This window comes from Kitasatospora sp. NBC_00374 (genome assembly GCF_041434935.1).
GTDB lineage: Bacteria > Actinomycetota > Actinomycetes > Streptomycetales > Streptomycetaceae > Kitasatospora.
The window spans coordinates 1546460-2469205 of sequence record NZ_CP107964.1 but is presented as its reverse complement, the minus strand read 5'-3'; the positions used below and the strand labels follow the sequence as shown (position 1 = coordinate 2469205).

Annotated in this window: 771 protein-coding genes, 4 tRNA genes, 6 rRNA genes, 20 pseudogenes and 3 riboswitches (2 of these 804 only partly in view); of the genes and pseudogenes, 430 read left to right on the top strand and 371 right to left on the bottom strand. The window is 73.7% G+C overall.

Annotated elements, in window-relative coordinates:
* The 3 genes from OG871_RS11005 to OG871_RS10995 form a co-directional block, all read left to right on the top strand.
* Positions 1-175 carry the end of a glutamate synthase subunit beta gene (locus tag OG871_RS11005; RefSeq protein WP_371496387.1) on the top strand. 1286 nt of this gene lie to the left of the window's left edge, so only the last 175 of its 1461 coding nucleotides appear in the window; its start codon lies off the left edge, out of view; the stop codon is at positions 173-175.
* Between the two features lie 248 nt (positions 176-423).
* Positions 424-1293: a helix-turn-helix domain-containing protein gene (locus OG871_RS11000; RefSeq protein ID WP_371496385.1), complete on the top strand. Its 870-nt coding sequence runs from the start codon at positions 424-426 to the stop codon at positions 1291-1293.
* 67 nt (positions 1294-1360) lie between these two features.
* The gene (locus tag OG871_RS10995; RefSeq protein ID WP_371496383.1) at positions 1361-2818 is read left to right on the top strand and encodes an aldehyde dehydrogenase family protein; all 1458 of its coding nucleotides are present in this window, start codon (positions 1361-1363) and stop codon (positions 2816-2818) included.
* A gap of 55 nt (positions 2819-2873) precedes the next feature.
* On the opposite strand, the gene OG871_RS10990 is transcribed toward OG871_RS10995, so the two are convergent.
* Complete coding sequence (locus tag OG871_RS10990; protein WP_371496381.1) at positions 2874-3863, bottom strand: ArsR family transcriptional regulator; 990 nt, start codon at positions 3861-3863, stop codon at positions 2874-2876.
* A gap of 70 nt (positions 3864-3933) precedes the next feature.
* Here OG871_RS10990 and OG871_RS10985 point away from each other — a divergent pair, with 70 nt between their 5' ends.
* Positions 3934-5178, top strand: a complete 1245-nt coding sequence (locus OG871_RS10985) for an MFS transporter (protein ID WP_371496379.1) — start codon at positions 3934-3936, stop codon at positions 5176-5178.
* Positions 5179-5349: 171 nt separating this feature from the next.
* Here the strand turns inward: OG871_RS10985 and OG871_RS10980 are convergent, their stop codons facing one another.
* Positions 5350-7167 (bottom strand): bifunctional UDP-sugar hydrolase/5'-nucleotidase, encoded by a 1818-nt coding sequence (locus OG871_RS10980; protein WP_371496378.1) that lies wholly within the window; start codon positions 7165-7167, stop codon positions 5350-5352.
* Positions 7168-7606: 439 nt separating this feature from the next.
* Between OG871_RS10980 and pyk the strand changes: the two genes are divergently transcribed.
* Both pyk and OG871_RS10970 read left to right on the top strand, forming a co-directional pair.
* The gene (pyk, locus tag OG871_RS10975; RefSeq protein ID WP_371496376.1) at positions 7607-9034 is read left to right on the top strand and encodes a pyruvate kinase; all 1428 of its coding nucleotides are present in this window, start codon (positions 7607-7609) and stop codon (positions 9032-9034) included.
* A gap of 190 nt (positions 9035-9224) precedes the next feature.
* Positions 9225-10205: a hypothetical protein gene (locus tag OG871_RS10970; protein WP_371496374.1), complete on the top strand. Its 981-nt coding sequence runs from the start codon at positions 9225-9227 to the stop codon at positions 10203-10205.
* Between the two features lie 55 nt (positions 10206-10260).
* Here the strand turns inward: OG871_RS10970 and OG871_RS10965 are convergent, their stop codons facing one another.
* Entirely contained in the window at positions 10261-11046 is a 786-nt protein-coding gene (locus OG871_RS10965) for a helix-turn-helix domain-containing protein (RefSeq protein WP_371496372.1), read from the bottom strand.
* Positions 11047-11160: 114 nt separating this feature from the next.
* Positions 11161-11243 (bottom strand) — tRNA-Leu (locus tag OG871_RS10960).
* Between the two features lie 92 nt (positions 11244-11335).
* Between OG871_RS10960 and OG871_RS10955 the strand changes: the two genes are divergently transcribed.
* From OG871_RS10955 to OG871_RS10945, 3 genes are all read left to right on the top strand, one after another.
* Positions 11336-11986, top strand: a complete 651-nt coding sequence (locus OG871_RS10955; RefSeq protein WP_033820212.1) for an ANTAR domain-containing response regulator — start codon at positions 11336-11338, stop codon at positions 11984-11986.
* 205 nt (positions 11987-12191) lie between these two features.
* Positions 12192-12701, top strand: coding sequence for a SigE family RNA polymerase sigma factor (locus OG871_RS10950; protein ID WP_371496370.1), 510 nt, complete (start codon positions 12192-12194; stop codon positions 12699-12701).
* Positions 12702-12797: 96 nt separating this feature from the next.
* On the top strand, positions 12798-13709 hold the full coding sequence (locus OG871_RS10945; RefSeq protein ID WP_371496368.1) for a hypothetical protein: 912 nt from the start codon (positions 12798-12800) through the stop codon (positions 13707-13709).
* 76 nt (positions 13710-13785) lie between these two features.
* Here OG871_RS10945 and OG871_RS10940 read toward each other — a convergent pair whose 3' ends face one another.
* The 7 genes from OG871_RS10940 to OG871_RS10910 form a co-directional block, all read right to left on the bottom strand.
* Complete coding sequence (locus OG871_RS10940; RefSeq protein WP_371496366.1) at positions 13786-14502, bottom strand: ABC transporter ATP-binding protein; 717 nt, start codon at positions 14500-14502, stop codon at positions 13786-13788.
* Positions 14499-15365, bottom strand: coding sequence for an ABC transporter ATP-binding protein (locus tag OG871_RS10935; RefSeq protein ID WP_371503274.1), 867 nt, complete (start codon positions 15363-15365; stop codon positions 14499-14501). The genes OG871_RS10940 and OG871_RS10935 overlap by 4 nt, the downstream gene beginning before the upstream one ends.
* A gap of 8 nt (positions 15366-15373) precedes the next feature.
* Positions 15374-17170, bottom strand: coding sequence for a branched-chain amino acid ABC transporter permease (locus tag OG871_RS10930; protein ID WP_371496364.1), 1797 nt, complete (start codon positions 17168-17170; stop codon positions 15374-15376).
* Between the two features lie 20 nt (positions 17171-17190).
* Positions 17191-18120, bottom strand: a complete 930-nt coding sequence (locus OG871_RS10925) for a branched-chain amino acid ABC transporter permease (RefSeq protein WP_371496362.1) — start codon at positions 18118-18120, stop codon at positions 17191-17193.
* A gap of 196 nt (positions 18121-18316) precedes the next feature.
* Positions 18317-19543, bottom strand: coding sequence for a branched-chain amino acid ABC transporter substrate-binding protein (locus OG871_RS10920; RefSeq protein ID WP_371496360.1), 1227 nt, complete (start codon positions 19541-19543; stop codon positions 18317-18319).
* 290 nt (positions 19544-19833) lie between these two features.
* Entirely contained in the window at positions 19834-20523 is a 690-nt protein-coding gene (locus OG871_RS10915) for a Tat pathway signal sequence domain protein (protein ID WP_371496358.1), read from the bottom strand.
* 96 nt (positions 20524-20619) lie between these two features.
* Positions 20620-21072, bottom strand: coding sequence for a PaaI family thioesterase (locus tag OG871_RS10910; RefSeq protein WP_371496356.1), 453 nt, complete (start codon positions 21070-21072; stop codon positions 20620-20622).
* A gap of 226 nt (positions 21073-21298) precedes the next feature.
* On the opposite strand from OG871_RS10910, the gene polA reads away from it, so the two are divergent.
* From polA to OG871_RS10895, 3 genes are all read left to right on the top strand, one after another.
* The gene (polA, locus tag OG871_RS10905) at positions 21299-23977 is read left to right on the top strand and encodes a DNA polymerase I (RefSeq protein ID WP_371503273.1); all 2679 of its coding nucleotides are present in this window, start codon (positions 21299-21301) and stop codon (positions 23975-23977) included.
* Between the two features lie 54 nt (positions 23978-24031).
* On the top strand, positions 24032-24766 hold the full coding sequence (locus OG871_RS10900) for a hypothetical protein (RefSeq protein WP_371496354.1): 735 nt from the start codon (positions 24032-24034) through the stop codon (positions 24764-24766).
* A gap of 92 nt (positions 24767-24858) precedes the next feature.
* Positions 24859-25410, top strand: coding sequence for a hypothetical protein (locus tag OG871_RS10895; protein ID WP_371496352.1), 552 nt, complete (start codon positions 24859-24861; stop codon positions 25408-25410).
* A 103-nt stretch (positions 25411-25513) separates the two neighbouring features.
* Here the strand turns inward: OG871_RS10895 and hrpB are convergent, their stop codons facing one another.
* A complete protein-coding gene (gene hrpB / locus OG871_RS10890) occupies positions 25514-28027 on the bottom strand; it encodes an ATP-dependent helicase HrpB (protein ID WP_371496350.1) in 2514 nt (837 codons plus the stop codon).
* 3 nt (positions 28028-28030) lie between these two features.
* Positions 28031-28870, bottom strand: coding sequence for a class I SAM-dependent methyltransferase (locus OG871_RS10885; protein ID WP_371503272.1), 840 nt, complete (start codon positions 28868-28870; stop codon positions 28031-28033).
* 482 nt (positions 28871-29352) lie between these two features.
* Between OG871_RS10885 and rpsA the strand changes: the two genes are divergently transcribed.
* Positions 29353-30843, top strand: coding sequence for a 30S ribosomal protein S1 (gene rpsA / locus OG871_RS10880; protein WP_371496348.1), 1491 nt, complete (start codon positions 29353-29355; stop codon positions 30841-30843).
* A 189-nt stretch (positions 30844-31032) separates the two neighbouring features.
* Complete coding sequence (locus tag OG871_RS10875; RefSeq protein WP_371496347.1) at positions 31033-33246, top strand: MMPL family transporter; 2214 nt, start codon at positions 31033-31035, stop codon at positions 33244-33246.
* On the opposite strand, the gene OG871_RS10870 is transcribed toward OG871_RS10875, so the two are convergent.
* Together OG871_RS10870 and OG871_RS10865 are read right to left on the bottom strand one after the other, a co-directional pair.
* Complete coding sequence (locus tag OG871_RS10870) at positions 33236-33385, bottom strand: hypothetical protein (protein WP_371496345.1); 150 nt, start codon at positions 33383-33385, stop codon at positions 33236-33238. The two genes, OG871_RS10875 and OG871_RS10870, sit on opposite strands and share 11 nt — an antisense overlap.
* A gap of 86 nt (positions 33386-33471) precedes the next feature.
* Positions 33472-33888, bottom strand: a complete 417-nt coding sequence (locus OG871_RS10865; protein WP_371496343.1) for a MarR family winged helix-turn-helix transcriptional regulator — start codon at positions 33886-33888, stop codon at positions 33472-33474.
* 62 nt (positions 33889-33950) lie between these two features.
* Here OG871_RS10865 and OG871_RS10860 point away from each other — a divergent pair, with 62 nt between their 5' ends.
* Entirely contained in the window at positions 33951-34595 is a 645-nt protein-coding gene (locus OG871_RS10860; protein WP_371496341.1) for an MBL fold metallo-hydrolase, read from the top strand.
* Between the two features lie 110 nt (positions 34596-34705).
* On the opposite strand, the gene OG871_RS10855 is transcribed toward OG871_RS10860, so the two are convergent.
* On the bottom strand, positions 34706-35593 hold the full coding sequence (locus OG871_RS10855) for an alkaline phosphatase family protein (RefSeq protein WP_371496339.1): 888 nt from the start codon (positions 35591-35593) through the stop codon (positions 34706-34708).
* 179 nt (positions 35594-35772) lie between these two features.
* Here OG871_RS10855 and coaE point away from each other — a divergent pair, with 179 nt between their 5' ends.
* A complete protein-coding gene (gene coaE, locus OG871_RS10850) occupies positions 35773-36372 on the top strand; it encodes a dephospho-CoA kinase (protein ID WP_371496337.1) in 600 nt (199 codons plus the stop codon).
* Here coaE and OG871_RS10845 read toward each other — a convergent pair.
* A complete protein-coding gene (locus tag OG871_RS10845; RefSeq protein ID WP_371496335.1) occupies positions 36360-37082 on the bottom strand; it encodes a hypothetical protein in 723 nt (240 codons plus the stop codon). The genes coaE and OG871_RS10845 overlap by 13 nt on opposite strands.
* A gap of 70 nt (positions 37083-37152) precedes the next feature.
* Between OG871_RS10845 and OG871_RS10840 the strand changes: the two genes are divergently transcribed.
* A complete protein-coding gene (locus tag OG871_RS10840; protein ID WP_371496334.1) occupies positions 37153-38055 on the top strand; it encodes a LysR family transcriptional regulator in 903 nt (300 codons plus the stop codon).
* Between the two features lie 31 nt (positions 38056-38086).
* Here OG871_RS10840 and OG871_RS10835 read toward each other — a convergent pair whose 3' ends face one another.
* From OG871_RS10835 to soxR, 3 genes are all read right to left on the bottom strand, one after another.
* Entirely contained in the window at positions 38087-38476 is a 390-nt protein-coding gene (locus tag OG871_RS10835) for a VOC family protein (protein ID WP_371496332.1), read from the bottom strand.
* 37 nt (positions 38477-38513) lie between these two features.
* Positions 38514-39332: an SAM-dependent methyltransferase gene (locus OG871_RS10830; RefSeq protein ID WP_371503271.1), complete on the bottom strand. Its 819-nt coding sequence runs from the start codon at positions 39330-39332 to the stop codon at positions 38514-38516.
* Between the two features lie 128 nt (positions 39333-39460).
* Entirely contained in the window at positions 39461-39949 is a 489-nt protein-coding gene (soxR, locus tag OG871_RS10825; RefSeq protein ID WP_371496330.1) for a redox-sensitive transcriptional activator SoxR, read from the bottom strand.
* Positions 39950-40012: 63 nt separating this feature from the next.
* Between soxR and OG871_RS10820 the strand changes: the two genes are divergently transcribed.
* Complete coding sequence (locus tag OG871_RS10820; protein WP_371496328.1) at positions 40013-40732, top strand: transketolase; 720 nt, start codon at positions 40013-40015, stop codon at positions 40730-40732.
* 28 nt (positions 40733-40760) lie between these two features.
* Positions 40761-41654, top strand: coding sequence for a transketolase family protein (locus OG871_RS10815; RefSeq protein ID WP_371496326.1), 894 nt, complete (start codon positions 40761-40763; stop codon positions 41652-41654).
* On the opposite strand, the gene treZ is transcribed toward OG871_RS10815, so the two are convergent.
* The 3 genes from treZ to glgX form a co-directional block, all read right to left on the bottom strand.
* Positions 41635-43410, bottom strand: a complete 1776-nt coding sequence (gene treZ / locus OG871_RS10810; RefSeq protein ID WP_371496324.1) for a malto-oligosyltrehalose trehalohydrolase — start codon at positions 43408-43410, stop codon at positions 41635-41637. The two genes, OG871_RS10815 and treZ, sit on opposite strands and share 20 nt — an antisense overlap.
* On the bottom strand, positions 43407-45812 hold the full coding sequence (treY, locus tag OG871_RS10805) for a malto-oligosyltrehalose synthase (protein WP_371496322.1): 2406 nt from the start codon (positions 45810-45812) through the stop codon (positions 43407-43409). Before treY ends, treZ begins: the two co-directional genes overlap by 4 nt.
* Before the next feature lie 77 nt (positions 45813-45889).
* Complete coding sequence (gene glgX, locus OG871_RS10800; RefSeq protein WP_371496320.1) at positions 45890-48007, bottom strand: glycogen debranching protein GlgX; 2118 nt, start codon at positions 48005-48007, stop codon at positions 45890-45892.
* A 415-nt stretch (positions 48008-48422) separates the two neighbouring features.
* On the opposite strand from glgX, the gene OG871_RS10795 reads away from it, so the two are divergent.
* Positions 48423-49682 carry an SAV2148 family HEPN domain-containing protein gene (locus OG871_RS10795; protein WP_371496318.1) on the top strand — a complete coding sequence of 420 codons (1260 nt, stop codon included), beginning with the start codon at positions 48423-48425 and terminating at the stop codon, positions 49680-49682.
* 140 nt (positions 49683-49822) lie between these two features.
* Entirely contained in the window at positions 49823-50998 is a 1176-nt protein-coding gene (locus OG871_RS10790) for a Dyp-type peroxidase (RefSeq protein WP_371496317.1), read from the top strand.
* Positions 50999-51055: 57 nt separating this feature from the next.
* On the opposite strand, the gene OG871_RS10785 is transcribed toward OG871_RS10790, so the two are convergent.
* A complete protein-coding gene (locus tag OG871_RS10785) occupies positions 51056-51979 on the bottom strand; it encodes a S1 family peptidase (RefSeq protein WP_371496315.1) in 924 nt (307 codons plus the stop codon).
* A 265-nt stretch (positions 51980-52244) separates the two neighbouring features.
* Between OG871_RS10785 and OG871_RS10780 the strand changes: the two genes are divergently transcribed.
* Positions 52245-52946: an exonuclease domain-containing protein gene (locus OG871_RS10780; RefSeq protein ID WP_371496314.1), complete on the top strand. Its 702-nt coding sequence runs from the start codon at positions 52245-52247 to the stop codon at positions 52944-52946.
* A 42-nt stretch (positions 52947-52988) separates the two neighbouring features.
* Here OG871_RS10780 and OG871_RS10775 read toward each other — a convergent pair whose 3' ends face one another.
* The 3 genes from OG871_RS10775 to OG871_RS10765 form a co-directional block, all read right to left on the bottom strand.
* Entirely contained in the window at positions 52989-53981 is a 993-nt protein-coding gene (locus OG871_RS10775) for a polysaccharide deacetylase family protein (protein WP_371496312.1), read from the bottom strand.
* A 166-nt stretch (positions 53982-54147) separates the two neighbouring features.
* Positions 54148-55041, bottom strand: a complete 894-nt coding sequence (locus OG871_RS10770) for a phosphotransferase enzyme family protein (protein WP_371496310.1) — start codon at positions 55039-55041, stop codon at positions 54148-54150.
* 185 nt (positions 55042-55226) lie between these two features.
* Positions 55227-57431 (bottom strand): MMPL family transporter, encoded by a 2205-nt coding sequence (locus OG871_RS10765; RefSeq protein WP_371503270.1) that lies wholly within the window; start codon positions 57429-57431, stop codon positions 55227-55229.
* Positions 57432-57955: 524 nt separating this feature from the next.
* Between OG871_RS10765 and OG871_RS10760 the strand changes: the two genes are divergently transcribed.
* The 3 genes from OG871_RS10760 to OG871_RS10750 all read left to right on the top strand — a co-directional run bounded on the left by OG871_RS10760 (position 57956) and on the right by OG871_RS10750 (position 62621).
* Positions 57956-60256 (top strand): MMPL family transporter, encoded by a 2301-nt coding sequence (locus OG871_RS10760; protein ID WP_371496309.1) that lies wholly within the window; start codon positions 57956-57958, stop codon positions 60254-60256.
* A 306-nt stretch (positions 60257-60562) separates the two neighbouring features.
* Entirely contained in the window at positions 60563-60766 is a 204-nt protein-coding gene (locus OG871_RS10755) for a cold-shock protein (protein WP_371496308.1), read from the top strand.
* Positions 60767-60977: 211 nt separating this feature from the next.
* Positions 60978-62621 carry a DEAD/DEAH box helicase gene (locus OG871_RS10750; protein WP_371496306.1) on the top strand — a complete coding sequence of 548 codons (1644 nt, stop codon included), beginning with the start codon at positions 60978-60980 and terminating at the stop codon, positions 62619-62621.
* Positions 62622-62703: 82 nt separating this feature from the next.
* Here OG871_RS10750 and OG871_RS10745 read toward each other — a convergent pair whose 3' ends face one another.
* Positions 62704-63159, bottom strand: a complete 456-nt coding sequence (locus OG871_RS10745; RefSeq protein ID WP_371496304.1) for an RICIN domain-containing protein — start codon at positions 63157-63159, stop codon at positions 62704-62706.
* 162 nt (positions 63160-63321) lie between these two features.
* On the opposite strand from OG871_RS10745, the gene OG871_RS10740 reads away from it, so the two are divergent.
* Positions 63322-63831: a hypothetical protein gene (locus OG871_RS10740; RefSeq protein WP_371496302.1), complete on the top strand. Its 510-nt coding sequence runs from the start codon at positions 63322-63324 to the stop codon at positions 63829-63831.
* 49 nt (positions 63832-63880) lie between these two features.
* On the opposite strand, the gene OG871_RS10735 is transcribed toward OG871_RS10740, so the two are convergent.
* From OG871_RS10735 to OG871_RS10685, 11 genes are all read right to left on the bottom strand, one after another.
* Positions 63881-64684, bottom strand: a complete 804-nt coding sequence (locus OG871_RS10735; protein WP_371496300.1) for a sirohydrochlorin chelatase — start codon at positions 64682-64684, stop codon at positions 63881-63883.
* A gap of 18 nt (positions 64685-64702) precedes the next feature.
* A complete protein-coding gene (locus OG871_RS10730) occupies positions 64703-65596 on the bottom strand; it encodes an ABC transporter permease (RefSeq protein WP_371496299.1) in 894 nt (297 codons plus the stop codon).
* On the bottom strand, positions 65583-66386 hold the full coding sequence (locus OG871_RS10725; protein ID WP_371496297.1) for an ABC transporter ATP-binding protein: 804 nt from the start codon (positions 66384-66386) through the stop codon (positions 65583-65585). Before OG871_RS10725 ends, OG871_RS10730 begins: the two co-directional genes overlap by 14 nt.
* Before the next feature lie 138 nt (positions 66387-66524).
* A complete protein-coding gene (locus tag OG871_RS10720) occupies positions 66525-67679 on the bottom strand; it encodes an aliphatic sulfonate ABC transporter substrate-binding protein (RefSeq protein ID WP_371496296.1) in 1155 nt (384 codons plus the stop codon).
* A 226-nt stretch (positions 67680-67905) separates the two neighbouring features.
* Entirely contained in the window at positions 67906-69270 is a 1365-nt protein-coding gene (locus OG871_RS10715) for a sulfate adenylyltransferase subunit 1 (protein ID WP_371496294.1), read from the bottom strand.
* A gap of 2 nt (positions 69271-69272) precedes the next feature.
* The gene (gene cysD, locus OG871_RS10710; RefSeq protein WP_371496292.1) at positions 69273-70211 is read right to left on the bottom strand and encodes a sulfate adenylyltransferase subunit CysD; all 939 of its coding nucleotides are present in this window, start codon (positions 70209-70211) and stop codon (positions 69273-69275) included.
* The gene (gene cysC, locus OG871_RS10705) at positions 70208-70807 is read right to left on the bottom strand and encodes an adenylyl-sulfate kinase (RefSeq protein WP_371496290.1); all 600 of its coding nucleotides are present in this window, start codon (positions 70805-70807) and stop codon (positions 70208-70210) included. Before cysC ends, cysD begins: the two co-directional genes overlap by 4 nt.
* Positions 70808-70847: 40 nt before the next feature.
* The gene (locus OG871_RS10700) at positions 70848-71546 is read right to left on the bottom strand and encodes a phosphoadenylyl-sulfate reductase (RefSeq protein ID WP_371496289.1); all 699 of its coding nucleotides are present in this window, start codon (positions 71544-71546) and stop codon (positions 70848-70850) included.
* Complete coding sequence (locus tag OG871_RS10695) at positions 71530-71706, bottom strand: hypothetical protein (RefSeq protein ID WP_371496287.1); 177 nt, start codon at positions 71704-71706, stop codon at positions 71530-71532. Before OG871_RS10695 ends, OG871_RS10700 begins: the two co-directional genes overlap by 17 nt.
* Positions 71703-73427, bottom strand: coding sequence for a nitrite/sulfite reductase (locus tag OG871_RS10690; RefSeq protein ID WP_371496286.1), 1725 nt, complete (start codon positions 73425-73427; stop codon positions 71703-71705). Before OG871_RS10690 ends, OG871_RS10695 begins: the two co-directional genes overlap by 4 nt.
* A gap of 193 nt (positions 73428-73620) precedes the next feature.
* Entirely contained in the window at positions 73621-73704 is an 84-nt protein-coding gene (locus tag OG871_RS10685; protein WP_317634116.1) for a putative leader peptide, read from the bottom strand.
* 211 nt (positions 73705-73915) lie between these two features.
* On the opposite strand from OG871_RS10685, the gene OG871_RS10680 reads away from it, so the two are divergent.
* Complete coding sequence (locus OG871_RS10680) at positions 73916-75205, top strand: YihY/virulence factor BrkB family protein (RefSeq protein WP_371496285.1); 1290 nt, start codon at positions 73916-73918, stop codon at positions 75203-75205.
* Positions 75206-75226: 21 nt separating this feature from the next.
* Here the strand turns inward: OG871_RS10680 and OG871_RS10675 are convergent, their stop codons facing one another.
* The gene (locus OG871_RS10675) at positions 75227-75802 is read right to left on the bottom strand and encodes a CGNR zinc finger domain-containing protein (RefSeq protein ID WP_371496284.1); all 576 of its coding nucleotides are present in this window, start codon (positions 75800-75802) and stop codon (positions 75227-75229) included.
* 117 nt (positions 75803-75919) lie between these two features.
* On the opposite strand from OG871_RS10675, the gene OG871_RS10670 reads away from it, so the two are divergent.
* The 10 genes from OG871_RS10670 (at position 75920) to rsgA (ending at position 89671) form a co-directional block, all read left to right on the top strand.
* Positions 75920-76936 carry a DMT family transporter gene (locus OG871_RS10670; RefSeq protein ID WP_371496283.1) on the top strand — a complete coding sequence of 339 codons (1017 nt, stop codon included), beginning with the start codon at positions 75920-75922 and terminating at the stop codon, positions 76934-76936.
* Positions 76937-77012: 76 nt separating this feature from the next.
* The gene (locus OG871_RS10665) at positions 77013-80078 is read left to right on the top strand and encodes a BTAD domain-containing putative transcriptional regulator (RefSeq protein WP_371496282.1); all 3066 of its coding nucleotides are present in this window, start codon (positions 77013-77015) and stop codon (positions 80076-80078) included.
* On the top strand, positions 80075-81076 hold the full coding sequence (locus OG871_RS10660; RefSeq protein WP_371496280.1) for a hypothetical protein: 1002 nt from the start codon (positions 80075-80077) through the stop codon (positions 81074-81076). The genes OG871_RS10665 and OG871_RS10660 overlap by 4 nt, the downstream gene beginning before the upstream one ends.
* A 107-nt stretch (positions 81077-81183) precedes the next feature.
* On the top strand, positions 81184-82704 hold the full coding sequence (locus OG871_RS10655) for an aspartate aminotransferase family protein (RefSeq protein WP_371496278.1): 1521 nt from the start codon (positions 81184-81186) through the stop codon (positions 82702-82704).
* 54 nt (positions 82705-82758) lie between these two features.
* The gene (locus OG871_RS10650; RefSeq protein ID WP_371496276.1) at positions 82759-83979 is read left to right on the top strand and encodes a fatty acid desaturase; all 1221 of its coding nucleotides are present in this window, start codon (positions 82759-82761) and stop codon (positions 83977-83979) included.
* A 105-nt stretch (positions 83980-84084) separates the two neighbouring features.
* Positions 84085-84513 (top strand): cobalamin-dependent protein, encoded by a 429-nt coding sequence (locus tag OG871_RS10645; protein WP_371496274.1) that lies wholly within the window; start codon positions 84085-84087, stop codon positions 84511-84513.
* 13 nt (positions 84514-84526) lie between these two features.
* Positions 84527-85888: a methylaspartate mutase gene (locus tag OG871_RS10640; RefSeq protein ID WP_371496272.1), complete on the top strand. Its 1362-nt coding sequence runs from the start codon at positions 84527-84529 to the stop codon at positions 85886-85888.
* 5 nt (positions 85889-85893) lie between these two features.
* Positions 85894-87303, top strand: coding sequence for an aspartate aminotransferase family protein (locus OG871_RS10635; RefSeq protein WP_371496270.1), 1410 nt, complete (start codon positions 85894-85896; stop codon positions 87301-87303).
* A gap of 32 nt (positions 87304-87335) precedes the next feature.
* A complete protein-coding gene (locus OG871_RS10630) occupies positions 87336-88301 on the top strand; it encodes a quinone oxidoreductase (protein ID WP_371496268.1) in 966 nt (321 codons plus the stop codon).
* Between the two features lie 278 nt (positions 88302-88579).
* Positions 88580-89671, top strand: coding sequence for a ribosome small subunit-dependent GTPase A (gene rsgA, locus OG871_RS10625; RefSeq protein ID WP_371496266.1), 1092 nt, complete (start codon positions 88580-88582; stop codon positions 89669-89671).
* 100 nt (positions 89672-89771) lie between these two features.
* On the opposite strand, the gene OG871_RS10620 is transcribed toward rsgA, so the two are convergent.
* From OG871_RS10620 to OG871_RS10605, 4 genes are all read right to left on the bottom strand, one after another.
* Positions 89772-91196, bottom strand: a complete 1425-nt coding sequence (locus OG871_RS10620; protein ID WP_371496264.1) for a GH1 family beta-glucosidase — start codon at positions 91194-91196, stop codon at positions 89772-89774.
* A 29-nt stretch (positions 91197-91225) separates the two neighbouring features.
* Positions 91226-92062 (bottom strand): carbohydrate ABC transporter permease, encoded by an 837-nt coding sequence (locus OG871_RS10615; RefSeq protein ID WP_371503269.1) that lies wholly within the window; start codon positions 92060-92062, stop codon positions 91226-91228.
* Positions 92063-92067: 5 nt separating this feature from the next.
* Complete coding sequence (locus OG871_RS10610; RefSeq protein WP_371496262.1) at positions 92068-93006, bottom strand: carbohydrate ABC transporter permease; 939 nt, start codon at positions 93004-93006, stop codon at positions 92068-92070.
* 77 nt (positions 93007-93083) lie between these two features.
* A complete protein-coding gene (locus OG871_RS10605; protein ID WP_371496260.1) occupies positions 93084-94391 on the bottom strand; it encodes an extracellular solute-binding protein in 1308 nt (435 codons plus the stop codon).
* Between the two features lie 288 nt (positions 94392-94679).
* Here OG871_RS10605 and OG871_RS10600 point away from each other — a divergent pair, with 288 nt between their 5' ends.
* Positions 94680-97580 (top strand): glycosyl hydrolase, encoded by a 2901-nt coding sequence (locus tag OG871_RS10600; RefSeq protein WP_371496259.1) that lies wholly within the window; start codon positions 94680-94682, stop codon positions 97578-97580.
* A 37-nt stretch (positions 97581-97617) separates the two neighbouring features.
* On the opposite strand, the gene OG871_RS10595 is transcribed toward OG871_RS10600, so the two are convergent.
* Positions 97618-98040, bottom strand: coding sequence for an ASCH domain-containing protein (locus tag OG871_RS10595; RefSeq protein ID WP_371496258.1), 423 nt, complete (start codon positions 98038-98040; stop codon positions 97618-97620).
* Positions 98041-98307: 267 nt separating this feature from the next.
* On the bottom strand, positions 98308-99393 hold the full coding sequence (locus tag OG871_RS10590; protein ID WP_371496256.1) for a LacI family DNA-binding transcriptional regulator: 1086 nt from the start codon (positions 99391-99393) through the stop codon (positions 98308-98310).
* A gap of 231 nt (positions 99394-99624) precedes the next feature.
* On the opposite strand from OG871_RS10590, the gene OG871_RS10585 reads away from it, so the two are divergent.
* Both OG871_RS10585 and OG871_RS10580 read left to right on the top strand, forming a co-directional pair.
* On the top strand, positions 99625-101247 hold the full coding sequence (locus tag OG871_RS10585) for a DNA-3-methyladenine glycosylase 2 family protein (protein WP_371496255.1): 1623 nt from the start codon (positions 99625-99627) through the stop codon (positions 101245-101247).
* Positions 101244-101750, top strand: a complete 507-nt coding sequence (locus tag OG871_RS10580; RefSeq protein WP_371496253.1) for a methylated-DNA--[protein]-cysteine S-methyltransferase — start codon at positions 101244-101246, stop codon at positions 101748-101750. Before OG871_RS10585 ends, OG871_RS10580 begins: the two co-directional genes overlap by 4 nt.
* Positions 101751-101775: 25 nt before the next feature.
* Here OG871_RS10580 and OG871_RS10575 read toward each other — a convergent pair whose 3' ends face one another.
* Complete coding sequence (locus tag OG871_RS10575) at positions 101776-102339, bottom strand: MarR family winged helix-turn-helix transcriptional regulator (RefSeq protein WP_371496251.1); 564 nt, start codon at positions 102337-102339, stop codon at positions 101776-101778.
* Positions 102340-102725: 386 nt separating this feature from the next.
* On the opposite strand from OG871_RS10575, the gene OG871_RS10570 reads away from it, so the two are divergent.
* Entirely contained in the window at positions 102726-104162 is a 1437-nt protein-coding gene (locus OG871_RS10570) for an MFS transporter (RefSeq protein WP_371496249.1), read from the top strand.
* 261 nt (positions 104163-104423) lie between these two features.
* On the opposite strand, the gene OG871_RS10565 is transcribed toward OG871_RS10570, so the two are convergent.
* The 3 genes from OG871_RS10565 to OG871_RS10555 form a co-directional block, all read right to left on the bottom strand.
* On the bottom strand, positions 104424-105125 hold the full coding sequence (locus tag OG871_RS10565) for a DUF305 domain-containing protein (protein WP_371496247.1): 702 nt from the start codon (positions 105123-105125) through the stop codon (positions 104424-104426).
* Positions 105122-105847: a DUF3105 domain-containing protein gene (locus OG871_RS10560; protein ID WP_371496245.1), complete on the bottom strand. Its 726-nt coding sequence runs from the start codon at positions 105845-105847 to the stop codon at positions 105122-105124. Before OG871_RS10560 ends, OG871_RS10565 begins: the two co-directional genes overlap by 4 nt.
* Before the next feature lie 112 nt (positions 105848-105959).
* Positions 105960-106382, bottom strand: a complete 423-nt coding sequence (locus tag OG871_RS10555; RefSeq protein ID WP_371496244.1) for a hypothetical protein — start codon at positions 106380-106382, stop codon at positions 105960-105962.
* Positions 106383-106722: 340 nt separating this feature from the next.
* Here OG871_RS10555 and OG871_RS10550 point away from each other — a divergent pair, with 340 nt between their 5' ends.
* Entirely contained in the window at positions 106723-108102 is a 1380-nt protein-coding gene (locus OG871_RS10550; RefSeq protein ID WP_371496242.1) for a protein phosphatase 2C domain-containing protein, read from the top strand.
* Between the two features lie 55 nt (positions 108103-108157).
* Here the strand turns inward: OG871_RS10550 and OG871_RS10545 are convergent, their stop codons facing one another.
* The 4 genes from OG871_RS10545 to OG871_RS10530 all read right to left on the bottom strand — a co-directional run bounded on the left by OG871_RS10545 (position 108158) and on the right by OG871_RS10530 (position 111240).
* Positions 108158-108829 (bottom strand): TetR/AcrR family transcriptional regulator, encoded by a 672-nt coding sequence (locus OG871_RS10545; protein ID WP_371503268.1) that lies wholly within the window; start codon positions 108827-108829, stop codon positions 108158-108160.
* A gap of 191 nt (positions 108830-109020) precedes the next feature.
* Complete coding sequence (locus OG871_RS10540; RefSeq protein ID WP_371496240.1) at positions 109021-109911, bottom strand: spherulation-specific family 4 protein; 891 nt, start codon at positions 109909-109911, stop codon at positions 109021-109023.
* A gap of 82 nt (positions 109912-109993) precedes the next feature.
* Positions 109994-110632 carry an HAD family hydrolase gene (locus OG871_RS10535; protein ID WP_371496237.1) on the bottom strand — a complete coding sequence of 213 codons (639 nt, stop codon included), beginning with the start codon at positions 110630-110632 and terminating at the stop codon, positions 109994-109996.
* 56 nt (positions 110633-110688) lie between these two features.
* Positions 110689-111240: a nuclear transport factor 2 family protein gene (locus OG871_RS10530; protein ID WP_371496235.1), complete on the bottom strand. Its 552-nt coding sequence runs from the start codon at positions 111238-111240 to the stop codon at positions 110689-110691.
* A 302-nt stretch (positions 111241-111542) separates the two neighbouring features.
* Here OG871_RS10530 and OG871_RS10525 point away from each other — a divergent pair, with 302 nt between their 5' ends.
* The gene (locus OG871_RS10525) at positions 111543-112739 is read left to right on the top strand and encodes a helix-turn-helix domain-containing protein (protein ID WP_371496233.1); all 1197 of its coding nucleotides are present in this window, start codon (positions 111543-111545) and stop codon (positions 112737-112739) included.
* Between the two features lie 23 nt (positions 112740-112762).
* Here OG871_RS10525 and OG871_RS10520 read toward each other — a convergent pair whose 3' ends face one another.
* From OG871_RS10520 to OG871_RS10510, 3 genes are all read right to left on the bottom strand, one after another.
* Positions 112763-113212 carry an FxLYD domain-containing protein gene (locus OG871_RS10520; RefSeq protein WP_371496232.1) on the bottom strand — a complete coding sequence of 150 codons (450 nt, stop codon included), beginning with the start codon at positions 113210-113212 and terminating at the stop codon, positions 112763-112765.
* A 201-nt stretch (positions 113213-113413) separates the two neighbouring features.
* A complete protein-coding gene (locus OG871_RS10515) occupies positions 113414-113959 on the bottom strand; it encodes an NUDIX hydrolase (protein WP_371496229.1) in 546 nt (181 codons plus the stop codon).
* Between the two features lie 421 nt (positions 113960-114380).
* Positions 114381-115358 carry a helix-turn-helix domain-containing protein gene (locus tag OG871_RS10510; protein ID WP_371496227.1) on the bottom strand — a complete coding sequence of 326 codons (978 nt, stop codon included), beginning with the start codon at positions 115356-115358 and terminating at the stop codon, positions 114381-114383.
* 83 nt (positions 115359-115441) lie between these two features.
* Between OG871_RS10510 and OG871_RS10505 the strand changes: the two genes are divergently transcribed.
* Both OG871_RS10505 and OG871_RS10500 read left to right on the top strand, forming a co-directional pair.
* Positions 115442-115642, top strand: coding sequence for a hypothetical protein (locus OG871_RS10505; RefSeq protein WP_371496225.1), 201 nt, complete (start codon positions 115442-115444; stop codon positions 115640-115642).
* Positions 115639-115830 carry a hypothetical protein gene (locus OG871_RS10500; RefSeq protein WP_371496223.1) on the top strand — a complete coding sequence of 64 codons (192 nt, stop codon included), beginning with the start codon at positions 115639-115641 and terminating at the stop codon, positions 115828-115830. Before OG871_RS10505 ends, OG871_RS10500 begins: the two co-directional genes overlap by 4 nt.
* A 201-nt stretch (positions 115831-116031) precedes the next feature.
* On the opposite strand, the gene OG871_RS10495 is transcribed toward OG871_RS10500, so the two are convergent.
* The 3 genes from OG871_RS10495 to OG871_RS10485 are packed head-to-tail and all read right to left on the bottom strand — an operon-like array spanning position 116032 to position 119582.
* Complete coding sequence (locus OG871_RS10495) at positions 116032-117069, bottom strand: agmatine/peptidylarginine deiminase (RefSeq protein ID WP_371496221.1); 1038 nt, start codon at positions 117067-117069, stop codon at positions 116032-116034.
* A 31-nt stretch (positions 117070-117100) separates the two neighbouring features.
* Complete coding sequence (locus tag OG871_RS10490) at positions 117101-118819, bottom strand: urease subunit alpha (protein WP_371496219.1); 1719 nt, start codon at positions 118817-118819, stop codon at positions 117101-117103.
* A gap of 52 nt (positions 118820-118871) precedes the next feature.
* A complete protein-coding gene (locus tag OG871_RS10485) occupies positions 118872-119582 on the bottom strand; it encodes an urease subunit gamma (protein WP_371496216.1) in 711 nt (236 codons plus the stop codon).
* A gap of 1064 nt (positions 119583-120646) precedes the next feature.
* On the opposite strand from OG871_RS10485, the gene OG871_RS10480 reads away from it, so the two are divergent.
* Together OG871_RS10480 and OG871_RS10475 are read left to right on the top strand one after the other, a co-directional pair.
* The gene (locus tag OG871_RS10480) at positions 120647-121099 is read left to right on the top strand and encodes an ATP-binding protein (protein WP_371496214.1); all 453 of its coding nucleotides are present in this window, start codon (positions 120647-120649) and stop codon (positions 121097-121099) included.
* A 313-nt stretch (positions 121100-121412) separates the two neighbouring features.
* A complete protein-coding gene (locus tag OG871_RS10475) occupies positions 121413-123641 on the top strand; it encodes a SpoIIE family protein phosphatase (RefSeq protein ID WP_371496212.1) in 2229 nt (742 codons plus the stop codon).
* Positions 123642-123731: 90 nt separating this feature from the next.
* On the opposite strand, the gene OG871_RS10470 is transcribed toward OG871_RS10475, so the two are convergent.
* The 4 genes from OG871_RS10470 to OG871_RS10455 form a co-directional block, all read right to left on the bottom strand.
* Positions 123732-124790, bottom strand: coding sequence for a DUF2637 domain-containing protein (locus tag OG871_RS10470; protein WP_371496210.1), 1059 nt, complete (start codon positions 124788-124790; stop codon positions 123732-123734).
* Between the two features lie 249 nt (positions 124791-125039).
* Complete coding sequence (locus OG871_RS10465; protein WP_371496208.1) at positions 125040-125903, bottom strand: hypothetical protein; 864 nt, start codon at positions 125901-125903, stop codon at positions 125040-125042.
* Positions 125904-126056: 153 nt separating this feature from the next.
* Positions 126057-126920: a hypothetical protein gene (locus OG871_RS10460; protein WP_371496206.1), complete on the bottom strand. Its 864-nt coding sequence runs from the start codon at positions 126918-126920 to the stop codon at positions 126057-126059.
* A gap of 196 nt (positions 126921-127116) precedes the next feature.
* Positions 127117-127737, bottom strand: a complete 621-nt coding sequence (locus OG871_RS10455; RefSeq protein ID WP_371496204.1) for an NTP transferase domain-containing protein — start codon at positions 127735-127737, stop codon at positions 127117-127119.
* 130 nt (positions 127738-127867) lie between these two features.
* Here OG871_RS10455 and moaA point away from each other — a divergent pair, with 130 nt between their 5' ends.
* The gene (gene moaA, locus OG871_RS10450; protein WP_371496202.1) at positions 127868-128884 is read left to right on the top strand and encodes a GTP 3',8-cyclase MoaA; all 1017 of its coding nucleotides are present in this window, start codon (positions 127868-127870) and stop codon (positions 128882-128884) included.
* A gap of 138 nt (positions 128885-129022) precedes the next feature.
* Positions 129023-129772: an HNH endonuclease family protein gene (locus tag OG871_RS10445; protein WP_371496200.1), complete on the top strand. Its 750-nt coding sequence runs from the start codon at positions 129023-129025 to the stop codon at positions 129770-129772.
* A 15-nt stretch (positions 129773-129787) separates the two neighbouring features.
* On the opposite strand, the gene OG871_RS10440 is transcribed toward OG871_RS10445, so the two are convergent.
* Positions 129788-130774 carry a zinc-binding alcohol dehydrogenase family protein gene (locus tag OG871_RS10440; protein WP_371496198.1) on the bottom strand — a complete coding sequence of 329 codons (987 nt, stop codon included), beginning with the start codon at positions 130772-130774 and terminating at the stop codon, positions 129788-129790.
* Between the two features lie 93 nt (positions 130775-130867).
* Here OG871_RS10440 and OG871_RS10435 point away from each other — a divergent pair, with 93 nt between their 5' ends.
* The 4 genes and pseudogenes from OG871_RS10435 to OG871_RS10420 all read left to right on the top strand — a co-directional run.
* Positions 130868-131200: an ArsR/SmtB family transcription factor gene (locus OG871_RS10435; protein ID WP_371496196.1), complete on the top strand. Its 333-nt coding sequence runs from the start codon at positions 130868-130870 to the stop codon at positions 131198-131200.
* A gap of 98 nt (positions 131201-131298) precedes the next feature.
* Positions 131299-132414 (top strand): AI-2E family transporter, encoded by a 1116-nt coding sequence (locus OG871_RS10430; protein ID WP_371496194.1) that lies wholly within the window; start codon positions 131299-131301, stop codon positions 132412-132414.
* 619 nt (positions 132415-133033) lie between these two features.
* A complete protein-coding gene (locus tag OG871_RS10425) occupies positions 133034-133903 on the top strand; it encodes a hypothetical protein (protein WP_371496191.1) in 870 nt (289 codons plus the stop codon).
* Between the two features lie 27 nt (positions 133904-133930).
* A pseudogene (locus OG871_RS10420) lies at positions 133931-134032 on the top strand (alpha/beta hydrolase); the annotation flags it as partial.
* A gap of 25 nt (positions 134033-134057) precedes the next feature.
* On the opposite strand, the gene OG871_RS10415 reads toward OG871_RS10420, so the two are convergent.
* Positions 134058-134822, bottom strand: coding sequence for an alpha/beta fold hydrolase (locus tag OG871_RS10415; RefSeq protein WP_371496190.1), 765 nt, complete (start codon positions 134820-134822; stop codon positions 134058-134060).
* Between the two features lie 66 nt (positions 134823-134888).
* On the opposite strand from OG871_RS10415, the gene OG871_RS10410 reads away from it, so the two are divergent.
* A complete protein-coding gene (locus tag OG871_RS10410; RefSeq protein ID WP_371496188.1) occupies positions 134889-135539 on the top strand; it encodes a class I SAM-dependent methyltransferase in 651 nt (216 codons plus the stop codon).
* On the opposite strand, the gene OG871_RS10405 is transcribed toward OG871_RS10410, so the two are convergent.
* The 7 genes from OG871_RS10405 to OG871_RS10375 all read right to left on the bottom strand — a co-directional run bounded on the left by OG871_RS10405 (position 135499) and on the right by OG871_RS10375 (position 142938).
* Positions 135499-135636, bottom strand: a complete 138-nt coding sequence (locus OG871_RS10405; RefSeq protein WP_371496186.1) for a DUF397 domain-containing protein — start codon at positions 135634-135636, stop codon at positions 135499-135501. The genes OG871_RS10410 and OG871_RS10405 overlap by 41 nt on opposite strands.
* A complete protein-coding gene (locus tag OG871_RS10400) occupies positions 135599-136555 on the bottom strand; it encodes a Scr1 family TA system antitoxin-like transcriptional regulator (RefSeq protein ID WP_371496184.1) in 957 nt (318 codons plus the stop codon). Before OG871_RS10400 ends, OG871_RS10405 begins: the two co-directional genes overlap by 38 nt.
* 81 nt (positions 136556-136636) lie before the next feature.
* Positions 136637-137641, bottom strand: coding sequence for a hypothetical protein (locus tag OG871_RS10395; protein ID WP_371496181.1), 1005 nt, complete (start codon positions 137639-137641; stop codon positions 136637-136639).
* 24 nt (positions 137642-137665) lie between these two features.
* Positions 137666-138259 (bottom strand): helix-turn-helix transcriptional regulator, encoded by a 594-nt coding sequence (locus tag OG871_RS10390; RefSeq protein WP_371496179.1) that lies wholly within the window; start codon positions 138257-138259, stop codon positions 137666-137668.
* A 39-nt stretch (positions 138260-138298) separates the two neighbouring features.
* Positions 138299-139141: a hypothetical protein gene (locus OG871_RS10385; RefSeq protein WP_371496177.1), complete on the bottom strand. Its 843-nt coding sequence runs from the start codon at positions 139139-139141 to the stop codon at positions 138299-138301.
* Between the two features lie 204 nt (positions 139142-139345).
* On the bottom strand, positions 139346-141613 hold the full coding sequence (locus tag OG871_RS10380) for a glycosyltransferase family 39 protein (protein ID WP_371496175.1): 2268 nt from the start codon (positions 141611-141613) through the stop codon (positions 139346-139348).
* 185 nt (positions 141614-141798) lie between these two features.
* Positions 141799-142938: an alpha/beta hydrolase gene (locus OG871_RS10375; protein WP_371496173.1), complete on the bottom strand. Its 1140-nt coding sequence runs from the start codon at positions 142936-142938 to the stop codon at positions 141799-141801.
* Between the two features lie 450 nt (positions 142939-143388).
* On the opposite strand from OG871_RS10375, the gene OG871_RS10370 reads away from it, so the two are divergent.
* The 4 genes from OG871_RS10370 to OG871_RS10355 all read left to right on the top strand — a co-directional run bounded on the left by OG871_RS10370 (position 143389) and on the right by OG871_RS10355 (position 148445).
* Complete coding sequence (locus OG871_RS10370) at positions 143389-145179, top strand: acyl-CoA dehydrogenase family protein (RefSeq protein WP_371496171.1); 1791 nt, start codon at positions 143389-143391, stop codon at positions 145177-145179.
* Positions 145176-146813, top strand: a complete 1638-nt coding sequence (locus tag OG871_RS10365) for an acyl-CoA dehydrogenase (protein ID WP_371496169.1) — start codon at positions 145176-145178, stop codon at positions 146811-146813. The genes OG871_RS10370 and OG871_RS10365 overlap by 4 nt, the downstream gene beginning before the upstream one ends.
* Before the next feature lie 256 nt (positions 146814-147069).
* A complete protein-coding gene (locus OG871_RS10360; RefSeq protein ID WP_371496167.1) occupies positions 147070-147672 on the top strand; it encodes a dihydrofolate reductase family protein in 603 nt (200 codons plus the stop codon).
* Between the two features lie 38 nt (positions 147673-147710).
* A complete protein-coding gene (locus OG871_RS10355) occupies positions 147711-148445 on the top strand; it encodes a HEAT repeat domain-containing protein (protein ID WP_371496165.1) in 735 nt (244 codons plus the stop codon).
* A 1-nt stretch (position 148446) separates the two neighbouring features.
* On the opposite strand, the gene OG871_RS10350 is transcribed toward OG871_RS10355, so the two are convergent.
* From OG871_RS10350 to OG871_RS10340, 3 genes are all read right to left on the bottom strand, one after another.
* A complete protein-coding gene (locus OG871_RS10350; RefSeq protein ID WP_371496163.1) occupies positions 148447-149490 on the bottom strand; it encodes a LacI family DNA-binding transcriptional regulator in 1044 nt (347 codons plus the stop codon).
* A gap of 126 nt (positions 149491-149616) precedes the next feature.
* The gene (locus OG871_RS10345; protein ID WP_371503267.1) at positions 149617-152145 is read right to left on the bottom strand and encodes a discoidin domain-containing protein; all 2529 of its coding nucleotides are present in this window, start codon (positions 152143-152145) and stop codon (positions 149617-149619) included.
* A 372-nt stretch (positions 152146-152517) separates the two neighbouring features.
* Positions 152518-153762, bottom strand: coding sequence for an ROK family protein (locus OG871_RS10340; RefSeq protein WP_371496162.1), 1245 nt, complete (start codon positions 153760-153762; stop codon positions 152518-152520).
* 144 nt (positions 153763-153906) lie between these two features.
* Between OG871_RS10340 and OG871_RS10335 the strand changes: the two genes are divergently transcribed.
* From OG871_RS10335 to OG871_RS10320, 4 genes are read left to right on the top strand one after another with little or no spacing between them, the layout of a single operon-like run.
* Positions 153907-155223, top strand: a complete 1317-nt coding sequence (locus OG871_RS10335) for an ABC transporter substrate-binding protein (RefSeq protein ID WP_371496161.1) — start codon at positions 153907-153909, stop codon at positions 155221-155223.
* A gap of 1 nt (position 155224) precedes the next feature.
* Complete coding sequence (locus OG871_RS10330) at positions 155225-156154, top strand: carbohydrate ABC transporter permease (protein ID WP_371496159.1); 930 nt, start codon at positions 155225-155227, stop codon at positions 156152-156154.
* Positions 156147-156989, top strand: coding sequence for a carbohydrate ABC transporter permease (locus tag OG871_RS10325; RefSeq protein ID WP_371496157.1), 843 nt, complete (start codon positions 156147-156149; stop codon positions 156987-156989). The genes OG871_RS10330 and OG871_RS10325 overlap by 8 nt, the downstream gene beginning before the upstream one ends.
* A gap of 20 nt (positions 156990-157009) precedes the next feature.
* The gene (locus OG871_RS10320; protein WP_371496154.1) at positions 157010-158350 is read left to right on the top strand and encodes a GH1 family beta-glucosidase; all 1341 of its coding nucleotides are present in this window, start codon (positions 157010-157012) and stop codon (positions 158348-158350) included.
* Between the two features lie 59 nt (positions 158351-158409).
* Here OG871_RS10320 and OG871_RS10315 read toward each other — a convergent pair whose 3' ends face one another.
* Positions 158410-160437, bottom strand: coding sequence for a CocE/NonD family hydrolase (locus OG871_RS10315; RefSeq protein ID WP_371496152.1), 2028 nt, complete (start codon positions 160435-160437; stop codon positions 158410-158412).
* Between the two features lie 209 nt (positions 160438-160646).
* A pseudogene (locus OG871_RS10310) lies at positions 160647-161600 on the bottom strand (hydrolase); the annotation flags it as partial.
* A 265-nt stretch (positions 161601-161865) separates the two neighbouring features.
* On the opposite strand from OG871_RS10310, the gene OG871_RS10305 reads away from it, so the two are divergent.
* Complete coding sequence (locus tag OG871_RS10305) at positions 161866-162969, top strand: HoxN/HupN/NixA family nickel/cobalt transporter (protein ID WP_371496150.1); 1104 nt, start codon at positions 161866-161868, stop codon at positions 162967-162969.
* A 99-nt stretch (positions 162970-163068) separates the two neighbouring features.
* Here OG871_RS10305 and OG871_RS10300 read toward each other — a convergent pair whose 3' ends face one another.
* On the bottom strand, positions 163069-165192 hold the full coding sequence (locus OG871_RS10300) for an NPCBM/NEW2 domain-containing protein (protein ID WP_371503266.1): 2124 nt from the start codon (positions 165190-165192) through the stop codon (positions 163069-163071).
* A 474-nt stretch (positions 165193-165666) separates the two neighbouring features.
* Here OG871_RS10300 and OG871_RS10295 point away from each other — a divergent pair, with 474 nt between their 5' ends.
* A complete protein-coding gene (locus OG871_RS10295; protein WP_371496148.1) occupies positions 165667-168096 on the top strand; it encodes an endonuclease/exonuclease/phosphatase family protein in 2430 nt (809 codons plus the stop codon).
* A gap of 104 nt (positions 168097-168200) precedes the next feature.
* Here the strand turns inward: OG871_RS10295 and OG871_RS10290 are convergent, their stop codons facing one another.
* Together OG871_RS10290 and OG871_RS10285 are read right to left on the bottom strand one after the other, a co-directional pair.
* Positions 168201-170906 carry a PKD domain-containing protein gene (locus OG871_RS10290; protein WP_371496146.1) on the bottom strand — a complete coding sequence of 902 codons (2706 nt, stop codon included), beginning with the start codon at positions 170904-170906 and terminating at the stop codon, positions 168201-168203.
* Between the two features lie 189 nt (positions 170907-171095).
* Entirely contained in the window at positions 171096-172028 is a 933-nt protein-coding gene (locus OG871_RS10285; RefSeq protein WP_371496144.1) for an SGNH/GDSL hydrolase family protein, read from the bottom strand.
* Positions 172029-172413: 385 nt separating this feature from the next.
* Between OG871_RS10285 and OG871_RS10280 the strand changes: the two genes are divergently transcribed.
* The 5 genes from OG871_RS10280 (at position 172414) to OG871_RS10260 (ending at position 178615) form a co-directional block, all read left to right on the top strand.
* Positions 172414-174474: an RICIN domain-containing protein gene (locus OG871_RS10280; RefSeq protein ID WP_371496142.1), complete on the top strand. Its 2061-nt coding sequence runs from the start codon at positions 172414-172416 to the stop codon at positions 174472-174474.
* 71 nt (positions 174475-174545) lie between these two features.
* The gene (locus tag OG871_RS10275) at positions 174546-175136 is read left to right on the top strand and encodes a hypothetical protein (protein ID WP_371496140.1); all 591 of its coding nucleotides are present in this window, start codon (positions 174546-174548) and stop codon (positions 175134-175136) included.
* 197 nt (positions 175137-175333) lie between these two features.
* On the top strand, positions 175334-177004 hold the full coding sequence (locus OG871_RS10270; RefSeq protein WP_371496138.1) for an FAD-binding dehydrogenase: 1671 nt from the start codon (positions 175334-175336) through the stop codon (positions 177002-177004).
* A 161-nt stretch (positions 177005-177165) separates the two neighbouring features.
* Positions 177166-177579 carry a (2Fe-2S) ferredoxin domain-containing protein gene (locus OG871_RS10265; protein ID WP_371496136.1) on the top strand — a complete coding sequence of 138 codons (414 nt, stop codon included), beginning with the start codon at positions 177166-177168 and terminating at the stop codon, positions 177577-177579.
* 139 nt (positions 177580-177718) lie between these two features.
* Positions 177719-178615 carry a prohibitin family protein gene (locus OG871_RS10260; RefSeq protein ID WP_371496134.1) on the top strand — a complete coding sequence of 299 codons (897 nt, stop codon included), beginning with the start codon at positions 177719-177721 and terminating at the stop codon, positions 178613-178615.
* A gap of 46 nt (positions 178616-178661) precedes the next feature.
* On the opposite strand, the gene OG871_RS10255 is transcribed toward OG871_RS10260, so the two are convergent.
* Positions 178662-179174, bottom strand: a complete 513-nt coding sequence (locus tag OG871_RS10255; RefSeq protein WP_371496132.1) for a hypothetical protein — start codon at positions 179172-179174, stop codon at positions 178662-178664.
* A gap of 107 nt (positions 179175-179281) precedes the next feature.
* Positions 179282-180307 (bottom strand): LuxR C-terminal-related transcriptional regulator, encoded by a 1026-nt coding sequence (locus OG871_RS10250; protein ID WP_371496130.1) that lies wholly within the window; start codon positions 180305-180307, stop codon positions 179282-179284.
* A gap of 393 nt (positions 180308-180700) precedes the next feature.
* On the opposite strand from OG871_RS10250, the gene OG871_RS10245 reads away from it, so the two are divergent.
* The 15 genes from OG871_RS10245 to OG871_RS10175 all read left to right on the top strand — a co-directional run bounded on the left by OG871_RS10245 (position 180701) and on the right by OG871_RS10175 (position 199065).
* Positions 180701-181627 carry a hypothetical protein gene (locus OG871_RS10245; protein WP_371496128.1) on the top strand — a complete coding sequence of 309 codons (927 nt, stop codon included), beginning with the start codon at positions 180701-180703 and terminating at the stop codon, positions 181625-181627.
* A 5-nt stretch (positions 181628-181632) separates the two neighbouring features.
* A complete protein-coding gene (locus tag OG871_RS10240) occupies positions 181633-183012 on the top strand; it encodes a radical SAM protein (protein WP_371503265.1) in 1380 nt (459 codons plus the stop codon).
* Positions 183009-183866 carry a S8 family serine peptidase gene (locus OG871_RS10235; protein WP_371496126.1) on the top strand — a complete coding sequence of 286 codons (858 nt, stop codon included), beginning with the start codon at positions 183009-183011 and terminating at the stop codon, positions 183864-183866. The genes OG871_RS10240 and OG871_RS10235 overlap by 4 nt, the downstream gene beginning before the upstream one ends.
* Positions 183863-184453 (top strand): GAF domain-containing protein, encoded by a 591-nt coding sequence (locus OG871_RS10230; RefSeq protein ID WP_371496124.1) that lies wholly within the window; start codon positions 183863-183865, stop codon positions 184451-184453. Before OG871_RS10235 ends, OG871_RS10230 begins: the two co-directional genes overlap by 4 nt.
* Before the next feature lie 14 nt (positions 184454-184467).
* The gene (locus OG871_RS10225) at positions 184468-185541 is read left to right on the top strand and encodes a radical SAM protein (RefSeq protein WP_371496122.1); all 1074 of its coding nucleotides are present in this window, start codon (positions 184468-184470) and stop codon (positions 185539-185541) included.
* Positions 185538-186557, top strand: a complete 1020-nt coding sequence (locus tag OG871_RS10220; protein WP_371496120.1) for a hypothetical protein — start codon at positions 185538-185540, stop codon at positions 186555-186557. The genes OG871_RS10225 and OG871_RS10220 overlap by 4 nt, the downstream gene beginning before the upstream one ends.
* A complete protein-coding gene (locus OG871_RS10215; protein WP_371496118.1) occupies positions 186539-187324 on the top strand; it encodes an iron-containing redox enzyme family protein in 786 nt (261 codons plus the stop codon). The genes OG871_RS10220 and OG871_RS10215 overlap by 19 nt, the downstream gene beginning before the upstream one ends.
* On the top strand, positions 187240-187428 hold the full coding sequence (locus tag OG871_RS10210) for an aroma-sacti cluster domain-containing protein (RefSeq protein ID WP_371496116.1): 189 nt from the start codon (positions 187240-187242) through the stop codon (positions 187426-187428). Before OG871_RS10215 ends, OG871_RS10210 begins: the two co-directional genes overlap by 85 nt.
* Positions 187425-190496, top strand: a complete 3072-nt coding sequence (locus OG871_RS10205; RefSeq protein ID WP_371496114.1) for an AAA family ATPase — start codon at positions 187425-187427, stop codon at positions 190494-190496. Before OG871_RS10210 ends, OG871_RS10205 begins: the two co-directional genes overlap by 4 nt.
* Positions 190497-190678: 182 nt before the next feature.
* On the top strand, positions 190679-190831 hold the full coding sequence (locus OG871_RS10200; protein ID WP_371496112.1) for a hypothetical protein: 153 nt from the start codon (positions 190679-190681) through the stop codon (positions 190829-190831).
* A gap of 152 nt (positions 190832-190983) precedes the next feature.
* Positions 190984-193968, top strand: a complete 2985-nt coding sequence (locus tag OG871_RS10195; protein WP_371496111.1) for a thiopeptide-type bacteriocin biosynthesis protein — start codon at positions 190984-190986, stop codon at positions 193966-193968.
* A complete protein-coding gene (locus OG871_RS10190; protein ID WP_371496110.1) occupies positions 193965-195026 on the top strand; it encodes a hypothetical protein in 1062 nt (353 codons plus the stop codon). The genes OG871_RS10195 and OG871_RS10190 overlap by 4 nt, the downstream gene beginning before the upstream one ends.
* Before the next feature lie 5 nt (positions 195027-195031).
* Positions 195032-196012 carry a JmjC domain-containing protein gene (locus OG871_RS10185; RefSeq protein ID WP_371496108.1) on the top strand — a complete coding sequence of 327 codons (981 nt, stop codon included), beginning with the start codon at positions 195032-195034 and terminating at the stop codon, positions 196010-196012.
* Entirely contained in the window at positions 196009-197331 is a 1323-nt protein-coding gene (locus OG871_RS10180; protein WP_371496106.1) for an MFS transporter, read from the top strand. Before OG871_RS10185 ends, OG871_RS10180 begins: the two co-directional genes overlap by 4 nt.
* Positions 197332-197445: 114 nt before the next feature.
* Positions 197446-199065: a purple acid phosphatase family protein gene (locus OG871_RS10175; RefSeq protein ID WP_371496104.1), complete on the top strand. Its 1620-nt coding sequence runs from the start codon at positions 197446-197448 to the stop codon at positions 199063-199065.
* 52 nt (positions 199066-199117) lie between these two features.
* On the opposite strand, the gene metG is transcribed toward OG871_RS10175, so the two are convergent.
* Complete coding sequence (gene metG / locus OG871_RS10170; protein ID WP_371496102.1) at positions 199118-200638, bottom strand: methionine--tRNA ligase; 1521 nt, start codon at positions 200636-200638, stop codon at positions 199118-199120.
* Positions 200639-200903: 265 nt separating this feature from the next.
* Here metG and OG871_RS10165 point away from each other — a divergent pair, with 265 nt between their 5' ends.
* Complete coding sequence (locus OG871_RS10165; RefSeq protein WP_371496101.1) at positions 200904-201806, top strand: helix-turn-helix transcriptional regulator; 903 nt, start codon at positions 200904-200906, stop codon at positions 201804-201806.
* A 20-nt stretch (positions 201807-201826) separates the two neighbouring features.
* Here the strand turns inward: OG871_RS10165 and OG871_RS10160 are convergent, their stop codons facing one another.
* Positions 201827-202306, bottom strand: a complete 480-nt coding sequence (locus OG871_RS10160; protein ID WP_371496100.1) for a peroxiredoxin — start codon at positions 202304-202306, stop codon at positions 201827-201829.
* Between the two features lie 132 nt (positions 202307-202438).
* Here OG871_RS10160 and OG871_RS10155 point away from each other — a divergent pair, with 132 nt between their 5' ends.
* A complete protein-coding gene (locus OG871_RS10155; RefSeq protein WP_371496098.1) occupies positions 202439-203377 on the top strand; it encodes an AraC family transcriptional regulator in 939 nt (312 codons plus the stop codon).
* Positions 203378-203433: 56 nt separating this feature from the next.
* Positions 203434-204303, top strand: coding sequence for a carbohydrate-binding protein (locus OG871_RS10150; protein ID WP_371496095.1), 870 nt, complete (start codon positions 203434-203436; stop codon positions 204301-204303).
* A 79-nt stretch (positions 204304-204382) separates the two neighbouring features.
* On the opposite strand, the gene OG871_RS10145 is transcribed toward OG871_RS10150, so the two are convergent.
* A complete protein-coding gene (locus OG871_RS10145; RefSeq protein WP_371496093.1) occupies positions 204383-205594 on the bottom strand; it encodes a pyridoxal phosphate-dependent aminotransferase in 1212 nt (403 codons plus the stop codon).
* A 97-nt stretch (positions 205595-205691) separates the two neighbouring features.
* On the opposite strand from OG871_RS10145, the pseudogene OG871_RS10140 reads away from it, so the two are divergent.
* Positions 205692-206045, top strand: a pseudogene (locus tag OG871_RS10140) (winged helix-turn-helix transcriptional regulator); the annotation flags it as partial.
* Here OG871_RS10140 and OG871_RS10135 read toward each other — a convergent pair.
* Positions 206044-206952 (bottom strand): MerR family transcriptional regulator, encoded by a 909-nt coding sequence (locus OG871_RS10135; protein ID WP_371496091.1) that lies wholly within the window; start codon positions 206950-206952, stop codon positions 206044-206046. The pseudogene OG871_RS10140 and the gene OG871_RS10135 overlap by 2 nt on opposite strands.
* Before the next feature lie 133 nt (positions 206953-207085).
* Here OG871_RS10135 and OG871_RS10130 point away from each other — a divergent pair, with 133 nt between their 5' ends.
* Positions 207086-207868 carry an alpha/beta fold hydrolase gene (locus OG871_RS10130; RefSeq protein ID WP_371496089.1) on the top strand — a complete coding sequence of 261 codons (783 nt, stop codon included), beginning with the start codon at positions 207086-207088 and terminating at the stop codon, positions 207866-207868.
* Between the two features lie 45 nt (positions 207869-207913).
* Positions 207914-208717 carry an SGNH/GDSL hydrolase family protein gene (locus OG871_RS10125; protein ID WP_371496087.1) on the top strand — a complete coding sequence of 268 codons (804 nt, stop codon included), beginning with the start codon at positions 207914-207916 and terminating at the stop codon, positions 208715-208717.
* Positions 208718-208759: 42 nt separating this feature from the next.
* Here the strand turns inward: OG871_RS10125 and OG871_RS10120 are convergent, their stop codons facing one another.
* Together OG871_RS10120 and OG871_RS10115 are read right to left on the bottom strand one after the other, a co-directional pair.
* On the bottom strand, positions 208760-209260 hold the full coding sequence (locus OG871_RS10120; protein WP_371496085.1) for an NUDIX domain-containing protein: 501 nt from the start codon (positions 209258-209260) through the stop codon (positions 208760-208762).
* A 27-nt stretch (positions 209261-209287) separates the two neighbouring features.
* Positions 209288-210640, bottom strand: a complete 1353-nt coding sequence (locus tag OG871_RS10115; protein ID WP_371496083.1) for a tetratricopeptide repeat protein — start codon at positions 210638-210640, stop codon at positions 209288-209290.
* 212 nt (positions 210641-210852) lie between these two features.
* On the opposite strand from OG871_RS10115, the gene OG871_RS10110 reads away from it, so the two are divergent.
* From OG871_RS10110 to OG871_RS10090, 5 genes are all read left to right on the top strand, one after another.
* Entirely contained in the window at positions 210853-211317 is a 465-nt protein-coding gene (locus OG871_RS10110) for an ATP-binding protein (RefSeq protein WP_371496082.1), read from the top strand.
* A 252-nt stretch (positions 211318-211569) separates the two neighbouring features.
* On the top strand, positions 211570-211710 hold the full coding sequence (locus tag OG871_RS10105) for a hypothetical protein (protein WP_371496080.1): 141 nt from the start codon (positions 211570-211572) through the stop codon (positions 211708-211710).
* 11 nt (positions 211711-211721) lie between these two features.
* Complete coding sequence (locus OG871_RS10100; RefSeq protein ID WP_371496078.1) at positions 211722-212909, top strand: cupin domain-containing protein; 1188 nt, start codon at positions 211722-211724, stop codon at positions 212907-212909.
* Positions 212906-213802, top strand: a complete 897-nt coding sequence (locus tag OG871_RS10095; RefSeq protein ID WP_371496076.1) for an aldo/keto reductase — start codon at positions 212906-212908, stop codon at positions 213800-213802. Before OG871_RS10100 ends, OG871_RS10095 begins: the two co-directional genes overlap by 4 nt.
* A complete protein-coding gene (locus tag OG871_RS10090; protein ID WP_371496075.1) occupies positions 213786-214619 on the top strand; it encodes a hypothetical protein in 834 nt (277 codons plus the stop codon). The genes OG871_RS10095 and OG871_RS10090 overlap by 17 nt, the downstream gene beginning before the upstream one ends.
* 56 nt (positions 214620-214675) lie before the next feature.
* On the opposite strand, the gene OG871_RS10085 is transcribed toward OG871_RS10090, so the two are convergent.
* Positions 214676-215047: a cupin domain-containing protein gene (locus OG871_RS10085; protein WP_371496073.1), complete on the bottom strand. Its 372-nt coding sequence runs from the start codon at positions 215045-215047 to the stop codon at positions 214676-214678.
* Positions 215048-215149: 102 nt separating this feature from the next.
* Between OG871_RS10085 and OG871_RS10080 the strand changes: the two genes are divergently transcribed.
* Positions 215150-215596: a MarR family winged helix-turn-helix transcriptional regulator gene (locus tag OG871_RS10080; protein ID WP_371496071.1), complete on the top strand. Its 447-nt coding sequence runs from the start codon at positions 215150-215152 to the stop codon at positions 215594-215596.
* A 25-nt stretch (positions 215597-215621) separates the two neighbouring features.
* Here OG871_RS10080 and OG871_RS10075 read toward each other — a convergent pair whose 3' ends face one another.
* The 3 genes from OG871_RS10075 to OG871_RS10065 form a co-directional block, all read right to left on the bottom strand.
* Positions 215622-216344, bottom strand: a complete 723-nt coding sequence (locus OG871_RS10075) for a maleylpyruvate isomerase family mycothiol-dependent enzyme (protein WP_371496069.1) — start codon at positions 216342-216344, stop codon at positions 215622-215624.
* A 112-nt stretch (positions 216345-216456) separates the two neighbouring features.
* Positions 216457-216954: a sigma-70 family RNA polymerase sigma factor gene (locus OG871_RS10070; RefSeq protein ID WP_371496067.1), complete on the bottom strand. Its 498-nt coding sequence runs from the start codon at positions 216952-216954 to the stop codon at positions 216457-216459.
* An 89-nt stretch (positions 216955-217043) separates the two neighbouring features.
* On the bottom strand, positions 217044-217907 hold the full coding sequence (locus tag OG871_RS10065; protein WP_371496065.1) for a hypothetical protein: 864 nt from the start codon (positions 217905-217907) through the stop codon (positions 217044-217046).
* A gap of 317 nt (positions 217908-218224) precedes the next feature.
* On the opposite strand from OG871_RS10065, the gene OG871_RS10060 reads away from it, so the two are divergent.
* The 3 genes from OG871_RS10060 (at position 218225) to OG871_RS10050 (ending at position 221925) form a co-directional block, all read left to right on the top strand.
* Complete coding sequence (locus OG871_RS10060) at positions 218225-220567, top strand: Tex family protein (protein ID WP_371503264.1); 2343 nt, start codon at positions 218225-218227, stop codon at positions 220565-220567.
* 270 nt (positions 220568-220837) lie between these two features.
* Positions 220838-221419 (top strand): thioredoxin family protein, encoded by a 582-nt coding sequence (locus tag OG871_RS10055; RefSeq protein WP_371496063.1) that lies wholly within the window; start codon positions 220838-220840, stop codon positions 221417-221419.
* On the top strand, positions 221416-221925 hold the full coding sequence (locus OG871_RS10050) for a hypothetical protein (RefSeq protein ID WP_371496062.1): 510 nt from the start codon (positions 221416-221418) through the stop codon (positions 221923-221925). The genes OG871_RS10055 and OG871_RS10050 overlap by 4 nt, the downstream gene beginning before the upstream one ends.
* 326 nt (positions 221926-222251) lie before the next feature.
* On the opposite strand, the gene OG871_RS10045 is transcribed toward OG871_RS10050, so the two are convergent.
* Positions 222252-222821, bottom strand: a complete 570-nt coding sequence (locus tag OG871_RS10045; protein WP_371496060.1) for an NUDIX hydrolase — start codon at positions 222819-222821, stop codon at positions 222252-222254.
* Between the two features lie 467 nt (positions 222822-223288).
* Between OG871_RS10045 and OG871_RS10040 the strand changes: the two genes are divergently transcribed.
* Complete coding sequence (locus tag OG871_RS10040) at positions 223289-223990, top strand: hypothetical protein (RefSeq protein WP_371496059.1); 702 nt, start codon at positions 223289-223291, stop codon at positions 223988-223990.
* 19 nt (positions 223991-224009) lie between these two features.
* On the opposite strand, the gene OG871_RS10035 is transcribed toward OG871_RS10040, so the two are convergent.
* The 3 genes from OG871_RS10035 to OG871_RS10025 all read right to left on the bottom strand — a co-directional run bounded on the left by OG871_RS10035 (position 224010) and on the right by OG871_RS10025 (position 225661).
* Positions 224010-224081: transfer RNA gene (locus OG871_RS10035), tRNA-Trp, on the bottom strand.
* A gap of 23 nt (positions 224082-224104) precedes the next feature.
* A complete protein-coding gene (locus OG871_RS10030; RefSeq protein WP_371496057.1) occupies positions 224105-225478 on the bottom strand; it encodes an SDR family NAD(P)-dependent oxidoreductase in 1374 nt (457 codons plus the stop codon).
* A 107-nt stretch (positions 225479-225585) separates the two neighbouring features.
* Positions 225586-225661: transfer RNA gene (locus tag OG871_RS10025), tRNA-Ala, on the bottom strand.
* A gap of 121 nt (positions 225662-225782) precedes the next feature.
* Between OG871_RS10025 and OG871_RS10020 the strand changes: the two genes are divergently transcribed.
* Positions 225783-226406: a LysE family translocator gene (locus OG871_RS10020; RefSeq protein ID WP_371503263.1), complete on the top strand. Its 624-nt coding sequence runs from the start codon at positions 225783-225785 to the stop codon at positions 226404-226406.
* Between the two features lie 59 nt (positions 226407-226465).
* Here OG871_RS10020 and OG871_RS10015 read toward each other — a convergent pair whose 3' ends face one another.
* Positions 226466-226633: a hypothetical protein gene (locus tag OG871_RS10015; RefSeq protein ID WP_371496055.1), complete on the bottom strand. Its 168-nt coding sequence runs from the start codon at positions 226631-226633 to the stop codon at positions 226466-226468.
* Positions 226634-226657: 24 nt separating this feature from the next.
* Entirely contained in the window at positions 226658-228166 is a 1509-nt protein-coding gene (locus OG871_RS10010; RefSeq protein WP_371496053.1) for a carbohydrate binding domain-containing protein, read from the bottom strand.
* Positions 228167-228474: 308 nt separating this feature from the next.
* Between OG871_RS10010 and OG871_RS10005 the strand changes: the two genes are divergently transcribed.
* A complete protein-coding gene (locus tag OG871_RS10005; RefSeq protein ID WP_371496051.1) occupies positions 228475-229038 on the top strand; it encodes a dihydrofolate reductase family protein in 564 nt (187 codons plus the stop codon).
* A 542-nt stretch (positions 229039-229580) separates the two neighbouring features.
* Here OG871_RS10005 and OG871_RS10000 read toward each other — a convergent pair.
* Positions 229581-230318, bottom strand: coding sequence for a VOC family protein (locus OG871_RS10000; RefSeq protein WP_371496050.1), 738 nt, complete (start codon positions 230316-230318; stop codon positions 229581-229583).
* Positions 230319-230674: 356 nt separating this feature from the next.
* Here OG871_RS10000 and OG871_RS09995 point away from each other — a divergent pair, with 356 nt between their 5' ends.
* The gene (locus OG871_RS09995) at positions 230675-231631 is read left to right on the top strand and encodes an aldo/keto reductase (RefSeq protein WP_371496049.1); all 957 of its coding nucleotides are present in this window, start codon (positions 230675-230677) and stop codon (positions 231629-231631) included.
* A gap of 57 nt (positions 231632-231688) precedes the next feature.
* On the opposite strand, the gene OG871_RS09990 is transcribed toward OG871_RS09995, so the two are convergent.
* The 3 genes from OG871_RS09990 to OG871_RS09980 all read right to left on the bottom strand — a co-directional run bounded on the left by OG871_RS09990 (position 231689) and on the right by OG871_RS09980 (position 234706).
* A complete protein-coding gene (locus tag OG871_RS09990; RefSeq protein WP_371496048.1) occupies positions 231689-232252 on the bottom strand; it encodes a GNAT family N-acetyltransferase in 564 nt (187 codons plus the stop codon).
* A gap of 94 nt (positions 232253-232346) precedes the next feature.
* On the bottom strand, positions 232347-233018 hold the full coding sequence (locus OG871_RS09985) for a nitroreductase family protein (protein WP_371496047.1): 672 nt from the start codon (positions 233016-233018) through the stop codon (positions 232347-232349).
* A 50-nt stretch (positions 233019-233068) separates the two neighbouring features.
* The gene (locus tag OG871_RS09980; RefSeq protein WP_371496044.1) at positions 233069-234706 is read right to left on the bottom strand and encodes an ABC-F family ATP-binding cassette domain-containing protein; all 1638 of its coding nucleotides are present in this window, start codon (positions 234704-234706) and stop codon (positions 233069-233071) included.
* A gap of 385 nt (positions 234707-235091) precedes the next feature.
* Here OG871_RS09980 and OG871_RS09975 point away from each other — a divergent pair, with 385 nt between their 5' ends.
* The 4 genes from OG871_RS09975 (at position 235092) to OG871_RS09960 (ending at position 238502) form a co-directional block, all read left to right on the top strand.
* Positions 235092-236699, top strand: a complete 1608-nt coding sequence (locus tag OG871_RS09975) for an ABC-F family ATP-binding cassette domain-containing protein (protein WP_371496042.1) — start codon at positions 235092-235094, stop codon at positions 236697-236699.
* A gap of 221 nt (positions 236700-236920) precedes the next feature.
* Complete coding sequence (locus OG871_RS09970) at positions 236921-237364, top strand: hypothetical protein (protein ID WP_371496040.1); 444 nt, start codon at positions 236921-236923, stop codon at positions 237362-237364.
* Positions 237365-237429: 65 nt separating this feature from the next.
* Positions 237430-238155 carry a DeoR family transcriptional regulator gene (locus OG871_RS09965; protein WP_371496038.1) on the top strand — a complete coding sequence of 242 codons (726 nt, stop codon included), beginning with the start codon at positions 237430-237432 and terminating at the stop codon, positions 238153-238155.
* Positions 238098-238502 (top strand): substrate-binding domain-containing protein, encoded by a 405-nt coding sequence (locus tag OG871_RS09960; RefSeq protein WP_371503262.1) that lies wholly within the window; start codon positions 238098-238100, stop codon positions 238500-238502. The genes OG871_RS09965 and OG871_RS09960 overlap by 58 nt, the downstream gene beginning before the upstream one ends.
* A gap of 85 nt (positions 238503-238587) precedes the next feature.
* On the opposite strand, the gene OG871_RS09955 is transcribed toward OG871_RS09960, so the two are convergent.
* Positions 238588-239373 carry a hypothetical protein gene (locus OG871_RS09955; protein ID WP_371496037.1) on the bottom strand — a complete coding sequence of 262 codons (786 nt, stop codon included), beginning with the start codon at positions 239371-239373 and terminating at the stop codon, positions 238588-238590.
* A 32-nt stretch (positions 239374-239405) separates the two neighbouring features.
* Positions 239406-239906 carry a SigE family RNA polymerase sigma factor gene (locus tag OG871_RS09950; protein ID WP_371496035.1) on the bottom strand — a complete coding sequence of 167 codons (501 nt, stop codon included), beginning with the start codon at positions 239904-239906 and terminating at the stop codon, positions 239406-239408.
* Positions 239907-240196: 290 nt separating this feature from the next.
* On the opposite strand from OG871_RS09950, the gene aroA reads away from it, so the two are divergent.
* Complete coding sequence (gene aroA / locus OG871_RS09945) at positions 240197-241426, top strand: 3-phosphoshikimate 1-carboxyvinyltransferase (RefSeq protein WP_371496033.1); 1230 nt, start codon at positions 240197-240199, stop codon at positions 241424-241426.
* A 163-nt stretch (positions 241427-241589) separates the two neighbouring features.
* Here the strand turns inward: aroA and OG871_RS09940 are convergent, their stop codons facing one another.
* From OG871_RS09940 to OG871_RS09925, 4 genes are all read right to left on the bottom strand, one after another.
* The gene (locus OG871_RS09940) at positions 241590-242303 is read right to left on the bottom strand and encodes a Pr6Pr family membrane protein (RefSeq protein ID WP_371496031.1); all 714 of its coding nucleotides are present in this window, start codon (positions 242301-242303) and stop codon (positions 241590-241592) included.
* A gap of 104 nt (positions 242304-242407) precedes the next feature.
* On the bottom strand, positions 242408-243121 hold the full coding sequence (locus OG871_RS09935) for a response regulator (protein WP_371496029.1): 714 nt from the start codon (positions 243119-243121) through the stop codon (positions 242408-242410).
* On the bottom strand, positions 243118-244326 hold the full coding sequence (locus OG871_RS09930; RefSeq protein ID WP_371496027.1) for a sensor histidine kinase: 1209 nt from the start codon (positions 244324-244326) through the stop codon (positions 243118-243120). Before OG871_RS09930 ends, OG871_RS09935 begins: the two co-directional genes overlap by 4 nt.
* Before the next feature lie 145 nt (positions 244327-244471).
* The gene (locus OG871_RS09925; protein WP_371496026.1) at positions 244472-244735 is read right to left on the bottom strand and encodes a DUF1876 domain-containing protein; all 264 of its coding nucleotides are present in this window, start codon (positions 244733-244735) and stop codon (positions 244472-244474) included.
* Positions 244736-245004: 269 nt separating this feature from the next.
* Between OG871_RS09925 and OG871_RS09920 the strand changes: the two genes are divergently transcribed.
* From OG871_RS09920 to OG871_RS09905, 4 genes are read left to right on the top strand one after another with little or no spacing between them, the layout of a single operon-like run.
* On the top strand, positions 245005-246054 hold the full coding sequence (locus OG871_RS09920) for a CaiB/BaiF CoA transferase family protein (RefSeq protein ID WP_371503261.1): 1050 nt from the start codon (positions 245005-245007) through the stop codon (positions 246052-246054).
* 14 nt (positions 246055-246068) lie between these two features.
* Positions 246069-247211: an acyl-CoA dehydrogenase family protein gene (locus OG871_RS09915; protein WP_371496025.1), complete on the top strand. Its 1143-nt coding sequence runs from the start codon at positions 246069-246071 to the stop codon at positions 247209-247211.
* A gap of 24 nt (positions 247212-247235) precedes the next feature.
* Positions 247236-248450 (top strand): acetyl-CoA C-acetyltransferase, encoded by a 1215-nt coding sequence (locus OG871_RS09910; RefSeq protein ID WP_371496023.1) that lies wholly within the window; start codon positions 247236-247238, stop codon positions 248448-248450.
* Positions 248451-248469: 19 nt separating this feature from the next.
* Complete coding sequence (locus OG871_RS09905; RefSeq protein WP_371496022.1) at positions 248470-250635, top strand: 3-hydroxyacyl-CoA dehydrogenase NAD-binding domain-containing protein; 2166 nt, start codon at positions 248470-248472, stop codon at positions 250633-250635.
* A gap of 57 nt (positions 250636-250692) precedes the next feature.
* On the opposite strand, the gene OG871_RS09900 is transcribed toward OG871_RS09905, so the two are convergent.
* On the bottom strand, positions 250693-251421 hold the full coding sequence (locus tag OG871_RS09900; RefSeq protein WP_371496020.1) for a MerR family transcriptional regulator: 729 nt from the start codon (positions 251419-251421) through the stop codon (positions 250693-250695).
* Between the two features lie 129 nt (positions 251422-251550).
* Between OG871_RS09900 and OG871_RS09895 the strand changes: the two genes are divergently transcribed.
* The 3 genes from OG871_RS09895 to OG871_RS09885 all read left to right on the top strand — a co-directional run bounded on the left by OG871_RS09895 (position 251551) and on the right by OG871_RS09885 (position 255523).
* A complete protein-coding gene (locus OG871_RS09895; RefSeq protein WP_371496018.1) occupies positions 251551-251964 on the top strand; it encodes a hypothetical protein in 414 nt (137 codons plus the stop codon).
* 154 nt (positions 251965-252118) lie between these two features.
* Positions 252119-255007 carry an AAA family ATPase gene (locus OG871_RS09890; RefSeq protein WP_371496017.1) on the top strand — a complete coding sequence of 963 codons (2889 nt, stop codon included), beginning with the start codon at positions 252119-252121 and terminating at the stop codon, positions 255005-255007.
* A 141-nt stretch (positions 255008-255148) separates the two neighbouring features.
* The gene (locus OG871_RS09885; RefSeq protein WP_371496015.1) at positions 255149-255523 is read left to right on the top strand and encodes a hypothetical protein; all 375 of its coding nucleotides are present in this window, start codon (positions 255149-255151) and stop codon (positions 255521-255523) included.
* A 156-nt stretch (positions 255524-255679) separates the two neighbouring features.
* Here the strand turns inward: OG871_RS09885 and OG871_RS09880 are convergent, their stop codons facing one another.
* From OG871_RS09880 to OG871_RS09865, 4 genes are all read right to left on the bottom strand, one after another.
* Entirely contained in the window at positions 255680-256705 is a 1026-nt protein-coding gene (locus tag OG871_RS09880) for an isopenicillin N synthase family dioxygenase (RefSeq protein ID WP_371496013.1), read from the bottom strand.
* 278 nt (positions 256706-256983) lie between these two features.
* Positions 256984-258606, bottom strand: a complete 1623-nt coding sequence (locus tag OG871_RS09875; protein WP_371496011.1) for an AMP-binding protein — start codon at positions 258604-258606, stop codon at positions 256984-256986.
* Positions 258607-258669: 63 nt separating this feature from the next.
* A complete protein-coding gene (locus tag OG871_RS09870; protein WP_371496009.1) occupies positions 258670-258990 on the bottom strand; it encodes a GYD domain-containing protein in 321 nt (106 codons plus the stop codon).
* A gap of 162 nt (positions 258991-259152) precedes the next feature.
* A complete protein-coding gene (locus OG871_RS09865; RefSeq protein WP_371496007.1) occupies positions 259153-260649 on the bottom strand; it encodes an MFS transporter in 1497 nt (498 codons plus the stop codon).
* A gap of 88 nt (positions 260650-260737) precedes the next feature.
* Between OG871_RS09865 and OG871_RS09860 the strand changes: the two genes are divergently transcribed.
* Entirely contained in the window at positions 260738-261478 is a 741-nt protein-coding gene (locus OG871_RS09860) for a TetR/AcrR family transcriptional regulator (RefSeq protein WP_371496006.1), read from the top strand.
* A gap of 58 nt (positions 261479-261536) precedes the next feature.
* On the opposite strand, the gene OG871_RS09855 is transcribed toward OG871_RS09860, so the two are convergent.
* Both OG871_RS09855 and OG871_RS09850 read right to left on the bottom strand, forming a co-directional pair.
* Positions 261537-262085 carry a DinB family protein gene (locus OG871_RS09855; RefSeq protein WP_371496004.1) on the bottom strand — a complete coding sequence of 183 codons (549 nt, stop codon included), beginning with the start codon at positions 262083-262085 and terminating at the stop codon, positions 261537-261539.
* A 53-nt stretch (positions 262086-262138) separates the two neighbouring features.
* Positions 262139-262510 (bottom strand): hypothetical protein, encoded by a 372-nt coding sequence (locus tag OG871_RS09850; protein ID WP_371496002.1) that lies wholly within the window; start codon positions 262508-262510, stop codon positions 262139-262141.
* 211 nt (positions 262511-262721) lie between these two features.
* On the opposite strand from OG871_RS09850, the gene OG871_RS09845 reads away from it, so the two are divergent.
* A complete protein-coding gene (locus tag OG871_RS09845) occupies positions 262722-264011 on the top strand; it encodes a transcriptional regulator (protein ID WP_371496000.1) in 1290 nt (429 codons plus the stop codon).
* On the opposite strand, the gene OG871_RS09840 is transcribed toward OG871_RS09845, so the two are convergent.
* Together OG871_RS09840 and OG871_RS09835 are read right to left on the bottom strand one after the other, a co-directional pair.
* Positions 263992-264651, bottom strand: coding sequence for an HAD family hydrolase (locus tag OG871_RS09840; RefSeq protein ID WP_371495999.1), 660 nt, complete (start codon positions 264649-264651; stop codon positions 263992-263994). The two genes, OG871_RS09845 and OG871_RS09840, sit on opposite strands and share 20 nt — an antisense overlap.
* Before the next feature lie 36 nt (positions 264652-264687).
* On the bottom strand, positions 264688-265242 hold the full coding sequence (locus tag OG871_RS09835; protein ID WP_371495997.1) for a precorrin-3B C(17)-methyltransferase: 555 nt from the start codon (positions 265240-265242) through the stop codon (positions 264688-264690).
* Positions 265243-265393: 151 nt separating this feature from the next.
* Here OG871_RS09835 and OG871_RS09830 point away from each other — a divergent pair, with 151 nt between their 5' ends.
* From OG871_RS09830 to OG871_RS09795, 8 genes and pseudogenes are all read left to right on the top strand, one after another.
* Positions 265394-266146, top strand: a complete 753-nt coding sequence (locus tag OG871_RS09830) for a hypothetical protein (RefSeq protein WP_371495996.1) — start codon at positions 265394-265396, stop codon at positions 266144-266146.
* Positions 266147-266494: 348 nt separating this feature from the next.
* The gene (locus OG871_RS09825; protein WP_371495994.1) at positions 266495-267208 is read left to right on the top strand and encodes a hypothetical protein; all 714 of its coding nucleotides are present in this window, start codon (positions 266495-266497) and stop codon (positions 267206-267208) included.
* A 1-nt stretch (position 267209) separates the two neighbouring features.
* Positions 267210-268988, top strand: a complete 1779-nt coding sequence (locus tag OG871_RS09820; RefSeq protein WP_371495993.1) for a hypothetical protein — start codon at positions 267210-267212, stop codon at positions 268986-268988.
* An 86-nt stretch (positions 268989-269074) separates the two neighbouring features.
* On the top strand, positions 269075-272296 hold the full coding sequence (locus tag OG871_RS09815; protein WP_371495991.1) for an error-prone DNA polymerase: 3222 nt from the start codon (positions 269075-269077) through the stop codon (positions 272294-272296).
* A gap of 11 nt (positions 272297-272307) precedes the next feature.
* Positions 272308-272514, top strand: coding sequence for a hypothetical protein (locus OG871_RS09810; protein WP_371495989.1), 207 nt, complete (start codon positions 272308-272310; stop codon positions 272512-272514).
* 156 nt (positions 272515-272670) lie between these two features.
* A pseudogene (locus OG871_RS09805) lies at positions 272671-273288 on the top strand (serine protease); the annotation flags it as partial.
* Positions 273289-273477: 189 nt separating this feature from the next.
* Positions 273478-274224: pseudogene (locus OG871_RS09800) on the top strand (putative Ig domain-containing protein); the annotation flags it as partial.
* 117 nt (positions 274225-274341) lie between these two features.
* The gene (locus OG871_RS09795; RefSeq protein ID WP_371495988.1) at positions 274342-274683 is read left to right on the top strand and encodes a hypothetical protein; all 342 of its coding nucleotides are present in this window, start codon (positions 274342-274344) and stop codon (positions 274681-274683) included.
* On the opposite strand, the gene OG871_RS09790 is transcribed toward OG871_RS09795, so the two are convergent.
* The 3 genes from OG871_RS09790 to OG871_RS09780 all read right to left on the bottom strand — a co-directional run bounded on the left by OG871_RS09790 (position 274676) and on the right by OG871_RS09780 (position 276122).
* Positions 274676-274867: a hypothetical protein gene (locus tag OG871_RS09790; RefSeq protein ID WP_371495986.1), complete on the bottom strand. Its 192-nt coding sequence runs from the start codon at positions 274865-274867 to the stop codon at positions 274676-274678. The genes OG871_RS09795 and OG871_RS09790 overlap by 8 nt on opposite strands.
* 263 nt (positions 274868-275130) lie before the next feature.
* A complete protein-coding gene (locus OG871_RS09785; protein WP_371495984.1) occupies positions 275131-275334 on the bottom strand; it encodes a 4-oxalocrotonate tautomerase family protein in 204 nt (67 codons plus the stop codon).
* Between the two features lie 32 nt (positions 275335-275366).
* Entirely contained in the window at positions 275367-276122 is a 756-nt protein-coding gene (locus tag OG871_RS09780) for an SDR family NAD(P)-dependent oxidoreductase (RefSeq protein WP_371495983.1), read from the bottom strand.
* Between the two features lie 104 nt (positions 276123-276226).
* Between OG871_RS09780 and OG871_RS09775 the strand changes: the two genes are divergently transcribed.
* On the top strand, positions 276227-277141 hold the full coding sequence (locus OG871_RS09775; RefSeq protein ID WP_371495981.1) for a LysR family transcriptional regulator: 915 nt from the start codon (positions 276227-276229) through the stop codon (positions 277139-277141).
* Here OG871_RS09775 and OG871_RS09770 read toward each other — a convergent pair.
* From OG871_RS09770 to OG871_RS09755, 4 genes and pseudogenes are all read right to left on the bottom strand, one after another.
* Positions 277131-277823, bottom strand: a complete 693-nt coding sequence (locus tag OG871_RS09770; protein ID WP_371495980.1) for an aspartate/glutamate racemase family protein — start codon at positions 277821-277823, stop codon at positions 277131-277133. The two genes, OG871_RS09775 and OG871_RS09770, sit on opposite strands and share 11 nt — an antisense overlap.
* 4 nt (positions 277824-277827) lie before the next feature.
* Complete coding sequence (locus tag OG871_RS09765; protein ID WP_371495978.1) at positions 277828-277956, bottom strand: hypothetical protein; 129 nt, start codon at positions 277954-277956, stop codon at positions 277828-277830.
* Positions 277957-278031: 75 nt separating this feature from the next.
* Positions 278032-278279, bottom strand: a pseudogene (locus tag OG871_RS09760) (hypothetical protein); the annotation flags it as partial.
* 82 nt (positions 278280-278361) lie between these two features.
* Positions 278362-279144 (bottom strand): TIGR03084 family metal-binding protein, encoded by a 783-nt coding sequence (locus OG871_RS09755; RefSeq protein ID WP_371495977.1) that lies wholly within the window; start codon positions 279142-279144, stop codon positions 278362-278364.
* Between the two features lie 72 nt (positions 279145-279216).
* Between OG871_RS09755 and OG871_RS09750 the strand changes: the two genes are divergently transcribed.
* Positions 279217-279951: a LuxR C-terminal-related transcriptional regulator gene (locus tag OG871_RS09750; RefSeq protein ID WP_371495975.1), complete on the top strand. Its 735-nt coding sequence runs from the start codon at positions 279217-279219 to the stop codon at positions 279949-279951.
* A 5-nt stretch (positions 279952-279956) separates the two neighbouring features.
* On the opposite strand, the pseudogene OG871_RS09745 reads toward OG871_RS09750, so the two are convergent.
* From OG871_RS09745 to OG871_RS09735, 3 genes and pseudogenes are all read right to left on the bottom strand, one after another.
* Positions 279957-281489, bottom strand: a pseudogene (locus OG871_RS09745) (AMP-binding protein).
* Between the two features lie 125 nt (positions 281490-281614).
* Complete coding sequence (locus OG871_RS09740) at positions 281615-282157, bottom strand: Uma2 family endonuclease (RefSeq protein WP_371495973.1); 543 nt, start codon at positions 282155-282157, stop codon at positions 281615-281617.
* Between the two features lie 98 nt (positions 282158-282255).
* The gene (locus tag OG871_RS09735) at positions 282256-282849 is read right to left on the bottom strand and encodes a TetR/AcrR family transcriptional regulator (protein ID WP_371495971.1); all 594 of its coding nucleotides are present in this window, start codon (positions 282847-282849) and stop codon (positions 282256-282258) included.
* 106 nt (positions 282850-282955) lie between these two features.
* On the opposite strand from OG871_RS09735, the gene OG871_RS09730 reads away from it, so the two are divergent.
* Entirely contained in the window at positions 282956-283369 is a 414-nt protein-coding gene (locus tag OG871_RS09730; RefSeq protein ID WP_371495969.1) for a DUF4267 domain-containing protein, read from the top strand.
* A gap of 48 nt (positions 283370-283417) precedes the next feature.
* Positions 283418-283816: a VOC family protein gene (locus OG871_RS09725; RefSeq protein WP_371495968.1), complete on the top strand. Its 399-nt coding sequence runs from the start codon at positions 283418-283420 to the stop codon at positions 283814-283816.
* A gap of 112 nt (positions 283817-283928) precedes the next feature.
* Here the strand turns inward: OG871_RS09725 and OG871_RS09720 are convergent, their stop codons facing one another.
* Positions 283929-284711, bottom strand: a complete 783-nt coding sequence (locus tag OG871_RS09720) for a dioxygenase (protein WP_371503259.1) — start codon at positions 284709-284711, stop codon at positions 283929-283931.
* Positions 284712-284840: 129 nt separating this feature from the next.
* On the opposite strand from OG871_RS09720, the gene OG871_RS09715 reads away from it, so the two are divergent.
* Positions 284841-285305 (top strand): MarR family winged helix-turn-helix transcriptional regulator, encoded by a 465-nt coding sequence (locus OG871_RS09715; protein ID WP_371495967.1) that lies wholly within the window; start codon positions 284841-284843, stop codon positions 285303-285305.
* 113 nt (positions 285306-285418) lie between these two features.
* A complete protein-coding gene (locus OG871_RS09710) occupies positions 285419-285931 on the top strand; it encodes a protein phosphatase (protein WP_371495965.1) in 513 nt (170 codons plus the stop codon).
* Positions 285932-285969: 38 nt separating this feature from the next.
* Here the strand turns inward: OG871_RS09710 and OG871_RS09705 are convergent, their stop codons facing one another.
* The gene (locus OG871_RS09705; RefSeq protein WP_371495963.1) at positions 285970-287454 is read right to left on the bottom strand and encodes a PucR family transcriptional regulator; all 1485 of its coding nucleotides are present in this window, start codon (positions 287452-287454) and stop codon (positions 285970-285972) included.
* Between the two features lie 349 nt (positions 287455-287803).
* On the opposite strand from OG871_RS09705, the gene OG871_RS09700 reads away from it, so the two are divergent.
* The 6 genes from OG871_RS09700 (at position 287804) to OG871_RS09675 (ending at position 292876) form a co-directional block, all read left to right on the top strand.
* Positions 287804-288310 carry a molybdopterin-dependent oxidoreductase gene (locus OG871_RS09700; RefSeq protein WP_371495961.1) on the top strand — a complete coding sequence of 169 codons (507 nt, stop codon included), beginning with the start codon at positions 287804-287806 and terminating at the stop codon, positions 288308-288310.
* Positions 288311-288676: 366 nt separating this feature from the next.
* Entirely contained in the window at positions 288677-289768 is a 1092-nt protein-coding gene (locus OG871_RS09695; RefSeq protein WP_371495959.1) for a hypothetical protein, read from the top strand.
* Positions 289765-290442 carry a hypothetical protein gene (locus tag OG871_RS09690; protein ID WP_371495957.1) on the top strand — a complete coding sequence of 226 codons (678 nt, stop codon included), beginning with the start codon at positions 289765-289767 and terminating at the stop codon, positions 290440-290442. The genes OG871_RS09695 and OG871_RS09690 overlap by 4 nt, the downstream gene beginning before the upstream one ends.
* Before the next feature lie 54 nt (positions 290443-290496).
* On the top strand, positions 290497-291360 hold the full coding sequence (locus tag OG871_RS09685; protein ID WP_371495955.1) for a leishmanolysin-related zinc metalloendopeptidase: 864 nt from the start codon (positions 290497-290499) through the stop codon (positions 291358-291360).
* A 130-nt stretch (positions 291361-291490) separates the two neighbouring features.
* Positions 291491-292015 carry a GNAT family N-acetyltransferase gene (locus tag OG871_RS09680; RefSeq protein ID WP_371495953.1) on the top strand — a complete coding sequence of 175 codons (525 nt, stop codon included), beginning with the start codon at positions 291491-291493 and terminating at the stop codon, positions 292013-292015.
* Between the two features lie 87 nt (positions 292016-292102).
* A complete protein-coding gene (locus tag OG871_RS09675) occupies positions 292103-292876 on the top strand; it encodes a trans-aconitate 2-methyltransferase (RefSeq protein ID WP_371495952.1) in 774 nt (257 codons plus the stop codon).
* A 3-nt stretch (positions 292877-292879) separates the two neighbouring features.
* Here the strand turns inward: OG871_RS09675 and OG871_RS09670 are convergent, their stop codons facing one another.
* Entirely contained in the window at positions 292880-293920 is a 1041-nt protein-coding gene (locus tag OG871_RS09670) for a Scr1 family TA system antitoxin-like transcriptional regulator (protein WP_371495950.1), read from the bottom strand.
* Between the two features lie 458 nt (positions 293921-294378).
* Between OG871_RS09670 and OG871_RS09665 the strand changes: the two genes are divergently transcribed.
* The gene (locus tag OG871_RS09665; protein ID WP_371495948.1) at positions 294379-294612 is read left to right on the top strand and encodes a hypothetical protein; all 234 of its coding nucleotides are present in this window, start codon (positions 294379-294381) and stop codon (positions 294610-294612) included.
* A gap of 32 nt (positions 294613-294644) precedes the next feature.
* Here OG871_RS09665 and OG871_RS09660 read toward each other — a convergent pair whose 3' ends face one another.
* On the bottom strand, positions 294645-295064 hold the full coding sequence (locus tag OG871_RS09660; protein WP_371495946.1) for a molybdopterin-binding protein: 420 nt from the start codon (positions 295062-295064) through the stop codon (positions 294645-294647).
* Between the two features lie 142 nt (positions 295065-295206).
* The gene (locus tag OG871_RS09655) at positions 295207-296295 is read right to left on the bottom strand and encodes a WD40/YVTN/BNR-like repeat-containing protein (protein WP_371495944.1); all 1089 of its coding nucleotides are present in this window, start codon (positions 296293-296295) and stop codon (positions 295207-295209) included.
* A gap of 161 nt (positions 296296-296456) precedes the next feature.
* On the opposite strand from OG871_RS09655, the gene OG871_RS09650 reads away from it, so the two are divergent.
* Positions 296457-297218 (top strand): pirin family protein, encoded by a 762-nt coding sequence (locus OG871_RS09650; RefSeq protein ID WP_371495943.1) that lies wholly within the window; start codon positions 296457-296459, stop codon positions 297216-297218.
* Positions 297219-297233: 15 nt separating this feature from the next.
* Here OG871_RS09650 and OG871_RS09645 read toward each other — a convergent pair whose 3' ends face one another.
* Together OG871_RS09645 and OG871_RS09640 are read right to left on the bottom strand one after the other, a co-directional pair.
* Positions 297234-298652, bottom strand: a complete 1419-nt coding sequence (locus OG871_RS09645) for an NAD(P)/FAD-dependent oxidoreductase (protein WP_371495941.1) — start codon at positions 298650-298652, stop codon at positions 297234-297236.
* Positions 298653-298766: 114 nt separating this feature from the next.
* Positions 298767-300287: an APC family permease gene (locus OG871_RS09640; RefSeq protein WP_371495940.1), complete on the bottom strand. Its 1521-nt coding sequence runs from the start codon at positions 300285-300287 to the stop codon at positions 298767-298769.
* 136 nt (positions 300288-300423) lie between these two features.
* Here OG871_RS09640 and OG871_RS09635 point away from each other — a divergent pair, with 136 nt between their 5' ends.
* Positions 300424-301053 (top strand): TetR/AcrR family transcriptional regulator, encoded by a 630-nt coding sequence (locus OG871_RS09635; protein ID WP_371495939.1) that lies wholly within the window; start codon positions 300424-300426, stop codon positions 301051-301053.
* Between the two features lie 115 nt (positions 301054-301168).
* On the opposite strand, the gene trxA is transcribed toward OG871_RS09635, so the two are convergent.
* Entirely contained in the window at positions 301169-301555 is a 387-nt protein-coding gene (gene trxA / locus OG871_RS09630; RefSeq protein WP_371495937.1) for a thioredoxin, read from the bottom strand.
* Between the two features lie 200 nt (positions 301556-301755).
* Here trxA and OG871_RS09625 point away from each other — a divergent pair, with 200 nt between their 5' ends.
* The 3 genes from OG871_RS09625 (at position 301756) to OG871_RS09615 (ending at position 303740) form a co-directional block, all read left to right on the top strand.
* Positions 301756-302319, top strand: a complete 564-nt coding sequence (locus tag OG871_RS09625; protein WP_371495935.1) for a hypothetical protein — start codon at positions 301756-301758, stop codon at positions 302317-302319.
* A gap of 168 nt (positions 302320-302487) precedes the next feature.
* Positions 302488-303072: a sigma-70 family RNA polymerase sigma factor gene (locus OG871_RS09620; protein ID WP_371495933.1), complete on the top strand. Its 585-nt coding sequence runs from the start codon at positions 302488-302490 to the stop codon at positions 303070-303072.
* Positions 303069-303740, top strand: a complete 672-nt coding sequence (locus tag OG871_RS09615) for an anti-sigma factor (protein ID WP_371495932.1) — start codon at positions 303069-303071, stop codon at positions 303738-303740. The genes OG871_RS09620 and OG871_RS09615 overlap by 4 nt, the downstream gene beginning before the upstream one ends.
* Before the next feature lie 86 nt (positions 303741-303826).
* On the opposite strand, the gene OG871_RS09610 is transcribed toward OG871_RS09615, so the two are convergent.
* The 3 genes from OG871_RS09610 to OG871_RS09600 form a co-directional block, all read right to left on the bottom strand.
* Complete coding sequence (locus OG871_RS09610) at positions 303827-304444, bottom strand: class I SAM-dependent methyltransferase (protein ID WP_371495931.1); 618 nt, start codon at positions 304442-304444, stop codon at positions 303827-303829.
* Between the two features lie 92 nt (positions 304445-304536).
* Positions 304537-305055, bottom strand: a complete 519-nt coding sequence (locus OG871_RS09605; RefSeq protein WP_371495929.1) for a DUF1990 family protein — start codon at positions 305053-305055, stop codon at positions 304537-304539.
* Positions 305052-305870 (bottom strand): YndJ family protein, encoded by an 819-nt coding sequence (locus OG871_RS09600; protein WP_371495927.1) that lies wholly within the window; start codon positions 305868-305870, stop codon positions 305052-305054. The genes OG871_RS09605 and OG871_RS09600 overlap by 4 nt, the downstream gene beginning before the upstream one ends.
* A 362-nt stretch (positions 305871-306232) precedes the next feature.
* Here OG871_RS09600 and OG871_RS09595 point away from each other — a divergent pair, with 362 nt between their 5' ends.
* Complete coding sequence (locus OG871_RS09595) at positions 306233-306505, top strand: DUF1876 domain-containing protein (RefSeq protein WP_371495925.1); 273 nt, start codon at positions 306233-306235, stop codon at positions 306503-306505.
* A gap of 248 nt (positions 306506-306753) precedes the next feature.
* On the opposite strand, the gene OG871_RS09590 is transcribed toward OG871_RS09595, so the two are convergent.
* Complete coding sequence (locus tag OG871_RS09590) at positions 306754-307470, bottom strand: ABC transporter ATP-binding protein (protein ID WP_371495923.1); 717 nt, start codon at positions 307468-307470, stop codon at positions 306754-306756.
* 149 nt (positions 307471-307619) lie between these two features.
* Between OG871_RS09590 and OG871_RS09585 the strand changes: the two genes are divergently transcribed.
* The 3 genes from OG871_RS09585 to OG871_RS09575 are packed head-to-tail and all read left to right on the top strand — an operon-like array spanning position 307620 to position 314703.
* On the top strand, positions 307620-310943 hold the full coding sequence (locus tag OG871_RS09585; RefSeq protein WP_371495922.1) for an FtsX-like permease family protein: 3324 nt from the start codon (positions 307620-307622) through the stop codon (positions 310941-310943).
* Positions 310940-313717 carry a hypothetical protein gene (locus tag OG871_RS09580; protein WP_371495920.1) on the top strand — a complete coding sequence of 926 codons (2778 nt, stop codon included), beginning with the start codon at positions 310940-310942 and terminating at the stop codon, positions 313715-313717. The genes OG871_RS09585 and OG871_RS09580 overlap by 4 nt, the downstream gene beginning before the upstream one ends.
* Positions 313714-314703: an ABC transporter ATP-binding protein gene (locus OG871_RS09575; protein WP_371495918.1), complete on the top strand. Its 990-nt coding sequence runs from the start codon at positions 313714-313716 to the stop codon at positions 314701-314703. The genes OG871_RS09580 and OG871_RS09575 overlap by 4 nt, the downstream gene beginning before the upstream one ends.
* A 22-nt stretch (positions 314704-314725) precedes the next feature.
* Here the strand turns inward: OG871_RS09575 and OG871_RS09570 are convergent, their stop codons facing one another.
* A complete protein-coding gene (locus tag OG871_RS09570; RefSeq protein WP_371495916.1) occupies positions 314726-315940 on the bottom strand; it encodes an NAD(P)/FAD-dependent oxidoreductase in 1215 nt (404 codons plus the stop codon).
* 167 nt (positions 315941-316107) lie between these two features.
* On the opposite strand from OG871_RS09570, the gene OG871_RS09565 reads away from it, so the two are divergent.
* A complete protein-coding gene (locus OG871_RS09565; RefSeq protein WP_371495914.1) occupies positions 316108-316908 on the top strand; it encodes a VOC family protein in 801 nt (266 codons plus the stop codon).
* A 55-nt stretch (positions 316909-316963) separates the two neighbouring features.
* On the opposite strand, the gene OG871_RS09560 is transcribed toward OG871_RS09565, so the two are convergent.
* The 3 genes from OG871_RS09560 to OG871_RS09550 form a co-directional block, all read right to left on the bottom strand.
* Positions 316964-317785 carry a hypothetical protein gene (locus OG871_RS09560; RefSeq protein ID WP_371495912.1) on the bottom strand — a complete coding sequence of 274 codons (822 nt, stop codon included), beginning with the start codon at positions 317783-317785 and terminating at the stop codon, positions 316964-316966.
* A 115-nt stretch (positions 317786-317900) separates the two neighbouring features.
* Entirely contained in the window at positions 317901-318458 is a 558-nt protein-coding gene (locus tag OG871_RS09555; RefSeq protein WP_371495910.1) for a GNAT family N-acetyltransferase, read from the bottom strand.
* Between the two features lie 46 nt (positions 318459-318504).
* Positions 318505-319116, bottom strand: a complete 612-nt coding sequence (locus tag OG871_RS09550; RefSeq protein WP_371495908.1) for a TetR/AcrR family transcriptional regulator — start codon at positions 319114-319116, stop codon at positions 318505-318507.
* A 111-nt stretch (positions 319117-319227) separates the two neighbouring features.
* Here OG871_RS09550 and OG871_RS09545 point away from each other — a divergent pair, with 111 nt between their 5' ends.
* From OG871_RS09545 to OG871_RS09535, 3 genes are read left to right on the top strand one after another with little or no spacing between them, the layout of a single operon-like run.
* Positions 319228-319983 carry an SDR family oxidoreductase gene (locus OG871_RS09545; protein WP_371495906.1) on the top strand — a complete coding sequence of 252 codons (756 nt, stop codon included), beginning with the start codon at positions 319228-319230 and terminating at the stop codon, positions 319981-319983.
* Positions 319980-320768 carry an SDR family oxidoreductase gene (locus tag OG871_RS09540; protein WP_371495904.1) on the top strand — a complete coding sequence of 263 codons (789 nt, stop codon included), beginning with the start codon at positions 319980-319982 and terminating at the stop codon, positions 320766-320768. The genes OG871_RS09545 and OG871_RS09540 overlap by 4 nt, the downstream gene beginning before the upstream one ends.
* Positions 320769-320782: 14 nt before the next feature.
* On the top strand, positions 320783-321754 hold the full coding sequence (locus OG871_RS09535; protein WP_371503258.1) for an NADPH:quinone oxidoreductase family protein: 972 nt from the start codon (positions 320783-320785) through the stop codon (positions 321752-321754).
* Positions 321755-321866: 112 nt separating this feature from the next.
* On the opposite strand, the gene OG871_RS09530 is transcribed toward OG871_RS09535, so the two are convergent.
* The 12 genes from OG871_RS09530 to OG871_RS09475 all read right to left on the bottom strand — a co-directional run bounded on the left by OG871_RS09530 (position 321867) and on the right by OG871_RS09475 (position 337305).
* Complete coding sequence (locus tag OG871_RS09530; RefSeq protein WP_371495902.1) at positions 321867-322988, bottom strand: acyl-CoA dehydrogenase family protein; 1122 nt, start codon at positions 322986-322988, stop codon at positions 321867-321869.
* Positions 322985-324160: an acyl-CoA dehydrogenase family protein gene (locus OG871_RS09525; RefSeq protein WP_371495900.1), complete on the bottom strand. Its 1176-nt coding sequence runs from the start codon at positions 324158-324160 to the stop codon at positions 322985-322987. Before OG871_RS09525 ends, OG871_RS09530 begins: the two co-directional genes overlap by 4 nt.
* A 1-nt stretch (position 324161) precedes the next feature.
* Complete coding sequence (locus OG871_RS09520) at positions 324162-325394, bottom strand: acyl-CoA dehydrogenase family protein (protein WP_371495898.1); 1233 nt, start codon at positions 325392-325394, stop codon at positions 324162-324164.
* A gap of 2 nt (positions 325395-325396) precedes the next feature.
* Positions 325397-326476, bottom strand: a complete 1080-nt coding sequence (locus OG871_RS09515; RefSeq protein WP_371495896.1) for a phosphotransferase family protein — start codon at positions 326474-326476, stop codon at positions 325397-325399.
* A gap of 156 nt (positions 326477-326632) precedes the next feature.
* Positions 326633-328090, bottom strand: coding sequence for a catalase (locus OG871_RS09510; protein WP_371495895.1), 1458 nt, complete (start codon positions 328088-328090; stop codon positions 326633-326635).
* Between the two features lie 156 nt (positions 328091-328246).
* Positions 328247-329905 (bottom strand): APC family permease, encoded by a 1659-nt coding sequence (locus tag OG871_RS09505; RefSeq protein WP_371495893.1) that lies wholly within the window; start codon positions 329903-329905, stop codon positions 328247-328249.
* Positions 329906-330276: 371 nt separating this feature from the next.
* On the bottom strand, positions 330277-331032 hold the full coding sequence (locus OG871_RS09500; RefSeq protein WP_371495891.1) for a hypothetical protein: 756 nt from the start codon (positions 331030-331032) through the stop codon (positions 330277-330279).
* A gap of 302 nt (positions 331033-331334) precedes the next feature.
* A complete protein-coding gene (locus OG871_RS09495; protein WP_371495889.1) occupies positions 331335-331748 on the bottom strand; it encodes a hypothetical protein in 414 nt (137 codons plus the stop codon).
* 302 nt (positions 331749-332050) lie between these two features.
* Entirely contained in the window at positions 332051-332689 is a 639-nt protein-coding gene (locus OG871_RS09490; RefSeq protein WP_371495887.1) for a DJ-1/PfpI family protein, read from the bottom strand.
* 202 nt (positions 332690-332891) lie between these two features.
* The gene (locus OG871_RS09485; RefSeq protein ID WP_371495885.1) at positions 332892-333878 is read right to left on the bottom strand and encodes a GlxA family transcriptional regulator; all 987 of its coding nucleotides are present in this window, start codon (positions 333876-333878) and stop codon (positions 332892-332894) included.
* Positions 333879-334121: 243 nt separating this feature from the next.
* The gene (locus tag OG871_RS09480) at positions 334122-335564 is read right to left on the bottom strand and encodes a family 16 glycosylhydrolase (protein ID WP_371495883.1); all 1443 of its coding nucleotides are present in this window, start codon (positions 335562-335564) and stop codon (positions 334122-334124) included.
* 328 nt (positions 335565-335892) lie between these two features.
* Positions 335893-337305 (bottom strand): cation:dicarboxylate symporter family transporter, encoded by a 1413-nt coding sequence (locus OG871_RS09475; protein ID WP_371495881.1) that lies wholly within the window; start codon positions 337303-337305, stop codon positions 335893-335895.
* 152 nt (positions 337306-337457) lie between these two features.
* On the opposite strand from OG871_RS09475, the gene OG871_RS09470 reads away from it, so the two are divergent.
* Both OG871_RS09470 and OG871_RS09465 read left to right on the top strand, forming a co-directional pair.
* Positions 337458-339149: an ATP-binding protein gene (locus OG871_RS09470; RefSeq protein ID WP_371495879.1), complete on the top strand. Its 1692-nt coding sequence runs from the start codon at positions 337458-337460 to the stop codon at positions 339147-339149.
* The gene (locus OG871_RS09465; protein ID WP_371495877.1) at positions 339146-339844 is read left to right on the top strand and encodes a response regulator; all 699 of its coding nucleotides are present in this window, start codon (positions 339146-339148) and stop codon (positions 339842-339844) included. Before OG871_RS09470 ends, OG871_RS09465 begins: the two co-directional genes overlap by 4 nt.
* Here the strand turns inward: OG871_RS09465 and OG871_RS09460 are convergent.
* Positions 339817-339978, bottom strand: a complete 162-nt coding sequence (locus OG871_RS09460; protein ID WP_371495875.1) for a hypothetical protein — start codon at positions 339976-339978, stop codon at positions 339817-339819. The genes OG871_RS09465 and OG871_RS09460 overlap by 28 nt on opposite strands.
* A gap of 225 nt (positions 339979-340203) precedes the next feature.
* On the opposite strand from OG871_RS09460, the gene OG871_RS09455 reads away from it, so the two are divergent.
* Both OG871_RS09455 and OG871_RS09450 read left to right on the top strand, forming a co-directional pair.
* Positions 340204-340407 carry a ferredoxin gene (locus OG871_RS09455; protein WP_371495873.1) on the top strand — a complete coding sequence of 68 codons (204 nt, stop codon included), beginning with the start codon at positions 340204-340206 and terminating at the stop codon, positions 340405-340407.
* A 45-nt stretch (positions 340408-340452) separates the two neighbouring features.
* Complete coding sequence (locus tag OG871_RS09450) at positions 340453-341676, top strand: cytochrome P450 (protein ID WP_371495871.1); 1224 nt, start codon at positions 340453-340455, stop codon at positions 341674-341676.
* Between the two features lie 296 nt (positions 341677-341972).
* Here OG871_RS09450 and OG871_RS09445 read toward each other — a convergent pair whose 3' ends face one another.
* The 3 genes from OG871_RS09445 to OG871_RS09435 are packed head-to-tail and all read right to left on the bottom strand — an operon-like array spanning position 341973 to position 344689.
* Positions 341973-343001: an NAD(P)/FAD-dependent oxidoreductase gene (locus OG871_RS09445; protein WP_371495869.1), complete on the bottom strand. Its 1029-nt coding sequence runs from the start codon at positions 342999-343001 to the stop codon at positions 341973-341975.
* Complete coding sequence (locus OG871_RS09440; RefSeq protein ID WP_371495867.1) at positions 342998-343579, bottom strand: isoprenylcysteine carboxyl methyltransferase family protein; 582 nt, start codon at positions 343577-343579, stop codon at positions 342998-343000. The genes OG871_RS09445 and OG871_RS09440 overlap by 4 nt, the downstream gene beginning before the upstream one ends.
* A gap of 6 nt (positions 343580-343585) precedes the next feature.
* Positions 343586-344689 carry a type III polyketide synthase gene (locus tag OG871_RS09435; protein WP_371495865.1) on the bottom strand — a complete coding sequence of 368 codons (1104 nt, stop codon included), beginning with the start codon at positions 344687-344689 and terminating at the stop codon, positions 343586-343588.
* 77 nt (positions 344690-344766) lie between these two features.
* Here OG871_RS09435 and OG871_RS09430 point away from each other — a divergent pair, with 77 nt between their 5' ends.
* Positions 344767-345609, top strand: coding sequence for a UbiA family prenyltransferase (locus tag OG871_RS09430; protein ID WP_371495863.1), 843 nt, complete (start codon positions 344767-344769; stop codon positions 345607-345609).
* Between the two features lie 52 nt (positions 345610-345661).
* On the opposite strand, the gene OG871_RS09425 is transcribed toward OG871_RS09430, so the two are convergent.
* The 3 genes from OG871_RS09425 to OG871_RS09415 all read right to left on the bottom strand — a co-directional run bounded on the left by OG871_RS09425 (position 345662) and on the right by OG871_RS09415 (position 349639).
* The gene (locus OG871_RS09425) at positions 345662-346321 is read right to left on the bottom strand and encodes a fasciclin domain-containing protein (protein WP_371495861.1); all 660 of its coding nucleotides are present in this window, start codon (positions 346319-346321) and stop codon (positions 345662-345664) included.
* A gap of 84 nt (positions 346322-346405) precedes the next feature.
* Positions 346406-348010, bottom strand: coding sequence for a molybdopterin-dependent oxidoreductase (locus tag OG871_RS09420; RefSeq protein ID WP_371503257.1), 1605 nt, complete (start codon positions 348008-348010; stop codon positions 346406-346408).
* A gap of 135 nt (positions 348011-348145) precedes the next feature.
* Positions 348146-349639, bottom strand: coding sequence for an SDR family oxidoreductase (locus OG871_RS09415; RefSeq protein ID WP_371495859.1), 1494 nt, complete (start codon positions 349637-349639; stop codon positions 348146-348148).
* Positions 349640-350168: 529 nt separating this feature from the next.
* On the opposite strand from OG871_RS09415, the gene OG871_RS09410 reads away from it, so the two are divergent.
* The 7 genes from OG871_RS09410 (at position 350169) to OG871_RS09380 (ending at position 356110) form a co-directional block, all read left to right on the top strand.
* Positions 350169-350753, top strand: coding sequence for a sigma-70 family RNA polymerase sigma factor (locus OG871_RS09410; protein ID WP_371495857.1), 585 nt, complete (start codon positions 350169-350171; stop codon positions 350751-350753).
* Positions 350750-351502, top strand: a complete 753-nt coding sequence (locus OG871_RS09405) for an anti-sigma factor domain-containing protein (RefSeq protein ID WP_371495855.1) — start codon at positions 350750-350752, stop codon at positions 351500-351502. Before OG871_RS09410 ends, OG871_RS09405 begins: the two co-directional genes overlap by 4 nt.
* Before the next feature lie 133 nt (positions 351503-351635).
* Entirely contained in the window at positions 351636-352973 is a 1338-nt protein-coding gene (locus OG871_RS09400; RefSeq protein WP_371503256.1) for an NAD(P)/FAD-dependent oxidoreductase, read from the top strand.
* Positions 352970-353734, top strand: a complete 765-nt coding sequence (locus tag OG871_RS09395; RefSeq protein WP_371495853.1) for a DUF1365 domain-containing protein — start codon at positions 352970-352972, stop codon at positions 353732-353734. Before OG871_RS09400 ends, OG871_RS09395 begins: the two co-directional genes overlap by 4 nt.
* Entirely contained in the window at positions 353731-355020 is a 1290-nt protein-coding gene (locus tag OG871_RS09390) for a class I SAM-dependent methyltransferase (RefSeq protein ID WP_371495851.1), read from the top strand. Before OG871_RS09395 ends, OG871_RS09390 begins: the two co-directional genes overlap by 4 nt.
* Positions 355017-355301, top strand: a complete 285-nt coding sequence (locus OG871_RS09385) for a class I SAM-dependent methyltransferase (protein ID WP_371495850.1) — start codon at positions 355017-355019, stop codon at positions 355299-355301. The genes OG871_RS09390 and OG871_RS09385 overlap by 4 nt, the downstream gene beginning before the upstream one ends.
* A gap of 56 nt (positions 355302-355357) precedes the next feature.
* Positions 355358-356110, top strand: coding sequence for a DUF1295 domain-containing protein (locus tag OG871_RS09380; RefSeq protein WP_371503255.1), 753 nt, complete (start codon positions 355358-355360; stop codon positions 356108-356110).
* Between the two features lie 146 nt (positions 356111-356256).
* On the opposite strand, the gene OG871_RS09375 is transcribed toward OG871_RS09380, so the two are convergent.
* Together OG871_RS09375 and OG871_RS09370 are read right to left on the bottom strand one after the other, a co-directional pair.
* Positions 356257-358929: a PKD domain-containing protein gene (locus tag OG871_RS09375; RefSeq protein ID WP_371495849.1), complete on the bottom strand. Its 2673-nt coding sequence runs from the start codon at positions 358927-358929 to the stop codon at positions 356257-356259.
* 260 nt (positions 358930-359189) lie between these two features.
* Complete coding sequence (locus OG871_RS09370) at positions 359190-359516, bottom strand: rhodanese-like domain-containing protein (RefSeq protein ID WP_371495847.1); 327 nt, start codon at positions 359514-359516, stop codon at positions 359190-359192.
* Between the two features lie 37 nt (positions 359517-359553).
* On the opposite strand from OG871_RS09370, the gene OG871_RS09365 reads away from it, so the two are divergent.
* Entirely contained in the window at positions 359554-360168 is a 615-nt protein-coding gene (locus tag OG871_RS09365) for a TetR/AcrR family transcriptional regulator (protein WP_371495845.1), read from the top strand.
* 173 nt (positions 360169-360341) lie between these two features.
* Here OG871_RS09365 and OG871_RS09360 read toward each other — a convergent pair whose 3' ends face one another.
* From OG871_RS09360 to OG871_RS09300, 13 genes are all read right to left on the bottom strand, one after another.
* Positions 360342-360815: a hypothetical protein gene (locus tag OG871_RS09360; protein ID WP_371495843.1), complete on the bottom strand. Its 474-nt coding sequence runs from the start codon at positions 360813-360815 to the stop codon at positions 360342-360344.
* Between the two features lie 69 nt (positions 360816-360884).
* On the bottom strand, positions 360885-362459 hold the full coding sequence (locus OG871_RS09355) for an alpha-amylase family glycosyl hydrolase (protein WP_371495842.1): 1575 nt from the start codon (positions 362457-362459) through the stop codon (positions 360885-360887).
* 376 nt (positions 362460-362835) lie between these two features.
* The gene (meaB, locus tag OG871_RS09350; protein ID WP_371495841.1) at positions 362836-363846 is read right to left on the bottom strand and encodes a methylmalonyl Co-A mutase-associated GTPase MeaB; all 1011 of its coding nucleotides are present in this window, start codon (positions 363844-363846) and stop codon (positions 362836-362838) included.
* Positions 363847-363858: 12 nt separating this feature from the next.
* Positions 363859-366063: a methylmalonyl-CoA mutase gene (gene scpA, locus OG871_RS09345; protein ID WP_371495839.1), complete on the bottom strand. Its 2205-nt coding sequence runs from the start codon at positions 366061-366063 to the stop codon at positions 363859-363861.
* A complete protein-coding gene (gene mutA / locus OG871_RS09340) occupies positions 366060-367946 on the bottom strand; it encodes a methylmalonyl-CoA mutase small subunit (RefSeq protein ID WP_371495837.1) in 1887 nt (628 codons plus the stop codon). The genes scpA and mutA overlap by 4 nt, the downstream gene beginning before the upstream one ends.
* The gene (locus OG871_RS09335) at positions 367943-368914 is read right to left on the bottom strand and encodes an SGNH/GDSL hydrolase family protein (RefSeq protein WP_371495835.1); all 972 of its coding nucleotides are present in this window, start codon (positions 368912-368914) and stop codon (positions 367943-367945) included. The genes mutA and OG871_RS09335 overlap by 4 nt, the downstream gene beginning before the upstream one ends.
* Positions 368911-370077, bottom strand: a complete 1167-nt coding sequence (locus OG871_RS09330) for a glycosyltransferase (RefSeq protein WP_371495833.1) — start codon at positions 370075-370077, stop codon at positions 368911-368913. The genes OG871_RS09335 and OG871_RS09330 overlap by 4 nt, the downstream gene beginning before the upstream one ends.
* A complete protein-coding gene (locus tag OG871_RS09325; RefSeq protein WP_371495831.1) occupies positions 370074-371330 on the bottom strand; it encodes a glycosyltransferase family 4 protein in 1257 nt (418 codons plus the stop codon). Before OG871_RS09325 ends, OG871_RS09330 begins: the two co-directional genes overlap by 4 nt.
* 89 nt (positions 371331-371419) lie before the next feature.
* Positions 371420-372664 (bottom strand): saccharopine dehydrogenase family protein, encoded by a 1245-nt coding sequence (locus tag OG871_RS09320; RefSeq protein ID WP_371495829.1) that lies wholly within the window; start codon positions 372662-372664, stop codon positions 371420-371422.
* Between the two features lie 7 nt (positions 372665-372671).
* On the bottom strand, positions 372672-374195 hold the full coding sequence (locus OG871_RS09315) for an APC family permease (protein ID WP_371495827.1): 1524 nt from the start codon (positions 374193-374195) through the stop codon (positions 372672-372674).
* A 408-nt stretch (positions 374196-374603) separates the two neighbouring features.
* Complete coding sequence (locus OG871_RS09310; protein ID WP_371495825.1) at positions 374604-375953, bottom strand: M14 family metallopeptidase; 1350 nt, start codon at positions 375951-375953, stop codon at positions 374604-374606.
* Positions 375954-376090: 137 nt separating this feature from the next.
* Positions 376091-377020, bottom strand: coding sequence for an AEC family transporter (locus OG871_RS09305; RefSeq protein WP_371495823.1), 930 nt, complete (start codon positions 377018-377020; stop codon positions 376091-376093).
* Positions 377021-377191: 171 nt separating this feature from the next.
* Positions 377192-378208, bottom strand: a complete 1017-nt coding sequence (locus tag OG871_RS09300) for a transglycosylase family protein (RefSeq protein ID WP_371495821.1) — start codon at positions 378206-378208, stop codon at positions 377192-377194.
* Positions 378209-378212: 4 nt separating this feature from the next.
* Positions 378213-378365: riboswitch (cyclic di-AMP (ydaO/yuaA leader) on the bottom strand.
* Positions 378366-378753: 388 nt separating this feature from the next.
* On the opposite strand from OG871_RS09300, the gene OG871_RS09295 reads away from it, so the two are divergent.
* Positions 378754-379314, top strand: a complete 561-nt coding sequence (locus OG871_RS09295) for a WhiB family transcriptional regulator (protein WP_371495819.1) — start codon at positions 378754-378756, stop codon at positions 379312-379314.
* 53 nt (positions 379315-379367) lie between these two features.
* On the opposite strand, the gene OG871_RS09290 is transcribed toward OG871_RS09295, so the two are convergent.
* Positions 379368-380180, bottom strand: a complete 813-nt coding sequence (locus OG871_RS09290; RefSeq protein WP_371495817.1) for a maleylpyruvate isomerase family mycothiol-dependent enzyme — start codon at positions 380178-380180, stop codon at positions 379368-379370.
* Positions 380181-380410: 230 nt separating this feature from the next.
* A tRNA-Leu gene (locus tag OG871_RS09285) sits at positions 380411-380495 on the bottom strand.
* 489 nt (positions 380496-380984) lie between these two features.
* Here OG871_RS09285 and OG871_RS09280 point away from each other — a divergent pair.
* The gene (locus tag OG871_RS09280) at positions 380985-381620 is read left to right on the top strand and encodes an ATP-binding protein (RefSeq protein ID WP_371495815.1); all 636 of its coding nucleotides are present in this window, start codon (positions 380985-380987) and stop codon (positions 381618-381620) included.
* A gap of 42 nt (positions 381621-381662) precedes the next feature.
* On the opposite strand, the gene idi is transcribed toward OG871_RS09280, so the two are convergent.
* Complete coding sequence (gene idi / locus OG871_RS09275; RefSeq protein ID WP_371495813.1) at positions 381663-382277, bottom strand: isopentenyl-diphosphate Delta-isomerase; 615 nt, start codon at positions 382275-382277, stop codon at positions 381663-381665.
* A 372-nt stretch (positions 382278-382649) separates the two neighbouring features.
* On the opposite strand from idi, the pseudogene OG871_RS09270 reads away from it, so the two are divergent.
* The 16 genes and pseudogenes from OG871_RS09270 to OG871_RS09195 all read left to right on the top strand — a co-directional run.
* Positions 382650-382829: pseudogene (locus tag OG871_RS09270) on the top strand (DUF5941 domain-containing protein); the annotation flags it as partial.
* A gap of 151 nt (positions 382830-382980) precedes the next feature.
* Positions 382981-383736 (top strand): sugar phosphate nucleotidyltransferase, encoded by a 756-nt coding sequence (locus OG871_RS09265; protein WP_371495811.1) that lies wholly within the window; start codon positions 382981-382983, stop codon positions 383734-383736.
* Positions 383724-384785 carry an iron-containing alcohol dehydrogenase family protein gene (locus tag OG871_RS09260; protein ID WP_371503254.1) on the top strand — a complete coding sequence of 354 codons (1062 nt, stop codon included), beginning with the start codon at positions 383724-383726 and terminating at the stop codon, positions 384783-384785. Before OG871_RS09265 ends, OG871_RS09260 begins: the two co-directional genes overlap by 13 nt.
* Positions 384786-384879: 94 nt before the next feature.
* Entirely contained in the window at positions 384880-385617 is a 738-nt protein-coding gene (locus OG871_RS09255; protein ID WP_371503253.1) for a CDP-alcohol phosphatidyltransferase family protein, read from the top strand.
* Positions 385614-386504, top strand: coding sequence for a glycosyltransferase family 2 protein (locus OG871_RS09250; RefSeq protein ID WP_371495809.1), 891 nt, complete (start codon positions 385614-385616; stop codon positions 386502-386504). Before OG871_RS09255 ends, OG871_RS09250 begins: the two co-directional genes overlap by 4 nt.
* 115 nt (positions 386505-386619) lie before the next feature.
* Entirely contained in the window at positions 386620-387597 is a 978-nt protein-coding gene (locus OG871_RS09245) for an ABC transporter permease (protein ID WP_371495807.1), read from the top strand.
* Positions 387590-388399: an ABC transporter ATP-binding protein gene (locus tag OG871_RS09240; protein WP_371495805.1), complete on the top strand. Its 810-nt coding sequence runs from the start codon at positions 387590-387592 to the stop codon at positions 388397-388399. Before OG871_RS09245 ends, OG871_RS09240 begins: the two co-directional genes overlap by 8 nt.
* Before the next feature lie 241 nt (positions 388400-388640).
* Positions 388641-389540, top strand: a complete 900-nt coding sequence (gene hpnC / locus OG871_RS09235; protein WP_371495804.1) for a squalene synthase HpnC — start codon at positions 388641-388643, stop codon at positions 389538-389540.
* Between the two features lie 41 nt (positions 389541-389581).
* Complete coding sequence (gene hpnD / locus OG871_RS09230) at positions 389582-390439, top strand: presqualene diphosphate synthase HpnD (RefSeq protein ID WP_371495802.1); 858 nt, start codon at positions 389582-389584, stop codon at positions 390437-390439.
* Positions 390440-390548: 109 nt separating this feature from the next.
* Positions 390549-391961, top strand: a complete 1413-nt coding sequence (gene hpnE / locus OG871_RS09225) for a hydroxysqualene dehydroxylase HpnE (RefSeq protein ID WP_371495800.1) — start codon at positions 390549-390551, stop codon at positions 391959-391961.
* An 80-nt stretch (positions 391962-392041) separates the two neighbouring features.
* On the top strand, positions 392042-393139 hold the full coding sequence (locus OG871_RS09220) for a polyprenyl synthetase family protein (RefSeq protein ID WP_371495798.1): 1098 nt from the start codon (positions 392042-392044) through the stop codon (positions 393137-393139).
* Between the two features lie 109 nt (positions 393140-393248).
* Complete coding sequence (gene shc / locus OG871_RS09215; RefSeq protein WP_371503252.1) at positions 393249-395165, top strand: squalene--hopene cyclase; 1917 nt, start codon at positions 393249-393251, stop codon at positions 395163-395165.
* A complete protein-coding gene (locus tag OG871_RS09210) occupies positions 395162-395845 on the top strand; it encodes a 1-hydroxy-2-methyl-2-butenyl 4-diphosphate reductase (protein WP_371495796.1) in 684 nt (227 codons plus the stop codon). Before shc ends, OG871_RS09210 begins: the two co-directional genes overlap by 4 nt.
* Before the next feature lie 2 nt (positions 395846-395847).
* Positions 395848-396873, top strand: a complete 1026-nt coding sequence (gene hpnH, locus OG871_RS09205) for an adenosyl-hopene transferase HpnH (protein ID WP_371495795.1) — start codon at positions 395848-395850, stop codon at positions 396871-396873.
* Between the two features lie 123 nt (positions 396874-396996).
* Positions 396997-398907 (top strand): 1-deoxy-D-xylulose-5-phosphate synthase, encoded by a 1911-nt coding sequence (gene dxs / locus OG871_RS09200; RefSeq protein ID WP_371495794.1) that lies wholly within the window; start codon positions 396997-396999, stop codon positions 398905-398907.
* Positions 398897-400297, top strand: a complete 1401-nt coding sequence (locus OG871_RS09195; protein WP_371495793.1) for an aspartate aminotransferase family protein — start codon at positions 398897-398899, stop codon at positions 400295-400297. Before dxs ends, OG871_RS09195 begins: the two co-directional genes overlap by 11 nt.
* A gap of 62 nt (positions 400298-400359) precedes the next feature.
* Here the strand turns inward: OG871_RS09195 and OG871_RS09190 are convergent, their stop codons facing one another.
* From OG871_RS09190 to fabG, 6 genes are all read right to left on the bottom strand, one after another.
* Entirely contained in the window at positions 400360-400863 is a 504-nt protein-coding gene (locus tag OG871_RS09190; protein ID WP_371495791.1) for a hypothetical protein, read from the bottom strand.
* 86 nt (positions 400864-400949) lie between these two features.
* Positions 400950-401225, bottom strand: a complete 276-nt coding sequence (locus OG871_RS09185) for a DUF6343 family protein (RefSeq protein ID WP_371495789.1) — start codon at positions 401223-401225, stop codon at positions 400950-400952.
* Between the two features lie 66 nt (positions 401226-401291).
* Positions 401292-401924 (bottom strand): phosphatase PAP2 family protein, encoded by a 633-nt coding sequence (locus tag OG871_RS09180; protein WP_371495787.1) that lies wholly within the window; start codon positions 401922-401924, stop codon positions 401292-401294.
* Between the two features lie 361 nt (positions 401925-402285).
* Positions 402286-405030 carry an NPCBM/NEW2 domain-containing protein gene (locus OG871_RS09175; protein WP_371495785.1) on the bottom strand — a complete coding sequence of 915 codons (2745 nt, stop codon included), beginning with the start codon at positions 405028-405030 and terminating at the stop codon, positions 402286-402288.
* A gap of 173 nt (positions 405031-405203) precedes the next feature.
* Entirely contained in the window at positions 405204-405395 is a 192-nt protein-coding gene (locus OG871_RS09170; protein ID WP_371495784.1) for a hypothetical protein, read from the bottom strand.
* A gap of 137 nt (positions 405396-405532) precedes the next feature.
* Positions 405533-406297 carry a 3-oxoacyl-ACP reductase FabG gene (fabG, locus tag OG871_RS09165; protein WP_371495782.1) on the bottom strand — a complete coding sequence of 255 codons (765 nt, stop codon included), beginning with the start codon at positions 406295-406297 and terminating at the stop codon, positions 405533-405535.
* Positions 406298-406862: 565 nt separating this feature from the next.
* On the opposite strand from fabG, the gene OG871_RS09160 reads away from it, so the two are divergent.
* Positions 406863-407663 carry a MarR family winged helix-turn-helix transcriptional regulator gene (locus OG871_RS09160; RefSeq protein WP_371495780.1) on the top strand — a complete coding sequence of 267 codons (801 nt, stop codon included), beginning with the start codon at positions 406863-406865 and terminating at the stop codon, positions 407661-407663.
* Positions 407664-407770: 107 nt separating this feature from the next.
* Here OG871_RS09160 and OG871_RS09155 read toward each other — a convergent pair whose 3' ends face one another.
* The gene (locus OG871_RS09155) at positions 407771-408625 is read right to left on the bottom strand and encodes an aldo/keto reductase (RefSeq protein ID WP_371495778.1); all 855 of its coding nucleotides are present in this window, start codon (positions 408623-408625) and stop codon (positions 407771-407773) included.
* 332 nt (positions 408626-408957) lie between these two features.
* Here OG871_RS09155 and OG871_RS09150 point away from each other — a divergent pair, with 332 nt between their 5' ends.
* The 11 genes and pseudogenes from OG871_RS09150 to OG871_RS09100 all read left to right on the top strand — a co-directional run bounded on the left by OG871_RS09150 (position 408958) and on the right by OG871_RS09100 (position 418063).
* Positions 408958-410751: an ABC transporter transmembrane domain-containing protein gene (locus tag OG871_RS09150; protein WP_371495776.1), complete on the top strand. Its 1794-nt coding sequence runs from the start codon at positions 408958-408960 to the stop codon at positions 410749-410751.
* Complete coding sequence (locus tag OG871_RS09145; RefSeq protein ID WP_371495775.1) at positions 410748-412520, top strand: ABC transporter ATP-binding protein; 1773 nt, start codon at positions 410748-410750, stop codon at positions 412518-412520. The genes OG871_RS09150 and OG871_RS09145 overlap by 4 nt, the downstream gene beginning before the upstream one ends.
* Positions 412521-412644: 124 nt before the next feature.
* Positions 412645-412893, top strand: coding sequence for a lipopolysaccharide assembly protein LapA domain-containing protein (locus tag OG871_RS09140; protein WP_371495773.1), 249 nt, complete (start codon positions 412645-412647; stop codon positions 412891-412893).
* Between the two features lie 77 nt (positions 412894-412970).
* A pseudogene (locus OG871_RS09135) lies at positions 412971-413126 on the top strand (amino acid ABC transporter ATP-binding protein); the annotation flags it as partial.
* Between the two features lie 31 nt (positions 413127-413157).
* Positions 413158-414036: a glutamate ABC transporter substrate-binding protein gene (locus OG871_RS09130; RefSeq protein ID WP_371495772.1), complete on the top strand. Its 879-nt coding sequence runs from the start codon at positions 413158-413160 to the stop codon at positions 414034-414036.
* A 39-nt stretch (positions 414037-414075) separates the two neighbouring features.
* Positions 414076-414243, top strand: a pseudogene (locus OG871_RS09125) (amino acid ABC transporter permease); the annotation flags it as partial.
* Positions 414244-414245: 2 nt separating this feature from the next.
* Positions 414246-414596 (top strand): annotated as a pseudogene (locus OG871_RS09120) (ABC transporter permease subunit); the annotation flags it as partial.
* A 66-nt stretch (positions 414597-414662) separates the two neighbouring features.
* Positions 414663-415568, top strand: a complete 906-nt coding sequence (locus tag OG871_RS09115) for a LysR family transcriptional regulator (RefSeq protein ID WP_371495770.1) — start codon at positions 414663-414665, stop codon at positions 415566-415568.
* Between the two features lie 88 nt (positions 415569-415656).
* Entirely contained in the window at positions 415657-416223 is a 567-nt protein-coding gene (locus OG871_RS09110; protein WP_371495768.1) for a cysteine dioxygenase, read from the top strand.
* A 13-nt stretch (positions 416224-416236) separates the two neighbouring features.
* Positions 416237-417265: a YeiH family protein gene (locus OG871_RS09105; protein WP_371503251.1), complete on the top strand. Its 1029-nt coding sequence runs from the start codon at positions 416237-416239 to the stop codon at positions 417263-417265.
* Between the two features lie 111 nt (positions 417266-417376).
* A complete protein-coding gene (locus OG871_RS09100) occupies positions 417377-418063 on the top strand; it encodes a spermidine synthase (RefSeq protein ID WP_371495766.1) in 687 nt (228 codons plus the stop codon).
* A gap of 15 nt (positions 418064-418078) precedes the next feature.
* Here OG871_RS09100 and OG871_RS09095 read toward each other — a convergent pair whose 3' ends face one another.
* The 3 genes from OG871_RS09095 to OG871_RS09085 all read right to left on the bottom strand — a co-directional run bounded on the left by OG871_RS09095 (position 418079) and on the right by OG871_RS09085 (position 423314).
* Positions 418079-420337: a glycosyl hydrolase family 18 protein gene (locus OG871_RS09095; protein WP_371495764.1), complete on the bottom strand. Its 2259-nt coding sequence runs from the start codon at positions 420335-420337 to the stop codon at positions 418079-418081.
* Positions 420289-422412, bottom strand: coding sequence for a hypothetical protein (locus OG871_RS09090; RefSeq protein WP_371495761.1), 2124 nt, complete (start codon positions 422410-422412; stop codon positions 420289-420291). Before OG871_RS09090 ends, OG871_RS09095 begins: the two co-directional genes overlap by 49 nt.
* Positions 422413-422534: 122 nt before the next feature.
* The gene (locus OG871_RS09085) at positions 422535-423314 is read right to left on the bottom strand and encodes a TetR/AcrR family transcriptional regulator (protein WP_371495759.1); all 780 of its coding nucleotides are present in this window, start codon (positions 423312-423314) and stop codon (positions 422535-422537) included.
* Between the two features lie 201 nt (positions 423315-423515).
* On the opposite strand from OG871_RS09085, the gene OG871_RS09080 reads away from it, so the two are divergent.
* Together OG871_RS09080 and OG871_RS09075 are read left to right on the top strand one after the other, a co-directional pair.
* Entirely contained in the window at positions 423516-424169 is a 654-nt protein-coding gene (locus tag OG871_RS09080; RefSeq protein WP_371503250.1) for a molybdopterin-dependent oxidoreductase, read from the top strand.
* Positions 424153-424827: a cytochrome b/b6 domain-containing protein gene (locus OG871_RS09075; RefSeq protein WP_371495757.1), complete on the top strand. Its 675-nt coding sequence runs from the start codon at positions 424153-424155 to the stop codon at positions 424825-424827. Before OG871_RS09080 ends, OG871_RS09075 begins: the two co-directional genes overlap by 17 nt.
* Here OG871_RS09075 and OG871_RS09070 read toward each other — a convergent pair.
* A complete protein-coding gene (locus OG871_RS09070) occupies positions 424797-425315 on the bottom strand; it encodes an NUDIX hydrolase (RefSeq protein WP_371495755.1) in 519 nt (172 codons plus the stop codon). The two genes, OG871_RS09075 and OG871_RS09070, sit on opposite strands and share 31 nt — an antisense overlap.
* Before the next feature lie 94 nt (positions 425316-425409).
* On the opposite strand from OG871_RS09070, the gene OG871_RS09065 reads away from it, so the two are divergent.
* On the top strand, positions 425410-426627 hold the full coding sequence (locus tag OG871_RS09065) for a serine hydrolase domain-containing protein (RefSeq protein WP_371503249.1): 1218 nt from the start codon (positions 425410-425412) through the stop codon (positions 426625-426627).
* A 7-nt stretch (positions 426628-426634) separates the two neighbouring features.
* Here the strand turns inward: OG871_RS09065 and OG871_RS09060 are convergent, their stop codons facing one another.
* Complete coding sequence (locus OG871_RS09060) at positions 426635-427612, bottom strand: acetylxylan esterase (RefSeq protein ID WP_371495754.1); 978 nt, start codon at positions 427610-427612, stop codon at positions 426635-426637.
* Between the two features lie 72 nt (positions 427613-427684).
* Positions 427685-428008, bottom strand: a complete 324-nt coding sequence (locus OG871_RS09055) for a nuclear transport factor 2 family protein (protein WP_371495752.1) — start codon at positions 428006-428008, stop codon at positions 427685-427687.
* Between the two features lie 204 nt (positions 428009-428212).
* Here OG871_RS09055 and OG871_RS09050 point away from each other — a divergent pair, with 204 nt between their 5' ends.
* Both OG871_RS09050 and OG871_RS09045 read left to right on the top strand, forming a co-directional pair.
* Positions 428213-428641: a DUF6325 family protein gene (locus tag OG871_RS09050; protein ID WP_371495751.1), complete on the top strand. Its 429-nt coding sequence runs from the start codon at positions 428213-428215 to the stop codon at positions 428639-428641.
* A gap of 7 nt (positions 428642-428648) precedes the next feature.
* Positions 428649-428897, top strand: a complete 249-nt coding sequence (locus OG871_RS09045; protein WP_371495748.1) for a hypothetical protein — start codon at positions 428649-428651, stop codon at positions 428895-428897.
* A 29-nt stretch (positions 428898-428926) separates the two neighbouring features.
* Here OG871_RS09045 and OG871_RS09040 read toward each other — a convergent pair whose 3' ends face one another.
* The 3 genes from OG871_RS09040 to OG871_RS09030 form a co-directional block, all read right to left on the bottom strand.
* On the bottom strand, positions 428927-429310 hold the full coding sequence (locus OG871_RS09040) for a DUF779 domain-containing protein (protein ID WP_371495747.1): 384 nt from the start codon (positions 429308-429310) through the stop codon (positions 428927-428929).
* A gap of 1 nt (position 429311) precedes the next feature.
* Positions 429312-430835 carry an aldehyde dehydrogenase family protein gene (locus OG871_RS09035; protein ID WP_371495745.1) on the bottom strand — a complete coding sequence of 508 codons (1524 nt, stop codon included), beginning with the start codon at positions 430833-430835 and terminating at the stop codon, positions 429312-429314.
* A gap of 173 nt (positions 430836-431008) precedes the next feature.
* Positions 431009-431959, bottom strand: a complete 951-nt coding sequence (locus OG871_RS09030) for a hypothetical protein (RefSeq protein ID WP_371495744.1) — start codon at positions 431957-431959, stop codon at positions 431009-431011.
* Positions 431960-432368: 409 nt separating this feature from the next.
* On the opposite strand from OG871_RS09030, the gene OG871_RS09025 reads away from it, so the two are divergent.
* From OG871_RS09025 to OG871_RS09015, 3 genes are all read left to right on the top strand, one after another.
* A complete protein-coding gene (locus tag OG871_RS09025) occupies positions 432369-435179 on the top strand; it encodes an AAA family ATPase (RefSeq protein ID WP_371503248.1) in 2811 nt (936 codons plus the stop codon).
* A 159-nt stretch (positions 435180-435338) separates the two neighbouring features.
* Positions 435339-436400 (top strand): aldose epimerase family protein, encoded by a 1062-nt coding sequence (locus OG871_RS09020; RefSeq protein ID WP_371495742.1) that lies wholly within the window; start codon positions 435339-435341, stop codon positions 436398-436400.
* 39 nt (positions 436401-436439) lie between these two features.
* Complete coding sequence (locus tag OG871_RS09015) at positions 436440-437084, top strand: helix-turn-helix transcriptional regulator (protein WP_371495740.1); 645 nt, start codon at positions 436440-436442, stop codon at positions 437082-437084.
* 7 nt (positions 437085-437091) lie between these two features.
* Here the strand turns inward: OG871_RS09015 and OG871_RS09010 are convergent, their stop codons facing one another.
* Entirely contained in the window at positions 437092-438288 is a 1197-nt protein-coding gene (locus OG871_RS09010; RefSeq protein WP_371495738.1) for a globin domain-containing protein, read from the bottom strand.
* 371 nt (positions 438289-438659) lie between these two features.
* On the opposite strand from OG871_RS09010, the gene OG871_RS09005 reads away from it, so the two are divergent.
* The 5 genes from OG871_RS09005 (at position 438660) to OG871_RS08985 (ending at position 444853) form a co-directional block, all read left to right on the top strand.
* Positions 438660-439940 carry an extracellular solute-binding protein gene (locus tag OG871_RS09005; RefSeq protein WP_371495736.1) on the top strand — a complete coding sequence of 427 codons (1281 nt, stop codon included), beginning with the start codon at positions 438660-438662 and terminating at the stop codon, positions 439938-439940.
* 105 nt (positions 439941-440045) lie between these two features.
* On the top strand, positions 440046-441047 hold the full coding sequence (locus OG871_RS09000; RefSeq protein ID WP_371495735.1) for a carbohydrate ABC transporter permease: 1002 nt from the start codon (positions 440046-440048) through the stop codon (positions 441045-441047).
* On the top strand, positions 441044-441997 hold the full coding sequence (locus OG871_RS08995) for a sugar ABC transporter permease (RefSeq protein WP_371495734.1): 954 nt from the start codon (positions 441044-441046) through the stop codon (positions 441995-441997). The genes OG871_RS09000 and OG871_RS08995 overlap by 4 nt, the downstream gene beginning before the upstream one ends.
* Positions 441998-442098: 101 nt before the next feature.
* Entirely contained in the window at positions 442099-443802 is a 1704-nt protein-coding gene (locus OG871_RS08990; protein WP_371495733.1) for a glycoside hydrolase family 13 protein, read from the top strand.
* A gap of 25 nt (positions 443803-443827) precedes the next feature.
* Positions 443828-444853 carry a LacI family DNA-binding transcriptional regulator gene (locus OG871_RS08985; protein WP_371495731.1) on the top strand — a complete coding sequence of 342 codons (1026 nt, stop codon included), beginning with the start codon at positions 443828-443830 and terminating at the stop codon, positions 444851-444853.
* Between the two features lie 90 nt (positions 444854-444943).
* On the opposite strand, the gene OG871_RS08980 is transcribed toward OG871_RS08985, so the two are convergent.
* Together OG871_RS08980 and OG871_RS08975 are read right to left on the bottom strand one after the other, a co-directional pair.
* Positions 444944-445144 carry a hypothetical protein gene (locus OG871_RS08980; protein ID WP_371495729.1) on the bottom strand — a complete coding sequence of 67 codons (201 nt, stop codon included), beginning with the start codon at positions 445142-445144 and terminating at the stop codon, positions 444944-444946.
* Between the two features lie 95 nt (positions 445145-445239).
* A complete protein-coding gene (locus OG871_RS08975) occupies positions 445240-446403 on the bottom strand; it encodes a transglycosylase family protein (protein WP_371495727.1) in 1164 nt (387 codons plus the stop codon).
* Between the two features lie 5 nt (positions 446404-446408).
* Positions 446409-446570, bottom strand: a riboswitch (cyclic di-AMP (ydaO/yuaA leader).
* Positions 446571-446840: 270 nt separating this feature from the next.
* On the opposite strand from OG871_RS08975, the gene OG871_RS08970 reads away from it, so the two are divergent.
* Positions 446841-449012 carry a hypothetical protein gene (locus tag OG871_RS08970; protein ID WP_371495726.1) on the top strand — a complete coding sequence of 724 codons (2172 nt, stop codon included), beginning with the start codon at positions 446841-446843 and terminating at the stop codon, positions 449010-449012.
* Positions 449013-449104: 92 nt separating this feature from the next.
* Here the strand turns inward: OG871_RS08970 and OG871_RS08965 are convergent, their stop codons facing one another.
* Positions 449105-449980, bottom strand: coding sequence for a hypothetical protein (locus OG871_RS08965; RefSeq protein WP_371495724.1), 876 nt, complete (start codon positions 449978-449980; stop codon positions 449105-449107).
* 419 nt (positions 449981-450399) lie between these two features.
* Between OG871_RS08965 and OG871_RS08960 the strand changes: the two genes are divergently transcribed.
* On the top strand, positions 450400-450645 hold the full coding sequence (locus OG871_RS08960; RefSeq protein ID WP_371495722.1) for a DUF397 domain-containing protein: 246 nt from the start codon (positions 450400-450402) through the stop codon (positions 450643-450645).
* Between the two features lie 212 nt (positions 450646-450857).
* On the opposite strand, the gene OG871_RS08955 is transcribed toward OG871_RS08960, so the two are convergent.
* Positions 450858-451364 (bottom strand): ATP-binding protein, encoded by a 507-nt coding sequence (locus OG871_RS08955; protein ID WP_371495720.1) that lies wholly within the window; start codon positions 451362-451364, stop codon positions 450858-450860.
* Between the two features lie 418 nt (positions 451365-451782).
* Here OG871_RS08955 and OG871_RS08950 point away from each other — a divergent pair, with 418 nt between their 5' ends.
* Positions 451783-452649, top strand: coding sequence for a helix-turn-helix domain-containing protein (locus OG871_RS08950; protein WP_371495718.1), 867 nt, complete (start codon positions 451783-451785; stop codon positions 452647-452649).
* 30 nt (positions 452650-452679) lie between these two features.
* On the opposite strand, the gene OG871_RS08945 is transcribed toward OG871_RS08950, so the two are convergent.
* Positions 452680-453285 (bottom strand): TetR/AcrR family transcriptional regulator, encoded by a 606-nt coding sequence (locus tag OG871_RS08945; protein ID WP_371495716.1) that lies wholly within the window; start codon positions 453283-453285, stop codon positions 452680-452682.
* 206 nt (positions 453286-453491) lie between these two features.
* Entirely contained in the window at positions 453492-455024 is a 1533-nt protein-coding gene (locus OG871_RS08940; protein WP_371495715.1) for an MFS transporter, read from the bottom strand.
* Positions 455025-455110: 86 nt separating this feature from the next.
* On the opposite strand from OG871_RS08940, the gene OG871_RS08935 reads away from it, so the two are divergent.
* The gene (locus tag OG871_RS08935) at positions 455111-455530 is read left to right on the top strand and encodes a MarR family transcriptional regulator (protein WP_371495713.1); all 420 of its coding nucleotides are present in this window, start codon (positions 455111-455113) and stop codon (positions 455528-455530) included.
* Between the two features lie 37 nt (positions 455531-455567).
* Here the strand turns inward: OG871_RS08935 and OG871_RS08930 are convergent, their stop codons facing one another.
* From OG871_RS08930 to OG871_RS08920, 3 genes are all read right to left on the bottom strand, one after another.
* Positions 455568-456518 (bottom strand): M56 family metallopeptidase, encoded by a 951-nt coding sequence (locus OG871_RS08930; protein WP_371495711.1) that lies wholly within the window; start codon positions 456516-456518, stop codon positions 455568-455570.
* A gap of 165 nt (positions 456519-456683) precedes the next feature.
* Complete coding sequence (locus OG871_RS08925) at positions 456684-456962, bottom strand: hypothetical protein (protein WP_371495710.1); 279 nt, start codon at positions 456960-456962, stop codon at positions 456684-456686.
* 103 nt (positions 456963-457065) lie between these two features.
* On the bottom strand, positions 457066-457647 hold the full coding sequence (locus tag OG871_RS08920) for a DUF5134 domain-containing protein (RefSeq protein WP_371495708.1): 582 nt from the start codon (positions 457645-457647) through the stop codon (positions 457066-457068).
* Between the two features lie 161 nt (positions 457648-457808).
* Between OG871_RS08920 and OG871_RS08915 the strand changes: the two genes are divergently transcribed.
* Positions 457809-458054 (top strand): hypothetical protein, encoded by a 246-nt coding sequence (locus tag OG871_RS08915; protein WP_371495706.1) that lies wholly within the window; start codon positions 457809-457811, stop codon positions 458052-458054.
* 104 nt (positions 458055-458158) lie between these two features.
* Here OG871_RS08915 and nadE read toward each other — a convergent pair whose 3' ends face one another.
* From nadE to OG871_RS08895, 4 genes are all read right to left on the bottom strand, one after another.
* On the bottom strand, positions 458159-458989 hold the full coding sequence (gene nadE / locus OG871_RS08910) for an ammonia-dependent NAD(+) synthetase (RefSeq protein ID WP_371495704.1): 831 nt from the start codon (positions 458987-458989) through the stop codon (positions 458159-458161).
* Positions 458990-459075: 86 nt separating this feature from the next.
* Positions 459076-459882 (bottom strand): amino acid ABC transporter ATP-binding protein, encoded by an 807-nt coding sequence (locus OG871_RS08905; protein ID WP_371495703.1) that lies wholly within the window; start codon positions 459880-459882, stop codon positions 459076-459078.
* The gene (locus tag OG871_RS08900) at positions 459879-460763 is read right to left on the bottom strand and encodes an amino acid ABC transporter permease (RefSeq protein ID WP_371495701.1); all 885 of its coding nucleotides are present in this window, start codon (positions 460761-460763) and stop codon (positions 459879-459881) included. Before OG871_RS08900 ends, OG871_RS08905 begins: the two co-directional genes overlap by 4 nt.
* Positions 460760-461650, bottom strand: a complete 891-nt coding sequence (locus OG871_RS08895) for an ABC transporter substrate-binding protein (protein WP_371495699.1) — start codon at positions 461648-461650, stop codon at positions 460760-460762. Before OG871_RS08895 ends, OG871_RS08900 begins: the two co-directional genes overlap by 4 nt.
* A gap of 469 nt (positions 461651-462119) precedes the next feature.
* Here OG871_RS08895 and OG871_RS08890 point away from each other — a divergent pair, with 469 nt between their 5' ends.
* The 6 genes from OG871_RS08890 (at position 462120) to rrf (OG871_RS08865) (ending at position 470930) form a co-directional block, all read left to right on the top strand.
* On the top strand, positions 462120-463520 hold the full coding sequence (locus OG871_RS08890; RefSeq protein WP_371495698.1) for a DUF6421 family protein: 1401 nt from the start codon (positions 462120-462122) through the stop codon (positions 463518-463520).
* On the top strand, positions 463517-464266 hold the full coding sequence (locus OG871_RS08885) for an SDR family NAD(P)-dependent oxidoreductase (RefSeq protein ID WP_371495696.1): 750 nt from the start codon (positions 463517-463519) through the stop codon (positions 464264-464266). Before OG871_RS08890 ends, OG871_RS08885 begins: the two co-directional genes overlap by 4 nt.
* On the top strand, positions 464263-465336 hold the full coding sequence (locus OG871_RS08880) for a low specificity L-threonine aldolase (RefSeq protein ID WP_371495694.1): 1074 nt from the start codon (positions 464263-464265) through the stop codon (positions 465334-465336). The genes OG871_RS08885 and OG871_RS08880 overlap by 4 nt, the downstream gene beginning before the upstream one ends.
* A gap of 464 nt (positions 465337-465800) precedes the next feature.
* Positions 465801-467323: ribosomal RNA gene (locus tag OG871_RS08875) — 16S ribosomal RNA — on the top strand.
* Positions 467324-467604: 281 nt separating this feature from the next.
* Positions 467605-470725: ribosomal RNA gene (locus OG871_RS08870) — 23S ribosomal RNA — on the top strand.
* A gap of 88 nt (positions 470726-470813) precedes the next feature.
* Positions 470814-470930, top strand: a 5S ribosomal RNA gene (rrf, locus tag OG871_RS08865).
* Together the 16S, 23S and 5S rRNA genes form the textbook arrangement of a ribosomal RNA operon.
* A gap of 87 nt (positions 470931-471017) precedes the next feature.
* Here rrf (OG871_RS08865) and OG871_RS08860 read toward each other — a convergent pair.
* The 5 genes from OG871_RS08860 to OG871_RS08840 form a co-directional block, all read right to left on the bottom strand.
* Positions 471018-471398, bottom strand: coding sequence for a hypothetical protein (locus tag OG871_RS08860; RefSeq protein ID WP_371495693.1), 381 nt, complete (start codon positions 471396-471398; stop codon positions 471018-471020).
* An 87-nt stretch (positions 471399-471485) separates the two neighbouring features.
* Positions 471486-472403 (bottom strand): hypothetical protein, encoded by a 918-nt coding sequence (locus OG871_RS08855; protein WP_371495691.1) that lies wholly within the window; start codon positions 472401-472403, stop codon positions 471486-471488.
* Positions 472404-472518: 115 nt separating this feature from the next.
* Positions 472519-473481 (bottom strand): alpha/beta fold hydrolase, encoded by a 963-nt coding sequence (locus OG871_RS08850; protein WP_371495690.1) that lies wholly within the window; start codon positions 473479-473481, stop codon positions 472519-472521.
* A gap of 151 nt (positions 473482-473632) precedes the next feature.
* Complete coding sequence (locus tag OG871_RS08845; RefSeq protein WP_371495688.1) at positions 473633-474400, bottom strand: lysophospholipid acyltransferase family protein; 768 nt, start codon at positions 474398-474400, stop codon at positions 473633-473635.
* Between the two features lie 184 nt (positions 474401-474584).
* The gene (locus tag OG871_RS08840; protein ID WP_371495687.1) at positions 474585-475022 is read right to left on the bottom strand and encodes a DUF4395 domain-containing protein; all 438 of its coding nucleotides are present in this window, start codon (positions 475020-475022) and stop codon (positions 474585-474587) included.
* A gap of 200 nt (positions 475023-475222) precedes the next feature.
* Between OG871_RS08840 and OG871_RS08835 the strand changes: the two genes are divergently transcribed.
* The 7 genes from OG871_RS08835 (at position 475223) to OG871_RS08805 (ending at position 481296) form a co-directional block, all read left to right on the top strand.
* Entirely contained in the window at positions 475223-475636 is a 414-nt protein-coding gene (locus OG871_RS08835) for a thioredoxin family protein (RefSeq protein ID WP_371495685.1), read from the top strand.
* 403 nt (positions 475637-476039) lie between these two features.
* The gene (locus OG871_RS08830) at positions 476040-476825 is read left to right on the top strand and encodes an electron transfer flavoprotein subunit beta (protein WP_371495684.1); all 786 of its coding nucleotides are present in this window, start codon (positions 476040-476042) and stop codon (positions 476823-476825) included.
* A gap of 69 nt (positions 476826-476894) precedes the next feature.
* Positions 476895-477857 carry an electron transfer flavoprotein subunit alpha/FixB family protein gene (locus tag OG871_RS08825; protein WP_371495683.1) on the top strand — a complete coding sequence of 321 codons (963 nt, stop codon included), beginning with the start codon at positions 476895-476897 and terminating at the stop codon, positions 477855-477857.
* Between the two features lie 144 nt (positions 477858-478001).
* The gene (locus OG871_RS08820; protein ID WP_371495681.1) at positions 478002-478406 is read left to right on the top strand and encodes a DUF4259 domain-containing protein; all 405 of its coding nucleotides are present in this window, start codon (positions 478002-478004) and stop codon (positions 478404-478406) included.
* On the top strand, positions 478403-478606 hold the full coding sequence (locus OG871_RS08815) for a hypothetical protein (RefSeq protein ID WP_371495680.1): 204 nt from the start codon (positions 478403-478405) through the stop codon (positions 478604-478606). Before OG871_RS08820 ends, OG871_RS08815 begins: the two co-directional genes overlap by 4 nt.
* Positions 478607-478646: 40 nt before the next feature.
* Complete coding sequence (locus OG871_RS08810; protein ID WP_371495678.1) at positions 478647-480062, top strand: acyl-CoA synthetase; 1416 nt, start codon at positions 478647-478649, stop codon at positions 480060-480062.
* A gap of 178 nt (positions 480063-480240) precedes the next feature.
* A complete protein-coding gene (locus tag OG871_RS08805) occupies positions 480241-481296 on the top strand; it encodes an NUDIX domain-containing protein (protein ID WP_371495676.1) in 1056 nt (351 codons plus the stop codon).
* A 79-nt stretch (positions 481297-481375) separates the two neighbouring features.
* Here the strand turns inward: OG871_RS08805 and OG871_RS08800 are convergent, their stop codons facing one another.
* A complete protein-coding gene (locus OG871_RS08800) occupies positions 481376-482119 on the bottom strand; it encodes a hypothetical protein (RefSeq protein WP_371495674.1) in 744 nt (247 codons plus the stop codon).
* 67 nt (positions 482120-482186) lie between these two features.
* Between OG871_RS08800 and OG871_RS08795 the strand changes: the two genes are divergently transcribed.
* Positions 482187-482981, top strand: coding sequence for a DUF4184 family protein (locus tag OG871_RS08795; RefSeq protein WP_371495672.1), 795 nt, complete (start codon positions 482187-482189; stop codon positions 482979-482981).
* 133 nt (positions 482982-483114) lie between these two features.
* Complete coding sequence (locus OG871_RS08790; RefSeq protein WP_371495670.1) at positions 483115-484329, top strand: geranylgeranyl reductase family protein; 1215 nt, start codon at positions 483115-483117, stop codon at positions 484327-484329.
* Positions 484330-484387: 58 nt separating this feature from the next.
* Here the strand turns inward: OG871_RS08790 and OG871_RS08785 are convergent, their stop codons facing one another.
* Positions 484388-486670, bottom strand: coding sequence for a glycosyl hydrolase family 18 protein (locus OG871_RS08785; protein ID WP_371495668.1), 2283 nt, complete (start codon positions 486668-486670; stop codon positions 484388-484390).
* 133 nt (positions 486671-486803) lie between these two features.
* On the bottom strand, positions 486804-487784 hold the full coding sequence (locus OG871_RS08780) for an ArsR/SmtB family transcription factor (protein WP_371495666.1): 981 nt from the start codon (positions 487782-487784) through the stop codon (positions 486804-486806).
* 71 nt (positions 487785-487855) lie between these two features.
* Here OG871_RS08780 and OG871_RS08775 point away from each other — a divergent pair, with 71 nt between their 5' ends.
* The gene (locus OG871_RS08775; protein ID WP_371495664.1) at positions 487856-489133 is read left to right on the top strand and encodes an MFS transporter; all 1278 of its coding nucleotides are present in this window, start codon (positions 487856-487858) and stop codon (positions 489131-489133) included.
* A gap of 155 nt (positions 489134-489288) precedes the next feature.
* Here the strand turns inward: OG871_RS08775 and OG871_RS08770 are convergent, their stop codons facing one another.
* Positions 489289-490080 (bottom strand): ATP-grasp domain-containing protein, encoded by a 792-nt coding sequence (locus OG871_RS08770; protein WP_371495663.1) that lies wholly within the window; start codon positions 490078-490080, stop codon positions 489289-489291.
* A 129-nt stretch (positions 490081-490209) separates the two neighbouring features.
* On the opposite strand from OG871_RS08770, the gene OG871_RS08765 reads away from it, so the two are divergent.
* Positions 490210-490974 carry an enoyl-CoA hydratase family protein gene (locus OG871_RS08765; RefSeq protein WP_371495661.1) on the top strand — a complete coding sequence of 255 codons (765 nt, stop codon included), beginning with the start codon at positions 490210-490212 and terminating at the stop codon, positions 490972-490974.
* A 13-nt stretch (positions 490975-490987) separates the two neighbouring features.
* On the opposite strand, the gene OG871_RS08760 is transcribed toward OG871_RS08765, so the two are convergent.
* Positions 490988-491758: a maleylpyruvate isomerase family mycothiol-dependent enzyme gene (locus OG871_RS08760; RefSeq protein WP_371495659.1), complete on the bottom strand. Its 771-nt coding sequence runs from the start codon at positions 491756-491758 to the stop codon at positions 490988-490990.
* An 82-nt stretch (positions 491759-491840) separates the two neighbouring features.
* Between OG871_RS08760 and OG871_RS08755 the strand changes: the two genes are divergently transcribed.
* The gene (locus OG871_RS08755; protein WP_371495658.1) at positions 491841-492593 is read left to right on the top strand and encodes a DapH/DapD/GlmU-related protein; all 753 of its coding nucleotides are present in this window, start codon (positions 491841-491843) and stop codon (positions 492591-492593) included.
* A gap of 22 nt (positions 492594-492615) precedes the next feature.
* Here the strand turns inward: OG871_RS08755 and OG871_RS08750 are convergent, their stop codons facing one another.
* The 5 genes from OG871_RS08750 to OG871_RS08730 form a co-directional block, all read right to left on the bottom strand.
* Complete coding sequence (locus OG871_RS08750; protein ID WP_371495656.1) at positions 492616-493071, bottom strand: group II truncated hemoglobin; 456 nt, start codon at positions 493069-493071, stop codon at positions 492616-492618.
* A gap of 84 nt (positions 493072-493155) precedes the next feature.
* Positions 493156-494055, bottom strand: coding sequence for an NAD-dependent epimerase/dehydratase family protein (locus OG871_RS08745; RefSeq protein WP_371495654.1), 900 nt, complete (start codon positions 494053-494055; stop codon positions 493156-493158).
* 136 nt (positions 494056-494191) lie between these two features.
* Positions 494192-494761: a HutD family protein gene (locus tag OG871_RS08740; protein WP_371495652.1), complete on the bottom strand. Its 570-nt coding sequence runs from the start codon at positions 494759-494761 to the stop codon at positions 494192-494194.
* Between the two features lie 137 nt (positions 494762-494898).
* Complete coding sequence (locus OG871_RS08735; RefSeq protein ID WP_371495651.1) at positions 494899-495105, bottom strand: cold-shock protein; 207 nt, start codon at positions 495103-495105, stop codon at positions 494899-494901.
* Positions 495106-495221: 116 nt separating this feature from the next.
* Positions 495222-496544: an MFS transporter gene (locus OG871_RS08730; protein ID WP_371495650.1), complete on the bottom strand. Its 1323-nt coding sequence runs from the start codon at positions 496542-496544 to the stop codon at positions 495222-495224.
* A gap of 17 nt (positions 496545-496561) precedes the next feature.
* Between OG871_RS08730 and OG871_RS08725 the strand changes: the two genes are divergently transcribed.
* Both OG871_RS08725 and OG871_RS08720 read left to right on the top strand, forming a co-directional pair.
* Entirely contained in the window at positions 496562-497815 is a 1254-nt protein-coding gene (locus tag OG871_RS08725) for an ROK family protein (RefSeq protein WP_371495648.1), read from the top strand.
* Between the two features lie 74 nt (positions 497816-497889).
* Complete coding sequence (locus OG871_RS08720; protein WP_371495646.1) at positions 497890-498312, top strand: VOC family protein; 423 nt, start codon at positions 497890-497892, stop codon at positions 498310-498312.
* Here OG871_RS08720 and OG871_RS08715 read toward each other — a convergent pair.
* Complete coding sequence (locus OG871_RS08715) at positions 498284-498907, bottom strand: TetR/AcrR family transcriptional regulator (RefSeq protein WP_371503247.1); 624 nt, start codon at positions 498905-498907, stop codon at positions 498284-498286. The two genes, OG871_RS08720 and OG871_RS08715, sit on opposite strands and share 29 nt — an antisense overlap.
* An 89-nt stretch (positions 498908-498996) precedes the next feature.
* On the opposite strand from OG871_RS08715, the gene OG871_RS08710 reads away from it, so the two are divergent.
* Positions 498997-500577: an MFS transporter gene (locus tag OG871_RS08710; RefSeq protein WP_371495644.1), complete on the top strand. Its 1581-nt coding sequence runs from the start codon at positions 498997-498999 to the stop codon at positions 500575-500577.
* Between the two features lie 71 nt (positions 500578-500648).
* A complete protein-coding gene (locus OG871_RS08705) occupies positions 500649-501518 on the top strand; it encodes a PhzF family phenazine biosynthesis protein (protein ID WP_371495642.1) in 870 nt (289 codons plus the stop codon).
* Between the two features lie 34 nt (positions 501519-501552).
* Here OG871_RS08705 and OG871_RS08700 read toward each other — a convergent pair whose 3' ends face one another.
* Positions 501553-501774 carry a hypothetical protein gene (locus OG871_RS08700; protein WP_371495641.1) on the bottom strand — a complete coding sequence of 74 codons (222 nt, stop codon included), beginning with the start codon at positions 501772-501774 and terminating at the stop codon, positions 501553-501555.
* Positions 501775-501952: 178 nt separating this feature from the next.
* Between OG871_RS08700 and OG871_RS08695 the strand changes: the two genes are divergently transcribed.
* From OG871_RS08695 to OG871_RS08665, 7 genes are all read left to right on the top strand, one after another.
* Positions 501953-503155 carry a sensor histidine kinase gene (locus OG871_RS08695; RefSeq protein ID WP_371495639.1) on the top strand — a complete coding sequence of 401 codons (1203 nt, stop codon included), beginning with the start codon at positions 501953-501955 and terminating at the stop codon, positions 503153-503155.
* A complete protein-coding gene (locus tag OG871_RS08690; RefSeq protein ID WP_371495637.1) occupies positions 503152-503823 on the top strand; it encodes a response regulator in 672 nt (223 codons plus the stop codon). The genes OG871_RS08695 and OG871_RS08690 overlap by 4 nt, the downstream gene beginning before the upstream one ends.
* Positions 503824-503944: 121 nt before the next feature.
* Positions 503945-504502 (top strand): MepB family protein, encoded by a 558-nt coding sequence (locus OG871_RS08685; protein WP_371495636.1) that lies wholly within the window; start codon positions 503945-503947, stop codon positions 504500-504502.
* A 366-nt stretch (positions 504503-504868) separates the two neighbouring features.
* Positions 504869-505117, top strand: coding sequence for an SHOCT domain-containing protein (locus OG871_RS08680; RefSeq protein WP_371495634.1), 249 nt, complete (start codon positions 504869-504871; stop codon positions 505115-505117).
* Complete coding sequence (locus tag OG871_RS08675; RefSeq protein WP_371495632.1) at positions 505114-505869, top strand: ABC transporter ATP-binding protein; 756 nt, start codon at positions 505114-505116, stop codon at positions 505867-505869. The genes OG871_RS08680 and OG871_RS08675 overlap by 4 nt, the downstream gene beginning before the upstream one ends.
* Positions 505866-508466, top strand: coding sequence for an ABC transporter permease (locus OG871_RS08670; protein WP_371495630.1), 2601 nt, complete (start codon positions 505866-505868; stop codon positions 508464-508466). The genes OG871_RS08675 and OG871_RS08670 overlap by 4 nt, the downstream gene beginning before the upstream one ends.
* 151 nt (positions 508467-508617) lie before the next feature.
* Positions 508618-509724 (top strand): PLP-dependent cysteine synthase family protein, encoded by a 1107-nt coding sequence (locus tag OG871_RS08665; RefSeq protein ID WP_371495629.1) that lies wholly within the window; start codon positions 508618-508620, stop codon positions 509722-509724.
* Positions 509725-509779: 55 nt separating this feature from the next.
* On the opposite strand, the gene OG871_RS08660 is transcribed toward OG871_RS08665, so the two are convergent.
* The 11 genes from OG871_RS08660 to OG871_RS08610 form a co-directional block, all read right to left on the bottom strand.
* A complete protein-coding gene (locus OG871_RS08660) occupies positions 509780-510622 on the bottom strand; it encodes a DeoR/GlpR family DNA-binding transcription regulator (protein WP_371495628.1) in 843 nt (280 codons plus the stop codon).
* A gap of 64 nt (positions 510623-510686) precedes the next feature.
* Positions 510687-513083 (bottom strand): right-handed parallel beta-helix repeat-containing protein, encoded by a 2397-nt coding sequence (locus tag OG871_RS08655; protein ID WP_371495627.1) that lies wholly within the window; start codon positions 513081-513083, stop codon positions 510687-510689.
* A 123-nt stretch (positions 513084-513206) separates the two neighbouring features.
* Entirely contained in the window at positions 513207-514118 is a 912-nt protein-coding gene (locus tag OG871_RS08650) for an MOSC domain-containing protein (protein WP_371495625.1), read from the bottom strand.
* Between the two features lie 198 nt (positions 514119-514316).
* Positions 514317-514988, bottom strand: coding sequence for a DUF6643 family protein (locus tag OG871_RS08645; RefSeq protein ID WP_371495623.1), 672 nt, complete (start codon positions 514986-514988; stop codon positions 514317-514319).
* 286 nt (positions 514989-515274) lie between these two features.
* Positions 515275-515727, bottom strand: a complete 453-nt coding sequence (mscL, locus tag OG871_RS08640; RefSeq protein ID WP_371503246.1) for a large conductance mechanosensitive channel protein MscL — start codon at positions 515725-515727, stop codon at positions 515275-515277.
* A 206-nt stretch (positions 515728-515933) separates the two neighbouring features.
* Complete coding sequence (locus OG871_RS08635; protein WP_371495621.1) at positions 515934-517133, bottom strand: DegT/DnrJ/EryC1/StrS family aminotransferase; 1200 nt, start codon at positions 517131-517133, stop codon at positions 515934-515936.
* Positions 517130-518662, bottom strand: a complete 1533-nt coding sequence (locus OG871_RS08630; protein WP_371495619.1) for a hypothetical protein — start codon at positions 518660-518662, stop codon at positions 517130-517132. The genes OG871_RS08635 and OG871_RS08630 overlap by 4 nt, the downstream gene beginning before the upstream one ends.
* Complete coding sequence (locus tag OG871_RS08625) at positions 518662-519723, bottom strand: GNAT family N-acetyltransferase (protein WP_371495617.1); 1062 nt, start codon at positions 519721-519723, stop codon at positions 518662-518664. The genes OG871_RS08630 and OG871_RS08625 overlap by 1 nt, the downstream gene beginning before the upstream one ends.
* Positions 519724-519757: 34 nt before the next feature.
* The gene (locus tag OG871_RS08620; RefSeq protein WP_371495615.1) at positions 519758-520861 is read right to left on the bottom strand and encodes a glycosyltransferase; all 1104 of its coding nucleotides are present in this window, start codon (positions 520859-520861) and stop codon (positions 519758-519760) included.
* The gene (locus OG871_RS08615; RefSeq protein ID WP_371495613.1) at positions 520858-522612 is read right to left on the bottom strand and encodes an AAA family ATPase; all 1755 of its coding nucleotides are present in this window, start codon (positions 522610-522612) and stop codon (positions 520858-520860) included. The genes OG871_RS08620 and OG871_RS08615 overlap by 4 nt, the downstream gene beginning before the upstream one ends.
* Before the next feature lie 492 nt (positions 522613-523104).
* Positions 523105-524256, bottom strand: a complete 1152-nt coding sequence (locus OG871_RS08610) for a glycosyltransferase family 4 protein (protein WP_371495611.1) — start codon at positions 524254-524256, stop codon at positions 523105-523107.
* Positions 524257-524500: 244 nt separating this feature from the next.
* Here OG871_RS08610 and OG871_RS08605 point away from each other — a divergent pair, with 244 nt between their 5' ends.
* From OG871_RS08605 to OG871_RS08580, 6 genes are all read left to right on the top strand, one after another.
* The gene (locus tag OG871_RS08605; RefSeq protein WP_371495609.1) at positions 524501-525589 is read left to right on the top strand and encodes a glycosyltransferase; all 1089 of its coding nucleotides are present in this window, start codon (positions 524501-524503) and stop codon (positions 525587-525589) included.
* Positions 525590-525696: 107 nt separating this feature from the next.
* On the top strand, positions 525697-526344 hold the full coding sequence (locus tag OG871_RS08600) for a thiol:disulfide interchange protein DsbA/DsbL (protein WP_371495607.1): 648 nt from the start codon (positions 525697-525699) through the stop codon (positions 526342-526344).
* Between the two features lie 249 nt (positions 526345-526593).
* A complete protein-coding gene (locus OG871_RS08595; RefSeq protein ID WP_371495605.1) occupies positions 526594-527370 on the top strand; it encodes an ABC transporter permease in 777 nt (258 codons plus the stop codon).
* A complete protein-coding gene (locus tag OG871_RS08590) occupies positions 527360-528553 on the top strand; it encodes an ABC transporter ATP-binding protein (RefSeq protein ID WP_371495603.1) in 1194 nt (397 codons plus the stop codon). Before OG871_RS08595 ends, OG871_RS08590 begins: the two co-directional genes overlap by 11 nt.
* A gap of 17 nt (positions 528554-528570) precedes the next feature.
* The gene (locus OG871_RS08585; RefSeq protein ID WP_371495601.1) at positions 528571-529755 is read left to right on the top strand and encodes a glycosyltransferase family 4 protein; all 1185 of its coding nucleotides are present in this window, start codon (positions 528571-528573) and stop codon (positions 529753-529755) included.
* Positions 529756-529840: 85 nt separating this feature from the next.
* Positions 529841-530716 carry an alpha/beta fold hydrolase gene (locus tag OG871_RS08580; RefSeq protein ID WP_371495599.1) on the top strand — a complete coding sequence of 292 codons (876 nt, stop codon included), beginning with the start codon at positions 529841-529843 and terminating at the stop codon, positions 530714-530716.
* Positions 530717-530728: 12 nt separating this feature from the next.
* Here OG871_RS08580 and OG871_RS08575 read toward each other — a convergent pair whose 3' ends face one another.
* Together OG871_RS08575 and OG871_RS08570 are read right to left on the bottom strand one after the other, a co-directional pair.
* Positions 530729-531469 (bottom strand): cyclopropane-fatty-acyl-phospholipid synthase family protein, encoded by a 741-nt coding sequence (locus OG871_RS08575; RefSeq protein ID WP_371495598.1) that lies wholly within the window; start codon positions 531467-531469, stop codon positions 530729-530731.
* A gap of 54 nt (positions 531470-531523) precedes the next feature.
* The gene (locus tag OG871_RS08570; protein WP_371495596.1) at positions 531524-532693 is read right to left on the bottom strand and encodes a glycosyltransferase; all 1170 of its coding nucleotides are present in this window, start codon (positions 532691-532693) and stop codon (positions 531524-531526) included.
* A 56-nt stretch (positions 532694-532749) separates the two neighbouring features.
* Between OG871_RS08570 and OG871_RS08565 the strand changes: the two genes are divergently transcribed.
* Entirely contained in the window at positions 532750-533529 is a 780-nt protein-coding gene (locus OG871_RS08565; RefSeq protein ID WP_371495594.1) for a glutamate racemase, read from the top strand.
* Positions 533530-533555: 26 nt separating this feature from the next.
* Complete coding sequence (locus OG871_RS08560; RefSeq protein ID WP_371495592.1) at positions 533556-534287, top strand: tyrosine-protein phosphatase; 732 nt, start codon at positions 533556-533558, stop codon at positions 534285-534287.
* A 60-nt stretch (positions 534288-534347) separates the two neighbouring features.
* Here OG871_RS08560 and OG871_RS08555 read toward each other — a convergent pair whose 3' ends face one another.
* On the bottom strand, positions 534348-535328 hold the full coding sequence (locus OG871_RS08555; RefSeq protein WP_371495590.1) for a polysaccharide deacetylase family protein: 981 nt from the start codon (positions 535326-535328) through the stop codon (positions 534348-534350).
* Between the two features lie 306 nt (positions 535329-535634).
* On the opposite strand from OG871_RS08555, the gene OG871_RS08550 reads away from it, so the two are divergent.
* The 6 genes from OG871_RS08550 (at position 535635) to OG871_RS08525 (ending at position 540049) form a co-directional block, all read left to right on the top strand.
* Positions 535635-535883 (top strand): hypothetical protein, encoded by a 249-nt coding sequence (locus tag OG871_RS08550; protein WP_371495589.1) that lies wholly within the window; start codon positions 535635-535637, stop codon positions 535881-535883.
* Between the two features lie 212 nt (positions 535884-536095).
* Positions 536096-536929, top strand: a complete 834-nt coding sequence (locus OG871_RS08545) for a polysaccharide deacetylase family protein (RefSeq protein ID WP_371495588.1) — start codon at positions 536096-536098, stop codon at positions 536927-536929.
* The gene (locus OG871_RS08540; RefSeq protein WP_371495586.1) at positions 536922-538091 is read left to right on the top strand and encodes a glycosyltransferase family 4 protein; all 1170 of its coding nucleotides are present in this window, start codon (positions 536922-536924) and stop codon (positions 538089-538091) included. The genes OG871_RS08545 and OG871_RS08540 overlap by 8 nt, the downstream gene beginning before the upstream one ends.
* A gap of 64 nt (positions 538092-538155) precedes the next feature.
* Positions 538156-538815, top strand: coding sequence for a sugar transferase (locus OG871_RS08535; protein WP_371495584.1), 660 nt, complete (start codon positions 538156-538158; stop codon positions 538813-538815).
* Positions 538816-538899: 84 nt separating this feature from the next.
* A complete protein-coding gene (locus OG871_RS08530; RefSeq protein WP_371495583.1) occupies positions 538900-539535 on the top strand; it encodes a NeuD/PglB/VioB family sugar acetyltransferase in 636 nt (211 codons plus the stop codon).
* A gap of 28 nt (positions 539536-539563) precedes the next feature.
* Positions 539564-540049 (top strand): NUDIX domain-containing protein, encoded by a 486-nt coding sequence (locus OG871_RS08525; RefSeq protein ID WP_371495581.1) that lies wholly within the window; start codon positions 539564-539566, stop codon positions 540047-540049.
* Between the two features lie 28 nt (positions 540050-540077).
* On the opposite strand, the gene OG871_RS08520 is transcribed toward OG871_RS08525, so the two are convergent.
* Positions 540078-541007 (bottom strand): NAD-dependent epimerase/dehydratase family protein, encoded by a 930-nt coding sequence (locus OG871_RS08520; protein ID WP_371495579.1) that lies wholly within the window; start codon positions 541005-541007, stop codon positions 540078-540080.
* A gap of 114 nt (positions 541008-541121) precedes the next feature.
* Positions 541122-541640 carry a PTS-dependent dihydroxyacetone kinase phosphotransferase subunit DhaM gene (locus OG871_RS08515; RefSeq protein WP_371495578.1) on the bottom strand — a complete coding sequence of 173 codons (519 nt, stop codon included), beginning with the start codon at positions 541638-541640 and terminating at the stop codon, positions 541122-541124.
* A 280-nt stretch (positions 541641-541920) separates the two neighbouring features.
* On the opposite strand from OG871_RS08515, the gene OG871_RS08510 reads away from it, so the two are divergent.
* The 4 genes from OG871_RS08510 (at position 541921) to OG871_RS08495 (ending at position 544924) form a co-directional block, all read left to right on the top strand.
* Positions 541921-542178 carry a DUF397 domain-containing protein gene (locus OG871_RS08510; RefSeq protein WP_371495577.1) on the top strand — a complete coding sequence of 86 codons (258 nt, stop codon included), beginning with the start codon at positions 541921-541923 and terminating at the stop codon, positions 542176-542178.
* Positions 542179-542929: 751 nt separating this feature from the next.
* The gene (locus tag OG871_RS08505) at positions 542930-543424 is read left to right on the top strand and encodes a hypothetical protein (protein WP_371495575.1); all 495 of its coding nucleotides are present in this window, start codon (positions 542930-542932) and stop codon (positions 543422-543424) included.
* A 68-nt stretch (positions 543425-543492) separates the two neighbouring features.
* On the top strand, positions 543493-543576 hold the full coding sequence (locus OG871_RS08500) for a putative leader peptide (RefSeq protein WP_371503245.1): 84 nt from the start codon (positions 543493-543495) through the stop codon (positions 543574-543576).
* A 157-nt stretch (positions 543577-543733) separates the two neighbouring features.
* Positions 543734-544924, top strand: coding sequence for an acyl-CoA dehydrogenase family protein (locus OG871_RS08495; RefSeq protein ID WP_371495573.1), 1191 nt, complete (start codon positions 543734-543736; stop codon positions 544922-544924).
* 14 nt (positions 544925-544938) lie between these two features.
* Here the strand turns inward: OG871_RS08495 and OG871_RS08490 are convergent, their stop codons facing one another.
* Complete coding sequence (locus OG871_RS08490; protein WP_371495572.1) at positions 544939-546126, bottom strand: aminoglycoside phosphotransferase family protein; 1188 nt, start codon at positions 546124-546126, stop codon at positions 544939-544941.
* 423 nt (positions 546127-546549) lie between these two features.
* On the opposite strand from OG871_RS08490, the gene OG871_RS08485 reads away from it, so the two are divergent.
* The 3 genes from OG871_RS08485 (at position 546550) to OG871_RS08475 (ending at position 550663) form a co-directional block, all read left to right on the top strand.
* On the top strand, positions 546550-548025 hold the full coding sequence (locus OG871_RS08485) for a hypothetical protein (RefSeq protein WP_371495570.1): 1476 nt from the start codon (positions 546550-546552) through the stop codon (positions 548023-548025).
* A gap of 356 nt (positions 548026-548381) precedes the next feature.
* Positions 548382-549818 (top strand): HEAT repeat domain-containing protein, encoded by a 1437-nt coding sequence (locus tag OG871_RS08480; protein WP_371495568.1) that lies wholly within the window; start codon positions 548382-548384, stop codon positions 549816-549818.
* A gap of 119 nt (positions 549819-549937) precedes the next feature.
* Positions 549938-550663, top strand: coding sequence for a DUF1775 domain-containing protein (locus tag OG871_RS08475; protein ID WP_371495566.1), 726 nt, complete (start codon positions 549938-549940; stop codon positions 550661-550663).
* 69 nt (positions 550664-550732) lie between these two features.
* On the opposite strand, the gene OG871_RS08470 is transcribed toward OG871_RS08475, so the two are convergent.
* On the bottom strand, positions 550733-551575 hold the full coding sequence (locus OG871_RS08470; protein WP_371503244.1) for an undecaprenyl-diphosphate phosphatase: 843 nt from the start codon (positions 551573-551575) through the stop codon (positions 550733-550735).
* 229 nt (positions 551576-551804) lie between these two features.
* Here OG871_RS08470 and OG871_RS08465 point away from each other — a divergent pair, with 229 nt between their 5' ends.
* The 3 genes from OG871_RS08465 (at position 551805) to OG871_RS08455 (ending at position 553482) form a co-directional block, all read left to right on the top strand.
* Positions 551805-552179 carry a hypothetical protein gene (locus tag OG871_RS08465; protein ID WP_371495564.1) on the top strand — a complete coding sequence of 125 codons (375 nt, stop codon included), beginning with the start codon at positions 551805-551807 and terminating at the stop codon, positions 552177-552179.
* A gap of 163 nt (positions 552180-552342) precedes the next feature.
* A complete protein-coding gene (locus OG871_RS08460; RefSeq protein WP_371495562.1) occupies positions 552343-553125 on the top strand; it encodes an SDR family NAD(P)-dependent oxidoreductase in 783 nt (260 codons plus the stop codon).
* A 213-nt stretch (positions 553126-553338) separates the two neighbouring features.
* Positions 553339-553482, top strand: a complete 144-nt coding sequence (locus OG871_RS08455; RefSeq protein ID WP_371495560.1) for a hypothetical protein — start codon at positions 553339-553341, stop codon at positions 553480-553482.
* Positions 553483-553494: 12 nt separating this feature from the next.
* On the opposite strand, the gene OG871_RS08450 is transcribed toward OG871_RS08455, so the two are convergent.
* Both OG871_RS08450 and OG871_RS08445 read right to left on the bottom strand, forming a co-directional pair.
* The gene (locus tag OG871_RS08450) at positions 553495-554883 is read right to left on the bottom strand and encodes an ATP-binding protein (protein ID WP_371495558.1); all 1389 of its coding nucleotides are present in this window, start codon (positions 554881-554883) and stop codon (positions 553495-553497) included.
* Entirely contained in the window at positions 554880-555569 is a 690-nt protein-coding gene (locus tag OG871_RS08445) for a response regulator transcription factor (RefSeq protein ID WP_371495556.1), read from the bottom strand. Before OG871_RS08445 ends, OG871_RS08450 begins: the two co-directional genes overlap by 4 nt.
* Positions 555570-555708: 139 nt before the next feature.
* On the opposite strand from OG871_RS08445, the gene OG871_RS08440 reads away from it, so the two are divergent.
* Positions 555709-557907, top strand: a complete 2199-nt coding sequence (locus tag OG871_RS08440) for an MMPL family transporter (RefSeq protein ID WP_371495554.1) — start codon at positions 555709-555711, stop codon at positions 557905-557907.
* A complete protein-coding gene (locus OG871_RS08435) occupies positions 557904-558626 on the top strand; it encodes an LmeA family phospholipid-binding protein (protein WP_371495552.1) in 723 nt (240 codons plus the stop codon). The genes OG871_RS08440 and OG871_RS08435 overlap by 4 nt, the downstream gene beginning before the upstream one ends.
* A gap of 48 nt (positions 558627-558674) precedes the next feature.
* Here OG871_RS08435 and OG871_RS08430 read toward each other — a convergent pair whose 3' ends face one another.
* The 4 genes from OG871_RS08430 to OG871_RS08415 form a co-directional block, all read right to left on the bottom strand.
* A complete protein-coding gene (locus tag OG871_RS08430; protein WP_371495550.1) occupies positions 558675-559535 on the bottom strand; it encodes a biotin-dependent carboxyltransferase family protein in 861 nt (286 codons plus the stop codon).
* Positions 559528-560193: a 5-oxoprolinase subunit PxpB gene (pxpB, locus tag OG871_RS08425; protein ID WP_371495548.1), complete on the bottom strand. Its 666-nt coding sequence runs from the start codon at positions 560191-560193 to the stop codon at positions 559528-559530. Before pxpB ends, OG871_RS08430 begins: the two co-directional genes overlap by 8 nt.
* Positions 560193-560969 (bottom strand): LamB/YcsF family protein, encoded by a 777-nt coding sequence (locus tag OG871_RS08420; protein ID WP_371495546.1) that lies wholly within the window; start codon positions 560967-560969, stop codon positions 560193-560195. Before OG871_RS08420 ends, pxpB begins: the two co-directional genes overlap by 1 nt.
* 123 nt (positions 560970-561092) lie before the next feature.
* Positions 561093-561623, bottom strand: a complete 531-nt coding sequence (locus OG871_RS08415; RefSeq protein ID WP_371495545.1) for a hypothetical protein — start codon at positions 561621-561623, stop codon at positions 561093-561095.
* A 168-nt stretch (positions 561624-561791) separates the two neighbouring features.
* Here OG871_RS08415 and OG871_RS08410 point away from each other — a divergent pair, with 168 nt between their 5' ends.
* The 3 genes from OG871_RS08410 to OG871_RS08400 all read left to right on the top strand — a co-directional run bounded on the left by OG871_RS08410 (position 561792) and on the right by OG871_RS08400 (position 568920).
* Positions 561792-563324 carry a hypothetical protein gene (locus OG871_RS08410; protein WP_371495543.1) on the top strand — a complete coding sequence of 511 codons (1533 nt, stop codon included), beginning with the start codon at positions 561792-561794 and terminating at the stop codon, positions 563322-563324.
* A gap of 100 nt (positions 563325-563424) precedes the next feature.
* Entirely contained in the window at positions 563425-564300 is an 876-nt protein-coding gene (locus tag OG871_RS08405) for a hypothetical protein (RefSeq protein ID WP_371495542.1), read from the top strand.
* A gap of 42 nt (positions 564301-564342) precedes the next feature.
* Entirely contained in the window at positions 564343-568920 is a 4578-nt protein-coding gene (locus OG871_RS08400; protein WP_371495540.1) for a hypothetical protein, read from the top strand.
* Positions 568921-568953: 33 nt separating this feature from the next.
* Here the strand turns inward: OG871_RS08400 and OG871_RS08395 are convergent, their stop codons facing one another.
* The 5 genes from OG871_RS08395 to OG871_RS08375 all read right to left on the bottom strand — a co-directional run bounded on the left by OG871_RS08395 (position 568954) and on the right by OG871_RS08375 (position 572930).
* The gene (locus OG871_RS08395) at positions 568954-569718 is read right to left on the bottom strand and encodes a hypothetical protein (protein WP_371495538.1); all 765 of its coding nucleotides are present in this window, start codon (positions 569716-569718) and stop codon (positions 568954-568956) included.
* Positions 569719-569800: 82 nt separating this feature from the next.
* The gene (locus OG871_RS08390) at positions 569801-570331 is read right to left on the bottom strand and encodes a hypothetical protein (protein WP_371495536.1); all 531 of its coding nucleotides are present in this window, start codon (positions 570329-570331) and stop codon (positions 569801-569803) included.
* A complete protein-coding gene (locus tag OG871_RS08385) occupies positions 570328-571407 on the bottom strand; it encodes a beta-ketoacyl synthase (RefSeq protein ID WP_371495534.1) in 1080 nt (359 codons plus the stop codon). The genes OG871_RS08390 and OG871_RS08385 overlap by 4 nt, the downstream gene beginning before the upstream one ends.
* Before the next feature lie 179 nt (positions 571408-571586).
* Entirely contained in the window at positions 571587-572114 is a 528-nt protein-coding gene (locus OG871_RS08380) for a hypothetical protein (protein ID WP_371495532.1), read from the bottom strand.
* A 573-nt stretch (positions 572115-572687) separates the two neighbouring features.
* A complete protein-coding gene (locus tag OG871_RS08375) occupies positions 572688-572930 on the bottom strand; it encodes a hypothetical protein (RefSeq protein WP_371495530.1) in 243 nt (80 codons plus the stop codon).
* Between the two features lie 146 nt (positions 572931-573076).
* Between OG871_RS08375 and OG871_RS08370 the strand changes: the two genes are divergently transcribed.
* From OG871_RS08370 to OG871_RS08350, 5 genes are all read left to right on the top strand, one after another.
* A complete protein-coding gene (locus tag OG871_RS08370) occupies positions 573077-573916 on the top strand; it encodes a helix-turn-helix transcriptional regulator (RefSeq protein ID WP_371495528.1) in 840 nt (279 codons plus the stop codon).
* Positions 573900-574109: a DUF397 domain-containing protein gene (locus OG871_RS08365; RefSeq protein ID WP_371495526.1), complete on the top strand. Its 210-nt coding sequence runs from the start codon at positions 573900-573902 to the stop codon at positions 574107-574109. Before OG871_RS08370 ends, OG871_RS08365 begins: the two co-directional genes overlap by 17 nt.
* Positions 574110-574191: 82 nt before the next feature.
* Positions 574192-574758, top strand: a complete 567-nt coding sequence (locus OG871_RS08360) for an NUDIX domain-containing protein (protein ID WP_371495524.1) — start codon at positions 574192-574194, stop codon at positions 574756-574758.
* Between the two features lie 163 nt (positions 574759-574921).
* Entirely contained in the window at positions 574922-575491 is a 570-nt protein-coding gene (locus tag OG871_RS08355) for a hypothetical protein (RefSeq protein ID WP_371495522.1), read from the top strand.
* A 1-nt stretch (position 575492) separates the two neighbouring features.
* A complete protein-coding gene (locus OG871_RS08350; protein WP_371495520.1) occupies positions 575493-578354 on the top strand; it encodes a M48 family metalloprotease in 2862 nt (953 codons plus the stop codon).
* A gap of 86 nt (positions 578355-578440) precedes the next feature.
* Here OG871_RS08350 and OG871_RS08345 read toward each other — a convergent pair whose 3' ends face one another.
* Positions 578441-581359, bottom strand: a complete 2919-nt coding sequence (locus OG871_RS08345; RefSeq protein ID WP_371495518.1) for an SGNH hydrolase domain-containing protein — start codon at positions 581357-581359, stop codon at positions 578441-578443.
* A 15-nt stretch (positions 581360-581374) separates the two neighbouring features.
* On the bottom strand, positions 581375-583036 hold the full coding sequence (locus tag OG871_RS08340) for a glycosyltransferase family 2 protein (protein WP_371495517.1): 1662 nt from the start codon (positions 583034-583036) through the stop codon (positions 581375-581377).
* 283 nt (positions 583037-583319) lie between these two features.
* Between OG871_RS08340 and OG871_RS08335 the strand changes: the two genes are divergently transcribed.
* A complete protein-coding gene (locus tag OG871_RS08335) occupies positions 583320-583508 on the top strand; it encodes a hypothetical protein (RefSeq protein WP_371495516.1) in 189 nt (62 codons plus the stop codon).
* 4 nt (positions 583509-583512) lie between these two features.
* Here OG871_RS08335 and OG871_RS08330 read toward each other — a convergent pair whose 3' ends face one another.
* Entirely contained in the window at positions 583513-583836 is a 324-nt protein-coding gene (locus OG871_RS08330; RefSeq protein WP_371503243.1) for an ArsR/SmtB family transcription factor, read from the bottom strand.
* Positions 583837-584032: 196 nt separating this feature from the next.
* On the opposite strand from OG871_RS08330, the gene OG871_RS08325 reads away from it, so the two are divergent.
* Positions 584033-585124, top strand: a complete 1092-nt coding sequence (locus tag OG871_RS08325; RefSeq protein ID WP_371495514.1) for an NADH:flavin oxidoreductase/NADH oxidase — start codon at positions 584033-584035, stop codon at positions 585122-585124.
* A gap of 15 nt (positions 585125-585139) precedes the next feature.
* On the opposite strand, the gene OG871_RS08320 is transcribed toward OG871_RS08325, so the two are convergent.
* The gene (locus tag OG871_RS08320) at positions 585140-585460 is read right to left on the bottom strand and encodes a hypothetical protein (RefSeq protein ID WP_371495512.1); all 321 of its coding nucleotides are present in this window, start codon (positions 585458-585460) and stop codon (positions 585140-585142) included.
* A gap of 120 nt (positions 585461-585580) precedes the next feature.
* The gene (locus tag OG871_RS08315) at positions 585581-586276 is read right to left on the bottom strand and encodes a FadR/GntR family transcriptional regulator (RefSeq protein WP_371495510.1); all 696 of its coding nucleotides are present in this window, start codon (positions 586274-586276) and stop codon (positions 585581-585583) included.
* 112 nt (positions 586277-586388) lie between these two features.
* Here OG871_RS08315 and OG871_RS08310 point away from each other — a divergent pair, with 112 nt between their 5' ends.
* Both OG871_RS08310 and OG871_RS08305 read left to right on the top strand, forming a co-directional pair.
* Positions 586389-586919 carry a gluconokinase gene (locus OG871_RS08310; protein ID WP_371495508.1) on the top strand — a complete coding sequence of 177 codons (531 nt, stop codon included), beginning with the start codon at positions 586389-586391 and terminating at the stop codon, positions 586917-586919.
* Positions 586920-587033: 114 nt separating this feature from the next.
* A complete protein-coding gene (locus tag OG871_RS08305; protein WP_371503242.1) occupies positions 587034-588410 on the top strand; it encodes a gluconate:H+ symporter in 1377 nt (458 codons plus the stop codon).
* Positions 588411-588468: 58 nt separating this feature from the next.
* Here OG871_RS08305 and OG871_RS08300 read toward each other — a convergent pair whose 3' ends face one another.
* Positions 588469-588924 (bottom strand): carboxymuconolactone decarboxylase family protein, encoded by a 456-nt coding sequence (locus OG871_RS08300; RefSeq protein ID WP_371495506.1) that lies wholly within the window; start codon positions 588922-588924, stop codon positions 588469-588471.
* 66 nt (positions 588925-588990) lie between these two features.
* Positions 588991-589641 carry a TetR/AcrR family transcriptional regulator gene (locus OG871_RS08295; protein WP_371495504.1) on the bottom strand — a complete coding sequence of 217 codons (651 nt, stop codon included), beginning with the start codon at positions 589639-589641 and terminating at the stop codon, positions 588991-588993.
* 88 nt (positions 589642-589729) lie between these two features.
* Between OG871_RS08295 and OG871_RS08290 the strand changes: the two genes are divergently transcribed.
* On the top strand, positions 589730-591289 hold the full coding sequence (locus OG871_RS08290) for a DHA2 family efflux MFS transporter permease subunit (RefSeq protein WP_371495502.1): 1560 nt from the start codon (positions 589730-589732) through the stop codon (positions 591287-591289).
* A 33-nt stretch (positions 591290-591322) separates the two neighbouring features.
* Here the strand turns inward: OG871_RS08290 and OG871_RS08285 are convergent, their stop codons facing one another.
* The 6 genes from OG871_RS08285 to mmuM all read right to left on the bottom strand — a co-directional run bounded on the left by OG871_RS08285 (position 591323) and on the right by mmuM (position 598035).
* The gene (locus OG871_RS08285; RefSeq protein ID WP_371495500.1) at positions 591323-591703 is read right to left on the bottom strand and encodes a hypothetical protein; all 381 of its coding nucleotides are present in this window, start codon (positions 591701-591703) and stop codon (positions 591323-591325) included.
* Between the two features lie 87 nt (positions 591704-591790).
* Entirely contained in the window at positions 591791-593386 is a 1596-nt protein-coding gene (locus tag OG871_RS08280; RefSeq protein WP_371495498.1) for a glycerol-3-phosphate dehydrogenase/oxidase, read from the bottom strand.
* A 153-nt stretch (positions 593387-593539) separates the two neighbouring features.
* Complete coding sequence (gene glpK / locus OG871_RS08275; RefSeq protein WP_371495496.1) at positions 593540-595072, bottom strand: glycerol kinase GlpK; 1533 nt, start codon at positions 595070-595072, stop codon at positions 593540-593542.
* Positions 595073-595173: 101 nt separating this feature from the next.
* Positions 595174-595893 (bottom strand): MIP/aquaporin family protein, encoded by a 720-nt coding sequence (locus tag OG871_RS08270; RefSeq protein ID WP_371495494.1) that lies wholly within the window; start codon positions 595891-595893, stop codon positions 595174-595176.
* Positions 595894-596238: 345 nt separating this feature from the next.
* Positions 596239-597003, bottom strand: coding sequence for an IclR family transcriptional regulator (locus tag OG871_RS08265; protein WP_371495492.1), 765 nt, complete (start codon positions 597001-597003; stop codon positions 596239-596241).
* Between the two features lie 96 nt (positions 597004-597099).
* Positions 597100-598035, bottom strand: coding sequence for a homocysteine S-methyltransferase (mmuM, locus tag OG871_RS08260; protein WP_371495490.1), 936 nt, complete (start codon positions 598033-598035; stop codon positions 597100-597102).
* Positions 598036-598119: 84 nt separating this feature from the next.
* On the opposite strand from mmuM, the gene OG871_RS08255 reads away from it, so the two are divergent.
* From OG871_RS08255 to OG871_RS08245, 3 genes are all read left to right on the top strand, one after another.
* A complete protein-coding gene (locus OG871_RS08255; protein WP_371495488.1) occupies positions 598120-598953 on the top strand; it encodes an NUDIX domain-containing protein in 834 nt (277 codons plus the stop codon).
* A 33-nt stretch (positions 598954-598986) separates the two neighbouring features.
* Positions 598987-599538, top strand: a complete 552-nt coding sequence (locus tag OG871_RS08250; RefSeq protein WP_371495486.1) for an NUDIX domain-containing protein — start codon at positions 598987-598989, stop codon at positions 599536-599538.
* A gap of 135 nt (positions 599539-599673) precedes the next feature.
* The gene (locus OG871_RS08245; protein WP_371495484.1) at positions 599674-601692 is read left to right on the top strand and encodes an acetoacetate--CoA ligase; all 2019 of its coding nucleotides are present in this window, start codon (positions 599674-599676) and stop codon (positions 601690-601692) included.
* A 66-nt stretch (positions 601693-601758) separates the two neighbouring features.
* On the opposite strand, the gene ptsP is transcribed toward OG871_RS08245, so the two are convergent.
* Positions 601759-603429 carry a phosphoenolpyruvate--protein phosphotransferase gene (gene ptsP, locus OG871_RS08240; RefSeq protein WP_371495482.1) on the bottom strand — a complete coding sequence of 557 codons (1671 nt, stop codon included), beginning with the start codon at positions 603427-603429 and terminating at the stop codon, positions 601759-601761.
* A gap of 23 nt (positions 603430-603452) precedes the next feature.
* Positions 603453-603902, bottom strand: coding sequence for a PTS glucose transporter subunit IIA (locus OG871_RS08235; RefSeq protein ID WP_371495480.1), 450 nt, complete (start codon positions 603900-603902; stop codon positions 603453-603455).
* 694 nt (positions 603903-604596) lie between these two features.
* Here OG871_RS08235 and OG871_RS08230 point away from each other — a divergent pair.
* From OG871_RS08230 to OG871_RS08165, 14 genes are all read left to right on the top strand, one after another.
* Positions 604597-606119, top strand: a 16S ribosomal RNA gene (locus tag OG871_RS08230).
* Between the two features lie 283 nt (positions 606120-606402).
* A 23S ribosomal RNA gene (locus tag OG871_RS08225) occupies positions 606403-609525 on the top strand.
* Positions 609526-609613: 88 nt separating this feature from the next.
* Positions 609614-609730 (top strand): 5S ribosomal RNA (rrf, locus tag OG871_RS08220).
* A gap of 97 nt (positions 609731-609827) precedes the next feature.
* A complete protein-coding gene (locus tag OG871_RS08215; protein WP_371495477.1) occupies positions 609828-610439 on the top strand; it encodes a CDP-alcohol phosphatidyltransferase family protein in 612 nt (203 codons plus the stop codon).
* A 131-nt stretch (positions 610440-610570) separates the two neighbouring features.
* Positions 610571-613066, top strand: coding sequence for a sugar phosphate nucleotidyltransferase (locus tag OG871_RS08210; RefSeq protein ID WP_371495476.1), 2496 nt, complete (start codon positions 610571-610573; stop codon positions 613064-613066).
* A gap of 153 nt (positions 613067-613219) precedes the next feature.
* On the top strand, positions 613220-614287 hold the full coding sequence (locus OG871_RS08205; RefSeq protein WP_371495474.1) for a DUF881 domain-containing protein: 1068 nt from the start codon (positions 613220-613222) through the stop codon (positions 614285-614287).
* On the top strand, positions 614284-614616 hold the full coding sequence (locus OG871_RS08200) for a small basic family protein (RefSeq protein WP_033825430.1): 333 nt from the start codon (positions 614284-614286) through the stop codon (positions 614614-614616). Before OG871_RS08205 ends, OG871_RS08200 begins: the two co-directional genes overlap by 4 nt.
* Positions 614617-614628: 12 nt before the next feature.
* Positions 614629-615663, top strand: a complete 1035-nt coding sequence (locus tag OG871_RS08195; RefSeq protein ID WP_371495472.1) for a DUF881 domain-containing protein — start codon at positions 614629-614631, stop codon at positions 615661-615663.
* 181 nt (positions 615664-615844) lie between these two features.
* Positions 615845-616738, top strand: a complete 894-nt coding sequence (locus OG871_RS08190) for an FHA domain-containing protein (RefSeq protein WP_371495470.1) — start codon at positions 615845-615847, stop codon at positions 616736-616738.
* Between the two features lie 62 nt (positions 616739-616800).
* A complete protein-coding gene (locus OG871_RS08185; RefSeq protein ID WP_371503241.1) occupies positions 616801-617541 on the top strand; it encodes a MerR family transcriptional regulator in 741 nt (246 codons plus the stop codon).
* 95 nt (positions 617542-617636) lie between these two features.
* On the top strand, positions 617637-618107 hold the full coding sequence (locus OG871_RS08180) for a bifunctional nuclease family protein (RefSeq protein ID WP_371495469.1): 471 nt from the start codon (positions 617637-617639) through the stop codon (positions 618105-618107).
* A gap of 278 nt (positions 618108-618385) precedes the next feature.
* Positions 618386-619072, top strand: a complete 687-nt coding sequence (locus tag OG871_RS08175) for a MerR family transcriptional regulator (protein ID WP_371495467.1) — start codon at positions 618386-618388, stop codon at positions 619070-619072.
* A 157-nt stretch (positions 619073-619229) separates the two neighbouring features.
* Entirely contained in the window at positions 619230-619928 is a 699-nt protein-coding gene (locus OG871_RS08170) for a vancomycin high temperature exclusion protein (protein WP_371495465.1), read from the top strand.
* 72 nt (positions 619929-620000) lie between these two features.
* Positions 620001-621368 (top strand): DNA polymerase IV, encoded by a 1368-nt coding sequence (locus tag OG871_RS08165; RefSeq protein WP_371495463.1) that lies wholly within the window; start codon positions 620001-620003, stop codon positions 621366-621368.
* A 147-nt stretch (positions 621369-621515) separates the two neighbouring features.
* On the opposite strand, the gene OG871_RS08160 is transcribed toward OG871_RS08165, so the two are convergent.
* The 3 genes and pseudogenes from OG871_RS08160 to OG871_RS08150 form a co-directional block, all read right to left on the bottom strand.
* The gene (locus tag OG871_RS08160) at positions 621516-622994 is read right to left on the bottom strand and encodes an MFS transporter (protein WP_371495461.1); all 1479 of its coding nucleotides are present in this window, start codon (positions 622992-622994) and stop codon (positions 621516-621518) included.
* A 185-nt stretch (positions 622995-623179) separates the two neighbouring features.
* Positions 623180-623947: a DUF2382 domain-containing protein gene (locus tag OG871_RS08155; protein ID WP_371503240.1), complete on the bottom strand. Its 768-nt coding sequence runs from the start codon at positions 623945-623947 to the stop codon at positions 623180-623182.
* Positions 623948-623986: 39 nt separating this feature from the next.
* A pseudogene (locus OG871_RS08150) lies at positions 623987-624352 on the bottom strand (PRC-barrel domain-containing protein); the annotation flags it as partial.
* 185 nt (positions 624353-624537) lie between these two features.
* Positions 624538-624643, top strand: a riboswitch (glycine riboswitch).
* A gap of 238 nt (positions 624644-624881) precedes the next feature.
* Between OG871_RS08150 and gcvP the strand changes: the two are divergent.
* On the top strand, positions 624882-627779 hold the full coding sequence (gcvP, locus tag OG871_RS08145; RefSeq protein WP_371495459.1) for an aminomethyl-transferring glycine dehydrogenase: 2898 nt from the start codon (positions 624882-624884) through the stop codon (positions 627777-627779).
* Between the two features lie 85 nt (positions 627780-627864).
* Here gcvP and OG871_RS08140 read toward each other — a convergent pair whose 3' ends face one another.
* Positions 627865-628056 carry a DUF5999 family protein gene (locus tag OG871_RS08140; protein WP_033825438.1) on the bottom strand — a complete coding sequence of 64 codons (192 nt, stop codon included), beginning with the start codon at positions 628054-628056 and terminating at the stop codon, positions 627865-627867.
* Positions 628057-628369: 313 nt separating this feature from the next.
* On the bottom strand, positions 628370-628939 hold the full coding sequence (locus OG871_RS08135) for a hypothetical protein (RefSeq protein WP_371495457.1): 570 nt from the start codon (positions 628937-628939) through the stop codon (positions 628370-628372).
* Between the two features lie 366 nt (positions 628940-629305).
* On the opposite strand from OG871_RS08135, the gene OG871_RS08130 reads away from it, so the two are divergent.
* Positions 629306-630805, top strand: a complete 1500-nt coding sequence (locus OG871_RS08130) for a glutamate-cysteine ligase family protein (protein ID WP_371495456.1) — start codon at positions 629306-629308, stop codon at positions 630803-630805.
* Positions 630806-630960: 155 nt separating this feature from the next.
* The gene (locus tag OG871_RS08125; protein WP_371495454.1) at positions 630961-631761 is read left to right on the top strand and encodes a CPBP family intramembrane glutamic endopeptidase; all 801 of its coding nucleotides are present in this window, start codon (positions 630961-630963) and stop codon (positions 631759-631761) included.
* A 70-nt stretch (positions 631762-631831) separates the two neighbouring features.
* Here the strand turns inward: OG871_RS08125 and OG871_RS08120 are convergent, their stop codons facing one another.
* From OG871_RS08120 to OG871_RS08090, 7 genes are all read right to left on the bottom strand, one after another.
* Positions 631832-632659, bottom strand: a complete 828-nt coding sequence (locus tag OG871_RS08120; RefSeq protein WP_371495452.1) for a PhzF family phenazine biosynthesis protein — start codon at positions 632657-632659, stop codon at positions 631832-631834.
* Positions 632660-632703: 44 nt separating this feature from the next.
* Positions 632704-633240: an HAD domain-containing protein gene (locus OG871_RS08115; RefSeq protein WP_371495451.1), complete on the bottom strand. Its 537-nt coding sequence runs from the start codon at positions 633238-633240 to the stop codon at positions 632704-632706.
* 119 nt (positions 633241-633359) lie between these two features.
* Positions 633360-634625, bottom strand: a complete 1266-nt coding sequence (locus tag OG871_RS08110; RefSeq protein WP_371495449.1) for an MFS transporter — start codon at positions 634623-634625, stop codon at positions 633360-633362.
* A gap of 95 nt (positions 634626-634720) precedes the next feature.
* Positions 634721-635413: a dienelactone hydrolase family protein gene (locus OG871_RS08105; protein WP_371495448.1), complete on the bottom strand. Its 693-nt coding sequence runs from the start codon at positions 635411-635413 to the stop codon at positions 634721-634723.
* Between the two features lie 125 nt (positions 635414-635538).
* Positions 635539-636900 (bottom strand): sugar porter family MFS transporter, encoded by a 1362-nt coding sequence (locus OG871_RS08100; protein WP_371495446.1) that lies wholly within the window; start codon positions 636898-636900, stop codon positions 635539-635541.
* Between the two features lie 252 nt (positions 636901-637152).
* Positions 637153-637806 (bottom strand): FMN-binding negative transcriptional regulator, encoded by a 654-nt coding sequence (locus OG871_RS08095; RefSeq protein WP_371495445.1) that lies wholly within the window; start codon positions 637804-637806, stop codon positions 637153-637155.
* Positions 637800-638477 (bottom strand): pyridoxamine 5'-phosphate oxidase family protein, encoded by a 678-nt coding sequence (locus tag OG871_RS08090; RefSeq protein WP_371495443.1) that lies wholly within the window; start codon positions 638475-638477, stop codon positions 637800-637802. The genes OG871_RS08095 and OG871_RS08090 overlap by 7 nt, the downstream gene beginning before the upstream one ends.
* A gap of 34 nt (positions 638478-638511) precedes the next feature.
* Here OG871_RS08090 and OG871_RS08085 point away from each other — a divergent pair, with 34 nt between their 5' ends.
* Positions 638512-639864, top strand: a complete 1353-nt coding sequence (locus OG871_RS08085) for an aminotransferase class I/II-fold pyridoxal phosphate-dependent enzyme (protein ID WP_371495441.1) — start codon at positions 638512-638514, stop codon at positions 639862-639864.
* Positions 639865-640014: 150 nt separating this feature from the next.
* Positions 640015-641187: a GDSL-type esterase/lipase family protein gene (locus tag OG871_RS08080; protein ID WP_371495439.1), complete on the top strand. Its 1173-nt coding sequence runs from the start codon at positions 640015-640017 to the stop codon at positions 641185-641187.
* A 146-nt stretch (positions 641188-641333) separates the two neighbouring features.
* On the opposite strand, the gene OG871_RS08075 is transcribed toward OG871_RS08080, so the two are convergent.
* Complete coding sequence (locus tag OG871_RS08075) at positions 641334-642692, bottom strand: NAD(P)/FAD-dependent oxidoreductase (RefSeq protein ID WP_371495437.1); 1359 nt, start codon at positions 642690-642692, stop codon at positions 641334-641336.
* 125 nt (positions 642693-642817) lie between these two features.
* Here OG871_RS08075 and OG871_RS08070 point away from each other — a divergent pair, with 125 nt between their 5' ends.
* The 5 genes from OG871_RS08070 to purB all read left to right on the top strand — a co-directional run bounded on the left by OG871_RS08070 (position 642818) and on the right by purB (position 647131).
* The gene (locus OG871_RS08070) at positions 642818-643573 is read left to right on the top strand and encodes a HipA family kinase (protein WP_371495435.1); all 756 of its coding nucleotides are present in this window, start codon (positions 642818-642820) and stop codon (positions 643571-643573) included.
* Positions 643573-644007, top strand: coding sequence for a DUF3037 domain-containing protein (locus OG871_RS08065; RefSeq protein WP_371495433.1), 435 nt, complete (start codon positions 643573-643575; stop codon positions 644005-644007). The genes OG871_RS08070 and OG871_RS08065 overlap by 1 nt, the downstream gene beginning before the upstream one ends.
* A gap of 119 nt (positions 644008-644126) precedes the next feature.
* Positions 644127-644567, top strand: a complete 441-nt coding sequence (locus OG871_RS08060) for a MarR family winged helix-turn-helix transcriptional regulator (protein ID WP_371495431.1) — start codon at positions 644127-644129, stop codon at positions 644565-644567.
* 84 nt (positions 644568-644651) lie between these two features.
* Complete coding sequence (locus OG871_RS08055) at positions 644652-645569, top strand: DUF2797 domain-containing protein (protein WP_371495429.1); 918 nt, start codon at positions 644652-644654, stop codon at positions 645567-645569.
* A 131-nt stretch (positions 645570-645700) separates the two neighbouring features.
* A complete protein-coding gene (gene purB, locus OG871_RS08050) occupies positions 645701-647131 on the top strand; it encodes an adenylosuccinate lyase (RefSeq protein ID WP_371495427.1) in 1431 nt (476 codons plus the stop codon).
* A 46-nt stretch (positions 647132-647177) separates the two neighbouring features.
* Here the strand turns inward: purB and OG871_RS08045 are convergent, their stop codons facing one another.
* Positions 647178-648689, bottom strand: coding sequence for an MFS transporter (locus OG871_RS08045; RefSeq protein WP_371495425.1), 1512 nt, complete (start codon positions 648687-648689; stop codon positions 647178-647180).
* 271 nt (positions 648690-648960) lie between these two features.
* Here OG871_RS08045 and OG871_RS08040 point away from each other — a divergent pair, with 271 nt between their 5' ends.
* A complete protein-coding gene (locus tag OG871_RS08040) occupies positions 648961-649761 on the top strand; it encodes a VIT1/CCC1 transporter family protein (protein WP_371495423.1) in 801 nt (266 codons plus the stop codon).
* A gap of 18 nt (positions 649762-649779) precedes the next feature.
* On the opposite strand, the gene OG871_RS08035 is transcribed toward OG871_RS08040, so the two are convergent.
* Positions 649780-650694 (bottom strand): diiron oxygenase, encoded by a 915-nt coding sequence (locus OG871_RS08035; RefSeq protein ID WP_371495421.1) that lies wholly within the window; start codon positions 650692-650694, stop codon positions 649780-649782.
* Between the two features lie 169 nt (positions 650695-650863).
* Between OG871_RS08035 and OG871_RS08030 the strand changes: the two genes are divergently transcribed.
* Together OG871_RS08030 and OG871_RS08025 are read left to right on the top strand one after the other, a co-directional pair.
* Positions 650864-651862 (top strand): PHP domain-containing protein, encoded by a 999-nt coding sequence (locus OG871_RS08030; RefSeq protein ID WP_371495419.1) that lies wholly within the window; start codon positions 650864-650866, stop codon positions 651860-651862.
* A 153-nt stretch (positions 651863-652015) separates the two neighbouring features.
* Positions 652016-652582 carry a DJ-1/PfpI family protein gene (locus tag OG871_RS08025; protein ID WP_371495417.1) on the top strand — a complete coding sequence of 189 codons (567 nt, stop codon included), beginning with the start codon at positions 652016-652018 and terminating at the stop codon, positions 652580-652582.
* Between the two features lie 169 nt (positions 652583-652751).
* On the opposite strand, the gene OG871_RS08020 is transcribed toward OG871_RS08025, so the two are convergent.
* Positions 652752-653696, bottom strand: coding sequence for a carbohydrate kinase (locus tag OG871_RS08020; RefSeq protein ID WP_371495416.1), 945 nt, complete (start codon positions 653694-653696; stop codon positions 652752-652754).
* 105 nt (positions 653697-653801) lie between these two features.
* Between OG871_RS08020 and OG871_RS08015 the strand changes: the two genes are divergently transcribed.
* Entirely contained in the window at positions 653802-654410 is a 609-nt protein-coding gene (locus OG871_RS08015; RefSeq protein WP_371495414.1) for a TIGR03086 family metal-binding protein, read from the top strand.
* A 16-nt stretch (positions 654411-654426) separates the two neighbouring features.
* Here OG871_RS08015 and OG871_RS08010 read toward each other — a convergent pair whose 3' ends face one another.
* The gene (locus OG871_RS08010) at positions 654427-654816 is read right to left on the bottom strand and encodes an SCO5389 family protein (protein WP_371495412.1); all 390 of its coding nucleotides are present in this window, start codon (positions 654814-654816) and stop codon (positions 654427-654429) included.
* 165 nt (positions 654817-654981) lie between these two features.
* Between OG871_RS08010 and OG871_RS08005 the strand changes: the two genes are divergently transcribed.
* Positions 654982-655254 (top strand): DUF2630 family protein, encoded by a 273-nt coding sequence (locus OG871_RS08005; protein WP_371495410.1) that lies wholly within the window; start codon positions 654982-654984, stop codon positions 655252-655254.
* Positions 655255-655338: 84 nt separating this feature from the next.
* Here OG871_RS08005 and OG871_RS08000 read toward each other — a convergent pair whose 3' ends face one another.
* A complete protein-coding gene (locus OG871_RS08000; protein WP_371495408.1) occupies positions 655339-655809 on the bottom strand; it encodes a MarR family winged helix-turn-helix transcriptional regulator in 471 nt (156 codons plus the stop codon).
* Between the two features lie 120 nt (positions 655810-655929).
* Between OG871_RS08000 and OG871_RS07995 the strand changes: the two genes are divergently transcribed.
* The gene (locus OG871_RS07995; protein WP_371495406.1) at positions 655930-656340 is read left to right on the top strand and encodes an organic hydroperoxide resistance protein; all 411 of its coding nucleotides are present in this window, start codon (positions 655930-655932) and stop codon (positions 656338-656340) included.
* A gap of 112 nt (positions 656341-656452) precedes the next feature.
* Here OG871_RS07995 and OG871_RS07990 read toward each other — a convergent pair whose 3' ends face one another.
* The gene (locus tag OG871_RS07990; protein ID WP_371495404.1) at positions 656453-657235 is read right to left on the bottom strand and encodes an SGNH/GDSL hydrolase family protein; all 783 of its coding nucleotides are present in this window, start codon (positions 657233-657235) and stop codon (positions 656453-656455) included.
* Between the two features lie 178 nt (positions 657236-657413).
* On the opposite strand from OG871_RS07990, the gene OG871_RS07985 reads away from it, so the two are divergent.
* Positions 657414-657557 (top strand): DUF6126 family protein, encoded by a 144-nt coding sequence (locus OG871_RS07985; RefSeq protein WP_371495402.1) that lies wholly within the window; start codon positions 657414-657416, stop codon positions 657555-657557.
* A 30-nt stretch (positions 657558-657587) separates the two neighbouring features.
* Here the strand turns inward: OG871_RS07985 and OG871_RS07980 are convergent, their stop codons facing one another.
* From OG871_RS07980 to OG871_RS07970, 3 genes are all read right to left on the bottom strand, one after another.
* On the bottom strand, positions 657588-658130 hold the full coding sequence (locus OG871_RS07980) for a hypothetical protein (protein ID WP_371495399.1): 543 nt from the start codon (positions 658128-658130) through the stop codon (positions 657588-657590).
* Positions 658131-658485: 355 nt separating this feature from the next.
* Positions 658486-659442 carry a M56 family metallopeptidase gene (locus OG871_RS07975; protein ID WP_371495396.1) on the bottom strand — a complete coding sequence of 319 codons (957 nt, stop codon included), beginning with the start codon at positions 659440-659442 and terminating at the stop codon, positions 658486-658488.
* A gap of 3 nt (positions 659443-659445) precedes the next feature.
* Positions 659446-659922 carry a BlaI/MecI/CopY family transcriptional regulator gene (locus tag OG871_RS07970; RefSeq protein ID WP_371495394.1) on the bottom strand — a complete coding sequence of 159 codons (477 nt, stop codon included), beginning with the start codon at positions 659920-659922 and terminating at the stop codon, positions 659446-659448.
* Between the two features lie 239 nt (positions 659923-660161).
* On the opposite strand from OG871_RS07970, the gene OG871_RS07965 reads away from it, so the two are divergent.
* The 3 genes from OG871_RS07965 to OG871_RS07955 all read left to right on the top strand — a co-directional run bounded on the left by OG871_RS07965 (position 660162) and on the right by OG871_RS07955 (position 662899).
* Positions 660162-661550 carry an LCP family protein gene (locus OG871_RS07965; RefSeq protein WP_371495392.1) on the top strand — a complete coding sequence of 463 codons (1389 nt, stop codon included), beginning with the start codon at positions 660162-660164 and terminating at the stop codon, positions 661548-661550.
* A gap of 127 nt (positions 661551-661677) precedes the next feature.
* Positions 661678-662253, top strand: coding sequence for a TerD family protein (locus OG871_RS07960; RefSeq protein ID WP_371495390.1), 576 nt, complete (start codon positions 661678-661680; stop codon positions 662251-662253).
* Between the two features lie 187 nt (positions 662254-662440).
* A complete protein-coding gene (locus tag OG871_RS07955; RefSeq protein WP_371503239.1) occupies positions 662441-662899 on the top strand; it encodes a DinB family protein in 459 nt (152 codons plus the stop codon).
* Here the strand turns inward: OG871_RS07955 and OG871_RS07950 are convergent.
* Together OG871_RS07950 and OG871_RS07945 are read right to left on the bottom strand one after the other, a co-directional pair.
* Positions 662837-663402 (bottom strand): annotated as a pseudogene (locus OG871_RS07950) (BRCT domain-containing protein); the annotation flags it as partial. The gene OG871_RS07955 and the pseudogene OG871_RS07950 overlap by 63 nt on opposite strands.
* A gap of 47 nt (positions 663403-663449) precedes the next feature.
* Positions 663450-664175 carry a TetR/AcrR family transcriptional regulator gene (locus tag OG871_RS07945; RefSeq protein WP_371495388.1) on the bottom strand — a complete coding sequence of 242 codons (726 nt, stop codon included), beginning with the start codon at positions 664173-664175 and terminating at the stop codon, positions 663450-663452.
* Positions 664176-664346: 171 nt separating this feature from the next.
* On the opposite strand from OG871_RS07945, the gene OG871_RS07940 reads away from it, so the two are divergent.
* The 8 genes from OG871_RS07940 to OG871_RS07905 all read left to right on the top strand — a co-directional run bounded on the left by OG871_RS07940 (position 664347) and on the right by OG871_RS07905 (position 675678).
* A complete protein-coding gene (locus OG871_RS07940) occupies positions 664347-665867 on the top strand; it encodes an APC family permease (protein ID WP_371503238.1) in 1521 nt (506 codons plus the stop codon).
* Positions 665868-665977: 110 nt separating this feature from the next.
* Positions 665978-667615 carry an amidohydrolase gene (locus tag OG871_RS07935; RefSeq protein WP_371495386.1) on the top strand — a complete coding sequence of 546 codons (1638 nt, stop codon included), beginning with the start codon at positions 665978-665980 and terminating at the stop codon, positions 667613-667615.
* 120 nt (positions 667616-667735) lie between these two features.
* Positions 667736-668509: a 2,3-dihydro-2,3-dihydroxybenzoate dehydrogenase gene (locus tag OG871_RS07930; RefSeq protein WP_371495384.1), complete on the top strand. Its 774-nt coding sequence runs from the start codon at positions 667736-667738 to the stop codon at positions 668507-668509.
* Positions 668510-668873: 364 nt separating this feature from the next.
* Positions 668874-669758 carry a phospholipid scramblase-related protein gene (locus OG871_RS07925; protein WP_371495382.1) on the top strand — a complete coding sequence of 295 codons (885 nt, stop codon included), beginning with the start codon at positions 668874-668876 and terminating at the stop codon, positions 669756-669758.
* 585 nt (positions 669759-670343) lie between these two features.
* Positions 670344-671678, top strand: a complete 1335-nt coding sequence (locus OG871_RS07920) for a hypothetical protein (protein ID WP_371495380.1) — start codon at positions 670344-670346, stop codon at positions 671676-671678.
* On the top strand, positions 671675-673573 hold the full coding sequence (locus OG871_RS07915) for a GMC family oxidoreductase N-terminal domain-containing protein (protein ID WP_371495378.1): 1899 nt from the start codon (positions 671675-671677) through the stop codon (positions 673571-673573). Before OG871_RS07920 ends, OG871_RS07915 begins: the two co-directional genes overlap by 4 nt.
* An 86-nt stretch (positions 673574-673659) precedes the next feature.
* Entirely contained in the window at positions 673660-674817 is a 1158-nt protein-coding gene (locus OG871_RS07910) for a DUF3103 family protein (RefSeq protein ID WP_371495376.1), read from the top strand.
* Between the two features lie 156 nt (positions 674818-674973).
* Positions 674974-675678 (top strand): FadR/GntR family transcriptional regulator, encoded by a 705-nt coding sequence (locus OG871_RS07905; protein ID WP_371495374.1) that lies wholly within the window; start codon positions 674974-674976, stop codon positions 675676-675678.
* 62 nt (positions 675679-675740) lie between these two features.
* Here the strand turns inward: OG871_RS07905 and OG871_RS07900 are convergent, their stop codons facing one another.
* The gene (locus OG871_RS07900) at positions 675741-676133 is read right to left on the bottom strand and encodes a transglycosylase family protein (protein ID WP_371494071.1); all 393 of its coding nucleotides are present in this window, start codon (positions 676131-676133) and stop codon (positions 675741-675743) included.
* Positions 676134-676572: 439 nt separating this feature from the next.
* On the opposite strand from OG871_RS07900, the gene OG871_RS07895 reads away from it, so the two are divergent.
* The 5 genes from OG871_RS07895 to OG871_RS07875 all read left to right on the top strand — a co-directional run bounded on the left by OG871_RS07895 (position 676573) and on the right by OG871_RS07875 (position 685793).
* Entirely contained in the window at positions 676573-677526 is a 954-nt protein-coding gene (locus OG871_RS07895; protein WP_371495372.1) for a hypothetical protein, read from the top strand.
* Positions 677527-677696: 170 nt separating this feature from the next.
* Entirely contained in the window at positions 677697-679067 is a 1371-nt protein-coding gene (locus OG871_RS07890; RefSeq protein ID WP_371495370.1) for a dipeptidase, read from the top strand.
* Positions 679068-679123: 56 nt separating this feature from the next.
* Positions 679124-680257 (top strand): M24 family metallopeptidase, encoded by a 1134-nt coding sequence (locus OG871_RS07885; protein ID WP_371495368.1) that lies wholly within the window; start codon positions 679124-679126, stop codon positions 680255-680257.
* 254 nt (positions 680258-680511) lie between these two features.
* Positions 680512-684402, top strand: coding sequence for a Pls/PosA family non-ribosomal peptide synthetase (locus OG871_RS07880; protein ID WP_371495366.1), 3891 nt, complete (start codon positions 680512-680514; stop codon positions 684400-684402).
* 53 nt (positions 684403-684455) lie between these two features.
* Positions 684456-685793 (top strand): M1 family metallopeptidase, encoded by a 1338-nt coding sequence (locus OG871_RS07875; protein WP_371495364.1) that lies wholly within the window; start codon positions 684456-684458, stop codon positions 685791-685793.
* 12 nt (positions 685794-685805) lie between these two features.
* Here OG871_RS07875 and OG871_RS07870 read toward each other — a convergent pair whose 3' ends face one another.
* Entirely contained in the window at positions 685806-687521 is a 1716-nt protein-coding gene (locus tag OG871_RS07870) for a serine/threonine-protein kinase (RefSeq protein ID WP_371495363.1), read from the bottom strand.
* Positions 687522-687786: 265 nt separating this feature from the next.
* On the opposite strand from OG871_RS07870, the gene hemA reads away from it, so the two are divergent.
* From hemA to OG871_RS07855, 3 genes are read left to right on the top strand one after another with little or no spacing between them, the layout of a single operon-like run.
* A complete protein-coding gene (gene hemA / locus OG871_RS07865) occupies positions 687787-689025 on the top strand; it encodes a 5-aminolevulinate synthase (RefSeq protein WP_371495361.1) in 1239 nt (412 codons plus the stop codon).
* 10 nt (positions 689026-689035) lie between these two features.
* Entirely contained in the window at positions 689036-690304 is a 1269-nt protein-coding gene (locus OG871_RS07860) for an MFS transporter (protein WP_371495359.1), read from the top strand.
* Complete coding sequence (locus OG871_RS07855) at positions 690289-690687, top strand: hypothetical protein (RefSeq protein WP_371495357.1); 399 nt, start codon at positions 690289-690291, stop codon at positions 690685-690687. Before OG871_RS07860 ends, OG871_RS07855 begins: the two co-directional genes overlap by 16 nt.
* Positions 690688-690745: 58 nt before the next feature.
* On the opposite strand, the gene OG871_RS07850 is transcribed toward OG871_RS07855, so the two are convergent.
* From OG871_RS07850 to OG871_RS07840, 3 genes are all read right to left on the bottom strand, one after another.
* Entirely contained in the window at positions 690746-691798 is a 1053-nt protein-coding gene (locus OG871_RS07850; protein ID WP_371495355.1) for a ferritin-like protein, read from the bottom strand.
* Between the two features lie 193 nt (positions 691799-691991).
* A complete protein-coding gene (locus OG871_RS07845; RefSeq protein ID WP_371495353.1) occupies positions 691992-692741 on the bottom strand; it encodes a (2Fe-2S)-binding protein in 750 nt (249 codons plus the stop codon).
* A gap of 88 nt (positions 692742-692829) precedes the next feature.
* The gene (locus OG871_RS07840; RefSeq protein ID WP_371495351.1) at positions 692830-694002 is read right to left on the bottom strand and encodes a hypothetical protein; all 1173 of its coding nucleotides are present in this window, start codon (positions 694000-694002) and stop codon (positions 692830-692832) included.
* A gap of 234 nt (positions 694003-694236) precedes the next feature.
* On the opposite strand from OG871_RS07840, the gene OG871_RS07835 reads away from it, so the two are divergent.
* The 8 genes from OG871_RS07835 (at position 694237) to OG871_RS07800 (ending at position 704139) form a co-directional block, all read left to right on the top strand.
* Positions 694237-694932, top strand: coding sequence for a hypothetical protein (locus tag OG871_RS07835; protein ID WP_371495349.1), 696 nt, complete (start codon positions 694237-694239; stop codon positions 694930-694932).
* 213 nt (positions 694933-695145) lie between these two features.
* The gene (locus tag OG871_RS07830) at positions 695146-695445 is read left to right on the top strand and encodes a hypothetical protein (RefSeq protein ID WP_371495347.1); all 300 of its coding nucleotides are present in this window, start codon (positions 695146-695148) and stop codon (positions 695443-695445) included.
* Positions 695442-697724, top strand: a complete 2283-nt coding sequence (locus OG871_RS07825; RefSeq protein WP_371495345.1) for a heavy metal translocating P-type ATPase — start codon at positions 695442-695444, stop codon at positions 697722-697724. Before OG871_RS07830 ends, OG871_RS07825 begins: the two co-directional genes overlap by 4 nt.
* Complete coding sequence (locus OG871_RS07820) at positions 697721-698269, top strand: copper chaperone PCu(A)C (RefSeq protein WP_371495343.1); 549 nt, start codon at positions 697721-697723, stop codon at positions 698267-698269. The genes OG871_RS07825 and OG871_RS07820 overlap by 4 nt, the downstream gene beginning before the upstream one ends.
* Positions 698270-698484: 215 nt before the next feature.
* On the top strand, positions 698485-699873 hold the full coding sequence (locus OG871_RS07815; protein ID WP_371495341.1) for an MFS transporter: 1389 nt from the start codon (positions 698485-698487) through the stop codon (positions 699871-699873).
* 76 nt (positions 699874-699949) lie between these two features.
* Entirely contained in the window at positions 699950-701788 is a 1839-nt protein-coding gene (gene asnB, locus OG871_RS07810; RefSeq protein ID WP_371495339.1) for an asparagine synthase (glutamine-hydrolyzing), read from the top strand.
* Between the two features lie 22 nt (positions 701789-701810).
* On the top strand, positions 701811-703097 hold the full coding sequence (locus tag OG871_RS07805) for a cytochrome P450 (RefSeq protein WP_371495337.1): 1287 nt from the start codon (positions 701811-701813) through the stop codon (positions 703095-703097).
* An 85-nt stretch (positions 703098-703182) separates the two neighbouring features.
* The gene (locus tag OG871_RS07800; protein WP_371495335.1) at positions 703183-704139 is read left to right on the top strand and encodes an L-tyrosine/L-tryptophan isonitrile synthase family protein; all 957 of its coding nucleotides are present in this window, start codon (positions 703183-703185) and stop codon (positions 704137-704139) included.
* A gap of 79 nt (positions 704140-704218) precedes the next feature.
* Here OG871_RS07800 and OG871_RS07795 read toward each other — a convergent pair whose 3' ends face one another.
* The 6 genes from OG871_RS07795 to OG871_RS07770 all read right to left on the bottom strand — a co-directional run bounded on the left by OG871_RS07795 (position 704219) and on the right by OG871_RS07770 (position 711516).
* On the bottom strand, positions 704219-705043 hold the full coding sequence (locus OG871_RS07795; protein WP_371495334.1) for an ABC transporter ATP-binding protein: 825 nt from the start codon (positions 705041-705043) through the stop codon (positions 704219-704221).
* Positions 705040-706131: a FecCD family ABC transporter permease gene (locus OG871_RS07790; RefSeq protein WP_371495332.1), complete on the bottom strand. Its 1092-nt coding sequence runs from the start codon at positions 706129-706131 to the stop codon at positions 705040-705042. The genes OG871_RS07795 and OG871_RS07790 overlap by 4 nt, the downstream gene beginning before the upstream one ends.
* Positions 706132-707211, bottom strand: a complete 1080-nt coding sequence (locus OG871_RS07785; RefSeq protein WP_371495330.1) for an ABC transporter substrate-binding protein — start codon at positions 707209-707211, stop codon at positions 706132-706134. It lies immediately after the preceding gene.
* Between the two features lie 159 nt (positions 707212-707370).
* Positions 707371-708285 (bottom strand): lytic polysaccharide monooxygenase, encoded by a 915-nt coding sequence (locus OG871_RS07780; RefSeq protein ID WP_371495329.1) that lies wholly within the window; start codon positions 708283-708285, stop codon positions 707371-707373.
* Between the two features lie 302 nt (positions 708286-708587).
* Positions 708588-709814, bottom strand: coding sequence for an IS110 family transposase (locus tag OG871_RS07775; RefSeq protein WP_371495327.1), 1227 nt, complete (start codon positions 709812-709814; stop codon positions 708588-708590).
* Between the two features lie 238 nt (positions 709815-710052).
* On the bottom strand, positions 710053-711516 hold the full coding sequence (locus OG871_RS07770; RefSeq protein ID WP_371495325.1) for an MFS transporter: 1464 nt from the start codon (positions 711514-711516) through the stop codon (positions 710053-710055).
* 205 nt (positions 711517-711721) lie between these two features.
* Here OG871_RS07770 and OG871_RS07765 point away from each other — a divergent pair, with 205 nt between their 5' ends.
* A complete protein-coding gene (locus OG871_RS07765; RefSeq protein WP_371495323.1) occupies positions 711722-712423 on the top strand; it encodes a TetR/AcrR family transcriptional regulator in 702 nt (233 codons plus the stop codon).
* A gap of 145 nt (positions 712424-712568) precedes the next feature.
* On the opposite strand, the gene OG871_RS07760 is transcribed toward OG871_RS07765, so the two are convergent.
* The 3 genes from OG871_RS07760 to OG871_RS07750 all read right to left on the bottom strand — a co-directional run bounded on the left by OG871_RS07760 (position 712569) and on the right by OG871_RS07750 (position 716046).
* Positions 712569-713636 carry a polysaccharide deacetylase family protein gene (locus OG871_RS07760; protein ID WP_371495321.1) on the bottom strand — a complete coding sequence of 356 codons (1068 nt, stop codon included), beginning with the start codon at positions 713634-713636 and terminating at the stop codon, positions 712569-712571.
* 461 nt (positions 713637-714097) lie between these two features.
* Positions 714098-714997 (bottom strand): hypothetical protein, encoded by a 900-nt coding sequence (locus OG871_RS07755; RefSeq protein ID WP_371495319.1) that lies wholly within the window; start codon positions 714995-714997, stop codon positions 714098-714100.
* Complete coding sequence (locus tag OG871_RS07750) at positions 714994-716046, bottom strand: SPFH domain-containing protein (RefSeq protein ID WP_371495317.1); 1053 nt, start codon at positions 716044-716046, stop codon at positions 714994-714996. Before OG871_RS07750 ends, OG871_RS07755 begins: the two co-directional genes overlap by 4 nt.
* Positions 716047-716185: 139 nt before the next feature.
* Between OG871_RS07750 and OG871_RS07745 the strand changes: the two genes are divergently transcribed.
* Both OG871_RS07745 and OG871_RS07740 read left to right on the top strand, forming a co-directional pair.
* Positions 716186-716968, top strand: coding sequence for a crotonase/enoyl-CoA hydratase family protein (locus OG871_RS07745; RefSeq protein ID WP_371495314.1), 783 nt, complete (start codon positions 716186-716188; stop codon positions 716966-716968).
* 101 nt (positions 716969-717069) lie between these two features.
* Positions 717070-717561, top strand: a complete 492-nt coding sequence (locus OG871_RS07740) for an NUDIX hydrolase (protein ID WP_371495311.1) — start codon at positions 717070-717072, stop codon at positions 717559-717561.
* A 15-nt stretch (positions 717562-717576) separates the two neighbouring features.
* On the opposite strand, the gene OG871_RS07735 is transcribed toward OG871_RS07740, so the two are convergent.
* Genes OG871_RS07735 through OG871_RS07725 form a run of 3 tightly spaced genes read right to left on the bottom strand, consistent with a single transcriptional unit; the run spans position 717577 to position 720151 of the window.
* Positions 717577-718227, bottom strand: a complete 651-nt coding sequence (locus tag OG871_RS07735; RefSeq protein ID WP_371495310.1) for a response regulator — start codon at positions 718225-718227, stop codon at positions 717577-717579.
* A gap of 27 nt (positions 718228-718254) precedes the next feature.
* Positions 718255-719538: a sensor histidine kinase gene (locus OG871_RS07730; protein ID WP_371495308.1), complete on the bottom strand. Its 1284-nt coding sequence runs from the start codon at positions 719536-719538 to the stop codon at positions 718255-718257.
* A 10-nt stretch (positions 719539-719548) separates the two neighbouring features.
* Positions 719549-720151, bottom strand: a complete 603-nt coding sequence (locus OG871_RS07725; RefSeq protein ID WP_371495306.1) for a hypothetical protein — start codon at positions 720149-720151, stop codon at positions 719549-719551.
* Between the two features lie 310 nt (positions 720152-720461).
* Here OG871_RS07725 and OG871_RS07720 point away from each other — a divergent pair, with 310 nt between their 5' ends.
* Both OG871_RS07720 and OG871_RS07715 read left to right on the top strand, forming a co-directional pair.
* Positions 720462-721211 (top strand): ABC transporter ATP-binding protein, encoded by a 750-nt coding sequence (locus OG871_RS07720; RefSeq protein WP_371503237.1) that lies wholly within the window; start codon positions 720462-720464, stop codon positions 721209-721211.
* Between the two features lie 44 nt (positions 721212-721255).
* Entirely contained in the window at positions 721256-723811 is a 2556-nt protein-coding gene (locus tag OG871_RS07715) for an ABC transporter permease (protein WP_371495304.1), read from the top strand.
* A 66-nt stretch (positions 723812-723877) separates the two neighbouring features.
* Here OG871_RS07715 and OG871_RS07710 read toward each other — a convergent pair whose 3' ends face one another.
* The 3 genes from OG871_RS07710 to OG871_RS07700 are packed head-to-tail and all read right to left on the bottom strand — an operon-like array spanning position 723878 to position 726981.
* Positions 723878-725146 carry a sugar ABC transporter permease gene (locus OG871_RS07710; protein ID WP_371503236.1) on the bottom strand — a complete coding sequence of 423 codons (1269 nt, stop codon included), beginning with the start codon at positions 725144-725146 and terminating at the stop codon, positions 723878-723880.
* 50 nt (positions 725147-725196) lie between these two features.
* The gene (locus tag OG871_RS07705; protein ID WP_371495302.1) at positions 725197-725976 is read right to left on the bottom strand and encodes an ATP-binding cassette domain-containing protein; all 780 of its coding nucleotides are present in this window, start codon (positions 725974-725976) and stop codon (positions 725197-725199) included.
* A 30-nt stretch (positions 725977-726006) separates the two neighbouring features.
* Entirely contained in the window at positions 726007-726981 is a 975-nt protein-coding gene (locus OG871_RS07700) for a substrate-binding domain-containing protein (RefSeq protein WP_371495300.1), read from the bottom strand.
* A gap of 406 nt (positions 726982-727387) precedes the next feature.
* Between OG871_RS07700 and OG871_RS07695 the strand changes: the two genes are divergently transcribed.
* The 3 genes and pseudogenes from OG871_RS07695 to OG871_RS07685 all read left to right on the top strand — a co-directional run bounded on the left by OG871_RS07695 (position 727388) and on the right by OG871_RS07685 (position 730263).
* Complete coding sequence (locus tag OG871_RS07695) at positions 727388-727597, top strand: DUF5133 domain-containing protein (RefSeq protein ID WP_371495298.1); 210 nt, start codon at positions 727388-727390, stop codon at positions 727595-727597.
* Positions 727598-727746: 149 nt separating this feature from the next.
* A pseudogene (locus tag OG871_RS07690) lies at positions 727747-728885 on the top strand (ROK family protein).
* Positions 728886-728937: 52 nt separating this feature from the next.
* A complete protein-coding gene (locus OG871_RS07685) occupies positions 728938-730263 on the top strand; it encodes an MFS transporter (protein WP_371495296.1) in 1326 nt (441 codons plus the stop codon).
* A gap of 97 nt (positions 730264-730360) precedes the next feature.
* Here OG871_RS07685 and OG871_RS07680 read toward each other — a convergent pair whose 3' ends face one another.
* The 4 genes from OG871_RS07680 to OG871_RS07665 form a co-directional block, all read right to left on the bottom strand.
* Positions 730361-731773 (bottom strand): APC family permease, encoded by a 1413-nt coding sequence (locus OG871_RS07680; RefSeq protein ID WP_371495294.1) that lies wholly within the window; start codon positions 731771-731773, stop codon positions 730361-730363.
* Positions 731774-732073: 300 nt separating this feature from the next.
* Positions 732074-732436, bottom strand: a complete 363-nt coding sequence (locus OG871_RS07675) for an MmcQ/YjbR family DNA-binding protein (protein ID WP_371495292.1) — start codon at positions 732434-732436, stop codon at positions 732074-732076.
* 6 nt (positions 732437-732442) lie between these two features.
* Positions 732443-732871, bottom strand: a complete 429-nt coding sequence (locus OG871_RS07670; RefSeq protein WP_371495291.1) for a VOC family protein — start codon at positions 732869-732871, stop codon at positions 732443-732445.
* A gap of 76 nt (positions 732872-732947) precedes the next feature.
* Positions 732948-733793, bottom strand: a complete 846-nt coding sequence (locus OG871_RS07665) for a helix-turn-helix domain-containing protein (RefSeq protein WP_371495289.1) — start codon at positions 733791-733793, stop codon at positions 732948-732950.
* A 176-nt stretch (positions 733794-733969) separates the two neighbouring features.
* Between OG871_RS07665 and argB the strand changes: the two genes are divergently transcribed.
* The 13 genes and pseudogenes from argB to OG871_RS07600 all read left to right on the top strand — a co-directional run.
* Positions 733970-734905: an acetylglutamate kinase gene (argB, locus tag OG871_RS07660; protein WP_371495287.1), complete on the top strand. Its 936-nt coding sequence runs from the start codon at positions 733970-733972 to the stop codon at positions 734903-734905.
* A gap of 181 nt (positions 734906-735086) precedes the next feature.
* Complete coding sequence (locus tag OG871_RS07655; protein ID WP_371495286.1) at positions 735087-736460, top strand: lysine N(6)-hydroxylase/L-ornithine N(5)-oxygenase family protein; 1374 nt, start codon at positions 735087-735089, stop codon at positions 736458-736460.
* Between the two features lie 49 nt (positions 736461-736509).
* Positions 736510-736752: a phosphopantetheine-binding protein gene (locus OG871_RS07650; RefSeq protein ID WP_371495285.1), complete on the top strand. Its 243-nt coding sequence runs from the start codon at positions 736510-736512 to the stop codon at positions 736750-736752.
* Between the two features lie 77 nt (positions 736753-736829).
* On the top strand, positions 736830-737849 hold the full coding sequence (locus OG871_RS07645; RefSeq protein ID WP_371495284.1) for an ABC transporter substrate-binding protein: 1020 nt from the start codon (positions 736830-736832) through the stop codon (positions 737847-737849).
* Between the two features lie 140 nt (positions 737850-737989).
* Entirely contained in the window at positions 737990-750361 is a 12372-nt protein-coding gene (locus OG871_RS07640; RefSeq protein ID WP_371495283.1) for an amino acid adenylation domain-containing protein, read from the top strand.
* On the top strand, positions 750358-760086 hold the full coding sequence (locus OG871_RS07635) for an amino acid adenylation domain-containing protein (protein WP_371495281.1): 9729 nt from the start codon (positions 750358-750360) through the stop codon (positions 760084-760086). Before OG871_RS07640 ends, OG871_RS07635 begins: the two co-directional genes overlap by 4 nt.
* A 41-nt stretch (positions 760087-760127) precedes the next feature.
* On the top strand, positions 760128-760352 hold the full coding sequence (locus OG871_RS07630) for an MbtH family protein (protein ID WP_371495279.1): 225 nt from the start codon (positions 760128-760130) through the stop codon (positions 760350-760352).
* Positions 760353-760437: 85 nt separating this feature from the next.
* Entirely contained in the window at positions 760438-762255 is a 1818-nt protein-coding gene (locus OG871_RS07625; protein WP_371495278.1) for an ABC transporter ATP-binding protein, read from the top strand.
* Positions 762248-763960 carry an ABC transporter ATP-binding protein gene (locus OG871_RS07620; RefSeq protein ID WP_371495276.1) on the top strand — a complete coding sequence of 571 codons (1713 nt, stop codon included), beginning with the start codon at positions 762248-762250 and terminating at the stop codon, positions 763958-763960. Before OG871_RS07625 ends, OG871_RS07620 begins: the two co-directional genes overlap by 8 nt.
* 110 nt (positions 763961-764070) lie before the next feature.
* A complete protein-coding gene (locus OG871_RS07615) occupies positions 764071-764901 on the top strand; it encodes a siderophore-interacting protein (RefSeq protein WP_371495274.1) in 831 nt (276 codons plus the stop codon).
* Positions 764898-765929, top strand: a complete 1032-nt coding sequence (locus tag OG871_RS07610; protein WP_371495273.1) for a FecCD family ABC transporter permease — start codon at positions 764898-764900, stop codon at positions 765927-765929. The genes OG871_RS07615 and OG871_RS07610 overlap by 4 nt, the downstream gene beginning before the upstream one ends.
* The gene (locus OG871_RS07605) at positions 765926-767023 is read left to right on the top strand and encodes a FecCD family ABC transporter permease (RefSeq protein ID WP_371495271.1); all 1098 of its coding nucleotides are present in this window, start codon (positions 765926-765928) and stop codon (positions 767021-767023) included. Before OG871_RS07610 ends, OG871_RS07605 begins: the two co-directional genes overlap by 4 nt.
* 116 nt (positions 767024-767139) lie before the next feature.
* A pseudogene (locus OG871_RS07600) lies at positions 767140-767292 on the top strand (hydrolase); the annotation flags it as partial.
* A 75-nt stretch (positions 767293-767367) separates the two neighbouring features.
* On the opposite strand, the gene OG871_RS07595 reads toward OG871_RS07600, so the two are convergent.
* Positions 767368-768132, bottom strand: coding sequence for a GntR family transcriptional regulator (locus OG871_RS07595; protein WP_371495270.1), 765 nt, complete (start codon positions 768130-768132; stop codon positions 767368-767370).
* 196 nt (positions 768133-768328) lie between these two features.
* Between OG871_RS07595 and OG871_RS07590 the strand changes: the two genes are divergently transcribed.
* Positions 768329-769846 (top strand): alkaline phosphatase family protein, encoded by a 1518-nt coding sequence (locus tag OG871_RS07590; RefSeq protein WP_371495268.1) that lies wholly within the window; start codon positions 768329-768331, stop codon positions 769844-769846.
* A 55-nt stretch (positions 769847-769901) separates the two neighbouring features.
* Here OG871_RS07590 and OG871_RS07585 read toward each other — a convergent pair whose 3' ends face one another.
* The 4 genes from OG871_RS07585 to OG871_RS07570 form a co-directional block, all read right to left on the bottom strand.
* Positions 769902-770957, bottom strand: coding sequence for a protein kinase family protein (locus tag OG871_RS07585; RefSeq protein ID WP_371495266.1), 1056 nt, complete (start codon positions 770955-770957; stop codon positions 769902-769904).
* A gap of 111 nt (positions 770958-771068) precedes the next feature.
* Entirely contained in the window at positions 771069-771548 is a 480-nt protein-coding gene (locus OG871_RS07580) for an SRPBCC family protein (protein ID WP_371495264.1), read from the bottom strand.
* Positions 771538-771918, bottom strand: a complete 381-nt coding sequence (locus OG871_RS07575; RefSeq protein ID WP_371495263.1) for an ArsR/SmtB family transcription factor — start codon at positions 771916-771918, stop codon at positions 771538-771540. The genes OG871_RS07580 and OG871_RS07575 overlap by 11 nt, the downstream gene beginning before the upstream one ends.
* A gap of 76 nt (positions 771919-771994) precedes the next feature.
* Positions 771995-772579, bottom strand: coding sequence for a helix-turn-helix domain-containing protein (locus OG871_RS07570; RefSeq protein ID WP_371495262.1), 585 nt, complete (start codon positions 772577-772579; stop codon positions 771995-771997).
* 140 nt (positions 772580-772719) lie between these two features.
* Between OG871_RS07570 and OG871_RS07565 the strand changes: the two genes are divergently transcribed.
* On the top strand, positions 772720-773559 hold the full coding sequence (locus OG871_RS07565) for an EamA family transporter (RefSeq protein ID WP_371495260.1): 840 nt from the start codon (positions 772720-772722) through the stop codon (positions 773557-773559).
* A 57-nt stretch (positions 773560-773616) separates the two neighbouring features.
* Here the strand turns inward: OG871_RS07565 and OG871_RS07560 are convergent, their stop codons facing one another.
* Genes OG871_RS07560 through OG871_RS07540 form a run of 5 tightly spaced genes read right to left on the bottom strand, consistent with a single transcriptional unit; the run spans position 773617 to position 778419 of the window.
* Positions 773617-774126 (bottom strand): GNAT family N-acetyltransferase, encoded by a 510-nt coding sequence (locus OG871_RS07560; protein ID WP_371495258.1) that lies wholly within the window; start codon positions 774124-774126, stop codon positions 773617-773619.
* Positions 774123-774944, bottom strand: a complete 822-nt coding sequence (locus tag OG871_RS07555; RefSeq protein ID WP_371495256.1) for an ABC transporter ATP-binding protein — start codon at positions 774942-774944, stop codon at positions 774123-774125. Before OG871_RS07555 ends, OG871_RS07560 begins: the two co-directional genes overlap by 4 nt.
* Positions 774941-775573, bottom strand: a complete 633-nt coding sequence (locus OG871_RS07550; protein ID WP_371495254.1) for an isochorismatase family protein — start codon at positions 775571-775573, stop codon at positions 774941-774943. Before OG871_RS07550 ends, OG871_RS07555 begins: the two co-directional genes overlap by 4 nt.
* 15 nt (positions 775574-775588) lie before the next feature.
* Complete coding sequence (locus OG871_RS07545; protein ID WP_371495252.1) at positions 775589-777238, bottom strand: (2,3-dihydroxybenzoyl)adenylate synthase; 1650 nt, start codon at positions 777236-777238, stop codon at positions 775589-775591.
* Positions 777235-778419 (bottom strand): isochorismate synthase, encoded by a 1185-nt coding sequence (locus OG871_RS07540; RefSeq protein WP_371495250.1) that lies wholly within the window; start codon positions 778417-778419, stop codon positions 777235-777237. Before OG871_RS07540 ends, OG871_RS07545 begins: the two co-directional genes overlap by 4 nt.
* A 617-nt stretch (positions 778420-779036) precedes the next feature.
* Here OG871_RS07540 and OG871_RS07535 point away from each other — a divergent pair.
* The 6 genes from OG871_RS07535 to OG871_RS07510 all read left to right on the top strand — a co-directional run bounded on the left by OG871_RS07535 (position 779037) and on the right by OG871_RS07510 (position 783995).
* Positions 779037-779777, top strand: coding sequence for a thioesterase II family protein (locus OG871_RS07535; RefSeq protein ID WP_371495248.1), 741 nt, complete (start codon positions 779037-779039; stop codon positions 779775-779777).
* Positions 779774-780610, top strand: coding sequence for a metallophosphoesterase (locus tag OG871_RS07530; protein ID WP_371495247.1), 837 nt, complete (start codon positions 779774-779776; stop codon positions 780608-780610). Before OG871_RS07535 ends, OG871_RS07530 begins: the two co-directional genes overlap by 4 nt.
* Positions 780607-781251 (top strand): 4'-phosphopantetheinyl transferase, encoded by a 645-nt coding sequence (locus OG871_RS07525; RefSeq protein WP_371495245.1) that lies wholly within the window; start codon positions 780607-780609, stop codon positions 781249-781251. Before OG871_RS07530 ends, OG871_RS07525 begins: the two co-directional genes overlap by 4 nt.
* Positions 781252-781346: 95 nt before the next feature.
* Positions 781347-781904, top strand: coding sequence for an exonuclease domain-containing protein (locus tag OG871_RS07520; protein ID WP_371495243.1), 558 nt, complete (start codon positions 781347-781349; stop codon positions 781902-781904).
* Positions 781895-782110: a hypothetical protein gene (locus OG871_RS07515; protein ID WP_371495241.1), complete on the top strand. Its 216-nt coding sequence runs from the start codon at positions 781895-781897 to the stop codon at positions 782108-782110. Before OG871_RS07520 ends, OG871_RS07515 begins: the two co-directional genes overlap by 10 nt.
* 604 nt (positions 782111-782714) lie before the next feature.
* Positions 782715-783995 (top strand): helix-turn-helix domain-containing protein, encoded by a 1281-nt coding sequence (locus OG871_RS07510; RefSeq protein WP_371495240.1) that lies wholly within the window; start codon positions 782715-782717, stop codon positions 783993-783995.
* An 84-nt stretch (positions 783996-784079) separates the two neighbouring features.
* Here OG871_RS07510 and OG871_RS07505 read toward each other — a convergent pair whose 3' ends face one another.
* Positions 784080-785012 carry a TauD/TfdA family dioxygenase gene (locus tag OG871_RS07505; RefSeq protein ID WP_371495239.1) on the bottom strand — a complete coding sequence of 311 codons (933 nt, stop codon included), beginning with the start codon at positions 785010-785012 and terminating at the stop codon, positions 784080-784082.
* A gap of 663 nt (positions 785013-785675) precedes the next feature.
* On the opposite strand from OG871_RS07505, the gene OG871_RS07500 reads away from it, so the two are divergent.
* From OG871_RS07500 to OG871_RS07435, 14 genes are all read left to right on the top strand, one after another.
* A complete protein-coding gene (locus OG871_RS07500) occupies positions 785676-785897 on the top strand; it encodes an MbtH family protein (RefSeq protein ID WP_371495237.1) in 222 nt (73 codons plus the stop codon).
* A gap of 64 nt (positions 785898-785961) precedes the next feature.
* Positions 785962-789537 (top strand): amino acid adenylation domain-containing protein, encoded by a 3576-nt coding sequence (locus OG871_RS07495; protein WP_371495235.1) that lies wholly within the window; start codon positions 785962-785964, stop codon positions 789535-789537.
* Positions 789534-799256, top strand: a complete 9723-nt coding sequence (locus OG871_RS07490) for an amino acid adenylation domain-containing protein (protein WP_371495233.1) — start codon at positions 789534-789536, stop codon at positions 799254-799256. The genes OG871_RS07495 and OG871_RS07490 overlap by 4 nt, the downstream gene beginning before the upstream one ends.
* Positions 799253-815866 carry a non-ribosomal peptide synthase/polyketide synthase gene (locus OG871_RS07485; RefSeq protein WP_371495232.1) on the top strand — a complete coding sequence of 5538 codons (16614 nt, stop codon included), beginning with the start codon at positions 799253-799255 and terminating at the stop codon, positions 815864-815866. The genes OG871_RS07490 and OG871_RS07485 overlap by 4 nt, the downstream gene beginning before the upstream one ends.
* Before the next feature lie 73 nt (positions 815867-815939).
* Positions 815940-816929: an ornithine carbamoyltransferase gene (locus tag OG871_RS07480; protein WP_371495230.1), complete on the top strand. Its 990-nt coding sequence runs from the start codon at positions 815940-815942 to the stop codon at positions 816927-816929.
* Positions 816926-818248 (top strand): MFS transporter, encoded by a 1323-nt coding sequence (locus OG871_RS07475; protein WP_371495228.1) that lies wholly within the window; start codon positions 816926-816928, stop codon positions 818246-818248. Before OG871_RS07480 ends, OG871_RS07475 begins: the two co-directional genes overlap by 4 nt.
* 8 nt (positions 818249-818256) lie before the next feature.
* Positions 818257-820017 (top strand): fatty acyl-AMP ligase, encoded by a 1761-nt coding sequence (locus tag OG871_RS07470; RefSeq protein WP_371495226.1) that lies wholly within the window; start codon positions 818257-818259, stop codon positions 820015-820017.
* Positions 820014-821744 (top strand): acyl-CoA dehydrogenase family protein, encoded by a 1731-nt coding sequence (locus tag OG871_RS07465; RefSeq protein WP_371495225.1) that lies wholly within the window; start codon positions 820014-820016, stop codon positions 821742-821744. Before OG871_RS07470 ends, OG871_RS07465 begins: the two co-directional genes overlap by 4 nt.
* On the top strand, positions 821741-823282 hold the full coding sequence (locus tag OG871_RS07460) for a hypothetical protein (protein WP_371495223.1): 1542 nt from the start codon (positions 821741-821743) through the stop codon (positions 823280-823282). Before OG871_RS07465 ends, OG871_RS07460 begins: the two co-directional genes overlap by 4 nt.
* Positions 823283-823319: 37 nt before the next feature.
* The gene (locus OG871_RS07455) at positions 823320-823586 is read left to right on the top strand and encodes an acyl carrier protein (RefSeq protein ID WP_371495221.1); all 267 of its coding nucleotides are present in this window, start codon (positions 823320-823322) and stop codon (positions 823584-823586) included.
* Positions 823583-825007 (top strand): condensation domain-containing protein, encoded by a 1425-nt coding sequence (locus tag OG871_RS07450; protein ID WP_371495219.1) that lies wholly within the window; start codon positions 823583-823585, stop codon positions 825005-825007. The genes OG871_RS07455 and OG871_RS07450 overlap by 4 nt, the downstream gene beginning before the upstream one ends.
* 210 nt (positions 825008-825217) lie before the next feature.
* On the top strand, positions 825218-826315 hold the full coding sequence (gene sbnA, locus OG871_RS07445) for a 2,3-diaminopropionate biosynthesis protein SbnA (protein ID WP_371503235.1): 1098 nt from the start codon (positions 825218-825220) through the stop codon (positions 826313-826315).
* A gap of 56 nt (positions 826316-826371) precedes the next feature.
* The gene (gene sbnB / locus OG871_RS07440) at positions 826372-827406 is read left to right on the top strand and encodes a 2,3-diaminopropionate biosynthesis protein SbnB (protein ID WP_371495217.1); all 1035 of its coding nucleotides are present in this window, start codon (positions 826372-826374) and stop codon (positions 827404-827406) included.
* Positions 827407-827437: 31 nt separating this feature from the next.
* Complete coding sequence (locus OG871_RS07435; protein WP_371495215.1) at positions 827438-827899, top strand: DUF5990 family protein; 462 nt, start codon at positions 827438-827440, stop codon at positions 827897-827899.
* Between the two features lie 9 nt (positions 827900-827908).
* Here the strand turns inward: OG871_RS07435 and OG871_RS07430 are convergent, their stop codons facing one another.
* Entirely contained in the window at positions 827909-828538 is a 630-nt protein-coding gene (locus tag OG871_RS07430) for an alpha-ketoglutarate-dependent dioxygenase AlkB (protein WP_371495213.1), read from the bottom strand.
* 158 nt (positions 828539-828696) lie between these two features.
* Positions 828697-829149 carry an iron chaperone gene (locus OG871_RS07425; RefSeq protein ID WP_371495211.1) on the bottom strand — a complete coding sequence of 151 codons (453 nt, stop codon included), beginning with the start codon at positions 829147-829149 and terminating at the stop codon, positions 828697-828699.
* A gap of 947 nt (positions 829150-830096) precedes the next feature.
* Between OG871_RS07425 and OG871_RS07420 the strand changes: the two genes are divergently transcribed.
* Entirely contained in the window at positions 830097-830405 is a 309-nt protein-coding gene (locus tag OG871_RS07420; protein WP_371495209.1) for a hypothetical protein, read from the top strand.
* A 51-nt stretch (positions 830406-830456) separates the two neighbouring features.
* On the opposite strand, the gene OG871_RS07415 is transcribed toward OG871_RS07420, so the two are convergent.
* Entirely contained in the window at positions 830457-830957 is a 501-nt protein-coding gene (locus OG871_RS07415) for an NUDIX domain-containing protein (protein ID WP_371495207.1), read from the bottom strand.
* Positions 830958-831122: 165 nt separating this feature from the next.
* Positions 831123-831713: a sigma-70 family RNA polymerase sigma factor gene (locus OG871_RS07410; protein WP_371495206.1), complete on the bottom strand. Its 591-nt coding sequence runs from the start codon at positions 831711-831713 to the stop codon at positions 831123-831125.
* Between the two features lie 65 nt (positions 831714-831778).
* On the opposite strand from OG871_RS07410, the gene OG871_RS07405 reads away from it, so the two are divergent.
* Positions 831779-831976, top strand: coding sequence for a hypothetical protein (locus OG871_RS07405; protein ID WP_371495205.1), 198 nt, complete (start codon positions 831779-831781; stop codon positions 831974-831976).
* A 382-nt stretch (positions 831977-832358) separates the two neighbouring features.
* Here the strand turns inward: OG871_RS07405 and OG871_RS07400 are convergent, their stop codons facing one another.
* A complete protein-coding gene (locus tag OG871_RS07400) occupies positions 832359-833099 on the bottom strand; it encodes a hypothetical protein (protein WP_371495203.1) in 741 nt (246 codons plus the stop codon).
* A 470-nt stretch (positions 833100-833569) separates the two neighbouring features.
* On the opposite strand from OG871_RS07400, the gene OG871_RS07395 reads away from it, so the two are divergent.
* The 3 genes from OG871_RS07395 to OG871_RS07385 are packed head-to-tail and all read left to right on the top strand — an operon-like array spanning position 833570 to position 836020.
* Complete coding sequence (locus OG871_RS07395) at positions 833570-834241, top strand: DUF4097 family beta strand repeat-containing protein (RefSeq protein WP_371495201.1); 672 nt, start codon at positions 833570-833572, stop codon at positions 834239-834241.
* A 13-nt stretch (positions 834242-834254) separates the two neighbouring features.
* Positions 834255-835232: an ATP-binding cassette domain-containing protein gene (locus OG871_RS07390; protein ID WP_371495199.1), complete on the top strand. Its 978-nt coding sequence runs from the start codon at positions 834255-834257 to the stop codon at positions 835230-835232.
* Positions 835229-836020, top strand: a complete 792-nt coding sequence (locus OG871_RS07385; RefSeq protein ID WP_371494985.1) for an ABC transporter permease — start codon at positions 835229-835231, stop codon at positions 836018-836020. The genes OG871_RS07390 and OG871_RS07385 overlap by 4 nt, the downstream gene beginning before the upstream one ends.
* Before the next feature lie 274 nt (positions 836021-836294).
* Here the strand turns inward: OG871_RS07385 and OG871_RS07380 are convergent.
* A pseudogene (locus OG871_RS07380) lies at positions 836295-836531 on the bottom strand (hypothetical protein); the annotation flags it as partial.
* A 21-nt stretch (positions 836532-836552) separates the two neighbouring features.
* Here OG871_RS07380 and OG871_RS07375 point away from each other — a divergent pair.
* Positions 836553-836852 carry a glycerate kinase gene (locus tag OG871_RS07375; protein WP_371495197.1) on the top strand — a complete coding sequence of 100 codons (300 nt, stop codon included), beginning with the start codon at positions 836553-836555 and terminating at the stop codon, positions 836850-836852.
* Between the two features lie 109 nt (positions 836853-836961).
* Here the strand turns inward: OG871_RS07375 and hypE are convergent, their stop codons facing one another.
* From hypE to OG871_RS07305, 14 genes are all read right to left on the bottom strand, one after another.
* Positions 836962-838047, bottom strand: coding sequence for a hydrogenase expression/formation protein HypE (gene hypE / locus OG871_RS07370; protein ID WP_371495195.1), 1086 nt, complete (start codon positions 838045-838047; stop codon positions 836962-836964).
* Entirely contained in the window at positions 838040-839173 is a 1134-nt protein-coding gene (gene hypD, locus OG871_RS07365) for a hydrogenase formation protein HypD (protein ID WP_371495193.1), read from the bottom strand. The genes hypE and hypD overlap by 8 nt, the downstream gene beginning before the upstream one ends.
* Positions 839170-839460, bottom strand: coding sequence for a HypC/HybG/HupF family hydrogenase formation chaperone (locus tag OG871_RS07360; RefSeq protein WP_371495192.1), 291 nt, complete (start codon positions 839458-839460; stop codon positions 839170-839172). The genes hypD and OG871_RS07360 overlap by 4 nt, the downstream gene beginning before the upstream one ends.
* 51 nt (positions 839461-839511) lie before the next feature.
* Positions 839512-841839 (bottom strand): carbamoyltransferase HypF, encoded by a 2328-nt coding sequence (gene hypF, locus OG871_RS07355; protein WP_371495190.1) that lies wholly within the window; start codon positions 841837-841839, stop codon positions 839512-839514.
* Positions 841836-842636 (bottom strand): hydrogenase nickel incorporation protein HypB, encoded by an 801-nt coding sequence (hypB, locus tag OG871_RS07350; RefSeq protein WP_371495188.1) that lies wholly within the window; start codon positions 842634-842636, stop codon positions 841836-841838. Before hypB ends, hypF begins: the two co-directional genes overlap by 4 nt.
* A 4-nt stretch (positions 842637-842640) precedes the next feature.
* Positions 842641-843018 (bottom strand): hydrogenase maturation nickel metallochaperone HypA, encoded by a 378-nt coding sequence (locus tag OG871_RS07345; protein WP_371495186.1) that lies wholly within the window; start codon positions 843016-843018, stop codon positions 842641-842643.
* A gap of 157 nt (positions 843019-843175) precedes the next feature.
* Positions 843176-843280, bottom strand: coding sequence for a hypothetical protein (locus tag OG871_RS07340; protein WP_371495184.1), 105 nt, complete (start codon positions 843278-843280; stop codon positions 843176-843178).
* A 58-nt stretch (positions 843281-843338) separates the two neighbouring features.
* Positions 843339-843866: a hydrogenase maturation protease gene (locus OG871_RS07335; protein ID WP_371495182.1), complete on the bottom strand. Its 528-nt coding sequence runs from the start codon at positions 843864-843866 to the stop codon at positions 843339-843341.
* Complete coding sequence (locus OG871_RS07330; protein ID WP_371495181.1) at positions 843863-845257, bottom strand: hypothetical protein; 1395 nt, start codon at positions 845255-845257, stop codon at positions 843863-843865. The genes OG871_RS07335 and OG871_RS07330 overlap by 4 nt, the downstream gene beginning before the upstream one ends.
* Entirely contained in the window at positions 845254-845907 is a 654-nt protein-coding gene (locus OG871_RS07325) for a DUF6084 family protein (RefSeq protein WP_371495179.1), read from the bottom strand. The genes OG871_RS07330 and OG871_RS07325 overlap by 4 nt, the downstream gene beginning before the upstream one ends.
* Complete coding sequence (locus OG871_RS07320) at positions 845904-846533, bottom strand: DUF5947 family protein (RefSeq protein WP_371495177.1); 630 nt, start codon at positions 846531-846533, stop codon at positions 845904-845906. The genes OG871_RS07325 and OG871_RS07320 overlap by 4 nt, the downstream gene beginning before the upstream one ends.
* The gene (locus OG871_RS07315; RefSeq protein WP_371495175.1) at positions 846530-847075 is read right to left on the bottom strand and encodes a hypothetical protein; all 546 of its coding nucleotides are present in this window, start codon (positions 847073-847075) and stop codon (positions 846530-846532) included. The genes OG871_RS07320 and OG871_RS07315 overlap by 4 nt, the downstream gene beginning before the upstream one ends.
* Entirely contained in the window at positions 847072-848856 is a 1785-nt protein-coding gene (locus tag OG871_RS07310; protein ID WP_371495174.1) for a nickel-dependent hydrogenase large subunit, read from the bottom strand. The genes OG871_RS07315 and OG871_RS07310 overlap by 4 nt, the downstream gene beginning before the upstream one ends.
* Before the next feature lie 108 nt (positions 848857-848964).
* Positions 848965-850056 carry a hydrogenase expression protein HypE gene (locus OG871_RS07305; RefSeq protein ID WP_371495172.1) on the bottom strand — a complete coding sequence of 364 codons (1092 nt, stop codon included), beginning with the start codon at positions 850054-850056 and terminating at the stop codon, positions 848965-848967.
* A gap of 234 nt (positions 850057-850290) precedes the next feature.
* Between OG871_RS07305 and OG871_RS07300 the strand changes: the two genes are divergently transcribed.
* From OG871_RS07300 to OG871_RS07290, 3 genes are all read left to right on the top strand, one after another.
* Positions 850291-851415 carry a PP2C family protein-serine/threonine phosphatase gene (locus tag OG871_RS07300; RefSeq protein ID WP_371495170.1) on the top strand — a complete coding sequence of 375 codons (1125 nt, stop codon included), beginning with the start codon at positions 850291-850293 and terminating at the stop codon, positions 851413-851415.
* 99 nt (positions 851416-851514) lie between these two features.
* Positions 851515-852054 carry a DM13 domain-containing protein gene (locus tag OG871_RS07295; RefSeq protein ID WP_371495168.1) on the top strand — a complete coding sequence of 180 codons (540 nt, stop codon included), beginning with the start codon at positions 851515-851517 and terminating at the stop codon, positions 852052-852054.
* A gap of 112 nt (positions 852055-852166) precedes the next feature.
* Positions 852167-853075: a polysaccharide deacetylase family protein gene (locus tag OG871_RS07290; protein ID WP_371495166.1), complete on the top strand. Its 909-nt coding sequence runs from the start codon at positions 852167-852169 to the stop codon at positions 853073-853075.
* A gap of 55 nt (positions 853076-853130) precedes the next feature.
* Here the strand turns inward: OG871_RS07290 and OG871_RS07285 are convergent, their stop codons facing one another.
* Both OG871_RS07285 and OG871_RS07280 read right to left on the bottom strand, forming a co-directional pair.
* On the bottom strand, positions 853131-853643 hold the full coding sequence (locus OG871_RS07285; RefSeq protein ID WP_371495164.1) for a histidine kinase: 513 nt from the start codon (positions 853641-853643) through the stop codon (positions 853131-853133).
* A gap of 170 nt (positions 853644-853813) precedes the next feature.
* A complete protein-coding gene (locus OG871_RS07280; RefSeq protein WP_371495162.1) occupies positions 853814-854449 on the bottom strand; it encodes a hypothetical protein in 636 nt (211 codons plus the stop codon).
* 131 nt (positions 854450-854580) lie between these two features.
* Between OG871_RS07280 and OG871_RS07275 the strand changes: the two are divergent.
* Together OG871_RS07275 and OG871_RS07270 are read left to right on the top strand one after the other, a co-directional pair.
* Positions 854581-854898, top strand: a pseudogene (locus tag OG871_RS07275) (MarR family winged helix-turn-helix transcriptional regulator); the annotation flags it as partial.
* A 366-nt stretch (positions 854899-855264) separates the two neighbouring features.
* Positions 855265-858639, top strand: a complete 3375-nt coding sequence (locus tag OG871_RS07270) for a pyruvate carboxylase (protein ID WP_371495160.1) — start codon at positions 855265-855267, stop codon at positions 858637-858639.
* A 44-nt stretch (positions 858640-858683) separates the two neighbouring features.
* Here OG871_RS07270 and OG871_RS07265 read toward each other — a convergent pair whose 3' ends face one another.
* Both OG871_RS07265 and OG871_RS07260 read right to left on the bottom strand, forming a co-directional pair.
* A complete protein-coding gene (locus OG871_RS07265) occupies positions 858684-861125 on the bottom strand; it encodes a SpoIIE family protein phosphatase (protein ID WP_371495159.1) in 2442 nt (813 codons plus the stop codon).
* A gap of 200 nt (positions 861126-861325) precedes the next feature.
* Positions 861326-862375, bottom strand: a complete 1050-nt coding sequence (locus OG871_RS07260) for an NAD(P)-dependent alcohol dehydrogenase (RefSeq protein WP_371495157.1) — start codon at positions 862373-862375, stop codon at positions 861326-861328.
* A 100-nt stretch (positions 862376-862475) separates the two neighbouring features.
* Here OG871_RS07260 and OG871_RS07255 point away from each other — a divergent pair, with 100 nt between their 5' ends.
* Complete coding sequence (locus tag OG871_RS07255; protein ID WP_371495155.1) at positions 862476-863345, top strand: helix-turn-helix domain-containing protein; 870 nt, start codon at positions 862476-862478, stop codon at positions 863343-863345.
* 9 nt (positions 863346-863354) lie between these two features.
* On the opposite strand, the gene OG871_RS07250 is transcribed toward OG871_RS07255, so the two are convergent.
* Positions 863355-863786 (bottom strand): hypothetical protein, encoded by a 432-nt coding sequence (locus OG871_RS07250; protein ID WP_371495153.1) that lies wholly within the window; start codon positions 863784-863786, stop codon positions 863355-863357.
* Between the two features lie 145 nt (positions 863787-863931).
* A complete protein-coding gene (locus OG871_RS07245) occupies positions 863932-864387 on the bottom strand; it encodes a hypothetical protein (protein ID WP_371495152.1) in 456 nt (151 codons plus the stop codon).
* Positions 864388-864719: 332 nt separating this feature from the next.
* On the opposite strand from OG871_RS07245, the pseudogene OG871_RS07240 reads away from it, so the two are divergent.
* Positions 864720-865226, top strand: a pseudogene (locus tag OG871_RS07240) (TetR/AcrR family transcriptional regulator); the annotation flags it as partial.
* Between the two features lie 115 nt (positions 865227-865341).
* Positions 865342-865467: pseudogene (locus OG871_RS07235) on the top strand (NAD(P)-binding protein); the annotation flags it as partial.
* A gap of 971 nt (positions 865468-866438) precedes the next feature.
* On the opposite strand, the gene OG871_RS07230 reads toward OG871_RS07235, so the two are convergent.
* From OG871_RS07230 to OG871_RS07220, 3 genes are all read right to left on the bottom strand, one after another.
* Positions 866439-866894 (bottom strand): N-acetyltransferase family protein, encoded by a 456-nt coding sequence (locus OG871_RS07230; protein ID WP_371495150.1) that lies wholly within the window; start codon positions 866892-866894, stop codon positions 866439-866441.
* Between the two features lie 63 nt (positions 866895-866957).
* Entirely contained in the window at positions 866958-868193 is a 1236-nt protein-coding gene (locus OG871_RS07225) for a helix-turn-helix domain-containing protein (RefSeq protein ID WP_371495148.1), read from the bottom strand.
* Positions 868194-868408: 215 nt separating this feature from the next.
* Positions 868409-868576 carry a hypothetical protein gene (locus tag OG871_RS07220; protein WP_371495146.1) on the bottom strand — a complete coding sequence of 56 codons (168 nt, stop codon included), beginning with the start codon at positions 868574-868576 and terminating at the stop codon, positions 868409-868411.
* 201 nt (positions 868577-868777) lie between these two features.
* Here OG871_RS07220 and OG871_RS07215 point away from each other — a divergent pair, with 201 nt between their 5' ends.
* The 19 genes from OG871_RS07215 (at position 868778) to OG871_RS07125 (ending at position 904032) form a co-directional block, all read left to right on the top strand.
* Entirely contained in the window at positions 868778-869125 is a 348-nt protein-coding gene (locus OG871_RS07215; RefSeq protein WP_371495144.1) for a LuxR C-terminal-related transcriptional regulator, read from the top strand.
* A 313-nt stretch (positions 869126-869438) separates the two neighbouring features.
* A complete protein-coding gene (locus tag OG871_RS07210; RefSeq protein WP_371495142.1) occupies positions 869439-870878 on the top strand; it encodes a tryptophan 7-halogenase in 1440 nt (479 codons plus the stop codon).
* Positions 870879-870889: 11 nt separating this feature from the next.
* Positions 870890-871828 carry a cation:proton antiporter gene (locus OG871_RS07205; RefSeq protein WP_371495140.1) on the top strand — a complete coding sequence of 313 codons (939 nt, stop codon included), beginning with the start codon at positions 870890-870892 and terminating at the stop codon, positions 871826-871828.
* A 14-nt stretch (positions 871829-871842) separates the two neighbouring features.
* Positions 871843-872169 carry a cation:proton antiporter gene (locus tag OG871_RS07200; protein WP_371495138.1) on the top strand — a complete coding sequence of 109 codons (327 nt, stop codon included), beginning with the start codon at positions 871843-871845 and terminating at the stop codon, positions 872167-872169.
* A gap of 6 nt (positions 872170-872175) precedes the next feature.
* Complete coding sequence (hutH, locus tag OG871_RS07195; protein ID WP_371495135.1) at positions 872176-873723, top strand: histidine ammonia-lyase; 1548 nt, start codon at positions 872176-872178, stop codon at positions 873721-873723.
* A 69-nt stretch (positions 873724-873792) separates the two neighbouring features.
* Positions 873793-876345: a penicillin acylase family protein gene (locus OG871_RS07190; RefSeq protein ID WP_371495133.1), complete on the top strand. Its 2553-nt coding sequence runs from the start codon at positions 873793-873795 to the stop codon at positions 876343-876345.
* Between the two features lie 7 nt (positions 876346-876352).
* On the top strand, positions 876353-876853 hold the full coding sequence (locus OG871_RS07185; RefSeq protein WP_371495131.1) for a hypothetical protein: 501 nt from the start codon (positions 876353-876355) through the stop codon (positions 876851-876853).
* 64 nt (positions 876854-876917) lie between these two features.
* Complete coding sequence (locus OG871_RS07180) at positions 876918-883304, top strand: amino acid adenylation domain-containing protein (RefSeq protein WP_371495129.1); 6387 nt, start codon at positions 876918-876920, stop codon at positions 883302-883304.
* Positions 883305-883340: 36 nt separating this feature from the next.
* The gene (locus tag OG871_RS07175; RefSeq protein ID WP_371495128.1) at positions 883341-884078 is read left to right on the top strand and encodes an aspartyl/asparaginyl beta-hydroxylase domain-containing protein; all 738 of its coding nucleotides are present in this window, start codon (positions 883341-883343) and stop codon (positions 884076-884078) included.
* A gap of 63 nt (positions 884079-884141) precedes the next feature.
* Positions 884142-888629 carry an SDR family NAD(P)-dependent oxidoreductase gene (locus tag OG871_RS07170; RefSeq protein WP_371495126.1) on the top strand — a complete coding sequence of 1496 codons (4488 nt, stop codon included), beginning with the start codon at positions 884142-884144 and terminating at the stop codon, positions 888627-888629.
* A complete protein-coding gene (locus OG871_RS07165; protein WP_371495124.1) occupies positions 888626-896089 on the top strand; it encodes an amino acid adenylation domain-containing protein in 7464 nt (2487 codons plus the stop codon). Before OG871_RS07170 ends, OG871_RS07165 begins: the two co-directional genes overlap by 4 nt.
* Entirely contained in the window at positions 896086-897243 is a 1158-nt protein-coding gene (locus tag OG871_RS07160; RefSeq protein WP_371495122.1) for a phosphopantetheine-binding protein, read from the top strand. The genes OG871_RS07165 and OG871_RS07160 overlap by 4 nt, the downstream gene beginning before the upstream one ends.
* Positions 897244-897360: 117 nt before the next feature.
* Positions 897361-898698 (top strand): PLP-dependent aminotransferase family protein, encoded by a 1338-nt coding sequence (locus tag OG871_RS07155; RefSeq protein ID WP_371495121.1) that lies wholly within the window; start codon positions 897361-897363, stop codon positions 898696-898698.
* Complete coding sequence (gene dpgA, locus OG871_RS07150; RefSeq protein ID WP_371495119.1) at positions 898695-899765, top strand: 3,5-dihydroxyphenylacetyl-CoA synthase DpgA; 1071 nt, start codon at positions 898695-898697, stop codon at positions 899763-899765. Before OG871_RS07155 ends, dpgA begins: the two co-directional genes overlap by 4 nt.
* A 5-nt stretch (positions 899766-899770) precedes the next feature.
* Positions 899771-900511: an enoyl-CoA-hydratase DpgB gene (gene dpgB / locus OG871_RS07145; RefSeq protein ID WP_371495118.1), complete on the top strand. Its 741-nt coding sequence runs from the start codon at positions 899771-899773 to the stop codon at positions 900509-900511.
* Positions 900508-901854, top strand: a complete 1347-nt coding sequence (dpgC, locus tag OG871_RS07140; protein WP_371495116.1) for a (3,5-dihydroxyphenyl)acetyl-CoA 1,2-dioxygenase DpgC — start codon at positions 900508-900510, stop codon at positions 901852-901854. The genes dpgB and dpgC overlap by 4 nt, the downstream gene beginning before the upstream one ends.
* Entirely contained in the window at positions 901851-902675 is an 825-nt protein-coding gene (dpgD, locus tag OG871_RS07135) for an enoyl-CoA-hydratase DpgD (protein ID WP_371495114.1), read from the top strand. The genes dpgC and dpgD overlap by 4 nt, the downstream gene beginning before the upstream one ends.
* Positions 902672-903859, top strand: a complete 1188-nt coding sequence (locus tag OG871_RS07130; RefSeq protein ID WP_371495113.1) for an MFS transporter — start codon at positions 902672-902674, stop codon at positions 903857-903859. The genes dpgD and OG871_RS07130 overlap by 4 nt, the downstream gene beginning before the upstream one ends.
* Positions 903856-904032 (top strand): MbtH family protein, encoded by a 177-nt coding sequence (locus tag OG871_RS07125; RefSeq protein WP_371495111.1) that lies wholly within the window; start codon positions 903856-903858, stop codon positions 904030-904032. The genes OG871_RS07130 and OG871_RS07125 overlap by 4 nt, the downstream gene beginning before the upstream one ends.
* An 86-nt stretch (positions 904033-904118) precedes the next feature.
* Here OG871_RS07125 and OG871_RS07120 read toward each other — a convergent pair whose 3' ends face one another.
* Positions 904119-904325, bottom strand: a complete 207-nt coding sequence (locus tag OG871_RS07120) for an alpha/beta fold hydrolase (protein ID WP_371495109.1) — start codon at positions 904323-904325, stop codon at positions 904119-904121.
* A 120-nt stretch (positions 904326-904445) separates the two neighbouring features.
* On the opposite strand from OG871_RS07120, the gene OG871_RS07115 reads away from it, so the two are divergent.
* Positions 904446-904586, top strand: a complete 141-nt coding sequence (locus OG871_RS07115) for a hypothetical protein (RefSeq protein WP_371495107.1) — start codon at positions 904446-904448, stop codon at positions 904584-904586.
* Positions 904587-904598: 12 nt separating this feature from the next.
* Here OG871_RS07115 and OG871_RS07110 read toward each other — a convergent pair whose 3' ends face one another.
* Positions 904599-905045 carry a PGPGW domain-containing protein gene (locus OG871_RS07110; protein ID WP_371495105.1) on the bottom strand — a complete coding sequence of 149 codons (447 nt, stop codon included), beginning with the start codon at positions 905043-905045 and terminating at the stop codon, positions 904599-904601.
* Positions 905046-905092: 47 nt separating this feature from the next.
* A complete protein-coding gene (locus tag OG871_RS07105; protein ID WP_371495103.1) occupies positions 905093-905662 on the bottom strand; it encodes a dihydrofolate reductase family protein in 570 nt (189 codons plus the stop codon).
* A 249-nt stretch (positions 905663-905911) separates the two neighbouring features.
* On the opposite strand from OG871_RS07105, the gene OG871_RS07100 reads away from it, so the two are divergent.
* Entirely contained in the window at positions 905912-906394 is a 483-nt protein-coding gene (locus OG871_RS07100) for a hypothetical protein (protein ID WP_371495101.1), read from the top strand.
* 101 nt (positions 906395-906495) lie between these two features.
* On the top strand, positions 906496-906792 hold the full coding sequence (locus OG871_RS07095) for a YciI family protein (protein WP_371495099.1): 297 nt from the start codon (positions 906496-906498) through the stop codon (positions 906790-906792).
* A 58-nt stretch (positions 906793-906850) separates the two neighbouring features.
* On the opposite strand, the gene OG871_RS07090 is transcribed toward OG871_RS07095, so the two are convergent.
* Positions 906851-907702: a class II glutamine amidotransferase gene (locus OG871_RS07090; protein WP_371495097.1), complete on the bottom strand. Its 852-nt coding sequence runs from the start codon at positions 907700-907702 to the stop codon at positions 906851-906853.
* Positions 907703-907944: 242 nt separating this feature from the next.
* Here OG871_RS07090 and OG871_RS07085 point away from each other — a divergent pair.
* Positions 907945-908313, top strand: a pseudogene (locus tag OG871_RS07085) (TetR-like C-terminal domain-containing protein); the annotation flags it as partial.
* Between the two features lie 467 nt (positions 908314-908780).
* On the top strand, positions 908781-909122 hold the full coding sequence (locus OG871_RS07080) for a hypothetical protein (protein WP_371495095.1): 342 nt from the start codon (positions 908781-908783) through the stop codon (positions 909120-909122).
* A gap of 42 nt (positions 909123-909164) precedes the next feature.
* On the opposite strand, the gene OG871_RS07075 is transcribed toward OG871_RS07080, so the two are convergent.
* Positions 909165-909656 (bottom strand): GNAT family N-acetyltransferase, encoded by a 492-nt coding sequence (locus OG871_RS07075; RefSeq protein ID WP_371495093.1) that lies wholly within the window; start codon positions 909654-909656, stop codon positions 909165-909167.
* A gap of 55 nt (positions 909657-909711) precedes the next feature.
* Positions 909712-910533: a serine hydrolase gene (locus OG871_RS07070; protein WP_371495091.1), complete on the bottom strand. Its 822-nt coding sequence runs from the start codon at positions 910531-910533 to the stop codon at positions 909712-909714.
* Between the two features lie 352 nt (positions 910534-910885).
* On the opposite strand from OG871_RS07070, the gene OG871_RS07065 reads away from it, so the two are divergent.
* The gene (locus tag OG871_RS07065; RefSeq protein WP_371495089.1) at positions 910886-911293 is read left to right on the top strand and encodes a hypothetical protein; all 408 of its coding nucleotides are present in this window, start codon (positions 910886-910888) and stop codon (positions 911291-911293) included.
* A 135-nt stretch (positions 911294-911428) separates the two neighbouring features.
* Complete coding sequence (locus tag OG871_RS07060) at positions 911429-912352, top strand: MurR/RpiR family transcriptional regulator (RefSeq protein WP_371503234.1); 924 nt, start codon at positions 911429-911431, stop codon at positions 912350-912352.
* Between the two features lie 190 nt (positions 912353-912542).
* Here the strand turns inward: OG871_RS07060 and OG871_RS07055 are convergent, their stop codons facing one another.
* Positions 912543-912968: a MarR family winged helix-turn-helix transcriptional regulator gene (locus tag OG871_RS07055; protein WP_371495087.1), complete on the bottom strand. Its 426-nt coding sequence runs from the start codon at positions 912966-912968 to the stop codon at positions 912543-912545.
* A 64-nt stretch (positions 912969-913032) separates the two neighbouring features.
* Between OG871_RS07055 and OG871_RS07050 the strand changes: the two genes are divergently transcribed.
* Complete coding sequence (locus OG871_RS07050) at positions 913033-913857, top strand: alpha/beta fold hydrolase (protein ID WP_371495085.1); 825 nt, start codon at positions 913033-913035, stop codon at positions 913855-913857.
* Between the two features lie 60 nt (positions 913858-913917).
* Positions 913918-914625: a ribonuclease H gene (locus OG871_RS07045; protein ID WP_371495083.1), complete on the top strand. Its 708-nt coding sequence runs from the start codon at positions 913918-913920 to the stop codon at positions 914623-914625.
* An 87-nt stretch (positions 914626-914712) separates the two neighbouring features.
* Here OG871_RS07045 and OG871_RS07040 read toward each other — a convergent pair whose 3' ends face one another.
* Both OG871_RS07040 and OG871_RS07035 read right to left on the bottom strand, forming a co-directional pair.
* Positions 914713-916824 carry an alpha-galactosidase gene (locus tag OG871_RS07040; RefSeq protein WP_371495081.1) on the bottom strand — a complete coding sequence of 704 codons (2112 nt, stop codon included), beginning with the start codon at positions 916822-916824 and terminating at the stop codon, positions 914713-914715.
* 230 nt (positions 916825-917054) lie between these two features.
* A complete protein-coding gene (locus OG871_RS07035) occupies positions 917055-917765 on the bottom strand; it encodes a response regulator (RefSeq protein ID WP_371495079.1) in 711 nt (236 codons plus the stop codon).
* A gap of 61 nt (positions 917766-917826) precedes the next feature.
* Between OG871_RS07035 and OG871_RS07030 the strand changes: the two genes are divergently transcribed.
* Positions 917827-918240, top strand: coding sequence for an MMPL family transporter (locus OG871_RS07030; protein WP_371495078.1), 414 nt, complete (start codon positions 917827-917829; stop codon positions 918238-918240).
* Here OG871_RS07030 and OG871_RS07025 read toward each other — a convergent pair.
* Positions 918227-920182, bottom strand: coding sequence for a PAS domain S-box protein (locus tag OG871_RS07025; protein ID WP_371495076.1), 1956 nt, complete (start codon positions 920180-920182; stop codon positions 918227-918229). The two genes, OG871_RS07030 and OG871_RS07025, sit on opposite strands and share 14 nt — an antisense overlap.
* 537 nt (positions 920183-920719) lie before the next feature.
* Here OG871_RS07025 and OG871_RS07020 point away from each other — a divergent pair.
* Genes OG871_RS07020 through OG871_RS07010 form a run of 3 tightly spaced genes read left to right on the top strand, consistent with a single transcriptional unit; the run spans position 920720 to position 921728 of the window.
* The gene (locus OG871_RS07020) at positions 920720-921067 is read left to right on the top strand and encodes a hypothetical protein (RefSeq protein ID WP_371495074.1); all 348 of its coding nucleotides are present in this window, start codon (positions 920720-920722) and stop codon (positions 921065-921067) included.
* 35 nt (positions 921068-921102) lie between these two features.
* The gene (locus tag OG871_RS07015) at positions 921103-921366 is read left to right on the top strand and encodes a hypothetical protein (RefSeq protein WP_371495072.1); all 264 of its coding nucleotides are present in this window, start codon (positions 921103-921105) and stop codon (positions 921364-921366) included.
* Positions 921363-921728 carry a hypothetical protein gene (locus tag OG871_RS07010; protein ID WP_371495071.1) on the top strand — a complete coding sequence of 122 codons (366 nt, stop codon included), beginning with the start codon at positions 921363-921365 and terminating at the stop codon, positions 921726-921728. Before OG871_RS07015 ends, OG871_RS07010 begins: the two co-directional genes overlap by 4 nt.
* A 62-nt stretch (positions 921729-921790) precedes the next feature.
* Here the strand turns inward: OG871_RS07010 and OG871_RS07005 are convergent, their stop codons facing one another.
* A protein-coding gene (locus tag OG871_RS07005; RefSeq protein WP_371495069.1) for an alpha/beta hydrolase crosses the window boundary here: on the bottom strand, positions 921791-922746 show its 3' portion. Its footprint extends 202 nt past the window's final position; 956 of the gene's 1158 nt are visible here — the last part of the coding sequence; its start codon lies off the right edge, out of view — the gene reads right to left on this strand; the stop codon is at positions 921791-921793.

Genomic DNA, 922746 nt, shown 5'->3' with positions numbered 1-922746 from the left:
CGGCACCAACGTCGACGGCGTCTACGTGTGCGGTGACGCCGGCCGAGGCCAGTCCCTGATCGTCTGGGCCATCGCCGAAGGCCGCTCCGCGGCCGCCGCGGTGGACAAGTACCTGGGTGGCAAGACCCCGCTGCCCGCCCCGATCCGCCCGACGGACCGCCCCCTGGTGGTCTGACGGGTTCGCCCAACCCTCAACCCGAACCGCCGGGCGCACCATGGCCCGGCTGCACCACCCGTGACCCGTCAGAGCCGCCGGGCCCGGTCATGCGGCGCCTGCCCATTCCCCGACCAGGTATGGGGCAGGCGCCGTTCCGCTTTTCGCTGATGGCAGCCGGTTTGGCCCTTTCCTGGTCGCACCGCCGCCGGGAGTGAAAGGATGCCGCGGGTGGAGAACGCGGGTTCGACCGGCGGAGGGGATCCGGCATGAACGGCCAACAGGCGGCGGGCACCGGCACGACCGCACGGCGCATGGTGCTCGGCTCCCGACTGCGCAGGCTCCGCGAGGCCAGCGGCGTCACCCGCGAAGAGGCCGGCTACTCGATCCGCGCCTCCGAATCGAAGATCAGCCGGATGGAACTCGGCCGGGTCGGCTTCAAGACCCGCGACGTCGCCGACCTGCTCACCCTCTACGGCGTCCACGAGGAGGCCGGCCGCGCAGCCGTCCTCGACCTGCTCCAGGAGGCCAACGCGCCCGCCTGGTGGCAGGGCTACGGCGACGTCGTACCCGGCTGGTTCCAGGCCTACCTCGGACTGGAGGAGGCCGCCGCCGCCATCACCGCCTACGAGCTCCAGTTCGTCCCCGGCCTGCTGCAGACCGAGGAGTACGCCCGCGCCGTCGTCCGGCTCGGCAACCCCGCCGCCCCCGACACCGAGATCGACCGCCGGGTCACCGTCCGGCTGCGCCGCCAGCGGCTGCTCACCTCCCGGCCCGCACCCGAACTCGTGATCATCGTCGACGAGGCCGCCCTGCGCCGGCCCTGCGGCGGCCCCGAGGTGATGCGGCGCCAGCTGCTGCGACTGGTCGAGCTGGCCGCCCTCCCGCAGCTGACCCTCCAGGTGATGCCGCTCGGCGGCGGCGGACTGGCCGCCGAGAGCGGCTCCTTCACCATCCTCAGCTTCCCCGAGCGCGACCTGCCCGACCTGGTCTACCTGGAACAGTTCACCGGCGCCCTCTACCTGGACCGGCCCGCCGAGGTCGCCGAGTACGCCGCCGCCGTGCGGCGGCTGCGCGCCGAGGGGCTCTCGCCCGAGCGGACCCTGGCCCTTCTGCACTCCATCCTCCAAGAGAACTGACACATCAGTACGATGATGTCTCGTCAGGTGGACACCGGGCGCGCCATGCCCCAGTGAAAGGGATCAGATGTCCTACATCGAGGAACTGTCGCTGCAGTACATCGACGGCCAGTGGCGAGCCGGCAGCGGCTCCTGGGACATCGTCGACCTCAACCCCTACACCGGTGAGAAGCTCGCCGCCATCACGGTCGCCACCGTCGACGAGCTCGACCAGGCCTACCGCGCGGCCGAGCGGGCCCAGAAGGAGTGGGGCAAGCTCAACCCGTACACCAGGCGACTGGTCTTCGAACGCGCACTGCGGCTCCTGGAGGAGCGCGAGCAGGAGATCACCCAGACGATCATCGCCGAACTCGGCGGCACCCGGCTCAAGGCCGGCTTCGAACTCTCGCTCTGCAAGGACATGCTGCGCGAGGCCATGCAGCTCTCGCTGCGCGCCGAGGGCAGGATCCTGCCCTCGCCGGTGGACGGCAAGGAGAACCGCGTCTACCGGCTGCCGGTCGGCGTGGTCGGCGTGATCAGCCCGTTCAACTTCCCGCTCTTCCTCTCCCTCAAGGCCGTCGCCCCGGCGCTCGCCCTCGGCAACGGCGTGGTGCTCAAGCCGCACCAGGACGCCCCGATCACCGGCGGCACCCTGATCGCCAAGCTCTTCGAGGACGCCGGCCTGCCCGCCGGCCTGCTCAACGTGGTGCTCACCGACATCGCCGAGATCGGCGACGCCTTCCTGGAGCACCCGGTGCCCAAGGTCATCGCCTTCACCGGCTCGGACAAGGTCGGCCGGCACGTCGCCCAGGTCGCCGCCGGCCACTTCAAGCGCACCGTGCTCGAACTCGGCGGCAACAGCGCCCTGATCGTGCTCGACGACGCCGACCTCGACTACGCCGTGGACGCCGCCGTCTTCAGCCGCTTCGCCCACCAGGGCCAGGTCTGCATGGCCGCCAACCGCGTCCTGGTCGACCGCAGCGTGGCCGAGGAGTTCACCGAGCGGTTCGTCCGCAAGATCGCCACCCTCAAGGTCGGCGACCCGCTCGACCCGGCCACCCAGATCGGCCCGCTGATCAACTCCGCCCAGGCCGACTCGGTCACCGCCCAGGTCGACCAGGCCGTCGCCGAGGGCGCCACCGTCCTGCTGCGCGGCGCCACCGTCGGCACCCTGATGGACCCGGTGGTGCTCACCGACATCCCCGCCGACGCGCCGATCCTGCACCACGAACTGTTCGGCCCGGTCGTCGTCGTGCTCCCCTTCGACGGCGAGGACGAGGCCGTCCGAATCGCCAACGACACCCCGTTCGGCCTCAGCGGCGCCGTCCACACCGGCAGCGTCGAGCGCGGCGTCAGGCTCGCGCAGCGGATCGAGACCGGCATGATCCACATCAACGACGGCACCATCCACGACGAGCCGATCGTCCCCTTCGGCGGCGAGAAGAGCTCCGGCCTCGGCCGCCTCAACGGCGACGCCACCGTGGAGGCGTTCACCACCCTCAAGTGGATATCCATCCAGCACGAGCGCAGCCGCTTCCCGTTCTAGGCCCTCCGGGGCGGCCCCACCCCGGACCGGGGAAGGGCCGCCCCACAGCCGCCCCTCACCCCGCACCGCCGTCCGGACCACCGGCCGCCAGCAACGACTCCGCCACCGCCGTCCGCAGATACAGCACCGAACGCCCCGTCCGGTGCCGCGCCACCAGACCCGCCCCCCGCAGCGCCGTCAGATGGTGCGACACGTTCGGCGCCGACAGCCCCGTACGCTCCGCCAGCTCCGTGGTCGAGGCCGGCGCGCCCAACTCCGCCAACAGCAGCGCCCGGGCCCGCCCCAGCACCCCCGCCAGACCGTCCGGCACCGGCACCGACCGCTCCCAGAGCGTCGCCACCCCGCGCGGCGGATACACCAGACCCGGCTGCCACGGCGGATTCGACTGCGAGTACACCCCCGGCCAGGCGAACACCGACGGCACCAGCACCAGCCCGCGCTCCCCGTCCAGCACCCGGTCCGCCGCGAACCAGCGATGCTCCACCCGCAACGTGCCCGCCCCCCACGACACCCGCGGATGCAGATCCTCGAACAGCGCCGCCGGCCCGCCCACCGACATCTGCCGCGCCCGGCGCAGCACCTCGCCCTCCACCAACCGCACGATCCGCGGCCAGTACGGCTCCACCGCCACCGCCCAGTACGCCCGCACCTCCCCGGCCAGCCGCGCCAGGCCCGCCACCGGATCCGCCCGCAACCACGCCACCAACGGCGGCAACGGCCCCTCGAACCGGTCCAGATCCACCCGGACCTGCTCCGGCTCCGTCGCCACCAGCCGCGCCAACTCCTCCTCCAGCGACGGCGCCCAGACCTGCGGCACCGGGGTCAGGAAGTCCGGCGTGTACACCGTCGGCACCGGCACCAGCTGACCCAGCAGCTCGAACCCCACCTCCGCCAGCCGCCCCCGCACCTGCCGCACCCACGGCAGATGCACCGCGTGCTCGCCCGGCTCCTTCAGCACCTGCACGCTGTTGGCCACCTCCCACAGCGGCGAACACGCGAACCGGGTCAGCGCCACGTCCTGCGCCGAGAACGCCAGCGTCAGCATCCACCCCTCCGAGGATTCCACCCACACGAAATCACTGGGCGCCCCCGACCGGCCGCCGGAGGATCGCCGCATGACCAGCACGATCATGCCGCCACCCCGCACCCGCCCGCTCACCACCCGCGGGCGGGGACTCCTCGGCGCCCACCTCATCGACAGCCTCGGCAGCGGACTCCTGCTCGCCTTCACCGTCGTCTACTTCGCCCGCACCACCACCCTCGGCCTGCCCGCCATCGGCGCCGCCATCAGCCTCGCCCGCCTCCTCGCCCTCCCCACCGCCCTCCTCACCGGCCCCCTCATCGACCGCTACGGCGCCCGCCGCGTCGCCGCCACCGCCAACCTGCTCTCCGCCGTCGCCCACACCGCCTTCCTCGCCGCCCACCAGACCTGGCAGATCGTCACCGTCGTCTTCCTCGCCCAGATCGGCACCGCCGCCTACTGGACCGCCAGCACCGGCCTGGTCGTCCTCGCCTCCCACCCCGAGGACCGCCCCCGCTGGTTCGCCCTCGTCGGCGCCCTGCGCAACGGCGGCCTCGCCCTGGGCGGCGCCCTCGGTGCCCTGCTGCTCGCCCTCGGCGGCACCGACGGACTGCGCGCCACCGTCCTCGGCAACGCCGCCAGCTTCGCCCTCGCCGCCCTCCTGCTCGCCACCTGGCGCCCCCTCAACGCCCCCGCCCCCGCCCCCGACGACGACCTCGGCAGCTACCGCACCGTCCTGCGCGACCGCCGCTACCTGCTGCTCGTCGCCGTCAACCTCAGCTTCGTCTTCGCCTCGCTCGTCCTCAGCCTGCTGCTCGCCCTCTACCTCACCGAAGGCCTGCACCAGCAGGCCTGGCTGGCCGGCTCCCTGCTGGTCCTCAACAGCGCGCAGATCGTCCTCACCCAGACCGCGGTCGCCCGCCGCCTGGCGCCCTTCCGCCCCACCCGGGTGATCGCCGCCGGATCACTCCTCAACGTCCTCGCCTTCGCCCTCTTCGCCCTGCTCTCCGCCGCCCCCGGCTGGGCTGCGGTGGCCGGCGCACACCTCGCGATGCTGGTCTACAACCTCGCCGAGAGCGTCGCCTCCCCGTACTCCGAGGAACTCAGCGTCCGCCTCGCCGACCCCCGGCTGCGCGGCCGCTACCTCGCCGTCTACCAACTCTCCTGGACGGTGGGCCAGACCGCCGCCCCCTGGCTGCTCACCCTGCTGCTCGCCCGCGGCCCCGCCTGGCCCTGGGTCCTGCTCGGCGGTCTCAGCCTCGCGGCCGTCCCCGCTCTGCTGCTGATCGAACGCCTCGGGGAGCCCGCCGCGGACCCCGGCACACCGGGCACGGGCTGACCGGGCCGCCCGGCAGTCCGGGTGGAGTGCCGGCCCACCTCCACCTCCCCGCCGCCCGGATCGGCACCAGCAGCACGGCGCCCACCCGTGTACGGCCCGCGAACGGGAACGGCGGGGGCGGACCGGCTGCCCGGTCCGCCCCCGCCGCCCATGGCCGGATGACGCGTACGGCTAGAACAGCGGGACACCCGCGCGCACCAGGCGCCACGTCCCGCCGCTGATCTCCGCCGGGTCGATCACACCCTTCGCCTTCACCCAGGCGATCATGGTGTTGCGGATCTCGTCCGAGTCCGACCAGACCTTGGTGGCCGCCGCGACGTGCGGGAAGTTGCCGCCGCCGTTGGCCCGGTAGTTGTTGACCGCCAGCACGAACTGCGCCGCCGGGTCGACCGGGCTGCCCTCGTACGACAGACCGGTGATCCGGGAACCGACCGGCCGGGTGAGATCGATGTCGTACGAGACGCCGTACACCGAGTCGTAGTTGTAGTCCGGGGTGTTCTGCTGGTTGGTCAGGGTGTCCGGGTCGATCGGGTCGCCGGGCGCCCGCTGGGCGAAGTACTTGGCGGAGTACTCCAGGTAGTCCTTGATCTGGGCGCCGGTCAGCAGCCGGGCCTCCAGGGTGTTCTCGTAGATGTACAGCCCGGCGGCGTCCCGCAGCTTCACCTGGCCGGCGGGGATCAGCGCCGTCCGGTTGAACGGCGCGGCCTGCGCCAGCACCGGCAGGCCCGCGTACGAGGTCGAGGCGAGCGCCGTGCGGACGGCGTCCGCCTGCACCCGGCCGATCAGGTCGATGATCGGGACGTCCCTGAACCGGGCCTCGGCGATGGAGAGTTCGGTTTTGCTGGTGCCGATCACCTGGTTGACGTAGGCGACCACCTTCCGGTGCTGGGCGCCGATCAGCTGCACGATCGCCGGGTCTTCCGGCACGGTGTTGGAGTTGAGCACCCGCGAGCTGACCGAGCTGACCGTCCACGCGCCGCGGTGGTACTCGACCTCGAAGTCGAAGCAGGTCAGCCGCTCGCCCCAGCACAGCGGCTCGGAGAGCACCACGGTCTTCCCGGTGGTCCTGTTGACCACCAGCCGCTGCGGGATCTCCTTGTGCGCGTGGCCGACCAGCACCGCGTCCACGCCCGGCACGGTCTCGGCCAGCTGCACCGAGGCGTTCTCCGGCCAGGGCAGCTGGTCGCCGTAGGAGGAGACCTCGTCCATGCCCGAGTGCGAGGCCACCACCACGACGTCCGCGCCCGCCGCCCGCAGCCGCGGCACGTACTTCTTCGCCATCTCCATGATGCCGGGGAAGACCAGCTGCCCGGCGACGTTGGCCTTGTCCCAGATCGCGATGCCCGGGTTGGTCAGGCCGAGGATGCCGACCCGCAGCGACCGCCCGTGGCCCAGGTGCAGCTCCTTGATCACGTACGGCGGGAAGGCGGGCCGCTCGCTCTTCGCGTCCTGCGCGTTGGCGCCCAGCAGCGGGAAGTCGAGCTGCTTCTCGTACGCGCGCAGCACCGGGATGCCGTAGTTGAACTCGTGGTTGCCGAGCGCGGCCGCGTCGTAGCCGATCGCGTTCATTGCGGCGGCCATCGGGTGCTTCGGCCCGCGCTTGCCGGTGATCGGCTCGACCCGCGCGAAGTAGTACGAGAGCTGGGTGCCCTGGATGGTGTCGCCGGCGTCGATCAGCAGGGTGCGGTGACAGCCCTTCTCCTCCCGGACCTGCTTCACCAGGGTGGAGATCTTCGCCAGGCCGACGTCGTTCCTCGCCTTGTCGTCGTACTCGGAGTCGGTGAAGTACTCCCAGTTGAGCACGTGGCCGTGCAGGTCGGTGGTGCCCATCACGGTGAAGGACTCCTTGACCGGCGCCCTGCGCGCCGCCTCGTCCGCGCCCTGGGCGGCCGCCGGGGTGGCGGCGGCGACGGGGACGGCGCCGACCAGTGCGGCGCCGGCCGCCGTCGCGGCGGAGCGGGTCACGAAGTCTCGGCGGTTCAGCGGCATGGACGACTCCCACGGGGGCGGACGGACCGTCAGCAAGGCTGACGGGGGCATGTTGTGACGCGCGTAGAAGTCTGCCCGGCGAAGCGCCCGGGGGCCAGACCCCCGACGTTTCGGGCAGGTGAGTTCTTGGCGACCCCGGCGTGACACCACGGCCCCGGCCACGGCCCCGCCCGCGGCCCGGGTATCGGTCCGGGTGCCGGTCCGGCCGTACGCCCGTGCGTCAATCGGCCCGCCGATGTCTCACCCGAAGCACGGCCCGCACGCCGCCGGAGCGGGCGTCTGCGCAGCTCGCGGCAGTCTGTCCATCGGCGGTAACTCCAGCTCACCGCACGCCAGGTCACGATGTGTCAGTTTGTTAATCAAAACTTTCTGCAACCGCCACCGGTCGGGCGGTCGGAACTTCGTTGTTACGCACCGGTAATGCCTACGCTCTAGAGGTATGCGCCGAGCAAAAATCGTCTGTACCCTCGGGCCGGCCGCCGACTCGTACGACCAGATCAAAGCCCTGGTCGACGCCGGAATGGACGTCGCCCGATTCAACCTCAGCCACGGTTCCCAACTGGAGCACGAGGAACGCTACCGCCGGGTCCGCAAGGCCTCCGACGAGGCCGGCCGCAGCGTCGGCATCCTCGTCGATCTCCAGGGCCCGAAGATCCGGCTCGACACCTTCGCCGACGGGCCTGTACTTCTTGAACGCGGCGACGAGTTCACCATCACCGTCGAGGACGTCCCGGGCGACCGCGACATCTGCGGCACCACCTACAAGGGCCTCGCCGCCGACGTCTCCCGCGGCGAGCGCATCCTGATCGACGACGGCCGGGTCTGCCTCGAAGTCACCCACGTCGAGGGCCCGCGGGTGCACTGCATCGTCATCGAGGGCGGCCTGATCTCCGACCACAAGGGTCTCAACCTCCCCGGCGTCGCCGTCTCGGTGCCCGCGCTCAGCGACAAGGACGTCGCCGACCTGCGCTGGGCCCTGCGGACCGGCGCCGACCTGATCGCCCTCTCCTTCGTGCGCAGCGCCAAGGACATCGACGAGGTGCACCGGATCATGGCCGAGGAGGGCCGGACCCTCCCCTGCATCGCCAAGATCGAGAAGCCGCAGGCCGTCGAGAACCTCGAATCCATCGTCGACGCCTTCGACGGCATCATGGTCGCCCGCGGCGACCTCGGCGTCGAACTCCCGCTGGAACAGGTGCCGATCGTCCAGAAGCGCGCCGTCAAGCTGGCCAAGCGCAACGCCAAACCGGTCATCGTCGCCACCCAGATGCTCGACTCGATGATCAACGCCTCCCGGCCCACCCGCGCCGAGGCCTCCGACGTCGCCAACGCCGTCCTGGACGGCACCGACGCCGTGATGCTCTCCGGCGAGACCTCCGTCGGCAAGTACCCGGTCGAGACCGTCAAGACCATGAGCCGCATCATCGAGGCGGCCGAGGCCGACATCCTCGCCGCCGGCCTCCCCCCGCTGACCGAGCGCAACAAGCCCCGCACCCAGGGCGGCGCCGTCGCCAGGGCCGCCGCCGAGATCGGCGACTTCCTGGAGGCCAAGTACCTCATCGCCTTCACCCAGAGCGGCGACACCGCCCGCCGGCTCACCCGCTACCGCTCGCCCATCCCGGTGCTCGCCTTCACCTACGAACCCGCCGTCCGCAGCCAACTCGCCCTCACCTGGGGCGTGGAGACCTTCCTCGGCCCGTTCGTCCCCACCACCGACGAGATGGTCGCCCAGGTCGACGCCCAACTGCTGAGCCTCGGCCGCTGCCAGAAGGGCGACATCGTCATCATCACCGCCGGTTCGCCGCCCGGCCTGGCCGGCTCCACCAACCTCGTCCGCGTCCACCACGTCGGCGAACTCCACAACTGAACCGCACCAACACCGCTGAGACGCCGCCCCTTTGGGAGGGGGCGGCGTTTCACGTTTCCGCACCGATCACGGCCACCGCGCACCGGTACCGTCCCCATCCCGTCACAGCCCGCCCCGCACCCCGGCCACCCGGGTACGTTCCCCTCGACCGGCCCGGCAGCAGGGCCGCCCACAAGGGGACCAACCCGCCATGAGCAGCAGCAGACCGCGCAGATCCACCACCCTCGCCCTCGCCGCAGCCCTCATCACCGCAGGCCTCGCCACCGCCTGCGGGCCCGACGACGGCGCCGGCCCCGCAGCGGCCCCGGCCGTCACCACCCCGGGCGCCGCCGCCACCACCACCGGCACGCCCGCGGCCGCGAAGACCGGCACCGTCACCATCGGCAGGACCGCGTACTGGGGCGGCCTGCGCTTCGACATCAAGAGCGCCACCCGCACCCCCGACCCCGACGGCGAACGCTTCAAGATCACCCTCGACACCACCGTCACCAACACCTTCAGGACCGCCGCCGTCCGCGACTGGCCCGACATCGCCATCGACCTCAGCGGCACCCCCCTCACCGGCGACCACGGCACCGCCGTCCCGCCCACCCCCGGCGCCACCAACCCGCTGCAGATCACCTTCACCGGCACCGGCCCCTTCGGCTTCGACGGCGCCTCCCTCGTCCTCGGCGACTCCGGCCAGGCCCAGGCCGTCGTCCCCCTCGGCTCGGGCGGCCGACCCGCCGTCACCCTCGCCCCCATCGACCTCAAGCTCCCCGCCAAACCTGCCCTCACCTCCGGACGGCTCACCCTCACCCTCAAGTCCGCCCAGCTCCGCGCCGACGTCGGCGGCGGCAACGGCAGCGGCGCCCTCACCCTCGGCCAGCGCGGCCTGCTCCTCGTCTTCGACCTGAGCGGCCAGGTCGGACCCGCCGGCATGGCCGTCGACGGCGGCAGCCTGCGCCTCAAACTCCCCAACGGCCAGGAGGTCGGCCCCACCGTCGCCCCCATCGAGGCCATCTACCCCGACCGCCCCACCCGACAGGACCAGGTCGCCTGGTTCGTCTTCCCCGGCGCCACCGACGGCGACTACACCCTCACCGTCACCGACCCCGACCAGAACACCGCCGCCCCCGCCACCGCCGCCCTCCCCGCCACCGCCGTCAGGGCCAGCGGCCCCGTCGACTGACCCGGCCCCCGCCCACCGACCGACGGCGCAGCCCTCCGGGGGGAGGGCTGCGCCGTCACCACTTCGCGCCGACGTGCTCGTCCAGCAACGCCACGGACGCCCGCCGGGCGACGGAGACGTTGACCTGTCCCCGGGGGCGGGGCAGGGAGGCCTTCCACTCGACGCCCAGGGCATCGAGGGTGTCGGTGAAGATCCGCCTGATGTCGCCCGAGGTGTTGGTGAAGAAGTACCGCGGGTACCCGTGGCGGCGCGTCACGCCGTTGACGGTCCGGGTGGCCCAGTTGGTGATCCGGCAGCCGTCGGAGTGGATCAGCCCCCGGACGAGGCCCCAGGGGTGAGCGTCGACCAACTGCTGTTGCCAGGGTTCGAGGGCGATGGCCCGCTCGTGCTTCTTTCCGGGGCCGTGTTGGGGGAAGTAGCAGGGAAGGTGCTTCGAGTAGACCTTCACGTCGTGGCAGCCGGTTCGCCGCACCCGGCACGGTGTGTTGTTCGGCAGTACCTGGCGCATAGCCTGTTCGGCGGCGTCCTGGAGGCCGGGCCAGCTGTCGTCGCACGTGATCGCGAGATTGGGCGCGCGGTGCTGTCTGGGTTGGATGATGTGCCCGTCACCCAGGTACAGGCCGAGCAGATAGGTGTAGGCGGCGCCGTCCAGCGGATCGCCGTAGCAGTGCGGGCAGGTGGAGCGCTTCCGCCCCGGCAGTGCGTTCCGCTCGGCCAGGTCCCGGTGCTTCCACCAGCCGATGGTGCCGACCGGGACTCCGAGCCGACGGGCGACCTCCGCGTTGCGGCACCCCTTGCGCAGAAGCGCGAGGGCTTCCTCGCGATTCGAGTGTTCGACCATACGGATCAGGGTCGAACAGGGCTTGGGCCGGTAAAGGCGGACGGTGGGAGAATCACTCATGGTGATGAGAAATGGCTATTTGCCTGCAGTATTGGATCCGAAGGCAAAATCGTGTGCCGGGTGCGGGATTCGAACCCGCAAGCCCTCTCAGGCAGATGTGTTTGAGACATCCGTGTATGCCATTCCACCAACCCGGCGAGGTTGAGCGTCAGAAGGATACCCTGTGCGCGCAGCCGTGCGCAGCTAGGTAGGCTCGTGCATGCAGCACCCCGCCGGAACGAGGAGCCCCGTGAGCACCGCCGACGAGCAGCCCCAGCCGCTTGAGCCCGACCTGCCCCAGATCACCCGAATTGTCATCGCCGAGGACGAGGCGCTGATCCGCCTCGACCTCAAGGAGATGCTGGAGGAGGAGGGCTACACCGTCGTCGGTGAGGCGGGGGACGGCGCGACCGCGGTGAGGCTGGTCGAGGAGCTCAAGCCCGACCTGGCGATCCTGGACGTGAAGATGCCCGTCCTGGACGGCCTCTCGGCGGCCGAGCAGATCCACGAGGCCCACCTCGCCCCCGTCCTCATGCTGACCGCCTTCTCCCAGCGCGAGCTGGTCGACCGCGCCCGGGACGCCGGGGCGATGGCGTACATCGTGAAGCCGTTCAGCAAGAGCGACCTGGTGCCGGCGATCGAGATGGCGGTCTCCCGGTACACGGAGATGCGGACGCTGGAGGAGGAGATCGCGGATCTCACCCAGCGGCTGGAGACCCGCAAGCTGGTGGACCGCGCGAAGAGCGTGCTGCAGACCAAGTTCGGGCTGACCGAGCCGGCCGCGTTCCGCTGGATCCAGAAGACCTCGATGGACCGCCGGATGACCATGGCCGCCGTCGCGCAGGCCGTGATCGAGGAGGGCGACGCGCAGGACCGGAAGAAGGCCGAGTCCGAGGCCTGACCACGCGTCACCGACGTGTTCGCTCCGCCCCGCCGGGTGTCACCCGGCGGGGCGCGCTGCTGTCCGGGGCCGGTCGCGTCTGCCGGTGGGATCTCCGGTGAGACCTCGGGCCGGGGCCGGGGCGTTCTGTACGGGTGACGGCAGGACGGCAGTAGTCACCGCCGTGGTCACGGCCGTGGCCACGGCGGAAGTCACGGGGGATCAGATGCACGAGGGGCTCGACTTCGACGCGTTCGCGACCAGCAGGTCGCGAAGGCTCTTCCAGGTCGCGTACTTGATGTGCGGGGACTGGCACCAGGCACAGGACCTGGTGCAGATCACCCTGTCGAAGCTGTATCCGGTCTGGGGCCGGCTGCAGCGCGGTTCCTCGGACGCGGGGCTGGACGCGTACGCGCGCAAGGTGCTGCTGCGGAGCTATCTGTCGCACCGGCGGCTGAAGCGGTCCGGCGAGGTGGCGGTGGCCGAGTTCCCCGAGACGGCGGCCGCCGTCGGGGTGGCGCCGGAGCTGCGGATGACGCTGCTGGACGCGCTGCGGCGGCTGCCGCCGCGCAACCGGGCGGTGGTGGTGCTGCGGTACCTGGAGGACTACAGCATCGAGTCGGTGGCCGAGATGCTCGGCACCAGCATCGGTGCGGTGAAGAGCCTGAACACCCGGTCGCTGGCCCGGCTTCGGGAGCTGCTGGGTGAGGACCGCGAGCTGCTGTTCCGGAACTGACCGGCCTGCCCGGCGCGCGCGACCGGACCGCCGGACCCGACCGGTGCCGTCCGCCGTGTGCGCACTTCCGTGACCCGAGGGACGAGGGATCTCGCGATGGACCTTGAACAGAGACTGAACGGCATGCTGGAGCAGACCGTGGACGGCCTGCAGCCGCCGGTGCCGGCGATGGTGGGGGAGGGCACCCGGCTCGGCCGCCGGCGGCGGCTGCGGCGGCGCTTGCAGCTGGCCGGTGCGGTGGTGGCGGTGGCCGCGCTGGCGGGTGCGGGGACGCTGGCGGGGCTGGACCGGCGTGCCGGTGGCCCGGGGCCGGAGGCGGCCGCGCCGGTCCCGGTCTCCGTCTCCCCGTCCGCGGTGGCCTCCCCGGCGCCCGCGACGGGTGCCGAGCCGACGACGGACCTGTCCTGGCAGGCGATGCTCAAGATCCTCTCCGACGAGCTGCCGCCCGGGGCGAGGTTCGGGAACCTGGACGCCTACTACATGAAGGCGTCCTCCCCGGGGGCCCACGAGCTCACGCTGGAGTACGACGACGGCCACGGCCCGGTGACGCTCGGTGTCACGCTGCGCCCGGCCGTGCGGGCGGACCAGCATCCGCTGACCTGTGCGACCTGGGGCGGCGGTTCGGACGAGGGCCCGCGGCCGGCCGGGGCGGAGCCGGTGAGCTGCGCCCAGCGGGTGCTGGCGGACGGCAGCTCGATCTTCAGTTACGTCACGGGTGCCGACTTCGCGGGCCTGTACGACGAGGGGGTGCAGATCACCCGTCCGGACGGTTGGGTCCTGCAGATCGTCGCGGCGAACGGGACGCTGAACGCCTGGTCCGCCGCCGAGCACATCACGGTGACCAGGCCGCGCCCCCCGGTCGGGATCGCGGGCTGGGAGCGGGTGGCGCAGAGCCCCGGGTGGCAGACCAAGGTGCCGCAGTCGACGGCCGACGCGGGGGTGCTGCTGGCGCGGGGGGTCTCGCGGCTGGAGTGCCCGGTCGCCGACAAGGCCCAGTGCGAGATCTGACGCGCCGTCCGGGGACGGCGAAGGGCCCCCGCCGGACGGTTGTCCGGCGGGGGCCCTTCGCGCGTGCGGGTGCTGCTCAGTCCTCGCCGAGGTACGCCTTGCGCACCGACTCGTCGTGGAGCAGGTCGGCGCCGGTGCCGGTGAGCACGACGCGGCCGGTCTCCATGACGTAGCCCTGGTCGGAGAGGGACAGGGCAGCCTGGGCGTTCTGCTCGACGAGCAGGATGGTGGTGCCGGCGGCCTTGAGCTCGACGATGGTCGCCATGATCTTCTGCATCATCAGCGGGGACAGGCCCATGGAGGGCTCGTCCAGCATGAGGAGCTTCGGACGGGACATCAGGGCGCGTCCCATGGCGAGCATCTGCTGCTCGCCGCCGGACAGGGTGCCGGCGGCCTGCTTGCGGCGCTCGCCGAGGATCGGGAAGAGCGTGTAGGCGCGCTCGACGTCCTCGGTGATGCCGGCGGCGTCCTTGCGGAGGAAGGCGCCGAGGAGGAGGTTCTCCTCGATGCTCATCCGGGGGAAGATGTGCCGCCCCTCGGGGGAGTGGGCCAGCCCGAGCGAGACGATCTTGTGGGCGGGGACCGCGGTGAGCGGCTTGCCCTCGAAGGTGATCTTGCCGGAGGTGGGGCGGAGCAGCCCGGAGAGGGTGCGCAAGGTGGTGGTCTTGCCGGCGCCGTTGGTGCCGATCAGGGTGGTGACCTCGCCCTGGTTGACGGTGAAGCTGATGCCCTTGACGGCTTCGATCTTGCCGTACGAGACGCGGAGGTCCTCGACCTCAAGGAGCGCGGTCACTGGTCTGCCTCCGTGCTGGTGTCCGTGCTTGCGGCCGAGGTCTCGGTGGCCCCTTCGAGCGGCGCACCGAGGTAGGCGGTGATGACGCGCTCGTCGCCCTGGACGGTCTCGCGGTCACCCTCGACGATCTTCTGGCCCTGGACGAGGACGGCGGTGCGGTCGCACAGGTTGAAGATGAACCGCATGTCGTGCTCGATGACCAGGATCGCGATGCCCTTGTCGCGGATCGCGAAGACCAGCTCCTCGGCGGCGCGGGTCTCCTGCGGGTTCATGCCGGCGGTGGGCTCGTCGAGGAGCAGCAGGCCGGGGTCGCTGGCCAGGGCCCGGGCGATCTCCAGCTTGCGCTGCTCGCCGTAGGGGAGGTTGCGGGCCAGGTGCTCGGCCTTGTGGGCGAGGCCGCAGAACTCCAGGAGTTCCATGGCCTTCTCGCGGCTCTCGGCCTCGGCGCGGCGGTAGCCGGGGCCGCGCAGGATGGCGGAGAAGAGGCCTTCCTTGGTCCGGGTGTGCCGGCCGACGAGGACGTTCTCCAGGACGGTCATGTTGGCGAACAGCCGGATGTTCTGGAAGGTGCGGGCGATGCCGGCCTGGGTGACGAGGTGGGGCTTGGGCGGCAGGACGGTGCCCTTGTACCGGACGGTGCCCTCGGTGGGGACGTACAGGCCGGTGAGGCAGTTGAAGAAGGTGGTCTTGCCGGCGCCGTTGGGGCCGATCAGGCCGACGATCTCGCCGCTGTTGACGGTGAGGCTGACGTCGTTGACGGCGGTGAGGCCGCCGAAGCGCATGATGACGCCGGTGGCTTCGAGGATCGGGGTGGGGTCCGCGTTGTCGGCGGGGCGCGGGGCGGGGACGGTGCTGGTGGTCATGGTGCGGGTCACGCCCCTGCCTTGGTGAGTGCGGGCTCGCCGGCCGTTGCGGGGGGCGGCGAGTCGGCGGCGTCCTCGTGGAACTCGAGCTGGGCGCGGCGGTTGGCGATGAGGCCTTCCGGGCGGACGCGCATGAGCAGGACGAGGGCGATGCCGAAGACGAGCAGCTGGTAGTTCTTGAGGAAGACCAGCTTCTCCGGGATCAGGTAGAGCAGGGTGGCGCCGACCAGGGGTCCGCTGATGGTGCCCATGCCGCCGAGGACGACGGCCGCGACCAGGAAGGCGCTGTTGGGCGGTACCGGTCCGGCGAACTGGTAGGGGTCGGGGACCACGCTGTAGCTGACGTGGGCCATGACGGTGCCGGCGAGGCCGGCGAGGGCGGCGCCGAGGGCGAAGGCGAGCAGCTTGAGCTTGAAGCCGTTGATGCCCATGGCCTGGGCGGCGGTCTCGTCCTCGCGGATGGCGACCCAGGCGCGGCCGATCCGGGAGTCGTTGGCCCGGCTGAAGATGATCACGACGAATGCGGTGACCAGGAGCATCAGCAGGAAGTAGTTGGCGAACCGGCCGAGGGTGAAGGACCCGAAGGTGTGCTCCGCGCCGAAGTCGAATCCGAGGATGTCGAGGTCGGGGATGTTGCGGATGCCGTTGGGGCCGTTGGTGACCTTGGGGCCGGAGATGCCGTCGAGGCTGTTGACGGCGATGCGGAAGATCTCACCGAAGCCGAGGGTGACGATGGCGAGGTAGTCGCCGCGCAGCCGCAGGGTCGGTGCGCCGATGACGACGCCGAACACCAGGGCGGCGCCCATGCCGGTGAGGGCGGCGGCCCAGAACGGGAAGTGCAGGCCGACCGGGGAGGAGCTGGAGCCGGAGACCAGGGCGGCGGCGTAGGCGCCGACACCGAGGAAGGCGACGTAGCCGAGGTCGAGCAGACCGGCGAGGCCGACGACGACGTTGAGGCCGAGGGCGACGGTGGCGAAGATCAGGATGTTCACGCCGACGGTGGCGAAGTGGTCGTCGGTCTGGGTGAACGGGAACGCGGCGGCCGCGGCGAACGCGGCGGCGGTGGTGGTGCCGCGGTGCCGGGCGGTGATCGCGGTGAGCTGACCGAGCAGGCCGCCGCGCATCAGGGCCCAGGTGCCGAGGGCGGTGAGGATCAGGAAGCCGATGAACAGCTCGCCGTACTCGGTGGTGATGCCGTAGGTGAACACGGTGAGGCCGACGGCGGCCGCGCCGATGATGATCAGTACCTCGACCCAGCGGTTCTGCGGCGGTGCGGGCCGCAGGTCCGGGCGGGGGCCGATCAGGCGGCCGAGGGAGCCGAGCAGGTGGCGGGCGGTGACCAGGGGGTTCCTGGTCTCCGGCGCCGGGGTGTCGCTGCTCTGCTGCGGCAGGCCGAGGGCGCCGATCAGCGGGATCAGCGAGGCCAGCGCGGCGATGGCGCCGCCGGGTTCGAGGTTGGCGATGCCGCCGAGCTCGACGCTGATGGCGAGCACGGTGAACCAGGTGGTGGCGAAGCCGGCGACGGCGAGGATCAGCGCGGCGGCCTCGGGGCCGGCGGGGCTGAGCCAGCGGGTGCCCTTGACCCCGTACAGCGGGAGGGCGAACGCGGCGGTGAGCAGGCCCGCGACCAGGGTGAGGATCTGCAGGCCGCCGGGGTAGCCGTCGACGGTGAGGTCACCGGGGAACTCGGTGGTGTAGGTCCAGTGGATCAGGGTGCTGGCCGCGGTGGCCAGACCGCCGGCGGCGATCAGGGCCTTGGCTGCGACCGGGGGCATCGGGATGGCACGGCGCGTGATGGTGCTCATGGTGTGGGTCTCCCGCTTCCTCAGGCTCGGTCCGCGACGCGTTCCCCGAGCAGACCCTGTGGTCTGACGAGGAGGACGACGATGAGCAGGACGAAGGCCCAGACGTTGGCCCAGGAGCCGCCGCCGAGCTGCTGCATGCCGGGGACTTCCTGGATGTACGCGGTGGCCATGGCCTCCGCGACGCCGAGCACGAGGCCGCCGAGCATGGCGCCGTAGATGTTGCCGATGCCGCCGAGGACGGCCGCGGTGAAGGCCTTGAGGCCGGCGAGGAAGCCCATCGCGGGGGAGACCTGGCCGTAGCGCAGGCCCCAGCCGATGGAGGCGACGGCGGCGAAGGCGGCACCGAGGGCGAACGCGATCACGATGATGCGGTCGGTGTTGATGCCCATGAGCTTGGCGGTGTCGGGGTCCTGCGCGGTGGCCTGCATGCCGCGGCCGGTGCGGGTCTTGCCGACGAAGGCGGCGAGCGCGCCCATGCAGAGCGGGGCGGCGATGAAGAGGTAGAAGTCGGCGGGCTGCAGCGTGATCGGCCCGAAGACGTAGGGGCCGCCCGGGAGCTGCGGGAAGCTGCGGCCGGACTTGGCGCCGGGGTAGAACTGCTCGACGACCTGCTGGAGGGCGATCGACAGACCGATCGCGGTGATCAGCGGTGCGAGCTTGGGAGCCCCGCGCAGCGGCCGGTAGGCGAAGCGCTCGGCGGCGACGGCGATCAGGACGGCGACGATGACGCCGCCGACCAGCATCAGGGGCAGGGCCAGCCACAGACTGGTGCCGGACGGGAGGATGAGGTAGGTGGTGAGGGCGCCGAACCCACCTGTCATGAAGATCTCGCCGTGGGCGAAGTTGATGAGCTGGACAATGCCGTAGACCATTGTGTAGCCGATCGCGATCAGCCCGTAAAGGGCGCCGAGAATCAGGCCGTTGGCCAGCTGCTGCGGCAGTTCGTGCACCGCTGGGCCTCCGAGGGGGTTCGGTGGGTGGGGTTCGCTGTGGGGGTCGGCTCGAACCGTGGCGTACAGAGGATGTACAGCGGGGGGCGCTGGTTCGCAGCGCCCCCCGCCTGGTGGTTCGTTGTGTGGTGCCGGTACTTGGTGGTGCGGTTCTGCGGTGCCGTGCTGTTACCGCGGGGGGGGGTCCGGGTCCGGGTCAGCCGGAGTAGGTGCCGGACTTGGCGACCGTCCAGGTGCCGCCCTTGACGACGTAGACGGTGAGCTGCTTGTTGACGGCGTCGCCGTACTCGTCGAAGGCGACCTTGCCGGTCACGCCGTCGAAGCTGACCTTGCTGAGGGCCTCGACGACCTTGCCGCGGGCACCGTCGGGCAGCTTGCCGCCGTTGGCGGCGGCGACGGCCTTGACGCCCTGGACGATGGACCAGGCGGCGTCGTAGGAGTAGCCGCCGTAGGCGGCGTACGGGTCGGCGTACTTCGCGGCCGCGTAGTCGGCGACGAACTTCTTGGCCGAGTCGAGGGTCTCGACCGGGGCGCCGACCGAGGTGGCGAGGTCACCCTCGGCGTTCTTGTTGGCCTTGTTGATGTACTCGGGGTCGTACATGCCGTCGCCGCCCATGACCGGGACGGTGACGCCGGCCTTCTTCAGCTGGTCGCTGAGCGGGCCGGACTGCGGGTACTCGCCGCCGTAGTAGATGATGTCGGCGCCGGCGGCCTTGGCCTTGGTGACGACGGCGGAGAAGTCCAGGTTGTTCTCGTCGATGTGGTCGCTGCCCGCGACGGCACCGCCGAGCTTGGTGAACTCCTTCTGGAAGGCGGCGACCAGGCCGACGCCGTAGGTCTTCTTGTCGTCGATCAGGTACGCCTTCTTCTTGCTCAGGTCGTTGTAGGCGTACTGAGCGGCGAAGGGGCCCTGGATGGCGTCGGTGGTGGCGGTCCGGAAGTAGCTCTTGAACTGACGCTTCTTCTCGGTCTCGAACTTCTCGCCCTGGGTGAGCGCGGGGTTGGTGTTCGCCGGGGAGACCTCGGCCAGGTTGGCGGTCTCGAAGATCTGCTGCATCGACTGGGCGACACCGGAGTTGAGCGGGCCGACGACGCCGAGCACGGTCTTGTCGGCGACCAGGGCGGTGGCGTTGGACTGGCCTTCCTGCGGCGACTTCTTGTCGTCGAGGGCCTTGACCTTGAACGTGACGCCGGGAACTTCCTTGGTGTCGTTCGCGATCTTCGCGGCGAGCTCCGCGGAGTGCTGGATGCCGAGGCCGAGGGGCGCGAGCGGGCCGGTGAGCGGCGCGTCGACACCGATGGTCACGACGGTGCTGCCGCTGGCGTCGTCGCCGGCCTTCTTCTCACCACGCGAGCCGCACGCGGAGAGGGTGAGAGCTCCGGTGACGGCAATGCTCACGACAAGCAGTGAACTCTTACGCACGAGGGTCCCCTTCTGGATCAGGAAGGCGCGGCGCCAGAGATGGCGGCGGCCGGGTCGCGCGCTGGGCCTGGGGCCCAATCGGTTGGCGCGGTGACTGGCCGTGACTCTAGAACGGGTTTGGCGCCTCCGGCAGAGGTCCGGACATGCTGTGATTCTCTTGTTATGAGTACCCCCGGCAAAAATCTCACATGCTGAGCCGTTCGCCGTTTAGAGCCTCCGAATAGCGCTCCTCGTCTCGTCCTGTGGAAGGCTGTCGGGCTGGATTCCCTGCTCATCCAAGGAATGTCCGGTTATCGGACGCCGGTGTCCGGGGAGGGTGGAACGGGCACCCGTGTTCGGATATCGGAATCCGGGCAGGCGATATGGAGGTTTCGCGAGAGATCTCCCGCGTAGGCGTCGCCGAGGATCTGGCTCAGGGTCTGGATTGCACGCGTGTTACGCAGCGTTACATCCAGGAAGGGCATCCCCGCATCCGGTGGCGCCTGGGCGCAGTCGGTCACCCGGTAGGCCACCTCCACCACGACGGGGACCCCCGGATCCAGCCGGCGCGGCAGGGCGCCCACGGGCGCCGCCTGAAGGCCCCGGTAGCTCTGCCGGAGGCCGACCAGCTCGACCGGCCCGGGCCCGTCGCTGCGGACGGCCATCCGCAGCACGAAGCCGTCGCCGCCGGCGACCGCGGCCGAGCCGGTCCCGGCGTAGCGGAAGTGGGTGATCTGGGCCGGGTACGGGGGCGGGGAGTTGGCCGCCTGCTCGGGGCGGCTGCCGGCGTGCCGGGTGGCCGGCAGGGTGGCCGCGGCCAGCAGCAGTACTGCCGCGGCGTACTTCTGACGCCGGGTCAGGCCGGCGGGGCGCAGACGGCGGCCGGGCGGGCGGGGCCCGGCCGGCCGGGTCGCGGTGGTGCCCTCGGCGGCCTCCACCGGACCGAGGAAGCCGTGGCCGGCGGGCGGCCCCCCGCCGCGCTCGTGCCCTGTGCCGGACATGCCACCGCCCCCTCGTCTGGCCATGGCCTGCCCCGGCAGGGCGGGGATCAAACCGGCGTTCGAACGAGGGGGTGGGGCAGGGGTGTTGGCCTGCGGCTACAGATCCCGCAGCATGCAGGTCAGCCGGCAGCTGGTGATCCGGCGGCCGGTGTCGTCGGTGATCGCGATCTCGTAGGTGGCGGCCGTGCGCCCCTTGAAGACCGCGCTCGCCACCCCGGTCACCAGCCCGGAGGTGGCCGACCGGTGGTGGGTGGCGTTCAGGTCCACCCCGACCGCGTACCGGCCCGGCCCGGCGTGCAGCATCGCCCCGATCGAGCCGAGCGTCTCGGCCAGCGCCGCCGAGGCGCCGCCGTGCAGCAGTCCGTACGGCTGCTGGTTGCCGTCCACCGGCATGGTGCCCACCACCCGGTCCGGCGAGGCCTCCACGACCTTGAGGCCGAGCTTGTCGCCGAGGTGGCCGCCGGAGAAGGTCTCGGGGCTGACGCCGAGCTTGGCGAAGTGGTCGAGCACGTCCTGGGGCACGTTGAGTACGGGGGCCTCGTCGGTCATGGCGCTCCTGCCGCTGTGTGAGGGATCGCATGGTGGTGCTGCCTGCGATCGTACGACCGGCGCGACCGGGCCCCCGGGGCGCGGTGGTCTGCGTCCTTACGTCCGTTGTCGGCGGCGGGCCATAGGATCTGTTGCTGGCAGTGGAACCGGCAGGACGGACGTGGACGTGGCTACGCAGAGTGCAGGCAAGGGCGCGGGCGAGGGTGCGGGTGGCCGGCCCCGGCTGATGCTGCTCGACGGGCATTCGATGGCCTACCGGGCGTTCTACGCCCTGCCCGTGGAGAACTTCAACACCACCACCGGCCAGCCGACCAACGCCGTGTACGGCTTCGCCTCGATGCTGGCCAACACCGTGCGGGACGAGCGGCCCACCCACCTCGCGGTGGCCTTCGACGTCTCGCGGCAGACGTTCCGCTCGGCCGAGTTCCCCGACTACAAGGCCAACCGCGCCAAGACGCCGGACGAGTTCCGCAGCCAGATCGGCCTGATCCACGAGCTGCTCGACGCGATGAGCATCCGGCGGCTGTCCGTCGACGGCTTCGAGGCCGACGACGTGATCGCCACCCTGGTCACCGCCGCCGAGGCCGAGGGCTTCGAGGTCCTGATCGTCACCGGCGACCGCGACTCGCTGCAGCTGGTCACCGAGCACACCACCGTGCTCTACCCGACCAAGGGCGTCTCCGAGCTCACCCGCTACACCCCGGACAAGGTCGCCGAGAAGTACGGCGTGACCCCCGCCCAGTACCCCGGCCTCGCCGCCCTTCGCGGCGACCCGTCGGACAACCTGCCCGGCATCCCCGGCGTCGGCGAGAAGACCGCCGCGAAGTGGGTCAACCAGTTCGGCTCCTTCGAGCAGCTGGTCGAGCGGGCCGACGAGGTCAAGGGCAAGGTCGGCGAGAAGCTCCGCGAGCACCTCGACTCCGTCAGGCGCAACCGCCTCCTCACCGAGCTGGTCCGGGACGTCGAGCTGCCGCTCGGCGTCGCCGACCTCGGCCGCGAGCCCTTCGACAAGGAGGCCGTCGGCCGGCTCATGGAGAGCCTGGAGTTCCGCAACCCCAACTTCCGCGACCGCGTCCAGGGCATCGACCCGGCCGGCGCCGAACCCGAGACCGCCGCCGAGGCCTCCCCGGGCCTCGCCGTCGACGGCGAGCTGCTCACCGAGCCCGGCGCCCTGGCCGGCTGGCTCGACCAGCACGGCAAGGGCCTGGTCGCGCTCGCCTCCGTCTACCGGTGGGCGCTCGGCTCCGGCGAGGTCCAGGAGATCGCGCTCGCCGCCGGCGACACCGCGGCCTGGTTCGACCCGGCGCAGCTCGCCGAGGCCGACGACCGGGCGTTCACCGACTGGCTGGCCGACGCCTCCCGCCCGAAGGCCCTGCACATCGCCAAGCACGTGATGCGCGCCTTCGCCGAGCAGGGCTGGCAGATCGCCGGCGTCGCCGCCGACACCGCGCTCGCCGCGTACCTGGAGAAGCCCGGCCGGCGCACCTTCACCCTGGACGTGCTGGCCGAGGAGTACCTGGCCCGGTCGCTGGCCCCCGCGGCCGCCGCCGAGACCGGGCAGCTCTCCTTCGACGCGGAGGAGGAGGACGGCACCGCCGCCGCCCAGGCCCTGATGGTGCAGGCCCGGGCGATCCTCGACCTGGCCGCCCTGTTCGAGACCCGGCTGGCCGAGGTCGGCGCGGTCGAGCTGTTCCACGACATGGAGCTGCCGATCGCGGCCCTGCTGGCCCGGATGGAGCGCTACGGCATCGCCGCCGACCGGGAGTGGCTGACCGGCCTGGAGACGCAGTTCTCCGCCGAGATCCAGCGCTGCGTCGAGGAGGCGCACGCCGCCGCCGGTCACCCCTTCAACCTCGGCTCGCCCAAGCAGCTCCAGGAGATCCTGTTCGGCGAGCTGGCGCTGCCCAAGACCAAGAAGATCAAGACCGGCTACACCACCGACGCCGACGCGCTGACCTGGCTGGCCGGCCAGACCACCAACGAGCTGCCGGTCATCCTGCTGCGCCACCGGGACCAGGCCAAGCTGCGCACCACCGTCGAGGGCCTGCTCAAGACGGTCTCGCCGCAGGGCCGGATCCACACCACCTTCAACCAGATGGTCGCCGCCACCGGCCGGCTGTCCTCCCAGGACCCGAACCTGCAGAACATCCCGGTCCGCACCGAGGAGGGCCGGGCGATCCGCCGCGCCTTCGTGGTCGGCGAGGGGTACGAGGCGCTGCTGACCGCCGACTACTCCCAGATCGAGCTGCGGATCATGGCGCACCTGTCCGAGGACGCGGCGCTGATCGAGGCCTTCGAGAGCGGTGAGGACCTGCACACCACGGTCGCCTCGCAGGTCTTCGAGGTCGCACCGGAAGCGGTCGACGCCGAGATGCGCCGCAAGATCAAGGCGATGTCCTACGGCCTGGCCTACGGCCTGTCCGCGTACGGGCTCTCGCAGCAGCTCGGCATCAAGCCGGCCGAGGCGCAGGGCCTGATGGACACCTACTTCCTGCGCTTCGGCGGGGTGCGCGAGTACCTGCAGCGGGTGGTCGAGGAGGCCCGCGCGGTGGGCTACACCGAGACCCTGCTGGGCCGCCGCCGCTACCTGCCCGACCTCACCAGCGACAACCGCCAGCGCCGCGAGATGGCCGAGCGGATGGCGCTGAACGCCCCGATCCAGGGGTCGGCGGCCGACATCGTCAAGATCGCCATGCTGCGGGTCGACGAGGAGCTCACCAAGGCCTCGCTGGCCTCCCGGATGCTGCTCCAGGTGCACGACGAAATCGTGCTGGAGCTGGCGCCCGGCGAGCGTGAGCAGGTCGAGGCCCTGGTGCGCGCGCAGATGGCCGGGGCGTACCCGCTGCGGGCCCCGCTGGACGTCTCGGTGGGTGTCGGCGCGAACTGGGAGGCGGCGGCGCACTGACCCGGGCTACCGTCGACAGGGGCGGGCCGCCCCTGCCGACGGGGGGAGCAGCGGATGTTCGGTGGAGCGAGATGTCCGGTCGGGCCACGGGAGCAGGCCTGGGTCGAGGAGTCGACGGCCTGGCTGCTGGCGGAGTTCGGGCCCGAGGTGCTGCGGCGGCCGCCGGTGCTGCCGACCGCCGACCACTTCCCGGGGCCGTTCGACGGTTCCGCGGAGCAGATCGGTGAGCTGGTGGTCCGGCTCTGCGGTCACTTCGGGGTGGACCCGGGCGGGCTGCTGGTCGAGGTCGGGCCCTACGATCCGCAGGCCGATCTGATGGCGGCCGAGCTGGGGCTGACCGTGAGCTCCAGCGGGGCGGCGGGCCACTTCCGGATCGAGCGGGGGCGTCCGGTGGTCGCCGTGGAGCAGGAGCTGGCCGCCCGCCCGGTCGCCCTGGTCGCCACCGTCGCCCACGAGCTCGGGCACGTCCGGCTGCTCGCCGGGAACCGGATCGACCCCGACCGCACCGACGGCGAGCCGCTGACCGATCTGCTCACCGTCTTCTTCGGCTTCGGCGTCTTCAACGCCAACGCGGCCTTCACCCGGGTCGACCGGGGCGGCCGGGTCAGCCGCCACCGACTCGGCTACCTGACCCAGGAGGCGTACGGGTACGCGCTGGCCTGCTACGCACACCTGCGCGGTGAGGACCGCCCGGGATGGGCCGTCCACCTGGACGCCAACCCGCGGGGCTACCTCCGGCAGGGCCTGCGATTCCTGCGGCGGCACCCGCTCGGATTCGCCGCCCGCTGACCGCCCGCCGCCCGCGCGTCGGCCGTTCCGGTGGGTGGGCTAGGATCCCGCGGAGCCCGGACTGATGATCAGTCCGGCCGGGGAGGGAAACCATGATCGAGGGCGACGTCGAGCAGCCGGCACCGGCCCGGCGCGGGTGGCTGCGGCCCGCCGCGCTGGTCGCGGTCGGGGTGCTGGGGGCGGCGGGCCTGGCCGGCTGGGCGCTCACCGGGTCCGACCCGGCGCCCGCCCGGACCCCGGCCGTCGCTCCGGCGACCCCGGGCCTGTCCGCCGGACCGTCGGCCTCCCCGTCGCCCTCCCCGTCGGCCGCGGCCGCCACCGGGCCGAGCGACCAGCCGAGCACCGGGCCGAGCGCCGAACCGAGCACCCCGGCGAACTCCGGGCCGACCGCCGTGCCGAGTGCCAGGCCGGCCACCAAGGCCGCCGCGCCCACCCGGCGGGCCACCGCGACGCCGCGCAGCGAGATCAGCCCCCGCACCGACGACTGCGGCTGCGACCACCGCCCCGCCCCGGTCAACCCCGACTGCCAACGGGACCCGGCCGGCAACGTGATGACCTGCGGCCCGGTGCTGACGCCCACCCCGCCGCCCAACCCGGCGGCCTCGCCCAAGCAGTACACCGGCCCGCCCGCACCCCCGAACTGACGGCCCGTCGCACGGGCAGTCGTCCCTCCTGGGATCGACCAACGGCGGGGCGGAGTCGGCGGTTCGCCTCGGCCTGTCCGGGGCCTGGGCCCTCGGGCGGGCGTCACTTGCGCGGGTTGGCCCGTCGGGTCGGCTGCGCCGTCGCCGGGTCCTCCGGCCACGGGTGGCGGGGGTAGCGCCCGCGCAGCTCCGCACGGACGGCCTTGTAGCCCTCGCGCCAGAAACCGGCCAGGTCGCCGGTGACGGCGGCGGGACGCCCGGCCGGGGAGAGCAGGTGGATGGTCAGCGGGACGCGCCCGCCGGCCAGCTTCGGCGCGGCCTGCCAGCCGAACAGCTCCTGCAGCTTGACCGCCAGCACCGGCCGGTCGCCGCTGTAGTCCACCCGGATCCGTGAGCCGGTCGGTACGGCGATCCGCTCCGGCGCCAGCTCGTCCAGCCGTCCGGCCTGCCCGCTCGCCCAGGGCAGCAGGCGCTGCAGCGCGGCGGTGGTGTCGATCCGGGCGAGGTCGGAGCGCCGCCGGGCCCGGCCGAGTTCGGGTTCCAGCCACCGGTCGGCGGCGGCGAGCAGGGCCCGGTCGCTCACGTCGGGCCACGGGTCGCCGAGCGTGCGGTGCAGGAAGGCCAGCCGCTCGCGCAGTCCGGCCGCGCCCGGCGGCCAGGGGAGCAGTGAGCCGACACCCTCCCGGGCCAGTCCTTCCAGCAGTGCGGCCCGGACCAGTGCCCGGTCGGGGGTCCTCAGCGGTTCGGCGGCCAGTTCGATCGCGCCCAGCGCCTCGACCCGACGGGCCGTCAACTCGGATTCCCGGGCCGACCATTCGACCTCCTGCCGGTCGGTCAGCAGGGCCGCCCCGGCCTGCCGGGCGGTCTCCTCGTCCAGCGCCACGGCACGCTGGATCCGCGCCGACGGCGATCCCGCCGGCCGGTCGGCGACGGCGACCACCAGCCAGGGCGCACCCGACAGCCGAGACCCGGCGGCGAGGGTGCCGGCCGTGCCGGAGGCCATCAGGTACGGCCCTTCGGTGCTGCGGGCGCGGGCGATCCGCTCGGGGTACGCCAGGGCGACCACCAGCCCGGCCGCGGCCGCGTCGGACAGCCCGGTCCGCGGGGCGTCCACCGAGCGCTGCAGCCGCCGGACCTCCTCGCGCCAGCGGCGGGTATAGGGGTCGCCGCCGTCGCGCACCGCGCGCCAGACCCGGGCGAGGTCGTCGCCGAGCGCCCGGGGTGGTTCCTCCGACAGCAGGGCGACCAGTTCGGCCGCCCGGTGGGCGCCGACCCGCTCCGCGCCGTCGAGCAGGGCGCGGGCCAGGCGCGGGTGCAGCCCGGTGCGGGCGATCCGGTGGCCGCGCTCGGTGGCCCGGCCGTCGGGGTCCACCGCGCCGAGCGCGGTCAGGGTCTGCCGGGCGGCGGCCATCGCCCCGGTCGGCGGCCGGTCCGGGAGGGCCAGTGCGGCGGCGTCGGGATCGCCCCAGCAGGCGGCCTGCAGGGCGAAGGAGGTGAGGTCCGCCAGGGCGATCTCGGGGGTGGGGAAGCGCGGGGCCAGCGCGTCGGAGGCCTCCGCCCAGCAGCGGTAGACCGTCCCCGGGGCCTCGCGTCCGGCCCGGCCGGCCCGCTGCCGCCCGGCGGCCAGCGAGGCCCGGACGGTCACCAGGCCGGCGAGGCCGCGGGCGTGGTCGGTGCGCGGTTCGCGGGCCAGCCCGGAGTCGACCACGACCCGGACGCCGGGCACCGTCAGCGAGGATTCGGCGACGGAGGTGGACAGCACCACCCGGCGCCGTTCGCCGGCGGTCAGCGCCGCGTCCTGGACGGTCTGCGGGGCCTGGCCGTGCAGTTGCAGCACCTCGGCCGGCAGGTCGGCCAGTTGTCCGGCGACCCGGGCGATCTCGCCGACCCCGGGCAGGAAGCAGAGCACGTCGCCGTCCCGCTCGGCCATCGCCCGCCGGACGGTGGCCGCGACGTGCTCCAGCAGCGCGAAGTCGACCCGGGTGCCCTGCGGGGGCTTCACGGCGCGCGGCGGGGGAGCCCAGACCACGTCGACGGGGTGGGAGACGCCGTGTGCCTCGACCACCGGCGCCGGTCCGTCCTCGCCGCCCAGCAGTTCGGCCCAGGCGCCGGTGTCGGAGGTCGCGGAGGCGCAGACCAGCTGCAGTTCCGGACGGAGCGCGGCCCGGACGTCGAGCAGGAAGGCGAGCGCGGTGTCGGCGTCCAGGTGCCGTTCGTGGCACTCGTCCAGCACCACGACGTCCACCCCGGCCAGCTCCGGGTCGCGCTGCAGCCGCTGCAGCAGGACCCCGGTGGTGACCACCTCGACGACCGTCGCCGGGCCGACCCGCCGTTCGCCGCGCACGGTGTGCCCGACGGTCCCGCCCACCGCCGAGCCCAGCAGCCAGGCCATCCGCCGCGCGGCCGCCCGGACCGCGAGCCGGCGCGGCTCGGCGACCAGCACCCGCCGGGCCGGTCCGTCCAGGCCGGGTACCAGCCCGGCCAGCGCCAGCGGCACCAGCGTGGTCTTGCCGGTGCCGGGCGGCGCGGCCAGCACCGCGACCCCGCGCTCGGCCAGGGCCCGGTGCAGCGCCGGTACGGCGGTGCGGACGGGCAGTTCCACCCCCACGGGACGCACCGCTCAGCCCCGCTCCGCCACGAAGATCGCGGTGCCGGGGATCAGCCGGCCGCGCAGCGGGCTCCAGCCGCCCCACTCCTGCTGGTGGCCGTCCGGCCACTCCGGTTCGACCAGGTCCAGCAGCCGGAAGCCGGCGCCGGTGAGCTCCCGCACCCGGTCGCCGAGCGTGCGGTGGTGCTCCACGTAGGTGGCCCGGCCCTGCTCGTCCTGCTCCACGTAGGGGGTGCGGTCGAAGTAGGAGGCGGCGGCCGTGAGCCCCTCGGGGCCGGGCTCGTCGGGGAAGGCCCAGCGGATCGGGTGGGTCACCGAGAAGACCCAGCGTCCGCCGGGCCGCAGCACCCGGTGCACCTCGCGCATCAGGGCGGCGGTGTCGGCGCTGAACGGCACCGCCCCGTACGCCGAGCAGGCCAGGTCGAACGCGCCGTCCGCGAACGGCAGCACGGCCGCGTCGGCCTGCACCACGGCCACCGGCGCGCCGCCCCGGCCGAGGTCGATCCGGCGGGCGTGCTGGAGCTGGCGGAAGGAGATGTCCAGGGCGACCGGCCGGGCACCCTGCGCCGCGAGCCAGCGCGCGCACTGCGCGGCGCCGGCGCCGATCTCCAGCACGTCCCGGCCCTTGAGCGAGTCGGCGTCGCCGAGCAGCCGGGCCTCGGCCTCGTCCAGGCCCTCCGGGCACCACACGAAGCGGTCGTCGCCGAGGAACTCGCCGTGCTCGTCCTGGTACTCGTCGGCGTTGCGGTCCCACCAGTGCCGGCTGGCGCGGCTGCTCTCGTGCTCGCCCGCGGTACGGCGGACGGCGTCGCCGTCGTCCTCGTCGCCGACGGCGAGGTGCTCGGGCGGCAGGTCGTCGAGATCGTCGGGCTGGAAGTCGGGGGTGGTGGCCAAGGTGGTAGTGCCCGTCGCGTAGGGTATGGACTGCGGAAGCGCTGCTGTCGCGACCGGGCCCCTGGCAAGGGATCGGGATCGGACAGTGGCATCCGGGGTGGGCCCCTGCGGCTGCCTGTCTCACACCCAGGTGTGAGGTGCGCAATCGGAGGATATGGCCTGATCGATCCCGGCCTCTACCGGTCCCGCCTCCTTCGGCGTTGACCGTGCCCGGCTGTCCCCGTATGCTACAAGTTGCGCTGCGGGCCTGCGCGCCTCGGACGGAGCAGGTCGCGCTCGCATCTGTCGAAGACCCCACGGTCGCAAGACGGACACCATTTCTCGTTGTACGGGACCGCGGTGTGCCGTGTTCTTGGCTGTCCGGCTTTCGGTGGGAGCGATACGGGCCCTCCGCGTGGCATTACCTACGACTTCATGTCCGTACCGGAGCCCTTTTCCTAATGACGAGCCCCACCGACACCTCTGTCAGCACCACCCCGCAGGTTGCGGTCAACGACATCGGCGACGCGGAAGCCTTCCTCGCGGCGATCGACGAGACCATCAAGTACTTCAACGATGGCGACATCGTTGAGGGCGTCATCGTGAAGGTCGACCGTGACGAGGTGCTCCTCGACATCGGTTACAAGACCGAGGGTGTCATCCCGTCTCGCGAGCTCTCGATCAAGCACGACGTCGACCCCCACGAGGTTGTCAAGGTTGGTGACAACATCGAGGCCCTGGTTCTCCAGAAGGAGGACAAGGAGGGTCGTCTGATCCTGTCCAAGAAGCGCGCTCAGTACGAGCGTGCCTGGGGCACGATCGAGAAGATCAAGGAAGAGGACGGCATCGTCACCGGTACCGTCATCGAGGTCGTCAAGGGTGGTCTCATCCTCGACATCGGCCTCCGTGGCTTCCTCCCGGCCTCGCTGGTCGAGATGCGCCGCGTCCGCGACCTCCAGCCGTACGTCGGCAAGGAGCTCGAGGCCAAGATCATCGAGCTGGACAAGAACCGCAACAACGTGGTCCTGTCCCGCCGTGCCTGGCTGGAGCAGACCCAGAGCGAGGTCCGCCAGACCTTCCTCACCACCCTGCAGAAGGGCCAGGTGCGCTCCGGCGTCGTCTCCTCGATCGTCAACTTCGGTGCCTTCGTGGACCTGGGTGGCGTCGACGGTCTCGTCCACGTCTCCGAGCTGTCCTGGAAGCACATCGACCACCCGTCCGAGGTTGTCGAGGTCGGCCAGGAGGTCACCGTCGAGGTTCTCGACGTCGACATGGACCGCGAGCGCGTCTCCCTGTCGCTGAAGGCGACCCAGGAGGACCCGTGGCAGCAGTTCGCCCGGACCCACCAGATCGGCCAGGTCGTCCCGGGTAAGGTCACCAAGCTGGTTCCGTTCGGTGCGTTCGTCCGCGTGGACGAGGGCATCGAGGGCCTGGTCCACATCTCCGAGCTGGCCGAGCGCCACGTGGAGATCCCGGAGCAGGTCGTCCAGGTCGGCGACGAGATCTTCGTCAAGGTCATCGACATCGACCTCGAGCGCCGCCGCATCAGCCTCTCGCTGAAGCAGGCCAACGAGTCCCTCGGTGCCGACCCGGCGTCGGTCGAGTTCGACCCGACCCTGTACGGCATGGCTGCCTCGTACGACGACGCCGGCAACTACATCTACCCGGAGGGCTTCGACCCCGAGGCGAACGACTGGCTGGCCGGCTTCGAGAAGCAGCGTGAGGAGTGGGAGCGCCAGTACGCCGAGGCGCAGTCCCGCTTCGAGCAGCACCAGGCCCAGGTCATCAAGAGCCGCGAGGCCGACGCCGCCGCTGCCGCCGAGGCCGGCGAGGAGGCCCCGGTCTCCGGTGGTGGCTCGTACTCCTCCAGCAGCGACGAGGGCTCCGGCGCTCTCGCTTCGGACGAGGCGCTCGCCGCGCTCCGCGAGAAGCTGGCCGGCGGCCAGAGCTGATCGCTGACGGTCCGTCCCTGACGGTCTGTAGCTGAGGAAGCCCCCACCCGGGAGACCGGGTGGGGGCTTCTTGCTGCTTAGGTGGTCTTTATGTGAAGGAAATTGTGATATGAGGCTCATGGTCCGCCTATAGGCTGAAGATGAGCTTGCGCATACGTTTGGGGCAACTGTCCGAAAGGCCTCCTGCATATGCGCCACTCGCACACCGCTGCACCGCACGCGCCCGCCGACCCCAAGGTCGGTGGGCGGCTCGCAGCCCTCGGTCGGGCCTGCTACCGGCATCGCCGCTGGGTCCTCGGCTTCTGGGTGGTGGTGCTCGCCCTCGGTGTGCTGATCGGAGGCCGGGTCTTCGAGGGCACCGTGGCCTCGACCGGCGCCGGTGGCTCCGAGTCGGCCCGGGGCGAAGCGGTGGTCCAGGCGGCCGACCCGGTCCAGGGCACCGTCACGGCCGTGGTCGACGGCGCGGCCGCGACCGATCCGGCCGTACGCGCCGCCGTCACGGCGGCCACCGCCGAGATCGCCGGCCTGCCCGGGGTCGCCTCGGTCGCCGACACCTACGGCGCGGGCGGCTCGCTCACCTCCGCCGACGGGAACGCCAGCCTGGTCTCCGTACGGATGGCCGACGCCGGCACCCCCGCCCAGCTGGACGCCGTCACCCACCGGCTGGCCGACATCGGCGCGCCGGGGGCGCACGTGACCATCGGCGGCGACCTGGTGCTCCAGCAGGAGGTCAAGGACCAGACCGAGAAGGACACCCGGTTCGGTGAGATCGTCACCCTGCCGTTGACGCTGCTGGTGATGGTGCTGGTCTTCGGCGGCCTCGCCGCGGCCGGACTGCCCGGGATCGGCGCGATCGCCTCGGTGGGCGGGGCCCTGCTGGCGATGTTCGGGTTCAGCCGGATGATGGACATCGACACCAGCGTGCTGCCGATCGCCACCGTGCTCGGCCTCGGACTCTCCATCGACTACGCGCTGCTGATGGTCAACCGCTTCCGTGAGGAGCGCGGCAACGGCGCCACCATCGCCCAGGCCGTCGAACGGACCTCCGCCACCGCGGGCCGCACCGTCGCCTTCTCCGGACTGACCGTGGCGGTCGCCCTCTCCGGGCTCTTCGTCTTCACCAGCCCGGTCTTCCGGGCGGTGGCGGTGGCCGGGGTGTCCGTGGTGGTCATCGCCGTCGCCGTCGCGCTGACCCTGATCCCGGCGCTGCTCGGCTTCGTCGGCCGCCGGATCAGGACCCCCGTCGCCCCCGTGTCCGACGAGGGCTTCTTCTCCCGGACGGTCCGGCTGGTGCAGAAGCGCGCCGTCCCGGTGATGCTGGTCTGCGTCGCGCTGCTGCTGGCCGCCGGCGCGCCGTTCCTGGGCTCGCAGTGGCGCAACTCCGGTGCCGACGTCCTGCCGAAGTCGTTCGCGGCCCGCCAGGTGGCACAGACCGTCGAGGAGCGCTTCCCGCAGCAGGCGCCGGCCCCGGTCACCGTCGTGGTCGAGGCCGACGCGGCCAGGGCGCAGGCGTACGCCGACGACGTGGTGGCCAAGCTGCCCGGGGTGGACGGGGTGCGGGCCGTGTCCCCGGTGGGCGACCGGCTGAGCACCGTGGAGGTGCTGGTGCACGGCGATCCGCAGGGCGCGCAGGCGAAGTCCGTGGTCGACGAGCTGCGGGCGGAGCGGGGCGGGCTGCAGACGTACGTCACCGGTGACGCCGCCTCGGTGGTCGACTTCCAGCACGAGATCTCCAGCCGGGGCCCGTGGGCGCTCGCCCTGGTCGGGGCCGGCACGCTGATCCTGCTGTTCATGATGACCGGCTCGGTGGTGATGCCGATCAAGGCCCTGCTGATGAACGTGCTCTCGCTGGGCGCCTCACTCGGTGCGCTCACCCTGGTCTTCCAGCACGGCTACTTCAGCGGACTGCTCGGTTTCACCCCGACCGGCGGGCTGGAGACGTTCATCCCGGTCCTGGTCTTCGCGTTCGCCTTCGGCCTCTCGATGGACTACGAGGTCTTCCTGCTCTCCCGGATCAAGGAGCTGCACGACCAGGGGTACGACTGCGCCAAGGCCGTGCAGCTCGGGTTGCAGCGCAGCGGTCGGATCATCACCTCGGCGGCCCTGCTGATGGTGATCGTCTTCGCCGGCTTCGCGGCCGGGCAGATGCTCATGGTCAAGCAGATGGGCATCGCGCTCGCGGTGGCCGTGGCGGTGGACGCCACACTGGTGCGCTGCCTGCTGGTGCCGGCCACCATGTCGCTGTTCGGCAAGCTCAACTGGTGGGCGCCGGCGCCGCTGCGCAGGCTGCACCGGATGATCGGGCTGAGCGAGCACATCAAGCTGCCGCCGCTCAACCTCCCGGCGCGGCTGCCCGCGCCGCGGCTGCCGGTGGTCGGGCCGGTCGCCCGGCTCAGCGATTGACGCAGCCGTTGCCGTAGCTCGGGGCCAGCGCGGTCGCGGCGTCCAGTACTCCGCAGGCGGAGGCCGAGCCGGCGCCGCCGGCCAGCAGCCCGAACAGGGCGGCGGCGATGATCAGGGCGGAGCGGGCGGTGCTGCTCATGGTGGGGTGCTGCCTCTCTCGATGACGGTCGCCCTGCACAACGCGCGGGCGACCGTCAGGGCATGTCCCGTTCACCCGGACGGCCCTCAGGCCAGCCGGCGCAGCAGGGCCACGCTCTGCCGCAGCACCCGCTGCTCCTCGGGGCTGAGCCGCTCGGTGATGGCGGCGGCGAGCTCCCCTTCGCGGCGGGCCCGCTGGGCGTGCAGGGCGGCGGTGCCGCGGGCGGTGGCGGCGAGCAGGACCTTGCGGCCGTCATGGGGGTGCGGCCGCTGCTCGACCAGCCCGGCCTCGGTGAGCAGCGCGACGGTGCGGGCCATCGACTGGTGGCGCACCCGCTGCAGTTCGGCCAGTTCGCTGGTGGTGCGCGGCCCCTCGCGGACCAGTCGGCCCAGGACGGCGGCCTGGTTCTGCGGCAGCTCGTCGCCGACCCGCAGCCCGCGGACCAGGGTGCCGATGGTCAGGCGCAGCTCGGCGGCGAGTTCCAGGGGGTCGACGTTCTCCATGAGGTCAGCCTAGCGTGTCGATGTACAGCAAAACTGTTCAGTCTTGCTGTAGGGTTTTTCCCATGCGACTGACCAAGCTTGGCCATGCCTGTGTCCGGATCGAGCGGGGCGGCACCACCGTGGTGATCGACCCCGGGATGTTCACCGAGGCCGACGCCGTGCGCGGCGCCGACGCGGTGCTGATCACCCACGAACACCTGGACCACTTCGCCGAGGACCGGCTGCGGGCCGCCGTCGCCGACCAGCCGGGCCTGCGGATCTGGACCAACCGCGCGGTGGCCGACCGGCTCGACGGGATCGGCGCCAACGTCTCCGTGGTCGGCGAGGGCGACGCCTTCGAGATCGACGGCCTCGACGTGAGCGTGCACGGCGAGTGGCACGCGGTGATCCACCCCGACATCCCCCGGGTCGGCAACATCGGGTTCCTGCTCGGCGGCACGCTCTTCCACCCCGGGGACGCGCTCACCCTCCCGCCGCACCCGGTGGAGACGCTGCTGCTGCCGATCGCCGGCCCGTGGACGAAGGTCTCCGAGCTGATCGACTACGTCAGGGAGGCCGGCCCCTCGCGCGCACTGGCCATCCACGAGGCGGTGCTCAGTGACGTCGGCCGGACGGTGCATGGCCGGCTGCTCGGCGAGGGCGGCCCCGGGACGGGCGCCGAGTTCGCCCAGCTCGCCGTCGGCGAGGGCGTCGACCTGCCCGGCTGACCACCGGGAACCGGGCCGTGGTGGGCTCCCCGTGGCCCGGGGCGGCCCGGTCGCGGCGGTTGTGCCGCTCGCCCCGAGGGGCCGCACCCGGGTTCTGCGCGGATGGCCGCTCAGCCGGCCGGAGCGGGCTCCTCGGCCGGGGTGAACGGGCGGCCGTCCAGGGTCCAGTGCGGGTCCGGGGTGATCTCCAGTGCCGCGTAGACGTGCGCCGCGACATCGGTGTGGTGCAGCGGCAGGACGGGGACGCCGGGGGTGATGCCGGGGCCCTGGGCGGCGATCCAGGCGGTGCGCTCCAGCTCGCTGCGGCCGCCGTGGCCGCCCTGGTCGACGTGGCCGTGGTCGGTGACCACGATGACCGTCCACTCCTCGTCGGCCCGGCCCGGGCGGCTGTCGACGGCGGCCAGCAGCCGGCCGAGCCGGCGGTCGGCGGCTTCCGCGGAGTGTCGGTACTCCTCGCCGCAGCCCAGGAAGTGGGCGGTCTCGTCGACCGCGCCGAGGTAGACGAAGGAGGCCTGCGGGTCGTCGTCGCTGCGGCCGAGCACGTACTCGGCCTCGGCGGTGACCCGCTCGTCGCAGACCTCCCAGGCCTGCGGGGTGTCCTCCAGCGGCGCGATGTAGGCGAGCCGGCCGGGTGCGGCGAACAGCGGGCCGCCGCTGCGGGCCAGGAACAGCGGCTCCCAGCCGCCGGCCGCGAAGGTGCGGCGGCGGTGGGTGGCGGCCAGCCGGGTGGTGAAGTCCGGGAAGACGTCCAGCCGGTTGCCGCCGAGGTGGTTGCCCAGCACCCCGTGCTTGGCCACCCCGACACCGGTGGTGATGGTCGCCCAGCACGGCCCCGACATGGTCGGGGTCGCGTCGTCGACGAGCACCGGGGCCAGGAAGCCGGCCTTCGCCACCGCGTCCAGGTGCGGGGTGTGCAGCTCGGGCAGCAGGTCGAGCCGGACGCCGTCGATGCCGACGACCAGGACCCGGCGCGGGCCGGTGGGCCAGAGGCTGGACATGGGGGTTGCTCCGTCCGTTCGAGTGTCTGTCCGGCACCCTAACCGGGCTGACGGGCCGTCGGCGCGGCCCGGCCCCCGGACTGCGGGGCGGACGGCCGAAGTGTTCGCCCGATGTTCGGCCGGTGTTCTCCGTACGGGCCGCCCGGGGCGGGGCTGTGGCGCACCGGTAGCCTGACGCCATGCTGAGGATCGGACTGACGGGCGGGATCGGCGCGGGCAAGAGTGAGGTGTCGCGACAGCTCGCGGAGCTGGGCGCGGTGATCGTCGACTCCGACCTGATCGCCCGCGAGGTGGTGGCCCCCGGCACCGGGGGCCTGAAGGCCGTGGAGGCCGAGTTCGGCCCGGAGGTGCTGCTGGCGGACGGCTCGCTGGACCGCCCGGCGCTCGGCCGGATCGTCTTCGGCGACCCGGCCCGGCTGGCGGCGCTGAACGGGATCGTCCATCCGCTGGTCAGGGCCCGCTCCGCCGAGCTGGAGGCGGCCGCCGGGCCGGACGACCTGGTGGTGCACGACGTGCCGCTGCTCGCCGAGAACGGGCTCGCGCCGCTCTACGACCTGGTGGTGGTGATCGACGTCCCGGACGAGATCCGCCTGGACCGCCTGGTGCGGTTGCGGGGGATGCCCGAGGAGGAGGCCCGTTCCCGGATGGCGGCGCAGGCCGACCGGCAGGCCCGGCTGGCCGTCGCCGACCTGGTGATCGACAACAGCGGCCCGCTGACCGACCTCGCGCCCCGGGTGCGCGAGGTCTGGCAGCGACTGAAGGACCGTCAGGCCGGCTGAGACGCGGCCGCCCGGGCCACGGCGGCCGCCGCCAGCCCGCGGACCAGCGGGTGGACGCTGCCGCCGTCGCCCGCCAGTTCCGGCTGGAACAGCGTGGCCAGGTAGAACGGATGCCCCGGCAGCTCGGCGATCCGCACCTCGCCCGCCTCGTCCCGTCCGCTGAACCGCAGGCCGTGCCCGGCCAGTACGGTCAGCCCCGGGCCGCTGGGCCCGTACGAGCAGTGGTAGCGCTCGACGGTCCGCTCGGCTCCCAGCAGCCGCGCGGCCAGTGACCCCGCCTCGACCGCCACGACGCCTTCGTGGCCGACCAGCGAGCAGGCCAGCGGGGCGATCAGCGGGTCGGCGGCGCCCGGGTCGTTCTCGGCGTGCGCGGCCCCGGCCAGCCCGCAGACCGTCCGGGCGAACTCCAGCATCGCGTGCTGGAACCCGCCGCAGGTGCCCAGGAACGGAATGCCCAGCTCACGGGCGGTACGGGCGGCCGCGACGGCGCCGGCCTCGCTGCGGTACGGGCTTCCCGGCACCAGCCAGACCGCGTCGAACCCGGCCACCGCGCCGTCGGCGACGGCGTCCTCGGTGGGGATCCAGTAGGCATCCAGCACCAGCTGCTCGCGGCGCGCGAGCGCGTCGAGCAGACCGGGGATGCGGGCGTGCGAACGGACACTGGGGGAGCGGTCGCCGACCAGGGCGAGCCGTGCGGTGCGGTAGGTCATGCGTCCATCCTGGGGGCCGCCCGGCCATCAGCGCCAACGATGATCCGTGACCTGTCCATCAGGAGAGCTGATGGACAATACCGGCATGGACCCCGTCTTCCTGCGTACCTTCACCGCCGTCGCCCGGCTCGGCTCCTTCTCGGCCGCCGCCCGGGAGCTCGGCTACACCCAGTCGGCCGTCTCGCAGCAGGTCGCGGCACTGGAGTCGGACCTGGGAGCCCCGCTGCTCGAACGGCGCCCGGTCCGGCCGACCGAGGCCGGCCGGCGGCTGCTGGAACACGCCGGGCCGCTGCTGCTGCGGCTGGACGCGGCCCGCGCGGACGTCCGGCGGCTGGTGGGCGCGCGACCGGCCCGGCTGGTGGTCGGCGTGTCGGCCCCGGCCGTCACCGACCGGCTGGCCCGGGCCCTGACCGGGGTCAGGGCCGCCCACCCCGGACTCGACCTGACCCTGCGGCAGCTGCCGCGCGCGGCCGTTGCCGCCGAGGTCGCCACCGGCACCGTCGACCTCGGACTGGTCGACGGCGTGGCCGCCCCCAGCGACCCGCTCGGCCTGCCGGACGTCGGACCGCTGCTCACCGTCGCGGTCGCCGAGGAACCGCTCGCCCTGGCACTGCCGGTCGGACACCCGCTGGCCGCACGCCCCGCGGTGGCCCTGGCCGACCTCGCCGACGCCCGGTGGCTGGACGCGCCCGAGGTGGCCATGGCCCTGGACCGGCTGCGTGCCGCGGCCGGCTCGGACGGCTTCCGGCCCGCCACCCGCTACGAGGGCACCGAGCTGAACGGCCTGCTGGCCCTGGTCGCCGCCGGGCACGGGCTCGCCCTGCTCCCGGCCGCCGCCGTGCACCGGGCGCCGGGCGTCGCGGCCGTCCCGCTGCGGACGCCCCGGCTGGTCCACCGGGTCGAGCTGGTGCACGGCAGTCTGCCGCCGGGCCCGGCGGACCGCCTCGTGCGGCTGCTCGCCGCCGCGTCCTGAGCCCTGGGGCGGTCCGGGCGGTCCGGGCGGGTCAGCCGGCCGGCTGGAGCAGGTCCCAGCGGTTGCCGTAGAGGTCCTGGAACACCGCGACGGTGCCGTACGGCTCGTGCCGGGGCTCCTCCAGGAAGACCACGCCGGCGGCGGTCATCCGGCGGTGGTCGGCGGCGAAGTCCTCGGTGGTGAGGAAGTGGCCGACCCGGCCGCCGGTCTGGTCGCCGATCCGGGCCCGCTGCTCGGCCTTGGTGGCCCGGGCGAGCAGCAGGCCCGACTCGGTGGCGCCGCGCGGGGCGACCACCACCCAGCGGTTGCCGTCGCCGCGCGGGGTGTCCTCGCGCAGCTCGAAGCCGAGGGCGTCGACGTAGAAGGCGATGGCCTCGTCGTAGTCGCGGACCAGCAGGGCGGTGAGGGAGATGTACGCCATGCCCCGATCCTGCCAGCAGCCGCGGGCCGGCGGGCCGTCAGGGCTTGCGTGCCACCCCGGCCCAGATCGCGACCTCGCGGTCGGTGTCCTGCGGCTCCTGGTCGGGCCGCCACAGCGGCGCCGTGACCAGGCCGGGCTCGGCCAGCTCCAGACCCTCGAAGAACCGGGCCACCTGCTCCCGGCTGCGCATGCTGAGCTGCGCGGTCGCGGCCCGGTAGACGGCGGGCCCCTTGGCGGCCTGCTCGGGGGTGGTGAAGTCGCCGGTGGCGTGCGACAGGGCGATCCGGCTGCCGGCGGGCAGCGCGTCCAGCAGGGTGCGCACGATGCCGTACGGGTCGTCGGCGTCGTCGATGAAGTGCAGGACGGCGAAGAGCAGCAGGCCGACCGGCCGGTCGAAGTCGATCACGGCGCGGACGGCCGGGTCGGCCAGCACGGACTTGGGGTCGCGCAGGTCGCCCTGGACGACGGTGACGTGGCCGGCGCCCGACCCGGCGAGCAGGGCCCGGCCGTGCACCAGCACGATCGGGTCGTTGTCCACGTAGGCGACCCGGGCGTCCGGGACGATCCGCTGGGCGACCTCGTGGGTGTTCCCGGCGGCGGGTATGCCGGTGCCGATGTCCAGGAACTGGGTGATGCCCTCCTCGGCCAGGTGCCGGACGGCACGCTGGAGGAAGGCCCGGTTGGCGCGGGCACTGATCCGCACCAGCGGGCCGAGCGAGACGACCTGCTCGGCGGCGGCCCGGTCGGCCGGGAAGTTGTCCTTGCCGCCGAGGTAGTAGTCGTACATCCGGGCCGGGTGCGGCACGTCCGGGCGCAGGTCCACCGGGACGTGGGTCTCGTCCCCCTCGTCCGACATCCAGTCCAGCGAGACGTCCTGATGGTCGGTCATCGAATGCTCCCCCGTTGCGCGTGGTCTCGCTGGCAGCATAGACGGGCCCGTCCGGCTTGCCGGGGGGAACCGGCAACTGGGCCCGGCGGCCGCTCTCAGGTCGCGGCGGGCAGCGGCTCCGGCCCGGCCGTGGGGTCGCCGGTGCGCAGATAGCGGGCGCCGGCTCCGGCCCGGCCGGCGCGGTCGTCCGCGTTGTAGAGCCCGCAGCGGGTGAGCGAGAGGCAGCCGCAGCCGATACAGCCGGTCAACTTCCGCTTCATCAGCTCCAGTTCCTCGATCTGCCGCTCGATCCTGGTCTGCCAGGTGCGGGCGACGCCGTTCCACTCCTCGTGGCTGGGCGCCCGGTCGACCGGCAGCCGGTCCAGTGCGGCGCGTACCTCGTCGAGGGAGAGTCCGACCTGCTGGGCGGCCCGGACGAAGGCGACCCGGCGCAGCGTGGAGCGGGCGAACCGGCGCTGGTTGCCGGTGGTCCGCTCGGAGTGGATCAGACCCATCCGCTCGTAGTAGCGCAGCGCCGAGGTGGCCAGGCCGCTGCGTTCGGCGAGCTGGCCGATGGTCAGGAGGTCGTGCCGGCTGAGTCCCATGGCGCAGAGGATAGCGCCGGCGCGGCTTGACTTGAAGTCGACTTCAGGTTGCACGATCCTCCCATGACCACCGCGACACACACCGAGCGGCGGTCCGGGGCCCAGTACGGCTTCTCGGACCTGCCCGACCTGCTGTCCCTGATGACCGGCGCAGAGAAGCACGGGCCGGCCGCCACCTCCACCCTGGACGTCCTGTGGGTGCTCTACGACCGGGTCCTGCGGGTCTCCCCGGAGACGGTCGGGGCCGCCGACCGGGACCGCTTCCTGCTCTCCAAGGGCCACGGCCCGATGGCGTACTACGCGGTGCTCGCCGCCAAGGGCTTCCTGGCCCCCGAGCTGCTGGCGAGCTTCGGCGGCTACGACTCCCCGCTCGGCCACCACCCGGACCGGCTGCTCGTGCCGGGCGCCGAGATCGGCTCCGGCTCGCTCGGACACGGCCTGCCACTGGCCGTCGGCACCGCGCTCGGCCTGCGGGCCCAGGCCCTGCCCGACCCGGCGGTGTGGGTGCTGATCGGCGACGCCGAGTTCGACGAGGGCAGCAACCACGAGGCGGTGGCCTTCGCCGGGGCCGCCGGGCTGGAGCGGCTGCACGTGGTGGCGATCGACAACTCCTCGGCCACGCACGGCTGGCGCGGCGGCATCGCGGCCCGGTTCGAGGCGGAGGGCTGGTCGACCGAGACGGTCGACGGCCGCGACCACGAGGCGCTGTACCGCGCCTTCACCGCGCCGCACCCCGGCCGCCCGCACGCCGTGGTCGCCCGCGTCGAGCCCAAGAACTCCTGAACCGCCCTTCCCCGTAGAGGAACCCCCGATGGAAACCATGCGCGACCGCTTCATCGACGTCACCGGCGAGCTGCTGGACTCCGACCCCCGGCTGGCGGTGGTGCTGGCCGACATCAGCGCGGCGGGTTTCGTGGCCGCCGCGGAGCGTCACCCGGACCGGGTGGTCAACGTCGGCATCCGCGAGCAGCTGCTGATCGGCGCGGCCGGCGGGCTGGCCCTGACGGGGATGCGGCCGATCGCCCACACCTTCGCCAGCTTCCTGATCGAGCGCCCCTTCGAGCAGGTCAAGCTGGACCTCGGCCACCAGGGCGTGGGCGCGGTCCTGGTGAGTGCCTCCGGCTCGTACGACTGGCCGGCCGGCGGCCGCACCCACATGGCGCCGGGCGATGTCGCGCTGCTCGACACCCTGCCGGGCTGGTCGGTGCACGTGCCCGGCCACCCCGACGAGGCCGAGACGCTGCTGCGGCACGCCGCCGCCGACGGCGACAGCCTGCAGTACGTCCGGCTCTCCGTGCACGGCAACGGGACGGCCCGACCGGTACGGCCGGGCCGCTTCCTGACCGTCCGGCGCGGCAGCGGGGCGGTGGTGCTGGCGGTCGGCCCGATGCTGGACGCGGTGCTCGCCGCCACCGAGGGCCTGGACGTCACCGTGCTCTACGCCGCCACCGTGCGCCCCTTCGACGCGGCCGGCCTGCGGGCCGCCCTCGGCGGCCGGGCCGACGTGGTCCTGGTCGAGCCCTACCTGGCCGGCACCTCCGCCAACGAGGCCCACGCGGCCCTGGCCGACCTGCCGCACCGGGTGCTGGGGCTCGGCGTCCCGCGCGAGGAGCACCGCCACTACGGCTCCATCCCCGAGCACCTGGCCGCCTACGGCCTCGACGAGGCCGGTCTGCGGGCCCGGATCACCGGCTTCCTGGGCTGACCGCCGAGGCACGGTCGGCGCGGCCGACCCGGACGACCGCCACCGAGTCCGGGCCGAGGACCAGGGAGCCGTCGCCGCCGGGGCGGGCGTCGCCGAAGGCCGCGAGGGTGCCCGCGTACGGGGCGTCGAGGTCGACCGCCACGGGCTCGGTGCCGCCGATCCGGACCGCCACCCGGTACGGGCCGCGGTGCACCAGCAGCCAGCCCCGCGCCCGGTCGTACCGGACCCGCACGGCCGACAGGTCCGGGTCCATCAGCTCGGGGGCGGAGCGCCGCAGGCGGATCAGCCGCCGGTACCAGTCGAGCAGCGCGCTGTGCCGCGCCTGCGCGGGCTCGGTCCAGTCCAGGGTGGAACCGAGCACCGTCGAACGGGCCTGCGGGTCGGGGACGTCCTCGGCGGCCCAGCCGTGTTCGGCGAACTCCCGCCGCCGGCCCTGCCGGACGGCCTCGGCCAGCTGCGGGTCGGTGTGGTCGGTGAAGTACTGCCAGGGGGTGCTCGCGCCCCACTCCTCGCCCATGAAGAGCATCGGCGTGAACGGCGAGGTCAGCACCAGCGCCGCCCCGGCGGCCAGCCGGCCGGGCGCGAGCGAGGACGAGAGCCGGTCCCCGGTGGCCCGGTTGCCGACCTGGTCGTGGGTCTGCAGGTAGCCGAGCAGCCGGTGCCCGTACGCCGTCGGGAACGGCCGCCCGTGCCGGCGGCCGCGGAACGAGGACCGGCTGCCGTCGTGGAACCAGCCCCGGGTCAGCGCCTTGGCCACCGCCGCGAACGGGTCCTCGGCGAAGTCCCCGTAGTAGCCCTGGGATTCGCCGGTGAGCAGGGTGTGCAGCCCGTGGTGGAAGTCGTCGCTCCACTGGGCCGCCAGCCCGAGGCCGCCCGCCTGCCGGGGGCTGGTGGTGCGCGGGTCGTTCAGGTCGGACTCGCCGACCAGGAACAGCGGCCGGCCGGTCGCCGCGCCCAACCGGTCGACCTCGGCGGCGAGTTCCTCCAGGAACGGCAGGGCCCGGTCGTCCGCGAGGGCGTGTACGGCGTCCAGCCGCAGGCCGTCGATCCGGTAGTCCCGCAGCCAGGCCAGCGCGCTGCCGATCAGGTACGCCCTGACCTCGTCCGAGCCGGCCGCGTCCAGGTTGACGGCGGCGCCCCAGGGGGTGTGGTGCCGCTCGGTGAAGTACGGCCCGAAGGCGGGCAGGTAGTTGCCGGACGGCCCGAGGTGGTTGTGCACCACGTCCAGCACCACGCCCAGCCCCTTGCGGTGCGCGGCGTCGACGAACCGCTTCAGGCCGTCCGGGCCGCCGTACGGCTCGTGCACCGCCCAGAGCGACACCCCGTCGTAGCCCCAGCCGTACCGGCCGGGGAACGGGCAGACCGGCATCAGCTCGACGAAGTCCACCCCCAACTCGACCAGGTGGTCGAGCCGTTCGGCGGCGGCGTCGAACGTCCCGGCGGGGGTGAAGGTCCCCACGTGCAGCTCGTACAGCACCGCCCCGGGCAGCGCCCGGCCCGACCAGGGGGTGTCGGACCAGGCGAAGGCGGTGTGGTCCACCGGGCGGCTGAGCCCGTCCGGCCCGTCCGGCTGGCGGGGCGAGCGCGGGTCGGGCAGGACCCGCCCGCCGTCGAGCCGGAAGCCGTAGTCCCCGGCGGGGGCCTCGCCCCGCCACCAGCCGGTCCGGCCGGTGTCCGGCCGCATCGGATGGACACCGCCGCCCACCTCGACCTCGACCCGCTCGGCGGCGGGTGCCCAGACCCGGTACTCCGTCACAGCCGGCGCCCGGTCGTCAGCAGGGCCACCGGCGCGTGCTCCAGCAGATCGGACACCTTCGACTCCCCACCGGCGAAGTGCCGTTCGGTCAGCTCGTCGGTCCACCGCCCGGGCGGCAGGGCCACGGTGGCGTCCGCCCAGCCGCCGCGCCGCCGCAGCCCGTACGGGAGTCTGGTGGCCAGGGCCAGCACCCCGTCCCCGCGGGCGAAGGCGACCAGGTGCTCGGCGGCCGGACCGGTGGCGGCCAGCGGGCGGTAGGGGCCGAACGGGTGGGTGCGGCGCAGGTGCAGCGCGGTGGTGGTCAGGTGCAGTTTCTCCCGGGCGAGGTCGCCGGGCCGCCCGGCGGGGGAGTCGGTCAGCCGGACGGCCAGCGCGGACAGGTCGACCGGGGCCCGGTTGTCCGGGTCGACCAGGGTGGTCAGCGGCTCCTCGCTGCCCTGGTAGAGGTCCGGCACCCCGGGCACGGTCAGGTGCAGCAGCGCCGCCGAGAGGGAGTTGCTGCGCGCGAACGGCGCCAGCAGCCCGACCATGCCCTCGATCCGGGGGCACAGGCCCGGGTGGCCCAGCACCCCCTTGGCGTACTCGGTCAGCCGCCGCTCGTAGCGCTCGTCGGGGGCCGTCCAGGAGGTGTGCACCTTGGCCTCCCGGGCGGACTTGAGCACCACCCCCACCAGCCGCTCGGCCGGCAGCGGCCAGGCGGCGACCAGGGTCTGCCAGAGCAGCCAGGCGCTCGGCCGGTCCGGGCAGGGCCCGGCGGCGGCCGTCCAGGCGGCGCACTCGGCGGCCCACATCTCCGGCAGCTCGGTCAGCACGGCCAGCCGGGCCCGGGCGTCCGCGCTGCGCTTGGTGTCGTGGGTGGACAGCGCCGTCATCGAGTGCGGCCACTGCCGCTCCAGGTCCGCGCACCAGCGGTGGAACTCCGCCGGGCGGACCCCCGGCCGGCCCGGGTCGCCGCCGACCTCGTTCAGGCCCAGCAGGGCCGTCCAGCGGTAGAAGGCGGTGTCCTCGACCCCCTTGGCGGCGACCGCCGAGGCGGTCTGCCCGAAGCGGGCGCAGAACTCGTCCTTCTCGCGGCTGCGGCCGAGCCGGCCGAGCGCCAGGTCGCGGACCAGCTCCGCGGTCGGGCCGGGCTCGCCGCCGGCCTCGTGCAGGGCCTCGAACACCGCGGCGAACTCCGCCACCGCCTGCGCCGGGGCCGGCTCGCCCGGCACCACGTACGGGCGGTAGACCGGGTAGTCGGTCAGCAGGGCCCGCAGGGCCTGCCGGAGCTCGCCCGCACCGTGGTCGGCCAGGGCGGGCTCGGCGCCGCAGATCCGGCCGGCCAGCCGGACCAGCCGCTCCACCTCGGCGGCCAGTTCGCCGTCCGGCGCGGTCAGCTCCGCGCGGGCCCGCAGCCCGGCCTCGGCGGCACTCGTCCGGTCGGCGACGTCCCGCTGGTACGAGGTGGTCAGCCGCTCGGCCCCGGCGTGGTCGGTGAGCACGCCGTCGATCCGGCGCAGCGCGTCGTACCCGGTGGTGCCCGCGCAGGGCCAGTCGGCGGGCAGCCGCTCCTCGTCGGTGAGGATCTTCTCCACCACGGTGTACGCCCCGCCGGTGGCCGCCGTGAGCTGCCGCAGGTAGCCGCGCGGGTCGGCCAGCCCGTCCGGGTGGTCGATCCGGAAGCCCTCCAGGACGCCCTCGGCGTGCAGCCGCAGCAGGGTGCGGTGGGTGGCCTCGAAGACCTCCGGCACCTCGATCCGCACGGCGATCAGCTCGTTGACGGTGAAGAAACGGCGGTAGTTCAGCTCCTCCGAGGACAGCCGCCACCAGGCCAGCCGGTACCACTGGCGGGCCAGCAGCTCGTCCAGCGGCAGCCGCTCGGTGCCCGGGCGCAGGGGGAAGGCGTGGTCGTGGTAGCGCAGCACGTCGCCGTCGACGGTCAGCTGGTCGAGGACGGCGCCGAGCCGGTCGCCGAGCAGCGGCAGCAGCAGGCGTCCGCGTCCGGGGGCGTCGGAGGGGCCGGGCTGGGCCGCCCAGTCGATGTCGAACCAGGGGGCGTACGGCGAGTCGGGACCGTCCCGGAGCACCTGCCACAGCGGTTGGTTGAGCTGCTCGGGGACGGGCAGCGCCATGTGGTTGGGCACCACGTCGGCGATCAGGCCGAGGCCGTGCCGGCGGGCCTCGGCGGCCAGGTCGCGCAGGGCGCTCTCACCGCCGAGCTGCTCGCTGATCCGGGTGTGGTCGACGGTGTCGTAGCCGTGCGTGGAGCCGGGTACGGCCTCCAGCAGCGGCGACAGGTGCAGGTGCGAGACGCCGAGCGCGGCCAGGTAGGGCACCGCCCGCTCGGCGTCGTGCAGGGTGAAGCCGGGCTGGAGCTGGAGCCGGTAGCTGGCCGTCGGCGGTCGGGCGGCGGCTGAGGTCATGGGGTCATGCCTACCCGCGCCGGGGGCGGCCTACCTCCGTCCTGGTACGAATGGCGCAGCGCCCGGCGCGGTGGTGCTCAGGCCGGCCGCTGCAGCACCAGCAGCGAGCGGTCGGTGAGCCAGAGGGTGTCGCCCGCCTTCACCCGGGTGCCGGTGCCGGGCGCGGGCAGCACCGGCAGGGTGGTGTCGACCACGACCACCCAGGCGTCGCCGTGGTCGGCGGGGACGGTGAATTCCAGCTGCGCCGAGCTGGCGTTGAACAGCAGCAGGAAGGAGTCGTCGACGATCTTCCCGCCGCGCCGGTCGGGCTCGGAGATGGCGTTGCCGTTGAGGAACACGGTGAGGGACTTGGCGTAGCTGGTGGACCAGTCCTGCTTGGTCATCTCCTCGCCCGAGGGGGTGAACCAGGCGATGTCGGTCAGGTCGTCGTGGGTGCCGGAGACCGGGCGGCCGTGGAAGAAGCGGCGGCGGCGGAAGACCGGGTGGTCGCGGCGGAGCCAGATCATGCCCTGGGTGAACTCCAGCAGCTCGGCCTGCGGACCGCGGGCCTTCGGCCAGTGCACCCAGGTCAGCTCGTTGTCCTGGCAGTAGGCGTTGTTGTTGCCGAGCTGGGTGCGGCCGAGCTCGTCGCCGTGGGAGAGCATCGGCACGCCCTGGGAGAGCATCAGCGTGGCGATGAAGTTGCGCTGCTGGCGGGCTCTGAGGTCCAGCACGGCGCGGTCCTCGGTCTCGCCCTCGGCGCCGCAGTTCCAGGAGCGGTTGAAGGACTCGCCGTCGCGGCTGTCCTCGTGGTTGGCCTCGTTGTGCTTCTCGTTGTAGGAGACCAGGTCGCGCAGGGTGAAGCCGTCGTGGCAGGTGACGAAGTTGATCGAGGCGATCGGGCGGCGGCCGTCGTCCTGGTAGAGGTCGGAGGAGCCGGTGAGCCGGGAGCCGAACTCGGCCAGGGTCGCCGTCTCGCCGCGCCACAGGTCGCGGACGGTGTCCCGGTACATGCCGTTCCACTCGGTCCACAGCGGGGGGAAGTTGCCGACCTGGTAGCCGCCCTCGCCCAGGTCCCAGGGCTCGGCGATCAGCTTGGCCTGGGAGACCACCGGGTCCTGCTGGACCAGGTCGAAGAACGAGGACAGCCGGTCGACCTCGTGGAACTGGCGGGCGAGGGTGGCCGCGAGGTCGAAGCGGAAGCCGTCCACGTGCATCTCGGTGACCCAGTAGCGCAGCGAATCCATGATCATCTGGAGCACGTGCGGGCTGCGCATCAGCAGGCTGTTGCCGGTGCCGGTGGTGTCCTCGTAGAACCGCTGGTCCTTGGCGAGCCGGTAGTACGAGACGTTGTCCAGGCCGCGGAAGGAGAGCGTCGGGCCGAGGTGGTTGCCCTCCGCGGTGTGGTTGTAGACGACGTCGAGGATCACCTCGATCCCGGCCGCGTGCAGCGCCTTCACCATCGACTTGAACTCCTGCACCTGCTGCCCGCGGTCCCCGGTGGAGGAGTACGAGGAGTGCGGGGCGAAGAAGCCGATGGTGTTGTAGCCCCAGTAGTTGGACAGGCCCAGGTCGCGCAGCCGGTGGTCGCGGACGAACTGGTGCACCGGCATCAGCTCGATCGCGGTGACGCCCAGCTTGGCCAGGTGCTCGATCACGGCCGGGTGCGCCAGCGCCGCGTAGCTGCCGCGGATCTCCTCGGGGATGCCGGGGTGCAGCTTGGTCAGGCCCTTCACATGGGCCTCGTACAGCACGGTGCGGTGGTAGTCGGTGCGCGGCGGGCGGTCGGTGCCCCAGTCGAAGTACGGGTTGATCACCACCGAGTGCATGGTGTGCGGCGCGGAGTCCAGGTCGTTGCGCCGCTCGGGGGCGCCGAAGTGGTACCCGTACACCGACTCGTCCCAGTCGATGTGGCCGCTCATCGCCTTGGCGTACGGGTCCAGCAGCAGCTTGGCACTGTTGTGCCGCTGGCCGAGGCCCGGATTGTGCGGGCCGTGCACCCGGAAGCCGTAGCGCTGGCCCGGTTGGACTCCGGGCAGGTAGGCGTGCCGGACGAAGGCGTCCGTCTCGCGCAGCTCGATGGCGGTCTCCGAGCCGTCCTCCGCGATCAGGCACAGCTCGATCCGGTCGGCGCTCTCGGAGAACACCGCGAAGTTGGTGCCGGCTCCGTCATAGGTGGCGCCGAGCGGGTACGGCTGCCCTGGCCAGACCTGCATATGTCCTCAACTTCCGTGTAGCGAACGGGACTGGCACCCACAGCGGTGTTCCCGGCGGAGCGCCGCGGCATGTACCACCCGTCCGTACCGTGACGCACGGCACATGTCGCATACTCCCCAACGGCCGCCCGAAGACCGAACCCATTCACCACTTGTTCGCCCGAACGGGTGTCCGTTGGCCGAAACTGACGAGGTCTCGGCTGTTTCGCGCGGGCCGACTGTCCGATCGTCTGTCCGATCGCGGTGCCGTCAACGGGCTGCGCCCCGGACGGCCGGGGCAGTACTCTTGATCGTCCGGCATGCCCACCGGACCGCGTGCCGGCCCAGGCTCTGCCGGGGCCGCCACGGTTGAGTCCGTGTCAGTGGACGGCCCGTCACTCCCGGTGAGCGGATGGCCGAGAGGTGAGGTGGCGCAATGGGGTTCCCCGCCGACGGCCAGGGCGGGCCCGAGCTGGGCCCCCGGCGCAGCGAGGCCCCGACCCTGGTGATGCGGCCCTCCGGTGCCGGGCGCGGCACCGTGCCGGGCCAGGCCGGCCCGGTCGAGGGCCCGCTGATGGCCTGGACGGCGGCCGAGTGGGAGACCGCCTACCGCCGGGTCCGGCTGGCCGGGCGGGCCTATGTCTGGCTCAACCTGGTCGAGCAGAAGATGCGCTCACTGGTCGACGAGGTGCTCCGGCCGCTCTACGCGCCCGCACACGGCGAGGACTGGGTGACGGCGGCCGCCGGCCCGGCCGGCGAGGAGTGGGTGCACCGGGCCTCCGCCGTCCGCGAGGTCAGCCGCCGCAAGGGCTACCTGCTCGACCCGGCCGACGACGACCCGCTGGTCTTCCTCACCCTGCCCCAGCTGCGCGAGCTGATGGTGCAGCACTGGCCCTGCTTCGAGCCGTACCTGGTGGAGCGCCGGGAGGTGGAGCTGGCCCTGGACGAGCTGGAGGTCGCCCGGCACGTGGTCTCCCGCAACCGGAGCCTGTCGCAGACCGTGCTGGACCAGACCGAGCGGGCCGCCGCCCGCCTGCTCGCCCTGCTCGACGGCGGCCACGGCGGGGTGCCCTCCGACGTGGTCGAGGAGCTGGTCGGCGGGCGTTTCGCGGACGTGGTCGCGGTGCACGCCGACCGGGTCCGGCTGCAGCGCGAGCTGCCGGTCGAGGACCTGCTGGACGGCGCCCGGCGGCTGGACGCGGTCGGCATCGGGCTCGGGATGCTCTGCCAGAACTACACCGGCAAGCGGCTGGTGCGGCTCGCCACCGAGGGCTGCCGGGTCCGGCTGCTCTTCCTCAACCCGGCCTCCAGCGCGGTGCGCCGGCGCGAGCGCGAGCTGGGCATCGGACGCGGTGAGCTGTCCCGGTCGATCGAGATGAACATCATGCACGTGCGCCGGGTCCGGGCCCGGCTGCGCGACCAGGGCGGCTTCGAGATCAGGGTCTTCGACGAGATGCCCCGGTTCACCGCGTACCTGGTGGAGGGGCCGCGGACGGCCGGCCCGGGCGGGCGGCGCCGCTCGACCGACCTCGGGGTGGTCCAGCCGTACCTGCGCCGGGCCCGGGGCATCGAGTCGCCCGCGCTGGTGCTGCGCGGCGGGGCGGGGCAGGAGCCGGGCGGCACCGAGCCGGGCCTGCTGGAGGTCTACCGCGAGGAGTTCGAGGGGGTCTGGGCCGACTCCCGGGCGGTCTCCTGACGGGCGCTCACCCCTCGGCCAGGCGGCCCAGCTCCGGTTGCCGGTGCCGGGCGGCGCGGATACCAAACAGGTGAGCGGTTCGTCCTCCCCTTCCCGCGCGGACCGCCCCGCCCTGAAACCCAGACCCGGGAGCCCGTCCGATGACCAGTCAGCCCCCCGACGTCGACGGCGGCCCGGCCCGCCGCAGCCTGCTCAAGACCGCCGCGCTCGCCACCGGCGCCCTGGCCCTGCCCGTCGCCGCCGCCCCGGCCCGGGCCGACGAGCCCACCGAGCTCGGCCGGATCCCGTTCCTCGGCCCCCACCAGTCCGGTGTGACCACCCCGCCGCAGGCCTTCGCCGCCTTCGCCGCCTGCAACGTCCAGGCCCCCGACCGGGCCGCCCTCGAACGGCTGCTGCGCACCCTCACCGGGCGGATCGCCTTCCTCACCACCGGCGGCGCCCCGCCCGACCCGGACGGCGACAACGGGATGCTCGGTCCCCTCGTCCCGGCCGACAACCTCACCGTCACGGTCGGCGTCGGCGCCTCGCTCTTCGACGACCGCTACGGCCTGGCCGCGGCGAAGCCCGTCCGGCTGACCGCGATGCGCGCCTTCCCCGAGGACCGGATGGAACCCGGCGACGCCCACGGCGACCTCTCGCTGCAGATCTGCGCCGACAGCCGGGACACCGTGCTGCACGCGCTGCGCGACCTGCTCGCGCACAGCGACGGCGGCCTGCAGCTGCGCTGGCGGGTGGACGGCTTCCAGAACCGGCCCCGGCCGGCCGGCGCCCAGCGCAACCTGATGGGCTTCAAGGACGGCATCGTCAACCCCGACACCGACTCCGAACGGGAGATGGACCGGCTGGTCTGGGTCTCCGAGGCGGGCGGCGAACCCGCCTGGGCGGCCGGCGGCAGCTACCAGGTGGTCCGGGTGATCCAGATGCTCAGCGAGGCCTGGGACCGGGTGCCGGCCGCCGACCAGGAGCGGGTCGTCGGCCGCCGCAAGGACAGCGGCGCACCGCTCGACGAGATCCCCGACCGCGCGCACATCCGGCTGGCCGACCCGAAGACCCCGCAGACCGCCGACAGCCGGATCCTGCGCCGCGGCTACAACTTCGACCGGGGCGTCGACGCGAGCGGCCGGCTCGACCTCGGCCTGCTGTTCTGCTGCTACCAGCAGGACGTGGCCCGCCAGTTCGAGGCCGTTCAGCGCCGGCTGGCCGGGGAACCGCTGGCCGACTTCACGGTGCCGGTCGGCGGCGGGTACTTCTTCGTGCTGCCCGGGGTGCGGGACGAGGACGACTGGCTGGGCCGGAGCCTGCTGGCCGCCGGCTGACCCGCCGCCGGCGGTGCGGCCGCCCCGACCGGGCGGCCGCACCGCCGGCCCGCGAGGTCAGAAGGTCAGCGGCTGGAAGAAGGTGGGGCTGCCGCTCGACGCGCCGCCGCTGATCAGGCCGAGCCCGGTGCCGCCGTCGTAGACCGGCCCGCCCGAGTCGCCCTCGCCGCCGCTCTGGCTGCTCCTGACCAGGCCCTTCACCAGCCCGTCCGGGTAGTTGACGGTGACGTTCACCGCCGTGACCGAGCCGCACCGGGTGCCGCTGGTGGCGCCCCGGCCGCAGACCGCCTCGCCCAGGGACGCCTTGCCGAACCGGGCGACCGGCACCGTCGAGCCCAGCACGTCGTTCGGCAGGCTCCAGCCCGCGACCGGGGTGATCACCGCCCAGTCCGTGCCCGGGTAGCGCCAGTCGGTGACCGCGCCGATCCGGTTGCCCCGGGCGTCGTACCAGGTCGTCGCGGCGTCGGCGCAGTGGCCCGCGGTGGTCGTGGTACCCGGGCGGTAGTTGTTGAGGCCGCTGGTGCACTCGTAGACCAGCCCGGAGGTCCCGCTGTAGATCGCGCTGCCGCCGTGCAGCGTCCCGGCGGCCCGCGCGCCCCGCTGCGCGGGGGCGGGCACCCGGGCGATCCGGCGGTCGACCGGCTCGTCCACCTCGGTCAGCGAGGTCGGCGCGGGCAGCGCGGACGCGGCCAGCGCGGCGCCGACGAAGCCCTCGGTGTGCGCGTCCTCGGCGCCGCGCAGCACCGCGACGCTCAGCCGGCAGGCCCGCGGGTCGACGTACCAGTACTGGGCCCGGCCGGCCTCGCCCGCGGCGGCCTTGGCGTCCAGGTCGGCCTGCAGACCGTCCAGCCGCTCCAGCTCCGCCGGGCCGCAGAGCGGCGCGTCGATCGGCAGCGGGACGGCCGCCGCGGCCGGGCCGACCGCGGCCGTCCAGACGAGTGCGGCTGCGGGCAGCAGCGTGCGCAGGACCCTACGTGTCATCAGAGGTGCTCCGTTCGTCGGCCGCCCGTCTGCCCGCACGGGGACTCGTGCGCCGGAACGGCCCTGAGCGGCCACCGTACGAAGGCGAACCACCGGCGCCGCCCAGCGCGCCCGCAGGCTCACCTGATCAGCGCAGACCGGCGCCGCGCGGCGGGCCGGCACCGGCCGGCCGGCCGCCCGCAGCGCCGGTCCCGGCGGCCGGGCTGTCACAGGTGCCCGCCATGATGGAGCACGTCACGGCAGCACAGACGGAAGGACGTGCCACATGAGCTGGTGGAAGGGGCCACTGGTCGGCTTCGACCTGGAGACCACGGGCACCGATCCGGCGGAGTCCCGGATCGTCAGCGCGGCCCTGGTGGACACGCTGGGCGGCCGCACCGAGGCCGCCGCCGGCTGGCTGCTCGACCCGGGCGTCCCGGTGCCGGCCGAGGCCACCGCCGTCCACGGCATAGCCGACGAGTACGCCCGCACCCACGGCAGCCCCGCCGCCGAGGGCGTGGAGGAGATAGCCCGGGCGCTCTGCTCCCGGCTGCTGGCCGGCCGTCCGGTGGTCGTCTTCAACGCGCCGTTCGACCTCTCGCTGCTCGACGCGGAGCTGCGCCGGTACGGGCTGCCCAGCCTGGCCGACCGGCTCGGCGGCCGGGTCGGGCCGGTGCTGGACGCGCTGGTGATCGACCGCACGGTCGACAAGTACCGCAAGGGCTCGCGCACCCTGCAGCGGGTCTGCGAGGTGTACGGGGTGGAGCTGGCCGACGCGCACGAGGCCGGCAGTGACGCGCTGGCCGCCGTCCGGGTCGCGGTGGCGCTCGGCGAGCGGTACCCGGCCCAGGCCGGCGAGCTGACCCCCGAGCAACTGCACGACCGTCAGGTCGACTGGTACCGCGCCTGGGCCGAGGGCCTGCAGAGCTGGCTGCGCCAGGGCAAGGAGCCCGCGGCCGTGGTGGACGGGCGCTGGCCGCTGCGCTGACCTCCGGCGGGCCGGCAGGTGGGGGTGGTCAGGAGGGGGTGGTCAGGAGGCCGGGAGGTCGAAGCAGTACCCCTGCGCGGTCAGCCACGGCAGCAGCTGCCTGAGCGCCGCGACGGTCTGGCTGCGGTCGCCGCCGCCGTCGTGCAGCAGCACCACCCCGCCCGGCCGCAGACCGCGCTGGACGGCGGACACGATCGCCGCCGTGCCGGGGCGGGACCAGTCGCGCGGGTCGACCGACCAGCTCAGCGAGCGCATCCCGGCCTGGGCGGCGATCTGCTCGTTCTCGGCGGTGAAGTCCCCGCCCGGCGCGCGGAACCAGCTCACCGGGGTGCCCGGGCCCGCGGCGTTGACGATCATGTCCTTGGCGGCGGCTATCTCCTGCACCTGCCGGTCGTGGGGGAGCGCGTGCAGGGGCTGCGGGTGGTGCACGGTGTGGTCGCACAGCCGGTGCCCCTCGGCGACGATCCGCCGCACCGCGGCCGGGTTGGCGGCGGCGTCCGTCCCGATCAGGCAGAAGGTCGCGCGGACGTGGTACTGGGCGAGCAGGTCGAGGATCTGGCCGGTCGCCGGGCCGGGGCCGTCGTCGAAGGTCAGGGCGACACTCCGGCCGCCGGAGGCGGTGGAGCGCACCAGCGAGACGGCCGGTTTCGGTGGCGGCGCCGGCGGGGTGCTCGTCGCCGTCCGGCCGGTGGTGGGCTTCGTGGCGGCCGGTGTGCTCGGCCTCGGGACGGCCGGCTTCGTGGTGGCGGGGGCGGTCGGCGTGGCCGGACGGCCGGTGGTGGGAGCCGGGCTGCCCGGTGTGCTCGGCCCGCCCGAGGTGCCGGTCCCGTCGGTGGTACCGGGCGCCGGTGCGGCGGACGGCGAGGCGCCCGACGGTGCGGTGCCCGTCGACACGGAGGCGGCCGGGGTGCCGGCCGCCCGCGTCGTGTGGCCCTCGGCGCGCCCGCAGCCCGCGAGCAGGGCGGGGAGCAGCAGCGCGGTGACCGCCCCGCCCATGGCGCGGCGGTGCGGGGACAGGTGACGGGGAGGCAGCATGGTGGCGACTCCTGGTGTCGTACCGGCCGGCTCGGGGCGGGCCGTGTGCTGCCATGGACGCGGGGCCGTGCGGGCCGGTTCCGCTGCCGCGTACGAGCGGTGCCGATGACCGGAACCGGCCGGGGCGGTGGCCGGATTAGGGGGATCCCCCGGCTGCCGGACGTCCTCAGAACGCGTACCAGCGCACCCGGGGGTCGTCGGCCCGCAGCGAGTCCACCCGGCGGCGGAACTCGGCCAGGGCCGCCGGGGCGGTCGCCGCCTGCTGGGCCACCCAGGCGGCGCTGGCGGTCTCCCGCGCACCGCGCAGCACCGCGAAGCCGGGCCACGCGCGGACGTCCCAGCCGTACGCCTCGGTGAAGGCGAGGTAGTCCTCGGTGGGGACGCCGTACCGGTCGTGGCTGAGGGCGAGCACCACCAGGTCGTGCTCCCGCAGGTCCTGGGCGACGTTCTCCAGATCGAGCAGGACGGGCCCGTCCGGCCCGACGTGGACGTTGCGCGGCAGCGCGTCCCCGTGGATCGTGCCCGGCGGCAGGTGGGGGGTCAGCTCGGCCGCGGCCGCGGTGAACCGCTCCTTGCGTTCGCGCAGGAAGCGGGCGTCGGCCGGGTCGATCCGCCCGTCGGCGGCGGCCAGCCAGCGGTCGACCGGGGCCAGCAGGTCGCGGGGCCGCAGTGGGAACGGCGGCGGGGCCAGCCGGTGCAGCGCCCGCAGCAGCGGGGCCAGGTCCGCGGGCCGGGCGGCGCGGACGGCCGCCGGCAGCCGGTGCCAGAAGGTGACGGGGTGCCCGTCCGGGACCACCGGCCCCGGCAGGTACGGGCGGACCACCGGTACGCCCTGGCCGTCCAGCCACTGAGCCGTGGTCAGCTCGCGGTCGGCCCGTTCGGCGGTGGCCGGGCTGCGGCCGACCTTGGCCACCACGGCCGGGCCGCCCAGGTCGAAGACCGCGTTCTCGCCGAGCGCCAGCAGTTCGGCCGCGTCGGGCCGGGGCAGGCCGGCCGTGGTGCAGGCGGCGGCGAGCAGGGCGCGGGCGCGGGGCTCGTCGAAGGGGGCTTCGGTGGTCATCGTGGCGGCTCCGTTCTGCCTGGTGCCGGTCAATCCTGCCGCAAGCGTCGGACACGAACGGCGCGCGGTCGGCGCGTCCGGGTGCCCGGCCCGTCCGCCCGGACGGCACAACCCCCACCGGCCGTCCCCTGTGCGGTCGGTGGGGGTTGTGCCGCCTGGAGCGGTCAGCGGTCAGCGCACGGCGGTCAGTGCGCGGCGGGCTCGCGCTCGGCGGCGTGCCGGGCCGGGGCCGCGGCGGCCGGCGGCGTGGGCTCGCCGTGTTCGAGCTTCGGCAGCCAGGACAGCCAGTTCGGCAGGTACCAGTTGCGCTCGCCCAGCAGGCTCATCGCGGCGGGCAGCAGGACCGCCCGGATCACGGTGGCGTCGATCAGCACCGCCACCGCGAGGCCGACGCCCATCTGCTTCATCGACTGCATCGACAGGGTGCCGAACACCGCGAACACGCCGACCATGATCACGGCCGCGCTGGTCACCACGCCGGCCGTGCTGCGGATGCCGTACGAGATGGCGGCCTGGGTGGACAGGCCGCGGTCGTGCGCCTCCTTGATCCGGGAGACCACGAACACGTGGTAGTCCATGCTCAGCCCGAAGAGGATCACGAAGAGGAAGAGCGGCACCCAGGACTCCACCGCGCCCACCCCGGCGGTACCGAGCAGGGACGCCCCGACGCCGTGCTGGAAGACCAGCGACAGCACCCCGTACGCCGCGCCGACCGACAGCAGGTTGAGCACCACGGCGGTGACGGCGATGCCCAGGGAGCGGAAGGAGGTGAGCATCAGCAGGAAGGCGAAGGCCACCACGAAGCCGAAGACCGGGAGCATCGAGTCCGACATCTGCCGGTTGAAGTCGTGCGAGCCCGCGGTCTGGCCGGTCACCGGGGCCTCGGTGCCGGGCACCTTGAGCAGGGTGTCGGCGACCACCGTGCCGCGCAGCGCGTCGAGGGCGTCGTTGCTGGTGGCGTCGTTGCCGCTGCCGAGCAGGGGGACGTCGATGGTGGCGACGTTCTGCGCCTGGTGGACGGTGACCTGGATCGGGCCGTGCATGCCCTTGGTGGTGAGCGCCCTGGCCTGGAAGTCGGCGATCGCCCTGGTCATCTCCGGGGAGTCGATGTCCCTGGCCTTGACCACGACGGTGGCCGGTGACGGGCTGCCGGGGAAGGCCGCCTCGATCCGGGCCGAGGTGGCCACCAGCGCGTTGCCCTTGGGCAGTTGCTGCTGGAAGGTCAGGTTGGCGGTGTGCATGGTGAGCATCGGGGCGGCCAGGCCCAGCAGCAGGCCGCCGGCCAGGACGGTCGCGGCCAGCGGGCGGCGCAGCACCGGGGTGAGCACGGCGTTCCAGACCCGGCCGCCGGCGGCGTCGCTCCGGCGGAGCCGGTGCAGGAACGGCACCCGGCCCTTGTCCACCCGGTCGCCGAGCATGGAGAGCAGCGCGGGCAGGACGGTCAGCGAACCGAGGACGGCGGTGACCACCACGATGATGGTGGCCAGTGACATGGCCTGGAAGTCGGCGATGCCGGTGAGGAACATGCCGGCCATCGCGACCACGACGGTGACACCGGAGACCAGGACGGCCCGGCCCGAGGTGGCGGCGGCGATCTGCAGGGCGGTCGCGGCGTCCCGTCCGGCGGCCCGCTCCTCGCGCTCGCGGCGCAGGTAGAAGAGGCAGTAGTCGACCCCGACCGCGAGGCCGACCAGCAGCATCACCGAGCTGGCGTCGTCGCTGGTGTGCAGCAGTCCGCTGCTCAGCGCGACCAGGCCGCCGGCCGCGATGAACGCGGTGAGGGCGAGCAGCACCGGCAGGACGGCGGCCACCAGCGCGCCGAAGGCGATCAGCAGGATGCCCAGCGCGAGCGGGACGGCCGTCCACTCGGCGCGGCTGAAGTCGTTCTTGAACTGGTCCTGGAACCACTTCCCGGCGCTGGCCTCGCCGAACTCCTCGACGGTGAGGTCCCGGTGGGCCGCCTGGACCTTGCCGACGGCGGCCAGCACGGCGGGGACGTCCTCCACCGCCTTCTCGTCCTGGCCCGCCAGGGTGAACTGCAGCAGGGCGGAGTGCCGGTCGGCCGATATCGCCCCGCTGTCGTACGGGCTGTGCAGGTCGGCGGTCCTGCCGGTGCCGGTGACGGCGCCCGCGACCTCGTCCACCACGCGCCGGAAGGCCGGGTCGTCGGCGGTCAGGGCGGAGCTCTGGACCAGGACGGTCTCGCCCGCCGGGCGCTTGATCCCGGCCTCGTCGAGGATCTTGGCGGCCCGGGCCACCTGGCCGGGCATCGACTCCGACTGCTCGACCTTGGTGCTGCCGTGCACGCCGCCGAGGTAGGCGGCGAGCACCACGAACAGCAGCCAGCCGAAGACGGCCGTCTTTCTGTGCCGGGCGCTCCAGGCGCCCATCGTCGCGGCGAGTCCAGGTTTCACGGGTGTTCGTCCCCCCAGGGAGTGCGGCGGCCGGATGCCGCCGGAAGCGGTCGCCGGCTGCGGTCCGGCGCGCTGTGGAAGCTGCATGAGGAAGGCTAGGAAAACGCGGCCTGACGCAACATCGGGCTGGCGGGGGAGTCTTCCCTGGGCCTTCCCTCACCCCGGGGGTGGGGTTTCCCCTACTCGGGCCCCCGAGATCTCCTCCTTGACGGGGAGGACCGGAGTCCACCCTGAGGGGGAGGCGTCTCCACCCGGAGCACGAGGTGTCGGGTGCCGTCCGCAGGTCAGGATGGTCCGGGGGCGGCACGGGGCCACCCCTAGGGGGCGGTCCGCGGGAAATCCACTTGCCGGGCGGCAAGTAAATTCCCGTAGGATGCTGACCGTACTTACCTGCCGACCGGCTAAGAGCAGGCGCTGCCGCTCGCCGCCCGGTCCTGCCGTCGCCCGGCGTCCCGTCCCCCCAGGGCTGCGGTGAACCATGCCCAGGAGGCACTACGAGCATGTTCCACCGAATAGGACACTTCGTCGTCAGGCGGGCCTGGTGGGTGATCGTCGGCTGGCTGGTCGCCGCTGTCGCGATCATCGCCACCGCCCCGACGCTGACCGCGCAGACCGACGAGAGCGCGTTCCTGCCCAAGCACTACGAGTCCATCCAGGCCGCGCAGGTGCAGGAGAAGGCCTTCCCGGCCAACTTCACCCCGGCCGCGATGGTGCTCTTCGAGCGGACCGACGGCGGCAAGCTGGACGGCGCCGACACGGCGGCCATGGGCAAGGTCGTCCAGGGCCTCACCGACAAGCACGTCAAGATGGTCGAGACCATTCTGCCGGTGAGTGAGCAGTCCACCTCCAAGGACGGCCGCTACGCGCTGTCCATGGTCGGCATGGAGAAGAACTCGGCGCACAAGCCCGAGGCCGCCGACTCGGCCAAGGAGCTGCGCGACGAGGCCAAGAAGCTGGCCGAGGGCACCAACCTCAAGGTGCAGCTGGGCGGTCAGGCCGCACAGAACCTGGACCAGAAGGACTCCTCGGAACTGGCCAACGCCCTGATCGGCATCGGCACGATCGTGATCATCCTGCTCACGCTCTGGCTGATCTTCCGCAGCCCGATCATCGCGCTGCTGCCGATCGTGTCGATCTTCGTCTACTCGATGGTCGCCAACGGCCTGATCGCCGACGCCAGCAAGGCCTTCGGGCTCAAGGCCGACAGCTCGGTGTCGGCCATCCTGATCATCGTGCTGTTCGGTGTCGGGACGGACTACTTCCTCTTCCTGATGTTCCGCTACCGCGAGCGGATGCGGGCCGGCGAGGACCGTAAGACGGCTGTGGTCAACGCCGTCGGCCGGGTCGGCGAAGCCATCTCCTCGGCGGCCGGCGCGGTCATCGTGGCCTTCAGCGTCCTGCTGCTGTCCAGCCTCGGCATGTTCAAGGCGCTCGGCCCCTCGCTGGCGATCGCCGTCGCGGTCACCGCGCTCGCCTCCGTCACCCTGGTGCCCGCCGTGCTCTCGGTGATCCCCGAGCGGGTGCTGTTCCGCCGCATGGTCCAGTGGTTCCGCTGGGACTGGCGCCACCTGAAGTGGCTCGTGTTGCTCCCGCGGACCAAGCCCTGGGCCGCGCCCGGTGCGGTCGGGACCTTCCTGCCCACGCTGCGCTCGCGCCCCCGCTGCAACTTCCCCGAGGCCTGGCGGATCGAGCCCGAGAACGCCCGCTTCGCCGCGCTCGGCCGGACCGTCGAGCGCCGCCCGCTGCTGGTCACCCTGGTCTCCGGCGCGATGCTGGTGGTGCTCTCCTTCGCCGCCTTCGGCTACAAGGGCACCTTCGACCTGGCCTCCGGCTCGATGCCGAAGACCAAGGAGTCGATGGTCGTCCAGGACACCCTGATGACGGCCTTCTCGGCCGGCGCCGCCGACCCCAGCCACATCTACCTGACCAGCACCAAGGAGGGCGCCAAGCTCGACGCCTCCGCGCTGACCGGGTACGTCGCGGAGCTCGGCAAGGTCCCCGGCGTGGCCCAGGTCGTGCCGCAGCCCCACCTGAGCCAGGACGGCGCCACCGCCGACATCACCGTGATGCTCAAGGACGCCCCGGCGACGAACCGGGCCATCGACACCATCGACGGCCTGCGCAAGGTCGCGCACGGCTCCGCCCCGCAGGGCACCGAGGCCTACGTCGGCGGTATCACCTCGGTGTACAAGGACATCAACACCGCGATGGCCCGCGACTACTCGCTGGTCTTCCCGGTCGCCGCACTGCTCATCATGCTGATCCTGGCGCTGCTGCTGCGCAGCATCGTCGCCCCCTGGTACCTGATGGCGGCGGTCGGCCTCGGCTTCGGTGCCACCGTCGGCGCCACCAGCCTGGTCTTCCAGCGGTTCCAGGGTGAGCCCGGCCTGATGTTCATGCTGCCGATGTTCATCTACCTGTTCGTGGTGGCGATCGGCACCGACTACAACATCCTGATGATCGCCCGCCTGCGCGAGGAGGCGGCCGAGGGCCACAGCCCGCGCAAGGCGGCCGGACTGGCCATGCGCCACGGCGGCCCCACGGTCGCGGCGGCGGGCAGCATCCTGGCCCTGACCTTCGCCACCATGCTGCTGGCCGGCAACTCGCTGTTCAGCCAGATCGGCTTCTCGGTGGCCTTCGGCATCGCCGTCTCGGCCTTCGTGATGGCGATGTTCTTCACCCCGGCCCTCACCGCGCTGCTCGGCCGCGCGGCCTGGTGGCCCGGTCACTCCCGGATCCCCGGCCACGCCGGGGACACCCCGGTGGCCGCCGACGAGCTGGAGCCCGCCGGCCGGCGCTGAGCCCACGGCGTTCACCGCGTTCACTGCTTGAAGGCGAGGGGGCGTGCGGAGCTGATCCGCGTGCCCCCTCGCTGCGTCGGCCAAACGTGGTGTGACCAGGGGAACTTTCCGATCACCACACCGATCGGCCGTGCTACAGTCGAGGCAGTTGCAGTATTGGTTCCCATGAACGTGTGTGTGCGCCTGCTGGTATCAACCAACAGGCGCATTTGTTTTGTCCGGTGTTTTGTCTCCGGATGGGGATCGCGGCTACTTGGGGTTCACGAGGTGTGGACCCTGACGCCCCAGTGAAATATGGAGACGGTTATGGCTACCGGCACCGTGAAGTGGTTCAACAGCGAAAAGGGCTTCGGCTTCATCGAGCAGGATGGTGGCGGCGCTGACGTGTTCGCCCACTACTCGAACATCCAGTCCAACGGCTTCCGCGAGCTCATCGAGGGCCAGCAGGTCGAGTTCGACGTCACGCAGGGCCAGAAGGGCCCGCAGGCCGAGAACATCCGCACCATCTGAGACCCGGCTTCCAGCCGACTCAAAAGTGCTGCGCGAGGGCCCGTACCGCAGGGTGCGGGCCCTCGCCCATGCCGCCGAACGGCCGGGGCGGCGCACTCCCACTCCTGTAACGGCCGACCTTCCCCCAGCCCACCGGCCGGGGGTTGCCCCCAAGGTCCCACCGCCCGCGGCACCAACCCGCAGCGGTCGGCCGAGCAGGATTTGGAGCACCATGACCGACCCCGCACGCACCCAGCGCACCCGCACCGGCGGCGGCCGCCCGCCGCGCAAGAGCGCCGGCGCCTCCGCCCGCCCGCGCACCGCGGCCCCGCGCCCGGCCGAGGAGTTCACCGTCGTCCAGGGCACCCCGGCGCGTCCGCCGGCGGCGAGCTTCGCCGAGCTGGACATGCCGAAGGCGCTGCTCACCGCGCTCGGCCGGGAAGGCGTCACCGAGCCCTTCCCGATCCAGGCCGCCACCCTGCCGGACGCCCTCGCCGGACGCGACGTGCTCGGCCGCGGCCGTACCGGCTCCGGCAAGACGCTGGCCTTCGGCCTGCCGCTGCTGGCCCGCACGGCCGGCCAGCGCGCCGACTCCCGCTACCCGCTGGCCCTGGTCCTGGTGCCCACCCGCGAGCTGGCCCAGCAGGTCACCGAGGCGCTGAGCCCGTACGCGATCGGCCTCAACCTGCGGATCACCACCGTGGTCGGCGGCATGTCGATCACCCGCCAGTCCAACCAGGTGCGCCGCGGCACCGAGGTCCTGGTCGCCACCCCCGGCCGACTGGACGACCTGATCAACCGCGGTGACGTCCGGCTCGACCACGTGAAGATCACCGTGCTGGACGAGGCCGACCAGATGGCCGACATGGGCTTCCTGCCCCAGGTCGCCAAGCTGCTGGAGCAGGTCGCCCCCGGCGGGCAGCGGATGCTCTTCTCCGCCACCCTCGACCGTAACGTCGACCGCCTGGTGACCCGCTTCCTGACCGACCCGGTGACCCACTCGGTGGACCCGTCGGCCGGCGCCGTCACCACCATGGACCACCACGTCATCCAGCTGGAGCCGGCCGACAAGGCCGAGGCGACCGCCCGGATCGCCGCCCGCGACGGCCGCGTGATCATGTTCGTGCACACCAAGCACGGCGCCGACCGGCTCGCCAAGCAGCTGCGCGCCGCCGGTGTGCAGGCCGCCGCGCTGCACGGCGGCAAGTCCCAGCCGCAGCGCAACCGCACCCTGGACCAGTTCCGTGAAGGCCAGGTCAGCGCGCTCATCGCGACCAACGTCGCGGCCCGCGGCATCCACATCGACGGCCTCGACCTGGTCGTCAACGTCGACCCGCCGATCGACCACAAGGACTACCTGCACCGCGGCGGCCGCACCGCCCGGGCCGGCGAGTCCGGCACCGTGGTCACCCTCGTCCTGCCCGAGCAGCGCCGCGAGGTCTCGCGGCTGATGACCACCGCCGGCATCCGGCCGACCGTCACCAAGGTCCGCCCCGGCGACGGCGAGCTGAACCGGATCACCGGCGCCCGCACCCCCAGCGGCGTCGCGGTCCTGCCGCTGCTCGCCCCCGCCCAGGTGGCGCAGGCGGCCCAGGCCGCGGCCAAGGCCGAGAGCGGCGCCGACGGCCAGCCCCGCCGCCGTCCGCAGTCCAAGCGGTCCGCGCTCCCCAAGGACGTCGACCTCAACGGCAACCCCCGCCGGCCGCGCCCCAAGCAGCGCCTCGGCGCGGCGACCGGCGGCACCCGCGCGGCGGCCGGCGGCAGCAGGCAGGCCGCCGGGTTCATCGGCAAGACCTCGGGCCGGGCCCAGCCCGGCTCGGGCACCAAGAGCGGCTCCAACTACGGCACCGGCCGCCAGCGCCGCAAGTCCGACTGACCCGTCCGCACGCCTGTGGGGCGCCCGACCGTGACCCGGTCCGGCGCCCTTCGGCGTACCGGGCGGCGGTGTCCGCCCGCTCTCAGGCCTGCTCCAGGCGCCACCACTGCGCCGGGGTGTCGGTGTCCTCCCACTGCCGGACCGTGCCGTCGTCCGCAGCCTCCATCACCTTGCCGCTCACGAACGCCGTCACGGTGAAGGTGCCGGGCGCGTCCACATGCCGCTCGAACAGCCACTCCTGGGCACCGAACGCGTTCGCCGACCACTGCTGCAGCGGCACCCCGTCGTCGGTACGGGCACCCGTCACGTCGAGCCGCTTGCCGCTGGCGGCGTTCTCCAGGTGGTACAGGCCCGCCCCCTCGTGCACGGCCGACACCCGCCACACCTGGGCCGCACTGTCGTCGTCGCGCCCGTGCCGGACCTTGGCCCCGTGCCGGGTACTGCCCCCGGCGACCTCCAGCAGCAGCCCGCTCCCGACGTTCCGCAGCCGGTACCGCCCCTGCGCCACCGGTCCGCGCCCCTGCGCCGCCCGTCCCATCGCCCGACCCCCAGGATGCTCGCGTGCCCGTCCGCGACCACGGTACGCCGGGGCCCGGACGGCGGCCGGGGCTCCCGCCCTGCGGATGCTGCCAGAGCGGGTCGGGGCACGCGACCGGGGCCGCGTAGGGTGGGCGACCGACCGGGAGCGGAGGAGGACGGGATGGAACTCGGGGAGCGGCTCGCCGCACAGGAACGCGGCCTCGACGGGCTGCTGGCCGGGCTCGGGCTGGTCTGCGAGGAACCGTTCGACGAGCGGGTGGCGCGGCTGGCCGAGCATCAGCCGCTCTATCCGCAGTACCACCGGATCGGGCACAAGCGGCAGACGGTCTGCCGCGCCCTGGAGGCCGACCGTGCGGCGGCCGCGCACCACTACGACCGGGCGCTCGCCGTCCTGCTGTACGACGACGACCCCAGCTCGCCGCGCTGGCTCACCGCCGTCCTGGTCGCGGCGGTCGGCCGCCGGCGAGTGCTGGCGGACCTGCTGCGCGCGGCCGAACACGGCACCCCGGACGAGCGCCGCTGCGCCGCGCACGCCTGGCGCTGGGCCGAGCCGCCGCTGCGGTACGCGAGCGAGCAGGCCCGCCGGGAGGACCGCCCGACGGCGACCAGCCGCGCGGAGCGGGAGGCGCTGGCGGACCTGTCGGCCCGCTTCGCGGCCGCGACCGGCTGATCGCGCTCGCGCTGGACGTGCCCTGCCTCCGGACGCCCCCGCCGGAGCGTCAGGCGCTGAGCGCGCGGGCGGCCGGGGCGGCGTGCCGGGCGTGCTCGTAGCGGTGCAGCAGGAGGGCGGCGATTTCGGGGGCCGCGCCGAGGGTGTCCGCGACCAGGTCCGCGCCGGCGGCGGTGGCGGCCGTGGTGATCCGGTCCGGGAGCAGGCCGGGGGCCAGCAGGTACGGCGCGACGGCCACCCGTGCGACGCCGGGGGCCGCGCGCAGGGCCGCGATGGCGTCCGGGACGTGCGGGGGGACGGCGGAGGCGTGGGCGGTCCCGACGGCGGCCCAGCCCCGGGTGCGCTGCCACTCGGCGGCGAGTGCGCGGGTGGCGGCGTTGGCGGCCGGGTCGGAGGAGCCCGCCGAGGCGAGCAGGACGCCGGTCCGGCGGCGGACGGCGGCGGAGCCGAGGTCGAGGCCGGCCTCGGCGAGGCGGCGGTCGAGGGCGTCCAGCAGCAGCGGGGAGGGACCGAGCACGTCGGCGACCGGCAGGTCGGCGCCGGTGGCGCGCAGGGCGGCCGGGATGTCGCTCTTCGCGTGGAAGGCCCGGCCGAGCAGCAGCGGTACGGCCACCGCGGCCCGGCCGTCGAGGCGGTCGACCACCTGGGGGATCCGGGGCGCGCAGTGGTCCAGGTACGCGGTGGCGACCTCGACGGACGGGCGCGCCCGGCGCACCAGCCCGACCAGGGCGTCCACGGTGGCGGCGTGCCGAGGGTCCCGGCTGCCGTGGGCGATCAGGAGCAGCACGGGGCTGCCCGCCGCCGGGCCGGCGGGGAGCGGGCAGGGGAGGGCGGACAGCCGGCCGTTGCTCATGGGCGGTACCTCAGCGGCTCAGCGGGTGGTGACGAGCAGGCCGCGGCTGCGCAGCACCCGGCGCTCGACGGGGGAGAAGATCAGCAGGTCGATGGCGACGCCGACGACCAGGATCAGGATGATGCCGAGCAGCACGCCGGACATGTCGGAGAACTCGCGCTGGTTCTCCAGGTACCGGCCGAGGCCGACGCCCAGGTCGGGGGAGGCGGCGATGAGTTCGGCGGCCATCAGCGAACGCCAGGAGAACGCCCAGCCCTGCTTGAGGCCGGCCAGGTAGCCCGGGAGGGCGGCGGGCAGCAGCACGTGCCGGGCGCCGGCCAGGCCGGTGGCGCCGAGGGTGCGGCCGGCCCGCAGGTAGATCGGCGGCACCTGGTCGATGCCGGAGATCAGGCCGTTGGCGATGGAGGGGACGGCGCCGAGCAGGATCACGGCGTACATCGCCGAGTTGTTGATGCCGAGCCAGATGACGGCGGCGGGCACCCAGGCGACCGACGGCAGCGACTGCAGGCCGGAGAGCACCGGGCCGAGCGCCGCCCGTACCGGCTTGACCCGGGCGACGACCAGGCCGATCGGGGTGCCGATGACCACGGCGGCGAGGAAGCCGGACAGGCCGCGCCAGAGGCTGGTCCAGATGATCTCGAACAGGGTGCCCGCGTACCAGAGCTTGGTGAGCGACTGCCAGACCTCGCCGGGGCTGGGCAGCTTGTCGGTGGTGGTCAGCTCCAGGGTGACGGCGAGCTGCCAGACACCCAGCACCAGCAGGACGCCGAGCACCGGCGGCAGCACCTTCTGGCGCAGCACCTGGGTGACGGGGGTGCGCTGGACCTGGACGGTCTCCAGCGCGTCGAGGCCGGCCTCGACGCTGGCGGAGTCGGTCGGCTCCTTGGCGAGCGTGGTGTCAGTGCTGGACATGGCGGCGGATCTCCCCACGCAGTTCTTCGGTGATCTCGATGGACAGATCGGCGACACCGGCGGACTCGATCCGGCGCGGCTGCGGCAGGTCGATCCGCCACTCGCGGGCGATCCGGCCGGGGCGGGAGGAGAGCAGGACGACGCGCTGGGCCAGCCGGACGGCCTCGCGCACGTTGTGGGTCACGAACAGGACGGTCAGCTGCCGCTCGGCCCAGATCCGGGTGATCTCGTCGTGCAGCACGTCGCGGGTGATGGCGTCGAGCGCGGCGAACGGCTCGTCCATCAGCAGCACGTTGCCGCCCTGGGCGAGCGAGCGGGCCAGGGCGACGCGCTGGCGCATGCCGCCGGACAGCTCGTGCACCCGCTTCCGGTACGAGCCGCCGAGCCGGACCAGTTCCAGCAGCCGTTCGGCCTCGGGGCGGCGCTCCTCGCGCGGCACGCCGGCCAGTCGCAGGGCCAGCTCGATGTTGCGGCCGGCGGTGAGCCAGGGGAAGAGCGCGTGGTCCTGGAACATCAGGGCCGGGCGGCCGCCGGGCACCTCGATGGTGCCGGAGGTGGGCCGGTCGAGTCCGGCGACCAGGTTGAGCAGGGTGGACTTGCCGCAGCCGGAGGCGCCGAGCAGGGTGACGAACTCGCCGGGGGCCACGTCCAGGGAGATGTCCTCCAGGACGGGGGCGGCGGTGCCGGGGCGGCCGAAGGTCTTGTGCACGTGCGAGAGCCGGACGGCGGGGCGGCCGGTCGGCAGCTCGACGCCGGGAGCGTCTTGCGAGGTGGTCAGTGCCGGGGTCATCCGGGCACCTCCTGTCCTGCGTGATGGGTCTGGCATGGGCCTGCGGCGCGGGGCCGGGGCCCGGCCCCGCGCCCGTCCTGTGATTGGGCATCGACCGGACGGGAGCGGGGCGCGGGCCGCGGAGTCACGGGGTGAGGGTCACTTGACCCCGAGGCCGGCGTCCGCGACGGCCGGCCGGCCCTTCTCCTTGAGCACCTTGTTGAGCAGGGTCAGGTCGTAGATGCCGGTCAGGGCCGGCTTCTCCAGCAGGCCCGCCGTGACCGCGTGGTCGGCCTCCGCCTGGAAGGTGCTGGCCAGCGGGTCGTCGAGGAACTCGATGTCCTTCCACGCCGGGTCGAGGACCGCCGGCTCCAGGGCGTTGCCCGCGGCGGCCTTGATGGCCTCGTTGGCGTCGGCCTTGGCCTTGTCCGGGTCGGCCTTGATGAAGGCGTTGGTGTTCACCGAGCCGCGCAGCACGGCCTCCACCACGTCCGGGTGCTCCTTGAGGAACTTCTGCGAGACGATGATGTTGGTGATCACGAACTTGCCGTCCGGCCAGACCTGCTTCTCGTTGAGCAGCTCCTTGGCGCCCAGCGAGACCAGCTTGGACGCGGTCGGCTCCGGCACCCAGGCGCCGTCGATGGAGCCCGACTTGTAGGCGTCCGGGGTGACCTTGTTGTCCGAGCGGACCACCGAGACGTCACCGGCGCCGGACTGCGCGTCGACCTTGTAGCCCTTCTCGGCCAGGTAGTTGAGCAGCGCCACGTCCTGGGTGTTGCCGAGCTGCGGGGTGGCGATCTTCTTGCCCTTGAGGTCGTCCAGGGTCTTGATCTTGTCCGGGTTGACCACCAGCTTCACACCGCCGGAGGCGGAGCCGCCGATGACCCGCAGCGAGGCGCCCTTGGACTTGGTGAAGCCGTTGATCGCCGGGGAGGGGCCGATCCAGCCGATGTCGATCGAACCGGCGTTCAGCGCCTCGATCTCGGCCGGGCCGGCGTTGAAGATCTGGGTCTTGACCTGGGTGGCGCCGAGCTCCTTCTGGATCAGGCCCTCCTGCAGGCCGACCAGCGGGGTGCCGTGGGTCAGGTTGGCGAAGTAGCCGATCTTCACGGTGTCGGCGGAGAGCTTCTGGCCGGAGGCGCCGGACGCGGCGACCGGGGCGGCCGAGGTCTTGTCGGTGCTCTTCGAGCCGTAGCTGCAGGCGCTGAGCAGGCCCGCGACGGTGACCGCGGCGACGACGGCGACGGCGGACCGTCTGATCCGGCCGGCGTTCGGGCGGGCCGGGGTATGCGTGAGGGAGGTGCTGGGTGCCATGAGAGTCGTCCCTGTTCCATGGAAGGTGAAGGTGCGGTGGTGCTGTCGGCATCGGGATGCCGGGCAGGCCCGGCCGGCCCTGCTGTGGGAAGGGCCGGCCCGGTGACAGGGGATCAGTGCCCCTGTCCGCCCCCACATCGCGTCAGTCCGCCCTGGCCGCTGCCGAGGACGCCGCTGCCGATGCGGCCGCCTTCCTTGTCCATGCCCGAGAACGCCTCGCTGGGCATCAGACCCAGTCCTCCTCGTCGCCCGAAACGGTGTCGTCCGTGGTGATGCGGACGGTGTCGAACGCCTCGCCCGCCATGCCGGCGGTGAGGGTGGTGCCGTCGGACGGGTCGATCAGCAGAAACGATCCGGTCCGGCGGTTGGCGCTGTAGTCGTCGAGGGCCAGCGGCTCGGCGGTGCGCAGCACCACGTGGCCGAGGTCGTTGACGTCCAGGCCCTCGGCGCCGCTGCGCTGTTCGAGCGTGGTGATGTCGATCCGGTACGAGATCTCCTTCACCAGCGCCCGCACGGTGCGGGTGGTGTGCTTGAGCAGCACCTTGTCGCCGGCGCGCAGCGGGCGCTCGTTGAGGTGGGCGACGGTGGCCACGATGTCCTTGGTGGGCACCGGGGCCTGGCCGGCCGCGATCAGGTCGCCGCGCGAGATGTCGATGTCGTCGGCGAGGCGGACGGTGACCGACTGGGGAGCCCAGGCGATGTCGGTCGGCCGGCCGAGGGCGTCGATGCCCGCGACGGTGCTGGTGTGGCCCGAGGGCAGCACGGTGACCGGGTCGCCGACCCGCAGCACGCCGGAGGCCAGCTGCCCGGCGTAGCCGCGGTAGTCGCGGTGCTCCTCGCTCTGCGGGCGGATCACGTACTGGACCGGGAACCGGGCCGGCTCCTCGCTGGGGTCGGTGCCGACCGGCACGGTCTCCAGGTGCTCCAGCAGGGTCGGGCCGCCGTACCAGTCCATGTGCGCGGAGGGGACGACGACGTTGTCCCCGGCCAGCGCCGAGATCGGCACGGCCACCACGTCGCGCACGCCCAGCGAGGCCGCGTAGGCGGTGAACTCCTCGGCGATCGCGGCGAAGACGGGCTCGGCGTACTCGACCAGGTCCATCTTGTTGACCGCGAGCACCACGTGCGGCACCCGCAGCAGGGCGGCCACCGCGGCGTGCCGGCGGGTCTGCTCGACGACGCCGTTGCGGGCGTCGACCAGCACGACGGCCAGCTCGGCGGTGGAGGCGCCGGTCACCATGTTGCGGGTGTACTGCACGTGCCCGGGAGTGTCGGCGAGGATGAACCGCCGCCGGGGGGTGGCGAAGTAGCGGTAGGCCACGTCGATGGTGATGCCCTGCTCGCGCTCGGCACGCAGGCCGTCGGTGAGCAGCGCCAGGTCGGGCGCCTCCTGGCCGCGGCTGCGGGAGGCGTGCTCGACGGCCTCCAGCTGGTCCGCCAGCACCGACTTGGAGTCGTGCAGCAGGCGGCCGACCAGGGTCGACTTGCCGTCGTCCACGGAGCCGGCGGTGGCGAAGCGCAGCAGCGCGGTGGCGGAGGCCTCGCCGAAGGGGTTCTCGGCCGTCGAATCGGCCTGCAGGTCGGTCGGCATGTCTAGAAGTACCCCTCGCGCTTACGGTCTTCCATGGCGGCCTCGGAGAGCTTGTCGTCGGCCCGGGTGGCGCCGCGCTCGGTGAGGCGGCTGGCGGCGATCTCGGCGATCACGTCGGCGATGGTCGCCGCGTGCGAGTCGACCGCTCCGGTGCAGGACATGTCGCCCACCGTCCGGTAGCGGATCAGCCGCCGCTGGACGGGCTCGCTCTCCTTGGGGCCGCCCCACTCGCCGGCGGTCAGCCACATGCCGTCGCGGGCGAAGACGTCCCGCTCGTGGGCGTAGTAGATCTCCGGGAGCTCGATCCTCTCGCGCTCGATGTACTGCCAGACGTCCAGCTCGGTCCAGTTGGAGAGCGGGAAGACCCGGACGTGCTCGCCGACCGCGTGCCGGCCGTTGTACAGGCTCCACAGCTCGGGGCGCTGACGGCGCGGGTCCCAGGCACCGAACTCGTCGCGCAGGGAGAACACGCGCTCCTTGGCGCGGGCCTTCTCCTCGTCCCGGCGGCCGCCGCCGAAGACGGCGTCGAACTTGTTGGACTCGATGGCGTCCAGCAGCGGGACGGTCTGCAGCGGGTTGCGGGTGCCGTCGGGCCGCTCGCGCAGCCGGCCGTCGTCGATGAAGTCCTGGACGTGCGCCACGTGCAGGCGCAGGCCGTACTGGGCCACCACGCGGTCGCGGTAGGCGATGACCTCGGGGAAGTTGTGGCCGGTGTCCACGTGCAGCAGGGCGAACGGCACCGGGGCGGGCCAGAAGGCCTTGAGCGCCAGGTGCAGCATGACGATGGAGTCCTTGCCGCCGGAGAACAGGATCACCGGGCGCTCGAACTCGCCGGCCACCTCGCGGAAGATGTGCACCGACTCCGCCTCCAGGGCGTCGAGGTGCGACAGCGCGAACGGGCTCTCGTGGGTGTCGAGCAGGCGGTGGGTCGCGGTCGTCATGCCAGGCCCCTCTGGGTCAGGAAGGCGTGCAGCTCGGCGGCCGAGTCGGCCACCTCGCGGCCCTGCGTCTGAATACGCAGCTCCGGGTCGACCGGAGCCTCGTACGGGTCGTCGACCCCGGTCAGGCCGGAGATCTCGCCAGCGGCCTGCTTGGCGTACAGGCCCTTGACGTCGCGCTCGGCGCAGAGCTCGACCGGGGTCGCGACGTGGATCTCCAGGAAGTCGGTGCCCCTGGCGGCGTGCAGCTCGCGCACGGCCGCGCGGGAGTCGGCGTACGGAGCGATCACCGGCGCCAGCACCTTCACGCCGTGCGCGGCCAGCTTCTCGGCGACGAAGCCGATCCGGGTCACGTTGGTGTGCCGGTCCTCCTTGGTGAAGCCGAGGCCCTTGGAGAGGAACTCCCGGATCTCGTCACCGTCCAGGACCTCGACCTTGTGGCCCTCGGCGCGCAGCCGGTCGGCCAGGGCGAAGGCGAGCGTGGTCTTGCCCGCGCTGGGCAGCCCGGTCAGCCACACGGTGGCGCCGCGCTCGCAGGTGGCGGCCGGGGGGGCCGCCTCTGCGGTGGCCCCGGCGGCCGAGGTGTCGGCTGTCGTCACGGTGAGATCTCCTGATGGTGCGTAGGGGGTTGGTGCGGGGTCAGAGGTGGATGCCGCACTCGGTCTTGCCGGAGCCCGCCCAGCGGCCGGCCCGGCCCTGCTCGCCCTCGCCGGGCTTGGCGGTGCAGGACAGCGGCGAGCAGCCGATCGAGGTGTAGCCCTCCCACAGCAGTGGGTTGAGCAGCACGCCGTTGGCGGCGACGTAGGCGTCCACGTCCTCCTGGGTCCAGCGGGCGATCGGGGCGATCTTCACCTTGCGGCGCTTCGGGTCCCAGGAGACCACCGGGGTGTTCGCCCGGCTGGGGGACTCGTCGCGGCGCAGACCGGTCGCCCAGGCGTCGTAGCCGCCGAGGCCGCGGTTCAGCGGTTCGACCTTGCGCAGCGAGCAGCACAGGTCCGGGTCGCGGTCGTGCAGCTGCGGCCCGTACTCGGCGTCCTGCTCGGCCACGGTGAGCTTCGGGGTGAGGGTGATGACGTTGACCGGCATCACCGCCGCCACCGCGTCCCGGGTGCCGATGGTCTCGGCGAAGTGGTAGCCGGTGTCCAGGAACACCACGTCCACACCCGGGAAGACCGAGGAGGCGAGGTGGGCGACCACCGCGTCCTCCATCGAGGAGGTGACGCAGAACCGCTTGCCGAAGTTGTCGGCGGCCCAGCGCAGGACCTCCTGCGCGGAGGCCTCCTCCAGGTCGCGGCCGGCCGCGGTGGCCAGCGCCTCCAGGTCAGTCGCCGTGCTCATCCGAACTCCCCCCGTTGGTGGGTGACAGCAGGCCGAGGAACTTCAGCTGGAAGGCCCGGCGGCAGCTGTGGCACTCCCAGGCGCCGTGCCCGGCCTCGGACGGGCGCAGGTCCTCGTCGCCGCAGTACGGGCAGAAGAACGGCGCGGCGCGTTCGCTCACGACAGTGCCTCCTCACTCGCGCGGGCGGTCCACTGGGCGAACCGCTCGCCCTCGGCGCGCTCCGCCTGGAAGCGGGTCAGCACGCGCTCGACGTAGTCCGGCAGGCCGTCCTTGGTGACCTTGAGCCCGCGGACCTTGCGGCCGAAGCCGGCCTCCAGGCCCAGCGCGCCACCGAGGTGCACCTGGTAGCCCTCGACCTGGTCGCCGTTCTCGTCGGTCACCAGCTGGCCCTTGAGACCGATGTCCGCGACCTGGATCCGGGCGCAGGCGTTCGGGCAGCCGTTGATGTTGATGGTGAGCGGCTCGCCGAACTCCGGCAGGCGCTTCTCCAGCTCGTCGATGAGCGTGCGGCCGCGCTCCTTGGTCTCGACGATGGCGAGCTTGCAGTACTCGATGCCGGTGCAGGCCATGGTGCCGCGGCGGAACGGGGACGGGGTGACCCGCAGGTCCAGCGCCTCCAGCCCGGCCACCAGGGACTCGACCCGGTCCTCCGCGACGTCCAGGACCAGCATCTTCTGCTCGGCGGTGGTGCGCAGGCGGTCGCTGCCGTGGGCGGCGGCCAGGTCGGCCACCTGCCCGAGCAGCTCGCCGTTGACCCGGCCGACCCGCGGCGCGAAGCCGACGTAGAACTTCCCGTCCTTCTGCCGGTGGACGCCGACGTGGTCGCGCCAGGTGCCGCTGGGCTCCTCGGGCGCGGGCCCGTCGACCAGGTCGTACTTCAGGTACTCGTCCTGCAGCACCTGGCGGAACTTCTCCACACCCCAGTCGGCGACCAGGAACTTCAGCCGGGCGCGGTTGCGCAGCCGGCGGTAGCCGTAGTCGCGGAAGATGCCGATGACGCCGCCGTAGACGTCCGCGACCTCCTCCAGCGGAACCCAGGCGCCCAGCCGGACGCCGAGCTTGGGGTTGGTGGACAGGCCGCCGCCGACCCAGAGGTCGAAGCCGGGGCCGTGCTCGGGGTGGACCACGCCGACGAAGGCGATGTCGTTGATCTCGTGGGCCACGTCCAGCAGCGGCGAACCGGAGACCGCCGACTTGAACTTGCGCGGCAGGTTGGAGAACTCGGGGTTGCCGATGAAACGGCGCTGGATCTCGTCGATGGCGGGGGTGCCGTCGATGATCTCGTCCTCGGCGATGCCGGCGACCGGGGAGCCGAGGATGACCCGCGGGGTGTCGCCGCAGGCCTCGGTGGTGGACAGGCCGACGCCTTCCAGCTTCTGCCAGATCGCGGGCATGTCCTCGATCCGGATCCAGTGGTACTGGACGTTCTGCCGGTCGGTCAGGTCGGCGGTGCCCCGGCCGTACTGCTCGGAGACCTCGGCGATCGCCTTCAGCTGGGCCACCGTCAGGCGGCCGCCGTCGATCCGGACCCGCAGCATGAAGTACTCGGCGTCCAGCTCGTGCGGGTCCAGGATCGCGGTCTTGCCGCCGTCGATGCCCTCCTTGCGCTGGGTGTACAGACCCCACCAGCGCATCCGGCCGCGCAGGTCGGCCGGGTCGATCGAGTCGAAGCCGCGGTGCGCGTAGATCGTCTCAATGCGTGTCCGCACGTTGAGACCGTCGTCGTCCTTCTTGAACTGCTCGTTGGGGTTGAGCGGGGTGAAGTGCCCCATGCCCCACTGGCCCTCGCCGCGGTGGCGGGTCACCTTGCGGGCGGCGGCGGGACGGCGCGCGGGGGCGCTGTCGACCTGGGGCTCGACCGGTTCGGGAGTGGGGGCCATGGTGTCGTCCTCAATCGGCTGGCGTGGTTCGGGGCACTACGTCCCGGGCACGTCCTGCTCCGACCTGCGCGTTCTTGGCGAAGTGCGGCAGGGAGTCGATGAGCAGTGACCTGTTGCCCGGGGGGCTCGCGCATCCGCTGGAGCGGCGACGGCGGTGGTGGCGCCGGGTGCGGTGGTGGCGGCGGGGGTGGGCTCAGGTCACCGGACAGATGGCGCTGGACACGCGAAGGAGATCGACGTGCAGTCGACCTACTAGGGTGGCTCCGGCGCTTGGCATGGCAAGAGATTCGCACGGCGGGCGACCCCCGGTCCACCAACGTCCGCATGGTGGACGCAATGGTTTCGCACTGTGAGATGGCCGTCGAATCGCGGAGCTCCGGGCCGCTCGGACCCGTACCGGGCCCGTCACCGTACCCGGGGCGTTCCCGGCGCGGGCCTCGCGCGTGCGTGCGCGCGGATCGGGTGGCGTGGGCCGATACCGTAGAGGCGTGCAAGCAGCCGGCAGTACTTCGCAGGACACCCAGGGCCAGGCCGTCGAGCGTCCCGTCCGCCGACGGGGCGGCCGTCGGCGCGCGGCGAAGCAGAACACCTGGCGCCGGACACTGTGGGGCCTGCTCAAGGACACCACCAACACCTGCGTCGAGTACCGGGTGACCGGCCTGGCCGCGGAGGCGGCGTTCTTCACGCTGCTGTCCATCCCGCCGCTGCTGCTCTGCCTGGCGGGCACCCTCGGCTACCTGGACGACATCCTCGGCGCCGGCACCATCGACAAGCTGAAGCAGGACATCGTCTCGGCATCCGGGACGGTGCTCTCACCGAGCTCGGTCGAGCAGATCGTGCAACCGCTGCTGAAGGGCGTCTTCGACGCCGGCCGGCCGGACCTGATCTCGATCGGCTTCCTGCTCTCGCTGTGGTCCGGTTCCCGGGCGCTCTACATCTTCATCGACACCATCACCGTGATGTACGGCCTCGACGGCAAGCGGGGCATCGTCAAGACCCGGCTGATGTCGCTCGGCCTCTACCTCGGTGCGCTGGCGATCGGCTCGCTGGTGATGCCCCTGCTGGTGGCCGGCCCCGGACTGGTGGTGCACACCCTGCCGGACTCGGCCGGGCTGGTCAGCGCGCTGTACTGGCCAGCCGCGATCCTGCTGCTGGTGGTCTTCCTGACCACGCTCTACCACGTGGCGGTGCCCGTCAGCACGCCCTGGCGCGAGGACATCCCGGGCGCCCTGGTGGCCCTGGTGGTGCTGGTGGTCTGCAGCGTGCTGCTGCGGCTCTACCTGGTCAGCTCGGTGGAGGGCCCGTCGGTGTACGGCTCGCTCGCGGCGCCCGTCGCCGTCCTGCTGTGGATCGGCGTGGTGGCGCTCGCGGTGCTCATCGGCGCGGCCATGAACGCCGCCATAGACCGGCGCTGGCCGACCGTCGAGACCGCCGACGCCCGCGCCGAGAACGAGCGCGCCAGCGAGGAGGCGGCCGCGACGCTGGTCCGCGAGGTGGCCGCGCGGCGCGCCGTCCAGCGGGCGGTGCGGGCCCGGGAGCTCGGCCTGGGCGACGGGGCCGAGGAGGAGCCGGACGAGGACGACGACGACGGCATGCCGCCCTCCGAGTACCCCGAGCGCTGGGCCGAGGTGCTGCCACCGCACAACGTCCGCGGCCGGCTCGGCGGCGGTGGCACCCCCCGTCGCCGCCAGCCCCCGCCGCCGCCGGACAGCGACCGCCCGGACTGGCCGCCGACGCCGCCGTCCTACCCCGTGCCCGGTTCCTGGGACGGCCGGTAGGCCGGCCTCCGGGGGGGCGGTTCAGCTCGTGGCCGCCGGGTCGCCGCGGCGGGTGCGGAAGGCGCGGGCCTTGGCGCGGTTGCCGCACTCGGCCATCTGGCACCAGGTGCCGGAGCGGTTCTTGGAGTGGTCGTAGAACGCCCACCGGCAGTCCGGCGCGGGGCAGACCTTCAGCCGTCGCCAGGTGCCGTCGAAGGCCGCCCGGCCGGTGACGGCGAGCAGCAGCCCGAGCGCGCCCGTGACGTCCCGGGCCGCCGCCGTGCCGCAGTCCGGCGCGACGTCCGGGCTGCCGTCCGGGCCGAAGCGCAGCCGGACGGTGGCCGCGCCGGCGAGCTCGTCCAGGGCCCGGACGGCCGTCGGGTCCGCCGCGGCGCCCGAGTTGGCGCCGGCCAGTGCGCGCAGCGCCTCCCGGATCTCGACCGCGCGCAGCCGCAGCACCTCGTCGACCTGCGCGGACGGGCGCAGCAGCCGCCGGTCGGCCAGCCAGGCCTGTGCCCGGGCGGGGGTCGACAGCTCGTCGGTCCCCTTCTCCAGGTCGTGCGTGTTGATGAACCCGCGGACCAGTTCCAGCGGACCCGGGGCTTCCTGGCGCTTCATCGGTGGTTCACCAGCCATCTTGACTAACCGGCTAAATGGTTTGTAGGTTACTTGATGCTGCGCTGTGGATCAACCGCTCGGGTGCCCACGGGCCCCGTCAATCCTCGGAGTCCGGCCATGCCACGCATCCACGCACACCAGCTCGCCGCCGCGGTGGCCCGGCACGGCGGGCTGGCGGCCGTGATCGCCGCCGCGACGCTCTGGGGGCTCGGCGGCACCCTCGCGAGCAAGCTCTTCGGCCAGGGCGCGGACCCGCTGGAGGTGGTCGCGTTCCGGACCTGGATCGCGCTCGCCGGACTGGCCGTGCTGTCGGCCCTCGCCCGCCGCCGGGCGGCCGGAGCGGACCAGCGGACCGGCCCGGCCCGGCCGAAGGCCCCGGTCCCCTGGCTCTGGGTGATCGGCTTCGGGGTGTCCGTCTCGGTCGCCAACGCGGGGCTGTTCCTGGCCATCCAGCGGCTGCCGGTGGCGGTCGCGCTGGTCCTGCAGAACCTCGCCCCCGCCTTCGTGATGGCCTGGACCCTGGCGGCCACCCGCCGGGCGCCCTCCCTGCGGATGCTGGCCGGCCTGGCCGCCGCCCTGGTCGGGGTGGCCCTCGTGGTGGAGCTGCCGACCACCCCGCTCGACGGCCTCGACCTGCCCGGCATCGGCTTCGGCCTGCTCACCGCGGCCGGTGTGGCCTGCTTCTCGGCCTTCGGCGGGCACGCGGCCCGGGTCTGCGGCGCGCTCACCGCCAACACCTGGGCGTTCGGGGTGGCCGGCGCGCTCTGGCTGGCCTTCCAGGCCGCCCACGGCGTACCGGAGCTGTTCCACCACCCGAGGCTGCTGCTCGGCGCCGCCGTGATCGGCGTGTTCGGCACCCTGCTGCCGTTCCTGCTCTACTCCTGGGGCACCGCCCGGGTGGGCGCGCAGGCCGGGGCGGTCAACATCTCCCTGGAACCGCTCGCGGGCGCCGTCCTGGCCTGGGCCTGGCTCGGACAGGCCCTGAACGCCCTCCAGCTCGTCGGCACCGCCGTGCTGCTGGGCGGCATCGTCCACCTCCAGCGGGCCGAGCGGCGCGAGCCCTTGGCGCGGCCCGTACCGGCGGCCGACAGCCCGCGCCCGCTCCCCGGCGACCGGCCGAAGGCCCGGCTCTGACCCACCCCGGCACCACCCGCTCAGCCTCGAACCTCGCACGTGGACACCCCCGTAGACCGAGGAGCAAAGGCCACAGATGGACTTTCGGATACTCGGCCCGATCGAGGTCGAGGTCGACGGCCGGCCGGTGGGCCTCGGCGGCGTGCGGCAGCAGATCATCCTGGCCGTCCTCGCCCTGGAGGCCGAGCGGGTCGTCTCGGTGGAGCGCCTGATCGACGCCGTCTGGAACGACAGCCCGCCGCCGACGGCGCGCGACCAGATCCGGATCTGCGTCTCCGCGCTGCGCCGCAGGTTCGCCGCCGCCGGCCACCGCACCCTCATCCACACCCGCGCACCCGGCTACCTGCTGGCCCTGCCCGAGGGCAGCCTGGACGTCCACACCTACGAGGACCTGGTGGCCCGGGCCCGCGCCGCCGTCCAGCGCGACCACCTCGCCCAGGCCGCCGACCTGCTGCAGGCCGCGCTGGCCGTCTGGCGCGGCGCCGCCCTCGCCGGGATCCCCAGCCGGCTCGTCCAGGAGAAGGCCGTCCGGCTGGAGGAGGCCAGGCGCGGGGCGCTGAACGAGCGGCTGCGGCTCGACCTCGCGCTCGGCCGGCACGACGACCTGCTGGGCGAACTGACCGCACTGGCCTCGGCCAACCCGTTCTGGGAGAAGCTCCAGGGCTACCTGATGCTCGCGCTCTACCGCTCGGGCCGTCAGGCCGACGCCCTCGACGTCTACCTGCGCACCCACCGCGCCCTCGCCGAGGAGCTCGGCGTCTCGCCCGGCCCCGAGCTGCGGCGCCTGCACCGCGACATCCTGGCCCGCCGGCCCGCACTCGACCTCGGCCCCGGCGGCCGCGAGCGGAGCTCCGGGCGGGGCCGTCGCGAGCGCGGCCGACAGCGCGGCGACGGCACCGGCCGGCTCGCCGTCCCGCGTCAGCTCCCGCCCGGCCTGGTGGACTTCGTCGGACGGCAGGACGACGCCCGGCGGATCCGCGACCACCTGCTGGCCGAGCCCGGCACGCCCTGCCGGGCCGCCCCCCGGGTGGTGGCGATCAGCGGCACCGCGGGCGTGGGCAAGACCAGCCTGGCCGTCGGCGTCGCCCACCAGGTCAGGGACGCCTTCCCGGGCGGCCAGCTGTTCGCCAACCTGGACGGCCACCGCGACGCCGGCGGCGCCCAGCACGTCATGGTCCGCTTCCTCAAGGCGCTCGGCGTCAGCGAACGCGCCATCCCCGACGACCCCGCCGAGCGCACCGAGATGTACCGCGACACCCTTGCCGAGGCCAGGGTGCTGATCGTGCTCGACAACGTCCTGTCGGCGGAGCCGGTGTGGCCGCTGCTGCCCGGCAGCGGCGGCTGCGCGGTGATCACCACCAGCCGGCACCGGATGACCGGCCTGCCGGGGGTGCTGCCGGTCGACGTCGGCGTCCTCGGCCCCGCCGACGCGGTGGAGCTGCTCGGCCGGGTCGCCGGTCGCGAGCGGATCGACGCCGACCGCGACGCGACCGCGCAGCTCGTCCAGCAGTGCGGCGGGCTGCCCGTGGCACTGCGGATCGCGGGCGCGCGGCTCGCCTCGCGACCGCACTGGCCGGTCGGCAAGCTGGTCGCCCGGCTGCGCAGCCGGGAGGGCGCGCTGGGCGAACTGGTGCACGACGGGCTGGCCGTGCGCAGCTGCTTCCAGGAGACCTACGACGCGCTGTCCGCCGGGGCCCGCCGGCTGTTCCGCCGGCTGGCCGTACTGGACGTCCCCGAGTTCCCCGGCTGGGTCGCGGCGCCGCTGTGCGAGCTCGACCCCGGCCGGGCCGAGGACCTGCTGGAGATCCTGGTGGACGTCCGGCTGGTCGAGGTCGCCTCCTCGGGCGGCGGCAGCCGCCCGGTCCGCTACCGGCTGCACAACCTGATCCGCTCCTTCGCCCGCGAGCGGCTGGACGCCGAGGAGCGGGACATCGCCCAGGAGGCCGCGCTGCGCCGGGCACTCGGCGCCTGGCTCGCGCTGACCGAGGAGGCACACCGCCGGGAGTACGGCGCAGGCCTGCCCAGCCCGTCCGGCGACACCGACCGCTGGCCGCTGCCGCAGCCGTTCACCCGGGAACTGCTGCGCCGACCGACGGCCTGGCTGGAGAGCGAGCAACAGGCGCTGGTCGCGGCCGTCCGGCAGGCGGCCGAGCACGGACTCGCCGGCCTGTGCTGGGGCCTGGCGCTGGCCGCCGCCGACTTCCTGGCGACCGGCGGCCACCTGGCCGACTGGCGCCGCACCGCGCAGGCGGCGGTCGCGGTGACCGGCGGCCCGGCGGGCGACGCCCGCGGCCACGCGGCCGCGCTGTACTCGCTCGGCGCGGTCGACGCGGCCCAGGGCCGGCTGACGGACGCCCGGGAGCGGCTGGAGCGGGCCCGGGCGCTGTTCGCGGAGCTCGGTGACCGGCACGGCCTCGGGCTGGTGCTGCGCGCCCTCGGCGGGGTCAGCCAGCTGCTCGGCGACGGCCCGGCGGCGCAGCGCCAGTGGGCGCAGGCGCTGGCCGGTCTGGACGCCGCGGGCGACACCGCCGGGCAGGCCCACGTGCTGTGCGACCTGGCCGGGGCCGGCCTGGAGTCCGGCCACCACCGGCCGGCCGGGAAGCTGCTGGAACGCGCCCTGGAGCTCGGTGTCCGCTCCGGCAACGGCCGGGTCCAGGCCCGGGTCCGGCACTGCGTGAGCGAGCTGCAACTGCTCACCGGGCACAGCGGGGCGGCCGAGTGCGGCTTCCACCAGACCCTGCGGACGGCCCGGGACACCCGGGACCGGATCGGCGAGGCGCACGCCCTGCACGGCCTCGGCCGGGTCCGGCTGCGCCAGGGCCGGCCGGACGAGGCCGGGCCGGCCCTCCAGCACGCGCTGCGGATCGCGCTGCACGCCGGCGACCGGCTGCTGTACGGCCGGGTGATGCACACCCTCGGGGACACCAGCCTCGCGCAGGGCCGTACCAGCGCCGCCCAGGTCCAACTGCGGGACGCGCTGGAGGTGTTCGTGGAGCTGGGGCATCCGCGGGGGCAGTCCGCCGTGCGGGACTCGCTGCGCCGGTGGCACTGGGCGACCGGCGCGGCCGACGGCCACCCGCAGCGCCGCGCACCGGGCGTCGGCCGGGACCCGCGCGGCGGGCTGCGGGCGGTGGGGGAGTGAAGCGTCCGTCCGACCCCGCGCACCTGGCGGCCCGCCAGGACCGGGGCGGCCGGTGCGACGGGGACGGCCCGGTCCTGCGGCTGAGCGACGAGGAGGCCGAGGCGACCTTCCGGGCCCTGGACCCGCTGGCGGTGGTGCGCGAGGCGCTGGCCCGGCCGGCCGGTGGCGGGGGCTCCTCGCACGCGGTGCTGCGGGTGTGCGCGGACACGGACGAGGTCCGGCTCTACGACGGCCTGTTGAAGCGGGAGTGGGCGCTGTCGGCGTCCTGCGCGCTGCGGCTGTGGACGGCCTGCCTGAGCACCGCCGCGATGTGCGCCCTCGCCCCCGGCGGGGTGGTCACCGCCGGGGTGGTCGGGGCGGGCGCGCTGGCCGAGGCGCAGCTGGTTCAACTGGCGGTACGGCTACCCGGGTTGACCCATGTGGCGCTGCACGACCGGGACCCGGCCCGGACGGCTCGGCTGTGGTGGCGGCTGGCCCGCGCGCTGCGCGAGCGGGGCGTCGGGCTGACCTTCGCCGCCGACGTCCGCGAGACCCTGCTCGGCGCCGACCTGGTGCTGCTGACCGGCGAGGCCGAGCAACCGCGCCCGGACTGGACCGCCCCGGGCGCGGTGCTGGTCAACGCCACCGGCGCGGACCTCCCGGAGGAGATGTACGTGTTCGCCGACCACCTGGTGGTGGACGACTGGCGGTTCCTCGGGCCGGCCGAGGACGGCCGCCGGCTGTTCACCCGGCGCAGCGAGGCCTGCCGGGCGCTCGAACTCACCGGCGGTCGACGGCCGGTTGAGTCGAGACTCGGCGCGGTGATCGCCGACGGCACCGCCCGCTGGCGCGACGCCGACGAGAGCGTCCTGGTCGAGCTGCTCGGCACCGGCGCGTACGACGCGACCTTCCTGACCCGGCTCTGCCACGCCGCGATCCGCCGCACCGGGCACATCCCCCCACGGTCCCGCACGGTGGCGCCCGGCGCGCGCTCGGCGCGGGCCGAGGAGCGGCAATAGGCGGTCGATACCGATTCGATATCCCCTCCGCGTGCAATCGGTCGAGCACCTGCTGACCAGCACCTGTCACAGGTGACGTACCGGACGCACGCCAGGAGGGCTTCACCATGGTCAAGATCGAGCATGCGAGCACGTCCGTGTTCCGGCCGGCCGGAACGGTCGAAGGGCTGGAGGAGCTGCGCTCCCTGGTCAACACCGCGATCGACGTGCTGGCCGCCGCGCACACCGTCCGCGGCGGCCCGGTCCGCGAGGGCGGTCCGGCCGCCGCCGCCGAGGCCGCCCGCCGCGCGCTGGCCGGGCCGCTGCTGCCCGCCGAGCCCGCCGAACCCGCGACGGCGTTCCGCGAACTGATCGAGGCCTACGCCGAGTTCTCGGTCGACGTGACCCACCCGGCGGCGGTCGCCCGGATGCAGTGCCCGCCGACCACGGTCGCCGCCGCGGCCGAGCTGGTCACCGCGACCCTCAACCAGTCACTGCACGCCTGGGAGAGCGGCCCGTTCGCGCTGGAGCTGGAGAAGTACGTGGTCGGCGAGCTGACCCGGCTGGCCGGTTACGGCCCCGGCTCGGGCGGCACGCTCACCGCGGGCGGCTCGCTCTCGAACCTGATGGCGCTGCTCGCCGCCCGCGACAACACCGCCGCCCGCCGCGGCGCCGGCCGCCCCTTCCAGGACGGCATCGCCGCCCTGGAACGCCGCCCGGTCGTGCTCTGCTCCCCGGCCACCCACTTCTCGATCGGCCGCGCCGCCGGCATCGTCGGCATCGGCGAGGACGCCATCCTGCGGGTCCCCACCGACCTGGTCGGCCGGATCCTCCCCGCGGAGACCGACCGGATGCTCGCCGAACTCGGCGACGACGTCCTGCCGATCGCCCTGATCGCCTGCGCCGGCTCCACCGACGAGGGCTGGGTCGACCCGCTCCCCGAGCTGGCCGAGATCGCCCGGCGGCACAACGTCTGGCTGCACGCGGACGCCGCCTACGGCGGCGGCGCGCTGTTCTCGCCCCGGCTGCGCGGCATGCTGGACGGCCTGGCCGAGGCCGACTCCATCACCATGGACCTGCACAAGTTCGGCTGGACCCCGGCCTCCTCCGGCATCTTCCTGGTCAAGGACGCCGACTCGTTCGGCCCGCTCGCCCAGCAGACCACGACCCTGAACGCCGGCGACGACAAGGAAGCCGGGTACTTCGGGCTCTACGGCACCTCGATCCAGGCCACCCGGCGCTCCGACGCCCTGAAGATCGCTGTCACCCTGCGCACCCTGGGCCGGGACGGGCTCGCCGCGATGGTCGACCGCTGCCACGACCAGGCCCGGCACGCCGCCGCCCGGATCGCCGCCGAACCGCGGCTGGAACTGGCCGCCGAACCCGCCTTCAGCACCGTGCTGTTCCGCTACCTGCCGGCCGACGACCGGATCGACGCGGACGCCTTCAACGGCGCCCTGCGCCGCCGGCTGATGGCCGAGGGCACCGCCCTGCTCGCCCGGACCAGGGTCCCGCGGGCGGACGGCTCCCAGCCGGTCTTCCTGAAGCTGATGATGCTCAACCCCGCGACGGCCGACGCCGACCTCGACCTGGTGATCGACTCGGTGCTCGACACCGCCGCCAAGGCCCTGGCCGAGCAGCAGAGCTGACGGCACGTCACCTCTAGGCGAACCTCGGACCTCGACACGAGAAGGGCACGACACGTGGTACTCCTCGACCGGGGCTACGAGCCGGGAGCCGGCCGCGGCGCCGACGCGGCCGGGATCCGGGACTCGATGCACACCCTCCCGGGTGTGCTCGCCCTGCCACTGACCTTCCTGACCGGCAAACCCCACACCGACCAGCGCCCCGTGCGGCTGTCACCCACCGCCCACCTGCTGAACGCGCTGATCTCGATCGGCTGCGGCCTCGCCGTCACCGGCGCCGCCCTGACCCTGGCCGGCGGGTGGCTCGCGCTGCTGCCCGTCGGCTGGGCCATGACCCTGCACGGCATGCGCAACCTACGAATGATGATCTTCCACCAGTGCGCCCACCAGAACATGTGGGCCCGACCGCGCCCGGACCGCGTGCTCGGCCGGATCATCGCCGCCACCCTGATGATCCAGCACTTCGAGCGGTACCGGACCGAACACGTCGCCGACCACCACGCCCTGCACCACATGACCCTGCGCGACCCGACCGTGCAGGCCTTCCTGGTCAGCCTGGAACTGCGTCCCGGCATGACCCGACGCCAGATGTGGCGCAAGGTGCTGCTCGGCAAACTGGCCTCGCCGTCCTTCCACGCCCGCTTCCTGGTCGCCCGCGCCCGCTCGTACTGGTCGACCGCCTCCCGTACCGAACGCACGCTCACCCTCACCGGGTACGCGGCGGCGGCCGCCCTGGCCGGCTGGCTGCACGGCTGGACCTTCCTGCTGGTCGCCTGGGTCCTGCCGCTCACCTTCTTCTACCAGCTCAGCAACACCCTGCGGCTGTGCGTGAAGCACACCTTCCCGTCCGCCGACACCACCGAGCGCCGCGGCAAGGCCTACTTCGGCAGCCTCACCAACGCGATCTTCCTCGGCGAGCGCGCCCCGGCGCCGGGACTGCCGCTCCCGCGCCGCCTGCTCGGCTGGACCCGCTGGTGGGCCAGGATGCTGCTGGTCCACTTCCCGGCCCGCTACCTGGTCCTCACCGGGGACACCGTGTGCCACGACTTCCACCACCGCCACCCGATGAGCCGCCGCTGGGCCGGGTACATCTTCGAGCGCGCCGCGGACGACCGCACACCCGGGCGCGGCTGGCCGCCCTACCGGGAGGTCTGGGGACTGGTCCCCGCCGTCAACCTGGTCTTCGACTCGCTGGCGGCGGCCGACCCGGCCGAGTACGACCCGGCCCGGCTCGCCGAGGTCAGCGGACGCGAGCTGTTCGCCGCCTTCGACGACTGAGACCCGGCCGCGGCAGGCCGGCGCCGACCACGGCCGACCGGCGCCGACCACGGCCTGCCACGGCCGGCCCGGCCGAGAACCACCGTCCGCCCCTGAGAGGAACCCATGAGCGAGGACCGACTGGTCATCCTCGGCGTGGCCGAGAGTGACGCCCACGCCGTCGCCAACCACCTGATCGCGATGCAACTGCGCCTGCACGGACTCCAGGTGCTCAACCTCGGCGTGTGCACCCCGCTCGCCGACTTCGCCGAGGCCCACGCCGCCCACCCGCACGCCGAGGCCGTCGTCATCGGCAGCCTCAACGGCCACGCCCACCAGGACCTGCGCACCCTGCCCGAGCTGCGCGCCCGCGGCCTGCTGCACTGCCCGGTGGTGGTCGGCGGCAACCTCTCCGTCGGCAGCCGCAAGAACGGCGACGAGGAGGAACGCCTGCGCTCCCTCGGCGTCGACCACCTGCTCGCCGACGCCACCCAGCTGCCCGTCCTGCTCGACCTCATCAGCGCCGCCCGGGCGACCCAGCTCGCCGGCGCCTGACCGGGGGAGTGCCGTGTCCGCGTTCGACGAACTGGAGCTGCACCCCGAGGTGGCGGCGTCCCTGCCGCCCGCCGCAGAGGCCGTCGGCTACCTCCGGGACTGCGGAAAGCCCCTGGCCGTCGACGTCCTGCGGGAGGCCGACCGGACCGGGCGGCCGGTCGTCCAGCCCCGCTGCGGGGTCGGCGGCCACGAGCAGATGACCACCCTGCTGCGCACCCTGGAACGGGCCGGGCCCGGCATCCTGACCCTCACCATCGACTCGTACACCCGGCTGAAGCAGTTCGCCACCGCCCGGCGGCTGCTCCTGGAGAGCCCCGGCGACCTCAACGGCTACCCGCTGGTCGCCCACGGCTGGCAGCGCGGGCGCGAGCTCAACGAGGCGGTCGCCGTCCCGCTGGAGGTCCGGCACGGATCGCCCGACGCCCGCGACCTGTTCGCCGTCACGGTGGCCTCCGGGATCAGCTCCTTCGAGGGGGGCGGCGTGACCTACAACCTCCCCTACTCGAAGGACGTCCCGCTGGAGCGCTCGCTGCGCGCCTGGCAGCAGGTGGACGCGGCCTGCGGGCGGCTGGCCGAGCAGGGCGTGGTGGTGGACCGCGAACTGTTCGGCACCCTGACCGCCGTCCTGGTACCGCCGTCCATCAGCCTCGCCCTCACCCTGCTGGAGGCCGTACTGGCGGCCCGGGCCGGCGTGCGGTGCCTGTCGATCGCCTACCCGCAGGGCGGCGAGGCGCACCAGGACATCGCCGCCCTGCGGTCGGTGCGCACCCTGGCCCGCCGCTACCTGCCGGACTCGGTCGAGGTCTTCCCGGTGCTGCACCAGTTCATGGGCGTCTTCCCGCACTCCGAGCGGGCCGCCGACGAGCTGATCCTCTACGGCGGGCTGGTCGCCCGGCTGGGCCGCGCCACCAAGGTGATCAACAAGACCAACCAGGAGGCGCACGGCATCCCCGACGCCGCCGCCAACGCCCACGGCATCCGCACCACCTCGCTCGCCCTCTCCGGACTGCTGGACTTCGTCCGGCTCGACGAGGAGCGGATCGCCGAGGAGGAGCACTGGATCCGGCGTGAGGTCGAGGAACTGGTCGAGCCCGTCCTGCAGGACGGCGCCGACGACCTGGCCGGCGCCGTCGCCCGGGCCTTCGCGGCAGGCCGGCTCGACATCCCGTTCAGCGCCAGCCGACACGCCCGCTCGGAGGTCATCCCCGGCCGGGACCCCTCCGGGGCCGTCCGCTACCTCCACCACGCCGGGCTGCCGTTCTCCGCCCGGACCCGGCACTTCCACGAGAGCCGGCTCGGAGCCAGGGCGGACCCCGACCGGATCATCGAGAGCGTCACCGCGGACATCAACTACTTCCTTGAGCCCACGAGGTGAACACCATGACCGTCGACGACATCGACACCCCCGCCGCCACCACCGCCCTCGACCGGGCCGTCACCCGGGACCGTGACCCCGCACTCGCCCAGGAGATCCGGGCCGCCGACCGGGCGCACGTCTTCCACTCCTGGTCGGCGCAGGGGCAGATCAGCCCGGTGCCGGTGGCCGGCGCGGCCGGCTCCTACTTCTGGGACTACGAGGGCAACCGCTACCTCGACTTCTCGTCCCAGTTCGTCAACCTCAACATCGGCCACGCCCACCCCAAGGTCGTCCAGGCGATCCAGGAGCAGGCCGCCCGCCTGTGCACCATCGCCCCGCACTTCGCCAACGACCGGCGCAGCGAGGCGGCGGGGCTGGTCGCCGCGCACGCACCCGGCGACCTGGACAAGGTCTTCTTCACCAACGGCGGCACCGAGGCCAACGAACACGCCGTCCGGATGGCCCGGCTGACCACCGGCCGCCCCAAGGTCCTGTCCGCGTACCGCTCGTACCACGGCTCCACCGCCACCTCGATGCACCTCACCGGTGACCCCCGGCGCTGGGCCACCGACACCGGCGCGGCCGGCGTCGCCCACTTCTTCGGCCCCTACCTCTACCGCTCGCCGTTCAACTCCACCACCGAGCAGGAGGAGTGCGAGCGCGCCCTCGCCCACCTCGACCTGGTGATCAGGATGGAGGGCCCGTCGACGATCGCCGCCGTCCTGCTCGAACCGGTGATCGGCACCGGCGGCGTGCTGGTGCCCCCGGCGGGCTACCTGGCGGGCGTCCGGCAGCTCTGCGACGAGTACGGCGTCCTGCTGATCACCGACGAGGTGATGGTCGGCTTCGGACGCACCGGCCGGTGGTTCGCGGTCGACAACTGGGACGTGGTGCCGGACCTGATGACCTTCGCCAAGGGCGTCAACTCCGGCTACGTCCCGCTCGGCGGGGTGCTGATCTCCGAACGGGTCGCCGCCGAGTTCGAACACCGGGTCTACCCGGGCGGGTTGACCTACTCCGGGCACCCGCTCGCCTGCGCCGCCGCCGTCGCCACCATCCGGGCCATGGAGGACGAGGGCATCGTGGAGAACGCCGCCCGGCTCGGCGAGCACGTCCTCGGCCCCGGCCTGCGGGAGATCGCCGAGCGCCACCCCTCGGTCGGCGAGGTCCGCGGCCTCGGCGTGATGTGGGCCCTGGAGCTGGTCCGCGACCGCGAGAGCCGGGAGATGCTCGTCCCGTACGCCGCCACCCCGGCCGAGGCGGAGCCCGTCAACCAGGTGATGGCGGCCTGCCGCAAGCGCGGCGTGTGGCCCTTCGCCAACTACAACCGCCTGCACATCCTGCCGCCCTGCACCACCAGCGAGGAGGAGGCCCGCGAGGGCCTGGCCGTCGTCGACGAGGCGCTCACGGTCGCGGACTCCTATCTGACGTAACATCAACACAGCTGCTGACGAAAGGAATTGCCATGCGCGCGACCCTGGTGGAGCAACCCGGCGGGCCCGAGGTCCTGGTCGCACGCGAGGTGGCGACGCCCGCGCCCGGGCCGGGCGAGATCCTCGTCCGGCACGAGGCCGTCGGCGTCAACTTCATCGACGTCTACTACCGCGACGGCACCTACCCCGCCCCCCTCCCGCTGGTCCCCGGCCAGGAGGCCGCCGGGACGGTCGTCGAGGCCGGCCCCGGCGCCGGATTCGCCACCGGCGACCGGGTGGCCTACGCGACGGCGCTCGGCGCCTACGCCGAGTACGCCGTCCTGCCCGCCGCCAAGGCCGTACCGGTGCCGCCCGAGGTCTCCTCCCGGGCCGCCGCCGCGGTCCTGCTGCAGGGGCTCGCCGCCCACTACCTCAGCCACACCACCCACCCGATCGGCGCCGGGGACACCGTCCTGGTGCACGCCGGCGCGGGCGGGCTCGGCGGGCTGCTGGTCCAGTTCGCGGCGGCCCGCGGCGCCACCGTGCTCGCCACCGCCTCCACCGAGGCCAAACGGGAGACCGCCCGCGAACACGGCGCCGACTTCGTCCTGCCCTACCTGGAACCCGAGCGCATGCGCCGCCAGATCGAGGAACTGACCGGCGGCGGCGCCACCGTCGTCTACGACTCGGTCGGTGCCGACACCTTCGAGTCCAGCCTGCACGCCCTGGCCCCGCGCGGACTGCTCGTCCTGTGCGGACTCTCCAGCGGCAAGGTCCCGCCGTTCGACCTGGAGCGGCTGCGCGCCCTCGGCTCGCTCAAGGTCACCCGGCCCAGCCTGGCCGACCACGTCCGCGACCGGCAGGCACTCACCGACTCCGCCGCCGCCGTCCTCGCCCACCTGGCGGACGGCCGGCTGCGCCCCAGGATCCACGCCGAACTCCCGCTCGACGAGGCCGCCAAGGCGCACGAACTGCTGGAGTCCCGCGCCACCACCGGAAAGCTGCTGCTTCTTTCCTGACCGCGCGGTAAATCGGTGGCGGCCCACCGCCCGGCCGGGCTACGGTTCCCGTGTTCGGACCGGCCCGCGGTGGGCCGCGCCCGTCAGCTTGGAATGAATCAGGAGGTGAGGACCGTGATGGCCGTCGTTACGGTGAGTGCTGCGAGCGCTCAGAAGCCCACTGTTCTTATCTCCGTGGTCTCCGGCTGACTCCAACCGCTGTTCCACCACGCACCGTCGGTGCGTGCCGCGCCGTGCGCGCACACAGCCGGGGCCACACCCTCCGAAGGGTCACCCCGTTGAACTCCGTTTCCGCTGCCCACCCGCTCTCCGGCCACGGCTGGGACCAGAGCAGGGCCGCCGAATTCGCCCCCCTCGCCGAGGCGGGTCTCACCCCCGCGCGGATCGCCCGGGTCGACCGCGGACGCTGCGACGTCCTGCTGGCCGACCCCGAAACCGGCGAACTGCGCACCGTCCGCGCCGACTCCCGGCCGGTCGGCAGCTCCGACCCGGTGCACGGCCCGTGCACCGGCGACTGGGCCGCCGTCGACCTGGCCGCCGCCCCACTGCCCACCGTCAGCGCCCTGCTGCCGCGCTCCACCGCCATCGTCCGCAAGGCCTCCGGCGGTCGCTCGGACGGCCAGGTGCTGGCCGCCAACATCGACACCGTCCTGATCGCCGTCTCGCTCGCCCTCGATCCCGACCTCGGCCGGATCGAACGCTTCCTCGCCCTGGCCTGGGAGTCCGGCGCCGAACCGGTCGTCGTCCTCACCAAGGCCGACCTGGTGGACGACGCCGACCACATCCGGGCCGACGTCGAGCACATCGCGCCCGGCGTGACCGTGCTCGCGGTCAGCGCCGAGACCGGCGAGGGCATCGACGTGCTGCGTGCCTGCGCACCCGGCTCCAGCGCCCTGATCGGGCAGTCCGGAGCCGGCAAGTCCACCCTGACCAACGCGCTCGCCGGACGGGAGGTGATGACCGTCCAGCAGACCCGCGACAGTGACGGCAAGGGCCGGCACACCACCACCACCCGCGAGCTCATCGCGCTGCCCGGCGGCGGCCTGGTGATCGACACCCCCGGTCTGCGGGAGGTCGGCCTCTACGGCGGCGAGGGCCTCGGCCAGGCCTTCTCCGAGATTGAGGAGCTCGCCGAGCAGTGCCGCTTCGACGACTGCGGGCACCAGAGCGAGCCGGGCTGCGCCGTGCTGGCCGCGCTGGAGGACGGCATCCTGCCGTACCGGCGGATGGAGAGCTACCGCAAGCTCCAGCGGGAGGGTGCCTGGATCGCCTCGCGCACCGACGCCCGGCTGCGCAAGGAGCAGTTGCAGAAGTGGAAGACGATCACCAAGTCGATGCGCGGGCCGAACAGCCCGACCCGGCACCGCTGACACCGCTCACACCACCCGCAGCGCTCACCGTGCGTGCCGCGAGGCCGCCCCGGCCGTCAGGTCTCGGGGCGGCCTCGCGGCCGTCGGGGGGTCGGCCCGGTCACTGCGGCAGGTCACCGGTCCGGATCACCCGGGCGTACCAGCGCGCGCTGTCCTTGGGCGTGCGACGCTGGCTGGCGAAGTCCACGTGCACGATCCCGAACCGCTTGCTGTACCCGTACGCCCACTCGAAGTTGTCCAGCAGCGACCACAGGAAGTACCCGCGCACCGGGGCGCCGTCGGCCATCGCCCGGCGCACCGCCGACAGGTGTCCGTGCAGGTACGCGACCCGCTCCGGATCGTGCACCGCACCCGAGGGGTCGGTGTAGTCCTCGTACGCGGCGCCGTTCTCGGTGACCAGCAGCGGCAGGCCCGGCAGGTCGTCGCGCAGCCGGGTGAGCAGCTCGTACAGGCCGTCGGCGTCCACCGGCCAGCCCATCGCGGTGCGGCTGCCCTCGGCCGGCAGGAACCGCACGCCCCGGTCGGCGGGCCACGGGGAGAGCTCGCCGGCGTGGCCGTCCTGGCGGGGGGCCGGCGCCGCCGGGTCGTCGGCCGCGACCACCGTCGGGGTGTAGTAGTTGATCCCCAGCGAGTCGATCGGGCGGGAGATCTCGGCCAGGTCGCCGTCCCGGACGAAGGCCCAGTCGGTCAGCTGCGCGGTGTCGGCGAGCACGTCGGCGGGGTAGCGGCCGTGGAAGACCGGGTCCAGGAAGATCCGGTTGGCCAGGCCGTCGATCCGGCGGGCCGCGTCGAGATCCCCGGGGTCGGTCGAGAGCGGGCGCACCGCGGCCAGGTTGAGGGTGAGCGAGACCTGCGCACCGGCGGGCAGCGCGGACCGCAGCGCGGCGGTGCCCAGGCCGTGCGCCAGCAGCAGGTGGTGGTGGGCGGTCAGGGCCGCCACCGGGTCGGTGCGCCCGGGTGCGTGCACGCCGTTGCCGTAGCCGAGGAAGGCGCTGCACCAGGGCTCGTTGAGGGTGGTCCAGGTGGGGACCCGGTCGCCGAGCGCCTCGGCGGCGATCGCGGCGTACTCGGCGAAGCGGTACGCGGTGTCCCGGTCGGTCCAGCCGCCTTCGTCCTCCAGCTCCTGCGGCAGGTCCCAGTGGTAGAGGGTGGCGACGGGGGTGACGCCGTTGGCCAGCAGCTCGTCCACCAGGCGGTCGTAGAAGTCCAGCCCGGCCCGGTTGGCGGGCCCCTGTCCGCCCGGCCGCACCCGTGGCCAGGACAGCGAGAACCGGTAGGCGCCCAGGCCGAGTTCGGACATCAGGGCGATGTCCTCGCGGTATCGGTGGTAGTGGTCCGCGGCGATGTCGCCGGTGTCCCCGTTGCGGACCTTGCCGGGGGTGTGGCTGAAGGTGTCCCAGATGGACGGCGTGCGGCCGTCCAGCGCCGCCGCGCCCTCGATCTGGTACGCGGCGGTGGCCGCGCCCCAGACGAAGTCGGCGGGGAAGCCGGTGCGGACCGGGGAGGGCAGGGCTTCGACTGTCATCTCGCCTTCCAAGATCGTGAGTTGAGTGTTCATCCCTTGACCGCGCCCTGCATGATGCCGCCGACGATCTGGCGGCCGAGCAGGGCGAAGACCACCAGCACGGGCAGGGTCCCGAGCAGGGTGCCCGCCATGACGATGGACTGGTCGGGCACGTAGCCCTGGCCGAGGGACTTGAGCGCCACCTGTACCGTGGGGTTCTGCGAGCTGAGCGCGACGATCGGCCAGAAGAAGTCGTTCCAGGTGGCCATGAAGGTCAGCATGCCGAGCACGGCCATCCCCGGGCGGGCCACCGGCAGCACGATCGACCGGAAGATCCGCAGCAGCGAGGCGCCGTCGACCCGGCCGGCCTCGATCAGCTCGTCGGGCAGCGCCTGGAGCAGGAACTGCCGCATGAAGAACACCCCGAAGGCCGACACCAGCGAGGGCAGCACGACGGCCGGCAGCTTGTTCTGCAGGTCCAGCTTGACGATCACCATGAACAGCGGGATCACGCCGAGCTGCGGCGGGATCATCATCGTGCCGACGGTGACGGCGAGCAGCAGCCCGCGGCCGCGGAACCGCAGCTTGGCGAAGGCGAACCCGGCCAGGGTGGAGGAGAGCACCACGCCCGCCGTCACGACGGACGAGACCAGCAGCGAGTTGAGCAGCGCGGTGCCGATGGCGGCCTGCTGCAGCGCCTCGCCGAGGTTGTGGAACAGGTTGGGCCCCGGGGTCAGCGCCGGAGTCGCCGCGCTGAGCTCGGAGTTGGACCGGCTGGCGGCCACCAGGGTCCAGTAGAACGGGAACACGGCCAGCAGGGTGGCGACGCCCAGCACCGCGTAGGCGAGCGGGCCGCCCTGCAGGGGGGAGCGCTTGGCGGGCTTCATCTCGATCACCGGTCCGTACGGTTGCGACGGGCGGCGACGGCCGCGTTGACCAGGGCCAGCACCACGATCAGCAGGAACATCACCCAGGCCACGGCGGCCGCCCGGCCCAGGTGGAAGAAGGACCAGCCCTGCTCGTACATGTAGAGGCCGAGGGTCTGGTACTGGTGCGAGATGCCGCCGCCCGAGTTGCCCTCGTACAGCAGCGGTTCGCCGAACAGCTGGGTGGCGCCGATGGTGGACACCACCACGGTGAAGACGATGGTCGGCCGCAGGCCCGGCACGGTGATGTGGCGGAACTGCTGCCAGCGGGAGGCGCCGTCCACGGCCGCGGACTCGTACAGGTCGGCCGGGATGGCCTGCATGCCGGCCAGGTAGATCAGCGCGTTGTAGCCGGTCCAGCGCCAGGTGACGATGGCCGAGACGCCGAACTGCGAGGCCCAGGTGTCGGCCTGCCAGTCCACCGGGTCCAGTCCGACGCTGCCGAGCGCCCAGTTGATCAGGCCGTAGTCCCGGCCGAAGAGCTGCGCGAACACCAGGGTCGCGGCGGCCACCGAGGTCGCGTACGGCATCAGCATCGCGACCCGGAAGAACGTCCGGCCGCGCAGCCGGTAGTTGAGCAGATGGGCCAGGCCCAGCGCCATCAGCAGCTGCGGGACGGTGGAGAGCACCCCGATGGTGAAGGTGTTGCGCAGCGCGTTCCAGAAGAACGGGTCCTCGAGGAGGCGGGTGTAGTTCTGCAGCCCGAGCCAGTCCATCCGGTCCGCCGTCTGCAGCTCGACCCGGTGCAGTGAGACGTACGCGGTGTAGAGCAGCGGGAACAGGCCGAAGGCCGCGAACAGGACGAAGAAGGGGGCGACGAAGCCGTACGGGGCGAGCCGGCCGGCCCGCCGGGGCCGGGGCCCGGCGGATGCCACGGCGGGCAGCCGGGCGGAGGAGATGGCCATGGAGGAGTCCTTCGACGGGGCTCCCGGCCCGGGCCGGCGACGGCCGGCCGGGCCGGGAGCGGGTGGCTGCCGGCGGGTCAGTTGCCGTTGGCCTTCCTGATGTTGTCCATGGCGTGCTGCCAGGCGGTGTCCGGAGCGGTGGCGGTGCGCTCCACCTCGCCCAGGGCGTCGGTGAAGGCCTTGCCGATCACGCCGTCCTCGGTGCCGAGCACCTGGGCGGGCATGTTGGCGGCCGACTCGCTGAAGATCTGGCCGATCGGGGCGTTGTTGAAGTACGGGTCCGTGGTGGCCTTGATCTCGGCCTGCGCCCCGGTGCTGGACGGGAAGGAGCCCTGCTTGGTGAAGAGCTTGGCCTGCTGCTCCTTGGCGGTGAGCCACTTGACCAGCTCGGCGGCCTCCTTCGGGTGCTTGGCGGTACGCGGGATCGTCAGGTACGAGCCGCCCCAGTTGCCGGTCTTGCCGGGGCCGGGGGCGATGTCCCACTTGCCCGTGCCGGCGTCACCGGCCTGGCCCTTGATGTAGCCGATCATCCAGGCGGGGCAGCTGAGGGTGGCGAACTTGCCGGTGGTGAAGGCCTTGTTCCACTCCGGGGTCCACTGCGGCAGCTTGGCGGACAGGCCGTCGGCCACCAGCCGGTTGGCGTCCGTCCAGGCGGTCCTGACGGCCGCGCTGGTGTCGAAGACGGGCTTCCCGCTCTCGTCGGCGTACCGGACCTTCTGCTGGCCGACCTCGGCGGTGAACATGCCGGCCGCGCTGTCGGTCCAGGCGTTGCCGGGCTCGGCCTTGCCGGCGTACGTCTTGCCGAGGTCCAGGTAGCCCTGCCAGGTGGACCACTTGGCGGCCAGCTCGGTGCGGTCGGTGGGCAGGCCGGCGGCCTTGAAGAGGTCGGTGCGGTAGCAGATCGCCTCCGGGCCGATGTCGGTGCCGGCGCCCAGCACCCGGCCGTCGGCGGTCTTGACGGCGGCACCCTTCCACGGCACCAGCTCGTCGTTGACCCCGCCGAGGCCGAGGGTCTTCAGGTCGGTGAACTTGTCCGCCTGCTTCTGCACCACGCTCGCCGCCCGGCCGACCTCCAGGCCCTGGACGTCGGCGAGGCCGCCGCCGCCCGCGAGCTTGGTCTGCAGCGCCTGCCAGTACTGGGCCTCGTCCTGGGTGTCGGTCTGCTTGATGGTGACGTTGGGGTGGAGCTTGGAGTACTCGTCGTAGAGGCCGCTCTCCTTGAAACCGAAGGTGCCGAAGAGGTCCACCGTGAGGGTGACCTTGGCGTCGGCGGCGGTGTCCTTGGAGGCCGGGCCGCCGGATCCGCAGCCGGTGAGCAGCAGGGCGGCGGCGAGTGCGGTGGATCCGAGAGCGGCGGCGGTGGTGCGGCTTCTGAACGGGCGCATGGGGGTGCCTCCTGGCGCAGCAGGTCGGTGGGTGGCGGCGTAGGTGCCGGGAAGTTCTGAGAGCGCTCTCAATGCGATGTCAGGAGAGTGCCCGGTGGCGTTCACGCTCGTCAAGGGCCCGAAACCCGAACGTAATCTTCGGGGTTGGCGCCGAACCGCGTTCAGAGGGTGAAGGCGGGGATTGTGTCCGGAGCGTTGACAGTGGCTTTCGGTGGCTCTAGCGTCCCAACGCTGAGAGCGCTCTCATGCGGTGCTCGCACCCACCGTCCCCCCACCCGAGGTGGATCCATGAAGCTCAGATCCGTGCGCCGCCCGGCAGCCGCCGTCACGGCGCTGGCGCTCGCCGCCGCGGCCGCGCTGGCCGCGACCGTCGGCGCGGGCAGCGCCGCCGCCGCGACCGTCCCCGTCGGCCTCGGCGGCTACAGCGACAGCCGCCCCGCCGGCACGGTCGGCCCGAGCAACTCCGACGGCGCGCCCGTCGCGCCCAAGGTCACCCCGCGGATGGCCGGCAAGGCCGTGCCGACCAACGACTGGTGGTCCTCCCTGGTCTTCCAGCGCTACGCGGGCAACCCGTACTCGGAGAACATGTACGGCCACCCGCTCACCTTCAAGGCGGTCGCCGGCGGACTGGAGGTCGGCTACCCCACCACCCCGACCATCACCCCGGACGGGCGCCAGTACGACTACACCCACACCCGGGACCTCACCCTCGGCGTGGCCGGTCTCAACTCCCCGGACACCAAGGTCGACGGCTGGACCGACTGGACCGTCACCCCGTACTGGGCCGACGGCGCACACACCTTCAGCGCCACCGTCGGACACGGCCTGCCCTACGTCTACGCCCACGCCACCGGCGGCGCGGCCCAGATCACCACGGCCGCCGCCCCCACCGTCTTCGCCAATCAGGGCAACGTCCTCGGCATCACCGTGGGTGGCCACAACTACGGCCTGTTCGCCCCCACCGGCACCAGCTGGAACGTCAACGGCACCACCCTGAGCGCCGCGCTCGGCGCCAAGGACTACTACTCCGTCGCCGTCCTGCCCGCCCAGTCCGACCTGGCGCTCTTCCGCACCTACGCGTACAGCTTCGTCACCGACACCAGGGCCGACTGGAGCTACCAGCCCGCGGCGGGCACCCTCACCACCACGTACACCGCCACCACCACCGCCCAGGAGGGCACCCAGAGCGGCACCCTGCTCGCGCTCTACCCGCACCAGTGGCGGGCCACCGCCGACCCGTTGACCGCGCTCACCTACGTGTCGCCGCGCGGGCAGATGAAGGTCCGCCAGGGCGGCGGCTTCACCACCGTGCAGAGCGTCGGCGGCGTCCTGCCCTCGCTGCCGGACGTCGGCGGCCACGACCGGGCGGCCCTCGGCGCGCTGGTCCGCCAGGAGGCCGACGCCGCCGACCCGTTCGCGGGCGCCACCGACACCTACTGGACCGGCAAGGCCCTCGGCCGGCTCGCCCAACTCGTCCCCGTCGCCGACCAGCTGGGCGACGCCGCGACCAGGGACAAGCTGCTCGGCCTGATCAAGGGGAAGCTGCAGACCTGGTTCAAGGGCACCGGCTCACCCGGCTTCGCCTACGACACGGTGTGGAAGACCCTGATCGGCTACCCCGCCTCCTACGGCACCGACGGCGAACTCAACGACCACCACTTCCACTACGGGTACTTCATCCAGGCCGCCGCCACCGTCGCCCGCTACGACAGCGCCTGGGCCGCCGACTCCGCCTGGGGCGGCATGGTCAGGATGCTCGCCAAGGACGCCGCCAACGCCGACCGCGCCGACACCCGCTTCCCGCTGCTGCGCAACTTCGACGTCTACGCCGGCCACGGCTGGGCCGCCGGCCACGCGGCCTTCGCCGCGGGCAACAACCAGGAGTCCTCCTCCGAGTCGCTCAACTTCAGCGCCGGGCTGATCCTCTACGGCTCCGCCACCGGCGACACCACCCTGCGCGACCTCGGCGTCTACCTCTACACCACCGAGGCGAACGCGGTCGAGCAGTACTGGTTCGACGCCGACCACGCCAACTTCCCGGCCGCCTTCGGCCACGACACCGTCGGGATGGTCTGGGGCAGCGGCGCCGCCTACTCCACCTGGTGGACCGCGGCACCCGGCATGATCCACGGCATCAACGTGCTGCCCGTCACCGGAGGTTCGCTCTACCTGGCCCGCCGCCAGGACGAGATCCGGGCCAACCTGGCCGAACTCAAGGCGAACAACGGCGGGGTCCTCACCGACTGGCGCGACCTGCTCTGGGAGTTCCAGGCCCTCGCCGACCCGGCCGCCGCCAAGGCCGCCTGGGACAGCGGCAACGGCGGCTACACGCCGGAGGAGGGCGAGTCCAGGGCACACACCTACCACTGGATCTACGCCCTCGCCGCGCTCGGCACCCTCGACCCCGCCACCACCGCCGACACCCCGACGGCCGCCGTCTTCGCCAACGGCGCCACCCGCACCCACGTGGCCCACAACTACACCACGGCCACCCGGACCGTCCGCTTCTCCGACGGCTACACGCTGACCGTGCCGGCCCGCTCGGCGGCCAGCGAGCGCGGCGCCTTCCAGGACGGCGGCACGGGCGGGCCGACCGACCCGCCGTCGCCTTCTCCGTCCCCGTCTCCCTCGTCCTCGCCGTCGGGCTCGTCGTCGCCGTCGCCGTCACCGTCACCGTCGGTGCCGGCCGGCAGCGGGAACACCTTCTACCTCCAGCCCGCCGGCACCCTCACCACCGCCTACGGCAGCGCCGCCGCGACGGACACCGTGCCCTCGGCCGGCGGTGGCAACCACGACGGCACGCCGTACCAGGCCAAGGTCTACGAGATCCGCAACCTCAGCGGCACCCTCAAGCCCGGTGCGAGCACCGACTTCGACCTCTACCTGGACGCCGGCTCCGCGGTCGGCCTCGGGCAGCAGGTCCGGGTCTCCTACGACCTCACCGGCGACGGCGCCTTCGACCGGGTCGAGACCTACCGCTACTTCGCGACCGACCCGGTGGCCGGCTGGGAACGCTACTCGGGCGCAGGCGCGGGCCTGGCCAACGCGACCGGCACGCTCGGCACCCTCACCCACGGGACCGTCCGGGTGGAGGTCTGGTCGGCGATCGGCAACGTCCCGTCCCAGCTGCGGGTCGGCGCGACCCAGGCCCAGGGCAGCGCCTCGGTCCTGCGGATCCCCTTCAACTGACGTCCGCCGGTGGCCGGGTGGCCCGGTGGCCGCCCGGCTACCGGACCACCCGGAACCGCTCCAGCACCACCTCGGTGGCGTCGTCCACGGTGAACTCCGGCTCCGCCAGCTCCGCCAGCATCTCCGGGCTGCGCCAGTACTTCTCGTGCACGGCCCGCCACTCGGCCACCGTCCGCAGTCCCTCGCCCTCGTCGAGGGCGTGCTGCAGGTCGACCTCACCGAGCGGGACCACCCGCACCTCGGTCACCTCGATCACCGCCACCGGAAGGTCGTCCGAGTCCACCACCACCTGCCGGCCGCCGGGGGCCGGCAGTGACTCGCCCAGTGCGCGGTACTCGGCCATCAGGCCGGTGGTACTGGTCTTCTCGCCGCTGAGGATCGCGGCCACCAACTGGTCCCGCAGCGGCCCGGGGAAGGCGAACTCGGCCTTCGGCAGGCCGGCGTATCGGTCATCGCTCATGAGGCCGACCGTATGACGCCGGGCACGGGCGTGCCCGGGATTTTCCGGCCGTCAGTGCCTCGTCGTCCGCGCGCAGGGCGGAGTCACCGAGCAGCAGGGGGCCGGCGGGCGGCCTCGTGCGGGGACGGCAAGTGCGGGTCGGACCGTCGGGCGTGCCGCTCCGGGGTGGCCGCGTGCCGGTCGGGCGATCCGGCGGAAGGCGGCGGCGGTGCGGTGGGCGCGGGCCCGGGGGCGTCCAGGGGCGTGGACGGAACCGGCTCTGGCAGGTCAGGCCGACTCCCGCCGGACCAGACGGGTCGGGATGATCACCGACGTCGGCGCCGCGCCGCGGCCGACCGCCTGCTCCGGCTCACCGGAGAGGTGCCGCAGCAGCATCCGGGCCATCAGCCGCCCCATCTCCTCGATGTCCTGCCGGACGGTGGTCAGGGGTGGCTCGGTCCAGGCGGCCACCGACTCGACGTCGTCGAAGCCGACCACCGCGACGTCCTCGGGCACCCGGCGCCCGGCCGCGCGCAGGACCCGCAGCGCGCCGGAGGCCATCGAGTCCGAGGCGGCGAAGACCGCGTCCAGATCCGGCCGGCGGGCCAGCAGTTCGGCCATCGCCCGGCCGCCGCCGTCCGGGGTGAAGTCGCCCTCGGCGATCAGCGCCGGGTCGCCGTCGGGCAGCAGGTCGCGGTAGCCGTCCAGGCGGTCGACCGAGGAGGTCTGGTCGAGCGGGCCGGTGATGGTGGCGATCCGGGCGCGCCCGAGCTCCCGCAGGTGCTGGACGGCCTGGCGGGCACCGCCCCGGTTGTCGCTGTCCACGTACACCAGCTCGTGGTCGGACTCGGCGCCCGGCCAGCCGGGCCGGCCGCCGACCACGAACGGCAGGCCGACCCGCCGGGCGATCTGCGGCAGCGGGTCCGAGCGGTGCAGCGAGAACAGCAGGACGCCGTCCACGTGGCCGCCGGCCAGGTAGCGGCCCACCCGGTCGTAGTCGCGCTGCTCCTCGATCATCAGCAGCACCATCTGGTTGTCGGCCGCCGAGAGTTCGCGGCTGATGCCGCGCAGGTGCTGGGCGAAGAACGGGTCGGAGAAGATCCGGCTCTCCGGTTCGGCGACCACCACGGCGACCGCCTGGTTGCGTCGGGTGACCAGGGTGCGGGCGGCCAGGTTGGGGACGTACCCGAGCTCGTCCACCGCACGGCGGACCTTCTCCTGGAGGGCCTCGCGCACGCCCGCCCCGCCGTTCACCACCCGGGAGGCGGTCGCCCGGGAGACGCCCGCCAGCTCGGCGACCGACTCCAGGGTGGGCCGCGCGGCGGCGCCTCCGACGATCCCGGCCGACTGCTGCTGCCCCGACGGTTCGGTCACCGTGCGCTCCTCTCCACGACTGTCCACCACTCTCTGTGACGCTCTGCGACCCGCCGCGCGGCGCTCGCGGCCGTCCGGTATCGCGCGTTGCCGTCCGCGACCGTTCACTGCTGAGCCTAGCGGGTCGAGGTAGGCCTTGAGAGCGCTCCCAAGGGATGTCCGGCCCAGCGCCTGACCACCGTGTCCGATTCCCGCCAGTCGAGCCCTCCGGGATGACGCAGACTGGACAGCGTGATCGACGACGAGACCAGGTACCGGGCGGTGGACAGCCGTGACTCCCGCTTCGACGGGGTGTTCTTCACGGCCGTCCGGACCACCGGTATCTACTGCCGGCCGAGCTGCCCGGCGGTGACCCCGAAGCGGGTGAACTGCAGCTTCTACCCGACCGCCGCCGCCGCCCAGGGCGCCGGCTACCGCGCCTGCCGGCGCTGCCGCCCGGACTCCGTCCCCGGCTCGCCCGAGTGGAACCACCGGGCCGATCTGGTCGGCCGCGCCATGCGGCTGATCGGCGACGGCATCGTCGACCGCGAGGGTGTGGCCGGCCTCGCCGGCCGGCTCGGCTACAGCGCCCGCCAGCTCCAGCGCCAGCTCACCGCCGAGCTCGGTGCCGGCCCGCTCGCCCTCGCCCGCGCCCAGCGCGCCCAGGCGGCCCGTCTGCTCCTGCAGACCACCGAACTCCCGGTCACCGAAGTCGCGTTCGCGGCCGGCTTCGCCTCGGTCCGCCAGTTCAACGACACCGTGCGCGAGGTCTACGACCGCACCCCGAGCGGACTGCGCACCGAGGTCGCGGCCGGCCGCCGGGGCGGCGGGACGCCCGGCACCATCAGCCTCCGGCTCGCCTACCGCGGCGCGCTGGACAGCGACCACCTGATCGACTTCCTGGCCCTGCGCGCGGTGCCCGGCGTGGAGGAGGTCGTCCCCGGCACACCTCCCGGGGTTCGCACCTACCGCCGCACCCTCGCCCTCCCGTACGGCCACGCCATCGCCGAGGTGGACGGGCTCGGCCCCGCCGACCCGCCGACCCGGGGCTGGCTGGACTGCCGGCTGGTCCTCACCGACCTGCGCGACCTCACCACCGCCGTGCACCGGCTACGCGCCCTCTTCGACCTCGACGCCGACCCGGACACCGTGGACGGTCAGCTCGGCGCCGACCCGGCGTTCGCCCCGCTGGTCGTGGCCCGCCCCGGCATCCGCTCGCCCGGGCACGTCGACCCGCACGAACTCGCCGTCCGCGCCGTGCTCGGCCAGCAGATCACCGTCACGGCCGCCCGGACGCTGGCCGGCCGGCTCGCCGAGCAGTACGGCGTGCCGCTGCCCGAGCCGAGCGGCGGCCTGCGGCTGCTCTTCCCCGACGCGGCGGCGCTGGCGCAGGCGGCCCCGGAGCACCTCGCGATGCCCGAGTCGCGGCGCCGGGCGCTGCGCGGACTGTGCGCGGCCCTCGCCGAGGGCGCCGTCCGGCTGGACGGCGGGGTCGACCGGGAGCAGGCCGCCGCCGAACTGCTCGCCCTGCCCGGCATCGGCCCGTGGACGGTCGGCTACCTGCGGATGCGGGCCCTGGCCGACCCGGACGTCTTCCTGCCGACCGACGCGGGCGTGCGGCACGGCCTGCAACGCCTGGGCCTGCCCGGTGACCCGAAGTCCGCCGAGCGGGCCGCACCCGCCTGGGCACCCTGGCGCTCGTACGCCGTGCACCGGCTCTGGGTGGCGGCTGCGCCGCCCGGCGGGGCCGCGGACGGTGCGGTGCCCGTGCCGGTGCCGGTGCCGGTGCCCGTGCCGGGCGGACGGGCCGTGGGCGGCGGGGTGCCGGGCGGACGGACATCGAACGTGGACAGCACGATGGAGGAGAAGGCATGACAACGGCGTTCACGACCATGGACAGCCCGCTCGGGCGTCTGCTGCTGAGCGGCGTCTACCAGGACGGCGGGCCACTCGCGCTGACAGCCGTCACCGCTCCCGGCCAGAAGGGCGCGCTGAGCGAACCCGCCGACGGCTGGGTGCCGGACGCGGACGCCCTGGCCCCCGCCGTGGAGCAGCTGACCGGCTACTTCGCGGGCGAGCTGACCACGTTCGACCTGCCGCTGGCGCCGGTCGGCACCGAGTTCCGGCAGTCCGTCTGGGCCGCCCTCGACGACATCCCGTACGGCGCCACCGTCACCTACGGCGAACTCGCCGAGGCCGCCGGACACTCGCCGCGCGCGGTCCGGGCGGTGGGCGGCGCGGTCGGGGCCAACCCGCTGCTGGTGATCCGCCCCTGCCACCGGGTGATCGGCGCCAACGGGACGCTCACCGGGTTCGCCGCGGGGACGGACAGCAAGCGGCTCCTGCTGGAACTGGAGCGCGGCGCGGCCCTGTTCTGACGGGCCCGGGCCTGACGGGCCCGGTTCAGACGCTCCGGCTGTCGGCGGCGGAGGCGGTGCCGACACCAGGGTTGACCGGGCTGCCGCTGCCGCTGCCGCCGGCCAGGGAGCGTGCGAGCTGCTCCAGGCCGGGGAGGGCGCGCATCACTGCGTCGCGATCCGTGGGGGAGAGGCTCTCCAGGGCGTCCGCCAGCCGGCGCTCGTGTGCCTGCCGCCAGTCCCGCAGCTGCTGGTGGCCGGCCTCGGTCAGGGCGATCCGGGCGGTCCGGCGGTCGCCGGGGTCGGCCTGGCGGTCCACGAATCCGGCGTCCAGCAGCTTGCCGATCAGCCCGCTGACGGTGTTGGGCGCGAGCCGCTGGCGGTCCGCCAGCTCGCCGACCCGCAGGGGCGCCGCCGCCAGCGTCTGCAGCAGCTCGACCTGGGCCATGGGCAACGATTCCCAGGGGTAGTCGGTGCGGATGCTGCTGCGCAGCGCGCGACGGAGCCGGGTGATCACATCGGTGAGCCGCTGGGCGCGGGCCAGCCGTGCCGTCTCCTCCAGTGCGGAGGACTCGGGCTGCGACGGGGTGGGAACGGGCTGCGGCGGCATGGGCGACAGCGTATCGGTTCGCCGTGGCCACCTCGGTCGCCGACCAGCTCGGCGACCGAACAGCTCGCTCGCCGACCGACCGTCCCGGTGGCCGACCGTCTCGGAGGCCGCGTGGCTCTGCAGGCGAATGCCGGACCGGCCGAGCACCTCCACGGCCGAGCACCTCCACGTCCGAGTGTCGCTGCGTCCGAGTGTCCCTGCGTCCGAACACCTCCGCGTCCGAGTGCTGCTTGGTCCGAGCACCTCCGTGTCCGACTGTCCTCATGCCGACCTTCTTCGTCGACCGAATGGGTCGGCGGCCGGATGACTCGCGGGTCGATCAGATCGAACACCGAGAGGCTCTGTGCAGGAGTGTGTCGGAAGCAGATATATTCTCCTGCGTGCCGATGCCCGCCCGATCCCGCCTGTTCGACCGGTCGCTGTTCGCCGAGCGGCCCCGCCCCCGGGCCATCGCCGCCTGGCCGCACGCGCACTGGCTCGCGGTCGGCACGGTCTGCGTCGGCGCCTTCCTCGGCCAGCTCACCGCGAGCGTCACGGCGCTCGTCTTCCCGGCACTCCAGGACCGGTTCCATGCCGGGCTCGCCGCCGTCGAGTGGGTCGCACTCGCCTACCTCGTGGTCCTGGTCGCCCTGCTGGCCCCGGTCGGCAGGCTGTCGGATCTGGTCGGACGCAAGACCGTCTATCTCGGCGGCTTCGCCGTCTTCGGGCTGGCCTCGCTCGGGGCCGGCCTGTCGGGAAGCCTTGGCCTGCTGGTCGCCTGCCGGGCGCTCCAGGCGGTCGGCGGCGCGATGATGCAGGCCAACAGCGTCGCCCTGGTCGCCCGCGGGGTGCCGGAGCGGGCCATGCGCGCCGCGCTCGGTGTCCAGGCGGCCGCACAGGCCCTCGGCCTCGCGCTGGGCCCGACCCTGGGCGGTCTGCTGGTGGCCCAGGCCTCCTGGCGCTGGGCGTTCTGGATCAACGTGCCGATCGGCGTGCTGGGCATCCTGGCCGGCTGGTTCCTGCTGCCCCGTACGCACCCGGCCGGGCGCCCCGCCCGTCCTGCGGGCCAGGACGAGGGCCGGTTCGACCTGGCCGGAATGCTGCTGCTGGCCGGTGCCTCCGCCGCGCTGCTGCTGGCGCTGTCCGCGGCCTCCGGCCTGCCGTTGCCGGGCTGGGCGGTGCTCGTGCTGCTCGCGGCCTCGGCCGCGTTCTCGGTCTGCCTGGTCCGTCAGGAGCGGCGGGCCGACCGGCCGATCATCGCCCCGGGCCTGGTCAACACCCCGGGGATCAGGGTGGGCCTGCTGCTCGCGCTGGTCGGCTACCTGCTGCTGTTCTGCCCGCTGGTGCTGGGCCCGGTGATGCTGTCCGGTGCCGGTGTTCCGGTCGCCACCGCAGGCCTGGTGATCACCGCGCTGCCCGGTGCCTTCGCGCTCGCCGCGACGCTCGGCGGCAGCCTGCTGCCGGCCGGTTGGACGGACGCCGTGCGCTGCCGCCTGGGCGCGCTCGGGGCGGCGGCCGGTCTGCTCGCGTCGGCCCTGCTGCCGGTCGGCCCGGCCACCGCGGTGCCGGCGCTGCTCGTGGTGGGCCTCGGGCTGGGGCTGCTGTTGCCCGCCAACAACGCCCTGGTGATGCGGGCCGTCCCGGCCGAGAGCTCGGCGGTCGGCGGCGGCATGCTGAACACCGTCCGCAGCCTCGGTACGGCCCTGGGCACCGCGCTCCCGGTACTGGCCGTCCACCTGGCGGGCCGGGGAGCGGGCGGTCGCGGTCTGTTGGTGCTGCTCGCGCTGGTCGCGCTGGCGGCCGGGCTGCTCGCCACCGCGACCGCGCGCCCCGGCCGACGCTGACCGCCTCTCACCGGCGTGGACCGCGCAGGGCGATCCGCCCGCGCGGCACTCCCCGCGGTCCGGCCCCCACCGTCCGGCCCGCCCCCCTGCCACCGGCCTTACCGGCCACACCGTCCGGCCCGCCCCCCTGCCACCGGCCTTACCGGCCACACCGTCCGGCCCGTCCCCTGGGAATGGGTCAGGGGCCAGTGGGACCGGCAACGCGACCGGGGTGGGCCCGACCGGATCGGTCGGGCCCACCCCGGTCACGACGCCGCCGCCTCACTTGAGCGGCTTGGCACCCCGCTCCGCGAGCATGCCGGTGATCAGGTCGATCTCGGCCTGCTGCCCGTTGATCATGGTCTGGGCCAGTCGCTTCTCGGCCTGGTTGCTGCTCGCGTCCACGTAGGCCCGGGCCATTTCGAGCCCGCCCTTGTGGTGCTCGATCATCAGCTGCAGGTACCAGACCTCGGCGTCCTGGCCGTTCAGGCCGCGGAGCCGGTCCAGCTCGGTGTTGGTCGCCATACCCGGCATCAGCGAGCCGTCGTGCGCCTCGTAGGTGTGGCCCATCCACGCCATCGGCCTGGCCGGGGAGTTCTGCGTGAGCCCCCACTGGTCGAGCCAGCCCATCAGCATGCCGCGCTGGTTGGCCTGCGTGTTGATGATGTCGAAGGCCAGGGTCCGCACGGCAGGGTCGGCGGTGCGGTCCCGGACGATGAACGACATGTCCACGGCCTGCTGGTGATGGGCCGCCATGTCCCGGGCGAAGCCGGCCTCCGGCGAGTCGGTCGCCGGTGTGGAGGCCGCGGCGACCGTCCCGGCGGCGCTCGGCCCGCCCGCCAGCAGCGCCGGCACGCCGAGTCCGAGCGCGACCACCGCGGCCAGCGCCGCGGGCCACCAGAGCCGACGGCGCGCCGGCGCGGCCGGACCGCGCAGTTCCTCGGCGCCGGACTCCTCGGCGCCGGGCCCCTCGGCCGGGGTCACTGCATGGCCCCGTTGCTGCAGGAGGCGCCGGGCTCCTGGGTCTGCGGGCCCTGCACGTACTTGGTGAAGAACTGCTCGACCCGCGGGTCGGTGGCGCTGTCCACGGAGAGCTGGATGCCCCAGGCGTTCAGGGTGATGGTGCCCTGCTCCTCCGGGTAGGGGCTCATGAGGGAGTACGGGGTGGTGCTCACCTTGGTGGAGAGCGCCTTGATGTCGTCCGGGGTGGCCTTGGCGTTGTAGGTGACCCAGACCGCGCCGTGCTCCAGCGAGTGAACGGCGTTCTCGTTCTTCACCGGCTTGTCGTAGACGGTGCCCATGCAGGTCAGCCAGGCCGGGTTGTGGTCGCCGCCGACCGGCGGGGTCTGCGCGTAGGTGACCGGCGTGGTGACGTGGTTCCGGCCGAGCTTGTCGAACGTCTGGACGCCGTCGATCGGCACGTTGGCGGCGTCCTGGCGGGCCTTCTCGGCGGCGGCCGCTGCGGCCTTCTTGTCGTCCTGCTTCTGCTTGGCTTCGAGGGCGATCCAGCCGCCGGCGGCCACCATGCCGCCGATCACGACGGTGGCCACGCTGATCGCGACGATCTTGTTGCGGCGGTCGCGGCGCGCCTCGGCCGCGCGCAGCTCGGCGATCCGGGCCTTGCGGTCGGCGGCCTGGTCGCCGCGGCCGCCGGGGCGACCGGGCTTGTTCGAGGCCGGCTTGGACTGCTTGGAGGCGGAACCCATGGAGATGTCCTTGTCCCCGCCGTGCGTTGGTGCACAGCGGTGTGCGGGGGTGGTGGGGTTGGCGGAGCCGCCGGGCCGACCGGGTCGGCTGCGGGCCGGCGGTGGGTTCCGCTCAGGACCGGTGGACTTGCAGGGCGTGCAGGTCGGGCGAGTGGTCGGGGCCGGACAGGACACCGATCTGCGTTCCGCAGGGCAGCGCCCGGACCGTGATCAACCGGGCCGGCACGACGGCGGTCGGCTGCGGGGGCGCGTTCGGGAGTTGCGCCTCGGGGGCGCAGAACGGGTGGTTGGAACACCCGCTGCCCGGCGAGGGGCGCTCGTCGTCGGCGGTGCACAGGGCCAGCGGTGTCCGGTCCCGTTCGGCCGCCGTGACCCGGCCGAGCGGCCGGCTGTGGTGGTGGAGCACCGAGCCGTCCGCGACCGGACCGGTGGCGGCGGCCACCGGGGGAGCCGGGTCCGCGGTGACCGCTCCGGCCCGGTCGGCGCAGGGCAGCAGCGCCATCAGGCCGATCAGAATCAGGGACCAAAGCACCACGGCCGGACGGGAAACCGCGAGTGCGGCTCTCCCCGGCGGGGCTACGGTCGGTCCTGGCGCGGTCATGCGCACATATTAATCAGCCGAACGAGTGATGTGATGCCCCTCTTCGGCCTTCGTTCCCCGGCCGGGCGCAGGCTGGTTGCCGCTTCATCGCCCCTGCTTGGGGCACTTCCGACAAGCACGGACGGAACGGCACCCGCCGTGGCCGGAACACCCCTCCCATCGGGTGGTGGGTTGTCCCCGAATCCCGGACACCGTCGTTCTTCTTGGGGAGAATGACGTCGAGTCCGGCACGAGGCCGCTCGACAGATGGCACACACGGACGAGGAGCGGCCAGTTGAGCGACCAGGGCGCACCCCCGCAGCGGCGGCCGGAGGACGGCTGGTGGCACGCGGTCTACGAGGGACCCGCCGGCACTCTCCCGGACACCCCGGACGCTGCGACGGGCCCGGGCACGGTGGACGACTGGTTCGACTCGGCGGCCGGCATGATCGGCGCCCAGCGCACGGCGGAGCCCGCCGCACCGCCGCCCGCCCCGGCAGCTGCCCCGGCCCCCGCTCCCGTACCGACGCCGGCCGCGCCGGCTGTACCGACCCCGACCCCGGCCGCGGAGCGCGCGCCCCTGGTGCCCGGACAGACCGCCGTTGGTGCACCTGCGCCCCCGGCACCCGCGCCGCCCGCCCCGGCACCCGCGCCGCCCGCCCCGGCACCCGCTGCGCCACCCGCCGCGGAGCTTCCCAAGGCCGCTGCCGAGCCCCCGCAGGCCGTTAAGCCGTTGCGTCGTCCCCGGCCGGAGCCCGTCGTCCCGCACGTCGGCGACCGACCGCCCACCTACGGCCCGGAGCCCACCGCCCTGCCCGCCGCCGAGCCGGAGACGCTCGCCGGATTGGTGCCGGACACCGCTCTCGACGGTGCGCAGTACGGCACGGCGACGCTGCGCGCGGTCTCCGTCCGCGGCGACTCCGCCCGCTACCGGGGCGAGTCCCGCCGGGACGCCCTGCTGGTCACCCGCTTCGGCCAGGGGGAGGACGGCCTGCTGCTCGCGGTCCTCGCGTCGCCCGGCCGGCGCGAGTCTGCGGCGGCCGCCGCCGGTTCGGCCGCCGAGGCCGCCCGCCGGCTCGCCGCCGCGATCGGCCGCAACCGGACGGAGCTCGCCTCGGACCTCCGGGCGGGGGCCCGTGACCGGCTGCGGTACGGCCTGCAGCGGCTCACCGTGCTGGCCGCCGGCCCGCTGGCCACCGCAGTCGACCCCGACCCCGTAGGCGCGGATCGCGCGTCCACCCCCGAGGCGAACCCGGAGGCGGACCTCGGCTCGCTGCACTGCCTGCTGGTCTCCCTGGACGAGGCGGCCACCCACCGAGCCGCCTTCGGCACCGGCCCCGGCGCGCTGTACCTGCTCCGCTCCGGGCACTGGATCGACGCCTACGCGGCGCGCCTGCTGCACCACCCCGACGGCCAACCGCTGCCGGCCGCTCCGGCGGCGCCGCCGCGTCCCTTCAGGTTCCGGCTGGTCCCGGCCACCCCCGGGGACATCCTGCTGCTCTGCACCCCCGGCCTGGCCGAGCCCATCGAGCAGGAGCCGGCCGTCGCGCACTTCCTGTCCAACCACTGGGCGCACCCGCACCCGCCGGGCACGGTCGACTTCCTGCGTCAGGTCCAGGTCCGCGCCAAGGGCTACGCCGACGACCGCACCGCGGCCGCGCTCTGGACGGAGTGACGACGCGGACGGGACACAGTGACAACGGCGGCGTGCGGGGAATCCGGCCGAGCGCTCAGCGGTGCCCCAGCAGGGCCGCGGCGGCGGAGGCGACCTGACCGAGCGCGTCCTCGCGCCGCGCGCCGGGCAGACCGATCGCGATCGGCACCGCGAAGCCGTCCAGGAGCGCCCTGATCTGGGTCGCGAGATCGGCCGCCGTCCCGTGACCCGCCGCCGTCCCGTGACCCGCCACCGTGCCGAGGTCCGCCGCAGTCCCGTGCTCCGCCGCGCGCGGCGTGAACTCGCCGGTGGCGGCCCCGGACTCGATCAGGCCCACCAGGTCCGCCTGCCAGGGGATCTCGATGGCCAGCTGACCCTGCCGGAGTTCGGCGCTGGCGGGCGAGCGACCCCACACCTCGACCCAGAGGATCCAGCGCGGGTCCCCGGGGCCCTCCGGGAGGTACAGCTCGACGTACGAGGCCAGGCGTTCGCGGGCCGTGGCGTCCGGCCGGGTGAGCGCCGCCCGGCGGCGTTCGCCGAGCTGCTCCTCGCTCCACCGCAGGGTCTCCAGCAGCAGCTGGTCCTTGCTGCCGAAGTAGTAGAGCAGGTGGCCGGCGCTCATCTGGAGGTCCTTGCCGAGCCCGGCCATGGTCAGCTTGGCCAGCCCGTACTCGGCGATCGCCGCCCGGGCGGCCGCGAAGACCTCCTCGCGGGGCCGCGCGGCCCGGCGCGCCCGTGGCTGGGCCATCTGCTGTTCCTCCCGGCTGCTCGGCACGACCCTCACGATACGTCGTGCCGCCGCCCGGTCGGCGCTGTACGGGCGGCAGGTCCGCAGGTCGGCGCCCCGGACACCGGCGCGCGGCGGGTCTCGGGGCGGCCGGTCCGGAGGCTCGGCCGGTGCCGGGCGGCGATCGGGGATCGCCGCCCGGCGGTGCGGTGTCAGCCCAGTGTGGCGGCGTGCGAGGTCTCCGTCTGGAAGCCCCAACTCGGGGCGGCGTCCCACGGGTTGTCCATCACGTCGTCGGTGACGTATGCGTAGCCCGCGCCCCGGGTGAAGGCGGTGTCGAGTGCGGTGTTCGAGGCCGCGGCGTTCGGGGCGGTGTGCACGAGGTGCCAGAAGGAGGTGCCGCTCGGGTCGAGCGCGGCGCCGGAGTAGTAGCCGACGTTGTAGTTGAAGACGTTGCCGCCGAGCCAGCCGCCGCCGGTGTAGCCGGCGTAGGTGCCCTCGAAGGTGACGAAGGTGTCGGCGGTGCGGTGGCCGGGCTCCAGGTAGCAGTCGGCGACCGCGGTGCCCGGGTTGTCCACCACCAGCTCCTCGGCCTCCGGGTCGAGCGCGTACACGGCGTTCTGCACGTAGGCGCGCAGCTCGGCGTAGTAGTCGCGGGTGACGTTGTCGGTGCCGCAGTCCCGGCCGGACTGGTCGAAGAAGATGCCGTCCACGTGGAGCTTGTGGTCGCTGGTCTTGAGGTAGTTGTCGACCGTGGCCTTGACGTCGGCGATCGGCCGCAGGGTGCGGTTGGTGTCGACGTACCCGAGCACCTTGGTGTGCCCGCCGGTCGCGGTGGTGGCGGTGCGCAGCGAGTCGGCCTGCGCCTGCCAGGCGGCGTTGAACGGGTCGTAGCCGTTGTTGGGGTTCAGGATCACGATCGACGGCGCCGGGTGGGTGGCCTGGATGCCGGTCAGCATCGCCTCGCCCGGGTGGACGTACGCCGGGACGGCGATCTCCAGGCCCCGGGTGCTGCCGGCCGCGGCCGCTCCGGAGGCGCCGGTCCCCACCGCCAGCGCCGCACCGATCAGTAGCACCGGAAGGCCCTTGGTCAACATGCGCATGTAAGAAGATCCCCCATGGTTGATCGAATGTGATCGCATTCTTGCACCCGGCGGTGGCCCGCCCGGGTGGCTTGACGCAATCTCAGACGAGCGGCCCGAGAAGGAGATCCGCCGCCGCCGGAACGTCCGGGACGGTGTGGTCCGGAGCGGGCTGCTCCGACTGCCAGGGGAGGGCGGGGGAGATCCAGATCGACCCCACCCCGGCGGCCTGGGCCCCCAGGATGTCGGTCGCCGGGTTGTTGCCGACCATCCAGGCCCCGGCCGCCAGATCGAGGCCCGAGCGCCGGGCCGCCACCCGGAAGATCTCCGGGTCGGGCTTGCGGGCGCCGGCCTCCTCGGACACGCAGACACCGTCGACCGCGTTCAGCAGGCCCGTTCTGGCGAGCTTCGCGCGCTGGACCGCGCTGTACCCGTTGGTCAGGACGACGACCGTCCAGCCGGCTGCGCGCAGCCGCCCGACCGCGTCCACCGCACCCGGCAGGCAGTAGACCCGCTCCGCCAGGCCGTCCACGTACTCCGCCCACATGGCTTCCCCGGCCCCGGCGCGCCCTTGGCGCCGCGTGAGCCCGGCGAAGGTCTCCGCGGTCGTGGCCGCCAGGATCGCCTGCACGGCGTCCGACGGCAGCTCCCTGGCGGCGCAGAACTCGGCCGTCCACTCGGGTACCGGACACCGACGCTCGATCAGGGTGTGGTCCAGGTCGACGAGTACGAGCCGCTGCATGCCGTCACCGTACCGACGGGTCGGCCGCCGGCCGTGGAGCCGGGCGCCCGGATGCGCTACGCGTCGCCGGTCAGGTCCTTCACCGTCGCCTCGCCCTTCGGCGGCAGTCCCAGTGGCGGCCGGCCGGTGAACCACACCGGCCGGACCGCCAGCCGCCGGAACCGCCAGCCCTCGGCCGTGCGCACCACCTCGCCGTCGAAGGTGCCACCCACGTCGAAGTGCCCACCGGGCTCCTCGCCGCGCTCCTGCTGTGTGGACGCCAGGTGGACGTGCGTCATGATCACGTTCCAGCGGACGGTGGCGCGGTCGCCGTCGAGGTCGATCAGGTGGTTGGCGCCCAGGTGCTGGGTCCGGGCGAACCGCGACAGTGCCGTCTGCTGCGACTCGGCCAGGCCCCCGATCCCCACGTGATCGCCCACAGGCGTCTCGACCCGCACGTCCTCGGTGAAGTTCCGGCGCGCCCAGGCCTCGTCCAGCGTGACGCCGGCCGCGTGGTCGGCGTCCAGGCTGATCATGTGACGGTCGATGAGGTTGGTGATGTCGGCACGGTCCACCAGGACCTGGACCCGCGCCTCAAGGGCGGCGAACTCTGCGATGGAGACGGTCATGACTGGTACTCCGGATACTGGTGGGCCCCGTCGGCCGGGACCGGCCGCTCACGAAGCACCCTAGAAGTTCAAGCCGACTTGAGGTCAACAGCCGTCGGCGACCGAGCAGATGAGAGAGGCCGGTACGCGTCCGGAACCGGTTTCCCGCCTGCTCGTCGTGGCCGGCCACGCCCGTCGGGGCCACCTGGCGGCAGGCCCCGAGCATCTGAACCGCCGCCCGGGCGCCCGGCACCGCGCGCTGATCCGACGCGAACCGTCGGACAAGCCCTACCGTGGAGGACCACCGACGACGGAGGATCCTGTTGGCAGCTCGGCGTTCCATCGGGCAGCGGGTGGCACGGTACCGGGAGGCATCCGGCCTGTCCCGGGCGCAACTCGCCGAGGAGGTCGGCCGGAACGCCGACTGGCTCAGATCGGTCGAGAGCGGACGCCTGCCGCTGGACCGCTACACCATGGTCCACGCGATCGCCGCGGCGCTCGACGCCGACCCGGTCGACCTGCTGGGCCGGCCGACCCCGGTCGGTGACCCGCGGACCCGGCCCGCCCACCGGACGGTCCCCGCCCTGCGGCGGGCCCTGCTCCGCGCCGGCCTGCCGCTGACCGTCCAGGAGGAGCCCCCGCCCCTCGACGTCCTGCGCCGACGGGTCGACGAGACCGACCGGCTGCGCCGCCACGCCCACTACGGCGAACTGGGCCTCCTGCTACCGCAGTTGCTGGACGACCTCCGGGCGGCGGCCGACACGTCCGCCGGGGTCGACCGGGACATCGCGCACCACCTGCTCACCGAGGCCCGGCACAACGCCGCGATGCTGACCAAGAAGCTCGGCCACCCGGACCTGGCCACCGCCGCGGCGGCCCAGGCCCGGCAGGCCGCGGCCGTGCCCGGGGACCCGCTGCTGGCCACCGCGGCGCAGTGGCTCCAGGCCGAGGTCTGCCTGACGGTCGGCGCCACCGCCGAGGCGCAGGCCCTGATCGACGGCGGACTCGCCCGCCTGGACGGACTGCTCACCGACACCGCACCGGGCGCCTGGAGCCTGTGGGGCACCCTGCACCTGGTCGGCGCCGTCCTCGAAGCCCAGCTGGGCCGGCAGGCGGAGTCCGCCGGACACCTGACGGAGGCGGCCACGGCGGCCGACCGGGTCGGCGAACACCCCGGCCACCAGACGGAGTTCTCGGCCGGCGAGCTGGCGATCCACCTCGTGCACGCCGCCCTCGAACTCGGCGCCGACCCCGACGTCCTGGACCGCATCACGGAGGTCGATCTCAGTCGCCTCCCCCGGGAACGCCGCGCCCGACACGGCATCGACCGGGCCCGCCTGTTCGCCCGCGCGGGCGACGACGCCACCGCCGTACGGGAGTTGCTCGCCGCCGACCGCATCGCCCCCGAGGCCGTCCGCGCCCACCCCCTGGTCCCCGAACTGGTCCTGACCGCCGCCCACCGCTCCCGCACCCCCGGCCCGGCGACGGACGCCGCACGGCGCCTCGCCATTCCGCTCTGAGGACGGCGCCGGTCCCATCCCGATCAGGGGGCGGCGTAGCGGGTCACGTCGATGACCTTGCAGGAGGTCTTGCCCCTGCTCTCGGTGGCACCCTGCGCCTTCTGCACGGAGGCCTGCCCGGGGGCGAGGCCGTTGGTGGCGGCCATGCCCTCGCCGATGCGTGTGCCCGCCTCGTCCAGGAACTCCACCTGGACCATGTAGTTGGAGCTCTTGCTGCTGTGGTTCGTGATCTTCAGCTCGGCGGACGGCCACTTCAGCGTCGCGTCGACCGTGCACTTGGTGATCTCGACATCCATCAGCTTGTCGCCGTCGCCGGCCGCGACCGCCGCGGGTGCGGCGCCGCCCGCCTCCGTGGCGGCCGGCACCGCAGCAGCGGTACTGGTGCTCGTGGAAGTGGCGGCGGGGTCGCAGGCGGCGAGGCCGAGAACGGCAGTGGTGGCGGCGACGGTCAGGATGATGGCACGCGTGCGCATGGTCCCCCCTCGGGACGTTGGATGTGGTGAGGAGCGCGACGCTACGTGGAGGCGGACCGGTGCATGCCGCATGTGACCGCTTCGTGACTGACGGGTGGTGGAATCGGTGATGCCGCCCGGGATTTCCTCGCCCACATGATCGAACATCGGTCATTCGGACGACGTGGTCGTGGGCGGCCTTCGGTGGAACGCCGACGCCCGCTACCGTCGGCCGGCCAGCCGATGCGGCCCGAGGTAGTAGGAGAGGGCGGCCAGCGACGGACCGTCGGAGACCTCCCCCTTGGTCAGGAGCTTTACGACGTCCGCTTCCTCGATCCACTCGACCCGGGTGGACTCGCTCCGATCTTCGGGGTCTCCGATCTGGGTGCAGCCGGTCACGTGTAACGAGCGGAAGTGCATGGTGCTGATGCCTGCCAGGGCGTCGTACTCGACGAGCGGCTCGACCCTGCCGGGCCGCCAGCCGGTCTCTTCCTCGACCTCGCGGGCGATCGCCGCCGCGGGGTCCTCGCCGGGCTCGGCCCAGCCGGCCGGGACCTCCCAGCCCCAGCGACCGGTGATGAAGCGGTGCCGGTAGAGCAGCAGGAACCGACCCTGCGCGTCGGTGACGACCGAGGTGACCGAGGGCTTCGGCATGGTGATGACGTGGTGGTCGATACGGCCGATGCCGGGGATGTCGACGTCGTCAAGCCACACCTCGACGTAGGGGCTGGTGTAGACGCGGCGCCGGCCGTAGCTCTTCCACTCCACCGGGCTGTGCCTCCTCAGACGCGTACGAGCTGCTGCTCCGAATTTCTCACGCGGGCGGTGAGCTCTCGCACGGGCCCAGTCGCCTGCCACGGTGCGAGGCTCCGTTGAAACGCCCGGGCGCGCAGGACGAGGGGCTGCACGACGGCGCCTTCGGCCATCTCCATCGCGGCGTGCGCGAGGTCGCAGGCCGCGCGGATGTCGCCTTGGCCGATGCGGCACTCGGCGAGGTCGAACGTGAGGACGGCGCGCCCTTGATGTCGGCGCGGTCGCGGAGCTCCAGGGATGCGGACACCAGGCTCGCTGCGGCGTCGTGGTTGCCGAGGAGGGCGTGGGTGGTGCCGGCGCGAACTGCAGTGTCACGCACAGCGCCCCCCTGCCTGGTCCTCGCGGCCCGGGCGGGGGTGCTTCGTCGCGCCCGGGGTCAGCCTGCCTGGTACTCCCAGACCCTGATGCCCTTGGAGCTCCACGGCTCGGGGATCTCCTCGGCGTCGCCAAGCCGCTGCACCCACTCCAGCTGCCCGGCGAAGTACTCCCAGTAGGGGGTGCCGCCGTCGGGCCCCTTCTCGAAGGTGAGAATCGGCCCGTCGGTGCCGCGCTTGCCGTGGCCGTAGAGCATGACCCGGATCGAGTCGTCGATCCGCTCCATCGCGAAGCTGCAGGGGAAGTCGTACAGGTAGACCTTGAGGTCGCCACCGCTGCGGGCCACGGCCTGCGCGAGCGGCCGAAGCACCTCCCGCTCGTACCGGGCGGGGTCCTCCATCGCCGCCTCGGCCGGCTCCAGACGGTACCGGTCGCGCCGGGACTCGCAGTACGGGTCCATGATGAAGATCCGGATCGGCACCTCATGGCTCTTCGCGGTGAAGAGCGGCAGCATGTCGTCGCTGCTGTAGAAGTTGCGGGTCAGGCCGAACATGGTGATGCCCTCGCGGGCGGACCTCAGGCGGCTGACCAGGTCTGACTTGGACTCGATGTTGGTGAGCGGGAAGGCGTCGACGATACCGGCCTGCTCCAGGTGTCCCAGCATGACACCACTGTAGTCACGGCCGAACCCCAGGCGGTCCGGGCGAGTTCCGTAGACGCGGCACAGGTAGTCGATGCGCTCGTCCGAGGGGCGGCGCTGCCCGTGCTCCCACCGGCAGATCTCCGGGTCGGAGATGCCAGGCGCCATCAGGCCGTCCTGCTGGTACGCGATGTCGATGCGGGCGGACAGCTCGCCGCGGCCCCAGCCGTGCGCCCAGCGATGCACTTCCAGGGGGTGGATGTGGTCGAGGGCGGCGAGGATCCTGTCGGTGGTCTCCGCGACGGTGGCCCCGTCGCGCAGGCCGTGGAGCCGGAGGTCGCGTGCGGTCCGCTCGGCGGCGCGGCGGGCCCCGCGGTCGAGACGGGTTGACGTCGTCACAGCTTCCATCTTGACGCATGGCGTCAATCGTCTTGACGCGTTTGCACATATGGATCATCGTGCGCGCGGCCGATGCTGATGACATGGCAGACACTGCGCCACCCTCACCGCGTGCCGACGACCTGACCGACGAGCAGCGCCGCGGCCGGGCCTGCTGGCGCTGCGGCAACGCGACCGGCCCGCTCCGGTCGGACGGCCACGCCTACATGGCGACCGGCGGGACCGGCGCCCCGCTGGGCTTCGCGATCGTCGCCTGCACCTCCGCCGAGGAGGCGGCCCGATGACCACTCGCACCCGCCCCTCGCCGCCGCCCCGTCCGGTTGAGGGCTTCGGCGTCCGCTGGGACCCCGAGCTTCACCGCTGGTACGTCCTGGAGCCGAGCGGCCGAGCGGCGACCGACGGTCTCGGCCGGCGGCTGGTGTGGGAGACGTTCAGCGCCGCGTGGGGGAACCGGCGGATCGGCCGTGGCTGAGCCGGAGTTGTGCCACGGCTACTGCGTGGTGTGCGGGCTGTACGGCGTCGGTACGTTCGCGCACGTCATCAGCGAGTACTCGGACGCGGTCCGGGACCACCGGCGGTGTCCGGAGCGTGGCCGGGACGGCCGGAGCCGAGTCGGTCCGGGCGCCCTCCAGGCGCTCGACGACCCGGCTCCGGCTACCTCATGACCGACGTGTCAGGCCTTCGGCTGCTGCTGGGTGATGCAGTGGATGCCGCCGCCGTTGGCGAAGATCTCGCGGGCGTCGACCAGTTCGACGACGCGGCCCGGGTAGGCCTTGCCGAGGATGGCGGCGGCTTGCTGGTCGCGGGGGTCGTCGAAAGCGCACAGGACGACCACGCCGTTGCCGACGTAGTGGTTGATGTAGGAGTAGTCGACCGGCTCGTCGTCCTCGTCGGTCAGGACGGTCGGGGCGGGGAGTTCGATGACCTCCAGGGTGCGGCCCCGGGCGTCGGTGGCGGCGCGCAGGCCGGCGACGATCTCCTGGCAGACCTCGTGGTCGGGGTGGGCCGGGTCGGGCTGGACGTGGGCGACGACCACGCCCGGACGGACGAAGGAGGCGACGATGTCGATGTGGCCGCGGGTGCCGAATTCGTCGTAGTCGCGGGTGAGTCCACGCGGGACCCAGATCGCCTTGGTGGTCCCGAGGTGGGCGTGCAGCTCGGCCTCGACCTCCTCGCGGGTCCAGTCGGAGTTGCGGCCCTCGCCGAGCTGGACGGTGTCGGTGACGAGGACGGTGCCCTCGCCGTCGACGTGGATGCCGCCGCCCTCGTTGATCAGGCGGGAGGCGAAGCGCCGGACGCCGGTCAGCTCGGTGATGTGCTCGGCGACGTGCTGGTCGTTGTCCCAGCGGGCCCAGGACTGGGCGCCCCAGCCGTTGAAGATCCAGTCGGCGGCGGCGAGCGAGCCCTTGCCGTCGATCAGGAAGGTCGGGCCGATGTCCCGCATCCAGGCGTCGTCCAGCGGCTTCTCGACGATCTCGACCTCGGCGGCGACGTACTCCCGGGCCGCCGCGCTCTCACCGAGGTTGACGATCAGCGTCACCGGTTCGTAGCGGACGATGGTGTTGGCGACCTCGGCCCAGGCCTGCCGGGCGGCGTGCAGGTGGTCGGGGTTGTCGAAGGTCTGGTTGTCGGTCGGGAACGCCATCCAGGTGCGGTCGTGCGGGTGCCATTCGGCGGGCATCCGGTAGCCGAGCGAGGCGGGAGTGGTCATGTGAGGCAAGTCCTAAGCGGTGGGGGAGGGTTCAGAGGAAGTACAGGCGGCTGAGCGAGACGCTGTCGGCCGGTTCCGAGCGCAGCGGGGAGCCGTCCAGCGAGACCAGGCCGGTGTCGGCCTCGACCTGGACCTGGCCGATCCGGGCGTTGCGGACCATGTCGCGCGGCCCGATGCCGCGAGTGTTGCGCACGCCCACCCGCCGCCTGCGGGTGGGCAGTTGGTCGGCCGCGACGTCCAGGTACGAGCCGTCGGCGGCGGCCTGGGCGACGAAGGCGACGGAGATGTCCGCGGCGGTGGCGCCGTGGGCGCCGAACTGCGGGCCGAGGACGAGGGGTTCGCAGCGGTCGGTGGAGGCGTTGGGGTCGCCGACCACGCCGTAGGCGGGGAATCCGGCCTTGAGGATCAGCTGGGGTTTGGCGCCGAAGTGGTCGGCCCGCCAGAGCACGATGTCGGCGAGTTTGCCGGGTTCGATGGAGCCGACCTCGTGGGCGAGGCCGTGGGCGATGGCGGGGTTGATGGTGAGTTTGGCGATGTAGCGCAGGACGCGTTCGTTGTCGTCACCGCTCTCCGCGGTGCCGAAGCCACCGTCGAGGGGGCCGAGTTCGGCCTTCATCTTGCCGGCCATGGCGAAGGTGCGGCGGACGGTCTCGCCGGCGCGGCCCATGCCCTGGGCGTCGGAGGAGGTGATGCCGATGACGCCGAGGTCGTGCAGGACGTCCTCGGCGCCCATGGTGCCGGCGCGGATGCGGTCGCGGGCCATGGCGGCGTCGCCGGGCAGGTCGACCTTGAGGTCGTGGGCGGAGACGATCATGCCGAAGTGTTCGCCGAGGGCGTCCCGGCCGAAGGGCAGGGTGGGGTTGGTGGAGGAGCCGATGACGTTCTCGACGCCGGCCATCTTGAGCACGTTGGGGACGTGTCCGCCGCCGCAGCCCTCGATGTGGAAGGCGTGGATGGTGCGGCCTTCCAGGACGCGCAGGGTGTCCTCGACGGAGAGGCACTCGTTGAGGCCGTCGGTGTGCAGGGCGACCTGGACGTCGTACTCCTCGGCGACCCGCAGGGCGGTGTCGAGGGCGCGGGTGTGGGCGCCCATGTCCTCGTGCACCTTGAAGCCGGAGGCGCCGCCCTCGACGAGGGCCTCGATCAGCGGGGCCGGGTCGGAGGAGGAGCCGCGGCCGAGGAAGCCGATGTTGACCGGCCAGGCGTCGAAGGCGTTGAAGGCGTGCCGCAGCGCCCAGGGGGAGTTGACGCCGACACCCCAGACCGGGCCGAACTCCTGGCCGATGATGGTGGTGACGCCGGAGGCCAGCGAGGCCTCCATGATCCGCGGGGACAGCAGGTGGACGTGGGTGTCGATGGCACCGGCGGTGGCGATCATGCCCTCGCCGGAGACGATCGTGGTGCCGGTGGAGACGACCACGTCGACGCCGTCCATGGTGTCCGGGTTGCCGGCTCGGCCGACGGAGACGATCCGGCCGTCCCGGATGCCGATCGAGGTCTTCCGGATGCCCAGGACCGCGTCGATCACGACCACGTTGCTGATCACGACGTCGCAGGTGTCGCGGACGGCGGTGGCCTTGAGGTGCAGGCCGTCGCGGGCGGTCTTGCCGAAGCCCGCGAGGAACTCGTTGCCCGGCTCCTGGGAGTCGGACTCCACCCGGATGATCAGCCCGGAGTCGCCGAGCCGGATCCGGTCCCCGGTGCGGGCGCCGTGGACGGCGATGTAGTCGTGGGGGGTGATGGCACTCATGCGCCGACCTCCGGGGTGTGGGACGCGGGGCTGACGGGGGCGGAGCGGTGGGTCACGACTCCACCTCCGCGTCGTCGAAGCTCGTGAGGTAGCCGGTCGCGCGGGCCTTCTCCAGGGCGGCCTGCCTGGCGCCGGGGGCGTCCAGCGGGCCGTCCACCAGCCCGGCGAAGCCGATCGCGACCCGTTCGCCTCCGATCGGGACCAGTCCGACCTCCACCGTGGCGCCCGGGTCGAAGCGGACCGAGGATCCGGCGGGGACGGCGAGGTGGGTGCCGTAGGCGGCCTCCCGGTCGAAGGCCAGGCGTGGGTTGACCTCGAAGAAGTGGAAGTGCGAGGTGACCGAGATCGGCACGTCGGAGGTGTTGTGGACCGGGAGCACCACGGTCTCCTCGACCGGGTCGTAGCCCGCGCCGGAGCCGATCAGGGCGGCGCCGGGGGCCTCGTCGCCGAGCGAGCCGCGCCCCTGGAAGGGATCGTTGATCACGGCGAGCCGGGTGCCGTCGTCGAACACGGCCTCGACCTGGATCACGGTGACCACGTCCGGCACGCCGGGCAGCACGTCCTCGGCGGTCAGCACGGAGCGGCCGGCCTCGATGGCCTCGGCCAGTCGGCGCCCGTCGCGGGCGGCCTCGCAGACGGTGTCGGCGATCAGCGCGGTGGCTTCGGGCACGTTCAGCTTCACGCCGCGGGCGCGGCGGGCGCGGGCCAGTTCGGCCGCTGTGAAGATCAGCAGCCGGTCCCGTTCGGTGGGGGTCAGTCGCACGGTTCCTCGCTCGCGGGTGCCGGTGGATGAGTCTGGTTAGAACGGCGTTCAAACATCTGCGGCCCATTGAACCCGGGCCTGGGCGTCATGTCCAGCGTTGCCCCTGTCGGACCGCTGCGCTTGCCGGGCGCGCCGCCGGCGTGTCATCTCGCCCGATTGCCCGGAGTGCGGCCCCGGTCGGGGCAGGTCCGCGGCCCGCAGGGGTCGGCTGACGGGGACCTGACAGTCGGCCCGTCGCCCGGCGCGCCGCCGGGACCCGGCAAGCCCGCACAGCCCGCAGCCCGCAGCACGCACAGCCCGCTCAGCCCCGCGCGGCCGAAGTCGCTCGACCGGTCGGCCCGAAGCCCCCCGTACCATCCTCCAGCGTTCAACTCCGTGGCCCGGAAGGCGAGTCGAAGCCGGGCGGGAGCCGGCCGCGGTGACCCGTCGTCACCTGACGGCCGCTGGTGACCGGCAGCCCGGAGTGCGGCCGCCTCGCCGTGGTCGGCGCGCACCACTCGCCGGACACCGGCGCGGTCGCCTTCTCCGCCTCACGGCGCGCGGGCGGCGCACGGGGACGTGCAAAGGGCGTACAGGAGAGACATACGAGGGCCGGCGCACGAGGGCCGGCGCGCGCCGAGCACGCGCGGGCCCGAACTGGTCATCGGAGTCCGCAAACCTCGACGCCCCGATCAGATGGATCACTTGACCCCCCATGAGCCCCGCTTCACCCCAGGTGGCCGGGGATGCACTGTTGCAATGCGCCGACACTGGGAAGGAGGATGGTCGACAAGCGGACGTCGCCGGTGGGGGACTCGGCGCGACCGTCGGGAGAAGGACGGGGGCGTACGGTGATGGATGGACAGGCAAGGTTTCCGCGACAGCGCTCGGCCTCGGGCAGCGGTCCGGCCTCCCAGAACGGCAGGCCCGCCCATCGCGGCAGCCCCGCCCGGAGTGGTGGCCCCTCCCACGGCGGCCCGGCCCCCGACCCCGAGCCGGGCTCCGCGTCCGACCTCCCCGACCACGGGCCCGACCGGCCCCAAGGCCTTGACATCGGCCTCGACCCCGACCGTGGCCTCGATCACGTGCCGGAGCCCGGCCGCCACGGGCACAGCCGCGGCCGTGCCGCCGACCGCGAGTACGAGCCGGGCTGCGCGCTGCACCGCCGGCTGCACGCGGCGTTCGCCCCGGCCGACCTGGTCGCGGTCGGCGAGATCAGGCACCGGCTGCGGGCCGCGCTGAGCCGCTGGGGGGTTCCGGAGCTGGCCGACACCGCCGAGCTGCTCACCTCGGAGCTGGTCACCAACGCGCTGCTGCACACCGGCGAGGGTGCCGTGCTAGAGGCGGTGCTCACCCCGGAGCAGCGGCTGCGGATCGAGGTGCAGGACGGCACCACCCGGCTGCCCGGCCGCCGGGCCCCGGCCGAGTGGGCCACCTCGGGGCGCGGTCTGCTGCTGGTCGAGTCGCTCGCCGACGACTGGGGTGTGCACCTGCGCGGTGACGGCAAGGTCACCTGGTTCGAGCTCGGAGCGGCCTGAGTCGGGCAGCGGGTCGGCGGAGGGCGGCAGCCGGCGGCGGGCAGACAACCGGCCCCGACAGGCGCCGCCGCGCCGGGTGATCACTCGGATCGTTCACGATTGTCCCCCGGATGGTTCGTCGGCATTGCCGCATTGCCGAACATACGAGAGGCTAGTGAGAATGTGTGCCCGGGACGGCGGGGAGAATGGTGCCTCGACCGGCCACCCATGACACACCAGTCACACAATGTCCCACCAAGTCCCACTGAACCCACTGAACCCACGGCTAACGCAGTCCGACCGGACCGCATGCCCCGGCAGCGGCAGGAGAAGCATGGCCACAGAGCCCGAGCCGCCTGGGCCCGTCCGCCACATCCCGCCGGCCCAGGCCACCAGGAGCATCGCCGCGGCCCAGCCGCTGCGCGCCGCCTCCGGGGCGGCCGTCGGCCGGATCGGGACGGCGGTCTCCCGAGGCCTGCCCACCCGTACCGGTGATTCCACCCCGGACTGGCTCGAACCGGCGATGGCCGCCAACGGCATCGGCTCGTTCGACTGGGACATCCGGCACGACGTGCTGGAGGCCGACCCGCGGGCCTGCGCCATCCTCGGCCTCGCACTCGACCGGTACGACCGCAGCTCCGCGGCCTTCCTGGCGATGCTGCACCCGGAGGACGCGCCGGTGGTCCGCCGCCGGGTCGAGCGGGCCGTCACCGAGCTCGGCCAGTGCGGCGCCTACTACCGCACGGTATTCCCCAGCGGTGAGCTGCACGCCGTCCGGTTCCGCGGCCGGGTGCTCGCGGACGCCTTCGGCCGCCCCTCCCGGATGGTCGGCTTCGTCTGGGACGCCACCGTCGAGCTGCACAAGCGTGAGCGGGCCGGCGAGCTGGCCGCGCTGCGCGAGGAGCGCTCCCGCTTCATCAAGGAGGCTGCCCGGGCGCTCGCCGAGGCGGTCACCGTCCGTGACGTCGCCCGGGTCTTCACCGAGCTCCCACTGCCCGGCCTGCCGCCGGACGGCCTGGTACTGGCCTCGATGGAGGCCGGCCGGCTCGCCATCCTCGGCGCCAGCGGCTACCGGGACGAGGACGTCGCCTTCTACGACCGCTCCCCGCTGGCTCCCGCGCACCCGCTCGCCGAGGCCGTCCGCAACCGCACGCCGGTCTTCATCGCCAGCGGCGCCGAGTACCAGGAGCGGTACCCGGAGGCCTGGGACTGGGCCCGCGGCACCGGCCGCAGCGCCTGGGCCTTCCTGCCGCTGGTGGCCAGCGGCCGGGCGATCGGCGTCTGCGTGGTCAGCTTCGACGACGACCGCGAGCTGGACACCGACGAGCGCACCCTGCTCTCCACCCTGGGCGGCCTGGTCGCCCAGTCGCTGGCCCGGGCCCGGCTGCACGACGCCGAGCACGAGCTCGCGGCCGGTCTGCAGCGGGTCATGCTGCCCCGCACGGTGCCCGCCGTCCCCGGGGTCACCACCGCCGTCCGCTACCTGGCGGCCGGCTCCGGCCTGCAGATCGGCGGCGACTGGTACGACGTCGTCCCGCTGCCCGGCGGCCACGTCGGCCTGGTGATCGGCGACGTGCAGGGCCACGACGTGCACGCGGCCGGCATCATGGGCCAGCTGCGGATCGCGCTGCGCGCCTACGCGGCCGAGGGCCACCCGCCCGCCGCCGTGATGGCCCGCGCCTCGCGGTTCCTCGCCGACCTGGACACCGACCACTTCGCCACCTGCACCTACGCCGAGGTCAACGTCGACTACGGCGTGGTCTACGCCGTCCGGGCCGGCCACCTCGACCCGGTGGTCCGCCGCGCCGACGGGTCGGCCGCCCTGGTCCCGGTGGCCGGAGGCCTGCCGCTCGGCATCTCGCCGGACGAGGAGTACCGGGTGACCAGGTTCAGCCTGGACCCGGGCGAGACCGTGGTGCTCTGCACGGACGGGCTGGTGGAGGCCCGCGGCATGGACCTCGACACCGGCTTCGAACGGCTCTGCCGGGCGATCTCCGGCCGGCTGCCCGGTGTCGACGAGGCGGCCCGCGAGCCGCTGGAGGACCTGGCCGACCGGATCGCCTCCCAGGCGGCCGACTCCAACGAGCGCGAGGACGACATAGCGCTGCTGCTGCTGCGCTGGGACGGACCGGCCGGCGGCCTCGCCGCCCAGCAGCTGCGCCGCCGGATCGGCCAGGCCGACCTGGCCCGGATCGCCGAACTGCGCGGCGAGCTGCGGGACGCGCTGCGCCGCTGGGGCGTGCCCGACCTGATCGACACCGCCGAACTGCTCTCCTCCGAGCTGGTGACCAACGCGATCCGGCACACCGACCGGGATGCGATGTTCACCGCCCGGCTCTACCGGGAGCCCGACAGCGGTGCCCGGCTGCGGGTCGAGGTGGAGGACGAGTCCGACCTCTGGCCGACCCGCCGCACCCCGGGGGAGCAGGCCTCCTCGGGTCGTGGCCTGATGCTGGTGGAGGCGCTGGCCGACGGCTGGGGCGTGGAGCCGCGCGGTTCGGGCAAGCGGATGTGGTTCGAGCTGTCGGTCGACGCCCAGGTCGTCGGCGGGCCGTCGGCCTGACCGACGGCCACGGCCGGGCCCGGGTCGTCCAGCAGGCCGGTGCCGCCGGGAGTTCATCCCGGCGGCACCGGCCTGTCGGCGGTCACCGGCTCAACCGAACTGCTGCTCCAGGTCCTTGAGCTTCTGCTCCAGCGAGTCCAGCCGCGGGATGGCCAGGGTGTCCTCCTCCGGCGTGAGGTCCACGCTGCGGCGGGCGGGCCGGGCCGGCAGCCCGGCCTGGCCGAGCCGCCCCTCGACGGCGGCCCCGGCCGAGGCGTGGCCGGCCGGGTCGGCGAGCTCGGCTATGGCAGGCTCCGAGCCGGCCTCCAACTGGTGCTCCAGCTGGCGCTCCAGTTGGCGCGGCGCGGCGCGCTGCCGCCAGACACCGCCGTTGGTCCGGCCGATGGCCCGGATCTCGGCGCGCTCGCGCCGCTGGGCCATCCGCCGCTGCTCGCGGTTGACGGAGGCCTGGCGCTTGTCGTCCCGGACCTCCTCGACCGCCTCGTCCAGCGTCCGCACGCCTTCGAGGAGCATCAACGACCAGGCGGCGTACGTCTCCAGCGGCGCGCGTAGCCAGCGCACGATCCGGATCTGCGGCAGCGGACGGGGCACCAGGCCCTGCTCGCGCAGGGCCGCCACCCGGGTCTGCTTCAGGGCCCGGTCGAAGAGCACGGCGGCCGAGAGCGACATGCCGGCGAAGAACTGCGGCGCCCCGGCGTGCCCGAACCCGCGGGGGGCGTGGACCCAGTTGAACCACGCCGACGCGCCGGCGAACAGCCAGACCAGCAGCCGCGAGCCGAGTGCCGCGTCACCGTGGCTGGCCTCGCGGACCGCGAGCACGGAGCAGAACATCGCCGCGCCGTCCAGACCGAACGGGACGAGGTACTCCCAGCCGCCGGAGAGGTTGAGGTTCTGCACCCCGAAACCGACCAGTCCGTGGAAGGACAGCGCCGCGGCGACGGCCGCGCAGCAGAACAGCAGGACGTACGAGGCGCCCCCGTACATGGATTCCTTGCGTCGTCGGCGCTCCTCGCTGCGCTCCCAGGAATCCGAGCTGCTCGCTGCGGCGGCCGCGGCCCGGGTGCGGGCGACGACCACCAGCGTGGCGACGACCACCAGGGCGGCCACCCCTGCGACGGCCCAGCCCAGCGGTATGTCCGACAGTCTCATGACCTGAACCAGCCTCGCTTTCCTGCCTAGATGAGCGGGGACCATCATGGCGGAGAAATGCAAGAGGAATGGGCTGGTTTGACGTCAATACACCGGGGAGAGGGAATTCCGAACGCAAGCTCGAAATATCGTCAGATTCAGCCCGGGGTGGGAATTCCCGGTGCGGGCGGGCCCGCGCGGCGGTCCGGGAACGGCCGGTCGGCCGCCCCGGTCCGGGCTGTTGCCCGCCGCGACGGGGCGCGGTCCGACTCAGCCGGTCTCGTCCGCCACCGGCCACCCGACCCGGCGCTCGGCCGGTAGCTCCACGCGTCCGTCCGACGAGGCGCCCGGAGCTGACAGCGCACGCAACCGGCGTGCGAGCCACACCGGCACTCCGCCCAGCGCCTGCACCAGCCGGGACGCCTCGGCGCGCAGCCTGGCCGCCTCCACCGGCTCCGACACGTCGGCCAGCGCCGCCAGGGCCGGTGCCACCCCGACCGTGAAGCCGAGCTCCTCGCGCAGCCGCAGCGAGGCCCGGAAGCCCTCCCGTGCCCGCTCGCGGTCCCCGGTGGCCAGTGCGAGCGTGGCCAGGTGCTGCCAGGTGTACGAGCGCAGCAGCTCGTCCCCGTGCTCGGCCGCGCCGTCGTGCGCCCGGCGGTAGGCGATCCAGGCGGCGCCCGGGTCGTGCTGCAGGTTCTCCGCGACGAGACCGCGCCGGAAGTCGAGCAGTGGCCGGCCGCGCGAGGCCGGCGGCAGCAGGGCGGACGTCCGGCCGAGCGCGGCCTGGGCCTCGTCCAGCCGGTCGCGCGGGCCCAGCACGCTCGCCACGTAGGCGAGGAAGCCGCGGGCGCAGGAGGCCGCGGCGCGCTGCTCCGTCCCGGACACCCGGGCCTCGGCCAGGCGCAGCGCGTCCTCCGCCGGCTCCCAGTGGTCACCGGTGAACAGGGCCTGCTCGATGAGGAGTTCGGCGCGGTTCAGGGCCGCGACGGGGTCGTGTGCGGCGCTCGGCCGGAGCAGCTCGGCGGCCTCCCGCCAACAGCCGCGCGACCGTAGCCGCCACACCGCGTCCGCCGTCCCCCCCAGGGCCGTTCCGTGCTCCGACAACGCCACCTCCTTGTGTGCGCCATCCGGCATGCGGGACTGCTGTGGCCGCAATTCAACACGGGGGTGAGCTTGTGCACCAGATCACGAGCGCGACTGATTCCGGAACCTGGCGGTCCGTCGGCGGCCCGTCAGCAGTCCGTCAGCGGTCCGTCAGTAGCCCCGGCGGGGTGTCGGGGCGCGGCCTCACGAGGTCCAGCCGGTCTCCATCAGCGACTCGGCCGCGCCGTTGGCCGCCTGCGGGATGCCGGCGGCGTCCAGGGTGAACAGCGCCACCAGCAGCTGCTCGCCGCGGACCGTCGCCTGCCGGGAGTACCCGGCGGTGGTGAACATCGCCGCGGCCACCTGCTCCGCGTGCAGCGTCTCCAGCCACAGGCACTCGACGGCCTTCACGTCGGCCGGCTCGGCGAAGGTGTCCACCCGGGCGACCATGTGGCCGCCCAACAGGGTGACCGCGTCACGATCCTGACTCTCCGTCAGCTCCAGGTCGTCGAAGCCCAGCCACTGCAGGTAGCGCGCCGCCGTCAGCACGGCGTCCTGCGAGGTGTGCACCGGCTGCGGCCGGAACGGCGGGCGCAGCAGCCGGGGCCCGTGCCCACTGGGCGGCCCGGTCGGATCGACCGGGTCGGAGGGCACGGCCGTGGTGTACGGGCGGGCGCCGGCCGGGCGGCTGCCGGGCGGGCCGGCGGCGGCCGGGGCGCCGGGCAGGCCGGTGCTCTGCAGCCGGGGCGCCCGGTCGACCGGCAGCCGGACCGTCGCGCCGCAGTTGCAGGTGAACTCGGGCTGCGGCCACTGGTCGCTGCGTCCGCAGTGCGGGCACCGCATGCTCAGCCAGGAGTCCTCCCAGGAGCGGAACCGCACCTGGACCGGCACTCCGCCGCGCAGCAGCGGCACCCGCAGCTGGGCACCGCACGGGCACGGCAGGCTCGGGGGCTCGTAGAGGTGCTCGCGGCGGCAGGCGGGGCAGCGGATCGCGCTCGCCCCCGAGGGCGGGTTCGCTCCGAATCGGGCCGGCTCGCTGAAGTCGTCGGGCAGCGGCACTGCGGCCATGGCTGGCACCCCGTTCCGTAGCTGGGCAGTACGCCCTCCATCCTCGCCCATTCGCGCAGGTGATGGCGCGGAATGCGGCAATCCTCCGGGACAGTTCAGGGGCGGGATCCCGCCACGGTCGGAGGGCGGACCGCTGTCGCCCGCCCGCCCGGGGGAGGCACTGCGAGCCCGGCCGCCCCGGGGTGCTGACGCCGGCTCAGCCCGCCGCCGGACCCGTCCAGCGGGCGAGGTCCTCCGGGGTGTCCAGATCCTCGGGGGTGGCGACATCGCCGCACTCGACCAGCCTCAGGTCCTCCGGGTGCGCCGCCAGCAGGGCCCGCGCGCCCGCGTCGCCGACCGCGGTGGACACCGTCTCGGCGAAGTACCGGGCGCCGATCAGGACGGGGTGGCCGCGGCGCCCGTCGTATCCGGCGGCGGCCAGTTCGGCCCCGGCGGCGTGCGCCGCCAGCAGCCGGGCCACGGCGGCGGGGGTGACGCCCGGGGTGTCCACCAGCAGCACCAGTGCCGCCGAGGCGCCGGGAGCGACGGCGGCCAGGCCGGCCCGCAGGGAGGAGCCCATGCCGGTCGCCCAGTCGGGGTTGTCGACGGTCAGGCAGTCGCCGAGCGCCGCGGTGGCCCGGACCTCCTCGCGGGCCGCGCCGAGCACCGCCACCGTCGAGGTGCAGCCGCCGGCCCGGGCGACCGCCAGGGCGTGCTCGACCAGCGGCCGGCCCCGGTACCGGATCAGCGCCTTGGGCCGCCCGCCGAGGCGTCGGCCGCCGCCGGCGGCCAGGACCAGCGCGGTGACGCGGGCGGGAGCAGGGGCCGGGTTCTCCATGTCCCCAGTCTGTCGTCCCTGGTCAGCGGGGCACAGTTGGATGATCGTACGGCGCAGTGCTGCAGGTCGGGGGTGTGCCCCGGCGCTTCTGCCGCTGGATCTTCCGCTCCCGTGCCCCTGTACTGGGTCGATGGCACCACGTACAGAGCACGGGCACGGCGCGCCGTCCCCGCTGGTCGACCGCTTCGGGCGGGTCCACACCGACCTGCGGGTCTCCCTCACGGACCGCTGTAACCTCCGCTGCACCTACTGCATGCCGGCCGAGGGCCTCGACTGGCTGCCGAAGGCCGAGGTCCTCACCGACGACGAGATCGTCCGGCTGGTCCGGATCGCGGTCGACCGGCTCGGCATCCGCACCGTCCGGCTCACCGGCGGCGAACCGCTGTTGCGCCGCGGCCTGCCCGGCCTGATCGCCCGGCTCACCGCGCTCGGCCCCGAACTCTCCCTGACCACCAACGGCATCGGGCTGGCCCGCACGGCCGCCGAGCTCAGGGCGGCCGGTCTGCAGCGGGTCAACGTCAGCCTGGACACCCTGCGGCCCGAGCGGTACGCCGAGATCACCCGCCGGGACCGGATCGCCGACGTGTTCGCGGGCATGGCCGCGGCGAAGGCCGCCGGGCTGGCCCCCGTCAAGATCAACGCCGTTCCGGTGCGCGGCGTCAACGACGACGAGATCCTCGACCTGGTCGAGTTCGCCGCCGAGCACGGCTACCGGATGCGCTTCATCGAGTCGATGCCGCTGGACGCCCAGGGCGCCTGGAACCGCGACGCCATGGTGACCGCCGACGAGCTGCTGGAGATCCTCGGCCGGCGCTGGGAGCTCGTCCCGGTCGGCCGGCACGGCAACGCGCCCGCCGAGGAGTGGCGGATCGACGGCACCCGCACGGTGGTCGGCGTGATCGCCTCGGTCACCCGCCCGTTCTGCGGCGGCTGCGACCGGGTCCGGCTGACCGCCGACGGCCAGCTGCGCAACTGTCTGTTCGCCACCGAGGAGTCGGACCTGCGGGCCCTGCTGCGCGGCGGCGCCGACGACGCGGCCGTGGAGTCGGCCTGGCGCAACACCGTCGCCCGCAAGGGCCCGGGGCACTCCATCAACTCCGCCGACTTCGTCCGGCCCGAGCGGCCGATGTCCGCCATCGGCGGCTGAGCGGGCGCCCGCGGCGGGCGCCCGCGCGAAGGAGCGGGCCCCGGGTGCCCCCGGTGCGCGGCCCGTACGACTTGACCCGGTGTGAGCCGCACTGGTGTTCTGGGGCGCCGTCAACCGCATCCACCGGGGGAGAACTCCGTGCGCGCCCGCCGTACCGCCCTGTCCGCCGCCGCGCTGCTGATACCCGCGCTGGCGCTCACCGCCTGTACCGGCGGTTCCTCGCCCTCCTCCGGCGACCCCGCGTCGGCCCGGGCCCGCGGCACCAGCCCGCTGCAGAACCCGGACGGGACCAAGCCGGGCCTCGCCCCGGTCACCTCGGACCAGGACCGCAAGGCGGGCCGCGACCTGATAGCCCAGGTGAAGACCGCCGAGCCGGGCCCGAAGACCGGCTACGACCGGGACCAGTTCGGCCCGGCCTGGACGGACAACGTCGACGGCGTCCCGCTCGGCCACAACAACTGCTCCACCCGGGACGACCTGCTCAGCCGGGACGGCACCAAGGTCGAGCACAAGGACGGCTCCGCCTGCGTGGTCACCGGGATGACCATCTACGACCCCTACACCGGCAAGCTGGTGCAGTTCAGCAAGCAGCAGGCGAGCCGGATCCAGATCGACCACGTGATGCCGCTGTCCTACGACTGGCAGCAGGGCGCGGCCAAGTGGGACAAGGCCAAGCGCGTCCAGATCGCCAACGACCCGCTCAACCTGATCCCCGCCGACGGCTCGCAGAACGCCTCCAAGGGCGACTCCGGCCCGGCCTCCTGGCTGCCCGCCAACCTGCAGATCCGCTGCGCGTACGCGGTCCGGTTCGCCCAGGTGTCGCTCAAGTACCAGCTGCCGGTGACCGCGGCGGACAAGAAGGCCATGCTGGAGCAGTGCGGCGGCTGACCGCCTCGCCCGCCGTCAACCCCGCACCGCCACCACGTACTTGCCGGCGCCACGGCCCGCCAGCAGCAGGTCGTGGGCGGCCGGGACGGCCTCCAGCGACGGCAGTTCGGTGACGGGTGCGCCGAGCGTGCCGTCCGCGAGGTGGCCGAGCACCCGGCGCAGTGCCCCGGCGACCTGCTCGGGGGCGTCGGCGAGCAGGCCCCGGTGGCTGAAGCCGGTGACGGTGAGGTTGCCGGCGAGCAGCCGGCCGGCCGGCGGCAGGGCGTCCAGCCGCCCACCGCCCGCGTTGCCGAACAGCACGATCCGCCCGCCCGGTGCGGACACCGCCAGGTCCACCTCCAGGGCCGTGGTGCCGAGCGGGTCGAGCACCAGGTCCACGCCGCGCCCGCCGGTGGCGGCCAGTACGGCGGTGGCGAGCCCCTCGCCGCGCGGGACGGCCGCGTGGTAGCCCGCCGCCTCGACGGCCGGGGCCTTGTCCGGGCGGCCGACCGTGCCGATCAGCCGCCCGCCGCCCAGCAGCGGCACCAGCACCGCGACGGCCCGCCCGATCCCGCCGCCGGCCGAGTGCACCAGCACGGTGTCGCCGGGGGTGAAACGGCCGGCCCCGGTCAGCAGGAGCAGCGCGGTCGCCAGTCCGAGCGGGGCGGCGGCGGCCTGCGGCAGCGGAACGGCGTCCGGCACCGGAACGGTGAGCACGGCCGGCGCGACCACCACCTCGGCGAGCCCGCCGCCCGTGGTCGCCGCGGCCACCCGGTCGCCGACCGCGAGGCCGGTCACCCCGGGGCCGAGCGCCCGGACGGTGCCCGCCACCTCCCTGCCCGGCCGGTACGGCCAGGACGCGACGTACCCGGCGTCGCCGCGCCGGGCCATCACGTCGACGAAGTTCAGCCCGGCCCGGGCGACGTCCACGGCCACCTCGCCCGGGCCGGGGCGGGGCTCGTCCACCTCCCGTACGTGTGAGTACTCCGAACCGCCGGGTGCGGTCATCACCAGGGCACGCATGTCGGGCTCCAGTCCGCCAGCTACGATGTTCTACGAACAACGAATTAGTACCACCGTTATTCGATGGATGTCGAACATGGAGGTGCCCGGACCATGCCCGGACCCAGCAGACGCCGTGCGCCGCTCGCCCACCCGGAGACCGAGGAGATCGACCTGCTCGACGTCCTGCACGCGCTCGCCGACCCGACCCGGATGACCATCGTGCGGACCCTCGACGCCACCCCCGAACGCGCCTGCGGCACCTTCCCGGTCGACGTCGCCCCCTCCACCCTCAGCCACCACTTCAAGGTGCTCCGCGAGGCCGGTGTGATCCGCCAGCGCGAGGAGGCCAACCGCCGCCTCACCGCACTGCGCCGCGACGACCTCGACGCCCGCTTCCCCGGCCTGGTCGCCACCGTCCTCGCCGCCTACGGCGATCCCGCCTGAGCCGGTCGGGCCGGAGCGCCTGAGCCGGTCGGGCCCACCCGGCGTACTCCTCGGCGCGGGAGCCGCCCGCCCCGGCGGCGGGCCGGTATGCAGGACTGATGTCCTACCAGCACCCGGCCCGGGCCGGCCGAGGCCACCGACCGCCGGCGCAACAGCGAGCCGTCGCCGACCGGGGAACGGGCCCGCGCGCCGCGGCGGCCCTGCGGCACCTCTCCGACTACGCCTGGCGCCTGCTCGTGGTCGCCGCGGCCGGATACCTGGTGCTGATGGTCCTCGGCAAGTTCCACCTTGTCACCCTGGCCTTCTTCCTGGCCCTGGTGATCACCTCGGTGCTGCGCCCGCCGGTCGACCTGCTCGCCCGTCGGATGCCCCGCTCCCTGGCGGTCGCCGTCGGCCTGCTCGGAGCCGTGCTGGCGATCGCCGGTCTGCTGGCCCTGATCGGGGAGACCGTCGCCCTGGAGGCGTCCAGCCTCAGTGACGAGTTCACCGGGGGCATCGACCGGCTCGAACGCTTCCTGACGGGCAACCCGTTCCACGTCGACCCCAAGGCCTTCGACGACCTGCGCGGCAAGGTCACCACCTACCTCTCCGAGCACCGGTCCACCCTGATCAGCGGCGCCGTCAGCGGTGCGGGCCGGGTGGCCGAGGTCGCGACCGGAGCCGCCCTGGCCGTCTTCACCACCGTCTTCCTGCTCCACTCCGGCGACCGGATGTGGCTGTGGACCAGAGGACAGCTCCCGGCCAACGCCCGCGACCCCTACCACCGGGCCGGCCGCACCGCCTGGCGCACCTTCGCCGGCTACACCCGAGGCATCGTCATCGTGGCCGGCACCAACGCCATCCTGGTCGGCATCGCCCTCTTCCTGCTCGGTGTCCCGCTCGCCCTGCCGCTGACCCTGCTGGAGTTCTTCGCGTCCTTCGTCCCGCTGGTCGGCTCACCGATCGCGATGGCCGTCGCCTCGATCGTCGCCCTCGCCTCCCGCGGGCCGGTGATCGCCCTCGTGGTGCTGCTGCTCATCGTCGTGATCGGCCAGATCGAGGGCCACCTGCTGCACCCGCTGGTGATGAGCTGGGCCGTCAACCTCCACCCGGTCGTGGTCGCCGCCTCGGTGCTGTGCGGCAGCATCGCGGCCGGCGTGATCGGGGCGGTGGTGGCCGTCCCGGCCGTGTCGGTGGTGTGGGCCGTCGGCAAGGAACTGCGGGACGAGGGCTGACGGGAACTCCGGCGACAGCTACCAGCGGAGCCCGGAATGATACCTACGTGACGACCTGTCGAATGGCCGGTGCCGCGTAGACGGGCCCGCGCGCTGCGCGCCGGACACCCGGTTCCCCGGGTCTGGGGATCCGCTCCGCGCGCCCGTTGGAGTGCGACTCGCGGTCGGCAGAGTGACCGTCGGGTGAGCCTGTCCCGCTTCCTTCGTGTACGCCGTTATGGTCTGCAGAAACGGCCAGAGGGGTGCGCATGCGGATGGAATCGGGTCGTGTCTGGCGGATCGGGGCGGTGTCGGCGGCTCTCTGCCTGGCGCTCGCCGGGTGTGGGACGGCTGACGGGGGCCCAGGGGACGGGCCGTCCTCGTCATCCTCAAGTCCGACGCCGACCGCTGCCGGGGGAGGCACTGGGGGTGCGGGCGGCACCGGCGGCACGGGGGGAGGGGCCTCGTTCGCCGAACTGCCGAAACCTTCCAAACGCACCAGCAGCCCCAACCCGGACAGCGGTGTGGTTCCATCGCGGCCGGCTACATCCTCGCCCTCCTGCCCGCCCGGATCCTCGCCCACCCCCGGGCAGAGGACCTGTCCGCCAGTGTCCGAGCCGAGCCCGTCCACTGGCAGCTCGTGACGCGTGACGCCGAGCCCCCGCGAGCACCGAACGGTGCCGATCCCGCGACTCCCGCGGAGCTGCTCAAGTCGGTCATCGCCCAGGCGTCCTTCCTCGCCGCGCTGATGTTCTACACCGGCGTCCTCTACACCAGTGCGTACTACGGCTACTTCCACCTCTCGCCGCTCTCGATCGGGTTCACCTTCTCCGAGCTGGTGGTCCGGAGCCTGCGCCTGGTGACCGTTCCGGTCCCGGTCGCCGTCGCGAGCCTGCTCCTGCTGTCACGCGTCCCAGACCTGCTCAGCCGCCTTCCGGCGCCGGCAGCCAAGGTCGTACAGGGCGCCGGCGCGGTGGTGGCCCGCTGGTACCTCCTGGTCCTGCTGGCCGGGTTGCTCATGCTCCTAGAGTGGCGACCGATCCAGCTGCGCGGCTGGGGATGGCTCGCCCCGGTGACACTCGCGGCAGGACTCCTGCTCGGCCAGAGCAGGGCCGCGAACGGGGGATGCCGGCCGGCGGGTGTGCTGGATCACGTGGTGCCGGTCTTCGCCGCCGGGGTCTTCCTGCTCTGGGCGGTCGCCCTGATCGCAAGTCAGCTCGGTCGGCAGGACGCCGAAAGCGACGCCGGGCATGTTGTGGACCGACCCGCCGTGGTGGTCTTCAACGCCGAGAACCTGATGCTGAGCCGGAGCGCGGAGGTGCACGAGGAGTGTCTCGATCCCCAGGCAGGTGCCGCCTTCCGGTGCCGGTACACCGGGCTGAGGCTACTGGTCGAGCGTGGCGGCCGTTACCACCTGCTGCCGGTGGGGTGGCAGCGGGACACCGACCCCGTCTATGTCATCAACGAAAGCGAGGCGATCCGGGTCGAGCTGGTGGCCGGCAGCAGATAGCTCAGGCGCGTCGTCGGTGAGGGCCACCGTGCCCTGCGCCGGGAAGCGAGATGCGTCGACGTCGCCGTCAACGCCTTCCTGACGGACGGTACGGTCCCGGCCGCCGGGACCCGCTGCGGCGGCAACTGACGGCACCGGCGGCCACCGGGGCGGCTCAGCCGGCCGGGAACGTCTCGCTCAGGAAGCCGACCAGCACCGGGTTCACCGCGTCCGGGCGCTCCAGGCTGGGCAGGTGACCCGCCCAGGCGAGTTCGAGGTGCCGGGTGGTGGAGAGCCGGTCCGACAGGTGGGCGGCGATCTGCCGGAAGTCCGGCAGGTCGTGTGCGCCGGAGACGAGCAGGGTGGGGGCGGTGACGGCCGAGAGGTCGAACTCGGGTTTGAGGGAGGGGAATTCCTCGACGGCGGCCAGCTGCACCTCGAAGGCGTGGCGCTGCATCCGACTCACGTGCTCCCGGGTCGCCTCGTCGGCCTCGGGGCCCAGCCAGGTGGCCACGTTGAGCTCGGTCGCCCCGGCGATGTCACCGGCCTCGATCAGCGCGTCCTCGCGCTCGCCGAACGCCCTGAGCTCGGCACTCGGCTCGTGTCCGGCCAGGGCTGTGCACAGCAGCGCCAGCGACACCACCCGGTCCGGCCAGCGCGCCGCGATCTCCAGCGCGATCCGGCCACCGCCGGACGACCCGACCAGCGCCGCGCGCTCGGCGCCGAGCAGGTCCAGCAGATCGACGACGTCCTGGGCGTTGCCGTACGGCCCGTCCGGCACGGGGGTCTGCCCGAAGCCTCGCAGGTCGCACCGCACCACCCGGTAGCCGGCCTCGGCCAGGACCGGCACCTGCGGGTCCCACATCCGTCGGTCGCAGACGGTGGAGTGCAGCAGAAGCACGGTAGGGCCGGTTCCGGCCACGTCATGAGAAAGGATCACCGGGTCACTGTAGAGATCCGGGGTGCGATGCGCATACGAGTTTCGGCCAGTCGCTACTGTGTGCGAATGATCGATCCGAAGACGCCTGCCGGCACCGCCGGTTACGGCGAAGCCGCCGAGGCCATCGCCGAGCAGTACGAGAGCGTGTCCTTCGCCGAGGTCCACCGCGAGGTCCTGCACCTGTTCCCCTCGGAGCCCGGCCTGGTGGTGGACGTCGGCGCGGGCAGCGGCCGGGACGCCGCCGCACTGGCGGCGCTGGGCCACCGGGTCGTCGCCGTCGAACCCACCGCCGAACTCCGGGCGCTGGGGCGGCGGATCCACGCCGGGCACGAGATCGAGTGGCTCGACGACTCGCTGCCGGAACTGTCAGTGCTTCGCGGCCGGGCGCGCCGCTTCGACCTGATCCTGCTGACCGCCGTCTGGATGCACCTGGACGAGCAGGAACGGTCCGCCGGAATGGCGGCCCTCGCCGAGCTGCTCGCCCCCGAGGGGCAGTTGTTTCTCACCCTCCGGCACGGGCCGGTGCCGGAGGGGCGGCGGATGTTCGACGTGTCCGCGGCCGAGACCGTCGAGCTGGCGCGAGGGTGCGGCCTGGACGTGGTGCACCTCGGCGAGCGCGCGGACCTGCACGGCCGGCAGGACGTGCACTGGAGCCACCTGGCCCTGCGGCGTCCGGTCAGTGCGGGGTGGGGAAGTCGCCCGCCCGTACGCCGGTGATGAACGACTGCCAGGCGGTGGAGGGGAATTGGAGGACCGGGCCGTCGGGGTTCTTGGAGTCACGTACCGGTACGAGGCCGGGGAATCCGGGGGCCACCTCGATGCAGTCGCCGCCGTTGGCGCCGCTGTGACTGCTCTTTCGCCAGGCTGTCGTGTTGAGGTTCGGGTCGGCCATTCCTGTCGAATCCTTCCATCACGCTGGTGATCAGGGCGTTCGACTGACGGACAGACAACGCGTTCGCCCTTACCAGATCATAGGTGCGGGCGTGCAGGGCAAGGGCGTCCGGGTGATTGCTGAAGTGGCCCCGGTCGAGACACTCCGAGTAGGCCCACTCGCTGCGGTCGGGCAATCTGACCAGTGTCATGGAGGTGTCCGGTCCGATCACCTCGTGGTGGCCGAAGGGAGCGACTTGCAGGGCGATGTTCGGTTGCTCGGCGACGGCGAGGAGGTGCGCGAGCTGCTCTGCCATCACGGACGCGCTGCCGACCACGCGGTGGATCACGCCCTCGTCGAGGATCACCACCAGTAGAGGACCGCGAGGGTCGAGGAAGCGGTGTTGTCTGCTCAGCCTGGCCGCAACCCGTTCCTCGACGGATCTGTCGTCTCTGGTGTCTGCCCCGCGTGTGAAGAGTGCTCGTGCGTACCGCTCGGTCTGGAGAAGACCCGGCACCACCTGGAGCTGGAACTTGCGCAACTCCACTGCATCGGCTTCGAGTTCGACGAACCGTCGGAACCAGTCCGGGTGCTCGACCTCGGCGGACCAGTCGACGCGCGACCAGATCCGCGCCAACAGGCCCTGAGTGCCCAGGACTTCATCGCACTGGTCGACGCAGCCCCGCCGCGGCACCCGCTGGCCCGACTCGATGCGGGCGATCAGCGAGCGGTCGCAGTGGACGAGTCTGGCCAGGTCGCTCTGGCTGAATCCGGCTGCCTCCCGGGCGTGTCTGAGCTCTGCTCCGAACAGCATGGCGGTACTTCCGGTCGTCCCCGGTGCGGGCAGGGTGCGACGACTCACGGGCAGCCCCCTTGTGTCGACTGACTGTTCGCCACGCTACCGGTCCACGGGCGCGTGAGGTGGCCGAACGGAGTCGATCGACTACTTTGGGTATCCGGCGGCGCTCAACTCCTCGACCAGGCCGCGCAGTACGTCGAAGGCGGGCTTGGGCGTGTAGTCGTCGGTGGTGAGCCCGAACCGGTGGAACAGGCCGGGCTGCGCGCTGTCGGCGTCCCGCAGGGCGAAGTGGGTGTAGCCGCTCAGCCGGAGCTCCGCCGCGTGGTGGGCGACGGCCCGGACGGCGGTGCCGACGACCTGGGCCTGGCGGTCGGGCGAGCGGCCGGGGCCGGTGGGCCAGCCGTGTTCGGTGATGTGCAGGGGCAGGTGGCCCAGCCCGGCCGGGGCGAGGACCGACGCGCGGTGGTGGCGCAGCAGGCCCGCGACGGACGGCGCGAGCTCGGCGGCGTCGATGGGGCGGAAGACGTCGGGGAAGAAGTCGAGGCCCACGTAGTCCAGGTCGCGGAGGAAGTCGGGCCCGCCCCGGGTGGTCAGTCCGGTGACGAAGGAGGCGGCCGGCCCGAACAGCGGGGTGGTGTTGAAGCCGACCTTCAGGTGGGTGTGCCCGAGTTCCCGGGCCCGGGCCTTGGCGGCGGCGACGCCTCGGACGATCGCCTCGGTCACTGCGGGGTAGTAGCCGTCCAGCGTGGGGTTGGAGGTGATGTTCGGCTCCTCCGTGACCTGAAGTGTCGCGGTGGCGTCGCCGTACTGCTCGACCAGGTCGCGCAGGAATTCGCAGTAGCCGTCGACGTCTCCGGCGGCGGACCGGTACTGCGCGACCAGGTCCAGTCGGCGGCCGCGTGCGGCGTACCGGGTCGCGTCGGCCGGGGTGGCCGTCGGGTGCGGTGATCCGGTCCTGGTGGTGTCGTCGAAGGCGGTGTAGGCGCGGACGAGGAAGGGGCGGCCCGGTCGGCCCTGGAGCAGGTCGAGGGCGGCGGAGACGGCGGCGGGGTCGTCGGGCGGGCCGGCGGCCAGGCCGCCGGCGTCGTCGCCGGTGACCGAGCCGGGGTAGATCCCGAAGAGCAGTCCGTCCGGTGGTGTGGTCGGCATGGTGGGTCCGGTTCCTCTCGGTGGTCAGGGTTCGAGGGGGGCCGCCGTCGCGCCCGGCCAGGTGAGTGCGCCGGTGTGGATGTCGTCGATGACCGCGTCGATCCAGGTCAGTTCGGCGTCGGCGAGGCTGAGCGCGTACTCGGCTTCGATGACGTGCAGTCGGGGGACGCCGGCGGCGAGCGCCTCGGCGAGGCGTTGCTGATCCGCTGCCGTGCGTTCGCGCAGGCGTGTGCCGCGTTCGGTCAGGGCCTCGGTGGCGCCGTCGGGGCCGAGTGCGCCGAGGTAGCTGACGGCGCCCAGGAAGCGGGAGAACTCCCGTTCGGGGGTGCGGATCTGGGAGTCCAGTCGGCGGACGAGCTCCCGGTGTCCGGCGGGGGTGAGGGCGTAGACGGTCCGCTCCGGGCGGTTGCCCTCACGCTGCTGGCCCTGCGCGGTGGCCCAGCCCGCTTCGTCCAGGGCGTCGACGATGTTGTACAGCGAGCCCCGGTTGATCGCCGCGGCGTGGTTCTCGCTGCGTTTCCGCAGCTCGGCGAGCATCTGGTACGGGTGGGCGGGCTGTTCGAGGAGGAGGCCGAGGACGGCGAGGACGAGCGGGTTGTCGAGCGCGCGGCGAGGCATGGTCGAAATCTATCAGTCGAAATAGACTATTGCGAGGAGTTACCCGGCAGCGCCCGCCACCGCCCTGGCGCCCCGCATCGCGGCCCGCGCCTGTGCGGCGCCCGTCCGGGTGGCCGCCGCGCCGCCGCCGACCGCCACGGCGGGGCCGCCCAGCCCGGCGCAGGCGCGGCAGATGCCGGGGCGGGGGACGGGGTCGTGGCACCTGCCGCACTCCGTGTGACGCGCCTCGCGGGCCGTCGGGGGTGCGGGGACTGGCGGCATCTTGCGTTCCAGACGGCTGCGCAGGACGCCGACCGGTGAGTGCACGATCGCGGGCAGCCCGGACAGCAGGGCCTGCGCCAGGTCGCCGACCGTGCTGCCGCGCTCCAGCCAGCAGGCCACCAGGGGGGCCAGCGCCAGCGCCTCCGACTCCCCCAGCCGCAGGCGCGGTTCGGGCCTGATCACCCGGAACAGGGTGGCCACCGCCTCGCGGACCCATCGGTCCGCGGCGGGGAGGGTGGGTGCTTTCTCCCGGTCCTTTACGGGAGGGGTGTCAGCGCCGCCGGTGTCTGATCCACCGGGGACCGGGTGGGGGACAGGCGGTGCCGCTCGCTGTGGGGTGTCGAAGACGTGGGCCTCCGAGCGGACGGTGCCGTCCGCCCGGCGCACCTTGTCGACCCGGTAGAACCCGGCCTCGGTCAGCTCCTTGAGCGCCCGGCGGATCGCGCCCCGGCCCTGCGGGCTGGAGTCGGCCATCTGGCGGCCGTCCTCGCGCCAGCCGTCCGGGCGGGAGAGGAGGTCGTGGAGCAGGCCGCGGGCGGTGTAGCTCAGCCGCCGGTCCTGCAGGACGCTGTTGGGCAGTACGGTGAAATTGCGCTCGGGCGCGCTACGATGGACACGCATCAGGGTCGCTCCTGTTGCCGGACCCCGGGGTGTTCCAGCACCGCCGGGGTCAATCATGCTCGGTTGGAACACGAGCCATGTTAGGCCTCAGAGAACGCATATGACGCCACGTCACACCATCGAGTGATGCGATGCGAACGCGGGAGCGAGCCCGGCCCGCCGGGGAGTTCCGACGGGCCGGGCTGCTGATACGACTGGCAGGGTCTACTTCTCCGTCAGGTCGTAGACGGTGGTGCCGCCCACCGTCTTCGCCGTGAAGGTGGCCGCGACCCAGGTGGCGATCTTCGAGGAGTCGTTGCCGGAGGCGCCGCCGCCCATGCCACCGCCACCGCCCATGCCGCCACCGCCGATGAAGTAGTGGATCCGGCCCTCCGCGACGTACTGCTGGAAGGCCGCGAGGCTCAGCGACGGGTCGGTCCCGTTGAAGCCGCCCAGCGCCATCACCGGCTTGCCCGTGGCGAGTTGGTAGCTGGCCTGGTTCTGCGAACCGACCGCCGCCGCCACCCAGGTGTACGCGTCGGAGTCCTGCTTCAGCAGGGCGGACATCTCGCTGCTGACCTGGGCACCGTTCAGCAGGCCGCCCATACCGCCCCCGCCCATGCCGCCGCGCTGGCCGTCGCCGCGGGTGGTGCCGCCGCCGGGGAGACCGGGCATGCCGTTCTGGCCCTGACCGTTCTGACCCTGGCCCGGAGCCGTGCCGCCCGGGAAGGCCGGCATCGCGTTCCGGCCGGTCCCACCGTTCTGGCCCTGCCCCGCGCCGGGAGGCATCATCCGGCCGCCGCCCTGCCCGCCCCCGCCGGGACCGCCGCCGGGGCCGCCGAAACCGTTCGATCCCTGCACCCGCGGACCGGCCGTGACGATCGAGCCGGAGTGCCCGGTCGAGACCGTGTCCAGCGCGTAGGCCGCGGGGCCGCCCAACGCGGCCGCCAGCGCCACCAGTCCGGCCACCGCCGCGACCCGGGCGCCGAGTCCGCCGGAGAGCCGGCCGGCGACCAGCAGCACGACCGCCGCGGCCAGGCCGCCGACCAGCACCGCCCACCGCAGCCACGGCAGGAACTCACTGCTGCGCCCGAGCAGGACGTACGCCCACCAGGCGGTCACCGCGAGCGTGCCGCTCAGCACCGCCGCGTACGGCATCCGCTCGCGGGCCCGCCACAGGCCGTCCACGCCCATGCCGACCAGGGCGGCGACCGCCGGGGCGAGGGCCACCGTGTAGTACTGGTGGAAGATGCCCGACATGAAGCTGAAGGTCAGGCCGGTGGCCAGCAGCCAGCTGCCCCAGACCAGGAACGCGGTGCGGGCGCCGTCCGTCCGCCCGTAGCGGCGGGTGGCCCACAGCCCGGCCGCGAGCAGGATCAGCGCGGCGGGCAGCAGCCAGGCGATCTGGCCGCCGATGTCACCGTCGAGCAGCCGGGTGATGCCGGTGCTGCCCCACTGGCCGCCGCCCTGCCCGCCCCGGCCGCCACCACCACCGCCGACGCTGCCGGTCTCGTCGCCGGTGAGCCGGCCGAAGCCGTTGTAGCCGAAGGTGACCGAGAGGAAGTCGTTGTCCTGCGAGCCGCCGATGTACGGCCGGGCCGAGGCCGGCACCAGCTCGACGATCGCCACCCACCAGCCGCCGGCCACCACCATCGCCAGCCCGGCCAGCAGCAGCTGACGGACCCGGCGCCACAGCAAGGTCGGGGCGACCACCAGGTAGACCAGGGCGAAGCCCGGCAGCACCAGGAAGGCCTGGAGGGTCTTGGTGAGGAACCCGAAGCCGAACATCGCACCGGTGAACAGCAGCCACCGGGTGCTCGCGGTCTCGGTGGCCCGGACCAGGCCGTACGCGGCCAGGGTCAGCAGCAGGACCAGCAGCGCGTCCGGGTTGTTGAAGCGGAACATCAGCGCCGCGACCGGGGTGAGCGCCAGCGCCGCGCCCGCCACCAGGCCGCCGAGCGGGGAGAACCGGCGGCGCACCGTCGCGTACACCGTGCCGACCGTGGCGACGGCCATCAGCACCTGCGGGGCGAGGATGCTCCACGAGCTGAGGCCGAAGATCCGGACCGAGAGCGCCATCGGCCACAGGGCCATCGGCGCCTTGTCGACGGTGATGAAGTTCGCCGCGTCGGAGGAGCCGTAGAAGAAGGCCTTCCAGCTCTCGCTGCCCGCCTGCACGGCGGCGGAGTAGAAGGCGTTGGCCCAGCCGGAGGAGCTGAGGTTCCAGAAGTACAGCGCCGCGGTGGCGGCCAGCAGGCCGAGCAGCGCGGGTCTGGCCCAGCGGGGGTCGTCGGGCCGGCCGCGCCAGGCGCGGGCCGGCAGCGTACGCAGCCGTCCGGCCCAGGACTGCGGGCCCTTCGGGCCGGGCTCGGGGAGGGCGACGGGCGGGAACGGGGCGACGACCGCGGCCCGGGCCGGCGGCGCCGGCGGCGGGTAGTTCGCAGCCTCGGGCCACGGGTCGCTGGTCGGAGGAACGGAACTGGTCGTGGTCATGGGCGATACGCTCGCGGCCGTTCCTGAGAGAGGCGTGAACACTCTCTGTGAGCGTGGTGGGATCTGCGCGGGCCGGGGCCGGCCGCCGGGCCCCGGTGGAACGGACCCGGCGGCCGACCCCGGCGTGGGGCACCGGGGGACGGTGCGTCAGCCGGGGGCTTGCCGTGCGACCGCCTGGCGGAGCGTCAGGCGGGGTGGGCGCCCGGAACCGGAGGAGCGATCCGCCGGCCGAGCCACTCCATCGCGGGCGGGATCTCCCGGGTCCAGGTGTGGAAGTTGTGCCCGCCGGTGTCCAGCGTGATGGTCGACAGCTGGGTCGGAGCCTTGAACGAGGCGACCATCTTCTGGGTCTCCTTGTAGTTCTCCTCGTCCAGGCTGGTCGCGAGCAGCAGCGAGACCGGTGCGGGCGGGGTGTTCTCCAGTCGCCACGTCAGGTCGTTCTCGCGCTTCAGATCCGCACTGCCGCCGAACAGGTCACCGGTGGTCGGATCGGTCGGCGCCTCGTAGTAGCCGGACAGCGAGACCGCCGCGCGGTACGAGTCGGGCTTGCGCAGCGCGAACTTCAGCGCACAGTAGCCGCCGGTGGAGTCGCCCAGCACCGCCCGCGCCTCGGGCCGGTCGGAGACCCGGTAGCCGGCGGCCATCGCCTTCGGCACGTCGGTCGTGAAGAAGGTCTCCACCTGCGGGCCGTTCGGGATGTCCATGCACTCGGTGTCCCGGTTCCCGACCCCCGACGGCGTCGGACGCATCATCACCAGGACGGTCGGCGGCAGCTGCTTGGCCTCGATCGCGTGCAGCGCCGACTCCGGGTACTTCAGCAGCGTGATCAGCTTCTCCGCCGAACCGGGGTAGCCGGACAGCACCAGCGCCATCGGGAACCGGCTGCCGGCGTACTCGGGCTGGAAGTACTGCGGCGGCAGGTAGACGAACGCGTCGCCGCTCAGCCCGGAGGCCTCGCCGGTGATGTCCACCTTCTCGATCTTTCCGGCGCGCTCCGTGGTGGACCCCTGCGAGGAGTACATCTTCTGTTCGCCGGTCACTTTGACGGCCTTGCCGCCCGGCTGGTGGTCCACCACCTGGCCGGGGGCGCCGTCCAGGCCGAGCAGGTCGCTCCAGGTGGTGTAGAAGCCGAAGTACGCGTTGGCCACCAGGCCCAGCGCCACCAGGACGGCGACCTGCGTCCCGAAGAACGCCCCGAGCCGCCCGAGCCACGCCTTCCAGCCGCTCCCGCCGAGTCTGGGCCAGAGCCACATGGTCGCGGCGAAGGCGGCGACCGCCAGCAGGGCGGCGATGATCTGAAGCGGAAGTCCGGTGAGGCTTGGCACCCGTTGATCGTAATTGACCGCCGGGGTCACTCTGGGAGCGGGCTGGGTGCGGCCTGAGACCTCACTTAAAAGACAGGGCCCGGCACCATTTCGGCTGCACTCGGTGAGGCGGTGGGGACATACCGTGGCGAGGCCTTCCCGGCGGGAACTTCGTCCCCGTTCCGTCCGATCCAAAACCTTATTCCCGCAAGTGAGTTGGTCATCACTCGGACCGAGTTGTGCCGGGACAGGACGGCGGGGGATGTGGCAGTCTCGACAGCGGTCCGCGCAGGATCGGCACGCCGGGGGGCAAACGCAGGACCGGCGCCCCCTGACCTGGCCCGTTCGCTCCGAGGAGCACGGGGACTGCGCGGTGACCGCCTTCCTCGCATCCGCGAACGCCCCGCTGCCGGACCGCCCCGGCAGGCGAGGGGGGATACCGCTCGACATGGCATCAGGGGGAATTTCGTCATGCACACCGCGTACGACCTGGCCTTACGTTTCGACCGCAGGATGGGCGATCCCGACGACGGGGGGCGCCTGTTCTCCTACGCCCGCTGTGCGGAGTTGGACGCCCGCGAGGAGTTCCCGGCGGAGATCTGCCGGGAGCTGGACGCCCTCGGCCTGCCCCGGCACTACGTCCCCGCCGCCCACGGCGGCGACCTGCACAGCTTCGAACCGGCCCTGCAACTCGTCCGCGCCATCGCCCGCCGCGACCTGACCGTCGCCATCGCGCACGGCAAGACCTTCCTCGGGGCCGTCTCCGTCTGGGTCGGCGGCACCGCCGACCAGGCCCGGGCCCTGGCCGACCGGGTGATCGAAGGCGCCCCGGTCTCCTGGGGGTTGACCGAGCGCGAGCACGGCAGCGACCTGCTCGCCGGCGAGGTCACCGCCCGGCCCGTTGACGGGGGCTACCTGGTCACCGGCGAGAAATGGCTGATCAACAACGCCACCCGGGGCCGGCTGGTCTGCCTCCTCACCCGCACCGGCGGCGCCGGCGGCCCGCTCGGATTCTCGCTGCTGATGATCGACAAGCACAGCCTGGACCCCACCCACTACCGGCCGCTGCCCGGCGTACCCCTGCACGGCATCCGGGGCGCCGACATCAGCGGGATCGCCTTCACCGACGCGCCCGTCCCCGCGAGCGCGGTGGTCGGCTCCGAGGGCCGCGGGATGGAGATCGTCCTCAAGAGCCTCCAGCTGACCCGGACGCTGTGTGCCTCGCTCTCCCTGGGCGCCGCGGACAACGCCCTCGCCCTGTCCCTCCGGTCCGCGCTCGGCTCCCCGGCCCCCGACCGCCCCGCCTCCGACCGCCCCGCCCTCGACCGCCCCCGCGCCCGGCAGCTCCTCGCGCAGTCCTACGCGGACCTCCTGCTCGCCGAGGCGACGACCCTGGTGGCGAGCCGCAGCATCCACGGCCTCACCAACGAACTGTCCGTCACCTCCGCCGTCACCAAGTACTTCGTACCGACCCTCGTCGACGGACTGATCGCCGGGCTCGGTCCGGTGCTCGGCGCGCAGGCCCAGCTGACCGGCGGTGACGCGGCGATCGATCGCGACCGGTCGGCCGGCGGTCACGGGCAGCACGGCCGCTACCAGAAGGTGCTGCGCGACCACCAGATCGTCGGGATCTTCGACGGCAACACACTGGTCAACCTGCACTCGCTGATCACGCAGTTCCCGCTGCTGTCGCGGCAGTTGGCGGCCGGAACGGTCGACGACGGCGGCCTGGCGGATGCCACCACGCTCACCCGGACGCTGCCCGGGTTCGACCGCACCCGGCTCTCCCTGCTCTCGCGCGGCGGCTCCAGTGTGGTCCAGGGCCTGGGCGCGGCGGTGCAGGAACTGAGCGCGCTCGCGGCCGCCGGAGCCGTCCCGGCCTCCCTGGACAGGCGGGCGCAGGAACTCCGCGCCGAGGCCGAGCGGCTCGCCGCCGACCTCGCCGCCCACCGGCCGACCCCGGTCGACGTCCCCGCCCCCGCGTTCGGGCTCGCCGAACGGTACGCCCGCTGCTTCGCCGGGTCGGCGGCCCTGCACCTGTGGCTGCGCAACCGGGACCGCCACGCGGGCCACGACGGCCTCTGGCACCGGGGACTGTGGCTGGAGGCCGTCCTGGTCAGGCTCCTGGCCCAGCTGCGGCCCGGCCGACCCGCTCCGCCCGACGAGGTGTTCGAACGTCTGCTGCCCGTCCTCCTCGACCAGTACGACTCCGGAGACCTGCCCTCCCTGCTGAGCTACCCCTTGGTGAAGGATCCCGCATGAGCACCCTCGACACGGCGGCGGAGGAACGCCGTCACCCCGGCCCCGAGGACCTCGCACCGCTGGAGAACCTGCTGGGTGATCCCAACGACCAGGACAACCCGCTCGGGTTCGCCGCCTTCCTCCGCGCCGACGACCGCGGCACCCCGCTCCCGGCGGGTGAACGCCTGCTCGACGCCTACGGGCTGGGTGCCGAGCTCGTCCCCGTCGAACTCGGCGGCCGCCTCGACCGGGCCGACCGGCTGGCCGCACTGCTGCGTCCGCTGTTCCGGCGCGACGCCGCCCTCGCGCTCGGACACGGCGCGGGCAGTCCGGCCGGGGCGCTCGCCGTCTGGTCGGCCGGCAGCCCCGAACAGCGGGCCCGGGCTGCGGCGGTGCTGCTGAGCGGCGGCCGGATCGCCGCACCCGGGCTCGCGGGCGAGGACGTCCTCGCCTCCCGGCTCGGCACGGAGTCCGTCCTGAACGGGCGTCAGACCATGGTCAACAACCTCGCCCGGGCCGAGCTGGCCGTGCTGCCGGTCCGGCGCGACGACCGGCCAAAGACGCTGCTGCTGGACCTGGACACCGTGCCGCGTGCGGGGCTGCGCTTCCTGCCCCGCCACCGGACCGTCGGCCTGCGGACCGCGTACCTCGGCGGCGTGGAGTTCCGGAACTGCCGAGTCCCCGCCACCGCCCTGCTCGGCGGCCCGGCAGGCCCCGGCCCGGCCGCGGGGGTCGCGGGGGCGGTGCTGGCCGGCGCCACCGTCGGGACCCTCGACCAGCAACTGCGCACGGTCACGGAGTTCGCCGTCGGGCGGCGGCTCTACCAGCGCACGGTGTCCGACCTGCCGCACGCCCGGGCCGCCCTCACCGGCGTCTACCTGGACCTGCTGACCGTCGACTCGCTGGCCGGCGCGGTCTGCCGGGCCCTGCACCTGCTGCCCCGCCGCAGCGGCGCGTACACGGCGGCCGCCCGCTCGCTGCTGCCGCGGCTGACCCAGGAGGCCGCGGGCGCACTGACCGTCCTGCTGGGTGCGCGGTCCTTCCTCCGGGAGGGCCCGCACGGCATCTTCCAGAAGCACCTGCGGGACCTGTCCGCCCTCCGACTGCTGCAGAGCGGTGGCGCCAGGCCCGCGGAGCCGCTGTCCCTGACCCTTCCCGCGGACCCGTCCGTCGGACTCTTCGTCCCGGACGGCGTCCTGCCCGGCCTCGACTTCGCCCAGCTCGCCGGAGCCGACCCGGCCGACCCGCTCCTGGCGACCCTGCCGGCAGCCGCCGCGGACCTGCGGGCGGAGCCGGTCCTCGGCGCACTCTGCGCCCAACTGGCCGACGAGCTGCGCGAGCTGGAGCGGGACCTCGCCGAGACCTCGCCGGGCGGGGACCCGGACACCCCGGCCGCCCACGCCCTCGCCGAGCGCTACGCGATCCTGCTCGCCGCAGCCGCCTGCCTGGGCACCTGGCAGTACCACAGCAGCACCGGCACCCCGTTCCTCGGCGATCCGGCCTGGCTCACCGGCGCCCTGGCCCGGCTGACCGCCCGCCTCGGCTGCCAGCCGGTGCCGGGCGCGGAGGCGGGGCACCCCCGGGTGTTCGCCGAGCTGACGGCCCGCCAGGAGTCCGGCATGGCCTTCGGCCTCGCCGGGGGCCGACTGGCCTGAGCGCGGGAGGGACCCGGCCCGGCCCGAAGTGAGGGGTGCTGTCAGCGCGGCAGCACCCCTCAGTCCACCCGGTGGGGTCGGCCGGCCCGGCAACGGAGGCCTCTCCGGGCCCGCGGCGACTCTTCGTGCACGGGCATTGCTCCCCGGCGGCCGATCGGTGATCATGGAGGTACCGGGGGGTCGGCAGGGCCGCGTGCGAACGACACGTGCGCCACAAGTCGTGCACCCCCGCCGACCGATCTTCGAAGGGCCTCCGTTGCGCAAGCTCGTGTACTTCATCGCCTCCTCCCTCGACGGATTCATCGCCGGTCCGGACGGTGCCGACCCCACCGGGCCGGACGGCTTCTGGCCGATCACCGAGTCCTACGTGCAGCACCTGGTCACCGAGTACCCGGAGACCCTGCCCGCCCCGGCCCGGGCCGCGCTGGGCGTGACGGCCGAGGGCACCCACTTCGACACCGTCCTCGAAGGGCGCCGCACCTACGAGATCGGCCTGAAGGTCGGCCTCGCCAACGCCTATCCGCACCTGCGTCACCTGGTCTTCTCCCGCACCCTCGCCGAGAGCCCGGACCCGGGCGTCGAGCTGGTCGCCGGGGACCCGGTGGAGACGGTGCGTGAGCTGAAGCAGCAGGACGGCAAGGACATCTGGCTGGTCGGCGGCGGAGAACTGGCCGCGGCACTGTTCGGCGAGATCGACCGGCTGGTCGTCAAGCTCAGCCCGCTGACGATCGGCAACGGCATCCCGCTCTTCTCCCGGGGGGCCGCCTTCGACCCGACCGGCTGGCACCTCAGCGAGCACACCGTGCTCGAGAACGGCCCGCTGTTCCTCACCTACGACCGCGGCACCCCCACCGCGTAGGCTCTGGCGCCGGACGTACGGACGAGAGGGGCGGGGTGGTGCACGACCCGGGTGCCGTGACCGCGGACGAGCTGTTCGCCGGGGCGCTGGCCGGGCAGGAGAACGAGGACGACGCCCCCGTGCCCTTCCTGGTGGCCCTGCACAGGCGGCCGACCCGCGAGGTCTTCGACCGGGCGGCCCGCCTGCTGTCCTGTGCGGAGCCCGTGCAGCGGCGGCTGGGCGTCCTGGTCCTGCGCGAGCTCGGCCCGCAGGACCAGGACGGCCGGCGTCCGTTCACCACCGAGACGGTCCGGCTCCTGCGGCGCGCGATGCGGGACGAACCGGACCCGCAGGTCCTGCGATGGACGATCTCGACCTTCGGCTACCACTGCGCCCACGAGACGCTCGACACCGTGCTCGGGTACGCCGGCCACGAGGACTGGCCGGTCAGGTTCGGGGTCGCGGCCGCGCTCCCGTCCGTGGCGGACCCGGACCGGACCGAGGAGCGGGTCGTCGACGCCCTCCTGCGGCTGAGCGGGGACGACGACGAGGACGTCCGCTGGTACGCGCTGTACGCGCTGTTCAACGAGACGTCCGGGGTGCCGGACGAGCGGAAGCGGGCCTGGGCCGCCGCGCTGGCGGCCGACGCCGACGCCGAGCGGTGCGCGGAGCTGCGCCACATCGGTACCACCCTGGACGAGGACGCCGACCAGGTCCTGCGCCAACTCCTGCTGTCGGCGGGAGGGGCAGACGGGGCGGGAGGGACGGGAGGGGCGGCCGGGGCCACCGGCTGACTCAGGCGGACTCCCGTACCACCAGCCGTGGTTCGAACAGCACCGAGGTCGGCCGCTCACCGGGCTGCTCGATCCGGTCGAGCAGCAGGGTGGTCATCCGCTCGGCCATCTCCTCGACCGGCTGGCGGACGGTGGTGAGCCGGGGGTGGGCGGAGGTGGCGGCGCTGCTGTCGTCGAAGCCGACCACGGCGACGTCCCCGGGCACCCGGCGGCCGTGTTCGCGCAGGACGGCCAGCGCGCCCTGGGCCATCAGGTCGTTGGCGGCGAACACGCCGTCCAGGTCGGGGTGTTCGGCGAGCAGCCGGGTCATCGCCTCGGTGCCGCCGTGCAGGGTGAAGTCGCCGGACACGGCGGGTGCCCAGGGCTGTCCGTGCCGGGCCATCGCCTCCCGGAAGCCGGCCAGCCGGTCCTGTCCGGCGGGCAGCGAGTGGGGGCCGGCGACGGTGACGACGCGTCGGCAGCCGCGGGCGGCGAGGTGGTCGGCGGCCAGCCGGGCACCGTCGTGGTTGGCCAGGTCGACGTAGCTGAGCGGCAGCGGGCCGGTGGGCCGGCCGAACAGGACGGCGGGCAGGCCGGCCTCGGCGAGCAGGGCGGGCAGCGGGTCGCCGGCGTGGGTGGACACCAGCAGGGCGCCGTCCGCGCTGCCGCGCCGCAGGTAGGCGACGGCCTGCTCGCGGGAGGTGTCGTCGTCGGCGAGCATCAGCACGGGATGCATGCCGAGGGGTCGCAGCCCGCCGAGCACGCCGCTGACGATCCGGCCGAAGAAGGGGTCGGTGAACAGCATTCCGTCGCCGCCGGTCGCACCGGCGCCGGAGACGATCAGTGCCACGGTGTCCGCGCGCCGGGTGACCAGCGAGCGGGCGGCGCTGTTGGGCACGTATCCGGTGGCGGCGACGGCCTGCCGGACGGTCTCCTGGATGGCGGGGTCGACGTTGCGGACGCCGTTGACGACCCGGGAGACGGTGGACCGGGAGACGCCGGCGACGCGCGCGACGTCCTCCAGGGTGGCCGGGCGGGTTGCCGTGGGCTGGAGGGCGTCAGTCATACGGGTTGTTATAGCACCTCGGCGGCGGCCCGTCAGGGCATGCCTGGAGAGCGCTCCACCCGCGGCCTGTGGGGCCGGTCCTCGCGGGTGGAGCGCTCGTTCAGGTGGTGGGCAGGCCGGGGCGGGTCACGGGTAGGAGACCACGTTGGACGGGGTGGTGGAGGTGCCCGAGGTGGCCGCCCCGACGTTGTTGATCACGTGGTCGAACTGGCCGTTGCCGCCGAGCGAGTTGACCAGGATGTCGTGGAACCTCACGTTCGGCCGGTCGGGGGCCTCGAAGCCGTGGTCCATCCGGATGGTCGGGTCCACGTTGAAGTAGCAGTAGGAGCCCAGGCCCCAGCCCTCGTGGACGTTGACGTTGTCGTCGACCTTGTAGGCGGCGTAGCCCTTGGTGGCACCGTTCTGGACGGCGGCCTGGTTGGGGGCGTCGTAGGCGATCTCGTTCTGGTAGAAGATCGTCCGGCCGCGCTCGCCGGCCCACTCCACGTCGTACTTCTTGAAGTGCTCGACGAACAGGCCGGTGGCCAGCACGTCGTTGCCGCGCACGACCATGCCGTAGTCGGACGGGTTGGCCGTCCAGCCGACGCCGGCGCCGTGGTCGGCCCGCCAGAGCCAGGTGTGGTCCACGACGGTGCTGTTGCTGTTGACCACCATGGCGGTGGTGGCCGAGCCGGGGCCCGCGCCGCCGATCCGGGCGAACACGTCCTGGACGGTGGTCGGGTCCGCCGCGTGGTCGGCGCCTGCGCCGTCCGGGCCGATCTGGAGCAGCGCGGGGGAGTTGACCGTGCCGGCGTCGAACAGCAGGCCGGCCAGCCGGATGCCGTCCACGTCGGCGGTCCTCATCGCGATCACGCCGTTGTCCGGGACGACGGTGGCGAGGCCGAGCCCGAGCACCACGGTGCCGGGCCGGGTGACGTCGATGGTCCGGTCGACGTGGTAGACGCCCGGGGTGAACAGCAGGTTCAGGCCCTGGGCCAGCGCCTGGTTGATGGTGGCCGCGGTGGCGCCGGGCTTGACCACGTAGAACTGGTTCAGCGCCAGCGAGCTGCCGGCGCCGGGGCCGTTCGCCCAGGAGATGCCGCTGGCGTCGGTGCGCTTGCTCGGCACGAACACCTTGTAGTCGTTGCCGTCCAGGTAGAGGAACGGCTTCTCGCGGGAGACCGGGGTGGTGGCGAGCGTGGTGTACGGCGGGTCGGGGAAGCCCTGGGCGGGGGCGCCCTGGACGCCGGAGAAGGTCTGGTTCCACACGCCGTTGGTGAAGCCGCCGATGGCGCTGTCGCGGGTGTACCACTGCTGCTGCGAGTAGTTGCCGACGGTGCCGTCGATCCTGGAGTCGGCGATGTAGCCGCCGCTGGCCCAGCCGTAGCCGTTCGGCGCCAGGTTGAGGCCGCCCTCGACGTGCATCCGGCGGAACGGCGCGGCCTGCGAGACCGCCCAGCGGTCGGTGCCGCTGACCGGCTTGAGGTGCAGGTTCTCCGCCGAGCGCCAGAAGTTCTGGGTGGCGTTGCCGCCCATCCAGCCCGCGTCCACGGTGACGTCGCCGTTGAAGGTGGTGTCGTCGGGGCTCAGGCCGAGGCCCGCGATCGAGGTGTAGAAGCCGATCTGGGCGTTGATGTTGTTGTACGTGCCGGGCTTGAACAGCAGCGCGTACCGGTCGGCGCCGAACTGGTTCGACTCCTGCTTGGCGAAGACCTCGTCGACCTTGGCCTGGATCCCGGGCGTGGACGGGTCGAAGACCAGCACGTTCGGGCCGAGGTCGCCGCCGCCCTGGACCGGGGGCACGGTCGGGCCGCCGCCGGTGTGCACGCCGAGCTCCCAGAGCGAGTAGCCGTAGCCGGTGCCCCGGGCGGTGCCGTTCATCCGCAGGTAGCGCCCGCTGCCGGAGACGTTCAGGGTCTCGGTGCCGCCGCGGCCGGTGGTGGTGGAGTAGACCGTGGTCCAGCCGGTCCCGTTGTCGGAGGTCTGGATCTGGTACGACTTCCCGTACGCGGCCTCCCAGTTGAGCACGACCTGGCAGATCTGCCGGGTCGAGCCGAGGTCGACCTGGAGCCACTGGGGGTCGCTCGCGGCGGAGGACCAGCGGGTGCCGTTGTCGCCGTCCACGGCGAGGGCGGCCAAGGTGCCGCCGTTCTCGGTGGAGGAGGCGGTGGCGGGGCGGCCCCGGGCGGCGTTGTCGGTGCCGCAGGTGCCCGGGTCGGTGCCGCCGGGGGAGCCGAAGACCTGGAACTCCCAGAGCGAGTAGCCGTAGCCGGTGCCCCGGGTGATGCCGTTCATCCGGACGTAGCGGCCGGTGCCGGAGACGTTCAGGGTCTCGGTGCCGCCGGCGCCGGTGGTGGTGGAGTGGACCGTGGTCCAGGTGGCGCCGTCGGCGGAGGTCTGGATCTGGTACGCCTTGCCGTACGCGGCTTCCCAGTTGAGCACCACCTTGCTGATGGTGGCGGTGGCGCCGAGGTCGACCTGGAGCCACTGCTGGTCGCTGGCGGCGGAGGACCAGCGGGTGCCGCTGTCGCCGTCCACGGCGAGGGCGGCGGTGGTGCCGCCGTTCTCGGTGGAGGAGGCGGTGACGGCTTTGCCCTGCGAGATCAGGGTGTCGGCGGCCTGGGCGACGGTGCTCGGGAGCGCCAGGACGGCGCCCGAGAGCAGGGCCAGGCCCAGCAGGCCGGCGGAACCGCGGCGACCGATGGCGGCTCTGCCGTCGGGGCGTGCTGAAGTGAGCCTCACGGGCTTCTCCTGCGATGGGTGGGGTGGGGGGTGGGGCGCGGACGAGGGGACGTCCACGGGAGACCGGCGGATGGCCCGGTCGGCGCGGCGCGGGGGCGCCGGGGGCGGGGACGATGGGTCGCCGGTCGTTGCGACGGGGGCTCGGAGAGCGCTCCCCGGCAGGAGTCTCGGGGCCGCCGAGAGCGGGTGTCAACCCCCTGGTCGCGAGTTCCGGTACGGAGCATCTCCCCTGCGGGAGAAGCCGGTTGACCGGCCGTCGGGCCTGCCCCCGCGCCATCGCCGCTGGTCGGGGCAGGTGACGGCCGGTCAGCTCGCGGTCGTCGCCCGGGTGGCGATCCGGGTCGGAAGCTCCCCGCCCGAGTCGAGAAACTGCGACAGCGGCAGGGTGGCCGCGCCGACCGTGACGGCGTCCGGGCCCAGCCGGCCGAGCTCGATCGAGGTCTGGGCGCGCGGGAAGCGCAGCGCGTAGGCCGTCGCCGCCTCCCGTACGGCGGGCAGCAGCCGCGGGCCCAGCATCAGCCCGGCCCAGCCGCCGATCACGATCCGCTCGGGATTGAACAGGTTGATCAGGTCGGCGATGGCCGCGCCGAAGTACTCGGCGGCCTCCGCCAGCAGCTCGACGGCGGCCGGCTCCCCGGCCTCGGCGGCGGCCAGCAGCGCGGCCAGCCCGGCCTTCTCGCTGGAGCCGGCGGGTGCGGCGCCCCACCGCTCGACCAGCGCCTCGGCGCCGACGTACGCCTCTAGGCAGCCGCGCGAGCCGCAGCGGCAGAGCCGTCCGCCGACGTGCACCTTGGTGTGCCCCCACTCGCCCGCGCTGCTGGTGGCGCCGCGGAACCGGGCGCCGTCGGCGATCACGCAGGCGCCGACGCCCGAGCCGAACAGCGCGATCACGGCGTGCCGGGTGCCCCGGCCCGCGCCGAACCACATCTCGGCCTGGCCGAGCGTCTTGGCGCCGTTGTCGACGTACAGCGGCAGGTCGGTGCCGGCCCGCAGCAGCCGGCCCAGCGGCACCGCGTCCCAGTCGACGGTCTGGCTGTGCACGACGATGCCCTGGCCGTGCTCGGCCGCCTCGCCCTGCTCGACGATGCCGGGGACGCCGACGCCGACACCGAGCACGGTGTCCGGGTCGACCCCGGTCGTGGCCAGCACCTCGGCCAGCCCGGTGAGGATCAACTCGACCACGTGGTCGACGTCGTGGCCCTTGTCGGAGAGCGGATGGTCGCTGGCGGCCAGTTCGGTCAGGGTCAGGTCGAACAGCGCGACCCGGACCTGGGTCTCGCCGACGTCCACACCGACCAGGTGGGCCCGGCCGGGCGGCACCTGGAGCAGGATCCGCGGCCGTCCGCCGTCCGACTCGACCGAGCCGCACTCCTCCACCAGTCCGTCGGCGAGCAGCTCGCCGATCACGTTGCTGATCGATCCGGCGCTCAGTCCGCTGATCCGGCCGAGCTCCTGCCGGCTCAGCGGCCCGTCGAAGTACAGCCTGCGCAACAGGGTCGATCTGCTGCCCCGTCGCAGGTCACGCACGGTCTGCTTGCCTCGAAGTGTCATGGACTCTCCCTCCTGCGCTGAATCTACGCTGCACAAAGTCTTGACGCCAGCTTTTCTCACACGTTAAATCACGGCGTGAAGTAAGCCGCTGCACAGTGCACTTCACCCCCCGCCACGCCACCCCGCCCGAGAGGGGCACCGGTCATGCGCATCAACCGCCTCGCCGCCGCCACCGCACTTGTCTCCACACTCGCCCTGACCGCCACCGCCTGCGGCGGAGGCTCCGGCAGCTCCGGCAGCGGTGACGACAGCAGCCCCAAGACTCTCACGTACTGGGCCTCCAACCAGGGCACCAGCCTCGAGAACGACAAGGAGGTCCTGGAGCCCGAACTGAGAAAGTTCGAGGCCCAGACCGGCATCAAGGTGAAGCTGGAGGTCGTGCCCTGGTCCGACCTGCTGAACCGGATCCTCGCCGCCACCGCCTCCGGCCAGGGCCCCGACGTCCTGAACATCGGCAACACCTGGTCCGCCTCGCTCCAGGCCACCGGCGCGCTGCTGCCGTTCGACGAGGCCACCTTCGCCAAGATCGGCGGCAAGGACCGCTTCCTGCCCGCCACCATTGCCTCGGCCGGGGCGGCGGGCAAGGACCCGGCCGCGGTGCCGCTGTACTCCATGGCCTACGGGCTCTACTACAACGTCAAGGCCTTCCGCGACGCCGGCATCGAGCGCCCGCCGGCCACCTGGGAGGAGCTGGTCGCCGATGGCCAGAAGCTCACCAAGGACGGCAAGTACGGCCTGGCGATCGAGGGCGGCAACGTCTCCGAGAACGTCCACCACGCGTTCGCCCTCGGCCTGCAGCACGGCACCGGCTGGTTCGACGGCGCCGGCAAGCCCACCTTCGACAGCCCCGAGGCCGTCGGCGCGATCAAGCAGTACGTCGACTTCATCGCCAAGGACAAGATCGCCGCACCCGGCAACGCCGAGTACGCCAACAACCAGTCCGTCACCGACTTCGCCACCGGCAAGGCCGCCATGCTGATGTGGCAGTCCGCCGGCGCCAACCTCAAGTCCCACGGCATGAACCCCGAGGACTTCGGCGTCGTCCCGATCCCCGTCCCGGCCGGCGCCTCCGGCACCAGGGCCACCACCTCGATGGTGGCCGGGATCAACCTCGCCGTCTTCAAGAACACCAGGAACAAGGACGGCGCGCTCCAGTTCGTGAAGTTCATGACCGGCGACGAGGAGCAGAAGCAGCTCAACAAGACCTACGGCTCCATCCCGCCGGTCAAGGCCGCCCAGGCCGACGCCGCCTTCGCCACCCCCGAGCTGCAGGCCCTCGCCAACGTGCTCGGCAGCAGCTCCCGGCCGCTGCCGCAGGTCGCCGACGAGAGCCAGTTCGAGACCCTGATCGGCACCGCCGTCAAGAACCTGCTCGCCTCCGCCGCCGCCGGCAAGCCGGTCACCGAGGACACCGTCAAGGCCGAGCTCACCAAGGCCCAGCAGCAGATGCCGGCCTCCTGACGTGCGAGCGCGACTGAGCCGATCCCGCCTGGGCCGTCCGGGCCTGCCCTACCTGCTCCTGCTCCCCGCCCTCGCGCTGGAGCTGCTGATCCACCTCGTTCCCATGGTGGTCGGCATCGTGATGAGCTTCAAACAGCTCACCCAGTTCTTCATCCGGGACTGGTCGGCCGCACCCTGGTCCGGCCTGGGGAACTACCGCATGGCGGTGGACTTCAGCGCCCCGGTCGGCCGGTCGCTGCTGCACTCGTTCTGGGTCACCTGCGCCTTCACCGTGCTGTCGGTCGGCCTCTCCTGGCTGATCGGCACCGCGGCGGCGATCTTCATGCAGGACACCTTCAAGGGCCGGGGGCTGCTCCGCGCCGCCTTCCTGCTCCCCTACGCCCTCCCGGTGTACGCCGCCGTCATCACCTGGTCCTTCATGTTCCAGCGCGACACCGGCCTGATCAACCACGTGCTGCACGACCAGCTCCACCTCACCTCGGACCGGCCGTTCTGGCTGATCGGGGACAACAGCTTCGCCGCGCTCCTCACCGTCTCCGTCTGGAAGTCCTGGCCGTTCGCCTTCCTCACCCTGACGGCCGGCCTGCAGAACATCCCGCGCGAGCTCTACGAGGCCGCCGCGATGGACGGCGCCGGCGTGTGGCAGCAGATCCGCCGGATCACCCTGCCCTCACTGCGCCCGGTCAACCTGGTGCTGATCCTGGTGCTCTTCCTGTGGACCTTCAACGACTTCAACACGCCGTACGTGCTGTTCGGCCGCTCGGCCCCGGAAGCGGCGGACCTGATCTCCGTGCACATCTACCAGTCCTCCTTCGTCACCTGGAACTTCGGCTCCGGCTCGGCCATGTCCGTGCTGCTGCTGCTCTTCCTGCTGCTGGTGACGGCCGCCTACCTGTTCGCCACCTCGCGTCGGAAGGGCGCCGATGATTAATCCGCTCGCCTCCTACCGGTGGACCCGCCGGATCGCCCTCGCCGTGCTGCTGGTCTTCACCCTCACCCCGGTGCTGGTGATGCTCAGCTCCTCGCTGAAGCCGCTGCAGGACGTCCAGGGGCCGTTCCGCTGGATCCCCAGCACCCTGACCTTCCGGCCCTACCTGGACATCTGGAAGACCGTCCCGCTCGGCAGGTACTTCGTGAACTCGCTGATCGTCGCCGGCGGTGCCACCCTCTGCTCGGTGCTGATCGCGATCCTCGCCGGGTACGCCGTGAGCCGTTACCGCTTCCGCGGACGCAGGCTCTTCACCGTCACCGTGCTGTCCACCCAGATGTTCCCCGGGATCCTCTTCCTGCTGCCGCTGTTCCTGCTCTTCGTCAACATCGGCAACTCCACCGGCCTCGCCCTGTACGGCAGCCGGGGCGGGCTGATCCTCACCTACCTGACCTTCTCGCTCCCCTTCTCCATCTGGATGCTGGTCGGCTACTTCGACTCCATCCCGCGCGACCTCGACGAGGCCGCCGCCGTCGACGGCTGCGGACCGCTGCGCACCCTGGTGCGGATCGTCATCCCGGCCGCCGTGCCAGGCATCGTCGCGGTCGCCGTCTACGCCTTCATGACCGCCTGGGGCGAGGTCCTCTTCGCCTCCGTCATGACCAACGACGAGACCCGCACCCTCGCCGTGGGCCTCCAGGGCTACGCCACCCAGACCGACGTGTACTGGAACCAGGTGATGGCCGCCTCCCTGGTGGTCAGCGTGCCCGTGGTCGCCGGCTTCCTCCTCCTGCAGCGCTACCTGGTCGCCGGCCTGACCGCCGGGGCCGTCAAGTGACCCTCCGTGAAAGGTTTGCCGTGAACGACCTCAGTGCTCTCCCGGACGGTTTCGTCTGGGGCGCGGCCACCGCCGCGTACCAGGTCGAGGGGTCCGTGGACGCCGACGGCCGCGCACCCTCCATCTGGGACACCTTCTCCCACACCCCGGGGAAGGTCGCCGGCGGCGACACCGGTGACACCGCCTGCGACCACTACCGCCGCTGGCCCGAGGACCTCGGCCTGATGAAGCGACTCGGCCTGGACGCCTACCGGTTCTCCGTCGCCTGGCCCCGCGTGGTGCCGCAGGCCGACGGCCGGGTCAACGCGGCCGGCCTGGCCTTCTACGACCGCCTGGTCGACGCCCTGCTCGAAGCCGGCATCACCCCCTTCCCCACCCTGTACCACTGGGACCTCCCGCAGGCCCAGCAGGACCGCGGCGGATGGCCCGAGCGCTCCACCGCGGAACGCTTCGGCGAGTACGCGGCCGTCGTCGCCGAACGGCTCGGCGACCGGGTCACCCACTGGGCCACCCTCAACGAGCCGCTCTGCTCGGCCTGGATCGGCCACCTCGACGGCGACATGGCCCCCGGCCTGACCGACCTGACCGCCGCCGTCCGCGCCTCCTTCCACCTGCACCTCGGCCACGGCCTGGCCGTCCAGGCCCTGCGGGCGCACGTCCCCGGCGCGCAGATCGGCATCGTCAACAACCTGTCCACCGTCCAGCCCGGCAGCGACCGCCCGGCCGACCTCGCGGCGGCCGTCCGCGCCGACGGCCACATCAACCGCTGGTGGCTCGACCCGGTGCTCGGCCGCGGCTACCCACAGGACATGGTCGACGTCTACGGTGTCGAACTCCCGGTCCGCGACGGCGACATGGAGCTGATCTCGGCCCCGCTCGACTGGCTCGGCCTGAACTACTACTTCCGCCAGATCGTCGCCGACGACCCCACCGGCCCGGCGCCGTACTTCCGCCAGCTGCCCGGCCCCGGCCCCGAACACACCGCGATGCCCTGGGAGGTGCACGCCCCTGGCATCGAGGAGCTCCTGCTGCGGCTCACCAAGGAGTACAACGCCCCGAAGCTGTACGTCACCGAGAACGGCGCCGCCTACCCGGACACCGTCGCCCCGGACGGCAGCGTCCACGACCCGGAGCGCACCGCCTACCTGGAGCGGCACCTGGCCGCCTGCGCCTCCGCCGCCGCCCAGGGCGCCCCGCTGGCCGGGTACTTCGCCTGGTCGCTGCTCGACAACTTCGAGTGGGCGTACGGCTACGACAAGCGCTTCGGCCTGATCCGGGTCGACTACGAGACCCAGCAGCGCACCGTCAAGACCAGCGGTCACCGCTACGCGGAGCTGATCCGTCGGCACCGCGCCCGCTGAGCGGCGCCGGGTCGACGGGGCACCGCCCGGCGACGTCGACCGGTGCGGCACCGGCAGGCTCAGGACGCCGTGCGCGGGATCCGCCGCTCCCAGTGCCGGTCGAACAGCACGCCGCCGCCCTCCAGCGCCCGCAGGTGGTCGCGGGTGATGAAGTGCGTGGCGTCGCAGCTGATCTCGGAGCGGCTCTGGACGGTGGCGTCCCATCCGATGTCGGGGCGCTCCAGCCGGATCGTCCAGTCGGACCGGGTCTGTGCGCCGAGCGGGTCGTCGGAGTGGATCCGGTACGCCTCCACGGCGTGCTCCTGGTGGACGAGGCCGTCCGGGTGGATATGGGAGGCGCCGGCGCCGGGGGAGACCTCCAGTCGCCACTCGCCGGCGGCGATGTCGTGGACGGCCAGCCGGTCGGGGCGGGCGGTGAGCGGCTCGGCGGTGGCGACGTCGAGCGGGGCGGCCTGCTCGGGCGCCTCGAAGGTGATCGGCGGGCCGCCGACGTCCGCGGCCAGATGGCGTACCGGCAGGGTGAGGGTGCTGTGGCCGGGGTCGATCTCGAAGCCGGCGGCCTCGGGCTGCGGCCACACCCAGGGCCAGTACGCGCAGGACAGCGCGAGCCGCAGCCGGTGGCCGGCCGGGAAGGAGTGGGCGACGGCCGTCAGGTCGAGGTCGACCTCCTCGACGGCGCCCGGCTCCCAGTCGACCGTGCGGACCGTGCCCTGCCGGGCGGTCAGGTTGAGCACGCCCCGGGTGACCAGGGTGGAGGCGCCGTCCGGCGCGACGTCGCACAGCCGGGCGGCCACCTGGCCGCGCCGGGCGTCGCAGCGCACCCGCAGCCGTACCCCGGGGCGGCCGAGGATCTCGACCGGCTCGGGCATCGGGGTGGAGTCGAAGCAGATCGAGCGGCCGTCCTCCTCGCGTTGGTCGGGCGGGAGGTCGGCGGGGCCGCCGACCGGGCGCGGGCGTCCGGCGTCGATACCGGTGTGCTGGGGGGAGCGGACCCGGACGAAGCGGTCCTCGGAGGCGGTGCCGGCGGTGCGCAGCGCGGTGTCCAGGCCGTAGTGGATCTCCCGGACGTCGGGGGAGGGCCAGGACTCGTCGCCGACCCAGCGGCCGGGCCGGTTGGCGTAGGCGGTGGCCGGCGGTACCGATTCGTTCATCCAGCTGCGCAGGACGGGCTCGGCCATCACCCCGGTGTCCCGGTCCTTGAGCCAGTGGTCCCACCAGCGCAGGGTCTCCTGCAGGAAGCCGATCGCCGGGCCGGGGGGAAGCCCCTGGTCGGGGTACTGGTGCGGCCAGGGGCCGATGATGCCGCGCACCGGCGCGTCCAGGTGCTCGACCAGGCGCAGCACGGTGTCCGCGTGCGGATCGGCCCAGCCGCCGACGGCGAGGACGGCGGCGGTGATCGTGCCGTAGTCCTCGCGGAGGCTGCCGCGCCGCCAGTAGTCGTCGCGGTGCTGGTGGGTGAGCCAGGGGTGGATGGCGGGGGTCAGGGCGTCCAGCCGTTCGGTCCACACCCGGCGCCAGCCGTCGCCGACGTAGCGCGGGTCCGGCGGGAGGGCGGCGAGGGCCAGGGCGGTGGCGGAGTGGGTGTGCATGCCGCTGGCCAGCAGCGAGCCGCCCAGGTAGTGCGCGTCGTCGTACCGGTCGTCGGCGGCGCAGACGGCGACGACGGCCCGGAGCGGTTCGGGGGCGAGCGCGGCGATCCGCAGGCCGAGGGTGCCGCCGGCGGCGAGGCCGAACAGGCCGACCGTACCGCTGGACCAGGGCCGGCCGGCGAGCCATTCGACCACCGCGGCGCCGTCGGCCTCCTGCTGTCCGGTGTCCTCGTCGGCGGGCAGGCCCTCGGAGTTCCCGTGTCCTCGGGCGTCGACCCGGACGGAGGCGTAGCCGTGGCCGGCGTACCAGGGGTGCCGTTCGGCGTCGCGCCGTGCCGTCCGGTCGGTGAGCCGGGAGGCCAGGTACTCCAGCAGGACCGGTACGGGCTCGGGGGTGACGGGCCGCCAGATCCGGGCGTACAGCTGGTCGCCGTCGGGCAGCGGGATGCGGACGTCCTCGCGGGTGATCGGGTAGGGGTACGAGGTGGGGTGCCGCATGGTGGCTGCTCCCTGCGCGTGGGCGGTCCTGCGGGCCGGTGGCCGCCGGGGCCGGGCGCGCGGGGAGCAGTGGGATGTCCCGGCGCGGCCCGGCCGGACGGTCGCCGAATCAGACAATAGTGGACATTGTGCCCGGCCTCCTGGTCGGCTGCCGCTGCGAGTCGCCGGTGCGCGAGGGGCTGCCGACCAGGAGGGGAGTGCGGGACTCAGGCCTTGCTGAGCCAGGCGGTGGCGTTCAGGGCGAGTGCCGCGTTGGTGCCCGCCGGGTCGTCCCAGCCGTTGTAGAGGGTGTTGCCGGACTGGCCGGTGCCGTCGTCGGCGGGGGAGCTGTCGCCCCAGGCGGCGACCCGGCCGTTGCCGAAGGTGCTGGTGACGAAGAACGCGCCGGTGTTGCCGCTGTACCCGGTGCGGTAGACCAGGCCCTTGACGGCGGCGTTGTCCGCGGGCTTGAGGGTGAAGGTGGTGCCGCTGCGCAGGATGGAGCCGGTGACGGTGCCGAACGGGCCGTGCAGCACCGGGTCGCTCGGGAGGGCGGTGGCGCGCGGGTTGTCGGTGGAGATGTTCGCGAGGTCGACCGAGAAGCCGAAGGGGTCGGTGTTGTCGACGCCGTTGCTGGTGAACAGATCGTTGATGATCTTCGGGGAGTCCCAGCCGTCGTTGTTGCGGTCGCTGTTGAGGTGGTCGGAGATCAGGAACAGGCCGCCGCCGTTCTGCACGAACCGCATGACGGCGGTCTTCTCGGCCGTGCTGAATCTGGTGTTCGGCTCGGCGACCACGAAGGTGTCGAAGTTGGCGAGGTCCAGCGCACCGCCGCCGCCGTAGCTGATGGTGTTGCCGGCGGGCAGCGTCTTCAGGCTGTACTGGCCGGTCTTCTGCAGGGCGACGCCCCAGGCGGAGAGGGCGCCGGTCCAGCTCTTCTCGGTGCTGGGGCTGGCGTTCTGGGCCAGCGGGTCGGGCTGGGCGGTGCTGATGATCCAGTCGGCGTTGCCGGCCGTCTCGGCCTTGGTGTTGTCGAACAGCACCCGGTGCGGGACGGCGGTGGCGGTGGCGGTGGCGGCGGCGTGCGCGGGGGCGGCCGGGGCGGCGAGGCCGGTGAGGGCGGCCGCCAGGACGGCCAGGGTGGTCGCGGCGGCCTTGCCGCGGGTGTGCCGGAAGGTGGTCATCTGCCGTTCCTCCGTGGGGATGTGGGGGTTGTCCGGGCCGGGTCGGCCGCGTGGACGGCACCGAGTATCCGCGCGTAGACGGGGCGGGCGTAAGTATCGGTGAGTTACCGAATCGTGTACGGGGTGTGACATCTCCCCGGGATTCGCCGCTCCGGTATGCGAGACGGAGGCAGACGATTCGAAGTCGCTGTTGCGCATGATTTGCACATGGGTACAACAGGGAGGAAAACTGGCCCGGCTCGACCCCTGCCCCGAGAGGACCTCCATGTCAGCGACTGGCCGACTGCGCGACCGGCTCACCCGGGACGAGTGGATCCGTCTCGCGGGGATGGGCGGTTTCATCCTCGCCCTGCACGTCATCGGATGGTTCACCCTGCTGGCGGTCATCGCCCCCCAGCACTACGACGTCGGCGGCCAGGTCTTCGGCGCCGGCATGGGCCTGACGGCCTACACGCTGGGGATGAGACACGCCTTCGACGCCGACCACATCGCGGCCATCGACAACACCACCCGCAAGCTGATGGGGCAGGGCAAGCGGCCGCTCTCGGTGGGCTTCTGGTTCTCGCTGGGCCACTCGTCCATCGTCTTCGGCCTGTGCGCGCTGCTCGCCTTCGGCATCCAGTCACTGGCCGGCCAGGTCGAGTCGGACGACTCCTCGCTGCACGACGCCACCGGCCTGATCGGCGTCTCGGTCTCCGGCACCTTCCTGGTGCTGATCGGCCTGATCAACCTCGGCGCCTTCAACGGCATCCTCAAGGTGTTCCGCAAGATGCGCGAGGGCGAGTACGACGAGGCGGAGTTGGAGCGGCAGCTGGACAAGCGCGGCTTCATGAACCGGATCCTCGGCCGGGTCACCCGGGCGGTCACCAAGCCCTGGCACATGTACCCGGTCGGCCTGCTCTTCGGACTCGGTTTCGACACCGCGACCGAGGTCTCGCTGCTGGTACTGGCGGGCGGCGCGGCGGCCTTCTCGCTGCCCTGGTACGCCCTGCTGGTGCTGCCGGTGCTGTTCGCGGCGGGCATGAGCCTGCTGGACACCATCGACGGCTCGTTCATGAACTTCGCCTACGAGTGGGCCTTCTCCAAGCCGGTCCGCAAGATCTACTACAACCTCACCGTGACCGGCCTCTCGGTGCTGGTGGCCCTGGTGATCGGCGTGATCGAGCTGGTCGGGCTGCTCGGCGAGAAGCTGGAGATCACCTCGGGCCCGGTCGGCTGGATCGCCGGGCTCGACCTCAACATGGTGGGCTACGTCATCGTCGGCCTGTTCGTGCTGACCTGGATCGGCGCGGTCGCGTACTGGAAGTTCGGCCGGGTCGAGCAGAAGTGGTCGGCGACCGTCCGCGAGCCCGCCCCCGTCCAGGACTGACCCGCGCGTCGAGGGCCCGCCGGCCCGGAGCTGACTCCGGGCCGGCGGGCTTCGTGCTGTCCGGACGGACCGGCGGACCGGCCCTGACCCGGCCGCGGCTCAGCAGGTCAGCTGCGGCGCCGCCCAGTCGGCGTGGTCCGAGGAGGCCCCGTCGCCGCCGTCGGTGACCACCAGGCGCAGTTCCAGCGCACCGGTCAGATCGGCCGTCAGGTGCCTGGCCGCGTCCTGGTAGGTGAGCAGACCGCTGTCGGCGGCCAAGGTGGCGTCCTTCCAGATCTGGAAGACCACCGAACCCTTGACGGCGGACTCGTCGTCCACGCCCACGTCGGTGCTGAGCGAGGTGCAGTCGCCGCCCAGGTAGTAGGTGACCTCGCTGTAGGCGTGGGTGCCCAGACCCTTGGCGTAGGTCGCGCCCTGGACGGTCAGGGGGTGGCCGTCGCCGGCCGGGGCCTCGTTGTTGCTGCGGTCCCGCTCGACCGGGCCCCAGCCGTTGACCGCGGCGGACCAGGGCAGGTCGCTCAGCGGACGGGTGCCGGCCGCCGGGCCGCCGCCGCAGGCCAGCTTGGGGTCGGCCCAGTCGGCGTGGTCGTACCGCAGCCCGTCGCCGGCGTCGGTGACCACCAGGCGCAGGTCGGCGGCGCCGGTGAGGTCCGCACTGAGCCGCCTGACCGCGTCGCGACCGGTCAGCGTCCCGCTGTCGGCGGCCTTGGCGCCGTCCTTCCAGATCTGGAAGACCACCGAACCGTTGCCGTACGCCTCGTCGTCCACCCCCACGTCCACGGTGAGGTTCCGGCAGGTTCCGCCGAGGTGGTAGGTGATGTCGCTGCCGGCGTGCACGCCCAAGCCCCGGCTGTACGCGGCGCCGCGCAGGGCCAGGGTGCGCCCGTCGCCGGCGCCGGCCTCACCGTTGCTGCGGTCCCGCTCGGCCGGGCCCCAGCCGTTGACCGCCGAGGTCCAGGACAGGTCGCTGAGCCGGTTCATCCCGGCCGGCGGCGGCACCGGGCTGCCGGGGGTGACCCGGAGCATCACCGTGCCGTGCGCCGGCACCGAGGCGCTGATCGCACCGGTGGTGCTGCTGCTCTGCTTGCTCCACAGGTCCTTGACGGCGTACGAGGTGGCGCCGCCGATGCCGACCGCCTGGACGGTGGTGGAGACGGTGGCGGCGGACGTGCCCTCGTTGGTCAGGGTCACCGAACGGCTGCCGTCCGCCAGCGGCTTGGACATCACGACCTTGCCGGCGGAGGAGGACACCACGGTGCCCTGGCGGCCGAGCGGGTCCTGGTCGACGGCTATGACGTCCTTGTTGGTCAGGATGTCGAAGGTCGCCGCGTCGGCCTTCCGCAGGTCGGTGCCGATCAGCAGCGGGGCGGCCATCTGGGCCCAGAGGCTGAAGTGGGTGCGGTACTCCGTCCCGGTCATCCCGCCGTTGCCGACCTCCAGCATGTCCGGGTCGTTCCAGGCACCCGGGCGGGCGTACGGGGCGAGCTGCTGGTTCTGGTGCGCGATGGTGATCATGCTGGACCAGGAGTCGCTGATGTCACCGGTGGTGCGCCAGGAGTTGCCGACCGGCTGCGCCCAGTTCCACGGCTGGTTGGCGCCCCACTCGCAGATGCTCAGCAGGATCGGTCGGCCGGTGGCCTTGAGCGCGTCCCGCATGGTCGTGTACCGGAGCTTGGCGTCCACGCCCTGGTTGTTGCAGTTGTCGTACTTGAGGTAGTCCACACCCCAGGAGGCCCACAGGTTGGCGTCCTGCTGTTCGTGGCCCAGTCCGCCGGGGAAGCCCTTGACGTCACAGGTCCTGCTTCCGGCGCTGGAGTAGATGCCGAACTTGAGGCCCTTGGCGTGCACGTAGTCGGCGACGGCCTTGATGCCGTTCGGGAAACGCACCGGGTCGGGCACCAGGTTGCCGGAGGCGTCGCGGTCGGGCAGTGCCCAGCAGTCGTCCAGGTTGACGTACTGGTAGCCGGCCGTCTTGAGGCCCTTGCTGACGAAGAGGTCGGCGATGCCCTTGACCATCGCCTCGTTGAAGTCGGCACCGCACCAGGTGGAGTTCCAGTTGTTGAAACCCATCTGCGGGGTGAGGGCGAGGCCGTTGTCCAGTGCCAGTGCGGGAGGGGCGCTCGCCAGCTGGACGGTCGCGGTGAGAGCGGCGCCACCGGTCAGCAGCGCGAGTGAGGTGAGCGTCGAGAGCGCTCGGCGGCGCCAGGAGGTTCTGCGGGACAGCACGGGTGGGCTCCTGCAGGGTGAGGGGGAGTCGGATCGGAAGGCAACCAAAGCCAACGCGTTCCAACGGAATGTCACACATGACAGCGGTGTTTCCCGGGCCCGTCAAGAGTGCTGACACAGCTTCAGATCAGGCGGTTGGCCGGAACTGGCGGTAGGTCGACCCAAATCAACAGCCTTTCGGTCGACTGTTGGTAAATGTTGATCTATGCGCTGAATCTGTCCACGGATCGGACGCTCCCGTGCCGGTGGGCGACCGTGTCCGCGCCAAGAGTTAACGCGTCAGCCCTTGTCGCGCCATTTTCTACGCGCGTATCTTTGGCAGGTCGAAGTGCCCGCGAGGCTTCGGATCTACGCGAGTAGTAAGCGCTCTGACATACCCTCAACCGCCCGGAGACCCACGTCGACCGGGCAGCCGCCCTGCCCGGAACGGACCGCCGTGGCGGCTCGGGCAGATTAAGGAGTCCTGTACCGGTGTCCAAGCCCACCGCCCGCCCCCGCTCCCGCAGGGCGCTGCTGCGCGCCACCATCCTCCCGGCCGGCGTCGCGGCCTCGCTCGTGCTCGTCCCGCTGCCGGGTGCCGCCGCCGCGCCGTCCGCCGACGCGGTGATCGCCGAGGTCTACGGCGGTGGCGGCAACTCCGGTGCCACGCTGAAGAACGACTTCATCGAGCTCGCCAACAAGGGCGGTGCCGCGTTCGGTCTGGCCGACTTCAGTGTGCAGTACATCTCGGCCAGCCCCGGCCCGACCTCGGCCTGGAGCGTCACCCCGCTCACCGGCTCGATAGCCCCCGGCGGCCGCTACCTGGTGGCCGGCGCGGCCGGTGCCGGCGGCACCGTCGACCTGCCGACCGCCGACGCCACCGGCACCCTCGCGCTGTCCGGCACCGCCGGTACCGTCGCCCTGGTCCAGGGCGCCGCCCCGCTCACCTGCAAGACCGCCGCCGACTGCGCCGCCGACCCGCGGGTGCGCGACCTGGTCGGGTTCGGCACCGCGGTGGTCCGCGAGGGCAGCGGCCCCGCTGCCGGCGCGAGCAACACCGCCTCGGTGGCCCGCGCCGCGAACCTCGCCGACACCGACGACAACGCGGCCGACCTCAAGGCCGGTGACCCCACGCCCACCAACAGCAAGGGCGAGAGCACCGGCGGCGGCCCGACCACCCCGCCGAACCCGACCGAGCCCGGCACCGTCCGGATCCACGACATCCAGGGCACCACCCGGCTGTCGCCGAAGGCCGGCCAGACCGTCCCCGGCATCCCCGGCGTGGTCACCGGCGTGCGCACCTACGGCTCCAAGGGCTTCTGGATCCAGGACACCGCCCCGGACGCCGACCCGGCCACCAGCGAGGGCGTGTTCGTCTACACCGGCAGCGCCGCCCCGACCGTCAAGGTCGGCGACTCGGTGCTGGTCACCGCCAAGGTGACCGAGTACTACCCGAACCAGGCCGGCGGCAGCCAGTCCGTCACCGAGCTGACCAATCCGCTGGTCACCGTGGTGTCCTCCGGCAACCCGGTGCCCGCACCGGTCGTGCTGAACGACGACTCCATCCCCGCGGAGTACAGCGCGCAGGCCGCCGGCGGCTCGATCGAGGCCCTCCCGCTGAAGCCCGGTACCTACGCGCTGGACCTGTTCGAGTCCCTGGAGGGGATGAACGTCCAGGTCAAGAACGTCCGCGTGGTGCAGGCCACCGACCAGTACCACGAGCTGTGGGTCGAGGCCCGGCGGGAGGACGAGAAGTCCAAGCGCGGCGGCGCGGTCTACCTGGGCTACGACAAGCCCAACTCCGGTCGTCTGATGGTCCAGGCACTCACCCCGGAGGCCGAGAAGCCGTTCCCGCTGGCCAACGTCGGTGACCAGCTCAAGGGCCTGACCACCGGCCCGCTGGACTACAACCAGTTCGGCGGCTACACCCTGGCGGCCGCCACCCTGGGTACCCTGCAGGACAACGGCCTGGAGCGCGAGGTCACCAGGCCGGCGGCGGCCGGTGAACTCTCCATCGCCACCTACAACGTGGAGAACCTCGACCCGAGCGACCCGGACTCCAAGTTCGGCGAGCTCGCCAAGGGCGTGGTGACCAACCTGCGCTCGCCCGACATCGTGACCCTGGAGGAGATCCAGGACAACAACGGCGCCACCAACGACGGCACCGTGGACGCGAGCGCCACCGTGGCCAAGTTCGTCGCCGCGATCCAGGCGGCCGGCGGCCCGGCCTACGACTGGCGCTCCATCAACCCCGAGAACAACAAGGACGGCGGCGAGCCCGGCGGAAACATCCGCCAGGTCTTCCTGTTCAACCCGCAGCGGGTCTCCTTCACCGACATCGCGGGCGGCTCGGCCACCGCCGCCGTCGACGTCGCGGGCCAGGGGAAGACCACCGCGCTGACCGCCTCACCGGGCCGGATCGACCCCGGCAACGAGGCCTGGAACTCCAGCCGCAAGCCGCTGGTCGGCCAGTTCTCGTTCAAGGGCAAGAAGGTCTTCGTCATCGCCAACCACTTCAACAGCAAGGGCGGCGACCAGGGCATCGACAGCCGCTTCCAGGCTCCGACCCGCTCCTCCGAGGTGCAGCGGGTCAAGCAGGCCGGCATCGAGCAGGCCTTCGTCGCCAAGCTGCTGGCCGCCGACCCGCAGGCCAAGGTGGTCTCGCTCGGCGACTTCAACGACTACCAGTTCTCGCCGGCGCTGACCGCGCTCACCAAGGACTGCGTCCTGCGCGACCTGGTCGACGAGCTTCCGGAGAAGCAGCGCTACTCCTACGTCTACCAGGGCAACTCGCAGGTGCTCGACCACATCCTGGTCAGCCCCGGTCTGACCCACGCCAAGTACGACGTGGTGCACATCAACAGCGAGTTCGCCTCGCAGGCCAGCGACCACGACCCGCAGGTGGTCCGCGTCAAGCCGTGACGCCCGGGCCGTGACCCGTAGCGCACGAAGCCCCCGGACCGGTCGGTCCGGGGGCTTCGTGGTGCCGCGAGGTCGGGGCTACAGCAACGTGCCGCGAGGCCGGGCTACAGCAACGCGGCCGACAGCAGCGTCACCGGGGCGGTGGCGCCGCCCGCGCCGGGCGCGGTGACGTCGGCCCAGGTGGACCAGCGGCCGGCGGTGTAGTCGCCGTTGGCGTTGAACACGTGGCCGTTGCTGACGGCGTAGAGGCGCAGCGTGTTGTAGCTGCCGCCGTAGGTGGTGGCGCTGAGCTGGGTGATGGCGCCGGGCAGTCCGGTGACGGCGGAGACGTCGGCCCAGGTGGTCCAGGTGCCGGCGCTGTAGTCGCCGGTGGCCTGGTGGACGTTGCCGCCGGCCAGCGCGAGGACGTGGAACTTGGAGCCGATGGCGGTGGCGGACAGTTCGGTGATGCCGGCGGGGTTGCCGATGGCGGCGCTGAGGTCGCCGCTGCTCCAGCGGCCGGCGGTGTAGTCGCCGTCGGCGATCCGGACCCGGCCGTCGCTGCCGAGGGCGGCGACGTGCAGGGCGTTGCCGATGGTCGCCACGGCGATGCGGCTGGTGCCGGCGGGCAGGCGGGCCTCGCCGGTGATGTCGCCCCAGGCGCTCCACCGGTCGGCGGCACGGTCGTGGGAGGCCTCGTACACCCGGCCGTTGGAGACGGCGACCAGGTGGGTCGTGGTCCCGATCACGGCGCCGGCCACCTGGGTCACGTTCGGAAGCGCTCCGGCGCCCGAGGCGCCGGTGATCTCGGACCAGCTGGACCACTGGCCCAGGTCCACGGCCCCGCCCGCCTCGAAGTGGAACGGTGCCATGCTGCGGTCCGCGCCGTAGATCCGGCCGCCCGCGACCACGAAGGTCCGCAGCCGGTCCCAGCGGGCGTTGACGGTGGTCAACGCGGTGACCTGGTCGGGGGAGAAGGCCGCCCCGGTGGCCCCGACCGGGGCGAACGGCGCCCAGAGGTCCCGGTTGAGGTTGTTCCCGGCGTCGACGAGCCCGGCGGAGGTCCGGGCGACCACCTGGACCCGCAGGACCGGCAGCAGGACCTCGTAGGCGGGGTCGGCCTTGACCACGACCTGCTTGGTCCTGGAGGCCGTGCGGCCGGCGTCGTCGGTCACCGTGACCTTGACGTTGTAGGTGCCGGACTGCCAGTAGGTGTGCTGGTTGTACTGGTCGTTGTTGAGGACGGTGCCGTCGCCGAAGTCGACCTGGGTGGAGGTGACCGCGTAGGGCGAGGTCGAGGCCGGGACGACGTGCAGGTTGAGCTTGGTGTCGACCTCGGTGGTGAAGTCCGTGACGAGGTCGGCCGGCTCGGACACCTTGACCGGGAAGCTGGTCGCGACGACCCGCTCGCCGCGGGCGTCGGTGAGGGTGGCCGTCACGTAGTAGCTGCCGGGCCGGTCGTAGGTGTGGCCGACCTCGGCGTCCGAGGTGCTCACGACCGGGTCGGTGCCGTCCCCGAAGTCGTACGAGTAGGAGACGAGGGGGGAGTTCCACTCGCTCTGGGCCTGGGCCTTCGCCTTGACCGCGAAGGGCGCGGCTCCCTTGGGGTACCGGACCTGGTCGCCCCGGAGGGTGACACTGCCACTGCGCAGGCCGGTGCGCTCGATGGCGCCGCGGTCGCGGGTGGTCCCGCCGGGCCCGGTGTTCCCGACGGTCGGGTGGTCGACCGGGCCGGCGCCGAGCAGGTCGGTGCCGACGCCGGGCGCGTCGGGGTCACCCGAGTCGATGGCCGCCGTGGCGCTGTCCGGGAGCCGGTTAAAGGGCCAGTTCAGACTCGGGTCGAAAGCGGTGTCGAGATCGGTGTCGTGCTGGCCCTGTCCGGTCGCCGTCCGGAACGCGGCGACCGTCGGGTAGCCGGTGCCGGCCCAGTCGTAGGACGTCGCGCCCGGCCAGGGGTGGACGGTGTTGTAGTCCACCTTGGCGCTTGCCGCCGCGCCTGCGGAGACCGTGACCGGCGGCAGTTTGCTCGGGCACTTGCGGTCGTCGAACCGGGAGTTGTCCGCGTTGTGCCTGGTGATGACGTTGTTCTCGACCACGCCGCCGGTGGCGGCGCCGCCGAGCACCACACCGGCGCCGCACGGGAAGGCGATGGTGTTGTTGGTGATCGCGGTGTCGGGGGCGTCGGTGACGGCGATCGCGGTCGGCATGACCGAGTTGAAGTCGTTGGCCGTGACCAGGGTGGCGCGCGCGCCCTCGACGACGACTCCGGCGGAGCCGAGGAAGAGGTTGCGGCTGACCGTCACCCGGTCGCTCGCGCCCGACACCCGGACGGTGGCGGAGCCGGAGTCGGCGTCGAACACGTTCTGGTCGACGACCACCCCGGTGGAGTCGGAGACCGTCACCGCGTCCGTGGCCTCGCCGTCCTGGAAGCCCCGGACCACGACGTCGTGGACGTTCGAGATGACGAAGGCCTTCTCGCTCGCCGCCTTGTGGCGGATCGTCGGCTGGGCGGAGCTGTCGTGCGAGATCGGCCCGCCGAGGAAGGTGATCGGCCTGTCCGCCGTGCCGGACCGGGTGATGTGCACCTCCTCCTGGTAGCCGGAGGTGCTCGGCAGGACCCGGACCGTCTGGCCCGGTTCGGCGACCTTGGCCGCGGCGGAGATGGTGCAGTACGGCTGGGCGATGGTGCCGCCGCCGGTGTCGGAGCAGTGCGCGGTGTCGTTGTTGTTCACGATCAGGACGCCGACGGCTGCCGTCGCGGCGGGGATCGGTAGTCCGAGGACGGTGGTGACCGCTGCCGCGGTCAGCCCGGTCGCATGTCTCAGACGCATGTGGGGCTACTCCTGGTGTCAGGTCGGAGCCCGCTCCGCCGCCCTGACGAACCATTCGAATGCCGGGCGGAGAAGCGGTGAAGATCCGCACAGCCTGCCACCCGGACGACCCGGGCGTCGAACCGGATTCGGGGCGCCGCGGACGACCCTCGGCGGGCCGTCCGCGGCGCACACCGCGCCGGCGCTCCGTCAGCGACCGAGCGCCTTCAGCACGGCCCGGGACATCACCTGCTCGCCGGTCGCGTTCGGGTGGAACGGGACGGCGAGGGAGTGCGGGATGGTGCCCTCGATCCAGCGGTCGGCCGAGCAGATGTCATGGCCCCTGGTGGGGCCGGCGGTGTCGACGTAGGTGGCGCCGTTGGCCGCGGCGGTCGAGGCGAGCATGGAGTTCAGGCTGCCGAGGACGCCGCGCAGGTAGGCCACGTCGCCGACGGTCACGGGCTGGCGTCCGACGCAGTCCCACTCGTCGTCGGGCAGCACGGAGGGGTAGCCGACCAGCAGGACCTTGGCCTTCGGGGCCTTGGCGTGGATCCGCTGCAGGGCGTCGGCCAGCTGCGGGCGGGCGGCCGCGATCCGGCGCTGCAGGGTGTCCTCGCCCCACTGCCAGCGCCAGCTGCTCCAGTCCCAGTGGCCGTCGGCGTAGTGGTCCTTGCAGGGGGTGCCGAGCGGGTTGATCACCGCGCCGCCGATGCAGGTGGCGATCACGTCGGCGATGCCCAGGTCGGAGGTGCCCAGGTCGTTGCCGCCGATGCCGATGGTGATCAGCTCGGTGTCGGCGGTGACGGAGTCGAGCTGAGGGTCGTTCACCCGGATGAAGGCGTCGTACTGGGCCGAGGTGATGGCCTTGATCTTGGCGGCCGAGCAGGTGGTGTCGGTGTACGAGCTGCTGTGCAGTGCGGCCGCCACCAGGTGTCCGTAGTTGCGGTCCGAGCGCAGGCACAGTCCGGCGTACTGGCCGGGCACGCCCGCGCCGGCGGCGTAGGAGTCGCCGAGGGCCACGTACTTGCCGGTGCCGGCGGCGGCCTGGGCCGGTGCGCCGAGGGCGGTCAGGGCGGTGAGGGCGGCGGCCATGAGCACGCCGCCCGCCAGGACGGACTTTCGTTTCGGGGCAGGGCCGAGCACGGTTCCTCCTGGGGGAGAGAAACGATGGGTGGGTGGGGGTGCGTGTGAGCCAAGCCACAGCGGCTACTGATTGGTAAGTTACTGGCACGTTAACGGGGTGTCCAGGCCTCAGTCGCCATCAATTCAGCCTGAATGCCGGTCAGTTCCCTTTGGAATTACGCTCCATGGTGGAGCGCAACCATGCCTTCCACGGGTGCCCTCGGACGATCGCCAATCCGTCCGAAAAAAGTCTGTGCGATTTCTGTTATCCCCATCCGCCCCACCCGTCTCCTAGGTGTCGGCACCCACACCGACACCTGCCGATGAGGGAGAGACGCGCATGGGACACAGGGGAGCGGTATCACGCCGCCGAAATCGCCGCGGTCGGCTGCTGGTTGCAGCCACCGTGACAGCCGGCCTCATCGCGGGGGCCGTCACCATCGGCACCGCGATGGGCGGCGACCGCCCGGTGGTGTCCGCCGACGCCGCGCTCACGCAGGAGATCGGCCCGGCGGCCGGCCCGCTGCACAACGAGGCACCCACACCGGTGGCCTCGGTGCCGGAGAGCGATATAGGCAAGGGCATGGTCTACACCGGGCTGGTGGCCGCGGGCACCGGCGACAAGTGTGTCGGCGTGTTCAAGGTCTCCGACGCGGGGCTGTGTACGCACGGCCCGGACGAGCCGCCGAAGGGCGTCGACATCCACCAGGACACCAAGCCCGCCGCGGCCGCCGCCGTCGAGCCGGCCGCGCTCGCCGTGAGCCAGGACGCGCCGCCCTCCGCGGCCGACCTGCTGAAGGACAGCCAGCCGGTCTTCGACGTGCAGTCCGGCGCCGCGCTGGCCTCCGACGCCCCGGCCGGCGGGACGCCCGCCGCCGCGGCCGCAGCCGCCGCGGGCACCGCGGTGGTCTGTGACGGCGACGGCAGCACCGGGAACCGCGTGCAGGTGCTGTACGTGCACGGGCCCGGCAAGGACCGTTTCGGCCAGTACCTGCCCTCGTTCAAGAAGTGGGCCGCCGACGCCGACGTCATCTACAACGCCAGCGCCCAGGAGACCGGCGGCACCCGCCACATCCGCTACGTCACCGAGTCCGACTGCTCGGCCGCGGTGCTGAACGTGGAGCTGCCGGACGCCACGCTGCAGGAGTTCGGCGCCACCAACAACGCGCTGGCCAAGCAGGGCTTCAACCGCAAGGATCGCAAGTACATGATCTTCGCGGAGGCCCAGGTCTACTGCGGCATCGGCACCTTCGCCGGTGACGAGCGTCCGGGCAAGGACAACCAGAGCAACTTCGGCCCCTCCTACGGCCGCACCGACGGCGGCTGCTGGGGCGGCTCGACCGCCGCGCACGAGCTCGGCCACAACCTCGGCGCCGTGAACAACAGCGCGCCGAACAGCAGCAAGGCCGGCCACTGCGTCGACGAGTGGGACCTCATGTGCTACTCGGACGCGCCGTACTACCCCAAGATGATCACCAAGTGCCCCAACCGCGCCAGTGACGAGCGGCTGGACTGCAACCACGACGACTACTACAACACCAACCCGGCGTCGGGCAGCTACCTCACCACCCACTGGAACGTGGCCAACAACCAGTTCCTGATCTCCGGCGGCGGCACCGGGCCCAACCCGACGCCGACCCCGACCCCCACGCCGAGCCCGACCAAGACCGGCACCGGCACCCCGACCCCGAACCCCTCGCCGAGCCCCACCAAGACCTCGACGACCCCCACTCCCAACCCGAGCCCGAGCCCGACCTCGACCGGCGGTCCGGTCTCGCCCGAGGTGGCGATCGGCCAGCTCACCCAGAACTCGGTCATGCTGAGCTGGGGTCAGGTCGCGAACGCGGCCGGCTACGACCTCGTGCTCGACGGCCGGACCCTCGGCACCGTCCGCTCCACCGTCGTCAGCCTGGTCAACCTGCGCCCCGACACCGCCTACAAGGTGGCCGTCGCCGTGCGCGACCAGTCCGGCAAGGTCACCAAGCCCGGCCGTGAGACCTCCTTCCGCACCCCGAAGGCCGCGGGCCCGGACGGCCCGACCAAGCCCGGCACCAAGTACACGATGACCAACAGCCTGACCGGCCAGGCCGCCGACATGTGGGGTGGCTCGACCCGTGACGGCGCCGTGCTGATCGGCTACCAGCGCACCGGCTACGCCAACCAGCAGTGGACGTTCGAGGACCAGGGCGACGGCAACCTGCGGGTCCGCTCCGTCCGCTCGGACAAGTGCCTGCAGATCGGCGGCTCGCCGGTGGCCGGCCAGTACGTCATGCAGCAGCCGTGCAGCTCCGCGGACACCCAGCAGTGGAAGATCACCGCGAGCGGCAGCGGTAACACGCTGACCGCGAAGGGCTCCTCGCTGGTGCTCGGCGCCAGCAAGCGCTGGTACTACGGTGGCTGGCTGCTCGAACTGCAGCAGCCGAACAACCAGACGTACCAGAACTGGACCATCCAGCCGGTCTCCTGAGGCCGACCCAAGCCGGTGGGGCGGGAACCGACCCCCTCCCGCCCCACCGCTCGTACGAGGAGTCACCGCAGATGCGCATCCGTACCCTCGCCGCCGCCGCGGTGCTCGCCGGTGCCGCCCTCGTGGGCGGGGCCGGCCAGGCCGGCGCCCACGGCGACACCATCGTCTTCAAGGTCACCGCACTGGGGGACGGGCACACCCGGGCGGCCGCTCTCTGGGCGAACGACAACGACCCGGTCACCGAGAAGGTGGCCGCCACGCTCAGCGCCGTCGCGGACGACGGACGGTCGGTCGGCCCGTGGAAGCTGGAGCCGGTGGCCGACGCCCCCGGCACCTTCACCACGGCGCTCGCCCTGCCGCCCGGCCACTGGGCCGTGACCGTCGAGTCCGGCTTCCCGGCCCTCGGCCGGGGCCAGGCGGACCTGACCGTCACCGCGGTACCGGGGACGTCCCCGAGCCAGGGCACCGTCGTCGAACCGGTCGCGCCGTCCGCGGCGCCGTCCACCCCGCCCCCGTCGGTGAACGACCCGGTCGCCGCACCGGCCGCCTCCTCGTCCGATTCGGGCCCCAGTTGGATCATCGCCGTGACGGCGACCGTCGTCGCGATCGCCGCGGTGATGGTCGCCACCGCGCTGCTGCGCCGCCGCCGCGCGGCCGGCTGACCCGCACCACCCCGCCCGGCCGTCGGCCCGGGACGCCGCACCGTCGGTGTCCCGGGCCGATGCGCGTCGGCCGCCGGGCCGGGGCTGCCGGCGGCGGGCGGTGCGGTGCGGTGCGGGCGGTGGTTACCGGCCGGTTGACCGACCGGCCCGCAGGCCGCAGTATCGGGGCACCCACCGAGCCCTGGAGGACCGTTCGCATGGCACTGGACGCCGACGTCATCGTGATCGGAGCCGGCCTCGCGGGCCTGGTCGCCACCGCCGAACTCGCCGACGCGGGACGGAAGGTGATCCTGCTCGACCAGGAGCCCGCGGCCAACCTCGGTGGCCAGGCACACTGGTCCTTCGGCGGCCTCTTCCTGGTGGACTCGCCCGAGCAGCGCCGGATGCGGATCCGCGACTCCCACGACCTCGCCTGGCAGGACTGGCTCGGCACGGCGGGCTTCGACCGCCCCGAGGACGCGTGGCCCCGCCGGTGGGCCGAGGCGTACGTGGACTTCGCGGCCGGTGAGAAGCGCGCCTGGCTGCACGGCCAGGGCGTCCGGTTCTTCCCGGTGGTCGGCTGGGCCGAGCGCGGCGGCCTGCTCGCCACCGGCCCCGGGAACTCGGTGCCGCGCTTCCACATCACCTGGGGTACCGGCCCCGGCCTGGTCGAGCCGTTCGCCCGCCGGGTCATGGCGGCGGTCGCCGCCGGACGGGTGGAGCTGAGGTTCCGGCACCGGGTCACCTCGCTGGGCGCCACCGCGGGCGCGGTGGACACCGTCGCCGGCGAGGTGCTGGTGCCCAGCACCGTCGGGCGTGGGGAGCCCAGTTCGCGCGAGGTCGCCGACACCTTCGAGCTGCGGGCGCAGGCGGTGATCGTCTCCTCCGGCGGCATCGGCGGCAACCACGAACTGGTCCGCAAGGCCTGGCCGGCCCGCCTCGGCACCCCGCCGGAGCGGCTGCTGTCCGGGGTGCCGGCCCACGTCGACGGGCTGATGCTGGGCATCGCCGGCGCGGCCGGCGGCCACCTGATCAACGGCGACCGGATGTGGCACTACACCGAGGGCATCGAGAACTGGGACCCGATCTGGCCCCGGCACGGCATCCGCATCCTGCCCGGCCCGTCCTCGCTCTGGCTGGACGCCCGCGGCAACCGGCTGCCCGTCCCGCTGTTCCCCGGCTTCGACACGCTCGGGACCCTCGAACACATCATGACCACCGGGTACGACCACACCTGGTTCGTCCTCACCCAGAAGATCATCGAGAAGGAGTTCGCCCTCTCCGGCTCCGAGCAGAACCCCGACCTGACCGGGAAGTCCGTCAGGGGCGTGCTCGGCCGGGCGCTGCCGGGCGCCACCGAACCGGTCGAGGCGTTCAAGCGGCACGGCGCGGACTTCGTGGTCGCCGACTCGCTCACCGAACTGGTCCGCGGGATGAACGCGCTGGGAGGCCGGACGGCGAGCACCGAGACGCTGATCGACGAGGCCGCGCTGCGCCGCGAGATCGAGGCCAGGGACCGCGAGATGGCCAACCCGTTCAGCAAGGACCTCCAGGTCACCGCCGTCCACGGCGCCCGTCGCTACCTCGGCGACCGGCTGATCCGCACCGCGACGCCGCACCGCCTGCTCGACCCCAAGGCCGGTCCGCTGATCGCGGTGCGGCTCAACATCCTCACCCGCAAGTCGCTCGGCGGGCTGCAGACCGACCTGTCCTCGCGGGTGCTGCGGGCCGACGGCTCCGTCCTGGACGGCCTCTACGCGGCCGGCGAGGCGGCCGGCTTCGGCGGCGGCGGCGTCCACGGCTACCGCTCACTGGAAGGCACCTTCCTCGGCGGCTGCCTCTTCTCCGGCCGGGCCGCCGGACGGGCGGCGGCCGCGGCGACGGCCTGACGCCGGGTCGGGCCGGGTCCGGCGCCGCGGGAGACACAAGGCGGAGGGAGGCCAGGGCAGGGGGAGGCCGGGTGTGGACCGGGGAGGCGCGTGGGGCAGAATCCTGGAGGCCGTGGTGGTGATCATCGCGACGGCCTCCCGAGGTCCGTGGAAGGAAGCCGATGCCCCGCTCGCCCCGTAAGGAATCCGCCGCCCCGGCCGCGCCGGTGACGGTGACGGTCTGCCGGGGGTGCTGCTGCGGAGACGCCGCGAAGTACCCGGGGGTGGACCACCGGGGCCAGTTGGACAAGCTGAACGCCGGGATCGGGGCGGCCGGGAAGGTGCGCGTGGTGGACTGCCTGGACGTCTGCGACCACGCCAACGTCGTCGTGGTCAGCCCCTCGGCGGAGGGCCGCCGGGCGGGCGGCCGGCCGGTCTGGCTGGGCTGGGTCTTCCAGGACGACATGCTGGACGACATCACCGCCTGGGTGCGGGACGGCGGCCCGGGCGTCGTCGAACCCCCGGGCACCCTCGACCTCCAGGCCTTCGCGGTGTCCCGCCGGGTCCGCGCGGGACTGCCGGAGCAGACCGGCTGATCCGAAGCCGCGGACACCGGGCCCGCGCGACATCACGATTCATACCAGTTGACGTCGGCCTTGCCGATTCAGCTGTCGATCGGGTGTCAACCTCCTTACGCTGCAGAGGTCATGACGTCTGCCCGCAGGAGATGCGACGATGTTCCTCCTCTCGATCCTGCTGCTCGCCCTCGGTGTCGCGCTGGTCGTCCTCAGGCGCCGGGCCGTCGTCGAGTTCCGTTTCGCGACGCTCGCCGGCCTGCTGGTCGCCGTCGTCGGACTGCTGCTCGGGCTGAGCACCTTCACCCACGTGGTCGAGCCGTACGAGGTCGCGGTACCGACCTCGCTCGGCTCCGTGGGCAGCACCTGGAAGCCCGGGTTGCACCTGAAGTCCCCGCTGACCGAGGTCACCACGTTCTCGACCCGGCCCACCGACCTCAACCTCACCGGGAACGACACCGTCGAGGTGCGTTCGTCCGAGGGCGGGGTGCTCTACGTCGACCTGACCGTGAAGTGGTCGATCGACCCGGAGCACACCCTCGCGCTCTACCGGCTGTCCGGCAGCTCCGAGAACGTCCAGCAGCGGCTGGTGTATCCGGACGCCCGCGAGATCGTCCGCAACGTCTTCGCCAAGCACACCAGCGTCGAGGGCTACGCGAGCCAGCGCGAGGTCATCAACGCCGAGATGGGCCGGCTGATCACCGAGCGGATGGCCCCCCGCGGGATCATCGTGAACGGCGTGAACCTGCGCAACGTCAAGCCGAGCGAGGTCCTGCAGAAGGCGATCGACCAGAAGATCCAGCAGGACCAGGCCACCGAGCAGGCCGCGGCGGCCGTGCTGACCGCCAAGGCGCAGGCCGAGCAGCGCAGGATCGAGGCCGAGAGCACGGCCCAGGCCAACTCGCTGATCGCCAGCTCGCTCACCGACAGGATCCTGATGAGCCAGTGCATCGAGGCGTTCAAGGCCGCCGCCGAGAAGAACCCGGTCTACGCCAGCCCGTGTGGCGGTTCGGCCGCCGGCGGCGCACCGCTGATCGTGGACGGCACCAAGCGGTAGGACCGCACCGGGCGGTGGCGGGCGGCGGTGCCCCGGGCGCGTCGGGTCAGGGTGCCCCGCCCGGGGCGCGCCGCGGCGCGGCGCCGCGCTGCGAGCCCGCCGGCCAGACCACCTCGACGGGGACGCCGGCCCGCCGCGCGGCGGCGACCATGTGGGCCGTGCCGCCGCGTCCGTTGCCGGGCAGACCGTCCCAGACCGCGACCAACAGCTCGGCGCGGCACAGCAGTTCGGCGTTGGCCGCTTCGTAGGCCGCGGCGCCGGGGACGGCGAACGGCAGCACGACCACCTCGGCGGCGGCCTCCCGCAGCCGGTCGAACTCCGGTGCGTAGTCCTCGCCGACCGACGCCCGGTAGGCCGGTGAGGGGATCACCGCCACCAGCCGCCCGCCGGCCTCCAGCACCGCTTCGGCGAACAGCGCGTCGGCTCCCCGGGCCAGGCAGGAGACGCCGGTCAGTCCGGCGGCCGGGTGGTGGGCCAGCAGGCGGCGCAGGGCGGTGCGGACCAGGCGGACGGTGGGTCCGCTGAGATCCAGGTGCCCGGTCACCGCGATCACCGTCATGACGTCCCCTCGGCTCGGCTCACCGGATGCTACCGGCCGGGTCGGGGCCGTGGTGGGGACAGTGTGGATTCGCCGCCTCGGCAGGCCCGTTGGTGCTAGAGGGGGCCCTACGGCGGCCCCCCGGTGGTGAGTCCGGTGCGCTCGGCCAGGACGCCGGCCTGGAAGCGGCTGTCGGCCCGCAGGCTCTCCAGGATGTCGGCGATGTGGCGGCGGCAGGTGCGCAGGGAGACCCCGAGCCGGCGGGCGATCACCTCGTCCTTGGCGCCCTCGGCCAGCATCCGGACCACCGCCCGGTGCACCCCGCTGCCGGCCGGGTCGCGGGGGGCGGTGCGGTGCTGGGCCCGGCAGGGGGTGGCGGTGGCCCAGAGCAGGTCGAGCGCCTGGCAGAGGTAGGCCACCGCGCCGTGGTCGCGGAGCAGGACCGTGCTCGCGCTGCCGTCCGGTTCGCGCCGGGTGAGGAAGGCGGTGCTGCGGTCGATCACCGTGGCGGGCTCGGGGAGTTCGGGCAGGGCGCGGTAGTCGGCGCCGGCGGCGATCAGCCGGTTGATCTGTTCGCGCCGCGGACCCGGCGTCGCGGGTGCGGCCCGGCACAGGGTGCGCAGCCGGGCGCCGCGGGCGAGTGCGGCGAGGCCGGTGCCGGTGGCGTCCGCGGGGCCGTCCTGCGGGAGCCCGCCCGGCGCCACCGTGAACAGCTCCTCCCGGCAGTGCCCGGCCTCCTCGGCGAAGAGCGCGGCGGCCACCACCGGGTCGGTCAGCAGTTCGACCGGATCCCGCCGGGCGGAGCCGTGCCGGGCGGAGCGGTACCGGGGCATCAGCGCCCCGAACTCCTCACGGATCGCCCGCACCTGCTCCGCCGCCCGGGCGATCCCCTCCTCCAGCGGAGCGGTCACCCCGGCCGCGGCCAGCTCCGGACTCATCGGGACGAGTTGGTCCGGCAGCTGGGGGACCGGGCGGAGCAGCCGCAGCCGCAGCAGCACCTCGCAGGCCCGGTCGAACTGCTCGCGGTCCAGCTCGGGCGCCTCCAGGCCGTGCCGCGAGCGGTCGATCCGGCCCCTGGCCAGCGCGAGGTCGAAGAGCCGGACGGCGGCGGGGTCCAGCCGCGGTACGGGATCGGGAGCCGTGACGTCCGGCAACGAGGTACCCCCCGGTCATGGTCGCTGCACGTTGGGGACATGCAGGTTGCTGCCAGATCCGCGTGCTGGACGGTCGGTGGCCCGGCCGGGAGACTGTCATGTGCGCTGATCTTCAAGAGAGTTGACAGTCCGTCACAGCAGCTGACCGTAGGCCGGGCCCGGCTCCGTGGGGAGAGCGGGCCTGCGCAGAACCTGCCACATGGTGAGGTGCCCGGCCAGAGGGCCGGTCGTGCGACCGCCGTTTTCCGGACACCCGACCGGCCGGTCGGCCGGTCCGCCGCTCGGAGTCCGGGAGCGACCGGAGCGCCGAGGAGCCCTGCACCACCGGGACCGACCCACCCCGGCCGATCCGCGCCCGCGGACGGCGCCACCGACCTCGCGAAGGCTGCCCGTATGCCCTCTGCCCAGATCCTGGCACCCGACCCCGCCGAGCGGCTCGCCGTGCGGTCCGCGCTCTTCGACCGGCTGCGGCTCGCCGCCGGAGACCGGCTGGCCGTCGTCCTCGACCGCGGCCGGGCGCCCGAGGCGGCCTGGCTGGCGGCCACCGCCAGGGCCGGCGGGGTCGCGGTCCGGCTGCTGGCCGCGGACGGGTGGAGCCCGGTGCGCACCGGCCGGCAGGTGCTCGCCGCGCTGGCCGGGCTGCGGGGCGACGGGCCGGCGGCGCGTGAGGCCGCCTTCTTCCTGTGCGCCGAACCGCTCGACCACGCCGTGCTCCGGCTGCCGGCCTCCCTGGTGGCGGTCCAACTCCCCGTCCCCGACTGGGAGGAGCCCACGCTGCGGGCCGCCCGGCTGGCCGGCCTGTGCGCCCGCACCACGGCCGCGGCGGCCGTCCGGGTGGGCACCGGCGACGGCGCCGAGCTGCTGCTGCGGCCGTGCGCCGACCGGCCCCCGCGGGTCGAGGACGGCCCGGCCGAGCCCGGCCGGGTCCGCCAGCTGCCCGGCGGCCACCTGCACTGCCCGGTCGGGGCGGCCGACGGGGAGTTCCGCGCGGACGGCCTGATCCGGATCAACCGGCCCACCCGGCTGGGCGGTTCACTGCGGGAGCGGCCCGTCACGGTGGAGCTCTCGGCCGGCCGGGTGACCCGGGTGCGCTGCGCCGACCCCGTCCTGCTGGGCCTGCTGGAACGTGCCGTCACCGTGCACCGGCTGGACCGGCTGACGGCGGTGCGCTGCCGCCCGGTGGGCGGACCGCCGCAGGTCACCCTGCGGCTGTCGGTCGACCCCGGGCACCCGTACTCGACGGCCTCGGCCGGCCTGCGCATCTCCCTGGGCGCGGCCGCGTCCTGGACGACGGAACCCGAGCACCGGGAGGCACCGTGAGCGCCATGACCGCCCTGGTCCCCAGCCGCTACCTGCTGATCGGGGAGCGGCCCTACCGGGACGCCGACGGCGGCGAGGCCTGGTTCGGCTACGCGACCCGCTCGGCCGCACTGATCCGGCTGGACCGTGCGACGGCGGCGGCGCTGCGCTCCGGCGACCCGGACGCGCTGGCCGGCCTCGACCCCGCCGAGCACCGGCGGCTGGCCCGGCTCCGGGCGCTGGTCGGCCGGGGCGAGGACGAACTCGCCGCGGTGACCGGCGGACTGCGGGAGGGGTCTGCCCGCACGTCGTCCCGGTCGGTGACCATCATGCCCACCTCGTACTGCAACATGGCGTGCAGCTACTGCGGCCAGGAGCACGTCAAGGCCGCGCACGACCGGGTGCGGGCCGACCGGACCGCCCGCCGGGTCGAGGCGATGCTGGCCGACCCCGGGGTCGACACGGTGTCCGTCACCTGGTTCGGCGGCGAGCCGCTGCTGGCCCTGCGGGTGATCCGCGAGCTGAGCGCCCGCTTCACCGCCGCCGCCGCCCGGCACGGCAAGACGTACCGCGCCCGGATGGCCACCAACGGCAGCCTGCTCACCGTCCGCACCCTCGCCGAACTCCACCGGGACTGCGCGCTCGACGAGATGGAGCTGACCGTCGACGGCCCCGAGGAGGTGCACGACCGCCGCCGGCTCAGGCGCAACGGCCGCGGCAGCTTCCACCGGACCGTCACCGTGCTCGCCGAGACCCTGGCCCGGGGCGCCGCTCCCGGCCTGCGGATCGGCATCCGGGTCAACATCGACCGCGACAACGAGGACTCCGTCACCGACCTGCTCAACGACCTGGCCTGCCTCGGCCTGGCCCACCCGCAGGTCACCCTGCACCTGATCGCCGTCCACTCCTGGGGCAACGACGTGTCCGAGGTGGAACTGGCGGCCCGCGCCTACGCGCTGCGGGAGGCCGGCTGGCTGCGCACCGCCGAGGCGCTCGGCCTGCACTTCGCGCCGCTGCCCGCCGCGACCGTCCGCACCACCTGCACCGCCACCACCCGCTCCGGCGAGATCGTCGACACCGAGGGCCGGGTCTACTCCTGCTCCGAGCACCCGCTCGTCCCCGGCGCCCGGGACACCGGCGTGGTCGCCCGGGTCGCCGACCTGGCCGGCTCCGCCCGGCGGCCCGCCGGCGCCTTCGACGACTGGTACGACCAGGTGGGCGACGGCGGCGCGCAGTGCTCGCGCTGTCCGATCCTGCCGGTCTGCGGCGGCTCCTGCCCCAAACTCTGGCGGGAGGGCCATCTGCCCTGCCCCAGCGTGAAGTTCAACTGGGCCGAGCGCCTGGACCTGGCCGTCCGGCGGCGCGGCTTCACCCCGTTCGACGCGGACGGCGGCGGCGCCCGGTGAGCGGCGCCGCACCGGCCCGCCGGACCATCCGCTTCGCGCACACCTCGGCCGGCGAGCTGTGCGACCCGGCCGAGCTGGCCGCCCCGGCGCCGGTCAGCCGGTCCTGGGCCTGGGGCGGGGCCACCGGACGCGGCGTACGGGTCTGCGTCGTGGACAGCGGGGTCACCGCCGGACACCCGCAGATCGGCGGCGACGTACGGCAGTTGGCCGCCGTCCGGGCGGCCGAGCCGGCCCCCGACGGCACCCGCCCCTGGTCGGTGGCCGAGGACACCGGCGGCGACGTGGCCGGCCACGGCACCGCGTGTGCGGGGATCGTCCGCTCGCTCGCCCCGGACTGCGAGCTCACCAGCGTCCGCGTCCTCGGCGGGAACCTCCAGGGCAACGGGGACGCCCTGCTGACCGCCCTGGAGTGGGCCGTGGCCGAGCGCTTCGCCCTGATCAACGTCAGTCTCTCCACCCGGCGCGAGCACTTCAAGGAACGGCTGCACGACCTCGCCGACGAGGCCTGGTTCGCCGGCGTGACCCTGATCTCCGCCGCCCACAACAGCCCCGTCGACAGCTACCCGTGGCGCTTCCCCTCGGTCATCTCGGTCGGCGCGCACGCCGTCGCCGACCCCGAGCGGGTGGAGTCCAACCCCCGCCCGCCGGTGGACTTCTTCGCCCTCGGCGTCGACGTGCCCGCGCCCTGGCTCGGCGGCGCCACCCGGCGGGTCTCCGGCAACAGCTTCGCCGCCCCGCACATCACCGGGCTCTGCGCACGCATCCTGCAACGCCACCCGGGCTTCCGCACCCCGCAGCTGCGGCACGTCCTGACGGCCACCGCCGACAACATCGCCCCGAGGAGACCGGAGTGACGTCCGACCAGCTCGACGAGATCCTGCGCTCCACCGTGCGGCTGGCCCGGCTGTCCTTCGCCGCGGCCGCGGCCTCCGTCTTCGTCCGCGACGAGGAGAACGGCACCCTGGTCTTCGAGGCCTCCTCCGGCGTGGGCGAGGACCGGCTGGTCGGCGTGGCCATCCCCGGCGACCACGGCATCGCCGGCTGGGTGGCCAACACCGGCGAGCCGATGGTGGTGCGCGGCGTCGCCGAGGACGCCCGCTTCGACAAGGGCTTCGCCGAGAGCACCGGACTGGTACCCGAAGTGATCATGGCCGTCCCGATGGAGCACCGCGGCGAGATCCTCGGCGTGCTGGAGGTGCTCGACCCGAAGGTCGAGGGCATCGGCGACCTGGACGCGATGGACCTGCTCACCGAACTGGCCAACCAGAGCGCCGCGGTGCTCGCCCTCACCCTCGCCGAACGCCACCGCCCGCCCGGCCGGGCCGACGGCGACCCGCTCGCCCGGATCGCGGCCGCCGCCCGCGAGGCCGGGGGGCCACGCGGCGAAGCCGTCCGGGCGCTGCTGGCGGCCGTCGCCGACCTGCTCCGCACGGACCGGTAGACGGGAGCGGCGGCGTGCACCTGGCGGACCTCCTCACCCTCGGCGCCCGGCCGGCCGCCGGGCTGCTGCTCGCGCTCACCGACCGCTGCCCGCTCGCCTGCGCCCACTGCTCCACCGCCTCCACGATGGCCGCCGCCCAGTCGCCCGGCGAGCCGTTCCGGCGGCTGGTCGACTCCTTCGAGCCCGACTGCCGGCCCGAGCTGATCCTGATGTCCGGCGGCGAACCGCTGCTGCGCCCCGGGCTGGTCGCCGAGCTGACGGCCTCGGCGGCCCGGGTCGGCACCGGCGCAGCGCTGCTGTCCGGGATGTTCTTCGCCCGCGGCGGCGCCGGCCTGCCCCCGGCGGTCCGGCGGGCCGTGGCCGGCCTCGCGCACTTCGCGGCCAGCCTGGACGCCCAGCACGAACGCGAGGTCGGCCGGGCGGAGGTGTTCGGCGCGCTCGCCGCCGTCCTGGACCTCGTCCCCGCGGTCAGCCTGCACATCACCGCGCTGCCCGGCGCCGGGCCCGACCCGTACGTCGACGGCCTGGTGGCCGAGGTCCGGCGGCGGTTCGGCGCGCGGGTGCCGATGCTGGTCAGCGCCGTCCGGCCGACCGGCCGGGCCCGCGGCCTGCTGCCCGCGCCGACGCCCGGCGGGGGAGACCCGGGGCCGTGCGAGTTCGCCCACTGGCCACTGGTCGACCAGGACGGCACCGTCCTCGCCTGCACCCGGCAGAGCCTGCTGCGCGGCGGCGGCCCGGCCCACCTGGTGCTCGGCCATGCCGCCCGCGACCCCTGGCGGACGCTCAGCGGACGCACCCTCGGCGACCCGCTGCTGCGGTCCGTCCGGACCCTCGGCCCGATCGGCACCCGCCGCCGGCACGGCCCGCCCGCCGAACCCGGCTGCGCCCCGGACGCCTGCCGCAACTGCCTCGCACTCACCCCCGCCACCGCCGCGCGCGCCGCCGAGGGCCTCGGCACCCCCGAGGGCCGGCGGATGGAACGGGCCGTCCTGGCACTGACCGCCGCCCGGGCGCCCCGACGGCTCGCGGTCGCCCGCGGCGCGCTCCCCGGCTACGCGGACCTGGTCGAACTGGGGTGGGCCGGATGAGACTCGACCAGGTTCTCGCGCTGCGCCGGACCCCCGGCGCGAGCGTGCTGCTCTACCTGACCGACCGCTGCCCGGTCGGCTGCGCCCACTGCTCCGTCTCCGCCCGCCCCGACAGCCCCGGCCCGGCGGACCTGACGCTGCTCGGCGAGCTCCTGGACGCGCTGGCCGACCGCCCCGGGCTGCGGGCGGTCGCCGTCTCCGGCGGCGAACCCTTCGCCGAGCGACGGGCGTTGACGCTCGCCGTCGACCGGCTGCACGGCGCCGGCCGGGCCGTGGTGCTGTTCACCGCCGGCCACTGGGCCGGGCCCCGGACCCCGCGCTGGATCACCGGCGTGCTGGCGAAGGCCGACACCGTCTTCCTCGGCGTCGACGGCTACCACCTGGCCCGGCTCGGCCAGGTCCGGCTGCGGCGCGCGATCGCCGCCGTGCTCGGGGCCGGCGGCCACCCGGTGCTCCAGGTCATCGACCAGCCCGGACGGCTCGACGCGGCCCGCCGGCTGCTGACCGAGGAACTCGGCCCCGACTGGTCCGCGCGCGCCGAGCTGTACCCGACCCGGCCGCTGGCCGCCGGCCGCGGCGCCGGACTGTTCCCGGCGCCCGAGCCCCGCCCGCTGGGCGAGTTCGGCCCCTGCCTGCCCGCCCGGGCGCCGACCGTCCGCTACGACGGGACGGTCACCGGCTGCTGCAACGAGACGGTCATCACCGGCGGCGGCCCCCGCGCACTGCGCCGCCGGGCCGTCGACGCCGCCGGGCTCGCCGCCGCCCTGGACGGTTACGCCCACGACCCGCTGCTGCGGATCCTCGCCACTGCCGGACCGGCCGCCCTGGCCCCGCTGCCCGGCTTCGCCCACCTCGCCGGCACCGGCCACCGCACCGTGTGCGACGCCTGCTGGGCCGCCCACCGGACGGTCGAGGCCGAGCCCCGGACGGCGGCCCTGCTCGGCCTGCTGGCCCCCGGCGAGCGTCCTGCTGCCGCCGACGGCGAGGAGGTGGCCCGATGCCGGCCGAAACCCTGACCCCCGTACCGGCCGGACTGCGGCTGCGGCTGCTGCTGGACCGGCTGGCGCCCGCCCTCGCGGCGGTCGCGGCCGGGCTCTGGGACGAGGGCTGCCAGGTGGACCGGTACCGGGCCTGGCTGCGCACCAGCCACCAGGTGGTCCGCGCCACCACACCGCTGCTCGCCGAGGCCGTCCAGGAGTGCCTGCGCCGCGAGGACCCGCTCTCGGCCGAACTGGCCCCGTACTTCGCCGTCCAGCTGACCGAGGAGCACGGCCACGACCGCTGGCTGCTCGACGACTACGCGGCCACCGGCGCCGACCCCGCCGAGCTGCTGGCCGCTCCGCCGACCCCGGCCGTGGCCCGGTTCGCCGGGGCGCCCGGGTACTGGATCCGGCACGTCCATCCGCTCGCCCTGCTCGGCCACATCGCCCTGCTGGAGTGGTACCCGCCCCCGGCCGGGGTCGCCGACCGGCTGGCCGCCCGCACCGGGCTGCCCGCCGCGGCGTTCCGCACGCTGGCCGCGCACGCCGCCCTGGACACCGGCCACGGCGGTGCGCTGCGGGCCTTCCTCGACTCGCTCGTGCTCACCGGGGCGCAGCACCGGCTGCTGCTCACCGCCGCCGCGACCAGTGCGGACGGCCTGGTCGACGTCCTCGCCCCGCTGGTCCGACCCGCCCGCCGACACCCCACGGAGGAATCATGGCCGACCCGCACCGGCTCACCGAGCTCGGCTTCGACCTCGACTACGCCAGCGACGAGCAGCTGGCCGTCCTCGACGCCCTGACCGACGAGGAGATCCAACTGCTGCTGGACGTCAAGCGGCGGCTGGACGCGGCCGGCGCGGACGTCGAGGGCCACGGGATCGAGGGGGGTGCCCTGCTGTGGTGAGCGTCCCCGAACCGGTCCCGCCGCCCGGCGGCGACTGTCCCGGCTGCGGCGCCGGCAATCCGCCGGCGGCCCGGTTCTGCATGGCCTGCGGCAGCCCCGTCGGCCGGCCGGCCGCCGCCGGACCGGCCGGCCTGCGGTTCGTCACGGTGACCTTCTGCGACATCTCCGGCTCCACCCGGCTGGCGACCCGTCTCAGCCCCGAGCTCTGGCACCGGGTGCTGGAGCGGTACTTCGGGGCGCTGCGCGGCGCCGTCGAGGCGCACGGCGGCCGGGTGGAGAAGTTCATCGGGGACGCCGTGGTCGGTGTGTTCGGCGCCGACCGTCCGGCCGACGACGACGCGGTACGGGCGGTGCGGGCCGCGCACGAGTCCATGCGGCGGCTCGCCCGGGAGACGGACGCGGACTCGATCGCCCTGGCCGTCAGGTTCGGCATCGCCTCCGGCCAGGTCGTGCTGGCCGACCGGGACTCCTCGTTCGCGATCGGCGCGGTGATGAACCGGGCCGCCCGGCTGCAGGGTGCGGCCCCGCAGGACGGTGCGCTGGCGGACGTCCGGACCTGGCTGCTGGTCCGCGACCAGGTGCGCTGCACCCCGGTCGAGCCGGTGGTGGCCAAGGGCTTCGACACCGCGCTGCAGGCCTGGACGGTCGAACCGGGCGGGCGTCCCGCAGCCGTGCCGCCGCCGTTCGTCAACCAGCGCCGGCTGCTGGACGAGCTGACCGCCGAGCTGGCCGTCCGGCTCGGCCGGCCCGGTGGCTCGGTGCTCGCGGTGGACGGCGAGGTCGGCAGCGGGAAGACCGCCCTGCTGAGGCAGTTGGCGCACTCGGCGCCGGCCGCCGGCGCGCGGGTGGTCCGGCTGGACTGCACCCGCGACGACCGCGCACAGGGGCCCGGCCGGCTGCTGCGCCTGGACGCCGAACTCACCGCGGCCGCCGCGGGACCGCCCGCCCCCGCACCGCCTGGCCCCGCACCGACCGCGCCCGCACCGACCGCAACCCCCGGGGCGATCGCGCCGTCCACCGCCGAACTGCGCTGGCGGATCGGCCGGCGGCTGGCCGGGCTGAGCGCGGACCGGCCACTGCTGCTCCTGGTCGACAACGTCCAGTGGGCGCCCGACGACCTGCTCCAGGTGATCGACGAGGTGCCGCCCGGCTGCGGCCCGGTGCTCTTCGTACTCGCCGGCCGGGAGGTGCCGTCCGGCCTCGTCCGGGCGCCCGCCGCCTTCTCGGTGCCCGCGCTGTCCGCCGAACACAGCCACCGGCTGCTCCACCTGCTGCGCCCGGGCGCCGCCGCTGGCGGCGATCTGGAGCTGCACTGGGCCGGCGCCGGCGCGCTCGTCGCGCGCAGCGGCGGCAACCCGCTCTTCCTCGAACAGCTGGCGGCGCTCGCCGCGGACGGGATCGAGGACCTGGTGGCCCCCTCGGCCAGCGCGGCCCTGGGTGCCCGGATCGAGCGGCTCGGCCGCCCGGCCCGCCGGGTACTCGGCTGCGTCGGGGCCTGGGGTGCGCCGGTGGACACCCGGGAGCTGGCCGCCACCGTCGGCCTGGAGGCGTCCGAACTCGCTGACGGCCTGGCCGAGTTGGAGCTGCGCGGGCTGGCCGCCGGACAGCCGGGCGAGGACGGGCGACTGCGCCTCGACTGCCGCAGCCCGGCCCAGGTGGCGTACGCGCACCTGACGCTGGCGGACCGGGCCGAGCTGCACACGGCGGTGGCCGGGGAGCTGCGCCGGCGGGCCGCCCGTGGGCCCGGGGCGCTGGAGCAGGCCGCCGTCCAGGCCGAACGGGCGCTGGAGTGCGTCCGGGAGCTGCGCCCCGGCTCGCGGCAGGAGGCCGAGGCGGCCGCCCTGGCGGCGGGCTGCCTGGCGGCGGCGGCCCGCCGTGCGGTGAGCCGCTCCGACGTCCGGACGGCCGTCGAACTCGCAACCAGGGCACGAGAGTTGGCCGAGCAGGTGGCAGACGTCGGACTCGGGCTGGAGGCCGCCTCGATCGAGAGCTACGCGCTGGCGGCCTGCGGGCACACCGCACAGGCCCTCGCCCTGATCGACCGGACGGCCGGCCTCGGGCCGGCCTCGGCCAACCCGGCGGCGGCCTTCCAGCTCAGGGCCAACGAGCTGGCCCTGCGCCCGGCGGGACCGGAGGCCGTCCGGGCGGCGCGTCGGCTGGCCGAGCGGTCCGGTGACGGACCGGCACGGGCCCGGCTGCTGCTGCTAGAAGCGCTCGACGCGATCGGCTCCGGCGACTACCGGCAGGGCGAGCGGCTGCTGGCGGACGCGTACGGCGGGGTGGCCGCGAACGGCGCGGTGGCAGGGTACGACGGGGTGGCCGGGTCCGGCAGGGCGGTCGCGGCGGACGTCGGGCTCGGCACCGCGGAGATCTACGCCAACCTGTCGCTCTGCCTGGCGTTCGGGGACAGTCCGGTCCGGGTCGCGCTGGCCCGCTGCGCCGAGCTCCGGGAGAGCGCGGCGGGGGCGCCGGTGCTGCACGCGCTGGTCGGCTGCTCGGCCGCGCTGCTGCACGCCTTCGCCGGCGAGCCCGGCCCGGCCCGCGACCAGCTCGACCAGGCCCGTGAGGTGTTCGCCGGGGTCGGGCACCGGGCCGCCCTGGCGGGGCTGTACCAGTTCCGCAGTGCGGTCGAGGAGTGGGCCGGCGACCCGGTGGGTGCCGCGCACTGGCAGCGTGCCGCGGCCGCGTGCTTCACCGAGGCCGGGGCCGGACCGGCGGCCGACCGCTGCCTCGCCTCGGCCTGGCTGCTGGACCGGCGCGACCCGGCCCCGGCCGAGGGCCCGCCGCCGCCCGGAGCGGGCTGGGAGGCGCGGGTGCTGCACCACCAGGTCGAGGCCGTCCGGTCGGCGGCCCGGGGCGATCCCGGGGCCCGTGCGCAGCTCGGCCGGTCGCTGGCGGTGCTCGACACCGTCCGTGGTGCGGGCGCGCTGCTGCTGCCGCTGACGGCCGCCGCCCGGATCGCCCGGGCGGTGCCCGACGGCGCGGACCTCGCCGGGCGTGCCGACCGCGCCCTGCGGGCCGCACGCGAGGCGAAGGGCGCGGGCCCGGGCCCGCTTCGACATTCGTGAGCGGGAATTCCTCAGTCGGTTTCACCGTGTGTCCGGAGGGCTGTTTCCGCCTGCCATTTTCGGGACGCCGGAATTAATTCCCGGTATTGCCGCGACTGTTGACGCCGGTCCGGCCGGTGAGAACAATTCGAACGGGCCGCAGAAGCGGGCCGAGGTACCGTCAAGGACCCCTGGGAGGGCTCATGTCCAACGAATTCGACCGGAACGAGGCCGAGGAGCTGGCCGCCGCCGCCCGCGAGGCCGAACTCGCCGAGAGCGACGTCGAGGGCCACGCGGCGGACGTCGAGGACGAGGCCGGCTTCACCAACATCAACTTCGGCTGCTCGGCCAACTGACACCGGCCGACCGCTGACCCCCCTTGCCGACGGTCCGTCAGGTGCCGCCGGCAAGGCGTGGGCCGCGCGGCGCGGAAAGCCCGTGCTATTCCGGTGCCCGCGCGCCGAATGGCCGACAGTCGAATGTCAGACCGAGGGGTGGGAAAGGGCGCATGGTCGACCGGAAACACCCCGATGCCCCCCGCTACCGGGCCGCCGAGGTGGCCGTGCTGCGCATTCCGGCACTGCCCGCGGACCGGTATTCCGACCTGCTCGCCGCCTGCCCGGCGGACGACCCGCACTGGCCCGTCACGCACCGCGCCCTGCTGGCCGAGGCCTGGCGGACCTCCCTGGTGGCCACCGCCGTCGAGCACGCGGCACCGGCCCTGGCCCAGGCGCTCACCGGCCCCGGCGGGCCGGCCGATCCGCGGACGGCCCTCGCGCTGGACCGCTGCCTCAACCGGCTCAGCACCCGCCCCACCCCCTTCGGGCTGGCCGCCGCCGTCACCGCCGCGCCCTTCGGGCCCCGCCCCCGGCTGCACCTGGCCGGCCCCGCCCGCCCGGTGGCGCGCCCGGACGCCGCCCTGCGCCGACCCCGGCCCGGCGGCGCCGAGCCCGACGGCCGGACCCTGGTCCAGGTCTCCGACCTGGTACACGCCCCCGACGGACATCCCTGGCGGGAGCCCGCCGGGCCGGGCGCCGCCCACTGGCTGCGCGGCAGCGGGCCGGCCCTGGCGGTGCTGCGCGCCGCCGCCCGCCCCGTCCCGCTCGCCGAGCTCGTCGCCGGACTGGGCCGCCGCTACGGCACCTCCGATCCCGGGCCGGCCCACCGCCTGGTCCGCGAACTGCTCCGCCGGGGCTTCCTGCGCACCGCGGGGCCCGAACCCGCCGCCCCCGGGCCGCTGCTGGGCCTGTGCGAGCGGCTCAACACCGCCGACCCCGCCGAGGCCCTCGACCGGCTCCGGACGGCCCTGCGCACCCGCCCCCGGCCCGCCCTGCACCTGGACGCCGTCGCCCGCCCGGCCGGGCCGCTCGCCCTCGACCGGGCGGTGGCCCGCTACGCCGAACAGGCCGCCGCCGTGCTCGTCCTGATCGGCCGCGGCAGCCGCTACCCGGCGTACCTCGCCCGGGCGGCGGCCGCCTTCGCCGAGCACTACGGTGACCATGCCCGGGTGCCGGCGCTCGAAGCCGTCCACACCCTCACCGACCTGCGGGCCCTGGACGCCGGCGGGCCGGTCGCGCCCGACCACCGCGAGACCCTGCTCGCCACCCTGGTCGTCGAGGCCCTCGCCCACCGCCGGCCGGTCCGCGAACTCGACGACGACCTGCTCGCCCGCCTCGGCGCCGAGCGCCCGATCGACCTGCGGCGTCCGGCCCTGCCCGGCGCCGACATCTGCCTGCGGATCGCCCGCACGCCTGGCGGCGGGATCCGGGCCGCACTCGCCGGACCGGGCGCCGTCCCCGCCGGGGTCGCCTACGGCAGGGCGACCGACCTGCTGGACGAGCCCGCCCGGGCCGCCCTGCGGGCCGCCTTCACGGCGGAGGAGGGCGCCGCCCCCGGACACCGCTTCGTCGAACTGCGCTACCGGCCCGAGGAGGCCGCGGCGGCGAACGTGGCCGCCCGGGAGGTCTGGCGCGCCCGGCAGCTCGCGGTCGACCTGCCGCCCGCGGGCAAGGCGCCGCAACTCGCCCTCGCCGAGGTCCTGGTCGCCGTGAGCGACGGCCGCTTCGAGCTGCGCGAGGCCGCCACCGGTCACCTGCTGCACCTCACCCAGGCCAGCGGGCTGGACCTGCGGCTGGCCCCGCCGGTCTGCCGCTTCCTGCTGGACGCCTCCGCCAACCAGTTCCGCCACCCGGCGCCGTTCGACTGGGGGGCGGCCGGGCGCGGGCCGTTCCAGCCCCGGCTCGAACACCGCGGCCTGGTGGTCTCCCCGGCCCGCTGGCGTCCCGACCGCCGCGAGCTGGGAGACTGCTCGGCCCGGCAGGTCCGGGCCTGGGCCGACCGCTGGCTGGCCCCTCGCCACCTCCACCTGGTGCGCACGGGACGGCAGTTGCTGCTGGACCTGGACAGCGCCGTCTCGCTCGCCCACCTGCGGCACGCCCTGGACCGCGCCGGCGACGCCCGGCTGCTGCTGGAGGAAGCCGTCCCCGCCCCCGGCGGCGAACCCGTCACCGGCGCCGACGGCGGGCGCCACGCCCTCGAAGCGGTGGTCCCCGTGACCCTGCTGCCCGCCGCCGTGACTGCCGCCGCAACCGCACCCGCACCCGCCGCCGCGCCGTCCGTCCGGCCCGGCCGGCCCGCGCCGGACTGGCTCTCCCTCCACCTCCACCTCCGCGCACCCTGGCAGGACGCCCTGCTGGCCGACCTGACGGCCCGCCTGCCCCGGTCGCACCTGTTCTTCGTCCGCTACGCCGACCCGGTCGAGCACCTGCGGGTCAGGGTCCGCCGAGAGCCCGGCCGGCTGGACGAACTGCTCGACTGGGCCCGGGAGTGCGCCCACCGGCTGCCTCTGCACGAGGTCGTCGTCCGCGGCTACCGGCCGGAGACCGACCGCTACGGCGGCCCCGAACTGATCGGCGCCGCCGAGCGGTTGTTCTGCGCCGACTCCGCGGCCGTCGCCGCCCTGCTCACCACCGAGCCGGCCCGCCGGCCCCCGCCCGGCCTGCCGCCGGCCGCGCTCGCGGCCCTCACCCTCGACCGGATCGCCGCCCTGCTCCTGCCCGACCTCCGCGAGCGGCGGGCCCTCGCGGCCGCCGTGGCCGACACCCGCGACGGCTCCCACGAGCACCGCGCCCACGGCCGGGACCTGTGGCGGCTGCGCGCCGGGGGCAGCCCCGGGCCGGACCTGGTCGCCGCCCACTGGGCGCCGCCCGCGGCCGAGTACCGGCGCCTGCTGGCCGAGCACTGGCCGGGCCCGGAGGGTGCGCAGCGCCGCCGACACGCCGTGGCCTCCCTGCTCCACCTGCACGCCAACCGGCTGGGCCTGGACCGGGCCCGTGAGCGCACCGCCCTCGGCCTGTGGCGCCGCCTGCTCGACCGCCAGAGCGCCACCACGGCCACCACCCGCACGACTGCCACCACCCGCACGACTGCCACCGCCCGAACCGGCACGACCCTCGACCGCCCGTCAGGAACCCCGAAGGAGGCCGCGCTGTGACAGCACCGGCACCGAACTGGCTCGGCTTCCTCTCCGACGAGGAACGAGTCCCCCAGAACGAGTCCGCCGCCGTCGACCGGGCCCTCGGGCTGCTGTCCCGGCCCGCCGACGACGACCCCGAACCGCTCTTCGTGGCGGCCAACCTGATCGCCCTGGTGCACTTCCGGCTCGGCCGTCCCGAACACGCCCGGGCCCTGTGCCGGGCGGAGACCGCGTACGCGCGCAGCCGCGTCCACGACGGCCGCGGCCCGCACACCGCCAAGGTCGCCGCGCTCGCCCTTCAGCCGCAGGTCAACCTGGTCCGGATCGAGGGGTACGCCGGCGGGCTCGACCGGGCGCTGGCCGGGCTGGCCGCCCTGGAGCGGATCGCCGACGGCCAGCGGGTGCAGACCCAGGACATCGACTGGTGGCCCGAGGACCTCGCGGACGACCCGGCCCTGGCCCGCCGGATCAGGGCGCTGGCCCGCAACATCCGGGTCAGCGACACCTGCCGGATCCTGCACCGCCGGGCCCGGCCCGACCTGTTGGCGCCCGCCGCCGCCCGGTTCGCCGAACGCTGGCCCACCCTGGTCGCGCACGGCATCCAGCACGCCGCCGAGACCCCCTGGCTGCTCGGCGCCGAGACCGCCGGGCCCCCCGGGCCGGCCGCCCTCACCGACCCGGACCCGATGGCCCGCCGCCTCGCGGTGGTCCGCACCCTGCACCTGGCCGCGCACGCGGCCGAGCACGGCCGGCCGCAGCAGGCGGCCGAACTCGCCGAGTCCCTGGTCGAACCGGTCGGCAGCCTGCCCGGCCCCTGGGCCTCCCCGCTGACGGTGCCGCGCTGGTGGGCCGTCCTCGGCGCCACCCTGCAGCGGGCCGGCCGGGAGCGGCAGGGCCGGATCCTGCTGCGCGCCGCGCTCGCCGAGGCCCGGGGCGACGCGCCGCTGGTCCGCGGTGTCCTGCTCCGGCTCGGCGAACCGGCCCCGCCCCGCCCGGGGGAGCCCGCGCGGCTGGCCGAGGTCACCCATCGGCTGCACGCCGCGCTGGCCTCCAGCCGCAGCCGGGCGGGGGTGTGAGGACGGTGGCCGGCAGCGTGGCCCGCCTGGTCGGCGACCCCGACCGGCTCAGGGAGCACTGGGAGGACGAACCGTTCGTCGCCGTGGCCCTGGGCTCCTTCTCCGACGTCTTCGACGCCCGCACCGCCGAGCGGCTGATCCACACCACCGGTCTGCCGGTGCCGTCGGTCCGGCTCTTCCGGGACGGCGAGGAGGTGCCCGCCGCCCGGGTCGGCCGCGGCCGGGAACGGTCCGCCGGCCGCCGCGAGCTGCTGGTGGACGGCCGCGCGGTGGAGCGCGAGGTCGCCGCCGGTGCCACGCTCGTCCTGGAGGAGTTGCAGACCTACTGCCCCCAGGTCGCCGCGTTCTGCCGGGAGTTGACGGACGAGACCGGCTTCGCCACCTACTGCGCGGCCTTCCTCACCCCGGCCGGTGCGCGCGGCGTCGCCCCGCACTACGACACGGCCGGCGTGCTGGTGCGCCAGGTGCACGGTTCCAAACGCTGGCGGGTCTCCCGGCCGCCGGAGCGCTGGCCGGTCCGCGAGTGGTCGGCGGCCCGGCCCGGCCCGGAGCCCGATCCACTGCTGGACGTGGTCCTGCGGGCGGGCGAGTGCCTGTACATCCCGCGCGGCTTCGTCCACGTCGGGGACGCCACCGAGGAGGCGTCCGTCCATCTGTCGGTGGCGCTGCGCCCGGTCACCTGGGGCGCGGTGCTGCGCCCGCTGGTGGACCGGGTGCTGGCCGCCGAGGCGTTCCGCGAGTGCCTGCCGTACGGCTTCCACCGGCTCGAACCAGAGGAGTTCGAGCGGCAGTTGACCGAGCGGGCGGCCGAGCTCAGGAGACGGCTGGCGGCGGCGCCGGCCGCGGCCGACGCCAAGGAGACGGCCGACCGGATCCGGCCGGCCCGGCCGCGGTCCGTCCCCACCGGCGGCGGCTCCCTGCTGCGCGCCCTCACCCACTCGGGGCCGCCCCGCCCGGCCCCGCACCGCCCGAGGGAGGCGAGATGACCGACACCGTGCCGGCCCAGGCTCCACCGAAGCAGGCCGACGGCCTGCGGCACAACCGCAACTGGCATCGGCTCTGGCTCGGCCAGGCGGTCTCGGTGGTCGGCGACTTCGTCTTCGACACCACTGTCGTGCTCTGGGTCGGCACGGTGCTCGCCAAGGGGCAGAGCTGGGCGCCGGCGGCGGTCAGCGGTGTGCTGCTGGCGGCGGCCGTGCCGACCCTGCTGGTCGGGCCGGTGGCCGGGGTGTTCGTGGACCGGTGGGACCGGCGGCGGCTGATGCTCGCCACCGACGCGCTGCGGGCCACCGTGATCCTGGCCCTGCTGCTGGTGCCGCTCGCGGGCGACCGGCTGCCCACCGGAGTCGCCCTCGCCCTGGTCTACGCCGCGGTCGCGGTCTGCGCGGGCGCCGGGCAGTTCTTCAACCCGGCCCGGCTGGCGGTGATCGGCGCGACCGTCCCCAAGGCGGACCGCACCCGGGCGTTCAGCCTCACCTCCGCGACCGGCAGCGCGGCGGGCATCATCGGCCCGCCGCTGGCGGCGCCGCTGCTGTTCACCGCCGGAGTGCAGTGGGCCCTGGTGGCCAACGCCTGCTCGTTCGTGCTGTCCTTCCTGCTGATCAGGTCGCTGGTGGTGGCGCCCACCGAGCGCCCGGCGGACCGGGGGCCGTCCACCTTCCGGGCCGACTTCCGGGAGGGCATCAGCTTCTTCGTGCACAACCGCGTCCTGATGGCCCTGCTCGGCTCGGTGTGCGTGTACACCCTCGGTGTCGGCGCGCTCAATGTGCTGGACGTCTTCTTCGTCACCGACAACCTGCACTCCGCGGCCTCCTGGCTGGGCACCCTGGGCGCCGGGTTCGCGGTCGGGACGCTGCTCGGCGGGCTGCTGGCGGGCGCGGTCTCCGGCAAGCTGAGCGACCACCGGATCTACTGGCTCTGCCTGGTGCTGACCGGCGCCGGGGTCGTCCTCTACTCCCGGCTCACCGCACTGCCGCTCGCCCTGGTGGTGCTCGCCCTGATCGGCCTGCCGGTGGGCGCGGTGAACGTGGTGGTGGGCCCGTTGCTGCTGGGCGTCACCCCGCAGCACCTGCTCGGCCGGGTGGTCACGGTGATCGGCCCGGTGCAGCAGCTCGCCGCGATCTCCACGATGGCGCTGGCGGGATTCCTGGCCAGTACCGCGCTGCGCGGGCTGGACACCGAGGTCGCGGGGGTGCACTTCGGCCGGATCGACACGGTCCTCGCGGTCGGCGGTCTGTTCATGATCGCCGGCGGGGTCTGGGCGGCCCGCCGCCTGCGGCCGGCCGAACCCGTCGAGGAGTCGTAGGTGCCGCACTTTGCGAACCCATGGCGCAATCTTGCGCACCGGCAGACTCGCCGTCAGTCGCTCGTTCACCGAACGTCCGTGCACGCGCCACCGCGCGGTGCGAATCTCTCCGCCATGGATATCCCCCGCATGGGCGTGCCCGAGAAGCTCGCCGACCGGATGAGCATGGCCGAGCAGCACGAGTACCTGCGCAGCACGCTCTCCCGCCGCAAGCTGCTGCGTTCCAGCGCCGTCACGGTCGGCGTGCTCGCCGTCGGCGGTGCGCTCGGCTCCGGCACGGCGTACGCCGATCCGGCCGCGCCGGTCCGCAGCACCACCGACGGCATCGACGGCGCCCTGGTGGCGCCGATCGGCCGTCACCTCGCCTTCGGCGCCGAGCCGGACCGCCAGTTCCGGATCTCCTGGCAGGTCCCGGCCCCGGTGAAGAAGCCGTTCCTGCGGTACGGCCGGCACCCGTGGGACCTCGGGCACAAGGTCGAGGCCGAGGTGCGGGCGCTGCACACCCCCGCCCTCACCCCGACCGGCACGCCCGTCGACCAGTACTACCTGCACGTCGAGCTGGACCACCTGGACGCCGACACCACCTACTACTACGGCGTCGGCCACCAGGGCTTCGACCCGGCCTCGCACCAGGCCGTCTCGACCCTGAGCACCTTCCGCACCGCCCCGGCCCGGTCCTGGCGGCGCGGCCGCCCGTTCGCGCCGTTCACCTTCACCGCCTTCGGCGACCAGGGCGTCAGCGCCCACGCGGCCGGCAACGACCACATCATCCTGGCCCAGAAGCCGGCCTTCCACCTGCACGCCGGCGACATCTGCTACGCCGACCCGGCCGGTTCCGGCCAGGACTCCGACAAGGCCGTCTACGACGCCACCACCTGGGACCGCTTCCTGGCCCAGACCGAGACGGTCGCCGCCAAGGTCCCGTGGATGGTCTCGTACGGCAACCACGACATGGAGGCCTGGTACTCGCCCAACGGCTACGGCGGCGAGTCCTCCCGCTTCCTCCTCCCGCGCAACGGCCCGGACCCGCGTACCGCCCCCGGCGTCTACTCCTTCACGTACGGCAACGTCGGCGTCATCTCGCTGGACGCCAACGACGTCTCGTACGAGATCCCCGCCAACCTCGGCATCACCGCGGGCCGGCAGACCGCCTGGCTGGACCGCAGACTGCACGAGCTGCGCCAGGACGACACCGTCGACTTCGTCGTGGTCTTCTTCCACCACTGCGCCTTCTCCACCACCCACCAGCACGCCTCCGAGGGCGGTGTCCGGGAGGCCTGGGTACCGCTGTTCGAGAAGTACCGGGTGGACCTGGTGATCAACGGTCACAACCACGTCTACGAGCGGACCGACGCGATCCTCGGCAACAAGGTCTCCAAGGCGGTGCCCAGCGGCGCCACCGTCGAGCCCGCCAAGGACGGCGTGGTCTACGTGACGGCCGGCGCGGCCGGCCGCAGCCTGTACTTCTTCGACGCGCCCGACAGCTACGAGGGCCACGAGAAGCGGGTCGACTCGATCGCCACGTACCACTTCGCCAAGGGCGGCACCAAGGTCGCCGAGACCGTCGAGTGGTCCCGGGTCCGCTACACCGGCTACTCCTTCATCAAGGTGGACGTGGTGCCCGCCCACCCGGGCCGCACCGCGACCATGAAGGTCACCGCGCTGGCCGAGGACGGCACCCAGGTCGACCACTACACCATCGCCCGCCGGGCGGGGGAGTGCGGCGGCCACTGACCCGGCCCGCCGGCGGTCCGCGCCCCGCCGCCACGGGGCGCGGGCCGGGTGGTCAGTCGCCCGCGATCCGGGGGAACAGCGGCCCGGGGGCGGGCAGCAGGCCGTCCACCGCGGTGCAGCGCCCGGCGATCAGGGCGGCGGCGTCCGGCAGGAACGGCGCCAGCTCCCGGCCCAGCGTCCGGCAGGCGTGCAGCAGTTCGCCGAGGGCGGTGTCCAGCCGCGCGCCGGCCGCCGGGTCACCGGCCCGTTCGGCCCGGGCGAGTTCCCAGGGCCGGGTCTCGTCGATGGTCCGGTTGGCCTCCTCGACCACCGTCCACACCGCGGCGGCGGCCCGGCGGAAGTCGTGCCCGGCCAGGGCGGCGTCGACCAGCCCGGGCGCGCGCCGGCACACCTCGGACAGCCGCCCGCCGGCCGTGGCGCCGCCCGCACCGCCGGCCGGCTCCCGCCCGTCCCGGAAGCGGTGGACCATCGTCACCACCCGGTTGACCAGGTTGCCGAAGCCGCCCGCCAGGTCGGCGTCGGCCCGGGCGACCAGCCGGTCGGCGGTGAAGTCCGCGTCGCCGACCCGGGGCACCTCGCGCAGCAGCCACCAGCGCACCGCGTCGGTGCCGTACGCGGCGACCAGCCCGGTCGGGTCGACGGTGGTGCCCGCCGACTTGCTGATCTTGCGGCCGTCCACGGTCAGGTAGTCGTGCACCAGCACATCGGTCGGCAGCGGGAGCCCGGCGGACAGCAGCATGGCCGGCCAGTACACCGCGTGGAAGCGCAGCACGCCCTTGCCCACCAGGTGCACCCGCTGCCCGTCGCCGCCCCACCAGCGCTCGAACTCCGGTGCGCCCGAGCCGAGTCCGAGGCTGGTGACGTAGTTGCCCAGGGCGTCCCACCAGACGTAGACCACCTGCTCCGGATCGCCCGGGACGGGGATGCCCCAGCCGCGGGCCCGGGTGTGCGAGCGGGAGATCGAGAAGTCGTGCAGACCGCCGTCGATCAGGCCGAGCACCTCGTTGCGCCGGGCGGCCGGTTCGATCCGCAGCCGGCCGTCGGCGATCAGTTCGCGCAGCGTGTCGGCGTACCGGGACAGCCGGAAGAACCAGTTCTCCTCCGCGACGGCCCGGGGCTCGGTGCCGTGCTCGGCGCACCGGCCGTCGACCAGTTCGGCAGGCGTGTAGAACTGCTCGCAGCCGACGCAGTACAGGCCCTCGTAGTGCTTGCGGTAGAGGTCGCCGGAGGCCTCGCAGCGGCGCCAGAGCTCCTCCACCCCGGCCCGGTGCCGGGGGTCGCGGCTGGTGCGGACGAAGTCGTCGAAGGAGAGCGCCAGCGGCTCGCGCAGCGCGGCGAAGGCGTCCGCGTTGCGGTCCACGAAGCTCTGGACGTCCGTTCCCTCGGCCTCGGCGGCCAGCACGTTCTTGAGCGAGTTGTCGTCCGTCCCACTGAGGAAGCGGACCTCGTCGCCGCGGCCGCGGCGGTGCCGTGCCAGCACGTCCGCCTGCACCAGCTCCAGCGCGAAGCCGAGATGGGGACGGGCGTTGACGTACGGGATGGTGGTGGTGACGTAGTAGCGCGGGCGGGTCATCGGAAACCTCCTGCCGTGCGGCGGGGCTCCGGTCACGAACGCGGACGAGGCCCCGACTCGGGGCCTCGGAAACGTGGGTACGTCCGGTGTCAGCAGCCCCTGTCGCGGGGCATCATGGGGAACCGGTACGTGGTCATGGGGTGATGTTAGCCCACGGGTGGGGCGGCGGCCGTGCGATTTCCGTCCGCCGGGCGGGCCGGTGCGGTGCGGTGCCTGGTCCTGGCAGGGCCAGGCACCGCACCGGCGGATCGGCGAGAATCGGGCCATGACCGCCACCACCGCGCTGAGCGACTTCCTGCGTTCCCGCCGCGCCCGGCTCCTGCCCCAGGACCTGGGCCTGCCCGTCGTCGGCCGGCGCAGGGTGGCGGGCCTGCGTCGCGAGGAGATCGCCGAACTCGCCGGCGTCAGCGTCGACTACTACACGCGGATGGAACAGGGCCGCGTCCGCAACGCCTCGCCCGCGGTGCTCGGCGCACTCGCCCGCGCGCTGCGCCTGGACGAGGACGAGACCCGGCATCTGCACCGGATCGCCCGCCCCGCCGGCACCCCCCGCGGGCCGCGGCCGGGCGCGGAACGCCCGCAGCGCGTGCGGCCGATGCTCCGGACCCTTCTGCGGTCGCTCCCGGACCTGCCCTCGCTGGTGATGGGACGGCGGATGGAGGTGCTGGCCTGGAACCGGGCGGCGAGCGCCCTGCTCGGCGACTTCGACGCGATGGACCCGGCGGCGCGCAACATCGCCAGGATCACCTTCCTGCGCCCCGAATCCCGCTCCCTGTACGCCGACTGGGGGACCTGCGCACGGGAGAACGTCGCCTACCTGAGCCTGGAGGCCGGCCGCCACCCCGACGATCCCGGGCTGCGCGAGCTGATCGGCGAACTCGTCGTGAAGAGCCGGGAGTTCCGCAGCTGGTGGGCCGAACACCCGGTGCAGGACAAGACCTCCGGGCTGAAGCGGTTCCACCACCCGGTGGTCGGCGGCCTCGAACTGACCTACGAGACCCTGCGGGCCGCCGACGACCCGACCCAGGCACTGATCACCTACGCCGCCGAGCCCGGCAGCCCCTCCGAGGACGCCCTGCGGCTGCTGCTCGCCTGGACGGCGGCCCCGGAGGCCTCGCCCGGGCGCACCGTCCGCACCGCCGCCCGGCTGCCGGAGGACCGCGTCTGAGCCGCCGGCCGGGGGCCCGGTCAGCCCAGCGCGGCGAGCTGCTCGGCGAGGGTGTCGCTGTTCTGGAAGGTCAGCCCCATCAGGGCCACGTGCTTCCAGCGCACGGAGCCGTCCCCGTCCAGGATGAAGACGGAACGGCGCAGGCCGAGCCCCGGCACCGCGATGCCGAACGCGGTGGCGACGGTGCGCTCGGTGTCGGCCAGCAGCGGGAAGGCCAGCCGGTGCTTGCGGGCGAACGCCTCGTGGCTGTCCAGGCCCTGCGGGCTGATGCCCCAGACGGTGGCGCCCAGACCCTTGAAGCGGTCGAGGTCCGAGGTGTACGAGCAGAGCTGCTTGGTGCACACGGCGGTGTCGTCGCCCGGGTAGAAGACCAGCACCAGCGGGCTGCCCTTGGCCTCGCCGAGGCGGTAGTCGCGGCGCTCGGCCACGTCCCCGTCGAGCAGCAGTCCGGGCAGGGTGAACTCGGGTGCGGCGGAACCGATCTCGGGCTGCTTGGCCATCGGAGGTCCTTCGTCGTGGGGGGCGGGGGAGCTGCGTCCGTCGGCGATGTTACCCGTCCGTAGTCGGAGCGGAAGGGCGTCCCGGCCGGGGCCGCTCTGGACGGCGCCCGGCCGCCGGGTGAGACTGGCGCGGTGACCGACCTGAGGACCCTTCGGCAGCCCAGGAGCCAGGTGCCGCTGCACAACCTGGAGGTCCCCGCGCCAGGTGTGCTGCCCTTCGCCCTGGGCTCCTTCGACACCATCGGCCCACTCTCCCGGGCGGGCTTTGCGCACCGCCACTCCTTCTACGAGCTGGTCTACGTGACCGGGGGCCGCGGCTCGCACGTCCTCGACCTGGTCGAGTGGCCGCTGGACCCGCCGCACCTGTGGGTGCTGCTGCCCGGCCAGGTGCACCACTGGGCGGACGTCTCCGGGCTGAGCGGCTGGGTGCTGCTCTTCAACGAGGACTTCCTGCTCAGGCACCCCGAGGACGTCGACCTGCTGCGGCTGCTGGCCGCCCGGCCGTGGCTGCGCCCCGACCGGGCGCAGGACCGGGCGCTCACCGGGCTGCTCGGCGAGATGCAGCGCGAGCACCGGGCAGGCGAGGCCGGCTTCCCCGGCGTGCTGCAGGCCTACCTGCACGTGCTGCTGGTCCGGGCCCTGCGGGCCTCCGCCCCGGGGCCGTCGGGGCGCCCGGCGCCGCCGCGGGCGGCGGAGCTGGCCACCCGGTTCGGCCGGCTGATCACGGACCCGGGCCGGGCCGACCGCACCGTCGGGTCCTTCGCCCGCGAGCTCGGCGTCTCGACCGGGCGGCTGCACGAGCTGGTCAAGGAGGCGACCGGCCGGACCCCGGCGCTGCTGATCCGCCAGCAGCAGACGCTGGAGGCCAAACGGCTGCTGGTGGCAACCGAGTTGACGGTCCGCCAGGTCGCGGCGCAGGCGGGTTTCCCGGACCCGTCCTACTTCTGCCGGTTCTTCCGTCGTGAAGTGGGTGTGACGCCGGGGGAGTTCCGTGCCAGGGCCGGAGGAAATCACCACGATCCCGGGGTCAGGTCCATCGACGGGTGTCCGGCCGGGCCCGTACCTTCGTAGCCGACCCCCCCCACAACGCCGCCCTGCCGGGCCCCCACCATGGCTCTCCATATGTCATGACCCTGGCAGGGCGGTCCGGCCCGTACCGAAGGAGAGCATCGACCGTGAACGCCTCGACCCCCCACGACCCGTCGGCCGACCGCCAGTTGAGCCGCAAGACGCTGCTCAGGGCGGCCGTGCTGGCCGGCGCCGCACCACTGCTGATCGGCGGCGGTGTCGCCCTCGCCCGGGACGGCGGAGCCAACCCGCCCGCCCTCACCCCCACCTGCGACGACGGCGACCACCCCACCATCGAGCAGACCGAGGGCCCGTACTTCAAGCCCGACTCCCCGCTGCGCAGCTCACTGGTGACCGCGAGCACCCCCGGCACCCGGCTGACCGTCACCGGGTACGTCTTCGGGCGGGCCTGCCGGCCGATCCCCGGTGTGCTGCTTGACTTCTGGCAGGCGGACACCAACGGCGCCTACGACAACGCCGGCTTCGCCTTCCGTGGCCACCAGTTCACCGACGCCCAGGGCGCGTTCAGCCTGACCACCATCGTGCCCGGCCTCTACCCGGGCCGCACCCGGCACATCCACGTCAAGGCCCAGGCCCCCGGACGCCCGGTGCTCACCACCCAGCTCTACTTCCCGGGCGAGCCGCGCAACAGCACGGACGGCATCTACGACCCGGCGCTGCTGATGAACGTCCGCCAGGTCGGCCCGGCCAAGGAGGGCAGCTTCGACTTCGTCCTCGACGTCGCCCAGACCCCCTCGCCTTCGCCGACCCCCACCGGCCCCGCCGGCGGCACCTGGCGGGCGGGCACCACGTACCGGGCCGGTGACCAGGTCACCTACGGCGGCGCCGCCTACCGCTGCCTCCAGGGGCACACCGCGTTCACCGGCTGGGAGCCGCCGAACGTCCCGGCCCTGTGGCAGCGGCTGTGACCCGGCCGGACGCCGGCTGAGTCGTCCGGCCGGTCCGAAGCCTGCGGGGGCCCGGGCCGGCCGGGCCCCGCAGGTAGCCCTACTGGCGGTAGGTGGCCAGGAAGCGGCCGATCCGGCTGATCGCCGTCTCCAGGTCGTCCGCGCGGGGCAGCGTGACGAAGCGGAAGTGGTCCGGGCGGGGCCAGTTGAAGCCGGTGCCCTGCACGATGTGGATCTTCTCGCGGAGCAGCAGGTCCAGCACGAACCGCTCGTCGTCGACGATCCGGTGGACCGCCGGGTCCAGCTTGGCGAAGGCGTACAGCGCCCCCTTGGGCTTGACGCAGCTGACACCGGGCAGTTCGTTGAGGGCGCGCCAGGTGACGTCCCGCTGCTCGGTGAGGCGGCCGTTCGGCAGGGTGAGGTCGTGGATCGACTGGTGGCCGCCGAGGGCGGCCTGGACGGCGTACTGGGCCGGCACGTTGGGGCACAGCCGCATGCCGGCCAGCATGGTGAGGCCCTCCAGGTAGTCCCTGGCGTGCTGCTTGGGCCCGGACACCACCAGCCAGCCGCTGCGGAACCCGGCCACCCGGTAGGCCTTGGACAGGCCGTTGAAGGTCAGGGTGACCACGTCGTCGGCGAGCGCGGCCAGGCAGTGGTGCTCGACGCCGTCGTAGAGGATCTTGTCGTAGATCTCGTCGGCCAGCACCATCAGGTTGTGCCGGCGGGCCAGTTCGAGGATGCCCTCCAGGAGCTCCTTCGGATAGACCGCGCCGGTCGGGTTGTTCGGGTTGATGACCACGATGGCCTTGGTGCGGTGGTTGATCTTCGAGGCGATGTCGGCGAGGTCCGGGTACCACTCCGCCTCCTCGTCGCACAGGTAGTGCACCGCCTTGCCGCCGGCCAGCCGGACCACCGCCGTCCAGAGCGGGAAGTCCGGTGCGGGGACCAGGACTTCGTCGCCGTCGTCGACCAGCGCCTGGACCGCCATCTGGATCAGCTCGGAGGCGCCGTTGCCGAGGTAGACGTCGTCCACCGTCACCCCGGCGACCCCGCGCTGCTGGTAGTACTGCACCACCGCGCGGCGGGCCGGCAGGATGCCCCGCGAGTCGCTGTAGCCGTGCGCGCTCCGCAGGTTGCGGACGATGTCCTGGATGATCTCCTCGGGCGCCTCGAAGCCGAACGGCGCCGGGTTGCCGGTGTTCAGCCGCAGCACCGTGTGCCCGGCCTCCTCCAGTGCGTTGGCGTGGTCGACGACCGGGCCACGGATCTCGTAGCACACGTCCTTCAGCTTGCTGGACTGGCGAAACTCCATCAGCGGCCTCCCGAACCGTCACCGCCGCGCCGGCGGCATGCTTTGTTCTACCAAGTAAGCACTTGGAAAGTCCAACCTATTGGCTATGCTGATCCACATGTCACGCCGAAGCTACGACCAGTACTGCGCCGTCGCCCGCGCCCTGGATGCGGTGGGCGAGCGCTGGAGTCTCCTGATCGTCCGCGAGCTCCTCGGCGGCCCGCGCCGCTACACGGACCTGCACGCCGACCTGCCCGGCGTCTCCACCGACATCCTGGCCGCCCGCCTCAAGCAGCTGGAGAGCGAGGGCCTGGCGGTCCGGCGCAAGCTGGAACGGCCCGCCAACGCGACGGTCTACCAGCTCACCGAACGCGGCCTGGCGCTGCGCCAGGTGGTCGAGTCACTCGCCGCCTGGGGCCTGCCGGAGCTCGGCGAACGCCGCCCCACCGACGCCGTCCGCGGCCACTGGTTCACCGGGGAGCCGGCCGAGTCCCACTGACCGTCGCCGCCGCGTGGACGGACCGGACCAGCTCCGCCGTCAGCACCGCGTGGGTGGTGCCCATGTCCGGGGCGGGATCAGCGCGCAGCGCACCCGAGTGGGTCCAGTACGCCGCCATGTGCGGGTTGGGCCGGGTCAGACGGGTGACCAGCGCCCGGCGGAAGGCGGGGGAGTCGGCGGCGCGCCCGGCGCGGGCGTGGGCGCCGACGAAGCAGTCCAGCGCGTCCGGGGCGCCGAGCCGCGCCAACTCGTAGGCCTCGCCCAGCCCTTCGTACAGCAGATGGGCGTCGTCGCAGCTACCGCCGTCGGCCGTCCGGATCGCCGCGGCGGCCGCACGGTCGGTGGCCACCGCGTGCAGCCGGGCGTACGCGAGCGCCTGCGCCGGGGTCGGCGACCCGGGCAGGTCCGGCACCGCCGCGTCGATGATCGCCGCCACCAGCCGGGGCGGCAGCCGCAGCGGCAGGACCCGGCGCCAGAACGCGGCCAGCGCGTCGGTGGCCGGCGGCGTCCGCAGCGCGTCACCGACCAGGTCGAGCGCGCCCGGCTGCTCGGCGACGGCCTCCAGCGCGGCCTGCCGCCAGCGCAGGTCGGTCAGTTGCCGCTCCACCTCGGCCCGGTGCACGGCCAGCGCCGCAGCCGCCTCCGCGTCCCCGCGCAGCACCTCGGCGACGGCGGGCAGCGGGAGACCCAGCGCCCGCAGCCGCCGTACCGTCCGCAGCCGCTCCAGCGCCGACGCGCCGTACCGGCGGTGCCCGCCCGGACTGCGCCCGGACTCCGGCAGCAGCCCCGAGTCGGAGTAGAAGCGCACCGTCTTCACACTGACCCCGGCCGCCTCGGCCAGCTCGCCGATGCCGTAGCCCCGGCCGTCCTCGTCCACCATCCGCGCACCCCCTTGCCTCCCCCAGCCTAGGACGTGCCCGGGGTGGCCGGCCCGGACTGGAACCTCCCCCCGCGGGAGGTTCTACGGTGCGTGCGGCGCCGACCGCGGCGCACGATCGGAAGGTGGTTCGACGATGACGACGTTCGTACTGGTGCCGGGCGGCTGGGGCGGGGCCTGGGTGTGGGAGGAGGTGGCCGCGGAGCTGGCGGCACGGGGGCACCGGGCGGTACCGGTCACGCTGCCGGGCCTGGCCGAGCGGGCCGGCGAGGACGGCGGGGTGGACCTCGACGCGCACACCGCGGACCTCTCGGCGGTGCTCGCCGCCGAGGGCCCGGAGGTGGTGCTGGTCGCGCACAGCTACGGGATCTTCCCGGCGATCGGCGCGGTCGACGCCGCTCCCGGCCGGGTGGCGCGGCTGGTCTTCCTCGACACGGGCATCCCCGAGGACGGGGAGTCGCTGGCCACCACCTTCCCCGACGAGGACTACCGGGCCGCGCTGGCCGGCCTCGACCCGGACGGCCGCTGCCCGGTACCGGACCGCGACCGGCTGATGCGGCCCGGCTGGGGCTCGATCGCCACGCTGACCGAACCGCAGATCGAGCGCTACCTGCGGCTGGCCACCCCGCACCCGGTCGCCGCCTTCACCGGCCGGGTCCGACTCACCGGGGCCTGGCGGACCGTGCCCACCACCGGGATCTTCTGCCTCCGCAACGGCCTCAGCCTCGACGTGGCCCGGATGCTGCACGGCACCGGCGACCCGCGCTTCGCCAAGCTCGCCGAGCCCGACACCACCTTCTTCGAGCTCGCCACCGGCCACTACCCGATGCTGGAGGACCCGACCGCCCTGACCGACGCCCTGACCGAGGCCGCCACGGGCGGCGGCGCCCGCCTCCACCCCGCCGCTACCGACCGGTAGGCCGCCTGCGGGGGCGGCCGGGCGTGCGCGTAGCATCGACGGGCCATGGAGAACTACGCCACCGCCACCGTGTACCGCAGCTACGTCGCCGTCGGGGACTCCTTCACCGAAGGCATGTGCGACGAGCTGCTCCCCGACGGCCACTTCCGGGGCTGGGCCGACCGGGTCGCCGACGCCCTGGCCGCAGAACGGCCGGACGAGGAGTTCCACTACGCCAACCTCGCCGTCCGGGGCAAGCTGATCGGCCAGATCTGCGCCGACCAGATCGGCCCGGCCGCCGCGGCCGGCGCCGACCTGGTCACCCTGGCCGGCGGACTGAACGACGTGCTGCGCCCCGGCTGCGACATCGCCGAGGTCGAACGGCAGCTCGGCCGGGCGGCCCGCGAACTGCTGGCCGGGGGCGGCACGGTGGTGATGTTCACCAGCACCGACCCGGTCCGCCGGCTGGCGGGCGGCGCCCGGCTGCTCCCGGCGATCCTGCGGATGAAGGCCTTCGTCGAGTCGATCGCGGCCGAGCACCCGGGCCGGGTCGCCGTGGTGGACCTCTTCTCCGCCCCCTGCTTCGACGACCGCCGGCTCTGGGACGAGGACCGCCTCCACCTCTCCCCGGAGGGCCACCGCCGGGTCGCCACCGCCGTCCTGGAAGCCCTCGGCCGCCCCGCCGACCACGACTGGCGCTCCCCCCTGCCCCCGGCCGCCCCGCGCGGCCGCACCGAGAAGCTCCGCACCGACCTGCGCTGGCTGCGCCTGCACCTGGGCCCGTGGATCGGCCGCCGCCTCACCGGCCGCTCCTCCGGCGACGGCCGCGCCCCGAAGCGGCCCGAACTGCTGCCCTACCGGGGCCGGTAGAGCCGCTCTCCCGCCCGCCGGGGGCTGTGGCGGGCCGGTGAACTATGCCCAGGAGTCCAGTGACACGTCAGGACCGCCTGCAAGATAACGGGAGAGCGCGCTCGCAGTCGTGGGGACGAAGTCTTCGGGGACGGCATCGGTGGAGACCCACCTGACCTGGGCGTGTTTCTCCGGCTCGGCGTTGACAGGGTCACCCGACCAGGTGTGGGCGGCGAAGACGACCGTCAAGAATCCGTTCGGGGCCTCCACACCTCGTGCGCCGTGGATGACGTGAGCCAGTCGGAGGGCTTCAGGGGCGACGGTCAGGCCGGTCTCCTCCTTGAGCTCTCGGACTGCGGTCTCTGTGATGGGCTCTCCGGGCTCGTTCTTGCCGACGGGGAGATCCCACATGCCTTGGGCGAACTTGGCCTGCGGACCACGCTGCAGGAGGACGACGCGGTTCGTCTCGCGGTCGTGCAGGATCACTGCCGCGACCAGGAGGGTCATCGCGTCGGTAGCGGGTTCGGGGGCTTCGGTTGCGTCGACGGTCTCCGGCTCTGCCATGGCAGTCCCTTCATGGACGAGGTGATGTCAGATCAGGGCGTCTCGGGCTCGACGTTCCAGCTCGGCCGCCCCTGGAACTCCGCGTCCACGGTAGATCGCCAGGCTGGGTCTGATGGAGGAGACGGCCTTTCTGGTGCGGTCCGAGGACATACCTTCCATGAGGTCCATGGCCTGGCTCCAGGTCGCAATGGCCTCGTCGGCGCGCGTCTGCGCAGCGAGGCTGTCTCCGAGGTCGGCGTACGTGAGCACGTGGACGCGTCGGTATTTCTCGGCGTCCCAGCGGACGAGAGCGGCCCGGTGTTGTTGCTCGGTGCCGACGTGATCGGAGAGGTCCGTGAGGGTCCTGGCGGTGTGGCTGGCGACGGTACCGGCGGCGGGTCCGCTGACCAGGGAGAAGCTGGGCTGCGGTTCGGTGTGCCTCGTCAGGGCATCTTCGGCGGCAAGGAGGGCTTTCGCGGCGGCTGTCTTTTCTCCGGTGGCTGCGTACGCGCGAGCGTGGGTGATGTGCAGCAGGGCTTCGGTCTGGCCGTCGACGTGGCCGAGGCTCCGGCCGAGTGCGTTTTCGATGAGATCGACGCAGTGGTGAGGCTGCTTCAGGCTCAGGGCTTGGTGGGCAAGTGCCCGCATCATCCAGCCGGCATGGCCCTTCGGATCCGCCTCGCAAGCGAGCTGGTAACCCACCTGGTAGTAGTGCTGGGCAGCGCCTTCCTGGCCTAGGTCGTGGTGTTTCCAACCTGCGAGGTAGGCGAGTTCGGCGACCGCGCCGAAGGCTTGTCGCCGGACCTTCTCACTCGGAAAGCGCCCGCTGAGCATCGGCGCGGCGGTGTCGGCAAGATAAGCAGTCACGGTGGTGAGACCGTGGCCGCCCCCAAGGCGTTCGTCTGCCGCGCTGAAGACGGCGGTGATCTGACGGACAACCTCGACCTCTGCCTCACCCGCCAGGCTCACACCTGCGCGCGCTCGCAGGAGGCGGGAGACGGCTTCGTGGTCGTAGCTCAGGGGCATCGCAACCCCGGCGGCGGTGAACGCCGCGACGGCGAGGAAGCGCCGGCGGTCGACGTCGGCGCGGCCCAGGTTTGTGGCGGCGAGCACTGGGTCGGCGCTGGCGGCAAGGGACTCCTCGGCTGCCGCGAGGCCGATCTCGACGAGGGTGACCGATCGTCCCGCCCGGCGGGACAGGGCTTCAGCAAGGTATTGGCCGACCTGGCCTGAGGGGCGGGCTCCGTCGATCCAGTGGGCGACGGCCGACTTGTTGGTACGCAGAGTCTCGCCGTTCTCGGCAGCTACCCGGCGGACGGCGGACGCGAGGGCCTCGTAGGTCCAGTTGGTTGCTGAGATCGCATCCCGAAGCCTGTCATTGGGTTCCTTCTGCGCGGCCACGATCCCCCGATCCGGGCTGTAAACCTCGTATACCACTCTGTGTGGTCACCACCGTACCGTTGGTGAGCGCTTCGCGGTTGACTAATCATCAGTCGCCCAAGCGCCGGGACAACTCGGCTGCAGATGCCTCTTCCTGCGCCTGGGTGGCTTCAGATCCGGGGCTCAGCTTCCTGTGCGTCACGGAACCACACCCACACGCCGAGGAGACCGCTATGCCTGCCGCATGGTTCGTTGTTCCCGCCAGTCCCTCGATCGTCGCTCCCCTACGCCGCAGGGTGTTGGCCGCCCTCCGTGCTTGGGGGATACGGCTCGACGAGGAGACGGCGGGCGATGTCGCGGTAGTGGTCTCCGAGTTGGTAACGAACTCGGTGATCCACGCTGGTGGGGATCTCGTGACCATCGCGGTTCACGCCAGCCGCGACCGTCTGCTCATCGAGGTGTACGACGCCAGTCCTCAAGTCCCGGCACCTGGTGTCGCCGACAGGGAGGACACCAGCGGGCGCGGTCTCTTCCTGGTGGAGGCGCTCGCCCGATGCCATGGCAGCAGCCCCACCCCGCGCGGCAAGAAGGCCTGGGCCGAGCTGAACATCAGCCCGCGGCCGGCGCCGAGCGGCGGGCCGTCTGAGCCTGCGCTCACGGCCGAACATCGCCGCGCCGGTCTGGCCCGCACGATCTGATCGGGCAATCCAACCGAACAAAACGTCCCTCCCGCCCGACCGAGGCCGGGGAGGGATCGACGCCGCTGGCTCCGACGAGACTGGCCCGTGGTGTCGGGGACCCCTGCAGCACAGCTCACGCCGATCTCCAGACGAGCGGCGCAGGCACCTGCAGGCGCGGTGATGGCGCCCGTTCCCACTGGGCAACTCGTGCCGCAAATACCACCGGAGCCCGGCAACCGGCCAGGCTCCACGTACCCGAAGGAGGGCGCAATGCCCGAGAACCTCAGCACCAGCACCGAGCTGGAGGGCGACGGCCTGCTCGTCTCCCGCACCAAGGTCGCCGCGGCCCGCTCGCGCGGCGAGCAGCCCTCGGACGGCGGCTCCACCGGCCGTACCGACACCAACGACTGACGGCTGCCCCAATGACCGCCGAGCAGTTCTCGGTGGTTGAGCGTCTGGGCGGGGATGACTTCCTCGCCCGGACGCTCGGCCGCAGCTTCAAGGTCGCACGCGGCGATGCCGTGTCACTCACCGAACTGATGAACTGGGATGACCTCAACGCCATCCTGACCCATCACCGGTTCGAACCCCCTCGCTTCCGACTCGCCGCCGGTGGGGAGCAGGTGCCGGCGCACATGTACTCGCGCCCCATCGTCACCCGGCGAAGCACAGTCTGGAACCAGCTCCAGCCCGCCGAGCTGCACAAGCGGCTCGCCGAAGGAGCCACGCTGGTCCTGGACGCCGTCGACGAACTCCACCCCGGAATCGGCGCTCTGGCCGGTCAACTGGAGCGCTGGCTGCGAACCGGCGTGCAGGTCAACCTGTACGCCTCCTGGACCAGTACCGAGGGATTCGGCGTCCACTGGGACGATCACGACGTGGTGGTCGTCCAGCTCGACGGCGCGAAGCGCTGGCGCATCTATGGACCGACCCGTACCGCGCCCATGCACCGCGATGTCGACATGCCCGCGCCGCCGCAGGAGAAGCCCGTCGCCGACCTGGTGCTGACCGCCGGCGACGTGCTCTACCTGCCTCGGGGCTGGTGGCACGCCGTCGCTGCCTCGGAGGGCCAGCACTCGCTGCACGTCACGTGCGGACTGCAGAGCACCACGGGTGCCGACCTGGTCACCTGGCTGTCGGAGATCCTGCGCGCTCACGAGGCCGTCCGGGCGGACATCCCGCGCTTCGGCACCGCCGAGGAGCAGCGGGCCTTCCTCGACACCATCGGCAAACTCGTCGCCGCCGAGTTGGAGAGCGCGGACCTGATCACACGGTTCTCCTCAGCCCGCGACGCCACTGAGCGGGCCAGGCTCGTTCCGTCTCTGCCGCACATCACGGCGGCTCCGCCAGAAGCGGACCTGCGGGTGCGTCTCGTCACCACGCGGCCCTCGCTCGCGGCTGGACCAGAGGGCGCCGTCCGGTTGACCGCCGGCGGCGAGCAGTGGACGTTCGCGGCCAAGGCCGAGCCACTCCTCGCGCTCCTCGCCGACGGGAGAAGCCACCGGCTCGCCGATCTCGCGCAGGCCGCAGACATCACCCTCGCGCAGGTGGCCGGCCTCGTAACGGAGCTGGTCGACGGCCAGGTCGCCGCGATCGGGGGTTGGCAATGACCGCTCGGCTTGCTCTCGGCACCTACCGCTGTCTCGACGTGGCCGAGGCCGCATTGATGGCCGCCTCCAACGGCGCCGACTGGGTGGACACAGCACCCAACTACGAGAGCGGCCGGGCTGAGACGTCGCTCGCCCCCGTCCTGGCCGCCTACCAGTACCTACGGGTCTCCACCAAGGTCGGTTTCGTCCCGCCCAGCGCCAAGCGCACCGGCGTGCGTGCCAGGGCACTGTCCGCCGATGATGCCGAGCGCGGACACTGCCTCGCTCCGGACTACATCTCCTGGCAGGTCGCGCGCAGCAAGCGCATGCTCGACCGCACACCCGATCTGGTGTTCCTGCACAACCCGGAACACGGCTGCCACGAGAGCGAGATCGCCGACCGGCTCTACACCGCCTTCCTGGCCCTCGAGGAGGCGTGCAACCAACGCGCCGTCAGGGCCTACGGGGTGGCGACCTGGCGGGGCTTCAGCAGTCGTCTCTTCGACGTGCCAGCCCTGCTCGAACTCGCGACCAAGGCCGGCGGCCGGCAGCACCACCTGCGAGCCGTCCAGCTCCCCGTTTCCCTCGTCCACCTCGCACCGGTCGCCCAAGCCCTCAACGGGCACGGCGTGCTGACCGAGGCCCCGCAAGCAGGACTGGAGGTGTTCGCCTCCGCCCCACTGCACGGGGGCGAGCTCCCCGGAATGGTCAGCCGCGAGCTGTCCGACCTGATCAGCCCTGGCATCACACCCGCACAGGCAGCCCTGGCCGTCGTCGCCTCAGCCCCCGGGGTCAAGCGCGTACTCCTGTCGACGGGAAACCCGGAACACTGGAGGCAGGCCGCCGCCGCCCTCGCTCGGCCCCCATTGTCTCCGGACGCGCTGCAAAGGATCACGGATGTACTCGGAACCTGAGCCGGAGATTGCCGGGCGGATGCGCGGGATGCACATCTTCGCGGCAGTGGCGCTCGACGCGACGCCGATCGGCTCGCGTGAAGCATGGGGCTGGCGCGGACGTACGCTCGGCCGCCCGGTTGCCACGTCGTCCGGTGACGGCTGGCTCCGGGTGGTGTCCGCCCCGGCTCACAGGGCCGGCGGCAGGCTCTGGACCGGACCGCAGGAGGCCGAGCGCTCGATGCCTTCTGCGGTGCCCCGCCCACGCCTTCGGGGGCGGCGGACCTGGACCGAGGGCGAGTACGGCTACCTGGCGGAGCTGTACGACAAGGCCACCCACCCCACCGTCACCAGTCACGAGCCCGTCCTGCAGGCGGCGCCGGACCTGGACGACGCCTGGTGGGACGGCCTCAGCACCGCACTCGACGCCATCGCCGCCGTGCCCAGTGACCGGGTGGCCGTCCGCCAGGCATACCTGGACAGAGCCATGCCGAAGTACCTGGGCATCGCCGTCGACACCGCCGCCCCCGCCTGGTCCACCGCCCACGGTGACCTGCACTGGGCCAACCTCACCCGTCCCCGGCTCGCCATCCTCGACTGGGAAGGCTGGGGCGCCGCACCCGCCGGCTACGACGCCGCCCTCCTGTACGCCTACAGCCTCCTCGTCCCCGAAACCGCCGCCCGGATCCGCGAGCGTCTCGGGTACCTCCTCGACAGCCGCAGCGGACGGTTCGCCGAGCTGGTTGTCATCACCGAGCTGCTGCAGTCCACCACCCGGGGCGACAACCTCGAACTGGAGGGAGCCCTGCGGACCCGGCTCGGAGAACTCGCCGGATGAGCCTGCCGCCCAGGTCGGGCCGGAGGCCGGAGCGACGACACCCCGGGCGGTGGGTGTCAGGAGGCCCACGGTGGGGCGATCACCGAGCCGTCGGGCAGGGTGGCCGTCAGGCCGGTGCTGGTGGTGACCCAGAGGGTGGCGGGGTGGTCGGTGGTGTGGATGCACAGCCGGGTGCCCGCGGGGGCGACGGCGGTGTCGCCGGGGGTGAGGACGGCCTGCGCGCCGTCGAGGGCGAGGACCGGTGCGCCGGTGAGGACGAGGAACACCTCCTCCCGGGAGACGGTGTGCTCCACCCCGGTGGTTCCGGCGTCCAGTTCCACGCGCCAGGCGCTGAGTTCGGTGCTCCCGGTGGCGGTGGACGCGTACGAGACGAAGCGGGCCCCGTGGGTCTCGTGGATGGTGGGCTCGGTGGATCGGATGATCGGCACGGCGGTCTCCTCGCGACATGAAAGACAAGTAACTTGACTATATGGTCAAGCGGATTGACGAATATGTCAACCCGGTGGAATCCCGACTGGCAGACTTCTGCCATGGACCAGACCGTCGCCCTCAGCCTTCCGCCGCTGCTCCTGGGCCTCGCGGCCGACCTCGTGCGCAGCATCGACGAGGGCGTCCGGGCCCGTGGCTTCGAGGACCTGCGGCCCGCGCACGGCTACGCCTTCGCCCGGCTCGCCCCGGCCGGGGCGAGCGTCGGCGAGCTGGCCGAGCACCTGGGCGTGACCAAGCAGGCGGCCAGCCAGATGGTGGAGGAACTGGTCCGCAAGGGGTACGTGGAACGGCGGCCGCATCCGGACGACGCCCGGGCCCGGCTCGTCGTGCTGACCGAGCGCGGCCGGGCCTGCACCCGCGCGGCCGAAGAGGCCTCGGCCGAGGCCGTCCGGCCGTGGGCCGGTGTGCTCGGCGAGCAGCGCCTGCGCGAGCTGCGCGACGACCTGCTGAGGCTGGCGCCGTCCGGGCGGCTGCGGCCGGTCTGGTAGCCGCCCGGCCGCGGCGGGCGGGGGATCAGCCGCGGACGTACCCGGAGCGGAACAGCGCCAGCACCTCGGCGTCGCCGAAGACTTCCAGGCTCTCCTGGCCGCGCCGGTTCCACAGCCACAGCAGCAGGTCGGAGGCGGTGCCGCGGACGGCGGCTGCGCCCTTGCCGTGCTCCGCCACCACCTGCCAGGCGCCGTCGTCGGCCGGGCGGACCGTCCACTCGCCGTCCCCGTCCGTGGCGTGCAGGTGCACCCCGGCCGCCGGCAGCCCGGCGGGGACGGTCCGCGCGCCGAACAGCGTGAGGAACTCGTCGATGCCGTCCACCGCCAGGGCCCGGTCGACCGGCTCGGTCCGCCCCGCCGCGAGCAGCGCGTCCTGGCAGTGCACGGCCGTCTCCTGGGCCATCCGGCGCTGGATGAAGCCGGCGTCCCGGCGCGGTGCCCAGCTCCAGCGCGGCTCGGTCGGCTCCAGCTGTTCCAGGACGGCCGCGAGCTGCTCCAGCCGTTCGCCGAACCAGGACTCCAGCCGGTCGTCGGCGGGCCGCGCGGGCTCCTCGTACTTCTCCGGGTCGGTCAGCTCGCCGGAGGCGATCAGGGACCAGAACGCGTACACCTCGCCGGTGTGGACGAGCAGGTCGGCGACGTTCCAGCCCGGGCAGCTGGGCACGGGCCGGGCGAGCGAGCCGGCCGCGGCCGAGGCCAGCCGGGCGCCCTCGGAACGGAGGGCGGACACGTAGTCGGATCGGTTCATGCGCCCGACCGTAGTCCGCCGGGGTGGGTACGGACGAGGGGAATTCCGGGACCGGACTCCGGCGCCGTGGGACCGGGGCGCCACGCGCTCCGGGAAGCTGCACGGCGGACCCTCAGCCGAAGAGCAACTCCCGGTCCTCGCCGAGGTGTTCCCGGAGTGTGGCGAGCGCGCGCATGCTCTGGGACTTCACCACCGAGGGCTTGACGCCGAGGATCTCCGCGGTGACCGCCACGCTGTGGTCCTCCCAGTAGCGCAGCAGGACGATCGCACGGCTGCGGCGGGGCAGCAGGGCGAGCGCGCCGAGCAGCGTCAGCCGGACGTCGGTCGGGTCCGCCGCCCGGGCGGCCTCGGGCAGCTGGTCGGCCGTCAGTTCGCTGCTGCTGCGCCGGCGCCGGTGGTCGATCAGTGCGTTGAGCAGGATCTTGCGGGCGTAGATGAACGGGTCGCCGTCCCCGCGGTTGACCCGGTTCCAGGCGACGTACATCTTGGTGAGCGTGGTCTGCGTCAGGTCCTGGGCGAGGTGCCAGTCGCGGCACATCAGGTAGGCGATCTGGCGCAGGCGCAGCGCGGCTGCCTCGGCGAATGCGGTGAACTCGGCGTCGTCGCGCACCGTTCGGTCCCCCCGGTCGGGTGTTGGTTCCTGAGATCTGGTGCCGCGGTCCGCGCGCGGCGCGGGGCGGCGGTGGCCGTGGCGGTGCGTCAGCGGAAGGACGGCAGCGCGGGGAAGCGCTTGTCGGCCACCTGGACGAAGTCCGGGTCCATCCGGGCGCCGATCGACGGGTCGCCGGCCAGTTCCACCGCCTGGTCGACGGTCAGCGCCGGGACGCCGGGCGGGTTGGCGGTGCCGTCCCAGGCGAGGCAGGTGCCGAGGACGACGTGGACGGTCGTGCCGTCCTCACGCGCGCTGATCACCGAGGTGCTGGAGAGGCAGTTGCCCTCGACGTCGGTGTCCACGATCGTCGACTGGCCGCGGCGGTCGGCGAAGCAGGTGCGCCGCTCGGCGGAGCCCGGCTTGGACGGGCTGCCGCAGGCCGAGAGGTCGGCGGGCGAGGTGCCGACGAAGACCCGGATCAGACCGGCGCCGCGGCCGGTGTTCAGATAGACCTGGGCGCCCAGGACCGGAGGGTTCACCGCGTAGTGGTCGGTCTTCCCGACCGGCAGCGCGTCGAGGACGGCGGCGAGTACGGCGGTGGCGGTGACGTTCACCGGCTGGACGACGGGCTCCTCGGTCGGCGGGCCGCCGGACGCGTCGGCGTCCGGTCCGGCTGCCGCTCCGGTCGGAGGGGCGGTCGCGGGGGCGGTCGGCGGTGCAACCGTCGGGCCGGTGGACGTCCCGCCGGCCGCGACCGGCGGGGTGTGCACCCGCCCCGCTCCCAGCGGGCCGAGCAGCAGGGCGGTGACGGCGGCGACGGCGACGACCGACCCGGCGGCCGCACCGACCACTCTGTTCCGGCGGACCCTGCTGCGGCCGCGGCGCGCGGCCGTACCCACCAGGTCTCCCAGCGGCGGTTCGGCGAGCCCGGACAGCTCCTCGTTCAGGCTGTCGCGGAAGTCCTCGATCACAGCTGCTTCCTCCGGTGTCCCCGCGCGGCTCTCGTGCACGGTCCTGGCGCGACCCGCTTCGGTACGGGTCCCGCCCACTCCATACGGGACGGGCGGCCGGTCCGGTCGCATCGTCCGACCGTATTTTTTCCGCCGAGAGCCCGGAGGCGGCCCGTCCGCAGCCGCCGAACCCGCGCGCCACGCACCCGCGACCGGGCCCGGACGGGCCTGATTCCGGGCGCGCACCTGCCAGAATGCAGGGCGAACAGAACGCAGGGCGAAACCCGCGAGGGAACTCCCGCGAGGGAACTCAGGAGAAGGTGACCGGCTTCGTGACCATGCCAGTCGAACGCAAGATCGCCGAAGAGCTGGGCGTCCGCGAGGGGCAGGTGAAGGCGGCCGTCGACCTGCTCGACGGCGGCTCGACCGTGCCCTTCATCGCCCGCTACCGCAAGGAGGCGACCGGGGCACTGGACGACGCCCAGCTGCGCACCCTGGAGGAGCGGCTGCGCTACCTGCGCGAGCTGGAGGAGCGCCGCACGGCCGTCCTGGAGTCCGTCGAGGCCCAGGGCAAGCTGGACGACACCCTGCGCGCCCAGATCCTGGCCGCCGACTCCAAGGCCCGGCTGGAGGACATCTACCTCCCGTTCAAGCCCAAGCGGCGCACCAAGGCGCAGATCGCCCGCGAGGCCGGCCTGGAACCGCTCGCCGACGCCCTGCTCGCCGACCCGTCCCGGGACCCGCAGCAGCTCGCCGCCGGCTACCTGAACGAGTCGGTGGCCGACACCGCCGCCGCGCTGGACGGCGCCCGGTCCATCCTGGTCGAGCGCTTCGGCGAGGACGCCGACCTGGTCGGCTCGCTGCGTGAGCGGATGTGGACCCGCGGCCGCCTGGTCGCCAAGGTCCGCGACGGCAAGGAGCAGGACGGCGCCAAGTTCGCCGACTACTTCGCGTTCGCCGAGCCCTACACCAAGCTCCCCTCGCACCGCATCCTGGCCATGCTGCGCGGCGAGAAGGAGGAGATCCTCGACCTGGAGCTGTCGCCCTCCGACGGCGAGGACGGCGACCTGCCCGGCGAGAACGACTACGAGCAGCGGATCGCCGCCCGCTTCGCCATCGCCGACCGCGGCCGCCCGGGCGACAAGTGGCTCACCGACACCGTCCGCTGGGCCTGGCGCACCCGCATCCTGGTCCGGCTCGGCATCGACCTGCGCACCCGGCTGCGCCAGGAGGCCGAGGACGAGGCCGTCCGCGTCTTCGCCGCCAACCTGCGCGACCTGCTGCTCGCCGCCCCGGCCGGCACCCGCGCCACCATGGGCCTGGATCCGGGTTTCCGCACCGGCGTCAAGGTCGCGATCGTGGACGCCACCGGCAAGGTCGTCGCATACGACACGATCTACCCGCACCAGCCCGCCAACAAGTGGGACGCGGCGGTCGCCACCCTGGCCGCCCTCGCCAGGAAGCACCGGGTCGACCTGGTCGCGATCGGCAACGGCACCGCCTCCCGCGAGACCGACAAGCTCGCCGCCGACCTGATCACCCGCCACCCGGACCTGGGCCTGACCAAGGTGATGGTCTCCGAGGCCGGTGCGTCGGTCTACTCCGCCTCGGCCTTCGCCTCCCAGGAACTGCCCGAGCTGGACGTCTCCATCCGCGGCGCGGTCTCCATCGCCCGCCGGCTGCAGGACCCGCTGGCCGAACTGGTCAAGATCGACCCCAAGTCGATCGGCGTCGGCCAGTACCAGCACGACCTCAGCGAACTCAAGCTCTCCCGCTCGCTGGACGCGGTGGTCGAGGACTGCGTCAACGCGGTCGGCGTGGACGTCAACACCGCCTCCGCGCCACTGCTCACCCGGGTCTCCGGCATCACCGGGACGCTCGCCGACAACATCGTGGCGCACCGCGACACCAACGGCCCGTTCCGGACCCGCAAGGCGCTCAAGGACGTGGCCCGGCTCGGCCCCAAGGCGTTCGAACAGTGCGCGGGCTTCCTGCGGATCCCCGACGGCGACGACCCGTTGGACGCCTCGGCCGTGCACCCGGAGGCCTACCCGGTGGTCCGCCGGATCCTCACCGCCACCGGCGGCGACCTGCGGTCGCTGATCGGCAACGGCGCCGCGCTGCGGGCGCTGCGCCCGTCGGACTTCGCGGACGACACCTTCGGCGTGCCGACCGTCACGGACATCCTCGGCGAGCTCGACAAGCCCGGCCGCGATCCGCGTCCGGCCTTCCAGACCGCCGTCTTCAAGGAGGGTGTCGACAAGATCGGCGACCTGGAGGTCGGCATGATCCTGGAGGGCGTGGTCACCAACGTCGCCGCCTTCGGCGCCTTCGTCGACGTCGGCGTCCACCAGGACGGCCTGGTGCACGTCTCCGCGCTGTCCAAGAACTTCGTCAAGGACCCGCGCGAGGTGGTCAAGCCCGGCGACATCGTGCGGGTCCGGGTCACCACGGTCGACGTTCCGCGCAAGCGGATCGGCCTGACCCTGCGCCTCGACGACGAGGTCGGCCGCCCCGGCGGCGAGGGCGGCGGCCGACGCGACCGCGGCGACCGGGGTGACCGCGGCGGCGACCGCGGCCCCCGGCCTCCCCGCCAGGACCGCCGCTCCGGCGGCAACCAGCCCCCGGCCGCCAACAGCGCGATGGCCGACGCGCTGCGCCGCGCCGGTCTGACGAAGTAGCGAACACCTCCGGGCCGCGGGGGGGGCAACGCACCTGTTGCTCCCACCGCGGCCCGCAGGCGTGTCCGGACGGCCTGCCCGGCCCGCTCGCCCGGTCCCCGACGGCTCTGGGGCAGCCGTACGGGGCGTCGGTGGTCCCGGCGGCCCTCCGTTCCCGCGCGGGCGAAAAGCACCCCGGCCGCTGCGGGCCCGCGCCGCGGGGGTGCCCGAAGCACCACCGCTGACCTGGGCTATCCTCCGTTGATCAAGTCGCTCCCGGGGAGGAACCACATGCGGCGCAGCCGTGCCCTGTTCACCACGACGCTCATCGGCGCCCTGCTGACTGCGGGGTGCGCCTCGACCGGTGGCGTCGACGCGTCGAGCGGGACGGCCACGGCGTCCCCGGCCGCCTCCGGGCCCGCCGCGTCCGCGCCCGCAGCGGCTCCGTCCGCGTCCGGTACCCCGACCGGTCCGGCGCTCCCCGCCGGCTACGACCCGAGCCGTGACGCGGCGGCCGACATCAAGGCAGCGCTCGCACTGTCCGCCGGGGACCACCGCCGGGTGCTCGTCGACTTCGGCGCGGACTGGTGCCCCGACTGCAAGGTGCTGGAGAGGCTGTTCCGCTCGCCCGAGGTGGAGCCGGTGCTGCGGGAGAAGTACCGCGTCGTCGCCGTCGACCTCGGGAAGTTCGACCACAACCTCGAACTCGCCCGCCAGTACGTCGATCTGCAGACCAGCGGCATCCCCGCCCTGGTGGTGCTCGATCCGGACGGAACGGTCCTGACCGCCACCGACGACGGGGCGTTCGCCAACGCGCGGACGATGAAGCCGCCCGCCGTCGCCCAGTTCCTGAACCGCTGGGCCGCCAAGTGACCCACCGGCCGCGGCGGGCCGCCGGCGCGGTGGCCCTGCTGCTGGTCGCCGCGGCCGGCTGCGCGGGGCAGGGCGACGTCGGGGCCCCGCCCGCCGCCGAGTTCGAGGGCAACGGTGTCAGCGTCGCGGTCCGGCTGGACCGGGACACCGGCGGAGCGGAGCGACTGCGCGTCACCTTCCGCCCGCAGGAGTCCGGTTTCCACCTCTACAGCGTCGACCTGCCGGCCGGCGGCGTCTCGGGGCTCGGCATCCCGACCCGGCTCGCCGTCCGCGGCGGACTGGCCGCGGACGGGGCGCCGACGGCCGACCGGCCGCTGCGCACCGTCAGCCCGGCCGGGCTCGACGTCGAACTGCCGGTCTACCCCGACGGCCCGGTGACGCTCACCCTGCCCGTGCACCGGACCGGCGAGGCCCGGGCCGAGGCGGTGGTCAGCTACGGCGCCTGCAGCGAGGGGCGCTGCCTGATCCCGGTCTTCGACCGGGCGCTCGGCTTCGCACTCCCGTAGATCGGTTCGTCCGGCGGCGCTCCGGCCCCCCTGGGCCCGTTCCGGAGCCGGCCGTTGGACCATGGCGGGAGGTACGCCCGGCCCGGGACGGCGCCGCAGGCTTCCGGGCGGGCAGGCTCGCAGTGTGGGCCGGCCGGGGGCCCCGGGGCTCGGGTCGCGCCGTCCGGCAGATCGGGGGATGACCGCGTACCGGATGAGCGGAGGGGGCCCGGATCTCTCGATGCGTCAGGCGCGGGCCCCGGGACCGCAGGACCTTCTCCGGCTCCTTCGGGGCGTTCCTTCGCTGCCGGCCCGGGGCGCCCCGTCCGGACCGGCCCCGGAGCGGTTCAGGCGGCCCGGGTGCGGGACTCCACGGCCAGGTCGACCAGTTCGCCCCACCACGCCTCCCGGCCGTGCTCCAGCAGCAGCCGCGCCTCGGCCGGCGGCACCGCCCGGACCTCGACGACCTGCTCGCCGTCGTCCGGGTTGGTCGGGGAGGAGTCCACCTCCACCTCGGCCCAGCCCCACAGCCAGGCCTTCTCCGGGTGCGGCTGCCACGGGCGGTACGGCTCCGGGGTGTCCGTGACGGCCCGGTGCGCACCGATCCACACCGGCGGTCCGACCAGCCGCGCGCCCGCCTCCTCGCGCAACTCGCGGACCAGGCAGCACTCGATGCTCTCGGCTGCCTCCCGGGTACCGCCGGGCAGGAACCAGTGGCCGCGCACGTCGCGGCAGAGCACCACCCCGCCGTCGGCGAAGCCCACCAGGTGGATGTTGGTGATCAACTGATCGGGCGGCAGCTCCGCCGAGAACTGGGCGTCGATCCCGCCCCAGGCCCAGCGCTGGGGCGCGTGCAGGTTCGGGAACCGGGCCGCGAGGTCCGCGAGTTCCCCTGCTCTGTCGGTTGTGTCCGTCATCGATTGATCGTAATCCTCCCGTGCGCGTTCCACGGTGGAATTCATGCCCACGGATGTGTGCGACTCATTCCGCCGAGGGCCGGTGAGCCCGCGGCCGGCCGGCCCCGATAATCGTCCGGCCGACCCGGGACGACCTGGCATCATGTGCCGCAGCGACAGGGGTGGGGCGGATCATGGCACTGGACGAGGCGACCGCCGAGGCGGTCCGGTTCCTGCTGCGCCGGACGGGACCGGGGGCCCGGGAGCGGGTCTGCGCGCGGCTGGGGATCGACCCGCGGGCGGCCCGGTCGGACCGTGGCCGCCCAGCACACCGGACGGCCGCTTCCGGCAGGCCGTCCGGGAGGCCCCGGCGTCCGTCCGGTACTGGCTGCTCCAGGCCGACGACCCCGAGGTCAACCGGATCCTGTACGGGATGGCGGAGCTGCTGGCCGGACTGAAGTGGGACGTGGCGGAGGGCCTGCGGTTCGGTGGCCCCGCCGACCGGAGGGTGCGGCGCGCCCTCACCGGTCCGTCGCCGGAGCGGGTGCGCAGCCTGCCCGGGCGGCCGTCGCCTCCAGAATCCGCCCTACCACCTCGGCCGCAAGCTCCAGGTCGCCCGCAACAACATCGCCCAGGCCACCCGGTTCACCGTCTCCCTCCGGATCGACCCGGCCGACATCCCGGCCAACGAGTGGCTGATCGCCCGCTACGGCACCGTCGCGGAGACCGTCCTGGAGTGGTGGAAGAACGACCTCGACGAGGACGGCCGGGCCTGGATCAGCAAGCGCACCATGGAACGCCTCATCAAACTCCACGGGCGCGGCCTGCCCCTGGAGATGGGCACGGTCTACCTCGGCGACGGGGAGTACGCCCCGGTGCCGCTCACCGCCCAGCTCGACCGCCTCGCCGGCCGCCGGGCCACCGGTCTGCGGGAGATCGCCCGGGAACTTCCCGCCTGGGAGGCCCGGCTGCGGAGCGCGGCCGAGCAGTCCACCGAGGGGGCCAACGACACCGACCTGGTCCACCAGGCCATCGCCAACGCCGAACTCTCCCAGCTGCGCAGGCACCGGGCGGCGGTCACCCGGCTGGTGGCACTGCTTCCGCCCAAGCTCCGCTCCACCTACCTGGTCGGGGCCTCGGAGGACCACCAGCGGTACTGGATGGAGGTCTTCGCCGCCTCCCGCCGGTGAGCGGGCCCGGAGCCGGAGGCGGGGCCGACCGGATTCGAACCGGCGTTCGCGGTTCTGGAGACCGCTGCGCCTGCCTCTGCGCTACGGCCCCGCCCGGAGGGCGACTCTACCGGGTCACCAGGCGGCTTCCCGGTAGTCCTTCAGGAAGACGCCGGAGACGGGGGATCCGGCCTCGCCGCGGACGATCGGGTCGTAGACCCGGGCCGCGCCGTCGACGATGTCGAGCGGGGTGCGGAAGCCGGTGCCGGCGATCCGGGACTTCTTCGGGGCCGGGTTCTCGTCGGTCACCCAGCCGGTGTCGACCGCGCACATGTGCACGCCCTGACGGGCCAGTTCGGTGGCGCTGGTGCGGGTCAGCATGTTCAGCGCGGCCTTGGCCATGTTGGTGTGCGGGTGGCCCGCGGTCTTGTTGCGGACGGCGAACCGCCCCTCCACGGCGGTGACGTTGACGATGTAGCGGGCGGCGTGCGGCGAGGCCAGCAGCAGCGGCAGCAGACGGTCGCAGAGCAGCGCCGGGGCGAGCGCGTTGACCAGCTGGGTCTCCAGCACCTCGGCCGGGTCGAGGCCGCCGAGCGTGGCGGACCAGGAGTTGTCGGCGGCGGTGTCGGGCAGCAGCCCGGCCTCGTCGGCCAGCGCCAGCACCTCGCCGGACGGCAGGGTCGGGGCCAGCCCGGTGACCGGCCAGGCGGCGGTGAGGGCCGGCATCGGCCGGAAGCCCGGGGCATGCGCGACCGTGCAGCCGCGCGGGAGTTCCCCGTGCTCGCCGGCCGCCAGCAGGGCGTACGACTCGGGTGGGCGGCGCAGGGTCTGGGCGGCGTTGTTGACCAGGATGTCCAGCGGCCGGCCGTCGGCGCGCAGCCGTTCGCACAGGCCGAGCACCTGCCGCGGGTCGCGCAGGTCGATGCCGACCACGGTGAGCCGGTCCAGCCAGCGCTCGCTGCCGAGGGTGGCCCGGAACCGGCGCACGGTGTCGTGCGGGAAACGGCTGGTGACGATCAGTTCGGCGCCGTCCCGGAGCATCATCAGGGCGAGCTGGAAGCCGATCTTGACCCGGCCGCCGGTGACCAGGGCCCGCCGGCCCCGCAGATCGGTGGCCAGCCCCCGCCGGGCGGTGTTGTCGGCCGAGCAGCCGGGGCAGAGCATGTGGTAGAAACCGTCCACCTGACGGTATGTCGACTTGCAGACATAGCAGCGACGGGCCCGGCTGAGTTCGCCGAGCGGTGCCGCCCGCGCGGGCCGGACGAGCGGGGCGTCCTCGCGCCGGTCGATCGCGCCGGTCGCGGTGGCGGCGAGCAGTTCGGCATCGCCCCGGGTGCGGGCGTCACGGCCGGTCTGACGGCGGCTGCGGCGGCCCTCCCGGACGAAGGACTCGGCGATCTTCTCGGCGTGCAGCCGCACGGGGTGGTCCGCGGCAAGCCGGCGCAGCCGCCCCACCGTCTCGGCGTACGCCTCGAGTTCCGCCTCGTCCGGCGCCGGGTACTGCGGCACAACCCCTCCGACCGTCGTCCTGGTGCGGGCCCGGCCGGAGTCCAGCCGGCGTGTCCCGCCCGTGCGGGGCGGTGCGCCTGCCGCTGTGCTACGAGGCCCATGGTGCCTCCCGGGGGCCGGATTCGAACCGGCGTGCTCCGCGATGCCGTCGCGGCGGCGTCTGCCTCTGCGCCCACGCCCGGGGGCTGACAGGGATGCTAACGCCCTGATCGCGAGGCCGGGAAGCGGATAATCGCGGCCCTTCCCGATGCCGGGTGCTACCGTCTGGGCGTTGCGTGGGCGAATGATCAGGAACGGGGCGGGTGTGCTGGATCCGGCGGCGATAGCGGGTATGGCGGCGGTGGCGACCGGCATGGTGCTCACCCCCGGACCGAACATGATCTACCTGGTGTCCCGCTCGGTGTCCCAGGGCCGCCGGGCCGGGCTGATCTCGCTCTGCGGGGTCGGAGCCGGCTTCCTGTTCTACCTGCTGGCGGCCACCGCCGGGATCTCCGCCGTGTTCGCGCTGGTGCCCGAGCTGTACGTCGCGCTCAAGGTCGCGGGCGCCGGCTACCTGCTCTGGCTGGCCTGGAAGGCTGTGCGGCCGTCCGGCCGGTCCGTGTTCGCGACCCGGGAGCTGGCGCCCGACCGGCCGCGCAGGCTGTTCCTGATGGGCCTGCTCACCTGCCTGCTCAATCCCAAGCTCGCGATCCTCTACGTGTCGTTGCTGCCGCAGTTCGTCGACCCGCAGCGCGGCCATGTCGCGCTGCAGAGCCTGGTGCTGGGGCTGACCCAGATCGTGGTCGGCCTGCTCGGCAACGCCTTCTTCGTGGTGACCGCCGCCTCGGTGTCGGGCTTCTTCGACCGCCGCCCGCTCTGGCAGCGCCTGCACCGGTACGCGATGGGCACGGCGCTGGCCGGCTTCGCGGTCCGGATCGCCGCGGACTGAGGGGGCTCCGGACCGAGGCGGCTGCGGCCGCCGGAGCCGGCCGAGGCCGCGGCCGGGGATCAGCCGGGCGCGTACTCGGTGTGCAGCCGGCCGACCAGGGCGCGGAACAGCGCGAGGTTGGGGAAGTCGTCGGTCCTGCTGGTGAACCACTGCTTGCCGCGGACGTCCTTTAGGGCGATCCGGGCTCCGGCGGGGGAGGGTCCGTCCGGTGGAGCGTGGGGATCCACCGGACGGGGGTCTGCGGGGCGGCGTCAGCCGGTGTAGCCGGCGAAGATCTTCGAGAACTCGTACGGCGTCTGGGCGATGTTGGTGCACTTGTAGAGCGGGCCGGTGCAGGCGGCGGCGTCCCGGGTCATCTCCCAGAAGCCCAGCATGCCCAGGTGGTGCTGTTTGGCGAAGGCCACCAACTGCTGGGCGTCGCCCTGGTTGTAGACGCCGTGGTCGTCGTTCTCGCCGAGCATCGGGGTGACGGCGGTCATCGCCCACAGCTGGGCGTCGGTCCTGGCCGGGTAGAGCGCCTTCAGCTGGTCGTGGGTGCTCTGCGCGGCCTGGACGGCGTCGTCCCCGTAGTCGGTGGACGGCCGGTTGTAGTCCATCGCCATCACATTGACCACGTCCACGGCCACCCCGGCGTCCCGGGCGGAGCGCACCACGGCCACGCCGTCGGCGGTCAGGCCCTCCGGGAGGACCGGCAGGGTCAGCGAGACCTTCAGGCCGGGGTGGGCCTTCTGCAGCTTGGCCAGGGCGGCCGAACGGCGGTCGTTGGCGGCGGTGTCGACCACGGCCGCGCCCTCGATGTCGAAGTCGACGTAGCCGAGGTTGTAGGCCCTGACCACGGCGTCGTACTCGTTGAAGAGCGAGTCCACCGTCGTGCAGGCCTGGGCGAGCTCGGTGCCGGACGCACCGCCGAAGGAGAGCTTGACGTCGCCGCCGGCGGCCCGGATCGCGTCGATCTGATCCTTGCCCCAACCGGCCTTCGGGTCGTAGGCGTTGAACCAGCTCGCCTTGCAGCCGACCGAGGTGACGAAGGCCAGCGTGAAGGACTTGAGCCGGCCGGCCGCCGCCATGTCGGTGAGCACCGGCGTGGGCCAGGCGCCGAGGTCCACGTACGGCGCGACGGGCACCGCGACGCCGGGTGGCGGTGTGCTCTGGGTCGGGCTCGTGGTGGGTGTGGGCGTGGGTGTGGCTGTGGCTGTGGGCGTCGGGGTCGGGGTCGGGGTCGGGGTGCCGCCGGGGCCGCTGAGCGCCACGTCGTCGGCCAGATAGGCGCCCAGCCCGTACCAGCCGTGCAGGTAGACGGTCACGCTGGTGGTGGCCGCGCCGGTGGTGAAGCTGGTGGAGAGCTGCTGCCAGCTGCTGCCGCCGGGGGTCCAGACCGCCGGGTCGGTGACCCCGCTGCCGGTCGCGCCGAGGTAGACGTACTGGCCCTGGACCCAGGCGCTCAGTGCGTACCTGGTGTTGGGCCTGACGGCGACGGTCTGGCTGCACTGCGCGGTGGTGCTGTTGCCGGGCGTGCCGCGCAGGGCGTGCGAGCCGCTGTGCACCGGCGAGTCGACCACCGCTGCGGTGCCGCCGGTGCAGGTCCAGGCGCCCAGTGCGCCGCTCTCCAGGCCGGGGTCGGCCAGCAGGTTGGTGTCGGCGGCGTCGGCGCCGCCGGCGAGGCCGGCCACGGCGCCGCCCGCGAGGGCGGCGGCACACAGCAGGGGGACGAGTCTGGACCGCCGGCCGGCGGCGTGGCGGGGGAGCGCGGCGCGTGGCATGGGGGTGCCTTTCGGGACGGTGCCAGGGCGCCCGCGCCGGTCGTGGGGAGGCGCGGGTGCGCTGGCGGCGTGGGGGTCCTGAACCACCCGCCGTGGGGCGGCGGGTGCGGTGTGCGCGGAGCCGGGTCGGGCGGTGCCGTCCTGAGGAAATGTGGACTAGACCATGTGGGCACGTCAAGAACCCGGGGAGCGTTTACGCCCGTTTTAAGGTCGCCGTGCCGACTCGGCCCAGGGGGTCCCGCGAGCCGCGATGGGTCTGCGGCGTCCGGCGGTCGTACCGTGGAACTCGTTACCGAGGAGGACTTCTGATGCGCAGCGTGACCTATTCGATGGGCGTCTCACTTGACGGCTACATCGTCGGGCCGGACGGCGGCTTCGACTGGACGGTGCCAGACGAGGAGGTCTTTCGCTTCTGGATCGACGAGATTCGAGAGGTCGGCGTCCACCTGTTGGGACGACGGCTGTACGAGACGATGCTGTACTGGGAGACCGCCGACCAGGATCCATCGCTTGACGACTCAATGCTCGAGTGGGCCGCGCTCTGGAAGCCGCTCCCGAAGGTGGTGTTCTCGACCACGCTGTCGGCGGTGCAGGGCCATGCCCGCCTGGCCTCCGGCGGCCTGGCGGAGGAGATCGAGCGGTTGCGAGCCGAGCCGGGGGAGGGCGACATCGCGATCGGCGGCGCGACTCTCGCCGCCGAGGCGGCCGCGTTGGGTCTGATCGACGAGTACCGGGCCATGGTCCACCCGGTGCTGGTCGGCGGTGGCATTCCGTTCTTTCCCCAACGCGAGCGCCGGGTGGATCTCGAACTCGTCGAGACCCGCACCTTCAGCTCGAGAGTCGTCTACCTCCGCTACCGCGTGGCGCGTTAGCCGGCTCGTCCGCCGAGCCCTCCGAAGAACGGGCCGGCCAGTGACGTTCTCTCAGGGAAATGATCTGCGCGAGGCGGTGTGAACTACCGCCTGGCGAAGGCGAGTCGGACGGACCACACCCGACCGCAGACGCACGTGAAGCCCCTCGTAGGACAGGATCGGCACCCCGCGCGGCAGCCGGGCACTCGGCCCGTTCCGCCGGGCGGTCCTGGTCCTGCGCTGGTTCCGCGAACCCGGCTGCGTGCACTGCCTGGCGCGCGACTACCTGCGACCGGGCGCCACAAGGGCGGCCACCATGGACAGCCAGTTCCAGGGGCGGGGCTGACTGTCCATGGTGGCCGAGGGCCGGCGCGCAGCGCCGCCGTAGGCGCCGGGGCCGTACCGGCACCGGCGACGACTACGGCCCGATCCTGGCCTTTCTGCAGCCCGATGACGCGCGCTGGATCACCGGGACACCATCCCCGTCCCCGGCGCCACGCACTGACGCCACCTGGTCTGCGCCGCCGACCCGAAACCGGCTCGGCCGGAGCGATTGCCCAAGGTCAGCGAGGGGCCAGGAGGCAGAACTCGTTGCCTTCCGGGTCGGCCAGAACCGTCCAGGAGATTGCGGACTGGTCGATACCGGGGTCGGTGGCGCCCAGGGCGCGCAGTCGGGCTTCCTCTGCTGCCAGGTCGTCACCGGGGTAGGGGCGGACGTCGAGGTGGACGCGGTTCCACACGCTCTTGGTGTCGGGGGTGCGGACGAACTCCAGGTAGGGGCCGACGCCTACGGCGGAACGCATGGTCGCGTGGTCGTCGGTGACCTCGTGCAGCGTCCAGTCCATCGCCTCGTCCCAGAACCGGGCCATCCCTCGTGGGTCGGTGCAGTCGACCACCACCGCGGCGATCGGTCCGGTGTCCTGGTAGATCGGACGGGGCTCCAGGACGCAGAACTCGTTGCCCTCCGGGTCGGCCATGACCGTCCAGGGGACGTCGCCCTGACCCACGTCGGCGAGCGTCGCGCCGAGATCCTTCAGGCGCGCGACCAACTCCGCCTGATGGGCGGTCGAGGTGGTGGCCAGATCAAGGTGCACCCGGTTCTTCACCGTCTTGAGTTCCGGGCGGGCGATGATGTCGATGCAGACGGCCACGGGGTCGGGGTAGGCGAAGCCCACGGGTTCGAGGTTGGTCACGCCGGGTCCCTCGCTGTCGACACCCCAGCCCAGTGCCTCCGCCCAGAACCGGCCGAGCACCGAGTCGTCCTGGGCCTTCATATTGATCTGCACGAGTCTTGTTGCCATGCCACAGATCCTAGAAGCTGCCGCCGACCCGGGCCGCCGCGATCAGACATCTGCTCGACCCGGTACTGGCCATGGTCGCCCTCGTCGAGACTGTGCGAGTCCTTGTGAACGAAGGCGAGGCCCGACCACGCCACCTGCATCCGACCGGCCAATGGCACGGAGCCCGAACTCCGACGGCTCGCTGACGCCACTGGCCGATCGGATGCTGCTCAAGCCCCGCGCCCCTGACCGGCCGGCTCGGCCCGCACAGTCCACGGGCGGGTGGCCCCGGCCGACGACGCCGGGCTTGACCTCGAGTGCACTCCAAGGGGCAGGCTGGGAACCGCACTGACGACCCGTCCGAAGGAGTTCCAGCGATGCGCACCACGACACTCGGCAGCGACGGCCCGCAGATCGGCGCGATCGGCCTCGGCTGCATGGGAATGACCTGGGCGTACGACCCGAGCGGGCGCGACGACGCGACCTCGGTCGAGGTGATCCGCTCGGCGCTCGACCTCGGGGTCACCCTGATCGACACGGCCGACATCTACGGGCCGTACGACAACGAGGAACTGGTCGGAAAGGCACTGGCCGGCGAGTACCGCGAGCGGGCCGTGCTGGCCACCAAGGTCGGCCTGGTGCCCGGCACCGGGGACGTCAGGGTCGGGCGCGACGGGCGGCCCGAGCACGTCCGGCAGGCGATCGACGCGAGCCTGCGCCGGCTGGGCACCGACCACGTCGACCTGTACCAGCTGCACCGGGTCGACCCCGAGGTGCCGATCGAGGAGACCTGGGGCGCCCTCGCCGAGGCCGTCGCCGCCGGCAAGGCCCGGGCGATCGGGCTCTCCGAGGTGACGGTGGAGGAGATCAGGCGCGCCCAGGCGGTCCACCCGGTGGCGTCCGTACAGTCCGAACTCTCGCTGTGGACCAGGGACGCGCTCGCCGAGGTGCTGCCGTACACCGAGGAGCAGGGCATCGCCTTCCTGCCGTTCTCCCCGCTCGGCCGCGGTTTCCTGGCCGGCCGCTTCGGCTCCGCCGCCGACCTGCCGGCCGACGACTGGCGCGCCACCCTGCCGCGCTTCCAGCCCGAGGCGCTGGCGGCCAACCTGGCGCTGGTGGAGAAGGTCCGGGAGATCGCCGAGCGGCTCGGCGCGACCCCGGCGCAGGTCGCGCTGGCGTGGGTGCTGGCCCGGGGCCGGTACGTGGTCCCGATCCCCGGCACCAAGACACCGCGGTACCTGGCCGACAACGCGGCCGCCGCGGACCTGGTGCTCGGCGCCGAGGACCTGGCGGCGCTCGACGCCCTCCCGGCCCCGGTCGGCGACCGGTACTGACCGCGGGCCGTACCGGCGGCAGGGCTGCCCGGCCTACCGGGCAGCCCTGCCGTGCGGTCAGCGATCCATGACCCAGACCAGGTTGTGGCCGGTCTCCGCCGGAGCGGTGATCTCGGCGTCCTGGACGCGGTCCAGCCGGTAGCCGAGCTTGCGCGGGATGGCGGCGCTGGCGGCGTTGGACCGGTCGCAGTGGATCTCGACCCGGTCGACGCCGGGAAGGGCCAGGGCGGCCGTGGTCAGGGCGCGCGCCGCGGCGGTGGCCAGACCCCGGCCGACGTGGTCCACGTGGACCCAGTAGCCGATCTCCAGGGCGCCCGGGCCGATCCGCCCGTGCAGGCCGAAGGCGCCGACCACACTCCCGGGTCGGTCGTCCAGACCGGCGACGAACATGAAGTCGGTGCCCTGGTCCCAGACCTCCTCGCCGGCGCGGCACATCTCGTTGCTGTGCTGGAGGGTCGGTGCCTCGTTCGCCCAGGGCATCCACGGGCGCAGGTGCGCCAGGTTGGTGCGGACGGCCGCGTTCAGCCCGGGCCCGTCCGCCTCGCGCCGGCGGCGCAGCGAGACACCGCCGGGGAGCGGGATCAGCTCGGGCGGACGGCCGTCCGTGATGGGTGTGGGCAACGGTGAAGGTGTGTCGGCGGTACGGCTCATGGCCGGATTATCTCCTGGCCGCACCTGCTCCGACCAGCGCATTTAATCAGAGCGCCCGACGGCTTCAGAGCCTCACCAGCACCTCGCCGAGGTCCTTGCGACGGAGGTCGGGCACCCGGGCGTCGTCCGCCGGATAGCCGACCGGGATGACGTACGCGGCGCGTTCCTCGGCGGGCCGGTCGCAGACCTCGTTGAGGAAGCGCATCGGGCTCGGGGTGTGGGTGAGGGTGGCCAGCCCGGCCTGGTGCAGGGTGGCGAGCAGCAGGCCGACGGCGATGCCGACCGACTCCTTGGTGTAGTAGGGCCGCGGCGAGCCGGGGCCCTTGTGCACCTCGAAGACCACGATCACGGCCGGCGCGTCCGCCAGGAAGGGCTTGCGCCAGTCGGTGCCGATCGGCGCCAGGGCCGCCAGCCACTCCTCGGAGGCACGGTGGGCGTAGAACTCGCGTTCCTCCGCCTCGGCGGCCTCGCGCAGCCGCCGCTTGCGATCCGGATCGGTGATCACGACGAACCGCCAGGGCTGCACATGGGCGCCGCTCGGGGCGGTGGAGGCGGTCCGGACCGCCCACTCCACCACCCCGTCCGGAATCGGTCGGGTCGAGTAGTCGCGGACGGTCCGGCGCTGTGCCATCACGTCGTGGAAGGACCTGGCGCGGGCCTCGGCCTCGTGGGCCGGCACCGTCATGGGCCGGAGCTCGACGGTCGGGTATGCCGTCGGCGATGCACTGTCAACCATGGGAGCCAGCACAGCACATGACGGTGCGTTGATGAAAGGGTCCAGTCCAATCAGGCTTCGCGGACCAGACCACTCTCCACCGTCAGCCGCCGGTTCACCGTCACCGTCTCCAGCATCCGCCGGTCGTGGGTGACCAGCAGCAGGGTGCCGGTGTACGAGGCGAGCGCCGACTCCAACTGCTCGATCGCGGGCAGGTCCAGGTGGTTGGTCGGCTCGTCCAGCACCAGCAGGTTGACCCCGCGGCCCTGCAGTAGGGCGAGCGCCGCCCTGGTCCGCTCACCGGGGGACAGGGTCGCGGCCGGGCGCATCACATGGGCGGCCTTGAGTCCGAACTTGGCCAGCAGGGTACGGACCTCCTCCGGGGCGGTGTCCGGCACGGCGGCGGCGAACGCCTCCAGCAGCGGCTCCTCGCCGAGGAACAGCCCACGCGCCTGGTCGACCTCGCCGACCACCACGCCCGAGCCCAGCACGCTGCTGCCGCCGTCCAGGTCGAGCCGGCCGAGCAGCGCCGCCAGCAGGGTGGACTTGCCCGCGCCGTTGGCACCGGTGATCGCGACCCGGTCCGCCCAGTCGATCTGCAGGTCCACCGGACCGAGCGCGAACTCCCCGCGCCGCACCGACGCGCCCCGCAGGGTGGCCACCACCGAACCGGAGCGCGGCGCGGAAGCGATCTCCATCCGCAGCTCCCACTCCTTGCGCGGCTCCTCGACCACGTCCAGACGCTCGATCATCCGCTGGGTCTGCCGCGCCTTGGAGGCCTGCTTCTCGGTCGACTCCTGCCGCTGCGCCCGGCCGATCTTGTCGTTGTCCGGGCCCTTGCGGCGGGCGTTGCGGACGCCGTGCTCCATCCAGTTGCGCTGCATCCGGCCGCGGGCCTCCAGCGAGGCCTTGGTGTCGGCGTACTCGTCGTACTCCTCGCGGGCGTGCCGACGGGCGATGTCCCGCTCCTCCAGGTACGCCTCGTAGCCGCCGCCGTACACGTTGACCTTCTGCTGGTGCAGGTCCAGCTCGACCACCCGGGTCACCGTACGGGCCAGGAACTCGCGGTCGTGGCTGATCAGTACGGTGCCCGCGCGCAGGCCCTTGACGAAGGACTCCAACCGCTCCAGGCCGTCCAGGTCCAGGTCGTTGGTCGGCTCGTCCAGGAGGAAGACGTCGTAGCGCGACAGCAGCAGCGAGGCCAGGCCCGCGCGGGCGGCCTGGCCGCCGGACAGCGCGGTCATCGGCAGGTCCAGGCCGACCTTGAGGCCGAGCGTGGCGGCCACCTCCTCGGCCCGCTCGTCGAGGTCGGCGCCGCCGAGCTCCAGCCAGCGGTCCAGGCTCTCCGCGTACGCGTCGTCGGCGCCCGCCCGGCCCTCGACCAGGCCCTCGGTCGCCTCGTCCAGCGCGGCCTGCGCCGCCGCGACGCCCGTGCGGCGGGCCAGGAAGTCGCGGACCGACTCACCCTCCCGGCGCTCCGGCTCCTGCGGCAGGTGCCCGACGTTGGCGCTCGCCGGGCTGAGCCGCAGCGAGCCGCCCTCGGGCGTGTCCAGGCCGGCCATCAGCCGCAGCAGGGTGGACTTGCCGGCACCGTTGACCCCGACCAGACCGATCACCTCGCCCGGGGCGACCACCAGGTCCAGCCCGGAGAAGAGGGTGCGGTCGCCGTGGCCGGCGCTGAGATCCTTGACGACGAGAGTGGCACTCATGATGGCCCGATCCTAGTCGGCGCCACGGCCGGCCCAGGTCGGGGCGGTCCAGGTCCGGGCGGTCCGGCTCCGGGCGGCCCGGGGCCGCCACGGGTCGGCGGGTCGCGGATTAATCCGTTGCGGCGCTCCGAGCCCCCGGCCTACCGTGGAACCGCCGGGCGGAGGTCCGCCCGGTTCCGCCCCACACGTCTGGAGAAGGCCCTTGCTCGTCTGAGGTCACGAGACACCGCCCCCCGCGCCTGAAGACCCCGGCGTGCGGCGTGAGCGTGCGACCTCGGCTGAGCCGGCCCCGGATCCGCGGGCCCCTCCCCTCTGTGCCGTCGTGCCGCACCAGCGGTGTCTCCCGTGTTGCTCCGATCACCCACGGCAACCGCAGGAGGCCTGCATGTCACATCCCCTTTCCTCCGTCCTGTGCACCGACCTCTCCTTCGAGTGGCCCGACGGCACCACCGTGCTGGACGGCTTCCACCTCGCGGTGGGCCCCGGCCGTACCGGCCTGATCGGCCTCAACGGGGCCGGCAAGTCCACCCTGCTCCGGCTGATCGCCGGTGAGCTCACCCCGACCGCCGGCGCCGTCCGGCTCGGCGGCGAACTCGGCTACCTGCCGCAGGACATCACCACCCGGTCCGACCAGGGCGTGGACGAGGCGCTCGGCATCCGGGCCGCCCGCCGGGCCCTGCACGCCATCGAGTCCGGCGACACCGACGAGCGGCACTTCGCCGCCCTCGGCGACGACTGGGACGTCGAGGAGCGCGCCCGCGCCACCCTCGACCGGCTCGGCCTGCACCTGGACCTCGACCGCACCGTCGGCGACCTCTCCGGCGGCCAGGCCGTCCTGCTCCACCTGGCCGCCCTGCTGCTGCGCCGCCCGGACGTGCTGCTGCTGGACGAACCCACCAACAACCTCGACCGGGCCGCCCGGGCTCGGCTGTACGAGGCGGTGGCCGCCTGGCAGGGCGTCATGCTGATCGTCAGCCACGACCGCGAACTGCTGGAGCACGTGGACCGGATCGCCGACCTCCGGGACGGCGAAGTCACCTGGTACGGAGGCAACTTCAGTGACTACCAGGCGGCCCTGGCGGCCGAGCAGGAGAGCGCCGAGCGGCTGGTCCGCAACGCCGAGGCCGACGTCCGGCGCCAGCAGCGCGACCTCGTCGAGGCCCGTACCCGGCTGGAGCGCAGCGCCAGCTACGGCAAGAAGCGCTCGGTCACCCGGAACGACCCGAAGATCTTCTCCGGCAAGCTCAAGCGGCAGGGCCAGGAGACCGCCGGACGGCTGCGCGGCATGCACACCGAACGGCTCACCGAGGCGAAGGAGCGCCTGGTGTCCGCCGAGGAGGCGGTCCGCGACGACGCCGAGATCCGGATCGACCTGCCGCACACCGCCGTCCCCGCCGGTCGCACGGTGCTCACCCTGGACCGGGTCCGGCTCGCCCACGGCGCCAGGATCCAGCTGGAGCTGCGCGGGCCGGAGCGGATCGCCCTGGTCGGCCGCAACGGCTCCGGCAAGTCCACCCTGCTGCGCACCGTCGCGGGCGAGCTCGCCCCACTGGAGGGCGAGATCGGCACTCCGGTGCCGCTGCGGTACCTCCCGCAGCGGCTCGACCTGCTCGACGACGCGCTGACCGTGGTCGGCAACGTCCGGACGTTCGCGCCCCGCGCCGGGGACAACGCGATCCGGGCCCGGCTGGCCCGCTTCCTGTTCCGGGGTGCCCGGGCCGACCAGCTCGCGGGCACCCTCTCCGGCGGCGAGCGGTTCCGTGCCGCGCTGGCCGCGCTGCTGCTCGCCGAGCCGCCGCCGCAGCTCCTGCTGCTCGACGAGCCGACCAACAACCTGGACCTGGCGAGCGTCCGCCAGCTCACCCAGGCGCTGTCCGGGTACCAGGGCGCGCTGGTCGTGGCCGGTCACGACGTGCCGTTCCTGCGCGGCCTCGGCATCACGCGGTGGCTGGAGTTCGAGGACGGCGAACTGCGCCGGATCGACCCGCTCTGAGCGGGCCGTACGCGCCGGTCCGGCGGGGCGCCCCGCGTACGCGGGGACCCCCGCCGGACCGGTCGGCGATACGACAGATCCGTTCAACCGCGCCCCAGATGACGCACCATCACCGTATTCACCGACCCGCGATGGTGCCGGGTCGCTCGGATGCGTAGCATCGTGCAGCCGAGCGCATCCGCGGCCGGCGGATCCGACCTCCGAGCGACCTGGGACGTGCCTTGATCGAGGATCTGCTGGCCGGGCTGCTGGGCGCGCTGCTGCCGGTGCCCGGCATCGGGGGGCGCCGCCGCCGACGGCAGTGGCGCGATTTCGAGGCCGGCCGGGTGGTCACCTTCGAGGCCTGCGCGCTCGGCGCCAGGCCTTACTGCCGGCCGGACGTCGGTGTGCTCAGCCTCTCCCGGACGGAGCTGCTGGCGGCCTCGTCGAGCGGCACCGGCTCGATCGCCCGGCAGCTGCCGATGGACCGGATCGAGGTGGTGCTGGTCCGCGACCGGCTCAGGTCCGACCCGAAGAGCATCCGGCCGTTCTGGCGGGTGGCCGAGTGCCGGGACGAGGACGCGGTGGTCCTCCTGGGCTGCGCCCCCGGCGAGATGGAGCTGCTGCTGCACGCCCTGCGCCGGGGGCCGGCCACTGAGACCTGGGATCGAACTTCGATCGAATGACAAAGGGTGATCGGACACTCTCCGCGGCACACCATCCGGCGGAGCGGACGGCAGGAGCGGACGCCATGACCATCTCGGCCGAGGAACGCAGGGCGCGCATCTTCGAGGTCGTCCGCGACCTCGGCACGGTCCGCGTGGTCGATCTCGCCGCCCGCCTGGGCATCCCCGCCGTGACCGTCCGCCGCGACGTCGCGGCCCTGGCGGAGGCCGGCCGGCTGCACCGCTCGCACGGCGCCGTCGCCCTCCCGGACAGCGCCGGAGGATTCAGCCGCGCCGAGAGCCGCGACCGGGTGGTCGGGATGCTGGTCCCCACCGTCGGCTCCAGCTTCGACGAGGTGATCGCCGGCGCCCGCTCGGCCGCCGCCACCGCGGGCGCCCGACTGGTGCTCGGCATCGCCCCGTACGAGGCCCGCGACGACCGGGCCCAGGTCGAGCGCCTGCTGGAGTCGGCCGTCGACGGCCTGCTGCTCACCCCGAACTGGCACCCCGGCCACCGGGCCGAGGAGCACGACTGGCTGGCCGAGCTTCCGGTCCCGGCCGTCCTGGTCGAGCGCAAGGCCGACCCGGCGGGCCCCGGCGCCGAGCTCGACGCCGTCGGCTCCGACCACCGGCACGGCGTCCTGCTGGCGCTGCGTCACCTGCGTGCCCTCGGCCACCGGACCGTCCTGCTGGCCGCCGCAGCGACACCTGGACGGCGCACCGGGTCCGCACCGGCTACGCCGAGGCCGTCCGCCTGCTCGGCCTGGAACCGCAGCCGGTGCTCGACATGCAGCGCCCCGGCGCGCCGCTGACCGCCCCCGACCCGGAGTGGGTCGCGGACCGGATCGCCGAGGCCGCCGGGACGGGCATCCGCGCGGTGCTGGTCCACCACGACCAGGACGCCATCCAACTGCCGCCCCTGCTTCGGGTCCGCGGCCTGCGGGTGCCGGACGACGTCGCCCTGATCTCCTACGACGACGTGTTCGCCGCGCTCGCCGCCCCGCCGCTCACCGCGGTGGCGCCGCCCAAGCGCGCGGTCGGCGCCGCCGCCCTGGAACTCCTCCTGCGCCGGCTCACGGCGGGCACCGCGCTGCCCGCGCACCACCTCGAGCTGCTGCCGAACCTGAAGGTCCGCACCTCCTGCGGTGGCGCCGGCTGACGGAAACGGTGCGGTCGGCGCACCGCGCGGTGGCCGGCCGGCTCGCCGCCGACCGGCGTTGGAGCGGGTCGACCACCGCCGAGCCCTAGCTGTTCCAGTGCGTGCTCAGCACCACGGCCTTCAACTCCTCCACGGACAGCGCCGCATCGGTCCGGGTCGCCGGCCCCCGGGTGATCCCGCTCAGGTCGTCGGTGTCGAACTCGATGAGCTGGACGAAACGACCGTCGGGGCGGATCGCGATCGCCGTCCAGGCGCCGCCCCTCGCCGATCCCGCCTGCGGCCGCTCGGTCTCCACCTGCGTGCCGTCGGCCAGCACTTCGCAGGTCCGCCCCGGGACCGGACCGCAGGTCCGGCCCGCCAACACCGCCTGCGACACGTCGTGGACGTTGAGCGCCATCGCGACCCTGCCGTGTCCGTCGTCGTAGACCAGCGAGACATCCACCCGGCGCTCACGGTCGGGAGGGCCGATGACCCGCCCGTCGGTGAACTCGCCGCTGGAGTCGACCACCGTGGTGGAGCCCCGGGTCGGGAGCATCGCCACGAGCTGGGCGGCCACCGGGCCCGAGCGGGGCACGACGGGCGGGGTGAACTCGGGCGACGGCGCCGCGGTGGCCGTGGCCGAAGCGGTGACCGGCCCGGCCGGGGCCGCAGCACGTGGCGCCAGCTGGTTCACCCCCAGGCCTGCCACCCCGACGGCGAGTACGGCGACGGCGCCCAGCCGGACGTGGCGGATGCGGCGCAGCCGCCGGCCCCGGACGGCGGCCCGGGCGACCAGGTCGGGGCCGTGCGGGCCGAACCGCTCGGCGGCCTGGCTCATCGCGTCGTGCAGCCCGTGGTGGGGCTGCTCGTCAGGGGACACTGTGCTCTCCATTCGGTCTGGGTGGGGACGGGTGGGCGGCACCGTCAGAGCCTGCTGAGCTCGGCGAAGTCCTGGCCGAGGATCTGTCTCAGCCGCTGCAGTGCCCGCGAGCTGCGGGTCCGTACCGTGCCCGCGGTGAGGTGCAGGGCCCGGGCGGTGTCCTCCACCGAGCGGTCCTCCCAGTACCGCAGCACCAGCACGGCCCGGTCCTTGGGCCCGAGCGCCGCCAGGCCGTCCTCCAGGGTCAGCCGCAGCGCGGGGTCGTCGGGGCGCGCGGTGGCCTCCGGGAGGCGCTCGGACGGCCGCTCCCCGGAACGGCCGAGGCGCCGCTGGGAGATGAAGGTGCGGACCAGCACGGTGTGCGCGTACGCGGCCGGCGGCTGGGTGCGGTCGATCCGGCGCCAGGAGCGGTACATCTTCGCCAGCGTCTCCTGGACCAGGTCCTCCGCCAGGTGCCAGTCGCCGGTCAGCAGGCAAGCGCTGCGGAACAGCTGACCGCTGCGGGCGTGTGCGAACTCCAAGAAGTCCGCGGGTGCTTCCCCCACCAGGTTGTCCTTCCAAGCTTCGATGTCACCACACCCACGCCGTGACCCCGGCGGGACGTTACAGGTCGCCCCGGGTGTGAGGACCGACACATCCGCCGCGGCCGTCCCAGCCGCCACCGGGCGCGATCACTCGGGACGGTTCGCCCACCCGGTGTCCGCGCTGGAGGCCCGGTGCAGCGCGTGAGGGCGTCCAGCAGGTGACACTCTCGGGCACGGGGGCGGGCCCGGCGGGCAGGATGGGGCGATCATCGGCAGGGCGAACCCCGTGGCCCGAGACCCCTGGAGAGAGCGTGACCACCGTCGAGATCCCCGGTTCCAAGTCGGTGACGGCCCGGGCCCTGTTCCTGGCCGCCGCGGCGGAGGGCACCACCACCCTGCTCCGCCCGCTGGCCTCCGACGACACCGAGGGCTTCGCCGAGGGCCTGGCCGCGCTCGGCTACGGCATCGAGCGGACGGACGGCGCCTGGCGGATCGAGGGCCGCCCGCAGGGCCCGGCCAAGGACGCCGAGGTGTACTGCAGGGACGGCGCCACCACCGCGCGCTTCCTGCCCACCCTGGCCGCCGCCGGCCACGGCGAGTTCCGCTTCGACGCCTCCGCCCAGATGCGCCGCCGTCCGCTCGCCCCGCTGACCGAGGCGCTGCGCGCCCTCGGCGTCGAGCTGCACCACGAGGAGCGCGAGGGCCACCACCCGCTGCGGATCGCCGCCCGCGGGGTGCGGGGAGGCGAGGTCACGCTGGACGCCGGCCTGTCCTCCCAGTACCTGACCGCGCTGCTGCTGCTCGGCCCGCTGACCCGCGAGGGCCTGCGGATCACCGTCACCGACCTGGTCTCCGCGCCGTACGTCGAGATCACCCTGGCGATGATGCGCAGCTTCGGCGTCCCGGTCCAGCGCGACGGCGACGTCTTCTCGGTGCCGCCGGGCGGCTACCGGGCCACCGCGTACCCGGTCGAGCCGGACGCGTCCACCGCCAGCTACTTCTTCGCCGCCGCCGCACTGACCGGCCGCGAGGTCACCGTGCCCGGCCTCGGCGCCGGGGCGCTCCAGGGTGACCTGCGGTTCGTCGAGGTGCTGGAGCGGATGGGCGCCCGGGTCGACCTGCGGGCGGACCGGGTGACGGTGGCCGGCGCCCCCGGCGGCCGGCTGTCCGGCCTGACCGTGAACATGCGCGACATCTCGGACACCATGCCGACCCTGGCCGCGATCGCCCCGTTCGCCGACGGCCCGGTCCGGATCGAGGACGTCTACAACACCCGGATCAAGGAGTGCGACCGTCTGGAGGCCTGCGCGCAGAACCTCCGCCGGCTCGGCATCACGGTCGCCACCGGCCGGGACTGGATCGAGATCCACCCCGGCACCCCCGCCGCCGCCGAGATCGAGACCCACGGCGACCACCGCATCGTGATGTCCTTCGCCGTGGCCGCCCTGCGCACCCCGGGCATCACCTACGACGACCCGGGCTGCGTCCGCAAGACCTTCCCCGACTTCCACCACGCCTTCGCCGCCTGGGCGGCCGCCTGACCGGCGGCCCGGGCCCGGTACTCCCGAGCGCCCACGCCCGAGGGTACGAGGGCGATCGCGGGGCAGACCGAGGCCATGGCGGAGGCCATCGAGGAAGGTGGCGTCAACCCGATCACCGTGGCCGTCTGCCACGTGACTCCGCCGGTGTGATGCGGGCTCCGGCCTACCGCTTGCCGGCGGTGGCGGGAGCCGTGGTCACGGCGGGGTCGGCCGGGGCCGGGGCCGGGGCCGGGGTCGGGGTCGGCCGGAGCTTGCGGTTGATCAGGGTGCCGAGGCGGTCCAGACCGATGACGAGGGCGGCGAGCAGCACGAACTCGACGGTGAGCTGGGCGATCTGGCCGGCCACCCAGGCGTGGCCCTCGATGCTCGGGTCGAGGAAGAAGTACGGGTACTTCAGCGGGAACGAGGGGAAGAGCGCGGCGCGGACCTCGGTGACCACGGCGTAGCCGAGCGGGAAGACGAGCCACAGCGGCAGGTCGCGCCAGCGGGAGGCGTTGCGCGGCTTGAGGCAGAGCCAGTCGACGAGGACCATGACCGGCGTGGTGTAGTGCAGCAGGAAGCTCGACCAGTTCTGCAGCTGGGCGGGGCCGGAGCCCAGGCCGGGCAGCGGGCTCACGCCGTGGTTGAGCAGGATGTGGGCGACCAGGCCGGTGATGGTGATGTACAGCGTGGCGGCCCCGCGCAGCCTGGGCGCGGGGGCGTCGACCGTGCCGCGCCGGGCCATCCAGTAGACGGCGGAGGCGAAGTAGCCGAGCACGATCACGTTGCTCTCGATGGTGAAGTACACCAGCGAGCTGTTGCTGAGGATCAGCCCGAGCCCGGCGGAGATCACGATGGCCAGGCGCCACCACAGTGCGGGGCGGGTCCAGACTGACATGCGTTCACCAGTTCGTGTCAGGGGGTTCACCCGGGGATGCGGACGAATGCCGCACTCTACCCGCCGGTAGCACATCCGAGGAAGGCGCGGCCCCGGACGTCCCGCTACCCCGGCCGGACGAAGCCGGACTCGTACGCGGCGATCACCGCCTGGGTCCGGTCGCGGGCGCCCAGCTTCGCCAGCACGCTGCCGACGTGGGTCTTCACCGTCTCCGGGCTGACCACCAGCCGTTCGGCGATCTCGCCGTTGCTGAGGCCGGCGGCCATCAGCCGCAGCACCTCGCCCTCCCGGCCGGTGAGCCGGTCGATCGGGTTCCGGCCGCGGCCGCTGCCGCTGCCGCCCTCGCCCTGGCCGCCCGGCCCGGCCGCGCCGCGCCGGTCGGCCTCCCCGGCGGCGAGGCCGCGGACGGAGGACGGGAAGAGCAGCGAGTCGCCGTGCGCGGCCAGCCGGACGGCGTGCACCATCTCCTCCGCGCGGGCCCGCTTCAGCAGGAATCCGGCGGCGCCGGCCCGCAGCGCCTCGTACACGTAGTCGTCGTTCTCGAAGGTGGTGACCACCAGGATCCGGGGTGGCCGGTCGAGCCCGCCGGCCAGCTGCCGGGTGGCGTCGATGCCGTTCACCTCCGGCATCCGGACGTCCATCAGCACCACGTCCGGCCGCAGGTCGCGCACCAGCGGTACGACCTCGGCGCCGGTCGCGGCCTCGCCGACCACGGTGATGTCCGGTTCGAAGTCGAGCACCACCCGCAGCCCGGTGCGCACCAGCCGCTCGTCGTCGGCGATCACCACCCGGATCGGGGGGCGCGGCGCGCCGGTCACCGCGGGTCCCCGGTCGGGAGACCGGCGGTCAGGCGCCAGCCCCGGCCGTCCTCGGTGGGGCCGGAGTGGCAGTCGCCGCGCAGGGCGGCGGCCCGTTCGGCCATGCCGCGCAGGCCGCGTCCGCCGCCCGGCCGGGAGGGCCGGCCGACGCCGAGCGGATTGGTCAGTTCCACGTTCAGGCGTCCTTCGCGGAGGTCGATCCGGAGCCGGGCGGGTACCGGCCCGGCGTGCCGCAGCACGTTGGTGAGGCCCTCCTGGACGATCCGGTAGGCCTCCCGGGAGAGGGTGGCGGGCAGGCGGCCGAGCCCGGGCCCGGTGCGGGTGTCGACGTTGACCCCGGAGAGCCGCATCTGCCGGATCAGGGAGTCGAGTTCGGTGAGCGTCGGGCCGGTGGGGGCGAGTTCCTCCTCGCGCAGCACACCGAGGACGGTGTCCAGTTCGGCGACGGCCGCCCGCGCGGTCTCCTCGATCGCCCGGAGCGCCTCGGCCGCGAACTCCGGGTCGCTGCGCAGGACCCGGCCGACGGCGGCGGCCTGGATGGTGACCGCGCTGAGCGCGTGCCCGACGGAGTCGTGCAGTTCCCGGGCCAGCCGGTTGCGGTGGGCCAGTTCCACCACCCGTGCCTCGGCGGCGGCGAGCCGCTCGGCGGGGGTGGGCCCGAGCAGTCGCGGGGCGAGCCGGGCCAGGCAGGTGCCGGCCGCCGCGTTGGCGGCCAGCAGCAGGGTCACCAGGCCGGCCGCGAGCAGCGGCGCGGGTGCCGGGTGGTCGCCGAAGTACATCCGGGTCCACTCGGGGTCGGGGAACAGCAGCAGGGCCACCACGGCCGGCGGCACGGCCAGCGACATGCCGGCCACGACGCCGCCGAGCAGCAGGTGGAGCACGTACCAGACGGCGGTGCGCCGGCGGGCCGCCCAGGAGTGCGAGGGGGTGACGGCCAGCTCGCCGTCCGCTCCCGCGCACAGCGCCCGAGCCGCGGTCGCCTCCAGCACCCGCACCACCGGGACGAGGGCGGTCACGGCGGCCGCGGGCAGCGAGGTCGCGAGGGCCAGTAGTTGCAGGACCACCGCGTGCCCGGCGTCGCCGCCACCGCGGTGGACCGCGGTCAGCACCACCAGGGACAGCAGCCAGTACGGCATCAGCAGTGCGCCGCCGAGCACCAGGTGCACCCAGCGCCGTGCGGCCCGCCCCCCGATCAGTGCCTTCACCGGGCTGACTCTACGTCAGCCCGGTGGGCGCGGTGCGGGTGTTCCGGGGCGTCGGGGACCATGCCCCGAGCCTGCCGTCCGGGCCCGGCGCGCGCGTCCGACCGGCGGCCGATCCCGCTCCCCCGCGCGGGGGAGGCGACCGCGGTCAGTAGTGCAGGTGGGCGCTCTCGTGGGTGCGCCGTTGGATGCCGTCGGCGGCCTGGTCGATCAGGGCGTGGGCCAGGTCGGAGCAGGCCCGGGCGGCGGCGAGTTCCTCGCCGACCGTGGAGTCCGGGGTGTCGTCGGGGCTGCGGCGGGCGACGCCGACGCCGAGGGCGCCGGGGGCGCTGAAACCGCTGAGTTTGGCGGTGCAGGTGGTGCGGTCCTCGTCCTCGTCGAAGTCGAGATCGACGATCCAGTGATTGTGCACGGCAGATCACCTCTCCGGAACGGGAGCGTCAGCCCCAGAATCCGCCTGCCCGCCGCCGTTCGCAAGGAGGGCCGAGGGGCAGGGGGTGCGACCCTTGTTACCGGCGGGTCAACTGCCTATCATCACGACTGTGACAGCTTCACTGTCAAACATGGCGAACACGGTCGAGCCCAGGAGGCCGAGCAGTGGCTGAGACGACCGGAGCCGGGCCGCTGGCCGGGCTGCGCGTGCTGGAACTGGCCGGGATCGGGCCGGGGCCGTTCGCCGCCATGCTGCTGGCCGACCTGGGCGCCGACGTCGTCCGGGTGGACCGCCCGGGGCCGCCCCCGATCGGACCCGACCCGGCCTTCGACCTCACCAACCGCAACAAGCGCTCGGTGCTGGTCGACCTCAAGAGCGCCGGCGGCCCCGGCCTGGTGCTGGACCTGGTCGAACGGGCCGACCTGCTGATCGAGGGCTACCGCCCGGGCGTCGCCGAACGCCTCGGCGTCGGCCCCGAACCCTGCCTCGCCCGCAACCCCGCCCTCGTCTACGGCCGGATGACCGGCTGGGGCCAGAGCGGCCCGCTGGCCGCCCGGGCCGGCCACGACATCGGCTACACCGCCACCGCCGGCGCGCTCGGCCTGATCGGCCCCGCCGACGGCCCCCCGGCCATCCCCGCCAACCTGCTCGGCGACTACGCCGGCGGCTCGCTCTACCTGGTCGTGGGCCTGCTCGCCGCACTGCGCCACGCCGAGCGGACCGGCCAGGGCCAGGTGGTCGACGCCGCCATCGTGGACGGTACCGCCCACCTCACCTCGATCCTCTGGGGGCTGCTCGCGGCCGGCCAGTGGCACGACCGCCGGGGCGTCAACCTGCTGGACGGCGGTGCCCCCTGGTACGACACCTACCGCACCGCCGACGACCGGTACATGGCCGTCGGGGCGCTGGAGCCGCAGTTCTACGCCGAGTTCGCCCACCTGCTGGACCTCGGCGAGGACGCCCCCGCCCAGTACGACCTCGCGCGCTGGCCCGAGCTGCGGACCAGGATCGCCGACCGTTTCGCCACCCGCACCCAGGCCGACTGGACGGCGGTCTTCGAGAGCGCGGACGCCTGCGTCGCACCCGTCCTGACCCTGCGCCAGGCCGCCGAGCACCCGCACCTGGCCGCCCGTGCCACCTACCCCACCCACGACGGCATCACCCAGCCCGCCCCGGCCCCGCGGTTCTCCGCCACCCCCGGATCGCTGCGCCGCCCGCCCAGCCGGCCCGGCCAGCACACCGCGGAAGTGGCCGAGGACTGGCGGGTGCCGGGGCTGGACCCCGGGCCCACCCCCTGAGAGGACCGACCCAGGTGCAACGAGAGCTCTACACCGAGGAGCACGAGGCGTTCCGGGAGACCGTGAAGGCCTTTCTGGCCAAGGAGGTGCTGCCGCACTACGACCGCTGGGAGCAGGCCGGCATCGTCGACCGCGACGCCTGGCGGGCCGCCGGCCGGCAGGGCCTGCTCGGCATGGCCGTCCCCGAGGAGTACGGCGGCGGTGGCACCGCCGACTTCCGCTTCGCGACCGTACTGGCCGAGGAGTTCACCCGCGCCGGGGTCAGCGGACTGGCACTCGGCCTGCACAACGACATCATCGGCCCGTACCTCGCCTCGCTCGGCACCGAGGAGCAGAAGCGGCGCTGGCTGCCCGGCTTCTGTACCGGCGAGCTGGTCACCGCCATCGCGATGACCGAGCCCGGCACCGGCTCCGACCTGCAGGGCATCCGCACCTCGGCGGTCGACCGGGGGGACCACTACCTGCTCAACGGCAGCAAGACCTTCATCTCCAACGGCATCCTGTCCGACCTGGTCGTGGTGGTCGCCCGCACCACCCCCGAGGGCGGTGCGCACGGGCTCAGCCTGCTGGTGGTGGAGCGCGGCATGGCGGGCTTCGAACGCGGCCGCAACCTCGACAAGATCGGCCAGAAGTCCCAGGACACCGCCGAGCTGTTCTTCACCGACGTCCGCGTCCCCAAGGAGAACCTGCTCGGCGAGGAGAACCAGGGCTTCCTGTACCTGATGCGCAACCTCGCCCAGGAGCGGCTGGCCATCGCGGTCGCGGCGATCGCGGGCGCCGAGCACCTGGTCGAGCTCACCACCGCGTACGTGAAGCAGCGCACCGCCTTCGGCCGGCCGCTGGCCAAGCTCCAGCACGTCCGCTTCGAGATCGCCGAGCTGGCCACCGAGTGCGCCGTCACCCGGACCTTCGTCGACCGCTGCGTCACCGAGCACAACCGCTACGCGCTCACCCCGGTGGACGCCTCGATGGCCAAGTGGTGGGCCACCGAACTGCAGAAGCGCACCGCCGACCGCTGCCTCCAACTGCACGGCGGCTACGGCTACATGACGGAGTTCCCGGTCGCCAGGGCGTTCACCGACGGCCGGATCCAGACCATCTACGGCGGCACGACCGAGATCATGAAAGAGATCATCGGCCGCTCCCTCCTCGGTTAGACCCTTCCCGGAAAGGCACCCACCGTGACCACCGAAGCGTACGTCTACGACGCTATCCGCACACCGCGAGGCCGGGGCAAAGCGAACGGCTCGCTGCACGGCACCAAGCCGATCGACCTCGTGGTCGGTCTGATCCACGAACTCCGGGCCCGGTTCCCCGGACTGGACCCGGCCGCGATCGACGACATCGTGCTCGGCGTGGTCAGCCCGATCGGCGACCAGGGCTCCGACATCGCCCGGATCGCCGCCATCGCGGCCGGACTGCCGGACACCGTCGCCGGCGTCCAGGAGAACCGCTTCTGCGCCTCCGGCCTGGAGGCCGTCAACCTGGCCGCCGCCAAGGTCCGGTCCGGCTGGGAGGACCTCATCCTGGCCGGCGGGGTCGAGTCGATGTCCCGGGTGAAGATGGGCTCCGACGGCGGCGCCTGGGCGATGGACCCGATGACCAGCTACCAGACCGGCTTCGTCCCGCAGGGCATCGGCGCCGACCTGATCGCCACCATCGAGGGCCTGTCCCGCACCGACGTGGACGCCTTCGCCGCCGAGTCCCAGGCCCGCGCCGCCAAGGCCCAGGCCGACGGCCTGTTCGACCGCTCCGTCGTCCCGGTCAAGGACCGCAACGGCCTGGTGGTGCTCGACCGCGACGAGTTCATCCGCCCCGGCACGACCGTGGAGACCCTGGCCGGCCTCAAGCCCTCCTTCGCCGGCATCGGCGAGGCCGGCGGCTTCGACGCCGTCGCCCTGCAGAAGTACCACTGGGTCGAGTCCATCGACCACGTCCACCACGCCGGCAACTCCTCCGGCATCGTGGACGGCGCGGCCCTGGTCGCGATCGGCTCCCGCGAGATCGGCGAACGGTACGGGCTGCGCCCGCGCGCCCGGATCGTGTCCGCCGCCGTCTCCGGCTCCGAGCCCACCATCATGCTGACCGGCCCGGCCCCCGCCACCCGCAAGGCCCTCGCCAAGGCCGGCCTGAACGCCGCCGACATCGACCTGGTCGAGATCAACGAGGCGTTCGCCGCCGTCGCGCTGCGCTTCATCCGCGAACTCGGCTTCCGGCACGACCAGGTGAACGTCAACGGCGGCGCGATCGCCCTCGGGCACCCCCTGGGCGCGACCGGCGCGATGCTGATCGGCACCCTGATCGACGAGCTGGAGCGCCGCGACCTCCGCTACGGCCTGGCCACCCTCTGCGTCGGCGGCGGTATGGGCGTCGCCACCGTCATCGAGCGCATCTGAAACGGGAGACCTTCACCTCATGAGCAACACGACTGCCATCCGCTGGGAGCAGGACCAGGACGGCGTGGTCACCCTCGTCCTCGACGACCCGGCCCAGTCCGCCAACACCATGAACGCCGCCTTCACCGACGCCCTGGAGGCGACGGTCGAGCGCCTGAAGGCGACCGACGGCCTGCGCGGCGTGATCATCACCTCCGCCAAGAAGACCTTCTTCGCCGGCGGCGACCTGCGGCTGATCTCCGCGGCCACCCCGGAGACCGCGGACCAGGTCTTCGCCAACTCGATGCGGATCAAGCGCGCCCTGCGCGCCCTGGAGACCCTCGGCAGGCCCGTGGTCGCCGCCATCAACGGCGCGGCCCTCGGCGGCGGCCTGGAGATCGCCCTCGCCTGCCACCACCGGATCGCCCTGGACGCGCCCGGCAGCAAGATCGGCCTGCCCGAGGTCACCCTCGGACTGCTCCCCGGCGGCGGCGGCGTGGTCCGCACCGTGCGGATGATGGGGATCACCGACGCGCTGCTCAAGGTCCTGCTGCAGGGCCGCCAGTACCGCCCGGCGCAGGCCCTGGAGAACGGCCTGGTGCACGAACTGGCCGCCACCCGGGAGGAGATGCTGGAGAAGGCGCACGCCTTCGTGGCCGCCAACCCGGAGGCCGTCCAGCCCTGGGACGTCAAGGGCTACCGGATCCCCGGCGGCACCCCCAGCACCCCCGCCCTCGCCGCCAACCTGCCGGCCTTCCCGGCCAACCTGCGCAAGCAGCTGGCCGGCGCCGACTACCCGGCCCCGCGCAACATCCTGGCCGCCGCGGTCGAGGGCGCCCAGGTGGACGTCGACACCGCGATGGTGATCGAGGCCCGTTACTTCACCGAGCTGGCCTGCGGCCGGATCTCGAAGAACATGATCCAGGCCTTCTTCTTCGACATGCAGGCCGTCAACTCCGGTGCGGGCCGCCCCAAGGGCGTCGAGGCCCGCACGGTACGCAAGGTCGCGGTGCTCGGCGCCGGCATGATGGGCGCGGGCATCGCGTACTCCTGCGCCCGGGCCGGCATCGAGGTGCTGCTCAAGGACGTCACCGCCGAGGCCGCCGAGCGCGGAAAGGCCTACTCCGCCGGTCTGCTGGACAAGGCGGTGGCCCGCGGCCGGACCACCCCCGAGCAGCGCGCGGAACTGCTGGCCCGGATCACCCCGACCGCCGACGCCGCCGACCTGGCCGGCTGCGACGCGGTGATCGAGGCGGTCTTCGAGAACCCGGAGCTCAAGCACAAGGTCTTCCAGGAGGTCCAGGACGTCGTCGCCCCCGACGCGCTGCTCTGCTCCAACACCTCCACCCTCCCGATCGCCCTGCTCGCCGAAGGCGTCACCCGCAGCGCCGACTTCATCGGCCTGCACTTCTTCTCGCCGGTCGACAGGATGCCGCTGGTGGAGATCATCCGCGGCCCGCAGACCGGCGACGAGGCACTGGCCCGCGCCTTCGACCTGGTCCGCCAGATCAACAAGACCCCGATCGTGGTGAACGACTCGCGCGGCTTCTTCACCTCCCGGGTGATCGGCCAGTTCATCAACGAGGGCGTCGCCATGGTCGGCGAGGGCCTCGACCCGGTCTCGGTCGAGCAGGCCGCCGCCCAGGCCGGCTACCCGGCCAAGGTCCTGTCGCTGCTGGACGAACTCACCCTCACCCTGCCCCGCAAGATCCGCAACGAGGCCCGGCGGGCGATCGAGGAGGCCGGCGGCAGCTGGTCCGAGCACCCGGCCGACGTGGTGATGGACCGGATGCTCGACGAGTTCGACCGGCCCGGCCGCAGCGGCGGCGCGGGCTTCTACGACTACCGGGACGGCCACCGCACCCGCCTGTGGCCGGGCCTGCGCGAGCACTTCGCGCGGCCGGGCGCCGAGATCCCGTTCGAGGACATGAAGGAGCGGATGCTCTTCGCCGAGGCCCTGGACTCGGTCCGCTGCCTGGAGGAGAACGTCCTCACCTCGGTCGCCGACGCCAACATCGGCTCCATCCTCGGCATCGGCTTCCCCGCCTGGACCGGCGGTGTGCTCCAGTACATCAACGGCTACCGCGGCGGCCTCCCCGGCTTCACCGCCCGCGCCCGCGAACTGGCCGCCGCCTACGGCGAGCGCTTCCAGCCGCCGGCCCTGCTGGAGCAGATGGCCGCCGACGGCCGCACCTTCACCGACTGACCGGCCGCCGGGCCGGTACTCCGGGGGCGCGGCACACCCGCGCCCCCGGGCGGAGCCTCAGCCCGCGCCCCCCGCCGCCAACTCGTCCGCCAGCGACCGCTGGAAGGCCGTCACCAGCGCCTGCACCACCATCGGCTGGATCTGGTCCGTCAGCAGCTTCATCCGCTCCAGCTCCTCCGCCGGCGGGTCGCTCTCCCGGTACGGCTTCCAGACCGTCTCCCGGAACAGCCGGTGCAGGTCGTGCGCGGTCGCCTGGCTGTGCAGCCGTACCACCGCCCGGGCCGCCACCAGCGTCTCCAGCGGGATCGGCACGTCCAGCACCCGCACCCCGAGCGGCAGCAGACCCGGGTCGACCTTGAACACCTCCGGGTCGTCGGTGCGGTGCAGCGCCCCCATCGCGGTCAGCCGGTCCACGTCGGTGTCGGTCAGCGTCCGCCCGGCCCGCCGCTCGATCTGCGCCCTGGTGGCCTCCTCCGCCGCCTCCGGTGTCCAGGAGGCCACCAGCGCCCGGTGGATGGCCAGGTCGAGCGAGCTGATGTCCTCGGGCAGCTGGGCCAGATAGCGTTCGATCGCCGCCAGCGTCAGCCCCTGCCGCTGCAGCTCCTCGATCAGCTCCAGCCGCCCCAGGTGCTCCGGCCCGTAGTGCCCGACCCGCCGCGGCCCGAGCTCGGGCGGGGGCAGCAGCCCCTTCGCGCCGTAGAACCGCAGCGTGCGGACGGTCACCCCGGCCCGGGCCGCGAGCTCGTCGACGGTCAGGCGCGGCGGAGCCGGGGGAGTAGCCGTCATGGTCCGTCCTCGGAACGTGATGCAGCAGCACTGTGACAGCAGCAGTGTGACACCGCCCGTCCGCACCGGTCCAGCAGGCCGACCGCCGCCGGCCACCGCGCTGTCGGTGCCCGCCGCTAACCTCCCGCCATGGCTGTCCGACCCACCGATCACTGGCGCACGGGTGTCGCCGAGGAGGCCCGTGCGCTCGCCGCGGGGCAGCTCGGCCCCGACGAGGCGTTCATGTCCCGGCTCTTCCCCGACTCCCTGCTGCGCCGCACCGACGAGGTGCTGGCCGCCTTCGAGACCGAGCTCGGCGCGCTCGACGTGGCGTCCGAAGCGCCGTCCGACGCGCGGCTCCTCGGCGCCGTCCGGCGGGTCGTGCTCGCCCTCAACGCGGTCAACGAGGAGCACGGCGGCGCCGGCTACGAGACCGACGAACGCGAACGGCTCTGCGACTACATCGACACCGCGCTCACCGAGGCGGGCGTCGACCTCGACGCCCTGACCGCCCGTCACGGCCTCGGCCGCCACGGGATCACCGACGAGTGGCGTGACTGGTGACCCCCGGTCGGTGACCCGCCGGTCGGCGACCCGGCGGCCGGTGACCCGCCGGTTGGGGAACCCCGGCCGCCCCGGCCCGCGCCACCCCCGGTCATCATGAAGGCATGACCACCGCGCACCGCCCCCCGCGCACCGGCGCACCCGGCCGGCCGGCATGACCCCGGCCGGTCAGGACACCCGCGCGCCCGGCGGCGGCTTCGGCTTCGTCGGACGCCGCCGGGAGCTCGCCCTGCTGCTCGCCGCGCTGCGCCGGCCCCCGTCGGTCGTCCTGGTCGAGGGCGAGGCCGGCATCGGCAAGTCCCGCCTGGTCGCCGAGGCCACCGCCGCCCTGGCCGCCGAGGGCCGGCAGGTCCTGACCGGCTTCTGCCACCCGCTGCGCGAGCCGTTCCCGTTCGGCCCGGTGGTGGACGCGCTGCGCGCGGCGGGGCCCCGGCTGCCCGCGCCCGCGCTGATCCCGCCGAGCGCGGGCGCGCTGGCCCCGCTGCTGCCGGACCTCGCGGACCGGCTGCCGCCCGCCCCCGGGGACACCGGCGCCGGACGGTACCGCCTGGTCCAGGCCGTCCGCTCGTTCCTGACCGCGATCGGCCCCGCCGTCCTGGTCGTCGAGGACATGCACTGGGTCGACGAGGCCACCCGCGACCTGCTCCTCCTGCTGGCCCGCGACCTGCCGCCCGAGCTCGCCCTGCTGCTCACCTACCGCGCCGAGGACCTGCCCCGCGACACCCCCGTCCTCGGCGCCGCCTACCGCCGGCCGCCCGGCGTCGGCGGCACCAGGATCGCGCTCACCCCGCTGGCCGAGCCGGAGGTCCACGAACTGGCGCTCGCCGCCCTCGGCCCGCAGGCCACCCCCGCGCTGACCAGGGTCCTGTTCGAGCGCAGTGAGGGCCTGCCGCTGGTCGCCGAGGAGGACCTGATCACCCTCTGCGAGCAGGGCCGACCGGGCGGCCTCGCCGACGCCGCCGACCTGACCGCGGACCTGGAGCACGCCGAGGTGCCCCGCGGCCTGCGCGACGCCGTCACCGAGCGCCTCGCCGCGCTCCCGCCCGCCGCCGCGGCCGTCGCCGACGCCGCCGCGGTCCTCGGCGTGCCCGCGGGCGAGGACCTCCTCGCCCGGGTCGCCGGGCTCGACCCCGAGCAGACCGCGCTCGGCCTCACCGAGGCCCTGCAGGCCGCCGCGCTGCACGAGAGTTCCCCGGCCCGCTACGGCTTCCGGCACGCCCTCGCCCAGCAGGTCGCCCACCGGCGCATCCCCGGCCCCCGCCGGACCCTCCTGCACCGCCGGGCCATCGCGGCCCTCGACGCCCAGTCCCCGCCGCCGCTGGTGCAGATCGCCCACCACACCCGCGCGCTGGGTGACCACCGGGCCTGGCTGCGGGTCGCGGAGGCCGCCGCCGACCAGGCCGTCGCCCTCGGTGACACCGGCACCGCCGAGGCCATGCTGCGCCGGATCCTGGCCGAACCGGAGCTCGGCGAGGAGCAGCGCGGCCGGATCGCCCTCGCGCTGTCGCGGATCGCCGCCAACGGCGTCGACTCCACCGCCAGCGCCGGTGCCCTGACCCGGATCATCGCGGACCCGCGGCTGTCCGCCGCCGACCGCGGCGAGATCCGGCTGACCCTCGGCATCCTGATGGCCACCCAGGGCGGCGACCGCGCCGGCTACCGGGAGATCGAACAGGCCGTCGAGGAGCTCGCCGACCGCCCGGACCGGGCCGCCCGCGCGATGGTGGCCCTCGCCATGAACGAACGGGACGGCGCCGGCGACCACGCCTGGAGCTGGCTCGACCGCGCCGACCGCACCCTGGCGGCCGCGCCCGACGAGGCCACCGCCGCCGCCGTCCGCGCCACCCGCCTCACCTTCCTGGCCCGGGCCGGCGACCCCGCGGTGTGGCCGCGGCTGGGCGAGCTGCCGCGCACCGCCGGCAACCCGGAGGTGGTCCGCCAGAGCGCCCGGGCGCTCTACAACGTAGGCGACATCGCCGTCGAACTCGGCCACGACGGCCGGGCGGCGGACCTCCTGCGGGAGAGCCGCCGCCTCGCCCGCGCGGCCGGCATCCCCTACCTGGAGTGCTACAGCCGGATCGCGTTGCTGCGCCTGGAGGGCCTGGCCGGCCGCTGGGAGCGGCTGGACGAGCGTTTCGCCGCGCTCGGCACCGAGTTCCCCGACCTGGCGATGGCTGGCGCCGAGCAGGCCCTGCTGGCCGGCCGGACGGGGGCCGCCCGCGGTCGCCGCGCCCGGGCCCGCGCCTGCTTCGCGGCGGCCGCCGCGTACGCCGACCGGGAGTCCCAGGTGACCATGGTGCTGCGCGCCGCCGCCGGGCTCGCCGCGCTCCGGCTCGCCGAGGGCGCCACCGAGGAGGCCGTGGCGGCCGTCACCCCGGCGGTGGCCGCGCTGCGCCGGGCCGGTGCGTGGGCGCGCGGGGCGGAACTTCTCCCGCCGGCCGTCGAGGCGCTGCTGGCCTGCGGCGACCGCGCGGCCGCCGGCCGGCTGGCCGAGGACGCCGCGCAGGGCCTGACGGGCCGGGACGCCCCCGCCGCCACCGTCGGACTGCACCTCGCCCGGGGCCTCCTGCTGCGGGAGGCACGGCCGGAGGAGGCCGCCCGGCAGTTCGAGCGGGCGCGGGCCGGGTGGGCGGAGATCGGCCGGCCGTACGACGCGGCGCTCGCCGCCGAGCACCTGGCCCGCGCGCTGGCCGACGCCGATCCCGAGAGCGCGGCGGCCCGGCTGGCCCGGACCGCGGACGCCTTCACCGCGCTCGGTGCGACCTCCGACGCCGCCCGCTGCCAGCACACCCTGCGCGAGCTGGGCCTGACCCGGACGGCGTCACCGGGCCGCCGCGGCTACGGGGAGGGGCTGTCGCCCCGGGAGCGGCAGGTGGCGGAGCTGGTCGCCCAGGGCGCCACCAACCAGGACGTCGCCCAGGCGCTGTTCCTGTCCGCCCGTACGGTCGAGCACCATGTGGCGAGCATCCTGCGAAAGCTCGGGGTGAGCCGGAAGGCGCTGGCCTCGGCGCTCGGCTCCGGGCCGGGGGGCGACACCGGCTGAGCCGATACCCACGGTTCCGCCGTCCGAATGGGTGAGGGTACGCATTGATCCGGCAGCCGGCCGGGCCGTTTGCTGGTCCCGGGAACACCACTCGATGTTCCCCGCAGGGGGCCGCCACCCCCTCACCTGGACGGAGCCCCCATGACACTCCGCGGCCGCCCCGCCGACCCGGCCCCCCACCGGGTCGCGGCCTACCTGAGGTGCTACCCCCACGATCCGTGGCGGATGGAGCCCCACCGGATCGCCCTGCAGCAGTACGCGGACCGGCTCGGCCTGCCCGACCCGGAGGTCTTCCTCGACAACGGCCTGCCCTCCGGCGGCCCGCTGCCGCGGCTGGAGCACCTGCTGGAGCTGGTGGCCGCCGGGGTCTACCGGGCGCTGCTGCTGCCGGGCGGGTTCGTCCTGTCGCTCGACGACGACCGGGCCGGGAGCCTGCGTCGGCAGATCGCCGGGCACGGCTGCGAGGTCCTGGAACTCCCCTCCCGAGCCCGGCCGCGCACCCCGCTCCCGGCCTGACCTCCGGGTCCGGCCCCCGGCTCGTCGGCCGGACGCGGATCCCGGACACGGATCCGGACGCGGATCCCGGACACGGCGCCGCGCCCCGGTCCGCGTGCGGTGGCGCGGCGCCGGGGCGCGGGTGCCGGGCCGGAACCGAGCCGGACCGGAGCCGGCTCAGGCGCCGGCGAGCGGGATCAGGTCGGCGTGGTGCCGCTTGGTCACCTCGGGGTGGGCGCGCAGGTATCCCTTGAGCTCGTTGCGGCCGAACTCGGCGAACAGCGGGTTGGACGGGTCCTGGGTGGCGCCCGGCGCGTGGTGGGCGTGCGGGAAGTCCAGCGGCTCGATGTGGGCGTCCAGGCGCGGGTTGTAGAAGAACGGCACGGAGAACCGCTCGCGGGCCCCGGCCGGGCTGACCACCCGGTGGCTGGTGGCCTTCAGGTACCCGTCGGTGGCGACCTCCAGCAGTTCGCCCAGGTTCACCACGAAGGCGCCCTCCATCGGCGGCACCTCCAGGAAGGATCCGTCCGGCCGCTCGACCTGCAGGCCGCCCACGGTGTCCTGCAGGAGCAGGGTGATGAAGCCGTAGTCCTTGTGGGTACCGACGCCCTGGCCGGCGCCGTCCGGGGCGGTGCCGGGGTAGCGGACCAGCTTGAGCCGCAGGTGCGGGTGGTCGCCGAAGGCGTCGTCGTAGAAGTCGGGCCGGGCGCCGATCGAGGCGAGCAGTTCGTGCAGCAGCCGGTGGGCCACGGCCTCCAGCCGGTCGATCCAGGTCAGGGCGGCGGTGCGCAGTTCGGGCAGGGCCGAGGGCCACTGGTTGGGCCCCTCCAGCCACCAGTACGGGGGCTCGCCCGGGCCGGGCAGGTGCGGCGGGCGTTCGGCGCCGATGTCCAGCTGGTCGCGCCAGTCCCGGCTGCCGCCGGTGCGCTCGTCGCCGGTGCGGGTGTAGCCGCGGAAGTGCGGGGAGTTGAGGTTGCTCACGGACAGCCGGTCGGCCTCGGGGAGGTCGAAGAAGGCCCGCATGGCGGTGTTCAGGGCCTTGGTCTCGTCGGCTGTTATGCCGTGGCCGGTCAGCTGGAAGAAGCCGACCTCCGTGGCGGCCGAGCGGAGTGCGTCGTGCAGGCGGGCACGGTCCTCCTCGGTGCCGTCCGCGAGGGACAGGTCGATCACGGGGAGACCGGTGGTCTGGGACTGCTGTGTCATGGGTGACATCCGCTGTGTCGGTGCCCCGGCGGTGCCCGGCGGGTGTCCGGGAACGCTGCCGCCGACCCGTCCGATCGGGCGGGTGCGGCGGGGCCGGGGGAGGGTGTGTGCCCCCGAGGGCAGGAAGGGAGAGAGATCAGCCGGAGCGTCGACAGGACATGCTCGTGACGCGGAGCAGGTCCACGTGGCGACGGCTGACGAGTATGAGCACGTCACCAGGTTAGATGATCGTCAGGGCGGTGGGCGAACACGGTGCGGGGGCCGCGGCCTCACCGCCGTCACCGACCGAGTTCCCTGGCCGCCAGCGTGCGCAGTTCGCCCTTTCTGACCTTGCCGCTGACCGTCATCGGGAAGGAGTCCACCACCCGTACGTGCCGGGGCGCCTTGAACCGGGCGAGCCCGTCCCGGCAGTACTCGGCCAGTTCCTCGGGCCCGGGGCCGACCGTGGGGTCGCGCAGCACGACGAAGGCGAAGACCTCCTCGCCGTAGCGCTCGTCCGGCACGCCGACCACCTGGGCGTCGGCGACGGCGGGGTGGGTGTGCAGGAACTCCTCGATCTCGCGGGGGTAGATGTTCTCGCCACCCCGGATGATCATGTCCTTGATCCGTCCGACCACGCTCAGGTAGCCGTCCGGGTGCATCACCGCGAGGTCGCCGGAGTGCATCCAGCCGTCCGGGTCGACGGCCTCGGCCGTCCGTTCGGGCTCCTCCCAGTAGCCGACCATCACCGAGTACCCGCGGGTGCACAGCTCGCCGGCCGCGCCGCGCGGCAGGGTCCGGCCGTCGGCGGGGTCGGTGACCTTGACCTCGAGGTGCGGCAGCACCCGGCCGACCGTCCCGGTGCGGTGCGCCAGGTCGTCGTCGCGCCTGGTCAGGGTGGACACCGGGGAGGTCTCGGTCATCCCGTACGCGATGGCGACCTCGGTCATGCCCATGTCGGCCCGGACCCGCTTCATCACCTCCACCGGGCAGGGCGAGCCGCCCATCAGCCCGGTGCGCAGCGAGGACAGGTCGTGGTCGGCGAAGTCCGGCAGCCCGAGCTCGGCGATGAACATGGTCGGCACGCCGTACAGCGAGGTGGCCCGCTCGGCGGCGACGGTGCGCAGGGTCGCGGCGGGGTCGAACGAGCGGGCCGGTACCAGCACGCAGGCGCCGTGGCTGAGCGCCGCGAGGTTGGCCAGCACCATGCCGAAGCAGTGGTAGAAGGGCACCGGCACACAGATCCGGTCCTGTTCGGTGTAGCCGAGCAGTGCGCCGACGCAGTGGCCGTTGTTGAGGATGTTGCGGTGCGAGAGGGTGGCGCCCTTGGGGAAGCCGGTGGTGCCCGAGGTGTACTGGATGTTGATCGGATCGTCGCAGTGCAGGGTCGGGAACTCGGTGTCCGCGCCGTCCAGTTCCCGCCAGGCGGCCTCGCCGATCCACAGGGTCTCGCGCAGCCCCGGACACCGGCCGCCGATCTCGGCGACCGTCCCCGGCCGGTCGCCGCCGCGTTCGTCGGCCAGCGCGACCAGCAGCGAGACCCCGGACCGGTTCAGCGCGTAGGCCAGCTCGTGGGCGCGGTAGGCCGGGTTGATGTTGACCAGTACGGCCCCGAGCCGGGCGGTGGCGTACTGGGTGAGCACCCATTCGGGGCAGTTGGCCGCCCAGATGCCGACCCGGTCGCCTCTCGCCACACCCCGGGCGCGCAGGCCCCGGGCGATCCGGTCGACCTCCCGGCCCAGCGCCGCGTAAGTCCAGCGCCGGCCGGTCGGGGCGTCGACCAGCGCCTCCCGGTCGGGAAACGCGGCGACGGTGCGGTCCAGCCGGTCGGCGATGGTCTCGTCCAGCAGCGCGACCTCTGTACCGCCGTGGGTGTGGGACGCCTGTTCGGTCACCGTTGACCTCCTGGGCCGGGGAAGCATTTGACCAGGCTTGGTCAACGGTGACGGTTCGTCAAGAGAGCGCGCTGGGGCGCGGCGGCGCGATCACGCGCCGGGGCTGCGGAAGTCCACCTGCCGGCGGGCCGCCGTGTCGACGTCCTCGGGGCTGAGCAGCGGGATCGCGCTGGACTGGAGCGCCCCGCTGGCCCGGACCGTCAGGGAGACGGCGGCCATGGACACCTGGTCGGGGAGGTCGAGGATGCAGTACAGGTCCTCGTCGCCGAAGGCGAAGTACATCGACTCCAGCGTGCCGCCGAGCGGCCGGAGCACGTTCTCCACGGCGGCCCGGCGGCCGGTGCCGCCCTCGGCGAGCAGCCCCTTGGCTCCCTCGGCGGTGTAGCTCGCCCGGATCAGGTACTTCGGCATCCGGCTCTCCCGTCTGTGCCTGCGCCGCGGGATGCGGCCCATGTCGACCTTCGGGCACCGCGCGCCGCCCCGGCCAGCCGGGCGCCGCTGAACGGGCGGCCGCCCGCCTGGCCGCGGTGCCGGCTGCCGGGCTGCCGCGGTGCCGGGCTGCCGGAGCCGCGGTCAGGCGCCGGCGGCGGCGTCCCCGGAGCGGGCGAGGGCCCGTCGGGTGGGGAGTGTGAGAGCACCGGCCAGCGCGCAGGTGGTGAAGACGGCGCCGACCAGCAGGGCACGCCCGAAGCCGTCGGTCAGCGCCTGTGCGGCGCTCACCCCGCCCTCCGCGAGCCGGGTGGCGGTGGTGTGCGAGGCGACGGTGGCCAGGACGGCCAGCCCGACCGCGCCGCCGACCTGGCGGAAGGTGTTGGTCAGCCCGGAGGCCAGCCCGGCCTCCTCGCGCGGGACGCCGCTGGTCGCGGCCACCGTGGCGGGCATCATCGACAGGCCCATGCCCAGCGTGCAGAGCACGAACGGGCCGAGCACGTCAACCGGGTAGCTGCCGTCGGCGGCGAAGCGGGACAGCCACAGGAACCCGACGGTGCTGGTCAGGGTGCCGGCCACCAGCAGTGGCCGGGGGCCGGTCCGGGTGATGGTCCGGGTGGCGATCTGCGAGCCCGCGATGATCGCCACCGACCCGGCGACGAAGGCCAGGCCCGCCCGGACGGCGCTGTAGCCCAGCACCTGCTGGAAGTAGAGCGACAGCACGAACCACATGGCGAACATCGCCGCGCCGGCCAGCATGGTGACGATGTTGGCCGTCACCAGGGTGCGGCGGCGCAGGATCCGCAGCGGCACCAGCGGGTGCGCGACCTTCGACTCGATCAGCGTGAACGCGGCCAGCAGCAGGCCCGCGGCCGCCAGCGGACCCCAGACGGCGGGCGAGCCCCAGCCGTGCGACTCGGTGGAGATGATCCCGTAGACCAGGGCGGTCAGCCCGGCGGTGACGGTGACCGCACCCGGCAGGTCCATCCGCCGCAGCCCGCCCCGGCCGACCGCGCCCCGGGGCACGTACGCCAGCGCGGCCAGGAACAGTGCGACGCCCACCGGGACGTTGACGAACAGCACCCAGCGCCAGCCCGCGTACTCGGTCAGCAGCCCGCCCACCACCGCGCCGGCCGCGCCGCCGGCCGCCATCACCGCGCTCCAGGCGCCCATCGCGCGGGTCCGGGCCCGGGGCTCGGTGAAGGTGGTCATGATCAGGGTGAGGGTGGCCGGGGCCAGCACCGCACCGCCGACGCCCTGTGCCGCGCGGGCCGCGATCAGCGGGCCGGCGCCGTCGGCCAGGCCGCCGACCAGGGAGGCCAGGGTGAACACGCCGAGACCGGTCAGGAACGCCCGCCGGGGGCCGACCAGGTCGGCGATCCGGCCGCCGAGCAGCAGCAGCCCGGCGAAGCCGAGGGTGTAGGCGTTGACGATCCACTGCTGGCCGGCCGGGGTGAGGTGCAGGTCGGCGCGCATCGCGGGCAGGGCCACGTTCACGATCGAGACGTCCAGCACCACCATGAACTGCGCGGCGCAGGCGATCACCAGGACGGCGGTGGTGGACGGCGGGCGGCCGCCGGGCGGAGCGGCCGGGCGGCCGGTGCCTGCCGAGGGCCGGACGGTGGACGGGCTGGTGCCCACGGCGGGCTCCTTCGGGTGAGTGTTTTCTGGAGAGTCTATAAAAATGTAGCATCTCTAGTTTTTTGCCGCCGTGCACTATTCTGAGGGCATGACCACGACCCCCGCCGCCGACCCCGCCGTGCCCGTGGCCCGCCCCGGGCTCAAGGGGCGCAAACGCGAGCGGACCCGCCGGTCGATCGCCGACGCCGCGTTCCGGCTGTTCGCCGAGCGGGGGTTCGACGGCGTCACCCTGGCGCAGATCGCCGCCGAGGCCGAGGTCGCCCCGGCCACCGTCTTCACGCACTACGCGTCGAAGGAGGAGATCTTCTTCAGCCGGCGCAAGGAGTTCGCCGACGCCCTCCCGGGGGCCGTCGTCAACGCCCGGACGGGGGAGGAGCTGATCGAGGGGCTGCACGGCTACTACGCCGGCAACGCGCGCCTGGTGCTCGCCCCCGAGGCGGAGGACGCCTCCCGGACCTTCGCCCGGATCCTGCTCGCCAGCCCCGCCCTGCACCGCTTCCACACCGCGGTGGTCGACGAGCGCCGGAGCATGCTGCTGGCCCTGCTGCTCGACCGGGCCGGCCCGGTCGGCGCCGAGCCCGTGGTCCGCGCCGAGCTCGCACTGTTCACCGGGTTCGCCGACGCGGCCGGGGCCGCCGCGTTCGAGGCGATGCGGGCCCGCCTGGCGGCCGGCGCCCCGCTCGCCGAGATCGAGGCCGTGGTGCGCGACATCCTGGCCGCCGGCTTCGCCCGGCTCGCGCGCAGCTACGCGGACTGCGGCTTCCTCGACGCGCCGGGCCCGGCCGCCGCGTCCGGTGAGCCGGCCCGGCAGCGGCTCGCCGCCCAGTAGCCGGGCCCGGCAGCCGGGCTCAGTAGCCGGGCTCGGCAGCCGGGCTCAGCGGCCCCGTTCAGTAGCCCGTCGCGCCGTCGATCCGCTCCCGCAGCAGGTCGGCGTGGCCGTTGTGCCGCGCGTACTCGGCGATCATGTGCACCATGATCCGGCGCAGTGACACCGGGCCGCCGGTCGCCCGGTGCACCCCGGTCTCGTCCAGTGACGCCGCGGCCGCGACGATCTCGCGGGAGCGCCCGCACTCCGCCCGCCACAGCGCGAAGGCCTCGTCCGGATCGCCGTCCAGACGCTCGAAGTCCTGGTCCGGGTCCTCGTCGGAGTAGTAGAGCATCGGCACGTCCTCACCCGCGAACTGCTGCCGGAACCACCACCGCTCCACCCCGGTCAGGTGCCGCAGCAGCCCGTGCAGGCTCAGCGCCGACGGCGGCAGACCGCGCTCCGACAGCCGTTCGGCCTGCAGGCCCGCGCACTTGAGCGCGAAGGTCCGACGGTGGAAGTCCAGGAACGACGTCAGGATCTCGCGTTCGTCGCCCACCAGCGGCGGCGTCCGGCGGTCCTCGGCGTCGGCCCAGCCCTGGGCGTAGTGCTGCGGGGGAGTCTCGCTCATCGGGCCAGCCTGCCATCCGCCGCCGACAGCGCCCCGGATGCGCGCCCGGTGGGTCAGCCGGCCGTCCGGGCGGCTCCGCCGGGCGGCACCGGGCCGCGGCACCGGGTGTGGTCCCGGATGGCGTCCGCGTACTCGCTGATCACGTGTGAGAACGTGCCGACCCCGTACAGGCCGCACGTGACGCAGTAGCCGTGCCGCAGCTCCGGCTCGCAGCGCCCGGCCGCGGGTGCGCGCAGGTGGGGCGTGCAGGCGACGATCGCGAAGCCGAGCGGGGCGCCCGCCGGGGTCTCCAGGTAGGCGTGCCCGTCGGGGTGGAGGGGCGCGGCCGTACTGCCGCAGCGCCAACAGGCCCTGCCTCTGCGCTGTCCGTCGGTCAACTGGTCGGCGGTGGGCGGGCGGGCGGCCCGCGGTGCGGCGTCGGACATGGCCGTCCCCTGTGCTCTGCGCGTGGTCGATCCTTCGACGAAGGGGTGTCCCGGTCCATCGTCGTCGGCCGCCGCCGCCGTTTGAATGCCCTGCCCAGGACTCATTGCGGACTCTTCCAGGACTTCCCGCCGGGCCCTCGGTCGAAGGTGTCGCCCAACCGTCCTGTACGCGGCTACCGTTGACGGACTGTCGACCAACCCGGAGGGTCTCATGCCTCCTCGCTCCAGCGGCAACACCGCGCTGAAGTCGGCCCGCCAGGCCGCCGGACTCAGCTCGCAGCGCGCCTTCGTCGAAGCGCTCGCCGCTGCCGCCCAGCAGCTCGGCCTCGGCCGGATCACCGTCAGCACCCGCCAGATCGGCCGCTGGGAGTCCGACACCCCGCCCTGGCCCCGCGACGACTACCAGCGGCTGCTCACCCACGTCCTGCACCTGCCCGTCGAACGGCTCGGCTTCAGGGCCCCGTGGCAGGACGCCGCCCGGGCCGGCGCCGGCCCCGGCCCGCAGGTCCCCGGACCGGCCGCCGCCGTCCGTCCCGCCCTGCCCCGCCCCGCCCTCCCGCGCCCCGCCCGGTCGGGACCGGTCCAGCCGGACACCGTCGGCGCCACGTACGCGACCGTGACCGCGGCCCACCGCCGGCTGTACTGGAGCGTCGCGCCCGCCACCCTGCACCAGGCCGTCGCCGAACACGCCAACCTCGGGACGGCGCTGCTCGGCGAGACCACCGGCGTCGCCCGGCGGGTCCTCGCGGCGGCCCTGGCCGAGAGCCTGCTGCTGGCCGGCCGGATCCAGTTCTTCGACCTGCGCCAGCCCGACCAGGCCGACGGCACCTACGTCCGCGCGCTGCAGGCGGCCGGCGAGGCCGACGACGCGCTCCTCGGCGCCGCGATCCTCGCGCACACCGCCTTCCTGCCCGGCTGGACCGACCGCCGCGAGGAGGCGGTCGAACGGATGCAGGCCGCGCGGACGTACGCCCGCCGCGGGCCGGCCTCCGCCGGGCTGCTCGCCTGGCTCGACGCGGTCGAGGCCGAGTGCCTGACCCGGTGCGGCGACCAGCGCGGCGCGCTCGCCCTGCTGAACCGGGCCGAGGTCACCCTGGCCGCCGGCACCGGCCACACCAGCCCGGACTGGCTGGACTGGTTCTCGCCGGTCCGGCTGGCGGCGTTCAAGGGGAACACCGAGCTGAAGGCCGGCCACCTGCCGCAGGCCCGCGACACCCTGCGGCACGTCCTCGACCGGCTCCCCGGCACCGACGGCAAGCAGCGCGTCGTCGTGCTCGGCGACCTGGCCGCCGTCGAGGCCGCGGCCCGGCACCCCCAGGAGGCCTGCGAGTTGCTGGACCAGGCCCTCGACCAGCTCGCCGTGACCTGGTACGCCACCGGCATGGAACGGGTCCGCGAGGCCCGCCGGGCGTTGGTGCCCTGGCAGGACTCGCCGGCCGTCCGGCAGGTCGACGACCGGCTGTACAGCTGGTCGGCGACGCTCAGCGCGCTGCAGCGTTGAACTCGGCTATCCGGACGGGAAGTTCACCGAGGGAGTCGATCCGGAAGGTGGCCGCCGCGGCGGCCGGGTCGTGCTGCTGGATCCACCCCCAGGGCCCGCGCCGGACCAGTGCGGTGAGCATGCCCGCCGCGGCGGCCGGCCGGATGTCGTTGTCGAGCCGGTCGCCGACGTACAGGGTCTCGCCGACCTCGAACGGGGTGGCCTCGGCGACCCGTCGGAAGAACCCCGCCTCCGGCTTGCCCGCCCCCCAGTCGTCCGAGGTGCCGATCAGGTCGACGTCGTCCTCGAACAGCCCGCGCAGGATCCGCCCGGCCCGCACGGTCTGGTTCCCCGCGATGCCGAGCCACAGCCCGGCCGCCCGCAGCCCGGCCAGCGCCGGCCGCACGTCCGGATACAGATCGCCCTCACCGAACCACTCCGGCTGCCCGGCCGCCGCCCGGGCCGCCCGCTGCTCGTCCAGGTCGAAGCCCGGCCGGAACACCTGGAACGTCTCCCGGTAGTCCCGGCCCTGCGCGACGACGGCCCCGAACTGAGCGACGAACGTGTGCCGCGGCACCCCGAGCCAGTCCGCCCAGGTCCCGTACTCGCGGGTCTCGTCCACCAGGCATTCACCGACGTCGAACACCACCGCACGAATCATGTCCGTAGCCTAACGACGCCTCGGCCGGAGGGGCCGTCAGTGGCCGACGGCCGGGACGCAGCCGCCGTCGGCGATGGGGCCGGTGGTCTCGGCGGTGACCTCGCCGTTCCGGACGGTGCCCTGCACACAGCCGCTGCCCGCCTCCACCACGACCCGGGCGTAGCTGCCGTCGCTCCACAGCTCGACGTGCACGGCGGCCGGCCGGGCACCGGTGGCCTCGGCGGTGGCGCGCCGCAGGCCGTCCTCGGTCAGCGGGGCGCCCGCGAGCCTCCTCAGGGCCGCCTCCAGGGCCTGGACGCGCGGCTGGTTGTCGGCCCGGGCGGACTCGGAGAGCGGCATCTCCTGCCGGTACGCGTGGTTGTCGGCGTACCGCTGCGCCTCGCTGTAGGAGATGCACGGGGACGGCGCGGGGCCGGCCTCCGGGGGCGGGCAGAAGGCGACGGGTGCGGGGCTGTCGGTGGGGTGCGGGCGCTGGCTGTTCCCGGTGCGGGTGCCGGCCCGCTGGTCGGTGACGGTGCTGCCGCAGCCGGTGGCCAGGACCAGCAGCAGGGCGGCCGCGACGGCCCGGCGTGTTCCCCCGAAGATCTTCATCGGACCATCCTGTGTGAGCGAACGGCCCCTGCGGGCGCGGTGGCGCCGACCGTGACCGGACCGTTGCGTCAACCCCCGTGCGGCCCGGCCTTCCGCGGGCCGCGCGGCGCGCGGACAATGGGCGCTCCACGTCACCCAAGCAGGAGGTCAGGTGTTCCGCCGCTGGTGGTTCGTCAGGCTGTTGCGCGACCCCGAGCCCGAACGGCGGGCGCCCGGTGGCCGGCTGTCGAAGGATCAGAAAGAGCAGCAGGAGCTCGTCCTGCGGGAGTGGGAGGTCCTGCGCGAGCGGCTGGCCGGTTTCGCGAGCGAGCGGGTGGCGGCGGCGGGTGATGTGTTCCGGGCCGCCGAACTGCGCCTGCCGCCCGAGGAGGAGGCCGCCCGGCGGGACTACCTGTGGGCCCTGGAGGCGTACGAGGCGGCGGGCAAGCTCCTCGACGAGGCCGTGGACCTGCCGGACCTGACGGCGGTGGTCGTCCTCGCCGAGCGGGCGGTGGAACGGCTCGCCGCGGCGCACGCCGTCCACGCGGGGCGCAGGCCGGGGCCGCCCGTCGTGCGCTGCTTCTACAACCCGTTGCACCCGCCGGTGCCGCCCGCGCCGGCCGCGACCGCGAAGAGCTCGCACCGGGAGCGGCAGCGCCGCCGGCTCGGCGCCCGCGAGGCGGCCGCCGACCGCCGCCCCGCCTGCCCGGCCTGCCGCCGGGCCATCCTGGCCGGGCAGAGCCCGGACGTGCTGCCCGCGCTGCTCCCGGCCGGCGCCGCCGGGCGCCGCGCGCCCCGGCTACTGGTGCCGTACTACGCGGTGCCGCAGCAGTGGTCGCCGTGGTCGGCCACCGGCTGCGGAGCCTACGACGACCGGGCGCCCGCCCTGGTGCTCCGCGGGGAACACCGGAGGCGGCGCGGCTGAGGGTGAAGGGGGTCGGGGCCGGGAATTCGGCGGACGGCTTCGCGGGCCGATGAATTGACGGGCCGTCGGATTCCGGGCGGCGTGCGGCGGGAATGCCCGGGTGTCTTCGCGGCGTCCTCGCGGCGTCTTCGTGCGGTGCCGGAACCGGGGGCCGACGGCGGGCGGAGCGGCCGGTCGGAGCGGTCGGGTCGGGGGTGTGGCCGGGGCCGGCCGTTCGGGGCGAATGTCACGCGGTGCGTTCGCCCCGAACGGGCGAATGTCACGCGGTGCGTTCGGACGGGGTGAATCTGCGGCTCGGTCAGATTTCCGGACTTGTACATCTACGAATATTTGTTCGATCCTTAATGCGTGCACATGTTCGATTCGACCTCGCCGAGCCCGTCCGGGTTCGAAAACCTCCCGGGCGGCGGAGATCTGCTGCCCGCCCTGCCGGCCCTGGCCCCGCTGCTGCCCGGCGGCGGGCTGCGGCGCGGTGCGGCGGTCTCGGTGGAGGGCGACACCGGCCTGCTGCTGGCCCTGGCCGCCGGCGCGGCCTCGGACGGCGCCTGGGCGGCCACGGTCGGACTGCCCGACCTGGGGCTGGCCGCCGCCGCGGGGTACGGCCTCGACCTGGGCCGCCTGCTGCTGGTCGACGACCCCGGCCCGCAGTGGCCGGAGGTGGTCTCCGCCCTGGCCGGCGCGGTCGGCCTGATCCTGCTGCGCCCCACCGGCCCGGTCGCCCCGCAGCTGGCCGCCCGCCTCACCGCCGTCCTGCGCCGCGGCGGCTGCGCCCTGCTGGTGGCGGGCGCCTGGCCCGGCGCCGGGCTGCGGCTGAGCGTGCGCTCGGGCCGCTGGTTCGGCCTGGGGGAGGGGTACGGGCAGCTGCGCGGCCGCCAGGTCGAGGTGGCCGCCCAGGGGCGCGGCGCGGCGAACCGGACCCGGACGGCCAGGCTCTGGCTGCCGGACGAGCACGGCGCGGCGCGCCCGGTCGAGGCGGCCGAGCTGCCCGTGACCCCGGTGACCCCGGTGATCTCCGACGCGTCCGGGGCGGGCCGCGTCCGGACCGGACTGGCGGCGGTGTGACATGACCGCAGCGCAGCGGCCCGGAGCACCGCGGGTGCTGGTGGTGTGGTGCCCGGACTGGCCGGTGGTCGCCACCCACCCGGCGACCCCCGGACCCGGCGACACCCCGGCCGACCCGGTGGCGGTCGTCGAGACCGGCCGGGTGCTGGCCTGCTCCGACGCGGCCCGTGCCGCCGGCGTGCGGCGTGGCCAGCGGCTCAAGCTCGCCCAGCGGCTCTGCCCGCAGCTGCGGTTGCGGGACCGCGACGCGCAGGCCGAGGCCCGTCGCTTCGAACCGGTGATCGCCGCCGTGGCGGCCTTCACGCCCCGGGTGGAGGTGCTGCGCCCCGGCATGTGCGCGATCCCGGTGAAGGGCCCGAGCCGCTACTTCGGCGGCGAGGAGTCACTGGCCGCCCAGGTGCACGCGGCGGTGGCCGCCACCCTCGCCCGCGGCTGGGAGGAGCCCGCCCGCGGACCGGAACCACCGCCCGCCGCCGGAACACCCGAGGACCGGCCGCTCCACGCCGAGCCGCTCCACGCCGAGCCGCTCCACGCCGAGCCGCTCCACGCCGAGCCGCTCCACGCCGAGCCGCTCCACGCCGAGCCGCTCCACGCCGAGCCGCTCCACGCCGAGCCGCTCCACGCCGAGCCGCCCCACGACCCGCCACGCAGCCACGTCGGGGTGGCCGACGGCCTGTTCGCCGCCGTGCTCGCCGCCCGGGTCGGGGTGCTCGTCCCGGACGGCCGTACGGCGGAGTTCCTGGCCCCCTACCCGGTGGCGGCGCTCGGCGACGCGGTGCTGGCCGAGCTGCTCACCCGGCTCGGGATCGAGACCGTCGGCGCCTTCGCCGCGCTGGCCGGCGCCGCCGTGGCCGACCGCTTCGGCCCGACCGGAACGGCCGCCCACCGGCTGGCCAGGGGCCTGGAGGCCCGCCCGGTGGCGTCCCGGCCCGAGGGCCTGGACCTCACCGCCGAGCAGCTGTTCGACCCGCCGGAGCGGCTGGCCGAGCCGCTGGTCTTCGTCGCCCGCACCCTCGCCGAGCAGCTGCACACCCGGCTCGGCGCGGCCGGCCTCGCCTGTCGGCGGGTCTCGGTCGAGGTGACCTGCGCCGACGGCGGTACGGCGGCCCGGCTCTGGCGGCACGAGGGCAGGCTGTCCGCCGCCGCCCTCGCCGAGCGGGTCCGCTGGCAGCTGCAGGCCTGGCAGTCCGCAGGGACCTTCGGGGACGACGGCACCCCGACGGCCGGCTTCACCGCGCTGCGGCTGGTCCCCGACGAACTGGTGCCCGACCGCGGCCGGCAGCTGGCCCTGTGGGGCCGGGCCGTCGCCGAGGACCGGGTCGAGCGGGCCGTCGCCCGGGTGCAGTCGCTGCTCGGGTACGCGGGGCTGCGCCGGGTCGACCCGGCGGGCGGCCGCGGGCCGGCCGAACAGGTCGCCAGGACCCCCTGGGGCGAAGCACCGCCCGCCCGGAGCCCCGCCCCCTGGCCCGGCCGGCTCACGGATCCCTCGCCGACCGTGGTGCCGCGGGCCCCCGTCCCGATCGGGGTCCTGGACGAGGCCGGGGCCCCCGTCACGGTCAGCGGCCGGGCCGAGGTCTCCGCCCCGCCCGCCCGGCTCGACCTGGCGGGCCGCCCGCTCCCGGTCACCGCCTGGACCGGCCCCTGGCCGGCCGTCGAGTACTGGTGGGACCAGGCCAGGGCCCGCCGCCGGGCCCGCTTCCAGGTCGCGGTCGCGGACGGCCGGGCCCTGCTGCTCACCGTCGAGGACGGCCACTGGTACGTGGAGGGCGCCTACGACTGACACCTGAACGGCTGCCGGGGGGCGGGCCCGTCCGGACGGGCCCGAGCGGAACCGAACCACCCCGAGACGACGGAGCACCACCCGCCATGGGCTTCACCAGCCACCCCTCGCTCCCCTGGAGCGAACTGCAGCGCCGGATGACCGGCCCGGCAGGCGGCAAGGTGCTGCCCCTGCGCAGACCCGGCCCGCCGAGCCACCCGGAGCCCCGCCTCCCGGAGCCGCCCCACGGCGCCGTCCCGTGGGCCGAGCTGCACACCCACTCCGCCTTCAGCTTCCTGGACGGCGCCAGCGACCCGGAGACGCTGGCCGAGGAGGCCGCCCGGCTCGGCATCGAGACCCTCGGCCTGACCGACCACGACGGCCTCTACGGGGTGGTCCGGCTGGCCGCCGCCGCCAAGGAGACCGGCCTCGCCACCGTCTTCGGCGCGGAGCTCACGCTCGGCCCCGACGAACACCTGCTGGTGCTCGCCCGCGACCCGGCCGGCTACCGCAGGCTGTCCGCCGCGATCAGCACCGCCCAGCTCAGGGGCGGCGCCAAGAACCACCCGGTGTACGAGTTCGCCGAACTCGCCGCGGCCCACGACGGCCACTGGGCCGTCCTCACCGGCTGCCGCAAAGGGCGGGTCAGGACCGCCCTGGCCGAACGCGGGGACGAGGCCGCGGCGGCCGAACTCCACAAGCTGCGGGAGGCGTTCGGCCGGGGCAACGTCTTCGTCGAACTGACCGACCAGCGGCTGCCCGGCGACGACCCCCGCAACGACCGCCTCGCCGCCCTCGCCGCCCGGACCGGACTGCCGCTGGTCGCCTCCAACAACGTCCACCACGCCGGCCCCGCCCAGGCCCGGCTCGCCCAGAGCCTGGCCGCCCTGCACGACCGCCGCACCCTGCAGGACGCGGCCGGCTGGACCTTCGCCGCCGGCACCGCCCACCTGCGCTCCGGCCGCGAGATGGCGGCCCGGCTGGCCCGCTTCCCGGGCGTCCGGGAGGCCACCGTCGAGCTCGGCCGGGCCTGCGCTTTCGACTTCGGCGGCCTCGCCCCCGAACTCCCCGGCTTCCCCGTCCCCGACGGACGTACCGAGGCCGGCCACCTGCGCGCCCTGGTGGTCGAGACCGGCCCCGCCCGCTTCGGCGCCGACAACCGGCCCGCCCTCGACCAGCTCGCCCGCGAACTCGACGTCATCGAACAGCTCGACCTGGCCGGGTACTTCCTCATCGTCCACGACATCGTCGAGTTCTGCCGGGAGCAGGACATCTGGTGCCAGGGCCGCGGCTCGGCCGCCAACTCCGCAGTCTGCTACGCCCTCGGGATCACCTCGGTCGACCCGGTCCACTACGGTCTGCTGTTCGAGCGCTTCCTCAGCATGGAGCGCGACGGGCCGCCCGACATCGACCTGGACATCGAGAACCGCCGCCGCGAGGAGGTCATCCAGTACGTCTACCGCCGCTACGGGCGCGAACACGCCGCCCAGGTCGCCAATGTGATCACCTACCGGCCCCGGCTGGCCCTGCGCGACGCCGCCCGGGTGCTCGGCTACCCGATGGGCCAGGTCGAGGCCTTCACCCGGCAGGTCGACTTCCACTCCACCCCCGGGCCGGACGCCGTCATCCCCGCCGACGTCCTCGACCTGGGACTCCAACTGCACGGCCTGCCCAGGCACCTGGGCATCCACTCCGGCGGGATGGTGCTCACCCGGGACCCGATCGGCGAGGTCTGCCCGGTCGAGTGGGCCCGGATGCCCGGCCGCTCCGTCCTCCAGTGGGACAAGGAGTCCACCGCCGGCGCCGGACTGGTCAAGATCGACCTGCTCGGCCTCGGCATGCTCTCCGCCCTGCACGACGCCTGCGACCTGATCGCCGAACACCACGGCGACCGGTACGACCTGGCCGGCATCCCCGACGACGACCCGCAGGTCTACGAGATGCTCTGCCGCGCCGACACCGTCGGCCTCTTCCAGGTCGAGTCCCGGGCCCAGATGGCCACCCTGCCCCGGCTGCGGCCGCGGAGGTTCTACGACCTGGTGGTGGAGGTCGCCCTGATCCGCCCCGGCCCGATCCAGGGCGGCTCGGTCCACCCCTACCTGCGCCGCCGGGACGGGGTCGAGGCCCCCGACTGCCCGCACCCGCTGATGGAGAAGTCCCTCGGCAAGACCCTCGGGGTGCCGCTGTTCCAGGAGCAGATGATGCAACTCGCCATCGACTGCGCCGGATTCAGCCCCGCCGAGGCCGACCGGCTGCGCCAGGCGATGGGTGCCAAGCGCTCCCACCAGCGGGTCGCCGAGCTGCGCACCCGGCTGCTGGAGGGGATGGCGGAGCGCGGCATCCCGGCGGAGGTCGCCGAGGACGTCTACACCAAGATCGAGGCCTTCTCCAACTACGGCTTCCCGGAGAGCCACGCGATCAGCTTCGCCTACCTGGTGTACATCAGCGCCTGGCTCAAGTACCACTACCCGGCGGCCTTCACCTGTGCCCTGCTGGCCAACCAGCCGATGGGCTTCTACTCCCCGCTCAGCCTGATCGCCGACGTCCGCCGGCACGGGGTGCGGGTGCGCGGGGTCGACGCCAACGCCAGCGCCGCCGGGCCGACGCTGGAGCCCGAGCCGGAGCCGTCGGCCCCGCCGCCGCTCACCGCGGGCAAGCCGCAGCCGGCCATCCGGCTGGGCCTGGCCACCGTCCGGGGGCTCGGCCTGCCGCAGGCCGAGGCGGTCGCCGCCGGGCAGCCGTACGCGGACCTGGAGGACTTCGCCCGCCGCAGCGCGCTGCCCGCGCCGCTGCTGGAGGCGCTGGCCACCGCCGGGGCCTTCGGCTGCTTCGGCCTGAGCCGGCGCCAGGCGCTGTGGATGGCCGGCGTGTACGCCACCACGGGCCCGGACACCATCCCCGGTACGACCCCGGGCACCACCGCGCCCCCGCTGCCCCGGATGAGCCCGGTCGAGGAGACCATCGCCGACCTGTGGGCCACCGGCTCCTCCGCGACCAGCCACCCGATGCAGCACCTGCGCGACGTCCTGCGCCGGGCGGGCGCGCTCACCGCCGCCGAACTGCACGCCACCCCGCCGCACACCCAGGTGATGGTCGGCGGTCTGGTGACCCACCGCCAGCGGCCGCCGACGGCGGGCGGGGTGCTCTTCCTCAGCCTGGAGGACGAGACCGGCCTGATCAACGTGATCTGCAGCCGCCCGGTCTGGGAGTCGCAGCGCCGTACCGCCCTCGACCGGGCCGGCCTGCTGGTGCACGGCCAGGTCGAACGCGACCACGGCGCCACCAACCTGGTCGCCACCCGCCTGGTCCCGCTGCGGATCGGGGTCTGACGGACCGTCCGGTGCCTGCCGGCGCTCAGCCGTGCCTCGGTACGGTCACGACGGTCACCGCGCCGTCGCCGGCCGGGCCGCCACCGGCGACGAGGCGAGCCGGTCAAGAGCGTGGAGGCCTGTACAACAGGCTCGGCGTCGCCGTCGACATCCAGGCGCCGCCGCCCGCCGACGTGGCCACCGGGGACGCCGTGATCAAGGCGCTGCGCACCGGCTGACCCTCCCGCGGGGGCCGGGCCGGCCTTCCGGCGGGGCCCGGCCCCAACCGGCAATTCTGTCCGAACAGTTGACCGCGTTGAAGTGGCCATGGCATTTTCGTGCGGCCTGGCGTTCGCAACCGGTCGTGCGCCCGGCGATCCCCCACAAGGAGACCCATGTTCAAGGGACTTGCCGCCGGGCTCGGCGCGGCCGCGGTCGTCGCGGGCACGCTGATCCCCACGGCCACCGCGGCGCACGCCGTCCAGGCCGGCGATCTGACGTCGACCATCGCGTTGAGCAACTGTTCGGCGTCGCTCGTGCGTTACCCCTCCTCGGTCGACACCGACCGGGCCATGATGCTCACCAACGGGCACTGCCTGCCGAGCATGCCGACCGCGGGGCAGGTGATCCAGAACGTCAGCGCCAGCCGCAGCGGCACCCTGCTCAACGGCTCCGGCACCTCGCTGGGCACCGTCCAGGCCGACAAGGTGCTCTACGCGACCATGACGGGCACCGACGTCGCGCTCTACCAGCTGACCGACACCTTCGCGTCCGTCACCACCAAGTTCGGCGCCACGGCGCTGACGATCAGTGACACGCACCCGGTCAACGGGTCCTCGATGTTCATACCCTCGTCGTACTGGAAGCAGGTGTGGAACTGCTCCGTCAACGGGTTCGTCGACACCCTGCGCGAGGACCAGTGGACCTGGCGCGACTCGATCCGCTACAGCGCGGGCTGCAACACCACCCACGGCACCTCCGGCTCGCCGATCGTGGACGCCACCAGCAAGAAGATCGTCGGTATCAACAACACCGGTAACGACGACGGCGAGATGTGCACGCTCAACAACCCGTGCGAGGTGGCGGCCGACGGCACCACCACGGTGACCAAGGGTCAGAGCTACGGTGAGGAGACCTACTGGTTCACCACCTGCCTCGGGGCCGGCCGCGCCATCGACCTCAGCGTCAGCGGCTGCCTCCTGACCAAGCCGGCCGGCAGCACCACCGTCACCGTGGCCAACCCGGGCAACCAGACCACCGCCCTCAACGGCACGGTGAACCTGCAGATCTCGGCCTCCGGCGGCACCGGCGCGCTGACCTACACGGCCACCGGCCTGCCGGCCGGCCTGTCGATCAACGCCTCCACCGGCAAGATCACCGGCACCGTGACCACCGCGGGCACCTCCAACGTGACGGTCACCGCCAAGGACACCGCCAACAAGACCGGCACCACCAGCTTCACCTGGACGGTCAACACCACCGGCGGCACCTGCACCCCGGCGCAGCTGCTCGGCAACGCGGGCTTCGAGACCGGCACCGCCGCGCCGTGGACCACCAGCAGCGGCGTGGTCGACAACAGCGCCTCGCAGGCCTCGCACACCGGCTCCTGGAAGGCCTGGCTGAACGGCTACGGCTCCGCCCACACGGACTCCGCCGCGCAGACGGTGACCATCCCGGCGGGCTGCAAGGCCACCCTCGGCTACTGGCTGCACGTCGACACGGCGGAGACCACCACCTCCACCGCGTACGACAAGCTGACCGTCACGGTCAACGGCACCACGGTCGCCTCGTACTCGAACCTCAACAAGGCCACCGGGTACGTCCAGAAGACGGTCGACCTGTCCTCCTACGCGGGCCAGTCGGTGACCGTGAAGTTCAACGGCGTCGAGGACTCCTCGCTGCAGACGAGCTTCGTGATCGACGACACCGCGATCAACACCAGCAACTGACCCCACGTCCGTGACGGGCCCGGCGGCTCCGGCCGCCGGGCCCGTCCGCGTCCGCCGGGCGGCGTATCGTTTCGCCCGGTAGGGCCGAGCGGCCCCGCCCTGATCGACGGGGGTACGGTGCGCAGACTTCGACGACTGCGGTTCGACGGACACGAGTTCCGGTGGACGGGGCGGATCGGCTACGAGGGCACCCCGTACGTACGGCGCTGTGTGTACCTGCGGATCCGGGGCGGCGGCAAGCAGGGCAGCCTGCTGGCCGTCACGCTGGTGTCCGGGCCGTCCGGAAGCTCCGGGGGCTGGTTCGTCGACAGCTCGTACCCGACCCCGCGGGAGATCAGGGCGGTCGTCGAACAGGCCCTCGGCGAGGGCTGGCAGCCGCTGGTCAAGGGCGGCGGCTTCACCCTGCGAGCCCTCGACCTGCCCGGCTGGCAACTGCCGGGGCGGGCCGAGGTCACCTGAGCGTGTGCGCGGCCTGCGCGACGCTGCGCAGCATGCTGTCGACGGCCGGGGCGACGCCGGAGGAGGCGAGCAGGAAGCCGAAGACCGTGGCGATCAGGGCGGTGGACACGGTGGACCGGCGGGCGCGGAGCAGGAAGACGAGCAGGACACCGAAGAAAACGACGGCGGAGATCGAGACGATCATGGGCGGTCCTTCCGGGGTACGGTCGGTCACTCCCCGGGTTTCTCACCACCGGACGCCGTGTCACACGCCGGTGCACCGCCGACCACTCAGGTGGACCAGCCCCGGCGGCCGCACGCCCGGCGTGCGGCCGGGAGCGTGCGGCGCGCGGACACCGGAACACGCCGAGCGGGCGTGAGGGCGGGGGAGCGGGGCGGACGGGCCGGGCGGGAGCGCGCGGTGCTCCGCCGTCCGCCTCGGCCCGCCGGCGCACCCGGTGAGCCGGGTCAGCGGGGCCGGTTACGGTACTCCGGCACCGGCAGCCCGCCCACTCCCCAGTTCACGGGCTCGACCTCGTCGATGACCACGAAGGTGGTGGCCCGGTCCTTGTCGAGTACCTCCACCAGCAGATCGGTCACCCCCTTGATGATCGCGGCCTGCTGCGCGGGCGTGGCGCCCTCGCGGGTGATCCGGACATTCACGTACGGCATGGGGGCGGTCCTCCTCGGGGACGGTCGCGGGCTCAGGACCGGCCGGTGACGTAGCCGCCGTCGACCCGCAGCACGTGCCCGGTGGTGAAGGCCGCGCCCGCCAGGTACAGCACCGCGTCGGTGATCTCGGAGACCTCGCCGACCCGGTCGAGCAGGGCGAGGCCGCCGAACGCGTCGACGTCGGAGCCCGCGTGCAGCGGGGTCCGGATGATGCCCGGGGCGACCAGGTTGACCCGGATGCCCTCGGCGGCGAGCTCGGCGGAGAGGCTGACGGTCAGGGCGTGCACGCCTCCCTTGGTGACCAGCGGCGCCGAAGCCGGGAAACCGCCGATGGCGTGCTCCACCAGGACGGTGCCGATGTTGACCACGCTGCCGCCGTCGCCCTGACGGCGCAGCTGCCGCACCACGGCCTGGGTGGTCAGGTAGGTGCCCTTGAGGTTGCCGGTCAGGAAGCCGTCCAGCTCCTCCTCGGTGACGTCGGTGAACGGCTTTGCGGCGAACGTGCCGGCGTTGTTGACCAGGACGTCGACCCGGCCGAAGCGCTCGACCGCCGCGCGGACCAGGGCCTCCCCGGTGGCCGCGGTGCCGGTGCCGCCGGGGACCTCGGCGACCCGGTCCGGCTGCCCGAGCAGGGCGGCGGCCTTGGCGAGCCGCTCGGGGTCGCGGCCGTTGAGCACCACGTTGGCGCCCTGTGCCAGGAATCCGCGGGCTATGTCCAGGCCGATGCCGCTGGACGAGCCGGTCACGATGGCGGTGGTGGCGGCGGTGGTGGTGGTGGGTGCGGACATGGTGGAGCCTCCGTCGATGAGTGCGCGGTGTGTTGCTCAAACCGTAGGTTCGGAGCCATTCATAACGCCACGACAGGTTTTGAAGTCTGCGATAATCTGGGGTTATGGATGTCGATCTGCGCGACCTCGAACTGCTCGACACGGTGGCCGACACCGGCTCGCTCACCGCCGCCGCCGAGATCCTCTACGTCAGCCAGCCCGCCCTGAGCCAGCGGCTGACCAGGATGGAGGAGCGGCTGGGCGTCCAGCTCTTCGACCGCCAGGGGCGCCGCCTGGTGCCCAACGCGGCAGGCCGGCGGATGCTGGTGGCGGCCCGTCAGATCATCGCCGAGCTCGGCTCGGCCACCCGCGACGTGCGGGAGATGCGGGACGGCCGGGACCGCCGGGTCCGGCTCGCCGTCCAGTGCAGCACCACCTTCCAGTGGCTGCCGCCGGTCATCCACGGCTTCCGCGAGCGCTGCCCCGACACCGAGGTGCGGATCGAGTCGATCCCCTGCGACGGCCTGATCACCGCCCTGCTGGAGAACAGGCTGGACGTCGCGCTGATCACCAAGGCGGACCCGCAGACGGACCGGGTCGACCTGGTCCGGCTGTTCGAGGACGAGATGGTGGCCGTGGTCCCGGCCGCGCACCCGTGGGCGGCCCGCCCGCACCTCACCGCTCGGGACTTCGACGACTCCCGGCTGGTCCTCTACGACCTCTACGACCAGAGTCGGATCCCCGCCACCCCGCTCCCGATCCCGCACGGCGCCCGGCCCGCCCGGATCACCACCATGCCGGTCATCACCGACCTGGTGATCGAGATGGTGGCGAGCGGCCAGGGCGCCACCGTCCTGCCCGGCTGGGTCGCCGCGCCGTACGTCGCCTCGCACGGCCTGGCCCTGGTCCGGATCGGCGCCGAGCCGATGACCCGGACCTGGTACTGCGCCACCCGCCCCGGCACCCGGCCCGCCCTGGTCCAGGCGCTGGTGGAGGAGCTCACGGACCGGCTGCGCAGGCCCGCCGCCGTCAGCTCCTGAGCGCGGCCTCCACGGCGGCCCGCGCGTGCAGGCTGGTCGTGGCGAAGACCGGGACGGGGCTGTGCTCGGGGCCGATCAGCAGCTCGATCTCGGTGCAGCCCAGGACGACGCCCTGCGCGCCGGCCGCGACCAGACCGGCGATCACCTGCCGGTAGGCCGCCCGGGACTCCTCGCGGACGATGCCCACGCACAGCTCCTCGTAGATCACCCGGTGCACCTCGGCCCGGCCCGCCGCGTCCGGGACGAGCACCTCCAGACCGTGGGCGGCCAGCCGGTCCCGGTAGAAGTCCTGCTCCATGGTGAATGCCGTGCCCAGCAGCCCGACCCTGCCCAGCCCGGCCGTCAGCACCGCCTCGGCGGTGGTGTCCGCGAGGTGCAGCAGCGGGACGGCGGTGGCCGCCGCGACCTGGTCGGCGACCTTGTGCATGGTGTTGGTGCAGATCAGCAGCAGCTCGGCACCGGCCGCCTCCAGCGACTTCGCGGCCTCGGCGAGCACCTCGCCCGCCTCCTCCCACCGCCCGGCCGCCTGCAGCCGTTCGATCTCGGCGAAGTCGACCGAGTACAGCACGCACTTCGCCGAGTGCAGGCCGCCGAGGCGCTCCCGCGTCAGCACGTTCAGCAGGCGGTAGTACTCCGCCGTGGATTCCCAGCTCATGCCGCCGAGCAGCCCGATCGTCCTCATCGGCTCACCCTGCCACACCCGGCCGGGCCTCCTGCGGCCGGTCGCGTTCGGTGCGCATCGGGCCCAGCGCGAGGACCAGCCCGCAGGCGGCGCTCAGGCAGTTCGGGATGCTCAGGCACTTCGGGACGCTCACGTACTTCGGGACGCTCAGGTGCCGGGAGCAGGCTCGTCGCCGCCCGGCGGCCTGTGCCGGGCGGCGCTGCCCGCCTCAGGCCCGCAGGGTCGGCATCCCCAGCGGGACGGGCCCGGCGCCGCCCTTCGTGCAGGCGTCGTGGCAGTCGGCGTCCGGGTTGGGCCGGGCCAGGTAGTAGCGGCCCCGGGTGGCCCGGGCGATCAGCGGGCTGCACACCATGGCCAGCAGCAGCGCGATGAACGGGTGAACGCCTGGGCGTACTCCCCGAACCAGCCGAAGAAGGCCGCGATCGAGACGGCCGCGGCGATGCACATCGCGCCGAACGATCCGTCTCGTCGGCGTAACCGATGCTGACCAGCCGTCACCGGCATCGCGACACGGGCCGGGCCGCCGTGGTCGGTCCACTCACCCGCGCGGAGCGCGCCCCGCTCCGGGCGGGCCCGCGAAGGTCTGCGCGATCGGCAGCCAGGCCTGCGCCGTCGGGCCGACGGCGGTCAGCGCCAGGTCGTCGGGGTGGCGCCGCTGGGTCACCAGCAGGCAGAAGTCCAGGGCCGGTCCGCTCACCCGGTCCGGCGCCTGCTCGGGGCCCCAGGACCACGCCTCGCCCGAGGGCGCGACCAGCTCCACCCGGATCGGCCGGTCGGCCGGCAACCCGTGCAGGGCGAGGGCGAAGCCCATGGTGCGCACCCCGAGGTGCGCCACGTTCCGCAGCCGGTCGCCCGGCTCCCGGACGACGCCCAGCGCGTCCGCGACGTCCTGGCCGTGGGCCCAGGTCTCCATCAGCCGGGCCGTGGCCATCGACGGCGCCTTCATCGGCGGCCCGAACCACGGCAGCCTGACGTCGGCGGGCACGGCCGCCAGCGCCGCCGCCAACCGCTCCCGGCCGTCCCGCCAGCGGTCCAGCAGCTTTGCCGGGTCCTCACCGACCCCCTCGGCCGCACCCTCTTCGAGGGCGTCGAAACCGGTGGCGAACTCCCGCTGCACGGCCGCCCCGAACCCCTCCGGGTCGGTGGCCGCCAGCAGCGACCAGCGGTCCGTCCAGGCGAGGTGGGAGAGCTGGTGGGCGATGGTCCAGCCGACGGCCGGGGTCGCGGTGGCCAGCCCGGCCGCGTCGAGACCGGCGACCAGCCCGTCCAGTTCGGCGCTCTCCGCCCGCAGGTCGTCCAGCAGGGCATCCAGCTGTGTCATGTCGTGCACTCCTCGGTGGGTGGGTGGTTCGCGGGACTCCCCAACTCCCGCGACGCGTGTGAGAATCGCCCGATGACCGCGGCGACGGAGGACATCCCTACCCGGGCGGCCGAGGTCGACGCCCGGGCCGCCGAGCTGGTCCGGCAGGCCGTCCTCGGTGACCTGGCCCGCCGGGTGGTGGACGAGTGCGGGGCCGACGTCGGCCTGGTCGGCGTCCCGGACCGCCCGGAGCGGCCCGGCCGGATGACCCTGCGGTACTGGTCAGGGACCAGGGCCGACCTGCTGCACGGCCTGGACGTCCCGATCGGCACCGGCCTCGGCGGCCGCGCGCTGGCCGAGCGGACGCCCACCTGGGTGTCCGACTACCGTGCCGCGACCACCATCTCGCACCAGTACGACGCCGCCGTGACCGCCGAGGACCTGTACACCATGCTCACCGTGCCGCTGGTGCACGGCACGGTCGTGCACGGCGTGGTGTACGCCTCGGTGCGCGCGGTGGTCTCGCTCGGCGACGTCCGGATCGGCTCGGTCGCCCGGCTGGCCACCGCCGCGACCCGGGCGCTGGCCGGGGCCGCGGCCTGGTGCCAGGCCCCCGGTCCGGCGGCGCTGTCCGTCCGGCTGACGCCGCGCGAGCTGGAGGTGATCCGGTGGGCGGCGACCGGCCGGACCAACCCGGAGATCGCCGGCCACCTCGGCCTCACCTGCAACACCGTCACCGGCTACCTGAAGAGCGCCATGCACAAGCTCGGCGTCCGCAACCGGGTCGAGCTCGCCCTCGCCGCACGGGACGTCGGCCTGGTCAGTTGACCTGGTCAGTTGACCTGGCGGGAGCGGTCCCGCCAGTACGGCTCGCGCAGCCGGAACTTCTGCAGCTTGCCGGTGGCCGTCCGGGCCAGCGACTCCCGGATCTCCACCGAGGTCGGCGCCTTGTAGCCGGCCAGCCGCTGCTTGCAGTGCGCGATCAGCTCGGCCTCCCCGGCGGTCTGCCCCTCGCGCAGCACCACCAGCGCCTTGACCGTCTCGCCCCAGCGCTCGTCCGGCACCCCGATCACCGCCACCTCGGCGACCGCCGGGTGGTCGTAGAGGCAGTCCTCGACCTCGATCGAGGAGACGTTCTCCCCGCCGGAGATGATGACGTCCTTCTTCCGGTCCGAGATCGACAGGTACCCGTCGGTCAGCGTGCCGCCGTCACCGGTGTGGAACCAGCCGTCCCGGACGGCCTCGGCCGTGGCCTCCGGCTGGCCCCAGTAGCCCTCCAGCACCACGTTGGACCGGACCAGCACCTCGCCCTGCTCGTCCACCCGCACCTGGCTGCCGAGCGCGGGCGCGCCCGCCTGCACCAGCCGCTCGGCCCGCTCGGCCGGCGGCAGCGCGTCCCACTCGGCCCGGGTGCGGTTGGCCGTCACCAGCGGGGAGGTCTCGGTCAGCCCGTAGATCTGCATGAACTCCCAGCCCAGCTCGCTCTCGATGCGCTGCACCATCGAGGTCGGCGGCGGCGCCCCGGCCACGATCATCCGCACCCGGTCGCGCCCGGGGACCGGCCCGTCCCACTCGGCCGCCGCCTAAAGCACCATCGCCGCCACCGCCGGCGCCCCGGACAGGAACGTCACCCCGTGCCGCTCCACCCGCCGCAGGATCTCCGCGCCGTCCACCTTGCGCAGCACCACGTGCTGCGCCCCGAGGCCGGTCAGCGCGAACGGCATGCCCCAGCCGTTGGCGTGGAACATCGGCAGCGTGTGCAGGTACACGTCGCGGTCGCTCGCCCCGAAGTGCAGGCCCATCAGCACCGCGTTCAGCCAGAGGTTGCGGTGCGTCAGCTGAACGCCCTTGGGGCGGGCGGTCGTTCCGCTGGTGTAGTTGATCGTCGCGGTCGCCGACTCCGGGATGGCCCGGGCCACCGGCTCCCGGTCGAAGTCGTACAGCAGGGCGTCGCTCTCCGCCCCCAGCACGAACCGGTGCTTGACCGCCACCCCCGCCAGCGCCTCGTCCAGCTCGGGGTCGACCAGCAGCATCGACGCGCCGCTCTGCTCGACGATGTACGCGACCTCCTCCGCCTTCAGCCGGAAGTTCACCGGCACCAGCACCCGGCCGTGGCCGCTCACCCCGAACAGCGAGGTCATCAGCCGGGCCGAGTTGTGCGACACGATCGCCACCCGCTCGCCGGCGCCGACCCCCAGCCGGTCCAGTCCGGCGGCCTGGGCCCGGGCCAGCTCGGCCATCCGGCGATAGGTCACCTCGCCCCAGGAGGCGGCCGGCTGGTCCGGCTCGTCGACGATTCCGACCCGGTCGCCGTAGACCAGCTCGGCCCGGTGGAGGAAGTCCAGCACAGAGAGTGGAGTCTGCATGCGGCCACTGTGCCCGCCGGGCGAAGCACCCGGACACCCCCGATCGGGGGGTGTGACCCGAAGGGAGCAGCGGTCTCGCGCAGCCCGGCGGCCGACCGCGTGCAACCCTGCCGCCGGTGGCAGGGTCAAGCGCCCAGGTCGACCTCGACGGCGAACGGTGCCACGGCCTTGACCGTCCCGGCGAACACGTCACCGTCCCGGTACGTCCCGGAGGCGGGATCGAGCAGGTAGGTGTAGACGAGCGGGACACCCGTGGGAGCCTGCTCGACCCGCCAGTAGAACGGGATCCCCGCCCTGGCGTACTGGTCCACCTTGACGATCCGGTCGGTCGTCTCCGAACCGGGCGAGACGACCTCGACCACCAGGGCCACGTGTTCCGGGCGGGTCGGCGTGACGTCGATGGTGTCGGCGCGGCGGTTGGTGAGCGGCACGTCCTGCAGCCGGACGTCGAAGTCGGTGTCGGCGTTCCACTCCGGGCCGGCGGCGGAGTCCAGGGCGTTCGCCAGGATTCGGGCCAGGCGGTTGTGCCGCTTGGACGGGCTGGGGCTCACGACGATCATCCCGTCCACGATCTCGATGCCGGCGCACTGCTCCTCGGACCAGGCGTCGTACTGCTCCGAAGTGACCTGGGTATGCATCCACGCGGGCGCGACCATCTCGGCGGTCATGTGAGCCCCCTTCGTCTGCTCGACCCTGCTGCGCTCAGCCTACTGTGTCCCGCCTTGTGAGCAGCGGGGTCTTGAACTGGGGGCGGCGGCGCCGCCCGCTACGGCCGGTACGGCGGCGGTACCGCGAGCAGTTGACCGACCAGCAGGTCGACCCGTTCGGCCTGCTGGTACGGGTCGAGGCGGCCGCCGCGGGCGAGGGTGACCAGACCGTGCAGGGCGGCCCAGCCGACCTCGATGAACAGCACCAGGTCCCGGCCTGCGGCCAACGGGCCGAGGACGTTGCCCAGTTCGGCGAAGGCGGCCTGGAGGGGGGCGGGTGCGCTCTCGGGGCCGAAGGGGAGGTCGGTGGCGAGGGTGAACATCGCCTCGTAGAGGGCCGGGCCGGCCTGGGCGAAGCCCACGTAGGCGTGGGCGACCGCGCTGAGGGCGGCGGCGGGGTCGGTGGTGCTCCGGCGGGCGGTGGCGAGGGCGGCGGTGAGCTCCGCGAAGCCTTCCAGGGCGACCGCCGTGACGATGGCGGTCTTGCCGGCGAAGTGGCTGTAGAGCACCGGCTGGCTGTACTCGATCCGCTCGGCGAGGCGGCGGGTGGTGACGGCGTCCCAGCCCTCGGCCTCGGCCAGTTCCCGGGCGACCCGGATGATCAACGACTCGCGGTCGGCGCGCTCGCGCTCTCGGCGCTGCTGTGTCGGCATGCACCGACTCTAGCAGTGCTAGATATTCGAGCACTGGCAGTGCTAGCGTTGCTATCGAACCTAGCGCCGCTAGATCGGCGGCGCCCGGACCGGGAGGGACCCCACCATGCGCAAGAACCGCTTCGCCGCACACCTCGCCACCGGCATCACCCTGCTCACCGGCGTCGGCATCATCGCGATCGGCATCCGCTTCCTGCTCGCCCCCGAGGCCGGCGCCGCCGGCTTCGGCGTCACCCCGCCCACCGGCGACGCCCTCGGCTACCTCGACGTCAAGGGCATCCGCGACATCGTCTCGGGCCTGGTCGTCCTGATCCCGCTCGCCCTCGGCCTGCGCCGCGCACTCGGCTGGACCATGCTCGCCGCCGCCCTCACCCCGGCCGCCGACGCCGCCGTCGTGCTCACCCACGGCGGCACGGCCGCCGTCGCCTTCGGCATCCACGGTGCGACGGCCGCCGCCCTGCTGCTCACCTCGGGCCTGCTGCTCCGGGAGACCCGCCCGGGTGTCACCGAGGCCGCCTGACGGGGGGTTCGGCGCAGCCGGACCACGCCGTCCGCTAGCTTGGCGGCCATGATCGATCCGAGCGCACACATCCGCATCGCCCGCCCCTGCGGCGACCTCGCCGCCGCCGAACGCTTCTACGTGCAGGGCCTCGGCCTGGACGTGCTGTGGCGCACCACCGAGCGGGTGTCCGGCGAGCACGACCTGCTGATGGTCGGCCCGGCCGGCGGCCCGTGGCACTTCGAACTCACCCGCGACCCCGAGCACCCGATCGAGCCCGCACCCACCGTCGACGACCTGTTCGTCCTCTACCTCGGCGCCCCGGTCGACGAGGCCCTGGTCACCCGGCTGGTCGCCGCCGGTGGCACCCGCGTCCCCGCGCACAACCCCTACTGGGACGAGCACGGCGTCACCGTCGCCGACCCGGACGGCTACCGCCTCGTGCTCTGCTCCCGCTCCTGGGGCTGACGCCCGGGGCCCTCCGGCCTGGGCCGGTACCGGATGCCGTGGACCCCCGCCCGGGCGGGAGGTCGCCGTCGAGGTCCTCGCCGTCGACGGCCCGGCGGGCCTCCCGGTGGCCTCAGCCGAGCTGGATCGAGCGTTTCGCGAGCCCCATCCAGAAGCCGTCGATCACGCTGCGCTGGCTGCCGAGGTCGGCCTCGCCCGCGCCGAGGGTGACGAACAGCGGGGCGAAGTGCTCCGTGCGCGGGTGGGCGAAGCGGCCGGCCGGGGCCTTGTTCTCGAAGTCGAGCAGCGCGTCCAGGTCCTGTGCGGCGAGCGCCCGGCGCCCCCAGTCGTCGAACTCCGCCATCACCGAGGAGACCTGCCCCTCCATGCTGAGGGCCCGCAGGTTGTGGGTGAAGAACCCGCTGCCGACGATCAGGACGCCCTCGTCGCGCAGCGGCGCGAGCCGGCGGCCGATCTTCATCAGCCGCTGCGGGTCCAGGGTGGGCAGCGAGATCTGCAGCACCGGGACGTCGGCCTCGGGGAACATCTCGACCAGCGGGACGTACGCGCCGTGGTCCAGGCCCCGGTCGGGGATGTCCTGGACGGGGGTGCCGGGGGCGCGCAGCAGTGCGCGGACGCTCTCGGCGAGCGCGGGTGCGCCCGGGGCGGCGTACTCGACCCGGTAGTAGTGCTCGGGGAAGCCCCAGAAGTCGTAGACCAGGGGGACCGTGGTGGTGGCGCCGAGGGCGAGCGGGGCCTCCTCCCAGTGGGCGGAGACCATCAGGATCGCCCGCGGCCTGGGCAGGCCGGCCGACCAGGCGGCCAGCTGACCGGGCCAGACCGGGTCGTCGGCGAGCGGCGGTGCGCCGTGCGAGAGGTAGAGCGCGGGCATGCGCTCGGGGGCGGCGGTGCTCATCGGGGTCTCCTCCGTCGGGGTCGGCAGGCCGAGCCCGGTCGGCCCGGAAAGCAGATGGTTCAAATTTGAACCGTACGCTTCGAAGGTACACCTGAGTTCGAATTTGAACAACAGGAGTACGATGCAGCCATGGACGAACCCCGATGGCTGAACGAGCGCGAGATGGCCGCCTGGCGGGGATTCGTCGCGGCCAGCAACCTGGTCGCCCGTCACCTGGAGCGCCAGCTCAAGGAGGACGCGGGCCTCTCCCACACCCAGTACGAGATCCTCGTCCAGCTCTCCGCCGCCCCCGACGGCTCGCTGCGGATGACCGACCTCGCGGACCGGCTGGTCACCTCCAAGAGCGGCCTGACCTACCAGATCACCCAGCTGGAGAAGGCCGGCCTGGTCTTCCGCCGGTCCTGCCCGAGCGACGTGCGGGGCGTCTTCGCCGAGATCACCGACCAGGGCTGGGAGGCCCTGCGCGCCGCCGCACCCGGCCATGTCGCCGCCGTCCGCGAGGCCCTGATCGACGTGCTCACCCCCGACCAGCTGGCCGCACTCGCCGAGAGCCTCGCCACGGTGAGCGACCGCCTTCGCGCCGCCGACGGCTGACCCGCGCCCCCGTCCGCCCCGGCCCGCCGCTCCCGGTCACTCCCGGCGGTGGAACCCCTTGCGGGCCAGGGCCGTTGAGGGAAGGCAACGGATCTTCGGAAGGCGGACGGCGGATGAGGACACGGCAGCGCGATCGCGACACCCCACCGCCCAGGGCCCCCTGGAACGAGATCCGTCCCGGCCTGTCGATGGGCGGCCACTACTGGTTCGACAGCGCAGGCAAGATGCGGCCGGTCGTGGTGGACGACGAGTTCGACCTGGTGGTGAGTCTGTTCACCCGGCCCGGCCACGGGCCGGCCCCCACGGTCGGGCACCACATCGCGGAGATCCCCGACGGGCCGCTGACCTCACGGCAGTTGGGACGGGTGTGTGAACTGGCGGTGGTCGCCGCGGAGGCCGTCCGGGACGGCCGGACGGTGCTGGTGCGCTGCCACTCCGGCTACAACCGCGCCGGCCTGGTGGTCGCCCAGACCCTGATCGGCCTCGGCCTCGACCGGGCGGCCGCCGTCGAGCTGATCCGGCGCGGCCGCTCGCCCTGGGCGCTCAACAACCAGGTCTTCGTGCAGTACCTGAAGGTCGGCCTGGACATCGCCGGGCTGCTGACCGGCCTGGAGGAGCCGGCCTGAGCCGGTCTGAGCCGGGCCGCGTCACCCCGGCGCCCGGATCAGCCGCGCCGGGGCGGCGCGCAGAGCAGGGCGGCCCGCAGGTCCAGCCGGTCCTCCAGCCGGGCCAGGCTGCGTCCGGTCAGCTCCTCGATCCGGCGGATCCGGTAGTGCACGGTGTTGACGTGGATGTGCAGGGCCTCGGCGGTACGGGACCACGAGCCGTCGTGGTCGAGGAAGGTGCCGAGGGTGCCGAGCAGCGAGACGCCGTTCTGCCGGTCGTGCTCGGCCAGCGGGGCCAGCAGCCGGGTGTGGAAGGCGGCCGTGACCTCGGTCGGGATACCGCGCAACAGCTCGGCGAGGGAGCCGAGTTCGCCGCTGCTGCCGACCGTCCCGCCGACCCGGGACTCCAGTGCGTACCCGGCCTGGACCAGCGCCCCGCGCAGCGCGGCGGCGTCCGGCGCGGCGGACGGCCCGACCCCGGCGCGCAGCAGCTGGCGCGCGGTCAGCCTGGTCTGCAGGACGGGCCAGGCGTCCCGCAGCGCCGCGGTGACCCGGGCCGCCGGCGCGGCGACCAGACCGACCGCCCCCGCGCTGCCGTCGGTCCCGTACGGCGCGACCGCGAACGGGGCGTCCAGCCGGTGCAGGGCGTCGGCCAGGGCCGCCGCCGCCCAGACCGGCGAGCCGCCCTCGATCCGGACCGAGACGGGGGTGAGCGGGCTGCCGTCCGGCAGGCCGCACGCGCCGAGGGTGTCGGCCAGACCCGGACCGTCCTGGCCCAGCAGGTGCAGCGCCCGGGCGGCGGTCTCCCGCTGGGCCGCCGCGGTGGCGCGGGCCCGGGTGGCCGGCGGGGTCAGCAGCTCGGCGAGGCCGTGCAGCACGGTGGCCGTCGCCGGGGTGGGCTCGACGTGCGGCTGGAGCAGCCAGCCGTCGAACGGCGAGTCGCCGGGCGGGCCGATCGGGACGCTGCCGCGGGAGCCGGTGCCCTCCGCGGTCGCGGCCAGCAGCCGGCCGCCGCAGGTGAGGATCGAGCAGTCGGGCAGGCCGAGCCTGGTCACCGCGTGGCCGAGCAGCTCGCCCAGGGGGGCGTCGGAGTGCATCAGCCCGACCAGTTCGCGCCGGACCGCCTCCGGCACCGCGGCCACCCCCTGCGACCTCGCCTGGAGGTCGCCCCACAGGCGCAGGTAGATCCGGTCGGTGACGGCCCGGAAGCTGGTGCCGGACGGCACCGACAGGAGCGGTATGCCGTGCGTGCGGCAGGCGCTCACCAGGGCTTCGGGGACGGTGCCGTGGGTGCCCTCGCCGGCCAGCAGCGCGGCGACCTCCGCGCTGCGCAGCGCGTTGGCGAACCGGACGGCGGCGTCGGTGTCGCCGGGCCGCCACCAGACCAGGCCGGTCAGCACCAGCTCTCCGGGCTGCAGATAGCGGGCAGGGTCCTGAAGGTCGGTGGACGTCACCCCGGTGACCCGGCGGCCCAGCAGTTCCGGGGTGGCCCAGGCGACCCCGATGTGCAGGCTGTCCAGTTCCAGCAGATCCCCGACGATCATGTCTCGCTCCTTGTGCTCCGCGCCGGACGCGCCGCTCGTTCCCATGGCGAAAGCGAGGGGCGGGTGCGCACAGGCATCGTAAATGCAAGGGCGGACATGGGGGCGACCTCTTGTTCGATCGACCAGTGCAGGGCCCCCGACCTGGTGTGCGGCGCCAGTCGTTCGACCGGTTGCGCTCCTGCTTGAATCGGGGCATCGCCCAGCGGAGACGTCTCGGATGCCATGGATTGTGCGCCATATTCATGGCATCTGCGGGTGAAAATGCGCCTACATGTGGGGTATCTGCGGTTCGGCGCGGGTACCAGCCCTCCCGGGCCGCGCGCGCGGTGCGGCCCGGGAGGGAAGGCCCATGCGTACTCCTGCCAGAGCCCCGGAAGCCCCCGCCGTCGCTCCTGAAGCCCCCGCCGTCCGACTGCACGGGAGCCTGGACGAGCCGCTCCGCCTCACCGTGGCGGAGCTGCGCGAGCTGCCCGCCCACCGCGTCGAGGCCGGCTTCGACTGCCTCGGCAGCGGCCTGCGGCGCCACGGCTTCGAGGGGCCCATGCTCTGGGACGTGCTGCGGGCCGCCCGCCCGCGGATCGACTTCACCGGCCGCAAGCAGCGGCTCACCTTCCTGCTCACCGTCACCGGCGCGGACGGCCACCGGGCCGTGTTCTCCTGGGCCGAGATCGATCCGGACTTCGGCGGCCGGCAGATCCTGCTCGCCACCAGCATCGACGGCGCCCCGCTGGACGCGGCCGGCCCGCAGCTCGTCGTGCCGTCCGACCACTGCGGCGCGCGCTACATCAGTGGCATCACCGAGATCTGGGTCGGCGAAATCCGGGTCGGCCCGGTGGGCGCGGCCGGCGCCCGGTGACGGGCCGTCATCCCGGTCCTGTCGTCGGCCATACGGAATTCCCCCCCGCGGATATTCTCCGCCCTCGCCCGCATTCCTTCCAGGGGCAGAAATGCCCACGCGGCCGGGGTGGAAATACCCGTCGTCCGGCGCACCAGGACATCGCCGACCTGCCAGGACTCTCTCCAGCGGGCGGAGCTGACGTCCAGCCATCGGCCCTTTCCCCGGAAATCCCCGGCTGCCGGGACCTGTACGGGAACCCTGCCGGAGAGGAGAATGGGACCCACTCCTGAAGGACGGTGCGCCATGTGCGACAACCTTCACTGCTGCACGGAAAACCGGCCCCGGCCGGTCCGCGCGCCGGCCGCTGTCGGGTGACTGACGGTCATGTCCGGGAAGGCCCGCCCCACCGGCCGACGGCTGCTCGTCCTGCTCCTCGCCATCGCGGTCGGCGTGGTCTTCGCCGTTCTCGCGGTCCCCACCCGGGCCGGGGCGGCGGGCATCTCGGTCCGCCCCGGCCACGGTCCCGTCGGCACCGCCGTCACCGTCAGCGGCAGCGGTTTCGGGAGCTGCGCGCCGCCGCTCAGGGTGAGCCTGGACGGCGACGACGGCGCGATCCCGAATCCCCCGTCCGGTACCTACGACGGCTTCTCGGTGACCTTCACCGTCCCCAGAGGGGTGAGCGCCGGTGTGCACCAGATAGAGGCGTCCTGCTCGGTCCAACCCCCCGAGCCGCGTCTCGGGCTCGGTGAGCACGCCGCCGCGGTGGTCCGGGCGACCCTCAGCGGCACGGCCGCGTTCACGGTCGACCCGGAGACGACGACGCCGGCCTCGACGCCGACGGTCGTCCTCGACCCCGGGCGGGGCGCGGCGGGCGCGCACATCCGGGCCACCGGGACCGGGTTCGTCTGCCCCGGCAAGGCCAGGCCTACCGGGGTGACGCTGTACTGGGAGGACGGGACGACACTCGCCACGGTGCAGATCGGCGGCTCGGGCGGGTTCAGCGAGCGGATCACGGTTCCGGCGGACGCTTCGAAGGGTGTGCACAAGGTGTCGGCCGCCTGCGTGAACAACCGCGCCATCGTCGGCAGCGCCTCCTACACCGTCCTGCCCAACGGCACCGACACCAACACCGACAACGGCGGGGGTGGCGGCGGTGGCGGTGGCGGCGGCGGTGGCGGGGGTGGCGGTGGCGGCGGGTCGAGCGGTGGAGGGTCCGGCGGTGGAGGGTCCGCTGCCACCCCGATCGGGTTGGCAGCCGGCGGAGCCGTTCTGCTGGCAGCCGCCGGCACCTACCTGGCCCGCCGAGGCCGGGTACCGAGGACGGCCCGTGCGCACGTGACCGCCACCCTCCTGCCGGAGGGGCCGGCCTACGTCCAGCTGGTCGAGCCCGAGCGGAACGGCCCGCGGACCCGCACCGTGCGGCTCGAACCCCGTGCCGACCCCGGCACCCAGACCATCGAGGGGATGGGCGCATGACCACCGACACTCTTCACCGGCCCACCACCGTCCGGGAACTCCTGCTCGGCGCGGAGCCCGCAGGTGCCACCGACGCGCTCGCCGAAGCCCTGCACGAGCACGGCGCGGTGCAGGACGTCCTGGCCGGCACGTCCCGCCTCACGGCCCCGGTCACGCATGCCGTCGAGCGGGAACTCGCCTCCGTGGTCGACGGTTTCCTCGCACTCGACCTCCTCGACCTCGCGGCCGGGGGCTGGCGCCGGCACGCGGCACTCCGGGAGGCCGCGCGGCGCACCCGCAACGCCCCGGACAGCGAGGAGGTCGTCGCCCTGGCGAACCACCGAATCGTCTCGGGGCACAGCCCGCACGTCGACGTCCTGGTGGACGGCGCCCGCCTCGGTACCGTGCAGTTCGACCTGCGCGTGGTGTTCGACCTGGAGGCGCTGGTGGCCGTGGTGCGTCAGGCGCGCCTGACGGCCCTCCGCTCCGGGCGCTGCCTGGTGACGGGCAGGCTGGCCGCGCAGCAGATCGTCCTCGCCCAACGACAGGGCCGGCTGGAGCTGCCCGGCGCGGTGGAACTGCACCGCGGCATCAGGCTGTTGCCCGAAGCGCCCCAGCCGCCCGCGTCCGCCCCCGCGGGCCTCACGGGCCTCGGGGAGCAGCCGACGGTCTGGGCCCGAGGGCGGACGGCATGACGTCCGACCCGGGCGGGCCGGACCGACCGGAAACACCATCGATGAGGAGCGATCATGGGTAAGTACAGTACGGGGACCTACAGGTCCTACCGGGCGGTGGCCGACTCGACCCGCGCCCGCCAACTCGCCGGGACGACCGCGCCGTTCTCGATCGAGGTCCGCTTCCTCGGCGGGCTGACGGACAGTCAGGACGACGCGTTCGCGCAGGCCGCCGACCGCTGGGTCCAGGTCATCGTCGGTGACCTGGACACCGCGATCGTCGGCGACGACGTGATCGACGACCTGCTCGTCGAGGCCGAGGGCGTGGCCATCGACGGCGTCGGCAACGTGCTCGGAATGGCGGGCCCCACCGACTTCCGCGACGCGTCCGCCGTCGCCGGAGCGCTGCTCCCGGCGAAGGGGATCATGAGGTTCGACTCGGCCGACCTGGCGCAGATGGAGACCGACGGAACGCTCGTCGACGTCATCACCCACGAGATGGGGCATGTGCTGGGCATCGGCACCGTCTGGACCGACTTCGACCTCCTCCACGGCGCCGGCACCTCCAACCCCACCTTCACCGGTCCCGGAGCCTCCGCCGAGTTCGGCAAGCTCCTCGGAGCCGGTGAGGCCGTCCCGGTCCCGGTGGCGAACGTCGGCGGCCCCGGATCCCGGGACAGCCACTGGCGTGAGTCGGTCTTCCGCAACGAGCTGATGTCCCCCACCATCGCCGCGGCCGGCAACCCGCTGAGCCGGTTGACCGCGGCGAGCCTGGAGGACCTGGGCTACCAGGTCGACGTCGACGCCGCCGAGCCCTACGACCTCCCCGACCTCCTCGCCGCCGCCAGATCGGGCGAGTCGCTCTTCCGCGAAGGCCTGGTCCACGGTGGCATCGTGCTCCCGGTCATCCCCAGCCGGAGCCCCGCCGGGCGGCCCTGACACCGCCTCCGCCCCGTCCCGGCCCGGGGTGGCGCCCGGGCGCCGCGTAATCCGGTTGATCGTCCGGCCCGACGGCTGTTAGGAATCCGGGGTCCGCGCGCCCGCGTGGCAATGACCCCCGGAGGATGCCGTGGTACCCGGAGAGCTGGTGCAGCTGCGCCCGATGGAGCCGTCGGACGCCGAGGCGCTGTGGCGCTGGAACAGCGATCCGGAGGTGATGCGGTGGATGGAGGACGGCTACCGGCAGACGCTCGCCACCGTCGTGAAGGGCCTGGCGGAGCGCGAGCGCAACAGGTACCAGGACGTGCTGTACGGCGTCGAGGCGAAGGCCGACGGCCGGCTGGTCGGCCTGGTGCGGTTGCACGGCGCCGAGCCGGAGACCGGGATCGCCGAGATCGACGTCTACCTCGGCGAGAAGGACCACTGGGGCCGCGGCTACGCCACCGACGCGATGCGCACGATGTGCCGGTACGGCTTCGAGCAGATGCGCCTGCACCGGATCCAGCTGACCGTCGTCGCCGAGAACCACCCCGCCCGGCACATCTACCAGAAGGTCGGCTTCGTCGAGGAGGGCCGCCTGCGGCAGTCGTTCCGCCGCGACGGCCGGTGGCACGACCAGCTCCTGATGGGGCTGCTCGAAGGTGAGCTTCGCTGACGGGCCGTCGGGGCGGCCGACTACGGTGGGGTGATCGGGCAGGGCCGGGCGACGGGCGGGGTGGCGATGGCGGGGCGTGAGCGGCGCGTGGTGTTCGGGGAAGCGGTGGAGCAGTACGAGGCCGCCCGCCCCGGGTATCCGGAGGCGCTGGTGGCCGACGTGCTGGCGTTCGCCGGCCCCGGCCGGCCGGTGCTGGAGGTCGGCGCGGGCACCGGCAAGGCCACGACGTCCTTCGCCGCCCACGGACTGGACCTCACCTGCCTGGAGCCGGACGCCCGGATGGCCGACCGCCTGGCAGGCCGGTTCGCCGCCGACCCGCGCGTGTCGGTCGAGGTCGTCGCCTTCGAGGAGTGGACGCCCGCACGCCGGTACGGCCTGCTCTTCAGCGCCCAGGCCTGGCACTGGATCGACCCCGCCCGCAGCTGGGACCTCGCGCACGCCGCCCTGGAACCCGGTGGATCTCTCGCGCTGTTCTGGAACGCCTTCGGGGTCGCGGACGCGGCGCTGTTCGCCGCGCTCGCGGCGGTGAACCGGCGGTACGGCACCGACCCCAGCCACATCCCGCACGGCGCGCCGGCCGAGTCCCTGGCGGGCGACATCGAGGTCGGCGGGGACTGGCCGGCCGCACAGCTCGCCGGCGACACCCGCTTCACCGACCACGTCAACCGCCGCTACCGCGGCCGGCACTCCTACACCTCGGCCGGCTACCTCGACCTGCTGACGTCGATCTCCGAGTACCGGATGATGCCCGACACCGCCCGCGCGGCAGCCCTCGCCCACGTCGCGCGGACCATCGACGACCACGGCGGCACCATCGAACTCGCCGCGGTCACCGACCTGTTCCTCGCCCGTACGGTCTGAGCCTCAGACGGAGCCGAACTCGCCGTCCGCGACTGCGGTGACGAAGGCTCTCCAGGAGCGGGCGGGGAAGGTCAGGACGGGCCCTGCCGGGTCCTTGGAGTCCCGCACGGGGACGACCCCCGGGTGTCCCGGGGCGACCTCGATGCACTGGCCGCCGCCGCTGCTGTAGCTCGACTTGAGCCACGGGGGGCCGGTCAGGTCAACTTCCTCGATCATGCGGCCCAGTTCCTTCCGTGCGTCGCGGATCATCGCGAGGGAATCGGCTTGGGACAGAGCCTCCACCTGGAGCCGATCGTAGTCCGCCGCCCAGGCGCCGACGGTCTCGCTGTCCCGGTCAAGGTAGCCCCGCCGTAGCGTCTCGGTGTACCCCAGCGACGTCCGGCCGGGAAGTGCCAGCAGTGTGACGGCGCCGGTGAACGGCCGCCTCTCGCCGAGGCCGAACGGAGCCATCTGGATGATGACGTTCGGCCGTTCTGCCAGCCGTTCGAGGTGTCTGAGTTGACCAGTCATCACGGCAGGTCCGCCGACCTCACGCCGGATGCAGCTCTCGTCGAGGACAGCGTGCAGAAGTGGCGCCGGGGTACGTTCCAGCAGGCGCTGCCGACCAAGTCGGAAGGCCAGGCGCTCGTCCGACTGGTCCTGGGTGATCGTCCCGCGCGCGACGGAGCCGGACAGGTCGGCATTCGCGTACGCAGCTGTCTGCAAGAGGCCCGGGATGATGCCGAGTTCGAACAGCCGCAGCTCGGTGGCCACCGCCTCCTGAGCGGCGAACTCGGGGAAGCCCTCGATCAGCGAGTCGTGCCCGAGGTGCCACCACATGAGCGAGAGCGTGCCGCCCGTCTCCAGCACGTCGTCGGCCCGGGCGGCGAACTTCGCGGACGGGACGCGGTCGGCGCGTTCGACGTACGAGACGTAGGCGCCGGAGTAGTTGACCAGACTGCCCAGTTGGCTCTGGGTCAGGTCCTTCGCCGTCCGCGACCTGCGCAGCTGTACCCCGAAGGCGGCCAGCGGCGAGGCGGAGGGGTCGAGGTCCCGCAGGTTCATGGAAGCCCCCGGTTCAACAGGTTCGCCTGTCAAGTTCAAGCCGTTCCGATCCTAGTGCGCCGCGGCCATGATGTGTGGCGGAACGACTACGGAGAGGAGTCGGTGATGGCGGAGTGCGAGCGTGGGGGGCGGACGGGCACGGTTGGGGCGGAGGCGGGAGGGGCCCGGTTTCGCCCGGGTGACCTGGTCCGCGACCGCAGGGCCGGGCGCAACGGCGTCCTCATGGACGTGCGGGGCGGGCGGTACTACCTGCGGCCGGAGGGCGGCGGGTTGGAGTGGACGGCGGAGGTCGGTCAGCTCGGTGACCCGCACGACCGTGCCGCACCGGGGGAGTCGGCGTGAGGGCGGTCCGTTCCCTGCTGGCGGCCTGGTGGGCGCCGGCGTCCGGGCGCTGTTTCCGTGCGGATCCGCCGCCTCGTCGGGCGGGTGGACCGGCCGCCGCGCCGGGCGATCGGGCGGTGCTGGTGCGGGCGCGTTCGATCGCCGCCGGGCTCGCCGTCGCGGCCGGGACCCGGGCCCACCTGGCCAGGGCGCCGTCGGGCTACCGGGTTTCGGCGCGGGCGCCCCGGGATCCCGAGCGGCTGTCGACCGTCCTGCGCGCGCTGGGGCTGGCGGACCGGTTCGGGCACAGCACCCGTGACGGCGGCATGCTGTGGTGCGAGGTCGACGACCGTCCCCCGCCGGGTGGCTGACGGGTGGTCGGCCGCCGGGCGGGGGAGGGTGGTCAGGCGGAGGCCAGCGAGACCTCGGTGGACTTGATCAGTGCGACCACGGACGAGCCGGCGGCCAGGCCGAGCTCGTCGGCGGCGTCCGCGGTGATGGCGGCGGTCAGTTCGGCGCCCTCGACGGAGACCTTGACGCCGGCCATCGCGCCGCCCTTGGCGACCTCGGTGACGGTGCCGGCGAGCTGGTTGCGGATGCTGACGCCGGTGAGCGGGCCGGTGGCGAGGGCGACCTCGGTGGACTTCACCAGCGCCCGGACCTTGGTGCCGGTGTGCAGGTCGAGTTCCTTGACGGCGTCCACGGTGATCGCGGCGGTCAGCTCCTGACCGCCGGCGACGCTGACCTTGACGGTGGCCATGACGGCCCCGGTGGTGACGGAGAGTACTGTGCCGGGGATCTGGTTGCGGATGCTCAGGCTCATGGTGGGTCGATGCCTCGATCTCGTCGCTCGGAAGGGATGTTCCCGGACGTGCCACCGCCACTGTAGGCCTCGGTGAATCCCCAGGTCGGAGGGGTTTCGCAGGTGCCAGGGCGAGGCCGCGTCAGGGCTTGCGGATGCAACGTCAGCCGATGGCCGCGGCCCGGACGCAGAGCACGTCCGGCAGGTGCGAGGTGAGCAGCGACCAGGTCTCGCCCTCGTCCGCCGAGCCGTACACCTCGCCGTTGCGGTTGCCGAAGTAGACGCCGCCCGGCTCGGCGTCGTCGGTGCACAGCGCGTCACGCAGCACCACTCCGTAGTGCGCGCCCTCCGGCAGGCCGGCCGACAGCGGGTGCCAGTTCTCGCCGCCGTCCCGGGTGCGGTAGATCCGGCAGCGGTGGCCGGCGGGGAGGCGGGCGTAGTCCGCGTCGAGGGGGAAGAGGTAGGCGGTGCCGGGGGTGCGGGGGTGGGTGGTGATGCCGAAGCCGAAGGTGGCGGGCAGGCCGTCCTCGATCGGGTGCCAGCTGCCGCCGCCGTCGTCACTGCGGTAGACGCCGCCGTGGTTCTGCAGGTAGAGGCGGTCGCGGTCGCCGGGGTCGGCGGCGACCTTGTGCACGCACTGGCCGAACTCCGGGTCCGGGCCGGGCAGGAACTCGGCCTTGATGCCGTGGTTGGACGGCCGCCAGCTGGCTCCGCCGTCCTCGGTGCGGTAGACGCCGCCGGTGGAGACGGCGACGGTCACCCGGTCCGGGTCGCGCGGGTCGGTGAGCACGGTGTGCAGGCCCTGGCCGCCGAAGCCGGCGTTCCACTCGGCGCGCTGCGGGTGCTCCCAGAGCGCGTCGACCAGCTCGAAGCTCTCGCCGCGGTCGGTGGAGCGGAACAGCGCGGCGGGCTGGGTGCCCGCGTAGACCACGCCGGGGGCCTCCGGACCGGCCGGGTGCAGGGCCCAGACCCGTTCCAGCGAGGTGCCGGTGCGTTCGGGGAACCGCACCGCGGGCCGGGGCGGTTCCTGCCAGCTCGCGCCGAGGTCGTCGGACCACCAGACGGAGGGCCCCCAGTGGCTGGAGTCGGCGCCCACCAGCAGGCGGACCGGGCCGTCGCGCCGGTCGACGGCGACCGAGTACACGGCGTTCATCCGGAAGTGCGGCCCGGTGAAGGACCAGTCCTTCCGGTCCTCGCTGCGGCCCAGGAAGAGGCCCTTCTGCGTGCCGACGGCCAGCAGCACCTCGGTCATGGCGAACCACCTGCCCAGAGTCGTACGGCCCCCGGGCGTCAGTCTGCTCCGGGCCCGCTGCGGCCGCACGCCACCGCGCCGGGAATGGATGGCCCACCGTGATGGTTTACGATTCAACAAGATGGCTCCCGTCCAGGAGCCCCGTACCGGAGGAGAGGCAGATGGCTTCCACGATCGACCTGCGCCGCGCCGACGAGCGCTTCCACACCCGGACGGGCTGGCTGGACTCCCGGCACTCCTTCTCCTTCTCGCGGCACTGGGACCCGGCCAACACCCACTTCGGCCTGCTGCTGGTCTCCAACGACGACACCGTCGCGCCGGGCACCGGCTTCGACACCCACCCGCACCGGGACATGGAGATCATCACCTGGGTGCTGGACGGCGCCCTGGTGCACCAGGACTCCGAGGGCCACAACGGCATCGTCTACCCCGGCCTGGCCCAGCGGATGAGCGCCGGCACCGGCATCCTGCACAGCGAGAGGAACGACTCCTGGACGCTGGACGGCAGCCCCGAGCACCGCGAGCCGGTCCGCTTCGTGCAGATGTGGACCATCCCGGACGCGGCCGGCACCGTGCCCGGCTACGAGCAGCTGGACATCAACGACCAGCTGGCCCAGGGTGGTTGGACGACACTCGCGTCCGGGATGACCAAGCACTCCGCGCAGCGGGCGATCGGCATCCGGCAGAAGCACGCCGCGCTGCACGTCGCCCGGGTCCGCCCCGGCGAGACGCTGGAGCTGGCGACCGCCCCGTTCGTCCACCTCTACGTGGCGCGCGGCGAGGTCTCCGTCGAGGGCGCGGGCCTGCTGGGCGAGGGCGACGCCGCGCGGATCACCGGCGCCGAGGGCCAGCGGGTGACCGCCGGCCCCGAGGGCGCCGAGGTGCTGCAGTGGGAGATGGACGCCGCCGTCACCGTCGGCTGAGGCCGGCCGGACCGGCTACCGGCCGTCCCGGCAGCCCTCCAGCAGGCGCAGCCAGACCTCGCTGATGGTGGGGTACGACGGGACGGCGTGCCAGAGGCGGTCGATCGGCACCTCGCCGACCACGGCCACGGTCGCGGAGTGCAGCAGCTCCGCGACCGCCGGCCCGACGAAGGTCGCGCCGACCACCACGGACCGGTCCTGGTCGAACACCACCCGGGCCCGGCCGGTGTACCCGTCGGCGTAGAGGGAGGCACCGGACACCTGTCCGAGGTCGTGGTCGACGGCGCGCACGTTCAGGCCGCGCTGCGCGGCCTGTGCGGCCGTCAGGCCGACCGAGGCGGCCTCCGGCTCGGTGAACACCACCTGCGGCGGGCCGGCCGTGTCGGCGGTCGCGGCGTGCGCGCCCCAGCGGCCGGTGTCGGTCCGCTCGCCGCGTGCGCGGGCGACGATCGCGGCGCCGCCGATCCGGGCCTGGTACTTGCCCTGGTGGGTCATCAGGGCGCGGTGGTTGACGTCCCCGGCCGCGTACAGCCAGCCGCCGGGGACGTCCGTGACCTGGCAGCTGTCGTCGACCGGGAGCCAGCCGCCGTCCTTCAGGCCGACCGTGGCCAGGCCGATGTCCCCGGTGTTCGGGGTCCGCCCGACGGCGTACAGCACCTCGTCCGCGGTGAGGGAACCGCCGCCGGACAGCCGCAGTTCGACCGGCCCGTCGCCGTCCCGGCGGACCTCGGCCACCTCGGTGTTCAGCCGGATGTCCACGCCCGCCGCGCGCAGCCCGTCGGCGACCAGTTCCCCGGCGAAGGGCTCCATCCGGTCCAGCAGGCCGCCGCCGCGCACCAGCAGCACCACCTCGGAGCCCAGCGAGCGCCAGGCGGTGGCCATCTCGACCGCGACCACCCCGCCGCCGACCACCGCGAGGCGCCCGGGCACCCGCTGGGCGCTGGTGGCGTCCCGGCTGGTCCACGGCCGGGCGTCGGCCAGGCCGGGCACCGGGGGCAGGGCGGCCCGGGTGCCGGTGCAGACCGCGACGGCGTGACGTGCCGTCAGGACCCGGTCGCCGACCCGCACCTTCCGCTCGCCGGCCAGCCGGCCGTGGCCGCGCACCAGCTCGATGCCCACGCCGCGCAGCCAGTCGACCTGGCCGTCGTCCTTCCAGTGCGAGGTGAACTCGTCGCGCCGGCGCAGGACGGCCGCCGGGTCCAGCCGGCCCTCCGCCGGTACGCCGGGCAGCGCGCGGGCGTGGGAGAGCGCCGAACCCGGGCGCAGCAGTGCCTTGCTCGGCATGCAGGCCCAGTACGAGCACTCGCCGCCGACCAGTTCGCTCTCGACCAGCGCCGTGCGCAGCCCGGCCGCGGCCGTCCGGTCGGCGAGGTTCTCGCCGGTCGGGCCGCCGCCGAGGACCACCACGTCGTACTCATCGGCCTGTTCGGACATGGCTCTCCCTCGACGTCGGACGCTGTGGCACCGGCCCCATCCTCTGCCGGGGGGCGGTGCCGTGGCCAGCGCCGGGAGCCGGTGTGTCGCCGGGGGAACAGATCCGGTGCGTGCTCAGAGCAGGGCGGGGGCGAGCTCACCGGTGTCCGGGCGCTCCGGGACGGGGCCGGTCATCAGCCGCTGCGGGCGGCGGACCAGCAGGTAGCCGAGGCCGACCAGGGTGACCACGCCGGTGCCGAGCAGCGCGGCCCAGACCTGGTACCAGGGCGCGCCGGGCGGGGCCAGGACGGCGCGCGGCCAGCAGATGTTGAGCACCTCCAGCCCGGTCCACAGCACGGCCAGCACGTTCAGCGGGGTGCCCCACCTGCCGTACGAGACCGCTCCGGCCGGGCGCCAGGTGCCGCGCAGCCGGGCGATCAGCGCGGCCAGGCTGAGCAGGAAGAACGGCAGGAAGGTGGCGGCGGTGCCGAAGGTGATCAGGCTGCCGATCGCGGTGGACTCCAGGCCGAGCGGCAGCGCGGCGGCGCTGATCAGGGTGGCGGCGACCAGGCCGCCGACCGGGGCCTGGTGGCGGTTGACCTTGCGGACCCGGTCGGCGAACGGGAAGACGCCGTCCCGGGCGAGCGAGTAGAGGCCGCGCGCGGCGCCGCCCTGCGAGGCCATCAGGCAGGCGGTGAAGCTGATCAGCACGACCACCACGAACGGCTTGGCCGACCAGTCGCCGAAGCCGGTGGTGACGGCGGTGGTCACCGGGTCGAGGTCGGCGCCGGAGACCACGGCGGCCGGGTCGGGGTGGGCGAGCACCACCGAGACCGCGTTCAGGATCACCACGGCGCCGACGCTGAGCAGCGCCCACCGCATGGCGCGCGGCACCTGGCGGGCGGCGTCCTTGGTCTCCTCGGCGGTGGAGACGCAGGCGTCGAAGCCGATGAAGGCCCAGCCGCCGACGGCGACCACGGCGAGGAAGGACATCAGGCCGCCGGTGCCGGTGGTGGCGGGGGCGTCCAGGGTGTCGGCGAGCAGGGAGATCCCGTGCTCGCGGTAGAACAGCAGCAGGGCGAGGCCGACCAGGACCGAGGCGACGGCCTCGGCGGCGATGCCGAGCGAGACGATGCGGCGCAGCAGGTTGATGCCGTAGGCGTTGACCAGGGTGCAGACCAGCATGAAGGCGGCGGCCGCCAGCACCAGCCGGGCCGGGGTCGGGGCGGCGCCGAACAGCGCGAAGAACCAGGGTGCGGCGAGGTAGGCGACGGTGGTGTTGGCGAACATCACCGCGAACTGCCACATCCAGCCGGTCATCCAGGCGAAGGAGGGTGCGGCCAGCCGGCGGCTCCACTGGTAGGCGCCGCCGGCCAGCGGCCACTGCGAGGCCAGTTCGGAGTAGACGCAGACCACCAGCAGCTGGCCGAGCAGGCAGATCGGCAGCGCCCACACCCAGGCGCCGCCGAACACGCCCATCCCGACCTGGGCCACCGCGTACAGCCCGACCACGGGGGAGACGACGGCGAAGCCCATCGAGATGTTGCCCAGCACGCCGAGACTGCGGCGCAGCTCCTGCCGGTAGCCGAGGGCCGCGAGCTGGTCGCCGTCGGCCGCCGGGGCGGGGGCGTGTGCTCTGGGAGGGTTCTCGGTCATGTCCGGGCCACCTTGCCGTCGACAAAAACTAACTTTGTTAGTCGGGGACGGTAGCCGGTGACACCGGGGAGCGGAAGGGGTCGACACCAGGATGTAACGTGACCGCGTCGACAGCACATGTGAAGGGCGGGGGAGCGTGGGGCGACCGAGCAGGGCACTGCTGAGCAGGGACGTCATCGCCAGGGCGGCACTCGACGTGATCGACGCGAGCGGCGCCGACGGCCTCACCATGCGCGCCCTGGCCGACCGCCTCGGCGTCAAGGCCGCCTCGCTCTACAACCACGTCGCCAGCAAGGACGAGCTGCTCGACGCGCTCGCCGAACTGGTCAACGAGGAGATCGACCTCACCCCGCTGCGGCGCACGGCCACCACCGACTGGCGCCAGGACCTCGCCGCGTACGCCCGCGGTTACCGAGCCGTCTTCCTGCGCCACCCCAACACCATCGCGCTGCTCGCCCGCCGCCGGGTCGAGGCCGGCCGGCAGCTGCTCACCTACGACACCCTGCTCGCCGCCCTCGGCCGGGCCGGCCTCGCCCCCGCCGACGCAGCCGAGGCCGCCGCCGCCCTGGACTACCTGGTCCTCGGCTCGGCCCTGGAGACCTTCAGCGCCGGGTTCACCCGCGACGCCGGCTCCTACCGCCCGCACCACCCCGCGCTGGCCGGCGCCCTCGAAGCCTCCGCCGAACGCGGCCCGGGGCTGGACGATCGCGGATTCGAACTGGCTCTGCGGCTCCTGCTGGACGGCCTCGCGGCCCGCGCTTCCTGAACCCGCGCGGCACCACCGGCGCACCGGCCCACCGGGCCGGCCCCGGACAGGCCGGTGGGGGCCGGCTCGTCCCGGCCCCCACCGCTCGTGGAGCGCGCAGCCCTGCGCCTGCGCCTCAGCCCTGCGCCTCGGCCTTCGCCTTCTGCTCCGCCACGTTGGCGTGCACCTCGGCCATGTCCAGCTTGCGGGCCTGCTCGATCAGGTTCTCCAGGGCCGGCTCCGGCAGAGCCCCCGCCTGGGCGAACACCAGGACACCCTCACGGATGATCGCCAGCGTCGGGATCGACTGGATGTCGAAGGCGGCCGCCAGCTCCTGCTGCGCCTCCGTGTCCACCTTCGCGAAGGTCAGGTCGGAGTGCCGCTCCGCCGCCCGCTCGTACACCGGCGCGAACATCCGGCAGGGGCCGCACCAGCCCGCCCAGAAGTCGATGAGGACGAACTCCTTGCCCTCGGCCTGGACCAGTTCGTCGAAGTTGTCCTTGGTCAGTTCGACCGTGCTCATCGGGTTCTCCCTGCCCTTCGTAGTGACTCGGTCCCGTCAACCGGCGCGGCGCCCGGTCTATTCCGAAAAAACTTTCCGTGACGTTGAACGCTGCCGCCGAGGCGTGCGTATCCCTGGATGAGCGGGTGCCGGACGGCGCCCGCGGGGGCACCACAGCCGCCCGAACTACCAACCGACACACGCCTTGTGGGGGAATCGCCATGCCCAAGTACAGCCGCGCCGCCGTCTTCGCCGCCGCCACCGTCGCCGTCCTCGCGCTCGTCACGGCCTGTGACCCCGACGGCGACCCGGCCGGTTCCGCAGCCCCGGCCCCGGCCGCCTCCTCGGGCGCCGCGCAGACCCCGGCCCCCGCCGACGGCGGCGGCAAGGCCGCGCTCCAGACGGCCACCTCCGGCACCCTCGGCACGATCGTCACCGACGCCACCGGCTACACCCTGTACCGCTTCGACAAGGACACCGCCAAGCCGTCCGCCTCCAACTGCAACGGCGCCTGCGCGACCACCTGGCCGCCGGCCACCGCCACCGACAACCCCCAGCTCAAGGGCATCGACAGCAAGCTGGTCGGCACCGTGACCCGGGCCGACGGCAGCAAGCAGCTCACCCTGAACGGCTGGCCGCTGTACCGCTACGCCCAGGACACCAAGCCCGGCGACACCAAGGGCCAGGGCGTCGGCGGGACCTGGTTCGCCTCCACGCCCACCGGCACGAAGGCCGGCGCCACCGCCGCCAGCCCGAGCCCGAGCGACAGCGGCTACGGCTACTGAGCCGCCAGTCGACAGCCGGGAGCCGACCGGGGCGGGTGCGGCGCGGGCGCCCGCGCCGCACCCGTTGGGGATATCGACAGATGCGGCCGCCGACTTGAGGCGGCCGCCCGTAGCGACCGACGGAATTCGTCCGCCAAGGGCGACCCCGTCTCGACCAGGAGGCAACGGGTGCGCAAGGATGGCACCGTGACCGACCTTCCCCGCGCCGCCGGACGGTTGTCCGACGGCGGGCCGCCGACAGGCCCGGGGCCGGACGAGGAGCTGATGCGGACGCTCTACCGCGACCACGCCGGCCCGCTGTTCGGCTTCGTCCTGCGACTGGTCGCGGGCGATCGGCAGCGGGCGGAGGACGTCGTGCAGGAGACCCTGGTCAGGGCCTGGCGCAACATCCACCGCCTGGACGTCGACCACGGTTCGGTCCGCCCCTGGCTGGTGACGGTCGCCCGGCGGATCGTCATCGACGGTCACCGCAGCAGTCTGGCCCGCCCGCGCGAGGTCGACCCGTCACCGCTCGAACTGCTGCCCGCCGAGGACGAACTCGAAAAGGCGCTACGACTGATGACCATCTCCGACGCGCTCGACGACCTCAGCCATGCCCACCGTGAGGTCATCGTCGCCACCTACCTGAAAGGCTGTACGGTCAATGAGGCGGCAGCCGAGCTCGGCATCCCAGCAGGCACAGTCCGGTCCAGGATCTTCTACGCCCTGCGTGCGCTGAAGATCGCGCTGGAGGAGCGAGGAGTGACACCGTGACGTCGCATCAGGACGAGCACCTCGACGTCGGCGCGTACGTCCTCGGCGTGCTCGACCCCGCCGACCGGCTGCGGTTCGAGGCGCACCTGGCCGGCTGCCCGCGCTGCAGCGCCGAGATGGACGAACTCGGCGGCCTGGAACCGCTGCTCGCCGAACTCGTCGAGGCCGGACCGGTCCTGGAGCAGCCGAGCGACCACCTGCTCGGCCGGCTCGTGGACGAGGTCTCCGCGGCCCGCCGGCGCACCCGTACCCGCCGGCTGTTCCTGGTCGCCGCCGCGGCCGTGCTGGTGATCGGCGGCCCGGCCGTGACGCTGGCCGTGACCCACGAGGACAAGCCCGCCGCCGTGGCCGCCCAGCAGTTCAGTGCCACCGACCCCACCACCGGGGTCTCCGCCACCGTCGGGGTCACCCAGAAGAAGTGGGGCAGCCAGGTCAGCCTGGCCCTCTCCAACGTCCAGGGCCCGAAGCAGTGCGACCTGATCGCCGTCTCGCGGGCCGGCGAGCGGCAGACCGTCACCAGCTGGTCCGTCCCGCCGACCGGCTACGGCGCCGACGCGGCCCTGCAGACCTCCGGCGGGGCGGCCCTGCAGCCGTCCGAGATCGACCACTTCGAGGTCCGCACCCTGGACGGCAAGCAGCTGCTGGTGTCCGTCCCGCTCCAGGTCTGACCCCGACCCAGGTCTGACCCCGGCCCACCGGGTGCACCGCCGAACGCCGGCGGTGCACCCGGTCGTCCGTCGGCTCCCGGCCGGCGTCAGGCGGCCACGGCCACGCCCAGGGAGTCGGCGCCCATGGGCTTCGGGGCGCCCTTCTCGTAGAAGACGTCGAGTTCGGCGATGGTGAATCCCGCGTCGGTGAGCAGTCCGACGATCGGCCGGTCCAGGTGGCAGCCCGCGAAGAGGCGCTGCTCCAGCGGGTCGAACCGGTGCTGCCAGCGCCGGACGTTCTCGTCGGGGGCCAGCCCGTGTTCCACGAAGTGCAGCGTCCCGCCGGGCCGCAGAACCCGTCGGACCTCGCGCAGTGCGGCGGCGACGTCCGGGATGGTGCACAGCGTCCAGGTCGACAGCGCGGCGTCGTAGCTGTCGTCCGGGAACGGCAGCACCTGCCCGTCCAGCCCCGCCCGCCGGACCGGCACCCGCGACGCCGCGAGCCGCTTGCCGGCCAGCCGCCAGCCCACCTCGGACGGTTCGACGGCGTCGACCCGGGTCACCGCCGCCGGGTAGTGCGGCACGTTGAGCCCCGAGCCGAAACCGATCTCCAGCACCTCGCCCGCGAGGCCCGCGCAGACCCGCTCGCGCAGCTCCCCGGCTTCCCCCATGGCGCACGCGACGTTCACGATCCGCGGCACGACCTGCTCGGCGTAGAAGCCCATGACAACCTCCGGAGCTCCCCTCCAGTCTGGCACTCCCGGGGCTCGCCGCCGAGGTGAGCGCCAGGCCCGGACCGGAGCCGGGAGCGGGAGGGTCATCGGTCCGCGGCGATCCGGCGCAGGACCCGGCCGCAGCGGCGCGCGTACAGCTTCTGCAGGACGGGTACGGCGGGCCCCGCCAGGCGGGTGTACCAGCGGGCCGGGCGGCTGAAGGCGGTCACCGTGAACCAGACCGCCAGTGCCGCGTCCAGCTCGACGACGAAGGCCTCCTCGCCGCGTTCGGGGTGCCCGCCGAGGGTCCCGTAGGAGAAGCCGATCCGGTCCGGCTCCCGGGCCGCCCACACCACCCGGCAGGGTGCGACGATCCGCAGCGGCCCGGCGCCGACCGCGCAGTCCACCCGGACGCCGGCCTCGGCGCGCCCGGCGGGGGAGTGGACCCGGACGCCCGCCTCGCGGTGCATCCGCCAGGTCGTGACGGCGGCCCCGGCGGCCTCCAGGACGTCGCGGCCGTGGCCGATCAGGACGCGGTGGTGCAGGTGGTGGTACCCGTCGGGCAGCGGCCCCGGCCGGGTGGTCGCGCCGACCTCGCGGTAGCTGAACGGTGTGGCGGTCATCGGTGCTGCTCCTCGAGTCGGTGCCAGGCGAGCAGGCCGCACAGGGCGAAGCCGAGCGCGTTGCCCAGGCCGTGGGTGGCGGCCATCCAGGTCAGGGTCGGGTGGGGGATGCCGGACGCCTCGCCGAGCGCCCACCAGAGGGCGAGCAGCATGGTCGCGGCGAGGACGGCGGCGGAGGTGCCCAGCAGGCGTCCGGTGACCCGGTCGGCGGTGCGGTGCCGCAGGTCCTGCCAGGTGACCAGCCCGACCAGCCACATGCCGGCGGTGAGCACCAGGGCGCCGAGCAGTTCGGCCCAGTCGTCGACGAAGTAGCCGGCGAGGACCAGCAGGGTGCCGGCGGGCACGCTGAGCGCGGCGAGCCGGGCGGCGGGCCGGGCGGGTGCGGTGCGGCAGACCAGCCCGGCGACGAGTGCGGCGGCGAAGCCCGCGAAGTGGAAGTGCGGGACGGTCAGGGCCAGGATGTCGAGGTCGAAGCCGAACAGCCGGTACCCGGCGCGCTCGGCGACCAGGGCGAGTCCGGCGACCGAGGGGGCGGTGAGCGCGGTCAGGACGGCGGCCTCGGCCGGGGCGAGGGAGCGGGTGCGGGCGAGCCGGAGCGGGGCCCGGGCCGCGAGCGCCAGGGTGGCGAGCGCGTAGACCCCGGCGGCCGCGGCGGCGGTGGGGCCGCGCGGCAGCCAGAGCGCGACGGCGCCCGGGAGGGCGGCGACGGGCCACCAGCGGGCGGTCCGCGAGCCCCGGCCGTAGGTCAGCCGCAGACCCAGCGGGAGGACGGCGACCATGCCGAGCAGCACGATCAGGTTGACCAGGACGGTCACGGAAGCCCCCTCTTGAACGCGTTCAAACTCTGCTGCCGCAGACTCTACGCACAGAACTGAACGCGTTCAACATCGCCCTCGGCGCAGTCGGCGGCGCACACTGAGAGAGAAGGAGGGCTCGCGTGCCCGTCCGTCCTCGGCCGTCCGCACGCGGGCGGGTGTCATGCCGAAAGACCCGTTGATCTGCCCCCGCTGCGGCCGGCCTCAGCGGGTCGTCCCCGGGGGGCCCGAGCGGGCCGCCAAGGTGGTCCACGCCGACACCGGCCGGGAGGAGTGCGATCCGGCCGACGGCGGACGGTCGCCGGGCTGAGCGGGCGGCACGCGCCCGGGTCGGAGCGCACCAACGCACCCAGGAGGTGGCAGTGATGAGAACCCTGGTCGGATGGCACATCGAGATGGAGTTCCAGGAGGAGGGCGACCGCACCAAGGCGGCCGCGCTGGTCCGCCTGGCGGACGGCACGGAGGTCCGTTCGCACGGCTACAGCACCCGGCACCGGGCGGACGCCCCGCAGCTCCGGGTCGGCGAGGAGGTCGCCGGGGCCCGGGCCCTCAACGACCTCGCCATGCAACTGCTGACCAAGGCCCACGACGAGCTCAAGTCGAACGCGAAGGCCCCCGACTACCCGCTGATGTGACGCGCCGCCTCCTGCCGCGGTGACACCCCCGGACCGTCCTCGGCCGCCGTGCCCGCGACCGGCCGGCCGAGGGCGTCGGCCCGGGACCGCCCGGCCCGCCGCACGGCCGGCCGCATCGCGGCGCCATGGCCGTCAGTCCGACCACCGGGGTGACGTGCGGCGCCGAGCAGACCTGGAAGGCGCCGTCGCCCAGCGCTTTGGTGAGCTGTGTGGCGGCCGACCGGCGGGAGAGCGCTCCCCCGCCGGTCTCAGGCGCGGACCTCCTCGACGATCCGGCCGTCGCGCAGCTCCACCACCCGGTCGGCCAGCTCCATCAGTGCGGGGTCGTGGGTGGCGACCAGGGCGGTGACCCCCTCGCTGCGCACCACGGCGCGCAGCAGCTGCATCACCGAGCGCCCGGTCTCGAAGTCGAGCTGGCCGGTCGGCTCGTCCGCGATGATCAGGGCGGGCTCGTTGGCCAGCGCCCGTGCGATGGCGACGCGTTGCTGCTGCCCGCCGGAGAGTTCGCCGGGCCGCTGCCGGGCGTGGTCGGCCAGCCCGACCATGGCGAGCAGGGTGCGGGCCCGCTCCTCGCGGCGGGCGGCGGGCACCCTGCGCAGGCGCATCGGGACGCCGACGTTCTCGGCGGCGGTCAGCACCGGGATCAGGCCGAAGGACTGGAACACGAAGCCGATCCGGTCCCGGCGCAGGGCGAGCCTGCCGTCCTCGGTGAGGCCGGCGAGGTCGGTGCCGTCCAGTCGGACGCTGCCGGCGGTGGGCCTGTCCAGGCCGCCCACCAGGTTCAGCAGGGTGGTCTTGCCGGATCCGGATCGGCCCTTGAGCGCGGTGAGTTCACCGCGGCCGGCGGAGAAGGAGACCCCGCGCAGGGCGTGCACGGCCTGTGGTCCGGTGCCGAAGCTCCGGCGGAGGTCCTCGACCACCACCATGGGCGGCGGTGCGGTGGCCGGGTCCCGATGCTGCGTCATGGTGCTCTCCCCCTGGGCGGATCATCGGTGCCGATGTTCGAATTTGCTCATTGAGCACATAAGAAACGCAAGTCTCTTCCGTACAGTGACCAAATCTGACAGCATCGTCCGCTATCCGGTGCTCCTCGGCCGGAACTGGGGAGGAACGGATGCTCGGCCTTGTCGTCCGCCGCCTGCGCGGGCGACCAGCCCTCGCCGCGGCCGTACTGCTGACGGTACTGATCACCACGACCGTGCTCACCACGCTCGTGGCCTTCGACCGGACCGTCGGCGAGGCCGGCCTGCGCCAGGCACTCCAGGGGCCGGACCGGACCAGGACGACCGTCCTCGTCGGCAGCACCCGTGACGCCGGCGCGCGGGCCCAGGACGAGGCGGCGGTCCGGGCCTTCGCCGACGACCTGTTCGGCCGGCTGCCCACCACGGTCGAGAGCGTCCCGCGCAGCCGCTCGTACGGGCTGCCCGCCGCAGCCGCCACCCCCCGGCCCGCCGGGGACTCCGGCGGCAAGGACCCGGACCTCACCGTGCTCGCCGCGCTCGACCACGGCCGGGTGGAGCTGGCGGCCGGACGGCTCCCGGCGCCGCCCGGCGGGCCCGGCGACCCCGTCGAGGCCGCCGTACCGCAGGCCGCGCTCACCCGCCTCGGCCTGACCCCCGACGCGCTGCCCGCCCAGGTGGTCCTCGACGACCGGTTCGGCGGCGCACCCCTCACCCTGCGGCTCACCGGTGTGTACCGGGCGGTGGACCGCGCCGCGCCGTACTGGCGGCTGGACCCGCTCGGCGGCCGGGAGATCCAGGTGGTCGGCTTCACCACCTACGGCCCGATGCTGGTCGACGAGGCCGTGTTCGGCACCGGCCGCATCCGGCAGGACGGGCGGAACTGGCTCGTCACGGCCGGGTTCGGCGACGCCCGGCCCGCCGAGGTCGACGCCCTGCGCGCCCGGGCCGAGCCGCTCCAGCTCGCCTTCCAGCGTTCCAGCGGGCTCCAGGTCCGTACCGAACTTCCCGAGCTGATAGCCGAGTTGAAGACCAGCGTGCTGGTCTCCCGATCGACCCTGCTGGTCGGCGCCCTCCAACTCGCCGTGCTCGCCGCGGCGGCCCTGCTGCTGGTCGTCGCGCTCATGGCAGCCCGTCAGGAGAACGAGAACAGCCTGCTCGCCGCCCGCGGCGCCGCCCGCCGGCAACTGGCCGCACTGGCCGCGGTCGAGGCACTGCTGCTCGCACTGCCCGCCGCCGCGCTCGCACCCCTGCTCACCCCGCTGCTGCTGCGCGCCCTGGGCGGGTTCGGGCCACTCGCCCGGGTCCCGCTGGACACCGGCCTCCGGTGGACCCTGTGGCCCGTCGCGGCCGGCTGCGCGCTGGCGTGCGTCGCGCTCACCGCAGCCCCCGCACTGCTCCGCCGGGTCGGCGCCGTCACCCTGCGGCGGGCCGGCCGCCGGCAGAACCTGGTCGCCGGAGCGGCCCGATCCGGCGCGGACCTGGCGCTGCTCGCCCTCGCCGCCCTGGCCTACCAGCAGCTCGCCCGGCACGGCCACGGCGGACCCGCCCCGGACCGGACGGGCCGACGCGGCGTCGACCCCGTGCTGATCGCGGCACCCACCCTCGCCCTGTGCGCGGGCAGCCTGCTGCTCCTGCGGGTGCTCCCGTACGCGGCCCGGCTGGGCGGCACGCTGGCGGCCCGGGGACGCGGCCTGGCGACCGCGCTGGTCAGCTGGCAGCTGGCCCGCCGGCCCGCCCGCTCCACCGGGCCCGTACTGCTGCTGACACTCGCGGTGTCCAGCGGCGTGCTGGCGCTGGGACAGCACACCGCCTGGTCGGCCTCGCAACGCGACCAGGCGGACTACGCGACCGCCGGCGGCCTGCGGATCACCGCCTCCTCGGTCGCCCCGATCGGCCAGGTCGGCCGCTACGGCTCCCTGCCCGGCGCCGACCGCCTGATACCGCTGCTCCGCTCGGAGCAGCCGCTGCCGGGCGGCCGCACCGGGCAGCTCATCGCGCTCGACGCCGCCAAGGCCGCCGACCACCTGCCGGTCCGGCCCGACCTGCTCGACGGCCGCAGCGTGCGGGACCTGTTCGGCCCGCTCACCCCGGGCCCCGTCGACGAGGCCGGCCTCCGTCTTCCCGGCCACCCCACCCGGATCGACCTGGAGCTGGGCGTCCGGGTGCTGGCGCGATCGGTCTGGACGCCCGACGGCTCGGCAGGCCCGCCCGCGACCGGCCCCAGCCGTCTCGACCTGTGGCTGCTGCTGACGGACCGCCTCGGGCTGACCCACCGGGTCCCGGTGCCCGCGCTGCCCGCCGAAGGCGAGGCGACCACCTCGGTCGACCTGGCCACGGCCGCCGGCGCCCCGCTCGGATCCGCCGCCGCGCCGCTGACCCTGACCGGGTTCGTGGTCTCCGGCGGCGCCCAGCCGAGGGAGAAGGTCATCGGCGAGCTGACGGTGCGCCGGCTCACGGTCGCCGACAGCCCCCAGGGGCCCGCCACGGAGGTCGCCGCCCCCGCCGCGCTCACCTGGTCGGTCACCACCCCGGCCGACGCCGCCGCCTCCGACGGGAGCTGGACACCGGGTGCCGGCCCCCCGAACCGGCCGGCCCTCCTCGTCCTCGGCTACCGGGCCGGACCGTCGGCGGGGGCGAACGCCCGGGCCATCCTCACCCCGGCCTCCGGCGGGCAGCCGCAGGCCGGCCCGAAGGAACTGCCGGCCCTGGCCACCCGCGGCTACCTGGAGGCGGTCGGCGCCTCGGTCGGCGACCTGGTCCGCGTCCCGGTGGGCGGCGCGGCCGTCGTGCCGCTGCGGATCACCGCTGTCGTCGGCTCGCTCCCCGCCGTCGGCGACACGGCGGTCCTCGTCGACCTGGCCGCCGCCGGGCGGCTGCTGGCCGCGGCCGGGGCGGACCGCCCCGTCCCGTCCGAGTGGTGGCTGCCCGCCGCGGGCCCGCACGACGACACCCCGGTGCGGGCCGCCGCGGTCCTGCGTTCCTCGGCCGGCGCCGAGAGCCTCGACCTGCGCGAGGAGGCCGCGGCCAGGCTGCTCGCCGACCCGCTCGGCGCGGCGCCCCAGAGCGCGCTGGCCGCGCTGGCCGTCGCCGCCGCCGTACTGGCCGCGATCGGCTTCACCGCGGCGGCGGCCGCCGGAGCGGCCGAACGGGCGCGGGAGTCCGCCGTGCTGCTGGCCCTCGGTGCGCCACGGCGACGACTCGCCCGCACAGCCGTCGCCGAACAGGCCGTCCTGGTGGGCCTCGGCACGGCGCTGGGGCTCGGCCTCGGCACCCTGATCGCCCATCTGGTGGTCCCCCTGGTGGTGCTCACCCCCGCCGCCGGGCGTCCGGTCCCCGAGGTCCTGGTCGACCTGCCGGCCGGGCCCACCGCCCTGCTGGCGGCGGCCATCGCCGCCGGGCCCCTGCTGTCGGCCTTCCTCGGCGGACGACGGCACCGAGACCTGGCCGCCCGCCTGCGGTTCGTGGAGGAGACGTGAGCGCGCCCGTGACCCCGGCCCGGCCGCCGGCCCCGCAGGCCCCGGGCGGCGCGGGCCGCCCGCCACTGCGGCCCGCCCCCTGGGTGCTCACCCGGCTGCGCGCCACGCCGCTCGCCGCGGTGCTGAGCGCGGTCCTCGCCTTCACCGTCGTCCTGCTGGCCACCGCCCTGCCCCGGGCGCTCGACCGCGGCGCCGACGGGGCACTGCACAGCTACCTGGCCCGCAGTGGTCCGGCCGGGACCAGCCTGCTGGCGACCGCGGCCTCGGCCTCCGGCGGCAGCGCCCAGGACCTCGACGTGGTGCTCGGACGCCTCACCGCGCGCACCGGCCACGATTTCCGCCTCGATCCGAGCGGCCCCGTCCACGGCGCGCGGGCGCTGAAACCCCGCAGGCTGACGAACCCGGAGCTGGCACGCCCCGACGGCCTGCCGCCCACCCTCACCCTGGCGTACGTGGCCGAGGCGCCCTCGCACGTGCGGCTGGTCGAGGGACGCTGGCCGAGCGGCCGGCCCGGCCCGGACGGCGCGGTCCCGGTCGCACTCGCCACAGCCGCCGCCAAGGCGATCGGCGCCGGGCTCGGCGCGGTCCTCGACGGTGGGACGAACATGGACGGCCGCCAGCTGGTCCAGGTGGTCGGCCTGTACGCCGCCGATCCGGCGGACGAGGTCTGGACCGGCCTGCCCTGCCTGCTCCGAGCCTGCCTCAACACCGACGACGACATCCCGCCCCGGACCTTCTGGCAGACCGCCGCGCTGGTCGGCCCCGAGTCCCTGCCCGCGCTCCGGCCCTGGGGCGTCCAGTCCGAGGACTTCTGGCGGCTGCCGGTCGACACCGGTGCGCTGCGCGCCGACCGGCTCGCGGGGACCGCACGGGAGATCCGGGCGTTCGTCGCCGGTCCGACGGCCACCGAGCTGACCCGCGTCACCGCCCGGTCGGACCTGCGGATCACCTCCGTGCTGCCCGACCTCCTCGAACGGGCGCAGGCCCGGCAGTCCGCCACCGCCCCGCTCACCGCCTCCGGCCCGGCCGGGGCGGCCGGGGTCGCCGCCGTGGTGCTGTGCCTGGCCGCCGTGCTCACCACCGACCGCCGGGCACAGGAGCTGCGGCTGCTGCGGGCCCGCGGCGGCTCCCGCGCCGGGATCCTGCGCCGCCTGCTCGGCGAGGGGGCGGTGACGGTGCTGCCGGCCGCCGCGGCGGCGACCGGGCTCGCGCTCCTGCTGCTGCCGACCCCGCGCTGGACGGCCGCCCTGGCGGCCGCGCTCGCCACGACCGTGCTCGCCCTGCTGGCGTTCCCCGCCCGGGCCGTCGGCCTGCTCGGCGACCGGAGCCGGCCCGCCGGCTGGCGGCGGGTGGCCGCGGAGGCGCTGGTGCTCGCCGTCACGGCGGCCGCCGTGTCCGAGGTCCGCCGCCGCGGCGTGGCGCCGGCCGGTGAGGGCCCGGACCCGCTGCTGGTCGCCGCCCCGCTGCTGCTGGCCCTCACCGGGGCGCTGCTGCTGGCCCGGCTCCAGCCGCTGCTGATCGGGGCCCTGGCGCGGGCCGCCGGGCGGCGCCCAGGGGCGGTCGGCTTCCTCGGCCTGGCCCGCGCGGCTCGGGGCGGAGACGGCCGGCGGCGCCCGTCGCTGCTGCCCCAGCTCGCGCTGGTGCTCGCGGTCACCACGGCGGGCTTCGGAGCCACCGTGCTGGCGTCGGTGGACACGGCCCGGCTCCAGGCGGCCCGTGTCGCCGTGGGCGGCGACGCCGAGGTGACCGCCGCGCCGGGCACCGACCTCCCGGAGGCGTTCCTGACGGCCGCGGCGGCGCTGCCCGGTGTCCGGACCGCCACCGCGGTCCGGACCGACGACGGGGTGACCATGGTCGGCGCCGACGGCGTCCCGGTGCGGGCGACGTTGGTCGTGGTCGACCCGGTGTCGTACGCGGAGCTGGCCCGGACGGTGGGGGTGGGCCGGTTCGACCCGGCGCTGCTCGCCGCCGCCGGCGGACCGTCGGACCCGGTGCCCGCGCTGGTCACCCGGGACCTGGCGAACCGGCAGGCGGCCGGGGCGCACAGCCTGCGCCTGCCCGGGCGAGCCGACCTCCCCGTCGTCTTCGCCGGAGTGGTCGACGGTACGCCCGCCCTTCCCGGCGGGAGCGGGGCCACGGTGCTGCTCCCGGTCGGCCCGGCCGCCACCCGCCTGGCGCAACTGGCCCACCCCAACGGGTGGTTCGGCCTCGGGGCGATCGACGACGCCGGGCTGCGGCGGCTGGCCCACGAGGCCGGGGTGAGCGCCGAAGACCCCGAGCGGTCGGTGAACCAGGTGCACACCAGTGCCGCGAAGGTCGCGGAGCTGAGCGCCGACTCCCTGCAACGGACGGCGGACCGGCTGTTCCGGGCGACGGTGGCCGGGGCGGCCGGGTTCGCGCTGCTGTCCGTGCTGCTGGGCCTGGTCCGGGCGGCACCCGAACGGGCGGCCCTGCTCGCGCGGCTGCGGACGATGGGCCTGCGGCCGCGACAGGCGGTGGCGCTGCTGCTGGCCGAGGCCCTGCCGCAGGCGCTGGTCGCGACGGTGGGCGGCGCTGTGACGGCGGTGGCCGCGGTGGCGCTGCTCGGGCCGGCCGTCGACCTGTCGTCGATGGTCGGCACCCCGGTGCCCACCGGGCTGCGGCCCGCCGTACTGCCCGTCCTGGTCCAGGCCCTGGCCGTCGCCGCGCTCACCACCGTGGGCGTACTGGCCGAGGCCGCGGTCCGGGGCCGTCGACAGATCACCACCGAGTTGAGAGCGGGAGACAGCCGTTGAGCAGCGCGTCCCAGGACCTGGCCGCGGACGGGTCGCCGACCCTGCGGGATCTTCAGCACCGGGCGCTGGCCGCCGCCGAGCCCCGGGCGTACGGGGCCGGCGCGGCGATCGCCTGCGACCGGCTGGTGCGGATCTTCAGCGCGGACCGGATCGAGGTGCAGGCCCTCCAGGGGCTCGACCTGCTGGTCGACCAGGGTGACCTGGTCGCCCTGGTCGGTGCCTCCGGCAGCGGGAAGTCGACGCTGCTCAACATCCTCGCCGGCCTGGACGTTCCGACGGCGGGCCGGGCGACCGTGGCCGGCTGCGACCTGCTGGGCATGTCCGCCCGGGAACGCCTGCGCTACCGCCGCGAGGTGGTCGGCTTCGTCTGGCAGCAGACCGCGCGCAACCTCCAGCCGTTCCTGACCGCGGCCCAGAACGTGGCCCTGCCGATGCAGTTGCGGGGCGGCGGACGCTCGCGCGGGGCGGCGAAGCGGCAGGCGGCCCGGGTCGCGGAACTCCTGGACGCCCTGGACGTCGGCGACCTCGCCGACCGCCGGCCGGACCGGCTCTCCGGCGGCCAGCAGCAGCGGGTGGCGATCGCGGTGGCCCTGGCCAACGACCCGGCGGTGGTGCTCGCCGACGAGCCCACCGGCGAGCTGGACTCGGAGACCGGAGCCGGGATCTTCGAGGCCTTCCGCACCGTCAACCGCGAACTCGGCGCCACGGTCGTCATCGTCACCCACGACCCGCTGGTGGCCGGCGAGGTACGCCGGACGGTGGCGGTCCGGGACGGCCGGACCAGCAGTGAGGTGCTCCGGCGCACCGTCACCGACGAGCACGGGACGGAGTCGGTCAGCGAGCGGGAGTACGTGATGCTCGACCGCACCGGCCGGGTCCAGCTCCCGGCGAAGTTCCTGGAGGCGCTCGGCATGGAGCACCGGGTGGCGGTCGATCTCGCCGCCGACCACATCGCGGTCCGGCCGGACGCGGCGTCCGAGGGCTGAGCGCCGCGCCCGGCCGTCCGGGTCAGGGCTTCGCCAGTTCCTCCAGCGGCACCCGAGGGCTGGTCAGGGCGTCCACGTCGACCTGCCGGCCCGAGCGGACCAGATCGCGGATCGGGTCGGTGACGTCCCAGACGTTGACGTTCATCCCGGCCACGACGCGGCCGTCGGCCAGCCAGAACGCGATGAACTCACGGGCGGCGACGTCCCCCCGGAACACCACCCGGTCGTAGCCGCCGGGCTCGGCGTACCCGGTGTACTCCATACCCAGGTCGTACTGGTCGGTGAAGAAGTACGGCACCCGGTCGTAGACGGCGTCCCGGCCCAGCATCGAGGCCGCCGCCACCTTCGGCTGGTTGAGGGCGTTGGCCCAGTGCTCGACCCGGATCGGCTTGCCGTACAGCGGGTGGAACGCGCTGGCCACGTCACCGGCCGCGAAGATGTCGGGGTGCGAGGTCCGCAGGTGCTGGTCGGTGCGGACGCCGTCGGAGACCTCCAGCCCGGCCGCCTCGGCGAGCCCGGTGTTCGGGCTGATCCCGACGCCGACCACCACGGCGTCCGCCGGGACGAGGGTGCCGTCGTCCAGGCGGACGCCCTCGGCGGCGAGTTCGGCGATCCGGACACCGAAGCGCAGGTCCACACCGTGCGCCGCGTGCAGGTCGGCGAAGACCTGCGCCACCTCCCGTCCGAGCACCCGCAGCAGCGGGAGTTCCATCGCCTCCAGCACGGTGACCTCGGCGCCGGCCGCCCGGGCCGCCGCGGCCGCCTCCAGACCGATCCAGCCCGCCCCGACGACCACGATCCGCGCGCCGGGCCGGAACGCGGCCCGCAGCCGCTCGCTGTCCCCGACCCGGCGCAGGTACAGCGCCTCCGGCCGGTCCCCGCCGGGCACCGGGATCCGGCGCGGGGTCGAGCCGGTGGCCAGCAGCAGCTTCGTCCAGCCGAGCCGGCTGCCGTCGGACAGCGTCACCGTGCGGGCGTCCGGGTCGATCGCGGTGGCGGTGGTGCCCAGGCGTAGGTCGACCCGGTGCTCGGCGTACCACTCGGCCGGATGGACGAAGATCTTCTCCCGTTCGGTGCCGCCCTGCAGGTAGCCCTTGGAGAGCGGAGGCCGCTCGTAGGGGCGCTCGGGCTCGTCGCCGACCAGCACGATCGGGCCGTCGAATCCCTCCTCGCGCAGCGACTCGGCCGCCTTCGCCCCGGCCAGGCTCGCGCCCAGGATGACGTATGAGGTGTCCATACCCCGCTCCTTACCCCGTGTTCCGAGCGCCCATCACACCTGAGTGCCGATCCGGCCGGGCGCAGGCCACGCCGGAGTCACCCGGCCGGGCCGCACGGTCCAATCCGGCCCGGCCGGGCCGGCAGCACCTAGGCTGAGCTCGGCAGGACCGGAAGGAGCAGCTCCGAATGGGTGATCCGATGGGCGAGAAGACGGTCGACGAGAAGACGGTCAGGGTGCGCTGCGTGCCGGGTGCGCCGTGCTGGGTCAGTCTCACGGCCAGGGACCTCGACCTTGCGCAGGCGTTCTACGGACCGCTGCTCGGCTGGACCTTCGAGCCGGGGCCGGACCGCTGGGGACCGTACCTGCGGGCCGTGGTGGACGGTGTGGAGGTCGCCGGGCTGGGCATCATCGGCGGCGACTGGGAGGTCCCGGTCGCCTGGACGACCATCTTCGGCACCGAGAGCGCCGACCAGTCCGCCGACGGCGTCCGCGAGCGCGGCGGCACGGTGGGCGTCGGCCCGCTGGCGTTCGACGCCGGCCGGATCATCCTCGCCTCGGACTCCGCCGGGGCGGCCTTCGGCATCTGGGAGGGCGAGCCGGCCGAGGAGGTCTGGATGGGCGCGCCCGGCACCCCGTCCTGGATCGAGCTGCGGACCCCCGACCCGTTCGCGGCGGCGCTGTTCTACGGCGAGGTGTTCCGCTGGGACGGCCGGGACCCGGCGCACTTCGAGGTGCGCTACGAACACGAGCGGGTGGTGCTGCGGGTCGAGGGCCGCAGCATCGCCGCGCTGCGCGGCGCGGAGGCCGGGCTCGGCCCGCACTGGGAGGTGTTCTTCTCGGTCGCCGACACCGGGGCCGCGCTCCGGCAGGCGGTCGAGCTCGGCGGCAAGGTGGTGGGCGAGGCGGTCGACACCCCGTACGGGCGGGTGGCCCGGCTGAGCGATCCGGAGGGCGGGCTGTTCTCGGTGATCAGCCCGCTCGGCTGAGGTGGTGGCCGGCCCGTCCGGTCGGGTGCGGCGGGCCGGTGGGTGCCGCGGGGCCTCAGTGCCGCAGGCCCGCGAACAGGCGGTGCATGGCCTCCGGCAGTTCGTCCGGCACGGTGACCGGGCGGTGGAACTCGAAGCGGGCGTCCAGGAGTTGGGTGTCGCTCTCGCCGATCAGCCGGACCCGGAGGCCGAACCGGTCCAGTACGACGGGGACCACGCGGCGCGGGGCGCCGGCCGGGCCGCGCCAGGCGTGCCGGCCGGACGGCCGGTCGAGTGCCCGGCTGCCGAGCAGCTCCAGCTGGTCCGGGTGGGCGGCGGCGAGGTGCTGGAGCAGCGTCGCCTCGTCGCCCGCGACCGGGTCGGCGGCGGCGACCGCGAAGGCGCCCAGGTCGATGCAGCAGTCCGAGCCCCAGAGGTCCTCGACCGCGAGGTGGTCCAGGTCGAGGCGGAGCAGGGCGTGGCCGGCGGCCGTCCGGCGCGGGAAGAGCTGCTGGATCAGCTCGGCGCCCGCGGCCGGCAGCAGGGTCAGCCGGCCGTGGGCGTGGGCCCGCGCCCGGATCCGCTGCGGGACGGCGACGGGCGCCACGTCCACGGCCTCCAGCTCGGCCGGGACCTCCTCCTCGCGGGCGAGTGCCACCACCCGGTAGAGCGGCGAGGAGGTCTCCACCAGCACGGCGAGGGCGCCGTCGGGCAGGCCCGCGCAGGTCGCCAGCGGGGGGATGCCCGGCCGGTTGACCAGGTCGATGCCCGGCACGTCGACCACCACGGAGGAGGCGAACTGCAGGATGGTGCGGGCGCGTTCGGCGGCCGTCGGCGCGGTGCGGCGGGTGGTGGGCCGGTCGGCGACGCGGGTCGGCTGGTTCTCGGCGTGGGGCATCCGTCCTCCTCGTTTCTTAGGTGAGCCTAACCTAAGGTGATGGGGTGGGGAAGGTGGCACCGCCGACCGGGTCCGGAGCGTCGCAGTGTCGCCGACGTCGCCGGGCGGGCGCGGCTCAGGCCGGCCGGCGGTCGTTGAGGATCTTCTGGAAGAGCACGTGGTCCCGCCACTCGCCGTCGATCAGGAGGAGCCTGGGCGCCGTACCGATGCGTTCGAAGCCGCTCTTGGCGAGCACCCGCTGCGAACCGGGGTTGTCGGTCGCCGCGCCGGCCTCCAGCCGGTGCAGCCCGAGCTGCTGGTCGGCGGCCCGGCAGACCAGCGTCACCGCCGCGCTCGCCAGGCCACGGCCGACGTGCCCGAGATCGATCCAGTACCCGAGGTTGGCGCTCTGCAGCGGGCCGCGCACCACGTTGGACAGCGTCACGGCGCCGACGATCTCGTCGCCGTGCGCCAGTACGAACGGCGCCGTCCGCCCGGCCTCGCGCTGCTCCACCTGCTCGCGCAGCCTGGCCTCCTGGCCGGCCGGCGTGAAGAAGTCCTCGTCCCGGCGCGGGTCCCAGCGGCGCAGGTGCTCGCGGTTGCGCAGGTACGCGCGCAGCAGGGCGGCGGCGTCGTCCTCGGCGACCGGGCGCAGCAGGACGTCGGAGGTGACGGCGACGGATCGAGTGATCATCGGGTCACCGTACTCCGGCTCGCGGGTGGTGCGGGAGGGGTCGGCGTCAGGCCGTCGCGCCCAGCATCCGCAGCACCAGTTCGGCGTAGCGGCGGCCCAGTTCCTCGGGTGGCTCGCTGCTGCGCTCGGTGTACCAGCGGGAGACGTCGACGCCGAGCGAGGTGACGGCCCGGGCGGCGGTCCGCGGGTCGGACACCTCGAAGAGGCCCGCCGCGACGCCGTGTTCGATGATCCGGCGAACCGTTTCCTCGATCCGGATCCGCAGCTCCGCCACGGCGGCGAAGGTGTCCTCGGGGAGGGCGTGCAGCTCGTTGTTGACGATCCGGCCCACCGTGTGGCCGCGGGCGTGCCAGACGGTGAAGTCCTCGACCAGGCGTCGCATCTGCCGCACCGGATCGGTGCTCGCGGCCTCGGCGCGTTCGACCAGGTCGAAGGTGGCCTGGTGGCCGGTGCGGCTGATCTCGGCGAGCAGGGCGGCCTTGGACGGGTAGTGGATGTAGAGCGCGGCGGGGCTCATCCCGGCGGCGGTGGCGATGTCCCGGGTGGTGGTGGCGTGGTAGCCGCGCCGGGCGAACGAGTCCACGGCCGCGAGCAGCAGCCGCCGGGGGGCCTCGGTGCCTTCGCCGGGCCAGAGGTCGGCGGTCGCTGGGTCATTCATAGGACTAATCCTCGCAGATGGATCAATGCCGGACGGCTCGGCCTGTTGACAGTGTGGCCCGTCATCAAGATGCTGAGCAAGCGCTTAGTCACCCTCTCGAAAGGTACGGCGATGACCTCCTCCCTCAAGGGCCAGGTGGCCGTGGTCACCGGAGCCAGCCGGGGCATCGGCCTCGGCATCGCCCGCGAACTCGTCCAGCGCGGCGCCAAGGTGTGCATCACCGCCCGCAACGCCGAGCCCCTCGACGACGCCGTCCGCGACCTCGGCGGCGCCGACCACGCGATCGCGGTGGCCGGCAAGTCCGACGACCCCGCCCACCAGGAGGAGGCCGTCGCCCGCACCATGGAGACGTTCGGCCGACTCGACATGCTGGTCAACAACACCGGCATCAACCCGGTCTACGGCCCGACCCTGGACACCGACCCGGTCGCCGCCGCCAAGATCTTCGCGGTCAACGTGCTGGCGCCGCTGGCCTGGACCCGCCTCGCCCACGCCGCCTGGATGGGGGAGCACGGCGGCGCCGTCGTCAACCTCGCCTCCATCGCGGGCATCCGCGCCTCCCGGGGCATCGGCATGTACGGCGTCAGCAAGGCCGCCCTGATGCGGCTCACCGTCGAACTCGCCGCCGAACTCGGCCCGGACATCCGCGTCAACGCGGTCGCCCCCGCCATCGTCAAGACCAAGTTCGCCGAGGCGCTGTACGAGGGCCGGGAGGAGAAGGTCATCCGCTCCTACCCGCTCGGCCGCCTCGGCGTCCCCGAGGACGTCGCCGGCGCGGTCGCCTTCCTGCTCTCCGCGGACGCCGGCTGGATCACCGGCCAGACCCTGGTGGTCGACGGCGGAGTGACCCTCGGCGGCGGGCTGTGACCGGGCAGGTCGTCGTCGTCACCGGCGCCGGCCGGGGCATCGGCGCGGCGCTCGCCACCGCCTTCGCCGCCCGCGGCGACCGGGTGGTGGTCAACGACCTCGACGCCGCCTGCGCCGAGGCGGTCGCCACCCGGATCGGCGGCCTCGCCGTCCCGGGCGACGCCGCCTCCGCCGAGGGCATCGCCGCGCTGCTCGCCGCCACCCGCCGCGAGCTGGGCGCCGTGGACGTCTACTGCGCCAACGCCGGCGTCGCCCCGACCGGCGGCGCGGACGCCGGCCCCGAGGCCTGGGCCCAGGCCTGGGAGGTGAACGTGATGGCCCACGTCCGGGCGGCCGAACAGCTGCTCCCCGAGTGGCTGGAGCGCGGCGAGGGCCGCTTCCTCGCCACCGTCTCGGCGGCCGGCCTGCTCACCATGCTCGGCTCGGCCCCGTACGCGGTCAGCAAGCACGGCGCGCTCGCCTTCGCCGAATGGCTCTCCGCCACCTACCGGCACCGCGGCCTGAAGGTCCACGCGCTCTGCCCGCAGGGCGTGCGCACCGCGATGCTCGCCTCGACCGGAGACGTCGGGCAGGCCCTGCTCGAACCGACCGCGATCGAGCCGTCCGCCGTCGCCGACGAGGTGCTGCGGGCCATCGCGGCCGAGGAGTTCCTGATCCTCCCGCACACCGAGGTGGCCGACTACTACGCGGCCCGGGCGACCACCCCGGACCGCTGGCTGGCCGGGATGAACCGGCTGCAGCGCGGCCTGGAACTGTCCGCAGCGGCCGAGGAGGGCCACCGATGAACGCGGTGAACGCGATGAGGGCATGGCAGGTCGGCGCGCTCGGCGAGCCCGTCGAGGTGATGAGGCTTCGGGACGACGTGCCCCGGCCGATACCGGATGAGGGTCAGGTCCTGGTCCGCGTCCTGGCCGCCGCCGTCAACTTCCCGGACGCGCTGATGTGCCGGGGCCACTACCAGATCCGCCCACCGCTGCCGTTCACCCCCGGTGTGGAGCTGTGCGGCGAGGTGGTCGGCGGCGACGGCGGTGGCGGCGGCCGGGTGATCGGCACCCCGCTGCTGCCCGCCGGCGCCTTCGCCGAGTACGCGCTGATGGACGCCGCCGCGACCTTCCCCGCGCCCGACGCCCTGGACGACGCCGAGGCCGCCGCCCTGCACATCGGCTACCAGACCGCCTGGTTCGGGCTGCACCGCCGGGCCCGGCTGGCGGCCGGCGAGACCCTGCTGGTGCACGCGGCTGCGGGCGGCGTCGGCAGCGCGGCCGTCCAGCTCGGCAAGGCCGCCGGGGCCACCGTGATCGGGGTGGTCGGCGGCCCCGAGAAGGCCGAGGCGGCCCGGGACCTCGGCGCCGACCTGGTGATCGACCGTCGCGCCGAGAACATCGTCGCCGCGGTCAAGGAGGCCACCGGCGGTCGCGGCGCGGACGTGGTCTTCGACCCGGTCGGTGGAGACGCGTACACCGCCTCCACCAAGTGCATCGCCTTCGAGGGCCGGATCGTGGTGGTCGGCTTCGCCAGCGGCACCGTCCCCGCCCCGGGCCTCAACCACGCCCTGGTCAAGAACTACGCCGTGCTCGGCCTGCACTGGGGCCTCTACAACACCCACGACCCGCAGGCCGTCCGGCAGGCGCACCGGGAGCTCACCGAGCTCGCCGCCAAGGGCGTGGTCCGCCCGCTGGTCAGCGAGCGCCTGCCGCTGGCCCGTGCCGCCGAGGCCGTGCAGACGGTCGCCGCCGGCGCCAGCACCGGCCGGATCGCCGTCCTGCCGTAGCCCGCGCCGAAGGGGCCGCGCCGTATGGCGCGGCCCCTTCGGCCTGTCCGTGCCGTCGCAGGTGCGCAAGCGCCCGGCCACCCGCCGGCCGGGCGCCCCGTACCCGCCGCCGTCAGCCCACCGGCCCCGGCAGATCCACCAGCCCCGCCAGCGCGGCGCGGTGGTGGCCGGGTGTGCCGAGCGCCAGCTGGTCCGCCTTGGCCCGCTTGAGGTACAGGTGCGCCGGGTGCTCCCAGGTCATCCCGATCCCACCGTGCAGTTGGACGCACTCCTCCGCCGCCCGTACCGCGAGCGCGCCGCAGTGCGCCTGGGCGAGGGCCACCGCGACCTCCGCGTCGGGCCCGCCGGCCGCCAGGGTGTCGGCCGCGTACCGCGCCGCGGCCCGGGCCCCGACCGTCTCCAGCCACAGATCGGCCAGCCGGTGCTTGAGGGCCTGGAACGAGCCCAGCCGGCGGGCGAACTGCCGGCGCTCCTTCAGGTACTCGACCGTCGTCGACAGGCACCACTCGGCCACGCCGAGCTGCTCCGAGGCCAGCAGCCCGGCGCCGGTGGTCAGCGCCTGCCGCAGCGCCCGCACGGCCGGCCCGCCCTCGGCGAGCCGGCGCCCGGGCACCTCGTTCAGCGTCACGTCCGCGAGCGGCCGGGTCAGGTCCAGCGAGGTCCGCCGCGCCACGCCCAGCCCGGCCGCGCTCGCCTCCACCGCGTACAGCGCGGGACCGTCCGGCCCCTCGGCGGGGACGAGCAGCAGCTCCGCGGTCAGCGCGTCGGCGACCGAGGTGACCCGGCCGCTCAGCCGGCCGCCCGCCGCCGCCCGGACGGTCCCGGGGAAGCCGGCCCCGGGCGCGGTGGACAGCGGTACGGCGAGCGTGACGGTCCGGGCGCCGGCCGCCACCTCCGCGAGCAGCGGGTCCTGCGGGCAGGCCGCCAGCAGCAGCCCGGTCGCCAGGACGGCGCTGCCCAGGAACGGCACCGGAGCCACCCGCCGCCCGAGCTCCTCCAGCACCACGGCGGTCTCCCGCAGGCTCGCGCCCGCGCCGCCGTACTCCTCCGGGACGTGCAGTCCGGCGACCCCGAGCTCCACCGCCAGGCCGCGCCACAGCGCCGGGTCGTACGGGGACGGGCCCTCGCAGCGCGCCAGGACGGCCGAGGGCGGGCAGCGGTCGGTGAGCAGGTCCCGCACGCTGGCGCGCAGTTCCTCCTCGATCTCGGAGTAGAGCAGGTCGGGCGCGCTCATCGCGGCAGCTCCTTCCAGGGCATGTCCTTGTCGGTCCGGGGTTCGGCCGGCAGACCGAGCACCCGCTCGGCGATGATGTTGCGAAGGATCTCCGAGGTGCCGCCCTCGATCGAGTTGCCCTTGGCCCGCAGGTAGCGGTACCCGGCCTGGCGGCCGTTGAAGTCGACGGTCTCGGGCCGCCGCATCGTCCAGTCGTCGTACGCCAGGCCCTCCTCGCCCAGTAGTTCGACCTCCAGGCCGCTCAACTCCTGGGCGAGCCGGGCGAACGCCAGCTTCATCGCGGCGCCCTCCGGGCCGGGCTGGCCGACGGCCAGCTGCTGGCGCAGCCGTTCGCCCGCCAGCCGGGCCACCTCGGCGTCCACCCAGGCCTTCAGCAGCCGCTGGTGCAGCTCGTGGGTGCGCAGCTCGGGCCGCTCGCGCCAGGTGGCGGCGACCACGCCGACCATGCCGCCCTCGCGCGGCATGGCCTGGCCGCCGATCGCTACCCGCTCGTTGTTGAGCGTGGTCTGGGCGACCTGCCAGCCCTCCCCGACACCGCCGAGGCGGTGGGTGTCCGGGATCCGGACGCCGGTCAGGAACACCTCGTTGAACTCGGCCTCGCCGGTGAGCTGCCGCAGCGGGCGGACCTCCACCCCGGGGTCGGTCATGTCGCAGACGAAGTAGGTGATGCCCCGGTGCTTGGGCAGATCGGGGTCGGTGCGGGCGATCAGGATGGCCCAGCGGGCGGTGTGCGCGGTCGAGGTCCACACCTTCTGGCCGTCGACCCGCCAGCCGTCGCCCTCGGGCACGGCCCTGGTCGCCAGCGCGGCCAGGTCGGAGCCGGCGCCGGGCTCGCTGAACAGCTGGCACCACACCTCCTCGCCGGTCCACAGCGGCCGCAGGAAGCGCTGCTTCTGCTCCTCGGTGCCGTAGCGCAGGAGGGTCGGCGCGGCCATGCCCAGCCCGATGCCGATCCGGCGCGGGTCGTTGTCGGGTGCCCCCGCGGCCTCCAACTCGGCGTCCACCAGGGCCTGCAGGGCGCGCGGTGCGCCGAGGCCGCCGAGTCCGGGCGGGAAGTGCACCCAGGCCAGCCCGGCGTCGAACCGGGCCCGCAGGAAGTCCAGCCGGTCGGTGCCGGCGGGGTCGTGGTCGGCGAGCAACCGCCGTACCCGCTCGCGCAGTTCGGCCTCCACGTCAGCTCCTCCCGGTCCGCCGGCGCCCCAGCTCGCGCCGGGCCAGCGACCGCTTGTGGACCTCGTCCGGGCCGTCGGCGAGCCGCAGCGTCCGGTTGGCCGCCCAGAGTTGGGCGAGCGGGGTGTCCTGGCCGACCCCGGCCGCGCCGTGCGCCTGCACGGCCTTGTCGAGGATCCACTCGACCGTCGCCGGGACGGCGATCTTGATGGCCTGGATCTCGGTGTGCGCGCCCCGGTTGCCGACGGTGTCCATCAGCCAGGCGGTCTTCAGCACCAGCAGCCTGGCCTGCTCGATCCGGACCCGGGCCTCCGCGATCCAGTCCTGCACCACCCCCTGCTCGGCCAGCGGCTTGCCGAACGCGACCCGCTCGCTCACCCGGTCGCACATCAGCTCCAGGGCCCGCTCGGCGACCCCGATCGCCCGCATGCAGTGGTGGATCCGGCCGGGGCCGAGCCGTGCCTGGGCGATCGCGAAGCCCGAACCCTCGGTGCCGATCAGGTTCCCGGCGGGGACCCGGACGTTCTCGAACAGCACCTCGGCGTGCCCGCCATGGTCCTCGTCGCGGTATCCGAAGACGGTCATCCCGCGCTTCACCGTCACACCCGGGGTGTCCCGCGGGACCAGGATCATGCTCTGCTGGCGGCGCGGGTCGGCGCCCGGGTCGGTCTTGCCCATCACGATGAAGATCCGGCAGTTCGGGTTCATCGCGCCGGTGATGTAGAACTTGCGGCCGTTGACGACGTACTCGTCGCCGTCCCGCTCGATCCGGGTGGTGATGTTGGTGGCGTCCGAGGAGGCCACCTCCGGCTCGGTCATCGCGAACGCGGACCGGATCTCGCCGGCCAGCAGCGGCTCCAGCCACTGCTTGCGCTGCGCCTCGTCGCCGAACTCGGCCAGCAGTTCCATGTTCCCGGTGTCGGGGGCCGCGCAGTTGAGCGCGGCGGGGGCCAGCAGCAGCGAACGGCCGGTGATCTCGGCCAGCGGTGCGTACTGGAGGTTGGTGAGGCCCGCGCCGGGCCCGCCGTGCTGGTCCACGAAGAAGAGGTTCCACAGGCCGCGCGCCCTGGCCGCGGCCTGGAGCTCGGCGACGACCGGCGGGACGGTCCACGCCTCCCGGGCCGGGTCGGCGAGTTGGGCGGCCAGCACCGGCTCGGCCGGGTGCACCAGCTCGTCCATGAAGGCGAGCAGCTGCCCGCGCAGCTCCTCGGTGCGGGCGTCGTAGGCGAAGTCCACGGTCAGTGCTCCTTCAGCTTCAGTGCGGCGAGACCGAACTGCACGAAGGCGGGCACGAGTTCACCGACCCGGTCGAAACCGGGGCCGACCGTGCCGCCCTTGGTCCAGCGGTAGTGGATGCCCTCCAGGACGACGGCGAGCTTGAACGAGGCGAAGCCGACGTACCAGCCGAGCGCGGACACGTCCCGTCCGGAGCCCGCGGCGTAGCGGGCGACCAGCTCGTCGGTGGCGGGGAAGCCCGGGGCGAGCACGGCGCCGGGCAGGACCCCGTCGAAGCGGCGGGCCAGCTCGACGTACATCACCAGCAGTCCGAGGTCGGTCAGCGGATCACCGACGGTGGACATCTCCCAGTCCAGGACGGCGGTGATCCGGTCGTCCCCGTCGACCAGCACGTTGTCCAGCCGGTAGTCGCCGTGCACCAGGGCGGGCGCGGGGGACTGCGGCAGGGCGGCGGCCAGGTGCGCCTGGAGTTCGTCGATCCCGGCGACCTCGCGGCTGCGCGAGGCCGCGAGCTGCTTGCCCCAGCGCCCCAACTGCCGCTCCAGGAAGCCCTCGGGGCGTCCGAAGCCGCCGAGCCCGACGGCCTGCGGATCCAGCGCGTGCAGCGCGACCAGGGTGTCCACCAGGTGCAGCCCGAGCCCGTGCACCCGCTCGGGGCCGAGGCCCGCGAACTGCTCCTCGTCCCGGTAGACGGTGCCGGGGGCGTACTGCATCAGGTAGCACGGCGCCCCGGTCACCTCCGCGTCCTCGATCAGCAGCAGCGGCTCGGGGACGGGCACCGCCGTCGGATGCAGGGCGCCGAGCACCCGGAACTCGCGGGCCATGTCGTGCGCGGTGGCCAGGACGTGGCCGAGCGGCGGCCGGCGCAGCACCCAGCGGCCGGTGCCGTCCTCCAGCAGGTAGGTCAGGTTGGACTTGCCGCCCTCGAACAGCCGGGCCCGCAGCGGCCCGTCCAGTAGGCCGGGCAGGTCCTGGTCGATCCGCTCGCGCAGCCGCGCGAGGTCGAGTCCGGGAAGGGCTGCGGGGGCGTCCGGTGAGTCCGGTGTATCCGGTGTGTCCGGGGCGTCCGGGGCGTCGCTCATGGGCTCCTCGCCTGGGTGGCACGGATGGGACGGGCATGACTAAGCGCTTGCTTAGAATCCCTGCGAGGTGTCGCCCTTGTCAACGGTCGGGACCCGTCGAGGCCATCGCGGCCGCCCCGGTCCCTCGGGCCCGGGGCGGCCGCGCGCTGCTTTCGGCTACCTGCGGCCGAGGTCGGCGGCGATCCGGTCGCCGAGGTCCTTGTCGATGGTGCGCCAGTACTGCAGGGCCCGCTCCAGGACCGGCCCGGAGACCCCCCTCTGCAGATGGCCGCTGACGTTCGAGACCAGCCGCGCCCGCGCCGCGTCGTCGAGCACCTGCCGGACCATGGTGCCGGCCTGGCCCCAGTCGTCGTCCTCGCGGTGCAGCGGATACGCCTCGCGGACCATCCTCCCCTCCACCTCCCAGCCCAGCGGCGCGCCCCACAGCTCCGGCCGCGCGTCAGGCCCGCCGTAGGAGTTGGGCGCGTACGGGGTCTCGGCCCGCGAGGCGTCGAAGCGCATCGGCCCGTCCTTGGCGTACGAGTGCACCGGCACGTGGGCCCGGTTCGGCGGCAGCTGCGCGTAGTTGGGGCCGATCCGGTAGCGGTGGGTGTCGGGGTAGGAGAAGATCCGGCCGAGCAGCATCTTGTCGGGCGACACCCCGATGCCGGGCACCAGGTTGGACGGCTCGAAGGCGGCCTGCTCGATGTGGACGAAGTAGTTGTCGGGGTTGCGGTTCAGGGTCATCCGGCCGACCTCGTGCAGCGGGTGGTCGCCGTGCGGCCACACCTTGGTCAGGTCGAACGGGTTGAACCGGTAGTCCCAGGCCTCGTCGAACGGCATCACCTGGACGTACAGCGTCCAGGACGGGTGGTCACCGTTCCTGATCGAGTCGTACAGGTCGCGCAGGTGCGCGTCCGGGTCCTCGCCGGCCATCAGGTCGGCGTCCGCCTGGGGGAGGAAGTCGACGCCCTGGTCGGTCTTGAAGTGGTACTTCACCCAGAACCGCTCGCCGCCGGCGTTGACCCACTGGTAGGTGTGCGAGCCGTAACCGTTCATGTGGCGCCAGGACTTCGGGATGCCGCGGTCGCCCATCAGCCAGGTGACCATGTGCGCGGACTCGGGGGACAGCGTCCAGAAGTCCCACTGCATGTCGTTGTCGCGCAGGTGGGTGTCGGGCCGGCGCTTCTGCGAGCGGATGAAGTCTTGGAACTTGATCGGGTCCCGGACGAAGAAGATCGGGGTGTTGTTGCCGACCAGGTCGTAATTGCCCTGCTCGGTGTAGAACTTGAGCGCGAAACCACGGGGGTCGCGCCAGGTGTCAGGGGTACCGAGCTCCCCGGCGACCGTCGAGAACCGGGCCAGCATCTCGGTCCGCTTGCCCGGCTGGAACAGGTCGGCCGTGGTGAACTGGCTGACGTCCTGGGTGACGTGGAAGAAGCCGTAGGCGCCGCCGCCCTTGGCGTGCACCACTCGCTCCGGGACGCGTTCCCGGTTGAACTGGGCCATCTTCTCGATCAGGTAGTGGTCGTGCAGCAGGATCGGGCCGACCGGGCCGGCGGTCAGCGAGTCCGAGTCGCTCTCGACCGGGACACCGGCGTTGTTGGTGGTATGCGGGACATTTGCTCCGGACATGGTGGCGGGGCCTCCTAGCGGTACGGCGGCGTACCTGCGGGGGCAGCGGGCGCTCCGCTGCGGCCGCTCTCGACACAATCACCGACCGTCTGGTCCCACAACCGCGGAGCCCGGCCGGTGGGTACCGGCCGGGCTCCGCGGATTCGTCGGGAGGGATCAGTGACCGCCCTCGTCGACCACCTCGACGTCCTCGATCATCTGCTCGATCAGGTGCGCGGGCAGTGCGACCCGGGTGGCCCAGGAGTAGATCGCCATCGCGAAGACCGCGACCACGCCCATGTCCCACCACATCGGCAGGTGACCCTGGCCGTCGCCGAAGCTGCCCTGCCAGGAGATCACGCCGAGGCCGAGCAGGTAGGCGGGCAGCCACTGGGCGGCGCGCCAGTCCAGCTTGGGCGCGTTCGGCAGGCCCTTCTTGGTGGCGTAGGCGGCGTAGCTGCCGAGCAGCACGTAGCCCAGCACGATGGCGATGCCGAGGCGCGCCAGGGTGTGCCAGCCGGTCCAGTAGATGATCAGGCTGGCGACCACGAAGGACAGCGGGGCGATGATCGCGCCGCCGGGCAGGCGGTACGAGCGCTCACGGTTCGGCAGACGACGGCGCAGCGCACCGAAGGCGAGCGGGGCACCCGCGTACATCAGCACCGAGGCGGAGGTGATGAAGCCGACCAGCTCCTGCCAGCTCGGGAACGGCAGGAAGCAGATCACGCCGGTCAGGAACGAGATGGTGAGGCCGAACCACGGCACGCCACGGCGGTCGACCCGCTCGAACAGCTGCGGGGCGTAGCCGTTCTTGCTGAGGCCGTAGGAGATCCGGGAGGTGGAGGTGGTGTAGATCAGGCCGGTGCCGCCGGGCGACACGATGGCGTCGAAGTACAGCACCCAGGCCAGCCAGCCGAGGCCGACGGTGGTGGCGAGGCCGGCGAACGGGCCGCTGATGCCGGGGAAGTCGAGGTTCTCCCAGCCGCTGGCGAAGGAGGTGGCGGGCAGCGCGGCGATGAAGACGACCTGCAGCAGGACGTAGATCATCGTGCCGATGGCGACCGAGCCGAGCACCGCGCGCGGGATGTCGCGCTTCGGGTTCTTGCTCTCACCGGCGAGCTGGATGGCCTGCTCGAAGCCGAGCAGGGCGAAGATGATGCCGCTGGTGCTGATCGCGGCGAGGATGCCCTTGGTGCCGAACGGCGCGAAGCCGTGCGAGGTGAAGTTGCCGCCGTGGAAGTTGGACACGGCGAGCACGAAGATCGCGAGCAGCGGCACGAAGATCTTCAGCCAGGTGGCGGCGCTGTTGGTGTGCGACAGCACCCGGACGCCGAGGAAGTTGACCGCGACGAAGACACCCATGAGGAAGACGGCGACGATGAATCCGCTGACCGTCAGGGTGCCGTTGTCGTTCAGGAAGCCCTTCGCGAACTCCCAGTGACCGGCGTAGCCGATCATGGCCTCGACCTCGATCGGCGCGACCGTCGCGGCCTGCAGCCAGGAGAACCAGCCGAAGGACATGCCGGCCAGGCCGCCGAAGGCGTAGTGCGGGTAGCGCGCGGTGCCGCCGGCCACCGGGAACATGCCGCCCAGCTCGGCGTGCACGAAGGCCAGCAGGACGATCGCGACCGCCCCGATGCCCCAGGAGATGAGCGCGGCGGGGCCGGCGACCATGACGGCGTTCTTCGCGCCGTACAGCCAGCCGGAGCCGATGATCGAGCCCACGGAGGCCCAGAGCAGGCCGATCAGCCCGACCTCACGTCGCAGCGAACGGCTGCGACCCGGCGAACCGGTCGGTGGGGCGGCTGAGGGGGCGAGCTGGTCGACAGAAGCCATGGGGGTAGGCAGCCTCTCGGTGAATGGCAGGTGGAGGTTGAGAGTTGCCCAAGGCTAGGTCGAGGGTGCGGTCGCACAACAGACGCGAAGCCGAATAGTTACATTCACGGGGTGGGCTTCACCGGTGCTGCACATATGGCGCCTGTCGGTACATATCTGCAGGTCAGGCCGGATGCTGTAGAAATTTGAGGAACATTTGAGAATTCTCGCATCGCGGTATCGGTTCGCCGGTCAATGCATAGTCATGAGGGGTTGCGGCCCGAGAATCCGGCCCTGCCCGCAAGGATTTATACATGATTTGATCGATGGTTGATGTGGTGCATGATCTGCCGCGGATCCGGTGAATCGAAGGGATCCGGGCGGCGAGAACGTCAGCCGGTGCTGTCCTCGGCGGGCGCCGGAGCCTTGACGGAGTGCCCGGAGGCGTCCGCGGCGTACCAGATCGAGCCGAACCGGTTGAGCTCCTGGCCGGACACCTCGCCGGCGCTGGTGTCCTCGGCGCACAGGTACAGCGGGCGACCGTTGTAGAGCACCTGGAAGGTCCCGTCCGCGCGGAGGCTGGTGCCCAGCAGGCCGTCGTCGGCGCCGGGACCGGCCACCGGGAATCCCTTCGTGGTCAGCGGCGGCAGTGCGCTGGCGCAGTCGTCGTAGCAGGTGGACATGGTGGTGCTGTCGCCCTCGAAGACGTAGAGCGTGCGGCCCTGGGCGTCGACCAGGACCGGGCCGAGCCGATTGCTGCTCGCGACGGCGACGGCCGCACCGGGCTCGGCCACCGCACCGGCCGCACCGGCCGCGGGAGCCGCGGGAGCCGCGGGTGTGGGCGAGGCCGAGACTGCGGGCGACGCGGGCGCGGTGGCGGCGCCCGAGGCGCCGGGGCTCGGAGAGCCCGGGGCGGCCGGGGCGGTGGCGGCACCGGAGGGCCCGGCGGTGGCGGCCGGAGCGACGGCGGCCAGGGCCGGTACGGCCGCGGGGGCGACCAGTGCCGTGGCCGTGGCGGTCACTGTGGCGGTCACCGTGGGTGTCGGTGCCGCCGGGGGTAGCGGACGCCATTCGGTCGCGCAGCTGCCCACCGTGACGACGAGCAGCGCGGCGGACGTGAACGTGGCTGCCTGGCGGGTCCGGCGCATGCGCTGCTCCTCGGGCGGGGGTGGTGGCGCTTTCCTCCACTACCGCCCGGGTTCAGCTTCCCGGCCACCGCAGGCGAGGCAGCGTCAGCGCCTGGGGGGAACGAATTGCCCTGGATGGTTGATCGGCGGACCGCGGCGAGGGCCGCCCCGGCGGGCGGTGCGCTCGGGGCGCGGGCGTTGCCGGGTGGTGGGTGTGCCGGGTGGTGGGTGTGCCGAGTCGCGACTGTGGGCGGGCTCGGACCTGGTGGCCCCCCTGGGGGGCGATCGGCGTGCGACGGGGCGCCCGGCGCCCGGCGCGCTGCTCAGCTCGCGGCGGCGCTCTCGTCCTCGGGCGCCTGGGGTGCCTGGGGTGCCTCGGGTGCGTCGGGTGTCTGGGGGGCCTGGGGTGCGTGGGGCGCCTGGGGTGCCTGGGGGTCCTCGGGCTCCGCAGGCTCCCCGTCGCCGGGCATCTCGCCGTGCTCGGCAGCGGACTCCTCGGCGGACCACACCGTCTGGTCACCACCGCGCCAGCCGACCAGGTCGGGGTCGCTCAGGTTGGGTTCCTCGACGCCGGCCCGGCGGATGAACTCCGCCACGTCGGCGGCATCGAAGGCCTTGCCGACCGCCCGCCCGTAGATCTCGACCCGCCGGTACGGCCGGGGGCCCCGGGTGGGCGGGCGCACCACGACCGGCGGGGTGAAGATGTCCCCGCTGCTGCTGCCCTGTGTCTCGCCCATGCATCCAGTGTCACTCAGCCCGAACGGGACCGTGCGGAACGCGTCGGCCGGCGGTGGGGGTGGGCCGCTCGGGGGTGGGGTGGTCCGGGGCGGCGGGCGGTGGGTCCGCGCGGGCTGTTCGGGCCTGTTCGGGCGGGTCGGGGTTGGTCGGGCCCGGCCGGGCCGGGGCGGGGTGTCGGGAGGGGCGGGCGCTGGGCCTTCCGGGTGACCGGGCCGGGTCGCCGGGCGGGGCACGGGGTCGCGGGGCTGGGCTGCGGGGTTGCGGGGTCGTGGGATCGAGTGGGACCGGCCCGGCGGTTCGTTCAGGCGCCGAGGAACTCGGCCGAGCGGGCGCGCATGGCCGCGACCAGATGGGCGGGTGCCGTCGCCGGGCTGCCTGCGCCGTACGGGGGCTCGGGGGCGTACTCGGTCATCAGCTGGATCGCCTGGGCGACCTGGTCCCCGGCGATCCGGCCGGCCAGCAGGAGGGCGAGGTCGATGCCGGCCGAGACGCCGGCGGCGGTGGCGTACTTGCCGTCGATGACCGTCCGGTCGGTGGACGGGACGGCGCCGTGCTCCGGTAGCCGGTCCAGGGCGAGCCAGTGCGAGGTGGCCCGTCGGCCCTTGAGCAGTCCGGCGCCGGCGAGGATCAGGGAGCCGCTGCAGACGGAGGTGGTCCAGGTGGTGGTGGCGTCCACCCTGCGGATCCAGTCGAGCAGGGCTTCGTCGCTCATGACGGTGGGCTGCCCCGGGCCGCCCGGGACGAGCAGGATGTCCGGCGAGGTGACCTCGGCGAGCGAGGCGTCGGCGACCAGGGAGAGGAAGCCGGTGTCGGCGCGGACCGGTCCGGTGCGGGCGGCCGTGAAGACCACCTCGGCGTCGGGCAGCCCGGCGAGGATCTCGTACGGCCCGACCGCGTCGAGAGCGGTGAACCGGTCGTAGAGGAGGATTGCTATTTGCATGAGCGCAACCGTTCATGAAGTAGTAGATGGTGACGTTGCCGTGATTGTTCACTGAAGCGTGAATGATCAGCGATGGGGGAATGGTTCGCCTTGCGTGAATAGTCGGCGCCTGGTGAACGGTCCACCGCTGGTCTATGGCTGCTGACCTGCGAATATTCACGCCGCCGTTAACATTCACGCCCCGGTGGCCGCCTCCGGCGCCTCAGCCGGCCATGGTCAGCGCCGCAGCCGTCGGAGGTCGGAAGCGCCGGCGGTACTCGGACGGCGGGATGCCCAGCCCGCGGACGAAGGCGCGCCGCATCGCTTCGGTGGAGCCGTAGCCGGCGGCCCGCCCGATCTCCTCGACGCCGTACCCGGTCTCCTCCAGCAGCCGCCGGGCCGTCTCCAGTCGCACGCCGTCCACGTACCGTCCCGGTGTCACCCCGACCTCCGCCGTGAAGGTGCGGGCGAACTGCCGGGGTGACAGCGAGGCGCGTTCGGCCAGCGCCGCGACCGAGAGGTCGTCGCCCGGGTTCTCGGTCACCCACCGCTGGACCTCGCGCAGGGCGTCCCGTTCGGCGATCTGCCCGGCCAGCTGCATGCTGAACTGGGCCTGCCCGCCCGGCCTTCGCAGGTACATCACCAGGTGACGGGCGATGGCGAGTGCCGTACCGCGGCCGAAGTCCTCCTCGACCAGGGCGAGCGCGAGGTCGATCCCCGCGGTGACGCCGGCCGAGGTGGAGATCCGGCCGTCCCGGACGAAGATCGGTTCCGGATCGAGCCGGACGTCGGGAAAGCGGCGTGCGAACGTGTCGCAGTAGGCCCAGTGCGTGGTGGCGCGGCGCCCGTCGAGCAGTCCCGCCTCGGCCAGCAGGAAGGCCCCGGTGCAGACCGACACCACGCGCTCGGCGCCGGACGCCAGTTCGGCGATCCGCCCGACCAGCTCCGGCGCGGCCGGGCCCCGGGTGCCGCGTCCGCCCGGCACCAGCAGGGTGTGCGGGGGCACGGCCAGGTCCAGGTCCTCGTCGGGTACCAGGGTGAGCCCGCTGGAGGTGCGGACGGGCCGGCCGCCCGGGCTTGCGGTGCGGATCCGGTAGGCGGCGGGGATCCCGCCCCTGGTCTCCGCGGCGCTGAGCACTTCGAGCGGGCCGCTGACGTCGAGGCTCTGGACCTCGTCGAAGAGGACGATGAGGACGTTCCGGTTGGGCATGGCGCAAGCCTGGCAGCGTGGACGAGACGGCAGCAAGGTCGTCCTTCCCACCTTTTCTGCCATCGCCGCCGCCGCTCGCCGTTCGCCGTTCGCGGCTCTCCCTCCCCTCCCCGCCCCTCCCCGCCCGTCCGACCCCCGCCCGTCCGGCCCCTGCCCGTGCGGAACGCCGAGGGCCGGTCCGCCGCCCCGTCGAGGTGACGGAGCTGTGGACCGGCCCGGTGGGACGGCGGGTTGCTGCCAGGGTCAGTGCTGCCAGACCCGCACGTAGTCGACCTGCATGTCGGCGGGGGCGAGGGTGTTGCTCGCGCTGCTGCTCTCGACCGCGTTGTTCAGGATCAGGTACTGCGGGGTGGAGGTGATGCCGGTGGTGATCTGGCCGACCTTCACACCGTCGTAGTAGTACGTGACGGAGCCCGGGGCCCACTCGGCGCCGTAGGTGTGCCAGCCGGTGAAGGAGCCGGGGGCGCAGGAGCCCGGGCCGCCGGAGGGCGAGTGGAAGTGGTAGCAGGCCTTGCCGCCGAGGCCCTCCATGACGTCCATCTCACCGTCGGTGGGCCAGTTCTGACCGTCCGTCCAGAACGCCGGCCAGTTGGCGATCTGCGTGCCGGAGGCCGGCAGGTAGATCCGGGACTCGAAGGCGCCGTAGGTGAACTCCGCCTTGCCGTTGCTCTGCACCATGCCCGAGCGGTACGGGTAGGTCTTCCCGTTCACGGTGGTGGGCTGGGCGACGGCCGCCAGGTGCAGGTTGCCGCCGCTCACGGTGGCCTGGGACGGCGCGTACGCGGCCGCCTCGGAGCTGTTCACCGGGGGCGTGGTGCAGGTCGGGCAGCCGAGCCAGTTGGAGGTCCACTTGTTGGAGTCCACGGCCGAGCCGTTGAACTCGTCCGCGAACACCGAGCGCCAGCTGCCCGGGATGCCGGCCGGCCCGCCCGAGGTGCTGGGGGAGGCGGTCGGGGTCGGGGAGAGGGTCGGGGAGGCGGTCGGCGACGGGGTGGGGGTCGGCGTCGGCTTCACCGTCGGCGTGGGGGTCGGGGTCGCGAACGGGCTCGAGGTCACGCTGGGCGACGGGGTGGGGGTCGGCGTCGGCGTCGGCTTCACCGTCGGGGTCGCGGTCGGCGTGCTGGTCGTCGGCGCGCTGGTGGTCGGCGCGCTCGTCGGCGACGGGCTGGGGGCCGCGGTCGGCTTCGGCGCGGTGGTGGGCGTCGCGGTCGGCGTCGGGGTGGGCGTGGGCGTCGGGGTGACCGCCGCGCCGGTGGACGTGAAGGTGGCGGTGGGCGTGAGGTTGTGCCACGCGTTGTTGGCCTTGTACGCCACGAAGTACTGGTAGGTCCCGGCCGGGAAGGTGCGCGCCTCGGGCTGGAAGGTCTGCTGCGTGCCCGTGAGGGTGGTCGCGATGGCGCCGCGGAAGTCGTAGTTGGCGCCCTTGGCGTCCCGGACGGCGATGGTCAGCGACTGGACCGGGATGCTCTTCGCGGAGTGCAGCTTGGCGGTGGCGGTGACCTGGGCGGTGCTGCCCGGTGCGGCCGGCGTGATGGTGAGCGAGTCGACGACCACCGGCTCCGCGTTGCGGGCCGGGGCAGCCCACGCGGCGCTGCCGGCGCCGACCGCGGCGACTGCGAGGCCGAGGGCGACCAGCCGTCGGCGGGTCACCGGCGTGGGGCGGCGGTGCTTGGAGTGTCTGGGCATGCTGTGGGGGAGCCTTTCGTTTCCCCCCTCGGACAGGCCCGGACCACGTTCCGTTGGGAAGGAGGTGGTCCGTTCAGTCGTGGACTCTGCGGGACGCGACGGTGGCAGCGCAAGCCCGGTTCGCGGCCGCGGCGAGATCAACTGGGTCGCATACCTGCCCAAATTCGCTGGTGGGCGGGGGTGGTGGCCCGCCCGGCCGCCGCCGCTGTGACATCCGGCACAGGTGGCGTCCGTCTCAAGGGAGTTGGGTACGCCTGCGGCCCGGAGTCCGCGCTGGGGGGCGGGGCTCCGGGCCGCGTCGGGCCCCGTGGGGCCGGACCGGGAGGGTTCAGGCGGAGGCCTTCTCCGGGGCGGGCGTGCCGGACCGGTCGGGGGCGTCCTGGCCGTGGTCGTGGCCGGCGTCGATGTGGCCGGTGTGGCCGGTGTGGCCGGTGTCGATCAGGGTGGCCTCGTCGAACGGGATGCGGCCGGCCAGGACCTCGCGCAGCCGCTCGTGGTCGAGCTCCCGCGTCCAGTGCCCGATCAGCACGGTGGCCACCGCGTTGCCCGCGAAGTTGGTGAGCGCGCGGGCCTCCGACATGAAGCGGTCGATACCGACGATCAGCCCGACGCCGTCGACCAGCTCCGGCCGGTGCGACTGGAGGCCGCCGGCCAGGGTGGCCAGGCCCGCGCCGGTGACGCCGGCCGCACCCTTGCTGGCGATCACCATGAAGATCAGCAGGGAGAACTGCTGTCCGAGCGACATCGGCTTGTCCAGGGCCTCCGAGATGAAGATCGACGCCATGGTGAGGTAGATCGCGGTGCCGTCGAGGTTGAAGCTGTAGCCGGTCGGGACGGTGATGCCGACCACCGGGCGGCTGACGCCGATGTGCTCCATCTTGGCGATCAGTCGCGGCAGGGCGCTCTCGGAGGACGAGGTGGAGAGGATCAGCAGGAACTCGCGGCCCAGGTAGCGCAGCAGGGCGAAGATGTTGACCCCGGCGACCAGGCGCAGCAGCAGGCCGAGCACCACGACCACGAAGATCGCGCAGGTGGTGTAGAACCCGATCATGATCATGGCGAGGCTCTTGAGCGCGGCCGTGCCGGTCGCCCCCACCACCGCGGCCATCGCGCCGAACGCGCCGACCGGCGCCAGCCACATGATCATCGACATGATGCGGAACACCAGCCGCTGCAGGTGCTCGACCCCGCGCAGGACGGGAGCCCCGACCGGGCCCATCGCCTGGAGCGCGAAGCCGGCGAGCAGGGCGACCAGCAGGGTCTGCAGCACCTTGCCCTCGGTAAGGGCCGAGAACATGGTGGTCGGGATGACGCCGAGGAGGAAGTCCGCGGTGCTGGTGGCGCCGCCGGTCGCCGCCTGTGCGTGACCGGACTTGGCGAGGGCGGCGGTGAGGTGCAGGCCGGAGCCCGGGTCGAGCAGGTTGCCGACGACCAGGCCGATGCCGAGCGCCGCGGTCGACATCAGCAGGAAGTAGCCGAGCGCGAGCCCGCCCACCCGGCCGACCTTGGCGGCCTTGGTGACCGAGCCGACGCCGAGCACGATGGTGCAGAAGATCACCGGGCTGATCATCATCTTGATCAGGTTGACGAAGCCCGTGCCGACCGGCTTCAGCTCCACCGCGAAGCCCGGTGCGAGGAGCCCGACCGTGATGCCGCCGAGGACGGCCGCGATCACCGCCAGGTAGAGGTAGTGGGTGCGATCGGATCGTCTGGTCCGGACTGCTCCCGTGGTCGTCGTCATCCTGCGGCTCCTTTGCCCCGATGTCCCTGCGGCCCGGGTGGTGGGCCGATCCGAACTATGGGCGCCGAGGTGACGACCGTCACGTTTGCGTTCATAGAGTTCACGCGGCCGGACCCCTTGCCCGCGCCGCCGAGCAGGGCAGACTGTCCGGCATGACCCCGCACCCGAACCCTCCGCCGCGCCGCTGGCTGCACAGCCTGGCGGGCCGGCTGTTCGCGGTGCAGATCGTCATCGTGGCCGCCGTGGTCGCGGGCGGGGCCGTGCTCGCGTACCTGTTCACGGCCGACCGGGCCGAGGGCGCCGCGCTGCGACAGGTCCGCGCCGCGGCCGTCGCGGTCGCCGACTCCCCGACCGTCCGCGAGGCCGCCGCCGCCCCGGACCCCTCGGCCGTCCTCCAGCCGTACGCCGAGCAGGTCCGCCAGGACACCGGGGTGGACTTCGTCACCGTGATGGACACCGACGGCATCCGCTGGACCCACCGCGATGCCGCGCAGATCGGCCGGCCGTTCCTCGGTCACATCGACCGCGCCCTGGCCGGGGAGATCTTCCCGGAGACGTACACCGGCACGCTCGGCCCGTCCGTCCGGGTGGTCGCGCCGGTCTTCGACGAGCACCGGCGGGTGGTGGCGCTGGTCAGTGCGGGCATCACGGTCGAGGCGATCAGCGACCAACTCCGCGGGCCGATCATCGCGCTGGCGGGAGTCGCCGTCGCGGCGCTGGCGCTCGGCGGCCTGGGCACCTACCTCGTCGGCGCCCGGCTGCGCCGGCACACCCACGGCATGGGCGCCGCCGAGCTCAGCCACCTCTACGACTACCACCAGGCCACCCTGCACTCGGTGCGCGAGGGCCTGGTCCTGCTGGACGGCCGGCACCGGGTGCTGCTCTGCAACGACGCGGCCCGTGAACTGCTGGGTCTGTGCGGCGAGTTGACTGATGTTGCGGTGGACGGGCTGGGCCTGCCGGACTCCCTCGTCGGGGCGCTGCTGTCGCCCTCCCCGGTGCGCGACGAGGTGCACCTGACCGCCGAACGGGTCGTGCTGCTCAACACCTCCGCCATCGGGCCGGGCCTCGGCACCGTGGTGACCCTTCGCGACCACACCGAACTCCAGGGTCTCACCGGAGAGTTGGACTCGGTACGCGGCTTCGCCGAGGCGCTCGGCGCGCAGGCGCACGAGGCCGCCAACCGGCTGCACGCCGTGGTCTCGCTGATCGAACTCGGCCGCCACCGCGAGGCGGTGGAGTTCGCCACCGCCGAACTCGCCCTCGCCCAGCAGCTCACCGACCGGGTGGTCGCGGCCGTCAGCGAACCGGTGCTGGCCGCCCTGCTGCTCGGAAAGGCCGCCCAGGCCGCCGAACGCGGCGTGGAGCTGGTCCTCACCCAGGACAGCCGGATCGACGACGGGGTACTCCCGGCCGAGCTGGCCCCGCGCGACCTGGTCACCCTGCTCGGCAACCTGGTCGACAACGCCGTGGACGCCGCCATCGAGAACGCCGCGCACCACCCCGGGCCGCCCGAGGTCACCGTCACCGTCACCGCGCGGGCGGACGGTGCCGAACTGCTGCTCCGGGTCGCCGACACCGGCGCGGGCATCGACCCGCAGGCGGCCGAGGAGGTGTTCCGGCGCGGCTGGACCACCAAGCAGCACGGCCGTGGGCTGGGCCTCGCGCTGGTCGCCCAGACCGCCCGGCGCAACGGCGGCACCGTCGAACTCGGCCGCGAGCGCGGCGCCGTGCTCACCGTACGGCTGCCGCTGCGGCGGCCCACGGTGCGGGTCGGCCCGGGCACGGAGGCGGCGCAGGGGGCGCCCGGGCCGGACCGCGCGGCGCGGGTGGCGCTCCGATGATCTCCGTGCTGGTGGTCGAGGACGACCCGGTGGCGGCCGCCGCCCACTCGCTCTACGTCCAGCGCACCCCCGGCTTCCGGGTCGAGGCCACCGTCCACACCTGCGCCGACGCCCTGCGCACGCTCGACCGCGCCCGGGCCGACGGCGCCCCCGTCGACCTCGTCCTGCTCGACCTCTACCTCCCGGACGGCCACGGCCTGCGGCTCTTCCGCACGCTTCGCGCGGCCGGCCACGCCGCGGACGTCATCGCCGTCACCTCGGCGCGCGACCTGACGATGGTCCGGCAGGCGGTGTCGGTCGGGGTCGTGCAGTACCTGCTCAAGCCGTTCGGCGCGGCCGCGCTCACCGACCGGCTCGACAGCTACGCCCGTTACCGCCGGACGCTCGGCCGCAGCGGCGAGGCGACCGGCCAGGAGGAGGTCGACCAGGCGCTCGCCCTGCTGCGCACCCCCGAGCGCGCGGCCCTCCCCAAGGGGCTCAGCGCCCCGACCCTGGAGACCGTCGAGGCCGTCCTTCGCGAGGCGTCCGCCGGTATCTCGGCCGCGGCCGCCGGTGCGGCCGCCGGGGTCTCCCGGATCACCGCCCGCCGGTACCTGGAGTACCTGGTCGAGACCGGCGTGGCCGTCCGCGAACCGCAGTACGGGCAGGTCGGCCGCCCCGAGCTCTGCTACCGCCGTCGGGTGGACCCGAGCTGACCGGCCTCGCCGACCGGGTCGGACAGCTCGCCGAGGAGCAGCGGGACGCGCTGCTCGCCGCCCTCCCGGTGCTGGAACTCCTCGCGGAGGAACCGGCCGAACCTCCGCAGTCCCCGTAGCCGCAAGAGCCGCAAGAGCCGCAAGCGTCCCTGCGGGCACCTGCCCGGGGACGGGACTCCGAGACCGGCGAACCGTCACCGGCCTTCCCCGGCCCGTGCTTTCGCTGCCGCCTCCGCAACGCCGGTTTCCGGCCAACTCGTGTCGTTCGCGTACTGGACCTTCGTGTGCGGACCGGATTGGGTTACCGTGAAATGGTTGCCAAGCGAAACCGATTCACCCCACGGACCGAGGTGCCCACCATGCAGGTGATCATCGATCAGGACCGCTGCTGCGGCTCAGGCCAGTGCGTACTCACCGTGCCCGCCGTCTTCGACCAGGGTGAGGAGGACGGACTCGTCCGGCTGCTCCAGGAGAGCCCCGGGCCTGAACTCGCCGCCGACGTCAGGCTTGCGGCCGCGCTCTGCCCGGGCAACGTCATCACCGTGCACGGCGACCCCGGCTGATCCCGGACCGGCCGGACTCCACCCAGTTGGAAGGAGCACAGCCGCATGACCACCGACACCCCGACCGCCCGGCCGGACGGCACCGCCGACGCCCTCGCCGTGCCGGCAGCCCACGGGGGCTGCCCCTTCGACCCGCCGCCCGCCTACCGGGAAGCCCACCGGGCGGGCCCGATCACCAAGGTGTCCCTCTGGGACGGTGCGCCCTGCTGGCTGCTGACCGGTTACCGCCACTCCCGCGCCGTCCTCGGCGACCACCGGTTCAGCGCCGACGCCCGCGTCCCCGGCTTCCCGTTCCTCGTGCCCGGACGGCGCGAACTGATCACCCGCACCACCCCCACCTTCCTGCGCCTCGACGACCCCGAGCACGCCCGGCAACGGCGCATGCTGACCGGCGACTTCATCATCAAGCGGGTGGAGGCACTGCGTCCGCAGATCCAGCAGATCGTGGACGAGGCACTCGACGCGATGATCGCCAAGGGCGGGCCCGCCGACCTGGTGCAGGAGTTCGCCCTGCCGGTGCCGTCCCTGGTGATCTGCCTGCTGCTCGGAGTGCCCTACGCCGACCACGAGTTCTTCCAGCGGCACAGCCGCACGCTGCTGGACATCAGGGTCGACATCGAGCAGGTCGACGCCGCCCAGCAGGCCCTGACGGACTATCTGAGCGACCTCGCCGACCGCAAGCGCCGCGAGCCGGACGACAGTGTGCTCAGCCGGCTCGTCGCCCGCGACGAGCTCAGCCGGGCGGAGGCGGCGGCCATGGGACTGCTGCTGCTCGTCGCCGGCCACGAGACCACCGCCAACATGACGGCGCTCGGCACCCTCGCCCTGCTGCGCCACCCCGAGCAGGCGGAACGGCTGCGGGCGCAGCCCGAGTTGATGAAGGGGGCGGTCGAGGAGCTGCTGCGCTACCTGACCATCGTCCACCTGGGCATCCCCCGGGTCGCACTGGAGGACGTGGATCTGGACGGCACCCTGGTGCGGGCCGGTGAGGGCGTGCTGTGCATGGTGTCCACCGCGAACCGGGATGCGGAGCTGTTCGAGGACGGCGACCGGCTGGACGTGACCCGGGATGCCCGGCGCCACCTGGCCTTCGGCTTCGGGATCCACCAGTGCCTCGGTCAGCCGCTGGCCCGGGCCGAGCTCCAGATCGCGCTGGGGACGCTGCTTCGGCGGCTGCCCGGACTCCGGCTGGCGGTGCCGTTCGAGGAGGTGGAGGTCCGCGAGGAGTCGCTGGTCAACGGCCTGCGGGCGCTGCCGGTCAGCTGGTGAGGTGAACCTCCGCGGTGGCGTGAACGGTTGCGCTCGCGTGAGCGTTCGCGGTGGTGAGAACGCTTGCGGGAGCCGGAACGCTTGCCGGGCCGTGAATGCTTGCGCCATTGCGAACGGTCGCGCTGTCGTGAACGGTCACGCCATCGCGAACGGTGGCTGCGGCGCGCTCATTCACGATGGCGCGAGCATTCACGACAGCGCGAGTATTCACGAGGGCGCCGGCATTCGTGAGAGCGCAACCATCCGCGACGTGGCGAACGTTCACTCCACCGCGAACCCCGACCCGCGAGGCCCGCTCACGCGAGCAGGTTGACGCCCGCCCGGAACACCCCCGGCAGGCAGGCCGCCGCCGGGACGATCCGGTCGGCCAGCAGCGGTTGCTGACGCGTCCACAGCAGCGCACCCGTCAGCCACCGGTAGCTGCGCGAGGCGCGGCGCCAGGCCCGTTCGTACTCCTGCGGGCGCCCCGCCGCCACACACCGCACCAGCGCCTCCGCCGAGGCGAGCGCGACCGACAGCCCCTCGCCGGTCAGCGCGTCCAGGTACCCGGCCGCGTCCCCGACCAGCAGGACCCGCCCCCGCACCCGGGCCCGGACCTGCTGGTGCAGCGGCCCGGCGCCGCGTACGGGAGTGCGGGCGGGGGCGCCCGCCAGCCGGGCGGCCAGCACGGGAAACCGCGAAAGCTGCTCCTCGAACGGCGCCCGGTCGCTGGTGAGCACCGCGACGCCGACCAGGTCCGGTGCGAGCGGCGTCACGTACGCCTCCGCGCGCGCCGACCAGTGCACCTCGACCAGCTCGCTCCACGGTGCCACCGCGTAGTGGCGGCGCAGCCCGTACCGGGGCGGGGCGGCCGGATCGGCCGGCTGGTGCAGGCCCAGGGCGCGCCGGGTGGGCGAGTGCAGGCCGTCGGCCGCCACCAGGTGCCGGCAGGTCAGCCCGGCCGCCCGTACGGAGAACGCGCCCTGGCGGAACTCCCGGACGGGGACGGGCAGGACCCGCACCCCGAGGTCGTCGGCACGCCGGGCGAGCGCCGCGTGCAGTGCGGTGCGGCGTACGCCCAGGCCGGGCCCGGTGCGGAACTCCGCCTCGGCGCCCCGTCCGGTGGTCGCGTCCAGGTAGCGGATGCCGTGGATCGGTCGGCCGGGCACGCTCACCCCGAGCTGTTCGAGGGCACGGACGGCGGACGGCATCAGGCCTTCGCCGCACGCCTTGTCGACCGGGGACGGCCGGGGTTCGGCCACCACCGCCTCCAAGCCGGCCCGGGCGGCCCCGATCGCGGTTGCCAGCCCGGCCGGGCCGCCGCCCACCACCAGCAGGTCGATCACGCGGGCGCTCCCGGCGCTCCCGGCGCTCCCGGCGCTCCCGGCGCTCCCGGCGCTCCCGGCGCCGGCGCCACCGGGCCTCCGTTCAGGGCCTGTTCCTCGCAGCGGATCCGGACCCGGAGCAGCGCGAGGTCGAGCAGGGTGAAGCAGAGCGCGGTGAGCCAGGCGGTGTGGACCAGCGGCAGGGCGAAGCCCTCGACCACCACCGCCACGTAGTTGGGGTGGTTCAGCCACCGGTACGGCCCCGCGGACACCAGGGGCAGCCCGGGAATCACGATCACCCGGGTGTTCCACCGGGTGCCGAGGGTGCCGATGCACCACCAGCGCAGACCCTGCGCCGCGAGGGCCAGGGCCAGCATCGGCCAGCCCAGGGCGGGCAGGAACGGCCGGTCGGCGAGGGCGGGTTCGAGGAGGCAGCCGATCAGCAGGACGGAGTGCAGCAGCACCATCGGCGGGTAGTGGCCGCGTCCGTGCTCGGTGCCGCCGAGGGCCAGGCTCCGGGCCGCGTTGCGGCGGGCGACGATCAGCTCGGCCAGCCGTTCGAGGGCGACCAGCAGGATCAGGACGGTGTAGGCGGTCATCGGCAGCTACCAGCGCAGGAGGACGAGTTCGGAGGCGAAGCCCGGGCCGAGCGCGAGCATCAGCCCGTACGCGCCGGGTGATGGCGGGCGCAGGGCGAGGGTGTCGCGCAGGATGTGCAGGACCGAGGAGGACGACAGGTTGCCGACCGCGGCCAGTGAGCGTCTGCTCAACTCCAGTGCGGAGTCGGGCAGTCCGAGCGACTCGGCGAGTGCGTCCAGCACCCTGGGGCCGCCCGGGTGGCAGATCCAGGCCGCGATGTCGCCGGGCTTGAGGTCGTGCGCGGCGAGGAAGCCCTCGATCTCCTCGCCGACGTGAAGCCTTACCAGGGCGGGGAGTTCGGCGCCGAGGACGATCCGGAACCCGGTGTCGACGATGTCCCAGCCCAGCTGGTGCTCGGTGCCGGGGTAGAGCCGACTGCGGGCGGCCACCACGGTCGGTCCGGCGGCGGCCGCGTGGGCCGGGTGGGCCGGGTGAGTTGAGTGAGCCGCGTGGGCCGGGTGCCCGGAACCGACCGCGAGCAGGGCGCCGGCGCCGTCGCCGAACAGGGCGCCGGCCACCAGGTTGGCGGGGGAGCCGTCGGAGCGCTGCAGGGTGAGCGAGCACAGTTCGGTGGACAGCAGCAGTGCGACGCCGTCCGGGTGTCCGGCCAGGAAGTCGTGCAGTCGGGCGACTCCGGCGGCGCCGGCCGCGCAGCCCAGGCCGAAGACGGGGAGTCGCCGGACGTCCGGCCGCAGGCCCAGGCGCCCGGCCAGCCGGGCCTCCAGGGAGGGGGCGGCGATGCCGGTGACGGAGGTGGAGATCACCAGGTCGATCGCGTCGGCGGTCAGCCCGCACTGTGCCAGCGCGCCGGTCACGGCCTGTTCGCCGAGCTCCAGCGCGGCGGTGATGAACGCGTCGTTGGCCCGGCCGAAGCCGCTCAACTCCGCGTACTGCGCGAGCGGGAGCGCCAGGTGGCGGGTGTCGACACCGGCCGAGGCGTGCACGCGGTCGAGTACCGCCCGGCCGCTGCCGGTCGGTAACCGCAGGGCGGTCGCGAACGTTTCCGCCAGCTCCCGCTGCCGGTACCGGTGCGGCGGAACGACGCCCGTCACTGCCACGATTCGGGTCACCGGCCCAGCATAGGGATGTTGCTGACATACCCTCATCAATCGGTTGAACCGGGCGCGTCCCGTCCTACCATCGAGGGATGTCGAACGAGAGCGCGGTAGCCGCGGTCCTGCGTCCGGGTGTGCTGCTGCGGGCCTGTCATCCGGCTCCGGCGGCGGCGGTGGCGCTGTTCGCGACGGCGCTGGCCGTGGCCTGCGGGCGCGGGGCGCTCGGGTCCGGATCGGTGGGGGCGGCCGTCGCGGCGGGGCAGTTGTCGGTTGGGTGGAGCAACGATCTGGTCGACCGGCGCCGGGACCGGGCGGCGGGGCGGCGGGACAAACCGCTCGCCACCGGCGAGTTGGACGCGGGCACGGTTCGGACGGCCGCGGTCGTGGCACTGTCCGTGTGCGTACCGCTGTCGCTGGCGAGCGGTCCGGCGGCCGGGGCGGCGCACCTTGCCGGGGTGGCCGCCGCGTGGGCGTACAACCTGGGGCTGAAGCGGACGGTGCTGTCCTGGGCGCCGTACGCGCTGGCCTTCGGGCTGCTGCCGGCCTTTGTGACGCTGGGTCTGCCCGGTGCGCCGTGGCCCTACCCGTGGGTGATGCTCGCGGCCGGGCTGCTGGGTGTCGGTGCGCACTTCGCGAACGTGCTGCCGGATCTGGACGACGACCTCGCCGCCGGTGTCCGGGGGCTGCCGCAGCGGCTCGGCCGGGCCCGGGCCGGTGCGGTGGCGGCGCTGCTGCTGGCGGCGGCGTCGGCCGTGCTGGTGGTGGCCCCGCCGGGCCCGGTCGGTGCGGCGGGGTGTGGTGCGCTGGCGGCGACCGCGCTGCTGGTGCTGCCGGCACTGCTGCTGCCGCGCAGCCGCCTGCCGTTCCTGGCGGCGCTGGGGGTGGCGGCGCTCGACGTCACGCTGCTGCTGGCCCGCGGCTCGGCCCTGGCCTGAGGGCCCGGGCCGAGCCGCGGGTGGTGGCGCCGCGGGTGGCGGCGCGGGCGGGTCAGGAGGCCGGCATCAGCACGGTGTCGACGATGTACACGGTGGCGTTGGCGGTCTGGACGTTGCCGCACAGCACCTTGGAGTTGTTGTTGACGGTGTAGGCCGCGCCGGAGCCGGCCACCTTCACGTCGGCGCCCTCCAGCGTCTTGTGGGAGCCGGCCAGCGAGGCGGGGGCGAGGCGGTCGGGCACCACGTGGTAGGTCAGCACCTTGGTCAGCTTGTCCTTGTCGGCCAGCAGCGCCTTCAGCTGGTCGGCGGGGACCTTGGCGAACGCGTCGTTGGTCGGCGCGAACACGGTGATGTTCTGCGCGGAGTTGAGGGTGTCGCCCAGCCCGGCCGCGGTGACCGCGCTGACCAGGGTGGACAGCAGCGGGTTGTGGGAGGCGGCGGTGGCGACCGGGTCCTGGGCCATCCCGGCGAAGCTGCCCGAGCCGTCCTTCGGCACGGCCGCACAGGCGGTGCCGAACGGCGCGTCCACCGCGGCGGCGGGGGCGGTCTTCGGCGCGGCCGCGGCCGCGGCGGCGGAGGGGGCCGAGGAAGCCACGCCGGACGAGGCGTAGTTGGACGAGGTGTCGCTGCCGCTGCTGCAGGCGGTGAGGCCGAAGGCGAGCGCGCCGGCGGCGAGCAGGGCGGCGACGGACCGGGTGCGGGTGACGGACATGGCGTGTGCTCCTTGGATAGCGGTTACTGACGGTTCGTCCGGGCATGGCGGTGCCGTCGCGCGGACGTGGGACGGGGAGAGGAGTCAGGTGACGGTGACCACCGTCGAGTGCCAGCCGGTGGCTCCGGCGGGGAAGGGGGCCGCTCTGGCCTCGGGCTGGACGGCTCCGCCGGCGTCGGTGGCGCGGACCTCGATCCGGTGGGTGCCGGGCCGGGCCCCCGTCCAGTCGTGGCTCCACTGCCGCCAGAGGTCGGGCCCGGCGTCGGCGGCCAGCCGTGCCTCGGCCCACGGCCCGCCGTCCACCCGGACCTCCACCGCCGCGATGCCGCGATGGGTGGCCCAGGCGGTGCCGGCGACCGTCACGTCCCCGGCGGGCACCTTGGCGAAGGCCGCCGGGACCTCGATCCGGGAAGCGGTGCGGACGGTGCCGGTACGGTCCCAGCCGCGCTCGACCCAGTAGGCGTCGTACCCGGCGAAGGTGGTCACCTCCAGGTCGACCAGCCACTTGGTGGCGGAGGTGTACCCGTACAGGCCGGGCACCAGGGTGCGGCAGGGGAAGCCGTGCGCGACCGGCAGCACCTCGCCGTTCATCGCGACGGCGAGCAGGGCGTCCCGGCCGTCGAGCAGCGCGTCCAGCGGCGTGCCGATGGTCATGCCGTCCTTGGAACGGCCCACCAACTGGTCGGCGCCGGACCGGACTCCGGCCTGCCGGAGCAGGTCGGGCAGGGAGACGCCGAGCCACCGGGCGGTGGACGCGTACGGGCCGCCGACCTCGTTGGAGACGCAGGTGAGGGTGTAGTCCAGTTCCTGGAGCGGCCGCTTCAGCAGCTCGTCGAAGCTGATCACCACAGGGTGGTCGACGAGGCCGTGCAGCCGCAGGGTCCAGTGGCGGGGATCGATCTTCGGGAGGGTGAGGGCGGTGTCGACCCGGTAGAAGTCCGGGTTGGGGGTCTGGAAGGAGGTCAGGCCGGGCACCCCGGGGTGGGCCGCGGCCGGCGGCGGCGCCGACCGGGTGGCGGGGGCGGGCAGTCGGACGGCGTCCCGGGCGGCGCTCACGTCGGTGCGGCTGTCGGAGTACGAGCGGCCGCCGAAGCCGGACAGCGCCGCGAAGGCGACCGTGCCACCGGTGGCGGCCAGGACGGCGCGCCGGCTCGGACCGGCCGGCTCGGGTGCGGGCACGGTGGTCGCCGTGCGCAGCAGCCGGGCCAGCAGCACCATCGCGCCCGCGCCCACCAGCCCCGCCACCACCGAGGGCAGCGCGTCGACCGGGATGGCGGTGGGCCGTGACAGTGCCGCCAAGGCGCCGAGTGCGCCGAACGCCGCGAACACCGCCGCACCGAACGCGGGACGCCGGGCGGCCACCACGCCGGCCAGGGCGGCCAGCGCCGTCATGGTCAGGTAGATCCCGCCGAGCAGCACCGGTTTGTCGTTGGTGCCGAACGTCCGGACGGCGTACTCCTTGAGCGGGGTCGGCGTCAGGTCGATGGCGGCGGAGCCGACGGCGATCACCGGCGCGCTGTCCGGGCCGGTGAAGGCGGCGACGAGCTCGCCCGCCCCGACGGCCGCGGCGGCTGCCGCCAGTCCCGTTCCCGCGGCGGCGGCCGCGCGTGCCGGCCGGCTGCGGCGGCTGCGGGGAACGGCGGCGGGTGCCGGGTTCGGGGTGGACGTCTGGGTGCTCACGTCCTGCATTCGGTGCGGTGGGGCGAGCGGATGGGTGCGGATTTCCACTCTCACTCGGGCGAGTGAACGCGCCTCGTATCGTGCCTGGTTGACGGCCTGCGGCGGGAAGTCGGAGCGCCCCGAACGAAGTTCACGGACACGGGCTCACGGAAGCAGCCGGGCCCGTTCGGTGATGTTGCGCGCCATGCCGCCGAACACGAAGGAGTGGAACGGGGCGACGGACCACCAGTACGCGTGCCCGGCCAGCCCGTGCGGATGGAACAGGGCCCGCTGCCGGTAGATGGTGCCGCCGTACCCGTCGTCGTCGACCCGCAGTTCCAGCCAGGCCAGCCCGGGCAGCCGCATCTCGGCGCGCAGCCGCAGCAGACCGACCGGTTCGATCTCCTCCACCCGCCAGAAGTCCAGCGAGTCGCCGACCCGCAGCCGCTCCGGGTCGCGCCGGCCGCGGCGCAGGCCGACCCCGCCGACCAGCCGGTCGAGCCAACCGCGCACGGCCCAGGCAAGCGGGAAGGAGTACCAGCCGTTCTCGCCGCCGATGCTCTCGACCACCCGCCAGACCGACTCGGGGGCGGCCGAGACCTCGCGTTCCTTGACGTCCTCGTACAGGCTGCCGCCGGCCCAGTCGGGGTCGGTCGGCAGCGGGTCGCTGGGCGCGCCGGCCAGCGAGGCGGAGGACCAACGGGTGGTCACCTCGGCGTCCTGGATCCGCTTGAGGGCCAGCCGGACGGACTGCTCGAAGCCGACCAGCCCGCCGGGCGGGTCGGGGACGTACGCGGCGAGGTCGTGCTCCCGGCAGACCACCTCGTGCCGCAGCGACTCCACCAGCGGCCGGGCGATCGAGTGGGGGACCGGGGTGACCAGGCCGACCCAGTGGCTGGACAGCCGCGGGGTGAGGACGGGCACCGGGAGGATCAGGCGCTTCGGCAGGTCGGCGATCCGGGCGTAGCGGAGCATCATCTCGCGGTACGTCAGCACGTCCGGCCCGCCGATGTCGAACGGCCGGTTGACCTCGGGCGGCAGTGCGGCGGCCCCGACCAGGTAGCGCAGCACGTCCCGGACGGCGATCGGCTGGATCCGGGTGTCCACCCAGTTCGGCGTGACCATCACGGGCAGTCGCTCGGTGAGGTGGCGGAGCATCTCGAACGAGGCCGAGCCGGAGCCGATGATCACGGCGGCACGCAGTTCGGCCGTCGGGACGCCGCTCTCCCGCAGCAGCCGGCCCACCTCCGCGCGCGAGCGCAGATGCGGGGAGAGCGAGTCGGGCGGGACACCGGGCGGCACCAGCCCGCCGAGGTAGACGATCCGGCGCACGCCGGCCCGGGCGGCGGCGTCCCCGAAGGCCCGGGCGGCGGCGCGGTCGCGCTCCTCGAAGGTCGGGCCGGTGCCGAGCGAGTGCACCAGGTAGTAGGCGACCTGGACGCCGTCGAACACGCCGGCCAGCGTCTCGGGGCGGGTGACGTCCGCCCTCGCGGTGTCCACCTCCGCCCGCCACGGGTAGTCGCGGATCCGTCCGGGGTCGCGGACCAGGCAGCGGACCCGGTGGCCGGCGGCCAGCAGCTCGGGGACGAGCCGCCCGCCGATGTAACCGGTCGCGCCGGTGACCAGGCAGAGCCTGCCGCCGGTGGGTTCGTCGGTCATCTCGTCTCCCGATGCACTGGTAACGCGGGTGAAGTGGAACGCGGGTGAGCTGGAACGCGTACCGACTCCGCAGTCACGGCGCGTGCCGTTCGACCAGCTCTCGGGTGCCGGCCCAGGTTGACGTGGTGCGGTTCCTGGTCGCGGGTGAGCATGAACCGGGGACAGATGGAAGGGCACCTCGTACCCCAGCCTCCTGGAAGTCCGCCGCGGCGGCCAGCCGGTCGGGCACGGTGGAGGCCCGGACGTCCAGATACCTGATTCGTCGCCCGGCAGGCAGGTGATTGGTGGGATTTCGGGGCAGACGCGGCCCACCGGGTCCATGATCGGACGAAATATCCGGGCCACGGCACCAATCCGTCCCGGATCCCGCTCCGAACAACCGGTGCCGGGTGCTCCGCGGAGCAGCCGGCCGCGCCCCGCCGTCCTCCCGGAGGTCCCTGATGCCAGCCGCCCACCCGATGGACCCGCTCCGGGCCCGTCCGCCGCGACCGGTGGCCCGGGCCGCCGTCCGTTGCCCGGAGGTGGCCTGGTGAACACCGTCGTCCACCTCTCCGGGCCGCACCGGCGCGGACCCGACCTGCAGGAACTCGTCGCCAGGGTCGCGTTCGGGGACCAGGACGCGTTCAGCCGCCTGTACGACGCGGTGGCCGGCCCGGTGCTCGGGCTGATCCGCCGCGTGCTGCGCGACCCCGCCCAGTCCGAGGAGGTCGCCCAGGAGGTGCTGCTGGAGGTCTGGCGCACCGCCTCCCGGTACCGGCCGGAGCGCGGCGAGGTGATGCCCTGGGTGCTGACCATGGCGCACCGCCGCGCCGTCGACCGGGTCCGGGCCGCCCAGGCGGCCGCCGACCGCGACCAGCGGGCCGCCGCCCGGTCGCACGCCCCCGCCTTCGACGAGGTCGCCGAACAGGTCGAGGGCCGGCTCGAACGCGAGCAGGTCCGGCGCTGTCTGCAGGGCCTGACCGAGCTCCAGCGGGAGTCGGTCACCATGGCGTACTACCGGGGCTACTCCTACCGGGAGGTCGCCGACATGCTCGGATCGCCGCTGGGCACCGTCAAGACCCGTATGCGCGACGCCCTGATCCGGCTGCGCGACTGCCTGGGGGTGGGATCATGACGACCACCGCCGATCTGCACACACTCACCGGCGCCTACGCGGCCCACGCCCTCGGCGAGGCCGAACGCCACGCCTTCGAAGAGCACCTGGCGCAGTGCCCGGCCTGCGCGCAGGAGGTCCGCGAGTTCACCGCCACGCTGGCCCGGCTGGGCTCGGCCGAGGCCGTCGTGCCGCCCGCCGAGCTGAAGGCCCGGGTGCTGGCCGGGATCGGTACCGTCCGCCAGCTCGCCCCGGCCTCCTCGGAGCCGGACCAGGACGGCGCCGGCCGCCGCCCCGGCCGCCTGGCCCGCCAGTGGCCCAAGCTCGCGCTGGCCGCCTCCGTGGCCGTCGCGGCCGCGCTGGGCGGCCTCGCGTACCAGCAGCACGACCAGGCCGAGCAGGCCAAGGCCGAGGCCGCCGTCCTCCAGCAGCAGCAGGCCCGCTTCAGCACCCTGCTCACCGCACCCGACGCCCGCACCAGCACCGCCACGGCCGCCGGCGGCGTCGGCACGGTGGTCTGGTCGCAGAGCCTCGGTCAGGCCGGGTTCCTCGCCTCCGGGCTGCCGGCCCTGCCGGCCGACAAGGCGTACGAGGTCTGGTTCAACGACGAGGGCACCATGCGCCCGGCCGGACTGCTGCCCGGCCCGGACGGCTCGCTGCTGCTCGCCGGCGGCATCCACGGCGCGGCGGGCATCGGTGTGACGGTCGAACCGGCGGGCGGCTCCGCGCATCCGACCGGCGCCCCGATGATGCTCCTCGACTTCACCTGACCGACCGTCGGGTGAGCCCCTGACCGAGGCCACCAATCCGTTCCCCCGTGTGCTCCGAATGGCTGGTGGAACGCAAGTGGCAGGACCGGGCCCGATCGGGCCCGGTCCGGATCGACAGGGGTTGCACGTGACCATGCCGGAGACCGCCCGGGCAGCCAGGATCCCCGCCGGCCGCAGGGCCGGCGGGCCACGCCGGATCGCCGTGATCGGCAGCGGCGTCGCCGGGCTCACCGCCGCGTACCGACTGCGGCGCACCGGCGCCGAGGTCGAGCTGTTCGAGGCGGACGACCGGCTCGGCGGCCACGCCCACACCCAGGACGCGATCGGCGCCGACGGCCGTGCCGTCCCGCTGGACACCGGGTTCCTGGTGCACAACCGCCGCACGTACCCCCACCTGGTGCAGCTGTTCGCGGAGCTCGGGGTCGAGACCCGCGAGAGCGAGATGAGCATGTCGGTGCGGTGCGACGGCTGCGGCCTGGAGTACGCGGGCTCCCGCGGCCCGGCCGGGCTGCTCGCCCAGCCCACCTCCCCGCTGCGCGGCCGCTACCTGCGGATGCTCACCGAGGTCCCGGTCTTCCACCGCCGGGCCCGGCGGCTGCTCGCCGACCCGGAGGCGGGCGATCCGACCCTGCGTGAGTTCCTCGCCGCCAACGGCTTCTCCCCGTACTTCGTCAGCCACTTCATGACGCCGGTGGTCTCCGCCGTCTGGTCCTGCGCCCCGGACCTGGCCGGCGACTACCCGGCCCGCTACCTGTTCGCCTTCCTCGACAACCACGGGATGCTCAGCGTCACCGGCTCGCCCACCTGGCGCACGGTGGTCGGCGGCTCCCGCAGCTACGTGGCGAAGATCGCCGAACGGCTGACCGCCGTTCACCGCGGCGCCCCCGTCCGGGCCGTCTTCCGGCACCCCGACGGCGCCCAGGTGATCACCGAGGACGGCCGCCGCACCGAGACCGACGCCGTGGTCGTCGCCACCCACCCCGACCAGGCCCTCGCCCTGCTCGCCAACCCCAGCACCGCCGAACGCGAACTCCTCGGCGCCATCCACTACTCCCGCAACCCCACCGTGCTGCACCGCGACGCCTCCCACCTGCCCCGCGCCGTCTGGGCCCGCGCCTCCTGGAACTACCGGATGCCGGACTGCACCGGCAGCGCCGACCAGGTCCAGGTCAGCTACCACCTCAACCGGCTGCTCGGCCTGGACACCGCCGAGCACTACCTGGTCACCCTCAACGAGGACCCGGCCCGGCCGATCGCCGACGAACACGTGCTCTCCCGCACCGTCTACGAGCACCCCGTCTACACGCGACAGGCCCTCGCCGCCCAGCGCCGCCTGCCCGAACTCAACACCGGCCGGACCGCGTTCGCCGGCGCCTACCACGGCTGGGGCTTCCACGAGGACGGCTGCCGCTCCGGCCTCGCCGCCGCCGAGGCCCTCGCCGGGGTGACCGCCGGGGTGACCGGACGATGACCCCCGCCGCACCACTGCCCGGGCCGTGGGGCGCGGCGCTGTACGACAGCACCACCACCCACGTACGGACCGCCCCCCTGCGGCACGCCTTCCGCCACCGCGGCCTGCTCTGGCTGGTCGACCTCGACGCCCTGCCCCGGCTGCCCGTCCTGCTGCGCCCGCTGGCGCGGTTCCGGACCGCCGACCACCCCGGCGACCCCCGGCTCACCCTGCGCCGGAACCTCGACCACTACCTGGCCGGCGAAGGCGTCGACCTGGCCGGCGGCCGGGTCCTGATGCTCACCCAGGCCCGCTCGCTCGGCCACGTCTTCAACCCGATCACCGTCTACTGGTGCCACACCCCGGACGGACGCCCCGCCTGCACCGTCGCCGAGGTGCACAACACGTACGGCGGCCACCACCGCTACCTGCTGCACCCCGACGCCGACGGCCACGCCGACGCCGCCAAGGAGTTCTACGTCTCCCCGTTCTTCCCGGTGGACGGCGCCTACCGGATGCGCCTGCCCCGACCCGGCGAGCGACTCGACCTGACGATCCAGCTGGAACGCGAGGGCGGGCGCCCGTTCACCGCCACCGTGCACGCCACCCGTACCCCCGCCGGCCCCGCCGCCCTGCTGCGCGCCGTCCTGCGGCGCCCCTTCGCCACCCTCGCCGTCTCCCTGAACATCCGCTACCAGGGCATCCGGCTGCTGCTGCGCGGACTGCCCGTCCAGCCCCGTCCCGCCCGGCCCCAGGCCAAGGAAGAGGTACCTCTCCCGTGACCCAGCAAGCCTTCCGACCCGTCCACCACCGGCCGGTCCCCGTCGACGCCCGGCGCTGGCCCGACGTCGCCCGCGTCCCCGAGGTCCCGCTGCGGGCCGCCGTGGCCGAACGCCTGCTGCGCCGGGTCGCCCGCCGGCGCGGCCTGCGGGTCGAACTGCCCGGCGGGAGCGTGCTCGTACCCGCCGGCCCCGGCGCGCCCGTGCTCACCCTGAACCGGCCGGACGCCTTCTTCCACCGGATCGGCGCCACCGGACTGATCGGCTTCGGCGAGTCCTACCAGGCCGGCGACTGGGACTCACCCGACCTGGTCGCCCTGCTCACCGAACTCGCCACCGCCCCCGAGACCCTGGTGCCGACCGGCGCCCAGTGGCTGCGGCGGCTCTACGTGCAGCGCCAGCCCGAGGCCGAGCAGCCCTCGACCGCCAACGCCCGGCGCAACATCAGCCGCCACTACGACCTCTCCAACGAGCTGTTCGCGCTCTTCCTCGACCCGACCATGACCTACTCCTCGGCCGTCTTCCCCACCGGCGCCGACGGCCTCCCCGAGGCCGACTGGGGCAGCCTGCCGGCGGCCCAGCACAAGAAGATCGACCAACTGCTCGACCTCGCCCGGGTCGGCCCCGGCACCCGCGTGCTGGAGATCGGCACCGGCTGGGGCGAACTCGCCCTGCGGGCCGCCGCCCGCGGCGCCCGGGTGGTCAGCCTGACCCTGTCCGAGGAGCAACTCGCCCTGGCCCGGGGGCGGATCGCCGACGCCGGCCGGAGCGACCGGGCCGAGGTCCGGCTGTGCGACTACCGCGCCGCCGACGGCGAGTACGACGCGGTGGTCAGCGTGGAGATGATCGAGGCGGTCGGACGGCCGTTCTGGCCCGCCTACTTCAGCACCATCGACCGGGTGCTCGCCCCCGGCGGCCGGGCCGCCCTGCAGGCCATCACCATGCCGCACGAACGGATGCTCGCCAGCAGCGAGACGTACACCTGGATCCTCAAGTACATCTTCCCCGGCGGCCTGATCCCCTCCGTCCGGGCCATCGCCCAGACCGCCGACCGCTGCACCGGCCTGCACCTGACGTACTGCCGGCCCTACGGCCCGCACTACGCCGAGACCCTGCGGCTGTGGCGCGAACGCTTCACCGAGCGGGCCGACGAGGTCGCCGACCTCGGCTTCGACCAGGTCTTCCGCCGCATGTGGGAGCTCTACCTGGCGTACTCCGAGGCCGGCTTCCGCACCGGCTACCTGGACGTCCAGCAGCTGCTCCTCACCCGCGAGGGGGCCCGCCGATGACCACCGCCGCGGCGGCCCGGCTCGAACTCCGCCAGGCCGAGGCCCTGCGCGAGCACTACGCCCGCACCATCGACGCCTGGCGACGCACCCTGGAGGAACGCCGGGCGGAGTTCGTCGCCCTGGTCGGCGTTCCGGCCTTCCGGCTCTGGCGGCTCTACCTGGTGGGCAGTTCGCAGGCCTTCGCGCAGCGCCGGACGGGCGTCGACCAGATCCTCGCCGTCCGCCCCGCCCCGGACGGTTCCGCAGCCCTCACGGCCACCCCCGCGCAGTGGTACCGGTGAACGGCGGCGCCTTCGCGGTCAACCTCGCGGCCGCCCTGGCCGCGGCGCTCGCCGTCATGCTCGCCGCGTTCGCGGTCGGCCTGCGGACCGGCCGGCACCGCGGCGTCGACGTCGCCTGGGGCCTGGGCTTCGCCGCGGTCGCCCTGACCGGCTACGGCCTGTCGGCCGGCCACGGCGACGCCGGGCGCCGCGCCCTGGTCACCGCGCTGGTGCTGGTCTGGGGAGCGCGGCTGTCCGCCCACATCGCCCGGCGCTCCCGCGGCGCCGACGAGGACCCGCGCTACGCGGCCATGCTCGCCAGGGCGCCCGCGGGCTCCCGGGGGTGGTACGCCCTGCGGAAGGTGTACCTGCTGCAGACGGGGATCCTCTGGTTCGTCTCGCTGCCCGTCCAGGCCGCCCAGTACCTGCCGGACCGGCTCGGACCGCTCGCCTTCGCGGGCACCGCCCTGTGGGCGGTCGGCCTGTTCTTCGAGGCGGTCGGCGACCGGCAGCTGACCCGCTTCAAGGCCGACCCGGCCAACCGGGGGCTGGTCATGGACCGCGGCCTGTGGCGGTACACCCGCCACCCCAACTACTTCGGCGACGCCTGCGTCTGGTGGGGCTTGTTCCTGTTCGCGGCCCAGGCCCCGATCGGCTGGGCCTGCCTGCCCGGCGTGCTCCTGATGACCTGGCTGCTCGCCTTCGGCAGCGGAAAACCCCTGCTGGAACGGCAGCTGAGTGAACGCAAACCAGGCTGGGCCGACTACGCGGCCCGCACCAGCGGCTTCCTCCCGCTGCCCCCGCGCCGCGGCCGTTCCCGGGCCGGCTGACGACGGTGCCCATCGGGCCGGTCCTGTCCGGCGCCGTGGTGTCGCTCCAGGACGACCACCTGCGGTGGAGGACCGGCACGGTTTTTGACGCGACGGAGCCCGCCGCCCGGTGGATTCCGGTGCGGCGGGCCCGTGGTGCCGAGGGGTCAGGAACCGGCCACGGCCAGTCCGGTGATACCGGATTCCGGGACGTTGCGGCCGGGCGCGGTGACGTCGGCCCAGGCGGACCAGCGGCCGGCGGTGTAGTCGCCGTTCGCGTTGTGGAGGTGGCCGTTGCCGACGCCGTACAGGTGGAGGGTGTTGCCGGTGGCGGCGGCGCTCAGCCGGGTGACCGAGCCGCCGAGGCCGATGGCGTCGGACACGTTCGCCCAACTGGTCCAGGTGCCTGCGGCGTAGTCGCCGGTGGCCTGGTGGACGTTTCCGCCGGCCAGCGCGAGGACGTGGAACTTCGACCCGATGGCGGCGGCGGACAGTTCGGTGATGCCGCTCGGGCTGCCGATGTACGCCGTGAGGTCGCCGTTGCTCCAGGTGCCGCGGGTGTAGTCGCCGTCGGCGACCCGCAGGTGCCCGTCGGCGCCGAGGGCCGCGACGTGCAGGGTGTTGCCGATGGCGGCCACCGCGATCCGGCCGACCGGGGCGTGCAGCCAGGTGGCGGCGGTGATCTCGCCCCACCCGCTCCAGCGGCCGCTGTCGTAGTCGCCGACGGCCTCGAAGATCCGGCCCTCGGCGAGCGCGACCACGTGCAGCTTGTTGCCGATGCTCGCGGCGGCCACCTGGGTGACGGACGGGTTCAGCCCGGCCGGGACCTTGCCCGGGACGGCGGACCAGTTGCCCCACAGGGTGCCGGTGCGGTCCCAGTCGGCGACCTCGACCATGCCGTCGAACGCGGTCCGGACGGCGTGCAGGTTGCCGTTCGCGGTGTACGCGGCGGCGACCGAGACCGGTGCGGGGTCGGCCGGGGCGATCTTGGCGAACGGGCCCCAGCTGCCGCTGGTGTAGTTCGCCTGGCCGTCCGAGAGCCCGTCGTTCGAGGTCTGGGCCAGGACGCGGACCCGCTCCCCGGACCGCAGCGCCTTCTGGGCGTCGGTGTAGTCGACGTCCACCACCTTGCTGACGCTGGCCGTTCGGCCGCCCTCGTCCGTCTCGGTGAGCGTCACCGTGTAGGTGCCGGGGCGGGCGTACGTGTGCTGCAGGACGCCGGAGCTGACGACGGTCCCGTCGCCGAAGTCCGCCCGGAAGTCGCGGATCCTCCACGGGCCCGAGCTGTAGCTGCTGTCGGCCCAGTAGGTCAGCGCGGGCCCGGATTCCACGGGCCTGACGTTGAGCACCGGCACCAGCGGGCCGGGACGGTTCACGTAGACGTACGCGAGCTGCGGGCTGACCACGCGCACGCCCAGCTCGTCCGTGGCGGTCACGGTCGGGTGGTAGGCGCCGACCGCGGTGTAGGTGTGCACGACGGACGAGTCCGTGGTCACCAGCGGCGCGCTGCCGTCGTCGAACTCGTACGTGTAGGTGACCTTGGTGGGCCAGGAGTTGGTGACACTGGCGGTGAGTCGGATGTCGAGCGGCGGCGGCCCCATGTCCGGGGAGCCGTTGATCCCCATGGTCTGGAGGTAGGCGCTGTGCAGGCCTTCGAGCTCGTGGGCGCCGCGGTCTCGGCCGGTGCCCCCGGGGGTGTTGGCGACCAGCGGGTCGTCCAGGGCCGCCCTGCCGTCGAGGTCCGCGGGGAGCGTTCCGGGCGCGGCCGGGTCGGCCGAGTCGATGGCGGCCGTGGCCGTCTCGAGCAGCGTGTTGCGCTCCGGCAGGTTGCCCGGGTTGAACCTGACGTCCTGGTCGGCGTCGTGGCCGGCCTGGCCGGTGGCGGCGGTCAGCGACTGCGGGGAGCGGTAGGCCGTCCCCGCCCAGGTGTAGGCCGAGGCGTCGGCGAACGGGTGGACGACGTTGAAGTCGACGGTGGTGCCGGCGGTGGCGGCGGCCGCGACCACGACCTCGGACTCGCCCCGCCCGCCGGTGTCCGCCCCGCAGGTGGTGGCCGGTCCGGTCGAGAGCGACTCGCCGTTGTGGGCCGTCAGGACGTTGTTCTCGACGACCGCGCCGGTGGAGGCGCCGTCCAGCGTGACGCTCGGGCCGCAGGCGAACGCGACGGTGTTGTGCACGACCGTCAGACCGGGCGCGTCGGTGCCCCGGACGCCGCTCAGCGTGCGGGAGAGGTCGTTGGTGGTGACCACCGTGCCGTGCGCGCCGCCCTCGGCCACCACACCGGCCGACTGGTAGAGCCGGTTGCGGCTCACCGTGACGTGGTCGCTCTGCCCCGTGACCCGGACCGCCGCCCCGCGCACGTCGGAGCCGAAGGTGTTCGCGTCGACCGTGACCCGGGCGGAGTCCGTCACGGTCACCCCGTCGAGCGTGCTGCGGACGGCGAACTGGCGGACCACCACGTCGTGCACCCCGGAGACGACGAAGGCGTGGGCGCCCTTGCCGACGAGCGGGAGCTTGCCGATCGATCCGGTGGTGGAGGCCGGCGTGCCGACGAAGGTGATCGGCTTGTCGGGGGTGCCCGAGCGGGTCAGGTGGACCTCCTCGAGGTACCCCTGGGTGTAGCGGACCTGGACGGTCTGTCCCGGCTCGACGACGTTCGCCGCGGCGGTGACGGTGCAGAACGGCTGTGCCTGGGTGCCCGGGCCGTCGTCCGAACAGTGGGCGGGGGCGGCGTTGTTGACGTAGAGCGTGTCCGCGGTGTCCGCGAGCGCGGGTACCGGGACGGTGAGAACGACGGTGGCCCCGGCGGCCGTCAGGCCGAGGGCGCGGCGTATGCGCAAGATCGAGTCTTTCGGTGGGAGTGGCGCCGGGGAGCGCCCGCCGGCGCTGGAGGGGCCGGACCAGCCTCGCAGAAACCGTTCGGACACGTCGACACGGATTGCCCGTTGCCGGATCTCACCTTGATCACATTTGCGCGGACCGCGCCCGGGCCTGACGTTCCGCCGGCTGCCCGGGGCACATGGCAAAGGAGCCGAAGGCGCCGCGCCGGGCCCGCCGCGACGAGCCCGGCGATCGCCGACGGGCCCGGCCGCCCCGCGGGTCAGGCCGTCTCGACGGGCAGGCCGGCCTCCACCCAGTCCTGGATGCCCTCGCGGTACTTGCGGACATCGGTGTACCCGAGCGCCGTGAGCCGATCGGCGACCTGGCCGCTGTTCGGGCACGCCGGGTTGGAGCAGTAGGTGACGATGGCGGCGTCGCGGTCCGGGAGCAGGGCGGGCGCCTGCGCGTCGACGTCGGCCCGGACCAGGGCGACGGCGCCGGGCAGGTGCTGCTGTGCGTAGTACTCGCCGCCGAGCGTGTCCAGGACGGTCACGGCGTCGGCCGCGATCGCCGCTGCCAGTTCGTCACGGGAGATGAGTGTGGTCATGTCGCTTCCTCCGGGTGAATCGGACTACAGTCCTCTTGTGACTCACGACAGTAACGGACCGCAGTCCGGTTCGGCAACACCGTTGGAACTGCTGCGCACCCCGCCGCCCAAGGAGCGCGCGGACGCCGCCCGCAACCGGGCCGCAGTACTGGAGGCGGCCGGCCGGCTCTTCGCCGAGCACGGCGTCGAGGCCGTGTCCATGGACCAGGTGGCCGCGGCCGCCGGCGTCGGCAAGGGCACCCTGTTCCGCCGCTTCGGCGACAAGTCGGGCCTGGCCGCCGCGCTGCTCGACGCCCGCGAACGCGTCCTCCAGGAAGCCGTCCTGCAGGGCCCGCCCCCGCTCGGCCCCGGAGCCCCGGCCGGCGAACGCCTCACCGCGTTCCTCGACGCCTACCTCGACTACCTGCTGGAGCACCTCGCGCTGGTCCGGATGTCCGAGACCGCCACCCCCGGCGCCCGCTACCGCATCGGTGCCTACCGCTTCTGGCACCGCCACCTGGCCATCCTGCTCACCGCCACCCCCGACCCCGACCACACCGCCCACGCCCTGCTCGCCCCCCTCGCCGCCGACCACGTCGCCGCACTCCTCCCGGAACTCGGCGAACAGCGCATGCGGGACGGCCTGCGGCGGCTCGCCCGCGCGGCGATGTGACACGGCCCGCCCCTCGGGAGCGGGCGACGGTCAGGACGGTGGCGCGATCCGGGCGACGTGGTCCGACGTCGCCGTCACGGTGGGCTGTTCGCGGGACGGGTTGTCGAAGGCCGGGGTGCGGTCGGGGACGGCCTGCTCAGGCCCGGCGGGGAGGAGCAGGTACGCGAAGCGGATCAGGCCGTCGGGTTGATCGCCGTGAGGAAGGCGGTGTCGGTCGCCGGGTCGAGGGAGCAGCGGCCGTGCTCGAACTCGGCCGTCACCGTCGCGTCGAAGGCTTCGCTGCGCACCCAGGCCGCGCCCGGCGGTTGGAGACCGGCGAGCGGCTTCTCGAACCACGACAGGCTGACGCCGTCGTGGTCGTCGGTGAATCCTCCGCCCGCGATCAGGGCGGCCGCCCTGCCCGGTTGCAGACGCAGTACGGCCGTGACGACGAAGTCGGGTGAGGGCAGGGTGCGCTCGTTGTCGCGGCTGGTCACCCAGCGCGCGGACACCAGTGGGCCGAGCGCTGGGAAGTGCCGTTCCATCACGGCGGTGCCGGTGTGTTGCTCCTCGCGGCCGCCGCCTCCGGCGACGTCGGTCGCCGCCCAGAGCCCGGCACCGCCGAGCAGGGTGCCCGCGCCGAGCGCGAGCGCGGTGCGCCGCTTCATTCGACTCCCCCTGTCCCCGCGCCCGGCCGGAACGGGGGCGATCCGCCTGTTGTATCAGGTGGGGCGTGGTCAGAGTTCGAACACCCCGTACGAGAACCCGTCCGCCCGGATCTCGGTGCCGTCGACGCGGACGCCTCGCACCACGAGGGCCTGGCGCGGCGTCAGGTCGGGGAGGGTCAGCGCGGCCGGCTCGCGGCGCGGGTTGACGACGACCAGGAAGCGGCCGCCCCTGAGGTAGGCGAGGGGGTAACCGGCGTGCAGGACTTCGAGGCTGCCGTGGGCGCCGAGTTCGGGCTGGGCGCGGCGCAGGGTGATCAGGCGGCGGACCAGGTGCAGCAGGGAGGTCTCGTCGGCGCGTTGGGTGGCGACGTCGGGACGGCCGGGGTCGGGGTCGAGCGGGAGGTAGAGGTCGGTGGCGGTGGAGAAGCCGGCGCCCGGTGTGGCGTCCCACTGCATGGGAGTGCGGCAGCCGGCGCGGTTGTAGCGCGGGCCGAGCGTGCTGCCCTCGGTGTCGGGCAACCCGGGGACGTACCGCATGCCGATCTCGTCGCCGTAGTAGATCGCGGGCAGGGCCGGCCAGGTGAGCTGGAAGGCGAAGGCCGGGGCGAGTTGGTCGGGGGTGCGCGGGCCGCACGCCAGGCGGGAGAAGTCGTGGTTGGAGGTGGGCAGGGAGATCCGGCCGGTGGTGCCGACGGCCCGGTCGGCGCTGCGCCAGGCGTCCAGGAAGACTCCGATGTCGCCCTTGCCCTCGGCGTCGAAGTAGCACGGCTCGGGGGGCCAGCCGTCCTGGTCGGTGCCGGTGCCGTTGTGCCAGAGCGAGCGCAGCGGCCGGCCGTCCTGGTCGCCGCCGAACTGGAGCAGGAAGTCGGCGTGGAACCCGGCCGGGACGGACCGTGCCGGGTCGCCCCACTCGGCGAGCAGGGCCGCGTCGGGGTGCCGCTCGTCCAGCCAGCCGCGCAGCTCGGTCCAGAGCCGGCCGGTCTCGACCTTGCCGGGGTCGTCCTTGACCAGGGAGGAGGCCATGTCGACGCGGAAGCCGCAGACGCCCAGCCCGAGCCAGTGCGCCATGATCTCGCGCAGCGCGGCCCGGTTGGCGCGCGGGCCCTCGGCGTCGACGCCCTGGCGCCAGGGTTCGGCCGGATCGGTGCGCGCGTAGCCGAAGTTGAGGGCGGGCTGGAAGTCGAAGAAGTTCGGCAGGTACCAGCCGGGGCGGCTGCCGGGGGAGGGGACGAACCGCTCGGCGGGGTGGTCGGCCCAGATGTAGTGGTGGTCGGACGGGTCGTGGGCCGAGGCCCGGAACCAGGGGTGCTGGTCGGAGGTGTGCCCGGCGACCAGGTCGAGCAGCACCCGGATGCCCAGGGTGCCCGCCCGGTCGGTGAGTTCGGCGAGTGCCGCGGCGTCGCCGTAGCGCGGCGCGGTGGCCAGGTAGTCGCCGACGTCGTAGCCGGCGTCGCGGAACGGCGAGGCGAAGCAGGGGTTGAGCCAGATCGCGTCGACGCCGAGCCAGTGCAGGTACTCCAGGCGCTCGGTGAGGCCGGCGAAGTCGCCGATCCCGTCGCCGTCGGAGTCGGCGAAGCTCTGCGGGTAGATCTGGTAGAGGACGGCGTCGGACAGCCAGGCCGGTACGGGGCGGTTCGCGGTCATACGGCGCTCCTTCTCCCGGGGACGCGGGGGCGGACTCACTCCAGGATGCCCGCACCGGGCCGCGGATGCCGGTACTGCGCGAAGAACGGTGCCGGGGCGCCGCTACCGCTCGCGCGGCAGCGTCCACACCTCGGAGTCGGCCGGCGGCGGCGGGGTCGCCCGCCAGCCGCTGCGGTCGGCGTTGCGGTCCCAGTACGGGACCGGCTCCTCGAAGTAGAACTCGTGCGCCCAGTGCTCGGGCGACTCGTGGCAGGCGATGTCCGGGTAGGGGGCGAACTCCTGGCCCGCCCAGGCGCCGTGGCCGGGTCGTGGTACCGGAAGACGTTGTAGTGCAGGCCGGTCTCGTCGTCGTGGTACTGGCCGGGAGTTATGCCCGTCAGGACCCGGCGGCGCCGTCGGACGGCTCCCGGAAGGCCGCCAGGATCCGCTCGGCCGCCAGCGTCGCGGTCAGCGTGCCCTCGCGGACCTGCTGCTCCAGGCCGGGCGTGAGCCGCCGCACCTCGGGGTGCTCGTGCAGGGCGGACAGCAGCTGGTCGTGGACCATGGACCAGGTCCAGTCCACCTGCTGGTCGCGCCGTTTGGCCTCCAGCGCCCCGGAGGTGTCCAGGAGCCGGCGGTGCTGCTGGAGCCGCTCCCAGAGCTCGGCCAGGCCGCCGCCGTCCCGGCCGCTGCAGGTGAGCACCGGCGGCGTCCAGACGGCGTCGGGCGCCTGCAGCAGCCGCAGGGCGCCGGCCAGTTCGCGGGCGGCGGCGCGGGCGTCCTGCTCGTGCGGGCCGTCCGCCTTGTTGACGGCGACCAGGTCGGCGAGCTCCAGCACGCCCTTCTTGATGCCCTGCAGCTGGTCGCCGGTGCGGGCGAGGGTGAGCAGCAGGAAGGAGTCGACCATGTTGGCCACCGTCGTCTCGGACTGGCCGACGCCGACCGTCTCGATCAGCACCACGTCGTAGCCGGCGGCCTCCATCACCACCATCGACTCCCGGGTGGCCCGGGCCACCCCGCCCAGTGTCCCCGAGGTCGGGGACGGCCGGACGAAGGCGTTCGGGTCGACCGCCAGCTTCTCCATCCGGGTCTTGTCGCCCAGGATGGAGCCGCCGGTGAGGCTGGAGGTCGGGTCGACGGCGAGCACCGCCACCCGGTGGCCGGAGCCGGTGAGCATGGTGCCGAGCGCCTCGATGAAGGTCGACTTGCCCACGCCCGGCACGCCGGTGATGCCGACCCGCACCGCCTTCCCGGCGTGCGGCAGCAGCTCGACCAGCAGGCGCTGGGCCAGCGCCCGGTGGTCGGGGCGGGTCGACTCCACCAGCGTGATGGCCCGCGCGATGTACGCGCGCGAGCCTTCGAGCACGCCCTTGACGTAGGCGTCGAGGTCGATCGTCCGAGGCGGCATCAGGTCAGCGGCTCACAGCTCGTGGCCGAGGTCGGCGGCCAGCGCCTTCAGCAGGTCGTAGGCCGCGTCCGGGATGACCGTGCCCGGCGGGAAGACGGCGGCGGCCCCGGCCTCGTACAGGGCGTCGAAGTCCTGCGGCGGGATGACGCCGCCGACCACGATGGTGATGTCCTCCCGTCCGGCGGCGGCCAGTTCGGCGCGCAGCGCGGGGACCAGGGTGAGGTGTCCGGCGGCCAGCGAGGAGACGCCGACGATGTGCACGTCGGCCTCCACCGCCTGCCGGGCGACCTCGGCGGGGGTCTGGAACAGCGGGCCGACGTCGACCGTGAAGCCCAGGTCGGCGAAGGCGGTGGCGATCACCTTCTGGCCGCGGTCGTGCCCGTCCTGGCCCATCTTGGCCACCAGGATGCGCGGGCGGCGGCCCTCGGCCTCCTCGAACCTCTCGACCAGCGCCCGGGTGCGCTCCACCCCGGTGGACGGTCCTGCCTCGTCGCGGTACACACCGGAGATGGTACGGATCTGGCCGGAGTGGCGCCCGTACACCTTCTCCAGGGCGTCCGAGATCTCGCCGACGGTGGCCTTGGCCCGGGCCGCGTCCACGGCCAGCGCCAGCAGGTTGCCCTCCAGCGAGCCGCCGCCCTTGGCACCGGCCTCGGCCGAGCGGGTCAGCGCCCGCAGCGCCGCCTGGCAGGCCTCCTCGTCGCGCTCGGCGCGCAGCCGGCGGAGCTTGTCGATCTGCTGGGCGCGGACGGAGGAGTTGTCGACCTTGAGTACGTCGATCTGCTCGTCGTTGGCCACCCGGTACTTGTTGACGCCGATCACCGGCTGGCGGCCGGAGTCGATCCGGGCCTGGGTCCTGGCGGCGGCCTCCTCCACGCGCAGCTTGGGGATGCCGGCGTCGATCGCCTTGGCCATGCCGCCGGCCGCCTCGACCTCCTGGATGTGCTGCCAGGCACGGGCCGCCAGGTCGTGGGTGAGCTTCTCCACGTAGGCGCTGCCGCCCCAGGGGTCGATCACCCGGCAGGTGCCCGACTCCTGCTGGAGCATCAGCTGGGTGTTGCGGGCGATCCGGGCCGAGAAGTCGGTCGGCAGTGCGAGTGCCTCGTCGAGCGCGTTGGTGTGCAGCGACTGGGTGTGGCCCTGGGTCGCGGCCATCGCCTCCACACAGGTGCGGGTGACGTTGTTGAACACGTCCTGGGCCGTCAGGGACCAGCCCGAGGTCTGCGAATGGGTGCGCAGTGACAGCGACTTGGCGTTCTTGGGGTCGAACTGCTTGACCAGCTTGGCCCACAGCAGCCGGGCCGCGCGCAGCTTGGCGACCTCCATGAAGAAGTTCATGCCGATCGCCCAGAAGAACGACAGCCGGGGCGCGAACGCGTCCACGTCCAGACCGGCGCCCAGGCCCGCCCGCAGGTACTCCACGCCGTCGGCGAGGGTGTAGGCCAGCTCCAGGTCGGCCGTGGCCCCGGCCTCCTGGATGTGGTAGCCGGAGATGGAGATCGAGTTGTACCGCGGCATCTTCTGCGAGGTGTACGCGAAGATGTCGGAGATGATCCGCATCGAGGGCAGCGGCGGGTAGATGTAGGTGTTGCGGACCATGAACTCTTTGAGGATGTCGTTCTGGATGGTCCCCGCGAGCTTCTCCGGAGGCACCCCCTGCTCCTCGGCGGCCACGATGTAGAGCGCCAGGATCGGCAGCACCGCGCCGTTCATGGTCATCGACACCGACATCTTGTCCAGCGGGATGCCGTCGAACAGCTGGCGCATGTCGTAGATCGAGTCGATCGCCACACCGGCCATGCCGACGTCGCCGGTCACCCGGGGGTGGTCGCTGTCGTAGCCGCGGTGGGTCGGCAGGTCGAACGCGACCGACAGGCCCTTCTGACCGGCCGCCAGGTTGCGCCGGTAGAAGGCGTTCGACTCCTCGGCGGTGGAGAAACCGGCGTACTGGCGCACCGTCCACGGCTGGTTCACGTACATGGTCGGGTACGGGCCGCGCAGGTACGGGGCGACGCCCGGGTAGGTGCCCAGGAAGTCCAGCCCGTCCAGGTCCCCGGCGCTGTACAGCGGCTTGACGCCGATGCCCTCCGGGGTCTCCCAGAGCAGCTCCTCGACGTCCTTGCCGGTGGCCTGCTGCCAGGCCGCCCGCCACTGCTCACCGGTGGCGGCGGTGCCCGCCGGCGAGTCGAGTCCGATCTCCGTGAAGTCGGGGATCATCGGGCCACTCCGATCTGGTCGAGCAGGGAGGTGAGGACCGCGACCGCGTCGGCGCCCGCGAAGACGAACTCGTCCACCCCGGCCTGCCGGTACGCCTCGCCCTGCTCACCCGCGGGGCGGCCGGCCAGCAGCACCCGGCCGGCGCCGGCCTGCTTGAGCGCGGTGGCCACCGCCTCGGCGTGCTCCTCGTAGAGCGCGTCGGCGGAGCAGAGCGCGGCGACGGTGGCGCCGCTCGCGGTGAAGGCCGCGGCCAGCTCGGCCGGGTCGGTGCCCTGGCCGACGACGGTCTCGATACCGCCGGCCTGGAACAGGTTGGCGGCGAAGGTCAGCCGCGCGGTGTGGGCGGCGGCCGGCCCCAGGGCGGCCAGGAACAGCCGCGGGCGGGCGCCGGTGGCGTCACGGTGCCGGTCGGAGCGGGCGCGCAGGGCCTCGTACGCCTCGGCGCGGCGCACCCGCGGCAGGCCGCCGGCGAGCGGCGCCGGGGCGGCCTCGCGGACCAGCGCCTGCTCCTGGAGGTTGGGGAACTCGCTGACACCGGTGATCGGCTCCTTGCGGCGGGCCAGCGCGACGGAGCGCCGGGCCCAGGTGTCGCCGATCCGGTCCGCGATCAGCCCGGAGCCGAGGGCGGCGCGCTGGCCGCCGGCCCGCTCGATCTCCTGGAACCAGGCCCAGGCGGCCCGGGCCAGCTCCTCGGTCAGCCGCTCGACGTACCAGGAGCCGCCGGCCGGGTCGACGACCCGGGCCAGGTGGGACTCCTCCAGCAGGATCGCCTGGGTGTTGCGGGCGATCCGGCGGGCGAAGGCGTCCGGCAGGCCGAGCGCGCTGTCGAACGGCAGGACGGTCACCGAGTCCGCACCGCCGACGCCCGCGGCCAGGCAGGCCACGGTGGTGCGGAGCATGTTCACCCACGGGTCGCGCTCGGTCATCATCACCGTCGAGGTGACGGCGTGCTGGCGCTGGGCGGCGGCCTCCGGGGAGATCCCGCTGGCCTCCGCCACCCGCGACCACAGCCGCCGGGCGGCCCGGAAGGTGGCGATGGTCAGGAACTGGTCGGCGCCGGCCGCGAGCCGGAACTCCAGCTGGGCGGCGGCCTCGTCGGGGCTCAGCCCGGCGGCCGTCAGCTCGCGAAGGTAGGCGACACCGGTGGCCAGCGCGCAGCCCAGCTCCTGGGCGGGCGAGGCGCCGGCCTCGTGGTACGGGAGCGCGTCGACGGTGATCGTGCGCAGGCCCGGGTAGCCGTCCCGCAGCCGGGCGGCCAGTGCGGCGGCCTCGGTGAGCAGGGCGGCGGTGGGCCGGTCGTCGCCGGTCCGCGCCAGCAGGCCGAGCGGGTCCGCGCCCAGGCTGCCGGCGGCGGCCTCGGCGGGCACGCCGCGCTCCCGGTACAGGGCGAGCAGTGCCTCGGTGGCGGCCGGGAACTCGGCGCCGGCGTCCAGGGCCACGGCGGCCAGGTCCAGGTAGACGCCCTGCAGCAGCTCGGGCAGCGCGCCGATCGGCAGGCCGTCGCGGCCGAGCTCCAGCCAGAGCGAGCTCACGCCGTGCTCCAGGTCGGCGAGCACCGCCTCGTTCGAGGTCCGCGGGTCCGGGTGGGCGTGGCGCTGGCGCACGTCCCAGCCGGAGACGGCCGAACCCTGCGGCCGGCTGCCCCGGACGAACGGCGGGAAGCCGGGGAACCCGGCCCCGTCGGGGGCGTCCTCGGCGGTGTAGAGCGGACGGACCGTGAGGCCGTCCTCCAGCTTGGTGGCGAGGGCGTCCTCGGCCTGCGTACCGGTCACGTCCTGCTTACCGGACTTGCGCAACACACCTTCGACCAGGCGTTGCCACTGCTCACGGCTTGCATCCGGGAACTCGGCGGCCAGGGAGAGCCCTTCGGGCGAGACCGTCATGAGGGAAGGTTAGAGCCCGTGCCGCTGCGGCTGTACCGCAAACCGGTGTGACCTTTCACTCCTTGCACTCCAAGCGCCGCAGAGTGCAACACCGGTGGCCGCGGGGGCAGTGTTCTGGCGGCTCGGCGTGGTGCGCCGACGACGGGCCCCGGCGCGGCCAGCGCGGCGTCCGTCGCCCGGGCCGCCCGGGCGTCCAGCCGGCCCGCGGTGCCCCACAGCAGGTGGCCGCTCTCGGCGGCGGCCAGCACCAGCAGCCCGGGCAGCAGGTCGGTGCAGCGGGCGGCCACCCACCGGGTGCCCTGGGTCGCCATCCAGTGCAGGTCGGCGGCGAGGCCGGGGGCCGCGGTCGGCGGGGCGGCGGCGGGGGCCGGGCCGAGCCGGCGGCCCGAGGCGGCCAGGACGGCGTGGAACTCGCGCGCGATCCGGTGGTGGCCCGCGGTACTCGGGTGCAGGCGGTCGACGCTGAGCAGGGCCCGTTCGGTGAGCCAGGGCAGCTCGGCGAGGTGCAGGTGGGCCGCGCCGTACCGGGCGGACAGCGCGTGCACCACGGCGTTGACGGCCCGCATCCGGCGGGCCAGCGGACGGGCCAGCGGCGGCGGCAGCCGCAGCAGCCGCCCCGGATCCGGCAGGCAGGCGGTGAGCAGGGTGCCGCCCCGGGCGCGCAGGGCGGCCAGCGCGGTGTCGAGGTGGCGGGCCGTCCCGGCGATGTCGAAACCGGCCCGCAGGGTGTCGTTGCCGCCGATCAGCACGGCCGCGTGGGTCGGCCGCAGGTCGAGCGCCGCGGGCAGCTGCGTCCTCGTCAGGTCGGCGCTCAACGCCCCGCTGTGGGCCTGGTTGCGGAACTCGACCGGGCCGTCGGACAGGCTCGGCGCCAGCATCGCCGCCCAGCCGCGCGGGCCCGCCGGCGCCGCGTCGCCCACCCCCTCGGTGATCGAGTCGCCCAGCGCGGCGAACCGGACCGCCGTCACGGCGCCGCCTCCGGCCGGCCGACCGGCGTGGGCACCCGGTGCGCCGCCAGGAACGCCGCCACCGCCGACTCCCAGCCGAACACCTCCGCCCGGGCCCGGGCGGCCGCGCGCCGCTGCTCGGCCGGCCGTGCCAGCAACTCCCGTACCGCGGTGGCGAATCCCTCCCCGGAGTCGTCCGCGGCCAGGCCCGCCGAGCCGACGATCGGCGGCAGCGCGGAGGAGCGGCTCACCGCCACCGGCGTCCCGCAGGCGAGCGCCTCCAGCGCGGCCAGCCCGAAGGTCTCCACCGGACCGGGGGCGAGGACGGCGTCCGCGCTGGCCAGCAGCGCCGCCACCTCCGCCCGCCCGCCGAGGTGCCCCAGGAACCGCACCGGCAGCCGTAGCTCGGCGGCCCGGGCCTCCAGCCGACGGCGCAGCGGGCCGGCCCCGGCGACCGCCAGCACCGCCGGCATCCGGTGCCGCCGCCGCAGCACGGCCAGCGCCTCCAGCGCCCGTTCGGGCCGCTTCTCCGGCGACAGCCGGGAGCACAGCACCAGCAGTACCTGGCCCGGCTCGGCGTACCTGGCCCGGACCTGCGGATCCCGGAAGTCCGGGTGCAGCTGCGCCAGGTCGACGCCGAGCGGCGCCCGGGCCAGGTTGGTCGCGCCGATCCGCTCGAACTCCGCGGCGGCCCAGGCGGTGGTGCACAGCACCGTGTCGTACGCCCGGGCCGTCCTGGCGTTCAGCCGGTCGGCCAGCGTACGGGCGGTGCCGGCCGGTGCGCCCCAGGTGCCGAGCAGGCCGGTGGCGCTCTCGTGCGAGACCATCATCGACCGGACGCCCTGGGCGCGGGCCCAGGCGCCGGTCCAGCGCAGGGTGGTGCGGTCCGAGACCTCCAGCCGGTCGGGGGCCAGTTCCGCGAGGGTCCGGGCGACGGCCCGCCGGTCGGTGAGCACCCGGTATCCGCCGCTGCCGGGGACGGGACGGCCGGGCAGGGTGATCACCCGGCCCTGGGGGGTCGACTCGTCCGTGCGGCGCCGGCCGGGCACCACCAGGACGGGCCGGTGCCCGGCGGCCAGGTACCCCTCGCCGAGGTGGCGCAGGGCCGTGCGCAGGCCGCCGGAGACCGGGGTGACGAAGTTCGCCACCCGGACGATCCGCAGCCCGTCGGGCGGTCGGCTCATGCCGGGAGCTCCTCGGGCAGCTGTCGGGCGGTCGCCGAGCTGGCCGCGGCCGGGCCCGCGCCGGTGTCTGCGGCCCGGTCGGCCGTCGGGTACAGGGCCTGGACCGGGGCGCCGTGGTGCTCGGCCAGCACCTCGGTGTAGTGGCGCAGCAGCAGGTCGCCGACCGCCTCCCAGGTGCGGGCGGTGACGTCGGCCCGCCCGGCCTGCCCGTAGGCGGTCCGGACCTCGGGGCCGGCCGCGGCCAGCTCGGCGACCGCCCGCGTGACGGCCGCGGTGTCCCGGGGCGGCACCAGCAGGCCGGTCCGGTGGTGCCCGACCAGGTCGAGCGGGCCGCCGACGGCCGGTGCGACCACCGGGACGCCGCTGGCCATCGCCTCCTGGATGGTCTGGCAGAAGGTCTCCAGCGGCCCGGTGTGCACGAAGAGGTCGAGGGTGGCGAAGCAGCGGGCCAGCTCGGCGCCGGTGCGGCGGCCGAGGAACAGCGCCCGCGGCATCGCCGCCCGCAGGGCCGGCCCGCTCGGCCCGTCCCCGATCACCACCACCCGCACGCCGGGCAGCTCGCAGGCCCCTGCCAGCAGATCGACCCGCTTCTCGGGGGCCAGCCGGCCGACGTAGCCGACCAGCAGCTCGCCGTCGGGGGCGAGGGTGCGGTGCAGGGCGTCGTCGCGGTGCGAGGGGTGGAAGCGGACCGAGTCCACGCCGCGCGGCCACAGCCGTACCCGGGGCACCCCGTGCGCGGTCAGGTCCTGCGCGGCGGGGGTGGAGGGCGCGAGCGTACGGTCCGCGGCGGCGTGCACCGACCTGATCCGGGCCCACGCGAGCGCCGAACCGGCCCCGCGGCCGACCCGGTACGCCTGGGCGTAGCCGGCCAGGTCGGTCTGGTAGACGGCCACCGTGGGCAGCCCGAGGCGCTGGGCCACCCGCGCCCCGCGGGCCCCGAGTACGAACGGACTCGCCAGGTGGACCAGGTCGGGGCGGTGCTCGGCGACCGCTTCGGCCAGCCGCCGGCTGGGCAGGGCCACCCGCACCTGCGGGTAGCCGGGCAGGGGGATCGACGGGACCCGCACCACCGGCAGCGGAGTCGAGTCCGGGCCGAAGGAGTGCGGCGGGCAGTGGGCACCCCGGGCCGGAGCCGGGGTGATGACCAGCGGCTCGTGGCCGCGGCGGACCAGGTGCTCCGCAGTCCTCAGCACGCTGTGGGCGACGCCGTTGACCTCAGGAGGGAAGGACTCGGTGACGATGGCGACTCGCATGCCAACGTTGTGTCCGGCCGGGGCGTGCGCCCGACCACGGGGATCTTTCGTACAGGCGAACGTCCGTGGCCAATTGGGCGCGGGGCCGCTCAGCCGTGTGCGGCGGGTGTCTCCTCACGCATCGCCCACGGTGAGCCGTACGCGGTGAGGAGGTCGAGGAAGGGCTTCGGCGGCAGTGCCTCGGGGCCGAGGACGCCGGCGCCGGACCAGGCTCCGGTGGCGAGGAGTTCGAGGGCCACCACGGGGTTGACGGCGGTCTGCCAGACCACCGCCTGGGAGCCGTACTCGCGCATCGACCAGGTGTTGTCCACCACGTGGTAGAGGTAGACCTCCCGGGGGCGGCCGTCCCTGGTGCCGCGGACCCAGGTGCCCGCGCAGGTCTTCCCGTGCATCCGGTCCCCGAGGGTGGCCGGGTCGGGCAGGCAGGCGGCCACGACGTCGCGCGGCGAGACCCCGACCGGGCCGTCGGCGCTGCCGACCGTGACCGGGTCGGTGGCGGCCAGGCCGAGCCGGTGCAGGGTCTTGAGCACGTCGATGAAGTCCTGGCCCAGGCCGTACTTGAAGGTCACCCGGCGGGCGCCGACCCAGCGGGGGATCAGCAGCACCTCCTCGTGCTCCACGTTGACGCACTCGACCGGCCCGATCCCGTCCGGGAAGTCGAACACCTCCGGCTCGCTGAACGGCTCGGTGGTGTACCAGCCGCGCCCGGACTCGAAGACGACCGGCGGGTTGAGGCACTCCTCGATGGTCGTCCAGATGCTGAACGAGGGCGCGAAGTCATAGCCGTCGACGGTCAGGTCGGCGCCGTCCCGGACGCCGATCTCCTCGATGTCGTCGAAGAGTTCGTCGGCGGCGTAGCGGGCGAAGACGTCCGACAGCCCCGGTTCGACGCCCATCCCGCACAGCGCCAGCCGGCCGGCCTCCTCCCACGCGCGGGCCCGCGCGAACTGCTCGTCGCCGAGCTTGACCCCGCACTCCTGGTACGGCCGTTCCGGGTGCGGCCGGGACAGCGACATCGCCATGTCGAGGTAGTGCGCCCCGCCCGCCAGGGCCGCCTCGAACAGCGGCAGCACGAAGCGCGGGTCGGTGGCGTTGAACAGCACGTCGCAGTGGTGCTCGGCGAGCAGCGCGGTGACGGCGGCGGGGTTGGAGGCGTCCACGGCGGCGGGGCGGAACCGCTCCCCGCCGGGCCGGCCGGCGAGCGCGCCGACCGCGGCCTCGGCCCGCGCCGGGTCGTAGTCGGCGACCACGAACTCGTCGAAGAACGGGCGGCGGACGGCGATCCGGGTGGCGGCCGTGCCCACCCCGCCCGCGCCGACCAGCAGGATCCTCATCGTGGCCTCACGGGGCGTCGGCCGGGTCGGCGGCGCTGACCGGGACGTCGGGGTGCCGGAACCAGGGGCCGTCGACCGCCCACTGGATCAGCATCAGCACCACGCCGAGCACCAGGGCACCGATGCCGATGACGGTCACACCGCCGGTCTCGCCGAAGATCGGCAGGTCGATCGAGGTGGAGCCGTAGTCGGGGTCGGCGTAGACGTCGAAGGCGCCGTAGCAGAAGAAGTACAGCAGCATCAGGCCGCCGAGCAGCGGCATCAGGCCCTTGAAGACGAAGTCCCGCACGCTTCTGGTGAGCACCTTGCGGTAGTACCAGACGCAGGCGAAGCCGGTCAGGCCGTAGTAGAAGGCGATGGCCAGGCCGACCGAGGCGATCGAGTCGGCGAGCACGTTGCCGCTGATCGCGGTGAGCAGGACGTAGAACGCGATGGAGGCCAGGCCCATGCCGACGGTGGACCAGGTCGGCGTGAGGTGGCGGTGGTGCACCCGGGCGAACTGGCGGGGGATGGCCTTGTGCGCGGCCATCGAGAAGGTGGTCCTGGCGGTCGGCAGGATGGTGGTCTGGGTGGAGGCCGCGGAGGAGGTCAGCACCATGAAGATCAGCAGTTTGGTGAGGAACCAGCCCAGCCCGGCGCTGCCGAAGACGGCGCCGCCGAGCGAGGACAGCACGTCCCCGGAGTTGTCCTCGTTGCCCAGCCCGATGCCCTCCGTGCCGATGCCCGCGAACGCCTGCGCCGAGGTGGAGACCAGGACGTAGATGAGCAGCAGCAGGACGGTGGAGATGACCGCCGCCCGGCCGGGGGTGCGCGCGGCGTCGGCGGTCTCCTCGTTCACCGAGACGGCCGTGTCCCAGCCCCAGTAGATGAAGACGGCGGCCAGGATGCCGGCGGTGAAGGCCGTGGAGGAGGACACCTCGAACGGGTTGAACCAGGACGCGTCGATGCTGATCGCGGTGTCGGGCGGGCTGTCCCCGTACACCTTCACCAGGGCGGTGACCGAGAGCAGCACCAGCATCACGACCTCGATGCACAGCAGCCAGCGCTGCAGGGCGGCCGAGATCTCGATGCCGATGTAGCAGATCGCCGTCATCACGATGATCCACACGACTCCCGCGACGGTGGTCCACGTCGTGTTCTCGGCCAGTCCGTCGAATCCGAACAGCCGGAAGCCGTAGACGCCGGCGATCTGGGCGAGGTTCGCCATCACGATGATGTCGGCGACCACGATGCCCCAGCCGCCCATCCAGCCGGTGCGCGGCCCGAAGGCCCGGGCGCTCCAGGTGAACGTGGTGCCGCAGTCCGGGTCGGACGCGTTGAGCTCCTTGTAGGCGTACGCGATCAGCAGCATCGGGATGAACGCCAGGACGGTGATGATCGGTGCCTGCAGGCCGACCCCGACCACGATGATGCCGAGGGTCGCGGCGAGGCTGTACGCGGGAGCGGTGGAGGCCAGACCGATGGCCACCGAGGAGACCAGGCCGAGTGCGCCGGTCTTGAGGCCCTTCTCGCCGGCCCTGGAACTGATCACCGTGGGTGCGGCGGGCGGCGGCGGAGTGGGTTGTCCGGGGGGACCATGCATCGTTCCCACCCCCTGATCCTGTGCGCAGAGGTACTGACCGGGCTCAACCACCTCAGCGTACGCCCGGGGGCCGACCCTTTCCTGCGGGCTGCGTACGAGGCCACGCTGTCCGGGTCGCAGTTGACCGCCGGTTAGGGGGCCGGGTTCGGCCGGGTACGGCCGGTTTCGTGGGCCCGGCGCGCGGCCGGGCAGGCGCGGTGACGGTCGGTGACGGGCGGTGGTGTCGTGCGGCACCGGGAGTGACCGGTGCCGCAGTTCGGGTGAGGGCGGGCCCCGGAGCTTCCGTCACCTCGGCCGACCCGCCGTCGAGTTCGCGTGCTCCCGACCGCGGCCGGGCAGGCCGCGGTCGGGCCGCCGTCAGGCGGCGATGCCGCAGTACTGCTGCTGCTTGCCGATCACCCGGTACATGCAGTCGGCGGTCTCCACCAGGCGCAGGACGGCCTCGCGGTTGCGGCTGGTCTCCCGTCCGATCACCTCGTCGGGCGGGTAGAAGCCGCTACTGCCGTTCGGGCCCGGGTACATCTCGAAGGTGTAGGCGAAGACCCGGTGGACGCCCCACAGCCAGTCGTCGATGGACCCGTCGGTGATGTACAGGTCGCTGGACTGCTCGGGGGTGTAGCCGTTGGTGCCGGCCATGGTGCGGCCGAGGGTGGCGAAGGTGTTGTACTCGTCCGCCGTCATGCCGGTGGTCGTGTTGGCGGTGGTCCAGCCGAACGGCCAGAGCACCAGTTGGCTGTAGGTGTGGAAGTCGATGGCGGCGGTGATCTGCTGCTTGCCGCCCACCACCCGGGTGCGGACGAAGTCGGCGACCACCTTGGTCTCCTTGGCGGACTCCGGCGCGCTGCCCCGGTAGGTCTCGCTGGAGGTGGAGCCGGAGGAACCGCCGCAGCAGCCGAACTTGTAGTTCCAGTTGCGGTTGAGGTCGGTGCCGACGCCGCTGCCGCCGGAGTTGGGCTGGCGGTCCTTGCGCCAGCTGCGGTAGCGGCCGGTCGCGATGTCGTACTCGCCGCCGTCCGGGTTGAGATCGGGCACCACCCAGATCTCCCGGCTGTTCACCGCGCCCGCGATCCGGCTGTCGGTGGCGTACTTGTCGCCGAACTCGTGCAGCAGGTAGAGGGCCATCTCGACGGTGAGGTGCTCGCGGGCGTGCTGGTGGGCGGTGAACAGCACCTCGGGCTCGTTCTCGTCGGTGCCGACGTTGTCGCTGATCTTCACGGCGACGATCGCCCGGCCCTCGTACGAGGTGCCGATGACGCGCTTGCTCATGATGTCGGGGTGCGCGGCGACCACGGCGTCGATGTCCGCGGTGGCCTCGGCGTAGTTGTGGTAGCCGGAGTCGGCCGACGGGAAGTCGGCGGGCGCGTCGACGGCCTGCGGGCTGCCGTCGGCGCCGTCCTCGCGGCCGGGCAGCGGCGCGAGGCCCCAGCCGAGCGCCCGCACCCGGGCGGCCTCGGCCGGGGTGGCGGTGACGACGACGGAGTCGGTGCGGACGGCGTCGACGGCGGCGCCGGTGGCGGCGATCGCGGAGCGGTCGGCGACGGTGTGGGGGCCCTCGACGACGTACTGCCGGGCGGTGTCGGCCGCGACGGCGGCGCTGTCGGGAGCCGCGGGGCGCGCGGCGGCCTGGGTCGTGAGGGGGGACGCGAGGGCGAGGGCCAGCAGCACGGCGGTGGCCGCGGCGGGCTTCCCTCGGCGGGGCAGTCGCATGACTGTCCTCCTGTGGGGGTCCGTAGGGGACGGAACGGGGGAGGAACTGCGGCGCGCGCCAGCATGATGGTCCGTCAATGTCATGGTTGCGTCAATAGCGCCCGTCCGGTACGTTCCTCCGGCGGTGTGACGCCGGGTCAGTGCGTGGGCCCCAGGGCCGCGTACACCAGCGACAGGGTGCCCATCGACACCAGGGTCGAGGTCAGCACGGAGTCCCGGGCCAGGGCCGTGCTCAGCCCGTACTCGCGGGCGTAGACGAAGGCGTTCTGCGCGGTCGGCAGGGCGGAGCAGAGCACCACCGCCAGCAGTTGATGCCGCGGCAGGTCCAGCAGCAGACCGCCGACGGCCAGGGCGGCCAGCGGCTGGACCAGGGTCTTCAGGACGACGGCCACGCCGACCTCGGCCCGCCCGCCCGCGCCCGCGCCGCCGCGGCCGTGCAGCGACATCCCGAGAGTGATCAGCGCGGTCGGGACGGCGGCCGCACCGAGCAGCGCGCCGGGGCGGGCCAGCGCGGCCGGCAGGTGCAGGCCCGCGGCCGAGAGCAGGGCGCCCAGCGCCGAGGCCATGATGATCGGATTGCGTACCGGCAGCATCAGCATCCGGCCGAGCCCGCCCCGGCCCCGGCCGGTGCCCGCGTCCAGCAGGGCGAGGATCACCGGGGACACCAACAGCACCTGGAACAGCAGGATCTGGGCCACGAACGAGGCGTCACCGAGAACCTGGACGGCGACCGGGATGCCCAGGTTGGCCGAGTTCACGTACCCGGCCGCCATCCCGCTGATCGCCCGGTCGGCGGGCCTGCGGTGGAACAGCCGGCGCCCGGCGAGGAAGCCCAGCCCGGTGGCGAAGACCGTCCCCGCGGCGAACGCCAGCATCGCGGTGTTCGCGAACGTGTCCAGCCGAGCCCCGGTCAGCATCGTGAACAGCGCGGCGGGCATCGCCACATGGAAGACGAACCGGCCGAGCACCGTCTCCGCCTGCTCGCCCAGCAGCCCGGTCCGTGCCACCAGATAGCCGACCGCGGTGAGCACCCAGATCGGGGCGAAACCGGACAGCAGCGACTGCATGGAACCTCGGGTCTGGATCGTCGGGCACGGGCCGCGGGCATCAGTCTGCCAGGGGCCGTACGCGTCGCCCGGGGTGGGGCCGCCCGCGACGCCCCGAACGCGCCGCGGGCGGCCCCGGCAGGTGCTGGGCACCCGCCGGAACCGCCCGTGGACGGAGTCGAAACCCTTCGCTCAGGGCAGGTTCAGCACCTGGCCCGGGCGGATCAGGTCGGGGTTGCCGACCGTGGGGTTCTGTGCGGCCAGCTGCTTCCAGCCGCCCAGCGTCAGCGAGTCCGAGATGGTGGAGAGCGTGTCGCCGGCCGCGACGGTGTAGGTGCTCGCCGGGGCGGGCACCGTGGTGGCCGCGGCCGGCGTGACGGTCGCGGTGGCCGCGGTCGTCGGCGCGGTCGCGTCCGGACCGGTCGTCGGCGCGCCGGTCGGGGAGGCGCCCGGCACCGGCAGGTCGGTGGTCGGCGCGGTGCCGGTCGGTGCCGTGCCGGTCGGCGCCGGGGTGCCCGGGGTGGTCGCGGTGGACTCCCCGGGGGCCGGGGTGGCCGGCGGGGTGACACCGGGCTGGGGCGCGGTCGTCGGCTGGCCGGTGGGCAGACCGGTCGGCTGGTCGGTCGGCAGGCCGCCGGGCAGGCCGCCCGTCAGGTCGGTCGAGGTCGGCGGGGCCGCGTCGGCGGTGCCGGGCAGGGACGGCGCCGTGGTCGCCTCGGGGGCGGTGGACGGCGTGAAGTACTGCGGCGTGGCCGCGCCGTCACCCCGGACCCGGGCGCCGGTGTTCGGCGTGGACTCGGTCGGGGTGGCGGTCGGGGCCGGGGTGGCCGCCGGCGCGGGCAGTCCGGCGGCGGGGCCGCAGGTGGGCCAGAGGCTCGGGCCGTGGCCGGCGAGCAGCCGCTCGGCGACGGCGATCTGCTGCTCGGGCGTGGCGTGGTCGGGCTGCGAGGCGAACTCGTCGCCGCCGTACGCCACCCAGGTCCGCAGGGTGAGCCCGAGTCCGCCGTAGTGCCCGGTGCCGGGGTTGCCGTTCCAGTCCGCGCCGGTCTGGCACTGGGCGACCGCCTGCCAGGTGTCGGCGGGGGCGGCGTGCGCGCCGGTCGCGGTCAGCAGCGGAAGCGCGAGGCCGACACCCGCCACACCGGCGGCCGCGACGGCCCGGTCGGCCTGGGTGGGACGGCGGTGACGCCCGGAACCCGAAAAGACCATCAGATATCCCTCTCCGCACGCCTGCGAGGTGAGCTGTCGGGTTCGGACCGGGAGGTGGCCCGGCCGCGCGCTGGGCGCGGCTTCACCCCAAGCCGAGGGGGGTCGGCGGAAAAACCTGGGTCCCCCGCCCCTGCCCAAGGTCTTTCGGTCGTCCCGTGGCGCGGTGGGCAGGGTTGGGCGTGCCGCATTCCGGGCGCCCGCAGTAGCGGGCTGCTCGGGAGATTAGAGGGATCAGCACCTGAATAACAAGCCTGCATACTGAGCATCACACAATCATCACGACACGCCCGGGGCCCTGGCCTTCCGACCCCGCCGGACCCCAGGTCGGACCCGTGGCCCGGTGGCCCCGGAGGTTCGACGGCGCACGGCCCCCGGCACTCCGACGACCAGCCCCCGAAGCCACTCCCGGCGCTCCGGACCAGGGGAGAACGGCACCGTCCCGGCCAACCCCCGGGTCGGTGATTTCGAGGCCGTACGGTCGAACCGCCGACCCCGCCGCAGTCGTCCTCCCTGGTGTGGGACCAGCTCGACCAGGGAGGCCGCCCATGTCCGTACAGTCGATCACCAGGGCGCCGGCCGCCACGGCCCGCCGCGCGCCGGCCCGCGCCGGACTGCTGCCCGGACTGGAGGCCGCGGGCTGCCGTCAGGTTGACCCGGACCTCTTCTTCGGGGTGCGCAGGCAGGACGCCGGGCCCCGGGTCGAGGCGGCCAAGCAGGTCTGCCGGCACTGCCCGGTCCGCGAGGCCTGTCTGCGCCACGCCCTGGTGCTCGGTGAGAGCGACGGCGTCTGGGGCGGGCTCACCCCGACCGAACGGCGACTGTTCGGCCACCAGCTGCGTGACCTGATCGACCTGGGCGAACAGGCCTCGCGCCGCAGTGACGCCGAGCTGATGGCGATCGGCCGCGAGCAGCGCCGGACCCGACCCGGCATCGTCCTGATCCTCACCGACCGGGGCTGGACCGAGGCCCAGCTCGCCTCCGCACTCGGCGTGGAGCCGGCCGCCGTCCGCACCGCCCGGATCGCCGCCGAGCGGATCGTCGCGCACTGCCGGGCCGTCGGCCTACGGGCCCCGACCTGGGCCCGGGTCGTCGTTCCCGTGGGGTAGCGGTCAGCCCTCGGGGCCGGCCGGCCGGTCCTGCGAAGTCCGGCCGGGGCGACTCACGGCGCCGTGAAGAACGTCGGAAAGGCGGGCGCGAGCCAGGGCTTGCGCCCCCAGGCGAGGATCCCGCCCCGGGCGATGGCCTGCAGCGGGGTGCGGCGCCCGAGGGCCATCAGGAAGAAGGTGACGGGCTCGGTGACGATCGTGCAGTCGGGCCGCCGCGGTGGCTGCTGATCGACCGTCACCGCGCCGTCGGCGACGGTGACTCCGAAGAGCCTGCCGCCGCGCACGCCGATCGCGTACCGGATGTGGCGGCCGGCGGCGGTCCGGGTGTCGACGACGCGGGGCATGGCGGTGAGGAGGAACGGGAGCGACAGGTCGACGCGTTCGCGGTCGATCATGTGCGGCTGCCCGAGGGCGCGGGCCAGGTCGTAGCCGTGCCCGAGCATGTGGGTGAGCAGGTAGGAGGCCAGCGTCGCCAGGTCCATCGGCCCCAGCGGGGTGAGGACGGGCCGGGTGCCGGGCCGGGCGGCGACGTCCTCGGCGAAGTCGCGGGTGTGCTGGACGATCGCCTCCGCGAGGACGAGCGGGTCGCGTTCGGGGTCGGCGGCGAGCGATTCGGCGTTGGCCGCCGCGAGGCTCGCGGGCGTACCGTCGCCGTACGGGCGGTCGAGGCCGCGGGCGAGGTCCGCCATCAGCCGGTTGGCCATGGCGAGGTGGGCGGCCGCCTCGCCCACGGACCACACGGCCCCGGGTATCCGAGCCGTCGCGTCGGGCCTGGTCCGGAGCGCTCGGGCGATGTCCTCGGCGGTGGCGACGGTCGCCTCGATCAGTCGCGTGCTCACGGTGGTGCCAACGGCGGGCTCGGTCATGGGGACGAAGCCTGGACCACGACCGGCCGGGCTGTCCAGAGGTCCGCCGCGGGCCGGTGGCGGGTCGGTCGGACAGGGTCGGGGCCCGAGGCGGTGATCCGGTCCCGGAGCGGACGTGCCTGGACCGGGGTGACGGCGACCGCGTACAACGAACCGCGTGCAACGAAAAATGCGAGCCGGGATCTCTCCCGACTCGCATTTCCTCCGCCGTGAACCGGCGAAGCATTCTGTGTCCGAGGGGGGACTTGAACCCCCACGCCCGATAAAGGGCACTAGCACCTCAAGCTAGCGCGTCTGCCATTCCGCCACCCGGACCGGGTGTGTTGCCTCGGGTTTCACTTTCGTTCGCCCCGCGGCGACAGAGAGAACACTACCAGGCCTGCGGAGCGCTTCTCACCTGCATATCTGTCGTCCGGCGGGGCCTCCGGAGGCGTGTTGGGATGAATCCGGACAGACCGACGCAAGGTGGACCGGGGTGCAGGTGTCGATCACCGCTCCTCGACGGTCCCGGGCAGGCCGTCGTGGGTGGCGAGAAGCCGCCGTCGACGTGACCGGTCCCGCCGGGCCGCCTTCACGATCAGTGGCAGGATCGGATCAAATCGTGCCCCTTGCACTCAGAATCTGTCGGAACAGTTCAGCCCGCGCCTAGTTCCAGTCCTAGCTTCAGCCGCTGACAGCTGGTCTCCTAGCCTCTGTGGACCAAGGGAGCCTTGAGCGGAACGCCCGATTCCCGAGAGGCCGCCGGTGGCATTGGCTGCGGTCGGTGGCAGAGCCTCCCGTCACCGTGCGAAGGGCGGCTTGACCGTGGAACAGACCAGCGAGGCGACAGGGCCTTCGATCAGATCGACCGAGGACGAGGATCCGCTTCCACCCCGCCGTACCGCGGTCGCCCCGGCCGAAGCCGCCGCGACCCCGGTCACCGGACGGCGGCCGGAGCAGGAGCCGTGCCCCGGGGTGTGGCGCTTCGCCGCGGCCACCAGTGAGGCCTCGGTGCCCCGGACCCGCCACGCGGTCCGTGACCGGCTGCTCGCCGAGGGCATGGCGGGGGAGCGCTACCAGGAGCTGATCGACGACCTGCTGCTGATCGTCTCCGAGCTCGTCGGCAACGCGGTCACCCATGCCGCGGCGCTCTCGCCGCAGGTCACCACCGAGCTGAGGATCGACGGGTCGCACGTCCGGATCGCGGTCGAGGACGGCCACCCCTACCGGCCGAAGGCGCAGGAGAGCGACCTGGGCCGGCTCGGCGGCCGGGGCCTGCTGCTGGTCAAGAGCATCACCCTGCAGGCCGGCGGGGTCTGCGACGTGGAACGGACCGAGCAGGGCGGCAAGGTCATCTGGGCCTCGCTGCCGCTGCCTCCGCTGCCGGCCGCCCCGCTGCCGTCGGCCGATCCGCCGGAGCAGGACGCGGTCGCCCTGGACGGCGGCGCCTGGCCGGTGTGAGCACCGGCCGGGCGCCGGTTCCCGTCCCCGGGGCGCGGGGCTCTACCAGTCGCGGCCGGCGATCTCCTGGATGCCGGGCAGCGCCGCCTCGAACACCGTCCGGAACCACACCGAGAACGGCTTCTCGGCCTGCAGGTCCTTGAGCTCCTGGGCCGTGACGAAGCGGGTCGAGTCGACCTCGTCCGGGTCGGGGTCCAGGTCCGCGGTGACCAGGCCGACGAAGAGGTGGTTCCACTCGCGCTCGATCAGGCCGGACGCCTCGTCGGGCAGGTCGTAGCGGACGGTCCCGGCCTCGCACAGCAGTGCGGGGGCGGCGCCGAGCTCCTCCGCGGTCCGGCGGGCGGCGGCCACGAACGGCTGCTCGCCGGGGTAGGGGTGGCCGCAGCAGGTGTTCGACCACACGCCGGGCGAGTGGTACTTGCCGAGCGCCCTGCGCTGGAGCAGCAGCCGTCCCTGCTGGTCGAAGAGGAAGACGGAGAAGGCCCGGTGCAGCCGGCCGGGCTGCTGGTGTGCCCAGAGCTTCTCGGCGGTGCCGGTGGTGACGCCCTCGTCGTCCACGAGTTCCAGCAGGATCTCCGCCCCGGGGTCGGTGCCCAGATCTCGGGCGGAGACGTCCGCGGTGAGATCCGGCCTGCTGGTCGATGGGCTCGTGGGCATGAGGCCCCTTTCGCGCGGGGACCGGAGCCGCCACCCGGGCGTGCGGGCCCGGGTCCGTCCACCCGGTCCGGTGGTCGGCTGCGCCTCGCCGGCGGTCCCCGGGAGCGCCGGGGAGCACCAGGGGCGTCGGGGCCCCAGTCTGCCGTATGGCTCACTGTCCGTGCTGGTCCGACGCACATGTGGGCCGTTACCGGGCCGTACCGGTATGGATGAATGGTGAAACTGTTCGAGCGCTGATCGAGTGTGTCGCCCGTTCGTTCACCTTCTGGCAAACCAGGTCGATTCCGCGGGGTGGGTGCAAGGGAACCCGCGGCCCGTCCGCGGCTCCTCGGCCCCCGCCGGGGACCTTGTCGCGGAGGCGGGTCGTCCGGAATGATGATCCACACGGATCCAGGCCGTCACCTGCGGGTTTTCCGGCCGCCGAGCCGCGCCCGGACGGCCGCACCCGGCCCTCACCGTGCCTTCACAGCCGTCCCGGCCGGGTGCGGGCCGGTCGTCGCGGTCGCCTACCATCACTACGACACGGTGTACCGCCTCCGGGCGGCGCCGGGGCACCGTCCCGGGGGCTGGTGCGAGGCCTCGCCGGGCAGCAGGGCCGGGCCGTGCTCCCCGCTCCCGCCGCGGTGGCCGGGTGCGCCGAGGGCAGCCGCACGTGGGTGTCCGTTGACGCCGCAGCAGCACACGACGAATCAGGAGACACCGCATGATCGGCCTCGTCCTGGCAGCCGGCGCGGGCCGCCGGCTCCGCCCGTACACCGACACCCTGCCCAAGGCCCTGGTGCCGGTCGACGGCGAGCGGACCGTGCTGGATCTCACCCTCGGGAACTTCGCCGAGGTCGGCCTGCGCGAGGCCGCCATCGTGGTGGGCTACCGCAAGGAGGCGGTCTACGACCGCAAGGACGCCCTGGAGCAGAAGTACGGCGTCCGGCTCACCCTGGTCGAGAACGACAAGGCCGAGGAGTGGAACAACGCCTACTCGCTCTGGTGCGCCCGCGACCTCTTCGCCGAGGGCCTGCTGCTGGCCAACGGCGACACCGTCCACCCGGCCTCGGTGCAGCGCACCATGCTGGACGGCAACGCCCGCCTGATCAAGGAGGGCAGCGCCCCCGGCATCCTGCTCGCCCTCGACACGGTGAAGAAGCTCGCCGACGAGGAGATGAAGGTCGTCGTCGACCCGGCCGCGGGCATGCGGCGGATCACCAAGCTGATGGAGCCCGTCGAGGCCACCGGCGAGTACATCGGCGTCACGGTCATCAACCCCTCCGCCGCCGAGGACCTGAGCGACGCGCTGCGCGCCACCTTCGAGCGCGACCCGCAGCTGTACTACGAGGACGGCTACCAGGAGATGGTCGACCGCGGCCTGCGGATCGACGTCCAGCCGATCGGCGAGGTCTCCTGGGTCGAGGTCGACAACCACGACGACCTGGCCAGGGCGCGGGAGATCGCGTGCCAGTACTGACCCGCCTGGTGCCCTCGCCGGTCTTCGTCGAGATCCGGTCGGCGGCCCTGGATGCGCTCGGCGGGATCCTCGCCGACCAGCGGCTGTCCACCTCCGGCCGGATAGCGGTGGCGATCAGCAACGGCTCCGGCGCGGTGCTCCGCGAGCGGCTGGAGCCGCTGCTGCCGGGCGCCGACTGGTACCAGGTGCCGGACGGCACGCTCGACAGCGCCGTACGGCTGGCGGACGAGATGCGGGCCGGGCACTACGACGCCATCGTCGGCCTCGGCGGCGGGAAGATCATCGACGTCGCCAAGTACGCGGCCGCCCGGGTCGGCCTGCCGCTGGTCGCGGTGGCCACCAACCTCGCGCACGACGGCATCTGCTCGCCCGTCTCGACCCTCGACAACGACGCGGGCCGCGGCTCCTACGGAGTGCCGAGCCCGATCGGCATCGTGGTCGACCTGGACGTGATCCGGCAGGCTCCGCCGCGCTTCGTGGCCTCCGGCATCGGCGACGTCATCTCCAACATCTCGGCCTGCGCCGACTGGGAGCTGTCCAACGCCGTGACCGGCGAACCGGTGGACGGACTGGCGGTCGCGATGGCCCGCGCGGCGGGCGAGAACCTGCTGCGGCACCCCGGCAGCCTGAAGGACCAGGACCTCCTGACGGCCCTCGCGGAAGCCCTGGTACTGTCCGGCATCGCGATGAACATCGCTGGCAGCACCCGGCCCTCCTCGGGGGCCTGCCACGAGATCTCGCACGCCCTGGACGTGCTGTATCCCAAGCGTTCCGCCCAGCACGGCGAGCAGGTCGGCCTCGGTGCGGCCTTCGCCTGCTTCCTGCGGGGCGAGCGCGAGCTGACCGGCCTGGTCGTGGACCGCCTGCGGAGCCACGGCCTGCCGGTGACCGCGGACGAGATCGGCTTCACCGGGGCGGAGTTCACCGAAGCGGTGCACTACGCTCCGAACACCCGTCCGGGCCGCTTCACCATCCTTGAGCACCTCGACCTCTCCCCATCAGACATCAGGGACGCGTACGCCGACTATGTCCAAGCCGTCAACAGCTGACCGCACCGCCGGCACCCCGGCCGAACAGCCCGCGGTCGACCTCACGGTCCGCCCCTCGATCGAGGAGCTGCGGGCCGTCATCCACCCGGAGGGCATGCTCCAGCGCCGCAGCGCCGAGCACTGGGCGGGCCGCCTCTACATGCGGAAGATCTCGCTGCGGATCACCCGGATCCTGTCCACCATGACGGTGATCACGCCCAACGGCCTGACCTACCTGATGATGCTCACCGGCATCCTGGCCGGCGCCGCGCTGCTGGTGCCCGGGATCACCGGAGCCGTCCTCGGCGCCCTGCTGATCCAGATCTACCTGCTGCTCGACTGCGTCGACGGCGAGGTGGCCCGCTGGCGCCGGCAGACCTCGCTGACCGGTGTCTACCTGGACCGGGTCGGCCACTACATGTCCGAGGCCGCGCTGCTCACCGGCCTCGGTCTGCGCGCCGCCGACCTGTTCCACCAGGAGGGCTCCGCCTCCCAGTGGGAGTGGGCCTTCCTCGGCACCCTCGCCGCGCTCGGCGCGATCCTGATCAAGTCGGAGACCGACCTGGTCGACGTGGCCCGGGCCCGCAGCGGCCTGACGGCCGTCGAGGACAGCGCCTCGGTGCCGCGCTCGACCGCGGTGGCCAAGGCCCGCCGGGCCGCCTCGCTGCTGAAGTTCCACCGCCTGGTCGGCGCCGTCGAGGCCTCGCTGTTCATCCTGGCCGCCGGTATCGCCGACGCGGTGCAGGGCGGGCTGTTCTTCACCCGCCTCGCGGTGGTCGTGCTGGCCGCCATCGCCATGCTGCAGACGGTCCTGCACCTGCTCAGCATCGTCCTGTCCAGCAGGCTCCGATGACGGCGGCGGACGGCTTCCGGCTGGGCGCCGTCATCATCACCATGGGCAACCGCCCGGCGGAGCTGAACGCGCTGATCGACTCGGTCCGGGCCCAGCAGGGCCCCGAGGTCGAGCTCGCCGTGGTCGGCAACGGCGCTCCCCTGCCGCCGCTGCCGGAGGGTGTGCGCAGCGTCGAGCTGCCCGAGAACCTGGGCATCCCGGGCGGGCGCAACGTCGGTATCGAGCTGTTCGGCCAGGACGGGCGGGACGTCGACGCCGTGCTCTTCCTGGACGACGACGGCTCGCTGCCGCTGCAGGACTCGGCCCGGCTGCTGCGGGAGGCCTTCACGGCCGACCCGAAGCTGGGCATCGTCTCGTTCCGGATCGCCGACCCGGACACCGGGGTCACCCAGCGCCGCCACGTCCCCCGGCTGCGCGCCAGCGACCCGCTGCACTCCTCCCCGGTGACCACCTTCCTCGGCGGTGCGAGCGCTGTGCGCAGCGAGGTGTTCAGCACGGCGGGCCAGCTGCCGGCGGACTTCTTCTACGCGCACGAGGAGACCGACCTGGCCTGGCGCGCCCTGGACGCCGGCTGGTCGATCGACTACCGCGCGGACATCGTGCTGCACCACCCGACGACCTCGCCGGGCCGGCACGCCACGTACCTGCACAACGTCGCCCGCAACCGGGTCTGGCTGGCCCGACGGAACCTTCCGGCGCTGCTGGTGCCTCTCTACTTGGGAACCTGGTTCCTGCTCACGCTGGCCCGCCGTCCGTCCGGTGACGCGGTCAAGGCCTGGGTGGGCGGGTTCCGGGCCGGATGGCGGGAACCCTGCGGGCCTCGCCGTCCGATGCGATGGCGTACTGTATGGCGATTGACCAGGTTGGGCAGACCGCCAGTCATCTGATCGCAGCAGCCGGCAGCCCCCTGCTGCCGGCCGGAATATCCCCCGTGATCCCAGAGGGTCCGCCCGGTTCCCCATCGTTCCCCCGGGGGCGAGCCGGCGTCCTGATCCATGAAGGATGAATGTGTCGACAGTGAGTGACTCCGTGAGCCTCTCCACTCCCGTGGGGGCTGATGCGGGTCTGACCCCCAAGCAGCTCGCGGCCAAGTACGGCCTTGAGGTGAGCGGCAAGCGGCCCGGTCTGATCCAGTACGTAAAGCAGCTGTGGGCGCGGCGCCACTTCATCGTGGCCTTCGCCACCGCGCGCCTGGTGGCCCAGTACACGACCGCCAAGCTTGGCCAGGTCTGGCAGGTGCTCACGCCACTGCTGAACTGTGCCGTGTTCTACCTGGTCTTCGGTGTGATCCTGAAGAGCCGGGAGACGGTGCCGGTCTACATCGCGTGGCTGTGCGTCGGCGTCTTCGTCTTCCAGTTCTCGCAGAGCGCCATCCAGTCCGGCACCCGCTCGATCTCCGACAACCTCGGGCTGATCCGGGCGCTGCACTTCCCGCGTGCGTCGATGCCGGTCGCGTTCACCGTCATCCAGCTGCAGCAGCTGCTGATCTCGATGGTCGTGCTGGTCGCGATCGTCCTGCTGAGCGGCATCACGCCCGGCCCCACCTGGCTGCTGATCATCCCCGCGCTGCTGCTGCAGTGCGGCTTCAACACCGGGCTCGCCCTGGTGATGGCGCGGGTCGGTTCCAAGGCCTCGGACATCTCCCAGCTGATGCCGTTCATCCTCCGTACCTGGATGTACGTCTCCGGCGTGATGTACAGCGTGCAGGCGCAGATCGCGAACTACCCCCCGTTCGTCCGGACGATCACCGAGCTCAACCCGGCGTCGGTCTACATGGACCTGATGCGCTACGCGTTCATGCCGGAGAGCTTCAGCCCGAAGGCCTACCCCGGCGGCCTCAACGCCGCAGGGGAGGCCCAGCCGCACTGGCTGACGCTCCCGAACCACGTGTGGATGATCGCCGTCGCCTGGGCCGTCTTCGCCTTCGTGCTCGGCTTTGTGTTCTTCTGGAAGGCGGAGGAGGAGTACGGCCGTGGCTGACATCGCGACGAACATCAAGGAGGTGCCGGTGGCCGCACAGACCGCCAAGGTGCCGACCGTGGTCGTGGACGACGTGCACATCGTCTACAAGGTGCACGGCGCGGGCGCCGGCAAGGGCAGCGCGACCTCCGCGCTGAGCCGCCTGGTCTCCCGGAAGAAGTCGCCCTCGATCCGCGAGGTGCACGCGGTGCGGGGCATCAGCTTCACCGCGTACAAGGGCGAGGCGATCGGCCTGATCGGGTCGAACGGCTCCGGCAAGTCGACCATGCTGGCGGCCATCGCGGGCCTGCTGCCGACCGAGCGCGGCGGCATCTACACCAACGGCCAGCCGTCCCTGCTGGGCGTCAACGCCGCGCTGATGAACGACCTCACCGGCGAGCGCAACGTGGTGCTGGGCTGCCTGGCGATGGGCATGACCAAGGAGGAGGTGCGCAGCCGGTACCAGGAGATCGTCGACTTCTCGGGCATCAACGACAAGGGCGACTTCATCTCGCTGCCGATGCGTACGTACTCCTCGGGAATGGGCGCCCGCCTGCGGTTCTCCATCGCGGCGGCCAAGACCCACGACGTGCTGCTGATCGACGAGGCGCTGGCCACCGGCGACCAGGCGTTCCAGCAGCGGAGCAAGGAGCGGATCAACCAGCTCCGCGGGGCCGCAGGCACGGTGTTCCTGGTCAGCCACGACAACAACTCGATCCGCGAGGTCTGCGAGCGGACCATCTGGATCGAGCACGGCGAGCTGGTCATGGACGGTCTGACCGAGGACGTGGTCTCCGCCTACGAGCGGGGCGAGCGCCCCTGACCGCCCGCGCACGACATGCGGGGGCCGGTACCGGGAGTACTCCCGGCACCGGCCCTCCGTCGTGTACGGGCGCTCTTCCCCGGGTGGCCGGGGACTGCAAGGCTGGAGCCGGACCGGGGACGTCCCCCGACTCGGTGGGTGAGGCGTGTCCGAGGCGGGCCGACGGGGTCGGCCGGTGTACAACGGGGGAGTGACGGCAGTGGCGGCTTCAGCTAAATCAGATAACCCGACTGATGGTGGGGTGGCGGACGGCACCCTCGGCAAGGCCGACCTGGAGAACTTCCCGGTGGCCCCGGGCTTCCTGCCCGCGGCCTGGCGCGCCGACCTGATGGCGGTCTACGGCTTCGCCCGCCTGGTCGACGACGCCGGCGACGGCGACCTCGCCGACCCGGCCGGGACGGCCCGCCTGCTGGGCGTGGAGAGCGCTCCCGCGGACCTCGGCTTCCGGCCGGCCCTGCTGGACGGCCTGGAGCGCGATCTGGACCGCGTCTTCGAGTCCGCCCTGCGCCCGGACCGGGACGCCGGGCCGCGCCACCCGCTGATGCGCGCCCTCGTCCCGGTCGTGGACCGGCACGGACTGACCCCCGAGCCGTTCCGCCGTCTGATCGAGGCCAACCGGGTGGACCAGACCGCCACCCGCTACCCGACCTACCGGGACCTGCTCGACTACTGCACGCTCTCCGCCGACCCGGTCGGCCGCCTGGTGCTGGCCATCGCCGGCCGCTCCACCCCGGACCGGATCACCCGTTCGGACCAGATCTGCACCGCGCTCCAGATCATCGAGCACCTCCAGGACGTGGCCGAGGACCTGGGACGCGGCCGGATCTACCTCCCGGCCGAGGACCTGGCGCGCTTCCAGGTCACCGAGGCCGACCTCGCCGCGCCCACCGCCGGCCCCCGGGTCCGCGAGCTGATCGCCTTCGAGGCCGCCCGGGCGCGGACCCTGCTCGATCACGGGGCGCCGCTGGTGGGTACGGTTCGAGGAAGGCTCCGACTGCTGTTGGCGGGATTCACCGCCGGAGGGTACGCGGCCCTGTCGGCCATCGAGGCCGCCGGGTACGACGTACTGGCTCAGCAGGCCAAGCCCGACAAGCGCCGCCTCGCAGTGAAGGCGGCGGCACTCTTCGCGAAGGGAAGGTGAGTGCCCTAGTGGGGGCATCACCACTGGCCTCGGCGCCGGTCATGGCCGCCTATCGGTACTGCGAGGCGGTCACCGCCCTGCAGGCCCGCAACTTCAGCTACGGCATCCGGCTGCTGCCCGAGTCCAAGCGGCTCGCCATGTCGGCGCTGTACGCGCTGGCCCGCCGGGTCGACGACATCGGGGACGGCGAGCTGCCGCCCGAGCGCAAGACCGAACAGCTCGGGCAGACCCGGGCCCTGCTGGACCAGATCAGGGCCGGCGCGGTCTCCGAGGAGGACACCGACCCGATCAAGGTCGCGCTGGCCGACGCGGCCCGGCGCTTCCCGATCCCGCTCGGCGGCTTCGACGAGCTGATCGACGGTGTCGAGATGGACCTCAAGGGCGTCGAGTACCAGACCTTCGACGACCTCAAGACCTACTGCCGCTGCGTGGCCGGCTCGATCGGCCGGCTCTCGCTCGGCGTGTACGGCTGCGAGGACCCGGAGCTCGGCGAGCGCTACGCCGACACCCTGGGGCTGGCCCTGCAGCTCACCAACATCCTGCGCGACCTGCGCGAGGACGCCCTCAACGGCCGCACCTACCTGCCCTCCGAGGACCTGGCCCGGTTCGGCTGCGAGCAGGGTTTCGCACTGCCCGAGCTGCCCGCCTCGGCCGACTTCACCGGGCTGGTCGCGTTCGAGGCGGAGCGCGCCCAGCGGGCGTTCGAGGAGGGCCTGCGGCTGCTGCCGATGCTCGACCGCCGCAGCCGGGCCTGCACCGCCGCGATGGCCGGGATCTACCACCGGCTGCTCGGCCGGATCGCCGCCGAGCCGGAGTCGGTGCTGCGCGGCCGGGTCTCGCTGCCCGGCTGGCAGAAGGCATACGTGGCACTGTCCGGGCTCGCCGGAGGGCGTTCTTGATTCTCTCGCCAGTTATGTCACGCTGTGTCAGCAGAAATGCACACGCGGCAGGGAGAGCGTTGTCCAGCGCCGGGCGACGGAAGGACCACAACCATGGGGGGAGAGGCTGATGTCGGCACGGGTTCCGGCTCCACAGCCCTCCGCCCTGGTGGTCGGCGGCGGGCTGGCGGGCATCACCGCCGCGCTGCGGCTGGCCGAGGCCGGCCGCCGGGTCACCCTGCTGGAGGCCCGGCCCCGGCTCGGCGGGCTGGCCTTCTCGTTCCGCCGCGGTGAGCTGACCGTCGACAACGGGCAGCACGTCTTCCTCCGCTGCTGCACCGCCTACCGGGGACTGATCGACCGGCTGGGTGCGGGCCGTCTGGTGGATCTTCAGCCGCGCCTGGACGTCCCGGTGCTCGGCGTCGGCGCCGACGGCTCGCGGACCCTCGGCCGGCTGAAGCGGGCCGGCCTGCCCGTCCCGCTGCACCTGGCCGGCAGCCTCGCCGGTTACCCGCACCTCGGCCCGGCCGACCGCCTGCGGGTCGTCCGGGCCGCGCTCGCCCTCAAGGCCCTCGACCTGGCCGACCCGGCGCTGGACCGGATCTCGTTCGGTGACTGGCTGCGCCGGCACGGCCAGACCCCGGCCACCCTGGCCGCGATGTGGGACCTGGTCGGCGTCGCCACCCTGAACGCCACCGCCGACCAGACCTCGCTGGCACTGGCCGCCATGGTCTTCAAGACCGGCCTGCTCTCCGACCCGGGCGCCTCCGACATCGGCATGGCGAACGTCCCGCTCGGCGCGATCCACCACGACGCGGCCCTCGCCGAGCTGGAGCGGGCCGGCGTACGGGTGCTGCTTCGGGCGCGCGCCGCCGAACTCAAGCCTGCGGACCAGCACGCCGTGCGCCTGGAGAGCGGCGAGCTGCTCACCGCCGACACGGTGGTGCTGGCCGGCGCCCAGGACGCCGCGGCGGCCCTGCTGCCGCCCGGTGCGATCGAGGCGCAGCACCGGCTCACCGAGCTCGGCACCGCGCCGATCCTCAACGTGCACGTGGTCTACGACCGCAAGCTGCTGCGCAAGCCGTTCTTCGCCGCGCTCGGCTCCCCGGTCCAGTGGGTGTTCGACCGGACGGCCCACTCGGGCCTCGCGGTGCCCGGAGCCCAGTACCTGGCGCTGTCCCAGTCGGCCGTCCAGGACGAGATCGACCTGCCGGTGGCCGAGCTGCGCGAGCGCTACCTGCCCGAGCTGGAACGCCTGCTGCCGGCCGCACGCGGGGCCCGGGTGCTGGACTTCTTCGTGACGAGGGAGCGCACCGCGACCTTCGACCCGGCCCCGGGCACCGCCGCCCTGCGGCCCGCCGCGCGGACCGACCTGCCGGGCGTGCTGCTCGCCGGGTCGTGGACGGCCACCGGGTGGCCCGCGACCATGGAGAGCGCCGTCCGCAGCGGCCACGCCGCGGCCGACGCCGCGCTGGCCGGATCCACGCCGCCCGGGGCCGGCCGGCTGCCGGTCGACCGCGGCGACGGGCGGTGGCCGCGGTGACGGCCCGCCCCACCACCACCGACATCGCACCAGACCGGCCGTCCAGTTCGGCCGGGTTCACGCAGGGAGAGGGAACGCACGTGGAGGCACGCACCGGCTCGATCGGTCAGGCGGCGGGGTCCGCACCGGTCAAGGACGCCCCTTCGGTGGTCGAGCTGCTGGCCCGCGGCCGGAGCCTGTGCACCCCGCCGCTGCGCTCCACCGTCGCCCGTTTGGCCGCACCGATGGACACCGTCGCGGCGTACCACTTCGGCTGGATCGACCGGGACGGCCGACCGGCCGCCGGGGACGGCGGCAAGGCCGTGCGCCCCGCGCTGGCCCTGCTGTCGGCCGAGGCGGCCGGGGCTCCGGCGGAGTACGGGGTGCCCGGTGGCGTCTCCGTTGAGCTGGTGCACAACTTTTCGCTGCTCCATGATGATCTGATGGACGGTGACGAGTTCCGGCGGCACCGGGCGACGGCGTGGACGGTCTTCGGCCCGGCCCAGGCGATCCTGGTCGGCGACGCGCTGGCCACGCTGGGCACCGAGGTGCTGCTGGACGCCGCGGTCACCGGGAAGGCCACCGCCACCGACGCCGCCCGCGCCGTACGCCTGGTCACCACCGCCACCCGCAAGCTGATCGACGGCCAGGCCCAGGACCTCTCCTTCGAGCACCGCGACGTGGTCACCGTCGAGGAGTGCCTGGAGATGGAGGGCAACAAGACCGGCGCCCTGCTCGCCGCCTCCGCCGCCGTCGGCGCGGTGCTGGCCGGCGCGGACGACCGGGTCTCGGACGCGCTCCAGCGCTACGGTCACCACCTGGGCCTCGCCTTCCAGGCCGTCGACGACCTGCTCGGCATCTGGGGCGCCACCGAGGTCACCGGCAAGCCGCACTGGGGCGACCTTCGCCAGCGCAAGAAGTCGCTGCCGGTGGCCGCCGCGCTGGCCGACGGCGGCGAGGCCTCCCGGCTGCTGGCCGAGCAGCTCGCCGACCCCAAGGGCCGGGGCGAGGAGAGCGAGCCGGTGCTCGCCGCCCGCGCGGCCCTGATCGAACAGGCCGGCGGCCGCGCCTGGACCCAGGACGAGGCCCGCCGCCAGTACGAGACAGCCCTCGCCGCTCTGGACGAGGTGCCGATGGCCCACACGGTGCGCGAGCACTTCGTGGCACTCGCCGAATTCGTGGTGGTACGAGAGAGGTGACGTCAAGGTGACAGCAACCGCGGGCGGCCGGCTCGACCCCGAGTACGATCCCGAGCCGGCCGCGGTGGGTGCCCGCCCGCCGGTGCCCGACGGGCCGGGCCCGCTCCGGGTGCAGGTCCCGACCGGACCAAACGATTCTTCACCGGCCGCGGCCGCTCTGGCCCGGGCCACCGCCCACCTGCTCTCCCTTCAGGACACCGAGGGCTGGTGGAAGGGCGACCTGGAGACCAACGTCACCATGGATGCCGAGGACCTGTTACTGCGACAGTTCCTCGGCATCCGGACGGAGGAGCAGACCGCCGCGGGCGCCGCCTGGATCCGCTCCCAACAGCGCCCGGACGGCACCTGGGCCACCTTCCACGGCGGCCCGCCCGAACTGTCCGCCACGGTCGAGGCGTACGTCGCGCTGCGCCTGGCCGGGGACACCCCCGAGGCCGCCCACATGCGGGCCGCCGCCGAGTTCGTCCGCGCCCGCGGCGGCATCGCCGCGACGCGGGTCTTCACCCGGATCTGGCTCGCCCTGTTCGGCTGGTGGCCGTGGGAGGAACTCCCCGAGCTGCCCCCCGAGCTGATCTTCCTGCCCAGCTGGGCACCGCTGAACATCTACGACTTCGGCTGCTGGGCCCGGCAGACCATCGTGCCGCTGACGGTGGTCTCCGCCAACCGCCCGGTCAGGCCGGCCCCCTTCGCACTCACCGAGCTGCACACCGACCCGGCCGACCCGCACCCCGCCCGGCCGCTGGCCCCCGCCCACACCTGGGACGGCCTCTTCCAGCGTCTCGACCGGCTGATGCACGTCTACCACCGCTACGCCCTGCGCCCGCTGCGCAGACTGGCGCTCGCCAGAGCCGGCCGGTGGATCACCGAGCGGCAGGAGGCCGACGGCTGCTGGGGCGGCATCCAACCGCCCGCCGTCTACTCGCTGATCGCCCTGCACCTGCTCGGCTACCCGCTCGACCACCCGGTGATGAAGGCCGGGCTGGCCTCCTTCGACGGCTTCACCGTGCACACCGAGGACGGCCGGCGCTGGATGGAGGCCTGTCAGTCCCCGGTCTGGGACACCTGCCTGGCCGCCATCGCCCTGCGCGACGCCGGCCTGCCCGCCGACCACCCGGCCCTGGTCGACGCCGCCGACTGGATGCTCGGCGAGGAGATCACCGTCAAGGGCGACTGGTCGGTCAAACGCCCCGGACTCGCCCCCGGCGGCTGGGCGTTCGAGTTCCACAACGACACCTACCCCGACATCGACGACACGGCCGAGGTGGTGCTGGCCCTGCGCCGGATCGCCCACCCCGACACCGAGCGGCTGGCCGGCGCGGTGCGCCGCGGCGTCGAGTGGAACCTCGGCATGCAGTCGAGGAACGGCGCCTGGGGCGCCTTCGACGTCGACAACACCAGCCGGCTCCCGAACAAGCTGCCGTTCTGCGACTTCGGCGAGGTGATCGACCCGCCCTCCGCCGACGTCACCGCCCACGTGGTCGAGATGCTGGCCGAGGTCGGCCTCGCCCACGACCGGCGCACCCGGCGGGGCATCGCCTGGCTGCTGGCGAACCAGGAGCCCGACGGCTCCTGGTTCGGCCGCTGGGGCACCAACTACGTCTACGGCACCGGCTCGGTGGTGCCGGCCCTGATCGCGGCCGGACTCACCCCCAGCCACCCGGCGGTCCGTCGGGCCGTCCGGTGGCTGGAGGACCGGCAGAACCCGGACGGCGGCTGGGGCGAGGACATGCGCTCGTACGAGGACCCGGCCGGCTGGGCCGGGCGCGGCGAGTCCACCGCCTCGCAGACCGCCTGGGCGCTGATGGCCCTGCTGGCGGGCGGCGAGGACGGCGAGGCCGTCGAACGCGGGGTGCGCTGGCTGGTGGACACCCAGCTGCCGGAGGGAACCTGGGACGAGCCGCAGTTCACCGGCACCGGCTTCCCCTGGGACTTCTCGATCAACTACCACCTGTACCGGCTGGTCTTCCCAGTGACCGCGCTCGGCCGGTACGTCAACGGCACCCCCCTGGGCGGAGGCAGACGATGACCGAAGGCCCGCTACTGGTGCTGTGCGCGCTCGGCCCGGAGCTCTGGGCCCTGCGCGGCGGCGACTGGACGGGCGCCCACGGCGGCCCGCCGGTCCTCGCCCGGACCGGCATGGGCCGCCGCCGGGCCGGCCGCAGCGCCGCCCGGCTGCTGACCGGCGAGGGCTACGGCGCCCTGGTGGTGGCCGGTTTCGGCGCCTCGGTGGCGTCCGGTGTCCACCCCGGCGAGGTGATCGTCGCCGACGCCGTCCGCGACACCGACGGCCGGCGCTTCGAGCTGGACTCGGCCCCGGCGCTGGCCCAGGCCCTGCGGGCCCGCGGGCTCACCGCGCACACCGGCCTGCACCACACCGCGGACCAGGTGGTCCGCGGTGCCCGGCGGGCAGAGCTGCACGCCGGGGGCGCACTGGCCGTCGACATGGAGGCGGCCGCCGTCCTCGCCGCCCGGGCCGAGCTGCGGCCCGGGCTGCCGGCCGCCGTACTGCGGATCGTGGTCGACACCCCCGAACGCGAGCTGATCCGCCCGGGCACCCTCCCGGCGGGGCTGCGCGCCTGGCGCACCCTGCGCGCCGCCGTACCGGCGCTCACCGCCTGGCACGCGGCCACGGGCGGGCCGCACCCCGCCCCCACCCCCCTCCCGCCCCACCCACAGCCCTCGACGCTCCCTCAGGAGGCGAGCTAGTCATGGCCATGCCGCTGCGTCAGACCATCCGGGTCGGCACCTACCTCATGCAGCAGAAGATCAAGCGGCGGGACAAGTTCCCGCTGATCGTGGAGCTGGAACCGCTCTACGCCTGCAACCTGGCCTGCGAGGGCTGCGGCAAGATCCAGCACCCGGCCGGCGTGCTCAAGCAGAGAATGCCCGTCGCCCAGGCGGTCGGCGCGGTCCTGGAATCCGGCGCCCCGATGGTCTCCATCGCCGGCGGCGAGCCGCTGATGCACCCCCAGATCGACGAGATCGTCCGCCAGCTGGTGGCCCGCCGCAAGTACGTCTTCCTGTGCACCAACGCCCTGCTGATGCGCAAGAAGCTGGACAGGTTCACGCCCTCGCCGTACTTCACGTTCACCGTGCACATCGACGGGCTGCGCGAGCGCCACGACGCCTCGGTCGCCAAGGAGGGCACCTTCGACGAGGCGGTGGAGGCGATCAAGGAGGCCAAGCGGCGCGGCTTCCGGGTCACCACCAACTCCACGTTCTTCAACACCGACACCCCGCAGACCATCATCGAGGTGCTCGACTACCTCAACGACGAGCTGCACGTCGACGAGATGATGATCTCCCCGGCGTACGCCTACGAGAAGGCCCCCGACCAGGAGCACTTCCTCGGCGTCGCACAGACCAGGGAACTGTTCAAGAAGGCCTTCGCCGGCGGCAACCGGCTGCGCTGGCGGCTCAACCACAGCCCGCTCTTCCTGGACTTCCTGGAGGGCAAGGTCGACTTCGAGTGCACCGCCTGGGGCATCCCGAACTACTCGCTGTTCGGCTGGCAGCGCCCCTGCTACCTGATGGCCGACGGCTACGTGCCGACCTACCGCGAGCTGATCGAGAAGACCGACTGGGCCAAGTACGGCCGCGGCAAGGACCCGCGCTGCGAGAACTGCATGGCGCACTGCGGCTACGAGCCGACCGCCGTCCTCGCGACCATGGGCTCGCTCAAGGAGTCCCTGCGCGCCATGCGCGAGACCCTCGCCGCCAACCGGAGCGGCTGAGCGTCCCCGTGCCCCGGACCACCCCGCCCGTCGGCGGGCCGGGGCACAACAGGCGGGCGGCCCGCCGCGGCCGCAGGCTGGACACCGACAGTCATCGTTTTGAACGAGCCGCGAGGTGAAGCCATGTCACTTCTGCCCACCATCAAGGGGCCCGCCGACCTCAGACGGCTGCCGGCCGAGGACCTGCCGCTGCTGGCCGACGAGATCCGGGACTTCCTGATCGACGCCGTCACCCGCACCGGCGGCCACCTCGGCCCCAACCTCGGCGTGGTCGAACTGACCATCGCGCTGCACCGGGTCTTCGACTCGCCGCACGACCGCATCCTGTTCGACACCGGCCACCAGGCCTACGTACACAAGCTGCTCACCGGCCGCCAGGACTTCACCCGGCTGCGGGCCAAGGACGGCCTCTCCGGCTACCCCTCCCGCGGCGAGTCCGAGCACGACCTGATCGAGAACTCGCACGCCTCCACCGCGCTCGGCTACGCCGACGGCATCGCCAAGGCCAACCAGCTGCTCGGCCGCGCGGACCGGCGCACCGTCGCCGTCATCGGCGACGGCGCGCTCACCGGCGGGATGGCCTGGGAGGCGCTCAACAACATCGCCGACGCCAAGGACCGCCCGCTGGTCATCGTCGTCAACGACAACGAGCGCTCCTACGCCCGGACGGTCGGCGGCCTGGCCCACCACCTGTCGACGCTGCGCACCACCCAGGGCTACGAGCGCTTCCTGGCCCGCGGCAAGGAGGCGCTGCAGCGCACCCCGCTGGTCGGCCAGCCGATCTTCGACGCGCTGCACGGCGCCAAGAAGGGCTTCAAGGACGCCTTCGCCCCGCAGGGCCTGTTCGAGGACCTGGGCCTGAAGTACCTCGGCCCGATCGACGGCCACGACATCGGCGCGGTCGAGCAGGCGCTGCGCCAAGCCCGGCACTTCGGCGGCCCGGTGATCGTGCACTGCCTCACCGTCAAGGGGCGCGGCTACCGCCCTGCCGAGCAGGACGAGGCCGACCGGTTCCACGCCGTCAACCCGATCGACCCGTACACCTGCCTGCCCATCTCGCCCTCCGCCGGCACCTCCTGGACCTCGGTCTTCGGCGGCGAGATGCTCGCGCTGGGAGCCGACTACCCCGACGTGGTCGCGATCACCGCCGCGATGCTCCAACCCGTCGGCCTGGCCAAGTTCGCCGCGGCCTACCCGGAGCGGACCTTCGACGTCGGCATCGCCGAGCAGCACGCCGTGGCCAGCGCCGCCGGCCTCGCCACCGGGGGTCTGCACCCGGTCGTCGCGGTCTACGCGACCTTCCTCAACCGGGCCTTCGACCAGGTCCTGATGGACGTGGCCCTGCACCGGCTCGGCGTCACCTTCGTCCTGGACCGGGCCGGCGTCACCGGGAACGACGGCGCCTCGCACAACGGCATGTGGGACATGTCGATCCTGCAGGTCGTCCCGGGCCTGCGGCTGGCCGCCCCGCGCGACGCCGAGCAGCTGCGCGCCCAGCTGCGCGAGGCGGTGGCCGTCTCCGACGCGCCGACCGTGCTGCGCTTCCCCAAGGGCGACCTCGGCCCGGCCGTGCCCGCCGTGGAGCGGATCGGCGGCGTCGACGTACTCCAGCGCACCGGCCCCAACCCCGACGTCCTGCTGGTGGCCGTCGGCGCGATGGCGCCGGCCTGCCTGGACGCCGCCGCCCTGCTGGCCGCCGAGGGCTTCACCGCGACGGTGGTCGACCCGCGCTGGGTCAAGCCGGTCGACCCGGCCCTGGTCTCGCTGGCCGCCGCCCACCGACTGGTCGTCACCGTCGAGGACAACGGGCGGGCCGGGGGAGTCGGGGCGGCGATCGCCCAGGCCCTGCGCGACGGCGGTGTGGACACCCCGCTGCGCGACCTCGGCATCCCGCAGGAGTTCCTGAACCACGCCGGCCGCGGCGAGATCCTGGAGCAGATCGGGCTCACCGGCACCGGCGTCGCGGCGCAGACCGCCGCCTTCGCCAAGCACCTGCTGCCGATCCGAGGAGCGAACCCGCACCATGCCGGCTGACCGACCCGCCCGCCCGCTCGACCTGGCCGCCCTGATCGCCGAACGCGGCGCCGAGCGGTACGAGCTGCAGAACACGTACCTCAACCCGCAGCTGTCCCGGATGCTGCACACGATCGGCTTCGACAAGTACTACGAGCGAGCCGAGGGCCCGTACTTCTACGACGCCGAGGGCAACTCCTACCTCGACATGCTGGCCGGCTTCGGCGTCTTCGCCCTCGGCCGGCACCACCCCGTGGTCCGGGACGCGATCCACCAGGTGATCGACCTCGGCCTGCCCGACCTCACCCGCTTCGACTGCTCACCGCTGCCCGGCCTGCTGGCCGAACAGCTGCTCTCGTACGCCCCGGGCCTGGACCGGGTGTTCTTCGGCAACAGCGGCACCGAGGCGGTCGAGACGGCGCTCAAGTTCGCCCGCTACGCCACCGGGAGACGCCGGGTGCTCTACTGCGACCACGCGTTCCACGGACTGACGGCGGGCTCGCTGTCGGTCAACGGCGAGGCCGGCTTCCGCAAGGGTTTCGAGCCGCTGCTGCCGGACACCGCGATCCCGCTCGGCGATCTCGGCGCGCTGGCCAAGGAGTTGAAGCGGGGCGACGTCGCGGCGCTCATCGTCGAGCCGATCCAGGGCAAGGGCGTGCACGCGGCCCCGCCCGGCTGGCTGCGGTCCGCGCAGACCCTGCTGCACGAGCACAAGGCCCTCCTGATCTGCGACGAGGTGCAGACCGGCATCGGACGCACCGGTGACTTCTTCGCCTACCAGCACGAGGAGGGCGTGCTGCCGGACCTGGTGTGCGCGGCCAAGGCGCTCTCCGGCGGGTACGTGCCGATCGGCGCCACCCTGGGCAAGAGCTGGATCTTCGAGAAGGTCTACTCCTCGATGGACCGGGTGCTGGTGCACTCCGCCTCGTTCGGCTCCAACGCGCAGGCGATGGCGGCCGGCCTGGCGACCCTGCAGGTGATGCGGGACGAGCGGGTGGTGGAGAACGCCCGGCAGGTCGGCGACCTGTTCCGGGAGCGGCTGACGGCGCTGGTGGACAGGTACGAGCTGCTGGCCGAGGTGCGGGGCCGCGGTCTGATGATCGGTATCGAGTTCGGCCGGCCGAAGTCGCTCAAGCTGCGGACCGGCTGGACGGCCCTGCAGGCCGCCCGCAAGGGCCTGTTCGCACAGATGGTGGTGGTGCCACTGCTGCAGCGGCACCGGATCCTCACCCAGGTCTCCGGCGACCACCTGGAGGTGATCAAGCTCATCCCGCCGCTGACCATCACCGAGCGGGAGGTGGACCGCTTCATGGCCGCGTTCACCGAGGTGATGGACGATGCGCACCGCGGCAGCGGGCTGATGTGGGACTTCGGGCGGACCCTGGTCAAGCAGGCCGTCGGCAGCAGATGACCGCAGGGGGGCGGGGGGCGCGGAGCGGCCCCCGCCCCTGAGGGACGGTCAGCGGGGCACGGTCAGCGGGGCGCGTCGCACAGCGTGGACTGGACGGCGGCCAGGATCTTCTCGGCCTTCTCCGGCCCGAAGCCGCCCGGGTGCGCGGGCGAGGTGAAGCGCTGCTCGGCGAGGGCGATCAGCTTGGCCCGGTCCTTGGGGAAGTTGTAGATCGCCTGGCACTGGGTGCGGGCCGCTTCCACGGCCTTGTCCGGCTTGCCCGCCACGATGTCCGGGTCGATCGCGTCCAGGGCCGCGACCAGCTTCGCGGTGGCCGCGCCGTCCGGGGCGGGCGGCAGGCCGGCGTCGGCCGGGGGCGCGGACTTGGACGCCTCGGGCGCGGGCGGCTGCGAGGCGGGCGCCGAGCCCTGCGGGGCGGGCTCGGAGGGCGCGACGGCGGTGGACGGCGCACCGGAGGCGGCGGCGGGGGCGCTGCTCCCGCCGCTGTCGGCACCGCTGCCGGAGCAGGCGGACAGGGTCAGGGCGGCGATGGCCGTGCAGGCCAGCAGGGTGGCTCGAAGACGCATGCCCGTACGGTGTCATGCTCGCGTCCGGTTCGGAAGCCCCCGGCGTCGCGGCGCCGCCGGAGGGCGCCACCGGCCGGTACGGCGGGTCACAGCTCGGTGCGTCGGCGCCGGACCACCACCCAGAGGTCGACGGCGGCGAACAGGGTCAGCGCGCCGCAGGCGGCGGCGAAGACGGTCAGCGTGGCCTGGCTCGGGTTGTCGGCCGAACCCGAGCGGGCGGCCCAGACCGCGAAACCGACCGTGAGCAGCGCGAACAGCGGTGTGAACAGCATCGAGAGCAGGAAGCGCAGCTTCAGGTCGGTACGGGCGGTGGCGGGTTCGGTCCCGCTCCGCCAGGTCCTGGGTGTCTTCGCCGGTCGCATCGCGCTCGCCTCCGCGCCCTGTCGCTCCACCTCCAGGGTAGGCCGCGGGCCGGTCGGCCGGTCGGCTCAGTCGCCCCGCCGCATCCGGGCGATCCGGGTGTCCAGGCCGGCGATCAGCGGCTCGGCCGGCGGCAGCGCCAGCAGGACCAGCAGTCCGGCCGCCCAGCCCGCCAGGACGTCGGAGAGCCAGTGGGTCCCCAGGTAGACCGTGGTCAGCCCGATCGAGACGGCGGTCGCGCCGGCCAGTACCGCGCCGGTCCGCCGGCCCCGGGTGGCCAGGTAGGCGAGCACGCCCCAGGTGACCACCGCGTTGGCGGTGTGCCCCGAGGGAAAGATGTTGCCGCCGGAGAACAGCTCGGGGGAGCCCACGTAGTGCGCGTAGTGCGGACCGAGCCGGCCCGTCACGATCTTGACTGCGCCGACCGTGATGTTGAGCAGCAGCAGTGCCGTGCCCATCACCAGCAGCGGCCGCATCGTCCCCGTCCGGTACGAGCGCCAGCCGAGCCACAGGCAGGCGGCGATCGCGGTCGGCCCGCGCTGTCCGGCCACCACCCAGACGTCCAGGTACGGCTCCAGCTCGGGCCAGCGCCGGTAGGGCTGGAGCTGCTGGAACGACCAGTCGAGGTCGACCAGGGTGGTGTCGCAGAGGATTCCGACCACCACCAGGAGGTAGCCGAGGCCGGTGAACCCGAAGGCCATGGCGTGCCGTCTGCTGATCGGCGGCCACCCCGACTCGATGGCGGTTCCGCTTCCGTCCCGGGCGGAGGTAATCGGGGGGTCGGTGGATTCGATTCTGACTGGCACGTGCCAGAGGTTACCCGGAGTCGGCGGACGGCTCCGAAAGTTGTCCGAAGTTGGCTGGTCAGGATGGTGTGCTGATCTTGTGTGCCGTGCGAAAGCCGCTCCGGCCGCACGTCGGTGCGCCGATTCATGAAGGTTTCTCCAATTGAATCCCGGGGAGGCGGCGAATTGAGTGGCGGCCATTCCCGTGATCGGAAATGGCCGCCATTGCTCGGATCTACTGCCGTTCGGACGGTTCGCTGTCCGAGTCCGCGCAGGCTCAGGAACAGTGGAAGCGGGCCGCCCCCCAGTCGCCGTGGTCGCCGGTGGCCGTACCGACGCCGGTCACCACCAGGTGCACCCGCTGCGCCCCGCCGAGCGGGACGTCCACCGCGAGCGGGGCCGACTGGGAGCCGAGCGTCGGCGAGGTCCACAGGGTCGCCCCGTCGGCCCGGACCGAGAAGGTGACGTCGCCGTACCCGCTGATCTCGTCGTCGATGCCGACCGTCGCGGTGAAGGAGGAACAGTGACCGCCGGTCAGGATCTCGATGTCGGACGCGGCGTGCGCGCCGATCCCCTTCGGGAACACGGTGCCGTTGAGGGTGATCGGCCGGCCGTCGGCCGCCCCCTGCTCGCCGTTGCTGCGGTCACGCTCGGCCGGGCCCCAGCCGTTCGCCGAGCTCAGCCAGGTCAGGTCGCTCGCCCAGCTGTCGGCCCGCGGGCCGCCCGGGTCGGGCGGGGTGCTGCCGCCGCCGACCGCGCTCGCGCCGTCCAGCACCAGCTGGAAGGCGGCCGAGGTGGACAGCGCGGCCGTCTTGACGTCGACCACGCCGGTGCGGTCCGCCGGGTCGTACCACCAGCCTTCGGCGGCGGCGTCGAAGGCGGCCTTGGAAGCGTGCTTCGGCAGCGCCCGCCCGCCCAGCGCGACCCGGGTCGGCGCGGTGGTGCTGTGCACGGTGAAGGTGTACGGCCGCGCGGCCTGCTTGCCGGTGAAGTCGCCGCTGCTGGCACTCACGTCGATCCGGACCTGGCCGACGCCGGTGGCGGGGGCGTCCACCGTGGCGGTCTGGGTGGCGTACCTGCCGGCGCGGTGCTGCCGGGTCACGCCGTCGTCCTCGTAGAGGCCGAACGAACCGTGGCCCTGCGGGTAGACGTCCCAGGCCAGCGGCGAGCCGGCGGTGCGGTCGAGGTAGGAGCTGACACCGGGCCACATCGGCACCGTGGCGCCGGCCCTGACGAACAGCGGCAGGGTGTCCAGCGGGGCCTGGTAGCCGTTCACCGTGGTCGGGCCCTGGTAGGTGCGGCCGGTCCAGTAGTCCACCCAGGTGCCCTTGGGCAGGTAGATGCCGTCCCGGACGGCGGTGTCCGCGTACACCGGTGCGACCAGGAAGTCGGTACCGCTGAGGAACTCGTACTTCGCCGCGTCGGTGGCCGCCACCGGGTCGTCCGGGTACTCCAGGGCCAGCGGGCGGACCGGGCCGACGCCGGTGCGGGTGGCCTCGGCGGCGAAGCTGTACATGTAGGGGAGCAGCGACTCCTTGAGCTTCAGGTACTTGCGGTTGATCGCGGTGTACGGCTCCCCGTACCGGTACGGCTGCTTGTCGCTGGGGGCCCAGCCGTCCATCGACATGATGGCCGGCAGGAAGGACTTCCACTGCAGGTCGCGGGTGTAGGTCTTGGCGCTGCCGCCGAAGATGCCGTCCACGTCGCCGCTGTTGTAGGCCATGCCGGACATGGTCGCGCCGGCGTAGGTCGGGATCTGCCAGCGGATGTAGTCCCAGCTGCCGGACTGGTCGCCGCTCCACTGCACCCCGCAGCGCTGCGCGCCGGACCAGCTCTCCGGGGCCCAGGTGAAGCCCCGGGCGTCGCTGTTGGCCTCGATGCCCTGGTACGCGGCCTTGCAGCCGTCGAGCGCGAACTTGTAGCCCGAGCCGACCCAGGCCACGTCCAGCTTGGCGACCCGCTGACCGGCCCTGACCTGGTCGGCGAGCTGGGCGAGGCCGTTCTCGGTCCACAGGCCCATCTGCATCTTGCGCTGTTGCAGGCCCTGGGCGGTCTGGGCGAGGTTCTCGTAGCCGCAGCCGTACCCGTCGTTGACCAGCATCCAGCCGTTCGGCATGTCGTTCTGGAGGTATCCGTCGGCGACCTTGAGTGCGTCCAGGGTGTGCCGCTCGCCCCGGTTGGCGTTGTGCAGGTAGCAGTCGGAGTCGCCCATCTCCAGGCCGTAGATCGGCGGCAGGAAGGGCTTGCCGGTCAGTGCGGTGTACTGGCCGATCACGTCCTTGGTGGTGGGTCCGGCGAAGTAGTACGCGTCGAAGCGCAGCTCCTGCTCGGTGGTGGTGACCGGGTCGGTGAAGGCGTAGGTGCCCGGGGCCCAGGTGTTGCGGAAGACGCCGTAACCGGCCGAGGAGAGGTAGAACGGCACCGAGTTCGGGTGGCCGCCCTCGTTCCAGTTGGTGTCCTGGGAGACCTGGACGGTCCTGTCCCGGTGCGAGAAGGAGCCGTTCTGCTCGCCCGCGCCGAAGAACTGCTCGGTGGCGCCCCGGGTGAGGGTCTGGGTGGTGGCCTTGGTGTCCCAGCCGAGCGGCTTGGACTCGGACCACACCAGGGTGCCGTCCGCCCGGTACAGCGCGAACCGCAGGGCCGACTTGTAGACCCGCAGGGTCAGCGCCGCGGTGGAGATCTCGTACCGGTCGCCGGCGTCGCGCCAGCTGGTGGCGGGCGGGGCGCCCTGGGGCAGCACGATGTCGGAGCCGGTCGGGTCGGTGAAGGTGCCGTTGGGGGCGAGCTCGATCCGGAAGACCTGGTCGGTGGTGAAGCTGACCCGGGCCCTGGCTTTGCCGGCCGAGACGGCGTAGACCGCGCCGTTGGCGCTGAACGCGGTGACGGCGCCGGCGCTGGTGGTGGCGGCCGCGACGGCGGTGGGGGCGAGCGCGGCGCTGAGGCTCGCGCCGGTCAGGGTCAGTGCGGCGGCGAGGGCCAGGGCGGCCGGCCGTATGAGCGGGTGGTGCACAGTTCTGCGCATAAGCACCTCTCACAGTGCAGTATTGAGCAACTGTGGGCAGGTATAGCGCAGTTCCGCGCGCCTGACTACGGGCCCGGCGTGAAATCCGGCGTGAAATGTCCATGCGGAGACGCGCCCGGAAACGTCGAAGGCCCCGCATCTCTGCGGGGCCTTCGACACCGGACGGGCGCTGATCAGGGCAGCAGCCGCTCCACGGCGACGGCGCCGTACTTGGCCAGATCCTGACGGGCCTTCTCGATCAGCTCGGGGGTGGGCTCACGGCCCGAGGCGCGCACCAGGTCCTCGGGATCGACGGGGTGCTCGGATCCGGTGTGCAGCAGGTGGTCCGGGGTCGGCATGGAGTCGACGTCACGCGGTTCGGACATAGAGGGCCTCCGGGAGAGGGGGTCGGTCGGCCGTCCGGGCGGGCGGCAGGCCTCCTAACGAGTGTGGACCTGTCCGCCCGTTGCCCGCGCGGTGAGGCCGCCCCGGCGTGTCGCGCCCCGGACCCCGCCGGGCCCGGCTAGTCGAGCGGGCCGCCCGCGACGTAGATGACCTGACCGGAGACGAAGCCGGCGCCCTCGGCGGCCAGGAACGAGATCGTGCTGGCGATGTCCTCGGGGACACCGACCCGGCCGACCGGGATCTGGGTGGCCGCGGCGGCCTTGAACGCCTCGAACTCCATGCCGACCCGGGCCGCGGTGGCCGCCGTCATGTCGGTGGCGATGAAGCCGGGCGCGACCGCGTTGGCGGTGATGCCGAACTTGCCGAGCTCGATCGCCAGGGTCTTGGTGAAGCCCTGCAGGCCGGCCTTGGCGGTGGAGTAGTTGGCCTGGCCGCGGTTGCCCTGGGCGGAGGAGGAGGACAGGTTGACGATCCGGCCGAAGCCCGCGTCCACCATGTGCTTCTGCACCGCGCGGGTCATCAGGAAGGCGCCCTTGAGGTGCACGTCCATGACGGTGTCCCAGTCGGATTCGGACATCTTGAACAGCAGGTTGTCCCGCAGGACGCCGGCGTTGTTCACCAGCACCACCGGGGCGCCCAGCTGCTCGGCGATCCGGTCGACCGCGGCCTGGACCTGCTCGGCGTCCGAGACGTCCGCGCCGACGGCCAGCGCCCGGCCGCCGGCCGCCGTGATCCGGTCGACGGTCTCCTGGGCCGCGGCCTCGGCCAGGTCGACCACCGCGATCGCGTAGCCGTCGGCCGCCAGACGCAGGGCGGTGGCGGCGCCGATGCCCCGGGCGGCGCCGGTCACGATCGCGACCCGGGTGGTGATCTGCTCGGTCATGCTCGTACTCGTCTCTCTCGATGGGGTGACGGGCGAGGCCGGAGCGTTGACGGCGGCCTCCCCGGGACGGCGTCCGGCCCGGGGCCGTCGCCGCCCGATGCGGGGCGGAGCGGGCGGGCGCGGAGCGTGGTGGTGGCGCTGCGTGGTGCGCGGTCACCTTACCGGCGAGTAGGATTCCGGGCCAGAGGGCAGCGCCGCAGGTGACGGAGGGTGAGGGCGCCCCGGATCCGAGCGGGTGAACCATCGTCTGACACGACCCCGACAGGCCGGGGAAATATGCCAACTTCGCCGAACATGCGTCTACTATTGGCCCCTGCCTGCCAGCACAGGCCGACCGTTTGTATAGTGTGCGCCAGCAGCCACCGGCTGCACGGCTGGCGTGCCTTCCATCACAGCGGGATGCTCACTCGCCGTTACTGCCCCGCTCGGGTGTCCCACACACACCGGGCGTGACACCGGGACGGATTTCATGGTGCTGGGGGAGATCCCGACAACCCGAGTGACCGGTCGACTGCAGCAGTCGCCCGGCCACCTCATCCGCGTGGCCCAGCAGGTACACACCCGCTTGTGGTCCGAATTCGTCGGTACCGAGCTGACGGCTCCGCAGTTCGCCGTTCTGCTGGTGCTGGCCCTTGAACCGGGCGCCGACCAGCGCACGGTTGGCGAGCGGGCCTCGCTCGACAAGGCCACGATGGCCGAAATGGTCGCCCGCCTGGTGCGGCGCGGTCTGGTGCTCCGCCGCCGCGATCCGGCCGACGGCCGTCGCAAGCTGCTGGCACTCTCGCAGAACGGCGCCCAGGCGGTGCGCGAGGCCACCGGCGGAGTGGTCCGCGTGCAGCGCACGCTGTTCGAGCCCCTCAACCCCGACGAGCAGGTCGAGATCGTCCGGGTGATGTCGAAGATAGCCCGGCTGGAGCCTGCCGCCGTCGCGGTCATGACCGATGCCCGGCCGATGCTGGACGCCCAGCGGGCGATCGGCTACCTGATCCGGGTGGCGCAGCAGGTACACACCAAGCTCTGGTCCGAGAAGGTCGGCTCCGAACTGACGGCCCCGCAGTACGCGGTGCTCGACGCGCTGGAGACCGAGCCGGGCGCGGACCAGCGCACCGTCGGCGAGCTCGCCTCGCTCGACAAGGCGACGATGGCGGAGATGGTCAGCCGTCTCGTCCGCCGTGGTCTGGTCCTGCGTCGCCGTGACCCCTCCGACGGGCGGCGCAACCTGCTCTCGCTCTCGCCGGACGGCCAGGACCTCTTGCACCGCTCGGCGGCGGGCGTGCGTGAGGTCCAGCAACTCCTGCTCTCCCCGCTCGACGCGGACGAGCACGAGCCGGCGATGGCCCTGCTCGCGAAGGCGGCACGGCTGTAGTTCCGGTTCCATCCGTGAATCGGGTGTAACGATTCGCCAGGGCACTTGAAGGGCCGTCACCCCCGCGGGGGTGACGGCCCTTCAAGCGTGTCCGCCGACCGGGACGGTCAGTTCCAGTCGAAGCCCTGCGGGTCCGGGCCGATCCGGACGCCGGTCTCCACGGCGGCGATCGCGGCCAGGTCGTCGGCGTCCAGTTCGAAGCCGGCCACGTCGAGGTTCTCCCGGATCCGGGACGGCGTCACGGACTTCGGGATCGCGATGACGCCGCTCTGCAGGTGCCAGCGCAGGACCACCTGGGCCACCGTGCGGCCGTGCTTCTCGGCGATCTTCACCAGCGTCGGCTCCGCGAGCAGGGCGCCGCCCTGGCCCAGCGGGCTCCACGCCTCGGTGGCGATGCCGTGCCCGGACTGGAAGTCGCGCAGCTCGTGCTGCGGGAAGTACGGGTGCAGCTCGACCTGGTTGAGCACCGGCACCACGGAGCTCTCCTTGAGCAGGGTCTCCAGCTGCGGGATGCCGAAGTTGGAGACGCCGACCGACTTGACCCGGCCGTCCGCCAGCAGCTCCGTGACGCCCTCCCACACGTTCAGGAAGGTGCCGTGCATCGGGCGCGGCCAGTGGATCAGGTACAGGTCGACGTAGTCGAGGCCGAGCTTGCCCAGCGAGTCGTCGAAGGCCCTGCGGACGGCGTCCCGGCCCTGCCGGCCCGACCAGTCCCTGGTGCCCGAGTTCCACAGCTTGGTGGTGACGTACAGCTCTTCGCGCGGGACGCCCGCCTGAGCGACGGCCTCGCCGGTGCCGACCTCGTTCTCGTAGATCGCGGCCGTGTCGATCGAGCGGTAACCGGCCTCGATGGCGGTCCGCACCGCGGGAGCGGCCTCCGCGTCCGGGACCTGCCAGACACCGAAGCCGAGCTGCGGGATCTCCGCGCCGTTGTTCAGGGTGACGCTGGGGATGGTGCTCACGAGAAGGGGTGCCCTTCTGATCGTCCGATGATGTTCGACCATGACCAACCGGTGGCGACGGCGAATCATTCCCCGACCGGGATTCACCGTCAGCGGTGAACCCGCGCGGGCGGACGCGGGCCGGGGGCGGGTACGACCGGAAAACCTGTTGCGCAGCTCACATCGGGCCCGGCACGCTCGATGCCCATGACGTCCTGATGAGACCGTCCCCCCGCCCCGCCCCGCCCTGGCCGCACACGCGTCCCCAGGGCGCATCGCCGCGCCCGAGAACCGGTCGCGCGCCTCGGCAGCCTGCCGCAGAGACCCTGTCAGCACCGCGCAAACGGAGCGTCATGCCGCTCACACCCCTGCCCATGTCCGATCCGGGGACCCCGGACCTCTCCTCCCCGATCGCCTTCCTCCGCTGGCTGCGCCGCTGCCAGCGCCGCGGCCAACGGCTCGCCACCTGCTGGGGTGTGCTGGAGCTGGGCTGCATGGCGGCCCTGCCGACCGCCCTGGGCCTGGGCATCCAGGCCGCCGTCGAGCACGACGGCGCCGGGCTCTGGCGGGCCGGAGCGCTGGCCCTGGTCCTCTCGGCCGTCCAGACCACCGGCTTCGTCCTGCTGCACCGCCAGGCCGTCTGGAACTGGATCACCGCCGCCTCCCAGCTCCGCCAGCTGGTCGCCCGCCAGGCCTCCCACCTGGGCGCCGGGCTCTCCCGCTCGATCGCCACCGGCGAGATCGTCGCCGTCAGCAGCGGCGACGTCGAGAAGATCGGCTGGTACGTGGAGCTGACCGCCCGGGTGCGCGCCGCCGTCCTGGTCTGGCTCGGCGTCAGCCTGGCCGTCCTGGTGCAGCAGCCCCTGCTCGGGGTGGCCGTCCTGCTCGGCGTACCGGTGCTGGCGGTAGCCGTGTGGCCGCTGCTCGGCCCGTTCGAGCGCCGCTACGACGAGCAGCGGGCGCTCGGCGGGAAGGCGACCGAGCTGGCCGCCGACACCGTCGCCGGGCTGCGCGTGCTGCGCGGCATCGGCGGCGAGGAGCTGTTCCTGCAGCGCTACCGCGCCGCCTCCCAGCAGGTCCGCGGCGCGGCCGTCCGGGCCAGCCGGATCTGGGCCCTGATGCAGGCCCAGCAGGTCCTGCTGCCCGGCCTGTTCGTGGTCGGGGTCACCTGGTACGGCGCCCGGCTGGCGGTCTCCGGGCGGATCGAGGTCGGCGAGCTGGTGGCCGTCTACGGTGCCACCGCGTTCCTGGCGGCCCCGCTGCGGATCCTCGGCGAGGCCGCGCACGCCTACAGCGTGGCCCGGGTCTCGGCCGCCCGGGCCACCCGGGTGCTGGCGCTGACCCGCGGCGGCGACGAGGCCGACCCGGCCGCGGTGCTGGACCGGCCGGACCGCGCCGACCTGCACGACCCGGTGACCGGGCTGACCGCACGGGCCGGCCGGCTGACGGCCGTGGTCTGCGGCGACCCGGACTTCGCCGGCGCGTTCGCCGCCCGGCTCGGCGGCCATCTGCCGCCCGTCGAGGGGGAGCCGCCCGTACCGGGCGTCCGGCTCGGCGGCACGGTGCTGGACGAGGTGCCGCTGGCGGCCGCGCGGGCGGCCGTGATGGTGCACGACAAGGAGCCGGTGCTGCTCTCCGGCACGCTGGCCGACCTGCTGGACGTGCCCCGCTCCGGCCGGGTGACGGTGGCCGAGGCGCTGGCCGCGGCGCAGGCCGAGGACGTACTGGACGCCCTGGTCGACGGCTCGCCCGAGTGCGCGGGGGACGCCATGCGGGCCGTGGTCACCGAACGCGGCCGCTCGCTCTCCGGCGGCCAGCGCCAGCGCCTGGCGCTGGCCCGCTCGCTGGTCGCGGACCCGCCGGTGCTGGTGCTCGACGAGCCGACCAGCGCGGTGGACGCGCACACCGAGTCCCGGATCGCGGCCGGGCTGGGCGAACTCCGGGCCGGTCGCACCACCGTGGTGTTCGCGACCAGCCCGCTGCTGCTGGACCGGGCCGACACGGTGGTGCTGGTGCGCGACGGCCGGGTGAGCGCCACCGGCGGCCACCGTGAGCTGCTGGCCGCCGACCGGCACTACCGCGCGGTGGTCACCCGCGAGGACGACACCCCGATGGTCCGCGACGAACCCGTGAAGGAGCCGGTATGAAGCCTCCAGCCGTCCAGGAGAGCGGGCCGGCCACCATGCTGCCGGTCGGCTCGCCGGCCGCGGTCCGTTCGTACGTGCGGCTGCTGGCCCGGCGCCACCGCCGGGGGTTCAGCGGCGTGGTGCTGCTGCACACCGTGGCCACGGTGGCGGGCCTGGTCGGCCCGTGGGTGCTCGGCTCGCTGGTGGAGTCGCTGAGCGCCGGCACCGCCGAGGGCAGGGTGCTCTCGGCCGTCGGCTGGTACCTGGCGGCGCTGGTGGTGCAGTCCGTCTTCACCGGGCTGTCCCGGCTGCGCGGCGGGGTGCTCGGCGAGGAGGTGCTGGCCGACCTGCGGGAGGACTTCCTGGTCCGCTCGGTCGCCCTGCCGCCGGGCGTCCTGGAGCGGGCCGGCACCGGGGACCTGGTCTCCCGGGGCACCACCGACATCGACCGGCTGGCCAAGTCGGTCCGCGAGGCGGTGCCGGAGCTGGCGGTCGCGGTGGTCTCGCTGGTGCTGGTGTCCGGCGCGCTGGTGCTCACCTCGCCACTGCTGGCGGTCAGCGCGCTGATCGGCCTGCCGCTGCTGCTGGCCTCCTCCCGCTGGTACTTCCGGCGGGCCCCGCAGTCGTACCGGGCGGAGTCGGCCGGCTACGCGGCTGTCAACACCGTGCTGGCCGAGACGGTGGACGCGGGCCGGACGGTGGAGGCGCTGCGGCTCGGCGAGGAGCGGGTCGAACTGACCGACCGCAAGATCGCCGAGTGGCTGGACTGGGAGCGGTACACGCTGTGGCTGCGGGTCAGCTGGTTCCCGACCATCGAGGCGACGTACGCCCTGGCGATCCTCGGCACCCTGCTGCTCGGCGGGGTGTACACGCTGAACGGATGGATCGGCGTCGGCCAGCTGACCGCGGGAGTGCTCTACGCCCAGGCGCTGACCCACCCGGTGGACATGATCCTGCGCTGGTACGACGAGCTGCAGATCGGCCAGGCCTCGCTGGCCCGGCTGGTCGGCGTCCGCGAGGTGCCGGACCGCGAGACCGACGAGTCGGCGCACCCGGACGGCGCGCGGGTGACGGCGGACCAGGTGCGGTTCGGCTACCGCGAGGGCGCGGACGTGCTGCACGGCATCAGCCTGGACGTGGCACCCGGCAGCCGGGTCGCGCTGGTCGGCCCGTCCGGGGCGGGCAAGTCGACCCTGGGCCGGCTGCTCGCGGGCATCTACGCCCCGGGCCGCGGCAGCGTCACGCTCGGCGGCGCGCAGCTCTCGCGGATGCCGGCCGAGCGGGTGCGCACCCAGGTGGCGCTGGTCAACCAGGAGCACCACGTCTTCGTCGGCACCCTGCGGGACAACCTCCGGCTGGCCCGGCCGGACGCGGACGACACCGAGCTGCGGGCGGCCCTGGCCGCGGTGGACGCCGCCGAGTGGGCGGACGCGCTGCCGTCCGGCCTGGACACCGAGGTCGGCTCGGGCGGTACGGCGCTGACGCCGGCCCAGGCGCAGCAGCTGGCACTCGCCCGGCTGGTGCTGGCCGACCCGCACACCCTGGTGCTGGACGAGGCCACCTCACTGCTCGACCCGCGGGCCGCCCGGCACCTGGAGCGCTCGCTGGCGCGGGTGCTGGACGGCCGTACGGTGATCGCGATCGCGCACCGGCTGCACACCGCGCACGACGCGGACGTGATCGCGGTGGTCGAGCGGGGCCGGATCAGCGAGTACGGCAGCCACCCCGAACTGGTGGCGGCCGACGGCCCGTACGCGGCGCTGTGGCGCTCCTGGCGGGACGAGCGCTGACGGCTCGTCACCCGCGGCCGCCGGGGCCGGCCGGTCGCCCGTACGGGTGTACCGCGTTGCGCCGCCCGGGCCAACCCCGGGCGGCGCGGCCGTCCCCGGGCCCGGCGCGGCGCAGACTGCGGGGGTGACCAAGATTTCCGACGGCTCCCCGGGGGCCAAGAAGCGCGGCGAGATCGCGGGCGTACCGACCAGGGTGATCGCCATCGTCGTGATCGTGGCGCTGGCGATCTGGTTCCTGTTCGCCAACCTGGAACGGGTGAAGATCCAGTTCTGGGTCTTCACCGTGACGGCGCCGCTGTGGATCGCGCTGCTGGCGACCCTGGTCGCGGGTGCGGCGCTCGGCTGGCTCGCCAAGGGGCGCCAGAGCAGGTGACCGCCGCCGTCTTCACCCCGCTGATCAGTCTCAGCGGGGTGAACAAGCACTTCGGCGACCTGCACGTGCTGCGGGACGTCGACCACGAGATGGGATTCGCCCGGTCCGCCGCCAACCGGGTGGTCTTCATGGCCGACGGCCGGATCGTCGAGGACCGTGCCCCCGAGGACTTCTTCGCCCGTCCGGAGAGCGACCGGGCCAGGGACTTCCTCTCCAAGATCCTCAAGCACTGAGGCGGCGCCGTGCGACGCACCACCGCGGCCGGTGCTGCCGGCCCTGGCCCTGGTCCTCCTCCTGACCGGCTGCGGCAAGTCCGGCACCCCGCAGGTCAAGGGCCCGCAGCCGGGCGCCCTGCCCAGCTACCAGGTGCAGAGCGGCGACGCGGTCACCGGCTCCGCCGCCCTAGACGCGGCCCGGGCCAGGGGCCACCTGGTGGTCGGGGTCGAGGAGGACCAGCCGTACCTGGGGCAGAAGGACCCGGCGAGCGGCGTCTACTCCGGCTTCGACATCGAGATCGCCAGGATGGCCGCCGCCGACCTGGGCTTCGCCCCGGACCGGATCGAGTTCAGCACCATCGCCTCGGCCAACCGCGAGACCGCGCTGCAGAACGGCCAGGTCGACTACTACGTCGGCACCTACACCATCAACGACAACCGCAAGAAGCTGGTCGGCTTCGCCGGCCCGTACTTCGTCGCCGGGCAGGCGCTGCTGGTGCGCAGGAGCGACGAGGAGATCAACGGGCCGCAGGACCTGAACGGCCGGAAGGTCTGCTCCGCGGCCGGCTCCACGCCGTACCAGCGGATCCAGAAGGACTACCCGAAGGCCAGGCTGATCGGCTACGACACCTACTCGGCCTGCGTCGACAACCTGATCAGCGGCCAGGTCGACGCCGTCACCACCGACAACGCCATCCTCCAGGGCTACGCGGCCAAGGCACCGGACGAACTGCGGATCGCCGGGGAGCCGTTCTCCACCGAGCCGTACGGCGTCGGCACCCCGAGGAACGACACCGCGCTGCGCCTGGCCATCGACGACGCGCTCGCCCGGCACGAGCAGAACGGCGACTGGCGGAAGGCGTACGAGGCCACGCTGGGCCTGTCCGGGATGCCCGCGCCCGAACCGCCGCCGATCGACCGGTACTGACCCGGCCGGTACCGGCCGGCACCGGCGCGCTCCGCAGACGCGTACCGCTCGGTGGTGGCTCCGCTCGGCAGTGTGATGATCGCGCTGGCGAAGAACACGGCCATCGCCGGTTCGTTCAGCGTCACCGAACTCCTCGGCGTCTACCGGCCGCTGAACGAGCTCGGCTACGGCATCGTCTGGACCTTCGTCTGGATCGCCGCCGGCTACCCCGCAAGACCCAGGTGATGGCGTACGTCCTGGTGCCGCAGGCCAACCGGGCGATGCTGCCCGGCATCATCAGCCAGCTGGTGGTCGCGCTCAAGGACACCTCGCTGGGCTTCCTGATCACGTACGAGGAGTTCCTGCGCGCGGGCGAACTGATCGCCACCAACCTCGACTACGGGCTGCCGTTCATCCCGGTGGTGCTGGTGATCACGCCGATCTACCTCGGCATGTGCCTGCTGCTCTCCTGGCTGGCCCGCTGGGTGGAGCGGCGGGGCCGGTGCAGCCCGCGGGCACGCGGCGGCGCCCCGATGGCGAGGGCGGGTGTGGTGATGGGGCTGCCGCTGACCGGGGAGTGACAGGAGATACCAAAGTGACGGAAGGGGATTTGGCCCGTGACCCCAAAATCCGCTTATGATTCTCGGGTGTTCGACTCACGGCACATCAAGACCTTCCACCAGGTGGTCACCAGCGGCTCCTACTCGGCGGCCGCCCGGGTACTCGGCTACACCCAGCCGGCCGTCACCCAGCAGATGAAGGCGCTGGAGCGCACGGCCGGCGTCCCGCTGTTCACCAGAGCCGGCCGCGGGCTGCGCCTCACCGAGGCCGGCGAGGCGCTCGCCCGGCACGCCCGGACCATTCTGACCAGCCTGGACGCCGCCCAGCAGCAGCTCGGCGCGCTCGCCCGGCTGCGCGCCGGACGGGTGCGGGTCTGCGGCTTCCCCAGCGCCAACGCCACCCTGATTCCCGAGGCGATGGCCAGCCTGCTCGCCGACCACCCCGGTGTCCGGGTGGAGCTGACCGAGGCCGAGCCGCCCGAGTCCGTCCAGCGGCTGCTGCGGGGCGAGTGCGACGTGGCCCTGGCCTTCAGCTACCAGGGCGCCGTCCCGCCGGTGGCCGACGAACTGGTCGAGATCCCGCTGCTGGAGGACCGGCTCACCGTGCTGCTCCCGGTCGGCCACCCGCTGGCCCGCCGGCACGCCGTCCGGCTCACCGACCTGACCGAGGAGCGCTGGATCGCCGGCTGCCCGCGCTGCCGGGCCAATCTGCTGCAGATCTGCGCCGACGAGGGCTACGCTCCCGACGTGGTGTTCACCACCGACGACAACCTGGCCGTGCAGAGCCTGGTCGCCGCCGGGGTGGGGATCGCCCTGATGCCCTCGCTGGTGCTGGCCTTCATGTGCCACCAGAAGGTCACCGGACGGCTGGTCGAGCCGCACCAGTTCCGCCGGGTCTCCGCGTACGTGCTGCGCGAGCACATGCGGGTGCCGGCCACCGCCGTGGTGGTGGAGGAGCTCCGCCGGGCCGCCGCGGCCCGGGCCGGCTGCTGAGCCCCGGGCCGACCCATAAGCATTGATGGTGGATCGGCCAAGAAACCCTCCTTGGACGTGATGGGACAGTCCGTCCGACCCTGCAGGCATGACAACCACCGCCCCGAGAGCAGTCACCGCCGCCTGCACCCGGCGCCTGCGCGACCTGGTCGAGGAGATCCGGGAGACCGTCGAGCGCGGCCTGCCGCCCGAGCTGACGGCCTACCTGGTCGGTGAGCGGCTCGCCCCGCACCTCGGAGCGGCCGACCTGCTCACCGCAGAGCAGTGCGAGGGCGACCCCGACCGCTACCGCCAGCACCTGCTGCACGCCGAGGCCGACGGCAGCTTCTCGCTGGTCGCCCTGGTCTGGCTGCCCGGCCAGCAGACCTCCGTCCACGACCACCTCTCCTGGTGCACCACCGGCGTGCACCTCGGTGAGGAGGGCGAACGCCGCTACCGGCTGGTCTCCGACGGGAGCACCGCGCGCCTGGTCGCCACCGAGGACGTGGTCAACCGGCAGGGCACGGTGTGCGGCTTCGCGCCGCCCGGTGACATCCACCGGGTCCGCAACTGCGGCACCGGCACCGCGATCTCGCTGCACGTCTACGGCGCCGACCTGGCCCGGCTCGGCAGCAGCATCCGCAGGGTCTACCGCCTCCCCGCCGACGAGCGGTGACGGCGCCGTGGCTCTGACCCTCCGGGTCGTCGCCCGCCCGGCCGTGCCCCCGGCCTTCCGCCGCAACGGACCGGGCCTGGCGCTGGCCGTTCTCGGTGTGGCCGTGGCCTGGGCCGTGCACGCCGCCGTGCCCGCCGTCCCCCGGCTCACCGCCGCCGTCGCCCTCGGCATCGCCGCCGCCCACCTGCCCCGCCTGCGGGCCCTGGTGCGCGGCGCCGCCCGGCCCGGCCTCTCGCTCGCCGGGCGCCGGCTGATGCGGATCGGCATCGTGCTGCTCGGCTGCAAGCTCAGCCTGCACGACGTCCTCGGCCTCGGCTGGGCCACCGTCGCGATGGTGCTCGCCGTGGTCGGCGCCACCTTCGCCGGCACCCTGTGGCTCGGCCGCCAGCTCGGCCTGCCCGGCGACCAGCCGCTGCTGGTCGCGGCCGGGTACGCGATCTGCGGGGCGTCCGCGATCGGCGCGGTCAGCGAGGCCGCCGGCAGCGACGAGGAGGACGCCGCCACCTCGGTCGCCCTGGTCACCCTCTGCGGCACCCTCGCCATCGCCGTGCTGCCGCTGCTGCACCAGCCGCTCGGCCTGGACGCCACCGGCTTCGGCCGCTGGGTCGGCGCCGGCGTGCACGACGTCGGCCAGGTGGTGGCCACCGCGCAGACCGGCGGCCCGGTGGCGCTGCGCGAGGCCGTCCTGGTCAAGCTGATGCGGGTGGTCATGCTCGCACCGCTGGTGGCGGGCGTCGGGATCGCCCTGCGGAACCGCCGGCGGGCCGCCAGGACGCTGAAGCGGCCGCCGGCCGTGCCGCTGTTCGTGGCCGGATTCCTGCTGGTGGTCGCGGCGCGCAGTGTCCTCACCGTGCCCGACGGCCTGCTGGAGGGCGCCCAGCAGGTGCAGGAACTCCTGCTCGCGGCAGCCCTGTTCGGCCTCGGCAGCGCGGTCAACCTGCCGGCCCTGGCCCGGACCGGAGGCCGGGTCGCCGCACTCGGGCTGGCCGCCTGGGTGGTGGTCGCCGGGGTCTCGTACGCCGGGGTGCTGCTGACCACCTGACCGGGTGGCTCTGCGCGAAAATCGCTGAACGGCCCCCGGACGCCGGGCTAGAGTCGGGCCGACCACGACGATCCACCGGCCCCGATCACGCACCCGCTCCGAGGACGCCCGATGCCCGCACTGCCCTCCCGGTCCGGACCGCTCGCTCCCGTCACGCTCGACCGGCGGGACGGGCCGTACGGGGAGGTGGCGCTGCGTCAGCGCGGTGCGCACTTCGAGATCATCGCCAACGGCTGCTTCCTGATGGACACCGCCGACGGCCGCTCCGAGCGGCTGCTGGTCCAGGCGGCGCTGGACCGGCTGGCCGCCGCCCGCCCGTCCGTGCTGATCGGCGGCCTCGGGGTGGGCTTCTCGCTGGCGCACGCCGCGGCCGAGCCGCGCTGGGCACGGATCGCGGTGGTCGAGCGCGAGGAGGCGGTGATCGACTGGCACCGGACGGGCCCGCTGGCCGCGTTCTCGGCCGGCGCGCTGGACGACCCGCGGGTCGTCGTCGAGCACACCGACCTGCTCGCGTACCTGGCGGAGCCCGGGGAGCTGTACGACGCGCTCTGCCTGGACGTCGACAACGGGCCGGACTGGACGGTCACCGAGGCCAACTCCGGTCTGTACGGGCCGGCCGGGCTGGCCGCCGCCCACCGCCGGCTGGTGCCGGGCGGGGTGCTCGCGGTGTGGAGCGCCCAGCCGTCCGAGCCGTTCGAACGGGCGCTGCGCGCGGCCGGGTTCGTGGACGTCGGGACGCTGGAGGTCGACGTGGTACGCGGCGTGCCGGATGCGGTCCATCTGGCACGCCGCGCGTGAGTGGCGCCGGCCGGACTACTTCAGGCCGTTGTTGACGGCCGTCATCAGCTCGCCGTTGGCGGTGTCACCGTCGAACGACCAGACCATCGCGCCGGCCAGGCCCTGGGACTTGATCCAGGCGGTCTTGCGGGCGATCTCGGTCGGGTCGTCGTAGGTGTAGAGGACGCTGCCGTTGTAGATGTACGCGAAGCCGGCGACCGTGTCCCGGTAGACGGTGTAACCGCCGCTCGTGGCCATCTCCTTGAGCTTGTGGTAGTCCTCGTAGCCGGGCTCGTAGGTGCCGGGGCCGGGGCCCGTTCCGGTCTGGAACAGGCCGTTGGTGGTGCCGCGCGGCACGCCCGTCCAGCCGCGGCCGTAGAACGGGATGCCGAGGGTCAGCTTGCTCTTGGGCGCCCCGCCGCCGACGTACGCGTTGATGGCGATCTCGGAGCTGAACCTCTGGTTCGCCGGGCTCGGGTCGCCGGCCGGGAGCCTGATGGCCGACTGCTGGTTGGTCACGTTCTCCCAGCCGCCGTGGTAGTCGTAGCCCTGGATGGTGGCGAAGTCGAAGGCCCCGAACAGGCCCGGGATGTCGATGCCGGCGGAGATCTTCAGCGGGTCGGCCGGGAGGAAGGCGCTGAGCGTGTAGTGCTTACCGGTGGTGGCGCCGAGGGCGTCCAGCTGACGGCGGAACTCCTGGGCCAGCAGGGTGTAGTTGGCCTTGTCGGCGGGCTTGAAGATGTTGCCCAGGTGACCGTCGGAGTTGGGCCACTCCCAGTCCAGGTCGATGCCGTCGAAGATGCCGGCCGCCGAGCCCGCGCCGCCGCGGCCGTCGATCACCGGCAGGTTGCCCTTGATGTACATGTCGATGCAGGAGCTCACCAGCGCCTTGCGGGAGGCGTCGGTGGCGGCGGCGTCCGAGAACCACTTGCTGTAGGACCAGCCGCCCAGCGAGATCTGCATCCTGAGGTTGGGGTACTTGGCCTTGAGCTGCTTGAGCTGGTTGAAGTTGCCCGCCAGCTTCTGGTCCCAGGTGTCGGTGGTGCCGGCCACCGAGGTGCCCGCGTCCCAGCCGCGGCCGAAGTCGGCCCAGGCGTCACCCGCGCCGTCGCCCGCGTTCGGGTCGGAGTCGTTGCCGGCCGCCTTGTTGGTGATGAAGCACTGCTTGGTGGTCGGGTGGATGTTGGCGAAGGCGTAGTTGAGCGTGGTCAGCTTCGCCGCCGTGCCGGAGGTGTCCAGCTGCTTCACGCTGTAGCCGCGGGCGTAGACGCTCCACTGGGTGAAGTAGCCGATCTTCAGCCCGCCGCCCGGGTTGCCGGTGTCGGGCAGGGTCCTGGCGGTGGCCGGCCCGGAGGCGGGCGAGACGTTCCCGGCCGCGTCCCTGGCCTTGACGGTGAAGGTGTACGAGGTGTCCGGCGCCAGGCCGTCCACCGAGGTGGAGGTGCCGGTCACCGTCCTGGCGAGGCTCGTGCCGCGGTAGACGTCGTAGGCGCTGACGCCGACGTTGTCGGTGGCGGCGGCCCAGCTCAACGCGATCGAGTTCGCGCCGGTCGCGGTGGCGGTCGGGGTGCCGGGAGCCGTCGGCGGCTGGTTGTCCACCGGGGGAGTCGGCACCGTCACGGTGACCGGCCCGGCGGCGCCGGAGCGGTTGCCGGCCGCGTCGAAGGCGACCACGGTGAAGGAGTGGGTCCCGACCGACAGCCCCGAGAGGCTGGCCGAGGTGCCGCCGACGGTGGCGGCCTTGGTGCTCCCGTCGAGGACGTCGTACCCGCTCACCCCGACGTTGTCGGTGCTGGCCGACCAGCTGAGCGCCGCGCCGTTGGTCCCGGTCAGCGCGCCCTGCAGGTTGCCGGGCACGCTCGGGGCGGTGGTGTCGGAGGGGGCGCCGGCGCAGGGCTGCCCGTTGAGCCTGCAGTTCAGCAGCGGCTGGTAGGCACCCGAATAGGCGATGTTGAAGCCGAAGTTGTACGAGGCGCCCGGCGCGATGACCGGCTGCCAGCCGGGGTTCTTCACCGTCACGTGCGAGCCGGCGGTGGTGTAACCCGCGTTCCAGAGCGAGGCGACGCTGTTGTTCGCGGGGAGGTCGAACTCCAGGGTCCAGCCGTTGATGGCCGCGGTGGTGCCGTTGTTGATGGTGTAGCTGCCGCCGTAACCGCTGCCCCAGTCCTGGTCCTTGGCGAAGGTGGCGGTGGCGGAGGCGGCATGGGCGCTGGTGGCGGGAAGGGCGACCGCGATCAGTGGGGCGATCAGGCTTCCCGCGGCGAGCAGGGGCAGCCGGAACCGACGTCTGCGCATGGATGAGCTCCTGTCCGGGAGCGCGCCGGGGCCGTGGCCGACCGGGCGGGCTCCCCTACCTGTGGGGGGAGGTGCCAGGTGCATGGGTGATGCGCGCTCGGGCAGGTGGGGACAGCCCGGAGCCCAGGCCCCGGGCCGTCGGGTTGCCGCAGAGGTCCTGTGTCATAGGAGGGTAAGGAGCCCCGGCCCCGCTGGCAATAGGTCTGGACCAAAGTGCCGGAGCCGCGCCGGGCCGTCAGGGGTGCCGGAACGCCGAACGGCGGCCCGGCAGTTGACACTGCCGGGCCGCCGCAGGGACCGCCGATCAGCCGAACGGGCTGTACGCCGGCGGCTCGGGAGCCGGGGGCTCCGGTGCCGCGGCGGGCGCCGAGGGGGCCTGCGGCGCGAAGGGGTTGAAGTCCGGCGGCGGGACCCGGACCGGGGTGCCCTTGCCCGCGGCGGGCGGCTCGGCCGGTGCGGCCGGTGCGGCGGGGGGCGCGGGCGGCGCGAAGGGGTTGAAGTCCGGCGGCGGGACCCGGACCGGGGTGCCCTTGCCGGGGCCGGGCGGCGCCGCGGCGGGCGCCGGCGCCGCCGGGGCGGCGGGAGCGGCCGCGGGAGCCGGGGCCGAACCGGTGGTGACCGTGCCGAACGGGTCGACCGGCGCGCTGGGCAGCACCGTGCCGAACGGGTCGGCCGCTGCCGGGGCGGCGGCCGGGGCCGGCGCGGCCACGGGCGCCGGTGCGGCGGGCGCCGAGGGGCCTGCGGCGCGAAGGGGTTGAAGTCCGGCGGGGGCACCCGGACCGGGGTGCCCTTGCCCGCGGCGGGCGGCTCGGCCGGTGCGGCCGGTGCGGCGGGGGCGCGGGCGGCGCGAAGGGGTTGAAGTCCGGCGGCGGCACCAGCACCGGCGTGCCGGTGGGCTGCTCGGCGACCGGCGCCGGGGCGGCCGGCGGCGCCACGGGAGGGGCCGGCGGCACGGGCGGCGCCGGGGGAGCGGCCGCCACCGGCGGCTGCGCCGGCTGCTGGACGGGGACCGCCGACGGGGCCTGCGGCAGCGGGGTGGTGTCGAGGATGCCGTCCCAGGCCAGCTGGATGCTCTCCAGGACCCGGGCGAACGCGCCCGCGTACAGCTCCCAGTCCTCGGTCTGGACGGTGCTCAGCTGCACGGCCAGCACGGACCGGCCGTCCGGCAGCGGGACGAACGCCTCGACCGCGGCGCCGGCCAGCCGACGGGCCTCGCCACCGTCCGTGAGCGGGGCGGGCACCGCGACCGTCCGCGGTTCCACCAGCAGCACGGCCGGGCCGGCCGGCAGCAGGACCCGCCAGACCTCGGCCGCGGGCCGCCGGTCGGCCAGCGAGTTGGCCAGATCGTCGACGCTCTGGGCGTTCGGGGCGACCGAGACGACCAGCGAGGCGTGCGAGTGGCGCCCGGCGACGTCGACCGCCGACAGGCCGGCGAAGACCACGCCGGCGGCGGCGGCCTCCTCGGCCAGCGCGGCCGACACGACCGCGAACTCCCTGCGGGCCTGCGGGGCGCCGGCGAACAGCTCCTCGGCGACCTCGGTCAGGTGCGTGGCCAGCGCGGCCCGGTCGCCGCGGACGGCCACCGGGTGGAAGGCGGAGGGCACCAGCAGGCGCGCCTCCACACCGGATCCGGTGGACAGCTCGTCGGGGGTACGGATCTGACGGTCCGCCGCCAGCCCGGCCAGTGCCGGGGTGAAGGCCGGCCGCAGCTTCTCGTCCGCGCTCTCCAGCGCGACCGGGAGGTGGTACTCACGGGCCGAGGGCGCCGTCGACCCGCGCACCGCGCCGCCGCCGTGCCGGGCGAGCAGCTCGGCGGCCGCGCCCTCGGCGGGCTGCGGGCGGCGGGTGTGTGCGGCCTCGACCACGGTGCCCAGGCCGTGCACGCCGGCCAGGCCGGGGCCGTTGGGGCCGATCCGGACGCCGAACAGCGCCCCGGCGGACGGATGGGCGGCACCGCCGAAGGCGGCCAGGCCGGCTGCCGGGTAGTGCGTCGCCCGCTCGCCCAGCAGCGCTTCGGCCAGTGCGTCCAGCGTGGCCGCGATCCGCTCTGCGGCTGTGAAGCCGTCCTGAGTCATGGCGCCGAGCCCCCCTCGCTCTCGGTGTGGAATTACGTCCACTTTCTATCAGAAACCGCTGACACAACGGCATCCGGCATGGAACCTCACCAAGCGGGCGCGGCAGCTCCGGATCCGCCGGCTCAGCCGGCCGGCGGGCTCGCCAGTCGGCCCAGGTCGGCGGCCAGGCCGGGGACGGCCAGCAGCCCGGCCAGCTCGCGCACCAGCCGACCGGTCGGTCCCTCGGGGCGCTCGGCGGCGAAGAAGCCCACCAGCTCGGCGGCGAGCGCCGGCTCGCGGGCCGCCGTGACGGCCAGCGCCGCGACGAACTCCTGCACCAGCTGGAGCTGGAGCTCCTCCAGCGGGACGCTCCGCTCGGAGAGCCAGTCCAGCGAGGTGATCTCGGCGTTGGCGATCCAGGCCCGGACCGTCCGGCGCAGGCCGGGGCTGGGCTTCCGGATCGCCAGGTGGGCCAGGATCTGTTCCAGGGCCGCGCGCCGGACCTCGTCGATCACCGCGGTGGTGCCCGGGCTGGCCGCGACCGAGCCGCCGCGCAGCAGGGCCTCGAAGCCGGGCCCGTGCCCGTGCACGAAGTCCAGGTAGCGGCCCATCACCCGCAGCAGCCGCTCCGACATCGGGCCCTCGGGGGCCTCCTCGAACCGCCCGGCCAGCTCCTGTCCGGCCCGCCGCAGCGACTCCTCGTACAGCGCCTGCTTGCCGGGGAAGTAGTGGTAGACCAGCGGCCGGGAGGCGCCGGCGGCCGCCGCGATGTCGTCGATCGAGACGTCCTCGGGCGGGTGCTTGCTGAACAGGTCGAGCGCGACCGCGATCAGCTGCTCCCGGCGCTCGTCCACGCTCAGCCTGCGGCGCGGCGCGCGCTCGTCCTCCGACCGGGTCGCCGCCGACGGCGTACGGGAAGCCATGCCGCTCACCCTATCGGCCCCGGCGTCCGCGCCGGGCCCGGCGGCGGGCTGCCGGTGCCCGGTCGGCCGGCCCGTCCTTGGAGGAGATGACGAAATTCTGACGTCGGCGCCGGATCCCTGGCCTTGGCCGCGCTGACCTGGTCGAATCGACGTGTGAGCGAGACTTCGGGAACACCGGTGGGGCGACGGGTCGTCCTCGGCATGCTGGGCCTCGGCGTGGCCGGGGTGGCGGCCGGGCCGTTCCTGCAGCGCGCCGTCGAGGGGGTCACCAGCAAGGACCCGACCGGTCTGAGCGGGCTGCTGCCCGGCGGCGGAGGGTTCCGCTACTACTCGGTGGTGGCCTCGGTGCCGACCCGGACGGCGGAGGACTACACCCTGACCGTCGACGGCCTGGTGGACCGGCCGGTCACCTACCGGCTGGCCGACCTGCAGGCGATGGAGCAGCACCGGATCGTCCACGACGTCCAGTGCGTCACCGGCTGGCGGGTGCCGGGCACCCCGTTCGAAGGGGTCCGGCTGTCCGCGCTGCTGGACGCGGCCGGGGTGCGCGGTGGCGCGGGCGCGGTCCGGTTCAGCTGCTTCGACGGCAGCTACTCCGAGAGCCTCACGCTGGAGCAGGCCCGCCGGGACGACGTCCTGGTCGCGCTGCGGATGCAGGACCAGCCGGTCAGCCACGCGCACGGCGGTCCGGTGCGGCTGTACGTCGCGCCGATGTACTTCTACAAGTCGGCCAAGTGGCTGTCCGGGATCACCCTGACACCCTCGGTCGAGCCGGGGTACTGGGAGCGCTACGGGTACGACGTCGACGCCTGGGTCGGCCGCTCGAACGGACGCGACGATGCGCCCACCGGCTGAGCCCGCGGCCCCGGGCCGGATCCCCCGCTTCAGTGCGGCCGAGCGCTGGGTGCACCGGGCGACGGCCACGCTGATGACGGTCTGCCTGGTGACGGCAGCCTTCCTGTACTACCCGCCGCTGAGCGAGCTGGTCGGGCGCCGCCGGCTGGTCGTGGTGGTGCACGAGTGGTGCGGCCTGCTGCTGCCGGTGCCGCTGCTGCTCGGCCTGGCCTCCCGGGCCCTGCGGGCCGACCTGACCAGGCTGAACCGTTTCACCGGGCTGGACCGGGAGTGGCTGCGGGCGGTGCGCCGCCGCTCGTTCCACCGCCCGGCCGGGAAGTTCAACGCCGGCCAGAAGCTGTACGCGGCCTGGACGGCGGGCGCGGTGCTGGTGATGCTCGGCACCGGGCTGCTGATGTGGTTCACCCACCTCGCGCCGTTGATCTGGCGGACCGGCGCCACCTTCGTCCACGACTGGCTGGCCGTGGCGGTCGCGATCGCGGTGGCCGGGCATATCTGGATGGCGGTACGCGATCCGGAGGCCCGGCGGGGGATGCGCACCGGCAGCGTCGACCCGCTGTGGGCCGTCCGGGAGCACCCGGACTGGGAGGACCGGGAGGGGGAGCGCCCGGACGGGCGACCGCCCGGTCAGGCCGGTGCCGAGCGCCACTCCAGGTAGCGCCGCCAGGCCTCGAGGCCGTCCACCACGAACTCCGCGCGCGCCATCAGGTCGGTTAGCTCCGGCTCGGTCAGCCAGCCGTGCCAGCCGACCTCCTCGACCTGCGGGGAGACCGGCCCGTCCCACTCGGCCCGGTACATGTCGCACCACCAGGACAGCCGGTCGCCGTCCTCGAACAGGAACTTGAACAGCGGCTCGGGCCGGATCCCGGTCACCCCGAGCTCCTCCTCGGCCTCCCGGACGGCCGCCACCGGGTAGCTCTCCCCGCTGCCGACCACACCCCCGACGAAGCAGTCGTAGGCGCCGGGGGCGAAGAGCTTGCTCTCGGTGCGCCGGTGGGTGAAGATCCGGCCCTGCGGGTCGCGGACCAGGATGAACACGCAGCGGTGGGTCAGCCCCCGGCGGTAGACCTCGCCGCGCGGCGCGGTCCCGATCACCCGGTCCTGCTCGTCGACCACGTCCAGCAGCTCGTCGGCGGGATTCGTCATGGGACCACGGTACCGACTCGGCGTCAGGTGGATCATCCGACTATGGTCGAACGGAGGGTGGTGGCGAGAACGAGGGCGGCGAGCGGTGAGCACGGTGGAGATCTGGGGCGAGACGGCCGACGGCTTCGAGCCCGTCCGCGAGGCCTTTGCCCGCAACTTCCGGGACCACGGCGAGCTGGGCGCGGCCTTCGCGCTCTACGTGGACGGCCGCAAGGTGGTCGACCTGTGGGGCGGCGACGCCCGGCCCGAGGTCGGCGCCCGGCCGGCGCCCGCCGTGCCCTGGACAGCCGACACCGCGCAGGTGCTGCGCTCGGTGACCAAGGGCCTGACGGCCGCCGCGGCGATGCTGCTGGTCCAGCGCGGCCTGCTCGACCTGGACGCGCCGGCCGCCTCGTACTGGCCCGAGTTCAAGGCGGCGGGCAAGGAGCGGATCCCGGTCCGCTGGCTGCTGTCCCACCAGGCCGGGCTGCCCGTGCTGGACACCCCGCTGCGGGTCGAGGACCTGATCGCCTGGGAGCCCGCGGTGGCGGCCGTCGCCGCCCAGGCGCCGGCCTGGGAGCCCGGAACCGCGCACGGCTACCACCCGTACACCTTCGGCTGGCTGGTCGGCGAGCTGGTCCGGCGGGCGGACGGGCGCAGCGTCGGCCACTTCTTCGCCGAGGAGATCGCCCGCCCGCTCGGCCTCGACCTGTGGATCGGGCTGCCCGCCGGGGCGGCGCCGCGGGTGGGCCGGCTGGTGGACCTGCCCGCGCCGGAGCAGGCCCGGGTCGGGCCGAACGGTCTGCGGGTGCGTCCCAAGCAGTCCGTCCGGGACGCCTACCGGGACCCGACCTCGCTGACCGCCCGGGCCTTCGCCGCCGTCCGGCCGTCCGTGGACCTCAACGACCCGGCGGTGCAGGCCGCCGAGGTCCCCGGTGCGGGCGGCATCGGGACGGCCCGTTCGCTGGCCCGGTTCTACGCCGCGCTGATCGGCGCCGCGGACCGGCACGGCGGCGGGCCCGCCGAGCGGCTGCCCGCGCTGTTCACCCCGCGGGTGCTGGCCGAGGCGGCGGGGCCGTCGGTGGACGGGCCGGACCGGGTGCTGATCATCAACACCGCTTTCGGGCAGGGCTTCTTCCGGCACGGCGGGACGTCGCCGATGTCCTCCCCGGCGGCGTTCGGGCACCCCGGCCGGGGAGGTTCGCTCGGCTTCGCCGACCCCGAGCTCGGCATCGGTTTCGGCTACGTCACCAACGGCATGCAGCCCGGGGTGACCGGCGACATCCGGTCCCGGACGCTGATCGCCGCGGTCCGGTCCTGCCTGAAGAGTTGACCGACCGTCAGCTCGTCGGACCCAGCCCGCGCTCGTGCAGCCACCGCAGCTGACGGCGGGCCTGGGAGGCCATTCCGCCCGCGTGGTCGGCGAACCGCCAGGTCTCGATCTCACGCTCGCCGCCGTACCGGTGGTAGGTGGCGAACACCGTGGAGGGCGGGCAGACCGGGTCCATCAGCCCGACGCTGAACAGGGCCGGGGCGGTGGCCCGGGGGGCGAGGTTGACCCCGTCGAAGTACGACAGGGTGCGGAAGGTCCGGTCGACCTGCTCGCGGCTGTGCCGGCGCAGGTAGTCGGCGATCTCCGGGTACGGGCCGACCGCGGTGATCTCCACCGCCCGGCGGAAGTGCTGCAGGAACGGCACGTTGGCGATCGTCCCGGCGACCAGGCCGCCGGCCAGCGCGGCGACGGCGACCGCGAGGCCGCCGCCCTGGCTGTCCCCGGCGACCACCACCCGCCCGGCGTCCACCGCGGCCAGGCCGCGGACGAAGTCCACGGCCCGGACGGCGTCGCTGTACAGCCGTCGGTAGTAGTAGTGCTCGGGCGCGTCGATGCCCCTGGTCATGAAGCCGCCGTACCACTGGGAGGCGTCGCCCTCGTGCCGGTCCGGGGTGTCGTGACCCTGGCCGCGGGTGTCCATCACGAAGTAGGCGTAGCCGGCCGTCGGGTAGAGCAGCCGCTCCAACGGCAGTCCCCGGCCCTGGCTGTAGCCGAGGAACTCGACCACGGCCGGCAGCGGGCCCTCGGCGCCGCGCGGCAGCACCAGCCAGCCCGCCACCGGCTCGCCGCGCCAGCCTGGGAAGCGGACGTCGAACACGTCCACCCCGGTCAGCAGCGAGTCCTCGACCCGGGCGACCCGGGCCTCGCCGCCGTGGGCGCGTGCCTCGGCGAGCGTGCCGGCCCAGAAGGCGTCCAGGTCGGCCGGCTCGGTGACGGCGGGCCGGTACTCCAGCAGGTCCTCGTACGGCAGGTCGGTGAGCGGCACGGCGGTCTCCTCGGGTGTCGATCATGCTTCGGGAGGGGAACCGCCGGGCTCGGACGAAGGTTCCGAGCCGGCTCAGGCCTGACCGGTGTCGAAGCGGCTGATCTTCCCGCCCTCGACGGTGAAGCGCCAGGCGGTGCGCATCTCGCCCCAGGCGTCGTTGCGGAAGTTCGCGACCAGCGCGAGCCCGCCGGCCTTCTCGGTCTGGACGTCCATGTGGCCCCGGGAGGAGAACACCTCCCGGTCGATCCAGTCGGCGAGGTCCCGGTCCGAGCCGTCGTCCGACATGGTGGCGTCCGGGGTGAGTGCGGCGATGAAGGCCTCCCGGTCGCCGGCGTTGATCGCGGCGACCAGGCTGCGGACGGCGGGCTGGGACAGCTTGTCGACGGGGATGGTCATGAGTCTGCGGCTCCTGTTCCGCGGCGCACTCGGCCGCTGTTCTCCAGAGATCACGGGCGGGCCGCGGCCGCGCGCCGCCTGGGCCGTTCGCAGTCGCCCGGTAGGCCCCCGGCGGGGGTCGGCCCGGCGGGTCGGCAGGGCCGACCGGGCGAGCCGTGTGCTTGGATCCGCTGAGGGGGATCAGCCCGAGGAAGGGAGGACCGGATGGGGCCGGCCGAACTGCTCGTCCTGACGTTCCCGCAGGCGACCATCACGGCCGAGACCGCCGCCGCGCTCGCGGCCCTGCGCATCGCCGGGGACATCAGGGTGATCGACTCCCTGGTCGTCACCCGGCACGCCGACGGCGAGGCCACCTACGGCGAGCTCGCCGACTTCGAGCACCTCAAGGCGGTGGCCGCGAACGCCGGCGGCGAGCTGCCGCTGATCGGCCCCGAGGACGCCCAGGAGGCCGCCGAACTGCTGGAGCCGGGCTCGGTCGCGCTGCTGGTCCTGATCGAGCACGTCTGGGCGCAGGCCGCCGCCGAGGCGCTGCGCGCCGTGGGCGGGCGGATCGCCTCGGGTGTGCGCATCCCGCCCGAGAACATCGAGGAAGCCGTCCGCGCCGCCGAGGCGCGTGTGGCGGCGGAGAAGTGAGGACAGCGTGTTCCCATCCCTGCGTCCGATCCGGCCGGTCCGCCTGGGCCGTCCGGGAGGAGCCCCGCTGGTCCGTGGCCTGATCGTCGGCGGCGCCGTCCGGGCGGCCGTCCACCGGGCCGGGCCCGGCCCCGGCGGTGGCCCGGCGGACCGGCTCGCCGCGCCGGCCGGGCCGGTCGAGGGCGGCCCGGTCGAGGGCGGGCCGCCCACCCCGGAGGAGGTCGGTGCCGCCACGGCACCTCTTCTCGCGGGTTGAGCGGCCCGCCCGGACTGGTCCGGGCGGGTTCACCGCCCGAGGGCGCGCGCCTCCTCGTCCGTCAGCAGCCGCGAGCGGACCAGGAAGCGCCGGCCGGTGGGCGCCTCCAGGGAGAAGCCGCTGCCGCGGCCGGGCACCACGTCGATGGTCAGATGGGTGTGCGACCAGTACGCGTACTGGTCGCGGGCCATCCAGACCTCGACCGGCGCGAGCCCGTCCACCGCGAGCGTGCCGACCAGGTGGTCGGCGGCGGAGGTGAGGAACTCGCCGGCCGGGTAGCACATCGGCGCCGATCCGTCGCAGCACCCGCCCGACTGGTGGAACATCAACGGACCGTGCTCGGCGCCGAGTTCGCGCAGCAGATCGGCCGCGGCCGCGGTCACGGCCACCTGGGAGCGGTCGGCGGGCGGCATCCTAGAAGAAGCCCATCGCCTGCGGCGAGTAGCTGACCAGCAGGTTCTTGGTCTGCTGGTAGTGCTCCAGCATCATCTTGTGGGTCTCCCGGCCGATGCCCGAGTTCTTGTACCCGCCGAACGCAGCGTGCGCCGGGTACAGGTGGTAGCTGTTGGTCCACACCCGGCCGGCCTGGATCGCCCGCCCGGCCCGGTAGGCGGTGGAGCCGTCCCGGGACCACACGCCCGCGCCGAGCCCGTACAGGGTGTCGTTGGCGGTCTCGATGCCGTCCTCGAACCCGTCGAAGCGAGCCACCGCGACCACCGGGCCGAAGATCTCCTCCTGGAAGATCCGCATCCGGTTGTGGCCCTCGAAGACCGTCGGTGCCACGTAGTAGCCGCCGGCCAACTCGCCGGGGAGCTCGACCCGTTCGCCGCCTATCAGGATCTTGGCGCCCTCGGCCTGGCCGATCTCGACGTAGGAGAGGATCTTCTCCAGCTGGTCGTTGCTCGCCTGCGCGCCGACCATCGTGTCGGTGTCCAGCGGGTTTCCCTGGCGCATCGCCCGGACCCGCTCCAGCCCGTCGCCGAGGAAGCCGTCGTAGATCGACGACTCGATCAGCGCCCGGCTCGGACAGGTGCACACCTCGCCCTGGTTGAGGGCGAACATCGCGAAGCCCTCCAGCGCCTTGTCGTAGAAGGCGTCCCGCCGCGCCGCGACGTCGGCGAAGAACAGGTTGGGGCTCTTGCCGCCGAGCTCCAGCGAGACCGGGATCAGGTTGGCGCTGGCGTACTGCATGATCAGCCGGCCGGTGGTGGTCTCGCCGGTGAAAGCGATCTTGCGGATCCGGGGGCTGGAGGCGAGCGGCTTGCCGGCCTCCACCCCGAAGCCGTTGACCACGTTGACCACACCCGGCGGCAGCAGGTCCGCCGTCAGCTCCATCAGCAGCATGATCGAGGCGGGGGTCTGCTCGGCCGGCTTCAGCACCACCGTGTTGCCGGCCGCGAGGGCCGGGGCGAGCTTCCAGACGGCCATCAGGATCGGGAAGTTCCAGGGGATGATCTGGCCGACCACGCCCAGCGGCTCGTGGAAGTGGTAGGCGACGGTGTCCTCGTCGAGCTGGGACAGCGCGCCCTCCTGGGCCCGCAGCGCGCCCGCGAAGTAGCGCAGGTGGTCGACGGCCAGCGGCAGGTCGGCCGCCAGCGTCTCGCGGACCGGCTTGCCGTTGTCCCAGCTCTCGGCGACGGCCAGCGCCTCCAGGTTCTGCTCCATCCGGTCGGCGAGCCGCAGCAGGACCTGGGCTCGCTCGGCGGGGGAGGTGCGGCCCCAGGCGGGGGCGGCCGCGTGGGCGGCGTCCAGGGCGGCCTCGATGTCCTCGGCGGTGCCCCGGGCCACCTCGCAGAAGACCTCTCCGGTCACCGGGGTGGGGTTCTCGAAGTACTGGCCGCGGGCGGGGGCCCGCCACTCGCCGTCGATCCAGTGTTCGTACCGGCCGCGGAACTCGACCACGGCGCCGGGTCGGCCGGGGGGCTGGTAGACCGTCAAGGTGTTCTCCTCGCAACGACGGGGCGCCGCCGGCCCGGGGGTGGCGGCGCGCCGGGCCGCGCGTGACGGCCCGGGCGGGTGGGTGCTGGAAGACGACCGGAGGGGGCCTGGCCCCTCCGGTCCGCACCCTAACCGCCCGGTGTGCGGCGTCGCTACGGTGCGTACCGGGCCGGTTACGAGACCCGGTAGCGCCCGGTGCGCCCCTCCCATCGCAGGTACCCGGCCAGCCAGGCCGCCATCCCGTCGGCGTACCGCTGGGCGGCTCCCCGCTGCTCGTGGTCGAGCTCCAACTGGTGGTAGGCGGTCGGAAGTTGCAGGCGGAGCTCGGCGAAGCGGTCGATCATCAGCTGGGCCTCGCCGAGGACCACGGCGCAGGCCTCCTCGGCGGAGCAGCTGCGCTCCTGCTGGACGATCATCACCAGGTTGTAGACGTCGCCGCGGGGCGCCTCCAGGGGATAGGAGCGGACGTCGTTGCTGAGCGAGGGTATGTCGGCCGCCAGCTGCCGGAGTTGACGCAGGACCGGGTGGTGGAACACGGTCTGGGGGATCTCGAAGCGGCCGAGCCGCTCGATCATGTCGAACAGGGTCTCCATCGCGGCCGTCCCCCGCCTCAGGACCATGTAGCCGTCCCGGTCCGGGAGTTCGGCGAAGGCGCGGCCGGCCGACTCGGCCGGGTGGCTGGCGAAGTACCACTCCCAGTTGTAGGAGGCGCGGGCCAGCCAGCGGGCCGGCATCGCCTGCCGGCTGCGTCTCCAGATGTCCGCGAAGGCCAGCTCGGCGGCGGACCCGGGGGACGGTCGGCCGCCGTGCAGGACGGCGGTGAGCCGATCGCAGATCCTGGCCACTTCGGAAGGGTGCTGGCCGAGTTCGGTGTCGAACTGGTCGTCGAACAGGAAATAGAAACCGAGCAGATCGGTGGCCAGACCGAGTTCCTCCGCTCCGCATTCGGGGTAGCAGATCGAAGCGAGCTCGGCCACGTCCCAGTGCTCGTAGGTCAGCTCACCGGTACAGGCCGCGAGCCGGCTGTGGCGTTCCAGCCAGAGCCGGTGGTGGGCTGCCGCCCTGGCCTGGTGGGGGCTCCGCCTGTGGGGGAAGGGAAGCTCTAGTGAGGTGCAGTCGGACATCGTTCTCCCGGCGCTGCTGAGGGTCTGTGCTGTACGGACTGCGCGGCCTCGGGGTGGCCCGCAAACGCTAAGATCATCTCCAGCTGTGCGGGCCGAAGATTATCTGATCACATCATCAGATGTCAGAGGTACCAGGGCATTTGCCCCTGACGCCCACGCTCAACCCTGTCCGTGGCTCCGGCCTGCGCGAATGCCGCCCACCGGGGCGCGCGCAGCGCTAATGTCGAGAACGGAACCACGGATCTGTGAGGCGGAGGGCGCAACGGTGGCCGGAGATCAGCACGCGCAGGGGGACTAGGAGCACGGCCCCGGGGCCGAGGAAGCTCTCCACGAGCGCGAGTCCGAACTCCAGACCGCCGAGCAGGCGGTCGCCCGGCTCTGCCGGGCCTTCGCCAACGGCGGCACCGAGATCGGTGAGCTGCTGCTGTACTCCGGCCCGGCCGGCATGGGCAAGACCTCCGTGCTGCACCAGGTCCGCCGACTGGCCAAACTCCAGCCCGGCTGCACCGTGCTGTTCGCCCGCGGTGGCGAACGCCAGCGCAACGAGCCCTTCCGGGTGCTGCGCCAGCTGCTTCTGCCGGTGCTCGGCGGGCTGACCGAGGCCGAGAGCCGGGAGGTGTTCGGCAACTGGTACGGCATCGTCGGCCCCGCGATCGGCCTCTTCCCGCCCTCCGGCGAGCTGGAGCCCCTCGACCCGCAGGGTGTCCGGGACGGCCTGGACTTCGTCCTCACCCAGCTCGCCCCGCGCCGGGCGCCGCTGGTCATGGTCATCGACGACCTGCACTGGGCCGACCTGGAGTCGCTCACCTGGCTGGCCTCCTTCGCCGTCCGCTCCCGGGAACTCCCCGTCCTGCTGGTCCTCGGCTACCGCGACGAGTTCGAGGAGGAGGCCCGCGGCCTGGTCCAGCAGATCGAGGGAATCGCCGCCCGCCGACACGAGCTCAACCCGCTCAACCCCGGGTCGGTCACGCACCTGGTACGCGCCATGTTCGGCGACGAGGCCGACGACGCGTTCGCCCGCCAGGTCTGGGCGATCACCGCGGGCACCCCGTACGACATCCACATCCTGCTCCGCGAAGTCCGCGACCAGGGGCTCGACCCGGTCGAGGAGAACGCCCCGCGGCTGCGCGACCTGGCCGCCGCGGCCCGTGGACAGACCCTGCAGTACTGGCTGGAGAAGCTCGGGCCGAACACCCTGCGGTTCGCCTGGGCCGCCGCCCTGCTCGGCACCGACATCAAGCAGCAGCTGGCCGCCACCATCTCCGCCCAGGGCCCGGACCAGGCCGACGAGTCGCTGCGGCGGCTGCGCAAGCACCGCGTGCTCACCAGCAGCCCGAACGGACGGCTGGAGTTCGTCCACCCGCTGATCGGCACCGCCATCTACCTGACCATGCCGCCGGGCACCAAGACGGCCATGCACGGGATCGCCGCGGCCGCCATCGAGAACTCCGGCGGCACCCTGCTCGCCGCCTCCCGGCACCTGCTGGAGACCATCCCCGAGGGCGACTTCACGATCGTCCGCAAGCTGCGCAAGGCCGCCGCCGAACACCTCGCCATCGGCGCCCCCGAGGCCGCCCAGCGCTGTCTCGAACGCGCCCTCAGCGAACCGCCGGACGAGGCCGACCGCGCCGAGGTGATCTACGAGCTCGGCTGCTCCGCCCTGCTCACCGACCCGGCCTCCACCGTCAACCAGCTGGAACTCGCCCTGGAGGTGGAGGACGGCCTGGGCCCGGAGCTGCGGGTCGACGCCACCTTCCGTCTCTCCGAGGTGCTGGCGCACTCCGGCGAACTGGTCCGCGCCGCGCAGACCTGCCACGACGAGGCCCTGCGCACCCCGCCCGGGCCCGGCCGGCTCAGGCTGCAGGCCGCCCACTTCATGTGGGCCGCGTTCCAGCGCGACGAGGAGGACGGGCCGGACCGCTCCCGCCGGCTGAAGGAGCTCTCGCTGACCCTCGGCGAGCGCGACACCGCCGCCGAGCGCGCCGTCCTCGCCATGCGCGCCTGGGACTACACCCTGCGCGGAAAGCCCGCCGCGGAGGCCGTCGCCCTCGCCGACGAGGCCCTCGACAACGGCCGCCTGCCCGTCGAACTCGGCTGGACCAACACCACCTGGGGCTTCGAACTCCCCGCCCTGATCGGCCTCACCCTCACCTACACCGACGAACTCGCCCGCGCGGAGAAGCTGTTCTCCGACGCCGTCCTGGAGTTCGAGATCGCGGGATGGAGCGGCGCCCACCGCGGCTTCGCCTACTTCCTGATGGGCCTGGTCAGGTTCCGCCGCGGCTTCCTGCCGGAGGCGGAGGACTTCCTGCGCCGGGGCCTGAAGATCTCCGAACGGATCGCCCCCGGCCTCCCGCTGCAGTGGGACATCGTCGGCGTCCTCGCCGACACCCTGCTCGCCCGCGGCCGCACCACCGAGGCCTGGGAACTCGCCCAGCGCTACCACTTCCGGCCGCCGTACCACCCCACCGCCATGGTGCTGCCCGACGCACCCACCCTGTACGGCAAGCTGCTGCTCGCCCGGGGCGACACCGCGGGCGCCGCCGAGGCCTTCACCGAGGTCGGCGCCAGGCTGGACGAGCGCGGCTGGCACAACACCGTCTGGGCCCCGTGGGCCGGCCACCTCGCCGTGGCACTCGCCCCCACCGACCCGGACGCGGCCCGCAAGTACGCCGAGGCCGCGGTCGACCGGGCCCGGAGCTTCGGCTCCGCGTCGGCGATCGGCGCCGCCCTGCGACTGAACGCGATGATCAGCGAGGGCCGGCGCGCCGTCGAACTGCTGGAGGAGGCTGTCGCCCAGCTCGGTCAGTCCCCGGCCGGCTACGACCACGCGCACGCCCTGGTCGACCTCGGCGCGGCCCTGCGCCGGGTCGGCCGGCTGACCGCCGCCGGCGAGTACCTCTACCAGGGCATGGAACTCGCCCAGCACTGCGGCGCCGACGGGCTGGTCGCCAAGGCCCGTACCGAACTCGCCGTCTCCGGCCTGCGGCCCAACCGGCTGCGCACCCTCAGCAAGGACGCGCTCAGCCAGCCCGAGTGGGACGTCGCCCAGCTCGCCGTCCAGGGCGTGCCGCCGCAGCGCATCGCCGAGCAGCTGAACATCCAGCTCAGCCTGGTGCACCGCCGCCTCGCCGCCGTCCACCGCAAGGCCGGGGCCGGCCCCGACGGCCTGGCGGCCGCCCTCGGCCTGCCCGACCAGGAGCCGGGCGAGAGCGACTGATCCCGCGGCCGGGGCGGTCCGGCCGGAGCCGCACCGCTCCGGCCGGACCGGCCTCGCGCGCTGATCCGCCACGAACGGTCACGCACGGCCTAGGCTGCGGACAGGACCCAGGCGTGGTCGCCGCAGCCGCTCGGCCCGGTGACCGGTGAGGAGCAGGTCATGGCGGCGCAGGCCACCGAGGTACGACACGAGCCCTTCGAACCCAGCGGGGCGGGCGCGGCCATCGAGCGTTGGACCCTGAGCTGCGGCCCACTGCAGGCGAGCGTGCTCAACCTCGGCGCCACCCTGCACACCCTCACCGCCCCCGACCGCTCCGGCACCCCGGCCCAGATCCTGCTCAGCACCGACGAGCTGGACGCCGTGCTCGGCCCCGCGCGGCACTTCGGCGCCACCGTCGGCCGGTACGCCAACCGGATCGCCGGCAGCCGGATCACCCTCGACGGCGTGGAGCACCCGCTGCTCCCGACCGGCCACGGCGTCACCCTGCACGGCGGCCCGGACGGCTTCGCCAACCGGATGTGGGAGGCCGAACAGATCCCCGACGGTGTCCGCCTGCACCTGCACAGCCCCGGCGGCGACCAGGGCTTCCCCGGCAGCCTGGACGTCACCGTCTCCTACACCCTCACCGCGGACCGGCTGACCATCGGGTACCACGCCGTCACCACCCGCCCCACCGTGGTCAACCTGACCAACCACGCCTACGTCAACCTCGCCGGCGAGGGCAGCGGCGACATCCTCGGCCACCTGCTGACCCTGGACGCCGACTCCTACACCCCGGTCGACGACCGGCAGATCCCCTTCGGCCCGTACGAGCCGGTGGCCGGCACCCCGTTCGACTTCACCGCCGCACGCCCGGTCGGCAAGGGGATCGACGACGACCACCCGCAGCTGCGCGGCTCGCGCGGCTACGACCACAACTGGGTGCTGCGCGAGCGCCCCGCCGACGGCACCCCGGCCCGGGCCGCGCTGCTGGAGGACCCAGGCAGCGGCCGCACCCTCGAGGTGCTCACCACCGAGCCCGGCATCCAGATCTACACGGCCAACCACTTCGAGGGCGCGGTCACCGGCGCCGGCGGCACCCCCTACCGCCGGTACGCGGGCATCGCCCTGGAGACCCAGCACCACCCGGACTCCCCGCACCAGCCGTCCTACCCCTCGACCGAGCTGCGGCCCGGCGAGGAGTTCCGTTCCACCACCGTGCTGCGCCTCGGTACCGCCTGAGCTGCCCGGTCGGGCCGGAGCGCGCCGTATATTGGCGGGGTGGAGAGTTCCGACCCCGGTGTGCACAGAGCGCTCGCGGCCCCCGCGCGGCGGGTGTTGCTGGCGGCGCTGACCGAGGCGGCCGAGCCACTGGACAGCCGGCGCCTCGCCGAGCTGACGGGCCAGCACGTCACCACCGTGCGCCACCACCTGACCGCCCTGGTGGAGGCCGGGCTGGTCCGGGTGCACCGGGACGAGGCGACGGCCGGCCCGGGCAGGCCCCGGCTGCTGTACACGGCGGTGCCGGCCCGGGAGCAGCTGGCGGCCTACCAGGAGCTGGTCGAGGTGCTCGCGCTGGGTTACGGCACGGACCCCGGCGCCCGGGCCGAGCGGGCCGAGCGGGCCGGCCGTGAGTGGGGCGCGGCGGCCCGGCCGCAGGACGAGGTGCCCCTGGTGGCCCGGGTGATGGCGGAGGCGGAGCGCTGGGGCTTCGAGCCGGAGCTGCGGGCCGACGGCACCGAGGTGGCGCTGCACGGCTGTCCGTTCCTGCGCAACGCGGAGCGTCACCCGGAGGTGGTCTGCGCCGTCCACCAGGGTCTGCTGGACGCGCTGGCGGAGCGGGCCGGGGTGCCCGGCGCGCTCCGCCTGCACCCGTTCGCCGGGCCGCGGGTCTGCACCGTCTCGCTGGTCGTGCGGGAGGACTGAGCTCCGCTCAGACGGACGCCAGCCACAGGTCGGGCCCGAACACCTCGTAGCGGATCGAGGCGGCCGGCACACCGCGGCGCAGCAGCTCGGTCCGGGCGGTGCGCATGAACGGCAGCGGGCCGCACAGGTACGCGGTGAGGCCCGCGGGCAGCTCGACCTGGGCGAGGTCGGCCAGGCCGGTCCGGGCGCCGGAGGCGCCGGCCGGCTGCTCGTACCAGCGGTGCAGCTCCGCCTCGGGGAGGGTGCCGACCAGGTCCGCGAGCTGCTCGGCGTGGGCGTGGTCGGCGGGGGAGCGGTCGGCGTGCACGGCGACCACCCGGCGGGTCGACCCGGTCCGGGCGAGGTGTTCCAGCATCCCGGTGATCGGCGTGCAGCCGATGCCGGCGGAGGCGAGCAGCAGCGGGCCCTCGCCCTCCTCCAGGGTGAGGTCGCCGAACGGGCGGGAGACGGTGAGGCGGTCGCCGGCCCGCAGGTGCTCGTGCAGGTGGTTGGAGACCTCGCCGTCGGGGCCCTGTCCGCCGCGCACCCGCTTCACGGTGATCCGCCACTGCGCCTGGCCGGGGGCCGCGGACAGGCTGTACTGGCGTATCTGCCGGGCACCGTCCGGGAGGTGGACGGCCACGCTGACGTACTGGCCGGGGCGGAAGGCGGGTGCGGCGGAGCCGTCGGCGGGGCGGAGCGTGAAGGACACCGCGTCGCGGGACTCCTCGCGGCGGGAGAGCACGGCCATCTCCTGCCAGACCCGGCCCTCCTCGACGCCGGCCTCGCGGTAGAGGCGGGCCTCCAGGGCGATCAGCTCGCCGGCCATCAGCCAGTAGACCTCGTCCCAGGCCGCCGCGACCTCGGGGGTCACGGCCTCGCCGAGCACCTCGACGATCGCGGCGAACAGGTAGGTGTGGACGGTCTCGTACTGCTCACGGGTGATGCCGAGCGAGGCGTGCTTGTGCGCGATCCGGGCCAGCAGCGGGCCGGCGGAGCCCTCCTGCGGCTGCTGGACCAGCAGCGTGGCGTACCCGGCGATGGCGCCGGCCAGGGCCTGCTGCTGGGCGCCGCCGGCCTGGTTGCCGCGGTTGAACAGGTCGCGTTCGAGCGCGGGGTGGTCGGCGAACATCCGGGCGTAGAAGAGCTTGGTGATCTCTCCGATCGCGGCTCCGACGGCGGGCAGCGTGGCGCGGACGGTCGCGGTCGACTCGCGGGAGAGCACGGGTCCTCCAGGGCATGGCTGGGCTGGGTGGTCCTGCGGCGGTTGCCGCACCCTCAATATAGAGGATGGCTATCCTTTTAAATGGGAAAGGGGTGTCCGTTGACGTCCTTGCCGCAAGGCGCGCAAGGGCTGGGGGTGGCTGAAACCGGACGAAAATGGCCTGAAGGTGGCTACCTTGCGGCAACGCGGAGGACACGCGGCTGTAACGATCGCCGGATCTTGCAGAAACTTGCTGCAAGGGCTTTCCGATGCGATTGCATCGCTGTTACGTTCCTGCCCAAGCCCGACGGCCGCAACGGCGCAGTCGGCTGGGACAGCCATTATGCGCGGTCCTCCTCCCTCTCGGGCACCCCCACCTTTTAGGAGTTCTCATGCGGCGTGGCATCGCGGCCTCCGCTCTCGTTGCGGCCCTTGCGGTAACGCTTGCAGCCTGTGGCAGCAGCGGCACCAGTGCGGACGGCAAGTCCTCCGGACCGGTCACCATCACCTACTGGGACACCTCCAACGCCACCAACGAGGCTCCGAACTACCAGGAGCTGGTCAAGAAGTTCGAGGCCGCCAACCCGAACATCAAGGTCAACTTCGAGAACGTCCCGTTCGACCAGGCCCAGAACAAGCTCCAGACCGCGATGGGCGCCAAGGGCGCGCCGGACGCCTTCCGTGCCGAGGTCGGCTGGACCCCCGCGTTCGCCAAGGCCGGCTTCCTGGAGCCGCTGGACGGCACCCCCGCGCTGGCCGACGCCGCCGCCTTCCAGCCCAGCCTGATCCAGCAGGCCAAGTTCGGCGGCAAGACCTACGGCGCCCCGCTGGTCACCGACACCCTCGGTCTGCTCTACAACAAGTCGCTGTTCGAGAAGGCCGGCATCACCAAGGCCCCCGCCACCTGGGACGAGCTGAAGGCCGACGCCGCGCTGCTCAAGGACAAGGCCGGCGTGGACGGCTTCTTCATGCGGGCCGGCGACGGCTACTACGCGATGCCGTTCCTGTTCGGCGAGGGCACCGACATGGTGGACGCCAAGGGCAAGAAGATCACCGTCAACTCGCCCGAGGCCGTCAAGGCGATCGAGACCTACAAGTCGCTCTTCACCGCCCCTGGCACTGTCAAGGCGGACGTCACCACCGACTCGTACGCCCACATGATGGACGCCTTCAACAGCGGCAAGGTCGCGATGGTCATCCAGGGTCCCTGGGAGATCACCAACGTCTACAAGGGCAGCGCCTTCGCCGACAAGGCCAACCTCGGCGTCGCCCCCGTCCCGGCCGGCTCCACCGGCAAGGCGGGCGCCCCCACCGGCGGTCACAACGTCTCGGTCTACGCCGGCTCCGACGCCGCGCACAAGGCCGCGGCCGAGAAGCTCGCGGGCTTCCTGACCTCCGCCGAGAGCCAGACCTTCCTCGCGCTGAAGAACTCCACCCTGCCGACCCGCGCCGACGCGTACACCGCCGAGGTCAAGGCCAACGCGGGCATCGCCGGCTTCCAGGCGGTCCTCAGCTCCGCCCAGCCGCGCCCCGAGCTGCCCGAGTACAGCTCGCTGTTCGGCCCGGTCGGCACCAACCTCGGCAAGATCGTCCAGGGCCAGTCGGACACCAAGGCCGGCCTGGACTCCACCGCCGTCGACTACGCGAAGCTCCTGCCGGACTTCACCAAGTAGTCCCCCCGGCCGCCCGGCCTGCGACACCGCAGGCCGGGCGGCCTCCCGCACGAACAGCAGCAGTCGCCGAAGCGAGGCGGCGGACCTCTCGAAAAGGTGTCAACAATGGCAGTCGCCGTGCAGGGCGCTACCGGCAAGGGCAGCCGCGGGCGCGAGCCGCGCCCCGGCTTCGTGCAGCGCCTCCGGATCTCGTACAGCAAGTACTGGTACGCCTACGCGATGATCGCGCCGGTCGTGATCGTGCTCGGTGTCCTGGTCGGCTATCCGCTGGTCCAGGGCGTGTACTACACGCTCACCGACGCCAACAGCCTGAACGTGGGCCGCCAGATCGGGGTCAACCACATCCCGGACAGCTTCCGGTTCGTGGGCTTCGACAACTACGCCGACGTGCTCTGGGGACCGGGCTCGTACGAGCGGTTCTGGTCGCACTTCGTGTGGACCGTCGCCTGGACGGCCATCTGCGTCTGCCTGCACTACTCGATCGGCCTCGGCCTCGCCCTGCTGCTCAACCAGAAGCTGCGCGGCCGCGGCGTCTACCGCATGCTGCTGATCCTGCCCTGGGCCGTCCCGACCTTCGTCACGGTCTTCTCCTGGCGTCTGATGCTCGCCGACGGCGGCGCCATCAACGGCATCCTCGGCACCCTCGGCCTGCCGGAGCCCGCCTGGCTCTCCGAGCCGCTGGCCCAGAAGGCCGCCGCGATCATCGTCAACACCTGGGTCGGCGTGCCGTTCATGATGATCTCGCTGCTCGGCGGTCTGCAGTCGATCCCCGGCGAGCTCTACGAGGCCGCCGAGATGGACGGCGCCTCGGCCTGGCAGCAGTTCCGGTACGTGACCCTGCCCGGCCTGCGCAACGTCAGCAGCACCGTCGTCCTGCTCGGTGTGATCTGGACCTTCAACCAGTTCGCGGTCATCTTCCTGCTGTTCGGCGCCGGCGCCCCGGACGCCCAGATCCTGGTCACCTGGGCCTACCGCCTGGGCTTCGGCCAGATGCCGCGCGACTACGCGCAGTCCGCCACCTACGGCGTCCTGCTGCTGTCCATCCTGATCGTCTTCACCAGCTTCTACCGCCGCTGGCTGGCCCGCACCGAGCAGGCGAACGGATGACGACCGCTACCGCACCGCAGGCCGGCGACCACCACGAGGCAGGTACCCCGATGACCGTCACCACCGAACGCCCCACCGCCGCGGCCCCCGCCGCCGCCCGCCCGGCCCGGGTCCGCCCCCGCGGCGAGCGCGGCCCGCTCGGCACCGCGCTGCTGCACGGCGCGCTGGTCCTGGCCAGCCTGATCGCGCTCTTCCCGGTGGTCTACATCGGCTTCGTCTCGCTCGGGCCCGGCGAGATGGACTACCTGCACCCCGGCGACATCTTCGGCAAGGCCAGCCTGGCGAACTACAGCAAGGTGCTGGGCGACACCGACTTCTTCAGCTGGTTCGGCAACTCGGTGATCGTGGCCGGCGGCACCACCGTGGTCGGCGTCCTGGTCGCGGCGAGCACCGGCTACGCGGTCTCCCGGATGCGCTTCCCGGGCCACCGCCAGCTGATGTGGACCCTGCTGCTGACCCAGATGTTCCCGATCGCCGTGCTGATCGTCCCGATGTACACGATCCTTGCCAGCCTCCAGCTGCTGGACAGCTACCTCGGCCTGATCCTGGTCTACTCGGGCACCACCGTGCCGTACTGCGCCTGGCTGCTGAAGGGCTACTTCGACACCATCCCGGTGGAGATCGACGAGGCGGGCCGGGTCGACGGGCTCTCGCCGTTCGGCACCTTCTGGCGGCTGATCATGCCGCTGGCCCGCCCGGGCCTGGCGGTGGCGGCCTTCTACTCCTTCCTCACCGCCTGGGCCGAGGTCGCCTTCGCCTCGACGTTCATGCTCAGCTCCGGCAAGTACACCCTCGCCGTCGGTCTGCAGACCTTCGTCAGCGAGCACGACCACCAGTGGAACCTGATGGCCGCCGCCGCCGTGCTCATCGCACTGCCCGCGGCCCTGGTCTTCTACCTCGTCCAGCGCCACCTGGTCACCGGCCTCACCGCCGGTGCCGCCAAGTCCTGACCACCGTCGGGCACGCGCACCACATCACGCCTGCTGCCGCGTACCGGCCGCCCGCACGGACGGCCGGGACGCTACCTACGTCCTGTGAGGGATGACAGTCCATGACCCAGAACCTGGCCGACACCTCCCGGCCCGCCGCCGCTCCGATCGCTGCGAACGCCGGTGCCTCCAGAGGCTGGTGGCGGGACGCGGTCATCTACCAGGTGTATCCGCGCAGTTTCGCCGACGGCAACGGCGACGGCATGGGCGACCTGCCGGGCATCCGCAGCCGCCTGCCGTACCTGCGCGACCTCGGCGTGGACGCCGTCTGGCTGTCCCCCTTCTACGCCTCGCCGCAGGCCGACGCCGGCTACGACGTGGCCGACTACCGCGCGGTGGACCCGATGTTCGGCACCCTGCTGGACGCCGACGGCCTGATCCGCGACGCCCACCGGCTGGGCCTGCGGATCATCGTGGACCTGGTCCCCAACCACTCCTCCGACCAGCACGAGTGGTTCCAGCGCGCCCTGCGCGAGGGCCCCTCCTCCCCGCTGCGCGAGCGCTACCACTTCCGCCCGGGCAAGGGCGCCGAGGGCGAACTGCCGCCCAACGACTGGGAGTCCATCTTCGGCGGTCCGGCCTGGACCCGCACCGTCGACCCGGACGGCACCCCCGGCGACTGGTACCTGCACCTGTTCGCCCCCGAGCAGCCCGACTTCAACTGGGACAGCCCGGCCGTCGCCGACGAGTTCCGCTCGATCCTGCGGTTCTGGCTGGACATGGGCGTGGACGGCTTCCGGATCGACGTCGCGCACGGCATGGTCAAGGCCCCCGGCCTGCCCGACCTCGGCTCGCACGACCAGCTCAAGCTGCTCGGCAGCGACGTGATGCCGTTCTTCGACCAGGACGGCGTGCACGAGATCTACCGCAGCTGGCGCAAGATCCTCGACGAGTACCCCGGCCAGCGGATCGGCGTCGCCGAGGCCTGGACCCCGACCGTCCAGCGCACCGCCAACTACGTCCGCCCGGACGAGCTGCACCAGGCCTTCAACTTCCAGTACCTGGGCACCCACTGGGACGCCGCCGCGCTGCGCGAGGTGATCGACGTGTCGTTGGACGCGATGCGCCCGGTGGACGCGCCCGCGACCTGGGTGCTCTCCAACCACGACGTCACCCGGCACGCCACCCGCTTCGCCAACCCGCCCGGCGGCACCCAGATCCGTACCGCCGGCGACCGTGAGCTCGGCCTGCGCCGCGCCCGCGCCGCCACCCTGCTGATGCTCGCCCTGCCCGGTTCGGCCTACGTCTACCAGGGTGAGGAGCTGGGCCTGCCCGACGTCACCGACCTGCCCGACGAGGTCCGCCAGGACCCGTCGTTCTTCCGCCAGGCCGGCCAGGACGGCTTCCGCGACGGCTGCCGCGTCCCGATCCCGTGGTCCGGGACCGAGGCGCCGTACGGCTTCGGCCCGACCGCCGGCGGCCCGAGCTGGCTGCCGCAGCCGGCGTCCTGGGCCGAGCTGAGCGTCGAGGTCCAGACCGGCGACCCGACCTCCACCCTGGAGCTGTACCGCTCGGCGCTGGCCGTCCGCCGGGAGCACCCCGCGCTCGGCGCCGGCACCGAGGTCACCTGGCTGGACGCCCCCGAGGGCGTGCTGGCCTTCCGCCGGGACAGCGCCGAGGGCTCCTTCGTCTGCACCGTCAACGCCACCGCCGAGCCGGTCCGGCTGCCCGCGCCCGGCCGGCTCCTGCTGGCTTCGGCCGAGGTGACCGTGGTGGACGGGGAGAGCGTCCTGCCGACGGACTGCGCCATTTGGTGGGCGGTCTGACGTGGTTGCAATAGGCTCTGGGATCGTGACTACGGCGCGACTCTCAGACATTGCGGCACAGGCAGGGGTCAGCGAGGCGACCGTCAGCCGGGTGCTCAACGGCAAGCCGGGCGTCTCGGCGGCCACTCGACAGACCGTGCTGGCCGCGCTCGACGTGCTCGGCTACGAACGGCCGACCCGCCTGCGCACCCGCAGCGCCGGCCTGATCGGACTGATCACCCCGGAGCTCAGCAACCCGATCTTCCCCGCGCTGGCCCAGGTGATCGAGCAGGTGCTGAGCCGGCACGGCTTCACGCCGGTGCTCTGCACCCAGTTGCCGGGCGGGTCCACCGAGGACGAACTGGTCGAGATGCTGGTCGAGCGGGGGGTGGCGGGCATCGTGTTCGTCTCCGGCCTGCACGCCGACACCACGGCCGACCACGACCGGTACGCCAGGCTGACCGGGCGCCAGGTCCCGTTCGTGCTGATCAACGGCTACAGCGAGAAGATCTCCGCGCCGTTCATCTCGCCGGACGACCGCACCGCGATGTGGATGGCCGTCCAGCACCTGGTCGAGCTCGGCCACGAGCGGATCGGCCTGGCGGTCGGCCAGCGCCGGTACGTCCCGGTGCTGCGCAAGATCGAGGGCTTCACCGCGGCCGTCCAGGAACTGCTGGGACGCACCGCCGAGCAGGTCCAGGAGCTGATCCAGCCCACCCTGTTCAGCGTGGAAGGCGGTGACGCGGCCGCGGGCGCCCTGCTGGACAAGGGCTGCACCGCGATCGTCTGCGGCAGCGACATGATGGCCCTGGGCGCGATCCGGGCGGTGCGCCGGCGCGGCCTGTCGGTGCCGCACGACGTCTCGGTGGTCGGCTTCGACGACTCGCCGCTGATCGCCTTCACCGAGCCCCCGCTGACCACCATCCGCCAGCCGGTCGAGGCGATGGCCACGGCCGCCGTGGACGCCCTGCTGGAGGAGGTCGGGGGGAACCTCGGACAGCGCGCCGAGTACATGTTCCAGCCCGAGCTGGTGATGCGCGGCTCCACCGGAGCGGTGGCCAACGGGCGGTAGCCCGGCCCCTTGTGCCCCCCTGCCCGTGCGAACAGCCCCGGAGAGAGTCTCTCCGGGGCTGTTGCGCACGTTCTCGGGGGTGGAGGGAGCTCAGCCCTCCTCGACGACCGGCCGTGGCTGGTTCAGTCGCTGCCCGTCGGCCGCGTCGCCGGTCCGCGCCTCGGTGCGCCGGGTGCGGTCGAGGTAGTCCCGAACGACCAACTCGACCGCGTCCTGCGGGCTCCTGGTACCGGACTGCAGCATCACCTCGATGGCCAGATCGGCGTCGAGGGTGATGGTGACCTTCGCCATGGCGTGCTCTCCCGGGTCGGTGGGCTCGCCGCAGCATAGGCCCGGACCCCCGGAGCCGACCAGGGTCTCCGGGGGACGGGGCCGCCGATCAGGTGTCAGATCCGGCCGGCGAAGTCCGGGGCCCAGTTGGCGATGGTCTCGGTCCGCACACCGGCGCTCGGGTTGGCGGCCTCGACGTAGGTGCCGTTGCCGACGTACAGCGCGACGTGGTAGACGCCCGAGTTGCTGCCGTTGTTGGACCAGAACAGCAGGTCGCCGGGCTGGAGGCTGTCCAGCGAGACGCGGGTGGAGGTGTCCGCCTGGTCCGCGGCGACGCGGGGCAGCGAGACGCCGGCCTGGCGGTAGGCCGCCTGGGTGAGGCCGGAGCAGTCCCAGCCACCGTCGCTGCTGCCGCCGTAGACGTAGGCCTGGCCGACCTTGGACAGCGCGAAGTTGATCGCCGCGGCCTTGGAGCCGGTCGCCTGGGTGGCGGCGGCGGGCTTGGCGGCGGTGCTCGCGGCCGGTGCGGCCGGAGCGGCGGGCGCCTCGGCGGCGGCCGGGGCGGCGGTCTGGACGCCGTCACCGAGGTCGAGGTGCTGACCCGGGTAGATGACGTGCGGGCCGGCCGTCAGGGTGGCCTTGTTCAGCTCGTAGAGCTTCTCCCAGCCGCCCTGGACGTGGTTCTTCTCGGCGATGTGGGACAGCCAGTCGCCGGCCACCACGGTGTAGTCGTGGCTGCCGTGCTCCTTGGAGCCGTTCCACTTCTTGCCGGACCACTGGTGGGTGCCCTCGGCGGGCGTGGTGCTCCCGGCCTTCGGCGCGGCGGCCTGGGGCGCGGCCGGCTTCGCGGCAGCCGGCTTCGGGGCGGCCTGGGTGGTGGTGGCCGCGGCGCCGGTGTCGATCTGCGGGGCCTCGCCACCCTTGGTCAGGCCGGCCTGGACGGAGCAGACCGGCCAGGCGCCGGGGCCCTGGGAGGCCAGCACCTTCTCGGCGACGGCGATCTGCTGGTCCTTGGTGGCCTGGTTGGCCTGCGGGGCGTACGCGGTGCCACCGAAGGCGGCCCAGGTGCTGGAGGTGAACTGGAGGCCACCGTAGAACCCGTTGCCGGTGTTGATGCTCCAGTTGCCGGACGACTCGCACTGGGCGACCTTGTCCCAGGTGGCCACCGAGGCGGCGGAGGCGGATCCGGCGGTCAGGCACGGGATGGTGAGACCGATGCCGACGACACCGGTGGTGGCGATGATGCGGCGGGCACGCTTGGAGGCGCTGATGGGCAGCATGAAGGTGCGTTCCTCTCCCACGCCTACGAGGTGAGCTGTCGGATTCGGGCTGGAGTTGCCCGGCCGCGCTGAGCACGGCTTCACCCCAAGCCCCGGACCGGTACCGAAATACCGCTCCCGGGCGACTTACCTGGTTCCCCCGCTCCTGCCCGTGGTGCGTTTCTGCAGTGCCAGCGCACCCGGCGGCAGGACTCGGCGTCCCGGGTGGCTGGGTCCGTGTGACCACGAACGTGGGAGGACATTAGGCAGACATAAGTTGAAACCGCAAATATGTGTGAGCGTCGTCACATCGTTCGCATCGTCCCTTCATGATCGATAAACCTCGATCGGACCGTTCATAATCGCTCGCTTTCGCGCAAAAGCCTTTAACGGATTGGGACTTGCCTATGCTTCAGTCGGAGAGTCGGAATCGAGGCCTGAATGAGGGCTGAGCGATCATGGAGTTCGAGCACAGACCGCCGGAGCCTGTGAACGGCGCCGACGGCGCGACGCCCAGGCCGGGACGACCCAGGTCACACCGGGCCGAACCGGACCATAAGGGGCGTATCGCCCGGCGCGCGCTGCTGATCTGGGGGGCCGTCGGAATCGTCGCGGCCGTCACCGGTGAGGAGCTGGTCCGTCAGACACCGGTCGGCTTCCGTCGGCCGCGCCCGGGCCGTACCGAGGCCGCCGCCTCCCCGAGCGGCCACCAGCACGACGCCACACCCGCACCGAGCGCCACGCCCGCGCAGCCCGCCCCACCGCCGCCGACCGTGGCGGAGGGCGGCCGCCGCTGGTCCGACCCGGCCGGCTGGGGCGGTGCCGTCCCCGGGCCGAAGTCGGCGGTGCGGATCACCGATCAGGTGCTGCTCGACGCGGACGCGTCGGTGGGCTCCCTGCTGATCGAGCCCACCGGCTCGCTGGTCTTCGCCAAGGAGCACAGCCTCACCCTCGACTCGGCCGGCAACATCGAGGTCCGCGGCAGCCTGGTCCTGGCCCCCGCCGACACCGCCGTGCACACGGTGAGGTTCCCGAACGTGGACGAGCGCAGGTTCAAGGGCGGCGGCATGACCGTCGTCGACTCCGACACCGGGCTCTGGGTCGGCGGCGCCGGGTACCTTCGCCTGGACGGCGCCGCCCGGACGGCCTGGGTGCGGGCCGCCGGAGCGCTCAAGGCCGGCGACACCGGCATCACCCTCGCCTCCGCCCCGACCGGCTGGAAGGCCGGCGACGAACTGGCCGTCACCCCGACCGCGGCCCCCGACGGCGAGGACTTCTCCAACCAGTACGACCTGTGCACGGTCCGTCAGGTCAACGGCAGCACGGTGCTCCTTGACGGCCCGTTGAAGCACGCCCACCCCCGGGTCGCGGTCGGCGGCGGCGTCACGGTCGGCGCCGAGGTGCTCAACCTGACCCGCAACGTCCGGATCGAGGGCACCGAGCAGGGCCGGGCCCACATCCACCTCACCAGCTCCCGCCGCGCGGACGTCCGGCACGCCGCGCTGCGCTGGCTGGGCCCGCGCGCCGAGGGCAGGGAGAAGTGGAACGGAAAGCCCGTCACCGAGCCGGTGCTGGGCCGGTACGGGCTGCACTTCCACATGCTGGCCGACGCCAGCCGGGGCACCGTGGTGGAAGGGGTGGTGGTCCGGGACGCGGGCAACCACGCCTTCGTCCCGCACATGAGCCACGGCGTCACCTTCCGCAGCTGCATCAGCCACAACACCTGGGAGGACGCCTACTGGTGGGACGGGCCGCAGGACACCCGGACCCCGCAGGGCCCGTCCGACGACATCGGCTACGAGTCCTGCGTCGCCTCCCGGACGGTCTTCGAGCCCAACCCGCGCGGCTACCGGCTGACCGGCTTCAGCCTCGGTGCGGGCACCGGGAGCAAGGCCACGGACTGCGTGGCCGTCGGCGTCCAGGGGGCCACCGGCGCCTCCGGGTACGAGTGGCCGGAGACCAGCGAGGGGGTGTGGACCTTCGAACGGTGCCTGGCCCACAACAACCTGGAGAACGGCATCTTCGTCTGGCTCAACGCCCAGCACCACCACACCGTGAGCCAGTTCGTCGCCTACCACAACGGCGGCTGGGGCATCGAGCACGGCGCGTACCTGAACGACTTCGACTACACCGCGAGCGTCCTGTACGGCAACGCGGCAGGCGGCGTGGCCGTACACGCGCTCGGCCGGGACAAGGGGACCGTCTTCGACGGCCTGCTGATCGACGCCGCCGGACAGTCCGACTACGCCGTCTCCACCGCCAAGCACCAGCTGGCCGGGCAGCCGGTGACGGTCAGCCGCTGCCGCCTGACCGGCTACCGGAAGGCCGGCGTGGCCTTCCGGGCGACCACCGACGGCGAGCCGGACGACATCCAGGTGCTGGACTGCTCCTTCAGCGGCAACGAGGTCTGGCTGGACCCGGAGTCACCCGCCCCCAAGCGGATCGTGCTGCGCAAGGCCGGGGACGGCCAGGCCGTCGAGGTGAGCAAGTCCGGGGGCGGCAAGGCCGCTCCGGCCGAGTGGAACGCCTCGGTCGCGCCGGTCAGCGTGCCGGACGGCCCGCGCCAGCCGGTCACCCCGTCGCTCAGGCTGAGCGACACGGCGGCCACGACGTCCCGCCTCACGGCCTGACCGCGGTACGTCCGGCGCACCACGAGAACCGGCCTCGGCCCCCGACGATGGGGGCCGAGGCCGATGTCGTGTGCGGACGCGTCCGGTCGGGGTCAGCCGGCCGGCTGCTCCTCGACCGGCTCCTCGACGGGCGCAGCCGGCGGCAGCTCCGCCATGTAGATACCGGCGATCAGCTGACCGACGGTCGGGTAGGCACCCAGCGGCGCGGCGCTCGGGCAGCCGGTCTCCTCGGCGGCCGTGGCCAGCAGCTCCGGGTCGGCCTCGGGGCCGATCACCAGCGGCGCGAGGGCGGGACGCTGCGAACCGGTGGCCCGCAGGTGCTCGACGGCCGCGACCACCGAACCCGGGACGTCCAGCGCGGCGGCCACCACGGGCACGGCGAGCCGGGCGGCCAGCAGCACGCCGGTGATCCCGGCGGCCGTGGCGGCCTCCTCGCCGCCGACGACGGTCAGCACGATGCCGTCCGCGGCGGTGGTGATCGCGAACAGCCGGGCCCGGTCGGCGCGGGCCAGACCGGCCTCGGAGAGCCGTACGTGGACGGCCTCGGCCAGCAGCGGGTGCGGGCCGAGCGCGTCGGTGACCGGGGAGCCGGCGGCGGCGGCGACCTCGGCCAGCTCGGCCAGCCGGCCGTGCGGGCCGGTCAGCAGCGGGACGACGACCGGCGCCGGGTACCCGGCGTTGGTGGCCTGCGCGAGCAGCTCGGCGACCGTAACGGCGTCCTGGGCGCTCTCGCTGACAGTCAGATAGGCGGCTGCGGCCTCGATGCCGGGCTGCTCGCTGCGCACGATCGACAGCAGCTCGTCCACCACGGGACGGGACTCCGGACCGGCATCGGCGGGCACCGCGAGCACGAGGGCCGGCGAACCGGCCGGGACCTCGGGGCGCTCAGGACGGCGGTGGCGCCCCCGCGCACGGGAGCCTGGCGTACGGACGGGCAGTGGCGCGCCCGGGATCGCTGCGGTGCTCATGGCGGAGATCGTAGGACATTCGCCCGACTTGGCTGCAGTCGGATCCCAGGACTGGGTGAAAGCTCCCAGGTCAAACGGGGCATTTTCGGTCAAATCATCCGCCTTCCCGTGCCGGGCTCCTGACGCTCCGGCGATTCCACCGTGACGCGGCTCACAGCGGCCCGAGGTGACTGCCCGTGAGGGCGCCGACCCGGCTCGAAGATCGACGCCGCGCTTTTCGCGGTGTACGGACGGTTATCGGGGCTGCTGTGCTTCGTTCCACTATGCCCCTGAATGTGCGGTCGGCCGGTGCGGTGTGAGGGATTCACGACTTCGGTAATGGCGTGCATCGGCACGGGCGCCATCCCGTGCTGATGCACGTGCAGCCGGGCTATCATCACGTCAGGTGAGGAGATCGCCGCTCGATCGGGGAGATTTCAATGCGTGAGGCTTTCAACGGCATGGCTGCTGCGGACCTCGACGGGGTGGTCTGGCAGAAGAGTCGGCACAGTAACTCCCAGGGGAACTGTGTGGAGTTCGCGGCGCTGCCCGGCGGAGACGTCGCGATGCGGAACTCGCGTTTTCCGGACGGTCCGGCCCTGATCTACACCCGGGCCGAAATCGCGGCGCTGCTGCTCGGCGTGAAGGACGGGGAGTTCGACCACCTCGGCGCGGGAGCGAACTGACGCCCCGGCCGACGGGCGCAGCACACAGAGCAGCAGGGGCGGGCTGGGCCGTCGTGGGCAGTCGCCACGGCGGCCTTGGTGTTTTCTCGGGAGTTCCGAGCGTGTTGACCGGCCCTTGACGCGGCCTGTCGTGGCGCCGTTCGGCGGCGCGGTCCCGGCGGCATGGCCGGGCGTCCCGGACGGAGGGGCGGTCCGGGACGGGTGAGGGCGGGTCAGGCCGACCGGCGGTGCCGTCCGGCGGCGGGGCCCTCGGGCGCCGCCTCGAACAGGGCCCAGACCACCTTCCCCGCGCCGGCCAGCGGGTGCCAGCCCCAGGAGCGGCTGAACGAGTCCACCAGGTGCAGCCCGCGGCCGGACTCCGCGACGAAGTCGGCCTCCCGGGCCACCGGCCCGGTGCTGCTCGGATCGCTCACCGCGCAGACCACCTGCGGCGAGCGGTGAACCAGGCTTATTCGGATCGGCAGCGCCGCGTCCGCGGCCTGCCTGGGCCCGGGCTGCATCGGCAGCCGCGCCGGCTCGGCCGCGCCCAGGGCGTGCCGGAGCGCGTTGGTCACCAGCTCGGAGGCGACCAGGGAGACGTCGTCGAAGAGCTCTCCGAGGCCCCAGCCCTGCAGCGTCGATCTCGCGAACTCGCGTGCGGTTCTCACGGCTTCGAGGCGAGGAGCGAGGGTACAGCTGACCACGTGGGGGTCGGTCGCCAGCGCCGTTCCGGTGCTCATGAAGAGCTCCTCCCATAAGGGGGCCGACACGGCTGGACCCGCCGGGGTCATGCCGGTCACCTCCGACTCGCTCGGCCGCGCGGCCGCTGCGCCCGACGACCACTCGCGCGCACGCGAATCCGGCTGCGCGAACGGCGCTGCCGGGTCCGGCGTGCGGATCGCGCATGTGGTCGAGGCGGAGCCCGCGGGATTGCCAGGGGTGTGCAGGTGCACGTGCACCATGGTCCTCTGCGCTCACTGCAGATGCAAGAGTCGATTCACGTGCAGTCGGGGTATTGGCATATGCAAGCGCCGGATGCACGTGCAAGATGGTGGATGTGATGCAGAACTGGTAGATCGTTGCACCAGTACAGGCACCGAGAGCGCTCAACTGATGGCAGACTGTGCGCTGTTTGCCCGAGGTGGAGGTTTCGACCGCATGACCACAGTTCAGCCCGGTGGTGGCTCGATGGTGCGCCGAATCCTCCTCGGCTCCCAACTACGCCGCCTGCGCGAAGGACGCGCCATCACCCGCGAGGACGCCGGCTACGCCATCCGCGCCTCCGAGTCCAAGATCAGCCGAATGGAGCTCGGCCGGGTCAGCTTCAAGGAGCGTGACGTCGCCGACCTGCTCAGCCTCTACGGCGTGCACGACGGCACCGAGCGCGAGGCCCTGCTCGGCCTGGTCCGCGAGGCCAACAAGTCCGGCTGGTGGCACAGTTTCACCGACGTGCTGCCCAACTGGTTCCAGACCTACATCGGTCTGGAGGAGGCGGCCGCCCTGATCCGCACCTACGAGGTGCAGTTCATCCCCGGCCTGCTCCAGTGCGAGGAGTACGCCCGCGCGATCTTCGGCCAGAGCCGCCCCGCGCTCGCCGAGGAGGAGATCGAGCGCCGGGTCAGCCTGCGGATGCGCCGCCAGAGCCTGCTGATGGACCCGCAGGGCCCCAAGCTGTGGGCCGTCATCGACGAGGCGGCGCTGCGCCGCCCGGTCGGCGGGCCCAAGGTCATGCGCGCCCAGGTCCAGCACCTGATCGACATGTCCGAGCACGCCAACGTGGTGGTGCAGGTGATGCCGTTCCGGTTCGGCGCGCACGCCGGCGAGAGCGGCGCGTTCTCCATCCTCCGCTTCCCCGAGCAGGACCTGGCGGACGTGGTGTACCTGGAGCAGCTCACCAGTGCGCTCTACCTCGACAAGCGGGACGACGTCGACGCCTACATCCAGGTCATGGAGCGGCTCTGCGTGGACAGCCTGACCCCGGGCCAGACCGTCGACCTGCTCGCCACCATCCTCAAGGACCGCTAGGCAGCCCTCCCGGGCCGGTGCGGGGGCCGGTCAGCCCCGCACCGACGGCTGCAGCCTGACCGGCGCCAGGGGCTGCGGCGGCACGCCCAGCTCCCAGGCCAGGCCGTAGCGGGCGAACAGGTCGGCCCGGATCGGCGCCAGCGGCGTCGACGCCCCCGGCAGCAGCACCCCGATGCAGGCGCCCATCAGCGCGCTGCGCAGCACCGCGTGCTCGGCCACCGGATCGGCCGCTCCCCAGTCGCTCAGCAACTCGCGCAGGATCCCGCCGAGTTGCTGCTGCTCCGGGTCCTGCACGAAGGAGCCGGCATCGGGCTCCAGGATCAGTGCGAGGTGGGAGCGCATCACCAGCGGGTGGTCGATCGCCACCTGGACCACCGCGTCGATCGCCCGGGCCAGCCGGGCGTCGGGGCAGGCCCCGGGCGGCAGTTCGGCGAGGGCGGCGGCCAGCTCCAGGTGCATCAGCCGGTGGGTGGCGGCCTGCATCAGCAGCCGTTTGCCGTCGAAGTAGTAGGACACCAGCCCGCGGGCCAGCCCGGCCCGTTCCGCTATGTCGCCCAGCGTGGTGCGGGCGTATCCCCGCTGGTCGACCAGCTCGATCGTGGCCCGGAGGATGCGGCGGCGGGAGCGTCGGCGCATCTCCTCATTGACCGATTCCCCGCGAGGTGCCATCGTGTCTGCTCCGTACGTTCATTGGCTCCCGGCCAATATACTGGCCGGGTCACCCGCCACAGGTGGGATCCGGGTACTTCCGGACATCGCCCCACGGCGGTACGCCGAGGTGCCGGCTCCACCAACACGGGGGTTTGGTGGAGCCGGCACCCGGATGAGCGGATCCCGCGGACTCAGCGCTCGGACAGCACCTGCCCCTCGGCCGCCTGCTCGCGCCCGGCCCCGGCCCGGTGGTCGGTGAGCGGCTCGTAGCGGTAGTCGGGTACCGGGGCCGGCGCCTTGGCCCGCCGCTCCAGCGCCGCGCCGACCAGGGTGACCAGCAGCCCGAGCGCCGCGATCCCGGTGACCAGCAGCAGCGCCGGCCGGTAGCCGTCCAGCTGGGCCTGCGGGCTCTCGCCGCCGCCGCTGCCCGCGGTGATCACGGCGGTGGTGACGGCCAGCACGATCGCGCTGCCGACCTGGAAGGCCGTGTTCACCAGACCGGAGGCCAGGCCCTGCTCCTCGTCCGCGACCCCGCTGGTGGCGTTGATGTTGACGGAGGGGAAGGCGAGCGCGAAGCCGATGCCCAGCAGCACCATGCTCGGCAGCACCAGGGCGACGAAGCTGCTGTCCTCGCCCAGCTGCAGGAAGTACGCGTAGCCGGCGGTCAGCGCCAGGACGCCGATGGGCAGCAGCCGTCCGGTGCCGAAGCGGTCGATGATCGCGCCCATCCTGGTCGCGGACAGCGCCACCAGCGCGCCGGCCGGGAGCAGGCCGAAGGCCATCTCCAGCGCGGACCAGCCGAGCAGCCGCTGCAGGTAGAGCGTGGTGATGAACTGGAAGCCCGCGTACGAGCCGAAGATGGTGAAGGCGGTCAGGTTGGCCCGGGCCACCCCGCCGTTGCGGAAGATGCCGAGCCGGACCAGCGGGTGGGCGGTGCGCGACTCGATCAGCAGGAAGGCGGTGGCGAGGACGGCCACCACGACCAGCGAGCCGAGGGTCCGCAGGCTCGCCCAGCCCGCGCTCTGGGCCTCGGTCAGGGTGAAGACCAGCAGCAGCAGGGCGCCGGTACCGGTGATCGCGCCGGCCACGTCGTACCCGGCCCTGCCACGCTCGGGCGCGGCCTGACGGGGGAGCAGGCGGATCGCGAAGACCAGCGCCAGCAGGGCGACCGGGACGGGCATCAGGAACGTCCAGCGCCAGCCGGCCGAGGTGAGCAGGCCGCTGAGCACCAGGCCGAGCGAGAAGCCGCTGGCGCCGCAGGTGGTGTAGATGCTGAGCGCGCGGTTGCGGGCCGGGCCCTCGGCGAAGGTGGTGGTGATGATGGACAGGCCGGCCGGCGCGGTGAAGGCGGCGCTGACCCCCTTGAGGAAGCGGGCGCCGATCAGCAGTCCGCCGTCGTCCACCAGGCCGCCGAGCAGGGAGGCGCCGGCGAACACGGCGAGTGCGACCAGGAAGACCCGCCGGCGTCCGAGCAGGTCGGCCGCGCGTCCGCCGAGCAGCAACAGGCCGCCGTAGCCGAGCACGTAGCCGCTGACCACCCACTGCAGGGTGGAGGTGGAGAGGTGCAGGTCCGCGCCGATGGAGGGCAGGGCGACGCCGACCATGGAGACGTCGAGGGCATCGAGGAACATCGCGGCGCACAGGACGACCAGGGTGCCCCAGAGGCGCGGGCTCCACCGGGTGTCCGACTGGCCGCCGACGGAGGCGGGATGGGCTGAGGTCATGACAGGAGACTACATGCATGTGCATTGACTGCAAGTGCATTTAATGTGGGTGCAATAAGTTCCTGTGCATGTGCTAGTCTGGCCGGGTGACTGAACTCGACACCGCCCCCGACACGGCCCTGGTCGCCGAGTGGCGAGCGCTGCTGGCGCGCCACGCGGCCGCCTCCTGCGCGCTCGACCGGGAGCTGGGGGAGCGGCACGACCTCGGCATGAGCGAGTTCGAGGTGCTGGAACGCCTCTGGGAGGACGAGCGCCGGCCCCGCGAGGCCGCGCTGCGGGTGCAGGACCTCGCCTGCACGGTGCACCTCAGCCAGAGCGCGCTGTCCCGCCTGATCGGCAGACTGGAGAAGGCCGGGCTGGTCGAGCGGGCGATGTGCCAGGCCGACCGGCGGGGCATCTACGTCGTCCTCACCGAGGCCGGCCGCGACCGCTACCAGCAGGCCCGACCGCTGCACCGCGAGATCCTGGCCCGCACCCTGACGGACGAGGACGCCCGCGGCTGCTGACGGGCTCCACCGTCCACGGCCCGGTCGGCGGGTGTGGCTAGAGCAGCGCGGACAGCCCCGGCCAGGCGGCGAGCAGGACGGCCGCGGCTGGCGCGGCGAGCGCCGCCAGGGTCAGCCGCAGCCGGTGGCCGGGCCGCAGCCGCGGCTCGCCCGCCAGCAGCCGGTCCACCCGGCGCGGGGACTGCGCGAGCTGCTGGGGTGTGCACGAACCGAAAACCCCGCGGCCGGAGTTGAGCTCGACCAGGGCGAGTGCCGTGGTCAGCCGGCCGTGCCGGCGGGCCGCCCGGTCGTCGGCGGCCAGTTCGACCAGCTCGCCGACCTGGTCGCGGAAGGCGCTGAAGACCCAGACGCCCGGGAAACCGTCGGCCAGTGCCTGCGCGCACTGGGACAGCCAGTGGTGCCTGGCCCGGACGTGGCCGCGCTCATGGCTGAGGACCGCCGCCAGCTCCTGCCCGGTCAGCTGCTGCAGCGCCCCGGTGGTGACCACCAGCCGGGCCGCCGGGCCGGGCAGGGACCAGGCTTCCGGCCGGACGTCCTCCAGGACCACCAGCCGTTCCCTGGCCCGCTCGGCCGCGCCGAGCCCGGCCGGCAGCTCGGGTGCGGACCGGCTGAGCCGGGAGTGCTGACGGCCTCGCAGCGTCCGCGCGGACCGGATCTCCCGTGCCAGCGACACCGCGGTCCACAGGCCGCCCGCCGCCAGCAGCGCGGCCCAGAGCCGGCCCCAGCCCGCCGCGCCCGCCAGGCCGTAGGCCTCCTCGACGCCGTGCGGCGCACCCGCGAACACCAGGGCGCGCAGCTCGGGCAGGGCGGCGGCGCAGGCGAGCAGCAGACCGAGTACGCAGCACAGCAGCACCGCGGCCACCAGGCACTGCCACACGCACAGGGCCAGCACCGGTTCGCGCTCGGGCCAGCGGGCCCTGGCCAGTCGGCCGGGGACCACGGTGGCAAGCAGCAGTCCGAGGAGCAGCAGGCTGAGCAGGGCCGTCATGGCAGTGGCTCCCCCCGGGGAGAACGGGCGCGCGGCAGTGCGCAGCCCCAACCTATGCGCCCGCCACGCCTCTTGGTGCTTCTTGCCGACAGCAGTGACCAAGACCACGTGTCGGGACCACGTGCCGGGACCACGTGCCGGAGGCCCGGCGGCGGCCGGCCCGGGTCAGCCGGTCGGTTCCTCGGACAGCAGCAGCATGCCGGACCGGACCTCGTCCTCGGTCACGTCGGCCAGTCCCAGGATGACGCCGGTCCCGCCGCCGGCCGGCGGCCCGAAGCACGCCCGCATCAGCGCGAAGGAGGCGACCGTCACCTGTCGGCGGACGCCCGGGCCGGAGAGCCAGAGGCGGTCGCCCGCGGCGACCTCGCCCCCGAAGAGCAGGGCGGTCGCCCCCAGACCGAGCTTCGGGTCGGTGAAGACTTGGTCCAGCTCCAGATGCACCATCGGTCGTGCGCTCCTGTCGGGCGAGTGTTCGAGGTCGTCGCCCAACGGTAGGACGTCACCGTCCGCGCGCGAGTCCGGCCGGGCCGACCCGGAGCGGGGGCTGTCACATCGTCAGCAGCATGGCGAACATCCCGATCCCCATGGCCACCCGGCAGGCCCGTCCGAGTCCGCCGTCGGCGGGGGCGGGCCGCGGGCCGGCCGGCGCGGAGAGCAGACGGCTGCCGCTCCACAGCGCGTAGCCGCCGAAGTAGACCAGCAGGACCCCGGTCACGGCCGGCAGCCCGGGGGCCGAGGTGTGGTGCGCGTGGGCCGGCGGGCTCCCCATCGCGAGCGCCATGTACACCATGGCGAGCGCCCCGATGCCGTGGTGCAGCCGGTGCGCGCCCGGCCCCGGCACGGACCTCGGTGCGGGCCCCGGCGCGGTACGCGCCAGCACCGGTCCGAGCGCGCCCAGCAGCAGCGCGCCGGCCGGCACGGTGAACAGCCAGCCCCAGAGCGGGCCGGGCAGCAGGGTCATCCCCGCCATGCCGAGGGCCATCAGGGCCTCGGCGGTGTCCGACTCCCGGTCCGGCCGGTGGCCCGCCGCTCCGACGCAGCCGGGGCCGCGCAGCCGTACCAGGCAGAGGGCCGCGGCGCCCACGGCCAGGGCGGCGACCAGCCAGGTGACCAGGGCCGGACCGTGCATGGACGCCCCCTCGACCGACGTGCAGACGGGTTCAGGGTCCACGGTCGCGGAGGCCCGGCATCCGCAGGCAGGGCGCGTGAGGGGCGCACTGGGGCTTGCACCCCGAAACGGCCGCCCGCTGTGCGAGGGTGGCGGGAGACGCGACGACAGGGGGGATCCGGATGGGAGCAGCGGGTGACGACAGCTGGGTTCTGTGGATCACCATCGCGGTGATGGTGGTCTCGGGTCTGGCGCTGGCGCTGAACACCGGCGGGGTGGCCGAGAAGTGCTTCCGGCTCGGCGCGCGCTCCTGGCGTCCGCTCGGCTCCGCGACCCCGGGCACGCTCCGGCGGATCGGCGCCTGGTGGGCGTCGCTGGGCGGGCTGATGGTGCTGGCCGAGGTCGTCCGGGTCGGCGCCGGCGGCTGACGCCGAGTGGCGTCCACCCCGTCCACCCCGTCCACCCCGTCCGCCGAGTGACGTTCACCCCGTCCGCCGGGGCGCGTCCGCTCCGGGAGCTCCGGGCCGCCGGCTCAGGGGGCGATCGGCAGCTGCCGCTTGTGCTCGGTGAGCCGGTAGCGGCGGACGACGGCCTCGAAGGCGGCCCCGTCGACCGGCTCGCCCTCCAGGAAGTCGTCGATGTCGTCGTAGGTGACGCCGAGGGCCTCCTCGTCCGGCTTGCCCGGGTCCAGGGTCTCCAGGTCGGCGGTCGGGGTCTTCCAGATCAGCTCGGCCGGCGCACCCAGGGCCTGCGACACGGCCCGGACCCGCCGCTTGGTGAGGCCGGTGAGCGGGACGACGTCGGCCGCGCCGTCGCCGAACTTGGTGAAGAACCCGGAGACCGCCTCGGCGGCGTGGTCGGTGCCCACCACCAGGCCGTCGTGGGCGCCCGCCACCGCGTACTGCGCGACCATGCGCTGCCGGGCCTTGATGTTGCCGTGCACGAAGTCCTGGTGGTGCGGGTCGCGGAAGACCGTGCCGCCGGCCAGCACCGCCTCCAGCGCGGCGTCGCAGGCGGGCTTCACATCGACGGTCAGGATCCGGTCGGGCCGGATGAACTCCAGCGCCAGCTGGGCGTCCTTCTCGTCGGCCTGGGTGCCGTACGGCAGCCGCATCGCGAAGAACGTCGCCTCCCGTCCGTCGGCCCGGACCCGCTCGACCGCGAGCTGGCACAGCCGGCCCGCGGTCGTGGAGTCGACGCCGCCGCTGATCCCCAGCACCAACGCGCGCAGGCCCGTGGAGAGCAGCCGGTCGGTGAGGAAGGCCACCCGGCGTTCGATCTCGTGGTGCACCTCGAAGGACGGGCTCACCTGCAGATCCCGGGCGATCTCCTGCTGCACGGCGGTGGACGCCAGGTCGGTCACGGTTGCTCCTCGGTCGGGCCCGCGGGGAAGGTCGGCAGGAGCCGCCGGGCCGGGGCCACCAGCGCGTGTCGGGGGACGGAAGCACTCTAGAGGAAGGCCGCGGAGCCCTGCGGCCCCTGTTCCCCGGCGGGCGCCGCGAACCGTCCCGCGCCGGTGGTCCGCCGGAGGAAGCGGCGGGTGCGCTCCTCCCGGGGATCTCCGAGCACCTGCTCCGGCGGCCCCTGTTCGAGCACCACCCCGGCGTCCAGGAAGCAGACCTGGTCGGCCACCTCGCGGGCGAAGTCCATCTCGTGGGTGGAGATCACCATCGTCATGCCCTGCTCCTTGAGGTCACGGACCACCCCGAGCACCTCACCGACCAGTTCGGGGTCGAGCGCCGCGGTGATCTCGTCCAGGAGCAGCAGCCGGGGCTCGGTGGCCAGCGCCCGGACGATCGCGACCCGCTGCTGCTGCCCGCCGGAGAGCCGGTCCGGGTACGCGCCGGCCCGGTCCGCCAGACCGAGCCGGGCGAGCAGTTCGAGCGCCTTCGCCTCGGCCTCGGCCCGTCCGACCCGGTGCACCCGGCGCGGGGCGAGGGTGATGTTCTGCAGCACGGTCAGGTGCGGGAACAGGTTGTAGGACTGGAAGACCACGCCGATCCGGCGCCGTACCGCGTCCTGGTCGGCCCGCGGGTCGGTGATCTCCTCGCCGTCCAGGAAGACCGCGCCGTCGTCGATCTCCTCCAGCAGGTTGACGCAGCGGATCAGCGTCGACTTGCCCGAGCCGGAGGCGCCGATCAGCGCGGTCACGGAGTGCGCCGGTACGGTCAGGTCGACGTCGCGCAGCACGGGCTGCCCGCCGAAGGCCTTGCGTACCGACTCCAGCTCCAGCACCGGTGTCGCGGTCGTGCTCACACCGCACCTCCTTGGTGTTCACGGCGGGCCGTCCGGGCGCTCACCCAGTCGGTGAACCTGGTCAGCGGGACGGTCAGGGCGACGAAGACCAGCGCCGCGACCAGGTACGGGGTGTAGTTGAAGGTCCGCCCGGTGATGATCTTGGCGGCGTAGACCGCGTCGATCACCCCGCCGATCGAGACCAGCCCGCTGTCCTTCTGCAACGACACCAGCTGGTTCAGCAGCGGCGGCACCACCCGTCGTACCGCCTGCGGCAGCACCACGTACCGCATCGCCTGGGCGTTGCTCAGCCCCAGCGAGCGCGCCGCCGCCCGCTGGCTCGGGTGCACGGCCTGGATGCCCGCCCGGAACACCTCCGAGACGTACGCCGAGTACGTCAGCACCAGCGCCGCCCCGCCCAGCAGCAGCGGATCGGCGGTGACACCGGTGAGCCGCAGCGCCGGCACGCCCGTGATCAGGATCAGCAGGCAGATGATCAGCGGCAGGCCGAGGAAGAAGTCCACGTACGCGGTGGCCAGCAGCCGCACCGGCAGCAGCACCGGCCCGCGCAGCGTGCGCAGGATCGCCAGCAGCAGCCCGAACACCAGGATCAGCGCCCCGCAGACCACCGTCAGCTCCAGATTGACCCACAGGCCCTCCAGCACCTTGGGCAGCGCCTCGCGGGCCCGCCGCGGATCGAGGAAGGTCTCCCGGGTGCGCTGCCACCCCGGCGAGGCGACCACCACCAGCCCGATCACCAGCGCGGTGACGGCGGTGCTCGCGCAGGCCACCAGCACGGCCCGGCGCGAGCGCCGCCGACGGTACGCCTCCCGCGCCAGCCGGCGCTCCGACGGCCGGTAGCCGTCCGCCGCCCGCCGCGCCGCCGTGGCCGGGCCGCTCACCTGAGCACCGGCGCGGAGACCGCGTCCGACAGCCACTGCTTCTCCAGGGCCGCGAGCGTGCCGTCGGCGCGCAGCCCCTCGACGGCCTGCCCGACGCAGCCGGTCAGCGCACTGCCCTTGTCCAGCACCAGGCCGAACTCCTCCGGGGCGGCGCCGGTGCCCTCCAGCTGCCCGACCACCTGGGCGTCCGTCACCTCGGCCCCGGTGACGAAGAAGGCGGTCGGCAGATCCAGGACCAGGGCGTCGATCTGACCGTTCTTCAGCGCGCTCTTCGCCAGGTCGTTGCTGTCGAAGACGGCCGGCTGGACGGACGGCCTGATCTGGTCCGTGACGGCGGCCAGGCTGGTGGTGCCGACCTGCGCGCCGAGCTTGGCGCCCTTGAGGTCCGCCAGGCTCTTCGCGGAGGCGAACTTCGAGCCCTTGAGCGCCACCACCGTCTGCCGCACCCGGTAGTAGCCGGGGGAGAAGTCCACCGCCTGCCGGCGCTCCTCGCTCACCGACACCTGGTTGACGTCGAAGTCGAAATCCTTGGCCCCGGGCGCGAACGCCTTGTTGAACGGGCTCACCACCCAGCTCACCCTCTCCTTCGGGTACCCGAGCCGCTCCGCCACCGCGTAGGCCACCGCGGCCTCGTACCCCTTGCCGTTGGCGGGGTCGTCACCGGAGAACCACGGCTCGTACGCGGGCTTGTCCGTCCCGACGGTCAGCGTGCCCGACTTCAGGGTCGCCAGCGCCCCCTTGGCGCAGGGCCCGGCCGCGGCACCGGTACCGGCGGCCGCGGAGTCCGCGGTGGACTGCGGCGCGCAGCCGGCGAGCGCGGTGGCGGCCAGCAGCAGCGCGGCCAGGACCGCCGGACGGGCGGCCGAGGGGACGGGAAGGGACGTCATGGCAGGACTCCAGAGCTCGGAAGAGGGAGCGGTCGCAGAGACGGGCGCCGGGGCCGGTGGGGTGTGCGAGGACCCGGCGGGGATTCCGGGGACGATCGTGCCCACCACGCGCCCGGCGGACACCGGACGGTCACCGGTGGCGGCGCTGCGGGGCGCGAGGCATGGTCGGCGTACGACCGTGCCTCCGGGGCGCCCCGGGAAGGTCAGGAACGGCAGCGACAGCGGGCGGCCGGACGACAGGAGCGCACCGGGAGGGGGCCGAGGTGGCAGACCGCCATCGAGTTCACCGCCGGGAGCATGCCCGGAGACTCGCACCCCGCCCGCACCGCTGTCCAGGACGTCCAGGCGGCCGTCCGCATCGCGGACAACCTCCTCCGTCTCCAGGACCACCCCCGCCCCCCCTTGAACAGGAGAACCTTTCGTATCTATGGTGGTCATGTCGAAATACTCCTGTCGAAGTGAGTCTCCAATGCAGAATCTTTCGCCGAAGCTCGCGGTAGCGGGCGACGCCACCGCCGCCGGCCCGGCCGGCCACGCCGCCTGGCTGCGCCTCAAGGACGCTGTCGAGACCCTTCGACCGCTGCAGTCCAAGGACGGCTCGATCGACCTGGCCGCCGTCCAGCGGCACACCGTCGACCCGCTGATCGAGACCGTCCTCGCCTCCGTGGCCGAGCTCGCCCCGCTGTTCCCGCACGACGCCGCGTACCTCACCGCCGTGCGGGCCGACCTCGTCAAGTGGGCCGACACCGGCTACCGCGAGCCCGACTTCCTCGACTCGCTGCTCGCCTTCCAGCCCGCCGAGCAGCGCGTCGACGGCCTCGACCACCTCGTGGTCTTCCCGATGTACACCCAGAACGGCAACCCGAACCGCAACCTCGAGGCCGTCCTGCTGAAGGTCGTCTGGCCGGACTGGCTGGCCGAGCTGGAGCGCGAGCGCTTCGACAACCCGATGTTCGTGCCGATCACCTTCACCGACTTCACGGCCGGCTACGACACCAACTCCGCGGTGCTCTTCCCGGAGACCGTCGCGGTCCGCCAGGCCCCCGAGCGCTTCACCTGGGGCGGCATCTTCTGCGACCGCGAGGCCGCCCGCTTCCGCGCCGTCACCACCAGCGCCGTCGACCTGCTCGGCCTGGAGATCCCCGCCGACGCCGCCGGCCTGCTGGAGGACCAGGACCGCGCCCAGCAGACCTTCGTCCTGTGGGACCTCGTGCACGACCGCACCCACAGCCACGGCGACCTGCCGTTCGACCCCTTCATGATCAAGCAGCGCAGCCCGTTCTGGATGTACGGCCTGGAGGAGCTCCGCTGTGACCTGACCGCCTTCAAGGAGGCCGTCAAGCTGCAGGCCGAGGGCTACGCCCAGGGCCGCGACGTCCAGTACGCGATCCTCTTCGACCGGATGTTCCGCTTCCCGGTCAGCGGCGACCGCGTCCGCAACTACGACGGCATGGGCGGCCAGCTGCTCTTCGCGTACCTGCACAAGCACGACGCGCTGCGCTGGCGCGACAACCGCCTCAGCATCGACTGGGACCGCGTCGCCGACGTCACCAACCAGCTCTGCGCGGAGATCGAGACCCTCTACCGCGACGGCATCGACCGGCCCAAGACCGCGCACTGGATCGCCGCCTACCAGCTGGTCTCCAAGTACCTCACCCCGCACCCGGCCTCCACCTGGGCCAAGGGCCCCGAGGCGCTGCCGCTCGACACCGTCGACGGCAAGGCCCTGAACAAGGCGCTGTGCGACGCCGTCCACCCGGACGAGTTCCCGCTCAGCATGTTCTACGAGGCCCTGTCCAAGAAGCTCAGCGGCGTCATCGCCGCCACCACCGGCATCACCGGCGCCGGCATTGAGGGAGTCGCCGCGTGAACACCCCCCGTCTCGAAGGCAAGGTCATCGCGGTCGCCGGAGCCAGCGGCCCGGCCGGCCAGGCCACCATGCGCCGCCTCGCGGCCGAGGGCGCGACCGTCATCGGCGCCGACATCGACCAGCGGCGGCTGGACACCGCGGTCGACTCGGTCCGTACCGCCGTCGGCGGCGCCAAGATCACCGGTCAGATCATCGACCTGCTCGACCCGCAGGAGGTCCACGACTGGGCCGACCACCTGGAGGCCGAGCACGGCCACGTCGACGGCCTCTTCCACCTGGTCGGCGGCTGGCGCGGCAGCAAGTCCTTCTTCGAGAGCCGCATAGACGACTGGGACTTCCTGCACGACACCGTCGTCCGCACCCTCCAGCACACCTCGCTCGCGTTCCAGCCCGCCCTGCTGCGCAGCGAGTCCGGCCGGTTCGCGATGGTCGGCGCTGCCGCCGCGCACAAGCCCACCGCCGGCGGCGCCGCGTACGCCGCCGCCAAGGCCGCCACCGAGGCCTGGACCCTCTCCATGGCGCACTCCTTCGTGAAGGAGACCACCGCCGACAACGGCGAGCCCACCGCCGCGGCCGCCATTCTTGTGATCAAGGCCCTGGTCAGCCCGGAGATGCGGGCCGAGAAGCCGGACGCCAAGTTCGCAGGCTTCACCGACACCGCCGACCTGGCCGAGACCCTCGCCGGTCTCTGGGACCGCCCCGCAGCAGAACTGAACGGACAGCACCTGTGGCTGACAGCCCGATGACCACCCCCCACACCGACGCCGTCCGGCGGCACGACCCCTCCGTCCGCGGATTCGCCAGCGACAACTACGCCGGCGTGCACCCCGAGATCCTGGCGGCGTTCGCGGTGGCCAACGGCGGCCACCAGATCGCCTACGGCGAGGACCAGTACACCGAGCACCTGCAGCAGGTCTTCCGGAGCCACTTCGGCGAGCGCGCCGAGGCGTACCCCGTCTTCAACGGCACCGGTGCCAACGTCGTCGCCCTCCAGGCCCTGCTGCCGCGCTGGGGCGCGGTCGTCGCCGCCGAGAGCGCCCACATCAACGTGGACGAGTGCGGCGCCCCCGAGAAGATCGCGGGCATCAAGGTACTGACCGTCCCGACCCCGGACGGCAAGCTCACCCCCGAGCTGATCGACCTCCAGGCCTGGGGCTGGGGCGACGAGCACCGCGCACAGCCGCTCGCCGTCTCGATCGCCCAGTCCACCGAGCTCGGCACGGTCTACACGCCCGACGAGATCAAGGCGATCTGCGACCACGCCCACGAGCGCGGCATGCTGGTCCACCTCGACGGCTCGCGCCTGGCGAACGCCGCCGCGGCCCAGGGTCTCCCGCTACGCGCGTTCACCACGGACGCCGGTGTCGACGTGCTCTCGTACGGCGGCACCAAGAACGGCCTGCTGTTCGGCGAGGCCGTGGTCGTGCTCAACCCCGACCGGGTCCGGGACCTGAAGTTCCTGCGCAAGATGTCGATGCAGCTCGCGTCGAAGATGCGCTTCGTCTCGGTCCAGTTCGAGGCGCTGCTGGCCGGCGACCTGTGGCTGCGCAACGCCGGCCACGCGAACGCGATGGCCCAGCGGCTGGTGACGGCCGTAAGCGAGATCGACGGCGTCACCGTGGTGCGGCCGGTGGAGTCCAACGCGGTCTTCGCGATCCTCCCCCGTGAGGTCAGCGAGCGACTGCAGAAGCGTTACCGCTTCTACTTCTGGGACGAGCAGACCGGTGAGGTCCGCTGGATGACCGCCTTCGACACCACCGAGGCCGACATCGACGCCTTCGTGGCGGCACTGATCGAGGAGCTGGGCCGGGCCTGACCCGCCTGCCCGAGCCCGGTTTGACGCGGGGCAGCCCGGAGCGTAATGTTCTCCGGGTTGCCCCGCGGCCGTTCGGAATCAGAGATGAATTCGATTCGGAGCCCGGGAAAACGGCCCGAGAAACTCTGCTAGAGTTCGGGAGCGCCGAAAGGCCGAAGCGAAATCCGATGAATGAAACTCCGGAAAACGGAGCGGAAAGCATCTGATAAGCTTGAAACACGAAAGAACGAAGCGCCCGGAGGGCCCGCTGGAAGGCGGTCCGAAGGAAGTGTCCGTTCCTTGAGAACTCAACAGCGTGCCAAAAGTCAACGCCAGATATGTTGACATCCCCGGCCGGTCCTTTCGGATCGGTTGGAGATTCCTTTAGTAACAAAACACTAGCGAGGACGCAGTGCGCGGGGCCGCCCTATTCCGGTGGTTGCCGTGCCGCTCAACGCGAGTGGTTACCGGATGACCGGTAGACATTCACGGAGAGTTTGATCCTGGCTCAGGACGAACGCTGGCGGCGTGCTTAACACATGCAAGTCGAACGGTGAAGCCCTTCGGGGTGGATCAGTGGCGAACGGGTGAGTAACACGTGGGAAATCTGCCCTGCACTCTGGGACAAGCCTTGGAAACGAGGTCTAATACCGGATATGACCTGTCCTCGCATGGGGGTGGGTGTAAAGCTCCGGCGGTGCAGGATGATCCCGCGGCCTATCAGCTTGTTGGTGGGGTAATGGCCTACCAAGGCGACGACGGGTAGCCGGCCTGAGAGGGCGACCGGCCACACTGGGACTGAGACACGGCCCAGACTCCTACGGGAGGCAGCAGTGGGGAATATTGCACAATGGGCGAAAGCCTGATGCAGCGACGCCGCGTGAGGGATGACGGCCTTCGGGTTGTAAACCTCTTTCAGCAGGGAAGAAGCGCAAGTGACGGTACCTGCAGAAGAAGCACCGGCTAACTACGTGCCAGCAGCCGCGGTAATACGTAGGGTGCGAGCGTTGTCCGGAATTATTGGGCGTAAAGAGCTCGTAGGCGGCCTGTCGCGTCGGATGTGAAAGCCCGGGGCTTAACCCCGGGTCTGCATTCGATACGGGCAGGCTAGAGTGTGGTAGGGGAGATCGGAATTCCTGGTGTAGCGGTGAAATGCGCAGATATCAGGAGGAACACCGGTGGCGAAGGCGGATCTCTGGGCCATTACTGACGCTGAGGAGCGAAAGCGTGGGGAGCGAACAGGATTAGATACCCTGGTAGTCCACGCCGTAAACGTTGGGAACTAGGTGTTGGCGACATTCCACGTCGTCGGTGCCGCAGCTAACGCATTAAGTTCCCCGCCTGGGGAGTACGGCCGCAAGGCTAAAACTCAAAGGAATTGACGGGGGCCCGCACAAGCAGCGGAGCATGTGGCTTAATTCGACGCAACGCGAAGAACCTTACCAAGGCTTGACATATACCGGAAAGCTGCAGAGATGTAGCCCCCTTGTGGTCGGTATACAGGTGGTGCATGGTTGTCGTCAGCTCGTGTCGTGAGATGTTGGGTTAAGTCCCGCAACGAGCGCAACCCTTGTTCTGTGTTGCCAGCATGCCTTTCGGGGTGATGGGGACTCACAGGAGACTGCCGGGGTCAACTCGGAGGAAGGTGGGGACGACGTCAAATCATCATGCCCCTTATGTCTTGGGCTGCACACGTGCTACAATGGTCGGTACAAAGGGCTGCGATGCCGCGAGGCGGAGCGAATCCCAAAAAGCCGGCCTCAGTTCGGATTGGGGTCTGCAACTCGACCCCATGAAGTTGGAGTTGCTAGTAATCGCAGATCAGCATGCTGCGGTGAATACGTTCCCGGGCCTTGTACACACCGCCCGTCACGTCACGAAAGTCGGTAACACCCGAAGCCGGTGGCCTAACCCGTAAGGGGAGGAGCCGTCGAAGGTGGGACCAGCGATTGGGACGAAGTCGTAACAAGGTAGCCGTACCGGAAGGTGCGGCTGGATCACCTCCTTTCTAAGGAGCACATAGCAGCTTCGGACGAATGTTCCGGAGTGCTCGCTCATGGGTGGAACGTTGACTATTCGGCACACACGGTTGAAGCCGTCAGTACTGTCCTTCGGGGCGTGGAACGCGAGTGGATGGCGGGTGTGTCGGGCACGTTGTTGGGTCCTGAGGGAACGGCCGGTTGGTCGTTGCTTCAGTGAGCCGGTCCTACTTGATGTCTGCCTGTTGGTGGGTTGATGGTGGGTGTCTGGTCGTTGTTTGAGAACTGCACAGTGGACGCGAGCATCTGTGGCCAAGTTTTTAAGGGCGCACGGTGGATGCCTTGGCACTAGGAACCGATGAAGGACGTGGGAGGCCACGATAGTCCCCGGGGAGCCGTCAACCAGGCTTTGATCCGGGGGTTTCCGAATGGGGAAACCCGGCAGTCGTCATGGGCTGTCACCCATACCTGAACACATAGGGTATGTGGAGGGAACGCGGGGAAGTGAAACATCTCAGTACCCGCAGGAAGAGAAAACAACCGTGATTCCGGGAGTAGTGGCGAGCGAAACCGGATGAGGCTAAACCGGAGTGTTGTGAGACCCGGCAGGGGTTGCCACTTCGGGGTCGTGGGAAAGTTCTTCAGTCGTCTGCCGGCGGCTGGGTGAGTCAGAAACCGTATGGGTAGTCGAAGGACATGCGAAAGGTCCGGCGTAGAGGGTAAGACCCCCGTAGACGAAACTTGTACGGCTCACTTGAGCTTCTCCCAAGTAGCACGGAGCCAGAAATTCCGTGTGAATCTGGCGGGACCACCCGCTAAGCCTAAATATTCCCTAGTGACCGATAGCGGATAGTACCGTGAGGGAATGGTGAAAAGTACCGCGGGAGCGGAGTGAAATAGTACCTGAAACCGTGTGCCTACAAGCCGTGGGAGCGTCGGATGTGCAGCTTGCTGTGTGTCTCGTGACTGCGTGCCTTTTGAAGAATGAGCCTGCGAGTTTGCGGTGTGTAGCGAGGTTAACCCGTGTGGGGTAGCCGTAGCGAAAGCGAGTCCGAATAGGGCGGTTGAGTTGCATGCCCAAGACCCGAAGCGGAGTGATCTAGCCATGGGCAGGTTGAAGCGCGGGTAAGACCGTGTGGAGGACCGAACCCACCAGGGTTGAAAACCTGGGGGATGACCTGTGGTTAGGGGTGAAAGGCCAATCAAACTCCGTGATAGCTGGTTCTCCCCGAAATGCATTTAGGTGCAGCGTCGTGTGTTTCTTGCCGGAGGTAGAGCACTGGATAGGCGATGGGCCTCACCGGGTTACTGACCTTAGCCAAACTCCGAATGCCGGTAAGTGAGAGCACGGCAGTGAGACTGTGGGGGATAAGCTCCATGGTCGAGAGGGAAACAGCCCAGAACACCGACTAAGGTCCCTAAGCGTGTGCTAAGTGGGAAAGGATGTGGAGTCGCAGAGACAACCAGGAGGTTGGCTTAGAAGCAGCCACCCTTGAAAGAGTGCGTAATAGCTCACTGGTCAAGTGATTCCGCGCCGACAATGTAGCGGGGCTCAAGTACACCACCGAAGTCGTGTCATTCACATATATAGGCCCAACGGCTGTGTGGATGGGTAGGGGAGCGTCGTGTGCCGGGTGAAGCAGCGGAGGAATCCAGTTGTGGACGGTACACGAGTGAGAATGCAGGCATGAGTAGCGATACAAGAGTGAGAAACTCTTGCGCCGATTGACCAAGGGTTCCTGGGTCAAGCTGATCTGCCCAGGGTAAGTCGGGACCTAAGGCGAGGCCGACAGGCGTAGTCGATGGACAACGGGTTGATATTCCCGTACCCGCTTTGAAGCGCCAACGTCGAACCTCTTGATGCTAAGCCCGTGAAGCCGGCCCGGAGTCTTCGGACAAAGGGACGTGGTGGAGCCGGTGACCCAACAGGGTAGTAGGTGAGCGATGGGGTGACGCAGGAAGGTAGTCCAGCCCGGGCGGTGGTTGTCCCGGGGTAAGGGTGTAGGCCGAGTGATAGGCAAATCCGTCACTCATTGAGGCTGAGACCTGATGCCGAGCCGATTGTGGTGAAGTGGATGATCCTATGCTGTCGAGAAAAGCCTCTAGCGAGTTTCATGGCGGCCCGTACCCCAAACCGACTCAGGTGGTCAGGTAGAGAATACCGAGGCGTTCGGGTGAACTATGGTTAAGGAACTCGGCAAAATGCCCCCGTAACTTCGGGAGAAGGGGGGCCATTCCTGGTGACGAGTCTTGCACTCCGAGCTGGGGGTGGCCGCAGAGACCAGCGAGAAGCGACTGTTTACTAAAAACACAGGTCCGTGCGAAGCCGTAAGGCGATGTATACGGACTGACGCCTGCCCGGTGCTGGAACGTTAAGGGGACCGGTTAGTCACATTTCGGTGTGGCGAAGCTGAGAACTTAAGCGCCAGTAAACGGCGGTGGTAACTATAACCATCCTAAGGTAGCGAAATTCCTTGTCGGGTAAGTTCCGACCTGCACGAATGGCGTAACGACTTCTCGACTGTCTCAACCATAGGCCCGGTGAAATTGCATTACGAGTAAAGATGCTCGTTTCGCGCAGCAGGACGGAAAGACCCCGGGACCTTTACTATAGCTTGATATTGGTGTTCGGTTCGGCTTGTGTAGGATAGGTGGGAGACTTTGAAACCCAAACGCCAGTTTGGGTGGAGTCGTCGTTGAAATACCACTCTGGTCGTGCTGGATGTCTAACCTGGGTCCGTGATCCGGATCAGGGACAGTGTCTGGTGGGTAGTTTAACTGGGGCGGTTGCCTCCTAAAGAGTAACGGAGGCGCCCAAAGGTTCCCTCAGCCTGGTTGGCAATCAGGTGTTGAGTGTAAGTGCACAAGGGAGCTTGACTGTGAGACTGACGGGTCGAGCAGGGACGAAAGTCGGGACTAGTGATCCGGCGGTGGCTTGTGGAAGCGCCGTCGCTCAACGGATAAAAGGTACCCCGGGGATAACAGGCTGATCTTCCCCAAGAGTCCATATCGACGGGATGGTTTGGCACCTCGATGTCGGCTCGTCGCATCCTGGGGCTGGAGTAGGTCCCAAGGGTTGGGCTGTTCGCCCATTAAAGCGGTACGCGAGCTGGGTTTAGAACGTCGTGAGACAGTTCGGTCCCTATCCGCTGTGCGCGTAGGAGTGTTGAGAAGGGCTGTCCCTAGTACGAGAGGACCGGGACGGACGAACCTCTGGTGTGCCAGTTGTCCTGCCAAGGGCATGGCTGGTTGGCTACGTTCGGGAGGGATAACCGCTGAAAGCATCTAAGCGGGAAGCCTGCTTCGAGATGAGCACTCCCACCTCCTTGAGAGGGTAAGGCTCCCAGTAGACGACTGGGTTGATAGGCCGGATATGGAAGCCCTGTGAGGGGTGGAGTTGACCGGTACTAATAGGCCGAGGGCTTGTCCTCAGTTGCTCGCGTCCACTGTGTTGTTCTGAAACAACGACCCCAGCCAGGTTTGGTCACATGGCTGGTGCGGTTGACAGTTTCATAGTGTTTCGGTGGTCATAGCGTGAGGGAAACGCCCGGTTACATTCCGAACCCGGAAGCTAAGCCTCAAAGCGCCGATGGTACTGCAGGGGGGACCCTGTGGGAGAGTAGGACGCCGCCGAACAATCTTTCAGAGAAGCCCCTCCCGGGTCACCCGGGAGGGGCTTCTCGCGTTTCCGGACCGGATCACCGGATCAGCTGTGGTGAGGCATCAGCAGCCGGAGGCCCACCTGTGCGACGAGATCTGGTTGTCGTAGCCCAGGTAGTCGACGGAGTCGCCGTCCATCAGGCAGACGACGAAGTTGCCGCCGTAGGCCATGGCTGTGTAGAACTTCACCGCCGGCATGCTGTCGGCATAACCGTTGTTCCAGGCCGAGGACGTACGGTCGTTGAAGTCGCCGCAGCCCGGGAAGTAGCGGTAGTCGTAGACGTTGTTGCCGGTCGCACAGTAGGCGCCGTTCTGCTCGGCGCGGTCGTACACGTAGACGTTGCCGTTCGGGGTGACGGCGTGCGCCGAGGCCGGGGTGCTTCCGGCGCCGACCAGCGCCGCCGCGGCGAGCGTGAGTGCGAAGGCGGCCTTCTTGATCTGCATGGTGCTCCTCAGGGACGTGTGTCGCGTCGGGCGCGGCACATCGGTGCCGTGGCGGTCTCGCCGCGGCAGGCAATGGGGGAAGGGTGGCTACGAGGTGGGCTCGGTGAGGCTGTCCACCCGGGAGAGGGCCTCCAGCTGGAGCCGGAGCCGGCTGTCGAGCTCGGCCCGGTAGCGCTCTCGGACCTGGTTTCCGTAGAAGCCGTCGAGCTCCCTGGCGGTGGCCGCCAGCCCGGTCCTCGTGGCGCATTCGGCCTCGGCGGTGGCGAGTTCGACCTCAAGGGCGTCGGCCTGGGACGGGGCGAGGCCCGCGGTGAGCTCGGGCAGTGCGTTCTGGATGGCCCCGGGGGTCGGATAGGGGTGGCCGGCGTCGGCCATGCACGCTGCCCACTGGGCCGCCGCGGCGGTGAACCGGGAGTCCTGCTCGACCTGCGAGCCGTACAGGGGCGCGAGGTTGGCGACCACCGTACGGGCCTCGAACCAGCGGGGCAGGTCCCGGTAGAGGAGTCGCTGGGCCTCGGCCGTGCAGCTGCTGTCGCTGGAGGTGAGCCGGGCACCGCCCGGGAGGGTGACGGACAGGCCGGTGGGCCGCTCTCCGTGGAGCGCTGCCCGCGCGGCCTGCTGCCGTTCCGGAGGCAGGCTCTTGAAGTACTGCTGTACGGGGCTCGCGTCCGCGGCCTCGGCCAGTCTCCGCCGGTCCCGGGTGCCGTAGCCGTGTTCGCGGGCCCAGGCGACGTCGTCGACGACGTAGCGGAACTCGCGGACGGCCGGTTCGGCGGCGGGCGGGGCGTCGTAACGGAAGCCGTGCTGCTGCATGCAGCGGGAGACCAGGAGTGCTTCGGTCCGTGCGAGCAGGGCCTGCTCCCCGGCCGTGATCTCACGTATCGGCTCGCGGGCGGGGCCCGACGGGCCGCCGCAGCCGCCGCTCAGGAGGGCGGCCGTGGCGGCCGTCAGCGCGACGGACACCAGGCTGGACCTTGCTCCGCGGACAGCTGGTCGGCGGTTCATCGGCTCTCCTCCGGAGGGGTTCTCGGTGCGTCCGGGAACATCCTCACAGCGGGGCCGGGCGGTCAGCCAAGCCTTTCGGCGGTACCCGAAAGGCCCAGCTCACCAGGGGTGTTGCTCAGTCGTCGAGGCCCTGGAGGAAGTGGATGAGGGCCTCGTTGACCTCCTTGGGACGTTCCTGCTGGGTCCAGTGGCCGGTGCCGGGGAGCCAGACCGTCTCCTGCAACCGGGGGACGTGGTGGTGGAGTTCGGCGAGGGCAGCCCTGGTGCGGGGGTTGGCGACCACCAGGTCGTGCTCGCCGGCGATGAGCAGGGCGGGTGGCTCCATCCGGGCGGTGTGCCAGGCGGCGGTGAGCTCCCAGTTGCGGTCCAGATTGCGGTACCAGTTCAGCGGGCGGGCGAAGCCGTGGGTGGCGAACTCGGCGGTGTAGAAGGCGATGTCGGCTTCGGTGAGCCAGTCCGGGAGCTCCGTCGGGTCGTCGAAGACGTCCAGGAACCCGCCGTCCCGGGGCACCAGCGGCAGCCCGGAGTCATGGAGTCGCGCGCGGCCGCCGAAGAGGCGGCGGAAGGTGGTCGGCAGGTCCCGGCCCAGCTCGGACTCGGCCGGGCCGGACTGCTGGAAGTAGACCATGTAGTGTGGGTCGCCCGGCAGTTGACGCAGTGTCGCGAGGGGTCGGTGGTCGCCGCGGGGGAGCGGCGGTACGGAGAGGCCGACCACGCCCCGGACCAGGTCGGGCCGCAGCAGTGCGGTGTGCCAGGCGACCGGGGCGCCCCAGTCGTGGCCGACCACCACCACGCGGTCGGCGCCGAGGGCGGGGAGCAGGCCGAGCGCGTCACCGGCCAGGTGCAGGATGCTGTACTGCTCGACCGCGTCGGGGCCGCCGGTGGCGCCGTAGCCGCGCTGGTCGGGGGCGACGGCGTGGTAGCCGGCTTCGGCGAGGGCGGTCAGCTGGTGCCGCCAGGAGTACCAGCTCTCGGGGAAGCCGTGCAGCAGCAGGACGAGGGGGCCGGTGCCGGCCTCCGCGATGCGCATGTCGAGGCCGCCGGTCGATCGGACGATGCGGTGCGAGATCTCGGGCATGGTGGTCTCCCCTGCTCGGAATGGGCCGCGGAGCGGCTGGCACCGTGTCAGGTCTACCTCAACCGGCCCGGTGGCGGAAGTCCGGGTGCCGCAGGGGAGCGGGTCGTCAGACCCCGGTGGAGCCCGCCCGGCGGGCTCCACCGGCGGACGGTCAGCGCTCGGCGCGGCGGGCGGCCTTCTCGGCGGCCTCCGCCTCGTCCTCGGCCTCGGCGACCTCCAGGGTCGGCGCGGTGCCGCCCAGGTGGGCCGGGATCCACCAGCTGTCCTCGGGTCCGGCGGGCTTGCCCGGGTAGTCGCGCTGGGCGCGGTCGAGCATCTCGGTCATCGCGGCGCGCAGCCGGCGGGTGACCATCACCGGCTTGTCCTCGGGGGTGAGCCGGATCGGCTCGCCGATCATGATGGTGACCGGGACGTGGCGCTTGGTGAGGGTCTTGGGGCGGCCCTTGGTCCAGAGCTGCTGGGTGCCCCAGAGGATCACCGGCAGCAGCGGTGCGCCGGAGTCGGCGGCCATCCGGGCGGCGCCGGTCTTGAACTTCTTCAGGGTGAAGGAGCGGCTGATGGTGGCCTCGGGGAAGACACCGACCACCTCGCCGTCCTTGAGCGCCTTGACCGCGGCCTCGTAGGCGGGCTGGCCGTCGGTGCGGTCCACCGGGATGTGCTTCATGCCGCGCATCAGCGGGCCGGAGACGGCGTGCTTGAAGACGTCGTCCTTGGCCATGAATCGGGTCTTGCGCTTGCCGCCCTTGAAGGCGCCGAGCCCGGCGAAGAGGAAGTCCAGGTAGCTGATGTGGTTGCTCACCAGCACGGCGCCGCCGGTGGCGGGGATGTTCTCCGCGCCGACGATGCTGATCCGTACGTCCAGCGCACGGAAGCAGGTGAGTGCGGCACGGATCACCGGCGGGTACACGAACTCTGCCACGTCAGCCCTACTTCCCACGGGCTGGTGCCCGGTCAGGTGGTACCCGGGGCGCAGGTCGGGGCCGTCCGAGACGCGGCACGCGGCAGCGGCCACGGGTGTGTTTACTCCGAGATGATCCCTCGAAGGGGTGCCTGCTGTCACCTGAGGGCGTCCGGAGCGCGGGATCCGCCTCCCGCCGGCCCGCTCAGCCGGTGGTGGCCCGGCCGGTGCCGAGCCGGGCGCGGCCGCGGCGCAGCACCAGGTACAGCTCGCAGCCGAGGCAGTAGCCGAAGGCGGCGTTCAGGAAGGCCGCGGCCAGGGCGAAGGCGGTCGCGGTCAGCCCGAGCCAGGGTGCTCCGCCGAGGTAGCCGGCGGTGCCGATCAGGCCGAAGGCGAGGCCGACGCCCTGGGCGAAGCGCGGCGGCCGGGCGTCCTCCAGTTCGCGGGGCGGGCCGAGCCGCGGCCGCAGCAGGGTGCGGTAGAGCAGGCCGTACGGCGAGTACTGCAGGCCGGCCAGCGCGCCCAGGGCGAAGACGGCGGTCTGGACGGCGAGCAGCGGGCCGCTGCCGGTGATCAGGACGGCGGCGAGCAGGAGGCTGGTGAGCGCGGCGGCGAATCGCGGCCCGCGCGGGTCGATCTGCATGGGTGGCTCCGGGTCGGCACGGCTGGTGGGCTGACGGCGGTGGGCGGTCAGCGACAGCGCGATGCGGTGGCCCGGCACAGGTCGACCACGCGGCGGGTGGTCAGCCGGAGCGGCCGGGCGGGGAGGGAGTCCACGCGGCGATGGTACGCGGCCGGGCCCTCGCCGGTCGATGCCGGGGCGCGGTGCCGCACACTGGACGGGTGACCGGGTTGGTGGTGTGCGGTGTCGTGCTCGCGGTGGCGAGCGCCTTCGGGCTGTGGCGCGCCGTGCGGGACGGAAGGCTGCGGGTGCGGGCGAAGGACGGTGCGGTGCGGGTGTCGGCGGCAGAGCTGGGCGCCGGGCTGGGGGAGCGGGCGACGCTGGTCCAGTTCTCGACGGCGTTCTGCCAGCCCTGCCGGGCGACCCGCCGGGTGCTGGCCGAGGTGGCCGGGATGGTGGACGGTGTCGCGCACGTCGAGGTGGACGCCGAGGAGCGGCTGGACCTGGTGCGGCGCCTGGAGATCCTGCGCACACCGACCGTGCTGGTGCTGGACTCCGGTGGGCGGGTGGTCCGGCGCGCGGCCGGACAGCCGCGCCGGGCGGACGTGATCGCGGCCCTGGGCGAGGCGGTCTGAGGGCGGTCTGAAGGCCCTTCCCGGGCCCGCGGGCGGGGGGTGCTCCGGAGCCACCGTCAGCCGTCGGCCTGTCAAGACCTTCAATCTCACAGCCGATCTGCCGCCCAGTCAGGTGGTATGCGGCGCGCACTGGGGCAGGATGGGGCGAAGACGGCAGTGCAGCCGTTCCGCACCCCTGCTCGCCTGGGCCGCTGTCCGGGCCCGGGTGGGGTGCGGAGCGGTCGGCCGGGGCCCGGGCAGCGCTAAGCTACTGGCCAGTAGTGACGGCTAAGCTACTGGCGAGTATGCTGCCAGGAAGTTCCGGCCGGGCTCAGGAAGACGCAGCCCGCGTGGGCCCGGAAGCCTGACTTCCGCCCCTTGCACAGCCGCAGCCGCCGGACGAGACCAGTACAGGAGACAGGCCGTGAGCTTGAGGATCGTTGTCTGTGTGAAGTACGTGCCCGACGCGACCGGTGACCGTCGCTTCGCGGACGACACCACCACCGACCGGGAGGGCGTCGACGGCCTCCTTTCGGAGCTGGACGAGTACGGCGTGGAGCAGGCGCTCCGGATCGCCGAGGCCTCCGGCGACGCCGAGGTCACCGTCCTGACCGTGGGCCCGGACGACGCCAAGGACGCCCTGCGCAAGGCCCTCTCCATGGGTGCCGACAAGGCCGTCCACGTCAACGACGACGACATCCACGGCAGCGACGTGATCGGTACCTCCGCGATCATCGCCAAGGCCCTGGACAAGGTCGGCTTCGACCTGGTCGTCTGCGGCATGGCCTCCACCGACGGCACCATGGGTGTCCTCCCGGCCCTGCTGGCCGAGCGCCTGGGCCTGCCGCAGGTCACCCTGCTCTCCGAGGTGTCGGTCGAGGGCGGCGTGGTCAAGGGCCGCCGTGACGGCGACGCCGCCACCGAGCAGGTCGAGGCCGAGCTGCCCGCCGTCGTGTCGGTCACCGACCAGTCCGGCGAGGCCCGCTACCCGTCCTTCAAGGGCATCATGGCCGCCAAGAAGAAGCCGGTCGAGTCGCTGGACCTGGACGACCTGGGCATCGAGGCGGACGAGGTCGGCCTGGCCGGCTCCTGGACCGCCGTCGAGGCCGTCGCGGCCCGCCCGGCCCGTACCGCCGGCACCGTCGTCAAGGACGAGGGCGAGGGCGGCAAGCAGCTCGCGACCTTCCTCGCCGAGCAGAAGTTCATCTGACCCGTTGGACGTGGTGGCTGCCGTACGCCGATGCGCGCGGCAGCCAGGAGATACAGGAGACATTGAGCAATGGGTGAGATTCTCGTTCTCGTCGACCACGCCGACGGTGTGGTCCGCAAGCCGGCCCTCGAACTGCTGACCCTGGCCCGCCGCATCGGCGAGCCGTCGGCCGTGGTCCTGGGCGCCGGCTCGGCCGCCGCCGAGATCGCCGCCAAGGCCGGCGAGTACGGCGCCGCCAAGGTGTACGTCGCCGACGGCGCCGAGTTCGCCGACCTGCTGGTGGTGCCGAAGGTCGACGCGCTGGCCCAGATCGCCAAGGCCGCCGACGCCGCCGCCGTGCTGGTCACCTCCTCGGGCGAGGGCAAGGAGATCGCGGCCCGGGTCGCGCTCCGCCTGGGCTCGGGCATCATCACCGACGCCGTCGACCTGGAGGCCGGCGACGGCGGTCCGGTCGCCACCCAGTCGGTGTTCGCGGCCTCGTTCCAGGTCAAGTCCAAGGTCTCGAAGGGCGCGCCGGTCATCACCGTCAAGCCCAACTCCACCAGCCCCGAGGCCGCCGCGGCCGCCGGCGCCGTGGAGAACGTGACCGTCGAGTTCACCGGCAAGGCCGCCAAGGTCACCGCGCGCACCCCGCGCGTGTCCTCGGGCCGCCCGGAGCTGACCGAGGCCGCGATCGTGGTCTCCGGCGGCCGCGGCGTCGGCGCCAAGGAGGGCTTCGGCGTGGTCGAGGAGCTCGCGGACGCGCTCGGCGCGGCCGTCGGCGCCTCGCGTGCCGCGGTGGACGCCGGCTGGTACCCGCACAGCAACCAGGTCGGCCAGACCGGCAAGCAGGTCTCGCCGCAGCTGTACGTCGCGGCGGGCATCTCCGGCGCGATCCAGCACCGGGCCGGCATGCAGACCTCGAAGACCATCGTGGCCGTCAACAAGGACCCCGAGGCGCCGATCTTCGAGCTGGTCGACTACGGCGTGGTCGGTGACCTGTTCACCGTCCTCCCGCAGCTGACCGGCGAGGTCAAGGCCCGCAAGGGCTGAGCTCCGCCCGTACCGCCGAAGGGCGCGGCACCCCACCCGGGGGCCGCGCCCTTCGGCGTTCCGCGGCCGGGCCGGGCCGGGCCGGGCGGGCTGTCGGTGGCGGGTGCCAGGATGCCCGCGAACCGCAAACGAGGAGCGCAGCACATGGGTACCTGGGACATCGGCCCCTTCGACAACGACACCGCCGCGGACTTCTGCGGCGGCCTGGACCGCGCCGACGCGGGCGAGCGGGCCGGGCTGGTCCGTGCGGCGCTCGACGGAGCACTCGCCTGCCCGGGGTACCTCGACAGCGACGAGGGAGCGCCCGCCGTGGCCGCCGCCGCCCTGGTGGCGGCGCAGGGCCCGGGCGGCGAGCCGCACCGCTCCGCCTACGGCCCCGGGGAGCCGCTGCCCGCCCTTCCGGCGGAGTTCGGGCCGCTCGCGGTCCGGGCCCTGGACCGGGTGGTCGCGGACGGGTCCGAGCTCGCCGGGCTGTGGGACGACGCCGGGCACGGCGAGCTCTGGCGGCGGGACATCGCCCGGCTGCGGGCCGTGCTGGAGCTGCTGTGACCAGGGAGGCGGCCGTGGCGCTGGTCGAGCGGATCAAGGCCGGCGGGGTCACCGACCGGCAGGTGGCCGCCTGGTCGCATGCCCTCAGACGCGGGCTGGGGCACCCGAGAGTCCTCGACCTGATCTTCCTGCACGAGCCCGAGCTGACGGCCGAGCAGGTCGTCGACGAGGCGCTCGCGTACCGGCCGATCGCGCTGTGACGCCGCCACCGCCCGCCGGGCCGCCGGTAGGCTCCCGGGCATGGGACTGCTGACGGCACTTGAGGGTGGCTTCGGAGACGCGGCGGACGCGCTGGTGATCGACGGCCGGGCGCTGTCGCGCGAGCACCTGCTCGGCGCGGCGGGGGCGGTGGCGGAGCGGGTGGCCGGCGCACCGGCGCTGGCCGTGCTGGCACGGGCGACCGCCGAGACGGTGGTGGCGGTGGTCGGCGGCCTGCTGGCCGGGGTGCCGGTGGTGCCGCTGCCGCCGGACTCCGGGCCCAGGGAGCGCGACCACATCCTGCGCGACTCGGGCGCGACCCTGCTCGCCGTACCCGCGGGGGAGGGGGCCGAGGACGTCGAGGCGCTCCCGGTCGACCTGACGGCGCGTTCGAGCGGCGCGTTCGCGGAGCCCGCGCCGGAGCGCACGGCCTTCGTCCTGTACACCTCCGGCACCACCGGCGCGCCCAAGGGGGCGCTGATCCCGCGCTCGGCGGTGGCCGCCGACCTCGACGCCCTCGCGGCCGCCTGGCAGTGGACGGCCGACGACACCCTGGTGCACGGCCTGCCGCTGTTCCACGTGCACGGCCTGGTGCTCGGGGTCCTAGGCGCGCTGCGTACCGGAAGCCGGCTGGTGCACACCGGCCGCCCCACACCGGCGGCGTACGCCGGGGCGCGCGGCAGCCTGTACTTCGGCGTGCCGACGGTGTGGTCGCGGGTGGCGGCGGACGAGCCGGTGGCCCGCGCGCTGGCCGGCGCGCGGCTGCTGGTCTCGGGCAGCGCCCCGCTGCCGGTGCCGGTCTTCGAACGGCTCGCCGCGCTCACCGGGCAGGCCCCGATCGAGCGGTACGGAATGACCGAGTCGCTGATCACCGTCTCCACCCGGGCCGCGGGTGAACGCCGCCCCGGCAGCGTCGGCCTGCCGGTCGACGGGGTGCGCACCCGGCTGGTCGGCGAGGACGGCGCACCGCTCCCGCACGACGGCGAGTCGGTCGGTGAACTGCAGGTCGCCGGGCCGACCCTGTTCGACGGCTACCTCGGTCGGCCGGACGCCGACGCCGAGTCGTGGACGGCCGACGGCTGGTTCAGGACCGGGGACGTCGCCGTGATCGGCCCCGACGGCTTCCACCGGATCGTCGGCCGCGCCTCGGTGGACCTGATCAAGAGCGGCGGATACCGGATCGGTGCGGGCGAGGTCGAGGCGGCCCTGCGGGACCACCCGGCCGTCGCCGACGCCGCCGTGGTCGGGGCCCCCGACAGCGACCTGGGCCAGGCCGTCGTCGCGTACGTGATCGCCGACGGCGCGGTGACGGGGGACCAGCTGACGGCCTTCGTGGCCGAGCGGCTGTCCGTCCACAAGCGGCCCCGGCGGGTCGTGCTGGTGGACGAGCTGCCGCGGAACGCGATGGGGAAGGTGCTGAAGAAGCAGCTGCTGGAGGCCGGGCCGGCGGCCCGCTAGCGGCCGGCGTGGAGAACGGCCGTCGGACCGGCGGAGCGGGCGGCGGAAACGACCGGCGCGAAGGCGTACGCATGGGGACCGGGCAGGCGCGGGTACCACCTGAGGTGGTGCGGGCGCCGGTGCGGGCGCCCGCCGCCCGGCGCGTCCGCGCCGGGGTGGGCCGACGACAGGGGGAACTGTGATCGTCTGGGTCAATGGCCCGTTCGGGGCGGGCAAGACCAGCGCCTGCCGCGAGCTGGTGGAGCTGCTGCCCGGGAGCCTGCTCTTCGACCCCGAGCTGGTCGGCGACGGGCTGCGCGCCCTGCTGCCGGCGGACCGGTTCGTCCCGGTCTCCGACTACCAGGACCTGCCGTCCTGGCGGCGGCTGGTGCCCGAGGTCGCGGCCGCCCTGCTCGCCGAGGTGCCCGGACCGCTGGTGGTGCCGATGACGCTGCTCCGGGAGGACTACCGGGACGAGATCTTCGGCGCCCTGGCCACCCGCGGGCTGGCCGTGCACCACATCGTGCTGGACCCAGCGGAAACGATCCTGCTCGACCGGATCGGGGCCCGCGACGACTACCCCGACCACCCGGAGCGCAGCGCCCGGGTCCGTGAGTGGTCGCTGGAACACCTGCCGCAGTACCGCCACGCCAGACGCTGGCTCAGCCGCGACGCCCAGCTGCTCGACACCGGCGGCCTGTCCCCGCGCCGCACCGCCGAGCGCCTCGCCGAGCTGGTCGAGGGCGGCCAGGCACGCTGCCCCATCGTGCGCAGCGACGACGCGACCGGGGACACCGTGGCCGCCGCCGTCCTGTTCTTCGACGAGCGGGACCGCGTCCTGCTGGTCGACCCGGTCTACAAGCCGTCGTGGGAGTTCCCCGGCGGCGTGGTGGAGCGCGGCGAGGCGCCCAGCGACGCGGCCCTGCGGGAGACCGCGGAGGAGCTCGGCCTGCACCTGGAGAGCGCCGCGCTGCGGCTGCTCGCCGTCGACTGGGAACCCTGCACCGGCCCCCGCCGGGGCGGCCTGCGGCTGATGTTCGACGGCGGCCGGCTGGACGCCGAGGCTGCGGCCCGGATCCGCCTTCCCCGCGACGAGCTGCGCTGCTGGCGGTTCGTCACCCCGGACGAGGCCGGGCGGTTGCTGCCGCCCAACCGCCACCGGCGGCTGCTCGGGGCGCTGGAGGCGCGCGCACACGGCACCCTGCGCTACCTGGAGGCCGGACTGCCCGCCGCGGTCGGCGCGGGCGCCGGCTGACGGGCCCGGGCGCCGTCCGGCAGGCTCTGTCGGATCGGCGCCCGGCCGGGCGCGCCCGGCAGGACCGGCCGGACAGCGCCTAGAAGTCCGGGGTCGCCCGCAGCGCGGCCAGGGCGGGCGGCACCTCCTGCGACGGGGCGAAGGACCAGCCGGGAAAGCCGCCCCAGGCGATCGAGGTGCGCAGGTACTCGACCAGGGTGATCCCGGGCCGGCCGCCGACGCCGTCGACCACCGGGTCGGCGCAGCCGTCCGGCAGGGCGAGGTCGAAGCTGGCGCCGCTGACGTTCGCCGTGTGCAGCTCGTCCGGAGAGCCCTGGTAGAAGCCGTCCACCGCGAGGTCGGGGTACTCGTCGGCGTCCTCCCGGTACTCCGCCCACTCCTCGCCCAGTGACTGCACCGACGGCAGCCAGAGCGGGTCGGGGTAGACCGCGACGGTGCGGCGGCGGGGGGCTCCGCCATGGTCGGGGTGCGACCGGTGGCCGAGGTCGAGGGCGGTGCAGTCGCCCACGAACGAGACGCCGCCCAGGACCCGCAGGCCCGCCTCGTACGCGGCCGGCAGCCGGCCGATCTCGTCGGCGAGCCGGTCGAGCTCGGCCAGGTCCTCGGCGGAGGGCCGCTCGCGGACCTGCCAGGCCGGGGCGAACCCGAGCCCGGCGAGCTGCTCCTCGATCCGGATGATGTGCCGGTCGGCCCGGAGCATGGTCCGTTCGGCGACGGCCACGACGTCCTCGCGCAGGGCCTCCGGCACCGGGCCGAGCGCGCGCAGCTCCGTCCAGACGGCCTCGTGCTCGCCGCCGGCGTACCGCTGGAAGTAGGAGGTCATGGCCCGCAGCGTAGCGATCGGCACCGACAGCGGGTGCGGCGGGCGGCCGGGCGGGGAGGATGGAGGCATGCCGTTCACGATGAGCCACCCGGCGGCGGTGCTGCCGCTGCTGCGCGGCGCCCGGGCGCGCGGGCCGCTGGTGGCCGCGGCGCTGGTCGCCGGGTCGATGGCGCCCGACCTGCCGTTCTTCGCGGACTCGCTGCTGCCGGGGGTGTACCGGTACGGCGGCCTGACGCACCGTTGGTGGGCGGTGGCGACGGTGGACGTCGCGCTGGCGTCCGGTCTGGTGGCGGGCTGGCACGGACTGTGGCGGGACGGGACGGCGGTGCTGCTGCCCGCCGCCGTGGCCGGGCCGCGGCGGGTACCCGCCCGGCCGGGGTGGGTGGCCCTGTCCGCGGCGCTGGGCGCGGCGAGCCACGTCGGCTGGGACTCCTTCACCCATCCGGGCCGGGCCGGTGTCCGGGCGTTGCCGGCACTCACCCGGACGGTCGGCGGTGTGCCGCTGTACACCGTCCTGCAGTACGGCACCTCGCTGGTCGGACTGGCCCTGGTGGCCCGGCACGCGACCCGGGCGGCCGCCGGGGCGGCGCGGCCGGTGCCGCGGCCCGGGCCCGGCCGGCCGGCGGCGGCCGCCGCGCTGGCGGTGGCCGCGGCGGCAGGGGCCGGGCGCCGGCTCGCGCGGCGCCGCGGCGGGGTGGTGGACGAGGCCTGTTTCGGCGCGGGCGCGGGAGCGGCCGTCGCGCTGGCGGCGGTCGGCGCGGTGGCGCGGGCGGGGCGTCGGCGGTGCCCGGACCCGCGGTGGCGGGCGGGGCGGGCCGGGACGGCGTCGGGGCCGTCGGGCGCTGCGCGGCAAGGGTGGTGACGGGCCGTGTGCCGGGGCGCGCGCCGGGGTGTCCGCGCACACCGAGTCGGGCCGGTGCCGGGGATCCGCTTGCGGGAGGCGTCTAACATTGGCCGATGTGACTGATACCGGTAGCTCGCTTGGGCAGGACCCGATGGAATCGACCGACACCGAGGCCGCCGGGCCCGACCCGTTGGACGGCGTGTGGGACGTGGTGGTGGTCGGCGCCGGCCCGGCCGGGTCCTCCGCCGCGTACGCCGCGGCCGTGCAGGGCCGCCGGGTGCTGCTGCTCGACAAGGCCGAGCACCCTCGCTACAAGACCTGCGGCGGCGGCATCATCGGCTTCTCCCGGGACAGCCTGCCGCCGGACTTCAAACTGCCGCTGCAGGACCGCATCCACGCCGTCACCTTCGCGCTGAACGGGAGGTTCTCCCGCACCCGGCGCTCCAAGCGGATGCTGTTCGGCCTGGTCAACCGGGACGAGTTCGACCTGCGCCTGGTGCAGGCCGCCGAGCAGGCCGGGGCCGTGGTGGTCACCGGCGTCACGGTGACCGGGGTCGAGCCGCAGGACGGCGAGGACGGCCGGACGGTCTTCGTGACCACCGCCGACGGTCGCCGGGCCGAGGCCCGCGCGGTGGTCGGGGCGGACGGCTCGGCGAGCCGGATCGGCCGGCACGTCGGGGTGGGCTTCGACCAGATCGACCTCGGTCTGGAGGCGGAGATCCCGGTCCCCGAGTCGGTCTCCCGCGCCTGGGCGGGCAGGATCCACCTGGACTGGGGCCCGCTGCCGGGCTCGTACGGCTGGGTGTTCCCCAAGACGGACTCCGGCACGCTGACGGTCGGTGTGATCTCGGCCCGCGGCGACGGGGAGCGGACCAAGGAGTACCTGGCGGAGTACATCCGCCGGCTCGGCCTGTCCGGCTTCACCCCGAGCGTCGAGTCCGGCCACCTGACCCGCTGCCGGGCGGAGGACTCGCCGCTGTCCCGCGGCCGGGTGCTGGTGGCCGGCGACGCGGCCGGGCTGCTGGAGCCGTGGACCAGGGAGGGCATCTCGTACGCGCTGCGCTCGGGCCGGCTGGCCGGCGAGTGGGCGGTCAAGGTCGCCGAGGCGGACGGCGGGGCGGACGTGCGCCGGCAGGCGCTCAACTACGCCTTCGCGGTCAAGGCCGGGCTGGGTGTGGAGATGCGGGCCGGCAAGGTGATGCTGGCCGCGTTCGAGCGCCGGCCGCAGGTCTTCCACGCGGCGGTCTGCCTGATCGAGCCGGCCTGGCGGGCCTTCGCCCGGGCGACCCAGGGGCACACCACCTTCGCTGAGGTGATGCGCGACCACCGGGCCGCGCGCAAGCTGGCCTCGATCGCCGGCCGCTGACGCCCGCGGCCGGCGTACGGACCGGGCCCCGGGGTGCTGCACCCCGGGGCCCGGTGCGCTACTTCAGCCCGTCGTCGAGCGCGGTGATCAGGGTGCCGGACGGCGTGTCGCCGGACATCTCCCAGATCATCGCGCCGAGCAGGTTCTTCGACTTCAGGTAGGCGGTCTTCTGGGCGATCGCCCACGGGTCGTCGAAGCTCCACCACTGCCCGCCCGGCCCGGTGTAGGCGTAGGTGGCGACCGACTGGGTGTCGTGGTGCACGGTCAGGCCCGGCACGCCGGTGACGAGGTTCTGGTAACCGCGGGTGCCGGCCTCCTCCGCGAACTGGCCGGGCGCCGCGCCCGCCGCCGCCTGCCACTCGCCGCTCGCACCGCCCTCGGTGACGCTCTGCCAGCCGCGGCCGTAGAACGGGAACCCGATGGTCAGTTTGCGCGGGTTGACCCCGGCGGCGAGGTACGTCCGCACCGCGCCGTCGATGCTGAAGTGGAAGCCGTACGGGTCCTGGGTGTCGGGGTAGAGGTTGGCCTGGTGGCCGGTGCGGTTCGGCTCCCAGGAGTTGTCGCTGCCGGCGCCGTGGAAGTCGTAGCCCTGGATGTTGGCCACGTCCAGGTACCGGAAGATCGTCGAGAGGTCCCAGCCCTGGCCGATCTTGACCGGGTCGGCCGGGGTGAACGCGGTGAGCAGCCGGTGCGGGCCGCCGAGGGCGTCCAACTGCCGGCGGAACTCGGCGAGCAGCAGGGTCAGGTTGGCCCTGTCGTTCGGCGAGTAGTGGTTGCCGGCGTGCCCGTCGGGGGAACCGGGCCACTCCCAGTCCAGGTCGATGCCGTCGAAGACGCCCGCCGCGACACCGTCGCCGCCGGCGCCGTTGTAGAGCGGCAGATTGCCCTTGATCCAGGTGTCCACGCAGGACTTGACGAACTTCTGCCGGGAGGACTCGGTGGCGGCCGCGTCGGAGAAGTACTTGGAGTACGTCCAGCCGCCGAGCGAGACCACCACCTTCAGGTCGGGGTACTTGGCCTTGAGCTTCTTCAGCTGGTTGAAGTTGCCGCGCAGCTTGCCCCAGCCGTCGTCGGCCACGCCGTCGACCGACTGGGCGGCGCTGAACGGCCGGGCGTAGTCGGCGTCCGCGTCGCCCGCTCCGGTGCCCTGGTCCGGGTCCTGCGGGTTGGCGGTGGTGCCCTTGGTGACACCGGCCAAACAGGTCAGGTTGACCGGGTCGATGTTCTCGAAGGCGTAGTTGACCACGTTCAGCCTGGCCGCGCTGCCGGAGGTGTCCAGGTTCCTGACGAAGTACTGGCGGCCGTAGACGCCCCACTGGGCGAAGTACCCGACCCGGCTGTACTTGCCGGGCCCGGCCAGGTCGCCGGTGGTGACGGCGAGCGCGTTGGAGGCGGGGGAGGTGTTGTCGGCGGCGTCCCGGGCCCGGACGGTGAAGGTGTAGGAGGTGGCGGGGGAGAGGCCGCCGGCGGTCGTGGTGGTGCCGGTGACGGTCTGCACCAACGCGCCGTCCTGGTAGAGGTCGTAGGCGGCGACCCGCTGGTTGTCGGTGGCGGCGTTCCAGGCCAGCGCCACGCTGCTGCTGGTGACGCCGGTGGCGCGCAGCTGGCCCGGTGCGGTCGGCGGGGTCGGATCGGTGGCCGGGTCGACCGTGCGCGCGGTGACGGCGGGGCCGGCCGGGCCGGTGGTGCCCCGGGTGTCCCGGGCCCGGACGGTGAGGCTGTAGGTGGTGGCGGGGGCGAGCCCGGTGACGGTGGCCGAGGTGGCCGGGCCGGAGGCCAGCACGGTGGTGCCGGACAGGACCTCGTACCCGGCGACCGGGAAGTCGCCGGGCGCGGCGGCCGGCCAGCCCAGCGTGACGGTGTGCGCGGTGGTGTCGGTGACCTGCGGGGTGCCGGGCGGGCCGGGCGGGACGTCCGCGCTGCCGTCGCACTTGTCGCCGTTGATCCGGCAGTTGGTCGGCGCGGCGATCGGGCCGGTGGCCACGAACCAGAAGCTGTACGGCTCGGTGGTGGCGTGCGGCTGGACGGTGGCGTTGTAGTACGCGTTGACGGCGCTGACGTGGCGGCCGCTGACGGTGGCCGTGCCGTTGTAGCTGCTGCTGACGGTGACCCCGGCGGGCAGGTCGAACTCCAGCGTCCAGCCGGTGACGGCGGCGGCGTTGTCGTTGTGCACCACGAGGGTGCCCTTCCACCAGGAGCCGTTGTCGGCCGTGGTGAAGGACGCGGTGAGCCGGCCCGCCGCGTGCGCGGGGCCGGCGGCGAGCAGGGCGAGCGGCAGGACGAGTGAGGCCAGCAGGGCCAGGAGTCTGCCCCTGGCGAGGTGCCTCGACCGAACGAGCATCGGTGCTCCCTGTGTGGTGTGGGGGATCCGTACAGGGGTGCCGGGGAGCCAATCGCAATGTAGGTGGACCGGGCGGTTCCGTCAACAGGTCCAGACCACAACGGAGTTGGCGGACCGTTCGGCGGCGGGTGGATCAGTCGCAGAGCCGGTCGCCGAGCGGGCTGCGCGCGTACAGCACCATCCGGCCGTGCCGGGCCCGGGTGACCAGGCGGGTCGCGGCCAGCACCGCCAGGTGCTGGCTGACCGCACCGGGGGTGACGCCGAGCCGGCGGGCCAGCTCGGTGGTGGAGGACGGCTCCGACAGCAGGGCCAGCAGCCGGGCCTTCGGCGGGCCGACCAGCTGCTCCAGGGCGCGGGCGGCGGGCGGCGGCTGGACGGAGCCGCCCAGGGTCCCCTGGCCGCGCGCCGGATAGGTGATGGTCGGCGGGTGGTCCTCGCCGATCGAGGTGATGGCGCCGCGGGCGAAGCAGGTCGGCAGGAACACCAGGCCGCGCCGGCCGACCACCACGTCCACGTCCCCGCCGCCCCAGTCCCGGCGGATCGTCAGCACGCCGTCCTCCCACAGCAGCCGCCCGTCCAGGTCGCCGAAGAGCGCCGCCGCGCCGCGCTCCGCCAGGACCCGGGAGCGGTGCACGATGTCCGCGCGCAGGACCGACCTCGCCCGTGGCCACCACTGCGGGCTCAGGCACTGCTCCCAGTACTCCTCCAGGGCGTCCGCGATCCGGGCCAGCAGCCGCGCCGGGTCCGCCAGTCCGTCCGCCAGCGGCTGCGGGATCCGCCGGTCGTGCGGCAGGAAGGTCCGTACGAGCTGGCCGCGCAGCTCCTGCGGCGGCAGGGCCCGCACCTCGGCCAGCTCGGCGCGGATGTCCGGGAACGGCACGGCGGGCCGCGGAGTGAGGAAGTCCGGGACGTAGCGGTTGGTCGCCACCAGCGAGCGCAGCAGCACGCCGTCGACCTGTTCGAAGGCCGGCCGCATCCGCTCGAACCACGGTGTCTGGTGCACGTAGACCCCCGGGTGCGTCCACATCCGCAGGCTCAGCACCGTCTCCTGGAGCGGCGAGCAGGCGAACGAGGCGGCGGCCAGATCGGCCAGTCCCAGCCGGAAACGGTGCATTCGATCCCCCATTGTTCAGCCCCGGCCTAAATGATTACGGCCTGCCTCCCGGGCCGGGATGTGATCCTTCCATGACCGCCAGCACCGCCGGCCGCGCCGGCCTCACCGCCCTGCCCGCACGCCTGCTCCACCCCGACCCGATGGTGCGCAGGCTCACCCTGATCACCTTCGTCAACACCCTCGGCAACGGCCTGTCGATGACGCTCGGCGTGCTCTGGTTCACCCGGATGCTCGGCTTCGGCGCCGCCCAGGTCGGACTCGGGCTCACCGCCGCCGGGCTCTGCGGCGTCCTGGCGGGCGTGCCCGCCGGGCGGGCGGCCGACCGGTGGGGGGCCAAACGCGTCCTGGTCGCGCTGGTCACCGTGGAGGCCGTCGGCACCGCCGGCTACACCCTGGTCGACTCGTACGCCGTGTTCGTCCCGCTCGCCTGCCTGGTCGCCGCCGCCGACCGGGGCTCCGCGGCCGTCCGCAACGCGCTCTACGCCGAGGTGCTGCCCCCCGACGGCCGGGTGGCCGGCCGGGCCTACCTGCGCTCCGTCACCAACATCGGCATCGCGCTCGGCGCCTGCCTGGCGGCGATCGCCCTCCAGGTCGACACCCGTGGCGCGTACCTGGCGGCGCTGCTCACCGACGCCGGCTCCTTCGTGGTCGTGGCGGTGCTGTTCGCCGTGCTGGTCCCGGACACGGCCCGGTCGGCCGGCGCCGCCGACGCGGCCCGGAGCGGGCCGAACCCGGCCCTGCGCAACCTGCCGTTCCTGGCGGTGACCGCCCTGAACGGCGTCCTCACCCTGCAGTTCGCCATGCTGGAGGTCGGCGTGCCGCTGTGGATCGTCCGCGAGACCGAGGCGCCCCGCGCCATGGTCGCCGGCTCGATGCTGGTCAACACCGTGCTGGTGATCGCCCTCCAGGTCCGCGCCACCCGGGGCATCGAACGGCCCGCGGCGGCCGCCCGGGCCTTCCGGCACGGCGGGCTGCTGGTCGCCGGCTCCTGCGCGGTGCTGGCGCTCGCCCACGGCGTGCCCGCCGTCGTCGCCGCCCTGCTGGTGGTCGCGGGCGTCGGCCTGCAGGCGCTGGGCGAGGTGCTCGGCCAGGCCGGCACCTGGTCGCTCAGCTACGACCTGGCGGGCGAGGGCGCACACGGCGCGTACCAGGGCGTCTTCAACACCGGGCAGTCCGCCGCCCTGATGCTCGGCCCCGCCCTGGTCACCTGGCTGGTGATCGGTCAGGGCCTGCTGGGATGGGCGGTCCTCGCCGCCCTCTTCGCCGCGGGCGGCCTGGCGATGGGCCCCACCGTCCGCTGGGCCGAGGGCCTCTCCCGGGGCCGGACGGAGCCGGTGCCGGCGCTCTGAGCCTCAGCCGCGGGGCCGCGTTGGACGGCGAAGCCGCCCGTCACCGCACGGGCGGCGGGCGGCTCGGCGGCGGCGAGCAGCCGGGCTTCGACCGGCATGGCGGTCCTCCGGGTCGGTGCGGCGCGCCACCCCGGGCGGGCGCGACCGGGGTGGCGTCAGCGGACCACCTCGGGCAGCGGGCGGCGGTGCGGCAGGTCGGCCGGCCGGACGTCCTGCTCGGGGCCGGCCGCGCGCAGGACCACGTCGAGCACGCGGTCCGGGTCGCAGGCGTAGCCGCCGCTGGCCCAGGCGCAGTTGGCCTCGACCACGGCCCAGCCGCCGCCCGCGAGCAGGCCCACGTCGACGGTGACGGCACTGGGCAGGCCACCGCAGGCCAGCACGTCTGCGGTGAAGGCCAGCACCTGGGCGCGGTGCGGGTCCTCGTCCAGCGGGGCGACGTCGAGGCGGCCGTCGGCCAGGTAGCGGCTGCCGGTCAGCACCTCGCCGTCGAGGACGAACAGCCGGTACTCGCGCCGGAACGCGACGATGTCGCTGACCAGTACCGGAAAGTCGTCGTCCAGCGCGTCCGGGCCCGGCAGGCCGCTTCCGTCCGGGTAGATCCGGGCCGCGAACAGCTTGTCGTTCGGCGGCTTGACGAAGGCCGGCCGGCGCAGCAGGCGGGCCTCGGCCAGGGTGGTGCACTCGACGGTGCGCCGCGTCAGCTCGTACGGCAGCGCGGGGAGCCAGCCGGCCGGGTCCACCAGTGCGGCGATGCCCAGCTCCCGGCCGACCGCGTCCGCGAACAGCGGGCCGCCGTACAGGTGCGCCGGGCGCAGGCCGCGCAGTTCCTCGGGGACCTCCCAGCGGGTCGCGGTGTGGGCGCGGATCCCGCGTCGGCGGGCGGCGGTGAGCAGCTGCAGGCCGGTCTCGTTGATCCGGGGCGCGAGCAGCAGGAGGCGGTCGGTCATGGTGTCATGCTGCCGGAGCCGACCCGCCGCCGACCAGCGGGTTTCCGGTGCTCCCTGGCCTCGGCGGACCGCCTCGTGCGAGAGTCACCACCGTCCGACCCACCCTCAGCCGGAAAGCAGGCAGCCGTGATGACCCGCGAAGTACCCTTCGTCCGCATCTCCACCGCCGACGCGGTCACCACCCTGGAGCTGGACTCCCCGCACAACCGCAACGCCCTCTCAAGCCGGCTGATGGCGGAGCTGGCGAAGGGGCTGGCGGATGCGGCCGCCGATCCGGCGGTACGGGCCGTGGTGCTCGGCCACACCGGCAAGGTGTTCTGCGCCGGCGCCGACCTGTCGGAGGCCACCGGCGACGACCCGACGGTCGGCCCGCGCGGCCTGGTGGACATCCAGCGCGCCATCGTGGACTGCCCGAAGCCGGTGATCGCCGTGGTCGACGGACACGTCCGGGCCGGCGGTCTCGGCCTGCTCGGCGCGGCGGACCTGGTGATCGCCGGGCCGGCCTCCACCTTCGCGTTCACCGAGGTCCGACTGGGCCTGGCAGCCGCCGTGATCTCGCTGCCGCTGCGGCCCAAGCTGGACCCGCGGGCGGCCTCCCGCTACTACCTGACCGGCGAGACGTTCAAGGCCGCGGAGGCGGCCCGGATCGGCCTGGTCACCGAGGCCGCCGAGGACGCGCAGGCGGCGCTCAAGGCGGTGCTGGAGGCCGTCCGGCTGGGCTCGCCGCAGGGCCTCGCCGAGTCGAAGCGGCTGGTCAACATGGACGTGGTCGCCTCCTTCGAGCGGGACGCGCAGGAGCGGGTCGCCCAGTCGGCGCGGCTGTTCGGCTCGGCGGAGGCGCAGGAGGGCATGCGGGCGTTCCTGGAGAAGCGCCCGGCGCCCTGGGCGCGGTGACCGGCGGGCCGCCTCAGCTCCAGCGGATCGGTGAGCCGTCCTGCCACAGGTCGAGCACCGAGAGGTCCCCGGACGCCTGGATCCGGTCGGCCGGCAGGCGGTTCCAGAGCATCAGGTAGAGGTCGTGGGCCGGGCCGCCGACGGTGCAGTCGGCCGGGCCCGCGCCCTCGGTCACCACCACCGGGTCCTGGCTGATCGTCACCAGCCAGGCGGCCGGGCGGTCGGTGGGCCGGACCAGCAGGGTGCGGGGCCGCTCGCTGCGGAGCCGGCCGTGCGGCCGGGGCGTGAAGCAGGTGAGCAGCTCCGCGATGCCGTCCTCGGCGAACGCCGGGTCGGTCGGCGTCGGTACCGCGAATCCGCCGGCGGGCCCGGCCGCGGACTCGGCGTCCACGCGGTGCACGGCGGTCTCGTGCGCCTGCCGGCGGGCCCAGAAGGCCAGCGGGGAGGGCGCGGGCAGGAAGGTCCAGCAGGCCAGGTCCGCCGGGGCCTTCTCCAGCTCGGCCACCAGCGCGGCGTGGCCGTCCCGGAACCAGCCGACCAGCGCGCGGTCGTCCGGTTGCGGGCCCCAGGCGGCCTGTGAACCGGCCTCGTCCAGGGGGCGCCGGCGCCCGTCCCGGACGTGGGCGGCGGCCCAGCGGTGCACCTGGCCGGTGTGCAGGACGAGGTCCCGCAGCCGCCACTCGGGGCAGGTCGGCACCGGGGCGCCGAGGTCGGTGCGGTCGGCGGCGTCGGCCAGCAGGGCGCCCTCGCGGCGCAGCGCGTCGATGTGCTCGGAGATCTCCACGCAGGGCAGTCTGCCAGCGTTCGGATGTGATGTTGATCCCTCGCCCGGCCGACGCCGGGCCGGTGGCGGATACGGTATCCGCATGCCGATCACCCGTACGCTCCTGACCGCTGCCCGCTCCCGAGGCCGCCGTGCCGCCGGGCGGCTGGTGCACCGCGGGTGGCGCTGGGTGCAGGAGGTCGGCGCGGTGTCCAACCGGCACCCCGGCCCGTACCGCTTCGGCGAGTTGGGGGACGGCAGCAAGCTGGCGTTCCCGCTCGGCACGGTCTTCAACGAGCAGTCGATCGCCATCGGGCCGTTCTGCATCATCGGCGAGCGGGTCACCATCTCGGCGGGCTTCCTGCCGGGTCTCGACCTGGGCCCCGAGCCGATCGTCCGGATCGGTGGCGGCTGCGTGATAGGCCGGGGCAGTCACCTGGTCGGCCATCAGTCGATCGTGCTCGGGGACAACGTGTGGACCGGGCCGGGCGTCTACATCACCGACCAGGCGCACGAGTACCGGGACACCGAGCTGCCGATCGGCAAGCAGTGGCCGCGCAACGAGCCGGTCGAGATCGGGGCCGGCTCGTGGATCGGCACCGGCGCGGTGATCCTGCCCGGCGCCCGGATCGGCCGCAACGTGGTGGTCGCCGCCAACGCCGTGGTGCGCGGGGAGATCCCGGACCACAGCGTGGTCGCGGGAGCCCCGGCGAAGGTGGTCCGCAGCTGGACCGAGGACGAGGGCTGGCAGCCGCCGATCCGCTACGACGCCCCTCGCCCGCTCCCGGAGGGGGTCACCGCCGAGCAGCTGCGGGCGCTGGTCGGCTGGGACCTGCACCTGCCCGGCGAGCAGTAGCCGGACGGCGGCGCGGCCGGGCTCACTGCAGGCCCTGCCACCCCCAGCGCGGAGTGGGGCCCGGGTCGCCGAGGTCCTGTCCGACGGGCTCGGCGGACACCTCGCGAGCGATCCTGGTACCCCAGTCGAAGTACTCCATCACCCGTGTGCGCAGCAGCTCGTCGTCCGGCAGCTCCCGCGCGACGGCGACGCCCATCAGCTCCATCCAGCGGCCGCGCTGCTCCTCGGTGATCGACAGCCCGAGGTGGGCGCGCAGCAGGGCCTGGTGGCCGCCGAGTTCGGCGGTGAACCCGGCCGGACCGCCGAAGATCTCGCCCAGCCAGACGGCGACGTGCTCGATGTGGGTGCGGGTGAAGTCGGCGAAGACCGGCGCGAGCACGGGGTCGGCCAGCACCAGGTCGTAGAAGGTGTTGCTCAGCCGCCGCAGCGCGTCGATTCCGCCGACGGCCTCGTACAGGGTCCCGGTTGGCTCGGGCACGGGGTCCTCCTCAGGGTCGCTGTCACCAGCATCCACCGTCCGACGATCCGTCAGGCCGCTTTGTTCCCCCGCGTCCCACCGTTCTCAGCCGGCGGAACGCCAGGCGTCCGCGACCAGCTCCTCCAGCGTCGAGCGCTCCGGGCGCCAGCCCAGTTCACGCCGGATCAGTGCGGTGTCGGAGACCAGGCGCGGCGCCTCGGGCTGTGCCGGGCGGTGCACCACCGGCACCCGTCGGCCGGTCACCCGCTCCACCGTGGCGATGATCTCCAGCATGCTCGCCGGGGTCGCCCCGACGTTGTAGGTCGGGCCGGGCCGGGGCGCCTCCAGCGCCAGCAGGTAGGCCCGGGCCATGTCCTCGACGTGCACGAAGTCCCGCACCACGCTGCCGTCGCCGTTCAGCTCCAGCCGCGGGTACCGGCCGGCCGCCACCGCCAGCGCCTTCGGGATGATCCGGGCCTCGTCCACGTCCCCGGTGCCGGCCGCGTTGAAGCAGCGCAGCACCACCGCCTCCACCTCGTCCTTCGCCGCCCGCTCCCGCAGGAGTTCCTCGGCGGCGAGCTTGGACGCGCCGTACGGGTTCCCCGGCGCCGGCGGGGTCGACTCGTCGATCGGCCGGCGCCGCTGCGCCCCGTAGACCGCGGCCGTCGACCCGAAGACCACCCTGGTCCGGCCCGGCTGCCCGGCCAGCGCGTCCAGCAGGGCCGCCATCCCGCCGTGGTTGACCTCCCAGTGTGCCTCGGGCCGGTCCACCGACTCCCGTCCCCGCGTCAGCGCGGCCAGGTGGCAGACGCCGTCGACCCCGGCCAGCGCCGGCTCCAGCGCGGCCCGGTCCCGGATGTCGCCCTGCCAGACCCGGGCCACCGGGAGGTCCGGCCGCGCCTCGGCGCGCCGGGTGAACGCCCACACCTCGTGCCCCGCCGCGGCGACCTGCCGCACCACGGCGCCCCCGACGAACCCGAACGCCCCGGTCACCAGTACCCGCACGCCCCACCGCCCTCCCACGGCCGGCGCAGCCGGCCGACACCCCTCGCAGACCCGTCGCGCACCGGCCGCCACGACCACCCCATGATGACCGGCGAGGCCGGCCGGCGCGGAGTCCGGGCGGCCGTGCCGGTGTCCCTCAGCCGAGCCGGCGCAGGGTCACCAGGGCGGCCACGCCGTCGACCCGCAGCAGGTCCTCGGTGCCGGCGGGCAGCAGTGCCGCGTCGAAGCGCTCCAGCCGGAGGTCGGCGGTGCCCAGCGCGGCGCTGCCGGCCAGGCAGACCAGCAGCAGCTCGGCCCGCCCGGGCACCCGCAGCTCGCGCTGGTGGTCGGTGATCTCCACCTCGGCGGCGGCCCGGCCCCGGCGGGTCATCACGTTGAAGTCGACCACCGGGCCGTCCAGCAGCCGGCAGTCCGTGGCGGCGTCGCCGGCGAAGGCGAACGGCCGGAACGGCTCGGCCAGCCGGTGTTCGGTGCCGTCGACGGTGAGCGCCATGCCCGCGCCCTCGACCACGGTGATCACCCGGTCGACCTCCTCGAACCGGGAGAACGGGCCGCCGGCGCCGACCTCGGCCAGGCTCACCCGCCAGGCGAAGTCGGTCATCCCCGAGCCGGCCGGGAAGCCCGCCACCTCGCGGGTCACGCCGCCGCCGTTCAGCCAGGGGGTGGCCGTCCGGTCGCCCGCCCGCAGTACCTTGATCGTCGCCATCTGTCCCGTCCGTCCCGCTCGTGCTCTCGGCCGCATCCTGTCACGTCCGGTGCCGCGGGCCGTCGGTCGCCGGCCGGGCGGGCGGGAAACGCGGAGGTCCCGCCCCGCGCGCGGCGGGGCGGGACCTCGGCGGGGCGTCAGCCGATCGGGACGACCTTTTCGGCCTGCGGGCCCTTCGGTCCCTGGGTGACGTCGTACTCCACCCGGTTGCCCTCCTCCAGTGCCTTGAAGCCGGAGGTCTGGATGGCCGAGAAGTGGACGAACACGTCCGGGCCGCCGTTGTCCTGCTGGATGAAGCCGAATCCCTTGTCGGCGTTGAACCACTTCACGGTGCCAGTAGCCATCGGTACGTGTGTCTCCTTCGCTGCCACCGCGTGTGCCGGGCACACGCGCCCGTCGCAGCCCACTGCTGCCGGGACCGGGCGGTTTCCATCCTCCCCGGGCCGGGCCGTTCCGGCCGTCAGGCGGTCGGTGTGTCGCGTGGTGTGTCCCGCCGGGTACGGACGGTGTGCGGGCGGTTGCCGCCGGCCAGCGCGAGCAGTGCGGCCAGTGCGGAGGTCGCGGCCACGGTGGTGAGGGCGACGGGCAGGCTGCTGGCGTCGGCGAGGAAGCCGATCACCGGCGGGCCGATCAGCATGCCGGCGTACCCGAGCGTCGAGGCCGTCGCCACGCCCTGCGGCCCGCCGGCCGCGCCGGCCTGCGCGATCGCGAGCGGGAACAGGTTGGCCAGGCCGAGGCCGACCAGCACGAAGCCGCCCAGCGCCGCCGGGACGTTCGGGGCCAGGGCCGCCAGCAGCATCCCGCCGCCGGCGGTCAGGCCGCCGGCCAGCATCAGCCGGCGCTGGCCGAGGCGGACGGACAGCCAGGTGCCGCCGACCCGGCCGGCCGTCATGGCGAGCGCGTAGGTGGCGTACCCGGCGGCGGCGAGTCCGGCGCTCGCGTGCACGTCGTCGGTGAGGTGCAGGGTCGCCCAGTCGGCCAGCGCGCCCTCGCCGTACGCGGTGCACAGGGCGGTCAGGCCGAGCAGCAGCACCAGCAGGCGGACGTGCCGCCCGGGGGACGGCGACTGCGCCGGGTCGGTCGCCGGCCGGGCGGTCGGGGCCGGTCCGGCGTCCGGGGCGCGCAGCAGGACGACGCCCGCGCCGGCGGTGACCGCCAGCCCGAGCAGCCCGCCGAGGGCGAGTGCCCAGGCGGTGCTGAGGGTGCCCGCGAGCAGCCCGCCGACCGCCGCGCCGAGCAGGCCGCCGAGGCTGTACCCGGCGTGGAAGCTGGGCATGACCGGGCGCCGGAGCTGGGTGACCAGGTCGACGGCGGCGCTGTTCATCGCGACGTTCGCGGCGCCGTAGCCCGCGCCGAAGAGCAGCAGGACGGCGCCGAGCGAGGCCACCGAGTGGGTGTGCGCGGGCAGCGGGACGGCCAGCGCGAGCAGGGTGAGCGAGGCGACCGTGACCGGCCGGCTGCCGTACCGCACGCAGAGCCGGCCGACGATCGGCATGGTGGCCACGGCGCCGGCCGAGACGCAGAGCAGGGCGAGGCCGAGCGCGCTGTGCGAGGCGGCGACCTGGGCCCGGACGTCCGGGATCCGGACCACCCAGGCGGCGAAGAGGAAGCCGTCGACGGCGAAGAACGCGGTGAGGGCGAGCCGGGCGGCGGACCACGTGGTGGACGGGTCGGCGGACGAGGCGGCGGACGGGGCAGGGTGGGCGCCGGTGGCCTCGGGGGTGCGGCCGAGCGGGTGGTCGTGGGTGCGGTGCGGGACGGAAGTTTTGTTTATTGGCGGCACAAAGTCAGAATAGGGGAGTGCCGCACTCACCGACAAGCCAGTTCGCCGCCCACGAGCCCAGGCGCCGCCCCGTACCGGACCGGGGACGCACCCTGCTCGGCCCGGCGCTGCGCCTCGTCCACACCGGACAGGCCCCCACCCGCTCGGCGCTCACCAGCGGCCTGGACGTGACCAGGGCCACGGCCGGCGCCGTCACCGCCGAGCTGGAGGCGCTCGGCCTGATCACGGTCGACTCCCGCCCGGCCGGGGGCGGCCGCGGCCGGCCCTCGCACCGGCTGGCCGTCGACCCGGCGGGCCCGGTGGTGGTCGCCGCCCAGCTCCACGCCGACGGCGTGAGCGTCTCGCTGGCCGGCCTCGGCGGCCGCCTGGTCGAGCCCGTCCACCTGCCGCTGCCCGCCGCCACCGACCCGGTCCGGCTGCTGCGCGCCGTCACCGAGACCGGCGCCCGGCTCGCCGCCGACAGCGACCGCCGCTGCCTCGGGATCGCCCTCGCCCTGCCCAACCCGGTGACCGAGCCGGACGGGACCGCGCTCGCCGCCCTGCACTTCGCCTGGCCGAGCGGCACCCCGGTGGCCGACCTGTTCGCGGCCGAGGTCGCGCGGGCCGACTTCGGCCCCGGCGCGCCCGCCGAACTGCCCAGCGCCGTGGCCAACGACGCCAACCTCGCAGCCCTCGCCGAACACCGCCACGGCGCCGGCCGCGACGCCCGCCACCTGCTGCTGGTCACCTCCGGCCACCGCGGCGTCGGCGGCGCCCTGGTCATCGACGGCCGCCTGCACACCGGCAGCGCCGGGCTCGCCCTGGAGGTCGGCCACCTGACCGTCGACCCGCAGGGCCGCCGCTGCCCCTGCGGCAACCGCGGCTGCCTCAACTCCGAGACCGACCCCGACGCCCTGCTCGCGGCCGCCGGCCGGACCGCGGACCCGGCCCGGCCGGTCCTCGCCCAGGCCCGCGAGCTGGCCCGGTCCGCGGCGGTCAACCCCGCCGCCCGCGCCGCCGTCGAGCACGTCGTCGACCGCCTCGGGCTCGGCCTGGCCGGGCTGGTGAACATCCTCAACCCGGACCGGATCGTGCTCAGCGGCCTGCACCTCGACCTGCTCGCCGGTGCCCCCGAACGGCTGGCCGCCGTGGTCGCCGACCGCTGCCTGTGGGGCCGCAGCGGCCGGATGCCGATCGTCCCCGCCCAGGTCCGCCACGCCGGCCTGGTCGGCGCCGCCGAACTCGCCTGGGAGCCCTACCTCGACGACCCCCAGGCGGCCGCACCGGCCTGACCGCGAGGGCGGGCGGCGGCGTAGTCTCGGAGCGCGGCGGCGGCAGGGCCGTTCGGGAGAGGTCCGGAGGAGCGATGGCGTACCTGCTCGACCATGTGGTGCTCTGGGTGGCGGACCCGGTGCGGTCCGCCGCGTTCTACCGGGAGGTGCTCGGGCTGGAGCCGCTGCGGCTCGCCGAGTACCGGGCCGGTGAGGCGCCGTTCGTCAGCGTCCGGGTGACCCCGTCGACCATCCTCGACCTGACCCCGCGCAGCAGCGCGCCGGCGCTGAACGCCACCCCGGGGGCCGAGGGCAGCGCCGGGCATCCGGTCAACCACGTCTGCCTCGCGATGACCGCCGAGGAGTACGACGTCCTGCGCGCCCGGCTCGCCGCCGGCGGGCACCGGGTGACGCCCGACCAGGCGGACCTCTACGGGGCCCGCGGGCTCGCGCCGCGCTCCTGCTACTTCCCGGACCCGGACGGCAACATCATCGAGGCCCGGCACTACGACCGGTAGCGCGGGCCGGCTCCCACAGGGCGTACCGCAGCGGGGGCGTGGAGAAGCGCACGATTTCATCAACCGGCATCGACGCGACCGGTTCCAGGCGCAGGATGCACCGGGTGAGGATCAGGCCGGCCATCTGGGTGCAGAAGTTGCCGGCCCTGCGGTGGGCGTCCGGGCCGCCGATCCGGGCCGCGATCTTGTCGATCATCTCCCGTTCGATCACCTCCTTCACCAGCGCGGCCAGCGCCGGGTCCTGGGCCGCGCCGCCCAGCATGGCGCGCAGCGGCGCACCGGCCTCCGGGTCGTCCCAGACGGTGAGCATCGCCCGCAGGGCGCGCTGCGGGAACGTCGCCAGGTCGCCTTCGAGGGTCTGCGCGAGGAGCTCGGCGGGGTTGGCGGCCAGCGCGAGGCAGGCGCCGAACAGGCCCTTCTTGGAGCCGAAGAAGTAGCTGACCAGGGCGAGGTCCACGCCCGCCTCGGCGGCGATCGACCGCAGGGTGACCGCGTGGTACCCCTCGGCGAGGAAACGGCGGCGCGCGACGTCGAGGATCTGCGCCCGGGTGTCCGGGCTGCCGGCCCGCCGGCCCCGGCGCGGCGATTTATTCATCACGGTTGAAATGCTAGTCGCGTCGCCGCCAGCCTGGATCGCAGGCCACCGGAACAGCCCGGCAGCCGTCACCGGGAAGAAGGTCAACCATGCCTGCCGTCAAGCCGCCCGACCCGTCGGCCGCCACCGGGCAGCCGGTCCGCCACGGCGCCGTCCTCCTCGTCACCTGCCTCGCGCTGGCGACCGTCGTCGCCGCGATGGCCTCGCTCAACGTGGCCCTGCCCGACCTCGGCCGGGAGACCCGCGCGAGCCAGACCCAGCTGTCCTGGATCATCGACGCCTACAGCCTGGTGTTCGCCGCGCTGCTGCTCCCGGCCGGTGCGATCGGCGACCGCTTCGGCCGCCGCCGGGCCCTGCTCGCCGGCCTGGCGATCTTCGGCGGCGGCTCCGGGCTGGCCGCCCTGACCACCGACCCGACCACGCTCGTCGCGCTGCGCGGCGTCCTCGGGATCGGCGCCGCCCTCGTCATGCCGGCCACCCTGTCGACCATCACCAGTACCTTCCCGCGGGCCGAGCGGACCAGGGCGGTCAGCGTCTGGGCGGCCGTCGCCGGTGCCAGCGCGGTGGTGGGCCTGCTCGCCTCCGGCACGCTGCTGGAGCTCTGGTCCTGGCGCTCGGTGTTCCTGCTGAACGTCCTGCTCGCCCTGGCGGCCCTGGTGGGCACCCTGCTGTTCGTCCCCGAGTCGGCGGAGTCCGACGCCCCGCGGGTCGACGTGGCCGGCGCCATGCTGGTGGCGGCGGGCCTGGCGGCGCTGGTGTACTCGGTGATCGAGGCCCCGACCCGCGGCTGGGGCGACCCGGCGACCCTCGGCGGACTCGGTCTCGGCCTGGCCGTGCTGGCCGGCTTCGTCGCCTGGGAGCTGAGGCAGCGTCACCCGCTGCTCGACCCGCGGCTGTTCCGCAACCGCCGCTTCGCGGCCGGGTCGATCTCGATCACGCTGCAGTTCTTCGCCTTCTTCGGCTACATCTTCGTGGTGATGCAGTACCTGCAGCTGGTCCGGGGCGACAACGCGCTGGTCGCCGCGGTGAGCGTGCTGCCGATGGCCGTCGCGATGGTACCGGTCTCCCGCCTCAGCCCGGCCCTGACCGCCCGGTTCGGCGCCCGCCGGCCGTGGATCGCCGGCCTGCTGCTGATCGCCGCCGCGCTGGCCGTCCTGGCCGCGCTGGACGGCGACAGCCCGTACGGGCTGGTCGTCGCCGGGCTGCTCCCGCTCGGCGCCGGCATGGGCCTGGCGATGACCCCCGCCACCACCGCCGTCACCGACGCGCTGCCGCGCGCCCTCCAGAACGTCGGCTCCGCCACGAACGACCTGTCCCGCGAACTCGGCGGCGCCCTCGGCATCGCCGTCCTGGGCAGCATCCTGAGCGCCACCTACCGGAGCCACCTGGACCTGCCGGGTGTGCCCGCGCACCTCGCCGACCAGGCCCGCTCCTCCCTGGCCGCCGCGAGCGGCGCCGGCGGGGCGGTGGCCGAACAGGCCAGGACGGCGTTCGTGGACGGCATGCAACTCGCCCTGCTGGGCGGCGCCGCCGCCACCGTGCTCGCGGCGCTCGTGGTGGCCCTGCTGCTACGGCGATCCGGACCGCCCGCGGACGCCGGCCGGGACGGCGCTGGCGCGGCGGCCACCCGGGCCACCGTGGTCCGGATGCCGGAGCGCGTCGACAGCTGACGGCACACCAGAACGAGCGGCGCGCCTCGGGGGAGGGAATCGGGAGGTGGGGCGCCGGTGTTCGCCCCGGCATGAACGACTCGCACTCCGCGGAGCTCCTCCGCTACGCCGCATTCACCGCCGACCCGGCCGGCGGCAACCCCGCCGGCGTGGTGCTGGACGCCACCGGCCTCGACGCCGCGGACCAGCTCGCCGTCGCCGCCGACCTCGGCTACTCCGAGACCGCCTTCCTCACCCCCGCCGCCGCGGGCGGCCGCGCCTTCGCCGTGCGGTACTTCAGCCCCAGGGCCGAGGTGCCGTTCTGCGGACACGCCACGGTGGCCGCCGCCGTCGCCCTCGCCGAGCGGATCGGGGCCGGGGAACTGCTCTTCGAGACCAAGGCCGGCCCCGTGCCGGTGCTGGTCGAGGCCGGCCCCGACGGCGTCCTGGCGGCGACGCTGACCAGTGTCGAGCCGCACGTCGAGCCGGTCGCCGCGGCGGACCTGACGGAGGCGCTGGCCGCACTCGGCTGGAGCGACGGCGAGCTCGATCCTGCCTTCCCGCCGCGGGTCGCCTACGCCGGCGCCCGGCACCTGGTGCTCGCCGCGGCCACCCGGGCCCGGCTCGCCGAGCTCTCGTACGACTTCGAGCGGCTGGCCGCGCTGATGACCCGGCTCGACCTGACCACCCTTCAACTGGTGTACCGGGAGTCCGAGCACGTGTTCCACGTCCGCGACCCGTTCCCGGTCGGCGGCGTCGTGGAGGACCCCGCCACCGGCGCGGCGGCCGCCGCCCTCGGCGCGTACCTGCGGGAGGTGCACGGCGTCCAGGAGGCGGAGCTCACCCTGCACCAGGGCGAGGACCTCGGCCGGCCGGGCGTCCTGCGGGTGGAGCTGCGCGCCGGCGACCCCCGGATCCGGGTCAGCGGCACGGCCGTCCCGATCGGGCCGCGCCGGGGCTGATCCGCCCGCACACCACGCGCACACCAAAGGCGCCCTACGGTCGGCGGCGGTCCCACCGGCCCGGTGACAGGATCTCGTCGAGCACGTCCGCGACGATCCGGTGGACCGTGGCCTCCAGCGCCGGGGCCCCTGTCGCCGGAGCCCCTGCCGCCGGTTCCCCGATGCCGGCGGCGAGGGCGTCCGACTCCCGCCGCCGAGCCCAGTCACGTGCCCTGCGGATGCGTTCGAGCAGCTCGTTGGCGTTGACCTCAGACATGCCCCGACGCTCCCACCGGCCCGCCGGGCGGGGGCGCCGACATGCTCCGGGCCGCCGCGAGGTTCACCCCTTTCCCGCACCCGGGCGCGCCTGGCCGTCGTGTACTACGGGAGGAGTAGCCGCGGCCACGCCGCCGGGCTGACGACCGACCGGCGGCGCCGCGGCTAGCCTTCCGGGCATGACGGATCCGCAGCCGCCCTGGCAGCCTCCCTGGGTACGAGCCGCCAAGGCCGGCTGGCCGGTGGCGCTCGCGGTTCTGGTGGCCGTGGTCCAGGTGGCCGGCTCGGCCGCCGCCGCCCGTCACCAGCCCGACCGCGACCCGCTGGACGCCTTCGGCTACGCGCTGCTGCTGCTCGGGCCCGCGCTGCTGGTGCTGCGCCGGCGGTGGCCCGCGGCGGTCACCGTCGGCGCGACGGCGGTGACGTTCGTCTACGTCGTCGCGGGATACCCGTACGGGCCGGTGTTCCTCAGCATGCTGGTGGCCTTCGGCTCGGCGGTGCAGCTCGGCCGGCGCCGCGTGGTGTGGGTGTGTGCGGCCGCGGCCTACGCCGCCCACCTGCTGATCGGGTACGTGGTGCCGGCCGGCTGGCTGGGTGCTCCGTCCGGCGCGCCGCGGGGCTGGCAGGAGCTGGGCGTCGCCGCCTGGCTGCTGCTGGTCCTGGCCGGGGCCGAACTGCTGCGCTTCCGCCGGGAGCGGATCGCGGCCGTGCGGGAGGCGGCGGCGCAGGCCGAGCGGCGCCGGGTCGACGAGGAGCGGCTGCGGATGGCCCGCGAGCTGCACGACATCCTCGCGCACAGCATCTCGCTGATCCACCTCCAGGCCGGGGTCGCGCTGGAGCTGATCGACAGCCGGCCCGAGCAGGCCCGCAGCGCCCTGGTGACCATCAAGGCCGCCAGCAAGGAGGCGCTCGGCGAGGTCCGCCAGGTACTCGGCGCGCTGCGCGGCCCGGCGGGCGCCGCGCCGCGCAGCCCGGCCCCCGACCTGGGACGGCTGGACGAGCTGGTCGACCAGGCCCGGCACGCCGGGCTCGCGGTGACCGTCCGCACCGTCGGCCCCGCCCGCCGGGCGCCGGCCGGTCTGGGCCTGGCCGCCTTCCGGATCGTCCAGGAGGCGCTCACCAACATCCTGCGGCACTCCGCGGCCCGGACCGCCGAGGTCCTGGTGGACTGGCAGGACACCGGCCTGCGGGTGCGGATCGAGGACCCGGGGCCGGCCGGCGCGGGCGATGCGGACGGGTCCGGCACCGGGCTGATCGGCATGCGCGAGCGGGCGTCGGCCCTCGGTGGCACCCTGGCGGCGGGGCCGCGCGGCGCCGGGTTCCGGGTCGAGGCCTGGCTGCCGATCGCGCCCGGTGCCGCCACCGAGAGCGAGGCGAAGTGATCCGGGTCCTGCTGGCCGACGACCAGCTGCTCGTGCGGGCCGGCTTCCGCGCCCTGCTGGAGGCGCAGCCCGACCTCGCCGTGGTCGGCGAGGCCGACGACGGCGAGCAGGCCGTCCGGCTCGCGGCCGAACTGCGCCCCGACGTCGTGCTGATGGACATCCGGATGCCCCGCCTGGACGGCCTGGAGGCCACCCGCCGGATCGGCCTCGACCCGGAGCTGGCCGCCGTCCGTGTCGTGGTGCTGACCACCTTCGAGCTCGACGAGTACGTCTTCGAGGCGCTGCGCTCGGGCGCCGCCGGCTTCCTGGTCAAGGACACCGAACCGGCCGACCTGGTGCGGGCCGTGCGGGTCGCCGCCGCCGGTGACGCCCTGCTGTCGCCCGGCGTCACCCGCCGTCTGATCGGCGAGTTCGCGGCCCGGTCCAAGCGGCCCGCGGAGCCGGCCGACGCGGTCCTGGCCGTCCTGACCGACCGGGAGCGCGAGGTGCTGGCCCTGGTCGGCCTCGGCCTGTCGAACGAGGACATCGCCCGCCGCCTGGTGGTCAGCCCGTTCACGGCCAAGACCCACGTCAGCCGGGCGATGGTGAAGCTCGGCGCGCGCGACCGGGCGCAGCTGGTGGTGATCGCGTACGAGTCCGGGCTGGTCCGTCCGGGCTGGCTGGGCTAGCCGGCCGCCGGGGCCGGGCGCCCTCCGCCGGGCCCCGGGGACGGACACGATGCGCGCAGGTCCCGGCCGGTCCGGTTGGTCCGGCCGCGGGGGGCGGATCGGCCGGTGACAGGATGGCGTGATGACGACGAACCTCCCGGACCCCGGGTTCTGGTCCGGTGCCGGCCCCCGCCACGGCGACCTGCGCGCGGCCAAGGAGCTGGTGTACGACCCGTGCGGGTTCCACTGCTCGCCGCCGGTGGCCGAGCCGGAGAGCGCCGACTACGGGGCGCACGCGTTCACCCTGGACGGGCGCGGGATCCGGTTCCGTACCGGCCGGACCACCCCGGCCAAGGTCGGCCAGTTCGTCACCGTGTGGCAGCGGTCCGCGGACGGCCCGATCCGGCCGTTCGACGCCGGCGACGGGGTCGACCTGGTGGTCGTCAGCACCCGTGACGGCGGGCGGTTCGGGCAGTTCGTCCTGCCCTGGGAGGTGCTGCGCGAACGGGGCGTCGTCGCGAGCGGGGGAGCGGGCGGCAAGCGGGGGTTCCGCGTCTACCCGCCGTGGGCCGCGACCGCCAACCGCCAGGCCCGCGGCACCCAGGCCTGGCAGCTGGAGCACTTCCTGCCGATCGGCGGGGACGGGCCGGGGGACGGGCCGACCGATCTCGCCCGGGCCCGCGCGCTGTACCACCGCTGAACCCGCCCGGCGGATCCGCCCGGACGACGACCGGGCGCCACGTGCTCGATGGGCACCCGTGCCGCTCCGCGGCCGCGCGCCGCCTCGTCCCCGTAGCGGTCCTGCCGGTAACAGGCGCCGGCCGTGGTTCCTCCCACCGCTCGCGGTCCTGCGGGCGCAGTGCGCCGGTCTCCCTCACGGGCCCGTCCTGGCACGGCGGCTGCCCGCCGCGGTCCGTTCCGACGCGCCCCCGCGCGCCCGGCTACTCCCGGGGGAGTAGGGCGGGTGCCGCTGCCCGTACGACGCGCCGGGGGCGGTCGGGGCGGGAGGCTCGAAGGGCCCGGGAAAGCCGGGAACCGAGCCTGCCGACAAGGGAGATGGACCGCCATGTACACCCTGCTTGCCGATGCCGACGGACACTGGCCCGGCCCGTGGATCCTGCTGATCCCGCTGTTCTGGCTGGCGGTGGTCGCGGTGGTGGTGACGGTCGCCCGCCGGGCCGGATGGCGGCGCGGCTGCGGCGACGGGCCGCTGGCCGTCCTCGGCCGCCGCTACGCGAACGGCGAGATCGACGCCGACGAGTACCGCGCGCGCCGGGTCGTGCTGACCGAGAAGCACCAGGGCGGTGCCAAGTGAGCACCGTCGTCGGGCTCCGGGCCGCCGCCCGGGTGGAGGGCGCGGTCAAGGAGTACGGCTCGGGCGACACCCGGGTCCGGGCGCTGGACGCGGTGACGGTGGACTTCCCGGCCGCCCGGTTCACCGCGATCATGGGGCCCTCGGGCTCCGGCAAGTCGACCCTGATGCACTGCGCCGCGGGCCTCGACACGCTGACCGGCGGCCGGGCCTACCTCGGCGACACCGAGCTGGGCGCCCTCGACGACCAGCGGCTCACCCGGCTCCGCCGGGAGCGGATCGGCTTCGTCTTCCAGGCCTTCAACCTGCTGCCCACCCTGACCGTGCGGGAGAACGTCACCCTCCCTCTCGACCTCGCGGGCCGGGCCCCGGACGAGGAGTGGCTGACCACCCTGATCGAGGTGGTCGGCCTGGGCGGGCGGCTGCACCACCGGCCGGGCGAGCTGTCCGGCGGCCAGCAGCAGCGGGTCGCCGTCGCCCGGGCCCTGGCCGGACGGCCGGAGGCGGTCTTCGCCGACGAGCCCACCGGCAACCTGGACTCCCGCACCGGCGCCGAGGTGCTCGGCCTGCTGCGCCGCGCGGTGGACGCGATGGGCCAGTCCGTGATCATGGTCACCCACGACCCCACCGCCGCCGGCTGGGCCGACCAGGTGCTGTTCCTCGCGGACGGCCGCCTGGTCGACACCATGGACGCGCCCACCGCCGACCGCGTCCTGGACCGGATGAAGGACCTCGACCGGGGTGAGGGCCGGTGACCGCCGCCGCCCCGCGCGCCGCGGCCGCCCGGAACGCCACCCTGCGGATCGCGCTGCGCTCGCTGCGCGCCCACCGCCGCCGACTGGCCGGGACCTTCCTGGCCGTGCTGCTCGGTGTCGCCTTCCTGTCCGGCACGATGGTCCTCGGCGACACCCTGCGGGCCAACTTCGACACCCTGTTCGCCGACGCCGAGCGGGGCACCGACGCGGTGGTCCGCAGCGCGGACGTGCTGGACGCCCCGAACACCCCCGGCGGGGTCCGCGCTCCCGTCGACGCCGCGCTCGCCGACCGGCTGCGCGCCGTCGCGGGCGTGGCGGCCGCCGAACCCGCCGTCCAGGGCGGCGGACAGCTGGTCGGCAAGGACGGCCGGCCGGTCGGCGGCCAGGGGCCGCCCACCCTCGCGGGCAACTGGCTCGCCGACGGCGGGCTGAACCCCTACCGGCTGGCCGAGGGCCGGGCCCCCGCCGCACCGGGCGAGGCGGTGCTCAATCGGGGCGCGGCCCGGGCCGGCGGACTGCGCGTCGGGGACACGGCCGTGCTGCGCACACCGGACCCGGTCCGGATCACCGTCGTGGGGATCGCCACCTTCGGCGCCGGAGCCGACGGCATGGGCCCGAGCACCTTCACGGCGCTGACCCTGGCGGACGCCCAGCGCCACCTGACCCCGAAGGGCGAGGGCCAGGCGAGCTCGATCCGGGTGCGGGCGGTCGACGGCCTGTCGCAGCGTCAGCTGGTGGACCGGCTGCGGCCCGTCCTGCCGGCCGGTGTGGAGGCGCTGACCGGCGCGGACGCCACGGCGGAGAGCACCGCGCAGGTGTCGGGGCGGTTCCTGACCATGTTCACCACCCTGCTGCTGGTCTTCGCCGGGATCGCGCTGCTGGTGGCGACCTTCACCATCCACAACACCTTCGCCATCGTGGTGGCCCAGCGGACCAGGGAGAACGCCCTGCTCCGAGCCCTCGGCGCGAGCCGCCGCCAGGTGCTGGCTGCCACCCTCGGCGAGGCCCTGGCGGTCGGACTGCTGGCCTCGGCGGCCGGCCTGCTCGGCGGGATCGGTATCGCGGCCGGGCTGAAGGCGCTGTTCTCCGCGGTGGGCTTCTCGCTGCCGACCGGCGGCATGGTGATCGGCGCGGCCGCCGTCCTGCTGCCGCTGCTGGTGGGTACCGCGGTGGCGGTCGGCTCGGCCCTGCTGCCGGCCGTCCGGGCCGGGCGGACGGCGCCGCTGGCGGCGCTGCGCGACACCGCCGTGGACGACGCGGCGAGCGGCCGGCCGGCCCGGCTGCGGGCCGCGCTCGGGTCCGTCCTCACGGCCGGCGGCGCGGGCCTGACCGTGTCGGGCGCGGTGGACGGACCCTCCGTGCTGCGGACCGCCGGCGGCGCGGTGGCCGTCCTGGCGGGCCTGGTGGTGCTGGGCCCGGTCGCGGCGGCGCTCGCCGTCCGCGCCATGGGCGCTCCGCTCGCGCGGCTGCGCGGGGTGACCGGGGTGCTCGCCCGGCGCAACGCCGCGCGCAACCCCCGGCGGACCGCCGCCACCGCCACCGCGCTGATGGTCGGGGTCGCGGTGGTCGGTATGTTCACCGTCTTCGGCGCCTCGATCCGGGCCACCATGGACGACACCGTCGCCCGCTCCTTCGCGGGCGACCTGGCGGTCACCGCCCCCGCCTTCGGGGCCGGCGGCAGCGGGGTCAGCCCGAAGCTCGCCGACGCGCTCGACGGGCTGCCCGAGGTCCGCCGGGCGGTCGCGCTGGGCCGTGGCGTGGCCCGGATCGACGGCCACGGCCGGACCCTGGACGTCGCCGACCCGGCGCGGCTGGACTCGGTGGTGGCGCTCGGCCGGGTCGACGGCTCGCTGGGCGCGCTGGGCACCGACGGGCTCGCGGTGTCCCGGACCGAGGCGGCCGGGCACGGCTGGCAGGTCGGCACCACGGTGACCGTCGCCTTCGCCGACGGCGCCCAGCCGTTCACCGTCCGGGCCCTGTTCGACGGCGGCGGGGTGGCCGGCGACTACCTGATGACCCCCCAGGCCTGGTCCCCGCACCGGGGGCAGGACAGTGCCAGCCTGATCGCCGTCGCGCTGCGTCCCGGCGTCGCGCCCGCCGACGGCCGGGCGGCGGTGGAGCGCACGGCGGCCGCGTACGGCGGCCCGCAGGTGCAGACCCGGGAGGAGTACGCGGCGAGCGCGGCCGGCGGTGTCGACATGATGCTCTCGGTCGTCTACGCGCTGCTGGCGCTCGCGGTGCTGATCGCGCTGCTCGGCATCGCCAACACGCTGACCCTGGCGGTGCACGAGCGGACCAGGGAACTGGGGCTGCTCCGGGCGGTCGGACAGACCAGGGGAGCACTGCGGGCCATGGTGCGGTGGGAGTCGGTGCTGGTCGCGGCCTTCGGCACGGTCGGCGGCCTGGGGCTCGGGGTCTTCCTCGGCTGGGCGCTGGTCCGGGCCTCGGACGGCGCGGGGACGGGTTCCTTCGCCGTCCCCGCGGGGCAGTTGGCGGTGGTCCTGGTGGCGGGGCTGGTCGCGGGTGCGGTGGCGGGCCTGCGGCCGGCGGCCCGGGCGGCGCGGTTGGACGTCCTGGCGGCGATCGGGGCCGAGTAGCCGCCGGCGTCCGCTTATCGGGCCCGCGCCGCCGGTCGGTGCGGGCCCGATAAGCGGAAGCTGGATCCCCCGTTAATGTTACTTATCGTAGTTGATTGTTACACTAGGTAGGAGTGAGGCACGGGGCGGCCGAGGCAAGGGAGAGAGCGCGATGGTTGTGCAGACCACGGATGTGGACCGTTCGGACAGTGACTACCGGGCGTGGCTCAAGGAGGCGGTGCGCAAGGTCCAGGCCGACGCCAACCGCTCCGCCGACACCCACCTGCTGCGCTTCCCGCTCCCCGAGGACTGGGGGATCGACCTCTACCTGAAGGACGAGTCCACCCACCCCACCGGCAGCCTCAAGCACCGGCTGGCCCGCTCGCTCTTCCTCTACGGGCTCTGCAACGGCTGGATCAGACCGGGCAAGCCGGTGATCGAGGCCTCCAGCGGCTCCACCGCCGTCTCGGAGGCGTACTTCGCCAAGCTGATCGGCGTGCCGTTCATCGCGGTGATGGCCCGCAGCACCAGCCGCGCCAAGATCGAACTGATCGAGTTCCACGGCGGCCGCTGCCACCTGGTGGACAGCGCCGCCGAGGTGTACGCGGTCTCGGCCCGGCTGGCGGAGGAGACCGGCGGCCACTACATGGACCAGTTCACCTACGCCGAGCGCGCCACCGACTGGCGGGGCAACAACAACATCGCTGAGTCGATCTTCGCCCAGCTCCGGCTGGAGCCCCACCCCGAGCCGGCCTGGATCGTCGCCACGGCGGGCACCGGCGGCACCTCCGCCACCATCGCCCGCTACGTGCACTACCTGCAGCACGACACCCGGATCTGCGTCGCCGACCCGGAGAACTCCTGTTTCTTCGACGGCTGGGTCAAGCACGACCCGGACACGACCTGCGCCACCGGCTCCCGGATCGAGGGCATCGGCCGGCCCCGGATGGAGCCCAGCTTCGTCCCCGGCGCCGTCGACCGGATGATGAAGGTGCCGGACGCCGCCTCGATCGCCGCGATGCGGCTGCTGGAGCGGGCGATCGACAAGAAGGCCGGCGCCTCCACCGGCACCGGGCTGTGGAGCGCGCTGCGGCTGGTCGCCGAGATGCGGGCGGCGGGGCGGCGCGGCAGCGTGGTCACCCTGATCTGCGACCCGGGCGACCGCTACCTGGACAAGTACTACTCCGACGCCTGGCTGGCCGAGCAGGGCATCGAGATCGCTCCCTACCTGGAGTTGATGGAACGTTTCCTCAACGGCGAGACGGCCGAGCTGGCCTGAACCGGTCGGGCCGGTCGGGGCCGGTCGGGGCCGGCCGGACCCGCCGTCGGCCGGCCTACTGCTCCGGCTCGTCCCCGCCCGCGTCCTCGGCCGGCTCCACCCCGGCCAGGATCAGCTCGCGGACCTGTTCCCGGGCCGCCTCCGCCGCCTCCGCGGGCAGGCCGGAGTCGGTCACCCAGGTGTCCACCTCCGACAGCTCGGCGAAGCTGGACAGGCCGATCGTGCCCCACTTGGTGTGGTCCGCCACCAGCACCGTCCGGCGGGCCGAGGCGATGAAGGTCCGGTTGGTCTCCGCCTCCGCCAGGTTCGGCGTGGACAGGCCGGCCGCGGCCGACAGCCCGTGCGTCCCGAGGAACAGCACGTCGAAGTGGAGCGAGCGGATCGCCCGGTCCGCCACCGGCCCCACCAGGGCGTCCGACGGGGTCCGGACGCCGCCGGTCAGCACCACCGTGGCCGCCTGTCGGCTCTGCTGGCGCTGCGCCCGGTCGAAGACGTCCGCGACCCGGACCGAGTTGGTGACCACCGTCAACTGCTCGATCTCGGTGAGGTGGTGGGCCAGCGCGTAGGTGGTGGTGCCCCCGGAGAGCGCGATCGCGCTGCCCGGCTGGACCAGCCGGGCGGCGGCCAGGGCGATCTCCTCCTTGGCGGTGAGCTCCAGCGCGGACTTGGCCTCGAAACCGGGCTCGTGGGTGCGGGCGGCCTCGGTCGGCACCGCGCCGCCGTGCACCTTCTCGATCACGCCGGCCCGCGCCAGCGCGTCCAGGTCCCGGCGGATGGTCATGTCGGAGACGTTGAGCTGCCGGGTCAGTTCGTTGACCCGGACACCGCCACGTCGCCGGACCTCGTCCAGGATCATCGCCCGGCGCTGCTCCGCGAGCAGGTTGCTGCTGTCGGCCACGTGGTCACCCCTCCGCTTCGTTCCCGTTCATCCTGCCACGCCCGGGCCGTCCGCCGGAGGCCGGTCAGACGGGCAGGTCGGCGGGGACCAGCAGCTGGAGCTCCTCGGTGGAGGGGTCGGACAGTTGGGCCACTCGCATCGCATGGCGCTCCACCATGGTCTCGAACACCTGCCGCGCGGTCCGGCCGTTGCCGAAACCCGGCCCGCGGTCGATGCCGGCGAAGTGGACCAGCAGGGCGCCCTCGGTGGCCGCGGCCATGGCGTACTCGTGCTCGGCGCACTGGGCGCGGGCGATCTCCAGCAGCTCGCCGGCCGAGTAGTCGGGGAAGGTGACGGTACGTGAGAAGCGCGAGGAGAGGCCGGGGTTGGCGGCCAGGAAGCGCTCCATCTCGGCGGTGTAGCCGGCCACGATCACCACCACCTCGTCGCGGTGGTCCTCCATCAGCTTCACCAGGGTGTCGATCGCCTCCCGGCCGAAGTCCCGTCCGCCGTCCTCCGGCGCCAGCGCGTACGCCTCGTCGATGAACAGCACCCCGCCCCTGGCCTGGTCGAAGGAGGCCTGGGTGCGGATCGCGGTGGAGCCGATGTGCTCGCCGACCAGGTCCACCCTGGCGACCTCGACCAGGTGGCCGCGCCGCAGCACCCCGAGCGAGGCCAGGATCTCCCCGTACAGCCGGGCGACGGTGGTCTTGCCGGTGCCGGGGGCGCCGGTGAAGACCAGGTGGCGGCGGGGCGAGGGGGCCTTCAGCCCGGCCCGCTCGCGGCGGCGGCCGACCGAGATCAGGTCGACCAGGGTCCGCACCTCCTGCTTCACCGTGGCCAGGCCCACCAGCGCGTCCAGCTCGGCCAGTGCCTCGTCGGCCGGGCGGCAGTCGGGGATCGGCGCGATCGCGCCGGCCGGCGCGGTCAGCGGGCCCGGGCCGGCGGCGGCCCGCGCGACGGCGAGGGCTCCGGCGGCCGCCCGAGGGGCGGGGAGCTCGGCCGGCGGCGGGGCCACGTCGTCCGAGACGCAGGCCTCGGCGACCGGGCCGGGCTCGGAGAACTCGAAGCCGGCCCGGGCGTTGTGCTCGGCCCGGCAGCGGGTCAGGCTGGTCCGGCAGCCGTCGATGATGTGGAAGCCGAAGCCCTTGCCGTGCGAGACCCGGCACTCCTCGAAGCTGCCGAGGCCCTGGGCCGAGACGTACACCGCGGCGTCGCTGCTGGCGCGGACGGTGCAGCCGCGCACCACCGGGTCGGCGCCCTTGGTGACGATGATCCCGGTGGAGACCTCGGCGATCTCACAGTCCGTCAGCCGGCCGCCGCTGCTGTGGTCCCGGAACCACAGCCCGGTGCCGGCCTGCTGGATCCGGCAGGCCGTCAGATCCACGGTGGCGCCGCCGCTCACCGAGACCGCGGAGCTGCGGATCCGGCTGAAGGAGCAGTTCTCGGCGCGGGCGGTGGAGCCGCGGTCGAGGACGAAGAGGGCGTCCGGCAGGTCGCGCAGGGTGCAGTCGGACAGCTCGACCCGGGCGCCGTCGCTGACCCAGAGCGCCGGGTAGTCGCCGGTGGCGGAGTGGATCTCGCTGGCGGTGGCCTCGGCGTGGGTGCCGGAGTCCCAGACCGACAGGGCGCCGCGGCCGAAGGAGTGCACGGTGCTGTGGTGCAGGCTCAGCCGGGAGCGGCCGCGCAGGTCGGCGGCGTTCTCCGGCAGGTCGTGCAGCCGGCAGCCGGTGAGCGCCAGCTCGGCCCCGGTGTCCAGGGTGAGGCCGTTGCCGGTGACCCGGTGGATCTCGCAGTCGGTCAGCCGCCCGGCCGCACGGGACTCCGCCTGCACCCCGCTGCCGCGCACCTCGTAGATCTCACAGCCGGTCAGTTCGGCGGTGGAGCCGTGGTCGGCGAGCAGCAGGCCGGCGCCGCCGGCGTGGTGGATCCGGGAGCGCTCCAGCCGGGCGGTGGAGCCGCCCAGTACGGCCATCCCGGCCTGGCCGGCCTGGGCCAGTTCGCAGTCCTCCAGCAGGGCCCGGGCCTCGCCGCGCAGCCGTACGCCCAGGCCGGCCGGGTTGGCGACGGTGCAGCCGCGCAGGGTCGCGCCGGCCCCGGCGGTGACCTCGACCCCGACCGCGGAGCGGGCCTCGATCCGGCAGCCGGTCAGCTCGGCCGCGCCGTCCTCGCCGGTGACCAGGACGGCGGGGACGGCGCTGTCGCCGGCCTCGATCACCAGGCCGCGGACGCCGGCGGCGGCCGTGACGGTCAGCGGCACCCCGGCCACGGGCAGCAGCCGGACGGTGCCGGGGCCGTCGGCGGCCACCAGGGTGACGTCCTTGTCGAGCAGCACGGTCTCGCGGAAGGTGCCGGGCCGCAGGGTGAGCGTGTCACCGTGCTCGGCCGCGGCCAGGGCTTCGCCCAGCGTCTCGTACTCCCCGGCGCGGCGGCGCCAGCGGGAGCCGCTGTCCTGCGTGACCCGGACCCTGTGCTCAGCCATGACGGTCTGTCGTCCCCACCTTCGTCGAGGCCTGCGTGCCGCCCCACCGTAGCGTGCTCCGTCCGTCCCGCCCGGCCGCTCGCCCGGTTCAACGAGTGACCGGGTGAGCGGTTCCGGAACGCTCTAGCCCTGGCCGGCCGCGGCGGGCTCCGGGTCCGGGGCGAGGAGCGGCCCCCGGGCCAGTACGGTGACCTCGTCGCCGAGCCGGACGGTGCCGAGCAGGTCGCCGCCGACGCCCTCGGGGCGCTCCGGGACCAGGTTGATCCCGAAGATCAGCTTCTGGCCGATCCGGTGGTGCCGGCCGAGCGCCCGCAGCGGCTCGGGGCCGCGTCGGACACCGCTCTCCTGGTCGGTGGTGGTGACCACGCAGCGGGCGCAGAGCTTGGCGACCCGGAAGGTGAGTTCGCCGATCCGGATCCGCTGCCACTCCTCCTCGGCCCAGGCCTCGGTGCCGTCGACCACCAGGTTGGGGCGGAAGCGCTCCATCGGCAGCGCCGCGCCCTTGACCGGGTCGTCCGGGTGGTCCGCCGCGATCCGGCGGTTCAGCTCGGTCAGCGAGCCGGTGGTGGTGAGCAGGAACGGGAAGCCGTCGGCCATGCTCACGGTCTCGCCGGGCCGGCCGTACTCGGCCTTGACCGGGCGGCTGCGGTCCGGGCGGTCGAGGTGCACCAGGCGGACGTCGCCGAGCCGTTCGGCGAACCAGAGCCGGGCCTCCTTGGCCGCCTCGGCGGCGTCGAAGACGGTCCCGAAGATCTCCACCTCGGCGTGCGGGTCACCGCGTTCGACGCAAGGCGCGGCGATCTCCGTCCGGGCACCGTCGGGGGCGGTCACCAGCAGGCCGCCGTCGGCTGTCGGGACGGCCCGGTAGCGGGCCAGTTCGGGCAGGTCGCGCTGGGTGACCGCCCGGCCGCGCTCGTCCACGAGCATCCAGCGCCGGTCGTCGGCCAGCCCCCACGGTTGGACCCGGGCACTCTGCGGGCTCAGCCGGTAGGTGGACTTGACGGGGTACAGATGGAGACCGGTCAGCTGCGGCATGGGGCCATCCTGCCAGGCGGTGCGCGGGTGCGGCGCGGGTGGTCGCTGATCCGTCAGACCCGCGGGGGACCCGCGGCGGGTGTGCAAGGGCCGCCCGCGCTCCGCTCTCTCGTGCGGTGTGCGGGCGGCCCCGGAGGTCGACCCTTCGCCCTGCTCCCTGCTCCGGCGCCCCTCGTTCGCCGAAGTCGGGGGCCGGGCTCAGCCGGCCTGGGGGTACTGCGGGTACTGCGGCTGGCCGTACTGCTGCGGCACCGGGCGCACCGGGGCGACCGGCGCGGCGGGCCGCAACTGGTTGCCGCCGAAGCTCTGGTCGCCGAAGCTCTGCTGCTGCGGGGCCTGGGCGAAGGTGTTCTGGCCGCCGAAGCTCTGCCCGCCGAAGCTCTGGCCGTTGAAGCCATGCCCGCCGAAGCCCTGTGGGGCCTGGGCGAAGCTGTTCTGGCCGCCGAAGCTCTGCCCGCCGAAGCCGCCGGCCGGCTGGCCGCCCTGGCTCTGGTAGGTCGGCGGCGCCTGCTGGAAGCTGGGCGCCGAGGCGTAGCCGGTCATCGGGGCCTGCGGCGCCGGGTACATCGCCGGGCCGGGCTGGGCCGGGATGTGGCCGGTCATCGGGGCGCTGCTCGGGCCGGGGCCCAGAGCGAGCCGGGCCGGGGGCAGCGCGGGCAGATTGCTGACCGGGCTGTCGAAGGAGGGCGCGTAGCTGCTCTGGTAGGAGGAGCCGTAGCCGCCGGTGGCCGGGGGCAGCGCCGCCGGCACGTTGATGGGCGCGATCTGCGGGACACCGCGTTCCGCGACAAGGCTGTCGTAGATGGGCGTGCCGGAGCCGAAGGACGGAGAGGGGTAGCCGACTCCGTCGTAGGAGCGGGGCGAGGTCATGGGGCATACCGTAAGCCCACAATGTGCCTGCTGAGGAGAGCGGGAGGCAGGGGAGTTCAACTGTTTACACAGTCTTCGCTCGCTTAAAAGGGTCAAATCTGGGCGGATCCGACATCTTGCCGACCGATTCCAGCCATCCGAGGTTCCTGACGAGTAGTCGAACGCGAATCGAACCGGTCATGGCGCCCGGCCGTCCGCCGGACCCCGCCGTCGGAGGGTGCGGAGCGGGCCCGCGCACCCCGCGGCCGCCGGCCAGGGCCGGCGGCCGAACGGGAATGGCGCCTGGTCAGCGGCTCTGTGCGGGCTTGGTGGGCTGGGCGGGCAGCCCGGTCCGGTCGCCGAGCTCGCTGGTGCAGAACGAGCAGCGGTGGGCGGCGGCCGGAATGCGGCTCAGGCACTCGGGACAGTCCGTCTTGGCGACCGGAGCGGGCTTGACCGGCTCGAAGCGGCTCTGCAGCCGCCCGACCGGGACCACCACGGCGAAGTAGATCACCGCGCTGACCAGCACGAAGCTGATCAGGGCGTTCAGGAACGCGCCGTACGGGAAGGTGGTGCCGCCGATCTCGAAGGCCTGCTTGGAGTAGTCGCCGACCGCGCCGGTGGCGACCCCGATCAGCGGGGTGAGGAAGGCGGTCACGAACCCGGTGACGACGGCGGTGAAGGCCGCGCCGATGACGATGCCGACCGCGAGGTCGACGACGTTTCCACGCAGCAGGAAGCTGCGGAAGCCCTTGAACACCGAGTGCTCCATATCCGTACGGCGGCAGGCCTCGGTCGGGCCCGTCGAGGGACCGGGCCGACCGGCCCGGCGCGACATCCTCCCGGGCCAACCGGCTTGCGGTCCAACCGACTTCACCTGAATCGGCTAAGCCTCGGGCCGGTGTTCCCGGTTCGAACCGCTGTGCCGCCGCGGGCCGGGGGCGCAGGGCGGCACAGCCCCGCGGCTCAGCTCGCGGCCGCGCGCAGGCGCTCCCCGTACGGCTGGACCCGCACCACGGCCTCGGCGACCCGGCGGACGGTCACCGCGTCCATCTGGGTCCACAGCGGCACGGTGAGCACCGAGTCGGCCAGCCGGTCGGTCACCGGCAGGGACTCGGCCTGGCCCAGGTGGGCGTAGGACTGCTGGCGCTGCACCGGCGGGTGGAAGTAGCGCCGGGTGTCGATGCCCTCGGCCTTCAGCGCCGCGGCCAGCTCGGTCGAGCTCAGTCCGAAGGCCTCGGCGTCCAGGATCAGCGTGAGGTCCTTGAACGTCGACACGTCGCCCTCCTCCGGCAGGGCGAGCCGCAGTCCCGGCAGCCCGGCGGTGGCGGCCGCGAACTCCGCCACCAGCGCGCCGCGGTGGGCGACCCGCTCGGGCAGCCCGGCCAGCCAGGTCAGGCCGACGGCGGCGTGCAGCTCGCTCATCCGGGCGTTCAGGCCGGGGAAGAGCGTGTTGTAGTCACCGGGGTTGCCGTAGTCCCGGCCGTTGCGCAGGGTCTGCGCGAGCGCGGCGTCGTGGGTGGCGACCAGGCCGCCCTCACCGGCGACGGCCACCTTGGTCGGACTCATCGAGAAGACCTCGGCCAGGCCGAAGTTGCCGACCGGCACCCCCCGGCGGCGGCTGCCGAAACCGTGCGCCGAGTCGTACACCAGCGGGACCCGTGCCGCGTCCGCGACCTCCTGCAGCGCCTCGACCTGGCAGGGGGTGCCGTACACGTGGGTGGCCATCAGCGCGGCCGGCCGGTCGGCGGCCTTCAGGCGGGCCTCGGCGTCGGCCACGTCCAGGGTGATGTCCTGCTCGCGGGCCTCGGCGAACACCGGGGTGCCGCCCGCCCAGTGCGCGGCGTGCGCGGTGGCCGAGAAGGTGAACCCGGGCATCACCACCGGTCGGCCACCGCCGACGCCGGCCGCCTGCAGCACGAGCATCAGACCGGCGGTGCAGTTGGAGACGGCCACCACGTGCGGTACGTCGAGCAGTTCGGCCGCCCGCTGCTCCAGTTCGCGCACGGTGGGGCCGTTGGTGAGCTGGCCGCTGTCCAGGACGGTCCCCAGGCGGCTCAGCAGGGCCTCGCGGTCCGGTACCTGCACGCGGGTCAGCGGCAGTCCGTCCGGGAAGGCCGGGGTGCCGCCGAGGGCGGCGGGCAGTGCGAGGTCGGTGGTGGTCATTCGGTTCGATCCCCCCTGGGTCGAGGTGGTGAGTCCGGGCCGCCGACGCGAGCCGGATGTTCGTGCGGGACGGACCTGGCCGCCCGTTCGCCCCACTGCCCGGGCTGCACCCGCCACAGCGGCGGCCGGGAACGTCGGACGGTGGCGGAGCGCGAGCTCTCCGGTCTGGGCACGGCCAGCAGCACCAGGAACAGTGGCAGGACCTGGACGCGTTCGCGCGACAGGATGCCCATGTTGTTGATGGTCGAGAAGGCCCAGCAGAACAGCAGCGTGTAGACCACCGAGTAGGCGATGTAGGAGCGTTGCAGGAACAGTCGGGGCAGCTGGCGCAGATGCGGCCAGCTGCGGATGAACATGATCAGCAGGGCGAAGCACTCGATCGACTGGATCAGGTTCTGGATGTTGGAGGCCTCGAACGGGAACGGCCGGAACAGCACGCTGATCACCGCCATCGGCAGCCCGGCCGGATTGAGGCTGAACTGGGGCGCGGCGTCCTCGGGCGGGGCCGAATTGATCATGGACGAGCCCTGCGAGGTCCGCCGCGAGGTCTCCGACAGCACGTGGTTGAGGCTGTCACCGTTGGCGCCCTCGGTGCCGAAGAACGTGGAGACCTGTTGCAGCATCAGCATCACGCCGGCCCCCATCACCACCACCGACAGGACGGTGCGCAGCGGCCCGAGCGCGCTGACCTGCTGCGGCCGCTTGCGCAGCACGTACGCCACCGACAGCCCCGCGCCGGCCAGCACGGTCACGTGCGGGCGGACCATCGCGGTGCCCAGCGAGCCGACCGCGATGCAGACGAAGGCGCCGAAGCGGCGCTCCAGCAGCCGGGCCACGCCGTAGGTGGTCAGGCCCAGACAGAGCATCATCCAGGCGTCCTTGCCGATACTGGACGGCCAGAACAGCAGCGAGGGCAGGAAGAAGACCAGCTTGGCGTAGCGCCGGGAGTCCGCCTCCGGGAAGGCGATCTGCACCGCCCGCCAGAACAGCAGCAGGCCCCAGAACCCCATCCAGGAGAACACCAGGAAGCCGCCGATCAGGGTCGGGCCGGTGATCGCGTAGACCACTCCCGTGACGATGATGACGAAGCCGGTGCCGGCCACCTTCATGCCCAGGTCGTAGTGGACGCCCTGGCTCAGCAGATCGGTGTTGTCCAGGTAGAGCGCGAGCGCGCTGCCCTTCTGGTGGTACATCTTCGCGTCGGCCGCGCCGCCGTAGAGCACGAACGCCATCAGGTAGCGCGGGAAGGCGCAGAACAGCTTCGCGCCCATCGCCAGCATCAGCAGCTTGAAGATGCCGCGCTCCGGGTTGGCGGCGGCCACCCGGGCCAGGATCGGGGTGCCGATCGCCATCAGCGCGGGGGCCACCAGCAGTGCGCCCCAGGTGTCGTAGCTGGTGTGCACCATCGCCACCACGAACAGCGTGACGTACCCGATCACCAGGGTCACGGCCACCACGGTGGGCCAGTGCACCTCCCTGGCCAGGGCGCGCAGGTCCGGCCGCCCTTCGGCGGCTCCCGGACGGTCCATCAGAAGACCTCCAGGTCGCCCAGGCTGAACCGCCAGTCGGCCAGCGCGCGGCCGGCCGGCAGCGGGCCGCGCGGGCCGCGGGCCGCGAGCGTCATGCCCGTCCGGGGCGCGGTCAGGTAGCCGCCGCGCAGCGCCGCGGCGGCGGCCTCGGTGCCGGAGGCGAGGTGGGTCGCGGCGTGGTCGCAGCCGGCCGCGGCGGCGGCCCGCAGCAGCCGGGCCGCGGTACCCCGGTCGCCCGGGCGGACGATCACGTCGGCGAGGGTGAACTCGGTCAGCGGGCCGCGGCGGCGGGGCCGGCCGAACGCGATCCCGGCCAGCTCGCCGCCGCGCTCGCAGGTCAGCACCCGGTAGTCCAGCCCCGGGGCGTCGCCGTAGCGCCAGCGCAGGAAGCGCTCGGTGCGCAGGACGGCCTGCCGCGGGTCGGCGGAGTCCGCCTGGGCGCGTTCGGCGAGCAGCTCCGGCAGGCCGGCGGGCGGCTTGCCGAACCAGTCGGCGGCGGTCGGCAGCTGACAGCGGATCGGCCGCTGTACCGCCGTCGTCCGGCGGCCGAGCGCGGCCCGGGCGCCCAGCGCGAACGCGGCCGGACGGGCGATCCGCAGGGCGATCGGCACCCGGCCGACCACCTGCCAGCCCATCCTGAGGTAGCCGGGCAGGCTGTTGCCGTTCGGTGTGTTGAAGACCAGCTCGGTGTCCTCGGCCACCTCCTCCAACAGGCCCGTGGTGAGCCGGCGGAAGATTCCCCGGCCCTGGAAGTCGGGGTGGGTGGCGGTGTCGACCGGGCGGACCGCGCGGACGACCCGGCCGCCGGCCTGCCACTCCCAGCGCAGGAACAGCCGGACGCCGGCCAGGCGGCCGTCCGGGGTCTCGGCGAGCAGCCCGGGGCTGGCGCCGAACGGGTTGCGCCGGTGCTTCCAGTCGAAGAAGCCGGCGCTGCGGGTGCCGGTCGGGCCGCCGGCCAGGGAGGCCGTCAGCAGGTCCAGCACGGCCGGGGTGTCGGCCTCGGTGAGCGGACGGACGGTCAGCCCGGCAGCGGCTGACGGCTCGTCGGACGGGGTGGTCACGGGGGTGGTCGATCCCTTCCGGTGGGCCGGGCGCTCAGCGCTCCAGCACCTGCGCGTACACCTGCTCGATGGCCTGCTGGGCCCCGGCCACGTCGAAGGACTTCGAGCGGTCCCGGGCGGCCGCGCCGAGCCGGCGGCGCAGCCCCTCGTCCGCCACCAGCCGGCCCAGGGCGCCGGCCAGCGCGGCCGGATCGCCCGGCGGCACCAGGAAGCCCTGCTCGCCGTCGTCCAGCACCTCAGGCATCCCGCCCACCCGGGTGACCACCGACGGCAGCCCGCTGGTCATCGCCTCCATCAGGGCGACCGGCAGGCCCTCCTGACGGGAGCTCAGGGTGAACACGTCCAGGCCGGTCAGCAGTGCGGGTACATCGGCCCGGGAGCCGGCGAACACCACGCCCTCGCCCGCCTGTGCCTTCAGCTGGGCCTCCAGCGGCCCGGCGCCGATCAGCACCAGGGCCGCCTCGGGCCGCTCGGCCCGCAGCCGGGCGAAGGCGGCCAGCAGGGTGGCCTGGTCCTTCTTCGGGGTCAGGTTGCCCACCGTGCCGATCACCACCGCCTCGGCCGGCAGGCCGAGTTCGGCCCGGGCCGCGGCCCGGGCGGCCGGGCCGGTGGGCGCCCCCGCGAGGTCCGGGCCGTGGTGCACCACCGTCACCCAGTCCGGCTGCGGCCGGCGCCGGCCGATGGTCGAGCCGACCGCGTGCGAGACCGCGATCACCGCGTCGTTGCGCCGGTACGTCAGGGCGTTGGCCCAGCGGGTGGACGTCCGGTACCGCTCCCAGACGTTGTGCTCGGTGTGCACCAGCCGGGGCCCCCGGCGGCCGGACGAGAGCAGCCGGGCCGCCACCGCCGGGATCGGCATGTGCGAGTGCACCAGCCCGTACCGGCGCTCGGCCAGCAGCCGCCGCAGCCGGAGCGGCCAGAGCGCGCCGGGGGAACCGCCCAGGCAGTGGGTGCGCACCCCGGCCTGCTCCAGCGCCGGGACCAGCGCGTCCTTCCAGGGCAGCACGTAGGCGACCTCGATCTCGTACCGGGAGGTGTCCGCGTGCCGCGCGCAGTTCACCAGCAGCTGCTCCGCGCCGCCCCGGCCCAGGCCCTTGGCCAGCCAGAGCACCCGGGTCCGGCCCGGCGGCGTGCTCACAGGTCCTCGTTGAGGCGCAGCTGCATGGTGGTCTCGACCGGGGCCTCGGACGCCCGGCGCCGGGCCCAGCTCGGCCCGGTCGGCGGGTCCGGGTCCTCGGCGGCTCTCGGTGCGGGGGCCGGCTGCGCGCCCGCGCCCGCGGCCGGTGCGGCCGGTGCGGCCGGGCGGGCGGTCGGCGCGGCGACCGCGCGCACCGCCTCCCGGGCCCGGCGGCCGGACGGGCCGTCGGTGCCCAGCAGCGCCACCCCGGCCACCGGCACGCCGGTGCGGGAGAGCAGTTCGCTGACCCGGTCGGCCTGTTCGGGCTTCACATTGCCGGCCATCACGGTGACCAGCACCGCGTCGGCGTGCTGCACCAGGTCGTAGGCGTCGTTGGCGTGCAGCAGCGGGGAGCTGTCGATCAGCACCACGTCGGCGTGCCGCCGGGCCCGGCGCAGCACCTCGCCCGCGCGCAGCACCAGCGCCGCCGGGTACGCGTTGGTGTTGCCGCCGGTGATCAGCCGCACGCCCTCCACGTTGGTGCGGCGGATCAGGTCGTCCAGCTTCGGCAGCTGCTCGCCGCTGAGCAGTTCGGCCATGCCCGGACCGTCACTGATCCCGAAGTGCACGTGTGCCTGCGGGCTGCGGAAGTCGCAGTCCAGCACCAGCACCTCGCGGCCGGTCTCGGCCAGGGCGGCGGCCAGGTTGGCCACCGTGGTGGTGCGGCCGTCGCCGCTGCGCCCGGACATCACCAGGATCACCGGGGACGGGTCCGCCAGCCGGCGCGACACCCGCTCGGCCTGCGAGATACCGCCCTCGCCGAACTGCGCCGACAACGAGGCCGGGCCGGTCAGCAGCAGGGTGGAGCGCAACGAGCGGTAGGCCTCGGCGCCCGGGTCGGACGGCCGGGCCACCACCAGCGGCTCGCGGGTGCGGCGCAGCCGGCGCGACAGCAGCGGGACCTCGCCTATCACCGGGAGGTTGAACGCCTCCTCGGTGCTGTTGCGGCCGCGCAGCCGGGTGTCCATCCGGCTCAGCATCAGCGCGGCCACGACGCCGAGCGCCAGACCGAGCACCACGGCCAGGGTGAGCCGCAGACCCCGGCTGGGGGAGCTGAGCAGGCTGCCGCCGGACTCCTTGGCGTCGATCGAGCCCCACTGCTGGATGGCGTCGGTCTGCGAGGTGGAGCGCAGGGTGGCGATCCGGTCGAGGGTCTTGGCGATCTGGCTGTTGGCGGAGTCGATCTGCACCTTGAGCCGGGCCTGGTCGGCGCTGTTCGCCTTCGGGAAGGCCCGGTTGAGCTCGTCGACCTGGGCCTGCTGCTCCTTGAGCTGGTCCTGGGCCCGCTTGATCTGCTCGTCGGCGCTCTTGAGGGTCTCGGACGCGTACCCGTTGATGGTGGCCTCGGCCAGCGCGCCGGCGAGGTCCATGCAGGACTGCTGGGTCGGGCCGGTGGTGGTGAAGGTGAGCATCTGGGCGCTGGCCGCGGTGACCGTCCGGCGGCTGGTCACCGAGGCCGCCGGGATGTTGAGCTTCTTGGCGGCGGCGTTGGCGACGTCCGAGCCCTGGGCGTAGGACAGCACCTGGTCGGCCTTGACCACGTCGCCGGCCCCGGCGACCGGCGTTATGGCCGCCTTGCACTGCCATTTGGCGGTGTCCACCGCATCGCTCGCCGGGGTGAGCAGGAAGCCCACCAGCAGGGCGGCCGCGGTGCAGCCGGCCAGCAGCCGCCAGTAGCGTCGCAGGACGGTGAAGTGGTTAGCCGGTTCCACCGGTCGGATCCCCTCGCGTTCGTGGTGCAGGCGCCTGGCGTGGCGGTCGGCCCGCACCCGCCAGGCATCGGCGGCGCGCACTGGTGCGGGCCTGCCCGGCGGGCCGGGCGCGGTTGGGACGGATCAGCCCGTGGGGCCTAACGCCAAGGCGCTGTGGATGGTTCGTGACACCGGCCGGCCCCGCTGCTCGCGGCCCGGCCCTCCCGGGAACGGCGTCGGCCGCGAGGATCCGTCCGGTGACGGATCCCGCGGCAGGTGTTCCGGAATCGGCTGTGGTGTCATCAGCCCCCCTGACGGCATCGCACTTCCGGGCGTGGTCGGCCCGGAGCGTGCCCGGCATCGTCCCCCCGACGATCCACAGGCCCCCGAGTGTCGATGCTTGCCGTCCCGGACCTGCGGCGCAAGCGCTTTCACCAATCTCGCGCAGGCCGTTACGTCGCGCTTGGCCCGGGGCTGGTGGTTACGGCTGATTTGTCCGTCATTGACGGCGCATCAGAGCGTACGCCGGTGCAGCGACCGCTCGTAGAACTCGACCATCCGGCCGGACACGTGGTGCAGGGTGAAGCAGGTCAGGAAGCGGGCCCGGGCCGCCTTCACCCGCACCGCCGCCGAGGCCGCGTCGTCGAGGGTGTCGATCAGCGCCGCCGCCAGCGCCCCCGGACGCTCCGGAGGCACCAGCGCGGCGTAGTCCTCCGAGCCGACCGTCTCGCGCAGCGCCGCCACGTCCGAGCAGACCAGCGGCACACCGACCCCCATCGCCTCCATCGCCGCGCTGCCCAGCCCCTCCCAGCGGGACGGCACGGCGAACGCGTCGGCGGCGGCCATCAGGTCGAAGACGTCCCCGCGCGCACCGAGGAAGCGCACCTGCCCCGCGCCCGCGGCCTCCGCGAGCCGTCTCAGCCGCGGGGTCTCGGACCCCTCGCTGCCGGCCAGCAGCAGCACCGCCTCCGGCGTGTGCCGGCGCACCGCGGGCCACGCCTCCAGCAGGACGTCCAGGCCCTTCTGGTACTGCTGGCGGGCCGCCGCCAGTACCACCGGCACGTCGTCCGGCAGCTCCAGCGCCGCCCGGACGGCGGCCCGCCGCTCCGCCGTCACCGAGCCCAGCAGCTCCGGGTCCCGCCCGCGCGGGACCACGTCGATCCGGTCCCGGGAGACCCGGAGCCGGCCGGCCATCGCCTCGGCCACGTGCTCGGTCAGGGCGTGGAAGCGCCGGGTGCCCTGGGCGGTCACCGCGTCCACCGCCTGTGCGGCCCGCACCTTCCACGGGTTCAGCCCACGGGCGTGCAGGTGCTCCGGCCCGTACGACGAGTTCACCAGGCTGGACACCACCGGGGTGCCGGCCGACAGCGCGGCCGCCCGGCCCAGCACGTCCGACTCGTAGAGCGTGGTGTGGACCAGCTCGGGACGGCGTTCGCGGACCAGGGCGCGCAGCCCGGCCATCCGCCCGGCCCGGCTCGGCCGGTGCACGCCGAACACGGTGGCCCCGGCGGCGGTCAGCTCCGGCTGGAAACCGCCCGGGGACTCCTTCAGATACGCGACGTCGAGCCGGACACCGGCGCGGACCAGCTGTGGCGCCATCGCCACCAGCCCCTGCTCGGCACCACCGACCCGGCTGACGCTGTCGATCACATAGAGCACATGCACAGCCGCAACCCCCCGGGGGAACCCCTGGGCACTGCCGACCTCCCTGCCGACCGCGCCCTGACTGCGGCTCAGCATTCCAGGCCGGAAGGGGTGTCCGCCAGGGATTCGCCGAGGTCGCGATCCGGCCGGGCCGCGGCAGGGCCGCCGGGCACCGGCGCGCGCCCCTCGTGCGGGGGCCGGCGCCGCCGCCCGCTTCGGCGAAACGGGCTGCGCGCCGACACGGCGCTGTGCCAGGGTCGACCCCATGTCAGCCGCCGTGTCAGCGCCGCCACGTGTCCTCCACCTGATCACCGACCCGAGGCGGCGAGGGGCCCAGAACCTCGCCCGCGACCTGCACGCCGAACTGCTCCGGCGCGGCCGCCCGTCCGCCCTGTGCGCCCTCCAGCCGCACCCGGACGCCCCCGCCGACTCCGACACCCCGGTCCTCGGTCCGTCCCGGCACCACCCCGCCACCCTGCGCGCCCTGCGTGCGGCCGCGGCCCGGGCCGACGTGGTGGTCGCGCACGGCTCCAGCACCCTGCAGGCCTGCGCGGTCGGCCTGCTCGGCACCCGCACCCCGTTCGTCTACGTCAACATCGGCGACCCCCGGCACTGGACGGCGAGCCTGTCCCGGCGGCTGCGGGTCGGCCTCTTCCTGCACCGGGCCGGCGCCGTCTCGGCCATCTCCGACGGCGCCCGCGACGTCCTGCTGGAGCGCTTCCGGCTGCCCGCGGCCAAGGTCCGCACCATCCCCAACGGCCGCCCCGCCGACCGCTTCACGCCCGCCGCGGACGACGCCGGGCGCCGCCGCGCCAGGGCCGGACTGGGCCTGCCCGCCCACGGCCTGCTGGTGGCCTGGATCGGCGCACTCTCGCCGGAGAAGCGTCCGGACGTCGCCCTGGACGCGCTCGCCCTGCTGCCCGACGTGCACCTCGCGGTGGCCGGCGAGGGCCCGCTGCGGGCCGCCGCCGAGGCCGCCGACACCACCGGCCGCGTCCACTTCCTCGGCCACCTCGACGACCCCGCGCCGCTCTACCGCGCCGCCGACGCACTCGTCCTGAGCAGCGACAGCGAGGGGGTGCCCGGTGTCCTGATCGAGGCCGCGCTGGCCGGGCTGCCGGCCGTCGCCACCGACGTCGGCTGGGTCCGGGACGTGGTGCGGGACGGCGTCACCGGCGCCCTCGTCCCGCCCGGTGACCCCGGGGCGCTCGCCGAGGCCCTCGGCAAGGTCCTGGCCGGTGACCGCGCCGGCCTCGCCGCCGCCGCCCGCCGGCACGCGCTGGACCACTTCGACCTGGCCGCGGTCGCCGACTCCTGGCAGGACCTGCTCGACCGGGTGGCCCGCCGCCGCTGACCGGCCCGGCGCGCACCGGGCCGCCGCCGGCCGGGTGCTGGGCCGATCGGGCGAACCCGCCGCGTCCGGCTCGATCCGGCCGCCGCCGACCTGGCAGGCTGCCGGACGTGAACTCGCTGCTGCGCTCCGCCGTTCTGCTGACCGTGACCGCCGGCCTGTTGGGAGCACCCTCGGCCGCCGCGCTGCCCGACGCCCCGCACGAGGGGCCGCACACCACCCGGCCCGGGCTGCCGCAGCCGCTGCGGGCCTCGGCGACCCGGGAGGCGGTGGAGTTCTTCTGGTACGACTGCTCGCACTCGGTGAAGCTGGAGGCACCGCTCTCCCGCTGGGCGGCCCGGCACCAGGGCGAGGTGACGCTGCGCCGGGTCCCGGCGATCTGGGTCGGCAGCCCGCAGGAACGGGTGCAGACGGCGCACGCCAGGCTGTACTACACGCTGGAGCGCCTCGACGCGGTGGACCGGCTGCAGGAGCGGGCGTTCCGGGCGGTGCACTCCGAGGACGCGGATCTGACCACCGAGGACCTGGCCACCGCGTGGGCCGCCCGGCAGGGTCTGGACACCGCCGCCTTCCGGCGCGCCTACCGTTCGTCCGAGGTGGACCGGGAGGTCGCCGCCGCACCGGCGCTGTTCGCCCGCTACGAGGTGAACGAACTACCCACGGTGATCGTGGACGGCCGGTACCGGACGGCGCCGAGCACGGCCGGCGGGGTGGACGCGATGCCCGCCGAGCTGGACCGACTGATCCAACAGCCGTGACCGCCTGACCAGGATCATCTTCACCGAACCAGCCACCGCCGTGCACACTCTGTGCCATTGTGGACATCGGGGCCGCGCCGTCCGTTTTGCGCGGCCCGTTCACATCGGCACCGGAGAGGGCGGGAGTCCGTGGGGGGACAAAGCGCGCAGGTCACAGACGAGCGCGACAGCCGAACCGAGGCGAGAGCGGGTCTTGCGGCCGGTCCGCCTGCGGATCTGGTGTTCAAACGACGGCTCAGGCCCCTTCAGGTGGCTCAGGAGCTGTGGGGCGCAAGGGAGTTGGTGCGCGCCCTCGCGGAGCGCGACCTCCGCGCCCGGTACAAGCAGGCGGTCCTCGGATTCGCCTGGGCGGTGCTCACCCCGCTGGCGCTGTGTGCGATCTTCACGCTGGTCTTCCACCAGGCGGTGAAGATCGAGACCGGTGACGTCTCGTATCCGCTGTTCGCCTATGTCGGCCTGATCGTCTGGCAGTTCTTCAGCAACACGATGAACCAGGGCGCCGTCAGCCTGGCCAACAACCTCAGCCTGCTCAACAAGGTGTACTGCCCGCGCGAGGTCTTCCCGCTGGCGACCATGCTGGTGGCGAGCGTCGACATGCTGATCGGCATCGGCGTGCTGGGCATCCTCTTCCTGGCGACCTGGACGGCGCCGGCCGCCACCTTCCTGTGGGTGCTGCCGCTGGTGGTGGTCCAACTCGCCTTCACCTACGGTGTGGCGCTGGTGCTCTCGGTCGCCGTGGTCTACCTGCGGGACGTCCGGCACCTGCTGCCGATCATCACCCAGATGGGGGTCTTCGCGACGCCGGTCGCCTACCCGCTGAGCCGCATCCCGCTGAAGCTGCAGGAGATCTACTGCGGCATCAACCCGCTCGGCGCGGTGATCGAGGGCTACCGCCGGGCCCTGCTCTACGGCCAGGCCCCGGACCTGCGGCTGACGCTGATCGCCGCCGCGAGCGCCGCGGTCTACCTGGTCGGCGGCTACCTGGTGTTCAAGAAGCTGGAGACGGGGATCGCCGATGTCGCGTGAGTGGGAGCTGGGCACCATCCGCACCGAGCAGGTGTGGAAGCGCTTCAAGGCCGACCAGCAACGGATGCTGCTGCGCGACCGGGTGGAGCAGATGGCCCGCAAGCTGCGCGGCGGCCGCGGCGAGGAGTGGCGCTGGGCGCTGCGGGACATCAACCTGCACATCGAGCCGGGCGAGTCGGTCGGCCTGATCGGGTCCAACGGCTCGGGCAAGTCGACCCTGCTGAAGATGCTGACCAGGGTGATGTACCCGTACGCCGGCGTGATCGACGTCCGCGGCCGGATCGGCGCGCTGATCGAGATCCGGGCCGGCATCCACCCGGACCTCACCGGCCGGGAGAACATCTACCTGTTCGGCGCGCTGCTCGGCCTCAAGCGCCGTGAGGTGGCGGGCCGGTTCGACGACATCGTGGAGTTCGCCCGGCTCGGCGGTGCCATCGACCGGCAGGTGAAGTTCTACTCCTCCGGCATGCAGATGCGGCTCGGCTTCGCGGTCGCCGCCTACCTGGAGCCGCACGTGCTCCTGGTCGACGAGGTGCTCGCGGTCGGCGACGCGGTGTTCCAGCAGCGCTGTCTGGACCGCATGCGGGAGGTCGCCGAGCAGGGCACCACCATCGTGTTCGTCTCGCACGACCTTCCGGCCGTCCAGTCGATCTGCCGCCGCGGCATCTGGCTGGAGCAGGGCACCGTCCGGGTCGACGCCGGGATCAAGGACGCGCTGGCCGGGTACCGGGACTCGATCGAGGCCCAGTCCGAGGCCACCACCCGCACCGACGAGCCGATCCAGCTGCTCAAGCACGAGATCCGCGGTGACGGCCGGGAGAACCTCACCACCGACGAGCCGATGACGGTCGAGCTCACCCTCGCCGGCGACTACCGCGGCGACGCGACCCTGCACCTGGGCGTCAGCGAGGGCACCTCCAGCCCGATCTTCCAGATCAGCCACGAGGTCCGGCTGACCGGCGACGACCGCCGGATCGCCTGCGTGATACCGCGGCTGCCGGTGCCGCGCGGCCGGTACACCCTGTGGGCCGGCGTCTACAGCATCGGCAAGACCGACGGCGGCACCCTGATGAGCTGGCACTCCGTGGGCCAGTTCGACGTGTTCGGCCCGATGCTCGACACCCCGCCGCGCGCCGTGGTGCTGGCCGCGCCGGTGTTCGTCCCGCACCAGTGGGAGGAATGAGGGTGAGACCGCTCCGGGTGTTGGTACACCTGAACAACCTGGCGCTGGGCGGTGCCCAGCTCAACGCGGTGGACATCGCCCGGACCCTGCGCGGACGCGGCCACGACCCGGTGCTCTTCGCCCAGGGCGTGGCCGGGCCCGCACCACTGGTCGAGGTGGCCGCCGGGCACGGGTTGGAAGTCGTGGTGGCCGGCGGCCCGGACACCCCGCACCGCGAGGTGCGCCGCCGGCTCGGCAGACTCGCCGCCGAGCACGGCAGCGAACTGCTGCATGCCTGGGAGGTCCGGGCCGCCCGGAACGCCTTCTTCGGCCCCGGCCGGCTCGGTCGGCTCCCGGTGGTCACCACCTTCTACGGCATCCGGATGCTGCGCGGCCTGCCCCGGCACCAGCCGCTGGTACTCGGTCTCGGCGCGCTGATGGGCGACGGCCGGGCCTTCGGGCACCGCGACGTCCGGCTGATCGAGCCGCCGGTCAACACCGGCACCGACGCGCCGTCGGTGGTGGACGGCACCGCCTTCCGCCGCGAACACGGCATCTCCGACGACGAGTTGCTGCTCTGCATCGTCACCCGGCTGGTGCCAGACCTGGAGAAGGACGCCGGTGCCGAACTGACCGTCGAGGCGGTCCGGCTGCTGGACGACCCGCGGATCAGGCTCGCCGTCGTCGGCACCGGTCCCAGCCTGGACAAGCTGCGCGCCCGGGCGGCCGAGGTCAACCGGGAGCTCGGCCGCCCGGCCGTCCTCGTCCCCGGTCAGCTGGCCGACCCGCGCCCGGCCTACCAGGCGGCCGACCTGGTACTCGGCATGGGCGGCTCGGCGCTGCGCGGCCTGGCCTTCGCCAAGCCGGTCATCGTGCATGGCGCGGCCGGCTACACCGCCGTCCACGAGCCGGGCCCGCTGGTCGAGCCGCACGCGTCGCGCTGCATGTACGGCTTCGGCGACGGCTCCCGCTCGCCCAAGGCCCTGGCCGGGCAGATCCAGCAGCTGCTGGACGACCCCGGCCGCCGGGCCCGACTGGGCGACTGGGGACGCGACTGGGTGGTCGGCCGGTTCTCGCTGGAGAGCGTGACCACCGCCTTCGAGCAGCTCTACCAGGAGGTCGTCGCCAGCCCCTCGGGCCGGTCCCGCTGGTGGCGGGACCTGGAGCAGATGGCCCGCTACGAGTTCACCAAGCCGACGGCGCTGCGCCTGTTCGGGCGCTGACGCGGCGGCTCACGCCGGGCCGCGGTGGGGGACCCCACCGCGGCCCGGCGCACTGCTGTCCATGATTGATCAACGGGGAGAGACGATGTCAGTTCCGACGGTTCCACGGATCCACCACCGCACGGTCGAGGTGTCCGGTCGACGGGTGTTCTACCGGGAGGCCGGCCCGGCCGACGCCCCGACCCTCCTGCTGCTGCACGGATTCCCGTCCGGCTCGCACCAGTTCACCCGGCTGATCGACGCCCTCGGCGGCCGCTTCCACCTGGTCGCCCCGGACTACCCGGGCTTCGGGCACAGCGAGAGCCCGTCCCCCGCGGAGTTCGACTACCGCTTCGACACCCTCGCGGACGTCCTGGAGGGCTTCTGCCTGGCACTGGGCCTGGACCGGTTCGCGATGTACGTCTTCGACTTCGGCGCCCCGGTCGGCTTCCGGCTGGCCACCCGGCACCCCGAGTGGATCACCGGCCTGGTGGTCCAGAACGGCAACGCCTACCTGGAGGGCCTCTCCGACCTGGCCCGGGGGATGATCGCCAACCGCCCCGGCGTCGAGGGCGCCGACCAGGCCGTCCGCTCGATCCTCACCGCCGAGGTGACCCGCGGCCAGTACGAGGGCGGCGCCGCCGACCCGACCGCCGTCGCCCCCGACGGCTGGACCATGGACCAGCACTTCCTGGATCTCCCGGGCCGCAAGGAGATCCAGGTCGAGCTGGCCCTGGACTACCACTCCAACCTCGCCCGCTACCCCGAGTGGCAGGCCTGGCTGCGGGCCGAGCAGCCGCCCACCCTGATCGTCTGGGGCCGCAACGACGCCTTCTTCCCCGAGCCCGGCGCCCGCGCCTACCTGCGCGATGTGCCCGGCGCCGAGCTGCACCTGTTCGACACCGGCCACTTCGCGCTGGAGGAGCGGCTTCCGGAGATCGCCCCGCTCATCGCGGACTTCCTCGGCCGCACCCAGAAGTAGCCGTCGCCGGCGTCACGGTGCCGATCGGCGCAGCACCAGCGTGACGAAGCCGAACACACCCCGGTAGCCGCCGAGCCACTCGTCCCGGTGCTCGGCGGCCACCTGGAGTGCGTCGGCGCTGTCCGGATCCTCGGGGTGGTCCAGGGCCCATTCGGTGAGCGAGCCGGTCCAGGCGAACTCGTAGTCGTCCAACTCCGCTTCGCTGCTGGCATGTCCGTACACCGGGGTCCAGCCGTCGGCCGTCACCCGGGCCACGGTGCCGCTCAGGTCCGCGAAGCCGTCGCCGAAGATCTCCAGCGAGCGCGGGTCCGGCTCACGCTGCCAGTAGCCCTCGCCGACCACCGCCACCCCGCCCGGGGCGAGCAGCGGACGGATGGCGGCCAGGGTCTGCTCCAGCCCGCCGAAGGCATGCGTGGAGCCGATGCAGAACACCGCGTCGAACGGCTCCTTCGCCTCGAACTCCCGCGCGTCCTGGTGGTGCAGGCCGATCTGCCGGGTCAGGCCCAGCCGCTCGGCGCCCTCCCGGGCCTTGGCCAGGCCCTCGGTGTCGAGGTCCACCCCGACGGCCCGCAGGGACGGCCGGGTGGCGAGCGCGCGCAGCAGCCAGGCGCCCTCCCCGCAGCCGAGATCCAGCAGGTGTTCGGCCCGTTCGGGCAGCGCCCGGGTCAGCAGTCGTTCGACGGACTCGTCGAAGAGTGGTGCGGCGATGGGGTGGTGGCGGTGGGCGATACGCGAGATCAGATGACGTTCCATCGGGCCATGATGGCGGCTGCGCCGCCGGTCCGCGCGGTATTTCCGCCCGTCCGATCAGCTCTCCTGGGGCCGGGAGTAGGTCCGGCCCTTCCAGGCCGCGCCCCGTCCGCGCCAGTGCTGCACCGCCGAGTCCACCGTCATCAGCAGGTACAGCAGCGCGGTGAACGGCAGCAGCACCGCGCCCGCCACCGGCAGCCGGTAGTAGCGCAGCATCGGGGCGAACGTCCCCGCCATCAGGGCCCAGGCCGCCGCGCCCGCGGCCGCCACCGCGGGCCGTCCGCCGAGCAGCCCGGCCGCGGTCGCCACCGGCGGCACCAGGTAGACCAGCGCCAGCCCGAGCACGGTGCCGAGCAGCAGCGCCGGCGAGTGCCGCAGCTGCGCGTACGCGCTGCGCGACACCATCCGCCACAGCTGCCCCAGCCGCGGGTACGGGCGGACGCTGTCCACCCGGTCCGCCAGCCCCAGCCAGATCCGGCCGCCGGCCCGCTTCACCGCCCGGGCCAGCGAGACGTCGTCGATCACCGCGCCGCGGATCGCCGACACCCCGCCGGCCCGCTCCAGCGCCTCGCGGCGGACCAGCGAGCAGCCGCCCGCCGCGGCCGCCGTCCGGGAACCCGGCCGGTTGCTCCACCGGAACGGGTACAGCTGGGCGAAGAAGTAGACGAAGGCCGGCACGATCAGCCGCTCCCAGCCGGTGGCCACCCGCAGCCGGGCCATCTGCGAGACCAGGTCGAGGCCCTCCTGCTCGGCCGCCTCGACCAGCGCCGCCAGCGATCCGGGCCCGTGCGCGATGTCGGCGTCGGTGAGCAGCAGGTACTCCACCGGGCCGGCCAGCCGTACGCCGTGCCGCAGCGCCCACAGCTTGCCCGTCCAGCCGTCCGGCAGCGGGGGAGGGGTGGTGACGGTGAGCGGCAGACCGCCGGCCGCTCCCAGCCCGCGGGCCAGCGCGCCGGTGCCGTCCGAGCTGTGGTCGTCGACCAGGATCACCCGGACCTCGCCCGGGTACCGCTGGGCCAGCACGCTCGGCAGGCTGACCGGCAGCACCTCGGCCTCGTCCCGGGCGGGCACCACCACGGCCACCGAGGGCCACCGCCGGTCCGGCGCCGGCCGTGCCGGACGGCGCCGGGGCAGCCGTTGGTCGGTGCGCCAGAACAGGCCGTGGCAGCAGGTCAGCCAGACCCAGGCCAGCAGGGACACCACCGGGACCCATCGCAGCACCGTCACTCCGGCAGTCTCCCGCACCCGGGGCCGCCGGGCCCGGTCAAGTAGAGTCGTGCCTTGTGAAGATCGCACTGGTGGACTCCGGACTTGGACTGCTCCCGGCCGCGGCGGCCCTGCGCCGACTGCGCCCCGACGCCGACCTCGTGCTCTCCAGTGACCCCGACGGCATGCCCTGGGGCCCGCGCACCCCGGCGGACATCGCCGAGCACGCGCTCGCCTGCGCCCGGGCCGCCGCCGCCCACCGCCCGGACGCCCTGGTGGTCGCGTGCAACACCGCCTCCGTGCACGGACTGGAGCGGCTGCGGGCCGAGCTGGAGCCCGGCCTGCCCGTGATCGGCACCGTCCCCGCGATCAAGCCCGCCGCCGCGACCGGCGCCCCGGTCGCCATCTGGGCCACCCCGGCCACCACCGGCAGCCCGTACCAGCGCGCCCTGATCGCCGAGTTCGCGGGCGCCGCCCGGGTCACCGAGGTGGCCTGCCCGGGGCTGGCCGACGCGGTCGAGCGCGGCGACGACACCGCGATCGCCGCGGCCGTCGAGGACGCCGCCGCCCGCACCCCGCACGGCACCGCCGCGATCGTGCTCGGCTGCACCCACTACGAGCTGGTCGAGGACGTCATCCGCGCCGCCGTCGCCCCCACCGCCGCCGCGGGCCTCACCTTCCACGGGTCCGCCGACGCGGTGGCCGCCCAGGCGCTGCGCCGGATCGGCGACCGGGCGGCCGCCCAGGGCAGTGGCGGTCTGACCGTCCTGCGCAGCGGCCGCGCCGAGGCGCTCCCGGAGGCGGCCGCCCACTACCGTGAGGGCCGGCTGTTCGCGGCACCCGTCCCTTCCGTCTGAACGGGCGTCAGCCTAGGATCCGGGTCGTGACCGAACGACACCTGGAATTCGAACTCCTGCACAACTTCCGAGACCTGGGCGGCTACCGCACGGCCGACGGCGGCATCGTCCGTTGGCAGCTGCTGTACCGCTCCGACTCCCTGGGCAAGCTCGCCGGGGACGATCTCAAGCGCTTCGAGGCCCTGGGTGTGGGCACGGTGATCGACCTGCGCTACCCGTGGGAGATCGAGCGGGCCGGCCGCGTCCCGGACGCCCCCGGCCTCGTCTACCACAACCTCAGTATCGAGCACCGCCCGTACGACCAGGCCGCCCTCGGGCCGGAGATCGAGACCGGCCGCTTCCTCGCCGACAAGTTCGGCGAGGTGGCCGAGGACGGTACGGCCGAGCTCGCCGAGGTGGTCCGGATCATCGCCGCGGCCGACGCGCCGCTGGTCTTCCACTGCGCGGCGGGCAAGGACCGCACCGGCATCGTCGCCGCGCTGGTGCTCTCGCTGCTCGGGGTGGACGAGGAGCAGATCGTCGCCGACTTCGCCCTCACGGCCATGGCCACCGACCGGTTCGTCGCCGACTGGCACGCCCGCAACCCCGGCCGGACACTCGGCTGGCCGGGCTACGGCACCGCCCCCGCCGAGATCATGCGCTACTTCCTCGCCGACCTGGCCGCCGCCCACGGTTCGGCGGCGGGCTACGTCGCGGACCGGCTGGACATCGGACCGGATGTGGTGGAAGCCCTGCGGGACCGGCTGCTGGCGCGCTGACCGACGCCCCCGCGGACGGGTGCCCGGGCGCGACCGCGCCCGGGCACCCGTCCGCCGCCGTTACACCGCCGCGCCGCGCCAGCGCTGCAGGGCCGGCTCCAGCCCGGACAGGATGGTGTCGAACCGCCGGGTGCTGGTGGTCGAGTCGACCTGCAGCCGGCTGATCCGCAGCGGGTGCGCGGGCAGCCGCGGCCCGAGCCGGTGGTCCGAGAGGAACCCGAGCCGGTAGCCGAGCTGGCGCAGCGCCGCGTCGGCCCGAGGGTCGTACCCGCCGTCGGGGTAGGCGAACGCCGTCGGCGCCTCGCCGAGCCACTTGTCGAGCGCCAGGTGCGCCCCGGCGATCTCGGAGTGCACGGTGGCGTCGTCGCAGCGGCCCAGCGAAGGGTGCCCCAACGTGTGGTTGCCGATCGCCACGCCGCCGGCCCGCAGCGCCCGCAGGTCCTCCGGGCAGAGCTGCTCCTGCCGCGGCGGGCGGCGGTGGGCGCTGACCCGCAGCTCGTGCAGGCTGCGCCGGCGGTCCGGATCGGGCAGTGCCTTGAGCCGGGCCAGCAGTTCGGCGGGCCGGCCGGTGGGCACCAGCCGGGCCCGGCCGCCGTGCCGGGCGAGGAAGGCCGCCTCGTGCCACCAGAACGGCTGGTCGGTGCCGATCAGCTCGGCGATCACGAAGGCGGCGGCCGGGATCCGCCGGGCGGCCAGGGCCGGCAGGGCGTGGGTCAGGACGGTGCGGTCGGTGTCGTCGAAGGTGATCAGAACGCTGCGCGGCGGCAGCGGACGGCCCTGGGCGACGGCCTGCTCCACGGCGGCCAGCGAGACCGGGGTGGCCAGCCGGCGCAGCCGGTCCAGCTGGGCGCCGAAGGACCGGGGGTCGGTCACTCCGTGGTACGCGAGCACGGCCAGCCGCTGGGCGGCCCGGGCCCGGAACAGCGGCTGGGCCGGTGAGAACCTGAGCCAGCTGCCCCGGGCGTCGGCCGGCGCGGGCGGCGCGACGGGAGCGGCGGGCGGTGCTGGGGTACTGATGGTCGTGGTCTCGGAGTGCGGCACGGTTCCCCCCTCGGTCGCCGGTGCGGCGTGGCGGTACCGTCGGAAGGCGGAGCCCGGCCTCCGACCCCGGGCACGGCGGCTCCGCCCCCGGGTGATCCGGTCCGCGGCGGGGACTCCCAACCCATGCCACGGACGGCTCCTGGATCGCTCAATGTAGTGGAGACCGCCGACACCCAAGGATGGTTGTACGGCGGACGGCGACTTTTCGCGGGGCGCGCTCGACCGTTGCGGGGGGCGCGCCGGGGGCGTACCCGGCGCTACCCGGCTGCTGTGCCGCCGGAGTCCGGTCGGGTTACCGTGGAAGGTATGGCAGACACTCGAAGTCACCAGCCGGCCACACCCCGGGCGCACCGCCAGCACCGCCATCACCAGGTCCTGCTCGTCCTGGCCGGCGCGGCCTGCCTCGTGTTCGGCATCCTGGTGGCCGTGGTGGTCCCCGACACCGAGGGGCCGGCCTGGGCGATGGCCGTGGCGGGCTGCCTGGCGGCCGGCCTGCTGATGCTCGGCCGGGCGGCCCTCGCCCGCTTCCGTCCGCGGCGCGGCGCCGCCCTCTGAGGGCTCGCCTTCGGGTGGTCGCAAACGTCCAAGATCTGGACATGACCGGTCGGACCGGCTGATTTTCGGCCTACCTACCCTCTTCTTTCACATTTCCCGGGCAGCAGCCCCATATTTCCCCCTACTGTGGGTCCCGTCGGCTCCAGCGACTGCTGTGGCCGGGCGAGAGTCCGCTTGCCGGCGCCGGGGAGGGTGCCGCAGAGGGGGGAACGATGAGCACCACCGCGGCGCCCGCGGCAGCCTCAGGCATCAGGGCGCAGGTCAAGCAACAGCTCGCCCGCGCCGCCGGCCGCGTCCCCGGAGAGGGCGCCACGGTCCTCATCTACCACCGGATCGGCGGTGGCACCGGCGACGAACTCGACGTCGCCACCACGGACTTCGCCGCCCAGGTCGACCTGCTCGCCGAGCTGCCGCCCGGCCGGGTGATCTCCCTGGACGAGGCCGCCGACCGCCTCGACGCCGGCCGCCGCACCCCCGGCACCGTGCTCACCTTCGACGACGGCTTCGCCGACGTGTACGAGAACGCCTGGCCGCTGCTCAAGGAGCGGGCCCTGCCCTTCACCGTCTACCTGACCAGCGGTCAGGTCGGCGGCGAGATGCGCTGGGAGGGCTCCACCGCGAAGGGCGAGAGCGGCCGCGGCCTCAGCTGGGAGCAGCTGAAGGAGATGACCGACTCGGGCCTGTGCACGGTCGCCAACCACACCCGTACCCACGCCCGTCCGGAGCTGCTCACCACCGCCGAGCTCGACTCCTGCAACGACGACGTCGAGCAGCACCTGGGCACCCGGCCGCGGCACTTCGCCTACACCTGGGGTGTCACCGTCCCGCACATGGAGACCGCCCTGCGGGCCCGGTTCCGGACGGCCGCCACCGGGCAGGTCGGCCGCAACCTGCCGGGCTTCGACCCGGCCCGGTTCTGCCGGGTCCCGGTCCGCCGGACGGACCCGATCGACTTCTTCCGCGCCAAGCTGTACGGCCGGCTGATCCCCGAGCGCGCCTACGCCCGGATCGTCGCCACCGCGAAGGCGGTGGGCGCCCGTGCCTGAGAGCCCCGCCCCCCGCCTGCGCGGCCCCGGCGGCCGGCCCCTGCGGGTCGCCCACCTCACCACCGTCGACATGAGCCTCCAGCTGCTGCTGGCCACCGAGCTCAAGGTCGACCTGGAGGCCGGCTTCGAGACCTACGGCATCAGCGCCCCCGGCCCGTACGTGGCACAGCTGGAGGCCATCGGCGTCCGGCACGAACCACTGCACGCGCTCACCCGGGCCTGGGAGCCGAAGGCTGACGCGGCCGCCGGCCGGGAGCTGCTGGCGGTACTGCGCCGGATCCGGCCGGACGTGCTGCACACCCACAACCCCAAGACCGGGGTGCTCGGGCGGGTGCTGGGCCGGGCGGCGCGGGTGCCGGTGGTGGTCAACACCTGCCACGGCCTCTGGGCGCAGGCCCACGACCCCTTCGCCAAGCGGGCGTTCGTGCTCGGCGCGGAGGCCTTCGCGGCCCGCTTCTCGCACGCCGAGCTGTACCAGAACGGCGAGGACCGCTCGACCCTGTCCCGGGCCGTGCCCGGCCGGCGCTCCCGGGTGGTCGGCAACGGCGTCGACCTCTCCCGGTTCACCGCCGACCCCGCCGACCGGGCCCGGATCCGCGCCGAACTCGGCGTCGAGGACGGCGAGCTGCTGGTCGGCGGCGTCGGCCGCCGGGTCGCCGAGAAGGGCATCCGCGAGTACGCCGAGAGCGCCCGCGCGCTGGCCGGCAAGGCCCGGTTCGTGTGGATCGGCCCGGAGGACCCGGACAAGCCCGACGCCCTCGGCGACGAGAGCGGCATCGACTTCCTGGGCAGCCGCAGTGACATGCCCGAGCTCTACGCCGCCCTGGACGTCTTCGTACTCCCCTCCTACCGGGAGGGGTTCTCCCGCTCCGCCATGGAGGCCGCCGCCAGCGGTCTGCCGATGGTGCTCAGCGACATCCGCGGGTGCCGGGAGATCGGCACCGACGGCGAGCACCTGCTGCTCGCACCACCCGGCGACGCCGGGGCCCTCACCACAGCGCTGGGCCGGCTTCTCACCGAGCCCACCCTGCGCGAGCAGCTGGGCGAGGCGGCCCGTCGCCGCGCCCTGGACCAGTTCGACCAGCGGGCGGTCGCCCGGGTCTCCCTGGAGACCTACGCGGCCGTGGCCAGAGCACGCGGACTGCCCTGGTCGGTCGGCTGAGCCGCACACCCGTCGCACCACAAACGTTGGGGGATTCATGCCTGTTGGGGGAGGAGCGCGGCGAGTGGGGGATCTCGCCGTCGCCTCACTGGCCGGGGCCGTCGCGGTCCCGCTCGGCCTGGTGATCGCACTGCTGATCCGCTGCACCATGGGCGGGCCGGTCATCTTCCGTCAGACCCGCACCGGCCGGGACGGGAGGGAGTTCCAGATCCTCAAGTTCCGTACCATGCGGGACAGACGTTTCACCGAGGAGGAGGACGCCCCCCGGATCACCCGGATCGGCGCCCTGCTCCGCAAGACCAGTCTGGACGAGCTGCCGCAGCTGTGGAACGTCGCACGCGGCGACATGGGCATCATCGGCCCCCGGCCGACCCTGCCCGAGCAGGTCGTCCACTACTCGCCGCGCCAGCGCGGCCGACTCGCCGTCCGGCCCGGCCTCACCGGCTGGGCCCAGGTCAGCGGCCGCAACTCGATCAGCTGGCCGGAGCGGATCGACCTCGACCTCTGGTACATCGCCAACCGGTCGCTGCTGCTCGACCTGAAGATCCTCGCCCGCACGGTGAAGGTCCTGCTGCGCCCGCAGGGGATCACCGCCGCAGGGGGCGTCAACCCCGGGTTCCCGGCCCCGACCGAGCTGCCGGTCCAGCGTGTCGTGCTGCCCCGGCAGGCGACCGCGTCCCGGCTCACCACCCAGCCCGTCCGGGCGGTCGAGGAAGCGTCCTGACCGCGTTCCGCCGTCCCACCGGGGCCGGTGCCCGCACCGCGGGCGCCGGCCCCGCCTTCTGCCCGCAGGCCCCTGGAGGAATCGTTGAGTGAGCAGTCGGCCGAGCGGTCGGCCGAGCCGTTGTGGATCGCCGGGGCCGGCGGGGTCGGCCGGGAGGCGCTGGACACGGCGCTGGCCGCCGGGGTGCCGGTGGCCGGGTTCCTGGACGACCGGGCCCGGGGGACGACCGTCCGCGGGCTGCCGGTGCTGGCGCCCGCCGAGCTGCCCGCCCGAGCGCGCTATCTGATCGGGATCGCCGATCCGGGCGTGCGCCGGCGCCTCGCCGGGTTGCTGGACGGCCTCGGCGGGGTGCCCGCCACCCTCGTCCACCCCCGGGCGCTGATCGCGCCGGAGACCGAACTCGGCCCCGGCTGTCTGGTCATGGGCGGCGCGTACGTCTCCAGCGGTGTCCGGCTCGGTGCGCACAGCCAGGTGCACTACAACGCGACGGTGGGCCACGACAGCGTCCTGGGCGAGCGGGTGACGGTCTATCCGGGCGGGAACGTCTCCGGCTCGGTGCTGCTGGCGGACGACACCACGGTGGGCAGCAACGCGGTCGTGCTGCAGGGCCGCACGGTGGGCCGGGCCGCCTTCGTCGGCGCGGCGGCCGTGGTGACCGGCGACGTGGCGCCCGGCGAGGTGGTGATCGGCTCCCCGGCCCGTCCGATGCGGCGCGGCTGAGGCCGGGCGGGGGATAGGGTCGGTGGCCATGGCCATCCCCGCGTTTCTCGCCGAACTCCGCACACTCGTCGGCACCCGTCCGCTCTGGCTCCCCGGCGTCGCGGCCGTCGTCCTGGACGACGCCGGACGGGTGCTGCTCGGCCGCCGGGCGGACGACGGCCGCTGGGCCCTGGTCGGCGGGATCCTCGACCCGGGCGAGGAGCCCGCGGACGGGGTGGTGCGGGAGTGCCTGGAGGAGACCGGCGTGCTGGTCGAGCCGGAGCGGCTGACCATGGTGTCGGTCTCACCGATGATCGAGTACCCGAACGGCGACCGCTGCCAGTACCTGGACCTGACCTTCCGCTGCCGGTACCTCTCCGGCGAGGCCCGGGTGAACGACGACGAGTCGCTGGCGGTCGCCTGGTTCGCCCAGGACGCGCTGCCGGAGCTCGACGAGTACACCACCCGACGGATCGGTCTCGCCCTCGACTTCAAGGGCGAGACCGTCTTCGGCTACGCGGGGCCGCCGGCCTGACCGGGCCGACGGGCCGTCGGAGTGCCGGTCAGAGCGTCCGGAACCACGCGGCGGTGCGCTCCAGGCCCTCCCGCAGCGGCACCGGCACCACCTCCGGGAAGAGTTCGCGCAGCCGGGAGTTGTCCGCCTGCGAGTCGCGGACGTCGCCCGGGCGGGGGTCGACGTGCTCCGCCCGCACCTCGGCGCCGAGCACCGAGCCCAGCTCGCCGATCAGCTCCAGCAGGCTGGTCCGGGTGCCGAAGGCCAGGTTCACCGGGTCCGGGTGGACCACCCGGCGCAGCACCGCCTCGGTGATCACCTGGGTGACCGTGCCGACGTAGGTGAAGTCCCGGCTCTGGCCGCCGTCACCGTGCACCGTCACCGGACGCCCGGCCAGCGCGGCGTCCAGGAAGGCGGGCACCACGGCGGCGTACGCGTGGCCGGCGGGCTGCAGCGGGCCGAAGACGTTGAAGAACCGCAGCGGCAGCACGCCCAGGCCGTAGCAGTGGTGGAACGCCCCCAGGTACGCCTCGGTGGCCAGCTTGCTGACCGCGTACGGGCTCATCGGGGCGGTGCGCATGGTCTCGCGCTTGGGCAGCTCCCGGTTGGCCCCGTAGACCGAGGACGAGGAGGCCGCCGCCACGTACAGGCCGCCGGCCCGGCGGGCCGCCTCCAGGACCTCCAGGGTGCCGGTGGCGTTGGCGTGGTGGCTGGCCAGCGGGTCGGCCACCGAGCGCGGCACGGACGGCAGCGCGGCCAGGTGCACCACGGCGTCGGCGCCGGTGAAGGCGGTGTCCAGCAGCTCGCGGTCCAGGATGGTGCCTTCGAAGAGGGTCACGTCGACCCCCTCCAGGTTGGACTTCCGGCCGGTGACGAAGTTGTCGACCACCCGGACCTCGGTCACCTCGGGGCGGGCCAGCAGGGCCCGTGCGAGATTGGCGCCGATGAAACCTGCCCCGCCGGTCACGACCACACGCATGGCTGGGACTCCCCCCAAATCGGGCACGGAACCTCCCCGCCCCGCGCACTGACCCGATGCTAGCGGCGCACCGTCCGCCGCGTGGCCGATCGCTCCTCAAATGCCCGTTCTGCCTCAGATCTTGTGCTGGCGGAAGGTCTCCTCGGCGGCGTCCAGGACGGCCGAGAGGTCCCCGCCGGCGGTGGCGGTGACCACCGCGGCCACCGCTCCCTCCACGAACGGCGCGTCGGCGAAGCGGACCGGGAACGGCAGCCCGTGCTCGTCCGCCTGGGAGAGCAGCGCCAGTACGGTGCTCACCGCGGTGTCCAGGTCGCACAGGACGGCGACCCCGTGCCCCTGGTCCACCCGGCGGGCCGCGGCCGCGATCAGGACGGCGCTGGTGCCCAGGCCGTCCGCGAGGCTGCCCCCGGTGGCCGCCACCGGGGCCGGGTCGCCGCTCTCGGCCAGTGCCAGCGCCAGGGCGCGGACGGCGAGGGCGAGTTCCTGGCTGTGCGAGACCAGCACCACGCCGACCCGCCCGAGTCCGGTGGGCCGGCTCGGGCGCGGCACCGAGGCGGTCCTCGGGTCGCCCGGGGCGGACGGGGCGTCAGAGATGGGGATGACATCGGCGCTCACGGCGTCCCGGCGGTCCATCGGCGGCTCCCTGGGTCGTGCCTTCGGGTACGGCGTTGTGACGGTGGGCCGGTCCTCGACCGGGGTCCCGGCCCGCGGCGGGCCCGGGGCACCACTCTCGCAGCCGCCCGGGCCGAGCGGGCTGAAGCTCGCCGAGCCGGTGCATAGCACAGCGGCGCTCCGGGGCGGGGGCGGATCACCGCTTAATGGCCCGCCCCGGGGAGGAAGTCCGGGCGATCCGCCGCCGTCCCGCCCGGGCCTGGCTAGGGTGGGCCTTCGGACGGATCGGGAGGAGCACGGCATGAGTACGAGTGTCGAGAGCAGTGGCACGGAGGTCCTGCCCGCGGGCAAGCCGGTGCTGGATCTGACCGGGGCCGAGTGGCTGTCCAGCAGCCAGGGAGCCGCCCCGGAGACCGGAGAGGTCCAGATCGCCTTCGTCGAGGGCTACATCGCGATGCGGGACAGCCGCGATCCGGACGGTCCGGCGCTCATCTTCACGCCGGCGGAGTGGCGGGCCTTCGTCCTCGGCGCCCGCGACGGGGAGTTCGACCTCACCTGAGAGCCGGCGCACATCCCGGGGTCTCGCGGCACTGCGCGGGCCCCGGGGTGCCACCGGGTGCGCCCCGCTGAACCTTTGGTGTCGGTCCGGGGCCCGATGAGGTCACAAATGAATTCTGATGGACCGGTACTTGTTGACTGTTCGACAAGCATCGGATCACAGTAAGAGCAGGCAGACGCCGTGCCCACCGCCCCCACGCGGTAATGGCACGGCGCCCGCTGTGTTGCCCGTCATCGGCGCCGATGACGAACTCCTCCCGTGGTGATCCCCTGACCGCACCGAGGTGCGGTGCCGGTCCCGGCCCCACCAGAGGGCCGGCAGTCGCCGGGAGGACGGCCCCGCCCGCCGAGAGCTACTCGGAAGTCGGTGCCTCGCCCGGGATCCGCACGCCCCCACGCGGCGGTGTCCCGGGCAAGGTCCGCGGATGCGACAGGCCGGGGCCCCGCGAACCTGGTCTGTGAAGTTGTGTCGGTGCCCCCCGTGGACGGTGGTCCCGGGCGGCCCCGGTGGCCGGTCGGAGTCGAGCTGGTCGAACAACTGGTCCGCACGACGATGTGCACAGCGAGGAGACGCGAAAAAGGCGCGCTGGGACAAGCCGCCCCCCGGTGGGCCTAGCCCACAGCGGCTGTCGTGCTGAACCGAACGTAGCCCGGACGGTTGCTCAGAGTCAACATTGGTCCCTGAGCGTAGATCTCGGCCTGATCGCCCCCCGGACGCAGGGCGGCCGGTAGCGGGCACGTACGATGGTGTCATGTCATTTCTCCGCCGTCGCTCCGGCTCGCCCGCCGGCCCGGACTTCGACGTGCTCGCGATGGACCCGGGCGACTGGCCCGGCCACTTCGGGGCCATGATGATGACCGGCACGGACGGCTCCTGCCAGGGGATCTTCCTCCGGTACGACCTGCTCGGCGGCAGAGGTCCGGCGATGTTCATCGGCAACCTGCCCGAGAGCTCCCCGGCCCGGGAGTCCGAGGACGGCGTCCCCTTCGAGGTCCGGCAGCTGCTGGCCGCCCTGGAGCACGAGGAGCCGGTCGACCTGGTCTCGGCCGAGGACTTCCCGGTCCTGCTCGGCGACGACCTGCTGATCGTCAAGAAGGTGAAGGTCTCCGAGGAGCGGGTGTTCTGCTCCCAGTTCGGGCGCAGCGACGGTGTCCAGGTGACCATCGCCTCCTGGGACCGGCCGATCTCGGACGATCTCTACCAGCTGCTCAAGCCGCTGCCCGCCGACATGTTCAAGCAGGGCTGATCCGGGCCTTCGGAGCCCGCCCCCACCTCGCTTGACGGTATCGATCAGCCCTTCGTACAGTCACGACCATGTCACGTCGTCTCCCGTTGCTGACCCGCCGCAGGCATGTCGACCTGCGGCGCACCGCCGGTGCGTCGTGTCCGGGCCACTGAGGCGGAGCCGAACGCTCCGCCCGTGGCACCCGGTCGGCCGGTCGGCCGTTCCTCCTCCGCCCCGGCGCCCGGGGTGCCGCATTCCGTCGGCGCACGCCCGTCCGCGTGCCACCCGCACCATGCCGCATCCCACGCTGCCGCCCGGAGGCACCCGCTCATGACCCAGACCGCCGGCTCCGCCGTCGAGGACCGGACCGCCGTCACCGAGGCGCTCGCCCGCCTGCCCCGGGTCGTCGACCTGCTGGCCGCCCGGGCCGAGGAGCACGACCGCGACGGCACCTTCCCGTACCAGGGCATCGAAGCCGTCCACGAAGCCGGCCTGCTCACCCTGACGGTGGCTCAGAAGTACGGCGGTGCGGGCGGCACGCTCGCCGACACCGTCCGGGTACTGGCCCAACTCGGCCGCGGCGACGCCTCGGTGGCCGTGCTCACCGCCTTCACCCTGCTCCAGCACGCCGAACAGGCCAGGACCGGGGCCTGGCCCGCGGCCGGCTACCGCCGCCTGCTCACCGAGTCCCGGCGCGGCCCGGCACTGGTGAACACCCTGCGCGCCGAGCCCGAGGGGGCCGGCCCGCTGCCCGCGACCGTCGCCCGCTGGGACGGCGAGGCCTGGCTGCTGACGGGCCGCAAGGCCGACTGCGCCGGGGCCGAGGCGCTGGCCTGGATGGCCGTCTGGGCCAGGACCGAGGAGCCGGTGCCCCGGGTGGGCACCTTCCTGGTGCGCGGGGACAGCGAAGGGGTCGAGATCGACCCGACCTGGGACCAGCTCGGCCTGCGGGCCAGCGCCGGCCACGACGTGATCCTGGATTCTGTCCGGGTCGGGCCCGAGGGCGCGCTGAAGCTGGCCGCGCCCGGCACCGCCGGTGCGGCCGAGTCGGCGGCCGCCGAGACCAGCCGGGCCTGGCACGACCTGGCCCTGTGCGCCGTCCACCTCGGAGTGGCGCGGGCGGCCCAGGAGTGGCTGGTCCGCTTCCTGCAGCAGCGCACCCCGGCCAACCTCACGGAGCCGCTGGCCACGCTGCCGCGCTACCGCAGCGCGCTCGGCGAGATCGAGGCCGCCCTGATCGGCGCCGAGGAACTGGTGTACGGACTGGCGGCCGGCGTCGACCGTGGCGAGGCCTCGGCGACGGCCCGCACCGGGGCGGCCCAACTACTCGTCAACCGGGCCGTCACGGGGGCCGTCCAGCAGGCGGTGGCGCTCACCGGGAATCCGGGGCTGAGCCGTCGCCACCCGCTGGAGCGCTACCTGCGGGACGTCCTGAGCGGGCGGACGCACTTCCCCGCGGACGAGGTCGTCCTGGAGGCCACCGGCCGTGCCGTCCTGGACCGGGCGGCCCGCCGGTCCTGAGCGGGCCGGGCCCGCTACCGGGTGCCGACCGCCGCCCGGACCGCACGACGGGCCAGCGCCGCGTCGTCGTACAGCCGGCGGATCATGATCCGCTGCTCCTCGCCGGCGCCCGGTACGTCGTGCAGGCGGATCTCCCGCATCAGCACCAGCACCAGGTTCACCAGGAACGCGTCGCGGGCCAGCGTGCCACCGGACTGCGCCAGCTGGCTGATCTGGCGCCGCGCCGCGCTGTCCCCGGAGAGCACGCTCCACAGCACCGCCAGGTCGTACCCGGGCAGGTACCAGCCGGCCTCCTCCCAGTCCAGCAGCACCGGGCCGGACGGCGCGAGCAGCAGGTTGCCGAGCAGCGCGTCGCCGTGGCAGAGCTGCCACGGGGTGTGCGCCAGCCCGTGCAGCAGCTGCCGCAGGTCACCGGCGTCCCGGTCGGTGAGCTGGCCGACGGAGTGGTACCTGGCCACCTCCAGCTGGTAGTCCAGCGGCTTGCCGAAGACGTCCGTCGGAGGGCGCCACAGGTTGAGCGTGCGGACGGCGCCGAGCACCGCGCGCACCTCGCCCGGGGTGGGAGCGTTCACCGGGTGCCGCTCCCGGGCCGCCGGGCGGCCCGGCACCCGCTCCAGCACCAGCACGCAGCGGTCCTGGTCGGCGGCGACCAGGCGCGGCAGCCGGACCGGCGGACGGTGCCGGACGAACGCCCGGTAGACCGCGATCTCGTGGTGGAAACGCTCCACCAGCTGCTCGCTCTGCGGGCCGCGGACGGCCTGCGGCGACAGGCACTTGGCGACCACGGGCGCCCGGCCGATGGTGCCCGCGACGAGGATGTGGCGGCTGCCCTCCCGGAGCACCTGGCGGGGGAGGAAGGCGGGACATATCCGCGAGATGTTGGCGAGCGCGGCCCGGACGGCGGGCGTCTGCAGCGCGGCCGGGTCGACCCGGTCCACGAACCCTTCGGGGGAGCGGGAGTTCAACAGCCGCCCGGCCGCGGCGCGGTGGCCGACGGGCTCGGCCGGACGGGTCGCCAGCGCGGTCCGGGCGCCGAGCGTCCGGGGGTCGCGCAGCTCCCCGCCGCGCGGGGCCGGGCGGCCGCCGGTGGCGGTGGGCGGCCGCAGGCCGGTACGGGCCTGGCCGTTGGTGTAGCGCGGAGCGCCGCCGTCGAGGGTGGTGGGATTCGACGGGCGGGCGCCGGTGCTGGCGGAGGAGTACATGGGCTGGTGAGGGTCCCTTCCTGGCCGACGGCGACTGGACGTCCCGGCGGTTCCTGGTTCCGCCGGGGGCCGGCCGGGGTGGAGTGCGGGCGTCGGGCGCGGAGCCGGCGTGCCGGCGGCCTTCCGCACCCTGGGGAAATGCGGTCGACCCCGAACAGCCGTGCCGTGCCCGACGCCCCCGCGCCACCCGGCCGCGCCACCCCTTCGGACGATGCCCCCACAGGCCCGCTGACGGGCCGTCGGAGCATGCCGGGCCCGGAATCCGGGCCCGCTCGACCGAGGTCGAGGTGGCGCACTCCTACCTGACACCCGATCAGCACTGGTACACCATCTGGCGGACCCTGGCGAAGCCTGGCGAATGGTCGCGTGGCACATGACAGTGCCATTAGTGTCGAAGACAGCCGAGGAACCTGGGGGCTTCACGTGAGCAAGGGGCCGAACAGCCGACTCGCCGACCTCTTCGCCCTGACCGGATGGTCCAAGGGCGAGCTGGCCAGGCTGGTCAACCGACGCGGTGCGGCGATGGGGCAGCAGCAACTGTCCACCGACACCTCGCGGGTGCGGCGCTGGATCGAGCAGGGGGAGATCCCCCGCGATCCGGTGCCGAGGGTGCTGGCCGCCGTGTTCACGGAGCGGCTCGGCCGTGTCGTCACCACTGAGGACCTCGGTCTGGAACGACACCGGCCCACCAGGACAGGCACGGTCGCCGCGTCTGCGTCGGAACAACCCTGGGAGCCGGATCGGACGGCTGCGGTCCTCACCGAGTTCACGGGAATGGACCTCATGCTGAACCGACGCGGTCTGGTGGGCGCGGGAGCCGCGCTCGCCGCGGGCACCGTCATCGCAGACAACCTCCACGACTGGCTCACCGGCGGCGACGTGGCCCACGCGGCCGACCGGCCCGGTCCCCGGCAGGTCATCACCCAGGGCGGCCCGCGGCCGGTCGTCGACGTGTACGACGCGGGGCCGGTCGGCTCCGAGGAGGTCACCGCCCTCGAACGTTCGGTCGAGGTGTTCCGGGCCTGGGACGCCTCCCGCGGTGGCGGCCTCCAGCGCAAGGCCGTGGTCGGCCAGCTGAACGAGGTCGGCGGCCTGCTGACCCACCGCCACCAGCCCGCGCTGGAACGCAGACTCTGGACGGTGGCCGCCAACCTCGCGGTGCTGGCCGGCTGGATGTCCCACGACGTCGGCCTGGAGCCCACCGCCCAGCGCTACTTCGTGATCGCCGCACAGGCCGCGAAGGAGGCCGACGACCGCCCCCGGGCCGGCGAGGCGATCTCCCGGGCGGCCCGTCAGATGCTGCACCTCGGCCGGGCCGACGACGCCCTGGAGCTGATGCAGCTCGCCCGGGCCAGCGCGGGCGAGCGGGCGCAGCCCCGCACCCGCGCCATGCTGCACACGGTCGAGGCCTGGGCGCAGGCCTCGCTCGGCCGCTCCGAGGCCACCCGGCAGGTGCTCGGCGAGGCCGAGGAGCTGTTCGTCCAGGAGCCCCGGGAAGCCCCGCCGAGCTGGATGCAACTGTTCAACGAGGCCGAGCTGCACGGCATGCAGGCGCTGGTCTACCGCACCCTCGCCGAACACGACCCCGGCGCCGCCCGGCTGGCCGAGCACCACGCCCGGAAGGCCATCGAGCTGCGGGCCGGCAAGGGCCGCGAGCGCTCGGCGCTGCTGGACCGGATCACCCTCGCCTCCGTCTACTGGATCTCCGGCGAACCCGACGCGGCCCTGGTGCAGGCCAAACTCGCGCTGGCGGCGATCAGCCAGACCTCCTCCCTGCGCACCTGGGACCGGATGCGCGAGATGTACCGGCTGGCCGGCCGTTACCAGGGCCTGCCGGCCGTGGCCGAGCTGCGGGAGGAGATCACGGCGGCACTTCCGGGCAGGCGGCTCGCGGTCTGAGGGCACCGGCCGACCCGGGGCCGACCCCGGTCCGGCCGCCGTGGCGGAGGACGGTTCCGACACGAAGCGTCCCCGTGCGAGTGCGGTCGGTGAGCGGGACGGTGGGGGCGACCCTCCCACGGCCCTGTCCGTCCTGTGAGGGCTTCGTCCCGTTCGTCCGGCGCATGTGGTGGGACATATGCGGATCCGGTGCGCAGCCTCCGGGCACGGCTGGGTCTCCTCGCCCTGTGTGCGCCGACGCCCCCCAAGCGGTAGCCTTCGGTGATTCCGGCGCCCGGGCGCCTGAGCAGGACCAAACCGACCCCGGCGACGGAAATCCCGTTGCCTCGACGACCGCCGCAACGGATGCTGACCTCATGTTCGAGCCAGTGATAGCGCCCAGTGCCAGCCTCCTCGGCCTCCTCCAGCGAGGCCGCGGTGACGGGCAACTGCATGCCCTGGCCGCCGACCGCGACGAGGCGATCGCCGCCCTGGAGCAGTGCGTCACCGAGGACCCCCGCGCCGACTGGCAGATCGAGAACCGCTCCCTCTACTACGCCCGCCTCTACATGGAGCTGGAGGCGCCGCTCACCGGCATCGAGCTGCACCTGCACTCCGTCGAGGACGGCATCGACCAGGACGACGCCCGCACCGGGCTCGCCCTCGCCGTCCTCGGCCACCTCGCCGCCTACGGCCGCCGCGACGCCCTGGACCTGCTGCGCGGCTACGCGGCCGTCGGCTCCAACTGGGCCTGGGCGCTCGACGAGCTCGCCCTGCGGGACGAGGACCCGTCCCTGCTCCGGCTCGCCCCCTCCGTGCTGCGCCGGTTCCCCGAGGGCCCGGAGGGCGACGCCGAGCTGCGCGCCGCCATCAGAGCCGCGTACGAGCCGCGCCCCTGGCGGCTGTGGGCCGCCCACCACCCGCGGATCGCCGCCGCGAGCGAGCAGTCCCCCTTCGACCTGTGGCAGCGCCAGCTCGGCCGTTCGGTGGTCACCCCAGGCTGGAGCACCGCCGACGTGCTCGCCTGGGCCGACCAGAGCGACCCGGCCGCCGCCGACCCCGAGGCGCCCGCCCGCCGCGCCGCCGCCGCGGCCCGCTGCCTGACCGCCGTCGTCCGGCCCGAGGATCGCCCGGCCCTGCTGGAGGCCGCCCGGACCGGGGGCCCCGGTGCCCGTACCGCCGTCCTGCGCCACCTGGTCGAGCAGCGGGATCCGGCCGCCGCCGAGCTGATCGAGGCCGCCACCGCCGACGTGGACGAGCGGGTGGTCGCCGCCGCCCTGGAGGTGCTCGGCCGGATGCGCGGCCCCGAGGCCCTGGGCCACGCCCGCCGCTGGGCGGACCCGGCCGGCGGCGGCGCCGACAGCGCCCTGGGCGAGGCGGCCTGCCAGCTGCTCGCCGACGCCGGCGAGAGCGCCGACGGCCCGCTGGTGGTGGCCGCGCTGCGGCGCTGGATCTCCGTCCGCGGTGTGACCGGAAACGGCCTGGCCTCGTTGGTCGACGGTGCGGGGCGGCTGGCCGCCGCCGGAGCCGTCCCCGCCCTGCGCCACGTCTACGGCGAGGCCGTCTCCTCGGAGCTGCGCGGCCGCGCGGCCCGCGCGCTCGCCGTCATCGACCCGCACTTCGGTGAGGGCCCCGCCGTCGAGTGCCTCTGGGACTGCGAGGAGGCCACCCGCGAGCTGGCCGCCCGCCATGTCACCACCACCGGCGACGCCCGCGTCCTGGAGCGGCTGCGCCGCCTGGCCGCGGACCCGGCCGAGGAGGCCGAGGTGCACGCCGCCGTGCGCGGCCGGCTGACGGCCCGCGACCGCACGTAGCCGCCGTTCGCCGGGGCCGTGCCCCGGCGTGTCCGGGGGAAGCGGCCGGCCCGGCCCGCGCCGTACGGGATGATGGCCCCAGTCCGCGCCCGTCCCTCGGCCCCTGGAGTGTCCGGCCCATGAATCGTTCCCGTCAGCTCGCCCGCGCAGCCGTGGTGGCCGCCGCCCTGGCGGGGGTGTCGGCCCTCGCGGGCCCGGCGTTCGCCCATGTCGAGGTCACGTCGGCCACGCCGCAGGCCCTGGCCGTGGATGCGGTGGTGGCCTTCGACGCCGAGGGCGAGTCCGCCTCGGCCGGTATCAAGGAGGTCCGGGTGGTGCTGCCGGCCGGGCTGGCGGCCGCCGACGTGAGCCTCGCCGAGGGCCCCGCCGGCTGGACGCTGAGCCCGGCCGAGGACGGGTACACCGTGGCCGGTCCGGCGCTGGCACCGGGCGAGAACGCCGAGTACAAGATCAAGGTCCGGCAGCTGCCGGCCGCCGCGGAGCTGGCCTTCAAGTCGGTGGTGACGTACACCGACGGCCAGGCCGACCGCTGGATCGAGCTGCCGCAGGCCGGTGTCCAGCCGGCCCACCCCGCGCCGGTGCTGAAGCTGGCCGCCGCCGCGCCGGGCGCGGCGCCGCTGGCGACGAGCCCGACGCCAGCGCCCACACCGGCGCCCACGCCGCCGTCGGCCGAGGCCACGCCCGCGACACCCGCCGCCGCCCCCGTGCAGGCCTCGCCGAGCGCGCAGGCCGCGAGCACCCGGGACGGCTCCTCGGCCGGCCGCGCCGTGCTGGTCGGCGTGGTGGCCGTGCTGGCGCTCGCCGCGGGCGCCGTCCTCTGGCGCCGCCGGTCGGCGCGCGGCTGAGACGCCGACGGGCCCGCTCCCGCTGCCGCGGGGGCGGGCCCGTCCTGGGGTCCGGGGTCGGGGCGGGACCTACTCGACCGCGCCCGCGTCCGGGGCCAGGTAGCCGGTGCCGACCAGGGCGATCAGCACCACGCCGAGGACCACCCGGTACACCACGAACGGCATGAAGCTGTTGTGCGAGATGTACTTCAGGAACCAGGCGATCGCCGCGTAGCCCACCACGAAGGCGATCGCGGTGGCGAGCAGGGTCGGTCCCCAGGCCGGGGCCGGCCCTTCGCCGATCTTGAAGAGCTCCAGGGTGCCGGAGGCCAGTACGGCGGGGATGGCCAGCAGGAACGAGTAGCGGGCCGCGGCCTCCCGGCTGTAGCCCAGCAGCAGGCCGGCGCTGATCGTGCCGCCGGAGCGGGACACCCCGGGGATCAGGGCCAGCGCCTGGGCCAGGCCGTAGCCGACGGCGTGCGGCAGGGTGAGCGAGCTGATCGGCCGGGCGTTGCGGACGGCCCGGCTGCGGTCGGCGACCGCGAGGATCAGGCCGAAGACGATCAGCGTGGTGCCGATCACGCGGAGGTCGCGCAGCGAGGTCTCGATGGTGTGCTGGAACGCGGCGCCGAGGATGCCGATCGGCAGCGTACCCATGATCACGAACCAGCCGAGCCGGGCGTTCGGATCCTGCCGCCGATCCGGCCTGAACAGGGAGACCGTCCAGGCGGAGATGATCGCCGCGATGTCCTTGCGGAAGTAGATCAGTACCGCGGACTCGGTGCCGAGCTGGGTGACCGCCGTGAAAGCGGCGCCCGGGTCGTCCCAGCCGAGCAGCGCCGAGGAGACCCTCAGGTGGGCGCTGGAGGAGATCGGCAGGAACTCGGTGAGGCCCTGGATCAGGCCGAGCACGGCCCCGTGGAACCAGTCGATCACCGGACACCGGCCTGGGATATCGGTCGGCGGATGCGCATCGGCGGTCCTGTTCGTCGTCGCGGGTGGCATGCTGCAGCGGCACCCGGTCAGGACGCGTCAACGGCGCTGAGCACCGTGCGGCGCGGGTTGTGATGCTAGGCCGTGAAGATGACGTGAATCCGTCCGGGGCGTCAAGATCCTGTATGGCCCCCTCCCGGAGCGGCCGCCCGCGTGGGAGGCTGACGGGATGTCGACGAACAACTTCGCGCTCCGGTACGACAACTGGTTCACCAGGCTGGCGGTTCCGCTGGGGATGGGCCCGCGCAGGGCCGAGGTCCGGGTGGCCGGCGGGGTGCTGACGGTCCGGATGGGCTGGGCGTTCCGGGCCGGGATACCGCTCTCCGCGATCCGGTCGGCGGGGCCGGACGGGCGGGCGGTCAGCGGCTTCGGCGTCCACGGCTTCGGCGGGTACTGGCTGGTGAACGGCTCCGCCCGCGGGCTGGTCCGGCTGGAGCTGGAGCCGTCCGTCCGGGCCAGGGCCGTCCAGATGCCGGTCCGGCTGCGCGAACTCCGGCTCAGCGTCACCGATCCCGAGGCGTTCCTCGCCGCGGTGGCCCGCTGACCGCGTGGTTCGACCGACCACGCGGCCCGCTGACCGCGTGGCCCGCCAAGCGCATGGCTCGACCGACCGCGCTGCCCCGCCGACCGTCGCGCCTGCGGGATCCGGCCGGGGCCGGTGGGCCACCCTGGTACCGGACCAGGGGGCCGACGGACGGGAGCGGGCGATGGTGCAGACGGGATCGACGGGCGGACGGCTGGCGGGGAAGTCGGCGGTGGTGACCGGCGCGGCCAGGGGCATCGGCCGGGCCACCGCCGAACTGTTCGCCGCCGAGGGTGCCCGGCTGGTGGTGACCGACGTGGAGGCCGCGGCGCTGGAGAGCCTGCGCGCCCGGCTGGTGGCGGCCGGGGCGGAGGTCCGCGCGGTGGTCGGCGACGTCTCGGATCCGGGCGACGCCCGGCGGATGGTGGCGGAGGCCGTCACCGGATACGGCCGGATCGACGTCCTGGTCGCCAACGCCGGGATCCTGCCCCTGCAGAACGTGCTGGAGGCGACCCCGGAGGACTGGGACCGGGTGATGGCCGTCGACGGCCGAGGGATGTTCCTCACGTGCAAGTACGCGATCGAGCACATGGCGCCGGCCGGCGGCGGCTCGATCGTCTGCCTGTCCTCGATCTCCGGCCTGGCGGGGCAGTCGGGGCAGGCCGCCTACGGGCCGGCGAAGTTCGTCGCGAGCGGGCTGACGATGCACCTGGCGGTCGAGTGGGCGGCCCGGGGCATCCGGGTCAACGCGGTCGCCCCGGGCACCATCCGGACGGACCGGGTCCGGCGCCTCGCCGACGAGCCCGGCGGCCCCGAGTACCTGGACGCGATCGTGCTGCGGCATCCGATCGGCCGGCTGGGCGAACCGGAGGAGGTCGCCCGGGCGATCCTCTTCCTGGCCTCCGACGAGGCCTCGTTCGTCACCGGCGTGGTGCTGCCGGTGGACGGCGGCTATATGGCGCAGTGAGTCCGGCCCGTCCGGCAGGGCGTCCGTTCGCCCGGCGACGCGACGGCGCCGACCGGTGATCAGCCACCACGGCCATCGGGCCGGCTCGTCGGGTGTCCGGGGCCCCGGGTCCTCCGGTATCCCGGGCCTCACCCGAACGGCTCCAACGAGCCCGCCCTGGCCGGACGGGCGAGATCCCCGGTGGCGGGGGGCCGACAGGGGTGCGTGCGCGGCGTGCTGACGGAGCGCCGCCCCGGGCGGTGGCGGGCGGGAGCCACCGTCACCCGCACCGCCTCCACCCCGGCGGACCCGAACGCCGTGAACGACACGGGCAGCGCCACCTGCACCGTGCTCTCGGTCCTGCTGGTGCGCTGCTAGGGGCTGGGCCGGTCACCCGGCGGCCGGCGTGGCGGGCAGGGTGACCGTGAACGAGGCGCCGCCCTCGGGCCCGTGCCCGTCGACGGTGACGGTGCCGCCGAGCAGCCCGGTCAGGCGGTGCGCGATGGCCAGGCCCAGGCCGCTGCCGACCGGGCGGGTGGCCCGGTAGCGCCGGTGCAGGGCGCCGCTGTCGAAGGCGACCCGGACGTCCTCGTCGGTCAGGCCCGGCCCGCCGTCGCGGACCTGCAGTCGCGCGCCGCCGTCCGCGGCCGGTCCCACCGCGAGGACCAGGGGCCGTCCGCTCGGGGTGACCCGCAGCGCGTTCTGCACCAGGCCGTCGACCAGCTGCCGGACCCGGAAGGCGTCGGTGTCGGCGAGGACCGGGGCCCCGTCCGGCGCGAGCCGCTCCAGTCGCAGGTCGACACCGTTGCGCGCGCCGTGGCCGGCCCAGAAGGCCGCGGCCTCGGCGACCAGTGCGGTGAGGTCGGTCTCCGCCACCTCCAGCCGGAAGTCGTGGCCCTCCAGCCTGGCCAGGGCCAGCAGGTCGTCGAGGAACCGGTCCAGACGGCGGGTCTCGCCGGACAGGGTGGCGCCGACCTCGGGGAGCCGCTCCGGCTCGATCAGGCCGTCGGCCAGGGCCTCGGCGTAGCCCTGCAGGGCGGTCAGGGGAGTGCGCAGCTCGTGCGAGACCGAGAGGAGGAAGTCCCGCTGCCGGTTCTCGCTGCGCGCCAGCGCGTCGTCCAGGACGTTGAGGGCGTGTCCGATCTCCGCGGCCTCGCGGGTGCCGGCGACGGGGGCGCGCACGCCGCGCTCCCCGTCGGCGATCCGGTGCGCGACCCTGGCGGCCGCCGTGAGCGGGCGGGCGATGCGGCGCGCCATCAGGACGCCGGCCAGCGCCGCGCCGACCATGCCGACGACGAGCGGCAGGAGGGTGTTGCGGCGGATCCGGCTGGTGTTCTGCGCGACCACGGTGTACGGCTCGGTGAGGACCACGGCCCCGCCGCGTACGCCGGGCACGCCCACCAGGAGGACGTCCGCGCCGCCGAGGACACTGCCGCGGGAGACCGGCCGGCCGGCCAGCAGGTCCGCCTTGGCCGCGGTGTCGACGGCCGGGGCGGCGGTGCCGCCGACCGAGCCGTCGGGGGCGATGACGGCGAGTTCGACGCCGTTCGGCCCGCCGAGGGTCTGGGCGCCGTTGAAGAGCACCTCTGAGAGCGCGGGCAGCCGGCCGAGGACCGTCGCCTGCCGCACCAGCTGCTCGCGCTCGCGCTGCTCCGCGCTGTGGGCCGCCGTCTGCCAGGCGACGAGCCCGGTGAGGAGCACCGCGAGCGCCGCCACCACCGTGGTCAGCAGGATCAGATGGCGGGCGAGCGAGCCTCGCCCGGGATGGTCGCGGTTCACACGCCGGGGCCGGTCGCGCTGTACCCGACACCGCGGACGGTACGGATGGGGCTGGCGTCGCCGAGCTTGGCGCGCAGCTGCGAGACGAAGACGTCGACCATCCGGGTGTCGCGGTAGCCCGGGTAGCCCCAGACCTGCGCGAGCAGTTGCTCGCGGGTGAAGACCCGTCCCGGGCGCCGGAGCAGGTGGGCGATCAGGTTGAACTCGGTGGCGGTGAGCTCCACCGGCTCGCCGTCGCGGCGCACGGTACGGCTGTCGGGGTCGACGGTGAGCCGGCCGCCGCCGGCCGCCAGGACCGTCGGGGGGCCGGCCGCCGCCCGGCGCAGCACGGTCTTGACCCGGGCCACCAGCTCCCGCGGCGAGAAGGGCTTGGTGAGGTAGTCGTCCGCGCCCAGTTCCAGGCCGAGGATCCGGTCGGCCTCCTCGCCGCGCGCGGTCACCAGCAGCACCGGTGTCCAGTCACCCGCGTCGCGCAGGGCCCGGCAGAACGCCATGCCGTCCAGACCGGGCAGCCCGATGTCGAGCACGATCGCCACCGGGTGCATCCGCCTGGCGGCCGCCAGGCCGGCGTTCCCGTCGGTCTCGACGTGGACGCCGAAACCCTCGCGGGCCAGGTACAGCCGCTGCACGTCGGCGATGGCGCGCTCGTCCTCGACGACCAGCACGAGGCCCTTGGATCCGGTCATCACTGCCTCTCTCACGTGCGGAAACGTGATCGATGGTAGCCGCGGGGGCGGGCCCGGCCGCCGGGCGCGGCGATGCCCGTACATTCCCCGAACACGGCGCCAACGGTGTGCTCACCCGGCGCGCGCAGGATCGCGGCCCATGAACACCGAACCGGCCGAACGGCCCGGAACCCTCCACCGGCTCGGGCGCTGGTGTGCCCGGCGCTCCTGGTACGTCGTCACCGTCTGGACCCTTCTGCTCGGCGGGGTCGCGCTGGCGAACGGCGCCTGGGGCGGCTCCTTCGCGGACAGCTTCTCGCTGCCGGGCACCCGCGCCCAGACCGGGGCGGACCTGCTCGGGGCGCACGGCGGCCGTGGCGCCGCGGGCGTGAGCGCGCCCATCGTGCTGCGGAGCGACCAGGGGCCGCTCGGCGCGCACCGGGCCGCGGTCGACACCGCGGTGGCCAACCTCGGCCGGCTGCCGGAGGTGCTGTCGGTGGCCGACCCGCTCGGCACGCCGGGCGCGGTGTCCTCGAACGGCGCGATCGGCATGGTCACCGTCCGCTTCGCGGACAACCCGGCCGGCTTCGACCCCGGCTACGCGGCGCTGGTCGACGCCGCCGTCGAGCCGCTGCGCGCCGACCGGGTGACCGTCGAACTCGGCGCCCCGCTGGGTCAGTTGGCGGCACCGAAGTCGGCCGACCGGGCGTCGGAGGCGATCGGCCTGGGGGTCGCCGTGCTGGTGCTCCTGGTCGGGTTCGGCAGTGTGGCGGCGGCCGGGCTGCCGCTGCTGACGGCGGTGCTCGGCCTGGCGGCCGGGCTGGGCGGGCTCGGCCTGCTCGCCGCCCGGGTGGACTTCGCCCAGGCGGCTCCCACGCTCGCCGCGATGATGGGGCTCGGTGTCGGCATCGACTACGCCCTGTTCCTGGTGACCCGCCACCGGGCCCTGCTGCCCGACGCCGGGGACCCGGCCGAGGCGGCCGGGCGGGCGGTCGCCACCAGCGGCCGCGCGGTCCTGGTGGCGGCGACCACCGTCGCCATGGCCCTGGCGGGGCTCTTCGCCTCGGGTGTCGGGTTCATCGGCTCGCTCGGGGCCGCCGCCGGGCTGACCGTCCTGGTCGCCGCGGGGGCGTCGGTGACGCTGACCCCCGCGCTGCTGGGCCTGCTGGGGCACCGCATCGACCGCCTCCGGGTGCGCACCCCGGTCGCGGAGCCGGTCGGCGACTCGGACCTGTGGCACCGCTGGGCCGCCGCGGTCGGCCGCCGGCCGTGGGCCTTCCTGGTCTGCGGTCTGCTCACGCTCGGCGTGCTGGCCGTACCGGTCGCGTCGATGCGGCTCGGCCACGTCGACGCCGGTGCTCAGCCGGTCGGACGGACCGACCGCCGGGCCTACGACCTGATCAGCGAGGGCTTCGGCCCGGGGGCCAACGGGCCGTTCACGGTGGTGGTCCAGCTCGACAGCGGGCGGATGGCCGACCGGGCGCGGCGTCAGGAGCTCGCCGACGGGCTGCGGCGCGAGCTGGCCTCCACGGCAGGGGTCGCCGCCGTCACGGCCCCGGTGTCCGGCGCCGACGGAGTCCTGCTGATCGCCACCGTCACCCCGACGACCGGGCCGCAGGACGCCGCCACCACCCGCCTGTTCCACACGCTGCAGGACACGGTCGTGCCCGACGCACTCGCGCACACCGGCGCGGTCGGCTACGTCGCGGGCGGTACGGCCGCCGGGCTGACGTTCACGGACACGCTGGTCGCCAGGCTGCCGCTGATCATCGGTGTGGTCGTCGCGGCGGCGTTCCTGTTGCTGCTGACGGTGTTCCGCAGCCTGCTGGTCGCGGTCAAGGCCGCCGTGCTCAACCTGTTCTCCATCGCCGCCGCGTACGGCGTCGTCGTGGCGGTCTTCCAGTGGGGCTGGGGCGGCCCGCTGCTCGGCGTCACCGAGCGGGTGCCCGTCGAGTCGTACGTGCCGATGATGATGTTCGCGATCGCCTTCGGGCTCTCCATGGACTACGAGGTGTTCCTGCTGTCCCGGATCCGGGAGGCGTGGCTGGAACGGCGGGACAACCGCGCGGCCGTGGCCACCGGCCTGGCCGCGACGGCGCGGGTGATCACCTGCGCCGCGGTGATCATGACCAGTGTGTTCCTGGCGTTCCTGCTCTCCACCAGCGTGGTGGTCAAGATGCTTGCGCTGGGCCTGGGTGTCAGCGTCGTCGTGGACGCCACCGTCGTCCGCCTCCTGCTGGTGCCCGCCACCATGTACCTCTTCGGCCGCGCCAACTGGTGGCTGCCGGCCTGGCTGGACCGGCTCCTGCCGCACTTCGACCCCGAGGGGCCCGCCGCCGAGGGGGGTGCCGAGCGATGAGGACACTCCCCTCGCGGCCCGCGGCGGGGCGGCGCCGTCGTCGTCGCGCCGCCGTTCTCACCGCCGCCGCGGTCCTGACCGCCGTGGCCGCCGCGGGAACCGGCGAGTTCGCCGCACGCGGCCTGATCCGGGACCGCGTCCTCGCGGCGGCACCGGCGCTGGGCGGCGACCCGGTGATCCACCCGGGTGGCTCGGCGCTCTGGGACCTGCTCGACCGGCGGATCCCGCGACTCGACGTCAGCAGCGACGACGCCCGCGTCGGGCCGCTGTCGCACGCCTCGGTGCGTGCGCGTCTGGACGGCGTCGACCTCGGCGGCGGCACCGCCCGGGTCGCCGGCAGCCACGCCGAGGTGACCGTCCCGGTGGCGTCGATCGGCGCGGCGGTCCAGGACGCCGTCTCCTCGATGCCGGTCGGCGCGGTCACCGCCGATCCGGCCTCGGGGACGGTCGTGGTCGCCCTCGGCCGCGGCGGGATCGGCCGGCTGACCCTGCGCCCGACCGTCGACGGGGGCCGGGTCTCCTTCCCGGTCGCCGAGCTGACCCTGCTCGGCCGGGCCGTACCGCCCGAGCGTCTGGGTCCGGCGGCCGGCGGCCTCGGCCCGGCGGACGGTCCGCAGCGCCCCTACCCGCTCGGGCTGCGGGCCACCTCCGCGGCCGTCCTGGCGGACGGCGTACGGATCACCCTGGACGGCGGCGCCGCCGAGCTCGCCGCTCCCTGACGGCCCGGGGACGCGGGCCGGGGTACCGCGCCCCGACGACGCCCGTGGTCAGTACGGTCGGCCGGGCAGCAGCAGGAACCGCACCGGGGTGCCCGGCCGGGCCTGGGCGGCGGCGGCCAGGTCGGGCGCGGGCACCACGCCGACCACGGGGTAGCCGCCGGTGGTGGGGTGGTCGGCCAGGAAGACCACCGGCTGCCCGTCCGGCGGCACCTGGACGGCGCCCAGCACCATGCCCGCGCTGGGCAGTTCGCCCGGCCGGGCGCGCCGCAGGCCCGGGCCCTCGGTGCGCAGCGCCACCCGGTTGCTGGCGTCGGCGACGCGGTAGGTGTCCCGGGCCAGGCCCTGGACGGAGCCGAACCAGTCGGTGTGCGGCCCGAGCCGCAGCCGCAGGACCAGCTCGGCCGGGGGAGCGGCGGCCGGTACCAGCTCGGCGCGCGGACCGGCCACGGCCGGTCCGACCGGGAGCCGGTCACCGCTGGCCAGGGGCGCGGGGCCGAGCCCGGACAGCAGGTCCGTGGACCGGCTGCCGAGGACGGCGGGTACCGCCAGTCCGCCCGCGACCGCCAGGTAGCTGCGGACGCCGTGGGTCGCCGGTCCGACCTCGACCACGGCGCCGGCCGGGACACGGACGGCCGCGCCCCAGGCCGCCGGCCCGCCGTCGACGGTGACCGGCGCGGGTGCGCCGGCGACCGCCACCAGGACGGCGCCGAGCGCCCGCAGGGCGACCCCGCCGACGGTGGTCTCCAGCGCCGCCGCGCCGTCCGGGTTGCCGACCAGCCGGTTGGCGGCGCGCAGTGCGGGTTCGTCCAGCGCGCCGGCGCGCGGCACGCCCAGGTGGGCGACCCCGCGCCGGCCGAGGTCCTGCACGGTCGTCAGCGGGCCGGGCCGCACCACCTCCAGCTCAGCCACGGCCTGCCACCGGCCTGAACCGGACCCGGACGCCGGGCGCGAGCAGTGCGGGCGGTTCCCGGCCGAGGTCCCAGAGCGCGGCGGTGGTCCGCCCGAGCAGCTGCCAGCCGCCGGGGGAGGAGCGCGGATAGACGCCCGTGTACGGGCCGGCCAGCGCGACCGACCCGGCCGGCACCGAACTGCGCGGGGTGGCCCGGCGGGGCACCTCGTACCGGTCGGGCAGTCCGGTCAGGTAGCCGAAGCCCGGGGCGAAGCCGCAGAACGCGACCCGGTACTCGGCCTCGCTGTGGATCCGTACGGCCGCCTCGGCGGAGACGCCCCACAGTGCCGCGACCTCGGCCAGGTCGGCGCCGTCGTAACGGGTCGGGATCTCCACCAGCGGGCCGTCGGCGGGCGGGTGGTCGGGCAGCCGCCGGCCGGCCAGGGCGGCGGCCAGCGCGCGGCGGTCCGCCACCCCGTCGAGCAGGACGGTGCGGGCGGCCGGGACGATCTCGGTGACGGCCGGCAGCTCGGCCCGACAGGTGGTCAGCAGCGCGTACAGCGCGGCGACCTGCTCGGCCGAGTCGACCTCGACGAGCAGGGCGTCCTCGCCGACCGGCGTGACCCGCAGACCGGGCCGCCGTGGCCCGGTCCGTTCCCCCCGCGGCCCGGCCGGCATCAGACGAAGGCCTCCACCCGCACGCCGGCCGAGGCCAGTGCCCCGCGCACCCGCCAGGCGAGCTGCGCCGCGCCCGGGGTGTCGCCGTGCACGCACAGCGAGCGGGCCTCGACGTCGACCAGTTCGCCGCCGATCGCGGTGACCTCGCCGTCCCGGGCGATGCTCACCGCGCGGGCGATCACCGCCTCCGGGTCGTGCACCACGGCCTCCGGGTCGCGCCTCGGGACGAGGGTGCCCGCCCAGGTGTAGGCGCGGTCGGCGAAGGCTTCCGCCACCACCGGCAGGCCGACCCCCTCCGCCACCGCGAGCAGCCGTGAGCCGGGCAGTCCCAGCACCGGCAGCGGCCCGTCGCAGACGGCGCCGGCCCGCAGCACGCCGGAGACCACGGCCTCGGCCTGCTCGTTGTCCTGGACCACGCGGTTGTAGAGCGCGCCGTGCGGCTTGACGTACGAGACCCGGGAGCCGGCCGCGCGGGCGAAGACCTGGAGCGCGCCGATCTGGTAGGCGATCTCGTCGGCGAGTTCCTCCGGCGGTACGTCCATCGCCCGGCGTCCGAAGCCGGCCAGGTCCCGGTAGGAGACCTGGGCGCCGATCCGCACCCCGCGTTCGGCGGCCAGCGCGCACACCCGGCGCATGGTCGAGGGATCCCCGGCGTGAAAGCCGCACGCCACGTTGGCACTGGTCACCACCGACAGCAGTGCCTCGTCGTCCGTCAGCGTCCACCGCCCGAACCCCTCACCGAGGTCCGCGTTGAGATCGATCACCGTCTCGGTCACGCCTGCCCGCCTCCCAGCAGCTTCCTGCGCCGATCGTAGAGCCTGGGCGGCGGTGCGGTGACGCAGGTGGTCGACGGCGGGCGCGCGCCCCTCGGAAGGAGCGCGCGCCCTGCTGTCGGGCCGTCAGGCGGTCAGGTCCAGCGGGCGGGTGCGGACCGCCTCGGCCCACTCCAGCCGGCGGATGCCGCGCAGCACGACCAGCAGCGGGACCACACCGACGACACCGAACGACATGTCGACGAATCGCCAGTAGAGCGGGATGCCGCGGAGCGGACCGCAGATCAGCGCGAGGGGGATGACGCCGGCGCAGGCGATCATGGCCCACTTGATCACCCAGACGTTGCGCACCGGGTCCTTGAGCGGTCCCCAGAAGGCCACCGCGATCACCAGGTGGGCGAAGGCGAGCCAGTCGGTGCCGTAGGCGAGGAAGGGGTGGCGGGCGTTGGTCTCCGCCAGCGCGTCGCGGACCTGGACGGCCCGGTCGGCCAGGGCGGGGAACCGCTCGCCGATCGGGCCGCCGACGACCAGGTCGGCCAGCCAGCGGGTCTCGGTCTCCAGCGGGAAGGCGGTCAGACCGCTCAGCACCAGGCAGACGATGAAGATCCACAGCCACCGGCGGACGCTCCGGCGGACCTGCTCCGGGTTGTCGGTCATCTTCCGTACCCCCATGTCGACGCCACAGCCCGGGAACGCTCCCGACCTGCTCGGGGATGACCCTAGACCCAAAATTGAACGCGTTCAACACGGGCTGCGCGGAGGGGCAACCGGTACAACAGGGCTCGTTTCGGATGTTGTCGGTGCGAACCTCTACTGTTGTCCACCGTGACCGCCATCGCAGACCAGCCCGCCGACCAGCAGCTCCGGCCGGCCGCCGCAGCCGCCCGGCCCGCCCCCGGGCCCGCCGCCGACGAGGGGCTCGCCCGCCGGCTCAAGGCCCTGGCCTGCACCGCGCCGCTGCACGACCTGGACAGCCGCAAGGTCAACCTGGCCGGCGAGTACAGCTCGTACACCATGGCCGAGGTCGGTCTGGCCGCGATCGACCTCGTCACGCTCAACATGGACTTCGACACCGGCGCCGACCGGGACATAGTGCTCGGCCGCCTGCTGCCCCGGATCGCCGCCCAGAACCCGGGCCGGGCCACCACCGAGCACGAGCGGGTCGCCCGCTGGGTGCTGGAGTCGCTGATCAACGTCGGCAGCGTCGACCGCGGCTTCCGCGCCGTCTACGGCACCTTCGGCCCGGACGGCGGCTACGTCCGCCGCGACTACGACTTCAAGCTGATCGAGGAGGTCCCGGGCCCCGACGGCGGCGTCTACCTGCGCACCACCGACGAGGCCGTCAACGTCCTCGTCGGCGCACTCGACACCGACGTCACCTCCGCCCAGATCGCCGCCGAGGTCAAACTCGAGGTGCTGATCCGCCGCGGCCGCCTCGCCGACGCCCAGCTCGCCGCCGAACAGGCCCGCTACCGCACCGTCCAGTACGCCGAGACGCTGCGCCGCGCCCTGGAGGCCACCCGGCGCAACGTCCGCGCGGTCGACTGGATGGAGACCGTCCCCGACCTGATCGACGAGGCGCTCGACCACATCGCCGACCGCTACCGGCACGAGAACGCGATCCTCACCAACATCCGCAAGGCCCGCGACGAGGCCGAGGAGCCCGAGCACAAGCGCCGCGCCGCCGAGCTGGTCGACATCGTCAAGGACTGCATCCGCCGCCACACCCAGCTGCAGACCCGCCTGCTGGAGGCCGGCCCGCTGTTCCGCGCCGAGCAGGACCGTCAGGCCTTCGCCACCCCCGGCGCCCGCAGCGGCATCGACCTGTACGGGCACCTGCTCGCGCCGTTGCTCCAGCTCCCGGTCGACCGGGCCATCCGTCCCACCGACGCCTTCTTCGCCCGCGGCGCCGGGCTGCGGACGCCGGTCTCCGTCCGCGTCTGCGACCTGGTCGACCTGCTGCTCACCCCGCCCGTCGAGCGCGAGCACCTGGGCGCCGAGCTGCCCGAGCCCGACCTCGTCGCCACCCCGGACGACAGCCGCTTCTCCGAGGCCCAGCTGGAGTCCGCCCTCGACCTGCTCGACCTGCCCGCCGACGCCCCCCGCCGGCTCTCCGGTCTGCTCGCCGACGCCCGCCGCCGCGACCCCGACCTCCCGTACCTGGTCGCCCTGCTCGCCGTGCACGCCGCCAGCCCCCCGGTCGGCACCGCCTACCGCCAGGGCGAGGAGCGCCTGCTCTTCGCCGTCGACGACGGCACCCGCCTCGACGACCCCGAGTTCGGCGGCGCCGACCTCATCGTCGGCAGCGCCCTCCTCGACGCCGCGGGCATGGCCGCCGACCGCAAGGAGGCCGGCTGATGGCAGGCGCACCTGAACAACATCACTCGGCACCACCCCCGAAGAGCACCGGCACCAGCAGCGAACCCCCGGTCCCCACCCGCAAGGAGCCCCGCCCGTGATGACCCAGCACGACGCGGCGGCCTGGCCCTCCGAGTCCGAGCCCGCCGCCCCGGCCCCCCTCACCCCCGCCGACGTCGCGGACGCCGCCCGGCTGGTCTCCTTCGGCCTCCAGGCCAAGCTGCTGCCCGCCCGGTACGCCGAGTACGCCGAGCTGGTCCGCCGGCACCGGGAGGACCCGGGCTTCGCCCGGCTGGCCGACGCCGTCGCCACCGGTATGGGACTGGTGGTGCTGGAGGTGTCCCCCCGGGCCGGCATGGCCGTCGCCGCCGCCGAGGACTCCGTGTTCGCCGTCCGGATGGGCGACTACTCGCGCCGCGCCGCCTCCGAGTCCACCGACCGGTTCCTGCACGGCCTCGCCCACCTGGCCGTCGCCGCCCTGGCCTTCCCCCGTCCCGAGGACCTCGCCGACGAGGGCTACCTCGGCCGGGTCACCGTCAACGGCGTGGACGCCTTCGTCCGCCAGGCCTGCCGCCGGCTGGAGGAGCGCGCCGAGGCCGAGGGCGCCAACTCCGACCCGGCCAGCGACGCCCCCGGCCTGGAGGCCGCCTGGCGGGTCTGGGCCCGCCGCTCGGCCACCGGTGCCACCAAGGACGCCCGCCGGCTGTCCGGCTCCACCATCGGCATCGTCTCCAAGGCGGTGCTCTTCCTGGTCGACTCCGGCTTCCTGCAGAAGACCTCGGACGACGCCGGCGGCACCTACCGCACCACCGCCCGCTACCAGCTCCAGGTCCGCGACCTGGCCGGCAGCGCCGCGATGGCCGAGCTGACCGACCTGGGCGTGGTCCCGGTCACCGACGGCAGCCCGACGCTGCTGCCGCCCGACCACTCCGACGACCTGGTCGCCGACGCCGGCCTCCCGTTCCACGCGCTCTGAGCCCGAGTTCCACCCGCCCCGCCCTCTGGAGAACCGCCGCACATGTACGAGCTCAACCGGGTCCGCCTGTACTCGATCGGACCGGCCGGCGCACGCTATGCCGACACGGTGCTCGACCTGCGCGGCGTCGGCGAGCCGGTGGCCGAGCCCCGGCCGCAGCAGATCGGCCTGTTCGGCGAGGAGCCGGAGGGCCCGCAGCGCCGCCCGGCGCCCGCCGGCGTGCTGTTCCTGGAGAACGGCGGCGGCAAGTCCGTCCTGCTCAAGCTGATCTTCTCGGTCATGCTGCCCGGTCACCGCAACACCCTGGGCGGCGCCAGCTCCGGCGTGCTGCGCAAGTTCCTGCTGGCGGACGACTGCGGCCACGTCGCCCTGGAGTGGCAGCACACCGTCACCGGCGAACTGATCGTGGTCGGCAAGGTCAGCGAGTGGCGGGGCCGCCAGGTCTCGTCCGACCCGCGCAAGTTCGCCGAGACCTGGTACTCCTTCCGGCCCGGCCCCGGCCTCACGCTGGACTCCCTCCCGGTCGCCGAGCGTCCGAGCCTCGGCCCCGACAGCAGGGCCCGCGGCCGCCGCCGCACCATGAAGGGCTTCCGCGACTCCCTCACCGAGGCCGGCAAGGCCCACCCGCACCTCGACCTCGTCTTCGAGGACATCCACGACCGCTGGAACGAACACCTCGGCGAGCTCGGCCTCGACCCCGAGCTCTTCCGCTACCAGCGCGAGATGAACGCGGACGAGGGCGAGGCGGCCGGCCTGTTCGCGGTCAAGCACGACTCGGACTTCACCGACCTGCTGCTGCGCGCCGTCACCGACACCCGGGACACCGACGGCCTGGCCGACCTCGTCCACGGCTTCGCCGCGAAGCTCGGCCGCCGCTCGGAACTCACCGCCGAGCGGGACTTCACCGCCGGCTCGGTCGACCTGCTGCAGCGGATCATCGAGGCCACCACCGCCCGCGAGAGCGTCCGCGAGACGCACCGCACCGCCGAGCGCCGCACCCGACGCCTCGCCCAGGCCCTCGGCGCCCGGGCCGGCGTCGAGCGCAGCCGGGTGCACGACCTGGCGATCGAGGTCTCCGCCGCCGCGAGCGCCGTCACCGCCGCCGAGGCGGACCGCACCCGGCACTCCCTGATCACCGCCGAACTCACCTACCGGCACGCCACCCTGGGCCTCGCCGCCGCCACCACCGAGGCCGCCGGCCTGCGCCGCGAGCTGACCGAGGCCCGCACCCTGCACGCCGCCTGGCAGGCCGCCGAGGCCGTGCTGCGCCACCGCGCCGCCGCCGACCGCGCGGCCCGCGTCTCGGTCGCGATCCGGGAGGCCGAGCTCGACGCCGCCCCCGCGCTCGCCGCCCGGGCCCAGGCCGCCGGTGCGCTGGCCCGCGCCCTGGAGAGCGCCGCCCTCGCCGCCGAGACCAGGGCCGACCAGGAGGAACTGCGGGCCGGCGAGATCCAGCAGGACGGCTCCGCCGCCCAGGCCGAGGCCACCGCCGCCGCCACCGCCGCCCAGAAGGCCCGCAGCGAGGCCGAGCACCTGCGCCAGCGCCTGGCCGAGGTCGAGCAGGAGACCCAGGCCGCCGTCGAGGCCGGCTGGATCGACCCCGGCACCCAGGAGCCCGACCCGGCCCGCGCCGCCCTGCACGCCTCGGACGCCGAGAAGGCCGCCACCGCCGCGCTCGCCCAGGCCCGGACGGCCGCCGAGCAGTCCGCGGCCCGGGTCCGGGAGGCCGCCGCCGCCGAGGCCCGCGCCGAACTGGCCGCCGCCCGCGCCAGCGACGCCCGCACCGCGGCCCAGCGCGCGCTCGCCGCCGAGCAGCGCACCGCCGCCCAGCTCGCCGCCGAGCCCCGGCTCGCCGAGCTGCTCTCGCTCACCCCGTACCAGGAGGGCGGCGACGAGCAGGAGGGCTACCTGACGCCGCGGATCCTCGACGCCAACGCCGAGGACCTGCGCGACCGGCTCGACCAGTCCGTCGCCACCGCCGAGCGGACCCTGTTCGACCTCCGGACGGCGGCCGCCGACGACTCCCGGATCCTCGCCGCCCTCGGCGACGGCGGCCTGCTGCCGCCCGGCCCCGACGTGCTGGCCACCGTCGAGTACCTCGGCGAGCACGGCATCCCCGCACTGCCCGGCTGGCGCTACCTCGCGCAGTCCGTCGACCCGGCCGACCACGAGGCGATCCTGGCCGCCCGCCCGGAGCTGGTCGACGGCGTCGTGGTCACCGACCCGTCCTCGCTGGACCGCGCCCGCGAGGCCCTTCAGGCAGCCGCCCTGCTGCCCCGCTCGACCGTCGCCGTCGGCACCGCCGCCGCCCTGATCGCCCCGATCGAGGCCGAGCCCGCCTTCTTCCTGGTGCCGCCGAACCCGGCCATGCACGACGAGCGGGCCGCCGACGACGAGCGCCGCGAGCTGCGCACCCGCGCCACCGCCCGCGAGGAGCACATCCGCGAGCTCGCCGCCCGCCTCGGCGGCGACCGGGCGCTGGCCGCCCGGCTCGCCTCCTGGCACACCCAGTGCCCGCCCGGCACCCTCGCCGAGCTCGCCGAGGCCGCCCACGCCGCCGCCGAGCAGGCCGAGACGGCCGCCGGCGTACTCGCCACCCTCCGCGCCGAGCACGCCGAGGCCGAGGCCGACCACGCCACCGCCGCCGCCCGGCACGAGGAGCACCGCGAGGCCGCCCAGCAGGCCCGCCGATCCGCCGACGCCCTGGCCGGCCTGGCCTTCCGCCTGCGCGAGCGTGCCAACTGGACCAGGCGGCAGCGCGAACTCGCCGAGGACGCCGCCGAGTGCGAGCGCCGCCAGGCCGTCTGCACCGAACGGGCCCGCACCTGCGACGAGGACCGCCGGGCCGCCCAGCGCGCCGCCGACGACGCCCGCCGCACCGCCCGTACCCTGCGCGCCGAGCGGGCCGAGCTGGCCGGCCTCGCCGAGGACGCCCCCGAGCCGACCGGCCCCGCCGCCTCGCTGCCCGCGCTGCGCGAGGCCTACCGGGCCGCCTCCCAGGTCTACGAGAAGGTCGGCGTCGGCGCCGACCTGCGAGCCGAGCAGGCCCGCGCCGAGGGTGACGAGGCCGCCGCCACGGCCGAGCTCGACCGGCTCACCAACAAGGTCCGCACCCGCGCGGAGGAGCTGCTCGCCAGCCCCGACGGCGCCGACGGACCGGCCCGCCAGGCCGCGGCCACCCGCGCCGAGGAGCTGGTCGCCACCATCGAGGCCCGCGCCGCCACCGCCAGCGAGCAGCTCGGCCGGCTGCGCGGCGAGGCCGAGCGCTCCGCCCCCGTGAACGGCGAGGCGCACACCGAGCTGCCCGAGGATCTGGTCCCCACCGACCCCGAGCACGCCCAGACCCTGCTGCGCACCGCCACCGGCCGGCTCGCCGAGCGCCGGGAGCGGGTCGACGCGGCCCGCACCGACCACGCCGACCTGCAGCGCACCCTGGAGACCGCGCAGTCCGCCACCACCGATTTCGAGGAGCTGGCGGGCCAGCTCAGGGACGGCCTGCGGGAGCACACCGAGGAGTCCGAGCAGCCGGCCGAGCCCCACCTCGGCAGCCTGGCCGACGCCCGCGCCGCCGCCACCGACACCCGGCGGTCCCTGCGCACCGCCGCCACCGAGCTCACCGGCGCCGAACTCGCCGTCCGGGACGCCTCCGACGCGCTGGTCCGGCACGCCAACGCGGCCCGTTACGAGGCCGTCCGGACGCCTGCCCGGCACCAGATCCGCGAGCTGCCCGCCGCCGCCCTGCCCGACCACGCCGCCGCCTGGGCCGACGCGTTCGCGCCCCGGCTGCGGGTGCTCACCGACGAGCTGGCCCAGCTGGAGCGCAACCGCAGCAGCATCGTCGACCGGCTGCGCGGTCTGGTCGAGTCCTCGCTGGCCACCCTGCGCGCCGCCCAGCGGCTCTCCCGCCTCCCCGAGGGGCTGGGGGAGTGGTCCGGCCAGGAGTTCCTGCGGATCCGCTTCGAGGACCCGGACCAGACCCTGCTGGTCGAGCGCCTCGGTGAGGTGATCGACGAGGCCACCCGGGCCGCCGTCAAGAAGAACTCCGACCTGCGCCGCGACGGCATGTCCCTGCTGCTGCGCGGGGTCGCCGCCGCGATCGGCCCCAAGGGCGTCGGCGTGGAGATCCTCAAGCCCGACGCGGTGCTGCGCGCCGAGCGGGTGAGCGTCGGGCAGATGTCCGACGTCTTCTCCGGCGGCCAGCTGCTGACCGCCGCCATCGCGCTGTACTGCACGATGGCCGCGCTGCGCGCCAACGACCGCGGCCAGTCCCAGCTGCGGCACGCCGGCACGCTGTTCCTCGACAACCCGATCGGCCGGGCCAACGCGACCTACCTGCTGGAGCTCCAGCGGGCGGTGGCCGACGCGCTCGGCGTTCAGCTGATCTACACCACCGGCCTGTTCGACACCACCGCGCTGGCCGAGTTCCCGCTGGTCATCCGGCTGCGCAACGACGCCGACCTGCGGGCCGGCCTGAAGTACATCTCGGTGGAGGAGCACCTGCGTCCGGGCCTGCCGGCCGCCCAGGACCCGGACGGCCCGGCGATCCACGGCGAGATCACCGCGACCCGGATGTTCAAGCGCCCGGCCGAGGCGCCGGTGGCTGTTCCGGGGGACGCCTGACCGGTGTGAGCGGCCGGCGCCCCGGGGCGGCCGTCAGAGCGGTACGCCGCAGGCCAGCTTGGGGAGACCCTTGCCGTACCGCGAGTACCGGGGCAGCGTCAGCACGGTGCCGCCGGTGTCGGAGCAGCTACCGCCACCGGCCGTGGACCTGGGGGCGATCAGCTCCACCAGCTCGCGGATCCGGTACTCCGGGCGGTGTGCCCCGGTGCCGTCGCACCGTGTCTCGGCGACGGTCCGCCCGCCCGGGTCGCCGGTGGCGGCGTAGACGCAGTCACCCTTGATGATTTTGAACCCGCCGCCGTTCCCCGGGTCGCCGGGGTGCGGCTCCCGGAGTGTGCGCAGGCAGGCGTACGCCGTCATGGCGCCGTCGGTCCCCTGGGCGCCGGTCGCCCGGACGAGGTTCGCGGCGAGGTCGATCGTGAGGTCGGTGGTGTCCTCGCAGCCCGGTTCCGTCGTCGCGCTCTCCACGGTCACCACGACGGTCGGGGAGCGCCGCGTCACGGTGGCCACGGCGAGGGCGTCGGTGCAGGAGGCGACCCGGTACGTCGTGACGCCGCCGACCCTGGCGTCCCGGTCCGACACCGGTGCGGCGCACTGGCCCTGGGCGAAGTACGTGTCGGTCAGCTCGACCGACGTGGGCCGGGGGCTCGGGGTGGGGCTCGGAGTGGAGCTCGCGCCGGTGGTCGGCGTGGCGGGCACCGGCTGCGGGTCCGTGCCCGAGCAGGCGGTGAGCAGGACCGCGCAGAGCGCCGTCGCCCACAGGCCGGTCCGGCCGTGCTCATGTGTCCGCCCCGTCATGGTGACCCCCAGCTCGACCGGCTCTCCGGGATCAGCCTAGGTGAATGTCTGACTGCGCGTCAGTGTTTTGAGCTGACAGGTGTCACCGGTGTTCCGCGTGGCCGAGCAGCAGCGCCTGCGCCCGGTCCGGCGCTCCCGGGCGGTCCGCCAGGTCGGCGCAGACCAGTAGGACCTCCGCCGCCTCGCCGACCGCCAACAGCCGTCCGGCGAGGGTCAGTCCGTCCTTGAGCCGGTCGCCGAGCGGTGTGATCGACAGCACCGGCCCGGCCAGCCCCCAGCGGGCCGTGACCAGGCCGAGCGCGGCCGTCGGCGCGGACTGGAACAGCAGCGGCTTCGCCACCAGTGCCCCCGCCTCGACCGCCTCGGCCACCCGCGCGGCGGTCGTCCGGTCCCCGCCCAGCGAGGAGAGCAGCACCGCCGTCCGCTCGCCCCGCCCGGCCGGCGCCGGCGGTTCGCCGTAGTGCCGCCGCAGGCACTCCTCGGCGGCCGCCGCCACCAGGGGCGGGAAGCGGGAGTGCAGGAAGCGGCCCTGGTCCGGTCGGGCTTCCGGGACTCCGGGGGGTGGCCAGTGCGACTCGGCCAGCACGACGGGGCAGCCCTGACGATCGCTCATGCGGCTTCCAGCAGCAGGGCGGTGCAGGTGCCGCCGAATCCGGCGCTGAGATTGAGCGCGTACCGCGCCGCGGCGGGCCGGGGGCGGTCGAGCACCAGGTCGAGCCGGCAGTCCGGGTCCGGGCCCAGGTACCCCGCGTTGACCGGCAGCAGGCCGTGCCGCAGGGCCAGCGTGCAGACCGCCAGTTCGACCATCCCGGCCGCGGTCAGGCAGTGGCCGTGCAGCGGTTTGGTCGAACTGACCGGCACCCGGCCGACGTACGGCCCGAGCGCCCGGTGCAGCGCGGCCGCCTCGGCCGGGTCGAAGGAGGGTGTCGAAGTGGCGTGCGCGTTGACGTACCCGACCGCCTCCGGGCCGACACCTGCCCGGCGCAGCGCCGCCGCGACCGCCCGCGCGGTGCCGCGGCCCTCGGGGTGCGGCCGGGCGACATGGTGGGCGTCGCCCGCCTGCCCCCAGCCGGCCAGCCGGACCAGGGGTGCGGCCCCCCGGCGGCGGGCCTCCTCGGGCGTCTCGATCACCAGGGCCCCGGCGCCGTCGCCGAGCACCGGTCCCTGCCGGCCGGCGCTGAACGGCCGGGAGATCCCGTCCGGGGCCAGCACGCCCGCGCTGTCGAAGCAGGCGAAGCTGTCCGCGCCGACCAACTGGCCGGCCGCGACCACCACCCGCGGGTACTCGTCGAGGGCCAGTGACGCGGCGGCGTCCGCGACCGCGGAGCCCGCGGCGGCGCAGGCGTTGGTGTGGACCCGTTCCAGGCCGCGCAGGCCGCAGGCCGCGGCGAGCGCGGCGGTGGGCGGGTCGACGGGGCCGGTGAGATGCCGGGCCAGCAGCAGCGGGGTCGTGGCCCGTTCGTCCGCCGTCAACCCGGCCTGTGCGCAGGCGCGGTCGATCAGGGTGGCCAGTTCACCGGTCAGGTCCGGCTCCCCGGGCAGCGTGGCGGCGAACCGGGCCCGGCGGCCGGTGAGGTCGAATCTGGTCACCGGGGACAGCGCCGGTATACCGCCGAGCAGACCCTCCCAGAGCCGGTCGGTGCCGTGCCCGTACGCCGTCAGGGTGGCCAGGCCGGTGATCACGGTCATTCGGCCACCTCGCTCGGGCGGGCAGCGGGCCGTGGGTGAATGCCGATCTCGAAGAGGCGCATCGAGCAGGCACGTTATCACCGGGTTCGGTCAACTCTGCGCAGGGAAACACCGGTTGCGCCCCGACGATCGGGGCCGCCCGGCCCGGGTCGGTGGGTGCGGGCGGCGGTGCCGGGGTGTCAGGAGACGCGCTTGAGCTGCCAGGCGTTCTTGGTGTTGCTCGGGATGGAGGAGGACTGGCAGCCGCTGTCGTAGTACTCGCTCACCTGGACCCAGCCGGACGGCGGGAGGCTGGAGTTGCAGGCGTTGACGACGGTGCCGACCGGGTAGCCGGTGAGCTGCTTGAGCTGCCAGGAGTTCTTGTTGAAGCTCGGGTTCACGCTGTAGTTGCAGGAGCCGCTGTAGGAGATGGCGACCTGCACCCAGCCGGCCGGGGGCAGGCTGGAGGAACACGCGTTGACCGTGGTCCCGGCCGGGTAGCCGGTGAGCTGCTTCACCCGCTTCATGTTGGGGCTGAACGTCGAACCGCAGCTGAAGCTGTTCCACCACTGCACGTCGACCCAGCCGCTGGGCGTCCAGGAGGACTGGCAGAGGTCGGCGGTGTCGCCGGGGGCGGCCTGGGCGGCGGTGGACATCGGGACGGTCAGCGCGGCAGCGGTGCCGAGGACGACGGCGGCGGTGCGGAGGCGGGCGCGGAGAGGGCTCATGGGTGGCGGCTCCGGTTCACGGTGGGGTGGCTGTGCGGGGGAGTCCCCGTACCGTTCCTTCCTAACGTGACGGGGACACGACCAACAGCAGCTTTCCGGCCCGCCGGTGAGCCTGCCGCCGATGAGGTGATGCCTGGTCAGCGGGGTCGGGCCGGTGTGGCCGGACGGGGTCGGCGGGACTCGGCCGGACCGCAAGTTCCCTTCGGGGCAGTGGAATCCGGCGTGAACGGACGGTGTGCGCTCTCCTGTGCGCCAGCTGGCGACAACTCACCCTTTCATCGCGCCAGCTGATGTGTATGGCCTCCCGTTCCTGGAGGCCCGGGAGGTCCGTTGGGCCCGGGAGGTGCGGGAGGCCCGGGTCGCTCCCGGGGTCCGACCTCGCACCACAGCACCCCGCCGTTGCGCGTGCTGTGCCCGAACCGGTCGGCCAGCCGCAGTGCCGGCAGGACGACCGAGATCCGCTCCGGGTCCCGCGGCGCGGGCGTGGTCAGCAGGTACCCGGACCGCGACCCGACCAGGAACACCCGGGCCCCGGCCGCCTCGGCCAGTGCGGCGGCGATCCCCATCGCCCGCTCACGCACGCCGCGCACCGCCGTCCCGCCGCGCACCGCCGTCCCGCCCCGCGGCTCCGTCCCGGCGTGCGGGCCGGACTTCGGCGGGAGCGGCCGTCCACTCGATCCCGCCGCCGTGCGGCCGGAGGTACCAGAGTCCGCCGTTCTCGCCGCGGAACTCGCCCGCCCGGTCCCGCCGTAGGTCGTGGACCGGGTCGCCGATGCCTGGACGCCAGTTCGACGACCGTGTACTGCCGTTGCTCATGGTGCAGGAGTCCTTCCCTGAGGCGGCCCGGCAGGTGGTCCGTGGCCGATCGTCACGTTCTGTACCTCAAGCGTCGCTCTGGGAAGCTAGCCTTGGCCAGAGGTGACGACCCGACAGCCGCACTGTCGGCATGGAGGTGCTCAGCGATGGCCGGCCCACGCGATCTCGATCCGTCCGAATCCCCGAAAGCCTTCTACGGCGCGGAACTCCGCCGACTGCGCGAGGCCAGGGGCCTGAGCCAGGAGGCCCTCGGCGAGCTGGTCTTCCACTCCGGCGCGTACATCGGCTACCTGGAGGCGGCCGCCCGCAAGCCGCAGAAGGACCTCTCCGAGCGCCTCGACGCGGTGCTCGGCACGGACGGCTTCTTCCAGCGCCTCTACCCGCTGGTCGCCCGCTCACGGCACGCCGCCTACTTCGCCCAGGCCGCCGAACTCGAAGCCACCGCGGAGACCATCTGCGAGTACGCGCCCGCCCTGGTGCCCGGCCTGCTGCAGACCGCGGACTACGCCCGCGCCGTGATCCGCGCGGCACTGCCCTTCGCCGCCGGGCCCGAGGTCGACGCGAGCGTCGCCGCCCGGCTCGAACGGGCCCGGATCTTGGACGGTCCAACAGCACCGCAGTTGTGGGTGATCCTGCACGAGACCGTCCTGCGGACCCCGGTCGGCGGGGCCGCCGTGATGGCCGAGGAGCTGCGCCACGTGGTCGCGGTGGCGCGCGAGGGGAAGGCCCTGGTGCAGGTCCTGCCGTTCTCGGCCGCGGCGCACGCGATGATGGCCGGGTTCGTCTCCCTGATGACCTTCGAGGAGGCGCCGCCCGCCGCGTACGTGGAGGGGTTGCACTCGGGCCAACTGCTGGACGATCCGGGCGTGGTGGCCAGGTGCCAGAGGTCGTACGATCTGGTCAGGGCTGCCGCGCTGTCGCCGGAGGCATCCCTCCGAGCGATCGAGGCGACGGCGGAGGAGTACGAGGATGCCCACCACGTCTGAGCCGAACACCGCCGTCTGGCGCAAGTCGAGCCACAGCGACGGCACCGGCGGCAGCTGCGTCGAGGTCGACGACACGACGCCCGGCCTGGTCCGCGACAGCAAGGACCCGGACGGCCCCCGGCTCGCCTTCGCGCCCGCCTCCTGGCAGGCGTTCGTCACCGCCGTCGCCCGCGGGGAGTTCGGCGAGCTCTGACCGCCCGGCGCGGCGGGGCCGGGCGGGCATTCCGCTTCCGCGGCACACACCGTGAACGACGCACGGCCGAGAGAGGCAACCGATGGCACCCGACGCCGAGGACGAGGCCACACCCGACCGCCGGATCCTGCACGACGGCCCGTACCTCCGGCTGCTGTCCGACACGGTCGCCGGCCCGCACGGCCCCTATGTGTACGAGCACATCGAGGTCCCGGACGCGGTCCGCGTCGTCGCGCTGGACCGGGACGGCCTGCTGCTGCTCGTCGAGGACGACTTCCACCTGACCGGGCGCCGGATGCCGCACCTGCCGGGCGGCGGCATCGAGCCGGGCGAGGAGCCGCAGGCGGCCGCCCGCCGGGAGCTGGAGGAGGAGACCGGGTGGCGGGCCGCGACCTGGCGCCCGCTCGGCCTGATCCACCCGCTGCCCTCCAGCACCGGGGCCGCCACCCACCTGTTCCTCGCCGCCGACCTCGCACCCGGCCGCGTCGCGCGGGATCCCACCGAGTCGGCGATGACCGTGCACCGGATCGCCCCGGCCGACGCGGTCGCCAGGGTCCGGGCCGGGGAGATCACGGAGGCGGGCAGCGTCGCCGCGCTCCTGCTCGCGGCTCCCGTCCTCGTCTACGGCGGCGTCGGCCTGCGCGGCTGACGTCCGGTCAGGCATCGGTGCCGCCGAGCGCGCGACGGAACTCCTGCGCGGCGGTGTGCTGTCCCGGCACCCGGGTGCCGGGCCCCGTCCGCGCGGTCTTGATTCCCCGAGTACATTGACAGGAAGGGGAGTTGGGCTTCGCGCACGGGGGAGGGGACGGGGCGTGGGGACGACCGTACGGGACGTCGTGGCCGAGGTGATCGCCCGACAGGCGCCTCAGGAGCGTCAGCTGGTCGAGTGGCTGGGCCGGCTGGACGAGGGCGAGGTCGTGCGCCTGCTGAAGCGCCGAAAGCGCGGCGATCCGCTCGGCTTCGGGCTCACCGAGGTGGCCGCCGTGGTCACCCCGGTGGTCTGGATCGCGGTCGACGAGGCCTTCCGCGGCATGGTCGGTGCCACAGCGAACAGCGCCGTGCGCCGGGTCGCCGGCGGCGTACGAAGGCGGTGGCGCCGAGTCCTGCGCAGGGGGCCCGAGGCCCCGCCCGCCATGCCAGTCCTCACCCGGGAGCAGCTGGCGGCGGTGCATCGCAGAGTGAGCGAGGGTGCCGCCCGGGCCGGCCTCGACGAGCCCGCAGCCCTTGCGCTGGCGAACTGCGTGGTGGCCCGCCTGGTCCTGGACGAGCCGGCGCGGCTCCCCGACCCGGCCCTTCCGCCCGCCCTTCCGCCGACACTTCCGCCGGCACCGGCGCCCGGGACCGCCGACGGCCCGGGCGCGTCGCGTACCGAGGCGCCCTGACGTGGACGGCGAGGAGTCCCCCGTCCACCGGGTCCTCGATCCGCGGGCGGTGCCCGCCGGCACTGCGCTGCGCTTCGCCCTGCTGGTGATCACGATGCTGGTGGCGAGCATCGGCACACTGACCGAGCTGCTTCCGCTGCTCCCCTCCCGCAACACCCTGATCCTGTGCGAGTTCGCCGTCGGGTACGACCCGGACGGCCGGATGCTGGAGGCGCTGGTCTCCGACGACCGCGGCCTGTCGGCACTCCGGCAGTGCGCCTCGGCCGACCAGGTCTACCCGTACTGGTCGGGCCTGGCGGGCGCGGCGGTGGTACTGCTCGCCGCAGGGGTGCTGTACCTGCGGCTGCCCCGGTGGAAGGCCCGGCGGCAACGGCTGATGACGCTCGAAGAGGCGGACGGCTCGGGGGAGTTGCGTGCGGAACTGATGGGCCTGGTGCGGATCGCCGGGCTGCGTGCCGTCCCCGACTTCCTCGTCGACCCGGCCAGGTTCGACCGCGCCGCCGCCGCGTTCGGCCGCGCCGGGCGGCGCTCCGTGTGCCTGTACGCGGGGCTGGTCAACTCCCGGACCTCCGACCCCGCGGGCTTCCGGGCGGTGGTGCTCCACGAGCTGGCGCACATCCGCAACCGGGACGTGGACTTCGGCTACGCCGTCACCGCGCTGTGGCGGGTCTTCATGGTGCTGGTCGTCGTGCCCGCGATCGTGGTCTACGGCACCGTCCTCGGCGCGGCCGACCTCCTCGGATGGTTCACCGGCGCGGACGAGGTGTTCTGGCCGGCGGCCCGGCCGGCCCTGCTCCGCAGCATGGCGGAGACCGGCTTCCTGGTGGTGCTGGTGGTCCTCGCCCGCGCCGACGTGCTGCGCCACCGCGAGTTGTACGCCGACGCGGACGCCCTGGCGCTCGGCGCGGACCGTGCCGTGTGGGAGCAGGCCCGCGAGGCTCCCCGGGTCTCGCGGCTGCCGGCCTCCGTCACGGCGTGGTGGCGCAGCCACCCCACCTGGGCCGAGCGCCGGAGCTCGCTCGACGACCCGGCCGTGCTGTTCTCGCTGGGCCCGGCGCAGATGTTCCTGATCGGCGGCGCCACGCTGACCTCGGCCCACACCCTGGACGCACTCTGGAACGTCACCGCGGCCGTCGTGATCGTGGCCCTGCCGCCGGCGGCGATCACCACCCTGACCGCCCGGCGGTGGGCGGCCTACACGGCCCATCACGGCGGGCGCCCGCCGACCGGTGCCCGACCCGGCCTGATGTTGGGGCTCGGCCTGGTCACGGGTGAGCTGCTGACCGGCACGACCAGCGGCTCGCGCTGGCTCCCGGACCACCCCGAGGTGCTGCTCGTCCTGTTTCTCGGCGGCGCCGCGTACGTGGTGTGGCTCCTGCAGTGCGCACGGATCCGGCCGCGGCTGCGCGCCGGCCGCGGCCTGCGGGCCGTGCCGTTGGCGGCCCTGGCCGCCGGGACCCTGGTGGGCGCGGCGGCCGTGAGCTGGTGGCTGAGGTCCGGCTACCTGTTCACGACCGGGGACCTCATGACCGCCGGAGGCCTGCGGCAGACCGTCGTGGACGGATTCCCCGGCCCCTGGGAGGAACACACCGGCGAGCTGTCCTGGATCACCTCCGTGCTGCCCGCGCTCGCGGTCGAGGGTGTCAACCGGCTCTCCCTCGCGGCGGCGACCGCGCTCTGGGTGTATCCGCTCGTCCGGTGGCTGCGCAGGTCGCCCGAGACCGCGCCCGGCCTGCGCCAGGCCGTGCTGTCCGGGCTGCTCGGAGGTGTCCTCTGCGTGGCGGGGATGGCCGCGGCCCGGGCCGGTCTGTACCCGGACCGGCCGCCGCTCGGCGGGCGCGGTGAGTCCTTCGCGTTGCTGTCGATGTGGTGGACCATCGTGGCGATCTGGGCGGGCGTGGCGGTCACTTCGGCCGTGGTGGCGGCCACCGCCCGCCGGCTGTGGCTGCCCCGGGCGCTCGTCGCCTCGGGTGTGGCGTCGAGTGCCGCCCTGGCAGGGCAGTTCGTACTCGGCGCGGCCGACGGCTGCCTGGGCCCGCTCCGGGCCATGGGCGACAGCTGCCTGTGGGTGCCGGGCGGAGTGCTGCCGGCCCTGCCGCTGCTGGCGGGTGCCGTGGTACCGGCGGTGTTCGGTGCCGCGCTTGTCGCGGTGGCGGCCGGGTGGGCGGCGAACACGGTCCGCGCGTGCGTACGGGCCCCGCGACCCCGGCGGGCCCCGGGGCTGCCCGCCGACCCGGTCGCCCGCCCCCGCACCCGCGCAGGCCTGGTCGCCGGACGGGCGGGCGCGGCGCTGCTGCTGGTCACCGCGGTTCTCGGCCCCGCGACAGCGCTGAGTGGGGACCGGCACTCGGGCCCGGCGGCCGCGACCCCGGCGCCGCCGCCCCGCGCGGCCACCAGCGAGCGGGTGCGCAGCTTCCAGCTGATCGCCTGGTTCGCCCTGAGCGGCCGCGCCGACATCCTGGAACTGACATCGGACTACGGCGAGTTCGAGAAGGAGTTCCGCAGGCTGGAGGCGGCGGCGAACGACCCGCGCCAACAGCTGGTCCGGATCGACGGCGAACGGCTGCGGCCGGTCTGCACCGCCCTCGCCGAGCATGCCACCGAGGCCGTCCGCCACCCGGGGATTCCCGACGCCGGGCTCGACGACCCGTGGCAGTCCTGGCTCACCACCACCAGGCAGGCCGGCCAGGGCTGCGTCGACCTGCTGGACCGCCCCGGCGACGACCGGGAGAAGAACGACGCGATGCTCTCCGCCCTCGTCGACGGCTACCTTCAGGCGGACCCCGCCGTCTCCCCGCTGCTCGACCGGGTCACCGACGCCCGACGCTACTGGCCGAACCTCGTACACGTGAACCCGTCCTGACGGATCGGTGCACCCGGTGTGCGGGTGCTGGTCCCGGGCGGGGCGACGAGCCTCGCCCCGGACGGTCCGGCCGACGGGTCGCGCGCTCAGCCGCGGGCCGCCACCGACACGTACGCCACCCGCATCGGGTGCCCCGGCTCGGTCGCCGGGCCGACCGAACCGCCGTACGCGGCGGGCAGGTTGCCGCCGATCGCGAGGTTCAGGATCAGGAACATCCCGCCGTGCACGGCCTGGTCCCACGCCGCCGGGTCGACCCGGTCGGCCGTCACCCGGTGGAACTCCCGGCCGTCCAGGTACCACCGCACCTGCTCGGGCGCCGACGACCGGTCGACCTCCACCGCGTACGTGTGGAAACCGCCGCCCCAGCAGCCGTCGCACCGCTGCTCGCCCGAACCGAGGCCGTTCGGCTCCTGGCAGGGGCCGCCCCGGACCGTCCCGCAGTGCAGGGTGCCGAACACCGGGCCGCGGCCGTTCACCGACTCCAGCACATCCAGCTCGCCGATCCCCGGCCAGCCGGTGTAGCCGTCCCGCAGGCCCCCGCCCAGCGCCCAGAAGGCCGGCCAGTACCCGGCGGCGGCCGGGCCGTTCACCTCGGGCAGCGCGATCGACGCCTCGATCCGCAGCACCCCGCCGGCCGGCGCGGCCAGGTCGGCCCGGCGTGACTCGATCCGCCCGGAGCTCCACCGGCCGTCGACGAGCGTCGGCCGGATCTCCAGCGCGCCCTTCCCGTCCAGCCGGACGTTCTCCGTCGAGTCGGTCACCGTCTCGACCTCCCCCGTCCCCCACTGCGGGGCCGGGCAGCCCGGGTAGCAGGTGCCGAGGTCGTGCTGCCACAGCGCGGCGGACGGCGCGCTGCCGGCCGGGCCGTCGAACTCGTCCCGCAGCAGCTCCCGCCAGCCGGCGCCGGGGCCGGCCGGCAGCCCGGCCTCCGTCAGCAGCCGCTCCAGCCGGGGCTCCAGCACCACCGCGGCGGTGTTGGTGAGGTGTGCGTCGTCCCGGTACAGCACCACCCGGTCCAGGACCGCCGGGCAGCTGCGCCCCGAGCCGGGGCAGAGCACCGGGTTGACCGACACCGCCCGCACGCCCGGCACCTGCCCGGCGGCGACCGCGTCGGCGAGCGGGTCCGCCCACAGTCCGTCGGCGCGCAGGAACTCGCAGGCCGCCGGGTCGCCGGTGTGCCCGGACAGGCAGGCGGGGACGTCCAGCCCCGGGATCGGGGTGTCCTGCAGGTAGACGATCGGCGCGCCGACCGCCCGCAGCTGCTCCAGGGTCTGCTGCCAGCCGTGCAGCAACTGCTCCCGGTCGGCGTTGTAGCGGTTCAGCGCGGCTATCACGATCAGCTTCGGCTTCGGCCCGACGCGCAACCGCTCCAGCGCGGCGGCGCGCCACTCGTCGCACTCGCGGTACGCCCGCCCGAGCTGCGGGTTGACCACCGGGACCTGCGGCAGCGGGCAGCCCTGCTTGACCAGCTCCTCCAGCGCCCAGTGCCGCTGGGCCGCGATGCCCAGCAGCGGGGAGAACCACTGGCCGGCGTGCGAGTCGCCGAGCAGCACGATCCGGTCGGTGGCGGCCGCCTCGCCGAACCGGCACTCGGGGCTGGTGACGGCCGTCGGCGGTACCTCGCAGGTGCCGTCCGGCGGGAAGTCCTGCCGGGCCTGCACCGGGTCGGGCACGATCGGGCCGCGGGCCGGCCCGCCCGGCTGCAGCAGGGACGTTCCGTCCGGGTTGCCGGGTGCCAGGCCCGCCAGGTCGACCGGCCCGGCCGGGCCGAGCAGCCGCAGCGTCCCGGTGCCCACCACCAGGGCCAGCACCACCGGCAGCACCACCGCCGTCAGCCCCAGGGAGAGCCCGCGCCTGGGCAGTTCGGCCACCACCCGGCTGCGCCGCAGTGGCCGCTCCAGCCAGCGCATCGCCGCGTACGCGGGCAGCGCGGCGGCGCCGGTGAGCAGCACCCTCAGCGGCCAGCCGAGCGCACCGAACCGGGCCTCGGCGAGCACCAGCACCGGCCAGTGCCACAGGTAGAGGTTGTACGAGAGCCGGCCGACCGCGCGCGGCGCCCGCGCGCCCAGCAGCCGTCCGGCGCTGTGACCGGCGCGGCCGCCCCGCCCTGGCGTCCCCGCCAGGATCACGGCCGCCGAACCGGCCGTGGGCAGCAGCGCGGCCCAGCCGGGGTACGGGGTGGCGGCGTCGTACCGCAGGACGGACCAGGCGATCGCGACGAGCCCCGCCCAGCCGAGCAGTTCGCGCAGCACCCGCGGCCCGCGCAGCCGGTGCCAGGGCAGCACGGCCAGCAGCGCGCCCGCCCCGAACTGCCAGACCCGCGACGGCGTACCGAGGTAGGCGAGCGAGACCGACCCGGCGGTCCAGTGCACGGCCAGCGCGAACGAGGCGGCGGTCAGCGCGGCGGTCAGCACCAGCAGGACGGGCCGCAGCCCGCGCCGGCGGCGGGCCGTCGCCAGCACCACCAGGGCCAGCAGCGGCGCCCACCCGAGGTAGAACTGCTCCTCGACCGCCAGCGACCAGAAGTGCAGCAGCGGGCTCTGGTCCCGTCCGGCCGCCAGGTAGTCGGTCTGCTGCCCGACGAACCGCCAGTTGGCGACGGACAGCGCGGCGGCGAGCACGTCGTGCTCCAGGTCGGTCCGGCGCAGCGGCACGGTGAGCCAGGCGCCGGCCAGCGCCACCACGGCCAGCACCAGGGCGGCGGAGGGCAGCAGCCGCCGGGCCCGCCGGGAGAAGAACTCGGTCAGCCGGATCCGGCCGGTGGCGGCGGCCTCCTTCACCAGCAGACCGGTGATCAGGTAGCCGGAGAGGACGAAGAAGACGTCCACGCCCACGAATCCGCCGGCCAGCCCGGGGACGGCGGCGTGGAAGCCGAGGACGGCTAGCAGGGCGACGGCGCGCAGCCCCTCGATGTCGAGGCGGAAGCGCGGCGGGGCCGGCGGGGGCGCCGGGCTGAGCACGGCGAGCAGGTCGGGCCGCCGGTCGGGTACAGCGCTGGTGGACACGGGTGTGACGACCTTTCAGCCCAGCCAGGGCAGCATCGGGGCCACCCAGCCGGACGCGATCAGGGCGATCAGGGCGAGTGAACTGGTGACGGCCAGCGCCTCGGGCCAGCGGCGCGGGCGCATCGCGGAGCCGGGCCGGGCCCTGCCGGGGCGGGTGGAACCACGCAGCTCCACGGCCAGGTCGCGGACCAGCGGCAGCCCGATCTGGGCCTGCACCAGCAGGTACAGGGCGAGGCCCCAGGTCGGCCACCAGCCGTAGCGGGCGACCGTGAGGGCCAGGCCGACGGCGGTGGCCGCGACGGTGCCGGCCGTCCACAGCATGGTCACCAGCACCACCCGGCGGGCCATCCCGCCGGGCCGGGCCCGCCCGGCGCCGGTGGGCACCCAGGCGGCGCTGTGCCCGCGCAGCGTGTGCAGGATCGCGGCGCCGGCGGCGAAGGCCATCAGCGTGTTGGCGCGGATCACCTCGATCCGCCAGCGGGTGCGGCTCACCCGGGGCAGCAGCACGTGCCACAGCCACAGCAGCGAGATCAGCGGCAGCGCGTACCAGGCCCTGATCTGGCCGGGGTACCGGAACAGCATCACCAGCGGCGGCAGCGGCGCGGTGAGGATGTTGACGAACATGGTCAGGTAGCCGACCACGCCCTCGTAGTAGCACAGCCGCATCCGCCAGGGCAGGCCGAGCCGGGCGAGCTCGGAGCGGCCGACCAGGTGCAGGTTGCCCATCGCCCAGCGGTACTGCTGGTTGACGAAGGAGGCCAGGCCGGCCGGGGAGGTGCCCTTGGCGACCAGCACCGGGACGTAGACCGTGCGGTAGCCGCGCCCGTGCAGGGCGAGGCCGGTGTACATGTCCTCGCTGTGGTCGAGCCGGGCGAAGCCGCCGGCGGCCTCGATCGCGGCACGCCGGTAGACGGCGTTGCTGCCGCAGCAGATCGCGGCGTCGCTGGCGTCCCGGGAGGGCTGGATCCAGCGGAAGAACCACTCCTGGGCGGCGCCGGCGGCCCGTTCGATCCAGCCCATCGCCGGGTCGGTGTCGAAGCACTGCGGGCTCTGCACGATGCCGACCTGCGGGTCGGAGAGGTACGGGAGCAGGTGGCGCAGGAAGTCCGGGCGGGGGGCGAAGTCGGCGTCCAGGATGGCGATGAACTCGCCGTCGCCGAGGCCGAGCGCGTGGTTGAGGTTGCCGGCCTTCTTCAGGTGCCCCCGGTCGGGCCGCACCACGTAGCGGTAGCCGTGCCGCCGGGCGAGCTCGGCGACCTCGGGGCGGTCGGCGTCGTCGAGCACCCAGACGGTGAGGGCGCCCTGCCACTCGACGTCCGCGACGGCCCGGTAGGCGTTGGCCAGCACCGGCAGCGGCTCGCCGCAGGTGGGCAGGTAGAGGTCGACGGACGGGGCCCGGGAGGGCTGCCAGGCGGAGATCAGCAGCTCGTGCGAGCGGCGGGTGAAGCGGCGCCCGCGCAGTCCGTTCACGCAGGACAGGGTCAGGGCGACCAGGTTGATGCCGAGCACGGCCAGGAAGGGCCAGAGCGCGACGGTCCGCAGCGAGAAGGACACCATGGTCAGTGCGGAGCAGACGAACGCGAGCGAGGAGAGGACCGGCACCCAGCGGCGCTGCGGGCCGAAGTACCAGTACAGCTCCCGGTCGCTCGGTGGTGCGGGTAGGTGATCGGCAGTCATGAGGCCCCCACAGCCGTCGAATTGCAGCGTCGGCGGTCAGACTACCGGATTGGTATAGACCATCTGTCGATCATGGGTGAACGCCGGGACAACTCCGGTGGCGGGGGTGTTGCGGGGGGTGTCGGTACGCCCGACGCGCGCGGGTGGGGTCACCTCATCGTGGGCGCGGCGCTCGGGCCGGCGACGGCTGGTTGATGATTTGTCCGCCTTCGTCCATGCTGGACGCCCCGGGCGTACCCCCGGATCAGCGGGTCTTCGTCCACATCGGCACCGGAGGGCGGCCGTGACAGAGGAATTCGGCGAGGAGCTTCGCGAGCAGCTGGCATCGGCCCGGCGGGCCCTGGAGCAGGCGCGTGCCGACGGGGACGAGGACGGGGTCGAGGCGTACCAGGGCAGGATCACCGGCCTGCTGCGGATCGCGGCCCGGCACGGCATCGACCTCCCGCACACCGCGGGGGAGGAGCAGGACTGATCCCTCAGCCCTGCGCGGCCCCGGCCGGGCGGCTGCGCAGGGCTGCCAGCACGCTCTCCAGCAGGCCCGGGTAGAGCCGCGCCAGGTCCGTCCGGCGCAGCGTGTTCATCTTCGAGGTGCCGCGCCGCCACTGCCGGATCACCCCGGCCTCGCGCAGCACCCGGAAGTGGTGGGTGCCGGTCGACTTGGTCACCGGCAGGTCGAAGGCGAGGCAGTTCAGCTCGCAACCGGGCTCGGCCAGCTCGGCGACGATCCGCAGCCGGACCGGATCGGCCAGCGCGTGCAGCACGCACTCCAGCCGGATCTCCTCCGGCGCCGGCTCCGGCAGGACCGCCGGGGCGGTGGCGGTCGCGGTAGCGGTTGCGGTGGTGTCGCCGGGCGTCTCGGTCGCGGGCTGGGTCTCGGGCTGGGTCTCGGGCACACCTCATGGTACGAGAACCATCGTAGTTTGACAGGTCTCGTACTAAGGTGCGTATCGTGCGGGGGCCACCGCGACCCGGCCGACCCCCCCGGAGGACCCTGCCATGAGTGCCCTGTTCGAGCCGCTCACCCTGCGTTCGCTGACCGTGCCCAACCGGGTCTGGATGGCGCCGATGTGCATGTACTCGGCGGCCGCCGACGGCGCCGACCTGGGCGTGGCCACCGACTTCCACCTCGCGCACCTGGGCTCCCGGGCCGCCGGCGGGGCGGGCCTGGTGATGGTCGAGGCCACCGCGGTCCGCCCGGAGGGCAGGATCTCGCCGTACGACCTGGGCCTGTGGAACGACCGCCAGCAGCAGGCGCTCGGCCGGATCGCCGCCCTGGTCGCGAGCCACGGAGCGGTGCCGGCCGTCCAGCTCGCACACAGCGGCCGCAAGGCGGGCACCCGGCAGCCCTGGCTCGGCGGCACACCGGTCCCGCCCGAGGAGGGCGGCTGGCAGCCGGTCGGCCCGTCCGACCTGCCCTTCGGGGCCAACCCCGTACCGCACGAGCTGACCGTCGAGGAGATCGGCGCCGTCGTCCGCTCCTTCGCCGAGGCGGCGCAGCGGGCGCTCGCCGCCGGTTTCCAGGTGGCCGAGGTGCACGGCGCGCACGGCTACCTGATCCACTCCTTCCTCTCGCCGGCCGCCAACCACCGCTCCGACGGGTACGGCGGCGGCTTCGCCGGGCGCGCCCGCCTCGCGCTGGAGGTGGCGGCCGCCGTCCGCGCCGTCTGGCCGGCGGACCTGCCGGTGTTCTTCCGGGTCTCCGCCACCGACTGGCTGGCCGGGGAACCGAGCTGGACGGTGGACGACAGCGCCCTGCTCGCCAAGGAGCTCCAGGGCGTCGGCGTCGACCTGGTGGACGTCTCCAGCGGCGGTCTCGCCCCGCACGCCGACGTCCGGGTCGGCCCCGGCTACCAGGTGCCCTTCGCCGCCCGGGTCCGCGAGCTCGGCGGGCTGCCGGTCAGTGCGGTCGGCCTGATCACCGAGCCCGAGCAGGCCGAGCGGATCCTCACCGACGGCCTGGCCGACGCGGTGATGCTCGGCCGCGAGCTGCTCCGCAACCCGTACTGGCCGCAGCACGCCGCCCGCACCCTCGGCGCCGAGCGGCGCTGGCCCCGGCAGTACGGCTTCGCCGTGGGCGCCCGCGGCTGACGCGGGCCCCGGCCGTCAGCCGCGCGAGGGCGCCCCGCGGTCCACCGCCGGGCGCCGTCGCCGCGGCTCCCGGCTGCCCGCCAGCGGAGAGGCGGAGTTCGGCCCGCGCATCCGCTGCGCGGCGATCTGACGGGCGATCACGATCTCCAGCAGGCACCAGGCACAGCCGAACACGCCGAGTGCCATCCCCAGCAGAGCCGGTGTCAGCAGCCCGCTGTGCGCGTACGAGGCCAGGCTCGCCACGATCAGCGCGACCAGGGTGAACGCGAAGCAGAGGAAGGCCCGGACGGCGGCGGACCGCACCTCGTCGGGCAGACGGCGGCGCGCGGCGGACATTCGACAACCCCCCTGGTCGCGGCGCGCCCTGGTCGCCCCCGCGGCGGAGTGGTGGCGCGCCCACGGCGAGCCTGCCCGTCGCGCCCCGGATCATTCCACCCCTTCGGTCGAGCGCCCGGTTCACTCCAGGGTCGCGTCGAGCTCTTCCAGCGCCCCCACCACGATGGTGCGCATCGCCCGTTCGGCGGTCTCCGCGTCGCCCGCGCAGATCGCCTCCGCGACCTCGCGGTGCAGCCGCACGGCGTACTCGGCCGGCCGGTGGGGCATCAGGTGGTGCTCGGTGCGGCCGGTGAGCACCGCGCCGACGGTACCGCCCAGGTGCGCGAACATCTCGTTCCCGCTGGCCCGCAGCACCGCCGCGTGGAAGGCGATGTCGTGCCGCAGGAATGCCTCCAGGTCGGCGGCGCGCGCGGTGACGGTCAGTTCGACGGCCAGGGCGCTCAGCTCGCGGCGCGCGTCGTCGTCGGCCTGACGGGCCGCCAGGGCCGCAGCCGCGGGTTCGACCGCCACCCGCAGGGATCCGAGTGAGCGCAGCTGGGCGGCCCGGTCCGCGCCGGCCAGCCGCCAGCGGATCACCAGCGGGTCGAAGACGTCCCAGTCGCTCTTCGGCAGCACGGTGCTGCCGACCCGGCGCCGGGACTCGACCATCCGCATCGACTCCAGGATCCGCACGGCCTCCCGCACCACCGTCCGGGACACCCCGTACCGGCCCTCCAGCTCCTCGGCCCGCAGGACGCTGCCGACCGGGATCTCGCCCGAGGCGATGGCCGGACCGAGGTCCGCGAGCAGTTGGCCCGGCAGGCCCTGGATCTCCATCGGGCCAGCCTATCGGGCAGCAAAAGTATGACGATTAAGTTTCATCCTCTTGAATAAGTCATACCTTTGGGCCACAGTTGCCCCCGGAACAGGCAGAACAGGAGCACTACCCATGGCTCTCACCGTCGAGAACCAGCCGCCCGCGGTCGTCGTCATGGGCGTCTCCGGCGTCGGCAAGACCACCGTCGCCGAGCTGCTGGCCGCCCGCCTCCACCTGCCGTACGCGGAGGCCGACGACTTCCACCCCGCCGCCAACATCGCCAAGATGTCGGCCGGCACCCCCCTCGACGACCGGGACCGCGAACCCTGGCTGATCGCCCTCGGCGGCTGGCTCGCCGAGCGCCGGGCAGCCGGGACGGGCGGAGTGGTCACCTGCTCCGCCCTGAAACGCCGCTACCGCGACACCCTGCGCGCCCACTGCCCGGATGCGTTCTTCCTGCACCTGGCCGGCAGCCACCGCCTGGTCGAGGACCGCCTCGCCCACCGCAGCGGCCACTTCATGCCGGTCTCCCTGCTCGACTCCCAGTACGCCGCGCTCGAACCGCTCCAGCCGGACGAGCTCGGAGCCGCGCTCGACGTCGGCCCCGGGCCCGAGGACCTCGCCGCGGCGGCCGTCGAACTGCTCCGCCCCGCCCTGACCTGACCCGCCCTGACCCGCCCTGACCTGCCCCGCCTCACACCGTCCTGCCCCCGCTCCACCCCGTCCTGCCCCGCCGGTACGCCCCGTCAATGGAGACCCCGCGTGACCCCCACCTCGCTGCTCGCGGCCGCCCCACCGGCCCTGCCGCACACCACCGACGACACCACCCTGCTGATCGCGGTGCTGCTCAGCATCGCCGCCATCGTGCTGCTGATCACCAGGCTCAAGCTGCACCCCTTCCTCGCCCTGACCCTCGGCTCCGGGCTGCTCGCCGCGGTGGCCGGCGCCCCCTTCGACAAGCTGACCAGCAGCTTCGCCACCGGCTTCGGCGCGACCGTGAGCGGCGTCGGCCTGCTGATCGGTCTCGGCGCGATGCTCGGCAAGCTGCTCGCCGACTCCGGCGGGGCGAACATCATCGCGGACACCGTGCTGGCCCGCTCCGGCCGCCGGGCGCTGCCCTGGGCGATGGCGCTGATCGCCGCCGTGCTCGGGCTGCCGCTGTTCTTCGAGGTCGGCGTGGTCCTGCTGGTGCCGATCGTGCTGCTGGTCGCCCGGCGCGGCAACATCCCGCTGCTGCGGATCGGCATCCCGGCGCTGGCCGGCCTGTCCGTCCTGCACGGCCTGGTGCCCCCGCACCCCGGCCCGCTGGTCGCGGTCGACGCGCTCAAGGCCGACCTCGGCATCACCCTGGCCCTCGGCCTGCTGATCGCGGTGCCGACGCTGGTGATCGCCGGGCCGCTGTTCGCCCGGGTCGCCGAGCGCTGGGTCGGGCCGCTGGAGCTCCCGGCCGAGACCACGCCGGCCGAGGCCGAGCGGCCCGAGCGCACCCCGCGGTTCGGTGCCGTGCTCGCGACCATCCTGCTGCCGGTGGCGCTGATGCTCGGCAAGGCGCTGGTCGATGTGGTGATCGACGACCCGAAGGCCACCCTGCAGCGGATCTTCGACTTCGTCGGCTCGCCGCTGATCGCCCTGCTCGCGGCCACTCTCCTCGGCATGCTGACCCTCGGCCGGGCGGCCGGCTTCGACAAGGCCCGGATCTCGCGCACCGTGGAGAAGTCGCTCGCCCCGATCGCGGGCATCGTCTTCATCGTCGGTGCGGGCGGCGGCTTCAAGCAGACCCTGATCGACGTCGGCGTCGGCAACGCGGTCAGCGTCTGGTCGAGCAAGTGGCACATCTCCGCCCTGCTGCTCGGCTGGCTGATCGCCGTCCTGATCCGGCTGGCGACCGGGTCGGCCACCGTCGCCACCATCACCGCGGCGGGCATCGTGGCCCCGCTCGCCGTCGGGATGTCCAGCACCCACGCGGCCCTGCTGGTGCTCGCGATCGGTGCGGGTTCGCTGTTCTTCTCGCACGTCAACGACGCCGGCTTCTGGCTGGTCAAGGAGTACTTCGGGATGACGGTCGGCCAGACCGTCAAGTCCTGGTCGGTGATGGAGACCGTGATCTCGGTGGTGGCGATCGCCCTGATCCTGCCGCTCAGCCTGATCATCTGACCGCAGGGCCTGTGAAGGGGGCGTCCGGTGGTCCGGGCGCCCCCTTCGCGTGCCCGGACTACCAGGTGGCGCCCGCGACCTGGCGGGTGGTCACGTTCAGCCGGTTGAAGAGGTTGGTCACCCCGATCCACAGGACCAGCCCCGACAGCTGCTTCTCGTCGAAGTGCCGCGCCGCCTCGTCCCAGACCGGGTCCGGCACCGGGTCGGTCCGGTCGCTCAGCCGGGTCACGGCCTCGGCCAGCGCCAGCGCCGCCCGCTCGGCGGCCGTGAAGTACGGCGCGTCCCGCCAGGCCGCCACCGCGGACAGCCGCTCGTCGCTCTCACCCGCCTTGCGCGCACTGGCCACGCCTCCGACCACGCAGTAGCCGCAGCCGTTGATCTGGCTCGCCCGCAGGTGCACCAGCTCCAGCGTCGCCTGCGGCACTCCGCCCTTCTGTGCGGCCTTGGCCACACTCAGAACGGCCGGCATGGCCTCGGGAATGACCACCGCGGGGTTCTGCATCCGTGCCTGCATGATCGCTCTCCTCGAAATCTCGTCGTTACCGGTCTGACGGATCGCGACGGGAGAGTGTGACGAGCCCTAGCCGATGATCAGACCGAGCCGGCGGACCAGCTGCTCCACGGTGTCGGTCGGCGGCCAGGGGAAGTCCGGCAACGCGGCGCGCAGCGTGACCTGCCCGTGCAGCGCCGTCCACAGCGCGACGGCGTCACCGAACGGGTCGGTGCTGGCGGACCGTCCGGCCTCGACGCAGGTCTCCAGGCTGCGCACCAGGGCCATGAACGAGTCCAGTCCGTTCGGCCGGCTCGGGCCCTCGCAGGGGGACGGCTCCACCCGCTGCCGGGAGGAGCCGAAGACGATCCGGTAGCAGGCCGGCTCGCGGGTGCCGAACTCCACGTACGCGGCGCAGCCGGCGAGCAGCGCGTCCACCGGGTCGTCGTGGGCGGCGGTGGCGGTCTCGGTCGTGCGCTGCAGCCGGGCCAGCGCCTCGCCGACGACGGCGTCCACGATGGCGTCCCGGTCGGCGAAGTGGCCGTAGATGGAGGGGGCGGCGATGCCGACCTCGCGGGCCACCGCGCGCAGGGTGACGGCCTCCTTGGAGCCCTCGCGTTCGATCAGCGCGATGGCCGCCCGGATGATCTCCTCGCGCAGCCGGGGGCCCTCGCCCCGACGGTTCCTGGGCCGGGCCGGTGGCTCTTCCCGCAGGTCGGTGGCGGGCGGCTCCTTCTCCATGAGAAGTGACTTTACACCTGTTAGGCCAGTGCGCTAGCTTCCCCACTCAACCGCTAACGGCCGTAAGGTTACGAGAGTTAGGAAGCCCATGGGCCCCTCGACCGCGCCCGATCCGGACCCCGGCCACCCGCGCCGCTGGGCGGCCCTGGCCGCCCTCTGCTCCTCGCTGGTGGTCGTCACCATCGACAACACCGTGCTCAACACCGCCCTGCCGGCCCTCGCCACGGCGCTGCACGCCTCCACCGCCGACCTGCAGTGGATCAACAACGCCTACACCCTGGTCTTCGCCGCGATGCTGATCACCGCGGGCGGGCTCGGTGCCCGCTTCGGCCAGCGCCGCTCGCTGATCGCCGGCCTGACGGTCTTCGCGCTGGCCTCGGCGGTCGCCGCCAACGCCGACTCGGCGGCCCAACTGATCGCCCTGCGCGCGGTGATGGGGCTGGGCGCGGCCTTCGTCATGCCGGCCACGCTGTCCACCATCGTGTCGCTGTTCGGCGAACGGGAACGGCCCAAGGCCATCGCCATCTGGTCCGCCACCGCCGGACTCGGCATCGTGATCGGCCCGATCGCCGGCGGCCTGCTGCTCGAACACTTCTCCTGGGGCAGCGTGTTCTGGATCAACGTGCCCCTGGTCGCTGCGGCCCTGGCCGCCGCCGTCGCCCTGATCCCTGCGCTGCCGGGCCGCCGGACCGGCCCGCTCGACGTCCTCGGCCTGCTGCTGTCGGCCACCGGCCTGGCCGCCTTGGTCGACGTGATCGTCCGTGGCCCGGAGCGCGGCTGGCTCTCCTCGGCCACACTCGTCGAGGCCCTCGCGGCGGCCGTGCTGCTGGCCGGGTTCGCGCTCTGGGAGCTGCGAGCCGCCCAGCCGATGGTCGACATCCGGATGTTCGCCGTGCGCGCGGTCAGCGTCGCGGGCGCGGTGCTGGCCGTCACCTTCTTCGCCCTGTTCGGCCTGCTGTTCGTCTTCACCCAGTACCTCCAGCTGGTGCACGGGTACAGCCCGCTGGGCGCCGGCCTCGGTGCGCTCCCGTTCGCCCTGGCGATGGCGGCCACCGCCGCCACCAGCGACCGCACCACGGCCCGGATCGGCGCCCGCAGCTCCATCGCCGGCGGCCTCACCCTGATGGCGCTCGGCCTCGCCGGGGTCTCGCTGGTCCGGGTCGACACCCCGTTCGCCCTGCTCTCCGTCGCCATGGCGGTGGTCGGCGCGGGCATGGGCCTGATCATGGCCCCGGCCAGCGCGGCGGCCGTCGCCGCCCTGCCCCGGGAGAAGGCGCCGATGGCGAGCGCGCTCAACGGCGTGGTCCGCGAACTCGGCGGCGTCCTCGGCATCGCGGTGGTCGGCACCGTGGTCTCCGCCTCCTACCGCGACCACCTGCGCACCGCGCTGCCGTCGGCCCCGCCGCCCGCCGACGCGGACCTCCCCTCCGCCCACGTGGTCGCCGCCCACCTCCCGCCGGCGCAGGGCGGCCGCCTGGTGGACGCCGCGAACCAGGCCTTCACCACGGCCATGCACAGTGGCACCTGGACCTGTGCCGCGATCGCCCTGTCGGGCGCGGCCGCCGCCCTCGTCCTGCTCCGCCGCCCGGCCCCGGCCGGCGGACCCGCGACCCCGGCCGCCAGGACCCCGGTGGATCAGTACAGCTAGCCCACCCCCGGAGCGGTGGACCGGTCCGGCGGCTCACGGCTCCGCGCCCGGGGCCACGCCCAGCCGCCGCCGGATCCGCGCGATCCGCTCGGCGGCCTGGGCGCCGTCCGTTCCGCCACGCTCCACCCGGCGCCGCAGCCGGTGCTCGACGGCCGAGGAGGGCGTGAAGTCCGGCCACTTGCGCCACTCCCCGGTGCCCCGGCGCCGGAAGCGGGTCTCGGAGTCGTCCGACGTGCCCCCGTAGGCCCGGATCCGGTGCGGCGCCGGCTGCTCCGTGCGGCGCAGCTCCTGGTGACGGTCCTGCCGGGCGCGGGGGACGTTCCTGCGCGAGGACTTGTCGTTCTCCCCGTGCAGCCCCCGACGGTCCTTCGGACAGCTGAGCCGTTTCTTCTCCTGCGGCGTCCTGCGCACCACGCGAATCGCCCCCTTCTCCCGCCGGATGCCAGGCACCGGCGGGAGAAGGGGGCGAACGATTTCCGGCGAACCGCGGTGCGGCCCGGGCTACTTGGCGTCGCGCTCGGCCAGGAAGGCCTCGACCTTCGCGCGGATCTCCGGGGTGTCCAGACCGCGGACCGTCATGGTGGTGCGGCGGCGCAGCACGTCGTCCACGGTGTACGCCCACTCGTTGTCGGCGGCGTACGCGACCTGGGCCCACACGTCGGGGCCGTCGGCGTGGATCGGCTCGCCGAGCTCCGGACGCTCGGCGATCAGGCGGGCGATGTCGAAGGAGAGCGTGCCGTAGTGGCTGGCCAGGTGCTTGGCGACCAGCGGCTCCATCCGGGAGCCGGCCTCGCGGTCCATCAGCAGCCGGTGCGCGACCGCGTTCGGGGCGCCGATGCCGGGCAGCGGCACGGTCGCCGGGAACGGCGAGACGTCCTCGGCGAAGCCGGTGCCGGGGACGTGCTTGAGCTTCTCCAGCACGGTGCGGCCGATGTGCCGGTAGGTGGTCCACTTGCCGCCGGCCACCGACAGCATGCCGCCGCGGCCCTCGGTGACCACGGTCTCGCGCTTGGCGGCGGCGGTGTCGCCGGGGCCGCCGGGCAGCACCCGCAGGCCGGCGAAGGAGTAGGTGATCAGGTCCCGGTCGAGGTGCTCGTCGCGGATCGCGTGGCCGGCCTCGTCCATGATCTGGTCGATGTCGGCCTCGGTGGCGCGGACGTCCTGCGGGTCGCCGGTGTACTCCTCGTCGGTGGTGCCGAGCAGGACGTGGTCCTCCCACGGGATGGCGAAGGAGACGCGGTACTTGTCGATCGGGATGGTCAGCGCGGCGCGCCACGGGGTGCGGCGCTTGACGACGACGTGCGCGCCCTTGGAGAGGCGGATCGACGGCGCGGCGCCGGCGTCCTCCATCTTGCGCAGGTGGTCGACCCAGGGGCCGGTGGCGTTGAGCACCAGGCGGGCGCTGACGCCGAACTCGGTGCCGTCCAGGCGGTCCCGCAGCTCGGCGCCGGTGACCCGGGTGCCGGTGAAGCGCAGGCCGGTGACCTCGGCGTGGTTGAGCGCGACGGCGCCCGCGTCGACGGCGGCGCGCACCGTCATCACGGCGACCCGGGAGTCGTTCATCTGGTGGTCGCCGTAGACCGCGACGGCCTGCAGGCCCTCGGTGCGCAGCGCGGGCACCTGCTGCGCGGCGTGCGCGGCGGTGGAGACCCGGCCCATGCCGTCGCGGAAGGCGGACAGCGCGGAGTAGAGGAAGACGCCGGCGCCGAGCTTGGGGGCGCTGTGCGGGCCGCCCTTGTACACCGGGACGAAGAAGGTCAGCGGGTTGACCAGGTGCGGGGCCACGTCGGTGGCGAGCGCGCGGCGCTCCTTGTGGTTCTCCGCGACCAGCTTCACGGCGCCGGTCTGCAGGTAGCGCAGACCGCCGTGGACGAGCTTGGAGGAGGCGCTGGAGGTGGCGCCGGCGAAGTCGCCGGCGTCGACCATGGCGACCTTGAGACCGGCCTGGGCGGCGGTCCAGGCGGTGGCGGTACCGAGGATGCCGCCGCCGATCACCAGCAGGTCGTAGGTGGCCTTGCCCAGCAGTTCGCGGGTCTCGGCGCGGGAGGCGGTACGGCCGGCGGTGCGCTCGGCGCCCAGGGTCGGGATGGTTGCCATGGTGTGGTTACGGCGGCGCGGGTCGGGCGGCGCCGTTTCTCCTCTCGGTGTGCGGTGCGGCCTGGTGCTGCAGGCCGGTCGGCCCGGTGCGGCGGGCCGTGTTCGAAAACCGGAACGACCGGCCGGGGCCCGTGGCCCCGGCCGGTTGCCCGGTCAGCTCTGCTCGTCCTCCTCCACCCAGCCCATGGTGCGCTCCACGGCCTTGAGCCACTTCTTGTACTCCCGCTCCCGGGTGGCCTCGTCCATGCGGGGAGTCCACTCGGCGGCGCGGTGCCAGTTGGCCCGCAGGGTGTCCAGGTCGGGCCAGAAGCCGACCGCGAGGCCGGCCGCGTAGGCCGCGCCGAGGGCGGTGGTCTCGGCGACGTACGGGCGCTCGACGGGAGCGTCCAGGACGTCGGCGATGTTCTGCATCAGCAGGTTGTTGGAGGTCATGCCGCCGTCGACCTTGAGGGCCGTCAGCTCGACGCCGGAGTCCTTCTGCATGGCGTCGACGACCTCGCGGGTCTGCCAGGCGGTGGCCTCCAGGACGGCGCGGGCCAGGTGGCCCTTGGTGACGTACCGGGTGAGACCGGCGATCACACCGCGGGCGTCGGAGCGCCAGTACGGGGCGAACAGGCCGGAGAAGGCCGGTACGAAGTAGGCGCCGCCGTTGTCCTCGACGGTGTTGGCCAGGGTCTCGATCTCGGCGGCGGTGGAGATGATGCCGAGCTGGTCGCGCAGCCACTGCACCAGCGATCCGGTGACCGCGATCGAGCCTTCCAGGGCGTACACCGGGGCCTGGTCGCCGATCCGGTAGCCGACCGTGGTGAGCAGGCCGTGGTACGAGTTGACGATCTTCTCGCCGGTGTTCAGCAGCAGGAAGGTGCCGGTGCCGTAGGTCGACTTGGCCTCGCCCTCGCTGAAGCAGGTCTGGCCGAACAGCGCGGCCTGCTGGTCGCCGAGCGCGGAGGCGACCGGCACGCCCTCCAGGTCGCCGACGGCGTTGCCGTAGACCTCGGCGGAGGAGCGGATCTCCGGCAGGACGGCCAGCGGCACGCCCATCGACTCGGCGATCTTCTCGTCCCAGGCCAGCGTGGCGAGGTTCATCAGCATGGTGCGGCTGGCGTTGGTCACATCGGTGATGTGCTTGCCGCCGTTCACCCCGCCGGTGAGGTTCCAGATCACCCAGGTGTCCATGGTGCCGAACAGGATGTCGCCGGCCTCGGCGCGCTCCCGCAGGCCCTCGACGTTGTCCAGCAGCCAGCGGATCTTCGGGCCGGCGAAGTAGCTGGCCAGCGGCAGGCCGGTCTCGCGGCGGAAGCGGTCCTGGCCGACGTTGCGGCCCAGCTCGCGGCACAGGCCCTCGGTCCGGGTGTCCTGCCAGACCAGCGCGTTGTGGACGGGCTCGCCGGTGTTCTTGTCCCACAGGACGGTGGTCTCGCGCTGGTTGGTGATACCGATCGCGCGGATGTCGTCCTTGGTCAGCCCCGCCTTGTCCAGAGCGCCGCGGACCACCGACTGGACGCGGGTCCAGATCTCGGCGGCGTCGTGCTCGACCCAGCCGGGCTGCGGGAAGATCTGCGAGTGCTCCTGCTGGTCGACGGCGACGATCCGGCCGTCGGCGCCGAAGATGATGCAACGGCTGGAGGTCGTGCCCTGGTCGATCGCGGCGATGTAGTTGCCGGCGGCGTTGCCAGTGGTGGTCATAGGGTCCTCGGCTCGGGATGAGGGATTCGGGGTGGGCGGGCCTGACGTGAGGTCAGTCCCCGGGAGCGGGAGAGGGGCAAACCCCATTCGGCGCTACCCGGTCAGAAGGCGAGGTGGTAGAAGCCACCCGCCAGCAGGCCGCCGATGACCGGGCCGGCCACCGGGATCCACGCGTAGGACCAGTCGGAGCCGCCCTTGTGGGGGATGGGCAGCAGCGAGTGGACGATGCGCGGGCCGAGGTCGCGGACCGGGTTGATCGCGTAGCCGGTCGGGCCGCCGAGCGACAGGCCGATACCGACGACGGTGAGTGCGACGATCAGGATGCCGGTGCCGGACAGGCCCAGGCCCTTGGTGAGGCCCTGGGTCAGGATCGCCAGGCAGAGCACGAAGGTGCCGATGATCTCGGTGAGCAGGTTCTGGAACGTGTTCCGGATCTCCGGACCGGTCGAGAAGATGCCGAGCGTCGGTTCCTCGTTGGCCTGGAACTGGCCGAGGTAGGTGGCCCAGACCAGAACGGCGCCGATCATCGCGCCGAGCATCTGGGAGCCGAGGTAGAGCGGCACCTTGTCCCACTCGCCGGTGTCGGTGGCGATGGCGAGGGTGACGGCCGGGTTGAGGTGCGCACCGGACTTGGGGGCCGACATGTAGGCGGCGATCAGGACCGCGAAGCCCCAGCCGAAGGTGATGGCCAGCCAGCCGGCGTTGATCGCCTTGGACTTCTTGAGAGTGACAGCGGCGCAGACGCCACCGCCCAGGAGTATCAGAGCAGCAGTACCGAGGGTCTCGCCGACAAAGATGTCGCCGTTGGAGAACGCGGACACACAGACTCCTTCGTCTGTCTGGCTCCTATGTCCGAATGGTCCGGAGCAAGGGTGGGGGAAGGCGGTACGGCTCCCGTCCCGGGGATTCGTACCGGGGGGCGGCTGGGCTGACCGCTGAGCGGGTGAGCGCCGGGGGAGTGCGGTTCAGTTCAACCATCGTTCGACATTGTCGACCGACATGCGGAAGCTTCCCTCTCCGGTCACCTCTGCGTCAAGGCCGGGTTATGCACCTGTGACTCATCGATCCTGCAGCCGTGCGCGCGGAGCGCGAAAAGCCATGGCGCGGGCAGGCCCACAGGCCTGCCCGCGCCATGGCGGAAGGGTCGTACGGAAGGACGGAGGAGGTCAGAAGCGCCCGGCGCCCAGGTCGCGGGAGATCGCCCGCGCCGCGCTGCGCACCGACGCGACCAGCGAGGGCTTCACGAAACCGTCCTCGCAGACCGTCTCCACCGCCCCCGAGATGCACACGGCGCCCACCGGATTGCGCCGCCGGTCCTGGATCAGCGCGCCGATCGAGGCCACCCCCTCCCAGGTCTCCTCGACCGAGTCCGCCCAGCCGCGCTCACGGATCAGCGCGCACTCGGCGTCCACCACGGCCGGGTCGGTCAGCGTGCGCACCGTGTACGACTGCAGCGGCCCCTCGCCCAGCTCGCCGCGCGCCACCGGGTCGTACGCCAGCAGCACCTTGCCCAGCGCGGTGCTGTGCAGCGGCTGCATCGAGCCGACCTCCAGCACCTGCCGGGTGTCGTCCGGGCGGAAGACGTGGTGCACGATCAGCACCCCCCGCTGGTGCAGCACGCCCAGGTACACCGTCTCGCCGGACGCGCGGGCCAGGTCGTCGGCCCAGACCAGGGCCCTGGCGCGCAGCTCGTGCACGTCCAGATAGCTCTGGCCGAGCCGCAGCAGCTCGGCTCCCAGCTGGTACTTCCCGCTCTCGGCGTCCTGCTCGACGAACCCCTCCTGCTGGAGGGTGCGCAGGATCCCGTGCGCCGTCCCCTTGGCCAGGTCCAGAGCCGTGGCCACCTCGGACAGGCCGAGCCGGCGCTCACCTCCGGCCAGCAGCCGCAATATCGCGGCGGCCCGGGAGAGCGACTGGATCGGGCCGGGCATCGGCTACCTCCCTGACAGACGGTCGACAATGTCGACCGCAAGAGTATCGCCATGAGTCTGCCAGGCCACAGGCCGTACGTGCACCTTTCCGGATCATCATCCCCGGACGGCGCGCGCCAGCTCCCCGATCTCCCGCTCACCGACCCGGCAGCACCCGCCCACCAGCCGCGCCCCGTCCGCCAGCCAGAGCGCCACCCGGCCGCCCCGGAATGTCGGCTCGCCCGCCCAGCCGCGCGCCCCCGCGTCCCACCGCTCACCGCTGTTCGGGTACACCACCACCGGCTTCCCCGACACCTCCGCCGCCAGCGGCACCGCCAGGTCCGCATCGGCGGGCGGGCAGCAGTTCACCCCCACCGCCACCACCTCCGGCGCCTCCGCCGCCACCGCGAACGCCTCGGCCAGCGGCTGCCCCGCCCGGGTCCGCCCGCCCGCCACACTGAACGACAGCCACACCGGCACCCCCAGCCCCCGCACCACCCGCAGCAGCGCCTCCGCCTCGTCCAGGTCCGGGACGGTCTCCAGCGCCAGTACGTCCGGCCCGGCCGCCGCCAGCACCTCCACCCGCGGCCGGTGCCACCGCTCCAGCTGCGCCACGCTCAGCCCGTACCGCCCGCGGTACTCCGACCCGTCCGCCAGCACCGCCCCGTACGGCCCGACCGACGCCGCCACCCAGCGCTGCGGCCCGGCCGACTCGGCCGCCGTCCGCGCCAGCGCCACACTCGACGCCAGCAGCCGGGCCGCCTCCGCCCGCCCCACCCCGCGCCGCGCGAACCCCTCGAAGCTCGCCTGGTAGCTGGCGGTGATCGCCACCTGGGCCCCGGCCCGGAAGTACCCGAGGTGCGCGTCCACCAGCGCCTGCGGCCGGTCCACCAGCAGCCGCGCCGACCACAGCTCGTCCGCCAGCACATAGCCGGCCGCCACCAGCTGGTTCGACAACCCGCCGTCCAGCACCAGCGGCCCGGCCGCGACGGCGGCGGCGAACGATCCCGGGGGAGAGGTGAGCACTCGGACCTCCTGGCGCAGCAGGGACATCCCCAGCCACTCTAGGCATGCCCGGCCGGCCCGTGCGCTATGTTGCGCTCACCCCGAGCACGACACCCGACCGCAGGAGACCCCATGCCCGCCGACACCTCCGCGGACCCGTCCGCGGACCGACCGGACGCCGAACAGGAGTGGCTCGCCGCCTACGACCCCCGCGCCTACGCCCCCGTCGCCGTCACCGTCGACGTGGTCGCCCTGACCCTCCGCGAGGGCGAACTCTGCGTCCTCCTCGTCGAACGCGCCGAACCCCCCTTCCAGGGCCACTGGGCGCTGCCCGGCGGCTTCCTCCGCGCCGGCCGGGAGAACCTCGAACAGGCCGCCGTCCGCGAACTGGCCGAGGAGACCGGCCTGCACGGCACCGAGGGCACCGCCGCCCTCGGCCGCGTCCACCTCGAACAGCTCGGCACCTTCGGCGACCCGGCCCGTGACCCCCGCATGCACGTGGTCTCCGTCGCCCACCTCGCCTTCGCCCCCGACCTGCCCGCCCCCACAGCCGGCACCGACGCGGCCGCCGCCGCCTGGCACCCCGTCCACACCCTCGACCTCACCGGCACCGGAGCCGACGGCCGTACCCCGCTCGCCTTCGACCACGCCACCATCCTCACCCACGGCCTCGACCGCGCCCGCGCCAAACTCGAGTACCGGCCCCTGGCCACCGCCTTCCTCGACCCCACCTTCACCATCCCCGAGCTACGCGCCGTCTACGAGGCCGTCTGGGGCGAGAAGCTGCACGCCGGCAACTTCCACCGCAAGGTGCTCTCCGTCCCCGGCTTCGTCGAACAGACCGGCACCACCAGCGACCGCGGCGGCACCCGCGGCGGCCCCCGCGCCCGCCACTACCGCGCCGGCGACGCCCGCCTCCTGCACCCCCCGCTGCTGCGCCCCGGCCGCGAGCAGCGGATCCCCTGACCCGGCGACCCACGCCGCACTACCATCCGTCCCATGACGAGCGCGCAGTCCCACCGCCCCAACTCCCACTGCCACTGGTGCGGCACGCCCTACCCGCCGAACACCGAGGGCTGGCCCCGCACCTGCCCCGGCTGCTCCGAGATCAGCTACCGCAACCCGCTGCCCGTCACCGTCGTCCTGCTCCCCGTCGACCGGCCCGACGGCACCCGCGGCCTGGTCGTCATCCGCCGCACCATCGAACCCGGCTACGGCGAGCTCGCCCTGCCCGGCGGCTACGTCGACTTCGGCGAGAGCTGGCAGCAGGCCGCCGCCCGGGAACTGCGCGAGGAGACCGGCATCGAGGCCGACCCCGCCGACGTCACCCTGGTCGCCACCGACTCCGACGCCGCCGGCGGCTTCCTCTGCCTGTTCGGCCTCCTCCCCGCCCGCGCCCTCGCCGACCTGCCGCCCTCCGTCCCCACCGAGGAGACCGACGGCTGGCAGCTCGCCGACCCCGGCACCCCGCTCGCCTTCCCCTTCCACATCCGGGTCTCCCGGGCCTGGTTCAAGGGCGAGTACGACCACCTTGTGGCCGACCCCCACTGACCAGCGCCTGCGAGTGGCGTGGCGGACCCTGGCGCGGCAGACGATCACATGGCATGGTCTGCTCCGTCAGCGTCCCTCGGGCGGGCCCGCCACAAGCACCGCCCGTCCCCACGTACCGGCCGGGAGACCACCACCGTGAGCACCCCACCCCAGGACCAGCCGCTCTGGCGCCCCGCCCCCGCCCGCGCCGCCGCCACCCGGTTGGTGGCCTTCCAGGCCTGGGCCGCCGAGCACCACGGAGCTCCGGCCGCCCCGCTCGCCCCGGCCGCCGACGACGAGCAGGCCGCCACCCGCTACGCGGCCCTGCACGCGTGGTCCACCGAGGACCTCGACCGGTTCTGGCAGGCCGTCACCGAGTACTTCGACATCCGCTTCGGCACCCCGCCCGAGGCCGTCCTCGCCGACCCGGCGATGCCCGGCGCCCGCTGGTTCCCCGGCGCCCGCCTCAACTACGCCGAGCACGCGCTGCGCCACGGCGAGAACCCCGCGCACGCCGCCGAACCGGCCATCCTGCACCTCGACGAGACCACCGCCGAGCCCGTCGCGACCAGCTGGGCCGAGCTGCGCCGCCAGGTCGGCGCCCTCGCCGCGGCCCTGCGCGCCCGCGGCGTCCGCCCGGGCGACCGGGTCGGCGCCTACCTGCCCAACATCCCGCAGGCCGCCGTCGCGCTCCTGGCCACCGCCGCCGTCGGCGCCGTCTGGACCAGCTGCGCCCCCGACTTCGGTGCCCGCAGCGTCCTCGACCGGCTCCAGCAGATCGAGCCCGTCGTCCTCTTCGCCGTCGACGGCTACCACTACGGCGGCAGGAACCACGACCGCACCGACGTGGTCGCCGAACTGCGCGCCGAGCTGCCCTCCCTGCACACCGTCGTGCACGTCCCGCTGCTCGGCGGCCGGGCCCCCGACGGCGCACTGGACTGGGCCGACCTGACCGCGGGCGACGCCGAGCCGGTCTTCGAGCAGGTCCCCTTCGAACACCCGCTCTGGGTCCTCTACTCCTCCGGCACCACCGGCCTGCCCAAGGCCATCGTGCAGAGCCAGGGCGGCATCCTGCTGGAGCACCTCAAGCAGGCCTCCCTCCACCTCGACCTCGGCCCCGAGGACCGCTTCCTCTGGTACACCTCCACCGGCTGGATGATGTGGAACTTCCTCATCGCCGGCCTGCTGGTCGGATCCACGATCGTCACCTACGACGGCAGCCCCGGCCACCCCGACACCGGCGCCTTCTGGTCGGTCGCCGCCCGCACCCGGGCCACCGTCGTCGGCACCTCCGCCGCCTACGTGATCGCCAGCCGCAAGGCCGAGCTCCACCCCGGCCGCGACCTCGACCTGTCCGCCGTCCGCTGCCTGGGCACCACCGGCTCCCCGCTGCCGCCCGACGGCTTCCAGTGGATCTACGACGAGGTCAAGCAGGACATCTGGCTCGCCTCGGTCAGCGGCGGCACCGACGTCTGCAGCTGCTTCGTCGGCGGCGTCCCCACCCTCCCGGTGTACCTCGGCGAGATCCAGGCCCCCTGCCTCGGCGCCGCGGTCGAGTCCTGGGACGTCCAGGGCAAGCCGCACACCGACGAGGTCGGCGAGCTCGTCGTCACCAAGCCGCTGCCCTCCATGCCCACCGGCTTCTGGAACGACCCGGACGGCACCCGCTACCGCGACAGCTACTTCGACATGTACCCGGGCACCTGGCGCCACGGCGACTGGATCACCGTCACCTCCCGCGGCACCGTGGTCATCCACGGCCGCTCCGACTCCACCCTCAACCGCCAGGGCGTCCGGATGGGCTCGGCCGACATCTACGAGGTGGTCGAGCGGCTCCCCGAGATCGCCGAGTCCCTCGTGATCGGCCTGGAGGAGCCCGAGGGCGGCTACTGGATGCCGCTGTTCGTCGTCCTCGCCCCCGGCGCCGCCCTGGACGAGGAGCTGATCGGCCGCATCCGCACCTCGCTGCGCACCGAGCTCTCCCCGCGCCACGTCCCCGACGAGGTCATCGCCGTCACCGGACTGCCGCACACCCTCACCGGCAAGCGCATCGAGGTCCCCGTCAAGCGCCTGCTGTCCGGCACCCCGCTCGCCCAGGCGGTCAACCCGGGTTCCGTCGACAACCTCGACCACCTGCGCTTCTTCGAGCGGCTCGGCCGCGAGCGCCGCTCCTGAACAGCGCGAAGGGGCGCTGCCAACCCCCACGGTGGCAGCGCCCCTTCTCCCTCACCCGTCCCGGGATCACTCCCCGGACAGCACCTGTTGCGCGGCGGCCCGCGCATCCTCGGCGGTGTCGGCGGCCCGCGCCGCCTCGGCCGCCCGCCGGCACTGCGCCAGCGTGTACTTGGCCAGCGCCGTCCGCACGTACGGGATCGACGCGGCGCCCATCGACAGGCTGGTGACACCCAGGCCGGTCAGCACACAGGCCAGCAGCGGGTCCGAGGCGGCCTCGCCGCACACGCCGCAGCTCTTCCCGACCGCCTTCGCCGCCTCGGCGGACAGCGCGATCAGGTCCAGCAGCGCCGGCTGCCAGGCGTCCTGCAGCCGGGCCAGCGCCCCGACCTGCCGGTCGGCGGCGAAGGTGTACTGGGCCAGGTCGTTGGTCCCCAGCGAGAGGAACTCGACCTCCTGCAGGATCGATCGGGCCCGCAGCGCGGCCGACGGGATCTCGACCATGGCACCGAACTTCGCGTCCAGCCCCGCCTCCCGGCAGGCATCCGCGAACGCCTTCGCGTCCACCCGGTCAGCCACCATCGGGGCCATCACCTCGAGGTGCACCGGCAGCCCCTCGGCGGCCTTCGCCAGCGAACGCAGCTGGGTCCGCAGCACCTCCGGGTGCTCCAGCAGGGTCCGCAGGCCGCGCACCCCGAGCGCCGGGTTCGGCTCGTCCGCCGGGGTCAGGAAGTCCAGCGGCTTGTCCGCGCCCGCGTCCAGCACCCGGACCACCACCCGGCTCTCCGGGAAGGCCTCCAGCACCCTGCGGTACGCCTCGACCTGCTTGTCCTCGGTCGGCGCCTTCGCCGAGTCGTCCAGGAACAGGAACTCCGTGCGGAACAGCCCCACGCCCTCCGCCCCGGCCTCCAGGGCCGCCGGCAGATCGGCCGGCCCGCCGATGTTCGCGAGCAGCGGCACCTTGTGCCCGTCCGAGGTGCGGCCGGGACCGGAGGACGCCGCCAGCGCCGCCTTCCGCTCGGCCGCCACCCGCCGCAGGGCCTCCTGCTTGGCGGCGCTCGGCTCCACCAGGACGTCGCCGGAGCTGCCGTCCACCGCCACCATGGTGCCCTCGGCCACGTCGGTGGCGCCCGGCAGCGCGACCACGGCCGGTACCCCCATCGCCCGCGCCAGGATGGCGCTGTGGCTGGTCGGCCCGCCCTCCTCGGTCACGAAGCCGAGCACGAGTGTCGGGTCCAGCAGCGCGGTGTCCGCCGGCGCCAGATCCCGGGCGAACAGCACGTACGGCTCGTCGCTGTCCGGCACTCCGGGCATCGGGACGCCCAGCAGCCGCGCCACGATCCGGTTGCGCACGTCGTCCAGGTCGGCGACCCGCCCGGCCAGGTAGTCCCCGGCCGACGCCAGCAGCGCCCGGTACGCGGCGAAGGCGTCGTACACCCCGCGCTCGGCGCTGCTGCCGACCGCGATCCGACGGCTGACGTCCGCCATCAGCTCCGGGTCCTGTGCCATCAGCGCCTGCGCCTCCAGCACGGCCTGCGCCTCACCGCCGGCCAGGTTGCCGCGGGCGATCAGGTCCGCGGCCACCGCGTCGACGGCCGCCTGCGCCCGGGCCTGCTCGCGGGGCGCGTCCTCGGTCGGGATCCGGGTGGCCGGCGGCTCCAGGACGGCCGTCCCCATGTGCCGGACCTGTCCGATCGCGACCCCGTGGCTGACGCCCACGCCGCGCAGCGACTGCTCCATCTCCTGAATTCCTCTCACCGCCGTCAGTTCCAGGTGAACAGTGCGCCGCCGACGGGTACGTCGCCGGCCTCGGCCACCGCGCTGAGCGCCTCGGCCGGCGCCTCCAGAGCGACGATCGGGGAGATCGGCGACTTCCCGGCCGCCTCGACCGCGGCCGGGTTCCACTTGATCACCGGCTGGCCGCGCCTCACCTGGTCGCCCTTGCTGACCAGCAGTTCGAAGCCCTCACCGTTCAGCTGCACGGTGTCGATCCCCAGGTGGGTCAGCACCCCGCGGCCGTTCTCGTCCATCACGACGAACGCGTGCGGGTGCATCGACACCACCAGACCGTCCACCGGCGCCACCGCCGCGGTGGGTTCACGCACCGGGTCGATCGCGGTGCCGGGGCCCACCATGGCGCCGGCGAAGACGGGGTCGGGCACGGCGGCGAGCCCGACGGCGCGACCGGCAAGCGGCGACGTCACAGTGGTCATGGTGGAGCCTCCCAGGTGCGGAGTACAGCGCGTGTGGCCGCGGAACAGCGGCTCGTACATCGACTGAAGCCTAAATTATGTCAACTTCGGACATCTCATGACATACCGCCAGGTTGCCCGAGGCCCGTGTGTGCGGTCCGTGTGGACGGCCGTGCACGAATCGAGCCGCAGCCCGGCGCCAGCCGGCCCGCGGGCACCCAAGTGGTCTAGTCCTCTTGGTCGACGGGCGGCACTCTACGGCATCGAGGTGAGTGCCGACGATCGCCCCGCCCGGCCCGGACGGGCGCCGCCGGTGCACCCGTCCGGGTGACATCCGGTGCGGCCCGATTAGGCGCTCCGCCGCCAGGCCGCTATGGTTGGCCGAGTCGCCGCGACACAGCGGTGAACAGAGCAAATCGGGAACGTAAAGATCCGGTTAAGACCGGGTAAACGGACTCTGGTAAGCTTGAAACACGAACGAAGCGCCCGGAGGGCCCGCTGGAAGGCGGTCCGAAGGAAGTGTCCGTTCCTTGAGAACTCAACAGCGTGCCAAAAGTCAACGCCAGATATGTTGACATCCCCGGCCGGTCCTTTCGGATCGGTTGGAGATTCCTTTAGTAACAAAACACTAGCGAGGACGCAGTGCGCGGGGCCGCCCTATTCCGGTGGTTGCCGTGCCGCTCAACGCGAGTGGTTACCGGATGACCGGTAGACATTCACGGAGAGTTTGATCCTGGCTCAGGACGAACGCTGGCGGCGTGCTTAACACATGCAAGTCGAACGGTGAAGCCCTTCGGGGTGGATCAGTGGCGAACGGGTGAGTAACACGTGGGAAATCTGCCCTGCACTCTGGGACAAGCCTTGGAAACGAGGTCTAATACCGGATATGACCTGTCCTCGCATGGGGGTGGGTGTAAAGCTCCGGCGGTGCAGGATGATCCCGCGGCCTATCAGCTTGTTGGTGGGGTAATGGCCTACCAAGGCGACGACGGGTAGCCGGCCTGAGAGGGCGACCGGCCACACTGGGACTGAGACACGGCCCAGACTCCTACGGGAGGCAGCAGTGGGGAATATTGCACAATGGGCGAAAGCCTGATGCAGCGACGCCGCGTGAGGGATGACGGCCTTCGGGTTGTAAACCTCTTTCAGCAGGGAAGAAGCGCAAGTGACGGTACCTGCAGAAGAAGCACCGGCTAACTACGTGCCAGCAGCCGCGGTAATACGTAGGGTGCGAGCGTTGTCCGGAATTATTGGGCGTAAAGAGCTCGTAGGCGGCCTGTCGCGTCGGATGTGAAAGCCCGGGGCTTAACCCCGGGTCTGCATTCGATACGGGCAGGCTAGAGTGTGGTAGGGGAGATCGGAATTCCTGGTGTAGCGGTGAAATGCGCAGATATCAGGAGGAACACCGGTGGCGAAGGCGGATCTCTGGGCCATTACTGACGCTGAGGAGCGAAAGCGTGGGGAGCGAACAGGATTAGATACCCTGGTAGTCCACGCCGTAAACGTTGGGAACTAGGTGTTGGCGACATTCCACGTCGTCGGTGCCGCAGCTAACGCATTAAGTTCCCCGCCTGGGGAGTACGGCCGCAAGGCTAAAACTCAAAGGAATTGACGGGGGCCCGCACAAGCAGCGGAGCATGTGGCTTAATTCGACGCAACGCGAAGAACCTTACCAAGGCTTGACATATACCGGAAAGCTGCAGAGATGTAGCCCCCTTGTGGTCGGTATACAGGTGGTGCATGGTTGTCGTCAGCTCGTGTCGTGAGATGTTGGGTTAAGTCCCGCAACGAGCGCAACCCTTGTTCTGTGTTGCCAGCATGCCTTTCGGGGTGATGGGGACTCACAGGAGACTGCCGGGGTCAACTCGGAGGAAGGTGGGGACGACGTCAAATCATCATGCCCCTTATGTCTTGGGCTGCACACGTGCTACAATGGTCGGTACAAAGGGCTGCGATGCCGCGAGGCGGAGCGAATCCCAAAAAGCCGGCCTCAGTTCGGATTGGGGTCTGCAACTCGACCCCATGAAGTTGGAGTTGCTAGTAATCGCAGATCAGCATGCTGCGGTGAATACGTTCCCGGGCCTTGTACACACCGCCCGTCACGTCACGAAAGTCGGTAACACCCGAAGCCGGTGGCCTAACCCGTAAGGGGAGGAGCCGTCGAAGGTGGGACCAGCGATTGGGACGAAGTCGTAACAAGGTAGCCGTACCGGAAGGTGCGGCTGGATCACCTCCTTTCTAAGGAGCACATAGCAGCTTCGGACGAATGTTCCGGAGTGCTCGCTCATGGGTGGAACGTTGACTATTCGGCACACACTGGTCCTGGGGACTGCGAGTACTGCTTCGGCGTGGAAAGCGAATCCTGGGGTTGGGTGTGTCGGGCACGTTGTTGGGTCCTGAGGGAACGGCCGGTTGGTCGTTGCTTCAGTGAGCCGGTCCTACTTGATGTCCGCCTGTTGGTGGGTTGATGGTGGGTGTCTGGTCGTTGTTTGAGAACTGCACAGTGGACGCGAGCATCTGTGGCCAAGTTTTTAAGGGCGCACGGTGGATGCCTTGGCACTAGGAACCGATGAAGGACGTGGGAGGCCACGATAGTCCCCGGGGAGCCGTCAACCAGGCTTTGATCCGGGGGTTTCCGAATGGGGAAACCCGGCAGTCGTCATGGGCTGTCACCCATACCTGAACACATAGGGTATGTGGAGGGAACGCGGGGAAGTGAAACATCTCAGTACCCGCAGGAAGAGAAAACAACCGTGATTCCGGGAGTAGTGGCGAGCGAAACCGGATGAGGCTAAACCGGAGTGGTGTGAGACCCGGCAGGGGTTGCCACTTCGGGGTCGTGGGAAAGTTCTTCAGTCGTCTGCCGGCGGCTGGGTGAGTCAGAAACCGTATGGGTAGTCGAAGGACATGCGAAAGGTCCGGCGTAGAGGGTAAGACCCCCGTAGACGAAACTTGTACGGCTCACTTGAGCTTCTCCCAAGTAGCACGGAGCCCGAGAAATTCCGTGTGAATCTGGCGGGACCACCCGCTAAGCCTAAATATTCCCTAGTGACCGATAGCGGATAGTACCGTGAGGGAATGGTGAAAAGTACCGCGGGAGCGGAGTGAAATAGTACCTGAAACCGTGTGCCTACAAGCCGTGGGAGCGTCGGATGTGCAGCTTGCTGTGTGTCTCGTGACTGCGTGCCTTTTGAAGAATGAGCCTGCGAGTTTGCGGTGTGTAGCGAGGTTAACCCGTGTGGGGTAGCCGTAGCGAAAGCGAGTCCGAATAGGGCGGTTGAGTTGCATGCCCAAGACCCGAAGCGGAGTGATCTAGCCATGGGCAGGTTGAAGCGCGGGTAAGACCGTGTGGAGGACCGAACCCACCAGGGTTGAAAACCTGGGGGATGACCTGTGGTTAGGGGTGAAAGGCCAATCAAACTCCGTGATAGCTGGTTCTCCCCGAAATGCATTTAGGTGCAGCGTCGTGTGTTTCTTGCCGGAGGTAGAGCACTGGATAGGCGATGGGCCTCACCGGGTTACTGACCTTAGCCAAACTCCGAATGCCGGTAAGTGAGAGCACGGCAGTGAGACTGTGGGGGATAAGCTCCATGGTCGAGAGGGAAACAGCCCAGAACACCGACTAAGGTCCCTAAGCGTGTGCTAAGTGGGAAAGGATGTGGAGTCGCAGAGACAACCAGGAGGTTGGCTTAGAAGCAGCCACCCTTGAAAGAGTGCGTAATAGCTCACTGGTCAAGTGATTCCGCGCCGACAATGTAGCGGGGCTCAAGTACACCACCGAAGTCGTGTCATTCACATATATAGGCCCAACGGCTGTGTGGATGGGTAGGGGAGCGTCGTGTGCCGGGTGAAGCAGCGGAGGAATCCAGTTGTGGACGGTACACGAGTGAGAATGCAGGCATGAGTAGCGATACAAGAGTGAGAAACTCTTGCGCCGATTGACCAAGGGTTCCTGGGTCAAGCTGATCTGCCCAGGGTAAGTCGGGACCTAAGGCGAGGCCGACAGGCGTAGTCGATGGACAACGGGTTGATATTCCCGTACCCGCTTTGAAGCGCCAACGTCGAACCTCTTGATGCTAAGCCCGTGAAGCCGGCCCGGAGTCTTCGGACAAAGGGACGTGGTGGAGCCGGTGACCCAACAGGGTAGTAGGTGAGCGATGGGGTGACGCAGGAAGGTAGTCCAGCCCGGGCGGTGGTTGTCCCGGGGTAAGGGTGTAGGCCGAGTGATAGGCAAATCCGTCACTCATTGAGGCTGAGACCTGATGCCGAGCCGATTGTGGTGAAGTGGATGATCCTATGCTGTCGAGAAAAGCCTCTAGCGAGTTTCATGGCGGCCCGTACCCCAAACCGACTCAGGTGGTCAGGTAGAGAATACCGAGGCGTTCGGGTGAACTATGGTTAAGGAACTCGGCAAAATGCCCCCGTAACTTCGGGAGAAGGGGGGCCATTCCTGGTGACGAGTCTTGCACTCCGAGCTGGGGGTGGCCGCAGAGACCAGCGAGAAGCGACTGTTTACTAAAAACACAGGTCCGTGCGAAGCCGTAAGGCGATGTATACGGACTGACGCCTGCCCGGTGCTGGAACGTTAAGGGGACCGGTTAGTCACATTTCGGTGTGGCGAAGCTGAGAACTTAAGCGCCAGTAAACGGCGGTGGTAACTATAACCATCCTAAGGTAGCGAAATTCCTTGTCGGGTAAGTTCCGACCTGCACGAATGGCGTAACGACTTCTCGACTGTCTCAACCATAGGCCCGGTGAAATTGCATTACGAGTAAAGATGCTCGTTTCGCGCAGCAGGACGGAAAGACCCCGGGACCTTTACTATAGCTTGATATTGGTGTTCGGTTCGGCTTGTGTAGGATAGGTGGGAGACTTTGAAACCCAAACGCCAGTTTGGGTGGAGTCGTCGTTGAAATACCACTCTGGTCGTGCTGGATGTCTAACCTGGGTCCGTGATCCGGATCAGGGACAGTGTCTGGTGGGTAGTTTAACTGGGGCGGTTGCCTCCTAAAGAGTAACGGAGGCGCCCAAAGGTTCCCTCAGCCTGGTTGGCAATCAGGTGTTGAGTGTAAGTGCACAAGGGAGCTTGACTGTGAGACTGACGGGTCGAGCAGGGACGAAAGTCGGGACTAGTGATCCGGCGGTGGCTTGTGGAAGCGCCGTCGCTCAACGGATAAAAGGTACCCCGGGGATAACAGGCTGATCTTCCCCAAGAGTCCATATCGACGGGATGGTTTGGCACCTCGATGTCGGCTCGTCGCATCCTGGGGCTGGAGTAGGTCCCAAGGGTTGGGCTGTTCGCCCATTAAAGCGGTACGCGAGCTGGGTTTAGAACGTCGTGAGACAGTTCGGTCCCTATCCGCTGTGCGCGTAGGAGTGTTGAGAAGGGCTGTCCCTAGTACGAGAGGACCGGGACGGACGAACCTCTGGTGTGCCAGTTGTCCTGCCAAGGGCATGGCTGGTTGGCTACGTTCGGGAGGGATAACCGCTGAAAGCATCTAAGCGGGAAGCCTGCTTCGAGATGAGCACTCCCACCTCCTTGAGAGGGTAAGGCTCCCAGTAGACGACTGGGTTGATAGGCCGGATATGGAAGCCCTGTGAGGGGTGGAGTTGACCGGTACTAATAGGCCGAGGGCTTGTCCTCAGTTGCTCGCGTCCACTGTGTTGTTCTGAAACAACGACCCCAGCCAGGTTTGGTCACATGGCTGGTGCGGTTGACAGTTTCATAGTGTTTCGGTGGTCATAGCGTGAGGGAAACGCCCGGTTACATTCCGAACCCGGAAGCTAAGCCTCAAAGCGCCGATGGTACTGCAGGGGGGACCCTGTGGGAGAGTAGGACGCCGCCGAACAATCTTTCAGAGAAGCCCCTCACCTTCCCAGGTGGGGGGCTTCTTTGCTGTATGGTCAATGCCGCACAAGTTGTCGTGAGCACCAGGAGGCCCCCAGGTGGAGGTCCAGGAGACGCGTGTCCAGACGGACCGCGTCCTCACCATTCCCAACCTGCTGAGCATGGGCCGGCTGGTGGGAGTCCCGGTCTTCCTGTGGCTGATTCTCTGGCCGGTGTTCGGGGGACCGAACAACGACGGCTGGGCGGTCGCGCTGCTGATGGCGAGCGGGGTGAGCGACTACCTCGACGGGAAGCTGGCCCGCCGGTGGGGGCAGATCAGCCGGCTGGGACAGATCCTCGACCCGGCCGCGGACCGGCTGTACGTGCTGTCGACGCTGATCGGGCTCACCTGGCGGGGGATCCTGCCGTGGTGGGTGACGGCCGTCCTGCTGGCGCGCGAGGTGTTCATCGGGGCGCTGCTGCCGATCCTCGCCCGGTACGGGTACGGGCCGCTGCAGGTGAGCTTCCTCGGCAAGGCGGCCACCTTCAACCTGATGTACGCCTTCCCGCTCCTCCTCCTGGGCAACGGTGACAGCTGGATCTCCCGGACGGCCGGGGTGGTCAGCTGGGCGTTCATCTGGTGGGGCACGGTGCTCTACTGGTGGGCGGGCATCCTGTACGCGGTGCAGGCCGGCCGGATCGTCAAGGCGGCACGGGCCGCAGCCGCCTGACCCGGGGCCGTGGACCGAGAGGTTTCACACGGCCCACACGGTGCGTCGGACGGTTTGATCCGGGTAGACAACCTCTTGAACGGTTTGATGGATCCAGAGGGTCCACCACCGAGAAGGAGGACGCACCCGCAATGAAAGCCGTTGTGATGGCAGGCGGGGAGGGCACCCGCCTCCGCCCGATGACCTCAAGCATGCCGAAGCCGCTCCTGCCGGTCGCCAATAGGCCGATCATGGAGCACGTGCTGCGGCTGCTCAGGAAGCACGGCCTCTCGGACACCGTCGTCACCGTCCAGTTCCTGGCCTCACTGGTCAAGAACTACTTCGGTGACGGCGAAGACCTGGGTATGCACCTCACTTATGCCAATGAGGAAGTCCCGCTGGGTACGGCGGGCAGTGTCAAGAACGCCGAGGACGCGCTCAAGGACGACTCGTTCCTGGTGATCTCCGGCGACGCGCTGACCGATTTCGATCTTTCCGAGCTGATCGCGTTCCACAAGGCCAAGGGCGCGATCGTCACCGTATGTCTGACACGCGTGCCCAATCCTCTGGAATTCGGCATCACGATCACCGACGACGAAGGCCGGGTCGAGCGCTTCCTGGAGAAGCCGACCTGGGGCCAGGTGTTCTCCGACACGGTGAACACCGGCATCTATGTGATGGAGCCCGAGGTCTTCGACTATGTCGCGGCCGGCGAGTCGGTGGACTGGTCGAGCGACGTCTTCCCCCAGCTCCTCAAGGAGGGCAAGCCGGTCTACGGCTACGTGGCCGAGGGCTACTGGGAGGACGTCGGTACGCACGAGAGCTATGTGAAGGCCCAGGCCGACGTGCTGGAGGGCAAGGTCCAGGTCGAGCTGGACGGCTTCGAGATCTCGCCGGGGGTGTGGATCGCCGAGGGTGCCGAGGTGGACCCGGAGGCCATCCTGCGGGGCCCGCTGTACATCGGCGACTACGCCAAGGTGGAGGCCGGGGTCGAGCTGCGTGAGCACACGGTGCTGGGCAGCAACGTCGTGGTGAAGCGCGGGGCGTTCCTGCACAAGGCGGTGATCCACGACAACGTCTACATCGGGCCGCAGAGCAACCTGCGCGGGTGTGTGGTCGGCAAGAACACCGACGTCATGCGCGCGGCCCGGATCGACGACGGGGCGGTGATCGGTGACGAGTGCCTGATCGGCGAGGAATCGAACATCGCCGCCAACGTCCGGGTCTACCCGTTCAAGACGATCGAGGCCGGTGCGTTCGTCAACACCTCGGTGATCTGGGAGTCGCGCGGCCAGGAGCACCTGTTCGGGGTGCGCGGCGTCTCCGGCGTGCTGAATGTCGAGATCACCCCGGAACTGGCGGTCCGGCTGGCGGGGGCGTACGCGACGACGCTCAAGAAGGGCGCGACGGTCACCATCGCGCGTGACCACTCGCGTGGTGCGCGGGCACTCAAGCGGGCGATGATCTCCGCGCTGCAGACCAGCGCGATCGACGTCCGTGACCTCGAGAACGTGCCGATGCCGGTGGCCCGGCAGCACACGGCCCGCGGCAGTGCCGGCGGCGTGTTCCTGCGGACCACGCCCGGAGTGCCGGACTCGCTGGACATCCTGTTCTTCGACGAGCGGGGCGCCGACCTGTCGCAGGCCAAGCAGCGGAAGCTCGACCGGGTGTACTCCCGGCAGGAGTTCCGGCGGGCCTTCCCCGGTGAGATCGGCGACCTGCTGCACCCGTCCAGCGTGTTCGACTCGTACGCGGGCAACCTGCTGCGGGCGGTGGACACCACGGGTGTCCGGGAGGCCGGGCTCAAGGTGGTGGTGGATGCCGCGCACGGCAGTGCCGGGCTGGTGCTGCCCAGCATCCTGGGCCGGCTGGGGGTCGAGGCGCTGACCGTCGACAGCGGTCTGGACGAGTCCAGGCCGACCGAGGATGTCGAGGAGCGTCGGGCCGCGCTGGCGCGCCTGGGCGAGCTGGTGGCCTCCTCGCGGGCCGCCTTCGGGGTGCGCTTCGACCCGGTCGGCGAGCGGGTGTCCTTCGTGGACGAGCTGGGGCGCGTGATCGACGACGACCGGGCGCTGCTGGTGCTGCTCGACCTGGTGGCGGCCGAGCGCCGCAGCGGTCAGGTGGCGCTGCCGGTGACCACGACGCGGATCGCCGAGCAGGTGGCGGCGTACCACGGGACCCAGGTCATCTGGACGTCCACCTCGCCGGACGATCTGGCCAAGGCCGCCACCACCGAGGGCACGGTGTTCGGCGGGGACGGCCGCGGCGGGTTCGTCGTGCCGGAGTTCAGCGGTGTGCTGGACGGCGCCGCGGCGTTCGTCCGGCTGGTGGGGCTGGTGGCCCGGACGCAGCTCACGCTCAGCCAGATCGACGCGCGGATCCCGCAGGCGCACATCCAGCGTCGTGACGTCGCCACCCCGTGGGCGGCCAAGGGCATGGTGATGCGCTCGGTGGTGGAGGCGGCCGGCTCCCGCCGGCTGGACACCACGGACGGCGTGCGCGTGGTGGAGCCCGACGGGCGCTGGACGCTCGTCCTGCCGGACCCGGCCGAGGCCGTCACCCACCTGTGGGCCGAGGGCCCGGACGACCAGGCGGCCCAGCAGCTGCTGGAGGAGTGGGGTGTGGTGGTCGACTCCGCGGGCCGGTAGGACCGGATGTCGCGGGTACGGCGGGGTGGAACGGCGAGGCGGCCGTGCCACCCCGTCGGCCTGCCCGGGAGATGTCACGATCCGGTCCTGATTCCCATCCGCCATGTGGGGGTAGGTCGTACGCCCGGTCGGGCACATGGGACGATGTCCCGCATGCCAGCAACGCCGACGCCGAGTGACCGGGACGGACGCTTCGCCCGTCCGGACGCCTCGATGTCCCTGCTGACCACGGTGATGGACCACAGCCTGGACGACGGCTACGCCGAGGCTGCCAGGGCCAGCGGCATGGAGGGGACCAGCCGCCTGCCCTCCACCCTGCGGGGCCGGCTCACCCTGGCACTCGGGCTGGCGCTGGCCGCGACCGTCGTCACGGTGGGTGCGGTGACCTCGCACGAGGCCGAACCGACGCTGGCCAAGGAGCGCGACGCACTGGTCCACCGGATCAAGGACGCCACCGGCGCGGCGGACGGTCTGCAGAAGCAGGTCGGGCAGCTGCGCGACAAGGTCGAGACCACCCAGCAGGACGCCCTCCGGGCCGGGGACGACGGCGGACTGGGCGCGCTGGCGGCCGAGACCGGGACGGGTGAGATCAGCGGACCCGGGGTGAAGCTGGTCATCGAGGATGCGAGCAGCACCAACGGTGGCGGCAACATCAGCAACCCGCGCGAGGCCGAGGGTTTCCGCAACTCCGGGCGCCTCAGGGACCACGATCTGCAGCTCGTCGTGAACGGCCTCTGGCAGGCGGGCGCGGAGGCCGTCGCGGTCAACGGACAGCGGCTCACCGCGCTGTCCGCGATCAGGGCGGCGGGCGACGCCATCCTGGTCGACAACCGGCCGCTGGTGCCGCCGTACACGGTGCTGGCGATCGGCGACGGCAAGCAGCTCAGCCAGGCCTTCCAGGACAACCAGGCCGGCCGCTACCTGAGGATCATCCAGGACAGCTACGGCATCAAGTCGAGCATCTCGGTGCAGAAGAACCTGCAGCTGCCGGCGGCCCTGGGCGTCACACTCCGGTTCGCCCGGCCGGACACGCCCGAGACCGCGTCGCCGTCCCCCTCGCCCTCGCCGTCCGAGCCCTCGCCGTCCGCGCCCGTGTCACCGTCCCCCTCGGCGCCGTCCGCGTCGTCCTCCGCGGCGAAGCCCACGCGGAGCCCCAAGCCGTCGGGCACCAAGAACGCCACCGCATCGTCCACCGCAGGGACAGGAGTTCCAACACCGTGATTGCCGTACTGGGTCTCGTGATCGGCGTGGTCGTCGGCCTCTTCGTACAGCCCGAGGTCCCCGACGCCGTGGTGCCCTACCTGCCGATCGCGGTGGTGGCGGCGCTGGACGCCGTGTTCGGTGGTGTACGGGCGATGCTGGACGGGATCTTCAACGACAAGGTGTTCGTGGTCTCCTTCCTCTCGAACGTGGTCGTCGCGGCGCTGATCGTCTTCCTCGGCGACCAGCTCGGTGTCGGATCGCAGCTGTCCACCGGTGTGGTGGTCGTGCTCGGTATCCGGATCTTCTCCAACGCGGCGGCCATCCGCCGGCACGTGTTCAGGGCGTAGGGAGCGCAAGGCGTGGACAAGGACGACAAGCCCGACATGCGACCCGACCTGCCCGAGGACGAGCCGGACACCGCCGGGGTGCCCGAGCAGGCCGCCGACAGGCCCTTGCAGGAGCAGCAGGACCGTGAGCCGGCGAAGCCCGAGGCCGCGCCTCGGAGTGAGCCGGTCGAGGAGCCGACGGCACAGGAGCCCGCCGCAGCCGCGCCCGAGGCCGGGCCTGCGGCGCAGCCCGAGCCGGTGCCCACCGAGCCGGTGCCCGCCGCGGAGGCGTCCGTCGCGCAGGTGTCCGAGGCGAGCGGGGAGAGAACCGCCTCCGCGCCGCCCGCCGACGGCCGGCGGCGGATGCGGGCCGCCCTGTGGCCGCCGCGGATCTCCCGGGGGCAGCTGGTGGTGGCGGTGCTGCTGTTCTCGCTCGGGCTCGCGCTGGCCATCCAGGTCCGGTCGACCAACGACCATGATCAGCTGCGCGGCGCACGGCAGGAGGATCTTGTCCGCATCCTCGACGAACTGGACAGCCGTCAGCAGCGTCTCCAGCAGGAGAAGACGCAGCTCGAGCAGTCGATGGCGCAGTTGGAGAACAGCTCCAACCAGGCCAAGGAGGCTCAGGAGCAGACCAGGAAGAAGAGCGCGGAATTGGGTGTTCTGGCAGGTACGGTCCGGGCGACCGGGCCGGGGATCGTGCTGACCATCGATGATCCCCAAGGGCAGGTGAAGGCAGATATGCTGCTTGACACCCTGCAGGAACTGCGAGCGGCGGGGGCGGAGGCGATTCAGATCAACGATGTTCGAGTGGTGGCCGGTACCTATTTCACCGACGGGGCGTCGGGCGGTGTGCAGATCGACGGCAAGGCCGTGTCGCAGCCGTTCCGTTTCACCGTGGTCGGCAACCCGCAGGACCTGACCCCTGCCCTGAACATTCCGGGTGGTGTGGTGCGGACGCTGGAGAACCACCAGGCGCGCGCCACGATCACCCAGCAGCAGAAGGTCGTCGTCGACGCTCTCGCCGCGCCCGGGCAACTGCAGTACGGCAAGCCGGCGGCGAAGTGACGGGGCGGATTTCGGACGGCCCGTCAACTCCCGCCAGGACCCGGTGGCGGCTGTCCGCCGACGGTCGGTCACACTGGGACACAGCACACGCTCGGTACCTGCCCGATTTCGGGTGCACGTCCGGTCCGAGCCTCTCACCCTGCCCCGCGGGCGGGTCTGTCACACACAAGGGGATTCGCCCGTGAGTTTCTTCGCAAAGCTCTTCGGCCGCAGCAATCGTCGCGACGCGGCGGTCGAGGCGCCCACCGCGCGCCACCGCCGGGCCGACGAGGAGTCCGGTGTGCCGGGGATGCGCCCCGCGCCGGATGCGGACCAGTACGCGCAGCGTCCGCTCTACCGCGACGACAACGCGACTCAGGGCGCCGGTATCTCCACCGAAGGCTTCGGCACGGCGTACGGCGCGTCGGTTGATTCCACGGGCGCGCCGCGCATAGGTTTCCCGACAGGACCCTCAACCTCTGGTGGAGGGTTCGCCCCGGACCCCTATGCCGGGCACGTCCAGTCGGGTGTGCCGCGCCAGGAGGCAGTGAACATGGCCGGCTCCTCCCCGTGTCCCCGCTGCGGCAACCAGAACGCCGCCACGGCCAGGTTCTGCTCCAACTGCGGAACTCCGCTGCGGGCGGGCGCGCACCCCGAGGGTGCGGCCGAGACCACCTCGACCATCACGATCTCCGGCCTGGAGTCCTACGACCCCAACGCCACCGGCACCGGCGCCACTCCGGCGCTGTCGCCCGAGGTGCTCGCGGCCATCGACGCGCTGCCGCCGGGCTCGGCCCTGCTGATCGTCCAGCGCGGCCCGAACTCGGGCAGCCGCTTCCTGCTGGACTCCGACATCACCGAGGCCGGGCGTCACCCGCAGGGCGACATCTTCCTGGACGACGTCACGGTCTCGCGCCGGCACGTGGAGTTCCGCCGCCGTCAGGACGGCGGCTTCACGGTGGCCGACGTGGGCAGCCTGAACGGCACCTACGTCAACCGGGAGCGGATCGAGGAGGTCGCGCTCAACAACGGCGACGAGGTGCAGATCGGCAAGTACCGGCTGGTGTTCTTCGCCAGTCACCACCGGGGGTACTGACCACGACTTCGGCTGGAGCCCGAGTGACCGCTAACACTCCCACCCTCCTCGGATCCTCACCCGTGCCCGCCTCCCGGCGCACGGGCGAGGTGCGGCGGCGGGGCGACGACCTGCTGAGCATCGGCGCCGTGCTGGCCCACCTCAGGGACGACTTCCCCGAGGTCACCATCTCCAAGATCCGCTTCCTGGAGGCGGAGGGCCTGGTGGAGCCCAAGCGGACCCCCTCGGGCTACCGGAAGTTCAGCCCGGCGGACCTCGAACGGCTGGCGTACGTGCTGCGCATGCAGCGCGACCACTACCTGCCGCTGCGGGTGATCCGCGAGCATCTGGACGCCATGGAGCGGGGCGAGCAGCCCCCGGCCCTTCCTGCGCCGGACAACCGGCCCGGGCCCCTTGAGGAGGCCGACCGCGAGCTGGTCGCCGGCTACCCGACCGCCGGGGTCAGGCTGGGCCGGGCGGAGCTGCTGGCAGCCGCCGAGTCGAGCGAGCGCGAGCTGGCCGAGTGGGAGGCCTACGGGCTGGTCGCGGCGGGTTCGGACGGCGGGTTCGACGGCGAGACCCTGCAGATCGCCCGGTTGGTGGCGGAGCTGGGCCGGTACGGCCTGGAGCCCCGGCACCTGCGGGCGATGAAGGCGGCGGCGGACCGTGAGGTGGCCCTGGTCGAACAGGTGGTCGCCCCGCTGCGCCGTCACCGCAACCCGCAGACCCGGGCGCACGCGGAGGCCACCGCGCGGGAGCTGGCGACCCTCTCGGTACGCCTGCACGCGGCAATGGTGCAGGCCGGGCTACGTCCGAAGCCGTAGGACGGCCGCCGAACGAGGGCCCGGTACGGCCGGAATCGGCCGGGGCCGACCGGCTGCGCTTTCATATCGGCGGTGTGGGCCATAGGGTTGCGAATGTGAATGAGCTCGACGTCGTGGGTGTCCGGGTGGAGATGCCGTCCAACCAGCCGATCGTGCTGCTGCGGGAGGTCGGGGGCGATCGGTATCTGCCGATCTGGATCGGACCGGGAGAGGCGACCGCGATCGCCTTCGCCCAGCAGGGCATGACGCCGGCGCGGCCGCTGACGCACGACCTTTTCAAGGACGTGCTGGACGCACTGGGGCACCAGCTCACCGAAGTGCGGATCAACGACCTCCGTGAGGGCGTGTTCTACGCCGAGCTGGTCTTCGCAGGCGGCGTGGAGGTGAGTGCGCGCCCGTCCGACGCGATAGCGCTGGCCCTGCGGACCGGTACGCCGATCTACGGCAGCGAGGAAGTGCTGGCCGAGGCGGGCATCTCGATCCCGGACGAGCAGGAGGACGAGGTGGAGAAGTTCCGCGAGTTCCTCGACCAGGTCTCGCCGGAGGACTTCGGCGGGCAGCAGTAGGCGTGCCCCGTCGGTCTGTCTGCGGGCCGACGACTGCTCGGAGCTCGGCCGGTTCTTTATCTCCGGCCGGAGACGTCCGCAAGTTGCGCAGGGCCGAGCCCCCGCAAATGCCCACACTGAGGGTACGGAAAACCACTCGGTGGAGTGACATTGGCGGTGACGTCCGGCGTGGCGATCGTTGACGGGTCTCTGGCGACTGCTTACCGTCAGGGATGGCTCCGGTTCGTCGGGCCACCCGGGGCCCGGACGGCCCGCAGCAGCAGTGGACGGAGGTTGGCATGAGCGGCACCGGCGATGACCTGGCTGCCGGGAGCCTGTGCGCCGTGCACCTCCCGCGCAGCGCCCGCGGCCTGCTGGCGCCCCCCCGGGGTGCCGATGCGGTCGAGACCCTGGATTCCGAGCGGCCCCGGGTGGGCCGGTTCCCCGCCGTGCAGGCGGGTCAGCCCGCGATCGAGCGCCTCGCCCCGACCTCGGCGCTGCTCGGCTACCGCGGCCCGACGGCCTGCGCGGCCGCCGGGATCACCTACCGGCAGCTGGACTACTGGGCGCGCACGGGCCTGCTGGAGCCCAGCGTGCGGTCCGCGTACCCGGCCGGCGCCCAGCGCCTGTACAGCTTCCGCGACATCCTGCTGCTGAAGATCGTCAAGCGGCTGCTGGACGCCGGGGTGTCGCTGCAGAACATCCGGGTCGCCGTCAGCCACCTGCAGTCCGCCGAACCCGCCGACTTCGCCGGGCTCACGCTGATGTGCGACGGCGCGACGGTCTACGAGTGCACCTCCCCGCAGCAGGTGGTCGACCTGCTCGGCGGTGGCCAGGGCATGTTCGGTATCGCCGTCGGCGCCGTCGGCAAGGAGCTGGAGGCGGCCCTGGGGCGACTGCACGGGGAGCGGACCGACACCGGTGAGACCATGGTCGGCCACGACCCGGCGGACGAGCTCGCGCAGCGGCGCAACCGCGCCGGCTGACATCCGGCCGCCCCGGCCGACCAGGTACCCGCGGGGTGTGCGGGACGGTCCGTGCCGGGTGGGCTACAGGACGGCAACCAAGGGCCCGGACGGGGAACCGTCCGGGCCCTTCGGCACGTCGGGACGGGTGGAATCGATCAAGGCCAAGGGGGGCGGCATGCGCAGCCGGGTGCGTCGGATGCTTCGGGTACCGGGAGTCGGCAGCAGGCGCGGGCAGCGCTGCTGGTTCCACGCGGCCGTCCTGTTCACCGTGCTGGCGCTGGCCCCCAGCACCTGGCTCCGGCTGGACGACGGGGGCCGGGTGGGGTCGGTGGGGAGCGCACCGTCGGCGCCGGTCGCGGTGGTCTTCGGCGCCGGCCTGTTCGAGGGCGAGCCCTCGCCGTACCTGGCGCACCGCCTGGACGCCGCGCTGGCGCTGTATCAGCAGCACAAGGTGCAGGCGATCCTGGTGACCGGCGACAACGGCAGCAAGGACTACGACGAGCCGGACGCGATGCGGCACTACCTGATCCAGCGCGGCGTGCCGGAGGTCCGGGTGGTCGGCGACTACGCGGGCTTCGACACCTGGGACTCCTGCACCAGGGCGCGTCAGATCTTCGGGGTCGACCGGGCCGTGCTGGTCAGTCAGACCTTCCACGTCCGCCGGGCGCTGGCGCTCTGCGAGGCGGCGGGCATCGACTCGTACGCCGTCGGCGTCGACGAGGGCCACAACGCCACGTGGTACTACGGCGGCCTGCGGGAGATCCCCGGTGCGGGCAAGGCGCTGCTGGACGCCTGGCTGCGTCCGGACCCGCAGTTCCTCGGCCCGCACGAGGCCGGTGTCACCCGGGCGCTGGCGGACGCGGCGGCGCGCTGATCCGGCGCGGCTCGACCGGGGCGGGGCCCGTCGCTCGAACGGGATGTCAGACCCCTGCGGGATGATCGACGGGTGCGGACAGTGCCGAGCATCATCCACCTCGACATGGACGCCTTCTTCGCCGCGGTGGAGCAGGCGGCCAAGCCCAGCCTGCGCGGCAAGCCGGTGGTGGTGGGCGGGCTCGGCGGCCGGGGGGTGGTCTCGACGGCCTCCTACGAGGCCCGCAGGTTCGGGGTGCACTCGGCGATGCCGATGGCGCAGGCCCGCCGGCTCTGCCCGAACGCGGCGTTCCTGACCGGTCGTTTCGACGCGTACCGGTGGGCCAGCGACATCGTGATGGGCCTGCTGAGGGAGCGCTCTCCGCTGGTCGAGCCGCTCAGCCTGGACGAGGCCTTCGTCGACCTGGAGGCGGGCCCGTACGGTCCGGCACTGGCGCAGGCCGGGCCGGCCGAGGGGGCCCGGCTCGTCCTGGCACTGGCCGAGGACCTGCGGGCGGACATCCTGGAGCGGACGGGGCTGACGGCCTCGGTCGGCGCGGCCGGCTCCAAGCTGATGGCCAAGATCGCCTCGGAGCAGGCCAAGCCGGACGGGCTGGTGCTGGTGGAGATCGGCTCGGAGCAGGCGGTGCTCAGCCCGATGCCGGTCCGGGCGCTGCCGGGGATCGGCCCGGCCACCGAGCAGGCGCTGCGCCGGGTGGGGCTGACCACGGTCGCCGACCTGGCGGCGGCCGGGCCGGAGGAGCTGGTGCAGCTGCTCGGCCGGGCGCACGGGGCGGGGGTGTTCCAGATGTCGATAGGGATCGACGAGCGCCCGGTGGTGCCGGACCGGGACGCCAAATCGGTCTCGGTGGAGGACACCTTCGAGGTCGATCTCGCGGACCGGGACCGGATCATGCACGAGATCGACGTGCTGGCGGCCCGGTGTGTGCGCCGGCTGCGCGCGGCCGGCCGATCGGGCCGCACGGTGGTGCTGAAGGTCCGCCGCTTCGACTTCTCCACCCTCACCCGGTCGGAGACGCTGCGCGGCCCGACCGACGACGAGGAGGTGATCGCCGCCACCGCCCGCCGGCTCGCCCTGCAGGTGGACACCACGGGCGGCGTGCGCCTGCTCGGGGTGGGTGTCTCGCAGCTCGCGGACTACACCCAGGAGGACCTGTTCGCGCAGGCCGTCCGGGAGGCCGCCGAGGCGCAGGGGGAGGAGGAGCAGCGGCCCGAGGCCGGGCCTGCCCCGGTGGCCGAGCCGGAGGTCCCGGCGGTGCGGCGCTGGTGGCCGGGCCAGGACGTGACGCACGAGCGGTACGGCGCGGGATGGGTGCAGGGCAGCGGGGTGGGCCGGGTGACGGTCCGGTTCGAGACGCCGGACAGCCCGCCGGGCCGGGTGCGCACGTTCGCGATCGAGGATCCGGAGCTCCGGCCGTCCGGGGCCGTACCGCTGCGCTGAGCGGGTGCGGGTACGACAACGGCCCCGCACCCGTCCCAGGTGCGGAGCCGTCTGCCGGGCCGGGCCGGGGCGGTCGCGATGCCCTCGTCGACCGCCGGGGCCCGGTCTCCTCGCGGCCTGTCCCGGGCCGCGAGGGTGGACGCCTCGTCAGGCGTCGGTCTTGGCCGGCTCGGGGCTGGTGGCGGCCGCCTCGACGGGGGCGGCGACCGGCTTGATCCGGCGGATGGCGAACGGTACGGCGGCGGCGACCAGGCACATCACGGCGGCCGTCCAGAAGGCGTGCTTGTACGCGTCCAGGGTGGGCAGCAGCACCGGGATCGGCAGGTTCTTGATGGTGTCGCCGGTCAGGATGGCCCCCATCACGGCGGTGCCGACGGCGCCGCCGACGGTGCGCAGCACTGCGTTCATGCCGTTGGCGATGCCGCTCTGCTCGACCGGCACGGCGCCGTTGATGTAGGCCGGCATGGCGGCGTAGGCGAGGCCGACGCCGAGGCCGAAGACCGCGGAGGAGAGGTAGAGGTCGGCCTCCTGGCCGTGGCGCAGGGCGAGGTAGGCCATCGCGACGGCGCCGAGCACGCCGCCGAGGACCAGCGGCAGCCGGGGGCCGCGGCGGGCGATGAGCAGTGCGCCGACCGGGGCGGCGATCATCGAACCGACGGCGGAGGGCAGCAGCATCACACCGGCGTGCAGCACGGTGGCGGTGAACCCGTAGTGGGCGAGCTTCTCCGGGGTCTGGGCGAAGTTGCTGATGACCAGGAAGGAGCCGTACATCCCGAAGCCGATCAGCAGGCCGGAGATGTTGGTGAAGGCGACGGCCGGGCGGGACATCATCTTCATGTCGACCAGCGGGTGGCTGACCTTGGTCTCGATGATGATCCAGACCAGGGCGACCACGGCGGCGACGGCGAACAGGCCGAGGGTGCGGTTGGAGGTCCAGCCCCAGTTGTTGCCCTGGCTGACGGCGACGAGCAGGGCGGAGAGCCAGCCGGCCAGGGTGAGGGCGCCGAGCGGGTCCGCGCCGCCGTCCTTGTCGATCACCGGGTCCTTGGGCACCCGCAGGGCGACCAGCGCGGCCGCGATCAGGCCGAAGACCAGGCCCATCCAGAAGATGGACTTGTAGCTCCAGTGCTCCAGCAGCAGGCCGGTGGCGACCAGGCCGAGGCCGCTGCCGACGCCCATCGAGGCGCTGATCATCGCGACTCCGCCGGTGACCTTCTCCCGGGGGAGCTCGTCACGCACGATGCTGATGGCCAGCGGCAGCACGCCACCGCCGGCGCCCTGGAGGACGCGGGCGACGACCAGCCAGGTGAAGGAGTGGGTGCCGACCGCGAGCGCGGAGCCGGCCACCAGGCCGGCCAGCGAGACCAGCAGCATCGGCTTGCGGCCGCGCAGGTCGCCGAAGCGGCCGAGCAGCGGGGTCAGGACGGCGGCCGAGAGCAGGTTGGCCGTCATCAGCCAGGTGATGTTGGACCCGGAGACGTTCAGCTCCTTGGCCAGCGAGGGCAGGATCGGGACGACTGCGGTCTGCACCACGCTGAACGCCAGCATGGCCAGCACCAGGGCGGGGAGCACCCGGGCACTGGTCGGCTTGTCGGCCGTGATGGTGGGCTGAGATGCCTCACTCACGGTTCTTCCTCCGGTTCTGGCTGCTCGAAGCGGAGTGCTTCAAGCACGAGATAGTGAATCGAATGAAGTAACCATGCCGGTAAATAGTTCAGTGTGTCAAATATCGATCGGTGAAGCTTTGGCAAAGCGGAGGCCCCGCCCCCGCGACGGCGGGGACAGGGCCGGGAGACGCCGGTGGGCCCGGCTCAGGACGGCCGCAGCGGCTCCGGCCGCAGCGTGTCCGTCATCGGCCCGGAGCCCGGCGCGGACCGCTGCGCCGTGCCGTTGGACTGCCCGCCCGGGGAGCCGGCGGTGCTGTCGTGGATCTCCACCTGTTCGCGGCGGAGCTCCTCGCGGATCACCGTCTCCTCGGTGTAGCGCTCCACCACCAGGCGCACCCGCTCGATCGGCGCCAGGTACTTGCGGACCACCGGCCGCTCCTCGCGCAGGGTGACCTCCTCCATGCCCTCGGAGATGTCCTGCTCGGTCAGCGAGGCCCGCTCCGCGTCGGTGACGGGCACCCGCTCCACCCGGACCCGCTCACGGACCACCGGCACCTTGCGCTCCACCGGCTCGCTGGTGACGTACTTGCGCAGCCGTGCGGTGCCGAGCACGTGCCACTGGGTGGTGATGTCCAGCCGCTCCTCCCGGCAGGTGATCTCCACCGGCGCGCTCGGCGCGCTCGCGGCGGGCCCGGTGGGCTGCTCGACGGCAGGCTGCTCCGTGGTGGGCTGCCGGGTCTCGGCCACCTGCATCGGCTGGGGGTGGTTCTGCGTGGCGTACGGGGTGTGCTGCGGCGCCGGCTGCGGAGCGGGGCGCTGCACGGTGGACGAGTCGTCCGGATGGGCGGGCGTCGGGGCGGCCATCGGCGCGGCGGGCGGCGGCGCCGAGGTGAAGGCGGGGGTTGTCATCATGGTCTGCCCCTCGGGCGAGGTCGCCGGCGCCGGTGCCGAGGAGACCTTGCCGAAGTCCAGGTCCTTGCTCCGGTCGCCGGCCGCCGCTGCGGCGGCCGCGGCCGCCGAACCGTTGGTGGCCGAGGCCGGCGGCGCGGCGCTGCCCGCGTCCAGGCCGTAGTACCGGTAGAGCTGCAGCTCCTGGGCGGGGGAGAGGTGCTGGCCCACCCCGAAGTCCGGGGACTCCTTGATCAGCGACTTGTCGTAGGGGACTCGCAGCTCGTCCCCGGCGAACTCGCTGGTGGTCAGCGGGACGAAGGCGTCCCGGCCGAAGATCCCGGTCCGCACGGCTGCCCACTCGGGCTCACCGGTGGCGTCGTCGAGATAGACCTCGTCGACCGTACCGATCTTGTCGCCGTTCCGGTCGACCGCCTTGTGCCCGATCAGGTCGCGCGGATCGATATCGGTCTGCACGCTGTCCTCCACTCCTGCTCCTGTGAAAGGCCGTCAGGGGGCGGTTGAAGGAGCTGGCCAGCCGCCACTTCATACAAAAAGCCATGTATCGGGCGCATGCGACCCGAGCGCCGCCGTCCGGGGCACGGCGGGGACCGATCCCTCGTCCCGGGCCGGTGATCCGCGGGAATCTCGCTGGTACCCTGGGCGGCGACCGCCGAGCCCGCTCGGGAGAGTCCCTGAGCCCGGTGAACCGGGTGGTCAGGGCGCCGAAGGAGCAACTCCTCCCCGGAATCTCTCAGGCACCCGTACCGTGTGGGACAGGTCACTCTGGAAAGCAGGGCAGGATCGCCGGCGCAGGAGCCGACGACACCACCCTCACCGACGGTGCAAGCCGACGGGACGGCCTCCGGCCTGCCCGTGCGGGCGAAGCTCTCAGGTCCCGATGACAGAGGGGGAGGCCTGTCGGGTTCGTGCGCTCATGGTCCCCGCTGTCCCCAGCGGCGAAGGCCGGTCGGCGCCCGCACCCCAGCCGGTCATCGACCAGGAGGCCTCGACCCCCATGAACGCCCAGCCGATCAACGGTCGCCGCAGCGACGCCACCCTCGCCGAGCTCGAGCAGGCCAGCCCCTTCGAGACCCGTCACATCGGCCCGGACGCCGACGCCCAGCAGAAGATGCTGGCGCACGTCGGCTACGCCTCGCTGGACGAGCTGTCCGACGCCGCCGTCCCCGACGCGATCAAGAGCCTGGCCGCGCTGGACCTGCCGGCCGGCCGCAGTGAGGCGCAGGTGCTCGCCGAGCTGCGCGAGCTCGCCGCCCGCAACCAGGTGTTCACCTCGATGATCGGGCTGGGCTACTACGGCACCTTCACCCCGCCGGTGATCCTGCGCAACGTGCTGGAGAACCCGGCCTGGTACACCGCCTACACCCCGTACCAGCCGGAGATCTCCCAGGGCCGCCTGGAGGCGCTGCTCAACTTCCAGACCCTGGTCTCCGACCTGACCGGCCTGGACACCTCCGGCTCCTCGCTGCTGGACGAGGGCACCGCCGCCGCCGAGGCGATGGCGCTGGCCCGCCGGGTCACCAAGGTCAAGGGCGGCGTGTTCCTGATCGACGCCGACACCCTGCCGCAGACCGTCGCGGTGATCGAGACCCGTGCCGTGCCGACCGGTGTCGAGGTGGTCGTCGCCGACCTCTCCGAGGGCATCCCGGCCGAGATCGCCGAGCGCGGTGTCTTCGGTGTGCTGCTCCAGTACCCCGGCGCCTCCGGCGCGGTCCGCGACCTGGCGCCGCTGATCGAGCAGGCGCACGGGCTCGGCGCGATCGTGGCGGTCGCCGCCGACCTGCTGGCGCTGACCCTGCTGAAGTCCCCGGGCGAGCTGGGCGCCGACATCGCCTGCGGCACCTCGCAGCGCTTCGGCGTGCCGATGGGCTTCGGCGGCCCGCACGCCGGCTACCTGGCCGTGCGCGCCCCCTACGCCCGCAACCTGCCCGGCCGTCTGGTCGGCGTCTCGGTCGACACCGACGGCAACCGCGCGTACCGGCTGGCGCTGCAGACCCGTGAGCAGCACATCCGCCGCGAGAAGGCCACCAGCAACATCTGCACCGCCCAGGTGCTGCTCGCCGTGATGGCCTCGATGTACGCGGTCTACCACGGCCCGGACGGCCTGGCCGACATCGCCCGCCGCACCCACCGCTACGCCGCCGCGCTGGCCGAGGGCCTGCGGGCCGGCGGTGTGGAGCTCGCCCACGGCTCGTTCTTCGACACCGTCACCGCGCGCGTCCCCGGGCGCGCCGCCGAGGTGGTCGCCGCCGCGGCCGAGGCCGGTGTCAACCTGTTCCCCGCCGACGCGGACACCGTCTCGATCTCCTGCGACGAGACCACCACCCGCGAGCACCTGGCCGCCGTCTGGGCCGCCTTCGGCCTCAAGGACACCGAGGTCGCCGAGGCCGCCGACACGCTGCCGGCCGGCCTGCTGCGCGAGGACGAGTACCTGACCCACCCGGTCTTCCACAGCCACCGCTCGGAGACCGCCATGCTGCGCTACCTGCGCCGCCTGTCGGACCGCGACTACGCGCTGGACCGCGGCATGATCCCGCTGGGCTCCTGCACCATGAAGCTCAACGCGACCACCGAGATGGAGCCGGTGACCTGGCCGGAGTTCGGCCAGCTGCACCCGTTCGCGCCGGTCGAGCAGGTCGGCGGCTTCCTCAGCCTGATCCGCGAGCTGGAGCAGCAGCTGGTCGAGGTGACCGGCTACGACGCCGTGTCGATCCAGCCCAACGCCGGTTCGCAGGGCGAGCTGGCCGGCCTGCTGGCCGTCCGCGCCTACCACCTGGCCAACGGCGACACCCAGCGCGACGTCTGCCTGATCCCCGCGTCCGCGCACGGCACCAACGCGGCCTCCGCGGTGATGGCGGGCATGCGGGTGGTGGTCGTCAAGACCCTGACCGACGGCGACGTGGACGTCGACGACCTGCAGGCCAAGATCGACCAGCACCGCGACCAGCTCGCCGTGCTGATGGTCACCTACCCGTCGACCCACGGCGTGTTCGAGACCCAGATCACCGACATCTGCGCGGCCGTGCACGAGGCCGGCGGCCAGGTGTACGTGGACGGAGCCAACCTGAACGCCCTGGTCGGCCTCGCCAAGCCCGGCAAGTTCGGCGCGGACGTCTCGCACCTGAACCTGCACAAGACCTTCTGCATCCCGCACGGCGGCGGCGGCCCCGGCGTCGGCCCGGTCGCGGTCCGCTCGCACCTCGCGCCGTACCTGCCCAACCACCCGCTGCAGAGCGAGGCCGGCCCGGCCACCGGCGTCGGCCCGATCTCGGCCGCCCCGTGGGGCTCGGCCGCGATCCTGCCGATCTCCTGGGCGTACGTCCGGCTGATGGGCGGCGAGGGCCTCAAGCGCGCCACCCAGGTGGCGGTGCTGAACGCCAACTACATCGCCAAGCGGCTCGCCCCGCACTACCCCGTGCTCTACACCGGCCCCGGCGGCCTGGTCGCGCACGAGTGCATCATCGACCTGCGTCCGCTCACCAAGGAGACGGGGGTGACCGTGGACGACATCGCCAAGCGCCTGATCGACTACGGTTTCCACGCCCCGACCATGTCCTTCCCGGTGGCCGGCACGCTGATGATCGAGCCCACCGAGTCCGAGGACCTGCACGAGATCGACCGGTTCTGCGCCGCGATGATCGAGATCCGTGCGGAGATCGAGAAGGTCGGCTCCGGCGTGTGGCCGGCCGAGGACAACCCGCTGCGCAACGCCCCGCACACCGCCGCCACCATGGCCGGTGACTGGGAGCGCGCCTACACCCGCCAGGAGGCGGTCTTCCCGGCCGGCGTCAACCCGGCCGACAAGTACTGGCCGCCGGTGAGCCGGATCGACGGTGCGTACGGCGACCGCAACCTGGTCTGCTCCTGCCCGCCGCTGGACGACTACGGCGTCTGAGCGCGGTGACGGCGGAGGGCCCCGGAGGATCGATCCTCCGGGGCCCTCCCCGTTCTCCGTTCTCCGGTGGAGCCGCTCGGCGCCGTCAGGCGGCGAAGGCGAGCGGCCGGTGCGGTGCGATCACCCGACCGTCGGGCAGCAGCTCGCCGGTGTCCTCGAAGAGCAGGACGCCGTTGCACAGCAGGCTCCACCCCTGGTCGGGGTGGAGCGCCACGGGGACGGCCGCCTCGCGGTCGGGGGAGTCGGCGGTAGGACACTCAGGACGGTGCTGGCACATCGTTGTACCCTCGCTTCGCTCGCGATCCACACCCGCCGCACGGCCACCCCCCTGGGCGCCGCCCTGCCGGCGGATCCTGCCGGCCGGCTCTGGTGTGAACCGGCTCCGCAACGGGTAGGACAGCTGGTCCTCCGTGCTGGTTCCCAGTGTCGGGGTCCGGGGACCCTCGCGCAGCCATTTCGTGACTTGCGCCACAAGCGGGAGCCCGATTCCACCCGGCCGGTTGTCCTGCGGGCGGTGACAGCGCCGGACGGGCCATCGGGGACTGACTCGAACTGGTCAGTCCCCGATGGCCCGTCCGGGGGATGTCGGGTCAGGGTCGGCCGAGCAGCGCGGGCGCGGCCACGGGGGAGTGGTCGAGGGCGGCGAGAAGTTCGGCGGCCGGGTACACCCGGTGCGCGGTGACGCCGACCGGGGCCGGGGCGAGCGGGATGATCAGATCCTCGCCCGGGGCGGGGCTGCGCAGCCACAGTGCCGTCGCGTAGTGGCCCGGCATCGACAGCAGCCTGGGCTGGTGCTGGGAGTGCGCGGCGTGGGCGAGCTGCCAGGCCTGTCGCAGGGCGCGCAGGGTGGAGTCCAGGTAAGGGCCCGCCGTGAAGTGGGAGAAGCTGTGCCCGCCAGGGGTTTCGACCACCTCGGCCGAGGCCGCGAACTCGCCCGCCCCGTTCTTGATCAGGAACCGCCAGCCGGTCCGCCTGGCCTCGGTGGGGCTGGCCCCCGGGCGCTCCAGGACGTACACCGCCAGCGGGTGCGCGGGTTGCAGCGGGCCGGGGCCGTGGCGCAGCACCGAGGCCGCCGGCTGTCGGAGCCCGGCCTCGGAGTCGAGAGCGGCCAGCACCGCGCGCAGTGCGCCGGGCGGGGGCTGAGGGGTCTGCAGAGTCATGGTGAGTCGCCTCTCCGTGCGAGATCGGCGTGCGAGTGCGGCATACCGGCATGGCGTCGATGTGGCGGGGCCTGGGCCGTGTCCGGTTGGGCATGATCGCGGTGCGTGCGCGGGCCCGCCGTCGACCAGCCGATGTCGGCGAGGGGGTCGAGTGGCGGGCGACCGGGCCGGGGCGCAGTGCGAATTCTACTCGAACAGGTGCGCAGGGTGACCTTCTTATCACGTTCAGTGGCGTGGCACAAGTCGAGCTGTCGCTGAAAGTGGGTCAGGATCCTTGTCCTGACGACGTGTTCGAGACCACGGGCTATCGATCTTCCGGATGGGCATATTGCTTGCACTGTCGACCGAGGGGGAGGGAGGGCACCCATGGGCGAGAAGGTCGTGGCGACCCGCGCGGAACTGTCCGACCGGCAGCTCTACCGGCGCAAGCTCCAGTCCTGTCTGGATGTGCTGGAGCGGATGCTGAGGGAGCAGCGGTTCGACCGGCCCAGGGCGATGATGGGCCTGGAGATCGAGCTCAACCTGGTGGACGAGCAGGGCCTGCCGGTGCTGGGGAACACCCGGGTCCTGCAGTCGATCGCCTCCGCCGACTTCCAGACCGAGCTCGGCCAGTTCAACGTCGAGGTCAACATCGCACCGCGCCGGCTCGGCGGCCACGTCCTGGAGGACCTGCGCGAGGAGATCGACACCGGACTGCGCTACGCCGACCGGAGGGCGGCCGAGGTGGGCGCCCGGATCGTCATGGTCGGCATCCTGCCGACCCTCGACCTGGACCACACCGGCCTGGAGGCGATGTCCCACAACGACCGGTACACCCTGCTCAGCGACCAGATCCTGGCCGCGCGCGGCGAGGACATCGCGCTGGACATCGACGGTGTGGAACACCTCGCGGTGGAGTCGGTCTCGATGGTGGCCGAGGCCGCCGCCACCTCGCTCCAGCTGCATCTTCAGGTCACCCCCGACCGGTTCGCCTCGGTGTGGAACGCGGCGCAGGCGATCTCGTCCGTCCAGCTGGCGCTCGGCGCCAACTCGCCGTTCCTGTTCGGGCGGGAGCTCTGGCGGGAGACGCGCCCCGTGCTGTTCCAACAGGCCTGCGACACCCGTTCGGCGGAGCTCAAGGCGCAGGGCGTGCGCCCCATCACCTGGTTCGGGGAGCGCTGGGTCGACTCCGTCCTGGACCTCTTCGCCGAGAACCTGCGCTACTTCCCGGCGCTGCTGCCGATCTGCGACGACGAGGACCCGGCGAAGGTGCTCGCCTCCGGCGGCGTCCCCAGGCTCGCCGAGATGCGGCTGCACAACGGCACCATCTACCGCTGGAACCGGCCGGTCTACGACATCGCCGACGGCGTGGCGCACCTGCGGGTGGAGAACCGCTGTCTGCCGGCCGGGCCGACGGTGACCGACACCCTGGCGAACGCGGCCTTCTACTACGGTCTGGTGCGGGTCCTCGCCGAACAGCCCCGGCCGATCTGGAACCGGCTCTCCTTCGCCCAGGCGGACGAGAACTTCCACACCGCCGCCCGGCACGGTATCGACGCCGTCCTGCAGTGGCCCGGGCGTGGCCGCTCCGGGCGGGGCGCCGCACCGGTGGCCGCCACCGACCTGGTCCTGAACGAGCTGCTGCCGCTGGCGTACCAGGGGCTGGACGAGTGGGGCATCGAGCCGGCCGACCGGGACCACTACCTCGGGATCATCGAGCAGCGCTGCCTGCGCCGGACCAACGGCGCATCCTGGCAGGCCGCCACCGTGCACCGCCTGCGGGAGCAGTTCGGGATGGACCCGCAGGCGGCGATCGCCGCGATGACCCGCCGCTACCTGGAGCACATGCGCGGGGGCGAGCCGGTGCACACCTGGCCGGTGGGCTAGGCGCGGGGCCCAGGGGCGGGCAGGGGCGTCCCGGCGTGGTCGTCGTGCCGGGTTCTCATCCGGCTGTGGAAGGATGATCGGCCCGGAGGCCGTCCAGGCCGCCGGGCCTCGGGGAGCGTCGGCCGCGGGGCAGAGCACCGCGTGCTGGAGACCAGGTGACCACCGCTTCGACCGAGCCCGACCCGCAGGCCGGGTTCGCCACCGGCTCACGCCGGCTGCCGGCCGTGGAACTGCTGATCGTCCTCGGGCTCTCGCTCGGGGCCAGCGGGCTCTCCGCCACGATCAGCTTCGTCGGCTCGCTCACCGAGTCGGTCTCGCTGGGGAGCCAGGTCGCCGTCCTGAACGGCTCCCGGGCACCGGGCCGGCCCTGGCTGGACCTCGCCTGGCAGCTCTACTACATCGCCCGCGGCCTGATGCCGGTGGTGCTGGTCGGCTACCTGCTGGTCCGCGAGGGAACGTCACTGCGGGTGCTCGGCTTCGACCTCACCCGCAAGCTCTCGGATCTGCGGCGCGGCGCGGCGGTGGCCGCCGCGATCGGCGGCTCGGGCCTCGCGCTCTACCTGGCCGCCCAGGCCGCCGGCGTCAACCTGACGGTGGCCCCCTCCGGCCTGCCCGACGTCTGGTGGCGGATCCCGGTCCTGGTCGCCTCGGCGTGGCAGAACGCGATCCTGGAAGAGGTGATCGTCCTCGGCTACCTGCTGCGCAGGCTGCGGCAGCTCGGCTGGGGCTGGCCCGCCATGGTGGCCACCAGCGCGGTGCTGCGCGGCTCCTACCACCTGTACCAGGGCGTCGGCGGGCTGGTCGGCAACATGGTGATGGGCGTGGTCTTCTGTCTGCTGTACCGCCGTTGGGGCCGGGTGATGCCGCTGGTGGTGGCCCACGCGCTGATCGACACGGTCGCCTTCGTCGGCTACGCGCTGCTCGCGGGGCACGTGAGCTGGCTGCCCACCGGCTGAGCCCACCGGCCCCCCCGGCCGGCCCCGCCCACCGGCCGGGCCGACCGGTGGGCCGTCGTGCGGGCCGGGCTCACGCCTGCGGCAGCGCCTGGAGGGTGCCGTCCAGGACGGTGACGGCCCGCCCGGCCAGCAGCACCCGGTCGCCGGTCACCTCGCAGCGGACCAGCCCGCCGCGCACCGAGGCCTGGTAGCCCGTCACCTTGGTCCGGCCGAGACGCTCGGCCCAGTACGGTGCGAGCGCGGTGTGGGCACTGCCGGTCACCGGGTCCTCGGCGATCCCGACGGCCGGCGCGAAGAAGCGTGACACGAAGTCGTAGCCGGCGGCCGGGTCGTCGGCCGGGGCGGTGACCAGCACCCCGCGCACCGGCAGCCGGGTCAGGGCGCCGAAGTCCGGTGCCAGGGCGCGCACGGCGTGCTCGTCGGGGAGCAGGACGAGGTAGTCGGCCAGCGCGCCGGTCTCGTAGGCGGCGAGCACGGGCCGGCCGAGGGCCTCCTCGACCCCGGGGAGGGTGTCGACCGGCAGGTGCGGATTGGCCGGGAAGTCCAGGGTGATGGTGCCGTCCGCCTCGGCGAGCGCGCGCAGCAGTCCGCCCCGGGTGTCGAAGCGGACCCAGCCCTCGCCGAGCAGCCCGTCGCCCTGCAGGGCGTGGACGGTGGCCAGGGTGCCGTGCCCGCACAGGTTGACCTCCTCGACCGGGGTGAACCAGCGCAGCCCCCAGTCGGCCTCGCCGCCGGGGGGCAGCGGGACGGCGAAGGCGGTCTCGGAGAGGTTCATCTCGGCGGCGATCCGGCGCATCTGCTCGGGGTGCGGCCAGTGCGGGCCGTCGAGCAGGCAGACGGCGGCGGGGTTGCCGCTGAACGGGCGGTCGGTGAAGGCGTCGATGATCCGGATTCGCATACGGCGAAATCTATCCCCGACCGGGCGTTTCCCGACAATGCCAATCAGTGACGGGTGGACTGGTCGTCGGCCCGGCGTCGACGACGGGATGCGACCGGTGGCCTGGCCAGCAGCCGGTCGACGTGCCGGCGTTGCAGGCCCTGGCCGGGCTCGATCCGCAGCAGGACCCGGTCGCGGCGGAGGAACGTCCGGCGCAGCAGGCTGGACGGGATGATGTCGTCGATCCAGGCGAACGGCCGGCCGTCGGCGTACCGGACGATGGGCGCCCACTTGCGCGCCGAGAACACGTCCAGCAGCGGCACTTTCGGATCGTCGGGCTGCGGCACGTACCCGGTGAACGTCACCACGGGCAGCTGCGGCAGGCCGAGCAGGGGCGGCAGGTGGAGGTTGGCGTGCTCCTCCCAGGTGGTGGCCCAGACGAGCTGGTAGCCGGCGGCGAGTTCGCGCAGCCACGCGCCGTGCCGGCCGGAGAGCAGGACGGTGTGGCCGAGCAGGTGGTGGCTGTCGAACTCGGTGTCCGGGTGCGGGCAGGCCGGGTTGAGCACGCCGTCGACGTCGATGAAGAGCAGTGGACCGGTCACGGGCCGTCCCCCCGGGCAGATGACATGTCATCTGATCGGACGGATGGCGGCCCGGTGCGGTTGCTCCGCGGCACCCGGTGCGCCGCTCCCCCCAGCGACCTCCGGCGCGGTTTCCCGCGTCACCCCACCGGTACGGGCTCCCCGACGGCGGCCGGTGCGACGGCGGCCCGGCGCAGCCGGCGGACGTCCGGAAGGACCAGGACGGCGGCGGCGAGCGTGAGCGTCACCAGGGCGCAGGTCCACAGCGCGCCGTCCAGACCCAGGGCGTCGGCGGCGGGCCCGGCCAGCGCGGTGCCGACGGGGGCGAGCGCGAGTGAGCCCAGGTGGTCGTAGGCGCAGATCCGGGAGAACATCGCGGCCGGGATCTCCTGCTGGAGGGCCAGCATCCAGTTGACGCCGAAGACCGTCACCCCGGCCCCGCTGACGAACATCGCGCCGGCCAGGACGGGCAGGGGCGCGTGCAGCGCGAGGCCGAGTGCGGGGAGCGCGAAGAGGAACACCCCGTGGTTGCCGGCCAGCAGGATCCGGCTCGGCCGCCAACGGGTCATCAGCACTCCGCCCGCCAGCATCCCGATGCCGAAGCCGGACAGCGCCAGGCCCCAGTCCCGGGCCCCGCCCATCCGCTGCTCGGCGGCGACCGCGCCGTACACCGAGTCCACCGCGCTGATGCAGGCCATCACCACGGAGAACTGCAGCACCACCCCCCAGAGCCAGCGCCGGGAGGCGAACTCCCGCCAGCCGGAGCGCAGTTCGCTCAGCATCCCGGCACCGGACGGACCCCGGTCGCCGGGTGCGGCGCGGAGCAGCAGCCGCAGGCCGGCGGCGACCGCGAAGCCGACCGCGTCGAGGGCGAGGACCCAACCGGGACCGGCTGCGGCGGTGAGGGCCCCGCCGAGGGCCGCGCCGCCGATCTGGGAGCCGTTGAGGGCCATCCGGTAGACCGAGAAGGCCTTCCCCGCGTGCTCCGGGTCGACCGCCTCCATGATCATTCCTTCGGCGGCGGGGGCGTAGAACGCCTGGCCGACGCCGCCGGCCGCGGAGAGCAGCAGCAGCGCCCAGAGCGGCGCCGGTCCGGCGAGCACCAGCACGGCGAGGACGCCCTGCGAGAGCGCGTTGAACAGGTTGGCGGCGGCCATCACCCGGTGGCGGGGGATCCGGTCCGCGAGTGCACCGCCGACCAGCAGGAACGCCACCAGCGGCACCAGCCGGGCCGCGGAGACCCAGCCGACCTCGGCGACGGTGCCGCCGCCCTCCAGGACGGCGAAGGCGGTGGCGATCGGCGCGCCGGCGTTGCCGAGCCCGCTGACCACCGTGGCCGCCGTCTGGATCCGGTAGTCACGGCCCGCCCAGGCGAAGCGGCGGGTGGTGGTTCGGTCGCTGCGCATCGCACGATGATGCGGGTACGAGCCGACCCGCGTCCATCCGATTCCCCGGCGGTCCGGGCGGGCCGCGGCCTCCGGCCGGCCGGCCCCGACAGCCGTCAGCCGAGGTGGCCCCAGAGGAAGCTGAGGGTGCGCTGCCAGGCGATCCGGGCCTGCAGCGCGTCGTACCTTCCCCGCGGGTCCTCGTCGTTCATGAAGGCGTGGCCGGCCGGGTAGAAATGGATCTCCGGGCGCCGGTCGGTGGCCTCGCCGATCCTGATCGCCGCCTCGTCCACGGCGGCCGGCGGGTACGACCGGTCCTGTTCGGCGTAGTGCCCGAGCACGTGCGCGGTGACGCCGCGGTAGTCGAAGCCCTCGTCCTCGGGCAGCCCGTAGAACGGCACCACGGCGGCCACCCGGTCACCCTCCTGGGCGGCCAGGACCAGTGCCAGGCCGCCGCCCATGCAGAGGCCGACCACGCCGATCGCGTCGCCCACCACCCCGGGGTGGTCCAGCAGGAAGCCGACCGCGCCGCGCAGGTCCCGGGCGGCCTGCTCGGCGGGCAGCTCGGCCAGCATCCGGGCGGCCTCCGCCCGGTCGTGCGCCACCGCGCCGCCGTACAGGTCGGGGGCGAGGGCGACGAAGCCCTCGGCGGCGAAGCGGTCGACCAGGTCGGCGATGTGGCCGGTCAGCCCCCACCACTCCTGGACCACCAGGACGGCGGGGCCCATCCCCTGGGGCGGCAGGGCCAGATAGCCGTGCGCCGTGTCCCCGTTGCCGGGGAAGGTGACGTTCTGCCGGGAACTGCCCATGGCCTCTCCGTCGGGTGGGCCGCGTGACGCGGCGGGCAGCGGGCGGCGGCTACGGCCCGCGGGGAGCATGCTACTGACGGCGCGACGCGGTGTCCGGTGATCCGGGCCGGTCGGGTGATCGGGCGTCAGCCCATCTCCTCCAGGGCCTTGCCCTTGGTCTCCTTGATGCAGAACACCACGAACGGGATGGACAGCAGGGCGAACACGGCGTAGATGACGTAGGTCGCCGACAGGTTCCAGTCGGCGAGGTCCGGGAAGGTGACGGTGATCGCCCAGTTGGCGATCCACTGCGCCGAGGCGGCCACCGACAGGGCGAGCGCGCGGATCGCGTTCGGGAACATCTCGCCGAGCAGCACCCAGACCACCACGCCCCAGGAGAACGCGAAGCAGAAGACGAAGACGTGCGCGGCGACCAGCGCCACCGTCGCGTACGTGTCGTCCAGGGTGGCGCTGTCGCCGGTGCCCTGACGGAACGAGAACGCCCAGGCGGCCGTACCTAGCGCGAGCGCCATGCCGACCGAGCCCGCCAGCGCCAGCGGCTTGCGGCCGATCCGGTCGACCAGGGCCATCGCGACCACCGTGCCGACCACGTTGACGATCGAGGTGGAGAGGCTGATCAGCAGGGAGTTGCTCTCGTTGATGCCCACCGACTGCCACAGGAAGGACGAATAGTAGAAGATCACGTTGATGCCGACGAACTGCTGGAACACCGAGGCCCCGATGCCGACCCAGACGATCGGCAGCAGGCCCAGCCGTCCGCCCGTGAGGTCCCGCGGCCGCGGCTTCTTCTCGGTGTGGAGCACCGAGCGGATCTCGGCCACCCGGGCGTCCAGGTCGATGCCCTCGCCCTCCACCTCGCGCAGCACCGTGCGGGCCTGCTCCTCCTTCCGGTTGGCGATCAGGAAGCGCGGCGACTCCGGGATTGTGAGCGCCATCCCGCCGTACACCAGCGCCGGGATCGTCTCCACCCCGAGCATCCACTGCCAGGCCTGGACACCGCCCAGGTGGTTGGTGGAGTCGCCGCCGGCCGCCTGGTTCAGCGCGTAGTTGGCGAGCTGGGAGACCGTGATTCCGAGCACGATCGCCATCTGCTGGAAGGAGGCCAGCCGGCCCCGGTACGCGGTGGGGGACACCTCGGCGATGTACGTCGGCGCGATCACCGAGGCGATGCCGATCGCGACACCGCCGACCACCCGCCACACCGCCAGCACCTGGATGCTGGGCGGGAACATCGAACCGACCCCGCTGATCGCGAACAGGCCCGCGGCCAGCAGCATGGTCCGCACCCGGCCGAACTGGTCGGCCAGCCGGCCGGCCACCACGGCGCCGGCCGCCGAACCCAGCAGCGCGATGGCCACGACGAACGCCGTCTCACCGTTGCCGACCCCGAAGTGCTCCTGGATGCCCGTCACCGCTCCGTTGATCACGGCGCTGTCGTAGCCGAAGAGGAAGCCGCCCATCGCGGCCGCGGCCGAGATGAAGACCACATGGCCCAGATGGGCCTCGCCGGATCTGTGGGGTGCGGAGGAGGAGGTGGACAGCGCGAGCTCCCGGGTCCGGCGGCCCGTCTGCTCGGCCGAGTGAACGGAATCCCTCCCATTCCACCAGCAGGCCGCCGGGATCGCGCGCTGTGCGCCTGACGGTACGACAGATCGCCTCCACGGCCACCCGATCGGACGTAGCCGGCGGCCCGTCAGCCGTCAGCCGTCAGCCGTCCGCCCGGTCGGCCGTCCGTCGGCTCAGCCGTCCGTCCGGCCGGGGGCCGGGCACCCTCCGGTCCGCAGCGCGTTGCGCCGCAGCAGCTGTGCCCGGGCGCCCCCGTCCAGCCCCCGGGCGCGCTCGGCGAGCCGGTCGGCGAGCCCGGCCTGCTGCTCGGCGGGCTTCTTGTCGTCGTACTTGAACTTCGCCCGTACCTCGTCGACCGCCAGCCGCAGCCCGCGCAGGCCCGACAGCAGCGGGCCGTACGGCTCCCGGCCGGGCGTCACCCGGGTGCCGGGGGTCTCCGGCTGGAAGTGCGCCAGCTGGCGGTTGAGGATGGCGGCCTTGCCGGCCGCGTCCTCGACGATCTCGGCGGTGCAGGAGAACTGGACCGAGGCGTAGTAGCTGGTCGGTGTGCCCGGCTCGCCGCGCCAGTACCCGGGCGCGAAGGCGTAGTCGTCCGTCACCGACAGGGTGACCCGCGGGTCGGCCCGGACGGCCGCCCAGAACGGGTTGGGGGTGGCGAGGTGGAGCAGGATCTCGCCGCGCTCGGCGTCCAGGACGAAGTGGGTCGGCACCAGGACCGGCCCCTGCCCGGCCGGGCCGTTGGCGGCGAGCAGCCCGAAGTCCCGGCCGGCGGCGAGCCAGGCCCGCCACTCGGCCTCGCCGCCGCGGTCCCAGGTGCGGATCAGCACGTCGCCCCGCCGGCCCGGACGAGGTCGCCGAGGTGGGCGGGGAGCGGGACGGCGCTGGAGGCGTGCGGCTCGGGGGTGCCGTACCCGCTGGTGAGGGGGACGACGCCGGCCCAGTACGGGAGTTCGAGGTCGGCCTCGTCGTCGTCCGCGCCGTCCGCCCGGGTCTTGGCCGACACCTCGTCGAGGTCGAGCCGGATCACGGCGGTGGCGGCGAGCTCCTTCGCGTTGGCCGGTCGGACCTCGCGGGAGCGGCCCGGGACGGCGTGGTCCACCAGGGCGTCCAGCGCGACCGCCAGCTCGGCGGGGTCGGTCACCTGGTGCGCGGTGCCGTGGGCCACCACCGAGCGGAAGTTGACGGAGTGGTTGAACGCGGACTTGGTCAGCACCAGGGCGTCCACCAGCGTCACCGTGAGGCAGACCGGCAGGCCCCGGTCGGCCCCGGCGGCGCGCAGCGGACGGCTGCCGGTCGAACCGTGGACGTAGAGGCGGTCCCCGACCCGGGCGTAGATGGTGGGCAGCACGACGGGGGTGCCGTCCGGCGCCACGAAGCCGAGGTGGCAGATCCAGGCACTGTCGAGAACCTGCTGGATGGCCTCCTTCTCCCAGGTGGCGCGGTCCTTGTAGCGGGTGGGGGTGGTCCGGGGCGTCCGTGCGTAGGCCGTGTCCGACATGACAACCTCTATGTACTAGTGCATAATGGCGTTTGTGCTAGGAGAATATCGGTTCCAGGGCAGGCGTGCCAACGAGATTGCCGCCGACGTCGAACAGGCCGTCGGCAGCGGCGCCCTGCCGCCCGGCACCGCCCTCCCCCCGCTGCGCGACCTCGCGACGGAGTTGGGCGTCAACCCCAACACCGTGGCCGCCGCCTACCGGCTGCTGCGCGACCGGGGCGTGATCGAGACCGCCGGCCGCAAGGGAAGCAGGGTCCGGGCCCGCCCGGTGAACGCCCCGCGCGACCGGATCCGGATCCCCGTCCCGCCCGGCGCCCGTGACCTGGCCGACGGCAACCCGGACCCGGCCCTGCTGCCCCCGCTCGGCCCCGCGCTGGCCGTGGCCGCGGCTGCCGTCGAGCGGCATCCGACGCTCTACGGCCACCCGATCGCCGACCCCGGGCTGCTGGAACTGGCCGCGGCCGCCTACCGCGAGGACGGCGCTCCGCAGGGTGCGCTCGCCGTCTGCTCCGGCTCGCTGGACGCGATCGGACGGGTGCTGGCCGCCCGGCTGCGCCCGGGCGACCCGGTCGCCGTCGAGGACCCGGGCTGGGGCAGCGTGCTCGACCTGCTGCCCGCGCTCGGCCTGAAGGCGCTGCCGGTCGCCCTGGACGACCAGGGGCCGCTGCCCGGCGCGGTGGCCGAGGCGCTGGCCGCGGGGGCGCGGGCGCTCGTCGTCACCAGCCGCGCCCAGAATCCGACCGGGGCCGTGGTCACCGCCGCCCGGGCCGCCAAGCTGCGGGCGGTGCTCGCCGGACACCCGGGCGTGCTGCTGATCGAGGACGACCACGGCCACGGCATGGTCGACCAGCCGTTCTGCTCGCTCGCCGCGGCTCCCGGCGGCCGCCCGGTGACCCGCCACTGGGCCCTGGTCCGCTCGGCGGCCAAGGCGTTCGCCCCGGATCTGCGGCTGTCGGTGCTGCTCGGGGACCAGGACACTATCGACCGGGTGCTGGGCCGGCAGCGGCTCGACACCGGCTGGGTCAGCCTGCTGCTCCAGCGCACCGTGGCCGAGCTCTGGCGGACCGGCGCCGCGCCGCCGGAGACCGTCGCCGCCGCGTACCGCGCCCGGCGCGAAGGGCTGCTCGCGGCGCTCGCCGCGCGCGGGATCCGGGCGCACGGGGAGAGCGGGCTGAACGTCTGGGTGCCCGTCCCCGACGAGTCCGGGGTGACCGCCGCCCTGGTGCAGCGCGGCTGGGTGCCGGCGCCCGGGGCCCGCTACCGGCTGCAGTCCCCGCCGGGGATCCGGCTCACCGTCTCGACGCTGACCCCCGCCGAGGCCACCGCACTCGCCGACGATCTCGCGGAGATCCTGACGGGCCGCGACGGAGGCTCGCGACTGATCTGAACCGACCGGTAACTCTGTGAAATACCTGTGTCGGATACCTAGCGGTAACAAGCGCGCTCATGTCACATTCATCGCGCCACCGGCCGGCGGCCCACCCTCACCCGTGCCTCGCGACCCCACCTTCGCGAGGCCGTTCGCAGGAGTTTCGCCGTGCCCAAGAGCCGACGCACAACCCCACGCACTCCGCGCACCCGTGCGCTGCTGGCCGCAGCAGCGCTCGTCCTGCCCCTGCTGACCGCCCTGGCCGCCCCCGCGGGTGCGGCCGAGGCGGCCCTGCCCACCGCCAGCGTGTCGATGGGCGACAGCTACATCTCCGGTGAGGCCGGACGCTGGCAGGGCAACAGCCTCACCACCAGCGGCAGCCGCAGCGGCACCGACCGTGCCTACACCGGCAGCGGGTACGACCCCGCCCGGGTGTACGGCGCCACCTACGCGAGCGGGTGCGACCGCTCCGACGTGGCCGAGATCCGCAGCGCCGCCACGATCAGCCAGACCCAGATCAACCTGGCCTGCTCGGGCGCCGTCAGCCAGAACGTCTTCCGTGCCGCCAACGGCGGCCAGGCGTACAAGGGCGAGGCCCCGCAGGCCGACCAACTGGCCGGGATCGCCCGGCAGTACAACGTCAAGCTGATCACCCTCTCGATCGGCGGGAACGACCTCGGCTTCGCCGACGTGATCTCCAACTGCGTCCAGGACTACCTGGTCTGGTACTCCTACTGCCACGACGACCAGCAGGACGCGGTGGACGCGGAGATGGCCGGGGCGATGGCCGGCGTCGGCAAGTCCGTCGACGAGATCCGGGCCGTCATGACGGCGGCCGGCTACGCCTCCGGCAGCTACCGGATCGTGCTGCAGTCGTACCCGTCGCCGATCCCGCGCAGCAGCGAGAACCGCTACCCGGAGAGCGGCTGGAGCCGGGCCAACACCGGCGGCTGCCCGTTCTGGGACCAGGACGCCGACTGGGCGCGGGACCAGCTGGTGCCGCAGATCTCCACCGGCCTGGCCGCAGTGGCCGCCGCCAAGGGCGTGCAGTTCCTCGACCTGCGCGACCTGCTGCAGGGCCGTGAGGTCTGCTCCAAGTCGACCAGGCTGGCCACCTCCTCCGCCGGGCCGTCCGCGACCGCCAGCGAGTGGGCCCGCTGGCTGGACATGGGCAGCTCGACCCAGGGCACCCTGCAGGAGTCCTTCCACCCGAACTACTACGCCCAGCTCGCCCTCGGCCGCTGCCTGACCTTGCTCAACGCCCAGCCGAGCGGCAACTGGTCGTGCCGGAACACGGCGGGCAAGGACACCACCGGGGTCTACCTGGCCGCCAGGAGCTGACCCGCCCGCACCTGCCCGCGCGGGCCGCACACGTGCCCGCTTGGGCTCGCACCGAACGCCGGCGCCGCCGCCCCGGAAGGGGACGGCGGCGCCGGTGGACCGCGCCGGGGGCGGAGGGCTCTCGGCCTCCACCCCGGGCCCGGGTCTCAGCCCTTGGCGAGCAGCGCCTGGGCGTGCTCGCGGACCTGATCCTTCGTCAGATAGGCGTCGGTGTACTCGAAGTCGCGCAGCCGGGCGGGCTGGCGGGCCAGGAATCCGGTGCGCACGAAGTCGTCGCCGGCGGTCGCGTTCAGCAGCCAGTTGGCGCCGACCCGGAACTTGGCCGCATTCGTCCGCATCGCCATCAGGTGGTAGCCCCGGGCCACCAACTGGGCCGGTACGCCGTGGAGTTCGACGCCGACCGGCTTGGACACCGCGTCCTTGCCGCCGAGATCCACCACCAGGCCGAGATCCCGGTGGTAGTACGGCTCCAGCGGCTGGTTGCGCAGCGCCGCGACCAGGTTGTCGGCGCAGGCCTTGCCCTGGCGGGCGGAGTGCTGGGCGGTGGGCGGGCAGACCGCCCCGTCACCCTTGGCGAGGTCCGGGACGGCCGCCGCGTCGCCGAGCGCGAAGACGCCCTCGAACTGCGGCACCCGCATCTCCGCCGTCACCGCGACCCGGCCGCGGACCGTCTCCGCGTCCAGGGTGCCGATCAGCGGGCTGGCCGCGACACCGGCCGTCCAGATCAGCGTCCGGCACGGCAGCACCCGGCCGTCGGTGAACTTCACCGTCTCGGCGCCCACCTCGGCCACCGAGACGCCCAGCGAGACCTCGATCCCGCGCTCGCGCAGGATCTGCAGCGCGGTGACGCCCAGCTTGTCGCCGAGCTCGGGCATCAGCTTCGGTGCGATGTCGATCAGATGCCACTTGATCAGCCGCGGGTCCAGCCGGGGGTAGCGCCGGCTGGCGGCGGTGGTGAGCCGCTGCAGGCAGGCGGCGGTCTCGGTGCCCGCGTACCCGCCGCCGACCACCACGAACTGCAGGCGCGACTCGCGCTCGTGCTCGTCCCGGGTGGCCGAGGCCAGGTCCAGCTGGGCGATCACATGGTCGCGGACGTACGTCGCCTCGGCGAGGGTCTTCATGCCGCGGGCGTAGTCGGTCAGGCCCGGGATGTCGAAGGTGCGGGTCACACTGCCGGGGGCCAGCACCAGGTAGTCGTACTTCTCTGCGGTGACCTCGTCCGTGATCTTGCGGACCACACAGACCTTCGAACGCGGATCCACCCCGATCGCCCCGCCCGGGATGATGTGGGTGCGGCGCAGGGAACGGCGTAGCGAGACGGCCACCGACTGCGGGGTCAGCACACCGGCCGCGACGTGCGGGAGCAGCGGCAGGTAGAGCTGGTAGCTGAACGGTGCGATCAGCGAGATCTCCGCCTCCGAGGGGGAGAGCTTGCGTTCCAGTCGGCGTGCGCACTCCAGGCCGGCGAAACCGCCGCCGACGATCAGGATCCGAGGTCGCTCCATCGTCCATCCCTTGTGTGCCGGTTCATGCCGTATCAGGACAGTTGTCCGCCACCCTCGCACGGACCGTGCCGCCCTGCCACCGCAGGCGCGCCCGGCAGCGGGCTGACGGTCGGTAGGCTGGCCGGATGCTCTCCGAGGTGACGGCGGTCCGCTATGCGACGCCACTGCGTGAAGGCGGCTCGATGCCGGGCCTGGTTGAGGCCGACGACCGGCGGCTGTACGTCCTCAAGTGGGTCGGCGCCGCGCAGGGCCGCAAGGCGCTGGTCGCCGAGGTGCTGGCCGGGGAGCTGGGCCGGCGGCTCGGGCTGCCCGTGCCGGAGCTGGTCCGGATCGACCTGGACCCGGTGCTCGCCCGCAGCGAGCCGGAGCAGCAGATCCAGGAACAGATGCGGGCCAGCGGCGGCGTCAACCTCGGGATGGCCTTCGTCAGCGGCGCGCTCAACTTCGATCCGCTCTGCTTCGAGGTCGACGCCGCGCTGGCCGGGCGGGTGCTCTGGTTCGACGCGCTGATCGGCAACGTCGACCGCTCCTGGCGCAACCCCAACCTGCTGGTCGCCGCCGGTGGGCTGCGGCTGATCGACCACGGCGCGAGCCTGATCTTCCACCACAACTGGGCGGGCGCCGCCGGGTGGGTCGGCCGGCCGTACGACGCCTCGGACCACGCCCTGCTGGCCGCCGCGCCCGACCTCGGGTCCGCCGACGCCGAGCTGGCGCCGCTCGCCGCCGAGTCGCTGGCCGGCGCGGTCGAGGCGATCCCCGACGAGTGGCTGACCGAGGAGCCGGGCTTCACCGACCCGCAGGGCGTACGGGAGGCCTACCTCGCACAGCTCACGGCCCGGCTGGCGGGCCCACGCGACTGGCTGCCGGAGGTGGCGGGCTGATGGAGGCACTGATGGGACCCGGGGCGACGGACCGGGACGAGGCGGGTGAGGCCGCCGTGCGGCACGACTACGAGTACGCGGTGCTGCGCGCCGTCCCGCGGGTCGAGCGCGGGGAGTTCGTGAACATCGGCGTCCTGCTGTACTGCCGGCGGACCGACTACCTCGGGGCCAGGACCCACCTGGACCAGGGGCGGCTGCTGGCGCTGGACCCGGTCGCCGACGTGGCCGGCGTCCGGCGCGCGCTGCGCGGGATCGAGGCGATCTGCGACGGCGGTCCGTCCGCCGGGCCCGCGGCCGCGGACGGCCCCGGCCGGCGGTTCCGCTGGCTGACGGCGCCGCGCAGCGCGGTGGTCCAGCCCGGGCCGGTGCACACCGGGCTGACGGCGGACCCGGAGGGCGAGCTGCGGCACCTCTTCGAGCTGCTGGTGCTGTGACACCGCCGTGATACCGGCCGTGACACCCGTTGTGACACCCGGACGGGGTTCGGGTGCCGTGGGCACTTGCCGCGGTCAAAGCTGGAGCAGGTGAACCTTTTCGGCGTAACCTGGCCGACATGGGCACCACAGCGACCACCCCGGCTCCGTCCACCGTCGACCTGATGGAGGCGGTGGCAGCCGTCGGCGCGGCGTACTTCCAGGACTTCGCGGTGGCCGCGGGGCGGCACGGGCTGAACTCCTCGCAGGCCAAGGCGCTCAAGGCCGTCCAGGAGCCGGTCCCGATGCGCGCGCTGGCCGGACGGCTCGGCTGCGACGCCTCCAACGTGACCGGCATCGTGGACCGGCTGGAGGCGCTCGGCCTCGCCCACCGGGAGACCGCGCCGGGTGACCGCCGCGTCAAGATCGTCGCGATCACCCCGGAGGGCCGCACCATCCTCGACCGGATCCGCGACGACATGACCCGCGCGCACGAGGCCTTCGCCAGCCTCGACGCGGACCAGCGGGTGGCCCTCGACCGGCTCTGCCGCCAGGTCCTGCCGCTGCTCACCGGCCGGTAGCCCCGCCGGGCCGCCCGCAGGCCCGGCGGCGCTGTCGGACCGTGCGGCTATCCTGCCCAGCCGGAGCGAGGGGAGCGGCACGCGATGGCTGACTGGACGGTCACCGGCCTGGGCTGGCACGACGGCGTCCCGCGACTGGGCGCCACCGACTGGCAGCGGGAGCACGCGCGGGAGATCACCGCCGGGCTGCGGATCGGCTGGCGGGTGTCCGGACCGCGCCGGTGCACCGGCGTCCGGAGCTCGCGCGGGCACCGGCGGTGCCCGTACCGGGAACAGGTCGCGCCGCAGGGCGGCAGCAGCCAGTGCGAGACCTGCCAGCGGGCCGACCCCGGGCTCGCCCTCGCCCGCGACCAGATCCTCGACGACGGCCGTCCCTACCGGCTCTACCTCGCCTGGTTCGGCGCGGGGCTGCTCAAGGTCGGTCTGACCGGCGAGCACCGCGGCATCGCGCGGCTGCTCGACCAGGCCGCCCCGGTGTTCACCTTCGTCGGCCGGGGACGGCTCCCGGCCGTCCGACGGGCCGAGCTGACCGTCGCCCAGGCCGGGCTGGCCAGGGAACGCGTCCGCAGCTCCGTGAAGGCCGCCGCCTGGTGGGGGCTGGCCGAGGTCGCCGACCGGCGTGCGGAGCTGCTCGCCTGCCGTCGGGAGGTGCTGCGGCTGCTGGCCGGGCACGGGATCGAGCTGCTGCCCGACAGCCCGGTGGTGGACCAGGTGGGGCTGTTCGGGCTGGCCGAGGGCGCGCCGGCCGCCTACCGGAAGGTCACCGCGCTCAGCCCCGGCGCCACGCTGGTGGGGACGGTGCGGCCGGCGATCGGCAGCCATCTGTTCATCGATCCGCAGGGCGCGGACGGGCACCCCCAGGACCAGCCGCTCCTGCTGGACACCAGGTTGCTCGCCGGGTGGGGGCTGGCGGCCGCGGACGACGTCCGGGGCTGCTCGGGGCTCGGCCTGCGGGACTGCGTCCGGCCGTCCGAACCGGGCGCGCAGGACGCGCTGTTCTGACGGCCGTCAGGCTTCCGGTAGACCGTCCGCCCGAGGGCGCCCGCCCGGGCGGGTGTGGCGGCGCGCCGTCCGGCGGGTTGCCCGTGTACCGCCGTCGGGTGGTGTGACCTCGACTGTTAGGCTTGCGAAGCGTGAGCGCGAAGCCCCAGATCCCCAATGTCCTGGCCTCCCGGTACGCTTCGGCGACCCTGGCCCAGCTGTGGTCCCCCGAGCACAAGGTGGTCCTCGAGCGCCACCTGTGGCTCGCCGTCCTGAAGGCCCAGCAGGACCTCGGCATCGAGGTCCCGGCCACCGCCGTCGCCGACTACGAGCGGGTCGTCGACCAGGTCGACCTGGAGTCGATCGCCGCCCGTGAGCGGATCACCCGCCACGATGTGAAGGCCCGGATCGAGGAGTTCAGCGAGCTCGCCGGGCACGAGCAGATCCACAAGGGCATGACCTCGCGGGACCTCACCGAGAACGTCGAGCAGCTGCAGATCCGGCAGTCGCTGGAGCACGTCCGGGACCGCACGGTCGCCGTCCTGGTCCGTCTCGGCCGGCTCTCCGCCGAGCACGGCGAGCTGGTCATGGCCGGCCGCTCGCACAACGTCGCCGCACAGGCGACCACCCTCGGCAAGCGTTTCGCGACCGTCGCGGACGAGCTGCTGGTCGCCTTCCACCGGCTGGAGGAGCTGCTCGCCCGCTACCCGCTGCGCGGGATCAAGGGCCCGGTCGGCACCGCGCAGGACATGCTCGACCTGCTCGGCGGCGACGCCGACAAGCTGGCCGAGCTGGAGCGGCGGGTCGCCGGCCACCTCGGCTTCGCCAACGTGCTCACCAGCGTCGGCCAGGTCTACCCGCGCTCGCTGGACTTCGAGGTGCTCACCGCCCTCGTCCAGCTCGCCGCCGCGCCGTCCAGCCTGGCCAAGACCATCCGCCTGATGGCCGGCCACGAGCTGGTCACCGAGGGCTTCAAGGCCGGCCAGGTCGGTTCCTCGGCCATGCCGCACAAGATGAACACCCGCTCCTGCGAGCGCGTCAACGGGCTCGCCGTCATCCTGCGCGGCTACGCGTCGATGACCGCCGAGCTGGGCGGCGACCAGTGGAACGAGGGCGACGTCTCCTGCTCGGTCGTGCGCCGGGTGGCCCTGCCGGACGCCTTCTTCGCCTTCGACGGCCTGCTGGAGACCTTCCTGACCGTACTGGACGAGTTCGGCGCCTTCCCGGCCGTGATCGAGGCCGAGCTGGACCGCTACCTGCCGTTCCTCGCCACCACCAAGGTGCTGATGGGCGCGGTGCGCGCCGGGGTCGGCCGGGAGGTCGCGCACGAGGTCATCAAGGAGCACGCGGTCGCCTCCGCGCTCGCGATGCGCGAGGGTGCCCGGGAGAACGCGCTGCTCGACCGGCTGGGCGCGGACGAGCGGATCCCGCTGGACCGGGCCGCGCTGGACGCGCTGCTGGCGGACCGGCTCTCGTTCACCGGCGCGGCGGGCGCGCAGGTGGCCGAGGTGGTGCGGCGGGTGCAGGCCGTGGCCGACGCCTATCCGGAGGCCGCGAAGTACGCCCCGGGCGACATTCTCTGACAGCTGTCATCCGACCTCGGTCGGTGCTCCACCCGCACGGCCCCGCTCATCCCGGAGCGGGGCCGTCGGGCTCGGTGGCGGCAGCTCCGCGCCCGGGGCCGATCGGCGGCGTGGTCGTCCCGCAGTACCAGTCGCAGTCCGGCTCGGCGACCGGCCGGTCCGGCTGGAGCGCGTCGCTCCGTACGGTGGCGAGCGCCAGCAACCCGCCCGCCGCGAGCAGCCCGGCGCAGATCAGCATCGCGGTGCCGAAGGCGTCGTCGACCTCCGCCGGCACCTGGTACGCCTCACCGCTGAGCCCGGAGAGGGCCGGCAGCGCCGCCACCGCGAACAGCCCGGCCGCCCGCGCGGCGGCGTTGTTCACCCCGCTGGCGATGCCCGCGCGCCGGACGTCGACCGCCGCCAGCACGGTCGCCGTCAGCGGGGCGACCAGCAGCGTCATCCCGGCTCCGAGCACCGTCACGGCCGGCAGCACGTCCGTCCAGTACGAGGCGTCCGGCCCGATCCGCAGCATCAGGAGCACCCCCGCGGCGCAGATCATCGGCCCCAGGAAGAGCGGCAGCCGGGGCCCGATCTCCTTCCCCAGACGGCCCGCCCGGCTGGACAGCGCCAGCATCAGTACGGTGATCGGGACCAGTGCCACCCCGGCGGCCAGCGGGCTGAACCCGGAGACCGTCTGCAGCTGGACGGTCAGCAGCAGGAAGACGCCGCTGAACGCCGCGTACACGCAGAGGGTCACCAGGTTGACGGAGGTGAACTGGCGGGAGGCGAAGAGGTCCAGCGGGAGCATCGGGTTGCCGCTCCGCCGTTCCGCGAACACGAAGGCGACACCGAGCAGGACCCCCACGACCCCGGCGACCAGCGACCACCCCCGGAGCCCCTCGGTGAGGGCGTAGGTCACCCCGGCCAGCGACAGCGCGGCCAGCGTCGCACCGAGGACGTCGAAGTGGCCCGGGTCCGCCGGGTCCCGGGTCTCCGGCACGTGGCGGGCCGTCACCAGGACCACCACGGCGGCCAGCGGCACGTTCAGCAGGAAGATCCACCGCCAGCCCGGCCCGTCCACCAGCCACCCGCCGAGGAACGGGCCGACGGCGGCGGCCACGCCGCCCAGCCCCGACCAGGCGCCCACCGCACCGGCCCGGTCGTCCGGATGGAACACCGCCTGCAGCATGGCCAGCGAGCCCGGGGTGAGCAGCGCACCGCCGACGCCCTGCAGGGCGCGGGCGAAGATCAGCACCTCGATGTTCGGGGCCGCCGCGCACAGCGCCGAGGCCGCGGCGAACCAGCAGACCCCGATCAGGAAGACCCGGCGCCGCCCGTAGCGGTCGCCGAGCGATCCGCCCAGCAGGATCAGCGCGGCCAGGGTGAGCAGGTAGGCGTTGACCGTCCACTGCAGGGCCGCCAGCGAGGCGTTGAGGTCGGTGCCGATCCGGGGGAGGGCGACGTTGACGACCGTGCCGTCGAGCATCGCCATGCCCGAGCCGAGCACGGTGGCCAGCACCACCCACCGGCCCCGCGCCGTCCCGAGCCGGATGTCGCCTGCGGCGCCCTGTGTGTCCACCTCCCGATCGTCCGCCCGCCGCCGGACGGGCGCACCCGGACCTGCGCGGCGGGACCACGGACCGGCCGGGCACCAGTGGTCCGGTGACCGACACCCCGCGCCGACCGAACCCGCGCCGACCGCTCCCGGCCCGATCGCACCGGTGCCGATCGAGATCGCCCGACCGTCGACGGCTGTGCCGCGCGGGTGGTCGCGGGTACCCGCCCGGCGCGCGCTGATCCGTCACGATCGGCCGGCCGGGCCCTAGCCTGGCCGACGAGGAGGTGCTGACATGTCGTCACCCGCGACCGGCCCCGACTGGGCGGTGCTCGCGCCGCACTGGGACCCGTCCGAGCGCAGCGACGCCGAGGACCGGGCCGCCGAGGACGAGCTGTCGGCGATCGGCCGCACCGCCGACCGGGTGGCCGGGGGCGGGATCAGGGCCGCGGTGCTCGGGGTCAACGACGGGCTGGTCACCAATCTGTGCATGGTCCTCGGGGTGGCGGGGGCCTCCGTGGACGCCGGGACGGTGCGGCTGTCCGGGCTGGCCAGCCTGGTCGCGGGCGCGCTGTCGATGGCGGCCGGTGAGTGGGTCTCGGTACGCAGCCAGGTGGAGGTGGCCCGGGGCATGGAGGACGCGCTGCAGCGGGCCTGGCGGCGCTCCCCGCCGGTGGTCCTGGCCCATCTGAGCGGCACCATGCGGGCCCGGGGCCTGGACCCGGAGACCGCGGTGCGGGCGAGCCGCAGCGTGGTGTCGGCGGGGCGCGGTTCGCGGAGCACCAGCCTGCGGATCCTGTACGGGGTCAGCGCCCGGGACGCCGGTTCGCCGATGGTGGCGGCGGTCAGTTCGCTGCTGCTGTTCGCGCTCGGTGCCCTGGTGCCGCTGCTGCCCTGGTTCTTCACCGGGGGCGGCGCGGCGGTGGCCGCCTCGACCGTGCTGACCGCCCTCGCCTCGCTCGTGGTGGGCGGTGCGCTGGGCTACGGGTCGGGGCGGCACGCGGCCTGGACGGCGGTGCGCCAGCTGCTGATCGTGGCGGTCGCCTCCGCGGTGACGTTCGGCCTGGGCAGGCTGGCCGGGTCGGCCGTGCTGTAGCGGCCCCTGCCCGCCCGGTCAGCGGGGTGCGAGCAGCGCCGCGCGGCGCCACATCGGCTCCACGCTGCGGTCGATGATGCCGAGCTCGGTGAAGAACCCGACGGCCTTGCGCGCCCAGTCGACCCGGGCGTCGCGCCAGTACGGGTTGAGGTGGGCCGCCCGCTGAGCCGCGACCGGGTCCAGCCCGGCCCGCGCGTACACCCGCGGGTGGACGATCTCCGCCACCGACTGCTGCGCCAGCACGGCGAGGGCCCGCCGGAACACCGCCCGGCGGGGCGCGCTCATCCGGGCCCAGCGCCGCTCCAGCTCCGGTTTGGCGTAGCCGATGTGCCGGGCCTCCTCGATCACGTGGATCCGGGCGACCGCGCGGGCCAGCGGCTGGAGGCCTTCGTCGCGGATCATCTCGCGCTGCATCGCGTCGGCGAACTCCTCGACGAATATCGCGCCGGCGAAGGTCATCGCGGTGTCGTTCAGGAGGAAGTGCAGCCGGCCCAGCCGCTGGGCGCGGCGGCTGGGCCGCGCGGACGGGTAGCCGACGGTGCTGATGTAGCGGGCGAACATGGTGGAGTGCCGGCACTCGTCGGCGACCTCGGTGAGCGCGTACTGGGCGTGCCGGGTGGTCAGATCGCTCGCGTAGACGTGCCGGACCAGCCCCTCCATCAGGATCAGCTCGAACCAGATGCCGGCGGAGGTGGCGCTGGCGAACTGGTCGACGCTGAGGCGGGCGCGCTGCCGCGGGCCGAGCGCGTGCCACATCGGGGTGCCGTGGAGCGAGACCCGGTGCGCGGGGAGGGCGAACTGCTCCGGGTCCACCGGGGCGTCCCAGTCGATCGCGGTCAGCGGGTCGTAGGAGTGCTTGGCGGAGGCGCGCAGCAGCCGTTCGGCGTTCTGCTCGCGGTCCTGCGGGCGGGCGGCGGTGGAGGCGTCACGCATCGGTCGGCTCCGGTGGCGGGCAGGGACAGGGGGAGGCCGGACGGTCCCGCGTGCGGCCATGCCAAGGAGTGAAGCAGTTATACACGGTGTCAACAAGGGTTCTGTGTCGGATCTCTCGGTCGGATCCCTCGCCGAGCGCCGCCCGGTGACGACGGGCCAGACTGGCGGTATGGACCCGGTCACCGCACTCGAACGGATCGCCTTCCTGCTCGAACGGGAGCTGGCCTCGCCGTACCGGGTGAAGGCCTTCCGTACCGCGGCCGAGGCCGCCGCCGCCCTCCCGACCGGACCGCTGGACGCCGCGCGGGCCGCCCGGGTGCCCGGCATCGGCCCGGTCACCGCCGAGGTGATCGCCCAGGCCTCGACCGGCCGCACCCCCGACTACCTGGCCGAGCTGGAGCAGCGGGCCGGGCCGCTCGCCGAGGGCGGCGAGGAACTGCTCGCGGCCCAGCGCGGCGACTGCCATCTGCACTCCGACTGGTCCGACGGCGGCAGTCCGATCGGTCTGATGGCCCGCACCGCACGGGATCTCGGGCACGAGTGGGCGGTGCTCACCGACCACTCGCCCCGGCTCAAGGTCGCCCGCGGCCTCAGCCCCGAACGCCTGCGGCAGCAGCTGGCGCAGGTCGCCGGGGCCGGCGCCGGCCTGGCGCCGTTCCGGCTGCTCACCGGGATCGAGTGCGACATCCTCGACGACGGCTCGCTCGACCAGGAGCCGGAGCTGCTGGCGGAGCTGGACGTGGTGGTCGCCTCGGTCCACTCCAAACTCCGGATGGACCGGGCGGCGATGACCCGTCGCCTGCTCGCCGCCGTCCGCAACCCGCGGGTCGACGTCCTGGGCCACTGCACCGGGCGGCTGATCGCCGGCAGGACCCGCCCGGAGTCCACCTTCGACGCCGAGGCCGTCTTCGCCGCCTGCGCGGAGTCCGGGACGGCCGTCGAGATCAACTGCCGTCCCGAGCGCCGCGATCCGCCCGCCCGGCTGATCGCCCTGGCGGCCGAGGCGGGCTGCCTGTTCTCGATCGACACCGACGCCCACGCACCCGGCCAGCTGGACTGGCAGGCGTACGGCTGCGCCCGGGCCGCCGCGGCCGGGCTGGACGCCGAACGGATCGTCACCACCTGGCCGGTGGAGCGACTGCTGGCCTGGGCGGGCGAGCGCGGGTAGGCCCGGGGGGCGCGCGGGATCGGGTGCAGAGCGCCGGTGTTGTGCGCCGTGCGCCTCGTTGCCCGACGACCGGTCAGCGGGCAGTGTGTGTCGCGGTCGACCCTGTACGGCCGGTACGGCCCGTACGGCAGAGGAAGGGACGGAATCCCAGGCATGGCAGCCAAGATCCTGATCGTGACCGGTGACGCGGCGGAGTCGCTGGAGGTGTTCTACCCCTACCAGCGGCTGCGGGAGGAGGGTTACGAGGTCCACATCGCGGCGCCGAGCAGGAAGCGGCTGCAGTTCGTGGTGCACGACTTCGTGGACGGCTTCGACACCTACACCGAGAAGCCCGGTTACACCTGGGAGGCCGACCTGGCGGTGGCCGAGGTCGACCCGGCCGACTACGTCGCCCTGGTGCTGCCCGGCGGCCGCGCCCCGGAGTACCTGCGCAACGACGCCGAGGTGCAGCGGGTGGTGCGGCACTTCTTCGAGCTGGACAAGCCGGTCGCGCAGCTCTGCCACGGCCCCCTGATCTCGCTGGTCGGCGGCACCCTGGCGGGCCGCCGGACGGCCGCGTACCCGGCGCTGGAGCCCGATGTGGTGGCCGGCGGGGCGGGCTACGTGGACGGCGAGGCCGTGGTCGACGGTGTGCTGGTCTCCGGCCGGGCCTGGCCGGACCACCCGGGCTGGATGAAGGCCTTCGTCGAGGTGCTGCGGGACAAGGCGCCGGTGGAGTGAACCGCGGGCGGCCGGCCCACCCCACCGGGGATGGGCCCGCGGCCCGCGACGGCGGGGGCCCGCAGGTCGTCGGCGGCAGCGGTGAGCTCCGCGGGCAGGAGTGGGACGGCGGCGCCGGAGGGGCCGTGGGCGGGGGGAAGGCGTTCCCGAGAAAGGGGTGGGCCCCGATTCAGTCGGCCAGCAGATCGGCGCGGGGCGGGTTGGCGCCCGGCACCGAGCAGGTCAGGGCGGCCACCCGGCCGGCGAAGCGGCAGGCCTCCACGGCCCGGTCGAGGGTCAGGGCGTCCAGTCGGCCGCCGAGCAGCCCCTGGCCGCCCAGATGGTGCAGCAGCCCGGCGGTGAAGGCGTCGCCCGCGCCGACGGTGTCGACCACCGTGACGGGCTCCGCGGGCAGCGCGGCCCGCGCGCCGTCCAGCGAGACGAGCGCCCCGGCCGCGCCCAGAGTGACCACCACCAGCCGAACCCCTGCGGCGTGCCAGCGGTCGCAGGCCTCCTCCGGGGCGGCCCCCGGCAGCAGGTGGCCGAGGTCGTCGTCGCTGAGCCGGAGCACGTCCGCCAGCTCGCACCAGCGCGTCAGCCGCTCCCGGTAGGCGGCGGGCGCGACCAGCAGCGGCCGGACGTTGGGGTCGACGGACACGGTCGCGCGCCCCGCCGCGCGGGCCAGCAGCTCCTCGACCACCGGGCCGCCCGGCGTCCGGACCAGGGCGAGGGAGCCGGTGTGCACGCAGACCGGGTCGCCCGCGGGTTCGGCGGCCAGCTCGGACGCCGTCCACTGCCAGTCCGCGGTGCCCTCGGCGTGGAAGGAGTAGTCGGCCCGGCCCCGGACGTCCAGGTCGGCGACGGCCAGGGTGCTGGCCTCGGCGGCCGGAACGCAGCCGGTCAGGTCCACTCCCGACTCCGCGAGGTGGGCCCGGAACAGCCGGCCGAACACGTCGCCGGACAGCCGGCCGAGGAACCGGGTGGGGGTACCGAGCCGGGCCAGTGCCACCGCCGTGTTGGCCGGACCGCCGCCCGGGTGCACCCGCAGGGCCAGCTCGCCGTGCGTCCCCCGACGGCTGTCGGTGAAGGCGTCGGCCACGCACTCCCCGAGCACGGTGATCTGGCGGCGGGACATGGCGGCTCCTCGGGTCGCGGCGGCCGGACGGCTCCGATCGGGTCACATCATCCACCGTGGCCCGCACGGTGTGCCGCGACGGGGCATCGGGGGCACTGTGTGGGTATGGCATGTCAACACGAGCGCAACGCCCACCGGGACGTGCTGGACCGCTACACCGAGGCCGTGGCCGAGTTCGACCGGCTGGTCGGCATGGTCCTGCGGCGCCAGTGGGAGCTGCCCACGCCGTGCTCCGAGTGGACCGTCCGCGACCTGGTCAACCATCTGACGGCCGAGCAGCTGTGGGTGCCCGAGATGCTGGCCGGTGCGACGGTCGCGCAGGTCGGTTCCTACTTCGACGGCGATGTGCTGGGCGCGGACCCGGCTGGCACCTGGGCCGCCGCGGCCGCTGCCGCGGGCGCGGCGTTCGCCGTTCCCGGGGCGCTGGACCGGACCGTCCACCTCTCCTACGCCGACCGGGACGGCCTGGGCTACTGCCGGGAGATGGCGGTGGACGCGGTGGTGCACGGCTGGGATCTGGCCCGGGCGCTCGGCGGCGCCGGGCGGATGTCCGCGCAGGCCGCCGGTTTCGCGCTGGCCGAGGTCCAGCGCTACGGGGACCTCTCCGTGACCGGGATGTTCGCCCCCGCCGTGCCGACCGGCCCGGACGCCGACCCGCAGACCAGGCTGCTCGGTCTGGCCGGCCGGGATCCGGGCTGGTCGCCGCCGGGGTGATCCCCGCGGTACGGGCTCAGCAGTCCCGGAACTCCGGCGACTGGTTGAGCAGCTGTGCCCGTACCGAGGTGAACCGCCGGTAGGTCTCGCCCTGCTCCGCGCCCGGGTGGAAGACCGCCACCCGGTGGCAGTTCTGGAAGGCGAGGCGGACCCCGAAGTGCCGTTCCAGGCTGCCCCGGATCGCGTCACTGGCCAGCGCGCGCAGCAGCTGGCCGCGCTCCGGTTCCGAGGGGGCGGTCGTGTTGTCGGCGAACTCGGCCACACCGCCGCGCAGTTCGGCGGCGAGGTCGGAGATCAGCCGGTACGCGTAGGGCAGCGAGGTGCGGACGGTGTCGACGAACGCGGTCTCGTCGACCTCGTCGCGCTCGGCCTGGGCCAGCAGGGTGGGGGAGACGTCGAGGGACATGCGCCAGCTCCTTCTTAGAAGTGAAAGTCATTTCCAATTTCGGGATCCTGCTGGTCCGCTGACGAACTGTCAAGCCGGGGCTGGGCCGTTCGGGTCCGTGCCCTGCTGCGGTCGCGCCCGACGGCCGCCGTTCCTAGGCTGGAGGCGGAACCGAGGAGGCGCCGCATGGCACAGCAACCGGACCTGGGGGGTGGGGCGGACCGGCGGATTCTGGACCGGATCGGGGAGATGGTCGCCGCCGAACGGGACCTGCGGGCGCTCCTCGCCGAGGGGCGGATCGACCCCGAGACCGAGCGGCAGCGGCTGCGCGACATCGAGCAGCAGCTCGACCAGTGCTGGGACCTGCTGCGTCAGCGGCGGGCCCGCTCGGAGGCCGGGGAGGATCCGAACCTGGCGAGCGTGCGCAGCGTCGAGGAGGTCGAGCGGTACGAGTCCTGAGCCGACGGCCGTGTCCGGGTCGACGGCGGCCGGGACGGCGGCCGCGTCGGGGCTGGGGGCCGGGCCGTCGGGGCCGGGCCGGGCTCAGGCCTCGTCCAGCACCGCCGCGTCGAGGGCGGTCGTGACGCGCGCCAGCAGGGCGCGCAGCTCGGTGAGGTCGGAGAGCGGGAGGCCGGCCGAGCGGCCGATCCGGCGCGGCACCTCCAGGGCCGGCCCGCGCAGCGCGTCCCCGGCCGGGGTGAGGCTCACGGTGACGGAGCGCTCGTCCTCGGGGCTGCGCTCGCGGCGGACCAGGCCGGCCGCCTCCAGGCGCTTCAGCAGCGGGGAGAGGGTCCCGGAGTCCAGGCGCAGGCGCTCGCCGATCTGCTTGACCGGCAGCTCGCCGTGCTCCCAGAGCACCAGCATGACGAGGTACTGGGGGTAGGTCAGGCCGAGGTCCCTGAGGGCGACCCGGTAGACGCTGCCGAAGGCGCGCGCGGCGGCGTGCAGGGAGAAGCAGATCTGCTGGTCGAGGCGCAGCAGCTCCTCGTCCGGCAGTGCGGGGAGCGTGGTCATGGCTCCAGGGTACCGACTTCTCTCCGCACCATTCAGTTGTGCGCAATTTAGTTGTGTGCTCTACTTGTGGCCATGGGGCAGCCCGGGGATCGGGGCCGCCGAGGCGAGAAGGGAACCGGAATGGACGCGCTCTACACCGCTGTGGCCACTGCGAACGGCCGCGAGGGCCGCACGGTCAGCTCCGACGGCCAGCTGGACCTGGCGCTGGCGATGCCGCCGGCGCTCGGCGGCAACGGTCAGGGCACCAACCCCGAGCAGCTGTTCGCGGCCGGCTACGCGGCCTGTTTCGCCAGCGCTCTCGGCCTGGTCGGGCGGCAGTCGCGGGTGGACACCAGCGAGGTGTCGGTGACGGCAGAGGTCTCCATCGGCAAGGACGGCGCCGGTTTCGGCCTCGCGGTGACCCTGCGGGTCGAGCTGCCGGACGCGCTGGCCGGCGAGCCGGGCGAGCTGCTCGTCAAGCAGGCGCACGAGGTCTGCCCGTACTCCCGGGCCACCCGCGGCAACATCCCGGTCGAGCTCGTCGTCGAGTAGTCGACCTGTCGACCGGCTGTGCCGGAACGCCCGAGGGCCGTACCACCACGGTGGTACGGCCCTCGGGCGTTCGGCGTTCCGGCGGCCGGGCGGACCGGCGGCCGGGGTGCGGTCAGAGCGGCAGCAGGTCCGGGCGCTTGGCCTCGACGTTGTCGCCGGACGACTCGCCCCGGATCCGGCGGCCGACCCAGGGCAGCAGGAAGGTGCGGGCCCACTGCAGGTTCTCCCGGCGCTGCTCGGCCGGGGTCGGGGCGGGCCCGGCCGGCCACGGCGCCTCCGGGTCCGCGGCGACCGGCAGCCCGAGCGAGCGGGCCGCGAGCAGGGCGACCCGCTGGTGGCCCTCGGGGGAGAGGTGCAGCCGGTCGTCGCTCCAGGCCCGGCGGTCGTGCACCGAGCGCAGCGACCAGAGATCGGCCACCACGCAGCCGTTGCGGTCGGCGATCGCCCGCAGGTGCACGTTGTAGGTGGCGATCTTGCCCCGCAGGTGGCGCAGGACCGGCACGTCGCGGGTGTCGAAGCCGGTGCAGACCAGCACCGTGCCGGCGCTGCGCCGGAGTTCCACCACGGCGCTCTCGAACCGCTCGGCGACCTCGTCCGGGTCGCTGCCCGGGCGCAGGATGTCGTTGCCGCCGGCGCAGAAGGTCACCAGATCGGGCTGGATCCGCCGTACCTGCGGCACCTGTTCGGCCGTGATCTGGTCGAGCAGCCGGCCGCGGACCGCCAGGTTGGCGTAGCGGAAGTCGCCGTCCCGGTGCTGGTCGGCGAGCATCCCGGCGAGCCGGTCGGCCCAGCCGGCGAACTGCCCGTCCGGGCCGGGGTCGTTCAGGCCTTCGGTGAAGGAGTCGCCGAGGGCGACGTACGAGCGGAGGTCAAGGGTCTCCTGGTGATCGGCCATGACGAAGATAGTTCACCTTGTGAAGTGACTTACGCGACCGTAGGTGGGGCATGGCGGAGCGTGATCTCCGCCACGGCCCGGGGACGGGCGGCCGCGGCGGCCGGCGCGGCCGTAGGCTGGGAGGCCGCATGGCCCGCTCCCGGGCCGCCGCGCCCCGGCCCCGAGCAGGAGTCCCGTCATGTCCGACGCCACCCCGACCGACGCCACCCGCGACGAGAAGGCCAAGCGCAAGGCCATGATGATCAGGGCCTCGATCTACATCGCGGGCACCCACCTCTTCGCCGGCTTCGTGATCGTGCTCTTCGCGCTCGGCAACCGCTGAGCGCTCCACCGGGGGCGACCGCCCGGCGGCTCAGAACACCACCTCCGCGACGCCGGCGACGAGGCCGACCGCGATGCCCAGCAGCGGCACGCCGATCAGCCCGGCCAGGGCCGCGAAGACATAGCCCTCGGCCTCCTGGAACCGGCCGTGCCGGGCGCACGAGAGCAGCCAGGCCGTGAGGGTGGCGCCGACCACCAGGATCAGCCCGGCTGCGATGCCGTACTTCACCACCGGCTCCGAGGACGGCTCGTACGCGGCGCCGTGGCTCAGCCGGACGGCGAGCCGGGTGCCCGGCCGGTGGTCGGCCGCGGCGCCGCGCAGCACCATCGGGCGGACCGCGTCCGCGGAGGCGCCCGCCGGGGTGAACTCGCCGCGGCAGTCCCGGCCGTTGTCGTCGCCCTCCGAGTCGTACACCTCGTAGCACCGGGAGACCACCAGGTCGCCGCCGGGCGGGCCGATGCCGAGGGCCGCGCCCATCCGCTCACCGGCCAGGAACCAGATCCCGCTGCCCGTCCCCACCAGGCAGGCCACCGCCGCCAGGGCCGCTGCCGCACGTGCCAGTCGACGCCACACGCCGTCCCTCCCCACTCCCCGGGAGCTCCCCATCCTCCCGGTCGTCGCCCTCGCGCTCTACCCCGCACCGGTGCGAGCGCACAGCCTGGAGCGGGCCGTTGCTCCCCTTGTGCGGAGGATCGACCGTTGTGTCCGGATCCGCCCCGAACAGCTCATGAACGGACGGTGCGGCCCGGTCCGCGCCGCCGTGGCCGGGCTGATCGCCGCCGCCCCACGTCCGGTGCCGCGGCGACTGCGACCGGCAGTCGCCGCAGGTCTGCAACCGCGGTACCCGCGGCGGGATCTACTGGTACCGGGCGGGCTGGAACGTCCCCGCGACGGTGCGCCGTCGACACCCCCGGCCGCCGACGGCCGCTCAGAGCGGGGTGGCGGCCTTGAGCAGGAGCAGCAGGGCCACGGCGGCGTTGAGCGAGGATGCCGCGGAGACCGCCGTGCCGGCGGCGGCGACCATCGCGGCCAGGCCGGCCCGGCTGTGCGCCGGGGGCCAGCCGGTGGTGTGCGGGCCTGGTGCGAGCAGGGCGGCCACCCGGCGCGGGACCGGCCCGGGGCCGGGCTCGGCGAAGGCCGGCAGGCCGGGCAGCGTACCGGGGCCGTGAGCGGTGAACGGGCCGGAGATCAGCGCGGCCCTGGCGACAGCGCGGGCGGTGAGGCGGCGGTCGCCGACCGACCGGGCGGCCTCCTCGTCGGCCCACCGCTCGGTGCTGTAGGCCACGGCCTGGCGCAGCGGGCGCAGGCAGGGGTTGACGCAGGCGGCGAGCCGGGTGGCCAGCAGGTACCGGTGGTGGCGGTGGGTCAGGTGGGCCCGTTCGTGGGCCAGCAGGACCGTCCGCTCGGCGGCGGTGAGGCCGGCGAGCATGCCGGTGGAGACCACGACCCGGCCGGTCACGCCGGGCAGCGCATAGGCGTACGGGCGCTCGTCCGGGAGGACCGCGACCTCGGCGCCGGCGGCCAGCCCGTCGAGGGCCTGGCGGCAGCGGGACCGGACCCGCAGGTGCCGGCGCACGGTGTGCGCGCATGCGGCGACCACCACCAGCAGGGCGACGACGGCGGAACCGCCGACCGTCCGGTGGAACGGGACGGCGTCGCGGACCTCGGGGTCGGACCAGCTGTCCGGCAGCGGATTGCCGGGAATGTGGGCGGTGCCGACGACGAACAGCAGGCTGAGGCTGATCGCGCAGCTGGCCGCCATCACCACGGCGATGACGGTGAGCAGCCGGGCCGCGGTGCGGGGGTGCAGGTGCTGTTCGGCGAGCCGGGCGATGGGCAGGGCGGTGAGCGGCAGGACGAGCGGGAGGAAGACGAACACGCCCACGGTTCAGGCCTCGGGGCCGTCCGCCGCGCTGTCGAGCAGGGCCCGCAGCAGTTCCTCGTCCTGGGGGAGCAGCGCGCTCACGAAGCTGGCCAGCACCGCGTCCCGGTCCGCCTGGGTGTCCAGCACCCTGCGCATCCGCAGGGCGGCGAGGCCGGCCGCGTCGGAGGCGGCCAGCCAGTGGTAGGAGCGGCCCGTCCGGGAACGCGACACCGCGTTCTTGGCGTGCAGCCGGGACAGGATGGTCATCACCGTGGTGTAGGCGAGATCGCCCTCCAGCTGCTGCTGGACCCAGCCCGCGGTGACCGGTTCCGCGGCGGTGCGCAGCGCGGCCAGTACCTGGGCCTCCAGCTCGCCCTGGCCGCGTCGGCGGACGCGCGGGAAGGCGACCGCGCCCGGCGGTCGGTGGTCTGTGGTGGTGTCGCGCACGGCGGTGGTCCCTCCGGTCCTGCGGCTCCGGGCTGCCGGGGCGCTCGGGGCCATTCTACTGAGGCACCGTGAGCTGTGGCCGCACGGTGGGGTCGTGGGCGTCGAAACGCGGAGGGATTGTCCTGGATGGGCGGTATGCTCCGATTCGTCTTCGTCCGGTCCATGCGGTCGGGACCGGCCCGGCGGGCGGACGGACCGTCAGTTCGGCGACCCGCCGGAGTCGGCGGCCACGGTGAAGGGGGTAGGTGCGGATGGCGGGGCGGCGCAGTCACCGGAAAGCGGTGCTCTGGAGCGTGACCGGCGTACTCGCGTTGATCCTGCTGGCGGGTGCGGCGACCTACTACCGGCTGGACGGCAACCTCCGGATCTTCGACGGCGGCGCACTGAGCCCGGACCGCCCGGCGGCCGCAGGCCCGGACGCGGACGGGCGCACCCCGGTCAACGTGCTGCTGATCGGCTCCGACTCGCGGGACGGCGCCAACCGCGACCTCGGCGGCGGGGAGGAGAGCGGAGCCCGCTCGGACACCACCGTCCTGCTGCACGTCTACGCCGACCACCGGCACGCCGTCGGCGTGTCGGTGCCGCGCGACTCGCTGGTCGACGTCCCGGCCTGCCGACTGCCGGACGGCAGCTGGACCAGACCGCGCAGCGGGGTGCTCTTCAACAGCGCCTTCGAGGTCGGCGGCGCCGAACAGGGCAACCCGGCGTGCACCCAGAACACCGTGGAGAAGCTGACCGGCCTGCGGGTCGACCACACGATCGTGGTGAATTTCGCTGGTTTCGCCGCGATGACCAGCGCCGTCGGCGGGGTCGAGGTGTGCCTGCCGAAGGCCGTCCACGAGGGCGACCTCAACCCGAACCTCGGCCGGCCCGGCCGGCTGCTCTTCGGCCAGGGCAAGCAGAAGGTCCAGGGCCAGAGCGCGCTGGACTACGTCCGGCTGCGCCACGGCATCGGCGACGGCTCCGACATCGGCCGCACCAAGCGCCAGCAGGCCTTCCTCGGATCGCTGCTCCGGCAGGTCAAGGGCGTGGGGATGAACCCGACGACGCTGCTGCCGCTCGCCGACGCCGCCACCGGCTCGCTGCTGGTCGACCCGGGGCTCGGCTCGGCGGCGAAGCTCCTCTCGTTCGCGCTGTCGCTGCGCGACATCGAGCTGCGCGACGCGCGCTTCCTCACCGTGCCCTGGCGCTACGAGGGTTCCCGGGTCGCGCTGGCCCAGCCGGACGCCGGGCAGCTGTGGGCCGCGCTGCGGGCCGACCGGCGGCTGGACGGGTCGGACGACGCGGGCGGGCCCTCGCCCGACTCCCGGGGGGTCTCCCTCGCGGTCCGCAACGCCGCCGGTACGGCGGGCCTGGCCGCGCGGGCGGCCGAGCGGCTGGAGGCGGAGGGCTACACGGTGTCCGACCGGGCCGACAGCGCGCCGACGACCCGCGCGGTGACCGTGGTCCGCCACGGCCCGGGGCAGGCGCAGAGCGCCCGGGAGGTGGCGGGGCTGTTCCCCGGCGCGGTCCTGGAGTCCGTCGACGAGCCGGGCCTGGTCCTGCTGCTGGGGCGGGACTTCGCGAAGGCGTCGCCGTCGCCGTCGCCGAGCGCCCCGCCGACGGGCCGGCTGCCCGCCTCGGTGACCGCCGCGGGCCGCTCCGCCGCGGACGACCCGTGTACCGACCTCTCGTACGGCTGACGGCTCACCAGCGGGCGGATGGGCCCGGCCGATTCACGTGCGATCTACAGTGCTGTAGATTCAGCAGTGCGCTGAGATGCAGGTAGCCGGCCGCTCGCGGCCCGGCACGGGGTAGCAGGAGGACACCATGGGAGTCTCGCTCGCCAAGGGCGGCAACGTCTCGCTGACCAAGGAGGCCCCGGGCCTCACCGCGGTCATCGTCGGCCTCGGCTGGGACGTCCGGGGTACCACCGGCGCCGACTTCGACCTCGACGCCAGCGCGCTGCTGTGCAACGAGGCCGGCCGCGTCCTCGGCGACCAGCACTTCGTCTTCTACAACAACCTCCGCAGCCCGGACGGTTCGGTCGAGCACAGCGGTGACAACCTCACCGGTGGCGGCGACGGCGACGACGAGCAGATCAAGGTCGACCTGGCGGCCGTGCCCGCCCAGGTCGTCAAGGTGGTCTTCCCGGTCTCCATCTACGACGCCGAGGCCCGCCGGCAGAGCTTCGGCCAGGTGCGCAACGCCTTCATCCGGGTCGTCAACCAGGCCGACGGCAGCGAGGTCGCCCGCTACGACCTCACCGAGGACGCCTCCACCGAGACGGCCATGGTCTTCGGTGAGCTCTACCGCTACGGCAACGAGTGGAAGTTCCGCGCCATCGGCCAGGGTTACGCCTCCGGTCTGCGCGGCATCGCCCTGGACTACGGGGTCAACGTCTGACCGCCACCCGCCGCGGCCCCGACCCCGATCAGGGGCCGGGGCCCCGTCGTACCCGTGGACGGCCTCTGGTAGAACTCGACCGATGCACCGCCGGACGAACGGACCGGGCCCCGGCCGGGTTCCAGAAGGAGCGCCGCAGTTGACCACCGAACGCATCGGCCCGCCGCTCACCGGCGGTGAGCGCGAAATGCTGCGCGCCTTCCTCGACTTCCACCGGGCGACCCTGGCGATGAAGTGCGACGGCCTGACCGACGAGGAACTGCGCCGGGCGTCGATGCCACCCTCCACGCTCACCCTGCTCGGGCTGGTCCGGCACATGGCCGAGGTCGAGCGCACCTGGTTCCGCCGGGTCGTCAACGGCGAGTCGATCCCGCTGGTGTACTCCGACACCGACGACTACCAGGTCGCCTACGACGCGAGCGGGGCCACCCGCTCGGAGGCCTTCGCGGCCTGGGAGGCCGAGGTCGAGCACTCCCGCCGGATCGAGCGCGAGGCGCAGTCCCTGGACGTCCTCGGCCACAACGCCCGGTGGGGGGACGACGTGTCGCTGCGCCTGGTGATGCTTCACCTGATCCACGAGTACGCCCGGCACAACGGCCACGCCGACTTCCTGCGCGAGGGCATCGACGGGACCGTCGGCGCCTGACGGGCGCTCAGGAGACCCCGGCGCGGCCACTCGGGAGACCGCGGCGCCGACCAGTTCGGCGAACTCCTCCGGACTCAGCACCCGGACGCCGAGCTCCTCGGCCTTGGCCCGCTCGGAGCCGGCCCGCTCACCGGCGACCAGCGGCGCCGTGCGCTGGGAGACGCTGGACGAGGCCTTGCCGCCGGCGCGCTCGATCCGCTCGTTCATCTCCGTCCTGGACAGCTGCGCGAGCGGACCGGTCATCGGCGCCTCGACCCGGGGGACCACGTCGCCCGCCCGGTGGACGAAGACCTGATCGCCGATCAGCAGGCCGCGGCGGGTGATGTCGGCCGGGTTGTGCAGGGTGGCGTAGGTGATCGTCACCCCGTCCACCTCGACCGGCTCCAGCACGGCGCGCGGGGCGATGACGCCGGTGCGGCCGACGTTCCACTCCACCTCGACCAGCCGGGTGACCTCGTGCACGCGGGCAGCTTGTAGGCGACCGCCCAGCGGGGCGCACGCGAGCGAACATCATCTCGAACGGCACTGACAGTGCAGGTCGGCGGCGGGTTCAGGCCCCCCGGCCCGGCGTGGCCCGGACGCGTTCGAGCCGGGCGGCGGCGGCCGAGAGCAGCAGCTCCAGCGCGAGCGGGTAGCCGCTGCGCCGCATGTCGGTGACCAGCAACCGGGCGGTCGCGGCGATGTTGGGGTGGGTCTCGGCCGGCAGCCGGGCGTAGTGCCGGTGCCAGACGTCCAGGTCGGCCGCCCAGGCGGGGCCGGGCAGCGCGGCGGCGGCCGCGTCCTGGGCGGCGAAGGCCAGGCCCTGGTCGACGAAGGCGTGGTAGATCGCCACCGCCTCCGGGTCGGGGAAGCCCGCACCGCGCAGGATACCGAGGATCGTCTCCACGGCCCTGGTCTCGTTCTCCCGCCCGGTCGTCCGGTACGCGGCCAGCAGCGCGGCCTGCGGGTGCGCCTGGTACGCGGCGTGGATCCGCAGGCCGATCTCGCGCAGGTCGGCCTGCCAGTCGCCGGTGGAGCGCCAGTCCTGCTGGGCCCGGGCGATCAGCTCGTCCGCGATCGCCAGCAGCAGGTCGTCGGTACTGCGGAAGTACCGGTAGATCGCGCTCGGGTCGGCGCCGAGCGCCGCGCCGAGCCGGCGGACGGTGAGCGCCTCGGCGCCGTGCTGGCGCATCAGCCGCAGCGCGGTGGTGACGATGACCTCCGCCGACAGGACCGTGCCCTGCTTGGTGGGGCGCCGCCGGCGGCGCTCGGGTTCCGGGACCACTCGGTCGTTCATCGCGCTCGCTCCTGCGGTCGTCCGACTGCCTGGGGATTCTCGCCTGGGGATTCTCGGCTGGCCGCACCTTATGACAACGGCATTGACCTGAAAAGGCCACCAGGAGTTTCATGACCAGCCACCGGGGCCCGACGCGGCCCCCACGGTCAAGGCGGTGGTCCGTTGGCAGCAATGGCGAAGGACGAGGCGAGAGCCCTCAGAGCGGACGGCGGCGGGCCCGGCGGCGAGGCGCGGCACACCTCGATGCGCAGGACGCTGGGCGTCATGGACGGGGTGGCCATCGCCGCCTCCAGTACCGCCGCCACCTCCAGCATCGGCATCGGCCTGGGGCTGACCGCCGCGGTGGTCGGGCTGCACCTGCCGGCGATCATGCTGCTGGCCTTCCTGCCCGTCCTCGGCATCGCCGGGGCCTACGGGCGGCTCAACCTGGTCGAGCCCAACGCCGGCAACTCCTACACCTGGGTGGGCCGCACGCTCAGCCCCTGGCTGGGCTTCCTCACCGGCTGGGTGAACACCGTCGGCACCATCGTGTTCATGGCCTACACCACGGCCGTCACCGGCTCCGCGCTCGTCCAACTGGCCGGCGAGGCCGGCCTGCACAGCGCGTTCGGCCTGACCCTCGACCCGGACTCCACCGCCCAGACCACCGTGATCGGCCTGGTGGTGCTGGCCGTGGCCACCGTGATCGCGATCCGCGGTCTCGGTCTGGCGGCCCGGCTGCAGAAGTACCTGCTGGTCTTCGAGTACCTGGTGCTGCTCGGCTTCTGCGGGTACGGCCTGTTCGCCGGCAGCCAGCCGTTCTCGCTGAGCTGGTACAACCCGCTGGACATCCCCTCGTTCGGCGCGCTGGCCCAGGGCATGGTGCTCGCCGTCTTCTGCTACTGGGGCTTCGAGTCGGTGTTCAGCGTCGGTGAGGAGGTCCGCGAGCCGAAGGACGCCTCCCGCGGCGGCATGATCGCGCTGGTCACCATGGCGCTGCTGTTCCTGCTCGCCGGCACCGCGTTCCAGCGCGTCCTGCCGCTCGACGAACTGGCCGACAACGGTGCCCAGGGGCTGACCTACTTCGGCAACAAGCTCGCCCACCAGCCGCTCGCCGCCCTGCCGTTGATCGCGCTGACCTTCTCCGCCGTCGCCTCCCTCCAGGCCAACGTCATCCCGACCGCCCGGGGCACCTACGCGATGGGCCGCGACGGCACCCTCGGCGCGATCTGGACCAGGATCCACCCGCGCTACGCCACCCCGGTCGCCGGCACCGTGCTGATCACCGTGATCGCCTCCGCCGTCGCCCTGATGTCGCTGGTCATCCCGACCGTCACCGACCTGATCAACGCCGCCGTCAACGCGATCGGCATCGTGGTCGCCCTCTACTACGCGCTGACCGCCGTCGCGGCCGCGGTGCGCTTCCGCCACCTGCTGCGCAGCTCTCCGTGGGAGGCGCTGCGGGCGGTGGTCGGCCCGCTGCTCGGCGCCGCGGTCCTGCTGGCCGTCGGCGGGTACCTGGCCTGGAGCTTCTACGACTCCGCCGACCACTTCGAACTCAGCGCCGACAACGGCTGGTTCCAGCTGCTGGTCCCCGTGCTGATGATCGGCAGCGGCCTGCCGGTCGCCGCCTGGGCCCGCTGGGGGCGCCGCTCGGCCTACTTCCGGACCGGCGAGGGCACCGACGGCGAGGCGCCGGGCGTCCTCCGGTAGTCCTGCCGTACCAAGGTCCTGCGACCCCGACGCCGATCCCGGCCCCGTACTCCGCTTCCGTACTCCGCTTCCGTACTCCGTTTCCGCACCGCACAGTTGGAGCAGCACCCATGACCCATGCCGATCTGGTCCTCACCGGTGGGCCGATCTTCACCGCCGACCCGGCCCGGAGCCGGGCCACCAGTCTCGCCGTCACCGGAGAGCGGATCACCGCCGTCGGCCACGACGAGGTCCGCGAGCTGATCGGCCCGCGTACCGAGGTGGTGGACCTGGCCGGCCGGATGCTGGTGCCCGGCTTCCAGGACGCGCACGTGCACGCCGTCTACGGCGGCACCGAGTTGGGCGAGTGCGACCTGAGCGGCACCGTCGGGACGGAGGACTACCTGCGGCGGATCCGGGCCTTCGCCGAGGCCCACCCGGAGCGGGCCTGGATCACCGGCAGCGGCTGGTCGATGGAGAGCTTCGACGGCGGCCGCCCGACCCGGCAGCTGCTCGACTCGGTCGTCGCCGACCGGCCGGTCTACCTGCTCAACCGCGACCACCACGGCGCCTGGGCCAACACCCGGGCGCTGGAACTGGCCGGACTCACCCGCGACACCCCGGACCCGGCCGACGGGCGGATCGAACGCGAACCGGACGGCACCCCGTCCGGAACGCTCCAGGAGGGTGCCACCGCCCTGGTCGCCCGGCTGGTGCCGCCGACCACGGCCGCCGAGCGGCTGGCCGGGCTGCTCCGGGCCCAGGAACTGCTGCACTCCCTCGGCATCACCGGCTGGCAGGACGCCCTGCTCGGCGTCTTCAACGGCCAGCCCGACCCCACCGACGCCTATCTGGCCGCGGCCCGTGCGGGCACCCTCACGGCCCGGGTCACCGGGGCGCTCTGGTGGCAGCGCGACCGCGGCGCCGAGCAGATCCCCGAGCTGGTCGCCCGGCGCGCCGACACCGCACACGGCCGGTTCCGGGCCACCGCCGTGAAGATCATGCAGGACGGCATCGCCGAGAACTTCACCGCCGCGATGACCGCGCCCTACCTGGACGGCTGCGGCTGCGCCACCGCCAACAGCGGGCTGAGCTTCGTCGACCCGCAGGCCCTGCGCTCGTACGTCACCGCGCTGGACGCCCTCGACTTCCAGGTGCACTTCCACGCTCTCGGCGACCGCGCCGTGCGCGAGGCCCTGGACGCCGTCGAGGCCGCCCGGACGGCCAACGGGCGCCGGGCCACCCGGCACCACCTGGCCCACCTCCAGGTGGTCCACCCCCAGGACGTGCCGCGGTTCGCCGCGCTCGGGGCGATCGCCAACATCCAGCCGCTGTGGGCAGCGCACGAGCCGCAGATGGACGAGCTGACCATCCCCTTCCTCGGCCCCGAACGGGCCGCCTGGCAGTACCCGTTCGGCGACCTGCTGCGGGCGGGTGCCACGCTGGCCGCCGGCAGCGACTGGCCGGTGAGCAGTCCGGACCCGATCGCCGGCCTGCACGTGGCGGTCAACCGGATGGAGCCCGGGGCCACGGACGGCCGGGTCTTCCTGCCGGAGCAGCGCCTGGACCTGGGGGCCGCGCTCGCCGCGTACACGGCCGGCGCGGCGCACGTGAACGGGCACGACGACGCGGGCAGCCTGCGGGTGGGTCACCTCGCGGACCTGGTGCTGCTGGACCGGGACCCGTTCGCCGGGCCGGCCGAGGAGATCGCCGCGACCCGGGTGCTGCGGACGTGGGTCGGCGGGCGGACGGTGCACGCCGCGCGGTGACGGTGCACGCCGCGCGGTGAGGTCACCCCGGTCCGGGCCGGAGCCGGGCATTAGGTTAGCCTTGCCTAAAACCGGCTGGGCGGGGTGCTGCCGCCCCGGAAGGGATCGACCGTGCAACCGATGGAACTCGACGGCGAGGTCGCCCTGGTCACCGGCGCCGGTCAGGGCATAGGTGCGGCCGTGGTCCGGGCGCTGGCCGCCCGGGGTGCCAAGGTGGCCGCGGTGGACCTCCACGCGGCCGGGGTCGAGGCTCTCGCCGCGGACCACCCGGACGCGGTGCACGCCTACCCGGCGGACGTGTCCGACTCCGCCGCCGTCGAGGCGGTGGTCGAGCGGGTCGAGGGCGAGCTCGGCCCGCTCACCGTCCTGGTCAACGTCGCGGGCATCCTGCGCACCGCCCGCGCGCTCGACCTCACCGACGAGGACTGGGCGGCCACCTTCGCCGTCAACACCTCCGGCGTCTTCCACCTCAGCCGCGCCGTCGCCGGGCGGATGGCCGGGCGCGGCCGGGGCGCGGTGGTCACCGTCGGGTCCAACGCGGCCGGCGTGCCCCGGGTCGGCATGGCCGCCTACGCCGCCTCCAAGGCCGCCGCCACCATGTTCACCAAGTGCCTCGGGCTGGAACTGGCCCGTTCGGGCGTGCGCTGCAACGTGGTCTCGCCCGGCTCCACCGACACGCCCATGCAGCGCGCGCTCTGGTCCGCCGACGAGGAGGCCTCCGCCGCCCGGGTCATCGCCGGCGACCTGGACTCGTACCGGGTCGGGATACCGCTCGGCCGGATCGCCGAGCCGGCGGACGTCGCCGAGGCGGTCGTCTTCCTCGCCTCCGACCGCGCCCGCCACATCACCATGCACGACCTGTACGTGGACGGCGGCGCCACCCTGCGGGCCTGAGTCGGTCGGCGGGTCGGCCGGTCAAGCGGTCAGGCCCGGTGCGGGCACCGCGTGCTCCGCGGCGCGGCCGACCTGCTCCCGCGGCGTCTGTCCGATGGGTGGTCAGTGATGCGCTGTGGGGCCGGAAGCGGCGGACGCCGACGACGGTCTCGGCCGGGCCGTCCCGGATCCGCGTCCATCCGCGTGAACGTCACATCCGTACCGTCATCCCGCAACCGGTGGACCAGGTCCGCCACCGGCTCGGGTGCGGTTCACGCGGAGGGTGCCACCTCGGCTTCAACACCGGCGCGTACAAGGACCGAACACCGTCGAGCCGACTCGCAGCCATCCCCATCCGGGCCCGCAGGCGGCAAAGAGGCGGGCCTTGGGTGTGACATCGACCACATCCCTCCCGTCGAATGCCGGCCAGCTGTCGCTCGCGACACCAAAACCCGCAGGTCAGAGCCACGGTCGAGGTCCCGAACGAACCAGGGTCCGTTCAAAACGATCTAGCTCCCCACGGGGGATTGAGCCTAGCCTGCCCGCCATGTCCCAGAACACGAACACCCCCGGTCTCCCCGGGCAGCCGGCGGCTCCGGTCGGCGACTCCGTCAAGGTGCAGCGCCAGGTACAGCAGCAGGCGGGCGTCGGACCGGTCTCCGGTGGCGGCGGCACCCTCTTCTCCGAGCCGGTCCTGGTGGTGAACCAGAAGGCCAAGCTGATCGAGCTGACCAACGAGTACTCGGTCTTCGACCAGCAGGGCGCCACGCTGGGCTCGGTGGTCCAGGTCGGCCAGAGCGGTCTGCGCAAGGTGATACGGCTGCTCTTCTCCATCGACCAGTACCTGACCCACAAACTGGAGATCCGTGACGCGCAGGGCACTCCGGTGCTGCTGCTGACCCGCCCGGCGAAGTTCATCAAGTCGCGGGTGATCGTGCAGCGTCCGGACGGCCAGGAGGTTGGCCAGATCGTTCAGCAGAACGCCATCGGGAAGATCAATTTCGCGCTGGAGGTCGGCGGACAGAAGATCGGCGCCGTCAAGGCGGAGAACTGGCGGGCCTGGAACTTCTCCATCGTCGACGAGGCGGACACCGAGATCGCCCGGATCACCAAGACCTGGGAAGGCCTGGCGAAGACGATGTTCACCACGGCCGACAACTACGTGCTCCAGATCCACCGCCCGCTCACCGACCCGCTGCTCAGTCTTGTCGTGGCGACCGCGCTGACCGTGGACACCGCGCTGAAGCAGGACGCCCGCGGCCTCGGATAGCGGCAACCCGTACGCTGTTTCGAGCCCCGCCCCCCGACCGTCCCGGGAGGCGGGGCTCTCCCATGTCCGGTACGCCGTCGGACCCTGCCCGGCTGTCCCACCGTCAACCGGTCGGCGGTCCGCCCCGCGCGGCGGAACTCTGTCGGCCGAGCGGAACAGGTCGGTCGACCACGTGCGCAGCCGAGCTGGGCCCGTATGCCGTCCACGGACCTGATCGGCCGGCATCAACGGCTCGATCCGGCCGCGCGGCGCATCACCGACCACCGATCGGACAGACACATCCGATCAACAGCTCAACCCGTCAGAGGGACACGCTCTCTCGCGCGCGGCGTCAGCCCTCGCGGATTCGTCCGGGTGCGGAGGTGTCCTGCCGCTCCCGGTGGAAGCGCACCCGACGCCGATTGCTCACCCGTACCTGGTCGAAGCATGCGCAGGTCCGCGGGTCGACGGGCTCGGCGGGGGCCGGTTCGTTCGCCGTGCCGGGCACCCTACCGGTCCGTAGCCCTGCGGGCGTGGGGGATTGACGGTGCATCGGCACAGTGGTTGAGTGGCTCAGCCACTGGACCACTGAAACCGGAGACACCCATGAAAGCGCTGCCTCGGCGCGGCACGGCGTTCGACGAGTCGATGGTCGGGACGGTGCGGCTCGCGGGCGAGGCGCGGGACCGTCCGATCCGGCTCGACCTCGCCGTGCGGGCGGACCGCATCCTGCTGCCGCACCGGACCACGGACGCCACACTGACCGGGCGGGTGCGGATCGCCGGCCTCGCCGACGACCCGGGCGCCGCAGGCGAGTTGGAGATCTCACCGTTGGCCCGGCGGCGGATCCGCTACCGGCTCGACCTCACCGCCGACGGCCGCCGACTCACCCTGCACGGCTGGAAGTCGGTCACCGCGCGCCGCCCGCTGGCCTCGATGACCGTGCTGCCCTTCACCCTCTCCGAGGACGGCGCCGAGGTCGGCCGCGGCACCCTGCGCTTCCCGCTCGCCACCGCACTGCCGCCCTTCCTGGCGAGCTGGCGGTTCCCGCGCCGCGAGGACGCGCAGGCGCCGCGCTGGGACGGCACGCCCGGCCGTACCGAGGTCTGGTACACCACGCTGACCGACCCGGCGAGCGGTACCGGCCTGTGGCTGCACCACGAACTGACCGCGCCCAGCGACGGATCGCCCGCCCGCGCCCACGGCTGGATCGCCCTCTTCCCACCCGACGGACCCGCCGAGCACGCCCGCTACACCGCCGACCCGGGGCCGCCCGCGGAGCGGCTGCGCGGCAAGGCCGGTCCGTACACGTGGGACCTCGCCGAGCAGCCTGCCGGCCCGCCGCTGTACACCTTCCCGCGCTGGGCCTGGCGCCACCCCGTCCTGCCCGCCGCGCACATGCTCCCGGCGGCGCGCTCGCGCTACACCGGGACCGTCACCCACCCGGGCGGCGAACTCCGGCTGGCCGGCGCACCCGGCGCCGGAGCCCGGATCTACGGGCACGGCAACGCCCGGCGCTGGGCCTGGCTGCACGCCGACCTCGGCGGCGGGGACGTGCTGGAAGTGGTCGCCGCCGTCTCCCACCGGCCCGGGCTGGACCGCCTGCCGCCGCTGGTCTTCCTGCGACTGCTCAGGGACGGCCGCACCTGGCCCCGCCGGGCCGCCGGCTCGGCGCTCGGGCCGTTCCGCGCCGTGATCGGCCTGCCCGAGTGGAGCGTGACGGGCCGTACCGCGCTGCGCCGCATCACCGTGACCGTCCGCCAACCCGAGGAACGCACCCTGGCCCTGGACTACACCGACCCGGACGGCAGCCGGGCCGTGTGCCGCAACAGCGAGTCGGCCGACGCCCGGATCACGGTCGAGCGGTGGTGGGGCCGCTGGCGCCCGGACGGTGAGTGGACGCTGAACGGGACCGCGCACGCCGAGGTGGGCACCCGATGAGCGCCCTCGCCCGCAGCCGCGGCGGCCTGGTCGCGGCGCTGCTCGCCGACGACGGCCGCGAGGCCTGGCCCATCGCCACGGCCGCCCGTCTGGACGGCCTGCTGGCCGCGCTGCCCGGCCCCGCCCGTACCGGCTTCCGTGCCGCGGCGGCCGCCGTCGACGCGTACGCCGTGCTGCGGACCGGCGCCCGGCTCGACCGGCTCCCCGTGTCCGAACGGGAGGCCGTCCTCGCGGCCCTCGCCGGCCGCCCCGCGCTGCTTCCGCTGCTGGACGTGCTCAAGGTCCCGGTCCTGCTGGCGGCCGGGACCGAACGGATGCTGGACCGGCGGCCGCCGCCGGCCCCGGCCGCCCCCCAGGAGCCGTCCCAGAAGGCGCCGCTGGACCCGCCGCTGGACTGCGTACCGTCCGCCGAGTGGCCCGACCGGGCCACCGCCGACGCCGTGGTGATCGGTTCCGGCGCGGGCGGCGCCGTCGCGGCCCGGACCCTGGCCCGGGCCGGCCTGCGGGTGGTGGTGCTGGAGGAGGGCCGGCACCACACCACCGCCGAGTTCGGCCGGCGCGCCCCGCTCGACCGCTTCGCCGACCTGTACCGGGACGGCGGCGCCACCGTGATGGCGGGCAGCCCGCCCGTCCTGCTGCCCACCGGCCGGGCCGTCGGCGGCACCACGGTCGTCAACTCCGGTACCTGCTACCGGACACCGGGCCGGGTGCTGGAGCGCTGGCGGTCCGGCCACGGGCTGGAGCTGGCCGACCGGTCGGCGTTCGGCGCGGACCTGGACGAGATCGAGCGCACCCTGCGAGTGGCGACCCAGCCCCTCGACGTGCTCGGCCGCAACGGACTGCTCACCCTGGCCGGCGCCGAGCGGCTCGGTTGGCGGGCCGGGCCGCTGCGCCGCAACGCCCCCGGCTGCAAGGGGTCCTGCCAGTGCGTGGTGGGCTGTCCGGCCGGGGCCAAGCAGAGCGTGCAGCTGTCCGTCCTCCCGGACGCCTGCGCGGCCGGTGCCCGGATCGTCACCTCCGCCCGGGTGCTGCGGATCCTGGTCGACCCGGACCGTCCCGGTGGTCCGCGGGCCGCCGGGGTCGCGGTGCGGCGACCCGACGGGAGCCCGTTCGAGCTGCTGGCGCCGCTGGTGGTGCTGGCCGCCGGGGCGCTGGAGTCCCCTGCGCTGCTTCGGCGTTCGGGCCTGGGCGGGCACCCGCGGACCGGTCGCAACCTGGCGGTGCACCCGGCGACCAGTGTGGCCGGCCGCTTCGCGGAGCCGGTCGCGAGCGGGCCGGCGGTGCTGCAGAGCGCCGGGGTCGAGGAGTTGCACGACCGGGGGATCCTGATCGAGGCGACCGCGCCGCCGCCGGGCATGGGCTCCTTCGTGCTGCCCGGCCTCGGCCGGGAGCTGCGGGCCGAACTGGAGGGCGCCGACCGGTTGGCCACGCTGGGGGCGATGATCGCGGACCGTCCCGGCGGCCGGGTGTTCGGCAGCGGCAGGCCGTTGCTGCGTTACCGGCTCGACCCGGCCGACGGGCGGTCACTCCTGCGGGCCGTCGCCGCGATGGGCGGGCTGTTGTTCGCGGCCGGCGCCGAGGAGGTGCTCACCGGTCTGCCCCGCGCGCCCCGGGCCCGTTCGGCGGCCGAGCTGGACCGGATCCTGGCCGGTACGACCCCCCGCGACCTGCATCTGTCCGCCTTCCATCCGACGGGGACCGTCGCCCTCGGCACTGACCCGGCCGTCGCTCCCGCGGGCCCCGACGGTTGGCTGCGGGGGGTGCGCGGCGTCCTGGTCGCGGACGCCTCGGCGCTGCCCGGCTGCCCGGGGGTCAACCCACAACTGACCATCATGGCACTCTCGTTGGCCGTCTCCCGGTCCGCCGTCGAACAGGGATACGACGTCCGCTCTTGATGATCTGTCATGTCCGCGCTTCACTGATCCCGGCACCGCCACCCGACACGGCGGCCGCCTCCCCCGAGGAATGAGGAGAAACCCCCATGTCCTTCTCCCGTGCGCGCCGCGGCACCTTAACGGTCGCCGTCGCGTCCCTGCTCGCCCTGGCCGCCGGCCAGGCCGTGGCCTCGCCGGTCACCCCCGCCGTCCCCGCCGCGGCACCGGAGTCCGCCCGGATCGCCGAGGGCGCCAAGGTCGGGCAGGTCGAGCAGCAGGTGGCCCGAAACCTCGCCACCTCGCTCGCCGACGCCGGCTGGCGCTCGCAGGTCCGGGCCGGCGCCGCCGCCGGCGCGGTGCCGCTGAGCTCCCTCACCGCCGGGGCCGCCGCCCCGGCCGCCCGCCGGCTGGCCGGCACGGTGGCCGAGGCGGACCGCCGGATAGCCGAGGCCAAGGGCCTCGGCGGCGGCCTCGGCCCGTTGCTGAGAATCCAGTTGGCCGACCCGTCGATGCGCCCCGCGCTCGACGCCGGGGTGGAACCGCTGGTGGCCGCGGCCACCGGGGACGACCACGCGAAGACGATCACCGCCTACGACGCGGCCGGCCGAGCCCACACCCTGGACACCCGCGAGGTGCCCTCCCGCCCGGTCTACCTGGTCGACGTCGACTCCTCCAAGGCGCTGGCCGCGGGCATGCGGGTGCTGAGCGCCGAGCTCGCCCGCAAGGGCCTCAACTCCCCGGTGGCGGCGGCGCCTTCGGCCACCACCGCAGGCGCGGGCTGGTGGGCGACCAAGGTCGACGCGATCGAGGTCTCGGACGACGAGGAGCCCTGGTTCAAGGGCGGCGCCGAGATGTTCGCCCTGGTGACCGGCTTCGGCCAGGACGGCAAGCCCCGCGTCGACTCGGTCACCATGCCGTACCTCGACTACGACGGCACCGTGTACTACCCGAACCAGATCCTGGTGAACTGGTCGAACTACAAGTACAACCTGGCCGACGTGGTCCTGATGGAGGACGACGGCGACACCAACTACCTGGCGCTGGCCCAGGCCATCGCCGCCGTCCTGCTCACCATCGCCGACCAGGGCGCCTACATCCCGCTGGTGAACGCCGTGCTGGCCGCGATGCCCGCCTCCTGGTGGACCGACGACCCGGACTACGTCGACTCCTGGTACACCCTGGCCAAGAACAGCTCCGGCCGCCTCAACGGAGCCGCGGCCAACGGCTGGATGAGCGTCTCGCCGTACTTCGTCCAGCAGTTCTGATCCCGCTCCCCGCGGCCGGACCCTGCCGCCGGACCCCCACCGCGGCCCCGCGCCGGGCCCGGCCGGGGGAGCTTGACGACCGCTCGGCCACCCGCTTGACTCCGGTCACGGGTGGCTGAGCCACTCAGCCCCGAAGCGCAGCCGAGGAGAACGTCCGTGCCCGTCGAGACCATCGCCCGCCAGTCCGTGGTCGACGTCCTGGAACACCGGCTGCGCGAGGACATCCTGGACGGCACCCACGGCCCGGGCGACCTGCTGCCGCCCGAACGCGAACTCGCCGCCGGCTACGGCGTCACCCGGACCACGCTCAAGCACGCCCTGTCCCGGCTCGAACAGGCCGGGCTGCTCAGCACCCGGCACGGCATCGGTACCCGGGTGCGGGACTTCCTGCGGGTCGGCGGCGCCGACCTGCTGCCGATGCTCGCCGCGCGTGACAACGGCTGGCTGGCCGAGGTCTTCGAGGTCCGCCGGCACATCGGCGCCGTCATCGCGCGCCGGGCCGCCGCCCGCCGTACCACCCGCCAGGCCGACCGCCTGCTGGAACTGCTCGACGCGGTGGCCCGGGCGCCCGACGGGGACGGCGCCCAGCTCGCCGACGCCGAGGTGCACCGCGAACTCGCCAGGGCCACCGGCAACCGGGTGTACCTGCTGCTCACCAACACCCTGTTCAACGCCTACCTGCCGGTGCGGGCCGCACTGCGGGCCCCCTTCGAGGACCCGGCCGCGGCCGCCGACCGGCTGGCCCCGGTCGTCCGGGCCGTGGCCGACGGCCTGCCCGACCAGGCCGAGGCCGCCGCCGAGACCTACCTGCGGACGACCGAGAAGCTGATGCTCGGCTCGCTGCGGCCCGAGCGCGCCTGACCCCGGACAGCGCGATGCCCCGCCGCCCGGGTGCGGGTGGCGGGGCATCGGCGTGGGGCCGGTTACTTGGTGAGGCCGGCCTTGACGGAGCAGACGGGCCAGGCGCCGGGGCCCTGGGAGGCGAGGACCTTCTCGGCGACGGCGATCTGCTGGGCCTTGCTGGCCAGGTTGGCCTGCGGGGCGTAGGAGGTGCCGCCGAAGGCGGCCCAGGTGCTGTTGGTGAACTGGAGGCCGCCGTAGAAGCCGTTTCCGGTGTTGATGCTCCAGTTGCCCGTCGACTCGCACTGCGCGACCTTGTCCCAGGTGGAGACCGGCGCGGCGGAGGAGGACGTGGCCGTGACGAGGCCGGCCACCGGCAGGGCGAGGACCGCGCCCGCCATGACAGCCATCCGCACCCGTTTGCGCTTGGTGGTGGCGGAGGTGGTGGCAGCGGTGGTCTCGTTACGGAAAGTCAATGTGAGTCCTCTCGAAAGCCCGCGAGGGCGGTCGGAACCAGGCCCGGGGGGCCTTCGGTTCATGGGGTGGTGCGGCGGGCCGTGATGGCGACCCGTGGGCCGGCCGTGCTCGCCGCACTGGTTTCGAAGCTACGGAAGCCGGCCGACGGCTTCAAGGATTTCCGCGAAGTCCCAGGTCAGAACGGGGTTACCGGGAGTATCCGGACGACCGCCGGCCCGTGGTTGAGCGGATCCGCCCCCGCCACCGCACCCCGATGTGGCCCCGGTCACCCCGAAACGCCTGTGAGGCCGGGCACATCCTCGACCCAGCGTGACCGTCGAGGGACGCGGAGGTCGCCGTTCCGGGCCGCGCCGGGTGGGCGCGGATGACCCGGGTCACATCCGCCAGCCGCGGTGACGGCGCGTGTCGGCACACGCCGGATCTCGGTACCGTCGAGGGGTGACTGAGCCCGGGAGCGAGACACCCGTGCCGACCAGGTCGGCGCAGGCCCTGCTGCGGGCCGGCCTGGCCGACCCGCAGCACCTGCCGGAGCAGCTCGCCCGGCTCGCCGTCCAACTGGAGGGGCACCGGGCGCGGACCGCGGTCGACAAGCTGCGGCGGGCCAGGCCCGACGCGCCGTCCGAGTCGCTGCGCCACGTGGTGGTGGAGCGAGGCATCCGGCTGGCCGTGGTGGAGGGCGGCGCCGTCGGCGGGCCGTTCATGGTGCTGGTGCCGATCGCGTTCTGCGCCGCGCTGCTCGTCCAGATCCGGATGGTACTGATGCTGGCCGCGCTGGCCGACCTCGATCCGGCGGCCCGGCCCAGGGTGGCGGAGCTGCTGGTGCTGCAGGGCGTCTATCCGGACGTGGAGCGGGCCGAGGCCGCACTCGCGGAGGTGCCCGAGCTGCCGGCCGCACCGGCCGACGGGCGTCTGCCGCGCGGCACCCGCCTGGGCATGGTCCGCCGGATGGCCTACCTGCTGGGGGTGGTCGGCCCGGGGGAGGAGCGGCCGGGCCGGATCAGGCAGCTGGCCGGCTGGCTCGGGGTGGCCGTCGTGGTGGCGGTCGGCATGCTCCTCCCGCTGGTGTGGATCCCGGTGATGGGCCTGGCCTACTACAAGGGCACCGGGCGGCTCGGCGTGCGGGCGTCCGCCTACTACGCCCTGGGTTCCGAGCGGCAGTCGGACGCACCCGGGCCGCGGCGCGGCAAGCTGCGCCCGTCCGCGGTGCTGGTGATGCTCCGGACGGTCGGGGCGACCGTGCTGCCGCTGCTCGCGCTGCTGTTCGTGGTGGCCTCCGACATCCGGCTGGTCGGCAGCAAGCTGGGGGCCGCCCTGGTGGCCGTCGTCGCGGTGTCGGTGGTGGTGGCGACCGTCCAGGGCGTGCGGCACTGGCACCGCCGCCGGCAGCGCTGAATCCCGCGGCCGGCGGTCACCCGGACAGCGTGCAGCGCGGGCGGCGCCGCCGCGGACGTGGTGGCGTGGGTCCTGACCCTTGCCGGGCGTCGGCCCTGAGGAGTGCTCATGCGTTCGACGACACCGTCGACACCTGAGCCTGTGTCAGACCGGAACGAGGAGCCACCGACATGACCGAGGACGCAGCGGACGACGGCCTGGCCCGCCGGATCGCCGAGCTGATGCCCCGCGCCAAGGCCGACCTGGCGGAGCTGGTCGCGATCCCCTCCGTCGCGGACCCGCGGCAGTACCCGCCGGAGAAGTGCCGCGAGGCCGCCGAGTGGCTGGCCGGTGCGTTCACCGAGGTCGGGCTGCGCGACGTGCACCTCGCCGAGACGCCGGACGGCAGTCACGCGGTGCTCGGCCACCGCCCGCCCCCGCCCGGCGCCCCGACCGTGCTGCTGTACTGCCACTACGACGTGCAGCCGCCGCTGGACGACGACGCGTGGACCTCCCCGCCGTTCGAGCTCACCGAACGGGACGGCCGCTGGTACGGCCGGGGGAGCGCGGACTGCAAGGGCAACATCGTCATGCACCTCACCGCGCTGCGGGCACTGGGCGACGACCTGCCGGTCGGGGTGAAGTTCGTCGCCGAGGGCTCGGAGGAGCAGGGCACCGGCGGTCTGGAGGAGTACGTCCGGGCGCACGCGGACGAGCTGCACGCCGACGCGCTGCTGATCTGCGACACCGGCAACGCCGCCGTCGGCGTCCCGACCGCCACCACCACGCTGCGCGGCCTCGCCAACCTCGTGGTCACCGTCTCCACCCTGGCGGGCGACGTGCACTCCGGGATGTTCGGCGGCCCGGCCCCGGACGCGCTCGCCGCGCTGATCCGGATGCTCGACTCGCTGCGCGACGCCGACGGCGGCACCCGGATCCAGGGGCTGGAGACGGACGGCCACTGGGACGGCGTCGGCTACGACGAGCGGCAGTTCCGCACCGATGCCGGGGTGCTGGACGGGGTGGGGCTCACCGGCTCCGGCAGCGTCGCCGACCGGCTCTGGGCGCGGCCCGCGGTGACCGTCCTCGGCATCGACTGCGCGCGGGTGGTCGGCTCCGCCGCCGCCATCCCGGCCACCGCCCGGGCCCGGGTCAGCCTTCGGGTGCCGCCCGGCACCGACGCCGCCGGCGCGCTCGCCGCGCTGACCGCGCACCTGCGGGCGGCCGCCCCCTGGGGCGCCCGGGTCGAGATCGAGCCGGAGGGGACGGGTTCGCCGTTCCGCGCGGCCACGGACGGCCGGGCGTACGCCACGCTCGACCGGGCGATGCAGGAGGTGTACGGGAAGCGGATGTCCTTCCTCGGGCAGGGCGGATCGATCCCGCTCTGCAGCGTGCTCGCGGGCTGCTATCCCGAGGCGGAGATCATCCTGATGGGCGTGGAGGAGCCGCGCTGCCTCATCCACGCGCCGAACGAGAGTGTGGATCCGGCCGAGATCGAGCACATGGCCCACGTCGAGGCGCTGTTCCTGCGACGCTTCGCCGAGACCGCCGTCCGGCGCTGAGCCGGGGACGCTGAGCCCGGGGCGCCGATCCCCCGGGAGAGAGAGGCAGGCAGCAGATGCCGAGCACCAACGCCCGGCGGCCCTTCACCCCGAAGGACTTCGCCGACCGGATGGCCCGGGCCGCCGAGGCGGCCGCCGCCGAGGGCCTGGCCGGGCTGGTCGTCACCCCGGGCCCCGACCTGCTCCACCTCGCGGGCTACCAGCCGGTCGCGATCACCGAGCGGTTGACCGCGCTGCTGCTGGCACCGGGGCGGCAGCCCGTCCTGGTGGTGCCGTCGCTGGAGCGGCCCGACGCCGCCGGAGCGCCCGGCGCCGCGGCGGTGCGGCTGGTCGACTGGGCGGACGGCACGGACCCGTACGCGGCCCTGGCGCCGCTGCTGGACCCGCGGGGGCGCTACGGGATCTCCGACGCGGCCTGGGCGATGCACCTGATCGGCCTCCAGGAGGCCCTGCCGGGCACCTCGTACCGCTCGCTCACCCAGGTGCTGCCCATGCTGCGGGCCGTGAAGGACGCCGACGAGCTGGAGCGGCTGGCCGGCGCCGGGGGTGCGGCCGACGCGGTGTACCGGGCGATCCTCGGCGTCCGCTTCGCCGGGCGGCGGGAGGACGAGGTCGCCGCCGACCTCGCCGAGCTGCTGATCGGGCACGGGCACAGCCAGGTGGACTTCACCGTGGTCGGTTCGGGGCCCAACGGCGCCAATCCGCACCATGAGGCCGGTGACCGGGTGATCCGGCAGGGTGACACCGTGGTGCTGGACTTCGGCGGGCTGCGGGACGGCTACGGCTCCGACACCACCCGCACGGTGCACGTCGGCGAGGATGTGCCGGCCGAGGTCCGGGAGGTGCACGGGATCGTCCGGCGGGCGCAGCAGGCGGCCTTCGAGGCCGTCCGCCCCGGAGTAGAGTGCCAGGAGATCGACCGGGTGGCCCGCAGGGTGATCACCGAGGCGGGTTACGGGGAGTACTTCATCCACCGCACCGGGCACGGTATCGGGCTCACCACCCACGAGCCGCCGTACATGGTGGAGGGGGAGACCCGGCGGCTGGTGCCGGGGATGTGCTTCTCGATCGAGCCGGGGATCTACCTGCCCGGGCGGTTCGGAGTGCGGATCGAGGACATCGTCACCGTCACGGCGGAGGGCGGCCGACGGCTCAACAACACGCCGCACGAGCTCGGAATCGTCTCCTGACGGCGATTCGCTGTGGTGTGGCTCACAGGTGATCGCGCGAGCTGACGCCTCGTCAGATCGACTGACGGTTCGTCATATTTGTTGCAGTGGAGTGGGCCTACCAGCTGACGACATGTCAGTAAAACTGAAATCAGGCCCAGTTGGGCTGAGTTGCGATCAGCCCGACCGGATCGGGTCGGGGCTACCATCGGCACCGTTGTCCGCTTTCGGCCCGGGAGCGAGTGGACGGGGACGAGGACGAGGAGCGCACAGCTGTGACCACCGAGATCGGCACACTGCACGAACCGGAGCTCCGGGAGGACCGGAGCACCGACCCGCGGGCCGTGTTCCCCGGCCGCCCGGCGCCCGCGCCGCGCACCCTGGTCGAGCTGCTGAACGCCACCGTGCGGGCCCACCCGCAGGAAGCCGCCCTGGACGACGGCCGCACCACCCTCAGCTACACCGCGCTCGCCGCCGAGGTCGACTCCCAGCGCCGCCGCCTGGCGGCGGCCGGCGTCGGCCCCGGCGACCGGGTCGGGATCCGGATCCCCTCCGGCACCAACGACCTCTACATCGGCATCCTGGCCGTCCTCGCCGCCGGCGCCGCCTACGTCCCGGTGGACGCCGAGGACCCGGACGAGCGCGCGGAGCTGGTCTTCGGCGAGGCCGACGTGGCCGCCGTCCTCGGCGCCGACCGCACCCTGACCGTGGCCCACGGGCACCGCGCCGGCCGGGAGCCCGGCCGGCCCGGCCCCGAGGACGACGCCTGGATCATCTTCACCTCGGGCTCCACCGGCAAGCCCAAGGGCGTCGCCGTCACCCACCGCAACGCCGCCGCCTTCGTGGACGCCGAGGCCGCGCTCTTCCTCCAGGAGGAGCCGATCGGCCCCGGCGACCGGGTGATGGCCGGCCTCTCGGTCGCCTTCGACGCCTCCTGCGAGGAGATGTGGCTGGCCTGGCGCCACGGCGCCTGCCTCGTCCCCGTCCCGCGCTCCCAGGTGCGCAGCGGCGCCGACCTCGGCCCCTGGCTCGCCGAGCAGGACATCACCGTCGTCTCCACCGTGCCCACCCTCGCCGCCCTGTGGCCCGCCGAGGCCCTGATCGAGGTCCGGCTGCTGATCTTCGGCGGCGAGGCCTGTCCGCCCGAGCTGGTCCAGCGCCTGGTCACGGAGGGCCGCGAGGTGTGGAACACCTACGGCCCCACCGAGGCCACCGTGGTCGCCTGCGCCTCCCTGCTCACCGGCGACGGCCCGGTCAGGATCGGCCTGCCGCTGGACGGCTGGGAACTGGCCGTGGTGGACGAGAACGGCGAGCCCGTCCCGATGGGCGGCAGCGGCGAACTGGTGATCGGCGGTGCCGGCCTGGCCCGCTACCTCGACCCCGAGAAGGACGCCGAGAAGTACGCCCCGCTCAAGTCCCTCGACTGGGACCGCGCCTACCGCAGCGGCGACCTGGTGAAGGCGGAGCCCGCCGGCCTGCTCTTCCTCGGCCGCGGCGACGAGCAGGTCAAGCTCGGCGGCCGCCGGATCGAGCTCGGCGAGGTCGACGCGGCCCTGCAGGCCCTGCCCGGAGTGGCCGGCGCCGCCGCGGCCGTCCGCACCGCCCGCGGCGGCAACCAGCTGCTGGTCGGCTACCTGGTCACCCAGGAGGGCTGGGACCAGGCCGCGGCCGTCGCCCGGCTGCGCGCCGAGCTGCCCGCCGCCCTCGTACCGCTGCTCGCCCCGGTCGAATCGCTGCCCACCCGCACCTCGGGCAAGGTCGACCGCGCCGCCCTGCCGTGGCCGCTGCCCGAGCTGGAGAGCGCCGGCCCCGCCGAGCAGCTCTACGGCACCGAGGCCTGGCTGGCCGAGCAGTGGAGCGAGATCCTCGGCATTCCGGTCACCGGTGCCCAGGACGACTTCTTCGCGATCGGCGGCGGCAGCCTCGCCGCCGCCCGGCTGACCACCCTGCTGCGCAGCCGCTACCCGGCCGCCGCCGTTCTGGACATCTACCAGCAGCCGGTCCTGCGCAAGCTCGCCCGGCACCTGGAGCGCTCCGCGCAGGGCGACGGCGCCGCCCGGACGGTGCTGCCCGTCCCGACCCGCGCCAAGATCGTCCAGCTGCTCCTGCTGCTGCCGCTGTTCACCCTGGTCGGGTTGCGCTGGACGGTCGGCCTGCTCGCCCTCGGCAACGCGCTGGCCTGGTTCGGCGACTACCCCTGGGCGCCGACCGCGTCCTGGTGGGCCGTCCTGCCGGCCGGACTGCTGCTGTTCAGCCCGCCCGGCCGGCTCGCCGTCGCGGCCGGCGGCGCCCGGCTGCTGCTGCGCGGCCTGACGCCCGGCAGCCACCCGCGCGGCGGCAGCGTCCATCTGCGGCTGTGGGCCGCCGAACGGCTCGCCGAGCTGAGCGGCGCCACCTCGCTGTCCGGCGCGTGGCTGGTGCGCTACGGGCGGGCGCTCGGTGCCCGGATCGCCCCCGAGGTCGACCTGCACTCGCTGCCCCCGGTCACCGGCATGCTCCGGCTCGGACGCGGCTGCGCGATCGAGGCCGAGGTCGACCTGTCCGGCTATTGGCTGGACGGTGACCGGCTGGAGGTCGGCCCCGTCAGGGTCGGCTCCGGCGCGGTCGTCGGCACCCGTAGCACGCTCTTCCCCGGCTCCCGGGTCGGCAAGCGCGCCCAGGTCGCACCCGGCTCCGGCGTCACCGGCCAGATCCCGACCGGCCAGCGCTGGGCCGGCGCGCCCGCCGTCAAACTTGGCAAGGCCGAGCGCAGCCGCCCCGCGCAGCGCCCGCCCCGCCGGGCCCGCTGGGCCGCGCTGTACGGGGCGAGCGGACTCGGGCTGAGCCTGCTGCCGGTGCTCTCCGGCGTCGCCGCGCTGGCTGTGCTCGGCTGCTTCGTCCACCCGGGGGACGGCCTCGGAACGGCCCTCACCGGCGCGCTGACCGCCGTGGTGCCGGCCACCCTGGCGTTCGCTCTGGCCTACGCCGTGCTGCTGGTGGCGGCCGTGCGACTGCTCAGCGTGGGCCTGCGCCCCGGCTACCACGCGCTGCACGGCCGGATCGGCTGGCAGGCCTGGACCGTCAGCCAGCTGATGGACCTGGCCCGCGAGACGCTGTTCCCGCTCTACGCGGGCCTGATCACCCCGGCCTGGCTGCGCGCGCTGGGCATGAAGGTCGGCAGCGGGGCCGAGGTCTCCACCGTGCTGGCCCTGCCCAGCCTGACCACCGTCGGCGACGGCGCCTTCCTGGCCGACGACACGCTGATCGCCCCGTACGAGCTGGACGGCGGCTGGGTCCGGCTCGGCGAGGCCGAGATCGGCGAGCGGGCCTTCCTCGGGAACTCCGGGATGACCGCACCCGGGCGGGCCGTGCCCGACCGGGGCCTGGTCGGGGTGCTGTCCGCGACGCCCAAGAAGGCCAAGAAGGGCAGCTCCTACCTCGGCATGCCGCCGATGCGGCTGCCGCGCTCGGCCGACGCCGGCGACCAGAGCCGCACCTACGACCCGCCCGCCGGGCTGCTCTGGGCGCGCGGTCTCACCGAGGTCTGCCGGATCGTCCCCGTCCTCGCCTCCGCCGCCCTCGGGGTGCTCACCCTGGCCGGGCTCGCCCTGCTCGCGGCGGCCGGTACGCCGCTGCTCGCCGCGCTGCTGTCCGGCGTGCTGCTGCTGGCCGCGGGAACGGTCGCCTGCCTGGTGTCGATCGCCGCCAAGTGGCTGCTGGTCGGCCGGTTCCGCGCCGTCGAGCACCCGCTGTGGAGCGGTTTCGTGTGGCGCAACGAGCTCGCCGACACCTTCGTCGAGGTGCTCGCGGTGCCGTGGCTGATCGGCGCGGTGCCCGGCACTCCCGTCCTGAACCTCTGGCTGCGCGGCCTGGGCGCGGAGGTCGGCCGCGGGGTCTGGTGCGAGAGTTACTGGCTGCCCGAGGCCGACCTGGTCACCCTCGGTGACGGGGTCAGCGTGAACCGGGGCTGTGTGCTGCAGACCCACCTCTTCCACGACCGGATCATGCGGATGGATACTGTGGTACTCCGCGAGGGTGCCACACTCGGCCCGGGCGGAATCGTGCTGCCGGGCAGCACCGTCGGGGCCCGCAGCACGCTCGGGCCGGCCTCGCTGGTGATGCGCGCGGAGTCCGTCCCGGCCGACACCCGCTGGCTGGGCAACCCGATCGAGGCCTGGCAGACGTAGCCCGCACCACCGCACCGCGCAGTTCCGCAAGCCGGCAGGGAGAGTACGCACCGTTGAGCCCCAAGCAGGCGCCGCACCTCGGCGTCGACCCGTACTTTCCCAGCCACGGTGACAACCGGTACCGGGTCCACCGGTACGAACTCGCCCTCGACTACAAGCCCGGCCCCAACCGGCTCGCCGGCTCCGCCCGGCTGAGCGCCGTCGCGGGCGGCGAGCCGCTGCGCGAGTTCGCGCTCGACCTGGCCGACTTCCGGATCGGCCGGGTCCTGGTGGACGGCCGGGCCGCCCACTACACCCACCGGGCGGGCAAACTGCGGATCCGCCCGGCCAAGGCCCCGGCGGCCGGCGCGGCGTTCACCGCCGAGGTGCACTACAGCGGGAACCCCAAGCCCGTCCGCAGCCCGTGGGGCGGCCTCGGCTGGGAGGAGCTCACCGACGGCGCGCTGGTGGCGAGCCAGCCGGTCGGAGCGCCCTCCTGGTACCCGTGCAACGACCGGCCCGCCGACAAGGCCTCCTACCAGATCTCGATCACCACCCCGTCCCCGTACACCGTGCTGGTCGGCGGCCGGCTGCTCACCCGCACCCCCCGGGGCGGCAGCACCACCTGGGTGTACGAGCAGTCCGCCCCGACCTCCAGCTACCTGGTGTCCGTCTCGATCGGCCGGTACGTGCCGCTGCGGCTCGCCGCCCAGGGGCCGGGTGCGACCGTGCCGCAGCAGGCCCACGTGCCGGCCCGGCTGGCGCCGCAGGCCGCATACGACCTGGGGCGGCAGCCGGAGATGATGCGACTGTTCGAGGAGCTCTTCGGCCCGTACCCGTTCGGCTCCTACACGGTGGTCGTCGCCGACGAGGAGCTCGACGTCCCGGTCGAGGCGCAGGGCGTGGCCACCTTCGGCACCAACCACATGGACGGCCGCCGCGGCTCCGAACGCCTGGTCGCCCACGAGCTGGCCCACCAGTGGTTCGGCAACAGCGTGACCATCGCCGACTGGCGGCACATCTGGCTCAACGAGGGCTTCGCCAAGTACGCCGAGTGGCTCTGGTCCGAGCGTTCCGGCGGCCGGCCGGCCGCGGCGCACGCGGCCGTCGCCCACGCCCTGCTGTCCCGGCTGCCGCAGGACCTGCGGCTGGCCGACCCCGGCATGCGGCTGATGTTCGACGACCGCCTGTACGAGCGGGGCGGGCTGGCCGTGCACGCGCTGCGGTGCGCGCTCGGCGACGAGTCCTTCTTCCGGATGGTCAAGGACTGGGTCGGCCTGAACCGGTACGGCGTGGTCGGCACCGCCGACTTCACCGCGCACGTGCGGCGCTACGCGGCCCGGCCGGTGGACGGGCTGCTGGAGGCGTGGCTGCACGAGACGGCGCTGCCGATGCTGCCGGTGGCGGGCTGACGGAGCCGGCGGTCAGCCGGTCTTGACCACCTTGAGCACCTTGCCGGTGGCGCCCGCGGTGAGATAGCCGCCGCTGTCGTAGTCGCCGGCGACGTAGTACCGGATGGTGATCTCGTCGGCGAACCAGCCGTAGTCCACGATCAGGTAGCGCGTGCTGGGGTTGGCCACGCCCAGTTCGGCCTGGGCCTTCGCCATCACCGTCGGGATCTGGTTCCAGTCGATCGCGGTGAGGTCGACCGACTTCTTGCTGCTGGCGATGGTCCCGCCCGGCTCCTTGGTGACCTTGCCGCCGCGGTAGCTGACGTCGTCGTAGTGCTTGGGGTTGTCCTTGGTCACCACGTCGGCACTCGCGTACTCGGGATAGACCGTCATATCCACGATCGAGGTGCTGCCGGTGGACGAGCGGATGGCCTCGACCAGGCTGCGGGCCCCGTCGGGCGTGAGCAGGTCCTTGCCGGCCGCGGCCGCGGGCGTGGATGCGGCCGGTGCGGCGGCCTTCGGGGATCCGTTGCCGCCGCCCGTGGTCCGGCCACCCGTGCTCGCCGAGTTGGACGGCTTGAGGCTGGACCCGGCGGTGGCGGCCCCGCCGGACTTCAGCAGGCCGTGGCTCACCTTCCAGCCCAGCAGTCCGACCAGCAGCACCCCGGCCACCGCGACGGCCGTCACGACGCCGGTGTGCGACCGGCGCTGCGGGGACTGGGCCGGGGCCGGCCAGGCCTGCTGCGGATGGCCGCCGGTGCCGTACGAGTGCATCGGGCCGGTGGGGCCGGTCGGGTACGGGGTGCCCGGGAACGGGGTGTTGAGCTGGGTCTGCGCGTACGGCGCCGGGGTGCTGAGCTGGGTCGGCGAGAACGCGGACGGCACGCCGCCGCCCTGGGTGCCGTCCAGGCCCTGCTCGGCGGCGGCGAACAGCCGGTCCAGCTGGTCGGCGTTGGGGCGGACGGCCGGGTCGCGGGCCAGCAGCGCGCTCAGCGTCGGGCCGAGCGGACCGGAGCGGACCGGCGGCGGCAGCGGCTCGTCCAGGACGGCGGCGAGCGTCGCCAGGCTGGTCGCGCGCCGCAGCGGGTGGTGGCCCTCCACGGCGACGTACAGCATCATGCCCAGCGACCACAGGTCCGAGGACGGATTGCCCTCCTCGCCGCGGATCCGCTCGGGGGCGATGAACTCCGGCGAGCCGATCAGCGAGCCGGTCGCGGTGAGGCTGGTCGACTCGCTGAGCGCGGCGATGCCGAAGTCGGTGAGGACGGGGGTGCCGTCGGTACGCAGCAGGACGTTGGCGGGCTTCACGTCGCGGTGCTGGATGCCCGCGGCGTGCGCGGCGCGCAGCGCGGAGAGCACGCCGCGGCCGATCCGGGCGGCCTCCGGGGCCGACAGCGGGCCCTGGCTGATCCGGTCGTGCAGCGAGCCGCCGGTCACCAGCTCCATCACCAGCCAGGGGTGCGGCAGTTCGGCGTTGTCGACGATGTGGTAGATGATCACCACGTTGGGGTGCTGGAGCCGCGCCAGGGCCTGCGCCTCGCGCAGCACCCGCTCGCGCAGCTCGTGCGCGGCCGCCGGGTCGGCCGCGAGCATCGCCGGATCCGGCGGCCGGACCTCCTTGAGGGCGACCTCGCGCTGGAGCAGCGTGTCGCGGGCGCGCCACACCAGGCCCATGCCGCCGCCGCCGAGTCGCTGCAGCAGCTCGAAACGGCCGTCGATGAGCTGGGATCCAGCCTCCCCTGTAGTCATGCCGGTCATCGTAGGGGCTGCCGCGGACAGGTGTGGACGCGGCCGGTGGCCCCCCGGCGCCAGGGTGCGTGGCGCCCGCTCCGGTCGTGAACGCACGGCGCCGGCACCGTCCGGGAGGCCCGCGGGACACCGCCGGGACGCGACCGGGACCGGCGGCCCGGGTGGTCGGGACAGCGGGCCGCCTAGGTTCGGCGACGTGCCCGCAGGACGGGCGCGGACGCGGCCCCACCGCGGGGTTCGCGCCGAGCGGACAGGAGGCATTCCGTTGTTCGACTACCCCGGATTCTTCGCCGACCGGATCGAGGCCATCAAGGAGTCCGGCCAGTACCGGACCTTCGTCGAGATCGAGCGCCTGGCCGGGAGCTTCCCGCAGGCCCTGCACCACGGACCGGACGGCCCGCGGGAGGTCACCGTCTGGTGCAGCAACGACCACCTGGGCATGGGCCAGCACCCCGCGGTGCTCCGGGCGATGCAGGCCACCATGCTGAAGTCCGGTGCCGCGGCGGGTGGTTCGCGCAACATCTCGGGGACCACCCCGCACCACGTGGCGCTGGAACGCGAGGTCGCCGACCTGCACGGCACCGAGAGCGCCCTCACCTTCATCACCGGCTACGCGGCCAACGACGCGGCACTGTACGTCCTGGGGCGCCACCTGCCCGACCCGGTGTTCCTGTCCGACCGGCTCAACCACGCCTCGATGATCCTCGCCATGCGCGCCAGCGGCGCCGAACGCCGAATCTTCGCGCACAACGACCCCGCCGACCTGGACCGGCTGCTGCGCGACGTCGACCCGGACCGGCCGAAGGTGGTCGCCTTCGAGTCGGTGTACTCGATGGACGGCGACGTCGCTCCGATGGCCGAACTCTGCGCCGTCGCCCGGCGGCACGGCGCACTGGTGTACGTCGACGAGGCGCACACCGTCGGCATGTACGGGCCGCAGGGCGCGGGCATGGCGGCGCAGCTCGGCATCGGCCGTGAGGTCGACCTGCTGATGGGCACCTTCGCCAAGGGGTACGGGACGGCCGGCGGCTACCTCGCCGGGCCCGCGCCGCTGGTGGACGCCGTGCGCAGCTTCGCGCCCGCCTTCATCTTCACGCTCTCCATGCCGCCGGCGCTCGCCGCGGCGGCCCTGGCCAGCGTCCGCCACCTGCGCACCAGCGAGGAGGAACGCAGACTGCTGCGCCGGCGGTCCGGCCTGCTCAAGGAACTGCTGCGGGATGCGGGCATCCCGCTGGTGAGCGACCAGAGCCACATCGTGCCGGTGCTGGTGGGGGACGCCCACCGCTGCCGGCGGCTGGCCGGCCTGCTGCTGGAACGGCACGCGATGTACGCCCAGCCGATCAACTTCCCGAGCGTGGCGGCCGGGACCGAACGGCTGCGGATCAACCCCTCGCCGGTGCACCGCCCGGACCAGGTGTACGCGCTCGCCCGGGCGCTGGACCGGCTGTGGGACGAACTGCAACTGCCCAGGGCCGCCGACGACTTCCCGTGCCTGGCGGCCTGAGGCCCCGGCGGTGAGCGACCTCGGCCCGGCCGTCTCCGCCCGTCCGGCCGTCGGCCCGACGGGCGGGGCCGGCCGCGCCCACCACCCCCTGCTGTTCCTCTTCCTCTTCCTGATGGGCGCCGAGACCTTCCTGGTCGCGCCGCTGCTGCCGCGGATCGCGGCCGACCTGCGCACCGGCACCGGCGCCGCCGCCCAGGTGGTCACCGCCTACGTGCTCACCTACGCGCTGGCGGCGCCCTTCCTCGGCGCCCTCGCCGACCGGGTGCCGCGCCGGTGGTCGATCGGGGTCGGCGGCCTGGTCTTCCTGACCGGGAACGTGCTCTGTGCGGCGGCCGGCAGCCTGGGCGCCCTGACCGCCGGCCGCGCGGTCACCGGGCTGGGCGGTGCGGCGGCGGCGCCCGCCCTGTGGGCGTACCTGGCCGAGACCTCTCCCGCCCACCGGCGGGGCCGGACCCTCGCCACCGGGGTGGCCGGGTATGCGCTGGGGCAGGTGCTGGGCGTGCCGATGGGTGCGCTGCTGGCCCAACTCGCGGGCTGGCGATGGGCGTTCCTGGCGATCGCGGCCGGCCTGGGACCGCTTGCCGTGGTCGTGCTGGTGCGGCTGCCCGGTGGCCGGCCCGGCCCGCGCGGCCCGCTCCTGGCGGGGTTCGCGGTCTGGCGGGAGCGCCGGGTGCGGCGCTCGCTGCTGGCGACGGGGGCGTTGCAGGCGGGGCGGTTGGGGGCGTACACCTTCGTCGGTGTCCTGTTCGCCCGCCGATTCGGCTTCGACACAGGGCAGTTGGGCCTGCTCGGTCTGCTGGCGGGAGCCGGTGCGCTGACCGGCTCCCTGGCCGGCGGTCAGGTGGTCGACCTGGCCCGGGCCCGGGGCCGTCCGGAGGGGCTGGCGGCGGCCGGCTGGGCGCTGCTCTTCGCGGCGGCGGCCGCCGTCGGGCTGACCGCCGGGCGGCCCGGCCCCGCACTGGCGGCGCTGTTCGTCTGGTCCGCGGCCGGCGGCGCCTTCTACACCACCCAGCAGACCGGCCTCGGCGGCCTCGACCCGGGCCGGCGGGCCGCCCTGCTGTCCTGGAACAGCACCTTCGACCACCTGGGCGCGGCCGTCGGCACCGTCCTGCTCAGCCTGCTGCCGCTCGCGGGCCCGGCGTTCGTCCTCACCGCGGTCGGGCTGGGGCTGCTCGCGGCGCTGCTCGCCGCCGGGTCGCGGCCCGGGCGGGGCGGTGTCGGCGGCCGTTGCCAGGGTCGCCTCCAGCGATCGGACGGGAGGAGGTGCGGCGGTGGCTGATCCCGGCGCCCGTCCTGACCGCGATACCCAGGGCGGACGGCCGCCGGCCCACCGTCGTCCGCACGGCGAGCCGGGAGCTCTCGCTCGCCTGGAAGCGGCTCTGGCTGCACGGTGACCGGGCCGCGGGCGGCCGCTCCCGGGGCAAGGACCTGTACGACGCGGTGCTGCTCGCCGAGTCCCCGCGGACCTGGCTGCCGGAGCGGCTGCTCAGGTCGGTGCTGCGGAGCGCCCCGGGCGCCGAGGCGGGCGGATGGGAGCCGTCGGCGGTACGGCGGTGGGACGTGGAGTGGGAGGGCTTCCGCGCGCAGTACCCGCGGGTGCGCGGCTCGGCGGCGGACTGGACCGGCCGTCCGGCACGGGCGTTGGAGCCCATGCTGGGGTGACCGGCCCGGGTGGGGCCGCCGCGGTGGCCGGGAGTCTGAACGGCGAGGCACCCACTGCTCACTCCTCGATGTACAGGAACTCCGGCCCGTAGGTCCTCCCGCTGCCGTCGGGCAGCTCCAGCTGCACCAGCTTCCGGGCCTCGGTGCGCATCCCGCTCATGTGGCCGATCGCCGTGACGAGCGGTGTCCGGTCGTCCGTCTGCCACGCGGCCTCCAGCGCTCGCAGCATCGCGCTGAACTGCGTGTTGAACGCGCCGAGGACCTGCTGGACCGCGGGCGCGGGCGCGTTCGACGCGTCGTTGGCCCAACCGCCCTCGGGGACCCTCCCCATGGGGAAGGCCGGGGGCAGCGGGACGTCCTCGCCCTTGAAGTCCCAGACGGCCGGCGACTCCGACACCTTGATCAGCCGCTTCCCGTGGAACATCTCCCGGAACACGTAGTAGTGCGCCAGCTCCCCGGGCTTGCCGGGGAACGGGTTCTCGGGTGACGCGGAGGTGCCCTCGCCCTGCTCCTTGATGATCTCGATGGCGGCCCGGACCTTCTCGATGGTGTCCAGCGGAACGATCTTGTTGCCCTGGCCGTGGCTCTCAAGGGAGAAGTCGACCTGCCGGGCGCCGCTGATCAGGTGCTGATGCGTCTCGAACGCCTCCTCGATCGCGGTGTAGAACGCGCCGATCGTGGCGAAGGTCTCGAACTGGGCGACCGGGTTCTCCGGGCGCTCGATCTCGGAGAACATCTCGACCGAGTCCTTGGTCAGACCTTCGAGGAAGACGGTCAGGTCCGGCCGCACGCCGCCCGGAAGCGCGTGCTCGTACTTGGGCACCACCTTCGGATCCGCGAGGACCGGAGTCCCTCCGATGGTGGTGAGCATGTTGCACACCAATCCCATGTGGGTCATCTCGTCGAAAATGATTTCCCGGATGTCCTTGGCGACCGCCTCGCTTGCGCTCTTGATCGACCACAGAGCACTCGCGTACGGGCCGATCGTCGCGATCTCCACCATGATCGCCTGCTGTAGGGAGTTCTTCAGCCACTGCGCATCGCGGTCCGCGGGGAGGACCGCCATCAGCTCGACGATGGCGTTGCTCCGGTACTCAAGGACATCGGTCATGCCGCACCTCTTTCGCTTCCGTTCGGGCAGCCCGAAATGTATCCAGTCGGCGAGTCCGGCAGGTGGTGCGAAGACGAACTTTCGTGACGGTTCACCCGATCGGGAGCTGTGACGGCTGTTCAAGGCCGTTCGGCGCTGCTGTTCGGGCGGCGGCCGAGCGGGCCGTGAACGGCGGCTGCCCCGCGTCGCCGGCCTACCGGCCGGAGGGGGGCCGGCGGCGCGGGGCGGGTGCGGTGTCGAGGACGCAGTCACCGCACAGGCCGCCGCCCGGTACGCGGTAGTACAGGCAGCAGGTGGTGCGGCGGAACGGCGGCGGCCCGCCGGGGGCGACCGCACCGGCACCGGTCAGCGGGGCCCGGGCCAGCAGCCCGGCCACCAACCACCTCGCGGTGTCGGTGCCCTGATGCGGCGTCAGTACGCGCAGGGCGCCGACCAGCGCGGAGGCCGCATTGCCCCAGAGCAGCCGGTCGGCGACCGGCGCGATCGAGCGGACGGCCTCGCCGAGCGGTACGAGGACGCCTTCGACCGCGCCCCGGTGCAGGGCGTCCACCGGATCCCCGGTGACGGCTTCGACGCCGGGCAGCGGCAGCCAGAGATCGAGCGGGCCGCCGGGCGGGAGCCGCACGTGCGCCCGGTCCGGGTGCAGGTCCGCGCTGCCGCCGAAGGACGCCACCCCCAGCGCCACCGACCAGAGCCGGGCCGCGAGCCCGAGATGGACCACCGACGCCGCCACCCGGACCTCCTCGGTGCGCAGTTGGCCGGCGGCGTGCCGGATCCGCCGGGCGAGGGCGGTGTCCGGCCCGGGAGCGAACAGCTCGCGCAGCGGGCGGAAGCCCTCCGGCGGGCCGTCGGCCGGGTCGCAGGCGTCCACCCGGAAGTACGGACCGACGGCTCCGACCAGGCGGAGCACCTCGGACGCGGGGAAGGCTTCGGCATCGGGCACGGGTGCCATGGTGGCACGTGGGGCGAGTACGGGGCGGCAGACGTCGGACCGGTCGGTCCGCCCACCGCCCCGCGGCGCGGACCCGGGCTCACGGCCGGCGGGCCGCGCCCGAGTCGGCGGAGAGCTGCAGGGCGGAGACGTCCACGGCTTCGAAGTCGGCGCCGGTGAGGGCCCCGAGGCGGGCCAGGGCGGTGTTGTCCCAGCGGTCGTCCTGGGTGCCGCTGACGTACCAGGCCGAGCCGTTGTCGGCGACGATCGCGCCATAGGTCTTCAGTGCCTGGGCGACCGCCCGGGCCTGTGGCGGCAGCCCCGAGATGTCGACGCCGGCCTTCAGCCGCAGCCGCAGGCCCATCGGCGGCAGCCCCGGATCGGTGCTGCTGCCGGCCTGGTGCCGGGCGGGCCAGCGGGCGGCCTTCCGGCTGTGCGGGACGGTGATCCGCAGCGCGTGGCCGATGGTGCCGGTGCTCGCCTCGTCGTAGCGGGCCAGGCCCGGCAGGATCGGCAGGCCGGCGGCGTCCGCGGAGGTCCAGCCGGCCGGGCGCAGCGCGTTCGACCGGAGGTCGAAGACGGCGCCGGAGCCGGCCCGCCAGGAGCCGTCGCCCTGGGGGTGGGCGCCGTAGAGCTCGTAGACCCGGCAGGCGGCCCGGTCGAGGGCGATCACGTGGCGGTCGCCGTCGGCGTTCGGGCCGCCTTCGACCAGCGCTCCGGAGGGTATCGGGTAAGGGCCCCGGTCGCTCTCGTCGGCGTAGTCGAAGGCGACCTTCGCGGTGGGCGTCCCGGCCGGGACGGCCGTGACCGGGATGCCGAACGGCGCGCCCTCCCAGGTGCCGGCACCGAAGTCGGCCTTGAGGTGCTTGGCCGTGCCGATGCCCGCGACGAGGGCGGCGGAGTCCGGTGCGGCGGGCAGCTTGTCGACCGGGGTGCGCCAGATGCTGTCGGCGGGGGCGACCGGGCAGCCGCCGAGGTCGGCGGCGCCGTCGGCGGCGGGTGATGTCGAGGCCGGGGCGGTCGAGGGATCGGCGGGTGCGGTGGTGCCGGGTGCCGCGGTGTCCGACGCCGCGGCGGTCGGGGCGGTCGGGGCGGTCTGGGCCGGTGGTGGCGCCGAGGCGGCGGCCGGGGTGAGCGTGCCGCGGTGGCCCTGTGGCTGCGCCAGCACCACCGCGAGGCCGGCCACCGCGCACAGGGCGACCGAGCCGACGGCCAGCGGGGCGCGTCCCCGGGAGCGCGGGCGGCGGTGCGGACGGCGGGTCGGAGGGGTCACGCGGGCGTGCCTTTCGCCGGGGGACGGGCGGCCGCGGGGGCGGCGGCCGGGTCGTCCGCGGTGGCTCGCCGCCACGGCGGGGCCCCGGGCGACATCCGGCAGTGAACCCAGCGCGCCCCGGGGTGTCAAGCGGTCCCGACGTCGGGCGGTCCGGGGTCGAGGCCGGTACGGACCTCACGGTGCGTCAGGCCGCTGCCGGGCCGGGCCGTGGGGCCGTGCCATGATGAAGGTGCCATGTTCCCGTCGACGCGGTTGCGCACCGTGCGCGCCCTCCTCTTCTCCGGGGTCTGCACGACTCTCGGGGCTCTCGGGCATGCCCTCGCCGGTGGTGGACCGGCCGCCCTGCCCGCCGTCCTGACGGGTGGTGTGCTGACCCTCGGGGCGGCTCTGGCGCTGGCCGGGCGGGAACGCGGGCCGCTGGCCGTGACGGCCGGTGTGCTGGCCTCTCAGCTGGGGCTGCACCTGTGGTTCGCCGCCTGGACGGTGCCGCCCGGCGGCCCGGGTGCCGTCGATCCCGCCCGGCTGGTGCTGGACCGCCTGTTGTGCCCGGCCGGTCTGCACCGGCCGATCCCGGAGGACCGGGCCGCGGAGCTGCTGCGGGCGGCCGGTCTCGACCCCGGGCCGGCGCCGCAGGCCGCTCCGCACGGGCATCCGGACTGGCGGATGACGGCGGCCCACCTGCTGGCCGCGCTGGCCTGCGCCTGGTGGCTGCGGCAGGGCGAGGCCGTGGTGTTCCGGCTGCTGCCCGCACTCGGCCCGGCCGTCCGGTTCGTGCGCTGGGCGCTGCTGCTGTCCGTCGCGACCGGTTGCCCGGCGCTGCCGCCCGGGCCCCGGCCGGCCGACCGGGGGGCCGGTCCGTACCGGCCGCCCCTGCTGCGGCACTCGCTGGACGGCCGGGCGCCGCCGGCCCCGTTCGCCCCGGTGGTCTGACCGCCGGGGAGGCGCCGCGCGCAGCCGCCGACCGCCCGCGGGTGACCCGGGCGCCCGGCGGGCTGCCCTTCCCCCTTCACCGTGCCGTTCGGCGTTCCCCGCCGGCCGCTGATCGCCGACTGCCGATCGCGGGCCGCCGGGTCACGCCCGCCGCGGCACGTCCTTCTCCGGCGTGCGCCCGTACGGCGCGGCCGACTCCTTCTGGAGAGTCAGATGAGCAGTACGACGACGACCAGTACGACGACGACCAGTCCACCCGCGCAGGCCCGTCCGGCCCGCCTGCTGGCGTGTTTCGCGCTGATGCTGGCCCTGCTGTTCGGGGCCTCGTACGGCCTGGGCCGGGTCGCGGGGCCGGTCGCCCCGGGCCTGGCCCCGGCCGGCCCGGACCGGGACCACCCGGGTGACCGGCCCGGTGACATGGACGGTGGCGGTGACATGGACGGTGACGGGATGTCCGGCATGACGATGGGCGCCCCCGCGCCGTCGGCCCCGGCCCAGGCGGTGGCCCGGTGAGCGCCCGGGCGGCCGGCACGCCCGCCCGGCAGGCCGCGGAGCCGCAGGCCGAGCTGGTGACCACCGACCTGGCGATCGGCGGGATGACCTGCGGCGCCTGCGTGGCCCGGGTGGAGAAGAAGCTGGCACGGCTGGAAGGGGTGAGCGCCGGGGTCAACCTGGCGACCGGGCGGGCCCGGGTCGTTCACCCCGGCTCGCTGGACGCGGCGGAGCTGGTCGCGGCGGTCGAGGCGGCGGGCTACACGGCCGAACTGCCGGACGACGCGGAAGCGGGCCCGGCCCTGCACGAAGACCTCCTGCCCGCCTGGCAGTTGGCGGTGGTCGCGGCGCTGGCCGTGCCGGTGATCGTGCTGGCGATGGTGCCGGGGCTGCAGTTCCGGGGCTGGCAGTGGGTCAGCGTCGCGCTCGCCGTACCGGTGGTGACCTGGGGCTCGGCGGAGTTCCACCGCCGGGCCTGGCGCGGGCTGCGGCACGCCACCGGGACCATGGACAGCCTGGTCAGCCTCGGCATCCTCGCCTCGGCCGGCTGGTCGGCGTACGCGCTGCTGTTCGGCGGTGCGGGCGAGTTGGGCATGGAGATGCCGTTCTCGCTGACCGCGCAGGCCGGGGAGGGGGCACACGTCTACCTGGAGGCGGCGGTCGGGGTGCCGCTGTTCGTGCTGTGCGGGCGGTGGCTGGAGGGCAGGGTCCGGGACCGGACCGGGTCGGCGCTGCGGGCGCTGGCCGAGCTCGGTGCCAAGGACGTCTGCGTACTGGACGACGGCGCCGAGCGCCGCATCCCGATCGACCGGCTGCTGCCGGGGCAGCTGTTCGTGGTCCGGCCGGGCGAGAAGGTGGCGACCGACGGCGTGGTGGTGGAGGGCGGCTCCGCGCTCGACCTGTCCCTGCTGACCGGCGAGAGCATGCCGGTGGAGGTCGGTCCGGGGGACCGGGTGACCGGTGCGACGCTGAACGTCGGCGGCCGGCTGCTGGTCCGGGCCACCGAGGTCGGCCGGGACACCCAACTGGCCCGGATCACCGCCCTGGTGGTGGACGCCCAGACCGGCAAGGCCAGGTCGCAGCGGCTCGCGGACACGGTGGCCGGGGTGTTCGTGCCGTGCGCGCTGGCGATCGCGGTCTGCGTGCTGGGATTCTGGCTCGGCGCCGGGGCCGAGCCGGCGGCGGCGGTCACCGCGGCCGTCGCGGTGCTGGTGGTGGCCTGCCCGTGCGCCCTCGGCCTGGCCACGCCCACCGCGCTGCTGGCGGCGACCGGGCGCGGCGCGGAGCTCGGCGTGCTGGTGCGCGGACCGGAGGTGCTGGAGAGTCTGCGGCGGATCGACACGGTGGTGCTCGACAAGACCGGCACCCTGACCAACGGCCGGATGGAACTGCTGGAGGCGGTCGCCGCGCCGGGCGCCGACCTGGACGCGGTGTTCCGGCGGGCCGGCGCGCTGGAGGACCACTCCGAGCACCCGGTCGGCCGGGCCGTGACGGCGGCGGCCCGCCGCCGCTGCGGCGACGACCTGCCGGCCGTGCACGGATTCGCGGCCGAGCCGGGCACCGGCGTGAGCGGCGAAGTGGAGGGCGTCACCGTCCGGGTGGTGCGGCCGACGGCGGCCGGGCCGCTGCCGGGCCCGCTGGCCGCCGCGCTGGTGAAGGCCGAGACCGACGGCCGGACGGCCGTCGTGGTGGAGCTGGACGGCACGGCGGCCGCCCTGCTGGTGGTCGGCGACAGCCTGCGTGCCGGCAGCTACCGCACGGTCCACCGGCTGCGCGGGATCGGCCTGACCCCGGTCCTGGCGACCGGTGACGGACCGGGCGCGGCCCGCGCGGTGGCCGAGCACCTGGGCATCGCCGAGGTGCACTCGGGTGCCTCGCCGGAGCGCAAGGCCGAGCTGGTCGCCGAACTGCGGGCGGCCGGGCGAAGCGTCGCCGTGGTCGGCGACGGGGTGAACGACGCGGTGGCGCTGGCCGCCGCCGACCTCGGGGTGGCACTCGGTTCGGGTACGGACGCGGCGATCGGCGCGGCCGGGCTCACTCTCGTCCGCGGCGAGATCGAGACCGTGGTGGACGCGGTGCTGCTGGCCCGGCGCACCCTCGCCACCGTCCGGGCCAACCTCGGGTGGGCGTTCGGCTACAACCTGGTGCTCATCCCGCTGGCCGCCGTCGGCCTGCTCAACCCGATGCTGGCGGGGCTGGCGATGTCGGTCAGCTCCGTCCTGGTGGTCGGCAACAGCCTGCGGCTGCGGACCTGGCGCCCGGGGCCGGCCCGGTCGGCGCGGCCGGGGGCGGGCGGATGAGGATACGCCGGGACGGGCTGGCGGCGGCGGCGCCGGTCGGCGCGGGCGCCGTCACCCTGCTGGTGCTGGCCGGGTGGGTCGGACTCGGCGGGGCGGGCCGGTCGCGTCCGGTCGAGGTGGACCAGGGCTGGGTGCTGATCGGTCCGGGCGCGAGCCCGGTCTCCACCTCGGCGTTCTTCACGGTCCGCAATCCCGGGGACGTGCCCGACCGGCTGATCGGGGCGAGTACGGCGCTCTCCGGGCGGGTGGCCCTGAGCCGGCACGAGCACCGGGGCGGTGGCGCCCGTCCGGCCGAGACGGACGCGCTGCCGGTGCCGGCGCGCGGCGTGCTGACGATGGACCTGATGAGCGCGGACCTGGTGCTGTCCCGGCCCGGACCGCTCGTCCGGGGACAGCGGGTGGAGTTCCGGCTGCGGTTCCGGCGCAGCGGGGAGCTGCGGGTGACGGCGGTCGCCGTGACCCCGCAGGAGCTCTCCGGCCTGCTCGCCGGCGGTCGCGCGGACGAGCCCGCGGGCAGCCGAGCGGTCGGACTCGCGGGCGGCTGAGCGAACGGGCCCCGGGCGGCTGAGCGGAGCCGCCGGAAGGGCCCCGCGCCGGGCGCGCCCGGCCCGGTCGTAGCGGCGGGAGGGGTTCCGGAAGAAATCCGCCATCTGTTCGGAACTCTCCCGGCCCGGCGGACGACTGGTGTGACGGATGCCGTGGATCCGCGGCATCCGTCACGAGGGGGAGGACGGTCCATGCCGACACGCGGCGGGGTGTCATGACGACCGAGCGGACCGCGCCCGCACCCGCGGGCACCGAGCTCGACCGCTGGCCGCTGGTGGGTCTGGCCGGCCTGCTCGCGTTCGTCGCGATGCTCGACCTGAACATCGTCACCGTGGCCGTCCCGAAGATCGCCGAAGGCCTCGGGGTCCAGCCGGAGACCGCCCAGTGGGCCGGACTCGGCTATCAACTACCGGTCGTGGCCCTGCTGTTGCCGGTCGGACGCTGGCTGGACGGCGCCGCCCTGCGACCGGCCCTGCTGGGCGCGCTGACCGGGTTCGCGCTCTGCTCGGCGGCGGCCGCCGCCGCGCCCGGCGCCGGCTGGCTGATCGCGGCACGGATCGCCCAGGGCTGCTTCGCCGCCGTCCTGTTCGTGCTGATGCCGGTGCTCGCCGCCACGGCGGTGCGGCCCGAGCTGCGGGCCCGGGCGATGAGCGTCCCGGCCACCCTGGGCCCGCTCGGGGCCGTCACCGGGCCGGCGGTCGGCGGCCTGCTGCTCGACCACCTGGGCTGGCGGGCCGTGTTCCTGGTCAAACTCCCGCTCTGCCTGGCCGCGTTGGTCCTCGCCCACCGGCACCTCGTCCGCGGCGGCAGACCGCGCCGCCCGGACCGCCGCTCGCTGGCCGACGCCGCGCTGATCGGCGCGGCCGTGGGCGCCGTCCTGCTCGCGTTCACCCTCGCGCCCGACGCCCCGCCGTGGCTGCTGCTCGCCCTCGCGGCCGGTCCGTTCGCGGCGCTCTGGCTGCGCGGCCCCGGCGGGCGCACGGTGGTCGCCGTCCTGCGGGACTCCGGCACCGCGCCGGTCAACGCGGCCGTCCTCGCCGTCGCGTCCGGCTTCGCCGCGATGCACTACCTGATCTCGCTGCACCTGCAGCGCGACGAAGGGGTCAGCGCCACCGCCACCGGCCTCACCGTGCTCGCCTTCCCGGCCGCGATGGGCCTGGCCGGACCGCTCGGCGGCCGGCTCGCGGACCGCTTCGGCACCCGCCCCACCGCGGCGGCCGGCGCCGCCGTCACCGCGCTCGGACTGCTGCTGCTGATCCCGATCGGCGACCACTGGTCCACCGGCTCGATCGCCTGGCGGCTCGCGCTGGCCGGACTCGGCATGGGCCTGTACGGCGGGCCGAGCCAGGCCCTGGTGATGACCGCCGCCCCACCGGACCGGATGGCCACCGCCGGCTCCACCGTCCAGCTCGCCCGCTCCCTGGGCTTCGCGCTCGGCCCCGCGCTCGCCACCGCGGCCTGGGGCCTGGCCGGCCGCGGCGGCACCGGCGTCCGGACCGGCCTGGCCGTCGCCGCCGCGGCGGCCTGTCTCGCGGTACCCCTGCTGGCCGCCGGCGTCCGCTCGTCGCGGTCCGGCCTGCCGCGCAGACGCTCCGGCAGCTGACCCCGGTCGGCCGCGGGCGCCCCCTTCACCCCACCCGCCCCTCGTCCACCTCTTCCCCGCAGAAGGGAACATCCGCATGTGCGGAATCACCGGCTGGGTCTCCTTCCACCAGGACCTCACCCCACAGTCGGCGGTCATCGAGGCGATGACCGCCACCCTGGCCCGCCGCGGCCCGGACGCCGGCGGCTGCTGGCTCGGCCCGCACGCGGCGCTCGGCCACCGCCGGCTCTCCGTGATCGACCTGGTCGGCGGGGTCCAGCCGATGGCCGACCGGCCGGAGCAGCCCGCCGCCGTCCTCAGCTACAGCGGCGAGGTCTACAACCACCACCGGCTGCGCGCCGAACTCCAGCGGCTGGGACACGAGTTCCGCACCCGCAGCGACACCGAGACGGTGCTGCGCGGCTACCAGCAGTGGGGCGACGCGGTGGTCGACCGGCTGGAGGGCATGTACGCCTTCGCGATCTGGGACGCCCACCGCGAGCGCCTGCTGCTGGTCCGCGACCGGCTCGGCGTCAAGCCGCTGTACTGGGCGGAGGTGGACGGCGGCCTGGTCTTCGGCTCCGAGCCGAAGGCGCTGTTCGCCCATCCCGAGGTCACCCCCCGGGTGGACGCGGACGGCCTGCGCGAGACCTACAGCCTGCTGTTCAACACCGGCCCCACGCTCTGGGCCGGCGTCCGCGAGATCCCGCCCGGCGGCCTGCTCACCCTGGACCGCTCCGGCCTGCGCGAGCAGCTGTACTGGCAGCTGACGGCGCGACCGCACGAGGACGACCGCGAGACCACCGTCGAGCGGATCGGCTCCCTGGTCAACCGCACCGCCCGGGCCCAGCTGGAGGCCGACGTCCCGCTCTGCAGCCTGCTGTCCGGCGGCATCGACTCCACCGTGATCACCGCCCTGGTCGCCGACGAACTGCGGCTCGCCGAAGGCCCCGGCGCCCGGCTGCGCTCGTACGCCGTCGACTACAGCGACCAGGCCGAGCAGTTCACCGGCGACGTGCTGCGCACCGGCCACGACACCCCGTTCGCCGCCGAGGCCGGCGCGTACATCGGCACCGAGCACTCCACCGTGGTCCTCGACCCGCGCAGCCTGCTCGACCCCGAGCACCGCCGCGCCGTGGTCGAGTGCCGGGACTCGCCGATCGGCGTCGGCGACATGGACACCTCGCTCTACCTGCTCTTCGGCCGGATCCGCGAGCACTCCACGGTCGCGCTCTCCGGCGAGGCCGCCGACGAGATCTTCGCCGGCTACCCCTGGTTCCACACCCCTGCGGCCGTCCAGGCCCCGACCTTCCCGTGGCTGCTGGTCACCGGCGACGAGGCCGCGATGCCGCTCAACCCCGAGCTGGCCGCGACCCTGCGGATCGCCGAGTTCCGTCAGGACACCTACCGGGACGCCCTGGCCGCCGTTCCCCACCTGCCGGGCGAGACCCCGGCCGAGCACCGCCAGCGCGAGCTCCAGCACCTCTCGCTGACCCGCTGGCTGCGCCAGCTCCTGCACCGCAAGGACCGGCTGAGCATGGCCCAGGGCCTGGAGGTGCGCGTGCCGTACTGCGACCACCGGCTGGTCGAGTACGCCTTCAACACCCCCTTCGCGCTGAAGAGTTTCGACGGCCGGGAGAAGAGCCTGCTGCGCGCCGCGGCCACCGGTCTCGCCCCCGACTCAGTCCTGCGGCGGCCGAAGAACCACTACCCGGCCACCCACCACCCCGACTACAACAGCGGCCTGCAGGCGATGGCCCGCGAGGCCCTGGACGCGCACCACGGCCAGGTCCGCGAGATCGCCGACGAGGCCGTGATCAAGGCCACCCTGGACACCCCGCCCGACCGGCTCACCTGGGGCCACCGCCTGCGCCTGGAGCGGGTGGTCGACCTCGCCCTGTGGCTGGACCACCACAACCCCCACCTGACGTTCTGACCTCTCCCGGGAGCCCCCAGTCATGACCGACCCCACCGCGCCGGCGGGCCGCTGCCCGTACGGCCATGACACCCCGTCCGGCGCCGAACAGGCGGAGCCCGTACCGCTGTTCGGCCAGGAGTACAAGAGCGACCCCTACCCGCTCTACCGCGAGCTGCGCGCGGCGGGCCCGGTGCACCGGGTGCGCTTCCCCAGCGGCATCGCCGCCTGGCTGGTGACCGGCTACCAGGCCGCGCACCAGACCCTCAACGACCCGCGCCTGGGCAAGAACCACCGCCTGGGCAACGAGGGTTGGCGCAGGCTCGCGTCGATCATGCCCGAGCCGCAGCACTCCCAGCTCCAGGTGCACCTGCTGCACCAGGATCCGCCCAAGCACACCGACATGCGCCGGCTCGTCCTGGACGGCTTCGCCCCGCGCCGGATCGAGGCCCTGCGCCCGCGCTTCCAGCAGATCGCCGACGCCCTGGTCGACGCCCTGCCCGCCACCGGCGGCGCCGACCTCGTCCAGGGCTTCGCGGCCCACTACCCGTTCCGGGTGCTGGCCGAAGTCATCGGCCTGCCACAGGAGTTGGCGTCCCGATTCGATCGCGACTGGGGCAAGGTCGTCCAGCCGGTCGGGCCCAAGGACCCGGGCCGTCCGGCCTACGAGGGCCGGCTGCGCGGACTCCAGACGTACATCGCCGACGTGGTCGCCCACAAGCGGGCCGAGCCCTCGGACGACCTGCTCGGCCGGCTGGTGGCCGCCCAGGACGACGGGCAGCTCGGCAAGGAGGAGCTGGACTCCATGATCTTCCAGCTGCTGGTCGCCGGCCAGGAGCCCGTCACCAACCAGATCAGCACCATGCTGATCACTCTGCTGCGCCACCCCGACCAGCTCGCCCGGCTGCGCGACGAGCCGGCCCTGCTGCCCCGGGCGGTCGAGGAACTGCTGCGCCACGACAGCGCGTTCGAGCTGACCACCTGGCGGTTCTTCGCCGAGGACAGCGACCTGCACGGGACCGTGATCCCGGCCGGCGACTCGGTGATCGTCTCGCTCTGCGCGGCCAACCGGGACCCGGAACAGTTCCCGGACGCCGACGCGCTCGACTTCGACCGCACCCCCAACGCCCACCTGGCCTTCGGGCACGGCATCCACTTCTGCCCCGGCGCCGCGCTGGCCCGGGCCGAGCTCCAGATCGCCCTCGGCACCCTGCTCGCCAGGCTGCCCGGGCTGCGGCCCGCCGTCGACGGGTCCGAGCTGAGCTGGATCCCCGCCGTCCTGGCCCGGGGCGTCAACCACCTTCCCGTCCACTACGACACGCGCTGCTGAGCACGCCGCACTGACCGTCAGCCGTCCCCGCGCCCGGCGCTCCCGCGCCGAGGCGCTGTCCCGTCATGCCCTCATGGAGGACCGCATGTCGTCAACCGCCACTCTGGCCCCACTCCAGCCCACCCATCCGGCCGTCGCCCGCGTCAGCGCCGAACTGCTGGAACTGCTGCTGCCCCATCGCCGGGCCTCCGACCCGGACCTACCCGCGACCGCCGGCCTCTTCCCGGTCCAACTACGCCAGGTGGCCGACTTCGTGGCCGCCGGCGAGCCGGTCGTGTTCACCCTGCCGGGCTTCCCCTGCAAGTCGCCCAACACCCACAAGGTGCTGGGCCACCTCCCCGACGAGGGCGAGCGGCTGGCCCTGGGCTTCCTCAACGGGCTGTGCGAGCGGATCGCCCAGGTGTACTCACCGGGCGCCAGGATCCTGATCTGCTCGGACGGCCATGTGTTCGGCGACCTGATCCGCGTCCCGGACCGGGACATCGACGCCTACTCCGACGAACTCGCCGCCATGATCGACCGGGAGGGCCTGCAGCACCTGGCGACCTTCGACATGCGCGACGTGCTGGGCGATCTGCCCTACGACGACAAGCGCGCCCTGGTGCACGCCCGGTTCGCGCCCTCGCTCGAGGACCTGCGCGCCGAGGTCAGGTCCGACGAGGAGACCAACAGCCTCTACCGGGGCATCACCCGCTTCCTGGTCGACGACACGGCCGACTTCACCGGTACCAGATCGGCTCTGCAGCGCGAGTGCCGCCGCCGCGCGTACGGCGTGATCCAGCGCAGCCGCGCCTGGGGCACCCTGATCGCCGAGCAGCACCCCCGTTCGGTCCGGCTGTCCATCCACCCGCAGCCGATCGGCGCCGGCAAGTTCGGCATCCGGCTGCTGGACCACCGGGACGTGTGGGCCACGCCGTGGCACACCGCGGTCCTGCACCGGGCCGACGGCGAGTGGGAGCTGATGCACCGGGCGGAGGCGGAGCGGATCGGCACCCTCGTCCACCGCGACGGGCGGCCGAGCCACTTCGAGACCGCCCGATAGGCCGGCCATCGCCGGCCACCGCGGCGGCACGCCGGACCGCGGAGGGACGGGGGTGCTGCCGACCCCGCCCCTCCGCGGCTCACCGGTCGACCCCGACCGCGCCTGTGCCGGTGACCGCGGAGGCGGCCCCGTCGGCAGGGCTGCGGTGGTCGAAGGCGATCAGCGGATCGCCGGTCAGCGGGTGCTCCACGACGGCCGCGCGCACCCCGAACACCTCCGCGAGCAGCTCCGGCGTCAGCACCTCGCGCGGCGGCCCGGAGGCCACCACGGCGCCCCGGTGCAGCACGTGCAGCCGGTCGCAGACCGAGGCCGCCGCGTTCAGGTCGTGCAGCGCGACCAGGGTGGTGGTGGCCTGCGCGCGCAGCAGGGCGAGCAGCTCCACCTGGTGCCGTACGTCCAGGTGGTTGGTGGGCTCGTCCAGCACCAGCACGTCCGGCTCCTGGGCGAGCGCCCGGGCCAGCAGCACGCGCTGCCGTTCGCCGCCGGAGAGCTGGGAGAACGGGCGCCCGGCGTGCTCCAGCATCCCGACCCGGGCCAGACCGGAGGTCACCGCGGCCCGGTCCCGGACGCTCTCGGCGGCGAACGCCCGCTGGTACGGGATCCGGCCGAGCGCCACCACCTGGGCCACCGTCAGCTCGAAGTCCCCGCCGCGCTCCTGCGGGAGGGCCGCGATGTGCCGCGCGGACTCGGCGGGCGGCAGCGCCGCCAGGTCGCGGCCGTCCAGCACCACCCGGCCGGCCTTCGGCGCCAGGTGCCGGTAGACGGTCCGCAGCAGGGTCGACTTGCCGCTGCCGTTGGGGCCGACCAGGCCGGCGATCTCGCCCTTCTCGGCGACCAGGTGGACGCCGGCCACCACGGTGCGCCCGGAGAGGGCCACGTGCAGGTCTTCCAGGGCGATCCTCAACTGCGCTCCAGTCGTCGGTCGAGCAGGTACAGCAGGGCGGGCGCGCCGATCAGCGCGGTGACCACGCCGATCGGCAGCTCCTGGGTGTCCAGCGCGGTACGGGCCACGGTGTCGACCACCACCAGCAGGACGGCGCCGGTGAGAGCGGACAGCGGCAGCAGCCGGCGGTGGTCGCCGCCGCACACCAGCCGGCAGACGTGCGGCACCATCAGCCCGACGAAGCCGATCGCCCCCGAGACCGCGACCAGGACACCGGTCAGCACGCTGGTGGCGACGAACAGCTCGCGGCGCAGCCGGGCGACCGGCACGCCGACGCTGGCTGCGGTCTCGTCGCCCATCAGCAGGGCGTTGAGACCCCGCGCCCGGGCCTGGAGGACGGCCAGCCCGAGCAGGACGGCCGCCGCGGGGACGAGGAGTTCGTCCCAGGTGGCGCCGCTGAGGCTGCCCATCAGCCAGAACAGCACCCCCCTGGTCTGCTGCTCGTCCCCGGCCTGCAGCACCAGGTAGCTGGTGAAGCCGGACAGGAACTGCCCGATGCCGACGCCCGCGAGCACCAGCCGCAGCGGGGAGAAGCCCCCGCCGCGCCGGGCCATCGCCCAGACCAGGGCGAAGGCGGCGAGGGCGCCGGCGAACGCGGCCCCGGAGACGCCGAGGCCGACCGCCGTCCCGCCGGCCGTACCGAGCACGATCACGCCGACGGCGCCGAGCGAGGCGCCGGAGGAGATGCCGAGCAGGTAGGGGTCGGCGAGCGGGTTGCGGACCAGCGCCTGGACGGCGGCGCCGACCAGGCCGAGCCCGGCGCCGACCAGGGCGGCCAGCAGGGCGCGCGGGACGCGCAGTTGCCAGACGATCAGGTCGCGGGTGCCCGGCAGGGGCGGGCGGCCGGTCAGCCGGCGGGCGACCACCGACCAGACCTCGCCGGGCGGGACGTCGACGGAGCCGAGCGAGACGGCGGTGGTCAGCGCGGCCAGCAGGGCGAGTGCGAGGACGGCGGCGGCCCAGCCGGCCGGCACCCGGCGGGGTGGACGGCCGCCGGGCGGGCCGGCCGCGGGCCCGGGGGCCTCGCGAGGCGGTGCGGTGACGGCCATTCAGCTGCCGTTCCGGACCAGGTCGGGGTGGACGGTGGCGGCGATCCGCTGCACGGTCTCCGCGTTGCGGGTCCCGGCGATGGTGGTGACCTCGGAGCCGATCCGCAGGAAGTGGCCCTGCTGGACGGCGGGCAGGGCCTTGGTGGCGGGGAACTCGCGCAGGAACCTCTCGGCCTCGTCGTAGGCCTTGGTGTTCTCCGCCTCGCTGCCGCGGTCGCGAATGCCCAGCTGGATCCAGTCCGGGTTCTTCGCCACCACGTCCTCCCAGCTCACGGGGCGGAAGTCGGAGTCGCAGTCGGCGAAGACGTTGCGGGCGCCGGCCAGGGTGATCACCGCGTTGGCGACCTGCCGGCCGCAGAGTGCGACCGGCTGCTTGGTGCCGGCGTCGAAGTCGAAGAAGAAGTAGCCGGGGCGGCGGTCCGCGGGCAGGTCCTTGAGAGCGGTGGTGACCGCCTTGACCCGGGTCTCCATCGCGGCGGTCAGCTCCTCGGCCTTCGCGCCGGTCCCGGTCACCGCGCCGAGGCGGCGGATGTCCTGCTCGACCTCGGCCAGATCGGTGCGGGCTCCCTTGGCGGAGGCGGTACACGCGGTGGAGAGCAGGTAGACGTGCTTGATCCCGGCGGCCGTGAACTCGGCCTCGGTCGGGGCGCCGCCCGCGCCGCCCATCATGTCCATCGAGCCGAAGGTGTCCACGTAGGTGTCGGCGCCGGAGCCGAGCAGCTTCTCCTTGGCGATACCCATCTCGCCGAGCACCGGCACCTTGGCGCCCTGGTCGGCGACGGCGGCCGGGAGGGTGCCCTTGCCGGGCGGGAAGCCGGTGCCGATGACCCGGTCGCCGGCGCCGAGCTGGAGCAGCATCTCCAGGGCGGAGCCGTTGCTGGTGACGATCCGCTGCGCCGGGCCGGTGAAGGTGGTCTCCTTGCCCGTGCAGTCGGCGACCTTCGTCGGGAAGGCCCCCGACACGGCCCCGGCCGTCCTGGGAGCGGCCTCGCTGCCGCCGCCACCTTCGGTGGTGTCGCAGGCGGTGGCGGTGAGCAGCGCGGCGGCCGCCGCGATGCCGCACAGGACGCGAGAACGCATGGGGACTCTCCTGGATATCCGGGTGGGACGGGCCCGCTGTGGCGGGCCGTGGACCAGGTAGTCGCGCGGATCGGGGGAGGAGTTCCCAGGGGTGCCGAAACAGCCGCCGGGGAGCGATGGGGCGCTCCCCGGCGGTCGGTGCGGTGCGGTGCCGGAGCGTCAGCTGCTGTGGCTGAGCGCTCCCGGGCGGCGGCGGTAGACGAAGACCGCGGAGGCGGCCACCGCCGCCAGGGCGGATCCGCCGAGCACCAGCGACCCGGTCGAGCCGGCCGGGAGCGGTACGGCGGCGCTGCCCTGCGCCGCGGCGGCCTGGTGGTCGCCGCCGTGGCCCTGGTGGTCGACGGTGGAGCGGGTGTAGCCCGCGGCGATCTGCTGCTCGGTCGGCGCGGACGGGGCGGACAGGGACTGCAGGCCGGTCGCGGCCGCGGTGGTGCCCTGCCCGTACGTGACGTCGGAGCAGCCGTAGAAGGCCTCGGGGCTGTCGTTGCGCTGCCAGACCAGGTAGAGCAGCTGGCGGCCGGTCCGGCCGGGGAGGTTGCCGCTGAAGGTGTAGTACCCGTTGGTGGCGGTCCGGCTGGTCGGGTACTCGGCCACCGGGTTGGCGAGGTCGAGGTCGGCCCACTTGAGGGGCTTGGTCGGGTCGTAGCCCGGCTTGGTGATGTAGAGCTTCATGAGGCCCTGGTGCGGCGCGGTCACCCGGAAGTTGAAGGTGAACGAGCCGGACTGGACGCCGGTGTCGGGCCAGTCGGTGCGGGCCATGTCGAGGGCCTTGTACTTGTCGCGGTTGGCCGAGCAGAGCTTGCCGTCCGGGATGAGCTGCTGGTGCTGACCGTTCGCGTTGGCGATGTTGACCTCGTTCCAGTCGTACAGCGGCTGGGTGCCGCTCATCGCGACGAGGTCCTTGCACACCTGGGACTGCGGGTGCTCGGGGCCCTCGGCGTAGCAGGTGGCGACCCTGCTGACGGGGCCGTAGAGCGAACCGTGGGCGCTCGCGGTGCCGGTCGTGACGGCGGCCGTCAGCAGGACGGTCGCGCCGACGACACCCGAGGCCAGGAGGCGGCGGGTTACGGACATGGGGGATCTCCTCGACGGTACTTCGGGCCTGCTGTGGGGGACGGGCACGTCTGCCCGGGGACCCTGGGGAGCGACCCCGGGGCAAGGCGCGGCGCGGACCCGGCGCGCAGCCTGGTACGAGCGTATGATTGGCCTAGACCATATGGCAATAGCCGGGAATACCCGGTGAGTTGACGGACCGTCCTACCTAGTCTGCGACCTGCGGAAAGGGACGCGGAACGGCCCGTGCTCCGCCGGGGTCGGCTGGGGGGCACGGGCCGTCAGGGGTTGGTGCGGGGTCAGACACCCCATGACGTTTGAGGTCAAGCGGCATGGAGGTGTGCGTGGTGGGACCAGGCGGTTGCTTCGTCGTAGTGGGTGCGGGTCTTGAGGCATCCGTGGAGGATGCCGACGAGTCGGTTGCCGACCTGGCGGAGAGCGGGGTTGTAGCCGGCCTCGGGTGCGCGCTGCTTGTCGTAGTAGCGGCGGGCGCCGGGTGAGGCGCGCAGGGCGGAGAACGCCTGGCGCTGGAGGGCGTCGGCGAGCCGGTTGTTGCGGACGTAGCGGGCCTGGACGGTGTGGCTCTTGCCGGAGGCCCGGGTGACGGGGCTGGTGCCGGCGTAGTTCTTGCGGGCTTTGGCGGAGGTGTAGCGGGTGGGGTCGTCCCCGAACTCGGCGAGCACCCGGGCGCCGGTGATCTCTCCGATGCCGGGCATGGAGAGGTAGATCTCAGCGTCCGGGTGCGCGAGAAAATGCGCCCTCACCTGCTTTTCCATCGCGGCTATCTGCTCGTTGAGGGCGAGCAGGAGCCGGGAGTGGGCAATGGTGGCGGCCGCGTAGGCGGCCGTGACCGGCTCGGGCAGCTCCAGCTGCTTCTCGCGCAGTGCGGCCTGGATCGCGCCGGCCTTCTGGTCCCGGTTGTGTCGGCGGGCCCGGGCGAGGACGGCGGCGATCTGGGTGCGGGTCAGCTTCGCCGCCGCCTGCGGTGTGGGTGCTCTGATCAGCAGTTCCAGTGCGTCGGTGCTGGTCAGTTCCAGGGACGCGTAGGCGTTCAGGGCGGCGGGGAAGTACTCGCGCAGCGTGCTGCGGAGCCGTTGGAAGGTGCGGGTGCGTTCCCAGATCAGGGTCTGGTGGGCGCGGGTCACGACCTTGACGGCCTGGGCCTGGTCGCTGTCGCCGGCGATGGGCCGTAGCTGGTCGCGGTCGATGCGGACCATGTCGGCCAAGGCGTGGGCGTCGCCCTTGTCGCTCTTGGCGCCGGAGGTGCCGTACCGCTCCTTGAACCGGGCGACCTGCCGGGGGTTGATCGCGTAGACCTGGTAGCCGGCGGCGAGCAGGGCCTGTACCCAGGTGCCGCGGTCGGTCTCGATCCCGACGATCACGTCGGCGGGATCGGGGTCCTCTCCGGCGTGCTTGGCCACGAGCTCGTGCAGCTTGGCGATGCCTTCCGCGCCCTCGGGCAGCCTCGCGGTTGCGAGGCGTCGGCCGGTCGCGTCCTGGACCTCGACGTCGTGGTGGTCCTCGGCCCAGTCGTCGCCGATCAGCAGCAACTCTTCCTCCCCATCGCGTATTTGCTGGTCGTGCAGCCTGCGGAAGACACGGCACGCGGCCTAATGGATCCAGTGCTCACGCCCTGTTCGGCGGGCACGCCACCCCATCAGCGGTCATGGCCTTCCGGCCGACCAGCAGGGGCACGGTCTGACCCCAGAACTCGCAGTGGTTCCGGCGGAGAGAGTGCTCACCTGCTGGCGGCTACGGCACCGAGTCTCTACGACTCAGCAAGTCCCATTAGGCGGAGACCTTCTCGGGCTGCTCGGCGCCGTCCCGGCCGTCCTCGGCGCCGGACTCCGGGTGCGGCCGGGCGTGCTTGGGCAGCAGGAAGATGGCGGCGAACACGACGGCCAGCATCGCGATCTCGACGGCGAGGGTGAACTGCTCGGCGTGGACGAAGCTCTCGGTCTTGATCTGCTCGAAGAAGACCGTGCCCAGGATCGCGGTGCCGAGGGCGGCGCCGAGCTGCTGGACGGAGGTGAGGGTGCCCGAGGCCGAACCGGTCTCGTGCGGCTCGACCGAGGCGAGCACGGTGTCGAAGAACGGCGCCATCACGAAGCCCATGCCGAGGCCCGTCACCGTGAGCGCCGGTGCCAGCTGCCACGGGGTCACCTCGGCGCCGGCCAGATGGAGGGTGAGGATCACGGCGCCGACGCCGAGGGCCATCACGATCAGCCCGCCGTGCATGACCTTGCGGCCGAACTTCAGCAGCGCCTGCGAGGTGACGAAGGCGATCACCATGCCGACCGACGACGGGATGCCGGCCAGGCCCGCCTTGAACGGCGAGTAGTGCAGACCGATCTGGGTGTAGAGGCTGAAGGTGAGCCAGAAGCCGGTCATGGCGGAGAAGAAGGCCAGGCCGAGGACCATGCCGCCGCTGAAGCCGCGCTTGCGGAACAGGCTCGGCTCCACCAGCGGGTCGCCGCCGGAGCGGCTCTTGCGGTTCTCGTACCAGGCGAAGAGGGCGAACACCGCCAGCGACAGCCCGATCAGCGCGAAGGCCCAGGCCGGCCAGCCGTGCTCGCGGCCCTGGACCAGCGGGAAGACGATCAGTGCCGAGCCGACGGCGGCGAGCAGGGCTCCGGCCAGGTCGAGCCGCACCGTCCGGGCGCTCTTCCACTCGGGCAGGAAGGCCACGCCGCCGGCGATCGCGAACAGGCCGAGCGGGATGTTGATCAGGAAGATCATTCGCCAGCCGCTGCCCCACAGGTCGGCGTCGACCAGCCAGCCGGCGAGGATCGGGCCGCCGACCGTCGACAGGCCCATCACCGGGCCGAACAGGCCGAACGCGGTGGCCTGCTCCTTCTCGGAGAAGATCTCCTTGAGCATGCCCAGGCCCTGCGGCAGCATGATGGCGCCGAGCAGGCCCTGGAACACCCGGGCGGCGATCAGCTGGCCGGGCTCCTGGGCGAGGCCGCAGGCGACCGAGCCGAGGGTGAAGCCGACGGCGCCGATGAGGTACATCCGGCGGCGGCCGAAGATGTCGCCGAGGCGGCCACCGGTGATCAGGCCGATCGCCATGGCGAGCGTGTACGCGGCGCCCAGCCACTGGATGAGGGACTCGCCGCCGCCGATGTCGGTCCGGATCGACGGTCCGGCGATGTTGGTGACGAGGGAGTCCAGGAGGTCCATGACCTCGGCGGCGAGGATGACGAACAGCGCCGCCCATCGCCATCTGTAGGGGGACGTCGGCTCGGTCATCTGGAACTCCTGGGGTGCGGGGACGGACTCGTGACGAACACTGTTCTACGGCGCGACCGCCGTTCTGTCAACACACTGTTCGCCTGGCGAACGTCGTTCGTGCCGGCCTCGGCCTCCCGACCTGGGGAACAGTGTTCGCCGGGGGTACGATGTTCGCCGGGGGAACGCCGGACGATCACCGAGTAGTCGCGAAAGCAGGTGGCGCATGACCTCGCAGATGCCCCCCGTCCCCTGGCACAAGGCGCGGAAGGCGGACGTCCGCCAGCCGTTGAGCCAGGAGGCGATCGTCGAGGCCGGGATCCGGATCCTCGACGCCGAGGGCCTCGGCGGCGTCACCATGCGCCGGATCGCGCAGGAGCTCGACACCGGCCCGGCCTCGCTCTACGCGCACGTGTCCAACAAGGACGAGCTCCGCGAGCTGATGCTGGAGCGGATCTCCGGGGAGATCCCGCTGCCCGACGCCCCGGACCCGGCCCGCTGGAAGGAGCAGATCACCCGGATCTGCCTGGACGCCCAGCGCGTCTACACCGCGCACCGCGACATCACCCTGGTGTCGCTGGGCTCCATCCCGACCGGCGCCAACCAGCTGCGGGTCGCGGAGTTCATGCTCTCCGTGATGCTCGCGGCCGGCATCCCGGACCGGGTCGCCACCTGGGCCCTGGACGGTCTCGGCCAGCTGATCGACTCGGACGCGTACGAGGCCTGCATGTACGCCGCGGAGATCCAGCGCGGCACCGATCTGGACGCCTACTTCGAGAGCATCAAGGACTACTTCTCCCGGCTCCCCGCCGACCGGTTCCCGCTGATCAGCAGCATGGCGTCGACGATGGTCGACGGCGACGGGGACGACCGCTTCGCGTTCAAGATCGACGTGTTCCTGCGCGGCCTGGAGTCCTACATCGAGTAGTGAGGCCGCACCGAGCCGTGCGGCCGCACCAGGCAGTGCGGCCGCACCGACGAGTGAGGCCGCCGCACCCGCCGACCGCCTGTCAGGGCGGGGTGGCCGGCGGGTGCGGCGGCGTTCGGGGGCCGGGCCGGTGCCCGACGGGGTGTCAGCAGCCGCCGCGGATCCGGTGCACGGCCGGGTGCAGGCCGGACAGGATGGTGTCGAAGCGGTGCCGGGTGGTGTCGGAGTTGACCCGCAGCCGGTTGATCCGCAGCGGGTCGGGCGGCAGCAGGGAATCGTGTCGGTGGTTGAACAGGAAGCCCAGCCGGTAGCCGAGCTCGCCGAGCAGCGCCTCGGTGCGCTCGTCCCGGTTGCCGTTCGGGTAGGCGAAGGCGGTGGGCGCCTCGCCCAGCCAGCCGGTCAGCAGGCGGTGGGCCTCGGTGACCTCGGTGCGGGCGGTGCCGTCCGCGCAGCGGTCCAGGCACGGGTGGGAGTCGGTGTGGTTCCCGATCGCCACGCCGGCCGAGCGCAGTTCGGTCAGGTCGGTACGGGTGAGCTGGGCCTGCCGCGGGGCCCGGATGGCGGCGGTGGCGCGCAGCTCCTGCAGGCTGCGGCGGCGGTCCGCGTCCGGCAGGGCCTTCAGCCGGCCCACGGTGTTCTGCGGCGGACAGCCGGGCAGTGCCTGCGCGGTGCCGCCGTGACCGGCCAGGAACGCGGCCTCGGACCACCAGAACGGGTGGTCGGTGTCGATGAGTTCGGTCACCACGAAGGCCGCGGCGGGAATCCGCAGCCGGGCGAGCACGGGCAGGCCGTGGGTGAGGACGCTGCGGTCACCGTCGTCGAAGGTGACCAGCACGCTGCGCGGCGGCAGCGGGCGCCGCTCCGTCACGCAGCGCTGCAACTCGCCGAGCGAGACCGGGCTCGCGGTGCGTACCAGGCGCTCCATCTGGGCGGCGAACGCCGTCGGGTCGTCGATCCCGTGGTAGGCCAGCACGGCCAGCCGCCGGGAGGACAGGGCGCGGAACACCGGCTGCAGCGGCGAGTGGCGCAGCAGCCCGTCGATCCTGCGCCGTCGGGCGTCCCCGGCCACCGGCTGCGGCCGGTGCGCCGTGGTGTTCGACGCCGTGGTGTTCGACGCCGCGGTGGTCGACGGTGTGCTGCTCGACGGTGTGCTGCTGAGCTTCTTGCTGTCCACGGTGACGGTCGCACGCGCGGTCGTGTCCGGCTTCGACACGCTTACCCCCTCCGAACTCTGCCGCGTGCGCAGCCGACCCTGGGTGGCAGTGGCCCGGCAGCGCGCTGTCGGGCGCGACAGCGGATCCCGCACGCTCTGAAGACGTTTTTACCGCCACGGTGGTGACTTTAATACCTCTTTGGAAAACTTTTCCTGACTGAATATCAACTGGGCGGATCCTGGCTGCGATCTGTACGCGTCAGAGCTAACGTACTGCGTGTCACGCCTCCCGGCACCGGAGTCCGCACGGTCGGCCGGATTCGGTCGGGTGGTGGGCCGGGGAAGGCGGAGCGCCCGGCGCGCGGCCGCCGGGCGGGGGTGCGCCCGGCGGGAACGGGCGTTCGGCCCATCGGTGCCGGAGGCTGTCCTTCGCCTGCGGATCATCACAGGATCGACACGCCCTGGTCGCGGAATCTTTACTTCGCGCACCGGCGTCGCCGGTGCCGCCGACGGGCGGCCGCTCAGCCGAACAGGCGCAGCCGCTCCGCCGCCACGCCGACCCGGACGGTCTGACCCCAGGTTAGCCGCAGCGCGTCGGACTCGACACCGTCTCCGAAAGCCACCAGCTGGTCCGACTCGACGGTCAGCGTGAGCCGCTCGCCGCCCGCCAGCAGCCCCTGCACCTGTCCGGTGCCGGTGAGCGGCGACGGCCAGGCCTCCCGGACGAACCAGGCCACCGCCGGCGCGCCCGGCCCCGGCAGGTCGAGGCTGCTGCGCCGTTCCAGCCAGGTCGAGCGGCACCAGCCCGTCGCCCCGGTGCCGGTGCCGACCAGAACCCCGGAGGAGGCCTGCGACTCCTCGGCGCCGTCGGCCGCCGCGAGCCGGTAGCGGGCGGTCTGGTGGCTGTGCTGGCCGAGGTAGATCTCGTTGAGGGCGAGCAGCCGCTGGGTGTCGTCGGCGACCGCCTCGACCATGGTGCGCTCCTCCAGGTGGCGGTCGCCGCCCGGGGCGGCGACCGCGCGCAGCACCCGGGCCGCGTCCGCCGCCCGGTGCCGGACGAGCACCCCGAGGCCGCGGCCGGGCTCGGTGTCGATCCCCACCACCGGCTGCCCGGCGAGGTACTTGGCGGCGTTGGCCACCAGTCCGTCCTGGCCGACCACCACCAGGACGTCCTCGGGGGTGAACAGGAAGCGGTCCAGGTCGGCGCGCTCCACCCGGCTGCGGCGCCAGTCCAGCGGCACGGCCGCGGCCACCTCCGCCAGGGCGGCCAGGGCGCGGTGGTGGCGCTGCTCCACCTCGTCCAGGGTCCGGCCCCGGGTGGACAGGAAGAACGCCGCCTGCCCGCGGGAGCCGTGCCGGGCGATCAACTCCTCGTACTCGGTGCGGCGGTGGACCACCACCGCCCGTGGCGCCAGGCTCATCGGCCCTCGCCCTCGGCGGCCCCGGCCCGGCCGAGCCGGGTGAGCAGGCCGGTCAGCACGTCCGGGCTGAGCGTGATGCTGTCGATCTTCGGCAGGTGCTCGGCCAGCTTGCTCAGCGCCAGCGCGTGCAGCAGCTCCGGCCCGGCCTGCTGGTGGGCGAGCAGCCAGGCCTCCTCGGAGGCGGCCCTGGCCTCGCCGAGCACCCGCTCGGAGTCGGCCTGGGCGTCCGCCAGGATCCGGGCGGCCTCGGCCTCGGCGGTGGCGATCCGGGTGCGGCGGGCGGCCTCCGAGTCGGCCCGGACCCGGTCGGCGGCGGCGTTCTGCTCGGCCTGTCGACGGGCGTTGGCGCCCTGCTGGGCGACCAGGTCCTCCTCGCGGCGGGCCAGCTCGATCTTGCTGGCCAACTCGTTCTCGGCGATGGCGCGCTCACGCTCGACGGCGACCGCGCGGCGCTCGTACGTGGCCCGGTCGGCCTCCTGCTGGACCAGCTCGCGCGCCGGGGTGCGCAGCGCGCGCTCCAGCTCGGCCTCGGGTCGCAGCGCGGTGACCCGGACGGCGATCACGGCGAGCCCGGTCTCGGTGAGCCGCGGGTCCGTGGTCAGGCCGGCGCCGATCTTCTCGCGGACGGGGGTCACCCCGGCGGCGAGCGCCTGCGAGAGCGTCAGGCCGGCGATCAGCTCCAGGGCGTGCTGCTGGGCGCTCTCGGTGAGCAGGGTGCCGAGCTGGTCCAGCGGCTCGGCCCGCCAGGCGCCGGTGTCGGGGTCGATGCCGAAGTCCACCCGGGTGGCCGCCACGACCGGATCGGTGATCCGGTAGGTGACGGTGGCCTGGACGGTGAGGTCCTGGAAGTCGGCCGTGCGGGCGTGGCAGATCATCGCCAGCTCCCGGTCGTCGGCGGGGACTTCGGAGATCGCCGCGGTGAGCGGGCGGAACCAGAAGGCGAGGCCGGTGCCCTCGTGGGCGAGCGTGCCGCTGCGCAGGTGCCGGATGTGGGCCGTGGGTGCGGCGCGCAGGTGGCGGAATCCGAATCGCCTGGTGATGTCGGCCATGGCTGGCCCCCTTTCTCGTCCACCTGACGATAACTGGCCGAGATCATTATCGTCAAGAGGACGAAAACGGCGGCCGCGGGGCCGCGGGGGCATGATGGCCCGACAGGTACGGCTCGGGAGCGCGACGGAGGCGGACGCGGTGGCGAAAGACACGGTGGCGAAGGACGCGGTGCGGGTCGAACAGTGCGGCCCGGTCAGAACGGTGGTCCTGGCCCGCCCCGAGGCCCGCAACGCGGTGGACGGGCCGACCGCGGCCGCCCTGCTCGAAGCCTTCGAGGAGTTCGACGCCGACGACAGCGCCTCGGTGGCCGTCCTCTGGGGCGAGGGCGGCACCTTCTGCGCCGGCGCGGACCTCAAGGCGGTCGGTACCGGGCGCGGCAACCGCCTCGCCGGGGACGGACCGGGCCCGATGGGCCCCACCCGGCTGCGCCTGGGCAAGCCGGTGATCGCCGCCGTGGCCGGCCACGCGGTGGCCGGCGGACTCGAACTGGCGCTCTGGTGCGACCTGCGGGTCGCCGCGCAGGACGCGGTGTTCGGCGTTTTCTGCCGCCGCTGGGGCGTCCCGCTGATCGACGGCGGCACCGTCCGGCTGCCCCGTCTGATCGGCACGGGCCGGGCCATGGACCTGGTCCTGACCGGCCGCCCGGTCGACGCCGAGGAGGCGTACCGGATCGGTCTGGCCGACCGCCTGGTGCCGGCCGGCACCGAACGGGCCGCCGCCGAGGCGCTGGCCGCCGAGCTCGCCCGCTTCCCCCAGACCTGCCTGCGCCACGACCGGCTCTCGCTGCTCGAACAGGACGGCCTCGCCGAGCCCGCGGCGATGGCCAACGAGTGGGCCCACGGCCGTATTTCGCTCGCCTCGGACACCGCGGCCGGTGCGGCCCGCTTCGCCGCCGGGGAGGGCCGCCACGGCTCGTTCTGAGGCGGAACCGGGCGCGGTGCGATTGTCCGTCCATTCCGGTCGGTGCATGGCCCGGGGCCGCGGCGGGGAGCTCTCCTCCCGAGCGACGAAGGAGCACCAGTGTGACGACCGAGACCCTCCCGCCCGACCGGTTCGCGGCCACCCTGCCCAAGCACGTGGTGTCGGCGGGGGTGCTGCTCACCGACGCGGACGACCGGATCCTGATGCTCCGCCAGGCCCGGGCCTACCCCGCGCACCCGGTCTGGTGGCAACTCCCCGGCGGCCTGGCCGACCACGGCGAGCGCCCCTGCCGCACGGCCGTGCGCGAGACCCACGAGGAGACCGGCCTGCGGGTCGACGGCCCGCTGCCGCTGCTCGCCGTCGACTACCGCCGTGCCTCCGACGGCTGGCCGCCGGTGATCGACTTCTGCTTCGACGGCGGTACTGCGGCGGGCGCTCCCGTCCTCAGCGCGGAACACGACGCCTACGACTGGCGCAGCCACCGGGACTGGCTGGCCGGCCTGCACCCCGCACAGCAGCCCTGGTTCACCGCGCTGTGGCGCGCCCGCCGGAGCCGGACACCGCCGTACCTGTACGACGGCGTGAGCCCGTGAGCGGGCCGCGGCCGGTCAGCCCCCGCTCTCCAGGTGGCGCAGCACGGCCAGGACGCGGCGGTGGCCGCCGTCCGAGGCGGGCAGGTCGAGCTTGGTGAAGATGTTGGCGATGTGCTTCTCGACCGCGCGCCCGGAGATCACCAGGAGGTCCGCGATCGACTGGTTGGTGCGGCCCTCGGCCATCAGCGCGAGCACCTCGCGCTCGCGCGGGGTGAGCGCGTCGAGCGTGGCGGCCCGGCGGCTCGCGCCGAAGAGCTGGGAGACCACCTGCGGATCGAGGGCGGTGCCGCCGGCCGCGACCCGGGCGAGCGCGTCCGTGAACTCGTCGAGGTCGACGACCCGTTCCTTCAGCAGGTAGCCCACGCCGGCGCAGTCGCTGCCGAGCAGCTGGGCGGCGTACCTGGTCTCCACGTACTGGGAGAAGATCAGCACGCCGACGCCGGGGTGCTCCTGGCGGATCGTCACCGCCGCCCGCAGCCCCTCGTCGGTCTGGGTCGGCGGCATCCGTACGTCCACCACCGCGGCGTCCGGCCGGTGCTCGGCGACGGCGGCCAGCAGCGCCTCGCCGTCCCCGACCGCGGCGACCACCTCGACCCCGCGCAGGGCGAGCAGTTGGGCCAGCCCCTCCCGCAGGATGGCCGAGTCCTCGGCGATCACCACCCGCATCCGCGGTTCCTCCCCCGTCCGGCCCGGTCAGTACGGCAGCCGGACGGTGACCTCGGTCGGTCCGCCGCGCGGGCTGTCGCAGGTCAGGCTACCGTCGACGGTCCTGGCCCGGGCCCGCAGGCCGGACAGTCCGCTGCCGGCGCCGACCACCGCGCCGCCGCGGCCGTCGTCCCGGACGGCCAGCCGCAGCACCTCGCCCGGCTCGGCGGCCACCGCGATCCGCACCTGCCGGGCGCCGCTGTGCTTGACGGCGTTCGCCAGCAGCTCCGCGGCGCAGAAGTACGCGATCGACTCGACCGCGGGGGAGGGCCGCCGGGGCAGCTCCACCGTCACCTCCACCGGCAGCGGACAGTCGGCGGCCAGCGTCTCCAGCGCGGTCGCCAGCCCGCTGTCCAGCGCCGGCGGGTGGATGCCCCGGACCAGGTCGCGCAGGTCGGCGACGGCCTGCTTGGCGTTGCCCTGCGCCGTCTCCAGTACGGGCAGCAGCTGCTCGCGCCCGGCGCCGGCCAGCACCAGTTCGCGGATCACCGTCAGATGCATCCCCAGTCCCACCAGCCGGGCCTGGGTGCCGTCGTGCAGGTCGCGTTCGATCCGCCGCAAGGTGGCCGCGGCGTCGTCGACGGCCTGGGTCCTGGTCTCCTCCAGGTCCCGGATCCGCCGGTCCGCCGCGTCCGGGCCGAGCAGGGAGCGCAGCAGGGCGCACTGCGGTGCGAGTGTCCGCCGCACCAGCCAGGGCGCCGCGGCCAGCAGGCACAGCCCCACGGCGCACGGGACCAGCCAGCGCGGCCAGGTGTCCCACTGCACCCCGCCCACCTCCAGCGAGACATGCCGTACCGAGCCGTCCGCGGCGTGCACGGTGAAGCGGTTCCACCGTTGGAGCAGCGGGTGCGCGGCCAGCAGCACCCCGTACACGTAGCCGAACAGCACGGCCGGCAGCGGCAGCAGGGCGGTCAGCGGGGTGGCCAGCGCCGCCCCGACCGCCCGCCAGCCGGCCCGGTCGCCCAGCACCGCCCGCCGCCAGGCGAAGGCCCCGGCCGCGCCGACCGGCGCCGGCGGCTCCACGGCCAGGCCGAGCAGCCGCCGGGCGAGCGCACGCTGGACGGCGCCGAGGCCGCGCGCCCCGCGGACGGTGAGCGCGATCAGCCACGGCCCGAGCGGGGTCACCGAGAGCACGCCGCCGGCCAGCAGCCCGGCCAGCACCAGCGCGGCGCCGGCCAGCGCCGGTACCGGCGCGAGCAGGGCGTAGAGCAGAGCGGCCAGGGCCCGGCGGCGGAACGGCGCGGCGGCGAGGTCGGCGGCACGGGAGAGCATGCGCGAAAGCCTAGAGCTGGTGGGCGACGGGGACGGCGACCGCGGTCCCCACCGCCGCCACCAGCGCGGCGAGCAGGACGGCGCGCCCGGCGCCGATCCGCCGGGGGCCGAGCAGGCCGACGGCCAGCCGGGCCTGAAGGGCGGTCAGACCGCGGCCGACCCAGGGCATCAGCAGCAGGAAGCCGACCCCGCCGGCCAGCGCGTGCAGTGCCCAGGCCCCGGCGAAGGTCGGGCCGCCCCAGGCCTCGGCGTAGTCGCCGGTGCCCATGCCGAGCAGCGGGCGCAGCGGCCAGCCCAGGTTGAGCGGTACCAGCGACCAGCCGTAGACCGTGGTCACCAGGCCGACCGCGTTGAGCGGCAGTGCGAGCACCGCGTGCGCCAGGGCCGCGGGCCGGCCGCCGGCCGGTTCCTCGATCCGCCGGCCGAGCAGCCGTGCCACCAGCCCCCGCTGGAGCCGGCCCGCGGGGCCGCCCATCAGCGCCAGGGGTACGGCGAGCAGCCCGACCGGCAGCGCGAGCAGCAGATAGCCGACCCGCCGCCAGGTGTCGGGCCGGAAGGGCTCGGTGAGGGCGGTGCGCAGGCCGCGGGCGAGGACGGAGGGTGCTGTGTTCATGGGGACCACCAGGTGGACGAGGAGCGGATCGGATGCCCCGACGGCTTCTCGGGGGTGATTCCAGCCTTCCGCGGCCGCCCGCCCGGTACGAGGGGGGCAGCACGGAACCCGGGGGTTCGGTTCACCCCACCCCCCGGTACGTCCCGAGGCCGGGGTCGGGTCATCCGAAAGGAGGAGAGCGGCCCCCGCCGCCCCGACCGAGCGGGGTGCGCCCAACCGTCCGGCAGGCCGACAGCCTGCGCCGACACGCCACCGAGGATGGACGGGACCCACGCAATCCCGACCCAGCCAGGAGCCCCTCGTGAGCACCATGACGACCACCACCGCCGCCGCCCGCGCCACCGGCCTCAACAAGGTCTACGGCGAGGGCGAGACCCGGGTGGTGGCGCTGGACGACGTGAGCGTGGCCTTCGGCCAGGGCGAGTTCACCGCCATCATGGGCCCCTCCGGCTCCGGCAAGTCCACCCTCATGCACTGCATGGCCGGCCTCGACACCGTCTCCTCCGGCTCCGCCACCATCGGCGACGTCGAACTCGTCGGCCTCAAGGACAAGCAGCTCACCCGACTGCGCCGCGACCGCATCGGCTTCGTCTTCCAGGCCTTCAACCTGCTCCCCACCCTGACCGCCCTGGAGAACATCACCCTCCCCATGGACATCGCCGGCCGCAAGCCCGACCAGGCCTGGCTCGACACCGTCGTCGACACCGTCGGCCTCTCCGGCCGCCTCAGCCACCGCCCCTCCCAGCTCTCCGGCGGCCAGCAGCAGCGCGTCGCCTGCGCCCGCGCCCTCGCCTCCCGGCCCGACATCGTCTTCGCCGACGAACCCACCGGCAACCTCGACTCCCGCTCCGGCGCCGAGATCCTCTCCTTCCTGCGCAACTCCGTGCGCGAACTCGGCCAGACCGTCGTCATGGTCACCCACGACCCCGTCGCCGCCTCCTACGCCGACCGCGTCGTCTTCCTCGCCGACGGCCGCATCGTCGACGAACTCCACCACCCCACCGCCGACACCGTCCTCGACCGGATGCGCCGCTTCGACGCCAAGGGCCGCACCAGCTGACGCCCGGCCAACCGCCGCCCCGCACCTCCGACTTCAGGACACCCATGTACCGCACCGCACTGCGCAACGTGCTGGCCCACAAGGGCCGCCTGCTGATGACCGCGCTCGCCATCATGCTCGGCACCGCCTTCGTCGCCGGCACCATGGTCTTCACCGACACCCTGGGCTCCGCGCTCAAGTCCCAGAACGCCAGGAGCTTCACCGACGTGGCGGTCGCCGTCACGGACGACGGCGCCGTCAGCCGGTCCTACGACCGCGGCGGCCGCGGCTCGACCGGCCCCGCGCTCACCGAGGAGGTGCGCAGCAGGATCGCGCAGCTGCCCGGTGCCGCCGACGCCCGCGGCGTGGTGTCAGGCTTCGCCGGTATCGCGGACCGCAAGGGCAACCTGATCGGGGACGGCTTCTCCACCACCGGCACCAACTACGTGCCGGGCGCGGACGGTACGGACAGCCGCTACCCGCTGGTCGAGGGCCGCGGCCCGCGGAGCGCCAGCGAGGTCGCGCTGGACACCCACACGGCCCGCAAGGGCGGCTTCGGGGTCGGCGACACCGTCCGGGTGGCCGTCAACGGCCCGGTGATGGAGCTCAGGCTCACCGGCCTGCTGGACACCAGGGACCCGCGGGTGCAGGCCGGCGGCTCGCTGGCGGCCTTCGACACCGCCACCGCGCAGCGGCTCTACCTGACCCACCCCGGCCAGTTCGACGCCATCGACGTGAAGGCGAAGCCGGGCACCGACGACCGGCAGCTGCTCGCCCTGGTCCGGCAGGCCCTGCCGAAGGCCGACGCGGTCACCGCGAAGACCGGCGCCGACCTCGCCGCCGAGCAGGACAAGGCGATCGCCGAGACCACCAAGGGCCTCAGTCAGGCACTGCTGGTCTTCGCCGGCATCTCGCTGTTCGTCGGCATCTTCATCATCGCCAACACCTTCACCATGCTGATCGCCCAGCGCACCCGCGAGATCGCGCTGCTGCGCGCCGTCGGCGCCGGCCGCCGCCAGATCACCCGGTCGGTGCTGGCCGAGGCCCTGCTGATCGGCACCGTCGCCTCTGCCGGTGGTCTGGTCACCGGCACCGGCATCGCGGTCGGGCTCAAGGCCCTGGTGAACGGCCCGCTGGACGCCAACCTCCCGGACGGCCCGCTGGTGCTGGCCCCCACGACCGTACTGATCACGCTCGGCGTCGGCGTTGCGGTCACCGTGATGGCGGCCTGGCTGCCCGCCCGCCGTGCGGCCCGGATCGCCCCGGTCGCCGCGATGGGCAGCGGTGAGCAGCCGGCCACCCAGAAGAGCCTGCTGGTCCGCAACCTGATCGGTGGCGTGATCGGCCTGCTGGGCGCCGCCGGGCTGCTGCTGGGCGCCGCGACCAAGAGCACCAGCGCGGTCGGGGCCGGCGCGGGCGCGCTGCTGGTCGGCGTGTTCGTGCTGACCCCGCTGCTGTCCCGCCCGCTGATCGCGCTCTTCTCCCCGCTGCTGCAGCGGTTGTACGGCATGCCCGGCAAGCTCGCCCGGGAGAACGCGCTGCGCAACCCGCGCCGGACCGCCGCCACCGCCTCCGCGCTGACCATCGGCGTCACTCTGATCACCGCGCTCACCGTGGTCGGCGCCTCGGTCAACCGGGCCGTGGACCGGGCCGCCGACGTGGACGACCGCGCCGACTACACCGTGACCATGGCGAACTACTCGGTGCTCTCGCCCGAGGTCGGGGCCCAGATCGCCAAGGCTCCCGGGGTGGCCGCCAGCAGCGTCGAGCGGACGGTGGAGGTCGAGGTCGGCCAGGAGACCACCTGGGTGACCGGCGTCGACGCGGCGACCATCGGCGAGGTGGCCACCCTCGCGGTCAAGGAGGGCTCGCCGGACGCGCTGCGCCAGGGGAAGGTGCTGGTCAGCGCGGGCTACGCCGGGTACTGGCACCTCCGGCCGGGCGACACCGTGGAGGTCCGGTACCCGGACGGCGCCACCGGGACGCTGACGGTCGGCGGTGTGCTGGAGAACTCCGCCTCGCTGGGCGGGATGCTCGTCCCCGACTCCCTGGTCGCCCCGCACGCCCCCGGCGTTGGGCTGAGCAAGGTCCTGGTCAAGGGCGCGAACGGCGCCGACGCCGGGCTCAAGCAGGCGATCAAGGACGCCACCGGCGGCAACCCGCTGATCGCGGTCAAGGGCCGGGCCGACCTGAAGGCCGAGTCCCGCGAGATGGTCACCGCCGTCCTGAACATCATGTACGGCCTGCTGGGCATGTCCGTGGTGGTCGCCGTGCTGGGCGTGGTCAACACCATGGCGATGTCGGTCTTCGAACGCCGCCGCGAGATCGGCATGCTGCGGGCGATCGGGCTCGACCGGCGGGGGATCGGCCGGATGGTCCGGCTGGAGTCGCTGCTGATCGCGCTGTTCGGCGCGGTGATCGGCGTCCTGCTGGGGACGGTGGTCGCCTGGGCCGGCAACCGGACGCTGACCAGTAGTTTCAAGGACCTCACCACCGTCGTCCCGCCGGTGCGGATCCTGCTCTTCCTGGTGCTGGCCGCCGTGATCGGCCTGCTGGCCGCCGCCTGGCCGTCCCGCCGGGCCGCCCGCCTGAACGTGCTGGACGCGATCAAGAGCGAGTAGCCCCCCGCGGGTGAGCCCCGGTACGGTCCGCGGACCGTACCGGGGCTCACCCGCAGGACGTACCGGTCAGGCGCGGCCGGCCGCCTTCTGGCTCCGGCGCGACAGCGAGTCGATCACGACCGCGGCCAGCAGCACCGCACCGGTGACCATGAACTGGATGGCGTTGCTCAGGCCCATGATGTTCATCCCGGACTGGATCGAGCCGATCACCAGTGCACCGAGCAGCGCCGACCAGGTGCTGCCCCGGCCGCCGAAGAGGCTGGTGCCGCCGATGACGGCCGCCGCGATGCAGTTCATCAGCAGGTTGCCGCCGCCGGAGGTCTGGCTGGCGGACTGGATCTGCGCGGCCAGGAACAGACCGCCGACGGCGGCCATGGTCGAACAGATCGAGAACACCGAGATCCTGATCCAGGACACGTTGATACCGGCTCGCCGGGCACCCTCGATGTTGCCGCCGAGGGCGAAGATCTGGCGCCCGTAGGTGGTGCGGCGGAGCACGAAGTCCAGCACCACGATGAAGATCAGGAAGATCAGCAGGGCCAGCGGCAGCCCCTTGTACTGGTTCAGCGTGTACGCGGCCACGAACGCGACCACGGCCAGCGCCACCGTCCGCAGGGCGATGTCCGCCGGCGGACGGGACGGCACCCCGGCCGCCTTGCGCCGCCGGGTGTCGAACAGCGAGGCGCCGAGGAAGAGCAGGACGCCGATGGCCGCCACCGCGTAGGCGACGATGGTCTGGCTGTAGATGGTGGTGTACAGCTTGGAGACGGCGTCGGTGCCGGACAGGTTGATCGTGCCGCTGGATCCCAGGATCTGCAGCATCAGGCCGTTCCAGCCGAGGTTACCGGCGAGGGTGACGACGAAGGCCGGCACACCGACCTTGGCGAAGAAGACACCCTGGATCGCACCGACCAGCGCACCGCCCACCAGGGCCGCGAGCACCGCCAGCCACTGGTTGACGCCGTGGGTCACGTTGAGCACCGCGAAGATCGCGGCACACAGGCCGCTGACCGAGCCCACCGACAGGTCGATCTCGCCGAGCAGCAGCACGAAGACCACACCGATGGCGATCATGCCGGTGCCGACGATCTGCTGGGACAGGTTGGAGAGGTTCTGCGCGGACAGGAAGGTGCTGTCGAGACTGCCGAACACCGCCCAGATCACGATCAGTGCCAGCACCACGGGCAGCGAGCCGAGTTCGCCGCTGCTCAGCCGTCGCTTGAACTCGCCGAGATATCCGCTGAGACCCTCCTGTCGGACGATCAGACGTGGGTCGACGGCGGGGGTCGCGTCGTGCGCGACCGGGACGGGGGCGTTCACCCCGTCCCTGGACATGCTGTCCTCGGGGAGCGGTCCGCGCCCCGACTCGCGGCGCTCGTCGCCGTTCATGAGGTCCCCTCCTGGCCGCGGGCCTGCCGCCGGGTCACGGCGTTGTCGGTGGCGCCGGTGATGGCGGAGATGATCTCCTGCTGGTTGGTGTACCGGACGTCGAAGACGCCGTTGTTGCGGCCCAGCCGCAGCACCGCCACCCTGTCGGCCACCGCCATCACGTCGGCCATGTTGTGGCTGACCAGGATCACGCCGAGCCCCCGGTCGCGGAGCCGCTCCACCAGGTCGAGGACCTGGGCGGTCTGCTCCACGCCGAGGGCGGCGGTGGGTTCGTCCAGAATGACGATCTTGGGCTCGCCGATCAGCGCCCGGGCGATCGCCACGGTCTGCCGCTGGCCTCCGGAGAGCGAGGCGATCGGGATCCGCACGCTCGGGATCCGGATCGACAGCGTGTTGAGCAGCTCGCGCGAGCGCTTCTCCATCGCGACCTCGTTGAGCACCCCGTAGCGCTTCAGCTCGCGTCCGAGGAAGAGATTGCCGACCACGTCGAGGTTGTCGCAGAGCGCGAGGTCCTGGTAGACGGTGGCGATGCCGAGGTGCTGGGCGTCCTGCGGCCGGTGGATGTTCACCGACCGGCCCTGCCACTCGATGACGCCCTCGTCGGGCTGGTTGACCCCGGCGATCGCCTTCACCAGCGTGGACTTGCCGGCGCCGTTGTCGCCCACCAGGGCGACCACCTCGCCTGCCGCCACCTCCATCTCGACCTCGGTGAGGGCCTGCACCGCGCCGAACCGCTTGGAGATGCTACGCAGCGCCAGCACGGGAGGACCCGCCATGGCTATCAACTCCTCCTGGACGACGGTCGGTTACTGGAGCCCTGCGGCGGTGCAGGCCGCGGCGTAGTCGGGCGTGCAGATCTGCGCCACGGTGTAGAGGCCGTCCGCGACCACGGTGCTCTTGATGTTGTCCTTGACCAGCACGATCGGCGTGATCAGATTGGCCGGCACGGTCTGCCCGCTGCCGCTGGTGACGGTGGTGGGCACCAGGTCCTTCCCGAGCGTCTTGCCCTGCGCCAGCTGCACGGCCATCGCGCCCGCGATGTCCGTCTCCGGCTTGTACGGCTTGTAGATGGACATCGTCTGGGTGTCGATCAGGATCCGCTGCACGGCGTCCAGCTGGGCGTCCTGGCCGGTCAGCGGGACGCTGAGGTTGGCCGCCTTCAGCGCGGTCGAGATACCCGCCGCCATGCCGTCGTTGGCCGAGTAGACCCCGACCACGTTCGGGGCGCCGATGGCGGTGATGCCCGCGGCGGCCTCCTGGTTGGCGTTGTTCGGGTCCCAGTTGGGGGTGTCGTACTCCTTGCCGATGGTCAGCTTCCCGTCGATGGCGCTGTGCGCGCCGGCCTTGAACTGGGCCGCGTTCGGGTCGGTGGGAGAGCCGTTGATCATGATGATCTTGCCGGCCGAGGCCTTGTCGCCGATCGCGGCGACCAGCGCCTCGCCCTGCAGCTGGCCGACCTTGTTGTTGTCGAAGGACACGTACGAGTCGACCGGGCCCTGTGCCAGCCGGTCGTAGGCGACCACCTTGACGCCGGCGTCGTGCGCCTTCTGGACCGAGGCCTGGATGGACTTGGCGTCCACCGCGTCCAGCACCAGGACCTGGTTGCCCTTGGTGAGGGCCGTGTCGACCTGGGTCTGCTGGAGCGTGGCGTCCTGGTTGGCGTTGTAGTAGTCGATCTGCGCGTTCGGGGCCAGCTCCTTGATCCGGGCCTCCAGCAACGGCTTGTCGAACTGCTCGTAGCGGGTGGTCTTGGACTCCGGAAGGAGTACACCGATCTTCACCGCTCCGGTTCCGCTGCCGCTTCCGGAGGAGGAGGAGCCCGTCGACTGGGCGGCGCTGCCGCAGGAGGTGAGCGCAAGAAGAAGGGATGCCGCCGCAGCGCCGACGACAATCCCGGTGGATCGTGATTTCACGGGTCGCCTCTCAATACGTCGAGATGCCCCCCGGACTCCGAGTGTCCGGCGATCCGTGCGGTCGCGCCATTCGAAACAATCTTGGGGCGGTGCCGGTACGGCCATTCGGGTGCCACCCCGTCGGGAGCGGACGGCCGCGCCGGACTGTGGGTGGTTTGTGCCGGTTGGGGAGGGGAGCGGGGGAAGAACCGGGAACGTTCGCGGCCTGCGGGTTGCCTCCGGGGATCGCGGGTACCCGCCTTCCGACTCACCGCCTTCGCTACGGAGTGGTTCCATGCCGCTGATCGACTACACCGCACTCGACCGGCTCGTCCGCGAGCTCGACGGCCTGGCCGGCCTGCCGGCACCCGACCGGAAGGCCCGGCGCCGGCAGGAGGACGCGCTGTACACGGTCTGCGTCTACACCGGAGTGCGGGACCCCGGCGCGGCCCTCGCCCGGGCCCGGGTGCTGCTGGCCCAGCGGGTGGCGGTCGGGGCCGGCTGACCCGGCCGGCCGGCCGGCCGGACCGAGCCGCCCCGGCCCCGGCCGCCGATTGCATAGAGTTGCCGCCGGACGACAGCTGCAACCGCCCGGAGGAACCGATGAGCCCCCGCCCCGCGCCGGCCGACGGCCCGGAGGCCGCTCCGGGACCGATGCGGCAGCTCCACGCGCCGCAACCGTGGAGCAGACAGCGTCTGCGCAGCAACAACGAGTGGCTGCTGCTCGAACGGCTGCGCACCGGCGGCCCCTCCTCCCGGGCCCAGCTGGCCCGCGACACGGGGCTGTCCAAACCCACCGTCTCGGCCGCGCTCGCCACCCTGGAGCAGGCCGGCCTGGTCCGCGAGGCCGGCCTGCTGGCCCCCGAACGCGGCCGGATCGCGGTGCTCTACGAACCGGACCCGACGGCCGGACACGTGCTGGGCATCGACATCGGCCGGGCCCGGCTGCGGGTCGCCCTCGCCGACCTCGCCGGCGGGATCGTCACCCGACAGGACGTTCCCAACCGGGGCCGTACCGCCAACGCCGTCGCCGACGCGGTGATCGCCGCCGCCCGCACCGCCACCGCCGAGGCCGGCCTCGGCCCCGCCGACGTGGTGCACGCGGCGATCGGCAGCCCGGGCGTCTGGGACGAGACCGAGCAGCGCGTGCAGTACGCGCCCAACCTCCCCGGATCGAGGCCGGGCTGGAGACCCGGATCAGCGTGCACAACGACGCCAACCTGGCCGCCCTCGGCGAGTACGCGTGCGGCGCGGGCGCCGGCAGCCGGCTCTTCGTCTACCTGCTGATCGGGACCGGCCTCGGGATGGGCGTGGTCGCCGACGGCGAACTGCAGCGCGGTGCGCACGGCGCGGCCGGCGAGATCGGGCTCCTCCCGCTGCCGGGCCGCGGCACCCTGGAGGAGGCCGCCGCCGCCCAGTCCGTGGTGCGCTCGGCCACGGAACTCGGCCTGGCGGGGCCGCTGACGGCCAAGCAGGTCTTCGCCGCCGCCCGGGCCGGCGACCCGCGGGCCGCCGAGGCCGTCCGCCGGGAGGCCGAGCAGCTCGCCTACTCGCTGGCGGTCGTCTCTGCGGTGCTCGACCCCGACCTGGTGGTGCTCGGCGGCGGCCTCGGCCACGGCGCGGACCTGCTGCTCGAACCCGTGGAACAGGCCCTGTACCGTCTCACCCCGCTGCGCCCCCGGCTGGCCGCCAGCGTCCTCGGCGACGAGGCCGTCCTGCGGGGCGCGCTGGCCACCGCGCTCGGCACCGCCCGCCCCGAGGTCTTCGAACGCCGCACGGCCGGCCAGGGCTGAGCCGGCGAAACTCCGAGGACCGTCCGTGTGCGCTCTGGTAGGTTCGCGCGCCATGGACGACAACGGGGTGGCGCGGCTCGGCGGGCGGTTCGTCAGACTCTGGGCGGCGAGTACGACCTCGGCGCTGGGCAGCGGACTGGCGATGGTGGCGACCCCGCTGCTGGTCGCCGCCCGGACGGACGATCCGCTGCTGGTCTCCGCCGCCGCCGGGGTCGGCTGGCTGCCCTGGCTGCTGTTCGCGCTGCCCGGCGGGGTGCTGGTCGACCGGACCGACCGGCGCCGGCTGATGGTCGTGGTGGACTGGGTGCGGGTCGTCGCGATGGGGGTGCTGGCCGCGGCGGTCGCGACCGGGCACGCCGGCCTCCCGCTGCTCTACGCCGTGCTGTTCGTGGTCAACACCGGCGAGATCGTGTTCCGCGCGGCGAGTCAGGCGGTCCTCCCGGCGGTGGTGCCCCGGGAGCGCCTGGAACGGGCGAACGGACTGCTGTTCGGCGGTGCCACCCTGATGCAGCAGATGGTCGCCGGGCCGCTCGGCGGGTTCCTGTTCGTGCTGGCCGCCGGCCTGCCGTTCCTCGCCAACGCCGCCACGTACGCCGCCAGCGCCGTCCTGATCGGCCTGGTCGGCGGCGTCTACCGGGCGGCCCCGGCGAGCGGCCCGCAGCCGGGGCCCGCCGGGCCGCGCTCGGTCGTCGGGGAGATGGCGGAGGGCCTGCGCTGGCTGGTGCGGCAGCGGCTGCTGCGCACCATGGCGGTGCTGATCGGGCTGCTGAACGTGACGCTGACCGCCGCGACCGCGGTGCTGGTCCTGCTCGCCTCGCAGCGGCTGCACCTCGGGTCGGTCGGCTACGGGCTGCTGTTCACCTGCATGGCCGCCGGCGGCGTGCTCGGCTCGGTGGTCGGCGACCGGCTGATCGCCCGGGTGACGGCGACCTGGACGATCCGGGTCGGGCTGCTGGTGGAGGCCGGGCTGCACCTGGCCCTGGCGACCTCCCGTGATCCCTACCTGATCGGGTTCGCCCTGTTCGCCTTCGGGGTGCACGGCGCGCTGTGGGGGATCGTGGCGAGTTCGCTGCGCCAGCGGCTGACGCCGCCGGAGATGCTCGGCCGGGTCGGCAGCAGCAACCTGTTCATCGCGGCCGGCGGCAACTGCCTCGGCGCGCTGCTGGGCGGCGCACTGGCCGGTGGCTTCGGGCTGACGGCGCCGTACTGGGTGGGCTTCGTGGTCGCGGTGCTGGTGTCGGCCGCGACCTGGCGGGTCTTCGACCGGGCGACCGTCGCCGAGGCGTACGCGACGCCGGTGCCCGCGGACCGGGTGACCGCGCAGCCCGCCGACGGGTGCGCCGGGGCGTCCGCCGACGGGCCGGTGGGCGCGGCCTGAGCCCGGACGGAGTCAGACCGGCAGGACCCACTTCCGGTCGGCCGGGCCGTTGCGGTGGCAGATGCCCATCCGGTTGCGTTGTGCGCGGCGGGGGGAATCAGACCTCGGTGGGCACCCCCGCCTCGCGGATCTCGGCGGGTGCGAACGGCCAGACCCGTTCGGCCCGGGACCAGACCAGGAAGGCGAGGCCGCCGGCCGCCACCCACACCAGCGACCACTCGATCGGGTGCAGGCCGGGCGCGTTGCGGTCCGCGTAGCCGTAGATGACCAGCCATCCGGCGGCGGCCAGGATGCTCGGAGCGGGGTAGAGCCACATCCGGTACGGGCGCGGCAGGTCGGGCCGGCGGCGGCGCAGCACCGTGGCGGCGAGGATCTGGGCGAACGCCTGGACGATCACCATGACGGTGGTCAGCAGGCTGATCAGGGTGGCCAGATCGGTGTGCCGGCCGATCAGGAAACCGACGGCGGTCATCGTGCCCATCGCGACCAGGCCGAGCACCGGGAAGTGGTGGCGGCTGTGCAGCCTGCCGAAGGAGCGGAAGAAGACCCGGTCGTTGGCGGCGTCGAAGGGCACCCGGGATCCGCCGAGCAGGCCGGTCAGCACGGAGGCGAAGGCGGTGACCAGGATCAGTACGGTCACCACGTCGGCCGCCGCGGGGCCCCAGACGCGCTCCAGCACCGCGGAGGCGACGGACCTGGAGGCGACCGAGCCGGGGTCGAGCATCTCGTGCCAGTCGATCGCGCCGAGGACGCCGATCTGGAGCAGCAGGTAGATGGCCATGATGCCGGTGATCGAGAACACGATGGCGCGCGGCAGCACCCGGCCGGGCCGTCTGACCTCGGCGCCCAGGTAGGCGGCGGTGTTGTAGCCGAGGTAGTCGTAGATGCCGATGGTCAGGCCGGCGGCGAAGCCGAGCCAGAACTGGCCGCGGGTCAGGTCGACGGCGTGCGCGGGCCAGCTGAAGGCCATCGTCGGCGAGAAGTCGCTGTAGCAGGCGACGATCACGGCGCCCACGGCGACGATCATGACGCCCCACATCACGGTGGTGAGTCTGGCGATGCTCTCCACCTTGCGCCAGAGCAGCACCACCACCAGGCCCACCACGGCGAGGCCGACCAGGTCGCCCTCGCCCTGCCCCATCGAGGGCCAGAGGTAGCCGAGGTACTGGACGAAGCCGACCACGCCGGTGGACATGATCAGCGGAATGAAGAGCATCGCCGTCCAGACGAACAGGAACGGCATCAGACGGCCGGTCCGGTACTGGAAGGCCTCGCGGAGGTAGACGTAGGAACCTCCGGAGCCGGGGAGCGAGGCGCCGAGTTCGGCCCAGACCAGCCCGTCGACCAGGGCGAGGACCGCGCCGGCGATCCAGCCGATCACCGCCTGTGGGCCGCCGAAGGCCGCGACCATCAGCGGGATGGTGACGAACGGGCCGATGCCGCACATCTGGCTCATGTTGATGGCGGTGGCCTGGAACAGGCCGATCCGTCTGCTGAGCGTCCCGGACATGGGAACTCCGTGGGGTGAGAGGGGGCGAGCGCAGGAGAGGATCCATAAGTTAAGTTTCCTAACTTGATGCGTCAAGGCCCGGTCCGGGTCCGGTTCCGGCTCTTGACCGGTGCGGCGGCGGGCACTACCTTCACGGCACGTGTGAGGAGGCGACGGCCGTCGGCGAGGGACACTGCTCTCCTGGGCGCACGCACGCACGCAGCCCACCCGCCACCGGCAGGCCGGCCACCCCTTCCGCCTGGACGCTGGCGTCAACGGGCCGACGGAGCAGGCGAGTTCGGTGGAGGACGGGACGGCCCGTCAGCGTGCGCTGGCCGCCGCCCGCAGCCGCGCCGGGGCCACCAGCAGATACGCGGCCGTGACCAGGTCGGCGAGGTGCGGCCAGTCGACGTCGACGTCCAGGTAGATCCCGAGCCACCCGCGGTGGCCGACGTACGGCGGGCGGAAGAAGTGGTCCGGGTCGGCCGCCACCAGGTGTTCCTGGAGGCCGGGCGGGGCGGCCGTCCAGCAGGCCGACCGGTTGTCGTGGTGGTGGTCGGCGAGGGTCGCGAACATCCGCTTCCCGCCGGCGAACCAGGCGGGCTCGCCGTGGCTGAGGCGCTCCTCGCACTCGGGCAGGGCCAGGCACAGGGCGCGCAGCCGCTCCGGCGCGGTCGCGGACACGGCCGGTCAGCCCGTCGCGGGCGGGGTCTTGCGGGGTTCGCCGCGGTAGGTGCCGAAGGACCAGTGGTTGCCCTCCGGGTCGCGGGCCGCGAAGTCCCGCGAGCCGTAGTCGGTGACGTGCAGCCCGGTGAGGATGTCGGCCCCGGCGGCGACGGCCCGGGCGTGCACCGCGTCCGGGTCGGCGGTGACCACGTACGCGCCGAAGTGCCCGGGGCGCAGCGGCCACTTGTCGTCCTCGTCCTCCGGGCGGGCGGAGCCCAGCATGATGCCGCCGCCCTCCGGCCAGGAGAGCTGGGCGTGGTGAACCTGCTCGCCCTCGCCGTAGACCACGGTCTCCTCGAAGCCGAAGGCCTCCACCAGGAACCGGATCAGGGCCCGGGCGTTGTCGGCCCGTAGTGAGGGCCACACCTGCGGTGCGGGGGTCAGGTCGGTCATGATCGTGCACCTCCTCGTCCGTTTCGGCCAGTCTGCGCCGTCCCCGGCGCCGACGGCTTGGACGTTTGGGAACAGGTCACCCGAGTGGGCGCGAGAGTTCCCGGTCGGGCGTCCGGCCGCGGGCGGCGCCGGGGCGCTCCTCGGCGAGCCATCGGGTGGGGGAGCAGCCGGCCAGGGCGCGGAACTCGCGGGCCAGGTGGGCCTGGTCGAAGTAGCCGGTGCGGGCGGCCAGGCCGGCCAGGCCGCCCGCACCGGGCGAGTCGAGCCGGCGGCGGGCCCGGTCGAAGCGGATCACCCGGGCGGCGGCCTTGGGGGTCAGGCCGGTCTCCCGCCGGAAGCGGCCGGCGAGGTGGCGGCGGCTCCAGCCGACCTCCCGGGCCAGCTCGGCCACCGGCAGTGCGCCGCCGGTGGCGGTGAGCAGCTGCCAGGCCCGGCAGACCTCGGGGTCGGGTGCCCTGGCCGGTCGGGCCAGCCCGGTGAGCTCCTGGTCCAGCACGGCGAACCGGCCGGCCCAGTCGGGTGCCGCCAGGACGCGTTCGCGCAGCTCGTGGACGGCCGGTCCGAGCAGTGCCTCGGCGGGCAGGTCGAGCGAGGCGAGCTCGCCGGCCGGCAGGCCGAGCAGGGCGCGGGCGCCGAGCGGGTGCAGGGCGAGCTGGATGCCGGACTGGCTGCCCTGATGGGTGATCAGGGCTGGGGTGGTGTGCAGGCCGCCGAGCAGGCTGTCGTACGCGGCGCCGGGCTGCCGGGGGTCGGGGTGGGCGGCGACGGTGAGCGGTTCGTCCAGGGTGAGGATGAACGTCAGCCAGGGGGAGGGGAGGCCGCGGTGGCGCGCGGGGGCCAGCCCGCGCTGCCGGTACCCGGAGTACCAGGCGACGTACGGCCGCAGCGGCGCCGCGGGCCGGACCCGCAGTGACTCGTCCACCCTCCCAGTATCGCTCCCGGAGGCGCCTCGACGGCGGGTCGGCGGTGTCGGACCCGAGGGTGACGAGCTCGCCCGACGGCATGTAAGGTAAGCCTTGCCTAAAGATTGTCGACATGGTGGCCGGGTGGCCGGGAGTCGTGGTCGGCGGCGGTGGAGACTTCGAATCAGGGGGGCCTGTGAGCACTGTTCCGACTGTGCGTCAGCCGCGCTCCGGCGCCCGCACGTTGATCGAGGCGCTGCCGTCGCTGGAGCGGTTCCGCGGTCAGACCGTGGTGGTCAAGTTCGGCGGCAACGCCATGGTGGACGAGGACCTGAAGGCGGCCTTCGCCCAGGACGTCGTCTTCCTGCGCTACGCCGGCCTGCACCCGGTCGTCGTGCACGGCGGCGGCCCGCAGATCAGCTCGTTGCTGGAGCGGCTCGGACTGGAGTCCTCCTTCACGGCGGGTCTGCGGGTCACCACGCCGGAGACCATGGACGTGGTGCGGATGGTGCTGGCGGGCCAGGTGCAGCGCGAGCTGGTCGGCCTGCTGAACGGCCACGGCCCGTTCGCGGTCGGGATGACCGGCGAGGACGCCCACACCATGACCGCGGTCAAGCGGTACGCCGTGGTGGAGGGCGAGCAGGTCGACATCGGGCTGGTCGGCGACATCGTCACCATCGAGCCGGGCGTGGTGAAGGCGCTGATCGGGGACGGCCGGATCCCGGTGATCTCCTCGATCGCGCGCGGCGCCGACGGCCACGTCTACAACATCAACGCGGACACCGCCGCCGCCGCGCTGGCGGTGTCCCTCGGCGCCGAGATGCTGGTGGTGCTCACCGACGTCGAGGGCCTGTACCGGGACTGGCCGAACTCCGCCGAGGTGGTCGAGCGGCTGACCGCGGGGGAGTTGGAGGGGATGCTGCCGGGACTGGCCGGCGGGATGCTCCCGAAGATGGAGGGCTGTCTGCGTGCCGTGCGCTCCGGTGTGGGCTCGGCCCGGGTGCTGGACGGCCGGGTGCGCCACAGCCTGCTGCGGGCGCTGACCGAGTCGGGCTCGGGGACCGAGGTGGTGCCGGACGGCGCCGCGGCCCCGCCCGCAGGCGCCCGGGCAGCGGTCTCCGTGCCGGCCTGAACGACGCCAACTGCCCTGGTCGGAGGGGTCGTGCGCACCCGGGTCCGAACTTGACACCTGCGCACATCTAAGAGAAGTTAGGCAAGCCTTACCTCATCAACGGGCGAGGCGGGCGGGTCGGGAACTCCCGGAACGGTGCGGGGTGAGGCCCCGCCGGCAAGCAGCCAACGGAAGGACGAGCATGTCGGGATCGCGCGAGTCGAGCGCACAGGCCGGGAGCGGCGGCGCCGACGACCTGGTCGGAATAGGCTTCGGCCCCTCCAACCTCGCCCTGGCCATCGCGATCGCCGACCACAACCGGCGCGACCCGGGCCAGGCCCTGCAGACCGGCTTCCTGGAGCAGCAGGCCGCCTTCGGCTGGCACCGCGGCATGCTGCTGGAGGGCGCGACCATGCAGGTCTCCTTCCTCAAGGACCTGGTCACCATGCGCGACCCGAGCAGCCCGTTCTCGTTCCTGGTCTACCTTCAGCAGCGCGGCCGGCTCGCGGACTTCATCAACCAGAAGAGCTTCTTCCCGACCCGGATCGAGTTCCACGACTACTTCGAGTGGTGCGCCGCCGAGTTCGCCGGCGATGTCGCCTACGGGCAGCGCGCCACCGAGATCCGCCCGGTGGTCGTGGACGGCCGCGTCGAGGCCGTGGACGTGGTCTCCCGCTCCACCACCGACCCGGCCGACGAGCAGGTCCGCCGCACCCGCAACCTCGCGGTCGGCACCGGCCTGACGCCGCGTCTGCCGGAGGGCGTCGAACTCGGCGACCGCGTCTGGCACACCCGCGACCTGATCTTCAGGGCACCGGCCCTGACGGACCGTCCGCACCGCCGCTTCACCGTGGTCGGCGCCGGCCAGTCCGCCGCCGAGGCGGTCGACTACCTGCACCGCACCTTCCCGGACGCCGAGGTCTGTGCCGTCTTCTCCCGCTACGGCTACAGCCCGGCGGACGACAGCCCGTTCGCCAACCGGATCTTCGACCCCGACGCCGTCGACCACTTCTTCGACGCCCCGGAGTCGGTCAAGCAGGACCTGCTCGACTACCACGGCAACACCAACTACTCGGTGGTGGACGGCGACCTGATCGAGCAGCTCTACCGCACCGTGTACCAGGAGAAGGTGCAGGGCCGAGAGCGCCTGCGGATCCTCAACACCACCCGCCTCACCGGCGTGGAGCAGGGCCCGGACGGCGCCCGCGCGATGATCCGCTCGCTCACCACCGGCGAGGAGTTCGCGCTGGACTCGGACGCCGTCGTGCTGGCCACCGGCTACCGACCGGTCGACCCGCGCCCGCTGCTCGGCGAGCTCGCCGACGCCTGCCTCACCGACGGGCAGGGCCGGCTGCGGGTCGACCGCGACCACCGGATCCTGACGGCCGACCACGTGGACGTCGGCATCTACCTCCAGGGCGGCACCGAGCACACCCACGGCATCACCTCCTCGCTGCTCTCCACCCTCGCCGTCCGGTCCGGGGAGATCTGCGACTCGCTGCTGCTCCGCCGTACCGCGCGCGACCTGCGGACGGACTTCGGCCGCGGCGCCCAGGTCGGGGTGGCGGCGGGCTGAGCCCCGTCCCCGCCGCCCCCGCACTCCCCCCTGACGAACGGACCACCCGATGACCTCCGCCATCCCGGGCCTCGACCCGGACAGCCTGCGCGCCGACCTCGCGGACCTGCTGGACGAGCCGGCCGAGGAGATCGGCGACGACGACGACCTGCGCGACCTCGGTCTGGACTCGATCCGGCTGATGAGCCTGATCTCCCTGTGGCGCGCCCGCGGCGCGCGGGTCGAGTTCGCCGACCTGGCCGAGACCACCCCGACGGTGCGCGCCTGGTCCGCGTACCTCACCGCCCGCTGAACCTTCCCCACCCCCACGCGTCGGCCCGGGCCCGTCGGTCCGGCGCGGACCGCAGCGAAAGCCTCCCTAGGAGAACCATGAAGACCCCCGCCGTGCTCGTGACCCCGGCCGCCCAGCGCCGCAGAATCGCCGCCGCCGGCGCCGCCGCCGCGATGTTCGCGCTGGCCGCCTGCTCCTCCTCGGGCGGCGACGGCAAGGACGCGGCCGGAGCGGGCAAGGGGACCGGCTCGACGGCCGCCGCGGGCCCGGTCGTCGTCGAGGCCACCAACGGCAAGGTCACCGTCCCGGCGGGCGTGAAGCGGATCGTCTCCGTCTCCTACGCCACCGGCGCGCTGCTGGACCTCGGCGTCCAGCCGGTCGGCACCAGCACCATCGACGACAACAACCCGATGGAGCTGCTGCCCTCGCAGAAGGAGGCCGCCGCGAAGATCGAGCCGATCGGCTCCGGCATCGAGATCAACATCGAGAAGGTCGCCGCGCTCAGGCCCGACCTGATCATCGTCGAGGGCGCCACCGCGTTCGACTGGGGCATCAAGAAGCTCGAGGGCCTCGGCGTCCCCGTCCTGCACTTCGGCATCGACAAGCCGGCCGACCTGGTGAACGCCCAGGAGAAGATCGCGCTCGCGGTGGGCAAGGAGGCCGAGTTCAAGAAGCTGAAGTCGGACTACGACACCAAGGCCGCGAAGATCAAGACCGACTACGCGAGCAAGCTGAACTCGGTCAAGTGGACCTTCGCCTCCTCCTACGGCGGCGGCGAGTTCCTCGTCGACACCAGCTCCTCCTGGGTCGGCCAGGTCCTGAAGGACGCCGGCGCGCAGTTCTCCGCCGCCTCCGCGGACCCGAAGGAGCACGAGGTCACCTACTCGACCGAGAAGCTCGACGTGCTGGCCGACGCGGACATCATCCTCGTCCCGAAGACGGCCGCCACCGGCGAGGTCCCGCAGGACACCAAGGACCTGGACAAGCAGCCGGCCTGGCAGCAGCTCAAGGCCGTCAAGGCCAACAAGGTCATCCCGGTCACCTACGGCACCACCGACCGCTACGGCACCTCGATCGACGTCCTCAACCAGATCGAGACCGTCCTCAAGGGCCTCTAGAGCCCCATCGGCGCGGACGGCCACCCCACCACCCGGCGGCCGTCCGCGCCCCCGCACGACCTGCGGACCCCATCACCACCACCGCACCCCGGCCCGGGCAGTCCCGGGGTGTCGCAGCGACACCCCGGGAAGGGCCGACCATGGCAGAGGCGAGCACCCAGACGGCGAACGGCCGGACGGCGGACACCACCGAGCCCCACCGGACGGCCGAGTTGACGGCCGCCCAGGCGGGCGTGCTCGCCGCGCAGCGCATCGACCCCGACAACCCGGCCTACAACGTCGGCCAGTACGTCGAGCTCGACGGCCCGCTGGACACCGCCCTGCTGGAGCGGGCCCTGCGCCGCACCCTCGCCGAGGCCGACGGCCTGCACATACGGCTGGTCGAGCTCGACGGCCGCACCGTGCAGCGGCCCGCGGGCTTCGACCAGGACGCCTGGCGGCTGCCCCGGCTGGACACCCGTGGCGCGGCCGACCCCGAGCAGGCCGCCGTCGCCCTGGTCCGCGACCAGCTGGCGGTGCCCGCCGTCCTGGAGGGCGACCAGGCCGGCCCGCTGACCGGCGCGCTACTGGTCCGTACCGGCGAACAGCGGCACCTGTGGTTCCAGTGGTTCCACCACCTGGTGATCGACGGGTACGGTGTCGCCCTGTTCACCCGCCGGGTCGCCGAGGTGTACACCGCCCTCGCCGCCGGCCGGGAGCCCGGCGACTCGCCGTTCCGTCCGGTCGGCCTGCTCGCCGACGCCGAGCGCGAGTACCTCGCCTCCGAGCGGGCCGCCACCGACCGGGCCCACTGGAACGGCCTGTTCGCCGACCGCCCCGCCGTCGTCGGCCTGACCGAGCAGACCGCGCAGGCTGGCGCCACCTCGCTGCGCCACCGCATCGCGCTGTCCGCCGCCGACTCGGCCACCGTCCTGGCCGCCGCCCGGGCCGCCCGCGCCACCTGGGCCGAGGCCGCCGCCGCCGGCCTCGCCGCCTACCTGCACCGGATGACCGGCACCCCGGACGCCGTCCTCGGCATGCACTTCATGGCCCGCACCGCGCCCGGCACCCTGCGGGTGCCCGGCATGGCCGTCAACATCCTGCCCGTCCGGCTCGCCGTCGCCGGCACCGACAGCTACACCGACCTGCTGCGCCGCGCCGCCGGCGTGCTCAAGCACGCCCGCCGCCACCAGCTGCACCGCGGCGAGGAGATCCGCCGCGACCTCGGCCTGGTCGGCGGCGACGAGCGGCTGTACGGCCCGCTGCTCAACCTGAAGCCGTTCGACCTCGACCTGGACTTCGCCGGACTGCCCGGCCGCCTCGTCAACCTCGCCGCCGGCCCGGTCGACGACCTCTCGCTCGCGGTCAGCGCGACCCCCGACAACCTGCTGCACCTGGACTTCGACGCCAACCCGGCGCTCTACACCCCCGCCGAGCTGGCCGCCCACGCCGAGCGCTGCGCGGGCCTGCTGACCCGGCTGGCCGCCCGGCCCGAGCAGCCGGTCGCGGCCCTGGGGCTGCTCGCCGACACCGAACTCGACGCGCTCGCCCGCTGGAACGCCACCGACCGTCAGGTGTCCGGGCGTTCGGCCGTGGAGCTGTTCGCCGAGCGGGCGGCACTGGCCCCGGACGCGCTCGCCGTGGTGGCGGGCGGTCAGCGGCTGACGTACGCGGAGCTGGACGCCCGGGCCGGCCGGCTGGCCGCCCTGCTGGCGGCCCGGGGCGTCGGCCCGGAGTCCTTCGTGGCGCTCGCGCTCCCGCGGTCGGCCGAGCTGGTGCCGGCGATGCTGGCGGTGCTGCGCTGCGGCGGCGCGTACCTGCCGCTCGACCTGGACTACCCCGCCGACCGGCTGGCGTTCATGCTGGACGACGCCCGCCCGGTCTGCACGGTGACGGTGGCCGGCTCCGCGCACGCCGTCCCCGGCGACCGCGACCTGCTCGTGCTGGACGCCCCGGAGACGGTCGCCGAGCTGGCCGCCGCGGCGCCGCTGCCCGCCGGCCCGGTGGACCCGGACAGCCCGGCGTACGTCATCCACACCTCCGGCTCCACCGGCCGCCCCAAGGGCGTCGTGGTGCCGCACGGCGCACTCGCCAACTTCCTGGAGGTGATGCGCGAGGAGCTCGAACTCGGCGTCGGGGACAGCCTGGTGGCCGTCACCACGGTCTCCTTCGACATCGCCGGGCTGGAGATCCACGTACCGCTGGTGAGCGGCGCCACCGTGGTCCTGGCGGACCGGGACACCGTCCGCGACCCGGCCGCCCTGGCGGCCCTGATCGACGCGCACCGCCCCAAGGCCGTCCAGGCCACCCCCACCCTGTGGCACGTTCTGCTGGAGGACGGCTCCGCGAGCAGCCTGCCGCGGGTGCACGCGCTGGTCGGCGGCGAGGCCCTGCCCGCCGAGCTGGCCGAGCGGATGACCCGCGCCACCCGCCGGGTCACCAACGTCTACGGCCCGACCGAGGTGACCGTCTGGGCCACCTCCGCCGAACTCCCCGCCGACCACCGGGGCGTACCCGACATCGGCGTGCCGTTCCGGAACACCCGCGCCCACGTCCTGGACGGCGGCCTGCGGCCGGTGCCGGTCGGCGTCCCCGGCGAGCTCTACCTCGCCGGCCACCAGGTGGTCCGCGGCTACCTCGGGCGGCCCGGCCTGACCGCCGGACGCTTCGTCGCGGACCCGTACGGCCCGGCGGGCAGCCGGATGTACCGCACCGGCGACCTGGTGCGCCGCGGCACGGACGGCCGGATCCACTTCCTGAGCCGGGTCGACGACCAGGTGAAGCTGCGCGGCTTCCGGATCGAACTCGGCGAGGTCGAGGCCGCGTTGACCGCTCAGCCCGGCGTCTCCCGCGCGGTCGCCCTGGTCCGCGAGGACGCGCCCGGCCGCCGGCAGCTGGTCGGCTACGTCACCGGCACCGCCGACCCGGCCGCCCTGCGCCCGGCCGTCGCCGAGCTGCTGCCCGAGTACATGGTCCCGGCGGCGGTGGTGGCGGTGGAGACCTTCCCGCTCACCGCCAACGGCAAGATCGACCGCCGGGCGCTGCCCGCCCCCGGACTGTCCGCCGCCGTCACCGGCCGCGCCCCGAGCACCCCGGCCGAACGGGCGCTCGCCGACCTGGTCAAGGAGATCCTCGGCCTGGCCGACCTCGGCGTCGACGACAACTTCTTCTCCCTCGGCGGCGACTCCGTCTCCGCCATCCAGCTCGGCAGCCGGGCCCGCCGGGCCGGCTACCTGATCACCCCGCGGGTGGTCTTCGAACGCCGTACCGTGGCCCGGATCGCCGCCGTGGCCGAGACCGCCGGCGCCGCCGCCGAAGGGCCCGACGCCGTCGGCACCCTGCCCGCCACCCCGGCCGCCGAACGGCTGCGCACCCGCCGCGGCCCGATCGCCCGCTCCGGCCTGCACACCGCCGTCACCGTCCCGGCCGCACTGGACGCCGAGCGCCTCACTGCCGCCCTGGACACCCTGACCGACCACCACGACGCGCTCCGCCTGCGGCTGACGGTCGAGGCCGACGGCGGCTGGACCCAGGAGATCCGCCCGGCCGGAAGCGCCCCCGCCGCCGACCGCCTGCGCCGCGTCACCGTCCCCGCCGCCGAGCTGGACGAGGCCTGCGCCCGCGAGCGCGCGGCTGCCGCCGACCGCCTCGACCCCGAGCGGGACGTCGTCCTGCAGGCCGTCCACCTGGACGCCGGCGACGACACCCCCGGCCGGCTGGTCCTCGCCCTGCACCACCTCGCCGCCGACGAGGACTCCTGGCCCATCCTGCTGACCGACCTGCAGGCCGCCTACGAGGGCCGCGAACCGGCCGCCGTCACCACCCCGCTGCGGCACTGGGCCCTCGGCCTGGCCGCAACCGCCACCGGCGACCCCGTCCGCGCCGAACTCCCGCTCTGGCAGGCCGTGCTGGCCGAGGGCGCCGGCCCGCTGCTCGGCGACCGGCCGCTCGACCCGACCCGCGACACCGCCGCCGGCACCCGGCGGCTGCGCCTCACCCTGCCCGCCGGGCGCACCGCGCCGCTGCTCGCGGCCGTCCCCGCCCGCCACCGCGCCGACGTCGACCACGTCCTGCTGACCGGCCTCACCCTGGCCGTGCTCGGCCGCCGCAAGGCCCGCCACGGCGCCTCGGCCCGCCCCGACCTGCTGCTCGACCTGGACGGCCGCGGCCGGCTCGTCGCCGGCGCCGACACCGCCCGCACGGTCGGCCGGCTGACCACCTCCCACCCGGCCCGCCTCGACCTGGCCGGGGTCGACCTCGACGACGCCCGCACCGGCGGGCCCGCCGCCGGACGCGCCCTCGCCCTGGTCAAGGAACAGCTGCGCGCCCTGCCCCGGGCCGGCGCCGGCTACGAGCTGCTGCGCCGGCCGGCCCCGGTCGGCGGCCCGCTGCCGGCCGACGCCGACGCCCCGCAGCTGCGGTTCGGCTACCTCGGCCGGCTGCCCGCCGCCCGGGGCCCGTGGACCACCGGCGAGCCCGCCGCCGAGAGCAGCGACCCAGCGCTGCCCGCCGCCCACGCCCTGGAGATCTCCGCCTTCGTCCAGGACCTCGTCGACGGCCCGGAGCTCACCGTCCAGCTGGCCTGGCCGCAGGGCGTGCTCACCGAGCAGGCCGTCCGCGAGCTCGCCGAGCAGTGGTTCGCCGCCCTGGACGCCCTCACCGCGTACGCCGAGCGCCCCGACGCCGGCGGCCTCACCCCCTCCGACGTGCCGCTGGCGGCCCTCACCCAGCCCGTACTGGACCGGCTGGCCGCCGCCCACCCCGGCACCGAGGACGTGCTGCCGCTCTCCCCGCTCCAGGAGGGCCTGCTCTTCCACGCGAACCACCGGCGCGCCGAGGGCGCCGACGACCTCTACACCTCGCTCACCTCGCTGGACCTGCGCGGCCCGCTCGACCGCGCCGCGCTGACCGCCGCCGTCGACGCCGTCGTCAACCGGCACGGCGCGCTGCGGGCCGTGTTCACCGACGCCGGGACCGGGCGGCCGCTCCAGCTGATCGCCCGCGAGGTCCGCGTCCCGTGGACCGAGCACGACCTCACCGGCATCCCCGCCGACCGGCAGGCGGCCGAACTCGCCCAGATCGAGGCCGCCGAGGCCGGCCGCCGCTTCGACCTGGACCGCGCGCCGCTGGTGCGCTGCGCCCTGGTCACCCTCGGCGAGGGCCACCACCGCCTGGTGATGACCCGCCACCACATCGTCATGGACGGCTGGTCCATGCCCGTCCTGCTGCGCGAGCTGATCGCCGCGTACGGCGGCGCGGACCCGGCCGACCTGCCCGCCGCCACCCCCTACGCCGACCACCTCGGCTGGCTCGCCGGGCGCGACACCGCCGCCGACACCGACGCCTGGCGGCGGGCGCTGGCCGGTCTGCCCGCGCCCACGCTGCTCGCCGACGCCCTCGGCGCCCCCGCCGGCGGCACCTCGGCCGCCGGCCGGGAACTGGACCTGCCGCTCGGCGCCGAGCTCACCGCCCGGCTCACCGCCACCGCCCGCCGGCACGGACTGACCCTCAACACCCTCGTCCAGGGCGCCTGGGCGATCCTGCTCGGGCGCCTCACCGGCCGCACCGACGTGGTGTTCGGCGCGACCGTCTCCGGACGCCCGGCGGACATCCCCGGCGTGGAGTCGATGGTCGGCCTGTTCAGCAACACCGTCCCGGTGCGCTTCGAGCCGCGCGAGGACGAGCCGGTCGCCGAGGCGCTGGCCCGCCTGCAGGCCCAGCAGTCCGCGCTGCTCGACCACCAGTACCTCGGCCTGGCCGACATCCAGGCCCAGGCCGGGCACGGCACCCTCTTCGACACCCTGCTGGTGGTCGAGAACTACCCGGTCGACCCGGCCGCGCTGACCGCCCGCGGGCTGCGCGTCGCGGACATCACCCACCGGGGCGCCACCCACTACCCGCTGACCGTCCTCACCCTGCCCGGCGAGAACCCGAAGCTCACCGTCGAGTACCGCCCGGACGTCTTCACCGCCGAGCAGGCCGCGACCACCGGCGCCCGCCTGCTGGGTCTGCTCCGGCAGATCGCCACCGCCCCCGGCACCCCCGTCGGCGCGCTGGAGATCCTCGACGCCGCCGAGCGGGAGAACGTCCTGCGCACCTGGAACGCCACCGACCGCGAGGTGCCCGCCGGCACCGTCGTGGACGCGTTCGAGGCCCGGGCCGCCGCCACCCCCGACGCGACCGCCGTGGTCTTCGGCGAGCAGCGCCTGACCTACGCCGAGCTGGCCGCCCGGGTCGACCTGACCGCCCGCCACCTGGCCGCGCTCGGCGCCGGCCCGGACCGGGTGGTCGCCCTCGCCCTGCCGCGCTCCGCCGACCTGGTCGCCGTCCTGCTGGGTGTGCTCAAGTCCGGCGCCGCCTACCTGCCGGTCGACCTCGACCACCCGGCCGAGCGGGTCGCCCTGATGCTGGAGGACGCCCGGCCGTTGCTCACCCTGACCACCGCCGAGGTGGTCGGACGGCTGCCGGTGCTCGCCGAGCACGGCCTGGGCGCCGTCCTGGCCGAGGAGCTCGGCTCGCGCTCCGCCGAACCCGTCCGCCCGCACGCCGACGACCTGGCCTACGTGATCCACACCTCCGGCTCCACCGGCCGTCCCAAGGGCGTCCAGGTGCCGCACCGCGGTCTGGCCAACATGCTGGAGCACCACGGCAACACCGTCTTCGCCCGCGCCGTCGAGGCCGCCGGCGGCCGCCGCCTGCGGGCCGCGCACACCGCCTCGTTCTCCTTCGACTCCTCCTGGGAGCAGCTGCTCTGGCTGATCTGCGGCCACCAGCTGCACGTCTACGGCGAGGACCTGCGGCGCGACCCGCAGGCGCTGACCGCCCGTCTGCTCAACGACCGGATCGACACCCTGGACGTCACCCCGTCCTTCGGCCGGCAACTGGTCGAGTGGGGTCTGCTGGACTCCGCCGAGCACCGCCCGCTGCTCTTCCTGGTCGGCGGCGAGGCCGTCGACGACGCCCTGTGGACCCGGATCCGGGAGACCGAGGGCGTGCTCGGCCACAACTTCTACGGCCCGACCGAGTACACCGTCGACACCCTCGGCGCCGCCCTCGACGAGAGCCCGACGCCCTTCGTCGGCCGCCCGATCGGCAACACCCGGGTCTACGTGCTGGACGGCCGCCTGCGGCCCGTCCCGGCCGGCGTCCCCGGCGAGCTCTACATCGCCGGCCCGGGCCTGGCCCGCGGCTACGGCAACCGGCCCGCGCTCACCGCGAGCCGCTTCGTCGCCGACCCGTTCGACGAGGGCGGGAGGATGTACCGCACCGGCGACCTCGTCCGCCGACGGGCCGACGGCTCGCTCGACTACCTGGGCCGCGGCGACGACCAGGTGAAGATCCGCGGCTTCCGGGTCGAACCCGGCGAGGTCGAGGCCGCGCTGGCCGCCCTGCCGGGCGTCACCCAGGCCGCCGTCCTGGTCCGCGGCGCCGGCGGCGTGCGCCGCCTGGTCGGCTACGCCGCCCCCGCGACGCTGGACCCGGCCGCGCTGCGCAAGGCGCTCGCGGACACCCTGCCCGAGTACCTGGTGCCCGCCGCCGTCGTCGCGCTGGACGCGCTGCCGCTGAACGTCAACGGCAAGCTCGACCGGCAGGCCCTGCCCGAGCCGGACGCCGCCGACTTCGCGGCCCCGGCCGGCCGCGCCCCCCGCGACGAGCGGGAGGCCGTGCTGTGCGGCGTGTTCGCGGATGTCCTCGGCCTGCCGCAGGTCGGCGTCGAGGACGACTTCTTCGCCCTCGGCGGCCACTCCCTGCTCGCCACCCGGGTGGTCGGCCGGGCCCGGGCCGCGCTCGGCACGGACGTCGCCGTCCGCGACCTGTTCGAGGCCCGGACCGCCGCCGGCCTCGCCCGGCGGCTGCGCACCGCCGCCGCCGGCCGCCCCGGACCGGCCGCCCGGCCGCGCCCGGAGCTGCTCCCGCTCTCCGCCGCCCAGGCCCGGCTGTGGTTCCTGTACCGCCTGGAGGGCCCCAGCACCGCGTACACCATCCCGTGCGCGCTGCGGATCGACGGCAAGCTCGACGTCGAGGCCCTGCGGGCCGCCTTCGGCGACGTGCTGGCCCGGCACGAGGCCCTGCGGACGGTCTTCCCGGACGTCGACGGCCGCCCCTACCAGCGGATCCTCAGCGCCGAGCAGGCCGGAGTCCCGTTCACGGCCGAGGAGGTGACGGTCCACCGGCTGGACCGGGCGGTCGCCGCCGCCGGTGCCCACGCCTTCGACCTGGCCACCGGGATCCCGGTCCGCGCCACCCTGCTCAGCAGCGCCCCCGACCGCCACGTCCTGAGCATCGCGCTGCACCACATCGCCGGCGACGAGTGGTCGGAGGGCGTGCTGCTGCGCGACCTCGACCGCGCCTACCGGGCCCGCGTGGCCGGCGGAGAACCGGCCTTCGCCCCGCTACCGCTCCAGTTCGCCGACCACGCCCTGTGGCAGGCCGACCTGCTCGCCGAGCAGCACGGCCCGGCCGCCGCCCAGACCGCCTACTGGACCGAGCGGCTGGCCGGCCTGCCGGCCGAGCTGGCGCTGCCCGCCGACCGGCCACGGCCCGCCGAGGCCACCGGCCGGGGCGGCTCCGTCCGCCTGCGCCTGCCGCAGGAGCTGCACGCGGCGCTGCGCGAGTACGCCAACCGCGCGGCCGTCACCCCGTTCATGGTCACCCAGGCCGCCGCCGCGCTGCTGCTCGGCGCCCTCGCCGGGACGGCGGACGTGGTGCTCGGCACCCCGGTCGCGGGCCGCACGGACGAGGCGGTCGAGGAGGTCGTCGGCTTCTTCGTCAACACCCTGGTGCTGCGCCACGACCTGTCCGGCGACCCCGACTTCGACACCCTGGTCGCCCGCTCCCGGGAGACCGTGCTCGGCGCGCTGGCCCACCAGGACCTGCCGTTCGACCGGCTGGTGGAGATCGTCAACCCGGAGCGCTCGCTCGGCCGCCACCCGCTGTTCCAGGTGATGGTGCAGCACCGCAAGGAGGCCGACGGCCTGGACGCGCTGCTCGGCTCCCGCACCTCGCTGCTGCCCGACCCGGTCCACGCGGCCCGCTTCGACCTGGCCTTCACCTTCGTCGAGTCGGCCGACGGCGCCCGCACCGACCTCACCGTGATCTACGCCGAGGACCTCTTCGAGCACTCCACCGCCGGACTGTTCGGCGCCCGCCTGGTGCGGGTGCTGGAGCAGGCACTGGCCGCGCCGCGGCGCCCGATCGGCCGGATCGAACCGACCGGCGCCCAGGAGCGCCGCGGCCTCGCGGGGGAGTGGAACGCCACCGAGCGCGAGGTCCGTCCCGGCACCCTGACCACCCGGATCGCCGAGCAGGTCGCCGCGGCCCCCGAGGCCACCGCCGTGGTCTTCGAGGACACCGAGCTGACCTACCGCCGGCTGGACGCGCTGGCCGGCGCGCTGGCCGGCCGGCTGGCCGCCGCCGGCGCCGGACCGGGCCGGATCGTCGCGGTCGCGGTGCCGCGCTCCGCCGAACTGATGGTGGCCCTGCTGGCCGTCCTGAAGTCCGGCGCCGCCTACCTGCCGCTGGACACCGAGTACCCGGTCGACCGGCTGGCCGGCATGGTCGAGGACGCCGCCCCGGTCTGCCTGCTCACGGTGGACGGCCAGGCCGACCGCCTGCGGCGGGTCCCCGGCGTGCCGGTGCTGACGGTCGACGGCGAGGGCCCGCGGGCCGTGCCCCAGGCGCCGGCCGAGGACCACCCCGCGTACGTGATCTTCACCTCGGGCTCCACCGGCCGCCCCAAGGGCGTGCTGGTCGGCCACCGCGCCGTCGTCAACCGGCTCGACTGGATGCGCGAGGTCTACGGCGTCACGCCCGAGGACCGCATCCTGCAGAAGACCCCGGCCAGCTTCGACGTCTCGGTCTGGGAGTTCTTCCTGCCGCTGGTCAGCGGCGCGGCCGTGGTGCTGGCCCGCCCCGGCGGCCACCGCGAACCCGAGTACCTGGCCGCGCTCACCGCCCGCCGGGGTGTCACCACCGCCCACTTCGTGCCGTCCATGCTCACCGCCTTCACCGGCGCGGCCGAGCAGGATCCGGCCGTCCGGGCCGGCTTCACCGACGTGCGCCGGGTCTTCTGCTCCGGCGAGGCGCTGCCCGCCGCCGCCGTCGACCGGTTCGCCGCCCTGTGGCCGCACATCGAACTGCACAACCTGTACGGGCCTACCGAGGCCGCCGTGGACGTCACCTTCCACCGCGCCTGGGCCGGCGCCGGCGCCGTCCCGATCGGCCGCCCGGTCTGGAACACCAAGCTGTACGTGCTGGACGCGCGGCTGCGGCCCGTCCCGGTCGGCGTGCCCGGCGAGCTGTACCTGGCCGGCGTCCAGCTGGCCCACGGCTACCTCGGCCGCCCCGGCCTGACGGCCGGCCGGTTCGTCGCCGACCCGTTCGGCGACGGCGGGAGGATGTACCGCACCGGTGACCTGGTGCGCCGCCGGGTCGACGGCGAGGTCGAGTACCTCGGCCGCACCGACGACCAGGTCAAGGTGCGCGGCTTCCGGATCGAGCTCGGCGAGGTCGAGGCCGCGCTGGCCGCCGTCCCCGGCGTCGGCCAGGCCGCCGTGACGGCCCGGCCGCTGGTCGAGGGCGGCGCCCGCCAACTGGCCGGCTACGTCGTCCCGCAGGCCGGCGCCGCCGTCAGCGGCGACGCGGTGCGCGGCGCCGTGGCCGCCGTGCTGCCCGAGCACATGGTGCCCGCCGTCGTCACCGTCCTGGACGCGCTGCCGCTGAGCGTCAACGGCAAGCTCGACCGCAAGGCGCTCCCGGCCCCCGGCCGCGCCGCCGCGCCGGCCGCCGCCGGCCACACCCCGGCGCGGGCGATGGCCAGGGTCTTCGCCGAGGTCCTCGGCCTCGGCGAGGTCGGCGAGGAGGAGAACTTCTTCGCCCTCGGCGGCGACTCGATCGTCTCCATCCAGCTGGTCAGCCGGGCCCGCAAGGCCGGCCTGGAGATCACCGCCAAGGACGTCTTCCAGCACCCGACCCCGGCCGCCCTGGCCGGCGCCGCCAAGGGACAGCCGCCCGCCGCCACCGCCGGGCCCGTCCCGGCCGACGGCGAACTCCCCGCCCTGCCCGTGGTGCACTGGCTGCGCGAACGCGGCGGACCGATCGACCGGTTCAACCAGTCCGTGCTGCTGACCGTTCCGGCCGGCCTGCGGGCCGAGCCGCTGCGCCGGGCCCTGGCCGCACTCGCCGAGAACCACCCGGCGCTGCGCCTGCGGCTGGACACCACCGACGGCATCTGGACCCAGGAGATCCTGCCCACCGCCCAGGCCCCCGCCGTCACCGACCCGGACACCCTGCGCCAGGTCGACGGCACCGGCACCGGGCTGATCGCCCGCGAGGCCGACGCGGCCGCCGCCGCCCTCGCCCCCGGGCAGGGCCGCATCCTTCGGGCCGTCCACTTCGACGGCGGCACCGACCGGGCCGGCAGACTGCTGCTGACCATCCACCACCTCGCCGTCGACGGCGTCTCCTGGCGCACCCTGCTGCCCGAACTCGCCACCGCCTACGCCGCGTTCGCCGCCGGCGCCCGGCCGGCTCCCGAACCGGAGGCCGACGGCCTGCGGGCCTGGTCCGAGCGGCTGCTGGCGCACGCCCAGGAACGCGGCCGGGTCGCCGAGACCGCCTACTGGCGCACCGCCCTCGCGGGCCCCGCCGGCCCGCTCGGCGCGCTCGGCGCCGACCCCGCCCGGGACACCGTCGCGACCCTGCGCACCCTGCGCCGCACCCTGCCGGCCGACCGCACCGCACCGCTGCTCACCGACGTGCCGAAGGCCTTCGGCGCCGGCGTGGACGACGTGCTGCTGGCCGCCCTGACGCTCGGCGTCGCCGCGGCCCGCCCCGGCGGCGCCCCCGCGCTCCGGGTCGACCTGGAGGGCCACGGCCGCGGCGGCAGCGAGACCGGCGGCCTCAGCCCCGACCTGGCCCGTACCGTCGGCTGGTTCACCACCGTGCACCCCGTCCGGCTCGACCTGGCCGGCGTCGACCCGGCCGCCGCGATGACCGGGGGCCCGGACACCGGCCGCGCGCTCAAGCAGGTCAAGGAGCAACTGCGCGCCGTCCCGGACCGCGGCCTCGGCCACGGCCTGCTGCGCCACCTCAACCCGCAGACCGCGGCCCTGCTCGCGGCCGGGCCGCGCCCGGAGCTGCTGTTCAACTACCGCGGCCGCACCGACGGCGCCGCCGGCCCGGCCGGCGGAGGCTGGCCGTTCGCCCCGCAGGACGAGCGCGCCGCCGTGGCGGCCGCCGCCGGGCCCGACCCGGCGATGCCGGCCGGCTACCCGCTGGAGATCGACGCCGTGGTCCAGGCGGGCCCCGACGGCCGACCCGAACTGGCCGTCGAGTGGAGCTGGCCGCAGGCCCTGCTCACCGAGGCCGAGGTGACCGTCCTCGCGGACGCCTGGTTCGCCGCGCTGGACGCCATCGCCCGGCACACCGCCACCGACGGCGCGGGCGGCGTCACCCCGTCCGACCTGCACCTGGTCAGCCTCAGGCAGTCCCAGATCGACCGGCTGGAGTCCCGACTGCGCAGGCGCCGATGAACCACCCCCGGCACGACCCCGAGAACCTCCCCGCCACCACCTCCAGGACCGAGAACACCGTGACGAACGACCAGAACCCGACCCAGGCCGAGCCGACCGCGGAGCCCGCCGAGTCCGCCGTCGAGCCTGCCGCGGACTCCGGCCTGGAGGACGTCTACCCGCTCTCCTCGCTCCAGGAGGGCCTGCTCTTCCACGCCCTGTACGACGACGCGGCCCGCGACGTCTACGTCGTCCAGTCCCACCTGGACCTGGCCGGAGCCGTCGACACCGCCCGGCTCGGCGCGGCCGTCGACGCGCTGCTGCTGCGGCACGCCAACCTGCGGGTCGGCTTCTGGTACGAGGACCCGGAGGCCGTGGTCCAGTTCGTCCAGCGCTCGGTGGAGACCCCGCTGCGCGAGGCCGACCTGACCGCGTTCACCGGCGCGGCCCAGGAGGCGGCCGTCCGGGCCGCCATGGACCAGGACTGGGAGCACCGCTTCGACCTGGACACCCCGCCGCTGCTGCGATTCACCCTGCTGCGCCTGGACGCCGGGCGCTCGCGGCTGGTCGTCACCTGCCACCACCTGCTGCTCGACGGCTGGTCGATGCCGATCCTGGTCCGCGAACTGCTCGCGCTGTACGGCTCCGCCGGCGACCTCGCCGTGCTGCCCCCGGTCCGCCCGTACAAGGACCACCTGGCGCTGCTCGCCACCCGCGACGCGGCCGCCGCCGAGGCCGCCTGGCAGGAGGCGCTGGCCGGCTTCGACGAGGCCCGTCCGGTCGCCCCGGGCACCGACACCGGCTCAGCCGTCGAGTCCGGCTCCGTCCACCTGACCGCCGGCGCCGAGCTGTCCGCGGCCGTGGCGGCCGCCGCCCGCGGCAGGGGGCTGACCCTCGGCAACCTCGCCCACACCCTGTGGGGCGTCCTGCTCGGCTCGCTGACCGGCAGCACCGACGTGGTCTTCGGCACCACCGTCTCCGGGCGCCCCGACGACCTGCCGGGCGCCGAGAGCATGGTCGGCCTGTTCATCAACACCGTGCCGGTCCGGGTCCGGTTCCGGGCGGCCGACACCCTCGCCGAGGCCGTCGCCGCGGTGCAGGCCGAGCAGGCCGCCCTGATGTCCCACCAGCACCTGGGCCTGGCCGCGATCCAGCGGCGGTCCGCGGTCGACGGCCCGCTCTTCGACACGCTGCTGGTCGTCGAGAACTACCAGGGCGGCGGCGACGACGTGAAGGCCGCCCTCGGCGGAGCCGAGGGCCTGACCATCACCGGACTCGGCGCCCGCGACGCCACCCACTACCCGCTCGGCCTGGCCGTCCTGCCCGGCGCCGAGCTGCGGCTCGAACTCGACTACCGCCCCGACGTGTTCGAGCACGCCGAGGCCGAGCGGATCGCCGCCCGCTACCTCGCCCTGCTGGCCGCGTTCGCCGCCGACCCGGACACCCCGCTGGCCCGGCTCGACCTGCTCGGCCCGGCGGAGCCGGCCGTCCTCGGCGGCGGCGAGGCCCCCGCCGCGTCCGGCACCGTCACCGACCTGCTGACCGGCCTGGCCGCCCGTACCCCGGACGCGGTGGCCCTGGTCGGCCCGGCGCTGGCCGGCGGCCCGGCCGAGCGGCTGACCTTCGCCGCGCTCGCCGACCGTGCCGACCGCCTCGCCCGGCTGCTGCTCTGCCGCGGGCTGCGCGCCGAGCAGACCGTCGCCCTCGCGCTGCCCCGCACCACCGAGTCGGTCGTCGCGATCCTCGCCGTCCTCAAGGCCGGCGGTGCCTACCTGCCGCTCGACCTCGACCACCCGGCCGAGCGGATCGCCCAGATCCTCGACGACGCCCGCCCGGCCCTGGTGCTGACCGGCCGTGCCCTGGCCGACCGCTTCCCGGACGGCCTGCGGCTCGACGAGCAGGCCACCCTCGACACCCTGGCCGCCCTGCCCGGCGGCCCGCTCACCGACACCGAGCGCGGTGGCCCGATCCACCCCGGACAGGCCGCGTACGTCATCCACACCTCGGGCTCCACCGGCCGTCCCAAGGGTGTGGTCATCCCGCACCAGGGCCTGCTCAACCTGGCCCACGACCACCTCGGCGGCACCTTCGCGGACGCCGTCCGGTCGGTCGGCCGCGACCGACTGCGCGCCCTGCACACCGCCTCGTTCTCCTTCGACTCCTCCTGGGAGCAGCTGCTCTGGCTGCTCGGCGGCCACGAGCTGCACCTGCTCGGCGAGCAGGACCGCCGGGACGCCGAGACGGTGGTCGCCTACGCCCGCGAGCACGCCGTCGACACCCTGGACGTCACCCCCTCGTACGCCCGGCAGCTGCTCGACTCCGGGCTGCTCGCCGGCCCGCACCGCCCGTCCGTGCTCCTGCTCGGCGGCGAGGCCCTGCCCGAACCGCTCTGGACGCGGCTGCGCGCCGAGCCCGGCGTGGTGGCGGTCAACTACTACGGCCCGACCGAGTACACCGTGGACGCCCTGGTCGCGGACCTCGCCGACAGTGCCACCCCGAGCATCGGCCGCCCGCTGCGCGGCGGTCGCGCCTACGTGCTGGACGGCCTGCTGCGGCCCGTGCCGGTCGGCTCGCCCGGCGAGCTGTACCTGGCCGGCCGGCAGCTGGCCCGCGGCTACCTGGACCGCCCCGGCCTGACGGCCGGCCGGTTCGTCGCCGACCCGTTCGGCGACGGCGGGAGGATGTACCGCACCGGTGACCTGGTGCGCCGCCGCGCCGACGGCACCCTGGACTACCTCGGCCGGGTCGACGACCAGATCAAGATCCGCGGCTACCGGATCGAGCTGGGCGAGATCGAGGCCGCCCTCGCCGAGCAGCCCGGCGTCGCGCAGAGCGCCGTCCTGGTCCGCGACGGCGCCGTCAAGCGCCTGGTCGGGTACGTGGTCCCGGTCCCCGGTGCCGCGCCGGACGCCGCCGCACTGCACGCCGCGCTGGCCGTCCGGCTGCCCGAGTACATGGTGCCCTCGGCCTTCGCCGTGCTGGACACCATGCCGCTGAACGTCAACGGCAAGATCGACCGCGCCGCGCTGCCCGACGACGCCCTCGACTACGCCGGCCTGACCTCCTCGCGCGCGGCCGAGACCGCCACCGAGCGGCTGCTGTGCGAGCTGTTCGCCGAGGTCCTGGCCCTGCCCGGGGCCGGCGCCGAGGACGACTTCTTCCGACTCGGCGGCGACTCCATCGCCTCCATCCGCCTGATCGGCGTCGCCCGCGCCGAGGGCCTCGCCCTCAGCCCCCGCGACGTCTTCGAGCGCCGCACCCCGGCCGCCCTGGCGGCCGTCGCCGACGGACGCGGCCAGGCCGAGCAGGCCCCCGCGATCCCCGCTCTGCCCGCGGCCGGCGAGGCCGAGCTGGCCGCCGTCCGCGCGGCCGCGCCGAAGCTGGAGATCGAGGAGGTCTGGCCGGTCTCCCCGCTCCAGGAGGGCCTGCTCTTCGAGGCCGGCTACGACGACCGCGCGCTCGACGTCTACACCTCCCGCGACGTGGTCACCCTGACCACCCGCGTCCCGCTGGACGTGCTGCGCTCCGCCGTCGCCACCGTGCTGGAGCGCCACCCCAACCTGCGGGTCGGCTTCCTCCAGGACGGCCCGGACCGGCCCGTCCAGTTCGTCCCCCGGGCCGTCGACGTCCCGCTCACCGAGATCGACCTGAGCGACCTCACACCGGCGGCCGCCGAGGCGGAGCTGGGCCGGCTCAAGGAGCGCGAGGCGTTCACCCGCTTCGACCTCGCGGCCCCGCCGCTGTTGCGGCTGGTCTCGGTCCTCGCCCCCGGCGGCGGCCAGTCCATCCTGATCACCAACCACGCGCTGCTGTGGGACGGCTGGTCCTCCGGCCTGTTCCTGCAGGAGCTGCTGACCCTCTGTCACAACGGTCTGACCGGCGGCTCGATGGCCCTGGACGGTACGGCCCTGCCGTACCGGGACTTCCTCGCCTGGCTCGGCGCCCAGGACCAGGAGCAGGGCCGCACTGCCTGGCGCGACGCGCTGGCCGGCCTGGACGGGCCCACCCTGCTGGCCCCGCAGGCCCGTGAGCGGGCCGCCGTGCTGCCCGAGAAGGTCGAGCTGGCGATCTCCGCCGAGCTGACCGGCCGGATCGCGGCCTTCGCCCGCGACCGCGCCCTGACCCTCAACACCGTGCTGTCGGGCGTCTGGGGCCTGCTGCTGGCCGGGCTGACCGGCCGCCAGGACGTGGTGTTCGGCGCCACGGTCTCCGGCCGCCCGGCAGAGCTGCCCGGTATCGAGGGGACCATCGGCATGTTCCTCAACACCGTCCCGGTCCGGGCGCGGCTGCGCGGCGACGAGAGCGTCGCCGACTTCCTCGTCCGTCTCCAGACGGAGCAGACCGGGCTGCTGGCGCACCACCAGGTCAGCCTGGGCGAGATCCAGCGCGGCACCGGCCTCGGCCGGCTCTTCGACACCCTTCAGGTGCTCCGCAACACCCCCGCCGACGAGGGCGTCCGGGACCGCATCCGGGAGTCGCTCGGCGTCCGGGACGTCATCGACGTCGACGCCACACACTTCCCGCTGATCTTCATCACCAACCCGGGCCCGGCCCTCTCCTTCGAGTGGACCTACCGCCCCGACGTCTTCGACCGAGCGACCGTCGAGGAGCACGCCGAGCGTCTGGTCCACCTGCTGGAGCAGCTCACGGCCCACCCCGACCGGCCGGTCCGCGCGCTCGATGTGTTGTCGGTGCGTGAGCGGGGTCTGGTGTTGGGGGAGTGGGGGGCGACGTCGCGGGTGTTGCCGGGTGCGACGGTGGCGGATCTGTTGGCGGAGCGTGCGGTGTTGGTGCCGGACGAGGTGGCGTTGGTGTTCGGGGGTTCGCGGTGGACGTATGCGGAGTTGGATGCGCGGGTGAACCGGTTGGCGCGGTTGTTCGTGGCGCGGGGGGCGGGGCCTGAGCGGGTTGTGGCGTTGGGGTTGCCGCGGTCGTTGGAGATGGTGGCGTCGTTGTTCGCGGTGTTGCGGACGGGTGCGGCGTATCTGCCGTTGGAGTTGGACTATCCGCGGGAGCGGTTGGCGTTCATGGTGGAGGACGCCGGGCCGGTGTGTCTGGTGACGGATTCTTCGGCGGTTGGTCTGATGCCGGAGGCGTCGGATGTGGTGCTGCTGGATGCACCGGAGGTTGTGGCCGAGCTGGCGGGGTTGTCGGATGGTCCGTTGGGTGTGCGGGTGGATCAGGACTGGCCGGCGTATGTGATCTTCACGTCGGGTTCGACGGGTCGGCCGAAGGGTGTGGTGACGCCGTACCGGGGTCTGACGAACATGCAGTTGAACCATCGTGAGGCGATTTTCGATCCGGTGGTGGAGTTGGCGGGTGGTCGTCGGTTGCGGATCGCGCACACGGTGTCGTTCTCGTTCGACATGTCGTGGGAGGAGTTGCTGTGGCTGGTGGAGGGTCACGAGGTGCACGTCCTCGACGAGGCCCTGCGCCGGGATGCCCAGGGGCTGGCGGACTTCTGTGCCGAGCACGAGATCGACGTGGTCAACGTGACGCCGTCGTACGCCCAGGCGCTGGTGGAGTGCGGTCTGTTGGAGGAGGGCCGGCACCGTCCGGTGCTGGTGCTGCTCGGTGGTGAGGCGGTGGCGGAGACCCTGTGGTCGAGGCTGCGCGACACCCCCGGGGTCATGGGCTACAACCTGTACGGGCCGACCGAGTACACCATCAACACCCTTGGTGGTGGCACGCTCGACTCGGCGTCCGCGACCGTCGGTCGTCCGATCTGGAACACCCGCGCCCACGTGCTCGACGGGTTCCTCCGGCAGGTGCCGGTCGGTGTGCCGGGTGAGCTGTACGTCTCCGGTGTCGGTCTGGCGCGTGGTTACCTGAACCGGCCGGGTCTGACGGCGGAGCGGTTCGTCGCCGATCCGTTCGGTGAGCCGGGCGGGAGGATGTACCGGACGGGTGATGTGGTGCGGTGGCGTCAGGACGGTCTGTTGGACTTCCTGGGCCGGGTGGACGATCAGGTGAAGATCCGGGGTTACCGGGTCGAGCCCGGTGAGATCGAGGACGCCCTCACCGCCCACCCTGCCGTCGCCCAGGCCGCCGTGGTGGTCCGGGAGGACACCCCGGGCGTCAAGCGCCTGGCCGCCTACCTCGTCCCCGCCGGCTCCGGCATCGACGTCGCGGACGTCCGCAGCGACCTCGCCGAGCGGCTGCCGGAGTACATGGTCCCGTCCGCGTTCGTCGTCCTCGACACGCTGCCGCTGACCGTCAACGGCAAGCTGGACCGCAAGGCCCTCCCCACCCCCGACACCACCGGTGGCGGCGCCGGGCGCGCCCCGCGGGACGCCCGCGAGGAGATCATCTGCGGCCTGTTCGCCGAGGTCCTGGGCCTGGCATCGGCCGGCCCCGAGGACCACTTCTTCGACCTCGGCGGCCACTCGCTGATCGCCACCCGCCTGGTCAGCCGCCTGCGTACGGTGCTCGGCAACCAGCTGACGGTCCGGGACCTCTTCGAGGCCCCCACCCCGGCCGGCCTCGTGCACCGGGCCGCCGCCGGCGGCGAGAGCCGCCCGGCCCTGGTCCGTCGCGAGCACCCCGCCGAGCTGCCGCTCTCGCACGCCCAGCGCCGGATGTGGTTCCTGCAGAACCTGGACGGCTCGGGTGCCACCTACAACGTGCCGTTGGTCGTGCGGGTCACCGGACAGCTCGACCTGGACGCGCTGCGCGCCGCCGTCACCGCCGTGACCGAGCGCCACGAGAGCCTGCGCACCGTCTTCACCGAGCGCGCCGGTGGGGTCTTCCAGGAGGTCCGGCCCGCCCCGACCGCGGCCGGGGCCCTGCACCTGGTGGCCTCCGGCGAGCAGACCCTCGCCGCCGACATCGAGGCGGCCGTCCGGCACGGCTTCGACCTCTCCGCCGAACCGCCCCTGCGGGTCGGCGTGCTGGAGATCGGCCCGGCGGACCACGCGATCGTGCTGCTCTTCCACCACATCGCGGGCGACGAGTGGTCGATGCTGCCGTTCATCGAGGACCTGAACGCCGCCTACCTCGCGCACGGCGCGGGTCAGGCCCCCGCCTGGGCGCCGCTGCCGGTCCAGTACGCCGACTACACCCTCTGGCAGCAGGAGCTGCTGGGCGCCGCCGAGGACCCGGACAGCCTGCACAGCCGGCAGGTTGAGTTCTGGAAGCAGGCCCTGGCCGGTCTGCCCGAGGAACTGCCGCTGCCCACCGACCACCCGCGCCTGCCGACCGCCGGCCACCGGGGCGACACCGTGTACGCCCAGGTCCCGCCGGCCGTGTACCGCGGCCTGCGGGAGGCCGCCCGGGCCACGGGGACGACCACCTTCATGGTGCTCCAGGCAGCCGTCGCCACCCTGCTGCACCGGCTCGGCGCCGGTACCGACATCCCCCTCGGTGCCCCCGTCGCCGGCCGCTCGGACGCGGCGCTGGACGGCCTGGTCGGGTTCTTCGTCAACACGCTCGTCCTGCGCAACGACCTCTCCGGCGACCCGACCTTCGCCGAACTGCTCACCCGCACCCGGGAGTCGGACCTGGCCGCCTTCGCGCACCAGGACCTGCCCTTCGACCGCCTGGTCGAGGCCGTCAACCCGCCGCGGGTGGCCGGTCGGCACCCGCTGTTCCAGGTGATGCTCGGCTACCAGCACAACGACGGCCGGGGCGGCAGCCTGCTCGGTCTGGAGAGCCGGATCCTGCCGTTCGAGCTGGGCGCGGTGAAGTTCGAACTCGACTTCAACTTCGAGGAGACCTCGGCCTCCGAGGAGATCGACATCGTCTTCGAGTACGCGGCCGACCTCTACGACCGCACCACCGCCGAGTCCCTGGTCGAGCGCCTGCTCGCCCTGCTGGAGCAGGTCGCCGCCGACCCCGGCCGCCGAATCGGCTCCCTCGATGTGTTGACGGTGCGTGAGCGGGGTCTGGTGTTGGGGGAGTGGGGGGCGACGTCGCGGGTGTTGCCGGGTGCGACGGTGGCGGATCTGTTGGCGGAGCGTGCGGTGTTGGTGCCGGACGAGGTGGCGTTGGTGTTCGGGGGTTCGCGGTGGACGTATGCGGAGTTGGATGCGCGGGTGAACCGGTTGGCGCGGTTGTTCGTGGCGCGGGGGGCGGGGCCTGAGCGGGTTGTGGCGTTGGGGTTGCCGCGGTCGTTGGAGATGGTGGCGTCGTTGTTCGCGGTGTTGCGGACGGGTGCGGCGTATCTGCCGTTGGAGTTGGACTATCCGCGGGAGCGGTTGGCGTTCATGGTGGAGGACGCCGGGCCGGTGTGTCTGGTGACGGATTCTTCGGCGGTTGGTCTGATGCCGGAGGCGTCGGATGTGGTGCTGCTGGATGCACCGGAGGTTGTGGCCGAGCTGGCGGGGTTGTCGGATGGTCCGTTGGGTGTGCGGGTGGATCAGGACTGGCCGGCGTATGTGATCTTCACGTCGGGTTCGACGGGTCGGCCGAAGGGTGTGGTGACGCCGTACCGGGGTCTGACGAACATGCAGTTGAACCATCGTGAGGCGATTTTCGATCCGGTGGTGGAGTTGGCGGGTGGTCGTCGGTTGCGGATCGCGCACACGGTGTCGTTCTCGTTCGACATGTCGTGGGAGGAGTTGCTGTGGCTGGTGGAGGGTCACGAGGTGCACGTCCTCGACGAGGCCCTGCGCCGGGATGCCCAGGGGCTGGCGGACTTCTGTGCCGAGCACGAGATCGACGTGGTCAACGTGACGCCGTCGTACGCCCAGGCGCTGGTGGAGTGCGGTCTGTTGGAGGAGGGCCGGCACCGTCCGGTGCTGGTGCTGCTCGGTGGTGAGGCGGTGGCGGAGACTCTGTGGTCGAGGCTGCGCGACACCCCCGGGGTCATGGGCTACAACCTGTACGGGCCGACCGAGTACACCATCAACACCCTTGGTGGTGGCACGCTCGACTCGGCGTCCGCGACCGTCGGTCGTCCGATCTGGAACACCCGCGCCCACGTCCTGGACGCCCATCTGCGCCCCGTCCCGGTCGGCGTCGCCGGCGAGCTCTACATCGCGGGTGTCGGTCTGGCGCGTGGTTACCTGAACCGGCCGGGTCTGACGGCGGAGCGGTTCGTCGCCGATCCGTTCGGTGAGCCGGGCGGGAGGATGTACCGGACCGGTGATGTGGTGCGGTGGCGTCAGGACGGTCTGCTGGACTTCCTGGGCCGGGTGGACGATCAGGTGAAGATCCGGGGTTACCGGGTCGAGCCCGGTGAGATCGAGGACGCCCTCACCGCCCACTCCGCCGTCGCCCAGGCCGCCGTAGTGGTCCGCGAGGACACCCCGGGCGTCAAGCGCCTCGCCGCCTACCTCGTCCCCGCCGACCGGGAGGTGGAGACCGCCGCCGTCCGTCGTATGCTGTCCGAGCGGCTGCCGGAGTACATGGTCCCGTCCGCGTTCGTCGTCCTCGACACGCTGCCGCTGACCGTCAACGGCAAGCTCGACCGCAAGGCCCTCCCCGCGCCCACGGCCGCCGACTTCACGGCCACCGGGCCGGTGCGCGCTCCCCGGTACGCCGGCGAGGAGCGGGTGCACGCCGTCTTCGCCGAGGTGCTCGGGCTGCCGGCCGTCGGCATCGACGAGAACTTCTTCGACCTGGGCGGCCACTCCCTGCTCGCGATGTCGCTGCTGCAGCGCCTGCGCGCCGAGTTCGACCACCCGCTCGGTCTGGCCGACCTGTTGGCCAGGCCCAGCGTGGCGGCGCTGACCGACCACCTGGTCGCCGAGACCGTACTGAACGCCCTCGGCGGCCCCGCGGCCGCCGTCCCCTGCTCCGACTGATCCCCTCCCACCACCACCATCACCCGAGAAGGAAGAGAACCATGAGCGCCACCAACCCGTTCGAGGACGACGACGCCCGCTACTACGTCCTGGTCAACGCCGAGAACCAGCACTCGCTGTGGCCGGCCTTCGCCGAGATCCCGGCCGGCTGGACGGTCGTGCACGGCGAGGACACCCGCCAGGCGTGCACCGAGTACGTCGACGCGCACTGGACCGACATGCGCCCCGCGAGCCTGGTCGCCCGCTCGGCCGCCGCGCACTCCTGACGGTCCTTCCGGGGACGGCGCAGCCCGCCGTCCCCGGGACCGCCGGCAGCCCATGCCCGTTCCGACAGACGGATACCCGATCCACGTGAGCACCCATCAGACGGACCCCGCCACCGAGCCCCCGGACGGGCTGACCGCCGAACAGCTCGCCGACGAGGACCTGGAGCCCGGCGCGCTCTCCCCGGAGCGCCGCCGACGGGCCCGGGCCCTGCTGCGCGGCTCGCTGAAACCGCACCGCGGCACCGTCGCCGCCGCCATGGCCGCCGCCGCCGTCCGCCAGGTGGCCCTGCTCGCGGTGCCCTGGTGCGTCCAGCAGGCGCTCGACGAGGGTGTGAAGAAGCACGACAACGGGGCTCTGCTGCTCTGGTGCGCCGCCGCCGGCGGGACGGCGCTGGTCCAGTTCGTCGGCCTGTACCTGTGGCAGTTCCTCGCCGGGTACGCGGACGCCAAGGTCGGCGCCGACCTGCGCGGCCGCCTGCTGCGGCACCTGGCCCGCCTGGACCGGGCCGCGCTCGCCTCCCGCGGCCACGGCGACCTGGCGATGCGGGCCACCCGGGACACCGACCTGGTCCGCGAGTGGGTGCACGGCCTGGCGATCTGGGTGGTCCTCGGGACCACCTTCGTGGTCGTGCTGCCCGCGCTGGCCGTGCTCGACACCAGCCTGCTGCTGGTCACCCTGGCCACCCTGCCGTTCCTGGTCTGGGTCAACCTCCACTTCCCCAAGCGCTTCGCAGCCGCCAGCGGCGAGCTGGCCCGGGTCCACGGCGAGCGCGCCGACGCGGTCGCCGACCTGCTCCAGGTCGGTACCGGGCTGCGCGGCACCGGCGGCCACCGGCCGCTGGTCGAGCGCCACCACGCGGCCAGTGCCGAGGTCACCGGGCGGACCGTCACCGCGGCCCGGATCGAGGCGTCCTGGGCGGCCGTCGGCCCCTTCGTGCCGCGGCTCGCGGTAGCCGGCGGCGTCGGCATCGGCGGTCTCGCCGCCCTGGACGGCCGGCTCAGCATCGGCAGCCTGGTCGCCTTCGCGTCCTGGATGGCGATCGTCACGCTCGCCACCCGCGTACTGGTCGACCGGCTGCTGGAGCGCGGCCAGGCCGACGTCGCCGCGGCGCGGATCGACGAGGCGCTGTCCATCCGGCCCTCCGTCGCCGAGCCCGACCCGGCCTCGGCGCAGCCGCTGCCCGGGACCGGCGCCCTCACCCTCACCGGCGTGAGCGCCGTCCGGGACGGCCGCACCGTGCTGGCCCCGCTCGACCTGGACGTCCGGCACGGCGAGTTCCTCGCCGTCTCCGGCGCCACCGGCTCCGGCAAGTCCACCCTGCTGCGCCTGGCCGTCCGGCTGGACGACCCCGCCACCGGCACGGTCGCCTACGGCGGCACCGACCTGCGGACCGTCGCCCTGGACGAGGTCCGGGCCAGGATCGCGTACGTGGCCCAGCGCCCGCTGCTCGTCTCCGGCACCGTCGCCGACAACCTGCGGCTCGGCCGCGACCTCGACGACGAGGCGCTGTACGAGGCCTGCCGGACGGCCGGCATCCACGAGCAGCTGGCCGCGATGACCGACGGCTACGGCACCGAGCTCGGCGAGGGCGGCACCGCGCTGTCCGGCGGCCAGGTCCAGCGGCTCGCGATCGCCCGCGCCCTGCTGGGCGATCCGGCGGTGCTGCTGCTGGACGACTCCACCTCCGCCCTGGACACCACCACCGAACAGCTGGTGCTGGACCGCCTGCGCGGCTGGGCCAAGGACCGGACGGTCGTCTTCGCCACCCACCGCTCGGCCGTGCTCGACGCCGCCGACCGGGTGGTCCACCTCGAAGCGCCCGCATCCGACGCCGTCGACACCGACGCCGTCGACACCGAAGCCGTCGAGACCGAGACCCCCGTGGAGGCCGGCCGTGGCTGAGCAGCCCCTGCTGAACGACGAGCCCGACGAGCGCGCACTGCTCCGCCGGGCCGCCCCCTACCTGCGCCCGCACCGCAACCGCCTGGTGGTCGCGCTGACGGTCGGCCTGGCCGACTCGGCGGCGCTGGTCGCCGTCGCGCCGCTGATCGGTCTGGCCACCGATGCCGTCCTGGACGGCGACCGCGGCGGTCTCGGCCGGGCCGTCGCCCTGCTGGTGGTGCTGGCCCTGGCCCAGCTGGGCTTCGCCCGGGCCGGCGAACTGCTGCTGGCCCGGGCCGGCGAGCAGGTCGTCCGTACCCTGCGGGAGCAGGCGGTGGAGAACCTCGCCACCGCGCCGCTGCGCTTCCTGGAGACCCATCGCACCGGCGAGCTGCTGCGCCGGGCGACCGGCGAGGTGGCCGCGCTGGCCGCCTTCGTCCGGCTGCACCTGCGCAACCTGGTCTCGGCCGCCGCGACCCTCGCCTTCACCCTGGTGGTGATGGTCGGCTACTCGTGGCTGCTGCTCCTGGTGCAGCTGGTGGTCTTCGTCCCGCTGACCCTGTTGGTGACCCGCTGGTTCCAGCGCGACGCGCCGTCCGCCTTCGGCGGCAAGGCGAACGCCGAGGCGGCCGTGGCGGCCACCTTCACCGAGACGCTGACGGCCCGTGAGGCGCTGCAGACCTCGCGCGGCCTGCCCGGCTGGACCCGCCGCTTCGACGGGGAGAACCGGCTCGCGGTGAGCGCCGCCCGCCGGGCCCTGCGGGTGGAGAACCGGATCGACCTGGTGAGCCTGGTCGAGGGGTTGGCCCTGGTGGTGCTGCTGCTGGCCGGCGGCTGGCTGGTGACCCGGGACACCCTGAGCGTCGGTACCGTGGTGGTCTTCATCCTGGCGAGCCGCAACCTGTTCGACTCCTTCGCGGACCTGTCCCAGCTGGTCGGCGAGGTGCAGACCGCCAGGACCGGGCTGGCCCGCCTGCTGGACCTGCTGGCCGCCACCGACGCGGAGCCCGTCCGGCCGTCGGCCGACGCCCTGCCCGCCCACGGGGACCTGCGGTGCACGGAGATCGAGTACTCGTACCGGGCCGACGGCCGGGTGCTGCACACGATGACGCTGGACTTCCCGGCCGGCAGCCGGACCGGCGTGGTCGGCGAGACCGGCTCCGGCAAGACCACGCTCTCCAAGCTGCTCTGCGGCCTCTACCGGCCCGACGGCGGTGCGGTGACCTTCGCCGGCACCGACCTGCGTGAGATCCCGGAGGCCGAACTGCGGCGCCGGATCGTGCTGGTGCCGCAGGAGGTCCGGATGGTCTCCGGGACGATCGCGGACAATCTGGCACTGGTCCAGGGCGCTCCGGACCGGCCCCGGATCGAGCGGACGGTCGGTCAGCTGGGCCTGGCCGACTGGATCGCGGACCTGCCCGGCGGCCTGGACGCCGAGGTCGGCCAGCGCGGCGGCAACCTCTCGGCGGGCGAGCGGCAGATCCTCGGCCTGGTCCGGGCGGTGCTCGCCGACCCGGCGGTGCTGGTGCTGGACGAGGCCACGGCCGACATCGACCCGGTGACGGCCGCCCGGCTGGAGCACGCGCTGGACGAACTGCGCGCCGACTGCACGCTGGTGGTGATCGCCCACCGTCCGGCGACCATCGCCCGGATGCCGCGGGTGGTGCGGCTGGACCAGGGCCGGCTGGTGGCCGAGGAGGCCGGTGGCGTGCGCGTAGCAGGTTAGGCTAACCTAAGCTGCGCTTGCCGTCCCGTGCCGCCGTCCCGATCCCTCGGGGCGGCGGCACGCGCGCAGGCGCCGGGCCGCGTCACCTCTCACCGGATTGGGCCGAAACGATGACCACCGAGATCGCTCCGCCGCGGATGCGGATCGTCCGCCATCCGCTCAAGTACCGCCTGCTGGAGGTCAAGCAGGTCCACCGGATCACCCCCGGCACGGTGCGGGTCACCTTCGCCGGTGAGGCGCTGGAAGGTTTCTGCGAGCAGGCGCCGACCGACCACGTGAAGCTCTGCTTCGCCGAGCCGGGCACCGAACTGCCGGTCGAGCCGGTGATCGAGAACGACACCTGGATGGACGCGCCGGTCGAGCCGATCACCCGCGACTACACGATCCGTCACCACCGCCGGGCCGAGCGCGAGATCGACGTCGACATGGTCCTGCACGGGACGGGCGTCGGCTCCGGCTGGGCCGCCGCCGCCGAGCCCGGTATGACGCTCGGCGTCCTCGGGCCGCGCGGCTCCGAGGTGATCGACTTCGTCCACGACTGGTACCTGCTCGGCGCCGAGGAGACCGCCCTGCCGGCTCTGGCCCGGTGGATCGAGATGCTCCCCGCCGGCGTCCGCGTGATCGCCTTCGCCGAGGTCTCCGGGCCGCAGGACGAGCAGCGGTTCGAGACCGCCGCCGACCTCACCATGACCTGGCTGCACCGCGGTGACGCCCCGTCCGGCTCCACCGACCTGCTGGAGCGGGCGATCCGCGCCGCCGAGCTCCCCGACGGCATGGGCTTCGCCTGGGTGGCCGGCGAGGCCACCAGCCTCAAGCCGATCCGCCGCCACCTGCGCGAGGACCGCAACCTGCACCGCCACCAGGTCGACGTCGACGGGTACTGGAAGCGCGGCGTCGAGAACCACGACCACCACGAGGACGACGAGCACGAGCACGCATGACCGCCCGGACTCTTGACAGGCCCGCACCGGCGGCCGCCCGGCGGACGGCCAAGCTGCTCGGCTGCCTCGGCCTGCTCGCGCTGCTGGCCGTCGCCGGCATCGCGATCGGCGCCAAGTACATCCCGCCCGGCCAGGTCTGGCACGTCCTGCTGCACCACGAGCCCACCGACGGCGACTGGATCGTCGTCCACCACTCCCGGATCCCGCGCACCCTGCTCGGCATCGCCGTCGGCGCCGCCCTCGGGCTGGCCGGCGCCCTCATGCAGGCCCTGACCCGTAACCCGCTGGCCGACCCGGGCCTGCTCGGCGTCAACGGCGGCGCCGCCGCGGCGGTCGCCGCCGGGACGGCCCTGCTGGACCTGCGCTCCTTCGGCTCGTTCGTCTGGTTCGCGCTGGCCGGCGCGGCCGTCGCGGCCGTGCTGGTGCACATCCTGGGCTCCGGCGGACGGGCCTCGGCCACCCCGGTCCGGCTGGCGCTGGCCGGCACCGCGATCACCGCCGTGCTCACAGCCTTCGTCAACGGCCTGATCCTGCTGGACCCGCTGACCCTGGACCGGTTCAGGTTCTGGCAGGTCGGCACCCTTGCCGGGGTCGAATCCGAGATCGTCGGCCAGGTGCTGCCGTTCCTCGCCGCCGGCGCCGTGCTCGCCTTCGGCCTGGCCCGCCCGCTGAACGCGCTCGCGCTCGGCGACGACGCCGGGCACGCGCTCGGCGCCAAGCCGGGCCGCACCCGGCTGCTCGCCATGGTCGCCGTCACCCTGCTCGCCGGCGCGTCCACGGCGGCGGTCGGCCCGATCGCCTTCGTCGGTCTGGCCGTTCCGCACGTGGCCCGGCGGATCTGCGGGCCCGACCAGCGCTGGGTGCTGGTCTTCTCCGCCGTCCTCGCGCCGGTGCTGCTGCTCACCGCGGACATCGTCGGGCGGGTGGTGCTGCACCCCGCCGAACTCCAGGCCGGCGTGATCACCGCCTTCCTCGGCGCACCGCTCTTCATCGTCCTCGTCCGCGGCCGAAGGATCGCCCAACTGTGAACACCCCCACGGCGGTAGTCCCTGCCGCCCGGACCTCCCCGCCGCCCGCCCCGCGCCGGGTGCCGCTGCACGCCGTCCGCCTGCCCGGCGGCGGATCCGTGCGCTGGCACCCCCGGGCCGCCGCGGTCTGCGGGCTGCTGGCCCTCGCGCTCGCCGCCGCCGTGGTCCTGACCCTGACCACAGGTGACTTCCCGCTGTCCGTCGCCGACGTGCTGAACGTGCTCGGCGGCGGCGGGGCCAGGATCGACCGGTACATCGTGATGGAGGTCCGGCTGCCCCGCGTCCTCACCGCGCTGCTGGTCGGCGCGGCCCTCGGGGTGGCCGGCTCGCTCTTCCAGACCGTCGCCCGCAACCCGCTCGGCAGCCCGGACGTCATCGGCTTCACACTCGGCTCGGCGACCGGCGCGCTGCTGGTGATCCTCGTGATCGGCGGCAGCGCCGCGATGGTGGCCGGCGGCGCCGTGGTCGGCGGGCTGGTCACCTCGCTGCTGGTCTACCTGCTGGCGCGCAGCGGCAGCGCCCAGGGCTACCGGCTGGTGCTGGTGGGCATCGGCATGAGCTCGCTGCTGGCCTCGCTCAACGACTACCTGATCGCCCGGGCCTCGTTCAGCGATGCGGCCAGTGCCGCCGTCTGGCTGACCGGCAGTCTGAACGCCCGCGGCTGGGAGCACTGCGGCCCGATGGCCGCGGTGCTGCTGCTCCTGCTGCCCGCCGCGCTGCTGCTCGGCCGGCCGCTGCGGCTGCTGGAGATGGGCGACGACGCCGCCGCCTCGCTCGGCATCCGGCCCGACCGCCTGCGCCTGTGGCTGATCCTGGTCGGGGTCGGCCTGTCGGCGGCCGCGACGGCGGCGGCCGGTCCGATCCCGTTCGTCGCCCTGGTCGCCCCGCAGGCGGTCCGCCGGCTGACCGGAGCCACCGGCCCGAACCTGGTCGGTTCGGCGGTCCTCGGCGCGCTGCTGCTCGTGCTGAGCGACCTGGCCGCCCAGCGGCTGCTGGCGCCCACCCAGCTGCCGGTGGGCGTGCTCACGGGCGTGCTCGGCGGCTGCTACCTGATCTGGCTGATCGGCCGTCAGTGGCGGTCGGGGCGCGGCTGAGCGGGTGCCGAGGCACCCATATCCCTCCCCGTTCTGCTGGCCGTCCTGCTCGCGGCGCTCCTCGGAGAACCTCTTCGCAAGGCCGCCTTCGGCCACTGGGTGCGCCACCGGTGGTGCAGACCGGCAGCACCCCGCGCTCGTACGACGAGCAGGTCGACTACGTCTACTTCGTCAAGGACCAGGTGCTCACCCCGGCCCAGGTGAGCGGCCGGATCGCCCAGCACCGCTCGGCGGGCACCACCTTCACCGACACGGTGCCCGGCAGCTGACCGGGCGACGACCGCAGGGCGGTCCGGAGCGGTGTGCGCGGGGCGCGCCGGTCCGGGCCGCCGGCGCGTCGGGGCTCAGGCTCCCGGTGCCCGCAGGTCCAGGGTGAAGCTGAACCGGTCGCCCCGGTAGAGGGAACGCACCTGTTCCAGTGGTGCCCCGGCCGCGTCTAGACTGCGCCGGTGCAGCAGCAGCATCGGCAGGGCGGGCGGGGTACCGATCAGCAGGGCCTCGCGCGGGGTGGCCAGCACCGTCTCGATCCGCTCCTGCCCGGCGCCGAGCTCGGCCCCCTGCTCGCGCAGGTAGGCGTAGAACGAGGACGCCGGGTCGAACTCGTCGGCCAGCCGGGGCACCCGGGCGACCGCCACGTACGTGCTCTCCAGGCCGATCCGTTCCTCGTCGGCCAGCAGCAGCCGCTCCAGGTGCCAGACCGGCTCGCCCTCGGACAGGCCGAGTCGGCCGGCCGTGGCGGGATCGGCGGGGAAGCGGTCGAGGCCGATCAGGGTCCGTCCGGGGCGCATGCCCTGGCGGCTGACCCCCTCGGTGTAACTGGCCAGTGACAGCGGCTGTTCGAGCTTGGCGCCGGCCACCACCGTGCCGCGCCCGCGCCGCCGCAGGCGGCCTTCCAGCAGCAGTTCGCGCAGGGCCTGGCGCAGGGTCGCCCGGGCCACCCCGTACCGGGTGGCGAGCTCCACCTCGGTGGGCAGCAGGCCGCCGGGGCCGAGTTCGGCCAGCAGGCCGTCCAGCTCGGTCTTGACGACGTAGTACTTGGGCAGCCGGCCGTGCTCCGGGACGCCGGATCGGACGGGGGTGCCGGGTGCGTGCGGGGTCCCTGGACTCACCGCGCCACCTTATCGGGGCGGGGAGTGGCGGCATTCGATCACGGGACGGTAACGGGTCTGGACCGAAATTCCCGCGCTGTTCATGCGGCGGTGCGCTCCGGGAAGCTCGGACATCCCCGGCCGCCCGCACGCTCGTACCGGCGCGGCACGCCACGCGCCCCCGTCCCCACCGTCTCCAGGGAGAGCCCCCGTGCGCATGTCCCGTTCCCTCCGGATCGCCGCCGCCGTCACCGCCGTCGGCGCCGCCACCGCGGTGACGCTGTCGCTGACGGCCGTTCAGGCCACCGCGGCCACAGGCCCGTACAAGGGTCTGCCGAACGGCACCAAGCAGGCCAAGACCCTCGTCATCGGCATCGACGGCACCCGGTACGACAAGCTGCTGGCGGCCGACGCCCCCAACCTCAAGGGCCTGATCGCCGGCGGGATGACCGCCACCGGCAACCTGTACGCCGACCCGCTCGCCCCGACCCTGTCCGGCCCGGGCTGGTCGACCATCGCCACCGGCGTGTGGCCGGACAAGCACGGCGTGAAGGACAACACCTTCGCGGGCTCGCACTACGACCTCTACCCCGACCTCGCGACCCGCCTGGAGACCGCCGCCCCGACCGCCTCGACCCTGGTGGTCGCCTCCTGGAGCCCGGTGGCCGACACCGTCTTCAACGGCCGGGCCGACCTGCGGATCCCGGAGGCCGACAACGACACCAGGACCGCCGCGGACGCCGCCGACTACCTGCGCAACGGCAACCCCGACACCACGTTCCTGCACTTCGACCAGGTCGACGAGGCAGGCCACGGCTACGGCGGCGCCAGCCCGCAGTACATGGCCGCGATCCACTCCGTGGACGGCCTGGTCGGCCAGGTGGTCCAGGCCGTCAAGGCGCGGCCCGGCTACGCCGCCGAGGACTGGCTGATCGTGGTCACCACCGACCACGGCCACACCGACGCCGGCGGCCACGGCGGCAACAGCGCCAACGAGCGGCAGACCTTCGTGGTGGCCGACGGCGCCGGCTTCACCCCGGGCTCGACCCGCCAGGACGTCAAGCCGGTCGACATCGCCCCGACCGTGCTCAAGCACGAGGGCGTGGCGATCGACCCGGCCTGGAAGCTCGACGGCCGGCCGATCGACGAGATCACCCCGGACGCGTTCGACGCCCTGCGGCCGAGCCTGCAGACCCGAATCGACGAGACCGGTATCCCGTCCGGCACCAAGGGCTGGACCCGCACCGCTCCGGGCGGCTGGAGCATCGACAACTCCCGGATGCCCGGCGGCGGCGTCACCGAGTGGCGCGGCTGGACCTTCGCCACCGACGAGTTCTGGACAGCCGCCCAGCTCGGGCAGGCCCGCGAGACCAACGTCCGGGCCCGCAACGTCTTCGCGGTGGCCGACTCCGACGAGTGGGACGACAAGTCGCACGGCGCCGGCCAGTTCGACTCCACCCTGCTCAGCCCGCGCTACCCGGTGGGCGGTGCGAGCAGCGCGACCCTGAGCTACGCGACCGACTACAAGGTCGACGGCCCGCAGACCGGTGACGTCTACGTCGTGTTCGACTCCGGCACCCTGCAGCTGGTCAAGTCGTACCGGGCGGACGCCAACGGGTTCGAGAAGATCGCGATCGCCGTCCCGGCCGGCGCCACCACCGCCCAGCTGCAGTTCCGCTACACCGGCACCAACAGCGCCTTCTGGACGGTCGACCAGGTCGCCCTGACCCTCTGAGCGTCCTGACCCCGCGCCCCGACGGCAGGCCCCGGCCGCCGTCGGGGCGCTCGCGTCACCCGGCCAGCGCCTCGCGGACCTGTCGCGCGGGGAAGACGGCGGCCGGCCCGCCACCGTGCAGCAGGCCGTGGAAGTCGGCCATGACGGCGGCGACCGGCGCGTACCGGGTGACGAGCTCCGCGGCCGCGCCCGGGAGACCGGCCGGTTCGCCGCCCTCGGCGCAGTGCCGCAGCAGTGCGTCCCCCTTGTCCTGCCGGTGCCCGCACAGGGCCGAGACCAGCCAGTGCGCCAGGTGGCTCGCGGTGGCGCCGCGGTCGTAGTCCCGGTGGTCCCGGAAGAACCGCGCCTCCTGCGGGGAGCGCGTGAACCGCTCGTGCAGGGCGAGGCCGAAACCGGTGAAGTAGAGGCGGTGGCCGTCGGTCAGCACGTTCTCCAGCCGGGTGTCGAAGTGCAGCAGCCCGCGGGAGTTCATGAACGCCGTCCCCGACCGCAGGCCGCGGTCCGCCGCCGCCCAGGCCGACGCGGCGCTCCCGCCGCCCTCGGCGGTCCGCCCGGCCAGCCAGGCCCACAGGGTCAGCGGGATGTACTCCAGGAACAGCACCGCGCTGTACGAGGCCCGCCCGAGCTCCTCGACCCGGGCCCGCACCGCCGGCGAGCCCTCCCAGTGACCGACCACCTTCTCCACGTCCGCGAGTTCCTCCGGGACGGGCACGCCGGGGCTGGGCAGCACCCGCCAGTGGTACATCAGCGGGAAGTTCTGGCTCTCGTCCAGCAGCACCCAGTCGGTGGTGGTGCCGTGCACCGCGAGCTCGCGCCAGGCGCCGAAGCCCGGGCTGCGGACGCCGTAGTGGCAGGCGGGCGGCAGCCGGAACACGTCCGCCGTGGACATCACGTTGCCGGCCAGCAGCTCCCGGTCGGTCAGGGGGATCCGCCGCACCAGGACGGGCACCGTGCCGACCGCCAGCCGGGCCGCCCGGCCGCCGCCGCCCGCGTCCGCGGGCACCGCCCCGGCGAGCAGCCGGGTGAGCTGCCGGTCGTCCAGCCTCGACAGCGCGGTGGAGGCCGAGTCGTACGCGGCGAGCCGCGCGGTGCGGGAGAGCGGGACGGACATGGCCGCCACCTTATGCCGCGGTCGGCGGTGACGGCCCGTCAAATCGGAAAGGTCATACCGGTGGCCGGGCTCGGCCGGGGCCCGGCCGGCTTCGGCCCGGCCCGGTCGGGCTCAGCCGAGCGAGACCGCGACCTTCTCCAGGTGGTCCATCGCCTCCTGCATCCCGCCCTCCATCCCGGAGTCGATGTGCGCGTCGCGGTGCTCCCCGGTCAGGTGCTCGACCAGGACGGTCAGGGTGGTGCGGCCGTCCCGCTCGGTGAGCGTCAGGGTGGTCAGGGCCGGGGCGTCGGGCATCCCCTCGAAGACCTCGGTCGCGACGATCCGCTCGTTCGGGACGATCTCCCGGTACTCGCCGTGGAAGGCGACCTCGAAACCGCCGTTCGCCGTCATGACGTAGCGCCAGGTGCCGCCGACCCGCAGGTCGACCTCGACGCCGGTGACCTCGCCCCGGTCCCCGCTCCACCAGCGTTCGATCAGTTCGGGGGTGGTCCAGGCCCGGTAGACCAGGTGCCTGGGGGCGTCGAACTCCCGGGTGATCAGGATCTCGGTGTCGGTCGGGAGGGTGACCACTGCCGTTCCGCTACTCGTCACTGCCGTCATCTCCATCGTCGTCATCGCCGTTGTCGCCGTCGGGTTCCTCGCTGAGCTCCGCCAGCACCGCGTCGAGCCGGTCGAAGCGCTGCGACCACGACCGCTCGTAGCTCGCCACCCAGTCGTGGATGGCCTTGAGCGGGCGGCCGTTCAGCCGGTAGAGCCGCTGCCGGCCTTCGTCGCGCACCTCCACCAGTCCGACCTCCCGGAGCACCCGCAGATGCTTGGAGACCTGGGGCTGTGCCAGGTCGAGCGCGGCGACGAGGTCGTTCACGGAGTGCTCCCCGGCGGCGAGGAGGTCGAGGATCTGCCGCCGCCGGGGCTCGGCCACCGCGTTGAACGCGTCCGTCGTCGTTGCTGCTCGCGCCATGGGTCCCATCATATTCCGATATGGGAATATGTCGAGCGGAGGGCCCCGGCGGGTGCGTCGGGGCGCCTCCCCGTCCTCAGGCCCGAGGGGCGGGACCCGCCGGCAGGTGGACCGTCATCACCAGGTCGCACGGGCCGGTCCCGGCGCCCCGGTAGGTGTGCGGCACGTCCGCCTCGAAGGTCGCGGTCGTCCCGGCCGCCAGCGGGTACTCGGTGCCGTCCACCACCAGCGTCATCGCCCCGGCGGTGACGCTGACCGTCTCCACCACGCCCGCGGGGTGCGGGTGGCTCGGATAGGCCTCGGCGGGGTGCAGGCGCCAGCGCCAGACCTCCACGGGGGCCGGGCCGGCGGTGGTGAGCATCAGCTGCGCCCGGCCGCCGTGCTCCCCGGTCCACAGCGGGGCGACGGCCGCCGCGTCCACCACCTGCACCCTGCTCTCCCGGGGGCCCTGCATCAGTGCGGACACCGACAGCCCGAGGGTGTCGGCGAGGCGGACGAGGGTGGCGAGGTTGGGATTCCCCTGGGCCTTCTCCAGTGCGACCAGGGCGCCCTTGCTCACCTGCGCCCGGGTGCTGAGCTGGTCCAGGGTCAGCCCCGCCCTGGTCCGGGCGGCCCGGACGTTGCGGGCCACCGTGTTCAGCGCCTCCACCGTGTCGGCCACGCCCTCACCTCTCGCCCGCCCGCCGGTCGGTCGCTCGGGTGCCCGCCGGTCGTCCGAATGTACCGCGCGGTCGGCGCGGTGCACGCGCGCCGGTCGTTTCGATGTACCGTTGGGTCGTTCCATTGCCCCGGAGGTGTCCCGTGATCGCGCTGGTCCTGGCCCTGGCCAGCTCCCTGGCCTACGGCTGCGCGGACTTTCTCGGCGGCCTCGGCGCCCGCCGTGCCCACGTCCTGTGCACCGTGATGATCGCGGCGCCCGCCAGTCTCGCCGTCGAACTGCTGCTGTGGCCGCTGCTCGGCGCCACCTGGTCGCCCGCCGCCCTGGGCTGGGGCGCCGCCTCGGGCGTCGCATCCGCCCTCGCCTTCGTCCTGCTCTACCGCACGCTGGCGATCGGGCCGATGAGCGTGCTCTCCCCGATCACCGCCCTGGTCTCCGCCGTGCTGCCGGTCGGTCTCGGCCTCGCCCAGGGCGAGCGGCTGGGGGCGGCCGCGCTGGCGGGCATCCCGCTGGCCCTGGCCGCCGTCGTCCTGGTGAGCGCGGGCCCGGGCGCGGACGGTCCGGCCCGGCCGTCCCGGACGGCCCTGCTGCTCGCCGTGGGCGCCGGAACGGCGATCGCCGTCCAGCTGATCTGCCTTCACCAGGCCCCCGCCGACAGCGGACTGGCACCGCTGATCACCGGCCGGGCGGTCTCCTCCGCGGTGACCCTCGCCGCGGCGGCCGCGATGTGGCGGCGCCTCGGCCCGGAACGGCCCTCGCTCTACCTCTCGGCCGGCTCCGGGGTGCTGGACTCGCTGGCCAACCTCGCCTTCCTGCTCGCCGTCCGCAGCGGCGACCTCGCCGTGGTCGCGGTGATCACCGCCCTCTACCCCGCCGGCACCGTCCTGCTGGCCCGCACCGTCCTCGGCGAGCGCATCCACCGCAGCCAGCTCGCGGGCCTGGCCCTGGCCGCCCTCGCCGTCAGCCTCCTCGCGCTCGGCTGACCACCACGGCCGGACGTCGACGACGAGGAGCTCCGTACCGGCCGCTGCGCGTCGTGACTACACGGGCCCGGCGGGCGCTCGGAGTTCGTAGCGGTACACCCGGGAGCCGCGGGCCGGGTCGAGGGTGGCGGTCCAGGCGGTCGGCGCGAGGGCGGCCGGGATCTCGCGGAAGCCGTGCCGCAGGAAGAGCGCGGCGCTGCCGGTGCTCGCGGCGTGGACGGTGCGCAGGCCGCGGTCGCTGGCGCGGTCGAGGAGCGCGGTGAGGAGCCGGGAGCCGACGCCGGTGCCCTGGTGACCGGGGTGGACGCAGAGGTTGTAGAGGAGCCCGGCGGCCGGATGGCCGGGTTCGGGCGCGAGCGGCCGCAGGGCGACGCAGCCGGCGGGCGGCCCGGGCCGGGGGTTCGGGGCGAGCAGGAAGTCGGTGGCCCGGTCGCGGTAGTCGGCGAGGGTGCGGACCCGCAGTTCGCCGGAGCGCATGAACGGCGCCGACAGGACGTACAGGGCGGTGGCGTCACCCCCGGTCGCGACGCGGACCGGGACCGGGGGCGCGGCGACGGTCAGGTTCACCGCCGGGCGGCCGTGCGCGCGGGGGCGGCCGGGACGACGAGCGGGGTGCCGGTCTGCGGGTCGTCGATGATCTGGCAGGGCAGGTCGAAGACCCGCTCGACCAGGTCGGCGGTGACGATCTCGCCGGGCGGGCCCTCGGCGACCACCGCGCCGTCGCGCATGGCGATCAGGTGGGTGGCGTACCGGGCGGCCTGGTTGAGGTCGTGCAGGACGGCGACCAGCGTGCGGTCCTGCTCCTCGTGCAGGCGGGCGCAGAGGTCGAGCACCTCGACCTGGTGGGCGATGTCGAGGAAGGTGGTGGGCTCGTCGAGCAGCAGCAGCGAGGTCTGCTGGGCCAGCGCCATGGCCAGCCACACCCGCTGGCGCTGACCGCCCGACAGCTCGTCGACGTACCGGTCGGCGAGGGTGTCGACGCCGGTGGCGGCCATCGACTCGGCGACCACCCGCTCGTCCTCGCGGGACCACTGCCGCAGCAGGCCCTGGTGCGGGTAGCGCCCCCGGGCGACCAGGTCGGCGACGGTGATGCCGTCCGGGGCGGTGGAGCTCTGCGGCAGCAGGCCGAGCCGGCGGGCGAGCTCCTTGGACGGCAGCCCGCTGATCTGCTCGCCGTCCAGCAGGACCCGGCCGGCGGCGGGCTTGAGCAGCCGGGCGAAGGCGCGCAGCAGGGTGGACTTGCCGCAGGCGTTCGGACCGACGATCACGGTGAAGGAGTTGTCCGGGATGGTCACGGACAGCTCGGTGGCGATCGCCCGGTCGCCGTAACGCAGCGTGACGTGGTCGGCGGCGAGCCGGCCCGGGGCCGTCGGGGCGGTGGTCACCTGGCCTCCAGCAGCTGCTCGGTGTGGACCACGACGGCGCACTTGTCGGCGGCCCAGCGCAGCGCGTCCAGGTGGTGGCGCTCGGAGAAGTCGGCGACGGCGTCGCCCACGACGAAGGCCTGGATGTCGTGGCTCCAGGCGTCGGCGGCGGTCATCATGACGCCGATGTGCGCGTAGACGCCGACCAGGACGAGCTGGTCGCGGCCGGCGGCGGCGAGCCGGGCGGCCAGGTCCGTGCGGGCGAAGGCGCTGTACTTCCACTTGGTGAGCAGGGTGTCGCCGTCGGCGGGGGCGACCGCTTCGGGCATGCCCTGGGCGTGCTCGTCGGCCGGCAGGCCCGGGCCCCAGAAGTCCAGCTGGAGGCCGCGCTGTTCGGGGCTCTGGCCGCCGCGCTGGTGCGAGTAGACGACCGGGGTGCCGTGCGCGCGGGCCCAGTCGAGCAGCCGGGCCGTGTTGCCGAGCATCGGGCCGAGCGGGGAGGCGTCGGGGGTGAACGCCCGCAGGAAGTAGTTCTGCAGGTCGTGCACGAGCAGGACGGCCCGGTCGGGGTCGACCTGCCAGCGGACGCGGGCGCCGGGCAGCTGGTCGGGGCCGGGCATCGGGTAGGGCTCGATGGCGGGCAGTGCCATGGTGGTGGGGTCTCCCTACGGCTGGGGGGCGGTGGCGCGGAGGTCCTTCTTGCTGACCTTGCCGATGCCGGTCTGCGGGAAGGCGGTCACGAACTCCACCTTGTCGGGCACCTTGAAGTCGGCGAGGCCCGCCATTCGGACGAAGGCCTTCAGCTCGGCGGCGCGCGGCCGGGCGGCGCCCTCGCGCAGGATGACGTAGGCGCAGCTGCGCTCGCCCAGGTAGGCGTCGGGGGTGGCGACCACGGAGGCGTCGTGGACGGCCGGGTGGGCCAGCAGCACGTTCTCGACCTCCTCGGCGGCGACCTTCTCGCCACCCCGGTTGATCTGATCCTTGGCCCTCCCCTCGACCACCAGGTGACCGGAGGGCGTCCGGCGGACGACATCACCGGTGCGGTAGAACCCGTCGGCGGTGAACGCCAGGGCGTTGTGCTCGGGGGCGCGCCAGTAGCCGCGGATGGTGTACGGGCCGCGGGTGAGCAGGTGGCCGGTCTCGCCGGTGGCCAGGTCACGGTCCTCGTCGTCGACGACCCGGACTTCGTCGTCGGGCGAGATCGGGCGGCCCTGGGTGGTGAGGACGGTCGCCTCGTCGTCCTCGGGCCGGGTGTAGTTGACGAGCCCTTCGGCCATGCCGAAGACCTGCTGGAGCCGGCAGCCGAGCGCCGGCGCGAGCCGGCGGGCGCCCTCGGCGCTGAGCTTGGCGCCGCCGACCTGCAGCAGCCTGAGGCTGCCGAGGTCGTACGGGCTCTGCGGTGCGGCGTCCGCCCAGGCGAGGGCGACCGGCGGGACGAGGCCGGTGAGGGTGACCCGCTCGCGTTCGATCAGCGGGAAGGCGGAGTCGGGGCTGGGGTCGGGGGCGAGCACCACCCGGCCGCCGGCGTGGAAGGTGCCGAGCGTGCCGGGGGAGCTGAGCGGGAAGTTGTGCGCGGCGGGCAGGGCGCACAGGTAGACCGTGGCGGCGTCGAGTCGGCAGATCGCGGCGGACTCCCGGACGCTGTACAGGTAGTCGTCGTGCGCCCGGGGGATCAGCTTGGGCAGGCCGGTGGACCCGCCGGAGAGCTGGAGGAACGCCAGGTCGCCCGGGCCCGGCGGGTCCTGGACGGGCGCGGGCTCGGCGGCCCGCAGCTCCTCGACCGGGGTGTACGGGCCGGGGTCGCCGACCACGATGACCTCGCCGAGCGCGGGGACGGCGGCGAGCACCTCGGCGGCGAGCTCGCGGTGGTCGAAGCCGGCGTGCCGGTCCGGCACGATCAGCGCGCGGGCCCCGGCGAACTCGCAGAAGTACGAGATCTCGGCGCGCCGGTGCGCGGGCAGGGCCATCACCGGGACGACGCCGGCCCGCAGCAGGCCGAAGAAGAGCTCGAAGAACTCGGCGAGATTGGGCAGTTGCAGCACCACCCGGTCGCCCCTGCGCAGGCCGCGGGCGAGCAGGCCGGTGGCGATCCGGTCGGCCCGGAGGTCAAGCTCGGCGTAGCTCCAGTGGCGGTCGCCGTCGGTGACGGCGATCCGCTCGGGATGGGCGGTGGCGTGCGCGCGGACCATCCGGTCGAGCGTCTCGCCGGTCCAGTGGCCGGCCGCGCGGTAGCGGGCGGCGTACTCCGCGGGCCAGGCGGTGTCGGTCGACCAGGCGGCGCCGGCGGCCGGATCGGCGGCGGGACGGGTGCTCACTTGCTCTCCTCCAGGCCCACGGCGTGCAGGAAGGTGCGGAACTTGGCTGCGGTCTCGGCCAGTTCGGCCGCCGGGTCGGAGGCCGTGACGATGCCCGCCCCGGCGAACAGCCGCAGCAGGTCGCCGTCGGCCTCGGCGCAGCGCAGGGTGACGACCCACTCGCCGTCGCCGTCGAGGTCGCCCCAGCCGACCACGCCGGTGTACAGGCCGCGGTCGAACGGCTCCAGCTCGCCGATCAGACGGCGGGCCCGGTCGGTGGGGGTGCCGCAGACGGCCGGGGTGGGGTGCAGGGCGAGCGCGAGGTCGAGTGCGCTGGTGCCGGGGTCGGCCAGGGTGCCGGTGACGGTGGTGGACAGGTGCCACATCGCGGCGGTGCGCACCAGCGTCGGCTGCTCGGGGACGGTCAGGTCGGCGCAGAGCGGGGCCAGGGCGGCCCGGACGGCCTCGACCACCACGGCGTGCTCGTGCAGGTCCTTGGGGGACTCCAGCAGCGCGGCGGCGCGACGGACGTCCTCGGCCAGGTCGGTGCTGCGGGCGGCCGAGCCGGCCAGCGGGTTCGCGCTGACGGCGGTGCCCCGGCGGGAGACCAGCAGTTCGGGGCTGGCCCCGATCAGGGTGGCGGCGCCCTCGGCGGGGACGGCGAAGGTGTAGCCGTCCGGGTCGCGGCGGGCGAGGCGGTGCAGCATGGACGGCAGGTCGGCGCCGCCGGGAGTGGTCAGTTCCAGGGTGCGGGCCAGCACGACCTTGGTCAGCTCGGGGTCGTCGGTCAGCCGCCGGACGGCTTCGCCCACGGCGTCGCGGTAGACCCCGGGGGCGGGCACCGGACGCTGCTGCCAGGTGGTCACGGCCGCCCGGGCGCCGGGCAGTTGGAGCAGTGGGTCCTCGCGCAGCGGCGCCGCCCACTCGGCCAGCTCGGGTATGAAGAGCCGGGACGGCGCTCCGGGTGAGAACGGGATCGCGCCGACGACCACGGGGTGCTCCAGGCCGTCCGCGCGGGCCGCGCGCAGGGCGTCGGCCGCGCGGCCCGGGTCGGCCACGGTGGCACGGACGCCCTCGGCCAGCAGGGTGCGGCTCGGCCCGGCGAAGAACGCCGAGGAGGGGCCCGGCCGGTAGGCCGCCAGCAGGGCCGCTGCGCCCGGCAGGGCGGCGGCCGTGTCGTGGGCCGTGGAGGCCGTGGTCATGAGTTCTCCGTTTCCTGGCGCGGGTGGCGCCTGGGCCGGGGCGTGCGATGGGGGACGGGCCGGCCGTGGGGCGGGCCGTCGTCGGGGCGGGCGGCGCTGCTGGGGTGGGTGGCCGCGCGGGGATGCGGCGGGCCGGGGTACGACCCGGTCCTCGCGGCTGCGGACCGGCCGTCAGGCGGCGTGCGCCGCGGCCGTACCGGGACGGCGTCGGGGCTGTCCTTCGACGGTCGGGAGAGGCGGGGGCGACGGCATCGGGTACTCCGCGGGCAGGGTGGATCGGCCGGGGAGCCAGGGCGGCGCCCACGTGTAATGGTTAGGCTAACCTAACCATACTGGAGTGCGGGAGGGGGCCGTGCCCCGCCGGTACCCGGTGCGGGCCGCGCGGATCCTGCCCCGGGCCGGTCCGGGCGGGCCCCTGGTCGGCCCTGGCCCGTCCGGGCGGGCCGTGCGGCCGGGCGCGGCGTTCGATGTGAAGATCCGGAGAAGTGAAGCGGTGTCAGAGTATTGTTCGGCTCAGCTGATGCGTGTTCCGGTGCTGTCTGCGGTGGTGGACGGATCGGATCCGTCCTGATGGTGAACGTCCTTGATCGGTACCGAGGGGTGACAGGGAAGTGGCGATGAGCAGCGACCGCTGGATACGGCGGTACCACCCGACGGAGTCGGCTCCCGTCCGGCTGGTGTGCTTCCCGCACGCGGGCGGCTCGGCGAGCTACTGGCACCCGCTGTCCACGGCACTGCGGCCCGAGGTCGACGTCCTGGCCGTGCAGTACCCCGGCCGTCAGGACCGTTTCACCGAGACCCCCTTGGCAGGCATCACCGAGCTGGCCGCACAGGTGGTCGCCGCCCTCGGCCGCCCCGACGGTCGCCCGCTCGCCCTGCTCGGACACAGCATGGGCGCGGTGATCGCGTACGAGACCGCCCGGCGGCTGGAACGGGCCGGCTCAGGCCCCGCCCACCTCTTCGTGTCCGGCCGGCGGGCGCCGGACCGGGGCCGCCCGGAGACCGTCCACCTGCTCGGTGAGGAGGAGCTGGTCGCCCACACGGCGGCACTCGGCGGCACCGACCCGAGTCTGCTCGCCGACCCGGAGATCCGGGCCCTGGCCCTGCCCGCGCTGCGCGCCGACTACGCCGCGCTCGCCGGCTACCGGCCCGATCCGCCGCGGCCGTTGGGCTGTCCGGTCACCGCGCTGGTCGGCGACGCGGACCCGGTGACCTCCGAGGACGACGCCCGGGCCTGGGAGCAGTACTCCGGCGGCGAGTTCGAGCTCGACGTCTTCTCCGGCGGCCACTTCTACCTGAACGGCCGGCACGACGAGATCGCCGCCGTGGTCTCCCGTCACCTCAAGGCCCTGGTATGACCGGCACCCTGTTCGCGATCAGCGACCTGCACGTCGCCTACCCGGAGAACCGGAAGGTGGTCGACGAGCTCCGGCCCGACTCCCCGGAGGACTGGCTGATCGTCGCAGGCGACGTCAGCGAGCGGTTCGGCGAGATCGAGTGGGTGCTGGCCACCCTGCGCGAGCGGTACGCCAAGGTGATCTGGTCCCCCGGCAACCACGAGCTGTGGACGCCGAAGGACGACCCGGTGCAGCTCAGGGGCGAGGAGCGCTACCGCGCCCTGGTCGAACTCTGCCGCCGGCTCGACGTGCTGACCCCCGAGGACCCGTACGCGGTGTGGCACGGCGGCCCCGGCGGGCCGGTCACCGTCGCCCCGCTCTTCCTGCTCTACGACTACACCTTCCGTCCCGAGGGCACCGCCGACAAGGCCGAGGCGCTCGCCGCCGCCTACGCGGCCGGCGTGGTGTGCACCGACGAGATGATGCTGCACCCCGACCCGTACCCGTCCCTCGACGCCTGGTGCGAGGCGCGGATCGAGGAGACCGAGCGCCTGCTGGCCCGCCGTGACCCGGCGCTGCCGACCGTGCTGGTCAACCACTACCCGCTGGTGCGCGAGCCCACCAGGATCCTGCGCTACCCGGAGTTCGCGCTCTGGTGCGGCACCGAACGCACGGCCGACTGGCACCTGCGGTACGACGCCGCCGCCATGATCTACGGTCACCTCCACATCCCGCGCGTCACCTGGTCCGACGGAGTGCGCTTCGAGGAGGTCTCGCTGGGCTACCCGCGCGAGTGGGGTCCGCGCGGCGGGCCGCACCGGCCGCGCCGGGTCCTCCGGGAGGAGGAGCGGTGATCGAGCAGCTGCTGCCCGCGGGCGTCTCCTGGGCCGAGGCCTTCGACGACCTCGCCGACGCCCCGCTCTTCCCCGAGGAGGAGGCACTGGTCGCCAAGGCCGTACCCGGCCGCCGACGGGAGTTCGCCACCGTACGGGCCTGCGCCCGGCGGGCGCTCGGCGCGCTCGGCCTGCCTCCCACGCCGATCCTGCGCGGCGAGCGCGGCGCCCCGACCTGGCCGGCCGGCGTGGTCGGCAGCATGACGCACTGCGCCGGCTACCGCGCGGCGGTGGTCGCCCGGGCGTCGGAGCTGCGCACGGTGGGCATCGACGCCGAGCCGCACGCGCCGCTGCCCGAGGACGTCATCGACGTGATAGCGCTGCCCCAGGAGCAGTCCAGGATCGCCGAGTTGCGGGCGGAACAGCCGCAGGTGCACTGGGACCGGATGCTGTTCAGCGCCAAGGAGAGCGTTTACAAGGCGTGGTTCCCGCTGACCAGGCGCTTCCTGGAGTTCGAGGAGGCGGACATCGAGCTCGCCCCGGACGGCACCTGGTCCGCCCGGCTGCTGGTCGACGGGACCACCGCCGACGGCGGCCCGCTGCGCGGCTTCAACGGCCGCTGGCTGGTGCGGGGCGACCTGCTGCTCACCGCGATCGCCTGACCGCTCGGGCTGCTGGGGCCGCTGGTGCCACCTGGGCCGTCGGGCGGCCGGAAAATCCCGGTGACCGGCCCCCGCCGCCCGCTACGCTCCCCGGCGTGGAGAGCACCGGGGAACTGTGGAACGTGGTGGACGTCGAGGCGACCTGCTGGGACGGCGACCCGCCGGCCGGCGCGGTGAGCGAGATCATCGAGATCGGTCTGACCGTGGTCGACCTGGCCGCCGGCGAGCGGATCGGACGGCACCGGATCCTGGTCCGGCCCGCGCGCTCGACCGTGAGCCCGTTCTGCACCCGGCTGACCGGGCTGACCCAGGCCGAGGTCGACACCGGCCTGTCGTTCGCCGAGGCCTGCCGGCTGCTGGCCGCCGAGCACCTGGCCGGGCGGCGCCCGTGGGCGAGTTGGGGCGACTACGACCGCCACCAGTTCACCAGGCAGTGCAGCGCCACCGGGACGGCCTACCCGTTCGGCCGCCGCCACACCAACGCGAAACTGGTCTTCACCGAGGCGAACGGGCTGCGCAAGCGCCCGGGCATGGCCGAGGCGCTCCGGCTGGCTGGCCTGCCGCTGGAGGGCCGGCACCACCGGGGCGAGGACGACGCCTGGAACATCGCGGCCCTGGTGCTCGACCTGTCCGCCCGGGGAGCGTGGCACTGAGCGGCGACGCTGTCCCGCCGGAGACCGGAGGCCCGTTTAGGCGGCCGCCCAGTGGCTCACCGTCAGCGATCATCTCGCCGCCCACCCCGACGACCCGCAGGCCGGGCGAGCTCAGGGCCTGGTCCGCGCACGCCCGCCGCGGCTACCTCGCCTACACCCGGCGCTACCTCGGCTGGGGCGTGTTCATCCTCCGGGCCGGCGGCTGACGGCTCCTCCGGGGCATCCGGCCGGACGGCGGCCGGTCGGCCAACTCCTGCTGTGGGCAGCAAATCTGATTGTGAGTCAGCTCAACCGGCCGCAGCGGATTCCGTCGGTCGGAGGCCCATCCGGCGCAGCGGGCGACGGCGGACGGCCTCGGCCGGGTCGGTACCGCGCGGGTACCTGGCGCTCGGCGGAGCGGTGCCCGACCGCCTGCAGCCACCCCACGGTGCCCGCCGCCGCGGTCGAACGCGAAACCCCTTCCGGCCCCGGCTTCCGGTGACGGAGAGTCAACAGGTGCGGGGAGGGCGGAAGTACCCGGGAATGTCACGGCGACGCGGGCACGGATCCTGATCCGTGCCCCTACTGCGGCCGGTCCGTGACCGGGATCCGAAACTCGGTGAGACGTCTCTGATCGAATTCGAACATCGGACGGTGATCTCCCGTAGGATCGGCCCCGCCACCCACGCTGGGGTGCCGTCGTCTCCGGGGGGAGCGCACACGACGACGGCAGCGCGGCCCGGAGCGCGTGGTGGCGCGGCGGCTCTCGGCCGCCTGTGATGGGCCCCAATCGGGGGAGACAGCAACCAACACGGGCAGGAGGGGGGAGTTTTGAGCGACAGATTCGGGCACGAGTTGCGAAGACTTCGGACGCAGCAGGGTGTCTCGTTGAAGGCGCTGAGCGAAATGGCCCACTACAGCAAGGGCTACCTCAGCAGGGTGGAGACCGGAGCCCGGCCCGCCACTCCGGAGCTGGCAGGTCGGTGCGACGACGTGCTCGGCGCGGGCGGCGCGCTGCGCGGCCTGGTGGCCGACCAGGACTCCGAGGTCCAGTCGGCCGGACCGTTGAGACCTGCCCAGTTACCCATGGCGGTACCGGACTTCTACGGCCGGGAGCGGATCCTCGGCCGGCTCGACGGCCTGCTCTGCGAGCAGCGCATGGTGGTCTGCGCGATCGACGGGATGGCGGGCGTCGGCAAGTCGGCGCTGGCGATCCACTGGGCGCACCGGGTCCGGGACAGGTTCCCCGACGGCTGCCTGTTCGCCGAGATCGACGGCCCCGGACAGGACGGCGCCTGGATCACCCCCACCGAGGTGCTCGGCGGGTTCCTGCGCGCGCTGCGGCCCGGCGGCCCGCTGCCCACCGCGATGAGCGAGCGGGCGGCACTGTTCCGGACGCTGCTGGACGGCCGCCGGATGCTGATCGTGCTGGACGGCGTGGTCAGCGCGGAGCAGGTGCAGCCGCTGCTGCCCGCCGCGCCCGGCAGCATGGTGCTGGTCACGAGCCGGGTCCGGATGGCCGGCCTGCGGTCGGCGCAGCTGCTCTCGCTGGACCCGCTGGATCCGGCCGAGGCGGTGCGGATGGTCGCCGCCATCGTCGGCGAGGAGCGGGTGGCGGCCGAGCCGGTGGCGGCCCGGCGGCTGGTCGAGGCCTGCGGCCTGCTGCCGCTGGCCGTCCAGCTGGTCGCGACCCGGCTGGCGGCCCGGCCGCGCTGGCAGATCGCGTCGCTGGCGGAGCGGCTGGAGGACGAGGAGGAGGGCAGCTCGGTGCTCGACCTCGGCGGCGCGGCCGTCGGCACCGCGTTCCGGCTCAGCTACGAGCGGCTCGGCTGGCAGGCGGCCCACGCCCTGCGGCTGATCGCCCAGTTGGACGGGCCCGACCTGTCGCTGGCGGTCGCGGCCGAGGCGCTCGGCGCGGACCGCAACGAGGCCGAGAACCTGCTGGAGGAGCTGGTGGACGCCAGCCTGCTGGACACCCCCGCGCCCGGCCGGTACGCGTTCCACAAGCTGGTCCGGTCGTTCGCGCTCGGCCTGGTGCGGCGGGCCGAGCTGGCCACCGCCGGTCCGTCCGGGGTCGCGCTGGCCGGTCTGGCGGACCGGATCGGGCGCTGACGGCGGCCGGCCCGCAGCGCGACGCGCCGAGGGGCGGCGACCGCCGGTACCGACCGGTCGGATCGCCGCCCCTCGGCGTGCGGGTCAGGCGCCGCCGTACGGTTCCGCCATCGCCACCGCGATCTTCCGCGGCCCGGTGAAGGGCTCGCGGGCGTGCGTGGACAGCATGTTGTCGAGTACCAGGACGTCGCCGCGCCGGTAGTCGAACCGGGTGGAGGTGGCCCGGTAGCAGTCCCGGAGGTGGTCCAGGACCTCGTCCGGGATGGGCTCGCCGTCGCCGTAGTAGGTGTTGCTCGGCAGGTCCTCCGGCTTGCACAGGGCCTGCAGTCCGAGCCGCAGCTCCTCGGGCAGGGTGGTGACGTGGAAGAAGGTGGCGTGGTTGAACCAGACCTGGTCACCGGTGACGGGGTGCTTGTGGACGGCGTCCCGCACGGCCCTGGTGCGCAGCCGGTCGGTGCCGATCCAGGTGGCCTCGATGCCCTGGCCGGCGCAGTGCCGCAGCACCTCCTCGCGGTCGTCGGTGTTGAACACCTCCGCCCAGGGCAGGCCCAGCCCGCCGCCGTAGTTGCGCACCACCGACCAGCGGCGGCGCTCGAACTCCTCGCGTACCGCTGGGTCGATCGCCGCGTACAGCGCCCGGGTGGAGGAGAGCGGGGTGGCGCCCAGGGTGAGCGGCGGTTCGATGCAGTAGAAGTACAGCACCAGTGGCCAGACGGCCTGGTAGGAGTTCTCGTTGTGGGCGAAGATCTCCTCCTGCGGCGGGTACTCGGTCGAGGTGTAGACGTTTCCCTTGATCGACTGGCGGGGTGAGGAGCGCTCCGCGTAGGTCAGGGGTTCGCCGGACAGCTCGCGCACCACGGCGTCGAAGCCGTCCACGCCGTCCACCGCGAAGTCGCGGAACAGCAGGGCGCCGTGGACGAGGAGTTGCTCGCGCAGCTCCTCGCGGTGCCGGCGGATGTGCTCGACCAGGCGGCGGTCGCCGCCGTCGACGGTGAGGGGCAACTGAGGCGCAGTCACACGGGTACTCCGTTCGTCGGATCATGGTGTGGACGCAGGCCGCCGCGCGGAGGAGCCGCGGGGGCTGGGGAGCGGGCGGGCCGCCGAGTCGTGGCGTCGGCCCCGGCCGCCCCGGGTGGCCACGGGCCGGTGTGAAATCGGCGGTGGTCGGCGAATGCGGGGCGGCGGCGGTGCGGTATCCGGGTGGCGTGCCACCGGGTGCCAGCACCCTATCGCCGGTGGAATGCACCGACAAGCAGAGGGGGGAACGAACCCCCTTTTGCCGTGCCGGAATTGGCGGAATCGGGCGCAGGCAACCCCGGGACGACCTGACACATTGTCGAGTACATGACTCGAATTCCCTGGTGGACGCGGGTTGCCAAGGGGTTGTCAGTTGCCAGGCTCTGGCAACTGACAACCCCTTGAGCACGATTGATCAAACCGGCCATGATGGCGATGCTCGAACGGGGTTGCGCTTCCCGCTGTCGGAGAACGGCATCCGGAAGGCATCCGGAGCCCTCGACGCTCCCCCTCGTATCGACGACCCACGGGCAGGTGAACGGCACCTTTCCGGCTGCGCCGCGCAGGCCGGGGAAAATGCCGTTCGCTCCCGTTCCGGTGAACTCCCGGAAATCCTCCAGTGAATGAATTCGGCGCGTACAGAAGCCCGGCTGAGGAGTGCAGATGAGTGACGATCAGAATGACGGCCAGCAGTACCTCGTGGTGTTCAACGACGAGGAGCAGTACTCGATCTGGGCGGTCGGCCGTGACATCCCGGCGGGCTGGCACACCGAGGGCACCCAGGGCGGCAAGGACGAGTGCCTGGCCCGGATCTCCGAGGTCTGGACCGACATGCGGCCGCTGAGCCTGCGGCAGCGGATGGAGCAGGCCGCCGCACAGGCGTGACCCCTCCCGCCATCCGACCGACCGGGCCCGGCCACCACCGCCACCCATCACCGAAGGGCTGACCGTGCACACAATCCCGCCGCCCGGCACCGGGCCGAACGGCGCGGCCCCGGCCGCGCCCCGGAGGCCGGCCGGGTCACCCGGCGATCCCGCCCCCGGCGGGCTGCTGCTGCACGAGCTGGTCGCCGCCAGGGCGGCCCGCACCCCGGACGCCACGGCGGTGGTCGCCGACGAACGGGAACTGAGCTACGCGGAGCTGAACCGCCGCGCCAACCGGCTGGCCCACCACCTGCGCGCCCTCGGTGCCCGCCCCGACGACCCGGTCGGCGTCTGCCTGCACCGCGGAGTCGACCTGGCGGTCGCCCTGCTCGCGGTCTGGAAGGCCGGCGCGGCCTACGTCCCCTTCGACCCCAACCACCCCAAGGACCGCATCGACTGGGTCCTGCGCGACACCGGCGCGCGCATCGTCCTCACCCAGGACGCGCTCGCCAAGCTGGTCCGTGCCGACGGCGTCCGTCCGGTCGTCCTCGACTCGGCCGGCTGCGAGCGCGACCTCGCCGGAGAGCCCGACGCCGACCCGGAGCCGGCCGCCACCGCCGACCACCTCGCGTACGTCATCCACACCTCCGGCTCCACCGGCCGCCCCAAGGGCGTCGCCGTCAGCCACCGCGGCATCCGCAACCGGGTCGCCTGGACCGTCCGCACCCACGGGCTCGGCCCCGGCGACCGGGTGCTGCAGAAGACCTCGCTCAGCTTCGACGCCGCCGGCTGGGAGTTCTTCGGCCCGCTGAGCAGCGGCGGGACCGTCGTGATGGCGCCGCCCGGCGTCGAACGCGACCCGGCCGAGATGGTCCGCACCATCGCCCGGCAGCGGATCACCGTCCTGCAGGTGGTGCCCTCGGTGCTGCGCCTGCTGGTCGAGGAGCGCGGCTGGGCGGAGTGCACCGCCATGCGGCTGGTCTTCTCCGCGGGCGAACCCCTGCACGCCGAGCTCTGCCAGCGCCTGCTGGCCGAGGTCGACGTGGAGATCTGGAACACCTACGGCCCCACCGAGTGCTCCATCGACGTCACCGCCCGGCGGTTCGACCCGCGGCAGCGGACCGGCCCGGTGCTCATCGGCCGGCCCATCAGCGGTATCCGGCTGCTCGTCCTGGACACCGACGGCGCCCTCGCCCCGATCGGCCTGCCCGGTGAACTGCACGTCGGCGGCGCCGGCGTCGCCCGCGGCTACCTGAACCGCCCCGACCTCACCGCCGAGCGCTTCGTCCCGGACGCGTACGGCCCGCCCGGGGAGCGCCTCTACCGCACCGGCGACCAGGTCCGCTGGCTCGCCGACGGCTCACTGGAGTACCTCGGCCGGCTCGACGGCCAGGTCAAGGTGAACGGCGTCCGGATCGAGCCCGGCGAGATCGAGGCCGTCCTGGCCGGCCACCCGCAGGTCCGCGCCGCCGCCGTGGCCGCCGTCCGCAACACCGCCGGGATCGGCCGGATCGTCGCCTACCTCACCGTCCGCGAGGACCCGGGCCACGAGCGGATGCGCGCCTGGTGCCGCGAGCGGCTGCCGGAGTACCTGGTGCCCGCCGTGTTCACCGTGCTGGACGACTTCCCGCTCACCACCAGCGGCAAGCTCGACCGCAAGGCCCTGCCCGCGCCCGGCGCCCCGCGCCCCGAGAGCGCCGGGCGGACCGCCCCGGCGACCGCCACCGAGCGGACCGTCGCGGCGATCTGGGCCGACCTGCTGGACACCCCCGACATCGCCGCCGAGGACGACTTCTTCCGGCTCGGCGGCTACTCCCTGCTGCTCGGCCGCCTCGCCCAGCGGCTGCGCACCGCGACCGGCCGCGAGATCGCCCTCGCCGACCTCTTCACCGCCTCCACCGTGCGCGACCAGGCCCGCCTGCTCGACCTCGCCGGGGCCGACCGGACCGCGATCACCAGGACCGACCGGAGCGCGCCCCTGCCGCTCTCGGCCGGCCAGCAGCGGATGTGGTTCCTCGACCAGCTGACCCCCGGCAGCGCCGAGTACGTCGTCCCGATCTTCCTGCGCCTGCCCGCCGGCACCGACCCGGCCGTCCTGCGCCGGGCCCTGGCCGCCCTCGCCGCCCGGCACGAGGCGCTGCGCACCCGCTACCCGCTGCTGGACGGCCGGCCCGTCCAGCAGGTCGACGGCCCCGGCCCGGTCGAGCTCGCCGTCACGGACGCGCCCGGGGCCGGCCTGCCCCGGCTGTTCGGCACCGAGCTCGCCCGCGGCTTCGACCTCGCCCGGGGCCCGCTCTGGCGCGCCCTGCTCGCCCGCCGGCCCGACGGCGCGGCGCACCTGCTGCTGACCGTCCACCACATCGCCTGCGACGGCTGGTCGACCGTCCTGATCAAACGCGAACTGCGAGCCCTGTGCACCGCCCTCGCCGACGGCCGCGAGCCCGAGCTCGACCCGCTGCCCATCGGCTACCCGGACTTCGCGGCCTGGCAGCGCGAGCACCACCTCACCCCGGACCTGCTGGAGCGCCAACTCGCCCACTGGCGGACCACCCTGGCCGGCCTGCCCACCCTGCGGACGCCCACCGACCGGCCGCGCCCCGCCCACCGCGAGGCGCACGGCGCGGTGCACGCCTTCACCATCCCCGCCCCGACCGCCGAGGCGCTCTTCGAGATCGGCCGCAGCCGGGGCGCGACCCCGTTCATGACCCTGCTGACCCTCTGGCAGCTCCTGCTCGCCCAGCACGGCGAGCAGGACGACATCGCGGTCGGCACCCCGGTGGCCGGCCGGGTCCGGCCCGAGACCCACGGCCTGGTCGGCTTCTTCCTCAACTCGCTCGTCCTGCGCACCGACCTCGGTGGACGCCTCAGCTTCGAGCAGGCCGTCGACCGGGTCCGGGACACCTGCCTGGCCGCGTTCGCCCACCAGGACCTGCCGTTCGAGCAGCTGGTCGAGGCGCTGCAGCCGACCCGCGACCCCTCCCGCACCCCCCTCTACCAGGCCCTGTTCGACCTCCAGGACGACGGACTCACCGGCCTGGCCGAGGACACCGCCGACCTCGCCGAGTTCGGCGCCGCCTGGCGGACCACCCCGACCGACCTCGCGCTGATCATGCGGCGGCAGGAGAACGGCGACCTCGGCGGCCTGCTGGAGTACGCCACCGCACTCTTCGACCCGGCGACCGCCGAGTCCCTCGCCGAGGGCCTGGCCGCCCTGGCCGGGAAGCTGGCGGCCGACCCGGGCGCCGCCCTGTCCGCGGTGGACGTCCGCACCGGCCGGGACCGCGAACGCGCCGCCCTGCCCTGGAACACGGCCGACACCCCCGTCGCCAACGCGCCGCGGCCGGACCGCGCCGAACACCTCGCCCCGCGCAACCCGTTCGAGCAGCGGCTGGCCGAGATCTGGGCCGAAGCCCTGGAGACCGCCGTCGGCGTCCGGGACGACTTCTTCGCGCTCGGTGGCAACTCCCTGCTCGCCGCCACCGTCACCGCCGCCGCCCGGGCCGAACTCGACCTCGACATCCCCGTCCGGGCCCTGTTCGACGGCCCCACGGTGGAGCAGTGGGCCCTGGCCCTGGAAGACCTGATCCGGGCGGAGATCGCCCAGCTCAGCGATGAGGACGTCGTGGCCGACACGACCCGTACGAAGGGGCAGCCGGCATGACTGCTGGAGACTCGCAGCACACCACCCACGCCGCCGCGGACCTCCGCGAGGAGCTGATCCGGCGCCGGATGGCCGGCGGCCGCCCCACCGGCCCCGCCGCCATCACCCCGGCCGACCGCAGCCGACCGCTGCCGCTCTCCTTCGGCCAGCGCCAGATGTGGTTCCTGAACCGGCTCGACCCCGACGCCGTCGAGTACCTGGTGCCCCAACTCCTGCGCCTGCACGGCCCCCTGGACACCGCCGCGCTGGCCGCCGCCGTCGACGGGCTGACCGCCCGGCACGAGATCCTGCGCACCCGGTACACCCTGGACGGCGAGGAGCCCGTCCAGATCGTCGACCCCGCCCGGGCCGGCACCCTCACCACCGTCGACCTCACCGCGCTGCCCGCCGCCGAACGCGCGCAGGCCGCCGAGGAGCAGGCCCGCCGCCAGGCCGCCCTGCCCTTCGACCTGGAGAGCGAACCGCCGCTGCGCGCCGCCCTGTTCCAGCTCGCACCCGACGACCACCTGCTCGCCCTCACCCTGCACCACATCGCCTGCGACGAACGCTCGCAGGAACTCCTGATGGCCGAACTCTCCGCCCTGTACGAGGCGTTCGCCGCCGGGCGGCCGTCCCCGCTGCCGGCCCCCGCGCTGCAGTACGCGGACTACGCCGCCTGGGAGCGCGAGACGTTCCGCACCCAGCCCGCCGCCCGCCGCCGGCTCGACCGCTGGAAGGAGCAGCTGGCCGGCGTCGAACCGCTCGCCCTGCCCACCGACCGGCTCCGTCCCGCCGTCCGCTCCACCGAGGGCGCGGCCGTCCGCTTCGCCGTCCCCGCCGGCACCGCCGACCGGCTGCGCGCCCTGGCCGGCGAGCACCGCACCACCCTGTTCACCGTGCTGCTGGCCGCCTACCAGGCCCAGCTGGCCCGCTGGAGCGGCAGCACCGACATCACCGTGGGCACCGTGGTCTCCGGCCGCACCAGGCCCGAACTGCGCGACCTCGTCGGCTACGGCATCAACACCCTCGTCCTGCGCACCGGCTGGGAGGGCGACCGCTCCTTCGCCGAGCTGCTGCCGCTCGCCCGCACCACCGTGCTGGACGCCTTCGACCGCCAGGACACGCCGTTCGCCTCCCTGGTGGACGAGCTCCGCCCGGAGCGCGACCTGTCCGTCACCCCGCTCTTCCAGACCGCCTTCACCCTGCACGACGAGCGGGCCGGCGACCTCACCCTCGGTGCCGTCCGGGCCGAACCCGTCGCGCTGCCCTGGCAGGTCGCCAAGTTCGACCTCGCCCTGCAGGTCGCCGAGCGCGCCGACGGCTCCCTGGGCTGCCAGTTCGAGTACGCCACCGCCCTGTTCGACGAGTCGACGGTCCACCGCTTCGCCGGCCACCTCACCCGGCTGCTGGCCGCCGTCGCCGAACACCCCCAGGCACCCCTGTCCGGCATCGACCTGCTGGACCCGGCCGAACGCGCCGTGGTGGACCGGCCGATCCCCGGCGCGCCGAGCGACCTGGACGGCAGCTGCGTCCACGAGGTGTTCGAACGCCAGGCCGCGCTGACCCCCGACGCCGTCGCCGTCAGCCACCACGGCAGCTCCCTCGGCTACGCCGAACTCAACCGGCGCGCCAACCGCCTGGCCCGCCGCCTGCGCGAACTCGGCGTCGGCGCCGAATCGCTGGTCGGCGTCTGCCTGGAGCGCGGCCCGGACCTCGTGGTCACCCTGCTGGCGGTGCTCAAGGCCGGCGGCGCGTACGTCCCACTGGACCCGGCCTACCCGGCGGACCGCCTCGCCTACATGGCCTCCGACGCGGCACTGGTCTGCGCCGTCACCCAGAGCGAGCACGCCGACCTGGTCGCCTCCGTCTTCGACGGCCCCGCGCTCGTCCTGTCGGAGCTCGACACCGCACTCGCCGCACTGCCCGCCGACAACCTGCCGCCGGTGACCGGCCCCGACAGCGCCATCTACGTCATCTACACCTCCGGCTCGACCGGCCGCCCCAAGGGCGTCGTCCTGTCGCACCGGGCCGTGCTGCGCCTGTTCACCGCCTCGGCCGGCCTGTACGGCTTCGGCGCCGACGACGTCTGGTCGCTGTTCCACTCGTACGCCTTCGACGTATCCGTCTGGGAGCTGTGGGGCGCGCTGCTGTTCGGCGGCCGCCTGGTCGTGGTGCCGTTCGACGTGGCCCGCTCACCCGAGGACTTCCTCGACCTGCTGGTCGCCGAACAGGTCACCGTGCTCAGCCAGACGCCGTCCGCGTTCCGTTCGCTGGTCGGCCTGGCCGGCGCCGGCGACCCCCGCATCGACCGGCTCGCCCTGCGGCACGTGGTGTTCGGCGGCGAGAAGCTGGAGCTCGCCGACCTCCGGCCGTGGACCGACCGCCTGGGGCCGGACGCGCCCGCGCTGATCAACATGTACGGGATCACCGAGACCACCGTCCACACCACCTTCCACCGCCTCACGGCCGCCGACCTCGCCACCCCCACCGCCAGCCCGATCGGCGGCCCGCTGCCGGACCTCGGCGTGCACCTGTTGGACGCGCACGGCCGGCTGGTGCCGGTCGGCGTGGTCGGCGAGATCCACGTCAGCGGCCCCGGTGTGGCGCGGTGCTACCTCAGCCGGCCCGAGCTGACCGCCGAGCGTTTCGTCCCCAACCCGTTCGGCGCTCCCGGCTCCCGGCTCTACCGCTCCGGCGACCTCGCCCGCCGCCTCCCCGACGGCACCCTGGAGTCCGTGGGCCGGGCCGACGACCAGGTGAAGATCCGCGGCTACCGGATCGAACTCGGCGAGATCCAGGCCGCGCTGGCCGCCCACCCCGACGTCCGCGAGGCCGTCGTCCTCGCCCGCGAGGACACCCCCGGGCAGAAGGAACTGGTCGCCTACTGGACGACCGACCCCGACCTCGGCGCGGACGCCGGGCCGGGCGCCGCCGACCTGCAGCACCTGCTCTCCCGGACCCTGCCCGGCTACATGGTGCCCGCCGCCTTCGTCCGGCTCGACGCCATCCCGCTCACCGGCAACGGCAAGACCGACCGCCGCGCCCTGCCCGCACCGCAGCGCTCCGGCACCGGCGCGCCGAGCGCCTTCGTCGCGCCGCGCACCGTCACCGAGCAGCGGATCGCCGAGGTCTGGTGCCAGGCCCTCAACCTCGACCGGGTCGGCGTCGACGCGACCTTCTTCGACCTCGGCGGCGACTCCATCCGGGCCGTCTCACTGGTCGGCGCCCTGCGCGAGGCCGACTACGACGTCACCGTCCGCGACATCTTCGAGCACCGCACGGTGGCCGCGCTCGCCCGGTACCTCGGCAACCGCCGGGCCGTCCCCGCGCCCACGCCCGCCGTCGCGCCGCTGCACCTGGTCGACGAGGCCGTCCGCCGCGCCCTGCCCGCCGGCGTGGTCGACGCCTACCCGCTGTCCCAGGTCCAGCTCGGCATGGTCGCGGAGCTGCTCTCCGGCGGCAGCACGAACACCTACCACAACGTCACCGCCTTCCGGGTCCGCGACGACCGGCCGTTCGCCGCCGACGCGCTGCGCGGCGCGGTGCGGGCCGTCATCGCGCGCCACGAGGTGCTGCGGACCTCGTTCGAGCTGACCGCCTTCGGCCTGCCGCTCCAGCTGGTCCACGACGAGGTCGAACCGCAGGTCGCGATCCACGACCTGCGCGACCTGACCGAGGCCGAACAGCAGCGCGCCCTCCGTGAGTTCACCGCCGCCGAACGGGCCAACCCGTTCCACCTCGACGTGCCGCCGCTGATCCGGGTCACCGCGCACCTGACCGCCGAGGACAGCTGGTGGATCTCGATCACCGAGTGCCACCCGGTCCTGGAGGGCTGGAGCTACCACTCCCTGCTGATGGAGCTGCTGGAGACCTTCCGCGCGCTGCGCCTCGGCCGTACCCCGCTGGTGCCCGAGACGCCCGCCGTCCGGTTCGCCGACTTCATCGCCGCCGAGCAGACCGCCATCGCCTCCCCGGACGAACGGGCCTTCTGGCAGGGCGTCCTGGACGAGCACCCCGCCTTCGCCCTGCCCGCCGGCTGGGGCGCCGACCGCACGGCTCCGCGCGAGTACTACCGCATCCCGGTGCCCTACCGGGACCTGGAGCCGCAGCTGCGGCTGCTCGCCGTCCGGGCCCGGGCCTCCCTCAAGAACGTCCTGGTGGCCGCCCACCTCAAGGTGCTCAGCATGCTCACCGACGAGGCGAGCTTCTACACCGGCCTGGTCTGCGACGGCCGGCCCGAGATCGTCGGCGCCGACCGGGTGTACGGCATGTACCTCAACACCCTGCCGTTCCCGGCCCGCCGCACCGCCCGCACCTGGCGGGAGCTCGTGCAGCAGGTGCTCGGCGACGAGATCGCGATGTGGCCGCACCGCCGGTTCCCGATGCCGGTCATCCAGCGGGAACTGGGCGACGGCGGCCGCCTGATCGACGTGATGTTCAACCACCAGAACTTCCACCAGGTGGACCTCGGCCAGATCGACGCGGAGAGCGTCATCGACGAGGGCCACACCGAGTTCGGACTGACCGTCACCACCCTCGGCGGCTGCTTCACCCTCGCCACCGACTCCCACACCCTCGGCCGCGCCGACACGGACCGGATCGCCGCGCTCTACCGCGCCGTCGTCGAGGCGATGGCGGCCGACCCGGACGGCGACGCCACCGTCACGTTCCTCCCACCCGGGGAGCTGGCCCTGGTGGACCGGCCGATCGTGGGTGCGGTCGGTGTCTGGGAGGGGCTGTGTGTGCATGAGGTGTTCGAGCGGCAGGTGGGTTGCGCCCCGGATGCGGTGGCGGTGTCGTTCGAGGGGGTGTCGCTGTCGTACGGGGAGCTGAACGCGCGGGCGAACCGGTTGGCGTGGCGGTTGCGGGGTCTCGGGGTGGGGCCGGAGGCGCTGGTGGGGGTGTGTCTGGAGCGTGGGTTCGAGCTGGTGGTGACGCTGCTGGCGGTGCTGAAGGCCGGTGGTGCGTATGTGCCGTTGGATCCGGCGTACCCGGCGGAGCGGTTGGCGTACATGGCGTCCGATGCCGCGTTGGCGTGTGTGGTGACGCAGTCGGCGCACGCGGGGCTGGTGGCCTCGGTGTGGGGCGGTCCGGTGGTGGTGCTGGAGGAGGTCGCCGAGGAGGTCGCGCAGCTGCCGTCCGCCGACCTGGACACGGCCGTGTCGCCGGACAACGCGGTGTATGTGATCTACACCTCCGGCTCCACCGGACGGCCCAAGGGCGTCACGCTGTCGCACGCCAACGTGGTGGGCCTGTTCACGGCCGCGGAGCAGTCGTTCCACCCCGGCCCGAACGACGTGTGGTCGCTGTTCCACTCGTACGCGTTCGACTTCTCCGTCTGGGAGTTGTGGGGTGCGCTGCTGTTCGGTGGCCGGGTGGTGGTGGTGCCGTTCGACGTGGCCCGTTCGCCCGAGGACTTCCTCGACCTGCTGGTCATCGAGCAGGTCACGATGCTCAGCCAGACGCCGTCCGCGTTCCGTTCGCTGGTCGGTCTGGCCGGTGCCGGCGACCCGAGGATCGGTGAACTCGCGCTGCGGCACGTGGTGTTCGGCGGCGAGAAGCTGGAGCTCGCCGAGCTCGCACCGTGGGCCGGACGGCTCGGGCTGGACGCGCCCGCGCTGATCAACATGTACGGGATCACCGAGACCACCGTCCACACCACCTTCCACCGCCTCACGGCCGCCGACCTCGCGACGCCGTCCGCCAGCCCGATCGGCGGCCCGCTGCCGGACCTCGGTGTGCACCTGCTGGACGCGTACGGCCGGCTGGTGCCGGTCGGCGTGGTCGGCGAGGTGCACGTCAGCGGACGCGGGGTCGCCCGCGGCTACCTCGACCGGGCCGCGCTGACGGCCGAGCGTTTCGTCCCCAACCCGTTCGGCGCACCCGGTTCCCGGCTCTACCGCTCCGGTGACCTGGCCCGCCGCCTCCCCGATGGCACCCTGGAGTCCGTGGGCCGGGCCGACGACCAGGTGAAGATCCGCGGCTACCGGATCGAACTCGGTGAGATCCAGGCCGCGTTGGCCGCCCACCCCGACGTCCGCGAGGCCGTCGTGATCGTCCGCGAGGACACCCCCGGGTACCGGGAACTGGTCGCCTACTGGACGGCCCGGCCCGGCGGCTCTGCCGACGCCGCCCAGCTGCACGCCGCGCTCTCGACCACCCTCGCCGCGTACATGGTGCCGGCGGCCTTCGTCGAACTGCCCGCCATCCCGCTGACCTCGACCGCCAAGCTCGACCGCAGGGCCCTGCCCGCGCCCGAGCGTGCCGCCACGGCCGCCGTCCGCACGGCGGTGGCACCCCGCACCGCCACCGAGGCACGGCTCACCGAGCTCTGGAGCGAGGTCCTCGGCCGGGACGGGATCGGCGTCGAGGACACCTTCTTCGACCTCGGCGGCGACTCCATCCGGGTGCTCTCCCTGATCGGCGCCCTGCGAACGGCCGGCTTCCAGGTCACCGCCGGTGAGGTCTACCAGCACGCCACCGTCGCCGGCCTCGCCGGGCTGGTCGACTCCCGCACCCCGACGGACGCCCGACCGGACGCCCCGGTCCGCCCGTTCGAGCTGATCACCGCCGACGACCGGGCCGCCCTGCCCGCCGACGCCACCGACGCCTACCCGCTCGGACAGCTCCAACTCGGCATGCTGATCGAGATGCTGGCCGACCGCGAGCGCAACCGGTACCACAACGTCACCTGCTTCAGGATCAACGACGACCGGCCGTTCTCCGAGCAGGCCCTGCGCGCCGCCGTCGCCCTGATGGCCGAGCGGCACGAGATCCTGCGCACCTCGCTGGACATCTCCGGCTACTCCGTCCCGCTGCAGATCGTCCACCGCACCGCCGGGATACCGTTCCGCAGCCACGACCTCTCCAACCTCGACGAGGACGCCGAGAAGGCCGCCCTGCGCACCTTCATCGCCGCCGAGCGCCGTGCCGTGTTCGCGTCCGACGACCTCCCGCTGCTGCGGGTCTTCGCCCACACCGGCCGCGGCGGCTGGTGGCTGACCCTCACCGAGTCGCACGTGATCCTGGAGGGCTGGAGCCACCACGCCCTGGTGATGGAACTGATCGCCTGCTACCGCAGCCTCCGGGACGGCGAGGCGCCGCCCGAGCCCGGCCGCACCACCGTCCGCTACGCCGACTTCATCGCCGCCGAACTGGCCGCCCTCGACTCGGCCGAGGACCGCGCCTACTGGCGGCGGATCGTCACCGACCACACCCCGGTCACCCTCCCCGCCCACTGGCGGGACGCACCCGGCACACCGCGCGAGGCCTTCCAGACCTGGATCCTGCTGGACGACCTGGCCGAGGGCGTCAGCGCCGTCGCCACCGCCACCCGGGCCTCCGTCAAGAGCGTCCTGCTCGCCGCCCACACCAGGGTGATGAGCGGCTTCACCCCGGCCCGCAGCTTCTACACCGGCCTGGTCGCCCATGGCCGCCCCGAGGTCCCCGGCGCCGAGCACGTCTACGGCATGCACCTCAACACCGTCCCGTTCGCGGCCGAGCGCGGCGCCCGCACCTGGCGGGAGCTGATCAGGCAGGTACTCGACCGGGAGGCCGAGATCTGGCCGCACCGCCGCTACCCGCTGCCGGCCATCCAGCGCGACACCGGCCGCACCGGCCTGATCCAGATCTCGTTCAGCTACCTGGACTTCCACGCCACCGACGAGCAGGTCGACGGCGACCTCGGGATCGGCGAGACGCCCAACGAGATCGGCCTCAACGTGATCGCCTCCGGCCGGGGCATCGTGCTCTCCACCGACACCCACACCATCAGCCGGGCCAACGCCGAGCGGCTGGCCGACATGTACCGAGAGGTTCTGCGCGACATGGTCAACAACCTCGACGGAGACGCCCGCACCGGCGCCGAGCCCGTCCGCCGGACCCACCCGGCCCGGCCCGCCGCCGACCCCCGGCCCGCCGGCACCACCATCGCGCTGTTCGAACAGCAGGCCGCCACCACCCCGGTCGCCACCGCCCTGGTCTCCACCGAGGGCAAGCTCTCCTACGCCAGGCTGAACACCCGGGCCAACCAGTTCGCCCACCGGCTGCTCGCCCTCGGCGTGCGCCCCGAGTCCCGGGTCGCCGTCCTGCTCGACCGCGGCCCGGACCTGGTCGCCGCCCTGCTCGGGGTCTGGAAGGCCGGCGGCGCCTACGTCCCGCTCGACCCCGCCTTCCCCACCGCCCGCCTGGAGCGGGTGATCCGCGAGTCGCACGCCGACGTGGTCATCACCCACCCCGCGCTCGCCGCCCGGCTCACCGGCCTCGGCCAGTGCGACTGGCTGCTGGTCGACCGCGACGCCCTCGCCGGGCAGCCCACCGCGGCCCCCGGGATCGACGTCGACCCCGACACCCTCGCCTACGTCGTGTACACCTCCGGCACCACCGGCAGGCCCAAGGGCGTCGAGGTCACCCACCGGGGCCTCGCCAACTACCTCACCTGGACGGTCGAGGAGTACGCCACCCGCGGCACCGGCGGCGCCCCGGTCTTCTCCTCGGTCGCCTTCGACCTCGTCGTGCCCGCCCTGTACACCCCGCTGCTCGCCGGGCAGACCGTCCACCTGCTGCCCGCCGACCTGGCCCCCGCCGACCTCGGCAAGCACCTCGTCGACGGCGGCCCGTACAGCTTCGTCAAGCTCACCCCCGCCCACCTGGAGGTGCTGCTCCAGCAGCTGTCCGGAGACGAACTCGCCGGACTCGCGGGGCTGTTGAGCGTCGGAGGTGAGCTCTTCCCGGGCCGGCTGGTCAACACCTGGCTCGACCTGGCCGGCGACACCGGTATCCGCTTCGTCAACGAGTACGGCCCCACCGAGATCACCGTCGCCAACTCCGCCCACGTCGCCACCGGCCCGCAGCCCGAGACCGTCCCCATCGGCCGGCCCATCACCAACACCACGATGCACGTCCTGGACGGTGCGCTCGGCCCCGTGGCCGCCGGCGAGTCCGGGGAGATCTACGTCGGCGGGGCCGGCGTCGCCCGCGGCTACACCGACCTGCCCGCCCTGACCGCCGAGCGCTTCCTGCCCGACCCGTACGGGCCGCCCGGCGCCCGGATGTACCGCACCGGGGACGTCGGCACCGTCCTGCCCGACGGCGAGGTGGACTACCGCGGCCGCGCCGACACCCAGGTCAAGCTGCGCGGCTACCGGATCGAGCCCGGCGAGATCGAGGCCGTGCTGGGCGCCCACCCGGCCGTCGCCCAGTGCGCCGTCGTCGCCCGTGAGGACCGGCCCGGCGACGTCCGCCTGGTCGCCTACCTCGTCCCCGCCCACCGCGTCGACCGGTTCGACCCCGAGGCCGTCCGCGCCCACCTCGCGGCCGAACTGCCCGACTACATGGTGCCCTCCGCCTTCGTCGCGCTCGACGCCTTCCCGCTCACCCCGAACGGCAAGCTCGACCGCAAGGCCCTCCCCGCCCCCGGGCCCACCCCCGCCGCCGCGCCCGGCCGCGCCCCGCGGACACCGCTGGAGACGACCCTCACCGGCCTGTTCGCCGAACTGCTCGGCCTCGAACAGGTCTCCATCGACGACGACTTCCTCGCCCTCGGCGGCCACTCCCTGCTGGTGATCCGCCTGATCGGCCGGATCCGCTCGGTGCTCGACGTCGAACTCGCCATCGACGCCTTCTTCGCGGCCCCCACCGTCGCCGCCATCGCCGAACGCCTCGGCGGCACCGACCCGGCCGACACCACGCCCGCCCGCCCCAAGCTGCGCCGGATGACCCGCCCGGAGGGAACCGCGTGATCCCCCTCTCCTTCGCCCAGCAGCGCCTGTGGTTCCTGAACCGACTGGAGGGAGCCGGCTCCTCGTACAACATCCCGCTCGGACTGCGGCTGACCGGCCCGGTGGACCGGGTGGCGCTCGGACTCGCGCTGCGGGACGTCGTCGGGCGGCACGAGAGCCTGCGGACGGTGTTCCCCGAGGCCGACGGTGAGCCGCACCAGCGGGTGCTGTCGCTCGGAGAGGTCGGCGACCTGCTGGAGCCGGTCGCCGGGCCGTGGAACGCGGTGGAGGCCGCCGCCCGGCCGTTCGACCTGACGGCCGAGCTGCCGATCCGCGCCTGGCTGACCCGGACCGGCACGGACGCGTACGACCTGCTGATCGTGCTGCACCACATCGCCGGCGACGGCTGGTCGCTCGCCCCGTTCGCCCGCGACCTCGGGACGGCGTACGCGGCCCGGCTGGGCGGCGCCGCGCCGGAGTGGGACGAACTGCCGGTGCAGTACGCCGACTACACCCTCTGGCAGCAGGAGCTGCTGGGCGAGGAGAGCGACCCGGCGAGCCTGCTCGCCCGGCAACTCGGGTTCTGGAGCTCCGCGTTGGCGGATCTGCCGGCCGAGCTGGCGCTGCCGGCGGACCGGGTGCGGCCGGCCGAGCCCGGTGGTGCGGGCGGGCTGGTCCAGTTCCGGCTGGACGACGCGGTGTTCGCGGGCGTGACCGCGCTGGCGCGGGAGTGCGGGGCGACGGTGTTCATGGTGGTGCAGGCGGCAGTCGCCGCCCTGCTCTCCCGCCTGGGCGCCGGGACGGACGTACCGATCGGCACCCCCGTGGCCGGCCGGACCGACGTCGCGCTGGACGACCTCGTGGGGTTCTTCGTGAACACGCTGGTGCTGCGGACGGACGTGTCGGGTGATCCGACGTTCCGGGAGCTGGTGGGCCGGGTCCGGACGGCGGACCTGGCGGCGTTCGCGCACCAGGACGTGCCGTTCGAGCGGCTGGTCGAGCTGCTCAACCCCGTCCGCTCGATGAACCGCCACCCGCTGTTCCAGGTGATGCTGACCTTCGACGACGGCCAGGTGGCCGCCGCGGTCGACCTCCCGGGCGTCCGGGTGGAGCCGCTGCCGACGATCGGGGACACCGCCAAGTTCGACCTGTCCTTCGGCTTCTCGGACCGCGCGGGCGCAGGTCTGGACGCCGGCGTCGAGTACTCGGCCGACCTGTTCGACCGGTCGACCGCCGAACGGCTGGTGGAGTGGTTCCAGCGGCTGCTGGCAGCCGTTGTGGCAGGCCCCGACGCGCGGGTCGGCGAGGTCGCACTGCTCGACGCCGCCGAGCTGGCGGTCGTCGACCGGCCGATCGTGGGTGCGGTCGGTGTCTGGGAGGGGCTGTGTGTGCATGAGGTGTTCGAGCGGCAGGTGGGTTGCGCCCCGGATGCGGTGGCGGTGTCGTTCGAGGGGGTGTCGCTGTCGTACGGGGAGCTGAACGCGCGGGCGAACCGGTTGGCGTGGCGGTTGCGGGGTCTCGGGGTGGGGCCGGAGGCGCTGGTGGGGGTGTGTCTGGAGCGTGGGTTCGAGCTGGTGGTGACGCTGCTGGCGGTGCTGAAGGCCGGTGGTGCGTATGTGCCGTTGGATCCGGCGTACCCGGCGGAGCGGTTGGCGTACATGGCGTCCGATGCCGCGTTGGCGTGTGTGGTGACGCAGTCGGCGCACGCGGGGCTGGTGGCCTCGGTGTGGGGCGGTCCGGTGGTGGTGCTGGAGGAGGTCGCCGAGGAGGTCGCGCAGCTGCCGTCCGCCGACCTGGACACGGCCGTGTCGCCGGACAACGCGGTGTATGTGATCTACACCTCCGGCTCCACCGGACGGCCCAAGGGCGTCACGCTGTCGCACGCCAACGTGGTGGGCCTGTTCACGGCCGCGGAGCAGTCGTTCCACCCCGGCCCGAACGACGTGTGGTCGCTGTTCCACTCGTACGCGTTCGACTTCTCCGTCTGGGAGTTGTGGGGTGCGCTGCTGTTCGGTGGCCGGGTGGTGGTGGTGCCGTTCGACGTGGCCCGTTCGCCCGAGGACTTCCTCGACCTGCTGGTCATCGAGCAGGTCACGATGCTCAGCCAGACGCCGTCCGCGTTCCGTTCGCTGGTCGGTCTGGCCGGTGCCGGCGACCCGAGGATCGGTGAACTCGCGCTGCGGCACGTGGTGTTCGGCGGCGAGAAGCTGGAGCTCGCCGAGCTCGCACCGTGGGCCGGACGGCTCGGGCTGGACGCGCCCGCGCTGATCAACATGTACGGGATCACCGAGACCACCGTCCACACCACCTTCCACCGCCTCACGGCCGCCGACCTCGCGACGCCGTCCGCCAGCCCGATCGGTGGCCCGCTGCCGGACCTCGGTGTGCACCTGCTGGACGCGTACGGCCGGCTGGTGCCGGTCGGCGTGGTCGGCGAGGTGCACGTCAGCGGACGCGGGGTCGCCCGCGGCTACCTCGACCGGGCCGCGCTGACGGCCGAGCGTTTCGTCCCCAACCCGTTCGGCGTACCCGGTTCCCGGCTCTACCGCTCCGGTGACCTGGCCCGCCGCCTCCCCGACGGCACCCTGGAGTCCGTGGGCCGGGCCGACGACCAGGTGAAGATCCGTGGCTACCGGATCGAACTCGGTGAGATCCAGGCCGCGTTGGCCGCCCACCCCGACGTCCGCGAGGCCGTCGTGATCGTCCGCGAGGACACCCCCGGCGACCGCCGCCTGGTCGCGTACGTGGTCCCCGGGCACACCGCCCCGGCCGCCGACGTCCTGCGCAAGCACGCCGCCCAGGCGCTGCCCGAGTACATGGTGCCGTCGGCCTTCGTCCTGCTGGCGGAGCTGCCGCTGACGGCCCACGGCAAGCTCGACCGGCGCAGCCTTCCGCAACCCGCGGCCGAGTGGGTCTCCGAGGGCCGGGAGCCGAGCTCGGAGATCGAGCGGGTCCTGTGCGGCCTGTTCGCCGACGTCCTGGGCCTGACCCACGTCGCCGTCGACGACGACTTCTTCGCACTGGGCGGCCACTCGCTGCTCGTGACGAAGCTGGTCAGCCGGATCCGGATCGAGCTCGGTGTCGAGCTGGCGATCCGCACGGTCTTCGAGGCGTCGACGGTCGCCGCCCTCGCCGGCCGGATCGGCGCCGCCGAGGACGCCCGCGACGGACTGCGGGAAGGAGAGCGTCCGACCGTGGTGCCGTTGTCGTTCGCGCAGCAGCGGCTGTGGTTCCTGAACCGTTTCGAGGGCCCCTCCTCGACGTACAACATCCCGGTGGCGCTGCGGCTCTCGGGCCGGGTCGACGTGGCCGCGCTGCGGCTGGCGCTGTCCGACCTGGTCGGGCGGCACGAGAGCCTGCGGACGGTGTTCCCCGAGGTCGGCGGTGTGCCGTTCCAGCGGGTCGAGTCGCTGACGCAGATCGGCGAGCTGCTGACGGTGGTGGCCGGCGCGGACGAGGCGGCGGTGGCCGAGGCCGCGGCGTGCTCCTTCGACGTGACGGTGGACCTGCCGATCCGGGTGTGGCTGTTCGAGACGGGCGTCGACGAGTCGGTGCTGCTGATCGTGCTGCACCACATCGCCGCCGACGGCTGGTCCCTGGCACCCCTCGCGCGGGACCTCGGGACGGCGTACGCGGCCCGGCTGGGCGGCGCCGCGCCGGAGTGGGACGAACTGCCGGTGCAGTACGCCGACTACACCCTCTGGCAGCAGGAGCTGCTGGGCGAGGAGAGCGACCCGGCGAGCCTGCTCGCCCGCCAACTCGGGTTCTGGAGCACCGCGTTGGCGGATCTGCCGGCCGAGCTCGCGCTGCCGGCGGACCGGATGCGGCCGGCCGAGCCCGGTGGTGCGGGCGGGCTGGTCCAGTTCCGGCTGGACGACGCGGTGTTCGCGGGCGTGACCGCGCTGGCGCGGGAGTCCGGGGCGACGGTGTTCATGGTGGTGCAGGCCGCGGTGGCCGCGCTGCTGTCGCGTCTTGGTGCGGGCCCGGACATCCCCCTCGGCACGCCCGTGGCCGGCCGGACGGACGAGGCGCTGGACGACCTCGTGGGCTTCTTCGTGAACACGCTGGTGCTGCGGACGGACGTGTCGGGTGATCCGACGTTCCGGGAGCTGGTGGGCCGGGTCCGGACGGCCGACCTGGCGGCGTTCGCGCACCAGGACGTGCCGTTCGAGCGGCTGGTCGAAGTGCTCAACCCGGCCCGTTCGATGTCCCGGCATCCGCTGTTCCAGGTGATGCTGACCTTCGACGACGGCGAGGTGGCGGCCGGCCTGGACCTTCCCGGCATCGAGGTCGCCCCGCTGTCGACGGTCGGGGGCACCGCGAAGTTCGACCTGTCCTTCGGCTTCTCGGACCGCGCGGGCGCAGGCCTGGACGCCAGCGTCGAGTACTCGGCCGATCTGTTCGAGCGGTCGACGGCCGAGGTGTTGGTGGCGCGGTTCGTGCGGTTGCTGGCGGTGGTGGTGGGGGATCCGGATGTCCGGGTCGGTGCGGTGGAGTTGGTGGAGGGGGCGGAGCGGTCCCGGTTGTTGGGGGAGTGGAACGGTTCGTCGGTGGCTGCCGATGGGGCGTTGTTCGGTGAGGTGTTCGAGCGTCAGGTCGGGTTGTCGCCGGATGCGGTGGCGGTGGTCGCGGTTGACGGTGAGCTGTCGTTCGGTGAGTTGAACGTGCGGGCGAACCGGTTGGCGCGGGAGTTGGTGGCGCGTGGTGCGGGGCCGGAGCGGTGTGTGGCGTTGGTGCTGCCGCGGACGACGGATCTGCTGGTGGGTCTGCTGGCGGTGCTGAAGTCGGGGGCGGCGTATCTGCCGTTGGATCCGTCGCATCCGGCGGAGCGGGTCGGGTTCATGCTGGCGGATGCCGGGCCGGTGCTGGCGTTGGCGGTCGGTTCGTCGGCGGGGGTGCTGGACGGTGCGGCGGTGCCGGTGCTGGTGCTGGACGATCCGGTGACGGCCGTGGCGGTGGGTGCGCGGGACGGCTCCGATCTGACGTCCGTCGAGCGGGAGTTGTTGCCGGAGCATCCGGCGTATGTGATCTACACCTCGGGTTCGACCGGTCGGCCCAAGGGTGTGGTGGTCGAGCACCGGAGTCTGGCGGATCTGTTCCACACCCATCGGCGTACGCTCGTCGAGCCGCACTTGGGCGACCGGACGGGCGTTCCGGTGGGCCTGGTCGCCGGGATCACCTTCGACACCTCGCTCGACGCCCTCTGCTTCCTGCTCGCGGGCCACGAACTGCACCTGATCTCGGACGGGACCCGCCTGGACGCGACCGCCCTGGCCCGCTACGTGGTCGACCACCGGCTGGACTTCCTCGACCTCACCCCGTCCTACCTGTCCGTCCTCCTCGCCGAAGGCCTGCTCGCCGACGAGCGGGAGCACGTCCCCGCCGTCCTCTCCGTCGGAGGCGAGGCCACCGGACCGGAGCTGTGGTCTCAACTGCGGGCCGCGGAGCGGACGGTGAGTCTGAACTACTACGGGCCCACCGAGTGCACCGTGGACGCGGTGGCCTGCTCGTTCGCGGTGTCGGAGACGCCGGTGATCGGTCGGCCGCTGGACAACACCCGGGGCTACGTCCTGGACGGTGACCTGCGGCTGGTGCCTGCGGGTGTGCCGGGGGAGTTGTTCCTCGCGGGTGAGGGTCTGGCGCGCGGCTATCTGAACCGTCCCGACCTGACGGCGGAGCGGTTCCTGCCGGACCCGTTCGGTGCGGCGGGCACGCGGATGTACCGCACGGGTGACGTGGTCCGCTGGAACTCCGCCGGCGCCCTGGAGTACCTGGGCCGGGCCGACGACCAGGTGAAGATCCGCGGCTTCCGGATCGAACTCGGCGAGATCGAGGCCGTCCTGGCCCGCCACCCGGCCGTCGGCCAGGTCTGCGTGACGGTCCGGGAGGACCGGCCGGGTGACCCCGGGCTGGTGGCGTACCTCGTCACCACCGCCGAGGTGGCCGAGGCGGAACTGCGCGCCCACACCGCCCGAGCCCTGCCCGAGTACATGGTGCCGTCGGCCTTCGTCCTGCTGGCGGAGCTGCCGCTGACGGCGCACGGCAAGCTGGACCGCCGGGCGCTGCCCGCGCCGGAGTTCTCGCCCTCGGCGGCCGGCCGTGCGCCGCGCAACGGGCGCGAGCGGGTGCTGTGCGCGCTGTTCGGCGAGGTCCTGGGTGTGGAGAAGGTCGGCATCGACGACAACTTCTTCGCCCTCGGCGGCCACTCGCTCTTGGTGACCCGCCTGGTCAGCCGGATCCGGGCCGAGCTCGGTGTCGAGCTCCCGATCCGCGCCCTCTTCGAGGCCGCCACCGTCGCGGGCCTGGCCGATCGGCTCGGCGACGCCGCCGGGGCGCGGGCCGCCCTGGGCCGCCAGGAGCGGCCCGCCGAAGTGCCGTTGTCGTTCGCGCAGCAGCGGCTGTGGTTCCTGAACCGTTTCGAGGGCCCCTCCTCGACCTACAACATCCCGGTCGGGCTGCGGCTCTCGGGCCGGGTCGACGTGGCCGCGCTGCGGCTGGCGCTGCGGGACGTGGTGGTGCGGCACGAGAGCCTGCGGACGGTCTTCCCCGAGGCCGACGGTGTTCCGTCCCAGCGGCTGATCGCGCCGATCGATCTCGACGGGCTTCTCACCGTCGTGCCCGGCGCGGACGAGGCGGCGGTGGCCGAGGCCGCGGCGTGCTCCTTCGACGTGACGGTGGACCTGCCGATCCGGGTGTGGCTGTTCGAGACGGGCGCCGACGAGTCGGTACTGCTGATCGTGCTGCACCACATCGCCGCCGACGGTTGGTCGATGCTTCCGCTGGCCCGCGACCTCCAGGCGGCCTACGCGGCCCGGGCGGTGAACGACCTGCCCGGGTGGGCCGAACTGCCGGTTCAGTACGCCGACTACACGCTCTGGCAACGCCGCCTGCTGGGCGAGGAGTCGGACCCGGACAGCCTGATCTCCGCCCAGCTCGACTTCTGGCGCTCGACCCTCGCGGGCTCGCCCGAGCTCCTGGAGCTGCCGGCGGACCGCCCCCGGCCGTCGGAGTCGGGCAGCCGAGGCGAGCTGATCGAGTTCACGCTCGACGCCGACGTCCACCAGGCCCTCACCGCGCTGGCGCGGGAGTCCGGGGCGACGGTGTTCATGGTGGTGCAGGCCGCGGTGGCCGCGCTCCTCTCCCGTCTGGGTGCGGGCCCGGACATCCCCCTCGGGACACCGGTGGCCGGCCGGACGGACGAGGCGCTGGACGACCTCGTGGGGTTCTTCGTGAACACGCTGGTGCTGCGGACGGACGTCTCCGGTGACCCGACCTTCCGGGAGCTGGTCGGCCGTGCCCGGGACACGGACCTGGCGGCGTTCGCGCATCAGGACGTGCCGTTCGAGCGGCTGGTGGAGGTGCTCAACCCGGCGCGTTCGATGTCGCACCATCCGCTGTTCCAGGTGATGCTGACCTTCGACGAGGGCGCCGTCGCCGACCGGCTGGAGCTGCCCGGACTGCACGTGGAGCCGTGGGAGCCCGGGGCGGCCACCGCCAAGTTCGACCTGTCCTTCGGCTTCGTCGAGCAGGCCGGCCAGAGCCTCGCCGGGACTGTGGAGTTCTCCTCCGATCTGTTCGAGCGGTCGACGGCCGAGGTGTTGGTGGCGCGGTTCGTGCGGTTGCTGGCGGCGGTGGTGGGGGATCCGGATGTCCGGGTCGGTGCGGTGGAGTTGGTGGAGGGGGCGGAGCGGTCCCGGTTGTTGGGGGAGTGGAACGGTTCGTCGGTGGCTGCCGATGGGGCGTTGTTCGGTGAGGTGTTCGAGCGTCAGGTCGGGTTGTCGCCGGATGCGGTGGCGGTGGTCGCGGTTGACGGTGAGCTGTCGTTCGGTGAGTTGAACGTGCGGGCGAACCGGTTGGCGCGGGAGTTGGTGGCGCGTGGTGCGGGGCCGGAGCGGTGTGTGGCGTTGGTGCTGCCGCGGACGACGGATCTGCTGGTGGGTCTGCTGGCGGTGCTGAAGTCGGGGGCGGCGTATCTGCCGTTGGATCCGTCGCATCCGGCGGAGCGGGTCGGGTTCATGCTGGCGGATGCCGGGCCGGTGCTGGCGTTGGCGGTCGGTTCGTCGGCGGGGGTGCTGGACGGTGCGGCGGTGCCGGTGCTGGTGCTGGACGATCCGGTGACGGCCGTGGCGGTGGGTGCGCGGGACGGCTCCGATCTGACTTCCGTCGAGCGGGAGTTGTTGCCGGAGCATCCGGCGTACGTGATCTACACCTCGGGTTCGACCGGTCGGCCCAAGGGTGTGGTGGTCGAGCACCGGAGTCTGGCGGATCTGTTCCACACCCATCGGCGTACGCTCATCGAGCCGCACTTGGGCGACCGGACGGGCGTTCCGGTGGGCCTGGTCGCCGGGATCACCTTCGACACCTCGCTCGACGCCCTCTGCTGCCTCGTCGCCGGACACCGGCTCCACGTCGTCGCGGACGACGTCCGACTCGACGCCGCCGCCCTGGTGCGCTACGTGGCCGAGCACCGGCTGGACTTCCTCGACCTCACCCCGTCCTACCTGTCCGTCCTCCTCACCGAAGGGCTGCTCGCCGACGACCGCGAGCACGTCCCGGCGCTGGTGATGGCGGGCGGCGAGGCGGTCGGCGCCGACCTGTGGACCGAACTGCGGGCCGCGGAGCGGACGGTGAGTCTGAACTACTACGGGCCCACCGAGTGCACGGTGGACGCGGTGGCCTGCTCGCTCGCGGTGTCGGAGACGCCGGTGATCGGTCGGCCGCTGGACAACACCCGGGGCTACGTCCTGGACGGTGACCTGCGGCTGGTGCCTGCGGGCGTGCAGGGGGAGTTGTACCTCGCGGGTGAGGGTCTGGCGCGCGGCTATCTGAACCGTCCCGACCTGACCGCGGAGCGGTTCCTGCCGGACCCGTTCGGTGCGGCGGGCACACGGATGTACCGCACGGGTGACGTGGTCCGCTGGAACTCCGCCGGCGCCCTGGAGTACCTGGGCCGGGCCGACGACCAGGTGAAGATCCGCGGCTTCCGGATCGAACTCGGCGAGATCGAGGCCGTCCTGGCCCGCCACCCGGCGGTTGCCCAGACCGCGGTGGTCGTACGCGAGGACCAGCCCGGTGATCCGCGCCTGGTCGCCTACCTGGTCCCGAGCGCGGTCCCGAGTGCGGTCCCGAGCGCCGAGGTGGAGCCGGCCGAACTGCGGGCGCACGTCGCCCGGTCGCTGCCGGAGTACATGGTGCCGTCGGCCTTCGTCCTGCTCGACGCCTTCCCGCTGACCGTGCACGGCAAGCTCGACCGGCGGGCCCTGCCGGCCCCGGACCACTCGCTGGTGGCGGCCGGCCGCACGCCCCGGACCGGCCGGGAACGCGTGCTGTGCGCGCTGTTCGGCGAGGTCCTCGGCCTGGACGGCGTCGGCATCGACGACAACTTCTTCACCCTGGGCGGCCATTCACTGCTGGTGACCCGCCTGGTCAGCCGGGTACGGGCCGAGCTCGGGGTGGAGCTTCCGATCCGCGCCCTGTTCGAGGCCGGGACGGTCGCCGCACTGGACGCCTGGATCACGACGACGGCCCGGGGTGCTCGCACCGCGCTCGCGGTCCGTGAGCGCCCGGCCCGACTGCCGCTGTCGTTCGCGCAGCAGCGGTTGTGGTTCCTGAACCGTTTCGAGGGCCCGTCGTCGACCTACAACATCCCGATCGGGCTGCGGCTCTCGGGCCGGGTGGACGTGCCGGCGCTGCGGCTGGCGCTGCGAGACCTCGTCGGGCGGCACGAGAGCCTGCGGACGGTGTTCCCCGAGGCCGAGGGCGTGCCGTTCCAGCAGGTGCTGCCGCTGACGCAGGTCGGCGACCTCCTGGAGGTCGTCGCCGGGGCCGACGAGGAGTCCGTGACCGCAGCGGCGGAGTACGGCTTCGACGTGACGGCGGACCTGCCGCTGCGGGCCTGGCTGTTCGAGACGGGCGCCGAGGAGGCGGTGCTGCTGATCGTGCTGCACCACATCGCCGCCGACGGCTGGTCGATGCTCCCGCTGGCCCGCGACCTCCGTACGGCGTACGCCGCCCGGGTGACGGGCCATGCCCCCGAGTGGGACGGCCTGCCGGTGCAGTACGCGGACTACACGTTGTGGCAGCGGGAGCTGCTGGGCGAGGAGGACGACCCGGACAGCCTGGTCTCGGCCCAACTCGACTTCTGGCGCGCGACCCTGGCCGACCTGCCGGAACTGATGGCCCTCCCCACCGACCGCACCAGGCCGACGGAGGCCGGCCACCACGGCGAGGTGGTCGAGTTCAGCCTCGACGCCGAGCTCAACGCTGCCCTGAACACCTTCGCGCGGGAGTGCGGGGCGACGGTGTTCATGGTGGTGCAGGCGGCGGTGGCGGCGCTGCTGTCCCGCCTGGGCGCCGGTCCGGACATCCCCCTCGGCACGCCGATCGCGGGCCGTACCGACGTGGCACTGGACGACCTGGTCGGTTTCTTCGTGAACACGCTGGTGCTGCGGACGGACGTGTCGGGTGATCCGACGTTCCGGGAGCTGGTCGGCCGTGCCCGGGATGCGGACCTGGCGGCGTTCGCGCATCAGGACGTTCCGTTCGAGCGGCTGGTGGAGGTGCTCAACCCGGTCCGCTCGATGGCCTGGCACCCGCTGTTCCAGGTGATGATCTCCTTCAACGACAACGCCACCGACGGCGACCTCGCCCTGCCCGGACTCACGGCCGAACCGGTCGTCGCCGACGGCCGGAGCGCCAAGTTCGACCTCGCCTTCGCCTTCGGCGGGTCGGCGAGTGGCGATCAGGACGGTGAGTTGCCGGCGGTCCTGGAGTATGCGACGGAGCTGTTCGACCGGTCGACGGTCGAGGCGTTGGTGGGGCGGTTGGTGCTGTTGTTGGAGGGGGTGTTGGCCGATCCGGATGTGCGGGTCGGTGGGGTGGAGTTGTTGTCGGGCGCGGAGCGGCGTGAGCTGTTGGTGGTGCGTAACGACACGGTGTTGGAGGTGTCGGCGGGGACGGTGCCGGGGTTGTTCGAGGCGCAGGTCGGTCGGTCGCCGGGTGCGGTGGCGGTGGTGTCGGGTGGTGTCGGGCTGAGTTATGCCGAGTTGGATGCCCGGGCGAACCGGTTGGCGCGGTTGTTGGTGGGTCGTGGGGTGGGTCCGGAGGACCTTGTCGCGTTGTCTCTGCCGAGGTCGGTGGAGATGGTGGTGGCGGTGCTGGCGGTGCTGAAGTCGGGGGCGGCGTATCTGCCGGTGGACCCGGAGTACCCGGCGGACCGGATCGCGTACATGCTCTCCGACGCCGCACCCGCCCTGGTCGTCACCTCCTCGGAGGTCGCGATCGACGGCGACCGGCTCCTGCTGGACAGCGCGGAGACCCTCGCGGTTCTGGCCTGCCTCCCGGACACACCGCTGACCGACGCCGAGCGCAACGGTGTCCTGCTGCCGGAGCATCCGGCGTACGTGATCTATACCTCGGGGTCGACGGGTCGGCCGAAGGGTGTGGTGGTGGCGCATCGGAGTGTGGTGGGTCTGGTCGCGTGGGCGGTGGCGGAGATCGGGCGGGAGCGGTTGTCGCGTGTGCTGGCGTCGACCTCGCTGAACTTCGATGTGTCGGTGTTCGAGATGTTCGGTCCGTTGCTGTGTGGTGGGCGGATCGAGGTGGTGCGTGATGTGTTGGCGCTGCTGGAGGTTCCCCGGTGGAGTGGGAGTCTGGTGAGTGGTGTGCCGTCGGCGGTGGCGCATCTGGTGGGTCAGGGGCAGGTGGAGCTGGACGCCCGGATGGTGGTGTTGGCCGGTGAGGGGCTGTCGGCGCACACGTTGAACGTGATCCGGGCGGCTGCGCCGGGTGCGACGGTGGCGAACATCTACGGTCCGACGGAGGCGACGGTGTATGCCACCGCCTGGTACACGGATGACGCGGTCGATGCGGCGCCGCCGATCGGCCGGCCGTTGAGCAACACCCGGGTGTATGTGCTGGATGCGCGGTTGGGTTTGGTGCCGCCGGGTGTTGCGGGTGAGTTGTTCATCGCGGGTGGCGGGTTGGCGCGGGGGTATCTGAACCGTCCGGATCTGACGGCGGAGCGGTTCCTGCCGGATCCGTTCGGGGAGCCGGGTGCGCGGATGTATCGCACGGGTGATGTGGTGCGGTGGACGCCGGACGGGCAGATCGACTATCTGGGCCGTTCCGACAGTCAGGTGAAGGTGCGTGGTTTCCGGATCGAGCTCGGTGAGATCGAGTCCGTCCTGACCGGGCATCCGGGCGTCGTCCAGGCCGCGGTGCTGGTCCGTGAGGACCGGCCCGGCGACCAGCGGATCACGGCGTACGCGGTGTGCAGCAGAGCCGTGGACCCGGCAGAGCTGAGGGCTCACGTCGCCGCCGCCCTGCCGGAGTACATGGTGCCGTCGGCGTTCGTCCTGCTGGACGCGCTGCCGCTGAACCCGAACGGCAAGCTGGACCGACGCGCGCTGCCGGCACCGGACTTCTCCGCGCTCGTCGAGGGCCGCGCACCCCGCACCGAGCGGGAGCACACGCTCGCCGCGCTCTTCGCCGAGATCCTCGGCCTGGAGAGCGTCGGCATCGACGACAACTTCTTCGCCCTGGGCGGCCATTCACTGCTGGTGACCCGCCTGGTCAGCCGGATCCGGGCCGAGCTCGGCGTCGAGGTCCCGATCCGGGCGCTGTTCGACGCCCCGACCGTCGCCGCCCTCGCCGAGCGCCTCGACGAGGCCGGGGGAGCGCGCGGCGGCCTCCGGAAGCGTGAGCGGCCCGCGACCGTGCCGCTGTCGTTCGCGCAGCAGCGGTTGTGGTTCCTGAACCGTTTCGAGGGCCCGTCGTCGACCTACAACATCCCGATCGGGCTGCGGCTCTCGGGCCGGGTGGACGTGCCGGCGCTGCGGCTGGCGCTGCGAGACCTCGTCGGGCGGCACGAGAGCCTGCGGACGGTGTTCCCGGAGATCGACGGCGTGCCGTTCCAGCGGGTGCTGTCGCCGGCGGAGGTGGGTGAGCTGCTGGAGGTGGTGGCCGGCACCGACGAAGGTGCGGTCGCCGCGGCGGCCGGACACGCCTTCGACGTGACGGCGGACCTGCCGGTGCGGGCCTGGCTGTTCGAGGCGGGCGAGGACGAGTACGTGCTGATGCTGGTGCTGCACCACATCGTCGCCGATGGTTGGTCGCTGGTGCCGCTCTCCCGCGATCTCCGGACCGCGTACGCCGCCCGCTCCGAGGACCGTGCGCCGGACTGGGACGGCCTGCCGGTGCAGTACGCGGACTACACGTTGTGGCAGCGGGAGCTGCTGGGCGAGGAGGACGACCCGGACAGCCTGGTCTCGGCCCAACTCGACTTCTGGCGCGCGACCCTGGCCGGCCTGCCGCCCGAGCTGGCGCTGCCGACCGACCGTCCGAGGCCGGCGGAGTCCGGTCACCGCGGGGAGACGGTCGAGTTCCGGCTGGGGCAGGACGCCCAGCGCGCGATGACCACCTTGGCCCGGGAGTGCGGGGCGACGGTGTTCATGGTGGTGCAGGCGGCGGTGGCGGCGCTGCTGTCCCGGCTCGGTGCGGGCTCGGACATCCCGTTCGGGACACCGATCGCGGGCCGCACCGACGAGGCGCTGGACGACCTCGTGGGCTTCTTCGTGAACACGTTGGTGCTGCGGACGGACGTGTCGGGTGATCCGACGTTCCGGGAGCTGGTCGGCCGTGCCCGGGATGCGGATCTGGCGGCGTTCGCGCATCAGGACGTGCCGTTCGAGCGGCTGGTGGAGGTGCTCAACCCGGTCCGCTCGATGAACCGGCACCCGCTGTTCCAGGTGATGCTGAACTTCGCCGAGAGCGCCGGCACCGTCGGCACCCTCGACCTGCCGGGCCTCACGGCCGAACCGCTCGCCGAGGTGGGCGAGGGAGCCAAGTTCGACCTCTCGTTCACCTTCTCCGACGAGGGCCGGGCCGGTCTCGGCGGCAGCGTCGAGTATGCGACGGAGCTGTTCGACCGGTCGACGGTCGAGGCGTTGGTGGGGCGGTTGGTGCGGTTGTTGGAGGTGGTGTTGGCCGATCCGGATGTGCGGGTCGGTGGGGTGGAGTTGTTGTCGGGCGCGGAGCGGCGTGAGCTGTTGGTGGTGCGTAACGACACGGTGTTGGAGGTGTCGGCGGGGACGGTGCCGGGGTTGTTCGAGGCGCAGGTCGGTCGGTCGCCGGGTGCGGTGGCGGTGGTGTCGGGTGGTGTCGGGCTGAGTTATGCGGAGTTGGATGCCCGGGCGAATCGGTTGGCGCGGTTGTTGGTGGGTCGTGGGGTGGGTCCGGAGGACCTTGTCGCGTTGTCTCTGCCGAGGTCGGTGGAGATGGTGGTGGCGGTGCTGGCGGTGCTGAAGTCGGGGGCGGCGTATCTGCCGGTGGACCCGGAGTACCCGGCGGACCGGATCGCGTACATGCTCTCCGACGCCGCACCCGCCCTCGCCCTGACACTCGCCTCGACGGCCGACCTGGTGGCCGGCGTGCCGGTCGTGGTGCTGGACGACCCGGCGACCGCAGCGGAGATCGACGGCCAGGTCGGCACGCCCCCGAACCGTCCCGACCTGCTGCCGGAGCATCCGGCGTACGTGATCTATACCTCGGGGTCGACGGGTCGGCCGAAGGGTGTGGTGGTGGCGCATCGGAGTGTGGTGGGTCTGGTCGCGTGGGCGGTGGCGGAGATCGGGCGGGAGCGGTTGTCGCATGTGCTGGCGTCGACCTCGCTGAACTTCGATGTGTCGGTGTTCGAGATGTTCGGTCCCTTGCTGTGTGGTGGGCGGATCGAGGTGGTGCGTGATGTGCTGGCGCTGCTGGAGGTTCCCCGGTGGAGCGGGAGTCTGGTGAGTGGTGTGCCGTCGGCGGTGGCGCATCTGGTGGGTCAGGGGCAGGTGGAGCTGGACGCCCGGATGGTGGTGTTGGCCGGTGAGGGGTTGTCGGCGCACACGTTGAACGTGATCCGGGCGGCTGCGCCGGGTGCGACGGTGGCGAACGTCTACGGTCCGACGGAGGCGACGGTGTATGCCACCGCCTGGTACACGGATGACGCGGTCGATGCGGCGCCGCCGATCGGCCGGCCGTTGAGCAACACCCGGGTGTATGTGCTGGATGCGCGGTTGGGTTTGGTGCCGCCGGGTGTTGCGGGTGAGTTGTTCATCGCGGGTGGCGGGTTGGCGCGGGGGTATCTGAACCGTCCGGATCTGACGGCGGAGCGGTTCCTGCCGGATCCGTTCGGGGAGCCGGGTGCGCGGATGTATCGCACGGGTGATGTGGTGCGGTGGACGCCGGACGGGCAGATCGACTATCTGGGCCGTTCCGACAGTCAGGTGAAGGTGCGTGGTTTCCGGATCGAGCTCGGTGAGATCGAGTCCGTCCTGACCGGGCATCCGGGCGTCGTCCAGGCCGCGGTGCTGGTCCGTGAGGACCGGCCCGGCGACCAGCGGATCACGGCGTACGCGGTGTGCAGCAGAGCCGTGGACCCGGCAGAGCTGAGGGCTCACGTCGCCGCCGCCCTGCCGGAGTACATGGTGCCGTCGGCGTTCGTCCTGCTGGACGCGCTGCCGCTGAACCCGAACGGCAAGCTGGACCGACGCGCGCTGCCGGCACCGGACTTCTCCGCGCTCGTCGAGGGCCGCGCACCCCGCACCGAGCGGGAGCACACGCTCGCCGGACTCTTCGCCGAGATCCTCGGCCTGGAGAGCGTCGGCATCGACGACAACTTCTTCGCCCTGGGCGGCCATTCACTGCTGGTGACCCGCCTGGTCAGCCGGATCCGGGCCGAGCTCGGCGTCGAGGTCCCGATCCGGGCGCTGTTCGACGCCCCGACCGTCGCCGCCCTCGCCGAGCGCCTCGCCGAGCGCCTCGACGCGGCCGGCAGGGAACGGGCGCTCGCCCCGCTGCTGCCGCTGCGCGCCGCCGGCACGGAGCTCCCGCTGTTCTGCGTGCACCCGGGTCTCGCCGTCGGCTGGAGCTACGCGAACCTGCTGCCGTACCTTCCGGCGCAGGTTCCGGTGTACGCTCTGCAGGCCCGCGGCCTCGACGGAACCGGACAACTCCCATGCAGCATCGGTGAGATGGCGGCGGACTACCTGGCACGGATCCGCTCCGTGCAGCCCGCAGGGCCGTACCGGCTGCTGGGCTGGTCGTTCGGCGGTATGGTCGCCGCGGCGGTCGCGGCCGAGCTGCGGGCGCAGGGCGACGAGGTCGAGTTGCTGGCCGTGCTGGACGCCTACCCCGACTGGAGCGACGGTCCGGCCGCTCCGGCCGGGCGCAGCGAGCGCGAGGCGCTGATCGAGGTGCTGGCGGGCCTGGGCATCCTGCCCGAGTCCGCATCCGAGGCCCGTGACGTCGACGGGTCGCCCCGCGCACAGGCCCTGGAGATCCTGCGCTCGGCCTATCCCGAGCTCGCCGACCTCGACGAGAAGTCCTCGGCGGCCCTGGTCGACGTCCTGCTCAACAACCAGCGGATCGGCGAGAGTTACCGGGCCGAGCCGCTGGGCGACGGCGACGTGCTCCTGTTCGTCGCGGGGCGTACCGAGGCGGCGGGGGCGCCCAAGCCGCCCACCTGGGAGCGGCTCACCTCCGGCGAGGTGGTGGTCCACCCGGTGGACTGCGCGCACGCCGACATGACGACACGTCAGGCATCCGCCGAGATCGGGCGCGTGCTGACCGGGCGGCTCGGCGGCTGAGCCGCCGCCCACCCGCGCCCCGCCGAGCCCCACTGTGCCCGGCTCCCCCCAACACCCATGGAACGGAAAGACGATGACGGCTCCCGTACGACACCTGATCTCGATATCGGACCTGGAGGACGCCGACCTGCGGCACATCGTGGCCCGTGGGACGCAGTTCGCCGCCGGCGGCCGCCCGTACCCGCAGACCCTCGACGGCGACGTGGTCGGCATCTACTTCAAGAAGTCCTCGACCCGGACCCGGACGGCGTTCTCCAGCGGGTCCCTGCGCCTCGGTGCCCGGATCCTCACCTACCAGAACGGCGACCTGCAGCTGGCCACCGGCGAGAGCCTGGAGGACACCGGCGACATCCTCTCCCGGATGCTCGACGTCCTGGTGGCCCGCACCGCCGAGCCCACCGCGGACCTGCGCGCACTCGCCGCCCGCGGCAGGATGGCGGTGGTCAACGCGATGAGCGCCGAGGAGCACCCCACCCAGGCGCTGACCGATCTCACGGCCCTCGCCCGGCACTTCGGCCGGATCGAGCGCCTGCGGGTGCTCTACGTCGGCGAGGGGAACAACACCGCGTCCGCGCTGGCCCTGGCGCTGAGCCGCTTCCCCGGCACCGAGCTGCACCTGCGGACGCCGCCCGGGTACGGGCTGGACGCTGGGTACCTCGCCGAGGCCGTCAAGCAGGCCGAGGCGTACGGGTCCGTGGTCACGGAGCGCCACGACATGGCCGATCTGCCGGCCGGCGTGGACGTCATCTACACGACCCGTTGGCAGACCACCGGCACCACCAAGCCGGACCCCGACTGGCGCGAGGTGTTCGCACCGTTCCAGGCGCGGGCCGAGCTCTGGGAGAGCAGCCCCGGCGCGGTCTTCATGCACGACCTGCCCGCCCACCGGGGCGAGGAGGTGACGGCCGAGGTGCTGGACGGGCCCGCGAGCATCGCGTTCTGGCAGGCCGAGCACAAGCTGTACAGCGCCATGGCCGTCCTGGAGTGGTGCGCCCGTGGCCGGGTTCCGGCGGCCGAGGCCTCCACCCGGCTGTCCGACGAGTCGGCGGAGCTGCCGGCATGAGCGCCACCGACAATCTGACCGCTGCGCCGACGGCTGCCGCGACCGAGCCGCTCCCGCTGCGCCGCAACCGCGACTTCCGGCTGCTGTGGACCGGGACGGCGTTCTCCTCACTGGGTTCGCAGGTCAGCACCTTCGCCTATCCGCTGATCGTGCTCTGGTCCGGTGGTTCGGTCTCCGAGGCCGGCCTGACCGGTGCCGCCGCGAGCCTGCCGCAGCTGCTGCTGTCGCTGTTCGCGGGGGTGATGGTCGACCGGTTCGACCGCCGCAGGCTGATGATCGGCTGCAACCTCGGCCGGGCGGCCGCGCTCGGCGTGCTGGTGGCGACCATGCTGTCCGGCCGGGTGATCCTCCCGCTGCTGCTGGCGGTGGCGTTCGTCGAGGCGAGCCTGACGGTGCTCTACAAGCTGGCCGAGCACTCCGCCGTCCGCAACGTCGTGGACCCGGAGCACCTCTCGCAGGCCATCTCGCAGAACGAGGCGCGGGTCCAGGGCGCCGGGCTGCTCGGACAGCCGCTGGCCGGCGCGCTGTCCTCGCTGGTGGCCTGGCTGCCGCTGCTGTTCACCGTGGTCTCGCACCTGGTGTCGCTGGTCACCCTGTCGGGCATCAAGCGGAAGTTCCAGGCCGAGCGGAAGCCGGCGGCGGAGCGCCCGAAGGTGCTCGCCGACATCTCCGCGGGCGTCAAGTGGCTCTGGAACCACCGGCAGTTGAGGGCGGCCGCCGTGCTGGTCGCGGTCAGCAACATGCTCTTCGAGGTGCTGGTCCTCGGGATGCTGACCACGCTCCGCGACGACGGTGCCCAGCAGGCGGTGGTCGGCCTGGTGATGGGCGCGGCCGGGATCGGCGGCGTGGCCGGTGCGCTCAGCACCAACTGGTGGATGGAGCGGCTGCGGCTGCCGGTGATCGTGATCGGCGCCAACGCCCTCTGGACGGTGCTCTTCCCGCTGGCCGTGTTCCTGAAGAACCCGCTGCTCTTCGGCCTGGTGATCACGCCGATGTCGTTCATCGGGGCGATGTGGACCATCGCTGTGGTCTCCTTCCAGGTCGAGGTGACCCCGGACGAGATGCAGGGCCGGATCGCGAGCGTGATCGGCATCGTGGCCTTCGGCACCCTCCCGCTGGGCGCCCTGATCGGCGGCTACGCCCTCCAGGCCTTCGGCTTCCGCACCTGCGTGCTGGCCTGCAGCGCGGTGATGCTGCTGCTCACACTGGCCGCCGTGGCCAGCCCCTCGCTCCGCCGGATCGGCTCCGAGCTGCGCGAACGCGCGGCAGCGGTACCCGCCCCGGCCGAGAGCCCCACCCCGACCCCCGCAGGGAAGTGATGGCGACCATGTCCGATCTGATCCAGTCGACGGCGCGGCACGCCCGCGAGATCCCCGGCAACGAGGCCGTCGTCCTCGTCACCGGCTACGGCAAGGACGCCGTCACCCGCACCCTCGGCTACGCCCAACTCGTCCAGGACGCCCAGTCGGTGGCCGCCGAACTGCGCCGGCACTGCGAACCGGGGGACAGGGTCCTGCTGCTCTTCCCCACCGGCCTGGAGTTCGTCAAGGGCTTCCTCGGCTGCCTCTACGCCGGCCTCGCCCCGGTGCCGGTCCCGCTGCCCGGGCGCGGCTCCAGCCAGCGCCGCCGCACCACCGGCGTCCTGCAGGACTGCGAGGCGACGGCGGTGCTGACCGACCGCGCCACCCTGCCCGAGGTCGCCGAGTGGCTGGAGCAGGAGGAGCAGTCCCAGGTCCGCTGCCTGGTCACCGAGACCGTGCCGCAGGTGGAGCCGGACCGCTACGTCTGGCCCGAGGCCGACCCCGAGCAGCTCGCCTTCCTGCAGTACACCTCCGGCTCGACCAGCGACCCCAAGGGCGTGATGGTCGGCCACGGCAACCTCGCGCACAACTTCGGTGAGCTGCGCGCCCTGCTCGGCCTGCGGGCCGGCGACACCGTCTGCAGCTGGCTGCCGCTCTTCCACGACATGGGCCTGATCGCCGCGCTGCTGCTGCCGCTCCACTACGGGCTGCGCACCGTGCTGATGCCGCCGACGGACTTCGTGCGCCGCCCGTACGCCTGGCTGGAGCTGATCCACACCTACCGGGCCACCCACAGCTACGCGCCGAACTTCGGCTACAACCTGGCCGCCCGGTCCGTCACCGAGGACCACCTCGCCCGCCTCGACCTGTCCTCCTGGCGCTGCGCCGCGAACGGCGCCGAGCCGGTGCACGCCCGGACCATGGACCTGTTCGCCGAGCGGCTCGCCCCGACCGGCTTCCGGGCCACCGCGATGCGACCCTCGTACGGCCTGGCGGAGGCCACCCTCGGGGTGACCACCACCGCCCTCGACCGCGAACCCCCGGTCGCCCTCGTCGACCCGGCCGAGCTGGAGCGCAACGTGTTCCGGCCGCGGCCGGACGGCGCACCGCTGGTCAGCTGCGGCTCCCCGGTGGGCATCGAGGTCCGGATCGTCGACCCGAGCACCCGTCAGGTGCTCGCGGACGGCGAGGTCGGCGAGATCTGGCTGCGCGGCGGATCGATCGCCCCGGGGTACTGGCGCAAGCCCGAGATCAACGAACAGGTCTTCGACGTGGCGACGGCCGACGGCGACCGCGGCCACTTGCGCACCGGCGATCTGGGCGTCCTGCACGAAGGCCAGCTCTACGTCACCGGCCGGATCAAGGACCTGCTGATCGTCAACGGCCGCAACCTCTACCCGCACGACATCGAACGGGAGAGCGGCGAGCTGCACCCGGCCTTCGGCGGGCTGTCCGCGAGCGTGTTCTCCGTCCCCGGGGGCAGCTCGGGCGAGGACCTGGTGGTGGTCCAGGAGGTCCGGCCGGCCAAGCTGGCCGGTACCGACCTGGCCACCCTCGCGGGGGAGGTCAAGCTCACCCTGAGCCGCAGCCTCGGCGTGCCCGTCGGCAATGTGGTGCTGCTGGGGCCCGGCAAGGTGCAGCGCACCACCAGTGGCAAGATCCAGCGCTCCCGGATGCGGCAGCTGTTCGTCGCCGGCGAACTGGAGCCGCTGCACGAGGACCTCGGCCCGCGGACCCGCGCGCAGTACCGGCCGGCCGCCGTCACCGAGGGCGGGGCGGACGCGTGAAGTACCTGCCGCACGAGCTGATCGCGGACTTCGACCGCAGGCTCGGCGACCCGCACGATCCGCTCCAGGTGTTCTCCTTCGCCCGCTGCGCCGATCTGGACGAGCGCGAGGAGTTCCCCACCGAGATCTGCCGGACGCTGGACGAACGCGGACTGGCCCGCCACTACGTGCCCACCGGCCACGGCGGCCTGCTGCACAGCTACGAGGAGCTCGCCGCACTGCTGCGCACCGTCGCCCGCCGTGACCTGACCGTCGCGATCGCCCACGTCAGCACCTTCCTCGGCGCCGCCTCGGTCTGGCTCGCGGGCGACCCCGAGCAGGCCGACCGGCTCGCCGCGGAGATCCACGACGGCAGTGTGGTCTCGCTCGCGCTCACCGAGCAGCAGCACGGCAGCGACCTGCTGGCCAACGAGCTCGCCACCGCCGAGGGCGAGAGCTGGTACCGGATCAACGGCGAGAAGTGGCTGATCGGCAACGCCTCGCGCGGCCAGTTCGTCTGTGTGCTCGCCCGGACCGACCCGGCCGGCGGGCCGCGCGCCTTCAGCCTGCTGCTGGTCGACAAGCGACAGCTGGCGCCGGGCAGTTACCGCTGCCTGCCGGCGGTCCGCACGGTCGGCATCCGCGGCGCCGACATCAGCGGTATCGCCTTCACCGACGCCGAGGTCCCCGCCGGCGCGCTGGTCGGGGCGGTCGGCACCGGCCTGGAGACCGTCCTCAAGTGCCTCCAGCTGACCCGCAGTCTGTGCGGCCCGCTGTCGCTCGGCACCGGCGAGCACGCGCTGCGGCTCGCCGTCCGGTACAGCCTGGACCACGTCAACCCGGCGGACGGCACCCCGGCCGCGGCCCGCCCGCTCACCGAGTCCTACGCCGACCTGCTGGTCGCGGAGGCCGTCACCCTGGTCGGCGCCCGGTCGATCCACGCCCTCACCGGCGAGCTCTCCGTGGTGTCCGCCGCCGTCAAGTGCTTCGTCCCGCTCACCGTCGAGCAGCTGATCGCCACCCTCGGCTCGGCGCTGGGCGCCGGAGTGTTCCTCAGCCGCTCGACCATGCACGGCGCGTTCCAGAAGCTGGAGCGCGACCACCACATCATGAGCATCTTCGACGGCAACAGCTTCGTGAACCTCAACGGGCTGATCAACCAGTTCCCCCAGCTCGCCCGCGGCCACCGGCGGCGCAAGGCCGACACCGACGGCCTCGCCAGCACCGTCGACCTGCAGGCCCCCCTGCCGCCCGCCGACGGCGGCTCGCTCGAACTGCTCTCCCGCACCGGCAGCAGCCTGGTACAGAGCCTGCCGGCCGCGCTCGCCGAACTGGCCGACCTGGCCGAGCGGTGCGCCGTACCGGCGGTGCTCGGCCGGTACGCCGAGGAACTGCGCGAGATCACCGAGGGCCTGCACACGGCGATGGCCGACCACCGCCCCTCCGCCCGGGACGTCCCGCCCGAGGCCTTCGACCTGGCCCGGCGGTGGACCCAGGTGTTCGCGGCCGCCGCCTGCGTCCACCTGTGGCTGCGCAACCGGGACGCGGCCGCGGACTCGCCCACCGCCGCGCTGTGGGCCGACGGCCTGTGGCTGGAGGCCGGCCTGGCCCGGCTGCTCGGACGGCTCCGGCCCGGAGCCGTCCGGGACGGATCGGTCTTCGACCGCCTCTCCGAGAGGCTCCACCAGCAGTACCGGGACGGCGAACTGTTCTCGCTGCTGCACTGCCGGACGGAGGAGACGGTATGACCGCGCCGCTGCCCGAGCGCCCCCGCACGGCCCGCCTGGACGCCCTGCTCGGCGACCCGCTCGCCCCGGGCAACCCGCTCGGCCTGGACGCCGTGGTGGACTCCGACGAGCGGGCCGAACTCCCCGCCGCCGGGGTCCGCGCCCTGGACGCCTACGGCTTCAACGCCGAACTCGTGCCCGCCGCCCTCGGCGGCACCCTCACCAGAGCCGACGAACTCGCCGACGCCTTCCGCACGGTCGCCCGCCGGGACCTGGCCCTGGCGGCCGGGTACGGCCTCGGCAGCCTGACCGCGGGCCTGCACGTCTGGCAGACCGGTGACCCCGCCCAGCAGTCCGAGCTCGCCGCCCTGCTGCTCGGCGACCGCCGGGTCGCCACCGCCTTCCCCAGCCCCGGCCCCGGTCTGCGGGCCGCCCGGGACGGCGGCGACCTCGTGCTGCGCGGCGCCGAGCAGCTGGTCGGCGACCCGGCCGGGGCCGACGCGCTGTTCCTGCCCGTCACCCTCGACCGCGGGCACGGCCACCTGCTGCTCACCGGCGACGCCGGCCTGCGCCCGTCCCCGCCGCACAGCGGCACCGGACTGCGCGGCTGCCGGTTCGCCGCCGTCACCGCCGACGGCCTGCGCGTCCCCGCCGACCGGCTGGTCGGCCCGGACGGCGACGGGCGGGCCCGGGCCGCCACCGTCCGCCGGATCACCGGCACCGTCCTGGCCTCGGCCCTGGTCGGCGTCCTCGACACCCAGCTGCGCACGGCGCTCTCCTTCGCCGACGAACGGGTCCTCTACGGCAGGCCCGTCACCGGGCTGCCCAGCGCCCGGGGCCTGCTGGCCGACGCCTTCCTCGACCTGCTGATCGCCGACTGCGCGACCGCCGTCGCCGCCCGCGCCCTGCACCTGCACCCCGAGCGGGCGGACCTGCAGCACACCGCACAGCGCCTGGTCGCCCGCCTGGTCCGGGACGCCGGGCACCAGCTCTCGCTGCTCCTCGGCGCCCGCTCCTACCTGCGGGAGGGCCCGCACGCGGTGTTCCAGAAGCACCAGCGGGACCGCACCGCACTCACCGCCCTGCTGAACGTGCCGCCACCCGCCGGCGCCGACCCCACGCAGGCCCCGTCCGCACCGGCCGAGGCGCTGTTCGCCCCCGATCCGCAGCTGCCCGCCCTCGACCCGGCGCGGCTCCGGGCCCCGGGCGTGGCCGGTACCGGCCTGCCCGCCGGCCTCGCCGGCCTGCCCGCCGACCTGGCCGCCGCCCACCCCGAACTGGCTTCCCTGGCCGGGTCGTTCGCCACCACCGACGAGGACGAGGACGCCTTCGCGGCCGCCGCCTGCCTCCGGCTCTGGTGGCACGGCCGCACCGGCCGGGACGCCTTCCGCGACGCACCGCTCTGGATCCACGCCGCACTGCAGCGCCTGGCCGCCCGGACCGGCCGTCCCACCGGCCCCGCCGCGCCCGACCGCGACCCGGCACTCCTCCAGGAGTTGCGCACCCGGCTGCAGCAGGGCCGCACCCTCGACCTGGCCGGCCGCCCGCCGGCCCGCTGACCACCACACCCACCAACCGAACGGCAGGGAACCCGACATGTCCGACACCGCCATCGACACCTCCGCCGAGGCCATCGCCGACTGGCTCACCGGCCGCGTCGCCTACTACCTCGACCGGCCCGCGGACGAGCTCCGGCCCGACGTCAAGCTGGTCGAGTACGGCCTCGACTCGGTCTACGGGATGAGCATCATCACCGAGATCGAGGACCGCTACGACCTGGAGCTGGAATCCACCCTCGCCTGGGACCACCCGACCATCGGCGCCATCACCGCGTACCTGCACGGCCTGGTGGGGCAGCGTTGACCGCCGAGCCCACCCCGCAGGCCGGGCACGAGGTCTCGCTCGGGCAGGAGGCCCTCTGGTTCCTGCAGAAGCTGGCCCCGGCCAGCCCGGCGTACAACGTCGCGATGGCCGTCCGGATCCGCCAGGCGCTCGACGACGCGGCGCTGCACCGCGCCGCCGCCTCGGTCGCGGCCCGGCACGAGCTGCTGCGCTCGGGCTTCACCGAGCGGGACGGGCGTCCGCGCCGGGTCGTCGCCGACGCCCTGCCGGGCCTGCTGGAGATCCGCGAGCTGCCCGACACGACCGAGGAGCAGCTGCACGCCGCGGCGCGCGAGGCCGTCGCCCGCCCGTTCGACCTCGCGGAACCGGGCCCGGTCCGGCTCCTGCTGCTGCGCCGGTCCCGCGAGGACGTGGTGCTGCTGCTGGCGGCACACCACGCGGTGACCGACGGCGCGTCCCAGGTACTCGTCCTGGAGGACCTGCTGACGGCCTACCGGGCCGAGCTGGACGGCGAGGATCCGGGCCGCGCGGGCGTCGCCCGCCCGTACCGGGAGTACGTCGCCGCGGAACGGGAACTGCTCGACTCGCCGCGCCGGGCCGTGCTGGCCGACCACTGGCGGGCGGTCTGCGAAGGCGTGCCGTCCGCGCTGGAACTGCCGACGGACCGGCCACGCCCCGCCCGCAAGCGGTTCACCGGCGCCAGCTGGGACTTCCGGCTGCCCGAGGACCTGGCCAGGTCACTGCGGCCGGCCGCCGCCGCGGCGGGGGTGACCCCGTTCGTCCTGCTCTTCGGCGCCTTCCAGGCCCTGCTGCACCGCTGGACGGCGCAGCCCGAGTTCCTGGTCGGCTACGCCGTCAGCACCCGGCCGGAGCGGACCATGCGCAGCACAGTCGGCTACTTCGTCAACACCCTGCCCTGCCGGGCCGCCTTCACCGACGGCGACCTGACCTTCCGCCGGCTGCTGGAGCGGACCGCGGACCAACTGCGGCAGGGCATCGCGCACCGCGACCTGCCGCTGCCGCTGCTGCCCGCCGAGCTGGGCCTGGCGCACGACCCCAGCCGTACCCCGGTGTTCCAGAGCATGTTCAGCCTGATCACCGCCACCCGGTTCCAGCCGCTGCTCGAACTGCTGGCCCCCGAGGACGGCGCCAAGCCCGAGCTGCTCCACCACGGCGTCCGGCTGACCGGTTTCGACCTGCCGCAGCAGGAGGGCCAGTTCGATCTGAGTGCCGAGGTGCTGCAGAGCGACGGCGCAGTGAAGGTGGCGTTCAAGTACGACACCGACCTGTTCGATGCGGCGACCGTCGGCCGGATGGCCAACCACTACCGGCTGCTGCTCGCCGCCGCGGTGGCCGACCCGGACCTGTCCGTGCGCCGGGTGCCCCTGGTCGACGCGGCGGAGCGGGCGACCCTGCTCTCCTTCGCCACCGCCGACTGGTAGCGGGCACGCACCGTACCGCTCCGCCACAGGCCGGGCCGGACGGGCCGACGGCGACCCGACCACCGGCGAAGCGCACCGACCCGGCGAAGCGCGGCGGGCCGCCGCGCGATCGCCCGCTGCCCGGGGTATCCCCCCACACCCGTCACACACGACTGGAGAAACGGCGTTATGCCAGCACAGAACGGTCACAAGGACTGCACCGTGTCGACGATGCCACGGCCTGCCGAGTGTGCGCCCGCAGTCCTCGACCCGGCGGCGGCCCTCGCCCCGGACCCGGCCCTGACCGGTGCCGACGCGCCGGCCGGGCCGCTGCGCAGCCGTCTCGCGATGCTGGCCGCGACCTTCTCCGAGACGCCGCTGGTGCGGATCGAGGACGAGAACGTGGACCTCTACGCCAAGCTGGAGTACTGCAACCCGAACGGCAGCTCCAAGGACCGCTCGGCGTTCTGGATCCTCAAGGGCGCCATCGAGCGCGGCGAGATCACCACCGAGACCACGGTGGTCGAGTCCTCCTCGGGGAACTTCGCCATCTCGATGGCCGCGTTCTGCCGTTCGCTCGGCATCGGCTTCGTGCCGGTGATCGACCCCAACTGCAACCAGCTCACCGAGGCGTACCTCGGCATCATGTGCGACCGGGTGGAGAAGGTCACCGAGCGGGACCAGAGCGGCGGTTACCTCACCACCCGGCTGACCAGGGTCAAGGAGCTGCAGACCGAGTACCGGCACGTGTACTGGCCCAACCAGTACGCCAACGAGGACGCCCTGCTCGCGCACTACGAGATGACCGGCGGCGAACTCTGCGCCGCGCTGCCCCGGCTCGACTACGTCTTCCTCGGCGTCAGCACCGGTGGCACGATCGCCGGCGTCTCCCGCCGGGTCAAGGAGGCCCACCCGGCCGCCACCGTGGTCGCGGTGGACGCGGCCGGCTCGGCGATCTTCGGCCAGCCGCCGCAGACCCGCCTGCTGCCCGGCCTCGGCTCCAGTCTGGTCCCGCCGCTGTGCGACCGGGCGCTGATCGACGACGTGGTGATCGTCCCCGAACCGGCCGCCGTCCAGGGCTGCCTGGAACTGGTCCGCAAGCACGGCCTGTACGCCGGCGGTTCCACCGGCAGCGTCTACGCCGCCATCGGCCACTACTTCGGCCGCCGCCCGACCGCCGGGCCGCGCCCGACCGTCGCCTTCCTCTGCGCCGACCGCGGCACCGCGTACGCCGAGACCGTGTACGACGCGGGCTGGGTCGCCCGGTCCTTCGCCGGCCGCCCCGCCCCCGCCGACTGGCCGGGCGCCGCCCTGCCGTCCGCCCTGTGACGCACCGCCGTGTGACGCACCGCCCCACCGTCCCTACCGCTCAGGAGCACCGAACGATGACCGACACCCAGGCCGCCCCGCTCACCCTGCCGCAGCTGCGCGTGCTGACCGGCGAGGACGTGCTGCGCCACGTCGACGCCAACCGGGCCACCTGCGTCGACGTGGTGCGCCGCGCCTACGTCACGCACGCCGCCGGCCACAGCGTCAACCCCGAGAGCGCCTTCCTGCGCTTCCCGCAGCGCCCGAACTCCCGGATCATCTCGCTGCCGGCCTACCTGGGCGGTGAGTTCGAGGTGGCGGGCATCAAGTGGATCGCGAGCTTCCCGGACAACCCCGCCCGCGGCATCCCGCGCGCCTCGGCCGTCCTGCTGCTCAACGACACCGAGACCGGCTACCCGATCGTCGCCATGGAGTCCTCGGTGGTCTCCGCCAGCCGCACCGCGGCCTCCGCCGTGCTGGGCGCCGAGGCCCTGGTGGGCGGGCGCCGGGTGAAGCGGATCGGCCTGGTCGGGGCCGGCCTGATCGGCGGCCACGTGTGGAAGTTCCTCCGGGACCTCAAGTGGCAGTTCGACGGTTTCCGGATCTTCGACCTGTCCCGCGCGCACGCCGAGCGCTTCGCCGCCACCCTCACCGCGGACGGCGTCGAGGACGTCCAGGTGGTCGACGAGGCGGCCGGCGCCTTCACCGACTGCGACCTGGTGATCCTCACCACCGTCGCCGGGGAGCCGCACCTCACCGACCCCGGCCTGCTCGCCCACGCGCCGGTGGTGCTGCACCTCTCGCTGCGCGACCTGGCGCCCGAACTGGTCCTCGCCGCGCAGAACTTCACCGACGACATCGACCACGCCGTACGCGAGCGGACCTCCCTGCACCTGGCCGAACAGCAGGTCGGGCACCGGGACTTCGTGCACGGGACGATCGCCGACCTGCTGGCCGGCACGGTGGTGCGCGACCCCGGACGGGCGGCGGTCTTCTCGCCGTTCGGCCTGGGCATCCTGGACCTCGCGGTCGGCAAGTGGGTGCACGACGCGGTCGTCGCGGCGGGCGGCGGGCAGCCGGTGCCGGACTTCTACGGCGAGGCCGTGCGCTGAGGCGCGGGCCCGGTGGGGGAGACTGGTCGCCATGCAGATCCGCATCGAGGCCACCGCTCTGCCGGGCCGCTCCTGCCCCACCGCTCCCGGGTTCGAGGGCCGGCAGGACCTCCACGTGGGCGTCCAGCGCAAGGACCGCCCCGGCGAACTGCTCGACCTGGTGCCGGGCGACGCGCCGGCCGCCGCCTGGACCCTGGACTGCACCGCCGCGCAGGGCCCGGACGGCGTCGAACTCCACGGCCCCTATCTGCAGAACCGCCTGGGCGGGCGGTTCGTCTACCTGTCCTGGGTCGCCGCGGAGCCGGACGGCGGACACGCCATGTTCCGCCGGGCCAAGCTGATGCTCGACGCGGTCGACCCCGACACCCTGGCCGAGGCAGTCCGGGCCGGCCGGCTCACCGGCCGCCTGCGGCTCACCGACGCGGCGGGGCTGCCGGTGTGCGCGGCGATCCGGCCGCCACGGATCGAGTGGACCGCCGGGGACCCGGCCTGACCCGGCCGCTCAGGCCACACCGCGCGGCCGGAACTGGATACTGATCCGCGGCCCCACCGGGCGCGCCGTCTTCGGGACGGCGTGCTCCCAGGTGCGCTGGCAGGAACCGCCCATCACGATCAGGTCCCCGTGCCCCAGGGCCTGGCGCACCGTCGCCCCACCGCCGAACCGGGGCCGCAGAAGCAACGGGCGCGGCTCACCGACCGACACGATCGCCACCATGGTGTCCTCCCGGTCACCCCGCCCGATCCGGTCGCCGTGCCAGGCCACACTGTCCCGTCCGTCCCGGTAGTAGCACAGCCCGGCGCTGACGAACGGCTCCCGCAGCTCCGCCGCGTAGTACGCGCCGAGCTCGGCCCGCGCCCGCTCCAGCACCGGATGGGGGAGCGGCTCACCGGCCCGGAAGTACGCCAGCAACCGGGGAACGGCCACCACCCGCTCGTACATCAGCCGCCGCTCCTCCTGCCAGTCCACGCCTGCGGCCAGCTCCTCGAACAGCGCGTCCGAACCCGTCAGCCACCCGGGCAGCAGATCGATCCACGCCCCGTGTCCCAGCACCGTCCGCCGCACCCCGACCAGCCGCCGCAGGCCGATCTCCTCGGCCGCGTCGAACAGCGAACCCTGCACGTGGACGGTCATGGCAGCCAGGATACGCCTCATATCGAACACCTGAGCGATTAGGTCGCTCGGGATGCCGGCCCGACCGCAGGCGGGCAGCAGACAGGCCGAAGCCCCCGCCCGGTGACGACCGGGCGGGGGCTCCGAGCAGACCCGGGATCAGGCGGGTGCCGGGCCCGTCAGCTCACCGCCTGCTTCACGAGTGCCGTGATCCGTGCCTCCACCTCGGCCGTCACCTCGGTCAGGGCGAAAGCGGTCGCCCACATCGTGCCCTCGTCCAGCTTCGCCTGGTCGCTGAACCCGAGCGTCGCGTAGCGCGCCTTGAACTTCTCCGCGCTCTGGAAGAAACAGACCACCTTGCCGTCCAGCGCGTAGGCCGGCATCCCGTACCAGAGCTTCGGCGCGAGGAGCGGGGCGTTGGCCTTGACGACGGCATGGACGCGCTCGGCCATGATCCGGTCCGAGTCCTGCATCTCCGCGATCTTCGCGAGCACCTCGCGCTCCGCCTCCGCCGCCTTGTCCGCGTGCGAGCTGCGGCGCGCGGCGGACTTCAGCTCCTTGGCGTGCTCCTTCATCGCGGCCCGCTCCTCGGCCGTGAATCCCTCGTGCGCGCTGCCGTCGGACTTGCCCATGGCTGATCTCCCCGTTGCGAACGTGATGTGCGGCGCCTTGCGAGGGGACCATATCCCGGCCCGCCGACACCGGACCCCCAACTCCCGGCACACACACCGGTCGTGTCACGTCACAGCACCGGGTGGCCGCCGGCCGCGGCGCCCGGCCCCGCCCCGCTACGCTGAGCGTTTCCGCCGGCGAGGGCCGGACGGGGGCTGGACGGGGGAGGACCGGATGACCGCCGCACCACGGCCCGAGGCCGAGATCTCGACGACCGTGGCCACCGACATCGGCATGCTCGTGCTGGGGGACCCGGGCGCCTTCGCGGGCTCGTCGGACGACGCCGCCCTGGTGACCGGGCTACGGGAGGGCTCCGCGCGGTACCGCGGCGCCGGGCCGGGGGCGACGCTCGCCGAGCTGCGGCAGGCGGCACCGACGAGCCGCCGGGCGCGCGGGGAGCTGTGTTCGGCGGTCGCGAAGCACCTCGCGCGGACCACCCGCCCTGGCCGTGCGCTCCCGCTGGTTCACGGCGTGGCGGGCGGCTGCCCGGTGGTCGTCCGGATGGGTGCGCCCGGCCGACCCGCCGGCCTGACCCGCCGCGAGCGGGGGGAGCGGCTGATCTCCGGGTCGGACCCCTTCCGGTTCGTCGCCGCGGCCCGCCCGGTCGAGCCGGCGGCTGACGCGGTGCAGACCGAGGAGACTGCGGCCCGCCCACGGACCCGCCTCCGGGGCCAGCCAGGTGTCACGGAACGGCCGGATCCAGTCGGTCGTCACGGTGACCGCGCCGGCGAGCAGCAGCCGGGCGGTCCGCTCCGGCGCGGACCGGCATCGAGCCGACCGACCCGCCGGTGCGGCAGGCATCCGCGCCGGTGGGGCCGTCGAACTCGGAGCGATACGTCCTCGCGAGCCACCCGTGCGGTGTGTGGTGTGCCAGGATCCAGGTGACCATCCCGAGGAGGAACCGACCATGCTGCCGAGCGGTCTCGATCCGGAGCGTGCCGCCCTGCTGAACGGGCTGGTGACGGAGATCCGGTCGGCCTGCGCCGCGGGCGCGGACCAGGAGGACGTCCAACGTCTGCTGGCCGAGCGAGGCTTGGGCCCGGTCGACGCGATTCTCGTGACACGGGAACTGCTGGGGGGCGGCCCGGAGAGCCTCGGCCAGGCGAGGTCGATCGTCCTCGAAAGCTCCGCCAGGACACGTGAGTTCGAGGACCATCGCCGGCTGATGGACCTGCTGCACGAGAGCTGCGACGAGGGCGGAACCCGCGCCGGGTAGCACCGCCCACCTGCGGGCCGTTGGCCTCCGCGCCGGGACGGCGGGCGGCCGCTACGCCTCCGCGCCCAGGTGGAGGACCACCGTGCGGCCGTCCGCCCGCGCCTGGGCGGCGGCCTCGATCAGCCGCAGCCGCCGCGGCGCGACCAGACGGCGCCACTCGCCCAGCGGGCGGACGGCGTACGAGCTGTGCTCGCCGGGGTCCAGCCGGATACCGGCGATCCGGCGGTCGGTGAGGGTGCCGCCGTCGAAGACGAAGCCCAGCTTGAACGGCCACGCGCCGGCCGGCGGGGCGTACACCACGACGAGCAGCGGGCCGGGCCGCTCGGGCAGTTCCAGGCCGGTCTCCTCGCAGGTCTCCCGCCGCGCGCAGGACCACAGGCCGTCGGCCAGGTCGGCGAACTCCAGGTTCCCGCCGCCGAACTGCCACTCCTCCGGGTCGTAGACGCTGCGCAGCAGCAGCGGATTGTCCTGTTCGTCGGTCAGGTGGACGGCGGCGAACACCGTGCCGTGCGGGAGGGTCTCCAGGTACTCGGCCACGGGCAGGTGCGCCATCCGTCCTCCAAGGGTCGTGTTCCGTGCGGCTGCGATCCTGCCAGAGCCTGCCGTAGCCGTAGCCGTAGCCGTAGCCGTAGCCGTAGCCGTAGCCGGACGGCCGGTGGCGGCGGGGCCGTGGACGCACGGGCCCCGCCACCGTCCCGGCCCCGCCACCGTCCCGGCTCAGCCGCCGACCACCGCCGGCAGGCCGCGCCCGAGGACCGGGTCCCGGTCCGCGCACTCGGCGGCCCGGAGCAGCAGCACCAGCTCGTCGCGGGCCCGGGCCAGCCGCGAGCGCACGGTGCCCACCGGGCAGCCGCACACCGCCGCGGCCTCCTGGTAGCTGTAGCCCAGGACCTGGGTCAGCACGAACACCTCGCGGCGGTCGACCGAGACCCGCGCCAGCAGGTCGGCCAGGGCGACGCCCTCCTCGAAGCCCCCGGGCGGGGTGGGCCGACGGTCCACCACCTCCTCCCAGTCCGGGATGCCGGCGTTTCTCGGCCGGACGGACGACCGGCGGTAACGGTCCACCACGGTGCGGCGGGCGATCGAGAGGAGCCACGTCCGGGCGGAGGCCCGGCCGCTGAAGCCGGGGAGGCTGCGCAGGGCGCGCAGGAAGGTCTCCTGGGCGAGGTCGTCGGCCGCATCGGTGTCGGCGAGGTGGGCGACGAACCGCCAGACGTCGCGCTGGGTGGCGCGGATGAACTCCTCCAGAGCCTGCCGGTCGCCGCCGCCGGCCGCCAGGGCCAGTGCGGTGAGCTGGTCGTCGTTCATCCGCGGCCCCCCTGGGCGCGGGGGCGGAGTGATCGACGGCCCCGGGGGTGCGGGACGATGGACCTATGAGATGCCCGGACCATCGTGCAGCCCCCTCCGCCGAGTTCGACGCCCCGGACGGTGCCGCCGCCTGCGTGGAGTGCGCGCAGTGGCTGCGGGCGGCGCGCCGACTGGACGAGCTGGCCGGGCAGGCGCCAGGGCCGTCCGAGGGCTGGACGCGGGGACTGATGGGGCGGCTTGACGCGGCACTCGGCGGCGAGTGAGACCCGGTCGGCCGAGCGGGTCGCCAGGTGCGCGGTGCGGCGGGTGGTGGGAAGGGCGGGGGCCCGGCCGCCGGCCGGCGGTATCGCCGCGTCGGCCGGGCGCCGGGCAGCCGGAAGGCTGACAGACATGGTGGAGTCCTGAGGTCAAGGGGGAGACGGCGGGCCCGCACCCGGCGGCCGTCGCCGACGCGTGGTCGGCCCACCGGTCCGGCCGTGACGGCCGGCCGGAACGGCGCGGTGCGGGGCATGCCCCTGGCGCCCGCGGCGAGGCGGGCGGGTACGGGGCGACCGGCCCACCACCCGGGCGCCGACCGGCGGTCCGGTCAGCGCGTCGGCGCGGCGACCACCGGTCGGGCGGTCGGCGGGCGGGGTGGCGGGCGTGTCACAGCGAGACGGGCCGCGGCGGGCCGCGCCGTACCACCACGTGCAGCAGGACGGGTTCGGCCGCGGGTCTGTGCCGCTCGTACGGCCGCCGCCGGACGAGCGGCGCCCGGACGGCCGTTGGACGCAGGACCAGAGGGGCGACGATGCCCGCGAGGGCCAGCAGGAGCCGGCCGACCCCGGCCACGGCGGCGTCGCCGCGGCAGAACAGCAGGGCGCAGGCCAGCGCGGCCAGGATGTGCGCGGCGACCATTCCGACGGACGCGGGGTGCGCCGTGGACAGGCCGTCGCCGAGCGCCGACCCCAGGTGCGCGACGGGGGTCGTGTGGGTCATCCCCGTCATGCCGCTCATCCCCGCCATCTCGGGCATGCCCTGGAGGGTCGCCGGGACGGCGGAAGGGTCCAGCCCGGCGGCGCGTGCCAGCTCCTCCGGGTCGATCCGACCCCGGACGGGACCGGCCTCGCAGAGCAGCAGGGCCACCCAGTCCGGCTTTCCGGCCTGGAGGCCCGGCGTCTGCTGCACCCCGTCGAACAGCTGGTGCAGAGCGCCCTGCACGGCCAGCATCCAGCCGGTGACCGCGAGCGGTCCGCGGCGCCGTCCGGCGGCGAGCCAGGAGCAGGCCATGACGCCCGCGAACGCCAACGCGAGCCACCGCGAGGGCAGCTCAGCCGGCGTCATACTGACGTGCGCACAGGCGGCCAGCGCCACGCACAGCGCGGCGAAGGCCCCCGAACGGATCACGCGAGGCAGTCGGGCAGTCACAGTGTTCGCCATCGTGCCACCCCCGTCCGCTCACGTCGAAACCCCCGGGGGGTACCCGATCGGAAGGCGCGCCGAATTCGAGCCGTCGCCGGCACCCACGGCCGCCGGCCGGACCCTCTCCAACTGTTGCATCGTCAACTTCCTTGGGTCGTCGGCGCGCGGACCTGGGCGCCCGCGACCCGACCGCACGGTCTCCGTGCTCCTGCCGCCGGCCGAACTGCGACGTGCCGCCCCTTTCACGCTCCCCTGATGCCTGCCGCATAGCGTTCACTCTCAATCCAATGCAACGCACAGCGAGGCGTTCGTTGCGTTAAAGCCAGATCCGTTGCAACGAAACTTGGGCTTCTACCTGCACTGATGCCGATCGTGCGCAACGAACTCGTTGCGCGATTCTTGAACGCAACGTAGCGTTCCCGGAGTCAGAAACAACGAGTGCAGGAGAGAACGCCATGCAGAAGTTCGCCACCCCCACCCCGATCACCGCCGTCCTCGACATCCCCGCCGGCCGCCTCCGCTTCATCGCCGCCGACCGCACCGACACCACGGTCGAGGTCCTGCCCGCGAACGCCTCGAAGGGCCGCGACGTGAAGGCGGCCGAGCAGACCACCGTCGAGTACGCCGACGGCGTCCTGCGGATCAACGCCCCGGAGGCGAGGAACCAGATCCTCGGCGCCTGCGGATCCGTCGAGGTCACCGTCCAACTGCCCGCCGGCTCCCGGATCGAGGCGAAGGCCGCCGACGCCGAACTCCGCGGCGTCGGACGGCTCGGCGACGTCACCTTCGACACCGCCCGGGGCGCGGTCAAGCTCGACGAGACCGCGAGCGCCCACCTCACCCTCCTCGCCGGCGACATCGCGGTCGGCCGCCTGGGCGGCCCCGCGAAGATCACCACCCAGCAGGGCGACCTCCACATCACCGAGGCCGCACGCGGCACCGTCGAACTGCGCACCCAGGCCGGCGACATCTCGATCGGCGCCGCCCGCGGCGTCTCCGCCGCCCTGAACGCCGGCACCTCCTACGGCCGCATCGACAACGCGCTCAAGAACACCGACGGCGCCGACGCCGCCCTCACCATCCACGCCACCACCACCCAGGGCGACATCACCGCCCGCAGCCTCTGAAGGAGCACCCATCATGACCAACCCGGCCATCGCGGCGAACGGTCTTCGTAAGTCCTATGGCGACAAGACCGTTCTCGACGGTGTCGATCTGTTCATCCCGGCGGGGTCGGTGTTCGCGCTGCTCGGGCCGAACGGCGCGGGCAAGACCACCGCGGTGAAGATCCTGTCCACGCTGATCTCCGCGGACGGCGGGCAGGCCCGGGTCGCGGGCCACGACGTCGCCACCGACCCGCAGGCCGTGCGCGCCGCGATCGGTGTCACCGGGCAGTTCTCCGCCGTCGACGGGCTGATCACCGGCGAGGAGAACATGCTGCTCATGGCGGACCTGCACCACCTGTCCAGGCGGGAGGGGCGGCGCACCACCGCCGAGCTGCTGGAACGCTTCGACCTGGTCGAGGCGGCGAGGAAGCCCGCCTCCACCTACTCCGGCGGCATGAAACGCCGCCTGGACATCGCGATGACCCTGGTCGGCGACCCGCGGATCATCTTCCTCGACGAGCCGACCACCGGCCTCGACCCCCGCTCCCGGCACACCATGTGGCAGATCATCCGCGGGCTCGTCACCGACGGCGTCACCGTCCTGCTCACCACCCAGTACCTGGACGAGGCCGACGAACTCGCCGACCGCATCGCCGTCCTCAACGACGGCAGGATCGCCGCCGAAGGCACCGCCGACGAACTCAAACGCCTCGTCCCCGGCGGCCACGTCCGACTGCGCTTCACCGACCCGACCGCCTACCGCAACGCCACCCTCGCCCTGCACGACGCCACCCGCGACGACGACGCACTGACACTCCAGATCCCCAACGACGGCAGCCAACGCCAACTGCGCGCCGTCCTCGACCGACTGGACACGGCCGGCATCGACGCGGACGAACTCACCGTCCACACCCCCGACCTCGACGACGTCTTCTTCGCCCTCACCGCCGGCACCGACCCCCAACCCCGCATCCCCAACCAGCCCGACCAGCCCACGGAGGCCGCACGATGAGCTCCCTCACCCTCGCCGCACGCGACTCCTCCACCATGCTGCGCCGCAACCTCCTGCACGCCCGGCGCTACCCCTCCCTCACCCTGAACCTGCTGCTCACCCCGATCATGCTGCTGCTGCTCTTCGTCTACATCTTCGGCGACACGATGAGCGCCGGCCTCGCCGGCGGCAGCCCGAACCGCGCCGCCTACATCGCCTACGTCGTCCCGGGCCTGCTGCTGATGACCATCGGCAGCACCGTCGTCGGCACCGCGGTCTCCGTCTCCAACGACATGACCGAGGGCATCATCGCCCGCTTCCGGACCATGGCGATCCACCGCCCCTCGGTCCTCGTCGGGCACGTCGCCTCCAGCGTGCTGCAGTCCGTCGCCAGCGTGCTCCTCGTCGGCGCCGTCGCCGTGGCCATCGGCTTCCGCTCCACCCACGCCACCGCCCTGGAGTGGCTCGCCGCCCTCGGACTGCTGGTGCTGTTCGCCCTGGCCCTCACCTGGATCGCCGTCGGCATGGGCCTGATCAGTCCCAACGCCGAGGCCGCCAGCAACAACGCGATGCCGCTGATCCTGCTGCCACTGCTGTCCAGCGCCTTCACCCCGATCCACTCCATGCCCGGCTGGTTCCAGCCCATCGCCGAGTACCAGCCGTTCACCCCCGCCATCGAAACCCTCCGCGGCCTGCTGCTCGGCACCGAGATCGGCCACAACGGCTGGCTCGCCATCGCCTGGTGCCTCGCCCTCACCGCACTCGGCTACCGCTGGTCCACCGCCACCTTCAACCGCGACCCGAAGTAACCACCACCCACCCCACCCTGCCCCGCCCCACCCCGCCCCACCCCAGGACGGCGTACCCCGACACCACATCGGCGTACGCCGCCCACCGGCATTCCCAGCCACACTCGAAGTCCCCGGGCCCGCTCCGCCGCCATCGTCGACTGGAACACCCGTAGCATGCCGAGCCCGTGCAGTGCGGTGCCGTACTCCGCGAGCGGGCCGGATGGGGCGTCCAGCCGCTGAGCCGCAGGTTCAGCGGCGTGCGTCAGACCGATGCGCCCGTGGTCCTCGGTCGTCACGGGCGCCCGCCGAACTGCCAGTTGTGCACCTCGATGTCGGCGTACCGGTCGGGGGTCAGTATGGCGCCTGCGGTCTCCGAGTCCGGCGCCCGGACCAACACCGCCGGGCCCAGTCAGGCGGCGCCGTCATCGGACAGCAGCGGCCCGTAGGCGATCAGATCGCCCCGGTCGGGCGGCACCGCGAGGTCGGCGGCCTGCCCCGCGCCGAGGCCGAGCACCAGGTACCGGTTGCCAGCACCGGCGGCCTCCCGCTGATGCGGCACCCCGCACCGCTCACGGCCACCACCCGGGGCACCGGCGAGGTCGTCGCGGCCGCCCTCGACCACGGCGCCCACCGCCTCCTGCTGGGCCTGGGCGACTCGGCCTCCACCGACGGCGGCGCCGGGCTGCTGAGCGCGCTCGGCCTGCGCCTCACCGATGCCAGATGGCGCCGACTGTCGTACGGGGGAGGGGAGTTGTCGAACGCGGTGGCCCGCCGTTCGCCGGCCCGGTGGATGCGCGCCGCCGCCGAGCGGACGGCGCAGGCCCTGACCCGACCGTCCCCGCCGCGCTGATCCGCCGCCTGATCCGCGGACCCGACCCGACGGAGGACCCGACCCGGCGGACGGCTCCGGCCCGCTCACTCGCGCGAGCGGGCCGGAGCCGTCCGGGCACGGAGAACTCTCAGCAGATTCGGGGCAGTTGCTCCCCGATCGGCAGGTCGACCACCCGGGTACCGCCCAGACCGGTGCGGGCGACCACCATCCCGTGGTGCTCGTCCACGCACTCGCCGACGACGGCCGCGCCCGCGCCGAGCGGGTGGGCACGCATCGCCGCCAGCACCTGCTCGGCGCTCTCCCGCGGCACGAAGGCCACCAACTTGCCCTCGTTGGCGACGTACAGCGGGTCGAGCCCCAGGATGGCGCAGGCGTTGGCCACCGGAGCCGGCACCGGGATGCTGCGCTCCTGGACGACCACCCCGACGCCGGCCGCGGAGGCGATCTCGTTGAGTGCCGCCGCCAGCCCGCCCCGGGTGGGGTCGCGCAGCACGTGCAGATCGGGGGTGACGTCCAGCATGGCCTGCACCAGGCCGCCGAGCGCGGCGCAGTCGCTGCGGATGTCCACCCCGAACTCCAGGCCTTCGCGGACACTCATCACGGCGACGCCGTGCACACCGATGTCCCCGCTGACGATCACCACGTCGCCGGGCCGCGCGCGCTGCGGCCGGATGTCGACCCCGGCCGGGATCAGCCCGATGCCGGCGGTGTTGAGGTAGACGCCGTCGCCGTGGCCGGCCTCGACGACCTTGGTGTCGCCGGTGGCGATCTCGACCCCGGCGGCCCGGGCGGCGTCCCCGATCGCCTGTGCGACCCGCGCCACCACCGAGGTCTCCACACCCTCCTCCAGGATGAACCCGCAGGACAGGTACGCCGCCCGGGCGCCCGACATGGCGAGGTCGTTGACCGTCCCGTTGACCGCCAGGTCCCCGATGCTCCCGCCGGGGAAGAACAGCGGCCGGACGACGAACGAGTCGGTGGAGAAGGCGAGTCGGGTGCCACCGAGGGTCACCGTCGCCGCGTCTCCCATCTCGGCGAGCACCGAACCGCCGTACGCCGGAGCGAAGATGTGCTTCACCAGCTCGGCGGAGAGCACCCCGCCGCCGCCGTGCCCGAGCACGATCCGTGGCTGGTCGCGCAGCGGGAGCGGGCAGCTCCAACCGTCGAAGTCCGGTGCCGCCGTGGTGCTTTCGACACTGATCAGGTCAGCCAACGCGGCTCGCCTCCCGAGTGGTGCCCGTGGTGCTCGTGGTGCCGAGGCGGCGGTACAGGTAGTACGCGGCGCAGGCGCCCTCGCTGGAGACCATGGTCGCGCCGAGCGGGGTGCGCGGGGTGCACACGGTGCCGAAGGCGGCGCACTCGTGCGGCTTCAGCAGCCCCTGGAGGACCTCGCCGCTGCGGCACTCGGCCGGCTCGACGGTGGTGATCCCGCTCACCGAGAAACGCTGCTCGGCGTCGAACTCCCGGTACTTCTCGGCGAGTCGCCAGCCGCTGCCGGGAATCACCCCGATCCCGCGCCAGGCCCGGTCGGTGACCTCGAAGACGTCCTCGATCATCGCCCGCGCGGCCGGGTTGCCCTCGTCCCGCACGGCCCGGCGGTAGGCGTTCTCGACCGTGGCCTCGCCGCGTTCCAGCTGCCGCACGGCCCGCCGGACGCCCTCCAGGATGTCCAGCGGCTCGAATCCGGTGACCACGATCGGCACCCGGTACCGCTCGGCCAGCTCCGGGTACTCCTCGGTGCCCATCACCGAGCAGACGTGGCCCGCGGCCAGGAAGGCCTGGACCCGGCAGGTCGGCGACTCCATCAGCGCGGTGATCGCGGGCGGTACCCGGACGTGCGAGACCAGCAGGCTGAAGTTGCGGATCCCGAGCCGGCGCGCCTGGTAGACGGTCATCGCGTTCGGGGGAGCGGTGGTCTCGAAGCCGATGCCGAAGAACACCACCTCCCGCGCCGGGTTCTCCTGGGCGATCCGCAGCGCGTCCAGCGGCGAGTACACCACCCGGACGTCGCCGCCGGCGCTCTTCACCTGGAACAGGTCGCGGTCGCTGCCCGGCACCCGCAGCATGTCCCCGAAGGAGCAGAAGATCACCCCGGGCCGGGCGGCGATCTCCAGTGCCTTGTCGATCACCTCCAGCGGGGTGACACAGACCGGGCAGCCCGGCCCGTGGATCAACTCGATCTCCTCCGGCAGCAGTTGGTCGAGCCCGTGCCGGATGATGCTGTGCGTCTGCCCGCCGCAGACCTCCATCAGCGCCCACGGGCGGGTCACCGTGGCCCGGATGTCGGCCAGCAGTCGCCGTGCCAGCTCGGGGTCCTGGAACTCCTCCAGATACTTCACCGCTGCTCCTCCCCGCCGGCCGCCTCGGCGGCCAGCGCCCATGGGTCACCGAACTCCTCCTGGAGCGCGCCGATCTCGGCGAACAGCTCCAGGGTCCGCAGCGCCGACTCCTCGTCGAGGCGCTGCAGGGCGAAACCGACGTGGACGATGGCGTACTCGCCGACCTCCAGGTCCGGCAGGTACTCCAGGCAGACGTCCTTGACCACGCCGCCGAAGTCGACCACCGCCATCCGGGTACCGTCGCGTTCCTCGATCTCCAACACCTTGCCGGGCACCGCCAGGCACATGAGTCTCTCCTCGCCTCTTCGTACGGTCGCGGTCGCGCCGTGCGGTCACGGTCACCGCGTGCGGGCCGCCGCCACCACCAGCTGGCCGAGTGCCAGCCCGCCGTCGTTGGGCGGGACCAGCCGGTGGCGCAGCACCTCGAACCCGGCCGCCCGCAGCCCGCCGGCGCAGGTGGTGGACAGCAGCGTGTTGGCGAACACCCCGCCGGTCAGCGCCACCGTCCCCAGCCCGTGGCGGTCCCGGGCGGCCTCGCTCAGCCGCAGCACCAGGTCGGCCACACCGGCGTGGAAGCGGGCCGCGACGACGCCCGGCGGCGTCCCGCCGAGGACGTCGGCGGTCACGGCGGCGATCACCGGCCCGGGTTCGGCGACCAGCTCCCCGTCGACCCCGCCGGCGCCCGGCCGCAGACCGAACCGGTAGCTCCCGCCGGCCGGTGCGGCGAGCGCCGCCGCCTCCAGCTCGACGGCGGCCTGGGCCTCGTACCCGGCCACCTGGCAGATCCCGGCGAGCGCGGACACGGCGTCGAACAGCCGGCCCATCCCGGAGCTCGCCACACAGTTCAGGTTGCGCGTCAACTGCACTTTCAGAGCGCCGAGTTCGTCGTCGGGGCAGGCCCGGACGCAGGGCAGCCCAGGGGTCCACGGCAGGCCTGCGGCCCAGAGCTGGGCGAGCGCGGTCCGGTACGGGCGGCGCACCGCCGCGTCGCCGCCCGGCAGCGGGACGTAGCCGAGCCGCCCGAAGCGCTCGAAGCCGGCATACCCGGCCAGCAGCACCTCGCCGCCCCAGACGGCGCCGTCCTCGCCGTAGCCGGTGCCGTCGAAGGCCACCCCGATCACCCGGGCCCGCGCGTCCAGGCGGTGTTCGGCCATGGCGGAGGCGATGTGCGCGTGGTGGTGCTGCACCTGTTCCACCGGGCGGCCGGCGGCCGACCGGCGGGCCCAGCCGCCCGACCGGTAGCCGGGGTGGCGGTCGGCGGCGAGCAGTTCGGGCCGCACGCCGGTGACGGCCTCCAGGTGGCGCTCGGCCCGGTCGAAGGCGCGCAGGGTGGAGAGGTCGTCCATGTCGCCGATGTGGGCGGACAGCCAGGCCCGGTCGCCCTCGCCCAGGCAGCAGGTGTTCTTGAGGTCCCCGCCGACGGCCAGGGTCGGCGGCACGGGGGCCGGCAGGGTGAGCGGCCGGGGCACGTACCCGCGGGAGCGGCGCAGCAGCAGCGGCTCGCCGTCGCAGACCCGGACCACGGAGTCGTCGCAGGGCACCTGGATCGGCCGGTCGTGCGTCAGCCAGGCGTCGGCGAGCGGCGCGAGCCGTTCCCTGGCCTCGCAGTCGTCCGTGACGATCGACTCGCCGGACAGGTTGCCGCTGGTCAGCACGAGCAGCCCGGGGCCGGCGGGGTCGCCGGGCAGGCCCAGCAGCAGGTGGTGCAGGGGGGTGTAGGGCAGCATCACGCCGAGGTCGGGGCTGCGGGGTGCGACGGCGGCGGCGACGCCGGGGGCTCCGGGGCGCCGTCTGAGCAGGACGATCGGCCGCTCCCGCCCGGTGAGCAGGGCGAGTTCGGCGGGCCCGGCGTGCACCAGCGGTTCGAGCTCGGCGGTCGATCGGGCCATCAGCGCGAAGGGCTTGTCGGCGCGCCCCTTGCGTCGGCGGAGCAGTTCGACGGCGGCGGCGTCGGCGGCGTTGCAGGCCAGGTGGTAGCCGCCGATCCCCTTGACCGCCACGATCGCGCCGGCGGCGAGCAGCGTCCGGGCGGCGTCCACGGCCAGCCCGCCGCTCGCCTCGGCGGCGCCGGACAGCCGCAGGGTCGGCCCGCAGTCGTGGCAGGCGATCGGCTGGGCGTGGAAGCGCCGGTCGCCCGGGTCGGTGTACTCGGCGCGGCAGGCGTCGCACATCGGGAAGCGGGCCATGGTGGTGGTGGCCCGGTCGTACGGCAGGGCGGTGACGATGGTGAACCGGGGCCCGCAGTGGGTGCAGCTGATGAAGGGGTGCCGGTGGCGCCGGTCGCCCGGGTCGGCCAACTCGGCGAGGCAGGCGTCGCAGGTGGCCACGTCCGGGGGGACGAGGGTGCGCTGCGGGCCGCCGGGCACCGAGGCGAGGATCCGGAATCCGGCCCGCCCGGTGGCGGTGGCCGGCCGGTGCGACACGGACTCGACCTCGGCGAGCGGGGGCGCGTCCCGGCCGATCCGTGCGCAGAACTCGTCGAGGGCCCCGGCGGCGCCCTCGACCTCGGCGAGCACGCCCTCCCCGGTGTTGGTGACGTGCCCGGCGAGTCCCAGCCCGACGGCCAGCCCGTGGACGAACGGGCGGAAGCCGACGCCCTGGACGACGCCGCGTACCGTCACCTCCCGCCGTTCCACCGGAGCGGCGGGAGCCCGCAGGTCGGTCACCGGAGCGGCGCGGGGTGTTCGCGGTGCTCGTGTGCCGCTCCGGCGCGGCCGTGCCCGTGGTGGCCGCCGGAGTCCCCGTGCCCGTGGTCGTGGTCGTGGTCGTGCGGCGCCTGGCGGGCCATCACCGGCCGGTGCACCGGCCCGCCCGCGAGGGCGTCCAGCGCCCGGTCGAGCAGCGTGCCGACGCCCTGCCCGTCCCGGGCGGAGGTCAGCAGGATCTCGACGCCCGGGTTGACCCGGACCACGTTGGCCCGGAAGGCGGCCTCGTCGAAGCCGACCGCCGCCGCGAGGTCGGTCTTGGTGACGACGACCAGGTTGGCCAGGCCGAAGGCGGTCGGGTACTTGAGCGGCTTGTCCTCGCCCTCGGTGACGGAGGCCAGCACCACGCGCAGCGTCTCGCCGAGGTCGTAGCCGGCCGGGCAGACCAGGTTGCCGACGTTCTCCACGAACAGCAGCCGGGTGTCCTGCGGCAGCCAGCCGTCCAGGTGCCCGCGCAGCATGTGCGCCTCCAGGTGGCACAGCCCGTCGGTGAGCACCTGCTTGACGGGTACGCCGGAGCGGGCGAGCCGGACGGCGTCGTGCTCGGTCGCCAGGTCCGCGGTGAGGGCGGCCACCGGGAGGCCGCGCTCGCGGGCCAGGGTCAGTTCACGCTCCAGCAGCTCGGTCTTCCCGCTGCCGGGGCTGGAGAGCAGGTTGACGGCGACCGTCCCGCGGGCCGTCAGCTCCTCGCGCAGGGCGAGGGCACACTCGTCGTTGCGGGCCAGTACCGACTGCTTCAGCTCGACCACACGGCACACGGGCTCACAACTCCTCGGCTTGGGGGGCCGGTTCGCCGGCCCAGTGCACAGCGGTGATCTGCAACTCGCGGCCGGCGACCAGCTCGGTGCCGTTGCCGTTGCCGCAGGTCGGGCAGACCAGGTCGGGCGGCATGCCGGGGGCCCAGCCGGTCCCGCACGGGCCGCACTCGGCGAGGGCCGGGACGGCGTCGATCTGCAGCTCGGCGCCGGCCAGCGGCGTGCCTTCGCAGACCAGGTCGAAGCCGAACTGCAGCGCCTGGGGCACCACCCCGGCGAGTTCGCCGACCTGGAGCCGGACGCGTTCGGCGGTGGAGCCCGCCCGGGCCTCGGACCGGGCCGTGACCTGGTCGACGATCGCCAGGGCGATCGACATCTCGTGCATCGGCTCTCTCCGCCCGTCGGGCCCGCGACTGCCGTCCCACCGCTCCGGGCAGGGAGCCCGGCGCCGTGGACCATTACAGGCCCGGTGCCCGGCACGGCCCTCGCGCCGCGCCGGGCACCGGGCCTGGCGTCCTCCGTTTGTCCCAGCGGTCCCGGCGTCACATCCGCCGGAGCCGCAGATAGCGCTTGATGTCGGGCAGGGTCAGCTTCACCAGGGCGAGCACGGCGCACACCGCCGCGCCCCGGATCAGGAACTTGCTCATGTCCGAACAGTCCTCTCTGCTCATCGCGTTGTCGCCTCTCGTCGGTGACCGGCGCGTCTCATCGGGTTCCCAGCGCGGCCGTCGTCCGGCCGGCCTCCTCCACCAGCCCCAGCACGACCTGGACGGCCTCGTCCACGGCTGCCTCGACCACCGGGCTGAGCCCGACGCCCTCGTCCAGGGACAGCGGTTCGCAGCCGACCACCAGCACCCGTTCCGGGCCGGCGCTGCCGAGCCCGGCGGTGAGTGTGCCGAGGACGGCGAGCACGGCGTCGGGAGTCATCCGGTGCCCGTCCAGGACGGCGGACGGCTGCTCCTCGGGCTCGGGCAGCCGGGCCTCGATCAGGTAGACGGTGCCCGGCTCGCACCCCCGGGCGGTGGCGTCCACCAGGACCACCGTCCGGTAGCCCTCCAGGAGTTGGTAGGCCAGGTGGACGCCGCGTACCCCGGTGTCGACCAGCTCGGCGTGGTCGGGCAACGGCAGCGCGGACAGCCGCCGGACCACTTCCACGCCGAAGCCGTCGTCGCCGAGGAAGATGTTCCCCACCCCGGCGACCAGGACCCTGCCCGGCGGTACGGTGTCGCTCACCGGACCTCCTCGGGGGCGGGGGCGGGGGCGACCTCGTCGGGCTGGAAGTACAGGAAGCGGCCCTGCTCGCGCCAGAGGTCGGCGCCGGGGTCGCCCTCGACCGTCACGGCGAGGTGCACCGTGCCGTCGACGTCGTGCAGGACGGCCTCGACCAGTGCGGTGCGCCCCTGCAGGAAGAGGTCCTGGGCGTCGGTGCGCCGCCGGCCGGGCCGGAGCACCACCCGGCTGCCCGCGCCGATCTGCCGGCCGTCGATCAGGACCCGGTCCCGGTCGGGGTCGACCGAGCGGTCACCGCCGGGATCCCACCACGGGGTGTCGTCCGCCGGGGGAGCGGCCGTGGGCCCGGTGACCTCGCGCAGCGCCCGGACGGCGCCGTGCAGGCGTTCCATCACCTCGGCCGGCAGCGAGTCGGCCAGGTCGATCACCGCCCCGGCGCGGTCGTCCGTGCCACGGGCCTCGCGCTTCTCCCGGTCGGTGAGCGCGGAGGTGCGCAGGGCCAGGATCTCGTCGATCTCGGTGGCGTCGTAGAAGCCGCCGGGGCTCTCCGGCGCGATCGCCGGGTGGTCCTCCAGGATGATCGGGGAGGAGAGCACCACGTCCGCGCGCCCGTCCGCCCCGGCCAGCACCGGCCAGGTCCGCAGGTTGCGGCACTCGGCGACGGCGCCGGCCGCCCACTGCGGCGGGTCGGTCATGGAGAGGAACGACCCGCCGTCCAGGCCGAGCAGCAGGTGCGCGGCGACCAGCGAGCGCGGCAGTGCGGCCTCCCGGTCCGCCGGGCTCGCCGACGGTTCCCAGTCGCTGCTGTTGGCGACCTCGGCCGTCAGCCGCACCACCGGGTACGGGCCGGGCAGTTCGACGGCGGTCAGCCGGACCGCGCCCTCCACCCGCTCCCGGCGCCGGATCAGCCGGCCGACCGGCTGCCCGTCGGCCGAGACCAGCTCGGTCTCGGTCGCGGCGGGCCGGTTGAACGGCACCGTCACCCCGTCGCCCAGCAGCTCGGCCACCGGGAAGGACAGCCGTACCCGCTCCTCGGCCCCCTCGTCCCACGGCACCAGCACCCGGTCCGGCAGCTCCAGGGAGGCGACGGTCGGCGTGGAGCCGTCCGGCCGCAGCTCCTGGACGGTGCGGCGCACCGCGTGCAGGAACCGCAGCTCGACGGTGAGCCGGGCACCCGCCCGGGGCTCCATCAGCAGCTCGGTACGCTGCCAGGAGTGCTCGCCGCCGATCTCCTCCCAGGCCGGCGGCACCAGCACCCCGAACTGCCAGCGCAGCCGGTTCTTGGCGGCCGAGGCCCGGTACGGGTAGAGCACGTAGCCCTCGAAGAGCACGGCGTCGGCGATCCTGCGCGCCACCTCGAACGGCGCGTCGTCCAGCTCGGTGGTCGCGGTCACAGCACACTCCCCTCGGCGACGGGGGCCGTCTCGGCGGCCAGCAGCGCCCGGACGGTCGCCTCCCAGGACGGCAGCGCGTGCCGGGAGCGGTACTCCAGCAGGGCCGCGAGGTCCTCGCGGGGCAGCCGGATCCAGCCGCAGCCCGGGAAGTGCTGGTCGATCATCTCCCGCCACACCGCGGCGGGCAGGCCGCAGGTCGCCTCGCGGTCCCACGGCACCGGCTCGACCCGGAAGCCGCCCTCGCCGGTGAAGGCGGTGCCGGAGAAGAGCAGCAGCAGCGGTGCGTCGCCCCCGGTCAGCGCGTCGAAGTAGCGGGTCGCCGCGAGGTCCAGGTCGTAGCTGCACGGCACCACCAGGTCCACCTCGGTCTCCCCGGTGAACCCCGGTACGGTCAGGGAGACCTGGGCGAACTGGACCGGGTGCAGCGTGCTGCCCCACCGGGCCGGCTCGCCGAACAGGTCCGCCAGCCCGGCCGCCTCCTGCGGCCCGTACCTGCGCTTCGCGGGCTCGATCCGCAGCTGGCAGCGCAGCGCCAGGGCGTGCACCCGTGCCCGGTCGGCGGCGGTGATCCGCAGCCGGAACACCAGGGTCGGCCCGGCCGCGTACGGATCGGCCCGCACCCCGGTGCAGCTGAAGCCCAGTTCGGTCACGCCGGCTCCTCGGTCCGTACGGTCCGGGCGCGGGCCCGGACGTTGTCGAAGAAGGCGGCGAGCTCGGCCCGCGCCTCGGCTCCGCCGTCGAAGCCCTGCCAGGTCAGCCGCATCCGGCCGACCAGCTCGTAGCAGACGTCGATCGGCACCAGGAAGCACTCGCCACGGCCCTGTTCGCGGCGCAGCAGCAGGGCCTCCACGTCGGGTTGCAGCAGTGCGGCCAGCGGGCTGCCGCCCAGCACGGCCTGCCAGGAGGCGGGGTCGAGCTCGCTCTCGGTGGCTCCGGCCGGGCTGGGGTAGAGCGCCACCAGCCGGTCCAGTTCGGCGTTGCGGAAGAAGAACGCGGTTCCGACCGGGATCTGCAGCTGCTCCCAGGCACCGTCGTCCAGGTCGTGCGCCGGGTCGGCCAGGAACCGGTCGGGCACCGTGCGGTACTGGCCCCGCCCTGCGCCCTGCTGTTCGAACAGCAGGGCGCAGGGGGTGCAGGCGCAGGCCAGGCTGCGGTTCTCCAGCCGGACGAGGTGCCGGTGACGGTCGGTCAGGGCGATACCGCACAGCTCGCAGCGCTCGGGCTGCGGCGGGGCGGGCGCCCGGAACCGGCGCAGTCCGGTGGCGGGGGCGGTCACCGGACCTCCGCCGACACCAGCCCCGGCCGGACCCCGATCTGCAGGAGTGCCGGTTCCTTGGGCCCGGGCGGCGCCGGCCGGACCTCGGTGATCTCGGGGGCGAAGACCGCCACCACCTCGGCGACGGCCTCGCGTGCGGAGTCCGTGCTGCCGGAGCAGCCGCACCCGGAGCCGTCCAGCCGCACCTCCAGCACGCCGGCCGCGGTGTCGAGGGCTGCCACGGAGGCGCCGGGCACCTGCCGCACCGCCCGCTCGACCCGCGCGGTGACGTCCTCCGGGTGCAGGTCGTGCAGCACCAGAAGTCCGGTCACCAGCTGGTCGTCCAGCAGCTCCGCGAGCGGTCCGGCGGCCGGCCGCTCGGGGTCGTGGGCCTGGGCCGACAGCAGCTCCACCGCCCGGGCCAGGCCCGCGCCGTAGAAGTCCATCAGTACCCGGACCAGCTCCTCGGCCGAGGCCGTCGCCTTGGGGTCGCCGGCCGCCGACAGCCGGTCGAGGATCTCCTCGACCCGCCGTCCGGCGGCCTCCCCGGTCGCCGCGCTCACCCGGACATCCCGCTGAGGCCGCTCGGCACGTGCATCTTCTGCAGCGTCTTGCCGTCGCCGAGGTACATGTGGACCCCGCAGGGCAGACAGGGGTCGAAGCTGCGCACGGCCCGCATGATGTCGATGCCCTTGAAGTTCTCCGGGGTGTTCTCCTCGAAGATCGGGGTGTTCTGCACCGCGTCCTCGTACGGCCCGGGGGTGCCGTAGCTGTCCCGGACGCTGGCGTTCCACGGGGTCGGCGGGTACGGGTGGTAGTTGGCGATCTTCCCGTCCCGGATCACCATGTGGTGCGAGAGCACGCCGCGCACCGCCTCGGTGAAGCCGACGCCCAGGCCCTCGTTCGGGACCTCGAACTTCTCCCAGGTCTGGCTGCGCCCGGCGCGCACCTCGGCCAGCGCCTTCTCGGCGAAGTGCAGGGCGACGGCGGCGCTGTAGGCCTGGAAGTAGGTCCGGGCCCGGTTGCGCTCCAGGGCGTTGGACCACTTCGGGATCTTCCACTCGAAGCTGGTCTCGGGCTTGGTGAGGGTGCGCGGCAGGTTGATCACCACGCTGTGCCCGGTGGCCTTGACGTAGCCGATGTCGACCAGGCCGGACAGCGCGGTGGACCACAGCCGGGCGATCGGGCCGCCGCCGGTGTCCAGGGCGAGGTAGTCCTTGCCGTCGAACCAGCGCGGCGACATCACCCAGCTGTACTTGTCGTCGAAGTTCCGCTTCTGCGGCGCGGGGATGGTGTGCTGGTTCCACGGGTGCCGCGGGTCGACGGGGTTGCCGAGCGGGTCGTGGGTGACGAACTGCTCCTTGCCCTCCCAGTCCTGGTAGTACGAGGAGCCGAGCAGGATCCGGATGCCCAGGTTGATCTCGGTGAGGTCGTTGGTGACCAGCTTCCCGTCCACGATCACGCCCGGGGTGACGAACATCCGCCGGCCCCAGTCGGTCATGTTGCGGTAGGTGAAGTCGCAGTGGTCCGGGTCGTTGAGCGCGCCCCAGCAGCCGAGCAGGATCCGCCGCCGGCCGACCTCCTCGTAGCCGGGCAGTGCCTCGTAGAAGAAGTCGAACAGGTCGTCGTGGAGCGGGACGACCCGCTTCATGAACTCGACGTACCGCATCAGCCGGCTCAGGTAGTCGGTGAACAGCTGCACCGTCGCCACCGTGCCGACGCCGCCCGGGTAGAGCGTGGAGGGGTGCACGTGGCGGCCCTCCATCAGGCAGAACATCTCCCGGGTGTAGCGGCTGACCTGCAGCGCCTCGCGGTAGAACTCGCCCTCGATCGGGTTGAGCGAGCGCATGATGTCGGCGATGGTCTTGTAGCCGTGCTCGGCGGCGTGCGGCGCCTCGGTGCGCTCGGCCTTCTCCAGTACGCCCGGGTTGGTCTCGCGGACCATCTTCTCGCAGTAGTCGACCCCGACCAGGTTCTCCTGGAAGATGTTGTGGTCGAACATGTACTCGGCGGCCTCGCCGAGGTTGATGATCCACTCACCGAGGTGCGGCGGCTTCACGCCGTACGCCATGTTCTGCGCGTACACCGAGCAGGTCGCGTGGTTGTCGCCGCAGATGCCGCAGATCCGGCTGGTGATGAAGTGGGCGTCGCGCGGGTCCTTGCCGCGCATGAAGACGCTGTAGCCGCGGAAGACCGACGACGTGCTGTAGCACTCGGCGACCTTCTTCTGCTTGAAGTCGATCTTGGTGTGGATGCCGAGGCTGCCCACGATCCGGGTGATCGGGTCCCAGCTCATCTCCACCAGGCCGTCGTTGCCGCCCGGCCGCGGGGCTGTTGTCGTCATGGCGTGTGTCGTGCCCTTCTGAAGGTCTGCGTGGGAGTGCGGTACACCGGATCGGGGCCGCGGCCGCCGCAGCGGGCGGGCGCGACCCCGGACCGGGCGGCGGGTCGGTCACCAGGGGGGCTTGTAGCCCGTCGCCAGCTGCCGACCGGTGTGCCGCCACTTCGGCTCCTGGTCCACGGTGTTCGTGGTGATCGAACGCAGTCGGCGGATCACCGAGCCGTACGCGGCGCTCGCCGAGCTGGACACCTTGGCGCCCGGCGGCTCGTCCATGAACGGCATGAACTTGTCCGGGAAACCGGGCATGGTGCAGGCGATGCAGATGCCGCCCACGTTCGGGCAGCCGCCGACGCCGTTGATCCAGCCGCGCTTGGGGACGTTGCACTTCACGACCGGGCCCCAGCACCCGATCCGCACCAGGCACTCGGGGGTGCCGTACTCGGAGGCGAACTGCCCCTGCTCGTAGTAGCCGGCCCGGTCGCAGCCCTCGTGCACGGTGGCGCCGAACAGCCAGGTCGGCCGCAGCTTGTCGTCCAGCGGGATCATCGGCGCGGCGCCGGTGAGCTGGTAGAGCAGGTAGACCAGGGTCTCCGAGAAGTTGTCCGGCTGGATCGGGCAGCCCGGGACACAGACGATCGGCAGACCGGCCTTGGACTTCCAGTCCCAGCCCAGGTAGTCGGGCAGGCCCATCGCGCCGGTCGGGTTGCCGGCCATCGCGTGGATGCCGCCGTACGTGGCGCAGGTGCCGATCGCGACCACCGCGGTGGCCTTGGGCGCCAGCCGGTCGACCCACTCGCTGGTGGTGATCGGCTGGCCCGTCGCCGGGTCGTCGCCGAAGCCGCACCAGTAGCCCTCGGCCTTGATCGCCTCGTTCGGGATGGAGCCCTCGATGACCAGCACGAAGGGTTCCAGCTCGCCGCGGTCGGCCTTGAAGAACCACTCGACGAAGTTGTCCGCGCCCTGCACCGGACCGCACTCGAAGTCGATCAGCGGCCAGTGCACGGCGATCTTCGGCAGGCCGGGGAGCACACCGAGGACGATCTCCTCGATGCTGGGCTGGGTCGCCGCGGTGAGCGAGACGGAGTCGCCGTCGCAGCTCAGGCCCGCGTTGATCCAGAGAATGTGGACCACCGGTTCCTCGCCCTCGGTGGGCGGGCCGGTGGATCGGGATGTCGCCTCGGTGGTCGACGGTGTCGAAGCCATGGGACGCCTCCTCCTTGCGAAGGCACGACAAGACCGACAAATCGGTCCTCTGGCATCTTCCTACCAAGGTCCGCCCCCGGTGGGGAGGTCGATACGGCCGAACCGGTGGACCTTGCGCGGCCGCTCCGCCGACCGGGTGAGCACCGCTCGCGGTAGTGGCGCGTACCGCGGTGCCGCGTCACCGCACCCGCGCCGGACCGGGCCCGGGGCCCGGATCCCTGGGAGGATCGGAGGATGGACATCCGGGGACGCGCCGAGGCGCTCCGCCGGCCCGGCGGCGCCGGGCGGGCGCTGGTGCTCATCCCGCTCGCGTTGATCGTGCTGGTCTGCATCGGTGACGTACTCGCTCCGCCGGAAGTCCACCTCGGGCCGTTCCTGGTCGCCGCCCCGGCGGTCACGGCCTCGTTCGCCGGCCCCCGCACCACCGGCCTGGTCGGGGCGCTCGCCGTCCTCGCCCAGATCGTCGTCGCCGCCAGCCGCACCACCGTGCTGGACCTCAACCACACCGTGCAGACGACGGCCCTCGTCCTGATCTCCGCCCTGGTCACCCTCTTCGCCTACCTGCGAGAGCAGCACGAGCAGGAGATGACCCGGCTGCGCTCGGTGGCCGAGGCCGCCCAGCAGGTGGTGCTGCGGCCGATCCCGCACCGGCTGGGGCCGCTGCGGATCGCCTCCGTCTACGTCGCGGCCGAGGCCGAGGCCCAGATCGGCGGCGACCTGTACGCCGCGGCGCGCTCCGGCCCGGCGACCCGCTTCATCGTCGGCGACGTCCGCGGCAAGGGCCTCGGCGCGATCGGCGACGCCGCCCTGGTCCTCGGCGCGTTCCGGGCCGCCGCCCACCGCCGGGTCGAGCTGACCACCCTGGTCGACTTCCTGGACGGCACGGTGGCCGCCGACCCGGACGGGCCCGACGACCTGTCGGACCGTCAGGAGTCCTTCACCACAGCGGTCGTACTGGACATCCCCGACCGCCGCCCGGTGCTCCACCTCGTCGACTGCGGCCACCCGCCGCCGCTCCTGCTCGGCGACGGGCGGGTCGTCCCACTGGAGGCCCGGGAGCCGGCCCCGCCGCTCGGCCTCGCCGCACTGGCCGAACGGGGCCTGGGCGGCGCCTCGTTCGACTTCCCGGTCGGTGGCACCGTGCTGCTCTACACCGACGGCGTGATCGAGGCCCGCAACGCCGTCGGGGAGTTCTACCCGCTGACCGAACGGCTGCCGGCCTGGCCCGCCCACGACCCCGAGGAACTGCTGCGGCTGCTGTGCCAGGACCTCGCCCGCCACACCGGCGGGCGGCTGGGCGACGACGCGGCCATGGTCGCCATCGTGCGGCTGCCGGAGACCGGCCTCGGGCCGTCTTAGGAGAGTCTTACGGGGTGGACGGACGGGCACCGCTGCCCCCGGTGACGGCGTTGACCGGGAGCAAGTGCCACCCGCCGTCGTCCCCCCTGGAGGCCCCCGATGTCCGACCGTGTCACGCTGCTTGGCCGGATCCCGCGCCGGGTGTCCGCCGCCCTCGCGGTGCTCGCGCTGACGGCCGCCGGCTTCGGGCTGTACCTGTTCCAGCCCTGGCGGGCCCTGACCACCACGACGGTCGACGAGGCGCTGCCGGCCGCCGTCGTGACCGCGCCGCCGACCGCCGGGGCGGGAACGGTCGCGCCGGTCGGCGGCGGCTTCGTGTCGGGCGAGCATCCCACCAGCGGGACGGCCCGGCTGGTGCGGCCGGGGGACGGGAGCACCGTGCTGCGCCTAGAGAACCTGCGCACCTCCGAGGGGCCCGACGTGCGGGTCTACCTCTCCACCCGCCCGGCCGCCGAGGCGAGGCTGGACACCCTCGGGGACGGCGCCCTGGAGCTCGGGCGGCTCAAGGGCAACGTCGGCAACCAGAACTACACCGTCCCGGCCGGCACCGACCTCAGCGGCTACCGGAGCGCGGTGATCTGGTGCCACCGCTTCTCGGTCGGCTTCGGCGCGGCCGACCTGACGGCGCTGCCCGGCTGAGCCGCTCTCCGGAGGCGGCGTCAGAACCCGAACGGACGTGCGTCCGAGGCGGGCTCCGGCGCGCCGTGCCTACCGTGGTCCGTCGGCTCTTCCCTCGGCCCTGGAGGTTCGGATGTCGTTGGCTCGCCGGGTGGTGCTCGCGGCCCTGGCCGGCAGCGCGGTGACGGGGTGCGGGATCTCGCGGCGTTCCTCGGCCGGCCCGGTCGCGCGGACCGAGCCGCGTTCGCCGTCCGCCTCCGCACCCCCGGCAGTCCAGCCCGCCGAGCCCCCGGCCCCCGCCCCCGAGCCGGCGGCGCGGGCCGTACCGGCGGCCGCGCCCACCCGGGCGGAGCTGGTCGCGCGACTGGCGGGCGCGACCCCGGGCAGCTGGGACTTCGAGCCCCCGGGTGCGGTCAGCAGCCTGCCCGCGACGGAGCAGGCGATCGCGCTGACCTTCGACGCCTGCGGCGGGCCGGGCGGCAGCGGCTACGACGGGGCGCTGATCGACGAACTGCGCTCCCGGCGGGTGCCCGCGACGCTCTTCCTCAACTCCCGCTGGATCGAGGCGAATCCCGGTACGTTCCAGGAGCTCGCGGCCGACCGGCTGTTCGAGATCGGCAACCACGGCACCCAGCACCGGCCGCTCTCGGTGGCGGGCTGGTCCGCGTACGGCATCCGGGGGACCGGCGATGTCGGCGAGGCCTTCGACGAGGTGGCGGGCAACCAGGACGGGCTCACCCGGCTGCTCGGCCGCCCGCCGGCCTTCTTCCGCGCCGGCACCGCCTACTACGACGACGTCGCCGCGCAGGTGGTGACCGCGCTGGGTGCGCGGATCGCGGGCTTCACGGTCAACGGCGACGCCGGTGCCACCTTCACCGCGGACCAGGTCTGCCGGACCTTCCTGGGCGCCGGGCCCGGCTCGATCGTTCTCGCCCACATGAACCACCCGGCCGGCGGAACGGCGCGCGGGGTGGCGGCCGCCCTGCCGGAGCTGCTCGGCGCGGGGGCGCGCTTCGTCCGGCTCTCCGACGTCGCCTGGTGAGCGGGCCGCGCCGGGGGATCATCCGGCCGCCGCGGGTGTCACCCTGACGGGAGGCCTACCGGTGCCCGCCGCGCTCGGCCTCCTCGTCCGCGCGCAGCGACTCCTCCGCCGCGGCCTGCGCCTGACGGACCTCGGCGTCCACCTCGGCGGCCGGGCGGCGGACGAGCCGCCCGCCGTGGCGGGCCGCGATCGCGTCCGCCGGCCCGGGCGAGGACTCGGTCAGGTCGACGATCAGCATGCTGGTGCTGTCGGCGAGTTTGCGACTGAAGACCATCAGCCCCTCGGCCGCGTCGTTGAACCGCTTGTACTCGGCGCCGCCGCCGAGCGCGGTGCCCGCGCCCCAGCCGAGGAACACCCCGATCGGGCCGCCGATCAGGCCGACCAGCCCGCCGACCACCCCGCTGAGCACCGTCGTCGCGCCGGCCCCGCGCACCCAGCTCTCCGGGACGTCCAGCAGGCCGTCGGCCGTCCGCTCCATCACCGCGGCCTGGCGTACGCCGTGCAGCTCCCGCATCTCCCGGTACGCCTGCCGGGCATGGTCGGTGTCCTCGAAGGTCACGAACAACATGCTGTGGATCTCCTGCATCGTGCTGCCTCTCGACGGTGCCGCGCGGACTGTCCCAACACCGTAGGCCCGCCCGGCCGCCCGGCGCGGGATGCCGGGTCAGAACGGCTCCGGCCGGCGGGTGGTGTCCGTCCCGGGCGCCGTGCTCGACGCCGGCCGGGCGTTTGCCAGGGTCAGGCGACCGCCGTGCCCGCGCGCAGCCGCGGGCGCACCGAGGCGAGCACCTCGAACGACTCCGGGGCCCGCGAGACGGCCTGGCCGATCGCGATGTGCTCGCGGATGACGCACTCGCGGATCCAGTCCTCCAGGTACTGGTCGGCCGTCGCGCCCGGGTCCAGCCGGACCTCCAGTCGCAGCCGTTCGGTGGGCTGGCCGCGGTCCACCACCACGGGCTCGACGTCCTCGACCTCCGCCAACCGGCGGACCAGGGAGACCAGTTCCGTCCGGGACAGCCGGGCACCGCGGAAGCCGAGGACGTCGCCCTCGGTCTCCAGCAGGCGCAGGGCCGGGGCCGGATCGCCGCAGGAGCAGCGGGTGAACTCGCCGTACGCGCCGGTGCGGTAGCGCAGGACGGGGGCGACCTGGCGGTCGTGGACGGTCGTCACCAGCACCTCGCCGTGGCGCAGTTCGACGTGCTGGTGGCCGAAGGGGTGGAAGGTGTTCCGGTCGCAGTCCGGGCCGTTGTGTCCGATCGCCCAGGCCTCCGGCGATCCGTGGAGGCTCCAGACCCGGGCGCGCGGGAGGGTGCCGCGGATGAGGTCGGCGGTGCCGCTCTCCGGGCCGGAGTCGACGCAGATGACGGTCCGCACCCAGGTGAGCGGGTAGCCGATGTTGCGGCAGTAGGTGAGCAGGGCGCGGATGGTGGCCGAGTCGGCGGCGACGGCGGTGCCGCCGCAGCCTTCGAGGATGCCGAGCCACTGGGAAGGGGAACCCGGCCCAGTACACGGTCATGCTGGCCATCTCCGAGGAACCGGGGCTCTCGGGCGCCGCACTGGCGCGCCGCTGCCTGGTCACCCCGCAGACGATGTCCTCCGTGCTCAACACGCTGGAAGGCCGGGGCCTGGTGGAGCGCAAGCCCCACCCCGTCCACCTGCACATCCTGGAGGCCCGGCTCACCCGGTCCGGCCGGGCGCTGCTGACCAAGGCCGACGAGGAGGCCGTCGCCGTCGAGGAGACCATCGCGGCGGAGTTCGACGACCAGGAGCGCGAGCAGCTGCTCAAGTTCCTGGAACGCTGGTCGGCCGCGCTCAACAAGTAGTCCCGTACGCGTGGTCCCGTACGCGTGGTCCCGTCAGGCCGAACGCCCCGCCCGGTGGCGCCCCGTGCGCCCGCCGCGCGGGGCGTTCCGCCGTCCGGGCTCCTGCTCCGCGCCCGCTCGACATCCCCGAGGCGCACGGCCCCCGCACGCCCGGTGCCACCCACCTGGACCATCCGGCGCAGCGGCCGCCGACCCGGCGCCGGGCCGGGCGCCACGACCGCGGGCACCTGACCGACCGGTCGCGGGCACCCTTGCGGTGCCGTACGCCGAGGTGCTGGACTGCGCCCGGACGCTCACCGTGGAACCGAGTGCGCCGAACAGCAGGCCGTCCTGGCCGGAACCGCGACCCGCACAAGGAGATCCCCCATGATCCGCAAGGTCCTCGTGGCGAACCGGGGCGAGATCGCCATCCGGGCGTTCCGCGCGGCGAACGAACTGGGCATCCGCTCGGTCGCCGTCTACCCGCACGAGGACCGGCACTCCCTGCACCGGCAGAAGGCCGACGAGGGCTACCTGATCGGCACCCCCGGCCACCCGCTGCGCAGCTACCTCGACGTGGAGGGCATCGTCGCGACCGCGCTGCGCTGCGGTGCGGACGCCGTCTACCCCGGCTACGGCTTCCTCTCCGAGAACCCCGAGCTCGCCCAGGCCTGCGCCCGGGAGGGGCTGACCTTCGTCGGCCCGCCCGCCGAGGTGCTCAGCCTGGCCGGCAACAAGGTCCGCGCCCTGGAGGCGGCCCGCGCGGCCGGACTGCCGGTGCTGCGGACGGTGGCCCCGCAGGACGATCCCGCCGCGCTGGTGGCCGCGGCCGAGGAGATCGGCTTCCCGCTCTTCGTCAAGGCCGCCGCGGGCGGCGGCGGCCGGGGCCTGCGCCGGGTCGAGGACCGGGCGGCGCTGCCCGCCGCCGTCGACGCCGCCATGCGCGAGGCCGCCTCCGCCTTCGGCGACGCCACGGTCTTCCTGGAGGAGGCCGTCGTGCGGCCGCGCCACATCGAGGTCCAGCTCCTCGCCGACGCCACCGGGGAGGTGATCCACCTCTTCGAACGGGACTGCTCGGTCCAGCGCCGCCACCAGAAGGTCGTCGAGATCGCCCCGGCCCCCGGCCTCGACCCCGGGCTGCGCGAGCGGATCTGCGCCGACGCCGTCCGCTTCGGCCGCGAGATCGGCTACCGGGGCGCGGGCACGGTGGAGTTCCTGCTGGACGAGCGAGGCCGCTACGTCTTCATCGAGATGAACCCGCGGATCCAGGTCGAGCACACCGTCACCGAGGAGGTCACCTCGGTCGACCTGGTCCAGGCGCAGCTGCGGATCGCCGGCGGCGAGAGCCTCGCCGACCTCGGCCTCGCCCAGGACGGCGTGCGCCTGAGCGGCGCGGCCCTGCAGTGCCGGATCACCACCGAGGACCCGGCCCACGACTTCCGCCCCGACACCGGCCGGATCACCGCCTACCGCTCGCCCGGCGGCGCCGGAGTCCGGCTCGACGGCGGCACCTACAACAGTGCCGAGATCACCCCGTACTTCGACTCACTGCTGGTCAAACTCACCTGCCGGGGAGGCGACTTCGCCACGGCGGTGGCCCGCGCGCAGCGGGCGGTGGCCGAGTTCCGGATCCGTGGCGTCGCCACCAACATCCCGTTCCTGCAGGGCGTCCTCAAGGACCCGGACTTCCGGGCCGGACACGTCACCACCTCCTTCATCGAGGACCGGCCGCAGCTGCTCGACGCGCCGACCGGCGCGGACCGCGGCACCCGGCTGCTGTCCTACCTGGCCGACGTCACGGTCAACCGGCCGTTCGGCACCGCGCCCGCCGTCGCCGACCCGCGCACCGCCCTGCCCGCGACCGACCTGGAGCGCCCCGCCGAGCCCGGCAGCCGCCAGCGGCTGCTCGCCCTCGGGCCCGAGCGGTTCGCCGCGCAGCTGCGCGGTGACGACGCCCTCGCCGTCACCGACACCACCTTCCGCGACGCCCACCAGTCACTGCTCGCCACCCGGCTGCGGACCAGGGACCTCGTCGAGGTCGCGCCCCATGTCGCCCGGCTGACCCCGCAGTTGCTGTCGGTCGAGGCCTGGGGCGGCGCGACCTACGACGTCGCGCTGCGCTTCCTGAAGGAGGACCCGTGGCAGCGGCTCGCCGACCTGCGGGAGGCTATCCCCAACATCTGCCTGCAGATGCTGCTCCGCGGCCGCAACACCGTCGGCTACACCCCGTATCCGGACCGGGTCGCGCAGGCCTTCGTGCACGAGGCGGCGGCCACCGGCATCGACATCTTCCGGATCTTCGACGCGCTGAACGACGTCGAGCAGATGCGCCCGGCCATCGACGCCGTCCTGGAGACCGGTGCCGTCGCCGAGGGCACCCTCTGCTACACCGGGAACCTGGCCGACCCCGCCGAGCGGCTCTACACCCTCGACCACTACCTGCGCACCGCCGAGCAGTTGGTCCGGGCCGGGGTGCACGTGCTGTGCGTGAAGGACATGGCGGGCCTGCTGCGCCCGCCGGCCGCCCGGCGGCTGGTCCGCGCGCTGCGGGAGAACTTCGACCTGCCCGTCCACCTGCACACCCACGACACCGGGGGCGGTCAGCTCGCCACCTACCTGGCCGCCGCGGAGGCCGGGGTGGACGCCGTGGACGGCGCCAGCGCCGCGCTCTCCGGCACCACCAGCCAGCCGGCGCTGTCCGCGGTCGTCGCGGCCACCGACCACACCGAGCGGGCCACCGGGCTCTCGCTGGCGGCGCTCGGCGACCTCGAACCGTACTGGGCCGCCGTCCGTACCCTCTACCGGCCGTTCGAGAGCGGCCTGCCCGCGCCCACCGGCCGGGTGTACCAGCACGAGATCCCCGGCGGCCAGCTCTCCAACCTCCGCCAGCAGGCCGCCGCCCTCGGCCTGGCCGACCGCTTCGAGGACATCGAGCGCCTCTACGCCGCGGCCGACCGCATCCTCGGACGCATCATCAAGGTCACCCCGACCAGCAAGGTCGTCGGGGACCTCGCCCTGCACCTGGTCGCGGTCGGCACGGACCCGGACGCCTTCGAGGCCGACCCGGGCTCCTTCGACATCCCCGAGAGCGTGATCGGCTTCCTGTCCGGCGAGCTGGGCACCCCGCCCGGCGGATGGCCCGAGCCGTTCCGCAGCAAGGCGCTGGCGGGCCGCACCGTGCCGTCCCACGCCGTCACCCTGACGGCGGACCAGGAGGCCGCGCTCGCCGGCAAGGACGTCCGGCGTACCCTGGACGACCTGCTCTTCCCCGGCCCGTCCCGGGAGTACCGCACCACCCTGCACGAGGACGGCGACCTCTCGGTGCTGCCCACCACCGCCTTCCTCTACGGCCTGGAGCCGGAGACCGAGATCTGCGCCGAACTGTCCACCGGTGTCTCGCTCTACCTCGGTCTGGACGCCGTCGGGGAGGCCGACGAACGCGGCCACCGCACGGTGTTCTGCCGGCTGAACGGGCAGCCGCGCACCGTGTCGGTCCGGGACCGCTCGATCGAGGCCACCCGGCCGGAACGCGAACGCGCCGACGCCACCAACCCCCGCCACGTCGCCGCCCCCTTCAGCGGGGTCGTCACCACCACCGTCAGGCCGGGGGACGAGGTCTCGGCCGGCCAGACGGTCGCGACGATCGAGGCGATGAAGATGGAGGCCGCCATCACCACGCCGGTGGCCGGCACGGTGGAGCGCCTCGCGGTGTCCGAGGTGGCCGGCGTCGACGGTGGCGACCTGCTCCTGGTGGTGCGCTGACCGCGGGGGTCACCCGGGTGGTCCGCCGGCCGCGGGCCACCCGCTCAGCGGGCCGGGCCGGTCGAGGGGAGCGTCTGCTCGGACCAGATGATCTTGCCGGTGGAGGTGTAGCGGGTGCCCCACCGGCGGGCCAGCTGCGCCACCAGGAACATGCCGCGGCCGCCCTCGTCGGTGGTCCGCGCGTGGCGCAGCCGCGGCGACGTACTGCTGCCGTCGGACACCTCGCAGATCAGTGCGGACTGCCGGATCAGCCGCAGCCGCACCGGGCCGACGGCATGGCGGATCGCGTTGGTCACCAGCTCGCTGACGATCAGTTCGGTGGTGAACAGCAGCTCGTCCAGACCCCACCCGCCGAGCGTGGTGGCGACCAGCGCGCGGGCCTCGGAGACCACGGCCGGATCCTCCCGCAGGTCCCAGGAGACCACCTGGTCCGGCCCCAGCGCGTGGGTGCGCGCGACGAGCAGGGCCAGGTCGTCGGAGAGCGGGCTGGAGCCAAGCCGCTCCAGCACGGTGTCGCAGACCTGCTCGGGGGAGCGGTCCGGCCATTCGAGCGCGTCCGCCAGGACCGCGAGGCTCGCGTCCAGATCCCGGCCGCGGGCCTCGAACAGGCCGTCCGTGAACAGCACCAGCAGACTGCCGGGGACCAGATCCAGCTCGGCCGCCTCGAACGGCATCGAGCCCAGGCCGAGCGGGGGACCGGCCGGCAGCGCCGGGAAGGACACCGACCCCTCCGGGGTGACCACCGCGGGCGGCAGATGACCGGCCCGGGCCACCGTGCACCGCTGCGTGACCGGGTCGTGCACCGCGTACAGACAGGTCGCGCCCAGGACCGACGTCGCGGTGGCACCACCGCCGTCCGAGGTCTCCTCCTCGATCAGCCGGATCACCAGGTCGTCCAGCCGGGCGAGCAGCTCGTCCGGCGGCAGGTCCATGTTGGCCAGCGTGTGCACCGCCGTACGCAGCCGGCCCATGGTCGCCGCCGCGTTCATCCCGTGCCCCACCACGTCGCCTACCACCAGCGCGGTCCGCGCACCGGACAGCGCGATCACGTCGAACCAGTCGCCGCCCACCCCGTCCTGGCCGCGCGCCGGCAGGTACCGCGAGGCCACCTCCAGCGTGGTGGTCACCGGCAGGGCGTGCGGGAGCAGGCTGTGCTGCAGGGCCAGCGTCGCCGACCGCTCCCGGGTGTAGCGGCGCGCGTTGTCCAGGCACACCGCCGCCCGCGAGACGAACTCCTCGGCCAGCCGCAGGTCCTCGTGGTGGAACGGCTCCTCCCGCTGCTGCCGGACGAACACCGCCACACCCAGCGACACCCCGCGCGCCCGCACCGGCACCACCATCAGCGAGCGCAGCCCGAACGCCCGTACCGACTCCGCCCGCAGCACGTCGTTGCCCAGCCAGGGCCGGTCGGCCGCGTTCAAGGACGGCTCCAGCATCGCCCGGCCCTCCACCAGGCTGCGGACGATCGGCGATGTCGGCAGGTACCCGGACAGCTCCCCGACCGACACCACCGCCTCCGGGCACCCCTCCCGCAGGGACCGCTGCGCCGCCCGCCGTAGGGGCGGGCTCCCGAAGGCCGGCACCGGAGCGGGTTCCTCACCGGCCAGGACCGACTCCAGCAGGTCGACGAAGACGAAGTCGGCCAGCCGGGGCACCGCGACGTCGGCCAGCTCCTGGGCGGTGCGCCTGATGTCCAGCGTGCTGCCGATCCGGCCGCCGGACTCGCTCAGCAGCGCCAGCCGCTCCCTGGTCCGCCAGCGTTCGGTGACATCGACGCCCATGGAGCAGACGCCCATCACCCGGCCCTCGGCATCGTCCAGCCGGAAGAACGACGTGGAGTACGCGTGCTCCCGGCCGGGGTCGGCCGGCGTGTGCCCGTGGTACTCGAAGTCCAGCACCGGAGAGCCGGTGTCCAGCACCCGGCGCATCTGCGCCTCCACCGCCGCCGGATCCAGCAGCGGCAGCACCTCGCCCATCCGCCGGCCCAGCCGCTGCTCCCGGGGGATGCCGGCCATCCGCTCCAGCGTCTCGTTGATCCAGATGTACCGAAGGTCGGTGCCCACCACGGCCATGCCGAACGGCGACCGGGTGAGGAACCGCTCCAGCACCGACCGGCTCACCCCCCACCACGGTGTCGCCCCCAGGTCGACGGCGGACACCAGCCAGCGCTCCTCCCCGGCCGGCCCCGACACCCGGGACCCCTGCACCCCGAGCGACAGCCGGCGCCCGTCCCGGTGCCGCGCCGTCACCAGCCCCGCCTGCGCCCCGCCGCCCGGCCGGCGGACACCGGCCCCGGCGAGCGGCTCCGCCAGCAGGTTGCCGACCGGTACACCGAGCACCTCCGCCGCCGGGTAGCCGAGCAGTTCCTCGGCCCCCTCCGTCCACCCCACGACGACACCCTCCGTGTCCAACACGGCTGTCGCTGGCGGGGTCAGGTCGAAGGGGGCAGGTCGCGCGCCCGGGAGGTCCTCCTGGGGAGCTGACATCGTCGAACCTTCCCACCACCTGGCTCAGTGCCCCCCATTATCTTTTGCGCCGCTTCCCACTGCGACCGGAGTCGCCGCACCCGGCGACCACCGAGCGTGACGACCGGCCGCCGGGCCGGGGTCGGCTGCCCGCGGCCCGCCCCGCACGGCCCGGGGCCCCGGACCTTGCGGTCACGGGGCCCCGGTACGGCGCGGAGGCGTCAGATGGTGGCGGTGTCGATCACGAAGCGGTACCGCACGTCGCTGGCCAGGACGCGGGCGTACGCCTCGTTGACCTGGTCGGCGCGGATCACCTCGATCTCGGCGGTGATGCCGTGCTCGGCGCAGAAGTCGAGCATCTCCTGGGTCTCCGGGATGCCGCCGATCATCGATCCGGCCAGCGACCTGCGGGCCGTGATCAGCGCGAACGGGGCGATCGGCGCGGGGTTCTCCGGGGCGCCGAGCTGGACGAGGGTGCCGTCGGACCTGAGCAGTCCGAGGTAGGCGTTCAGGTCGAGGTCGGCGGAGACCGTGTTGACGATCAGGTCGAAGGTGCCGGCCAGCTCCTCGAAGGTGGCCGGGTCGGAGGTGGCGCGGTAGTCGTCGGCGCCCAGCCGCAGGCCGTCCTCCCGCTTGCGCAGCGACTGGCTGAGCACGGTGACCTCGGCGCCCTTGGCGTGGGCGATCTTCACCCCGAGGTGGCCGAGGCCGCCGAGGCCGACCACGGCGACCTTCTTACCGGGCCCGGCGCCCCAGTGGGTGAGCGGGGAGTAGAGGGTGATGCCGGCGCACAGCAGCGGCGCGGCGGCGTCCAGCGGGATCTGCTCGGGGATCCGCAGGACGTAGTTCTCGTCCACCACGATGTGGGTGGAGTAGCCGCCGTAGGTCGGCTCGCCGTCGCGGCCGACGCTGTTGTAGGTGCCGACCATCCCGCCGTCGGTGCAGTACTGCTGCAGACCGGCGCGGCAGTTGTCGCACTCACGGCAGGAGTCGACGAAGCACCCGACCCCGACCCGGTCGCCGACCGCGTACCGGCTCACGGCCGGGCCGGCCGCGGCGACCACGCCGGCGATCTCGTGGCCGGGAACCATCGGGAAGGTGCCCTCGCCCCACTCGGCGTTGACCTGGTGGATGTCGGAGTGGCAGATCCCCGAGTACTTGATGTCGATCAGGATGTCGTGCTCACCGAGTTCCCGCCGGGGAACGGTGGTCTTCTCCAGCGGAGCCTTCGGCGAGGCGGCTGCATAGGCGGAGACAGTGGTGTGCGTCATGCCGTCCAGCCTGCTGCGGCCGTCGGCCCGCAACCAGACCCTCGGCCGACGTACGAACGGCGTGCGTACCACCGGGAGTGTCACCCTCATACTTTCCGGTATGGACAAGCGCACCGAATTGATCGAGTTCCTGCGCTCGCGCCGGGCCCGGCTGCAGCCGGAGGACGTGGGGCTGACGCCGTACGGCGGCCGGCGCCGGGTGCCCGGGCTGCGCCGTGAGGAGCTCGCGCAGATCGCGGGCGTGAGCACCGCCTACTACACCCGGCTGGAACAGGGCCACGGCGAGAACGTGTCCGCCGCCGTCCTGGACGCCATCGCGAACGCGCTGCGCCTCAACCAGGTCGAACGCGACCACCTCAACCGTCTCACCGAGCCGACCCGCCGCCGCACCCGCCCCAGCACCCGGCCGCAACGGGTACGGCCCGCCCTGCAGCAGCTGATCGACGCGATGACCGACGTCCCGGCCTACGTGCTCGGCCGCCGGCTGGACATCATCGCCTGGAACGCGCTGGCCTGCGCGCTGCTGGGGGACTTCCCGGCCATGCCGCCGGACCAGCGCAACATGGCCTGGCAGGTCTTCCTCGACCCGACCGCCCGCGAGCTGTACGACGACTGGGAGGGCAAGGCCTCGGACGTCGTCGCGATCCTGCGGATGGACGCCGGCCGCTACCCCGACGACCCCCGACTCGCCTCCCTGATCGGCGAACTCTCGGTCAAGAGCGGGGACTTCCGCCGCCTCTGGGCCGACCACGACGTCCGGGAGAAGGGCCACGGCGTGAAGGAGCTGCACCATCCGGTCGTCGGCCGGCTCACCCTCCAGTACGAGACGCTGAGCCCCACCGGCGACGCCGACCAGGTGCTGCTCACCTACCACGCCGAGCCCGGCTCCCAGTCGGCCGAATCGCTGCGGCTGCTGGCCAGTTGGACCGGCGGCACGGTCGCCGAGCGGGCCGCGGCGGGGGAGCTCTAGTCGGCCCGCTCAGCGGACGGGGGCCGGGGCGGCGGGCTGCTCGGCGGTGAGAGCGGCGGCGAGCCGGTCCAGTTCCGGGCGCCACGCCCGGCGGACGTTCAGCCTGGTCGCCTGCGCCTCGCCGGGAAGGTGGAAGCGGAAGTAGCTCCACAGCATCCGCCGGTGCAGGTCGGTGAAACCGCGAGCAGCCTCGGCCCGCGGGATGCGGTGCAGCAGCCGGCCCGGCCGGTGGCGCAGGAACTTGATGTCGTGCACCATCACGGCCCGCTCGGTGAGGGTGAGGAAATAACGCTCGATGTCGAACTGCCCGCAGATCAGCGCGTGCGTCCAGGGGCTGCCGCCGGGGAGGGCGGCGAGGGTGACGACCAGGCGGTCGGTCGGGTCGGCCCGCCGGACCGCCTCGGCCACCTGGTCCACGGTGGTCGACTTGAGCAGGGCCATGCGGGGTCTCCTCGGTGCAGCTGTCCGTCCGGCCGGGTGCGGCCGTCGCAAGGACGGTATGCGTCGGCGGCGCTGGACGGATGACGGTCCGGACCGAAGGGTTTCCGGCGGCCCGGCCCCACCGGGGAAGGGAACGGCGTTCGGCTCAGCCGGAGGCCGGGCCCGCGAGCCCGGGATGCACCACCCCGGGGAACACCCGGACCCGGGTGGCCGGTTCGCCGCCGCGGGCCTGCGGCACCGACTCGACCGCTCCCCACGGGCGGCCCGGGAGGACGATCGTCAGCCGGTACGAGGCCGAGCAGCCGAGGCAGTCGTAGCGGTCCTCCCACACCTCGACCTCGTCCGTGCTGCCCGGGTTGCGGGCCACGTGGCGGTGGAGCGCGTGGCAGCGTGCGCAGGTCTCCCCGGGCTCGCACGTCCCGCCGCAGGGGCACGGCAGGTCGAGGCTGTCGGCCGGCAGCCAGCGCTGGACGGCCAGGGCCGCGGCCACCTCGGCCTTAGGGGTGGCCTGCTGCAGGCTGCGGGCGGCGACGTTGTAGGACTCGCCCGTCGCCGCCATCCGCTCGCGGATCACGTCCTTGCGGACACGGTTGGTCGTCATGTGCTTCTTCCTCCGGTGCTTGGCCACGCAACCCGGCAGGAGGACGAGGAGACCGGTCTGCGGTGTTCGCGTGAGTCGACGGACCCTTGTCCGCGCCGCTCGCCCCCACAGGTGCGGCGGGCCGGGCTCGGAACGGGCAGACGCAGCTGCCACCACTAAACCTACCCGGCCCGCCGGGCCCGCTCGGCCAAGGGGTGTGACGAACTTGTTCGTAACGAACATGTTCGTTACGAACCGTGACCACGCCGACACCCGAACCCCGCAGCCGCCGGGAGCGTCCCGCGAAGCCGCCCCTCGGCCGGGCGGTGATCATCACCACCGCGGTCGGGCTGATGCGCGCCGAAGGGCTGGACCGCGTCACCATGCGCCGCCTGGCGCAGGAGCTCGACACCGGCCCGGCCTCGCTCTACGTCTACGTCCGCAACACCGCCGAGCTGCACGCGGCCGTCCTCGACGACCTGCTCGGCACGGTCGACCTCGCCCCCGCCGGGGCCGACGGCTGGCGCGACCGGCTCGTGCGCGCCCTCACCTCGTACGTCGAGGTGCTGTTCGAACACCCCGCGCTGGCCCGCGCGGCGATGGTGGCCAGGCCGTCGGGGGAGCACTACCTCGACCTGGTGGAGACGGTGCTCGCCCTCCTGGACGAGGGCGGCGTCCCGCCCGGGCGGGCGGCCTGGGCCCTCGACCTGCGGCTGCCCTACGCGACCGCCACCGCGGCCGAGCAGGCCGCCCGCCGTCAGGCCCCCGACAGCGCGGGCGAGTGGGACGCGCTCACCGCCGCGCTGCAGGGCGCCACCGGCCCCCGCCACCCGCACATCGCGGCCCTCGGCACCCGGCTGCTGTCCGGGACCGGGCGCGCCCGCCTCGCCTGGGGCTTCGAGGTACTGATCAGCGGCGCGCTGGCCGCACCCGCCTCCGACACCCGCCAGGACCCGCCGACCCCGAGGAGAGCGCATGACCACCCACCACCCGATCGCGGTCGTCGGCGCCGGCCTCGGCGGCCTCACTCTCGCCCGGGTCCTGCACCTCCACGGGATCGAGGCCGCCGTCTTCGACCTCGACGCCTCACCGACCGCCCGCCACACCGCCACCGCCGAACTCGTCGGCCGCGGCATGATGTTCGCGCTTGCCGAGGAGAAGGGCTTCCTCACCCACCTCGAAGGCGACGGCACCGTGCACTCCTACACCGCGCTCAAGGTGCCCGCCGACTGGGCCGACGGCATCGACCTCACGACGTGCATCCAGCGCCAGCCGGTGACCCCCGGCGACGTGGAGTACCTGCACGACACGCTCGGCAGGCTCAACGCCATGCGCAGGTCCACCGCCACCGCCAACGGTGCGACCTACGTCGACACCGCGACCCCGACCGCAGGCCACGACATCTGCTCGGACGACCGCTGGATCGAGGGCGCCCTCCCCGGCTCCCCGGCCGTCCCGTTCCACCCGAACGCCACCGGGGAGAAGGTGACGGCGGCTGGGGGTCAAGGGGTCGCAGGATCAAACCCTGCCGTCCCGACCGTGAAGTCAATTGTGAGAGCCGGTACTTGGGAAGCCAGGTACCGGCTCTTTCTGTTGCCGCGTCAGCTGGTGGTCGCATTGTGGTCGCCGGGCCACATCGGCCATGGTGTCGGTGGTTCTTCTGTTCGTGCCTGCTGATGGGCGGGCAGTTGCCGGCGCGGGCGCGGGTGCTGACGCCAGGGGCGCTGGGCGCGGCAGACCGGGCGTCCGACGGTCCGCCGACTCTGCCGGACGGATCGTGCGCGCGGTGGCCCGGTCCTCGGTGATCTCGGCGAGCGTGGCCCCGGCCGCGTCGACGAGCAGCTTGCGGCGCCGGTGGGTGTGCAGGTGGGCGACGGGCACCAGCACGCGGCCGCGTACGAACACTGCCAGCCGCCGGGCCATCATCCGTCGGTACTTGCGCTCCGTCTCCACGTGTTCGGTGCTCATGCTCGTCGCCCCCGCGGACCGAGGTTTCACGCGGACTTCGGCGGGTCGCCGTGACGGGGTGGGGCCGTGCGGGTGGTGGGGAGGTGGTCCGGGGGCGTCGGCCGTCACGGCTTCCAGGCGTACCGGATGTCGGGCTCGCGCTCCTCGTTCTCGCTGCCGTCGGTGCGGAAGCTCTCGACGAAGCCGTGGCGCTCGTAGAAGCGCTGGGCCGGGGCGTTGACCTGGAACGTCCACAGCTCAAGGCCCTCCGGGGAGTTCTCCTTGGCGAGTGCGACCATGCGGTCGCCGATCCCGCGTCCGCGCCAGTCCGGCGCGACGTAGAGCTGGTCGAGGTCCCCGTCGTGCAACACCATCATGCCGACCACGACACCGTCCGCATCGGCGACCCAGGTTTCCCGGTGGGGCACGATCTTCTCCGCGAACCAGAGCCGGATCCGGTCGTTGCCCCGCGGCCGGCGCACCGTCGGAAGCGCCGCGTCGAACGACCGGATCCAGACCTCCGCCACCGCTTCCGCGTCGGCCTGGACGGCTCGGCGGATCACCAGCTGATCACTGTTCATGGCCGGTGATTCTGTCATGTCATGGCCCTCCTTTCCGGTGGTTGTCGAACTTGTGACGATCGGTCAGCGCACGCGCGAGGCGGCGAGCGTCTCGGCGAGGTTGCGCCAGATCTCGGCCGCGAGGTCGACGTTGGCCGCCTCCTGGGCCTGGCGGGCGAGGGCCTCGATGGCCGAGATGCCGACCTGTTCGAGGCCCTGGAGGATCTTGATCTGGTTGGCCAGCACCTCCAGGCGGAGGCGGTCGCGGATCCCGAGGTCGGCGCGTGCCTCGCCGATGTCGGTACAGACCTCGCCGGCCTCCGCGATCCGGCCCTGGGTGAACAGGAGGTGGGCCTTGAGCGCCCGGAACTCCAACTGCTGTCGCGCGGAGGCGACGAGGTCGAGGACCGGCGCGACCTGGTCGAGCAGGGGTGCCGCCTCGTCCGGGCGGCGGGGGTTCATCTGCAGGAAGAGCGAGGCCGCGGCGAGCCGGAGCCGGAGCCACGTCGTGATGTCCTCCCGGCTGTCCTGGCGCTCCAGCGCCTGCTGGAGCCGGTCGGCCGCGGCGGTGATGTCACCGTGCCGGACCAACACGCCGGCGGCTGTCCACAGGGTCTCGACGCCGAGGGCGACCGGGACGTCCGGCAGGAGCCGCTCCGCCTCGGCCACGTGGGCCAGGGCGTCCTGGAACCGGCCGATCTCGGCCTCGGCGGAGATGAGGACGAGGAGGGCGCGTACCCGGTCGGCGTCGGTCACGCCGTCGGCGTCGGCGTCGGCGATCCGGTGGGCCTCGGCGGCGAGCTGGTGGGCGGTGCCCATGTCGCCGGACGAGCGGTGCCAACGCGCCAACACCAGAAGCGATCTGAGCCGCAGTACGGGAACGCCCAGGTGGTCGGAGAGGTCCACGAGCTGGCGGGCGATCGACTCGGCTTCGCTGCTCCCGGACGGCCGGGAGGCCGCCTTCTGGGAGGTCGAGGGGGCGAGCAGCCACAGGGACAGCCAGCGCAGCGCGGTGGAGCCCTGTTCGCCGTTTCGCGCCACGGCGCCGAGCACCTCCGCCGTGGATTCCTCGCCGCCTGCCGAGACGGCGACGGCGACCTCCTCCGCGAGGGAGGTCGAGCGTTCCGCGTCGAAGGCGGACGCCGGCACTCCCAGCTGGACGGTCAGATACTCCACCACCGTGGCGGTGGCCGGCCGGGCCCCGGACTCGAGGCGCGACAGATATCCGGCCGACATGCCCTGGCCCACCAGCTTCGATTGCGACAGCCCGCGCTCCTGGCGGAGTTGCCGAAGTCGCTGCCCGAAAAGCGGTTGTTCCAACACCGCGTCCTCCTGCGTAGATCCGATTCCGGGAACGGGACCTCCTAGAAGATCCCCCCGGCCGTCTCCCGCGTAGAACACTTTGTCATCCGGCGACTCAGTTGTCCAACTTGCGGTGCGATTGGCAAGTTGCCTGAGTTTTCGTTGCCAAGCCTGGCAATGGCGCGGATCCGGCAGCCCCGGGGTGGATGCCTCCCGGGCTCGCCGGCCCGGTGTCACGGCCAGTCGATCTCGGCGTCGGAGTGCGACCACGCCGCCGTGAGAGCGGCACTCTGCCCGGTGGTGGCCGGTCGTTCGGTGACGTCCGTGTCCGCGGTCCCGGCAGTCAGCAGGGCGAGAGCGGACAGGCACAGGACGGTAAACAGGCGGTGGTGCTGGTTCATGCGGGAGTTCCTCCAGTCCGTGGGGGCGTGTCGAGCGCCTCGGGGGCGTGGGGGCCCGGCGTCGGCTCCGGTCGTCCGGTGGCAAGGATGAGATTAGGAGTCTTGCCAGCTCTAGTCAAGATCGTCATGAGTGCATTGACAGGCTTGACAAGTCGCTCTAGCGTTCGAGCCATGACATGTCCAGAAGGAGGAAGCGTGCTGATGGCAAGGGAACCGATCTGCCGGCGGGCGGGCTGGGACGCGGCCCCGCGGCTGGCGGACGCGCTGGCGAGCATCGCCGTACTCTCCGTCCGCGAGTGCGAGGTCTTCGACCTGCTCGCCGTCGGGCGCTCCAACCGTGAGATCTCCGGCCAGCTGCGGGTCAGCGAGCGGACGGTCAAGAAGCACGTCGGCAGCATCCTGGAGAAGCTCGGCCTGGAGTCCCGCCTCCAGATCGGGCTCGCCGCACTCGCCCATCGCATCGCACGGGCCGAGGGCGGCGCCGAGCAGGCCGCCACCCGACTGCACGCCCCTGCCCGGCTGGACCCCGCTGCCCGCCTGGCCGCCTGAGCGGCTGCCGAACGAGGCGGTCGCGGACGGGGACCGCCTCCGGGCGGGTGGACCAAAGTTCCCTGGTCCCGGACCGGCACCCCGTGCCAGGATCGACGGCGAAGCCCCCGGATGCCATCCGGGAACGGCCGGACCCGGCGCGACGCGCAGATCCGGTTCGGCCGCCGGCTCGCCCGCGTGGGACCCGCATTCGCCCCCGCGCCCGACACATCACCGAGAAGGTCCGGACACGCGCCCCCGCGTGGTCTCCGGCGTGCCTCGGTCCACCCACAACAGCCCTTTCGGGGAAGGTCGTCCGGCAATGAGTCATGCTGTGGAACAGGAAGCCGTGGAAGCGGACTACGACGTCGTGGTCGTCGGAGGCGGCCCCGGTGGTTCGACGGTCGCGTCCTTCGTCGCGATGCAGGGCCACAAGGTCCTCCTGCTGGAGAAGGAGGAGTTCCCCCGCCACCAGATCGGCGAGTCGCTGCTGCCCTCCACCGTGCACGGGATCTGCCGACTGCTCGGTGTCACCGACGAGTTGGCGGAGGCGGGTTTCCAGCGGAAGAACGGCGGAACCTTCCGGTGGGGGGTCAACCCCGAGCCCTGGACCTTCGACTTCGCCGTCTCCGAGAAGTTCTCCGGCCCGACCTCCTTCGCCTACCAGGTCGAGCGGATGAAGTTCGACCAGCTGCTGCTGGAGAACTCCCGCCGCAAGGGCGTCGACGTCCGCGAGCGGTGCGCGGTGGTGGACGTCCTGGAGGGGGACGGCCGGGTGTGCGGTGTCCGCTACGACGACTCGGACGGGGTCCGCCGCGAGGTCCGCGCCGCCTACGTGGTCGACGCATCCGGCAACCTGAGCAGGATCCAGAGCAAGGTCGGCGGCGAGCGCCGCTACTCCGAGTTCTTCCAGAACATCGCCCTCTTCGGCTACTTCGAGGGCGGCAAGCGGATGCCGGCCCCCAAGAGCGGCAACATCATCTGCGCCTCGTTCAGCCTCGGCTGGTTCTGGTACATCCCGCTCTCCGAGGAACTCACCAGCGTGGGTGCGGTGTTGCGCCGCGATGCCGCCGTCGACCTGATCCAGGGCGACCGCGAGAAGGTCCTCGACCAGCTGATCGCCGAGTGCCCGCTCGTCGCCGACATGCTCTCCGACGCCCGCCGCGTGACCGAGGGCCCGTACGGCGAGATCCGCGTGCGCAAGGACTACTCCTACATCCAGGAGAAGTTCTGGCGCCCGGGCCTGGTCCTGATCGGCGACGCCGCCTGCTTCATCGACCCGCTGTTCTCCTCCGGTGTCCACCTCGCCACCTACAGCGCCCTGCTGGCCGCCCGCTCGATCAACACCGCGCTGCGCGGCGAGATCGCCGAGGACGACTGCTTCGGGGAGTACGAGGAGCGCTACCGCCGCGAGTACTACCTCTTCCATGACTTCCTGGTCCAGTTCTACGACGTCGACAAGGACGAGCGGGCCTACTTCGACGAGGCCAAGAAGGTCACCCGGGGTGCCGCCTCGGAGGCCGAGTCCTTCGTCGAGCTGGTCGGCGGCGGCGCCTCCGACGAGTCGGCGCTGGTCCGCGCCGGCGCGATGATCTCCGACGAGCGCAAGTCCGACCTGCTCGGCCAGATCCCGAAGATGCACTGGGAGGGCTCGCGCATCCAGGCACAGGCGCTGCTCGGGGAGAGCAGCGGCGACCAGCCGGTGCGCGAGGGCGGACTCGTCGAGTCCGTGGACGGCATGCACTGGGCGGCCTTCGAGCCCGCCACGTCCTGAGGGAGTCGTCGATGACCTCCCACCAGGTGCAGTGGGTGTTCCTCGGACTGGTCGCCGTCCTCACCCTGAGCGGGCTGTTCGGAGCGCTGGCACGGCGGTTGGGCCAGCCGGCCGTGGTCGGTGAGATCCTCGCCGGGATCGTGATCGGACCCTCGCTGTTCGGCGGGGCGGTCGCACACGCCCTGCTGCCCGCCGAAGTCCGGCCGATGCTGACCGCGCTCGCGAACCTGGGGCTCGCGCTCTTCATGTTCGCGATCGGCTACGAGCTGCGGTTCGGGGAGCTGAGGGGCCGCGGAGGCCTCGCGCTGCGGGTGTCGGTGTTCTCGGTGGCGCTGCCGTTCGCCCTCGGGGCACTGCTGGCGCTCGCCGTCGCGGACGCCCACCCGGGGCCCAACCGGGCCGGCTTCGTGATCTTCCTCGGCGCCGCCCTGTCGGTGACGGCCTTCCCGGTCCTGGCCCGCATCCTGTCCGACCGCGGGCTGGACCGGACCCGGCTCGGCGCGGTCGCGCTGGCCGCCGCGGCGATCGCCGACCTGCTCGCCTGGGGCCTGCTGGGCATCTCGGCGACGGTCGCGGGCACCGCCGGACAGCACCGGATGCTGCTCGTCCCGGTCTACCTCGCCGTGATGGTCCTCGGTGTCCGCCCGCTGCTGCGGCGGGTGTTCGCCGGGGCCGAGGAGGACGGCGTCACCCCGGGCCGCTTCGGCGTGCTGCTGGTGGCCCTGCTGATGTCCTGCTGGGCTACCGAGTGGATGGGGATCCACTTCATCTTCGGGGCGTTCCTGCTGGGGGCCGTCGCCCCGCGCGGGGTTCGGCGTGACGTCGCGGCGGAGGTGACCGGCCGCCTGGAGGCCGTCGGCGGCCTCCTGCTCCCGGTCTACTTCGTGCTCGCGGCGATCAGGGTGGACCTCTCCTCGGTGGGTCTGTCCGGGGCCGGGAACTCGCCCTGATCCTGCTCACCGCGGTGCTCGGCAAGTTCGCCGGAGCGTACGCGGGTGCCCGGGTGAGCGCGGTTCCGAAACTGCAGTCCGCGGCGCTGGCCACGCTGATGAACACCCGCGGGCTGACCGAGATCGTGATCCTCACCGTCGGCCTCCAGCTGGGAGTGATCGACACCTCGCTCTACTCGCTGCTGGTGCTGATGGCCCTGGTCACCACGGCCATGGCCGGGCCCGTCCTGCAGCTGTTGGAACGACGGGCCGGCGGCGACGCCCAGCGGCTCGGCGACTTCGAGTACGAACACCAGAGCCTTCGATCCGCTCCGCGGATCCCTTCGAGAACAGGTAGGTGAGGGGACATGTCCACCACCGCACACGAGCTCCGCCAGGGTCGCTACAACCTCGCCGAGTTGGGCTCCATCGTCGACACCGGCGCCGAGTTGAGCCTGTCCGGCGAGGTCTCCGACGCGGTCGCCACCGGCGCCGCGTTCGTCCGGGAGCTCGCCGTCGGCCCGCAGCACGTCTACGGCGTGAACACCGGGTTCGGCGCGCTCTGCGAGACCCGCGTCGCCCCGGAGCAGGTCAACGAACTGCAGTACAACCACGTGGTGTCGCACGCCGCAGGCGTGGGCGAGCCGGCCTCCCCGAGGGTCTCCCGGCTGGCCATGCTGATCAAGCTGCTGACCTTCCGCACCGGCATCACGGGTATCGGCCGCGGCCCGATCGACCGGCTGATCGAGCTGTGGAACACCGACCTGATCCCGGTGATCCCCAGCAAGGGCACCGTCGGCGCCAGCGGGGACCTGTCCCCGCTCGCCCACCTGAGTCTGCCCCTGCTCGGCCTCGGCGAGGTGTGGATCGACGGCGAGCGCCGGCCCGGCGCCGTCCTCGGCGAGCAGTACGGTCTGGAGCCCGTCACCCTGGCCGCGAAGGAGGGGCTGGCCCTCACCAACGGCGTGCAGTACATCACCGCACACGCCGTCGACTCGCTGCTGCGGATCGCCGCACTCGTCGACTTCGCCGACGCGGTGGCCGGTCTGAGCTCCCAGGCGTTCAGCACCTCCGACACCTTCGCCCACGGGCTGTACCACACGTCCACGGCGCACGAGGACCGCAAGACGGTCGCCCGCAACCTGCGCGCCGCCATGCTCGGCGGCAACCACCACACCCTGGACACCGCGAACAAGTCCAAGCAGGACCCGTACTCCTTCCGCTGCATCCCCCAGGTGCACGGTGCGATCCGGCAGGTCGTCAACTTCGCCTGGAAGACGATCGAGGACGAGGTCAACAGCGTCTCCGACAACCCGCTGTTCTTCGCGGAGGAGGAGATGGCGCTGTTCGGCGGCAACCTGCACGGCGAGTCCGTCGCGTTCTCGCTGGACATGCTCGCCATCGCCGTCTCCGAGCTCGCCAACATCTCCGAGCGGCGCACCTACCAGCTCCACTCGGGCCGCCGCGGTCTGCCGGACTTCCTGGTCGCCAACTCCGGCGTCAACTCCGGCCTGATGATCGCCCAGTACACCTCCGCCGCACTGGTCAACGAGTCGAAGACGCTCAGCCACCCGGCCAGCGTCGACACGATCCCGACCTGCCAGCTGCAGGAGGACCACGTGAGCATGGGCGGCACCTCCGCCTACAAGCTGCGCACGATCATCGACAACTGCGAGTACGTGCTCGGCATCGAGCTGCTGTCCGCCGCCCAGGCGGCCGAGCTGCTGCCGGGTCTGGAGCTGTCCGAGATGGGACGCGACCTCCTGGCGGCCCTGCGCAAGGAGGTCGACTTCCTCGACTCCGACCGGGTCCTCGCCACCGACCTGGAGCTGGCCCGGCAGTTCGTGGCCCGCGAGGCGGGCACCTGGTCCCGCCGGATCCGGCAGGAGGCCGACCGCCTCGCGGCGGCCGAATAGCACCCCCGGGTGGGGGCCTCCCCCAGGCCGCCACCCTCCTGAACCGACCACCAGACGATGGGATGCACCGTGTCAGCCAAGATCCGCCGCACTGCGGGCCGGCTGGGCGCCCTGGTCGTCGCCGGGCTGCTCATGTTCGTCCTCGGCACCGGCACCGGACCGATCCCCGCCCTGGGGCGGGCCCTCGATCCGGTGCGGGGCGCCTGGGCCTCGGCCGACGGAGGCCTGCTGCCGACCAGCGGACGGCTGAGCGTGCCCGGGCTCTCAGCCCCGGCCGTGGCCACCTTCAGCCCGGAGGGACCGGCCTCGATCACCGCCGCCTCCGACGACGACCTCTTCCGCGCCCAGGGCTACGTCACCGCGCGTTTCCGGCTGACCCAGATGGACCTGCTGCGGCGGCTCGGCTCCGGCCGGCTCGCCGAACTCAGCGGCCCGGGGGCCGTGGAGTCCGACACCTTCGAGCTCCAACTCGGGCTGCGCCGCACCGCGGAGGCCGGCTGGGCGCAGACCCCGCCCGACAGCCCGGCCGGCCGGGCGCTCACGGCCTACGCGGCCGGCGTCAACACCCGGATCGCCGAACTGGAGGACGGCCACGACTGGCCCGCCCTCTACGGACTCACCGGCGTCCACCCCGGCCGCTGGACCCCGGTGGACAGCCTGGTCGTCCAGGAGGTCCTCACCCAGCAGCTCGACTTCAGCACCGTGCCGCTCGGCTACGCGCTGGCCGACCGCTCGCTGGGGCCGGAGCTGACCAAGGCCTGGTTCCCGGTCCTGCCCGCGACCCCGCAACAGCCCTACGACCCGGGCCCGTACCGCGACCTCGGCGTCGCGCCGATCCCCGAGCGGAACGCCAACGCGGCCGACCCGGCGGCCCTCGCACCGGGCAGCGGCCCGACAGACCCCCGGCCGCTGGACACCTCCCGCCAGGCGGACGCCGCCAGTGCCGTCCTGGCCCGCGCCGACCAGTTGCCGGCCGGCACCCTGCACCTGCACCCGGACAGCAACGCCTGGGCCGCCAACGGCCCTGCGGTGGCCGGCGGGAAGTCGATGCTCGCAGGCGATCCGCACCTGCAGCTCTCGCTGCCCTCCGACTGGTTCGAGATCGCCCTGCACTCGCCGACCCTCGACGTCACCGGTGCCAGCCTGCCCGGCATGCCGGCCGTCCTCATCGGCCGAAACGCGCACATCTCCTGGTCGTTGACGGACGTACAGAACCAGTCCACGCTCTTCTACAGCGAGACCACCAGCCCGGACCACCCCGGCTCCTACTACTGGAACGGGGCCTGGCGCCCGCTGGAGCACGTCGAGTACACCATCCCGGTGCGTGGCGGCGACGCCGTCCCGCTCACCGTCGACCTCACCGTGCACGGGCCGGTCATCACCCGGGCCGGGCAGACCACCTCCGTCCACTGGATGGGCAACATCCCCTCGCCGGACCTGGCGGCCCTGCTCTCCCTCAGCACGGCGAGCGACTACGGACAGTTCCGCGAGGCGCTGCGGGACTGGAAGGCCCCCACGCAGAACTTCGTGTACGCCGACGACCACGGCAACATCGGGATCGTCGCCCCCGGCTACTACCCGCTGGTCAAGAGCGGCGAGCCCTGGCTGCCGCTCTCCGGCGAAGGCGCCTCGGACGTGGCGGGCACCATCCCCTTCGAGGCCGTCCCGCAGGTCTACAACCCGCCCTCCCACAGCGTCGTGACGGCCAACCAGCGGCCCGTCGGCAACGACTACCCCTACTACATCGGCACCACCCAGGACTTCGACCCCGGCTATCGGACCGCCCGGATCAACTCCGCGCTCCAGGGCGGATCCGCGCTCGGACCGGACGACTTCGGCACGCTCCAGAACGACCTCGTCGACGGGCTCGCCGCCCAACTCGTGCCCGAGCTGCTCAAGGCCCTCGACGGTGCGCCGCTGGACGACCGGCAGCGCGCCGCCCGGGACCTCCTCACCGGCTGGAACGCGGCGATGGACGAGAAGTCGCCGCAGGCGACGATCTGGTGGCGCTTCCTGACCTCCTACCTCAGCGAGGTCTTCCAGCCCTGGTGGACGGACCGCAAGGTCCCCGTCGACCTCGCCCGCCGTCACCTCGCCCTCGACCGAACGCCGCCCGCACTGGTCCAGGACCTGGAGCAGTGGAGCCTGCGCGACCGGTCCAATCCCGCCTTCACCCCGCCGGGCGGCCCCGGCCGGGACGCCCACGGGGCCATGCGCGACGCCTTCGCCAAGACCGTGACCGGCCTCGCGGGCGAGCTCGGCCCCGATCCGGCCGGCTGGAACTGGGGGCGGCTGCACCACCGGGTGATCCCCTCGATCACCCAGGTACCCGCCCTCGGCCACGGACCGCTGCCCGACGGCGGCGACACCTGGACGGTCGACAACGCCGACGGCGGAATGGACTCCGACTTCGGGCCCAGCTGGCGGATGGTCGTCCAGTGGACCGGGACGGCCACGGCGCAGGCCCGGGCGGTCTACCCGGGCGGCCAGAGCGAGAACCCGGCTTCCCCCTGGTACCGCAACCTGATCGACCTCTGGTGGCGCGGCGAGTACCTGCCGCTGCGCACGGCCGCCGAGCACGGCTCGGACGCCATCAAGTGGACCCTCACCTCGGAAGGATGAGCCGCCCATGCTCTCGCAACGGATGGTGTCCGCCCGCCTCCGCCGGTACACCGCGCCGCTCCTGACCGGTCCCGTCGGCGTGCTCCTCGTGGCACTCGGATCGGCAGCGGGGCTCTGGTACGCACCCTTCGCGGTGGGAGTGCTCGGCGGAGCCGCCGGCGCCGTGCGCCGGACCCGGCTTCCCGCGCGCCTCGGGCTCGCCGCGCTGAGCGGCGCCGCCGGCTGGGCCCTGCTGCTGGGGTGGCGGGCCCTCACCGGGCAGCCGGTCGGAGCGACGGCGGAGACCATCGCCGCGCTCGCCGGCCTGCCCTCCTCCGCCGCGCTGGCGGTGGCCGCCACCCTGCTGGTCGCGGTGCTGCAGGCGCTCGCCGGCTGTGCCGCCGGGTGGGCCCTGCTGCCCGCGGCGCGGCTCGCCGCGGCCGACCCCGCCCCTGCGGCGACCGCGCCCGCCTCCGTCCGTCCGACCTCGTCCGACCTCCGTCTGACCTCGTCCGAACAGGCTTCGTGAATCCCATGCAGACTCCCCACGCCCCCCGTGCCCCGCACGCCTGCCCCGCGGCCGGCGGTGCCTGATGAGCCGCACCCCGCTGCCACTGCGCGCCGACCGGCGACGTGCCCCGCTCTCCTACGCCCAGCAGTCCATCTGGCGGACCGAGCAGCGCACTCCGGGAACCGCCCTGCACAACGAGACCGCCGCCTTCCGGCTCACCGGCCCGGTCGACGCCCGGGCGCTGGAGAACACGCTCGCGGCCCTCGCCGAGCGGCACGAGATGATGCGCTGCCACGTGCTGGTGGCCGAGGGCGAGCCGTACCAGGCCTTCGCCGACGGGGTGCGCCCGGCCGTCCTGCAGACCGACCTGGCCGGGGTGCCGGCCCGGGAGCGCGAGGCCCGGCTGGCCGAGGCGGTCGCCGAGGCCTCGGCCCGGCCCTTCGCCCCGGACCGCCCGCCGCTGATGCGCTGCCATCTCCTGCGGCTCGCCGAGGACGAGCACCTGCTGCTCTTCGTCGCCCACCACATCCTGGTCGACGCCTGGGGATTCGGGGTGTTCCTGGAGGCCCTGACCGCCGAGTACGCCGCCCGGTGCGGCGGCGGGACGGGCGCCCCGGAAGCGGCGCCGACCGGGCCCGACTTCGGTGACTACGCCGCCTGGCAGCGCACCGACACGGACGGCCGCGAGCGGGATCTCGCCCACTGGCGGGACCGGTTCACCGGCGAACAGCCCGTCACCGGGCTGCCCCGGGACGTGCCGGCCCCGCACGACCTGGTCGGCGCCGCGGAGCCCACCGCCACCGTCGAGCGGGCCGACGACGTCGCCGGCGCGCTGCACCACTTCACCCTGCCCGCCGACCTGGCCACCGAACTCGCCGTCCTGGGCCGCGCGCAGCTGGCCAGCCTGCCGACCGTCCTGCTGACCGCGTTCTGCGCCGTCCTCGGCCGCTTCACCGGGAAGACCGACCTGATCGTCGGCATGCCGGTGGCCACCCGCAACCGACCCGCGCTCGCCCAGGTGGTCGGCCCGCTGCTCAACCTGATCGCCCACCGCAGCGACCTCGGCGGCGAGCTGACCTTCCACGAGGCGCTGGCACGCACCCGGGAGGCGCTCAAGGCCGACCTGCGGCACCGCGGGACGCCGTTCGACGTGGTCGTCGAGGACCGGGCCGCGGCCGGCTGGCCGCCGGTGTTCCAACTGATGTACGCCTACCACAGCGGCCCCACCAGCACCCTCACGCTGCCGCACGCGGTTGTCACCCCGGCGCCCTCGCACAGCGGCACCGCCAAGTACGACCTGTCCTTCTTCGTCCGCCCCAGGCCCTCCGGGGAGCTGGAGGCCACGCTGGAGTACCGCACGGCCACCCTCTCGCCCGACACGGTGGCGGGGCTCGCCGAGGCGCTGACCTGCCTGCTGCGTGCTGCGGCCGCGTGGCCGGACCGCCCCCTGGCGGAGCTGCCGGTACTCACCGATGCCGGATTCCGGCGCGTGGTCGAGCAGTTCAACGTCGTCGACACGGCCCACCCGGACCGGGACGCCGTCCCGGCCCTGCTGCGCCACCTCGCCCGGCAGGACGGCGCGGCGCCCGCCGTCGCGGACGAGGACCGCGTGTTCAGCCGGGCCGAGGCCGACGGCGCGGCCGACCGGGTCGCCGCCCGGCTCGCGTCCGGGTACGGGGTGCGGCCCGGTGACCGGGTCGCCCTGCGGGTGCGGCGCGGTGCCGAGCTGGTGCCGTTGATCACCGGCATCTGGCGGGCCGGCGCCGTCCTGGTGCCGCTGGACGAGGCGCTGCCCGCGGCGAGGGCCCGCCACATGCTGGCCGACAGCGGCGCCGGGGTGCTGGTCACCGACCGGACGGCGGGGGAGGACGGCGTGGCCGAGGCGGTCGCCGCCGACCTCCTCGCGGAGGGCCCGGTCGGACCGGTGCCCTTCCCGGACGGGCCGGCCGGGGACGCGCTCGCCTACCTGATGTACACCTCCGGGTCCACCGGCCTGCCCAAGGGCGTCGCCGTCCCGCACTCCTGCGTGGCGAACCTGCTGTCCGGCATCGTGCGCCGGCCGGGCATCACGTCGGCGGACACCCTGCTGGCCGTCACCTCGATCACCTTCGACATCTCCGTCCTGGAGCTGTTCGCCCCCCTGGTGGCGGGCGCCCGCGTGGTGGTCGCGGCGCGTGAGAGCGTCCGGGACGCGACCGCCCTCGGCGCCCTGATCGCCGCGCACCGGCCGACCCTGATGCAGGCCACCCCGTCGTTGTGGCGCGGTCTCCTCGACGGCGGCTGGGCGGGCGCAGCCGGGCTGCGCGCGCTCAGCGGGGGAGAGGCGCTGGACGCCGCGCTCGCCGGCCGCCTGGTGGAACGCTGCGCCGAGGTGTGGAACCTGTACGGCCCGACCGAGACCACCATCTGGTCCACGGCCGGGCGGGTCCTGCCCGGCGAGCCGGTCACGGTCGGACGTCCGGTCGCCCGCACTGCCTGCTACGTGCTCGACCGGTACCTGCGGCCGGTGCCGCGAGGCGCGGTCGGCGAGCTGGTGATCGGCGGCGCCGGGGTGACGGCCGGCTACTGGAACCGGCCGGAGCTGACTGCGGCGGCCTTCGTTCCGGACCCGGTGCGTCCCGGCGGCGGCACCGTCTACCGCACCGGCGACCTCGCGCGGCACCTGCCCGACGGGCGGATCGCCGTCCTCGGCCGGGCCGACCAGCAGGTCAAGATCCTCGGCCACCGGGTGGAGACCGGGGAGATCGAGGCGCTGCTCACCGCCCACCCCCGGGTGCGGCAGGCAGCCGTGGTCGTCGACCGCGCGCACCCCGCGGGACCGCGGCTCGCGGCCTTCGTCGTGCCGGGCACCGGCTCCCGCGGGCTGTCGCGGGAACTGCGCACCCATCTGCGAGAGCGGCTGCCGGCGGCCGTCGTCCCGGCGGTCCTCGCCGAACTGGCCGAACTGCCGCTGAACACCAGTGGCAAGGTCGACCGGCCGGAGCTCGTCCGCGCGGCAGCGGGCCTCACCGGCGGGATCGTCACCGAGGCCCCGACGACCGCCACCGAGCGGGCTCTGGCCCCGCTCTGGGCCGAGGCCCTCGGACTGGAGGCCGAGCAGGTCGGGCGGCACGACGACTTCCTCGCCCTCGGCGGCAACTCCATCTCCGCGACCCGGCTGCTCGCCGGGGCGCGCGCCGCCCTCGGCGGCGCCCCCTCGCTGGCCGGCTTCTATGCCGACCCGACGCTCGCGGCCCTCGCCCTCGGTGTGGAGCGGACGCCCGCACCGGACGCCGCCGCGCCCCGGGAGCCGGTCCCGGACGGCCCGCTCCCGCTCACCGACCAGCAGCGCCAACTCTGGCTGCTCGACCGCCTCGACCCGCACTCCCCGGCCTACCACCTGTCCGGCCGGGTCCGCCTCGACGGCCCGCTGGACGTGGCGGCACTGGACGCGGCGCTCGGGGAGCTGGCCGACCGGCACGAGGTGCTCGGCGCCCGCTGCGAACTCGCCGACGGCCGGCCCGTCCTGGTCCGCCGCTCCGCTCCGGTCCGGCTCACCGTCCTCGAACTGCCGGACGAGGAGAGCGCGTTCACCGAGGCGACGCAGGCGGAGGTCGCCCGGCCGTTCGACCTCGCGGAGGGTCCGCTGCTGCGCGCCGTCCTGCTCCGTTCCCCCGAAGGCCGCCGCGAGCTCGTCCTGACCGCCCATCACATCGCCGTCGACGGCTGGTCGATCGGCGTCGCGGTGCGGGACCTCGCCGCGCTGTACGCAGCCCGTACCGGCGCCGGCGAGGCGCCGGCCGCCCCCGTGGTCGGATACGCCGAGTACGCGGCCGCGCAGCGGCACGACGACGGGCACCTGGCCTACTGGACGCAGCGGCTGGACGGCTACGCCGGCCGACTGGAGCTGCCCGGCGACGGGACACGGCCGCACACCCCGGCGGGCCGGACACCGTTCGGCCTCGACCCCGAACTCACCGCCCGGCTCCGCGCGGTGGCCGCCGACCTGCGTACCACGCCGTTCACCGTCCTGCTCACGGCGTTCGCGGCCCTGCTCGGCCGGTGGGCGGGCGCCGACGACGTCGTGGTCGGCATCCCGGTCGCCAACCGCGACCGCGCCGAACTCGACGACGTGGTCGGCACCCTGGTGACCACGCTGCCGGTCCGGCTCGACGTCGCCCCCGGCAGCGGCTTCGCCGGGCTGGTCGCACGCACCGCCCGGACCCTCGCAGCCGACCTCGACCGCCCGCTGGTCGCGATGGACCGGCTGGCCGCCGGGCTCGGCGCGGCCCGCGACCCCCGCGGACCGGCGCTGGTCCAGGCCGTGCTGGTCTGGCAGGACGCGCCGCCGGCGGAGCTGCGCCTCGGCGCCGCCCGGGGTGAACTGCGGCCGGTGCTGCCGCCGGTGGCCAAGTACGACCTGGTACTCGCCCTCGACGAGCGCCCCGACCGGGTCGGCGGAGTCCTGGAGCACGACGGCCGCCGGCTCGGCCCGGAGGCCGCAGCCCGCTTCGCCGCCCAGCTGGACACCCTGCTGCGGGCCGCGCTCGCCGACCCCGGGGCCCCGTTGGACGCCGTGGAGCTCGCGGACCGCCCGGCGCGGCCGGCCCGGCCCTTCGGCGCCGCCCGTGCGGAGCATCCGACCCCGCTCCACGAGCTGTTCCGCCGTCAGGCGGCGGCGAGTCCCGACGCGGAGGCCGTACGCCACGACGGCGACGTCGTGCACTACCGGACGCTGGACGCCTGGACCGACGCGATCGCCGTCCAGCTCGCCGAACGCGGCGCGGGACCGGGCGGGTTCGTGGCCGTCCTGGTGCCCGCCGGCGCGGTGCAGAGCGCCGCCGTCCTCGGCGTGGCCAAGACCGGTGCGGCGTTCGTCGTCCTCGACCCGGCGGACACCGCCCCGCGGATCGGCGCGGTCGTCGACGATGTCCGTCCGACGTGCGTACTGGCGACGGCGGAGACGCTGGCCCGCCACCCCGAGCTGGGCGGGGCGGACGGCTTCGCCGGCGTCCCGGTGGCCCTGCTGGACGCCGCCGGCCGTACCACCGACCGGCCCCTGCCCGACCCGGGGACGACCGGGGCCGACCCGTTCTGCCTCGTCTACACCTCCGGTTCCTCGGGCGCCCCGAAGGGCATCGTGCTCTCGCACGCCGCCTTCGCCCAGTTCGCCTCCTGGCAGCGGGAGTCGCTGGCGATCGGGCCCGGGAGCCGGGTCGCCCAGTGGGCGCCGTTCACCTACGACGCCGCCTACACCGAGGTCCTGGTGGCGCTGTGCTCCGGTGCCACGCTCTGCCTGCCGCCGGACGGCGCCCGCCGGGACCCGCTGGCGATCGTCGAGTGGTTGCGCGACGAGCGGGTCGCGGTGTTCGAGACGGTGCCCGGTTTCTTCCGGCTGGTCACCGCGGCCCTGGATGCCGGGGGCGGAGCGCTCCCGCAGCTGCGCCACGTCCTGCTGTCGGGCGAGGCCCTGCCGCCGGCCCTGGCGGACGCCTGGGCGGACCGCCCGGACGGTCCGCGGCTGCACAACAACTTCGGGCCCACCGAGTGCATCCTCGCCACCCACCGGATGCTCGCTCCGGGCGAGCGGTTCCCGGAAGGCGTCCCGATCGGGCGGCCGATCCCGGGCCGCGAGGTCCTGGTGCTGGACCGCCACGGCCGGCCCTGCCCGGTCGGGGTCGCCGGTGAGATCCACCTGCGCAGCGACTTCCTGGCCGGGGCGTACCACCGGCGCCCCGAGGAGACCGCGAAGGCGTACGTCGCCGACCCGTGGCAGCCGGACGGCCGGCTCTACCGCACGGGGGACCTCGGCCGCTGGCTGCCGGACGGCGACCTCGCCTTCCTCGGCCGGATCGGCCGACAGGTGAAGATCCGCGGCAACCGGGTCGAACTCGACGGCGTGGAGGCGGTGCTGGAGGCCCACCCGGAGGTGGGCGAGGCCGCTGTCACGGTGCACACCGTCGGCGGGGCACAGCGCCTGGTCGGCTACGCCGTCGTCGCCACCGGGGCCACCGGGGTCACCGGGGCCGACCTGAGGGCCCACCTGGCCCGGCGGCTGCCCGCCGCCGCCGTCCCGGACACCGTGGTGCTGCTGGACGCGATGCCCCGCACCCGCACCAACAAGCGTGACCGCAACCGCCTGCCCGTGCCCGACGCCCCGGCGCCCACCGCCGACGCGGCGCCGCTCGCCGGGGTCGAGCAGCTGATCGCCGACGGCTGGCGCCAGGTGCTCGGCGGCGGGCCCGTCGGCCGGCACACCAACTTCTTCGAAGCGGGCGGCAACTCGATGCTCGCGGCGATCCTCCAACTGGACCTGGCCAAGCGGCTGGGCCGCGAGGTCCGCTTGGTGGACCTGTTCACCCGGCCCACGATCGCGGACTTCGCCGCCGCCCTGAACGCGGCGGCCGATCCGCCGTCCGAACGGCCGTCCGGCGCGGAGGCGCGCGGCGTGCGACGCCGGGCGGCGCTGCGCGGCCGGACCCGGACCTGACCGAACATCCGAAACGAACCTGAGAGGACCGACCACATGGACGTCGAGAGCGTGATGGCCGAACTGCGGGAGACCGTGGGCGGCGAGGACCTGGAGCGGGTCGAGGAGTGCCTGCGGATCCTCACCGGGGAGCAGGCCCCCGAGTACCTGCACGAGGACCAGGAGCCCACCCGGCTGTTCTTCCCCGGAATCAGCGCCCTCCCCTGGCACGACACCGCCGCCCAGCCGTGGGTGGCCGGTGTCGAGGCGCGGTACGGGGAGATCCTCGCCGAGTTCACGGCGCTGCGCGAGGGACAGGCCCGGTTCGCACCGTACGAGGACCTGTACACCAAGGAACTGGGCTGGCAGGGCTGGGACACCTACCAGCTGTACCGCAACGGTGTCTGGACGGACGAGGCCGCCGAGCGCTGCCCGGCGACCCGGGCCGCCCTGGACGCCACTCCGCACGGCCCGCGCGACGGGATGTTCACCATCCTCAACCCCGGTGCCCACATCACCCCGCACACCGGGGGCGTGAACCTGCTGCTCACCGCCCACCTGCCGCTGGTCGTCCCGGACGGCTGCGCGATCACGGTCGGCGACGACCAGCGCGGCTGGGAGGAGGGCAAGGTGATCCTCTTCGACGACAGCTTCATCCACGAGGCGTGGAACCGGGGCACCGACCGGCGGGCCGTGCTGCTGTGGGACGTCTGGCACCCCGAGCTGACCCCGGTCGAGGTCCGCGCGCTCGAGTTCCTGATGCCGCGCTTCCAGCGGTACTTCACCGCCGCCTGACGCCCCGGCGGCTGCTCCCACGCCCGTTCGCGGCGCGCCCACCATCTTTGGACGGAGAAGACCTTGAACGAACACCAGCCGGCTCCGGAGGAGCCGAACGACCCGGCCTACGACGGCCGCGTGGCCATCGTCGGCATGTCCGGCCGCTTCCCCGGCGCCGACTCCGCCGACGGTCTGTGGGAGCTGCTCGCCGCGGGCGCCGAGACGGTGCGCCGCTTCACCCCCGACGAACTGCGCGCCGACGGCGTGCCGGACGCCGAGGCCGCCCGGCCGGGATACGTCCCGGCCAAAGGCGTGCTGGACGACCCGGCGGGCTTCGACTCGCCGCTGTTCGGCTACGGCGCGCTGGAGGCCTCGGTCATCGACCCGCAGCAGCGGATCTTCCTGGAGTGCGTCTGGGAGGCGCTGGAGGACGCCGGCTGCGACCCGGAGCGGGCGACCGGCCCGATCGGCGTCTACGCGGGCTCGATGCTCAGCACGTACCTGATCCACAACCTGGTGCCGCGCACCGACCTGGCGGCCTCGGTCGGGATGCCGATGATCCTGCACGGCAACACCCCGGACGGGCTGGCCACCCGGGTGGCGTACAAGTTCGACCTGCGCGGCCCCGCGGTGAGCGTCCAGACCGCCTGCTCCACCTCCCTGGTCTCGGTGCACCTGGCCGCGCAGTCGCTGCTCTCCCAGGAGTGCGATCTGGCGCTCGCGGGCGGGGTCACCGTGACCGTCCCGAACCGCTCGGGCTACCTGCCCGTGCCCGGCGGTATCGAGTCCGCGGACGGGCACTGCCGGCCCTTCGGCGCCGAGGCCAACGGGACGGTGTTCAGCAACGGCGCCGGTGTCGTGGTGCTCAAGCGGCTGGCCGACGCGCTCGCCGACGGGGACCGGATCCACGCCGTGATCCTCGGCTCGGCGGTCAACAACGACGGCGCCGCGAAGGTCGGTTACACCGCGCCCGGGTTCACCGGCCAGCGCGACGTGATCCGCGAGGCGCTGTCGGTCTCGGACGTCGACCCGCGCAGCATCGGCTACGTGGAGGCGCACGGCACCGGCACCGCGGTGGGCGACCCGGTCGAGGTCGCCGCGCTCACCGCCGCCTACCGGGACGCCGGGGCCGACACCGGAACCGGTTGGTGCGCGCTCGGCTCCGTGAAGTCCAACCTCGGCCACCTGGACGCGGCGGCCGGTGTCACCGGCCTGATCAAGACCATTCAGGTACTCAAGCACGCGCGCATCCCGGCCACCCTGCACGCTACCCCCGCCAACCCCGAACTCGGTCTCGCCGAGAGCCCGTTCTACCTTCCGGACGCCCCACGCGAGTGGCCCGCCGGGCAGGGGCCGCGGCGCGCCGCCGTGAGCGCCTTCGGCATCGGTGGCACCAACGCGCACCTCGTCCTGGAGCAGGCACCCCGGGCAGCCGGGCGGGAACCCGCCGCGGTGCCGGCCCTGCCGGTCGCCCTGCCGATCTCCGCGCAGACCGCCGGCGCGCTCGACCGGGTCGCCGAGCGCCTCGCCGACGACCTGGCCGCCCACCCCGACCGGCCGCTCGCCGACGTCGCCCGCACGCTGCGGGACGGCCGCCGCAGGCTCGCCCACCGCCGCGTCGTTGTCGCCGACGGCACCGCCGCCGCGGTGGCCGCCCTCCGGGCCGCGCACCGCCGCGACACCGTCCAGGCCCGGGGCGAACGCGGTGACACACCCGTCGCTTTCCTGCTGCCCGGTCAGGGCGCCCAGTACCCGCGCATGGCCCTCGGCTTGTACGAGGCGCACCCGGTGTTCCGCGCGGCCCTGGACGAGGCCGCGGAGCTCCTGCGCCCCCACCTCGGCCGGGACCTGGTCGAGGTGCTGCGCGAGGCGGACGAGGCGGAGCTGCGGCGCTCCTCGGTCACCCAGCCCGCCGTGCTCGCCGTCGGCTACGCGCTGGCGAAGCAGTGGGAGCACTGGGGCGTGCGCCCGACCGCGCTGCTCGGGCACAGCCTGGGCGAGCTGACCGCGGCCCTGCTCGCCGGGGTGTTCGACCTCGCCGACGCGCTCGCCCTGGTGGCCGTCCGAGGCCGGCTGATGGAGCAGACCGAGCCCGGCGCGATGCTCGCCGTGCCGCTCGCCGAGCCCGACGCCGCCGCCCTGGCCGCCGCGCACGGCCTGTCCACGGCCGCCGTCAACGGTCCCGAGGCCGCCGTGCTCGCGGGCCCGGTCGAGGCCGTCGAGGCCGCCGAGGCCGAGCTGCGCGGGCGCGGGCTGCACCCCTTGCGCCTCCCGGTGGACCGCGCGTTCCACAGCGAGCTGTGCCGCCCGGCCGCCGAGGCGTTCGCCGCCGAGCTGGCCAAGGTCACGCTGCGCGCGCCGCAGGTCCCGTTCGTCTCCAACCTGACCGGCACCTGGGTGACGGACGAGCAGGCCGTCGACCCGGCCTACTGGGCGGCGCAGATGCTCGCACCGGTGCGCTTCCACGACGGCGTCCGACTGCTGCTCGCCGCCGACCGCCCGCCCGTGCTCGTCGAGGCCGGTCCGGGCAGTGTGCTGACCGACCTGGTGCGGTCCGCGTCCGGCCGCGACACGGCGGTCACCGTCGCCCACCCGCCGCTGCCCTCGCGCGGCCGGCGCGCCGAGCACGACGACGCCCGGCACGCCGTCCTCTCGCTCGGCGACCTCTGGGCGCACGGCGCCACCGTCCGCTGGGAGCCGCTCGCCGACGCCCGTCCGGCCGACCTGCCCGGCTACCCCTTCGAGCGGCAGCCGCACTGGATCGAGCCGTACCCGGCCGGTCGTCCGGCGCCCGCCGCCGCGCGCCCGGTCGACGCCGTGCACGGCCGGATCGGCTGGCGGCCCGTCGACGACGAGACCGCCACCGACCCGCTGTCCGAGCGCCGCCACAGCTGGCTCGTGTTCCTCGACCGGGAGGCGCGGGCGCAACCCGTCGTCGACCTGCTCACCGCCCGCGGACAGATCGTCACGGTCGTCCGGCCCGGCCCCGAGTACCGCCGCGTCCGCCGGGGCGTCTACGAGCTCGACCCCGCCGACCAGGCCCAGTACAACCGGCTCTTCGCCGACCTGCGCGCGCTCGTGCGCACACCCACCGCCGCCCTGTACGCGTGGGGGCTGGACGCGGCGGACGGGCACGAGGACGAGGCCCACCTGCGCCTGGTCCGGGTGGCCCGGGCGATGACCGCCGAGCGCGTGGTGAACGAGGTGCGGCTCGGCGTGCTCACCGCCGGGGCGTTCCGCACCGCCGACGGGGAGCCGGTCGAGCCGGCCGCCGCACTGTTGAGCGGCCTGGTGCAGGTCCTCCCGGAGGAGTACCCGAACCTCGTCTGCACCCAGGTCGACCTCGCCCGGGACAGCACCGCCGAATTCGCCCAGGACACCGTGCGCGCCCTGCTCACGGCGCCGGCCAGGCTCCTGGCGCTCCGGGAGCGGAGCCTGGGCGGGAACGGCCTGTTCACCCGGGTCGTCGAGCACGTCGAGCGCCCCGTCCCGGCCGGCTCCGGCCGACTGCGGCACGGCGGCACCTACGTGATCACCGGTGGCCTCGGCGGAATCGGGCTGGTCCTGGCCGGGCACATCGCTCGTGCCTGCTCCGCCCGGCTGGTCCTGATCGGCCGCGGCCCGGCCCCGGTGGACGGCCCGGCGGCCGAGGCGCTCGCCGCGCTGACCGGCGCCGGCGCCGAGGTCCTGACCCTGCAGGCCGACGTCACCGACCGAGCCGCGCTGGAGCGGGCGCTGGACGCGGCCCGCGAGCGGTTCGGCCGCATCGACGGTGTCGTGCACGCCGCCGGCCTGCCCGGCGGCGGATCGATCGAGCTGCGGACCGACGAGGAGATGCGCGCCGTCCTCGCCCCCAAGACGACGGGCACCCGGAACCTGCTCGCCGCGCTGCGCCCCGACGAGGCCGACGTCCTGGTGCTCTGCTCCTCGGTGGCCGCGCTGGTGCCCACCTACGGGCAGGCCGACTACACCGCCGCCAACGCCTACCTCGCCGCCGTCGCCGAGGCGGAGGGAGCCCGCGGCGGCCGCCACGTCGTCGCGGTCGACTGGGACACCTGGGCCCAGGTCGGCATGGCCGTCCGCACCGAACTGCCGTCGGACCTCGCGGGTGTGCGGTCCGCCATGCTCGACGGGGCGATCACTCCGGACCAGGGCGCCCGCGCCTTCGCCGCCGTGCTGGACGGCCCGGCGGGCCGCGCCGTCGTCGCCCGGGCCGGCGCCGCCGACGGGACCGGCGGGTTGCGGCTGTCCGCCGTCGCCGCGGTCACCGGCCCCGCCGTCGCACTGCCCCGGCCCGACCTGGCCACCCCGTACGCCGCGCCGCGTACCGAGACCGAGGAGCGGCTGGCCGCGATCTACGCCGAACTCCTCGGCTTCGACCGGGTCGGCGTCCACGACGAGTTCCTGGAGCTGGGCGGTCACTCGCTGCTGGCTGCCAGGGTCGGCGCGCGGCTGCGCGCAGAGTTCGAGGTCGACATCCCCGCCCGACTGTTCTTCGAAGGCGGCCGGGTCGCCGACCTCGCGATCGAGATCGAGGACAGCATCCTCGCCGAACTGGAGCGCCAGTGAGTACCGAACCGCAGCCGCCCGCCGAGGGCGGCACCCCGGGCCGGGCCGACCGGCTGGCCCGGCTGAGCCCCGAGCAGCGCGCCCGCTTCAATGCCAGGATCCGCGGCGACGCCGCGTCCGCCCACCAGGCCTCGGCCACGCCCGACCGGGCGATCGGACCCCGCGACCGAGGCGTCCCGGCACCGCTGTCGGCGGGCCAGGAGCGGCTCTGGTTCCTGGAGCAGCTCAGCCCCGGGCTCGCCGTCCACAACGAGGCGGTGGCCCTGCGGCTCACCGGCCCGCTCGACGCCGCCGCCCTGGACACCGCGCTGACCTCGCTGGTCGTCCGCCACGAGGCCCTGCGCAGCGTCGTGGAGAACCTGGACGGCACCCTCGTCCAGCGGGTGTCGGAAGCACCGGCCACCGTGCTGCGGACCGTCGACCTGCCGGCCGGCGCCCCGGCCGGAGCCGAGGACGACCTGGCCAGGGAGGAGGCGGCCCGGCCGTTCGACCTCGCGCGGGGGCCGTTGTTCCGGGCCCTGTTGATCCGGTCGACGCCGGGATCGGCCCTGCTCGTCGTGGTCAACCACCACATGGCCGGGGACGCCTGGTCGCGGTCCGTCCTGGTAGGCGACCTGTGCGCCGCCTACCGGGCGCAGGTCGAGGGCGGCGCACGGCAGCAGCCCCCGGCGGTCCAGTACGGGGACTGGGCCGTGTGGCGCAGCCGTGAGGCGACCGAGGAGCGTCTGGCCGCCCCGCTCGCCCGGCTGCGCGACCGGCTGGCCGGAGCGCCGCTCCTGCTCGACCTCGCCACCGACCGGCCCCGCCCGGCGGTGCCGTCCTTCCGCGGCGGCCGGGTCCGGTTCACCCTGGACGCGGCCACCACCGCGTCCGTCGAGACGCTGGCCAAGGCCGCCAAGGCGACCCCGTTCATGGTGATCCTGGCCGCCTGGAACGCCGTGCTGATGCGCCACTCCGGGCAGCAGGACATCGTCGTCGGCGTTCCGACCGCCGGCCGGGACCGGCCCGAACTGGAGAGCGCCGTCGGCATGTTCGTCAACAGCCTGGTGCTGCGCACGGACCTCTCCGGCGACCCGGCCTTCGACGAGCTGCTGGCCAGGGTCCGCACCGACGCCCTGGACGCCTTCGCCGACGCCCAGGTCCCGTTCGAGCGGATCGTCCGCGAGCTCCAGCCGGACCGCGATCTCAGCCACTCGCCGGTCTACCAGGCCCAGTTCGGCTACCGGAACGTCCCCGCCCCGAGCTTCTCGCTGCCCGGCGTCATCGTCGAGCCGGTCGAACTGGACTACGGGCTCTGCCGCACGGACCTCGACCTGGACCTCGCGCTCGACGGCGAGACCACCGCCGGCCTCTGCGAGTACAGCCGGGACCTCTTCGACGAGGCGACGGTCGCCACCCTCACCGAGACCCTGGTCCGGGTCCTGCGCCGGGGCACGGCCGACCCGCGGCTGCGGCTCTCCGAGCTGCTCGAACTCACCCCGGTGGAACGGGCGCTGCTCGACGCCTCCGCCGACGGCGGCGAACTGCCCGCCGGCGCCCAGGACGTCATCGCCTCGTTCGCCCGGGTGGTGGCCGAGCGGCCGCAGGACACCGCACTCGTGGCCGGCGGGCAGGAGCTGACGTACCACCGGCTCGACCTCAGGGTGCGGGAGATCCAGCATGGCCTGGCCGAAGCCGGGGTCCGCCCCGGCGACCGGGTGGGGCTGTGCCTGCGCCGCGGCAGCGACCTCCCCGCCGCCATGCTCGCCGTGCTGCGCGCCGGCGCCGCCTACCTGCCGCTCGACCCCGACTACCCGGCCGCCCGACTCGCGTACGTCATCGAGGACGCCCGGCCCGCAGTCGTGGTCACCGACGGCAGCGCCCGCGCCGCCGTCCCGGGCGGGGCGCCGGTGCTCGACCTCGACCGGTTGCCGCTCGGAGCCGGGGCCCCGGATCCGGCGGCCGACGACGCCCCCGAAGCCGCCGCGTACGTCATCCACACCTCCGGCTCGACCGGGCAGCCCAAGGGCGTGGTGGTACGCCGCCGCAACCTCACCGCCTTCCTGGCCGCGATGGACCGCGTCGTGGACACCGGGGCCGAGCCGGTGACCTGGCTCGCCGTCACCAGCGTCTCCTTCGACATCTCCGTCCTGGAGCTGCTGTGGACGCTGAGCCGGGGCCACCGGGTGGTGCTCAGCCCCGACGCCGGCGCGCCGACCGGCCCGGACGGCACCGCCACCCCCGGGTTCAGCCTGTTCTACTTCGCCAGCGACCCGGCCGACAGCACCCCCGGCCCGGACCGCTACCGGCTGCTGATGGACGGCGCCCGGTTCGCCGACGAGCACGGATTCGACGGCGTCTGGCTGCCCGAACGGCACTTCCACGACTTCGGCGGCTCCTACCCGGCGCCCTCGGTGCTCGCCGCCGCCGTCGCCCAGGTCACCCGCCGGGTGGGGATCCGGGCCGGCAGCGTCGTCCTGCCGCTGCACCACGTGGCGCGGGTCGCCGAGGAGTGGTCGGTGGTCGACAACCTGTCCGACGGGCGGGTCGGCCTGTCCTTCGCCTCCGGCTGGCACGTCGACGACTTCCTGCTCGCCAAGGACGCCTACGAGGACCGCCACCGGCTCACCGTCGACGCGATCGACCGGGTGCGGCGCCTGTGGCGCGGCGAGAAGCTGGCCTTCGAGGCCCCCGGTGGACGGACCGTCGAGACCGGCGTACTGCCCAGCCCCGTCCAGCCCGAACTGCCGTTCTGGCTCACCTCCTCCGGCAGCGCCGACACCTGCCGCCGCGCCGGCGAGATCGGCGCCCGGCTGCTGACCCACCTGCTCGGCCAGAGCGTCGACGAACTCGCCGAACGGATCGCCGACTACCGGACCGCCTGGCAGGAGGCCGGCCACCCCGGCGAGCCCCACGTCACTGTCATGGTCCACACCTTCGTCGGCGCCGACGCCGACGAGGTCCGCGCCCAGGCCCGGCAGCCGTTCCGCGACTACCTGCGCTCCTCGCTCGGGCTGATCGCCAACCTGGCCAAGGGCCTCGGACTGGACATCCGGGCCGCCGACTTCAGCACGGAGGACGAGGAGGCCCTGCTCGACCACGCCTGCGCGCGCTACCTGCGGGGCGGCTCGCTGATCGGCACCGCCGAGGACTGCCTGCCGCTCGTCCAGCGGCTCGGCTCGATCGGTGTGGACGAGATCGCCTGCCTGGTCGACTTCGGTGTGCCCGCCGAAGCCACCCTGGCGGCCCTGCCCAGGCTCGACGCCCTGCGCCGCGCGGCGGCGCAGGCCCGTCCGGCGGTCGGCGCACCGGCCGCGGCCGACGCCGCGCTGACCGGCCTGATCCGGCAGTACGGCGTCACCCACCTGCAGTGCACCCCGTCGCGGGCCCGGGCCCTGCTCGACGAGGCCGACACCGCCGCGCTCGGCGGCCTGCGCACCCTCCTGCTCGGCGGCGAGAGGCTCGACGCCGACCTCGCCCGGCAGCTCGCCGGACACACCGGCGCGGACCTGCTCAACATGTACGGTCCCACCGAGACCACGGTCTGGTCGACCTTCGACCGGGTGGACCCGGCGGCCCCCGTCACCATCGGCCGCCCGATCGCCGGCACCACGGCCCGCGTGCTGGACGAGCACGGCCGCCGCACCCCGGTCGGCGTGCCCGGCGAGCTGTACCTGGGCGGTGCCGGGGTCACGGCCGGCTACCTCGGCCGTGCCGAACTCACCGCGGAGCGCTTCCGGCCCGATCCTGACGCGGCCGACCCGGACGCCCGGCTCTACCGCACCGGCGACCTCGTCCGGGTCCGCCCCGACGGTCGGCTGGAGTACCTCTCCCGCAACGACCAGCAGGTCAAGATCCGGGGCTTCCGGATCGAGACCGGGGAGGTCGAGACGGCCCTCGCGGGGGTGCCCGGCGTCCAGCACGCCGTGGTCGCGGCCAGGTCGGACGGGCCGGGCGGGCTGCGCCTGGTCGGGTACCTGATCGCCGACGAGGGCGCGACGTTGGACCCGGCCGCCGTCCGGGCCCACCTCGCCGAACGGCTGCCCGGCTACATGGTGCCGTCCGTCTTCGTCGTCCTGGACGCGCTGCCGGTGACCGCCAACGGCAAGCTCGACCGGGCCGCACTGCCCGCGCCGGCCGCCGCCGGCACCCCGGGCGGGCGCGCGCCGCGGACGGTGCGCGAGGAGATCCTGCACGACCTGTTCGCCGAGGCCCTCGGGGTCGAGCGGCTGGGCATCGACGACGACTTCTTCCAGCTCGGCGGCCACTCGCTGCTGGCGATCCGCCTGGTCAACCGGATCCGCGCCACCGTGGACGCAGGCGCCGAGGTGCGGATGCTCTTCGAGGACCCGACGGTCGCCGGGCTCGCCGAACGCCTCGGTGCCGCCGCCGGCCGCCGCCGCCCGGCCGTGCTCGCGGTCGCCGACCGGCCCGCGTTCCTTCCCCTGTCCTCCGGACAGCGGCGGCTCTGGGTGCTCGACCAGCTGTCCGGTCCGAGCGGCACCTGGAACGACCCGATGGTCACCCGGATCGACGGCGTCCTGGACCACGCGGCGCTTGCCGCCGCCGTCCAGGACGTGACGGCGCGGCACGAGACCCTGCGCACGGTCTACCGGCAGCAGGGCGGTGAGCCGTACCAGTGGATCGTCCCGGCGGCGGAGGCCGTCGTCCCGGTGCGCACCGCCTCGTGCGAGCCGCACGAGGCGGACGCCCTCGTCGCCGAGGAGGCCACCCGCGCCTTCGACCTGGAGGCCGACCTGCCGATCCGCGTCCTGGTCGTGGAGACGGGCCCCGCGGAGTACACCCTGCTGGTGGTGCTGCACCACATCGCCACCGACGGCTTCTCGATCCGCCCGTTCTACCAGGACCTCTCGCTCGCCTACGCCGCCCGGCGCGAGGGCCGGCAGCCCGACTGGCAGCCGCTGCCCGTCCAGTACGCGGACTACACGCTCTGGCAGGCGGAGCTGCTCGGCGACGACCGCGACCGGGACGGCGAGGCGAACCGCCAACTCGGCTACTGGCGCGACACCCTGGCCGACCTGCCGGACGAGCTCGCACTGCCCTACGACCGGCCGCGCCCGGTCCGCCCGACCAACCGCGGCGACGCCGTCCACCTCCGCCTCGACGCGGCGGCCCACCGCAGTCTGCGGGAGGTGGCGAACCGGTACCACGCCACGGTGTTCATGGTCGCCCAGGCCGCGCTGGCCGCCGTCCTCGCCCGTTTCGGCGCGGGCGGCGACATCCCGCTCGGCACGGTGGTGGCGGGCCGCAGCGAGGAGGCGCTGGACGGACTCGTCGGGTGCTTCATCAACACCCTCGTGCTGCGTACCGACACCACCGGCGATCCGACCTTCGGCGACCTGCTCGCCAGGGTCCGGGACGCGGACCTGGCCGCCTACGAGCACCAGGACCTGCCCTTCGACCGCCTGGTGGAGGATCTCCAGCCCACCCGCTCGCTCGGCCGCCACCCGCTGTTCCAGGTGATGATCTCCTGGGCGGGGGCCACGGACGGCCTGCTCGGCCTGCCGGGGCTGCACTGCACCCCGGCGCCGGCCGAGTCCGAGGTGTCCCGATTCGACCTCGGGCTGCGCATCGACGAGCAGCCGGTCGGGTCGGGCGGGGAGAGCGAACTCGCCCTGTTGCTGCGGTACTCGGTGGACCTGTTCGACCGGGGGACGGCGCAGGAGGTCGGCGACCGGTTCGTCCGGTTGCTGCGGGCCGCGGCGCTCGCCCCGGAGACCAGGATCGGCGCGTACGACCTGCTCTCGGCCGACGAGGCGCGCGCGTTGGCGGAGTTCGACGCCACGGGCCCGGCGCAGGCGCCGTGCACGCTGCTGGAGGCCTTCGACCGGCAGGTGGCGGCCACCCCGGAGGCAGTCGCCGTCGACGACGGCGGCCGTGAACTGACGTATCGTCAACTCAGCTCATCTGCTGATAGGTTGGCAGCGGAGCTGATCGCGGCCGGAGTGGCGCCGCAGACGGCGGTGCCGATCCTGATGGAGCGCTCCGCCGAGATCCTGGTGGCCTTCCTGGCGGTCCTGCGGGCGGGCGGGAGCTACCTTCCGCTGCACACCGCCCACCCGTCGGCCCGGCTCCGCCGGACGCTCGCCGCCGAGACGTCCCCCGTGCTCCTGGTGAGCGAGGCCCTGCGCGAGCACGAACTCGTCCGGGAGCAGGCCGGGTCCGGACGCTCGGTGCTGGTGGCCGAGGCCGCCGTGGTGACCACCGGGGGTGAACCGCCCGCCTGGCCGCGGGTCCGGCCCGAGGACCTCGCGTACGTGATGTACACCTCGGGCTCGACCGGGGAGCCGAAGGGCATCGAGATCACCCACCAAGGCGTGGTGGACCTCGCGCTCGACCCGTCCTGGGAGGTCACCGCCGCCGACCGGGTGCTGTTCCAGGCGCCGCCCGCCTTCGACGGATCCACCTACGAGATCTGGGCGCCGCTGCTGGCCGGCGGACGGGTGGTCGTCGCCCCGCCGGGCGGCCTGGACGCGCAGCGGCTGCAGCACCTGGTCCGCGAACGCGGGCTCACCCGGGTGAGCCTGACGGCAGGCCTCTTCCGGGTGATCGCCGAGGACGCGCCCGAGGCGTTCGCCGGCCTCGCGGAGGTCACCACCGGCGGGGACGTCATCTCCGCGAACGCCGTCCGGCTGGTCCTGGACGCCTGCCCCGGCATCATCGTCCGCACCACGTACGGCCCGACCGAGATGACCCTCTGCGTCACCCAGCAGGGGTGGCGCGCCGGGGACGTGCTCGGCGCGGCGGTGCCGCTCGGCCGCCCGATGGGCGGCACCCGCGCCCGCGTCCTGGACCGCGACCTGCGGCCGGTGCTCCCCGGCCGCACCGGCGAGCTGTACCTGGCCGGCGCCGGCACCGCCCGGGGGTACCGGGGGCAGCCCGCCCTCACCGCCGAGCGCTTCGTCGCCGACCCGTACGGCGAACCGGGCGGGCGGATGTACCGCACCGGCGACGTGGTGCGCCGGACCCGCGAGGGCGAGCTGCAGTTCGTCGGCCGCACGGACGATCAGGTGAAGATCCGGGGATTCCGGATCGAGACCGGCGAGGTCGAGGCCGCACTGGTCGAGGCCCCGGGCGTGCGGCAGGCCGCGGTCCTCGCCCGCGAGGACCGGCCGGGGGACAAGCGCCTGGTCGGCTACCTGGTCGCGCGGGAGGGCGTCGTGCTGGACACCGCCGCGCTGACCGCGCGGCTCGCCGAACGGCTGCCGGACTACATGGTGCCCTCGGCACTGGTCCCGGTCGCGGCGCTGCCGTTGACCGCGAACGGAAAGGTGGACCGGGCCGCGCTGCCGGCGCCGGACTTCACGCGCAAGCCGGCTCGGCCCCCGGCCGCCGCCGCCCCGCCGCAGCATCACGAGTCGGCCGAACCGGCCGAGCAGACCGGCGTGTTCGCACGCATCCGAACCGCATTCGACGGGCGCACCCGGCGCCGCGAGACGACTGGAGGAACCACCAAGTGAAGATCCGAGGACTTCGCGTCGACACCCCCTTGGTTGAGGCAATGCTGGTCCGGGCGCCCGGAGTGAAACTCGCCGCGGCCGTCCTGCGGGACGACAGCCGCGGCGGGCAGCGACTGGTCGCCTACGTCGTGCCCCAGCCGGGCGTCGAGCTCGACCCGGTCGCGCTGCGCGCCTTCGTGGGCGACCGCCTGCCCGACCGCTACGTGCCGTCGGCCGTGGTCCCGCTGGCGTCCTTTCCCCTGACCGGCAACGGGAAGCTGTGCCGTTCGAGGCTCCCCGAGCCCGCGTACGGCCCGGTGGCGGGCAGCCGGCGCCCGCGGACGGAGGGCGAGGAGCGTCTCTGCGCACTCTTCGCGGAGGTTCTGGCGGCCGACGAGCCGGGCATCGACGACAACTTCTTCGACCTGGGCGGCGACGAGGCCGCGGCCGCCCGGCTGTTCGGCCGGATCTCGGCCGAACTCGGCCGGAGCGTCGACGCGGAAATGCTCGCCGGGACGCCCACCGTCGCCGGCCTCGCCCAGAGCCTCGACATCGGAAAGCCTGTGCGGGCCCCGATCCCGCCGAGCCGCTGGCGCAGCAAGATCAAGATCGATGGCTACCAACTCGCGCCCTGCGAGGTCGCGGCCACCCTGACCGCCGCTCCCGGCGTCCGGCACGCCGCGATCGGAGTCCGCGAGGACCAGCCCGGCAAGCGGCGCCTGGTCGGCTACGTCGTCCCCGAGCCCGACGAGGCCCTGGAGCCGGAGCAGGTGCAGGCCTACCTGGTCGAGAACCTGCCGCCGTACATGGTGCCCTCGGCCCTCGTCGTCCTGGACGCCCTGCCGATGACGAGGGACGGCATCCTCGACCGTCCCGCCCTGCCCGCGCCCGACCGGGACGGGGGGCTGGCCGACATGCGGCCGCGCAGCCGCGGCCAGGAGCAGCTGTCCAGGCTGTTCGCCGAGGTGCTCGGGGTGCCCGAAGTCCGCCTCGACGAAAGCTTCTTCGAGCTCGGCGGGCACTCCCTGCTGGCCATCCGGCTGACCAACCGGATCCGGGTGGAGTTCGGCGTCGAGATGGAGACCCAGACCGTCTTCGAGGCGCCCACCGTCACCGAGCTGGCCCGGCGGATCGAGACCGCCAAGCCGGCCCGCCCCAAGGCCGCCGCGAGCTAGGCCGCCCGCCCCGCCCCACCGCCCTCCCCGGCCACCGCCGGTCGGGGCGGGCGCCCCGACCGACCCACGACCACGGAGGTCCCCAGTCATGCGTCCCACCGAGACCCGGAGGCGGTCATGACGCCGACCGCTCCCGCCGGAGCGCTCACCGAGCTCCGGCTCGCCGAGCTGCACGGCTCGCTGAGCTCGCCGATCAGCGACTCGATGAACTTCCTCAACGAGGTGGCCCACCGCTACCCGGACGCGGTCTCCCTCGCCGCCGGCCGCCCCTACGAGGGCTTCCTCGAGGTCGAGGCGGTCTCCCGGTACATCGACACCTACCGGGCCCACCTGAGCGAGCGGTTCGGCCACGACGAGGTACTCGTACGCCGGACCATGCTCCAGTACGGGCGCACCAAAGGCATCATCCACGACATGGTCGCCCGCCACCTGAGCGTCGACGAGGGCATCACCGCAGACCCGGAGTCGATCGTCGTCACCGTCGGCTGCCAGGAAGCCCTCTACCTCGCCCTGCGCGCCCTGCGCCGCGACGAGCGGGACGTCCTGCTCGCCGTCGTCCCCACCTACGTCGGGCTCACCGGCGCCGCCGAGCTCGCCGACATGCGCGTCCTGCCCGTCCGCGCCACCGAGACGGGCATCGACTTCGACCACCTGGCGGCGGTCGTCGCCCGTGCCGAGTCCGACGGCCTGCGCCCGCGCGGCTGCTACGTCGTCGCGGACTTCGCCAACCCGACCGGCGTCAGCCTCGACCTGGACAGCCGGGAACGGCTGCTGCGCGCCGCCGAGGAGCACGACTTCCTCATCCTGGAGGACAACCCGTACGGCCTGTTCGGCGACGGCTCCGCCCCGCTGCCCACCCTCAAGGCGCTCGACCGGTCCCGGCGCGTCGTCCACCTCGGCTCGTTCGCCAAGACCGGACTGCCCGGCGCCCGGGTCGGCTACGTCGTCGCCGACCAGTGGGTCGTCGAACCCGGCGGCGGGCGCGGGCTGCTGGCCGACCAGCTCGCGAAGATCAAGAGCATGCTGACGGTCAACACCTCTCCGATCGCCCAGGCGGTGATCGGCGGCAAGCTGCTCGAACACGACTTCAGCCTCCGTGCCGCCAACGCCCGGGAGATCCGCGTCTACCGGGACAACCTGCGGATGGTCCTGCAGGGCCTCGCCGACCGCTTCGCGCAGGGCGACGGGCCCGAGGTGACCTGGAACGTGCCGCGCGGCGGCTTCTTCGTCGTCCTCACCCTGCCGTTCGTGGCCGGGGACGACCTGCTGGAGGAGTCGGCGCTGCGGTACGGCGTGCTCTGGACGCCGATGCACCACTTCTACGGCGACGGCCGCCCGCGCCGCGAGATCCGGCTCTCGGTCAGCCACCTGACGCCCGAGGAGATCACCGAGGGCCTGGACCGGCTCGCCGCGTTCGTCCGGGCCGCGGCCGCCGGGGAACGGGGCGGGCGATGACCGCCGCCGCCCGGATCACGGCGGTCGGGACGGCCTCGCCCCCCACCTCCTACACACAGGCCGAACTCCTCGAACTCTTCGGCATCGAGGACCCGCGGATCCGCTCCGTCTTTCTTAACAGCGCCATCGAGCGCCGGCACCTCACCCTGCCACCGCGCGGCGACGACGGCGCCTTCCGGCTGGAGGAACAGGGCGAACTGCTGGCCAAGCACAAGCGGCAGGCCGTCGAGATGGGCGCCCGCGCCATCGAGTCCTGCCTCGGCGGCACCGGAGCCGGCCTCGCCGACATCGGCTACCTGTGCGCCGTCAGCACCACCGGGTTCCTGACCCCCGGCCTGAGCGCCCACCTCATCCGCGAACTCGGCCTCGATCCCGCGTGCAGCCGCCTCGACGTCACCGGCATGGGCTGCAACGCAGGGCTCAACGCCCTGAACGCCGTGGCAGGCTGGGCCCGGGCCAACCCCGGCAGGCTCGCCGTCATGGTCTGCACCGAGGCCTGCTCGGCGGCCTACGTCTTCGACGGCACCATGCGGACCTCGGTCGTCAACAGCCTGTTCGGCGACGGCGCCGCCGCCATCGCGGTGACGGCCGGGCCGGAAGGGCCCCGGGAGGCGGACGCACCCGCAGCCCCGCAGCTGCTGAAGTTCGCCAGCCACATCATCACCGACGCCGTCGACGCGATGCGCTACGACTGGGACGACGACCAGGGCCGCTTCAGCTTCTACCTCGACCCCGAGGTGCCGTACGTGGTCGGTGCCAACGCCGAGTCCGTCATCGACCGGCTGCTCGCCGGCACCGGACTGCGCCGCAGCGACGTCGCGCACTGGCTGGTGCACTCCGGAGGCAAGAAGGTCATCGACTCGGTCATGGTCAACCTGGGCCTGACCGCCCACGACGTCCGCCACACCACCGGAGTCCTACGGGACCACGGCAACCTGTCTAGCGGATCCTTCCTCTTCTCCTACCAGCGCCTCCTCGCCGAGGGCGTCGCCCGCCCCGGCGAGTACGGCGTCCTGATGACCATGGGCCCCGGATCGACCATCGAGACCGCGCTGGTGCGGTGGTGACACCCATGACGACGCCCCACGACGGAACACTGGAGACCCACGTGATCACCCTCACCGCCCCCGCCGGCCTCGACGAGCCCGTCGCCCTGGACCTGAGCGTCGACGGCGCACGGCCCGTCACGCCCGAACTCGTGGCCGAGGTCAACGACCTCTGCGACCGCGCCGAGGACGCGCTCCCGGGCGCCTACGTCCTCCTGCGCCTCAGCGGCGCCCCGCAGGGCCCCTGGACCGCCGCCGGCCAGGGCATCCAGCTGGTCAACCGGTGGGAGCGCGCGCTGCGCCGGCTGGAGCGGCTGCCCGTCGCCACCGTCGCGCTCGCCGAGGGCGACTGCGGCGGCGCCGCCTTCGAACTCCTCCTCGCCACCGACCACCGCCTCGCCCGCCACGACCTGCGCCTGTTCCCCCCGGCCGGCGGCGACGGCATGTGGCCCGGCATGGCCCTGTACCGGCTGGTCAACCAGGTCGGCGTCGCCGGAAGCCGGCGCGCCGTCCTCCTGGGTGCGCCCGTCACCGCGGAGCGGGCACTCGCCCTGCACCTCGTCGACGCCGTCACCGACGGCGACCCCGCCGAGGCGCTTCCGGAGACGGCGGCCCTGCTCGGCGGCCCGGCCGGCATCGAGCTGGCGATCCGCCGCCGGCTGATGCTCGACGCCGCCACCACACCGTTCGAGGAGTCCCTCGGCCGGCACCTCGCCGCCTGCGACCGCGTGCTGCGCCGGGCCGCCGGAGAGGCGGTCGAGGCATGACCCCGACCAACGCACTCGACCGGATCGGCACCCTCGCCGCCGACTCCGCGGTCACCGAACTCGCCTCCGGATCCGCCCGGTTGGCCGAGGTCGCCGGGCGCGTGGACGAGCTGCTGCTGAGTCTTCCCGACCCCGCCGACCGCTCCCCGCTGCAGCAGGAGCAGGCCGCGACCGCCAAGGACGCCGCCCGCGGCCTGCGCAGCCGCTTCCTCGCCGTGCACACCGAGGCGGTCTACGACACGCTGACCGACGGCCGGCGCGCGCGGCCGCGGATCGCGGACCTCGTCGCCGTCGGCCCGGCGGCCTTCCCCGGTCTGCTGCCCACGGCCGACCAGCTCTCGGCCGACCGCGCCCGTGTCCAGTCCGGGAAGGAGGGCCACGAGATCGATCAGGGCATCTTCGTCGGACGCCTGCTGGGATCCCCCGAGGCCGGCCGCCACCTCCTCGAATCGATGCTCCTCCCGACCGGCCGCGCCCTGGCCCTGCTGCCAGACTTCCAGCGCACCGGACGCGTCGAACTCCACTCCGTCCTGCTCGAACGCCGCGACGGCGTCGCCCACCTCACGATGACCCGCGACGACTGCCTCAACGCCGAGGACGACCAGCAGGTCGAGGACATGGAGACCGCCGTCGACCTCGTCCTGCTCGACCCGGCGGTCCGCGTCGGCGTGCTGCGCGGAGGCCTGATGACCCACCCGCGCTACCGGGACCGCCGGGTGTTCAGCGCCGGCATCAACCTCAAGAGCCTGCACGCCGGGCAGATCTCCCTCATCGACTTCCTCCTCCGGCGCGAACTCGGCTACATCAACAAGATCGTCCGGGGTCTCCTCACCGACGAGCACTCCTGGCGCCGCCGGACCGTGGAGAAGCCCTGGGTCGCGGCCGTCGACACCTTCGCCATCGGCGGTGGCTGCCAGCTGCTCCTCGTCTTCGACCGGGTCATCGCCGCCGCCGACTCCTTCCTCAGCCTCCCCGCCGCCCAGGAGGGGATCGTCCCCGGCGCCGCCAACCTGCGTCTGGGGCGGATGGCCGGTGGCCGACTCAACCGCCAACTCCTGCTGTGGGGGCGGAAGATCTGGGCCCCGGAACTCCACGCCAGGCTCTTCGTCGACGAGGTGGTCGACCCCGCGGACATGGACGGGGCCGTCGAGCTCAGCGCCGAACGCCTGGACGGCCCGGCCGTCGTCACCAACCGCCGCATGCTCCACCTCGCGGAGGAGTCGCCCGAGGCGTTCCGGGCCTACGCCGCCGAGTTCGCGCTCCAGCAGGCGCTGAGGCTCTACAGCGAGGACGTCATCACCAAGGCGGGCCGCTTCTCGGCCGGCATCCGGGCGGACGCGTGAGCGACACCTCCGCCGCGGGCGGGACCGAGGAACCGCGCGTCCGCTACGAGAAGCGGGACCGGGTCGCGTACGTGACGCTGGACCGCCCTGCCGTCCTCAACGCCATGGACCTGCGGATGCACCGCGAACTCGCCGACGTCTGGGACGACATCGAAGCCGACGAGGACGTGTGGGTGGCCGTCCTCACCGGCGCGGGCGACCGCGCCTTCTCGGTCGGCCAGGACCTCAGGGAACGTGCCCGGCTCGACGGCGAGGGCACCCGCCCCACCACCTTCGGCAGCCGCGGACTTCCCGGCTGGCCCCGGCTCACCGAACGCTTCACCCTGGCCAAGCCCGTCGTCGCCCGAGTCGACGGCTACGCCCTCGGCGGAGGCTTCGAACTCGCCCTCGCCTGCGACCTCGTCATCGCCTCCGACCGCTCCGTCTTCGCGCTCCCCGAAGCGCGCCTCGGCCTCGTCCCGGGGGCCGGCGGGGCCTTCCGCCTCGCCCGCCAGATCCCGCTGAAGACCGCCCTGGGCCACCTCCTCACCGGCCGGGAGCTCACCGCCGCCCGGGCCGGGGAACTCGGTCTCGTCAACGAGGTCGTCCCACCGGAGCACCTCGACGCGTGTGTCGCGGGGTGGGTCGACGACCTGCTGCGCAGCGCACCGCTGTCCGTCCGCGCGATCAAGGAGTCCGTCCTGCGCTCCCTCGACCTTCCCCTCGAACAGGCCTTCGCCACCCGCTACGTGTGGGAGGAGCGCCGCATGTCCAGCGAGGACGCGCGGGAGGGCCCGCGTGCCTTCGCCGAACGGCGGCCGCCGAACTGGCGGGGCCGGTGACCACCGCAGCCACGACGGCGCCGCCCGCGCGCCGGAACTTCGCGCTGCTCTGGCTGGCGCAGGCGGTCTCGACGACCGGGAGTGCGTTCACCTTCGTCGCGATGCCGATCCTCGTGCTGCGGGCGACCGGTTCGGTCGCCCAGATGGGATGGCTGACGGCCGTCGGCAGCGTCGGCACGATCACGGCCGGGGTGTTCGCCGGCCAGGTGGTGGACCGGTACGACCACCGGCGCATCCTGACGGGCTGCGACACGGCACGCGCGGCGGTGTTCGGGGTGGTCCTGTTCGACCACCGCCTCGAAGTCCTGTACGGGGCGATGCTCGTCGGATCGGCCCTGGCGATGGTCTCGCAGGTCTGCTACGTCAGCGTCGTGGCCGGCGTCGTCCCGCCCGGGGAACTCACCGCGGCCAACGCGAAGTTGGACGCCACGTACGCGGTCGCCTTCGTCGTCGGACCGGTGGCCAGCGGGGCACTGTCCGCAATCGCGGGCCCGGTGGCGTCCGTGGGAGTGAACGCGGCCATGTTCGCGCTGTCCGCAACGACCCTGCTGTTCCTGGGCCTCGACGGGAGACCCCCGGCGTCTGACCGCACCGGCGGCCTCGCAGGCATCGCCTTCCTCTGGCGCCAGCCCGCCCTGCGCGCCCTCACCGCGGTGGCGTCCGTGATCAGCTTCTGCACGCTCGGCCTCACCGACGTCTTCGTCTACCACGTCCGGCACGACCTCGGACGGGGAGACGCCGCCGTGGGGTACGTCGTCGGCGGCGCGGCGCTCGGCGCGGTGGCCGCGGCCGTCGCGGCCCCGTTCCTGCGATCGCGCCTGAGCTTCGGCGTCTGCTGGGTCGGCGCCTACGCGGTGTGCGGCACCGCGGCGCTGAGCCTGTCGTTCCGGCACACGCTCGGCCATGCCGTCGTGGCCGCGACCCTGTTCTCCTTCGGCACGACGCTGGCCAACACGTGCTCCAAGACGTTCCGGCAGACCGTCACCCCGCCGGCCGTGCTGGGCCGGGTGACGTCGGCGTTCTGGACCATCCAGTCCGTGCTGGCTCCGGTGGGAGCCGTCATCCTCACCGGCATGACCAGTGCCTACGGCGTGCCCGCCGTCGCCCGGACCGTCGGCACCGTCTGCCTGGCGGCGGCCGCCTGCTCGCTGTTCACCCCACTCACCGCAAGGAACACGCCATGACCAACCCGTTCGAGGACCCGACCGCCTCCTACCTCGTCCTCACCAACCGGATCCACCACTCGTTCTGGCCCGCAGGCCTGGAGCCGCCCGCCGGCTGGACGACCGTCCTGCCCGCGTCCTCCCGGGAGGAATGCCTCGCATTCCTCGGCTCGCAGCGTCCCGCGCCCGCCTGAGGGGCCACCCCGGGGCGGTCGCCTGGCGACGGACAACCGGGGCCACCGGTGGTGACCGCGGGTGCCATCGCCAGGCCGCCTTGCTGTCAGGCCCCGTCCAGCGTCTCCACCAGTGCCGTCAGGAACTCCTTCGGCCGCTCCAACTGCACGCTGTGCCCTGCTCCTTCGATCGCGACCTCGCGCACCCGCCCGCCCGCGGCGGCGTAGCGGTCGAGTACGGCCGAGGAGTCGAAGCACACCTGCTCGAACTCCTCGGCATCGACGAAACCCGCCCCCGCTGGCGGGAACCTCAAAACCCCAAGTGCGAAGTGCGGGGCTAGTCCGCGGGGAGGGCGCCGGCACCGTCGGCCGCGACCGGTACCCTGCCGTTCGCCGCAGCACGTGCCGCGCCCGTCCCGCTCAGGAGCACCCCGATGCCCCGTACCACCCCGCCGCGCCCGGTCGACGTGGAGGCGCTGTTCCCCGAGGTCGCGGCCCACCGCAGGGACGCCGTCCGGCTCACCTGCACCCACTGCCCGGACCGGCCGTACGCCTACCGCTCCGACTGCTCGTAGCGGGCGGGGCCTTCAGCCTCCGGCGTTCGCCGCGCCGTGCACCCGGCGGTGACTCCAGGCGAGCAGAGCCAGCAGGACGATGCCGGAGAGGATCAGGCTGGAGCCGGTGCTCCAGCCGGAGAACGGCAGCTGCGGGAGCAGGCCCCACGCCACCCCGGCGCCGATCAGGCCGAGGCCGGCCAGCACAGAGCCGAGGATCCGCCACCGCGAGGCGACACTGGCCTCGGCGCCCTGCATCGCCCGCGACCGCACCGGCTCGACGTAGCGGGCCAGGGCCGGCACCGCGCGGGAGAGCAGGATCAGGCCCGCGAGGACCAGCAGCAGCCCGGGCCCGGGCAGTACCAGCAGGACCACACCCACCAGGACCAGGACGCTCCCGCCGACGGCGAGGGCCACCCGCGCGACCGGGTGGTCCACTTTCGCCGGCGCCTCGGCCTGCGGCTGCTGTTGCTCGCCCATCCGCCCACCATAGTGCGGGCCGCGGCCGGGACGGCGGCGTCGACCGGTCAGGCCCGCGCGGCGGTCCGCCGGTGGCGCAGCAGGACGACCTGGGAGTCGAACGTCCGCGACTCGACGAGCTGCAGACCGGTCCGGTGGCGCTGCTCCCGGAAGACCGGCTTGCCGCCGCCGAGCAGCACGGGGTGGACGAAGACCCGGTACTCGTCGATCACACCGTGCTCGGTGAGGTGGGCGGCCAGTGCGGACCCGCCGAACAGCAGCAGCGTCGTGCCGGAGTCCTTGAGCGCGGTCAGCTCCTCGACGACGTTCTCGCCGATCACCCGGGTGTTCCAGTCCGCCTTCTCCAGCGTGCGGGAGACCACCACCTTGGGCGCCGCCCGCCAGACCGGGGCGAAGGCCAGGTCGTGCGCGTGGTCGGAGTGCTGCTCGGCCTTCGGCCAGTAGCCCGACATCATGTCCCACACCACCCGGCCGTAGAGGAACACCTTGTCGCCGCCGGTCAGCTCCAGTGAGTACGCCGACAGCTCCGGCCCCATCAGCGGCCAGTCGAACTCGCCGTCCGGGCCCTCGATGAAACCGTCGAGGGACTGGTGCACGAAGTGGATGAGCTCGCCCATGGGGGGCCTCCCGTTCTCTGCGGATCTCCGGCGCGCCCTCCGGGGGCACTGTCACATGGTGGTCGAAGCCGCCGCCGGTTCTCGGCCTCCGGCGCTCGACATCCGGTGAGGGCGCTCGCCCGGTTGGTTCAGCCGATGAGACAGGGGGGCCGGCGGCGGCTGCAATGGCAACGGGTGCGGCCGCACGGTACGGCCCGGTGCCGGACGCCACCCCGGCAGGCCAGAACATCGAGCGAGAGGAACACCGACATGACCACGAACGCCACCGAGGACGCCGCCCGCCGCGTGAGCGACCGGTACAGCTTCGGACAGCGCTTCGCCGTCGAGGACATCAGCCCCGGACGGCTGCGCTACCACCTGTTGCGGCTCACCAGCGTCGGCCTCCGGCACGAGGACCTGCCGGACCTGATCGAACTGGGCCGGCTCGCCCTGCTGGACGCCAACGTCGAGGAGCAGTGCGCCCGGGTCCTGAAACGGCCCGACGCCAGTGAGCTCGCGGTCGCGATCGCGAGCATCGTCAGGGAGCCGGCGGGACCGGCCTCGCCGGGCGCCGTGATGGTGGGCGCCGTGCTCGGTGCCTACGCGTCGATGAGCGACGTCCCGGGCGAGTCCCGGTCGGCGGTGGCCCTCCACGGAGCGATCGGCGGAGCCATCGCGGTCTCGACCGCCCTGCTCGTCCTCGAACAGCTCGGCCGGGAGGCCCGGGCGGACTACTCGAAGGAACAGGACTGACCGCCCCGCGCCGGGCCGGCCGCCCACCGCCGAACGGGTTCACACGGCCGCCCGGGCGCGGCAACCTCTCCTGGCGTTGCCCGGACACTATTTTGCTGATCATGTTCGTACTTGAGCTGACCTACATCGCCCCCGTCGAGCGGATCGAGGCGGCCCAGCCGGAGCACGCCTCCTGGATGGACGCGCACTACGCGTCCGGCGTCTTCCTCGCCTCCGGCCGGAAGGTCCCCCTGGACGGAGCGGTCATCCTGGCCGTCGGGGACGACCGCGCGGCGATCGAGGAGATCACCCGCTCGGATCCGTTCAGCGTCGCCGGGGTGGCCGAGTACACGGTCACCGAGTTCGTCGCGACCAAGACCGCCGCGGCCCTGGAGCACTACCGGCAGCCGGCCGAGTAGCCCGCCCGGCCAAGGGGAGCCCGGCCGGCCGGGCAGCGGGACCGGGCGGGCAGCGGGATCAGGGGCGGCGGGGCACCAGCGCGTGCATCGAGTCGTTCCCCGCCTGCACGACGCCGTAGCTGGACTCGGGGACCTCGTTCCATGCGTCCGGCAGGTCGCCGATCGGTTCGGAGACGATCACGCGGGTCTCGTCGGACGCCCGCCGCAGTGCGACGTTCTCCGGGTGCAGGGCGCGCAGGGCGTGCACGCTGCCGCTGAAGAACAGTGAACGCGAGTGGTGTTCGGTGGAGTAGCGGAACGCCCAGAGCCGCTCGCCGTCGGAGATCCCGAGCGTCATCTGGACGGAGTCGGGTACGCCGTGGCGGTCCGCGGTGGCCTCGACCAGTCCGATCATGCGCTCGACCGCGCCCGGTGCGTCCTCCCGCAGGCCGAGGGTGAGCGCGAGGTAGAACATCAGCTCCGAGTCGGTGGAGCCCTCGATGGACGGGTAGAGGGAGGGATCGACCGCGAGTGTCAGGTCGCGCTTGAGCTGGGTGAAACCGTGGATCGTGCCGTTGTGCATCCACAGCCAGTGCCCGTGCCGGAACGGATGGCAGTTGGTCTGCTGCACGGCCGTGCCGGTCGAGGCGCGGATGTGGGCGAAGAACAGCGGCGAGCGCACACAGTGCGCCAGCTCGTGCAGGTTGCGGTCGCTCCACGCCGGGCCGGTCGCGCGGAAGACCGCGGGCTCCACCGTGCCCTCCGGGCCGCTGCGGTCCTCCGGGTACCAGCCGACGCCGAACCCGTCGCCGTTGGTCGTCTCCACGCCCATCCGCGCGTGCAGGCTCTGGTCGATCAGGGAGTGGGCGGGCTTGTAGAGCAGCTCCTCCAACATGATCGAGGATCCCGAGTAGGCCAGCCATCGGCACATGCGTCTCACCGTCCTCGCGAGCGGGCGCCCGGCGTCCAGGATCTGTCGAACCGCTCCTCTCCACCGTAGGCCGGGGTGCGCCGTCGGACCCGTTCGAGCGAGCGTCCCGTTCGAGCGCCGCACCTGCGGGCCCGCGCCGGAGCACAGGGCGGCCACGCCGGAGCGCGCGCGGATTGTCGCGCTCCCGGCCCGGGGTGAGCCGCGCCCGGCATCCGTTCACCCGGCGATCGGGGGGTTGAGACGGCTCGATCCTGGAGGACCTGCGGGCCAACGCCCGACTGGTGCAGCGGACGCTGACCGACGCCCGCCAGGGACCGCTGTTCAGGGCGGTGATCGCCGCCGCGGGCTGCGACCCCGACACCGCCGAGGCCCTGCACCGCTTCTACCTGGCCCGGATCACCGAGTGGGCGCCGTGCGTGACCCAGGCCGTCCGGCGTGGCGAACTGCCCGAGGGCACCGACCCGCACGAGGTGATCCGCGCGGTCTCCGCACCCCTCTACTACCGTCTGCTCGCCAGCGGCGACCCGCTGGACGAGGCCGCCGCCGACCGCGCCGCCCTGGCCGCCGTCGCCGCGGGCCGCGCCGGCGCGTACCTGGGCGAGGACGCCTGACGGTCCGTCCGCGCCGGGCCGGTCGGCCGAGGGCGAGGAGCGCGGCGCGGGCCCGCACCGCCTGGAGGGCGGTGGCCGGGACACGCATCCGAGGCCGATGCCCCGTGCGGGTGACGCCACGCCACGGGCCGGAGTGGTGGCGCGTCGACGGCCGCCGTGGCCGTCAGGGTTGGTTACCCGTCGGGCTCTGTGGCCCTCACCTTCTCCTTCAAGCTTCCACCCGGACCACTCGGAGGCTCTGCGTGGCGGTCCCGCGAACTCCTGTCCCGCCTTCTCCTGATCCGGTCGGGCGACCGGACGGCGGCCGCGGCGGACGGCCCGGTGGTCGGCCGACTGCGCCGACTCGCCCCCTGCACCGGCCTGTCGGCCGCGCTGCCCATCCTGGCGGTGGGGGTGGGACCGGCCGTCCGCAGCCTGCCGCTCACCCTGTGAACCCCCGTCCCGCGCCCTACCGGAGGCCGACCACCGTGACTATCCGTGCCGCCCGCCGAGCCCCGCTCCTGCTCTGTCTCGCCCTCGCGGCCGTGTCGTTGCTGGCGGCGTGCGGAGGCGGGCGGCACGGCAGTTTCGACGCCCAGCCGGGCAGCCCGTCCTCCAGCTGCCTTCAGCACCAGAAGCGTGCACCGGGGGTGGAGTACACGGGCGGCCAGTCCTCGGATCCGACGGCGGTGCTGGAGATGATGCGGTTCTACACCGCCAACGGCACCAGGACGTTCTGCGACGGCAAGCCGCCCACGGACATCGACCGCCGCTGGGCGGAGCTGTACGTCGCGCTCGGTGGGGGAGCGGACCACGTGGGCGCGGAGTGACGGTCCGTCGCCTGCGGTGGGGCCGTGGTCAGTGGTCGGCCGTCAGTGGTCGGCGCCGAGGTCGCGGTGGTACCGGACACCTGGCCGTCCGACCAGGGTGATGTCCTCCACGGCGGTGAAGCCGTTCCGTCCGAGCACGGCCATGGACGCCGGGTTGTCGCGGGTGGTGACCGCCCGGAGGGAGCGGAGCCGGTAGGCCGCGGCCGCGAGCCGGCACACCTCGCCGACGGCGGCCGTCGCGACGCCCCGGCCGGCGGCCCGCTTGCCGATCCGGTAGCCGAGTTCGGCGGCGCCCTCGTCGACGTCCACCAGGTTGACCCGGCCGATCAGCACTCCCTCGTCGTCGACCACGAGGTGGAAGTGGTGCAGTCCGGCGTCCTGTTCGGCGAGCAGCTCGTGGTGGCGGTCGGCGAAGTCGGCGAAGTACGCGTCGCCGCGATCGGTCACGGACCGCGCGAAGTACGCCCGGTTCTCCTGCTCGAACGCCAGCAGGGCGGCCGCGTGGCCGGCTCGGAGTCGCTCCAACGTCACCATGGTCGGGAGCATACAGACCGATGATCGCGCCCGGCCGGTGGATTTCGGCCCCGGGTCAGCGGTCGCCCGGTGTGCCCAACTCGTGGCGTCTGGCCCAGTACCCGGCCGAGATCCGGGCCAGCAGCCGGGCGGCCGGGTCGTCCACCGCGTGCCCGGTGGCCAGCGGACCGGAGTAGCAGACCACGATGCCGTAGGGCGGTGCGTCCGGCGGGTACACGATTCCGCCGCTGTGTCGCACGCCGGGGAGCCACCCGTTCTTGAACGCGATCCTCGTCCCGGGCGGCAGGCCGGCGGCGAGGTCCACCCGGTGCGCGTTCGCGGCGAGCAGGTCGAGCAGTTCCTGAGGGAGTCGGCGCAGCAGCCGGGCCAGGTCGGCGGCCGTCACCAGGTTGACCACCCCGGCCGCCCGGGCGCGGAGATCGTCGATGCCGCGGCCCGTGACGCTGTGCCGCGCCCTCGCCAGCTGCCAGACCTCCGCGACCGCCGCCGGCCCGACGTGGGAGAGGCACAGGTTGGTGGCGAGGTTCGAGGAGTGGACGATCATGCGGCCGGCCAGCCACCGGAGCGTCCGCTCCGAGCCCAGCGCCTGCCAGGGCTCGGGATCGCTGTCCTCCTCCCGGGAGACACCGAAGCGGGGGCCGTACGAGGCGGAGACGAACGAGTTGTGCACCGGCACGGGTGCGTCGAGGTCCAGGCCGCTCCGGTGGAGCGCGGCCAGGACGGCGACCTTCATCGTGCTCGCCGCAAGGTGCGGCGCGTTGGGACGGAGGGTCCGCACCGGGCCACCGGCCAGCGGGCCGACGTGCACGGACAGCGTGCTGCGGCCCGCGGAGGCGGGGCTGAGCCCGTCCTGGGCGGCCGCCATCTCGTTCGGCACCGCAGCGCCCCCGTTCCTTGATCGTGGCAGATGCCCAGTCAGCCACCGCCCAGGGCGCGGCAGCAGGGCGCATGTGCGGCGCATGGCAGCATCATCGGGCCATCGGCGCGCGAACGGCGGACTCCGCGCCGGTGAACACTGCCGCACGCCCCAGGTTCGCGGTTCCGGGTGTGCCGACCCCGTCCCGCGCCGCCCTCCGCGGCCGGGGCCGTCGCGCACCGTGCACGTATGAATGGATTCATACCTATTGCCATCGTGTGAGAATATGTGCATATTGGCGGGGCACGCGCGGCTGTGCACCGTGTGGCGCCAGGCGCCCGGCCTACGCCGATCCGACGAGAAGGTGGCGATAATGCCCCTGTCCACCCGAACGACAGCCTGGACCTCGATCTACCGAGGCCCCGACTGGCCCGGCCAGATCAGCCCGTTCGGCACCCCGGGCTGGGAGCGCAGCGCCGCGCGCTGGCTGCGTGACCTCCTCCCGGCCCGCTACTCGTCGTACGGGACGATGACGGGCCAGTACACCGTCCTCGCCCGGCACGTCCAGCTCCAGCTCCAGCACGAGCAGCGAGCCCTGCGGGTGGGACTGCACACCGCCCGCGTCGACCTCCGCGCGATGGGGATGTCCGACCAGGTCATCGAGCAGACCATCCGCCTGTACGCCACCGAGCTCGGCGTCCTGCACGACACCGCCCGCAGCGTCCGGCTGGTCACCCGCGCCCTGATGAACGGCTCGGGCCTGCCCCGCACCACCTGGTAGCGGGACCCGGCCCGCTGCGCCGACCGGTGTGCCCCGAACCCCGGTCCCCCCGGGGGCGGTGCGCGGCCCCCGCCCGAGCCCGGCCCGCATACCCTCATACGCAGCGGCCCGCGAGGGGGCCCGACGGAGAGGTGGATCGTGGAGAACTGGCGGCGGACAGCTACCTCGCCGAGCCGGGCGCGTCAGGCGCAGCCCGCCGTGGAAGCGGCGCCGACCGCCCGCCTCCTCGCGATCTTCGACGGGCACAGACTGTCGCCCGCCCAGCGGCGCATCGCCCAGTACCTGCTCGACCACATCACCGAGGCCGCGTTCCTGTCGATCACCGACCTCGCGGAACGCGTCGGGGTGAGCCAGCCGTCGGTGACGCGGTTCGCCTCGGCCCTCGGGTTCAGCGGCTTTCCCGCGTTGCGGGAGGCCCTTCACCCGATCGCCCTGAGCGCGGTCGCCGCCACCCCGGACAGCCCGGAGGAGATCCGCCGCAACGAGCTGCAGGCCGCCGTCGACGCGGAGATCGCCAACCTGGAGGGCCTGCGCCAGCTCCTCGGCGACCCGGCCCCCGTGATCGAGGTCGGCCAGAACCTGGCCCACTCGGTGCCCATGGCGGTGCTGGGCGTGCGGATCTCCGTCTCGATCGCCGAGTACTTCGCCTACGCCGCCAAGCGCATCCACCCCGACGTGCGGCTGATCACCAGCGGCGGCAGCGTCGCCTACGACGCGCTGCTCCAGGTCAAGGAGGCCGGCGGGACCTGGGCGCTGGCCTTCGCGATGCCCCGCTACTCGAACGAGACCCTCTCCGCGCTCCGGGCGGCCAAGGAGACCGGCCTGAAGGTCGCCCTGATCACCGACCTCCCGCTCGGCCCGCTCGCCCACACCGCCGACATCGTCCTCAGCGCCGGGACCGGCTCCCGCCTGGTCTTCGACTCCTACGCCGCGCCGATCGTGCTGACCGCGACCATCCTGCAGTCCATGGCCGACGCCCTGCCCGAGCGCACCCAGGCACGACTGGAGGCGTACGAGCAGGTGGCCGACCGGCACGTCTTCTTCCTCCCGGACGAGTGACCGGCCCGTCCCCCGGCGTCCCCCGGCCCGTTCCGACGACTCACCGCGCCGACGCGTGGCCGGGCACGGCCGGCGTGGTGAGGTTCGGCGTGGTGAGGTTCACGTTCTACGGGCAGGGCTGGTCCGTCGAAACGCCAGCCAGGCGTAACGAGAAGCCCCCGGAGTAATCCGGGGGCCCGGCCGCCTCGGGCTAGCCGCCCTCGGGGTCGGCTTCCAGCAGGCGGTCCAGCAGGCCGCCGAGCGTGGCGCGTTGCTCGGGGCTGAGAGGTGCGAAGGACTCGGCGAGGACGCGTTCCATGATCTCGTCGCCCGCGTGCCGGACCTGGCGGCCGCGGTCGGTGAGCCGGTGCCGCACCGCCCGGCCGGGTCCGGGGACGCGTTCGATCAGGCCGCGGTCGACCATGCGCGCGGCGAGGGTGCCGAAGGCCTGGTCGGTCTGGAAGGTCAGCTGGGCGAGGTCGTGCAGGGATGCGTCGGGGCGTTGGTCGAGGTGCCGCAGGGCGTCCCACTGGACCAGGCTGACGCCGAGTTCGCGCAGGCCGGCGTTGAGGGCGTTGTGGTGGCGGTTCTGCAGCCGCTTCACGGCCCGGCCGAGTTCCTGGAGTGACGTGCTCACCCTGCGATGGTAGCCCTCAGCTCTAAGGTTGTTTATATCAACATGCTTATATAAGGTTGTTGATATGACATCGACACCGCCCGCCGCGGCGCACACCACGGTCGAACACCTCCGCCACCACGGCTCTTCGGACTCGGGAACGGTGGCCACCACCGTCACCCAGCAGGGCGCGGGCCGGGTGTACCTGCTCCTGCACGGCGGCGCCGGGCCGCAGTCCGTCGCCCCCTTCGCCGACCTGCTGGCCGCCGACGGCACCGCCCGGGTGATCACGCCGACGCACCCCGGCTTCGCCGGCACACCGCGACCGGACCGGCTCGACACCGTCGCCGGCCTCGCCTCGCTCTACCGCGACCTGCTCGACCGGCTCGACGTCGACCGGGTCACCGTCGTCGGCAACTCCATCGGGGGCTGGATCGCCGCCGAACTCGCCCTGCTGCACAGCCCGCGCGTCAGCGCCACCGTCCTGGTCAACGCCGTCGGCATCGCCGTCGCGGACGCGCCCGTCACCGACGTCTCGGGCCTCTCGCCGGTCGAGCTGTCCAGGCTGAGCTACCACGACCCGAGCCTGTTCCGCTTCGACCCGGCCGCGCTCACCGAACCGCAACGAGCCGTCCTGGCCGCCAACCGGCAGGCCCTGGGCGTCTACGGCGGGCCGTCCATGACCGACCCGACCCTGCGTGAGCGCCTCGCCGGCGTCACCGCGCCCACCCTCGTGCTGTGGGGCGAGAGCGACGGGATCGTCGGTCCCGCGTACGGCCGCGCCTTCGCCCGGGCCGTGCCCGGCGCCGAGTTCGTGCTGCTGCCCGGCACCGGCCACGTCCCCCAGCTCGAAACCCCGCACCAACTGCTCACCCACGTAAGGCGGTTCGCCGAGACGGCCGGCGGCTGACCGCCATCCGTCCCCGAGTCGGTGCGCGGGTGCGTCCGGAAGCCTGCGATCATCGAGGTCATGGTGGAACGAGTGATCGCAGCATGTGACGGAGCGGCCAAGGGCAACCCGGGCCCGGCGGCCTGGGCCTTCGTGGTCGGGGACGGCGACGGGGTGCCGCAGCGCTGGCAGGCCGGCCCGCTCGGGCACAGTACGAACAACGTCGGTGAGCTGACCGCCCTGGAGCAGCTGCTGGCGGCGACCGACCGGGCCGTCCCGCTGGAGGTGCGCCTCGACAGCACCTACACCCGCGACGCCGTCACCACCTGGCTGGCCGGCTGGAAGCGCAACGGCTGGAAGACGGCCGGGGGCAAGCCGGTGGCCAACCGCGAGCTGATCCAGCGCATCGACGCCCTCCTGGAGGACCGCGACGTCACCTTCGTGTACGTGCCCGCGCACCAGGTGGACGGCGACCCGCTGAACGCGATCGCCGACAAGGCCGCGAGCGACGCCGCGCGTACCCAGCAGGCCGCCGGCGGCACCGCGGCCGACCTTCCGGTGCCGGACCCGGTGAGCGCCACCGCGGCCCGGAGCACCCGGAGCACCCGGAAGCCCGCAGCTTCGGCTTCGGCCTCGACCTCGGCCGCCCGGCCGGGCGGCCGCCGGCCGACCCTGTCGGCCCGGTTCCCCGGCACCTGTCCGTGCTCACGTCCGTACGGCAAGGGCGACAAGATCACCAAGGTGGGGGAGGCCTGGGGGCACCCGGAGTGCGCGGCGGCCGCGAGCTGACCTGACGGTCCCGGGCCGAGGCCGAGGCCGCCGGGAGCCCGGACAGGAGTGTCCGGGCTCCCGGGGAGGTCATCGGTCGGTCGCAGGTCAGGACACCGCCGTCCAGGACTGGCCCGGCGCGGCTCCGTCCGCGGTGTTGGTCACCGCCCTGGACCCGGCGGCCGGGCCGGCGGTGTCGAGCACCAGGCCGGTGGCGACGTTGGTGATGATCAGGGCGCCGGTCGCGGTGTTCTGGACGACCCGCCACTCCTGCCAGGGGTTGCCGGGCGAGTAGTCGAGCAGGTAGGCGCTGTTGCCCGGCGAGGTGCCGGCGGCGAGCACGGTGTGCACGTGGGTGCCGGTGGCGCAGTTGTCGCTGATCCGGACGGTGCCGTCCGGGTTGGTGGTGAAGGTCCACATCTCGGAGGTGTGGGTCGGCCACCAGGTGTTGACGTCCGCGCTGGAGCCCACCGGGGAGCTGCAGGTGCCCTCGACCTCCAGGACCTGGCCACCGGTGCCGCCGGCGGCCAGGGCGTGGTAGCGGCCGTCGTCGACGACCGCCGCCGGGACGGTGGCCGGCAGCGGCGACAGCCGGTACAGGGCGACGCCGTGCGGGGGCAGGCTCGCGCTGATGGCACCGCCCGCGGCGGCGGTGACGTTGGTCCGTGCGCCCGTCCACAGCTCCTTGGCGGAGTAGCCGGGGCCGCTCGCGCCGATCGCCGACAGGCTGGTGGTGACCGTCCGGGCGGCGCCCCCGTCCTGGTTGACCAGCAGGACGGCGGTGTCGCCGCCCGCGAGCCGGCGCTTGAGGACGATCGGGTCGGTGGCGCTGTTCGGCGGGTTGCCGACCAGGGTGGCCGGCTGGGCGAGCGGGTCCTGGTCGACCGCGATGACCTCGCGGTTCTTGTACACCGCCAGGCTCGACTCGGAGATGCCGGTCGACCAGGTGTAGCCGTCCCGGTGCTGCACCGTCTGCGCGGCGGTGCGCAGGTCGGCGCCGGAGATGAGCGGCGAGGCCATCATCGACAGCACCGACATCTCGGTGCGGGACTCGTCGTCGGTGAAGGGCTTGTGGCAGACGCAGGTGTCGGCGGGCGTGCCCCACAGCGCGTAGGCGTACTTCCAGCCCGTGAACATCATGTCCATGTCGTTCCAGCTGCCCTGGCGCACGTTGCCCGGGTACGCCAGCGCCGTCCGCAGCTGGCCGTTGTACAGGACGCCGTCGATCTCGCTGTCGCGGTCGCCGCCGATCCGGCACAGGTTCGCGACCTGGCCGCACCACACGCCGGTGGGGGCGTACCCCGGCGCCTGGAAGGCGGGGGTGCCGGCGGCGCGGATCACCGGGTCGGTGCGGGCCGGGTCGTCGGCGGCCAGCAGGTACGGCACCCCGGAGTGGACGGGCTGGGCGGAGACGCTCAGGGCCACCCGGGGCCGGCCCTGGGCGGCCGACGCGGCGTCGAGTGCCCGCTGGAAGGTCTGCACCCGCGCGTACATCGACCGGGTGAGCTCCTTGCCCTCGCCCTGGGTGTAGTAGTTGTGCCCGTCCGGGCCGACGATCTGGGGGCCGTAGGGGCAGTCGTCGTACTTGACGTAGTCGACGCCCCAGGCGACGAAGTCGGCGGCGTCGGTGCTCTCGTGGCCGAGGCTGCCGGGGTGGCCCTGGCAGGTGGTGTAGGTGTCGGTGCTGTAGAGCCCGAACTTCATGCCCTTCGCGTGGGCGTACCGGGCCAGGTACTCGATGCCGTTCACGGTCCGCCCGTCGACCGTCTGGGACGGGAAGTTGCGCGGGTCCGGGATCAGGTGGCCGGTGGTCGGGTCGAGGCCGGCGCCGTCGGTGCCGCTGACCGGATTGCCGCTCGCGTCGTAGAGCTGCATCGAGCCGTCCGGGTGCCGGACCAGGTCGGTGGTCTGGCCGGTGCGGTGCATCAGGGACCAGCCGTCGTCGATGGTGACGGTGTCGTAGCCGGCTGCGACGAGGCCGTTGGCGGCCATGAAGTCGATGGTCTGCACGACCTGTTGCTGGTTGACCTGGGTGCCCAGGCTGTTCCAGGAGTTCCAGCCCATCGGGGGTGTGAGGGCGGTTCCGTTGCCGAGCGCGGCGGCCGGGGCGGCCGTGGCGAGGACGGCCGCACCGGTCGTGACGGCGATCCCGGAGGCGGCGAGCGCCAGCGTCAGCAGGGCGCTCGGCAGGCGGTGGATTCTTCGGGGTGAGGCGGGCATGGAAGCGACTCCGAAGGGGGCGTGGGGGTGAGGCAGAAGATCGAACAGAAATCAACAGGGGTCGGCGGGGTGGCCGGCGATCGGGGACAGGCCGGTGGACCCCAGCGGTGGTTGCCCTGGCGGATGCTTGCGGGGTTGAGTGTAATTGCACATGCGACATTGCAGTAGAGTCGCGACGCAAGGTTCTGTTGGATGTTGCCTGATTGTGTTTGCTTGGCCGGAGGTCTCGGCTATCCGGCCGGCCGCCCGGCGGCGGGGCCGTCGACGGCCGCGCGGGCCGTGACCAGCCCGGACTCGTAGGCGGCGATCACCGCCTGGGCGCGGTCCCGGACGTCGAGCTTGCCGAAGATGCTGGTGATGTAGTTCTTGACCGTCGACCGGCTGATGTCCAGCGCCCGCGCGATCTCCTCGTTGTCGAGACCGGTGGCCATCAGGCGCCACACCGCGACCTCGCGGGGCGTCAGCTCGCCCGGATCGACGGCGGGCGGCCGCGCAGCGCGGGGCGCCCGTACGTAGGTGGAGATCAGCCGGGTCAGCAGGCGCGGCGCGACGACCGCCTCACCGGCGTGGACGGTGCGGATCGCCGCACCCAGTTCCTCCGGGGAGCTGTCCTTGGGCAGGAACCCGTACGCGCCGGCGCGCAGCGCGGCGACCACGTACTCGTCCATGTCGAAGGTGCTGAGGGCGAGCACCCGGGACTCGGGCACGGCGCCCGCGAGCTCCTCGGTCGCGGCGACCCCGTCCAGGACGGGCATCCGGATGTCCATCACCACCACGTCGGGGCGCAGCCGGCGGGCCAGGTCGACGGCCCGGGCCCCGTTCTCGGCCTCGCCCACCACCTCGAAGGACGGGTCCGGGCCGAGGATCAGGGCCAGGCCGCGCCGGACCAGCGGCTGGTCGTCGGCGATCAGCACACCGATCCGCCGAGGGCTCGCGGTCATCGACGCGCCTCCGCCCGCTCGGCGGCCACCCCGGCCGGGCGTCGACTTCGTCCTCCCGCTGGTGCTGTTCCTGTTCGTGGTGGCACTCGGCACCGACTACAACATCCTGATCGGCGACCGCATCCGCGAGGAGATGGAACGTCCCGGGTCGGCCCGCGCCGCGGTGGCCCGCGCGGTACGGCACACGGCGCCGGCCATCGCGACGGCCGGCCTGGTGCTGGCCGGCTCCTTCGCCAGCCTCGCCGCGACCCCGGGCAGCGAGCAGGTCGCCTTCGCGATGGCGCTGGGCATCGTGCTCTCCGCGTTCGTCCTGTCGATGGTGCTGGTCCCCGCGCTGGCCGCGCTGCTGGGCCGGAGCATCTGGTGGCCGGTCCGCCCCGGCCGCGCCGCGGACCACCAGCCGCACCACCGGCACCCGCACCACCACCAGCCGGCCGCCCCGGCCCCGGAGCCGGACCGGATCACGGCCCGCTGAGCGCGGCCGGGGCCGGCGGGACGGCGTCGGTCCGGGAGCCCGCCCGGTCGAGCGTCAGGGTGAACCAGACGGTCTTCCCGGCGCCGGTCGGGCGGGCGCCCCAGCTGCAGGCGAGTGCCTCCACCAGGGACAGGCCCCGGCCGTCCTCGCTGGTGCAGTCGGCGAGGCGGGGGGCCGGCAGGGTGGGGCTGGTGTCCGAGACCTCCACCGTCAGTTCCGCCGCGGTGCGGTGCAGCCGCAGCCCGATCGGCCCCCGGGCGTGCCTGACCGCGTTGGCGATCAGCTCGGAGCTGAGCAGGCCGGCGGTGTCCTCGGCCCCGGCGCAGTCCCACTCGCGGAGGGTGGCTCGCAGGAAGCGGCGGCCCGAGGCCGCCGAGGCGGGGAGCGCGGGCAGTTCGGTGGTGGCGGTCGCCAGCGGCGGGGCGGGAAGGTGGGCGAGCAGCAGCGTCACGTCGTCCGGGTACCGGTCCGTCCGGGGCAGCATCGCCCGGAGCACCCGGTCGGCGACCTCCTCCAGATTGGGCGTCCCGCCGAATGCGCACTCCAACTCGTCTGCCAGCTCGCAGAGTTGTACCCCGAGGTCGCTGTACGGCGTCTCCACCAGGCCGTCCGTGTACAGCACCAGGGTGGAGCCCGGCGGGACGGGGAGCGTCGTCTGCCGGTGCGGTATGTCGCCCACCCCGAGCGGGACGCTGACCGGCGCGAGGAGTTCGCACACCGTCTTGTCGGGGGAGACCAGCAGGGCCGGCAGGTGGCCGGCCGAACAGATCGCCACCTCGCCGGCGTCCGGGTCGACCACCAGGTAGCAGCAGGTGACCAGTTGGTCCGGCAGGTCGGCGACCACCGCGTCCAGCGCCTGCATCAGCTGACACGGCGGCATGCCCGTCTTGGCCAGTGCGTGCGCGGCCGAGCGCAGCTGTCCCATCACGGCGGCGGCCTCCAGCCCCCGGCCCATGACGTCCCCGATGATGATCCCGATCCGGCCTCCGCCGAGCGGCACCAGGTCGAACCAGTCGCCGCCGACGCCCGCCCCCTCGGTGGAGGCCAGGTACCGGCTCGCGGTCCGCATCCCGGGGATGTCGGGCGGCGAGCCCATCAGGCTGCGCTGCAGGGTGAGCGCGATGTGCCGCTGCTGCTCGTACAGCCGGGTGAGCTCCAGCTCGGCGCGCTTGCGGTCCGCCACGTCGCGGACGATCGCGGAGGCGCCGCAGATCGCCCCGTACTGGTCCCGGGTCGGCCAGAGAGTGACGTCGACGTCGAGCAGCCGGCCGGTGGCGGAGACCCGGAGCGACTCGTGGTTCTCCACCCGCTCGCCGCGCGCGAGCCGTGCCAGCAGTGCGGTGACCTCGTCCTTGAGGTCCGGCGGGGCGAGCGTCCCGATGTGGCGGCCGACGGCCACCTCCGGGCTGTAGCCGTACAGGCGGTGGGCGGCGGCGTTCCAGTAGGTGATCCGGCCGTCCAGGGTGTGGGTGATGATCGCGTCCTGCGAGGACTCCACCAGCGCCGCCAGTTCGCTGATCCTGGCCTCGGCCGCCTTGCGGTCGCTGACGTCCCGGATGGCGGCCGAGACCAGCAGCCCTTCGGCGGTCTCCAGCGGGCTCAGGCTGATCTCGACCGGGAACTCGGTGCCGTTCCGGCGCAGCCCGTACAGGTCCAGGCCGGAGCCCATCGGGCGGGTGCGCCGGGTGACGGTGTAGCCGCTGCGGTGCTGCGGGTGGTGGGCGCGGAAGCGGTCGGGCAGCAGGACCTCCACGGGCCGGCCGAGCAACTCGTCCCGGCGGTACCCGAACAGGGCCTCGGTCTGGGCGTTGACCAGCCTGATCACCCCCCGGTCGTCCACGATGACCATCGCGTCCGGGGCGGACTCCAGGAGGCCCCGGAAACGCTCCTCGGCGGCGCGCAGTTCGTCCATGTCCCGGTCGGAGGCGCGCTGCCGGGGCATCGCCGTCGGGCTTGCGGCCGGGTCTCGGTCCGACGGTCCGTCAACCGGTTTGCTGCGAGTGGTGACCATGGGAGGACGCTAGTGCGGTGGCGCGGTACGGCGGATCGGTGTGCGGAAGCTGCGGCAGGATGACCCGGTTCGGCCGGTCGATGCTCCATTCCGATCGGTCGGTTGCGCCTGACGCTCCTTCCGCCGGTGGTGTCCCTGCCAGGGATCCCCGCTGTCCCCGGGCGGGTTGCACCGTCCGGCTCTCCCGGCCGGGCGGCGGGTGCGCCGGTCGCCTACGGTTCGTGTGAGGAGGTGGCGCCGTGTCTCCTCCCCTGCCGAGCGGGAGAGATCCCCATGATCGAGCGATTCGCCCGGACGGCCTACCCGACGACCACCACGGCCCCGACCGACGCCGTCCTCGGGCCGCCCGCCGCCGGTCCGGCGCCGGACCTGCCGCCACCGCGTTGAACGGGGCGGGGGGCCCGTACCCGGGGCGAACCCCGCCCGGTGAACGTCGCTACCGGCTGCGGCTTCAGTGAGGTGCGATCCATGACCGTAGAACAGACCGGCCCGTCGCCCGCCGTCGGAGCGCGCCGGGCACGCGAGCTCGAAACCCTGCTGATCGCGGGCAGCCCGGTCGAGAGCTGCTCCGAGCGCTACCGCCGCGGGGTGCTCGACGCCCTGGGCTGGGCCCATGGGGGTCTGGCCGCGGCCCCGATCACGGTGACCGCCCTGCCCGGCGCGGTCGGCCCGAGCCGCGAAGGGGTGCTGGCCGAGTGCCAGGCCGCCTGGGAGGAACTCCTCGGCTCCACCAGGCGTACGGTCGCCCTGGACTATGCGCGAGGTGTCCACGAGGCGCTCACCCGGGTCTGCGCGGACGCCGCTCCGCCGCACTGAGGCTGCTGGAGTGTGAACTGCGGCTGGATGCAGAGGTGTTCGCCGATCTGCCGCTGACCGGCCTGTGCCTGTTCGACCGCCGGGTCTGCGCCGGGGGCGGCGCGGCGCTGCACCTCGACCTGTCCGCGACCGAGTCCCTCGACACCGCGACGAGTGCGGGGCTCTGGGGTGGCGGCATGCCCGGGGCGGGTCGCGGCTGCGCCGTCCGGACGGCGCCCGGGATCCCCGGGCGCGGCCGTGGACCGGGTGGCGGCGTGCGGATGCGCCGGGCCCGGGTGGGGGCGACGGTGAGGGCATGAGCATTCTCGTTGTGCTGGAGCTGGATGTACCGACGAACGTACGGATCCTGGGGCCCGGCCTCCGGCCCGCGGACCCGCAGGGGCCGGTCCGGCGGGCGCACGCCGCCCGCGCGCACCCGGACGCGTCAGGCGCCTGCGGCCCGCTGACCCTGTGCGGCCTGGAGACCGGCGACATGACGCTCGGTCCCCACCGGACCGCCGACCTCGACCAGCCGTGGTGGCCCTCGCGTTGGCACGCGTGCAGCGTCTGCGAGACCGCCCGGCAGGGCATCGGGCCGACCGGGGCCGCGGGCACCGGCGTCCCGGACGGCCCGGAGCCCCCGGAGCCGGACGCGCCTGCCCCGGGTACGTCGTCAGGCTGAGCCCTCCGCTCCGGGCGGGGCGGTGGCCGGTGCAGTACCGGCGCGGTGCGCCCGTCGCCCCGCTACCGGGCCGGGATGATGCCTGTCAGCCACTTGAAGGCCGGGGCGACCAGCGGCTTCCAGGTCGATGTCAGGTGCGGGCCGGTGGTCTCGACCGGAGTGACGGTGGTCGGGCTCTTCGCCGCCTGCTGGAGGGCCGTCGCGTCCTCGAACCCGTCGCCCTTCCTGCCGCTCTCGAAGAGTGCGACGTTCGGCGGGGTGGGGGCGTGGGAGAGGACGTAGAGCGGGTTGGAGGTCTCGCGCAGCTTGCTGTCCTTGGCGGTCAGTGAAGCCGGCTCGCCCGCGGGGTCGTTGTAGCCGGACATGCTGATCGCGGCCCGGTAGCGGTTCGGGTGGGCGAGGGCGAGGCGGGTCGCGCAGTGGGCGCCGGCCGAGTAGCCGGCCAGCGCCCAGCGCTCCGGGGTGGTGTCCACCCGGAAGTTGTCCACGATCATCTGCGGGACGTCACGCGACAGCCAGGTCTCGGCGTTGACCTTGCCCGGGATGTCGGCGCAGCCGGTGTCGGTCTTGCCGAGGAGGGTGACCCGGGGCGAGACCAGGAGGAAGGGCGCCACCTGGCCGGACTTCATCAGCGGTTCGAGCTGGTTGGTCACGTCCATCGTGCCGAACCAGGTGCTGGACGCGCCGGGGTAGCCGGCGAGCAGCTCGACGACCGGGAAGGTCCGGTCCTTGTACGCGGGGTCGTCGTACTGCGGCGGCGTCCAGACCAGGACCTCGCCGTCGACACCGGAGAGCCGGCCCTTGAGGTCGGTCTGCTTCACGCTCCTGGGCACGGCGTCGGAGTCCGAGGGGTGGAACGACTGGGCCACCTTGGGGGCCGGGGCGCCGGAGGCGGCGGCCTGGTCGCCGGCGAGGCCGTTGTCCTTGGGGGGCACGGGCACGGCCCGGACGTGGTCGGAGGTGCCGAGCAGGTCGCCCCAGCTGTCGTAGATCAGGTTCTCGTTGTTGACCAGGACGA

Coding starts and splice junctions, on each gene's coding strand:
- OG871_RS10765 (WP_371503270.1), bottom strand. CDS start 57,431: ATGGGCGCCTGGAGCGCCCGGCACAGAAAGACGGCCGTCTTCGGCTGG.
- gcvP (WP_371495459.1), top strand. CDS start 624,882: ATGAACGCCCAGCCGATCAACGGTCGCCGCAGCGACGCCACCCTCGCC.
- OG871_RS07125 (WP_371495111.1), top strand. CDS start 903,856: ATGACCAACCCGTTCGAGGACCCGACCGCCTCCTACCTCGTCCTCACC.
- OG871_RS08255 (WP_371495488.1), top strand. CDS start 598,120: ATGCCCGCCGACACCTCCGCGGACCCGTCCGCGGACCGACCGGACGCC.
- OG871_RS07970 (WP_371495394.1), bottom strand. CDS start 659,922: ATGGCCCCGAGCGCCCCGGCAGCCCGGAGCCGCAGGACCGGAGGGACC.
- OG871_RS07500 (WP_371495237.1), top strand. CDS start 785,676: ATGAGTGACGATCAGAATGACGGCCAGCAGTACCTCGTGGTGTTCAAC.
- OG871_RS09535 (WP_371503258.1), top strand. CDS start 320,783: ATGAGGGCATGGCAGGTCGGCGCGCTCGGCGAGCCCGTCGAGGTGATG.
- OG871_RS07720 (WP_371503237.1), top strand. CDS start 720,462: ATGACGACCACCACCGCCGCCGCCCGCGCCACCGGCCTCAACAAGGTC.
- OG871_RS07830 (WP_371495347.1), top strand. CDS start 695,146: ATGAGCAGTACGACGACGACCAGTACGACGACGACCAGTCCACCCGCG.
- OG871_RS07940 (WP_371503238.1), top strand. CDS start 664,347: ATGGCGAAGGACGAGGCGAGAGCCCTCAGAGCGGACGGCGGCGGGCCC.
- OG871_RS10210 (WP_371496116.1), top strand. CDS start 187,240: ATGGCCGACCCGCACCGGCTCACCGAGCTCGGCTTCGACCTCGACTAC.
- OG871_RS09515 (WP_371495896.1), bottom strand. CDS start 326,476: ATGAGCGACGCCCCGGACGCCCCGGACACACCGGATACACCGGACTCA.
- OG871_RS07100 (WP_371495101.1), top strand. CDS start 905,912: ATGACCACGAACGCCACCGAGGACGCCGCCCGCCGCGTGAGCGACCGG.
- rpsA (WP_371496348.1), top strand. CDS start 29,353: ATGACGAGCCCCACCGACACCTCTGTCAGCACCACCCCGCAGGTTGCG.
- OG871_RS10145 (WP_371496093.1), bottom strand. CDS start 205,594: ATGGAGTTTCGCCAGTCCAGCAAGCTGAAGGACGTGTGCTACGAGATC.
- OG871_RS07820 (WP_371495343.1), top strand. CDS start 697,721: ATGAGGATACGCCGGGACGGGCTGGCGGCGGCGGCGCCGGTCGGCGCG.
- OG871_RS10915 (WP_371496358.1), bottom strand. CDS start 20,523: ATGTCCGGCACAGGGCACGAGCGCGGCGGGGGGCCGCCCGCCGGCCAC.
- OG871_RS10110 (WP_371496082.1), top strand. CDS start 210,853: ATGCCTGCCGCATGGTTCGTTGTTCCCGCCAGTCCCTCGATCGTCGCT.
- OG871_RS09330 (WP_371495833.1), bottom strand. CDS start 370,077: ATGAGCCGACCGCCCGACGGGCTGCGGATCGTCCGGGTGGCGAACTTC.
- OG871_RS09470 (WP_371495879.1), top strand. CDS start 337,458: ATGACCCCGCACCCGAACCCTCCGCCGCGCCGCTGGCTGCACAGCCTG.
- OG871_RS08810 (WP_371495678.1), top strand. CDS start 478,647: ATGGGACTGCTGACGGCACTTGAGGGTGGCTTCGGAGACGCGGCGGAC.
- treY (WP_371496322.1), bottom strand. CDS start 45,812: ATGACCTCAGCCGCCGCCCGACCGCCGACGGCCAGCTACCGGCTCCAG.
- OG871_RS08170 (WP_371495465.1), top strand. CDS start 619,230: ATGCGCAGCCGGGTGCGTCGGATGCTTCGGGTACCGGGAGTCGGCAGC.
- OG871_RS10775 (WP_371496312.1), bottom strand. CDS start 53,981: ATGCTGCCTCCCCGTCACCTGTCCCCGCACCGCCGCGCCATGGGCGGG.
- OG871_RS10005 (WP_371496051.1), top strand. CDS start 228,475: ATGCGCAGCGTGACCTATTCGATGGGCGTCTCACTTGACGGCTACATC.
- OG871_RS08320 (WP_371495512.1), bottom strand. CDS start 585,460: ATGTCCGCCGCGCGCCGCCGTCTGCCCGACGAGGTGCGGTCCGCCGCC.
- OG871_RS08880 (WP_371495694.1), top strand. CDS start 464,263: ATGACCACCCCCCACACCGACGCCGTCCGGCGGCACGACCCCTCCGTC.
- OG871_RS09405 (WP_371495855.1), top strand. CDS start 350,750: ATGACGACCACCGCCGATCTGCACACACTCACCGGCGCCTACGCGGCC.
- OG871_RS08110 (WP_371495449.1), bottom strand. CDS start 634,625: ATGCGCAGCGACCGAACCACCACCCGCCGCTTCGCCTGGGCGGGCCGT.
- OG871_RS09835 (WP_371495997.1), bottom strand. CDS start 265,242: ATGAAGATCTTCGGGGGAACACGCCGGGCCGTCGCGGCCGCCCTGCTG.
- OG871_RS09090 (WP_371495761.1), bottom strand. CDS start 422,412: ATGACTCAGGACGGCTTCACAGCCGCAGAGCGGATCGCGGCCACGCTG.
- OG871_RS09195 (WP_371495793.1), top strand. CDS start 398,897: ATGCCGGCTGACCGACCCGCCCGCCCGCTCGACCTGGCCGCCCTGATC.
- OG871_RS07790 (WP_371495332.1), bottom strand. CDS start 706,131: ATGGCCGTCACCGCACCGCCTCGCGAGGCCCCCGGGCCCGCGGCCGGC.
- OG871_RS10440 (WP_371496198.1), bottom strand. CDS start 130,774: ATGCGTGCCCTGGTGATGACCGCACCCGGCGGTTCGGAGTACTCACAC.
- OG871_RS10870 (WP_371496345.1), bottom strand. CDS start 33,385: ATGAGCAGCACCGCCCGCTCCGCCCTGATCATCGCCGCCGCCCTGTTC.
- OG871_RS10325 (WP_371496157.1), top strand. CDS start 156,147: ATGATTAATCCGCTCGCCTCCTACCGGTGGACCCGCCGGATCGCCCTC.
- dpgA (WP_371495119.1), top strand. CDS start 898,695: ATGACCGCCGCCGCCCGGATCACGGCGGTCGGGACGGCCTCGCCCCCC.
- OG871_RS09685 (WP_371495955.1), top strand. CDS start 290,497: ATGGGTAAGTACAGTACGGGGACCTACAGGTCCTACCGGGCGGTGGCC.
- OG871_RS10255 (WP_371496132.1), bottom strand. CDS start 179,174: ATGACGGTGATCGCGGTGACCGGGCACCTGGATCTCAGCGGACCCACC.
- OG871_RS10980 (WP_371496378.1), bottom strand. CDS start 7,167: ATGCCGCTGAACCGCCGAGACTTCGTGACCCGCTCCGCCGCGACGGCG.
- OG871_RS07735 (WP_371495310.1), bottom strand. CDS start 718,227: ATGCGGGTGGTGATCGCCGAGGACTCGGCCATCCTGCGGGAGGGGCTG.
- OG871_RS10740 (WP_371496302.1), top strand. CDS start 63,322: ATGGAACTCGGGGAGCGGCTCGCCGCACAGGAACGCGGCCTCGACGGG.
- OG871_RS08580 (WP_371495599.1), top strand. CDS start 529,841: ATGTCAGTTCCGACGGTTCCACGGATCCACCACCGCACGGTCGAGGTG.
- OG871_RS10475 (WP_371496212.1), top strand. CDS start 121,413: ATGGCCACAGAGCCCGAGCCGCCTGGGCCCGTCCGCCACATCCCGCCG.
- OG871_RS09245 (WP_371495807.1), top strand. CDS start 386,620: ATGAATGTGTCGACAGTGAGTGACTCCGTGAGCCTCTCCACTCCCGTG.
- OG871_RS09145 (WP_371495775.1), top strand. CDS start 410,748: ATGAAGCCTCCAGCCGTCCAGGAGAGCGGGCCGGCCACCATGCTGCCG.
- OG871_RS10945 (WP_371496368.1), top strand. CDS start 12,798: ATGGACCTTGAACAGAGACTGAACGGCATGCTGGAGCAGACCGTGGAC.
- OG871_RS07075 (WP_371495093.1), bottom strand. CDS start 909,656: ATGGTGACGTTGGAGCGACTCCGAGCCGGCCACGCGGCCGCCCTGCTG.
- OG871_RS07435 (WP_371495215.1), top strand. CDS start 827,438: ATGCAGATCCGCATCGAGGCCACCGCTCTGCCGGGCCGCTCCTGCCCC.
- OG871_RS07635 (WP_371495281.1), top strand. CDS start 750,358: ATGAACCACCCCCGGCACGACCCCGAGAACCTCCCCGCCACCACCTCC.
- OG871_RS07785 (WP_371495330.1), bottom strand. CDS start 707,211: ATGCGTTCTCGCGTCCTGTGCGGCATCGCGGCGGCCGCCGCGCTGCTC.
- OG871_RS10120 (WP_371496085.1), bottom strand. CDS start 209,260: ATGGCAGAGCCGGAGACCGTCGACGCAACCGAAGCCCCCGAACCCGCT.
- OG871_RS08250 (WP_371495486.1), top strand. CDS start 598,987: ATGACGAGCGCGCAGTCCCACCGCCCCAACTCCCACTGCCACTGGTGC.
- OG871_RS09400 (WP_371503256.1), top strand. CDS start 351,636: ATGCCGGAGACCGCCCGGGCAGCCAGGATCCCCGCCGGCCGCAGGGCC.
- OG871_RS09690 (WP_371495957.1), top strand. CDS start 289,765: ATGACCACCGACACTCTTCACCGGCCCACCACCGTCCGGGAACTCCTG.
- OG871_RS09875 (WP_371496011.1), bottom strand. CDS start 258,606: ATGCTTCCCCGGCCCAGGAGGTCAACGGTGACCGAACAGGCGTCCCAC.
- OG871_RS09150 (WP_371495776.1), top strand. CDS start 408,958: ATGCCGCTCACACCCCTGCCCATGTCCGATCCGGGGACCCCGGACCTC.
- OG871_RS07695 (WP_371495298.1), top strand. CDS start 727,388: ATGCCGCTGATCGACTACACCGCACTCGACCGGCTCGTCCGCGAGCTC.
- OG871_RS08895 (WP_371495699.1), bottom strand. CDS start 461,650: ATGACGTCCCTTCCCGTCCCCTCGGCCGCCCGTCCGGCGGTCCTGGCC.
- OG871_RS08385 (WP_371495534.1), bottom strand. CDS start 571,407: ATGACCGTGATCACCGGCCTGGCCACCCTGACGGCGTACGGGCACGGC.
- OG871_RS08235 (WP_371495480.1), bottom strand. CDS start 603,902: ATGACCACTGTGACGTCGCCGCTTGCCGGTCGCGCCGTCGGGCTCGCC.
- OG871_RS10240 (WP_371503265.1), top strand. CDS start 181,633: ATGACCGCCCTGGTCCCCAGCCGCTACCTGCTGATCGGGGAGCGGCCC.
- OG871_RS09020 (WP_371495742.1), top strand. CDS start 435,339: ATGGCGGCGCAGGCCACCGAGGTACGACACGAGCCCTTCGAACCCAGC.
- OG871_RS10125 (WP_371496087.1), top strand. CDS start 207,914: ATGGAGAACTACGCCACCGCCACCGTGTACCGCAGCTACGTCGCCGTC.
- OG871_RS09185 (WP_371495789.1), bottom strand. CDS start 401,225: ATGCGACCGGCGAAGACACCCAGGACCTGGCGGAGCGGGACCGAACCC.
- OG871_RS07360 (WP_371495192.1), bottom strand. CDS start 839,460: ATGTGCCTGGCGGTGCCCGGCAAGGTGTTGGAGATCGAGGAACGCGAC.
- OG871_RS10575 (WP_371496251.1), bottom strand. CDS start 102,339: ATGCCGCCGCAGCCCGTTCCCACCCCGTCGCAGCCCGAGTCCTCCGCA.
- OG871_RS07260 (WP_371495157.1), bottom strand. CDS start 862,375: ATGACGCACACCACTGTCTCCGCCTATGCAGCCGCCTCGCCGAAGGCT.
- OG871_RS07285 (WP_371495164.1), bottom strand. CDS start 853,643: ATGTTGTTCGTGACCTTCGAGGACACCGACCATGCCCGGCAGGCGTAC.
- OG871_RS08840 (WP_371495687.1), bottom strand. CDS start 475,022: ATGCAGATCGACCCGCGCGGGCCGCGATTCGCCGCCGCGCTCACCAGC.
- OG871_RS08680 (WP_371495634.1), top strand. CDS start 504,869: ATGTACACCCTGCTTGCCGATGCCGACGGACACTGGCCCGGCCCGTGG.
- idi (WP_371495813.1), bottom strand. CDS start 382,277: ATGCCCACGAGCCCATCGACCAGCAGGCCGGATCTCACCGCGGACGTC.
- OG871_RS09855 (WP_371496004.1), bottom strand. CDS start 262,085: ATGAGCGAGACTCCCCCGCAGCACTACGCCCAGGGCTGGGCCGACGCC.
- OG871_RS08390 (WP_371495536.1), bottom strand. CDS start 570,331: ATGAGCGATCGTCAGGGCTGCCCCGTCGTGCTGGCCGAGTCGCACTGG.
- OG871_RS07430 (WP_371495213.1), bottom strand. CDS start 828,538: ATGACCGTCCACGTGCAGGGTTCGCTGTTCGACGCGGCCGAGGAGATC.
- OG871_RS09730 (WP_371495969.1), top strand. CDS start 282,956: ATGCGCAAGAACCGCTTCGCCGCACACCTCGCCACCGGCATCACCCTG.
- OG871_RS09265 (WP_371495811.1), top strand. CDS start 382,981: ATGATCGGCCTCGTCCTGGCAGCCGGCGCGGGCCGCCGGCTCCGCCCG.
- OG871_RS09355 (WP_371495842.1), bottom strand. CDS start 362,459: ATGACCGCGAACCGCCCCGTACCGGCCTGGCTGTCCGACGCCGTCCTC.
- OG871_RS09055 (WP_371495752.1), bottom strand. CDS start 428,008: ATGACCATCCCCGTCGACAAGCTGTCCCAGCCCGCCGTCCGCAGCCTG.
- OG871_RS08290 (WP_371495502.1), top strand. CDS start 589,730: ATGGGCCCCTCGACCGCGCCCGATCCGGACCCCGGCCACCCGCGCCGC.
- OG871_RS10265 (WP_371496136.1), top strand. CDS start 177,166: ATGCCCCGCTCGCCCCGTAAGGAATCCGCCGCCCCGGCCGCGCCGGTG.
- OG871_RS07295 (WP_371495168.1), top strand. CDS start 851,515: ATGTCCGACCGTGTCACGCTGCTTGGCCGGATCCCGCGCCGGGTGTCC.
- OG871_RS09250 (WP_371495809.1), top strand. CDS start 385,614: ATGACGGCGGCGGACGGCTTCCGGCTGGGCGCCGTCATCATCACCATG.
- OG871_RS08065 (WP_371495433.1), top strand. CDS start 643,573: ATGGAGGCACTGATGGGACCCGGGGCGACGGACCGGGACGAGGCGGGT.
- OG871_RS07310 (WP_371495174.1), bottom strand. CDS start 848,856: ATGACGACAACAGCCCCGCGGCCGGGCGGCAACGACGGCCTGGTGGAG.
- OG871_RS09905 (WP_371496022.1), top strand. CDS start 248,470: ATGAGCAACACGACTGCCATCCGCTGGGAGCAGGACCAGGACGGCGTG.
- OG871_RS08550 (WP_371495589.1), top strand. CDS start 535,635: ATGGCAGACACTCGAAGTCACCAGCCGGCCACACCCCGGGCGCACCGC.
- OG871_RS07345 (WP_371495186.1), bottom strand. CDS start 843,018: ATGCACGAGATGTCGATCGCCCTGGCGATCGTCGACCAGGTCACGGCC.
- OG871_RS07750 (WP_371495317.1), bottom strand. CDS start 716,046: ATGGCCGACATCACCAGGCGATTCGGATTCCGCCACCTGCGCGCCGCA.
- fabG (WP_371495782.1), bottom strand. CDS start 406,297: ATGACCGAGCAGATCACCACCCGGGTCGCGATCGTGACCGGCGCCGCC.
- OG871_RS09170 (WP_371495784.1), bottom strand. CDS start 405,395: ATGTCCGAACCGCGTGACGTCGACTCCATGCCGACCCCGGACCACCTG.
- OG871_RS08955 (WP_371495720.1), bottom strand. CDS start 451,364: ATGAGCACCGGAACGGCGCTGGCGACCGACCCCCACGTGGTCAGCTGT.
- OG871_RS09565 (WP_371495914.1), top strand. CDS start 316,108: ATGGGTGATCCGATGGGCGAGAAGACGGTCGACGAGAAGACGGTCAGG.
- OG871_RS08445 (WP_371495556.1), bottom strand. CDS start 555,569: ATGACCGGATCCAAGGGCCTCGTGCTGGTCGTCGAGGACGAGCGCGCC.
- OG871_RS07395 (WP_371495201.1), top strand. CDS start 833,570: ATGCAGAAGTTCGCCACCCCCACCCCGATCACCGCCGTCCTCGACATC.
- OG871_RS07655 (WP_371495286.1), top strand. CDS start 735,087: ATGTCGGGATCGCGCGAGTCGAGCGCACAGGCCGGGAGCGGCGGCGCC.
- OG871_RS09030 (WP_371495744.1), bottom strand. CDS start 431,959: ATGTCCGACTGCACCTCACTAGAGCTTCCCTTCCCCCACAGGCGGAGC.
- OG871_RS07960 (WP_371495390.1), top strand. CDS start 661,678: ATGGGAGTCTCGCTCGCCAAGGGCGGCAACGTCTCGCTGACCAAGGAG.
- OG871_RS07290 (WP_371495166.1), top strand. CDS start 852,167: ATGTCGTTGGCTCGCCGGGTGGTGCTCGCGGCCCTGGCCGGCAGCGCG.
- OG871_RS09505 (WP_371495893.1), bottom strand. CDS start 329,905: ATGGCTTCTGTCGACCAGCTCGCCCCCTCAGCCGCCCCACCGACCGGT.
- OG871_RS09295 (WP_371495819.1), top strand. CDS start 378,754: ATGTCCGTACAGTCGATCACCAGGGCGCCGGCCGCCACGGCCCGCCGC.
- OG871_RS09645 (WP_371495941.1), bottom strand. CDS start 298,652: ATGTCCGAACAGGCCGATGAGTACGACGTGGTGGTCCTCGGCGGCGGC.
- OG871_RS08705 (WP_371495642.1), top strand. CDS start 500,649: ATGAACGACTCGCACTCCGCGGAGCTCCTCCGCTACGCCGCATTCACC.
- OG871_RS09740 (WP_371495973.1), bottom strand. CDS start 282,157: ATGACCGCCGAGATGGTCGCGCCCGCGTGGATGCATACCCAGGTCACT.
- OG871_RS09790 (WP_371495986.1), bottom strand. CDS start 274,867: ATGATCGTCTCGATCTCCGCCGTCGTTTTCTTCGGTGTCCTGCTCGTC.
- OG871_RS09920 (WP_371503261.1), top strand. CDS start 245,005: ATGCTGCTGGCCGACCTGGGCGCCGACGTCGTCCGGGTGGACCGCCCG.
- OG871_RS10895 (WP_371496352.1), top strand. CDS start 24,859: ATGATCGAGGGCGACGTCGAGCAGCCGGCACCGGCCCGGCGCGGGTGG.
- OG871_RS09085 (WP_371495759.1), bottom strand. CDS start 423,314: ATGGCTTCCCGTACGCCGTCGGCGGCGACCCGGTCGGAGGACGAGCGC.
- OG871_RS08965 (WP_371495724.1), bottom strand. CDS start 449,980: ATGAGCACCGCAGCGATCCCGGGCGCGCCACTGCCCGTCCGTACGCCA.
- OG871_RS07480 (WP_371495230.1), top strand. CDS start 815,940: ATGACGGCTCCCGTACGACACCTGATCTCGATATCGGACCTGGAGGAC.
- OG871_RS07995 (WP_371495406.1), top strand. CDS start 655,930: ATGGACGCGCTCTACACCGCTGTGGCCACTGCGAACGGCCGCGAGGGC.
- OG871_RS10950 (WP_371496370.1), top strand. CDS start 12,192: ATGCACGAGGGGCTCGACTTCGACGCGTTCGCGACCAGCAGGTCGCGA.
- OG871_RS10130 (WP_371496089.1), top strand. CDS start 207,086: ATGACGACGTTCGTACTGGTGCCGGGCGGCTGGGGCGGGGCCTGGGTG.
- dxs (WP_371495794.1), top strand. CDS start 396,997: ATGTCACTTCTGCCCACCATCAAGGGGCCCGCCGACCTCAGACGGCTG.
- OG871_RS07920 (WP_371495380.1), top strand. CDS start 670,344: ATGAAAGCGCTGCCTCGGCGCGGCACGGCGTTCGACGAGTCGATGGTC.
- OG871_RS10095 (WP_371496076.1), top strand. CDS start 212,906: ATGACCGCTCGGCTTGCTCTCGGCACCTACCGCTGTCTCGACGTGGCC.
- OG871_RS10260 (WP_371496134.1), top strand. CDS start 177,719: ATGTTCCTCCTCTCGATCCTGCTGCTCGCCCTCGGTGTCGCGCTGGTC.
- OG871_RS07090 (WP_371495097.1), bottom strand. CDS start 907,702: ATGTGCCGATGGCTGGCCTACTCGGGATCCTCGATCATGTTGGAGGAG.
- OG871_RS08475 (WP_371495566.1), top strand. CDS start 549,938: ATGAATCGTTCCCGTCAGCTCGCCCGCGCAGCCGTGGTGGCCGCCGCC.
- OG871_RS07910 (WP_371495376.1), top strand. CDS start 673,660: ATGTCCTTCTCCCGTGCGCGCCGCGGCACCTTAACGGTCGCCGTCGCG.
- OG871_RS08490 (WP_371495572.1), bottom strand. CDS start 546,126: ATGTACTCCTCCGCCAGCACCGGCGCCCGCCCGTCGAATCCCACCACC.
- OG871_RS09770 (WP_371495980.1), bottom strand. CDS start 277,823: ATGAGGACGATCGGGCTGCTCGGCGGCATGAGCTGGGAATCCACGGCG.
- OG871_RS09080 (WP_371503250.1), top strand. CDS start 423,516: ATGCTGGGCCTCGGCGTGGCCGGGGTGGCGGCCGGGCCGTTCCTGCAG.
- OG871_RS10570 (WP_371496249.1), top strand. CDS start 102,726: ATGCCCGCCCGATCCCGCCTGTTCGACCGGTCGCTGTTCGCCGAGCGG.
- OG871_RS09485 (WP_371495885.1), bottom strand. CDS start 333,878: ATGCCCAACCGGAACGTCCTCATCGTCCTCTTCGACGAGGTCCAGAGC.
- OG871_RS10365 (WP_371496169.1), top strand. CDS start 145,176: ATGAGCACCCTCGACACGGCGGCGGAGGAACGCCGTCACCCCGGCCCC.
- OG871_RS08820 (WP_371495681.1), top strand. CDS start 478,002: ATGGGTACCTGGGACATCGGCCCCTTCGACAACGACACCGCCGCGGAC.
- OG871_RS08135 (WP_371495457.1), bottom strand. CDS start 628,939: ATGACTCTGCAGACCCCTCAGCCCCCGCCCGGCGCACTGCGCGCGGTG.
- OG871_RS09750 (WP_371495975.1), top strand. CDS start 279,217: ATGACCGCGGCGACGGAGGACATCCCTACCCGGGCGGCCGAGGTCGAC.
- OG871_RS08590 (WP_371495603.1), top strand. CDS start 527,360: ATGTCGCGTGAGTGGGAGCTGGGCACCATCCGCACCGAGCAGGTGTGG.
- OG871_RS10725 (WP_371496297.1), bottom strand. CDS start 66,386: ATGACCCCGGCACTGACCACCTCGCAAGACGCTCCCGGCGTCGAGCTG.
- OG871_RS07535 (WP_371495248.1), top strand. CDS start 779,037: ATGAGCAGCGACCGCTGGATACGGCGGTACCACCCGACGGAGTCGGCT.
- OG871_RS08920 (WP_371495708.1), bottom strand. CDS start 457,647: ATGCACGGTCCGGCCCTGGTCACCTGGCTGGTCGCCGCCCTGGCCGTG.
- OG871_RS10860 (WP_371496341.1), top strand. CDS start 33,951: ATGCGACTGACCAAGCTTGGCCATGCCTGTGTCCGGATCGAGCGGGGC.
- OG871_RS08415 (WP_371495545.1), bottom strand. CDS start 561,623: ATGACCGACAACCCGGAGCAGGTCCGCCGGAGCGTCCGCCGGTGGCTG.
- OG871_RS08265 (WP_371495492.1), bottom strand. CDS start 597,003: ATGCCCGGCCCGATCCAGTCGCTCTCCCGGGCCGCCGCGATATTGCGG.
- OG871_RS08720 (WP_371495646.1), top strand. CDS start 497,890: ATGGCGTACCTGCTCGACCATGTGGTGCTCTGGGTGGCGGACCCGGTG.
- OG871_RS08685 (WP_371495636.1), top strand. CDS start 503,945: ATGACGACGAACCTCCCGGACCCCGGGTTCTGGTCCGGTGCCGGCCCC.
- OG871_RS09415 (WP_371495859.1), bottom strand. CDS start 349,639: ATGACCGACGAACCCACCGGCGGCAGGCTCTGCCTGGTCACCGGCGCG.
- hpnH (WP_371495795.1), top strand. CDS start 395,848: ATGGCCATGCCGCTGCGTCAGACCATCCGGGTCGGCACCTACCTCATG.
- OG871_RS09720 (WP_371503259.1), bottom strand. CDS start 284,711: ATGAGCACCGCCGCCCCCGAGCGCATGCCCGCGCTCTACCTCTCGCAC.
- OG871_RS09305 (WP_371495823.1), bottom strand. CDS start 377,020: ATGCAGTCGCTGCTGTCCGGTTTCGCCCCGATCTGGGTGCTCACCGCG.
- OG871_RS08075 (WP_371495437.1), bottom strand. CDS start 642,692: ATGGAGCGACCTCGGATCCTGATCGTCGGCGGCGGTTTCGCCGGCCTG.
- OG871_RS08175 (WP_371495467.1), top strand. CDS start 618,386: ATGAGCGGCACCGGCGATGACCTGGCTGCCGGGAGCCTGTGCGCCGTG.
- OG871_RS09995 (WP_371496049.1), top strand. CDS start 230,675: ATGCGCACCACGACACTCGGCAGCGACGGCCCGCAGATCGGCGCGATC.
- OG871_RS08715 (WP_371503247.1), bottom strand. CDS start 498,907: ATGAATAAATCGCCGCGCCGGGGCCGGCGGGCCGGCAGCCCGGACACC.
- OG871_RS10745 (WP_371496304.1), bottom strand. CDS start 63,159: ATGGGACGGGCGGCGCAGGGGCGCGGACCGGTGGCGCAGGGGCGGTAC.
- OG871_RS10135 (WP_371496091.1), bottom strand. CDS start 206,952: ATGGTGGACGAGGACGGCCGGGGCTACGGCATCGGCGAGCTGGCCGAG.
- OG871_RS07185 (WP_371495131.1), top strand. CDS start 876,353: ATGCTCTCGCAACGGATGGTGTCCGCCCGCCTCCGCCGGTACACCGCG.
- OG871_RS09980 (WP_371496044.1), bottom strand. CDS start 234,706: ATGAGTGCCACTCTCGTCGTCAAGGATCTCAGCGCCGGCCACGGCGAC.
- OG871_RS09325 (WP_371495831.1), bottom strand. CDS start 371,330: ATGCGAGTCGCCATCGTCACCGAGTCCTTCCCTCCTGAGGTCAACGGC.
- OG871_RS08310 (WP_371495508.1), top strand. CDS start 586,389: ATGGCTCTCACCGTCGAGAACCAGCCGCCCGCGGTCGTCGTCATGGGC.
- OG871_RS10090 (WP_371496075.1), top strand. CDS start 213,786: ATGTACTCGGAACCTGAGCCGGAGATTGCCGGGCGGATGCGCGGGATG.
- OG871_RS10730 (WP_371496299.1), bottom strand. CDS start 65,596: ATGTCCAGCACTGACACCACGCTCGCCAAGGAGCCGACCGACTCCGCC.
- OG871_RS08520 (WP_371495579.1), bottom strand. CDS start 541,007: ATGCGTGTGGTCGTGACCGGCGGGGCAGGTTTCATCGGCGCCAATCTC.
- OG871_RS10545 (WP_371503268.1), bottom strand. CDS start 108,829: ATGGCCCAGCCACGGGCGCGCCGGGCCGCGCGGCCCCGCGAGGAGGTC.
- OG871_RS08280 (WP_371495498.1), bottom strand. CDS start 593,386: ATGGCAACCATCCCGACCCTGGGCGCCGAGCGCACCGCCGGCCGTACC.
- OG871_RS10200 (WP_371496112.1), top strand. CDS start 190,679: ATGTCCAACGAATTCGACCGGAACGAGGCCGAGGAGCTGGCCGCCGCC.
- OG871_RS07110 (WP_371495105.1), bottom strand. CDS start 905,045: ATGGGCGAGCAACAGCAGCCGCAGGCCGAGGCGCCGGCGAAAGTGGAC.
- OG871_RS08575 (WP_371495598.1), bottom strand. CDS start 531,469: ATGGAACGTCATCTGATCTCGCGTATCGCCCACCGCCACCACCCCATC.
- OG871_RS08515 (WP_371495578.1), bottom strand. CDS start 541,640: ATGGACCGCCGGGACGCCGTGAGCGCCGATGTCATCCCCATCTCTGAC.
- OG871_RS07230 (WP_371495150.1), bottom strand. CDS start 866,894: ATGAACAGTGATCAGCTGGTGATCCGCCGAGCCGTCCAGGCCGACGCG.
- OG871_RS09625 (WP_371495935.1), top strand. CDS start 301,756: ATGCCCAAGTACAGCCGCGCCGCCGTCTTCGCCGCCGCCACCGTCGCC.
- OG871_RS08630 (WP_371495619.1), bottom strand. CDS start 518,662: ATGGACCGTCCGGGAGCCGCCGAAGGGCGGCCGGACCTGCGCGCCCTG.
- OG871_RS09650 (WP_371495943.1), top strand. CDS start 296,457: ATGGCTTCCACGATCGACCTGCGCCGCGCCGACGAGCGCTTCCACACC.
- OG871_RS09095 (WP_371495764.1), bottom strand. CDS start 420,337: ATGCGCAGACGTCGGTTCCGGCTGCCCCTGCTCGCCGCGGGAAGCCTG.
- OG871_RS09605 (WP_371495929.1), bottom strand. CDS start 305,055: ATGACCGCCACACCGTTCAGCTACCGCGAGGTCGGCGCGACCACCCGG.
- OG871_RS08020 (WP_371495416.1), bottom strand. CDS start 653,696: ATGTCCCGCCGCCAGATCACCGTGCTCGGGGAGTGCGTGGCCGACGCC.
- pyk (WP_371496376.1), top strand. CDS start 7,607: ATGCGCCGAGCAAAAATCGTCTGTACCCTCGGGCCGGCCGCCGACTCG.
- OG871_RS09175 (WP_371495785.1), bottom strand. CDS start 405,030: ATGCGCAGAACTGTGCACCACCCGCTCATACGGCCGGCCGCCCTGGCC.
- OG871_RS10995 (WP_371496383.1), top strand. CDS start 1,361: ATGTCCTACATCGAGGAACTGTCGCTGCAGTACATCGACGGCCAGTGG.
- OG871_RS10840 (WP_371496334.1), top strand. CDS start 37,153: ATGGACAATACCGGCATGGACCCCGTCTTCCTGCGTACCTTCACCGCC.
- OG871_RS08315 (WP_371495510.1), bottom strand. CDS start 586,276: ATGGAGATCCAGGGCCTGCCGGGCCAACTGCTCGCGGACCTCGGTCCG.
- OG871_RS09660 (WP_371495946.1), bottom strand. CDS start 295,064: ATGAGCCTGAGCATCCGCAACCAGATCCCCGGCACAGTACTCTCCGTC.
- OG871_RS08000 (WP_371495408.1), bottom strand. CDS start 655,809: ATGACCACGCTCCCCGCACTGCCGGACGAGGAGCTGCTGCGCCTCGAC.
- OG871_RS08525 (WP_371495581.1), top strand. CDS start 539,564: ATGGCCATCCCCGCGTTTCTCGCCGAACTCCGCACACTCGTCGGCACC.
- OG871_RS09440 (WP_371495867.1), bottom strand. CDS start 343,579: ATGACCGCCTACACCGTCCTGATCCTGCTGGTCGCCCTCGAACGGCTG.
- sbnA (WP_371503235.1), top strand. CDS start 825,218: ATGCCACGGCCTGCCGAGTGTGCGCCCGCAGTCCTCGACCCGGCGGCG.
- OG871_RS10540 (WP_371496240.1), bottom strand. CDS start 109,911: ATGCGCATGTTGACCAAGGGCCTTCCGGTGCTACTGATCGGTGCGGCG.
- OG871_RS08005 (WP_371495410.1), top strand. CDS start 654,982: ATGGCACAGCAACCGGACCTGGGGGGTGGGGCGGACCGGCGGATTCTG.
- OG871_RS08930 (WP_371495711.1), bottom strand. CDS start 456,518: ATGACGGCCCTGCTCAGCCTGCTGCTCCTCGGACTGCTGCTTGCCACC.
- OG871_RS07270 (WP_371495160.1), top strand. CDS start 855,265: ATGATCCGCAAGGTCCTCGTGGCGAACCGGGGCGAGATCGCCATCCGG.
- dpgC (WP_371495116.1), top strand. CDS start 900,508: ATGACCCCGACCAACGCACTCGACCGGATCGGCACCCTCGCCGCCGAC.
- OG871_RS08440 (WP_371495554.1), top strand. CDS start 555,709: ATGAACACCGAACCGGCCGAACGGCCCGGAACCCTCCACCGGCTCGGG.
- OG871_RS08990 (WP_371495733.1), top strand. CDS start 442,099: ATGACCCAGAACCTGGCCGACACCTCCCGGCCCGCCGCCGCTCCGATC.
- OG871_RS09385 (WP_371495850.1), top strand. CDS start 355,017: ATGACCACCGCCGCGGCGGCCCGGCTCGAACTCCGCCAGGCCGAGGCC.
- OG871_RS08950 (WP_371495718.1), top strand. CDS start 451,783: ATGACCACAGTTCAGCCCGGTGGTGGCTCGATGGTGCGCCGAATCCTC.
- OG871_RS09075 (WP_371495757.1), top strand. CDS start 424,153: ATGCGCCCACCGGCTGAGCCCGCGGCCCCGGGCCGGATCCCCCGCTTC.
- hpnD (WP_371495802.1), top strand. CDS start 389,582: ATGGCCGCCTATCGGTACTGCGAGGCGGTCACCGCCCTGCAGGCCCGC.
- OG871_RS10830 (WP_371503271.1), bottom strand. CDS start 39,332: ATGTCGGACGAGGGGGACGAGACCCACGTCCCGGTGGACCTGCGCCCG.
- OG871_RS09715 (WP_371495967.1), top strand. CDS start 284,841: ATGGACGAACCCCGATGGCTGAACGAGCGCGAGATGGCCGCCTGGCGG.
- OG871_RS07475 (WP_371495228.1), top strand. CDS start 816,926: ATGAGCGCCACCGACAATCTGACCGCTGCGCCGACGGCTGCCGCGACC.
- OG871_RS08765 (WP_371495661.1), top strand. CDS start 490,210: ATGACCCGCGAAGTACCCTTCGTCCGCATCTCCACCGCCGACGCGGTC.
- OG871_RS09900 (WP_371496020.1), bottom strand. CDS start 251,421: ATGACGGCTACTCCCCCGGCTCCGCCGCGCCTGACCGTCGACGAGCTC.
- OG871_RS09940 (WP_371496031.1), bottom strand. CDS start 242,303: ATGTCAGTCTGGACCCGCCCCGCACTGTGGTGGCGCCTGGCCATCGTG.
- OG871_RS08460 (WP_371495562.1), top strand. CDS start 552,343: ATGGTGCAGACGGGATCGACGGGCGGACGGCTGGCGGGGAAGTCGGCG.
- OG871_RS09890 (WP_371496017.1), top strand. CDS start 252,119: ATGACCCCGGCCGGTCAGGACACCCGCGCGCCCGGCGGCGGCTTCGGC.
- OG871_RS09610 (WP_371495931.1), bottom strand. CDS start 304,444: ATGGGCTTCTACGCCGAGCAGGTCGTGCCGCGGATCGTGAACGTCGCG.
- OG871_RS10490 (WP_371496219.1), bottom strand. CDS start 118,819: ATGAGTGCCATCACCCCCCACGACTACATCGCCGTCCACGGCGCCCGC.
- OG871_RS10000 (WP_371496050.1), bottom strand. CDS start 230,318: ATGGCAACAAGACTCGTGCAGATCAATATGAAGGCCCAGGACGACTCG.
- OG871_RS08700 (WP_371495641.1), bottom strand. CDS start 501,774: ATGTCTGAGGTCAACGCCAACGAGCTGCTCGAACGCATCCGCAGGGCA.
- OG871_RS10370 (WP_371496171.1), top strand. CDS start 143,389: ATGCACACCGCGTACGACCTGGCCTTACGTTTCGACCGCAGGATGGGC.
- OG871_RS08205 (WP_371495474.1), top strand. CDS start 613,220: ATGCCAGCAACGCCGACGCCGAGTGACCGGGACGGACGCTTCGCCCGT.
- OG871_RS09840 (WP_371495999.1), bottom strand. CDS start 264,651: ATGATTCGTGCGGTGGTGTTCGACGTCGGTGAATGCCTGGTGGACGAG.
- OG871_RS07180 (WP_371495129.1), top strand. CDS start 876,918: ATGAGCCGCACCCCGCTGCCACTGCGCGCCGACCGGCGACGTGCCCCG.
- OG871_RS09455 (WP_371495873.1), top strand. CDS start 340,204: ATGCAGGTGATCATCGATCAGGACCGCTGCTGCGGCTCAGGCCAGTGC.
- OG871_RS07300 (WP_371495170.1), top strand. CDS start 850,291: ATGGACATCCGGGGACGCGCCGAGGCGCTCCGCCGGCCCGGCGGCGCC.
- OG871_RS08030 (WP_371495419.1), top strand. CDS start 650,864: ATGGACCCGGTCACCGCACTCGAACGGATCGCCTTCCTGCTCGAACGG.
- OG871_RS10465 (WP_371496208.1), bottom strand. CDS start 125,903: ATGCCGGATGGCGCACACAAGGAGGTGGCGTTGTCGGAGCACGGAACG.
- OG871_RS10715 (WP_371496294.1), bottom strand. CDS start 69,270: ATGCCGACCGACCTGCAGGCCGATTCGACGGCCGAGAACCCCTTCGGC.
- OG871_RS08975 (WP_371495727.1), bottom strand. CDS start 446,403: ATGCTGCCCATCAGCGCCTCCAAGCGTGCCCGCCGCATCATCGCCACC.
- OG871_RS07530 (WP_371495247.1), top strand. CDS start 779,774: ATGACCGGCACCCTGTTCGCGATCAGCGACCTGCACGTCGCCTACCCG.
- OG871_RS07650 (WP_371495285.1), top strand. CDS start 736,510: ATGACCTCCGCCATCCCGGGCCTCGACCCGGACAGCCTGCGCGCCGAC.
- OG871_RS10675 (WP_371496284.1), bottom strand. CDS start 75,802: ATGAAGCGCCAGGAAGCCCCGGGTCCGCTGGAACTGGTCCGCGGGTTC.
- OG871_RS10865 (WP_371496343.1), bottom strand. CDS start 33,888: ATGGAGAACGTCGACCCCCTGGAACTCGCCGCCGAGCTGCGCCTGACC.
- OG871_RS08890 (WP_371495698.1), top strand. CDS start 462,120: ATGCAGAATCTTTCGCCGAAGCTCGCGGTAGCGGGCGACGCCACCGCC.
- OG871_RS08465 (WP_371495564.1), top strand. CDS start 551,805: ATGTCGACGAACAACTTCGCGCTCCGGTACGACAACTGGTTCACCAGG.
- moaA (WP_371496202.1), top strand. CDS start 127,868: ATGGCACCACGTACAGAGCACGGGCACGGCGCGCCGTCCCCGCTGGTC.
- OG871_RS09655 (WP_371495944.1), bottom strand. CDS start 296,295: ATGACCGAGGTGCTGCTGGCCGTCGGCACGCAGAAGGGCCTCTTCCTG.
- OG871_RS07890 (WP_371495370.1), top strand. CDS start 677,697: ATGACCGAGGACGCAGCGGACGACGGCCTGGCCCGCCGGATCGCCGAG.
- OG871_RS10985 (WP_371496379.1), top strand. CDS start 3,934: ATGACCAGCACGATCATGCCGCCACCCCGCACCCGCCCGCTCACCACC.
- OG871_RS07730 (WP_371495308.1), bottom strand. CDS start 719,538: ATGCTCTCCCGTGCCGCCGACCTCGCCGCCGCGCCGTTCCGCCGCCGG.
- OG871_RS09695 (WP_371495959.1), top strand. CDS start 288,677: ATGTCCGGGAAGGCCCGCCCCACCGGCCGACGGCTGCTCGTCCTGCTC.
- OG871_RS08915 (WP_371495706.1), top strand. CDS start 457,809: ATGGGAGCAGCGGGTGACGACAGCTGGGTTCTGTGGATCACCATCGCG.
- OG871_RS07930 (WP_371495384.1), top strand. CDS start 667,736: ATGGAACTCGACGGCGAGGTCGCCCTGGTCACCGGCGCCGGTCAGGGC.
- OG871_RS10755 (WP_371496308.1), top strand. CDS start 60,563: ATGGCTACCGGCACCGTGAAGTGGTTCAACAGCGAAAAGGGCTTCGGC.
- OG871_RS08645 (WP_371495623.1), bottom strand. CDS start 514,988: ATGACCTCGCCCCGCTCCTACGACGGAGTCGGCTACCCCTCTCCGTCC.
- OG871_RS07010 (WP_371495071.1), top strand. CDS start 921,363: ATGAGCATTCTCGTTGTGCTGGAGCTGGATGTACCGACGAACGTACGG.
- OG871_RS08370 (WP_371495528.1), top strand. CDS start 573,077: ATGGCCGGCCCACGCGATCTCGATCCGTCCGAATCCCCGAAAGCCTTC.
- OG871_RS09860 (WP_371496006.1), top strand. CDS start 260,738: ATGACCACGACCCCCGCCGCCGACCCCGCCGTGCCCGTGGCCCGCCCC.
- OG871_RS07780 (WP_371495329.1), bottom strand. CDS start 708,285: ATGTCCGTAACCCGCCGCCTCCTGGCCTCGGGTGTCGTCGGCGCGACC.
- OG871_RS10390 (WP_371496179.1), bottom strand. CDS start 138,259: ATGCCTCGCCGCGCGCTCGACAACCCGCTCGTCCTCGCCGTCCTCGGC.
- OG871_RS07835 (WP_371495349.1), top strand. CDS start 694,237: ATGTTCCCGTCGACGCGGTTGCGCACCGTGCGCGCCCTCCTCTTCTCC.
- metG (WP_371496102.1), bottom strand. CDS start 200,638: ATGACCCGCCCGCGCTACTACGTCACCACCACCATCCCGTACGTCAAC.
- OG871_RS09755 (WP_371495977.1), bottom strand. CDS start 279,144: ATGACACAGCTGGATGCCCTGCTGGACGACCTGCGGGCGGAGAGCGCC.
- OG871_RS10060 (WP_371503264.1), top strand. CDS start 218,225: ATGCCAGTCGAACGCAAGATCGCCGAAGAGCTGGGCGTCCGCGAGGGG.
- OG871_RS10580 (WP_371496253.1), top strand. CDS start 101,244: ATGACAACGGCGTTCACGACCATGGACAGCCCGCTCGGGCGTCTGCTG.
- OG871_RS09050 (WP_371495751.1), top strand. CDS start 428,213: ATGGGGCCGGCCGAACTGCTCGTCCTGACGTTCCCGCAGGCGACCATC.
- OG871_RS09300 (WP_371495821.1), bottom strand. CDS start 378,208: ATGGTCTTTTCGGGTTCCGGGCGTCACCGCCGTCCCACCCAGGCCGAC.
- OG871_RS10195 (WP_371496111.1), top strand. CDS start 190,984: ATGGTCGACCGGAAACACCCCGATGCCCCCCGCTACCGGGCCGCCGAG.
- OG871_RS10845 (WP_371496335.1), bottom strand. CDS start 37,082: ATGACCTACCGCACCGCACGGCTCGCCCTGGTCGGCGACCGCTCCCCC.
- OG871_RS07680 (WP_371495294.1), bottom strand. CDS start 731,773: ATGTCCGGGACGCTCAGCAGACGGATCGGCCTGTTCCAGGCCACCGCC.
- OG871_RS10075 (WP_371496069.1), bottom strand. CDS start 216,344: ATGAACCGATCCGACTACGTGTCCGCCCTCCGTTCCGAGGGCGCCCGG.
- OG871_RS07405 (WP_371495205.1), top strand. CDS start 831,779: ATGAGATGCCCGGACCATCGTGCAGCCCCCTCCGCCGAGTTCGACGCC.
- OG871_RS07640 (WP_371495283.1), top strand. CDS start 737,990: ATGGCAGAGGCGAGCACCCAGACGGCGAACGGCCGGACGGCGGACACC.
- OG871_RS09895 (WP_371496018.1), top strand. CDS start 251,551: ATGGCTGTCCGACCCACCGATCACTGGCGCACGGGTGTCGCCGAGGAG.
- OG871_RS10935 (WP_371503274.1), bottom strand. CDS start 15,365: ATGACCACCAGCACCGTCCCCGCCCCGCGCCCCGCCGACAACGCGGAC.
- OG871_RS10560 (WP_371496245.1), bottom strand. CDS start 105,847: ATGGGTTCCGCCTCCAAGCAGTCCAAGCCGGCCTCGAACAAGCCCGGT.
- OG871_RS09975 (WP_371496042.1), top strand. CDS start 235,092: ATGTCACATCCCCTTTCCTCCGTCCTGTGCACCGACCTCTCCTTCGAG.
- OG871_RS08210 (WP_371495476.1), top strand. CDS start 610,571: ATGAAAGCCGTTGTGATGGCAGGCGGGGAGGGCACCCGCCTCCGCCCG.
- OG871_RS07540 (WP_371495250.1), bottom strand. CDS start 778,419: ATGACCACGGCCTCCACGGCCCACGACACGGCCGCCGCCCTGCCGGGC.
- OG871_RS10595 (WP_371496258.1), bottom strand. CDS start 98,040: ATGAGCGATGACCGATACGCCGGCCTGCCGAAGGCCGAGTTCGCCTTC.
- OG871_RS07705 (WP_371495302.1), bottom strand. CDS start 725,976: ATGGCGGGTCCTCCCGTGCTGGCGCTGCGTAGCATCTCCAAGCGGTTC.
- OG871_RS10735 (WP_371496300.1), bottom strand. CDS start 64,684: ATGAGCAACGGCCGGCTGTCCGCCCTCCCCTGCCCGCTCCCCGCCGGC.
- OG871_RS08070 (WP_371495435.1), top strand. CDS start 642,818: ATGCTCTCCGAGGTGACGGCGGTCCGCTATGCGACGCCACTGCGTGAA.
- OG871_RS09320 (WP_371495829.1), bottom strand. CDS start 372,664: ATGAGGATCCTGCTGGTCGGCGCGGGCGGGGTGGGCACGGCCGCCACC.
- OG871_RS10470 (WP_371496210.1), bottom strand. CDS start 124,790: ATGAGACTGTCGGACATACCGCTGGGCTGGGCCGTCGCAGGGGTGGCC.
- OG871_RS07815 (WP_371495341.1), top strand. CDS start 698,485: ATGACGACCGAGCGGACCGCGCCCGCACCCGCGGGCACCGAGCTCGAC.
- OG871_RS07590 (WP_371495268.1), top strand. CDS start 768,329: ATGTCCCGTTCCCTCCGGATCGCCGCCGCCGTCACCGCCGTCGGCGCC.
- OG871_RS08995 (WP_371495734.1), top strand. CDS start 441,044: ATGACGACCGCTACCGCACCGCAGGCCGGCGACCACCACGAGGCAGGT.
- OG871_RS08360 (WP_371495524.1), top strand. CDS start 574,192: ATGGCACCCGACGCCGAGGACGAGGCCACACCCGACCGCCGGATCCTG.
- OG871_RS10180 (WP_371496106.1), top strand. CDS start 196,009: ATGACCGACACCGTGCCGGCCCAGGCTCCACCGAAGCAGGCCGACGGC.
- OG871_RS07415 (WP_371495207.1), bottom strand. CDS start 830,957: ATGGCGCACCTGCCCGTGGCCGAGTACCTGGAGACCCTCCCGCACGGC.
- OG871_RS09585 (WP_371495922.1), top strand. CDS start 307,620: ATGCTCGGCCTTGTCGTCCGCCGCCTGCGCGGGCGACCAGCCCTCGCC.
- pxpB (WP_371495548.1), bottom strand. CDS start 560,193: ATGCCGGCCGGGCCGCGGGGGGAACGGACCGGGCCACGGCGGCCCGGT.
- OG871_RS08855 (WP_371495691.1), bottom strand. CDS start 472,403: ATGAACCGCCGACCAGCTGTCCGCGGAGCAAGGTCCAGCCTGGTGTCC.
- OG871_RS10770 (WP_371496310.1), bottom strand. CDS start 55,041: ATGACCACCGAAGCCCCCTTCGACGAGCCCCGCGCCCGCGCCCTGCTC.
- OG871_RS10630 (WP_371496268.1), top strand. CDS start 87,336: ATGCGCGCGACCCTGGTGGAGCAACCCGGCGGGCCCGAGGTCCTGGTC.
- OG871_RS07375 (WP_371495197.1), top strand. CDS start 836,553: ATGCGGCACCCCGCACCGCTCACGGCCACCACCCGGGGCACCGGCGAG.
- OG871_RS07420 (WP_371495209.1), top strand. CDS start 830,097: ATGCTGCCGAGCGGTCTCGATCCGGAGCGTGCCGCCCTGCTGAACGGG.
- OG871_RS10410 (WP_371496188.1), top strand. CDS start 134,889: ATGATCGATCCGAAGACGCCTGCCGGCACCGCCGGTTACGGCGAAGCC.
- OG871_RS09005 (WP_371495736.1), top strand. CDS start 438,660: ATGCGGCGTGGCATCGCGGCCTCCGCTCTCGTTGCGGCCCTTGCGGTA.
- OG871_RS09465 (WP_371495877.1), top strand. CDS start 339,146: ATGATCTCCGTGCTGGTGGTCGAGGACGACCCGGTGGCGGCCGCCGCC.
- OG871_RS09370 (WP_371495847.1), bottom strand. CDS start 359,516: ATGACCACACTCATCTCCCGTGACGAACTGGCAGCGGCGATCGCGGCC.
- OG871_RS10965 (WP_371496372.1), bottom strand. CDS start 11,046: ATGGTCGAACACTCGAATCGCGAGGAAGCCCTCGCGCTTCTGCGCAAG.
- OG871_RS07885 (WP_371495368.1), top strand. CDS start 679,124: ATGCCGAGCACCAACGCCCGGCGGCCCTTCACCCCGAAGGACTTCGCC.
- mutA (WP_371495837.1), bottom strand. CDS start 367,946: ATGACGGTCTCGCCCGAAGGGCTCTCCCTGGCCGCCGAGTTCCCGGAT.
- OG871_RS09710 (WP_371495965.1), top strand. CDS start 285,419: ATGAGGACACGGCAGCGCGATCGCGACACCCCACCGCCCAGGGCCCCC.
- OG871_RS07455 (WP_371495221.1), top strand. CDS start 823,320: ATGTCCGACACCGCCATCGACACCTCCGCCGAGGCCATCGCCGACTGG.
- OG871_RS07985 (WP_371495402.1), top strand. CDS start 657,414: ATGTCCGACGCCACCCCGACCGACGCCACCCGCGACGAGAAGGCCAAG.
- OG871_RS07095 (WP_371495099.1), top strand. CDS start 906,496: ATGTTCGTACTTGAGCTGACCTACATCGCCCCCGTCGAGCGGATCGAG.
- OG871_RS10215 (WP_371496118.1), top strand. CDS start 186,539: ATGCCGGCCGAAACCCTGACCCCCGTACCGGCCGGACTGCGGCTGCGG.
- OG871_RS09425 (WP_371495861.1), bottom strand. CDS start 346,321: ATGTCCGTCACCCGCACCCGGTCCGTCGCCGCCCTGCTCGCCGCCGGC.
- OG871_RS09545 (WP_371495906.1), top strand. CDS start 319,228: ATGACCTCCTCCCTCAAGGGCCAGGTGGCCGTGGTCACCGGAGCCAGC.
- OG871_RS11000 (WP_371496385.1), top strand. CDS start 424: ATGAACGGCCAACAGGCGGCGGGCACCGGCACGACCGCACGGCGCATG.
- OG871_RS08970 (WP_371495726.1), top strand. CDS start 446,841: ATGGAGTTCGAGCACAGACCGCCGGAGCCTGTGAACGGCGCCGACGGC.
- ptsP (WP_371495482.1), bottom strand. CDS start 603,429: ATGGAGCAGTCGCTGCGCGGCGTGGGCGTCAGCCACGGGGTCGCGATC.
- OG871_RS10220 (WP_371496120.1), top strand. CDS start 185,538: ATGAGACTCGACCAGGTTCTCGCGCTGCGCCGGACCCCCGGCGCGAGC.
- OG871_RS09395 (WP_371495853.1), top strand. CDS start 352,970: ATGACCCCCGCCGCACCACTGCCCGGGCCGTGGGGCGCGGCGCTGTAC.
- OG871_RS09785 (WP_371495984.1), bottom strand. CDS start 275,334: ATGCCGTACGTGAATGTCCGGATCACCCGCGAGGGCGCCACGCCCGCG.
- OG871_RS07215 (WP_371495144.1), top strand. CDS start 868,778: ATGGCAAGGGAACCGATCTGCCGGCGGGCGGGCTGGGACGCGGCCCCG.
- coaE (WP_371496337.1), top strand. CDS start 35,773: ATGCTGAGGATCGGACTGACGGGCGGGATCGGCGCGGGCAAGAGTGAG.
- OG871_RS08495 (WP_371495573.1), top strand. CDS start 543,734: ATGACCCAGACCGCCGGCTCCGCCGTCGAGGACCGGACCGCCGTCACC.
- OG871_RS09500 (WP_371495891.1), bottom strand. CDS start 331,032: ATGCGCCGGACCCGCCAGGCAGCCACGTTCACGTCCGCCGCGCTGCTC.
- OG871_RS07265 (WP_371495159.1), bottom strand. CDS start 861,125: ATGTCAGCTCCCCAGGAGGACCTCCCGGGCGCGCGACCTGCCCCCTTC.
- OG871_RS09310 (WP_371495825.1), bottom strand. CDS start 375,953: ATGCGACTGCCCCGCCGAGGGAAGCCCGCCGCGGCCACCGCCGTGCTG.
- OG871_RS09360 (WP_371495843.1), bottom strand. CDS start 360,815: ATGAAGCGGCGCACCGCGCTCGCGCTCGGCGCGGGCACCCTGCTCGGC.
- OG871_RS09735 (WP_371495971.1), bottom strand. CDS start 282,849: ATGCCGACACAGCAGCGCCGAGAGCGCGAGCGCGCCGACCGCGAGTCG.
- OG871_RS09670 (WP_371495950.1), bottom strand. CDS start 293,920: ATGAACCTGCGGGACCTCGACCCCTCCGCCTCGCCGCTGGCCGCCTTC.
- OG871_RS08795 (WP_371495672.1), top strand. CDS start 482,187: ATGCCGTTCACGATGAGCCACCCGGCGGCGGTGCTGCCGCTGCTGCGC.
- OG871_RS07945 (WP_371495388.1), bottom strand. CDS start 664,175: ATGAACGACCGAGTGGTCCCGGAACCCGAGCGCCGCCGGCGGCGCCCC.
- OG871_RS07575 (WP_371495263.1), bottom strand. CDS start 771,918: ATGGCGCGAGCAGCAACGACGACGGACGCGTTCAACGCGGTGGCCGAG.
- OG871_RS10820 (WP_371496328.1), top strand. CDS start 40,013: ATGACCACCGCGACACACACCGAGCGGCGGTCCGGGGCCCAGTACGGC.
- meaB (WP_371495841.1), bottom strand. CDS start 363,846: ATGCCGCCTCGGACGATCGACCTCGACGCCTACGTCAAGGGCGTGCTC.
- OG871_RS07305 (WP_371495172.1), bottom strand. CDS start 850,056: ATGGCTTCGACACCGTCGACCACCGAGGCGACATCCCGATCCACCGGC.
- OG871_RS07460 (WP_371495223.1), top strand. CDS start 821,741: ATGACCGCGCCGCTGCCCGAGCGCCCCCGCACGGCCCGCCTGGACGCC.
- OG871_RS09420 (WP_371503257.1), bottom strand. CDS start 348,010: ATGCAGGACGTGAGCACCCAGACGTCCACCCCGAACCCGGCACCCGCC.
- OG871_RS07725 (WP_371495306.1), bottom strand. CDS start 720,151: ATGAACACAGCACCCTCCGTCCTCGCCCGCGGCCTGCGCACCGCCCTC.
- OG871_RS09000 (WP_371495735.1), top strand. CDS start 440,046: ATGGCAGTCGCCGTGCAGGGCGCTACCGGCAAGGGCAGCCGCGGGCGC.
- OG871_RS10435 (WP_371496196.1), top strand. CDS start 130,868: ATGCCCGGACCCAGCAGACGCCGTGCGCCGCTCGCCCACCCGGAGACC.
- OG871_RS10500 (WP_371496223.1), top strand. CDS start 115,639: ATGACCACTCGCACCCGCCCCTCGCCGCCGCCCCGTCCGGTTGAGGGC.
- OG871_RS09290 (WP_371495817.1), bottom strand. CDS start 380,180: ATGACCGAGCCCGCCGTTGGCACCACCGTGAGCACGCGACTGATCGAG.
- OG871_RS08395 (WP_371495538.1), bottom strand. CDS start 569,718: ATGACGGGGCGGACACATGAGCACGGCCGGACCGGCCTGTGGGCGACG.
- OG871_RS10855 (WP_371496339.1), bottom strand. CDS start 35,593: ATGTCCAGCCTCTGGCCCACCGGCCCGCGCCGGGTCCTGGTCGTCGGC.
- OG871_RS10380 (WP_371496175.1), bottom strand. CDS start 141,613: ATGACCACGACCAGTTCCGTTCCTCCGACCAGCGACCCGTGGCCCGAG.
- OG871_RS08940 (WP_371495715.1), bottom strand. CDS start 455,024: ATGACCTCAGCCCATCCCGCCTCCGTCGGCGGCCAGTCGGACACCCGG.
- OG871_RS09640 (WP_371495940.1), bottom strand. CDS start 300,287: ATGACCGAGAACCCTCCCAGAGCACACGCCCCCGCCCCGGCGGCCGAC.
- OG871_RS09555 (WP_371495910.1), bottom strand. CDS start 318,458: ATGATCACTCGATCCGTCGCCGTCACCTCCGACGTCCTGCTGCGCCCG.
- OG871_RS07115 (WP_371495107.1), top strand. CDS start 904,446: ATGCCCCGTACCACCCCGCCGCGCCCGGTCGACGTGGAGGCGCTGTTC.
- OG871_RS07955 (WP_371503239.1), top strand. CDS start 662,441: ATGCTGCGCGCCTTCCTCGACTTCCACCGGGCGACCCTGGCGATGAAG.
- OG871_RS10795 (WP_371496318.1), top strand. CDS start 48,423: ATGGGGTTCCCCGCCGACGGCCAGGGCGGGCCCGAGCTGGGCCCCCGG.
- OG871_RS07710 (WP_371503236.1), bottom strand. CDS start 725,146: ATGTCCAGGGACGGGGTGAACGCCCCCGTCCCGGTCGCGCACGACGCG.
- OG871_RS07915 (WP_371495378.1), top strand. CDS start 671,675: ATGAGCGCCCTCGCCCGCAGCCGCGGCGGCCTGGTCGCGGCGCTGCTC.
- OG871_RS07935 (WP_371495386.1), top strand. CDS start 665,978: ATGACCCATGCCGATCTGGTCCTCACCGGTGGGCCGATCTTCACCGCC.
- OG871_RS08695 (WP_371495639.1), top strand. CDS start 501,953: ATGACGGATCCGCAGCCGCCCTGGCAGCCTCCCTGGGTACGAGCCGCC.
- OG871_RS08055 (WP_371495429.1), top strand. CDS start 644,652: ATGGCTGACTGGACGGTCACCGGCCTGGGCTGGCACGACGGCGTCCCG.
- OG871_RS08655 (WP_371495627.1), bottom strand. CDS start 513,083: ATGGCTGAGCACAGGGTCCGGGTCACGCAGGACAGCGGCTCCCGCTGG.
- OG871_RS07340 (WP_371495184.1), bottom strand. CDS start 843,280: ATGAGCAAGTTCCTGATCCGGGGCGCGGCGGTGTGCGCCGTGCTCGCC.
- OG871_RS09530 (WP_371495902.1), bottom strand. CDS start 322,988: ATGAGCGCGCCCGACCTGCTCTACTCCGAGATCGAGGAGGAACTGCGC.
- OG871_RS07550 (WP_371495254.1), bottom strand. CDS start 775,573: ATGGCACTGCCCGCCATCGAGCCCTACCCGATGCCCGGCCCCGACCAG.
- OG871_RS08090 (WP_371495443.1), bottom strand. CDS start 638,477: ATGTCGGACACGGCCTACGCACGGACGCCCCGGACCACCCCCACCCGC.
- OG871_RS09190 (WP_371495791.1), bottom strand. CDS start 400,863: ATGCGTCTTCGAGCCACCCTGCTGGCCTGCACGGCCATCGCCGCCCTG.
- OG871_RS09100 (WP_371495766.1), top strand. CDS start 417,377: ATGCCCGCACTGCCCTCCCGGTCCGGACCGCTCGCTCCCGTCACGCTC.
- OG871_RS08105 (WP_371495448.1), bottom strand. CDS start 635,413: ATGGGCAGTTCCCGGCAGAACGTCACCTTCCCCGGCAACGGGGACACG.
- OG871_RS10305 (WP_371496150.1), top strand. CDS start 161,866: ATGTCAGCGACTGGCCGACTGCGCGACCGGCTCACCCGGGACGAGTGG.
- OG871_RS09570 (WP_371495916.1), bottom strand. CDS start 315,940: ATGGACACCTCATACGTCATCCTGGGCGCGAGCCTGGCCGGGGCGAAG.
- OG871_RS08850 (WP_371495690.1), bottom strand. CDS start 473,481: ATGCCCGAGATCTCGCACCGCATCGTCCGATCGACCGGCGGCCTCGAC.
- OG871_RS09255 (WP_371503253.1), top strand. CDS start 384,880: ATGCTCCAGCGCCGCAGCGCCGAGCACTGGGCGGGCCGCCTCTACATG.
- OG871_RS10785 (WP_371496315.1), bottom strand. CDS start 51,979: ATGACACGTAGGGTCCTGCGCACGCTGCTGCCCGCAGCCGCACTCGTC.
- OG871_RS07025 (WP_371495076.1), bottom strand. CDS start 920,182: ATGCCCCGGCAGCGCGCCTCCGACCGGGACATGGACGAACTGCGCGCC.
- OG871_RS08710 (WP_371495644.1), top strand. CDS start 498,997: ATGCCTGCCGTCAAGCCGCCCGACCCGTCGGCCGCCACCGGGCAGCCG.
- OG871_RS07630 (WP_371495279.1), top strand. CDS start 760,128: ATGAGCGCCACCAACCCGTTCGAGGACGACGACGCCCGCTACTACGTC.
- polA (WP_371503273.1), top strand. CDS start 21,299: ATGCTGCTCGACGGGCATTCGATGGCCTACCGGGCGTTCTACGCCCTG.
- OG871_RS10620 (WP_371496264.1), bottom strand. CDS start 91,196: ATGACAGTCGAAGCCCTGCCCTCCCCGGTCCGCACCGGCTTCCCCGCC.
- sbnB (WP_371495217.1), top strand. CDS start 826,372: ATGACCGACACCCAGGCCGCCCCGCTCACCCTGCCGCAGCTGCGCGTG.
- OG871_RS08735 (WP_371495651.1), bottom strand. CDS start 495,105: ATGGCTACTGGCACCGTGAAGTGGTTCAACGCCGACAAGGGATTCGGC.
- cysD (WP_371496292.1), bottom strand. CDS start 70,211: ATGACGACCGCGACCCACCGCCTGCTCGACACCCACGAGAGCCCGTTC.
- OG871_RS10385 (WP_371496177.1), bottom strand. CDS start 139,141: ATGCGTGTCCATCGTAGCGCGCCCGAGCGCAATTTCACCGTACTGCCC.
- OG871_RS09885 (WP_371496015.1), top strand. CDS start 255,149: ATGACACTCCGCGGCCGCCCCGCCGACCCGGCCCCCCACCGGGTCGCG.
- OG871_RS08960 (WP_371495722.1), top strand. CDS start 450,400: ATGCGTGAGGCTTTCAACGGCATGGCTGCTGCGGACCTCGACGGGGTG.
- OG871_RS10335 (WP_371496161.1), top strand. CDS start 153,907: ATGCGCATCAACCGCCTCGCCGCCGCCACCGCACTTGTCTCCACACTC.
- OG871_RS07220 (WP_371495146.1), bottom strand. CDS start 868,576: ATGAACCAGCACCACCGCCTGTTTACCGTCCTGTGCCTGTCCGCTCTC.
- OG871_RS10815 (WP_371496326.1), top strand. CDS start 40,761: ATGGAAACCATGCGCGACCGCTTCATCGACGTCACCGGCGAGCTGCTG.
- OG871_RS07805 (WP_371495337.1), top strand. CDS start 701,811: ATGACCGACCCCACCGCGCCGGCGGGCCGCTGCCCGTACGGCCATGAC.
- scpA (WP_371495839.1), bottom strand. CDS start 366,063: ATGATCCCCGACTTCACGGAGATCGGACTCGACTCGCCGGCGGGCACC.
- OG871_RS08340 (WP_371495517.1), bottom strand. CDS start 583,036: ATGACTGCCGATCACCTACCCGCACCACCGAGCGACCGGGAGCTGTAC.
- OG871_RS09725 (WP_371495968.1), top strand. CDS start 283,418: ATGATCGATCCGAGCGCACACATCCGCATCGCCCGCCCCTGCGGCGAC.
- OG871_RS10520 (WP_371496232.1), bottom strand. CDS start 113,212: ATGCGCACGCGTGCCATCATCCTGACCGTCGCCGCCACCACTGCCGTT.
- OG871_RS09590 (WP_371495923.1), bottom strand. CDS start 307,470: ATGACGCAGCATCGGGACCCGGCCACCGCACCGCCGCCCATGGTGGTG.
- OG871_RS09955 (WP_371496037.1), bottom strand. CDS start 239,373: ATGGAGAGCACAGTGTCCCCTGACGAGCAGCCCCACCACGGGCTGCAC.
- OG871_RS09450 (WP_371495871.1), top strand. CDS start 340,453: ATGACCACCGACACCCCGACCGCCCGGCCGGACGGCACCGCCGACGCC.
- OG871_RS08790 (WP_371495670.1), top strand. CDS start 483,115: ATGGAATCGACCGACACCGAGGCCGCCGGGCCCGACCCGTTGGACGGC.
- OG871_RS08040 (WP_371495423.1), top strand. CDS start 648,961: ATGTCGTCACCCGCGACCGGCCCCGACTGGGCGGTGCTCGCGCCGCAC.
- OG871_RS08665 (WP_371495629.1), top strand. CDS start 508,618: ATGGTTGTGCAGACCACGGATGTGGACCGTTCGGACAGTGACTACCGG.
- OG871_RS09775 (WP_371495981.1), top strand. CDS start 276,227: ATGGATGTCGATCTGCGCGACCTCGAACTGCTCGACACGGTGGCCGAC.
- OG871_RS07770 (WP_371495325.1), bottom strand. CDS start 711,516: ATGACCGAGCCGACGTCCCCCTACAGATGGCGATGGGCGGCGCTGTTC.
- OG871_RS07425 (WP_371495211.1), bottom strand. CDS start 829,149: ATGGGCAAGTCCGACGGCAGCGCGCACGAGGGATTCACGGCCGAGGAG.
- OG871_RS08375 (WP_371495530.1), bottom strand. CDS start 572,930: ATGAGCAACGGCAGTACACGGTCGTCGAACTGGCGTCCAGGCATCGGC.
- OG871_RS09560 (WP_371495912.1), bottom strand. CDS start 317,785: ATGCCCCACGCCGAGAACCAGCCGACCCGCGTCGCCGACCGGCCCACC.
- OG871_RS10395 (WP_371496181.1), bottom strand. CDS start 137,641: ATGCCGACCACACCACCGGACGGACTGCTCTTCGGGATCTACCCCGGC.
- OG871_RS10100 (WP_371496078.1), top strand. CDS start 211,722: ATGACCGCCGAGCAGTTCTCGGTGGTTGAGCGTCTGGGCGGGGATGAC.
- OG871_RS10430 (WP_371496194.1), top strand. CDS start 131,299: ATGTCCTACCAGCACCCGGCCCGGGCCGGCCGAGGCCACCGACCGCCG.
- OG871_RS07715 (WP_371495304.1), top strand. CDS start 721,256: ATGTACCGCACCGCACTGCGCAACGTGCTGGCCCACAAGGGCCGCCTG.
- OG871_RS10615 (WP_371503269.1), bottom strand. CDS start 92,062: ATGAAGCCCGCCAAGCGCTCCCCCCTGCAGGGCGGCCCGCTCGCCTAC.
- OG871_RS10835 (WP_371496332.1), bottom strand. CDS start 38,476: ATGGCGTACATCTCCCTCACCGCCCTGCTGGTCCGCGACTACGACGAG.
- OG871_RS09380 (WP_371503255.1), top strand. CDS start 355,358: ATGCTCGCCGCGTTCGCGGTCGGCCTGCGGACCGGCCGGCACCGCGGC.
- dpgB (WP_371495118.1), top strand. CDS start 899,771: ATGACGACGCCCCACGACGGAACACTGGAGACCCACGTGATCACCCTC.
- OG871_RS08755 (WP_371495658.1), top strand. CDS start 491,841: ATGCCGATCACCCGTACGCTCCTGACCGCTGCCCGCTCCCGAGGCCGC.
- OG871_RS08980 (WP_371495729.1), bottom strand. CDS start 445,144: ATGGCGAAGGTCACCATCACCCTCGACGCCGATCTGGCCATCGAGGTG.
- OG871_RS10720 (WP_371496296.1), bottom strand. CDS start 67,679: ATGGCACCCAGCACCTCCCTCACGCATACCCCGGCCCGCCCGAACGCC.
- OG871_RS09210 (WP_371495796.1), top strand. CDS start 395,162: ATGACCGAAGGCCCGCTACTGGTGCTGTGCGCGCTCGGCCCGGAGCTC.
- OG871_RS09780 (WP_371495983.1), bottom strand. CDS start 276,122: ATGTCCGCACCCACCACCACCACCGCCGCCACCACCGCCATCGTGACC.
- OG871_RS08800 (WP_371495674.1), bottom strand. CDS start 482,119: ATGACCTCCTACTTCCAGCGGTACGCCGGCGGCGAGCACGAGGCCGTC.
- OG871_RS10685 (WP_317634116.1), bottom strand. CDS start 73,704: ATGCCAAGCGCCGGAGCCACCCTAGTAGGTCGACTGCACGTCGATCTC.
- OG871_RS08825 (WP_371495683.1), top strand. CDS start 476,895: ATGGGTGAGATTCTCGTTCTCGTCGACCACGCCGACGGTGTGGTCCGC.
- OG871_RS08635 (WP_371495621.1), bottom strand. CDS start 517,133: ATGACCACCACCGACCTCGCACTGCCCGCCGCCCTCGGCGGCACCCCG.
- OG871_RS08400 (WP_371495540.1), top strand. CDS start 564,343: ATGTACGAGCTCAACCGGGTCCGCCTGTACTCGATCGGACCGGCCGGC.
- OG871_RS07040 (WP_371495081.1), bottom strand. CDS start 916,824: ATGCCCGCCTCACCCCGAAGAATCCACCGCCTGCCGAGCGCCCTGCTG.
- OG871_RS10160 (WP_371496100.1), bottom strand. CDS start 202,306: ATGGCCAAGCAGCCCGAGATCGGTTCCGCCGCACCCGAGTTCACCCTG.
- OG871_RS08480 (WP_371495568.1), top strand. CDS start 548,382: ATGTTCGAGCCAGTGATAGCGCCCAGTGCCAGCCTCCTCGGCCTCCTC.
- OG871_RS07105 (WP_371495103.1), bottom strand. CDS start 905,662: ATGGGCGAGCTCATCCACTTCGTGCACCAGTCCCTCGACGGTTTCATC.
- OG871_RS09510 (WP_371495895.1), bottom strand. CDS start 328,090: ATGTCCGGAGCAAATGTCCCGCATACCACCAACAACGCCGGTGTCCCG.
- OG871_RS08295 (WP_371495504.1), bottom strand. CDS start 589,641: ATGGAGAAGGAGCCGCCCGCCACCGACCTGCGGGAAGAGCCACCGGCC.
- OG871_RS10010 (WP_371496053.1), bottom strand. CDS start 228,166: ATGCCACGCGCCGCGCTCCCCCGCCACGCCGCCGGCCGGCGGTCCAGA.
- OG871_RS09985 (WP_371496047.1), bottom strand. CDS start 233,018: ATGGTTGACAGTGCATCGCCGACGGCATACCCGACCGTCGAGCTCCGG.
- OG871_RS10080 (WP_371496071.1), top strand. CDS start 215,150: ATGGACCAGACCGTCGCCCTCAGCCTTCCGCCGCTGCTCCTGGGCCTC.
- OG871_RS10495 (WP_371496221.1), bottom strand. CDS start 117,069: ATGACCACTCCCGCCTCGCTCGGCTACCGGATGCCCGCCGAATGGCAC.
- OG871_RS10875 (WP_371496347.1), top strand. CDS start 31,033: ATGCGCCACTCGCACACCGCTGCACCGCACGCGCCCGCCGACCCCAAG.
- OG871_RS10665 (WP_371496282.1), top strand. CDS start 77,013: ATGGACTTTCGGATACTCGGCCCGATCGAGGTCGAGGTCGACGGCCGG.
- OG871_RS07990 (WP_371495404.1), bottom strand. CDS start 657,235: ATGGCCGATCACCAGGAGACCCTTGACCTCCGCTCGTACGTCGCCCTC.
- OG871_RS08435 (WP_371495552.1), top strand. CDS start 557,904: ATGAGGACACTCCCCTCGCGGCCCGCGGCGGGGCGGCGCCGTCGTCGT.
- OG871_RS10535 (WP_371496237.1), bottom strand. CDS start 110,632: ATGCAGCGGCTCGTACTCGTCGACCTGGACCACACCCTGATCGAGCGT.
- asnB (WP_371495339.1), top strand. CDS start 699,950: ATGTGCGGAATCACCGGCTGGGTCTCCTTCCACCAGGACCTCACCCCA.
- OG871_RS10275 (WP_371496140.1), top strand. CDS start 174,546: ATGCGCATCCGTACCCTCGCCGCCGCCGCGGTGCTCGCCGGTGCCGCC.
- OG871_RS10970 (WP_371496374.1), top strand. CDS start 9,225: ATGAGCAGCAGCAGACCGCGCAGATCCACCACCCTCGCCCTCGCCGCA.
- OG871_RS07385 (WP_371494985.1), top strand. CDS start 835,229: ATGAGCTCCCTCACCCTCGCCGCACGCGACTCCTCCACCATGCTGCGC.
- OG871_RS08505 (WP_371495575.1), top strand. CDS start 542,930: ATGTCATTTCTCCGCCGTCGCTCCGGCTCGCCCGCCGGCCCGGACTTC.
- OG871_RS07610 (WP_371495273.1), top strand. CDS start 764,898: ATGACCGCCCGGACTCTTGACAGGCCCGCACCGGCGGCCGCCCGGCGG.
- OG871_RS10505 (WP_371496225.1), top strand. CDS start 115,442: ATGGCAGACACTGCGCCACCCTCACCGCGTGCCGACGACCTGACCGAC.
- OG871_RS10315 (WP_371496152.1), bottom strand. CDS start 160,437: ATGCGGCACCCCACCTCGTACCCCTACCCGATCACCCGCGAGGACGTC.
- OG871_RS10150 (WP_371496095.1), top strand. CDS start 203,434: ATGACCCTGGCAGGGCGGTCCGGCCCGTACCGAAGGAGAGCATCGACC.
- OG871_RS08770 (WP_371495663.1), bottom strand. CDS start 490,080: ATGACCGACCGCCTCCTGCTGCTCGCGCCCCGGATCAACGAGACCGGC.
- OG871_RS10760 (WP_371496309.1), top strand. CDS start 57,956: ATGTTCCACCGAATAGGACACTTCGTCGTCAGGCGGGCCTGGTGGGTG.
- OG871_RS09480 (WP_371495883.1), bottom strand. CDS start 335,564: ATGCCCAGACACTCCAAGCACCGCCGCCCCACGCCGGTGACCCGCCGA.
- OG871_RS10700 (WP_371496289.1), bottom strand. CDS start 71,546: ATGAGCACGGCGACTGACCTGGAGGCGCTGGCCACCGCGGCCGGCCGC.
- OG871_RS09430 (WP_371495863.1), top strand. CDS start 344,767: ATGTCGAACGAGAGCGCGGTAGCCGCGGTCCTGCGTCCGGGTGTGCTG.
- OG871_RS07250 (WP_371495153.1), bottom strand. CDS start 863,786: ATGGCCCTGCTCAAGTCGACCACCGTGGACCAGGTGGCCGAGGCGGTC.
- OG871_RS08405 (WP_371495542.1), top strand. CDS start 563,425: ATGACCCAGCACGACGCGGCGGCCTGGCCCTCCGAGTCCGAGCCCGCC.
- OG871_RS07585 (WP_371495266.1), bottom strand. CDS start 770,957: ATGTCCGTCCCGCTCTCCCGCACCGCGCGGCTCGCCGCGTACGACTCG.
- OG871_RS10605 (WP_371496260.1), bottom strand. CDS start 94,391: ATGCGCCCGTTCAGAAGCCGCACCACCGCCGCCGCTCTCGGATCCACC.
- hpnE (WP_371495800.1), top strand. CDS start 390,549: ATGTCGGCACGGGTTCCGGCTCCACAGCCCTCCGCCCTGGTGGTCGGC.
- OG871_RS10175 (WP_371496104.1), top strand. CDS start 197,446: ATGGATATCCCCCGCATGGGCGTGCCCGAGAAGCTCGCCGACCGGATG.
- OG871_RS10780 (WP_371496314.1), top strand. CDS start 52,245: ATGAGCTGGTGGAAGGGGCCACTGGTCGGCTTCGACCTGGAGACCACG.
- OG871_RS10530 (WP_371496235.1), bottom strand. CDS start 111,240: ATGACCGTCTCCATCGCAGAGTTCGCCGCCCTTGAGGCGCGGGTCCAG.
- OG871_RS09180 (WP_371495787.1), bottom strand. CDS start 401,924: ATGGCCTTCGGGTTCACCGGCCTCGGCTACCTCCTGGTGGTGGTCGGA.
- OG871_RS08035 (WP_371495421.1), bottom strand. CDS start 650,694: ATGCGTGACGCCTCCACCGCCGCCCGCCCGCAGGACCGCGAGCAGAAC.
- OG871_RS10790 (WP_371496317.1), top strand. CDS start 49,823: ATGACCAGTCAGCCCCCCGACGTCGACGGCGGCCCGGCCCGCCGCAGC.
- OG871_RS07035 (WP_371495079.1), bottom strand. CDS start 917,765: ATGACCGCGAGCCCTCGGCGGATCGGTGTGCTGATCGCCGACGACCAG.
- OG871_RS07045 (WP_371495083.1), top strand. CDS start 913,918: ATGGTGGAACGAGTGATCGCAGCATGTGACGGAGCGGCCAAGGGCAAC.
- OG871_RS10460 (WP_371496206.1), bottom strand. CDS start 126,920: ATGGCCGCAGTGCCGCTGCCCGACGACTTCAGCGAGCCGGCCCGATTC.
- OG871_RS08300 (WP_371495506.1), bottom strand. CDS start 588,924: ATGCAGGCACGGATGCAGAACCCCGCGGTGGTCATTCCCGAGGCCATG.
- OG871_RS08545 (WP_371495588.1), top strand. CDS start 536,096: ATGAGCACCACCGCGGCGCCCGCGGCAGCCTCAGGCATCAGGGCGCAG.
- OG871_RS07470 (WP_371495226.1), top strand. CDS start 818,257: ATGTCCGATCTGATCCAGTCGACGGCGCGGCACGCCCGCGAGATCCCC.
- OG871_RS09475 (WP_371495881.1), bottom strand. CDS start 337,305: ATGACGACGACCACGGGAGCAGTCCGGACCAGACGATCCGATCGCACC.
- OG871_RS07615 (WP_371495274.1), top strand. CDS start 764,071: ATGACCACCGAGATCGCTCCGCCGCGGATGCGGATCGTCCGCCATCCG.
- OG871_RS09490 (WP_371495887.1), bottom strand. CDS start 332,689: ATGCAAATAGCAATCCTCCTCTACGACCGGTTCACCGCTCTCGACGCG.
- OG871_RS07850 (WP_371495355.1), bottom strand. CDS start 691,798: ATGACCGATGTCCTTGAGTACCGGAGCAACGCCATCGTCGAGCTGATG.
- OG871_RS07870 (WP_371495363.1), bottom strand. CDS start 687,521: ATGACTACAGGGGAGGCTGGATCCCAGCTCATCGACGGCCGTTTCGAG.
- OG871_RS09965 (WP_371496038.1), top strand. CDS start 237,430: ATGACCATCTCGGCCGAGGAACGCAGGGCGCGCATCTTCGAGGTCGTC.
- OG871_RS10645 (WP_371496274.1), top strand. CDS start 84,085: ATGAGCGAGGACCGACTGGTCATCCTCGGCGTGGCCGAGAGTGACGCC.
- OG871_RS10455 (WP_371496204.1), bottom strand. CDS start 127,737: ATGGAGAACCCGGCCCCTGCTCCCGCCCGCGTCACCGCGCTGGTCCTG.
- OG871_RS10055 (WP_371496063.1), top strand. CDS start 220,838: ATGCGGCGCAGCCGTGCCCTGTTCACCACGACGCTCATCGGCGCCCTG.
- OG871_RS10105 (WP_371496080.1), top strand. CDS start 211,570: ATGCCCGAGAACCTCAGCACCAGCACCGAGCTGGAGGGCGACGGCCTG.
- OG871_RS09070 (WP_371495755.1), bottom strand. CDS start 425,315: ATGACGAATCCCGCCGACGAGCTGCTGGACGTGGTCGACGAGCAGGAC.
- mmuM (WP_371495490.1), bottom strand. CDS start 598,035: ATGTCCCTGCTGCGCCAGGAGGTCCGAGTGCTCACCTCTCCCCCGGGA.
- OG871_RS08500 (WP_371503245.1), top strand. CDS start 543,493: ATGTCACGTCGTCTCCCGTTGCTGACCCGCCGCAGGCATGTCGACCTG.
- OG871_RS09845 (WP_371496000.1), top strand. CDS start 262,722: ATGCCTCCTCGCTCCAGCGGCAACACCGCGCTGAAGTCGGCCCGCCAG.
- OG871_RS08365 (WP_371495526.1), top strand. CDS start 573,900: ATGCCCACCACGTCTGAGCCGAACACCGCCGTCTGGCGCAAGTCGAGC.
- OG871_RS10635 (WP_371496270.1), top strand. CDS start 85,894: ATGACCGTCGACGACATCGACACCCCCGCCGCCACCACCGCCCTCGAC.
- hutH (WP_371495135.1), top strand. CDS start 872,176: ATGTCCACCACCGCACACGAGCTCCGCCAGGGTCGCTACAACCTCGCC.
- OG871_RS08015 (WP_371495414.1), top strand. CDS start 653,802: ATGGCATGTCAACACGAGCGCAACGCCCACCGGGACGTGCTGGACCGC.
- OG871_RS08605 (WP_371495609.1), top strand. CDS start 524,501: ATGTCAGCCGCCGTGTCAGCGCCGCCACGTGTCCTCCACCTGATCACC.
- OG871_RS07645 (WP_371495284.1), top strand. CDS start 736,830: ATGAAGACCCCCGCCGTGCTCGTGACCCCGGCCGCCCAGCGCCGCAGA.
- OG871_RS09550 (WP_371495908.1), bottom strand. CDS start 319,116: ATGAATGACCCAGCGACCGCCGACCTCTGGCCCGGCGAAGGCACCGAG.
- OG871_RS08510 (WP_371495577.1), top strand. CDS start 541,921: ATGAGTACGAGTGTCGAGAGCAGTGGCACGGAGGTCCTGCCCGCGGGC.
- OG871_RS10270 (WP_371496138.1), top strand. CDS start 175,334: ATGGCACTGGACGCCGACGTCATCGTGATCGGAGCCGGCCTCGCGGGC.
- OG871_RS10690 (WP_371496286.1), bottom strand. CDS start 73,427: ATGGCCCCCACTCCCGAACCGGTCGAGCCCCAGGTCGACAGCGCCCCC.
- OG871_RS10600 (WP_371496259.1), top strand. CDS start 94,680: ATGAAGCTCAGATCCGTGCGCCGCCCGGCAGCCGCCGTCACGGCGCTG.
- OG871_RS10245 (WP_371496128.1), top strand. CDS start 180,701: ATGCCCTCTGCCCAGATCCTGGCACCCGACCCCGCCGAGCGGCTCGCC.
- OG871_RS10350 (WP_371496163.1), bottom strand. CDS start 149,490: ATGACTGACGCCCTCCAGCCCACGGCAACCCGCCCGGCCACCCTGGAG.
- OG871_RS08780 (WP_371495666.1), bottom strand. CDS start 487,784: ATGCACCGTTTCCGGCTGGGACTGGCCGATCTGGCCGCCGCCTCGTTC.
- OG871_RS07490 (WP_371495233.1), top strand. CDS start 789,534: ATGACTGCTGGAGACTCGCAGCACACCACCCACGCCGCCGCGGACCTC.
- OG871_RS10900 (WP_371496354.1), top strand. CDS start 24,032: ATGTTCGGTGGAGCGAGATGTCCGGTCGGGCCACGGGAGCAGGCCTGG.
- OG871_RS09110 (WP_371495768.1), top strand. CDS start 415,657: ATGACAACCACCGCCCCGAGAGCAGTCACCGCCGCCTGCACCCGGCGC.
- OG871_RS08130 (WP_371495456.1), top strand. CDS start 629,306: ATGGGCGAGAAGGTCGTGGCGACCCGCGCGGAACTGTCCGACCGGCAG.
- OG871_RS07410 (WP_371495206.1), bottom strand. CDS start 831,713: ATGAACGACGACCAGCTCACCGCACTGGCCCTGGCGGCCGGCGGCGGC.
- OG871_RS07685 (WP_371495296.1), top strand. CDS start 728,938: ATGGACGACAACGGGGTGGCGCGGCTCGGCGGGCGGTTCGTCAGACTC.
- OG871_RS08120 (WP_371495452.1), bottom strand. CDS start 632,659: ATGCGAATCCGGATCATCGACGCCTTCACCGACCGCCCGTTCAGCGGC.
- OG871_RS07175 (WP_371495128.1), top strand. CDS start 883,341: ATGGACGTCGAGAGCGTGATGGCCGAACTGCGGGAGACCGTGGGCGGC.
- OG871_RS10670 (WP_371496283.1), top strand. CDS start 75,920: ATGCCACGCATCCACGCACACCAGCTCGCCGCCGCGGTGGCCCGGCAC.
- OG871_RS09850 (WP_371496002.1), bottom strand. CDS start 262,510: ATGTCCGACGCCGCACCGCGGGCCGCCCGCCCGCCCACCGCCGACCAG.
- OG871_RS08860 (WP_371495693.1), bottom strand. CDS start 471,398: ATGCAGATCAAGAAGGCCGCCTTCGCACTCACGCTCGCCGCGGCGGCG.
- OG871_RS08775 (WP_371495664.1), top strand. CDS start 487,856: ATGACCGCCAGCACCGCCGGCCGCGCCGGCCTCACCGCCCTGCCCGCA.
- OG871_RS09815 (WP_371495991.1), top strand. CDS start 269,075: ATGGGCTTCACCAGCCACCCCTCGCTCCCCTGGAGCGAACTGCAGCGC.
- OG871_RS07245 (WP_371495152.1), bottom strand. CDS start 864,387: ATGACGACCAACCGTGTCCGCAAGGACGTGATCCGCGAGCGGATGGCG.
- OG871_RS10750 (WP_371496306.1), top strand. CDS start 60,978: ATGACCGACCCCGCACGCACCCAGCGCACCCGCACCGGCGGCGGCCGC.
- OG871_RS08380 (WP_371495532.1), bottom strand. CDS start 572,114: ATGAGCCCTCTCCGCGCCCGCCTCCGCACCGCCGCCGTCGTCCTCGGC.
- OG871_RS10045 (WP_371496060.1), bottom strand. CDS start 222,821: ATGACGGACACAACCGACAGAGCAGGGGAACTCGCGGACCTCGCGGCC.
- OG871_RS07020 (WP_371495074.1), top strand. CDS start 920,720: ATGACCGTAGAACAGACCGGCCCGTCGCCCGCCGTCGGAGCGCGCCGG.
- OG871_RS08060 (WP_371495431.1), top strand. CDS start 644,127: ATGGGCACCACAGCGACCACCCCGGCTCCGTCCACCGTCGACCTGATG.
- OG871_RS07765 (WP_371495323.1), top strand. CDS start 711,722: ATGACCTCGCAGATGCCCCCCGTCCCCTGGCACAAGGCGCGGAAGGCG.
- OG871_RS07670 (WP_371495291.1), bottom strand. CDS start 732,871: ATGACCGACCTGACCCCCGCACCGCAGGTGTGGCCCTCACTACGGGCC.
- OG871_RS09870 (WP_371496009.1), bottom strand. CDS start 258,990: ATGCCGAAGTACCTGATCCGGGCGAGCTACACCGCCGAGGGAGCCAAG.
- OG871_RS07255 (WP_371495155.1), top strand. CDS start 862,476: ATGGACAAGCGCACCGAATTGATCGAGTTCCTGCGCTCGCGCCGGGCC.
- OG871_RS09495 (WP_371495889.1), bottom strand. CDS start 331,748: ATGGGCGAGACACAGGGCAGCAGCAGCGGGGACATCTTCACCCCGCCG.
- OG871_RS07755 (WP_371495319.1), bottom strand. CDS start 714,997: ATGAGCCTGGCGCCACGGGCGGTGGTGGTCCACCGCCGCACCGAGTAC.
- OG871_RS08025 (WP_371495417.1), top strand. CDS start 652,016: ATGGCAGCCAAGATCCTGATCGTGACCGGTGACGCGGCGGAGTCGCTG.
- glpK (WP_371495496.1), bottom strand. CDS start 595,072: ATGACCACCACTGGCAACGCCGCCGGCAACTACATCGCCGCGATCGAC.
- OG871_RS07205 (WP_371495140.1), top strand. CDS start 870,890: ATGACCTCCCACCAGGTGCAGTGGGTGTTCCTCGGACTGGTCGCCGTC.
- OG871_RS10930 (WP_371496364.1), bottom strand. CDS start 17,170: ATGAGCACCATCACGCGCCGTGCCATCCCGATGCCCCCGGTCGCAGCC.
- OG871_RS10340 (WP_371496162.1), bottom strand. CDS start 153,762: ATGACACTTCGAGGCAAGCAGACCGTGCGTGACCTGCGACGGGGCAGC.
- OG871_RS09880 (WP_371496013.1), bottom strand. CDS start 256,705: ATGACACAGCAGTCCCAGACCACCGGTCTCCCCGTGATCGACCTGTCC.
- OG871_RS08945 (WP_371495716.1), bottom strand. CDS start 453,285: ATGCGCCGACGCTCCCGCCGCCGCATCCTCCGGGCCACGATCGAGCTG.
- OG871_RS09820 (WP_371495993.1), top strand. CDS start 267,210: ATGACCGCAGCGCAGCGGCCCGGAGCACCGCGGGTGCTGGTGGTGTGG.
- OG871_RS08010 (WP_371495412.1), bottom strand. CDS start 654,816: ATGTCCCTCGACGTCTCCCCCACCCTGCTGGCCCAGGCCGAGCGCGAC.
- OG871_RS10655 (WP_371496278.1), top strand. CDS start 81,184: ATGGTCAAGATCGAGCATGCGAGCACGTCCGTGTTCCGGCCGGCCGGA.
- OG871_RS07800 (WP_371495335.1), top strand. CDS start 703,183: ATGTCGTCAACCGCCACTCTGGCCCCACTCCAGCCCACCCATCCGGCC.
- OG871_RS09705 (WP_371495963.1), bottom strand. CDS start 287,454: ATGATCGTCGGGGATCTGCTGGAACTGGACAGCCTGCACATCGGGGTC.
- OG871_RS10910 (WP_371496356.1), bottom strand. CDS start 21,072: ATGACCGACGAGGCCCCCGTACTCAACGTGCCCCAGGACGTGCTCGAC.
- OG871_RS08140 (WP_033825438.1), bottom strand. CDS start 628,056: ATGTGCCAGCACCGTCCTGAGTGTCCTACCGCCGACTCCCCCGACCGC.
- OG871_RS08785 (WP_371495668.1), bottom strand. CDS start 486,670: ATGCTCGTTCGGTCGAGGCACCTCGCCAGGGGCAGACTCCTGGCCCTG.
- OG871_RS08740 (WP_371495652.1), bottom strand. CDS start 494,761: ATGGCGACGATCAAGGTACTGCGGGCGGGCGACCGGACGGCCACCCCC.
- OG871_RS09040 (WP_371495747.1), bottom strand. CDS start 429,310: ATGCCGCCCGCCGACCGCTCCCAGGTGGCCGTGACCGCGGCCGCGGCC.
- OG871_RS07390 (WP_371495199.1), top strand. CDS start 834,255: ATGACCAACCCGGCCATCGCGGCGAACGGTCTTCGTAAGTCCTATGGC.
- OG871_RS10165 (WP_371496101.1), top strand. CDS start 200,904: ATGACCGCCACCACCGCGCTGAGCGACTTCCTGCGTTCCCGCCGCGCC.
- OG871_RS07065 (WP_371495089.1), top strand. CDS start 910,886: ATGCCCCTGTCCACCCGAACGACAGCCTGGACCTCGATCTACCGAGGC.
- OG871_RS08650 (WP_371495625.1), bottom strand. CDS start 514,118: ATGCCGCAGCTGACCGGTCTCCATCTGTACCCCGTCAAGTCCACCTAC.
- trxA (WP_371495937.1), bottom strand. CDS start 301,555: ATGAGCACGGTCGAACTGACCAAGGACAACTTCGACGAACTGGTCCAG.
- OG871_RS07155 (WP_371495121.1), top strand. CDS start 897,361: ATGACGCCGACCGCTCCCGCCGGAGCGCTCACCGAGCTCCGGCTCGCC.
- OG871_RS08925 (WP_371495710.1), bottom strand. CDS start 456,962: ATGGTGCATCTGGAGCTGGACCAAGTCTTCACCGACCCGAAGCTCGGT.
- OG871_RS07050 (WP_371495085.1), top strand. CDS start 913,033: ATGACATCGACACCGCCCGCCGCGGCGCACACCACGGTCGAACACCTC.
- OG871_RS10990 (WP_371496381.1), bottom strand. CDS start 3,863: ATGCTGACGCTGGCGTTCTCGGCGCAGGACGTGGCGCTGACCCGGTTC.
- soxR (WP_371496330.1), bottom strand. CDS start 39,949: ATGGGACTCAGCCGGCACGACCTCCTGACCATCGGCCAGCTCGCCGAA.
- OG871_RS10610 (WP_371496262.1), bottom strand. CDS start 93,006: ATGGCCATCTCCTCCGCCCGGCTGCCCGCCGTGGCATCCGCCGGGCCC.
- OG871_RS08325 (WP_371495514.1), top strand. CDS start 584,033: ATGAGTGCCCTGTTCGAGCCGCTCACCCTGCGTTCGCTGACCGTGCCC.
- glgX (WP_371496320.1), bottom strand. CDS start 48,007: ATGCAGGTCTGGCCAGGGCAGCCGTACCCGCTCGGCGCCACCTATGAC.
- OG871_RS10290 (WP_371496146.1), bottom strand. CDS start 170,906: ATGCGTCTGAGACATGCGACCGGGCTGACCGCGGCAGCGGTCACCACC.
- OG871_RS09700 (WP_371495961.1), top strand. CDS start 287,804: ATGCGTACTCCTGCCAGAGCCCCGGAAGCCCCCGCCGTCGCTCCTGAA.